At 63.1% G+C, this 919,972-nt stretch carries 839 protein-coding genes, 6 tRNA genes, 1 other RNA gene and 5 pseudogenes (2 of these 851 running past the window's edge); 424 read left to right on the top strand and 427 right to left on the bottom strand.

From position 1 onward, the window contains the following. Positions 1-876 carry the 3' portion of a 2-dehydropantoate 2-reductase gene (gene panE / locus BLS26_RS17780; protein WP_092513229.1) on the top strand. It extends 45 nt beyond the left edge of the window, so 876 of the gene's 921 nt are visible here — the last part of the coding sequence; the start codon falls outside the window, past its left edge; the stop codon is at positions 874-876. 138 nt (positions 877-1,014) lie between these two features. On the opposite strand, the gene BLS26_RS17775 is transcribed toward panE, so the two are convergent. Beyond that, positions 1,015-1,599, bottom strand: a complete 585-nt coding sequence (locus tag BLS26_RS17775) for a c-type cytochrome (RefSeq protein WP_092513227.1) — start codon at positions 1,597-1,599, stop codon at positions 1,015-1,017. Between the two features lie 189 nt (positions 1,600-1,788). Beyond that, on the bottom strand, positions 1,789-3,051 hold the full coding sequence (locus BLS26_RS17770) for a sorbosone dehydrogenase family protein (RefSeq protein WP_092513225.1): 1,263 nt from the start codon (positions 3,049-3,051) through the stop codon (positions 1,789-1,791). Positions 3,052-3,351: 300 nt separating this feature from the next. On the opposite strand from BLS26_RS17770, the gene BLS26_RS17765 reads away from it, so the two are divergent. Then, positions 3,352-4,236: an NAD-dependent epimerase/dehydratase family protein gene (locus BLS26_RS17765; RefSeq protein WP_157676484.1), complete on the top strand. Its 885-nt coding sequence runs from the start codon at positions 3,352-3,354 to the stop codon at positions 4,234-4,236. 5 nt (positions 4,237-4,241) lie between these two features. On the opposite strand, the gene BLS26_RS17760 is transcribed toward BLS26_RS17765, so the two are convergent. Both BLS26_RS17760 and BLS26_RS17755 read right to left on the bottom strand, forming a co-directional pair. After that, positions 4,242-6,584 (bottom strand): DUF2235 domain-containing protein, encoded by a 2,343-nt coding sequence (locus tag BLS26_RS17760; RefSeq protein WP_092513221.1) that lies wholly within the window; start codon positions 6,582-6,584, stop codon positions 4,242-4,244. 169 nt (positions 6,585-6,753) lie between these two features. Beyond that, positions 6,754-6,828, bottom strand: a tRNA-Gly gene (locus BLS26_RS17755). Between the two features lie 408 nt (positions 6,829-7,236). On the opposite strand from BLS26_RS17755, the gene trxA (BLS26_RS17750) reads away from it, so the two are divergent. Both trxA (BLS26_RS17750) and BLS26_RS17745 read left to right on the top strand, forming a co-directional pair. After that, positions 7,237-8,160: a thioredoxin gene (gene trxA, locus BLS26_RS17750; protein WP_092513219.1), complete on the top strand. Its 924-nt coding sequence runs from the start codon at positions 7,237-7,239 to the stop codon at positions 8,158-8,160. Positions 8,161-8,248: 88 nt separating this feature from the next. Then, on the top strand, positions 8,249-8,923 hold the full coding sequence (locus tag BLS26_RS17745; protein ID WP_092513217.1) for an LON peptidase substrate-binding domain-containing protein: 675 nt from the start codon (positions 8,249-8,251) through the stop codon (positions 8,921-8,923). A 69-nt stretch (positions 8,924-8,992) separates the two neighbouring features. Here BLS26_RS17745 and BLS26_RS17740 read toward each other — a convergent pair whose 3' ends face one another. From BLS26_RS17740 to BLS26_RS17720, 5 genes are all read right to left on the bottom strand, one after another. Beyond that, positions 8,993-9,442 (bottom strand): hypothetical protein, encoded by a 450-nt coding sequence (locus tag BLS26_RS17740; RefSeq protein WP_092513215.1) that lies wholly within the window; start codon positions 9,440-9,442, stop codon positions 8,993-8,995. Then, positions 9,432-10,343 (bottom strand): FAD:protein FMN transferase, encoded by a 912-nt coding sequence (locus tag BLS26_RS17735; protein WP_092513213.1) that lies wholly within the window; start codon positions 10,341-10,343, stop codon positions 9,432-9,434. Before BLS26_RS17735 ends, BLS26_RS17740 begins: the two co-directional genes overlap by 11 nt. Beyond that, positions 10,324-10,797: an FMN-binding protein gene (locus tag BLS26_RS17730; protein ID WP_092513211.1), complete on the bottom strand. Its 474-nt coding sequence runs from the start codon at positions 10,795-10,797 to the stop codon at positions 10,324-10,326. The genes BLS26_RS17735 and BLS26_RS17730 overlap by 20 nt, the downstream gene beginning before the upstream one ends. Before the next feature lie 87 nt (positions 10,798-10,884). Next, positions 10,885-12,468, bottom strand: a complete 1,584-nt coding sequence (locus tag BLS26_RS17725) for a hypothetical protein (RefSeq protein ID WP_157676483.1) — start codon at positions 12,466-12,468, stop codon at positions 10,885-10,887. 364 nt (positions 12,469-12,832) lie between these two features. After that, complete coding sequence (locus BLS26_RS17720; protein ID WP_092513207.1) at positions 12,833-14,416, bottom strand: winged helix-turn-helix domain-containing protein; 1,584 nt, start codon at positions 14,414-14,416, stop codon at positions 12,833-12,835. A 173-nt stretch (positions 14,417-14,589) separates the two neighbouring features. On the opposite strand from BLS26_RS17720, the gene BLS26_RS17715 reads away from it, so the two are divergent. Then, the gene (locus tag BLS26_RS17715; RefSeq protein ID WP_092518183.1) at positions 14,590-15,363 is read left to right on the top strand and encodes an SDR family oxidoreductase; all 774 of its coding nucleotides are present in this window, start codon (positions 14,590-14,592) and stop codon (positions 15,361-15,363) included. Between the two features lie 159 nt (positions 15,364-15,522). Next, a pseudogene (locus tag BLS26_RS17710) lies at positions 15,523-16,404 on the top strand (sorbosone dehydrogenase family protein); the annotation flags it as partial. A 43-nt stretch (positions 16,405-16,447) separates the two neighbouring features. Here BLS26_RS17710 and BLS26_RS17705 read toward each other — a convergent pair. From BLS26_RS17705 to BLS26_RS17695, 3 genes are all read right to left on the bottom strand, one after another. Next, positions 16,448-16,870 (bottom strand): PaaI family thioesterase, encoded by a 423-nt coding sequence (locus tag BLS26_RS17705; RefSeq protein WP_092513203.1) that lies wholly within the window; start codon positions 16,868-16,870, stop codon positions 16,448-16,450. Positions 16,871-16,964: 94 nt separating this feature from the next. Next, positions 16,965-19,466, bottom strand: a complete 2,502-nt coding sequence (locus BLS26_RS17700) for an EAL domain-containing protein (RefSeq protein WP_092513201.1) — start codon at positions 19,464-19,466, stop codon at positions 16,965-16,967. Positions 19,467-19,738: 272 nt separating this feature from the next. Next, positions 19,739-20,089: a hypothetical protein gene (locus tag BLS26_RS17695; protein ID WP_092518181.1), complete on the bottom strand. Its 351-nt coding sequence runs from the start codon at positions 20,087-20,089 to the stop codon at positions 19,739-19,741. A gap of 93 nt (positions 20,090-20,182) precedes the next feature. Here BLS26_RS17695 and BLS26_RS17690 point away from each other — a divergent pair, with 93 nt between their 5' ends. Next, the gene (locus BLS26_RS17690; protein ID WP_092513199.1) at positions 20,183-20,719 is read left to right on the top strand and encodes a TetR/AcrR family transcriptional regulator; all 537 of its coding nucleotides are present in this window, start codon (positions 20,183-20,185) and stop codon (positions 20,717-20,719) included. A gap of 69 nt (positions 20,720-20,788) precedes the next feature. After that, complete coding sequence (locus tag BLS26_RS17685; RefSeq protein WP_092513197.1) at positions 20,789-20,986, top strand: Trm112 family protein; 198 nt, start codon at positions 20,789-20,791, stop codon at positions 20,984-20,986. Positions 20,987-21,151: 165 nt separating this feature from the next. Here the strand turns inward: BLS26_RS17685 and BLS26_RS17680 are convergent, their stop codons facing one another. Then, positions 21,152-22,372 carry a ubiquinone biosynthesis hydroxylase gene (locus tag BLS26_RS17680; RefSeq protein ID WP_092513195.1) on the bottom strand — a complete coding sequence of 407 codons (1,221 nt, stop codon included), beginning with the start codon at positions 22,370-22,372 and terminating at the stop codon, positions 21,152-21,154. A 219-nt stretch (positions 22,373-22,591) separates the two neighbouring features. On the opposite strand from BLS26_RS17680, the gene tesB reads away from it, so the two are divergent. After that, entirely contained in the window at positions 22,592-23,455 is an 864-nt protein-coding gene (gene tesB / locus BLS26_RS17675) for an acyl-CoA thioesterase II (protein ID WP_092513193.1), read from the top strand. A gap of 21 nt (positions 23,456-23,476) precedes the next feature. Here tesB and BLS26_RS17670 read toward each other — a convergent pair whose 3' ends face one another. Further along, positions 23,477-24,355, bottom strand: a complete 879-nt coding sequence (locus tag BLS26_RS17670; RefSeq protein WP_092513191.1) for a DUF4339 domain-containing protein — start codon at positions 24,353-24,355, stop codon at positions 23,477-23,479. A 255-nt stretch (positions 24,356-24,610) separates the two neighbouring features. On the opposite strand from BLS26_RS17670, the gene BLS26_RS17665 reads away from it, so the two are divergent. From BLS26_RS17665 to BLS26_RS17620, 10 genes are all read left to right on the top strand, one after another. After that, positions 24,611-24,949 (top strand): P-II family nitrogen regulator, encoded by a 339-nt coding sequence (locus tag BLS26_RS17665; protein ID WP_092513189.1) that lies wholly within the window; start codon positions 24,611-24,613, stop codon positions 24,947-24,949. Positions 24,950-25,038: 89 nt separating this feature from the next. After that, the gene (locus BLS26_RS17660) at positions 25,039-26,343 is read left to right on the top strand and encodes an ammonium transporter (RefSeq protein ID WP_092513187.1); all 1,305 of its coding nucleotides are present in this window, start codon (positions 25,039-25,041) and stop codon (positions 26,341-26,343) included. A gap of 305 nt (positions 26,344-26,648) precedes the next feature. Next, complete coding sequence (locus BLS26_RS17655) at positions 26,649-26,987, top strand: P-II family nitrogen regulator (RefSeq protein ID WP_007598642.1); 339 nt, start codon at positions 26,649-26,651, stop codon at positions 26,985-26,987. 36 nt (positions 26,988-27,023) lie between these two features. Further along, positions 27,024-28,466, top strand: a complete 1,443-nt coding sequence (locus BLS26_RS17650) for an ammonium transporter (protein WP_092513185.1) — start codon at positions 27,024-27,026, stop codon at positions 28,464-28,466. Positions 28,467-28,661: 195 nt separating this feature from the next. Next, positions 28,662-29,471, top strand: a complete 810-nt coding sequence (locus BLS26_RS17645) for a DUF3658 domain-containing protein (protein ID WP_092513183.1) — start codon at positions 28,662-28,664, stop codon at positions 29,469-29,471. Between the two features lie 31 nt (positions 29,472-29,502). Further along, positions 29,503-29,904, top strand: coding sequence for a GFA family protein (locus BLS26_RS17640; protein WP_092513181.1), 402 nt, complete (start codon positions 29,503-29,505; stop codon positions 29,902-29,904). 258 nt (positions 29,905-30,162) lie between these two features. Then, on the top strand, positions 30,163-31,389 hold the full coding sequence (locus BLS26_RS17635; RefSeq protein ID WP_092513179.1) for an aminotransferase class I/II-fold pyridoxal phosphate-dependent enzyme: 1,227 nt from the start codon (positions 30,163-30,165) through the stop codon (positions 31,387-31,389). Positions 31,390-31,401: 12 nt separating this feature from the next. Then, the gene (locus BLS26_RS17630; RefSeq protein ID WP_092513177.1) at positions 31,402-33,852 is read left to right on the top strand and encodes a DNA translocase FtsK; all 2,451 of its coding nucleotides are present in this window, start codon (positions 31,402-31,404) and stop codon (positions 33,850-33,852) included. Positions 33,853-33,994: 142 nt separating this feature from the next. Continuing rightward, complete coding sequence (locus BLS26_RS17625) at positions 33,995-34,795, top strand: outer membrane lipoprotein carrier protein LolA (protein WP_092518179.1); 801 nt, start codon at positions 33,995-33,997, stop codon at positions 34,793-34,795. Positions 34,796-34,872: 77 nt separating this feature from the next. Beyond that, positions 34,873-35,688, top strand: coding sequence for an exodeoxyribonuclease III (locus BLS26_RS17620; protein ID WP_092513175.1), 816 nt, complete (start codon positions 34,873-34,875; stop codon positions 35,686-35,688). Positions 35,689-35,709: 21 nt separating this feature from the next. Here the strand turns inward: BLS26_RS17620 and BLS26_RS17615 are convergent, their stop codons facing one another. Next, a complete protein-coding gene (locus tag BLS26_RS17615; RefSeq protein ID WP_092513173.1) occupies positions 35,710-36,150 on the bottom strand; it encodes a cyclic nucleotide-binding domain-containing protein in 441 nt (146 codons plus the stop codon). Positions 36,151-36,204: 54 nt separating this feature from the next. Continuing rightward, positions 36,205-36,891: a response regulator transcription factor gene (locus tag BLS26_RS17610; RefSeq protein WP_027540370.1), complete on the bottom strand. Its 687-nt coding sequence runs from the start codon at positions 36,889-36,891 to the stop codon at positions 36,205-36,207. Between the two features lie 256 nt (positions 36,892-37,147). Here BLS26_RS17610 and BLS26_RS17605 point away from each other — a divergent pair, with 256 nt between their 5' ends. Together BLS26_RS17605 and BLS26_RS17600 are read left to right on the top strand one after the other, a co-directional pair. Further along, positions 37,148-37,717 (top strand): L,D-transpeptidase, encoded by a 570-nt coding sequence (locus tag BLS26_RS17605; protein WP_092513171.1) that lies wholly within the window; start codon positions 37,148-37,150, stop codon positions 37,715-37,717. A gap of 15 nt (positions 37,718-37,732) precedes the next feature. Continuing rightward, positions 37,733-38,518, top strand: a complete 786-nt coding sequence (locus BLS26_RS17600) for a 2-keto-4-pentenoate hydratase (protein ID WP_092513169.1) — start codon at positions 37,733-37,735, stop codon at positions 38,516-38,518. Between the two features lie 122 nt (positions 38,519-38,640). Here the strand turns inward: BLS26_RS17600 and BLS26_RS17595 are convergent, their stop codons facing one another. After that, positions 38,641-39,318, bottom strand: coding sequence for a YggS family pyridoxal phosphate-dependent enzyme (locus BLS26_RS17595; protein WP_371360894.1), 678 nt, complete (start codon positions 39,316-39,318; stop codon positions 38,641-38,643). Positions 39,319-39,437: 119 nt separating this feature from the next. On the opposite strand from BLS26_RS17595, the gene BLS26_RS17590 reads away from it, so the two are divergent. The 4 genes from BLS26_RS17590 (at position 39,438) to holA (ending at position 45,518) form a co-directional block, all read left to right on the top strand. Then, positions 39,438-41,132 carry a diguanylate cyclase domain-containing protein gene (locus BLS26_RS17590; protein WP_092513167.1) on the top strand — a complete coding sequence of 565 codons (1,695 nt, stop codon included), beginning with the start codon at positions 39,438-39,440 and terminating at the stop codon, positions 41,130-41,132. A 131-nt stretch (positions 41,133-41,263) separates the two neighbouring features. Beyond that, positions 41,264-43,888, top strand: coding sequence for a leucine--tRNA ligase (gene leuS, locus BLS26_RS17585; RefSeq protein WP_092513165.1), 2,625 nt, complete (start codon positions 41,264-41,266; stop codon positions 43,886-43,888). Then, complete coding sequence (gene lptE / locus BLS26_RS17580) at positions 43,875-44,426, top strand: LPS assembly lipoprotein LptE (RefSeq protein ID WP_092513163.1); 552 nt, start codon at positions 43,875-43,877, stop codon at positions 44,424-44,426. Before leuS ends, lptE begins: the two co-directional genes overlap by 14 nt. Positions 44,427-44,489: 63 nt before the next feature. Beyond that, positions 44,490-45,518, top strand: coding sequence for a DNA polymerase III subunit delta (gene holA, locus BLS26_RS17575; RefSeq protein WP_092513161.1), 1,029 nt, complete (start codon positions 44,490-44,492; stop codon positions 45,516-45,518). A 340-nt stretch (positions 45,519-45,858) separates the two neighbouring features. Here holA and BLS26_RS17570 read toward each other — a convergent pair whose 3' ends face one another. From BLS26_RS17570 to hemJ, 7 genes are all read right to left on the bottom strand, one after another. Next, complete coding sequence (locus BLS26_RS17570) at positions 45,859-46,746, bottom strand: ParB/RepB/Spo0J family partition protein (RefSeq protein ID WP_092513159.1); 888 nt, start codon at positions 46,744-46,746, stop codon at positions 45,859-45,861. A gap of 104 nt (positions 46,747-46,850) precedes the next feature. Then, positions 46,851-47,699 (bottom strand): ParA family protein, encoded by an 849-nt coding sequence (locus tag BLS26_RS17565; RefSeq protein ID WP_092513157.1) that lies wholly within the window; start codon positions 47,697-47,699, stop codon positions 46,851-46,853. Between the two features lie 5 nt (positions 47,700-47,704). Then, positions 47,705-48,388 (bottom strand): 16S rRNA (guanine(527)-N(7))-methyltransferase RsmG, encoded by a 684-nt coding sequence (gene rsmG, locus BLS26_RS17560; protein WP_092513155.1) that lies wholly within the window; start codon positions 48,386-48,388, stop codon positions 47,705-47,707. Between the two features lie 158 nt (positions 48,389-48,546). Beyond that, on the bottom strand, positions 48,547-50,430 hold the full coding sequence (gene mnmG, locus BLS26_RS17555; RefSeq protein ID WP_092513153.1) for a tRNA uridine-5-carboxymethylaminomethyl(34) synthesis enzyme MnmG: 1,884 nt from the start codon (positions 50,428-50,430) through the stop codon (positions 48,547-48,549). Between the two features lie 131 nt (positions 50,431-50,561). Beyond that, positions 50,562-51,887, bottom strand: coding sequence for a tRNA uridine-5-carboxymethylaminomethyl(34) synthesis GTPase MnmE (mnmE, locus tag BLS26_RS17550; RefSeq protein WP_092513151.1), 1,326 nt, complete (start codon positions 51,885-51,887; stop codon positions 50,562-50,564). Between the two features lie 315 nt (positions 51,888-52,202). Further along, positions 52,203-53,468 carry a transcription termination factor Rho gene (gene rho, locus BLS26_RS17545; RefSeq protein WP_074821153.1) on the bottom strand — a complete coding sequence of 422 codons (1,266 nt, stop codon included), beginning with the start codon at positions 53,466-53,468 and terminating at the stop codon, positions 52,203-52,205. A 257-nt stretch (positions 53,469-53,725) separates the two neighbouring features. Beyond that, positions 53,726-54,148 carry a protoporphyrinogen oxidase HemJ gene (hemJ, locus tag BLS26_RS17540; RefSeq protein ID WP_092513149.1) on the bottom strand — a complete coding sequence of 141 codons (423 nt, stop codon included), beginning with the start codon at positions 54,146-54,148 and terminating at the stop codon, positions 53,726-53,728. 449 nt (positions 54,149-54,597) lie between these two features. On the opposite strand from hemJ, the gene BLS26_RS17535 reads away from it, so the two are divergent. From BLS26_RS17535 to dnaQ, 4 genes are read left to right on the top strand one after another with little or no spacing between them, the layout of a single operon-like run. Beyond that, positions 54,598-55,437 (top strand): pyruvate, water dikinase regulatory protein, encoded by an 840-nt coding sequence (locus BLS26_RS17535; RefSeq protein WP_092518175.1) that lies wholly within the window; start codon positions 54,598-54,600, stop codon positions 55,435-55,437. Between the two features lie 6 nt (positions 55,438-55,443). Continuing rightward, complete coding sequence (locus BLS26_RS17530; RefSeq protein WP_092513147.1) at positions 55,444-56,052, top strand: nucleoside triphosphate pyrophosphatase; 609 nt, start codon at positions 55,444-55,446, stop codon at positions 56,050-56,052. A 27-nt stretch (positions 56,053-56,079) separates the two neighbouring features. Continuing rightward, the gene (coaE, locus tag BLS26_RS17525) at positions 56,080-56,679 is read left to right on the top strand and encodes a dephospho-CoA kinase (RefSeq protein WP_092513145.1); all 600 of its coding nucleotides are present in this window, start codon (positions 56,080-56,082) and stop codon (positions 56,677-56,679) included. 31 nt (positions 56,680-56,710) lie between these two features. Then, positions 56,711-57,412, top strand: coding sequence for a DNA polymerase III subunit epsilon (dnaQ, locus tag BLS26_RS17520; protein ID WP_092513143.1), 702 nt, complete (start codon positions 56,711-56,713; stop codon positions 57,410-57,412). Positions 57,413-57,440: 28 nt separating this feature from the next. Here the strand turns inward: dnaQ and secB are convergent, their stop codons facing one another. Next, a complete protein-coding gene (gene secB, locus BLS26_RS17515; RefSeq protein ID WP_092513141.1) occupies positions 57,441-57,929 on the bottom strand; it encodes a protein-export chaperone SecB in 489 nt (162 codons plus the stop codon). A 568-nt stretch (positions 57,930-58,497) separates the two neighbouring features. On the opposite strand from secB, the gene BLS26_RS17510 reads away from it, so the two are divergent. From BLS26_RS17510 to BLS26_RS17500, 3 genes are read left to right on the top strand one after another with little or no spacing between them, the layout of a single operon-like run. Next, on the top strand, positions 58,498-59,205 hold the full coding sequence (locus BLS26_RS17510; protein WP_092513140.1) for a Tim44/TimA family putative adaptor protein: 708 nt from the start codon (positions 58,498-58,500) through the stop codon (positions 59,203-59,205). Next, the gene (locus BLS26_RS17505) at positions 59,183-60,763 is read left to right on the top strand and encodes a murein transglycosylase A (RefSeq protein ID WP_371360887.1); all 1,581 of its coding nucleotides are present in this window, start codon (positions 59,183-59,185) and stop codon (positions 60,761-60,763) included. Before BLS26_RS17510 ends, BLS26_RS17505 begins: the two co-directional genes overlap by 23 nt. Beyond that, positions 60,760-61,356, top strand: a complete 597-nt coding sequence (locus tag BLS26_RS17500; protein ID WP_092513136.1) for a Smr/MutS family protein — start codon at positions 60,760-60,762, stop codon at positions 61,354-61,356. The genes BLS26_RS17505 and BLS26_RS17500 overlap by 4 nt, the downstream gene beginning before the upstream one ends. Before the next feature lie 95 nt (positions 61,357-61,451). On the opposite strand, the gene BLS26_RS17495 is transcribed toward BLS26_RS17500, so the two are convergent. The 5 genes from BLS26_RS17495 to hslV all read right to left on the bottom strand — a co-directional run bounded on the left by BLS26_RS17495 (position 61,452) and on the right by hslV (position 65,846). Continuing rightward, positions 61,452-62,576, bottom strand: a complete 1,125-nt coding sequence (locus BLS26_RS17495; RefSeq protein WP_092513134.1) for a hypothetical protein — start codon at positions 62,574-62,576, stop codon at positions 61,452-61,454. A gap of 201 nt (positions 62,577-62,777) precedes the next feature. Next, positions 62,778-64,082, bottom strand: a complete 1,305-nt coding sequence (gene hslU, locus BLS26_RS17490) for an ATP-dependent protease ATPase subunit HslU (RefSeq protein ID WP_092513132.1) — start codon at positions 64,080-64,082, stop codon at positions 62,778-62,780. 51 nt (positions 64,083-64,133) lie between these two features. After that, positions 64,134-64,739: a DUF2585 domain-containing protein gene (locus BLS26_RS17485; protein WP_092513130.1), complete on the bottom strand. Its 606-nt coding sequence runs from the start codon at positions 64,737-64,739 to the stop codon at positions 64,134-64,136. After that, the gene (locus BLS26_RS17480) at positions 64,736-65,194 is read right to left on the bottom strand and encodes a GNAT family N-acetyltransferase (RefSeq protein WP_244542005.1); all 459 of its coding nucleotides are present in this window, start codon (positions 65,192-65,194) and stop codon (positions 64,736-64,738) included. Before BLS26_RS17480 ends, BLS26_RS17485 begins: the two co-directional genes overlap by 4 nt. A gap of 100 nt (positions 65,195-65,294) precedes the next feature. Next, a complete protein-coding gene (gene hslV / locus BLS26_RS17475) occupies positions 65,295-65,846 on the bottom strand; it encodes an ATP-dependent protease subunit HslV (protein WP_092513126.1) in 552 nt (183 codons plus the stop codon). Positions 65,847-66,110: 264 nt separating this feature from the next. Here hslV and hisB point away from each other — a divergent pair, with 264 nt between their 5' ends. The 7 genes from hisB to coaA all read left to right on the top strand — a co-directional run bounded on the left by hisB (position 66,111) and on the right by coaA (position 70,801). Next, entirely contained in the window at positions 66,111-66,704 is a 594-nt protein-coding gene (hisB, locus tag BLS26_RS17470; RefSeq protein WP_092513124.1) for an imidazoleglycerol-phosphate dehydratase HisB, read from the top strand. A gap of 27 nt (positions 66,705-66,731) precedes the next feature. Next, complete coding sequence (locus tag BLS26_RS17465) at positions 66,732-67,262, top strand: DUF2628 domain-containing protein (protein ID WP_092513122.1); 531 nt, start codon at positions 66,732-66,734, stop codon at positions 67,260-67,262. Beyond that, positions 67,259-67,909, top strand: coding sequence for an imidazole glycerol phosphate synthase subunit HisH (gene hisH / locus BLS26_RS17460; RefSeq protein ID WP_092513120.1), 651 nt, complete (start codon positions 67,259-67,261; stop codon positions 67,907-67,909). Before BLS26_RS17465 ends, hisH begins: the two co-directional genes overlap by 4 nt. Then, positions 67,906-68,649 carry a 1-(5-phosphoribosyl)-5-[(5-phosphoribosylamino)methylideneamino]imidazole-4-carboxamide isomerase gene (gene hisA, locus BLS26_RS17455; RefSeq protein WP_092518173.1) on the top strand — a complete coding sequence of 248 codons (744 nt, stop codon included), beginning with the start codon at positions 67,906-67,908 and terminating at the stop codon, positions 68,647-68,649. The genes hisH and hisA overlap by 4 nt, the downstream gene beginning before the upstream one ends. Then, entirely contained in the window at positions 68,649-69,422 is a 774-nt protein-coding gene (gene hisF / locus BLS26_RS17450) for an imidazole glycerol phosphate synthase subunit HisF (RefSeq protein ID WP_092513118.1), read from the top strand. Before hisA ends, hisF begins: the two co-directional genes overlap by 1 nt. 83 nt (positions 69,423-69,505) lie before the next feature. Beyond that, positions 69,506-69,829: a phosphoribosyl-ATP diphosphatase gene (locus BLS26_RS17445; protein WP_092513116.1), complete on the top strand. Its 324-nt coding sequence runs from the start codon at positions 69,506-69,508 to the stop codon at positions 69,827-69,829. Positions 69,830-69,844: 15 nt separating this feature from the next. Then, entirely contained in the window at positions 69,845-70,801 is a 957-nt protein-coding gene (coaA, locus tag BLS26_RS17440) for a type I pantothenate kinase (RefSeq protein WP_092513114.1), read from the top strand. 110 nt (positions 70,802-70,911) lie between these two features. On the opposite strand, the gene BLS26_RS17435 is transcribed toward coaA, so the two are convergent. The 3 genes from BLS26_RS17435 to BLS26_RS17425 form a co-directional block, all read right to left on the bottom strand. Continuing rightward, positions 70,912-73,158 (bottom strand): ATP-binding protein, encoded by a 2,247-nt coding sequence (locus tag BLS26_RS17435; protein WP_092513112.1) that lies wholly within the window; start codon positions 73,156-73,158, stop codon positions 70,912-70,914. Positions 73,159-73,336: 178 nt separating this feature from the next. Continuing rightward, the gene (locus BLS26_RS17430; protein ID WP_092513110.1) at positions 73,337-73,819 is read right to left on the bottom strand and encodes a hypothetical protein; all 483 of its coding nucleotides are present in this window, start codon (positions 73,817-73,819) and stop codon (positions 73,337-73,339) included. Positions 73,820-74,211: 392 nt separating this feature from the next. Then, complete coding sequence (locus BLS26_RS17425) at positions 74,212-74,430, bottom strand: hypothetical protein (RefSeq protein WP_092513108.1); 219 nt, start codon at positions 74,428-74,430, stop codon at positions 74,212-74,214. A gap of 642 nt (positions 74,431-75,072) precedes the next feature. Here BLS26_RS17425 and BLS26_RS17415 point away from each other — a divergent pair. Beyond that, positions 75,073-76,101, top strand: coding sequence for a L,D-transpeptidase family protein (locus BLS26_RS17415; RefSeq protein WP_371360880.1), 1,029 nt, complete (start codon positions 75,073-75,075; stop codon positions 76,099-76,101). 838 nt (positions 76,102-76,939) lie between these two features. Here BLS26_RS17415 and BLS26_RS17405 read toward each other — a convergent pair. Then, positions 76,940-77,848 (bottom strand): annotated as a pseudogene (locus tag BLS26_RS17405) (YifB family Mg chelatase-like AAA ATPase); the annotation flags it as partial. Between the two features lie 84 nt (positions 77,849-77,932). Between BLS26_RS17405 and BLS26_RS17400 the strand changes: the two are divergent. From BLS26_RS17400 to BLS26_RS37250, 4 genes are all read left to right on the top strand, one after another. After that, positions 77,933-79,600: a recombinase family protein gene (locus tag BLS26_RS17400; protein WP_244541960.1), complete on the top strand. Its 1,668-nt coding sequence runs from the start codon at positions 77,933-77,935 to the stop codon at positions 79,598-79,600. A gap of 182 nt (positions 79,601-79,782) precedes the next feature. Next, complete coding sequence (locus tag BLS26_RS17395; protein WP_092513100.1) at positions 79,783-80,967, top strand: hypothetical protein; 1,185 nt, start codon at positions 79,783-79,785, stop codon at positions 80,965-80,967. Between the two features lie 195 nt (positions 80,968-81,162). After that, entirely contained in the window at positions 81,163-83,250 is a 2,088-nt protein-coding gene (locus BLS26_RS17390) for an FAD-dependent oxidoreductase (RefSeq protein ID WP_157676482.1), read from the top strand. Continuing rightward, positions 83,201-83,581 carry an ASCH/PUA domain-containing protein gene (locus BLS26_RS37250; protein ID WP_092513096.1) on the top strand — a complete coding sequence of 127 codons (381 nt, stop codon included), beginning with the start codon at positions 83,201-83,203 and terminating at the stop codon, positions 83,579-83,581. Before BLS26_RS17390 ends, BLS26_RS37250 begins: the two co-directional genes overlap by 50 nt. Before the next feature lie 214 nt (positions 83,582-83,795). Here the strand turns inward: BLS26_RS37250 and BLS26_RS37245 are convergent, their stop codons facing one another. Both BLS26_RS37245 and BLS26_RS17375 read right to left on the bottom strand, forming a co-directional pair. Then, complete coding sequence (locus BLS26_RS37245; RefSeq protein ID WP_092513094.1) at positions 83,796-84,218, bottom strand: NUDIX domain-containing protein; 423 nt, start codon at positions 84,216-84,218, stop codon at positions 83,796-83,798. A gap of 206 nt (positions 84,219-84,424) precedes the next feature. Further along, the gene (locus BLS26_RS17375) at positions 84,425-85,078 is read right to left on the bottom strand and encodes a recombinase family protein (RefSeq protein ID WP_092513092.1); all 654 of its coding nucleotides are present in this window, start codon (positions 85,076-85,078) and stop codon (positions 84,425-84,427) included. A gap of 530 nt (positions 85,079-85,608) precedes the next feature. Between BLS26_RS17375 and BLS26_RS17370 the strand changes: the two genes are divergently transcribed. Continuing rightward, positions 85,609-89,949 (top strand): NACHT domain-containing NTPase, encoded by a 4,341-nt coding sequence (locus tag BLS26_RS17370; protein WP_157676480.1) that lies wholly within the window; start codon positions 85,609-85,611, stop codon positions 89,947-89,949. 797 nt (positions 89,950-90,746) lie between these two features. Here the strand turns inward: BLS26_RS17370 and BLS26_RS17365 are convergent. Beyond that, entirely contained in the window at positions 90,747-92,141 is a 1,395-nt protein-coding gene (locus tag BLS26_RS17365; protein WP_157676479.1) for a hypothetical protein, read from the bottom strand. Between the two features lie 381 nt (positions 92,142-92,522). Between BLS26_RS17365 and BLS26_RS17360 the strand changes: the two genes are divergently transcribed. The 5 genes from BLS26_RS17360 (at position 92,523) to BLS26_RS17340 (ending at position 96,506) form a co-directional block, all read left to right on the top strand. Continuing rightward, positions 92,523-93,506, top strand: coding sequence for a hypothetical protein (locus BLS26_RS17360; RefSeq protein ID WP_157676478.1), 984 nt, complete (start codon positions 92,523-92,525; stop codon positions 93,504-93,506). 93 nt (positions 93,507-93,599) lie between these two features. After that, positions 93,600-93,929, top strand: coding sequence for a hypothetical protein (locus BLS26_RS17355; protein WP_157676477.1), 330 nt, complete (start codon positions 93,600-93,602; stop codon positions 93,927-93,929). 215 nt (positions 93,930-94,144) lie between these two features. After that, complete coding sequence (locus BLS26_RS17350) at positions 94,145-95,446, top strand: DUF2235 domain-containing protein (RefSeq protein ID WP_244541959.1); 1,302 nt, start codon at positions 94,145-94,147, stop codon at positions 95,444-95,446. Positions 95,447-96,025: 579 nt separating this feature from the next. After that, positions 96,026-96,262 carry a cold-shock protein gene (locus BLS26_RS17345; RefSeq protein WP_371360874.1) on the top strand — a complete coding sequence of 79 codons (237 nt, stop codon included), beginning with the start codon at positions 96,026-96,028 and terminating at the stop codon, positions 96,260-96,262. A gap of 7 nt (positions 96,263-96,269) precedes the next feature. Continuing rightward, the gene (locus tag BLS26_RS17340) at positions 96,270-96,506 is read left to right on the top strand and encodes a hypothetical protein (RefSeq protein ID WP_092513082.1); all 237 of its coding nucleotides are present in this window, start codon (positions 96,270-96,272) and stop codon (positions 96,504-96,506) included. A 154-nt stretch (positions 96,507-96,660) separates the two neighbouring features. On the opposite strand, the gene BLS26_RS36305 is transcribed toward BLS26_RS17340, so the two are convergent. After that, positions 96,661-96,837 (bottom strand): hypothetical protein, encoded by a 177-nt coding sequence (locus BLS26_RS36305; protein ID WP_172804621.1) that lies wholly within the window; start codon positions 96,835-96,837, stop codon positions 96,661-96,663. Between the two features lie 66 nt (positions 96,838-96,903). Here BLS26_RS36305 and ligD point away from each other — a divergent pair, with 66 nt between their 5' ends. Next, a complete protein-coding gene (ligD, locus tag BLS26_RS17330; RefSeq protein ID WP_092513078.1) occupies positions 96,904-97,806 on the top strand; it encodes a non-homologous end-joining DNA ligase in 903 nt (300 codons plus the stop codon). 147 nt (positions 97,807-97,953) lie between these two features. Here ligD and BLS26_RS17325 read toward each other — a convergent pair whose 3' ends face one another. From BLS26_RS17325 to BLS26_RS17310, 4 genes are all read right to left on the bottom strand, one after another. Beyond that, positions 97,954-98,607 carry a hypothetical protein gene (locus tag BLS26_RS17325; RefSeq protein WP_092513076.1) on the bottom strand — a complete coding sequence of 218 codons (654 nt, stop codon included), beginning with the start codon at positions 98,605-98,607 and terminating at the stop codon, positions 97,954-97,956. Between the two features lie 117 nt (positions 98,608-98,724). Next, positions 98,725-99,447, bottom strand: coding sequence for an SOS response-associated peptidase (locus BLS26_RS17320; RefSeq protein ID WP_092513074.1), 723 nt, complete (start codon positions 99,445-99,447; stop codon positions 98,725-98,727). Beyond that, on the bottom strand, positions 99,440-99,712 hold the full coding sequence (locus BLS26_RS17315; RefSeq protein ID WP_092513072.1) for a hypothetical protein: 273 nt from the start codon (positions 99,710-99,712) through the stop codon (positions 99,440-99,442). The genes BLS26_RS17320 and BLS26_RS17315 overlap by 8 nt, the downstream gene beginning before the upstream one ends. After that, positions 99,709-100,122 (bottom strand): hypothetical protein, encoded by a 414-nt coding sequence (locus BLS26_RS17310; RefSeq protein ID WP_092513070.1) that lies wholly within the window; start codon positions 100,120-100,122, stop codon positions 99,709-99,711. Before BLS26_RS17310 ends, BLS26_RS17315 begins: the two co-directional genes overlap by 4 nt. A gap of 232 nt (positions 100,123-100,354) precedes the next feature. On the opposite strand from BLS26_RS17310, the gene BLS26_RS17305 reads away from it, so the two are divergent. Then, positions 100,355-100,603, top strand: a complete 249-nt coding sequence (locus BLS26_RS17305; protein WP_092513068.1) for a hypothetical protein — start codon at positions 100,355-100,357, stop codon at positions 100,601-100,603. Positions 100,604-101,101: 498 nt separating this feature from the next. Here BLS26_RS17305 and BLS26_RS17295 read toward each other — a convergent pair whose 3' ends face one another. Continuing rightward, positions 101,102-101,290 carry a hypothetical protein gene (locus BLS26_RS17295; RefSeq protein ID WP_244541958.1) on the bottom strand — a complete coding sequence of 63 codons (189 nt, stop codon included), beginning with the start codon at positions 101,288-101,290 and terminating at the stop codon, positions 101,102-101,104. A 127-nt stretch (positions 101,291-101,417) separates the two neighbouring features. Here BLS26_RS17295 and BLS26_RS17290 point away from each other — a divergent pair, with 127 nt between their 5' ends. Continuing rightward, entirely contained in the window at positions 101,418-101,546 is a 129-nt protein-coding gene (locus tag BLS26_RS17290; protein WP_371360869.1) for a DUF3072 domain-containing protein, read from the top strand. A 57-nt stretch (positions 101,547-101,603) separates the two neighbouring features. On the opposite strand, the gene BLS26_RS17285 is transcribed toward BLS26_RS17290, so the two are convergent. Further along, entirely contained in the window at positions 101,604-102,533 is a 930-nt protein-coding gene (locus tag BLS26_RS17285; protein WP_157676476.1) for a DnaJ family molecular chaperone, read from the bottom strand. 397 nt (positions 102,534-102,930) lie between these two features. Here BLS26_RS17285 and BLS26_RS17275 point away from each other — a divergent pair, with 397 nt between their 5' ends. Next, positions 102,931-103,164, top strand: a complete 234-nt coding sequence (locus BLS26_RS17275; protein WP_092513060.1) for a helix-turn-helix domain-containing protein — start codon at positions 102,931-102,933, stop codon at positions 103,162-103,164. Between the two features lie 65 nt (positions 103,165-103,229). Here BLS26_RS17275 and BLS26_RS17270 read toward each other — a convergent pair whose 3' ends face one another. Next, complete coding sequence (locus BLS26_RS17270; RefSeq protein WP_244541957.1) at positions 103,230-103,523, bottom strand: hypothetical protein; 294 nt, start codon at positions 103,521-103,523, stop codon at positions 103,230-103,232. 528 nt (positions 103,524-104,051) lie between these two features. Between BLS26_RS17270 and BLS26_RS35790 the strand changes: the two genes are divergently transcribed. Both BLS26_RS35790 and BLS26_RS17260 read left to right on the top strand, forming a co-directional pair. Beyond that, positions 104,052-104,492: a hypothetical protein gene (locus tag BLS26_RS35790; protein ID WP_157676475.1), complete on the top strand. Its 441-nt coding sequence runs from the start codon at positions 104,052-104,054 to the stop codon at positions 104,490-104,492. 38 nt (positions 104,493-104,530) lie between these two features. Then, complete coding sequence (locus BLS26_RS17260; RefSeq protein ID WP_092513054.1) at positions 104,531-104,965, top strand: hypothetical protein; 435 nt, start codon at positions 104,531-104,533, stop codon at positions 104,963-104,965. A gap of 95 nt (positions 104,966-105,060) precedes the next feature. Here BLS26_RS17260 and BLS26_RS17255 read toward each other — a convergent pair whose 3' ends face one another. Together BLS26_RS17255 and BLS26_RS17250 are read right to left on the bottom strand one after the other, a co-directional pair. Then, positions 105,061-106,056 carry a hypothetical protein gene (locus BLS26_RS17255; protein ID WP_157676474.1) on the bottom strand — a complete coding sequence of 332 codons (996 nt, stop codon included), beginning with the start codon at positions 106,054-106,056 and terminating at the stop codon, positions 105,061-105,063. A gap of 31 nt (positions 106,057-106,087) precedes the next feature. Beyond that, positions 106,088-106,408 (bottom strand): hypothetical protein, encoded by a 321-nt coding sequence (locus BLS26_RS17250; RefSeq protein ID WP_157676473.1) that lies wholly within the window; start codon positions 106,406-106,408, stop codon positions 106,088-106,090. A gap of 92 nt (positions 106,409-106,500) precedes the next feature. Between BLS26_RS17250 and BLS26_RS17245 the strand changes: the two genes are divergently transcribed. Next, positions 106,501-109,296: a DNA polymerase gene (locus BLS26_RS17245; protein WP_092513048.1), complete on the top strand. Its 2,796-nt coding sequence runs from the start codon at positions 106,501-106,503 to the stop codon at positions 109,294-109,296. Between the two features lie 160 nt (positions 109,297-109,456). Here BLS26_RS17245 and BLS26_RS17240 read toward each other — a convergent pair. From BLS26_RS17240 to rsmI, 8 genes and pseudogenes are all read right to left on the bottom strand, one after another. Continuing rightward, positions 109,457-110,107, bottom strand: a pseudogene (locus BLS26_RS17240) (magnesium chelatase domain-containing protein); the annotation flags it as partial. Positions 110,108-110,190: 83 nt separating this feature from the next. Next, positions 110,191-111,468: a GGDEF domain-containing protein gene (locus BLS26_RS17235; RefSeq protein ID WP_092513044.1), complete on the bottom strand. Its 1,278-nt coding sequence runs from the start codon at positions 111,466-111,468 to the stop codon at positions 110,191-110,193. A 144-nt stretch (positions 111,469-111,612) separates the two neighbouring features. Further along, positions 111,613-111,933: a hypothetical protein gene (locus BLS26_RS17230; protein WP_244541956.1), complete on the bottom strand. Its 321-nt coding sequence runs from the start codon at positions 111,931-111,933 to the stop codon at positions 111,613-111,615. 125 nt (positions 111,934-112,058) lie between these two features. Further along, a complete protein-coding gene (locus BLS26_RS17225; protein ID WP_092513042.1) occupies positions 112,059-113,042 on the bottom strand; it encodes an MBL fold metallo-hydrolase in 984 nt (327 codons plus the stop codon). 316 nt (positions 113,043-113,358) lie between these two features. Then, positions 113,359-114,180 (bottom strand): hypothetical protein, encoded by an 822-nt coding sequence (locus tag BLS26_RS17220; protein WP_157676472.1) that lies wholly within the window; start codon positions 114,178-114,180, stop codon positions 113,359-113,361. Between the two features lie 165 nt (positions 114,181-114,345). Then, on the bottom strand, positions 114,346-115,293 hold the full coding sequence (gene gshB / locus BLS26_RS17215) for a glutathione synthase (RefSeq protein ID WP_092513038.1): 948 nt from the start codon (positions 115,291-115,293) through the stop codon (positions 114,346-114,348). Between the two features lie 33 nt (positions 115,294-115,326). Then, complete coding sequence (locus BLS26_RS17210) at positions 115,327-115,740, bottom strand: YraN family protein (protein WP_092513036.1); 414 nt, start codon at positions 115,738-115,740, stop codon at positions 115,327-115,329. After that, positions 115,727-116,680 (bottom strand): 16S rRNA (cytidine(1402)-2'-O)-methyltransferase, encoded by a 954-nt coding sequence (gene rsmI, locus BLS26_RS17205; protein ID WP_092513034.1) that lies wholly within the window; start codon positions 116,678-116,680, stop codon positions 115,727-115,729. The genes BLS26_RS17210 and rsmI overlap by 14 nt, the downstream gene beginning before the upstream one ends. 232 nt (positions 116,681-116,912) lie before the next feature. Between rsmI and BLS26_RS17200 the strand changes: the two genes are divergently transcribed. After that, positions 116,913-118,133: a penicillin-binding protein activator gene (locus BLS26_RS17200; protein WP_092513032.1), complete on the top strand. Its 1,221-nt coding sequence runs from the start codon at positions 116,913-116,915 to the stop codon at positions 118,131-118,133. A gap of 128 nt (positions 118,134-118,261) precedes the next feature. On the opposite strand, the gene hemW is transcribed toward BLS26_RS17200, so the two are convergent. The 3 genes from hemW to rph are packed head-to-tail and all read right to left on the bottom strand — an operon-like array spanning position 118,262 to position 120,811. After that, positions 118,262-119,461, bottom strand: a complete 1,200-nt coding sequence (gene hemW / locus BLS26_RS17195; protein ID WP_092513030.1) for a radical SAM family heme chaperone HemW — start codon at positions 119,459-119,461, stop codon at positions 118,262-118,264. Further along, positions 119,454-120,083 carry an RdgB/HAM1 family non-canonical purine NTP pyrophosphatase gene (rdgB, locus tag BLS26_RS17190; protein ID WP_092513028.1) on the bottom strand — a complete coding sequence of 210 codons (630 nt, stop codon included), beginning with the start codon at positions 120,081-120,083 and terminating at the stop codon, positions 119,454-119,456. Before rdgB ends, hemW begins: the two co-directional genes overlap by 8 nt. Before the next feature lie 11 nt (positions 120,084-120,094). After that, complete coding sequence (gene rph / locus BLS26_RS17185) at positions 120,095-120,811, bottom strand: ribonuclease PH (protein ID WP_092513026.1); 717 nt, start codon at positions 120,809-120,811, stop codon at positions 120,095-120,097. Between the two features lie 158 nt (positions 120,812-120,969). On the opposite strand from rph, the gene hrcA reads away from it, so the two are divergent. Next, on the top strand, positions 120,970-122,058 hold the full coding sequence (hrcA, locus tag BLS26_RS17180; RefSeq protein ID WP_092513024.1) for a heat-inducible transcriptional repressor HrcA: 1,089 nt from the start codon (positions 120,970-120,972) through the stop codon (positions 122,056-122,058). Positions 122,059-122,156: 98 nt separating this feature from the next. After that, positions 122,157-122,762: a nucleotide exchange factor GrpE gene (grpE, locus tag BLS26_RS17175; protein ID WP_092513022.1), complete on the top strand. Its 606-nt coding sequence runs from the start codon at positions 122,157-122,159 to the stop codon at positions 122,760-122,762. A gap of 2 nt (positions 122,763-122,764) precedes the next feature. Here grpE and BLS26_RS17170 read toward each other — a convergent pair whose 3' ends face one another. From BLS26_RS17170 to BLS26_RS17155, 4 genes are all read right to left on the bottom strand, one after another. Beyond that, complete coding sequence (locus BLS26_RS17170) at positions 122,765-123,199, bottom strand: VOC family protein (RefSeq protein WP_092513020.1); 435 nt, start codon at positions 123,197-123,199, stop codon at positions 122,765-122,767. A gap of 71 nt (positions 123,200-123,270) precedes the next feature. Then, positions 123,271-124,125: an AraC family transcriptional regulator gene (locus tag BLS26_RS17165; RefSeq protein ID WP_092513018.1), complete on the bottom strand. Its 855-nt coding sequence runs from the start codon at positions 124,123-124,125 to the stop codon at positions 123,271-123,273. 24 nt (positions 124,126-124,149) lie between these two features. Next, positions 124,150-124,881, bottom strand: coding sequence for a bifunctional nicotinamidase/pyrazinamidase (gene pncA / locus BLS26_RS17160; protein ID WP_092513016.1), 732 nt, complete (start codon positions 124,879-124,881; stop codon positions 124,150-124,152). A 114-nt stretch (positions 124,882-124,995) separates the two neighbouring features. Beyond that, a complete protein-coding gene (locus BLS26_RS17155; protein WP_092513014.1) occupies positions 124,996-125,934 on the bottom strand; it encodes a hypothetical protein in 939 nt (312 codons plus the stop codon). Between the two features lie 378 nt (positions 125,935-126,312). On the opposite strand from BLS26_RS17155, the gene hisC reads away from it, so the two are divergent. From hisC to BLS26_RS17105, 10 genes are all read left to right on the top strand, one after another. Next, positions 126,313-127,389: a histidinol-phosphate transaminase gene (gene hisC / locus BLS26_RS17150; RefSeq protein ID WP_092513012.1), complete on the top strand. Its 1,077-nt coding sequence runs from the start codon at positions 126,313-126,315 to the stop codon at positions 127,387-127,389. Between the two features lie 303 nt (positions 127,390-127,692). After that, positions 127,693-129,603 (top strand): molecular chaperone DnaK, encoded by a 1,911-nt coding sequence (gene dnaK, locus BLS26_RS17145; RefSeq protein WP_092513010.1) that lies wholly within the window; start codon positions 127,693-127,695, stop codon positions 129,601-129,603. A 138-nt stretch (positions 129,604-129,741) separates the two neighbouring features. Beyond that, positions 129,742-130,881 carry a molecular chaperone DnaJ gene (gene dnaJ, locus BLS26_RS17140; protein ID WP_092513009.1) on the top strand — a complete coding sequence of 380 codons (1,140 nt, stop codon included), beginning with the start codon at positions 129,742-129,744 and terminating at the stop codon, positions 130,879-130,881. A gap of 222 nt (positions 130,882-131,103) precedes the next feature. Then, positions 131,104-131,712, top strand: coding sequence for a class I SAM-dependent methyltransferase (locus BLS26_RS17135; protein WP_092513007.1), 609 nt, complete (start codon positions 131,104-131,106; stop codon positions 131,710-131,712). A gap of 52 nt (positions 131,713-131,764) precedes the next feature. Next, the gene (locus BLS26_RS17130) at positions 131,765-132,343 is read left to right on the top strand and encodes an NADPH-dependent FMN reductase (protein WP_092513005.1); all 579 of its coding nucleotides are present in this window, start codon (positions 131,765-131,767) and stop codon (positions 132,341-132,343) included. Between the two features lie 6 nt (positions 132,344-132,349). After that, on the top strand, positions 132,350-133,060 hold the full coding sequence (gene pyrF / locus BLS26_RS17125; RefSeq protein WP_092513003.1) for an orotidine-5'-phosphate decarboxylase: 711 nt from the start codon (positions 132,350-132,352) through the stop codon (positions 133,058-133,060). A gap of 51 nt (positions 133,061-133,111) precedes the next feature. Then, positions 133,112-133,414, top strand: a complete 303-nt coding sequence (locus tag BLS26_RS17120; RefSeq protein ID WP_074821036.1) for a DUF1330 domain-containing protein — start codon at positions 133,112-133,114, stop codon at positions 133,412-133,414. Between the two features lie 166 nt (positions 133,415-133,580). After that, the gene (gene dapB, locus BLS26_RS17115) at positions 133,581-134,396 is read left to right on the top strand and encodes a 4-hydroxy-tetrahydrodipicolinate reductase (protein WP_092513001.1); all 816 of its coding nucleotides are present in this window, start codon (positions 133,581-133,583) and stop codon (positions 134,394-134,396) included. Positions 134,397-134,415: 19 nt separating this feature from the next. Further along, positions 134,416-134,820, top strand: coding sequence for a barstar family protein (locus BLS26_RS17110; protein WP_092512999.1), 405 nt, complete (start codon positions 134,416-134,418; stop codon positions 134,818-134,820). Between the two features lie 95 nt (positions 134,821-134,915). After that, entirely contained in the window at positions 134,916-135,539 is a 624-nt protein-coding gene (locus tag BLS26_RS17105) for a 2,3-bisphosphoglycerate-dependent phosphoglycerate mutase (RefSeq protein ID WP_092512998.1), read from the top strand. A 111-nt stretch (positions 135,540-135,650) separates the two neighbouring features. Here BLS26_RS17105 and BLS26_RS17100 read toward each other — a convergent pair whose 3' ends face one another. After that, the gene (locus tag BLS26_RS17100) at positions 135,651-136,532 is read right to left on the bottom strand and encodes a methylated-DNA--[protein]-cysteine S-methyltransferase (protein WP_371360854.1); all 882 of its coding nucleotides are present in this window, start codon (positions 136,530-136,532) and stop codon (positions 135,651-135,653) included. 134 nt (positions 136,533-136,666) lie between these two features. After that, positions 136,667-137,188, bottom strand: a complete 522-nt coding sequence (locus tag BLS26_RS17095) for a DUF2244 domain-containing protein (RefSeq protein WP_092512994.1) — start codon at positions 137,186-137,188, stop codon at positions 136,667-136,669. Positions 137,189-137,210: 22 nt separating this feature from the next. Between BLS26_RS17095 and nth the strand changes: the two genes are divergently transcribed. From nth to BLS26_RS17060, 7 genes are all read left to right on the top strand, one after another. Then, entirely contained in the window at positions 137,211-137,972 is a 762-nt protein-coding gene (nth, locus tag BLS26_RS17090) for an endonuclease III (protein WP_092512992.1), read from the top strand. Positions 137,973-138,166: 194 nt separating this feature from the next. Further along, on the top strand, positions 138,167-139,204 hold the full coding sequence (locus tag BLS26_RS17085) for an HlyD family secretion protein (protein ID WP_371360973.1): 1,038 nt from the start codon (positions 138,167-138,169) through the stop codon (positions 139,202-139,204). Next, on the top strand, positions 139,191-140,819 hold the full coding sequence (locus tag BLS26_RS17080; RefSeq protein WP_092512988.1) for an MFS transporter: 1,629 nt from the start codon (positions 139,191-139,193) through the stop codon (positions 140,817-140,819). The genes BLS26_RS17085 and BLS26_RS17080 overlap by 14 nt, the downstream gene beginning before the upstream one ends. A gap of 171 nt (positions 140,820-140,990) precedes the next feature. Continuing rightward, positions 140,991-142,043, top strand: coding sequence for a type III polyketide synthase (locus BLS26_RS17075; protein WP_092512986.1), 1,053 nt, complete (start codon positions 140,991-140,993; stop codon positions 142,041-142,043). Further along, positions 142,040-142,555, top strand: a complete 516-nt coding sequence (locus BLS26_RS17070) for an isoprenylcysteine carboxyl methyltransferase family protein (RefSeq protein ID WP_092512984.1) — start codon at positions 142,040-142,042, stop codon at positions 142,553-142,555. Before BLS26_RS17075 ends, BLS26_RS17070 begins: the two co-directional genes overlap by 4 nt. Further along, on the top strand, positions 142,552-144,111 hold the full coding sequence (locus tag BLS26_RS17065; RefSeq protein WP_197681343.1) for a DHA2 family efflux MFS transporter permease subunit: 1,560 nt from the start codon (positions 142,552-142,554) through the stop codon (positions 144,109-144,111). The genes BLS26_RS17070 and BLS26_RS17065 overlap by 4 nt, the downstream gene beginning before the upstream one ends. A gap of 110 nt (positions 144,112-144,221) precedes the next feature. Further along, positions 144,222-144,773, top strand: a complete 552-nt coding sequence (locus BLS26_RS17060; RefSeq protein ID WP_092512982.1) for a GNAT family N-acetyltransferase — start codon at positions 144,222-144,224, stop codon at positions 144,771-144,773. Here BLS26_RS17060 and BLS26_RS17055 read toward each other — a convergent pair. The 3 genes from BLS26_RS17055 to BLS26_RS17045 form a co-directional block, all read right to left on the bottom strand. Then, entirely contained in the window at positions 144,770-145,522 is a 753-nt protein-coding gene (locus BLS26_RS17055) for a sulfate transporter family protein (RefSeq protein WP_092512980.1), read from the bottom strand. The genes BLS26_RS17060 and BLS26_RS17055 overlap by 4 nt on opposite strands. A gap of 77 nt (positions 145,523-145,599) precedes the next feature. Continuing rightward, positions 145,600-147,012 (bottom strand): MFS transporter, encoded by a 1,413-nt coding sequence (locus tag BLS26_RS17050; RefSeq protein ID WP_092512978.1) that lies wholly within the window; start codon positions 147,010-147,012, stop codon positions 145,600-145,602. A 187-nt stretch (positions 147,013-147,199) separates the two neighbouring features. Next, positions 147,200-148,126 carry a LysR family transcriptional regulator gene (locus tag BLS26_RS17045; protein WP_092512976.1) on the bottom strand — a complete coding sequence of 309 codons (927 nt, stop codon included), beginning with the start codon at positions 148,124-148,126 and terminating at the stop codon, positions 147,200-147,202. A 113-nt stretch (positions 148,127-148,239) separates the two neighbouring features. Between BLS26_RS17045 and BLS26_RS17040 the strand changes: the two genes are divergently transcribed. Beyond that, positions 148,240-149,403, top strand: coding sequence for a CaiB/BaiF CoA-transferase family protein (locus BLS26_RS17040; RefSeq protein WP_092512974.1), 1,164 nt, complete (start codon positions 148,240-148,242; stop codon positions 149,401-149,403). 7 nt (positions 149,404-149,410) lie between these two features. Next, positions 149,411-150,358, top strand: a complete 948-nt coding sequence (locus BLS26_RS17035; protein ID WP_092512972.1) for a hydroxymethylglutaryl-CoA lyase — start codon at positions 149,411-149,413, stop codon at positions 150,356-150,358. A 118-nt stretch (positions 150,359-150,476) separates the two neighbouring features. Here the strand turns inward: BLS26_RS17035 and BLS26_RS17030 are convergent, their stop codons facing one another. After that, positions 150,477-152,894, bottom strand: a complete 2,418-nt coding sequence (locus BLS26_RS17030) for a heavy metal translocating P-type ATPase (protein WP_092512970.1) — start codon at positions 152,892-152,894, stop codon at positions 150,477-150,479. A gap of 49 nt (positions 152,895-152,943) precedes the next feature. Between BLS26_RS17030 and BLS26_RS17025 the strand changes: the two genes are divergently transcribed. Then, on the top strand, positions 152,944-153,219 hold the full coding sequence (locus tag BLS26_RS17025) for a metal-sensitive transcriptional regulator (protein WP_074272141.1): 276 nt from the start codon (positions 152,944-152,946) through the stop codon (positions 153,217-153,219). A gap of 173 nt (positions 153,220-153,392) precedes the next feature. On the opposite strand, the gene BLS26_RS17020 is transcribed toward BLS26_RS17025, so the two are convergent. Next, complete coding sequence (locus BLS26_RS17020) at positions 153,393-154,310, bottom strand: YiiX/YebB-like N1pC/P60 family cysteine hydrolase (protein ID WP_092512968.1); 918 nt, start codon at positions 154,308-154,310, stop codon at positions 153,393-153,395. Between the two features lie 202 nt (positions 154,311-154,512). Here BLS26_RS17020 and BLS26_RS17015 point away from each other — a divergent pair, with 202 nt between their 5' ends. Next, positions 154,513-155,934: an NAD(P)/FAD-dependent oxidoreductase gene (locus BLS26_RS17015; protein WP_092512966.1), complete on the top strand. Its 1,422-nt coding sequence runs from the start codon at positions 154,513-154,515 to the stop codon at positions 155,932-155,934. A 279-nt stretch (positions 155,935-156,213) separates the two neighbouring features. Here the strand turns inward: BLS26_RS17015 and BLS26_RS17010 are convergent, their stop codons facing one another. The 7 genes from BLS26_RS17010 to rpmI form a co-directional block, all read right to left on the bottom strand. Next, positions 156,214-157,158: an MBL fold metallo-hydrolase gene (locus BLS26_RS17010; RefSeq protein WP_092512964.1), complete on the bottom strand. Its 945-nt coding sequence runs from the start codon at positions 157,156-157,158 to the stop codon at positions 156,214-156,216. 37 nt (positions 157,159-157,195) lie between these two features. Further along, positions 157,196-157,972: a sulfite exporter TauE/SafE family protein gene (locus tag BLS26_RS17005; RefSeq protein WP_092512962.1), complete on the bottom strand. Its 777-nt coding sequence runs from the start codon at positions 157,970-157,972 to the stop codon at positions 157,196-157,198. 67 nt (positions 157,973-158,039) lie between these two features. Further along, the gene (gene pheT / locus BLS26_RS17000) at positions 158,040-160,448 is read right to left on the bottom strand and encodes a phenylalanine--tRNA ligase subunit beta (RefSeq protein ID WP_092512960.1); all 2,409 of its coding nucleotides are present in this window, start codon (positions 160,446-160,448) and stop codon (positions 158,040-158,042) included. A gap of 130 nt (positions 160,449-160,578) precedes the next feature. Beyond that, complete coding sequence (locus BLS26_RS16995) at positions 160,579-160,983, bottom strand: ASCH domain-containing protein (protein ID WP_092512958.1); 405 nt, start codon at positions 160,981-160,983, stop codon at positions 160,579-160,581. Further along, positions 160,980-162,062 (bottom strand): phenylalanine--tRNA ligase subunit alpha, encoded by a 1,083-nt coding sequence (gene pheS, locus BLS26_RS16990; RefSeq protein ID WP_092512956.1) that lies wholly within the window; start codon positions 162,060-162,062, stop codon positions 160,980-160,982. The genes BLS26_RS16995 and pheS overlap by 4 nt, the downstream gene beginning before the upstream one ends. A 174-nt stretch (positions 162,063-162,236) precedes the next feature. Further along, complete coding sequence (gene rplT, locus BLS26_RS16985) at positions 162,237-162,596, bottom strand: 50S ribosomal protein L20 (RefSeq protein ID WP_092512954.1); 360 nt, start codon at positions 162,594-162,596, stop codon at positions 162,237-162,239. 78 nt (positions 162,597-162,674) lie between these two features. Continuing rightward, positions 162,675-162,875: a 50S ribosomal protein L35 gene (gene rpmI, locus BLS26_RS16980; RefSeq protein WP_027540021.1), complete on the bottom strand. Its 201-nt coding sequence runs from the start codon at positions 162,873-162,875 to the stop codon at positions 162,675-162,677. 261 nt (positions 162,876-163,136) lie between these two features. On the opposite strand from rpmI, the gene BLS26_RS16975 reads away from it, so the two are divergent. Beyond that, a complete protein-coding gene (locus tag BLS26_RS16975; RefSeq protein WP_092518164.1) occupies positions 163,137-163,553 on the top strand; it encodes a hypothetical protein in 417 nt (138 codons plus the stop codon). 151 nt (positions 163,554-163,704) lie between these two features. Here BLS26_RS16975 and infC read toward each other — a convergent pair whose 3' ends face one another. After that, positions 163,705-164,244 (bottom strand): translation initiation factor IF-3, encoded by a 540-nt coding sequence (gene infC, locus BLS26_RS16970; protein ID WP_091977533.1) that lies wholly within the window; start codon positions 164,242-164,244, stop codon positions 163,705-163,707. A gap of 226 nt (positions 164,245-164,470) precedes the next feature. On the opposite strand from infC, the gene BLS26_RS16965 reads away from it, so the two are divergent. Together BLS26_RS16965 and BLS26_RS16960 are read left to right on the top strand one after the other, a co-directional pair. Continuing rightward, positions 164,471-165,307: a carboxylesterase gene (locus BLS26_RS16965; RefSeq protein WP_092518157.1), complete on the top strand. Its 837-nt coding sequence runs from the start codon at positions 164,471-164,473 to the stop codon at positions 165,305-165,307. Positions 165,308-165,451: 144 nt separating this feature from the next. Further along, entirely contained in the window at positions 165,452-165,922 is a 471-nt protein-coding gene (locus BLS26_RS16960) for a nuclear transport factor 2 family protein (RefSeq protein ID WP_092512952.1), read from the top strand. A gap of 132 nt (positions 165,923-166,054) precedes the next feature. Here BLS26_RS16960 and BLS26_RS16955 read toward each other — a convergent pair whose 3' ends face one another. The 3 genes from BLS26_RS16955 to BLS26_RS16945 all read right to left on the bottom strand — a co-directional run bounded on the left by BLS26_RS16955 (position 166,055) and on the right by BLS26_RS16945 (position 168,870). Continuing rightward, positions 166,055-166,852, bottom strand: coding sequence for an acyl-CoA thioesterase domain-containing protein (locus BLS26_RS16955; protein ID WP_092512950.1), 798 nt, complete (start codon positions 166,850-166,852; stop codon positions 166,055-166,057). Positions 166,853-166,886: 34 nt separating this feature from the next. Next, positions 166,887-168,014: a tRNA epoxyqueuosine(34) reductase QueG gene (gene queG / locus BLS26_RS16950; RefSeq protein WP_371360842.1), complete on the bottom strand. Its 1,128-nt coding sequence runs from the start codon at positions 168,012-168,014 to the stop codon at positions 166,887-166,889. Positions 168,015-168,177: 163 nt separating this feature from the next. Beyond that, positions 168,178-168,870: a glutathione S-transferase family protein gene (locus tag BLS26_RS16945; RefSeq protein ID WP_092512948.1), complete on the bottom strand. Its 693-nt coding sequence runs from the start codon at positions 168,868-168,870 to the stop codon at positions 168,178-168,180. Between the two features lie 239 nt (positions 168,871-169,109). Between BLS26_RS16945 and BLS26_RS16940 the strand changes: the two genes are divergently transcribed. Beyond that, positions 169,110-169,916: an undecaprenyl-diphosphate phosphatase gene (locus BLS26_RS16940; protein WP_172804620.1), complete on the top strand. Its 807-nt coding sequence runs from the start codon at positions 169,110-169,112 to the stop codon at positions 169,914-169,916. Between the two features lie 136 nt (positions 169,917-170,052). Here BLS26_RS16940 and BLS26_RS16935 read toward each other — a convergent pair whose 3' ends face one another. Further along, positions 170,053-171,021 (bottom strand): complex I NDUFA9 subunit family protein, encoded by a 969-nt coding sequence (locus tag BLS26_RS16935; protein ID WP_092518150.1) that lies wholly within the window; start codon positions 171,019-171,021, stop codon positions 170,053-170,055. Positions 171,022-171,183: 162 nt separating this feature from the next. Here BLS26_RS16935 and BLS26_RS16930 point away from each other — a divergent pair. Next, positions 171,184-171,270 (top strand) — tRNA-Leu (locus BLS26_RS16930). Between the two features lie 80 nt (positions 171,271-171,350). On the opposite strand, the gene BLS26_RS16925 is transcribed toward BLS26_RS16930, so the two are convergent. Beyond that, positions 171,351-171,602 carry a hypothetical protein gene (locus BLS26_RS16925; RefSeq protein ID WP_092518148.1) on the bottom strand — a complete coding sequence of 84 codons (252 nt, stop codon included), beginning with the start codon at positions 171,600-171,602 and terminating at the stop codon, positions 171,351-171,353. Positions 171,603-171,776: 174 nt separating this feature from the next. On the opposite strand from BLS26_RS16925, the gene BLS26_RS35780 reads away from it, so the two are divergent. After that, positions 171,777-171,935 carry a hypothetical protein gene (locus tag BLS26_RS35780; RefSeq protein WP_157676471.1) on the top strand — a complete coding sequence of 53 codons (159 nt, stop codon included), beginning with the start codon at positions 171,777-171,779 and terminating at the stop codon, positions 171,933-171,935. Positions 171,936-171,973: 38 nt separating this feature from the next. Here BLS26_RS35780 and BLS26_RS16920 read toward each other — a convergent pair whose 3' ends face one another. Both BLS26_RS16920 and BLS26_RS16915 read right to left on the bottom strand, forming a co-directional pair. Continuing rightward, the gene (locus BLS26_RS16920) at positions 171,974-173,230 is read right to left on the bottom strand and encodes an MFS transporter (protein WP_092518146.1); all 1,257 of its coding nucleotides are present in this window, start codon (positions 173,228-173,230) and stop codon (positions 171,974-171,976) included. 158 nt (positions 173,231-173,388) lie between these two features. After that, on the bottom strand, positions 173,389-174,144 hold the full coding sequence (locus BLS26_RS16915; protein ID WP_092512946.1) for an NYN domain-containing protein: 756 nt from the start codon (positions 174,142-174,144) through the stop codon (positions 173,389-173,391). 162 nt (positions 174,145-174,306) lie between these two features. Between BLS26_RS16915 and BLS26_RS16910 the strand changes: the two genes are divergently transcribed. From BLS26_RS16910 to ptsN, 7 genes are all read left to right on the top strand, one after another. Next, complete coding sequence (locus tag BLS26_RS16910) at positions 174,307-174,921, top strand: ribonuclease D (protein WP_092512944.1); 615 nt, start codon at positions 174,307-174,309, stop codon at positions 174,919-174,921. Positions 174,922-175,137: 216 nt separating this feature from the next. Beyond that, positions 175,138-175,863, top strand: coding sequence for an LPS export ABC transporter periplasmic protein LptC (gene lptC / locus BLS26_RS16905; protein WP_092512942.1), 726 nt, complete (start codon positions 175,138-175,140; stop codon positions 175,861-175,863). 5 nt (positions 175,864-175,868) lie between these two features. After that, positions 175,869-176,543 carry an LptA/OstA family protein gene (locus BLS26_RS16900; RefSeq protein WP_092518134.1) on the top strand — a complete coding sequence of 225 codons (675 nt, stop codon included), beginning with the start codon at positions 175,869-175,871 and terminating at the stop codon, positions 176,541-176,543. Between the two features lie 175 nt (positions 176,544-176,718). After that, the gene (lptB, locus tag BLS26_RS16895; protein WP_092512940.1) at positions 176,719-177,768 is read left to right on the top strand and encodes an LPS export ABC transporter ATP-binding protein; all 1,050 of its coding nucleotides are present in this window, start codon (positions 176,719-176,721) and stop codon (positions 177,766-177,768) included. Positions 177,769-177,861: 93 nt separating this feature from the next. After that, positions 177,862-179,523: an RNA polymerase factor sigma-54 gene (rpoN, locus tag BLS26_RS16890; protein ID WP_092512938.1), complete on the top strand. Its 1,662-nt coding sequence runs from the start codon at positions 177,862-177,864 to the stop codon at positions 179,521-179,523. 134 nt (positions 179,524-179,657) lie between these two features. Next, positions 179,658-180,257: a ribosome hibernation-promoting factor, HPF/YfiA family gene (hpf, locus tag BLS26_RS16885; protein ID WP_092512936.1), complete on the top strand. Its 600-nt coding sequence runs from the start codon at positions 179,658-179,660 to the stop codon at positions 180,255-180,257. Positions 180,258-180,486: 229 nt separating this feature from the next. After that, positions 180,487-180,948, top strand: a complete 462-nt coding sequence (gene ptsN / locus BLS26_RS16880; RefSeq protein WP_092512934.1) for a PTS IIA-like nitrogen regulatory protein PtsN — start codon at positions 180,487-180,489, stop codon at positions 180,946-180,948. A 188-nt stretch (positions 180,949-181,136) separates the two neighbouring features. Here ptsN and BLS26_RS16875 read toward each other — a convergent pair whose 3' ends face one another. Then, a complete protein-coding gene (locus tag BLS26_RS16875; protein WP_092512932.1) occupies positions 181,137-181,775 on the bottom strand; it encodes a TetR/AcrR family transcriptional regulator in 639 nt (212 codons plus the stop codon). Between the two features lie 324 nt (positions 181,776-182,099). Here BLS26_RS16875 and BLS26_RS16870 point away from each other — a divergent pair, with 324 nt between their 5' ends. From BLS26_RS16870 to BLS26_RS16860, 3 genes are read left to right on the top strand one after another with little or no spacing between them, the layout of a single operon-like run. Then, positions 182,100-182,903: an SDR family NAD(P)-dependent oxidoreductase gene (locus BLS26_RS16870; RefSeq protein ID WP_092518133.1), complete on the top strand. Its 804-nt coding sequence runs from the start codon at positions 182,100-182,102 to the stop codon at positions 182,901-182,903. Positions 182,904-182,941: 38 nt separating this feature from the next. Further along, a complete protein-coding gene (locus BLS26_RS16865; RefSeq protein ID WP_092512930.1) occupies positions 182,942-184,063 on the top strand; it encodes a DUF5938 domain-containing protein in 1,122 nt (373 codons plus the stop codon). Between the two features lie 56 nt (positions 184,064-184,119). Continuing rightward, entirely contained in the window at positions 184,120-185,667 is a 1,548-nt protein-coding gene (locus BLS26_RS16860) for an AMP-binding protein (protein ID WP_092512928.1), read from the top strand. Here the strand turns inward: BLS26_RS16860 and BLS26_RS16855 are convergent. The 10 genes from BLS26_RS16855 to BLS26_RS16810 form a co-directional block, all read right to left on the bottom strand. Further along, positions 185,619-186,779, bottom strand: a complete 1,161-nt coding sequence (locus tag BLS26_RS16855; RefSeq protein WP_092508156.1) for an IS30 family transposase — start codon at positions 186,777-186,779, stop codon at positions 185,619-185,621. The genes BLS26_RS16860 and BLS26_RS16855 overlap by 49 nt on opposite strands. A 209-nt stretch (positions 186,780-186,988) precedes the next feature. Then, positions 186,989-187,498, bottom strand: coding sequence for a GNAT family N-acetyltransferase (locus BLS26_RS16850; protein WP_092512926.1), 510 nt, complete (start codon positions 187,496-187,498; stop codon positions 186,989-186,991). Positions 187,499-187,636: 138 nt separating this feature from the next. Then, the gene (locus tag BLS26_RS16845) at positions 187,637-187,903 is read right to left on the bottom strand and encodes a DUF1150 domain-containing protein (RefSeq protein WP_092512924.1); all 267 of its coding nucleotides are present in this window, start codon (positions 187,901-187,903) and stop codon (positions 187,637-187,639) included. A gap of 52 nt (positions 187,904-187,955) precedes the next feature. Then, the gene (locus BLS26_RS16840) at positions 187,956-188,381 is read right to left on the bottom strand and encodes an Hsp20 family protein (RefSeq protein ID WP_028347911.1); all 426 of its coding nucleotides are present in this window, start codon (positions 188,379-188,381) and stop codon (positions 187,956-187,958) included. A gap of 209 nt (positions 188,382-188,590) precedes the next feature. After that, a complete protein-coding gene (locus tag BLS26_RS16835) occupies positions 188,591-189,682 on the bottom strand; it encodes a sn-glycerol-3-phosphate import ATP-binding protein UgpC (protein WP_092512922.1) in 1,092 nt (363 codons plus the stop codon). A gap of 18 nt (positions 189,683-189,700) precedes the next feature. After that, complete coding sequence (ugpE, locus tag BLS26_RS16830; protein ID WP_092512920.1) at positions 189,701-190,549, bottom strand: sn-glycerol-3-phosphate ABC transporter permease UgpE; 849 nt, start codon at positions 190,547-190,549, stop codon at positions 189,701-189,703. Further along, positions 190,549-191,430, bottom strand: a complete 882-nt coding sequence (ugpA, locus tag BLS26_RS16825; protein WP_092512918.1) for a sn-glycerol-3-phosphate ABC transporter permease UgpA — start codon at positions 191,428-191,430, stop codon at positions 190,549-190,551. The genes ugpE and ugpA overlap by 1 nt, the downstream gene beginning before the upstream one ends. Positions 191,431-191,496: 66 nt before the next feature. Continuing rightward, positions 191,497-192,810 (bottom strand): sn-glycerol-3-phosphate ABC transporter substrate-binding protein UgpB, encoded by a 1,314-nt coding sequence (ugpB, locus tag BLS26_RS16820; RefSeq protein ID WP_092512916.1) that lies wholly within the window; start codon positions 192,808-192,810, stop codon positions 191,497-191,499. Between the two features lie 298 nt (positions 192,811-193,108). Next, positions 193,109-194,314, bottom strand: a complete 1,206-nt coding sequence (locus BLS26_RS16815) for a CaiB/BaiF CoA-transferase family protein (protein ID WP_092512914.1) — start codon at positions 194,312-194,314, stop codon at positions 193,109-193,111. A gap of 154 nt (positions 194,315-194,468) precedes the next feature. Next, positions 194,469-194,894 carry an organic hydroperoxide resistance protein gene (locus tag BLS26_RS16810; protein WP_092518132.1) on the bottom strand — a complete coding sequence of 142 codons (426 nt, stop codon included), beginning with the start codon at positions 194,892-194,894 and terminating at the stop codon, positions 194,469-194,471. 168 nt (positions 194,895-195,062) lie between these two features. Between BLS26_RS16810 and BLS26_RS16805 the strand changes: the two genes are divergently transcribed. Beyond that, positions 195,063-195,521 (top strand): MarR family winged helix-turn-helix transcriptional regulator, encoded by a 459-nt coding sequence (locus BLS26_RS16805; RefSeq protein WP_092518131.1) that lies wholly within the window; start codon positions 195,063-195,065, stop codon positions 195,519-195,521. A gap of 10 nt (positions 195,522-195,531) precedes the next feature. On the opposite strand, the gene BLS26_RS16800 is transcribed toward BLS26_RS16805, so the two are convergent. The 3 genes from BLS26_RS16800 to BLS26_RS16790 form a co-directional block, all read right to left on the bottom strand. Further along, positions 195,532-195,771, bottom strand: coding sequence for a GIY-YIG nuclease family protein (locus BLS26_RS16800; RefSeq protein ID WP_092512912.1), 240 nt, complete (start codon positions 195,769-195,771; stop codon positions 195,532-195,534). Between the two features lie 141 nt (positions 195,772-195,912). Beyond that, positions 195,913-195,988: transfer RNA gene (locus BLS26_RS16795), tRNA-Ala, on the bottom strand. A 69-nt stretch (positions 195,989-196,057) separates the two neighbouring features. Continuing rightward, the gene (locus BLS26_RS16790) at positions 196,058-196,477 is read right to left on the bottom strand and encodes a TIGR02300 family protein (RefSeq protein WP_092512910.1); all 420 of its coding nucleotides are present in this window, start codon (positions 196,475-196,477) and stop codon (positions 196,058-196,060) included. A gap of 143 nt (positions 196,478-196,620) precedes the next feature. On the opposite strand from BLS26_RS16790, the gene aroA reads away from it, so the two are divergent. The 3 genes from aroA to cmk are packed head-to-tail and all read left to right on the top strand — an operon-like array spanning position 196,621 to position 199,025. After that, the gene (gene aroA, locus BLS26_RS16785; RefSeq protein WP_172804619.1) at positions 196,621-197,958 is read left to right on the top strand and encodes a 3-phosphoshikimate 1-carboxyvinyltransferase; all 1,338 of its coding nucleotides are present in this window, start codon (positions 196,621-196,623) and stop codon (positions 197,956-197,958) included. A 14-nt stretch (positions 197,959-197,972) separates the two neighbouring features. Further along, a complete protein-coding gene (locus tag BLS26_RS16780) occupies positions 197,973-198,380 on the top strand; it encodes a hypothetical protein (protein WP_092512906.1) in 408 nt (135 codons plus the stop codon). Between the two features lie 6 nt (positions 198,381-198,386). After that, positions 198,387-199,025 (top strand): (d)CMP kinase, encoded by a 639-nt coding sequence (cmk, locus tag BLS26_RS16775; protein ID WP_092512904.1) that lies wholly within the window; start codon positions 198,387-198,389, stop codon positions 199,023-199,025. Between the two features lie 11 nt (positions 199,026-199,036). Here cmk and BLS26_RS35775 read toward each other — a convergent pair whose 3' ends face one another. Next, complete coding sequence (locus BLS26_RS35775) at positions 199,037-199,204, bottom strand: hypothetical protein (protein WP_157676470.1); 168 nt, start codon at positions 199,202-199,204, stop codon at positions 199,037-199,039. Between the two features lie 494 nt (positions 199,205-199,698). Here BLS26_RS35775 and rpsA point away from each other — a divergent pair, with 494 nt between their 5' ends. From rpsA to BLS26_RS16725, 10 genes are all read left to right on the top strand, one after another. Then, positions 199,699-201,399, top strand: a complete 1,701-nt coding sequence (gene rpsA, locus BLS26_RS16770; protein ID WP_074272187.1) for a 30S ribosomal protein S1 — start codon at positions 199,699-199,701, stop codon at positions 201,397-201,399. A gap of 379 nt (positions 201,400-201,778) precedes the next feature. Beyond that, positions 201,779-202,759, top strand: coding sequence for a signal peptide peptidase SppA (gene sppA, locus BLS26_RS16765; RefSeq protein ID WP_092512902.1), 981 nt, complete (start codon positions 201,779-201,781; stop codon positions 202,757-202,759). A 171-nt stretch (positions 202,760-202,930) separates the two neighbouring features. Further along, complete coding sequence (locus BLS26_RS16760) at positions 202,931-203,239, top strand: integration host factor subunit beta (RefSeq protein WP_092512900.1); 309 nt, start codon at positions 202,931-202,933, stop codon at positions 203,237-203,239. Positions 203,240-203,340: 101 nt separating this feature from the next. Then, a complete protein-coding gene (locus tag BLS26_RS16755; protein ID WP_092518130.1) occupies positions 203,341-203,733 on the top strand; it encodes a lipopolysaccharide assembly LapA domain-containing protein in 393 nt (130 codons plus the stop codon). Positions 203,734-203,796: 63 nt separating this feature from the next. After that, on the top strand, positions 203,797-204,456 hold the full coding sequence (locus BLS26_RS16750; protein WP_092512898.1) for a phosphoribosylanthranilate isomerase: 660 nt from the start codon (positions 203,797-203,799) through the stop codon (positions 204,454-204,456). Beyond that, positions 204,453-205,670 (top strand): tryptophan synthase subunit beta, encoded by a 1,218-nt coding sequence (gene trpB, locus BLS26_RS16745; RefSeq protein WP_092512896.1) that lies wholly within the window; start codon positions 204,453-204,455, stop codon positions 205,668-205,670. The genes BLS26_RS16750 and trpB overlap by 4 nt, the downstream gene beginning before the upstream one ends. A gap of 265 nt (positions 205,671-205,935) precedes the next feature. Beyond that, positions 205,936-206,772 (top strand): tryptophan synthase subunit alpha, encoded by an 837-nt coding sequence (gene trpA, locus BLS26_RS16740; protein WP_092512894.1) that lies wholly within the window; start codon positions 205,936-205,938, stop codon positions 206,770-206,772. A 101-nt stretch (positions 206,773-206,873) separates the two neighbouring features. After that, a complete protein-coding gene (gene accD / locus BLS26_RS16735) occupies positions 206,874-207,815 on the top strand; it encodes an acetyl-CoA carboxylase, carboxyltransferase subunit beta (RefSeq protein ID WP_092512892.1) in 942 nt (313 codons plus the stop codon). After that, a complete protein-coding gene (locus BLS26_RS16730; RefSeq protein WP_092512890.1) occupies positions 207,812-209,152 on the top strand; it encodes a folylpolyglutamate synthase/dihydrofolate synthase family protein in 1,341 nt (446 codons plus the stop codon). Before accD ends, BLS26_RS16730 begins: the two co-directional genes overlap by 4 nt. A 155-nt stretch (positions 209,153-209,307) precedes the next feature. Then, positions 209,308-210,048 (top strand): metallophosphoesterase, encoded by a 741-nt coding sequence (locus BLS26_RS16725; protein WP_092512888.1) that lies wholly within the window; start codon positions 209,308-209,310, stop codon positions 210,046-210,048. Between the two features lie 54 nt (positions 210,049-210,102). Here BLS26_RS16725 and trxA (BLS26_RS16720) read toward each other — a convergent pair whose 3' ends face one another. The 11 genes from trxA (BLS26_RS16720) to ubiE all read right to left on the bottom strand — a co-directional run bounded on the left by trxA (BLS26_RS16720) (position 210,103) and on the right by ubiE (position 227,170). Further along, positions 210,103-210,423, bottom strand: a complete 321-nt coding sequence (gene trxA / locus BLS26_RS16720) for a thioredoxin (RefSeq protein WP_092512886.1) — start codon at positions 210,421-210,423, stop codon at positions 210,103-210,105. 92 nt (positions 210,424-210,515) lie between these two features. Continuing rightward, positions 210,516-214,025: a double-strand break repair helicase AddA gene (gene addA / locus BLS26_RS16715; RefSeq protein ID WP_371360834.1), complete on the bottom strand. Its 3,510-nt coding sequence runs from the start codon at positions 214,023-214,025 to the stop codon at positions 210,516-210,518. Beyond that, on the bottom strand, positions 214,019-217,165 hold the full coding sequence (gene addB, locus BLS26_RS16710; RefSeq protein ID WP_092512882.1) for a double-strand break repair protein AddB: 3,147 nt from the start codon (positions 217,163-217,165) through the stop codon (positions 214,019-214,021). Before addB ends, addA begins: the two co-directional genes overlap by 7 nt. Positions 217,166-217,392: 227 nt before the next feature. Beyond that, a complete protein-coding gene (locus BLS26_RS16705) occupies positions 217,393-218,115 on the bottom strand; it encodes a nucleotidyltransferase family protein (protein ID WP_092512880.1) in 723 nt (240 codons plus the stop codon). 146 nt (positions 218,116-218,261) lie between these two features. Continuing rightward, a complete protein-coding gene (locus BLS26_RS16700; protein ID WP_092512878.1) occupies positions 218,262-218,582 on the bottom strand; it encodes a PilZ domain-containing protein in 321 nt (106 codons plus the stop codon). Between the two features lie 88 nt (positions 218,583-218,670). Continuing rightward, the gene (gene tsaE / locus BLS26_RS16695) at positions 218,671-220,191 is read right to left on the bottom strand and encodes a tRNA (adenosine(37)-N6)-threonylcarbamoyltransferase complex ATPase subunit type 1 TsaE (protein WP_092512876.1); all 1,521 of its coding nucleotides are present in this window, start codon (positions 220,189-220,191) and stop codon (positions 218,671-218,673) included. Next, positions 220,188-222,707, bottom strand: coding sequence for a PAS domain-containing sensor histidine kinase (locus BLS26_RS16690; protein WP_092512874.1), 2,520 nt, complete (start codon positions 222,705-222,707; stop codon positions 220,188-220,190). The genes tsaE and BLS26_RS16690 overlap by 4 nt, the downstream gene beginning before the upstream one ends. Positions 222,708-222,880: 173 nt before the next feature. Continuing rightward, positions 222,881-223,339, bottom strand: a complete 459-nt coding sequence (gene dut / locus BLS26_RS16685; protein ID WP_092512872.1) for a dUTP diphosphatase — start codon at positions 223,337-223,339, stop codon at positions 222,881-222,883. After that, a complete protein-coding gene (gene coaBC, locus BLS26_RS16680; protein WP_092512870.1) occupies positions 223,336-224,781 on the bottom strand; it encodes a bifunctional phosphopantothenoylcysteine decarboxylase/phosphopantothenate--cysteine ligase CoaBC in 1,446 nt (481 codons plus the stop codon). The genes dut and coaBC overlap by 4 nt, the downstream gene beginning before the upstream one ends. Before the next feature lie 56 nt (positions 224,782-224,837). Further along, positions 224,838-226,412 (bottom strand): 2-polyprenylphenol 6-hydroxylase, encoded by a 1,575-nt coding sequence (ubiB, locus tag BLS26_RS16675; protein ID WP_092512868.1) that lies wholly within the window; start codon positions 226,410-226,412, stop codon positions 224,838-224,840. Continuing rightward, a complete protein-coding gene (ubiE, locus tag BLS26_RS16670) occupies positions 226,409-227,170 on the bottom strand; it encodes a bifunctional demethylmenaquinone methyltransferase/2-methoxy-6-polyprenyl-1,4-benzoquinol methylase UbiE (RefSeq protein WP_092512866.1) in 762 nt (253 codons plus the stop codon). Before ubiE ends, ubiB begins: the two co-directional genes overlap by 4 nt. 78 nt (positions 227,171-227,248) lie before the next feature. Here ubiE and mutM point away from each other — a divergent pair, with 78 nt between their 5' ends. Both mutM and ggt read left to right on the top strand, forming a co-directional pair. Beyond that, positions 227,249-228,133, top strand: a complete 885-nt coding sequence (gene mutM / locus BLS26_RS16665) for a bifunctional DNA-formamidopyrimidine glycosylase/DNA-(apurinic or apyrimidinic site) lyase (protein ID WP_092512864.1) — start codon at positions 227,249-227,251, stop codon at positions 228,131-228,133. A gap of 22 nt (positions 228,134-228,155) precedes the next feature. Next, a complete protein-coding gene (ggt, locus tag BLS26_RS16660; RefSeq protein WP_092512862.1) occupies positions 228,156-229,835 on the top strand; it encodes a gamma-glutamyltransferase in 1,680 nt (559 codons plus the stop codon). Positions 229,836-229,967: 132 nt separating this feature from the next. Here ggt and BLS26_RS16655 read toward each other — a convergent pair whose 3' ends face one another. Next, positions 229,968-231,347 carry a serine protease gene (locus BLS26_RS16655; protein ID WP_172804618.1) on the bottom strand — a complete coding sequence of 460 codons (1,380 nt, stop codon included), beginning with the start codon at positions 231,345-231,347 and terminating at the stop codon, positions 229,968-229,970. Positions 231,348-231,463: 116 nt separating this feature from the next. Here BLS26_RS16655 and BLS26_RS16650 point away from each other — a divergent pair, with 116 nt between their 5' ends. Next, complete coding sequence (locus BLS26_RS16650; RefSeq protein ID WP_092512860.1) at positions 231,464-232,264, top strand: molybdopterin-synthase adenylyltransferase MoeB; 801 nt, start codon at positions 231,464-231,466, stop codon at positions 232,262-232,264. A gap of 195 nt (positions 232,265-232,459) precedes the next feature. Here the strand turns inward: BLS26_RS16650 and BLS26_RS16645 are convergent, their stop codons facing one another. After that, positions 232,460-233,464, bottom strand: coding sequence for an aldo/keto reductase (locus BLS26_RS16645; RefSeq protein WP_092512858.1), 1,005 nt, complete (start codon positions 233,462-233,464; stop codon positions 232,460-232,462). A gap of 139 nt (positions 233,465-233,603) precedes the next feature. Here BLS26_RS16645 and BLS26_RS16640 point away from each other — a divergent pair, with 139 nt between their 5' ends. Further along, a complete protein-coding gene (locus BLS26_RS16640; RefSeq protein ID WP_092512857.1) occupies positions 233,604-234,590 on the top strand; it encodes a LysR family transcriptional regulator in 987 nt (328 codons plus the stop codon). A gap of 102 nt (positions 234,591-234,692) precedes the next feature. Here BLS26_RS16640 and BLS26_RS16635 read toward each other — a convergent pair whose 3' ends face one another. After that, positions 234,693-235,694, bottom strand: coding sequence for a D-glycerate dehydrogenase (locus BLS26_RS16635; RefSeq protein WP_092512855.1), 1,002 nt, complete (start codon positions 235,692-235,694; stop codon positions 234,693-234,695). 355 nt (positions 235,695-236,049) lie between these two features. Between BLS26_RS16635 and BLS26_RS16630 the strand changes: the two genes are divergently transcribed. Further along, on the top strand, positions 236,050-236,577 hold the full coding sequence (locus BLS26_RS16630) for an SH3 domain-containing protein (RefSeq protein WP_092512853.1): 528 nt from the start codon (positions 236,050-236,052) through the stop codon (positions 236,575-236,577). 227 nt (positions 236,578-236,804) lie between these two features. Here BLS26_RS16630 and irrA read toward each other — a convergent pair whose 3' ends face one another. Then, the gene (gene irrA, locus BLS26_RS16625; RefSeq protein WP_305764660.1) at positions 236,805-237,275 is read right to left on the bottom strand and encodes an iron response transcriptional regulator IrrA; all 471 of its coding nucleotides are present in this window, start codon (positions 237,273-237,275) and stop codon (positions 236,805-236,807) included. Positions 237,276-237,626: 351 nt separating this feature from the next. On the opposite strand from irrA, the gene fabA reads away from it, so the two are divergent. The 4 genes from fabA (at position 237,627) to BLS26_RS16605 (ending at position 241,856) form a co-directional block, all read left to right on the top strand. After that, positions 237,627-238,148, top strand: a complete 522-nt coding sequence (fabA, locus tag BLS26_RS16620; RefSeq protein WP_092512851.1) for a 3-hydroxyacyl-[acyl-carrier-protein] dehydratase FabA — start codon at positions 237,627-237,629, stop codon at positions 238,146-238,148. Between the two features lie 55 nt (positions 238,149-238,203). Continuing rightward, positions 238,204-239,427 carry a beta-ketoacyl-ACP synthase I gene (fabB, locus tag BLS26_RS16615; RefSeq protein WP_092512849.1) on the top strand — a complete coding sequence of 408 codons (1,224 nt, stop codon included), beginning with the start codon at positions 238,204-238,206 and terminating at the stop codon, positions 239,425-239,427. An 87-nt stretch (positions 239,428-239,514) separates the two neighbouring features. Beyond that, positions 239,515-240,687 (top strand): enoyl-ACP reductase FabV, encoded by a 1,173-nt coding sequence (gene fabV / locus BLS26_RS16610; protein ID WP_092512847.1) that lies wholly within the window; start codon positions 239,515-239,517, stop codon positions 240,685-240,687. Positions 240,688-241,160: 473 nt separating this feature from the next. Then, positions 241,161-241,856: a hypothetical protein gene (locus tag BLS26_RS16605; RefSeq protein WP_092512845.1), complete on the top strand. Its 696-nt coding sequence runs from the start codon at positions 241,161-241,163 to the stop codon at positions 241,854-241,856. A gap of 17 nt (positions 241,857-241,873) precedes the next feature. Here the strand turns inward: BLS26_RS16605 and BLS26_RS16600 are convergent, their stop codons facing one another. From BLS26_RS16600 to rimP, 12 genes are all read right to left on the bottom strand, one after another. Beyond that, positions 241,874-242,470 (bottom strand): glutathione S-transferase family protein, encoded by a 597-nt coding sequence (locus BLS26_RS16600; protein ID WP_092512843.1) that lies wholly within the window; start codon positions 242,468-242,470, stop codon positions 241,874-241,876. A gap of 94 nt (positions 242,471-242,564) precedes the next feature. Then, the gene (locus BLS26_RS16595) at positions 242,565-243,389 is read right to left on the bottom strand and encodes a hypothetical protein (protein ID WP_092512841.1); all 825 of its coding nucleotides are present in this window, start codon (positions 243,387-243,389) and stop codon (positions 242,565-242,567) included. Between the two features lie 107 nt (positions 243,390-243,496). Further along, positions 243,497-244,285 carry a hypothetical protein gene (locus BLS26_RS16590; protein WP_092512839.1) on the bottom strand — a complete coding sequence of 263 codons (789 nt, stop codon included), beginning with the start codon at positions 244,283-244,285 and terminating at the stop codon, positions 243,497-243,499. Between the two features lie 87 nt (positions 244,286-244,372). Next, the gene (locus BLS26_RS16585; protein ID WP_092512837.1) at positions 244,373-244,831 is read right to left on the bottom strand and encodes a GNAT family N-acetyltransferase; all 459 of its coding nucleotides are present in this window, start codon (positions 244,829-244,831) and stop codon (positions 244,373-244,375) included. Positions 244,832-244,959: 128 nt separating this feature from the next. Next, positions 244,960-247,119 (bottom strand): polyribonucleotide nucleotidyltransferase, encoded by a 2,160-nt coding sequence (gene pnp, locus BLS26_RS16580; RefSeq protein WP_092512835.1) that lies wholly within the window; start codon positions 247,117-247,119, stop codon positions 244,960-244,962. Positions 247,120-247,401: 282 nt separating this feature from the next. Continuing rightward, the gene (gene rpsO, locus BLS26_RS16575) at positions 247,402-247,671 is read right to left on the bottom strand and encodes a 30S ribosomal protein S15 (RefSeq protein ID WP_079540211.1); all 270 of its coding nucleotides are present in this window, start codon (positions 247,669-247,671) and stop codon (positions 247,402-247,404) included. A 2-nt stretch (positions 247,672-247,673) separates the two neighbouring features. After that, positions 247,674-248,798 carry a tRNA pseudouridine(55) synthase TruB gene (gene truB, locus BLS26_RS16570; protein ID WP_092518127.1) on the bottom strand — a complete coding sequence of 375 codons (1,125 nt, stop codon included), beginning with the start codon at positions 248,796-248,798 and terminating at the stop codon, positions 247,674-247,676. After that, the gene (gene rbfA, locus BLS26_RS16565; protein WP_092512833.1) at positions 248,798-249,211 is read right to left on the bottom strand and encodes a 30S ribosome-binding factor RbfA; all 414 of its coding nucleotides are present in this window, start codon (positions 249,209-249,211) and stop codon (positions 248,798-248,800) included. The genes truB and rbfA overlap by 1 nt, the downstream gene beginning before the upstream one ends. A gap of 148 nt (positions 249,212-249,359) precedes the next feature. After that, positions 249,360-252,026 (bottom strand): translation initiation factor IF-2, encoded by a 2,667-nt coding sequence (gene infB, locus BLS26_RS16560; RefSeq protein ID WP_092512831.1) that lies wholly within the window; start codon positions 252,024-252,026, stop codon positions 249,360-249,362. A gap of 57 nt (positions 252,027-252,083) precedes the next feature. After that, complete coding sequence (locus tag BLS26_RS16555; RefSeq protein ID WP_092512829.1) at positions 252,084-252,767, bottom strand: RNA-binding protein; 684 nt, start codon at positions 252,765-252,767, stop codon at positions 252,084-252,086. A 76-nt stretch (positions 252,768-252,843) separates the two neighbouring features. After that, entirely contained in the window at positions 252,844-254,454 is a 1,611-nt protein-coding gene (gene nusA, locus BLS26_RS16550; RefSeq protein WP_092512827.1) for a transcription termination factor NusA, read from the bottom strand. 3 nt (positions 254,455-254,457) lie between these two features. Then, positions 254,458-255,222, bottom strand: a complete 765-nt coding sequence (gene rimP, locus BLS26_RS16545; protein ID WP_092512825.1) for a ribosome maturation factor RimP — start codon at positions 255,220-255,222, stop codon at positions 254,458-254,460. Positions 255,223-255,558: 336 nt separating this feature from the next. Between rimP and BLS26_RS16540 the strand changes: the two genes are divergently transcribed. Continuing rightward, positions 255,559-256,641 (top strand): DUF2336 domain-containing protein, encoded by a 1,083-nt coding sequence (locus BLS26_RS16540; protein WP_092512823.1) that lies wholly within the window; start codon positions 255,559-255,561, stop codon positions 256,639-256,641. A gap of 81 nt (positions 256,642-256,722) precedes the next feature. Further along, positions 256,723-257,568: a phytanoyl-CoA dioxygenase family protein gene (locus BLS26_RS16535; RefSeq protein ID WP_092512821.1), complete on the top strand. Its 846-nt coding sequence runs from the start codon at positions 256,723-256,725 to the stop codon at positions 257,566-257,568. A gap of 94 nt (positions 257,569-257,662) precedes the next feature. Here BLS26_RS16535 and BLS26_RS16530 read toward each other — a convergent pair whose 3' ends face one another. The 16 genes from BLS26_RS16530 to murJ all read right to left on the bottom strand — a co-directional run bounded on the left by BLS26_RS16530 (position 257,663) and on the right by murJ (position 273,198). Next, on the bottom strand, positions 257,663-258,406 hold the full coding sequence (locus tag BLS26_RS16530) for a tRNA (guanine(46)-N(7))-methyltransferase TrmB (RefSeq protein ID WP_092512819.1): 744 nt from the start codon (positions 258,404-258,406) through the stop codon (positions 257,663-257,665). Next, positions 258,406-259,533, bottom strand: a complete 1,128-nt coding sequence (locus BLS26_RS16525; RefSeq protein ID WP_092512817.1) for a M20 family metallopeptidase — start codon at positions 259,531-259,533, stop codon at positions 258,406-258,408. Before BLS26_RS16525 ends, BLS26_RS16530 begins: the two co-directional genes overlap by 1 nt. A 92-nt stretch (positions 259,534-259,625) precedes the next feature. Continuing rightward, positions 259,626-260,042, bottom strand: a complete 417-nt coding sequence (locus tag BLS26_RS16520; protein WP_092512815.1) for a helix-turn-helix domain-containing protein — start codon at positions 260,040-260,042, stop codon at positions 259,626-259,628. A 252-nt stretch (positions 260,043-260,294) separates the two neighbouring features. Next, positions 260,295-261,905, bottom strand: a complete 1,611-nt coding sequence (gene lnt, locus BLS26_RS16515; RefSeq protein ID WP_092512813.1) for an apolipoprotein N-acyltransferase — start codon at positions 261,903-261,905, stop codon at positions 260,295-260,297. Continuing rightward, positions 261,902-263,041, bottom strand: a complete 1,140-nt coding sequence (locus tag BLS26_RS16510; protein WP_244541955.1) for a hemolysin family protein — start codon at positions 263,039-263,041, stop codon at positions 261,902-261,904. Before BLS26_RS16510 ends, lnt begins: the two co-directional genes overlap by 4 nt. Position 263,042: 1 nt before the next feature. Beyond that, positions 263,043-263,564: an rRNA maturation RNase YbeY gene (gene ybeY / locus BLS26_RS16505; protein WP_371360832.1), complete on the bottom strand. Its 522-nt coding sequence runs from the start codon at positions 263,562-263,564 to the stop codon at positions 263,043-263,045. A 98-nt stretch (positions 263,565-263,662) separates the two neighbouring features. Further along, positions 263,663-264,718, bottom strand: a complete 1,056-nt coding sequence (locus BLS26_RS16500) for a PhoH family protein (protein WP_092512809.1) — start codon at positions 264,716-264,718, stop codon at positions 263,663-263,665. 4 nt (positions 264,719-264,722) lie between these two features. Then, positions 264,723-266,141 (bottom strand): tRNA (N6-isopentenyl adenosine(37)-C2)-methylthiotransferase MiaB, encoded by a 1,419-nt coding sequence (miaB, locus tag BLS26_RS16495; protein WP_092512807.1) that lies wholly within the window; start codon positions 266,139-266,141, stop codon positions 264,723-264,725. A gap of 220 nt (positions 266,142-266,361) precedes the next feature. Beyond that, positions 266,362-267,075 (bottom strand): HAD family phosphatase, encoded by a 714-nt coding sequence (locus BLS26_RS16490; protein ID WP_244541954.1) that lies wholly within the window; start codon positions 267,073-267,075, stop codon positions 266,362-266,364. Between the two features lie 46 nt (positions 267,076-267,121). Further along, the gene (locus tag BLS26_RS16485; protein ID WP_092512803.1) at positions 267,122-267,571 is read right to left on the bottom strand and encodes a Fur family transcriptional regulator; all 450 of its coding nucleotides are present in this window, start codon (positions 267,569-267,571) and stop codon (positions 267,122-267,124) included. Positions 267,572-267,621: 50 nt separating this feature from the next. Next, entirely contained in the window at positions 267,622-268,116 is a 495-nt protein-coding gene (gene rimI / locus BLS26_RS16480) for a ribosomal protein S18-alanine N-acetyltransferase (RefSeq protein ID WP_092518125.1), read from the bottom strand. A gap of 11 nt (positions 268,117-268,127) precedes the next feature. Continuing rightward, positions 268,128-268,823 (bottom strand): tRNA (adenosine(37)-N6)-threonylcarbamoyltransferase complex dimerization subunit type 1 TsaB, encoded by a 696-nt coding sequence (tsaB, locus tag BLS26_RS16475; protein ID WP_092512801.1) that lies wholly within the window; start codon positions 268,821-268,823, stop codon positions 268,128-268,130. 326 nt (positions 268,824-269,149) lie between these two features. Further along, positions 269,150-269,719 (bottom strand): NifU family protein, encoded by a 570-nt coding sequence (locus BLS26_RS16470; protein WP_092512799.1) that lies wholly within the window; start codon positions 269,717-269,719, stop codon positions 269,150-269,152. A 221-nt stretch (positions 269,720-269,940) separates the two neighbouring features. Further along, complete coding sequence (locus BLS26_RS16465) at positions 269,941-270,435, bottom strand: universal stress protein (protein ID WP_092518124.1); 495 nt, start codon at positions 270,433-270,435, stop codon at positions 269,941-269,943. Positions 270,436-270,526: 91 nt separating this feature from the next. Further along, positions 270,527-271,579: a tryptophan--tRNA ligase gene (gene trpS / locus BLS26_RS16460; protein WP_092512797.1), complete on the bottom strand. Its 1,053-nt coding sequence runs from the start codon at positions 271,577-271,579 to the stop codon at positions 270,527-270,529. Between the two features lie 53 nt (positions 271,580-271,632). After that, on the bottom strand, positions 271,633-273,198 hold the full coding sequence (murJ, locus tag BLS26_RS16455; RefSeq protein ID WP_092518123.1) for a murein biosynthesis integral membrane protein MurJ: 1,566 nt from the start codon (positions 273,196-273,198) through the stop codon (positions 271,633-271,635). Between the two features lie 201 nt (positions 273,199-273,399). On the opposite strand from murJ, the gene BLS26_RS16450 reads away from it, so the two are divergent. After that, a complete protein-coding gene (locus BLS26_RS16450; RefSeq protein ID WP_092518122.1) occupies positions 273,400-274,401 on the top strand; it encodes an adenosine kinase in 1,002 nt (333 codons plus the stop codon). A 134-nt stretch (positions 274,402-274,535) separates the two neighbouring features. Here the strand turns inward: BLS26_RS16450 and BLS26_RS16445 are convergent, their stop codons facing one another. Next, positions 274,536-275,723: a serine hydrolase gene (locus BLS26_RS16445; RefSeq protein ID WP_092512795.1), complete on the bottom strand. Its 1,188-nt coding sequence runs from the start codon at positions 275,721-275,723 to the stop codon at positions 274,536-274,538. Between the two features lie 354 nt (positions 275,724-276,077). On the opposite strand from BLS26_RS16445, the gene BLS26_RS16440 reads away from it, so the two are divergent. Next, on the top strand, positions 276,078-276,398 hold the full coding sequence (locus BLS26_RS16440) for a hypothetical protein (RefSeq protein ID WP_092512793.1): 321 nt from the start codon (positions 276,078-276,080) through the stop codon (positions 276,396-276,398). A gap of 214 nt (positions 276,399-276,612) precedes the next feature. Continuing rightward, positions 276,613-278,109: an NAD-dependent succinate-semialdehyde dehydrogenase gene (locus BLS26_RS16435; protein WP_092512791.1), complete on the top strand. Its 1,497-nt coding sequence runs from the start codon at positions 276,613-276,615 to the stop codon at positions 278,107-278,109. A 140-nt stretch (positions 278,110-278,249) separates the two neighbouring features. Here the strand turns inward: BLS26_RS16435 and BLS26_RS16430 are convergent, their stop codons facing one another. The 6 genes from BLS26_RS16430 to BLS26_RS16405 all read right to left on the bottom strand — a co-directional run bounded on the left by BLS26_RS16430 (position 278,250) and on the right by BLS26_RS16405 (position 285,883). After that, entirely contained in the window at positions 278,250-279,281 is a 1,032-nt protein-coding gene (locus BLS26_RS16430; RefSeq protein ID WP_092512789.1) for an alpha/beta fold hydrolase, read from the bottom strand. A gap of 142 nt (positions 279,282-279,423) precedes the next feature. Beyond that, a complete protein-coding gene (locus BLS26_RS16425) occupies positions 279,424-281,589 on the bottom strand; it encodes a SulP family inorganic anion transporter (RefSeq protein ID WP_092512787.1) in 2,166 nt (721 codons plus the stop codon). Positions 281,590-281,799: 210 nt separating this feature from the next. Further along, positions 281,800-282,612: a crotonase/enoyl-CoA hydratase family protein gene (locus BLS26_RS16420; RefSeq protein WP_092512785.1), complete on the bottom strand. Its 813-nt coding sequence runs from the start codon at positions 282,610-282,612 to the stop codon at positions 281,800-281,802. 138 nt (positions 282,613-282,750) lie between these two features. Further along, complete coding sequence (locus BLS26_RS16415; protein WP_092512783.1) at positions 282,751-283,791, bottom strand: zinc-binding dehydrogenase; 1,041 nt, start codon at positions 283,789-283,791, stop codon at positions 282,751-282,753. A gap of 193 nt (positions 283,792-283,984) precedes the next feature. Beyond that, on the bottom strand, positions 283,985-284,899 hold the full coding sequence (locus tag BLS26_RS16410) for a phosphoribosylaminoimidazolesuccinocarboxamide synthase (protein ID WP_092512781.1): 915 nt from the start codon (positions 284,897-284,899) through the stop codon (positions 283,985-283,987). A gap of 66 nt (positions 284,900-284,965) precedes the next feature. Further along, complete coding sequence (locus BLS26_RS16405; RefSeq protein WP_092512779.1) at positions 284,966-285,883, bottom strand: pirin family protein; 918 nt, start codon at positions 285,881-285,883, stop codon at positions 284,966-284,968. Positions 285,884-286,061: 178 nt separating this feature from the next. Between BLS26_RS16405 and BLS26_RS16400 the strand changes: the two genes are divergently transcribed. The 4 genes from BLS26_RS16400 (at position 286,062) to BLS26_RS16385 (ending at position 289,789) form a co-directional block, all read left to right on the top strand. After that, positions 286,062-286,628 carry a GNAT family N-acetyltransferase gene (locus BLS26_RS16400; RefSeq protein ID WP_092512777.1) on the top strand — a complete coding sequence of 189 codons (567 nt, stop codon included), beginning with the start codon at positions 286,062-286,064 and terminating at the stop codon, positions 286,626-286,628. A gap of 93 nt (positions 286,629-286,721) precedes the next feature. Continuing rightward, complete coding sequence (locus BLS26_RS16395) at positions 286,722-287,774, top strand: helix-turn-helix domain-containing protein (RefSeq protein ID WP_092518121.1); 1,053 nt, start codon at positions 286,722-286,724, stop codon at positions 287,772-287,774. 150 nt (positions 287,775-287,924) lie between these two features. Next, positions 287,925-289,355, top strand: coding sequence for a serine hydrolase (locus BLS26_RS16390; protein WP_092512775.1), 1,431 nt, complete (start codon positions 287,925-287,927; stop codon positions 289,353-289,355). A 143-nt stretch (positions 289,356-289,498) separates the two neighbouring features. Continuing rightward, positions 289,499-289,789: a DUF1330 domain-containing protein gene (locus tag BLS26_RS16385; RefSeq protein ID WP_092512773.1), complete on the top strand. Its 291-nt coding sequence runs from the start codon at positions 289,499-289,501 to the stop codon at positions 289,787-289,789. A gap of 128 nt (positions 289,790-289,917) precedes the next feature. Here BLS26_RS16385 and BLS26_RS16380 read toward each other — a convergent pair whose 3' ends face one another. Then, positions 289,918-291,288, bottom strand: coding sequence for an MmgE/PrpD family protein (locus BLS26_RS16380; protein ID WP_092512771.1), 1,371 nt, complete (start codon positions 291,286-291,288; stop codon positions 289,918-289,920). A 132-nt stretch (positions 291,289-291,420) separates the two neighbouring features. Here BLS26_RS16380 and BLS26_RS16375 point away from each other — a divergent pair, with 132 nt between their 5' ends. Beyond that, positions 291,421-292,542 (top strand): FUSC family protein, encoded by a 1,122-nt coding sequence (locus BLS26_RS16375; RefSeq protein WP_092512769.1) that lies wholly within the window; start codon positions 291,421-291,423, stop codon positions 292,540-292,542. Between the two features lie 19 nt (positions 292,543-292,561). Here BLS26_RS16375 and BLS26_RS16370 read toward each other — a convergent pair whose 3' ends face one another. The 4 genes from BLS26_RS16370 to BLS26_RS16355 all read right to left on the bottom strand — a co-directional run bounded on the left by BLS26_RS16370 (position 292,562) and on the right by BLS26_RS16355 (position 296,513). Further along, complete coding sequence (locus BLS26_RS16370) at positions 292,562-293,035, bottom strand: DUF2867 domain-containing protein (protein ID WP_092512767.1); 474 nt, start codon at positions 293,033-293,035, stop codon at positions 292,562-292,564. After that, positions 293,032-294,432 (bottom strand): MATE family efflux transporter, encoded by a 1,401-nt coding sequence (locus tag BLS26_RS16365; protein ID WP_092512765.1) that lies wholly within the window; start codon positions 294,430-294,432, stop codon positions 293,032-293,034. The genes BLS26_RS16370 and BLS26_RS16365 overlap by 4 nt, the downstream gene beginning before the upstream one ends. Positions 294,433-294,537: 105 nt before the next feature. After that, complete coding sequence (locus BLS26_RS16360; protein WP_092512763.1) at positions 294,538-295,854, bottom strand: HAMP domain-containing sensor histidine kinase; 1,317 nt, start codon at positions 295,852-295,854, stop codon at positions 294,538-294,540. Beyond that, positions 295,851-296,513, bottom strand: coding sequence for a response regulator transcription factor (locus BLS26_RS16355; RefSeq protein ID WP_092512761.1), 663 nt, complete (start codon positions 296,511-296,513; stop codon positions 295,851-295,853). Before BLS26_RS16355 ends, BLS26_RS16360 begins: the two co-directional genes overlap by 4 nt. Positions 296,514-296,719: 206 nt before the next feature. Here BLS26_RS16355 and BLS26_RS16350 point away from each other — a divergent pair, with 206 nt between their 5' ends. Genes BLS26_RS16350 through BLS26_RS16340 form a run of 3 tightly spaced genes read left to right on the top strand, consistent with a single transcriptional unit; the run spans position 296,720 to position 298,735 of the window. Next, positions 296,720-297,481: a hypothetical protein gene (locus BLS26_RS16350; RefSeq protein ID WP_092512759.1), complete on the top strand. Its 762-nt coding sequence runs from the start codon at positions 296,720-296,722 to the stop codon at positions 297,479-297,481. Positions 297,482-297,505: 24 nt separating this feature from the next. Beyond that, the gene (locus tag BLS26_RS16345) at positions 297,506-297,910 is read left to right on the top strand and encodes a hypothetical protein (RefSeq protein ID WP_197681342.1); all 405 of its coding nucleotides are present in this window, start codon (positions 297,506-297,508) and stop codon (positions 297,908-297,910) included. 51 nt (positions 297,911-297,961) lie between these two features. Then, positions 297,962-298,735, top strand: coding sequence for a hypothetical protein (locus BLS26_RS16340; protein WP_092512757.1), 774 nt, complete (start codon positions 297,962-297,964; stop codon positions 298,733-298,735). 28 nt (positions 298,736-298,763) lie between these two features. Here BLS26_RS16340 and BLS26_RS16335 read toward each other — a convergent pair whose 3' ends face one another. From BLS26_RS16335 to dnaA, 9 genes are all read right to left on the bottom strand, one after another. Further along, a complete protein-coding gene (locus tag BLS26_RS16335; protein WP_092512755.1) occupies positions 298,764-300,641 on the bottom strand; it encodes a ferrous iron transporter B in 1,878 nt (625 codons plus the stop codon). A 4-nt stretch (positions 300,642-300,645) separates the two neighbouring features. Next, positions 300,646-300,903 carry a FeoA family protein gene (locus BLS26_RS16330; RefSeq protein ID WP_092512753.1) on the bottom strand — a complete coding sequence of 86 codons (258 nt, stop codon included), beginning with the start codon at positions 300,901-300,903 and terminating at the stop codon, positions 300,646-300,648. A gap of 165 nt (positions 300,904-301,068) precedes the next feature. Then, on the bottom strand, positions 301,069-302,367 hold the full coding sequence (murA, locus tag BLS26_RS16325) for a UDP-N-acetylglucosamine 1-carboxyvinyltransferase (protein WP_092512751.1): 1,299 nt from the start codon (positions 302,365-302,367) through the stop codon (positions 301,069-301,071). Positions 302,368-302,381: 14 nt separating this feature from the next. Further along, positions 302,382-304,817, bottom strand: coding sequence for a DNA topoisomerase (ATP-hydrolyzing) subunit B (gene gyrB / locus BLS26_RS16320; RefSeq protein WP_092512749.1), 2,436 nt, complete (start codon positions 304,815-304,817; stop codon positions 302,382-302,384). Between the two features lie 275 nt (positions 304,818-305,092). Next, positions 305,093-307,282, bottom strand: coding sequence for a hypothetical protein (locus BLS26_RS16315; RefSeq protein WP_092512747.1), 2,190 nt, complete (start codon positions 307,280-307,282; stop codon positions 305,093-305,095). A 135-nt stretch (positions 307,283-307,417) separates the two neighbouring features. Further along, complete coding sequence (gene recF / locus BLS26_RS16310; RefSeq protein ID WP_092512745.1) at positions 307,418-308,557, bottom strand: DNA replication/repair protein RecF; 1,140 nt, start codon at positions 308,555-308,557, stop codon at positions 307,418-307,420. A 45-nt stretch (positions 308,558-308,602) separates the two neighbouring features. Continuing rightward, positions 308,603-308,890 carry a GIY-YIG nuclease family protein gene (locus tag BLS26_RS16305; protein WP_092512743.1) on the bottom strand — a complete coding sequence of 96 codons (288 nt, stop codon included), beginning with the start codon at positions 308,888-308,890 and terminating at the stop codon, positions 308,603-308,605. A gap of 47 nt (positions 308,891-308,937) precedes the next feature. Beyond that, a complete protein-coding gene (gene dnaN, locus BLS26_RS16300; protein ID WP_074820686.1) occupies positions 308,938-310,056 on the bottom strand; it encodes a DNA polymerase III subunit beta in 1,119 nt (372 codons plus the stop codon). A 281-nt stretch (positions 310,057-310,337) separates the two neighbouring features. Beyond that, a complete protein-coding gene (gene dnaA, locus BLS26_RS16295) occupies positions 310,338-311,768 on the bottom strand; it encodes a chromosomal replication initiator protein DnaA (protein WP_092512741.1) in 1,431 nt (476 codons plus the stop codon). Between the two features lie 983 nt (positions 311,769-312,751). On the opposite strand from dnaA, the gene BLS26_RS35770 reads away from it, so the two are divergent. Then, a complete protein-coding gene (locus BLS26_RS35770; RefSeq protein WP_157676469.1) occupies positions 312,752-312,979 on the top strand; it encodes a hypothetical protein in 228 nt (75 codons plus the stop codon). 61 nt (positions 312,980-313,040) lie between these two features. On the opposite strand, the gene rpsT is transcribed toward BLS26_RS35770, so the two are convergent. Continuing rightward, complete coding sequence (gene rpsT / locus BLS26_RS16290; RefSeq protein ID WP_092512739.1) at positions 313,041-313,307, bottom strand: 30S ribosomal protein S20; 267 nt, start codon at positions 313,305-313,307, stop codon at positions 313,041-313,043. Positions 313,308-313,662: 355 nt separating this feature from the next. Here rpsT and BLS26_RS16285 point away from each other — a divergent pair, with 355 nt between their 5' ends. From BLS26_RS16285 to BLS26_RS16275, 3 genes are all read left to right on the top strand, one after another. Next, complete coding sequence (locus tag BLS26_RS16285; protein ID WP_074820682.1) at positions 313,663-313,980, top strand: hypothetical protein; 318 nt, start codon at positions 313,663-313,665, stop codon at positions 313,978-313,980. 114 nt (positions 313,981-314,094) lie between these two features. Continuing rightward, the gene (gene msrA / locus BLS26_RS16280) at positions 314,095-314,751 is read left to right on the top strand and encodes a peptide-methionine (S)-S-oxide reductase MsrA (RefSeq protein WP_092512737.1); all 657 of its coding nucleotides are present in this window, start codon (positions 314,095-314,097) and stop codon (positions 314,749-314,751) included. Between the two features lie 224 nt (positions 314,752-314,975). Further along, positions 314,976-315,743, top strand: a complete 768-nt coding sequence (locus BLS26_RS16275; protein WP_092512735.1) for a polysaccharide biosynthesis/export family protein — start codon at positions 314,976-314,978, stop codon at positions 315,741-315,743. Positions 315,744-315,882: 139 nt separating this feature from the next. On the opposite strand, the gene BLS26_RS16270 is transcribed toward BLS26_RS16275, so the two are convergent. The 3 genes from BLS26_RS16270 to BLS26_RS16260 form a co-directional block, all read right to left on the bottom strand. Further along, positions 315,883-316,557 (bottom strand): dienelactone hydrolase family protein, encoded by a 675-nt coding sequence (locus BLS26_RS16270; protein ID WP_092512733.1) that lies wholly within the window; start codon positions 316,555-316,557, stop codon positions 315,883-315,885. Positions 316,558-316,620: 63 nt separating this feature from the next. Beyond that, positions 316,621-316,965 carry a hypothetical protein gene (locus tag BLS26_RS16265; protein ID WP_092512731.1) on the bottom strand — a complete coding sequence of 115 codons (345 nt, stop codon included), beginning with the start codon at positions 316,963-316,965 and terminating at the stop codon, positions 316,621-316,623. Further along, entirely contained in the window at positions 316,962-317,750 is a 789-nt protein-coding gene (locus tag BLS26_RS16260) for an alpha/beta fold hydrolase (RefSeq protein ID WP_092512729.1), read from the bottom strand. The genes BLS26_RS16265 and BLS26_RS16260 overlap by 4 nt, the downstream gene beginning before the upstream one ends. A gap of 322 nt (positions 317,751-318,072) precedes the next feature. Here BLS26_RS16260 and BLS26_RS16255 point away from each other — a divergent pair, with 322 nt between their 5' ends. The 4 genes from BLS26_RS16255 (at position 318,073) to BLS26_RS16240 (ending at position 323,795) form a co-directional block, all read left to right on the top strand. Further along, complete coding sequence (locus BLS26_RS16255; protein ID WP_027538170.1) at positions 318,073-318,561, top strand: (2Fe-2S)-binding protein; 489 nt, start codon at positions 318,073-318,075, stop codon at positions 318,559-318,561. Next, the gene (locus tag BLS26_RS16250) at positions 318,558-320,849 is read left to right on the top strand and encodes a molybdopterin cofactor-binding domain-containing protein (protein ID WP_092512727.1); all 2,292 of its coding nucleotides are present in this window, start codon (positions 318,558-318,560) and stop codon (positions 320,847-320,849) included. Before BLS26_RS16255 ends, BLS26_RS16250 begins: the two co-directional genes overlap by 4 nt. Positions 320,850-321,135: 286 nt before the next feature. Then, the gene (locus BLS26_RS16245; protein ID WP_092512725.1) at positions 321,136-322,233 is read left to right on the top strand and encodes an HD-GYP domain-containing protein; all 1,098 of its coding nucleotides are present in this window, start codon (positions 321,136-321,138) and stop codon (positions 322,231-322,233) included. Positions 322,234-322,499: 266 nt separating this feature from the next. Next, positions 322,500-323,795 (top strand): cytochrome P450, encoded by a 1,296-nt coding sequence (locus tag BLS26_RS16240; RefSeq protein ID WP_092512723.1) that lies wholly within the window; start codon positions 322,500-322,502, stop codon positions 323,793-323,795. A gap of 201 nt (positions 323,796-323,996) precedes the next feature. On the opposite strand, the gene BLS26_RS16235 is transcribed toward BLS26_RS16240, so the two are convergent. The 3 genes from BLS26_RS16235 to BLS26_RS16225 form a co-directional block, all read right to left on the bottom strand. After that, positions 323,997-325,664: an amidohydrolase gene (locus tag BLS26_RS16235; RefSeq protein WP_092512721.1), complete on the bottom strand. Its 1,668-nt coding sequence runs from the start codon at positions 325,662-325,664 to the stop codon at positions 323,997-323,999. A 158-nt stretch (positions 325,665-325,822) separates the two neighbouring features. Next, positions 325,823-327,403 carry an AMP-binding protein gene (locus BLS26_RS16230; RefSeq protein ID WP_092512719.1) on the bottom strand — a complete coding sequence of 527 codons (1,581 nt, stop codon included), beginning with the start codon at positions 327,401-327,403 and terminating at the stop codon, positions 325,823-325,825. A 232-nt stretch (positions 327,404-327,635) separates the two neighbouring features. After that, complete coding sequence (locus tag BLS26_RS16225; RefSeq protein WP_092512717.1) at positions 327,636-328,055, bottom strand: VOC family protein; 420 nt, start codon at positions 328,053-328,055, stop codon at positions 327,636-327,638. A gap of 134 nt (positions 328,056-328,189) precedes the next feature. Between BLS26_RS16225 and BLS26_RS16220 the strand changes: the two genes are divergently transcribed. The 5 genes from BLS26_RS16220 to BLS26_RS16200 all read left to right on the top strand — a co-directional run bounded on the left by BLS26_RS16220 (position 328,190) and on the right by BLS26_RS16200 (position 331,492). Then, a complete protein-coding gene (locus BLS26_RS16220; RefSeq protein WP_092512715.1) occupies positions 328,190-329,167 on the top strand; it encodes a tripartite tricarboxylate transporter substrate binding protein in 978 nt (325 codons plus the stop codon). 82 nt (positions 329,168-329,249) lie between these two features. Then, on the top strand, positions 329,250-329,516 hold the full coding sequence (locus BLS26_RS16215; RefSeq protein ID WP_092512713.1) for a DUF3551 domain-containing protein: 267 nt from the start codon (positions 329,250-329,252) through the stop codon (positions 329,514-329,516). Positions 329,517-329,547: 31 nt separating this feature from the next. After that, complete coding sequence (locus BLS26_RS16210) at positions 329,548-329,907, top strand: DUF1428 domain-containing protein (RefSeq protein WP_092512712.1); 360 nt, start codon at positions 329,548-329,550, stop codon at positions 329,905-329,907. A gap of 178 nt (positions 329,908-330,085) precedes the next feature. Beyond that, positions 330,086-330,910 (top strand): phosphodiesterase, encoded by an 825-nt coding sequence (locus BLS26_RS16205; protein ID WP_092512710.1) that lies wholly within the window; start codon positions 330,086-330,088, stop codon positions 330,908-330,910. Positions 330,911-331,039: 129 nt separating this feature from the next. Then, positions 331,040-331,492, top strand: coding sequence for an aminoacyl-tRNA deacylase (locus BLS26_RS16200; protein WP_197681341.1), 453 nt, complete (start codon positions 331,040-331,042; stop codon positions 331,490-331,492). 23 nt (positions 331,493-331,515) lie between these two features. Here BLS26_RS16200 and BLS26_RS16195 read toward each other — a convergent pair whose 3' ends face one another. From BLS26_RS16195 to BLS26_RS16185, 3 genes are read right to left on the bottom strand one after another with little or no spacing between them, the layout of a single operon-like run. Next, complete coding sequence (locus BLS26_RS16195) at positions 331,516-332,157, bottom strand: glutathione S-transferase family protein (protein ID WP_092512709.1); 642 nt, start codon at positions 332,155-332,157, stop codon at positions 331,516-331,518. A gap of 50 nt (positions 332,158-332,207) precedes the next feature. Then, positions 332,208-333,332 carry an amino acid ABC transporter permease gene (locus tag BLS26_RS16190; RefSeq protein WP_092518120.1) on the bottom strand — a complete coding sequence of 375 codons (1,125 nt, stop codon included), beginning with the start codon at positions 333,330-333,332 and terminating at the stop codon, positions 332,208-332,210. A gap of 4 nt (positions 333,333-333,336) precedes the next feature. After that, on the bottom strand, positions 333,337-334,524 hold the full coding sequence (locus BLS26_RS16185) for an amino acid ABC transporter permease (protein WP_092512707.1): 1,188 nt from the start codon (positions 334,522-334,524) through the stop codon (positions 333,337-333,339). 99 nt (positions 334,525-334,623) lie between these two features. Between BLS26_RS16185 and BLS26_RS16180 the strand changes: the two genes are divergently transcribed. The 5 genes from BLS26_RS16180 (at position 334,624) to BLS26_RS16160 (ending at position 339,983) form a co-directional block, all read left to right on the top strand. After that, on the top strand, positions 334,624-335,499 hold the full coding sequence (locus BLS26_RS16180) for a MurR/RpiR family transcriptional regulator (protein ID WP_092512705.1): 876 nt from the start codon (positions 334,624-334,626) through the stop codon (positions 335,497-335,499). A 5-nt stretch (positions 335,500-335,504) separates the two neighbouring features. Further along, on the top strand, positions 335,505-336,851 hold the full coding sequence (locus BLS26_RS16175) for an aspartate aminotransferase family protein (RefSeq protein ID WP_092518114.1): 1,347 nt from the start codon (positions 335,505-335,507) through the stop codon (positions 336,849-336,851). 10 nt (positions 336,852-336,861) lie between these two features. After that, positions 336,862-337,872: an amino acid ABC transporter substrate-binding protein gene (locus BLS26_RS16170; protein WP_092512703.1), complete on the top strand. Its 1,011-nt coding sequence runs from the start codon at positions 336,862-336,864 to the stop codon at positions 337,870-337,872. A 153-nt stretch (positions 337,873-338,025) separates the two neighbouring features. After that, positions 338,026-338,661 carry an aspartate/glutamate racemase family protein gene (locus BLS26_RS16165; protein ID WP_092512701.1) on the top strand — a complete coding sequence of 212 codons (636 nt, stop codon included), beginning with the start codon at positions 338,026-338,028 and terminating at the stop codon, positions 338,659-338,661. A 71-nt stretch (positions 338,662-338,732) separates the two neighbouring features. Beyond that, a complete protein-coding gene (locus BLS26_RS16160) occupies positions 338,733-339,983 on the top strand; it encodes a serine hydrolase (protein ID WP_092512700.1) in 1,251 nt (416 codons plus the stop codon). Positions 339,984-340,180: 197 nt separating this feature from the next. On the opposite strand, the gene BLS26_RS16155 is transcribed toward BLS26_RS16160, so the two are convergent. After that, entirely contained in the window at positions 340,181-340,522 is a 342-nt protein-coding gene (locus tag BLS26_RS16155) for a hypothetical protein (RefSeq protein ID WP_092512698.1), read from the bottom strand. A gap of 357 nt (positions 340,523-340,879) precedes the next feature. On the opposite strand from BLS26_RS16155, the gene BLS26_RS16150 reads away from it, so the two are divergent. Next, positions 340,880-341,944 (top strand): ketopantoate reductase family protein, encoded by a 1,065-nt coding sequence (locus BLS26_RS16150; protein ID WP_092512697.1) that lies wholly within the window; start codon positions 340,880-340,882, stop codon positions 341,942-341,944. A gap of 565 nt (positions 341,945-342,509) precedes the next feature. Next, a complete protein-coding gene (locus BLS26_RS16145; protein ID WP_092512696.1) occupies positions 342,510-343,328 on the top strand; it encodes a pentapeptide repeat-containing protein in 819 nt (272 codons plus the stop codon). 385 nt (positions 343,329-343,713) lie between these two features. On the opposite strand, the gene BLS26_RS16140 is transcribed toward BLS26_RS16145, so the two are convergent. Beyond that, a tRNA-Arg gene (locus tag BLS26_RS16140) sits at positions 343,714-343,790 on the bottom strand. A 172-nt stretch (positions 343,791-343,962) separates the two neighbouring features. Here BLS26_RS16140 and BLS26_RS16135 point away from each other — a divergent pair. Further along, the gene (locus BLS26_RS16135; protein WP_092512694.1) at positions 343,963-344,451 is read left to right on the top strand and encodes a universal stress protein; all 489 of its coding nucleotides are present in this window, start codon (positions 343,963-343,965) and stop codon (positions 344,449-344,451) included. Between the two features lies 1 nt (position 344,452). Here the strand turns inward: BLS26_RS16135 and BLS26_RS16130 are convergent, their stop codons facing one another. Further along, positions 344,453-344,857, bottom strand: coding sequence for a YccF domain-containing protein (locus BLS26_RS16130; protein WP_092512692.1), 405 nt, complete (start codon positions 344,855-344,857; stop codon positions 344,453-344,455). Between the two features lie 183 nt (positions 344,858-345,040). Here BLS26_RS16130 and BLS26_RS16125 point away from each other — a divergent pair, with 183 nt between their 5' ends. Further along, positions 345,041-346,120 carry an LLM class flavin-dependent oxidoreductase gene (locus BLS26_RS16125; protein WP_092512690.1) on the top strand — a complete coding sequence of 360 codons (1,080 nt, stop codon included), beginning with the start codon at positions 345,041-345,043 and terminating at the stop codon, positions 346,118-346,120. A 25-nt stretch (positions 346,121-346,145) separates the two neighbouring features. Here BLS26_RS16125 and BLS26_RS16120 read toward each other — a convergent pair whose 3' ends face one another. Further along, complete coding sequence (locus tag BLS26_RS16120; RefSeq protein ID WP_092512688.1) at positions 346,146-349,253, bottom strand: EAL domain-containing protein; 3,108 nt, start codon at positions 349,251-349,253, stop codon at positions 346,146-346,148. 107 nt (positions 349,254-349,360) lie between these two features. Between BLS26_RS16120 and BLS26_RS37060 the strand changes: the two genes are divergently transcribed. After that, positions 349,361-349,495 carry a hypothetical protein gene (locus BLS26_RS37060; protein ID WP_256385928.1) on the top strand — a complete coding sequence of 45 codons (135 nt, stop codon included), beginning with the start codon at positions 349,361-349,363 and terminating at the stop codon, positions 349,493-349,495. A 44-nt stretch (positions 349,496-349,539) separates the two neighbouring features. Here the strand turns inward: BLS26_RS37060 and BLS26_RS16115 are convergent, their stop codons facing one another. After that, a complete protein-coding gene (locus BLS26_RS16115) occupies positions 349,540-351,330 on the bottom strand; it encodes a bifunctional diguanylate cyclase/phosphodiesterase (RefSeq protein WP_092512686.1) in 1,791 nt (596 codons plus the stop codon). Between the two features lie 203 nt (positions 351,331-351,533). Further along, on the bottom strand, positions 351,534-352,496 hold the full coding sequence (locus tag BLS26_RS16110; RefSeq protein WP_092512684.1) for a sensor histidine kinase: 963 nt from the start codon (positions 352,494-352,496) through the stop codon (positions 351,534-351,536). Positions 352,497-352,681: 185 nt separating this feature from the next. On the opposite strand from BLS26_RS16110, the gene BLS26_RS16105 reads away from it, so the two are divergent. From BLS26_RS16105 to BLS26_RS16095, 3 genes are all read left to right on the top strand, one after another. Then, complete coding sequence (locus BLS26_RS16105; protein WP_092512682.1) at positions 352,682-353,524, top strand: SDR family NAD(P)-dependent oxidoreductase; 843 nt, start codon at positions 352,682-352,684, stop codon at positions 353,522-353,524. Between the two features lie 136 nt (positions 353,525-353,660). Then, complete coding sequence (locus tag BLS26_RS16100; protein WP_092512680.1) at positions 353,661-354,155, top strand: cupin domain-containing protein; 495 nt, start codon at positions 353,661-353,663, stop codon at positions 354,153-354,155. 92 nt (positions 354,156-354,247) lie between these two features. Next, positions 354,248-355,273 (top strand): adenylate/guanylate cyclase domain-containing protein, encoded by a 1,026-nt coding sequence (locus BLS26_RS16095; protein ID WP_092518112.1) that lies wholly within the window; start codon positions 354,248-354,250, stop codon positions 355,271-355,273. Here BLS26_RS16095 and BLS26_RS16090 read toward each other — a convergent pair. Beyond that, positions 355,260-356,636 carry a cytochrome P450 gene (locus BLS26_RS16090; RefSeq protein WP_092512678.1) on the bottom strand — a complete coding sequence of 459 codons (1,377 nt, stop codon included), beginning with the start codon at positions 356,634-356,636 and terminating at the stop codon, positions 355,260-355,262. The genes BLS26_RS16095 and BLS26_RS16090 overlap by 14 nt on opposite strands. Before the next feature lie 217 nt (positions 356,637-356,853). Between BLS26_RS16090 and BLS26_RS16085 the strand changes: the two genes are divergently transcribed. Next, positions 356,854-357,666, top strand: a complete 813-nt coding sequence (locus tag BLS26_RS16085) for a DUF4886 domain-containing protein (RefSeq protein WP_092512676.1) — start codon at positions 356,854-356,856, stop codon at positions 357,664-357,666. 76 nt (positions 357,667-357,742) lie between these two features. Here BLS26_RS16085 and BLS26_RS16080 read toward each other — a convergent pair whose 3' ends face one another. Beyond that, positions 357,743-358,984 carry an LLM class flavin-dependent oxidoreductase gene (locus BLS26_RS16080; RefSeq protein WP_092512674.1) on the bottom strand — a complete coding sequence of 414 codons (1,242 nt, stop codon included), beginning with the start codon at positions 358,982-358,984 and terminating at the stop codon, positions 357,743-357,745. Positions 358,985-359,160: 176 nt separating this feature from the next. Between BLS26_RS16080 and BLS26_RS16075 the strand changes: the two genes are divergently transcribed. Further along, positions 359,161-359,865, top strand: a complete 705-nt coding sequence (locus tag BLS26_RS16075; protein WP_092512672.1) for a VOC family protein — start codon at positions 359,161-359,163, stop codon at positions 359,863-359,865. A gap of 189 nt (positions 359,866-360,054) precedes the next feature. On the opposite strand, the gene sthA is transcribed toward BLS26_RS16075, so the two are convergent. After that, positions 360,055-361,449 (bottom strand): Si-specific NAD(P)(+) transhydrogenase, encoded by a 1,395-nt coding sequence (gene sthA, locus BLS26_RS16070; protein ID WP_092512670.1) that lies wholly within the window; start codon positions 361,447-361,449, stop codon positions 360,055-360,057. 159 nt (positions 361,450-361,608) lie between these two features. Here sthA and BLS26_RS16065 point away from each other — a divergent pair, with 159 nt between their 5' ends. Together BLS26_RS16065 and BLS26_RS16060 are read left to right on the top strand one after the other, a co-directional pair. Next, positions 361,609-363,021: an MFS transporter gene (locus BLS26_RS16065; RefSeq protein WP_092512668.1), complete on the top strand. Its 1,413-nt coding sequence runs from the start codon at positions 361,609-361,611 to the stop codon at positions 363,019-363,021. A gap of 119 nt (positions 363,022-363,140) precedes the next feature. Then, complete coding sequence (locus BLS26_RS16060; protein WP_172804615.1) at positions 363,141-364,343, top strand: PHB depolymerase family esterase; 1,203 nt, start codon at positions 363,141-363,143, stop codon at positions 364,341-364,343. Positions 364,344-364,362: 19 nt separating this feature from the next. Here the strand turns inward: BLS26_RS16060 and BLS26_RS16055 are convergent, their stop codons facing one another. Then, positions 364,363-364,674 (bottom strand): hypothetical protein, encoded by a 312-nt coding sequence (locus BLS26_RS16055; RefSeq protein ID WP_092518108.1) that lies wholly within the window; start codon positions 364,672-364,674, stop codon positions 364,363-364,365. Positions 364,675-364,885: 211 nt separating this feature from the next. Between BLS26_RS16055 and BLS26_RS16050 the strand changes: the two genes are divergently transcribed. Continuing rightward, complete coding sequence (locus BLS26_RS16050; RefSeq protein WP_244541953.1) at positions 364,886-365,263, top strand: helix-turn-helix domain-containing protein; 378 nt, start codon at positions 364,886-364,888, stop codon at positions 365,261-365,263. A gap of 28 nt (positions 365,264-365,291) precedes the next feature. On the opposite strand, the gene BLS26_RS16045 is transcribed toward BLS26_RS16050, so the two are convergent. Both BLS26_RS16045 and BLS26_RS16040 read right to left on the bottom strand, forming a co-directional pair. Further along, complete coding sequence (locus BLS26_RS16045) at positions 365,292-365,984, bottom strand: MBL fold metallo-hydrolase (RefSeq protein WP_092512664.1); 693 nt, start codon at positions 365,982-365,984, stop codon at positions 365,292-365,294. Positions 365,985-366,193: 209 nt separating this feature from the next. After that, positions 366,194-367,315 carry a VWA domain-containing protein gene (locus BLS26_RS16040; protein WP_092512662.1) on the bottom strand — a complete coding sequence of 374 codons (1,122 nt, stop codon included), beginning with the start codon at positions 367,313-367,315 and terminating at the stop codon, positions 366,194-366,196. Positions 367,316-367,514: 199 nt separating this feature from the next. On the opposite strand from BLS26_RS16040, the gene BLS26_RS16035 reads away from it, so the two are divergent. Further along, entirely contained in the window at positions 367,515-368,000 is a 486-nt protein-coding gene (locus tag BLS26_RS16035; RefSeq protein ID WP_092512660.1) for an MmcB family DNA repair protein, read from the top strand. Between the two features lie 135 nt (positions 368,001-368,135). On the opposite strand, the gene BLS26_RS16030 is transcribed toward BLS26_RS16035, so the two are convergent. Continuing rightward, entirely contained in the window at positions 368,136-368,690 is a 555-nt protein-coding gene (locus BLS26_RS16030; RefSeq protein WP_027538201.1) for an ActR/PrrA/RegA family redox response regulator transcription factor, read from the bottom strand. A gap of 122 nt (positions 368,691-368,812) precedes the next feature. Further along, a complete protein-coding gene (locus BLS26_RS16025) occupies positions 368,813-370,138 on the bottom strand; it encodes an ActS/PrrB/RegB family redox-sensitive histidine kinase (RefSeq protein ID WP_092512658.1) in 1,326 nt (441 codons plus the stop codon). A gap of 121 nt (positions 370,139-370,259) precedes the next feature. On the opposite strand from BLS26_RS16025, the gene BLS26_RS16020 reads away from it, so the two are divergent. From BLS26_RS16020 to BLS26_RS16005, 4 genes are all read left to right on the top strand, one after another. After that, a complete protein-coding gene (locus tag BLS26_RS16020) occupies positions 370,260-371,054 on the top strand; it encodes an ABC transporter ATP-binding protein (RefSeq protein ID WP_092512656.1) in 795 nt (264 codons plus the stop codon). Then, positions 371,051-371,869, top strand: a complete 819-nt coding sequence (locus BLS26_RS16015) for an ABC transporter permease (RefSeq protein ID WP_092512654.1) — start codon at positions 371,051-371,053, stop codon at positions 371,867-371,869. Before BLS26_RS16020 ends, BLS26_RS16015 begins: the two co-directional genes overlap by 4 nt. Positions 371,870-371,995: 126 nt before the next feature. Further along, positions 371,996-373,327, top strand: coding sequence for a polyhydroxyalkanoate depolymerase (locus tag BLS26_RS16010; protein ID WP_092512652.1), 1,332 nt, complete (start codon positions 371,996-371,998; stop codon positions 373,325-373,327). A gap of 362 nt (positions 373,328-373,689) precedes the next feature. Then, entirely contained in the window at positions 373,690-374,529 is an 840-nt protein-coding gene (locus BLS26_RS16005) for a M48 family metallopeptidase (RefSeq protein WP_092512650.1), read from the top strand. A gap of 41 nt (positions 374,530-374,570) precedes the next feature. Here the strand turns inward: BLS26_RS16005 and BLS26_RS16000 are convergent, their stop codons facing one another. After that, the gene (locus tag BLS26_RS16000) at positions 374,571-376,847 is read right to left on the bottom strand and encodes a PBP1A family penicillin-binding protein (RefSeq protein WP_092512648.1); all 2,277 of its coding nucleotides are present in this window, start codon (positions 376,845-376,847) and stop codon (positions 374,571-374,573) included. Positions 376,848-376,983: 136 nt separating this feature from the next. On the opposite strand from BLS26_RS16000, the gene BLS26_RS15995 reads away from it, so the two are divergent. Further along, entirely contained in the window at positions 376,984-377,409 is a 426-nt protein-coding gene (locus BLS26_RS15995; RefSeq protein ID WP_092512646.1) for a DUF1330 domain-containing protein, read from the top strand. Between the two features lie 158 nt (positions 377,410-377,567). Here the strand turns inward: BLS26_RS15995 and BLS26_RS15990 are convergent, their stop codons facing one another. The 3 genes from BLS26_RS15990 to BLS26_RS15980 form a co-directional block, all read right to left on the bottom strand. After that, complete coding sequence (locus tag BLS26_RS15990; protein ID WP_092512644.1) at positions 377,568-378,794, bottom strand: ABC transporter substrate-binding protein; 1,227 nt, start codon at positions 378,792-378,794, stop codon at positions 377,568-377,570. Positions 378,795-379,048: 254 nt separating this feature from the next. Continuing rightward, entirely contained in the window at positions 379,049-380,296 is a 1,248-nt protein-coding gene (locus BLS26_RS15985; protein WP_092512642.1) for an ABC transporter substrate-binding protein, read from the bottom strand. A 133-nt stretch (positions 380,297-380,429) separates the two neighbouring features. Continuing rightward, entirely contained in the window at positions 380,430-380,792 is a 363-nt protein-coding gene (locus BLS26_RS15980; RefSeq protein WP_172804614.1) for a DUF1304 domain-containing protein, read from the bottom strand. Positions 380,793-380,924: 132 nt separating this feature from the next. On the opposite strand from BLS26_RS15980, the gene BLS26_RS15975 reads away from it, so the two are divergent. Beyond that, on the top strand, positions 380,925-381,455 hold the full coding sequence (locus tag BLS26_RS15975) for a PaaI family thioesterase (RefSeq protein ID WP_092512638.1): 531 nt from the start codon (positions 380,925-380,927) through the stop codon (positions 381,453-381,455). Positions 381,456-381,462: 7 nt separating this feature from the next. Beyond that, a complete protein-coding gene (locus tag BLS26_RS15970) occupies positions 381,463-381,990 on the top strand; it encodes a methylated-DNA--[protein]-cysteine S-methyltransferase (protein WP_092518106.1) in 528 nt (175 codons plus the stop codon). Between the two features lie 87 nt (positions 381,991-382,077). On the opposite strand, the gene BLS26_RS15965 is transcribed toward BLS26_RS15970, so the two are convergent. Beyond that, on the bottom strand, positions 382,078-384,867 hold the full coding sequence (locus BLS26_RS15965) for a [protein-PII] uridylyltransferase (protein WP_092512636.1): 2,790 nt from the start codon (positions 384,865-384,867) through the stop codon (positions 382,078-382,080). Between the two features lie 198 nt (positions 384,868-385,065). On the opposite strand from BLS26_RS15965, the gene BLS26_RS15960 reads away from it, so the two are divergent. The 5 genes from BLS26_RS15960 (at position 385,066) to BLS26_RS15940 (ending at position 389,422) form a co-directional block, all read left to right on the top strand. Further along, positions 385,066-386,040, top strand: coding sequence for an aliphatic sulfonate ABC transporter substrate-binding protein (locus BLS26_RS15960; protein ID WP_092512634.1), 975 nt, complete (start codon positions 385,066-385,068; stop codon positions 386,038-386,040). Positions 386,041-386,252: 212 nt separating this feature from the next. Beyond that, entirely contained in the window at positions 386,253-387,104 is an 852-nt protein-coding gene (locus BLS26_RS15955) for an ABC transporter permease (RefSeq protein WP_092512632.1), read from the top strand. After that, positions 387,104-387,889, top strand: coding sequence for an ABC transporter ATP-binding protein (locus BLS26_RS15950; protein WP_092512630.1), 786 nt, complete (start codon positions 387,104-387,106; stop codon positions 387,887-387,889). The genes BLS26_RS15955 and BLS26_RS15950 overlap by 1 nt, the downstream gene beginning before the upstream one ends. Before the next feature lie 55 nt (positions 387,890-387,944). Then, positions 387,945-388,454, top strand: coding sequence for an OsmC family protein (locus BLS26_RS15945; RefSeq protein ID WP_092512628.1), 510 nt, complete (start codon positions 387,945-387,947; stop codon positions 388,452-388,454). 173 nt (positions 388,455-388,627) lie between these two features. Then, on the top strand, positions 388,628-389,422 hold the full coding sequence (locus BLS26_RS15940) for a hypothetical protein (RefSeq protein ID WP_092512626.1): 795 nt from the start codon (positions 388,628-388,630) through the stop codon (positions 389,420-389,422). Positions 389,423-389,521: 99 nt separating this feature from the next. On the opposite strand, the gene mutS is transcribed toward BLS26_RS15940, so the two are convergent. Continuing rightward, positions 389,522-392,269 (bottom strand): DNA mismatch repair protein MutS, encoded by a 2,748-nt coding sequence (gene mutS, locus BLS26_RS15935; RefSeq protein WP_092512624.1) that lies wholly within the window; start codon positions 392,267-392,269, stop codon positions 389,522-389,524. A gap of 228 nt (positions 392,270-392,497) precedes the next feature. Between mutS and pcaF the strand changes: the two genes are divergently transcribed. Continuing rightward, positions 392,498-393,706 carry a 3-oxoadipyl-CoA thiolase gene (pcaF, locus tag BLS26_RS15930; protein ID WP_092512622.1) on the top strand — a complete coding sequence of 403 codons (1,209 nt, stop codon included), beginning with the start codon at positions 392,498-392,500 and terminating at the stop codon, positions 393,704-393,706. 130 nt (positions 393,707-393,836) lie between these two features. Here the strand turns inward: pcaF and BLS26_RS15925 are convergent, their stop codons facing one another. Next, complete coding sequence (locus tag BLS26_RS15925) at positions 393,837-394,826, bottom strand: LysR family transcriptional regulator (protein ID WP_092518104.1); 990 nt, start codon at positions 394,824-394,826, stop codon at positions 393,837-393,839. A 248-nt stretch (positions 394,827-395,074) separates the two neighbouring features. On the opposite strand from BLS26_RS15925, the gene BLS26_RS15920 reads away from it, so the two are divergent. The 11 genes from BLS26_RS15920 to BLS26_RS15870 all read left to right on the top strand — a co-directional run bounded on the left by BLS26_RS15920 (position 395,075) and on the right by BLS26_RS15870 (position 402,670). Continuing rightward, a complete protein-coding gene (locus tag BLS26_RS15920; RefSeq protein ID WP_092512620.1) occupies positions 395,075-396,307 on the top strand; it encodes an ABC transporter substrate-binding protein in 1,233 nt (410 codons plus the stop codon). Beyond that, entirely contained in the window at positions 396,283-397,026 is a 744-nt protein-coding gene (locus BLS26_RS15915) for a nitroreductase (protein ID WP_092512618.1), read from the top strand. The genes BLS26_RS15920 and BLS26_RS15915 overlap by 25 nt, the downstream gene beginning before the upstream one ends. A gap of 51 nt (positions 397,027-397,077) precedes the next feature. After that, positions 397,078-397,614, top strand: coding sequence for a DUF4863 family protein (locus BLS26_RS15910; RefSeq protein WP_092512616.1), 537 nt, complete (start codon positions 397,078-397,080; stop codon positions 397,612-397,614). 186 nt (positions 397,615-397,800) lie between these two features. Further along, positions 397,801-398,502, top strand: a complete 702-nt coding sequence (pcaH, locus tag BLS26_RS15905; protein WP_092512614.1) for a protocatechuate 3,4-dioxygenase subunit beta — start codon at positions 397,801-397,803, stop codon at positions 398,500-398,502. Continuing rightward, positions 398,503-399,108 carry a protocatechuate 3,4-dioxygenase subunit alpha gene (gene pcaG / locus BLS26_RS15900; RefSeq protein ID WP_092512612.1) on the top strand — a complete coding sequence of 202 codons (606 nt, stop codon included), beginning with the start codon at positions 398,503-398,505 and terminating at the stop codon, positions 399,106-399,108. A 139-nt stretch (positions 399,109-399,247) separates the two neighbouring features. Beyond that, a complete protein-coding gene (gene aroQ / locus BLS26_RS15895; RefSeq protein ID WP_092512610.1) occupies positions 399,248-399,730 on the top strand; it encodes a type II 3-dehydroquinate dehydratase in 483 nt (160 codons plus the stop codon). A gap of 14 nt (positions 399,731-399,744) precedes the next feature. Continuing rightward, positions 399,745-400,401 carry a DUF4286 family protein gene (locus tag BLS26_RS15890; RefSeq protein ID WP_092512608.1) on the top strand — a complete coding sequence of 219 codons (657 nt, stop codon included), beginning with the start codon at positions 399,745-399,747 and terminating at the stop codon, positions 400,399-400,401. Then, complete coding sequence (locus BLS26_RS15885; RefSeq protein WP_092512606.1) at positions 400,401-401,213, top strand: sugar phosphate isomerase/epimerase; 813 nt, start codon at positions 400,401-400,403, stop codon at positions 401,211-401,213. The genes BLS26_RS15890 and BLS26_RS15885 overlap by 1 nt, the downstream gene beginning before the upstream one ends. Before the next feature lie 147 nt (positions 401,214-401,360). Continuing rightward, the gene (locus BLS26_RS15880) at positions 401,361-401,684 is read left to right on the top strand and encodes a helix-turn-helix transcriptional regulator (protein ID WP_092512604.1); all 324 of its coding nucleotides are present in this window, start codon (positions 401,361-401,363) and stop codon (positions 401,682-401,684) included. Positions 401,685-401,704: 20 nt separating this feature from the next. Continuing rightward, positions 401,705-402,178 (top strand): SRPBCC domain-containing protein, encoded by a 474-nt coding sequence (locus BLS26_RS15875; RefSeq protein ID WP_244541999.1) that lies wholly within the window; start codon positions 401,705-401,707, stop codon positions 402,176-402,178. A 21-nt stretch (positions 402,179-402,199) separates the two neighbouring features. Beyond that, positions 402,200-402,670, top strand: coding sequence for a GyrI-like domain-containing protein (locus BLS26_RS15870; RefSeq protein WP_092512600.1), 471 nt, complete (start codon positions 402,200-402,202; stop codon positions 402,668-402,670). A gap of 26 nt (positions 402,671-402,696) precedes the next feature. Here BLS26_RS15870 and BLS26_RS15865 read toward each other — a convergent pair whose 3' ends face one another. The 3 genes from BLS26_RS15865 to BLS26_RS15855 are packed head-to-tail and all read right to left on the bottom strand — an operon-like array spanning position 402,697 to position 405,903. After that, positions 402,697-404,256, bottom strand: a complete 1,560-nt coding sequence (locus tag BLS26_RS15865) for an MDR family MFS transporter (RefSeq protein ID WP_092512598.1) — start codon at positions 404,254-404,256, stop codon at positions 402,697-402,699. A gap of 5 nt (positions 404,257-404,261) precedes the next feature. Further along, on the bottom strand, positions 404,262-405,431 hold the full coding sequence (locus BLS26_RS15860; protein WP_092512596.1) for an HlyD family secretion protein: 1,170 nt from the start codon (positions 405,429-405,431) through the stop codon (positions 404,262-404,264). After that, the gene (locus tag BLS26_RS15855) at positions 405,424-405,903 is read right to left on the bottom strand and encodes a MarR family winged helix-turn-helix transcriptional regulator (protein WP_092512594.1); all 480 of its coding nucleotides are present in this window, start codon (positions 405,901-405,903) and stop codon (positions 405,424-405,426) included. Before BLS26_RS15855 ends, BLS26_RS15860 begins: the two co-directional genes overlap by 8 nt. Positions 405,904-406,058: 155 nt before the next feature. Between BLS26_RS15855 and BLS26_RS15850 the strand changes: the two genes are divergently transcribed. Continuing rightward, positions 406,059-406,544 (top strand): Fur family transcriptional regulator, encoded by a 486-nt coding sequence (locus BLS26_RS15850; protein ID WP_092518102.1) that lies wholly within the window; start codon positions 406,059-406,061, stop codon positions 406,542-406,544. Between the two features lie 163 nt (positions 406,545-406,707). Next, a complete protein-coding gene (locus BLS26_RS15845; RefSeq protein ID WP_157676468.1) occupies positions 406,708-407,646 on the top strand; it encodes a DMT family transporter in 939 nt (312 codons plus the stop codon). A 43-nt stretch (positions 407,647-407,689) separates the two neighbouring features. On the opposite strand, the gene BLS26_RS15840 is transcribed toward BLS26_RS15845, so the two are convergent. The 6 genes from BLS26_RS15840 to BLS26_RS15815 form a co-directional block, all read right to left on the bottom strand. Further along, positions 407,690-408,100, bottom strand: a complete 411-nt coding sequence (locus tag BLS26_RS15840) for an ester cyclase (RefSeq protein WP_092512592.1) — start codon at positions 408,098-408,100, stop codon at positions 407,690-407,692. Between the two features lie 15 nt (positions 408,101-408,115). Beyond that, complete coding sequence (locus BLS26_RS15835) at positions 408,116-409,003, bottom strand: intradiol ring-cleavage dioxygenase (RefSeq protein WP_092512590.1); 888 nt, start codon at positions 409,001-409,003, stop codon at positions 408,116-408,118. Then, positions 408,996-410,096: a maleylacetate reductase gene (locus tag BLS26_RS15830; RefSeq protein ID WP_092512588.1), complete on the bottom strand. Its 1,101-nt coding sequence runs from the start codon at positions 410,094-410,096 to the stop codon at positions 408,996-408,998. The genes BLS26_RS15835 and BLS26_RS15830 overlap by 8 nt, the downstream gene beginning before the upstream one ends. An 81-nt stretch (positions 410,097-410,177) precedes the next feature. Continuing rightward, a complete protein-coding gene (locus tag BLS26_RS15825; protein WP_092512586.1) occupies positions 410,178-411,536 on the bottom strand; it encodes an MFS transporter in 1,359 nt (452 codons plus the stop codon). A 69-nt stretch (positions 411,537-411,605) separates the two neighbouring features. After that, the gene (locus BLS26_RS15820) at positions 411,606-412,589 is read right to left on the bottom strand and encodes an amidohydrolase family protein (protein ID WP_092512584.1); all 984 of its coding nucleotides are present in this window, start codon (positions 412,587-412,589) and stop codon (positions 411,606-411,608) included. A gap of 102 nt (positions 412,590-412,691) precedes the next feature. Further along, positions 412,692-414,230 (bottom strand): bifunctional 3-(3-hydroxy-phenyl)propionate/3-hydroxycinnamic acid hydroxylase, encoded by a 1,539-nt coding sequence (locus tag BLS26_RS15815; protein WP_092512582.1) that lies wholly within the window; start codon positions 414,228-414,230, stop codon positions 412,692-412,694. 189 nt (positions 414,231-414,419) lie between these two features. Here BLS26_RS15815 and BLS26_RS15810 point away from each other — a divergent pair, with 189 nt between their 5' ends. From BLS26_RS15810 to BLS26_RS15790, 5 genes are all read left to right on the top strand, one after another. Next, positions 414,420-414,914, top strand: coding sequence for a MarR family winged helix-turn-helix transcriptional regulator (locus BLS26_RS15810; protein WP_172804613.1), 495 nt, complete (start codon positions 414,420-414,422; stop codon positions 414,912-414,914). 165 nt (positions 414,915-415,079) lie between these two features. Further along, complete coding sequence (locus BLS26_RS15805; RefSeq protein WP_092512580.1) at positions 415,080-416,003, top strand: LysR family transcriptional regulator; 924 nt, start codon at positions 415,080-415,082, stop codon at positions 416,001-416,003. A 75-nt stretch (positions 416,004-416,078) separates the two neighbouring features. Further along, a complete protein-coding gene (locus tag BLS26_RS15800) occupies positions 416,079-417,185 on the top strand; it encodes a hypothetical protein (protein WP_092512578.1) in 1,107 nt (368 codons plus the stop codon). 112 nt (positions 417,186-417,297) lie between these two features. Continuing rightward, entirely contained in the window at positions 417,298-418,302 is a 1,005-nt protein-coding gene (locus tag BLS26_RS15795; protein WP_244541952.1) for an N-acetylmuramoyl-L-alanine amidase, read from the top strand. A gap of 18 nt (positions 418,303-418,320) precedes the next feature. Beyond that, positions 418,321-419,118 carry a M15 family metallopeptidase gene (locus BLS26_RS15790; RefSeq protein ID WP_244541951.1) on the top strand — a complete coding sequence of 266 codons (798 nt, stop codon included), beginning with the start codon at positions 418,321-418,323 and terminating at the stop codon, positions 419,116-419,118. A 14-nt stretch (positions 419,119-419,132) separates the two neighbouring features. Here the strand turns inward: BLS26_RS15790 and BLS26_RS15785 are convergent, their stop codons facing one another. Beyond that, a complete protein-coding gene (locus BLS26_RS15785) occupies positions 419,133-420,014 on the bottom strand; it encodes an NAD(P)-dependent oxidoreductase (protein ID WP_172804612.1) in 882 nt (293 codons plus the stop codon). Positions 420,015-420,349: 335 nt separating this feature from the next. Here BLS26_RS15785 and BLS26_RS15780 point away from each other — a divergent pair, with 335 nt between their 5' ends. From BLS26_RS15780 to BLS26_RS15760, 5 genes are all read left to right on the top strand, one after another. After that, positions 420,350-420,565, top strand: a complete 216-nt coding sequence (locus BLS26_RS15780; protein WP_157676466.1) for a hypothetical protein — start codon at positions 420,350-420,352, stop codon at positions 420,563-420,565. A gap of 128 nt (positions 420,566-420,693) precedes the next feature. After that, the gene (locus BLS26_RS15775; RefSeq protein ID WP_092512573.1) at positions 420,694-422,322 is read left to right on the top strand and encodes a B12-binding domain-containing radical SAM protein; all 1,629 of its coding nucleotides are present in this window, start codon (positions 420,694-420,696) and stop codon (positions 422,320-422,322) included. A gap of 178 nt (positions 422,323-422,500) precedes the next feature. After that, positions 422,501-423,574, top strand: a complete 1,074-nt coding sequence (locus BLS26_RS15770) for an alkene reductase (protein ID WP_092512570.1) — start codon at positions 422,501-422,503, stop codon at positions 423,572-423,574. Between the two features lie 133 nt (positions 423,575-423,707). Then, positions 423,708-424,106 carry a DoxX family protein gene (locus BLS26_RS15765; RefSeq protein ID WP_092512568.1) on the top strand — a complete coding sequence of 133 codons (399 nt, stop codon included), beginning with the start codon at positions 423,708-423,710 and terminating at the stop codon, positions 424,104-424,106. 42 nt (positions 424,107-424,148) lie between these two features. After that, positions 424,149-425,021 (top strand): pirin family protein, encoded by an 873-nt coding sequence (locus BLS26_RS15760; RefSeq protein ID WP_092512566.1) that lies wholly within the window; start codon positions 424,149-424,151, stop codon positions 425,019-425,021. Positions 425,022-425,093: 72 nt separating this feature from the next. On the opposite strand, the gene BLS26_RS35750 is transcribed toward BLS26_RS15760, so the two are convergent. Next, positions 425,094-425,312 carry a hypothetical protein gene (locus tag BLS26_RS35750; protein ID WP_157676465.1) on the bottom strand — a complete coding sequence of 73 codons (219 nt, stop codon included), beginning with the start codon at positions 425,310-425,312 and terminating at the stop codon, positions 425,094-425,096. A 135-nt stretch (positions 425,313-425,447) separates the two neighbouring features. Here BLS26_RS35750 and BLS26_RS15750 point away from each other — a divergent pair, with 135 nt between their 5' ends. After that, a complete protein-coding gene (locus BLS26_RS15750) occupies positions 425,448-426,407 on the top strand; it encodes a LysR family transcriptional regulator (RefSeq protein ID WP_092512562.1) in 960 nt (319 codons plus the stop codon). A gap of 66 nt (positions 426,408-426,473) precedes the next feature. Here the strand turns inward: BLS26_RS15750 and BLS26_RS15745 are convergent, their stop codons facing one another. Further along, positions 426,474-426,863, bottom strand: a complete 390-nt coding sequence (locus BLS26_RS15745; RefSeq protein WP_092512560.1) for an autotransporter outer membrane beta-barrel domain-containing protein — start codon at positions 426,861-426,863, stop codon at positions 426,474-426,476. A 76-nt stretch (positions 426,864-426,939) separates the two neighbouring features. Next, positions 426,940-427,287 carry a response regulator gene (locus BLS26_RS15740; protein WP_371360830.1) on the bottom strand — a complete coding sequence of 116 codons (348 nt, stop codon included), beginning with the start codon at positions 427,285-427,287 and terminating at the stop codon, positions 426,940-426,942. A gap of 501 nt (positions 427,288-427,788) precedes the next feature. Here BLS26_RS15740 and BLS26_RS15735 point away from each other — a divergent pair. Next, entirely contained in the window at positions 427,789-428,493 is a 705-nt protein-coding gene (locus BLS26_RS15735; protein WP_197681340.1) for a Crp/Fnr family transcriptional regulator, read from the top strand. 838 nt (positions 428,494-429,331) lie between these two features. On the opposite strand, the gene BLS26_RS15730 is transcribed toward BLS26_RS15735, so the two are convergent. Continuing rightward, entirely contained in the window at positions 429,332-430,207 is an 876-nt protein-coding gene (locus BLS26_RS15730) for a sulfurtransferase (RefSeq protein WP_092512556.1), read from the bottom strand. Between the two features lie 267 nt (positions 430,208-430,474). Between BLS26_RS15730 and ispG the strand changes: the two genes are divergently transcribed. The 4 genes from ispG (at position 430,475) to BLS26_RS15710 (ending at position 436,230) form a co-directional block, all read left to right on the top strand. Beyond that, entirely contained in the window at positions 430,475-431,761 is a 1,287-nt protein-coding gene (gene ispG / locus BLS26_RS15725) for a flavodoxin-dependent (E)-4-hydroxy-3-methylbut-2-enyl-diphosphate synthase (protein WP_092512554.1), read from the top strand. A gap of 227 nt (positions 431,762-431,988) precedes the next feature. Further along, positions 431,989-432,870 (top strand): TauD/TfdA family dioxygenase, encoded by an 882-nt coding sequence (locus BLS26_RS15720; RefSeq protein WP_092512552.1) that lies wholly within the window; start codon positions 431,989-431,991, stop codon positions 432,868-432,870. Positions 432,871-432,944: 74 nt separating this feature from the next. Further along, a complete protein-coding gene (locus BLS26_RS15715; RefSeq protein ID WP_092512550.1) occupies positions 432,945-434,282 on the top strand; it encodes a Rieske 2Fe-2S domain-containing protein in 1,338 nt (445 codons plus the stop codon). Positions 434,283-434,439: 157 nt separating this feature from the next. Then, entirely contained in the window at positions 434,440-436,230 is a 1,791-nt protein-coding gene (locus tag BLS26_RS15710; RefSeq protein ID WP_092512548.1) for a peptide ABC transporter substrate-binding protein, read from the top strand. Positions 436,231-436,452: 222 nt separating this feature from the next. Here BLS26_RS15710 and BLS26_RS15705 read toward each other — a convergent pair whose 3' ends face one another. The 3 genes from BLS26_RS15705 to BLS26_RS15695 all read right to left on the bottom strand — a co-directional run bounded on the left by BLS26_RS15705 (position 436,453) and on the right by BLS26_RS15695 (position 438,908). Next, a complete protein-coding gene (locus BLS26_RS15705; RefSeq protein WP_092512546.1) occupies positions 436,453-438,060 on the bottom strand; it encodes a Na+/H+ antiporter in 1,608 nt (535 codons plus the stop codon). 85 nt (positions 438,061-438,145) lie between these two features. Next, positions 438,146-438,514: a hypothetical protein gene (locus BLS26_RS15700; protein WP_092512544.1), complete on the bottom strand. Its 369-nt coding sequence runs from the start codon at positions 438,512-438,514 to the stop codon at positions 438,146-438,148. Positions 438,515-438,533: 19 nt separating this feature from the next. Then, complete coding sequence (locus tag BLS26_RS15695; RefSeq protein WP_092512542.1) at positions 438,534-438,908, bottom strand: nuclear transport factor 2 family protein; 375 nt, start codon at positions 438,906-438,908, stop codon at positions 438,534-438,536. Between the two features lie 101 nt (positions 438,909-439,009). Between BLS26_RS15695 and BLS26_RS15690 the strand changes: the two genes are divergently transcribed. Both BLS26_RS15690 and BLS26_RS15685 read left to right on the top strand, forming a co-directional pair. Continuing rightward, complete coding sequence (locus tag BLS26_RS15690) at positions 439,010-439,453, top strand: GFA family protein (RefSeq protein ID WP_092512540.1); 444 nt, start codon at positions 439,010-439,012, stop codon at positions 439,451-439,453. Between the two features lie 213 nt (positions 439,454-439,666). Further along, on the top strand, positions 439,667-441,466 hold the full coding sequence (locus tag BLS26_RS15685; RefSeq protein WP_092518095.1) for a caspase family protein: 1,800 nt from the start codon (positions 439,667-439,669) through the stop codon (positions 441,464-441,466). Positions 441,467-441,469: 3 nt separating this feature from the next. Here the strand turns inward: BLS26_RS15685 and BLS26_RS15680 are convergent, their stop codons facing one another. Both BLS26_RS15680 and BLS26_RS15675 read right to left on the bottom strand, forming a co-directional pair. Further along, positions 441,470-442,108, bottom strand: coding sequence for a DUF1345 domain-containing protein (locus BLS26_RS15680; protein WP_092512538.1), 639 nt, complete (start codon positions 442,106-442,108; stop codon positions 441,470-441,472). Between the two features lie 52 nt (positions 442,109-442,160). Further along, positions 442,161-443,081 (bottom strand): polyprenyl synthetase family protein, encoded by a 921-nt coding sequence (locus BLS26_RS15675; RefSeq protein ID WP_092512536.1) that lies wholly within the window; start codon positions 443,079-443,081, stop codon positions 442,161-442,163. A 216-nt stretch (positions 443,082-443,297) separates the two neighbouring features. Between BLS26_RS15675 and mtgA the strand changes: the two genes are divergently transcribed. The 3 genes from mtgA to BLS26_RS15660 all read left to right on the top strand — a co-directional run bounded on the left by mtgA (position 443,298) and on the right by BLS26_RS15660 (position 445,148). Next, positions 443,298-443,978 carry a monofunctional biosynthetic peptidoglycan transglycosylase gene (gene mtgA / locus BLS26_RS15670; RefSeq protein ID WP_092518094.1) on the top strand — a complete coding sequence of 227 codons (681 nt, stop codon included), beginning with the start codon at positions 443,298-443,300 and terminating at the stop codon, positions 443,976-443,978. A 154-nt stretch (positions 443,979-444,132) separates the two neighbouring features. Next, positions 444,133-444,318, top strand: coding sequence for a 50S ribosomal protein L32 (gene rpmF, locus BLS26_RS15665; RefSeq protein ID WP_027540899.1), 186 nt, complete (start codon positions 444,133-444,135; stop codon positions 444,316-444,318). A 200-nt stretch (positions 444,319-444,518) separates the two neighbouring features. Beyond that, positions 444,519-445,148 carry a hypothetical protein gene (locus BLS26_RS15660; RefSeq protein WP_092512534.1) on the top strand — a complete coding sequence of 210 codons (630 nt, stop codon included), beginning with the start codon at positions 444,519-444,521 and terminating at the stop codon, positions 445,146-445,148. A gap of 32 nt (positions 445,149-445,180) precedes the next feature. Here the strand turns inward: BLS26_RS15660 and BLS26_RS15655 are convergent, their stop codons facing one another. Beyond that, positions 445,181-445,468 carry a hypothetical protein gene (locus BLS26_RS15655; protein WP_092512532.1) on the bottom strand — a complete coding sequence of 96 codons (288 nt, stop codon included), beginning with the start codon at positions 445,466-445,468 and terminating at the stop codon, positions 445,181-445,183. A 228-nt stretch (positions 445,469-445,696) separates the two neighbouring features. Between BLS26_RS15655 and BLS26_RS15650 the strand changes: the two genes are divergently transcribed. After that, positions 445,697-447,388: a bifunctional diguanylate cyclase/phosphodiesterase gene (locus BLS26_RS15650; protein WP_092512530.1), complete on the top strand. Its 1,692-nt coding sequence runs from the start codon at positions 445,697-445,699 to the stop codon at positions 447,386-447,388. A gap of 170 nt (positions 447,389-447,558) precedes the next feature. Here the strand turns inward: BLS26_RS15650 and phaR are convergent, their stop codons facing one another. Continuing rightward, on the bottom strand, positions 447,559-448,158 hold the full coding sequence (phaR, locus tag BLS26_RS15645; protein WP_092512528.1) for a polyhydroxyalkanoate synthesis repressor PhaR: 600 nt from the start codon (positions 448,156-448,158) through the stop codon (positions 447,559-447,561). Between the two features lie 315 nt (positions 448,159-448,473). Between phaR and BLS26_RS15640 the strand changes: the two genes are divergently transcribed. From BLS26_RS15640 to BLS26_RS15630, 3 genes are all read left to right on the top strand, one after another. Continuing rightward, complete coding sequence (locus BLS26_RS15640; RefSeq protein WP_092518093.1) at positions 448,474-449,652, top strand: acetyl-CoA C-acetyltransferase; 1,179 nt, start codon at positions 448,474-448,476, stop codon at positions 449,650-449,652. Positions 449,653-449,835: 183 nt separating this feature from the next. Then, positions 449,836-450,561 carry an acetoacetyl-CoA reductase gene (gene phbB / locus BLS26_RS15635; protein ID WP_092512526.1) on the top strand — a complete coding sequence of 242 codons (726 nt, stop codon included), beginning with the start codon at positions 449,836-449,838 and terminating at the stop codon, positions 450,559-450,561. A 141-nt stretch (positions 450,562-450,702) separates the two neighbouring features. Further along, positions 450,703-451,575 (top strand): DMT family transporter, encoded by an 873-nt coding sequence (locus BLS26_RS15630; protein WP_092518092.1) that lies wholly within the window; start codon positions 450,703-450,705, stop codon positions 451,573-451,575. Here the strand turns inward: BLS26_RS15630 and BLS26_RS15625 are convergent. The 3 genes from BLS26_RS15625 to gloB all read right to left on the bottom strand — a co-directional run bounded on the left by BLS26_RS15625 (position 451,572) and on the right by gloB (position 453,522). Beyond that, positions 451,572-452,252: a flavin reductase family protein gene (locus tag BLS26_RS15625; RefSeq protein ID WP_092512524.1), complete on the bottom strand. Its 681-nt coding sequence runs from the start codon at positions 452,250-452,252 to the stop codon at positions 451,572-451,574. The two genes, BLS26_RS15630 and BLS26_RS15625, sit on opposite strands and share 4 nt — an antisense overlap. Before the next feature lie 74 nt (positions 452,253-452,326). Beyond that, positions 452,327-452,755: a cupin domain-containing protein gene (locus tag BLS26_RS15620; RefSeq protein WP_092512522.1), complete on the bottom strand. Its 429-nt coding sequence runs from the start codon at positions 452,753-452,755 to the stop codon at positions 452,327-452,329. Next, the gene (gloB, locus tag BLS26_RS15615) at positions 452,755-453,522 is read right to left on the bottom strand and encodes a hydroxyacylglutathione hydrolase (protein WP_092518091.1); all 768 of its coding nucleotides are present in this window, start codon (positions 453,520-453,522) and stop codon (positions 452,755-452,757) included. Before gloB ends, BLS26_RS15620 begins: the two co-directional genes overlap by 1 nt. Before the next feature lie 122 nt (positions 453,523-453,644). Here gloB and BLS26_RS15610 point away from each other — a divergent pair, with 122 nt between their 5' ends. Beyond that, on the top strand, positions 453,645-454,382 hold the full coding sequence (locus BLS26_RS15610; protein ID WP_092512520.1) for a methyltransferase domain-containing protein: 738 nt from the start codon (positions 453,645-453,647) through the stop codon (positions 454,380-454,382). Between the two features lie 70 nt (positions 454,383-454,452). On the opposite strand, the gene BLS26_RS15605 is transcribed toward BLS26_RS15610, so the two are convergent. From BLS26_RS15605 to BLS26_RS15580, 6 genes are all read right to left on the bottom strand, one after another. Next, entirely contained in the window at positions 454,453-455,238 is a 786-nt protein-coding gene (locus BLS26_RS15605; protein WP_092512518.1) for a DUF4167 domain-containing protein, read from the bottom strand. A 48-nt stretch (positions 455,239-455,286) separates the two neighbouring features. Further along, positions 455,287-455,478 (bottom strand): hypothetical protein, encoded by a 192-nt coding sequence (locus BLS26_RS15600; RefSeq protein ID WP_092512516.1) that lies wholly within the window; start codon positions 455,476-455,478, stop codon positions 455,287-455,289. Between the two features lie 269 nt (positions 455,479-455,747). Beyond that, entirely contained in the window at positions 455,748-456,632 is an 885-nt protein-coding gene (gene prmC, locus BLS26_RS15595) for a peptide chain release factor N(5)-glutamine methyltransferase (protein ID WP_092512514.1), read from the bottom strand. Between the two features lie 163 nt (positions 456,633-456,795). After that, on the bottom strand, positions 456,796-457,875 hold the full coding sequence (gene prfA / locus BLS26_RS15590; protein WP_092512512.1) for a peptide chain release factor 1: 1,080 nt from the start codon (positions 457,873-457,875) through the stop codon (positions 456,796-456,798). A gap of 52 nt (positions 457,876-457,927) precedes the next feature. Then, the gene (gene ptsP, locus BLS26_RS15585) at positions 457,928-460,195 is read right to left on the bottom strand and encodes a phosphoenolpyruvate--protein phosphotransferase (protein WP_092512510.1); all 2,268 of its coding nucleotides are present in this window, start codon (positions 460,193-460,195) and stop codon (positions 457,928-457,930) included. Positions 460,196-460,581: 386 nt separating this feature from the next. Beyond that, positions 460,582-461,835, bottom strand: a complete 1,254-nt coding sequence (locus BLS26_RS15580) for an aspartate kinase (protein ID WP_092512508.1) — start codon at positions 461,833-461,835, stop codon at positions 460,582-460,584. 174 nt (positions 461,836-462,009) lie between these two features. On the opposite strand from BLS26_RS15580, the gene BLS26_RS15575 reads away from it, so the two are divergent. The 3 genes from BLS26_RS15575 to BLS26_RS15565 all read left to right on the top strand — a co-directional run bounded on the left by BLS26_RS15575 (position 462,010) and on the right by BLS26_RS15565 (position 464,389). Next, a complete protein-coding gene (locus BLS26_RS15575) occupies positions 462,010-462,489 on the top strand; it encodes a PH domain-containing protein (protein ID WP_092512506.1) in 480 nt (159 codons plus the stop codon). A gap of 2 nt (positions 462,490-462,491) precedes the next feature. Beyond that, positions 462,492-463,241, top strand: a complete 750-nt coding sequence (ubiG, locus tag BLS26_RS15570) for a bifunctional 2-polyprenyl-6-hydroxyphenol methylase/3-demethylubiquinol 3-O-methyltransferase UbiG (protein ID WP_092518090.1) — start codon at positions 462,492-462,494, stop codon at positions 463,239-463,241. 248 nt (positions 463,242-463,489) lie between these two features. Further along, positions 463,490-464,389: an EamA family transporter gene (locus BLS26_RS15565; protein ID WP_092512504.1), complete on the top strand. Its 900-nt coding sequence runs from the start codon at positions 463,490-463,492 to the stop codon at positions 464,387-464,389. Positions 464,390-464,449: 60 nt separating this feature from the next. On the opposite strand, the gene BLS26_RS15560 is transcribed toward BLS26_RS15565, so the two are convergent. The 6 genes from BLS26_RS15560 to BLS26_RS15535 all read right to left on the bottom strand — a co-directional run bounded on the left by BLS26_RS15560 (position 464,450) and on the right by BLS26_RS15535 (position 467,870). Further along, complete coding sequence (locus tag BLS26_RS15560; protein WP_092512502.1) at positions 464,450-464,890, bottom strand: EamA family transporter; 441 nt, start codon at positions 464,888-464,890, stop codon at positions 464,450-464,452. Positions 464,891-465,032: 142 nt separating this feature from the next. After that, positions 465,033-465,509 carry a DUF1178 family protein gene (locus BLS26_RS15555; RefSeq protein WP_092512500.1) on the bottom strand — a complete coding sequence of 159 codons (477 nt, stop codon included), beginning with the start codon at positions 465,507-465,509 and terminating at the stop codon, positions 465,033-465,035. Further along, complete coding sequence (locus BLS26_RS15550; RefSeq protein ID WP_092512498.1) at positions 465,506-466,384, bottom strand: carbon-nitrogen hydrolase family protein; 879 nt, start codon at positions 466,382-466,384, stop codon at positions 465,506-465,508. Before BLS26_RS15550 ends, BLS26_RS15555 begins: the two co-directional genes overlap by 4 nt. Further along, a complete protein-coding gene (gene grxC / locus BLS26_RS15545; RefSeq protein ID WP_092512496.1) occupies positions 466,381-466,656 on the bottom strand; it encodes a glutaredoxin 3 in 276 nt (91 codons plus the stop codon). Before grxC ends, BLS26_RS15550 begins: the two co-directional genes overlap by 4 nt. A 43-nt stretch (positions 466,657-466,699) precedes the next feature. Continuing rightward, positions 466,700-467,509 (bottom strand): ComF family protein, encoded by an 810-nt coding sequence (locus BLS26_RS15540; protein WP_092512494.1) that lies wholly within the window; start codon positions 467,507-467,509, stop codon positions 466,700-466,702. Between the two features lie 31 nt (positions 467,510-467,540). Continuing rightward, positions 467,541-467,870, bottom strand: a complete 330-nt coding sequence (locus BLS26_RS15535; RefSeq protein ID WP_092518089.1) for an NIPSNAP family protein — start codon at positions 467,868-467,870, stop codon at positions 467,541-467,543. Positions 467,871-468,025: 155 nt separating this feature from the next. Here BLS26_RS15535 and BLS26_RS15530 point away from each other — a divergent pair, with 155 nt between their 5' ends. Continuing rightward, entirely contained in the window at positions 468,026-468,868 is an 843-nt protein-coding gene (locus BLS26_RS15530; RefSeq protein ID WP_092512492.1) for a methyltransferase domain-containing protein, read from the top strand. A 210-nt stretch (positions 468,869-469,078) separates the two neighbouring features. On the opposite strand, the gene BLS26_RS15525 is transcribed toward BLS26_RS15530, so the two are convergent. From BLS26_RS15525 to BLS26_RS15515, 3 genes are all read right to left on the bottom strand, one after another. Next, positions 469,079-469,489: a (deoxy)nucleoside triphosphate pyrophosphohydrolase gene (locus BLS26_RS15525; protein ID WP_092512490.1), complete on the bottom strand. Its 411-nt coding sequence runs from the start codon at positions 469,487-469,489 to the stop codon at positions 469,079-469,081. Positions 469,490-469,516: 27 nt separating this feature from the next. Then, positions 469,517-470,758 carry a bifunctional glutamate N-acetyltransferase/amino-acid acetyltransferase ArgJ gene (gene argJ, locus BLS26_RS15520; RefSeq protein WP_092512488.1) on the bottom strand — a complete coding sequence of 414 codons (1,242 nt, stop codon included), beginning with the start codon at positions 470,756-470,758 and terminating at the stop codon, positions 469,517-469,519. Positions 470,759-470,922: 164 nt separating this feature from the next. Further along, a complete protein-coding gene (locus BLS26_RS15515; protein ID WP_172804611.1) occupies positions 470,923-471,861 on the bottom strand; it encodes a peptidylprolyl isomerase in 939 nt (312 codons plus the stop codon). A gap of 345 nt (positions 471,862-472,206) precedes the next feature. On the opposite strand from BLS26_RS15515, the gene secA reads away from it, so the two are divergent. Together secA and BLS26_RS15505 are read left to right on the top strand one after the other, a co-directional pair. Continuing rightward, the gene (gene secA / locus BLS26_RS15510; protein ID WP_092512484.1) at positions 472,207-475,047 is read left to right on the top strand and encodes a preprotein translocase subunit SecA; all 2,841 of its coding nucleotides are present in this window, start codon (positions 472,207-472,209) and stop codon (positions 475,045-475,047) included. Between the two features lie 120 nt (positions 475,048-475,167). Continuing rightward, positions 475,168-475,953 carry a DUF4431 domain-containing protein gene (locus tag BLS26_RS15505; protein ID WP_092512482.1) on the top strand — a complete coding sequence of 262 codons (786 nt, stop codon included), beginning with the start codon at positions 475,168-475,170 and terminating at the stop codon, positions 475,951-475,953. Between the two features lie 166 nt (positions 475,954-476,119). On the opposite strand, the gene BLS26_RS15500 is transcribed toward BLS26_RS15505, so the two are convergent. The 4 genes from BLS26_RS15500 to BLS26_RS15485 all read right to left on the bottom strand — a co-directional run bounded on the left by BLS26_RS15500 (position 476,120) and on the right by BLS26_RS15485 (position 480,285). After that, positions 476,120-477,616, bottom strand: coding sequence for a murein L,D-transpeptidase family protein (locus tag BLS26_RS15500; protein ID WP_092512480.1), 1,497 nt, complete (start codon positions 477,614-477,616; stop codon positions 476,120-476,122). Between the two features lie 318 nt (positions 477,617-477,934). Continuing rightward, on the bottom strand, positions 477,935-478,897 hold the full coding sequence (locus BLS26_RS15495; RefSeq protein WP_092512478.1) for an acetyl-CoA carboxylase carboxyltransferase subunit alpha: 963 nt from the start codon (positions 478,895-478,897) through the stop codon (positions 477,935-477,937). A 256-nt stretch (positions 478,898-479,153) separates the two neighbouring features. Beyond that, a complete protein-coding gene (xerD, locus tag BLS26_RS15490) occupies positions 479,154-480,122 on the bottom strand; it encodes a site-specific tyrosine recombinase XerD (RefSeq protein WP_092512476.1) in 969 nt (322 codons plus the stop codon). A gap of 16 nt (positions 480,123-480,138) precedes the next feature. Beyond that, positions 480,139-480,285, bottom strand: a complete 147-nt coding sequence (locus tag BLS26_RS15485; protein ID WP_074820420.1) for a histidine kinase — start codon at positions 480,283-480,285, stop codon at positions 480,139-480,141. 144 nt (positions 480,286-480,429) lie between these two features. Here BLS26_RS15485 and BLS26_RS15480 point away from each other — a divergent pair, with 144 nt between their 5' ends. From BLS26_RS15480 to BLS26_RS15470, 3 genes are read left to right on the top strand one after another with little or no spacing between them, the layout of a single operon-like run. After that, on the top strand, positions 480,430-481,065 hold the full coding sequence (locus BLS26_RS15480; RefSeq protein WP_092512474.1) for a shikimate kinase: 636 nt from the start codon (positions 480,430-480,432) through the stop codon (positions 481,063-481,065). A gap of 30 nt (positions 481,066-481,095) precedes the next feature. Continuing rightward, on the top strand, positions 481,096-482,241 hold the full coding sequence (gene aroB, locus BLS26_RS15475) for a 3-dehydroquinate synthase (protein WP_092512472.1): 1,146 nt from the start codon (positions 481,096-481,098) through the stop codon (positions 482,239-482,241). A 34-nt stretch (positions 482,242-482,275) separates the two neighbouring features. Then, positions 482,276-483,583, top strand: coding sequence for an HlyC/CorC family transporter (locus BLS26_RS15470; RefSeq protein ID WP_092512470.1), 1,308 nt, complete (start codon positions 482,276-482,278; stop codon positions 483,581-483,583). Between the two features lie 115 nt (positions 483,584-483,698). Here the strand turns inward: BLS26_RS15470 and BLS26_RS15465 are convergent, their stop codons facing one another. Together BLS26_RS15465 and BLS26_RS15460 are read right to left on the bottom strand one after the other, a co-directional pair. After that, complete coding sequence (locus BLS26_RS15465) at positions 483,699-484,154, bottom strand: hypothetical protein (RefSeq protein ID WP_244541950.1); 456 nt, start codon at positions 484,152-484,154, stop codon at positions 483,699-483,701. A gap of 179 nt (positions 484,155-484,333) precedes the next feature. Further along, entirely contained in the window at positions 484,334-484,609 is a 276-nt protein-coding gene (locus BLS26_RS15460) for a BolA family transcriptional regulator (RefSeq protein ID WP_092512468.1), read from the bottom strand. 110 nt (positions 484,610-484,719) lie between these two features. On the opposite strand from BLS26_RS15460, the gene BLS26_RS15455 reads away from it, so the two are divergent. After that, positions 484,720-485,367 (top strand): J domain-containing protein, encoded by a 648-nt coding sequence (locus BLS26_RS15455; RefSeq protein ID WP_092512466.1) that lies wholly within the window; start codon positions 484,720-484,722, stop codon positions 485,365-485,367. A gap of 204 nt (positions 485,368-485,571) precedes the next feature. On the opposite strand, the gene BLS26_RS15450 is transcribed toward BLS26_RS15455, so the two are convergent. Further along, positions 485,572-486,663 (bottom strand): citrate synthase/methylcitrate synthase, encoded by a 1,092-nt coding sequence (locus BLS26_RS15450; RefSeq protein WP_092512464.1) that lies wholly within the window; start codon positions 486,661-486,663, stop codon positions 485,572-485,574. Positions 486,664-486,735: 72 nt separating this feature from the next. Here BLS26_RS15450 and BLS26_RS15445 point away from each other — a divergent pair, with 72 nt between their 5' ends. Then, positions 486,736-487,947, top strand: coding sequence for a citrate synthase family protein (locus BLS26_RS15445; RefSeq protein WP_092512462.1), 1,212 nt, complete (start codon positions 486,736-486,738; stop codon positions 487,945-487,947). A 14-nt stretch (positions 487,948-487,961) separates the two neighbouring features. Here the strand turns inward: BLS26_RS15445 and BLS26_RS15440 are convergent, their stop codons facing one another. Beyond that, positions 487,962-488,615, bottom strand: a complete 654-nt coding sequence (locus BLS26_RS15440) for a DedA family protein (RefSeq protein WP_092512460.1) — start codon at positions 488,613-488,615, stop codon at positions 487,962-487,964. 303 nt (positions 488,616-488,918) lie between these two features. On the opposite strand from BLS26_RS15440, the gene cobS reads away from it, so the two are divergent. The 7 genes from cobS (at position 488,919) to BLS26_RS15405 (ending at position 496,947) form a co-directional block, all read left to right on the top strand. Then, complete coding sequence (gene cobS / locus BLS26_RS15435) at positions 488,919-489,917, top strand: cobaltochelatase subunit CobS (protein WP_092512458.1); 999 nt, start codon at positions 488,919-488,921, stop codon at positions 489,915-489,917. A gap of 3 nt (positions 489,918-489,920) precedes the next feature. Next, positions 489,921-490,331 carry a GNAT family N-acetyltransferase gene (locus BLS26_RS15430; protein WP_092512456.1) on the top strand — a complete coding sequence of 137 codons (411 nt, stop codon included), beginning with the start codon at positions 489,921-489,923 and terminating at the stop codon, positions 490,329-490,331. Further along, positions 490,328-492,229: a cobaltochelatase subunit CobT gene (cobT, locus tag BLS26_RS15425; protein ID WP_092512454.1), complete on the top strand. Its 1,902-nt coding sequence runs from the start codon at positions 490,328-490,330 to the stop codon at positions 492,227-492,229. The genes BLS26_RS15430 and cobT overlap by 4 nt, the downstream gene beginning before the upstream one ends. 1 nt (position 492,230) lies before the next feature. Continuing rightward, positions 492,231-493,301, top strand: coding sequence for an esterase-like activity of phytase family protein (locus BLS26_RS15420; protein WP_092512452.1), 1,071 nt, complete (start codon positions 492,231-492,233; stop codon positions 493,299-493,301). Positions 493,302-493,500: 199 nt separating this feature from the next. After that, the gene (locus BLS26_RS15415; protein ID WP_157676464.1) at positions 493,501-494,214 is read left to right on the top strand and encodes a hypothetical protein; all 714 of its coding nucleotides are present in this window, start codon (positions 493,501-493,503) and stop codon (positions 494,212-494,214) included. A gap of 231 nt (positions 494,215-494,445) precedes the next feature. Continuing rightward, positions 494,446-495,558 (top strand): NADH:flavin oxidoreductase/NADH oxidase, encoded by a 1,113-nt coding sequence (locus tag BLS26_RS15410; RefSeq protein ID WP_092512448.1) that lies wholly within the window; start codon positions 494,446-494,448, stop codon positions 495,556-495,558. A gap of 288 nt (positions 495,559-495,846) precedes the next feature. Further along, a complete protein-coding gene (locus tag BLS26_RS15405) occupies positions 495,847-496,947 on the top strand; it encodes an LLM class flavin-dependent oxidoreductase (RefSeq protein ID WP_092512446.1) in 1,101 nt (366 codons plus the stop codon). A 126-nt stretch (positions 496,948-497,073) separates the two neighbouring features. Here BLS26_RS15405 and BLS26_RS15400 read toward each other — a convergent pair whose 3' ends face one another. Then, entirely contained in the window at positions 497,074-498,198 is a 1,125-nt protein-coding gene (locus BLS26_RS15400; protein ID WP_092512444.1) for a DUF2336 domain-containing protein, read from the bottom strand. Between the two features lie 195 nt (positions 498,199-498,393). Here BLS26_RS15400 and BLS26_RS15395 point away from each other — a divergent pair, with 195 nt between their 5' ends. Both BLS26_RS15395 and BLS26_RS15390 read left to right on the top strand, forming a co-directional pair. Further along, positions 498,394-500,178 (top strand): NAD(P)/FAD-dependent oxidoreductase, encoded by a 1,785-nt coding sequence (locus BLS26_RS15395; protein WP_092512442.1) that lies wholly within the window; start codon positions 498,394-498,396, stop codon positions 500,176-500,178. 401 nt (positions 500,179-500,579) lie between these two features. After that, positions 500,580-501,833: a hypothetical protein gene (locus BLS26_RS15390; RefSeq protein ID WP_157676463.1), complete on the top strand. Its 1,254-nt coding sequence runs from the start codon at positions 500,580-500,582 to the stop codon at positions 501,831-501,833. Between the two features lie 796 nt (positions 501,834-502,629). On the opposite strand, the gene BLS26_RS15385 is transcribed toward BLS26_RS15390, so the two are convergent. The 6 genes from BLS26_RS15385 to rpmB all read right to left on the bottom strand — a co-directional run bounded on the left by BLS26_RS15385 (position 502,630) and on the right by rpmB (position 510,249). After that, positions 502,630-504,900, bottom strand: a complete 2,271-nt coding sequence (locus BLS26_RS15385) for an outer membrane protein (RefSeq protein WP_157676462.1) — start codon at positions 504,898-504,900, stop codon at positions 502,630-502,632. Positions 504,901-505,588: 688 nt separating this feature from the next. Beyond that, positions 505,589-506,881, bottom strand: coding sequence for a DUF2235 domain-containing protein (locus BLS26_RS15380; RefSeq protein ID WP_092512436.1), 1,293 nt, complete (start codon positions 506,879-506,881; stop codon positions 505,589-505,591). Positions 506,882-506,987: 106 nt separating this feature from the next. Continuing rightward, positions 506,988-507,812 (bottom strand): DUF3800 domain-containing protein, encoded by an 825-nt coding sequence (locus BLS26_RS15375; RefSeq protein WP_092512434.1) that lies wholly within the window; start codon positions 507,810-507,812, stop codon positions 506,988-506,990. Between the two features lie 78 nt (positions 507,813-507,890). Further along, a complete protein-coding gene (locus BLS26_RS35745; protein ID WP_157676461.1) occupies positions 507,891-508,787 on the bottom strand; it encodes a hypothetical protein in 897 nt (298 codons plus the stop codon). 230 nt (positions 508,788-509,017) lie between these two features. After that, positions 509,018-509,755 (bottom strand): hypothetical protein, encoded by a 738-nt coding sequence (locus BLS26_RS15370; protein WP_157676460.1) that lies wholly within the window; start codon positions 509,753-509,755, stop codon positions 509,018-509,020. A 164-nt stretch (positions 509,756-509,919) separates the two neighbouring features. Continuing rightward, complete coding sequence (gene rpmB, locus BLS26_RS15365) at positions 509,920-510,249, bottom strand: 50S ribosomal protein L28 (protein WP_092518088.1); 330 nt, start codon at positions 510,247-510,249, stop codon at positions 509,920-509,922. A gap of 471 nt (positions 510,250-510,720) precedes the next feature. Between rpmB and BLS26_RS15360 the strand changes: the two genes are divergently transcribed. The 6 genes from BLS26_RS15360 to BLS26_RS15335 all read left to right on the top strand — a co-directional run bounded on the left by BLS26_RS15360 (position 510,721) and on the right by BLS26_RS15335 (position 519,731). Then, on the top strand, positions 510,721-511,503 hold the full coding sequence (locus BLS26_RS15360) for a DUF3108 domain-containing protein (RefSeq protein ID WP_371360966.1): 783 nt from the start codon (positions 510,721-510,723) through the stop codon (positions 511,501-511,503). A gap of 623 nt (positions 511,504-512,126) precedes the next feature. Next, the gene (locus BLS26_RS15355) at positions 512,127-515,645 is read left to right on the top strand and encodes a helicase-related protein (RefSeq protein WP_092512428.1); all 3,519 of its coding nucleotides are present in this window, start codon (positions 512,127-512,129) and stop codon (positions 515,643-515,645) included. Between the two features lie 75 nt (positions 515,646-515,720). Then, a complete protein-coding gene (locus BLS26_RS15350; RefSeq protein WP_092512426.1) occupies positions 515,721-515,990 on the top strand; it encodes an RNA-binding S4 domain-containing protein in 270 nt (89 codons plus the stop codon). Positions 515,991-516,112: 122 nt separating this feature from the next. Then, on the top strand, positions 516,113-516,451 hold the full coding sequence (gene fdxA / locus BLS26_RS15345; protein ID WP_092512424.1) for a ferredoxin FdxA: 339 nt from the start codon (positions 516,113-516,115) through the stop codon (positions 516,449-516,451). Positions 516,452-516,884: 433 nt separating this feature from the next. Continuing rightward, positions 516,885-517,706 (top strand): CarD family transcriptional regulator, encoded by an 822-nt coding sequence (locus BLS26_RS15340; RefSeq protein ID WP_244541948.1) that lies wholly within the window; start codon positions 516,885-516,887, stop codon positions 517,704-517,706. Between the two features lie 591 nt (positions 517,707-518,297). Next, on the top strand, positions 518,298-519,731 hold the full coding sequence (locus BLS26_RS15335) for an adenylate/guanylate cyclase domain-containing protein (RefSeq protein ID WP_092518087.1): 1,434 nt from the start codon (positions 518,298-518,300) through the stop codon (positions 519,729-519,731). A gap of 208 nt (positions 519,732-519,939) precedes the next feature. Here the strand turns inward: BLS26_RS15335 and BLS26_RS15330 are convergent, their stop codons facing one another. Together BLS26_RS15330 and BLS26_RS15325 are read right to left on the bottom strand one after the other, a co-directional pair. After that, complete coding sequence (locus BLS26_RS15330; protein ID WP_157676703.1) at positions 519,940-521,430, bottom strand: M48 family metalloprotease; 1,491 nt, start codon at positions 521,428-521,430, stop codon at positions 519,940-519,942. 19 nt (positions 521,431-521,449) lie between these two features. After that, complete coding sequence (locus tag BLS26_RS15325; RefSeq protein ID WP_172804610.1) at positions 521,450-522,226, bottom strand: thermonuclease family protein; 777 nt, start codon at positions 522,224-522,226, stop codon at positions 521,450-521,452. Positions 522,227-522,308: 82 nt separating this feature from the next. Between BLS26_RS15325 and BLS26_RS15320 the strand changes: the two genes are divergently transcribed. The 4 genes from BLS26_RS15320 (at position 522,309) to BLS26_RS15305 (ending at position 525,855) form a co-directional block, all read left to right on the top strand. Continuing rightward, entirely contained in the window at positions 522,309-522,722 is a 414-nt protein-coding gene (locus BLS26_RS15320) for a VOC family protein (protein ID WP_092512418.1), read from the top strand. 238 nt (positions 522,723-522,960) lie between these two features. Beyond that, positions 522,961-524,166: an ABC transporter substrate-binding protein gene (locus BLS26_RS15315; RefSeq protein ID WP_092512417.1), complete on the top strand. Its 1,206-nt coding sequence runs from the start codon at positions 522,961-522,963 to the stop codon at positions 524,164-524,166. Between the two features lie 127 nt (positions 524,167-524,293). Next, positions 524,294-525,088, top strand: a complete 795-nt coding sequence (locus tag BLS26_RS15310) for an enoyl-CoA hydratase (RefSeq protein ID WP_092512415.1) — start codon at positions 524,294-524,296, stop codon at positions 525,086-525,088. A gap of 2 nt (positions 525,089-525,090) precedes the next feature. After that, a complete protein-coding gene (locus BLS26_RS15305; protein ID WP_172804609.1) occupies positions 525,091-525,855 on the top strand; it encodes a hypothetical protein in 765 nt (254 codons plus the stop codon). A gap of 26 nt (positions 525,856-525,881) precedes the next feature. Here BLS26_RS15305 and BLS26_RS15300 read toward each other — a convergent pair whose 3' ends face one another. The 4 genes from BLS26_RS15300 to BLS26_RS15285 all read right to left on the bottom strand — a co-directional run bounded on the left by BLS26_RS15300 (position 525,882) and on the right by BLS26_RS15285 (position 530,875). Next, entirely contained in the window at positions 525,882-527,522 is a 1,641-nt protein-coding gene (locus tag BLS26_RS15300; protein ID WP_157676458.1) for a hypothetical protein, read from the bottom strand. Positions 527,523-527,789: 267 nt separating this feature from the next. Then, positions 527,790-528,590: an enoyl-CoA hydratase/isomerase family protein gene (locus tag BLS26_RS15295; protein WP_092512409.1), complete on the bottom strand. Its 801-nt coding sequence runs from the start codon at positions 528,588-528,590 to the stop codon at positions 527,790-527,792. A gap of 17 nt (positions 528,591-528,607) precedes the next feature. After that, the gene (locus BLS26_RS15290) at positions 528,608-529,768 is read right to left on the bottom strand and encodes an acyl-CoA dehydrogenase family protein (RefSeq protein ID WP_092512407.1); all 1,161 of its coding nucleotides are present in this window, start codon (positions 529,766-529,768) and stop codon (positions 528,608-528,610) included. 39 nt (positions 529,769-529,807) lie between these two features. Then, positions 529,808-530,875: an acyl-CoA dehydrogenase family protein gene (locus BLS26_RS15285; RefSeq protein WP_092518086.1), complete on the bottom strand. Its 1,068-nt coding sequence runs from the start codon at positions 530,873-530,875 to the stop codon at positions 529,808-529,810. Between the two features lie 310 nt (positions 530,876-531,185). On the opposite strand from BLS26_RS15285, the gene BLS26_RS15280 reads away from it, so the two are divergent. Then, positions 531,186-531,968 (top strand): SDR family NAD(P)-dependent oxidoreductase, encoded by a 783-nt coding sequence (locus BLS26_RS15280; protein WP_092512405.1) that lies wholly within the window; start codon positions 531,186-531,188, stop codon positions 531,966-531,968. Positions 531,969-532,065: 97 nt separating this feature from the next. Here BLS26_RS15280 and BLS26_RS15275 read toward each other — a convergent pair whose 3' ends face one another. Beyond that, positions 532,066-532,341, bottom strand: coding sequence for a GlsB/YeaQ/YmgE family stress response membrane protein (locus tag BLS26_RS15275; protein WP_092512403.1), 276 nt, complete (start codon positions 532,339-532,341; stop codon positions 532,066-532,068). 70 nt (positions 532,342-532,411) lie between these two features. Beyond that, the gene (locus tag BLS26_RS15270; RefSeq protein WP_092512401.1) at positions 532,412-533,002 is read right to left on the bottom strand and encodes a YidB family protein; all 591 of its coding nucleotides are present in this window, start codon (positions 533,000-533,002) and stop codon (positions 532,412-532,414) included. A gap of 170 nt (positions 533,003-533,172) precedes the next feature. Between BLS26_RS15270 and BLS26_RS15265 the strand changes: the two genes are divergently transcribed. Both BLS26_RS15265 and BLS26_RS15260 read left to right on the top strand, forming a co-directional pair. Further along, positions 533,173-534,180 carry a 2-dehydropantoate 2-reductase gene (locus BLS26_RS15265; protein WP_092512399.1) on the top strand — a complete coding sequence of 336 codons (1,008 nt, stop codon included), beginning with the start codon at positions 533,173-533,175 and terminating at the stop codon, positions 534,178-534,180. Between the two features lie 67 nt (positions 534,181-534,247). Beyond that, positions 534,248-534,466 carry a hypothetical protein gene (locus BLS26_RS15260; RefSeq protein ID WP_092512397.1) on the top strand — a complete coding sequence of 73 codons (219 nt, stop codon included), beginning with the start codon at positions 534,248-534,250 and terminating at the stop codon, positions 534,464-534,466. Positions 534,467-534,598: 132 nt separating this feature from the next. Here the strand turns inward: BLS26_RS15260 and BLS26_RS15255 are convergent, their stop codons facing one another. Then, positions 534,599-535,210, bottom strand: a complete 612-nt coding sequence (locus tag BLS26_RS15255) for a hypothetical protein (protein ID WP_092518085.1) — start codon at positions 535,208-535,210, stop codon at positions 534,599-534,601. Between the two features lie 392 nt (positions 535,211-535,602). Here BLS26_RS15255 and BLS26_RS15250 point away from each other — a divergent pair, with 392 nt between their 5' ends. Further along, positions 535,603-536,112: a hypothetical protein gene (locus BLS26_RS15250; protein WP_092512395.1), complete on the top strand. Its 510-nt coding sequence runs from the start codon at positions 535,603-535,605 to the stop codon at positions 536,110-536,112. Positions 536,113-536,240: 128 nt separating this feature from the next. Next, a tRNA-Arg gene (locus BLS26_RS15245) sits at positions 536,241-536,317 on the top strand. A gap of 116 nt (positions 536,318-536,433) precedes the next feature. Here the strand turns inward: BLS26_RS15245 and BLS26_RS15240 are convergent. The 3 genes from BLS26_RS15240 to BLS26_RS15230 are packed head-to-tail and all read right to left on the bottom strand — an operon-like array spanning position 536,434 to position 538,122. Then, positions 536,434-536,670 carry a hypothetical protein gene (locus BLS26_RS15240; protein ID WP_157676457.1) on the bottom strand — a complete coding sequence of 79 codons (237 nt, stop codon included), beginning with the start codon at positions 536,668-536,670 and terminating at the stop codon, positions 536,434-536,436. Positions 536,671-536,695: 25 nt separating this feature from the next. Beyond that, the gene (locus BLS26_RS15235; RefSeq protein ID WP_092512391.1) at positions 536,696-537,235 is read right to left on the bottom strand and encodes a DUF2147 domain-containing protein; all 540 of its coding nucleotides are present in this window, start codon (positions 537,233-537,235) and stop codon (positions 536,696-536,698) included. Beyond that, positions 537,232-538,122, bottom strand: a complete 891-nt coding sequence (locus BLS26_RS15230) for a DUF3313 domain-containing protein (protein WP_092512389.1) — start codon at positions 538,120-538,122, stop codon at positions 537,232-537,234. Before BLS26_RS15230 ends, BLS26_RS15235 begins: the two co-directional genes overlap by 4 nt. 164 nt (positions 538,123-538,286) lie before the next feature. Here BLS26_RS15230 and BLS26_RS15225 point away from each other — a divergent pair, with 164 nt between their 5' ends. The 4 genes from BLS26_RS15225 to BLS26_RS15210 all read left to right on the top strand — a co-directional run bounded on the left by BLS26_RS15225 (position 538,287) and on the right by BLS26_RS15210 (position 543,966). After that, the gene (locus tag BLS26_RS15225) at positions 538,287-538,949 is read left to right on the top strand and encodes a TetR/AcrR family transcriptional regulator (protein WP_092512387.1); all 663 of its coding nucleotides are present in this window, start codon (positions 538,287-538,289) and stop codon (positions 538,947-538,949) included. Positions 538,950-539,167: 218 nt separating this feature from the next. Next, positions 539,168-541,369 carry a hypothetical protein gene (locus BLS26_RS15220; RefSeq protein ID WP_092512385.1) on the top strand — a complete coding sequence of 734 codons (2,202 nt, stop codon included), beginning with the start codon at positions 539,168-539,170 and terminating at the stop codon, positions 541,367-541,369. Positions 541,370-541,440: 71 nt separating this feature from the next. Continuing rightward, entirely contained in the window at positions 541,441-541,917 is a 477-nt protein-coding gene (locus BLS26_RS15215) for a hypothetical protein (protein ID WP_157676456.1), read from the top strand. A gap of 192 nt (positions 541,918-542,109) precedes the next feature. Then, positions 542,110-543,966: a phospholipase C gene (locus BLS26_RS15210; RefSeq protein ID WP_092512381.1), complete on the top strand. Its 1,857-nt coding sequence runs from the start codon at positions 542,110-542,112 to the stop codon at positions 543,964-543,966. 155 nt (positions 543,967-544,121) lie between these two features. Here the strand turns inward: BLS26_RS15210 and BLS26_RS15205 are convergent, their stop codons facing one another. From BLS26_RS15205 to BLS26_RS15195, 3 genes are all read right to left on the bottom strand, one after another. Further along, positions 544,122-545,318, bottom strand: a complete 1,197-nt coding sequence (locus tag BLS26_RS15205) for a CaiB/BaiF CoA-transferase family protein (RefSeq protein ID WP_092512379.1) — start codon at positions 545,316-545,318, stop codon at positions 544,122-544,124. Between the two features lie 78 nt (positions 545,319-545,396). Further along, positions 545,397-546,359: an alpha/beta hydrolase gene (locus tag BLS26_RS15200; protein WP_092512377.1), complete on the bottom strand. Its 963-nt coding sequence runs from the start codon at positions 546,357-546,359 to the stop codon at positions 545,397-545,399. Positions 546,360-546,422: 63 nt separating this feature from the next. Further along, the gene (locus tag BLS26_RS15195) at positions 546,423-548,168 is read right to left on the bottom strand and encodes an NAD(P)/FAD-dependent oxidoreductase (RefSeq protein ID WP_092518084.1); all 1,746 of its coding nucleotides are present in this window, start codon (positions 548,166-548,168) and stop codon (positions 546,423-546,425) included. 241 nt (positions 548,169-548,409) lie between these two features. Between BLS26_RS15195 and BLS26_RS15190 the strand changes: the two genes are divergently transcribed. Continuing rightward, positions 548,410-549,888 carry an FAD-binding oxidoreductase gene (locus BLS26_RS15190; protein WP_157676455.1) on the top strand — a complete coding sequence of 493 codons (1,479 nt, stop codon included), beginning with the start codon at positions 548,410-548,412 and terminating at the stop codon, positions 549,886-549,888. Between the two features lie 135 nt (positions 549,889-550,023). Here the strand turns inward: BLS26_RS15190 and BLS26_RS15185 are convergent, their stop codons facing one another. Further along, positions 550,024-551,886 (bottom strand): di-heme-cytochrome C peroxidase, encoded by a 1,863-nt coding sequence (locus tag BLS26_RS15185; RefSeq protein ID WP_092512373.1) that lies wholly within the window; start codon positions 551,884-551,886, stop codon positions 550,024-550,026. 301 nt (positions 551,887-552,187) lie between these two features. Here BLS26_RS15185 and BLS26_RS15180 point away from each other — a divergent pair, with 301 nt between their 5' ends. Continuing rightward, entirely contained in the window at positions 552,188-552,871 is a 684-nt protein-coding gene (locus BLS26_RS15180; protein WP_092512371.1) for an alpha/beta family hydrolase, read from the top strand. Between the two features lie 9 nt (positions 552,872-552,880). Here the strand turns inward: BLS26_RS15180 and BLS26_RS15175 are convergent, their stop codons facing one another. Beyond that, the gene (locus tag BLS26_RS15175; protein WP_092512369.1) at positions 552,881-553,663 is read right to left on the bottom strand and encodes an SDR family oxidoreductase; all 783 of its coding nucleotides are present in this window, start codon (positions 553,661-553,663) and stop codon (positions 552,881-552,883) included. 161 nt (positions 553,664-553,824) lie between these two features. Between BLS26_RS15175 and bioB the strand changes: the two genes are divergently transcribed. Beyond that, complete coding sequence (gene bioB / locus BLS26_RS15170) at positions 553,825-554,799, top strand: biotin synthase BioB (RefSeq protein WP_092512367.1); 975 nt, start codon at positions 553,825-553,827, stop codon at positions 554,797-554,799. Positions 554,800-554,816: 17 nt separating this feature from the next. On the opposite strand, the gene BLS26_RS15165 is transcribed toward bioB, so the two are convergent. Then, positions 554,817-555,794: a ketopantoate reductase family protein gene (locus BLS26_RS15165; RefSeq protein WP_092512365.1), complete on the bottom strand. Its 978-nt coding sequence runs from the start codon at positions 555,792-555,794 to the stop codon at positions 554,817-554,819. Between the two features lie 123 nt (positions 555,795-555,917). Here BLS26_RS15165 and BLS26_RS15160 point away from each other — a divergent pair, with 123 nt between their 5' ends. Together BLS26_RS15160 and BLS26_RS15155 are read left to right on the top strand one after the other, a co-directional pair. Continuing rightward, the gene (locus BLS26_RS15160; protein WP_092512363.1) at positions 555,918-556,709 is read left to right on the top strand and encodes an enoyl-CoA hydratase-related protein; all 792 of its coding nucleotides are present in this window, start codon (positions 555,918-555,920) and stop codon (positions 556,707-556,709) included. Between the two features lie 34 nt (positions 556,710-556,743). Continuing rightward, positions 556,744-557,550 (top strand): aspartate dehydrogenase, encoded by an 807-nt coding sequence (locus BLS26_RS15155; protein ID WP_244541947.1) that lies wholly within the window; start codon positions 556,744-556,746, stop codon positions 557,548-557,550. Here BLS26_RS15155 and BLS26_RS15150 read toward each other — a convergent pair. Then, the gene (locus tag BLS26_RS15150; protein ID WP_092512359.1) at positions 557,547-558,449 is read right to left on the bottom strand and encodes a LysR family transcriptional regulator; all 903 of its coding nucleotides are present in this window, start codon (positions 558,447-558,449) and stop codon (positions 557,547-557,549) included. The genes BLS26_RS15155 and BLS26_RS15150 overlap by 4 nt on opposite strands. Before the next feature lie 109 nt (positions 558,450-558,558). Here BLS26_RS15150 and BLS26_RS15145 point away from each other — a divergent pair, with 109 nt between their 5' ends. From BLS26_RS15145 to BLS26_RS15130, 4 genes are all read left to right on the top strand, one after another. After that, positions 558,559-559,923, top strand: coding sequence for an FAD-dependent oxidoreductase (locus tag BLS26_RS15145; protein ID WP_092512357.1), 1,365 nt, complete (start codon positions 558,559-558,561; stop codon positions 559,921-559,923). A gap of 122 nt (positions 559,924-560,045) precedes the next feature. Then, positions 560,046-561,050, top strand: a complete 1,005-nt coding sequence (locus tag BLS26_RS15140; RefSeq protein WP_092512355.1) for an ABC transporter substrate-binding protein — start codon at positions 560,046-560,048, stop codon at positions 561,048-561,050. Positions 561,051-561,179: 129 nt separating this feature from the next. Next, the gene (locus tag BLS26_RS15135; RefSeq protein WP_092512353.1) at positions 561,180-561,953 is read left to right on the top strand and encodes an ABC transporter ATP-binding protein; all 774 of its coding nucleotides are present in this window, start codon (positions 561,180-561,182) and stop codon (positions 561,951-561,953) included. Continuing rightward, complete coding sequence (locus tag BLS26_RS15130; RefSeq protein ID WP_092512351.1) at positions 561,946-562,770, top strand: ABC transporter permease; 825 nt, start codon at positions 561,946-561,948, stop codon at positions 562,768-562,770. Before BLS26_RS15135 ends, BLS26_RS15130 begins: the two co-directional genes overlap by 8 nt. A 110-nt stretch (positions 562,771-562,880) precedes the next feature. Here BLS26_RS15130 and gtdA read toward each other — a convergent pair whose 3' ends face one another. Beyond that, on the bottom strand, positions 562,881-563,921 hold the full coding sequence (gene gtdA / locus BLS26_RS15125; protein WP_092512349.1) for a gentisate 1,2-dioxygenase: 1,041 nt from the start codon (positions 563,919-563,921) through the stop codon (positions 562,881-562,883). Positions 563,922-564,021: 100 nt separating this feature from the next. Between gtdA and maiA (BLS26_RS15120) the strand changes: the two genes are divergently transcribed. The 3 genes from maiA (BLS26_RS15120) to BLS26_RS15110 are packed head-to-tail and all read left to right on the top strand — an operon-like array spanning position 564,022 to position 566,388. After that, positions 564,022-564,654 (top strand): maleylacetoacetate isomerase, encoded by a 633-nt coding sequence (gene maiA / locus BLS26_RS15120; protein WP_092518082.1) that lies wholly within the window; start codon positions 564,022-564,024, stop codon positions 564,652-564,654. Then, positions 564,644-565,207, top strand: coding sequence for a MarR family winged helix-turn-helix transcriptional regulator (locus BLS26_RS15115; protein WP_092512347.1), 564 nt, complete (start codon positions 564,644-564,646; stop codon positions 565,205-565,207). The genes maiA (BLS26_RS15120) and BLS26_RS15115 overlap by 11 nt, the downstream gene beginning before the upstream one ends. Then, complete coding sequence (locus tag BLS26_RS15110; protein WP_172804608.1) at positions 565,207-566,388, top strand: 3-hydroxybenzoate 6-monooxygenase; 1,182 nt, start codon at positions 565,207-565,209, stop codon at positions 566,386-566,388. The genes BLS26_RS15115 and BLS26_RS15110 overlap by 1 nt, the downstream gene beginning before the upstream one ends. Before the next feature lie 256 nt (positions 566,389-566,644). Here BLS26_RS15110 and BLS26_RS15105 read toward each other — a convergent pair whose 3' ends face one another. The 5 genes from BLS26_RS15105 to BLS26_RS36300 form a co-directional block, all read right to left on the bottom strand. Then, positions 566,645-568,258 (bottom strand): benzoate-CoA ligase family protein, encoded by a 1,614-nt coding sequence (locus tag BLS26_RS15105; protein WP_092512343.1) that lies wholly within the window; start codon positions 568,256-568,258, stop codon positions 566,645-566,647. After that, positions 568,255-569,391, bottom strand: coding sequence for an FAD-dependent monooxygenase (locus BLS26_RS15100; protein ID WP_092512341.1), 1,137 nt, complete (start codon positions 569,389-569,391; stop codon positions 568,255-568,257). The genes BLS26_RS15105 and BLS26_RS15100 overlap by 4 nt, the downstream gene beginning before the upstream one ends. 150 nt (positions 569,392-569,541) lie before the next feature. Then, positions 569,542-569,754: a hypothetical protein gene (locus tag BLS26_RS15095; RefSeq protein WP_092512339.1), complete on the bottom strand. Its 213-nt coding sequence runs from the start codon at positions 569,752-569,754 to the stop codon at positions 569,542-569,544. 147 nt (positions 569,755-569,901) lie between these two features. Next, positions 569,902-570,126 carry a hypothetical protein gene (locus BLS26_RS15090; protein ID WP_092512337.1) on the bottom strand — a complete coding sequence of 75 codons (225 nt, stop codon included), beginning with the start codon at positions 570,124-570,126 and terminating at the stop codon, positions 569,902-569,904. 142 nt (positions 570,127-570,268) lie between these two features. Further along, positions 570,269-571,093, bottom strand: coding sequence for a cysteine rich repeat-containing protein (locus BLS26_RS36300; protein WP_092512335.1), 825 nt, complete (start codon positions 571,091-571,093; stop codon positions 570,269-570,271). Between the two features lie 207 nt (positions 571,094-571,300). Between BLS26_RS36300 and BLS26_RS15080 the strand changes: the two genes are divergently transcribed. Then, on the top strand, positions 571,301-572,470 hold the full coding sequence (locus tag BLS26_RS15080; RefSeq protein WP_092512333.1) for an efflux RND transporter periplasmic adaptor subunit: 1,170 nt from the start codon (positions 571,301-571,303) through the stop codon (positions 572,468-572,470). 7 nt (positions 572,471-572,477) lie between these two features. Further along, a complete protein-coding gene (locus tag BLS26_RS15075; protein WP_092512331.1) occupies positions 572,478-575,648 on the top strand; it encodes an efflux RND transporter permease subunit in 3,171 nt (1,056 codons plus the stop codon). A 139-nt stretch (positions 575,649-575,787) separates the two neighbouring features. On the opposite strand, the gene BLS26_RS15070 is transcribed toward BLS26_RS15075, so the two are convergent. Then, on the bottom strand, positions 575,788-576,789 hold the full coding sequence (locus tag BLS26_RS15070) for an NADP-dependent oxidoreductase (RefSeq protein ID WP_092512329.1): 1,002 nt from the start codon (positions 576,787-576,789) through the stop codon (positions 575,788-575,790). Between the two features lie 234 nt (positions 576,790-577,023). On the opposite strand from BLS26_RS15070, the gene BLS26_RS15065 reads away from it, so the two are divergent. Together BLS26_RS15065 and BLS26_RS15060 are read left to right on the top strand one after the other, a co-directional pair. Beyond that, entirely contained in the window at positions 577,024-578,313 is a 1,290-nt protein-coding gene (locus BLS26_RS15065; protein WP_092512327.1) for a dicarboxylate/amino acid:cation symporter, read from the top strand. An 11-nt stretch (positions 578,314-578,324) separates the two neighbouring features. Further along, a complete protein-coding gene (locus BLS26_RS15060) occupies positions 578,325-579,269 on the top strand; it encodes an amino acid ABC transporter substrate-binding protein (RefSeq protein WP_092512325.1) in 945 nt (314 codons plus the stop codon). 59 nt (positions 579,270-579,328) lie between these two features. Here the strand turns inward: BLS26_RS15060 and BLS26_RS15055 are convergent, their stop codons facing one another. Next, positions 579,329-580,291 (bottom strand): RimK family alpha-L-glutamate ligase, encoded by a 963-nt coding sequence (locus BLS26_RS15055; protein WP_092512323.1) that lies wholly within the window; start codon positions 580,289-580,291, stop codon positions 579,329-579,331. Positions 580,292-580,591: 300 nt separating this feature from the next. Between BLS26_RS15055 and BLS26_RS15050 the strand changes: the two genes are divergently transcribed. The 3 genes from BLS26_RS15050 to BLS26_RS15040 all read left to right on the top strand — a co-directional run bounded on the left by BLS26_RS15050 (position 580,592) and on the right by BLS26_RS15040 (position 584,277). Next, the gene (locus BLS26_RS15050; RefSeq protein WP_074820249.1) at positions 580,592-581,365 is read left to right on the top strand and encodes a ferredoxin--NADP reductase; all 774 of its coding nucleotides are present in this window, start codon (positions 580,592-580,594) and stop codon (positions 581,363-581,365) included. A 226-nt stretch (positions 581,366-581,591) separates the two neighbouring features. Continuing rightward, on the top strand, positions 581,592-582,464 hold the full coding sequence (locus tag BLS26_RS15045; protein ID WP_092512322.1) for a patatin-like phospholipase family protein: 873 nt from the start codon (positions 581,592-581,594) through the stop codon (positions 582,462-582,464). Between the two features lie 181 nt (positions 582,465-582,645). Next, a complete protein-coding gene (locus tag BLS26_RS15040; RefSeq protein ID WP_092512320.1) occupies positions 582,646-584,277 on the top strand; it encodes an FMN-binding glutamate synthase family protein in 1,632 nt (543 codons plus the stop codon). 30 nt (positions 584,278-584,307) lie between these two features. Here BLS26_RS15040 and BLS26_RS15035 read toward each other — a convergent pair whose 3' ends face one another. From BLS26_RS15035 to BLS26_RS15020, 4 genes are all read right to left on the bottom strand, one after another. Beyond that, positions 584,308-585,153: a transporter gene (locus tag BLS26_RS15035; protein WP_092512318.1), complete on the bottom strand. Its 846-nt coding sequence runs from the start codon at positions 585,151-585,153 to the stop codon at positions 584,308-584,310. Between the two features lie 123 nt (positions 585,154-585,276). After that, positions 585,277-587,280 carry a carbohydrate porin gene (locus BLS26_RS15030; protein WP_092512316.1) on the bottom strand — a complete coding sequence of 668 codons (2,004 nt, stop codon included), beginning with the start codon at positions 587,278-587,280 and terminating at the stop codon, positions 585,277-585,279. A 626-nt stretch (positions 587,281-587,906) separates the two neighbouring features. Next, positions 587,907-588,176 carry a hypothetical protein gene (locus BLS26_RS15025; RefSeq protein WP_092512314.1) on the bottom strand — a complete coding sequence of 90 codons (270 nt, stop codon included), beginning with the start codon at positions 588,174-588,176 and terminating at the stop codon, positions 587,907-587,909. A 127-nt stretch (positions 588,177-588,303) separates the two neighbouring features. Continuing rightward, on the bottom strand, positions 588,304-589,128 hold the full coding sequence (locus BLS26_RS15020; protein WP_092512312.1) for a creatininase family protein: 825 nt from the start codon (positions 589,126-589,128) through the stop codon (positions 588,304-588,306). A gap of 178 nt (positions 589,129-589,306) precedes the next feature. Here BLS26_RS15020 and BLS26_RS15015 point away from each other — a divergent pair, with 178 nt between their 5' ends. The 5 genes from BLS26_RS15015 to BLS26_RS14995 are packed head-to-tail and all read left to right on the top strand — an operon-like array spanning position 589,307 to position 593,614. Beyond that, complete coding sequence (locus BLS26_RS15015; RefSeq protein WP_092512310.1) at positions 589,307-590,326, top strand: ABC transporter substrate-binding protein; 1,020 nt, start codon at positions 589,307-589,309, stop codon at positions 590,324-590,326. 6 nt (positions 590,327-590,332) lie between these two features. Further along, complete coding sequence (locus BLS26_RS15010) at positions 590,333-591,136, top strand: ABC transporter ATP-binding protein (protein ID WP_092512308.1); 804 nt, start codon at positions 590,333-590,335, stop codon at positions 591,134-591,136. Then, entirely contained in the window at positions 591,133-591,921 is a 789-nt protein-coding gene (locus tag BLS26_RS15005; RefSeq protein WP_092512306.1) for an ABC transporter permease, read from the top strand. Before BLS26_RS15010 ends, BLS26_RS15005 begins: the two co-directional genes overlap by 4 nt. Continuing rightward, positions 591,921-592,910 carry a 2-hydroxyacid dehydrogenase gene (locus BLS26_RS15000; protein ID WP_092512304.1) on the top strand — a complete coding sequence of 330 codons (990 nt, stop codon included), beginning with the start codon at positions 591,921-591,923 and terminating at the stop codon, positions 592,908-592,910. The genes BLS26_RS15005 and BLS26_RS15000 overlap by 1 nt, the downstream gene beginning before the upstream one ends. A gap of 23 nt (positions 592,911-592,933) precedes the next feature. Continuing rightward, positions 592,934-593,614, top strand: coding sequence for an AprI/Inh family metalloprotease inhibitor (locus BLS26_RS14995; protein WP_244541997.1), 681 nt, complete (start codon positions 592,934-592,936; stop codon positions 593,612-593,614). Positions 593,615-593,633: 19 nt separating this feature from the next. Here BLS26_RS14995 and BLS26_RS14990 read toward each other — a convergent pair whose 3' ends face one another. Then, complete coding sequence (locus BLS26_RS14990; protein ID WP_371360826.1) at positions 593,634-594,146, bottom strand: GDSL-type esterase/lipase family protein; 513 nt, start codon at positions 594,144-594,146, stop codon at positions 593,634-593,636. A 188-nt stretch (positions 594,147-594,334) separates the two neighbouring features. Here BLS26_RS14990 and BLS26_RS14985 point away from each other — a divergent pair, with 188 nt between their 5' ends. The 3 genes from BLS26_RS14985 (at position 594,335) to BLS26_RS14975 (ending at position 596,493) form a co-directional block, all read left to right on the top strand. Further along, the gene (locus BLS26_RS14985) at positions 594,335-594,739 is read left to right on the top strand and encodes a YciI family protein (RefSeq protein WP_092512300.1); all 405 of its coding nucleotides are present in this window, start codon (positions 594,335-594,337) and stop codon (positions 594,737-594,739) included. 43 nt (positions 594,740-594,782) lie between these two features. Further along, positions 594,783-596,078 (top strand): RNA polymerase sigma factor, encoded by a 1,296-nt coding sequence (locus tag BLS26_RS14980; RefSeq protein ID WP_092512298.1) that lies wholly within the window; start codon positions 594,783-594,785, stop codon positions 596,076-596,078. 130 nt (positions 596,079-596,208) lie between these two features. Further along, on the top strand, positions 596,209-596,493 hold the full coding sequence (locus tag BLS26_RS14975; RefSeq protein WP_244541946.1) for a GFA family protein: 285 nt from the start codon (positions 596,209-596,211) through the stop codon (positions 596,491-596,493). 49 nt (positions 596,494-596,542) lie between these two features. On the opposite strand, the gene BLS26_RS14970 is transcribed toward BLS26_RS14975, so the two are convergent. Then, positions 596,543-596,854 carry a putative quinol monooxygenase gene (locus BLS26_RS14970; protein ID WP_092512294.1) on the bottom strand — a complete coding sequence of 104 codons (312 nt, stop codon included), beginning with the start codon at positions 596,852-596,854 and terminating at the stop codon, positions 596,543-596,545. 170 nt (positions 596,855-597,024) lie between these two features. Between BLS26_RS14970 and BLS26_RS14965 the strand changes: the two genes are divergently transcribed. Beyond that, on the top strand, positions 597,025-597,402 hold the full coding sequence (locus tag BLS26_RS14965) for a hypothetical protein (protein WP_092512292.1): 378 nt from the start codon (positions 597,025-597,027) through the stop codon (positions 597,400-597,402). Between the two features lie 92 nt (positions 597,403-597,494). Here BLS26_RS14965 and radC read toward each other — a convergent pair whose 3' ends face one another. From radC to BLS26_RS14950, 3 genes are all read right to left on the bottom strand, one after another. Next, positions 597,495-598,235, bottom strand: a complete 741-nt coding sequence (radC, locus tag BLS26_RS14960; protein WP_092512290.1) for a DNA repair protein RadC — start codon at positions 598,233-598,235, stop codon at positions 597,495-597,497. A gap of 65 nt (positions 598,236-598,300) precedes the next feature. Beyond that, positions 598,301-599,122: a type I methionyl aminopeptidase gene (gene map / locus BLS26_RS14955; protein WP_092512288.1), complete on the bottom strand. Its 822-nt coding sequence runs from the start codon at positions 599,120-599,122 to the stop codon at positions 598,301-598,303. A 164-nt stretch (positions 599,123-599,286) separates the two neighbouring features. Beyond that, positions 599,287-600,609, bottom strand: a complete 1,323-nt coding sequence (locus BLS26_RS14950) for a mechanosensitive ion channel family protein (RefSeq protein ID WP_092512286.1) — start codon at positions 600,607-600,609, stop codon at positions 599,287-599,289. Positions 600,610-600,828: 219 nt separating this feature from the next. Here BLS26_RS14950 and BLS26_RS14945 point away from each other — a divergent pair, with 219 nt between their 5' ends. From BLS26_RS14945 to BLS26_RS36760, 4 genes and pseudogenes are all read left to right on the top strand, one after another. Further along, a complete protein-coding gene (locus BLS26_RS14945) occupies positions 600,829-602,622 on the top strand; it encodes a potassium/proton antiporter (RefSeq protein ID WP_092512283.1) in 1,794 nt (597 codons plus the stop codon). Positions 602,623-602,683: 61 nt separating this feature from the next. Beyond that, positions 602,684-603,865, top strand: coding sequence for an alpha/beta fold hydrolase (locus BLS26_RS14940; RefSeq protein ID WP_092512281.1), 1,182 nt, complete (start codon positions 602,684-602,686; stop codon positions 603,863-603,865). Beyond that, a pseudogene (locus tag BLS26_RS37240) lies at positions 603,832-604,041 on the top strand (hypothetical protein); the annotation flags it as partial. The gene BLS26_RS14940 and the pseudogene BLS26_RS37240, both read left to right, overlap by 34 nt. 342 nt (positions 604,042-604,383) lie before the next feature. Then, entirely contained in the window at positions 604,384-604,665 is a 282-nt protein-coding gene (locus tag BLS26_RS36760) for a hypothetical protein (protein WP_244541945.1), read from the top strand. 6 nt (positions 604,666-604,671) lie between these two features. Here the strand turns inward: BLS26_RS36760 and BLS26_RS14930 are convergent, their stop codons facing one another. Then, complete coding sequence (locus tag BLS26_RS14930; protein ID WP_157676452.1) at positions 604,672-605,631, bottom strand: tetratricopeptide repeat protein; 960 nt, start codon at positions 605,629-605,631, stop codon at positions 604,672-604,674. Positions 605,632-605,943: 312 nt separating this feature from the next. Here BLS26_RS14930 and BLS26_RS14925 point away from each other — a divergent pair, with 312 nt between their 5' ends. From BLS26_RS14925 to ilvD, 4 genes are all read left to right on the top strand, one after another. Beyond that, on the top strand, positions 605,944-606,873 hold the full coding sequence (locus BLS26_RS14925; RefSeq protein ID WP_092512275.1) for a glycine reductase: 930 nt from the start codon (positions 605,944-605,946) through the stop codon (positions 606,871-606,873). A gap of 195 nt (positions 606,874-607,068) precedes the next feature. Next, positions 607,069-608,262, top strand: a complete 1,194-nt coding sequence (locus BLS26_RS14920; protein WP_092518078.1) for a CaiB/BaiF CoA-transferase family protein — start codon at positions 607,069-607,071, stop codon at positions 608,260-608,262. 53 nt (positions 608,263-608,315) lie between these two features. After that, positions 608,316-609,626 carry an MFS transporter gene (locus BLS26_RS14915; RefSeq protein ID WP_197681339.1) on the top strand — a complete coding sequence of 437 codons (1,311 nt, stop codon included), beginning with the start codon at positions 608,316-608,318 and terminating at the stop codon, positions 609,624-609,626. A 204-nt stretch (positions 609,627-609,830) separates the two neighbouring features. Next, complete coding sequence (ilvD, locus tag BLS26_RS14910; protein WP_092512273.1) at positions 609,831-611,675, top strand: dihydroxy-acid dehydratase; 1,845 nt, start codon at positions 609,831-609,833, stop codon at positions 611,673-611,675. Between the two features lie 7 nt (positions 611,676-611,682). On the opposite strand, the gene BLS26_RS14905 is transcribed toward ilvD, so the two are convergent. From BLS26_RS14905 to mepA, 8 genes are all read right to left on the bottom strand, one after another. Continuing rightward, on the bottom strand, positions 611,683-612,303 hold the full coding sequence (locus BLS26_RS14905) for a cupin domain-containing protein (RefSeq protein WP_092512271.1): 621 nt from the start codon (positions 612,301-612,303) through the stop codon (positions 611,683-611,685). Positions 612,304-612,315: 12 nt separating this feature from the next. Continuing rightward, the gene (locus BLS26_RS14900; RefSeq protein WP_092512269.1) at positions 612,316-613,641 is read right to left on the bottom strand and encodes an MFS transporter; all 1,326 of its coding nucleotides are present in this window, start codon (positions 613,639-613,641) and stop codon (positions 612,316-612,318) included. Positions 613,642-613,783: 142 nt separating this feature from the next. After that, on the bottom strand, positions 613,784-614,443 hold the full coding sequence (gene modC / locus BLS26_RS14895) for a molybdenum ABC transporter ATP-binding protein (protein ID WP_092512267.1): 660 nt from the start codon (positions 614,441-614,443) through the stop codon (positions 613,784-613,786). Between the two features lie 2 nt (positions 614,444-614,445). Beyond that, positions 614,446-615,141 carry a molybdate ABC transporter permease subunit gene (gene modB, locus BLS26_RS14890; protein ID WP_092512265.1) on the bottom strand — a complete coding sequence of 232 codons (696 nt, stop codon included), beginning with the start codon at positions 615,139-615,141 and terminating at the stop codon, positions 614,446-614,448. After that, entirely contained in the window at positions 615,141-615,926 is a 786-nt protein-coding gene (gene modA, locus BLS26_RS14885) for a molybdate ABC transporter substrate-binding protein (protein ID WP_092512263.1), read from the bottom strand. Before modA ends, modB begins: the two co-directional genes overlap by 1 nt. Positions 615,927-616,122: 196 nt before the next feature. Next, positions 616,123-616,629, bottom strand: coding sequence for a hypothetical protein (locus BLS26_RS14880; RefSeq protein ID WP_092512261.1), 507 nt, complete (start codon positions 616,627-616,629; stop codon positions 616,123-616,125). A 1-nt stretch (position 616,630) separates the two neighbouring features. Further along, positions 616,631-616,840 carry a molybdopterin-binding protein gene (locus tag BLS26_RS14875; RefSeq protein WP_074820190.1) on the bottom strand — a complete coding sequence of 70 codons (210 nt, stop codon included), beginning with the start codon at positions 616,838-616,840 and terminating at the stop codon, positions 616,631-616,633. Positions 616,841-617,003: 163 nt separating this feature from the next. Continuing rightward, positions 617,004-617,954, bottom strand: a complete 951-nt coding sequence (gene mepA, locus BLS26_RS14870) for a penicillin-insensitive murein endopeptidase (RefSeq protein WP_092512259.1) — start codon at positions 617,952-617,954, stop codon at positions 617,004-617,006. A 217-nt stretch (positions 617,955-618,171) separates the two neighbouring features. Here mepA and BLS26_RS14865 point away from each other — a divergent pair, with 217 nt between their 5' ends. Beyond that, complete coding sequence (locus BLS26_RS14865; RefSeq protein WP_092512257.1) at positions 618,172-618,600, top strand: L,D-transpeptidase; 429 nt, start codon at positions 618,172-618,174, stop codon at positions 618,598-618,600. Positions 618,601-618,929: 329 nt separating this feature from the next. Next, a complete protein-coding gene (locus BLS26_RS14860; protein ID WP_092512255.1) occupies positions 618,930-621,146 on the top strand; it encodes an EAL domain-containing protein in 2,217 nt (738 codons plus the stop codon). Between the two features lie 87 nt (positions 621,147-621,233). On the opposite strand, the gene BLS26_RS14855 is transcribed toward BLS26_RS14860, so the two are convergent. From BLS26_RS14855 to lepA, 7 genes are all read right to left on the bottom strand, one after another. Further along, the gene (locus BLS26_RS14855) at positions 621,234-621,686 is read right to left on the bottom strand and encodes a DUF1801 domain-containing protein (protein WP_092518074.1); all 453 of its coding nucleotides are present in this window, start codon (positions 621,684-621,686) and stop codon (positions 621,234-621,236) included. 74 nt (positions 621,687-621,760) lie between these two features. Further along, positions 621,761-623,728 carry a methyl-accepting chemotaxis protein gene (locus BLS26_RS14850; RefSeq protein ID WP_092512253.1) on the bottom strand — a complete coding sequence of 656 codons (1,968 nt, stop codon included), beginning with the start codon at positions 623,726-623,728 and terminating at the stop codon, positions 621,761-621,763. 134 nt (positions 623,729-623,862) lie between these two features. After that, positions 623,863-625,035, bottom strand: coding sequence for an acyl-CoA dehydrogenase family protein (locus tag BLS26_RS14845; protein ID WP_092512251.1), 1,173 nt, complete (start codon positions 625,033-625,035; stop codon positions 623,863-623,865). A 92-nt stretch (positions 625,036-625,127) separates the two neighbouring features. Continuing rightward, the gene (locus BLS26_RS14840) at positions 625,128-626,363 is read right to left on the bottom strand and encodes an MFS transporter (RefSeq protein ID WP_092518072.1); all 1,236 of its coding nucleotides are present in this window, start codon (positions 626,361-626,363) and stop codon (positions 625,128-625,130) included. A 490-nt stretch (positions 626,364-626,853) separates the two neighbouring features. After that, a complete protein-coding gene (locus BLS26_RS14835; protein ID WP_157676451.1) occupies positions 626,854-627,669 on the bottom strand; it encodes a hypothetical protein in 816 nt (271 codons plus the stop codon). Positions 627,670-627,708: 39 nt separating this feature from the next. Then, complete coding sequence (locus BLS26_RS36755) at positions 627,709-627,795, bottom strand: DUF6471 domain-containing protein (RefSeq protein WP_244541995.1); 87 nt, start codon at positions 627,793-627,795, stop codon at positions 627,709-627,711. Between the two features lie 392 nt (positions 627,796-628,187). Then, a complete protein-coding gene (gene lepA, locus BLS26_RS14830) occupies positions 628,188-629,999 on the bottom strand; it encodes a translation elongation factor 4 (RefSeq protein ID WP_092512247.1) in 1,812 nt (603 codons plus the stop codon). 115 nt (positions 630,000-630,114) lie between these two features. Here lepA and BLS26_RS14825 point away from each other — a divergent pair, with 115 nt between their 5' ends. Both BLS26_RS14825 and BLS26_RS14820 read left to right on the top strand, forming a co-directional pair. After that, positions 630,115-631,713 (top strand): glycosyltransferase family 39 protein, encoded by a 1,599-nt coding sequence (locus tag BLS26_RS14825; RefSeq protein WP_092512245.1) that lies wholly within the window; start codon positions 630,115-630,117, stop codon positions 631,711-631,713. 33 nt (positions 631,714-631,746) lie between these two features. Next, entirely contained in the window at positions 631,747-632,544 is a 798-nt protein-coding gene (locus BLS26_RS14820; RefSeq protein WP_092512243.1) for an SDR family NAD(P)-dependent oxidoreductase, read from the top strand. 259 nt (positions 632,545-632,803) lie between these two features. Here the strand turns inward: BLS26_RS14820 and BLS26_RS14815 are convergent, their stop codons facing one another. The 5 genes from BLS26_RS14815 to BLS26_RS14795 all read right to left on the bottom strand — a co-directional run bounded on the left by BLS26_RS14815 (position 632,804) and on the right by BLS26_RS14795 (position 636,911). Beyond that, positions 632,804-633,130, bottom strand: coding sequence for an HPr family phosphocarrier protein (locus BLS26_RS14815; RefSeq protein ID WP_092512241.1), 327 nt, complete (start codon positions 633,128-633,130; stop codon positions 632,804-632,806). Further along, positions 633,127-633,528: a PTS sugar transporter subunit IIA gene (locus tag BLS26_RS14810; RefSeq protein WP_021076632.1), complete on the bottom strand. Its 402-nt coding sequence runs from the start codon at positions 633,526-633,528 to the stop codon at positions 633,127-633,129. The genes BLS26_RS14815 and BLS26_RS14810 overlap by 4 nt, the downstream gene beginning before the upstream one ends. Before the next feature lie 132 nt (positions 633,529-633,660). Next, positions 633,661-634,182 (bottom strand): HPr kinase/phosphorylase, encoded by a 522-nt coding sequence (locus BLS26_RS14805; RefSeq protein ID WP_092512239.1) that lies wholly within the window; start codon positions 634,180-634,182, stop codon positions 633,661-633,663. A gap of 13 nt (positions 634,183-634,195) precedes the next feature. Beyond that, positions 634,196-636,028, bottom strand: coding sequence for a sensor histidine kinase (locus BLS26_RS14800; RefSeq protein ID WP_092512237.1), 1,833 nt, complete (start codon positions 636,026-636,028; stop codon positions 634,196-634,198). 181 nt (positions 636,029-636,209) lie between these two features. Continuing rightward, positions 636,210-636,911: a response regulator transcription factor gene (locus BLS26_RS14795; protein ID WP_027541437.1), complete on the bottom strand. Its 702-nt coding sequence runs from the start codon at positions 636,909-636,911 to the stop codon at positions 636,210-636,212. 217 nt (positions 636,912-637,128) lie between these two features. Here BLS26_RS14795 and BLS26_RS14790 point away from each other — a divergent pair, with 217 nt between their 5' ends. The 4 genes from BLS26_RS14790 (at position 637,129) to BLS26_RS14775 (ending at position 643,060) form a co-directional block, all read left to right on the top strand. Then, complete coding sequence (locus BLS26_RS14790) at positions 637,129-637,863, top strand: HugZ family protein (RefSeq protein WP_092512235.1); 735 nt, start codon at positions 637,129-637,131, stop codon at positions 637,861-637,863. 92 nt (positions 637,864-637,955) lie between these two features. Next, a complete protein-coding gene (locus tag BLS26_RS14785) occupies positions 637,956-640,553 on the top strand; it encodes a tetratricopeptide repeat protein (RefSeq protein WP_092512233.1) in 2,598 nt (865 codons plus the stop codon). A gap of 277 nt (positions 640,554-640,830) precedes the next feature. Beyond that, the gene (locus BLS26_RS14780) at positions 640,831-642,444 is read left to right on the top strand and encodes a phosphoenolpyruvate carboxykinase (RefSeq protein ID WP_092512231.1); all 1,614 of its coding nucleotides are present in this window, start codon (positions 640,831-640,833) and stop codon (positions 642,442-642,444) included. 250 nt (positions 642,445-642,694) lie between these two features. Continuing rightward, entirely contained in the window at positions 642,695-643,060 is a 366-nt protein-coding gene (locus tag BLS26_RS14775; protein ID WP_092512229.1) for a hypothetical protein, read from the top strand. An 88-nt stretch (positions 643,061-643,148) separates the two neighbouring features. On the opposite strand, the gene rocF is transcribed toward BLS26_RS14775, so the two are convergent. The 3 genes from rocF to BLS26_RS14760 form a co-directional block, all read right to left on the bottom strand. Further along, positions 643,149-644,123, bottom strand: coding sequence for an arginase (gene rocF / locus BLS26_RS14770; protein ID WP_092512227.1), 975 nt, complete (start codon positions 644,121-644,123; stop codon positions 643,149-643,151). Positions 644,124-644,265: 142 nt separating this feature from the next. After that, positions 644,266-645,084 (bottom strand): acyl-CoA thioesterase II, encoded by an 819-nt coding sequence (locus tag BLS26_RS14765; RefSeq protein ID WP_092512225.1) that lies wholly within the window; start codon positions 645,082-645,084, stop codon positions 644,266-644,268. 254 nt (positions 645,085-645,338) lie between these two features. Next, entirely contained in the window at positions 645,339-647,852 is a 2,514-nt protein-coding gene (locus tag BLS26_RS14760) for a glycogen/starch/alpha-glucan phosphorylase (protein ID WP_371360824.1), read from the bottom strand. Positions 647,853-648,055: 203 nt separating this feature from the next. Here BLS26_RS14760 and BLS26_RS14755 point away from each other — a divergent pair, with 203 nt between their 5' ends. Next, a complete protein-coding gene (locus BLS26_RS14755; RefSeq protein ID WP_092512223.1) occupies positions 648,056-648,286 on the top strand; it encodes a hypothetical protein in 231 nt (76 codons plus the stop codon). Between the two features lie 10 nt (positions 648,287-648,296). On the opposite strand, the gene BLS26_RS14750 is transcribed toward BLS26_RS14755, so the two are convergent. Beyond that, entirely contained in the window at positions 648,297-648,803 is a 507-nt protein-coding gene (locus tag BLS26_RS14750) for a DUF3658 domain-containing protein (protein ID WP_092512221.1), read from the bottom strand. Positions 648,804-648,938: 135 nt separating this feature from the next. Between BLS26_RS14750 and BLS26_RS14745 the strand changes: the two genes are divergently transcribed. After that, entirely contained in the window at positions 648,939-649,370 is a 432-nt protein-coding gene (locus BLS26_RS14745; protein WP_074820148.1) for a hypothetical protein, read from the top strand. A 180-nt stretch (positions 649,371-649,550) separates the two neighbouring features. On the opposite strand, the gene BLS26_RS14740 is transcribed toward BLS26_RS14745, so the two are convergent. Together BLS26_RS14740 and pyrE are read right to left on the bottom strand one after the other, a co-directional pair. Further along, positions 649,551-650,360 carry a DUF2865 domain-containing protein gene (locus BLS26_RS14740; protein WP_371360823.1) on the bottom strand — a complete coding sequence of 270 codons (810 nt, stop codon included), beginning with the start codon at positions 650,358-650,360 and terminating at the stop codon, positions 649,551-649,553. Positions 650,361-650,644: 284 nt separating this feature from the next. After that, positions 650,645-651,208 (bottom strand): orotate phosphoribosyltransferase, encoded by a 564-nt coding sequence (gene pyrE / locus BLS26_RS14735; RefSeq protein WP_092512219.1) that lies wholly within the window; start codon positions 651,206-651,208, stop codon positions 650,645-650,647. A gap of 183 nt (positions 651,209-651,391) precedes the next feature. Between pyrE and BLS26_RS14730 the strand changes: the two genes are divergently transcribed. Next, complete coding sequence (locus BLS26_RS14730) at positions 651,392-652,018, top strand: glutathione S-transferase family protein (RefSeq protein ID WP_092512217.1); 627 nt, start codon at positions 651,392-651,394, stop codon at positions 652,016-652,018. A gap of 207 nt (positions 652,019-652,225) precedes the next feature. Here the strand turns inward: BLS26_RS14730 and BLS26_RS14725 are convergent, their stop codons facing one another. The 3 genes from BLS26_RS14725 to BLS26_RS14715 form a co-directional block, all read right to left on the bottom strand. Continuing rightward, complete coding sequence (locus tag BLS26_RS14725) at positions 652,226-652,861, bottom strand: LysE family translocator (protein WP_092512215.1); 636 nt, start codon at positions 652,859-652,861, stop codon at positions 652,226-652,228. A gap of 253 nt (positions 652,862-653,114) precedes the next feature. Further along, positions 653,115-656,114 carry a DNA polymerase I gene (gene polA, locus BLS26_RS14720; RefSeq protein WP_092512213.1) on the bottom strand — a complete coding sequence of 1,000 codons (3,000 nt, stop codon included), beginning with the start codon at positions 656,112-656,114 and terminating at the stop codon, positions 653,115-653,117. A gap of 94 nt (positions 656,115-656,208) precedes the next feature. After that, positions 656,209-657,288 (bottom strand): acyltransferase family protein, encoded by a 1,080-nt coding sequence (locus tag BLS26_RS14715; protein WP_092512211.1) that lies wholly within the window; start codon positions 657,286-657,288, stop codon positions 656,209-656,211. A gap of 278 nt (positions 657,289-657,566) precedes the next feature. Here BLS26_RS14715 and BLS26_RS14710 point away from each other — a divergent pair, with 278 nt between their 5' ends. From BLS26_RS14710 to BLS26_RS14695, 4 genes are all read left to right on the top strand, one after another. Next, complete coding sequence (locus BLS26_RS14710) at positions 657,567-658,886, top strand: UDP-glucose/GDP-mannose dehydrogenase family protein (protein WP_092512210.1); 1,320 nt, start codon at positions 657,567-657,569, stop codon at positions 658,884-658,886. A gap of 121 nt (positions 658,887-659,007) precedes the next feature. Further along, positions 659,008-661,485, top strand: coding sequence for an ATP-dependent helicase HrpB (gene hrpB / locus BLS26_RS14705; RefSeq protein WP_172804607.1), 2,478 nt, complete (start codon positions 659,008-659,010; stop codon positions 661,483-661,485). 140 nt (positions 661,486-661,625) lie between these two features. After that, a complete protein-coding gene (locus tag BLS26_RS14700) occupies positions 661,626-662,129 on the top strand; it encodes a TIGR02281 family clan AA aspartic protease (RefSeq protein WP_092518062.1) in 504 nt (167 codons plus the stop codon). Between the two features lie 122 nt (positions 662,130-662,251). Then, positions 662,252-663,751, top strand: a complete 1,500-nt coding sequence (locus BLS26_RS14695; RefSeq protein ID WP_092512208.1) for a phosphomannomutase/phosphoglucomutase — start codon at positions 662,252-662,254, stop codon at positions 663,749-663,751. 141 nt (positions 663,752-663,892) lie between these two features. Here the strand turns inward: BLS26_RS14695 and BLS26_RS14690 are convergent, their stop codons facing one another. The 6 genes from BLS26_RS14690 to BLS26_RS14665 form a co-directional block, all read right to left on the bottom strand. Continuing rightward, on the bottom strand, positions 663,893-665,362 hold the full coding sequence (locus BLS26_RS14690; protein WP_092512206.1) for a methyl-accepting chemotaxis protein: 1,470 nt from the start codon (positions 665,360-665,362) through the stop codon (positions 663,893-663,895). Between the two features lie 37 nt (positions 665,363-665,399). Beyond that, positions 665,400-665,837, bottom strand: a complete 438-nt coding sequence (locus tag BLS26_RS14685) for a hypothetical protein (RefSeq protein WP_371360822.1) — start codon at positions 665,835-665,837, stop codon at positions 665,400-665,402. A 119-nt stretch (positions 665,838-665,956) separates the two neighbouring features. Beyond that, positions 665,957-666,457: an Lrp/AsnC family transcriptional regulator gene (locus BLS26_RS14680; RefSeq protein ID WP_092512202.1), complete on the bottom strand. Its 501-nt coding sequence runs from the start codon at positions 666,455-666,457 to the stop codon at positions 665,957-665,959. A 69-nt stretch (positions 666,458-666,526) separates the two neighbouring features. After that, complete coding sequence (locus BLS26_RS14675; RefSeq protein ID WP_092512200.1) at positions 666,527-667,489, bottom strand: sugar kinase; 963 nt, start codon at positions 667,487-667,489, stop codon at positions 666,527-666,529. An 81-nt stretch (positions 667,490-667,570) separates the two neighbouring features. After that, complete coding sequence (gene nudC / locus BLS26_RS14670; protein ID WP_092512198.1) at positions 667,571-668,521, bottom strand: NAD(+) diphosphatase; 951 nt, start codon at positions 668,519-668,521, stop codon at positions 667,571-667,573. Between the two features lie 3 nt (positions 668,522-668,524). Further along, a complete protein-coding gene (locus BLS26_RS14665; protein WP_092512196.1) occupies positions 668,525-668,950 on the bottom strand; it encodes an HIT domain-containing protein in 426 nt (141 codons plus the stop codon). A gap of 207 nt (positions 668,951-669,157) precedes the next feature. Here BLS26_RS14665 and ffs point away from each other — a divergent pair. The 5 genes from ffs (at position 669,158) to BLS26_RS14640 (ending at position 672,681) form a co-directional block, all read left to right on the top strand. Continuing rightward, positions 669,158-669,254: signal recognition particle sRNA small type (ffs, locus tag BLS26_RS14660), an RNA gene on the top strand. A 108-nt stretch (positions 669,255-669,362) separates the two neighbouring features. After that, positions 669,363-671,225 (top strand): DNA polymerase III subunit gamma/tau, encoded by a 1,863-nt coding sequence (locus tag BLS26_RS14655; RefSeq protein ID WP_092512194.1) that lies wholly within the window; start codon positions 669,363-669,365, stop codon positions 671,223-671,225. 27 nt (positions 671,226-671,252) lie between these two features. Continuing rightward, positions 671,253-671,573, top strand: coding sequence for a YbaB/EbfC family nucleoid-associated protein (locus tag BLS26_RS14650; protein WP_092512192.1), 321 nt, complete (start codon positions 671,253-671,255; stop codon positions 671,571-671,573). A 37-nt stretch (positions 671,574-671,610) separates the two neighbouring features. Next, complete coding sequence (recR, locus tag BLS26_RS14645) at positions 671,611-672,216, top strand: recombination mediator RecR (protein WP_092512190.1); 606 nt, start codon at positions 671,611-671,613, stop codon at positions 672,214-672,216. Between the two features lie 24 nt (positions 672,217-672,240). Beyond that, positions 672,241-672,681 (top strand): hypothetical protein, encoded by a 441-nt coding sequence (locus BLS26_RS14640; RefSeq protein WP_092512188.1) that lies wholly within the window; start codon positions 672,241-672,243, stop codon positions 672,679-672,681. Between the two features lie 100 nt (positions 672,682-672,781). Here the strand turns inward: BLS26_RS14640 and BLS26_RS14635 are convergent, their stop codons facing one another. The 3 genes from BLS26_RS14635 to BLS26_RS14625 all read right to left on the bottom strand — a co-directional run bounded on the left by BLS26_RS14635 (position 672,782) and on the right by BLS26_RS14625 (position 675,890). Beyond that, positions 672,782-674,131: an MFS transporter gene (locus BLS26_RS14635; RefSeq protein ID WP_092512186.1), complete on the bottom strand. Its 1,350-nt coding sequence runs from the start codon at positions 674,129-674,131 to the stop codon at positions 672,782-672,784. Between the two features lie 163 nt (positions 674,132-674,294). Beyond that, positions 674,295-674,597: a GIY-YIG nuclease family protein gene (locus BLS26_RS14630; RefSeq protein ID WP_092512184.1), complete on the bottom strand. Its 303-nt coding sequence runs from the start codon at positions 674,595-674,597 to the stop codon at positions 674,295-674,297. A gap of 84 nt (positions 674,598-674,681) precedes the next feature. After that, positions 674,682-675,890 carry a DNA recombination protein RmuC gene (locus tag BLS26_RS14625; protein WP_092512182.1) on the bottom strand — a complete coding sequence of 403 codons (1,209 nt, stop codon included), beginning with the start codon at positions 675,888-675,890 and terminating at the stop codon, positions 674,682-674,684. A 170-nt stretch (positions 675,891-676,060) separates the two neighbouring features. Here BLS26_RS14625 and def point away from each other — a divergent pair, with 170 nt between their 5' ends. From def to truA, 3 genes are all read left to right on the top strand, one after another. Beyond that, the gene (def, locus tag BLS26_RS14620; RefSeq protein WP_210186255.1) at positions 676,061-676,588 is read left to right on the top strand and encodes a peptide deformylase; all 528 of its coding nucleotides are present in this window, start codon (positions 676,061-676,063) and stop codon (positions 676,586-676,588) included. Positions 676,589-676,717: 129 nt separating this feature from the next. Further along, entirely contained in the window at positions 676,718-677,650 is a 933-nt protein-coding gene (fmt, locus tag BLS26_RS14615; protein ID WP_092512178.1) for a methionyl-tRNA formyltransferase, read from the top strand. Beyond that, positions 677,650-678,387 carry a tRNA pseudouridine(38-40) synthase TruA gene (gene truA, locus BLS26_RS14610; RefSeq protein WP_092512176.1) on the top strand — a complete coding sequence of 246 codons (738 nt, stop codon included), beginning with the start codon at positions 677,650-677,652 and terminating at the stop codon, positions 678,385-678,387. Before fmt ends, truA begins: the two co-directional genes overlap by 1 nt. 132 nt (positions 678,388-678,519) lie before the next feature. On the opposite strand, the gene dapE is transcribed toward truA, so the two are convergent. The 11 genes from dapE to rpmH form a co-directional block, all read right to left on the bottom strand. Next, positions 678,520-679,686 (bottom strand): succinyl-diaminopimelate desuccinylase, encoded by a 1,167-nt coding sequence (dapE, locus tag BLS26_RS14605; RefSeq protein WP_092512174.1) that lies wholly within the window; start codon positions 679,684-679,686, stop codon positions 678,520-678,522. After that, positions 679,679-680,293 carry a DUF805 domain-containing protein gene (locus tag BLS26_RS14600; protein ID WP_092512172.1) on the bottom strand — a complete coding sequence of 205 codons (615 nt, stop codon included), beginning with the start codon at positions 680,291-680,293 and terminating at the stop codon, positions 679,679-679,681. Before BLS26_RS14600 ends, dapE begins: the two co-directional genes overlap by 8 nt. Positions 680,294-680,419: 126 nt before the next feature. After that, on the bottom strand, positions 680,420-681,265 hold the full coding sequence (gene dapD / locus BLS26_RS14595; protein WP_092512170.1) for a 2,3,4,5-tetrahydropyridine-2,6-dicarboxylate N-succinyltransferase: 846 nt from the start codon (positions 681,263-681,265) through the stop codon (positions 680,420-680,422). A gap of 206 nt (positions 681,266-681,471) precedes the next feature. Continuing rightward, on the bottom strand, positions 681,472-682,164 hold the full coding sequence (locus BLS26_RS14590; protein ID WP_092512168.1) for a pyrimidine 5'-nucleotidase: 693 nt from the start codon (positions 682,162-682,164) through the stop codon (positions 681,472-681,474). A gap of 136 nt (positions 682,165-682,300) precedes the next feature. Next, a complete protein-coding gene (locus BLS26_RS14585; protein WP_092518061.1) occupies positions 682,301-683,287 on the bottom strand; it encodes a DUF1036 domain-containing protein in 987 nt (328 codons plus the stop codon). Between the two features lie 74 nt (positions 683,288-683,361). After that, positions 683,362-684,258 carry an acetylglutamate kinase gene (gene argB, locus BLS26_RS14580; RefSeq protein WP_092512166.1) on the bottom strand — a complete coding sequence of 299 codons (897 nt, stop codon included), beginning with the start codon at positions 684,256-684,258 and terminating at the stop codon, positions 683,362-683,364. Positions 684,259-684,515: 257 nt separating this feature from the next. Next, positions 684,516-684,887 carry a DUF423 domain-containing protein gene (locus BLS26_RS14575; protein ID WP_092512164.1) on the bottom strand — a complete coding sequence of 124 codons (372 nt, stop codon included), beginning with the start codon at positions 684,885-684,887 and terminating at the stop codon, positions 684,516-684,518. Further along, entirely contained in the window at positions 684,887-685,537 is a 651-nt protein-coding gene (gene yihA, locus BLS26_RS14570; RefSeq protein WP_092512162.1) for a ribosome biogenesis GTP-binding protein YihA/YsxC, read from the bottom strand. The genes BLS26_RS14575 and yihA overlap by 1 nt, the downstream gene beginning before the upstream one ends. A gap of 106 nt (positions 685,538-685,643) precedes the next feature. Beyond that, positions 685,644-687,509, bottom strand: a complete 1,866-nt coding sequence (gene yidC, locus BLS26_RS14565) for a membrane protein insertase YidC (protein WP_092512160.1) — start codon at positions 687,507-687,509, stop codon at positions 685,644-685,646. Between the two features lie 19 nt (positions 687,510-687,528). Further along, positions 687,529-687,891, bottom strand: coding sequence for a ribonuclease P protein component (gene rnpA / locus BLS26_RS14560; protein ID WP_092512158.1), 363 nt, complete (start codon positions 687,889-687,891; stop codon positions 687,529-687,531). Between the two features lie 24 nt (positions 687,892-687,915). Beyond that, the gene (rpmH, locus tag BLS26_RS14555) at positions 687,916-688,050 is read right to left on the bottom strand and encodes a 50S ribosomal protein L34 (protein ID WP_006609582.1); all 135 of its coding nucleotides are present in this window, start codon (positions 688,048-688,050) and stop codon (positions 687,916-687,918) included. A gap of 454 nt (positions 688,051-688,504) precedes the next feature. On the opposite strand from rpmH, the gene BLS26_RS14550 reads away from it, so the two are divergent. After that, complete coding sequence (locus tag BLS26_RS14550; RefSeq protein ID WP_092512156.1) at positions 688,505-689,956, top strand: sensor histidine kinase; 1,452 nt, start codon at positions 688,505-688,507, stop codon at positions 689,954-689,956. 261 nt (positions 689,957-690,217) lie between these two features. Next, positions 690,218-690,294: transfer RNA gene (locus tag BLS26_RS14545), tRNA-Arg, on the top strand. A 180-nt stretch (positions 690,295-690,474) separates the two neighbouring features. Here the strand turns inward: BLS26_RS14545 and BLS26_RS14540 are convergent. The 5 genes from BLS26_RS14540 to BLS26_RS14520 form a co-directional block, all read right to left on the bottom strand. Next, on the bottom strand, positions 690,475-690,978 hold the full coding sequence (locus tag BLS26_RS14540) for an isoprenylcysteine carboxylmethyltransferase family protein (protein ID WP_092512154.1): 504 nt from the start codon (positions 690,976-690,978) through the stop codon (positions 690,475-690,477). A 394-nt stretch (positions 690,979-691,372) separates the two neighbouring features. Further along, a complete protein-coding gene (locus BLS26_RS14530) occupies positions 691,373-691,915 on the bottom strand; it encodes an RNA polymerase sigma factor (RefSeq protein ID WP_244541992.1) in 543 nt (180 codons plus the stop codon). 8 nt (positions 691,916-691,923) lie between these two features. Further along, complete coding sequence (locus tag BLS26_RS14525; RefSeq protein WP_092512150.1) at positions 691,924-692,130, bottom strand: DUF2892 domain-containing protein; 207 nt, start codon at positions 692,128-692,130, stop codon at positions 691,924-691,926. A 112-nt stretch (positions 692,131-692,242) separates the two neighbouring features. Further along, a complete protein-coding gene (locus tag BLS26_RS35725; protein ID WP_157676450.1) occupies positions 692,243-692,488 on the bottom strand; it encodes a hypothetical protein in 246 nt (81 codons plus the stop codon). A 293-nt stretch (positions 692,489-692,781) separates the two neighbouring features. After that, positions 692,782-693,750: an ABC transporter substrate-binding protein gene (locus BLS26_RS14520; protein WP_092512145.1), complete on the bottom strand. Its 969-nt coding sequence runs from the start codon at positions 693,748-693,750 to the stop codon at positions 692,782-692,784. A 438-nt stretch (positions 693,751-694,188) separates the two neighbouring features. Between BLS26_RS14520 and BLS26_RS14515 the strand changes: the two genes are divergently transcribed. The 3 genes from BLS26_RS14515 to dcuC all read left to right on the top strand — a co-directional run bounded on the left by BLS26_RS14515 (position 694,189) and on the right by dcuC (position 699,062). Continuing rightward, a complete protein-coding gene (locus BLS26_RS14515) occupies positions 694,189-695,703 on the top strand; it encodes an endo-1,3-alpha-glucanase family glycosylhydrolase (RefSeq protein ID WP_157676449.1) in 1,515 nt (504 codons plus the stop codon). Positions 695,704-696,796: 1,093 nt separating this feature from the next. After that, a complete protein-coding gene (locus tag BLS26_RS14510; RefSeq protein WP_092512141.1) occupies positions 696,797-697,666 on the top strand; it encodes an alpha/beta fold hydrolase in 870 nt (289 codons plus the stop codon). Between the two features lie 19 nt (positions 697,667-697,685). After that, on the top strand, positions 697,686-699,062 hold the full coding sequence (gene dcuC / locus BLS26_RS14505) for a C4-dicarboxylate transporter DcuC (RefSeq protein ID WP_092512139.1): 1,377 nt from the start codon (positions 697,686-697,688) through the stop codon (positions 699,060-699,062). Positions 699,063-699,102: 40 nt separating this feature from the next. On the opposite strand, the gene BLS26_RS14500 is transcribed toward dcuC, so the two are convergent. Then, positions 699,103-699,900, bottom strand: coding sequence for a LysR substrate-binding domain-containing protein (locus BLS26_RS14500; RefSeq protein ID WP_244541942.1), 798 nt, complete (start codon positions 699,898-699,900; stop codon positions 699,103-699,105). Next, positions 699,901-700,026 (bottom strand): annotated as a pseudogene (locus BLS26_RS37235) (LysR family transcriptional regulator); the annotation flags it as partial. Positions 700,027-700,191: 165 nt separating this feature from the next. Between BLS26_RS37235 and BLS26_RS14495 the strand changes: the two are divergent. Continuing rightward, entirely contained in the window at positions 700,192-703,257 is a 3,066-nt protein-coding gene (locus tag BLS26_RS14495) for an autotransporter domain-containing protein (RefSeq protein ID WP_244541941.1), read from the top strand. Between the two features lie 24 nt (positions 703,258-703,281). Here BLS26_RS14495 and BLS26_RS14490 read toward each other — a convergent pair whose 3' ends face one another. Continuing rightward, complete coding sequence (locus BLS26_RS14490; RefSeq protein WP_092512135.1) at positions 703,282-705,576, bottom strand: MHYT domain-containing protein; 2,295 nt, start codon at positions 705,574-705,576, stop codon at positions 703,282-703,284. A gap of 509 nt (positions 705,577-706,085) precedes the next feature. Then, positions 706,086-706,418 carry a DUF1127 domain-containing protein gene (locus BLS26_RS14485; RefSeq protein ID WP_092512133.1) on the bottom strand — a complete coding sequence of 111 codons (333 nt, stop codon included), beginning with the start codon at positions 706,416-706,418 and terminating at the stop codon, positions 706,086-706,088. A 137-nt stretch (positions 706,419-706,555) separates the two neighbouring features. Between BLS26_RS14485 and BLS26_RS14480 the strand changes: the two genes are divergently transcribed. Next, entirely contained in the window at positions 706,556-707,521 is a 966-nt protein-coding gene (locus BLS26_RS14480; RefSeq protein ID WP_092512131.1) for a YafY family protein, read from the top strand. A 62-nt stretch (positions 707,522-707,583) separates the two neighbouring features. Here BLS26_RS14480 and BLS26_RS14475 read toward each other — a convergent pair whose 3' ends face one another. The 5 genes from BLS26_RS14475 to BLS26_RS14455 form a co-directional block, all read right to left on the bottom strand. Further along, positions 707,584-707,961, bottom strand: a complete 378-nt coding sequence (locus BLS26_RS14475; protein WP_197681338.1) for a hypothetical protein — start codon at positions 707,959-707,961, stop codon at positions 707,584-707,586. A 177-nt stretch (positions 707,962-708,138) separates the two neighbouring features. After that, positions 708,139-708,417, bottom strand: a complete 279-nt coding sequence (locus BLS26_RS14470; RefSeq protein WP_092512129.1) for a DUF1488 family protein — start codon at positions 708,415-708,417, stop codon at positions 708,139-708,141. After that, positions 708,414-708,605, bottom strand: coding sequence for a hypothetical protein (locus tag BLS26_RS14465; protein ID WP_092512127.1), 192 nt, complete (start codon positions 708,603-708,605; stop codon positions 708,414-708,416). The genes BLS26_RS14470 and BLS26_RS14465 overlap by 4 nt, the downstream gene beginning before the upstream one ends. A 61-nt stretch (positions 708,606-708,666) precedes the next feature. Beyond that, positions 708,667-708,978, bottom strand: a complete 312-nt coding sequence (locus tag BLS26_RS14460; protein WP_092518057.1) for a hypothetical protein — start codon at positions 708,976-708,978, stop codon at positions 708,667-708,669. Beyond that, positions 708,971-709,240: a hypothetical protein gene (locus tag BLS26_RS14455; protein ID WP_092512125.1), complete on the bottom strand. Its 270-nt coding sequence runs from the start codon at positions 709,238-709,240 to the stop codon at positions 708,971-708,973. Before BLS26_RS14455 ends, BLS26_RS14460 begins: the two co-directional genes overlap by 8 nt. A 201-nt stretch (positions 709,241-709,441) precedes the next feature. Here BLS26_RS14455 and BLS26_RS14450 point away from each other — a divergent pair, with 201 nt between their 5' ends. Together BLS26_RS14450 and BLS26_RS14445 are read left to right on the top strand one after the other, a co-directional pair. Next, positions 709,442-710,248 (top strand): transglutaminase family protein, encoded by an 807-nt coding sequence (locus BLS26_RS14450; RefSeq protein ID WP_092512123.1) that lies wholly within the window; start codon positions 709,442-709,444, stop codon positions 710,246-710,248. A 66-nt stretch (positions 710,249-710,314) separates the two neighbouring features. Beyond that, positions 710,315-711,163 carry an N-acyl homoserine lactonase family protein gene (locus BLS26_RS14445; protein WP_092512121.1) on the top strand — a complete coding sequence of 283 codons (849 nt, stop codon included), beginning with the start codon at positions 710,315-710,317 and terminating at the stop codon, positions 711,161-711,163. Positions 711,164-711,203: 40 nt separating this feature from the next. Here BLS26_RS14445 and BLS26_RS14440 read toward each other — a convergent pair whose 3' ends face one another. After that, complete coding sequence (locus tag BLS26_RS14440) at positions 711,204-712,376, bottom strand: caspase family protein (protein ID WP_092512119.1); 1,173 nt, start codon at positions 712,374-712,376, stop codon at positions 711,204-711,206. Positions 712,377-712,747: 371 nt separating this feature from the next. Continuing rightward, on the bottom strand, positions 712,748-713,719 hold the full coding sequence (locus BLS26_RS14435) for a tripartite tricarboxylate transporter substrate binding protein (RefSeq protein ID WP_092512117.1): 972 nt from the start codon (positions 713,717-713,719) through the stop codon (positions 712,748-712,750). 140 nt (positions 713,720-713,859) lie between these two features. On the opposite strand from BLS26_RS14435, the gene BLS26_RS14430 reads away from it, so the two are divergent. After that, the gene (locus BLS26_RS14430) at positions 713,860-714,723 is read left to right on the top strand and encodes an SDR family oxidoreductase (RefSeq protein WP_092512115.1); all 864 of its coding nucleotides are present in this window, start codon (positions 713,860-713,862) and stop codon (positions 714,721-714,723) included. Between the two features lie 279 nt (positions 714,724-715,002). Here BLS26_RS14430 and BLS26_RS14425 read toward each other — a convergent pair whose 3' ends face one another. After that, positions 715,003-715,890, bottom strand: a complete 888-nt coding sequence (locus BLS26_RS14425) for an IS110 family transposase (protein ID WP_244541724.1) — start codon at positions 715,888-715,890, stop codon at positions 715,003-715,005. A gap of 885 nt (positions 715,891-716,775) precedes the next feature. Between BLS26_RS14425 and BLS26_RS14420 the strand changes: the two genes are divergently transcribed. Both BLS26_RS14420 and BLS26_RS14415 read left to right on the top strand, forming a co-directional pair. Beyond that, positions 716,776-717,339, top strand: coding sequence for a thiamine pyrophosphate-binding protein (locus BLS26_RS14420; protein ID WP_244541940.1), 564 nt, complete (start codon positions 716,776-716,778; stop codon positions 717,337-717,339). Further along, positions 717,336-717,947 (top strand): thiamine pyrophosphate-dependent enzyme, encoded by a 612-nt coding sequence (locus BLS26_RS14415; RefSeq protein ID WP_092512111.1) that lies wholly within the window; start codon positions 717,336-717,338, stop codon positions 717,945-717,947. The genes BLS26_RS14420 and BLS26_RS14415 overlap by 4 nt, the downstream gene beginning before the upstream one ends. A 21-nt stretch (positions 717,948-717,968) precedes the next feature. On the opposite strand, the gene BLS26_RS14410 is transcribed toward BLS26_RS14415, so the two are convergent. Beyond that, the gene (locus BLS26_RS14410) at positions 717,969-718,895 is read right to left on the bottom strand and encodes a LysR substrate-binding domain-containing protein (RefSeq protein WP_092512109.1); all 927 of its coding nucleotides are present in this window, start codon (positions 718,893-718,895) and stop codon (positions 717,969-717,971) included. A 121-nt stretch (positions 718,896-719,016) separates the two neighbouring features. On the opposite strand from BLS26_RS14410, the gene BLS26_RS14405 reads away from it, so the two are divergent. The 9 genes from BLS26_RS14405 (at position 719,017) to BLS26_RS14365 (ending at position 729,037) form a co-directional block, all read left to right on the top strand. Then, the gene (locus BLS26_RS14405) at positions 719,017-720,249 is read left to right on the top strand and encodes a rhodanese-like domain-containing protein (protein ID WP_092512107.1); all 1,233 of its coding nucleotides are present in this window, start codon (positions 719,017-719,019) and stop codon (positions 720,247-720,249) included. A gap of 111 nt (positions 720,250-720,360) precedes the next feature. Continuing rightward, positions 720,361-720,561 (top strand): hypothetical protein, encoded by a 201-nt coding sequence (locus BLS26_RS14400; RefSeq protein WP_157676448.1) that lies wholly within the window; start codon positions 720,361-720,363, stop codon positions 720,559-720,561. An 88-nt stretch (positions 720,562-720,649) separates the two neighbouring features. Then, the gene (locus BLS26_RS14395; protein ID WP_092512103.1) at positions 720,650-721,738 is read left to right on the top strand and encodes an ABC transporter substrate-binding protein; all 1,089 of its coding nucleotides are present in this window, start codon (positions 720,650-720,652) and stop codon (positions 721,736-721,738) included. Continuing rightward, positions 721,716-722,756: an ABC transporter permease gene (locus BLS26_RS14390; RefSeq protein WP_092512101.1), complete on the top strand. Its 1,041-nt coding sequence runs from the start codon at positions 721,716-721,718 to the stop codon at positions 722,754-722,756. Before BLS26_RS14395 ends, BLS26_RS14390 begins: the two co-directional genes overlap by 23 nt. Then, positions 722,750-723,538 carry an ABC transporter ATP-binding protein gene (locus BLS26_RS14385; RefSeq protein ID WP_092512099.1) on the top strand — a complete coding sequence of 263 codons (789 nt, stop codon included), beginning with the start codon at positions 722,750-722,752 and terminating at the stop codon, positions 723,536-723,538. The genes BLS26_RS14390 and BLS26_RS14385 overlap by 7 nt, the downstream gene beginning before the upstream one ends. Next, on the top strand, positions 723,532-724,716 hold the full coding sequence (locus tag BLS26_RS14380) for an acyl-CoA dehydrogenase family protein (protein ID WP_092512097.1): 1,185 nt from the start codon (positions 723,532-723,534) through the stop codon (positions 724,714-724,716). The genes BLS26_RS14385 and BLS26_RS14380 overlap by 7 nt, the downstream gene beginning before the upstream one ends. 27 nt (positions 724,717-724,743) lie before the next feature. After that, the gene (locus BLS26_RS14375; protein WP_092512095.1) at positions 724,744-725,844 is read left to right on the top strand and encodes an LLM class flavin-dependent oxidoreductase; all 1,101 of its coding nucleotides are present in this window, start codon (positions 724,744-724,746) and stop codon (positions 725,842-725,844) included. Next, positions 725,841-726,782 carry an ABC transporter substrate-binding protein gene (locus BLS26_RS14370; protein WP_092512093.1) on the top strand — a complete coding sequence of 314 codons (942 nt, stop codon included), beginning with the start codon at positions 725,841-725,843 and terminating at the stop codon, positions 726,780-726,782. The genes BLS26_RS14375 and BLS26_RS14370 overlap by 4 nt, the downstream gene beginning before the upstream one ends. 245 nt (positions 726,783-727,027) lie before the next feature. Then, on the top strand, positions 727,028-729,037 hold the full coding sequence (locus BLS26_RS14365; RefSeq protein ID WP_092512091.1) for an SPFH domain-containing protein: 2,010 nt from the start codon (positions 727,028-727,030) through the stop codon (positions 729,035-729,037). Positions 729,038-729,111: 74 nt separating this feature from the next. Here BLS26_RS14365 and BLS26_RS14360 read toward each other — a convergent pair whose 3' ends face one another. Continuing rightward, entirely contained in the window at positions 729,112-729,828 is a 717-nt protein-coding gene (locus tag BLS26_RS14360; RefSeq protein WP_172804605.1) for a DNA-3-methyladenine glycosylase I, read from the bottom strand. A 299-nt stretch (positions 729,829-730,127) separates the two neighbouring features. On the opposite strand from BLS26_RS14360, the gene BLS26_RS14355 reads away from it, so the two are divergent. The 4 genes from BLS26_RS14355 to BLS26_RS14340 all read left to right on the top strand — a co-directional run bounded on the left by BLS26_RS14355 (position 730,128) and on the right by BLS26_RS14340 (position 734,198). Next, on the top strand, positions 730,128-732,140 hold the full coding sequence (locus tag BLS26_RS14355) for a DEAD/DEAH box helicase (protein ID WP_092512087.1): 2,013 nt from the start codon (positions 730,128-730,130) through the stop codon (positions 732,138-732,140). Positions 732,141-732,245: 105 nt separating this feature from the next. Then, complete coding sequence (locus tag BLS26_RS14350) at positions 732,246-732,791, top strand: exopolysaccharide biosynthesis protein (protein WP_157676447.1); 546 nt, start codon at positions 732,246-732,248, stop codon at positions 732,789-732,791. A gap of 123 nt (positions 732,792-732,914) precedes the next feature. Further along, entirely contained in the window at positions 732,915-733,886 is a 972-nt protein-coding gene (locus BLS26_RS14345; RefSeq protein WP_092512083.1) for a tripartite tricarboxylate transporter substrate binding protein, read from the top strand. 21 nt (positions 733,887-733,907) lie between these two features. Then, entirely contained in the window at positions 733,908-734,198 is a 291-nt protein-coding gene (locus BLS26_RS14340; RefSeq protein WP_092512081.1) for a DUF1330 domain-containing protein, read from the top strand. Positions 734,199-734,312: 114 nt separating this feature from the next. Here BLS26_RS14340 and BLS26_RS14335 read toward each other — a convergent pair whose 3' ends face one another. After that, positions 734,313-734,660, bottom strand: coding sequence for a gamma-glutamylcyclotransferase family protein (locus BLS26_RS14335; protein ID WP_092518054.1), 348 nt, complete (start codon positions 734,658-734,660; stop codon positions 734,313-734,315). A gap of 182 nt (positions 734,661-734,842) precedes the next feature. On the opposite strand from BLS26_RS14335, the gene BLS26_RS14330 reads away from it, so the two are divergent. The 5 genes from BLS26_RS14330 to BLS26_RS14310 all read left to right on the top strand — a co-directional run bounded on the left by BLS26_RS14330 (position 734,843) and on the right by BLS26_RS14310 (position 739,789). Continuing rightward, positions 734,843-735,553, top strand: a complete 711-nt coding sequence (locus tag BLS26_RS14330; RefSeq protein ID WP_092512079.1) for an SDR family NAD(P)-dependent oxidoreductase — start codon at positions 734,843-734,845, stop codon at positions 735,551-735,553. Positions 735,554-735,649: 96 nt separating this feature from the next. Then, on the top strand, positions 735,650-737,011 hold the full coding sequence (locus tag BLS26_RS14325; RefSeq protein WP_092512077.1) for an adenylosuccinate lyase family protein: 1,362 nt from the start codon (positions 735,650-735,652) through the stop codon (positions 737,009-737,011). Positions 737,012-737,478: 467 nt separating this feature from the next. After that, the gene (locus BLS26_RS14320; protein WP_092512075.1) at positions 737,479-737,697 is read left to right on the top strand and encodes a hypothetical protein; all 219 of its coding nucleotides are present in this window, start codon (positions 737,479-737,481) and stop codon (positions 737,695-737,697) included. 24 nt (positions 737,698-737,721) lie between these two features. Beyond that, positions 737,722-738,456: a sulfite exporter TauE/SafE family protein gene (locus BLS26_RS14315; protein ID WP_092512073.1), complete on the top strand. Its 735-nt coding sequence runs from the start codon at positions 737,722-737,724 to the stop codon at positions 738,454-738,456. Positions 738,457-738,532: 76 nt separating this feature from the next. After that, on the top strand, positions 738,533-739,789 hold the full coding sequence (locus BLS26_RS14310) for an aminopeptidase (protein ID WP_092512071.1): 1,257 nt from the start codon (positions 738,533-738,535) through the stop codon (positions 739,787-739,789). Positions 739,790-739,827: 38 nt separating this feature from the next. On the opposite strand, the gene BLS26_RS14305 is transcribed toward BLS26_RS14310, so the two are convergent. After that, positions 739,828-740,517 (bottom strand): TetR/AcrR family transcriptional regulator, encoded by a 690-nt coding sequence (locus BLS26_RS14305; RefSeq protein ID WP_092512069.1) that lies wholly within the window; start codon positions 740,515-740,517, stop codon positions 739,828-739,830. Between the two features lie 61 nt (positions 740,518-740,578). On the opposite strand from BLS26_RS14305, the gene BLS26_RS14300 reads away from it, so the two are divergent. Then, positions 740,579-742,735, top strand: coding sequence for an alpha/beta hydrolase fold domain-containing protein (locus BLS26_RS14300; RefSeq protein ID WP_092512067.1), 2,157 nt, complete (start codon positions 740,579-740,581; stop codon positions 742,733-742,735). A gap of 63 nt (positions 742,736-742,798) precedes the next feature. Continuing rightward, entirely contained in the window at positions 742,799-744,022 is a 1,224-nt protein-coding gene (locus BLS26_RS14295) for an ABC transporter substrate-binding protein (protein WP_092512065.1), read from the top strand. Positions 744,023-744,031: 9 nt separating this feature from the next. Here BLS26_RS14295 and BLS26_RS14290 read toward each other — a convergent pair whose 3' ends face one another. Together BLS26_RS14290 and BLS26_RS14285 are read right to left on the bottom strand one after the other, a co-directional pair. Next, positions 744,032-745,081, bottom strand: coding sequence for an amidohydrolase (locus BLS26_RS14290; RefSeq protein ID WP_371360819.1), 1,050 nt, complete (start codon positions 745,079-745,081; stop codon positions 744,032-744,034). Positions 745,082-745,221: 140 nt separating this feature from the next. Beyond that, the gene (locus BLS26_RS14285; RefSeq protein WP_092518050.1) at positions 745,222-746,046 is read right to left on the bottom strand and encodes an MBL fold metallo-hydrolase; all 825 of its coding nucleotides are present in this window, start codon (positions 746,044-746,046) and stop codon (positions 745,222-745,224) included. Between the two features lie 171 nt (positions 746,047-746,217). On the opposite strand from BLS26_RS14285, the gene BLS26_RS14280 reads away from it, so the two are divergent. After that, the gene (locus tag BLS26_RS14280) at positions 746,218-747,144 is read left to right on the top strand and encodes an alpha/beta fold hydrolase (RefSeq protein WP_371360958.1); all 927 of its coding nucleotides are present in this window, start codon (positions 746,218-746,220) and stop codon (positions 747,142-747,144) included. Between the two features lie 3 nt (positions 747,145-747,147). Then, positions 747,148-748,164: an alpha/beta fold hydrolase gene (locus tag BLS26_RS14275; protein WP_092512063.1), complete on the top strand. Its 1,017-nt coding sequence runs from the start codon at positions 747,148-747,150 to the stop codon at positions 748,162-748,164. Between the two features lie 7 nt (positions 748,165-748,171). On the opposite strand, the gene BLS26_RS14270 is transcribed toward BLS26_RS14275, so the two are convergent. Genes BLS26_RS14270 through BLS26_RS14255 form a run of 4 tightly spaced genes read right to left on the bottom strand, consistent with a single transcriptional unit; the run spans position 748,172 to position 751,146 of the window. Next, on the bottom strand, positions 748,172-748,570 hold the full coding sequence (locus BLS26_RS14270) for a type II toxin-antitoxin system VapC family toxin (RefSeq protein WP_092512061.1): 399 nt from the start codon (positions 748,568-748,570) through the stop codon (positions 748,172-748,174). After that, a complete protein-coding gene (locus BLS26_RS14265; protein ID WP_092512059.1) occupies positions 748,567-748,818 on the bottom strand; it encodes an AbrB/MazE/SpoVT family DNA-binding domain-containing protein in 252 nt (83 codons plus the stop codon). The genes BLS26_RS14270 and BLS26_RS14265 overlap by 4 nt, the downstream gene beginning before the upstream one ends. 58 nt (positions 748,819-748,876) lie before the next feature. Next, the gene (locus BLS26_RS14260) at positions 748,877-750,400 is read right to left on the bottom strand and encodes a permease (RefSeq protein WP_092512057.1); all 1,524 of its coding nucleotides are present in this window, start codon (positions 750,398-750,400) and stop codon (positions 748,877-748,879) included. After that, positions 750,397-751,146: an ABC transporter ATP-binding protein gene (locus tag BLS26_RS14255; RefSeq protein WP_371360818.1), complete on the bottom strand. Its 750-nt coding sequence runs from the start codon at positions 751,144-751,146 to the stop codon at positions 750,397-750,399. Before BLS26_RS14255 ends, BLS26_RS14260 begins: the two co-directional genes overlap by 4 nt. A gap of 314 nt (positions 751,147-751,460) precedes the next feature. On the opposite strand from BLS26_RS14255, the gene BLS26_RS14250 reads away from it, so the two are divergent. From BLS26_RS14250 to BLS26_RS14225, 6 genes are all read left to right on the top strand, one after another. After that, on the top strand, positions 751,461-752,336 hold the full coding sequence (locus BLS26_RS14250) for a branched-chain amino acid ABC transporter permease (protein ID WP_092512055.1): 876 nt from the start codon (positions 751,461-751,463) through the stop codon (positions 752,334-752,336). After that, positions 752,336-753,487 carry a branched-chain amino acid ABC transporter permease gene (locus tag BLS26_RS14245; protein ID WP_092512053.1) on the top strand — a complete coding sequence of 384 codons (1,152 nt, stop codon included), beginning with the start codon at positions 752,336-752,338 and terminating at the stop codon, positions 753,485-753,487. Before BLS26_RS14250 ends, BLS26_RS14245 begins: the two co-directional genes overlap by 1 nt. Then, positions 753,484-754,242, top strand: coding sequence for an ABC transporter ATP-binding protein (locus BLS26_RS14240; RefSeq protein WP_092512051.1), 759 nt, complete (start codon positions 753,484-753,486; stop codon positions 754,240-754,242). The genes BLS26_RS14245 and BLS26_RS14240 overlap by 4 nt, the downstream gene beginning before the upstream one ends. Before the next feature lie 10 nt (positions 754,243-754,252). Beyond that, positions 754,253-755,032: an ABC transporter ATP-binding protein gene (locus tag BLS26_RS14235; RefSeq protein ID WP_092518038.1), complete on the top strand. Its 780-nt coding sequence runs from the start codon at positions 754,253-754,255 to the stop codon at positions 755,030-755,032. A gap of 160 nt (positions 755,033-755,192) precedes the next feature. Continuing rightward, positions 755,193-757,031: a long-chain fatty acid--CoA ligase gene (locus tag BLS26_RS14230; RefSeq protein ID WP_092512049.1), complete on the top strand. Its 1,839-nt coding sequence runs from the start codon at positions 755,193-755,195 to the stop codon at positions 757,029-757,031. 142 nt (positions 757,032-757,173) lie between these two features. Beyond that, on the top strand, positions 757,174-758,373 hold the full coding sequence (locus tag BLS26_RS14225) for an ABC transporter substrate-binding protein (RefSeq protein ID WP_092512047.1): 1,200 nt from the start codon (positions 757,174-757,176) through the stop codon (positions 758,371-758,373). 161 nt (positions 758,374-758,534) lie between these two features. Here the strand turns inward: BLS26_RS14225 and BLS26_RS14220 are convergent, their stop codons facing one another. From BLS26_RS14220 to BLS26_RS14210, 3 genes are all read right to left on the bottom strand, one after another. Further along, complete coding sequence (locus BLS26_RS14220) at positions 758,535-760,709, bottom strand: PQQ-dependent dehydrogenase, methanol/ethanol family (protein ID WP_092512045.1); 2,175 nt, start codon at positions 760,707-760,709, stop codon at positions 758,535-758,537. Between the two features lie 253 nt (positions 760,710-760,962). Beyond that, positions 760,963-762,078 carry a lysozyme inhibitor LprI family protein gene (locus tag BLS26_RS14215; RefSeq protein ID WP_092512043.1) on the bottom strand — a complete coding sequence of 372 codons (1,116 nt, stop codon included), beginning with the start codon at positions 762,076-762,078 and terminating at the stop codon, positions 760,963-760,965. Between the two features lie 118 nt (positions 762,079-762,196). Further along, positions 762,197-763,015: a transglutaminase-like cysteine peptidase gene (locus tag BLS26_RS14210; RefSeq protein ID WP_092512041.1), complete on the bottom strand. Its 819-nt coding sequence runs from the start codon at positions 763,013-763,015 to the stop codon at positions 762,197-762,199. 614 nt (positions 763,016-763,629) lie between these two features. Here BLS26_RS14210 and BLS26_RS14205 point away from each other — a divergent pair. Together BLS26_RS14205 and BLS26_RS14200 are read left to right on the top strand one after the other, a co-directional pair. Continuing rightward, positions 763,630-774,720 (top strand): VCBS domain-containing protein, encoded by an 11,091-nt coding sequence (locus BLS26_RS14205; RefSeq protein WP_092512039.1) that lies wholly within the window; start codon positions 763,630-763,632, stop codon positions 774,718-774,720. 88 nt (positions 774,721-774,808) lie between these two features. Then, a complete protein-coding gene (locus tag BLS26_RS14200) occupies positions 774,809-777,037 on the top strand; it encodes a CHASE2 domain-containing protein (protein WP_092512037.1) in 2,229 nt (742 codons plus the stop codon). 178 nt (positions 777,038-777,215) lie between these two features. Here the strand turns inward: BLS26_RS14200 and BLS26_RS14195 are convergent, their stop codons facing one another. Beyond that, positions 777,216-778,823: an ABC transporter substrate-binding protein gene (locus tag BLS26_RS14195; RefSeq protein ID WP_092512035.1), complete on the bottom strand. Its 1,608-nt coding sequence runs from the start codon at positions 778,821-778,823 to the stop codon at positions 777,216-777,218. Between the two features lie 247 nt (positions 778,824-779,070). On the opposite strand from BLS26_RS14195, the gene BLS26_RS14190 reads away from it, so the two are divergent. The 7 genes from BLS26_RS14190 (at position 779,071) to BLS26_RS14160 (ending at position 786,407) form a co-directional block, all read left to right on the top strand. Beyond that, positions 779,071-780,690 carry an ABC transporter substrate-binding protein gene (locus BLS26_RS14190; protein WP_244541990.1) on the top strand — a complete coding sequence of 540 codons (1,620 nt, stop codon included), beginning with the start codon at positions 779,071-779,073 and terminating at the stop codon, positions 780,688-780,690. 169 nt (positions 780,691-780,859) lie between these two features. Further along, complete coding sequence (locus tag BLS26_RS14185) at positions 780,860-781,813, top strand: ABC transporter permease (protein WP_092512031.1); 954 nt, start codon at positions 780,860-780,862, stop codon at positions 781,811-781,813. Between the two features lie 27 nt (positions 781,814-781,840). Continuing rightward, positions 781,841-782,719: an ABC transporter permease gene (locus BLS26_RS14180; protein ID WP_371360955.1), complete on the top strand. Its 879-nt coding sequence runs from the start codon at positions 781,841-781,843 to the stop codon at positions 782,717-782,719. A gap of 4 nt (positions 782,720-782,723) precedes the next feature. Next, positions 782,724-783,818 carry an ABC transporter ATP-binding protein gene (locus tag BLS26_RS14175; protein ID WP_092512027.1) on the top strand — a complete coding sequence of 365 codons (1,095 nt, stop codon included), beginning with the start codon at positions 782,724-782,726 and terminating at the stop codon, positions 783,816-783,818. After that, positions 783,815-784,012 carry a hypothetical protein gene (locus BLS26_RS14170; protein WP_092512025.1) on the top strand — a complete coding sequence of 66 codons (198 nt, stop codon included), beginning with the start codon at positions 783,815-783,817 and terminating at the stop codon, positions 784,010-784,012. Before BLS26_RS14175 ends, BLS26_RS14170 begins: the two co-directional genes overlap by 4 nt. A gap of 26 nt (positions 784,013-784,038) precedes the next feature. Then, the gene (locus tag BLS26_RS14165; RefSeq protein ID WP_092518037.1) at positions 784,039-785,430 is read left to right on the top strand and encodes an amidase; all 1,392 of its coding nucleotides are present in this window, start codon (positions 784,039-784,041) and stop codon (positions 785,428-785,430) included. After that, a complete protein-coding gene (locus BLS26_RS14160) occupies positions 785,427-786,407 on the top strand; it encodes an ABC transporter ATP-binding protein (protein WP_092512023.1) in 981 nt (326 codons plus the stop codon). Before BLS26_RS14165 ends, BLS26_RS14160 begins: the two co-directional genes overlap by 4 nt. Before the next feature lie 195 nt (positions 786,408-786,602). Here the strand turns inward: BLS26_RS14160 and BLS26_RS14155 are convergent, their stop codons facing one another. Then, a complete protein-coding gene (locus BLS26_RS14155) occupies positions 786,603-786,842 on the bottom strand; it encodes a hypothetical protein (RefSeq protein ID WP_092512021.1) in 240 nt (79 codons plus the stop codon). 146 nt (positions 786,843-786,988) lie between these two features. Between BLS26_RS14155 and BLS26_RS14150 the strand changes: the two genes are divergently transcribed. Next, a complete protein-coding gene (locus BLS26_RS14150) occupies positions 786,989-787,252 on the top strand; it encodes a GlsB/YeaQ/YmgE family stress response membrane protein (protein ID WP_092512019.1) in 264 nt (87 codons plus the stop codon). A gap of 90 nt (positions 787,253-787,342) precedes the next feature. Here the strand turns inward: BLS26_RS14150 and BLS26_RS14145 are convergent, their stop codons facing one another. Both BLS26_RS14145 and BLS26_RS14140 read right to left on the bottom strand, forming a co-directional pair. Next, on the bottom strand, positions 787,343-787,759 hold the full coding sequence (locus BLS26_RS14145; RefSeq protein WP_092512017.1) for a DUF1236 domain-containing protein: 417 nt from the start codon (positions 787,757-787,759) through the stop codon (positions 787,343-787,345). A gap of 68 nt (positions 787,760-787,827) precedes the next feature. Beyond that, complete coding sequence (locus tag BLS26_RS14140; protein WP_092512015.1) at positions 787,828-788,763, bottom strand: LysR substrate-binding domain-containing protein; 936 nt, start codon at positions 788,761-788,763, stop codon at positions 787,828-787,830. 257 nt (positions 788,764-789,020) lie between these two features. On the opposite strand from BLS26_RS14140, the gene BLS26_RS14135 reads away from it, so the two are divergent. From BLS26_RS14135 to BLS26_RS14125, 3 genes are all read left to right on the top strand, one after another. Then, positions 789,021-789,839 carry an acyl-CoA thioesterase domain-containing protein gene (locus BLS26_RS14135; RefSeq protein WP_092512013.1) on the top strand — a complete coding sequence of 273 codons (819 nt, stop codon included), beginning with the start codon at positions 789,021-789,023 and terminating at the stop codon, positions 789,837-789,839. Positions 789,840-789,989: 150 nt separating this feature from the next. Beyond that, on the top strand, positions 789,990-791,732 hold the full coding sequence (locus BLS26_RS14130; RefSeq protein ID WP_092512011.1) for a type I secretion system permease/ATPase: 1,743 nt from the start codon (positions 789,990-789,992) through the stop codon (positions 791,730-791,732). Next, positions 791,729-793,051, top strand: coding sequence for an HlyD family type I secretion periplasmic adaptor subunit (locus BLS26_RS14125; protein ID WP_092512009.1), 1,323 nt, complete (start codon positions 791,729-791,731; stop codon positions 793,049-793,051). Before BLS26_RS14130 ends, BLS26_RS14125 begins: the two co-directional genes overlap by 4 nt. Before the next feature lie 141 nt (positions 793,052-793,192). Here BLS26_RS14125 and BLS26_RS14120 read toward each other — a convergent pair whose 3' ends face one another. Both BLS26_RS14120 and BLS26_RS14115 read right to left on the bottom strand, forming a co-directional pair. Then, positions 793,193-793,675 (bottom strand): CinA family protein, encoded by a 483-nt coding sequence (locus BLS26_RS14120; RefSeq protein WP_092512007.1) that lies wholly within the window; start codon positions 793,673-793,675, stop codon positions 793,193-793,195. A gap of 5 nt (positions 793,676-793,680) precedes the next feature. Next, on the bottom strand, positions 793,681-794,700 hold the full coding sequence (locus BLS26_RS14115) for an MBL fold metallo-hydrolase (protein WP_157676444.1): 1,020 nt from the start codon (positions 794,698-794,700) through the stop codon (positions 793,681-793,683). Between the two features lie 207 nt (positions 794,701-794,907). Here BLS26_RS14115 and BLS26_RS14110 point away from each other — a divergent pair, with 207 nt between their 5' ends. From BLS26_RS14110 to BLS26_RS14095, 4 genes are all read left to right on the top strand, one after another. Beyond that, entirely contained in the window at positions 794,908-795,981 is a 1,074-nt protein-coding gene (locus BLS26_RS14110; RefSeq protein WP_092512003.1) for an amidohydrolase family protein, read from the top strand. A 64-nt stretch (positions 795,982-796,045) separates the two neighbouring features. Further along, positions 796,046-797,149: an amidohydrolase family protein gene (locus BLS26_RS14105; protein ID WP_092512001.1), complete on the top strand. Its 1,104-nt coding sequence runs from the start codon at positions 796,046-796,048 to the stop codon at positions 797,147-797,149. Between the two features lie 54 nt (positions 797,150-797,203). Then, positions 797,204-797,617 (top strand): Rieske (2Fe-2S) protein, encoded by a 414-nt coding sequence (locus tag BLS26_RS14100; protein WP_092511999.1) that lies wholly within the window; start codon positions 797,204-797,206, stop codon positions 797,615-797,617. A 46-nt stretch (positions 797,618-797,663) separates the two neighbouring features. Beyond that, positions 797,664-798,725: a dipeptidase gene (locus BLS26_RS14095; RefSeq protein ID WP_092511998.1), complete on the top strand. Its 1,062-nt coding sequence runs from the start codon at positions 797,664-797,666 to the stop codon at positions 798,723-798,725. Between the two features lie 95 nt (positions 798,726-798,820). Here the strand turns inward: BLS26_RS14095 and BLS26_RS14090 are convergent, their stop codons facing one another. From BLS26_RS14090 to BLS26_RS14080, 3 genes are all read right to left on the bottom strand, one after another. Next, a complete protein-coding gene (locus BLS26_RS14090) occupies positions 798,821-799,768 on the bottom strand; it encodes an SH3 domain-containing protein (protein WP_092511996.1) in 948 nt (315 codons plus the stop codon). 187 nt (positions 799,769-799,955) lie between these two features. Next, complete coding sequence (locus BLS26_RS14085) at positions 799,956-800,627, bottom strand: protocatechuate 3,4-dioxygenase (RefSeq protein ID WP_092511994.1); 672 nt, start codon at positions 800,625-800,627, stop codon at positions 799,956-799,958. Positions 800,628-800,765: 138 nt separating this feature from the next. Next, the gene (locus tag BLS26_RS14080) at positions 800,766-801,473 is read right to left on the bottom strand and encodes a PilZ domain-containing protein (protein WP_092511992.1); all 708 of its coding nucleotides are present in this window, start codon (positions 801,471-801,473) and stop codon (positions 800,766-800,768) included. A gap of 407 nt (positions 801,474-801,880) precedes the next feature. Here BLS26_RS14080 and BLS26_RS14075 point away from each other — a divergent pair, with 407 nt between their 5' ends. Continuing rightward, positions 801,881-803,095, top strand: a complete 1,215-nt coding sequence (locus BLS26_RS14075) for a Bcr/CflA family efflux MFS transporter (RefSeq protein ID WP_092511990.1) — start codon at positions 801,881-801,883, stop codon at positions 803,093-803,095. Between the two features lie 57 nt (positions 803,096-803,152). Here the strand turns inward: BLS26_RS14075 and BLS26_RS14070 are convergent, their stop codons facing one another. Together BLS26_RS14070 and BLS26_RS14065 are read right to left on the bottom strand one after the other, a co-directional pair. Further along, entirely contained in the window at positions 803,153-804,313 is a 1,161-nt protein-coding gene (locus BLS26_RS14070; protein WP_092511988.1) for an IS30 family transposase, read from the bottom strand. 133 nt (positions 804,314-804,446) lie between these two features. Then, positions 804,447-804,740 (bottom strand): ATP-dependent Clp protease adaptor ClpS, encoded by a 294-nt coding sequence (locus BLS26_RS14065; protein ID WP_197681337.1) that lies wholly within the window; start codon positions 804,738-804,740, stop codon positions 804,447-804,449. 198 nt (positions 804,741-804,938) lie between these two features. Here BLS26_RS14065 and BLS26_RS14060 point away from each other — a divergent pair, with 198 nt between their 5' ends. From BLS26_RS14060 to BLS26_RS14040, 4 genes are all read left to right on the top strand, one after another. Beyond that, entirely contained in the window at positions 804,939-805,241 is a 303-nt protein-coding gene (locus BLS26_RS14060) for a hypothetical protein (RefSeq protein WP_092511986.1), read from the top strand. 108 nt (positions 805,242-805,349) lie between these two features. Then, entirely contained in the window at positions 805,350-805,958 is a 609-nt protein-coding gene (locus BLS26_RS14055; protein WP_092511984.1) for a hypothetical protein, read from the top strand. A gap of 577 nt (positions 805,959-806,535) precedes the next feature. Next, a complete protein-coding gene (locus BLS26_RS14045) occupies positions 806,536-808,137 on the top strand; it encodes an alpha-amylase family glycosyl hydrolase (protein ID WP_092511980.1) in 1,602 nt (533 codons plus the stop codon). A 25-nt stretch (positions 808,138-808,162) separates the two neighbouring features. Further along, positions 808,163-809,170, top strand: a complete 1,008-nt coding sequence (locus BLS26_RS14040; RefSeq protein ID WP_092511978.1) for a glycosyltransferase family 4 protein — start codon at positions 808,163-808,165, stop codon at positions 809,168-809,170. 40 nt (positions 809,171-809,210) lie between these two features. On the opposite strand, the gene greA is transcribed toward BLS26_RS14040, so the two are convergent. The 7 genes from greA to BLS26_RS14005 all read right to left on the bottom strand — a co-directional run bounded on the left by greA (position 809,211) and on the right by BLS26_RS14005 (position 817,533). Next, on the bottom strand, positions 809,211-809,693 hold the full coding sequence (gene greA, locus BLS26_RS14035) for a transcription elongation factor GreA (protein ID WP_092511976.1): 483 nt from the start codon (positions 809,691-809,693) through the stop codon (positions 809,211-809,213). A 54-nt stretch (positions 809,694-809,747) separates the two neighbouring features. Then, entirely contained in the window at positions 809,748-810,770 is a 1,023-nt protein-coding gene (locus BLS26_RS14030) for an LLM class flavin-dependent oxidoreductase (RefSeq protein WP_092511974.1), read from the bottom strand. A 691-nt stretch (positions 810,771-811,461) separates the two neighbouring features. Beyond that, positions 811,462-812,568 (bottom strand): tricarballylate utilization 4Fe-4S protein TcuB, encoded by a 1,107-nt coding sequence (gene tcuB / locus BLS26_RS14025; RefSeq protein ID WP_092511972.1) that lies wholly within the window; start codon positions 812,566-812,568, stop codon positions 811,462-811,464. A 33-nt stretch (positions 812,569-812,601) separates the two neighbouring features. After that, positions 812,602-813,633, bottom strand: a complete 1,032-nt coding sequence (locus tag BLS26_RS14020; RefSeq protein WP_092511970.1) for an esterase — start codon at positions 813,631-813,633, stop codon at positions 812,602-812,604. 21 nt (positions 813,634-813,654) lie between these two features. Then, positions 813,655-815,055 (bottom strand): FAD-dependent tricarballylate dehydrogenase TcuA, encoded by a 1,401-nt coding sequence (tcuA, locus tag BLS26_RS14015; protein WP_092511968.1) that lies wholly within the window; start codon positions 815,053-815,055, stop codon positions 813,655-813,657. 84 nt (positions 815,056-815,139) lie between these two features. Next, complete coding sequence (locus BLS26_RS14010) at positions 815,140-816,450, bottom strand: MFS transporter (RefSeq protein WP_092511966.1); 1,311 nt, start codon at positions 816,448-816,450, stop codon at positions 815,140-815,142. Positions 816,451-816,633: 183 nt separating this feature from the next. Beyond that, positions 816,634-817,533 (bottom strand): transcriptional regulator GcvA, encoded by a 900-nt coding sequence (locus BLS26_RS14005; protein WP_092511964.1) that lies wholly within the window; start codon positions 817,531-817,533, stop codon positions 816,634-816,636. Between the two features lie 114 nt (positions 817,534-817,647). Between BLS26_RS14005 and BLS26_RS14000 the strand changes: the two genes are divergently transcribed. After that, on the top strand, positions 817,648-817,851 hold the full coding sequence (locus BLS26_RS14000; protein ID WP_092511962.1) for a DUF1127 domain-containing protein: 204 nt from the start codon (positions 817,648-817,650) through the stop codon (positions 817,849-817,851). A gap of 103 nt (positions 817,852-817,954) precedes the next feature. Further along, positions 817,955-818,578, top strand: coding sequence for a GNAT family N-acetyltransferase (locus tag BLS26_RS13995; RefSeq protein ID WP_092511960.1), 624 nt, complete (start codon positions 817,955-817,957; stop codon positions 818,576-818,578). A gap of 50 nt (positions 818,579-818,628) precedes the next feature. Here BLS26_RS13995 and BLS26_RS13990 read toward each other — a convergent pair whose 3' ends face one another. Then, entirely contained in the window at positions 818,629-819,468 is an 840-nt protein-coding gene (locus BLS26_RS13990; RefSeq protein WP_092511958.1) for an oxidoreductase, read from the bottom strand. 121 nt (positions 819,469-819,589) lie between these two features. Between BLS26_RS13990 and BLS26_RS13985 the strand changes: the two genes are divergently transcribed. Together BLS26_RS13985 and BLS26_RS13980 are read left to right on the top strand one after the other, a co-directional pair. Next, entirely contained in the window at positions 819,590-820,477 is an 888-nt protein-coding gene (locus BLS26_RS13985; protein ID WP_092511956.1) for a LysR family transcriptional regulator, read from the top strand. 78 nt (positions 820,478-820,555) lie between these two features. Continuing rightward, on the top strand, positions 820,556-820,960 hold the full coding sequence (locus BLS26_RS13980; RefSeq protein WP_244541938.1) for a nuclear transport factor 2 family protein: 405 nt from the start codon (positions 820,556-820,558) through the stop codon (positions 820,958-820,960). Positions 820,961-821,143: 183 nt separating this feature from the next. Here BLS26_RS13980 and BLS26_RS13975 read toward each other — a convergent pair whose 3' ends face one another. The 3 genes from BLS26_RS13975 to BLS26_RS13965 form a co-directional block, all read right to left on the bottom strand. Continuing rightward, positions 821,144-821,974 carry an enoyl-CoA hydratase gene (locus BLS26_RS13975; RefSeq protein ID WP_092518036.1) on the bottom strand — a complete coding sequence of 277 codons (831 nt, stop codon included), beginning with the start codon at positions 821,972-821,974 and terminating at the stop codon, positions 821,144-821,146. 135 nt (positions 821,975-822,109) lie between these two features. Further along, positions 822,110-822,811, bottom strand: a complete 702-nt coding sequence (locus BLS26_RS13970) for an SDR family NAD(P)-dependent oxidoreductase (protein WP_092511952.1) — start codon at positions 822,809-822,811, stop codon at positions 822,110-822,112. Between the two features lie 34 nt (positions 822,812-822,845). Further along, positions 822,846-823,844, bottom strand: coding sequence for a glutathione S-transferase family protein (locus BLS26_RS13965; protein ID WP_244541937.1), 999 nt, complete (start codon positions 823,842-823,844; stop codon positions 822,846-822,848). A 91-nt stretch (positions 823,845-823,935) separates the two neighbouring features. Here BLS26_RS13965 and BLS26_RS13960 point away from each other — a divergent pair, with 91 nt between their 5' ends. Next, positions 823,936-825,714 (top strand): acyl-CoA dehydrogenase family protein, encoded by a 1,779-nt coding sequence (locus tag BLS26_RS13960; RefSeq protein WP_092511948.1) that lies wholly within the window; start codon positions 823,936-823,938, stop codon positions 825,712-825,714. Positions 825,715-825,767: 53 nt separating this feature from the next. After that, the gene (locus tag BLS26_RS13955; RefSeq protein WP_092511946.1) at positions 825,768-826,856 is read left to right on the top strand and encodes a Zn-dependent alcohol dehydrogenase; all 1,089 of its coding nucleotides are present in this window, start codon (positions 825,768-825,770) and stop codon (positions 826,854-826,856) included. Positions 826,857-827,026: 170 nt separating this feature from the next. On the opposite strand, the gene BLS26_RS13950 is transcribed toward BLS26_RS13955, so the two are convergent. Further along, entirely contained in the window at positions 827,027-827,380 is a 354-nt protein-coding gene (locus tag BLS26_RS13950; RefSeq protein ID WP_092511944.1) for a nuclear transport factor 2 family protein, read from the bottom strand. Between the two features lie 129 nt (positions 827,381-827,509). Beyond that, entirely contained in the window at positions 827,510-828,982 is a 1,473-nt protein-coding gene (locus BLS26_RS13945) for an amidase (RefSeq protein WP_092518035.1), read from the bottom strand. 184 nt (positions 828,983-829,166) lie between these two features. On the opposite strand from BLS26_RS13945, the gene BLS26_RS13940 reads away from it, so the two are divergent. Further along, on the top strand, positions 829,167-830,165 hold the full coding sequence (locus tag BLS26_RS13940; protein WP_157676443.1) for an ABC transporter substrate-binding protein: 999 nt from the start codon (positions 829,167-829,169) through the stop codon (positions 830,163-830,165). A gap of 15 nt (positions 830,166-830,180) precedes the next feature. On the opposite strand, the gene BLS26_RS13935 is transcribed toward BLS26_RS13940, so the two are convergent. The 5 genes from BLS26_RS13935 to BLS26_RS13915 all read right to left on the bottom strand — a co-directional run bounded on the left by BLS26_RS13935 (position 830,181) and on the right by BLS26_RS13915 (position 836,434). Further along, the gene (locus tag BLS26_RS13935; RefSeq protein ID WP_092511940.1) at positions 830,181-831,050 is read right to left on the bottom strand and encodes a hypothetical protein; all 870 of its coding nucleotides are present in this window, start codon (positions 831,048-831,050) and stop codon (positions 830,181-830,183) included. Between the two features lie 10 nt (positions 831,051-831,060). After that, positions 831,061-832,032 (bottom strand): iron exporter MbfA, encoded by a 972-nt coding sequence (mbfA, locus tag BLS26_RS13930; RefSeq protein WP_092511937.1) that lies wholly within the window; start codon positions 832,030-832,032, stop codon positions 831,061-831,063. A 73-nt stretch (positions 832,033-832,105) separates the two neighbouring features. After that, positions 832,106-833,266 carry an alpha/beta fold hydrolase gene (locus BLS26_RS13925; protein WP_092511935.1) on the bottom strand — a complete coding sequence of 387 codons (1,161 nt, stop codon included), beginning with the start codon at positions 833,264-833,266 and terminating at the stop codon, positions 832,106-832,108. A gap of 234 nt (positions 833,267-833,500) precedes the next feature. Further along, the gene (locus BLS26_RS13920; protein WP_092511933.1) at positions 833,501-835,042 is read right to left on the bottom strand and encodes an acyl-CoA synthetase; all 1,542 of its coding nucleotides are present in this window, start codon (positions 835,040-835,042) and stop codon (positions 833,501-833,503) included. Between the two features lie 219 nt (positions 835,043-835,261). Continuing rightward, positions 835,262-836,434, bottom strand: coding sequence for an acetyl-CoA C-acetyltransferase (locus tag BLS26_RS13915; protein WP_092511931.1), 1,173 nt, complete (start codon positions 836,432-836,434; stop codon positions 835,262-835,264). Between the two features lie 144 nt (positions 836,435-836,578). On the opposite strand from BLS26_RS13915, the gene BLS26_RS13910 reads away from it, so the two are divergent. The 8 genes from BLS26_RS13910 (at position 836,579) to BLS26_RS13875 (ending at position 845,613) form a co-directional block, all read left to right on the top strand. After that, positions 836,579-837,253 (top strand): TetR family transcriptional regulator, encoded by a 675-nt coding sequence (locus tag BLS26_RS13910; protein WP_172804604.1) that lies wholly within the window; start codon positions 836,579-836,581, stop codon positions 837,251-837,253. 90 nt (positions 837,254-837,343) lie between these two features. Then, positions 837,344-838,102 (top strand): SDR family NAD(P)-dependent oxidoreductase, encoded by a 759-nt coding sequence (locus BLS26_RS13905; protein ID WP_066513200.1) that lies wholly within the window; start codon positions 837,344-837,346, stop codon positions 838,100-838,102. A 162-nt stretch (positions 838,103-838,264) separates the two neighbouring features. Continuing rightward, entirely contained in the window at positions 838,265-839,071 is an 807-nt protein-coding gene (locus BLS26_RS13900) for an enoyl-CoA hydratase/isomerase family protein (protein ID WP_092511927.1), read from the top strand. A gap of 49 nt (positions 839,072-839,120) precedes the next feature. Then, the gene (locus BLS26_RS13895; protein WP_092511925.1) at positions 839,121-840,992 is read left to right on the top strand and encodes an AMP-binding protein; all 1,872 of its coding nucleotides are present in this window, start codon (positions 839,121-839,123) and stop codon (positions 840,990-840,992) included. Positions 840,993-841,019: 27 nt separating this feature from the next. Then, positions 841,020-842,147: an acyl-CoA dehydrogenase family protein gene (locus tag BLS26_RS13890; RefSeq protein ID WP_092511924.1), complete on the top strand. Its 1,128-nt coding sequence runs from the start codon at positions 841,020-841,022 to the stop codon at positions 842,145-842,147. A 145-nt stretch (positions 842,148-842,292) separates the two neighbouring features. Further along, positions 842,293-843,540 (top strand): acyl-CoA dehydrogenase, encoded by a 1,248-nt coding sequence (locus BLS26_RS13885; protein WP_092518034.1) that lies wholly within the window; start codon positions 842,293-842,295, stop codon positions 843,538-843,540. Between the two features lie 115 nt (positions 843,541-843,655). Further along, positions 843,656-844,900 (top strand): acyl-CoA dehydrogenase, encoded by a 1,245-nt coding sequence (locus BLS26_RS13880; protein WP_092511922.1) that lies wholly within the window; start codon positions 843,656-843,658, stop codon positions 844,898-844,900. Between the two features lie 2 nt (positions 844,901-844,902). Continuing rightward, positions 844,903-845,613 (top strand): nitroreductase, encoded by a 711-nt coding sequence (locus tag BLS26_RS13875; RefSeq protein WP_092511920.1) that lies wholly within the window; start codon positions 844,903-844,905, stop codon positions 845,611-845,613. A gap of 45 nt (positions 845,614-845,658) precedes the next feature. Here BLS26_RS13875 and BLS26_RS13870 read toward each other — a convergent pair whose 3' ends face one another. The 4 genes from BLS26_RS13870 to BLS26_RS13855 form a co-directional block, all read right to left on the bottom strand. Next, positions 845,659-845,862, bottom strand: a complete 204-nt coding sequence (locus BLS26_RS13870; RefSeq protein ID WP_092511918.1) for a hypothetical protein — start codon at positions 845,860-845,862, stop codon at positions 845,659-845,661. A 291-nt stretch (positions 845,863-846,153) separates the two neighbouring features. Further along, positions 846,154-846,396, bottom strand: coding sequence for a hypothetical protein (locus BLS26_RS13865; RefSeq protein WP_092511916.1), 243 nt, complete (start codon positions 846,394-846,396; stop codon positions 846,154-846,156). Positions 846,397-846,518: 122 nt separating this feature from the next. Next, entirely contained in the window at positions 846,519-847,304 is a 786-nt protein-coding gene (locus BLS26_RS13860; protein ID WP_092511915.1) for an enoyl-CoA hydratase/isomerase family protein, read from the bottom strand. A 36-nt stretch (positions 847,305-847,340) separates the two neighbouring features. Further along, on the bottom strand, positions 847,341-848,453 hold the full coding sequence (locus BLS26_RS13855) for a cyclic nucleotide-gated ion channel (RefSeq protein WP_092511913.1): 1,113 nt from the start codon (positions 848,451-848,453) through the stop codon (positions 847,341-847,343). 327 nt (positions 848,454-848,780) lie between these two features. On the opposite strand from BLS26_RS13855, the gene BLS26_RS13850 reads away from it, so the two are divergent. Together BLS26_RS13850 and BLS26_RS13845 are read left to right on the top strand one after the other, a co-directional pair. Then, positions 848,781-849,443, top strand: a complete 663-nt coding sequence (locus tag BLS26_RS13850) for a Crp/Fnr family transcriptional regulator (RefSeq protein WP_092511911.1) — start codon at positions 848,781-848,783, stop codon at positions 849,441-849,443. Between the two features lie 18 nt (positions 849,444-849,461). After that, on the top strand, positions 849,462-850,322 hold the full coding sequence (locus BLS26_RS13845) for a DUF6537 domain-containing protein (RefSeq protein WP_092511909.1): 861 nt from the start codon (positions 849,462-849,464) through the stop codon (positions 850,320-850,322). 4 nt (positions 850,323-850,326) lie between these two features. Here the strand turns inward: BLS26_RS13845 and BLS26_RS13840 are convergent, their stop codons facing one another. Beyond that, the gene (locus BLS26_RS13840) at positions 850,327-851,769 is read right to left on the bottom strand and encodes a TAXI family TRAP transporter solute-binding subunit (protein WP_092511907.1); all 1,443 of its coding nucleotides are present in this window, start codon (positions 851,767-851,769) and stop codon (positions 850,327-850,329) included. A gap of 424 nt (positions 851,770-852,193) precedes the next feature. Between BLS26_RS13840 and BLS26_RS13835 the strand changes: the two genes are divergently transcribed. Beyond that, on the top strand, positions 852,194-852,547 hold the full coding sequence (locus BLS26_RS13835) for a DUF3307 domain-containing protein (RefSeq protein ID WP_172804602.1): 354 nt from the start codon (positions 852,194-852,196) through the stop codon (positions 852,545-852,547). 225 nt (positions 852,548-852,772) lie between these two features. Next, positions 852,773-853,177, top strand: coding sequence for a hypothetical protein (locus tag BLS26_RS13830; RefSeq protein ID WP_092511903.1), 405 nt, complete (start codon positions 852,773-852,775; stop codon positions 853,175-853,177). A gap of 155 nt (positions 853,178-853,332) precedes the next feature. On the opposite strand, the gene BLS26_RS13825 is transcribed toward BLS26_RS13830, so the two are convergent. Together BLS26_RS13825 and BLS26_RS13820 are read right to left on the bottom strand one after the other, a co-directional pair. Beyond that, positions 853,333-853,653 (bottom strand): YkgJ family cysteine cluster protein, encoded by a 321-nt coding sequence (locus BLS26_RS13825; RefSeq protein ID WP_092511901.1) that lies wholly within the window; start codon positions 853,651-853,653, stop codon positions 853,333-853,335. 51 nt (positions 853,654-853,704) lie between these two features. Beyond that, positions 853,705-854,403, bottom strand: coding sequence for a YafY family protein (locus tag BLS26_RS13820; RefSeq protein WP_092511900.1), 699 nt, complete (start codon positions 854,401-854,403; stop codon positions 853,705-853,707). Positions 854,404-854,520: 117 nt separating this feature from the next. Here BLS26_RS13820 and BLS26_RS13815 point away from each other — a divergent pair, with 117 nt between their 5' ends. Together BLS26_RS13815 and BLS26_RS13810 are read left to right on the top strand one after the other, a co-directional pair. Continuing rightward, entirely contained in the window at positions 854,521-854,793 is a 273-nt protein-coding gene (locus BLS26_RS13815; protein WP_092511898.1) for a hypothetical protein, read from the top strand. A 34-nt stretch (positions 854,794-854,827) separates the two neighbouring features. Then, a complete protein-coding gene (locus tag BLS26_RS13810) occupies positions 854,828-855,556 on the top strand; it encodes a glutathione S-transferase family protein (protein ID WP_092511896.1) in 729 nt (242 codons plus the stop codon). A gap of 56 nt (positions 855,557-855,612) precedes the next feature. Here BLS26_RS13810 and BLS26_RS13805 read toward each other — a convergent pair whose 3' ends face one another. Continuing rightward, a complete protein-coding gene (locus BLS26_RS13805; protein ID WP_092511895.1) occupies positions 855,613-856,176 on the bottom strand; it encodes a TetR/AcrR family transcriptional regulator in 564 nt (187 codons plus the stop codon). Between the two features lie 148 nt (positions 856,177-856,324). Here BLS26_RS13805 and BLS26_RS13800 point away from each other — a divergent pair, with 148 nt between their 5' ends. Continuing rightward, positions 856,325-857,731, top strand: a complete 1,407-nt coding sequence (locus BLS26_RS13800) for an amidase (protein ID WP_092511893.1) — start codon at positions 856,325-856,327, stop codon at positions 857,729-857,731. Between the two features lie 177 nt (positions 857,732-857,908). Here BLS26_RS13800 and BLS26_RS13795 read toward each other — a convergent pair whose 3' ends face one another. Continuing rightward, complete coding sequence (locus BLS26_RS13795; protein ID WP_092511891.1) at positions 857,909-858,562, bottom strand: pyridoxamine 5'-phosphate oxidase family protein; 654 nt, start codon at positions 858,560-858,562, stop codon at positions 857,909-857,911. A gap of 121 nt (positions 858,563-858,683) precedes the next feature. On the opposite strand from BLS26_RS13795, the gene BLS26_RS13790 reads away from it, so the two are divergent. Then, a complete protein-coding gene (locus tag BLS26_RS13790) occupies positions 858,684-859,577 on the top strand; it encodes a LysR family transcriptional regulator (protein ID WP_092511889.1) in 894 nt (297 codons plus the stop codon). Here the strand turns inward: BLS26_RS13790 and BLS26_RS13785 are convergent. Continuing rightward, complete coding sequence (locus BLS26_RS13785; protein ID WP_092511887.1) at positions 859,574-860,002, bottom strand: PaaI family thioesterase; 429 nt, start codon at positions 860,000-860,002, stop codon at positions 859,574-859,576. The two genes, BLS26_RS13790 and BLS26_RS13785, sit on opposite strands and share 4 nt — an antisense overlap. Positions 860,003-860,140: 138 nt before the next feature. Then, the gene (gene pobA, locus BLS26_RS13780; RefSeq protein ID WP_092511885.1) at positions 860,141-861,310 is read right to left on the bottom strand and encodes a 4-hydroxybenzoate 3-monooxygenase; all 1,170 of its coding nucleotides are present in this window, start codon (positions 861,308-861,310) and stop codon (positions 860,141-860,143) included. 277 nt (positions 861,311-861,587) lie between these two features. Between pobA and BLS26_RS13775 the strand changes: the two genes are divergently transcribed. The 9 genes from BLS26_RS13775 to BLS26_RS13735 all read left to right on the top strand — a co-directional run bounded on the left by BLS26_RS13775 (position 861,588) and on the right by BLS26_RS13735 (position 870,525). Beyond that, the gene (locus BLS26_RS13775; protein ID WP_092518033.1) at positions 861,588-862,604 is read left to right on the top strand and encodes a TRAP transporter substrate-binding protein; all 1,017 of its coding nucleotides are present in this window, start codon (positions 861,588-861,590) and stop codon (positions 862,602-862,604) included. Between the two features lie 80 nt (positions 862,605-862,684). Next, positions 862,685-863,194, top strand: a complete 510-nt coding sequence (locus BLS26_RS13770) for a TRAP transporter small permease (protein WP_092511883.1) — start codon at positions 862,685-862,687, stop codon at positions 863,192-863,194. A gap of 5 nt (positions 863,195-863,199) precedes the next feature. Next, positions 863,200-864,525 carry a TRAP transporter large permease gene (locus tag BLS26_RS13765; RefSeq protein WP_092511881.1) on the top strand — a complete coding sequence of 442 codons (1,326 nt, stop codon included), beginning with the start codon at positions 863,200-863,202 and terminating at the stop codon, positions 864,523-864,525. Beyond that, positions 864,526-864,987: a DUF3237 domain-containing protein gene (locus BLS26_RS13760; RefSeq protein ID WP_092511880.1), complete on the top strand. Its 462-nt coding sequence runs from the start codon at positions 864,526-864,528 to the stop codon at positions 864,985-864,987. Positions 864,988-865,232: 245 nt separating this feature from the next. Further along, entirely contained in the window at positions 865,233-866,033 is an 801-nt protein-coding gene (locus BLS26_RS13755) for a crotonase/enoyl-CoA hydratase family protein (protein WP_092511878.1), read from the top strand. A gap of 1 nt (position 866,034) precedes the next feature. Continuing rightward, positions 866,035-867,927, top strand: a complete 1,893-nt coding sequence (locus BLS26_RS13750) for a feruloyl-CoA synthase (RefSeq protein ID WP_092511876.1) — start codon at positions 866,035-866,037, stop codon at positions 867,925-867,927. 30 nt (positions 867,928-867,957) lie between these two features. After that, positions 867,958-868,719 (top strand): SDR family NAD(P)-dependent oxidoreductase, encoded by a 762-nt coding sequence (locus tag BLS26_RS13745; RefSeq protein WP_092511874.1) that lies wholly within the window; start codon positions 867,958-867,960, stop codon positions 868,717-868,719. Positions 868,720-868,834: 115 nt separating this feature from the next. Continuing rightward, complete coding sequence (locus tag BLS26_RS13740) at positions 868,835-869,254, top strand: thioesterase family protein (protein WP_092511872.1); 420 nt, start codon at positions 868,835-868,837, stop codon at positions 869,252-869,254. A 119-nt stretch (positions 869,255-869,373) separates the two neighbouring features. Further along, positions 869,374-870,525 (top strand): ABC transporter substrate-binding protein, encoded by a 1,152-nt coding sequence (locus BLS26_RS13735; protein ID WP_092511870.1) that lies wholly within the window; start codon positions 869,374-869,376, stop codon positions 870,523-870,525. A gap of 182 nt (positions 870,526-870,707) precedes the next feature. Here the strand turns inward: BLS26_RS13735 and BLS26_RS13730 are convergent, their stop codons facing one another. Together BLS26_RS13730 and BLS26_RS13725 are read right to left on the bottom strand one after the other, a co-directional pair. Next, positions 870,708-873,338 (bottom strand): EAL domain-containing protein, encoded by a 2,631-nt coding sequence (locus BLS26_RS13730; RefSeq protein WP_092511868.1) that lies wholly within the window; start codon positions 873,336-873,338, stop codon positions 870,708-870,710. Between the two features lie 163 nt (positions 873,339-873,501). Then, positions 873,502-873,984: a MarR family winged helix-turn-helix transcriptional regulator gene (locus BLS26_RS13725; protein ID WP_092511866.1), complete on the bottom strand. Its 483-nt coding sequence runs from the start codon at positions 873,982-873,984 to the stop codon at positions 873,502-873,504. 106 nt (positions 873,985-874,090) lie between these two features. On the opposite strand from BLS26_RS13725, the gene BLS26_RS13720 reads away from it, so the two are divergent. Continuing rightward, a complete protein-coding gene (locus tag BLS26_RS13720; protein WP_092511864.1) occupies positions 874,091-874,495 on the top strand; it encodes a VOC family protein in 405 nt (134 codons plus the stop codon). A 31-nt stretch (positions 874,496-874,526) separates the two neighbouring features. On the opposite strand, the gene BLS26_RS13715 is transcribed toward BLS26_RS13720, so the two are convergent. Genes BLS26_RS13715 through BLS26_RS13705 form a run of 3 tightly spaced genes read right to left on the bottom strand, consistent with a single transcriptional unit; the run spans position 874,527 to position 878,070 of the window. Next, positions 874,527-875,258 (bottom strand): ABC transporter ATP-binding protein, encoded by a 732-nt coding sequence (locus BLS26_RS13715; RefSeq protein ID WP_092511862.1) that lies wholly within the window; start codon positions 875,256-875,258, stop codon positions 874,527-874,529. Continuing rightward, positions 875,255-877,024 carry an ATP-binding cassette domain-containing protein gene (locus tag BLS26_RS13710; protein ID WP_092511860.1) on the bottom strand — a complete coding sequence of 590 codons (1,770 nt, stop codon included), beginning with the start codon at positions 877,022-877,024 and terminating at the stop codon, positions 875,255-875,257. The genes BLS26_RS13715 and BLS26_RS13710 overlap by 4 nt, the downstream gene beginning before the upstream one ends. Before the next feature lie 5 nt (positions 877,025-877,029). Continuing rightward, on the bottom strand, positions 877,030-878,070 hold the full coding sequence (locus BLS26_RS13705; protein ID WP_172804601.1) for a branched-chain amino acid ABC transporter permease: 1,041 nt from the start codon (positions 878,068-878,070) through the stop codon (positions 877,030-877,032). A 177-nt stretch (positions 878,071-878,247) separates the two neighbouring features. Between BLS26_RS13705 and BLS26_RS13700 the strand changes: the two genes are divergently transcribed. Continuing rightward, positions 878,248-878,766 carry a MarR family winged helix-turn-helix transcriptional regulator gene (locus tag BLS26_RS13700; protein ID WP_092511856.1) on the top strand — a complete coding sequence of 173 codons (519 nt, stop codon included), beginning with the start codon at positions 878,248-878,250 and terminating at the stop codon, positions 878,764-878,766. A 120-nt stretch (positions 878,767-878,886) separates the two neighbouring features. On the opposite strand, the gene BLS26_RS13695 is transcribed toward BLS26_RS13700, so the two are convergent. From BLS26_RS13695 to BLS26_RS13640, 12 genes are all read right to left on the bottom strand, one after another. Beyond that, entirely contained in the window at positions 878,887-880,170 is a 1,284-nt protein-coding gene (locus BLS26_RS13695) for a glycerate kinase (RefSeq protein ID WP_092511854.1), read from the bottom strand. A 20-nt stretch (positions 880,171-880,190) separates the two neighbouring features. After that, a complete protein-coding gene (locus tag BLS26_RS13690; protein WP_092511852.1) occupies positions 880,191-881,420 on the bottom strand; it encodes an ABC transporter substrate-binding protein in 1,230 nt (409 codons plus the stop codon). 211 nt (positions 881,421-881,631) lie between these two features. Next, a complete protein-coding gene (locus BLS26_RS13685; RefSeq protein WP_092511850.1) occupies positions 881,632-882,861 on the bottom strand; it encodes an ABC transporter substrate-binding protein in 1,230 nt (409 codons plus the stop codon). 294 nt (positions 882,862-883,155) lie between these two features. Further along, positions 883,156-884,388 (bottom strand): ABC transporter substrate-binding protein, encoded by a 1,233-nt coding sequence (locus BLS26_RS13680; RefSeq protein WP_092511848.1) that lies wholly within the window; start codon positions 884,386-884,388, stop codon positions 883,156-883,158. Positions 884,389-884,570: 182 nt separating this feature from the next. Continuing rightward, a complete protein-coding gene (locus BLS26_RS13675) occupies positions 884,571-885,800 on the bottom strand; it encodes an ABC transporter substrate-binding protein (RefSeq protein ID WP_092511846.1) in 1,230 nt (409 codons plus the stop codon). 172 nt (positions 885,801-885,972) lie between these two features. Beyond that, complete coding sequence (locus BLS26_RS13670; RefSeq protein ID WP_092511844.1) at positions 885,973-887,193, bottom strand: ABC transporter substrate-binding protein; 1,221 nt, start codon at positions 887,191-887,193, stop codon at positions 885,973-885,975. Between the two features lie 183 nt (positions 887,194-887,376). Continuing rightward, positions 887,377-888,612, bottom strand: coding sequence for an ABC transporter substrate-binding protein (locus BLS26_RS13665; protein ID WP_092511842.1), 1,236 nt, complete (start codon positions 888,610-888,612; stop codon positions 887,377-887,379). Positions 888,613-888,785: 173 nt separating this feature from the next. Then, positions 888,786-889,799 (bottom strand): branched-chain amino acid ABC transporter permease, encoded by a 1,014-nt coding sequence (locus tag BLS26_RS13660; protein WP_092511840.1) that lies wholly within the window; start codon positions 889,797-889,799, stop codon positions 888,786-888,788. Between the two features lie 2 nt (positions 889,800-889,801). Continuing rightward, positions 889,802-890,680, bottom strand: coding sequence for a branched-chain amino acid ABC transporter permease (locus BLS26_RS13655; protein WP_092511838.1), 879 nt, complete (start codon positions 890,678-890,680; stop codon positions 889,802-889,804). An 11-nt stretch (positions 890,681-890,691) separates the two neighbouring features. After that, a complete protein-coding gene (locus tag BLS26_RS13650; RefSeq protein ID WP_092511836.1) occupies positions 890,692-891,405 on the bottom strand; it encodes an ABC transporter ATP-binding protein in 714 nt (237 codons plus the stop codon). Beyond that, positions 891,402-892,199 (bottom strand): ABC transporter ATP-binding protein, encoded by a 798-nt coding sequence (locus tag BLS26_RS13645; RefSeq protein ID WP_092511834.1) that lies wholly within the window; start codon positions 892,197-892,199, stop codon positions 891,402-891,404. Before BLS26_RS13645 ends, BLS26_RS13650 begins: the two co-directional genes overlap by 4 nt. Before the next feature lie 69 nt (positions 892,200-892,268). Next, entirely contained in the window at positions 892,269-893,135 is an 867-nt protein-coding gene (locus BLS26_RS13640; RefSeq protein ID WP_092511832.1) for an IclR family transcriptional regulator, read from the bottom strand. A 158-nt stretch (positions 893,136-893,293) separates the two neighbouring features. On the opposite strand from BLS26_RS13640, the gene BLS26_RS13635 reads away from it, so the two are divergent. The 6 genes from BLS26_RS13635 to glpK all read left to right on the top strand — a co-directional run bounded on the left by BLS26_RS13635 (position 893,294) and on the right by glpK (position 902,316). After that, positions 893,294-895,390: a 3-hydroxyacyl-CoA dehydrogenase NAD-binding domain-containing protein gene (locus tag BLS26_RS13635; RefSeq protein ID WP_092511830.1), complete on the top strand. Its 2,097-nt coding sequence runs from the start codon at positions 893,294-893,296 to the stop codon at positions 895,388-895,390. After that, positions 895,390-897,066: a dicarboxylate--CoA ligase PimA gene (pimA, locus tag BLS26_RS13630; protein WP_092511828.1), complete on the top strand. Its 1,677-nt coding sequence runs from the start codon at positions 895,390-895,392 to the stop codon at positions 897,064-897,066. The genes BLS26_RS13635 and pimA overlap by 1 nt, the downstream gene beginning before the upstream one ends. A 32-nt stretch (positions 897,067-897,098) precedes the next feature. Beyond that, positions 897,099-898,289, top strand: coding sequence for a pimeloyl-CoA dehydrogenase large subunit (gene pimC, locus BLS26_RS13625; protein ID WP_092511826.1), 1,191 nt, complete (start codon positions 897,099-897,101; stop codon positions 898,287-898,289). Between the two features lie 177 nt (positions 898,290-898,466). Further along, the gene (gene pimD, locus BLS26_RS13620; RefSeq protein WP_092511824.1) at positions 898,467-899,609 is read left to right on the top strand and encodes a pimeloyl-CoA dehydrogenase small subunit; all 1,143 of its coding nucleotides are present in this window, start codon (positions 898,467-898,469) and stop codon (positions 899,607-899,609) included. Between the two features lie 152 nt (positions 899,610-899,761). Further along, positions 899,762-900,535 (top strand): SDR family NAD(P)-dependent oxidoreductase, encoded by a 774-nt coding sequence (locus tag BLS26_RS13615; protein WP_092518032.1) that lies wholly within the window; start codon positions 899,762-899,764, stop codon positions 900,533-900,535. A gap of 275 nt (positions 900,536-900,810) precedes the next feature. Then, positions 900,811-902,316, top strand: a complete 1,506-nt coding sequence (gene glpK, locus BLS26_RS13610) for a glycerol kinase GlpK (RefSeq protein WP_092511823.1) — start codon at positions 900,811-900,813, stop codon at positions 902,314-902,316. A gap of 77 nt (positions 902,317-902,393) precedes the next feature. Here the strand turns inward: glpK and BLS26_RS13605 are convergent, their stop codons facing one another. After that, entirely contained in the window at positions 902,394-903,290 is an 897-nt protein-coding gene (locus tag BLS26_RS13605; RefSeq protein WP_092518030.1) for an alpha/beta fold hydrolase, read from the bottom strand. A 205-nt stretch (positions 903,291-903,495) separates the two neighbouring features. Here BLS26_RS13605 and BLS26_RS13600 point away from each other — a divergent pair, with 205 nt between their 5' ends. Further along, positions 903,496-904,122, top strand: coding sequence for a glutathione S-transferase family protein (locus tag BLS26_RS13600; RefSeq protein WP_092518028.1), 627 nt, complete (start codon positions 903,496-903,498; stop codon positions 904,120-904,122). 202 nt (positions 904,123-904,324) lie between these two features. Here the strand turns inward: BLS26_RS13600 and maiA (BLS26_RS13595) are convergent, their stop codons facing one another. The 3 genes from maiA (BLS26_RS13595) to metF all read right to left on the bottom strand — a co-directional run bounded on the left by maiA (BLS26_RS13595) (position 904,325) and on the right by metF (position 909,938). After that, entirely contained in the window at positions 904,325-904,990 is a 666-nt protein-coding gene (maiA, locus tag BLS26_RS13595; protein ID WP_092511821.1) for a maleylacetoacetate isomerase, read from the bottom strand. A 184-nt stretch (positions 904,991-905,174) separates the two neighbouring features. Further along, positions 905,175-909,020 carry a methionine synthase gene (gene metH / locus BLS26_RS13590; RefSeq protein ID WP_092511819.1) on the bottom strand — a complete coding sequence of 1,282 codons (3,846 nt, stop codon included), beginning with the start codon at positions 909,018-909,020 and terminating at the stop codon, positions 905,175-905,177. Positions 909,021-909,023: 3 nt separating this feature from the next. Next, complete coding sequence (metF, locus tag BLS26_RS13585; RefSeq protein ID WP_092511817.1) at positions 909,024-909,938, bottom strand: methylenetetrahydrofolate reductase [NAD(P)H]; 915 nt, start codon at positions 909,936-909,938, stop codon at positions 909,024-909,026. A gap of 394 nt (positions 909,939-910,332) precedes the next feature. On the opposite strand from metF, the gene BLS26_RS13580 reads away from it, so the two are divergent. Next, positions 910,333-911,355: an LLM class flavin-dependent oxidoreductase gene (locus BLS26_RS13580; RefSeq protein WP_092511815.1), complete on the top strand. Its 1,023-nt coding sequence runs from the start codon at positions 910,333-910,335 to the stop codon at positions 911,353-911,355. 147 nt (positions 911,356-911,502) lie between these two features. Here the strand turns inward: BLS26_RS13580 and BLS26_RS13575 are convergent, their stop codons facing one another. Together BLS26_RS13575 and BLS26_RS13570 are read right to left on the bottom strand one after the other, a co-directional pair. Continuing rightward, a complete protein-coding gene (locus BLS26_RS13575; RefSeq protein WP_092511813.1) occupies positions 911,503-912,363 on the bottom strand; it encodes a prephenate dehydratase in 861 nt (286 codons plus the stop codon). 110 nt (positions 912,364-912,473) lie between these two features. Continuing rightward, positions 912,474-913,220, bottom strand: a complete 747-nt coding sequence (locus BLS26_RS13570) for a 3-deoxy-manno-octulosonate cytidylyltransferase (RefSeq protein WP_092511811.1) — start codon at positions 913,218-913,220, stop codon at positions 912,474-912,476. A 208-nt stretch (positions 913,221-913,428) separates the two neighbouring features. Here BLS26_RS13570 and BLS26_RS13565 point away from each other — a divergent pair, with 208 nt between their 5' ends. From BLS26_RS13565 to BLS26_RS13545, 5 genes are all read left to right on the top strand, one after another. Continuing rightward, positions 913,429-913,980: a cytochrome c family protein gene (locus BLS26_RS13565; RefSeq protein WP_092511809.1), complete on the top strand. Its 552-nt coding sequence runs from the start codon at positions 913,429-913,431 to the stop codon at positions 913,978-913,980. A gap of 337 nt (positions 913,981-914,317) precedes the next feature. Beyond that, positions 914,318-916,171, top strand: coding sequence for an extracellular solute-binding protein (locus BLS26_RS13560; RefSeq protein ID WP_092518026.1), 1,854 nt, complete (start codon positions 914,318-914,320; stop codon positions 916,169-916,171). A gap of 14 nt (positions 916,172-916,185) precedes the next feature. Beyond that, entirely contained in the window at positions 916,186-918,069 is a 1,884-nt protein-coding gene (locus BLS26_RS13555; protein WP_092511807.1) for an extracellular solute-binding protein, read from the top strand. A gap of 3 nt (positions 918,070-918,072) precedes the next feature. Beyond that, the gene (locus tag BLS26_RS13550; RefSeq protein WP_092511805.1) at positions 918,073-919,182 is read left to right on the top strand and encodes a microcin C ABC transporter permease YejB; all 1,110 of its coding nucleotides are present in this window, start codon (positions 918,073-918,075) and stop codon (positions 919,180-919,182) included. Beyond that, a protein-coding gene (locus BLS26_RS13545; protein WP_092511803.1) for an ABC transporter permease crosses the window boundary here: on the top strand, positions 919,182-919,972 show its 5' portion. It continues 388 nt past the right edge of the window; 791 of the gene's 1,179 nt are visible here — the first part of the coding sequence; its start codon is at positions 919,182-919,184; its stop codon lies off the right edge, out of view. Before BLS26_RS13550 ends, BLS26_RS13545 begins: the two co-directional genes overlap by 1 nt.

Here is a 919,972-nt window from a genome sequence, read left to right as displayed (position 1 = left end):
GGCGGCAGGCTGCTTCAGGCCGGCAACGACGTCACCTTCCTGGTGCGGCCGAAGCGCGCCTCCGAGCTTGCGAGCGCGGGCCTCGTCATCAAGAGCCCGAACGGTGACGTCACGCTGAAAAATCCGCCGACCGTGCAGGCGGATACGCTCAGGCAACATTTCGACGTCATCCTGCTGAGCTGCAAGGCTTTCGACCTCGACGACGCCATCAAGTCGTTCGCGCCGGCGGTCGGGCCGCAGACCTCTATCATCCCGATGCTCAACGGGATGCTGCATCTGGATATACTCGATGCGAAATTCGGCCGCGAGCGCGTGCTCGGCGGCCTCTGTGCGATCGCGGCCACGCTCAACGAGAAGCGCGAGGTGGTGCAGCTCCAGCCGATGCAATCGCTCAATTTCGGCGAGCGCGACGGCAAGATGTCGGATCGCGTCCGCGCCATTGCGAAAATCATGACCAACGGCATCACCGGCGCGGTCGCCAGCGAGAACATCGTGCAGGAGATGTGGGAGAAATGGGTGTTTCTCTCCACGCTCGCCGCCTCGACCTGCCTGATGCGGACGTCAGTGGGCAATATCCTGGCCGCCCCGGGGGGGCGGGATTTCATGCTCGGCATGCTGGATGAGACCAGCGCGATCGCGAAAGCGGCGGGCCATGCCCCGACCGGACCGTTCTTCGAGCGCACCCGCGGCTTGCTCACCGCCGAAGGCTCGCAAATGACGGCGTCGATGTTCCGCGACATCAAGGCGGGTGCTGCGGTCGAAGCGGATCATGTGATCGGCGATCTCGTCGCGCGTGGCGACGCCGCGAAGGTGCCGCTGGCGAAGCTGCGGACGGCCTACACGCATCTCAAGGCCTATGAGAAGCAGCGGGGGTGAGAGCCACCATTCGGTGTCGTCCCTGCGAAAGCAGGGACCCATACGCCGCGGCAGTTGTTGTGCAAATGGTCCCAGCCACCGCATCTTATCGACAGATCACGCGGTATCGGTCCCTGCGTTCGCAGGGACGACAAAGATTTACAAATTCGCCAGATAATGCGCCAGTGCCTCGATCTCTTCCTCGCTGAGGGGATAGGCGACGTCGGCCATCGTCGCCATCGCGCCGCCGGCGCGGACGCCCGACTTGTAGTCGCGGAGCGCCTTCACGAGATATTCCTCGCGCTGGCCGGCGATGCGGGCCACCGCCTTGGTGCCGGCGAAACTATCGCCGTGGCATGAGGCGCAGCGCCGCCCGGCAGCGGCCTGGGCGCCCTTTGTCGACAGATCGGGATTGTCGTCCGATTTCGACGCCTTCGGCGGCGCGAGCTGCGCAAAATAGGCGCCGAGGTTGCGGATGTCGTCATTGTTGAGCTGCTCGATAACCGGCTGCATCTGCTCGTTCTTGCGGGTGCCGGCACGGAAGAACACCAGTTGCCACTGGATGAACTGATCGAGCTGGCCTGCCAGCGAAGGAATGTTCTCGGTCTGCGAAATTCCGTTGTCGCCGTGACAGCCGGCGCAGAGCTCGGCCTTCTCCTTGCCGGCGGCGATATCGGCGGCGTGGGACGCAGGACCAAACGCGATCAACGCCGCAACGGATGCTCCGACAAGTGCATTGCGCATCGCAATTCCTCCGGCTGTCATTGCCGGGCTTGCCCCGGCAATCCATCTTCTTGAGTGAATCTTTTGTTTGATGGATGCCCGGGTCAAGCCCGGGCATGACGATCGAAATGAGATCGCCAATACCTCAAATGAAAAGGCTGCGGCGAGTTCCATTGCTGGAGCAACCGCAGCCTCTTCTTCACTTAAGCCTTACTTCTTGCTGTAGCTGATGCGGTAGATCGCACCGGCCCAGTCGTCGGCGACAAGGATCGAACCATCCTTGGCCAGGATGATATCAGCCGGACGGCCGAGATAGCCCTGGTCGCCTTCGAGGAAGCCGGAAGCAAAGACCTCTTTCTTGGCGTTCTTGCCATCCGGACCGACGGTGACGCGCGTAATGTTGGCGCCCTGGTACTTATGCCGATTCCATGAGCCGTGTTCGGCGATCAAGATGTTGTTCTTGTACTCGGCGGGGAATTGATCGCCGGTATAGAACTTCATGCCGAGCGGGGCCACATGGGCGCCGAGATTCAGCACCGGCGGTGTGAATTCCGAGCACTTGTGACCCATCGCGAACTTCGGATCCGGCAAATCGCCCTGGTGGCAATAGGGATAACCGAAATGCTCGCCGATCTTGTTGATCATGTTGAGCTTGTCGCTCGGCAGATCGTCGCTGATCCAGTCGCGGGCGTTTTCGGTGAACCAGTATTTGCCGGTGCGCGGATCGACGTCGCCGCCGACGCTGTTGCGAACGCCGAGCGCCCAGACTTCGGCATTGCCGGTCTTGGGATCGACGCGGCGGATCTGCGACACGCTGGTCGGGGGAATACCGACGTTGAAGGGAGGTCCGAACGGAATGTAGAACCAGCCTTCCTTGTCGACCGCGATATATTTCCAGCCATGCGCGGCGTAGGACGGCATGTCGTCATACACCACCTTGCCGTCGCCGAGCTTGTCGAGATTGGCTTCGGCGTTCTCGTACTTGATCAGCTTGTCGACGGCGATGACGTAGAGCGCGCCGTCGCGGAAAGCCAGACCAGTGGGCATGTTGAGGCCCTTGAGGATGGTCTTGACCTCTTTCTTGCCGCCATTGTCCTTGATCGCATAGACATTGCCGAGGCCGAAGGAGCCGACGAACAGCGTCCCCTTGTCGCCCCAGGCCATCTGCCGCGCCGCCAGCACGTTCGAGGCATAGACCTCGATCTTGAAGCCCGCGGGCAGCTTGATCTTCTTCATCAGCGTCGCCAGTTCGGCGTCGGATGAGCCGGTCGGCGGACCGGACGGCGGCGCGAGCCCCTTCTGGGCTTCGGTTTCGTCGCCGAGGAACCAGTCGTCCGGCGGATGGGTCCAGAACTCCTTGGTACCGGACTCGTATTTCTTCAGCGGCTTCTGTTGTGCGTTGGCCTGACTGGCCCCCGCGACAACGAGGATTGCCGTGAGCGCAAGAATAGATCGATGGAAAGCCGATTTCATCGCGTCACTCCCTATGCAGCTTGATGGCTGCGCCTGTTATTTTTTGAACGTTCGAGAGACGAATTTGGTTTGGTGAGGTGGAACAGACGGCAAAATGGTAGCACATCCAGTGCGGGTGAAAAGCGTACGATACGCTGCTCAGTCAGACCGAAACAAATTGAGAGAAAATTTTCTTGCCGGCGAATTGGTTTGGGACTTTTTTGCGGCCACGCGCGTGCACCGCAATATTCGTACGAAGCTAACGCGGTGGTCAGGCGAGCAGCGCCAACTGACGGGCGGGCTGCACATAAGAGGTAGATCGTGCGCGTCTTGGTTCTCGGTGGGACAGGCTCGATCGGCTCCGCCGTGGTGCGGGAACTGATTGAACGGGGACATGAATTGTTCAGCCTCGCGCGATCCGAAGCGTCCGCGGCAAAACTCCGGCAATTGGCCGCGACGCCGCTTGCCGGCGACATCGGGTCGCCCGAAGCCTGGACCGCGAGGCTGCCGCGGATCGACGCCGTCATTCACGCGGCGTGTGATTTCAACACCGACATGGGCGCGGTGGATCGTCGGCTGCTTGACGCCATCCTGCCCGCGCTCGCGCGACAAGAAAACAGGCCGCGCTTCATCTATACCGGCGGCTGCTGGCTATTCGGCGCCACGGGTGACGGTGGTGCCACGGAAGAGACGCCGTTCCGGCCCCTTCCCGCCTTCGCCTGGATGGTCCCGCAGATCAGGCGCGTGCTGACGTCATCAGACATCGCGGGCATCGTCATCCATCCGGCGATGGTCTACGAGGCCGAAGGCGGGGTATTTCGCCGTTTCGCCGGCGAGGCCCGCGACGGCGAAGGGGTCCGCATTGTCGAAAGCGAGGCGGTGCGATGGCCGCTGGTGCACAGCGAGGATCTCGCCGCCCTCTATGCTCTGGCGCTCGAACGGGCGCCCGCAGGATCGAGTTACATCGGCGCGTCGATCGAGGGATTTTCCGTCGGCCGCATCGCGCGCGCTTTCGCCAGACGCTTCGGCAAGCCGGACCAAGCGCCGCAGATCCTGTCTGCCGACGCGATCGCCGCCGAACTCGGCGAATGGGCGAGAGGGTATGCGCTCGACCAGCGGCTGAGCGGCGCCAAGGCGCGCCTCGAACTAGGCTGGGCACCGTCGCATCTCGACAAGGAGAGCGAGATCGCAGCCGTTTCCGGCTGATCGCACTATCTTCCTTTGAGCCGTTCGATGGTGAGGCGTGCCGTGCCGGTGTTGTTGCGATAGAAGGCGCGATACAGGCCTGGAATCCCGATCACGGCGTCGTTGACGAAAACAAACAATTCGCCATCGCGGGTCGGCCTGAACGGAAACTCGATGACGGGGTCGGTGGGATCCGGGTCGTAAAACGTTTCCTCACCGCCCACCTCGCCGAACCGCAGCACGATCCGGAACCAGTCGTGGTTGAACTCGCGCCGGAATGGCAGGAACAGCGAGTAATAGAGACGGATGTACCAGGGCGGCGGCGCTATCGTGGGATATCCGCCGATCGGAAAGTCGTAATGCCAGATGCCGTTGCTCCACGCCTGGACCGGCTCGACCGGTACGATCGTGGCCCGATAGTGCGCACCGCGCGTCAGCATGATGCCTGTCGCCACACAAAGGTCTGACGGTCCGAAATCGACCGGACTGCTCTTCGTTTCCTTCGGGTCAATGCCCTGAGCGGGCGCCTTCAGCTCGACCAAGGGAGGTTTGCTGCCTTCGCAGGTCGCCCCGGCCACGTCAAAGACATCGAAAAGGAAATGGCTGACGAGACCGGCGGCGAGATAGACGAACATCACCGCGAAGAAGAGCGGCGCTATCTTCTTTTTCAACCCCTCGTGAAAGCCGATGTAGAAACGGTTGCTGCGCAAGTGATAGACGAAGTTGTCCGGCAGGCCCTTCGGCGCGTGCGATGTTTTTCCCCAGATCGAGGCCATCACGCTTGAGGTGCGCGACGCAACCTTGGACGACAGGTACAGCAGAGCGGTGACGAGGCCCGCCATGACGGCGAACCACAACGGCGCGCGCGCATAGCCCTCGACCCAGGTCTGGGCAAAGTCCGGCAGGAACGAGCCGGCGAACCGGACGAAATCTGAGATCATGCGGAACGGACTGGTGAGTTCGTCGACCTTCTGCGCGCTGCTCAGCAGCGGAAACATCACCAGCCACAGCGTCGCGCCGACGGTGGCAAAATACAGGATGCGGCGCGCCCAGACCCAGTTCCAGACGTGTTCCTGCGCCAGCGCACGTTGCGCCGCGGCTTTTCTGGTTTCGAACGGTTCGCGGCCGGCCGCGATCCTGAACTCGTCCGGCGATACGATTTCGCCGGTGTCCTTGACGACGTCATAAAACGGCGGAAGCCCGACCGGTGCATAGGCCTGGGCATGGTTGTCGATGCGCCGGAAAACACTCTCGTGGATCTTGGCGCGCTGGACCTCTATCTCGTCATCCTCCTCCTTCTTCGAGTCCGGATAGAAGTGAGGCACCAGCTTGCGCGGCCCATAGCGATAATAGCCGCCGAGCCCCTTGCGCGGATCGTAGAGTCGTCCGTCCTTGTCCCGTTTCGAAATGGCGTTCTTGAAGGTGTCCGGATCGGCCCGCATCAGGTCGGGATCGTCGGGCTGGTTGGCGTAGTCCGACTTGAACCGGAGCCCGCAGCGCTGCGCTTCGGTGATCATCCAGACGAACGGAATGTAGGCCAGCGCATCGTCGGGATAGCCGCCGCCGACATTGGTGTGCACGCCCGCGAACCAGACCTGGCTGACGCGCTCATCCTTGATGAAACGCCGCCCTTGCGGATCGGCCGTTTTCCCGCCGCCGCTTTCCTCGTCGCTCTCGTCCCAGAGCTGGGGGTGGAACGTGGTTCGCTCCTCGTCCAGCGCCAGCGCCTGGCAGGCGCGCATGATATCGGGGTGCGGCCGGTGGTCATCAGGAAGTTCGATCGGCCAGAGGTACTTGTGAATACCGGCGGTCATTTCACTGATCGGCATGCCGTAGGCCGCGACCGTATCCCAGACCCCGACGAATCGGATCTTGACGTGCGTGCGCACCTCCTTCGGCGGGTACTTCGGCGGGAACAGGTTGCGGATCGCCTGGTACGGCCGCTCGAGCTTCAGGTGTTTGTAACGCGCCCGGCGATAGGCGCGGTAGGCGGCCTTCGCCAGGCTGTCGAGTTCGGCCTCGCTGTCGGCCTTGACCAGCCCCTGGCTGACGATCAGGCCGATCACGATCCGGATGGTGAAGGCGCCGCGGCTGAAGCCGAAGCCGAACAGTTCGTCGTCGGCGCTGTGGTAGTTGCGGCAGGCGAACTTATAGAGCGCGATGACGTTGCGCCGCAGCCCGAGGCCAAACGCGCCGCCGAGGATTGCCATCGGCTTGAACGAGGACGTGCCGACGCCGTCGTCATAGAGCGCGACCTGGTCGTTGCCGGAGAGATCCAGCGCCTCGAAGGTGCGCCAGACATTGGTGCGCCAGACCTTGGCGGCGGAATTGCCGGTGCCGTCGGACAGCAGAACGATCTTTCGGCCCATGGAAATGCCCCGCCGCGACAGCAAATGGAATTGCAACCTCAGGTATTACAGCATCGCACATTCCGATCGGATTGAAAGCGAGCTGGATCACATGAACAGATCAAAAAACAACAAGGCCGCCAAAAGGCGGCCTGTCGTTGCGTCAATGATTTGCCAATTGAGAAAATCTTGGAGCGGGCGAAGGGGCTCGAACCCTCGACCCCGACCTTGGCAAGGTCGTGCTCTACCACTGAGCTACACCCGCATCCGATGTGGCGGCGATCGCTCGCCGTCAGCGGCAGAGCTATGCCAAATGCCGACCGCGAATGCAACAGGGCGAACGCGCTTCCGTGACATCCGGATCATCCGGCCTTCTTAACAAATAGGCGCGAATCGGGTCGAAACCACGCCGAAACGGGCCTAATCCGGCTGTTTTCACCTATCTTGGGAACCCAGGGACGGGCACATGCATTTCGGGAGGACGAATCGAGGGAATTGCCGCCCGCGACCGGCTGCACCAAGGCCCGGCTCGTAACCCCGGTTGGAAGTCCGGCGCGGATTGAATTTTGCGGCCAAACCGCCATTTAGCTGGCAAGAACTTGGTCCCCAGCCGTGCTAGAAGCGGCCGACCAGATCCATTCCGCATCTTCTCGAGACATCAGGCGAGGATACCGTGACCATAGTTGAGCAGGGCGGCGCCGCAGTGCCGCAGGCAACCGCCGATCTGATCAAGGAGACGACCACCCAGACCTTCGTGCAGGACGTCATCGAGGAATCGAAGCGCCAGCCGGTGCTGATCGACTTCTGGGCGCCCTGGTGCGGCCCCTGCCGCCAGCTCACGCCGATCATCGAAAAGGCGGTCCGCGCGGCCAAGGGCAAGGTCAAGCTGGTCAAGATGAACATCGACGAGCATCCGCAGATTCCCGGCCAGATGGGCATCCAGTCGATCCCGGCCGTGATCGCCTTCGTCAACGGCCAGCCCGCCGACGGTTTCATGGGCGCGCAGCCGGAGAGCCAGGTCAACGCTTTCATCGACAAGCTCACCAAGGGCATGGCGGCGCCGGGTGAACCGAATATCGCCGAAATCCTCGGGGAGGCCGAGGCGGTGCTGGCGGAGGGCGATCCCGCGGCCGCCGCGCAAATCTATGCCGAGGTGCTGGGTGTCGACGCCACCAATATTGCGGCGCTGGCCGGTCTTGCAAAATGCTACGTGACCACCGGCGCGCTCGAGCAAGCCAAGCAGACCATCGGCATGGTGCCGGAATCCAAGCGCAACGACGCCGCCGTCAAGGCGGTGCAGGCCTCGATCGATCTTGCCGAACAGGCCCAGGCGGTCGGTCCGGTGGCCGAGCTGGAACAGAAAGTCGCCGCAAACCCGCTCGATCATCAGGCGCGATTCGACCTGGCGACCGCGCTCAACGCGCAGGGCAACCGCGCTGAAGCGACCAACCAGTTGCTCGAAATCGTCCGGCGCGATCGCAAATGGAACGAGGACGGCGCCCGCAAGCAGCTGGTGCAGTTCTTCGAGGCGTGGGGCGGCATGGACGAAGCCACCGTGGACGGACGCAAGCGGCTGTCGACGATTCTGTTTTCGTAAAACTGACGCGTGTATTCCACATAAGTGGGCAGCAGCTTTGTGATCAGAACACGCGCAAACCTGTAACGCACTAACGCCGGGACCGCAGATGCCGATCAATGCCGAATACCGCGGACCCGGCGAGCTTCCCGAAACCATTCCGGTGTTCCCGCTACCCGGCGCGCTGCTGCTGCCGCGCGGCCAGATGCCGCTCAATATTTTCGAGCCGCGCTATCTGGCGATGGTCGACGATAGCCTGCGCGACGGCCACCGCCTGATCGGAATGATCCAGCCGGATATTTCGCACAGCAAGGACGAGGCCCGCCCGGTGCTGTTTCGCGTCGGCTGCGTCGGCCGCATCACCCAGCTCGCCGAATCCGGCGACGGCCGCTACATCCTCGAACTGACCGGCGTCTCGCGCTTCAAGGTGGTCGAGGAACTCACCGTGCTGACCGCGTATCGGCAATGCAAGGTGGATTTCTTTTCCTATGTCGACGATTTCGTCGCGCGCAAGGGCGAGGACGCCGTCGACCGCGCGGCGTTGCTCGATGTGCTGACCGATTTTCTCAAAGCGAACAATCTGAAAGTGGATTGGGAAGGCATCGAGAGCGCGCCGAACGAAGCGCTGGTCAACGCGCTGGCGATGATGTCGCCCTACGGGCCGGCGGAAAAGCAGGCGATGCTGGAAGCCGCCGACCTGAAGACGCGCGCGGAAATCCTGATCGCGGTGACCGAAATGGACCTCGCCAAGAAGCGCACCAGCGGCGACACCGGGTTGCAGTAGTTGTTTGGTTCCCGATTGGTGAACGATCGCAGGCGCGCCAGCGGAGCGCAGGATTTCAGAATAACCGCTTCAGGGAACGCGTGAGCGAAGCGGATCGCGCTGGCTGGATTGTCGTCGTCCCAGGAAGATATGGACCGCAAACAGCGCCGGCAAACCAAACCCGGCGCCAAGGTGTATCAGCTTCATCCAGGGCCGCACCGTCTCGGATCCCAAATAGTAGAGTCCGAAGGCGGTCACGATCAGAAGCGCATTCAGCGTAATCATCACCGATCCCGAAACCATATTCTTGCCGCTGCGCCAGCCGCGCAGCACATGCACGGGAATCAGGGCGCCGATCAGCAACAGTGTCGCCATGGCGGCGCCGCCGTGAACCATGAGCAGGTAGACGGCGGTCGACTGCCAGATATCGTCGCTGGAGATGTCCTTTTGCCAGTCCGCCACCAGCCAGCCCGCTCCCGTCAGGAACAGCGTCGCGAAAGCCGCGTAGGTTGAAAACCGGAGTGAGGGTTTAAGCCGCAAGGTGTACTGCCTGATGCCAGCCGGGGGTGATCTGGATGTCGCCGTCCGTCGAGATCAATAGCGCCTCGGCGTTGTAATGCTCCAGCAGCGCCAGCGCGTCGGTCCCGGAAATCATGGCGATTTTCGTCAAGGCGTCGGCGACCATGCAGGAGGGGGCGCGCACGGTGGCACCATCGATGCCGTCGGCCGGCCTGCTGGTGACCGGATCGATGACAGCCGAACCCGTCGTGTCGGCCGAATGAAACAAATCGAAACGACGGGCCGTCGTTGCCAGCGCTTCATTGGTGACCTCCACGCGGCAGATCAGGCGGCGCGGGTCGCGTGGATCGCGGATATGAACGGTGTGCGGGTCGGGCCCATAGCCGGCAAGATCGCCGCCGGCGTTCACCAGACCGCTTGGCATGTCGAGACCGCGCAAGACCTGCAGCGCGCGGTCGACGGCGAATCCCTTTGCAATCCCCCCGAGGTCAATCGCAACCCCGCGATCCAGAAATCGAACCGTTTGCCGTTGAAGCAGTTCGATCGCGTCGAACGATCGGGGTTCGGTCGCGGTCGGGGAACGGTCATCCATCCGGGGCAACAGGCCGATCCACTGCAGCGCCGGCGCGACGGCGACGTCGAATATTCCGCCTGACCGTCGATGCAGGTCGACCGCCATCTGCAAAACCTGAAAGGTCCAGTCATGCACGCCGACCGCGCGCAGGTGAGCTTCGCGGTTGAGGCGGCTGACGTCACTGTCCGCCTCGTGAAAGCTCATCAGCCGGTGGACCGTCGCGATGGTCTCGAACGCGGCATTCACCGCCGCCTCCATCGCGGGCGCAGTTGCTCCCGCGACCGTAATCTCGACATACGTTCCGAGCAGCGGTCTTGCGCGGCGTAAACTATCGGAGGCGATTGCCATATGCGGCCAGTATCCTCTTGACCCCTTCCGCCACATGCGTCGATGACAGCGTCGCACCCGCGATATTCGTGATATCGCCGTTGATCCGGAGTGGGCTGCCGCTGGTCTTGCCGACGAATTGCGCAAGCCAGCTCGGGCTGTTGACCTCCCCACCGTAGGATTCCCGGTACTGCAATATCTCGACCTTTTGCACGGCGCCGTTCGGACTCAAGGCGACGGCGTAGTCGATGAAGAGGTGCTTGCCGACAACACGATCGAAGATGAAAAATCCGATCCCGCGTCCTCCGGCCTCGGCTTTCCAGACCCGGCCGGCCTGCACTTCGCTGAAGTGCGTCGCCGATGGAAACGCCTGCTTTTGCGCTTCACCGATCGACAGATACTGGACGGCGTACGCCGGTGAAGCCATCGACGCGACCGTTGCAGCGGGCACGACATATCGAAGCCATTTCGTCATACTTCATCGTCCCTAAAACGAGTACCAGTCGATCACGGGCCGGGTTGCGATCCCAATCGAGCCATCGCGCAGCTTCCGGACCGCACATTAGAAGAAGAAACCGACACCCCCGAGGAAGGAATCCGACAATGCCCCGGCAAGGGATTTGTCGATCACCCTTTGATAGGTCGCCTTTAGCACGACTTTGGGCGATGGGAAGACGGCAATGCCGGCGGTATGGTATTGACGCTGGCCCGAGCTGGTCGGCGTGTTCGCGTCGGTACCGGCGAAGCCCGCGGTTTGGAAGTCCTGGCGGGTGTAGCGGTAGAACGGGACGGCCTCCCACTCGCTGTTGAGGACGGTTCCCAGCGGCACATGATACGCAACCTCGCCGGAATAGCCCCACATCGTCTTGCCGACGTTGTTGGTCGGATCGCTGTCGTTGTTTGCGCGCAGATTTGCCGGATTGCCAAACCTTGCCTGAACGTACTCGCCACGCAATTCAAGACCCGTACCCTGAACCCGGTAGCGGAATTCTGCATCAAACAATGCGAGGCTCGACTTTCCGAGCAAGCCGCCAAGATCGTCGTGAGCTCCGCGCGGTGTCGTGTTGGGCGTGTAGTAGGCGCTCACGCTGCCGGCAAAACCCGGCAGGAACGCCGGCGCGAAGTCCAGTTTTCCGGAATAGGCCAGGTCGTTGCTCAACTGCCTGAAGTCACCGACCACCGGCCTCGAATTGCCAAGCGCGTTCAAGCCGGTGATACCCGCGGCATACCCAGTCGGGAAAGCCGGAACGGTGTTTGCGTCGGTACGCAAACCGAAGTCGTCGCCGAAATCTTCGACGCTCGAGCTGATCTGGAACTGGTAGCTCAGGCCGTCGGCAATCCGGCCATAGACACTGCTGGCTGGCACGTGAAAGGTTGACGGAATGAGGCCGTTGTAGAGTTGGGGGCGGTTCACGCTGTAGAACTGTGTCGGCTCGTGATGCTGGTTGATGTAGCCGATCGGCACCAGATCGATGCCTGGCGCACGCCAGTTGAACTGGTCGATGATCTTGAAATCGACCCAGATTTGCTCGATCTCGGCTGAACCATGACGCTTGTCATCCGAATCGAACGCGATGCCGCCGTGCTCGAATTCGATCTCCGCATTGAAGATAATGTTCGGAGTGATCGCATAGGTCGGCAGCAGGACGACGCGAGCTGCGTCGAAGCCCTTCTGCCATTGGCCGTTGGCGGCCGGATTTTGCTGCGAGCCGAACTTGATCTCGCCATAGGCGCCGATGGTGAGACCGGGTACCGGAGAATCGGTCAAGCCCAGAATGGGTTTTTCCGGCAATAGCGTGGAGGATTTGACCGACGCCGTTTCCGTAGCCTTGCCCGCATCGGCGGGCGGGGCCGGGGGAACGGCCGCATTGGCGTTTTTCGGCGAAGCCGGTGCTTGCGGCGGTTTCGCCGCGGTAGCCGAAGGAGGTGCCTGCTTCTGCTTCAGCTCCGCTTCGAGCGACTGAATGCGCTGTTCCATCTTCTCCAGCTTCTTGAGCAGAAGATCGTTGGCGTCGCCGTCGCCGGCCGATGCCGCCGCGCTCATCATCGACATCGCCGTTGCGGCGAGCAAGGTTGTCCGGATCGGACGAAGAAGTGCCGGACGAAGCGTCAGGCGCGGTGAGCGCGGAGTTTGGTGCGGCGACATGGATCCCCCAAGACTGCGGAGATCAGGCCTCCGCGGCAGCGGGAGCAACTAACACTGTTGCAAAATATTTCGGGAATCAGAAGTGCTGCGATGGATTGGAATTTCTCTAACTCGATCGAACTTAGAATTAGAAAAATCCTAAAGTAATGCGCCAACGATTGGAACGATTCTAACTCTGGATCGCGGTGACTGAGATGACCTCACCAAGAAGCGCACCAGCGGCGACACCGGGCTGCGGTAGGCGCGGCTGTCATTCCGGGCTGATCTGAAGGACCAGAGCTGGAATCTCGAGATTCCCCGAGGTGCAATCGCACCCCTGAGGTTCGATGCTCCGCATCGCCCCGGAATGACGGTGCCCACTCGATCACTCCGGCAGCCCCGCGCGTCGCAGACCATCCGCGAACACCGCCAGATCTTCCGGACGACGGATCGACAGCCAATTCTTGAGACCTGAAATGCGCAGCATGGGATCGAGCTTGCGCAGATGATCCATGGCCCGGCGGCCCTCGTCGATTCGACCGGCCAGCGTATGGCTGGCCGCGACCACGGCCACAGCCATCAGGAAACTCGGCAAGTCGCGATATGCTTTTTCCGCCCAAGCAGAGGCGTCGTCGAAACGCCGGGCGAACAGATGCGCCGCGGCCATTCCGGCCTGCATCCGGTAGGTTTCCGGATCGAGCGGGCTGAAGCGCATGGCGCGCTCGAAATGGGCGATGGCGTTGTCGGGTTCGCCGAGCCAGACCCGCAAAAATCCGCCGAGAAACCAGGCCGCCGCCAGATTTGGATTGAGCATCACGGCGCGGTCGAGCAAGGCAATGCCGCCATCGAGATCGCCGCCAAGATGCGCCAGCGCGTGACCGCAGCGCGTCAGCGCGACCGCGTCGTCCCGGCCAAGTTCGACGCCCCGGCGCGCCAACCGGGCGCCCTCGGCAATCTCGCTGACAGGATCGGCCATCCATCCGTTGACCTTGCGCCAGAAATGGCACCAGGCGGCCATGCCGTAGGCCGAGGCGTAGGATGCGTCGAGCTGGATGGCCTTTTCGAACAGCGGCAGCGCCTCGTCGATGGCTTGGCGTGTGCCCCGATTCAGGTTGGCCATCCCGCGCAGATAATAATCATAGGCGTTGAGATTTTCGGTCGGCTTGCGTTTCGCCCGTTCGATCTCGGCGCGCTCGAGCTGCGGCGCGATGTTGCCGACGACATCAGCGGCGATCCGGTCCTGCAGTTCGAAGATGTCGTCGAGCGTGCCTTCGAAACGTTCCGCCCAGATATGCGCCCCGGTCGCAGCGTCGATCAGCTGGCCGGTGATGCGAACCCGGTTCGCCGCCTTGCGCAAGCTGCCTTCCAGCACGTAGCGCACGCCGAGTTCGCGGCCGATCTGCTTCACGTCGACCGCACGGCCCCTGTAGGTGAAGCTCGAGTTGCGGGCGATGACGAACAGCCAGCGATAATGCGACAGCGCGGTGATGATGTCTTCGACCACGCCGTCGGCGAAATATTCCTGTGCCGGATCGCCGCTCAGATTCTGGAAGGCCAGCACGGCAATCGACGGCTTGTCGGGAAGGGCCGGCAACGGCGCCGGCGCCACTTCCGGTGGGGCGGTCTCCGCCCCGGATGAACCTGCGCTATCCGGCGCATCGATTTCCTTGACCTCGCCGATGAAGCGAAATCCCTTGCGGGCAATGGTGCGGACCAGGCGCTGCTCGCCACCAGAGTCGCCGATCGCCTTGCGCACCGCATTGATATGGCTGGTCAAGGTCGATTCGGAAACGATCCGCCCGGCCCATACCGCATCCAGCACATCGTCCTTGCTGACGACGTGGGCGCGGTTCTGGACCAGATAGAGCAGCAGGTCGAAGACCTGCGGTCCCATGGCGACCGGCCCCGAACCTCGGCTGAACTCCCGCCGGTCGGTGTCGAGGACGCAATTTTCGAACAAGAATTGCACTTCGGCACTCCCTGCCCCGTACTGCCGCGATTTCTATCGTTGCTGGCTATCCTTGGACGAAACTCCAAGAGGAATTCAATAACAATCCAATGACGCTGCAAGGCTTTCCGGCCGCCTCGCGCGCATGGTCCGGCTGCCAGCCCGATGGACGGGCGACAAACCGGAGAAAAATCATGAAGATCGTCGTTATTGGAGGCAGCGGCCTCATCGGATCGAATGTTGTCGCAAGGCTACGGCAAAAGGGTCACGAAGTCGTGGCGGCCTCGCCCCAGTCGGGCGTCAATTCCATCACGCGCGAAGGGCTGGCCGAGGCGATGTCGGGCGCCCAGGTCGTCGTCGACGTCGCGAATTCGCCCTCGTGGGAAGACGCCGCGGTGCTGGCGTTTTTCGAGACCTCGACCCGGAACCTGCTGGCCGCCGAAGCCGCCGCCGGCGTCGGACTTCATCTCGCATTGTCCATTGTCGCCTGCGAACGCTCCCCCGAGAACGGCTACTTCCGCGCCAAGAAAGCGCAGGAAGACCTGATCAAGGCCTCCGCGCGGCCCTACACGATTCTCCGCGCCACGCAGTTCTTCGAATTCGTCGGCGGCATTGTTGAATCCGGCGCCAGCGGCGACACGATCAGGCTGTCGCCTGCCTTGTTCCAGCCGATCGCGTCGGATGACGTTGCCGCGGCGCTGGCCGATCTTGCGGTCGCACCGCCCGTCAATGGCACGGTCGAAGTCGCCGGAGCCGACGCCGCTCCGCTCGACGAGTTCGCGCGGCAGTTCCTTGCCGCCAAGGGCGACCGGCGCAAGGTGATCGCTGATGTCCACGCCCGCTACTTCGGCTCCGAGCTGGACGATCAATCGCTGACACCAATCGGTAAAGCACGGATCGGTGCTGTCAGGTTCGCGGACTGGCTCAGCCACGCATCGGCCAAGCAGGTCCAGGTGCCGGCTTCCTGATCGAGATCCAAGGGATGGAATCCGAGGGTAACGCCCTCGGATCCCATCATGTCTGATCACGATTGCGTCGAAGCATGCTTTCATGCCGGAACGAACGCGGCGTTAGATTGCTTTCCCGGTTAGAGTGTCTTCGCAAACAACGGCGACAGACGAGGGATCATGCGATCGATGCATCGATGGATTTGCGCCGGCGTCATCCTGTTCGCTGGGCTCGATCACGCTTCGGCGCAAAACGGACCACTGACCGGCGAGGCCGCATTTGGCGACTGGCGTTCCGACAAGCCCGGCGTCGTCAGGCTGATTCGCCCCGCCGATTTGCCAAAGTCGGGCGCGACTACCTCGGCGTCGAATAGTTCGCGCGTCGTGCCCCGGCCTTCGTCGGCAGCACCGCAGGTTCCGGCGGGCTTCAAGATCGAGCTGTTCGCCGAAGGATTGAGCGGGCCGCGCCAGATGCGCGTCGCGCCCAATGGTGACATCTTCGTTGCGGAGACCGATGCAGGGCGCATTCGTGTCCTGCGTCCATCCAGCGACGGCTCAAAGCCCGCGGTCAGCGAGATCTTCGCTGGCAAACTCGATGCACCGTTCGGGATTGCGTTCTTCCCCAGCGGCGATCATCCCAAATGGATTTACGTGGCGAATACCAACAGCGTCGTTCGCTTTCCCTACACATCCGGCGATACCAAGGCTGCCGGCAAACCGGAAACCGTGATCGCCTCACTGCCGGAAGGCGGACACTCGACACGCGATGTCGTCTTCAGCAAAGACGACAAGCAGATGCTGGTTTCGGTCGGCTCGCTCGGCAATGTCGGCCAGGGCATGGGCAGCGCGCCGGGGGGACTGCCGTCGTGGATCGCGCAACGCCCGCTCGGCGCCAGCTGGGGCGACGAGACCAACCGCGCCGGCGTTTTGACGTTTGATCCCGACGGAAAGAACGTGGGCGTCTTCGCCACCGGGATCCGCAATTGCGTCGGCCTCGCCGTGCATCCCTCGACCGGCGATCTCTATTGCTCGACCAACGAACGCGACGGCCTCGGCGACAACGGCACGATCTGGCGCATTACGCACCCGTGAGCCGCGCGGCACGTCAGGCGCCGGTCGGCACCATCAGGGTTTCCCCGGTCGCGACCAGCGAGCGCTCGCCTGCTTCGCTTTCAGCAAACAACTCTGCGCGTGCAAAGATCTGCTTGCGTCCGGCCCGCAGCGTCGTGCCCTTTGCGACGAAAATTCTTCCGACCGCCGGCTTCAGGCAGTTCATCGAGAAGTGCGACGCCATCACGCCGCCGACGAGGGTGGCGGCAGCAAATCCGCAGGCGGTATCGAGCAGCGCGGCGATCATGCCGGCGTGGAGATAACCGGCATATTGGGTGAAGTCGTCATTCCACTGCATGCGAAGTTCGGCGTTGCCGTCGCCGGCCGCGACGACTTCGAATCCCGCCAGCCTGTTCAAGCCGGCGGTCGCATTGAGCGCGACAAGTTTTTGTAGATCGAGTGCCGGGCTTGAGGTCATGCGATGCTCCCGTTCGGCGAGCGCCTAGTATCCGGCGACCGCAAGCGCGACGCCCACGCCGGGCTGCAGCAGCCGGTCGTGCAAGGGGATACCATCACGCCGCATTGGCCGACACCCGGATCCGGGTGCGCACCATTTGCGCGACTTCGGAGGCGGCGATCGGCGAACTGAAATGATAGCCCTGCGATTCGACGCATCCCTCTTCGCGGAGAATGTCCCATTGTTCCCTGGTTTCCACGCCCTCTGCCGTGGTGGTCTTGCCGAGACTGACGGCAAAGCGGACCACCGCGCGCGCGATCCGGCGAGATTCCTCCCTGGCGCTCGATAGTTCGCTGACGAAACTGCGGTCGATCTTGATCTTGTCGAAGGGAAATTTTTGCAGAAAGCTCAGGGACGAGTAACCGGTGCCGAAGTCATCCAGGGCCACGCGCACGCCGCGTTTGTGCAACTGGCCGAGCGCGGAGAACACCGCGTCGCAATCATGCATGATGGCGGTCTCGGTCACCTCGAGTTCGAGCCTTCGTGGCGCAATTCCCGAACTCGCCATCGCGCTGACGATGATCGGAACCAGCTCTTTGCCCCTGAATTGAGCGGGGGACAGATTGACCGCGATCTTGAGATTGGCGGGCCAGCCTGCCGCCTCGGCGAGCGCGGTCCGCAACACCCATTCCCCGATCGGCACGATCAGGCCGGTTTCTTCAGCCAGCGGGATGAATTCGCCGGGCATGACCAGGCCACGCTGGGGATGATGCCAACGCACCAGCGCCTCAAGACCGACGATCTTGCCGCTCTTGAGATTGACGAACGGCTGGTAGCAGAGTTCGAACTCATCATTGGCAAGCGCGCTGCGCATATCCCGTTCGAGGTTGCGGCGGGCGTGCATGAGCTGGTCCTGCGCCGGCTCGAAGAAGCGGAACGAGCCGCGGCCGCAGCTCTTGGCTGAGTACAGTGCAAGATCGGCGCTCTTCAAAATCTCGTCGGAATCGGTTCCATCGCACGGCGCAACGGCAATGCCGATGCTCGTTCCTGCGGTAACCCGATGGTCGCCGAGATCGAAGGGTTCGCAAAGCGCCTTCTTGATCCGCTCGGCCAGCGCAACGGCCTCGACGGCCGGATCGTCCATGTGTTCGATGACGGCGAACTCGTCGCCGCCCAACCGGGCGATCATCGTCGTTTCCCGGACGCAGCCGAGCAGGCGCGTGGCTACTGCCTGCAGCAGGGTATCGCCCGTCGGATGTCCGAGCGTGTCGTTGACCTCCTTGAAGCGATCGAGATCGAGCATCAACACCGCTAGATTGGAACCTCCGGTGCGGGTGACCGCGAGGGCGTGCTCCAACCGCTCCCTGAGCAAGACCCGGTTTGGCAGGTCGGTCAGCGCGTCATGCTGGGCCATGTGGGTGATCTTGGCCTCGGACCGCCGCTGCTCGGTGACGTCGCGGTGGGTTGCGACCCAGCCGCCACCGGGCATTGGCTGCCTGGTAATGCAGATCAACCGACCATCGGCAAGCTCGTCGACCCGGCTTGCGGTGGCATCGCTTGGCAGCGCATTCAGGGTCGACAGCAGTTGTTTTGCCGCGTTGTCGCTGGTCTCACCCTCGAGAATGCCGCTGGTAATGCGATGGCTGATGATTTCGCGATGTGGCGTCCCCGCCCGCAGCAGTTCCGGCGGCAGGCGATACATTCTGGCATAACGATCATTGCAGACGACAAGCCGCTTTTCGGCGTCGAACATGCACAGGCCCTCGCCCATGTGATTGATCGCCGAGTCCAGCCTGAGTTTCTGCTCCTGCAATTCCCTTTGGGTGCCTTCAAGCTGCCGCTGGGCGAGCGAGAGCTGGTCGATGATTTCCTCGAACCTGAGGGTTCGGCTGGCAAGGCGGCGATCCGCGATCGTGCCGACGAGACTCATCCCGAGCACCGACAGCGCCACGCCGGCAATCGTTATGGCGAGAAAGGCAGGAGAAAACGACAGCGCGTCGGGTGCCCGCGTCGGATCGGGAATGATCTCCACCGCGCCCATCGCGGTGAAATGATGCGAGACAATTGCCAGCGTCAGGAAAACCGCGGAAACAAGCGTCCCCCACCTTTCTCTGTGTTGAAGCGCAATCACGAGCGCGACGTAGCCGAAAGCCATCCCGAGAACGATGGAGGTGAACACGAGATCCATCGACCAGGTGACCCGGCCCGGAACCTCGAGCGCCCACATGCCGAGATAATGCATGCTGGCAATGCCCGCCCCAATAATGGCGCCGCCGATCGGCGCCTGCCATCGACCGGGAACGTTGGCGGAAAAACCGAAACCGCCGCAGGTCAGTGCCATTGCCACGACGAGCGACAGCGTTGTCAGAACGACGCCGTATCCGGTTGAGACGCCGGGCTCGTAGGCGAGCATGGCGATGAAATGCGTGGCCCAAATCCCGTAGCCGATCGCAGCACCCGCAATCAAAATCCAGATCAGCCGCGTCCTGGCTTGCGACGTGATCGCACGATGAAAAATGTTGATGGCAACGATGCTCGCGACGAAACAAACCAGGCCGGCGAGCAGCACCAGTCGCCAATCGTGCTCGGCCGTAACGCAGGTGAGAACGCGGAACATCTCTTTCGCCTACGGTTGTTTGCCCCGACCAATGCTGGCACCAACAAGTTCTATCCCGCTAACGTACCCACAACTTATGCGGGTATGGTTATCGGGTCGTAAACGATAATTATGCAATGATTTCAACGGTTATGGCATCTGGCAGAGCGCCCCGGCTACAACCGGCCGGGACCGGTTCTGCGAATCCGGAAATGAAGTCTTAATCGCAGGCCTGCGCAGGCGGTGCCGGACGGGCGATCCGAAAACGCCGGCGTGACGGGTTTCGGATTCCTCTAATATCCGGCCACCGCGAGCGCCACGACCACGCCGAGCGCTTTCCAGCCGAAGCCGCGGCCGCGCGACCACCAGCAATTGGCGGCGACGCCGACGGCATAGACGGCGACGGTGGTGACGACAATCCAGTGCCGCGCGCTCTCCGACCCCAGCGAAGGTGCTGCCAGCAGCAGCACGCCGCCACCGATCCATGCGACCGTGCCGGCCTGCCACACCAGCCGGATCAAGGTGCGCAGATGCTCCGGCTCGATCTTGGCGCGCGCGAATACTTTGGTTTCGCCAAGCAGACCGTGGATGATGGCGACGAGAATTCCGGCGACGCCGGCGCATTGCAGGATGATATCGCGCATCTGACGGCCCTCCATACAGTACTGTATGGTATATGACCATGCGCTGGCGGCTGTCAATACAGTTGTGTATGGTGGAACGTCGCAGGTATCAGCATGACCGATCAACTCTCCGCCAAGGACTGGCTCGACCAGGGCCTCGAAACCCTGACGAAAAGCGGCTTCACCGCGCTCAAGGCCGAGCCGCTGGCGAAGGCGATGGGAGTGTCGCGCGGCAGTTTCTATTGGCATTTCGCGGATATCTCCGCGTTCCACGCCGCCATCCTCAAACACTGGAGCGACGTCGCGACCGAGCAGGTCATTGCCGGCCTCGAGGCGACGCCGAAGGACCGCGATGCGTTGTCGGTGCTGTTGCGCGGGGCGTTTTCCGCAAGGCCGGCGCTGGAGAATGCGGTCCGCACCTGGGCAACGGTGGATGCTGGCGCGCGGACGGCCGTACAGGCCATCGGCCTCAGGCGCATCGGCTATATCGAGGTGCTGTTGAAGCAGGCCGGATTGTCCACCGAGGTCGCCCGCGCCCGCGCGCAAATTCTCTACTGGACGTTCGTGGGCTATGCGTCGTCGGAGCAACCCCTGCCGAAAGCGCGGCGGCAGGCCGTGGTCGAGGAACTGCTGCGGATGGCGGTGTCATGACCGCCGCCACGCGTCATGACAGCCTGCGCGTCGATGTGCTAAGGCACCCCGGCATGACCGGAGATATCAATGAGCGCTTCGCCTGAACGCCTCGACAGCACCGTCGATCCAAAACTGCTGGAAATCCTGGTGTGCCCGGTCACCAAGGGCTCGCTGGAATTCGACACCGCGCGGCAGGAGCTGATCTCGCGCTCGGCCAAGCTCGCCTACCCGATCCGCGACGGCATCCCGATCATGCTGCCGGAAGAGGCGCGGAAGATCGACTGACGGCGTCTGCGCCGATCCCTCTCCCCGTCATTGCGAGCGAAGCGAAGCAATCCATCGCGCCGCGCAAAGAAAGAACGGATTGCTTCGTCGCGGAGCCTGTCATCGGGCGCGCATTCGCGCGACCCGTTGGCTCCTCGCAATGACGGCTAAAGCGTAACTCGCCCCCTACAGCGCCTCGCCCTTCAGCAGCCGCGGCACTTCGCCCGACAATCCCGCCGCCTGGCGGATGAACAGGCTCTTCAGCGGCGGCGCGCGATCGACCAGGCCGAGACCGATATCGCGCACGGTGCGCAGCAAGGTCGATTCGTTGGAGAACAGGAAGTTCAGCGTGTTGGTGGCGACGCCCATCGCCATGGTGTCGAAGCGGCGCCAGCGCTGGTAGTGCTCGAGCACGTCGGCCTGGCCGAGATCGATGCCAAGCCGCGCCGCATCGACCACCACTTCGGCCAGTGCAGCTACGTCCTTCAGGCCCATGTTGAGCCCCTGCCCCGCGATCGGATGAATTACGTGCGCGGCGTCGCCGACCAGCGCCAGTCGTTCGGCAATGAACGAGCGCGCGACGAAATAGCCGAGCGGGAATGCGCGGGGCTTGTCGAGCGCCTTGATCTCGCCGAGATGCAGCCCGAAACGCCGTTCGAGCTCGGCATGAAATTCTTCTTCGTTGAGCGCGATGATCCGCACAGCCTCGGCGCGGTTCTCGGTCCACACCAGCGACGAGCGCTTGCCGGTCAAAGGCAGGATCGCGAACGGGCCTGCGGGGAGAAAATGCTCTTCGGCGCGGCCGTGATGATCGCGCTCATGACCGACCGTGACGACGATGCCGGACTGGTCGTAATCCCAGCCATGGGTGGCGATCCCGGCGCGTTCGCGCAGTTTCGAACGCGCGCCGTCGGCGGCGACCAGCAGGCTGGCTTCGATGACGCTGCCATCGGCGAGCGTCACGTCGACGCCATCGGCGCGTGAATCGTAGCTCGACACCGCGGTGGCGCGAAGGTCGATCCCTTCGGCCTCGGCCCGCACCACCAGCGCATCGATCAGGCGGCGGTTTTCGACCATGTGCGCAAACGGCTCGCCCGGCTCGACATGGCCGCCAAAGGTCAGGAACACCGGCCGCGTTGCGTCTTCCAGCCTGGAATCGGTCACGACCATGTCGAGGATGGCTTGCGAATCCGCTGCGACCTGGTCCCAGACGCCGAGCGCCTCGAACAGCCGCCGGCAGGCGGCGACGATCGCGGTCGCGCGCGGATCGCGGCTCGGCCGTGTGGCCAGTGTCGGATCGGCGACAATCACCGGAATATCGGGTCCGAGCCCCTGACGGAGCGCCAACGCCAGCGCCAGCCCGGCAAAGGCGCCGCCACAGATGACAATGCTTCGCTGTGCCGTCATGAAATCCTAACCTGGTTACTTCATCAGACTACGCTTGCTACCTGATAATAGCTGGGCGAAACAGGGGCTGAAACAAGGGGCGTAATCCCTTCGACCGTCATTCCGGGGCGATGCGCAGCATCGAACCTCAGGGGTGCAATTGCACCCCCGGGGAATCTCAAGATTCCGGGTTCACGCTTGCGCGTGCCCCGGAATGACCGGGAAACCGAAAGCATTTCAATGTCCAACGGCGTGATTGACCTGATCTCCATCCTCGATCTCGAACAGATCGAGGTGAACCTGTTCCGCGGCAACAGCCCGAAGACGCGCTGGCAGCGGGTGTTCGGCGGACAGGTGATCGGACAGGCGATGGTGGCGGCATGCCGCACCGTCGAAGGCCGGCTGCCGCATTCGCTGCATTGCTATTTCATCCTGCCCGGCGATCCGCAGATTCCGATCATCTACGAGGTCGAACGGCTGCGCGACGGCAAGAGCTATGCGACGCGGAGGATCACCGCGATCCAGCACGGCAATGCGATCTTTTCGATGATCGTGTCGTTTCACAACGACGAGGAGACCGAGTTCGATCATCAGGACAAGATGCCCGACGTGCCGCCGCCGGAAAAACTCACCGCCGAGGAAGTTGCCAAGCAGCCGATGTTCCGCGACATGCCGGACTTCATTCGCCGCTATTATGAATCCGACCGGCCGATCGAACTGCGTCCGGTCGAGCTCGGCCGCTACTTCGGCCAGAAGATCGACGACGGCCGCATTCACGTCTGGATTCGCACCGCGGCGAAACTGCCCGACGATCCGGCGCTGCACATGTGCGCGCTGGCCTATGCTTCGGATTTCTCGCTGCTCGATGCGATCATGGCGCGCTACGGCCGTACGCTGTTCGACAAGCGCATGATGCCGGCGAGCCTCGACCACGCGATGTGGTTTCACCGCCCGTTCCGCGCCGACGAATGGCTACTTTATGCGCAGGATTCGCCGAGCGCACAGGGTGGCCGCGGGCTGACCCGCGGCCAGATCTTCAAGCCCGACGGCACGCTGGTGGCGTCGGTGGCGCAGGAAGGCTCGGTGCGCCAGCGCAAGCTATAATGCGCCGGCGCATAGACCCGCTCAGGCGGTGCGCTCGACCAGTGCGAATTGCGAGATGTACCAGCGGTTATACCAGCGCAGCACCCACGGAATCGGGATGATGAAGATGCAGGCGATCGAGAACACGAGCGTCCGCCACAGAATTTCCAATCCGGTGCCGATGAAGATCACCTCGCGCCGGGTGCCGGTAATGTTGCGGCAGATCCAGCGCATCCAGGCTGCGATGACCCAGGCCCAGCCGATGATGGTGATGAACGAAATGTACATCAGCACTTGCCAGCCGAGGAAGGTCCATACGCTGCCGTTGAAGGCGATCGGAAGCTGTTGACCGTTCGAGCTCAGATTGCTGAAGAGCCAACGCAGCATGACCCAGCCCAGAACCGCCGAAATCGGAATGGTGATGAGCTGCAGGGAGCTTTCGTAGGCGCCGACATAGGACATCACGCCCGTCGCGATGAAGACGTACCAGATGTCGAGGGGTTGGCCGGTAAAAGCAAAGTTGGGCCGGCCCGGGACCGTCACGCGGGACGCCATCCATCGATAGAAGGCGGTGCCGGTCCACGGCGACGGAATCACCAGAAAATATCCGACCACCAGCAGCAGGAAACGCCCGAGCATCGGCAACAGCGGCAGATCGATCGACAGCGGCCCCTCGACACCGCCGCCGCCATAGCCACCGGTCATCGGCGGCGCGCCGGCTTGCGGCATCGCCGGGGGCCTCGTAGCCCCGGACATCAGGCCCGGAATTTCTCCCGCCTTCTGCCAGCCGGCCATGCCCTCGGACCAGACCAGGGTATCCGCCCTGACCGTTCCGCGGGCAATCAGGTCGCGTAGCTGGACTTCGGGATAAGGGCCCTGTTGCTGGCCGTTGGATGCATAAAACCACGATCGGTCCGACATTTTATTTCCTTGAGCCGTTGGGGGGACGGACAAAGCCAGCGGGGGCCGGCGACGGAACTGCATTCTGGCTGGTGATGCTTACCCCTGTACAGTGACCGGGATCACCAGCCCCAAATGTTTTCCCCTTAAACCTGCAAGTTTTTTGTGCCATTTGCCCAGAAAGATGCCAGATTTGAACCAGCAGCCGAACCACCGGGTGGCCGGCCTGCCAACAGCGAATACCAGCGAATCCCCTTGGGACATAAAGGCCTGACCATGAAACTCGTCGTTGCGATCATCAAACCGTTCAAACTCGACGAGGTGCGCCAGGCACTGACGGAAATCGGGGTCCACGGCATGACCGTGACCGAGGTCAAGGGTTACGGCCGCCAGAAGGGCCACACCGAGATCTATCGCGGCGCCGAATATGTCGTGAACTTCCTGCCCAAGCTCCGGATCGAAATCGCTGTCGACTCCGACATCGCCGACAAGGCGGTCGCCGTCATCACCTCGAACGCGCGCACCGGACAGATCGGCGACGGCAAGATCTTCGTGACGCCGATCGATCACGCGCTGCGCATTCGCACCGGCGAGACCGACAACGACGCGCTCTGACGTCAAACAAATCCAAGCAACAAATCCAGGGCGCGGCGGCAACGACGCCGAACGCGCGGGAAAAAACGACAACAGGCCGGGGTAATTCCATGGGGGCACTATCTTATCGTGCAGCGAAGCTGGCTGCGCTCATCACGCTTGCGGCGACTTCGCTGGCAACACCGGCCTTCGCCCAAGCGTCGACCATCAACACCGCCGACACCGCCTGGATGATCGTCGCCACCGCGCTGGTGTTGATGATGACGATACCGGGTCTGGCGCTGTTCTATTCCGGCATGGTGCGCAAGAAGAACGTACTGGCGACCATGGCGCAGTCGCTCGCGGCGGTCGCGATGATCTCGATCCTGTGGGTGGCGTTCGGCTATTCGCTGGCCTTTGTCGGCGACGGGCCCTGGCTCGGCACGCTCGACCGCTGGCTCCTGATCGGGATGACCATGGACAGCGTCAACCCGGCCGCAAAGACCATCCCTGAAGCGCTTTTCATGCTCTATCAGATGACGTTCGCGATCATCACGGTGGCGCTGGTGGCGGGTTCGGTGGCCGACCGGATGCGGTTTTCCGCCTATCTGCTGTTCGCGATCGGCTGGTTCATGTTCGTCTATGTGCCGCTGGCGCATTGGGTATGGGGCGGCGGCTTCCTCGCCACCAAAGGCGTGCTGGATTTCGCCGGCGGGCTGGTCGTGCATCTTTCCGCCGGCATCGGCGGATTGGTCGCAGCAAAGGTGATGGGCCGGCGCCACGGCTATGGCAGCGACAACCTTTCTCCGTTCGACCTGTCGCTCGCGGTCATGGGCACCGGCCTGTTGTGGGTCGGCTGGTTCGGCTTCAATGGCGGATCGGCACTCGCGGCCAATTCGCGTGCGGTGATGGCGATCATCTCGACGCATCTGGCGGCCTGCGCCGGCGCGCTGACCTGGGGCGCAATCGAGTGGGCGACGCGGCGCAAGCCCTCGGTGCTCGGCATGATCTCCGGCGCAGTCGCCGGTCTCGGAACGATTACGCCGGCGTCCGGCTTCGTGGCGCCGTGGCACGGCGTCATCATCGGCATCGTTGCCGGTATCGTGTGCTTCTGGGCCTGCACCTGGCTCAAGCACCGTTTCAACTATGACGACTCGCTCGACGTGTTCGGCGTGCACGGCATCGGCGGACTGACCGGCACCTTGCTCGCCGGCGTCTTCGCGGTCAGCGCCATCGGCGGCACCTCCGGCCTGATCGAGGGTCATCCGCAGCAGGTGCTGATTCAGCTCTACGGGGTCGCCGTCACCCTGGTCTGGTCCGGGAGTGTGACCTACGTGCTGCTCAAGCTGGTGAGCGTGTTCGTACCGCTGCGGGTGTCGCTGCAGCAGGAGCTCGAAGGCCTGGATATTTCGCAACACGGCGAAGCGCTGCAATAAAATCCCCATCTAAATACCGTTCCGCTGCCCTCACGCTGGGCAGGATTATGTTCGCACTCTGACGTGCTCACGTTTTAAGCATGCCTGATTACGCTTTGAGCGCGACGGAATAGCGCAGGTGGGGCCTTTTCCCGCAAAGGGCGAAAAGGGCCGGATTCATAAACCGTTAGGGAATTCCGCCGATCTGGCACGGTATTTGACTCTAAGGGTCCTGGCTGTGCCCGCGTAGTGAACTTCTCCGCGTGGTGAACCTCAGTCGAGAACGCCCGGTTTGTCCAAGCCGGGCCCAAGCGGGGATAGGACCCATGAAAATTGTTATGGCGATCATCAAGCCATTCAAGCTCGAAGAAGTCCGTGACGCCCTGACCGCCATTGGCGTTCACGGTCTCACGGTGACGGAAGTCAAGGGATATGGCCGACAGAAGGGTCATACCGAAATCTATCGCGGCGCCGAATATGCCGTGAGTTTCCTGCCCAAGATCAAGATCGAGGTCGCCGTCGCCTCGGACCAGGTCGACAAGACCATCGACGCCATCACCACGGCTGCCAAAACCGGCCAGATCGGCGACGGCAAGATCTTCGTCATCAACCTCGACCATGCGGTTCGCATCCGCACGGGTGAGGCGGATGCCGCAGCCCTCTGATTTCGCGCTCAACCTTACCACTCAGGAGTACAACAAATGACGTTTAAGCGTCCCTATAGCGCGGGATTGGCGGCTCTCGCAGTCGGCCTGTTCGCGGCGACCGCGGCCTACGCCGAACCAACCATCAACAAGGGCGACAATGCCTGGATGCTGACATCGACAGTGCTGGTGCTGTTGATGACGATCCCGGGCCTTGCGCTGTTCTATGGCGGCCTGGTCCGCTCCAAGAACATGCTCTCGGTGCTGATGCAGGTTTTCTACACGGTCTGCATCGTGACCCTGATCTGGGCTCTCTACGGCTACAGCCTCGCCTTCACCGGCGGTTCCGACTTCATCGGCGGCTTCTCCAAGGCCTTCCTGATGGGCGTGACCCCGGATTCGAAAGCGGCGACCTTCAGCGTCGACGCCAACATCTCGGAACTGGTCTATGTCTGCTTCCAGATGACCTTCGCGGCGATCACCCCCGCCCTCATCGTCGGCGCCTTTGCCGAACGCATGAAGTTCGCGGCGATCGCATTGTTCATCCCGCTCTGGGTGACGCTGATCTACTTCCCGATCGCACACATGGTTTGGTACTGGGCCGGACCGGACGCGATCTCGGATGCGGTGAAGGCGCTGGCTGCGGCGGCTGACGGTGCGGCGAAGACCGCGGCGCAGGCCAAGCTCGACGAAGTGAACGCCGACGCCGGCTGGATCTTCAAGAAGGGCGCGATCGACTTCGCTGGCGGCACCGTGGTGCACATCAACGCCGGTATCGCCGGTCTCGTCGGTGCGCTCCTGATCGGCAAGCGGGTCGGCTACGGCAAGGAGCTGATGGCTCCGCACTCGCTGACCATGACCATGATCGGCGCTTCGCTGCTCTGGGTCGGCTGGTTCGGCTTCAACGCCGGATCGAACCTCGAAGCCTCCGGCGGCGCCGCGCTCGCCATGACCAACTCCTTCGTTGCAACTGCAGCGGCGGCGATGGCCTGGATGTTCGCGGAATGGATCGTCAAGGGTCATCCCTCGGTGCTCGGCGCGTTGTCGGGCGCGGTGGCAGGCCTCGTCGCGGTTACGCCGGCGGCCGGTTACTCCGGTCCGATGGGCGCGATCGTGCTCGGTCTCGTGGTTGGCGTCGTCTGCCTGTTCTTCTGCACCGTGGTGAAGAATGCGCTCGGCTATGACGACTCGCTCGATGTGTTCGGCGTCCACTGCGTCGGCGGCATCGTCGGCGCGCTCGGCACCGGCATCCTGGTGAATCCGGCCCTCGGCGGCACGGGCATCATGGACTACACCACCGGCAAGATCGCGGACTACGACTTCGCTGCCCAGATGATCTCGCAGAGCTGGGGCGTCTGCACCACGCTGGTGTGGTCGGGCATCGGTTCGGCGATCCTCTACAAGGTGGTCGACGTCATCGTTGGCCTGCGCGTCAACGTCGAGACCGAGCGTGAAGGCCTCGACGTCACCGAGCACACGGAGCGCGCTTACAACATGTAGGTTCTCCCGGGGTGCGATCCCCAGGGGTCGCACCCACAACTTCGGTTCGGGCACATACCCGGCAATGCCCTGACCGTAGAGGGGCTCCAGCGCAAGTTGGGGCCCCTTTCTTTTTGTCACCAATGCCAAGGAATACGTTGAAGTGGACGCGGACTTCCGGAAGTGCCATCTAGGCACTTCCATCGAGGATCCGTGATGAAGGCCGATCTTCATTTCGTTTTTACGTCGTCCGGCGCGGGATGCCTGCTTCAGGCTCTCCGAAAGGCCGGGCGATCCGATCCCGTGATCACGACGTACGACGACCTCAGCTTCGGACCCATCAATTCGTCTGACCCGCACGTGCGCGCGAAGTGGGTTGCGGATGAATTGGGCGCCCCCAACTGGATCGAGATCTGCACCGACTCCGAGCGAGTATCGGATGACGCTCGCGCACCTGACAAACGCAAGATCGTCTGGCTGACGCGACGATCCGCGAAGGAGTACGCGGGCTTCCTCGATTGGTTATCGCGCCTCGGCGATGCACCATGCGAGGTGGTCGACCTGAGCGAGGTCACAGTGCCCAGTCAGTCGGAGCAAGAGAGAGCTCGACCGGCGCGTTTGCTAATAAGCATCGGCATGCTTCATCACGACATCATCTGCCGCGAAAAGTTCTGGGAGTTGGCAAAACCATTGCAGGAAACCGCTCGAAAGCACTATCAAAATCTCTGGCGGCAACTTCTGGCGGAGAACGCGCCGCTGCGGGTCATCAAAGGTGGCGTACTTGTATCGGCACCAATTTCCTTCTTCGATTCCAGGCTGACGTCCCAGGTGACGAACAGGTGGCAGAATGTCTGGAAAGTCGTGGGGCAGACTTTGGTAAGCGGGCCAGACGACTTAATCGAATATGGCGACACCTTCGTCATGGGGCGACTGAGGGCGTTGGTAAAAAGTGGTCAATTGGAAGTTCAGGGCGAACTCCGCGATGAAGTGCGCGACAGCCGAGTAAGGTTGTCCGGAACGCAGTAATCTTGAAGCAACAAAGAACAGGGAGGACGTCATGAAACTCGAAGGCGGATGCTATTGCGGCGCGGTGCGCTATGAGGCCGAAGGCGAGCCGTTGTTGCAGGCGCAATGTCATTGCCGCGAATGCCAGTTCATCACGGGCGGGTCGCCCAACATGTTCGTGGTGATGCCGGGCGACGGCTTCAAATACACCAAGGGCGCGCCGAAGCAGTTTGCACGCAAGGACCTGGAGAAGCCGGTGACGCGCGAATTCTGCGCCGAATGCGGCACGCATGTGGTGACGCGGCCGCAGCGGCCGGTCGTGGTGGTGAAGGTCGGGACACTCGACAACCCCGCCCAGATCACGCCGCAGATCGCGATCTTCACGATCGACAAGCAGCCCTTCCACCACATTCCCGAGGGCATGCCGAGTTTCGAGCGCATGCCGGCGCGGTAACGCAACCCGTTACGTTGCCTCCATTTGCTGGAATAGGCGATCGCGATCGTCACGACCGCTGCGAGCCTCAGGGTGACGGTCTTGGGGTATGGCCATTCCGGAGAAGCCGCTGCACTTGGGCTACCAATTTCGATCAAAATCGGCGCTGGCGCCGATGGTTAATCGCGTCTTAACCTCGCCGTATCTATGGTGGTTTGATCGGTTTCCGATGGTCGCTCCGATCCTCCGACCGCTTTTGAAAGTGCTGGCGTTTCAGACATGGCAATGACCGCCTCTTCCGGCGTGGCGCAGGGCGCCGGCAGCGTCTCTCCTGCCGGTCAGGCCGAGCGTTCGCCATTTGCGCGGACGGCCGAGCTGCTGGCCCCCTACCAGCCGGCTAAGCCATTGATTACGCTATCTTTGGGTGAACCGCAGCATCCCGTGCCGGCCTTTGTCGGCCCAGTGCTATCAAAGCATATCGCCGATTTCGGCCGCTATCCGATCGCCAAGGGAATCGAGCCGTTCCGGCGGGCGGCCTCGAACTGGCTTTCGACCCGATTCCATTTGCCGCGGCCGGTCGATCCCGAGAGCGAAATCCTGGTTTTGAACGGCAGCCGCGAAGGGCTGTTTTTCGCGGCCATCACTGCGGCCCGTTACGTCGGCGCGCGCCGGGGGAAGCCTGCGATCCTGGTGCCGAACCCCTTCTATCCGGCCTATGGCGCCGGCGCCCGCGCCGCCGGATGCGAAACCATCTATCTGCCGACCACGCTCGCCAACGGATTTTTGCCCGATCTCGACGCGCTCGATGACGCGACGCTGGCGCGCACGGTCGCGATCTTCATCGCCTCGCCGGCCAATCCGCAAGGCTCGGTCGCCTCACCCGACTATTTTGCAAAATTGAAAAAACTCGCAGACCGCTACGGCTTCATGATCCTGAGCGACGAGTGCTATTCGGAAATCTACACCAAGCAGGCGCCGGGCAGCGCGCTGGAATATGCCGGACCCGATTTTAGCAATGTTGTCGCCTTCCAGTCGCTGTCGAAGCGATCGAATCTGCCGGGCATGCGCGTCGGCTTTGCCGCCGGCGACAAGAATTTCCTCGCGGCCTTCCATGAACTGCGCAACGTCGCGGCACCGCAGGTGCCGGTACCGCTGCAGCATGTCGCGGTCGCGGCCTATAGCGACGAAGCGCATGTCGAGGAAAATCGCCGGCTCTACCGCATCAAGTTCGATCTCGCCGACCAGATCCTCGGCAATCGCTACGGTTATGTCAGGCCGGCCGGCGGCTTCTGCGTCTGGCTCGACGTCTCCGAGCGTGGCGGCGACGAAGCCGCGGCCGTGAGGCTTTACCGCGACGCCGGCGTGCGCGTGATCCCCGGCAGCTATCTGTCGCGTCCGCAGGACGACGGCTTCAATCCCGGCGCGGGTTACATCCGGCTCGCGCTGGTCTCCGATAGTGAATCAACGGCCGAGGCGTTGCACCGGCTGGTCGAAATTCTGGATTAATCGCAGGGCCCCATGAGCATGCCAGCGATCGAACGTGTCATTCCCCTGGTCGGCCACCTGCCGGCCTCGATCCGCGACGCTTTGGCGCGACGCGTGCGCGAACTCGCAGGGCTGAGCCTGATCGCTCTGTCCGGCGTGGCGGCGACTGCGCTGATGACCTGGTCGGTGCAGGACCCGAGCCTGAGCCATGCGACCTCGCGTCCGATCCGCAACATCGTCGGCTATCCCGGCGCGATCGGCGCCGACCTCCTGATGCAGATTCTCGGCCTCGGCGCGATCATGCTGATCCTCCCCGTCGCAGTGTGGGGCTGGCGCATGCTGACCCATCGCACCTTCGACCGCGAGGCATTGCGCCTCGGCTGCTGGATTCTCTGCACCGTGATCGCGGCGGGCTTTGCCAGCTGCTGGCCGCATGGCGGTGCATGGCCGCTGCCGACCGGGCTTGGCGGCGTCGTCGGCGACGCGCTGGTGCGTGCGCCGGCCGTGGTGTTCGGCCCTGCCGGTTTCACCTACCGGCTGGTGCTCGGAACCATTCTGTTCGCGGCGATGTGCGCGGCCTTCATGTTCGCCAGTGGCTGGGGTTCGCGGGCGCGGGAGGAAGAGCTGACGCCGATCGAGGACGACGACACACCGTTCGTCGAAGAAGAGGACGATCGCAGCTCGGTTTCGCTTGGATGGGTGTTTCATGCGCTGATGAGCACGAAGGCTCGCCTCGCCTGGCTGTTCGGCACCGCCTATCGTTCGCTGGTCGCAAGCGCGCCGCAGCCCCGCACCTCATCCTTTGAGCGCCAGGAACCAAGCCTGAGCGGTCGCACCGCGCCGTCGATCGCACCGCAGGGAGAAGACTTCGAGGACGAGGAAGAAGAGGAAGACGAGGAAGAGGAGGCTCCAGCCGCCCGCGCCCCGCGCAAGAAGGCCGCACCGCGCGCTACCAAGAAATCCGACAAGTTTGAGCTGCCCTCGGTCTCGGTCCTGACCGCGCCCAAGGCATCGGATCGCCAGCCGCTCAGCAAGGCCGAGCTGGAAGCCAATTCGCGCGCGCTGGAAGGCGTGCTGCAAGACTTCGGTGTCCGCGGTGAGATCGTCAAGGCCAACCCCGGTCCGGTCGTGACGCTGTACGAACTCGAGCCCGCTCCCGGCATCAAGTCCTCGCGCGTGATCGGCCTTGCCGACGATATCGCCCGCTCGATGAGCGCGCTGTCGGCGCGCGTCGCCGTGGTCGCCGGCCGCAACGCCATCGGCATCGAATTGCCGAACGTCCATCGCGAAAAGGTCTACCTGCGCGAATTGCTGACCGCGAAGGACGAGTCCTCCGCGAAGCTGCCGCTCTGCCTCGGCAAGAACATCGGCGGCGAATCCATCATTATCGATCTGGCGCGTACGCCGCACATGCTGATCGCCGGTACCACCGGCTCGGGCAAGTCGGTCGCCATCAACACCATGATCCTGAGCCTCGTGTACCGGCTGCGGCCGGACCAGTGCCGCCTGATCATGGTCGATCCCAAGATGCTCGAACTCTCCGTCTATGACGGCATTCCGCATCTGCTGACGCCTGTCGTGACCGATCCGAAGAAGGCGGTGGTCGCGCTGAAATGGGCCGTGCGCGAGATGGAAGAGCGCTACAAGAAGATGTCCAAGCTCGGCGTGCGCAACATCGACGGCTACAATCAGCGGCTGGTCGAAGCCAAGGGCAAGGGCGAGGACCTGACGCGCACGGTACATACCGGCTTCGACAAGGAGACCGGCAAGGCGATCTACGAGGAAGAGAAGCTCGACCTCGAGCCGCTGCCCTACATCGTCATCATCGTCGACGAAATGGCCGACCTGATGATGGTCGCCGGCAAGGACATCGAAGGCGCGGTGCAGCGCCTGGCGCAGATGGCGCGCGCCGCCGGCCTGCACGTCATTCTCGCGACCCAGCGTCCGTCGGTCGACGTCATCACCGGCACGATCAAGGCGAACTTCCCGACCCGCATCTCGTTCCAGGTCACCTCGAAGATCGACAGCCGCACCATCCTTGGCGAGATGGGTGCCGAACAACTGCTCGGCCAGGGCGACATGCTCTATATGGCAGGTGGCGGACGCATCAGCCGCGTGCACGGGCCCTTCGTGTCGGACGAAGAAGTCGAGAAGGTGGTGCGCCATCTCAAGACCCAGGGCCAGCCGGAATATCTCGAAGCGGTCACGGCGGAAGAGCCGACCGACGAGGACGGCGCGGTGTTCGATTCCACCGGCATGGGCGGCGGCGATGGCGCCGGCGACCTGTTCTCGCAGGCGGTTGCGATCGTCAAACGCGATCGCAAGGCCTCGACCTCCTACATTCAGCGCCGACTGCAAATCGGCTACAACCGCGCTGCGTCACTGATGGAGCGGATGGAACTCGAAGGTATCGTCGGGCAGGCGAATCACGCCGGCAAGCGCGAAATTCTGGTTGAGGAAGAAGAGGGCCAGGGACGCTTCTAAAGGCTGCTGTCAAGCAGGCCCGGCGAAACGATTTTCACGGAAAAACGATACCTCCTTTGGTCGAAAGCGCGATAAAATGACCGGAATCGGCGAGACCGATGTGATCAAGATTGCCGCGTCGAATAGAGATCCGAAATATCTGATGACACAACCATCCCTCTCACGCGGCTTCCGTTGCGGACTGGCGCTGCTGATCGCGACATCCTTGGCGGGCGCTGCGACCCCCGTGTTCTCGCAAACCGTTCCGGTGCCGAAACCCGCGCCCAAGGCGCGCGACGGCGGCGCGCAGCTGAGCGCGCAGGACAAGGCGATGACGACAGGGACGACCCAGGCGCCGCCCAATCCGATCATTCCGGATCCGCGCCGCAATGTGCCAGCCAATATTTTCGCGAGCTTCGATGCCAGCCAGAAGGCGCAGGCCGCGAAGGTGAGCTCCTATCTGTCGTCGCTGCAGACCCTGGTCGGGAATTTCGTTCAGGTCGGCCCCGACGGCAGCAAGACCAAGGGCGACTTCTACATCCAGAAGCCGGGCAAGGTGCGCTTCGAGTATGACCAGAGCCCGATTGCCATCATCGCCGACGGATCGTCGCTGGCGGTACGCGACAACAAGCTCGCGACCCAGGACATCTATCCGCTGTCGCAAACACCGCTGCGCTTCCTGCTGTCGGACCGGATCGATCTGCTGAAAGACACCAATGTCGTGAGCATCACCGCCGATGATGTCTTCATCAGCGTCACGATCGAGGAGAAGAATGTCGTGATCGGCACCAGCCGCCTGATGATGATGGTCGGCGCCAAGGACGGCCAGCTCAAGCAATGGACGGTGACCGACCCGCAGGGCTACGACACCACGGTCGCGGTCTACAATCTGGACACCTCCAAGAAGGTCGATCCCGCCCTGTTCAAGATTGATTTCACCAATTATCAGACCCCGCCGGGCTGACCTCGCCGCGCAGAAAGACGTGGATGGCCGGTGTCCAGCCGGCCATGACAGCAGCAAAAAGCTGCTACATCCCTGTGATGCGCTTCTCCCTGACAACCTGGAATATCAACTCGGTGCGCCTGCGCATCGACATCGTCGCCAAATTCCTCAAATCGGTGCGGCCGGACGTGCTGTGCCTGCAGGAAACCAAATGCATCGACGATGCCTTCCCGCTGAAACGCTTCAAGCGTCTTGGCTATGAGCATGTCGCGCTGAACGGGCAGAAGGGCTATCACGGCGTCGCCATCGTCTCGAAACTGCCGTTCGAAAACACCGACATCCGGACCTTCTGCGACAAGGTCGATTCACGCCACATCTCGGTGTCGTTCGGCGAGAAGGCGCAACTGGCAAAGCCGCTGGTGCTGCATAACTTCTACGTTCCGGCCGGCGGCGACATTCCCGATCCCGTGCTCAATCCGAAGTTCGATCACAAGCTGAAATTCCTCGATGAGATGAAAGCCTGCGAGCCGCTGCATCCGCGCGGCGACGACCGGCATATCCTGGTCGGCGATCTCAACGTCGCGCCGCACGAGAACGACGTGTGGTCGCACAAGCAGCTTCTGAAGATCGTGTCGCATACGCCGATCGAAACCGAGAAGCTCTTGGCGGCGCAGACCCATGGCGAATGGTTTGACGTCGCGCGCGAGCGGATCCCGATGTCGGAAAAGGTCTATACCTGGTGGAGCTACCGCGCCGCCGACTGGACCGTGGGCGACCGCGGCCGCAGGCTCGACCACATCTGGGTCTCGCGCGCGCTGAAAGACGGCATCAGCGATTTCCGTATCACCCGCGATGCCCGTGGCTGGGAACGGCCGTCCGACCATGTGCCGGTCACGGTGACGCTGGACGTGTGAGCAATTACGTTCGTAAAGGGATCAGGTGCTGAGCTTGGCGCCGGCCATCAAGATATCGCTGGCGAGCTGGCTGGTGCGGGTGGCGAGTTCGTCGCGCAGCCGGCGCGCCGCGGCAGGGTCGCTTTCGAGCACGCGCTGGAACAGGCTGCGCGCCACCCGGATCACCGAGGAATGTTCGATCGCAACCGCGCTGGACGGCCGCTGCATTGAGACGATCAGCGCCAGCTCGCCGATCAGGGCGCCGGGTCCTGCAATGATTTCGGCGCCGCCATCCTCGACCCGGAACGCGCCGCGCTGAACTACATAGCCGGCATCGGCCTCGTCGCCGGCGTTGAACAGCTGGTCGCCACGCGCGAAATCGCGCTGCTCGGAGCCGATCGCCAGCATGCGCAGAGCCGTATTGCCCAACAGTCGCAATGTCGGGACCCGCTCGAGCAGAGCTACATCATCTTCGATCGACATTTGGACCGGGCACCGGGATGCGCAAAAATTTACGAATCGCAGGTGCTAAACGTATCACGGCACCAGCTTGTAGCCACCGGCTTCCGTCACCAGGATTTCGGGGTTGGCTGCATCTTTTTCGATCTTCTGGCGCAGGCGGTAGATATGGGTTTCCAACGTGTGCGTGGTGACGCCCGAATTGTAGCCCCAGACTTCCTGCAGCAGCGTTTCGCGCGACACCGGCATCTGGCCGGCGCGGTACAGGAAGCGGAGAATCGCGGTTTCCTTCTCGGTCAGCCGCACCTTCCGGGCGTTGGCGCCGGTCAGCATCTTGGAGCCAGGGCGGAAGCTGTACGGCCCGACGGAAAACACCGCATCCTCGCTGGCCTCGTGCTGGCGGAGCTGGGCCCGGATCCGGGCCAGCAGCACCGCGAACCGGAACGGTTTTGCGACGTAGTCGTTGGCACCGGATTCCAGCCCGAGAATGGTGTCCGAATCGGTGTCGTGGCCGGTCAGCATGATGATCGGGGCCTTGAAGCCGCCCTTGCGCAGGGACCGAACGACTTCCCTTCCGTCGGTGTCGGGCAGGCCGACATCCATCAGCACCAGGTCGGGGGAATTGGCCTTCGCAGCACTGGCACCCTTGGCGCCGGTATCGACCGCAGAAGCTTCGAACTCTTCATGCAGCGACAACTGCTCGACCAGCGTATCGCGCAGATCGGTATCGTCTTCCACGATCAGGATCTTGCGGGCATTGGCCATAGGTACGATCCTCTTGAGGCAGGCGGCGGACACAAGGGAAGCGTCTCTAGCCGGGTCTTGGTCGGTGACGGGAGCCGGCTCAGGGGCGAGCCTAGGCCGTCAGGTAGTGATTCGCATTCAAGTAAGAGATTGTTACAGATTCACAAGGCGAACCGCAGTCTATCCCAGATTCGGAAGGTATTTGGATGAATGTCCTGTAATGGCGCCAGATAGAGCAATTGCCGCCAGACAGACAACCCCAAGATTCGGCATAGGCATGGGAAATTCCACCTTTTCAATCACTTATCAGACACTTGCGCGTGATCGACCAGCCTCGATGATCCGGGTCCACCGCGCCGCCGGCGACCCCCGCCGGGGCTGGCTGACCGTGGATGGCTGGACCATCCCGGTGGCACTTGGCCGCGGCGGCATCCTCGCCAACAAGCGCGAAGGCGATGGCGGCACCCCGAGGGGGACCTTCCGCCCGCTGCAGTTGTGGTGGCGCGCCGACCGCCATCCGCAACCGCAGACCTATCTGCCGGCGCGGCCGATCCAACCCGAAGACGCCTGGTGCGAGGATCCCACCGACCGCCGCTACAACCAGCCGATCCGGCTGGCTGACGGCCAGGCCGGAGACCGGCTGACGCGGCAGGATCACCTCTACGACTTCATCGTCGAGATCGACCACAATTTTAGTCCGCGCGTCGCCGGTCGTGGCAGCGCCGTGTTCCTGCATCTGGCGCGCCCGAATTTCTCACCGACGGCGGGATGCGTATCGATGACGAAATCCGACATGCTGCGTCTGTTGCGGCGGATGGGCCCAGCGACCAAGATCATCATCGGCTGACCGGGGACCCAATCCATGCTCGACAGGAACCAGATCGCCGCGGCGTCGAAGACGCTGCACGAGCATTGGCGCGCCGGCACCAAGTTCGCGGGCATCGATGCCGATCAGCGGCCACGCGACCGCGCCGAGGGCTATGCGATTCAGGCGGCGATCGAAAAATATTCTCACCTGCCGCTGTTCGGCTGGAAGATCGCAGCCACCAGCGAGGCCGGGCAAAGGCACATCAATGTCGACGGCCCGATGGCCGGACGGATCCTGGCCGAGACGGTGATATCGGACGGCGGCACGGCTCACTTGGCCGGCAATGAAATGCGCGTTGCCGAGCCCGAATTTGCCTTTCGCATGCGTAAGGATTTGCCGGCGCGCTCCACACCCTACACGGTGCAGCAGGTGCTCGATGCGGTCGACACGCTGCATCCCGCGATCGAGATTCCGGATTCGCGATTTGCGGATTTCGTCAGCGCCGGCGCCGCGCAGATCATCGCGGACAATGCCTGCGCGCATTTGTTCGTGCTCGGTCCGCCGACAACGACGGACTGGCGCGCGCTCGATCTCGTCGAGGAGAAGCCCGTCATCACGCTGCGCGGTCAGCAGTTCATCGGCCACGGCAAGAATGTGCTCGGCGATCCCCTGGTCGGGCTGACGTGGCTCGCCAACGAACTGCGCCAGCTCGGCATGACGCTGAAGGCCGGCCGCGTGGTGACGACGGGAACGTGCCACCCGCCGCTGCCGATTCAGGCGGGCGACCGGGTCGAATGCGATTTTGGTTTGCTTGGAAAAGTATCGGTGGGGTTCGCGTAACTCTCTCCCCCCTCATTGCGAGGAGCACTTGCGACGAAGCAATCCATTCTTCCTTTTCCGTCGCAGGATGGATTGCTTCGCTTCGCTCGCAATGACGGTGGCGAGACGGCAAGGCCGCCCGGTTACCGATGTCCAAAAATCGCCGACCCCACGCGCACATGGGTGGCGCCGAACTGGATCGCGACGGCGAAATCGGCGCTCATGCCCATCGACAGATTCTTCAAGCCGTTGCGCGCAGCGATCTTGGCCGTCAGCGCGAAATGCGGCGCCGGCGCCTCGTTGACCGGCGGGATGCACATCAGCCCGGAAATGACGAGGCCATACTTGTCCCGGCACGCTGCAATGAACGCATCCGCCTCGCCAGGCGCGACACCGGCCTTCTGCGGTTCCTCACCGGTGTTGAGCTGGATGAACAATTCCGGCTGCTTTTTCTGAGAATTGATTTCCTTGGCTAACGCTTCGCAAATGCTCGGACGGTCGACCGAATGGATGGCATCGAACAGCGCCACCGCTTCCTTGGCCTTGTTGGATTGCAGCGGGCCGATCAGGTGCAGGGCAATGCCGGAGTGAGCGGACGTTAACCCTGGCCACTTCGCCTTCGCCTCCTGCACGCGATTTTCGCCGAATACGCGCTGTCCGGCATCGATAACAGGCGAAATCGCCGCCGCATCGAACGTCTTCGACACCGCGATCAGCGTCACCTGCGCGCGTTCGCGGCGCGCTTCCTTGCAGGCGCGTGCGATCTCCTGCTCCACGGTGGCGAGACCGTTTGGTAAAGACTTGGTTAGCGGTGCTGTCATCTCTCGCATCATCTCGCGCGCTGCTGGTAAATTTACGGGATTTCCTCGAATTTTACCAAGTTCGGGAAAGGCTTTTTGAACCCTTCTCTCTACCCTGCCATGCGGGGTAGGGGACAAAGATGTCTGGCGTCAGTTTCAACCGCAACAGGGTCAAACTCAAGAAGCTTCTGGGAATCCGCGCACGGCTGGCGCTGCTCGCCGTGATCCTGGTGGCGCCCTTGATGCTGGAACGCGCCCGTTCGCTCGAAGACACCCGCGCCCGCCAGATCGCACAGGCCTCCGAGGAATTCTCCAACCTCGCCCGGCACAGCGCCGACGCCCAGCGCGAGGTGATTTCGTCGGTCGAGACCATCCTGAAATCCGCCGCCTATATCCGCGCCTCGGCGGGCGGAATCGCCCGCAGTTGCGACATGATGCGCGCCAGCCTTCCGGTCAACCTGCCCTGGATCCGCACGCTGCTGATCGTCGGCGGCAACGGACGGGTGCAGTGCTCGACCACCAACGCCTTTGTCGGCCTCGATCTCAGCGACCGCGCCTATATGAAGAAAACGCGCGAAACCCGCGACTTCGTCCTGAGCGACTTTTTGTTCGCGAAGCCGACCAATTCGCCGATCGTGATGGCGGCCTATCCGGTGTCGGCCATCAACGACGAGGCCGATTCCGTCATCCTCGCCGCCGTCAGCCTCGACTGGATGTCGAAAATCCTCGGCAACCTCAGCGGCCGCCCCGGCGTCACGGCAGCGCTGATCGACTCAACCGGGACCATCATGGCGGCGCCGGGCGATCAGGCCAGCATGATCGGACGGTCGCTCGACGGTGTGCCGCTATTGTCGGCGATCGCCGAGAAGGCGCTGAGTTCCGACGCGCCCAACGGCTCGATCGCGTTTTCGGCGACCGATGGCTTCAGGCGCGCCCTCAGCTTCATCCGCATTCCCGGCACAGAGTCGCGCCTGATCGTCAGCATCGACGAGGCCAAGGTCACGGCGGCGATCAATCGCGAGATCCGCACCGCCTATCTGCAGCTTTGCTTCGTCTGCCTGTTCGTGCTGCTCGGCGCGCTGATCGCCGCCGAAAAGCTCATCATCAACCCGATCGAAGTCATGACCGGAATGGCCAGGCGCTTCGGCGAGGGCGACTCGTCGGCGCGCGTCGCCCGCAGCCGGCTGCCGTCCGAATTCATGCCGCTGGCCCGCGCCTTCAATGCGATGGCGGCGCAGCTCAGCCAGCGCGAGCGCGAATTGGTCGCCACCAATGACCGGCTCACCGTGATGGCCTCGATCGACATGCTGTCGGGCCTCGCCAACCGGCGCGGCTTTCAGAGCCGCCTGGATTTTGAGTGGATGAAGGCGCAGCAATACAACAGCGAGCTGTCGCTGCTGATGATCGATGTCGATCACTTCAAGCTCTACAACGACACCTATGGCCATCCGGAAGGCGACGCCTGCCTGACCCAGCTCGGCGAAACCCTGGCCGGCATCGCCGCCGACACCATGGGCTTTGCCGGACGCTATGGTGGCGAAGAGTTCTGCCTGCTGCTGCCGAACACCGGTCCGGTCAAGGCGCTCGAGGTCGGCGAGACCGTACGTGCGGCGATCCAGGAGCTGGCGCTGCCCCATGCGACGTCCAGCCACCAGACCGTCACGGTCAGCGTCGGCGTGGCCGTGACGTTGCCGAACGAAAACCAGCGCCCCGGCGACCTGATCGAGGCCGCCGACGCCGCCCTCTACGCCGCCAAGCACCGCGGCCGCAACACCGTGGTCGAGCACGGCTTCGCCAAGCTGGTCGACGAGGCCGGGATGGCAATGGCCGGGTAATCGCCGTCATCTGCGGCCCCGCAATCACGCCTTCCCACCCTCCCCCAACCCGTTGACCCCCCAGCCTCTTTTGTGGCCTAGTCCGCCGTCCCTAAACGGGACCCCGAATCCACAAAAAGCCCTGCGATTTCATGACCTCCGAACGCTATAACGCCCGTGATTCCGAGCCGCGCTGGCAACGCCAGTGGGACCAGAAGGCGATCTTCGCCTCCAAAAACGACGATCCGCGGCCGAAATATTACGTGCTCGAGATGTTCCCCTACCCGTCCGGGCGCATCCATATCGGGCATGTCCGCAATTACACGCTGGGCGACGTGCTGGCGCGGTTCATGCGCGCCAAAGGTTTCAACGTGCTGCATCCGATGGGCTGGGACGCGTTCGGGCTGCCGGCCGAGAATGCCGCGATCGAGCGCAAGGTGGCGCCGAAGGCCTGGACCTACGAGAACATCGCCGCGATGAAGAAACAACTCCAGTCGATCGGGCTGTCGCTCGACTGGTCACGCGAATTCGCGACCTGCGATCCCAGCTACTACAAGCATCAGCAGAAGATGTTTCTGGACATGCTGGGCGTCGGCCTCGCCGAGCGTGAGAAGCGCAAGCTCAACTGGGATCCGGTCGACATGACCGTGCTCGCCAACGAGCAGGTGATCGACGGCCGCGGCTGGCGCTCCGGCGCCGTGGTCGAGCAGCGCGAGATGAGCCAGTGGGTCTTCAAGATCACGAAGTACTCGCAGGAACTGCTGGACGCGCTGGATGGCCTCGATCGCTGGCCCGACAAGGTGCGGCTGATGCAGCGCAACTGGATCGGCCGCTCGGAAGGCCTGCTGGTGCGCTTCGCGCTGGATACGGCCACGACGCCGGCCGGCGAATCTGAGCTGAAGATTTTCACGACGCGGCCCGACACGCTGTTCGGCGCAAAGTTCATGGCGATCGCGCCCGATCACCCGCTGGCGCAGGCGGCGGCCGCGAAGAATCCAAAGCTCGCGGAATTCATCGCCGAGGTGAAGAAGATCGGCACCGCGCAGGAAATCATCGACACCGCGGAGAAGCAGGGTTTCGACACCGGCATCCGCGCCGTCCATCCATTCGATCCAAACTGGAAGATTCCAGTCTACGTCGCCAACTTCGTGCTGATGGAATACGGCACCGGCGCCATCTTCGGCTGCCCGGGGCACGACCAGCGCGACCTCGATTTCGTCAACAAATACGACCTCGGCGTCACGCCGGTGGTCTGCCCCGAGGGCCAGGACCCGAAGACCTTTGTCATTACCGACACCGCCTATGACGGCGACGGCCGGATGATCAATTCCCGCTTCCTCGACGGCATGACCATCGAGCAAGCCAAGGAAGAGATCGCCAAACGGCTGGAGGCGGAACTGCGTGGCAACATGCCGGTCGGCGAGCGGCAGGTGAATTTCCGCCTGCGCGACTGGGGCATTTCGCGCCAGCGCTATTGGGGCTGTCCGATCCCGGTGATCCATTGCCCGAAATGCGATGTCGTGCCGGTGCCGGATGCGGATCTGCCGGTGGTGCTGCCCGAGGATGTGTCCTTCGACAAACCCGGCAACGCGCTCGACCATCATCCGACCTGGAAGCACGTCACCTGCCCCAAATGCGGCGGCAAGGCGCAGCGCGAAACCGACACCATGGACACCTTCGTGGACTCGTCCTGGTACTTTGCGCGCTTCACCGACCCCTGGAACGAGAAGGCGCCGACCACGCTCGACGTCGCCAACCGGATGCTGCCGATCGATCAATATATCGGCGGTGTCGAGCACGCGATCCTGCATCTCTTGTACAGCCGCTTCTTCACTCGCGCGATGAAGGCCACCGGCCATATCGGCATGGACGAGCCGTTCGCCGGCATGTTCACGCAGGGCATGGTGGTGCACGAGACCTATCAGAAGGCTGACGGCGCCTACGTCACGCCCGCTGAAGTCAGGATCGAGACCGGCGGCAACAGTAAGCGCGCCGTATTGCTCACGACCGGTGAAGACGTCACGATCGGCGCCATCGAGAAGATGTCGAAGTCGAAGAAGAACACCGTCGACCCCGACGACATCATCGCGACCTACGGCGCCGACGTCGCGCGCTGGTTCATGCTGTCGGACTCGCCGCCCGACCGCGACGTGATCTGGAGCGACGAGCGTGTCCAGGGCGCCTCGCGCTTCCTGCAGCGGCTGTGGCGGCTGGTGAACGAATCCGCTGACCTGGCCAAATCAGCTCCGGCGGCCCGGCCGGCGGCGTTCGGCCCGGACGCGCTGGCGCTGCGCAAGGCGGCCCATGGCGCGCTCGACAAGGTCTCTACCGGCATCGAGCGGCTGCATTTCAACGTCTGCCTCGCCCACATCCGCGAATTCACCAATTCGCTGGCTGAGGTGCTGGCCAAGGAAGGCACGCCGTCGCCCGACACCGCCTGGGCGGTCCGGGAAGCCTCCGTCATCCTTGTTCAACTTTTCGCGCCCATGATGCCGCATCTGGCCGAGGAGTGCTGGACGGTATTGGGGCAATCCGGGCTGATTTCGGAGGCCAATTGGCCCCAAATCGAACGCGATTTGCTGGTTGAAGACACGGTGACACTGGTGGTCCAGGTCAACGGCAAAAAACGGGGTGATGTAACCGTGCCACGGGGCGCCCAAAATCCGGAAATCGAGGCTGCCGTTCTGGCTCTCGATGCGGTAAAACTGGCCCTCGGCGGCAAGCCCGTCCGCAAGGTAATCGTGGTTCCGATGAGGATTGTGAATGTCGTTGGCTAACACCCGGATCGTTGCTCGGCTGCTCGCCGTGGCCGCTCTGGCAGCGCTGACGGCTGGTTGCTTCCAGCCGATGTATGCCGAGCATCCTGACGGCACGCCCGGTCTGCGCGAAAAGCTGATGGGCGTGGAAGTCCCGCCGGTCGACAAGAACAACGCGTCGCGCGAAGCCCGCATCCAGGTCGAGATCCGCAACGCGCTGGCGTTCAAGCTGTACGGCAACGCCACCGGCATGCCGCCGACGCATCGGTTGGTGCTTCGCTTCAACACCAACCGCTCGTCGCTGATGATCGATCAGGCCACCGGATTGCCGACCAGCGAAAACTACGGCATCGATGCGCAGTACAATCTGATTGAGCTCGCCACCAACAAATCGGTGATGACCGGCACGACCTTCTCGCGCGTGTCCTACGATATCCCGGGCCAGCTTCAGCGCTTCGCCCGCGCCCGCGCCTTCCGCGACGCCGAAGACCGCGCGGCCAATGAAATCGCGGAAAACATCCAGACCCGGCTGGCGTCGTTCTTCGTCGCCGGCACCTGACCGGTCATTACCAGTCACGCGAAGCGCGCCTGGAAATGCCCCTCTTAAAAAAAAGAGTTTGATGTGGTCGCGCTCAAGGGACGAGACATCGACGCTTTTCTCGCCCGGCCAGATGCCGGCCGCCCCATCATCCTGCTCTACGGTCCGGACGCCGGCCTGGTGCGCGAACGCGCTGACGCTTTATTGGCGTCCGCGGTCGACGATCCCAACGATCCGTTTTCGCTGGTCCGGCTCGATGGCGACGAACTGGCGGTGGAACCGTCGCGGCTGGTTGACGAAGCGATGACGGTGCCGCTGTTCGGCGGCCGCCGCGCCATCCGGGTACGCGCCGGCTCGCGCAGTTTCGCCGGCGGTATAGACACGCTGGCCGACATGCCCTTGAAGGATTGCCGCATCGTGATCGAGGCCGGCGAGCTGCGGCCGGAATCTCCCTTACGCAAGGCCTGCGAACGCGCCAAGACCGCCGTCGCCATTGCCTGCTATCCGGACACCGAGCGCGACCTCGCCAAATTGATCGACGACGAACTGGGCGTTTCGGATTTGCGCATCGCGCCCGATGCACGCGCGGTGTTGACGGCGCTGCTCGGCGGCGACCGTCAGGCGTCGCGCAACGAGCTTCGCAAGCTCGCGCTCTATGCCCATGGCCAAGGCGAGGTCACGCTCGACGACGTCATGACCGTGGTTTCCGACGCGTCCGAACTCAAACTCGACCCGATCGTCGACGGCGCCTTTGCCGGCAAGCCCGAGGTGGTCGAGAGCGAATTCGTCAAAGCGATGGTTGCCGGCACCTATCCCGGCGTGATCATCATGGCAGCCCAGCGTCAGGCGGCATGGCTGCACAAGTCGGCATTGGCGGTCGCCGAGGGTACGCCAACGTCGGTGTTGCTGGAGAGCGGATATCCTCGCGTCCATTTCTCGCGCAAGGCCAATGTTGAAATCGCGCTGCGCAATTTCAGCCCGACCAAGCTCGCCGCCATCATCGAGCAGCTCGCCACCGCGGCGTTCGACATGCGCAAGCAGACCGCGCTGGCGTCCGCGATCGCGCAACGAACGCTGCTCGCGATCGCCGCCAATGCGCGGCGACGGGGGTAACTTTCTCAGGCGTCGTCCCGGCCTAGTGCGCAATTGCGCACGGGGGCCGGGACCCATAACCACTAAAGCATGATGGGTTGGAGTTGAATCGATTCGCCGTCAGCGCCAGCGCGGCACATCCGGACGCTCTGGAGGGGCCAGACACAAAATCGCGAAAACAACCCCATGCAAAGTAGAAATGGCACACGAAAGGCCGGGCGTCGCGACCCAGCCTAATCTCACTCCGCTCTACCGCCAGTTACTGGCGGAGGCGTCAGCCATCCCGCTTTTGCCGATAGCACAACGCGGTATGGGTCCCGGCGCCCGTGCGCAATTGCGCACTAGGCCGGGACGACAGAGACTAGCTTCCCCGCGCCAGTCGCCGCATCACCTCGTCGAGCTGTTCGAGGTTGCGGTAGTTGATCAGGACTGAGCCGCCGGGATCGCGGTGGTTGACGGTCACGGCCAGACCGAGCGCGTCGCTGACGCGCTTTTCCAGCGCGATCGTGTCCGGATCCTTGACCTTGCCGCCGCCGGTGCTGCGCGCCTTCTGCGGCTTGCGCTCCGGCACGCCTTCTTCATGCGCCAGCGCTTCGGTCTGGCGCACGTTGAGGCCTTCGGCGACGATGCGCTTGGCGGCCGCCAGCGGGTCGGGCACGCCGATCAGCGCGCGGGCATGGCCGGCCGACAATTCGCCCTTGGCGATATAGGCCTGCACTTCCGACGGCAGCTTGGTCAGCCGCATCATGTTGGCGACGTGGCTGCGGCTCTTGCCGACGATCTTGGCGATGTCTTCCTGGCTGCGTTTGAATTCGTCCGCCAGCGCGTGATAGCCCTGCGCCTCTTCCATGGCGTTGAGGTCTTCGCGCTGCACGTTTTCGATGATCGCGATTTCGAGCGCTTCAGCCTCAGTGACGTCGAGGGGGACGATCGGCACGTCGTGCAGGCCGGCGAGCTGGGCGGCGCGCCAGCGGCGTTCGCCGGCGATGATCTCAAAACGATCCTGCACGCCCTTGATCGGGCGCACCACGATCGGCTGGATCACGCCATGCTGCTTGACGGAGGCGGCGAGCTCACCGAGTTCGGCATCGGAAAAAGTCCGACGCGGGTTGCGCGGATTGGGCTTCAAAAATTCGATCGGCACCTTGCGCTGGTTGCGCGGCCGGTCGACATGCGCAGCCTCGCCGCCGACATCTCCGATCAGACTTGCAAGACCGCGGCCCAGTCGCGAACGCGCTTCGTCGGCCATCGCCAACTCCCTTGGATTCACTTCGCATCACTCCGGAACTAGAAATTCGTAGGGTGGTGAAGGTGGTGGGCACGGCGAAGACGCCTTTGCCCACCCTACGTATCTCAATGCGTCTTCAGCTCGCGCTCGCGCTGGATCACTTCGGTCGCGAGCTTCAGATACGCATCGCTGCCGACGCATTTGAGATCGTAGACCAGCACCGGCTTGCCGTAGGACGGCGCCTCGGAGATACGGACGTTGCGCGGGATCATGGTGTTGTAGACCTTCGAGCCCATGAACTGCCGGACGTCGGCGACGACCTGGTTCGACAGGTTGTTGCGCGAGTCGAACATGGTCAGCACGATGCCGTGGATCGACAGGTTCGGATTGAGCGTCGAGCGCACCTGCTCCACCGTCTGCAACAACTGCGACAGACCTTCGAGCGCGAAGAACTCGCATTGCAGCGGCACCAGGATCGCGTCGGATGCCGCCATCGCGTTGACGGTGAGAAGATTGAGCGACGGCGGGCAATCGATCAGCACATAGGTGTAATCGGACCCCTCGTCGGCATTTTGATTCAGCGCGGCGATCGCATCGCGCAGACGGAAGGCGCGGCCGGGCGTCGACCCCAGTTCGAGCTCGAGGCCGGACAGGTCCATGGTCGAGGAGGCGATGTGAAGCCGCGGCACCGCCGTGGCGACAACAGCTTCGCGCAGCGGCGCTTCGCCGATCAGCACGTCGTAAGTCGAGCAGTTGCGGCTGCGGCGATCGATGCCGAGACCGGTGGAGGCATTGCCCTGCGGATCGAGATCGACGATCAGGACGCGCTCGCCAATCGCAGCGAGTGCGGTGCCAAGATTGATCGCTGTGGTGGTCTTTCCGACGCCGCCCTTCTGGTTGGCGAGCGACAGGATACGCGGATGGCCGGCCGGCATGGGCGCTCTATCCTCTTGATAAATTTGATCAATTACCATCGCACTCAACTTCCGTCTGCCGTCGCGGAGGTCATTCGCCGCTCGATCTGGTCGAGTTCGACGATCCAGCCGTTTCCGCTGGTGCGGCTGGAGTGGAGTCGCGGCTCGATATTCCAATATTTAGTGGCCTCGGTCAATTCAGCCTCTACATCTTGGCCCTTGAGAAACAACGCTTTCGCGCCCTTTCTCACCACCGGTTCCGCGAAACCGATGAGTTGATGTAACGGAGCCAGTGCCCGCGCAGTGATGCAATCGATCGGTCCGGCGATTCTATCCACACTATCCCCGATGTCAGCCAAGTGCACGGTCCCTGCTGCCGAGGTCACGCGAATCGCCTCGCGCAGGAAGGCCGCCTTCTTGGCGTTGCGCTCGATCAGATGAATATTTGCGCCCAGCACCTCCGCCAACGCGCAGGCCAGCACCACGCCTGGAAAGCCGCCGCCGCTACCGAGATCGACCCACGTTTTTGCCGAGGGCGCCAGGCTCAAGAGCTGCAGCGAATCGGAGATATGCCGGGTCCATAGATTTGGAAGCGTCGACGGCGCGACGAGATTGGTCTTGGCCTGCCACTCCACGAGAAGATCGACATAGCGATCCAGCCGCGCCTCTGTTTCACGTGAAACGGGGGTGAGGGCTAGGGCGGCGGCTTTGTCGGATGGAAGGATGGGTGAGGTGGGGGGTTTGGGCATTGGGGATCTTGCTGGTTGTTTAGAGTCGTCATTGCGAGCGAAGCGAAGCAATCCATCTAGCCACAAGGAAGTCTGGATTGCTTCGTCGCAAGCGCTCCTCGCAATGACGGATGCTGGAGTGCGCCTTCGCTCCCCGCCCCGTTTCACGTGAAACAATCCTAGGCGCTGACCTTCGAAGTCTTCCGCCGCGCTTCGCGCCGTAGATAGGCCGCAAGAATTCCCAAGGCCGCGGGTGTCAAACCATCGAGCCGACCCGCCTGCCCCACGGTCCGCGGCCGTGCGGCTTCGAGCTTGGCGCGCGCCTCGTTGGAGAGCCCGGGCACATCGGCATAGTCGATATCGGTCAGAACCAGCCCCTCGTCGCGCCGGAAGGCATCGACGTCGGCGGTCTGGCGCTTCAGATAGACATCGTATTTGGCGTCGATCTCCAAGTGCACCGCGATCGATGGGTCAATGGCCGATAGCCCCGGCCAGATCCCCTGCAGCATGCTCCACTCGATCTCCGGATAGGCCAACAGCTCGAACGCCGAGCGGCGATGGCCGTCCTTGTTCAGCGTCAGGCCGTGCCTGGCGGCTTCGTTGGGGGTGATCGCCAACGATTTCGCCAACGACTTCGCGGCATCGAGCGCGGCCATCTTCGCGGCATGGCGCTCCGAACGGGCCGGCCCGACGCAGCCCAGGGCAATTCCCTTATCGGTCAGACGCTGGTCGGCATTGTCGGCCCGCAGCGTCAGGCGATACTCAGCCCGCGAGGTGAACATCCGATACGGCTCGGTAATCCCGCGGGTCACGAGATCGTCGATCATCACCCCGAGATAGCCGTCGGCGCGATCGAACACGATCGGATCGGCACTCCCGGCCATCAGGGCGGCATTCAGACCCGCGACAATTCCCTGCGCCGCCGCCTCTTCGTAACCGGTGGTGCCGTTGATCTGCCCGGCCAGGAACAGACCCGGCAGGCGCCTGGTCTGCAGGGTTGGCTCAAGCTCGCGGGGATCGACGTGATCGTATTCGATGGCATAGCCTGGCCGGACCATCTTGACCCGCTCGAGACCGGGAATGGTCGCCAGGATCGCCAACTGAACCTCTTCCGGCAGCGAGGTCGAAATGCCGTTGGGATAGACGGTGGAGTCGTCGAGACCTTCCGGCTCCAGAAAAATCTGGTGACCGTCGCGGTCGCCGAAGCGAACGATCTTGTCCTCGATCGAAGGGCAATAGCGCGGGCCGCTGCTCTTGATCTGGCCGGAATACATCGGCGAGCGATGTACATTGGCCCGGATCACCTCATGGGTCGCCGGCGTCGTGCGGGTAATGCCGCACTGGATCTGCGGCGTCGTGATCCGGTCGGTCATCACCGAAAACGGCTCCGGCGGCTCGTCGCCGGGCTGCATCTCGACCGCAGACCAGTCGATGGTGGTGCCATCGAGCCGCGGCGGCGTGCCAGTCTTGAGGCGCCCAAGGATAAAGCCTGCGCGCTCGAACGAGGCCGAGAGCCCCATCGCCGGAGCTTCGCCGACCCGACCGGCCGGCCAGTTCTTCTCCCCGAGATGGATCAACCCGCGCAGGAAGGTGCCTGTCGTAATGACCACGGCGCCGCAAGCGAGCTGACGCCCATCACCCAGGCGGATGCCGGTGACCCGGCCGCCGGAGACGATCAGTTCGTCCGCCTCCCCCTCGATGACGCTCAGATTGGCGGTTTCGGTAATCGCGGCCTGCATCGCCGCAGCGTAAAGTTTGCGATCGGCCTGGGCCCTTGGCCCACGGACGGCCGGACCCTTGCGGCGGTTCAGCATCCGGAACTGAATGCCGCCGGCATCGGCGACCCGGCCCATCAGGCCATCAAGCGCATCGACCTCACGAACCAGATGTCCCTTGCCCAAGCCGCCAATGGCGGGGTTACAGGACATCGCACCGATGGTCGCAAAACGATGCGTCACCAGGGCGGTCTGGGCTCCCATCCGCGCAGCCGCGCTCGCGGCTTCGCAGCCGGCATGGCCGCCGCCGATGACGATGACGTCGAATGAGTTTGGCCCGGAGATCATGGCGCGACTTCTATCCCGAAGTCGCAAAACCGGAAAGCTGGAAATGCCGCGAGAACCGGCGATTGTTTCACGTGAAACGCTGGTTCCAGAAAGTGTTTCACGTGAAACAGCTTCGCCAAGGACAGTGGTACCTATTTACCTACGCAGAATTCATGGAAGATCACATCGAGAATGTCCTCGACGTCGACCTGGCCAAGCAACCTGCCCAAAGAATGAACAGCGGTTCGAAGCTCCTCAGCTGCCAGCTCCTCGCCCTTGCCGACAACATCAATACAGCGCTGCAGCGAGGCCGCGGTTTCCTGCAGCAATTTTCGCTGCCGGGTCCGGCCGATCAACCCGCCCTCGTTGCCGCCAAAGAAATCCTGCGCAAAGCCGACCAGCGCGGCGATCAGCTCGGGCAGTCCGTCGCCGCGGCTGGCCGAAATCTCGAACCCGGCCTTCCCCTGCCCCTCGGCCATTGGCCGACCCGCGAGATCGATCTTGTTCCGCACTGGCCAAACCGGCGCGGCCCCATCGTGCACAATCCCGGCCTGCGGCGAATCGGCCAGCCATAGCACCAGGTCGGCATCATCCGCGCGCGCCCTCGCCCGGCGCACGCCCTCCTGCTCGACGGGATCGTCGGTCTCGCGAATTCCGGCGGTGTCGATCACCGTCACCGGATAACCGTCGAGATCGAGCTGCACCTCGATGACGTCGCGCGTGGTGCCGGCATGCGGCGACACGATCGCAACCTCACGCCGCGCGAGCTGATTCATCAGCGTCGATTTTCCGACATTCGGCGGGCCGGCGATCGCAACCACCAGCCCGTCGCGCAGCCGTTCACTTCGGCCCTGTGCCGCAAGGACCTCTTCAATTTCCGCCAGCAGCGTTTTGATTTTCGAAATCGCAGGCGCAATCAGCTCCGCCGGCACATCGCCCTCGTCCGAAAAATCGATACCGGCCTCGATCAGCGCCGACGCCTCAATGATCTGCGCGCGCCAGTCGCGCGCTTTGTCGCCGAGCAATCCCTTGAGCTGGCGCAACGCCTGGCGGCGCTGACGATCGGTGTCGGCGTGGATGAGATCGTCGAGCCCTTCTGCTTCGGTCAGATCGAGCTTGCCGTTCTCGAACGCGCGCCGGGTAAATTCGCCGGGCTCGGCGGCACGAACATTTTCGAACCCCGCCAGCGCCGCGAACAACGCGGCCAGCACCGCCCGGCCGCCATGGACGTGAAACTCCGCGACGTCCTCGCCGGTCGCACTGGCAGGACCGGGAAACCAGAGCACCACCGCATCGTCGATCGGCCGCTGGCCGACATCCCGAAGCAACACCCGTGTCGCCGCGCGCGCCTGCGGGATCTTTCCGCCAAGGGCGTTCAACAATGGCCTGGCTTGCGGACCCGACACCCGCACCATGGCGATCGCGCTGGGCGGCCGGCCTGACGACAGCGCAAAAATGGTCTGGTCCCGCGGATGCATCGCCTATTTGTGCAGGAGACCTTGAAAAGGCAACGCAATTTCAGCTTGGCCGGCGCAGCCGATCTGCAGGAAATGGCGCCGTCGGGCGGTCGCATGCTGCAGCATTCGCGCGGCACCTATGCTGCAAGATTGCTTCGCGGGCGCCCTCCCCGCCGCGAGATTCTACTGAAAGTCTATAATTATCAGATAGTTATTGAATTGGCTCCTCGGCCAAAACCCCACCCTCGTGCTGCAGTTTTGCCGCAGCAAAGTCCGCAACATGAAAAAGGGCGCCCCGTTTGCACGAGGCGCCCCGATCAAACCCGGCCTGACGGCTCAGGTATTCATGGAATCGAAGAATTCCGAGTTGTTCTTGGTGTTGCGGAGCTTGTCGAGCAGGAAGTCGATCGCATCCATCGTGCCCATCGGATTGAGGATCCGGCGCAGCACGTACATTTTCTTCAGGAGCTGCGGATCGGTGATCAGCTCTTCCTTGCGGGTGCCGGAGCGGGAGATGTCGATCGCCGGGAAGGTCCGCTTGTCCGAGACCTTGCGGTCCAGAATCAGTTCGGAGTTACCGGTGCCCTTGAACTCTTCGAAGATGACTTCGTCCATTCGGCTGCCGGTATCGACCAGCGCGGTCGCGATGATCGTCAGCGAACCGCCCTCCTCGATGTTACGCGCGGCGCCGAAGAATCGCTTCGGGCGCTGCAACGCGTTGGCATCGACGCCGCCGGTCAGCACCTTGCCGGATGACGGCACCACGGTGTTGTAGGCGCGGCCCAGACGCGTGATCGAGTCGAGCAGGATGACGACGTCGCGGCCGTGTTCGACGAGACGCTTGGCCTTCTCGATCACCATCTCGGCGACCTGGACGTGACGCACCGCCGGTTCGTCGAAGGTGGAAGACACCACCTCGCCCTTCACCGAGCGCTGCATGTCCGTGACTTCTTCCGGACGTTCGTCGATCAGCAGCACGATCAGATAACATTCCGGATGATTGGCGGTGATCGAGTGCGCGATGTTCTGCATCAGCACCGTCTTGCCGGTGCGCGGCGGCGCCACGATCAGCGCGCGCTGGCCTTTGCCGATCGGCGCCACGATGTCGATAACCCTTGCAGAAAGGTCTTTTCGCGTCGGGTCTTCGAGTTCGAGACGGAAGCGTTGATCAGGAAACAGCGGCGTCAGATTGTCGAAATTGACCTTGTGCTTCGACTTTTCCGGATCTTCGAAATTGAGGGTGTTGACCTTCAGCAGCGCGAAATAGCGTTCGCCTTCCTTCGGGCTGCGGATGTGGCCTTCGATGGTGTCGCCGGTGCGAAGACCGAAGCGGCGGATCTGCGAGGGCGAAACGTAGATGTCGTCCGGACCCGGCAGGTAATTTGCATCGGGCGAGCGCAAGAATCCGAAGCCGTCGGAGAGAACCTCAACGACGCCTTCGCCGATAATGTCGGTTTCTTGAATCGCGAGTTGCTTGAGAATGGCGAACATCAGCTCCTGCTTACGCATGGTGCTGGCATTTTCGACCCCGTTCTCTTCCGCAAACGAGACAAGCTCGGCCGGCGTTTTAGCTTTGAGGTCTTGGAGTTTCATTTCCCGCATTTGGGGTGGTCCTGTGGAGTATTTTGGGGAAGGGGTGCGAGGTGGCTTTGAGAAAAAGCGGACACGAGAAATCGAAGGTCCGCAGGTCTAAGCAAGGAAAGCGCCGGTGAGGCTTCAAACCTGATGCGGCGGCCGGTCCAATGAGGAAACCGGAGCACGACCACATCCGCCTGCGTGGGGTGGGATTTCGACAATATAGAAAATCGTCTGACGTTCTGCAAGCCGGTGAGGGGTGACAGGCCCCGCGAATGCGCGACCTAGAACGGCTTCACCACTACCAGGATAACGATGAGGATCATCAGCAGCGTCGGTACCTCATTGATAATTCGATAGAATTTCTGGCTTCTGGCATTCCGGTCAGCGGCAAAATCTTTCACGCAACGGGAAAAAAAGCCGTGCACCCCGGACATCGCGAGCACCAGCGCGAATTTGCCGTGAAACCAGCCGGACGTGTACCAGTGACCGCTCCAGGCGAGATATAGCCCCGCCAACCAGGTCACGATCATGGCGGGATTGATGATCGCTTTCAGCAGCCGACGTTCCATGATCTTGAACGTCTCCGACTGCCTTGAGCCGATCTCCGCCTCGCAATGGTAGACGAACAACCGCGGCAGGTAGAGCATGCCGGCCATCCACGCGATGACCGCAATCACATGCAGCGCCTTGATCCACTCGTACATCGCGATCGCCCTTGCCCGTCCCTGAAACCTTGCGGCCATTCCGGCGTTGCAGAAAGTCCGCCGCCAGCGTGGGAGCGAGACATATCCTCAATGCACCGCTTCTCTAAACTAATAATTCTAGAATCTTAGGTTAGAGTCTAAGTAGCGGTGAATTGGACTCACACTTATCTGTCCCAGCTTCCTGCCGGACTTGTTCACACTCATCACCCATTTTTTCCGCAACGGCCGGCTTGCGAATAACGCTACGTGCTTCAAGCGCTTGCGCCGCTCTGTGGTCAGGTTATGAAGAGACAAGTCCACATCTTCCCACTACCGTCCAAACCTGCGATTTGAGTTGTCCTTGCGGACGGCCCTGTGAAGAAAAGTCCGACTTATCCCGGACGTGGTGACCCAGGCCCGATTATCTCGGTTAAGCTCCACAGGGATTCACAGATTACACAGGGGTTTTGGTGCCCACGACCGGCAACTATTTTCATCTTCATCTGGTCTCCGATTCGACCGGCGAGACGCTGATCACGGTGGCGCGCGCGGTCGCCGCGCAATATGCCAACGTGTCCGCGGTGGAGCATGTCTATCCCCTGGTGCGGAGCCAGAAGCAGCTCGATCGGGTGCTCGATGAGATCGAGGAGGCGCCCGGCATCGTGCTGTTCACGCTCTTGGAAAAGGATCTGGTCAGCCGGCTCGAAGCCAAATGCAGGGATATCAATATTCCGAGCCTGTCGATCATCGGCCCGGTGATGCAGTTGTTCGAAGCATATCTGGGGGCCGCCACCACCGGGCGCGTCGGCGCCCAGCACGTCCTGAACGCGGAATATTTCAAGCGCATCGACGCCTTGAACTACACCATGATCCACGATGACGGTCAGCATGTCGAAGGCCTCGAAGATGCCGACGTGGTTCTGGTTGGCGTGTCCCGCACCTCGAAAACGCCGACCTCGATTTATCTCGCCAACCGCGGCATAAGGACTGCAAACGTGCCGCTGGTGCCGGGCATTCCGCTGCCGCATCAACTGGAAACATTGAAGAAGCCGCTGGTCGTCAGTCTCCATGCAACGCCGGAACGGCTGATTCAGGTACGGCAGAACCGGCTCTTGAGCATGGGTGCTGAAACCGGCAATGACGATTATATCGATCGCGAGTCGGTCGCCGATGAAGTGGCGTATGCGCGGAAACTCAGCGCCAGGTTTGGTTGGGCGCAGCTTGACGTGACGCGGCGCTCGATCGAGGAAACCGCCGCCGCTGTCATGAAGCTGTTTACCGACCGCCAGCGCCAGCGGCTTCCGGAATAGTCGTCGATGACCATCTGGCGCGGAAAACATCCCCTGATACTGGCCTCACAAAGCCGGGCGCGGCAGATGCTGCTCGGCAACGCCGGGATCAGTTTTGAAGCCGTTCCCGCCGACATCGACGAACGCGCGGTGCAAAGGAATTCCGGGCTCACTTCGCCCGGCGAGATTGCCGGTCTGCTGGCGCGCGAGAAGGCGCTGTTCGTGGCGTCGAAAAATCCCGGCCGCCATGTGATTGGCGCCGACCAGACGCTGGCGCTGGGAGAGCGGCTGTTCAGCAAGCCATCGGGCAGGGCGCAGGCCGCCGAGCAATTGCGGCAGCTCGCCGGCAACAGTCATGCGCTGCATTCCGCCGTTGCGGTCGCCTGCGACGGCAAGATAGTGTTTGCCGATGTCAGCGTCGCCACCATGACCATGCGGCCGTTGAGCGACAGCGAGATATCAGCCTATCTCGATGCGGCCGGCGAGGCGGTGACATCAAGCGTCGGCGCTTACCAGCTGGAAGGGCTCGGTGTGCATTTGTTCGAGCGCATTGACGGTGATCACTTCACCATCCTCGGCCTGCCGCTGCTGCCCTTGCTGGGGTTTCTGCGAAGCGAGCGGCTGCTCGGTATCTGAAATCTTTTTGAGGAAGCGGCGATCTCGATGCGGATCCTTGGACTAACCGGCTCGATCGGGATGGGCAAATCCACCACCGCAAAACTGTTCATGGAGGCGGGTGTTCCGGTTTACGACGCCGATGCGGCGGTTCACAAAATCTATGAAGGCGAGGCGGCGCCGGCGGTCGAAGCCGCATTTCCCGGCACCACGGTTGACGGCAAGGTCGATCGCGCCAAACTGTCCGCCAAGGTCGTACACGATCCCGCTGCCATCAAGCGGCTCGAGCAGATCGTTCATCCGATGCTCGGCGCCTCCCGCCAGAAATTCCTGGCTGCCGCCGAGCAATCCGGCGCACCCGTCGTGGTGATGGATATTCCGCTCTTGTTCGAAACCGGCGGCGAGAAGCGTGTCGATGCCGTGGTGGTGGTCTCGACGTCGCCGGAAGCCCAGCGTGAGCGAATTCTCGCGCGCGGCACCATGACGCATGAGGCACTCGACGCCATCCTGGCGCGGCAGTTGCCCGATGCCGAAAAACGCAAGCGCGCGGATTTCGTGGTGGATACCTCGCACGGACTGGACCCGGTGCGGGCGGCGATCCGCGACATTCTGGCCGAGGTCGTTAAGATGCCGCAGCGGCGGGCCTGATTCGCCTTAGATCCAATTCCCCGAAGAACCCATGCGCGAAATCGTTCTCGATACCGAAACCACAGGCCTCGATCCCTTGCGCGGCGACCGGCTGGTTGAAATCGGTTGCGTCGAGATTTTCAACCGCATGCCGACGGGGCAGACCTACCACTGCTACATCAATCCCGAGCGTGACATGCCGGCGGAGGCCTTCGCCGTGCACGGCCTGTCCGCCGAGTTCCTGTCGACGAAGCCACGGTTCACGGAAGTGGTGGAAGAGTTCCTGGAATTCATCGGCGACGCACCGCTGGTGATTCACAACGCGTCGTTTGACATCAGCTTCATCAACGCCGAGCTCGATCGGATCAAGCGGCAGCCGATTTCCCGCGACCGGCTGGTCGACACGCTGCTGCTGGCGCGCCGCAAGCATCCGGGCGTGTCAAACCGGCTGGATGATCTCTGTTCGCGCTACGCGATCGACAATTCCCGCCGCACCAAGCATGGCGCGCTGCTCGACTCCGAGCTGCTGGCGGAGGTCTATATCGACCTGATCGGGGCACGGCAGTCGCAGCTGATCCTGGCGTCCGAAACAAGGGCGAGCCAAACCAACGGCATCGGCGAAACGCCGCGACGGCAGCGCGAGGTTGCCCTGGCGCCGCGGATCACCGACGCTGACCGCGAAGCGCATCGCGCCTTCGTGGCCACGTTGGGTGACAAGCCGATCTGGAACGAGTTTCTCGGCGCGGCCGGTTAGCCCGGACCTGACTTAGCCTAGATTTGGCTTAGCTCGGCTTGGCGCCGGAAGCGGCCTGCTCGGCAGCCTGCCGTTCCATATTCTGACGGTACAGGCCGACGAAATCGACCGGATCCAGCATCAGCGGGGGGAAGCCGCCGTCGCGCACCGCAGTGGCGATGATTTCGCGCGCGAACGGGAACAGCAGCCGCGGGCATTCGATCATGACCAGTGGATGCAGGTTTTCCTTCGGGACATTCACGATCCGGAACACGCCGGCATAAGCGAGTTCGAAACTGAACATCACCTTGCCGCCGTTTTCGGCCTTGCCCTCGATCGAAAGCGTTACTTCGAACTCGTTTTCGGAGACGTTGTTGGCGCCGACATTGATCTGGATGTTGATCGCCGGCTGCTGCTGCTGCGGCGCCAGGGAGGCGGGGGCGTTCGGATTTTCGAACGACAGGTCCTTGGTATACTGCGCCAGCACGTTGAGCTGGGGAGGGGCCTGCTCGGGAGGCGCGCCGTTACCGTTGGTCATGAAACTCTCTCCTGAAGCGCTGGCGAGCGGAGACCGGATCTTCGTCTGAATTCGCTCGGAGGGCGGGAATGCCTTTGCCGGGCGAGTGGCTATCATAGCCCCGCCTCATTCCACAAGGACGACGGGCCGGCGCGAAGTGGGGCTGACGGCGATTTGTGACGGATATGGCTAATCCGGCTTGGCCGGCCGGCCCGCTGAACGCCTAAATAGTTGAATATACGTGATTTCCGGGCATCATCGGGTTTCCCCTTGAGGTCAAAACGCGCTACACTTCACCCGCGCCAAAACCCGCGCCAAAACGCGCCATTGGCTGGGCAAAGTTTCATGCCTACATGCTGCAGACTCAATTGAAGATGTAATCTCTGCCGTTCCCCGGGGTAAACTCTTAAGGAAGACGTGTAAGAGGGCCCCCAAGAGCGTTTTCGAGTGAAGTGGCCACCGGTTCACATCAAGAAAACGCATCACAACTAAAGACCAGAGCCGGGTTCTGATTCAATCAGAACCGGGCGCTACGGAACACTCGACCGCCGGGCCCGTTACCGGCGTTAGAACCAGAAAGCGAATAGACGTGTTCGATATTTACACCATCATCTTCCTGGCGCTGGCGGTCTTTATTTTCCTGCGCCTGCGCAGCGTGCTCGGACAGCGCACCGGGAGCGAGCGGCCGCCCTATGATCGCGCTGCGCCCAATGTCGTGCAGCGTAGCCAGGACAACAACGTCGTTCCGATGCCGGGCGCCGTGATCGATCAGGCGCCGCTGGCGCCGACCCCGGATGTGGTGCCGCCGACCGACCGCTGGAAGGGCATCGCCGAGCAGGGCACCCCGCTCGCGCAGGGCCTCGATGCCATTGTCGCCCAGGACTCCTCGTTCGATCCCAAGCACTTCATCTCCGGCGCGCGCAGCGCCTACGAAATGATCGTGCTGGCCTTTGCCAACGGCGATCGTCGCGCGCTGAAGGACCTGCTGTCGTCGGAGGTCTATGACAGCTTCGACGGCGTGATCAAGGATCGCGAGAAGCACGAACAGAAAACCGAAACCCGCTTCGTTTCAATCGACAAGGCCGAACTGGTGGGCGCGGAAGCCCGCGACCGGGCGGCGCAACTGACCGTTCGTTTCGTGTCGCAGATGATTTCGGTCACCCGCGACAAGACCGGCACCATTGTCGATGGCAACCCGGATAAGGTCGCCGATATCACCGATGTCTGGACATTCGCCCGCGACACCACGTCTCGCGATCCGAATTGGAAGCTGGTTGGCACGGGAAGCGCGGGCTAAAGCGCACAGCCTTGCAGGGCTTGAACTTGCAAGGCTTGCGATTGGCGTGATGGCTTTGGCGTTGTCGATTGCTGCCTCGGATGCGTTTGCCGCCCGCCATTCGCGCGCGCATTCCCGTTCGCGTCTGCCTGAGCCAGCGCCCCGTCAACTGCCATACCCGCAGCTTGAACTACCGCTTCAAATCGCCGGCACCCAGTATGCGCCGGTGGCCTGGTCCGATATCGCGGGCTGGAGCGAGGACGACCACCTCTCGGCGTACAAGGCCTTTCGCACCAGTTGCAAGCCGATCGCGGCACAGACCGGCGCGCCATCGGATTCGAAAGCGCTGGGCACGTCGCTGCGCGATCCCTGCCGCATCGCCAAGGGCCTCGATCTCGCCGACAGCGCCGCGGCAAAAGCCTTCTTCGAGCAAAATTTTCTGCCGCTGCGGATTTCGCGGCTCGGCGAAGGCGAGGGCTTTGTCACCGGTTACTACGAGCCTGTCATCGACGGCTCGCGGACCCAGAACGAAGTCTACAATGTGCCGGTCTATCGCCGTCCCTCCAATCTGTTCGTCCGGGGCACCAACCAGAATTCGGTCGGATTGCCCAACAAGGGTCAGGTGTTCCGCAAGATCGGCCGCCGCAAGCTGGTGCCCTATTACGACCGCGCCGAGATCGAGGATGGCGCGATCGAGGGACGCGGTCTCGAAATCTGCTGGCTGAGGAACCAGACCGATTTGCTGTTCTCGCAGATCCAGGGCTCCGCCCGCGTCAACCTCGACGACGGTTCGACGCTGCGCATCAATTACGATGCGCATAACGGCTATCCCTATACGGCGGTCGGCCGCATCCTGATTGACCGCGGCATCATCCCGAAAGATCAGATGTCGATGCAGAAGATCCGGGAGTGGATGGAGCAGAACCCCGAGGGCGCCAACGAGTTGCGTCGGCAGAACCGGTCCTACATCTTCTTCCGCGAGGTGCAGCTCTCCGACAAGGACGAGGCGGTCGGCGCCCAGGGCGTGCCGCTGACGCCGGGCCGCTCGATCGCAGTCGACAAATCGCTGCACGTCTACGGCACGCCGTTCTTCATCGAAGGCCAGTTACCGATCGAATCCGAAGTGTCGAAGACGCCGTTTCACCGGCTGATGATCGCGCAGGACACCGGCTCCGCGATCGTCGGCCCGGCGCGCGCGGACCTTTATTTCGGCGCCGGCAGTGATGCCGGAAAGATCGCGGGCCGTCTCAAGAACAATATGCGTTTCGTCATTCTGGTCCCGAAGAGCCTCGATCCCGCGGCGCGCGGACGCCTGGTGCCGGTGCCGGATGCGCGACCGTCGCAAAAGATCGCCAAGCTGTTTCCGCAAACCGATCCGCTGAAGGACCCCAAAAATGCAGCCCCGGCGGTGACGCCACCGGCGGCAGGCTCGACGCAAAAGCCGGCCACGCCGACCGCCCAGGCCCCTTCAACGGCTCAAGCCACGGTCGCAAAACCAGTGCCGCTGCCGGAAGCGCGGCCTGCTACCGCGCCGGCTTCAGAAAAGTCCCGCCGTCGTCATCGTCGATACCGCCAATGAAGCGCCGGTCTTCGAGCCTGATCCCGGAATTGCCGCTGCCGCCGCGGCGCAAGCGCGGCCTCAGCGCCGAGGAGCACGCGCTGTGGGAAAGCGTGGCCAAGCAGGTCAAGCCGCTGCGCAAGCGCCACCGCGCTGCGAAGGTGCCGGTCGCTTCGCCGGAGACCGAGGCCAAGGTCGCGCCGAAAACCATCGCTTCGCCCACGCCGTCCGCGCCGGCGCCGATCATTTCTCCGCCAAGAGCGGAACCGCCGCCGCTGGCGCCGATCGGCCGCCGCGAGCGTTCGCACCTGTCGCGCGGCCGCAAGGAGATCGATGCCCGGCTCGATTTGCATGGCATGACCCAGACCCGTGCGCACCGGGCGTTGTTTGGCTTCCTGCAGCGCGCCCATCATGACGGGCTGACTTTCGTGCTCGTCATCACCGGCAAGGGCAAGCTGGGCGCCGGCTCTGAACGCGGCGTGCTGCGCCGACAGGTGCCGGAATGGTTGAGCCTGCCGGAATTCCGATCGATGGTGGTCGGATTCGAGGAAGCCGCGATCGGCCATGGCGGCGAGGGCGCGTTGTACGTACGGGTAAGACGTTCGAGATTGTAGCCCATAGCGTTTTCAAGCGAAGTGGGTACCGGTTCGCATAGCAATCAAGCTTGCGCAGATTGCGTAGACTTATCTGCGGTAGAAACGCGTCAAAACTAAAACGGCCGCACGATCCCGACGCGTGGAATCAGCGTCACGATCCAGCCGAACACCATCGTCTTTCGATCGTCCGCTGAAATCAGCGGCACGTCCTGTGACGCCGGCAACATCTTCACCGCGTGCAGGATCAGGAACAGGCACACCGCCCAGTTCGAAATCCACCGGGAATAATCGAACACCATCGCGAACATCACGAGATAAGCGAGGCTGATCACGGCGATCGCCGCGGTGACGATGTGGCGGTGGGCGTCGACGCTGAGGGCTGCGATCAGGGCGCGAAAATATCGCCACAGCGGCGTATGCAGCCAGATCAGCAGCGCGAACACGGGAATGCCGAGGGCATTGTGCGGCAACCGTTGCCAGGTATCCGAAACTTCCTTGGCCAGCGGCTGGTACCAGATGTAGGCAAAGCTGAGCAGGTCGTTCCGTGACGGGTCGGCCATCCGGCTGCGCAGATAGGCCGTGAATTCCGGCTCCGGCACCGCCATCGTGCCGCTGAATTGCGCGGCAATGAACAGCACGCCGACGGCTGCGAGCAGGGCCAGGCCGACGGCCACGTTTTGCCGGCTCACGCCCTGCACCAGGTAATAACGCAGCACCACGATGGCGGCGATGGTCGGCACATACATCAGGAGATGGATGTGATGGATCAGAATGAGAACGGTCGAGAACATCGCAGCGAACAGCACATAGAAGAGCGAACGCGCCGGAATCAGCAGCAGAACAATCGCGAACAGGCAGCCATAAATGTCGAAATGGCCAAGCGTGTGCATGAAATTCTTCAGGAAGAACGGCGAGCCGGCGACGAAAATGAACAGCGGCCAATGCTTTTCATCGAGGCCGAACGTCCGCCGGAACAGGTGGACGAACAGGCCCGCCGTGAGCAGCCAGACCGCGCCGCCGAGCGCGAACACCAGCCACACCGGTACCTTGGCCTCGAACAGGCCGACGATGGCGCCGATCAGCGCGCGCTTGGTGAAGCCGAAATGATAGTCGACCAGCAGGTGAATGTAGGGGACGAAGGGCGGCAGCGTGATCTTGTGCCAGAAAACTCCGAGGATGACGGCGGCATTGACGGCCAGCATCAAGCGCCAGGGATTTTCCCACACCCGCAAATTCATTTGGCACCCGAAACGATCAGATCAGATGCGGACTATCACACAGCGAACATGTGAGGCGCAATTATTACAGGTGTCGTCCCGGCCTTGAGCCGGGACCCATAACCACCGCTGTTGATGTTGAACTGGGCTGGAGCCACAGCCGAAACAATCACAGCTATTTGTGGCTATGGGTCCCCGCGTTCGCGGGGACGACGAGAGAGTCTACAAAATAAACCGGCTCAGATCGGCGTTCTTGGCGAGGTCGCCGACGTGCTTTTGCACATAGTCGGCGTCGACCTTGATGGTCTCGCCGTTACGGTCGGGGGCGGCAAACGAGATTTCGTCGAGCACGCGCTCCATCACCGTCTGTAGTCGCCGTGCGCCGATATTTTCCACGGTCGAGTTGACGGCAACCGCGACGTCGGCCAGCGCATCGATCGCGCTGTCGGTGATGTCGAGCGTCACGCCCTCGGTCTGCATCAGTGCAACATATTGCTTGATCAGGGAAGCTTCCGGCTCGGTCAGGATCCGGCGCATGTCGTCGCGGGTCAGCGCCGAAAGCTCGACGCGGATCGGCAACCGCCCCTGCAGCTCGGGCAGCAGGTCAGAGGGTTTGGCGATATGGAACGCGCCTGACGCGATGAACAGGATGTGGTCGGTCTTGACCGCGCCGTGCTTGGTCGAGACGGTGGTGCCTTCGATCAGCGGCAACAGGTCGCGCTGAACGCCTTCGCGCGAGACGTCGCCGCCGGTGCGGCCATCGCGCACGCAGATCTTGTCGATTTCGTCGAGGAACACGATGCCGTTGTTCTCGACCGCGTTGATCGCTTCCTGCACCAGCTGATCGCTGTCCAGCAGCTTGTCGGATTCCTCGTTGATGAGAATTTCGTGTGAGCTCTCGACCGTCAGGCGGCGGGTCTTGCTGCGGCCGCCCATCTTGCCAAAGATGTCGCCGATCGAAATTGCACCCATCTGCGCGCCCGGCAAGCCCGGGATTTCGAACATCGGCAGGCCGCTGCCGGACGATTGCGTCTCGATCTCGATTTCCTTGTCGTTGAGCTCGCCGGCGCGCAGTTTTTTGCGGAAGGAATCCCGCGTTGCCGGGCTGGAGCCGGGCCCTACCAGCGCATCGAGCACGCGCTCCTCGGCGGCCTGTTGCGCGCGGGCCTGGACATCCTTGCGCTTGCGTTCGCGCACCTGTGAGATCGCAACTTCGACAAGATCGCGGATGATCTGCTCGACGTCGCGGCCGACATAGCCGACTTCGGTGAATTTGGTGGCTTCGACCTTGATGAAGGGTGCACCGGCGAGTTTCGCCAGCCGCCGTGCGATTTCGGTCTTGCCGACGCCGGTCGGCCCGATCATCAGGATGTTTTTCGGCAGCACTTCTTCGCGCAGATTGCCGGTGAGCTGCAGCCGCCGCCAGCGGTTGCGCAGCGCGATCGATACCGCGCGCTTGGCGTCGGACTGGCCGACGATGTAGCGGTCAAGTTCGGAGACGATTTCGCGGGGAGAAAATTCGGTCATATTTCCTAGCTAGGGCTCGAAGGTCGTGAGAACAAGTCACATTTCGTGGCATCAAATGATCGGCGGTCCCGCCTGCCACTGTTTGATGGCCTCGAACGGGTGAATCAGCATGATGATGTTCAGCGTCAGATTGTCGCGAATGTGGAGCGCCAGCACCCCTTCGAACAGCAGCGCCAGCCCGACGGTAACCGCGACCGGAAGCCTCCGCGCGAGCAGGAAGCCGCCGATCATCGCCAGATTATCGGACACCGAGTTGACGATGGAGTCACCGAAATAATCCAGCGAAATGGTCCCGGCGCGATAGCGTTCGATAATCCAGTTGGAATTCTCGACCAGCTCCCAGCCGCCCTCGACCAGCATCGCGAGGATCAGGCGGCCCTGCCAGGCGAGGCGCGGGAAGGCGAGGAAGGCCGCACCGTAGAACAGAAAGCCGTGGAGGATATGCGATAGCGTGTACCAGTCGGTGATGTGCTGCGAATTCTCCGAACTCTGCACCGCGCCGTGCCAGAGTTTGACATAGCCGCAGGCGCAGATCGGCAGCCGCCCCATCGCGTAGAGGATCGAGGCCTGGGCTATGAGAATGGCAGCCGCGATCGTGAGCCAATGCCACGCCGAAATACGGCTGGCCGGGACGGGCTTTCCGATGCTGTCGCTCATGCGTCACGCACCATCAGCAGGGCCACGCCATCAGGCGCATCGACCGTATGAGTCTTCGCAAAGCCCGCCTTCTCGTAGGCGCGCACGGCGCGAAGGTTCTCCGGATCGGGATCGGTGACCATCCGCGGCAAACCGGCAGCCAGCCGCGCGTCGGCGAAGGCGCGGATGAATGCCGAACCATGGCCCTGTTCGATCATGCCGGGCTCACCAATGAAGAGATCGATGCCACGCGTCCCCTCGGGCTGGGTTCCAAAACCTGAATTCCAGGCGGTCAGGTCGTAGCACTGGATGTAGCCGAAATCGGTGCCGCCTGTCGAAACGACGTATTGATCCATTGCCGGCACGTCGAGATCGCCACTGACCAGGGCATATTGCTCCGACGGTTCACCCCACCATTCCCTGACATGCGGTTCGGCGAGCCACCGCCGGATCAGTGGCAGGTCGGCCGACGTCATCGGGCGGAAGATATAGTCCCGCGCCGAAACTTCCTGCGCCGAAACTTCCTGCGCCAAGACTTCCCGCGCCAAGATTTCCTGCACCATGACGGGCCGGCCCTCACAGCGTTTCGATGGTCACGTTCCGGTTGGTGTAGACGCAGATATCGGCGGCGATATCGAGGGCACGGCGCACGATGGTCTCGGCATCCTTGTCGGTATCGACCAGCGCCCGGGCAGCGGCCAGCGCGTAATTGCCGCCGGAGCCGATCGCCATCACGCCGGCTTCCGGCTCGAGCACGTCGCCGGTCCCGGTCAGGACCAGCGACACGTCCTTGTCGGCGACGATCATCATCGCTTCCAGCCGGCGCAGATAGCGGTCGGTCCGCCAGTCCTTGGCGAGTTCAACCGCGGCGCGGGTCAATTGCCCCGGATATTGCTCGAGCTTGCTCTCCAGCCGCTCGAACAGGGTGAAGGCGTCGGCGGTGGCGCCGGCGAAGCCGCCGATGACGTCGCCCTTGCCAAGTTTGCGGACCTTTTTGGCGTTGGATTTGATCACGGTCTGGCCGATCGAGACCTGGCCGTCGCCACCGATCACCACCTTGCCGCCCTTGCGGACCGTTAAAATCGTGGTGCCGTGCCAGACCGCCGGCTCATTCTGGGATGCGTGCATGAATTGTCCTCGTTCCTGTCAGATTTAGGGTCTGACGCGCGGGGTTACAATCACGCGATTTCATAGCGTTTTCGAGCGAAGTGGGGTCCGGTTCGCGTGAAGAAAACGCGTCAGAATGGAAAGAGGCCTGCGAATCCGGTCACCATAGGTCGAAGTCGGTCATTTAGGCTTCATCCCGCAGTAGCGAAGGCACCACCGGCCTGTTAAAAGGGCCGCGTTTTCGGCCGATCCACCCCAAGAATCCGCCTAAAGGAAGCACTTTCCATGCGCACAGCGTCCATCAAGCGCAAGACCAAGGAAACCGACATCGAGGTGGCGGTAAACCTCGACGGCACGGGCGTGTCCAAGGTTTCGACCGGTATCGGCTTCTTCGACCATATGCTCGACCTCCTGGCCCGGCATTCCCGGATCGACATCGCGGTCAAGGCGGACGGCGATCTCCATGTCGACCACCACCACACCACCGAAGACGTCGGGATCGCGCTCGGGCAGGCCGTGAAGCAGGCGCTCGGCACCATGGCCGGCATCACCCGCTATGCCTCGATCCACATGCCGATGGACGAGACGCTGAGCCGCGTCGTGATCGACATTTCGGGCCGCCCGGTGCTGGTGTTCAAGGTGGATTTTCCGCGCGACAAGGTCGGCGAGTTCGACACCGAGCTGGTGCGCGAATGGTTCAACGCCTTCGCCATCAATGCGGGCGTGACTTTGCACGTCGAGACCCTATATGGCGAGAACAGCCATCACATCGCCGAATCCTGCTTCAAGGGTCTGGCCAGGGCGCTGCGTGCGGCGGTTGCGATCGATCCGCGCAACGCGGGCGAAGTGCCTTCCACCAAGGGTCAGCTCGGCGGCTGATCTCGTTCTTCGCGGCGGAGAGTCTCGATGCCGGTTTACACAGTGCATGCCCCCGTGGCCACCGGCGCCGATCTTGCGGCGACCGACAAATTCGTCTTCGTGCGCGACGGCTTCCATTTCTGGGCCGCGGCCCTGAGCATGATCTGGCTGATCTGGAACAGGCTGTGGCTGGCGCTGATCGGCTGGGTCGTGCTGACGGTTGCGATCGACGTCGGCATGACCGTGCTCGGTGCCACCAGAGGTGCGATCCTGTTCGTCGATCTCCTGCTCGCCATCCTGATGGGGTTCGAAGCGGCCAGCCTGCAGCGCTGGACGCTGTCGCGCCGCAACTGGCGTCAGCTCGATATCGTGGTCGCGGACGACGCTGAATCGGCCGAGCGCCGCTTCTTCGATCGCTGGACCGCCAAGCAGCGCGGCCTCACCAACGATCAATGGGCGGTCGATCGCGGCGGGCCGCCGCCGACGCGCAATATTCCGGGTCAGCCGTTTTCGAAGCCGCCGCCATTGCCGCAGGGCGGCATTATCGGATTGTTTCCGGAGCCTGGAGGGTCGCGATGAGCGTCGCCATCATCGATTACGGTTCCGGCAATCTGCACTCGGCCGCGAAAGCGTTCGAGCGCGCCTCGCGGGCCATGCAGGATCCGCAGAAGATCGTGGTGACGCGCGACCCTGAAGTCGTGTTTCGCGCCGACCGCATCGTGTTGCCCGGCGTCGGCGCCTTTGCCGATTGCCGCCGCGGCCTCGATTCGCTCGACGGCATGCTGGAAGCGATGACCGAAGCGGTGCGCGCCAAGGCGCGGCCGTTCTTCGGCATCTGCGTCGGCATGCAGTTGATGGCGACGCGCGGCAAGGAGCATGTCACCACCGACGGCTTCAACTGGATCGCCGGCGACGTCGAGAAGATCTCGCCGCGCGAGGAGAATTTGAAGATCCCGCACATGGGCTGGAACACGCTCGACATGGTCGGGGAGCATCCGGTGCTGGAGCGGCTGCCGCTCGGACCGAAGGGCCGTCACGCCTATTTCGTGCACTCCTATCACCTCAATGCGGCCAACGAGGCCGATGTGTTGTTGCGCGCCGATTACGGCGGACCGGTCACCGCGATGGTCGGCAAAGACACCGCGATCGGCACCCAGTTTCATCCCGAGAAAAGTCAGCGTTTCGGGCTGGCTTTGATTTCGAACTTTCTGAAGTGGAAGCCGTGATACTTTTTCCCGCCGTTGACCTGAAAAATGGCCAGTGCGTCCGCCTCGAACAGGGCGACATGTCGCGCGCGACCGTGTTCAACCTCGATCCCGCCGCGCAGGCACGTTCGTTCGCCGCGCAGGGATTCGAGTATCTGCACGTCGTCGATCTCGACGGCGCCTTTGCCGGCAAGCCGATGAACGCGCTGGCGGTTGAGGCGATGCTGAAGGCGGTCACCATGCCGGTTCAGCTCGGCGGCGGCATTCGCGATCTCAAGACCGTCGAAGCCTGGCTCGGCAAGGGCATCGCGCGCGTCATCATCGGCACCGCGGCGGTGCGTGACCCCGAACTGGTCAAGAGCGCCGCGCGAAAATTTCCCGGCCGCGTCGCGGTCGGGCTCGACGCGCGCGACGGCAAGGTCGCGGTCGAAGGCTGGGCAGAAACTTCTCAAGTTACCGCGCTCGAAATCGCGCAGCGTTTCGAGGACGCCGGTGTCGCCGCGATCATCTTCACCGACATCGCGCGCGATGGCCTGCTCAAAGGCCTCAATCTCGACGCCACCATTGCGCTGGCCGAGACGATCTCGATACCCGTCATCGCCTCCGGCGGGTTTGCCTCGATCGAGGACGTCAAGGCGCTGCTGCAGCCGCGCGCCAAAAAGCTCGCCGGTGCCATCGCCGGCCGCGCGCTCTATGACGGCCGGCTCGATCCGGCTGCGGCGTTGACCTTGATCCGCAACGCGCGCGCCGGAGTTTTCTGATGTTCAAGGTCCGCGTGATCCCCTGTCTCGACGTCAAGGACGGCCGCGTGGTCAAGGGCGTCAACTTCGTCGATCTGCGCGATGCCGGCGATCCCGTCGAGGCGGCGATTGCCTATGACGCCGCTGGCGCCGACGAGCTTTGCTTCCTCGACATCACCGCCACCCATGAAAACCGCGGCACCATGCTCGACGTCGTGCGGCGTACCGCGGAGGCGTGCTTCATGCCGCTGACGGTCGGTGGTGGGGTGCGCACGGTCGACGATATCAAGGTGCTGCTGCGCTCCGGCGCCGACAAGGTCTCGATCAACTCGGCGGCTGTCTCCAACCGCGAATTCGTCAAGCAGGGCGCCGAAAAATTCGGCGAGCAATGCATCGTGGTCGCGATCGACGCCAAGCGGGTCAAGCGCGGCGGCGGCGAGCGCTGGGAGATCTTCACCCATGGCGGCCGCAATTCCACCGGGATCGACGCCATCGAATATGCCCAGGAGGTGGTCTCGCTCGGCGCCGGTGAAATCCTGTTGACCTCGATGGACCGGGACGGCACGCGGCAGGGGTTCGACCTGCCGCTGACGCAGGCGATTGCCGACAGTGTTCCCGTACCGGTAATCGCATCCGGCGGCGTCGGCAATCTCGACCACCTCGTCGACGGCATTCGTCAGGGCCACGCCACCGCGGTGCTGGCGGCCTCGATATTCCATTTCGGCGAATTTACCATACGCGAAGCCAAGGATCACATGGTGCGGGCCGGGCTGCCGATGCGGCTCGATCCCTGACGACTCGCTGTCACAAAAGTGCTAAGTCCTTCCAGGGATGGCGCCAGCGGCCTGTTGCCCGGCGCGTGAGTTGAGTTTTGTTGATGTCGCGTTTCACGGTCCATGATCTGGCCGCCACCATCGATGCACGGGCCGCATCGGGCGGAGAGGCGTCCTACACCCGCAAATTGCTCGACAAGGGCGCGGAGCATTGCGCCAAGAAACTAGGCGAGGAAGCGGTCGAGACCGTGATCGCGGCCGTCGAGAATGATCGCGATCACCTGATTGCCGAAAGCGCCGATCTGCTGTTTCATCTGCTGGTGCTGCTGAAGTCGCGTGGCGTGACGCTCGAAGAGGTCGAAGCCACATTGGGCCAGCGTCAGAATATGTCCGGACTTGAAGAGAAGGCTTCGCGCAAGCGCGACTAGTTCAAGAGATGCACCATGGATATTCGCGCTCCCGACCAGCAGTATAACCCCTACCGGATTTTCTCGCGCGCGCAGTGGGCGCATTTGCGCGACGACACGCCGATGACGCTGGAGCCCGGTGAGTTCGAGCGGCTGCGCTCGATGCACGACCGGCTCGACCTGCGCGAAGTCGAGGACATTTATCTGCCGCTGTCGCGGCTGCTGTCGATTTATGTCGATGCGACGCTGCGGCTCTATCAGGCGCAACGCCAGTTCCTCGGCATCCGCGACCGCAAGGTGCCCTATATCATCGGCGTCGCCGGTTCGGTGGCGGTCGGCAAATCGACCACCGCACGCGTGCTGCAGGCGCTGCTGGCGCGCTGGTCGCCGCGGCCCAAGGTCGAACTCATCACGACAGACGGCTTTCTGTTTCCCAATGCCGTGCTCGAGCGGCAGGGCCTGATGCAGAAAAAGGGCTTTCCCGAGAGCTACGACCTGCCGACGTTGCTGTCGTTCCTGTCCGACATCAAGGCCGGGCGCCGCAAGGTGCGGGCGCCGGTCTATTCGCACATGACCTACGACATCGTTCCGAACGAGTGGGCCGAGGTCGACCGTCCGGACATCCTGATCGTCGAGGGCGTCAACGTGCTGCAGACCGGCCGGCTGCCGCGCGATGGCCAGGCGGTGCCGGTCGTTTCCGACTTCTTCGACTTCTCGGTCTATATCGACGCCGAGGAGCCGGTGCTGCGCAACTGGTATGTCCGCCGCTTCCTCGCGCTGCGCGATACCGCGTTCCACGATCCCCGGTCGTATTTCCATCGTTACGCGCCGCTCTCCGATGAGGAAGCAACGGCGACCGCGATCGCGATTTGGGAACGCACCAACCTCGCCAATCTCGAGGACAACATTCTGCCGACCCGGCCGCGCGCGACGCTGATCCTGAAGAAGAGCGCCGATCATTTGATCGAGACCGTCGCGTTGCGGCGGCTGTGATCCGAAATGCTTGCTTGGTAGGGTGGGTTAGCGAAGCGTACCCCTCCGCGGTCTCGATATGCGGTGAGCTTTGTCGGTGGGTTACGGCTTCGCCTAACCCACCCTACAAGTTACGCTGCGATGTGCCGTGACGCCGCCAGACCCGCCAGCGCTTCGGCAAGCTTGTCGCGATCGAGCGGCTTGATCAAAAATCCGTCCATGCCGGCTTCGAAGCAGGCGTAGCGATCCTCCACCAGCGTGTTGGCGGTGAGCGCGAGGATCGGCGTCCGCCGTCCGGACTGGCCGGCTTCGAGCTGACGGATACGTTGGGTCGCGTCGATGCCGTTGAGCTGCGGCATCTGGATGTCCATCAGCACCAGGTCATAGGGGCTGCCGGCAGATTTCGCCGATAGCCAGGATTCCAGCGCTTCTTCGCCGTTGGTGGTGATGACAGCGTGGTGCCCGAGCCGGCCGAGCAGCGAGCGCATCAAGAGCGCATTGATCTCATTGTCCTCGGCGACCAGGATCGACAGGCCGGTGCGCGACGGCGCGGCCGGTGTCTCGATCGGCGCGTCGCCGGCAATAGCGTCGCCAGCAATGCCCGGCGCCATGACATCGGGCGCTGTGGTCAGGCGGGCGGCGAGCGAGGCCGCGCGCAGCGGCTTGACCAGATAACCGGTGCATGCGGAGCCAGCGGAGGGCTGCATCTCCTGCCGCGTCGCCGGCGTGAACATCACGATACGCTGGGTGGCATGAAGCCGCGCGGACTCGGCCAACGCTTCGATATCCGCCGTTCCCAGCGCGTGATCGATCAGGATCGCGTGCCAGGAGCGCTCCGGCAGCAGCGCCTGCGCGACACTGGCGTCCGACACCATGCAGGTCTGGGCGCCCCAGCGCTGCAGCCGCCGCGCGGTCAAGGAGGCTTCGATGCCTTGTGACGAAACCAGCATGATTGACTGGCCCGCGAGATCCGGCGCGGCAAAGGTCTTCGCGGGGCCGCCGGCGGTTGCGAGCGGGATCGACACTTCGAAGGTCGAGCCTGCGCCCGGCTTGCTCTCCAGCGTGATACGGCCGCCCATCCGCTTGACGATGCGCTCGCTGATGCTCAAGCCCAGGCCGGTGCCGCCATAGCTGCGGGCGACGCGGTCGTCGGCCTGCTCGAACTCGCGGAAGATCCGTTGCTGCGCCTCTGGCGCGATGCCGATGCCGGTATCGCGGACCAGGAAACTGATTTCGTTCGGCCAGATGCCGGGCTCGACGATCAGCGCGACGCCGCCGGTCTGGGTGAACTTGATCGCATTGCCGGCGAGATTGAGCAGCACCTGCCGCAGCCGCGCCGCGTCGCCGATCACTTCCATCGGCAGCCGCTCGTCGACATAGGCCGCGATCTCGATCTTGCGGGCCTGGGCGCGCGGCGCCAGCAATTCGGTGATATCCTCGATCATGCCCGATAGCGGGAAGGCGCGATGTTCGAGGTCGATCTTGCCGGCCTCGATCTTGGAATAATCCAAGAGTTCCTCGATCAGCGACAGCAGCGCGTCGCCCGAGGTCTTGACCGCCTTGACGTAGGTCGCCTGTTCCGGCGTCAGCGGCGTATCCATCAGCAGCCCGCTCATGCCGATGATGCCGTTCAGGGGCGTGCGGATCTCGTGGCTCGCCATCGCCAGGAAGCGCGACTTGGCGCGGTTCGCCGCGTCGGCCTGGTCGCGGGCTTGCGCCAGCGCGCGTTCGCTTTCGGTGCGGTCGGTGACGTCGCGGCCGACGCATTGCAGCTCGGCGGCCTCGCCGGCGTCGTTGCGGACCAGCCCTTCGCGCCAGGCGATCCAGCGCGGCCCGAGCGGGCCTTCGATCTTCTGGTCGTGAATTCGGGTGCCGTTGGATTCGAGCGCGGTGTCGCCCTGTTCGAGCACGCTGAGCCTGGCATTGCTGCCGACCAGGGCGTCGCGATCCATCTGCGCCAGTTCGCAATAGGCGTCGTTGGCAAAGGTGATGCGGCCGTTGGCGTCGCGCAGCACGATCAGGTCGCCCTGGGCTTCGAACAGGCGGCGGGTGCGCTGCTCGGCCTCCTGCAATTCCCAGTTCCGGTCGGCCATCGTTTCATTGTGCATCGCGATCTTGCGCATCTTCTTGCGCAGCATGCGGAAGCGGAAGCTCATGGTGGCGAGTGCAACGCAGGCCAGCGCGAACAGGAAGGCGATGCCGATCGCAAAGGCGTGCGGGTCATAACCCGAATTCTCCGACCGGGCGCCGGCGATGAAACCGTAGGCGCCGCCGAAGGTGGCGGAGAACACCATGAAGGAGCGGACGACGAAGACGAGCCAGGGATGACGGCGGGCGAAGCGGCGAAAATGCAGTTTGATCCGGAACGTCCGCCCCATCGTCAATGATCCTGAATTCTGTGCCCGAACAGGGACGATTCAACTGCGCGACGCGCCTGACCGAGACGATGCGTCGCCGACACTTGCGAAGTGTTTGAGACCGCGCGCGGTTGCGGCGCGCGATGAGAACATGGTTGATGAAAGGTTAACCGGGCCCGGTCGCGACCACGTTCAGGACTCAGAGCGACGCGGCCTCGAGCCGGTGGTGGCCGTCTCGAACAATGGTATCTTGGGCGCCGACGATCAAAGCAGCGGCATCGCGGACCGAAAAGCTCTTCGATTGCACGAAGATCCGGTAGTCGGCCGGCCCATTGGCGGAAAGATAGATCACCGGTTCCGACGCCTGCGGCCGGGTCGAAATCGCCACCAGCTCTGCCGCCGTGCCGGCATTGCAGGCGCCGGCTTCGGCACTGTCGATGTCGTCGATCACGGTGAAGTCGGCCGCTGCGGCGCTGTCGGAGATCTGGACCCGCACGGTCGCGCGGGAGGGATCGCTGGTGAAGCTGACATGACGCTGCGCCTGCCAGGAAAGCGTGGCGATCTGGACCGCCGTGCCCGCGACTTCGATGCAGGGGCGGGACCCCGGGGAGAACTCGCCGCGCGCAAACACGGCGGCAACGGCCAACGGCACGACCGAGGCCAGCAGATTGAAACGCAACATGACACGATACTCGCCAGACATAAGCCCGCGGGGCGGGGCCTATGGTTGGTGAAGCGTAAATGAAAGTCGTTACTGCCGGGTTGACGACGGGGCGGCCTGTCGCCTGTAGCCCGGATGAGCGAAGCGATATCCGGGGCCGCTGTGAGAGTGGTTCCGGATGCCGCCGCGCTCATCCGGGCTGCGAAGTCACGCAGTATCGCGGCGGCGGCGTTCAGCGGCGATGCTACCTGCTTGCGAACGTGGTGCTAATGCGGGTGACCACGCTATTCCACTGACGCTTTTCTGCCTGGCGGGTTGAGCCACCGCAGGCAAAGGTGTGAGCGACATCGCTACAATAAGAAAGAGCCCGGGTTTCATTTCTCGAATACCTCGAAACATTGTCCCGACAGGACTCAACTCCGGGGCGTAATTTGAAGCTCCAGCAAAGCCAGCCGCTGCAGAGCAGTCGGATCTCTTTCGCCCTCTTTGGCACTGCGCAGTATGGACTGCGCTATCGATTGCACGTTCGATGAACTCACAGGCTCTGGAAGTGTTGCGACGGCCGCCTCCATCGCTGACTGCAGGATGGCGACGGTATCCGGCGAAAAGGATGCGTTAGCGAAATCTTTCACGGCTTTGTTTCCTGGCCAATGCGAGCGGCGCTGAGCCGGCGATGCAGGCTAGGACTCAACGGCGCAATATGTGCGTCGTTCCAAGCCGGGCAGGTCGTTTCCTGCAAAAAGCCGAGAAGGGCGAGCGGATGGTTCGAGCGGGGCTAAGTATGCAGGGCTAAGTATAAGGTGGTTGTTCAGTGGATCGGGAACCAACGTTCTTCTCGCCGCATTGTTGAATAGTTTCATTCACGCTTCGAGGCACACCCATGCGATTTTTGGCAGTCATGCTCGTTGGTGCGTCGCTTTCGCTTGCCGCTTGCGGGAAAGACCCTGGGCCCAAGGGCGATCCAGGACCGCAGGGTCCTGCCGGGCCTCAAGGTGCGCAAGGTATTCAAGGAGTTGCCGGAACGCAGGGCCAGACTGGCGCCCAGGGTCCGCAGGGTCCGCAAGGTGCTCCGGGGGACAAAGGAGAAAAGGGTGAAAAAGGCGACAAGGGCGACTCTGGTACCCCGGTTCGTGTTGTCCAAGGCGACGGGCAGGTAAGTTGCGAGGCGAACGAGATTTTAGCCTCGGCGTTCTGCCCGAGCGGCGGTGCACCCGACGGAGCGAAATGCGCAAACCCACCGACGGTGGGCCTCTGTTTGAAGAAGCAATAACGCCGTGCCCGGACACAAGCCAATCGTCAGCGAAATACGCCGCTTGGTGACAGCTTCTAGTTTATGGATTTTGCTGATCTTGCCCGCCTGGGGGGAAGCCCTTGATGCTTCAGCGATCAATAATGCTCAGAATAACTCCAAGCCGACAAGCAAGGACAGGTTAGACCCGGCAGTTGTCAAAGCGGAAATCCTCCTCGACCGTGCGCGATTCTCGCCGGGTGAAATCGACGGCAAGCTTGGCGAGAATGCCCAAAAGGCATTGCGGGAGTTTGCCTTGGCCGCCGGTTTGCCGGCGGGTAATGCCTTGACGCCCGATTTGTGGACCAAGCTCGTGGCAACGAGTCAAGACACAGTCATTACCGACTACAAGATTACCGAAAGTGACGTGAAGGGCCCCTTCTTAAAGAAGCTGCCTGCGAAGCTGGAAGATATGAAATATCTCAAGTCTCTCGGCTACTCTAGCCCACGCGAGGGCATTGCAGAGCGATTTCATATGAGCGAGAATCTTCTTGCGTTGTTGAATCCCAATAAGCAGTTTGACAAAGTCGGCGATACAATTTCTGTAGCCAACGTACTCAGCAAGCCTGCAGAAGCAATCGGCCGAATTGAAGTCTACAAGACGCTTCGAGCTGTCAAAGTCTTCGATCCCTCAGGCGCATTGGTTGCATTCTTTCCGGCGACTATTGGCAGCGAGGAGAAGCCTACCCCTACCGGTACGGTCAAAGTCATCTCGTCCGATGCCAACCCGACTTACCGCTATAACCCAGATTACAAATTCAAAGGCGTAAAGACCAAGAAGCCTTTCACGATTGAGCCAGGACCAAATAATCCTGTCGGGTCATACTGGATTGGTTTGTCTGCGGAAGGCTATGGCATTCACGGCACGCCCAATCCAGGCAAGGTGGGCAAATCGGAGTCACACGGGTGCGTCCGATTGACCAACTGGGACGTCGCCTGGCTGGGTAAAAACGTCAGGAAAGGAACGCCTGTCGCGTTCATCGATGAGCCGCAAAGTGGTCGAAAGACTAACTGACCAAGATCGGACCATGCCGAGCCCTCCAGGCGATGCACGCTGGAGGACCGCATTTGCACACCGCAATTTTCCGAACTTCGTTTTCCGGGCCGCCGCTGTCAAACAAGCGTTGGCGACCACACGGTTTCATGCCGCGCGAGGATTAACGACGATATAGCCGCGAAGCGAGCGCGCATGTATCCGCGTCGCGTGGCCGCCGGAGTTGGCATCGTATGCCATCCAGGTATCGCCTTCGACATGCGCCTCAAGCACGAATACGTGCCCGCGTCGCGCAGCAACCATTCCCGGAGCAGGCGCGGTTCGGGGAAAGCGAAGCCAGTTGGATGCGAGGTTTAATTCAGGCACGATTCGGCCGAAGACCCGTAGTGAAGCTCCGCAACCACAGAAAGATCGTGGGCAGCCGGAGGGACGACCGCTGACGATTTCGGCGCTCGCGACTTTGGCTTGTGGTACGTCCGGCCGACCGTAATCGACGCGCGGTGTCGAGCGCCTCTCTGATCGTAGCAGTGTGTGTGCGATGGACCGGCCTGGTTGCGATGAAGAAAAATCGCAAGGCATCGTGACATTGCAGCCGGGCGCTTGGAGGATCGTTCCGACGGAACGCGCTTCCGAAGCGGTGGGCGTAAGGACGAGCAATACAGACGCAACAAATGCATACTTGAACATAGGGGGCTCCGATTTTAGAACCCTGCCCTCGACTGAGAAATCCCCAGTTATTGGGCTAAAATGCGATCATGTGCGGGCGATTCCGTGATCGGCGAAGAGGCCTCGTCTCGACCACCTCGCAATCTTATCGCGAGTGAGATCCAATTCGAAATGTACGGTTCTACGTCGGGAATCACGCCGCCCGACGGAGATCCTCGGCCAGCGCGCGGTACGACAGCGCTTCGGCCAGATGCAGCCGGCCGATTTTCTCGGCGCCGTCGAGATCGGCGAGCGTGCGCGCGACGCGCAGCACGCGGTGATAGCCGCGCGCGGTCAGCTTCATGGTGTCGGCGGCGTCGCGCAGCAGCTTTTGGCCCTGCGCATCCGGCTGCGCGATCGTCTCCAACAGCGACGCCGGCGCTTCGGCATTGGTGCGGACCTGCGGCATGCCGGCTGCGGCGTAGCGCTTGAGTTGGATGTCGCGCGCAGCGGCTACCCGTGCGGCGACTTCCGCCGAACCCTCGGACGGCGGCGGCAGGATCAGGTCGGCGGCAGTCACCGCCGGGACTTCGATGCGCAGGTCGATGCGATCCATCAGCGGACCGGAGATGCGCATCTGATAATCCGCGGTGCAGCGGTCGATCCGTCCGCGCTTGCAGGAATAGCCGGGTTCATAGGCATGGCCGCAGCGGCACGGATTCATCGCCGCGACCAGCATGAAGCGCGCAGGGTACGTGACGCGATGGTTGGCCCGGCTCACCGCGACCTCACCGTTCTCCAGCGGCTGGCGCAGTGAGTCCAGCACGCGCGGATCGAACTCCGGCAATTCGTCGAGAAACAGCACGCCCTGATGCGCCAGCGAAATTTCACCGGGCTTGGCGCGGATGCCGCCGCCGGTCAGCGCCGCCATACTGGCGGAATGATGGGGGCTGCGAAACGGCCGCCGCGCCGTCAATGCGCCGTCGCGGATTTCGCCGGCGACGGAAGCGATCATCGACACTTCCAATAGTTCCGACGGCGACAGCGGCGGCAGGATCGACGGCAGCCGTGCCGCCAGCATCGACTTGCCGGCGCCGGGCGAGCCGATCATCAGTATCTGGTGGACAATTGAATCAAAAAATGTTAGTCGATTCTGATGGTTACAGATCCCCAAGCACCACGGCCAAAGGCATACTCGTACGTGAGGATGTCGACCGATCTCCAGCTGAAGGGGGATAGCCTTCGTCGCCAACGAGAGGCATCGCGAAAGTATGCCAAAGACCATGGCCTTGAGCTGGTAGAGGAGCTCAATCTCCACGACATCGGTGTCTCAGCCTTCTCCGGTAAAAATATCTCTTCAGGAGCGTTCGGTCGCTTTCTGGAAGCCGTTCGGGAGGGAAAGATCGAGAAGGGGTCCTATCTTCTCGTAGAGTCGTTCGACCGGATGAGCCGTCAGGAGCCCATGATGGCCCTCGAACCATTCATGGAGATCGTGAAATCCGGTCTGATCCTCGTGACCTTAGACGACGAGCGGGTGTTCAAGGGGAAGGTCAGCTTTGAAGATCTGATCATCTCCATAGCCAAAATGAGCCGGGCGAACGAGGAATCTGCCCGAAAGAGCGATCGGCTCGCCGAAGCGTGGAAAGACAAGCGCGCCACTGCAGGCAAGGAAAAGCTGACGGCGAGATGTCCAAGCTGGCTTCTGCTCAAGCCCGACCGCAGCGATTTCGACGTGATCGAGGAGCGTGCTGCGATCGTCCGACGAATATTTAATGAAGCTGCCTCGGGAATCGGGACCTACAAGATCGTTCGGCGCCTAAATGCAGATGCAATTCCAACCTTCACCGGCAAGGGTGGGTGGCGGGAATCAACCGTCAACAAGATTTTGAGCAGTGGGGCAGCGATCGGCACATTTCAGCCAAATCGCATGGACGGCAGCAAGCGAATTCCGGACGGAGATCCCGTTCGCAACTACTTCCCGCGAATAGTGGATCAATCCACGTTCGAAACGGCGCAGCGTGGCCGGTTAGAACGCAGGACGAAGCCCGAGCCGGGAAAAAAGGGCAGCGGCGGCCCGAAGGGTAAGCACTACACCAACCTGTTCTCGAAGCTGGCCGTCTGTGCCTACTGCGGCGAGCCAATGCAGTATGAAAACAAAGGGACGCCGCCCAAAGGACATTCATACTTGGTCTGCTCGAACGCGCTTCGGAATCACAAATGCGCAATGACTGGCCGGTGGCGGTACGACCAATTCGAGACAACGTTCCTTCAGTTCGTCGAAAAGCTCGACTTGGCTTCGCTGGTCCGCTCCACAGAGCACACCGATAAGCGGGCCGAACTCGTCATTCAGCAGGAAGCCACCGAAGGCAGGACCAAAATTCTGGAAGACGAACTTCAGCGCTCGTACGACATCGGCATGAAGATGGCGGACTTCGACAGCGAATTCCTGGCTGGAAGGATCAAGAAGCGCGAACAAGACCTTGCAGCAGCAAAGAGTGAACTGAGGCGTCTGAGCCACGAGATTGCGGTGCTCGATGAAACAGCACTGACGTACTACAAGAAGCCAGATCAGGTGTCAGAGTTGATCGAGCGCATCCGGTCCAGCAGGGGTGGCGACGTGTACAAGCTGCGCGCCCAAATTTCTGCGCGGCTGCAGAGCTTGATCAAGGAATTGCGGCTGACGGTCGACCCCAACGATCAGAACTTTGAGGTCGTTTTCCGCGACGGCAACGGCATGATGCTGTTCGTCAACCCGGAGAATCCGACCAAATTCATTCAAAAGGTTAGCGGGAAAGAGCCGGTCTTCGAGATGGCTCGACCCGATGGTTCGTCCATGCAATTGCCGGCCGACGAAGGCGCTGTGGACGGGAGCTAAAAGATCCCAAACGGGTCACTCTTCGCCGCGAAAATTTCCCGATGGAGGTTCCACCGGGTTTGGTCGGTGAGGAAAGATACTAATCTAACAAACGAGCTAGAGTTTTGGCAGACCAGTACGCAAAGCGAAGTTGAAGGTCCCGATGCATCATTCGCTCTTGTTGCATTTGATGGGGGAACGAGATGGACGGATCAGAAATCCCCAAAAAACAGCCGGTCACCGTAACTCGCGACGAGCTATACCAACAAGTTTGGCAAACTCCGATGAGCCGGTTGGCCGACAACTACGGCATTACCGGAAACGGCCTCGCCAAGATTTGCGATAAACTCAGCATTCCGTATCCGCCACGTGGACATTGGGCGAAGAAAGCGGCGGGCAAGAAGGTGGTTACCTACAGATTGCCTGTGGCCGGCGAGTCCACGCCTTTGAAGGTCACAATATCTCCGACCCCGACCGCACCAAAAGAGCCAGCGCTTCCGATCGTAGCGAGGGAGGCCGTCGAAACTACGTTAGCGGCGGAAATCAAGGTGCCGGAGAAGCTAAATCGGCCGCACGAAATCATAGCGCGATGGCTAGCTGACCGAGAGCTCCGAAAGCAAGAGGCCCGACGAGAGCGAGACCCTTGGCGGAAGAAGCATCTCGATCCTGGCGAGCTAACACAAGTCGCGCAGCGGCAGCACTTAATTCTTGATACGCTGTTCAAGGTCCTTGAGAAGCAGGGAGCTCGGATTAAAGAAGGGGAGCGGCGAGAACTTTTGATCGAGCTGCAAGGCGAGAAATTAGAGGTTCAACTCCGCGAAAAGCAAAAGCAGGTTCGACGCCCGCCGACGGCCGAAGAGAAGAAGAACTGGCTCTATCGGGATCGGCAAATAGTCCAAGAACTCCTACCGAGCGGCAAATTAGTCTTCTCGATAAAGACCTATCTCCCGGCCGGGTTGCGCCAAGAGTGGATTGAAAGCGACCAGAAACGCTTAGAAGAGTTGTTGCCCGATATCCTGGCGACCTTGGTTGCCGCGGGACCTCTATTGGTAGAGCAGCGACGGAACCGAGAAGAGGCTGAGAGGCAGCGTCAAATTGTTGAGCGACAGCGCTACGAAGAGCAACAACGCAAAAAACGCGATAACAACCGCTGGCGGCACTTCATAGAGCTTGCTGGCGATTGGAGACAGCTCGAAATCGCTCGAGCCTTTCTGGAGATAATGAAGCAGACCGATATTGATCCTGAGAAGGAAATAGGCGGTCGGAAGATCGGCGATTGGCTAAAGTGGGCGGAAGGGCGTATTTCTGCGACGGACCCAATGGCCAATGGCGTAGAAGCGATCTTTGATTCAGTCGCTGCTGTTACAGAATGGACTTACCGAGATTGAATCCTCGCATCCTGGGTGGCTATCGAAACCGCTCTGAGAAGGTAAGTTGAGCCGGCGCAAAGTTTGCGACGCGAATCGAAATTGCAGTCAACCAGCTGAAGTAAGGCCGACACTAAAATAGTGCTCGCGCCAATCGCCTGCCAAATATACACTCTAGGTTGTCCCAACCTGGCAACGCATATGAGTGATCCTAACATGACCGGCTCTCCTGAAATTCTGCAGCATTCTAAAGTTGCGGCTTGGCCCTTGTATTTGTTGGGCGCTTTCGACACCGGTGTGACCGTTTGGAGCCAGCAAGTCCGAGCTCTGAATTTGGCTTACGCGCTTGTCGAACAAGGCGTCGTGACCTGCGACCAAGTCAGCGATCGCTCGATTAAAATAGCTGTGATAGGCGGCGGGTTCGCTGGCCTCACGGTTGCTGCAGGTCTGCTGAAAAAGGGCGTTGATGCCCACATCACCGTTCTGGAGCAGTGCGACGTTCTAATGCCTTTGCAGCAGGGAAGCGACGCGCGTTGGCTCCACCCTCATATTTACGATTGGCCCAAAGAAGGCAGTCAGTCGGGCGTTGCTATGCTTCCTGTGATGAACTGGACGGCAGCACGTGCCTCAGATGTCGTGGTTCAGATACTCACCGAGTGGAGACGTCTCGCGTCGGTTAAGAAAGTTGACTTATTCTGTAATGCTCGGCACGTTGAAATCTATGATGATGGAAAGGGTGGCCTTCTAATCGAATGGGTGGGCGAAAGGAGAGCGCCTGATGGGACAACCCACGTAGATCAAGATCGATCGAACGAAGGTGGGGCAGTAAGGTTCGATCTAATAGTTCTAGCGACTGGCTTCGGTATTGAGGGCAGTGAGCGTGAGCAGCATTCATATTGGAGAAATGAAGCCTTAGCGCAACCGTCGCTGGACTCGCCCAGGCGGACCTTTTTGATTGTCGGTCAAGGCGATGGAGCGATGATCGATTTGCTCCGCCTTCGAATATCCCAATATCGACAGGACCGTATCCTGGATGAGCTCTTCGCTAACAAGCCAAAGTTGGTTGAGCACCTTCAGGCTATCGATCTCAAACACTCTAGCGCTAGCGGAGCCACCGGTTTATTCGACGAATTCGAGCGCTTGCAGAAATCAGAATTCGGGCATGAGTTCGGTGTTGCCCTGTCTGAGCTTAAGAGGAGACTTCGCAGGGACACAAACGTAGTTCTGCGCTGCAAAGAGAGACGGATCGCAGGTCTGCTTAGTGCACCAGACATTCGTATCTCATTTCAAAACCGGCTTTTGGTCTATATGCTTTACAAATGTGGTGGCTTTGTTCCATCGATAGAGAAGGAAGACGTACTTCAGAGGAAACATGAAATAGGTGGCAATTACACAATTAGCCGCATCGGCGTGAACCGAAGCGCTCAGCTTGAGCGCTGTCTCGATCCGGGCATCTATGAATATATAAGCGCGAACAGGAATAGCTTTCTCCAAACGGATGCTATTTGTTGGACTGGCGGCTATTTCGACTTCGCTGGCACGACAAGCCAAGCAGCGAAGGTTCGAGACGATAAGGTTCGCGCTCATTGGCGGAGAGAATATCTGCCGGGGCCGACCGCGCTCCTAGGAACGGCCATCTCAAGTGCGGTCACGGGTGCCATTCTGCACCTCTACCCTAAGGCCGAAAGGCTTAGGGTTACTCTGCACCGTACGATGGTAGTTGGGACTGAAGAGCTACTTCAGCAAACTGCTGACTACGCGGGAACAGTCGAAATCGACTCCCAAGAATCGACTGCAGCCCGAACATTTCCAACATCAACGATGACAATCGGATTAGCGTACCGTTGCAGAAAAATTGTTCGGTCGCGGAAGGGTGTGAGCGTGGAAGCATTGCGAGGAACGATGGATAAACTCGATCCTCTCGCGCCCCGATCGATGGCTCCTGGAGTTAGTTTTGTTCTGGCGATTCCAATACTTGAACCTGAAAAGAGATACTTTGATAAAAGTCCGGTGGCAGGAGTCGTTTATATTGATTGTGGCTCGCCGGGGTTCTATTTGAATGACGACGAAATAAGGCCAATCCTTGGAATATGCGTACAGTTCGTCAAAGAGCTGCAGCGGGGCCGCAAGTTCGATAGAATTCGAGACATCGTACTTTCAAAGCCAAACTCGACGTCAGTGCCACCCGAAGCGTTACCTTCGACTGTTGTAGATGAGCTTGAACTTTTGGATTTGAAGCCTCCTACAGCCGAGAATGCTTTCCAGTTCAATCTGGATCATCTGGAAATCGCTTCTGTTGAATAGGACAATAGCAATGGTTGAAAGTAAGACGACTTTTGACAAGATTCTGGAACGACATCGTCCTCCTGTCGAACATGTTCTGAAATGCTGGCCTGAATTCTTCAGAGCAATACGTACCGGGAAAAAGAAACACGACTTGCGGCGAGCGACAGATCGTTCCTTTCAGGAAGGGGACACACTGCTGCTCCGTGAGTTCGATCCAAAGACGAACAAATACACAGGGGACGTGCAGCGCGTTCTAGTGACCTACATTACTTCGAGCGATTTGCCGTGCGCCTTATCCAAGGACGCGCTTCATGACGATTTCTGCATACTGAGCATAGAGCTGCAGTGAGTTGCCCAGGCTAATTGGACTCACGGGCTATTGTGGCGTTGGCAAAACCGCTGCTATCGGCCTTTGCGAGAAGGATAGATTTGGATCGCGCGTATACGTAGGTCAGTTTGTTCTCGATGAACTGATCGCACGAGAGCTTGCACAGACGTCCGAAAACCAAGGACTCGTGAGAATGGACCTGCGAACAGCGCACGGTCCGGAATACTTCGCTGGACTACCCGTTGACGCCTAGTCGGCCTGTCGACCGAAGGAATGGCAGGATGTGGTTTTGGATGCTGGGAGCCAGCGTTACGTCACAATCTTGTTCGGGTGAGAACCACGTTATGCATTCGATCTCCGATTTCGGATTAGGCGCCCCCACCAACTGGGCGCAGTAAAGTCGAACGACGACGATGGTATCGATTAGGTCGGCAGCTGTGTCCGAAAATGCTCCTAAGAAAACGAGAGACTCGCCATTCATTGAACAGCCTAGCTCTTCATCGATCTCTCTATAGAGAGCTTCAACGTCATTCTCTCCCGCTTCAGGCTTGCCGCCTGGTAAGATGTAGCTCTTGCCACCTCGTTTTCGGACCAATAGCAATCTGTTCTTATGCAATACAGCCAGCCCGACTTTTACGATTTCTCGCTGCGTAGTCATGAAGGCGCCCGGTGCGTTGCGAATCAGCGCATTGAATCACGGACCTCATTGAGAGCAACCCAGATTATTGGTGAGTGCGACTTATCGACAGCTTCGTGACGCTGCTCCAGACCGCCAGAGCTCGTTGAATTGGCCTCAGCCCAACCAGCCATAGGAAATGAAACAGAGCGCCTTTTTCGATTGTTTTGGGCCGCTCATCACTTGTATTAGGTTTTGTCGCATCGAAGCGTGCTAAACCGTTGAAAATAATTCTTGACGGTTTGCGGGTAGAACTTACTGCCTGTCACCGTCGTGATCCCCGCATCATTCAGGCGCCGCGCAATCTCACTGTAAGGCCGCCCCATCAAACCCGCATCCAATTTTGCGCGGAGTGAGACTGCAAAGTCGTCAGCAGCCCTGCGGTTCTTCGCGGCCAAACTCCTTCCATTTGCGCCAAGAACTTTGCCTCGACGTTTTGCCTCAGCCAACGCTGCCTTCGTTCGTTCGGAGATCAGCCGGCGTTCTTCCTGGGCGAGGGCAGCGAAGATATGCAGTTGGAAATCTGTCGCATTGGGCATTTCGGCGCAGACCAAACCAATACCCTGCTCCAGAATGTTGGCGATGAAACTGACACGACGAGAGAAGCGATCGAGCCGGGCGATAATCAGCTTTGCGTTTTCGCGCTTTGCGAGCGCCAGTGCTTTCTGAAGCTCAATACGGTTGTCGTCGCGACCAGACTGGATGTCAGTGAATTCGGCAATCAGAATGCCAGCGCTCGCGACAAAATCGGTGATCTTGCGCTGCTGGGCCGCCAAGCCGAGCCCAGATTTGCCTTGGCGTTCGGTCGAAACTCGAAAGTATGCGATGAAATTCGTTGCCATTGGTTTCGCCGGTGTTCATCGGACTAGACGTCTCCACAATCCCCACGGGTGACAACGGCTTTGAATTTTCGTTTAAACATCAACTGGATAGAGAATTTTTAGAGTGCCCACTTCGGCAATCCCCGTTAGTACGACCTTGCCGAGATCGGGTCGAGGCTTCGAGCCCCTTCACCCCGCTCCAAATTTCTCTTGGCGCCCCAGATACTTCCAAGCCGTGCCTCCATCGCTTCTGGAGAAGTCGCGTATGGTCTACGGTCCACTGAATCGACAAACAGCGCGCGCCGCGCACCTGGTTGCTGGCAATTGTGTCGCTGCGCTGGCATTAGCGCCGCGGCTCATTCAGGATTTGCGCCTGGCGAGCAGAGGGCCGGCCCCCGCCCCGGGGCCCCGTTTCCGCGGGTTCGCGAAACGCGAAGGCCCGTTCGCAAAATTTGCAAAATTCCGAATGCATGTCGTGTTTTTCGTGGTCGGAATTCCCGCTACGGCTCCAGTTTCCTATATAAAGCTTCTTTCAGCGAATCCGTTTCCAAATGACCAGCCGCGACGACTTCTCAGCGAAGACTATCCGAACGCTTGCAGCGAGGGTTGGGCACCACTGCTCAAATCCCGATTGCGTGCGCTCGACGTCGGGACCGGCGATACGCGAAGACGCTACGATCAATGTTGGAGTGGCCGCTCACATCGCGGCGGCTGCCCCGAACGGCAAGCGTTATGATCCAAAGATGACGCCGGCTGAGCGGGGAAGCGGCAACAACGGGATCTGGCTCTGTCAAACTTGTTCGAAATTGATCGACTCGGACGATGAGCGTTACACGGTCGAATCGTTGCATCGATGGAAAAAGGACGCCATTGAGCGGGCCTTGGGTGCGATATCCGCCGGTAGACCGCTTGGGCAAGTAAAGCCGTCGCAGCAGCTCGATCCAGCAGACGAAGAATTTCTGCGGGGACTTGATCTACCGAGCGGCGACGCCCTCGATATAGTTGCTCAACGACTTCGCGCAGCTTCGGAAGCTGATATTCAAGCATTCCGAGCCGCTCATGGTCACCCAAAGCGAACGATCGCCCGCACGATCAAGCTCAGTGGCCACCAGAACTCGTTTGTGCCGCTTGATGGGCTCGCACGGGTCGTCATGCTTGCTGAGCCCGTTTCGATCGTTGCGCCGGGCGGTATCGGCAAGTCGACGTTGCTCGTTCAGCTCTCAGAGTGCATGGCCTGGTCTGATTGTCCGGTTCCGGTGCTCGTGCCGCTCGGTGAGTGGGCCAACCGACAAGAGGATTTCTTTGATTCGGTCCTGCGACGAAATGCGTTCGGCGTCTTCCGCAGACAGCACTTGATGCAGCTCGCATATCACGGTCGGTTGTGTCTTGTGCTGGACGGCTGGAACGAATTGGGTGCACCAGCGCGGATGCGAGCAATCGGCGATCTTAAGGCGCTTCAACGCGATTACCCCCAGCTCGGGATGGTGATTAGCTCTCGGCGGGAAGAGCAGCCAGTTTCCGGGCCAATCTTCGAGGTCGAGCCACTTTCGCAAGATCAGCAAATGGAGCTGGCTCTTGCCGAACACGGGCAACGTGGCGTCGATCTCCTCGATAGAGCTTGGCGGACCTCCGGCCTGCGCGAGCTCGTGCAAAATCCGCTATATCTGCATGCTCTGTTGGCATTGCCAGAGGGCCGACCGTTTCCAGAGACGAAGGAAGCGGTGCTCAAGATGTTTGTTGAGCAAACTGAGCTCGCGCGCGACAAAGCGGAGCGATTGCACACGTTCGGACAGCACAACGCGCTGTTGGCCGGTCTCGCCGCCGAAGCAAACCGCACTTCGAATACGGCCATCTCAGACAGCGAAGCAAATCGCGTTGTTTCAAGCGTCGTTCAGACTTTGGTCACGAACGGCCAAGTTTTCCTCACTACTCTGCCCCAGCCGCGCGAAATCGTTGATGGCCTGGTGAACGCTCATCTTGTCGTTCGCAAAAGCGGCCCCTTGGGAGACGTAAGCTTTCAACATCAATTGTTTCAGGAATGGTATGCAGCCGCCGAAGTAGTGGATTTGATGGTCCGCTCGGCTGCCGGAGAGGCGGATGCCCGTAGAAAGCTACGCCAAGACGTCCTGGACAGACCAAGCTGGGAAGAATCGATCTTGTTCGCATGCGATCGCCTCTCGCGTGCTGATGAGCAGGGGAGTGCGGCAGTCGCCGCGGCCATTGAGGAAACCCTGGCCATTGATCCAATTCTGGCCGCGGCAATGCTGGACCGAGCATCGGACCGAGTTTGGGCGCTGTTGCGGCATCGTATACTGGGCTTTGTAAACCGCTGGCATCGCCCCGGTGCAATTGACCGCGCCGTCCGATTTATGGCCGTGTCCGGGAAGCCCGAGTTTGCGGATCAAATTTGGCCTCTTGCGAGCAGCACCGACGACCAAGTCCAGTTCGAATGTTTTCGTGCAGCTGGACGCTTTCGTCCCGGCGTGTTGGGCTCGGATCGTGAAGCTCGTTTGCGGGCTTTACCCTCGCGGCAACGAAGCCTTGCCTTAAGCGAAATCGCTAGCCATAGCGGGATGGACGGTATGGATCTCGCCGCGACTATTGCGGTCAACGATCCCGATCCCGACGTCGTCGTCGCTATTGTTGAAGCGCTCGAGTTTCGCCGCGGAGATCAGCACGTTAGCAAAATCCTTGAGGTAGCTAGCGACCAAGTCTGGGAGAAGTTGGCGCAGAAAGGCTATCCCGAACGTTTGGCGAGCGAAAAACTTAATGCGCGGCTCGTCAGCGAACGCGCGAAGGTGCGGGACCGGGAGACCGACCCAATCCGACGCCTCGAGCGAATTGTGCATGAGAAGCCAACGGATGCTGAGGAGGAGATAGCTGCGCTTATCGAAGCAGCGGACGAAAGCTTCACCGACCTACATTTCACGCATGCAATCGCTCGCGCTCATGCCGCATATCCGCGCGCTGTTGGGCGCGGTCTCTTGGCGCGTATCCTCGACGACAAGCCGCTACCTTACGATACCCGCGACCTCCTCGATTCCGTCGACCCCATAGACAGTGATACGATTAAGGAGGCTGCGCTCGGATCCGATGCGACACCGCGGCGACAGAACGCAGCTGCTAGCGTGGCTGGCCCCAATACGGTCAGTGCGCTATTCGATCTGTTATTTGCGCTCGATGACCAGATTCAGACCCTGTTTCCGAGCGGCTCTGCTCCGCTTTACGACCAATTTCGTAGGGTTGAAGACGCGTTGACCGCGACGCGCCCGGACGTGTTCTGGCCGATTTTGATTGCTCATGGGGAAACCGCTGTTTCGCGGAGAATTAGCCTGCTTGCGGAACTCCTCCGCCGGCATGGACGAGACGTCGGCGACGACAAGCCCCCAATAGATGCGGTCTATCGCGTGGAGCTGTGTAAACTAGTCGAGCGTTGGATCGGTGTTCTTTGCGACTCGACCCCCCTTGATCGATCTGCGGGTTCTAACGTTGCCAGTGCCGTCGGCAGGCTCGCGGATCCAAACCTGGCGGAAGCCCTAGCGCGACTAAACGAGTGCGATCTGTCTGCTCCCGACGCGGACCGGATGATCAATACCCGTATTTACGCCTCTGCCTTTGCGGCAATGCCCGACGCGGCCGCTAATCTCGTTTTAAAGCGCGGCTTGGCTGACATTCGTTGGGGAATTGATGCCGCGCGCGCTCTGTATGAGATTTGGTCGGCTGGTCGTGTCGCTGAACAAAAGCCAATTCTAGGTGGCTGGACGCACTACCCGGACCATAAAGCGTTACGAAGCGCGCGCGCAGACGGACCCCTTCCGACGTCTGAATTTGCCGAATGGATTTTCGATGAGGTTAGGACTTTCGGAGATCCTGCCAAAAGCGACGCTGAGCAGCGGCACGCGATTGGTCTTGCCGGGATTGGATTCGGTTTGCCTCACGGTGACAAGCGGAGCGAGCTGTGCAGACTTCTGGCGCTCCCCCAACCCGTGTCGGTCAAGCGCGACCTTCTGGCAGCAGCAGCTCGGGCGGGGGAGGTTATTCCAGCTGCGGTCCTAATGGAGGGGCTGCGAACGTTGCTTTCGGAAGCTCGGGAGCAAACCTGGCGATTAGACGACAACCGAGGCGAATTGATGGGTTGGATCGATTTGTTTCCCTTCTCGGACAAGCCGGAAGACGTTCTGAAGGCCGTTAGGATGCTTCCGGAACAGCACCGGCAGCCGCACGCGTTGAGGCGACTTTTTGAAACGTTGCCTCAAAGTCCGGGAGATACCGCGCTCAATGTGCTGGAGGGATTGGCTGCGGCGGACTCAAATTATTTCCGAGAAAGCTGGTGGCGTGGGGCTGCGCGTCGACTTGATACCGAACAGGCGGCGCTAGCCATGCTGGATCACTTGGCGCGCGGGGAAGTCTCGACAAGCTCGGATTTTCAAATGGCACACACAATCGCAGCTTGGGCCAGGAAGTTTCCCAAGGTTCGCGCGAAACTGACAGAACACTATCGTGACGTTAGAGAGAATAATCCGCGGAGTATCTTCGAAAGAGCCATGATCGAGTTGGTCGACGAATCGATCTTTATGGCTTTGTTTGATGCATGCGCTCAAGGTTTGTCGTCGCCCGGGAACGTCATGTACACGCTCCGTGGGTTGGCGATTGCGCGGCGTCCGTTGGGCGATAACGGCGTCTGGCATACGGAGGTCGGAGAGCCGCTTGCGAGTATCCGCGCGAGGCTGTTCGCCATGATACCCAGTGGAGGACCGAGAGCGGAGCTGGCAAAACGTTGCCTCGTGGAAATCGACGAAATCCGAGACGAGACCGGCAGGATCGGAAGTGAGCCCAGACATCCGGATATAGCCAGTGGCCGACCATGGCCACCTGAGGCTCAGTCCCAGTGAAAGCCAGGATCGAGCGCTATGTTCTCAACTTTCCAGGAGCATGCTGTGTTTTAATATCACTGCGAGGTGGCGTCAGTTCGTACTGCAAGTTGGGCCCGATCAATGCGCAGGCGTGCAAAGCGCGAATTTGCGTGCGTCCTTGGCTTTAACAGTTTTGCGGCTCCAAGTCAGCGCCGCAAGTCTCCGTCTTAAAGCACAAACCAGCGTTTATGTTTGACGGGACCCGTATCGTTGCGCGTTCAATTCGCGTAACCCCCGCATCGCGGCTTGTCTGTTGGTCCGCTTTTGCGGGAAAAGCAGACATCTGGCAAAATGGGCGCCAGGTCCGCTTTTGACCGATATTGTTGAAAAAGTCCTTTTTCGCCGATGATTGAAAATTCTCAGGACCGCTGGTGCGTCTCTCTCGCTACGAGGTGAGGGAGCACATCAATTGCCGCAAAATGATCGCTGACCTTCGTATCGAACCTACGGAGCCTTGCAGCGGCTGAAATCGCCAATGCGTAACATTTGCGAGATTTTCGGAGCACCGCGACTTTCGAGTTTTTCAACACAATCGACCCTAAGCCGACGTCGCCGGCCGCTAACACGACTCTGGATCACCCCTCGGCGGCAAGCCTCCGGCTGCTGACATCCGCAAGCGCCTCGCGTATTGCCGGCGTGCGCTCTAGGCGGGCAATCGTTCGCGCGCCTCGTTGCCGACACTGCCCTGCATCGTCGGGGGTAATCGACAATAGGCGCAAAGCGGATGCGGAACGGTAGGTGTGCGGCACACTTGACCGAACCGACAGCCGCCGCCGTCAATAATGCCGCCCGCTCCATCCGGGAATAGCGGCAGGACAGAGCAGCGTGAAATCCGTGGTCGCAACGGCACCGTTGCAAGCGCGTGCGCCGCATTCGACCTTTCCGCTTGTTAAGTCCGTCCAGGTAGGAGCGCGACCACCATAGTCCTCGCCCATGGCGAGGAACTTGTAACTACCGCCGCTGACAGGTTTTATCGTCAGCGCCGCACAGTTCGCCTCGGCGCGCAGCGTCTTGCGCAGGTTGGTGGAATTGTCGCGGATGCACTCAGCCAGTTGAGCGGCCGTGGTATCGAGTCCCTCGTCGCTGCAATAATGCTCGATGTCAGGCTTGCTGATACGAGCCTCGACGAAAGCATGTTCCGTGCCGACGCCCTCGATCGACGTGATCGAAGCCGAAATGCATCGGCTGCATTCCGACACCGTTGCGGGGCCGGCCGCGGCGATCTCTCGGTGTGAATTCAGCAGAGGTTCGTAGCTGAAGATCAAGGTCGAATGTTTTGAGCGCTTCGATGCGTCAGCAATTTCACAGCCGGGTCCTCGATGGGGGGCATCTCCCGATAGTACGAGAATGCCGTCGGTTCTGCGCCCGGTTACGGGATAGCCCGCGGGGGCGCATCCGGATTTGAATACGAAAGCCTCCCCCTGGATCAGCCCTGCCGAAATCCTGCCTCGGAACAGGACCGTACCCGGATCGATCTGCAGTGCCTTCCGAGGCTCGGTGTAGCGAATTTCGATCTGTTCTTGGTTGGAGCGAGCGAGTGTCACCAGCGAACCGTTGTGATCGAGCGTCTCCGTTTCAGCGAACGATGCGTCCAGCTTTTTCGCCGAACTCATCCCGAACAGTTCGTCGTCCGCCTCCAACGCAGGCTTATCGACGCCGCATCGAAACGACGGAGCCAGGCGATCTGCCATGCTTCCCGCGTCTGCCATTGCATTTCGCCGCAGCGCTGCGAGCGCCGCAACGAGACACCCCCCTCGTTCGGAAACCTTGATGACCAGGAGTTCGGCGACGGCTTGTGCCACCGTCGCCCCATCGATCTGCCGCCATCGCGCGACGATCGCGGCGAACGGCCGCCCGTCCTTTGTGTGCCACTCAACTCGGCTTCCGAGGCCGTCTTGAGCCGGCGTCCAGCTCAAATCATCGGTAAGCGCCTGCTCGCGACCGGCAAGACCGAATGCGAGTCCGCCCAGTGTAACGTGATCGAAGTAGCTGAAACTCAATCCAGCCGGGCCAGGGCACCGCCAATAAGACGACTCCTGGTCCGCCGGTAGCGATCTACATGCGTCGCCACGAGCTGGGCGGAGCGATCTTTCAAAGGCTTTGGAATCCGGAGGACCAAATAGAATGGCAATGATCGCTGCCAGCAATATCCGCGAACGTCCGAGCAACATGCTAATCTCCCAACATTGCGGAAGATGTTAGGATCTCCTTCTCAATACTGAACGAAACGGCGATTGAGACTTTTAGCAGAGAAGCTAGGAAGCCTTTAATCATTTGGGCATTGAAGGCCAGCCGTCGAAGCCAACGGGCAACCCGCGAAAGGCATCAGAAAATCGCGCCGTCCGCGCGCGAGGGCAGACAAGCAACTCAAATTCACGATTATCCATGGGAAACGCGACCGGTCTGGCGCCATGTCTCTGCCAGCTTCGACGATCCGGTCGAGTTAGCTAACGATGCGTTGATACGAAAACGCAAGATCGAGAGGCTAGCCTAACTTGATCCTATGAATTTGCATTTATGAAGCTTGTCATTGAAGTTTGGAGTTTTGCTCGATGACGCGTTGGCGTGGCCCTTTGGTCGTTTCCGTTGCTCTGCTTTTTTGTTCCGGGTCCGCATGGGCGGCTGGACTTTGGGATCATCTGCGACCCAAGGTCGACGCTTCCACCGAAAAAGCGTTTAAACCAATTTCGTCAATTCCGGCGCACGACGGAGTTCCGGCATCCATTCCGTCTGATCTCTTCGGCATCACGATTGGACAGTCTTTTGATGAAGCCAGGCAAGCCTTGCTGCGGTATTTACCCGGAAAGGTTCCCGGGAAGACCTGTGACGCGTTCAATAATTGCGAGACGCCGGAGCTGGCGGACGAGTTCGGCCAGGCACTTTACACCAACTACAAGACGGGCATTACCAAGCTCTACATTCAAGACCCCTGTCCGCAGTCCGGGTGTCCGTCGGGCCTTCGCCTTACAACTGACATAGCTGGCCTCACCTACCGAAGTTCGCTGTCAGCCAGTCAGGCAGCGCCGGACGGCGCTGAAGAGAATTTCCGGCTCGTTTTTTCTTCTCCTGGTTCCGGGCATCAACTCGTGTACATGCAATATTTCGTGTCCTATCGGCCGGAGAAGCAGCCAAGGTTCGAAGATTGGATTTCAAGAGTGCGCGAGAAATTCGGCGCGGACCCGATCATCCTCAATCCGCCTGCAGTGTCTGAAAGCGTCCTGGTCTATTCAGGTGGGTGGCTTCCCGACACCTCGACGTTGGTGAAGGGTGGAAAAAACGCTCATTGTGCCGTCAGCTTTCCCGACAACACGAATGCCTTGGAAGAAAAGCTCAAGGGAATCCAGAGTGCGCCGTGTCGCCTGGTTGTTCGCATGTCGTTGCAGACGGGGGCCTCGCCGAGGCATGTCAGTCGGGCGGTCTTGGAGTTGTGGGATCCCTACCGGGCAGCAACCAATCTGACGAACGATATCGCGTCGCTCCAGGATTCGCGAAGTGACATGGAACGCAAGATTGACGTTCGCGCCCCGCAACTCTAGCGCCACGGCGACTTTCCATCAGGCAGACCTCACGTCTACGGCTGCTTCATTTGGCTCATCAATAAACAATCTTCACATCAAGAGGACTTCGATATGACCTTTCGTCCTGCTGTCTTTGCCGTTCCCTTTTGCCTTGCACTCGCCGCCTGCTCCGGAGGTGAGCCATCGCAGGGCGAGATGAAGAACGCGTTTGATCGCGCCATGCGCGCCGAAAACGGCGTCAAGTCGACCGAGATCAACGAATTCAACAAGGTTGCGTGCAAGGCGGCGACTGATCGTCCGGGATATATGTGCGACTTCTTTGCCGATGCAAACATCACGATTGAGCTTCTCGGCCCGCAGAAAATACGCCGCAATCTCAGCGGTCGCTTTTTTGCGGACAAGGATGGCGCTTTGGCATTTGCCCCGGATTCGAGGGGCTAACGCGCAAGCCGTTCGAGCCATGACGGTGACTTCTGTTTCTCGCTATCGTTAGCAGCGGCTGCAATCTATCTCTTCGCGACCGGATTGCCGCCAAGGCCAGGCCTAAACCGTGAAGAATGGTCCAAAACCAGTTGTACGATGGACCGCGCACTACCCACCGCGTACGCGCAGCTGTATTATGACGCTTTCTTCATCCGATTCGAAGGCGTCGAGCCATGACCGTTTTGCGGAAAATCTGGTGGATTAGCCATAAGGTTCTGATTTTCATTGGCATCGCCGCGATGATAGGTGTCGGCATTTACATAGGACGCCCCCCAGAAAAAACAGGCAATCAGCCGGATTTCAACGGCTCAGAGCAGCAGCAGAAAAAGCGTCTCGCGGTTTTTCTCGATGGCACTTGGAATAGCATCGGGACAAACACAAACGTATGGCGTATGCGAGCGCTATGCGCATCGAAAGGAAGCGATGGTACGCCGCAGCTGATCTACTATGGGCTGGGCGTAAACGGCTTCATCGGAGGGGCTTTTGGCCAAGGCCTCGATGAGAACATTCGCTCTGCCTACGAATGGCTAGTTGAGAATTACAATGCTGGCGACGAAATCTTCATCTTTGGCTTTAGCCGGGGCGCCTACACTGCGAGAGCATTAGCTGGATTGATCGCAATCGACGGTATTTTGAAAGCCGGATCGCCCATAGGTGTCACAGAACTGTTTGATCGCTACAGGCGAGTGGATGAGCAAACCATCTGGACGCTAAGAGACATGCAGGTTGCACACTCTGAGAAGATAGACGATCAAGAACGATTGCTTTTGAAATATTCTCAGCTCGCTTACGTGAACTTCGTTGGAGTTTGGGACACCGTTGGGTCGATTGGCATCGAAGCAGGTGACTTTACAGGTATCAGCAGTTCAAAATTTGACTATCTGCAAACAGGGTTGCGATTACCGATCCTCAACGCATACCATGCGTTAGCCATCGACGAGCACCGAAAAAAGTTCGCTCCGACTATTTGGGACGTTCATCGTACGGACCCGACCGACATCATTAGACCGCCGCGGCGAGCACTGACGTCAGTCGAGCAGCGCTGGTTCGCAGGTGCTCATGCAAATGTCGGAGGAGGCTATCCGACTGACTTGCTTCCTCAGGCATCCTTGCTGTGGTTGATGAAGAAGGCAGAATCGCACGGACTTACGTTCCGGTCTGAGGTTCAGCTAGACGGAGATTTGCTTCGTTCGCCCGCGGTCGACTCGTATGGTCCATTTCTTTTGGGGATCTACAAAATATTCGAAGGAGCCTACTACCGTCCGATAGGACAGGCGCCCCAAGTGCGCGATGATGGCGCTCATATCAATGTTAACGAGACAATTGATATCAGCGTTTTCGACAGGTGGCGCAAGGATCCATCGTATCGGCCAAAAAATCTTGTCGAATGGTCGCTGCGGAAGAACGTGGACCCGGCAGCCTTGCAGACTTCTGTGCGAGCTGACACTCCAAATGTTCAGGTTGCAGATCAATAGACGAGATGATGCGAAAGTCAGCGCGACTCTTCGTCGAGAGCAGTGCGGCTCTGGCGTGAGCAACGCGTGTGCAACTTCGGCGCCGCGACCATCGGAAGGGCGATTTTTGCGTTGCGACGGTTGGCACGCGTTCGACACAAGCCGACATAGCAGGGCCGGGCTCCCATGGCCATTGTTCTGCTTGTGGCAGATATTGTTGAAAAAGTCTTTTTGGGGTGACGAACGAAAATTCTTAGAGCCACTGATGCGGTTTGCGCGCGGCGACGCGAGGGACCATGTCGCTTCATCCAAAATCTCTCACCGGTCTTCGTAGGGCTGCTGACTGGCGATACAGCAGCAGAGAAGCCCCGAAATGGACTTTCGCGAGATTTTTTGGGTTGTTCGATTTTCGACTTTTTCAACAATATCGGCACTTTTCGGACATACCGCAGCGATTGCTGCATGTCAGTTTTCGGAGGCTAAGCAGACGTCGGGAGGTTGTTTCTCGCATTCGAATTGTGGATGGCTGTTGCCTGAGCTCCCGCGCGAGGGCAGCGAATAACGGTTTTGGCTTGCGGAGCAATCCAGACTGAATTTAAGATGCCGCCGCAAATCAAAAGGGGAGCGACGACGTTGGAGACAGGCACGGTAAAGTGGTTCAACCCGACAAAGGGCTACGGATTCATTCAACCTGATGGAGGCGGTAAGGACGTGTTCGTCCACATATCTGCCGTCGAGAAAGCTGGACTCAGTGGTCTCAACGAAGGCGCCAAGGTGAGCTACGAAATTGTCGCCAATCGGGGAAAAGAGTCGGCCGAAAATCTTCGGGTTGGCTGAGTGATACATGTACCGGCGTATCGCCAGGATCGAGGGCGCAGTGACGAAGGCGATTGAACATATCGTGGCGGGCTATTCGACACTCAAAAATCGAAAGGCCTTGGAAGAAATACGCGACCATCGAAATCGGATGCTGGCGAAGAATCGGATGAGCGCTGCCTCGTCCGGGTTCAATCTGGACCGAATCTCGACCGAACTTGAGGAAGAGATCAGAATAGTCGAGACCGCTCTCTCAAGTCTCTAGGAGGACGTTGGGCGCTGCTTGGTATGGCCACGTGCGAAGTTAAGCTAGGTACGCCGCCGATTACTCTGCTAAGAAACCAACGCCTTAAGCGCCACCGCCTGTTTCCGGTTCTGGGCGGGTCACGGGCACGGCTCTTCGCTGATTTTGATGCCTTTCATGCTTCACTTTGGCTTGTGATTTGAACGGCGGGCAATGGCAGCGGAGTTGGTGGACGAGGCTTGCCCTCGTACCGGTTCGCCAGTTCAAGCAAGCGCTTTTTCGTAAGCGGGTCTGCCTTATCGGCAATCTCCCGGACGATCTTGGCACGGTCTTTAAAAAATTGTTCGTTCATAATCGTATTCCCCCGAAGCCAACAGTATAATCCAGGCGTTGCGTCACAGTCCATGTTGAGTTGCGTATGGTTAATCTTGAAATGCCGGGCTTCATAAAGCCCCAACTGGCCACTCTCCGGGCTAAAGCTCCCGTAGGGCCGCAGTGGATTCACGAGATCAAGTTCGACGGCTACCGAGTCCAGCTCAATCTGAACCGAGGAAAGAAGCGGGCCTTCACTCGTAACGGCCATGACTGGGTGAGACGCTTCTCCACCATTGCCGGCGCTTTCGACATTTCCGGCCAGGCCATCGTCGATGGCGAAGTAGTCGTCATTCACGAAGGCCGGACGAATTTTTCCGAGCTGCAGGTGGACCTTGCCGCGGGCCGACAGGACAGGCTGGTCTATTACGCATTTGACCTTCTCTGGCGAGATGGCGACCTTCGAAGGCTTCCGCAGATTGAACGCAAACAGGCGCTGCGCGATCTACTCGACGAGAATGGCGTCGAGCTGCCTGTCATCTATTCCGAACACCTGTTCGGCGATGGGCAGGAGATGTTTGAGCATGCCACCAAGCTAAATTGGGAAGGCATCATTTCGAAGCGAGCCGACGCACCGTACCGATCTGAGCGGACAGAAGCCTGGCTAAAAATCAAAACAATACAGAAGGGGAAATTCCCGGTCATCGGCTTCGTCAAGGATCCGACCGGCGTCGCAGCTCTGTATCTCGGCAAGCGCGAGGGCAAAGAGCTGGTCTACATGGGCAAGGTCGGGACAGGCTGGGATCGAACCACATCACGGAAGATCAGGAATGCTCTCGACACGGTGGTCAGTCCAAAGACCAAACTGACTAGGCCGATTAAGAAGCCGAAGGCGACCTGGGTTGAGCCGTCGTTTGTTGCCGACATCGAGTATCGGGACATCACGTCAGAAGGGCTGCTTAGGGCAAGCTCGTTCAAGGGGCTCACCAAGATCAGAGCGCCTCGTTAGCGCTTTCGCTTAGTGAGAGAGCAATACCATCAGCGACTATTTCTCCTTCGGCTACCAACATCGCTGGTGTGTTTCCCGCTTCGCAGCGACATGGAAGCTCTTGACCAGGGCAACGAGAGCCGAACGCCCGACGTAAACACGGCTTCGCTACGGCACTGTCACCGACAGTGTGCCCGTGACTGTGTATTTGAACTTTGAGACATCACGAACGTTTTTGTCATAAGTCGTGATTTTGACAAGCAGTTTGCCGTTCTCTTTAGAGTAGTTGACGGCGTATGTGCTTAAATTGAAAAGTCGCTCGCCATTGCGCCGGAAATCAAGCGTAATTTGCGCATAATCTCCCGTCCCTTCGAAAGTGAGGTCAGCGATAATGACTTGCTTGTCGTCCGGTGCGCCATGCATTGGAGCATTGTTGAACTCGTATTTTTTCACGGTCGGGGTAGGAATCGGCGTAGGCGTAGGCACCGGCCTAGGATGGTTATAAATTCTGCGAACAATATTGATAACGTCTTGGCGGTTGGAGTTGACGCATGCCTCTGCTATTTCATCTTTGGTTTTATCTTTTCCTCCACGGTCGGAATGGCATACTTCAAACCCTCGTATAATGCCGTCCGCGTCGTCGGAGGCTGAGGTAATGCTCATGGCGCCGCTGCCGTTGCACTCCGCTTGTTGGTGCGATGTATCGCAGGCATTCTTGCAGGAAATAACGTTCGACTCGAAATCGGTGAGATTGCACACTTCCGCCCAACTGGGACCGGACACCAAAGCCAATACGGCCGCTAAGGCAAATTGCTTAATCATTACTGCATCTCCCCCTCAACTTTAACTAGAATAGATAACTCGTTGTCCCTTATCCAGCAAGTACCCGTTGGATCGTCACCGCTCGCCGGGCCACCAGTATGGGACTAAAACATATTTTCACGGGGTTCCGACCTGATCCTCCTTGGCACCGCGCATAACGATCCGAAGTGCTCCGTCTGCCAACGGCCGCTGTAGCTTCAACGCCTCGTGCGCGGACGCCGTCATCCAGGTTTCAACCTCGTCCGGGGTCGTCAGGATCACCGGCATCGCTTTGGGATGGATGGCACCGACCTCGGCATTTGGCTCTGTCGTGAGGAACGCATAGAGGTCGTTAGTGGTCTCGCCTTCCTTGACCTTTCGGACGGATGTCCAGTTAGTCCAGATGCCGGCAAAGCAAGCGAGCGGCCGGCTTTCGTCGATTGCGAACCAGATGTCGCCGCCTTCGGCCTTGTTAAACTCGCTAAAGCTGTTGAACGGGACCACGCATCGGTTCTCGACGCCGAGCCACCTTGTCCAGTGTTTGCTCTTCACGTTTCGGATGTTGGTCGACCCGCCATCTGGCTCCCTCTTGAGCAGTTCCTTGAAGTCGACGGGCTTGCCCTTAGCCTCAAGCTTAGACGCGCGTTTTTTGGTAGCCTCCATAAGAGCATGCTGAGAGGACGGCATTCCCCACCTGGCCGTGACAAGTTCACGACCTTCAGATCCATTGCGGACGATCGGCGCCGTATAGTCTGGGAAGACACCCGGCATGGGCGCAAGGTTACCGACATACCGGTTCATGACCCGGAACAAGCGGCTGATAGCTTCTTGGTTCGTTGTGATGGAGTAGAGATTACACATCGCGTTCTTGTTTCTGCTTTTGCGGCAACACCATCACAATCGGGACTTCACGTTTCAGAATACCGGATGCGATAGTCGAAATGTGGAGGGAAAGCGTGTCTTCGATCTCCGACGCCCGATATTCGTCAGCGGCATAGACATACAGGACGGTCCCATCGAACTCATCGAACTGGATGCCTCGGAACAGACGATCGAAGTTGTCGGCGCCGACTATCAGCGCCATGCGGGCTGCAATCGCCTGGTCCTGGATGAGTGAGATTTTCATCGTTCTCCCGGCCACCAAACCGACGGTGGGCTGCTGGTGGAGATCTTGTCCTGGCGCAGTGCCACGAGGTGGCTGCGCTTGTACGGACGCCCTTGAAGATCGGAGCACTGGCTACATCGCATATAGCGTTCCAGTTCGTGGATCGGTGTTGTCTTCGGCCGGCGGACGATGTCGAGCGCGACGGTTTGATGCGTTTCGCAGCCTAGGCATCGAACCTCAAGGTAGCAGTAGCCAGCGTTCAGCGCATCGCCTAGCAGCGGGGACGGCTGAGCCGGACCCTTATAACCGAGCATGCGCAGGGTCCAAGCTTGGCACGCGAGCTGGTCGGCTTCCTTCCGCGCCAGCTTGGCCTTTTCAGCCGAGTAGCGGATCGAATGACCGTATAGGTATTCCCGGGACTTGGTCGACATAGCGCACTGAAGCTTAACGGCCGCCGAGCCGCAAATTGTCAATAGCTTGAGGCTTGGAACGGCAGCAAACTACTGCCCGTCGTGGCTGTGCCGCCAGCTCCAAGGGAACGCAACTCGAATTCGAAGGAAACCTGGATTTGAGAGCTTTAGCGCATCATTGCATCGGCGCCGAGGCCCAAGGAACTTTCCAATACCGAGGTGATTGGTACTTTGATCTTACAGGAGGCAACCAATGGGTGAGCTAATCGATAAGCTGAACGCTTCCGAAGCGAACGCCGATGCATCGAAAACGTCTTCTCTTGCTCAGGCAGCCATTTTTTTTCGCGCAGCGAGCCAGCAAGTGAACGAGATGATCGCCGCGGCCCGGGAGCCCGGCATGCCTTTGGACCGAGTTAGTCGTTGGACACAGCAAATGCCTCTTCAAGCGCTTGCCGTTGCCTTCCTGATTGGAGTGATGACGGTGCGGCGGCGAGCCCGATAACACCACGGGAGGCCCGAATGGTTCACCATCCTGCCAGCACTCGATTGCGCCGAGTCATCGTCGGGGCGGCTTCCGCAATGATCGTTTGTGCTGTCGCAATATTCATTGCCGCTCGGCATTTCGCCGCTTGATCCCTCGCCCGACATTTAGCCAACTTGCTAAGGCGCATACGTTTCGCTTTCTAACAATGATCGCGACCTGGGCCTTGATTTTCGTTGCCTTCTTGTATCACCCCGAATGGATCCGCAGTTGGTTGAGGCTGCTCACCCATTCGATCGAGACGATCGCCGACCAAATTCCTGAGCCCTGGGGAGCGCGAATTGAAGTCATGCTACGAGAGCTTGGTGGGATGATCTGGATTCAAATTGCCTCGGCGATAGTCCTGCTCCGCCTAATATTGTGGGTGCCATTCCACATTTGGAGCCTAACGCGAGACCGCAATAGGCGTTGAAAACACGCCCGCCCCAGAAGGGTTTTCCCGGTGCGGCTGGGCATGTCTTACCATTTGCGACCACCAAGCACCCTGAGCTCGCGTGGTTGTTCGGCCTTGATCTTGTCTCGTCGAGCACAGAGCCCATCGATCTTATCCAGCATGCGCTGCAGCAAGGCGTCGGCCGATGCGGTCGGAATACCCGCCCGTTGCAGTTGGAGTATTTCCTTTCGCTGCCGTCCGACCTGGACACGCATACGTCGATCTCAGCCCTGATGTAATCGAGGTCCGGCATCCGATCCGCCCAAAAATCACGATAGGATGTATGAGCACAAACAAGGAACGACGATTCCAGTCCGACGTCGGGATGAAAAGGAGATCAGAATGGCAGACAACACACAGAAAGACCCGAAGGACTGGGTTTCAGGCGATGATCCGGTCACGGGAGCACAGGGCGAACAGGCTCATAAGCCCATCCCGAAGCCGACCACAAGGCCGAAGCATCCGGGCTGATCGGTCCGATGAAGGACGAGGCCGGGCTGTAGGCATTGCACGAGACGAAACTTGGACTCAGTTGAAGCCGCGCTCGTCTCGGATTGCGCTATAAGCGGCATTGATGCGTTGAGCTTCTTCTTCCGCGACTTTTCGAATAGTCGAGCTGCGGTCAGCGACCGTATCGGGGTGGCACTTGACGATTGCCGAACGATAGGCAGCCTTTATCTCAGGTATCGATGCTTGCGGCGCTATGTTCAAGATTAAGTACGGATCGCCACCGACCGCTTGAGTATCGATATCAGTGTCGGCATCAGGTTGCGATTCCAGGAGATCGTCTAAGCTCTCGGCGCTTTGCTCGGAAATGACGCTTTCTCGCTCTTCAATTATTCGGTTGCGACGACGTGCGATAGATAGTGTCGCCAAGCCAAGCAACCATCCGACGGAGGTTCCTACCTCAGTATGAGGCCCGAAGAATTGCGGAATCATGTTCCACAACAGCAAATCAGGACGTCGACCCTGATAGACAATTGCTTCCAGCAGGACGGCCGAAACGATAAAGCCCGCCGAAGCGGCGATGAACGAAAATCGGAATGCTCGCCCTTTTCGCCAAGCTCTCATCGCTAACCACCAAGCGTGGGAAGTTCGGGTGTCCGGCCGTGAAGCAAGCTCAAGTCGGGCGTCAACGTCGGCAAGCGACGATCGAGCATCAAATAGTGCTTGGTTCAGCTCCTGTCCCGCCCGAGACCTCATTTCAAAGCGATGCTCCGCGTCCAAATAGCGCACGCCCTGTCGCGCACCTCTCCCCTTGATCTCCGCTATTTGGCCACGGAGGTCAGCCTGGCTTGTCTCAAGATCCCGCACTGCTGCAGAAATCTGTCCCTCGTCAATATCCACTAAAGCAGGTGGACTACTCCACCGCGAAAATAAAAGGAGGAAGCCAAGAAAAAGTGGGAAAGCAAATACGCTGACGACAAAAAGGATCGGCAGCGCGAAAGCGAGAGCCATGAGAGCTGCTAAAACGAGGACGCATCCTAGCGGAAGCTGAGGGGGCTTCTGAGCCATGGTTCATCGCCCGACGAAGACGACGAACAGAGAGACAGCTAGGACCGGAATAGCAAACGCGTAGAAAACCCCACTTATAACATAGGTCATCAGGAGGCTTCGGGCGACGCGCGTGTCCGTTACCACTTTAGCGAAGTTGCCCGAGGGAAACGTGTACAGAGTCCACTGAATGACGACGCCCGGCAGCAGTAGCCATTTCCAAGGCCTATCAAATACCACCCTCGGTTTGTTTTCCCTGCTCCAGATTGTCGGCGCCATTTCCCTAACTCCTCAATCAAAGGTGTCATTTTGTCGATTTAAAGCGGTGGGTCAATAAACATCAGGCTGCTCATTTTGGCCCATGGACTGGCGCCATATTGTTGCAGCTAACTTGCGCAGGATTCGGCGGGAACGAGGGTTCTCGCAGGAGACGCTGGCCTATGAGGCCGACGTAAATCGGACCTACATCAGCAAGCTCGAAAAGGGGGCGACGTGGGTCGGCCTCGAAATCCTCGTTAAGCTCTCCCATGTCCTCCAGGCCGAACCCGCCGACTTTCTCCGGCGACCAGCCAAACGCGGAGCCAAGAAAAGCTAACCGCCAAACGGCGCGACTGCCCCGCAATTAACGAGACAGTGCACCTACCAAACTGAAGGGCTGCTTCAGCTCTTGGCCGCCTTCTTGTCCTTTGTCGCCTTGAAATTCGACCGCACCGCGTTAGCGCATGACGTCAGCGCCTCATCGAGACCGCCGGCGACTGCGATGGTTTTGATCTCGTCGAGCTGCGCCACGAGGTCATCCCAAGCGCCAGGAGCAGCCTTCAGGGTGCTCTTGCCCTTCTCCAACTCCAACGGCTGCTTGCCGTAGCGAAGCTGGAAGAAGATAGCGCCCGAACCGTCGACCCAGAACTGCTCACGCGAAATCCGCTTGCCTTCGCGAAAATTGCCGATCTTCAAGATTTGCTGTTCCAGACTCCCTGCTAGGCGGTTCCGGCGTTGAAGTACTGGAGTGGCGTTCGGCTTTTGAACGGACGAAACGAGGTTGATGGACGACTTGGCCATGATGGGCTCCTTCGGTTGACGATGGAGCGGGCCGTCCTTTGATTTCAGCGTTTGGGCAACGGCAGCAGACCTACAATTTTTTCAGCCAATTCGACGAAGCAGTTAGCACAGATCTTCTAAATACCTCCGTTCGGACTGCCCGAAAGGCCGTCCGCGATGCCCAATTCGCAACGAAACGGAGACACTCATGGCCAGAGCGCCAGTATCAAGAATTCCAAAGCCTACCAAAATCGAAGAACGTCTAATCGGCGCCTATCCGTCGCATCTGCGCGGAATGGCTACGAACCGATATGGCGGCAACACCCTACAACATGAGCGTGGGCTCCGAGGAGGAACGTACGGCCCGGCCGGTCCCGCTCGCACTTTCACCGATGCTCAGCGAAAGGACTACGAGAACGAGCTGAGACAACGTGGTGAGCTAATATGAACCAAAGCAATTCAGCGATTTCAGTCGCAAGCACACCACAGAGCACGCCTCGATCTCTCTGGGACGACGAACCCGAGACTTCAAAACCAAAGGCCGAACTGCCACCTTTAACGCAGCAGGCAGTGCGCCCACTGAAGCAGCGAGAGCTCTACCCCAACTCAATGCCTACCGACGTCCATCAATGGCTAGAGCTGAACAAGCCACACAGCTTCCGCGAACTCATGGACCTGCGCAAGACGCTTTACAGTCGCAAATGCAACTTCGGCAAGTACCACGTTACCAAGAGAGGCCATACCAGCCGCGGCGAGGAGAAGTTCGTCCTTACCGGCCCGGTTAGCGCGATTCTGATCCTCAGCAACAGGTGCCGCCACTATCTACTACGTACACTGAACCGACTGCGCCGCGCCGAGGGCTGGCCACCGATCGCATACCAATGAGTAGCCCATCGCCACGTGCCGGTGACGAATTGAGACATATGATCGAGGCCGTCACCTTTCTGAACCCCGCAGCCGTCACGCTAACACTGAAGAAGCGCGCAGGTGGTAACGTCATCGACCAAATCAAAGCCTCGATCAACTTCCGCCATTTCCGTAACCGGCTGGACCATGCGGTCCTCGGAAGTGCAGCCAAGAAGCACGGCCGGCGCTTGCGAATGCTTGCCGTCTTGGAGATCAGCGCTGACAACCGGCTGCACTACCACTGTATCATTGATCGTCCGTACCATTGCTCATTCGAACGATTCTCGGCAATCGTGCGCGAGCAGTGGTCCAAGACTGATTTCGGCTACCAACAAATCGATATTCAGGACCAGGCGGACGCCGGCTGGACCGATTACATTTTGAAGCAGCGGCAGAAGTGTTCGCTGTTCGACTCCATAGACTGGGCTAACTGTCATCTGATTGCTGGGTAAAGTCCCCTTTCAGGCAACCATGTCGTTCGTGTAGAAACAGGAGGCGCCTCGAAGTGGAGAAGCTTTAATGGCTGGGTGCGGTCCACGCGTAGCAGCTAACCAGCCGGAATGACCTGTCCGCCAGCATCAATACCAAAAGAGTATTTGACGAATTGGTTTGATCGTTGATCCGTCGGAAGCTCAACGACTGTCATTGGAAGGCCGACCGAGCGGTCGACGTTTCGCGAACACATGAACGCGATCATTTGTTCAAAAGTATCAGCAATGTGATTAGTTACCTGATCCGTGTAGGTCGATACGGGCATTTTGGGCTGAATGAATTTCGGATGGTGTACAGCAATCATCGGAGGCAACAATTCGTTAGCCGGCGTGAGGGTGTAGTTCAGTATTTCAACCCGCTCATTGGGCTTTCTGTGCTCAATGCAATTTCGGGTTATACGCATCGATTTGCAGAACTTCGCGGCGTCACCCATGAATCCGATATAGTGTGCGTCGCCTTCATGCAGACGCGATATTTCATCAGCCAAGCCTTCGAACCACCCTTTGATCTTGTCGCCATAGAACAAGCCGCCGATCCCAAAAAGAGCCTGAAGCGCGTGATCAGCACTCTGGACAAATTCCTTACATCGCCGCTCTACGTCAGGTGCGGACGGCAGGACAAACGTGCGATTTTTCACTACTTGCTCGGAGACACGTTTCTCTTCTTCTTCATCTTGATCACGGAAGACTGAGGCCTGTTCAAACATTGCGGTCAAGTTCTTCAGAGCTTCAAAGCTCAAATCAATAGCTTTCCCCTTGTCGAATTGATTCCCCAGGAAGCCCGACTCGAACAGCTGTTTGGCTGTAAGCAACGTTTTGCCTACCAGAGGCGATCCCGACCCGACGTCCAAGACCTTTTGCTGCGAATTTGGCACGTTGATATTGGTGCGCTCCGGATCGATGTCGTCAGCAAGCGTAATTCGATGGATCGAGTCCGTCTTCAATATGTGGAGCCGATCACCAATCTTGACCATCCCCGTGATAGGAATGTCCGGAGATCCAACCTCCATAGATAATCCGGATTCACGAAGCTGGTCGATCGGACGCTTCATTGGCTGAGCTGTGCTGCTGAAGTGGCGATAGCTACTTCCTCTTCTTCCGACGGACAATCATTAGCCTAGTCCTAGCGACGTCAATTTCGGTGGCCGTGAAGGCGCCGCTGCTCTCGTGATCTATCGTCGCCTGTTCGATCGAGCAGTCCAGCAGACCTTGTTCAGCCAGGGCTTCAAACCCATACTGCATCTGCGTAACGAAGTTGATGTCGAGCAGACGCTTGGCGGTTGCAACGGCTCCATGAGTCTCGATCAGATCTCGGATGACTTTAAACTCGTAACCGGGCATAGCAGCCTCGGCCCGGTCGAACCTCGCCAACATATCTTTCTTAAAGCGCTGCTCGAACGTCATCCGGCCAACTCCTCTGTGGGTAGCGCTGTTTACCAGATACATGCCGTCCGCGAAACTCCTACACTTGCCGGGATGAATGCGCGGGGGTCCCGGTGGACAACGAAGACTTTGTCGAGCTTGAGCAGGAGGAAACTGAGTCGGATGATCCCACGCCGGAAAAGCCAAAGGTCGACCAGTCGGCGTTCCTTGCCGCGAGCAATACAGTCAAGATTCGTAATAAACCGAAAGGCCGCAGATTCGATTATGCGTTCCCGCGGGCGATTATCAAGGACGTCAAGCGATCAGAATTCTTGGTTCTGGGCTTCGATACCGAATATCAATCACCGAAGGATGCGTTTGAGATCGAGGAGATCAAGGAAGGCAAAGCCAAGTACGAAGTCGTGTCGTACCAATTCCACGCGATCAACAGTAATGGCGTCGAGTGGAGCGGGATAGCGATTCCCGACGACGACCAGAGGCTCTCGTTCACGGATTTTATTGTGTATGCGCTTTCCCTCGGAGCTCGGAAAAAGCAGCAGATTCCGAAAACAATCATCCTCGTTGCGCATTACAACAGAGCTGATCTTCCAGCGTTTGAGGATCGTAAGCAGATTTTCTGGCGGCTTCAGAACGTTCGCAGTTCCTTAATATCAGCATCCGCGCCGATTTCGTTGAAGGTCAGCTTCGATGACGGCGACGAGAAGACTGTCGACATCAGCGTATACGTTCGCGACACGATCTTGTTAGCGCCGGCTGGTCGCAAGAGCCTGGCCGAGATCGGCAAGCTAATTGAGCGTGAGAAGATCAGGCTGTCCGAGGACGACGAGGAGGAGCTTCACCTAAAGAAAAACATGAAGGTCTTTCGAAATACAGATTGGGAGGCCTTTCGCGAATACGCGCTGATCGACGCCGAGATCAGCGCCAAATATTTCCTCAGGTTGACGCAGATCTATCAAGATGTCACCGGCGAGGACTTCGTACCAAGTGCGCTGTCGAGCATCGGTATGAAGCTGCTCGTGAAAGGATGGCAAGAGGAAGAACCGCAGCGCGATCCGACAGGGCTGGTGGGCAAAGAGCCGGTAACAGAGGTCATTTGGAACGAGAAGACGCAAGGGTTTCGGAAATGGAATCACAAGCCGTATCTCGAAGAGCTTAGTTGGTTCGTCGATTTTGTAACGGAATGCTACCACGGCGGCCGTAACGAGCAGCTGTGGTTCGGCCCAAGTTTCGAGGACGATTGGTACGACTACGACTTGACCGGTGCGTATCCGACAGCAATGGCAACGATCGGTCGTCTCGATTGGCGTTCGATTCGACCACTGTTCTCACTGAACGAGTTGGGTTCCGACGATGCTGCATTCGTTTGCGTTGACTTCAAGTTTCCGGATGGCACTCGCTACCCGACGCTCCCTGTTAGAAGTCAGAACGGGATCATTTTTCCACTGACTGGGCGGAGCTATTGCGCGCGCCCAGAGATCGAGCTGGCCCAACAATTGGGCTGTGAGTTGACGCTCAAGCATGGTGTTGCGGTTCCACAAGACACGAACGACAAGGTGTTCTTCAACTTCATCAAGGAAACGATCCAGAAGCGCGACGAGTCTCCGACCAAGATGGAGAATGCATTTTGGAAGGAGCTCACGAACTCCTGCTACGGTAAGACGGCACAAGGACTTCGTGAAAAGCGCGTATTCAGCTTGAGGAAACGACGTGGCGAGCGGATCGGCGAGAGCTCAATCAGCAATCCCTTCTACGCTTCGTACATCACATCATTCGTTCGTGCAGTCGTTGGCGAGATCATGAACCGCATTCCGGCCGACAAGATGGTCTTCAGCGTGACTACCGACGGCTTTCTCACGAATGCGACTGAGCAGGAAATGGAATTAGCGAAGGGCGGCCCAATATCGAAGCGCTTCTCGGACGCGCGCGACGCTCTCAAGGGCGATCCCGAAGTGCTCTCGGAGAAGCATCGCGTTCGTCAGGTGCTTGGATGGCGAACACGTGGTCAGGCAACGATCAAGCCAGGCGGGGAAACAGTTGATGCCGACAAGCGCTATGTGCTGGCCAAGGCCGGCATCAAGGCGCCGGTCGAATGCACCGAAACACACGAGCAGAACGATTACATCACCGAACTGTTTTTCCGACGCGACGCGGTACACAAGATCGAGTTGGACTATTTCACGAGCGTCCGCGAGATGCTTCTCTGGAATGCTGATCTCGTCGGGAAGAAATCCAAGAAGCACATCAGCATGGAATACGACTTCAAGCGGAAGCCATATTCTGCCGGTATGACAGAGGTCGAAGATATTAGGCCACTCTCGGATGGCCCAAAGCCGCATCTCGTCTTCAGCACTGAACCATGGAACTCCATCTCGGAATTCAAGCAGGTGCGGTCTGTATGGAACGACTTCTACGGTAAGACGAAGATCTGCTTGAAAACAACGAACGATTTCGCCGAGTTCGCGGATTTCTTTGACACGGCCTCGTCTCTCTCGCCCGGCATGGAGCGATACATGCGGAGCAAGAACGGCGATATCAGGCGCTTGAAACGCGATGTATGCCGGGCGTTCAAACGGGGGCAGGCAGGTTTCTCTGCCCATCAGAACATGACGGCGAAGGAATTCGCGGCTGCGCTGGATGAGACCGGATTTCTGGCGGCGGGCGAGCCCATCAAGGTCAGTGATGTCACCAACGCTGCCAAGGCTAACGCCCCCTTCATCCGAAATTCGACTCCGCCTACCAAACCAGTCAGGAAAATCGTCCAGAAGATCAGGGAGCGGTTTCCCGAATTCGACGAACTCGCGATATTGGCCGCACCTCGCCACGACGCGATTAGGTTGTCCGAAGCGCTCCGCCGGTCGTGTCCCTTTGTCGATCGCACCCAGGCCTCCAGTGAAAGAGGGCGGGAATAGTAAAAGTCTTGCGATATATCCCATACCTGACTTTTACTACTTCGTAAGTGGCTGAAACCACGCCAGTTCTGAGTTGGCCGAACGCACTACTACGTCGGGTGACCTGAATAAAAGGCCACCATCAGAAGATCAGGGGTCCAATTAATCTGAAATCAATTGGACCTCTCTTAAGGAGATGATGCCCGCCGGCCGCCGCGATCTCGAGCGCGCGCTTGGCGCTTTCCTGGCCCTTGATGTCGCGCAGGTCGAGCGACGTCGCTTCCTGCTCGTGCACGCGGGGTTGCGGGCGCGACAGCACCTGCGTTCCCTTGAAGTGGTTGGCGATCTGGATCAGCGATTTCGCGGCGATGATCTGGATATCGGGGCTCGCCCACGCCGCTTCCGAGCCGCAGGCGGCCGGGCAGATCAGCCCCTCGTCGCGCGAATTCGCCCCGATCGCCGCCGGCAACACCCCCGCGACCGGCGCGATCGAACCGTCGAGGCCGAGTTCGCCGAGCACGGTGTAGCCGTTCAATGCATCCGGCGGGATCGCGCCGATGGCGGCCATCAGGCCAAGCGCAATGGGAAGATCGTAATGGCTGCCTTCCTTCGGCAGGTCGGCCGGCGCCAGATTGACCGTGATCCGGCGCGCCGGCAGCGCCAGCCCCGAGGCGATCAGCGCCGAGCGCACCCGCTCGCGAGCCTCGGACACCGCCTTGTCGCCCAGCCCGACGACCGCGAACGCCGGCAATCCAGGTGCGACCTGCACCTGCACGTCGACCGCGCGAGCCTCGATCCCCTCAAAGGCTACCGTGGAAACCCGCTGAACCATGCCGCCCTCATTACGCAATCGAAGGTAGCGGAACCCAAGGGTAAGTCAAGAACATTACGGGAACATTAGAAGCCGATGGAGCGCTAGGCGGCGGAATCCGCGAGATGTGGCAGTGCCGTCTCGGCAAACCCCGCATGATGCGCATCCGCCGCCGGCACCAGACTCACCCCCTCCACGTCAGGCGCATGGATCACGAACCCGCCCTTGCCGCGGCGTTTGGCTTCGTACATGGCGCGGTCGGCGGCGCTGAGGAGTTCGTCGGCGGTGTTGCCGTCGCGGGTCGCGGCGGCGATGCCGATGCTGACGCCGATTTTTGCGGCGGGCGCGAATTCGAAGGGGTTTGAGACCGCAGCGATGATCCGCCGGGCGATGGAGATGGCGGCATCGCCCGAAATATCCGGCAGCAGTATGACGAATTCGTCGCCGCCGAGGCGGCAGGCGAAATCGACCTCGCGAATGCTGGCGCGCAAACGCTTGGACACCTCGACCAGAACGGCATCGCCGGTCGCATGTCCCAGTCCGTCATTGACGGCCTTGAAGCCGTCGAGGTCGAGACAGAACACGGTGAGTTTCGAATTGGGTGATACAGGCTCCGGTCCGGCGAGCAGCTCGGCGAACAGTTTTTGATTCATCGCGCGGTTGGGAAGACCAGTGAGCAGGTCGTGATGCGCCATCTGGCGGTTGCGGTGCTCGGAACGATGCAGGTTGAGCAGTCCCTTGTGGTTCTCCAGCAGCAGGAAAATCATCCCGGCGGTATAGAGCGGTGTCTGCAGGCCGACCAGAAACAGATACGGGATCGGCGACAGGATGGTCGCAACCCCGAACGGCAGCGTCAGGATGCAGATCAGCAGCGCGCCATAGCGCGGCGTGCCGGCGTTGCGGGAGGAAATGCCGGCGACCAGATTGGCGAGGCCGATGCCCGCCATCAGGATCAACGGCAGCACGCCCGACCCGACACATTGATAACAGCCGGCGGTAATCAGGAAGACGGAGGCGAGCCCGGCCCAGATCGGCGCCATGGACGTTCCGGTTCGTTGCGCAGCCTTGGCTTTCGCGACGTCCTTAAGCATCAGGTAAATCCGGATGCTGCCGAGAGCCATCTCGGCCGCCATCCAGGCATAAGCCCAGGCGGCGCCGGTCAGTGCTGCGGCGATCGTTGCCGTCAACAGCGAAGCGAAGATCGCGACCGCGAGCGTCTTGGTCTTGCCGGCGCGCTGGTGCAGCAACTCGCTGCGGATATCGCCGGGCTCCGGATGCGTGCCGGCGAGCAACCATTCGAGGCACACGCGCAGGCGCGACCTTGATTGCTGCGTTGGTGCGGCAGGAATGGAATAGGTGTCCGGTGCAACTGTGGCTGTCATGGCCGCAGTCTTGGCCTTCAGGCATTGAAGGCCGCTTAAACCCGGTTCCAAAGTTCCCGAAAGCGTAAATATTTAGCTTCTTTGGAGATTTGCCGGTGCGATGGCCGTTGTTTTTTCCGCGTGGCGAAAGCCGGCGCGCGGCGTTCAGTTCAGCTTGCTCGCCGCAATCGCCATCGTCTTGGCGTCCGGCTGCTCCAGCATCTTCAACGCCGCATCGAGGCCGTTGCGCAAGTTGGTCGCGGCATTCGCGGTGCAGCGCAGCCGGCCGGACGAGATGAACTTCACCTCGGTGGTACCGTCGGTCTTGGGAACGAGAATGCGGGTCGCCAGTTCCAGCTCGATCGAGCCGTTCATGGTGCCGTAGGCGCCGACGATGTCGAAATAGACCAGGGGGGCCGCGGCGCCGGTGTCCTCATAAATGAGAGGCGGCGCCGGCGGTGGCTTGGTGGTCGGCTGGTCGTTCATGGGGACTCTCCGAATCTTACGCAAGGCGTGATCTCGTGATCCGGCTTACGCTAATCGGGGTCCCATCGATACGGGGGTGCCCGGAGGCCGGCGAACGGCCCGCCCCCGGGGAAGATCGCGATCGTTCAGAGCAGCATGGACATCGGCTCCGGATAATACCGGAAGCCGTCGCCGTTCTGGGCGACGTGGCCATAGCCCGGCCAGGCGAAGTGGTAGGACATCACAGGGATCTTGTTGGCGGCCAGCATGGTCAGCATCTTGACCCGCGACTGCGCCGACTGCTTCGGATCGGTGTCATAGGAGAATTCCATCAACGGCCGTTCCAGCAGCAGCACGGCATGATGGGTGAGGTCGCCGAGGAACGCGAAGGATTTTCCGTTCGACGTCACCATGAAGATGTGATGTCCCACGGTGTGGCCGGGCGCCGCCATCGCCTGGACGCCGGGCAGGAATTCCTGGCCGTCCTTGAAGAACACCAGGCGATCGCGCACCGGCAGCAGGTTCTTCCGCGCGTGCACCACGAAATCCTTCAGCGGACTGCCGAGCTTGCCTTCGTCGGTCCAGTAATCGAAGTCCGCCTGTGAGATGTAGTACTGCGCGTTCGGGAACAGCGGCTTGTCGTCGGCGCCGACGATGCCGCCGATATGGTCGATATGGGCGTGCGACAGCACCACCGCGTCGATATCGCTGGCCTTGATGCCGGCTTCCGCCAGGCTCTTCTGCTGGCGGCCGGTGGTCGGGCCGAAGGCCTGCGAGGTGCCCATGCCGGTGTCGAACAGGATCAGTTTGTCGCCGGTGTTCACGACCGGCGAGTTCTGCTCCAGCACGACATTGTCGGGGTTGAGGAAATTGTCCGACAGCATCTTCTTCACTTCTTCCTTCGGCACGCCGGTGAAGGTGCCGGAGGGATCGCCGAGCGGCAGCGGGCCGTCGGAAACCACCGTCACCTCGGCGTCGCCGAGGACGAAGCGGTGCCAGTAGGGTGTCTGGGTGCCGAGTTTGGGGGCGCGCGCCAGCGCGCTGCCGCCGAGCATGGTTGAGGCGCCGAGACCCGCACCAAGGCCAGCACCGAGCGCAAGCAGTGACCGTCGCGAAAGATTCGTCGTCATACGTCTTCCTCCACAGTTTTTGAATTGTCGCTTTTGATTTGTCGCGCATTTTTGCGGACGGATTCATCCGCAGCTACAGGCTGCGCCCGCTTCCGGAAATTGGCAAGTGGGATAAGATGACGGAGTAGAAAACAACTGACGGCACAACCGGGGACGGAAAATTATTTCTTGGCCCGCTTCGCTTCAATGGTGTCCCTAATCTTTGCAGCCACATCCGGACCGCCGAGTGGCTACAAAGGAGGATATCGCGCAACCCCATGGCGTCGCGTCGAAGCGTTGTTGCAGGAGAAGATGTCGATGATCACGGCGCCGGCGGCTACCAATCGTCGTACATCCACTCCCTCGGGTAATATCGAGGTCGGGCCCTCGCTTGCGGCGGCTGATACGTCCGCTCGGGCCTGCGCAAGGCCGGAGCCGGCTGCGCCGGAGGCGGTGACGCCTTGGGCAGGGTCTGCTCCGAAACCTTCGCGAGCACGCGCTTCATTTCTTCCTGGCTCGCCTTGAGCTCCGCAATGGCTTTTGAATTGTCGCTGACCATTTGTTGTTGGTTCGCCCTGAGCTGTTCGATGTTCCGCTCCAACGTCGCGAGATCGCGCACAATCGTTTGCAGCAACTGTGCCTGGTCTGGAGACGCCGCGGCGGCTGTCGGCGCGGTGTCTTGCGGTGCGGCCTGAGCCAGGGATGTTGCTTGCGGTGATGTTACCTGTGGTGGTGCCGGCTCCGCCGCGGCCACTTGAACGGTAGATGGCGCGGGCTGCGCGGGAAGCGGTGGATCTTCCGGCGGCAATGCTGGAGTTGAAACGAGCTGCGGCGCCCAACGGGCGACAACCAGCTTGGCCCCGTCGCCATAGGACGACTGCAAAACCAGGGCTCCGACAATGATGCACGCCGCCAAGGGCAACGCTGCGAGGGTCCGGAGCAACGGCCTTCCAGGTGACGATTGCGTGGGTGGTGATTGCTGGCCGGGTCCCGCCGAAGGCGGGTGCGCAGCATCGCGTTCCATTTTTGCAAGCTGTTCACTTAGGCGCGTGAGCTGTTCGCCTGCGCACGTGATCTGTTCGTGGGCGTGCGCGAGTCGTTTATCGGCGCGCCCGATTGGGGCAGGTTCGGTTTCTTTCGGCGTCGGAGTGGAGTTCATTGGCGTTTCCCTTTTCCGTCCAATGTCATCCGAAGGCCGCCGGTCGACTATCCGCCGGCGCTCCGTCCAGTCTTGTCCAAAGAATGGCCGTATGATGGTGGAACATGGGATCGCATGGCGATTCCCCGGGATCCGGCGGACTGCTGCCGGCAGCGCTGCCGGAAATTATTTCCCGCCGCGCTTCTTCTCGATGGTATCCCAGATCATGGCGGCCACATCCGGGCCGTTGAGCCGCGCGATCGCGCGGATGCCGGTGGGCGAGGTGACGTTGATCTCGGTCAGGTTGCCGTCGATCACGTCGATGCCGACGAACAACAGCCCGAGTTCGCGCAGCCTGGGGCCGACGGTCGCGCAGATCTCGCGCTCGCGGTCGGAGAGGTCGGTGGCGTGGGCCGCGCCGCCGCGCACCATGTTGGAGCGCAGGTCGTCCGGGGCCGGCACGCGGTTGACAGCACCGGCGAACTCGCCGTCGACCAGGATGATACGCTTGTCGCCGTGTTTCACTTCGGGGAGGAAGCGCTGGATCACCCAGGGTTCGCGGAAGGTGACCGAGAACATGTCGAACAGCGAGCCGAAATTCATGTCCTGCGGCATCACGCGAAACACCGCGGCGCCGCCATGGCCATGCAGCGGTTTCATGACGACGGCGCCGTGCTCGTCGCGGAACGAATTGATCTCGTCGAGATCGCGCGAGATCAAGGTCGGCGGCATCAGCTGCGGAAAGTTCATCACCATGATCTTTTCCGGCGCGTTGCGCACCGAGGCCGGGTTGTTCACCACCAGCGTCTTGGGATGGATGCGCTCGAGGAAATGCGTCGAGGTGATGTAGGCGAGGTCGAACGGCGGGTCCTGGCGCAGCAGCACCACGTCGAAGTTGGTCAGTGGTTCACGCTTGGGCTCGCCAAGCGTGAAGTAATCGCCGGCCTCGTCGCGCACGGTCAGCACCTGCACCGGCGCCACCAGCTCCTCGCCGCGCAGCGAGAGCTTGTCCGGGGTGTAATAGGAAAGGCCGTGGCCGCGCTTTTGCGCTTCCAGCAATAATGCAAAAGTCGAATCGCCGCGGATGTTGATACGCGCGATGGGGTCCATCTGGACGGCGACATTCAATTTCATATTGGGGGGTCCGGGTCGCTGGAGGGGGTCTTCTTAGGTGGAAGCGTCGAATGCCGCTAACAGATGGCGCGGCAGATGCCGCGGCGCAATCAGGATGGCGTCGAATCTGAGGTCAAATTCCGCATGCTCGGGATGCGCCATCAGCCACCCCTGGGCCGCGTCGATGATCCGTGCCTGCTGGCGCGGCGTCACCGCATAGGCCGCGTCATCGAGGCTGGCGCGGGCCTTGACCTCGACGAAAACAAGCAGATTGCGTTTCTTCGCCACCAGGTCGATCTCGCCATGGGGCGTTTTGAAGCGTTTGGCGAGGATGCGATAGCCCTTGGCCATCAGCAGCGCGGCGGCGCGGCTTTCTGCCGACAGACCAGTGCGAAAGGCCGCGACCCGGGCCGGGGAGGCCGGCTTTGCGGCAGCGTCTGAAGGCGTGGCGCCGTCAGTCTTCGCCATGCTCGCCCCGAACCTCTTTGGCGAGATCCAGCGCGCGGGCATAGACTTCGCGGCGCGGCCGGCCTGACAGTTCGACCGCATGGGCAACGCTGTCCTTGACGCTGTCGCGCGCAAGCGAGGTGCGCAAAAGCTCGTCGAGGGCGTCATCCGTCATGATGAGCGAGTCCGGCCGCGGCGGTGCGACCACCAGCACGAATTCGCCGCGCGTCTCCAGCGTGTCGGCGGCTTTCGCCAATTCCGCGATCGGCGCGCGGGTGATCTGCTCATGCATTTTGGTCAGCTCGCGGCAGATCGCGGCATCGCGGTCGCCCATGATAAGGGCCAAATCCGCCAGCGTGTCCTGCACCCGGTTGCCGGAATCGAACATGACAAGCGTGGCGTCGATCTTCGCGAGTTCAGCGAGCCGCGCGCGCCGCGCGCCCTGCTTGGGCGGTAAAAAGCCTTCGAAGTAGAATCGGTCGGTCGGCAGTGCCGCGACCGAGAGCGCGGTCAGCACCGAAGACGCGCCGGGTATTGCGATCACCGCAAAGCCGGCGGCACAGACCTCGCGCACCAGCTTGAAGCCGGGATCGGAGATCAACGGCGTGCCGGCGTCCGATACCAGCGCGATCGCGGCGCCCTGCGCCAGTTTTTCCAGAATTTTCGGCCGCGCCAGTGCGGCGTTGTGCTCGTGATAGGGTTTGAGCTGGGCCGAGATCGCATAGCGCTCGGTCAGGCGGCGGGTGATGCGGGTGTCCTCGCAGGCGATGACGTCGACGCCGGCCAGCGTCTCCAGCGCGCGCAGCGTGATATCGCCGAGATGGCCGATCGGGGTCGCCACCAGATAGAGGCCGGGAACCGGCTTTGGTGCGTTCAGGACATGGCCGCCGACCGAATATGTCCGGATGTTCGAACCCGGTTCATCTTCAGTCGCGTAACTAGAGCTGGTTTTTGCGCGCATAGTACCAATCTAGAGGGGTAGTAGCTTCGGCGCCACAGCGCGGTGGGCCCGAAAGAGTAAAGTCGAGGCTACGAAAAAGGGGAGGAGGGCAGGTTCCTGCAACCGGCAGTGCCGCCGTGGGACCATAATCCTTTTGATTTAGTTAACCATTCGCCGACAATATGGCTGAATCCGCCTCCGACTTCGGAGGTGGTGTCCTGGCCGATCCCGGTCGGCCAAGAGAAGAGACACGATGGTAGGGCCGCTCGATCGCAAGCCTGTAACTCCGTCCGGAGCGACCCGACGGACGGCGGTTGGCCTTATTCTCGGCGCGCCGCTGCTCGGCGCCTGCGCCGGCGTGCAGCAATCGCTCAGCCAGTTTTCCAATCCGTTCAGTTCGTCGCAACCGGATGCCGGACCCGCCGGACCGCAACAGCAACCGCTGTCGGTCGGCAACGGCCAGGTCAAGGTCGGTTTGATCCTGCCGCTGTCGGCGGCGGGCAATGCCGGCGTCGCCGCGCAATCGATGAAGAACGCCGCCGAGATGGCGCTGGCCGAGTTTCAGAACCCCAACGTCCAGCTCCTGATCAAGGATGACGGCGGCAGCCCGCAAGGCGCGCAACAAGGCACGCAGCAGGCGCTCGGCGAGGGCGCGGAAATCATCCTGGGTCCGCTGTTCGCCGCCTCGGTTCCCGCGACCGCGCAACTGACGCGCACCCGCGGCACCTCGGTCATCGCATTCTCGACCGATTCCAGCGTCGCCGGGCGCGGCGTCTATCTGTTGAGCTTTCTGCCGGAGTCCGACGTCAACCGGATCATCGATTACGCCGCGGGCACCGGCAAACGCTCGTTCGCAGCACTGGTGCCTGACAACGCCTATGGCAATGTGGTGGAAGCCGCCTTCAAGCAGGCGGTCGGCCGCAAAGGCGGCCGCGTCATCGCCTTCGAGAAATACTCCGCCGATCGTTCGGCTGCGGTGCGGACGGTGGCGGCGGCGCTCGGTTCGGCCGATGCGCTGATGATCGCCGACGACGGCGAATCCGTGGTGGCGACGGCGGATGCGCTGACCGCGGCGGGCGTTAACTTGCGCAACATCCAGTTGCTCGGCACCGGTCTGTGGGACAATCCGCGGGTGTTCGCGAGCCCGGCGCTTCAGGGCGGGCTTTATGCCGCGCCGGACCCGTCGGGCTTTCGCAGTTTCGCCGGCCGCTACCGCAGCAAATACGGCGGCGAGCCGGTGCGCACCGCGACGCTGGCCTACGACGCGGTCGCGCTGGTCGCGGCCTTGTCGCGCACCCAGGGCGCGCAACGCTTCGCGCCGGAGACGCTGACCAACCCGTCAGGCTTTGCCGGCATTGACGGGCTGTTTCGTTTCCGCTCCGACGGCACCAACGAACGCGGGCTTGCGGTGATGAAGGTTGCGACCGGCGGCGGTGTCGCGGTAGCAGGCTCGCCGAAGAGTTTTGGGGCGTAGTTTCTGTCGCCCCTGCGAACGCAGGGGCCCATAGCCACCGCTGCTAATTTTGAAGGAAGGTCTCTATCCGCGTGCCGTTTACGTGGGCCGCGGCGTATGGGTCCCTGCGTTCGCAGGGACGACAGTCCTTACGCCGCTAAATCCGCGACCACCGCATCCAGCACCGGGAACCCCGACTGCGTCACGCGCAGCCTTCCGTCGGCGTCGACGGTGATGGCGCCTTCGTCGCGCAGGATGGCGATGCGGGCGGGATCGAGCGTACGACCGGACAGCGCCGCGTAGCGCTTGGGATCGATGCCTTCGGCGAGCCGCAATCCCATCAGCAGGAATTCGTCGGCACGTTCCTCGCTGTTGAGGAGATCGTCTGTCGTGACGCCGTGACCGTTGGCCTCGACGCGCATCAGCCACGCCTCGGGACGTTTTTCGGTCGCGACCGCGTGCCTGGTGCCGTTAATGTCCAAGCGGCCATGGGCGCCAGGGCCGACGCCGGCATATTCCTCGCCGCGCCAATAGACCAGATTGTGCTTGCACTCCGCGCCTGGCCGCGCGTGGTTGGAAATCTCGTACGACGGCAGGCCGTGCGCGGCGCAGACGTCCTGCGTCACGTCGTACAGCGCGCGCGCGACCGCTTCGTCCGGCGTCTTCAGTTTGCCGGCGGCATGCAGGCCGAAGAACGGCGTGCCTTCCTCGATCGTGAGCTGGTAGAGCGACAGATGTTCGGCGGCTTCCGAAATCGCCAGCTTCAATTCGTCGGCCCACATGTCAGGGGTCTGGTCGGGGCGGGCGTAGATCAGGTCGAACGAGTAGCGGTCGAACGCGGTGCGCGCGATCGCGACCGCATCCAGCGCCTCGCGCGCGGTGTGCAGCCGGCCCAGCGCCTTCAACGAGGCGTCGTCGAGTGCCTGCACGCCGAGCGAAACGCGGTTGACGCCGGCGGCGCGATAGCCGCGGAAGCGCGTCGCTTCGACGCTGGTCGGATTGGCTTCCAGCGTCACCTCGACGTCATCGGCGACCTGCCAGTGCTTGCCGATCGCATCGAGAACCGCGCCCACGGTGTGCGGCTGCATCAGCGACGGCGTGCCGCCGCCGAGGAAGATCGAGGACACCTGCCGCCCCGGAATGCGCGCGGCCGTGGTCTCGATCTCGCGCGCAAAGGCGCTCGCAAAGCGCGCTTCGTCGATCGGTGCGTGGCGGACGTGGCTGTTGAAATCGCAATACGGGCATTTCGACAGGCAGAACGGCCAGTGCACGTAAACGCCGAACGCTTGCTTGTTTCCCTCTCCCGCTTGCGGGGGAGGGTTAGGGTGGGGGTGCTTGCCGTCAGTCAAGGCAGATCTCCGCCAGTTTGACGAAAGCGCGGGCGCGGTGCGACAGGCCCAAACCTAAAGGTGGCAATCCGTGCTTCTCGATCGAGCTCATCTCGCCGAAGGTGCGCGTATGTCCGTCGGGCTGAAACGCCGGATCGTAGCCGAAGCCGGCAGTGCCGCGCGGCGGCCACACCAAAGTTCCGTCGGCGCGCGCCTCGACCTCTTCGAGATGATCGTCGGGCCAGGCCACGCACAGCGCCGAGACGAAATGCGCCTTGCGCTGGTCCGGTGTCGTCGCCCCGCGCTCCTGCAACAGCCGTTCGATCCGCGTCATCGCCGCGGTGAAATCCTTGGTCTCGCCGGCCCAGCGCGCCGAGTAGATCCCGGGCGCGCCATCCAGCGCCTCGACCACGAGGCCGGAGTCGTCGGCAAAGGACGGAAGCCCCGAGGCCTTCGCCGCCGCAATCGCCTTGATCGCGGCGTTGGCGCGAAACGTTTCGCCGGTCTCTTCGGGCTCGCCGAGCCCGAGATCGCCCGCCGAAATCGCCTCGACCCCATGCGGCGACAGCAATTCCCGCATCTCGGCAAGCTTGCCGGGATTATGGGTTGCGATCACGAGCCTGCCGGTGATTCGACGGTGCATGATCGATCAGACTACGCGACGGCCAGTTTCTGCAAGTCCACCAGACGCGCGACACCCTTGCGCGCCAGTTCCATCAGCGCCAGGAACTCGTCCTGCGAAAACGGCGTCTTCTCGGCGGTACCCTGTACCTCGATGATGCGGCCGTCGCCGGTCATGACGAAATTGGCGTCGGTGTCGGCCTCGGAGTCCTCGGCATAGTCGAGATCGAGCACCGGGGTGCCCTTGTAGATGCCGCAGGAGATCGCCGCGACATTGTCGCGCAGCACGTTGTTGGCCTTGATCATGTTGCGGTTCTTCATCCAGGCGATGCAATCGGCCAGCGCCACCCAGGCGCCGGTGATCGAGGCGGTTCGCGTGCCGCCATCGGCCTGGATGACGTCGCAATCGACCGTGATCTGGCGCTCGCCGAGCGCTTCGAGATCGACGGCGGCGCGCAGCGAGCGGCCGATCAGGCGCTGGATTTCGACGGTACGGCCGCCTTGCTTGCCGGCGGCGGCCTCGCGGCGGGTGCGTTCCAGCGTGGCGCGCGGCAGCATGCCGTATTCGGCCGTGACCCAGCCGCGGCCCTGACCCTTCAGCCAGGGCGGCAGCCGTTCTTCCAGCGTCGCGGTGACCAGCACATGGGTGTCGCCGAACTTCACCATGCAGGAACCTTCGGCGTATTTGACCACGCCGCGTTCCAGCGACACGGGACGCAGCTGATCGGGCGCACGGCGGCTTGGCCGCATGGGGGAATCCTTTCGAAAAATCAGGCAAATCTCGGTTGCGGTGCTTGTAGGAGGGGGAACGCAGTGCGGCAAGGCTTTTTGCCCCTGTTTGGCGCTTAATGGATGCTTGTCATTGGGGTCTCGGATGGACAGATTAGGGGGGCTGAGAGGAATAGATATTGGCCCACCACGATCCGATTGGCCTGATTGCGCCGAATGCGGGGCTCGCCCAGCTCAACGAGCGCTCGCGCGACATTTTTCGTCAAATCGTCGAGAGTTACCTCACGACCGGCGAACCCGTCGGCTCGCGCAATATCTCGCGCCTGATCGCGGTGCCGCTGTCGCCGGCCTCGGTCCGCAACGTGATGTCCGACCTCGAAGCGCTCGGCCTGATCTATGCGCCGCATACCTCGGCCGGCCGGCTGCCGACCGAACTCGGCCTGCGCTTCTTCGTCGACGCCCTGATGCAGGTCGGCGATCTCACCGAAGCCGAACGCTCGTCGATCCAGACCCAGTTGGCCGCCGTCGGCCGCGCCCAGTCGGTCGAGGCCGCCTTGGGCGAAGCCCTGACGCGGCTGTCGGGACTGACCCGGGCGGCCGCGGTGGTGCTGACCGCCAAATCCAATTCGCGGCTCAAACACATCGAATTCGTCCGGCTGGAGCCGGAGCGCGCACTGGTGGTGCTGGTCGGCGAGGACGGCCAGGTCGAAAACCGCGTCCTGGTGCTGCCGCCCGGCGTTCCCTCTTCGGCGCTGACCGAGGCCACCAATTTCCTCAATTCGCGGATTCGCGGGCGAACGCTCGCCGAAGCCCGGCTGGAGCTCGAAACCGCGCTGACGCAGAGCCGCACCGAACTCGATCAACTGACGCAGAAGGTGATTTCGGCCGGCATCGCCAGCTGGTCCGGCGGCGAAACCGAGGACCGGCAGTTGATCGTGCGTGGCCACGCCAATCTGCTGGAAGACCTGCATGCGCTGGAAGATCTCGAGCGGGTCAAATCGCTGTTCGACGATCTCGAGACCAAGCGCGGCGTCATTGATCTGCTGGGCCGGGCGGAACGCGCCGAAGGCGTTAGAATCTTCATCGGATCGGAGAACAAACTGTTCTCGCTGTCCGGTTCCTCCACCATCATCGCGCCCTATAGCGACGCCTCGGGCCGTATCGTCGGCGTTCTCGGCGTGATCGGGCCGACCCGGCTCAACTATGCCCGCGTCATCCCGACCGTGGACTATGCGGCCCGGATCGTCAGCCGGATGCTGGGCGGCTGATCCACCCCCGATTAGGGTTGATTTTCGCCGCCTAAAGCACGATATCCCCGGCAGCAAATCCCCATTTGACCAGACGCGTTTTTTGAGAAGGCAGCCTTATGACCGATCCGAACCGGCCGAATGACGACGCGGCGAAAGCGGCCCCGACCGGCGAGCCCGTCGTCTCGAAGCCCTACATCATGCCCGACGATCCCGAGGAAGGGTCGGTCGAGGCCTTGACCAAGGAACTGGCTGATGCGCGCGACAAGACGCTGCGCACGCTGGCGGAGATGGAAAACCTGCGCCAGCGCACCCGGCGCGAGGTCGCCGATTCCAAAACCTACGGCATCACCGGTTTCGCGCGCGACATTCTCGATATCGCCGACAATCTGCAGCGCGCGCTCGATGCGATCCCGGTCGAGGCCAAGGAGACTGCCGATCCCGGCATCAAGGCCTTCATCGAAGGCGTCGAACTGACCGAACGCTCGCTGCTCAACACGCTGGAAAAGAACGGCGTCAAGAAGTTCGATCCGTCGGGCCAGAAGTTCGATCCGAACTTCCAGCAGGCGATGTACGAAGTGCCCGATGCCTCGGTTCCGTCAGGGACGGTGGTTCAAGTCGTGCAGGCCGGCTTCATGATCGGCGAGCGCGTGCTGCGCCCGGCGCTGGTCGGCGTGTCTAAAGGCGGCGCCAAGGCGGCGTCGGCTACCGACGCCGCGAGCTGAGCCTATCCGGCCAACGGCTTTTCGTTGACCTTCGGCCAGTAGCTGCCGAAGCTCCAGAGATTGCCTTCCGGGTCCCGGCAGGCGAAGTCACGGCTGCCGTAATCGGTATTGTGCAGTTCCATCTCGATGCTAGCGCCGGCAGCCTTGGCTTTGGCGTACAGCGCGTCCGGATCGTCGACGGCAACATAGAGTGCGTCGGTCCGGCGCGCGCCGATATCTCCGACGAGCTTGCCATATTGGTCGTCGCGGCATTGACCCAGCATCAGGATGGACGACCCGTAGGCGAGCTCGGCATGGTGCACCACGCCGTCGTTGCGGTAGACGACGCGCTCGGTGAAGCCGAAGACTTCCTTCAGCCAGCGGATCATCGCCTCGGCATCCCGGTAGCGAAGCGTGGGATAGATGCGCGGCGGCTCGATTTCATTCAGATCAGTCATGGCGAAACTCCTGCTCGACTTCACGTCGGCGCCACCATGCGCGAACCCGATGTCGCGGGCTTGAAGATTTGTTACCAGTCGGCCAAGGCTTCGTTCGGGAGTGTCAGCCGGCTGTCGGTCAATGCCAGACGCCGTGCCCAGGCCGTCGGTGACTCGCCCGCCATGGCCGCGAATTCGCGGGCGAGATGGGCCTGGTCGGCATAGCCGCACTCGGCGGCAATCCCGGCCCAGCCGTGCGCCGTCTCGGTGCGCGCCAGCCGGCAGGCCTGGTGGAAGCGCATCATGCGAGCCACGGATTTGGGCGCGAGGCCGAGCTCCGATCGAAAGCGATCGACGAGGTGCTTGCGGCTCCAGCCGATTTCCCCGGCCAGCGCAGCGATCCGCGCGCCGCCGGCGCTGTGTGCCAGCCGTCGCCACGCGAAGGCAATTTCGGCTGACGGCCGATAGGTGCAGCGGTCCGCGATGAAGTCTTCGAGCAGATCGAAACGGCGCTGCCAGTCCGGCGTGGCGCCGAGCCGCTCGCGCAACTGGCGGCCGTCGCGGCCGAGCACGTCGTCGATGTCGACCATGCGCTCGGCGAGATCGACAACGGCGCCGCCGAAGAAGCGATAGGCGCCGAGCGGCGTGAAATCCACCTGCACGCATTCGGCGGCGCCGTCCGATACGATGTGAACCGGCCCGGCATAGAGCCCCGCGGCAAAACTTGTCTGGCGGTCGGCCGCAGCGGGCTCGCGCCCGAGCGCGATCAGAAACGGCGTGCCGAGGCTGATGATCAGGGGAACCGTCAGCGGCGCGGCTTCGCGTTGGGAGAACTGGCCGCGCGCGGTCTCGCGGTAGCCGGTCATGCCCTGGATCAGCCCGGCCATGCGTTGCGACGCGCCCCGGCGGGTCAGTTCGAACGCAAGAGGTGGTCCGATGTCGGACATGCCTGCTCTCTGCGCCAGCCGGCGCTAAACAGCAATATCGCTCGACTGGATCCGCTTCACCCCCGCCTTGGCCATATCGGCCCAGGCTTTGGCCATCGAGCCCTGGTTGTCGATGCCGCGGCAGGCGTCTTCGACCACATAGGTTTCGAAGCCGGCCTTGCGCGCATCGAGCGCGGTCCATGCCACGCAAAAATCTGTCGCGAGGCCCGCCACGAACAGCCGCTTCACCTTGCGCGCCTTGAGATAAGCGGCGAGGCCCGTCGTGGTCTTGCCGTCGGCTTCGGTGAAGGCCGAATAGCTGTCGACATCCTTGTGGAAACCTTTGCGGATGACGAGCCCGGCTTGCGGGATCGCGAGATCCTTCGACAGCGCCGCGCCGTCGGTTCCCTGCACGCAGTGATCGGGCCACAGCACCTGTTTGCCGTAGGGGAGATCGACGGTTTCGAACGGCTTCTTGCCTGAATGCGATGAGGCGAACGAGATATGGCCCGGGGTGTGCCAGTCCTGCGTCATCACCACATTGGCAAAGCCCTTGGCGATGCGGTTGATGACGGGCACGACCTGCTCGCCGTCCTTCACCGCGAGGCTGCCGCCGGGCAGGAAACAGTTTTGCACGTCGATCACCAACAGCGCCGATGCGTCATCAGGTTTCATTGCAGCCGCCTCCGCCACGTCGGGGAAAAGGGTCGTCATCGCCGCCGTGCCGGCAACGATGCCCGTGAGAACTTGCCGGCGATCGAAGCTGCGGTCGAACATGGTGCATCTCCCTGTCAAAGACAGGCGTCAGCAAATCAGGTCGCCGCGAAAGCGTAAAGCGGGTTTACGCGGCGGTGCGCGATTGAATCTTCGGCATCGCCGGCGAAGCGCGGATCAGCCGCGCGGCTGAATGCCGTCGCGCACGGCGCGGAAGCGCGGGAATGCCTTGCTCCAGTCGTCGCGCGGCGAACTGCCGATGATGCGCATCGAGGTCTGGGCGCCGAACCGCAGCCACTGCACGACAGTGACCGGCGTGTTGTCCTTGCCGCTGATGGCGTCGATCCGGGTCTCAAAGCCGGGCTGGCCATCGATGCGCACCGCCTCGGACATCGTGATTTTGGCGTCGCGTACGCCGGGTATCGTGGTCGCGATCTGCTGGGCAAACCGGCCGCGATCGTCGGGGGAAGTCGGAGCGGATCCGATCAGGCCGACGATCATGAAGGGCGCTATTTCGAAGCCGGTCTTTTCGTCGCCGTCGGCGAGAATGAGGGCGGCGCCCGGCGCCAGCGTGCGGACCGTCTTGAAATTGCTGAGCTCGCTCATGTTGAACGGCATCGTCCCAAGCTGCTCCTCGACCGGAACCTGGTCGCGGATCACGGCCGTTGCAAACATCTGGCGCACGGCTTCGTCGGTATAGATCTTCGAAGCGTTTTCCGGCACCTGCACGGCGACATACCCCGAGAAGGTCGGGCCCGGCAGGATCATCGAATAGCGCCGGACATTGGTGGCGCCTTCCTTGGCATTCTCAGCGGTGTAGTAGGCAAGCCCCGTCGCGGTCTCGATGCTCTCCGGCTTGATGCCGCCGGTGCCGCCGGGATTGGCCTTGAAGGCATTGGCGACCTCGCCATAGGCTTCGACCGGCAGATCCGCGAACAGCACCTTGACCCCGTGATCTTCGGTCTCGAACCCGACAAACGTCTTTGCTTTGACGAGGCCGACCAGCGGCACCAGGCCGACCCTGGCGCCCGGCGCGAACACCGGGTCCGCGGCACGCGCAGAACAGGTGGCGGCAACAAAAAGGGCAACCGCAGCGAAATATCGAAGTGGCTTCATGAAGGATCTACCGGGTTTGCAATGAGGCCGTTCAGTGGTCGGCCGGTGCAGTGAGGGCCTTGGCGGCCTCGGTTCAGTCGGCCCGCTTTTAGCGGTTTTGATGTCCATGGAACAGGGCGGGGGTTGGCGGATCCGTAGGCAGACGGGGCTCGTCACGAAGATGAACGAACCGAACGGCAACGGGATCGGCCGGGCAGGGAGCGGTCCGGTCAAAATTTTTGCGACGTTTCCGATTGTTCTGATTTCGGTAATTTGCTCAGTATGTTATCGCAGGCGCGCCAGGCGACGCTTTCTCGGGAGTTTCGCCGGCGCCCCACTGGAACCCGAATTGCGCCGCCCTTCCTTGCCGCCCCGCGTCCGCCTAAACGAGATCACGAGATGAGCCGCTTCTGGAGCCATTTGACGCACGGCCTGACGCCCTACGTGCCGGGCGAACAGCCGCGCATGACGGAGCTGGTCAAGCTCAACACCAATGAGAATCCGATCGGCCCGTCGCCGCGCGCGCTGGACGCGATCCGGGGCGAGGCCACCGATGCGTTGCGGCTGTATCCGGACCCGCAGGCCCAGGCGCTGCGAACGGCGCTGGCCACATACCACAAGGTGAAACCCGAACAGGTGTTTGTCGGCAACGGCTCGGACGAAGTGCTGGCGCACGCTTTTGCAGCCCTGCTGAAGCACGACGCGCCGCTATTGTTCCCTGACATCACCTACAGTTTTTACCCGGTCTATTGCCGTCTGTTCGGGATCGCCTACGAGGCGGTGCCGCTCGATGCGAAGATGCAGATCCGCATTGCCGATTATCGCCAGCCCGCGGGTGCGCTGATCGTGCCCAATCCGAATGCGCCGACAGGGATCGCGTTGTCGCGCGCCGAAATCGCAACGTTGCTGGAGCAACATCCCGATGCCCCGGTGGTGATCGACGAGGCCTATGTCGATTTCGGCGCCGAGACCGCGATACCGCTGGTCGCCTCTCACCCCAATCTTCTGGTCATTCAGACCATGTCGAAATCCCGTGCGCTGGCCGGACTTCGCGTCGGCTATGCGATCGGCGATGTCGATCTGATCGAGGCGCTCAACCGCGTCAAGGACAGCTTCAACTCCTATCCGCTGGGCCGGCCGGCGCAGGCCGGCGCCATCGCCTCGCTCGGAGACGAGGCCTGGTTTCAAACGGCCCGCGCACGCGTCATCGAGGGCCGGGAGCGGCTCAATCGTGGACTGGCCCGGCTCGGCTTCGACGTGTTGCCGTCCTCCGCCAACTTCGTGTTCGCTCGTCACCCGGCGCATGCGGGCGCGGCGCTGGCCGCAGCGCTGCGGCAACGGGCGGTGATCGTCCGGCATTTTTCGGCGCCGCGTATCGCCGACTATCTGCGCATTACCGTCGGCACCGACGGGCAGATCGACCGGCTGTTGTCGGCGCTGTCGGAGATCCTCGGCCGCGAGCCGGCCGCGGCCTGACCGAGCCGTCTCGGTGTTCGTGGTCCGTTCGGCCGTGGCGCGCGGCGGCCCCTCGTGCGGCAAACATTACCGATCGCTTAATGGGGCTCAGGGCCTGAACCTGCCGCGGCCCTGAGCTGACACATTCTTTCAAACCTCAGCCTTTTCAGGCCCCAAGGTTGCGTTCAGTCCTTGCAGGCCGGACCCCCCCTCCTATATGAGGCTCACCACCGCAATATCGCGAGTATTTGATAGTTGGGGGTTCGGTTAGGAGCGCCGCTCAGGGCCCAGCCAACCTGCCGCAACAAGAAGGATATGAGGACCATGGGAAAGGTCATTGGGATCGATCTCGGCACCACCAATTCGTGCGTCGCCGTAATGGATGGCAAGACTGCGAAAGTCATCGAGAACGCCGAGGGCATGCGCACCACGCCGTCGATCGTCGCTTTCAGCGATGATGGCGAGCGCCTCGTCGGCCAGCCGGCCAAGCGCCAGGCGGTGACCAATCCCGAGCGCACCTTCTTCGCAGTGAAGCGCCTCGTCGGCCGCCGCTACGACGACCCGATGGTCGAGAAGGACAAGAAGCTCGTCCCCTACAAGATCGTCAAGGCATCGAACGGCGACGCCTGGGTCGAAGCCGACAGCAAAACCTATTCGCCTTCGCAGGTCTCCGCTTTCATCCTGCAGAAGATGAAAGAGACCGCAGAAGCTCATCTCGGCCAGAAGGTCGAGCAGGCCGTCATCACGGTTCCCGCCTACTTCAACGACGCCCAGCGCCAGGCCACCAAGGACGCCGGCAAGATCGCTGGCCTCGAAGTGCTGCGCATCATCAACGAGCCGACTGCGGCTGCGCTGGCTTACGGCCTCGACAAGTCGAAGACCGGCACCATCGCGGTGTACGATCTCGGCGGCGGCACCTTCGACGTTTCGGTTCTGGAAATCGGCGACGGCGTGTTCGAGGTGAAGTCCACCAACGGCGACACGTTCCTGGGTGGTGAAGACTTCGACATGCGGCTCGTCAGCTATCTGGCCGATGAGTTCCAGAAGGAGCAGGGCATCAACCTGCGCAACGACAAGCTTGCGTTGCAGCGCCTGAAAGAGGCCGCGGAAAAGGCCAAGATCGAACTGTCCTCGACCACGCAGACCGAAATCAATCTGCCGTTCATCACGGCCGACCAGACCGGTCCGAAGCATCTGACGATGAAGCTGACGCGCTCGAAGTTCGAGGCGCTGGTCGACGATCTCGTCCAGAAGACCATCGAGCCGTGCCGCAAGGCGCTGAAGGATGCAGGCCTCACCGCCGCTGAAATCGGCGAAGTGGTGCTGGTCGGCGGCATGACCCGCATGCCGAAGGTGCAGGAAGTGGTGAAGCAGTTGTTCGGCAAGGAGCCGCACAAGGGCGTCAACCCGGACGAAGTCGTCGCCATCGGTGCGGCGATCCAGGCCGGCGTGCTGCAAGGCGACGTCAAGGACGTGCTGCTGCTCGACGTGACCCCGCTCTCGCTCGGCATCGAAACGCTGGGCGGCGTGTTCACCCGCATCATCGACCGCAACACCACGATCCCGACCAAGAAGAGCCAGGTGTTCTCGACCGCCGAGGACAACCAGAACGCCGTCACCATCCGCGTCTTCCAGGGCGAGCGCGAAATGGCGGCCGACAACAAGGTGCTCGGCCAGTTCGACCTGATGGGCATTCCGCCGTCGCCGCGCGGCATGCCGCAGATCGAGGTGACGTTCGACATCGACGCCAACGGCATCGTCAACGTCTCGGCCAAGGACAAGGCGACCGGCAAGGAACAGCAGATCCGGATTCAGGCGTCCGGCGGTCTGTCCGACGCCGACATCCAGAAGATGGTCAAGGACGCCGAGGCCAATGCGGCCGAGGACAAGAAGCGCCGCGAGGCTGTTGACGCCAAGAACCATGCCGACGCGCTGGTGCACTCCACCGAGAAGGCGCTGGCCGAACACGGTTCGAAGGTCGAGGACGCCGAGCGTCGCGCCATCGAGGACGCCGTCAGCGATCTGAAGGAAGCGCTGAAGGGCGACGATGCCGAGGCCATCAAGACCAAGACCAACACGCTGGCGCAGGCTTCGATGAAGCTCGGCGAGGCCATGTACAAGCAGCAGGCCGAAGCCGACGCGGCCAAGGACGCCGCCAAGGATGACGTGGTCGACGCGGAGTTCACCGAGGTCGACGACGACAAGGACGACAAGCACAACAAGAAGTCGGCGTAAGCGGGCGATCGATCATGACCCCCATACCAAAGAGCGCGAAGCTGCGTCTCGATGGATGGGGGTCATTTTTCTTTAAGCCGAAGGCGGCATCTTTGGACGCTGCTTCGGCGTGAAGACGAATTCGGGCGGGTTTGACTGATGTCCACCACCAAGCGCTGCTATTACGAAACCCTGGAAGTCGAACGGACCGCGGACGATTCGAAGCTCAAGGCGGCGTTCCGCAAGCTCGCGATGAAATGGCATCCGGACAAGAATCCGGGCGATGCCTCGAGCGAAGTGAAGTTCAAGGAAATCAACGAAGCCTACGAGGTCCTCAAGGACGGCGACAAGCGCGCCGCCTATGACCGCTATGGCCATGCCGCGTTCGAGCAGGGCATGGGCGGCGGTGGTCCCGGATTCGGCGCCGGCTTCGCCTCGTCCTTCTCCGATATTTTCGAAGACCTGTTCGGCATGGCCGGCCAGCGCGGTGGCCGCGGCGGCGGTCGCGAGCGTGGCGCCGACCTGCGCTACAACATGGAAATCACGCTGGAAGAAGCTTTTCAGGGCAAGACCGCGCAGATCGAGATTCCGGTCTCGGTTACCTGCGAGCCCTGTTCGGGCACCGGCGCCAAGGCCGGTACCAAGCCGAAGACCTGCTCGATGTGCGGCGGCGCCGGCCGGGTCCGCCAGGCCCAGGGCTTCTTCACCCTGGAACGCACCTGCCCGACCTGTCAGGGCCGCGGCCAGATGATCGAGGACGCCTGCCCGGGCTGCTCCGGTTCGGGGCGGGTCACGCGCGACCGCACGCTGTCGGTCAACATCCCCCAGGGCGTCGAGGACGGCACCCGCATCCGGCTCGCTGGCGAAGGCGAGGCCGGCGTCCGTGGCGGACCGCCCGGCGACCTCTATATTTTCCTGTCGCTGTCGACCCACGAATTCTTCCAGCGCGACGGCGCCGACCTGCATTGCCGGGTTCCAATCTCGATGGTGGCGGCAGCGCTTGGCGGCGAATTCGAGGTTCCGACCATCGACAAGGGCAAGACCAAGGTCAAAGTGCCGCCGGGAACGCAGTCCGGCCGCCGCTTCCGCATTGCATCGAAGGGTATGCCGGTGCTGCGGTCGCGCCAGACCGGTGACATGTACGTCCAGGTCATGGTCGAAACGCCGCAGAATCTGACCAAGAAGCAGCAGGAATTGCTGTCCGAGTTCGAAAAGCTGTCGTCCGGCGCAACCCAGCCGGAAGCCGCGGGCTTCTTCACCAAGGTCAAGGACTTCTTCGGCACCCGTGCCGGCTCGTAAGCGAATCGCCCCAACACGACCGGCGGTTGTGACGCGGCGAACCGCTGACCAATCTTGGCGCCGAATAATCCAGGCCGCGCAGGGCTTTATTCAGGAAACGCCGGCACTTTGTCGGACCGGCCACGTTACCGTTTGGCTTGACCGTTTCTGATCTGACCTATACGTCTTTATGACTGTTTTCTGACATCCCCCGTTTAGTTGCGGGTCCCGCCTGGTAGCGACATGCCTTTGCAATCGTCCGTGCGTGCGTTGAAGTTGAAGAAGCCTCTCCGTCTCGACGACGAGGTTCGCTTCCTACGTTCATGGATCGAGAAGCCGCTGCACATGGGCGCGGTGATGCCGTCGAGCAAGCTGCTGGCCCGGACCATGGCGCAGTATGTCGATGTCGACTCCACCGGACCTGTCGTCGAACTCGGACCCGGCACCGGTGCGATCACCAATGCGCTGATCGAACATGGCGTCGATCAAAAGCGGCTGGTGCTGGTCGAATATAATCCGGGCTTCTGCGCGCTGCTGCGCGACCGCTATCCGCAGGCCAGGGTAGTGCAGGGCGATGCCTATGCGCTGCACGACTCGCTTGGCGGCGTGCTGGATGCGCCGGCCTCCGCAGTGGTCTCCGGGCTTCCGCTCGTCACCAAACCGATGCTGATGCGCCTGAAACTGATCCGCGACGCCTTTGTGGCGCTGGCGCCGGGCGCGCCCTTCGTCCAGTTCACCTATTCGGTCGCGCCGCCGATCCCGAAATCGCTGCCCGGCGTGTCCACAGAAGCTTCCGAGCGGATCTGGATGAACCTTCCGCCCGCCCGGGTCTGGGTGTATCGCAAGCGTTAACTTGCCGCGTATTCGCGTGGCAGGGTCTGCCTCCGAGTACGATTTCTAAAAAATGTCCGCGCTGAAAATCCTCGTGATCCCGGGATCGCTACGATCAGGCTCGCTCAATGCGAAGCTGGCCGCTGTGGCTGCCCATGAATTCGCGCAGATGGGCGCCGAGGTTACCCGGATCTCGCTGTCGGATTTTCCGTTGCCGATCTATGACGGCGACCTGCAGGCGAAATCCGGCGTGCCCAAACATGCTGTCAATTTGAAGCGGATGATCGGCGCGCATCATGGCGTGCTGATCGTGACGCCGGAATATAATTCCTCGGTGCCGGCGCTGGTCAAGAACACCATCGACTGGGTGAGCCGGGTGCAGGACGCGCATGAGAGCCGCGGCGACGTGTTCAAAGGCCGCGTGTTTGCGATCGCGGCCGCCTCCGGCGGGCGGCTCGGCGGCAGCCGCGCGCTGGCGGCGCTGCGGCTGATCCTGACGGCCTGCCACGCCACCGTGATCCCGAACCAGCTCGCGGTGTCGTTTGCCGACCAGGCCTATGACGAGATGGACCACCTGAAGAACACTGCCGACAGCGAGGCGCTGAAAGCGCTGGCGCGGCAGTTGATCGACATTTCCCAACGCATGATGTGAGGTGACATGCAGCCAGCCAAGATCGCTCCCCGCGACCGCCTGATTGTGCCGCTCGATCTGCCCGGTATTGCCGAGGCCGAAGCGATGGTGGCGCGGCTCGGCGACAGCGTGACCTTCTACAAGATCGGCTACCAGCTCGCTTATGCCGGCGGGTTGCCGCTGGTCAGCCGGCTCACGGGCGCGGGCAAGAAGGTGTTCGTCGATCTCAAGCTGCACGACATTGGCAACACGGTGGCGCGCGGTGTCGAGAGCGTCGCCAAGCTTGGCGCGACGTTCCTCACCGTGCACGCCTATCCGCAGACCATGAAGGCCGCGGTTGAGGGACGCGCGGGATCGGGCCTGAAAATTCTCGCAGTCACCGTGCTGACCTCCTACGACGACGGCGATCTCCACGCCGCCGGCTACCGGCTCAATGTCGCCGATCTGGTCGAGGCGCGCGCGCAGCAGGCGCAGGTGCTCGGCGTCGACGGGCTGGTCTGCTCGCCCGAGGAAGCGGCCAGCGTGCGCAAGATCGTCGGCCACCAGATGAACCTGGTGACCCCTGGGATCCGGCCCGCCGGCGCCGATGTCGGCGACCAGAAGCGGATCATGACGCCGGCGCGTGCGATCGCGGCCGGCGCCGATTATCTGGTGGTCGGCCGGCCGATTACGGGTGCCGCCGATCCCAGGGCTGCGGCGGATGCCATCCAGGCGGAAATCGCGCAGGCGCTGGCATAGCGGTTTCGAAGAAAGCGCGTCAAACAAGCGATCACAAAAGGGAGAGAGCGAATGGCAAAGGGATACTGGATTGCGCGCGTCGACGTTCACAATGACGAAGGCTACAAGCCCTATGCGCTGGCAAACCCGGGCATCTTCCAGAAATTCGGCGGGCGGTTCATCGTGCGCGGCGGCAAATTCACCGGCGCCGAGGGCGAGAGCCGCTCGCGCAACGTCGTGATCGAGTTTCCCGACTACGAGGCTGCGATGGCCTGTTATCGCTCGCCCGAATACCAGGCCAACATCAAGGTCCGGCAGCCGCATTCGATCGCCGATCTCGTGATTATCGAGGGCTATGACGGCCCGCAGCCGTAGAATTCGATTCTTCCGTCATGGCCGGGCTTGACCCGGCCATCCGCGTCTTCCTGCTCGTTCGTAGCAAGGCGTGGATGCCCGGGACGAGCCCGGGCATGACGAGTAGCGGGCTCAATCGGTTGCCGGAACGGTCTCGCCCCGCTATAGGGCGTGAAGAGGTGAAGCCATGGCCGACATGCGTTTGATCGTTGCGGGAGCCGGCGGCCGGATGGGCCGCGCGCTGGTGCGGGTGATTTCGGAGACGCCGGGCGCGGTCGTTGCCGGCGCGCTGGAAGCGCCAGGCTCGGCCCTGCTGGGCAAGGATGCCGGCGTGCTCGCCGGCCTTCCGGCCAACGGCGTCGAGCTGTCGGCGGACCTGTGGAAACTGTCGGCCAACGCCGACGCCATCCTCGATTTCACCGTGCCCGCCGCCACCATCGCCAATGTCGCGATCGCCGCTGAACGCGGCCTGGTGCACATCGTCGGCACCACAGGACTTTCCGCTTCCGACATGGCCGTGATCAAGAGCGTGACGCAGCGCGCGGTGGTCGTACAGTCGGGCAATATGAGCCTTGGCGTGAATTTGCTCGCCGCTTTGGTCAAGCGGGTGGCGCAGTCACTCGATGAAAGCTTCGACATCGAGATCGTCGAAATGCACCACAAGGCCAAGATCGACGCGCCGTCCGGCACCGCCTTCCTGCTCGGCGAGGCGGCCGCTGCCGGCCGTGGCGTTGACCTGCATACTCATTCGGCGCGCGGCCGCGACGGCCATACCGGCGCGCGGCGCCCCGGCGACATCGGCTTTGCATCGCTGCGCGGCGGCACCGTCACCGGCGACCACAGCGTTATCTTTGCCGGGGCGATGGAGCGCATCGAGCTGACGCACCGCGCCGAGGACCGCACCATGTTCGCGCAAGGCGCGGTCAAGGCGGCGCTATGGGCGCATGGCAAGAAGCCCGGCTTCTACACCATGACCGACGTGCTCGGACTGACTGACTTCTAGGGTTCGGAAAAGATCGTCGGTGAAAAAGGTCTACGAAATAGACGGAACCAAATTTGATGATCTCGAGACGTTTTACGACCACATAGGTGAGGTTCTAATTCCTCGCCATCAATGGGGAAGAAATCTGGACGCCTTTAATGACATTTTGCGGGGTGGCTTCGGAACGCCTGACGATGGTTTCGTCGTAACGTGGAAGAATTCTGGTCGATCTCAACAAAAGCTGGGATTTCCGGAAACAGTCCGATACATCGAGCACAAACTCACTAGATGTCATCCGGAAAATCGTGAGAGCGTCAAAAAAGACCTTTTGCTTGCACAACAGCGGAAGGGACCAACTCTTTTCGAAATCTTGACGGACATCATTCGCGAACATGGATCGGGAGGCAGTGAGGCAGTAGACGGTGTTGAGTTGATACTAACTTAGGAAAGATGCCCGGCTCCTGCACCATGACCGACACGCTCGGTCCGATGGATTTCTGAACTTAAAAACGTCTCGAAACGAAAACGGAATCTTTTTAAATGAGCGATCGCCTACTTGTGCTGGTGCGTCACGGCCAGAGCGACTGGAATCTGAAGAACCTGTTCACCGGCTGGAAAGACCCTGGCCTGACCGAAAAGGGCGTCGCCGAGGCCAAGGAAGCCGGCCACAAACTGAAGGCGCAAGGGCTGTCGTTCGATGTCGCCTTCACCTCGGTGCTGACGCGCGCGCAGCATACGCTGGATCTGATGCTGGCGGAGATCGGCCAGACCGGACTCAAGACGACCAAGGACCTCGCGCTCAACGAACGCGACTACGGCGATCTGTCCGGCCTCAACAAGGACGACGCCCGCAAGAAGTGGGGCGAGGACCAGGTGCTGATCTGGCGCCGTTCCTACGATGTGCCGCCGCCCGGCGGCGAGAGCCTGAAGGATACGCTGGCGCGCACGCTGCCTTATTACGTCAAGGAAATCCTGCCCGGCGTGCTGCGCGGCGAGCGCACGCTGGTCGCCGCCCACGGCAACTCGTTGCGTGCGTTGATCATGGTGCTGGAGAAGCTGACGCCCGAGCAGATCCTGAAGCGCGAACTCGCCACCGGCGCGCCGGTGATCTACCGGTTGAACGCGGACTCGACGGTGGCGTCGAAGGTCGATCTGGCGGGGTGAGCGCGCTTACTTCGTAGGGTGGGTTAGGCGGAGCCGTAACCCACCGGCCGGACTATCCGCGCCGTACGAAGTTGGTGGGTTACGCCTTCGGCTAACCCACCCTACGCATTCTCAATGCATCCCGACTTGGCCGGCTTCCCAGCCCAGCATCGCCTGCTTGCGGGTGATGCCCCAGTGATAGCCGGTCAGCGCGCCGCCTTTGCCGAGTGCGCGATGGCAGGGCACCACGAACGAGACCGGATTGCGTCCGACCGCCGCACCGACGGCGCGGGACGCCTTCGGATTCTTGATCTTGTTGGCGATGTCGGAATAGCAGACCGCGCGGCCCATCGGGATCTTCAGCAGCGTCTCCCAGACCCGCACCTCGAAGTCGGTGCCGATCAATACGACGCGCAGCGGCTGATCGGCCCGCCACAGATTGGTGTCGAAGATACGCTGCGCCAGGCCTGCGGTGCCGTCACGGTCTTCGACATAAACAGCGTTGGGCCAGCGCCGCTTCATGTCGGCGAACGACGCCTGCTCCCCCCCCGGGTCGGCAAAGGCGAGACCAGCGAGGCCGCGCCCGCTCGCGATCACGATCGAGGTGCCGAACGGGGAGGGATGGAAACCGTAGCGCAGCGTCATGCCGGCGCCGCCGTTCTTCCATTCGCCCGGCGACATCGCCTCATGGGTGACGAACAGATCGTGCAGCCGGCCCGGGCCCGACAGGCCCGAGTCCAGTGCCGCATCGAGCACGCTGGCGGAATCGCGTAACAGGCCTTTGGCGTGATCGAGCGTCAGCGCCTGCATGAACGCCTTTGGCGTCAGCCCGGCCCAGCGGCGGAACAGGTGGTGTAACTCATCCGGGGTCACGGCGGCGGCATCCGCCATCGCTTCGATGGTCGGCTGCGCGCGCCAGTGTTCCGAGATGAAGGCGATCGCGCGCCGCACCGAGTCGTAGTCGCGCAGCGCGGCGTTCTGGGGTCCCGGTTTGGTGAGGCGGTGCTCATTCATGGCAAGGTTCATCATACTGATCGATGTAGGGCGGACGGGCCGTCCGAACCACCCGATTCCCGACAAGCATTCCATAGCGTTTTCGAGCGAAGTGGAACCCGGTTCGCGTGAAGAAAACGCGTCAAATAAAGAGTCTACTGGATTGGGTTATAGGTGATGCCCCGTTTGGCAGTCTGCAACGCGGCCAGCAAGGCTTTGGCAAAGCTGGCTTTTTCGTCGGCTCCGAGAAAACTCCCGATCGAAACCCGGCGGCCTCGCGAAACCAGATAAAGCCGCTCGATGCCGAATTCGGCGTGGACCTTCTGGTCGAGCTGCACCCAGAGCGGGTTGAGCACCCATTCGGCGACATAGCCGCGATGGCTGACCCGGCGCACCCGCAATTCCGATGGCGTGACGGTGATCTCCTCGGTGGCGTTGCCGCGGCGGAAATTGACCCGGAACGCCCAGTAGATCACCAGCACGTCGAGCCCGAGAAAGCCGAGCACCGGCCACGCGCCCATCAGGAGAAACGCTATGCCGGTGGCAAAACTGACGACGCTGAGAAACGTCATCAGCACCAGGAAGCCGGTGCGATTGAGCGAACGGTGTGGCGTCAGCCGCGCCGAAAACAGTTTGGGCTCGTTAAGCGCCGGATCAAAGTCGTTGCTTGCGGTCATCGCGTATCAGTATACCCGGATCATGGCTAAAAGCATCCGTTCCCAACGCGCCAAGAAACCCGCCGTTCAATCCGCGCCCAGCAAGGCGACGAAAAAAACCGCCAAACCGCCGTCCAAACCGGGGGCCAAAAAGCCGGTCAAGCCAAAACCCTGGACCGCGGCCGAGATCCACGAGGCCTTCAGCCGTTTCCAAAAGGCCAACCCGGAGCCGAAGGGCGAGCTCGAACATCTCAATCCCTATACGCTGCTGGTGGCCGTGGTGCTGTCGGCGCAGGCGACCGACGCCGGCGTCAACCGGGCGACGCGCGCGTTGTTCGCGGTCGCCGATACGCCGCAGAAGATGCTCGCGCTCGGCGAAGACACCGTGCGCGATTACATCAAGACCATCGGGCTCTATCGCAACAAGGCCAGGAACGTCATCGCGCTGTCGGAAAAGCTGATCGCCGAGTTCGGCGGCGAGGTGCCGCGCACCCGCGCCGAAATCGAAAGCCTGCCCGGCGCCGGTCGCAAGACCGCCAATGTCGTGCTCAACATGGCGTTCGGCGAACACACCATGGCGGTGGATACCCACGTGTTTCGCGTCGGCAACCGCACCGGGATGGCGCCGGGCGATACGCCGCTGGCGATTGAGCTCGGGCTGGAAAAGGTGATTCCGTCCGAGTTCATGCTGCATGCCCATCACTGGCTGATCCTGCATGGGCGCTATACCTGCCTGGCCCGCAAGCCCCGCTGCGAAGTATGCCTGATCAACGATCTTTGCCGCTGGCCGGAAAAGACGGTCTGAGGCATGCTCATCGTCATGTCGCGAAGCTTCGTCATTCTCGCGAAGACTGATGTGAGGGGGATAGCTTGAGTCAACAGGATCAGACCAGCCCGGCACCGCCGGCTCCGGCCGGCACCGGGCCATCGCAAACCGCAGCCGCCGTCGCTGCCGCCCGCGCGGCCGCACTTCAGCGCGGCGCCTGGAGCCGGTTTGCTATACCGCTGTTCGCCGTGCTGGTGGCTTTCCTCTTCATCGCGCTGGCGACGCTGCGCTGGGATGCCTGGGTCGGCAACGCCGTGACCCAGACCACCAACGACGCCTATGTTCGCGCCGAGATGACGCGGCTGAGCAGCCGGGTCGCCGGCGAGGTCTTGACCGTCGCCGCCAACGATTTCCAGCGCGTCAAGGCCGGCGATCTCCTGATCCAGATCGATCCCGCCGACTACCAGGCCCAGGTGGCGCAGGCCGATGCCGCCGTGGCCGCGGCACAGGCCGCGCTCGACAACCTGAGCAACCAGGTCGAGCTGCAATACGCCACCATCGCGCAGGCCGAAGCGGCGCAGGTCTCCGCCGCCGCCGAGGAGGTTCAGGCGCGCCAGGAACAGGAACGCCAGCAGTCGCTGTCGCAGACCGAAGCCGGCACGCGGCAGAAATTCGAACAGGCGACGGCGGCTTACGCGAAAGCGCAGGCCGACGTGCGTGCCAGCCGCGCCGTTATCGCCGCGCAGAAGCACCAGATGGAAGTGCTGGCCGGCACCAAGAAACAGCGCGCCGCCGACGTGTTGGGCGCGCAGGCAGCACTTGCGGCGGCGAAGCTCAAGCTCGGCTACACCAAGATCATAGCACCGTTCGACGGCGTCGTCGGCGAGCGTCAGGTTCAGCCGGGCGACTACGTCAACATCGGCAGCAACCTCATCAACGTGGTGCCGCTGCCGAACGTCTATGTGATCGCCAATTACAAGGAGACCCAGCTCACGCGGGTCAAACCAGGCCAGTCCGTCGACATCACGGTCGATTCCTTTCCCGACGAGAAACTGAAAGGCCGCGTCGAGCGGATCTCACCGGCCTCCGGATCGCAATTCGCGCTGCTGCCGCCGGATAACGCCACCGGCAATTTCACCAAGGTGGTGCAGCGCGTGCCGGTCCGGATCATCATCGACAAGAACCAGCCGCTGCTCGAGCGGCTGCTGCCGGGCATGTCGGTTGTGACCAATATCCACACCGGGGATGCGGGGACGGATGGCGGAAAATGACGGCGCCGATCGCGGGCCGCTGTCGCGCGGCGGCATTGCTCCTCGACCGCTGTTCGCGGTCGGCGCCGTGCTGCTCGGTTCGTTTCTGGCCAATTTCGACAGCCGCCTGACTTCGGTTGGCCTCGCAGACCTGCGCGGCGCGTTTTCGTTGGGCTTTGACGAAGGCGCCTGGCTTTCAACGGCGGGCATCGGCTCGCAAATCTTCGTTGCGCCGGCGGTGGCGTGGCTGGCGACCGTGTTCGGCCTGCGCCGCGTGCTCGGCATCCCCAGCCTGGTCTATGCGCTGGTCTCGCTGACGATCCCGTTCGTGCATGATTACACCACGCTGATCGTGCTCAGCATCGCGCATGGCATGCTGCTCGGCACCTTCGTGCCGGCGACGCTGATGATCGTGCTCCGAAACCTGCCGATCCGCTGGTGGGTGCCGGCGATCGCGATCTATTCCATCCGCGTCGGCTTCGCACTCGACACCTCGACCTCGCTGGTCGGCTTCTACGTCGATCATTGGGGCTGGCAATGGCTGTACTGGCAGGGCGTCGTCATCGCGCCGCTGATGGGCCTGATGGTCTATCTCGGCACGCCCCACGAACCGGTCAACCGCGCGCTTTTGCGCGATGCCGACTGGGGCGGCATGCTGCTGCTCGGCACCGCAGTATCGATGATCTATGCCGGGCTCGATCAGGGCAACCGGCTCGACTGGCTGGAATCCGGCACGGTCATGGCACTGCTGCTCGGCGGCGGCGCGCTGTTCCTTCTGTTCCTGATCAACGAGATGCTGGCCCCGCAGCCCTGGGCGCATTTCAACGTGCTGTTCTCGCGCAATATCGGGCTCTCGCTGGTCATCATTCTGCTCTACACCCTGACCAGTCTGTGCAACTCGTCGCTGGTGCCGAATTTCCTCTCGGTGGTAGGAGGGCTCAGGCCCGAGCAGACCGGCGTGCTGTTGTTCACCTATGGCGCGCTGCCGATGTTCGTGCTGGTGCCGATCGCGATCTATCTGCTGCGGCATTTCGATGCCCGCACCGTGGTGGTGCTGGGATTTTCGGCGTTCGCTGCAGCCAATCTCTGGGGCACGCAGCTCAGCCACGACTGGGCGCGGGAGGACTTCGTCGGGATCGTGATGCTGACGTCGATCGGGCAGGCGCTCACGCTGCTGCCGATCATCATCATGGCGCTGTCGAATTCCGATCCGGCCCGCGCCACCTCGTTCGCCGCCTATATCCAGATCATGCGGCTCGGTGGCGCCGAGATCGGTGTCGCCCTGATGGGAACCTGGCTGCGGGTGCGCGAGCAGATCCACTCCAATTATCTTGGGCAGCATATCGAGAACGGCAGCGGCGACGTCGCCCGCATGCTGCAGAAGCTTACGAATTTCTTTGCCAGCCACGGTATTGGGACCGCGCCGGCGCGGGCGGTGGGGACGTTGTCTGCGGCCGTGGCCCGCGAGGCCAACACGCTCGCTTATATCGACGGCTTCTGGCTGTGCTTCTGGCTGGCGATGGCGGCGCTCGGCTTTACGGCACTGATCACCCGCGCGCCGCCGGGTCCGTTGGCGCCGGCGCCGTTCGGCTTTGCCAAGAGCTTGTTGCGGAAGTGCGGCGTCTCCGTGTCGTAACGGCGGACGGACCGTCATCACCGCGCCGCCATTCCCTGCAGGATGGGTGGCCTCGACCGGCGGCATTCAACTTATCTTGAATGCCCCGAGCGCTCGATGATCGCCGCCGCCGAAATATTCGTTCCGCAAAACGGTTCATGTACCGGGGCCACAGGCAGGGACAATAATAATATGGGCGACACGGCCGCGTTGATTTCTCTGGCGACCTCGGTTCCGCCACATCAATTTCACCAGAAGCAAATCCTCGCCGCGGCGCGTGACGTCCTGACCGAGCGTTACCCGGAGTTCGAGCAGCTTTCGAGCCTGTTTGCCAATACCGGCATCCGCCACCGTTACGGCGTCAAACCGATCGAATGGTATCTCGAGCAACGCGGCTGGCCGGAGCGGACACAGGCTTTCCTGGAGGGCGCCGAAAAGCTGTTCATCGACGTCGCGGCTAAGGCGATCGCGGGGGCCGGCCTCTCGGCCGGCGATATCGATACCGTCGTGACCGTGAGTTCGACGGGGATTGCGACGCCGACGCTGGAGGCGCGTGTCGCAGGCCAACTCGGCTTTCGCCAGGATGTTTCGCGCGTGCCGGTGTTCGGTCTGGGCTGCGCCGGCGGCGTGTCGGGGCTGTCGATCGCGGCCCGGCTGGCGCAGGCGCGGCCCGGCACCAACGTGCTGCTGGTCGCGCTCGAGCTTTGCACGCTGGCGGTTCGTCATGACGAATTGACCAAGGCCAACGTCGTCGCCGCCAGCCTGTTCGGCGATGGCGCCGCGGCAGTGGTGCTGCGCGCGGGCGATGGCGGCGCGACCCGGATCGAGGCGACCGGTGAAAAGCTGTGGCCGGATACGCTCGACATCATGGGCTGGAGCGTCGACCCTGAGGGATTTGGCGTTATCTTCCAGCGGACCATACCGGGCTTCGTTGCCGAACACATGCGTCCCGCGGTGGCCGAGATGCTGTCGCGGATGGCGCTTTCGATCGAGGACATCGATCGCTTCATTTGCCATCCCGGCGGGACCAAGGTGATCCGTGCGCTGGAGCAGGCGTTCTCGCTTCATCAGGGCGCGCTCGACCACGAGCGCGAGGTGATCGCCGATTACGGCAACATGTCGTCGCCGACCGTTCTGTTCGTGCTGGAACGGGCGCGCGCCCACGGCTTGCCGCCGCGGTCGCTGTTGACGGCGCTCGGGCCTGGTTTCACCGCAAGCTGCGTCGCGCTGCGGCATGCATCATGAGCTTCGCTGCCATCATTCTCGCTCTGGTCACGCTGCAGCGCCTGGGTGAACTCGTACTGGCGCGTCACAACACGGTGAAGCTGCTGGCACGCGGTGCGATCGAGGTCGGCGCACGGCACTATCCGCTGCTGGTGTCGGTCCATGCGGCGTGGCTGACCGCGTTGTGGATCTGGGGGCGTGACCAGACCGTCGATCTCGCCGCGCTTGCGGGCTTGGTCGCGCTGCAGGGCGTGCGGCTCTGGATCCTGGCGACGCTGAAATCGCGGTGGACCACGCGCATCATCGTGCTATCAGGCGAACCGCTGGTGGTGTCCGGACCCTACCGGTATTTTTCGCACCCCAACTACGTCGTTGTCGCCGGCGAGATTGCGCTGCTTCCCCTGGCGCTGCATTTGCCGGTGATTGCATTAGTGTTCACGGCGCTGAACGCTGTCGTGCTCTGGATCCGGATACGTGCCGAGGCACGCGCGCTTGCTGCCGTTCGCGGACAGCCCGCCCGCGCCGCTTCATGAGCGGGCGGCAGGAGTTTTGGTCGGGCACGCCGGAGATGACGCCGTCAATTCGAACCTGGGCCGGCTTTCTGTGGATGTGCCTTGGCATGTTCATGGCCATCCTCGACGTCCAGGTGGTGGCGACGTCGTTGCCGACGATCCAGCATGAGCTCGCGATCTCCCCGGACGCCATGAGCTGGATCCAGACCGCCTATTTGATTGCGGAGGTCATCGCGATTCCCCTGACCGGGCTGTTCACGCGCGTGCTCACGTTACGGGGACTGTTTGCCGTGGCGGTCGCGCTGTTCACGCTGGCATCGGTCGGATGCGCCTTCTCGGGCTCGCTGAGCGAGTTGCTGGCCTACCGGGTGGCACAAGGGTTTTCCGGCGGCGTGTTGATCCCAGCGGTTTTCTCCGCGGTATTTTTGCTGTTTCCGGCGCGGCTGCACGCGGTCGCCACGACCATCGGTGGCGTCGTCGCGGTGCTGGCGCCGACGGTCGGCCCCGTCGTCGGCGGCTGGATCACGGACAACTGGTCGTGGCCGTGGCTGTTCCTGATCAATGTCATTCCCGGCGTGGTCGCAGCCGTCGTGACGCCATTGCTGTTGCCGAAGCAGAAAACCAATTTTGGTGAACTCGCCACGTTGGATGGTCTCTCGCTGGTACTGTTGGCGGCGGCGCTGGCCGCGCTCATGGTCGGGTTGAAGGAAGCGCCGCAGCGCGGCTGGCTGTCGCCCGTCTGTGTTTCCCTGCTCGCGGGGAGTGCGGCCGGCATCGCCTGGTTTGTGCACCGCTCGCTGCGCTCAGCGCATCCAGTGGTGCACCTTGCAACATTGCGGCGGCGTTCGTTTGCGATCGGCTGCGGCCTGAGCTTCTGTCTCGGCGTCGGGCTGTTCGGCTCGGTCTACCTGATGCCGGTGTTTCTCGCTTTCGTGCGCCGCCATGACGCTTTCGAAATCGGCACGATCATGCTGGTGACCGGGATCGCGCAGCTCGTCGCAGCGCCCGTCGCCGCGTTCCTGGAGAGCCGGCTCGGCGCGCGGTGGCTGACCGGCGCCGGCTTTGCGCTGTTCGCAATCGGGCTTGGGCTGAGTGCCTATCAACCGCGCAACGCCGACTTCGACGAAATGTTGTGGCCGCAAATCCTGCGCGGCGTCGCCATCATGTTTTGCCTGTTGCCGCCGACCCGGATCGCGCTCGGCGCGCTGCCGGCGTCCGAAGTCGCGGATGCCAGCGGATTGTTCAACCTGATGCGCAATCTCGGCGGCGCCATCGGCATCGCGCTGATCGACACCATCCTGTATGGCCGAAGCCCGATCTATGCCGAGGACTTTCGTATTCGCCTGCTGGCTGGCGATCTCACCGCGGCGACCGCGATCGGCCTCGATCCGTCGCTGCTCGCCAACCGGCCGCTGGGCCCGCCCGACGAAGCCGCGGTGGCGTTCGTCCGGCCGCTGGTCGAGAAAGCGTCACTGGCGCTTTGCGTCAACGAGGCCTGGGCGATGCTCGCGTGCGTGGCGATTGCGGGCGTGCTGCTGGTGCCGTTTGTGCGCGACCGGCCGGACGCGCAAGACTAGAGCCGTAAAACACTCGCTAGACCGCGTACGCATAAACCCGCAATGTCCGCTTTCACTCGCGAAGTCTGGGTGTCCTCGATTACAGTTTCAAGTGTCGCAAGGACGGTCGAATGAGAGTTTGCTCGCATCGCTTGATCCTACGATCCTGGCAGGATTCCGACAGGGCTCCATTTGCCGAGATGTCTGCGGACCCCGGCGTGATGGAGTATTTGCGGCCCCTCCCGACCAGGAAGTCCAGCGATGCCTGGATCGATTACCAGATCGAGCATCAATTCTCACATGGGTTCTGTATGTGGGCCGTGGAGCTCCGATCATCAGGCGCATTTCTCGGCGCCGTGGGACTCTTGGTCATCAATTTTTCGGCTCACTTCACACCTGCCGTAGAAGTCGGCTGGCGGCTGGCAAGTGCTTTTTGGGGCCAGGGGTTCGCAACGGAAGCCGCTCGACAAGCGCTTGAGTTTGGCTTTGGCGAGGTTCGGATGTCCGAAATTGTCGCCCATGCGAGTGTCCGCAATACGCGTTCTCGTCATGTCATGTCCAAATTGGGCATGTCACATAACGACGCCGACGATTTCGATCATCCGCGCCTCGGAGAATCGGATCCGCTCCGGCGACAGGCGCTCTATCGAATCACACGACAGCGTTATGAGCAGACGCCCTAGGCCGTCGGCACGCCGCTTCGCTGCCTTGGCTCGATCAGTTCCGGCCGCGGGCCAGACAACCGCTTGTGCATGTGAACCATCAACGCCATGCCGAACAACGGCGTCGCCAGGTTGACGATCGGGATCGACACGAACGCCGCGATGATCAGCCCCGCGGTGAACACCGTGGCCGCGTTGTCCTTGCGCATCGCCTTGGCTTCCGCCGGCGAGCGGAATCGCATCGCCGCGAGCTCGAAATATTCCCGGCCCAGCAGCCACGCGGTGGCGATGAAGAAGATCAGAAAGCCGGCGCCTGCGAACAGCACGAACGGCAGCGCGACCAGATAGACCAGGATCGTCAGCAGCGCGGTCTTGACGCCCTCGGGGATGGCTGTGCCGAGCGGCAGCGCGCTACCTGGCCGCTCCGCCGGATAATGCTCACGCTCGACATGTTCGGCGACGTCGTCGACGAACACGCTGGCGACCAGCGAGGTGATCGCGGGCATTAAAAAAATACCCCCGAGCACGACGCCAAGGCCCGCCGCGATCGAGACGATCCAGGCCAGCACGTTGAGCGGGGTATGAAAGCCCGGCCCGAGCATCGCTTCCGCCCAGCCTTCGCCATATTCGGCGAACCAGGTCAGCAGCCGCTGCAACCCGAACGCCAGCACCGTGATCAGTATCAGCGCCAGCCCGATCGAGCGCCACAGGATGGAACGCATCGGCGGCGACAGGATCTGCGATAGCGCCTTGACGGCCGCGTCCAACATGGTGGTTCAACCTCTCGTGAAAAAGCCCTCGCGAGAGGTAGAGATGCAGCGAGACTTCGGCAAGGGCCGCGGCCGTCTCAGGCGTCCAGCGGCTTGCCGCGGACGTTGGGGCCGAAGGTCGCGATCACGAGGATGACCAGGATCATCGCCGAGGTGATCAGGCCGAACACGCCGCCGACGCCACCCACTTTCAGCATATGGGCGACGATGAAGCCGGAGAACATCGCGCTGACCCGGCTCATCGAATAGACGATCCCGGACGCCCGCGCGCGGATCGCGGTCGGGAACACCTCGGTCTGGTAGGCGTGATAGGCGTAGGACATCGTCATGTTCGCGGCCGTGAGCAGCACGCCGCTCAGGATCAGGAGCGCCGGCGCCGTCAGCTGCGAGAACGCCGCGCCGAACAGAATGATCGCGACGCAGGCGCCGCAGATGATCCATTTGCGCTCGAGCCTGTCGGCGAAGCTGGCCGCCAGCAGCGGCGCGATCGGATAGGCGAAGGCCACGATGAAGGAATATTCCAGGCTCTTGGTGACCGTGATGCCCTTCTCGACCAGCAGCGTCGGCACCCAGTTGGCAAAGCCGTAGAAGCCGAACGCCTGGCAGAAGTTGAACACCATGAACATCGCGACCAGCGGCAAATAGGGCGGGCGGAACAGGTCGCTGAAGCCGACCTTCACGGGTGCGCTCGCGGGCACCATGCGGGGTGCCGGCTTCGGAGGCGCCGTGGCGCGACCGGCGGCGGCTTCCAGTTTTGCCAGAATTTTGAGGGCCTCATCGGTCCGGCCGTGGCGCGCCAGCCATAGCGGGCTTTCCGGCACGAACAATCGCAGCACCCAAATCACCATGCTGCCGGCGACGCCGATCAAGACCACCCAGCGCCAGCCGTCGAGGCCGTAGGGTTTGAGCGGCACCAGCCACCAGGAGAGAAAGGCCACGATCGGCACGGCAATGAACATGACGGACTGGTTGACCGCAAACGCGCGGCCGCGCATCCGGCTCGGCACCAGTTCGGTGATGTAGGCGTCGATGGTGATGATCTCGACGCCGATGCCGATGCCGGCGATGAAGCGCCACAGCAACAGCCCTTCGGATGTCGACTGGAAGGCCATGATCACCGACGCCGCGGAATAGCCCAATAGCGCGTAGGTAAAGATCGCGCGCCGCCCGAACCGGTCGGCGAGAAACCCCAGGAAGAACGTGCCGACGAACAGCCCGGCAAAGGTCGCGGCGACGAACGCGCCGATTCCGGAAAAGCCGAAAAAGGCCTGGGTCGTCGTGGTCAGGAGGCCGCTGCGGGTCAGGCCCGGCGCGATATAGCCGGTGAAGAAGAGGTCGTAGATTTCAAAGCAGCCGCCGAGCGACAGCAGGATCACGAGTCTCCAGACATAAGATGAGGCCGGCAGCGCTTCGAGCCGCTGCGATATCGCGTCCGCGCCACTACTATTGGCCGCAAGACGGGTGCCGGCGTCGATCTCGAGCGCGCTCATGAAGTCCTCCCCTGAAGGTCCCTTGGCCGTCTCTCTATTGAAGACGTTGGTGCCGTTATATTTTGACGCGTTTTCTTGACGCGAACCGGTATCCACTTCGCTTGAAAACGCTACTGGAGCATGTTTGGCGTTTGCGAGCCAGAAATCCAGACGAACATATCGATTAGAGTGTTCGATAATTTCGAACTCAGATCAAAAGCGTCGCCTCCCAGGCGCCGCGCCCGACCTGTTCGGCGATCAGCGCCAGCATCAGGCGGCGCATTTCTTCCATCACATAGGTCATGGGACGGTTGCGCAAACGGCAGAGATAGAGCGTGCGGGTCAGTTTCGGCTCGATCACTTCCCGCGCCACCAGGGTGCCGGCGGCAAGCTGCTCCTGCGCGAACAGTTTGGTCGCGATGGCGCAGCCCAGTCCGGCCTGCAGGGCGCCTGACATGCCGGTGATCGAATTCAGATGCAGGATCGCATTGGCCTCCAGCCGCTTCAGCAGCACGGGATCGTCGAGCAGCGCGCGGGAGGACAATCCGTGCAGCAGCAGGATCAGCGGCAGCCGCGTCAATTCCTCGAAGGTGATCGGCGCCTTGCTCTTGCCGATCAGTTTCGGCGTGCCGACGCAGAACATCTCTTCTTCCAGCACCGGTTCGGCGAACAGGTCCTTTTCCGACGGCGGATTGTAGACCAGCGCGAGATCGACCTCGGAGGCCATCAGACGCAGCAGCGTCGCGCCCGACAGGCTTTCGGTCAGCGACAGTCTTAGATCTGGATATTTGGCGAGCACCGTGCGCATCAAGGGAACGCCGATCGCCTTGACCCCGGAATTGGCCATGCCGATCGAGATGTCGCCGGCGATGACGCTGCCGCCCTGCTTGATTTCCCGCTCGGCCTCGGCCATCGCGCGCAGGATGATGCGGGCGTGCTCGTAGAGCCGTTCGCCGGCCGCGGTCGGTTCCATCCCGCGCGGCTTGCGTTCGAACAGCGGCATCGCGAACTCGGATTCGAGGTTGGATATATGATGGCTGAGCGCGGATTGGGCCACATTGGCCTGATCCGCCGCCCGCGACAGGTTGCGCTGCTCGTAAACGGCGATGAAATAGCGGAGCTGCCGTGAATCCATGAAGGTTGCGTTCTAAAAGGACGAATGCACTATTCGACAGATTATATTTTTCAGATGGCGTGTGAAGCCTTAAGCGTAATGGCCAACGAGCCAATCGGGACGGGAGATGCGCGATGACCGGGACGGGACTGCCGCTGGAGGGGGTGCGGGTCGTCGAAATGACCCATATGGTGATGGGCCCGACCTGCGGCATGGTTCTGGCGCAGCTGGGTGCCGAGATCATCAAGGTCGAGCCGCCGGACGGCGACAAGACCCGCTCGCTCGGCGGCATGGGGACCTCATTCTTCCCGCTGTTCAATCGCGGCAAGCGCAGCATCGTGCTCGATTTCGCCAAGGCCGAAGACCGCGAGACCATGGACCGGCTGCTCGCCAGCGCTGACGTATTCCTGGAAAACTTTCGCGACGGCCAACTCGACAAACAGGGGCTCGGCCCCGAAGAATTGCGCCGCAAGCATCCGCATCTGATCGTGGCCGGCCACAAAGGCTTTCTGTCCGGTCCCTATGAGCATCGCCCGGCGCTCGACGAAGTCGTGCAGATGATGTCGGGCCTCGCCGCCATGACGGGGACGCGCGACAAGCCGCAGCGAGTCGGCTCGTCCGCCAATGACATCATGGGTGGCATGTTCGGCGCGATCTCGATCCTGGCCGCGCTGTATCAGAAGCGCGGCGGCAAAAAGGACGGCGTCGACATCCGCATCGGGCTGTTCGAAAACTGCCTGTTCCTGGTTGCCCAGCACATGGTCGAATATGAAATGACCGGCAACAGACCGCGCTCGATGCCGGAGCGCGAGCATGCATGGCCGATCTACGATATTTTCGACACTGCCGAAGGCGACCGCATTTTCATCGGCGTGGTCACCGAGGGCCATTGGGCGATTTTCTGCAGGGAGTTCGGGCTTAAGGAGTTTTCCGAGGACCCGACCTTGACCAACACCACGGAACGGATTCTGGCGCGCGGGCGGATCATTCCGCGCGTCGCCGAAGTGGTGCGGCAATGGAAGATGGCCGACCTCTCGGCCAAGCTCGATGAGCTGAACATCTGCTTCTCGCCGATCAACCGGCCCGAGGATTTGCTGACGGATCCGCATGTGCTGCGCCCTGGCGGACTGGTGCAGAATTTCAACGCCAATGGCGCGCCGTTCCGTGTTCCCGCGTTGCCGATCGAATGGAACGGCGGCAATATCGGCGAAGGGCTGAAGGTGCCGGTGCTGGGCGCCGACACCGATGCTGTTCGCGCCGAACTCGACAAGCTTTCCTCAACCGACAACGCTGCGTGAGGCCATCATGACCCGTCTTCAAGATGTCTATCCCGAGAACAAGATCATCCTGCGCGAAGTGGGCCTGCGCGACGGCCTGCAACTGGTGAAGTCGTTTCCGTCCACATCAGCCAAGCAGCGCTGGATCCGCGAGGAATATGCCGCGGGCGTGCGGCATTTCGAGGTTGGCTCGTTCCTGCCCGCCAAAACCTTTCCGCAGTTCGTCGACGTGCGCGACATCATCCAGACTGTCGGATCGCTGCCCGGCGCCTACGGCATCGCGCTGGCGCTAAACGAGCGCGGCGTCAACGAGGCGCTGGCCTCTGGCGTTGCCGAAGTCGCGACCGTGGTCTCGGCGACTGAAGAGCACAGCCAGGCCAACGCCAACCGCACGCGCGAATCGGCGATCGCCAACGTCAAGCGTCTGTGCGAACTGCGCGACGCCACCGAACACAAGCCTGTTGTCAACGCCGCCATCTCGATGGCTCTGGGCTGTTCGATCGTCGGCGCGGTTGACCCGAAGGAAGTGTTGCGGATCACCGAAAAGCTGTTCGAGGCCGGTGTCGACATGGTCGCGATCGCCGACACCGTCGGCTATGCCGGGCCCAAGCAAGTGGGTGAACTGACCGCCGGCGCGGTGAAGATTGCGGGCTCGAAGCCGATCTGCATTCACCTGCACGACACCCGCGGCATGGGCATCGCCAATGCATCTGCCGCGCTCGATGCCGGCGCCCGCGTGCTCGACGGTTCACTCGGCGGCCTCGGCGGCTGCCCGTTCGCGCCGGGCGCGACCGGCAATGTCGTGTTCGAGGATCTCGCGTTCCTGTGCGAGAGCAAGGGTTTCAAGACCGGTATCGATATCGAGAAACTGGTCGCGGTGCGGTCGATCCTGAAAGCGGAAATGCCGGGCGAAGCGCTTTATGGCGGCATGGCCCGCGCCGGCCTGCCGCGCGGGACAGCAGCGAAGGCGGCTTGATCGCTCCCTTTGGTCATGGCCGGGCTTGACCCGGCCATCCACGTCTTCCTTATCGTGGATGCGGCAAAAAGACGTGGATGCCCGGGTCAAGCCCGGGCATGACGGAGTTTGTTTTGATCTACAGCTCCGTCACCCGTAACCGCAACGCGTTCCCGACCACACTCACCGACGACAGCGCCATCGCCGCCGCCGCAATGATCGGCGACAGCAGCAAGCCAAACGCGGGATAGAGGATGCCGGCGGCGATCGGAATCCCGGCTGCGTTGTAGATGAACGCGAAGAACAGGTTCTGGCGGATATTGCGCATCGTCGCCTGCGACAGTTTTCGCGCGCGGACGATGCCACCGAGATCGCCGCTGAGCAGCGTGATCCCAGCACTTTCCATCGCCACGTCAGTGCCGGTGCCCATGGCAATGCCGACTTCGGCGGCGGCCAGCGCCGGTGCGTCATTGACGCCGTCGCCGGCCATCGCGACGATCCGCCCGCTCTTTTGCAGCTTGGTCACGACCGCGCTCTTCTGGTCGGGCAGCACTTCGGCCTCGACATCGCTAATTCCAAGCGTCCGTGCCACCGCATCGGCGGTGGTCTTGTTGTCGCCGGTCAGCATGATGACCTTGATACCTTCGGCTGCCAGTGCCTTCAGCGCATCCCGTGTCGACACCTTGATCGGATCGGCGATCGCGAACAGCGCAGCCAGTTCGCCGTCGATGGCGACGTTGATGACGGTGGCGCCGTCTCTGCGCATCAGCTCGCTCTGGGCTTGCAACGAACTGGTATCGATGCCGAGTGAGGCGAGGTAATTCGCATTGCCCAGCACGACGGTTTTGCCGTCGACCTTGCCGGTCGCACCCTTGCCGGTCGGCGAGTCAAACTCCTCGACCGTGCCCAATTCAAGATTTCGTTCTTTCGCCGCCTGCACGATCGCGTCGGCCAGCGGATGTTCGCTGGCGCGTTCCACGCTGGCCGCGAATCTTACGACATCGGCGACCTCGAAGTCATCGGTCGTCACCACGCTGACGACTTTTGGTTTTCCTTCGGTCAGAGTACCCGTCTTGTCGACCACCAAGGTGTCGATCTTCTCCATGCGCTCGAGCGATTCGGCATTCTTGATCAGGACGCCGGCATGCGCGCCGCGGCCGACGCCGACCATGATCGACATCGGCGTGGCGAGACCGAGCGCGCATGGGCAGGCGATGATCAGCACGCTGACAGCCGCGACCAGGCCATACGCCATGCGCGGCTCCGGCCCAAAATATGCCCATGCAGCAAACGCCAGCAACGCTACCGCAATCACGGCAGGCACGAACCAGCCGGCAACCTGATCGGCGAGCCGCTGAATCGGCGCGCGCGAGCGCTGCGCATCCGCGACCATCTGCACGATCTGCGATAGCAGCGTGTCGCGGCCGACCTTGTCGGCACGCATCACGAATCCGCCGGACTGGTTCAGCGTGCCTGCGATGACCTTGTCGCCGCTCTCCTTGGTGACCGGCATCGATTCGCCCGTGACCAGCGATTCGTCGAGCGCGGAGCGGCCTTCGAGGATGACGCCGTCGACCGGCACCTTTTCGCCCGGCCGCACGCGCAGGCGGTCGCCGACCGCGAGGCTGTCGATCTCGACCTCGTGGTCGGCGCCATCGTCGCCGACGCGACGCGCGGTTTTCGGCGCAAGCTGCAGCAACGCTTTGATCGCGCCCGACGTCGCGTCGCGGGCGCGCAATTCCAGCACCTGGCCGAGCAGCACGAGCACGGTAATGACCGCAGCCGATTCGAAATAGACCGCGACCGCGCCGCCATGGCCGCGAAACGTCTCTGGAAAAATTCCGGGCGCGACCGTCGCCACCACGCTGTAGAGATAGGCCACGCCGGTACCAACAGCGATCAGCGTGAACATGTTGAGATTTCGCGTCACCAGCGATTGCCAGCCGCGCACGAAGAACGGCCAGCCGGCCCACAGCACCACCGGCGTCGCGAACGCGAACTGGATCCAGTTCGACAGCGCAGGCTCGATGAGGCCATGGCCGCCAATGAGGTGCCCGCCCATCTCCAGGATCATCGGCGGTAACGCGAGCACGAGACCGATCCAGAACCGGCGCGTCATGTCAGCGAGTTCGGGGTTGGGGCCGTCGTCGAGGCTCGCGACCTCCGGCTCCAGCGCCATGCCGCAGATCGGGCAGCTTCCGGGCCCGACCTGACGGATCTCGGGGTGCATCGGGCAGGTATAGATCGCGCCTTCGGGCACGGGCGCCTGCGGGGTGCTGTCCTTCTCGAGATATTTTTGCGGGTCGGCCGCAAACTTGGTGCGGCAGCCGGCCGAGCAGAAATGGAAGGTCTCGCCGCGATCGTCGAAGCGGTGCTTGCTCGTCGCCGGATTGACCTTCATCCCGCAGACGGGGTCGAGCACGCGGACGGTATCGTCCGTCTGGGGGCCGTTGTCGGCATGATTGACGTGATGGTCGTGGCCGGAATGATCATGCCCGCCACAGCAGGTGGATTTTCCCGCGCCGCCGTCATGGTCGCCGTGTTCGGCTTTTGTCATCAACGTCTCCGGCCTTGAAACCTATACCCTATGGGGGTATATAGGCTGCATGCGAAAAGACATCAAGGCATCCTGTCAGAAACGTCTCAGCCGGATCGAGGGCCAGGTTCGCGGGCTTTCGAAGATGGTCGACGAGGACCGCTACTGCATCGATATCGTGACCCAGATATCGGCGGTGCGGGCGGCGCTGCGGCGTGTCGAGGAGGAAGTGCTGCGCGATCACGTCTCGCATTGCGTCGAACACGCCATCACCAGTGGCAACAAGACCGATCAACGCGAGAAGATCGCGGAGCTGATGGCCGTGATCGGCCGCTCCGACAGGTAATCAGTCGTGTGGGGATGCTTGCGCTGCCGCTCCTGGTGCGGCTGACATTGGCGGCGAGGTTTTGACGAAACCGTAGGGTGGGCAAAGGCGCTCTTGCGCCGTGCCCACCATTTATCCTGCACTCGAATGAGGTGGTGGGCACGCTTCGCTTTGACCACCCTAGGAATTGCGCGCTAAGCCGCCAGCCCCGGTGCCTTCGTGCGCAGACGGGCGCGGCGTTCAACGGCGGCAGGAGTTACTTCCGCAGCCGGAAGCGGCGCCGCTTCGTCAATTTCTTCAGGAACAAGCGGCGGCGACTCGCTCGATGGAAACACCCCGAATTCGCCGGCTACCTCCGGGAGCGGCTTCTGCTTGTCGGCCCAATGCAGGGCGGTGTAGTCGAAGCCGTGCACGATGGTGGGTTTGACGATTTCGAAATAGGGCGAGATGTCGAAGTCGCGGGGCATGTAGAGCGAGGAATCGCGGATATGCAGGATCTCGCGCCGGGCCTTCCTCGAGGCCGCACGAGTGATCTTGGGCAGGATCGGGTAGCGCACGGCGTCGAACGCCTGCGCGATCAGCGCCGAGCAGATGATCTTGGTCGGATCGCCGGAACCGAAGGCGATCATGCGGCGACGCCAGCGCTGCGGCACCGGCAGCGGGATCAGAAAGCGCATCAGGTCGACAATGTTCTTGGTGTCGTAGCCGAAGCCGATCCGGTTGATGGCGTAGCGGCATACCGTGGTGCGGTCTTCGTAGGACAGTCCGACCGGACGGCAGACGCGGGTGTGATAGGGATAATATTTCGACAGCGGCGCCGAAGTCACGCCTTCGCCGATATTGGCCTCGATCAGGACATGCGGCTCGCCGTCGGGCTCGGTCGCGCCGTCGATGGGCCCGACAAAGAGGGCGGCATGCGACCAGGTCGATTGCGTGAGGTATTTGATGATGCCGGAAATCCGGTTGTTGCCTTCGACCAGCAGTACGTCGCCGGATTCGATGACCCCGCGCAGATGTTCGGGATCGCTGGGCGTGAATGGCTCATAGCCCGGGACTTCCTTCTGAAGGTACCCCGCAATCAACTGGCCGATGGTATCGAGCATTACGCCCATCAAATTCTCCCAGAGCGGCTTGTTCGTCCGCCTTTTTTTGTTCCCTTAGCATGGTCCGAAGCCGTTTCAATTTAGTTCATGCGTGAATCGGATCAATCATGATTGATTTACCATGAGTGTTGCTGCCCACCGTGAGATGCGGCACAGTTCGCTAGCTGTTCTCATTTCGCTCGATTTCCTGCAAGTCTCCGGAAACCATGACATGACAATGACCCGCCGCAATTTCCTGTCGGCGTCCGCGGCTCTCGCGGTCACCCCGGTTTTTACGGGGCGGGGTGCGGCCGCGCCGTTGCCGCGCGAAGCCGACATTGTCGTGATCGGCGCGGGCGCGGCCGGCATTGCTGCGGCGCGGCGGATCATGGCGGCGAACCGCAAGGTGATCGTGGTCGAGGCGGCAAGCCAGATCGGTGGCCGCTGCCAGACCGATAGTACGAGTTTCGACGTGCCGTTCGACCGCGGCGCGCGCTGGATGCACAACCCCGACACCAATCCGATGATCAGGCTGGCGCGCGCCGCCGGTCTTGAAATCACCACCGCGCCGTCGGGCCAGAAGATCCGCATCGGCCGCCGCTACGCCCGCCCGGGCGAGACCGAGGAATTTCTGGCAGCGCTCGTGCGCGCCAACCGCGCCATCGACGAAGCCTCGCGCAAAGGCGACGTTGCCTGCGCCTCCGTGCTGCCAAAGGATCTTGGCGACTGGGCCGGTACCGCGGAGTTCGTGCTCGGCGCCAACTTTTCCGGCAAGGACCTCAAGGACGTCTCCGTCGGTGACAAAGCCCGCGCACAGGATCGCAACACCGCGATCGCCTGCCGTCAGGGGCTCGGCACCCTGGTCGCCAAGCTCGGCGAGCAGGTGCCGCTGTCGCTGTCGACCCCGGCCAGCCGCATCGCGTGGGGCAGCCGTGACGTCACGGTGGAAACACCTTCCGGCAAGATCGCCGCACGCGCCGCCATCATCACGGTGTCGAGCAACGTGCTGGCGGCGGGCAACATCAAATTCAATCCCGATATTCCCAAGCGCACGCTCGATGCCGCGGCGAAGTTGAGCCTCGGCAGCTACGACCGGATCGCGCTGCAGATGCCCGGCAATCCGCTCGGCCTCGCCCGCGACGACGTCGTCATCGAACAAAGCAATTCGACCAGAACCGCGCTGATGTTTGCCAATATGGGCGGTTCGTCGCTGTGTTCGATCGATGTCGCCGGATCGTTCGGCCGTGACCTTTCCGCGCAGGGCGAAGCGGCGATGGTTGCGTTTGCGACTGAGTGGCTCGGCAAACTGTTCGGCAGCGATGCCGCGGCGGCGGTGAAGAAATCGAGCGCGACGCGCTGGAATGCCGCGCCGTTCGCGCTCGGCGCGATGTCGGTGGCGGGACCCGGCGGACAGGCGTCGCGAAAGGTCCTGACCGAGCCGATCGGCTGCATGTATCTCGCCGGCGAGGCCACCCACGAAACGCTGTGGGGAACGATCGACGGCGCCTGGGAAAGCGGCGAGCGTGCCGCCGAAGCCGCATTGCGCCGGATCGGTGCGTTGAAGGATGCCGAACCGGTAGCGCCGGTGCGCGCGCAGCGGCCGCAACGGCGCGCGCCGGCGCGGCAGGCGGCACCGTTTTCGCCGATCAATTGATGTGTAGCGACATCCGCGCTGCGCTCCCTCTCCCGCTTGCGGGGGAGGGTTGGGGTGGGGGTGCCTCCACATCGGGACTGCCTGCTTAGAGAGCCTCCACCCGCAAACGGGAGAGGCGAAGTCAGAGCTACCGCAGCGCACCGGCGCGTTAGAGGTGGTGGGGATGCTGACGACGGTGACCGGGACGTCCAGCCGGGTGTCGATCCACGGCGTGCGGCGACGGGAATACGTAACCCCACGTCGTTCCTGTCTTCGTAAGGGCGGCGATGCCGTTGAAGCTCACAACGGCAGTTTCAGCTCCATCAGATCCCGCGCGACAATGATGCGGCCTTTGAAGGCCTTCTTGGCCTCGTTGCGCCAGTCCTCGTCCGTGACGTCGAGTTCGCCGGGGACCAGATGGCTCATCACCAGCACCTTGACCCCTGCTGCGTCGGCGATGCGGCCGACATCCTCGGGCGCGGTGTGGCTCTCCAGCAGGTGCTTCTTCAGCGTGGCGCCGTTCTTGACCCTGGTCACCAGACGATCGACCCAGGGGAGATAGATCGCTTCGTGCACCAGCACGTCGGCGCCTTTGGCGAATTCCGCAAGCTTCGGATTGTAGGAGGTGTCGCTGGAGAACACGATAACGCCGTCTGGCGTCTCGAACTTGTAGGCAAAGTTGTCCATGATCGGTGGATGCGGGGTCCGGAACGCCGTCACCTTTACGTCGGGCGTCTGCAGTACCACACCATCCTCGGTGATGTCTTTCGCGATCAGAAGCTTGCGCAGGTCGGGCCGGCCTTCGTCCTCGATCCGGGTCTCGATGTCGAATTTGTTCAGCTCCCAATAGGTCTTGGTCATGGCCTCGAGACCTTTGGGGCCGAACGAATGTATCGGCGTCGAGAGGCCGGTGGCCCAAGCGTTGTAAACCAGATTGCCGTATTCGAGGTTATGATCGGAATGGTGATGGCTAATGAAAATATACTTCACCGATTCCAGCGGCACGCCGGCGCTGGCGAGTTGGTGGCTAACCCCCATGCCGCAGTCGATCACGAATGGCGTTTCGTTCACCACTACCAGATTGGCTGGGTTGGAAGGCCCGACGCCGACGCGCGGGCCGCCCTTGGTGCCCAGGAACACCATTTTGGTACGCGGCTTCGCTTGCGTCTGTGCAAAGACGGCAGGTGCGGTCAGCGCAGCGACACTGCCCAGCGTCAGTTTCAGCGCGGTGCGGCGGTCGATCACAAGACTCTCCCTGGTTTCCTTTTTCGTTGAAGTCAGCCTAGCGTCCGCGCAGTATACCGTCCAGCGCGGGCAGTCCGATGAGGACGGCGGCGGCGATCAGGGCGTAACAGATCGCGCGAAATAGTTTTTCGCTGGCGCGGCCGAACAGCAAAGCGCCGAGCCCGACTCCGATGGCGTAGACCGGGCCGACGACCATCGAGAAGCGGATCGAGTCCATCGTGATCAGTCCGCTCAGCGCGTAGCTGATGAGCGAGAAGAAATCCGACGCCGCGAAGAACAGCACGATATTGGCGCGCTGAATCACGGAAGCGATCGGGCGGCCGAGCCAGTAGCCGACGATCGGCGGGCCGCCGGTTTGGGCAAGGCCGCTGCAAAAGCCGGAGAGCCCGCCGATACCGATCGAAATCGCCGCGTGATCCTTGCCGCGGTAGCGCCAGCTGGACAGCAACAACAGCAGCAAGGCAAGAACGAAGGCTGAAATGATCCAGCGCGTGGTGACCGGCTCGAGCCGGCTGAGCAACCAGGTTCCAATGGGGACGCCGACCAGTGCGCCAAGCGCCATGATCGCGGTCGCCTTGCGGTCGGCCTGCTTCCAGGCATTCGGGATCAGCGGCGCTGAGCCGATGAAATCGATGATCAAGAGCAGCGCCGCGACCAGCCGCGGAGCGGCGATCGAGCTTGCCAGCGGCATGAAAATCAGCGCTGAGCCGAAGCCGGAAAATCCGCGCGCGATGCCCGAGATGAGCGCGATCGCGCAGATCGCGATCGCCACGTTGAGGCTGACGTCGGTGGGGATCAGGCTGGTCAGATTCATGCTTTATATCTTGAGCATGATGTTATCCGAAAACCGCTTACACTTTTCGGCATCATGCTCGGCATGATCATGCCCGAAGCAGGCCGCCGGTCTTCTTCGTCACTTCGGCCACGACCTTCGCCGCCACTGCATCGATTTCCTGATCGGTCAGCGTCTTCTCGCGCGGCTGGATCGTGACGGCGATTGCGATCGACTTTTTACCGTCGTCGATGCCCTTGCCTTCGTAGACGTCGAACACGGTCACATCCGTGATCAGCTTCTTGTCGACGCCCTGCGCCGCGCGCACGATATCGCCGGCCTTGACGCTGCGATCGACGATGAACGCGAAGTCGCGCGACACCGGCTGGAAGGCGGAGAGGTCGAGCACCGGCTTGGCGCGGGTCGGCCGCTGCTTGGCGTCGGGAATACGATTTAGCGTCACCTCGAAGGCGATCAGCGGGCCATCTGCGCGAAGCGCCTCTAATGCGCGCGGGTGCAATTCGCCGAAATAGCCGAGCACGTTTTGCGGGCCGATCTGGATGGTGCCGGAACGACCGGGATGCAGCCATGAAGGCCCACCCGACACGATCTGCAGCGCCTGCATCGGCGCGCCGGCCGCTGCGAGCACCGCGAACGCGTCGGCCTTGGCATCGAGTGCGTCGGCCATGACCGCGCCGGACCAATGCCGTCCCATGCCTTTCGAGGACGCAAAACCATGCCGCACGCCTGAGGCCGCGACCATCTGGTCCTCGGGCTTGTCACCCTTGAATACCTGTCCGACTTCGAACAGCGCCACATCGGCGAAGCCGCGATTGACGTTGGCCTGCGCGGCCGCAACCAGGCCTGGCAGCAGGCTCGGCCGCATGTCGGACAAATCGGATGCGATCGGATTGGCCACCGCGAGTTCGGCCTGTCCGCCGCCGAACAATTCGGCCGCGGGTTTTGAAATGAACGACCACGTCACGGCCTCGACCATGCCGCGCGCGGCGAGTGCGCGCTTGGCGCGGCGGGTGCGGAGCTGGATCTGGGTCAGCACCGGCTTGCGCGGCGCGTCGCCACGCTCGAACGGGGTCATCGGCACCTTGTCGACGCCGACGATGCGCACGATTTCCTCGACGATATCGGCCTTGCCGCTGATGTCGGTGCGCCACGACGGCACCGCGATTTTCACCACCGGACCAGAGCCGGCGACCATGAAGCCGAGACGGCCCAGGATCAGTTTCACTTCCGGGAATGGCACCTCGATGCCGGCGAGCCGCTTGACCTCGGTCAGCGGAAACTCGATCACCCGATCCTCGCCAAACGCCTTGCCGACGACGACGTTCTCGGACGGCGTGCCGCCGCACATCTCCATCACCAGTTTGGTGGCCATCTCCAGCCCCGGCACCATGAAGGCCGGATCGATGCCGCGCTCGAAGCGATAACGTGCGTCCGAATTGATGCCGAGCTTGCGGCCGCTTTGGGCGATGTTGATCTCGTTCCACAGCGCGGATTCGATCAGCACGTCCGTGGTGTTCTCGTCGCAGCCGGAAGCCTCGCCGCCCATGATGCCGGCGAGCGATTCGACGCCGTGGTCGTCGGCGATGACGCAGACGCCGCTGTCGAGCGTGTAGGTGCGGCCGTCGAGCGCCAGCAGCGTCTCGCCGTCTTTGGCGCGTCGCACGGTGAGATTGCCCGTCACCTTTTTGGCGTCGAACACATGCAGCGGCCGGGCGCGGTCGTAGGTCATGAAGTTGGTGATATCGACCAGCGCGTTGATCGGGCGCAGCCCGATCGAGGTCAGGCGCTTCTGCAGCCACTCCGGCGAAGGTCCGTTCTTGACGCCGCGGACCAGCCGCAGCGCAAAGCCCGGACACAGCGTGGCGTCCTCGACCTTGACCTGCACCGGGCAGGGGAATTCACCCTTGATCGGTTTGATGCCGTGGTCTTTGAACTTGCCCATGTCGGCGGCGGAAAGATCGCGCGCGATGCCGTGCACGCCGGTGCAGTCCTGACGGTTGGGCGTCAGGTTGATTTCGAGCATGGGATCGCCGAGGCCGGCCCATTGCGCGTAACCAGCTCCGATCGGTGCATCGGCCGGCAGCTCCATGATGCCGTCATGGTCTTCGGAAATCTGCAACTCGGCCGCCGAGCACAGCATGCCGCGGCTTTCGACGCCTCGGATCGTGCCGACGCCAAGCGTGATGTTCTTGCCCGGAATGAAGGTGCCGGGCGGCGAGAACACGCTGACGAGACCGGCGCGCGCATTCGGCGCGCCGCACACCACCTGCACCGGCGCGCCGCCGTCGCCGGTATCGACCATGCAGACGCGCAAGCGATCCGCATTCGGATGCTGCTCGGCCGAGATGACGCGCGCGATCGAAAACGGCGAAAGCGCCTTGGCCTTGTCCTCGATATGCTCGACCTCGAGCCCGATCATGGTGAGCTTTTCGGCCAGCTTTTCCAGCGGCTCGTCGGTCTCGAGATGTTCCTTCAGCCAGGAGAGCGTGAATTTCATGACTGGCCTCGGATATTGCTGTTGTTCTCTTTGATACTTGCGCCGTCCTCACCATTCCCTCCGCCCTTGCAGGGGAGGGCTAGGGAGGGGGCTCTCTCCGCGTAAACAGTGCTGAGATGCGCCGCGCCGCTCATGACGCCTGCTCCGCAAAAACCTCGACCAGACGGAAACGTTCGCACATCAGCATCATGTCTTCGCTGAAGCGGCCCAGCCGTCCGAAATAGTTGCGATGCGCTTCGCGCCAGTAGCGGAGGCTGCGGTCGCCTTCGCCTTCTTCATAGGCAAAGGCGGCGTCGACTTCGTTGTAGCGGCGGTAGGTCACTTCGAGGGTTTCGATCACGCAGGCCGGCACGCCGCGTCCGTCGAGCACGATCCAGCATTCGCCCGGGGTCGACGTGTTGGGCTCGTCCTCGGTGGAACAGGTCGCCGTCTTCACTTCGCGAACGACAAGGTCGAGCAGTTCGTCGGCCAACGCCGGCCCGTCGCCGAACGCGAACGACCGCAGACCCTGATATTTCGCAGGGACGGCACTCACGTGCTCAGGCCTCCGGCCAAGGTCGGGACGTCGAGCGGCTTGAAGCCGTAATGCGCGAGCCAGCGCACGTCATTTTCGAACAACTGCCGCAGATCCGACATGCCATACTTGAGCATCGCGATGCGATCGATGCCCATGCCCCAGGCAAAGCCCTGATAGACATCGGGATCGATGCCGCAGGCGCGCAGCACGTTCGGGTGCACCATGCCGCAGCCGAGAATCTCCAGCCAGTCCTCGCCTTCGCCGAAGCGAATTTCGCCCTTGTCGCGGCGGCACTGGATGTCGACCTCGAGCGATGGCTCGGTGAACGGGAAGAACGACGGCCGGAACCGCATGTTGATGTGGTCGACCTCGAAGAACGCCTTGCAGAACTCGTGCAGGATCCATTTGAGATGGCCGAGATGCGAACCCTTGTCGATGACGAGGCCCTCGACCTGGTGAAACTGCGGCGTATGCGTCGCGTCGGAATCGATGCGATAGGTGCGGCCCGGGCAGATCACGCGGATCGGCGGCTTCTGGCTCAGCATCGTGCGCACCTGCACCGGCGAGGTGTGGGTGCGCAACAGCATCCGCGAACCGTCTTCCTTCGGATTGAAGAAGAAGGTGTCGTGCATTTCCCGCGCCGGATGGCCTTCGGGGAAATTCAGTTTGGTGAAATTGTAATCGTCGGTCTCGATATCCGGGCCTTCGGCGATGGCAAAACCCATGTCGGCGAAGATCGTGTTGACCTCTTCGAATACCTGGCTCAGCGGATGGATGCGTCCGGCTTCGGCCGGGGCTTCGCGCAGCGGCAGCGTGACGTCGATGGTCTCGGAAGCAAGCCGCGCATCGAGCGCCGCCGATTTCAGGATGTCGCGGCGCGCGGTCAGCGCTTCCGTCACTTTGTCCTTGGCGAGGTTGATCGCGGCACCCTGCGTCTTGCGTTCGTCCGGCGACATCTTGCCGAGCGTTGAGAGCAGCGCGGAGATCGAGCCTTTCTTGCCTAGCGCCGCAACGCGCACCGCTTCGAGCGCGGCCTCGTCGGAGGCTGCGACGATCTGGCTGAGAATGGTCTGTTCGAGTGTTGCAAGGTCGGTCATGGCAATCCCTTTTGACTAGGATGCTAAGCCGGCGCTCCTAGTCCGTCATGCCCGGGCTTGTCCCGGGCATCCACGTCTTACGGCGTTTGCGAGTGAGAAGACGTGGATGGCCGGGACAAGCCCGGCCATGACGACTCCAAAAGTTTCGCTTGTGCCCCAAAGGGAGCGCCGCCCTCAGGCCGCGAGCGCGGCCTTGGCCTTCTCGGCGATCGCCTGGAACGCCGCCGGTTCGGCAATAGCGAGATCCGACAGCACCTTGCGGTCGACCAGGATGCCCGACTTCGACAGCCCGTTGATAAACACGCTGTAGGTCATGCCGAACGGACGGACGGCCGCGTTGATGCGCTGGATCCAGAGCGCGCGGAAGGTGCGCTTCTTGCGCTTGCGATCGCGGAAGGCATATTGCCCGGCCTTCTCGACCGCGGCCTTGGCGGCGCGGATGGTGTTCTTGCGGCGGCCGCGGAAACCCTTGGCGGCCTTGTAGACTTTCTTGTGCCTGGCGTGAGAGGTCACACCGCGTTTGACGCGAGACATGACTGCTATCCTTGAATTTTAAATGGGTGACGGATCGCCGCGCGAACGCGGCTCGGCTAATTTGGACCGCGTGCGCGATCAGGCGTTCGGCAAGAAATACTTCTTGATGTTGTCGCCATCGGTCTTGAACAGCACGCGGGTGCCGCGGAGCTGACGAATCTGCTTCTTCGTCCGCTTGATCATGCCGTGGCGTTTACCGGCCTGGGCGGCCATTACTTTGCCAGTGGCAGTCACCTTGAAGCGCTTTTTAGCGCCCGACTTGGTCTTCAGCTTGGGCATTTGGCTCTCCTGTTGCCACAGAAAAACGCGCCCGAGGGGCGCTTTTGCGGCTTAAAATGCTCGTTAGAGCGTTGGAAGTGCTCAGGTTTTTCCGAAAACGAACAAACCCGCACGGGTCATCGACACGGCAGCCCTTAATCAGCCGGGCGATGAAGGCTGGGCTTATGGCAGAGGAAGCGGGAAATGGCAACGATGAACCGTCAAACGGTCTTCGTTGACAAAGGGCATGATGTCGTCAGCTCACCCTGGAACAGGACGAAAATGACCCATTCTGCTCAATCCCTTGCCCGATTTACCCGTTTATCCCACCGCGCTCTGCGCTGGCTGCCCGTTCTGGCCATTTTGGCCACGGCAGCGGTACCCGGTACCGCTGATGCGGCGGGAAGGCCAGGGGCCTATGATGGCACCTGGAACACCGTGTTCGCCACCACGCGCGGCAATTGCAGCTCCGGCTACAGCGTTCCCTTCACCGTCAACGGCAGCCGGGTTTCCTCGGCGGGCGGCGGCCGGGTCGCCGGATCGGTCAACCGCGGCGGCGCGGTTGCGGTCCAGGTATCGGTCGGCGCGTCCAGGGCGAGTGGCGGCGGCCGACTCGTCGGCAACAGCGGCGCGGGCTCCTGGAGCGGTGTCATCACCGGCGACCGCTGCAGCGGCACCTGGCAGGCGACGCGAAGCTAGAGCGAGGGAGCGCGGCCGGCTCTACTTTGCATGGGGTTGTTTTCGCAATTTTTGTCCGACCCTGTGTCCAGGCCTCGCGGCTACCAACCTGCACAACGAAAACGGCCCGCCAGATCATCTGACGGGCCGTCTGTCATCTCACAAATTCGAACTAGCGCGGCGCCAGTACCATCACGACCTGGCGGCCTTCGAAACGCGCATCCTGCTCGACCTTGGCGTATTCGGCGACGTCGGCCTTGACCTTGTCCAGGAGCTTGGTGCCGATCTCCTGGTGCGCCATTTCGCGGCCACGGTAGCGCAAGGTGATCTTGACCTTGTCGCCTTCCTCGAAGAACCGCTGCATCGCGCGCATCTTCACGTCGTAATCGTGATCGTCGATCATCGGCCGCAGCTTGATCTCCTTGATCTCGACGACCTTCTGCTTCTTGCGGGCTTCGGCGGCTTTCTTCTGCGCGGAATACTTGAACTTCCCGTAGTCCATGATCTTGCAAACGGGAGGATTATTGTTCGGCGAAATCTCGACAAGATCCATGCCCGCTTCAAGGGCCATCTTGACGGCAAGCACAGTCTCGACCGTTCCGTGGTTGAGGCCGGTCTGATCGATCAGCTGGATCTGCGCGTTGCGGATTTCATCATTGGTGCGCGGCCCGTCTTTGGTCGCGGCGGGCGGGGCTCTGTTGGGACGGCGAATGGGTAACTCTCCAAAGTTGTGAAGGAAGGCCTTATTTTGAAGCAATACGCGTTGACGAGCAAGCGAACTCGCTGTCTGCGCTAGAAAACCGTCAAATGCGAGGCATTTTGGTCACGCCGGGCAAATATAGCGCGACCGCATGATCCGCAAGGACGGTCCGATCCGGTCGACCGTTGACCGATCGGGCGTGCTCACGGACAAAGCAGCGGGCGAGAGCAGCGGAACCATGACCAATTCAGCGTTATCAGATCAGAAACCGGCCTTTATCGAGGTCGGCGAAGGCAACGGCCGCCGTCGAATCGCGGTACGTGCCCGTGCAGGCAATGCGCCCGGCAGCACAAGTGGTGCGCCCGGCAGCACAAGTCGTGCGCCGGGGCTGTTCTGGCTCGGCGGGTTCAATTCCGACATGCGGGGCACCAAGGCGCTCGCGCTCGACGAATGGGCCGCCAAAAGTGGCCGCGCCTGCGTCCGGTTCGATTATTCCGGCCACGGCGAATCCGGCGGCGCCTTCATCGACGGCACCATCGGGCGCTGGCTCGAAGAGAGCGTGGCGGTGTTCGAGCAGTTCTGCCGCGGGCCGCAGGTCGTGATCGGCTCGTCAATGGGCGGCTGGATGGCGCTGCTGCTGGCGCGCGCGATCGCCAAGCGCGCGGCGGCGGGTGCGTCGCTGGCCGGCCTGGTGCTGATCGCGCCGGCGCCGGATTTTACCGAACAATTGATGTGGAACGGCTTCTCGCCTGAGATCCGCGAAGAGATTTTGACCAAGGGCGTCTGGATGCGGCCGTCCGAATATGGTGACGGCACACCCTATCCGATCACGCGCGCGCTGATCGAGGAGGGCCGCAATCATCTGCTGCTCGGCAGCGCCATCGAGGTCGGATGTCCGGTGCGCATCCTGCAAGGCGCGCAGGACCCCGACGTGCCATGGCAGCACGCCTTTGCGCTGGCGCACCGGCTGCCGGCCGAGGACGTGGTGATGACCATGATCCAGGACGGCGACCATCGCCTGTCGCGGCCGCAGGACCTCGCGCGGATTCTCGCGGCGGTCGCGGAGATCGGGTGAGCTATCGCTACGCTTCCCGGTGTCATCGTCCGCGAAGGCGGACGATCCAGAACGCCGCGCCATATCGATTTATCTCGCGCTCTCTGGAATACTGGGTGCCCCGCCTTCGCGGGGCATGACAAGAATGGGTGAGGAGACACTGCCATGAACACCGCCACCATGCTCCGCGCCTTCTGCGATGCCGTCGAGCAGCGCAACGGCAAGGCGTTTGCGGAATTGTTCACGGAAGACGGCGTCTATCACGACGTGTTCTATGGCGCGTTCACAGGCCACGCCAAGATCGCCGAGATGATCGACGACTGGTTCTACCGCACCGCGACCGATTTTCGCTGGGACATGCATGCGCCGGTCAGCGACGGCCGCACGCTCTATGCGCGCTACACCTTCAGCTACCGCTCGACACTGCAGGAAGCGGAAGGCGCACGGGCGATGTTCGAGGGTGTCGCGATCATGCAGCTCCGCGACGGCAAGATCACCGAGTACCACGAGGTCGCTAACACCGCGCCAGCCTTCGTCGACATCAAGTTCGCGCCCGAGCGTATCGCGAAAATCATCGCCAGGCAGGGCGCCGCGCTGAAGGCGCGGCCGGAGATGAAGCGGCATCTGGTGGAGTGACGGGCGTTGCGTCCACGCACTCGTCATGGCCGGGCTTGACCCGGCCATCCACGTCTTGCTTCGACGTTACGAAGGACGTGGATGCCCGGGACAAGCCCGGGCATGACGAAGAAAATTTGCGGCGCGCGCAGCCTACGGCGGTGGCACGTCCGTCATCGGCTTCTTCTGCGCCAGTGCCGCGACCGTCGAAGTCCCGATCGGGCCTTTCTCGTCATAGAGCCAGCACTCGCCGATCGCGATGCCCTCGCTGGCGTGATGGTTCACGACGTCGAAACCGACCCATCGCGTCACCGGCAGCCGGTGCAGATACAGCGTGACGTCGCTGTTGATGTAGCCGAGGCCCTGGTCGCCGGCATTGGCAAACGGGCTCGCAAAATCCGCGCCGGTCGCGACATGGACGAATGGCGACATCGGCACGCCCTCGACCATCTCGCGGACCTCGCTCATCCACAGCCGCCGCGGCCCGAGCGAACCCATTTTCCCGACGATCGGCCGCGTGGTCCATTTGCCGTTCATGCCGAGCCGGGGGTCGGTCGGCGCTGTGATCGTGTCGGGCAACGGCGCGTCCCAGTTCGATGGCGACCAGACGTTCCCGGGCGCATTTTCCGTCCGGAGCAATAACTGACAGGAGGCGCGCGCCATGCTGGTGCCGCCGGAGAAAAACTCCGCCTCCACCACCCTGATGCGCTTGCCGCCGCGGATCAGCCTGGTGGTGACTTCCACCGGCGTCTGGATGTTCGGCAGCCGAAACATGTCGACCGTCAGCCGCGCCGGCACGAATTCCGCGGAGCCGTGCTGCTCCTCAATGACGTGGGCCAGCAGACCGATGACGACGCGACCATGCATCGAGTTCGGGTCCCACGGACCGTTCGAGACCGGATTGGGAATGAAGGTGTTTTCGCGCTTGGCGAAGAAGGGCTGATTTGTCATGGCCGGGGCACATGACGGAAAGCGTGCGATGAAATCAAGGGCGCGCGGCGCAATCCTTCCATTCCCCGCGAACGGCCGCGTCGGTCTCGCCGGCATCGGCTCGCTTCGCCAGCGCGGCAAAGGCATCTCGCGCCATCAACTGCGACAGCGCCCACACCGCAGCGCCGCGCACCAGCGGGCTTGTGTCATCGAGCAGGCGCTCGGCTTCATGCGCCAGCGACGCATCGCCGGCGTTGCCGATCGCGATCAGCACGTTGCGGATGAAGCGGTCGCGGCCGATGCGCTTGACCGGCGATTTGGCAAACAGCGTCCGGAACGCGGCATCGTCGAGCCGCACCAATTCCGAAAGCGGCGGCGCGCGCAATTCCGCCCGCGCGGCAAGTTTTGCTTCGCGGCCTTCCTGCGCAAACTTGTTCCACGGGCACACCGCGAGGCAATCGTCGCAACCATAGATGCGGTTGCCGATGGCTTTGCGGAATTCGTGCGGGATCGGTCCCTTGTTCTCGATCGTAAGATAGGAAATGCAGCGCCGTGCATCGAGCTTGTAGGGCGCCGGAAACGCCGCGGTCGGGCAGATCTCCTGGCAGGCGTTGCACGAGCCGCAATGATCGACGTCCGGCTCATCGCGCGGCAGGTCGGCTGCGCTGTAGATCGCGCCGAGAAACAGCCATGAACCGAATTCGCGCGAGACGAGATTGGTATGCTTGCCCTGCCAACCCAGTCCCGCCGCCTGCGCCAGCGGCTTTTCCATCACCGCGGCGGTGTCGACGAAGACTTTCAGTTCCTCGCCTGATGCGGTGGCAAACCACCGCGCCAGCACCTTCAGGCGCTTCTTGATGACGTCGTGATAGTCGTCGCCCTGGGCGTAAACCGAGATCGCACCATGGCTGCGCTTCTCCAGCATCGCCAGCGGATTTTCATCCGGTCCGTAATTGACGCCGAGCATGATGATCGAGCGGACGCCGGGCCACAACGCCTGCGGATCGATTCGCCGTTCGGGATTGGCCGCGAGCCAGTCCATGTCACCATGGGCGCCGGCTTCGAGGAATTCGCGGAAGTGATGTCCGGCCTCTGCGATCGCATCCGGATCGGTGACGGCGATGCAGTCGAAGCCCAAAGTGCGGGCCTGCTGCTTGAGTGATTCTTTGAGGAGAGAGTTCACTGAGACACCGTGCGATTGATGCGTGTCCCGGACGCGGTGCAGCGCTCTTTGCGCTGCTCCGCAGAGCCGGGACCCAGAAGCGTGCCCGATAAATAGATAGGCCCCGGACCAGCAGCGCACCGTTTCACGCTGCGCTGCATCCGGGGCACGATACGAGCGATGTTCAGAAGTCGAGATCCACGTAGGTCCGCGACGCCGGCACCCCCGCCAGCCATTCGCTCAGCAGCGGGCGGAACGACGGGCGGGATTTCACCCGCGCGTACCACGCCTTTGCCGCGTCGTCCTCGCTCCATGGCACGTCGCCCAGATAATCGATCGCCGAAAGATGCGCCGCGGCGGCGAGGTCCGCGTAGGTCAGCCTGTCGCCGGCGAGAAAGTTCCGGGTCTGCGCCAGCCAGCCGATATAGGCCAGATGATAGCGCACATTGACCTTGGCTGCGCGGATCACGTCGGTCGCCGGCGCGCCGCCACCGTTCTCCTCGCTCATGAAGCGCTTGTAGATGCGCTCGGTCACCAGCGGGTTGGAGGCTTCCTCGAAGAACTTGTCGTTGAACCACGCCATCAGCCGGCGCACCTCGATGCGTTCGCCCATCGACGTCGGCAGCAGCCGCCGTTCGTCGGCGTCGGCGCCATGCACCTCGTCGAGATATTCGGCGATGATGCCGGCGCCGGGGATAGGCGGCCGGCCTTCCACCATCATGACCGGCGTGTGACCCGCCGGGTTGAGCGTGAGGAACGCCTCGCGCCGCTCCCAGGCCCGCTCTTCCACCAGACGCAGATCGAGGCCGTGTTCGCCGAGAATCAGGCGAACGAAGCGCGAGTGCGGACAGAACGGATGATGAAACAGCGTGTACATGAAGTCTCTATAGCGTTTTCGAGCGAAGTGGGCACCGGTTCGCGTCAAGAAAACGCGTCAAACAAAAAGCTAGCCACGCGGCGCTTAACGAAGCCTCAACCGGGCGCGCGGTGCGAATCCGGACGCTATAGCCCAGCGGAGGCACGAGGCAACCTGTGTTTTGGCGTTTTTTTGCGATTGCGGCCCGGTTGCGAATAAGCGAGAAGAACGCGGCTTTTGCAGCAAAAATGGACCACATCATGATGTCTGATGCAGTACGGGCGGTAATTCTCGGCATCGTCGAGGGCATCACGGAATTTCTGCCGGTGTCCTCGACCGGCCACATGCTGCTGGTGCAGCGCTTCTTCGGCCTCGGTGAGGGCAATTTCTGGAACAGCTTTGTCGTGCTGATTCAGCTCGGCGCTATTCTCGCGATCGTCGTGCTCTACTTCGCCAAATTGTGGCGGGTCGCGCTCGGCATGTTCTCGAACCCGGACGACCGCCGGTTCGTGATCGGCGTGCTGGTGGCGTTCCTGCCCGCGGTCGTCATCGGCCTGATCGCCGGCAAATACATCAAGGAATTTCTCTTCAATCCGTGGGTGGTGTGCTTTACGCTGATCGTCGGCGGCGGGATCCTGATGTGGGTCGATCAGCTCGAGCTCAATCCGCACGAGGACGACGCCACCAAATTTCCGCTGCTGATGTACCTGTGGATCGGCATCGCGCAATGCGTCGCCATGATTCCCGGCGTGTCGCGCTCCGGCGCCAGCATCGTCGCGGCGATGTTGCTGGGCGCAGAAAAGCGCGCGGCGGCGGAGTTCTCGTTCTTTCTGGCGATCCCGACCATGGTCGGGGCCTTTGCCTATGATTTCTACAGGAACCGCGCGGAGATGACGACCGATCACCTCGGCATCATCGCGATCGGATTCGTGGTCTCGTTCATCACGGCGATGATCGTGGTGAGGAGTTTCCTGAACTACGTCACCCGCCACGGCTTTACGTTCTTTGCCTGGTGGCGCGTCATCGTCGGCACGCTCGGCCTGATCGCGCTGGCGCTGGGGAAGTAGGGCGGCGTTTGTAGGGTGGTTAGCCCAACGGGTCCGCGCAAAGCGCGGCCCGATGACAGGCTCCGGCGTAACCCACCATCTCTCCGTGGAAAGAGAAGAGGTGGGTTACGGCTTCGCCTAACCCACCCTACGAAGTTCACGCGCTCTTGCGCTGGAATTGCCCGGCGGCGCGGAAGCGCCAGAGATATTGCGGGGCGACCGCTTCCATCGAATCCGGCGTGATGCCGAGCCCTTCCAGAGTCAGGCCGGCTGTCTTTGCCGCATCCGACACCACGTTGTCGGACTTGAGTAGCTCGACCTGGTCCGGCGTCAGCTTCAGCGCGCCGGGTGCGAACTGCAGGAACCGCGCCTGCAGTTTTGCGAGGCCGAACGGCAGCGAGATCAGCATCCGCTTGCGTTCGGTGATGGCGAGGATGATTTCCATGATCTCGCGCATGGTCAGCACTTCCGGCCCGCCGAGTTCGTAGGTCGCGCCGGCCTTCGCCTTGCCGTCGACGGCTTTCGCCACCGCGGTCGCGACATCGCCGACATAGACCGGCTGCATCCGGGTCGCGCCGCCGCCGATCAGCGGCAGCATGGGAGATATGCGCGCCAGCGCCGCAAAGCGGTTGGTGAACTGATCCTCGGGGCCGAACACCACCGACGGCCGCAGGATGGTGGCCGCGGGCACCGCCGCCAGCACGGCCTTCTCGCCGGCCGCCTTGGAGCGGGCATAGGCCGCCAGCGCGTTCTCGTCGGCGCCGATGGCGGACACATGCACCATCCGGGCGCCTGCGGCTGCGGCGGCCTGGGCGACGGTCTCGGCGCCCTTGGCTTGGACTGCGTCAAACGACTGCGCGCCGCTTGCGGTCAGGATGCCGACCAGGTTGATGGCGACGTGGGAATCGCGCATCGCGGCCTGTACCGAGGCCGGATAACGCAGGTTGGCCTGGACGGCGTGGATCTGGCCGACCCGGCCGAGCGGTTGCAGGTGCCCGGCGAGTTCGGGCCGCCGCACCGCCACCCGGATGCGGAAGCCGCGCTTGGCCAGCGCCCGGACCACGTTTCGCCCCAGAAAGCCCGATCCGCCAAAGACGGTGACGAGGGTTTCCTGGTTCGATGCCAAGTCCGATGCCATGTTCGGTCCAATCCTGCGGGTCAAATTCGGGAGGTCGCGGCGATAGTTAGCGGATTCGTGGCCCGCCAACACGCTTTATGCTTACAGCGTAATTGGACCGCATTGAAGCAATTTGACAACGGTGCGACCGAACCTTACTAAACCGCCCGGGCCCAGGTGGTGGAATTGGTAGACGCGCTGGCTTCAGGTGCCAGTGGCTTAACGGCCGTGAAGGTTCGAGTCCTTTCCTGGGCACCATTTGCCCATGCCCAAACATCGTTGCGATCCGGCTTGGCGTGCTGCGCCGGGTCGCGCTCGCGCGTCCCGCCCGGGCACGATTAGCCCGCGGCCTCGGGATCCGAGCCGCCTTGGGTGTGGCCATCCGGGCCGCGGCTGAACACGCCGTAATTGCTCGACTTCATCCCGCCGCCGCCATTGGTGGTGCCGTGAACGGTCAACCCCAGCTTCAACAGCTCGCGCACGGCGGCCGCGCGGGTCGGCATCCGGTGCTTGAAGCGAAAATCGTCGAGCGCCGAGAGTTCTTCCGGAGAGAGCATCACCTGCAGTCGTTCGTCACGAAGGTCAGCCATCGGAAACACCCAAATTGAGATCATTGAGTAGTTTACTCAACGTCCGTCCTTGGCGCGGGTTCCGCAAAACCAGATTCAGTCGCTAAATTAGTTAAATACTATAATAAAAACAATAACTTAGGTATTGATTTTGGGTTAACGCGGGCGCATATTTGGAAGGCCAGGAGCCAGCCCATGACCATGACAGAGACCGTCAGGCTGCCACGCAAGCTGTCCGAAGAGTCCAATCCGCGACCGCCGCTGCGACCGAGCCACGCCGACGTCATCGAAAATCTCGAGCGCTGGGCCAACAGCGCGGGTCTGCAGCCGCCGAAGCCGGACGCGCAAAAGTAAATCGCGGAGGCGTCTCCACCGCCGGCGATTGATTCGTCTCAGACGAATCGCCGGCCGGCCCGGTGGGCCACGGACTTCTGCACGAAGTACATTCCGACCAGCGAGACGGTCGCCGTCGCGACCACGATGTATCCCAGCCAATCGAAATGCCGGAGCGAACCGTCGGCATTTTCCGCAATGATCGCCGCCGCCAGCACCGAGCCGAGCCCGCCGGAGAATTGTTGCAGCGAAGCGCTGACCGCGCTGAAGGAGCCGCGCTGGCTCGGATCGGGGATCGCCGAAATCAGCGCCTGCGACGGGATCATGCGCGAAAAGATGCCGACGAACATCAGCACGTTGACCACGATGACGGTCGTCAACGAGACCTGACCGAGATGGGTGTAGATCAGCACCATGACAGCAGACATGGCGCTGCCGAACGCGAAGGTCGGAAATTTTCCGAAGGCATCGCTGGCGCGTCCCACCAGAGGCCCGGTGACAATGCTGAACAGGCCGGAGACCAGATAGATCGTCGGCAGGTGCAGAATGTCGATGCCGAGGTTGTGCACGGTGTAGGCGCTGCCGAACGGCATCAGCATGTATCCGCCGGTCGCCAGCAACGTCGTCACCAGGAACGCCACCGTGTAGCGCGTCTGCGCGACGGTTGCGATCAGGTGCCGGAACGCGGTCCTTTCCTGTTTCAGCAGCAGGTGGGCATTGACCGGCTTCATCAACAGCATGACCGCGGCCATGCCCGCGATCGACAGGATGATGATCGCGCCAAACGAAACGTGCCAGCTCCAGTGGTTGGAAAGAAAAAGTCCAGCCGGAATGCCGAGCACCTGACTGGCGGCGAATGCGGTCTGCACGAATCCCATCACGCGTCCGCGTTGCTGCAGCGAAAACAGGTCGGTGGTGATCGCGAGCACGACCGAGCCGATCACGCCGCCGAACAATCCGGTTACGATTCGACCCAGCAACAGCACGTGATAGTTCGGCGCCAGCGCGCACAGCGCGGTCCCGAGGGTGAAGCCGACATAAAAGAACAACAACAGGCGCTTGCGGTCGAACCGATCGGCAAATCCGGCGCTGAGAATGCCGGAGATGCCCGCGCTGAACGCATAGGCCGAGACCGCCACGCCGAACTGTCCGGTCGTGATCTCGAGCGCCGGCATGATGATGGCGCCGAGCGGCGACATGATCGTGAAATCGAGAATCACCGTGAACTGGACGAACGCCAGCAACGCGACCAGCAGCGACTGGTAGCGCGTGAAGCTGCGATCCGACGGCGGCTGATCGGCAATTTGATCGGTCATGATGTCCATTCACATGGGGCCCGGGGGCAGAATCGTCAGGAGGCGCCCGCGGGTTGCGCGTTCAAGCAGTGCAGCGCCGCCGGATCAAGCGGTCTATCGGTGCGGCGATACGCCTTGGGATCACATAAAAGTGGTTCGGGCCTATTTCGATGCCTTGACTACCGCGCCTTGGCCTTCGGGCTGCCGCCGACAGGTTTGGCCCTGATGCGCATGCGGTCGCCGCCAACCTTCTCGATCTCGAAAGCGTCGGTTTTTCGCACGAGATCGCTGAGCTTGCTCGAGCCGTAGGTCCGCGCGTCAAAGTCCGAGAACAGATTCGAAATCTGCTCGCCCACCGTGCCGAGCAGGACCCAGCCATCTTCGCTTTCGATTTGCGAAATGGCTTTTTGCAAAATCGGGATTGCGGCGCTTGGCGGCTCCAACGAGTTCGGCTTCGCGGTAGCGTTGGCGCCGCTGCTTGTGGCCCGCGGCACCAGGTTCTCGGTGTAGATGAAGCGGCGGCAGGCCTGCCGGAAACTCTCCGGCGTCTTCTGCGCGCCAAAACCGTAGACGTCGGCGCCCTGTTCGCGCAGGCGCGAAGCGAGGCGGGTAAAGTCGCTGTCGGATGATACCAGGCAGAAGCCGTCGAACCGTCCGCTGTGCAGCAGGTCCATCGCATCGATCACCAAAGCGATATCCGAGGCGTTCTTGCCTTTGGTGTAGGCGAACTGCTGGTACGGATCGATGGCGTATTTCTGCAGGATGTCGGACCAGGACTTGAGCTGAGGCGTTGAAAAGTCGCCATAGATGCGGCGCACGCTGGCCTCGCCGAATTTCGCCACCTCTTCGAACAGCCCGCCGGCGATCTGCGGCGAGGTGTTGTCGGCGTCGATCAACACGGCAAAACGGGGCAGTCGTTGCTGTTCGGCTTTCACAGGGCACCCCCGGTTGTGGCGACGGCCGGCCGATATTGGCGCGATTCCACCTGTCCTGGAAAGACTGAAGAAAATAAGCCTGCCGGCGCCCCGCGCCCCTCGTTTGTTGGCGATTTCGACGTTAGTTTAAGCCCGCATCGATTCGACGAGGTTTTGAACGTAATGACTATCCGCCTGCATCGCGGCGACCTGCCCGACCTGTCCCGCTACACCAATTCGGTCGCGATCGACACCGAGACCATGGGGCTCAATCCGCATCGCGACCGGCTCTGTGTGGTGCAGATGTCGAACGGCGACGGCAGCGCCGACGTGATCCAGATTCCGAAGGGCCACACCGACGCGCCGAACCTGAAGGCGCTACTGGCCAATCCGAAGATCACAAAAATCTTCCATTTCGCGCGGTTCGATCTCGCGGCACTCTACAACGCCTTCGGTGTGATGCCGCATCCGGTCTACTGCACCAAGATCGCCTCGCGGCTGACCCGCACCTATACCGACCGTCATGGCCTGAAGGATCTGGTGCGCGAGGTGCTCAACATCGACCTGTCGAAGCAGCAGCAATCGAGCGACTGGGGTTCGCCGAGCCTTAGCGAGGCGCAGCTCGCCTATGCCGCTTCCGACGTGCTGCATCTGCATGCCTTGCGGGAACGGCTCGATACCATGCTGGCGCGCGAGGGCCGCACCGAACTGGCGCAGGCCTGTTTCGACTTTCTGCCGTTCCGGGCGAAGCTCGACCTCGGCGGCTGGGAGGCCGAGGACATTTTCGCGCATTCATAATCAGGGCTCTGGTTTTCTGTTTCGACGCGTTTTCTTGACGCGAACCGGGGCCCATCCCGGATCAAGTCCGGGACAGGCTTTCGCTCGAAAACGCTATGGAGCGCGCGTTAACCCGCTTTCGCCCTGTTTCGGTCACACTGGTGCGACCACGTCCGGGCTGCGTTTTGAGGCAATCCCGGGTATGATCACGGGCAAATCTCGCGCTCTGGAGCGGCGGTGAACTCGGTACAGAACCCAGCCTATGTTGCCGGCATGGAGGCGCGGTTTGCCGCGGCCGCCCGCCACAGCCGCTTGGTGCGGATACTGCGGGTCGCGGTTCCGGCGGCAGTGGTCGTCGCGATGGCAGTTATCGTGTTTGTGGCGACCTTCAATCCTTTCCGAATTCCGGAGCTGAAGCTGCCGGTCGACATCGGCAATCTCGTAGTGTCCGGTACCAAGATCACGATGGAAACGCCGCATCTCGCCGGCTTTTCGAACGACCAGCGTCCCTATGAAATGTGGGCCAAGACCGCGACCCAGGATTTGACCGATCCCGATCATGTCGAACTCGGCCAGTTGCGCGCCAAAGTGGCGATGGAAGACAAGAGCACCGTGACGCTGGATGCACGTACCGGCTATTACGACAGCAAGTCGCAAATGCTGGACCTGCGAAAGGATATCTTCCTGCAATCTTCCACAGGGTATGAGGCCAACCTCAGCCAGGCCTATGTCGACATCAACAAGGGCTCGGTGACGTCAGATGAGCATGTCGACGTCAAACTGCTGAACGGCACGCTGACCGCCGACAGGCTCAGGATCATCAACAGCGGCGAGGTGGTTCGCTTCGAAGGCAATGTGGTGATGAACCTGGTCATGGAGCAACCGACCGCTCCCGCTCCCGAGCCCGAACCGCCGGCGCCGAAGCAGCGGTCCACACCGGCCAAGTCCGGCAACACGAAGTGATTTCGATGATGCAATTTTTCTCGCGCAGTTTTGCAACGATGGCGTTCGCGCTCGTGATCGGCGCCTGCAATGGCGCCCATGCGCAAGGCGCCATGTCTGGCGTGCCGAACGCGATGCAGGGCTTTTCGCAGAACCGTGACCAGCCGATCCAGATCGAGGCGGCGTCGCTGGAGATGCGCGACAAGAAAAAGGAAGCGACCTTTTCCGGTAACGTGAAGGTGGTGCAGGGCGACACCACCATGACGTCAAAGTCGCTGGTGGTGTTTTACGATTCCGGTGGTTCGGCCGCGTCGCCGGCGCCCGCTGCGAAGGGCGCGAAGAACGCGCCGCTGCCGGCCGCGACGCCGGGTCCCGGCGGCAGTTCGTCGATCCGCAAGCTGGAAGCGCGCGGCAACGTTGTTGTGACGCAGAAGGAGCAGGTCGTGACCGGCGACAGCGCGATCTTCGATACGCGCGCCAATCTGATCACCATGGCGGGTGGGGCAGGTCAGGTGGTGCTGACCCAGTGCAAGAACGTACTGCGCGGCGATCGCCTGCTGGTCGACATGACGACCGGCGTGTCACGGGTCGAATCCGACAGCGGTAAGGTGCAGGGCATGTTCCTTCAGGGACAGGACTGCGGATCGGGAGCAGGTGGTGCAAAACCGGGTATTCCTTCGCTGATTCCCGGGAAAAAATAAGATATATCAATGGCTTAAATAATATTTAAGCCGTCTATGGTTGAAGCTGATGGTGCGAGCCTGTATCTACGGCTGGCACGATGGGGTGTTTGGGGACATCCATTCATGGTTCGCAGGCGATCTGATTCGCCGGCGCACGCATCGCGGATCATCGCGAAGGGCTCAGCGAAGCGGGATGGTGGATTTACTTGGCATGTTCCGTCGGCGCCCCGCGAAACGCGGGCCGGCAGGGTTTGCGCGGTCGCGGGAGGACATTACCGCGCTCGGCGACTCCTTCGGCAACATGCTGACGAGCCCGGTGCGCGACGCGCCGCCGATCGTGCGCGCGGCGCCGGTGCCGGGGCTGGAACTGCCGCGGCCGGCCGTGGAGCCTTCGCACGAGGAGCCGCCGCGCGCCCGGGCCCCGGTCCAGGCCCCCAATACCCAAGCGCCAAGGGCTCAGGCGCCCAAGGCGCAGGCCCCCAAGACCAATGGCGCCGCCGCCCCGCGTTTCATCAAGCGGCCGGGCTATCTGGCTGTGCATAGCGTGGAAAAGAGTTTTGGTACCCGCCAGGTCGTGCGCGGCGTCAGCATCTATGTCCGGCGTGGCGAGGCGGTCGGTCTCTTGGGTCCAAATGGTGCCGGCAAGACCACGGTGTTCTACATGATCACCGGGCTGATCAAGGCGGATCGCGGCGCCATCGAACTCGACGGCCACGACGTCACCAAGTTGCCGATGTACCAGCGTGCGCGGCTCGGCATCGGCTACCTGCCGCAGGAAGCCTCGATCTTTCGCGGCCTCACCGTCGAGCAGAATATTCGCGCGGTGCTCGAAGTCGTCGAGCCCAGCAAGAAGAAGCGCGAGAAAGAACTCGATTCGCTGCTCGAGGAATTCAACATCACGCGCTTACGTAAATCGCCGTCGATTGCGCTGTCCGGCGGTGAGCGCCGCCGCGTCGAAATCGCGCGCGCGCTGGCGACGCGTCCGAACTACATGCTGCTCGACGAACCGTTTGCCGGCATCGACCCGATCGCGGTCGGCGACATTCAGGATCTGGTCCGCCACCTCACCAACCGCGGCATCGGCGTGCTGATCACCGACCACAATGTGCGCGAAACGCTCGGCCTGACCGATCGCGCCTATATCGTCTATGCGGGGCAGATCTTGACCGAAGGCAGTCCGGAGGAGATCGTCAACGATCCCGATGTCCGCCGCCTTTACCTTGGCGAGGAATTCCGCCTCTAGCCCATTTTTAGTCGGCGTCAAGCCGTGTACAAGGGCTGTGGACTAAGATAAGCAAGAATCGGACCAAGTTTCACGGGATCGGTTCTCGCCTCCATGGCTCTGACGCAGAGATTAGAATTCCGCCAGTCGCAGTCGCTGGTTATGACGCCGCAGCTGATGCAGGCGATCAAGCTGCTGCAGCTGTCGAATCTCGACCTTTCGGCCTTTGTCGAGGAGGAACTGGAGCGCAATCCGCTGCTGGAGCGCGCCAGCGACGGCCCCGAAACCCCTGTCGCGGGCGAGGCAGCGGCCCCGGAACGCGCCGAATTCTCCGATTCCGGTGATTCCGCCAGTTATGGCGACGATTCCGGCGGCGAGGCGTCGGACATGCCCGGCGGTTCCGCCGGCGATTCGTTCGAGCCCGGCCAGGAAGAATGGCTGAACCGGGATCTCGGCACCCGCACCGAAATCGAGCAGACGCTCGACACCCCGCTCGACAACGTCTTCACCGAAGAACCCGCCGAAGCCGCCGCGCGCGTGGCGCAGGACGCCGCGCCCACCGCCTATACGGAATGGGGCGGCGGCGCCTCCAACGACGAAGACTACAATCTGGAAGCTTTCGTCGCCGCCGAAGTGACGCTCGGCAGCCATCTCGCCGAGCAGCTCGCGGTCGCGTTCGCCTCGCCTGCCGAACGGATGATTGGCCAGTACCTGATCGACCTGGTCGACGACGCCGGCTACGTGCCTGTTGATCTCGGGCAGGCCGCCGAACGGCTCGGCGCCCCGCAAGGAGATGTCGACGCGGTGCTCGCGGTGCTGCAGAAATTCGATCCGCCCGGCGTCTGCGCGCGCAATTTGAGCGAGTGCCTCGCGATCCAGCTGCGCGAACTCAATCGCTACGATCCCGCGATGCAGGCGCTGGTCGAACATCTCGATCTCCTCGCCAAGCGCGACATTGCTTCGCTGCGCAAGCTGTGCGGCGTCGACGACGAGGACATCACCGACATGATCGGCGAGATCCGTCGGCTCGATCCGAAGCCCGGCCTGAAGTTCGGCTCGGCGCGGACGCAGACCATGGTGCCGGACGTCTATGTGCGGCCCGGTCCCGATGGCGGCTGGCATGTCGAGCTCAACAGCGACACCTTGCCGCGCGTGCTGGTCAATCAGGTCTATTACACCGAGCTGTCGAAGACGATCCGCAAGGACGGCGACAAATCCTATTTCACCGATGCCCTGCAGAATGCGACCTGGCTGGTCCGCGCGCTCGACCAGCGCGCCCGCACCATTCTGAAGGTCGCCACCGAAATCGTGCGCCAGCAGGACGGCTTCTTCACCCATGGTGTCGCGCATCTGCGGCCGCTGAACCTGAAGGCGGTGGCGGACGCGATCCAGATGCACGAATCGACGGTGTCGCGGGTGACCGCCAACAAATATATGGCGACCAACCGCGGCAGCTTTGAATTAAAATACTTCTTCACCGCCTCGATCGCATCCGCCGACGGCGGCGAGGCCCATTCGGCGGAGGCCGTCCGCCATCACATCAAGCGGCTGATCGACGCAGAAGCCCCGGCCGCGATCCTCTCCGACGACACCATCGTGGAACGATTGCGCGAGACCGGCATTGATATTGCCCGCCGCACCGTCGCGAAGTACCGCGAAGCGATGCGTATTCCATCGTCGGTGCAGCGTCGCCGCGACAAACAGAGCATGCTCGGTAATGCCCTTTCCGCCCCCGCCACCTCCTCCGATCGCTCCCGCGATACAGCTCCAGCCTGATTGCGTTCGCGTCAAATCGCGATAGTCTCAATCCCCGTAGAGTGCGTGCGATCCGGAAAACCACGTACTGGTTTTCCGAATCGATCATGCTCCACTAGCAACGTCAGCGTGGTGGGCATCCAGCGAGGCATCCAATGACCCTTCGAATCTCCGGGAAGAGCATCAGCGTCGGCGAAGCGCTTCGTTCGCGCGTCAGCGAGCGCACCGATGAAGTCCTGCGAAAATATTTCGACGGCAACTATTCCGGCCACATCACGCTGAGCAAGGACGGTTTTGGCTTCCGCACCGACTGCTCGTTGCACCTTGATTCCGGGATTACGCTGGAAGCCGATTCGAACGCCACCGACGCCTATGCCAGCGCCGACCAGGCGCTGCTGATGATCGAGAAGCGCCTGCGCCGCTACAAGAGCCGGCTGAAGGACCGCTCCGCCCGCAAGACCTATGCGGCTTCCGCCGCGCTCGCCGAGATGACCGCGCCGACGCTCGACGCGCCGAGCTATGTGATCGAGGCGCCCGCCGAGGACGACGAGGTCGCCGCCTACAGCCCCGTCATCATCGCCGAGGCGACCACGGCGCTGAAGCGGCTTTCGGTCAGCGAGGCCGTCATGGAGCTCGATCTGACGGGGGCTGCCTGCATCGTGTTCCAGCACGGTTCCAGCGGCCGGCTGAACATCATCTACCGGCGCACCGACGGTAATGTCGGCTGGGTCGACCCCCCGGCGGTTACCCCCTGACATATATGCCGGACAGCATTGACGCCCCCGGCCGCCCTACCTATGGTCCGCCGCCTTAAGCATAGGGTGCAAGAACGAGCCCTTCGGGAGTTGGCACCGGCCATGCGTTGGAGTAGAAGCCCCCAAATCGGGACCCGGGCCTAAGCCCGCCTCCCGTCTCATCTTCTTGACGCCACGGTTCTAAATCCTATCTCGCAACCTGACGGTTCAATTCACCTCGGAACGCCCCATGACGATTACCGATCTGGTCGCACCCGAGGCGATTCTCCCCGCATTGAAGGTCATCAGCAAGAAACAGGCGCTGCAGGAACTGGCGGCGCGGGCTGCGACCCTGACCGGGCAGAACGAGCGCTCGGTGTTCGAGGTGCTGTTGCAGCGCGAGAAGCTCGGCACCACTGCCGTCGGTTATGGCGTCGCCATCCCGCACGGCAAGCTGCCCAAACTCGAAAAGCTGTTCGGATTCTTTGCCCGGCTCGAACGTCCGATCGACTTCGAGGCCATGGACGGCCAGCCGGTCGATCTGATCTTCCTGCTGCTGGCGCCGGAAGGCGCTGGCGCCGACCACCTAAAGGCGCTGGCGCGGATCGCACGCCTGCTGCGCGACCAGGATGTCGCCAAGAAACTGCGCGCCTCGCGCGACGCCCAGGCGATCTATTCGGTGCTGGCGCTGCCGCCGGCCAGCGCGGCGTAACGTTTCGCGTTCGGTGCGATCACCATTAAAGAGAAGCCAGCCGCGACGCGTCCGCGCGTTTCCTCGCAGCCCGCTGGTCGCAGTCATTAGAGCCTTATCGGTTCTGATTGAATCAGAACCGGGCTCAACTCTCTTGCTTTGACGCGTTTTCTTTACGCGAACCGGCGACCACTTCGCTTGAAAACGCTCTAGCAGATCGTCGGCAGCAGGCGCCTGACTTCGTCGAGCATGTCGGGGACCGCTGTCTCGTCGCCTGCGAGGTGCTTGAGCAACGCACTCTGAAACAGGCCGTCGAGCAGCGCATAGAGCGCGGCGGGGGACGACGCCGGCCGTTTGCCGCCGAGCTCGGCGTAGCGGGAAGCGATGCGCCAGATCATCGCTTCCAGGCTCTTGTCGATCTCGAGCACGTCCTTGCGAAACGCGGCTTCGAACATCGCCTGCGAGCGCAGGTCGTACCAAAGCCGGTGCATGCGGGCTTCGTCCCGTAGCGTCGCCGCAAGCTTGGCGAGGAAGCCCTCGGTCAATTCGTCGCGGCTCTTTGCCGTAGTGACCACTTCGTCATATCGCGTCACGCATTTGGCCTTGTAGTGGCGGACGCAGCAGCAGATCAGGTCGAGCTTGTCGCTGAAATAGTAGTGAAAGACGCCGTGCGTGAACGCGGAATTCTGTGCGATCTCGCGCAGGCTGGTGCGCGCGAAGCCAAGCTCTCCGAGTGTTTCCAGCGCGGCCTCGGCAAGCTCGATCCGCCGCGCATTGAACTTCTCGTCGCGCAGTGTCTCGGCCGCCACCGCGACCCGTTGGGCCGCCCCCGTCGCCTGCCGCGCCATCACATCCCTTTCCTCAGCCCCGATCTTTCAACGGCTTATACCGCGCCGACGGCTGATAGCTCCATCTCCTCACAACCACTTCCTTGGACAACTGTCAAATTCGTTCTTGACAAGTGTCAAGATTTTGGCCGAGGCTCGGAAAAATAATTTGGACAGTCGTCAAGATGTCCGATCGGGGAGGAATGTTTCGCTGGGTGCGGCCCAAGGCCCGCACCGATGGCCGCGACCGCGCGAAGCCGTGCAGTGCCGGGCTGCGCCGCGGATCAGCCGCAGCACCAATCAATCACCAGCAACGATCAATCACCAGCAACGGAGGAGTACGTCATGAGTGGGAAGAGCCTTGCAGGCAAGAAAGCCCTGGTCACCGGTGGCGCCCGAGGGATTGGCGCTGCGATTGCGCAAGCGCTGGCACGGGCCGGCGCCTCGATCATGATCGGCGACATCCTGGACGACGCCGGCAAGGCCAGCGCTGCGGCCATCGCCAAGGAAGGCGTCGCGACAGGATTCGTCCAGCTCGACGTCACCGATGACGCGCAATGGGAGAGGGCCGTGGCCGCGACGGTCTCCACGCTCGGCGGCTACGACATCCTCATCAACAACGCCGGCATCGAGATCACCTCTCTGGTCAGCGAGGTCAGGGCCGAGGACGCGCGGCGGATGTGCGACGTCAACATCGTCGGCACCGTGCTCGGCATGAAGCACGCCTTCCGCGCGATGCGGCCCGGCGGCGCCGCCGGCAAGGGCGGCGCGGTCGTCAACATCGCCTCCGTCGCGGCAACGATCGCCTTTCCGAGCATCGCGGTCTATTCGGGCACCAAATCCGCGGTCGACCGCATGACGCGGGTCGGGGCGATGGAAGCCGGCAAGCTCGGCTACGGCGTGCGCGTCAACTGCATCTATCCGGGCTTGATACCGACCGACATGGGCCTGCAGCTCGCCAATGACATCGTCAAGGTCGGGCTCGCGCCTGACGTCAACGCAGCGGTGGGTTCGGTGGTGGAGCAAACCCCGCTCGGCCGCCTCGCTGAGGTCAGCGACATCGGCGACGCCGCAGTGTTCCTGTGCTCGAACGAGGCGCGCTTCATCACCGGCATCGGACTGCCGGTCGACGGCGGCATGGGCATGTAACAACGAGCCAAACAGAAAATCATTTCGGAGGATACGACATGAGTGAGAAGAAGCCCGTCGTCGTCTACGGCGTGTCCGGCTATACCGGCCGCCTGGTCTGCGAGTACCTGCGCGAGTACAACATCCCCTTCATTGCCGCGGGCCGCGATGCCGCCAAGGTGAAGGCGGTGGTGGAGAAGATCCCCGGCATCGAGACCGCCGACTACGAAGTCGTAGGCGTGGAGCATACGGTCGAGGCACTGACAAAACTGTTCAGGGGAGCCAGGGTCGTCAGCAACATGGTCGGCCCGTTCATCAAGCATGGATCGGAGGTCGTGGAGGCCGCGCTGCAGGCTGGTTGCCACTACACCGACACGACGGGCGAGCAGGACTGGGTCCTGCACGCGCAGGAGCGCTGGGGCGCCAAGTTCGCCGAGAAAGGCCTGCTGCTGTCGCCGAACCTCGCGCAGATGTACACCACCGGCGAAATCGCCGCCAACATTTGCCTGGAAACGCCGGGCCTCGACACCCTCGACATCCTGGTGTTCTGGAAGGGCTTTCCGACTTACGCCTCGACGCAGACGATTTTCACCATCCTCAAGGCGAACTGGTACTACCTCGAGCAGAACAAGTTCGTCGAATGGGACGTCACCGCGCGCGCCGACGTCGTGGTGCCCGGCCAGCACGAGACCGCGATCGCGGTGCCGTGGGGCGGCACCGCGCATCCAGTCTGGTTCAAGAACGATCCGCGCGTGAGCAACTGCCGGGTGCTCGGCGGCGTTCTCGCCCGCCCGGTGATGGAAGGCGTGGTGCAGACCACGCAGATGGTGAAGGAGAAGATCAAGCCGTTGCCGCCGGCGGAGCAGGAAAAGGCGCTCGCCGACATCGCCGCCACCTTGCAGGCCTCGATGCCGCCACGCGAGAATCCGCGCATCAACACCTCGATCGATTCGGTCTACGCGTCCGGGCCGCTCGGTCGTGCGCATTGCGTGATCCACGGCAACTGCAACTACAAGCAGACCGGCATGCTGCAGGCCTATGCGGCGTTCGCGCTGCTGCAACAGCCGCCGAAGCGGACCGGCTTTGCATCGGGATGCCAGGCGTTCGGGTATCGCGAACTGCTCGGCCAGTTGCGCAGCTTCGGGCTGGTCAGCAAGCCGATCGTGACCGTGCACGACTGAGTTGATCGCGGGTGGTGCGGCCCCGCGCCACCCGCCTTTGCCCAACAGGATTGATCATGCGCTTCATCGATTACCTCGACAAAGGCGCGTCGCTGGGCGCCGACGCGCCTTGCCTGACCATGGACGGACGCGACCTCAGCTATCGCGAGGTGCAGCGGCTGAGCTGCCGGATCGCGCGCGGGCTCGCTGGATCTGATATCGCGGCCGGGGAGAAAGTTGCGATCCTCTCCGGCAACGACCCGCTCGCCTTTGCCTGCGTGTTCGGCATTTCGCGCGCAGGTGCGGTCTGGTGTCCGATCAATCCGCGCAACGAGGCAGCCGAGAACAGGTTCATCCTCGACCAGTTCGACTGCAGCCTGCTGCTGTTTCATTCGAGCTTCGCCGCGATGGTCGAAGCGGTGCGCTCCGAACTGCCGAAGCTGCGCGCGCTGGTCTGCCTCGATGCCGAGCTGCCGTTCGCGCGCTCATTCGAAAGCTGGCTGTCCGGCGTCGCCGACGACCATTATCAGCGCGCGCCGGTCGACGACCTCGCGATGATCCCGGGCACCGGCGGGACCACCGGCAAGCCCAAGGGCGTCATGCTGTCGGGGCGCAACATCGAGGCCATGACCGCGCTGACGCTGATGGGATACCCGTTCAAGGGCCGCCCGGTCTATCTCGCGCTGGCGCCGCTGACCCATGCCGCTGGCGTGCTCTGTTTCCCGATCATGGCGCTCGGCGGCCGCATCGTGATTATGCACCACCCCGATATCGGCGAATTCCTCGAATTGATCGAGCGCTATCGCGTCACCCACACGTTCCTGCCGCCGACCGTGATCTACATGCTGCTCGATCATCCGAAGCTCGATTCCGCGAAACTCTCCTCGCTGCAATGCTTCTGGTATGGCGCGGCGCCGATATCGGCCGCGCGGCTTGCGGAGGCGTTGCGGCGAATCGGGCCGATGGCACAGCTTTTCGGGCAGACCGAAGCGCCGATGATGATCTCGATGATGGCGCCCGACGCGCACTACCATCCCGACGGCACGGTCGCGATGGAGCGGCTGTCCTCGGCCGGGCGGATCAGCCCGCTGGTCCAGGCCGGGATCATGGATGCCGATGGCAATCTGTTGCCTGAGGGAGAGCGCGGCGAGATCGTGGTGCGCGGCTCGCTGGTCATGGAGGGATACTACAAAAATCCCGAGGCCACGGCGGAGGCTTCGGCGCACGGCTGGCACCACACCGGCGACATCGGCTACATCGATGGCGACGGCTACCTGTATATCGTCGACCGCGCCAAGGACATGATCATTACTGGTGGCTTCAACGTCTACTCGATCGAAGTCGAGAACGCGCTGCGGGCCCATGAGGCGGTGCAGGACTGCGCCGTGATCGGCCTGCCCGATGACAAATGGGGCGAGCGGATCGTCGCGGTGGTGCAGCCTCGCGCCGGCCACAGCATCGATGCGTCAGCGCTGGCCGCCTTCGTCAAGCAGCGGGTCGGCAGTATCAAGACGCCGAAGCAGATCGAAATCTGGGACGACCTTCCGCGATCCAAGGTCGGGAAAGTCCGGCGGGTTCAACTGATCGCTGCAACACATTCTGCGAACTTCTCAGCTGGGGTCTGATAGAGCAAGGTCTTTCGAGGCCTTTCATTGAGCTGCCGTGCGATGGCGCTGAGCTTGGCTTGGCTGTGCAAGGACAGATCGGTACCCCGCGGAAGGTACTGGCGCAGCAATCTGTTGGTGTTTTCGCTTGAGCCGCGCTGCCAAGGAGACCGAGGGTCACAAAAATAGACCTCGACCTCGGTGGCCAATGTCAGGCGCTGATGGTCGGCAAGCTCTTTGCCTCTGTCCCAGGTCAGCGACCGGTAAAGTTCGCCAGGCAATCGCTGCGATTGCTTGATCAGTGCCGAGACGACGCTTTCTGTATCCTTGTTAGCAACCTTGACCAGCATCACGTAGCGCGAATGACGCTCCACAAGCGTTGCAATATAGCTATTTCTCGACCCGCCGATCAGATCGCCTTCCCAATGACCGGGGACCGCACGATCGTCGACCGACGGCGGTCGTTCGCTGATGGATACAGCGTTCTTGATCTGGCCGAGCCCGTTCCGCTTCATGCTGGCGTGCCTGGATCGGCGGACCGTGCGCCTCGCCCTCAGGTGCTCAAGAAGCTCCTTTTTCAGCACGCCACGCGCCTGAATGAACAGGCTGCGATAGATCGTCTCGTGTGACACCTGCTTTTGAGGCTCCACCGGATATGTGCGTTTTAGCCAGCCGGCAATCTGCTCGGGTGACCATTGCCGCCGCAGCAGGGTCGATACTGTCCGCCTCAGGAACGGACGGCAAGCCAGCTTGCAAAGCTTCGGACGCCGCGCCCGATCCCAGGCGGCCTGATCGGACCCGGCAGCCCGATAGCGATCCGCCCCGCCATTGCGCTGGACTTCACGGCTGATGGTTGACGGAGATCGTCCCAAGTGGCGCGCGATCGATCGCAGCGAGCAGCGCATGCTAAGCCATCGAGAGATCTCCTCTCGTTCAGAAAGGCTGAGCGCCTGTTTGGCTCGGCACCGATCCGGAGGGCGGATGCCACCCGTTGGCGAGATCACAGAGAAGACAGAAGAGGACTCCCGGTCAAACCGGCGCCCGATTGAACTCATTGGCTCGCCGGCTTGCCAGCGATCCCAGATCTCGGACCGCTGAGCCGCCGAGTAATAAATGCGACGTCGCTGTTTCATGTCCACACTCCATCTTTGCTAAAAGACTAGAGTGTTGCGCTGACCAATTGAGCCCGCCCCTGAAGCCGGACATTCGCGCGCGGCTGGCCGATCGATCAGGCAGCCCGGGCGTGCCCTCATAAGGGCTTTGAAAAAAGCGCGGGCCGCCTCGCGGCTGTCGGTCAGCATGTGCCGTCGGCGAGCGGCGCAAAGCGAACCGGCGGGTGCCGCTACCCGGTCAGATCGCGCGACAGATACCGTACCGTTCTGCTGCCATTGTAGACGCTCGCGACGCCGACCTCGGCGAAACCCAATGCCGCATGAAAAGCGTCGGATGCCGGGTTTGGCGGGTTCTGGTTGACCTCGCAGACGACGCGGTCGTGCCCCATGCGACTGGCGTGTTCGAACAGGTCGTCATAGAGCCTTCGCGCGCAGCCGCGTCCGCGCGCTGACGAAGCGACCACGATGCGGTCCACGTAGACGAAGCGCGGATAGCGCGCGCGAAACCAGAGGAAGTTGGGACTGTCGTAACGGGCGTCCTGGTCGAACGCGAGCAGGAAGGCGTCGAGCTCCCCAATGCGTCGCGCCACCAACGCCTCGCGGACGAGGTCTTCAAGCCGTGCCGGCTCCAGCCAGGATAGCTCTCGCGCATGCGCGTTGTTGAGCGCGAGCAGCGTTCGTCCCAGCGGCTGCGTTTGCGAAACCTCCGCTGCGGCGACGGAATGTATTTCGTGATTCATGCGATCTCTTGGCGACAGGTCTACCGTGCGTGTAGGTAGCCTTCACGAAGGCAAAAAAATACGCGGGCGCTTCCCGGTCAAGGGAGCATGCCCGCGTATCGCGAATTCCTGTCGCGGCGCTAGGCGCCGCAGCCACCCTCAGTGCACGCTGACGGCTTGAAGCTCGTTGCTCCAGGCGTTGGCGACGGCCGCTTCGCGGCTGTCGGTCAGCATGATCGGGGTGCCGTCGGCGGCATGCAGCGCGAATAGCTTCAGTCCCGGCGCGATCTTCGGCGCCTGGGGGAAAAGCCCCGGCACGTCCTCGGAACGGACCTGCTTCACGTAGGCGATATGGCCTTCACCAAGATGGGCCAGCGCCTCGATGGAAACCCTTTCCGGTTCGAACGTCACACTCACTTCACTCATGGTCTCGACTCCTTCAGTCAGATTAAGCGGTCGAGTCCGCTACTGGTTCCTATTATTCGTGCTCATTGATAGCGATTGTCTTAACGACCCTTTCAGGCTCCGGCCTGGCCAGGTCGATCGACAACAGCCCGTTTTTCAGATCCGCGCCCAGCACCTGCATCCCCTCCGCCAGCACGAAGGTGCGCTGGAAGTGGCGCGCGGCGATGCCGCGATGGATGTATTGCCGGGCCTTGTCGTCCTGCTGGCGGCCCCGGATCACGAGCTGGTTTTCCTCAATGGTTACATCGAGTTGGTCACGGGTAAATCCCGCCACCGCCAGCGTGATGCGCAAACGTTCAGGCTGACCGTTGGCGCGATCACAGCGCTCGATGTTGTAGGGAGGATAACCGTCGGCGCCTTTGACGACGCGATCGAGCGCACGCTCGATTTCGTCGAACCCAAGCAGGAACGGACTAGATAACGAAGGAACACGAGACATCACAAAGTCCTCTCGAAGCGACTTTGAGGGGCCCTTGCGGCACCCCATGCAACCGGCCGGCGGATCTGCTACCCGGTCAATGAGCAATATGGGGGTGATTTGAGGAGGCTTCAAGTCCCTCAGGAAGCTGCGTAAATCAGCCGCGGATGGCGGTTTCCGTCGTTCCGGGCATCGCGCAGCGATAAACCCGGAACCCTAAGATTCCCTGTCTACCCGCCCACCCGCTTGCGGCCGTCGGCGGTAAACAGATGCAACTTGTCGGGTGCGGCCACCGCCCTGATTCGCTCGCCGATGGCAGGGCCGATCGCGCCGGGAATCCGCACGATCACCTCGCCCGGCGGCAGTTCGCCGGGGTTGGCGGCGATCTCCGGCGCGTCTTTCTGCCGCGTGCCGTAGATGAAGGTTTCGGCGCCGACGCGCTCGATCGCTTCCACGGTGAGGCCGAGCACGACGCTGCCGGCCACATTCTCGTTCGAAATGACAAAATCCTCGGGCCGGATTCCGAGGATGCCGGCCTCATTGAGACGGCTGTCGCCGGCCAGTTGCGATTTGAGTTCATCCGATCGCAGCGGCATCAGGTTCATCGGCGGGGCGCCGATGAAGGAAGCGACGAAGGTGGTCGCGGGCTTCTGGTAGATGTCGAGCGGATTGCCGATCTGCTCGACCTGGCCGCCGTTCATGACGACAAGAATGTCGGCCAGCGTCATCGCTTCGAGCTGGTCGTGGGTAACATAGATCGAGGTCGTGCTCAGGCGGCGTTGCAGCTTGCGGATCTCGACCCGCATCGCGATGCGCAGCTTGGCGTCGAGGTTCGACAGCGGCTCGTCGAACAGAAATACCTTTGGCTGACGCACGATGGCGCGGCCCATCGCCACGCGCTGGCGCTGGCCGCCGGACAATTGCCGCGGCTTGCGGTCGAGCATGGCGCCGAGTTCGAGAATACGCGCGGCTTCCTGCACGCGGGTGTCGATCTCGGGCTCCTTCATGCCGCGGTTGCGCAGGCCGTAGGCCATGTTGTTGTAGACCGTCATGTGCGGATACAGCGCATAGTTCTGGAACACCATCGCGATATCGCGCTCGGCCGGCTCGATCTGGTTGACGACGCGACCGCCGATATCGATCTCGCCGCCGGAGATGGTTTCGAGTCCCGCGACCATGCGCAGCAACGTCGACTTGCCGCAGCCGGACGGGCCGACCAGCACGCAGAACTGGCCGTCGCCGACGTCGAAGTTGATGCCCTTGATGGCCTCAAAACCCCCGGCATAGGTCTTGCGGACGTTGCGCAGCGTTACGTTAGCCATGAGCGGCGACTCGCTTCCTCATTTTTCCGTCTCGACCAATCCGCGCACGAACAGCCGCTGCATGAACACGACGACGGCGACCGGCGGCAGCATCGCCAGAATGGCGGTTGCCATCGCGAGCTGCCATTCGGCGAGTTCGTCTGTCGTGTACAGCATCCTCTTGATGCCGGTGACGATGGTCTGCATCGAATCCTGCGTGGTGATCAAAAGCGGCCACAGATATTGATTCCAGCCGTAGATGAACTGGATCACGAACAAAGCCGCGATCGTTGTCACCGACAATGGCAGCAACGTATCCCAGAAGAACCGGAACGGCCCCGCGCCGTCGATGCGTGACGCTTCCAGCAGCTCTTCCGGGATCGTCATGAAGAACTGCCGGAACAGCAGCGTGCCGGTGGCTGATGCGATCAGCGGCAGGATCAGCCCGGCATAGGTGTCGAGCATGTGCAGGTCGGCGACCACCTTGTAGGTCGGGTAGATGCGCACTTCGACCGGCAGCATCAACGTGACGAAGATGATCCAGAACGCGGCTTTCCGGAACGGAAAGCGGAAATACACCACTGCATAGGCCGAGAGTACCGAAATGAAGATCTTGCCGAGCGCAATCCCGGTTGCCGAGATGAACGAATTCAGCAGCATGCGCCCGACCGGCTCCTGGCTGGCGCGCGACCCGCCGACGAAAACCGCGCGGTAGTAGTTTTCCAGCATATGGCCGCCCGGCGTCAGCGGCATGTTGCCGCCGACCACGGTGGCGGCGTCATGGGTCGAGGCGATCAGCGCGACGTAGACCGGAAAGGCGACGATGAAGACGCCCAGCGTCAGGATCGCATAGGCGATGATGTCGGTGAGCGGGCGGTGCTCGACCATCAGTACTGCACCTTGCGTTCGACGTACTTGAACTGGACCGCAGTCAACGCGATCACGATCACCATCAGGACCACCGACTGCGCGGCCGAGCCGCCGAGATCGCCGCCGAGCCGGCCGTCGGCAAACACCTTGTAGACCATGGTGGTGGTGGCGCCGGCCGGGCCGCCGCTGGTGACGGCGTCGATGATGCCGAACGTATCGAAGAAGACATAGACAACGTTGACGACCAGCAGGAAGAAGGTGGTCGGCGACAGCAGCGGGAAAACAATGGTCCAGAACCGGCGCATCGGGCCGGCGCCGTCGATCGCGCCGGCCTCCAGCACGCTCTTCGGGATCGACTGCAGGCCTGCGAGAAAGAACAGGAAGTTATAGGAGATCTGCTTCCACACCGCGGCCATCACCACCAGCACCATGGCGTGATTGCCGTTCAGCAGCGGATTCCAGTCGAAATTCATCCAGCGCAGCGGCCGCGCCAGCGTGCCGAGCGTGGGGTGGAACATGAAGATCCAGAGCACGCCGGCGACCGCGGGCGCCACCGCATAAGGCCAGATCATCAGGGTCTTGTAGGCGCCGGCGGCTTTCAGGTTCTTGTCGGCCTGGGTTGCGAACAGCAGCGCGATCGAAAGCGACAACGCGGCGACCAGCGAGGAGAACACCAGCGTCGTCAGCATCGAAGCGTAATATTCGGGTTGGGCGAACAGCGTCTGGTAATTCTCCAGGCCGACGAATTCGGTATTGAGGCCGAACGCGTCCTCGCGCTGGAACGACTGCCAGACCGCCTGGCTCGCCGGCCAGTAGAAGAATACGAACGTGATGATGAGCTGCGGCACCAGCAGCAGATAGGGAAGCAGCTTGTTGTTGAAGACGACGGACTTTTCCATTCAACACGCTGTGTGATGCAAGGAGACGCTCCCTCTCCGGGCGGAGAGGGAGCTTTTGGCCTGCTGTTACTTTGCCGTCTTTTCGAACGTGCGCAACATGGCATTGCCACGTGCGACCGCCGCATCCAGCGCTTCCTGGGCGGTTTTCTTGCCGGCCAGGGCCGCCTCGATTTCCTCGGCCCAGAGGTCGCGCATCTGCACCATGTTGCCGAAGCGCAGGCCACGCGAATTCGTGGTTGGTTCCTTGTTGGTCAGTTCCTTCAGCGGCGTCTGCAGCGTCGGGTTCTTGTCGTAGAAGCCGTCCTTGACGGTCTTTTCATAGGCCGCCTTGGTGATCGGCAGGTAGCCGGATTCCTGGTGCAGCTTGGCCTGGCGGTCGGTGTCGGACAGGAACGTGAAGAACTTTGCGATGCCCTTGTATTCTTCAGGCTTCTTGCCGCCCATCACCCACAGCGAGGCACCCCCGATGATCGAGTTCTGCGGCGCGCCTTTGGCTTCGGGATAATAGGGCATCGGCGCCGAGGTGAAGTCGAACTTGGCGGTGCTCTTGGCGGTGGCGTAATAACCCGACGAGGTCAGGAAGATCGCGCATTCACCGGAAGCGAAGCGGTTTTCGCTTTTGTTTTCGCGGCCGGAATAGTCGTAGGTCTTGTCCTTCTGCAGATCGATCAGATTCTGCAGGTGCTTGACATGCAGCGGCGAGTTGAACTCGAGAACGGTGTCGAAACCGTCGAGCCCGTTGGCCTTGGTGCCGATCGGCACGTTATGCCAGGCGGAGAACTGCTCGATATGTGCCCAGGTCGCCCAGGCATTGGAGAAGCCGCAGGTGGCGTGGCCGGCCGCCTTCAGTTTCTTGGCGGCGTCGAACACTTCGGGCCAGGTCTTCGGAATCTCGGCGACGCCGGCCTTCTTCAATTCGTCCTTGTTGATCCACATCACCATCGACGACGAGTTGAAGGGGAACGACAGCATGTCGCCCTTCGAGGTCGAGTAGTAACCGGTGATCGCCGGCAGATAGTTCTTGGGGTCGAACGGCTCGCCGGCGTCCTTCATCAACTGGTAGACCGGCTTGATGGCACCGGTGGCACTCATCATCGTGGCGGTGCCGACTTCGAACACCTGAATGATGTGCGGCGCGGTGCCGGCGCGGAACGCGGCGATGCCGGCATTCATGGTGTCGGGATAGCTACCCTTGAAGGTCGGGACGACCTTGTAGTCGGGCTGGCTGGCGTTGAAATCCGCGGCAAGCTTGTTGACGATGTCGTTGTTGCCGCCAGTCATGGCGTGCCACCACTGGATTTCGGTCACAGCGTAGGCCGGCGTTGCGAGCGCCAGCGCAACAGTAACTGCCGCAGCTGCGCCGAATTGTCGAAATGCCATCAAATTCCTCCGGGTTGGGGCCGTCATCTTCGTTTCGCGCGATAACAGCGCCGGATGACGTATAAATGACCGTATAAGCGAAAGCACAGTATTGGGGAAGCGGGCGGCGAGGGAAGCCGTCAAATAGGCCAAGTCCCTGTCGCCCCTGCCTAGTGCGCAATTGCGCACGGGCGCAGGCGCCCATAGCCACCGGCCGGCGTGTGGGCAGAGGCGATTGCCATAGTGCCCAAAGCAAAAGCCTCGGCGTATGGGTCCCTGCCCCCGTGCGCAATTGCGCACTAGGCAGGGACGACAACGATCAGCGCTTGCGCTCGGATCCGCAGACCGCGCCCTTGGCGATCAGGGACTCGATTTCGCTCTTGGAATAGCCGAACTCGCCCAGCACCTCGGATGTGTGCTGGCTGAATTTCGGCGGCGTGCGGCGCAGGCTCGCCTTGGTCCGGTCGAGCCGGATCGGGGAGGCGACACCCTTGTACCAATCCTTGGCGATGACGTCGCCGCGATGGATGGTGTGCGGATTGGTCAATGCCTGGTCGATCTTCTGCACCGGACCTGCAGGCAGGCCGGCCGCCAGCAGGCGGTTGCACAGCGGCTCGGCCTCGTACTGGCTGAACACCGCCGCGAGTTCGGCGCGCAGCGCATCGCGGTTGGCGATGCGGTCCTTGTTGCGGGCAAAGCGCGGATCGGTGCCGAGTTCGGGCTTGCCGATCTCCTTGGCCAGCTTGCGGAAGGTGCCGTCATTGCCGACGCCGATGAAGATGTTGTCGGTCTTGGTCGGAAAGGTCGCGTACGGCACCAGGTTGGGATGCTCGTTGCCGGTAAGATTCGGCGGCTTGCCGTGCATGAAATAATTCGCGGCATGCGGATGCATGACGGCAAGCCCGGTCTCGTACAGGGTTGTCTCGAGAAACTGGCCGAGCCCTGAACGCTGCCGCTCCGACAGCGCCATCAGGATGCCGATCGCGGCATAGAGCCCTGTCGTGATGTCGACGACGGGCACGCCGATGCGCATCGGGCCGCTTTCCGGCGAGCCGGTGGCGGCGATCATGCCGGTCATGGCCTGGATAATCGCGTCATAGCCGGGATTGCCGCCGCGCGGGCCGTCGGCGCCGAAGCCGGAAATCCGGCAGTGCACCAGCCGTGGAAATTTCGCGCGCAGCACGTCGTTGCCGATGCCCCACTTGTCGAGCGTGCCCGGCTTGAAATTCTCGATCAGGACGTCGGCCGTCTCCAGCATCTTCATCAGCACCGCGCGGCCGCCCTCGGAGGCGAGGTCGAGCCCGATCGAACGCTTGTTGCGGTTGATACCGACGAAATAGGCCGCGTCTTCGTCGTGGAACGGAGGGCCCCAGTCGCGCACCTCGTCGCCGGCGGGCGGCTCGACCTTGATCACGTCGGCGCCGTGGTCGGCCAGGATTTGCGTGCAATAGGGGCCGCCGAGCACGCGCGTGAGATCGACCACGCGCAGGCCGGTCATCGCGCCGGGAGCCGCTTCAGAACTCATGGAAACAACCTTCGCTCAGGACAATAATGGAATTCCTGAGCTAGCGGTCTTCGCGCGTGGCGGCAATGGTTTCGGGCGCACGGCCCTATGCTGCGCCGATCCGCGACGCGGAAAATGGCCCGCCGCTATCAGCGGCGGGCCATCCGGAATGTCGTTACACAACCGTCAGGCGCACATCCACATTGCCGCGCGTGGCGTTGGAATAGGGGCACACCTGGTGGGCTTTCTCGACCAGAGCTTCCGCGTCCGCACGGGCAAGGCCGGGCAGCGAGACGGCGAGGTCGATGTCGAGGCCAAAACCGCCGGCCGAACGCGGTCCGATTCCCACCGTGGAGGTCACCGAGGCGTCAGCAGGTACCTTGGGGCCGCCCTGGGAGGCGACGAATTTCATCGCCCCGATGAAGCAGGCGGCATAGCCGGCCGCGAACAGTTGCTCGGGATTGTTGCCGGCGCCATCGCCGCCGCCGAGTTCCTTCGGGGTGGTCAGCTTGACGTTGAGCGATCCGTCGAGGGTCGCAGCGCTGCCATCGCGGCCGCCGGTCGCCTTGGCGCTGGTCTTGTAGAGCACGTTCACGGACATGGTCATCTCCCTTTGGGTTTGCCGTTTCGACGCCGTATATATTGCAGACAATTAGATTGTGTGCAATATATAAATCATTGGCTCACATTTAATTGTTCGCAATTGAATGCCGGGACGCCCTGGCCCACAATGGGCCGCAAGGCTGATCGGGCGGTTCGAGGATACATCATGGCACGGAAACCGGCGGCGGACTGGCCGCTGCAACTGGACAATCAAATCTGCTTCGCGGTCTATTCGACCGCGCATGCGTTCAACCGTGTCTACAAGCCGCTGCTCGATCGCTTGGGGCTGACCTATCCGCAATATCTGGTCATGCTGGTGTTATGGGAGCGTGACGACGTGCCGCTCAAGGACATCGGCGAGCGGCTGTTTCTGGATTCCGGGACGCTAACGCCGCTGCTGAAACGAATGGAGGCGGCCGACCTCATCAAGCGCACCCGCAGCACCGCGGACGAACGCCAGGTGCTGATCGCGCTGACGCCGAAGGGGCAGGCGTTGAAGGAAAAAGCCAGGGCGGTGCCGGAGGGGATTTTGGCGAGTTCGGCCTGTTCGCTCGGGGAATTGTCGGCGATCAAGAATGAGATCGTGGCGTTGCGTGATCGGTTGAATGCGGCGCTGGGGGAGTAGGGCGGGCCGGTCAGAGGCGTTTTTTGGCGAAGGCGCGGCCGGAGTGAGATTTGAGGTATTTCTCGAAGGCCAGCGCTTTGTACTTGTCTGGGAAGGCGCAGTACCACACCAATTCCCAAGGCTTGAATTTCGCGGTGTGCGCCGATTTGCCGGCGTTGTGTTCCGGTAGTCGGCGTTTCAAGTCCGCGGTGGCGCCGATGTACTCTTGCTCGGGAAAATTGATGCTGCGGATGATGTAGACGTACCACATACGTGCGCATCGTATCCGAGGGCGAAACTAGATCAGGGTACGTTTACCAGCCCGTCTTCGCCCTTCGGGCTACGCCGGGCACCACGCCTCGCCCTTCGGGCATCTCGTGGCTGCGCCACGCGAAGCCCGAAGGGCGAAGCGTGGTGGAGCCAGGCGGGATCGAACCGCCGACCTCTTGCATGCCATGCAAGCGCTCTCCCAGCTGAGCTATGGCCCCGTAACCTGTCGCACGCCTCAAATCAGTTGGCGTGCGGGCATGACCCTGAACCACAGTTCAGGGCCGATCTCAAGTCTCTTCGTCGCCGCCGACGTCACCAATGATGTCGGTCACGTCCTCATCGCCCTCTTCCTCGTCGGCAATGAAGGTCGAATCGTCGTCGTCATCGTCCTCGATGGTCTCGTCGATCTCGATATCGTCTTCCGATTCGGGAACCACGGCCTTGACCTTGCCGGTGGTCTCCTCGGCGTCGGCTTCCTCCAGCGACACCAATTCCTCGGCCTCTGCGGGCTCCGGCGTGTCGACAGCGGCGTTGGCGGCGGCAGCGGCGCGCGCGGCATCGCCACGGGCGGCCCGCGGCGGCGCCACCGGCGCGATCGGCACAACCTCGCCGGTATAGGGCGAAATCACCGGAGTCTTGTTCAAGTCATAGAACTTCTTACCCGTCGTCGGGCAAATACGTTTGGTTCCGAGATCGGATTTGGCCACGTGTGGAATCCTGGGAATTTCTGAAAAACGGTGCTTCACTTGGCTAGTTGAGGGGCCGGTGTCAATAGCGGTTTGAAGCATTTGCCGGCCGCGTGACGCCGTGTGGCTCATGTGATACTGCCCCCGGCGCAGAGGACACAATCTTGACCCATTCAACCGCCCCGACCCCGCTGGAATCCCGCGCCAGCGGTGCCCTGACCGGTAAAGTCCGCATTCCCGGCGACAAGTCGATTTCGCACCGGGCCCTCATTCTGGGGGCGCTTTCGGTCGGCGAAACCCGGGTTTCGGGCCTGCTCGAGGGCGAAGACGTCCTCAATACCGCCAAATCGATGCAGGCGCTGGGCGCCAAGGTCGAACGAACAGGGCCGTTTGCCTGGTCGGTCCGCGGCGTCGGCGTCGCCGGCTTCGCCCAGCCGGCTGCACCGCTCGATTTCGGCAATTCCGGCACCGGGTGCCGGCTGGTGATGGGGGCGGTGGCCGGTTGCCCGATTACGGCGGTGTTTGACGGCGACGCTTCGCTCCGCACCCGTCCGATGCGGCGGATTCTCGATCCGCTCGAACTGATGGGCGCCAAAACCGGCGAGGCCAAAGAGGGTGGCCGCCTGCCGCTGACGCTGCACGGCGCCCGCGATCCGCTGCCGATCCTGTACCGGACGCCGGTCGCGTCCGCCCAGATCAAATCGGCGGTGCTGCTGGCGGGACTCGCAGCACCCGGCGTCACCACCGTGATCGAGCAGGAAGCCAGCCGCGACCACACCGAACTGATGCTCAAGCATTTCGGCGCCGAGATCGTCTCCACGAATGAAGGCAGCCACGGGCGCAAAATCGCGCTCACCGGCCAGCCCGAACTGCACGGCGCCGAGGTCGTGGTGCCCGCGGACCCGTCGTCGGCGTCGTTCCCGATCGTGGCGGCGCTGATCGTCGAAGGCTCCGACATCGTATTCACAGACGTCATGACCAACCCGCTGCGCACCGGTCTGTTCACGACGCTGCGCGAGATGGGCGCGTCGATCGAGGAAAGCGAGGTCCGCGGCGACGCCGGTGAGCCGATGGCGCAATTGCGCGTGCGCGCCTCCAAATTGCGCGGCGTCGAGGTGCCGCCGGAGCGCGCGCCTTCGATGATCGACGAATATCTGGTGCTGGCGGTCGCGGCCGCGTTCGCCGAAGGCACAACGATCATGCGCGGCCTGCAGGAATTGCGCGTCAAGGAATCCGACCGTCTGGAAGCGACCGCCGACATGCTGCGCGTCAACGGCGTCAAGGTCGAGGTTTCCGGCGACGATCTGATCGTCGAAGGCCGCGGCCATGTGCCGGGCGGCGGCATTGTCGCCACCCACATGGATCACCGCATCGCGATGTCGGCACTGGTGATGGGGCTTGCTTCCGACAAGCCGGTCAAGGTGGACGACACCGCCTTCATCGCCACGTCGTTCCCGGATTTCATCCCGATGATGCGATCGCTGGGGGCTGATTTTTCCTAGCTGAGGAGGCTTTGATGCGTCCGAACACGCTTGCCGAAGCCGTTGCGAGAATTCAGAGCGGCGCTTCACAGGATGTCGTGCTGGCGCAGTTTGTCGATACATTCGATCTCGCACAAACAATCGAGGCGCGTTACATCACAATCGAACAAGAGCCGGCGTTGACGGGCGATAAAAAACTGGATGCCTTAGTGGGTGCGATGGCTGAATATCTGGCGAAGCAACGAAAGTTGGGCCGTGTACCGCATTGGGTTGGAGATCGCGCGCGATACCTCGATCAGCCGTGGTTCACGGTAGCCAATCCCACGGATGCGATGCGCGAATTCCTGAGTTTCAGTAGCCCCGCTGAATTTGCCTCGCGCAACATTTTCACCGAAGAAAGACCGCTACGACGGGCGCGCGGCCTTCATTCATCCGAGTCATAGGACAGCATGATCATCGCCATCGACGGACCGGCTGCGTCCGGCAAGGGCACGCTCGGCAAGCGGCTCGCCCTTCACTACGGTTATCGCCACCTCGACACCGGCGTGATTTATCGCGCGGTCGCCAAGATGCTGCTGGACCAGGGTTTTGAACTGACCGACGAAGCCCGCGCGGTGGCCGCCGCGATGGCGCTCGATCCCCAGGCATTCGGTCATCCCGAATTGAAGTCGCAACGGATCGGCGATGCCGCGTCGGTGGTGTCGGCGATTCCCGGCGTGCGCGATGCGCTGGTCAGCTTTCAGCGGCAGTTCGCGGCCGATCCGCCGGGTGCGGTGCTCGACGGGCGCGATATCGGAACGGTGATCTGTCCGAATGCCGATGTGAAGATTTTTGTGGTCGCGGACCCCGAGGTGCGCGCACGTCGCCGCACGCTCGAAGCGCGCGGGCGCGGCGAAGAGGCCGACGAAGCCTTGGTGCTGGCCGACATCATCCGCCGCGATGAGCGGGACCGGAATCGTGCGGCGGCCCCCCTGAAGGCGGCCGCCGACGCGCATATCCTGGACAATTCAAGTCTCGACATCGAAGGCGGCGTTGCCGCCGCCATCGCGATCGTCGAAGCCGTCCGCGCTAAGCGCGGAGCGCGCTGATCAGTCGCTGATCAGTTCTTGGACCAGTAGCGGTCGAACGGCAGTTCCTGCTCGGCCATGCTGACGATGGGCTGGTCGGCAGAGAAGGTGCGCATGGAGCCGGCGGCGCCGGGCATCGCGGCAATGGCATTTCCGATAGTCAGGACGGCGACGGCCGTCAGCACGATAAAGCTCTTCATAACGGTACTCCCCCTGTTTTTATAACGGTGCCATTGTGTGGGGGCGTGCTTAAGGCCGGGTTCCGTAAATCCCAGGTCCCCTGCCATTCGCGGAATGCGGTCAACAAGCCGTTGAAACGACCGGTTAATGCCGCGGATGTTCAGCCCCTGTCAGCCTTAAGGGCCCGTAAATCGGCCATTTCCGGCTTGCCGAAAATGGCCCTTGGGGCTATATCCAGCGCCATCCGGGCCGCCATCGATGAGATCAGGGCTGTCCGAGCGGGCCGGCAGGAGGTTTTAGCCCCTGCCGTCATTGGAGGAATGTCCCGCTCCAGGTTCTTGAAGTCGATATTCAGGCCCCGGATAAATCAACGTATCGAACGTGCAGGCAAGCTGCCGGCCCGCTTTTGCGCACTCCCGCAAAGAGCGGTCGTCAGGGTTTGCGGATCCCTGACACTTCACGCGCGATATGCCCTTAACCCGACTGGCCGGCGATCCCCGCATCTGGAGAACAAATGGCTTCGACTGCTGCTTCTTATAATCCTACCCGCGACGATTTCGCTGCGATGCTGGACGAGTCCTTCGCCGGCGGCAATCTGCAGGAAAGCTCCGTCATCAAGGGCAAGGTAGTTGCAATTGAAAAGGACATGGCCGTCATCGACGTCGGCCTGAAGACCGAAGGCCGCGTGGCGCTGCGCGAGTTCGCAGGACCCGGCCGCGAAAGCGATCTCAAGGTTGGCGACGAAGTCGAGGTGTTCCTCGACCGGATCGAGAATGCGCTCGGCGAAGCCGTGCTGTCGCGCGACAAGGCGCGCCGCGAGGAAAGCTGGGGCAAGCTCGAGAAGGCCTTCAACAACAACGAGAAGGTTCACGGCGTCATCTTCAACCAGGTCAAGGGCGGCTTCACGGTCGACCTCGACGGCGCAGTGGCGTTCCTGCCGCGCTCGCAGGTCGATATCCGTCCGATCCGCGACGTCGCACCGCTGATGAACAACTCGCAGCCGTTCCAGATTCTGAAAATGGATCGCCGCCGCGGCAACATCGTGGTGTCGCGCCGCACGGTTCTCGAAGAGACCCGGGCCGAGCAGCGCCAGGAACTGGTGCAGAACCTCGAAGAAGGTCAGGTGATCGACGGCGTGGTCAAGAACATCACCGATTACGGTGCGTTCGTTGACCTCGGCGGCATCGACGGCCTGCTCCACGTCACCGATATCGCATGGCGCCGGGTCAACCACCCGACCGAAGTGCTCACCATCGGCCAGACCGTGAAGGTCAAGATCATCAAGATCAACCACGAGACCCACCGCATTTCGCTCGGCATGAAGCAGTTGCTGGACGATCCGTGGCAGGGCATCGAGGCGAAGTACCCGCTGAACGCGCGCTTCACCGGCCGCGTCACCAACATCACCGACTACGGCGCGTTCGTCGAACTGGAGCCGGGCATCGAAGGCCTGATCCACGTCTCGGAAATGTCGTGGACCAAGAAGAACATGCACCCCGGCAAGATCGTTTCGACCTCGCAGGAAGTCGAAGTGCAGGTTCTCGAAGTCGATTCGGTCAAGCGCCGCATCTCGCTCGGCCTCAAGCAGACCATGCGCAATCCCTGGGAAGTCTTCGTCGAGAAGTTCCCGGTCGGCTCCACCGTCGAAGGCGAAGTCAAGAACAAGACCGAGTTCGGTCTGTTCCTGGGCCTCGAAGGCGACGTCGACGGCATGGTCCATCTGTCCGACCTCGACTGGAAGCTTCCGGGCGAGCAGGTCATAGACAACTTCAAGAAGGGCGACATGGTCAAGGCCGTGGTGCTCGACGTCGATGTCGAAAAGGAGCGCATCTCGCTCGGCGTCAAGCAGCTCGAAGGCGACCCCTTCGCCGAGCCGGGCGACGTCAAGAAGGGCGCGGTCGTGACCTGCGAAGTGCTCGAAGTGAAGGAAGCCGGCATCGAGGTGAAGATCTCGGGCACCGACTTCACCACCTTCATCAAGCGCTCCGAGCTTGCCCGTGATCGCAACGATCAGCGTGCCGAACGTTTCGCCGTCGGCGAAAAGGTCGATGCCCGCGTGATCCAGTTCGACAAGAAGGCCCGCAAGGTGCAGGTCTCGATCAAGGCGCTGGAAGTAGCCGAAGAGAAGGAAGCCATCGCGCAGTACGGCTCCTCCGATTCGGGAGCGACGCTGGGCGACATCCTCGGCACCGCGCTGAAGAACCGCGACAAGTAAGCGTCAGGCTTATTGTCCAAGACATCAGGCCCCGGTTTCGACCGGGGCCTTTTTGTTTTTGGGGGTGGCGGTGTGCTCTTCCCCTCTCTCCTTGTGGGAGAGGGTGGCGCCTCACGCAGTGAGGCGATGGGTGAGGGGTCTGTCTCCGCGGATAGAGACCCCTCATCCGCCTTCGCTTCGCGCCACCTTCTCCCATCCCAACTCGGGTATACCCGAGTTGGGCGTCCTAAAATGTCGAAGTCGGATAGATCCGACTTCGATGGGAGAAGGAAGTAAGAGGGCCTTGTTTTCTTCATATTGCATCGCAATTGATGTATCTGGATAACACTTCGCTAGCGCTGCGAATGCAAAACGCGCGGGATACTTTGGGAGAATTTCGATGTCGCTCGATTCAGACGTGATCGTCGATCGCCGCAGGATCCGCCGCAAGCTGACGTTCTGGCGCGTCTTCGCCGCCGTGGTCGCAATCGCGGCGGTCATAGCCGTAGGCTTGGTCGCGACACCGGGCGGCCGCGCTTCGCTGACCTCGTCGGGATCGATCGCGCGCGTCAACATCGAGGGTCTGATCCGCAGCGATCAGGAGCGCGTCGAGGCGCTGGAGCGGCTGGAAAAGTCGCAGGCCGCCGCCGTCATCGTGCATATCAATTCGCCCGGTGGCACCACGGCCGGCTCCGAGCAGCTCTATGATGCGCTGGTGCGCCTGAAGGCCAAGAAGCCGCTGGTCGTGGTGGTCGAAGGATTGGCGGCGTCCGGCGGATATATCGCGGCGATCGCGGCCGATCGAATCATCGCCCAACAGAGTTCGCTGGTCGGTTCGATCGGCGTGCTGTTTCAGTTCCCGAATTTCACCGAGTTGCTGAAGACGGTCGGCGTCAAGGTCGAGGAAGTGAAATCCTCGCCGCTAAAGGCTGCGCCGAACGGGTTTGAGCCGACCAGCCCGGAAGCGCGCGCGGCCCTCGACGCGCTGGTGAAGGACTCCTACGCCTGGTTCCGCGGCCTCGTGAAGGAACGGCGCGGCATGGATGACGAATTGCTCGAAAAGGTCGCGGACGGACGTGTCTTTACCGGCCGCCAGGCGGTGGAACTGAAGCTGATCGATCAGCTCGGCGACGAAAAAGCCGCGGTCGCCTGGCTGGTGGCCGAAAAGAAGGTCAAGAGCGACCTGCCGGTACGCGATTTCAAGCTCAGCCCGCGCTTCGGCGACCTGACCTTCCTGCGGACCGCCGCCTCCATCGCGCTCGATGCCCTCGGTCTGGGCACCGTCGCGCGGCAAATCGAGCAGGCCGGTGTAGCCCAGGCGGTCGACCAGCTCCGGCTCGACGGGATGCTGGCTTTGTGGCGGCCCGCGGCCTCCAATTGAGCCGTGTGGGAGCAGTGCGGGACGATTCTCCCGCATTGCGAGTATTGCCCCAACCCCCTTCCGGGCGGTTTGTCACGTCATTTCGCGACGTCCAAAATTGATTTAGCGTCTTGACAGTTCAAGGCATTTTCACGGAAATGGACAACCGCACGACCGTGGATCCCAGTTTCGATGATCAAATCCGAGCTTGTTCAGCGCATCGCCGAGCACAACCCGCACCTCTATCAGCGGGATGTGGAGAACATTGTGAACGCGATCCTCGATGAGATCGTGGCTGCCCTGGCGCGCGGCGACCGTGTCGAACTGCGCGGATTCGGCGCCTTCTCGGTCAAGCATCGTCCGGCGCGCGCGGGGCGCAATCCACGCACCGGCGCGCATGTGCCGGTCGACCAGAAGAGCGTGCCGTTCTTCAAGACCGGCAAGGAAATGCGGGAGCGGCTGAACCGCGAGGGCGGCTCCTCGCCCGAGGCCGGCGCGTAAGGCTCAGGCTCAAGGCTCGCTGGGCCTGGACGATCTGTAGCCGCGTTGCGGGGCCTGACGAGAGCCGGCTCTGCCGATCTCCATCACGACGAGAGATGGTCATGCGAAAGTTCTTCACGGCGCTGGTCGTCATTCCGATATTCATCCTCCTTGTCGTCTTCGCCGTCGCCAATCGCCATCTGGTGACGGTGTCGTTCGATCCGTTCAATTCCGCCGATCCCTCGGTCGCGGTGACGCTGCCGCTATTTTTGGTGATCGTTGTGGTCGCCATTCTGGGGGTCGCGGCGGGCGGCATGGCGACCTGGTTCCGGCAGCGCCACTGGCGCCGCGCAGCGCGCCAGCACGAGGCCGACGCCCGCAGGGCCCGGTCTGAGGCCGCCGATTTGCGGGCAGCTGCAGCGGCCTCCCGGGGCCAGCCCGAGCGGCTTCCGGCGCTGGCTCCGCGCGGGATTTACGGGGCCGCCGGGCGAGACAAGCAGGGCGCGACGTTGTAGAACCCGCCCCCTAAGCTCCGTTCCAAACCGGCCATCGCGGCTTGCAAGCCACCCCGAGAGACCATGTCCCTGCTTGTCAAAATTTGCGGCCTGTCCACGCGCGAGACGCTCGACGTCGCGCTGGGGGCTGGTGCCGACATGGTGGGTTTCGTGTTCTTCCCGCCGTCGCCGCGCCACCTCAGCCTCGAGGTCGCGCGCGCGCTCGGCAAGCAGGCCAAGGGCCGGGCCACCAAGGTGGCGCTGACGGTCGATGCCGACGACGCGACGCTTTCCAATATCGTCGAAACCCTGCAGCCGGATCTCTTGCAATTGCACGGCAAGGAAACCACCGCACGCGTGCGCGACATCAAGGCCAGGTTCGGCCTACCGGTCATGAAGGTGATTGCGGTCGAGACGTCGGCCGATCTCGCCGTGCTGCCAGGCTTTGCCGGCGTTGCCGACCGAATCCTGTTCGATGCCCGCGCGCCAAAGGACGCCACCCGCCCCGGCGGGCTCGGCGCCGTGTTCGACTGGCACGTGCTGGAAAAGCTCGATCTCAAACTGCCCTTCATGGTCTCGGGCGGCCTTAACCCCGACAACGTCGCGGAGGCCATTCGCGTCACCCGCGCCGGCGGCGTCGACGTATCCTCCGGCGTCGAAAGTGCGCCGGGCATCAAGGATCCCGAGATGATCCTGAAATTTATTCGCGCCGCGCGCGCCACCGAAGAGCTGATGGTCCGATGAATCCAAACCTGCCCAATTCCTTCCGCAGCGGTCCCGACGAGCGCGGACATTTCGGCATCTTCGGCGGCCGCTTCGTCGCGGAAACGCTGATGCCGCTGATCCTCGATCTCGAAAAGGCCTATGCCGACGCCAAGGCCGATCCGTCGTTCCAGGCCGAGATGAACGGCTATCTCAAGGACTATGTCGGCCGGCCCTCGCCGCTGTATTTCGCCGAGCGCCTGACCGAGCATCTCGGCGGCGCGAAGATCTATTTCAAGCGCGAGGAGCTCAACCATACCGGCTCGCACAAGGTCAACAACGTGCTCGGCCAGATCATGGTCGCGCGCCGGATGGGCAAGAAGCGCATCATCGCCGAGACCGGCGCCGGCCAGCATGGCGTCGCCACCGCGACGCTGTGCGCGCGGTTCGGGCTCGAATGCATCGTCTACATGGGTGCGGTCGACGTCGAACGGCAGCAGCCCAATGTGATCCGCATGGAAATGCTGGGCGCCAAGGTGGTCCCGGTGCAGTCCGGCTCGCGCACGCTCAAGGATGCGATGAACGACGCGCTCCGCGACTGGGTCACCAATGTGCACAATACCTTCTACTGCATCGGCACCGTCGCCGGCCCGCATCCCTATCCGATGATGGTGCGCGACTTCCAGTCGATCATCGGCATCGAGACCCGCAAGCAGATGCAGGAGACCGAGGGACGCTTGCCGGATTCGCTGATCGCCTGCATCGGCGGCGGCTCCAATGCGATGGGCCTGTTTCATCCCTTCCTCGACGATCCCTCCGTCGAAATCTTTGGCGTCGAGGCCGCCGGTCATGGTCTCACGCAGCTGCATGCGGCGTCGATCGCCGGCGGCCGGCCGGGCGTGCTGCATGGCAACCGCACCTATCTCTTGATGGATGACGACGGCCAGATCCAGGACGCGCATTCGATCTCGGCGGGGCTCGATTATCCCGGCATCGGCCCGGAGCATTCCTGGCTGCACGAAACCGGCCGCGTCACGTATCTGTCGGCGACCGACGACGAGGCGCTGGCGGCATTTCAATTGCTGTCGCGGCTGGAAGGCATCATTCCCGCGCTGGAGCCGGCGCACGCCATCGCCAAAGTCATGGACCTCGCGCCGAAGCGGCCGAAGGATCATCTGATGGTGGTCAACCTCTCCGGCCGCGGCGACAAGGACGTGCCGCAGGTCGGCGATATCCTGAAGGGCAAGAAGAAGTGAGGGGCGCAACTGGCATCGCGTTCGGATTGAGCACCCCCACCCTAACCTCGAGAGCGAGCTCCGCTCGCCTCGGACCCCGCAAGCGGGAGAGGGAATCCACCGGGTTTGTTGCGCGAGTCTCGGTCACATGGCGGCCGGGTGTTTTGCACAGACTATCGACACGGCAAGCTCTGCCCCCTCTCCCGCTTGCGGGGGAGGGTTGGGGTGGGGGTCTCTCCGCGCATGCAGGCCTCGGCAAGAGCCACAGCATTTCAGGTATCGCACCATGACCACCCGTATCGACACACGCTTTGCCGAGTTGGCAAAACAGGGCCGCTCGGCTTTCGTCACCTTCGTGATGGCCGGCGATCCCGATCCGAAAACCGCGCTCGACATCATCAAGGCGCTGCCAAAGGCCGGCGCCGACATGATCGAGATCGGCATGCCCTTTACCGATCCGATGGCCGACGGCCCGTCGATCCAGGCGGCGGGCTTGCGCGCGCTCAAGGCCGGCATGACCCTGAAGAAGACGTTGGAGATGGTGCGCGCGTTCCGCAAGGACGACGACACCACGCCGCTGGTGCTGATGGGCTACTACAATCCGATCTATATCTACGGCGTCGATAAATTCCTGGGCGATGCCAAGACCGCCGGCGTCGACGGGCTGATCATCGTCGACTTGCCGCCGGAAGAAGATACCGAACTGTGTATCCCCGCGATGAAGGCGGGCCTCAACTTCATCCGCCTGGCGACGCCGACCACCGACGACAAGCGCCTGCCCGCGGTGCTCGCGAACACGTCGGGCTTTGTCTATTACGTCGCGGTCACCGGCATCACCGGCAGCGCCAGCGCCGACTCGAACGTGGTCGGCGCAGCCGTCGCCCGCATCAAGCGGCATACCAAATTGCCGGTTTGCGTCGGCTTCGGCATCCGCACCCCGGAAGCGGCGCGTGCGATTGCCGAGAAAGCCGATGGCTCCGTGGTCGGCACTGCGCTGGTCGATGCCCTGAGCGGCAGCCTCGACGCCGAGGGCCGCGCGACGGCCAAAACCGTCACCGCCGTCGCCGATCTGGTCGCCGCTTTGGCACAGGGCGTGCGGGGAGCAAAACAGGCCGCAGAATAAGCCTAATTGCGTGAAACTACGCGTTATCCGCGGCTTGCCGGGCTCCGTCCGGGCCGCCATATACTCTCACTGATGCGTCCAACCGCATTTCGGAGCGAAACATGAATTGGCTCACCAACGTCGTCCGGCCGAAGATCCGCAGCATCCTCCGCCGCGAGACGCCGGAGAATTTGTGGATCAAGTGCCCGGATTCCGGGCAGCTCGTGTTCTACAAGGACGTCGAGGCCAACCAGTTTGTGATTCCCGGCTCGAACTACCACATGCGCATGGGCGCGGCGGCGCGGCTGAAATCGGTGTTCGACAACGAGACCTGGTACGACATCGCGCTGCCCGACGTGACAGCCGACCCGCTGAAATTCCGCGACGAGCGCAAATATGCCGATCGCATCAAGGATGCGCGCGCCAAGACCGGGCTGAACGACGCCGTCAAGGTCGGCTACGGCAAGCTCGAAGGCGCCGGTGTCGTGGTCGCGGTGCAGGACTTCGATTTCATGGGCGGCTCGCTCGGCATGGCCGCGGGCGAAGCGATCGTGCGCGGGATGGAGCTCGCGGTCGAAAAGAAATCGCCGTTCATCATGTTCGCAGCCTCCGGCGGCGCGCGGATGCAGGAAGGCATTTTGTCGCTGATGCAGATGCCGCGCAGCACCGTCGGCGTGCAGATGCTGCGCGAGGCGAAACTGCCCTACATCGTGGTGCTGACCAACCCGACCACCGGCGGCGTCACCGCCTCCTACGCCATGCTCGGCGACGTGCAGATCGCCGAACCCGGTGCGCTGATCGGCTTTGCCGGCGCGCGCGTGATCGAACAGACCATTCGCGAAAAATTGCCGGAAGGTTTTCAGCGCGCCGAATATCTGCGCGATCACGGCATGGTCGACATGGTGGTGCATCGCCACGAGATGCGCCCGACCCTTGCGCGTCTCTGCCGCCTGCTGACCAAATCGCCGGCAATTGAAGTTGTTTCGAAGCCTGCGCCTGTCATCACCGATCCGGCACAGATCGTTTCGGCGCCGGATGCGGTGCCGGCCGCTCCCCACGCGTGAACGCGCCTGCCGCCAAACCCCAACCGCTCGATCAGTTGATCGCGCGGTTGTCGGCCCTTCACCCGCGGCAAATCGATCTCAGCCTCGATCGCATGCACCGGCTGCTGGCGGCGCTCGATCATCCCGAACGCGGGCTGCCGCCGGTCATCCATGTCGCCGGCACCAACGGCAAGGGCTCCACCGTCGCTTATCTGCGCGCGATCCTCGAAGCCGCGGGTTTGCGCGTTCACGTTTTTACGTCGCCCTATCTGGTGCGGATCAACGAATGCTTTCGCCTCGGCCGCAAGGCTGGCGGCGTGCTGGTGGACGATGACGAATTGCGCGGGACGCTCGAACATTGCGAGCGGGCCAACAGAGGCGAGCCGGTCACGATCTTCGAGATCGAGACCGCTGCGGCGTTCTGTCTGTTTGCCCGGCATCCGGCCGATGTCGTGCTGCTGGAAGTCGGTCTCGGCGGCCGGCTCGATTCGACCAATGTGATCGAGGCACCGCTGGCCGCCGTGATCGCGCCGATCAGCATGGATCACACCGAATTTCTCGGCGACACCTTGACCGCGATCGCCGGCGAGAAGGCCGCCATCATCAAGCGCAACGTGCCGGTGGTGTGCGCCGAACAGGCGGGCGAAGCGATGGCGGTGATCGAGGCACAGGCTAACCGCATGCGCGCATCGCTGCATGCGGCCGGCCAGCAATGGCATGTCAGCGTCGAGCGCGGCCGGCTGGTCTATCAGGACGAGCGCGGCTTGATGGATCTGGCGGCGCCCAAACTGTTCGGGCGGCATCAGTTCGACAATGCCGGCCTCGCGATTGCGACACTGCGCGCGATCGACGCGTTCAAAATCAGTATGCCGGCGTTCGAGGCCGGGATCGTCAACGCCGAATGGCCGGCGCGAATGCAGCGCCTGGTCTCGGGCGCGCTGGTCGATCAGGGACCGCCGGGGTGCGAGATCTGGCTCGATGGCGGCCACAATGCCGAGGGCGGCCGCGTCACGGCCGCGGCACTCGGCGATCTCGAGGAGCGGGTATCGCGCCCGCTGGTCGTGATCGCGGGCATGATGGCGAACAAGGATGCCGGCGCCTTCCTCGCCAATTTCGCCGGACTGACGCGCCACATCATGGCGGTGCCGATCCCCGGCCGCGGCAACGCGATGCCGCCGGACCGGCTGGCCGATGCCGCGCGCGCGCTCGGTATGCGCGTGGAGAATGCGACAAGCGTCGAAGCCGCGTTGCAGGCACTGTCGCGGCTTGCCTATGAAATTCCACCGCGCATCCTGATCACGGGCTCGCTCTACCTCGCGGGCCATGTCCTCGCCGTCAACGGCACGCCTCCTGCATAGATTTCTCGGGTCCCGGCTCTGCGGAGCAGCACGAAGTGCTGCTCCGCAGAGCCGGGACCCATTCGTCCATGGAAGATGGACCCCGGACCAGCAGCGCACCGCTTGCGCGCTGCGCAGCATCCGGGGCACGTTCGCCGAGAGAAATTGGAATCACCATGCGTTTTGCCGCGATTGCCGACGTGCACGGAAATTATCTGGCACTGGAGGCCGTGCTTGCCGACATCCGCGCGCAGGGCGTCGAGGGGATCGTCAATCTCGGCGACATGGCGAGCGGTCCGCTTGATGCGCGGCGCACGATGGACATGCTGATGACGCTCGATGCCACGCATGTGCTCGGCAACCATGACCGCTATCTGATCGACCGGCCGCCGGAGAAGATGGGTTCGTGGGACCGGCCGGCCCACGCGCAGCTCAATGCAGGCCATCTCGACTGGCTGCGCACGGTGCCGACGACATCGGTGTTTCGCGAAAAAGTCTTTCTCTGCCACGCCACGCCCGAGCATGACGAGATCTACTGGCTGGAGACGGTGCAGCCCGACGGCGTGGTGCGGATGTCATCGCTCGACGCGATCGAGGAGCGGGCCAAAGGGATCACGCAATCATTGATCCTCTGCGCCCACACCCATGTCGCCCGTGCGGTGCAGCTTCGCGACGGTCGCCTGATCGTCAATCCCGGTAGCGTCGGTTCGCCCGGCTATCGCGATACCCATCCGCATCCGCATGTCATCGAAGCCGGCACGCCGGACGCGCGCTATGCAATTTTAGAACTTGTCGGCAGCGATTGGCGCGTCACGTTTCGGCACGTGCCTTACGATCACGGCACCATGGCCGCTTTGGCGCGGCAAAACGGGCAACCTGAACTGGCGTCGGCGCTGGCGACGGGATGGATCGGGTAAAACAAAACGGCCGGCGATGAGCCGGCCGCTTTCATTACAACAATCGTCAGCCGATCAGACCGCAGCTGATATCCACTGATGCAGCTTCTGCTTCGGCGCGGCGCCGACCTGGCGCGAGGCCATCTCGCCGCCCTTGAAGATCATCAGGGTCGGGATCGACATCACGCCGTATTTCGAGGCGGTCTTCGGGCTCTCGTCGACGTTCAGCTTCACGATCTTGACCTTGTCGCCCATCGCGCCGGAAATCTCGTCGAGTGCGGGGGCGATCATGCGACACGGGCCGCACCATTCGGCCCAGAAATCGACCACCACCGGGCCGGTCGCATTCAGCACTTCGGCTTCGAAATCGGCGTCAGAAACCTTGCCAACGGCCATGGGAATACCTCGTTCGGTTGGATTAGGGCGCGCTGCGGAGAGAATCGCGCCATCGGATGATGGGGCAAACCTATGAACGCGATCTTGCCGGGTCAAGCACGGTCATCCCTTTGGATAATGGCGGCCAGCTCCGCGTCCAGCGCAGGGGCTGAAATCTCCATGAATTCAGCCGTTTCGGTCCAAACCAGCGCGGCGCGAACCGGCCGCTGGGGATAAAGCTGGCCGAGCACGGCCCGATACAGCGCCAACTGGCGGATATATCCCTTCGGCGCCTCGGCTACTTCAGTCGGCGGGGTGTGGTTGGTCTTGAAATCGACGATCAGAACCTCGTGATCGCTGACCGCCAGACGGTCGATCTGTCCGGAAACCAGCGCCGGTCGCCGGTGCGGCCGCTCCAGCCGGCCGACGATCGACACCTCGGCACGGCTGCCGTCCGCGAATACCGCCGCGAAGCGCGGGTCGGCAATCAAGGCCAGCGCGTTTTCCGTAAGCCGCTCGCGTTCGTCTTCGGTCCAGCCATCGGCGTTGCGGGCGAGATAGGCGAGGGCTGCATCGCGTCGGCTTGAAGCCGCGATATCGGGCAGCGATTGCAGCAGCCGGTGCACCAGCGTGCCGCGCTGGAGCGCGCGGGCCCGCTGCGCGATGGATTCGCCGGTGCGGACCGGATGGCTTTGTTCGTTGGTGGGTTCAGAAGGCCGCAGCGCGCTTTCTGCCGACTTCTCCGGCTGCGCCGGCGTCAGCAGCCAGGTCGGCAGCGCGATCGGTGCGGCTGTCGGCGCAGCAGCAGCGGAGCCAGTAGCGGGAGCGGCTTCCTCCGCCAGCGTGTAGCGCGTCACCTTGCCGTTGGGCGTTTCGAATTCCTGCATCTGCAGGTCCGAACTCGCCAGACCCTTGGTGATCAGGTCGTACCAGGACAATTTCCGCACCGTGTTCATGTTGCCGGGCAGGCAGCCGCCAACGACTAATCTATCCGCCGCACGCGTCATCGCGACGTAGAGCAGGCGGCGATATTCATCCTCGGTATCCGCGATCATGGCCGCGCGCGCGGCGACAACGGAGGCGGGATCCTCGGCCTTGCGGCCGGCCCACACCACCACGCCCGGCGCATGCGGATCGGCGTTTCCCTGGGAGAGGTTGATCAGCTTCAGCCGCTGCGTGTCCGAAGGCGACGTCGTGGTATCGACCAGGAACACGACGGAGGCTTCCAGGCCCTTGGCGCCGTGCACGGTCATGACGCGGACTTCGTCGCGCGAGATTTCCATGTCGCGCTTCACTTCGGTGTCGGCCGCGCGCAGCCACGCCATGAAGCCCTGCAGCGAAGCCGGCGCCTTGCGCTCGTAGTTCAGCGCCAGTTCGAGAAATTCGTCGAGTGCGTCGTTGGCCTCATGCCCAAGCCGTTGCAGGATGCGCGCGCGGCCGCCGTCGCCGCCGAGCAGCCAGGCGTAGAATGCAAACGGCGTCTCGTGGACGACGCGGCGCTCGCATTGTTCGAGCCGCCACAGCACATCCCGCAACAGGCCGTCGGTCGCGGCGCGCATCGTTAGCGCCGCGCGCAGCGAGCCCTTGCGGTCCCGCGCCAGCTTGAACAGATCGTTGTCGGTGAGGCCGAACAGCGGGCTCTTCAGCGCCACCGCGAGCGCCAGGTCGTCCTGCGGCAGCAGCAGCGCGTCGGCAAGGTTCATCAGGTCGATGATCGCGATATGCTCGGTCAGCTTGAGCCGGTCGGCGCCGGCGACCGGGATATTGGCGTGCTTCAGCGCCTGGATCACGGCGTCGAATGCGTTGCCGCGCCGTCGCACCAGCACCAGCATGTCGCCATAGCGCAGCGGCCGGCGCGCGCCCGTGCTGCCGGTCATCGTGCCGCCGTCGACCAGCGACTTGATCTCGGCCTGAATGCGCCGCGCCAGCTTCACTTCGGGGCTGGTCAGCGAGACGCCGTCGAATGGCGCGCGCCAGCCCTCGATGTCCTGCCGGTCGTCGGCGACGGCGAGATCCCAGAGGTCGATCTGCCCGGGACCGGCATCAGCGAGCCAGTTGTGGACGGGATGACCGGTCTCGACCGAATGGATACTTCGGAAAATATCCTGCTCGCGGAAGACGTGGTCGACCGACTTCAGGATCGCCGGGCCCGAGCGGAACGAATAGGTGAAGGACACCGGATCGAACTTCAGCCCGGCACCCTCGAACTTCTTCTGTAGTTCCCGGCGCCGCAGGTCGAACTCGCGGGGAGCCGCGCCCTGAAACGAAAAGATCGACTGCTTCTCGTCGCCGACCGCGAACACCGTTCGCACCAGGCCGTCGCGCGCGCCGGCGCCCGAGGTGAATTCCGAAATGATGTGCGCGACGATGTCCCACTGACGCGGGCTGGTGTCCTGCGCCTCGTCGATCAGCACATGGTCGACGCCGCGGTCGAGCTTGTAGTGCACCCAGCCGGAAGAGACGCGGTCGAGCATCGCGAGCGTCTTGTCGATCAAATCGTCATAGTCGAGCAGGCCGCGTTCCTGCTTCTCGCGCCGGTAATTTGCAGCCGCTGCGGTTGCGATATGCAGCAGCGCCTCGGTGCGGTCGCGGGCGGTGACGGCGCGACGTCGCTCGATCAGCGGTATGATGCGGGAGAATTCTGAATCGAACAGCCGGCCCAGGGCCGGATTGTTATCGATAAACTTCTTCGTCACCACCGATTTGCGCGGCGTCCGGTCGGCCTCGGTGAGGAACACGCCGAAATATTCATCGACCTGCGCCGCGCCGGTAAAGATCAGGGCGTCGCGCAACCGGCGCGCCTGCTCCTGGTCGGTTTTATTGCCGGTATCCAGAACACGGGCGATCTCCGGCCAGCGCGATCGCGGCAGGTCCGGTCCATCGACGATGGCGCGCTCGACATCTTCGATGCGGTCATCCGGATCAACGCCGAGGGCTGCGGAAATTTGCGCCGCGGCGGCATGCGCGCTGCCGGCGGCGTCGGTCCAGGCCATGAAATGATCGCGGCTCAGACAGGCCTCGCGCACCACGTCCTTGAAGGTGACGTCGGCCGCGCTCGCCATCGCCGTCATCAGCGCGCGCCCGGTGGCGCTGTCGGGATGGCGCGACGCCTCGAGAAATACGCCGAGATTGGCGCGCTCCATCATCTCGGTCTGGTCGCGGTCGTCGAGCACGGCAAAGCGCGCCGGCACATTGGCCTCGAACGGGAATTGTTGCAGCAGCCGCGTGCACAGCGCGTGGATGGTCTGCACCTTCAGGCCACCCGGCGTTTCCAGCGCACAGGCAAACAGCTTTCGCGCCGATTTGCGCAAGCCGCGATCGGGATGGGCGATGCCAGCGTCCTTGATCGCCGCATCAAGCGCCGCGTCATCGAGCGTGACCCAATGGCCGAGCGTCGTGAACACCCGTTCCGCCATGTTGGCGGCCGCGGCCTTGGTGAAGGTGATGCAGAGGATCTTTTCCGGCGCCACGCCGTCGAGCAGCAGCCGGATCACGCGCTGCACCAGCACATGGGTCTTGCCGGAACCGGCATTGGCCGAAACGAAGGCGGAGGCGGCCGGATCGGACGCGCGCGCTTGCGTCGCGCGGACCGCCGATGGAATCGTGCGCGGGGCCTTCACCATTCCTCGATCCCCAGGCCGCCGGCCGCGGACCATTCCTTGATGCGGGCGAGGTCGTCATAGGCGCCGTAGCGGTTCGACCACATCGAGAGATTCAGCGAGGTGTAGGCCTGATCCTCGTTCTCGAACGCGCGGATCAGGGCTTCCAGCTTCTGCAGCGCCTCGTCGGCCGCGGCATCCGGCGGCTGCGGCGTGTCGTTGTTGCGGATTTTCAGCTCGAGCGTCCGCTGCTCGCCAGGCGGATTGTTGCCGCTGAGCCGGACATAAACGAGTTCGCCGACGGACGCGCCGGCGTCGATATTCGCAAAGCCACCCTGGCGCAGGATCGCGGCCTCCAGCGTCAGTTGCGGCGACAGGCCCATGCGCACCTGCTTGCCGGTCGGCGGTTGCCCGGTCTTGTAATCCAGGATCGCAAAGCTGCCGTCACGGCGCTGTTCGATCCGGTCGGCGCGGGCGGAAAGGGTGAAGGTCCGCGCGTTGTCGAGCGGAATTCCGATTTCGCCTCGGGTCTCGGCGAAGATTTTGGCGAGGTTATCGCGCCGCGCCTGCTCCCAATCGGCGAACCAGCCGACGATGCGCTGGAACCGCGGCCACCACAGCGCCTTTGCCTCCGGCCGTTCCATCAGCGGCGCAAAATGCTTGGCGCCGATGCCGCGCAGCGTCTGCACGACGTCGCCGGGCAGCGCTTCGGCATAGGTCTGGGTGAATTCGCCGAGCGCATCATGGATCGCCGAACCGCGATCGGCCGCCGACAGCGGCATGTCGACGGGATCGAGCGGATCGAGCCGCAAAATATACTTCGCGTAGATGGTGTAGGGATCGCGCAGCCAGTCCTCGATCGCGGTGACCGACAGTTTGAGCGGCCGCGTCGCAAGCGGCGGCTTGGGCGCGGGCTGTTCGATCGGCTGGACCTTGTCCGGCCGGTCCAGTTCATCGGCAAAACGGACATAGTTTGCGCCGGCCAGCTTCGCCGCGTTCCAGCGCGCCTCGCCGGCGACGGCCTCTAACCGGTGCAGGAAGCGCGAGGCGACCGCCGGCGCGCCGCCGACTTTTGCCGAATGGCTGAGAATCACCTCGCCATGTCCGAGCAGTTGCGCGAAATCGTGCGCGGAGAGGCCGATGCGCCGCTCCGGCAGATCGAGGCCGAGTTCATGCCGCATCGGCCGGCTCAGCCATGGATCGACCCGCGGCGCCGGCGGCCACACGCCTTCAACCAACCCACCGAGGATGACGCGATCGGATTCCGTCAACCGCGCTTCGAGTTGGCCGTAGATCTGCAGCTGCGCATCGGCATGTTCCGGCCGCCGCACCATGCGGTCGGCAAAGGCGGTCTGAAACACTTCCGCGTAGTCGCCGAGCTGGACCGCAAGCCCGCTCTGCTTCTGTTCGCCAAGCAGCTCGTCGAATGCTGCGGCGAGGACCGATCCCTGGGTGCCCTCGAATACCACGGCGATGCCGTCCTGGTCGGATGAAAGCGCTGATAGCACCTCGTGGTGGCGCTGCGCCAGTTCGGCGAAATCATACGGCTTTGACGTCGCCATGCTCTCCAGCGGCGCAAACGCCTTCTGCAGAGCTGATATCAGCGACTGGGCCAGATCGAGTTCATCCTCTTTCAACTTCGCGCGCTGCTCGGAGCGATGAAGCGAAGAGGTTTCCTTGTTGTTGAGTTTTTTGAGCTCGCTCCGGAAACGATCGAAGTCGCGCGCAAGGCCACCACTGCCGGCTTGCGGCCGGGTGCCGCGCAGCACCGCCAGTTCGAGCACTTCAATGGCGCGCTTGAGCGCACCATGTGCGCCACCGAGCCGGAACAGCGGATGCTTCAGCAGCGCCAGCAAGGTCGGCGGCTCCAGCCCCTTGGCGGCGGCTTCCGCCGTGAGGCGCGCAAAAATGCCGGCGGAGGTGTCCGTCAGCGCGTCGCCGCCGGAATCGTCGAATTCGAGATTCCAGCGGGTCAGCGCCGCCATCACCCGGCGCGCCAGCGCACGGTCCGGCGTCACCAAGGCGGCCGATTTGCCGAGATGTCGCGCCTCGCGCATCGCAATCGCGATCGCCAGCGACTCCATTTCGGAATTCGGCGCCTCAACCACCGCGAGGTTGGCCATCCCGGCGGAAATCTTTAGCGATACGTCCGGCTCTGCCAGCCGGTCATGCCATTGCTCGGTCGCGCTTGAGGGGCGCATCGTCTCCGAGACCAGCACGTCGCGTCCCCCTGCGGCCGGCGTGCCGAGGATTTCGACATCGCCGCGCTTGATACCGAAACGGTCGAGCAGTCCCTGCATCGCGAATTGCGGATGGTTCGACGAGGGTTGGGTGGTGAATTTACCCTGCGCATCCCTGACGCCGCCGATGATCTGCCAGGCTTCGTCGTCGAGATCGGTATCGAGCCCCGGCAGCACCACCGCGCCCTGCTTCAGGTTGGCGACAACGCCGAGGAATTTTGCGGTCGTCGGCATCGAGCCGGTCGAGCCCGCCGCGATCACCGGGCCGTCGTGATGCGCCGCGAGGCGCGCGGCTTCCGCGTCGATCAGACGGTCGCGCCGCTCCGCGGGCTCGATCCTGCCGATTTCCTTCAGATGATCCGGCCATATTTTGCGCGCGATGCGCAGAAATTCCAGCGAGTGCTGCCAGTATTGGTCGAGCTGGTCCGGCACCAGTTTGTCGAGCGCTTCCCAGGCGACGCCGCGCGTCACCATGTCGTCCATCAGCCGGGCCAGATCGCCGGCCAGCGCCAGGGTCGAAGCCGGGCCGCCGACCACGAGCGGCGACAGTACCGGACCTTTCGCCCACGCGGCAACAAGGTGCGCCAGCGTCAATCGCCGTTCGAGTTCGCCGAGCCGCGGCGGAATGTCGAGCGGCGCTGTGCCGCCGAACTGTTCGGAACTTTCCGAAAACGCCAGTTCGTCCTCGTCGATGTCGCCGAGCGCAACGATGCGCGGCAGGATCGCGGCATCGGTCTTCAGCTCGTCGAGAAAAATTTCCCGCGCCAGCCGTCCGGCGCGCCGGGTCGGCAGGTAGAGTGTCGCCCGCGCCAGATTCAGCGGATTGCTGCGCGCTTCGAATCCATCGACCAGCCGGCCATCGACCAGAGCGGCGATGACGGTGCGCAACAGCGGCACGGAGACGGGGACGCTGAAAACGCGCATGGGCTTCCTGATTCGAGGTCAGGGGCCAATATAGGGGGGGATTCAGGGTTGGTCATGGGGCGAGGAGGATTTGCACCTCTCTCCGTCGTCCCGGCCAAGCGAAGCGCGAGCCGGGACCCATACCACGTGATATGGCGATAAGGCAGGATGGCTGACGCCGTGGGTAACAACAAGCGACGGTGGCTATGGGTCCCTGCGTTCGCAGGGACGACGATAGATTGGCGCGCCTACGCCACGCTCTCCAGAAACGCCTCTTCAGCGTCGTGCACCGCATCGGGGGTTCCGACATGCATCCAGACGCCGTCGAGCCGCAGGCCGAACAGCCGCTCCTGTTCGTTGGCGCGGTCGAACAGTTTCGTCAGCGAGAACTCGCCCGCGGGCGCGTCGTGAAACAGCGACGGCGACATGATCGCGGCGCCGGCATAGACGAACGGCACCACCTGATGCTCCTTGCGCTTGCGCAGCGCGCCATCCGGCAGCATCGCGTAGTCGCCGCGGCCGGCATAGCCGATGCTGGTCGTGGTCGGCGCCATCAGGAGCAGGATGTCCATCCGATCGGGATCGAAGGTTTCGGCGAGCCGCGTCAGGTTCGGCCGCACGCCGTCGATCCACATCGTATCGGCGTTGAGGTGGAAGAACGGCTGGCTCCCCAGCAGAGGCAGCGCCTTCACCACCGCGCCGCCGGTGCCGAGCACCTGGTCGCGCTCATCGGAGATGATGACGCGGGGGTGGCTGCGCGCGGCGGTATGCGCGATGATCTGGTCGGGCAGGTAATGCACGTTGACCACGGCCTCAACGACGCCGGCAGCGGCGAGCTTGTCCAGCACATGATCGAGCAAGGGCTGACCGGCCACGCGCACCAGCGGTTTCGGCATGTTGTCGGTCAACGGGCGCATGCGCAGGCCAAGACCGGCGGCAAGGACCATGGCTTTGCTGGGTACTACGGACATGTCGGGAATTCTCTAACCATCAAAGGCGCGCCAACGCGCCAAGAACTATTTCAAGGATCATATCACGGCGATTCGCCGCTTAAAGCGACTGTGAGGCGATAGTCGCCGGACATGACGGCTGTAAGACGGCGCCGGCACACCAGACGTCAGACCTCGGCGTCGGCGCGCTTGGCCGAAGCCTTCTTCTTCTTGTCGGAAAGCTTCAGGAAATTGACGCCGATCTGGTCGCCATTGACCCAGGCCAGTTCGCAGCGGCGATAGGCGAGCCCGGTCGACGACAGCAGCAGAAAGAATTCCTTCAGATGCAAACCTTCGACGGAACCCTCGACCGTCAGCTTGGCGCCGGTTTCGGAGACGTCCTCCATCACGCAGTCGCGCCGCCAGGTGCCGTCGATGCCCATCATGTGCGCGGCAAAACCGCGCTCGAATGTGACGCGATCGCCCTTCCGCCGTTCTGCTGTCGCCATGGCCGAGTTCCCGCTTCCAAGACGGCTGCCCCAAATACCGGGCACAGCCTTTCCCAGCTTAAAGCCAGGGTGGCTAACAAGAGGTAAATCAGGCAACCGGCGGGGGGACGTGGGCGGCATACCAGTCGCGGAAACCTGCCAAAGCGGGGTGCGCCAGCGAGCGGTTCAGATAGGTCCAGATCCGGGGCTGGTGGCGCAGATATTGCGGCTTTCCGTCACGGCGGTTGAGCCGGGCGAAGGTGCCGAGCAGGCGGGTGTTTCGCTGCGCCGACATGATGGCGTAGAGCTCGGCGAAATCGGCGGCGTCGAACTGGCTGTCGGCCGCGCGCCGCGCCTTGATGTAGCGGGTCAGCAGCGACAGTTCGAGCTGCTCCGGGACGTCGATCCGCGCATCCTGCAGCAGCGACACCATGTCGTAGGCGGCAGGCCCCAGCACCGCATCCTGGAAGTCGATGATGCCGACGCGCAGGATGCCGGTGCGTTCGCCGAGCCAGATGATGTTGGGGGAATGAAAATCCCGCATCACCCAGGTCCGCGGCGCCGCCGCCGGCTTCGCCAGCACCTGTCGCCACATCGCGCCGAATTCCTCACGGGCTTCCCGGCTCAGCTCGACGCCGCGGTCGACGAAATACCATTCGGTCATCAGCCCGATCTCGACCAGCCAGGCGTCGACGTCGAACACGGGAATGGCGTAGTCGAGCTCTCGCGTCAGCGGCAGGGTTTCGGGCAGCGTCTCACGGTGCAGCGCGGCCAGCATGTCGGTGGCGGCCTCGTAGCGCTCGGCGATCGGCCGCGGCGGCTCGCCCTCGATCACACCCGCGCCGCCGAAATCCTCGGTAATCAGGAAACCCTGTTCGAGATCGGTGTGCCGGATCGCGGGCGCCGAGAAGCCGTGCCGGCGCAGGCCGCTGGCGATGGCGACGAACGGCTTGACGTCTTCGGCCAGATGCACCGCCGCGCTGTAGGATTTCCCGTCATAGATCGCCGGTCCATCTGGACGCCGTGGTGCGTTCATCAGGATGGCGGTGCCGTCGTCCTGGGCAAGCCGGGCATAGGAGCGGGTTGAGGCATCGCCGGGCATGCGTTCGCGCCGGGCATCCATGAAGCCGGTATCGCCCAGGAAATTGCGCAGCGCGTTCAGTCGCTCGACTTGTGCGGCCGCCTTGCCATGACCGGTAATCTCGGCGGCGCGCGCCGAGGATCCGAACGCGGGACGATGCGTGAACGCGATGTCGATGCGATCTGCGGGAAGCGCATCCGGCGCGCGCTCCGGCCACTCGATCAGCACCAGCGTGGCCTCCGGCAGCGGCGACAGCCCGATCTCCTCCAGCTCGCTGGCATCGTTGATGCGATAGAGGTCGGCGTGAACAATCGGAAACGGCAGGTCGTAGCTCTGCGCCAGCGTGAAGGTCGGGCTTGGTACTTCCAGCGCGGCATCGTCGGCGAGATAGCGGATCATCGCCCGCGCCGCTGCGGTCTTGCCGGCGCCGAGATCGCCCGACAGCGTGATCACATCGCCGGGACCGACCAGCAGGGCCAGGTCCGCCATCAGATGCGCGGTTGCCGTCTCGTTCGCCAGCGCCACGGAGAATGTCGCTGGCGCGGTCATTCGGCGGCGTTGCGATGGGCGTGCTGGTCGATCGGAAAGTCGCAGGAGACCGTGGTGCCGTGGCCGACCGCCGAATCGACCCGCACCTTGCCGCCGTGCAGTTCGACAAAGGAGCGCACCAGCGACAGGCCGAGGCCGGCGCCGCGGTGCCGCGAGCCGTTGGAATGGCTCTCGAACCAGTCGAACACCTTGTCTTTCACGTCGGCCGGAATGCCGGGGCCGGAATCGGTGACGGTGAAGGTCACCCGATGCTCGTTGCGCTGTGCGCTGATCGTGACGGCCGCATCATGCGGCGAGAAGCCGACCGCATTGGCGAGAAGGTTGTAGAGCACCTGCACGACCCGGCGTTCGTCGCCGATGAAGACGCCGATATTGGGATCGATGTCGACCTTGAGCTCGATGCGGTCGGTCGCGAGCCGGTCCTGAATGCCTTCGGCGGCGTCGTGGATCGCCTTCTCGATATTGACCGGGCCGAGCTCGAGCTTCATGGCGCCGGCATCGATGGTGGCGAGATCGAGAATGTTGTTGGTCAGCGCCAGCAGCGCGTTGGTCGATTTGGTGACGTAATCGAGATATTCGGCCTGCTTTGCCGTCAGCGGGCCGGTCGAGGGATCGCTGAGGAAATGCGCGAAGCCGATGATGGTGGTGAGCGGCGCGCGCAATTCGTAGGACACGTGGTGGACGAAATCGACCTTCATCTGGTCGGCGGTCTCAAGCGCCTCGTTGCGTTCGCGCAACGCCCGTTCGACGTTCTCGGTGTCGGTGATATCCTGGAACGTCAGCATGGTGGCGCCGTCGGGCAACGGCATGGTCATGCAGTCCAGCACGCTGCCGTCCTTGCGCTCGAGCTTCAGCGCCACCTGCGCCCGGTTCTCGATCGCGGTGATCGCCTCGCGCAGCGTTCGCCATGCCAGATCGTCATCGAACAGCGGCTTGCACAGCGCTTCCAGGGTTTCGATATGCGGCTGTTCGCGTAAGGAATCGGTCGACAGCTTCCACATCTTGGTAAAAGCCGGGTTGAACAACTGCACGCGGCCGTTGCTCCCGAACACGGCAACCGCTTCGTTGAGGTTGTCGAGCGTTTCATGCTGCACACGGGTGAGGCCGTCGAAGCGCCGCGCCAGATCGAGGCTTTCGGTGACATTGTCGAACAGATAGGTGACGCCGCCTTCGAGGTTCGGCGTGGTGACGACGCTGACCGCGCGACCATCCGGCAGGAACCAGGTGTAGGTCTCGGGTTCGACGGCGCGATAGGCTTCGTGCAGTTTCGCCTTCCAGGCCCGGAAATCCGGCTGCTCTGGCAATTTGCGCGCGGCGCGCAGCCGGTCGAGCACGCTGGAATCGTCGGGGTTGGCGTCGAGGAACGCCTGATCGAGGCCCCACAGCCGCCGGTAGGATTCGTTGTAGAAGGCGAGCCGCCGCTGGCCGTCGAACACAGCGACGCCCGACGACAACTGGTCGAGGGTGCGGCGATGCGCTTCCGCCATCCGGTCCATGGCGGCGCGGAGCGAGGTCGCCTCGCTGGCGTCGATCGCGATGCCGGCACTGCCGCCGGCCAGCTTCACGGCCTGGACGTCGTAGATGCGCCGCTCGCCGCCGACCACGATCGGCAGCCGCGCGTTGAAGGTGGAATGGCCGTGCAGCGTCCGGCTCATGTCGCTGCGCTGCTCGGTTTCGAGCAGTTCGAGGTTGCGCTGGATCGCATCTGCGACGCTGGCGCCCTCGGTGGCTCGCACATAGGCCGTATTGGCGTAGCGAAGGTTGCCTTCCGTGCTCTTGGCCCAGATCGGCCAGGGCGCGGCGGCGGCGAAGTCGCGCAACAGCTCGGTCTCTTCCTGCAGCGTCTTGTAGCGCAGGTTGGATTCGGCGAGTTCGCGGCGCAGTCCGCCGAGTTCGCGAATCCGGACAATGGCTTGGCCGCCGATGGCGCGGCCCATGGCCTCGATTGCGCGGCCGTTCGAGGTGGAGAGGTTGAGCAGAAAGCCTTCGCCGGCTTCGCGCAACGCGTCGACCGCATGGTCCATTTGCAACGCCGGTTCCGGCGGCAGCCAGGTTCCAAAAGCGAGGATCCGCTGCGGCGAACTCTGGGCGGCGTCCGCCGAGATCAACAGCGAGGTGTCGCCAGAGATCTGCGGCCGGTTTTCGCCCGCGGCCCAGGCAATCAGGATTTGCGGCTCGGCGAACAGCAGCGCGCGCAGCCGGTCGGCCTGATCCTGCAGGCCGGCGATGTTGGCGCGCAGGCGGAGTTCGATGCGGGTGGCCCGAACCCGGGTGCGCATCAACAGGATCGCCGCCACCACGGAAAAGCCGAGCAGCGCCAGCGACGCCGTCAGCACCGCGAATTCCTGATGATTGAAGTCGAACCAGGTCGAAATCGCCTGTTCAACGGTCAACTCGCCGGCCAAAGCGGGTTCCGATGCGGCCGACAAAGCGGTGGCGAGCGCGAGCAGGCCGTGGCGCGCCAGTGAGGTGCACGACAGCAGGTTTCGACGCATTGCCGCGACTACGCCCGACATAATTTGCCCCAGAACGCACGACTCCAGCGCGCGGCGCGAACCCCCGCCGTGCACGAATCGACTGACATTATCTGCTTCGGGACTCGGCCGGTAAGAGTCCAGACCGTGAACGTGAATTGGCTTGTGTAAAAATGAGCGGATTACCGCTCAGGCGCCGATCCGGCTCGAACCGATCAGCGCCCGGTCGAGCCGAAGCCGCCAGCGCCGCGGTCGGTTTCCGAAAGCGTGGCCACGGCAACAAGCTGGGCCTGGATTACCGGCGCGATCACCATTTGCGCGATGCGCTCGCCGCGCTTGATCGGGAACGGCGCATCGCCGTGGTTGATCAGGATGACGTTGATCTCGCCGCGGTAATCCGCATCCACCGTGCCGGGCGAATTCAGCACCGTGACGCCGTGCTTGGCGGCAAGGCCGGAGCGCGGCCGCACCTGCGCCTCAAAACCGCGTGGCAGCGCGATCGCAAGCCCGGTCGGCACCATCGCGTATTTTCCCGGAGGCAAAATCAACGGTGTCTCGGCGGGAACCGCGGCCAGCAGATCGAGCCCGGCCGCGTCGGCGCTCTGATAGGCCGGCAATGCGAGACCTTCGCCGTGTGCGAGTTGGCGAATGTTGACCTTGACCGTTGTGCTCACGACTTTTTCTCCACCGTCTTGCCGATTTCCTTGGCGATCTTCGCCACCAGTTCGGTTGCGACCTGCTCCTTGGTCATGACCGGCCAGGACTCCACGTTAATGCTGTCGACGCTGACCTCTGTACCTTCGCGCGTCAGCAGATGCACGGTGTTGCGGTCGCCGCCCATCACACCTGACGCCGGCGAGACGTCGTTGGCGACGATCCAGTCGCAGCCCTTGCGCGCGATCTTGGCCTTGGCGTTGTCGATCAGATGCTCGGTCTCGGCGGCAAAGCCGATCACCAGCGGCGGGCGCTTGTCTCTGAGCTTCGAGATCGTCGCCAGGATGTCGGGATTTTCGACCAGTTGCAGCGGCGGCATGCCGGCCGCGGTTTTCTTCAGCTTCTGTTCGCCTTCATTGGCGACGCGCCAGTCGGCGACCGCCGCGGCAAAGATCGCGATATCCGCCGGCAAGGCAGCTTCGACCTTGTGCAGCATGTCGCGCGCCGATTCGACCCGGATCACGGTGACACCAGCGGGATCGCGCAATTCGACCGGACCGGAGACCAGCGTGACGTCGGCGCCGGCGGCCTGTGCCGCGGCGGCGATCGCAAACCCCTGCTTGCCGGAGGAACGGTTGGCGATATAGCGCACCGGATCGATCGGCTCATGCGTCGGGCCTGCGGTGATCAGCACGCGCTTGCCGGCGAGCGGCCGGGGCCGCGGTGGACGCAGGATATCTGCCGCTGCTGCGGCGATTTCGGCAGCCTCCGACATCCGTCCGACGCCGGCTTCACCCGACTCGGCCATTTCACCGGCATTGGGGCCGATCATGGCGACGCCGTCGCGGCGAAGCTGCAGCACGTTGCGGCGGGTCGCAGCGTTGTTCCACATCTCGGGGTTCATGGCAGGCGCCAGCAGGATCGGCCGGTTGGCCGCGAGCAGGACCGCGGAAGCGAGATCGTCGGCATGGCCTTGCGCCATCTTCGCCATCAGGTCCGCGGTCGCAGGCGCCACCACGATCAGATCGCATTCGCGCCCGAGGCGGATGTGGCCGGCGTCGAATTCACTCTCGGCGTCGAACAGATCCGTATAGACGCGCTCATGCGACAGCGCGCTTGCGGAGAGCGGCGTGACGAATTGCTGGGCTGCCTTGGTCAGCACGCAACGGACATGGATGTGCCGCTCCTTGAGGCGCCGGATCAGCTCCAGCGCCTTGAAGGCGGCGATGCCGCCGCCGATGATCAGGGTGACCCGCGGTTCGCCCGTGGTGCCGGCCGCCTGCGGAGATGCTGTAGAGGCTACAGCGAGCTGTGGAGCGCCTGGCAGCTCGGGGCGCCCCTGGATCAGCTCACCGAGGATGACCCGGACTTCCTCTTCGACCGATCGGCCGTTGCTGGCCGAGCGGAGCCGCAGATAGGCTTTGACGGTGTCGTCGAGTTTTCGGATGGTAATGCTGGCCATGGGCGGCTCCGGCAAGAACTGACAGCATTGATATCAAAGATATGATATCAATGCAATCAAAGTTGCCGAACGGCGATCAAAATTCCGATGAACGTCGCCGCAATGATCCACAGCGCCAGGGTGCGCCAGCGGTTCTTAGCGCGCTCGGTCCGGCCCATTGCCGCGATCGTCTCCGGCGACAGCGTGACGCCCTCGCGCGTCATCTTTTCGAGATTTTCCAGCACCGCGACGGCCCGCGAGGCAATCGCCGGCAGGCTCGCCGCGACCCGGCCGAGTTCGCCGGCGCCGGACATCGCGCCCTGGATGCGTCCGATCGGTCCGAGGTTGCGCTCGATCCATTCGCGCACCACGGGATCGGCGACTTTCCAGATGTCGAGCTTGGGATCGAAACCGCGCGCCACGCCTTCGACTACCACCATGGTTTTCTGCAGCAGGATCAATTCGGGCCGGGTCTGCATGTCGAACAGGCCGGTGACCTCGAGCAGCAAGGTCAACAGCTTCGCCATCGAGATCTCTTCGGCGGTGCGGTTGTGGATCGGTTCGCCGATGGCGCGGATGGCTTGCGCGAAATTCTCGACCGAGTGATGGCCCGGCACATAGCCGGCCTCGAAATGCACTTCCGCGACGCGGCGATAGTCGCGCGTGATGAAGCCGAGCAGAATTTCGGCGAGGAAGCGCCGCTCCTTCAATCCGAGCCGGCCCATGATGCCGAAATCGACCGCCACCAGCCGGCCGGCATCGTCGAGGAACAGATTGCCGGGGTGCATGTCGGCGTGAAAGAAGCCGTCGCGCAGCGCGTGGCGCAGGAAACTCTGGATCACCTTGCGGCCGAGGTCGGGCAGGTCGACCTGCGCCTGTTCGAGCCGCGCATGGTCGTTCAATGCGATGCCGTCGATCCACTCCATCGTCAGCACGTTGTGGGTGGTGCGATCCCAGTCGACGGTGGGCACGCGGAAATCCGGATCGTCGCTTGTGTTCTCCGCCATCTCGGACATGGCAGCCGCTTCCAGCCGCAGGTCCATTTCCATCGCGACCGAACGCGACATGGTGTTGATGACTTCGATCAGCCGCAGCCGGCGCGCTTCGGCCGAATGCGCCTCGGCGTTGTGCGCGACAAAGAAGAAGTCACCGAGATCTCGGCGGAACCGCGCGGCAACGTTCGGCCGCAACACTTTCACCGCGACGTTTTTGCGCTCGCCGTCGCGTTCGACCTCGCCGCGATGCACCTGCGCGATCGAGGCGGCGGCCACCGCCGGGCCGAGGCTCGCAAACGCCTGCGCCACAGGGCGTTCCAGCGATTGTGCGATCACGGTTTCGGCCTCGGCCGCGGAGAACGGCGGCAGCCGGTCCTGCAGGGCTTCGAGATCGCGCGCCATCGCGACGCCGACCACGTCGGGCCGGGTCGCCAGAAATTGCCCGAGCTTGAGATAGGCCGGTCCCAGTCGCGTCAACGCGCGCGACAGCCGTGGGCCGGATTTGGCGCCGGGCCGCTCGATCAGCCGCGCCAGCCGCAACGCCAGTTGGCCGGGCGGCGGCACCAGGGAGGGATCGACGACGCCGAACACGCCTTCGCGCGCGAAAACGTAACCGGCACGGACCAATCGTGCGATGTGGGTCGTCGCAGAAATCACAAACGCCAGCCCGAATGCAGCGCCACGATACCGCCGGAGAGGCTTTCCCACTTCACCCGCGAAAAGCCGGCGGCGCGGATCATCTCGGCGAAGGCATTGGGCTTGGGAAACTTGCGGATCGATTCGACGAGATATTGATAGGACTCGGCATCTCCGGTCACGGCGCGGCCGAGCGGCGGGATCACCTTGAACGAGAACAGGTCGTAGATCTTGTCGAGCCCGGGCACGTCGACGGTGGAAAATTCCAGACACAGAAATCGGCTGCCGGGCCGCAGCACGCGATAGGCCTCGCGCAGCGCGGCATCGATCCGCGGCACGTTGCGGATGCCGAACGCGATGGTGTAGGCGTCGAAGGCGCGATCGGCGAATGCCAGCGCTTCGGCATTGCCCTCGACGAACGAAACCTGCTGGTCGAGGTGGCGCGCGGCGGCGCGGGTGCGGCCGACCTCGAGCATATCGCTGTTGATGTCGCAGACGGTGGCGTGGAAGCCGGTGCCTGCCGCCTTGGCGGCGCGAAACGAGATATCGCCGGTGCCGCCGGCGACGTCGAGCAGCGCAAACGGCGCATCGCCCTTCGGCGGGTTGAGCGCCGTGATCATGATGTCTTTCCAGATCCGGTGCAGGCCCCCCGACATCAGGTCGTTCATCAGGTCGTAACGCGCAGCCACGCTGTGAAACACCTCGTTCACCAGCGTCTGCTTGTCCCCGAGGGGCACGTCCCTGAAGCCAAAATGCGTGGTTTGGTCCGGCCGATCCATCAACTCAACTCCATGCCGGACCATAGCGCGCCCGCCGCAATGGCGCTATCACGTCACCTTCATAAGGTGAATACCTGCATGCCTGAATTGCCCGAAGTTGAGACCGTCCGCCGCGGCCTGCAGCCCGCCATGGAGGGGTCAAAAATCCTCAAAGCCGAAGCCCGGCGCAAGGATTTGCGGTTTCCCTTTCAAAAAGACTTTATCGCGCGGCTGGAAGGCCAGGTTGTGACCGGGCTCGGCCGTCGCGCCAAATACCTGATGGCGGATCTCGCCTCCGGCGACGTGCTGCTGATGCATCTGGGCATGTCCGGTTCGTTCCGGGTGCTCCAGGGGGAGGCCGGTAACACGCCCGGCCAATTCCACCATCCGCGCAGCGAAGACCGCGCCCACGACCACGTTGTGTTCCACATGTCGTCGGGCGCGGCGGTGGTTTTCAACGACCCGCGCCGTTTCGGCTACATGAAGATCATCGCCCGCAACGCGCTGGAAGACGAGCCGCTGCTCTCTGGCCTCGGCCCCGAACCGCTCGGCAACGAGTTCGATGCGGCGATGCTGGCAAGCGCCTGCGCCAACAAGAAGACCAGCCTGAAGGCGGCGCTGCTCGACCAGCGCGTGGTCGCGGGGCTGGGTAATATCTATGTCTGCGAAGTGCTGTTCCGCGCGCATCTGTCGCCGCGGCGGCTGGCGGCGACGCTGGCCACCAAAAAAACGGCGGAGCCCACCGATCATGCCAAGCGCGTGGTAACATCGATCCATGCCGTGCTGAATCAGGCGATCAAGGCCGGTGGCTCCTCGATCAGCGATCATCGCCTGACCTCGGGCGAGCTCGGCTATTTCCAGCATTCGTTCAGGGTGTACGACCGCGAGGGCGAGACCTGTCACACGGCCGGTTGCGGCGGCATCGTGCGGCGCTTCGTCCAGAACGGCCGCTCGACGTTCTGGTGCCCGAAATGCCAGAAATAAAAAAGCAGCAGGAGGAATAACGATGAGCGGCAACTGGCGGGATCGCGCGGCCACCACCTTTCAATGTCAGAAGCAGCAGGCTGTGGGAAGCCGCGGCATGGTCGTCAGCAATCATCCGCTGGCCTCGGCTGCGGGCGCGGAAATGCTGGCGGCCGGCGGCAACGCCATCGATGCGGCGATCGCGACCCTGTTCACGCTGACGGTGGTCGAACCGATGATGGTCGGCATCATCGGCGGCGGCATGGCGCATATCCGGCTTGCCGACGGCAGCCATCGTTTCATCGACGGCCAGAGCACGGTGCCCTCAGTGGTTCGTCCCGACACCTACACGTCGAAGCCGGGTTCGGCGCATGACGTGTTCGACACCACAGGCGATGAAAATCTGAACGGCCCGAAAGCGGTCGCCGTGCCGGGCTCGCTGAAAGCCTGGTGCGAGACTCTGCAGCGGTTCGGCACCATGAATCTAGCCGACGTCATGCAGCCCGCGATCAAGCACGCCTCGCGCGGCTATGCAGCAACGCCTTACTTGCACGAATGCATCACCGACGGCGCGGAGGAGATGCTGAAGGACAAAGCGATCTCGGCGATCTATCTGCCGAACGGGCTGCCGCTGCAGGCCGGCGAGCGCGTGGTGCAGTCGGAATATGCGGAAACGCTGAAGCACATCGCGCAGCATGGCGAGGCGGCGCTGTATCAGGGGCCGCTCGGCGACATCCTGGTCGATTACATGAAAGCCAATGGCGGCTTCATCACCCGCCAGGACCTCACGTCCTACAAGACCGTCGAGCGCCAGCCGATCCGCGCCGATTATCGCGGCTGGGAAATTCTGGGTCCGCCGCCGCCGGCGGCGTCCGGCGTGCATATCGCGCAGATGCTCAACATTCTCGAAGGCTACGATATCGAAAAACTCGGCTTCGGCTCCGCGGAGACGATTCATTATCTCGCCGAAGTGCTGAAGATCGCCTTTGCCGATCGCGCGGCGGCGAGCGGCGATCCTGATTTCATCAACGTGCCGGTGGAGCGGCTGACCTCGAAGGCCTATGCCGACGAGCGCCGCCGCGCCATCGATTCCGGCCGCGCCCAAGCCTGGGGCGCCGGCATTGCCCAGCTCGAAAGCGCCCACACCACGCACATGACGGCGGCGGATGCGTTCGGCAACGTGGTCGCGACCACGCAGACCATCAACAACCTGTTCGGCGCGAAAATATTGATCCCCGGCCTCGGTACCGTGCCGAACAATTACATGAACCTCTACGATCCCAGGCCCGGCCACGCGCTGTCGCTGGCGCCGGGCAAGCGCGTCACCACCTCGATGTCGCCCATGATGGCGCTGCGCGACGGCAAGCTGGTCTATGCGCTCGGCCTGCCCGGCGGGAAACGGATTTTTCCGAGCGCCATGCAGGCGCTGGTCAATCTGATCGACCACGGCATGAGCCTGCAGGAAGCGGTCGAGGCGCCCAGGGTCTGGACCGAAGGCAATGCGCTTGAAGTCGAACTCACCGTGCCCGACGGCGTTCGCGCCAAACTCACCGCGATGGGCCACAAGGTGCTGGCGGTGCCGACGGTCGCCGGCGGCATGAACGGCATCCAGTTCCACGACGACGGCCGGATGTCGGGCGCGGCCTGCTGGCGCGCCGACGGTACGCCGGTCGCGATCGCCGGCGGCCTCGCGCGAGCGGGCGTGAGGTTTGGGTTGGCTTAAGGGGGAGCGAGCCGCACCCACCGCTGTCATACCCGCGAAAGCGGGTATCCAGTACGCCGCGGCTTATCGACTCTATCGCTGACGTCTCTGGAATACTGGGTCACCCGCTTTCGCGGGTGACGACAGCCGGTGCTATTTGCGCACGCAGATCACCCGCACCACGGATGCCTTCGCATCCGTCGAAGCGCCCGTCGCATTCACGCCATTCGCCTTGAGAAAATCCCGCACCGTATCCGACGTCACCAACACCGCCTGCGCGCCGGGTGTGGTGCTGGCCGGCCCCGCGACCAGCACCGGTTTTAACAGCGCGATGCCGGCGAATTTGCCGTCGCTGTCGAGCGCGGCGGACCCGGAGAAACCGAGCGCCGGTGGTGGCGAGAGCGCGATGTCGCTATTGCCGCCAAGCTGGGCCACCGAAGCCTTGAGGCCAGTCACCGCTGAATTGCCGCCCTGGTTCTGTGGATCGGCAATGCCGGTGAGATCGAGTGCTGTTTTGCTGGCAGCATTGGCGAGATTGAGCGCTTTCAGCCCGCGCGCGCCGTAAATGCGCAATAGCGCCAGATCATGGTCCTTGTCCTCGGCGACGCGGTCGGCATTGCCGAAACCCGCGATCGTGACCGCAAGGCAGCCATCGATGATCTGCCGGTCGGTAATGATGGCGCCGTCGTCGCTGACGACGACACCGGTAGCGTATTCCACGGTCTTGCGCGGCGGCGGCCCCGCGGCTTGGGCTGCCGATGGAAACGCGTTGAACGCGCTCGACATCGCGATCACGACGGGCTCGACGGTATTTTCGGTCGCCTGGTCGTAGAGGATGGTGAGGATGCGGACTTCGTCGCCCTTGAAGGTGCCGCGGAGGTAAAACTTCTTCAGGCCCTGCAGGCCGGACAGCACGAAGAAATCCGGCTTGACGACGGTGTAGTCGACAGTGCGGTTAGCCTCTTTCTTTTCCCGCTCGGCGAGTTTGGCCGTGGTGGGATTGGCCTCCTTGCGCCGCGCCAGCTGGATCTGGATCGTTCCGGTCGGCGAGGTCCATTTGGCGCCGTTGGCGTCGCTGCTTTGCTGCGGCACCAGCTTGGTCGGAATGCCGAGCCGCACGCCGGTGCCGGGATCTGAGACGATCTTCCAGCCGACATTCTCCTGCCGCCGCTTCGCGGTATCGGCGAGGGTGCCGCGCTCCTGCGGATTGAGCACGCCGCTCTCCCGGCCGCCGCGGGATTTCTGAAATGCCTTGATCGAGGCGACCAAGCGCTCGCTGACGTCGCCGGTGATGGCGCCGTTATACTCGCCGACCCAGGCGAGGTCGGACTGCAGCGCCAGCCGTTCGGCTTGCGCCATCGCATTCGCCGTGTCCTCGGGTTTTTGCAGCGCGGGGCGGATCGGGATGGTCGTGACCGGTTTCGGCTTGGCGCCGGCGGTGGAGGGCGGCGTCAACTGCGCCTGCGCGGATACCACCGAAACCGCAAGGATCGAGGCCGCGATCATCCATGTTGCCCGTAGCACCGATCTCATGACAAACCCTGGTAGATGTTTGGAGCGATCATTGACCTTGGGCCAACTAAGCACATCTGCTTGGTCGGCAACAACAGCGCGCCGGTTCAGGGAACCGCGCAAGGACCATACTGACCATGCTGACGGCCGACGAACTCGAACGCTACGCCCGCCATATTGTGCTGCGCGACGTCGGCGGCCCCGGCCAGGCGGCGCTGAAGGAGGCCTCCGTGCTGGTGATCGGCGCCGGCGGTCTCGGTGCGCCGGTTCTGATGTATCTGGCGGCAGCCGGTGTCGGCACGCTAGGCGCTGTCGATGACGACATCGTGTCGTTGTCCAATCTGCAGCGCCAGATCATCCACACCACACCCGATATCGGCCGGCGCAAGGTCGACAGCGCCGCCGACCAGATTCACGCGCTCAATCCCCATGTCCATTTCGAGGCGCATGCGGTGCGGCTCGATGCAAAAAATGTAATGTCGCTGATCGGCGGCTATGACCTCGTGCTCGACGGCTCCGACAATTTCGAAACCCGCTACCTGGTGTCTGATGCCTGCTACCTTGTCGGCAAGCCGCTGATCACGGCCGCACTCGGCCAGTTCGACGGCTCGCTGACGACGATCCGCGCGCATGAGCGCGGCGCGGATGGTCAGTTCAATCCGACCTATCGTTGTCTTTTTCCGGAAGCGCCGCCGCCGGGCACGGTGCCGGCCTGCGCCGAAGCCGGCGTGATGGGCGCGCTGGCCGGCATTTTGGGCTCGATGATGGCGCTGGAAGCGATTCGCGAAATCGTCGGCTTCGGTGAAAGTCTGGTCGGGCGGCTGGTGATGGTCGATGCGCGCGCGATGCGGTTCGAAACCCTGCGCTATGCGCGCGATCCCGCCAATCCGCTGAATGGCGACACGCCGACGATCACCGATCTGCGCGCATATTCATAGACTTCCCGTGTGGCTGCCCCCACCCCAACCCTCCCCCGCAAGCGGGAGAGGGAGTTGATGGAGCGCGTCGTGTAGCTCGGAAGTACTACATCGTCATTGCGCACGCTCTCTCGTCTCCCTCTCCCGCTTGTGGGGGAGGGTGGGGTGGGTGGGGGTGCCTCAGCGAACCCGAACGTCAGTTACAAGCCGACTCTCTCACGCCGTCAGCTTCCGCTCGCTGTCCATATGCGCCAACTGCGCTTCGGGATAGCGCGCGCCGGCGGCGGCGCCGGGCGGAAACGCTTTGGCGAGATCAGCCAGATGCGCGTCCGTCAATTTCACCTCGAGCGCGCCGAGCGCCTCGGTGAGACGGTCGCGGCGGCGGGCGCCGACCAGCGGCACGATGTCGTTGCCTTGGGCTGCGACCCAGGCAATTGCGACCTGGGCCGGGGAGGCACCGATGTCCTCTGCGATCGCGCGCAGTGAATCGACCAGCGCGAGATTGCTGTCGAGATTGCTGCCCTGGAAACGCGGGCTCATCTGGCGGAAATCCTTTGCCGCCGTGCGATCCTTCGACCAGTGACCGCTGATCAGCCCGCGCGACAGCACGCCATAGGCGGTGATGCCGATGCCGAGTTCACGGCAGGTCTTGAGGATATCGCTCTCGATGCCGCGCGCGATCAGCGAATATTCGATCTGCAAATCGGCGATCGGATGCACGGCATGCGCCCGGCGGATGGTTTCGGAGCCGACTTCGGAAAGGCCGATATGCCGGATCCAGCCGGCCTTGATCATGTCGGCCATGGCGCCGACGGTTTCCTCGATCGGCACCGAGGGATCGAGCCGAGCCGGCCGGTAGATGTCGATATGGTCGACGCGCAGTCGTTGCAGCGAGTAGGCGAGGAAATTCTTCACCGCCGCCGGGCGGCTGTCATAGCCGGACCAGGCTTTTGCCGGGTCGCGCAGCGCGCCGAATTTGACGCTGATCTGCAGATTGTCGCGGCCACGCGTCGCCAGTGCGTCGCCGATCAGCATTTCATTGTGGCCCATGCCGTAGAAGTCGCCGGTGTCGAGCAACGTGATGCCGGCATCGAGCGCGGCATGCAGGGTGGCGATGCTCTCGCTGCGGTCGGCGGGACCGTAAAAGTCCGACATGCCCATGCAGCCGAGGCCGATGGCGGAGACGGTTGGGCCTGACGTGCCGAGTTGACGTTTGTCCATGGTGGTTCTCCCGAAATTCGGCGGCGAAAAGTCCGCGCCGTGATGACGGGGCTGATATGGGGCCTTTCCATTGCAGCGATAAGCTGGACAATGCTTAAGAGCTTGTTCAATATATCGAACAATGCAAAGCGATTGAATCATGAAAGACATCGATCTTCGCGATCTCGACGCGTTTGTCGCCGTCGCCCGCACCCGGAACTTCCGCCGTGCGGCGCTGGAGCAACGCGTTTCGGTCTCGAGCCTGAGCCAGCGGCTGCGCGAACTGGAGGAGCGGCTCGGGGTCCGGCTGATGAACCGCACCACGCGCAGCGTCGGGCTTACCGAAGCCGGCGAATTGCTGCTGGCCGGCGTCGGACCGGCGATATCGGATGTCGGTAGCGCGCTCGATCAGGTCCGCGGCCTGCGCGGAGTGCCCTCGGGCCGGCTGCGCATCAACGCGCCGCCGCCGGCGATCGATCTATGTCTGGCGCCGATGGTCGCGCCATTTCTCGAGGCGCATCCGCAGATCGATCTTGAAATCGTCAGCGACAGCACCTTCGTCGACATCGTCGCCGAAGGCTTCGATGCCGGCGTGCGCTACGGCGAACATCTGGCGCAGGACATGATCGCGGTCTCGCTCGGTCCGCCGCAACGCTACGCGGTGGTGGCGTCGCCGCACTATGTCGAGAAGCACGGCCGGCCGAAGCACCCGAAGGACCTGCTCGATCACGTCGGCATCCGGATCCGGTTCGGCCGCGGCGCGATCCGCGATTGGGAGTTCGAGAAAGCCGGCCGCGTCGTCAAGGTGGCGCCGACGGGGCGGCTGATCGCGAACTATCCGGGACTGGCGCGGCAGGCGGCGCTCGATGGGGTCGGCTTCTGGCCGACCTTCGAGGGCTACGTGCGCGACGAAGTGAAGTCGGGTGAGCTGGTCAGCGTGCTCGAAGACTGGTGCGCGCCGTTTCCCGGCCCGTTTCTGTATTACCCAAGCCGCCGTCAGCCCCCGCCGGCGCTTGCGGCGTTCGTGGCCTTTGTCGCGGAGTGGCGGAAGCAGGAGCGAAGGAAGGGCTCCGTCGTCCCGGACAAGCCAACGGGTCGCGCGAATGCGCGCCCGATGACAGGCTCCGCTGCGATCCGGGACCCATAGCCACCGTCGATAGTAATTGAAGGACGGTGTCGGCTATCTCGACTTATCGATAGATCACGCGGTATGGGTCCCCGCGTTCGCGGGGACGACACCGAGCTTCGGCTACAGCATGCTCGGCAGCACGCGATCCGGCGGCTTGTGGTTGTCGAGGAAGGTTCGGATGTTGATGATCACCTTCTCGCCCATTTCGACGCGGCCTTCGATGGTGGCCGAGCCCATATGCGGCAACAGCGTCGCCTTGCCGGCCTTGGCCAGCCGCACCAGTTTCGGATTGACCGCGGGCTCGTGCTCGTAGACGTCGAGACCGGCGCCGCCGATGTCGCCGGCTTCGATCAATTTGATCAGCATGTCCTCGTCGATCACCCCGCCGCGCGCGGTGTTGACGATATAGGCTTCCTTGCGGATCAGCTTCAGCCGTCGCGCCGAGAGCAGATGATAGGTCGCCGGCGTGTGCGGACAGTTCACCGAGATGATGTCCATCCGCGCCAGCATCTGGTCGAGGCTTTCCCAATAGGTGGCGCCGAGTTCTTCGGCAATCTTGGGCGCGACGGGACGACGGTTATGATAGTGGATCTGCAAGCCGAACGCCCGCGCCCGGCGCGCCACGGCTTGTCCGATACGGCCCATGCCGATGATGCCCAGGCGCTTGCCGCCGATGCGATGGCCGAGCATCCAGGTCGGCGACCAGCCCGGCCAGTTCTTGCCCTCGGTCAGAATGGACGCGCCCTCGATCAGCCGCCGCGGCACGGCGAGGATCAGCGCCATGGTCATGTCGGCGGTGTCTTCGGTCAAAACCTTCGGCGTGTTGGTCACGGTGATGCCGCGCGCATGCGCTGCCGTGACGTCGATATTGTCGACGCCGTTGCCGAAATTGGCGATCATGCGCAGCTTGCAGTCGGGATGCTTGAGGACCTCTTCCGTGATCATGTCGGTGACGGTCGGCACCAGCACGTCGGCGCTGCAGACGGCCTCGGCGATCTGTTCCGGGGTCATCGGCGTATCGTCGAGATTCAACCGTGCGTCGAACAGCTCGCGCATCCGGGTCTCGATCGAGTCCGGCAGCTTGCGGGTGACGACGACGAGAGGTTTTTTCTTAACCGACATGTTCTGCTCTCATGAGGCGAAGGCTCGCATGAACCTGCCGTTCAGACCTCATTAACCCGGTTGTTCGACACTGCGAATGCTGCGCCGCTCCGGTTTCCCTGGGTTCCACCGAAGCCCTTCGGCTTCCTTGGGTTTACTTGAGTTTCCTTGGGAAATCCGGGCGTTCTGGTTCTAAATCGTTCCGTCCTCTCTATCAGAAGGCCGGGCCAAGACAAGAACCTCCAAGGAATCCTCGGGAAAGCACAATCCGGGGAGCGACCACCGCGCGGCACGGGGATTGGGGTTTTTCGGGCGTAAGCGGGGCGTTTCAACTCGAAGAATTCGGGTTGGGAGTATCTCGGCAGGAGACGGGTTGATGGCGTTGGGGCGTTTCTGTTCGGTGGCGGTGCTGGCGGGGTGCTGGCTGGGCGCATCGGTCAGCACAGGATTTTCGGCCAAGGATACAGCCACGACCAGCAGCGGCCTGCCAGTGCCGCGCTATGTCAGCCTCAAATCCGATCATGTGAATGTGAGGGCCGGCCCGACCAAGGACAACGATGTGGCCTGGGTCTATACCCGCTCGGGCCTGCCGGTCGAAATCACTGCCGAATTCGAGAACTGGCGTCGCGTGCGCGACTCCGAGGGCGCCGAAGGCTGGGTCTATCATTCCCTGCTGTCCGGCCGCCGCACCGCCGTCGTCACCATGAAGACCAAGGACGACCTCGCGCCGCTCTATGATCGCGCCGATCCGGACAGCGCGGTCGCGGCCCGCCTTCAGGCCGGCGTCGTCGCCCAGGTCAAGAAATGCACCAGCGGCTGGTGCCGCGTCATCGGCAGCGGCTTTGACGGCTGGATCGAGCAGCAGCGGCTGTGGGGCGTGTATGCGGACGAGAAGGTGGAATAGCCGAGCCGCGCATTGATTTTACCGTCATTGCGAGGAGCGCAGCGACGAAGCAATCCAGCTTTTTCCGAGCCTATGGATTGCTTCGCTTCGCTCGCAATGACGATAGCTTCGTAGGGTGGGCAAAGCGAAGCGTGCCCACCACTAACCAGCGCAGACTGCGAAAAATGGTGGGCACGGCGCAAATGCGCCTTTGCCCACCCTACGATTTTTTCAAAATGTGAAAGCGCTCAGCGCTTCTTGCGCAGCCGCACGACCATGTCGACGCGGGCGATCTCGTAGCCTTCGGGCACGTCCGGCATCTTGGTCAGCACCAGGTGCGGATCCGGAATGTCGACCAGCTCGTGATTGTTCTCGAGATAGAAGTGATGATGCGCGGTGACGTTGGTGTCGAAGTAGGTCTTGGTGCCGTCGACGCTGACCTGGCGCAACAAACCGGCATCGGTGAGCTGGTTGAGGGTATTATAGACGGTGGCGAGCGATACCGGGACCTTCGCCAGCGTCGCTTCCTCGTACAGCATTTCCGCGGTGAGGTGGCGCGCGCCCTTGCCGAACAGCAGCCAGCCGAGCGCCATGCGCTGACGGGTCGGCCGCAGGCCGGCCGCCTGCAGCATTTCGTTGACGTCATGCCAGGGGCAGCCGGTCAGCGCCGGTTGATGACCGGTGCCGTGGGCGGCCGGCTCAACGGCGTCGTCGTTCAAGGTCTGCTCGTTTATATCCACTTCGGGCACCGTACGCGCTAACTCGGGTAATATTCTTACCCAATATAGGGACGAAATATTCCAGATGCAAGTTTTTCGCAACTAGAACGGACCCAAGGTTAAGGGGGAACGGCACGGCAACGCGGCGTTTTGGCCCTTTCCAGCGCTTTGCCGCCCGCCAAGGCCTATGTTACAGAGCGCGCGGACCACATATGCGATTTCGGCAGAGGCAATTGCCGATAGCACCCTAAGTAGCGCCAATTTGCGGGAAACAAGTGGTTTCCCGTGGGGAGACCGGTCCGGTTCACTCGCAAGCGCTCCATCGGGATATCTAACCAGAGGCTGAATACGATGCTGGAGCGGCGCAGCGGTTACGAATACGAGGATTTGCTGGCGTGCGGCCGGGGCGAGATGTTCGGCCCGGGCAATGCGCAACTGCCGCTGCCGCCAATGCTGATGTTCGACCGCATCACGGATATTTCAGAGAAGGGCGGCGAGTATGGCAAGGGCCTGATCCGCGCCGAACTCGACGTGAAGCCGGATCTCTGGTTTTTCGGCTGCCATTTCAAGAACGATCCGGTCATGCCGGGTTGTCTCGGCCTCGACGCGATGTGGCAAATGGTCGGCTTCTACCTGGGGTGGATCGGCGGCGAGGGACGCGGCCGGGCGCTCGGTCTCGGCGAGTTGAAGTTCTCCGGCCAGGTTTTGCCGCAGGCCCGCAAGGTTGTGTACAACATCGACATGAAACGGGTGATGCGCTCAAAGCTGGTGCTCGGCGTTGCCGATGGCTGGCTTTCCATGGATGGCGAGATTATCTATCGGGCCAAGGACCTGAAGGTCGGGCTGTTCAAGCAGGGCTCCGCTCCTACTTGAGCAGCGCGGTCAACGACATCATCACAGAAGAACATAACGGCAGGGCGAGGCGATCATGAGGCGGGTTGTCATCACGGGGATGGGGATTGTCTCATCCATCGGAAACAACACCCAGGAAGTGTTGGCGAGCCTTCACGAGGCGAAGTCCGGCATCACCCGGGCAGAAAAATACGCGGAGCTTGGCTTCCGCTCCCAGGTGCAGGGCGCGCCGACGCTCAATCCTGCTGATATCATCGACCGCCGCGCCATGCGTTTCCTTGCCGAGGGTTCAGCCTGGAATCACGTTGCGATGGAGCAGGCGATCCAGGATTCCGGTCTCGAGCAATCTGATATTTCCAACGTCCGCACCGGCATCATCATGGGCTCCGGCGGCCCGTCGACCCGCACCATCATCGAGGCGGCCGATACCGCCCGCACCAAGGGACCGAAGCGGGTCGGACCGTTCGCCGTGCCGAAGGCGATGTCGTCGATGGCGTCGGCGACGCTGGCCACCTGGTTCAAGATCAAGGGCGTGAACTATTCGATCTCGTCGGCCTGCGCGACCTCGAACCATTGCATCGGCAATGCCTACGAGACGATTCAGATCGGCAAGCAGGACATCATCTTCGCCGGCGGCTGCGAGGATCTCGACTGGTCGATGTCGGTGCTGTTTGATGCGATGGGCGCGATGTCCTCGAAATACAACGCGACGCCCGCGACCGCCTCGCGTCCGTACGACATCAGCCGCGACGGCTTCGTCATTGCCGGCGGCGCCGGCGTACTGGTGCTGGAAGAACTCGAACACGCCAAGGCGCGCGGCGCCAAGATCTATGGCGAAATCGTCGGCTACGGCGCGACGTCTGACGGTTACGACATGGTGGCGCCGTCGGGCGAAGGCGCCGAGCGCTGCATGCGCATGGCGATGTCGACGGTGAACACGCCGATCGACTACATCAACCCGCACGCGACCTCGACGCCGGCCGGCGATCCGCCGGAAATCGAGGCGATCCGCAAAGTGTTCGGCACCGGCGACAAGTGTCCGCCGATCTCGGCGACCAAGGCGCTGACCGGACATTCGCTCGGCGCCACCGGCGTGCAGGAAGCGATCTACTCGCTGTTGATGATGAACAACGGTTTCATCTGCGAGAGCGCCAACATCACCGAACTCGATCCTGTGTTCGCCGACATGCCGATCGTGCGCAAGCGCATCGACAACGCCAAGCTCAACACCGTGCTGTCGAACTCGTTCGGCTTCGGCGGCACCAACGCCACGCTGGTGTTCAAGCGGCTGGATGCGTAGTTCGCTCTTACTTCGCCTCGCTTGCGTGCGCCGTGAGACCGGCGTGCGGCGGACGGAGATTTTTCAACAATCCGAAATGGGGTGGGCATGATTATCGAACCGCGCGTGCGAGGCTTCATCTGCACGACGGCACATCCGGTCGGCTGTGCCACCAATGTCCGCGAGCAGATCGCCTACGTCCAACGCCAGGGTTCGATTGCGGATTGCCCGAAGCGCGTTGCCGTGCTCGGCTGTTCGACCGGTTATGGTCTCGCCAGCCGCATCGTTTCGACCTTCGCCGGCGGCGCGGATACCATCGGCGTGTCACTGGAGCGCGAGCCCACGGCCACCAGATCCGGCAGCGCCGGCTTTTACAACAATCGCGCCTTCGAGATCGAGGCCAGGAAGATCGGACGATCGCCGCTCACTTTGGAGGGCGACGCGTTCTCCAACGAACTGAAGAAAACCTTCATCGACGCCGTGCGCGAAAAATTCGGACAGCTCGACATGCTGGTCTACAGCATGGCCGCTCCGGTCCGCACCGATCCGGATACGGGCAAGACCTATCGTTCGGCGATCAAGCCGCTCGGCGCGCCGGTCGAGATCAAGACCCTCAACACCGAAACCGGCGAGGTCTACGAGACCACCATTTCGCCGGCGAGCGAGGACGAAGCGGCCGCGACCGTCGCTGTGATGGGTGGCGATGACTGGAAGCGCTGGATCGATCAGCTCGCGGACGCCGGTGTTCTGGCGCCGGGCTTCCGAACCCTCAACTACACCTATATCGGCAGCGAACTGACCTGGCCGATCTACTGGAACGGCACGCTCGGCCGCGCCAAGGTCGATCTCGACCACAAGGCGGAAGCGATCCGCGGCCGGCTCGGCCCGGACGCCGCCCGCATCGTCGCGCTGAAGGCCGTGGTCACGCAAGCGAGTTCGGCGATTCCGGTGGTGCCGCTCTACGGCACGGTGCTGTTCAAGGTGATGAAAAAGCTCGGGCTGCACGAAGGCTGCATCGAACAGATCGATCGCCTGTTCCGGACGAAGCTCGGCAAGGATGCCGCGGTCGACGAGGCGATGCGTCTTCGGGTCGACGACTGGGAGCTTTCACCCGAAGTGCAGAAGGAAGTGTCGCGCCGCTGGCCGCTGCTCACCACCGAAACGCTCGGCGAACTGGCCGATCTCGGCGAATACAAAAGCCAGTTCCTGCGCCTGTTCGGCTTCGGCATCGACGGCGTCGATTACGCGCAGGACGTCGATCCGCGCGTCGTCCCGGGCTAGGACGACCGGCGGCAGCGCTCCGTAGGGGCCCATTTCTACTTTGCATGGGGTTGTTTTCGATATTTTGTGTCGGAGCCGCCCCATCGTGCCTACCCCGCCGACCAGCGATGAACGTTTGACCGGGTCACCGCCACTAAGGTCCTGAAGAGCGCCTGATCGCAGGGCTCAGTGAGACCTGGAATCCGGTGATGAAGCGTCGAACGAAAGCTGTTTTGCTGATCAGCAGCCTGGCCGTCACAACGGTAGTTGCGACCTACGTCATGCTGTCGGTAGCGCTCGTACGAGTGCTGGATCCGCAAGGTTATTGCAATACCGGCTTTTCAAAGCTGAGCAGTTGCACCCTTCACTGGGTGTCGAGAACGACCCACCAATCGACGCCAGTTTTCGCCACGCCCTCGAGCCCGGCAAGCGACACCCCGTCGAACGCATCAGACACTCCGAAGCTACTCTCCAGCGAAACAACCGCATGGGCCGTGGCTCAATGCCCGCGCAATACCATCGCCAACCGCTTGCTCTGCGCCGTCCCATCGGCCGCATCGCCCGCCGAGGCTGCGAGCGACGACCGCGTCACCGGCCTGCCGCGGCCAAAACCCTGGCTGATCACGACGGCGAAGAATTCACCCTTCATCGAATCTGTTCACGTCGAGACGCCGCTCGATCTCGCACCGACGCTTGGCTTCTATCGCGCCGAGCTGCTCAAGCGCGGCTGGGCCGAGACCGATGGTGCGGTCGTCGAGGCGGACCGGGCCGTCATCGCGTTCACGACATCAGATGGACCGGCACAGCTACGGCTCGTCCGTCAGGACGGCAGGACGATCGTCGATCTATCGCGGCGCAAGCCTGCCACAGCGAATGCCGGCATCTTGCCGGCGCCAGGCAAGGCGAGGCTGATGCTCGGCAACGCCACCGAGGAAGAGGCCGTCATCACCATCAACGGGCAGAGCGTCGAATTGGCGGCTGGCACCGGAGACGGCTTCAGGAGCGTGCCAGAAACCGGAAACAAATCGGCTGCTATCCCCGAAATGAATCTGCCGGCCGGCAAATACAACGTCACCCTCAAGCTCGCGAGCGGTGCGTCGGAGAGCCGTCAGTTCGAGGTGGCTGCCGACGAGACCTGGGGCCTGCAGGCTGGTCCGGATGGCATTGCGCTTCCCGTGCATCTTTATTGACGTGCGGAAGCCGCCAGCTAGCCAGCCGCGATCTTCTCCGCGCGCTGGAATGCCGGACGCTCCATGCAGCGGGCGATATAGGCGTCGAACGACGGCCGCGACGGGATCATCTTGAACAGCCTTACTGCGAAGTTCAGGCCCGAGCCGATCACGATGTCGGCCGCCGAAAACGTCTCGCCGAGAATCCACGGGCCTTTCTCCAGCGCGTTGTCGAGCACGTCGATGACGCGCTGGGCGTCGCCCCAGCCGGCGGCAACCGGATTCATTTCGATCTTGGTCGCGATCTGCACCATCGCCGGCTCGATGCAGCCCGGGCCAAAGAACAGCCAGTAGAGATACCGTGCGCGCAGGGGGTCGCCGAGCGGCGGCGCCAGCTTCGCCTCGGGGTAGCGCTCGGCGACATAGGCGCAAATCGCCGCGGCCTCCGCCAGCGCCGTCTCGCCGTCTTTCAAGGCCGGAACCTTGCCCATCGGATTGATCGCAAGATACTCGACCCGCTTTTGCGCGCCGGTCGAAATGTCGGTCAGCACGCGCTCATAGGGCTGTCCGGTTTCTTCCATCAGCCATAGCGACGAGAACGAGCGCGAGCGGGGCGACCAGTAGAGCTGCATCATCGGAGGCTTCCTTTGTTGCCTGTAACGGCGGTCTATAGCGTTTTCGGGCGAAGCTGGCATCAACGAATGCGTCGAAGGCCGTTTGTCCCGGTCGTCACGGCGCAAGATACTTCGGCAGGATTCTGTCCATCCGCTCGGTGACAAGGGCGCGCGCGGCATCGCGCAGTATCGGGTTTTTTGCGGCTTCTTCCGGCGAGGCAGGAAACTCGGTGTTGGCCGAACGAATGTAGTCATCGCGCCCGATCGCCGACAAGGCGGCCGCAAACCTTCCTCCGGCGCCGCCGAAAGGATCCTTAAAGTCAAGGGTCTCTCCGTCCAGCAGGATCATGCGCGTGAAGGCGAATACGGAAGCTTTTCCGAACGGGCCCTGCGTCAAGACGCCGACGCCGGAGAGCGGCTGGTTGGTGCCGGGCAAAACCCCCGTATATCTGACGACAACGAGGTAGCGGGCGCAGCGGTTATTCCCGATTATCCCGCGCATCATGATCTTGAAATTCTCTTTCGAATCGCCCGCGAGCTTCTTCTCGGGCTTGTAATAGGGGTCGAACGCATCTTTGGCGTAAGCGATGCGCCGTATCGAGATCCCCGATCCGGCCGCGGCCTTGATTCGCGCGAAAGAGAGATCGTCGATGCTCCATGCGTCGGAAGCGGTTTCGGCGGTCTCGTTGCCGAAGACCGTGATCCCGATCTTTCTCCACCCGACCGGGCTCCCGGACGCGGTGATGACGCCGATGTCGCACGGCCCGTTTTCCGCAGGCCCAGCCGGCCTTGCGGCGGCCTTGGCCTTCGGCGCCGGCTTTTTCGCCGCGGGTTTTGCCGGCGGCGGCGCTGCTGCCGTCTCCGGGGCAGGTTGCGCCCGCGCAAGGACGGATGTGGTCAAGCACGACAAAACAATCGCGACGGCGAGTGATCGAATCATGAAAACTCTGCTGAGATGGCGGCGACGGAGCATGTAGACTAGAGCGTGCAATGCTGCTTCGCAAGGCGAAGACCGTCGATAGCGCCGCACGCGGGGTCGCTACCGCTTCATTGCCGAAGCATTGCCGGCAGCGTTTTGTCGAGGCCCGCCGTCAGCAGCGCGCGGACGCCGTCGCGGAGTACCGGATTGGCTGCGGCGTCTGCAGGCTTGTCCGGAAACATTGCCGGATCCAGTTCGCGCGTAGGGCCGCCGAGGTGGTCATGCGTCAACCGGTTGAAGAATGTGTCCTCGGTCGTCAATGCGGGCGCTTTCTTGATCAATTCGAAGCTTCGTCCGTCATAGACCCGGATGTACATCATGGCAAAAAGGAAGACTTTATTCGGGTGGTAGTACTTCGAGATGCCGATGCCGAACTCTCGCTGGGTGCCGCCGTGGCGGTGTACGAGGACGTAGCGCTCGCAGTTCGTTCCGCGGGCAACGTATTGGGCAAACTCCCGGATATTGTCGTCGCGTTCAAACAGAGAAACGGGTCTTCGATGCTGCGCCAGTTCCTCCCTGGTGAAGGGGAGTCGCCGTACCGACACGCCGGGAGCCGCGGCCCGAACGCGTGAGACGACCAGTTCGTCGAGCGCCCATCCGTCGACAGACACCCGCGCATACTTATCGGTAAATGTGAAGGGTCCGAAGTTCTCGACCATGAACAGATTGCCGGCAATGGGAATGACGCCGATCTGGCACCGTCCGCTTTCCGCCGCCGGCGCGGCAGGCCTGGAATTGGGCGTTGGCCGCGCGGCGGCGGGCTTCGTGGTCGACGCGCCTGGCGCAGGCTGGGATTGCGCCCATGCAGACAGGGCGAAGCACGACAGAACAATCGCAACAGCGAACGATCGAATCATGGGAACTCGGCTGAGATAGCGGCGGCGGGGAGTGTAAACTAGAGCGTGCAAAGGGGCGCGGCAAGGCCATTGCACCGCTCCTCACGGCTATGCCGTTTCCATCTTCGTCCAGCGATAATATTTCATCACAAAGCCGGTCATCGGCTCGACCTGCTCCTGCTCGAAGACAAACCCTTCGCGCTCGTACCAGCGCCAGGCCTTTTCATTCTCGCGCACGCAGCGCAGGAATATTTCATCGGGCAAATGTTGCCGCGTAAAGGCGAGCAACTGGCGTCCGACGCTGAGGCCCTGATATCCGGGTGCTACGAACAACTGGTCGAGATAGCGTTTTGGCAGATGGATCGCGAGCATCGCCGCCAGTCTGCCGTTGTCGTCGGCAACGTAGAGGCTCCAGCCGCCCTCGACCTCCGTCGGTACCCGCGCGCGCAATTTGGCCAGCAGGAAATTGCTGGCGTCCTCGAGCCCGGTCGATACCCAGCTCTCCATCCAGACCCGCGCGACCTCGTCATATTCGTCGGGGCGGGCGGGGCGAATGATCGGCGGCATCGGTTGTCCTCAAAGAAATCTCGTCGCGATACTATCGCCACGGTCCTCTCGACTTCAATCCGACACATCGCGGCAAACAAAAGGGCGGCCTTTCGGCCGCCCTTCGTTGTTCATGATGACGTCGAGGCTTACTCGCCGGCGGCTTCGCGCGGGGCGGAAGCTTCGGCCGCCTTCTGCTTGGCTTCGAGGTCCTCGCCGGTGGCCTGATCGACCACCTTCATCGACAGCCGCGTCTTGCCGCGATCGTCGAAGCCGAGCAGCTTGACCCTGACCTTGTCGCCTTCCTTGACGACGTCGGAGGTCTTCTGCACGCGCGCCGAAGCGAGCTGGCTGATATGGACCAGGCCATCCTTGGCGCCGAAGAAGTTCACGAACGCGCCGAACTCCATCACCTTGACCACGGTGCCTTCGTAGATCTGGCCGATCTCCGGATCGGAGGCGATCGACTTGATCCACTTGATCGCGGCCTTCATCGCCTCGCCGTCGTTGGAGGCGACCTTGACGGTGCCGTCGTCCTCGATGTTGACCTTGGCGCCGGTCTTCTCGACGATCTCGCGGATTACCTTGCCGCCGGTGCCGATCACTTCACGGATCTTGTCGGTCGGGATCTTGAAGGTCTCGATCCGCGGCGCGTATTCGCCGAGCTCGGCGCGCGCGTTGGTGAGCGCCTTCGACATCTCGCCGAGGATGTGGATACGCCCATCCTTGGCCTGGCCGAGGGCGACCTTCATGATCTCCTCGGTGATGCCCTCGATCTTGATGTCCATCTGCAGCGAGGTGATGCCCTGTTCGGTGCCGGCCACCTTGAAGTCCATGTCGCCGAGATGATCCTCGTCGCCGAGAATGTCGGACAGAACCGCAAAGCGCGAACCTTCAAGGATCAGGCCCATCGCGATACCCGCGGTCGGCCGCTTCAGGGGAACGCCGGCGTCCATCAGCGCCAGCGAGGCGCCGCAGACCGACGCCATCGACGACGATCCGTTGGATTCGGTGATCTCCGACACCACGCGCACCGTGTAGGGGAATTCGTGGTGCGGTGGCAGGATCGGGTGGATCGCGCGCCAGGCGAGCTTGCCGTGACCGATCTCGCGGCGCTTGGTGCCGCCGAGGCGACCGGTTTCACCGACCGAGTAGGGAGGGAAGTTGTAGTGCAGCAGGAACGTCTCTTTGTAGGTTCCCGACAGCGCGTCGATGTACTGCTCGTCCTCACCGGTGCCGAGCGTGGTCACGACCATCGCCTGGGTTTCACCGCGGGTGAACAGCGCCGAGCCGTGGGCACGGGGCAGCACGCCGACTTCGGCGACGATGTTGCGGACGGTCTTGGCGTCGCGGCCGTCGATGCGCTTGCCGGTGTCGAGGATGTTCCAGCGAACGATCTTGGACTCGAGTTCCTTGAACACGGCGGCGATGCGCAGCTTGTTGTGCGGCGACTCCTGCCCTTCCGGGAAGTAGTGCGCCATCACCTTTTCCTTGGCCTTGCCGACCGCAGCGTAGCGGTCCTGCTTGACCGGGATGGCGTAGGCCGAGCGTAGCTCCTGCTCGATCAGGCCGAGCATTTCCTTCTCGATCGCGCTGTCGTCGATGACCTTGACTTCGCGTGGCTCCTTGGCGGCCTTCTCGGCCAGTTCGATGATCGCCTTGATCACCGGCTGGAAGTGACGGTGGCCGAACATCACGGCGCCGAGCATGATGTCCTCGTTGAGCTCCTTGGCTTCCGATTCCACCATCAGCACGGCGTCGGCGGTGCCGGCGACGACCAGGTCGAGCTGGGTGTCGACCATCTCGTCGAGCGTCGGGTTGAGCACGTATTCGTCATTGGCAAAACCGACGCGGGCAGCACCGATCGGACCCTTGAACGGGGCGCCGGAAATCGTCAGCGCGGCGGACGCCGCCACCAGGGCGACGATATCGGGATCGTTTTCCATGTCGTGCGACAGCACGGTGACGATCAACTGAGTTTCGTTGCGCCAGCCGTCGACGAACAGCGGACGGATCGGGCGGTCGATCAGGCGGGAGACCAGCGTCTCCTTTTCGGTCGGGCGTCCTTCGCGCTTGAAATAGCCGCCGGGAATGCGGCCTGCGGCATAGGTCTTTTCCTGATAGTCGACGGTGAGCGGCAGGAAGTCGACGCCTTCGCGCGGCGACTTGGCGGCAACCACGGTCGCGAGCACGATGGTCTCGCCATAGGTCGCCATCACGGCGCCGTCGGCCTGACGCGCGATCTTTCCGGTTTCAAGCTTGAGGGGACGTCCACCCCAGTCGATTTCGACTGAATGAGCATTAAACATAGTGGTCTTCTTTCATGGGTTCACGAGAGAACGACGCCCTCAAAACACAAAGACCATGCGCAAGATTGCGGGACGCTGATCGAGATCAGCGTCCGGCGATCCTGCCATGGTCTTTATATTTCGGATGGCGTCCATCCTCTCGGTAGTCACGGGCATCTTGCCCCGTCCAGCGGCCGGATTGCTGCTGAACGTTATTGCGCATGGTCGTCTCCAGGAAATCTGAAGTCCGGTTTTTCGGAAAACCATGCGAAAACGCGCGCAAACCTTGCGCGCGTGAACTGATCAACGACGAATGTTGTGCTTTTCGAGCAGCGCCTTGTACCGCGCCTCGTCCTTCTTCTTGATGTAATCGAGAAGGGAACGGCGCGTCGACACGAGCTTCAAGAGGCCGCGGCGTGAATGGTTGTCCTTCACGTGGGTCTTGAAGTGGCCCGTGAGGTTGTTGATGCGTTCCGACAGGATCGCAACCTGGACCTCGGGCGAGCCGGTGTCGCCGGCCTTGTTGGCATTCGTCTTGATGACTTCCGCTTTGCGTTCGGCGGTAATCGACATCGTCAAACTCTCTCGTTGTTGCGACCGGAACTGGCAGTCAGTCCGGTCAGGTTGAACACGCGCTTGGGGATGAGTTCGCCATTGCCAATTTCGGCGAGGGCCAGAAGCCGGCCTGCCACCGTGACATAGACTGTGCCGCTACTATTGGGCGCATCCCGTCCGCGCAACAAAACGGCCTGGCCCCGATGGAGCCTTGCCGCATCAGCCCGTGTGACGGCCAGTGCCGGGATGTCGTCCAGCGCGGTCTCAACGGGCAAAAGCGCGTCGGCGAGGCTGCCCTCGCCCGACGCGGCTCTATTGCATAAAGCCTCCAACTGTTCCAGCGGAATCATGTCCGCCTCGCGGAATGGCCCGACCAGGGTCCGCCGCAGCGCGCAGATATGGCCGAAACAGCCCAGAATCCGGCCCATATCGCGGGCCAAGGCCCGCACATAGGTGCCCTTGCCGCATTCGGCCTCGAACACGGACAGGCCGTTATCTTCATGTTCTACAAGGGTTAATTCGTGGATCTCGACCGGCCGGGGCTTCAATTCCACGGTTTCGCCGTCCCGCGCCAGGTCGTAGGCGCGCTCGCCCTGGACCTTGATGGCGGAATATTGCGGCGGGATCTGCTCGATCACGCCGGTAAAGCGGGGGAGAAGTGCCCGGATCGCGTCTGCCGAGGGCCGCAACTCGCTGGTTTGGGTCGCCCGGCCTTCGGTGTCGTCGGTATCGCGTTCCTCGCCCCAGGCGACCGTGAAGCGGTAGCGCTTGCGGCCGTCCATCACGAAGGGAACCGTCTTGGTGGCCTCTCCCAGCGCGATCGGCAGGCCGCCGGAGGCCAAGGGATCGAGGGTGCCGGCGTGGCCGGCGCGCTTGGCCTGGAACAGGCGCTTGAGTACGGCGACCGCGTGCGTGGAGGTCATGCCAACAGGCTTGTCGAGGATCACCCAGCCATGGACGTCGCGCTTGTCGCGCCGCGGCTGGTTGTTCTGGCGTTGCTGCTTGCCAGGACGCTGATCCTGCCGCGGATCGTTGTTGACGCGGCGATCGTCGCCGCGCGTCTCGCTCGAAAAAATATTTTTCTCAATGTCGTGCGATTCGGCATTTTCCGAACCGATCACGCTGTCAGCGGTCGTCACAATCATCATTCGTCGTCCGAATCGGGTGCGAGGTCTCTTTGCACCGCAGGTGTTCGCAGTAATTTCTCGATACGTTCCGCTTCGTCGAATCGTTCGTCGGTGCGGAAGCGAAGATCAGGCGCAAATTTCAGGTTAACGCGGTGCGCAATCTCGCCGCGCAGGAATTTCTTGTTGCGCTCGAGTGCTGCGAGCACCACGTCGGTGTCGCGGCCGCCGAGCGGCATCACGTAAACGGTGGCGAGTTTCAGGTCTGGCGACATGCGTACCTCGGGAACCGTAATAATGTGGCCTTCGAGATCGGGGTCGTGGACGTTACCCTGCGACAGAATATCGGCGACCGCATGGCGTACGGTCTCGCCGACGCGCAATTGCCGTTGCGAGCCGCCGGGAGCGGAACTCTTGGTGTGGTGACGGGGCATTGTTAAAATCCCAATTGTCGTCATCACCCGCGAAGGCGGGTGATCCAGTATTCCGTGCTCAAATTTAATTGCGGTGACTACTGGATGCCCCGCTTTCGCGGGGCATGACGGTTTAGTTCGAAATATCCAGCGCCTGTAAGATTTGGACTTACAGACTGCGCTGGATGGTTTCCACGCGATAACACTCGATAACGTCGCCGGGACGCATGTCGCCGTAATTCTCGAACGCCATGCCGCATTCCTGGCCGGACTGCACTTCCTTCACTTCGTCCTTGAAGCGCTTCAGCGTCGACAGCTTGCCTTCGTGCACGACGACGTTGTCGCGAATCAGGCGCACATTGGCGCCGCGTTCCACGGTGCCGTCGGTGACGCGGCAGCCGGCGACCTTGCCGACCTTGGAAATGTTGAACACTTCCAGGATCTGGGCGTTGCCGAGCATGGTTTCGCGCAGCGTCGGTGCGAGCAGGCCGGACATCGCCTTTTTGATGTCGTCGACGAGATCGTAGATGATGTTGTAGTAGCGGATCTCGATGCCGTTACGCTTTGCAGCCGCCGCGGCTTCCTTGTTGGCGCGAACCGAGAAGCCGATGATCGCGGCGTTGAAGCCTTCCGCCAGCGTGACGTCGGATTCCGAGATGCCGCCGACGCCCGCATGCAGGATGCGCGCTGCGACTTCGTCGGTGCCGAGCTTTTCCAGCGATCCCAAAATCGCTTCCAGGGAACCCTGCACGTCGGCCTTCACGATCAGCGGGAATTCCTTGCGGCCCGCTGTCTTGAGCTGCGACATCATCTGTTCGAGCGAGCCGCGCATGCCGGAAATCGAGGCGGCGGCGTTTTCGCGCTTCTGGTGGGCGCGATAGCTCGTGACCTGACGGGCGCGGGCTTCGTTCTCGACCACGGCGAGGCGATCGCCGGCTTCCGGCGGGCCGTTGAAGCCGAGCACTTCGACCGGGACCGACGGTCCGGCCGCGGTGAGGTTCTCGCCCTGATCGGAGATCAGCGCGCGGACGCGGCCCATTTCGGCGCCGGCGACGATGATGTCACCGACCTTGAGCGTGCCGCGCTGGACCAGCACGGTTGCGACCGGGCCGCGGCCGCGATCGAGCTTGGCTTCGATCACGGTGCCTTCGGCCGGACGTTCCGAATTGGTCTTGAGGTCGAGCAGTTCGGCCTGCAGCGCGATCATCTCGAGCAGCTTGTCGAGATTGGTCTTGTTCTTGGCTGATACTTCGACGTCAACGACATCGCCGCCGAACGATTCGACCTGCACTTCATGTTGCAGCAATTCGGTGCGCACGCGCTCCGGCTTGGCGTCGGGCTTGTCGATCTTGTTGATCGCCACGATCATCGGAACCTTCGCGGCCTTGGCGTGGTTGATCGCCTCGATCGTCTGCGGCATGACGCCGTCATCGGCCGCCACCACCAGGATCACGATGTCGGTGACCTTGGCGCCGCGCGCGCGCATCGCGGTGAACGCGGCGTGGCCGGGCGTATCGATGAAGGTGATCTTCTTGCCACTTTCCGGCGAGGTCACCTGATAGGCGCCGATATGCTGGGTAATGCCGCCGGCTTCGCCGGAGACCACGTTGGCGTGGCGCAGCGCGTCGAGCAGCGAGGTCTTGCCGTGGTCGACATGGCCCATCACGGTAACGACCGGCGAACGCGGTTCGGTATCCGAGGAATCTTCGACGATGTCGAACAGGCCCTCTTCAACGTCGGAGGCGGCGACGCGCTTGACGCTGTGGCCCATTTCCTCGGCGATCAGCTGCGCGGTGTCGGCATCGATCACGTCGGTGATCTTGTGCATCGCGCCCTGCTTCATCAGCAGGCGGATGACGTCGACCGCGCGCTCGGTCATGCGGTTGGCGAGTTCCTGGATCGTGATGGCTTCCGGGATCGTCACTTCGCGGATGAGCTTTTCTTTCGGCTCGTTGGCGGCGTGTCCCTTCAGGCGCTGGGTGCGGCGGCGGAACGAGGCGATCGAACGCTCGCGCACGTCGTCGGCAGTGAGCGCGGTGACCAGCGTCAGGCGGCCGCGGTCCTTCTGCGGCCCGGGCTTGGTGTGGGTCGTTTTCGGCGGGACCACGGGGCGCATGGCGCCGCCGGGACCGCGACGGACCTGGCGCGGACCTTCATCCTCGTCGGACCCATCGGCCGCGACGCCAGGCGCACGCGCCGGCGGCACTGCCGCGGTGGTAGCCGGACGGGCGCCGGCCGGGCGGGCTGCGCCGGGGCGCGCCGCCGCCGGAGCTGCAGCCGCAGCGGTCTTGGCTTCGGCCTCGCCGAATCGCTTCTTGGCTTCGATCTCGGCTTTGCGCTTGGCTTCCTCTTCGATCCGGTGCCGTTCTTCCTCGGCCTTGCGGCGGGCTTCGGCGGCTTCGCGTTCGGCCTGCTCGATGCCTTCCTTGCTCGAGCGGCGCTTGGCCTCTTCCTCGGCGATCCGCCGCTCTTCGATTTCACGGACCTTGGCGTCGGCCAGCGCGCTGGCGCGCGCGGAGCGCTCGTCTTCGGTCAGGGTGCGGAGCACGACGCCGGAACCGCCGCGGGGGGCTGCGGGTGCGGGGCGGGAGAGCGGCGCCTTTGCTACGGGAGCCGCGGCCGGCTTCGGCGCGGCTGCGACCGGCTCGGGCGCATGGGTTTCGGTCGCCGGCGCGTCGCCGCCGACGCGGCGCTTGCCGCGCTTTTCGACCACGACCTGCTTGGTCCGGCCGTGGCTGAAGCTCTGGCGCACGGTGCCGGTTTCGACACGCGGCTTGAGGGTCAGGGTCTTGCTGACACTCAAAGTCTTGTCGCCAGGCGTTTTGGTATCAACCATTCAGCAGTCCTAATCTTGTTGCGTGGTGCGTACGCACCGTCTTTGAAGCTGTCTTCGTTAGTCAGAATTTCTGGCCGCATTGGCGGTCTTGTCGTCATCGGCCATCCGGTATCGGACCAGGATTTGGCAGCGCGACAGGAACGTCTTGCTCGCCGGGCCCGCGAGCAGGGCAGCATGTATCACATTTGACCGCCCCAGTGCCAAATCCAATTGTTCGGACGCTAAAACAGTAACGATCGGAAAAACCGGCGATTCACCGGAATTTCCGCTTCTCTGCCCGGCGATCGCGTCCAATTTGCGGATTCCGTCGGCGGCGCCGTCGGAAGCGTGGATCAGGGCTGCGGCCTGGCCGTGCTGGAGCGCCCCCTCGACCTTGCTGAAGCCGGAAACGACCTGACCGGCCTTGGCGGCCATGGCCAGCGCGTCGGTGCAGCTCCGGACCAGCAACGCTTCGGTGTCGGCGGGGAGGGTCGCAGCAGCCCGGACCTGGCGCTTGAACCCCTTGCTAAATTGGTTACGCCGCACCGCTTCCGCAACGGTCTGGCGCGACGCCGAGACCCACAGGCCGCGGCCGGGCAATTTGCGCTTCAAATCGGGGATCACTTCGCCCGCGGGCGAGACGACGAACCGGATCAGTTCGTCGATCGGACGTACCTCGCGGCTGACCGCGCACATCCGCATGGTCGCGGACCTGTCGGTCCGCGGCCCATTGTCGAGATCGGGGTCAGCCAAAGCGAGCATGCCTGTTCGGTCACTCCGGTCATCTGCGCACGGGATGCGCGCAGAAACGGTATCGGATGTTGCGGAACACTTAGCCCTACGCCGTTTCGTCTTCAGCAGCCTCGGCCGTCTCCGCCTGCTTGGCGAGGTCGGCCTCGGTGATCCAGCCGGCAATGACGCGCGCCTGCATGATCATGCGCTCGGCATCGTCGCGGGAGGTCTCGTTGGCGTCGAGAATGCCGGGGTGCTTGGTCGGCTCGCCGCCTTCCTTGCGCTCGGTCCAGCCGACCAGGTCGTCGGTGGCGCAGCCCGCCAGATCCTCGACCGACTTGATGTCGTTCTCGCCGAATTTCACCAGCATTTTCGAGGTTACGCCGGGCACCGTTTTCAAAGCGTCATCCACACCGAGTTCCTTACGTTTGTTTTCCAGCTCCGTCTCGAGCTGTTCCAGATATTCTCTCGCCCGGCTCTGCAGCTCGTTGGCGGTTTCGTCGTCAAAACCCTCGATACCGGCCAGTTCCTTGGCGTCGACCAGCGCGAGTTCCTCGACCGAAGTGAAGCCTTCCGAGGCCAGCAACTGCCCGACCACTTCGTCGACATTCAGCGCTTCCATGAAGACGCGCGTGGAGTTCTCGAAATCGGCCTGGCGGCGCTCGGATTCTTCCTGCTCGGTGAGGATGTCGATATCCCAGCCGGTCAGCTGCGAAGCCAGCCGTACGTTCTGGCCTCTGCGGCCGATCGCCAGCGAGAGCTGGTTGTTGGTGTCGGGCACCACGACCTCGATCCGCTCGCGCTCTTCGTCGATCACGACCTTGGCGACTTCGGCAGGCGCCAGCGCGTTGACGACAAAGGTCGCGATATCGGGCGACCACGGAATGATGTCGATCTTCTCGCCCTGCAACTCGTTGACCACCGCCTGCACGCGCGAACCGCGCATGCCGACGCAGGCGCCGACAGGATCGACCGAGGAATCCCTTGAAATCACGCCGATTTTCGCGCGCGAGCCGGGATCGCGGGCCACCGCCTTGATCTCGACGATGCCGTCATAGATTTCCGGCACTTCCTGCGCGAACAGCTTCGCCATGAACTGCGGATGGGTGCGGGAGAGGAAAATCTGCGGTCCGCGGGTTTCGCGCCGGACGTCGAAGATGTAGGCGCGAACGCGGTCGCCGTTGCGGAACACTTCGCGCGGCAGCATTTCGTCGCGGCGCACGATGGCTTCACCGCGGCCGAGATCGACGATCACGCTGCCATATTCGACGCGCTTGACCACGCCGTTGACGATGTCGCCGATGCGGTCCTTGAATTCCTGGTACTGCCGGTCGCGCTCGGCCTCGCGCACCTTCTGCACGATCACCTGCTTGGCCGACTGCGCGGCGATGCGTCCGTATTCCAGCGGCGGCAGGGTGTCGGCGATGGTGTCGCCGACCTGGGCGCCGGGATTGGCGCGCTGCGCGTCCGCCAGCGAGATCTGGTTCGAGGAATTCTCGACCAGTTCGACCACCAGCATGTGGCGCGACAGCCTGAGCTCGCCCTTCTTGGCGTCGATCTCGGCGTGAACGTCGGTCTCGCTGCCGTAGCGGGCACGGGCCGCCTTGGCGATGGCGTCTTCCATCGCGGCGATCACGATCGAACGATCGATCGATTTTTCGCGGGCGACGGCATCCGCGATCTGCAGCAGTTCGAGTTTGTTGGCACTGACTGCCATGACCTAGTCTCCTTCGGTAGGATCGAATTCGCCGCCGGGCAGACCTTGCGCGGCGAGGCGGTGTTTCTTGGTATTCTTCGGAAGCGGCTTCTTCAGCGGCTTCGGCTTGGGCTTGTTGCTCTTGGTCGGATCGCTGCGCTTCGCATGCGGCGGAGGTGGCGGCGCGATTCCAAGACTCTGCTTCAACTCGCGCTCGGCCTGCTTGCCGCGTCGCATTGATTCCGCGATCAACTCGTCGGTCAGCACCAAGCGTGCATCGGAGATGTCTTCCATCACCAGCAGCACATCATCATCTTCGCTGGTGCGGACGCCATCGGGATGCAGCCGCACGGCGTCGCCCTCGACGCCGGCAAGGTGTCCGCGAAAACGCTTGCGGCCCTGATGGGCGACCGCCATCTCGACCTTGACCAGATGACCGGCGTAGCGCTCGAAGTCGGACCGGCGCACCAGCGGGCGGTCGATGCCCGGCGACGAAATTTCCAGCCGGTAGGCCTTCTCGATCGGGTCGGCGATATCGAGCACCGGCGACAGCGCCCGCGAGATCGCCTCGCAATCCTCGATCTGCATGGTGCCATCGGGCCGTTCGGCCATGATCTGGACCGTGCAGCCGGCCTCGGCGGAGATCTTGATCCGGACCAGCCGGTAGCCCAGCCCCTGCAACACCGGTCCGGCAACCGCGGACACCCGCGCGGCCACGCCCGGCTCGACGACGAGACGGGGCTCGGCCAACAGGTCGATATCCACGGAACCAGTAGTTGGATCGGTCATGTCTAGGGTCAAAAGCGTCTTATTTACAAGGGTTTACGTCGGGCTCAATTGCACCCGGCCGGCTCCCTGAATTTAGCCTTTCGCCCGTTTGCGGGCTAGGGTCGTTCAGGTAATAAAAAAGAGCGGGTCCGGAAGGGCCCACTCTCGATACGCGATCGTATGAGAACTTTAAGTTGCCGCGGATATAGCCGTTTTCCCGCAATCCGGCAAGGCCTGCGCGCCGTCAGCGGGCGATTTTGCGGGGTTTCCCGGGGTACCGCAAAACCTAACCCTTCATTCACCTACGATGCCTAGATTGCCCGAAAACCAGCCAGTTCGGCCGGTTTGGATGGGTTGATGACCACCGCGGCAACGCTGATCCCGGAACTTGACGACATCGTCCGGCGTGGCGACCCGAAACGGCGGGCTGACGCCGCGCGGCGGATCAGCGAATTATTCCTGCAGGGTGCCGCGAGTTTCCGCGCCGATCACGTCGATCTGTTCGACGGTGTGCTGACCAGCCTCGTCCCGCATGCCGAACTTGCCGCGCGCGCCAATCTGGCCGAGCGGCTATCGTTGCTGGCCAACGCGCCGCGCGGATTGGTCGGCCAGCTCGCGCACGAGGACGAAATTGCGATCGCGGGACCGCTGCTGCGGCGATCGTCCGTGATCGACGAGCCGACGCTGATCGAGATTGCCCAGGCCAAAGGTCAGGGCCATCTGCTGGCGATGACGGAACGGCCCGCGCTCTCGTCCGGCCTCACCGACGTCATGGTTCTCCGCGGCAATCGCGACGTCGTCAGGGGCGCGGCCAGCAATGCCGGCGCGGCCTTCTCGTCTGACGGTTATTCGACGTTGATCAAGCGTGCCGGCCAGGACGGCGTGCTGACGCTCAAGGTCGGCCAGCGCGACGATCTCTCGGCCGAGCAGTTGAAGGATCTGCTGTCCGGATCGATCGACGTGATCCGCCGCCGCTTGTTCGAGGTGGTCAAGCCAGCCCGGCAAATGGCGATCAAGCGGGCGATGAACGAGATCTCCGGCATCGCGGATCGGGTCGAGAGCAGCCGCGACTTCGCGCCGGCGCAGCGCACCGTTCTCGCGCTGCATAGCGCCGGCGAACTGAACGAAAGCGCGCTGCTCGGCTTTGCCAAATCCCACAAATACGAGGAATCGATCGCGGCGCTGTCGGCGATGACCGGTGTCAAGATTGCGACGCTGGATCGCCTGATTACCGGCGACCGCTACGATCCGATCCTGATCGCCGGCAAGGCGGTCAACCTGGAATGGGCGACCGTGCGCGCCCTGATCCTGCTCCGGCTCGGCCCGAACCGGGTGGCATCGCCGGCGGATATTGAAAACGCGCGCGTCAATTTCGCGCGCCTGATGCCTTCGACCGCCGAACGCGTGGTCGGCTTCTGGAAGACCCGTCCGCTAGCTTGACGGAATTGCCCAATCTCTGACGATCGCGCTATCCTGTGTCCCGAAGACGCGGAACAGCGTCACGACAGGGAGCCCAAAAAAATGCTGACGGACGTCGAGGTTCAAGCCCATGCCGACCGGATCCGCGACGACGGCTTCACCGTCATCGAGCAGGCGGCGAGCCGTGAACTGGTCGAAGGCCTGAAGCAGGCGCTGGAGCGCGTCGAGCGCGAACATCATCTCGGTCCAGCGAAAACCTCGTTCGAGGGTTTCAAGACCGTGCGGATCAATAATCTTCTCACCTACGACGACCTGTTCTGGGAAGTGCCGCTGCACGAGAACGTACTGCCGGTGGTCGAGCGTGTGCTCGACAAGGAATGTCTGCTGTCCTCGTTCTGCTCGCTGGTGCTCGGGCCCGGCCAGGAAGCGCAGCCGATCCACGAAGACACCCAGTTGATTCCGCTGCCGCGTCCGCACATTCCGATCACCATCAACGCGATCTGGGCGCTGTCGGATTTCAGGGACGACAACGGCGCGACGCGGATTCTGCCGGGCAGCCACAAGTTCGCTTCCTCGCCGGAATACGGCAGGGAATATGACGCCGTCACCGCGACCATGCCGGCGGGAAGCGTGATGTTGTTCGACAGCGCGCTCTGGCACGGCGGCGGCGCCAACACCTCTGATGCGAGGCGGTTCGCGTTCTCCTGCGCCTATTGCTGGGGCTGGATGCGGCAGCAGGAAAACCTGCAGCTCGGCATTCCCCAGGAGACCGCCAAGCGATTTCCGCGGCGCCTGCAGGAACTCTGCGGCTACAGCGTCTACAAGGGACAGTTCGGTCACATCGACAACCACGACCCGATCGAACTGCTCGGCCGCGAGCGCGGCAAGCGCATGGTGTGGGAAGCCACCGACGCGAGGAAAGCGCGGATGGAAGAGGCGAAGGGGTAAAATTTATGCGGTCATTCCGGGATGGTCCGAAGGACCAGACCCGGAATCTCGAGAGATTCCGGGTTCGATGCTTCGCATCGCCCCGGAATGACAGTTACCCAACCCTCCGAAATCTCAAATACGCCGCGACGCGGCCCTCGCGTTCGGCTTTGCGGCCGTAGCGGGTCATGGTGTAGCCGTCCCATGGCTGGCGCCAATCGATCGCGCGCTCCGCGGTCCAGAGAAAATCCGGCGAGCGTTTTAGATGCGCCAGCGTCCAGGCGCAGTAATCGTCGATGTCGCTGACGAAACGAAACTCGCCGCCTGATTTGATGATGCGCGCCATCGCCGCGACGGTTGCGTCCTGCACGAAGCGACGCTTCCAGTGCCGCCGCTTCGGCCAGGGATCGGGATGGATCAGGTCGATCCGCGGCATTGATTGCGGCGGCGCCCAGGCCAGCAATTCGGCGGCGTCGCCGGCGTAGAGGCGGATGTTGGAGATGTTGAGGGCTTCGATCTGCGTCAGGATCTTGGCCATGCCGTTCACATACGGCTCGCAGCCGATGAACCCGATATGCGGAAACGCTTGCGCTTCGGCGATCAGATGTTCGCCGCCGCCAAATCCGATTTCGAGCCTGACATCGCTGATCTCGCCTTCGAACAGTTCGGCGAGACGGGCAGGCGCAGGGCCGCCGCCGATATCGAGCGCCAGATGCGGCAGCAAATTGTCGATCAGGTCGGCCTGATGATTGCGGAGCTTGTGACCCTTGCGGCGGCCGAAGAACGAGCCGCGCGCATGCGCCGACGCGCCGTCGTCCGGCGGCGTTTCCTGATCGTCGGGCTCGTGATCGGAGGCCATCATCGCAGCGTCTGGTACAGCCGGTGTAATAGCCGCGCCCGCGGCTCGATCGACGAGATGTACATCTGCTCGTAATGGGTATGCGCGCCCTGGCCGTCGACGCCTAAACCGTCGAGGGTCGCGGTATGCGGCGCGGTGAAATTGCCGTCGGAGCCGCCGCCGGTCGCGGTGTCCACCAGATCGAAGCCGATCTCGGCCGCCAGGGTTTTGGCGTGCTCGTAGAGTGCTGCGCCGGCGTTGCCCTTTTCGTAGGGCGGCCGGTTGAGTTCGCCGACCACCTTGACGCTGACGCCCTCGGTGCGTGATTTCAGGTTGAGGATTTTTGGAACCAGTTCTTCGGAATCGGCAATCGTCGGCACGCGCATGTCGACTTCGGCATAGGCCTCTTCCGCAATCACGTTCGGCTTGGTGCCGCCACGTACAACGCCGACATTGACGGTCACGCCGCGCTTGAGGTCGTTCATCGCCTCCAGCGTCTGGATGACGTTGCCGAGCTCGCGGATCGCGCTGCGGCCGTCCTCGGGCCTTGTGCCGGCATGTGAGGGCACGCCTTTGATGAAGATCTCGAAGCGCGCAACGCCCTTGCGTCCGGTGACGATCTTGCCGCCGTCGCGCGCCGGTTCGGTGACGAGCACGTATTTTACCTTGCGGCCTTCCTGTTCGATCAGCGCCCGCGATGTCGGGCTGCCGATCTCTTCATCGGAGACGTAGAGCTGGGTGACGCCGAGCGGCGAGTGCGCAGGATCCGCGCAAACCTGGCGAAACGCGTGATAGGCGAGATAGGCGCCGCCCTTCATGTCGTAGATGCCGGGGCCAAACGCGCTGTCGCCCTCGATTCGAAACGGCAGCCGCTCGATGAAGCCCATCGGATGCACCGTATCGAGATGGCTCAGCACCAGGATTCCCGGTGCGTCCTGTCCCCATGACGAACGCGCGACGAGATGATCGCCGCATCCGGAGTGGCCCGCGATCCGCTCGACGGTCGCCGGCAGGTCGCGATAGCCTGACGCGACGAGGTCGGCGAGCTTGTTGACCTGTGCGGGCGCTTCGGTCGGGGTCTCGATCTCGACCCAGCGGCGGATGCCGTCGAGGATGGTTTTGGAATCGAATGGATTGATGTCGGTCATCGGCGCATGGTGGTTATCGGGCGAATTCGCCCGATGTCATGCGCTCACGCCGATGGGCGCGTCAATCGTTCTGTGTGAACCGAGGTTCGCATTCAGCGCTTGTCGGGGCCTTCGCGCGTTGCGATCTGCTCGACCAGATCGACGATGGAGCGGCGCATCTTGGCGTCGGTGATGCGTGTGAACGCACGCGTCAGCGCCAGACCCTCGGATGTGGCGAGGAAATCGGAAACATAGGAGGGCGAGGAGCCTTCGCTAAAACCGTCGGTATTCACCGCACCGCTCGGTCCGCCGTCGAACAGAAACGAAACCGGGACCTGCAAAATTTCTGAAATCTGCTGCAGGCGGCTGGCGCCGACGCGGTTGGTGCCCTTTTCGTATTTCTGGACCTGCTGGAAGGTGAGCCCCAACGCCTCGCCCAGTTTTTCCTGGCTCATGCCCAGCATGATGCGGCGCATGCGGACGCGGCTGCCGACATACTTGTCAACAGGGTTGGGCGCTTTGGTGGACATCTCAACACTCCTCGGGATTGCGCGCCGGGGGATGAGGCAAGACTAAACTGCCTCAGGCGCCGGTACCGTCAAATCCTGCTCGGAGGATCGGGTGGAAATGGAGAAAAGTTGAGCATTGAGCTGACTGGTTCTTGTTCTTGATCGTGGAACCCAGAATGCGAAGTGCACGGTCAATCTGTCAACTGGTGGAATTGCGCATACCTTCCCGTTGCGGCAAACCGGCAACAGTAAACATTATGCAAGATGCAAATTTCAGGCGGTTCGCCTAACGAGGCGGCGTCGGATGACCAACAGCAGCGCAATAGCCATAATGACGACGATTGGAATGTCTCTAAGTTGTGCATAAACCGTCGGCGGCAACGCCGTCGGCAGGTTGGCATCCAGCACGCCTTCGAGGCCGAGGCCGAGGCGTGCGACGATTCGCCCCGAGGGATCGATGACGGCGGAAATGCCGGTGTTGGCGGCGCGCACCAGCGGCAGCCCTTCTTCGATGGCGCGCAGGCGGGCCTGCTGCAGATGCTGATAGGGGCCGGTCGAAATGCCGAACCAGCCGTCATTGGTCAGGTTGACGATCCAGCCGGGACGGTCGTCGCGGGTCGCGATGCTGCCGGGGAATGCCACTTCATAGCAAATCAGGGGTAACGCGCGCGGCGCACCCGGTATGTCCATCGCGCGGCGGCGCGTGCCCGGAATGAATCCGCCCTGTATCTTGGTGAGCTGGACGAAGCCGAGCTTTTCCATCCAGTCCTGGAACGGCAGATATTCGCCGAACGGCACCAGATGCAGCTTGTCATAAACCGACAGCACGCTGCCGTCATGGTCGATCACATATATCGAATTATAGGCCCGCGTGATCCGGGCGCCGGGCGGCCCCTCGGGCGCCCGCACCGAACCGGTGATCAGCACGGTGCCCTTGGGCAGGAGGTCGGCGATCTCCGCCATCGCATCCGCTTCGCGCGTCAGGAAAAACGGGAAGGCGGACTCCGGCCAGATCAGGATATTGGCGTCGCGCACGCCGGTCGACTGCGGCCCGGACGCGCGGTCGGACAGCGTCAGATATTTCTGCATCACGTCGGCTTTGGCGGAATAGTTGAACTTGGCGTCCTGCTCCAGGTTCGGCTGCATGATGCGCAGCTTGACCTTGGTGAGCACGGTCGGCTGCAGCGACAGCCGGACGGCGCCGTAGACGCCCATGGCGGCGAGCAGCAGCACGGCCGCCAGCGGTGCGATCCAGGGCTTGCGGCCGCGCGAACTGCCGTCGATCAGCACTGCCGGGCTGGCGAAGATCGCCACGCTGAGGAACGTCATGCCCCACAGCCCGATCAGCGACGCCGTCTGCGCCAGCGCCAGCGGCTCCGACAGCGCGTAGCCGAATGCGTTCCACGGAAATCCGCTCAACAGATGCCCGCGCAGCCATTCGCTGATCGTCAGGCCGATCGCGAGCGCCAGCAGCCGAGAAGCATCCCGGGTCCACAGCAGGCGCGCCAGCGCGAAGCCCAACGCGGTGAACAGCGCCAGATAGGCCGGCAGGCCGAGTGCCGCGAACGGGATCAGCCAGGCGAAGGTCGAGGCATCGACCAGGAAGGCGTTGCCGATCCAATACAGGCCGGGCACGAAATAGCCGAGCCCGAACCAGAAGCCCGACATCGCGGCCGCCGGCACGCCGCGCCATTTTCCGGCCGCGGCGCCGTCGATTAGCCAGACCGCGATCGGAAAGGTCACGAACAGCACCGGCCATGCATTGAACGGCGCCATCGCCAGCGCCGACAGCGCACCGGCGAACAGCGCCAGGCCAGCGCGTTTCCATCCCCAGGCCAGGATGATCGCCAGACCGGCGACGCGGAGTTTGCTGGTTGAGTTCACTGCGAGCCGGCTCCATCGCCGGGCGCTGGCGGCGCACTGTCATTTGTCGGCGGCGCATTGTCATTTGCCTGCGGCGTATTGGCGTCGGGCGCGGGCTCGCGGCGGCGGCTTTCGCGTGGGGTGCGGGCGACAGGACGCTCCTTGCGGACCGCGATGCGCAGCCGCTTGACCCGCCGCGGATCGGCGTCGAGCACCTCGATTTCGAAATTGCCCGGGCCCGAGATCACCTCGCCGCGCACCGGCAGGCGGCCAACCTGCGAGACCAGATAGCCGCCGAGGGTCGCCACTTCGTCGCTGGCCTCGCCGGTGATGAAATCCTCGCCGATCACCTTGCGGGCGTCCTCGAGGCTGGCGCGGGCGTCGGCGATGAAAGAACCGTCCTCCCGTCGCACGATGTCCGGCGGCTCGTCGCTGTCATGCTCGTCGTCGATCTCGCCGACGATTTGCTCGACGATGTCCTCGATCGACACCAGTCCGTCGGTGCCGCCATATTCGTCGACCACCAGCGCGAGATGGATGCGCGAGGCCTGCATCTGCGCCAACAGGTCGATCGCCCGCATCGAGGGCGGCACGTAGAGCAGCTTGCGGATGATGTTGGCCTCGGCAAGCGGCAGCGCCAGATCGACCGCGCGCAGATCGAGGCCGGCTGGAAACGGCTTCTTTCGCTTGGCCTTGCCAACCACGCCGCCGCGCGCCTTCACGGTCATGAACGCCAGCAGATCGCGGATGTGAACGATGCCTTCGGGATCGTCGAGGGTTTCGTTGTAGACCACGAGGCGCGAATGCGCCGCACTTTCGAACAGGCTCATCAATTCACCGAGCGGGATGTCGCGCTTGACCGCGACGATGTCGGCGCGATGGATCATCACGTCGGCGATCCGCCGCTCGTGCAGGCCGAGAATATTGCGCAGCATGGTGCGCTCGATGGCGGAAAAGCCGACATCGTCGGGGGTCGATGTGTCGAGCACGACCTGCAGGTCGTCGCGGACCGATCCCGGCTTCCAGCCGAACAAGGTGCGGATCGCGCGCAGCAGCCAGTTGTCGGCGGACGGGCGCAGCACCTCGCCGTCCTTCACCACGGCCGGCAAGTTCGGCGTGTTGCGCGGGTTGTCCTGAACGGGGTCGGAATCCGGCATGTCAGTCCATCCGTTTCCGGTCCGCATCGGGATCTCGATCCTGGTAAGGATCGGGAATGCCGAGCTGCGCCAGAATTTCCGTCTCCAGACCTTCCATCGCTTCGGCGTCGCCGTCGTTCTCGTGATCGTATCCGATCAGATGCAGGAAGCCGTGGACCGCAAGATGGCTGAGGTGATGGTCGAACGGCTTCTGCTCGTCATCGGCCTCCTTGCGCGTGGTCTGATACGCGATCGCGATATCGCCGAGCATGCGCGGCGCGTCGGACGGCGCGCCGGCAGGTGGCTGCAGCGCCGGAAACGACAGCACGTTGGTCGGCTTGTCGATGCCGCGCCAGTTGCTGTTGAGCGTGCGAATCCCGGAATCGTCGGTCAGCATGATCGCGAGTTCGGCCTCGCCGACATCGGCATCGGCGAATTCGGCCGCGGCCTCGATGGCACGATGGATCACCGCCTCGGCGTCGGGCTCGGTCTGCCAGCAATCGGCGACGACCAGAACTTCAGTAAGCGGAAGGGCGGAAGACACGAGCGTTCCAGACGATTGCGTAGTTGGGTTTTGCATTCCATCGTTCAGGGTGCGGCCCGGATCTGCCAGCGGCAGGTCCGAGCGCGAAAATGGTTCGATCAAGATCGGCCGGTTGCCGGCTTTTGCGGCAATCCCTCATAGGCGGCGACAATTCGCGCCACCAATTCATGGCGGATGACGTCCTCGGCCGTGAATTTCACCTGCGAGATGCCCTCGACGCCGTCGAGCAATCTCGCGGCCTCGGCCAGTCCCGAGGTCTGGCCGGGCGGCAAGTCGACCTGCGACGGATCGCCGGTGATGATCATGCGGCTGTTTTCGCCGAGCCGGGTCAAAAACATCTTCATCTGCATCGACGTGGTGTTCTGCGCCTCGTCGAGGATGATGACGGCATTGGTCAGCGTGCGCCCGCGCATGAAGGCGAGCGGAGCGATCTCGATCTCGTTCGACTGCAGCGCCCGTTCCACGATCCGCGAATCCATCAGGTCGTACAGCGCGTCGTAGATCGGCCGCAGGTACGGATCGACCTTTTCTCTGAGGTCACCGGGCAGGAAGCCGAGCCGCTCGCCGGCCTCGACCGCGGGACGGGACAGAATGATCTTGTCGACTTCCTTGCGCTCGAACAATTGCGCGGCGTGCGCCACCGCGAGCCAGGTTTTGCCGGTGCCGGCCGGGCCGACGCCGAATACCAGTTCGCTGCGCTTCAGCGCGCGGATGTAGGAATCCTGCGCGGCGGTGCGCGCGCGCACCGGGCGCTTGCGCAGGTTGATGGTCTCGAACTGGTTCTTGGCCGTCTTGGGATCGAATTCGAACAGCGAGCCCTGCGCGATCACGGCGCGGATGGCGCCTTCGACGTCGCCCTGCGCCAGATCCTGGCCCTTCGTGGCCTGCCCGTAGAGCGTCTCCAGCACGCGCCGCGCGGCGTCGCAGCCGTCGCGCGATCCGGCGATGGTGATGTGGTTGCCGCGGGAATCGACGACAACGCCGAGCCGACGTTCGACCAATGCGAGGTTCTGTCCGTAGGGACCGACCAAAGCGGAAGCGGCGCGGTTGTCGTCGAAATCGATGACGACCTGGGTTTCGGGCGGAATTTGCATGTCGCGTTCAAATTTGCGGCTGGGAGCGAGTGAAGGTGAATCCGATGCGCTTTTGGGCAAGGGTTCAGGCTCCCGTGATCATTGGAGAAGAATTAGCCGTTGGTGAAAGCGGAGATGATATCGGCGGCGCGGCGTGGCCGGCGAGTTCGCCGAGCAGGCTGTAGCGCTCCAGGCTGTCGATTCTGACCGGCAGCACCTGTCCGATGATGTCCGACGAGGCAAATACATGCGCGGGCTGCAGGTAGGCGGTGCGGCCGACGATCTGGCCGGGATTGCGCGCTGCGCGCTCGAACAGCACATCGACGGTGTTGCCAATCATGGCCTTGTTGAAGGCCGATTGCTGACTGTCGATCAATTCCTGGAGCCGCACCAATCGCTCGTCCATCTCTGCCGCTGACACCGTCTCCCGCATGTCCGCCGCCGGCGTGCCGGGCCGTGGCGAATATTTGAACGAATAAGCGCCAGCGTATCCGATTTGCATGACAAGCGCGAGGGTCGCGGCGAATTCTTCTGCGCTTTCGCCGGGGAAGCCCACGATAAAATCCGATGAAAACGCAATATCTTGGCGGGCTTCGCGAAAACGGTCGATGACGCGGCGATAATCATCGGCGGTATGCTTGCGGTTCATGGCGGCCAGGATGCGGTCGGAACCGGATTGTACCGGCAGGTGCACGAACGGCATCAGGGCGGCGAGATCGCGGTGCGCCGAAACAAGCGAATCATCGACGTCGCGGGGATGGCTGGTGGAATAGCGCAGCCGCACGATGCCGGGAATTTCAGCGAGCCGGTGCAGCAGTTGGCCGAGCGACCAGGTTTTTCCGTCCGGGCCTTCGCCGTGATAGGCGTTGACGTTCTGACCGATCAGCGTGATCTCGCGCACGCCATTGTCGGCGAGCCGCATCACGTCGTCGACGATTTTCGCCACCGGCCGCGAGACTTCTGCGCCGCGCGTGTAAGGCACCACGCAGAAGGTGCAGAACTTGTCGCAGCCTTCCTGCACGGTTACGAACGAAGAAATGCCGCGCGCGCGGATCGCCGCAGGTTTTGGGGCGGGGAGGAAGCCGAACTTGTCCTCGACCGGAAATTCGGTCTCCAGCGCACGGCCATGACTTTTGGCGCGCGCCAATAGCTGCGGCAGATGGTGATAGCTCTGCGGGCCGACCACGACATCGACGGCAGGCGCGCGGCGGATGATCTCCTCGCCTTCGGCCTGCGCGACGCAGCCCGCCACCGCGATGCGCATCTCGCGACCATTGCGCGCAGCCTCGTCCTTGGCGACCCGCAGCCGCCCGAGTTCGGAGTAAACCTTTTCGGAAGCCTTCTCGCGGATATGGCAGGTGTTGAGGATCACCAGATCCGCATCCTCGGCGCTGGCAGTCTCGACAAAGCCTTCCGGCGCCAGCGTGTCCACCATGCGCTGCGCATCGTAGACGTTCATCTGGCAACCATATGACTTGATATGCAGCTTGCGCGGCGGCTTCATGGAACCTGGATAAAGGGTTGGAGCGGCGCCAATGCGGCGCGGACGTCTGTTAAGGGGTCAAATATAGGCTAAACCACAGGAAATCCAGCCGATACGGTCATTCCCCGGTGCGCGATCGCGCACCTGAGGGCGCGAAGCGAACCTCAGGGGTGCAATTGCACCCCGGGGAATCCTTGGATTCCGGGTTCGAAGCTGACGCACCGCCCCGGAATGACTAGGGTCAAGTCACGGGCGCCGCCGCCCCGACCCGCCCAATCAAGTCAGGCAATTGCCGCATATCGTCAAAGGTCGCCGCGGCGCCGGCGGCGCGCAGCGTGTCGGCGGTGTTCGGCCGGCAATGGCTGCCGCCGTGATAGCCGAACACGGTCATCCCGGCGGCCCGTGCGCCGGTGACGCCGGCCACGCTGTCTTCGATCACGAGGCATCGCGCGGGCGACGCTCGCATCTGCTCGGCGGCGAACAGAAACAGATCCGGCGCCGGTTTGCCGTTTTTGACCTGCACGGCGGAGAAAACATGGGGCGCGAAGCGGTCGTACAGTCCGACATGGTTGAGGCTGGTGCTGATCTTCTCGGGCGGCCCACTCGAAGCGACGCACACGGGAAGCACGATCGCGGCCAGCGCCGCGTCGATGTGGGGCGTGGCTTCGAGTGACGCCGCAAACAACTGGAAAATTTCGGCGTACACCTGGGTATGGAAGTCATCCGGCAGGGGACGGCCCAGTTCCGCTTCAACTTCGAGCGTCGCTTTGCGCATCGACTGGCCGAGAAAGCGGTCGAACACCTGTTCAGGTGTAATCGGATAGCCGTGGCGCGTGAGCGTTTCCGCATGCGCGCGGCATGAAATCACTTCGCTGTCGACCAGCACGCCATCGCAATCGAAAATGACGAGATCGATGTTCGCGTTCAAGCTTTTATTTTGACGCGTTTTCTTCACGCGAACCGGTCCCCACTTCGCTTGAAAACGCTATCGAGGCACGCACTCAGTTTTTGTCGTCGTCGAGCGGAACGCAGTACAGTTCCAGCCGGTGATCGACCAGCTTGTAGCCGAGCTTGCGGGCGATCTCGGCCTGCAGTTTCTCGATTTCCTCGGAGGTGAACTCGATCACCTTGCCGTCGCGCAGGTTGATCAGGTGATCGTGATGGCTGTCGGGCATCTGCTCATAACGCGCGCGGCCCTCGCGGAAATCGTGCCGCTCGATGATCCCGGCATCCTCGAACAGCTTGACGGTGCGGTACACCGTCGAAATCGAGATCTTGTCGTCGACCGCGACGCAACGCCGGTAGAGTTCCTCGACATCGGGATGGTCGACGGAATCCGCGAGCACGCGCGCGATGACGCGGCGCTGCTCGGTCATACGCATGCCGGTAGCGGCACAGCGGGCCTCGATACCGGTATTCTTGTGCGCGGGCGGGGATTTCAGTACGGGCATGATCTCGGGCCTTGGAGAACAGGTCGCGGCGTTGTGCCACCGGGCGCATGTTACGACAAGTCGCGCCGCATCAGAAGTGCATTCAATTGCTCCCCGCCGGGCTGCTGATAATAGCGTTCCCGGCGCCCAACGACGCCGAAACCGGCCCATTCATACAGCCGCCGCGCCGGGCGGTTATTTTCCTCGACTTCGAGAAATATGGTGCGCACCCCGCGGCCGGCGAGATGGCCCAAATGAGTCATCAGAAGATTGCGCGACAGACCGCGGCCGCGCTCCCTCGCGTCGATGGCGATGGATAATATTTCGGCTTCGTCGGCGGCGATGCGCGACACCGCAAAGCCGATGATCTGGCGTCCCTGTCGCAGCCGGTCAACCAGCGTATTGCGCTCGGTCAGCATGGTCTCGAATTCGCCTTCGCCCCAGCCGCGATGAAACGAGGCGCCATGCAATTGCGCCAGCCGCGCGGCGTCACGCGCGCGGGCCGGTTCGACCAAAGCGATACCGCCGCCACGCCATCCGGAAAACCTGGAAAGCCAGGATTGCAGCAGGCCTGCCATCATGGCGCCGGCGGCGCCGGGCTGAGCAGCGGATCCTTTGGCGGCTTGGCGTCGGGCGCGCGCAGATAATAAGGACGGGCCGGCGAATTTTCCGGACTGACGGCAGCGCCCAGCCAGGCCACCCAGCCGATGTCGGGCGCCGGCAGCGGATCGACCTTGAACGGCGGCGGCGAATCCTTCGGCCAGCGGTCGGCGAGAATCGTTGCAGCATTGCCGACCAGATGCGGTGCGCCGAAGCGCGCGGCCTCGAGCGCCTCCGATATCGGCGCCACCTTCGGCTTGACCAGCGACCCGCCGTCGCCGCTCACCACCTGGAAATACACATGGTCGTGCCGCGCATCGATCGCGGAGACGATCGGATGCTCGCCGTTCTCGCTGACGACGGGCGCGGCGTAGGCCGTAAGCGTCGTCAATCCGACCACCGGCTTGTTGGCAGCGAGCGCAATGCCGCGCGCGGCGGAGAGGCCGACGCGCAATCCGGTAAAGCTGCCGGGACCGGTGGTCGCCGCGATGCGATCCAGCGCGTCGAATGCAATGCCTGAAGCTTTCATCACGCGCGCAATCAGCGGCATCAGCGCTTCGGCATGGCCGCGCTTCATCGGCAGCGACTCGTGCGCGAGGATCTTGTTGGCGTTGGTGTCGAGTACGGCCGCAGCACAGGCATCAAGCGCGGTATCGATGGCGAGGATCAGCATCGCGCCAACCTAGAGGTTTTTTGGTTCCGTTTGAATGCGGCGCTGGGGATGAATTTCAATGGATGTGTATGGCTGGAGAAATCCCGGCGCGATGCCTTGAAGCCGGCGTAGCGGCTGGAGATTTCCAGGACCACTAAGGCATTGATATTGTTATTTATTAATCGAGTGCTGCTTTGCAGCGCGTGGCGATGTAGTCACAGATGCCCGGCCACGACAAAGACTTCGTAGGGTGGGCAAAGCGAAGCGTGCCCACCATTCAAGTTAGTGATTTGCGATAGATGGTGGGCACGGCGCGAAGCACCTTTGCCCACCCTACGGCAGCCGAACTACATCGGACGGACTTCAACCACGTCAGGCACGAAGTGCTTCAAGAGGTTCTGGATGCCGTGCTGCAACGTCGCCGTCGATGACGGGCAGCCGGCGCAGGAGCCCTTCATGTTGAGATAGACGACGCCGTCCTTGAAGCCGCGGAAGGTGATGTCGCCGCCGTCATTGGCGACTGCGGGGCGCACGCGGGTCTCGATCAGGTCCTTGATGGTCTCGACCGTCTCGGCGTCGGCCTCGTCAAAGAACTCGTCGTCCTCGTCGAGCGCCTCGTCGTTGCCGGCCGTACCGTCTGCCAGCAGCGGCGCACCGGACATATAGTGCTCCATGATGGCGCCGAGGATCGCGGGCTTCAGGTGCTGCCAGTCGCTGTCGTCCTTGGTCACGGTAACGAAGTCCGAGCCGTAAAACACGCTGGTGACGCCATTGACGGCGAACAGCCGTTCGGCGAGCGGCGAACGCGCGGCGGCTTCACGGTTGGCGAATTCCATCGTGCCGGTGTCGAGCACGGCGCGGCCCGGAATGAATTTCAGGGTGGCGGGATTGGGTGTGGCTTCGGTCTGGATAAACATGGGCTTTCTCCGGCGTCGCCGGTTCAAGGCCGGCGCGTGGGCTACGCTTAGCAGATGGCGACAGCCAACGCACGATCAAGGGGGAAATAGCCCCTATGCATGTCGTTCCTGCGCACGAGAGACCCGTAATCCCGGCAGAATCGGTCGTTTTCGGTGGCCCGGCTAGCCGTTGTTAACCAGAGGCGGCACGGCGTATGGGTCCCCGCGTCCGCGGGGACGACCTAGGACAGGGCGTCGATATCCGCGTCGCTCAAATCGCCGGGCACGATGGTAAGCGGGATCGGGAACGAACCGGCGGCTTCGGCAATCAGGGTGACCAGCGGACCGGGACCCTCGGCGCCGGGGTTGGCCGCCAGCACCAGCGTCGTAATGTCGACGTCCTTGTCGATCACGTCGAGGATTTGGGCGGTCGGATCGCCCTCGCGAATCACCCGCTCCGGCGTGATCGCGGCAATGCCGTTGGCGCGGCCGGAGGCGCGGTCGAGCGCTTCATTGGCGGCTTCTTCGGCCTCGGCGCGCATGATGTCGGCCACCCCCAGCCATTGCTGGTTCTGGTCTTCGATCTCGATGATGCGCAGCATCACCACCCCGCCGCCGACCCGGATCGCCCAGCGGCTGGCGTAATAGACCGCGCGGTCCCACTCCGCGGTGTCGTCAACGATGACAAGACATTTTGGCTTGTGACCCGTCTCGTAGCTTCGTCGCTGGGTGGTCATGCATATCCCGGTGCTGCGCCAAACCGATGCATGCTGCCACGGCGCGGCCGCTTTCGACAAGCGGCGTCGCCGATTGCCGCGGTGCGATTATTTAGCGCTTGCGGATGAAGCCGACGATGTCCTTGGCCGCGTTCATGGTTTCCTGGGCAATCGCCTCAGCGCGCTCGGCGCCGTCGATCAGGATCGAATCGACATGACCGGGATCGGCGACCAGCCGCTTCATCTCGGACGCGATCGGCGCGAGTTTTTCGACGCAAAGTTCCACCAGCGCGTTCTTGAAGCTGGAAAACTGTCCGCCGCCGAATTCGCCGAGCACATCGGCCTTGGTGCGGCCGGACAGCGCCGCATAGATGCCGACGAGGTTGTCGGCCTCGGGGCGCGGCTCCAGTCCCTTTTCTTCCGACGGCAACGGTTCCGGATCGGTCTTCGCCTTGCGGATCTTCGCCGCGATGGTGTCGGCGTCGTCGGTCAAGTTGATCCGCGAATTATCCGACGCATCCGACTTCGACATCTTCTTGGTGCCGTCGCGCAGGCTCATCACCCGCGTCGCCGGTCCGGTGATGACAGGCTCCGGCAGCGGAAAGAACACGCCCTCGCTGAAGCCGTGGTTGCGGATCGAGTCGCCAAAATCGTTGTTGAACTTTTGCGCGATGTCGCGCGACAGCTCCAGGTGCTGCTTCTGGTCCTCGCCGACCGGAACATGGGTGGCGCGGTAAACCAGAATGTCGGCCGCCATCAGCACCGGATAGTCGTACAATCCGACCGATGCCGCCTCGCGATCCTTGCCAGCCTTGTCCTTGAACTGGGTCATGCGGTTGAGCCAGCCCATCCGCGCCACGCAATTGAAGATCCACGCCAGCTCGGCATGGCCGGAGACCTGGCTCTGGTTGAACACGATGTGCTTCTTCGGATCGATGCCGGAGGCAATGAACGCCGCCGTCACTTCGCGGGTGTTGCGCGCCAGTTCGGCCGGGCCGCCCCAGACATCGACGCCTTGGGTGATCGCGTGCATATCGACGACGCAGTAGATGCAATTATGCGTCTGCTGCAGTTTGACGAAATTGACGATCGCGCCGAGGTAATTGCCGAGATGCAGATTGCCCGTCGGCTGGACGCCCGAAAAAACCCGTTCAACCATGGCCATGGTTAGCTTCCCAGAAGGTGTGCCGCTGTGGCGCGTCGTTTGCCACTTCAGGCCTATTCGCGCAAGTCGGCGGGCGTTTTTTGCCGGAGCGCGTTAACCGCTTCGCGCCAGCCGGTAATGCCGGAAAGCCGCAGAAACAGGCCGTAAACCGCAATTCCGCCGGCGATCAGTATCGCCAGAATCGCCGCCTGGGTGAGGCCATGCGCGCCGGCCGCCAGCGGCAACACAAATCTCGTCGTCAGCCACAACAGCGCGCCCATCGCCAGCGCTCCGGCAGCCATGCGCGGCAGCCTCTGGCGCGCATCGGCGTCGATCGAAAACCCGAACGTCTCGGCGCCCCGGCGGATCAAGGTCACAGCGGTGCTCCAGGCTCCCAGCGCGATGGCGGCCGCGATGCCGCCAGAGCCAAAGAAATGACCGAGCACGACCGCCAAAGCCAGCGCGAGCACGACGCCCTTCAGCGTCGCCAGCAGCGGCGTCAGTGTGTCCTCGCGCGCGAAGAACGCCGGCGACAGCGCCTTGACCAGCACATGGGCGGGCAGTGCGAGCGCCAGCCATGTCAGCGCCTGCGCGGTGGCGTTGGTATCTGCCGCGGTGAAGGCGCCGTGTTCGAACAGTAGCCGCACCACGGGTTCGCTCAGCACCATCAGTCCGAGCATCGCCGGCAACGCCAGCCCGACGGCCAGTTCGAGCCCGCGCGATTCCGCATAAGCGACCGCCGTGCGATCGTCGCTGCGCAGCGCGCGCGTCAGTTCCGGAATCAGCACCGTGCCCATGGCGACGCCGACGATGCCGAGCGGCAGTTCGATCAGCCGGTTGGCGAAATAGAGCCAGGACACCGCCGACGGCGAGGTTGACGCGATGATCACGCCGGCGACCATTAACAACTGCGGCCCGCTGGTGGCGACCATGCCGGGGATTGCCTTGGCGAGAAAGCCGCGGATTTCCGCGTCGAATGAAACGCGCAGCGGCGTGGCGATGGCGTCGCCACGGCGCAGCACCAGCATCGAGAGCTGCAAGAGTCCGGCGATGGCGACGGTCGCGGCGATGATCTCTGCGGCACCCGTGGCATCCTGCCGCCGCCGCAGCAGCAGCAGCACGGTCATCACCGCGATCAGCGCGATGTTGAACAGCAGCGGCGAGAACGCCGTCAGCGCGAAGCGGCCCTGCGCGTTCAACAGCGACATCAGCACCGTCACGGGTCCTGCGAAGGCCAGATAAGGCAGCATCAGGCGGGCATCGTCGACGGCGATCTGCAGCGTCTCGTGGCCCGAGAATCCCGGCGCCAGCACCGTGATAACAAGGGGCATCAACAAAGCGAGCACCGCTGTGGCGGCGATCAGGGCCGTGGTGATGGTGCCGAGCACGCGGCCGGCGAACGCTGCGGCGGCCACCGCGCCGCCGGTGTCGCGAACGCGCAGCCAGGCCGGCACCAGCGCCGCGTTCAGGCCGCCTTCGGTCAACAGCCGCCGTGCGACATTGACCAGTTGAAAGGCGGCGAGAAACGCGTCCGCGACCGGCCCCGCGCCAAGCAGCGCCGCGATGATGGAATCGCGCGCGAATCCGAGCAGCCGCGAGGCCAGCGTTCCCGTCGATACCGTTAAGAAAGAGCGGATCATCGTGTGTCTATAGAGCATGATCCGGAAAAGTGGCCACCGGTTTTCCGAAAAGATCATGCTCAAACAAAAAGATAGAACGGGATGACGGTTCGTAGAAACGTCATTTCGTTAGAGAGGTTCGCTTGCTGGCGCGGAGCCGATCTGGTAGGCCGCAGCCTTCTCCCGGCTTTCTTGCCCACATTGCCGTAAACAGGACGGATGATGACTGACGCAAAATATGACGTTCTCGGGATCGGCAATGCGATTTTCGACGTGCTGGTGCAGACCGACGAGGGCTTTCTCGCCCGGCATGGCATGACCAAGGGCGGCATGGCGCTGATCGACGAGGCGCGCGCCGCCGCCATCTACAAGGATATGGGACCGGCGACCGAAATGTCCGGCGGGTCGGCCGCCAACACCATTGTCGGGGTCGCCAGCCTCGGCGCCCGCACCGCCTATGTCGGCAAGGTCAAGGCCGACCAGATCGGCGGTCTCTATACTCACGACATCCGCGCCGCCGGCGTCGCATTCGAGACCAAGGCCGCCTCCGGCGGGCCCGCCACCGGCTGCTCCTACATCCTGGTGACGGCAGACGGCGAGCGCACCATGAACACCTATCTCGGCGCGGCGCAGGAGCTGACGCCTGCCGATATCGACGAAGCGCAGATCGCGGCGTCGCACATCGTCTATCTCGAAGGCTATCTCTGGGATCCCAAAAGCGCCAAGGACGCCTTCGTCAAGGCGGCTGAAATCGCGCATGGCGCCGGTCGCCAGGTGGCGCTGACGTTGTCGGATTCGTTCTGCGTTGATCGTTATCGTGATGAGTTTCTCGACCTGATGCGCAAGGGCACCGTCGACCTCGTGTTCGCCAACGAGGCCGAACTGCATTCGCTGTACCAGACCTCGGATTTCGACACTGCGCTGAAAGCGTTGCGCGCCGATACCAAACTCGGCGTCGTCACCCGCAGCGAAAAGGGCTGCGTCGTGGCCTCGAAGGACGGCGTGGTCGCGGTGCCGGCATCTCCGATTCAAAAGCTGGTCGACACCACGGGCGCCGGCGATCTGTTCGCGGCCGGATTCCTGTTCGGTCTGGTCCGCAACGCCGGTCATGAAAACGCCGGCCGTCTCGGCGCACTCGCCGCTGCTGAAGTGATCCAGCACATCGGCGCGCGGCCGCAGGTGTCGTTGCAGGAATTGGCGAAGCAGGCTGGATTGCCGGTGTAGTGTATTCCGTCATGCCCGGGCAGAAGTGCGAAGCACGTCTTCGCACTAGATGACCCGGGCATCCACGTCTTCCTTTCAATGTTGCGACGAAGCAAGGCGTGGATGGCCGGGCCAAGCCCGGCCATGACGAATTATCACGCCGCCTTCTGCCCGGCATCGAGGTCGGCATAAACCCCGCGCTCGAAGCCCGCAAAAGCTTCCAGGCATTTCTTGTCGGCGAACGGCAACAACTGCATCAGGATCACGCCACTAACGTTGCGTGCCGGATCGATCCAGAAGTAGGTGTTGGCGAGGCCGGCCCAGGCGAGGCTGCCGGCGCTGCGGCCTTCCGCGGTTTTGGCGGTGTTGATCAGGAAGCTCAATCCCCATTTCTTGACGATGTCGGGATAGAGATCGACGTCGTTGGTGGCCCACGAGATCGCCGTCGTCATCTTGCCCATGGTGAGGTCGCCGATGTTGTTCTGGCCCATCAGCGTCACCGTTTCGGGCTTCAGCAACTGGTTGCCGTTGCCGCGGCCCTTGTTGAGGATCATCTGGGTGAACTTGATGTAGTCGGCGGCCGTGCCGTAAAGCCCGCCGCCGCCCATGTGGAATTCCGGCGCCTGTTCGAGTTCGAACGGGATCGCCGCCAGCGTGCCGTCCTCACCGCGCGCATGCATGCCGACCAGCCGCTTACGCATCGCGTCTGATATCTTGAAGCCGGTATCGTTCATGCCGAGCGGCGCGAACATGTGATCGCGCAGGTAGGCATCGAGCCGCTTGCTGCTGACGGCTTCCACCGCCTTGCCGACGAAATCGATATTGGTGCCGTATTCCCACCGCGTGCCGGGATCGGTCATCAGCGGCGTCTTCAGCGCCGCGTTCTGGCAGGTGGTGATGCCCGGCGTGCCGGTCTTCTCCAGATACGCCACCATGTCGCCGTTCCACATGTCGTAGGCGAAGCCGGCGGTATGGGTCATCAGCAGACGCAGCGTGATCGGCTTCTTGGCCGGGCGTAGTTTCGGCGCGCCCTTGGCGTCAAAACCTTCGAGCACTTGCGGGCTGGCGAGATCCGGCAGCACCTTGCCGATGGGATCATCGAGCGAGAGCTTGCCCTGCTCGACGAGCTGCATGCCCGCCGCTGATGTGACGGCCTTGGTCATGGAAGCGATCCAGAACACGCTGTCGAGCGTCATCGGATCGTCCTTCGACAGGTCGCGTTTGCCAAACGCACCCTGGTAGATCGTCTCATTGCCGGTTGCAGCCATCGCGACCACGCCGGGAATTTCCTTGGCCTCGCATTTCTGACGCAGAATCTGATCGATCTGGGCTTTGCTTTGCATGGGTCACCTCCCGATTTGATTTTATGGAGTGCAGCAATCTTCCTCCCGGCGGCGCGATCCCGCAACAACAGACAAAATCCCCGCCGGCGATGTCGCGATCTCGTGATGACGGAGGGAGAGGTCTGGATGCTAAGCATCGGAAAGCCACAAAACGGCAACACTTCGCCACATTTTCCGGTGGATGAACCGCAAACTCGGTGACCCCACGGGGCATCCGCGATAACGTTAATTTAGAACGATTTTCGAGACGGATTTTTTTGCACTAACGTGTTCAGATTCCAGCGAGAAATAATCCCCTGGACTGAGTGATTTGATGAAAATGCGGGCAGTTCCCGCAGTTGCGAGGGCTCGGCGATGATCTCGACCTGGAGTGAATGGAAGCGCTATCCGAAGCCCGGACGCGGCGAAAACATCGAGGCGCCGATCACGCCCGGCCTGTTCGAGGTTCGCATTGCCGCCACCGGCGCGCTGCATTCGTTCGAGGCGGTCGAAAATGTCGCGGTGGCGCTGGCCCAGTTGTCGGTCGGTTCCAAATCCTGGTTTGGCCGCCGCGAAACCGCGTCATCGCCCGATCTCGAATACCGCACCTGCGCGACCTCCTCGAAGGCCGACGCCAAGGCCGCCGCGGAGCGCATGATCGGCCGCCGCGAGACCTATATGAGCGGCGCGGCCTGATAACCGCCGCAACACCGTCATTCCGGGGCGATGCGCAGCATTGAACCCGGAATCTCGAGATTCCGGGTCTGGTCCTTCGGACCATCCCGGAATGACAAACAACAAACAGCTCTCAACATTGCTTGATGCAGGGCCGCTTTTGCGGCCGATGCATTGCGGCGCGTTTGGGCCTATACTCGGACCAACACCCTAAGAAACTCCGAGGAGTAACGCCATGAACCCACCCGTCGCCGCACGCGCTTCGCATGCCAAAACGCCTTCGCTGCACGACCGCCTGAAGGATCCGTCGCTGCTGCGCGAGCAGTGCTACATCGACGGCGCCTGGGTCGGCACCGCGGCGAAAGCCGTGACCAATCCGGTCAATGGCGTCGAGCTGGCAAAAATTCCGGTCATGAGCACGGCGGAAGCAACACAGGCGGTGGAAGCCGCCGAGCGTGCGTTCCCGGCCTGGGCCAAGCTCACCGCCAAGCAGCGCTCCAACATCCTGCGCAAATGGTTCGACCTGATCATCGCCAACCGCGAGGATCTCGCGCTGATCCTGACCTCGGAGCAGGGCAAGCCGCTGGCGGAAGCGCTCGGCGAAGTCGATATCGGCGGCGCCTATGTCGAGTTCTTTGCCGAGGAAGCTCGCCGCGTCTATGGCGAAACCATTCCGACCCAGCGCGCCGATGCGCGGCTGCTCGCGATCAAGCAGCCGATCGGCGTCTGCGGCGCGATCACGCCGTGGAATTTCCCGTGCTCGATGATCACGCGAAAGGTTTCACCGGCGCTGGCGGCCGGCTGCACCGTGGTGCTCAAGCCCGCCAACGAGACGCCGCTGACCGCGCTGGCGCTGGTCGCGCTGGCCGAAAAGGCCGGCGTGCCGAAGGGCGTGTTCAACATTATTACCGGCGATTCGTCGGCGATCGGCAAGGTGCTGTGCGAACATCCCGCGGTGCGCTTCGTCGGCTTCACCGGCTCGACCGAGGTCGGCAAGATCCTGTACCAGCAGGCCGCCGTCGGCGTGAAGAAGCTCGGCCTCGAACTCGGCGGCAACGCGCCGTTCGTGGTGTTCGATGACGCCGATATCGATGCCGCGGTCGAGGGCGCCATGGTTTCGAAGTACCGCAACATGGGCCAGACCTGCGTCTGCGCCAACCGCCTCTACGCGCAGGACAAGATCTACGATCAGTTCGTCGAAAAACTTTCAGCCAAAGTCGCCGCCATGAAGATCGGCGACGGCACCGAGGCCGGCGTGACGCAGGGCCCGCTGATCAACATGGAAGCGATCGACAAGGTCGAGAAGCACATCGCCGACGCGGTCAAGGGCGGCGCCAAGATCGTCACCGGCGGCAAGCGCCATGCGCTTGGCGGCAGCTTCTTCGAGCCGACCGTGCTTTCCAATGTCAGCCCGAACGCCCTGGTCGCGCATGAGGAAACGTTCGGGCCCCTGGCACCGGTGTTCCGCTTCAAGGACGAGGCCGAGGTGATTGCGCTGTGCAACAACTCGCCGTTCGGCCTCGCGTCCTACTTCTACTCCCGCGATCTCGGCCGCGTCTGGCGCGTCGCCGAAGCGCTGGAATCGGGCATGGTCGGCGTCAACACCGGGCTGATCACCACCGAGGTCGCGCCGTTCGGCGGCGTCAAGGAATCGGGCCTCGGTCGCGAAGGCTCGCATCACGGCATGGAAGAATATGTCGAGATCAAATACGTGATGATGGCGGGGGTTTGATCGGGATCGTGTCCCGGACGCGGTGCAGCGTGTAACGCTGCGCCGCAGGGCCGGGACCCACGCGTCTTCGTGTGGAGCCCGGACCAGCAGCGCACCACGCCGCAAGTGCGGCGCGCTGCGCAGCATCCGGGGAACGCAACCTACAAACTCTCCATAAACACCTTCAACCGCGGCGCCCACTTGTGCGCGTCGAGCCCTGACGCCGAGTGTCCGAGTTCGCTGTCGAGCAGAAAATAGTCCGCATCAACGCCGGCGGCCTTCAATCCTTGCATCACGCCGGGCGCGATGTCCGGCGGGAACAGTTTGTCGGTCCGTGACAGCACGAACAGAACCTTGGCCTTGATCCGCGAAAGCTGCGCCGTGACGTCGAATCCGCGCAGCGCCTTGGCCAGAATGATCAGCGAATTGGCGTCAAAACCGCTTGCCCATCGCGCCGCTTCGTCGCGGATCGCGGCCTCGATCTCGGCGGGATCGGACAGCGTGGCCTTGAGGCGGTCCTCGATCCCGTAGGTCTTCAGCGTCGCCATGCGTATCGCAGTCATGGTCTCCGCAACGCCGCCGACATCATAGTAATCGCCGCCGTTCCAGTTCGGATCCTTCGACAAGGTGGCGAGCAGCCGCGCGACATTGCCTTCGGAACGTTCGCGCGGCACCAGCGGCGAGGTGACGACCGGCGCGATGCCGCGCATCATCTCGGGGTAATTGACCGCCCACTGAAACGCCTGGAAGCCGCCATAGGACGGGCCGACGATCGCGAACAGTTTTTTGATGCCGAGCTGGTCGATCAATAGCCGCTGCGTGCCGACGATGTCGCTGACGGTGATATCGGGAAAGCGCGGCCCGTAAGGCGAGCCGGTGCGGGGATCGATGCTGGCGCCGTTGGTCGACCCATATGATGACCCCGGCATGTTCGGGCAGATCGCAAAGAACCTGACGGTATCGACCGCCTTGCCGGGACCGACGATCTCGTTCCAGCTACCTTCACCGGTCGAGCCGCCGGGATCGATCATTTGCGGGCCCGAAGTGTTGCCATGCGTGATCAGCACGGCATTGCTACGGTCGGCGGCGAGCGTGCCCAAGGTGCGGTAGGAAATCGTCACCTCGGGAAGCACGGTGCCGCTTTGCAGGCGGAAGTCGCGGGTGGTGAACGTCTTCAGATCGGCGTCGGCCATGTCTTTGAACCCGGTGGAAGAGATATCAGAGCATGCCGGCGTCGATACGCAAAGCCCGTAGCCCGGATGAGCGAAGCGATATCCGGGATTCGCATTGGCACCCCCCGGATGTCGCTTCGCTCATCCGGGCTACGCGTCGCGACTACCTTCGCAACGCCGCGATGGTGCGATTGGCAAACGTCAGCCGCTCTGCCATCACGGCGACGAAATAGGTCAGAAGCTTCTGCGCCAGCGCCGGGTCGTCTTCCTTGATGGCGTCGAATTGATGGGTGTTCAGCGCGTAAAGCACGCTGGCGACTTCGGCCTGGATCGTGGCGCTGCGCGGCACGTGCGCGATCAGGCCCATCTCGCCGATCGTGGTGTAGCGGCCGAGGCTGCGTACCCGCGTGGTGGTGCCTTGCGATGCCGGGATCATGATGCCGACCCGCCCATCGAGAATGAAATACATGGAATCGGCGGCATCGCCGGCATTGACGATGATGTCGCCAGAGTCGACCTCGATGCGCTCACAGTGATGGATCAGCGTGGTGGCGTCATCCTCGGTGCCGAGAATCTGGGTGAACCAGTCGCGCAGGTTGGCTTCTTCCTGCTCGAGGCCCTGATGCTCGCTGATGATCTCGTTCTCGCAGCGCTCCAGCGCATGATCGAGCTCGGGGATGATGCTGACCTCGCCGCTGACGAAGCCGCTCGACCGCAGCGCTTTTTCGGCGGCCGGAGCCAGATGCACCAGCAGCAGTTTGACGTCGCGGTCGTCGGCGCTGCGCTTGATCTGGGCGAAGCTGTAAGCCGCCGACGAATCGATGCCGGTGACGAGCTTGAAGTCGAACACCAGATAGCGGCATTCGGGATGCCGCTGCAGCATCGCCTTGACGTATTGATAGAGCCGGTTGGCCGAACCGAAGAACAGGTAGCTCTGCAGGTTAAGGCCCTGGATCTTGCCGCCATGCTCGGTCAGCAGCACCTGGTCGTCGCGCGAGCGATCGAGCGAACTGCGATACTCCGTGCCGTTGAAGCTGAACTTGATCGATTCGATCCGCGCCGCGCTCAGCGCAAAGGTCGCGCAGCCGATCACGACGCCGATCAGAATGCCGGAAACGAATCCCCATTTTGCGATGATGACGATGATCGCCAGCAGCGACAGATATTCCACGATCGACAGCCGGCGCCGCGATTCGACGATCCATTGGTGCAACTGGTCGGCGCCGAGATAGATCAAAAGGCCGCCGAGCACGAATTTCGGCATGTAACCGAGCAGCACCGGCGCCACCGCGAGCATCAGCACGGAAACCGCCGCGACCGTCAGGCCGCTGAAACGGCCGATGCCGCCGGAGTTGAAGCTGAGGATCGAGCGACTGACCGAAATACAGCCGGCATAGCCTCCGAGCGCGCCGGCGAGGATATTGGCGAGGCCGGTGACGTTCAGCTCCTGCTCGAGATTGGCCTCGCGTTGCGCCGCCACTTCGATCCCGGCGGTATTGAACAGCGTGCTCGTGGCCGTCACGAAAATGACGGCGATCAGGTCGCCCGAGAGGTCCGGCAGCAGATGCCAGGGATAGGCTTCGAGCGCGGTGGGGTGCCATGGCAGCATGAAGGTGATCGATGGCGGCGGCTGAAAAGTCCAACCCACCGCCTGGGCCTCGGTAGGTGAAATGCCCGCGAGCCAGAAGGCAAGATGCGCCGCGATCACGCCGCCGACCAGGATGACCGGCAAACCGAACGACGTGCGCGACCGGTGCCAGGTCAGATACAACACCAGCGCCATCACGCAGGCAGCACCCAGTTCCGACAAGGTCGTTGGATTGGCAAATTGGCCGAGCGTGGCGAATTGCAGGCGATGTCCGGTGATGACCCGGATCGCACCGAGAACGATCAAGAGGCCGGTGGCGCCGAGAAAGCCGCCGACCACGGGATACGGCACGTAGCGGATGGCCCGGCCCATGCGGGAGATGCCGAAGCCACACAGCACGATCCCCGTCACGATGGTCGAAAGGCCGAGCGTGATCAGAACCGGCGCCAGCAGCGGCGTCGAGGGATCGGCCGCCGTCATTCGCTCCACCAGCGACGACGTCAGGATCGCGGATACCGCTGCAGTTGAGCTGTCGGGAGCCGCAATCGCAAATGGCAGAGAGCTGCCGAGCGCGAGGATCGTGGCCAGCACCGCCGACGCGATAAAAGTCGCGGCCAGGCCGTAGGACAGGTGTTCCGACAACGGGCCTGAGAAAATCAGCAACGCGTAGGAAAGGCCGAAGGTGACAGTGAGAACGCTGGCGGCTCCGCCGCCGAGCACGTCGTTAAGCGCGCCGCGCATTCCCGGACTGAACTTACTGGATCGGCTGATCACTTCAGCGCTTGCCCCAAACGTCAGCCTTTACTGGTAGACGACGGAAGCGCGATGCGACAACAACATTTTTATGACAGCGGCGGAACCGGTACGGCGTCTTCGAGCGAAGCCCCGGACTTGATCCGGGGGTGAATGCCGGTTCGCATGATGAAAACGCGTTAAACGAACGATACGGCTCTACCCATGGCCGATCTCGCCGCCGCCACCGAAAGCGCCATGCCTGCCGATCCCGGAGGCAAATCGCGTTGCGCCCGACAGCGTCTCGCCTGACGCGATCACGTCGAGGCCGCCGCGCATCTCGTTGGCGATGGCGTCGGCTTCCTCCAGATCCCATTGCCGCAGCGCCGACAGCCGGTCGGCGCGCATGCAGGTTTGCGGGAAGCGCGCGATGTCCTTTGCCAATTGAATCGCCTGCGGGCGGGTCTCGCCTTTCGCCACCAGCCGATTGGCAAGCCCCATCCGCAACGCCTCGGGTCCCCCGACCGGGCGTCCGGTCAGGATCAGGTCCATCGCCTGGGAATGGCCGATCAGGCGCGGCAGCCGGATGGTGCCGAGATCGATCAGCGGCACGCCGAAGCGACGGCAGAACACACCAAAGGTGGCATCCTCCGCGACCACGCGCATGTCGGCCCACAGCGCCAGTTCCATGCCGCCGGCCACCGCAAACCCTTCGATCGCAGCGATGACCGGCTTCGACAGCCGCAACCGGCTCGGCCCCATCGGCGCGATGCTGTTATGGCCGCCGATCTCGCGCTTCTTGTTGGGATCGCCCGCCGCCACCGCCTTGAGGTCGGCGCCGGCGCAAAAATAGCCGCCGGTGCCGGTGAACACCGCGACCGAGGCGGTGTCATCGGCATCGAACGCGAGGAACGTGTCGTACAATTTCCGCGCGGTCGCGCCGTCAACGGCGTTGCGGCAATGCGGGCGGTTGATGGAGACGATGGTCACGGGGCCATCGCGTTCGACCAGCACGGCGTCGGGTTCGGTCATGTCAGGCGTCCTCCGTTTTTTGTCATTCCGGGGCGATGCGCAGCATCGAACCCGGAAGTTCGAGATTCCCCGGGGTGCAATTGCACCCCTGAGGTCTGGTGCTAACGCACCATCCCGGAATGACGGAGTCAAATTGGCTTATTCAACGCCATCGCGAACAAAGGCGACCCGGATGGTCGGATCGCCGATCGCCTCATGGGCATCCTCGAAGCGAATTTTCCGCGTGATGACATGTTCGGGATGAAAATGCCCGCATACGACCTGATCGACGCAGGCGGGCATTTCGGCCCGCACGTTGACGCGGCTGATCCGTAGCGTAACGCCGACCCCGTACATATGCCGCAGCGGCACCGGCGTGATCTCCTTGAAGTCGCCATACATGCGTTGGCAAACGCCGTTCGGCTCGGTCGAACGGATTGCCAGCAAGATGCTGGCATCGGTGGCGGCCGCATCCATCACGATCGGAAACAGGCCGATCGGGTCCATCACCAGGCCTTTTGGTCCCTCGTGAACTTCCGCACCCAGCGACTTGGCCTTCGCCAGCCGTTTGGTGTCGTCGTCGACATAAACGACGCGGCGCGCGCCGCAGCCGAGCGCGGCCTGCACCGAGAACATGCTGAGCGATTGGCCGAAGCCGCCGATCACCAGAACCTCCACGCCGGGCCGCTGCCGCAGCCAGTGCGCGACGGCGCTGAACGCGTCGGTGGCGCCGTCGGCGAGAGCAGCGGTCTGCGACAGCGCGTGGCCCGCGGGTTGCCGCACCAGCATGTGATCGGCGAACGGGACGCGGATCAGATCGGACAGCGCGCCGCCATATTCGACGCCGCACACCGGCTTGAGTCCGTAGGAGGAGCGAAATGGCACCGAGGTGCAGGCATTGGTATGGCCGCGCCGGCAACGCTCGCATTCGCCGCAACTGATCTGGAACGGCACGATGACGAGGTCGCCGGGCACGAAATTCGTCACCGCGCCGCCGATATCGGTGACGACGCCGGCGGTCTCGTGGCCCAGTGCAAACGGTCCCGGCAGTCCGGCCTTGCCACCGACGATGGTGAGGTCGAGATCGCACCGCGTCACCGCCAGCGGCCGCACCAGCGCGTCGCGGTCGTCCTGCAGTTTCGGTTCCGGCACATCCCACCATTCGATGGTGCTGCCGCCGACATAGGTGAGTTGGCGCATCGTCGTCTCCGCGTTGCGCGGAGACTGCAGAAGCGATGGCGCAGCGACAAAAGGTTTGTGCTCAAGTGAGGTGAGGGGGATTCACCGTTCGCCGATTTCGTAGGGTGGGTTAGCGAAGCGTAACCCACCAAGGTCGTGCAAAGCGGACAGGTCCGCCGGTGGGTTACGGCTTCGCCTAACCCACCCTACAAGATCACACCTTCAGCTCATGTCCCGTCACGCGCTTGTATGCTTCGAGATAGCGCTTGCTGGTCGCATCCACGACGCTCGCCGGCAGCGGCGGCGGCGGGGCGTCGCCGTTCCAGCGGCCGGCTTTGCGTTCGCTGTCGAGATAGTCGCGCAGCGGCTGCTTGTCGAAGCTCGGCTGACCCTGGCCCGGCTTGTACACATCGACGGCCCAGAACCGCGACGAGTCTGGCGTCATCACCTCGTCGATCAGGATGATGCGTCCATCCTTGTCGCGACCGAATTCGAACTTGGTATCGGCGATGATGATGCCCTGCTTGCGGGCGGTCTGTTCACCGAACGTGTAGACCGTGCGCGCCATGCCTTCCAGCGCGGTCGCGACGTCTGCGCCCAGCACCTCGCGCACGCGCGCGACCGTGATGTTCTCGTCATGGCCGGTCTCGGCTTTGGTCGCCGGGCTGAAAATCGAAGGCTCGAGTTTCTCGCTCTCGACCAGGCCAGCCCTGAGCTTCTCGCCGGCCAGCGTGCCCGACGCGGCATATTCCTTCCACGCCGAGCCGGAGATGTAGCCACGGATCACGCACTCGACCGGAAACACCGTGGTGCGTCGGCACAGCATCGCACGCCCAACGATATCGGCGCGATGATTTTTCAACGCCGGCACCTCGCGGATGATCTCATCCGCGTCGGCGCTGATCATATGATGCGGCACGACGCCTTCGAGCTGGCGAAACCACCAGGCGCTGATCTGCGTCAGCACGGCGCCCTTCATCGGAATGGTCTCGCCCATCACGACGTCGAACGCGCTGATGCGGTCGGTGGTCAGCAGCAGCACGCGGTCGTCGCCGACAGCATAGATATCGCGCACCTTGCCGCGTCCGATCCGGGGCAACGGCAGGTCGCTGGCGAGCATCGCGTTCATCGGGTCATGCTTTCAGAAGAACCTCGCGCGGACGCGCGGATTGTGGCGAGAAGGCCGAGCTTTAGCTCACTCCGGCAGCGGAATGAACTCGTGTTCCTGGGGAACATGGGCAAAACGGCCGGTTTTCCAGTCCTGTTTGGCCTGTTCGATCCGCTCCTTGCTCGAGGAAACGAAATTCCACCAGATATGGCGCGGGCCTTCCAGCGCGTCGCCGCCGAGGAACATCATTCGCGTCGGCTTGACCGCCTTCACCGTGATGCGGTCGCCGGGCCGGAAGATCAGGAGCCGCGGCCCCTCGTAGCGCTCGTTCGCAATCTCGACCTCGCCGTCGACGAGGTAGATTGCGCGCTCTTCGTGATCGGGGTCGAGCGGCGCGCTGGTGCCGGCGCTTGCCGTCACTTCGGTATAAAACCAGGGCGACACCATGCTGACCGGCGACTTCAGCCCGAACGACGAGCCTGCGATGATGCGCGCGGTAAAGCCGCTCTCCTTCACCGTCGGCAGGCTTTCCGCGGCGTAGTGCTGGAACGACGGCGCGATTTCCTCCGAACCCGCAGGGAGTGCGATCCAGCTTTGCAGGCCCAGCATCTGCTGGCCATCGCGACGCTGCACCTCCGGCGTGCGTTCGGAATGCGCGATGCCGCGGCCGGCGGTCATCAGGTTCATCGCGCCGGGCTGGATCTCCTGGATGTTGCCCTCGCTGTCGCGGTGCATGATGCTGCCATCGAAAAGGTAAGTGACGGTGGCGAGCCCGATATGCGGATGCGGGCGCACGTCCATGCCCTTGCCGGACATGAACTGCATCGGGCCGAAATGATCGAAGAAGATGAAGGGCCCGACCATCTGCCGCTTGCCATGCGGCAGCGCGCGCCGCACCACGAACCCGTCGCCGAGATCGCGGGTGCGCGGCACGATGATGAGATCGAGCGCGTCGCAGGTTTTGGGATCGCCGAGCACGGGATCTTCGGAAGGTTGCCAGCTCATGGGGGGCTCCTTTGATTTCGCCAAATTATACCCGCCCCGCCGCGTCATTGCGAGCGCCAGCGAAGCAATCCAGAAGCCCGGAAAGAAGGCCTGGATTGCGTCGTCGCTTGCGCTCCTCGCAATGACGGCGGTAAGCACGTAGGAACAAAGCAATCTCTAAAATTGAGGCAGGAAACCCATGATCGCCCCGCTCAGGCCCGGCGTCACGCCGGCGCAAGCAAGCAGCCCCCTCCTCGAAACCGAACGCCTGCGGCTGCGGCAGTGGCAAGGCAGCGACATGGCGCCGTACACCGCAATGCTGTCCGATCCCGGAACCGCGCGCTTCATCACCGTCGACGGCAAGCCTGTCATCGACGAGATGACCGGCTGGCGTCATACGGTGGTGATGGCCGGACACTGGGTCATCCACGGCGCCGGGATGTTCGTGGTCGAGGAAAAATCGTCGGGCCAATTTGCCGGGCGGGTCGGGCCGTGGCGGCCGCCGGGCTGGCCCGGCTTCGAGGTCGGTTGGGGCATCGCCAGGGAATTTCGCGGCAAGGGCTATGCGGTGGAGGCGGCGCGGGCGTCGATCGACTGGTCGTTCGCAACCTATGACATCGAGCGCATCGTCCACTGCATCGACCGCGAAAATGCGGGTTCGCAAGGCGTGGCGCGCAAGCTCGGGGCCAAGCCGGATGGCGAGATCGAATTGTTCGGTCATGTCGCCGACGTCTGGGTGACGCACCGCGCGACGTGGCAAGGCTAGTCGAAAAGGCTAGTCGAAAAGGCTAGTCAAATTGAACTGCATGGCGTTCTGCACTAAATTCCGGGTGCGCGGATCGCCGCGATGGACATGCTGATGCTGCTTTCGACCCTCGATATCGCACTTCGCGGCGCCACCGTGGCGCTGCTGCTGGTGCTTGCCGCATCGCTGTTTCGCGGGTTCGGCACCGTGCTCGCCGGGCGGCTCGCCGCGGCCTTTGCGTTGGGCTCGGTGGCGCATGCGGTGAGCTATTCGATCGGATCGACGTCACCGGTCACACCAGCGCATGCGCCGTTGATCGCGCTGTCGACCGGCAATGTCGTGGTGTTCTGGCTGTTCACGCGTGCGTTGTTCGACGAGACGTTCAAGCTGCGCGCGTGGCATGCGCTGGTGTGGGCGGCCGTCGCTGCGTTCAGCTTCGTTAATTGCATGTGGATCGCGCCGGCGCCCGGCGGCAGCGTGCGGCTGTCGATCATTGCGATCAACCTGATCGCGCTCGGCTTCATCGTCCTGGCCGTGGCGCAGACCATCGCTTCATGGTCGTCGGATCTGGTCGAGCGCCGCCGTGGTGTCCGCGTCTTCATCGTCGGCGCCGCCGCGCTGTATGGCGGGGTGAATGCGATCCTGCAGATTCTCTGGTCCGGCGGCGGCTCTGAGGCCGCCAACACCGTGAATTCGGCGGCGCTCGTCGCGGTGGTCGCCGCGATCTCGTTTGCGATGATGCGCGTCGACGGCGCCGAACTGTTTCCGGTCGCGCCTGCGGTGCAGACCGACCCGGTCGCTGCGGATGCCGGCGCGGACCAGAAGCTGGTCGACGAACTGATGCGGCTGATGGCGGATGAACGCATCTACCGTCACGACAACATCTCGATCGGCACGCTGGCGACGAAACTCAAAATTCCCGAATACCGGTTGCGGCGGCTGATCAACCAGCGGCTCGGCTATCGCAACTTTAATGTGTTCCTCAACGCGCACCGGATCGCGGAGGCGAAAGCCGCGCTCGCCGATCCCAGCCAAGCCGAAGTCCCCGTCATTACCATCGCGATGGACGCCGGCTTCCAGTCGCTCGGGCCGTTCAACCGCGCCTTCAAGGCGACCACCGGCGTGACGCCATCGGAATATCGCAAGCTCAAGGCCAGCGCCGCCTAACCCATATTCCTTGTAAATATTGAATTATTTCGGAATCGGCCAGGCCGTTCGACATTCCGGCCAAGGCGAATTCCAAATCCGGCGAGCAGGCCGAGACGCGTTCGTCGTCAATGACCGGCACGCGCTGATGCGTCATGCCGGAGAGCCCTAATGACCCGACGAAAACTGATCCTGATCCTCGCCGCCACCACGGCGCTCAGCGCACTGGCGCTGTCGGCTGCACGGGCCCGCGACGTGCCTGATGTCGCAACCGGCTTCGTTGCGAACCTGGTCTGCACCGAGACCTTCGTCTCCGGCCTCGATCCCGCGCGGGTATTTTCGGAGACCCTTTCGGCGATGCCGGGCGTCGGATTGATTTCGTGGGCGCTGAGCTACAGCGTCGACCGCACGCGCAAGGATGTCACGGTGACGCTGATGGGGCTCGGCAAGAGCCACGCCGTTTATCGCGGCGAGGGCTTTGGTTGCTACCTCGATCACGGCACCGTGGTTGCCGACATCTCAGTGCCGACGCCCGATGCAAAGGCGGCGCTGCTGCCTGACATCGCCGCTTCATCCATCGTCGCGCCGGAAACGCCGCAACTGGCTGCCGCACTCGACCGCGCGTTTGCCGAGCCCGACAGGGCGACGCTCCGCAACACCCGGGCGGTTGTGGTGGTGAAGAATGGGCATGTCATCGCCGAACGTTACGCCGACGGCATCGGCATCGATACGCCGCTGCTCGGCTTCTCCGCGACCAAGTCGGTGATGTCGGCGCTGGCGGGCATCCTCGTGCGCAAGGGCGCGCTGAAGCTCGACGAACCCGCGCCCATCGCGGCGTGGCAAGGCCCCGGCGATCCCAGGCATGCGATCACGCTCGATCATCTGTTGCGACATACCGCGGGGCTGGCACTGGGCAGTTCGCTTTCGGCCTCGCTCGCATCGGCGCTGGAACCGGTCAACCGCATGAAGTTCATGGAATCCGACATGGCGGCCTATGCCGAGAGCATGCCGCTGGAGACTGCGCCAGGCAGCGCATGGAATTACAACGACGGCAACACCGTCATCCTCGGTCACGTGATACGTCAGGCTTCAGGCGGCAGCGCGTCGAAAATGATGCGCTTTGCACGGCAGGAATTGTTCGATCCGCTCGGCATGCGCAATGTCGCGATCGAGTTCGATGCCTCGGGCAATCCGGAAGCATCGACCCAGATGCTGGCGAGCGCACGCGACTGGGCGCGGTTTGGCCAGCTCTATCTTGACGACGGCATGGCCGGCGGCAAGCGCATCCTACCCGAGGGCTGGGTGAAGTATTCGGCCTCCGCGACGCCCAACGCCTGGGTCGGCCAAAGCGCGGGCTTCTGGACCAACCTCGGCGACAGCCTTGGCGCAACCTACCGCGTCGAACATGGCTGGCCGCGCGATGCCTTCTTCGCCAAGGGCACGATCGGGCAGTATGTGATCATCATCCCGTCGGAAAAACTCGTGATCGTGCGGCTCGGCCGCTCGCCGAACTGGCCGCCGGAGGTCGACGGCGTGTTCGACCTCGTGCGTGCCGTTGTGGCAGCCACCAACAACAAGGCGAAGCTCGCAGGCGGCAATTGAGAAGGTTGTGATCGGATCCGCGCGAATGTGAATTGAATCACGCGCAGCGACCGGCTTGTCATGCTATCGCACCGCCATCGATCGATGACGGCACGATCCCTCCATCTTCGCCCATCTGCAAGCGTGTTCAGCCGGAGAAAATCATGACCAAAGCCTATTGGATCGTGCACGTGTCGGTTCACGATCCGGAGCGCTACCCCGAATATCTGACGGCGGCGATGCCGGTATTCGAAAAGTTCGGCGCCCATTTCGTCGTGCGCGGCGGCGCCTATCAGGTGATGGAGGGAAGCGAGCGGGAGCGCAATTTCGTCATCGAATTCAGGGATCACGCCACCGCGGTGGCCTGCTATCAGAGCCCGGAATATCAGGCGGCCGTCCGAATCCGGCAGAAATATTCGGACGCCGACCTCATCATCATCGACGGCCCTGCCTGAGAGTTATTCCGTCATGGCCGGGCTTGTCCCGGCCATCCACGTCTTTGCTTAGATCGAGGAAGAAAGACGTGGATGCCCGGCACAAGGCCGGGCATGACGACCCAGAGGGAAATACCGTCGTCTAGTGTCTACTGCCGGCCGAGCTGCGTGGCCGTCTCGACCTTGTCGAATCTCTCCAGCGAGAGGATCGCATCCGCAAGCTGGTCGGCGCGGCCGTTCAGCACCGGGCGGGCGAGCGTGAGAAACTTCTGCTGCATCGCCTGCGCGTCCGGAAACGAATCCGGCTCGCCGGACGGGTCGGCATAGAGCCGCTCATGCACGCCGTCATCGGTGGTGATGGAGACGCGGGCGCCGAACGGGTGGGTGCGGCCGATCTCGAGGCGGTCGTCCTGCACCACGTCGAACTTGTCGGCCAGCGCATTGACGGCGGCGTCGCCGAGCCGCTCGTAGTCGTCCCAGCCGAACCGGCCCTGGTCCAGCGCCAGCGCGCCGGTGAAGAACATCGAGAACTGTCCGCCGACGATCGAGGTCGGATGGCGCTTGGTGGCAGCGTCGCCCGTCAGCGTGATGCCGTTGCGGTGCAGGCCGATCTCGACGCGCTTGATCTGGTCCGGCGTCAGGTTGTGCTCCCGGCGCATCGCAATGATCGCATCGAGGGCTGCATGGGTATAGCGGCAGCTCGGATAGGGCTTTACGCCGATCTTCAGCGTCTCATAGGTCTTGCCGAGCCCGGCGGTCGCCTTGTCGGGATGCGCGTTGTCGGTGTAGCCGACCAGGAGGCCGTGCTTGCCCTCGACCGATTCAGTCGCCCCGACGAAATCGTTGCGCGCCAAGGTAGCGGCGATCACGCCGTTCATCGCGGCGGCGCCGACCTGGTAGCGCTTGTTCCAGCCGCCGTTGACCAGGAATTGCAGCGAGCCCGCGGCCTGGCTTCCGGACACACCGAAGGCGGCGATGATCTGGTCCTTCGACAGGCCGAACAGCTTGGCGGCGGCCGCTGCCGCGCCATAGGTCCCCGCGGTCGCAGTCGGATGAAAGCCGCGTGCATAGTGCGAGGTCGGATCGAGCGCGTTGCCGAGCCGGCAGCACACTTCATAGCCCGCCACGATCGCGGTCAGTACGTCGCGGCCGGAAGCGCCGACCATTTCGCCGACGGCGAATGCCGCCGGCACCACGGGCGCACTCGGATGCAGCGAGGAATCGGCATGGGTATCGTCGAAATCAAGCGAGTGGCCGAGCGCGCCGTTGAGGAGCGCTGCGACCGCGGGCGTCCAGGTCTTGCTGTCGCCGAACACGGTGGCCTCGCCCTTGCCGTCGAGCGCCAGCGCCTCGAGCATTTTCAAGAGAGATTCCGTCGATTCGGCATCGCGCCGGGCGCGGATCGTGCTGCCGAGGAAGTCGAGCGTCAGCACCTTGGCGCGCTCCAGCACCTCACGCGGAATTTCGGTGAATTTCAGGTCGGCGACATAGGCTGCCAGCGTTGCGGTTTCATGGGCCATCGTGTTTCCTCGATTTTACCGAACAGGGTAGGCGGGCTGAATCGACCTTTCAAGCCGCCATTGGCCCCGGGCATCAGCTATGCTTGGGGTCCTCTACCATGGATGAGGCCAAAGGATTCTGGACGGCGGCGCATGATAGCCTTCGCAAAACGCATGCACGGGAGACTTCGGGCCCGCAAGGTGCAACTGGCGCTCGCGATCCGGATCGCGGTGGCGGCGGTGGCCGCCTACGCGGTCGCGATCGCGCTGCATCTGATGCTGCCGCTCTGGGCGGTGCTGACGTCGCTGATCGTCAGCCAGATGAGCGTCGGCCGCTCGCTGAAGGCCACGCGGGACTACATGCTGGGCACCATCGGCGGCGCGATCTATGGCGGCGCCATCGCGGTGCTGATCCCGCATTCCGGCGAGGGCAGTCTGCTGGCGCTGCTGGTGCTGGCGGTGACGCCATTGGCCTTCATCGCCGCGATCAATCCGAGCCTGAATTCTGCAACCGTGACCGCCGTGATCGTGCTGCTGGTTCCGACCATGCACCAAGGCGCCAACCCGCTCGACTCGGCTTTCGATCGGGTTCTCGAGGTTACCGTCGGTGCGCTCACCGGCCTTTTGGTGTCGTTCGTGGTGCTGCCGTCGCGCGCGATCAGCCAGATCCGGGTCAACGCGGCGGCGCTATTGGAACTGCTCGCCGCCGCCTTCGCCGAATTGCTGGCGGGGCTGACGCGCGGCCTCGACAACGACGCGCTGCACCGGATTCAGGACGGCATTGGGGCTGCGGTGACCGGCCTGCAGGCGACCGGCGCCGAGGCCGAGCGCGAGCGTTCCGCACATCTGTCGAGCGGTCCGGACACCGGGCCGCTGTTGCGCACCATCCTGCGGCTGCGCCACGATGTCGTGATGATCGGTCGCGCCAGCGGCGGACCGTTGCCGGCCAATGTGCAGACGCGGCTGGCGCGGCCGTTGGCCGAAGTCAGCGAGGCGATCGTCGATTTTATGCGCGCGGTTGCCGCCTCGTTGCGCAACAGCGGCGGCGATGTCGATATCCAGCGGGTCGACGATGCGCTACAGGCCTATGCGACGGAAGTGGCCGCCGTGCGAAGCGAGGGCCTGATCCGTGGCCAGCCCGGCGACGTGGCGGAGAGATTCTTCGCGCTTGGATTCTCGCTGGAGCAGATGCGACAGAATCTGAACGATCTCGACCGCTGTCATGATGAGTGGTGCGCGAACATGATGACGAAGCAGGCCGGCGCGAAGAGCTAATTAGAGTAACAGCCCGGCCTCAGGCGGCGACCTGACGCAGCAGGGTCGGCGCGATCAGCCGGTGAAACGGCATGATGATGGTAAGGTAGGTCCGGCCGAACCAGTTATGGGTCTTGACCAGTGTGGTGAGGGTGACCTGCCGGACGCCTTCGGGGGCGGTCACGTCGATCACGACGCGAAAGTCGAGATGACTGTCGTTGAAGCCGGCGATCAGACGATCCGGGGTTTCGCTCAGCACCGGAAAGATCCCGATCATGCCCCTTGGCGCCGGCGCGCCCTCGCCGGAAGGCTTCAACCCCAGCGGCGTCACCACAAAATTGCGCAGCGACACCAGCGCGTCCACCCAGCGCGGCTGGCGCGCCAGCATGCGCTCCGCGGCATGCCGCGCATCCAGATTGCGGTCTCCGGTTTCGACACGGAAGGCATCGGCGAATTGCGCGCCGGCCAGCAGCGCATCGGTGTCAACGGCCGGTGTGATTTCCTGGACTGTCATTGGAAGTCCAGCTTGCGCGCCAGGAAGCGAAACCGCAAGAGCAGAAGCGTGGCATAAACCGCGGTCCCGACCGACAACCCGATCCAGACGCCGACCGCGCCCAACGGCGTGTGGAAGGCGAGCCACCAGGCGCAGGGGAAGCCGATCAGCCAATAGCTGATGGTGGCGAACACCAGCGGCAGGCGGGTGTCGTTCATGCCGCGCAGCGATCCGGCGGCAATGGTCTGGATGGCGTCGGCGACAAAGAAGGTCGATCCGACCAGCAGCAATGTCGCGGACAGCTCCGCCGTGGCGTCGGTGCTCTCGCCGAGAAAAATTGTCGCGATCCCGAACCGGCTGAGGATCACGGCCAGTGTTAGAGCTGCGCCGATGGCGATGCCGAGCCATGTCGCCACCAGCCCGGCACGGCGAACCCCGCTCGCATCGCGGCGGCCAATGGCGTGGCCGACCCGCACCGTGGCGGCGATGCTGATGCCGAACGGCACCATGAACAGGATCGCGGCAACCTGCAGCGCAATCTGATGCGCCGCCAGCGCCGTCGTGCTGATCACGCCCATCAGGAGACCGGCGGCGCCAAACAGGCCATATTCGAGCAGGAAGGAGATCGAGATCGGTGCGCCGATCACGACGAGTTGCCGCATCAGGCTCCAGTCGATGCGCCAGACATGTCCGAGCGCGTGAAATTTCCGGAACGGGCGGCGGCGCGCGACAAACCACAGCGCCGCCAGCAGTGTGCCGAAATTGACGATGGAGGTCGCGAGTCCGGCGCCGAACAGTCCGAGGTTCGGCAGGCCGAACGCCCCGTACAACAGCAGATAGACCAGCAGCGCATTGGCCGGGATCGCGGCCAGCGTGATCCACAGGATCGGCTCCGGCCGGTTGACCGCGCTCATGAAGCCGCGGATCGCCAGAAACCACAGCGCGGGCAGGATGCTCCATGTCAGCCCGAGCAGATATTCCTGCGCCAGATGCGCGGCCACCGGTGACTGACCCAGCATCAACAGGATTGGCTCGCCGCGGAATGAGAGCGCCATCATCGGCAGCGCAATGAACAAAGCGGCCCACAGGCCGACACGAAACGAACGGCGAATGCGATGCGGATTGCGGGCGCCGAACGCCTGCGCCGCCAGTGGTGCGACGGCGGATACCAGCCCCATGCCGAAGGTGAAGCTGACGAAGTAGACGGTGTGCGCGAGCGACGCCGCGGCCACGGCTTCGCTGCCGAAGCGGCCGATCAGGGCAATATCGGTCGTCATCATCGCGATCTGCCCGAGCTGCGTCAGCGCGATCGGGACGGCGAGCTTCAGCGTCTCGCCGAGTTCGGCGGCGAGATGATGGCTGCCCGTCATCGCCGGCGGCGCGATCGATGCGGGATCGATTTTTTCGGATAGAGCCATACGATAAACACCAGCATTGTCGCGCGGTACCTCCGCCGTTCATCCCGCCGGTGCTGGTCTGTTTAACGGATGGCGCAAAGCGTGCAATCACGAATAATTGTGAAACTAGGGAATTGCAGCAGGAATTCGGACCGATGCACGAAGACCCGTCGCGCCAGCAGAAGCGATGTTTTGAACGGTCACGACGCCACCAAGATTGTCGACAATCCGCTTGACGATTGACAAGCCCAACCCTGACCCGTCGCCCAGATGCCTTGTCCCGCGGAAGAAGGGTTCAAAAATACGGTCGAGATCCTCGGATGGGATTCCCGGTCCGGTGTCCTCAATCGTGAGCGTGGCCCCGTCGCTGCCGCAATGTACTGAAATATCGATCTTTCCGCCGCGAGGCGTATGCCGAAGGGCGTTGTCGAGAATATTTCGAATCAGGATTTCAATCATCAGCGGCTCGGCCTCAATCCGGCACGGCTGAATTTCATCGAAGCCCAGATCAATTCCCTTTTCCGCCGATTCCGGAAGCAGGTCGGCGACAACGTCGCGCGCGCATCGGTCCAGCTCAACCACAGCCGCCGGCATCGCTGGATCGAAGTCGTGGCGTGCAAGGGCCAATAGTTGTTCGAGCAGGCGGCTGGTGCGCCGTGCCCCTTGCTTGAGCGCAGCGAGACGGCCCGCGCTCTCCTGCGACAAAACGACCTGTTCGAGGTTTTCGGCCTGTAACGTCAAGGCGGTGATGGGCGTTCGCAATTCGTGGGCGGCGTCGGCCATGAAGCGGCGTTGTCGCTCGACCATGACATGAATGCGTCGCAACAGGCGGTTGATCGACGCGATGAAGGGCCGCAATTCCTGTGGCACGTCGTCAAGCGCCAGTTCCTCGAGATCGTCTGCGCGCCGGGCGTCGAGTTTGTCCGCGATGTCAGTCATGGGACGTAGCGACTGCCGGACCAGGATTGCAGTCACCAACAGCATGAGCGGAACAAGCAGTACCAGCGGGACAACGGTATGGAGGGCGCTCGCCGTTGCGATCTCCTCGCGCACGGAGGTGGGCTGGCCGACCATGACCCGGCTGCCGTCGGTCCTGGTTCGAATCAATACCCGCCATCGCTCGCGTCCACGCGCGACATCGCGCAGCCCGTCGTCGAGCATCAGCAGCGGCCCGCTGGCAGGCGCCGTGTCGTTGCGCCTTCCCAATTCCTCGATGACCAGCCGGTTCTCGGCATCGACGCCGTTGCCTGGCGCGCTTGGCGTCATCTTCGTTTCAAAGCGACCGTCGATCGCCAGCGCTGCAATCTGGGTCAGCGCGGCGTCCTGCATTTCGATCGCCTCGTCGAAGGCGTAGCGGAAGGCGAAAAAGCCAGCCGCGGCGCAGGTCACCGCGACCATGGCCGTCAGGCCGACGAAAAGGCGGCCACGAAGCGAGGCGATCATGAAGGTTTGTCCACCATCCATCCGACGCCCCGGACATTGCGGATAACCTGCGATCCGAGCTTCTTGCGGATGGCGTGAATCAGGAACTCAACTGCGTTGCTTTCGACCTCCTCATTCCAGCCATAGATCGTCCGTTCCAGTTCGTTTCGTGACAATATACTGCCGGGTCGTATCAACAGCGCCTGAAGAAGCGCAAACTCCCGCGCCGTCAGCGCGACAGTTTCGTCCCGATGCGACGCCGTGTGTGTAGCAGGGTCGAGCGTCGTTTCGCCGTTGCTCAGGATAGGCGAGGCCCCGCTGCCCTGCCTGCGCAGCACCGCGCGCATCCGCGCCAGCAACTCGCGGATTTCAAACGGCTTCACCAGATAGTCGTCGGCGCCGAGGTCGAGCCCATCGATGCGGTGCTCCACCCCGTCTCGCGCTGTCACGATGATCACGGGGAGGCGTTCGCGCTTCGAGCGCAAGTGACGCAATACTTCGCGACCGTCGGCAAGAGGCAGTCCGAGGTCGAGCAGCGCGACGTCGTAGCTCTCGATCGCCGCAGCTTCGATCGCGGTGGCGCCGTCGGTGACCCAATCGACCGCGTAGGCGGCGTCCTTGAGGGCCTGCACCACGGCGGCACCGACCATCCGGTCATCTTCGACGACGAGCACGCGCATCAGAGGCCTTTCCATCAACCCGTCAGTGTCCAGTGCGATACTTAGGAGGAACTTAGCGTCGCCTGTAAGGCCGGCTGGAGCGATTCCCGGAAAAGACCGGCCGCTAAGTTGCTCCTAAGTCGCCCCCTCCAGGTTGCTGCAGCGAATGCGCGAGTCATTCCTGAAGGAGAGCCGGCGTGCTGGAACCGAAAATTGCGAGAGAGCCGATGCTGAACAAAGTTCCGGCTATCACCCTCGCATTCTGGATCATCAAGATCATGTCCACAACCGTCGGAGAAACCGGCGCGGACTATCTGGCGAAGAACGTCGGTCTTGGGACGGCGATGACCGGCGGAATCATGGCTGGTCTGCTGACGGTGATGCTGGTCGTTCAATTGCTCAAACGGCGCTATGTCCCATGGGTCTACTGGCTGACGGTCGTCCTGGTCAGTGTGGTCGGGACGGAGATCACGGATGCGTTGACGGATGGGCTCGAGGTCAGTCTGTATCTCAGCACCACGGTATTTGCGCTGGCGCTCGCGGCCACCTTTGCGGTCTGGTACGCGAGCGAGCGAACGCTGTCGATCCACACGATTGTTACGACCCGGCGTGAGTTGTTCTACTGGGCGGCGATCCTGTTCACCTTCGCGCTCGGCACGGCTGCCGGCGACCTCGCGACAGAAGCGCTCGGCCTGGGGTTCAATGTCGGCGTTATCGTGTTCGGCGCCGCTATCGCCGTACTCACCGCGGCCTGGTATCTCGGCGCCAATCCGGTTCTGACATTCTGGTTGGCCTATATCGTCACGCGGCCGCTGGGTGCGTCGCTCGGCGACCTGCTGTCGCAGTCGCGCGAATATGGCGGACTTGGATTCGGTACGGTCTCCACCAGTGCCTTCTTTCTATCCATCATCGTCGTGCTCGTGGCCTGGATCAGCTGGCAAACGCCCGCAGTCGAGTCGCGCGGCGACGGCTATCGCTGTGATGCCTGAACGTCTCAAAAAAGGAGAAGCCAAATGAAAAAGACCTGTCTCGTGGCCGCGACCGTCATCGTGTCGATGATGAACGTGAATTTCTCGAAGCCGCCGCTGCAGCGCGTAACCTTCATGACAGAGGTCGAAGCGGCGATGTCGTCGAAACTCGGCGATCTGACCGCGTTCCGGGCCATCGCGGTCGACACCGCGGCGCTGGTCGACAAGGGCGATCTGGCCGGCGCCAAGACGCGGGTCAAGGATCTCGAAACCAAATGGGACGACGCCGAAGCAGGTTTGAAGCCGCGTTCGGCCGCCGATTGGCACACGGTCGACAAGGCGATCGACCGGGTGCTTTCCGAGCTTCGCGCCAGCACGCCGGATGCGGCGAAGTGCAAGGCCGCACTGGCCGATCTCCTGACTGTGATGGATTCGGCCGGAAAAAGCTGAGCCGGCCGGCGTTGAAGACCGGGCGGACGGGCAATGCAAACAGGATATCCGATGCCATTTGAAAATAGCGACACCATCACCAAGGTTCCGGCCGTCACGCTCGGCTTCTGGATCATCAAGATCATCGCGACGACTCTTGGAGAGACGGGCGGCGATGCGGTTTCGATGACGCTGAACTGGGGCTATGCGCTCAGCAGCGCCCTGTTCATCGGCATATTCGTTGTTGCCGTCGTCGCCCAGATTGCCGCGAAGCGGTTCCATCCATTCCTGTATTGGGCGGTGATCATCGCGACGACCACGGCGGGGACGACGGTGGCGGATTTCGCCGACCGCTCGCTCGGCATCGGATATCCCGGCGGGGCGCTGATCCTGTTCGGTTGTCTGATGGTGTCTCTCGGTGTCTGGTACCGGCAGGCCGGATCGATCGCGGTTGAAACGGTCGCCTCTCCTGGAATCGAAATGTTCTACTGGATCGCAATCCTGTTTTCGCAAACGCTTGGCACGGCGCTCGGCGACTGGATGGCCGATTCCAATGGCTTGGGTTATGAACGCGGCGCGCTGGTCTTTGCGGTCGGATTGATGGCCGTCGCCGCCGCCTACTTCCTGACCAGCGCCTCTCGAACACTGCTGTTCTGGGCCGCCTTCATCCTGACGCGGCCGCTCGGCGCCACCGTCGGCGACTTTCTCGACAAGCCGCTCGCGAATGGGGGATTGGCCTTCGGACGCTTCTATGCGTCAGCGATCCTTGCAGCTCTGATCGTGGGGTTGATTGTATTGCTGCCGCAGCGGGCCGGAAAGCATCCAGCAGCAGCTCTGAAAACTTGAACCAGCCGGCGCGTCGATGCCGCCTTGATCAACCCGCCCCGAGCGCCAGGGCGACATGGTAGGCGAGAAACGACCCGGCATAGGCCAGCGCCAGCATGTAGCCGAACGTAACGGCCATCCATTTCCAGCTGCCGGTCTCGCGCCGGATTACCGCCAGCGTCGACGCGCATTGCGGCGCAAAAATGTACCAGACCAGCAGCGAGATCGCGGTGGCGAGGGTCCAGTTGGCGGCGAGCACCTCGCCGATCTTGTCGGCGGCTTCCTTGCCGCCTTCGATCGCGTAGACCGTGCCGAGCGCCGCGACCGCGACTTCGCGCGCGGCCATGCCGGGGATCAGCGCGACTGCGATCTGCCAGTTGAAGCCGAGCGGCGCCAGCGCGGGCTCGAGGGCATGCCCGATGATGGCGGCGAGGCTGTAATTGATGGCCGGTCCTTCCGCGCCCGCCGGCGGCTGCGGGAACGACGCCAGGAACCAGATCAGCACCATCATCGAGAAGATCGTCGTTCCCGCGCGGTACAGGAACGCCTTGGCGCGCATGTAGATGCCGAGCGCGATGCTCTTGGCGCGCGGCAACTTGTAGTCCGGCAGCTCCATCATGAACGGCGACGGTTCGTAATCCCGTCCCATCACGAATTTGGCGATGAACGATACCGAGAGCGCGCTGGCGATGCCGGCGGCGTAGAGGCCGAACATCACGAGGCCCTGGAGATTGATCCAGCCCCACACCTCACGCTGCGGAACGAAGGCGGAGATGATCAGCGTGTAGACGGGAATGCGGGCCGAGCAGGTCATCAGCGGCGCAATCAGGATGGTGGTCAGCCGGTCGCGGCGGTTGTCGATGACGCGCGCGGCCATGATGCCGGGAATCGCGCAGGCAAAGCTCGACAGCAACGGGATGAAGGCGCGGCCATGCAGCCCGGCGCCGCCCATGATGCGGTCCATCAGGAACGCGGCCCGCGCCATGTAGCCGAAATCTTCCAGCATCAGGATGAAGAAGAACAGGATGACAATCTGCGGCAGGAACACGATGACGCTGCCGACCCCCGAGATGACGCCATTCTGCACGAAGCTCTGCAGCAGGCCGTCCGGCAGGATCGAATGCGCCATCTGACCCAGCGTCGCAAAGCCGTCCGACAGCAATTCCATCAGCGGCTGCGCCCAACTGAACACCGCCTGGAACATCACGAACAGGATTGCCAGCAGGATCACGAGGCCGGCGACCGGCTGCAGCACCACGGAATCGATCCGGTTGGTCAGGTTATCGGGCTTCGCCGGCGCGGTGACGGAGCCTGCGATAATCCGGTCGGCGTCCCGTTGCATCGCGCGGAGCTCGGATGTCGACAACGGTCGCCAGGTATTGGAAGTGACGCCGACAGGTGCTGCCGGGGAGAACGTGTCGAGGCGCTGCAACAGCTCGGCGGTGCCGCCCTTGCGGACCGAAACCGCCGTCGTCACGGGGATGCCCAACTCAGACGCGAGCCGATCGGTGTCGATGGCGATGCCGCGGTGGCGCGCCAGGTCGAACATGTTGAGCACCAGCAGCATCGGCCGGCCGACGCGCTTCAGCTCCAGAACCAGGCGAATGCTGAGGCGGAGATTGGTGGAGTCTGCGACGCAGACGATGCAGTCGGGCGTCGCCTCCTCGCGCACGCCGAGCACCACGTCGCGCGTGATTTCCTCGTCCGGGCTGCGGCCGCGGAGCGAATAGGTGCCGGGCAGATCGACGATGGCGACGCTGCGCCCGGCCGGGGTGACGAACGCGCCAGACTTACGTTCGACGGTCACGCCCGGATAATTGGCGGAGCGCTGCCGGCTGCCGGTCAGCGCGTTGAACAGCGCAGTCTTGCCGCTGTTCGGCGTTCCGACCAGAGAGAGATTCAGCGGTGTCGTGAGTTGCGCGTCCATCGGATCAGTCGACGAGGATTGCCATCGCTTCGCGCCGGCGGATCGCGACGGTTGCGTTATTGACGCGGACCGCGATCGGGTCGCGGCCGAACATGCCCTCGTGCAGCACCTCGACCCGCGCGTCTTCCACGAAACCCATTTCGATCAGGCGGCTCTCCAGTTCCACCGGCAGCAGCACGGACGCGCTGGCTGCCGCGTCGATGGCGCGTATCCGGCCGATGAAGCCGCGCTGGGCCTGTCCGAGCGACAAGGTCTTGGTCATGGAGTGGGCTCGATCTCGATGGAGGATCTGAAGCGTAGATAAGCCAATTCCGGCTGCGGCGTACGACCGCGCCCGGTTCGTTACTTAGAATCCCTATAAGTTAAGGCGGGAATATTCCGCTGCAGCGGCATTTGGCGGGCATTTGCCGGTATTCGTGGCCGCGGTCTACCGGCTGTCGCGCGCGGGCACGCGGGTGATCCGGGCGCCGAGCGCATTGAGCCGCTCCTCGATCCGTTCATAACCGCGTTCGATCTGGTCGGCGTTGTTGATGGTCGAGGTGCCCTCCGCGGCCACGGCGGCGAGCAGCATGGCCATGCCGGCGCGGATGTCGGGCGATGTCATCAGCGCGCCACGGAGCCGGCTCGGGCCCGCCACGATCGCCCGGTGCGGGTCGCACAGCACGATGCGGGCGCCCATCGAGATCAGCTTGTCGACAAAGAACATCCGCGACTCGAACATCTTCTCGAACATCAGGATGACGCCGTCGCACTGGGTCGCGGTGACGATCGCGATCGACATCAGGTCGGCCGGGAATGCCGGCCAGGGCTGATCCTCGAGTTTTGGCACATGGCCGCCGAAATCGTCGTGGATCTTCATGGTTTGGCCGGGGGGCACGATGAGGTCGTCGCCCTCGACGCCGCAGACGATGCCGAGCCGCTCGAAGCCCATCCGGATCGAGCGCAGATGTTCGACGCCGGCGCGCGCAATTCTGAGCGGCGACCGCGTGACCGCGGCGAGGCCAATCAGCGAGCCGACCTCGATATGGTCGGGCTGGATCACGTAACGTGCGCCGCCGAGCTTCGCCGGGCCGTGCACGATGATGGTGTTGGTGCCGATGCCCTCGATCTTGGCGCCGAGCGCGACCAGGAAATGGGCAAGGTCCTGCACATGCGGCTCGGAGGCGGCGTTGCGCAGGTGGGTGGTGCCGTGGGCGGCGACGGCGGCGACCAGCGCGTTTTCGGTGGCGGTGACGCTGGGCTCGTCGAGGAAGACGTCGGCGCCCTTCAGGCGGGTGGCGCGGAATTCAAGTCGGTGGGTCGCGGTGACGGTCGCGCCGAGCTGTTCGAAGGCCAAAAAATGCGTATCGAGACGGCGGCGGCCGATGACGTCGCCGCCGGGCGGCGGCAGCGCGACCTCGCCGCAGCGGGCCAAAAGCGGCCCGGCCAGCAGGATCGAGGCGCGAATGCGCGCGCAGAGTTCCGGATCGAGATCGGCGGCGCGAACGTCCTTGGCGTGGATTTCCAGCGTATTGCGTTCCAGCCATTCGGCGGATGCGCCGACCGAGCGGATCAGTTCGACCAGCGTCTCGGTATCGCGGATGCGTGGAACGTTCTCCAGCGTAACCTTATGCTCGGTAAGCAAGGCGGCGGCGATGATCGGCAGTGCGGCGTTCTTGTTGCCGGACGGCTCGATCGTTCCCGAAAGCCGGTGGCCGCCTTCAACGATGTATTGAACAGGCGCCACGGGTACTCGCTGCCTCACATGTCGATGGTGGCGTTGAGCGAATTTTCCTGGATGAAGTCGCGGCGCGGTTCGACCACGTCGCCCATCAGCTTGGTGAAGATGTCGTCGGCCTCGTCGACCTCCTTGACCTTGACCTGCAGCAGCGAGCGCTCGTTGGTGTCGAGCGTGGTGGTCCAGAGCTGCTCCGGGTTCATCTCGCCGAGACCTTTGTAGCGCTGCAGCGTCACGCCCTTGCGGGCCGCGTCGGTGACCGCCTCGAACAGGCTGACCGGACCATGAATGGCGGTCTCGGCGTCCTTGCGGCGTAGCACGCCGGCCTTCGGATAGGCTTCCTGCAGCCTGATCGCGTAATCGTCGAGCTTGCGGGCATCCGCCGAACCGAGCAGGGCGTCGTCGATGATGGCGACATCCTTGACGCCGCGGACGGTGCGCTCGAAGAAGAAGCCCTCTCCCTCGGTAAAGCGTCCGACCCAGCCGCGCTCGACCTCGTCGGCCAGCGTGTCGAGGCGAACGGCGATATATTCGGCGGCGGCATTGGCGGTGGCGACGTCGCCCGTAATTTTTGGACTCAGCACGCCGGCAATCGCTGCCTGCTCGACCACGTCGCGATTATAGCGGCTGTGCAGATTCTTTAGAATGCCGCGGATGATGCGCGCCTCTTCCACCAGCGACAGCAGATCCTGGCCAGCGCGTTCCGAGCCTGAAGCGGGCCTGAACACGCATTCGTCGAGGCCGGTCGAGATCAGGTAATCCTCCAGCGCGCGCTCGTCCTTCAGGTACTGTTCGGACTTGCCGCGGTTGACCTTGTAGAGCGGCGGCTGGGCGATATAGAGGTGGCCGCGATCGATCAGTTCGCGCATCTGCCGGTAGAAGAACGTCAGCAGCAGCGTGCGGATGTGGGCGCCGTCGACGTCGGCGTCCGTCATCACGATGATCTTGTGATAGCGCAGCTTGTCGGCGGAGAAGTCGTCGCTGATGCCGGTGCCGAGCGCCGTGATCAGCGTGCCGATCTGCTCGCTGGACAGCATCTTGTCGGTGCGGACGCGCTCGACATTGAGGATCTTGCCGCGCAGCGGCAGCACCGCCTGGAATTCGCGGTTGCGGCCCTGCTTGGCGCTGCCGCCTGCCGAGTCGCCCTCGACGATGAACAGTTCGGACTTCGCGGGGTCCTTTTCCTGGCAGTCGGCGAGCTTGCCGGGCAGCGAGGAAACGCTGAGCGGGCTCTTGCGCGTCAGTTCGCGCGCCTTGCGGGCGGCTTCGCGCGCAGCCGCGGCCTGGATCACCTTGCCGACGATGACCTTGGCCTCGGACGGATGTTCCTCGAACCATGCCGCCAAGGCCTCGTTGAGGACGTTTTCGACGACGGGACGGACTTCCGAGGAAACCAGCTTGTCTTTCGTCTGCGAGGAGAATTTCGGGTCTGGCACCTTCACCGACAGCACGGCGGTGAGGCCTTCGCGGCAATCGTCGCCGGTCAGCGCGATCTTTTCCTTCTTGGCGTTGGCTTCGGCATAGCCGTTGACCTGGCGGGTCAGCGCGCCGCGGAAGCCGGCGAGATGGGTGCCGCCGTCACGCTGCGGGATGTTGTTGGTGAAGCACAGCACGTTCTCGTGGTAGCTGTCGTTCCACCACAGCGCGGCCTCGACGCCGATGTCGTTCATCTCGACGCGGACCATGATCGGCGCGGGGACGATCGCCTTCTTGTTGCGGTCGAGATATTTGACGAATTCCTCGACGCCGCCGACATAGAGCATCTCTTCGCGCTTCTCGACCGCGTGGCGCATGTCGGACAGCAGGATCTTGACGCCGGAATTCAGGAACGCGAGCTCGCGCAGCCGATGCTCCAGCGTCGCGAAATCATATTCGACGTTGGTGAAGGTCTCGGTGGAGGCAAGGAACGTCACCTCGGTGCCGCGCTTGCCGTTGGCGTCGCCGACTTCCACCAGCGGGGCGACCGCATCGCCATGGGCGAACTGGATGTAGTGTTCCTTGCCGTCGCGCCAGACCCGCAGTTCCAGTCTGCTCGACAGTGCGTTGACGACGGAGACGCCGACGCCGTGCAGGCCGCCGGAAACCTTGTAGGAGTTTTGGTCGAATTTTCCGCCCGCATGCAGCTGGGTCATGATGACCTCGGCTGCGGAAATGCCTTCGCCCTTGTGAATGTCGACGGGAATGCCGCGGCCATCGTCGCGCACCGTCACCGAGCCGTCGGCGTTGAGGATCACCTCGACGGCGCTGGCGTGGCCGGCGAGCGCTTCGTCGATCGCATTGTCGACGACTTCGTAGACCATGTGATGCAGGCCGGAACCGTCATCGGTGTCGCCGATATACATGCCGGGCCGCTTGCGTACGGCATCGAGGCCCTTCAGCACCCGGATCGATTCCGCGCCATACTCAACGGGAATGGAATGCTCAGGGTCGGCAGGGGTCTGCCGGGCAGGTTCTGTCATGTGAGGCCTTCGAGGGTATCCCGAATCAGCTGCGCAACACGAGGCGCTGATGAGGGTATTTGTGCCATGAAAGGGGCATTGCGCCTAGCGCAAAGTCTCTATCCACAAGTCTTTGAATAAATAAGACTATTTTGCCGTTTTTCAAGGCGCCAAAAGGCCGATTCTGAGGGCTCTGAAAAGCGTGATTCGGGCACTGATTCTACGGGTTCCGGAGCTCGATTTGCGGAAACGCCGGCCGTCGCCGGAGGCAGCCGCGACGGCCGGACGAAGCGGCATCAATACATGTGCAGCGGCAGCACGTCGCCGCTCGGCGCCACCATCAAACCCCAGGTATCGCCGGCCTCGATCTCGATCTGGTTGCTGCGTGCCGGCCCGCCGGCGACCTTCAGCGTGTACTGATACTTGCCCGGCGGCAGATCGAGCATCGGCGGTTTCGGCGATTGCGGTCCGCCGGCACCTGCGGCGAGCTTGATCGTCTGTTTGTTGATGGAAACGGTAGCTTCGCCGCCGCCGAGATTGCCGAACACCAGTCTGGCTTGACCCGGCTTCGGCACGAAATCGGCCTTGGCGGCCACATCAGGATATTTCTGCGCGAGACTGACCGAGGTCTCGCCATTGCTGCGGCCGAGTTTCAGCGTGGCCGGCCCGTCGGGAGAGACGAATGCCAGTTGCACCTGGTCCGGTTTCACGACGGCGCCATCGGTTGCTTCTTTCCAGCCGAGTTTGCCGAGTTCGGTGCGGTAGAAACCGAGCACGCTGTTGAGTTCGGCCGGGATGCTGGCCTCAAGCTCCTTGCGGATCGGCGCATTGCTGCCGGGGACCTTCCCGGTACCGATCGAACTCATCGTATGCTGCTTCGGCACCGGTAATGCGGAATCGGCATCGGCTTCGAGAACCTCCGCTGCCTTATCCGTTCTCTTGGCGGCCGGTTCGCCGGCGGGCTGAGCGCTAGCCGCAGCGGGCTTGCCCGCCACTTTGGCGCTGGCCATCATCAGCCCCGAACCATCGGCGCTGACATTGACCTTGGGGCCCATCTGCATGGCGGTGAACGACAGCGCTTTGCCGGCTCGGGAGAAATCCATTGTCACCATATTTGGCTTGTTGATGCCCAACGCCTGCTCCTTCCAGCCCTGCGATTTCAACGCACCGCGGTAGAACGCCGCAATCGCCTTCACGCTGGAGCCGGAATCGAATTCCAGTTGCCCCTTGTCGCCGTCGAACTTCACGTTTTCCGCGTTCTCCGGCAGTGGCACCGGCTTCGAACTGTCGGCGAGCGCGTGCAACGGCGCGTCCGACAGGTTGGCCGCCTGGGCTGCGCGCCGCACTTCATCGGCCGCGATGATCTGCTTGGCGGCGGCTTCGGCATTTTTGAAGAAGTTGTCGTCAGCGTCCTTCTTGGCCTTGGCGCGGGCGGCGATGGCGGATTCCTTCATCTGGGTGACGAGATTGACGAGGGTCAGGTCGTATTTGCGGCCGAGCTTGAGCGATGCCGTCTGCTCGGCGGAGGAGAAATTCAGCGTCACACTGTCGGGTGCGACGGCGGTGGCGTTGCTGTCCTCGGTCCAATTCCGGGCGGCGAGCTCCTTGCGATAGAAGGCCAGCGTTGCCGGAAGCTCGGCCATCACGGCGACGTCGAGCTTGCGGCGCGGCGAATTGGAATCGCCCGTGCTCATCGCGGTCTTGCTTGGCTTCGGCCGCGGCAGGCCGGCCATCTCGGAGTCGGCTTCCAAGGTCTGCGGCAGCGCGAATGGGGCCTCGCGGATTTCCACAGCGGTCCGGCCGTCGTCGCGGCGCAGCAGGGTCATCATGACGGGCTCCTGCCGGTAGAAGCCGGCGCTGTCGTCATGGGTGTAGTAGGCACGCGCGCCGTTCTCGATTGTTTCGCTGAGTTGCGCATTGGGCCAGCGCGCAGCGGCGTCGGCGGCGGAGAGCGGCTTCCAGCCGATCGCGGCCATCTCCTTGCGGTAGAAGTCGAGGGTTGCGTCAAGCGCGGCGCGCGCAATGCATCCGAGATAGGGCCGGCGCTCGTCGAAGACGATGTCGGTCGCCTCCGGCGGGAACGGCACGTTCGCGGTGATACGGCTTGCGGAATAGTACACCGTCGACTGGTCCGGCCGGCCGAGGCCCTGGCTGAAGGAAACATACAACCCCTGCTGGGCCCTCTTGAAGGTCAGCGAAGGGCTCGTCTCCTCGAGCGGCCGCAGATACGGCACCCAGCCGTCGGCAGCGAGCAGTTTTTGGGTGGCGGCCCTGGTGACTGCGACCACCGTCGGGACGCCGTAGTTCAGCCGATAGGATTCGGTGCGGGAAGTCTCTTCCACCGCGCCTTCCAGACGCGGCAGCGTGCGAACGTCGACCATGCCGTCGTCGGCGCGAGCAACGGGTACGCCGACCATCGACACCAGAAGGCAGGCCAGCAGAAATTGTCGTGCCAGGAGTTGCATCCCGTGCGTGGTTCCAGACATTCGTGATCTCCGGGGATGTGTCGACGCCTGGGGTGGATCGCGCGGCAAACATGGCGGCGACGCGAATGGCGCAACGGCTTTACTCTAGTCGCCGTGGTGCTGGGTTCGGTTCAAGTGGTGCGGAGCTGTCGGCTTTTACGCGCGGCGGGTGACCCGGCCGGATTCCACGTCGAAAGTCTCGCCGGAAGCGCCGATGTCGACAAAGGCCGCGGGGTCGGCGCCGGTCATCCAGACCTGTGCGCCGAGTTTTGCGAGCTCGTCGAACAGCGCCTTGCGCCGGTTCGGGTCGAGATGCGCCACCACTTCGTCGAGCAGCAGCAGCGGCACGATGCCGGTCATCTCGGCGACCAGCGTGGCATGGGCCAGCACCAGCCCGATCAGCAGCGCCTTCTGTTCGCCGGTCGAGGCATCGCGGGCCGGCATGTTCTTCGGCGCGTAGACCACTTCGAGATCGGTGAGGTGAGGACCGTCCAGCGTGCGGCCGGCAGCGGCGTCGCGGGCGCGGCCGGCGCGCAGGATCTCGCGGTAACGATCCTCCACCGCGGTGGCGGGCTCGCTGACCAGCGCATTTTCCATCCAGCCGTCGAGCATGATCTGCGCCGACGGAAAGGCGGAGTCTGCGCCGCGCGCGCGCAGCATCGCCGCGAGTTTGGTCACGGTCTGGCCGCGGGTGGCGGCGACCGCGACCGCGAGTTCGGCGGTTTCGCGTTCGATGGCGTCGCACCAGTGGTCGTCGTAGTTGCGGACCTCGAGCAGCCGGTTGCGCGAGCGCAACGAGCGCTCCAGCGCCGACACCCGGCTGGAATGCTCAGAGTCGATCGCCAGCACCAGCCTGTCGAAGAACCGCCGCCGCTCGGACGCAGCGCCCATGAACAGCCCGTCCATCGCCGGCGTCAGCCAGACCATGCGCAGGTGATCGCCGAAGGCGGTGGCTGAGCCGACCGGCTCGCGGTCGATGCGGCAGCGCCGGCTCGATGACGCCGCCTCCGCTGCCGGCGCATCGATGCCGGTGCCGAGCGTGGCCAATCCGAGCGCGCCCTCGACTTCGGCGGATACCGCCCAGGAACCGTCGCCCTGATTGTCGGCGACATCCTCCAGCGTCGCGCGCCGCAGGCCGCGCCCCGGCGACAGAAACGAGATCGCTTCCAGGCAATTGGTCTTGCCGGCGCCGTTCGGTCCCACCAGCGCCACCACGTCGCCCCGCGCCTGCACGCTCGCCGCCCGATAATTGCGGAAATGCGTCAGCGTCAGCTTGTGAATGCGGGAGGGGGTCATGTCACGTGTCATTGCCGGGCTTGACCCGGCAATCCATCGTCCGCGTTAGCGGACAATTTCTTCGTATAAGTCTCGCCAATCGGGATTGCCCGCGACGATCAAATCGATTTTCCACTCGCGCGACCAATGCTTGATGTTTTTCTCGCGTTGAAGGGCGACGGCAATCGATTCGTGCGCTTCGAAATATACCAGCGTCTTGATGCCGTATCGCTTGGTAAAGCCGTCTGCCAGACCTTCCCGGTGTTCATAGACACGCCGAACCAGATTGTTCGTCACACCGATATACAGTGTTCCGCCGGGCTTACTGGCTAGAATGTACACCCAATAGGTCATTTGGTTGGATGGATTGCCGGGTCAAGCCCGGCAATGACAGTGGCGTCTCACACCCGCATCGGCATCAGCACGTAGAGCGCGCCCTTGTTTTCCTTGTCCTGCACCAGCGTCGGCGAGCCGGGGTCGGCCAGACGTAACACGGCGACCTCGCCTTCGATCTGGGCGGCGATGTCGAGCAGGTAGCGCGAGTTGAAGCCGATATCGAGCGCGTCGGAGGCGTATTCGACTTCGAGCTCTTCGGTGGCGCTGCCGGAATCCGGGTTGGTCACCGACAGCACCAGCTTGCCGGGCGAAAGCGCCAGCTTCACCGCGCGGCCGCGTTCGCTCGAAATCGTCGAGACGCGGTCGACGGCGGCTTCGAAATCCTTCTTGTCGACGATCAGTTCCTTGTCGTTGTTCTGCGGAATGACGCGGCCGTAATCCGGGAAGGTGCCGTCGATCAGCTTCGAGGTCAGCACCACATTGCCGATGGTGAAGCGGATCTTGCCCTGCGACAGTTCGATGGTGACTTCGGCCTCGTTGTCCTCGATCAGCCGCTGTACCTCGCCGACGGTCTTGCGCGGCACGATCACGCCGGGCATGCCGGTGGCGCCCTTGGGCAGCACCAGATCGATCTGCGCCAGACGGTGTCCGTCGGTCGCCACGCCGCGAAGCGTCGCCGCCTTGGCACTGCCGGCGGCGTGCAGGTAGATGCCGTTGAGATAATAGCGGGTCTCTTCGGTGGAGATCGCAAACTGCGTGCGGTCGATCAGGCGCTTGACGTCGCTGGCGGCCAGCGCGAACGAATGCGTCATGTCGCCGGCGGCAAGATCGGGAAAGTCGCTCTCGGGCAGGGTCTGCAACGTGAAGCGCGAGCGGCCGGCCTTGATCGCCAGCACCGAACGATCGCCGTCGGCTTCCAGCACGATCTGCGCGCCGTCGGGCAGTTTGCGGACGATGTCGTAGAACATGTGCGCCGGAACCGTGGTCGAGCCGCCGGTTGCGGTCTCCGCCGCCAGCGTCTCGGTCACCTCGAGGTCGAGGTCGGTCGCCTTCAGCGACAGCTTGGCGTTTTCGGCGCGGATCAGCACGTTGCCGAGGATCGGGATGGTGTTGCGGCGCTCGACCACGCGATGGACGTGGCCCAGCGATTTCAGGAGTTGCGCGCGTTCGACGGTGACCTTCATTGCAATACCCGCCAGATACCTAAGATGGAAAAGCCGGGCGGCCCTCAAGGCACGCCGCGGCGTTGGAAACCCGGAAAACCCGATCGATGTCGGATCTGATCAAGCCTCCGGGGGACCGCAAGGTGGCGCGGATGGCCAGCCGGTGCAAGCGAAAGCGAGCCCCATTCCCCACTTTTGGGGCGAAAAATCGGCAAGGAAACCGGTAGGGAAACCGGCAAGGAAAAATATCTCCCGTCCCCCAGAACTCGGGTTTACCCGAGTTCGGGGGGCGGGAGAAGAATTCATTCCTGCAGCTGCCGCTTCAGCGACTCGACCTCTTCGGACAGCGACACATCCTTGGAAACCAGCGCCTCGATCTTGCGCACGGCGTGCAGCACCGTGGTGTGGTCGCGGCCGCCGAACCGGCGCCCGATTTCGGGCAGCGAGCGCAAGGTCAGGGTTTTCGCCAGATACATCGCGACCTGGCGCGGCCGGACCACGTTCGCGGTGCGCCGAGAGGACAGCAGGTCCGAACGGCTCACATTGTATTGCCGGGCCACCACCCGCTGGATGTCCTCGATCTTGATCCGCTTCGGTTCCTGCGGACGAACGAGGTCGCGGACCTCGCGCTCGGCCATTTCCAGGGTCACCGGGGTGGCGTTGAGCTTGGAGTGTGCGAGCAGGCGGTTGATGGCGCCTTCGAGGTCGCGGCCATTATGGGTGATGGTGCGGGCGAGATAATCCAGCACCGCTTCCGGCACGTCGAAGCTCGCATGATGCGCGCGGGCCGCGGCGACACGCGATTTCAGGATGCCGAGCCGCAGCTCTTCGCCGAGCGATCCCATCTCGACGACAAGGCCGCCGGCGAGCCGCGAGCGGACGCGGTCGTCAAGGCTTTCGAGGTCGGACGGCGGCCGGTCGGCGGCGATCACGACCTGACGGCCGGCGTCGATCAGCGCATTCAGCGTGTGGCAGAACTCGGCCTGGGTCGACTTGCCCTGCAGGAACTGGAGGTCGTCGATGACAAGCACGTCGATGCCGCGCAGCGCCTCCTTGAACGCCAGCGCCGTCTGGGTCTTTAGCGCGGCGACGAAGCCGTACATGAACTTCTCGGCGGTGAGATACAGCACCTTGCGCTCGCTGCCGGAGTTGCCGGCCCAGGTCACGGCCTGCAGCAGATGGGTTTTGCCGAGGCCGACGCCGGCGTGAATATAGAGAGGATTGAACATCACGGCATCGCCGCGACGCCCTTCGGCGACCTGGCGTGCCGCCGCGTGGGCCAGCGTATTGGAGCGGCCGATCACAAAACTGGCGAAGGTCAGGCGCGGATCGAGCGGCGAGCCGCCGAGCGCATCATGGTTGGCGGACACCGGCGCGGTCGCGGTCGAACGCAATTCCGGCGCGGGACGGCCGTCGGCGCGTTCGACGCGGCGCTGGTCGGACGGCGCGGGAACCTCCTTGACGGGAGCCGCGCAGCGCATTGCCGTGCGCACGGTGAGATCGATCCGATGCACTTCCGGCATCTCGGCCTGCCAGCAGGTCAGCACGCGGTCGGCGTAATGCGCCTGGATCCAGCTCTTCAGGAACCGGGTCGGAACCGACAGGTGAACGCTTTCATCCTGCACCGCTTCCAGGTCCATGCGGGCAAACCAGCTCGTGTAGACGTCTTCGCCCACAGTCGTCCGCAGCCGTCCCTTCACGCGTGTCCAGCGATCCTGTTCCGTATTTGTCATTTGCCTGAGAACTTTTCTGAAAGAGTAAATAGTGAATGCCAAATCGCCTCACAGGTTCCTTGCAGGGTTCCTGCCAGACGCGACCGCGAGCGGGGCTGTCTCCGGACATAGCTCTAGCGCTCGGCGAAAACGCCGTTGCTCAGATTTATGCTTGGAGAAGAAGCGTCCGCTGGGTCAGCGCGTACTCGACGGTCTTTCCGGAGTTCGCGCCGGTGGCTGATTGAAAACAATGTCCGAGGATTCTGAAACGGTCCCGCTCGAAATGAGCATGTTGAATGCCGCGATGATTCCGTAAAGCATACTACCTCCCCCTCTCGCCGCGAGAACGCGCGGCGAGCTATCAGATCGCAAGTGTTTTCAAAGTCAGTCTGCCGCTACCGGACGAAGATCGTCCGGCACTGCCGCCGCCGCGTAACCTCAGTCTGTCGTCTTCAACACGTTCACGAGCTACGCGCTTCCAGTCGCACCTGTCGTCGGCAGTAGCTTCCGAGTGCCATTCTTCGCGTGACTTATTTCTCTTGTCCGGAGCACGCGAACTGCGGACCACGCCCGAGAAATTTAGACACAGAACTGCCGCCCTCATATTGCTATGAGTTATCAACTTAGCTTCGCTTGGAAAGCGTCGCTAACGCGCACACCGCCGCCGATTTGCACGTCCGCTCTTGGGTCCCAAACCGCGCTGGTCAGGAGAGCCTTGAGCGTCGCGAACGAGTAAGGAATACACCAAGCACGATTTCTGACAATCCGTGATTCGACGTTGTCGCTCGACTCTTCGCCGGTGTTGCAACGCTGCAATTGCGAGCATCCACACCAAGTTTTTGAATCAGCGCACAGAATCGCGCGCCGTCAGCGATCGTGACAATTTTCGTCGCACTCGCAAAAAATTTTAAGAAACCGTTACAATCGTGGTTACCGGGAGCGGTTTTCGAAACGCTTGAAGCCGCTATGTGGATAAGTGACTAGCGAGACGAAGTTTTTCGCGATTGTTTTTCAGGGTAACCCCCGCCAGTGCATTGCTGGGTTGTCGGCCGCGGGCGCTGATCAATTGCGGCAACGGCACGCGATTTTTTCTGCATGTGCGCACAGCACAGCCGGTGCAGAAGATGCACCTCGTAAAAATACGGGAGCGAGAGAAATATGACACGCCACCAGCGGCGCAGCAACGAAACAATCTCTTGAAAAAAGAAAAGCCCGGCGAAGCCGGGCTTTGACGAATATTTATTTTTGTCAGTTCACGTCACGAGCGTGGCGATCATCTCGCCGGCTCGGCGATCACTTCGCCAGTTTGGCGATCGCGTGCGACAGACGCGACACCTTCCGGCTCGCGTTGTTCTTGTGAATGATGTTGCGCTGCGCTGCCTGCATCAGTTCGGGCTCCGCATGCTTCATCGCCTTCAACGCTGCATCGCGGTCGCCGCTCTTGATCGCTTCCTCGACGGTGCGCACCGCGCCACGCATCTGGGTGCGGCGCGACTTGTTGATGATGGTGCGGCGGGCGATCTTGCGGGTCGCCTTTTTGGCGGAGGTGGTATTGGCCATGTTCTCAACTATCCTTCGGCTGTCATCGCTCGGGTGGTCGGGCTGGAGCGCGCCGGCCGTTCAAATGGTGATGGTCTCTGGTTGTATTTTCCAAGGCGTTCTTGAGGATGCCATGCGCGGGAGCCAAAATGCTTCCCGACCGGCGCTGCTCAAAGAACAGCGGCGGCGGGATTGCGCCCGCCGCCATTGGGGGTCTTATAGAGGGCGCGTCCTGCACCGTCAACGGTTTCCGGGTTTCCGCTGGACATGGGAATCCGGCCGGAAACGGGGCATAAGATGCTGATGAGGTTGAATTTCTTTGGGTCACCCGGTATTGGGCTGCAAGCCTCCCGGCGCGACAGATATAAGGTGACGCATGATCCGCGGTTTCTTCCGGCTTATCGGCCTGCTGCTTCTGGCCGGCGGATTCATCTTCATGGTCTATGACGGGGCCCGGTTCGTGGCCGACCAGACCCTGCGTTTCACCCGGTTTGGCCAGTTCTGGAACGATATTCACCAGTCGAGCCAGCAGGCGTTCCGGACCTGGGTCGAGGGTCACGCGCCCTGGCTCTGGAACAGCGTCGTCAAGGTCCTGCTGGACCAGCCGGTTTTCGCCGTGCTGGGGGTGGTCGGCATCCTGCTGATGATCCTGTTCCGGCCCCGCAAGCCGCTGATCGGCTATTCGCGGGACTGACCTGACGTCACGAACCTCGTGTAACGTGGCTGCCGAAAAGACGTAAACACCATATAGAAGTCAGCTTGCCGACGCGGTTGCCGCGTCCGTCGATGTGCCGCCTGGAGGTGCGCCATGTTGTTCATGCGCAAGACCACCGCGCTGCCGAGCGCCGCCGAAGCATTGCCCGGCCGCGCCACGCCGATCCCGACCGCCACCACCCACTTCGTCCACGGTCGCAAGCTGCAGCCGCCCTATCCCGCAGGCCTCGAGCAGGCGGTGTTCGGGCTCGGCTGTTTCTGGGGCGCGGAGCGCAAGTTCTGGGAGCTCGGGGACGGCATCTATACGACGGCGGTTGGTTATGCCGGAGGTCACACCCCCAATCCGACCTATGAAGAGACGTGCTCGGGCCGTACCGGCCATACCGAAGTGGTGCTGGTGGTGTTCGATCCGAAGAAGATCTCCTACCAGCGGTTGCTGAAGACGTTCTGGGAAAATCACAACCCGACGCAGGGCATGCGCCAGGGCAACGACATCGGCACCCAGTATCGTTCCGCGATCTACACGCTCAGTGACGCGCAGCGCCAAGCGGCGGATGCGTCGAAGGCCGTCTATCAGAAGGCGCTGGCGGCCAAGGGGCTCGGCGCCATCACCACCGAGATCGCACCGTCCGGCGAATTCTATTTCGCCGAGGATTATCATCAGCAATATCTCGCCAGGAATCCGGCGGGCTATCGCGGATTGGGCGGCACCGGCGTGTCGTGCCCGATCGGTGTGGGCGTCACCGCCTGATCGGTTCTGTTTTACCTCGCCCCGCTTGCGGGGAGAGGTCGGATTGCGAAGCAATCCGGGTGAGGGGGTACCGGTCTCACGATGTTCTGAGTTCGCTGAAGAGCCCCTCACCCCAACCCTCTCCCCGCAAGAGCGGGGCGAGGGAGCTAAGCCCCCCGAACCGCCCGTAAAAACCCTTTGTTAACCATAACCGGTGCAAGACTACAGCGGTCTCGCTTTCAGGGATGGCACCGGTGCGGGTTGCGCGCGCGTTTCGATTATCGATCACTGCGACCATGACCGCGCTCGCTCTGTCAGGATGCATGCGCACGACCGGACCGGTCGCGGTCGCGCCGCAAAGCGATCTCGATTCCATGGCTTATGGCCAGCCCTACAGCGCGCCGCCGCGGGCGGTCGCCGCGGATTCCGGCGGCGGCGCCATCGGCGCGCTTCGCTCCGCCTTTGCGGCTTCCCCGCGCGGTGTTTCGGCGCCCCCGCCCGCACAAGTGGCCTATGTCGAGCCGATGCCGGTGGCCATGCCGGCGCGATACGACGCGGTCTATCATCTCGATGCCGGCGACAAGCTGCGCGTCGTGGTCTACGGCCAGGAAGGTCTCACCAATACCTATGCGATCGACGCCGGTGGCTCGATCACGATGCCACTGATCGGCTCGGTGCCGGCGCGCGGCCGCACCACGGCGGGACTGGCGTCAGAGATTTCGGTCAAGCTGCGCAACGGATTCATCCGCGAGCCTTCAGTGGCCGTCGAAATCGAATCCTACCGGCCGTTCTTCATCCTCGGCGAGGTCGCGGCCCCCGGGCAATATCCCTACGTGCCGAACATGACGGTCGAAAGCGCAGTCGCAATCGCCGGCGGCTTCTCGCCGCGCGCCCGCCGCGACAGCGTCACGGTCACCCACTCCGATGCATCCGGCACCGGCCGCTTCGTGGTCCCGCCCGGCACCTCGATCAGCCCCGGCGATACCGTGCTCGTCGGCGAGCGCTGGTTCTGATTGCCCCGTCGTTCCGGGGCGCGCGTTAGCGCGAACCTCAGATGTGCAATTGCACATCGGGGAACCTCGAGATTCCGGGTTCGATGCTGCGCATCGCCCCGGAATGACAATGGTGAGATGACCCGCGTACGCTTCGTCGTCACTTCTTCAAATGCTTGGCAAAAAACTCCAGGCTGCGCGGCCAGGCAATATCGGCGCTGGCCTTGTCGTAGCTCGCCCGTTCGTCGCAGTGAAAACCGTGCTGCGCGCCGGGATAGATGAAGACCTCGGCATCGGGCCGCTTGACCTTGATGGTCTCGACATCGGCCAGGGGAATGCCGGCATCCTTCTCGCCGAAATGCAGCTGCGTCGGCACCTTTGGCTTGTCATCGGCGAAGCGAACGATGGCGCCGCCGTAATAGCCGACGGCGGCCGACAGGCCCGACAGCTTGGTGGCTGCGACATAGGCGATGCTGCCGCCGAGGCAGAAGCCGACGATGCCGACCGGTCCGACGCTTTTGACCGCATCAATCGCCGCCTGGGTGTCGAGCAGCATCGCGGCCCAGTCCGGATTGGCGACGAACTTGCGCGCGTTGGCGACTTCGTCCGGCGTATAGCCACTGGTGAAGTTCGGCTCGATGCGGTCGAAGATCGACGGCGCAATCGCGACATAGCCGGCGGCAGCCAGGCGATCGCATACCGAGCGGATGTGGTGGTTGACGCCGAAAATTTCCTGGATCACCACGATGGCCGCCCTCGGCGTGCCTGCGGGATCGGCGCGATAGCCGCCCAGTTCAAATCCGTCCGAAGCCTTCAGCCTGATATCTTGTCCCACGGGTCATCCATTTGCGTTTGAGTTGCACGAAGTCGATTGCGGGTGAGGTTTTGGGGAGCGGGGCTATTGCCACATCCAGTTATGGCCCCAGTCGCCCTTCCAGCCGGCGAGCCTGCCCTTGCGGAATTGCAGATAGAGCCGGTCCTTCTTGTAGAACAATCCGCTGCCGCCGATATTGCGGAACGTCAGGTAGATTTCCTCGCCGGGACGGCCGCTGACGTAATTAAGCGGGGTGCCGAGCGCGCGGGCCGCGGTTTCCTCGTCCATGCCGAACGCCAGCGGCGTGTTGTTCGACAGCGTCGCGGTGAAGGGCGGTGGATAGGGGCCGCCGACCGGCGGCAGTTGTTGCGCGGAGACGGGCAGGGAGCTCCCTGCGATCAGCAGCACAGCGGTGGCAAGCATTCTCATGATGCGGCCTTCACGGGAGCTTCGGTGTCGAGCCCGTCGAGGAACGGGAGCACCGCCGCGATAAAAGCCTGCGGCTGGTCGATGTTGACGGCATGGCCGGCGGCCGGGACCACCACTTTCTGCGCGCCCGGAATTTTCGCCGCCATGTAGTCGGAGGCGGCAAGGAATGGCGTGTCGTCGGCGCCGACCACGACCAATGAAGGCACCTTGATATCGGGCAGCGATTCGATCACGCGGGCGTCACGCTGGGTCAGCATGCCGCGCGCGGCATGTGCGAGGCCGGATGCGTCGCGATGGGTGACGCTGGAACGTTCGCGGCTGGCGGATTTCAGAACCTCGAGGCCTTCCCGGTCAAAACGGTCACCGGTGTCATGGGCGCGCTTGTTCCAGACCTCGCGGGCGTCGTCCTTCTTGAAGCCGGGGCCGGTGTCGATGATCAGGAGTGCGCGGACGCGATCGGGATGGGCGCGGTAGAACGCCAGCGACATGTAGCCGCCGAGCGAAAGCCCGCCGACGATGGCTTTCTTGGCGCCGACTTCGTCGAGCAGGGCTGCGATGTCGCCGACCGTCAGCGCTTCGCTATAGGCCGCGGGATCTGAGGGGTAATCGGACTGGCCGTGGCCGCGCATGTCCCACAACACGAGTTTGTGATGTTTCGACAAGGCCTCGATCTGGCCCTGCCACATGCCCGAGGTCGACGAATAACCATGTGTCAGCAACAGCGGCGGGCCGGAACCGTGCACCTCGTAATAGATGTTGACCCCGTCACGGTTGAGCTTCGGCATGGCGCGTTCTCACCAATTTTTTCCGGATCATTCCTGGCCTGCCATATCCTAGCGCGATCCCTTCGCCGTTGGGAAATGCAGAAACGGAAGACGGTGCGTGCGTTGGCGGATTTTATCGACAAGCGCGTGACAAAATCTTGCCGCAGCGCACAACCATAATTTCAAAATTATATTCTCTTCGAACGATTCCAAATTGCATTGCCTCGGGGTGGGATCGGTATCATTCTGCGCGCCAACTGGCGCTTACCCGGTGGACGCCAGCCAATACCCAACAGTGAGTTGCCGCCGTAAGCGGCTTCCTACACCGGCAGGGGAAGCGCAAATGCCTAATCTGAATATCAACGGGCGGAATATGTCCGTCGAAGCGGCCAACGATACGCCGCTGCTCTGGGTCATCCGTGAGCAACTGCAGATGACCGGCACCAAGTTCGGTTGCGGCGCCGGCCTGTGTGGCGCCTGCACAGTTCACGTCAACGGCGAAGCGGTTCGTTCCTGCCAGACTTCGGTCAGCGACGCCGTCGGCAAGAAGATCACCACCATCGAAGGCCTCAGCGCCAAGGGCGATCATCCGTTGCAGAAGGCCTGGATTGCCGAGCAGGTTCCGCAATGCGGCTACTGCCAGTCCGGCCAGATCATGCAGGCGGCTTCGCTGCTCTCCAAGAATTCCAATCCGACCAAGGATGAAGTGGTTGCGCATATGGACGGCAATCTGTGCCGCTGCATGACCTATTCGCGCATCCAGAAGGCGATTATGCGCGCCGCATCCGAAATGCGCACCGCGTCCAACGCCACCGAGCGGAGGGCAACATGAATACGCACGTGAAAATCACCTCAAGCGTCTCCGCCGATCTCAGCCGCCGCTCGTTCCTGGTCGGCTCTGCCGCCGCCGGCCTTGCGCTCGGCTATTCGGCCGTACCCGGCCTGTTGGGCGCCGATCAGGCGCTGGCCGCCGCCGGCAATTTCGATCCCAGCGTCTGGTATTCGATCGCCCCCGACGGCATCGTCACTGTGACCTGCGGCAAGGCCGACATGGGCCAGCACATCGCCTCCACCATGGCGCAGATCGTGTCCGAGGAACTCGGCTCGAACTGGAAGGACATGCGGGTTCAGCTCGCCTCCAACGATCCGAAGTTCAACGATCCGGTCCTGGGCGCGCAGATCACCGGCGGTAGCTGGTCGACGATGATGAATTTCGAGGCGATGAGCCGCGCGGGTGCCGCGGGGCGGATCGCCTTGACCGAAGCCGCGGCCGCGTCGATGGGCGTGCCGGCGAGTGAACTCGTGGTGCGCAATTCCACCATCACGCATCCGAAGTCGAAGAAGACGATGAGCTTTGCCGACATCGTCAAGAGCGGCAAGATCACCAAGACCTTCACGCCGGACGAGCTCAAGGCGATCAAGCTGAAGACAGCAGATCAGTACACCATGATCGGCGTCTCGGTGCCGCAGCTCGACATTCCCCCGAAGACCAACGGCACGGCCAAATACGGCATCGACGTCATGCTCCCGGGCATGTTGTACGGCCGCGTGGTCACGCCGCCGGTGCGCTATGGCGCCACCGTAAAAGCGGTCGACGACAGCGCAGCCAAGAAGGTGCCGGGCTTCGTCAAGGCCGTCACGCTCGACGACAAGACCGGCAGCACCACCGGCTGGGTGGTGGCGGTCGCCAACACCTATACCAACGCGGCCAAGGCGGCGGACGCGCTGAAGATCACCTATGACGGTGGTCCCAACGCCAAACTGTCGAGCGAGTCGCTGCTGGCCGAAGCCAAACGGCTGCAGGCGCTGGACGATTCCGGGCAGTTCTTCGTCAAGGACGGCGATACCGCAGCCGCCTTCGGGACGGCGGCCAAGGTGATGGAGGCGGAATACACCACCAGCATCAACATCCATGCGCCGCTGGAGCCGATGAACGCGACCGCCGAACTGAAAGGCGATATCTGGCACATCTATTCCGGCAACCAGTTCGCCACGCGTTCCGGCGCGATCGCGGCGGGTGCGGCCGGGGTCGATCCCAAATTCGTGGTGATGCACCAGATGTGGCTGGGCGGCGGCTTCGGCCGGCGTCTCGACGCCGACATGATGGTGCCGGCGGTGCAGGCGGCGAAAGCGGTCGGCAAGCCGGTCAAGATCATCTACTCCCGCGAAAACGACATGACGATGGACTATTCGCGGCCGCTGACATTCCAGAAGGTGAAGGCGGGCCTGGATGCCGACGGCAAACTGATTGCGCTCAACCACGACGTGGTCAGTGCGTGGCCGACCCAGCGCTGGGGAATCCCCGATTTCCTGTCGCCGTCGGTCGACAAGAAAGGTCCTCTCGATGCGTTCACCGTGAATGGCGCGGACTTCTTCTATTCCGTGCCCAATCACAACGTCCGTGCGATCAAGAACGAGATGGCGCACAACGCCACCCCGTCGGGTCAGTTGCGGTCGGTGGCGCCGGGTTGGACCTTCTGGGCCATCGAAAGCATGATCGACGAACTCGCCAATGCCGCCGGCAAGGATCCGGCGCAGTACCGCATCGCGTTGCTGGACGGCAAGGGCAAGAACGACGGTGGCGCGCAACGCCTGCGCAACACCCTGCTGGCGGCGATGGGTTTGGCCGGCTACGGCACCAAGCAACTCCCCAAGGGAGAAGGCATGGGCGTGGCCTGCGTCTCGTCGCAGGAGCGGGCGACCGCAAGCTGGACCGCGTGCGTCGCGCATGTCGCGGTGGCGCCGTCGGGCGAGGTCAAGGTCAAGAAATTGACCGTGGCCACCGACGTCGGCACCCAGGTGCATCCCGACAACATCCGCGCCCAGGTCGAGGGTGCGGCGCTGTGGGGCATGTCGCTCGCGCTGTTTGAAAAGGCGACGCTGAAGGATGGCGGTATCGAACAGACCAACTTCGATACCTACACCCCCTTAAGGATGAGCCAGATGCCGGAAGTCGCCGTCAACGTCATCGCCAATGGCGAGAAGGCCACCGGCGTCGGCGAACCCGCCGTCACCGTGGTCGCGCCCGCGATCGGCAACGCCATCTTCAACGCCTGCGGCGCCCGCGTCCGCTCGCTGCCGATCACCGCGGAAGCGGTGAAGGCGAACATGAAGGCGTAAGGCGACGCTGTATTGAACAACAACGATCCGCCGGGGATTTTCTCCGGCGGATTTTTTTGTGCCGCAGCCGTCATTGCGAGGAGCGAAGCGACGAAGCAATCCAGGTCGCGGTAAAGTAAGTCTGGATTGCTTCGCTTCGCTCGCAATGACGGGGAGGGTTTGGAACCAAGTTCCCTAAAATTGTAACGATTTCGCTATCCTCCCGTTGACGATGCCTCTTAAGCCGCAGGGAACGCCTTGTCCGGTAGCCTCCCACTCGGTCATCACCGTGAGGCTCTGGGGTCCCATGTCAGCTCTACCGAACAAGATTCCGACCAAGCGCCGGCTCCTGCTGGCCTCGGATCGGAGCGATCAAAGCAGCGAACTGGCCACCATTCTGCAGGCGGTCGGCGAGGTCGACACCATTGCGACCTCGGCTATTCCCGATTCCCCCTCGCACGATCTCTCCGGAATCGTGGTCGACATCAACCTGCGCTCCGCCGAGAGCGTGCAGCTCGTGCGCAACAAGCTGCGGGCCGATGCCTACCGCCAGATGCCGCGGCTGTTCGTGCTGGCGGACGCGCTTCACCACGGATCGATGCAGGCCTGGGCGCTCGGCGCCACCGATACGATTGCGCGGCCGTTCGACGCGCAGGGGATCCTGCAGCGCATCCGTGCCGCGTTTCCGGACACCGAAAGCTACGACGAAACCGATCGCGGCAAGGCGCTGAATCGCGGCGTCGAGGCGGCGCATGCCGTTCTGGTCAAGATATTCAACCGGCTTCCGGCCGGCGAGCCGCTGAAATTCGCCGACGTCGTCGAGGCCGAGAACAAGATCCTCAAGGCGATCAAGCACTCCTCGCTGCGGGAATGGCTGACGACCGTCGGCTGCCACCACGCCGACAGCTACCGGCACTGCCTGTTCGTCACCGGCTTTGCGGTGGCGTTCGCGCAGCATCTCGGCATGCGCGAGGACGACCAGCGCCGCCTGGTCCGCGCCGCCTTGTTGCACGATGTCGGCAAGGCGTTCATTCCCGTCGAAATCCTCGACAAGGCGGATCCGCTGACCCTGGAAGAAATGGAACTCATGCGCCAGCATCCGCGCCGCGGCTTCGAGGCGCTGAGTGCGCAGGGTGGCTTCCCGCCGGAAATGCTCGACGTGATCCTGCACCACCACGAATTCCTCGACGGCACCGGCTATCCCGACGGCCTCAGCGGCAAGGAAATCAGCGACATCGTGCGCCTGACCACGATCGTGGATATCTACGCAGCCCTGGTCGAGAAACGCGCCTACCGTCTGCAGTTCACCCACGCCAAGGCGTTCGCCACGATGGAAGAGATGGGCGACAAGCTCGACCAGCATCTGTTGCACGCGTTCCGCCCGGTGGCGTTCGGACACTACTGAACTCTCTCTCTTCCATCATTGCGAGCCAACGGGTCGCGCGAATGCGCGCCCGATGACAGGCTCCGCGAGGCAATCCAGAGCGACAAAGAAAGTCTGGATTGCTTCGTCGCTTCGCTCCTCGCAATGACGGTTGATGGGGTTTCGGCCTGTTCCCGCAGCGCCTACCAGCCGCTCAACGCAAGTATTTCGGCTTTTCACCCGGCTAGCTATCTGGAATCATCGGCGCGCATCGCGCCGTGGCGGATGATGGCAGACGGGGAAAACCCATGGATACGACGGCGACCTTGAGCGGCAATGTCGACATTCCCGCTGACATCGCGGCGACCCTGGTCGATCCGGCCGCCTACGCCGACCATCGCATCCACGACAGCTACCGCTGGCTTCGCGCCAACAACCCGCTCGGGATCGCGCGGCCGGAGAAATTCGACCCGTTCTGGGTCGTCACCAAGCATGCGCATATCCAGTCCGTCAGCCGCCAGAACGAGCTGTTCCACAACGCGGATCGTCCGACCACGCTGATGACGCGAGCGGTCGAGGAGCGCGTCCGCAAGATCGCCGGCGGGCCGAACCTGGTGCGCTCGCTGGTGCAGATGGATGCACCCGACCATCCGAAATACCGCGCGCTGACCCAGGGCTGGTTCATGCCCGCCAACCTCGGAAAGTTCGAGGCCCGCGTGCGCGAGATCGCGCGCGCCACGGTGCAGCGCATGCTCGACAAGGGCAGCGTGTGCGATTTCGTCGCCGACGTCGCGCTCGGCTATCCCCTGCATGTCATCATGGAAATTCTCGGCGTGCCCGAACAGGACGAGCCGCGCATGCTCAAGCTGACGCAGGAATTGTTCGGCCCGCAGGATCCCGATACGGCGCGGATCAGGGAGGCGCTGTCGGCGGAACAGTTCTCGATGATGATGCAGTCCGTGGTGAACGATTTCGGCGCCTATTTCCGCGCGATTACCGAGGACCGCCGCCGCAACCCGCGCGAGGATCTCGCCACCGTGATCGCCAATGCCAGGATCGGCGGCGACTACATGCCGGACCACGACGCGACAAGCTATTACATGATCGTCGCGACCGCGGGCCACGACACCACCTCGTCGTCTACCGCCGGCGCGCTGTGGGCGCTGGCGGAAGACCCCGCGCAATTTGAGCGGGTCAAGGCCAATCCCGACCTGATCCCGGGGCTGGTCGACGAGGCGATCCGCTGGATGACCCCGGTCAAGCACTTCATGCGTTCTGCTACCGCTGATACCGAACTCGGAGGCCGCAAAATTGCAAAAGGCGACTGGTTGATGCTGTGCTACGCCTCAGGCAATCGCGACGAGGACGTATTCGAGGAGCCGTACAAGTTCCGCTGCGACCGCAAGCCGAACCGTCATGTTGCGTTCGGCTACGGCGCCCATCTCTGCCTCGGGCAGTATCTGGCGAAGCTGGAGATGAAGATCCTGTTCGAGGAATTGTTGCCGCGGCTGAAATCGGTCGCGCTCGACGGCGAGGTCAGGATGACGCAGGCGTATTTTGTGAATGGGCCGAAGAAATTGCCGATTAGGTTTGAGGTGAACTAGGTTTCAGCCGTCATTGCGAGGAGTGTAGGGTGGATTAGCGAAGCGTAATCCACCGCAACAGAAAGATGGTGGGTTACGGCTTCGCCTAACCCACCCTACGTTTTAGCCGTCATTGCGAGCGAAGCGAAGCAATCCAGACTTCGTTTGCCGCACGATGGATTGCTTCGTCGCTACGCTCCTCGCAATGACGGGGGCGCCCCCTCACTTCCCAAACGGCGCCGCCGCATACACCACCTTGCCGCCCACCATCGTCATGACAGACCTGATCTTGCCGATCTCCTTCACCGGCGCGGTCAGGTAGTCCGCCGACAGCACTGCAAGGTCGGCGAACTTGCCCGCTTCCAGCGTGCCGCGCTTGTCGTCGTCATTGGCCATGAAGGCCGAGTTGCGGGTGTACATTTCCAGCGCCTGGCGCCGGCTCGGCGCTTCCTCAGGCGCGCGCGTCTGGGTGCCGCCGATGGTGGTGCCGTCGAGATACCATTGCAGCGAGACGAACGGGTTGTAGGACGACACCCGGTGCGCATCGGTGCCGCCGGCCACCGTCAGCCCGAGCTTCATCGCGGTCGCGATCCGCGGCATCAGCCTGGCCTGCTCGACGCCGACCTCGCGCTGCAACCGCTCGCCGCCGAAGTACAGTCCGTCCTGCACGCCCCAGACCAGCCCCAGCGATTTCATCCGCTTCAGGCTGTCTTCCGAAACGTTGTAGAGATGCAGCACGGCCCAACGCAGGTCGCGCACCGGAAAATCCTTGTTGATGTCTTCGACCACGTCGAGCAGGTCGTGGACGGTGCGATCGGGATTCCAGTGCAATTGAATCGTGTATCGCTTCGATGCCGCCCAGCGCAGCAGTTCGGCGAGCTTGGCCTTGCCGTCGGGTGTGATGTCGCCGTCGGTCCAGTCGGCCCAGATCAGGATCTCGCCGGGGCCGTTGAAGTGCAGCATCGGGTCGCCGAATCCGGGCGGCAGCAATTGCGTCAGGTTCTGCAGGTCGGCGAGTTCGGTACCCGGCTTAGGCGAGCAGAGATGATAGGCGACACGGACCGTCAGTTCCTTGTCCTGCCACAGCTTGAACACGGCCTGATAGGTCGACGGATAGACGCTGACCCCGCCGCCGTCGACGATGCCGGTGATGCCGAGGCTGTTCATCTCGCTGAAGAATTTTTTGGAGCCGTCGATCTGCTGTTCCATGGTCGGCTTCGGCAGTTTGTCGAAAATCCTGCCCAGCGCGTTGCCGTTGGCGTCGATCACGCCGGTCGGTCTGTCGCCGTCGCGCGCGAGCTTGCCGCCGGGCGCGACATCGGCGTCGTCGCGAATATTGAGGGCTTCCATGGCTTTTGGAGACAGCAGCAGCCAGTCATAGAGATGCTGGATGTAGACGGGATTGTCGGGCGCAACCGCTGCGATATCGGCCGGCGTCGGCCGGCGTTTCTCGGCGAACTGCTCCTCGGTCCAGCCGCCGGCGACCACGATCCACGAGCCGGGCTTTTGGGTCTTCGCGGCGGCGTGGATTTTCTCCAGCGCTTCCTTCAGGGTCGGCACGCCGATCCAGTTCACTTCGGTGCCGAAGGTCAGCGCCGCGCGGATGCCGTGGATATGGCCGTCGGTCAGTCCGGGAATCACGGTGCGTCCGCCGAGATCGACCAGTTTGGCCTTGTCGCCGCCGAGCTTCTTCATCGCGGCCGATGAGCCGGTGGCGACGATGCGGCCGTTTCCGATCGCGAGCGCCTGCTGCACCGAAAAGTCCTTGTCGACGGTCAGGATTTTTCCGTTGAACAGGACGGTGTCGGCGGATTGGGCGAGGGCAGACGCGGGCCATGCGAGGGAGAGGGCGATGGCGAAAGGTCTCGTGAATGATTGCAGTTGGCGCATATTGTTCCTCACCGGCTATTTGTTTTTTTGCTCCGTCATTGCGAGCGAAGCGAAGCAATCCAGTTCTTCACTAGAAGAAGCGCTGGATTGCTTCGTCGCTTCGCTCCCTTGCACAAACGCTTCGCGTTTGTTGCAGGCAATGACGGTGGATTGTTCGGCTACCCCAGCATCTTCCTTAGTTCCGCCTTCGCCACCTTCTCCAAGGTCGAGCGCGGCATTTCATCGACAAAATGAATCTCGCGCGGCACTTTGAAATCCGCCAGCGAATTACGGCAGGCCGCCATGACAGAGTCATGGAGGCCGGGCGGCGCATCTGCCACGCCCGCGGCCGGGATGATGAAGACCACCGGCACCTCGTCCAGCATCGGGTGCTTCTTGGCCACCACCGCGGCCTCGCGCACGCCGGGCACCACCGCGATCACCTGTTCGATCTCGGAGGCTGCGACATTCTCGCCGCCGACCTTCAGCATGTCCTTGGCGCGGTCGCCGAACCTGAGGAAGCCATCGTCAAGCAGTGTGACCCGGTCGCCGGTGATGAAATAGCCATGCTCGTCGAAGCTCTCGGTCGTGGCCTTTTCATTGTGGAGATATTCCGCGAACAGCGACAGGCCGGGAATACCCTTGATCAGGAGATTGCCGGTGTCGCCGACATCCGTCGGCTTGCCGTCGTCGTCGGTGACGCGGATCGAATATTCGGGCGCTGCGCGGCCGATCGACATCGGCGTGTTGGGCTGGTCGACTTCACCAATGATGCCATGGGTGATGGTCTCGGTCATGCCCCACCAGCCGATGGTCTTGATGCCGAACGCGGCAAACGGCGGCGGATCGTTCACCGCCGTGCCCCAGAGCCGGAATTTGTGGTTCCTGGGGATCTCGTGCTCGAGCAGCGCCTTCATGCAGAACGGGATCGTCGAGGTCCAGGTGCAGTTGTGTTCGAGGGCGGTGCTCCAGAACGGGCTGGCGGAAAACCGCGGCTGGATCACGCAAGATCCGCCGACCCACAAGGTTGCCAGCATCGAATAGGCCAGCGCGTTGGTGTGAAACAGCGGCAGGTAGGTCTGGTGCACGTCGGTCGCGTGCAGATCCTCATGCGCGGCGTTGATCTTGCCGCCCCACAGCGCGTTGGCATGGGTCCACAGCACGGCCTTGGGGCGCGACGTGGTGCCGGAAGTATATTGTACGCTGCAAGGCGCCATCGGATCGGTGGCGCGGCGTGGCCGGTCGGCGCTGTCGGCGAACAGGGATTCGAAGCTGTCGCCGCGCGGCGCACTGCTGGCCGGCGCGCTGCCGGCATCATGCGAGATCACGGCGATCCAGCGGAGATCGCGGCAATGGGCCGAGATCAGTTCGGCATAAGCGGGCTGCGTAATCGCGGCGACCGCGCAGCAATGGCCGGCAAAATATTCCATTTCCGCCGCCGCCGAGCGGGTGTTGGTGGTGACCGCGATGGCGCCGAGCTCGACGCAGGCAAACCACGCCAGCATCGCCTCGATGCAGTTGTCGAGATGAATCAGGACATACTCGCCCGGCTTGATGCCGCGCTTGACCATGCCGGCGGCCAGTGCGCCGACACGCTCGTGAAATTCGCCGTACGACCAGCTCCGCGCCGGCGCCTCGAACGGCGCCCAGATCAGGAAGGGATGGTTGCGGCGGCTCTCGCTGCGCATCCGCAGCAGCCATGGCACGTCGAGCCCTGCGAATGGTCCGACGACGCCCGGCGCTGGCTGTGAAATGGCCATGGTTCCTCCCGTGCAGCTTCTTGGCGGGCTGCCTTGGATTTGCTTGGGAGTAGTTCTGCCATTGGATCGCGCGGGGAGCAAATTGTTGAGGCGATGCGCCGCCATCTCCGTCATGGCCGGGCTTGACCCGGCCATCCACGTCTTACTTTCAGTGGCTGGGCGAAGACGTGGATGCCCGGGTCAAGCCCGGGCATGACGAGTAGTGGTGGTGTGCGCAGGTGTGAAGGTCGCCTCAGCCCACCCCACCCTCATACGACGAAATCTCGATCAAGCTCCCGTCCGGATCGCGGCAATAGACCGAGCGCAGCGTGCCGCGGGCGCCCTGTTTGGCGACCGGGCCTTCCTCGATCGCGACGCCGTTGGCGTTGAGGTGCGCGACCACCTGGTCCGGGGTGCTTGATGTCAGAAAGCACAGGTCGTCGCTGCCGGCGGTCTCATGGTCGGCGGTGAACCACTCGACCTTGTCGGCACCACGCGGGCGCACGTTGATCTTCTGGTTCCCGAACACCAGCGAGGTGCGCGGCGTCTTGCCCGCACCCGGGTCGAACACCCTGACCTCCATGCCGAGAATCTTGCGATACCACTCGGTGGAGCGCGCCACATCCGTCACATTGATCACGAGATGGTCGAGTGCATTTACCTTCACGGACATGACTTATCCTTTCGTCGCGGTCGCAGGCGCAAGTGTCGCACTGGCCGCGTTTGGGTTTGTTTGTTACAACGCGGCCCGCGATCAATTCAATAGAACGGACCGGGCTCTAAACCCGGTTTTTAGGGAGAAAATTCATGATTTCACGCCGCGCCGCGATTGGCCTGACGGCACTCGGCCTTTCGGCATTCGCCTCCATCGGCAGCGCTCCGGCTGCGGATTATCCGACGCGGCCGGTGCGCTGGGTGGTCGGATATCCGCCGGGCGGCGCCACCGATATCATCGCGCGGCTGATCGGCCAGCGGCTGTCGGAGAAGCTCGGCCAGCAATTCGTGATCGAAAACAAGCCCGGCGCCGGCAACAACATCGGCACCGAAAGCGTCGTCAACGCCGAGCCCGACGGTTACACCGTGCTGCTGGTCAACCCGGCGAACTACATCAACGCCTCGCTCTACGCCAATCTGAAGTTCAACTTCGTCCGCGACATCGCGCCGGTCGCGTCCTTTAATCGCGTGCCGAACGTGATGACGGTCAACAAGGATGTCACGGCCAAGAACGTCGCCGAGTTCATCGCCTATGCGAAGGCCAATCCGGGCAAGGTCAACATGGCTTCCTCCGGCAACGGCACCTCGGTGCACCTGTCCGGCGAACTGTTCATGGCGATGACCGGCGTCAAGATGCAGCACGTGCCGTATCGTGGAGCCGCGCCGGCGATCACCGACATGATCGGCGGCCAGGTGCAGGTGATCTTCGACAACATGCCCTCGATCATCCAGCACATCAAGTCCGGTACGCTGCGGGCGCTGGCGGTGACGACGACGGAGAAATCCTCGCAACTCCCGGACACCCCGACGGTCGCCGAAACCGTTCCCGGCTACGAGGCGAGCGCACTGTTCGGCATGGGGGCGCCGAAGAATACGCCGAAGGAAATCATCGCCAAGCTCAACACCGAGATCAACGCGATCCTGGCCGAGCCGGACATGAAGAAGCGCCTGGTCGAACTCGGCGGCGAGCCGCTGATCCAGACACCGGAGAAGTTCGGCGCCGATATCGCTGCCGAGACCGAGAAGTGGAAGAAAGTGATCGAAGGCGCCAACATCGCCAAGGTGGAGTGACCTTACCGGGGAACATTACGACGGCCGCGGGGTTTTAGCATAGGCCCCGCGGCTGTCCTGCTTCAGGCAAAGGAGATCGATCATGCGCAACGCGATGTTGGCGATTTTGACCTTGTCTGCGGCTTTGGCCGCCACGCTCGCCGGCCCTTCGCCGGCAGCGGCTTACGACTATCCCTATTGTCTGCAGGGCCGTGGCGTCGGCATCCCCGGCGACTGCGCCTACAGCAGCTATGCCCAATGCATGGCGTCGGCGTCCGGGCGCGCGCTCTACTGCAACGTCAATCCGCGCGTCGCGTTCGGGCAGCAGCGGCGCCGTGGCCGCGTCTACGATCCTTATCGAGACTATTGATGCGTCAAGAAAAGCTGTGGAGGAAACCCGGATGCCTTACGTCGATGGCTTTATCGTCGCTGTGCCGAAGAAAAAGCTCGCAGCCTACGTCCAAATGGCAAAGAAGGTAGGCAAGATCTGGCGCGAGCATGGCGCGCTGGATTACCGCGAATGGGTCGCCGAGGACGTCAAGGTCGGCAAGCGGACGTCGTTCCCGCGTGCCGTCAAACTCAAGCCCGGTGAAACCGTGGTGTTCGCGTGGGTCACCTACAAGTCGCGCGCGCAGCGCGACCGGGTCAACGCCAAGGTGATGGCCGATCCCAGGTCCAAACCGATGATGGATCCGAAGGCGATGCCGTTCGACGGCAAGCGGCTGATCTATGGCGGGTTCGAAAGCCTGGTGTCACTGTAGGCCGGTCGTGCCGTTCCCGGCGACAGCCTCGGATCGCGCAGCCGGCGGGCAGAAAGCTGAAGCAATTGGCTCGGCGCGTTAACTTTTCATCAGTCTGCGGGCCGTTACTGTCTCATTGTTGCGGGTATTGTGGCGCTCACGCAACGGACGGTATCGGAACGTGATGACTGAGGGAGCCATGAAGCTCATCCATCTGACCGACATCCATCTCACGGCTGCCGGTTCCACGATCGGTGGCCGCGATCCGCGGATCAATTTCGAGCGTGCGCTGGCGGATATCCTCAAGCACCATCACGATGCCGAACTGTTGGTCATCACCGGCGACCTGACGGATTGCGGCGACCGCGCCGACTATGACTGGCTCAAGGCTCGCCTCGACCGGTTTCCGATTCCGGCCCGGCTGTGCATCGGCAACCACGACCGGCGCGCGACATTTTTGAGCGTCTTTCCCGACTACACCGGGCCCGGTGGCTTTGCGCAGGGCACGCATGACACCGCGGCCGGACGCTGCCTGTTTCTCGACACCGCAGAACCGGACACCCATGCCGGCCGTTACTGCGAACCGCGGCAAGCCTGGCTGGAAGCGCGCCTGCGCGAACATCCCGGGCCGTTTCTCCTGTTCATGCATCACAACCCGATGCCGACGCATATTGCGTCGACCGACGATATCATGCTGCTCGACGACGTCGCGTTCCGGCGGATCGTCGGCCGCCATCGCGACAAGATCCGCCATATCTTCTTCGGACACTGCCACATACCGCTGGCCGGTTCGGTCTCCGGTGTGCCGGTCTCGTCGCTGCGCGGCACCAACCATGCGAGCTATCCGGACTTCACGGAAACGGACGTCACCAGCGCCGCCGATCTGCCGGAAGCCTATGGTGTCGTGTTCCTGGGCGACGACTATGTGACCGTCCACATGGTCGAGTTCGGTTACGCCGGCCCGATCCGGAACGAGGATTCGCCGGACTACCGGGCGCCGGCCCTTGATATCGCGGGGCGGTGAAGCGCCACCAACCTCTCAAGCCTGCGGATAACTGTCCGCGGTTGCTGGACGGCCACCCCCGCAACGCAATATCCTGACCTCAACGACTGCGCAGAATAACAAAAAGCGTTGCGGTCCGAAGGCGTTGGCTTGAGCATACAGGTTGCTATTCTGAAGATCTTGGCTAGTCACGGCAACGGCCGAGCCACGCTTGCTTCACTCAAACGGGACATCGTGATCCTCACCGCCAGCGGCGGTGACTGGAGCGCGCGTCTCAAGCGCCTCGCAGGCCGGGTTCCGTCGATCGATATCTTCGGCAGCTTCTATGTGCTTCGCGATGACGAGGGCTGGCAAATCACGGCCGAGGGGCGGGATTTCCTGCGCACGCTCGAAGCCGTGACCCAGGATAATCAGGCTGCTGAAATCGAGCTGCCGGTATCGCGCCCGCTCGAAGCTGCCGGACGCCCGCCCGGTGAACTCATTGTGGTCGGTTATCGGTTCAGGAGCCGGCGGCAACGCCGGCAAGATGCCGCGTTGGCGGCTCCCATCGCGCTTTCGGGCGATGGCGCTGTGCGCGAGGAAAGTGCCTCCAAGCAAAAGTAGAGGCCGGCTAAACAAAGAGACGATCAAGTCAGCAGCAGGGCCATCCCCGGATCGCCCTTTTCCATCGCCCGGCGGTAGCCCGGGCGGGCGCCGATGCGCGCGAGATAGCCGACAATGTTGGGGCAGCGACCGAGATCGTAGGGCAGGAAGTAGCGCATGGTGGTGAGCGAAAAGCCCATCATGATGTCGGCTGCGGTGAATTCGGGGCCTGCGAGATACTGCGCCTCGCGCGTACGCGCATCGACCAGGTCGAAGGCGCGGTCGAGCCGCGCTCTCATGGCGACCTGCACCGGATTGTCGTCGGCGAGTTTCAGCCGGTTCAGGGTCATGCAGCGTCCCATGCTCGGCTGCAGGGTGCCGTTGGCGAAGTGAAGCCAGTAGAGATAAACAGCGAAATCGGGATGATCCGGTTTCAGCGCGAGGCGGCCGTTGCCGTATTTCGCGATGACATATTCGACCACGGCGCCGGATTCGGCCAGCACCAGATCGCCGTCGGTGATGACGGGCGCAGAGCCGATTCTGTGCAACGCCTTGTAGTCGGCTGGCGCCAGCATGGTCACGGAATCGCGCGTGTAGCACTTCAGCTCGTAGGGAATCTCGAGCTCCTCGCACAGCCAGACGATCCGCTCCGATTGCGATCTGCCGAGGTGGTGGACGGTGAGCATTCGAAAATCCCTTTTGCCGGCATCGAGCTGCACTGATTGCAGCGTTCCGGTCAGTTCGGCTGCGCCTGCGCCTCCAGATGCCGGCTGTAGCGCGACATGGCAAAGCAAAAGACGAAATAGATCAGCGCGACGAACAAATACACCTCGACGCTGAAGGGTTGCCAGGCGGGATCGATAATGGAGGTCTTGGCCGTCGTCAGCAGATCGAAGATGCCGATGATCAGCACCAGGCTGGTATCCTTGAAGAAGGCGATGAACGTATTCACCAGCGGCGGGATCACGTGGCGAATGGCCTGCGGCAGGATGATCAGACCGTTCTTCTTCCAGTACGAGAGCCCGAGCGCGTCGGCGGCGTCGTGCTGCCCTCTCGGCACCGCCTGCAACCCGCCGCGGATCACTTCCGCCAGATAGGCGCCGGCAAACAGCACGAAGGCGATTTGCGCCCGCAGCAGTTTGTCGATGTTGACGCCGTCGGGCAGGAACAGCGGAAACATCACGCTGGCCATGAACAGCAGGCTGATCAGGGGAACGCCGCGGATCAACTCGACATAGAGGACGCAGAGCGAGCGGATCGCCGGAAGTTTTGAGCGGCGGCCGAGCGCGACCAAAATGCCGAGCGGAAAGCCGAAGGCGAGCCCGAAGGTAGCGAGGATCAGCGTCACCGGCAGGCCGCCCCAGCGGTCCTGGGAAACAAACGGCAGTCCGGGGACGCCGCCCCACATCAACAGGCCGATCACGACCAGCGCGGCCGCCCACACCAGCACCAGCTCCCTGCGCCAGAAGCTGCGCCGGCTCGACACGAAGAACAGCGCGATGAATGTCAGCGTCGCCAGCGCCGGCCGCCATTGCTGATCGAAGGGGTAGGTGCCGAACAGAATGAAGCGATATTTTTCCGGGATCACCGCCCAGCAGGCGCCGAGGCCGCGGATCGCGCGGCAGGCGGCGGTCTGGTCGCCTGGCACGGTAAAGACCGCATTCCAGAATCCCCACTGCACGAGGCTGACGAACGCCTTTGCCAGCACGCCAATCAGCAGCAGGGAAACGATGGTCGAGGGGATCGAGCCGAACAGATTGGCGCGTAACCAGAAGATGATCGGGCCCCCCGGCGGCGGCCTGCGGGTGCGCGGCCGGTCGACGGGGAGCGGGCTTTGCGGAATATCCGTGACCGCGGTCATGGGATCAGCGCTCCACCAGCGCGATGCGCGCATTGTACCAGTTCATGAAGAAGCTGATGCCGAGGCTGATGGTCAGGAACACCGTCATGATCAGCGCGATCGCCTCGATGGCCTGGCCGGTCTGGTTCAGCGTCGTGTTCGCGATCGACACCACGTCCTGGTATCCGACCGCGACCGCCAGCGACGAGTTCTTGGTCAGGTTCAGGTACTGGCTTGTCATCGGTGGAATGATGACGCGCAACGCCTGCGGCAACACGATGCGCTGAAGCACAAAACTCTTCTTCAGGCCGAGCGCATTGGCGGCATCCCACTGCCCCCGCGGAACGGCCTGGATGCCGCTGCGCACGATCTCGGCGATAAAGGCCGAGGTATAGGTGACGAGCGCGATCAGCAGCGCGAAATATTCCGGCGCCAAGGTGAGCCCGTTGACGAAGTTGAAGCCGCGCAGTTCAGGCATCAAGATGGTCCAGGAGGCGCCGAGCGCCACCGACACCAGCGCCGGCCATCCCACGACCAGCGCGAGCGCGTAGGGCCAGAGATGGCGGGGCTTGCCGTCGACGAGCTGCCGCGCAATCAATTGCCGCCGCACCAGATAGAGCGCAACCAGCCCGGCCACGGCGGCGGCGATCACCCAGAGGTTCGCTTCGTCGATCGGAATCGAGGGCAGCACCAGGCCCCGGTTGGAAAGGAAGACGCCTTCGATCGGCTTCCAGGCGGCGCGCGCCGCCGGAAGGCCCTGCATCAGCACGTACCAGAACAACAGTTGCAGCAGCAGCGGAATGTCGCGGAGCATCTCGACATAGACCGCGGCCAGTCGCGACAACAGCCAGTTCTTCGACAGCCGTGCGATCCCGATCAGGGTGCCGAGCACGGTCGCCAGCACGATGCCGATGACAGCGACGCGCAGCGTGTTGACGATGCCGACGAGGAAGGCGCGCAGATAGGTATTCTTCGGGCTGTAGGCGAGCCAGGAATCCGCAATCGGCATCCCCGCCTCGCGGCCGAGAAAGGCAAATCCGGTCGAGATCCGGCGTACCGACAGATTATGAAGGGCGTTCGACCAAAGCCAGGCAATGACCGCAATGGCGATCCCGACCACCACGATTTGCCAGACCAGCCCCGTGACCTGATGGCGGTTCAGCGAGAGGTGCGGCAACCTGCGGCGAGGCAGTTTGGGCGTGGATGTCGTCACAGCACAAGGATCCTTCTTGAAAGCAGCGATCTTCGGCCATACGCTTTTACGCGTGTTTCATATGTTGCACCAAACTGAGGCTTGTGCAACATATGTTTCATGGCGCAGCCGCTTCCGAAAACCTCGCCCCTGACCGAATTATGCAGTGCCCTGCCGTCGCTGCCAATGCGGCTGCAGCAGGTCGGGCGCTTCGTCGCCGCCAACGACTACGACGCGACGACGCGCTCGATGCGCGATTTGGCCGCCGAAGCGGGCGCCGATCCAGCGTCCTTTACCCGCCTGGCCAAGGCGCTGGGTTATTCCGGTTGGGATGAGTTGCGCGCCGCGCTCACCGAGGCGCGCCGGCCCGCGCAACCTTCGCCCTTTTCAGCGCGGACCCGGGAGCGGCGGCGCGGCCCGCATTCCGATGTCTCCTTGATCACCGGCAAGCTCGATGCGGAGGCGGCGGGTCTTTCGCGGATCTCGGCCGGCTCCGTCGCCAATGCCGCCAAGGCTTTGCACGCCGCGCGCCGGATCTGGATCGCCGGCTTTCGCAGCTGCCGCAGCGTGGCTGAACTGCTCAACTATCAGCTTCGTCTGTTTCGCGCGGACGAGGTGCAACTGGTCGGCGGCTCCGGTCCGGAAGATCTCGACCTCGGCGCCTTCCGCGCCGGCGACGCGGTCGTGGTGATTGGTTTTGCGCCCTATTCCACCGCAAGCGTGCTGTCGGCGCGCGCCGCGCACGAGTCTCGGGCTACCCTGATCGCAATTGCCGATACGATCGCGGCGCCGATGGCGGAGGGGGCCGATCATGTGCTGTTGTACGAGGCGGCCTCGTCGCCGGGGTTCTTCCCCAGCCTGACCGGCGCCGTCGCCATTGCGCAGTCGCTCGCCGCCGTCACCTTCGTGCTGGGCGGCGCGGGCGCCAAACGGCGTCTCGAAGAGACCGAAGGCCGGTTGGCTGCGATGTCGCAATATGTTGCCGAGAAAGGTTGATCATCATGGCCGCCAAGAGCCGGGTGCTGCACCGTAGTCTGCGAGAAACCCCGCCGAAAGCCGTCGGCGGCGAGGGCGTCTGGCTGATCGCTGAGGATGGCAGGCGTATTCTCGATGCGTCCGGCGGTGCCGCCGTGTCCTGTCTCGGTCATCAGCACCCGCGCGTGCTCGAAGCGATGTCCCGGCAGGCCTCGAAGCTGGCCTATGCCCATACCGGCTTCTTCTCGTCGGAGCCGGCCGAGGCGCTGGCCGAAAAAATCGTCGGCGATGAGCCCGGCGGCCTGGCTTACGCCTATTTCGTCAGCGGCGGCTCGGAAGCGATCGAGGCCAGCATCAAGCTGGCGCGGCAATATTTCATCGAGAGTGGTCAGCCGCAGCGCCAGCGCTTCATCGCGCGACGCCAGAGCTATCATGGCAATACGCTGGGCGCGCTGGCCGCCGGCGGCAACGCCTGGCGGCGCGAGCCCTATGCGCCGTTGTTGTCGCAGGCGTTCAGCCATGTGACGCCGGCTTTCGCCTACCATGAGAAACACGACAGCGAGTCCGAGGCGGATTTCGTCGCCCGGCTGGCCGCCGAACTGGAGGCGGAATTCCAGCGGCTCGGCCCCGACACGGTAGCGGCATTTATCGCCGAGCCCGTGGTGGGCGCCACTGCCGGATGCGTGCCGGCGCCGGAAGGCTATTTCCGCGCCGTCAGCGAGATCTGTCGCAGGCATGGTGCGCTCGTCATTCTCGACGAGGTGATGTGCGGCATGGGCCGCACCGGCACGCGCCATGCGTGGGAGCAGGAAGGCATTGCGCCCGATATCCAGGCCATCGCCAAGGGCCTCGGCGGCGGCTATCAGCCGATCGGCGCGATGCTCGCCAGCGATCGCATCATCGACACCATCCGGCAGGGTTCGGGTTCGTTCCAGCACGGCCATACCTATCTGGCGCATCCGCTGGCCTGTGCGGCGGCGCTGGAAGTGCAGCGCGTGATCGATGACGAAAACCTGCTCGAGCGGGTCAAGGATCTCGGCGGCCAGCTCGAGCGGCGGCTGACCGAACGCTTCGGCAATCACCGGCATGTCGGCGATATCAGGGGACGCGGCCTGTTCCAGGCGATCGAACTGGTGGCCGATCGCGCCAGCCGTGAACCGTTCGATCCCGCGCTCAAACTCAACGCGCGGATCAAAGCGGCCGCCTTCGAGCGTGGCCTTGCCTGTTATCCCGCGGGCGGAACGGCGGATGGCCGCCGCGGCGACCACGTGTTGCTGGCGCCGCCTTATATTTCGACATCCGAGGATATCGACATGATCGTTGACCGGCTTGGCCAGGCCGTCGACGCTGCGTTGAAAAGTATTGGTCATTAGGAGGAGCAGAATGAAGAGAATTTTCATCGCTACAGGTTTGCTCGCCACGTGCAGTTTGGCGGCGTCGGCGGCAACGCTCGATACGATCAAGCAGCGCGGCACGCTGGTGTGCGGCGTCAGCGCCGGCTTCGCCGGATTTTCCACGCCGGACTCCCAGGGCAATTACAAGGGGCTCGACGTCGATTACTGCCGGGCTTTGGCTGCCGGCGTGCTCGGTGACGCCAGCAAGGTGCGCTATGTCGCGCTGACGGCGCAGAACCGCTTCACGGCGTTGCAGTCCGGCGAAATCGACGTGCTCTACCGCAATTCCACGCAGACTTATCTGCGCGGCGTCACGCTCGGCCTGCGGCAGGGACCGGTCAATTTCTATGACGGCCAGGGCTTCGTGGTGCGCGCCGACAGCGGCGTCAAGGACTTGAAGGGGCTGAACGGCGCCACGGTGTGCGTCGCGCAGGGCACTACCCACGAGGTGACGCTCGGCGATTACGGCCGCGCCAACGGAATCGAGTGGAAGCCGCTGGTATTCGATCGCACCGACACGATGCTGCAGACCTTCTTTGGCGGGCGCTGCGATGCCATGACCCAGGATGCTTCGGCGCTCGCCGGCTCGGTCACCACCCAGGCGCAAAATCCGGCCGATTATACCGTCCTGCCGCAGACCATCAGCAAGGAGCCGCTCGGGCCGTTTACCCGCGGCGGCGACGACGTCTGGACCGACATCATCGCCTGGCTGCATTACGGCCTGATCGAGGCCGAGGAACTCGGCGTCACCGCTGCCAATGCCGACGAAATGACCAAGTCCACGACACCCGCGATCCAGCGCCTGCTCGGTTCCGCCGGCGATCTCGGATCGCGCCTTGGCCTCGACAACAAGTGGATGCTGCAGGCGATCAAGGCCGGCGGCAATTACGGCGAGATGTTCGAACGCAATGTGGGCAAAGCGAGCCCGCTGAAGCTCGAACGCGGCCTGAACGCGACCTGGACCAAGGGCGGCTTGATGTACGCCCTCCCGTTCAAGTGAGCTGACGAGCTGAGAAGCCCGTCATTCCGGGATGGTCCGAAGGACCAGACCCGGAATCTCGAGATTCCGGGTTCGCTTCGCGCCCCGGAATGACGAGCCCATTAATAGCGCAACGGGTTGACACCCGCTGCGCCGCCGCCATTACATGCCGACATGCGCATCACCCTCGTCCATGCCCTGAAGCATTCGATTGTGCCGATCGAGGCCTCATTCATGAAACTTTGGCCGGAAGCCCGGCTGATGAACCTGATGGACGACAGCCTGTCGGCCGACCTTGCGCGCGACGGCGGGCTTTCCGACGCCATGACCGAGCGCTTCCTCGGGCTCGGGCGTTACGCTGTTGGTACCGGTTCGGACGCGATCCTGTTCACCTGCTCGGCCTTCGGCCCCTGCATCGAAGCCGTCGCCCGCGCGCATGCGCCGATGCCGGTGCTCAAGCCCAACGAGGCCATGATCGAACAGGCCGCCGCCAAAGGGAAAAGGATCGGCCTGTTGTCGTCGTTCCCGCCGACCCTGGCGTCGATGCCGCGCGAGTTTCCACCCTCGATCCAGATCGTTCCAAAACTCGCGGAAGGCGCCATGGCCGCGCTCGACCGCGGCGACCGCGCCACGCATGATCGTCTGGTCGTGGAAGCCTCCAAGGAGCTGCGCGACTGCGACCTGATCGCGCTCGCTCAATACAGCATGGCGCCCGCGGCGGAACAGGTCGCCGCGGCAACCGGACGTCCGGTGCTGACCACGCCCGACAGCGCGGTGATGAAGCTGAAGGAAATGCTCGGGGTTCGTTAGAGCATGATCCGGAAAAGTGGGTACCGGTTTTCCGGAGAGATCATGCCCAAATAAAAACCAGGGGAAACGCGATGCGGCTCAGCCGGCGCGACACGCTGTTGTTCACGGGAGCCGTTGCCGCTGCGAGCGCGCTTCCCCGCGTTTCCGCGCCGGCCATTGCCGCTGCCCCTCGCACCACCGACATCGACGCCATCCTGAAGGCGCGGGTCGATGCCGGCGACGCGCCGGGCGTCGTCGCCATGGCGGCGACGAAAGACTCCGTGATCTACCAGGGCGCGTTCGGCGTTCGGGCGAAAGGCACGTCTGCGACGATGTCGCTCGACACCGTCTTTGCTATTGCGTCGATGACCAAACTGCTGACCTCCGTCGCGGCCATGCAACTGGTCGAACGCGGCAAGCTGACGCTGGATGAACCCGCAGCACGAATCGATCCGACGCTCGACGCGCCGCAAGTGCTCGACGGCTTCGATGCAAAGGGCACCCCGCAACTGCGGCCTGCGCGAAAGCCGATCACGCTGCGCCAACTGCTGACCCACACCTCCGGCTTCAGCTATCAATTGTGGGACGCGAACGTCCTTCGCTACGGCAAGATAGCCCGCAACGATCCGGCGCTGCCGCGCACGCCGCTGATGTTCGATCCGGACACGCGATGGGCCTATGGCGGCAGTCTCGACCGGGTGGGGCACCTGGTGGAAATCGTCAGCGGCCAAACGCTGGATCGCTATTTTCGCGACAATATCCTTGATCCGCTCGGCATGCGCGACACGGCCTACGCGACCACGGACGCGCAGCGCGCGCGTCAGGCCAACCTGCACATTCGCAAACCGGACGGAACACTCGCGGCGCAGCCTCTGGTGAAGCAGGCCGAGCCGAAAGAGTTTTCCGGCGGCGGTGGTATCAAGTCGACCGCGCCGGATTACCTGACCTTGCTGCAGGCGATCTTGAACGGTGGCGGGCTTCCGGGAAAACGGATTCTCCGGCCACAGACCGTGGAGGGGATGTCCACCAATCAGATCGGCGACATCGCCGCCGGAATCCTCAGGACGACCAGTCCGGCATTGTCCAATGACGTTGATTTCTTTCCAGGCATTCGCCTGCGCTGGGGCCTTGCCGGCATGATCAACATCGATCCGGTCCGCGAGGGCCGTGCGGCCGGCAGCCAGACCTGGGCCGGTCTCTACAACACCTATTACTGGATCGATCCGGCGTCGCGCATCGCCGGCGTGATCATGATGCAGATCCTGCCATTCGCCGACCGCCGTGCGCTGAACGTTTATCGTCAGTTCGAGCGCGGCATTTACCGCGGCGCCAGGCCGGCTTGAGCGACCAGGTGGTCTGACTGAAAACGGACCCCCCCCCTGTCGTCATGGCCGGGCTTGACCCGGCCATCCACGTCTTGTTTTGCAAAAGAGAAGGACGTGGATGCCCGGCACCCGGCTACGCCAAGGCCTTGTCTGTCTGGCTCGCCGAAGCTTTAGCGAAGGCGGCAAGGCCGGGCATGACGGAGAATGACTGGCTGTCAGCCCTCTTTCTTCGCGGTCTTCTTGGCCTTCTTGGCCGGCTTCTTCGCGGCCGCAGCCTTCTTCGCGGCTTCAGCCGCCTCTTCCTCGGCGTTCTTGATCGCCCGGGCATAGCTGTCGGCGGTGTTCTCGGCCGAGATTTGCAGCCGCTTGGCCGCGGCGGCGCCGAGCAGCATCGTGCTCTTGGCGACCAGCCGGAATTGATCCCGGGCTTCCCTGGTCTTGGCCTTGGCCGCGCGGGCCATGATCTGGCCGCGCCGCTTCTTGGCGGCCGCCATCACGCTCTTGCTCTGCGCCTTTGCGATTTGCCGGATGATGACGTCGAGATCGGCTTCAGCCATTGCTACTCACTCCTTGCCGCACCGTCCTTAGGGGGCGTTGAGCACTGCCGTGCCACGTTCGGCAGAAATGGGCAATATCGCCGCTTCGCTTCGCCACCGCGGCAAGCGGCACGCAGGTATCCGGCGGGATAAAACGAGAACGGTCGTACGATTGTACTGCCTCGCAATTTGCGATAAACGCGCCCAACTCCTGAACTGACCGGGCGGTACCCTCGTGGTGGGGCCAGTCCTGGACCGTCAGTCCCGACCTCTTTCGTTCCGCGGCCCACGCGGACCTTTGGCGGACTTCCGGTAGGTTTGGGGTGACCTTGAAAATTCCGGCACTGAAAATCGAGCTCTGTTTTTGGAAGAGAGATCATGGCGCGTAACATTCTGATCCTTGGGGCCTCGTACGGCTCGTTGCTGGCGACCAAGCTGTTGATGGCCGGTCATAACGTCTCGCTGGTCTGCCGCAGCAAGACCGCCGAACTGATCAACCGCGACGGCACCGAAGTCCGCATCAAGCTGCGCGACGAAGCCGTCCACCGCGCCATCTTCTCGCGCGACCTGCCCGGCAAACTCGATGCGGTTACGCCTCAGGACGTCAACGTGTCCCGCTACGATCTGGTTTGCCTGGCGATGCAGGAGCCGCAATACGCCAACCACTCCGTCCGCGTGCTGATGGTCAAGATCGCCGCGGCCAAGCTGCCGTGCCTGTCGATCATGAACATGCCGCCACTGCCCTATCTGAAGCGCATCCCGGCGCTGGCGGGCATGGATCTGGAAGAGGCCTATACCAACGCCCAGGTGTGGGAGCGCTTCACGCCGGGGCTGGTGTCGCTGTGCTCGCCCGATCCGCAGGCGTTCCGCCCGCCGGAAGAGGCCGCGAACGTGCTTCACGTCGGCCTGCCGACCAACTTCAAGGCCTCGATATTCGAGGACGCGGCGCACAACAAGCTGCTGCGCGAACTCGAAGCCGATATCGACGCGGTGCGGCTGGACGGCCACGACGTTCCGGTCAAGCTCAAGGTGTTCGATTCGCTGTTCGTGCCGCTGGCGAAGTGGTCGATGCTGCTGACCGGCAATTACCGCTGCATCACCCCGCACGAGCCGCAGTCGATCCGCGATGCCGTGCATGGCGATCTGAAGCTGTCGCAATCGATCTATGACCATGTCGACTCGGTCGCCCGGCGTTTGGGCGCCGATCCGCAGGATCAGGTGCCGTTCGCGAAATACGCCAAGGCGGCGGAAAGCCTGCTCAAGCCGTCGTCGGCGGCCCGGGCCGTCGCCAGCGGCGCGCCCTTCATCGAGCGGGTCGACCTGCTGGTGAAGTTGATTTCGCATCAGCTCGGCGCGGCCAGCGCCGAGATCGACCGCACCGTCGATATCGTCGATCAGAAGCTGAACGAGAAGATCGTGGTGGGCGGATCCAGCGCGGTGTGACGCGCTGCCGTCCTTGTCTCATCGTTAAGCGGGTGCGTGGAATCCTTCCGCGAGTGCTTGCCAAACCGGGCAGCGCGGTAGCCGTTCTCATTTTGCGATAATTGAAAAGTGCAGCTGATTTGCCCGACGGGTCGCGTGTCGGCTCAAATCGCCGGTTCCGGCGGTCGCCGGCTGCTTTGCGTGGGGTTGTTTTCGATATTTTTGGGCGAGAGCTACGGCGTCACAGTGAGACACCCCGCGTGAAGGCGCATAGGCCGGCAAGGTCTTCGCCGCAACAAAATGGCGCACCACGGCCGATGAAGATGGGCACTATTGTTTTGCCGTAGCCCTATGATGCAGCGTCCTGGTTGCGCGCTCCAAATCGCCAGGACTGCGATCTGGCACCTCGCCCTCGCGGGCAGCTTTTGCCTCGGACGGGGCGGTCACGAGCATTGCCAGGATCATGATCGGGTTTCATACTCTGGCATGAGCCGGAGGCGCACCTCGACCAGCCAACCTGACGGTGCGACCAACCCGACCAAATGCAAGAGACAATACCGGGCTACTGGAAAGCGGAGAGACGGCGATGCTGTTTCGTCTCGCATTTGCTCTTGTGTCGATGACGGCGCTGCTGGTCAATCCGATTGACGCCGTGTCGCAGGACATGCTGCGCAGCGTCGATCTCAACAGTCCCGAAATGTCGACATCGGAGATGACGCGCGCCGAGGTCGAGGCGCTTCTCAAGGCGGCGCCTCAAGACGCTGCGGGCCAACGCTCTGCAGATTTGCAAGGAAAGCGGCTCTCGCACCTCGATCTCTCGGGCCTCGACTTCTCCGGCGGCAATCTTCGCCTCGCAAAGTTCATCGGGACCAGCCTTAAAGGCGCGCGCTTCGATCGGGCCATCCTGAACCAGGCTTGGCTGATCGACGCCGATTTGACGGAGGCGTCTCTCGCAAAGGCATCGCTGCTCGGCACACAGATGCAGCGCGCCAGGCTTGGCGGCGCCGATTTGAGCGGCGCTCGCATAACCGCAGATCTTTCCGGTGCCAGCCTGATCGGGGCCAAGCTTGCGGGCGCCGATTTGAGCGCTGACATGCGCAACCAATCGATGGGCCTGATGCGTGGCGTACTCAAATCCGCCGATCTTAGGAATGCGGATCTGAACGGCGCCAATCTCTCGCGCGCCGATCTCGAATTCGCGAAGCTGCAGAACGCGAATTTGGCGAATTGCGATCTCAACCACGCTGACCTTGCGGGAGCCGACTTATCCGACGCCAATCTCGCCGGCGCCGATTTCACCGGGACCGACCTTGCGTCGGCCCTCTTGCCGAGCGCGGCCGCGCTGGCCCAGACCCGCAATCTAGACAGGGCCCGGAACTTGAACTTGGCGCGGAAATTACGGTGACAGTGCACCAAACTATTGTGAATCACGGCTCGACGACGAGCCGCCGCCCGCCTTTCACCTGCTGGCTGCCTTCAATTTCCATCGGCAGCTCGTCCTCAATGGTGTACCCTCGCGGAATATGATCCCATCGATGCATTGAAGCTGTCACGATGCAGCGTCCAATCATAGGTGAGGGAGTTTCGCATGACGTCACCGAACCGCGGCCGTTGCGCGCCCATGGTCGCTTTAACGGATTTTGCGATGATGAAGTCGTGCCGCTGATTTGCCCGACGTGTCAAGTATCGGCTCAAAGCGCCGGTTCCGGCGACCGCCCGGCTACTTTGCATGGGGTTGTTTTCGATATTTTTGGCGGGAGCCCGCGGCGGCCCGGCGTAACGATGAAATATGGCGCACCCGACACGATTCGAACGTGTGACCTTTGCCTTCGGAGGGCAACGCTCTATCCAGCTGAGCTACGGGTGCAACAGGGCATCATTTAGCCGATTGGCCCGGCAGGGGCAACGGCCCTTCCGGGGGTGGGGACGACTAAGGTGGCACTATTCGGGGCGCGTTTCCTGCCAAAAAACGCATCCGTTCCGGCCAATTGGTGCTAGGCTTGGCGCGTTGATCTTCTCACCATCGATGGGGACGTCCGATGTATAAGAAGGTTCTTCTCGCCTATGACGGATCCGTTGAGGGACGGCGTGCGTTGCGCGAGGGTGCGAAGCTGGCGCAGCTCTGCCGGGCCGAGGTTTTTCTGCTGGCTGTCGTCGAGGTTTCCTCGATCATGACGCCCGAGGCCGGGCTGACGATACCGATCGAGCTGCAGACCGAGGACTACCGGGCCATCCTGAATGAAGGCGCGGACCGCCTGAGGGCGCTGGGCTTCTCCCCCACCTCGCGTCTCGAGGTCGGCGACGCCGGCCAGAAAATAGCCGAAGTCGCCGAGGAAATCGGCGCCCATCTCGTTGTCGTCGGTCATCGCCCGCAAGGGCCGCTGGCGCGCTGGTTCGGCTCGATCGGCAGCTACCTGGTCAAGCGCCTGCGCTGCAGCGTGCTGGTCGGTCAGACCGAGATCAGCGACGATGAATTCGAGCGGCTGAAGCCGCCCGAAAAGGTGGCCTCGGCTGGATCTCCCATTTAGATCACGCGGGGACGATAACCTTGCCGATCGGCCACAGCGCGATGCCGGCAAGCTTCAGATGCGCCCACGCAAAGGGAATGCCGATGATGGTCACCGCCATCAGGACCGCCGTGATGACGTGCCCGAGCGCCAGCCACCATCCCGCCAGCACCAGCCAGATGATGTTGCCGATGACGCCGAGCGGACCGGTGCCGACATCCTCCTGTCCGGTGTAGACCGCACGCGACACCGCCCGGGAGCCGAACGGGAACAGCGTGTAGGCCGCAATGTTGAATGCGGCCCGCGCCCAGGGAATGCCGACGATCGTGATCGCCATGACGACGGCGGCGACCAGCCAGCCGAACGCCATCCACGCGCCGCCAAGCACGATCCAGAGAACATTCAGGAGCAATGAGACCGGGGACATGGCTGTAATCTCTATCTGGCAAGGACGGGATGGAAATCAGAATACGCCGGAGGCCGCATTGATACAAATCAGAACCGTGCGGCGCCGTGAACCGGATTGCCGCGGCCGGCGCAGCCGTTAAACTCCTCCCTGGAACCTGTCATAAGACGATCAAGCGACAGGCACGCCCGGGGAGAAGCGTTCATGCGTCCGCTCGAATTCGGCTGGTACCTGCCCACCCATGGCGACACCACCGCATACGGCTTGATGGAGGCGCAGATTGCCGGCTCTCCGGAACTTTGCGACCGCGTGGTGCAGGCGGCGGAAAAGGCCGGCTTCGAATATCTCCTGATCCCGGTCGGCTCGACGTGCTGGGAGGCCTGGATATCGGGCGCCTTCATGGCGGCGCGTTCGTCGACCATCAAGCCGCTGATCGCGGCGCGGCCCGGCTACATCAATCCGGTGCTGCTGGCGAAGATGATCTCGACCTTCGACCAGATGTCGGGCGGACGGATCTGCGTCAACCTGATCGCGGGCCAGAATGAAAGCGAAGTCGAAGGCGAGGGCGTGCGCTATCCCAAGGAGGAGCGCTACGCCCTGATGGAGGAGGAAGTCTCGATCCTCAAGGCGCTGTGGACCACGCGCGGCCCGCTCAACTTCGAGGGCAAGTTTCACAAGCTGTCCGGCGCCCATATCCGGCCGCGCCCGTTGCAGCAGCCGTTTCCGAAATTCTATCTCGGCGGCGGCTCGCGTCAGGCCTGGGAATTGTCGGCCAAGCATTCCGACGTGCATCTGTTCTGGGGCGACCTGCCGGAAAAGATCGCGTCCAATATCGCCGAGATCAGGCAGATGGCGCGCCCACATGGCCGCGAAAACGATATCGGCTTCGGCATGCGGTTGCAGGTGATATGCCGTGAAGATGAAGCGGATGCCTGGGAGGCCGCGGACCGGCTGGTGCGCCACGCCACCGAGCGTCAGAAGCAGGAGATGAAGACGCTCTACAACAGGTCCGAGGCGAACCAGCGCGTGCAGCAGCTCGCCCGCGAACACGGCGACCTGCTGCTGCCGCATCTATGGACCGGGATCACCAAGGTCCGCCCAGGTGCGGGTATCGCCGTGGTCGGCAATCCCGCCCAATGCGCCGAAACGCTGCAGCAATTCATCGATGCCGGTTGCCATTCGTTCTGCCTGTCCGGTTATCTGCACGACGAGGAGGCCGAGCGCTTTGGGCGACTGATCAGGCCCATTCTCGCCGAGAACAACCGCGGCCGCTGGGCCGCGTAAGGTTTGCGATGACCGGACCGGCGGCTCAGGCCGAAGCGCGCGCCTTTTCGCTGGAAACGCCGAGCAGCGGGCGGATCTCGCTGGCCGGCTTGGGCCGGCTGAACAGATAACCCTGCATCTGGGTACAGCCGAGCTTGCGCAACACCTCGCGCTGCGCCTCGGTTTCGACGCCTTCGGCGGTGGTGGTCATATTGCGTGCCGTGGCGATGTTCACCACCGCCTGCACGATCGCCGCCGAACCGTCGACCTCGATGTCGCTGACGAAACAGCGGTCGATCTTGATCTTGTCGAACGGGAACCGTTTCAGATAACTCAATGACGAGAACCCGGTGCCGAAATCGTCGAGCGCAATGCGCACGCCGATGCCGCGGAGCTGATGCAGGATCGCGAGTGCGGTTTCGTCATCATGAATCAGCACGGCCTCGGTGATTTCGATCTCCAGCCGGTCCGGCGACAGCCCTGAGGCGGCGAGCGCGCGGGCGATCCGCAAGGCCAAAGTGGAGGATTTCAACTGCACCGGTGAGACGTTGACCGCAAGCCGGATCGGGGATGGCCACGCGGCCGCTTCGGCGCAGGCGGTCTGCATCACCCAATCGCCGAGTTCGTTGATCAGGCCGGTGTCCTCGGCGAGCGGAATGAATTCCGCCGGCGACACCATGCCGCGTTCGGGATGCCGCCAGCGCAGCAGCGCTTCGCAGCCGCTCACCTCGTTGCTCGCGAGATCGACCAGCGGCTGATAGTGGATTTCGAAGCCGCCATCGATCATCGCCTGACGAAGATCCTGCTCCATGGTGAGCCGGGCCTTGGCGCGGGCGTCCATCGCCGGCTCGAAGAAGCGGTGGGTGCGGCGCCCTTCGGCCTTGGCGCCGTACATCGCCAGATCCGCGCTCTTGATCAACTGGTCGAGTTCGGTGCCGTCCTGCGGCGCCAGCGCGATGCCGATGCTGGCGTCGGTCGACAGATGGTGGCCGAGGCACTGATAGGGCTGGCGGATCGCCTCGTGAATTCGCGTCACGAATTCCACCACGTCGGCACGGTCGCCGACGGCGGTCTGGATCACGGCAAATTCGTCGCCGCCGAGGCGAGCGATCAGATCGGTCGGCTTGATGCAGCCCCTGATGCGCGCCGCGACGGCTTTCAGCAATTCGTCGCCGACATGGTGTCCCAGCGAGTCGTTGATGCCCTTGAATTCGTCGATGTCGATGTAGAGCAGGGCGAACTGTTCGCCCCGAATGGCGTTCTGCAGCTCGCGCTCGATCTGCTCGCGGAACAGCACCCGGTTGGGCAGGTCGGTGAGCGCATCGTAATGCGCGAGATGCGCGATCTTTTCGTTGGCGTTGCGGCGTTCGGTGACGTCGTCGACGACATTGACGATGTAGCTGGGTTCGCCCGCGGCGTCGCGTATCACCAGCCGCTTGGAGGTGATGTAGCTCGTGCCCTTGGCCTGGCTTTCCCAGGCGTGCTCGTCCTTGAACAGGCCGTCGGTGGATTGCAGCGCCTTCTCCTCGTCGGCCAGGATCGTGTCGGCGCCGGCCTTCGGAAACAGCTCGAAAGCCGTCCTGCCGACGATGAGGTCGCGCGAAATGCCGAACTGAGCCTCGGCCACGCGGTTGACCAGCAGATAGCGGCGATCCTGCACGCCCTTCACCGTGATCTGCGAAGGAATGTGATCGATGATCTCGCTCAGGAAGGCCTGGTTGCGGTCGCGTTCCTGTTCGAGCTTGCGGCGCTCGGTGATGTCTTCCATCGTGGCGACCCAGCCGCCATGCGCCAGCGGCTTGCTGATCGCGAGGTAAGAGCTTCCGTCGGCGGATTGCATGGTGGTCTGGTCCATTCTGCCGCGTGCGATGTTCTGCATGATCCTGGAACAGAATTCGTCGACGTCTCCAGAGAAGGATCCGGTGTCCTTGCGGTGCTGCATCAGGTCGCGCAAATGCGCGCCCGGCTTCACGATCTCGTTCGACAGCCCGAACATGTCGATGTAGCGCCGGTTGAAGGTGACGACATGCCCCGAAGCGTCGTACATCACCAGGCCCTGGATCATGTTGTTCAGCGCGGTGTCGAGCTGGCGCCGCTCCGACTCCAGCCGTTGCTGCGCTTCACGGCTCTGCCGGGTGATCTGCCGGATGATCAGAAACAGAATAACTGCGACCACCATCGCCGACAGCGCTGCGGCGACAACCAGGAATCTGGTTTGCGCGCGCCAGTCGGCCAGCGCGGCCGAGACCGTGTTGGTCGCGATCACGACCCCCGGGAAATGCTCCAGGGGCGCCGCGGAGCCAAGCCGGTCCGTGCCATCGATCGGACTCATCATGCGTAGCGTCTGGGCGCCGCCGCGGGTCTGGACGCGCTCCAGCAGCGGCGCGTTCTTGAACTTCTGCCCGATCATCGCGTCGACGCGCGGATAGCGGGTCAGCAATGTCCCGTCGTTGTGGAACATGCAAAGGGTGGCGCCACTTCCGAGTGCAATGGTGGCGAAGAATTTTTCGTAGTTGGCGGGATTGATGCGCCGCGTCATGACGCCGAGAAAGATCCCGTCGGCCCCCGTCAGTCGATGCGCAATCACGGTATTCAGATTGCCATTGATCAGGCTTGGCACCGCCTCGGTCAGGATCGACGGCGCCAAGGGATCGGATTTGAAAGTCTGAAAGTAGGCACGGCCGGAAATGTCCAGCTTGGGCGGGGGTGAGGGCCTCGACCAGCTGATGATCGCGCCGTCAGAGTCGAAAATTGAAATGTCGCCCAGATACGACAGCGCGCCGCCTTTAGACCTCAGGATCTCCTGCGCATCGACGCTCGCGATCCGGTACCTGAACATCACGGGCGAATCGATATCGGAAATGCGCAGCCGCGCGATCGTATCGGCGGCAATCGCGTCGGAATCCTCGAATTGCTCGTCGAAGTGGCGGGCGAGCAACTGGACGGTATTCTCCAGTTCGCGCTCGCCGTTGACCAGCGCGCGCTCGCGGAATTCGGCGGTCATCATGATGGTGCCGGCGAAGATCGCCGCGACCAGAAGGCCGCCGCAAAAGGTCAGCCACAGCACCGGCCCCCGGATCGTCGCGGCCAGATGCCGTCCGACCGCCCGGGCCCGGGAGCTGATGCCCCGCACGTAATGAAAGAGATCGCGCATTCCCCCTTCTCCCGGGAATATGCATACAATGTAAGGATGTCATAAGCGGTTAGGAAAACCGGTTACCCAAGGCTTAAGACTTAAAGGCTCAACCGGGCGCGCCGGCCATGAGGCTGCCGGCTTGCCCCAACGGCCAAGGGGGCATCATCGGTTACTACGACCTGGTCTCGATGACGCTGATCACCATGCAGGCCGGATCGCCCAACGACAGCGTGAAGCCGCTGCCGGTGCTGACGAAGTGACATGATCCGTCATGCCCGGCCATGACGGCGGTAACTGTCCAACATCAGCGCCGATAGCCGCCGCTACGCGAATAGACCGGGCGGCTTTCCTGGGCCGGGCGGCTACTGAGGCTGGCGCGCGCTTCGCTGGCAAGCGGGATCGCCGGCTTGAGGTCTTCCAGGAAAATCGGCCTCGAGAAATAATAGCCCTGCGCGTAGCGGATCTTGGTCGCGGCCTGCAGATAGGCCAGTTCCTCGAAGGTTTCGATGCCTTCGGCCACCACGGTCATGCCGAGTGCTTCACTCAGGGATTCAATCGCGCGCAAGATACCCTGGCTCCGCGGGCGCTTATGGATGTCGGTGATGAAGGAGCGGTCGATCTTGATCTCGTCGGCGGTAATGTCGGCCAGCGCCGACAGCGACGAATAGCCGATGCCGAAATCGTCGATCGAAATGCCGACGCCAAGTCTGCGGAAAATCGGCAGGATCTCGTCCTGGAAATGCGTCTTGGTGACGAAGGCGTCTTCGGTCACCTCGACCATGAAGCGCTTCGGAAATCCGGTGGCCTCGATCGCCTGGGCAAACGGCCGCATGAATTCGGAATTGCCGGCCTGCTTGGCCGCGACGTTGATGCTGATCGTGGTGTCGGGTCCGAAGGTCTCGTTGATCAGGTCGATCGATTTGACGATCTCGGCCAGCACCAGATGGGTCAGTTCGTCGATCAGGCCGAGTTCGACGGCCAGATTGATGAAGGTGCCCGGTGCCTGAATCACGCCCTCGTCGTCCCTCAACCGCACCAGCGCCTCGATACCCTTGACCTCCTTGGTCCTGATGTCGACCTTGGTCTGGAATGCGCAGCAGAAGCGCTTTTCCAGGATGGCCAGTCGCAGCGACTGCTCGACCTTGGTCCGCGCCTGCGCCTCCCGTTCCATGCTGGAATCGAAGAATGCCGCGGCTCCCCTGCCGCTGTTCTTGACGCGGTACATCGCGATGTCGGCGTTCTGGCGCAACACGTCATAGCTGCGCCCGTGTTCGGGATAGAGACTGACGCCGATCGAGGTCGAGGCGAAGATTTCGGAATCGTCGATGAAGAACGGCGCCTTCATCCGCTGCAGGATGAAGGCAATGAACTCCGCGACCTCGCTCTCGCTCTGGATCGGGTTCAACAGCAGCACGAATTCGTCGCCGCTGATCCGTGACAGGATATCGGATTCGCGAAGATCCAGCCCAAGCCGCTTGGCCATTTCCACCAGCAGTGAGTCGCCGATGGTGTGGCCGTAATAATCGTTGATGTGCTTGAAATTGTCGACGTCGAGAAACGCCAGCGCGAAATGACCCTGTCCGTCGTCGCGCTGCAAAAGGCTGTTGACGCGATGTTCGATCACGCGGCGGGTCGGCAGGCCGGTCAGTTCGTCGTAGTAGGCCGAGCGGAACAGCTGATCCTCGAACGCCTTCTGCTCGGTGATGTCGGCGGAGCTCGACAGCAGGAAGTTGCGGTCGGCGATCCGCACCGGCCGGTGCGAGGTCAGAAATATCTGTTTGGTCTGGCCGCTTGTAACGGCCTCCTCCAGAACCGCCGCGCGGCCGGAGCGGAGCAATTCAAGGCAGGTTTCGCGGCGGTCGCCGGCTTGTGATGGCGCCGGCTCGGCGGCCGTCATCTGCAGCAAAGTGGGTTGCAACAAAGTCATGGCGGCATCGTTCGCCAGCAGGAATTCGCCGCGCTCGTCCTGAACCGTCACGCCGGCCGGGAGCAGCCTGAAAACATCGCGCAGGATGTTCAGTTCGGAGTCGATGGCGCTTTCATTCTCGGCCGCGATCGCGGCCGCCTGAAAGGCATGTTTGTTGGCACTGTGCATGGCGACCGAGATTGGCAAAGTCCCATATAGCTTTCGTTAAGTGGAACCGGGAAAAGCCATGACGGGGACGCTGGTCGCCGCATTCAAAACAAGTCGCGTCGATCGTCATTAACAGAACGTCAATGCGCCTCACCCTGGGCTTGCGATTGGAGTTGCGGTTCGCGTGTTTGTTGTAGCAATTCCGGCCAGAACCGCAGCCGCGCTCAGTCCGCCGGAATATGGCACTGCATCGCGCAGTGGACCCCGGTCTTCAGGAAATTGATTTCGGTCTTGCCGTCGAACGCGCGCAGTGCCGACTGCAACAGCCGGGTGCCGAAGCCATCCGCTCCGATCTGTTCGATCGAAGGTCCCTCGGTCTCGTCCCAAGTTACGTTGAGGCGATCGTCCGACACCGACCATGACACCTGCAGCATCCCGCGCGGGGAGGAAAACGCGCCGTATTTTCCGGCATTGGTGGCCAATTCGTGAAAGATCAGCGCCAGACTGACCGCCAGCTTGGCCGGAAGAAACAGCGGATCGCCGTTCAGATTGAACCGGACATGGCCGTAAGGTCCAAGCTCGGAGCGAAGCAAGTCCTTGATATCGCAGCCGCTGCCGTCGACCCGCGCGATCAGGTCGTCGGTCGCCGACAGTGCGCGAATGCGGTGATCGATGCTGTCCCAGATCTGCGGCTGGTCCTGCAGCACCTGGTGCAGCACGGCGTGGATGGTCGATGTCTTGTTCTTCAGCCGGTGCTGCAACTCGTCGACGACGAGTTTGCGGTATTCCTCTTCCTCGATCAGGCGTTTTGCGATCTCGCGTTGCTGGGCCACGATCGTCCGGTAGTGCTCGACCCCCCAAATGGTGAGGCCGCAAACCGCCCAGAAGATCAGCAACAGGGCAAACCTGGCGGAATCGGCCAAAGCGCCGCTGAAATTGATGATAACGCCGAGCATGCCGCTCGCGATCGCGGCGCCGATGCCGATCCGCGATCCGCCGACCGCGGTCGCAAAGAATACCGCCGGGAAGTACGGCGTGAAGAAGACATCGGGGCGGAGCTGAGCCAATCCCCACCGCGCCACGGTCGCCAGCGCCAGACAGGACACCGCAAAACCCATGCTGAAAAGCGGCGAGGGTTGGGAAATTCCCTGCCAGCCGTGCCTGAACTCGTTGATCAATTTCGTCATCGTTGTTGTCACTTCACGTGATCAGCGAATCCAAAATAAGGCCGACCCTGACGGAAATCCGGGATTTCACCTTGATCGGGCGCAGCAAGCCGATGGCGGCGGATGATCCGGCCTGGAACCAGCTCGCTTGCGTTGTTGGCGGCGGACGGGAATATTGGCTCTAACGATCAACGGGAGATGACGACATGGGACGGCTGGACGGCAAGGTCGCGGTAATCACCGGCGCGACCAGCGGTATCGGATTGCATACCGCGGAAATCTTCGTCGCCGAGGGCGCGAAAGTCGTGATCGCCGGGCGCCGCGCGCCGGAGGGCGAGGCGCTGGCCAAGAAGCTCGGCGCTACCTGCGTTTTTCGCCAGACCGACGTTACGGTGGAAGCGCAGATGCAGGCGCTGATCGCGCTGTCGGTCGAAAAATTCGGCCGCATCGACTGCCTGTTCAACAATGCCGGCGGTCCGGCGCAGACCGGCGGCATCGAGGGGCTTGAGGTCGACCGTTTCGATGCGGCGATGGCGACGCTGGTTCGCAGCGTGATGCTCGGCATGAAACACGCAGCGCCCCAGATGCGCAAACAAGGTTCCGGCAGCATCATCAACAACGGCAGCATCGCCGGCCGGCTGGCCGGCTTTTCGTCGTCGATGGTCTATGGCGCAGCGAAGGCGGCGGTGATCCATCTCACCAAGTGCACGGCGATGGAACTCGGCGAGTCCAATATTCGCGTCAACTCGATCTCACCCGGCGCGATCGCGACCGGCATCTTTGGCAAGGCGCTGGGCCTGTCGGTGGAAGCCGCCGAAAGGACCCCGGCGGTGATGCGCGAGGTCTACAAGTCAGCGCAGCCGATTCCGCGCGCCGGCTTACCTGAGGATATCGCCCACGCCGCGGTATTTCTCGCCAGCGACGAATCCTCCTTCATCAACGGCCACGATCTGGTGGTCGATGGCGCGATCACCGGCGGCCGCAACTGGAGCCAGCAGCAGCAGGGCTATGTCGCGCTGCGCAAGGCGTTCGATCAGGGCGCGGGGTAGGGAACGTCGTCATTCCGGCGCGCGAAACGAACTACGATGCGCAATTGCGCATCTGAGAATCTTGAGATTCCGGGTTCGATGCTTCGCATCGCCCCGGAATGACGGTCGTAAAAATCGACATTGAAGGGAGAAGAAAATGTCCGCGATCTTCAAACAACAAGCCGACTCCCGTCCCTTCTATCTCGCCGTCATCGCCGGCCTCGCTTGCGCCGTCGTGATCGGCAAGGCGTTGCCGTCGACCATGGACGCGATCTCGGCGGTCATCGAACCGCTCTGTGCCTCCAGCGATCCGGCCGGCTCAACGCTCGATACCGTCGAGCCGATCTCTTCCCACGCGCTGCCGAACGTGCCGGGCAAGCGCGTGACGATCGTGCGGGTGTTCTACGGTCCCGGCGGTTTTACCCGCGCGCACCGGCATGCCGGCTCCGTCACTGCCTATATCACCAAGGGCGAAATCCGCTCCCAGCTCGCCGGCGGCCCGGTCGAGACCTTCAAGGTCGGCCAGTCCTTCTTCGAGCCGCCCGGCGCCACGCATCTGGTCTCGGCCAATGCCAGCAACACCGAGCCGGCGGAATTGATCGCGGTGTTCGTGGCGGACGAAGGCGCGCAGCTCACGACGTTCGTGGAATAGCAACCTCCCGGCGTACCGCCGCTTGCGAATGAAATCCGATATGCCGATCTGGCAGGTGTATGATCGGGCCGACGCGGCGCGGAGTGGTCGGGATGAATGCGGGACTGGAAAGAAGACTGCGAACATTTGCCGTGGTCGTGGCCGGCGGCGCAATCGCGGGGCTCGCCTTTAACCTCCCGAAAGGTGGTTTGGCCGTCGTGGGCGTCACTTACGGGGTGATGATGAGCGGGACGCTCGCCGCCATCGAACTGTTCGTGCTGGACGGGCTAATGCGCGCCTGGCTCAACGGCCTTTCCTTTACCGTCAACCTGGCCATCAGGAGCGTCATTTACGTCACGATCATCGGTATCCTGCAATGGCTTCAGCTCGGCGAGGCCGTGGCTGGACTGCCGCGGGTAATGTCCAGTACGGCATACTGGTACGGCTTTATCTATTCGGCCGTCATATCGGTTCTTTTCAACCTCGTTTTCAGCATCACGAACTTGATCGGTGGCCGGGCGTTCCTGAACTTCATCACCGGACGCTATCATACGCCCGTAGAGGAGAATCGCTTCGTATTGTTCGTCGATATTGCGGGATCGACAGGGCTCGCCGAGCAGCTCGGCGGCGTTGGTATTCACCGCTTTCTCGATCGGACCTTTCGTCTGCTAACCGTTTCGGTCGAGGATTACCGCGGCGAGGTGCTCAATTATATCGGCGACGAAATCATTGTGACATGGCGGGAACGCGCGGGGACGGTCGATTGCCGTCCGCTACGTTGTTTCGGAGCGATGCGGGAGGATCTGTCGCGTGCGGCCGGGCAGTTTGAACGCGAATTTGGCGCGGTGCCCCGGATTCGCGGCAGTCTGCATTTCGGGCCGGTGATCGTCGGCGAGATCGGCGACGTCAAACGCGCGATCGTCTTCAACGGGGATGTCATGAACACGGCAGCGCGGCTGGAAGAACTCAGCCGAAACGTCGATGGCGGCTTTCTCGCGTCCCGCGCGGCGATGGAGCAATTCGGTTCAGCGCCGCCATTTCCCGTTCGCGAATTGGGGCAGCTCCCGATCCGCGGGCGGGCCGACGGCATCGATGTGGTCGGCATCGATATGCCGGCTCTGCAGCTTACACCGGCTTGATCACAACCCGCAGTCCGTCGCGCGGCTTCGGGATCGGCCACATCTGCCAGTCGGGCTTGTAGCCGGGCTCCAGCGAGACGCTGAGGTTCTGCAGGAAATGCCGCGCGAAGCATTTGGCCTGCATATAGGCGAAGTGCAGACCGAGACACATATGCGCGCCGCCGCCATACGGCACCCAGGCAAAGCGATGGCGGTTGCGCTGCGCTTCGTCGGTGAAGCGAAGCGGATCGAATTTTTCAGGCTCGGGCCAGACATCAGGCATGTGGTGGGTGAACAGCGGGTTGACGCCGACCATGGTGCCGGCCGGAATCGCGTAGCCCTTGAAGGTGAAATCGCGAACCGCCCGGCGCGGCATCGAAGGCACCGGCGGCTTTAATCGCAACGCTTCCTTGAAAGCCATTTCAGTCAGCCGCATGGCTTCGAGATTGTCAAAGCTGGTCGGCGCGTCCGCGGCAATGCCGAGGCTGGAGACTTCGTCGCGCAGCTTTTGCTGCCACTCGGGGTGCGCAGCCAGTTCACCGATGAACGACGTCAGCGACGAGGTCAGCGTATCGTGCGCCGCCATCATCAGGAAACTCATGTGATCGACGATATCCTGCGTCGTCAGCAGCGCGCCGTCTTCGTGGGTCGCGTGGCAAAGCTGCGAGAACAGGTCGTCTCCGCCGCCCTTGGCGCGGCGGATCGGGATCTGTTCGGAGAAATAGGCGACGATGCGCTTGCGGCCCCTGACGCCGCGGGCCATCGGCGTGCCGGGCAGCGGCTTGCGGATCACCGCGACCGAGGCGGCCACCATGTCGACGAAGGCATTGGTGATTTCGTCGACCTCAGGGCCGATGCCGGCGCCGAGAAAGGACGTCGCCGCGAGATCGAGCGTGAGCTGCTTCATCGCGGGGTAAAACAACATCGGCCCCGGCTTGGCCTTCCACTGCGCCACCCGCGCCGCGATCCCGGTGTCGAGCTCGCTCAGATAGGATTTCATCGGGCCGGACTTGAACGCCACCGACAGCGCGCGCCGGTGCAGGCGATGCTCCTCGAAATCGAGCAGCATCAGGCCGCGCGGAAACAACAGGCCGAGAATGCGGCCCCAACCGAGCGTCGAGGAGAACTGCTTGGCCTGGTCGAACAGCACCAGCTCATTGGCGTCGGGCCCGAGCATGACGAGGCTGGTTTCGCCGAACAGATGGCTGCGATAGCACAGGCCGTATTTGGCGGATTGCCGCTCGACCTGCCCCTTGGGGTCGGCGAGCACTTCCAGCGTCTTGCCGATCAGCGGCCAGCCCTCGTCACCCGGAATATGCGTCAGTGAATTGCGCCGCGGCGGGGTGAACGTATAGGCGGGGGAAGCCACAGACTGCATCGACATGGCAATTGCTCCGGTTAACTCGGGCCGCGAACATTATCCACCCGGATGGCGGCTTTGTCGCGGGCCAATATTGCCGCGCCGGCGCGTGATAGCCCGGTGAGGTAAACAACTCTTTGTTCTCTCGCCGCAAAGCGCGGCGCGAAGACCCAAATCGCGTCACAAAGTCGCGAGGCCGTGATAGAGTGCCCAAAAATCACACCGGTCAGGGAGAACGGGAATGACGGGAATCTTTCGGATGCTGGCTGTCGCCATGGTGGCGATATCGGCGGGTTCGACGGCGCTGGCGCAGACCAAGCCGATCGTGACGACGCTGGGACCCGATTTCCCCAAGGCCGAGATGTTCATCGGCAACAGCTTCTTTTATTACAACAATGGCCTGCCCGGCCATGTGTCGCTGATGGAAAAAGCCGCCGATCCCGAGCACAAGCAGGACTACCACGCCACCATGGTTACGATCGGCGGTTCCGGCTTCGACTGGCATGACGTCGAGAATTATTTCCGGCCCAATGCCATCGGCTCTTATTCGTTCGACGACCACAACAACGTCGTCTTCAACAATCGCGACAAGATTGCCGACGCGGCCGTCATGATGGATTGCAGCCAGTGCCCGATCCATCCCAAGCTGAAATCGGTATTCACCGAATACGCCAAAAAGAACAGCGACATCGTCCGCGCCCATGGCGCCAAGCCGATCTTCTTCATGTCCTGGGCCTATGCCGACAAGCCCGAGATGACGGCGCAACTGGCCGAAGCCTACACGGTCGCCGGCAACGCCAACAACGCGCTGGTGATCCCGGCCGGCCTTGCCTTCGCCCGCGCGATAGCAAAGCAGCCTGAACTCAATCTCTATGTCGCAGACAAGCGTCATCCGAGCCTGCCCGGAACCTATCTGGCGTCATGTGTGACGTTCGCGGCACTCACCGGCCGCTCGCCCGTTGGCAACAGCTATCTTGCCGGCATCGATCCGCCGACGGCGGCATTCCTGCAGACGGTCGCCTGGGAGACGGTGCAGGATTATTACGCGAAATAGGCCTTAAGCCCTGGACCAAATGAAAACGGCGCGGAGTGCATCCGCGCCGTCCGCTTTTGTTTGAAGGCCGCTTCGATCAAGCCTTCTGCTTCGCCGCGGCCTTCTGCAAATCAGGCGCGTTGACGGCGGGGATCGCCAACCGTCCGGGGCCGGTGAGCGGCAGCGCTGCTGCGGCCTTTTCGTTCTCCATGATCTTGGCCATTACAGCCTGGCCGGCGCGCTCGAACACCGCGCGGTTCTCCCTCAGGAATGTCTGCGACTCGCGCAATTTTCGGACATAGCCGTTGATTTCCGGGACCACATAGCGCGCCACCATGTCCCAGCTCCGGCGGGTGTTTTCCGGATTGGCCCAGTCATGGACGAAGCCGACGATGGTGCCAACGCCGCCGGACACGTCGATCAGGTTCTTGATGGTTTTGACGAGATCGTCAGGCGTGCCGATGGTGGAGGCGGCGGCCGGACCGCCGGCGGTCTTCTCGATGGCGTCTTCCGGCGAGGAGAACGGCTCCACGCCCGGCCGCTGCAACGTTTTGACGGTATATTCGTTGTGCCAGCGCATCAGCCCGGGGCCGGCCTCGCGCTCGGCCTGTTCGCGGGTTTCGGCAATGTGCCAGGAGAGCAGCACGCGCCAGTCGGCGCGGCTCACGGTGGTGCCGGCTTTCTTGGCGGCATCCTCGGCAAAGCCCCATTGCGTTGGCAGCGCCATCAGGCCCTGCGTCGACATCGAGCCGAGCGAGATGATGCCGATGCCGTATTTGCCGGCCAGCGTCATGCCCGACGGCGAGATCTGCGACGCCACCACGCAGGGCATTTCTTCCTGCAACGGCAGAAGCTGCAGCGCCGCGTCGTTCATGACGAACCAGTCGCTCTTGGCGGTGACGCGCTCGCCCTTGAACAGGCGGCGGATGATGCCGAGCGCTTCGTCCTGACGGTCGCGCTGCGTCATCGGATCGATGTTGAGCGTGTGGGCGTCGGAGGCCAGCGCGCCTGGGCCCGAACCAAAGATTGCGCGGCCGCCGGTCATGTGATCGAGCTGCACCATGCGCTGGGCGACGTTGAAGGGATGATGATAGGGCAGCGAAATCACGCCGGTGCCGAGCTTGATGCGCTTGGTGCGTTCGCCGGCGGCGGCGAGGAACATTTCCGGCGAGGCGATCATTTCCCAGCCCGAGGAATGATGCTCGCCGCACCAGAACTCGTCGAAGCCGAGCGCGTCGATCTGCTCGACGAAATCGAGGTCGCGGCGGAATTGCAGCATCGGATGCTCGCCGATCGGATGATGCGGGGCGAGGAAGGCTCCGAATTTGAGGCGCGCCATGGGGGTTCTCTCCGGATTTATTGTTCTTTGAAAGGGCTCGGGGCCAAACTACGGGGTAGGGGAGAGCAAGGCAATCCTGCAAGCCCGCGGCCCGCGCATGGTTGTCGCGCGAAGGCGGGTGACCTACCGTCGTCCGGAATTTCCCGGCAGTGCAGGTCAGGGGCGAGAGGCAGCATATGAAACTGGCAAAACCCCGCATCGATATCGGCTTTGCGACCAACCACGCGCCGGCGGCGCTCGCCTTCTGGCAGAACGAGATCGGCCTGCCGTTCGACCACACCCAGCCGATCCGCCGCGGCTACAAGCAGCATCGTCACGACCTCTGCGGCTCGATTCTGAAAATCAACCAGGTCTATGAGCCCCTGCCCGACAATCCGCCGTCGGGTTACCGCGAGCTGTTGATTGCGCGCGACGGCATCACTGCGCCGCAACCGATGGCGGATCCGGAGGGCAACCGCGTCGCGCTGGTACCGAAGGGAATGTTCGGGATCGAGCGCATCGGCATCCGTCTCGGCGTTCGCGACGTCGAGGCGCATCGCCGCTTCTACACCGAAGCGCTCGGCCTCGTGCCGGGTGAAGCCACAGACACCGGCGGCGCCGTGTTTCTCGCCGGCGACACGGTGCTGATCGTCGAGCGGTCAGCGGATGCGCCTGATGATGCCGCCTTCGAGGGCAAAGGCTGGCGCTATATCACCTTCCAGGTCTTCGAGGTCGATCGCGAGCACGCGCATGTGCTGGCTCATGGCGGCCGCGAGGCGCGCGCGCCGGTGACGCTCGGAACGACGGCCCGGATCTCGATGGTGCGCGACCCCGATGGTAACTGGATCGAGCTGTCGCAGCGCGCTTCGCTCACCGGTTCGTTAGAGCCGGTGGCTTCGTAATACTACGGAGCTCGGTGCATAAAGATTTAAGAAAACCTGATTAGCTGTTACGTCTGCATTCTAGAACAGAGCGCGAAGAGCCCGGCGCCAAATGTGGCGGTCGAGCCGGAATCTTCTTTTCCTTGAAGATATTTCAGAGAGACGCCGTTCTCAGACGGCGTCTCTTGTTTTGCTTTTGGCTCGTTCGAGCTACCGCGTCATCCGATTCCAGGCATCCAGCCCGGCGATCTTGTAAGCTTCCGCCAAGGTCGGATAGTTGAAGGTGTTCTGGATGAAATAATCGATGGTGCCTTTGAGGTTGAGCACGGCCTGGCCGATATGAATCAGTTCGGTGGCGCCCTCGCCGAGAATGTGCACGCCGAGCAGTCGCCGGGTCTTGGTCGAGAAGATCATCTTCATCATGCCGCTGTTCAGCCCCATGATGTGGCCGCGCGAAGTCTCGCGAAAACGCGCGACACCAACCTCGTAGGGAATGCCGCGCGTGCGCACTTCCTCTTCGGTGAGGCCGGTGGTGGAAATTTCCGGCACCGAATAGATGCCGTAGGGGAAGAATTCCGGCGGCGCCAGCGGCTCCATGCCGAGGGCGTGGCAGGCAGCGACCCGGCCCTGTTCCATCGAGGTCGAAGCGAGGCTCGGAAATCCGATCACGTCGCCGGCGGCGTAAATGTGCGGCACGCAGGTTTGCAACGTCAGCGAATCGACCGTGATGCGGCCGCGGTGATCGACAGTGATCCCAGCGGCGTCGAGATTGAGGCGGTCGGTGGCGCCGACGCGGCCTGCTGCGAACAGCAGCATTTCCGAATGGACGACACGGCCGTCGGCCAGTTTGGTGTGAATGCCGCTACCGTTCCCGCCGTGCTCGATCGAGTTGACGGCGGAGCCGAGCCGGAACGAGACATTGCGGTCGCGCAGCTCGTGCATGAACTCGTCGATCAATTCCTTGTCGATGAAGTCGAGGAAGGTCGGCCGCGGTTCGATCAAGGTCACGGCGACATCGAGCGCGGAGAAGATGGTGGCGTATTCGACGCCGATCACGCCGGCGCCGATCACCGCGAGGCTGCGCGGCAGTTTCGGCAGGTCGATGATCTCGTCCGAGTCGAACACGGTCTTGTTGTCGAACGGCACGTAGTCGGGACGAAATGGTCGCGTACCGCAGGCGATCAGGATATGGGCGGCGGACACAATGCGGGCCTCGCCGTTCGCCGCTGTGATTTCAATCTGGTTCGGCCCGACAAAGCGCGCCTCGCCGGCCGCGGTTCGCACCAGGTTGCGGCTGAACTGATGTTCGAGCACCTCGACCTCGTGATCGAGCGTCTTCTGCAGCCGCACGATCAGGTCGTTGGCGGCGATGTCCTGCTTCACCCGGTAGGACCGGCCGTAGAAGCCGCGTTCGCGCCAACCCGACAGGTTGAGCACGGTCTCGCGCAGGGTTTTGGAGGGGATGGTCCCGGTGTGGACGGAGACGCCGCCGACCCGGCGGCCCTTTTCCACCACCAGCACCGACTTGCCGAGTTTTGCAAACTGCACCGCAGCCCGGCGCCCGGATGGGCCGGAGCCGATCACCAGCATGTCATAGTCGTACATTGAAGGCAGTCCTGAACGCGTCAACGGCCGAATAGTCTGCAGTAATCCCTAATTCCTATGCAGCAATCGGGCCAAATCCTCTTACCTGCGGGGTAATCGCCGGGATGACCGGAATCTGTAACCGTCGGATGCAACAGATTTCGGACAAGGCTCTTCGTCATGCATCAGATCGTTTCAGCTCCCGTGGATTCCTCGCGCCGCTGGTGGGTGCTTGCCACCGTCGTCGCCGCGCAATTCATGTTCGGCGTCGATGCCTTCATCGTCAACGTGGCGATCCCGACCATCGCAACCGAGCTGCACGCCAGCGCGGCGCAGATCGAGGCGGTCATCGCCATCTACCTGATCGCCTATGCGACGCTGGTGGTCACCGGCGGCCGGCTCGGCGACATCTACGGCACCCGCAACATATTCGTCACGGGTGTTGCGGGCTTCACCGCCACCTCGCTGTGGTGCGGGCTCGCGCAATCAGGTCCTGAATTGATCGTGGCGCGGCTAGCGCAGGGGGCTACCGCGGCGCTGATGGTGCCGCAGGTGCTGGCGACGATTCATCTGTTGTTCGCGGATGGCTCGCGCGCCCGCGCCTTCGGCATCTACGGCATCGTGCTGGGGTTGGCCGGCGCCGCCGGCTTCATGTTGGGCGGCATTCTGGTAACGCTGGATCTGGCCGGGCTCGGCTGGCGCGCGGTGTTTTTCGTCAACGTGCCGTTCGGTGCAGTTATCATCGCAGCGGCATTGCGGATCATGCCGATGGCGCCGCGTCGCGCCGGTACGCGGCTGGATATTCCGGGCTCGATCGTGCTGTTTCTCGGATTGCTGTGCCTGATCGGTCCGCTGCTGTTCGGCCATGATGTGCACTGGTCGGCCTGGGTCTGGCTGGCGATGGCAATGGGCGTTGCGATCCTGTTTGCTTTCGTGAAGCTCGAACGGGCGGTGGCCGGCCGCGGCGGCATGCCGTTGATCGATCTTTCGCTATTGTCGGATGCCATTTTCATGCGCGGTCTCGCCGCCGTGTTCTTTTTCTTCTTCGCCAACCTGTCGTTCTATCTGGTCATGACGATCTTCATGCAGCGGGCGCTGCATATTCCGCCGCTGCAGGCCGGTCTCGTGTTCGTGCCGTTGGCGCTGACTTTTGTGATGGCGTCACGCCATGCCGGCGCGCGGGCCCGTCATCGCGGCACGCGGGTGCTGATCGAGGGCTGCGGGGTGCAGATCGCCGGTCTCGCGGCACTGGTGGCGCTGATCGAATCGACCGCTGCGCCGTCGGCAACGCTGCTCGCACTGGTGCTGACGATCTTCGGTTACGGCCAGGGGCTGGTGATGGCGCCGTTGTCGAGCGCGGTGCTTGCGTCCGTGAAGCCGGCGAGCGCCGGCGCCGGCTCCGGCATGTACGGCACGACAGCACATATCGCCAATGCAGCCGGAGTTGCAGCGATTGGCGCGGTATTCTTTGCGGTTGAATCCAGTCAATCGGCGCGGCTGGCCTTGCTGGCCGCATCCGCACTGTTTGCGGCGTCGATCATGATCTGTGCCGCATTTCTGACCTGGATGCGGCACGCGACCGTGACAAATTAACGTCAACGACGAAAATATGATTCAGTGGAATGACAGCACACGGCCTTTTCATTTTGCAGTGCAGCAACTATCTGGTCTGAGTGGCGTTGCCAAAACGGTCGCCCCTCCAGGAGCTGCAATTGTCCCTCGCCCAGAACGTCGAATTCATGCGGCAATTTTCGAAGCTAAGCGGGTTCAATGGCTTGAGTGCCTATGGACGGAGCCCCGCCGCGCCGAGCCCGCTGGTCGAAATCGGCCAATTCGGTACCAATCCCGGCGCACTCCGGATGTTTGCCTTCGTACCGGAACACCTCCAGCGCGCGCCCGCTCTGGTCGTCGTCCTGCATGGCTGCGGACAGACGGCGGCCGGTTACGATCTCGGCGCGGGATGGTCGACGCTTGCGAAGCGCTACGGCTTTGCCTTGCTGATGCCGGAACAGCAGGCCGCCAACAACGCCAACACCTGTTTCAACTGGTTCAATCCGGGCGACGTCGCGCGCGGCCGCGGCGAGGCGGCCTCGATCCGGCAGATGATCGCGCGGATGGTCGCCGAGCACAAAATCGATTCGCGTCGCATCTACGTCACCGGACTTTCCGCCGGCGGCGCCATGACGTCGGTGATGCTCGCGACCTATCCGGAGGTGTTCGCGGGCGGTGCCGTCATCGCCGGTCTTCCTTTCGGCATCGCCAGCAATGTGCGTGAAGCGCTCAGCGGCATGATGCAGTCGTCGCCGCGTTCCGCGCGTGAACTCGGCGATCTCGTGCGCAAGGCTTCGAAGCACAAGGGCCCGTGGCCGAAGTTGTCGGTGTGGCACGGCAGCGCCGACCGCACGGTCAATCCGGCCAACGCCGACGAGATCGTCAAGCAATGGCTCGACGTGCACGGGTTGCCGACGGCTCCGATGTCGACGTCCGAGGTCGACGGCTATCCGCGCGATGTCTGGTGGAATGAAGACGGCGAGACCGTGGTCGAATCCTACACCATCACCGACATGGCCCACGGCACGCCGCTGGGGATCGCCAGCGGCAGTGACGAAAGCTACGGCACCGCAGGCGCGTTCCTGATCGAGGCCGGGATTTCGTCGTCCTATCACATCGCGAATTTTTTCGGCCTGACCGAACGCGTCAGCCAACCCAACGAAGTCGTCGCCAAGCCGGCGCCAAAGCCGGTCATTCCGTCGGCCGCCACCGCATCGCTGCAGTCGCCGGACCTCGCCGCCACGCTGTGGCCGCGGACGGCGATAGGTCGTCCGGTCATCCCGCCGCGCCCGCGAAAGCGCAACAGCATCGACGTCGGCAGCGTCATCACGCGCGCGCTGACGGCCGCGGGATTGATGAAATAGCCACGCGCGATCGCAGCACTCAGGCTGCAGCCGTTTCGGCGATCCAATCGATCGGCGTTACCGCGACGTCGCCGCCCTCGGCAACCTGCCTCGTCCGTTCCGTATAGTGCTTGAAGAAGTCGCGCTGCTGCAGCGTCTTGACCGCCTGGTCGTCGGCCGCCGAAGCGAGATGGAAATAGCTCGCGTCGTCGCGAACTTTCAGGCAGCGGTAGACGATCCGCCCCTTCAGCTCCGGATCGTTGTCGAGGGCGGCAATGAAGCGGGCAATTTCACCGTGCCACGCCTCGGTGGTGCCGTTGGCGAACCGATATCTGATCATGAAATGCTTCACGGATGCCTCCTGGATGGGTCTTTCGGGCTGCATCGGATCATCTGGTGCGCTTATGCGCACCAGCGCAAGTACGGACAAAAATGTCAGTATGGACTTTCTTTTTGCGGCTCCTATCCTGACCTCACGGCGACATAGCGTTTTCAAGCGAAGCGGATACCGGTTCGCGTGAAGAAAACGCGTCAAAACAAAGAGCGCTCGGAGGAGATCTGCAATGGCAAAGCCAAGGATGGCGCCGGCCTGCGGTTGTCCGGTCGCGGCTTTTCAGAAGCTGATCAGCGGCAAATACAAGCTGCGCATCGTCTGGGACCTCAAGGATGGTCCGCTGCGCTACGGCGAAATCCGCAGCGGCCTGCTGCGCGGCATGGTCGGCAGCGCCGAGATCGCACCGCGGGTGCTGAGCCGCGAATTGAAAGCGCTGACCGGGAGCGGACTGATCGATCGCAAGGATTTCGGCGTGGTGCCGCCGAAGGTCGAATACCGCCTGACCCGCAAGGGCAAGACTTTCGTGCCGGTCGTTGCCGCCATCAAGGACTGGGGAACGCGCCACCTTGCAGAGACGAACGCGCCCGAGATGGTCGCGGCGGAGTAGCCAGCGCCGTTACGGCGCTGGCTGTCCCTTACATCTCGCCGGTCAGGAACGGGTTGGTCAGCCGCTCCTGGCCGATGCTGGAGCCGGCGCCATGGCCGCAGATGAAGCCGACATCGTCGCCGAGCGGCAGCAGCTTTTCCTTGATCGAGTTGATCAGCGTGGCGTGGCTGCCGCCGGGCAGGTCGGTGCGTCCGACCGAGCCGTTGAACAGTACGTCCCCGACATGGGCGAAGCGCAGTTCCTTATTGAAGAACACCACGCTGCCCGGCGAATGACCGGGGCAATGCAGGATGTCAAATGTTAGGTCTCCGATCGAGACCTGTTCGCCCTCGTCGAGCCAGCGGTCGGGCCCGAAATTGCGCACGTCGGTCATGCCGAAGCGCTCGCCGCTCGAGACGACATTGTCGAGCAGGTATTTGTCGGCGATGTGCGGACCCTCGATTTTCACCTGCAGCGCGTCGCGCAATTCGGCGGCGCCGCCGACATGGTCGATATGGCCGTGGGTCAGCCAAATCTTTTCGACGGTGACGCCGGTCTGCTTGATCGCTTCCAGAATCTTGGGAACGTCCCCGCCGGGGTCAATCACCACGGCCTTCTTGGACGGCTCGTCCCAGATAATGGTGCAATTCTGCTCGAACAGCGTCACCGGCACGATGATCGCGCCGGCCTTCGGCTGGGTTTCGGTGCGGGTCTCTGAAGGGGTCTCGGTTTGCTGGGTCATGGCGGCAGATTGCCGATTTTTGGCCTCTCGCCAAGGGAAAATTGCGTGTTCCAAGGATGCCGTCGTCCCGGCCAAGCGAAGCGCGAGCCGGGACCCATAGCCACCAAAATTTGCGTTGTGCGACGGTGGGGCCACCAGCCGGTCTAACAACAGTCATTGGTGGTTATGGGTCCCCGCGTTCGCGGGGACGACGATTTACCGCCGCTAGCTCACCGCTTGATCTGCGCCTTCAGCGTATCCTCGACCACGCGGTCGAACGAAGACGCCTTGGGCGGCGCCTTGGCGCGCTGCTCGGCGACGTATTTGTCGCGCTGCGCCACCAACGCACCGAGCTTCTCGTTGAGCGCCTTGCGCTGGCTCATCTGCTTGTTGACTTCATCGAGACGCGCCTCCGGCTTCATCGCGCGCAGATTATCGGGCAGGTCTTCGTCCTTGATCGCGGAAAAGCTGTTGCGGCCGGCGCCGATGTCGGCGACGAGGTCACCGCCGCCGGTGACGGCTTCCGAGGTCGATCGCGCGCGCTTGTTGATATAGCTCGCCATCTCCGACGCCTGTGAGGGAGCGGCGGCCGCGACCCGCGACAATTGCTGCGTCTGGTCCTCAGTGCGCTTCTGCATGGCGCGCGGGCCGTAGGGGATCACGGTGCCGTTGATCTCCCGCTGCAGGATAATAATGTCCTCGTCGTATGGTGTTTCGATCACGACGACCTGACCGCCGTCCTGCGGGATCGGAATGAAGCGGCCGTTGCCGTGCTGGGCGATGTCGCGCCACACCCGCTCGGTATCGGCGGCGTTGCCGGCCAGCACCGCATTGACGATGATGTCCTTCTGCTTCGCCACCGACAGCGTCACCGGATATTTGGTGTCCTGCGCATAGTCCATGTGCGGCGGCGCGTCGCCGACCAGGAACACGATCCGCCTGGTATCGCCGCCCTGGGTCCATTGCAGCTTGTTGACGGCGACATCGAGCGCCTCGTTGACGCTTTCCGGCCAGTCGCCGCCGCCGCGTGCCTTGAGCTCCAGCAGGTTGGCGTAGAGATCCTGGATGTCGGTGGTGAGCTCGACCTTCCTTGTGACATAGTCGTCGCCGATGTCGCGGTAGGCGACGAGGCCCATGCGGATATCAGCGTCGGGATTGCTATCGACGATCGCGGTCGCGATCGACCAGATCTTGCGCTTGGCGCCTTCGATCAGGCCGCCCATCGAACCCGTGGTATCGAGCACGAACGCGACTTCGACCGTGGGTTTGGCGGATGCCGCCGAAAGGCCGGCGGAAAGGGGAAGCGCTGCGAGGGCGAAAGCGAGTGAGCGAAGCGTGGTGGATGACTTCATGGTTCTCCTCCAGTGTTTCGTCCCCTGGAACCGAAGTTCCCCCGGCTTCGCGGTGGCGTGTGGTCCAAAACAAGGCGGGGCGGGGTCGGATTTGTGGCTGGCCCGGACGTGCTCCGGCACCGGTTTTCTGAAAGATCAGGCTCAAACAGAGCGAGTGGACGGCTGTTGGACGGTCCGGAATCGGTTAAGGTTCGAGCGCATGGAATCGCCCGCCCGCCAGATCTCACTCGTGCCTCCGTCGGATGGCCGCCAGTCGGAAACCGCGCTGGCGGTCGCGCGCGGCACCGCGCGGCTGTTACGATCGCTGGGCTTTTCCTGCATCAGCGAATTGCCGCTGCCGTCCGGCCGGCGCGCCGACCTGGTGGCGCTGAACGAGCGCGGCGAAATCTGGATCGTCGAGATCAAGTCGTCGGTGGAAGATCTGCGCGCCGACCAGAAGTGGCAGGACTACCGGATGCATTGCGACCGGCTGTTCTTTGCCTTCACGCAGGACCTGCCGTGCGAGATATTTCCCCAAGACACCGGCCTGATCATCGCCGACGCCTATGGCGCGCATCTGCAGTGCGAGGCGCCCGAGCACCGGCTGCCGGCGCCGACCCGGAAATTGATGACGGTGCGCTTCGCGATGGCTGCGGCGCAACGGATCAACCGGCTGGTCGATCCGCAGGGGCACGGGGAGTTTTAGGGCAACATCTAACGTCGTCATGGCCGGGCTTGTCCCGGCCATCCACGTCCTTGTCTTAGCGAAGACCGCAAGACGTGGATGCCCGGGACAAGCCCGGGCATGACGGAAACTTTTCGTAGATTTACGCGAAGCCGATCAGCGCGGCGCGCGCTTGGCCAGGATGCGCTGCAGGGTGCGGCGGTGCATGTTGAGGCGCCGCGCGGTTTCGGAGACGTTGCGGTTGCACATCTCGTAGATGCGCTGGATGTGTTCCCAGCGCACGCGGTCCGCCGACATCGGATTCGCAGGCAGTTCGGATTTCTCGGTGCCGCTGGCGAGTAGCGCCGCGACGACATCGTCGGCGTCCGCCGGCTTCGAGAGATAATCCACCGCACCCATCTTCACGGCGGTAACTGCGGTAGCAATGTTGCCATAACCGGTCAGCACGATCGCGCGCGCCTCGGGGCGCTTGCGCTTCAGCGCCGACACCACGTCGAGGCCGTTGCCGTCGCCGAGCCGCAGATCCACCACGGCAAAGGCAGGCGCGGCGCGGCCGATCTGGGCCAGACCGTCGGATACGGTGTCGCAGGACGTCACCGCGAAGCCGCGGGTCTCCATCGCGCGCGACAGGCGCTCCAGAAACGGCTTGTCATCCTCGACGATCAAGAGCGAGCGGTCGGTGTGATCGTTCAGTTCGGCGATGGCGTTCAAGGTCAGGTATCCCTGTGTTGCGGACGCTTAAGATATGGCGTGGCAAGGTGGCGCTGCCAAGGCCGCCTATAGTCGGACGGGCTTTGCCATCCTGAATGCCAAGAACCGTTCCAAGAACCGTTCTAAGTCTCGGTTCCGCCCGAAATTTCATCCGTCTCGAAGCGGTCACGCGGCCATACGATCTGCACCACGGCGCCGTGATCGGGAAAGATCCGGTTGGTAAACGACACCTTGGCGCCGGTCCGCTCGAGCAGCGTGCGGGCGATGAACACGCCGAGCCCGAGCCCGGAATGCTCGTTTTGGGCCTCATCTGCGCTGGGACGCCGCGATAAATAGGGCTCGCCGATCCGTTTCAGCATGTCGGGCGCGATACCCGGGCCGTCGTCGGAGATCACGATCTCGATGCTGTCGGCGTTCCACCACGCGTTCACCTCCACCGTATTCCGCGCGAAATCGACGGCATTTTCCAGGATGTTGCCGACGCCATAGAGGATCGCCGGGTTTCGCGCACCGACCGGCTCGCGCGTGGCTGCGACAGCAAGCCGCACCTTGATCGCAACGCCGAAATCGCGATGCGGCGCCACCGTTTCCTCGATCAGCGTCGACAGCGGCATGCGGTCGAACGGCGCGCCGGAGGAGGAAAGCTGGGTGATCTTGGCCAGAATGTCGCGGCAGCGCTGCGCCTGCTCGCGCAGGGTTTTCAGATCGGCGGCAAGATGGTCGTTGTCATGAACGGTCTTCTCCAGCTCTCGCGAAATCAGAAAGATCGTCGACAGGGGCGTGCCGAGTTCATGCGCGGCGGCGGCGGCGAGGCCGTCGATCTGGGTCAAATGCTGCTCGCGCGTCAGCACCAGTTCGGTCGCCGCCAGCGCATTGGAAAGCTTGCGCGCCTCCTCGGTGACCTGGAACGCGTAGAGACTGGTGACGCCGATCGCGAGCAGGATCGAGAGCCAGACGCCGAGCAGATAGATCGGCGGCAGCACCAGCGGGTCATCGCTGTCCCATGGCAACGGCAAATGGAAGAACACCAGCGCCGAGGCGCAGGCGACCGCAAGCACGCCGAGCGCGATCGTCAGCCGGATCGGCAACGCCGTCGCCGAGATCAGAACGGGCGCCAGGAACAGGAACGAAAACGGGTTCTGCAGCCCGCCGGTGAAGAACAGCAATCCGGCGAGTTCGACGATGTTGAGCGCGAGCAGGGCCGCGGCATAGACCGGTTCCAGCCGCTGCATCGGGTTGAACACGATCTGCAGCGCCAGATTGAGCAGCGCCGAGAGGCCGATGATGGCGACACAGGGAATGATGGGGACGTCGAATTCCAGCCCCTGGGCGACGATGAAGATGGCGGCGAGCTGGCCGAGTGCCGCCAGCCAGCGCAGCCGCAATATCGTATCCAGACGGACATAGCGGTGCGGATTTCGGAAGTCGGAGGCGGCAATGTCGGTCATCACGCGAGTTTAGCCGTGCGGGGGCGCGATCACAAATTCGCGGGATAGGGCAGTGTGTCACGCCCGGCGGTTGCCCACGCCTTGCGCTGGCCGCCGCGATGCCGCAAGGATTCGGATCGAAATGGTCAATAGCGACGCCATAACTGCCCCATCGTCCACGGCCGCTCCGACCAAGACGGCCGCGATCGACGTCGCGCATCTGATAAAACTCTACAAGACCACGCGGGCGGTCGACGACGTCACGTTCCGGATCGGCCGCGGCAGCATCACCGGCCTGCTCGGCGGCAACGGCGCCGGCAAGACCACGACGATCGCGATGATCATGGGGCTGGTGCTGCCGACCTCGGGCCGGATCCAGGTGCTCGGCCATCCGATGCCGGAGAAGAGCGCCGAAGTGCTCGGCCGGATGAATTTCGAAAGCCCCTATGTCGATATGCCGATGCGGCTGACGGTCCGGCAGAACCTCGGCATTTTCGGCCGGCTCTATGCAGTCGCGAACCTGCGCGAGCGGATCGAACAGCTCGCCGCCGACCTCGACCTCAACGACTTCCTCGACCGCGCCAATGGCAAGCTCTCGGCCGGACAGAAGACCCGCGTCGCGCTGGCGAAGGCGCTGATCAACCAGCCGGAGCTATTGCTGCTCGACGAGCCGACGGCTTCGCTCGACCCCGACACGGCCGACTGGGTGCGCCAGCATCTTGCCGACTATCGCAAGACCCATGACGCCACCATCCTGCTGGCGTCGCACAATATGCTGGAGGTGGAGCGGCTGTGCGACCGCGTCATCATCATGAAGCGCGGCCGGATCGAGGATGACGACAGCCCCGACCAGATCATGGCGCGCTACAACCGCTCCACGCTGGAGGAGGTGTTTCTCGACGTCGCGCGCGGCCGGGTGGCGGAGGGCGCGCCATGAGCGAGGTCGCCACGCATCGCGGGATTTCGCCGCATCGCATCCAGGCGATGGTGCTGCGCTATTGGTATCTCTTGATGTCGTCCTGGCCACGGCTGCTGGAGCTGATCTACTGGCCGGCGCTGCAGGTCATCACCTGGGGCTTTCTGCAGAGCTACATCTCGCAGACATCAGGGTTTTTCGCCCGCGCCGGCGGTTCGCTGATCGGCGCGGTGATCCTGTGGGACATTCTGTTCCGCGGGCAACTCGGTTTTTCGATCTCGTTTCTCGAGGAAATGTGGGCGCGCAATCTCGGCAACCTGATGATGAGCCCGCTGAAGCCGATCGAATTCCTGATCTCGCTGATGATCATGAGCCTGATCCGGCTTGCGATCGGCGTGATCCCGATGACGCTGCTGGCGCTGTTCTTCTTCAAGTTCAACTTCTTCGCGATCGGGCTGCCGCTGATCGTCTTCTTCTGCAATCTGATCTTCACCAGCTGGTCGGTCGGGATTTTTGTGTCGGGGCTGGTCCTTCGTAACGGTCTCGGCGCCGAGAGCATCGTCTGGACGCTGATGTTCGGGATCATGCCGCTGGCCTGCATCTATTATCCGGTCGCGGTGCTGCCGGCGTGGCTGCAGCATGTGGCCTGGGTGCTGCCGCCGACCTACGTGTTCGAGGGAATGCGGGCGCTCTTGATCGATCATGTGTTTCGGGCCGATCTGATGGTCACTGCGCTTCTCATCAACGCCGTCCTGTTCGCTGCCTCATTTGCGATCTTCCTTGCCCTTTTGCGCAGCGCCAAACGCCACGGCTCCCTGCTGGGTGGCGGTGAATAAGGTCCAATTCCCCGTGGATTTCCGGGGTTTTTGGCCCTTTATCCGCGTAGATTTACCGATCTGTGCATTGACGCTTAATTACGCATTCGGCAGTATGCTGCGGCGCAAAACAGGGGTCTGAAATCAATGCCGATTGGTGAGTTTGGCGGAGCACCGCCACTGGTGGCCGAAGGCAGTCCGGCGCTTACGACGCCGATGTACTGGATGTACGAAATGGGCCACGCGTCGCTCAATCCGGCACGCGCCGTGACCGACGCCACGAAGATCCTGTTTCAGAACCCGCTCAATCCGTGGTCGCACACCGACTTCGGCAAATCGATCGCCGCGGGCTGCGAATTGTTCGAACGAACCACGCGCCGCTACGGCAAGCCCGAATGGGGCCTCGACACCACCGAAGTGAACGGCGTGCGTACGCCGGTCGAAGTCCGCTCGATCTGGGAAAAGCCGTTCTGCCGTCTGCTGTACTTCGATCGCAAGCTGACCCGGCCGCTGCGCGCGCCGCAGCCGCGGGTGCTGATCGTGGCGCCGATGTCGGGCCATTATGCGACGCTGCTGCGCGGGACGGTCGAAGCCTTCCTGCCGACGCACGAAGTCTACATCACCGACTGGTCCGACGCGCGGATGGTGCCGCTGGCGGAAGGCCGTTTCGACCTCGACGATTATGTCGACTACGTCATCGAGATGCTGCACGTGCTGGGCGGCAACATGCATGTCGTCGCGGTGTGCCAGCCCTCGGTGCCCGTGGTGGCGGCGGTCTCCGTCATGGAAGCCGCCAACGATCCCTTTGTGCCGTTGTCGATGACGCTGATGGGCGGCCCGATCGACACCCGCCGCAACCCGACCGCGGTCAACAATCTGGCCGCCGAGCGCGGCATCGAGTGGTTCCGCAACCATGTCATCACCAAGGTGCCGTTCCCGCATCCCGGCGTGATGCGCGACGTCTATCCGGGCTTCCTGCAGCTTTCGGGCTTCATCACCATGAACCTCGATCGCCACACCGACGCGCACAAGGCGTTGTTCAGCAATCTGGTGAAGGGCGACGGCGACCTGGTCGACAAGCACCGCGAATTCTATGACGAATATCTCGCGGTGATGGATCTGACCGCCGAATATTACCTGCAGACCGTCGATGTCGTGTTCGTCAAGCATGCGTTGCCGAAAGGCGAGATGATGCATCGTGGCAAGCCGGTCGATCCGTCGAAAATCCGCCGCGTGGCGCTGATGACGGTCGAAGGCGAGAACGACGACATCTCCGGCATTGGCCAAACCGAAGCCACGCACGCGCTGTGCACCGCTATTCCCAACCATCGCCGCGTGCATTACGTGCAAAAGGGCGTCGGACATTACGGCGTGTTCAACGGTTCGCGGTTCCGTTCCGAAATCGTGCCGCGCATTTCCGATTTCATGCTGTCGGCGGCCGATACCAAGCCGAAACTGGTCGCTGCCGCCGCTGAATAGCGGCGGTTCGACTGCGTTTTCGCGCGAAGTCGATGTGGTCAGCGTCAAAAATCGCGTCTGAACAACAAGCCGCGCGCGTTTTCGAGCGCAGCGGATGTCGTTTCGCATTGAGACGACACGTTCGTACCGAAATCAGCGCTCGTTTCTGATTCAAAGAAGAATCGCGGGATTCCGCCAATCGAATCTGGCCGGTGTCCAACCCCCTGAATTAATTAAAAGAATCAAGATTCGCAGGCGAATCAAGGAATGAGTATGACCTCAGTTTTTGAGGGTATCCGGCGGTGCCGGTTCCCTCTAAAATTCTTGGTTCCAGCCCCTGCCGGTAGAGGCCGTTTACCGGCCAGCCCCTGTATATTGGGCAAATGATTTGTTTTTGCGCGGAGCGATTTCACTGGCGGCGGATATGGCAGAATCCGGGCGATCTCCTGCCCCCCGGACTGTCAGACATGGCTACTCGTGCGCTCCTCTATCGGCGGCCCGCCGAACCCGCGACTCTTATGGTCAAGCACGGCTCGCAATTCTTTGCGATCCGGCTGCGCCGGCATCGCCGCGCGCGGCGCTACACCTTGCGAATTCATCCGACCGATCGCGAAGCCATCCTGACCATGCCGCCGCGTGGCAATCTGGTCGAAGCCAGGGAGTTTGCTCAGCTTCACGGTGGCTGGATCGCCGCCCGTCTCGGCCGTTTGCCGAAGGCAGCACCGTTTCAGGCCGGCACGCTGGTGCCGCTCCGCGGTGTGCCGCACCGGCTGGTGCATCGCGCCGGCGAGCGCGGCACGGTCTGGACGGAAACCCGCGACTCCGGTGAGAGGATCCTCTGCGTCGCCGGTGGCGCCGAACACATGGACCGGCGGGTTCACGATTTTCTCAAGCGTGAAGCGCGAAAGGACCTGCACAAGGCCTCGTTCGCCTATGCCGAGCAGCTCGGCGTCAAGGTCAAGCGGGTGTCGCTGCGCGATCAATCGAGCCGCTGGGGTTCGTGCACCTCGGCCGGCTCGCTGTCGTTTTCCTGGCGGCTGATCCTCGCGCCGCCCTATGTGCTGGACTATCTCGCCGCCCATGAAGTCGCGCATCTCGTCGAGATGAACCATTCGGCGCGGTTCTGGCGAGTCGTCGCCAGAATTTGCCACCATGTCGAGCGCGCCAAGAGCTGGCTCGACACCCACGGCAACGACCTGCACCGTTACGGGATTCAGGATTAGCGAAGCCTGTGACGGTCAATGCTGAACGATAAGCCTATCAGCTACCTGTTGCCGCCGAACACCCGCTCCATCAGCCAGCCGTCCAGTCCCGCCGCCGCCTCCGGGCGTGCGGAGGGATTTGGCGGCGCTGAGGTCCGTACCGGCTGCGGCGGACGATAGCCGCCGCCTGATGGCAATGGCACCGGCGGCATCGGCGCCTGCGACTGCGCCGGTTGTGGGTAGGCCGAAGGTGACGGCGTATAGGACGGCGAGGGCGGGCTTACTTGTGAAGCGGCCTGCATCAGGTTCGAGAACGGGTTGCCCGGTTGTGACTTTGGCAGGCTCGCCACCGGGACACCCTGATGCGCGGTTCGCATGAAGCGGGTCCAGACTTCCACCGGCAAGCCGCCGCCGGTGGCCTTCTTGGTCGGCGAATTGTCGTCATTGCCGAGCCACACGCCGGTGACGAGGTTCGCGGTGTAGCCGATGAACCAGGCATCGCGGTAATCCTGGCTGGTGCCGGTCTTGCCGGCGGCGGTCCAGCCCGGAATTTCGGCCTTGCGCGCGGTGCCCGAGATCAGCGTCTCCTGCATCATCGTATTCATCATCGCGACGCTGCGCGGGTCGATCACCTGGCCCAGATTGTCGTCGGAGCGCGCGTACAGCACCTTGCCTTCGTTGGTACGGATTTTGGTCACGACATGCGGGGAGACGCCGAGCCCGCCATTGGCGAACGGCGCATAGGCGCCGACCAGTTCGATCACCGAGACCTCCGAAGTGCCGAGCGCGATCGAGGCGTTGGCGTCGAGCTTGGATGAAATGCCGAGCCGATGCGCGGTTCGCACCACGTTCTTCGGCCCGACCTCGAGGCCGACGCGTATCGCCACCGTGTTGAGCGACATCGCCAGCGCCTGCGTCAGCGTCACTGACCCGAAATATTCGTGGGTGTAGTTCTCCGGCTTCCAGCCTTTGACGTCGATCGATGCGTCCTGCCGGACCGTCTCCGGCGTCAGGCCGGCCTCGATGGCGGTGAGATAGACGAACGGCTTGAACGCCGAGCCGGGCTGGCGCTTGGCGGTGACGGCGCGGTTATACTGGCTCTCGGCATAGTTCCGGCCGCCGACCATGGCGCGCACCGCGCCGTCGGGGGTCATCGCCACCAGCGCGCCCTGGCTGACATTGAACTTCACGCTCTTCGCCGCCAGTTCGTCGATGATGGCGGCTTCCGCCACGCTTTGCAGTTTCGGGTCGATGGTGGTTTCGACCACGATGCTCTGGTCGATCTGGCCGACGAGGTCGTCGAGCACTTCGCCGATCCAGTCGGCCACGTAATTGACGGTGCCGGCGCCGACCGGCTTCACATTGTAGGAGGGATGGCCGATCGAAGCCTGCGCCTGCGCATCGGTGATGAACTTGGCGTCCGCCATTGCGGCGAGGACGATCTTGGCGCGTTGTTCGGCGCCTTCGGGGTTGCGGTTCGGCGCCAGCCGCGACGGCGACTTGACCAGGCCGGCCAGCATCGCGGCCTCCGCGACCGTGACGTTCTTGGCCGACTTGCCGAAATAGCGCTGGGCCGCGGCCTCGACGCCATAGGCGCCGGAACCGAAATAGACCCGGTTGAGGTAGAGTTCGAGGATCTCCGCCTTGGAATGCTTGCGCTCCAGCCAGAGCGCGAGCTCAACTTCCTGCAGCTTGCGCGCCATGGTGCGTTCCTGAGTCAGGAACAGGTTTTTCGCGAGCTGTTGCGTCAGCGTCGAGCCGCCTTGCGAGACGCCGCGATGCAGGACGTTGGTCACCGCCGCGCGCAGGATGCCGACCGGATCGACGCCGTAATGCGAATAGAAGCGGCGGTCCTCGATCGCGATGAAAGCCTTCGGCAGATAGGGCGGCAGATCCTTCAGCGCGATATTGGCGCCGGGCATTTCACCGCGCGAGGCCAGCGTGCTGCCGTCGAGGCCCACGATCTGGATCGTCGGCGGCCGTTTTGGAATTTCCAGCGACTGGATCGGCGGCAGGTGGGCGCCGACATAGATCACGAGGCCGATCACCGCGATCGCGGCCCACAGGCCGAGTACGGCGGTCCAGTAGAACAGCCGGCCGATCGAGAAGCGCCCGCGCGATTTCGACCGCCGCTTGCCGCCACTGCGGCCGGCGCGCGGCTTGCGCTCGCGTGGCGGTTCGTCGTCGCTGTCGTCGGACCTCGGCTTGGATGATTTCTTCGGCCGGTCGTCGGCATCAGGGACGCGATCTTCCGGCGAGAGGCGCAGATCGGCGAGCGCGGCCGGAAGCCCGAATAGCGGCTCCTTGCGTCCGCCGCTCTTTTTTCGCCCCAACGCCATACGCAAAACGCCGCTCACACCGGTCCCGTCGCACGCTAGCGCCGGCAGTTTAAGGGGCGGTTACCGAGAGGTTAACGCGGGATTAGGAGGTGCGGCGGCGCGTGGTAATAAGAGCGCGTTTTCAAAGGAGAGCCGAATGGGCCACATCGATCCGACCAAGGAAGTTTTCGCGCAATTCAAGGCCAATGACCGGCCGGGACCGATCCACATGCTCAACCTGGTCCGGCTGCGGGCCGAGGCCGCCTATCCCGACGGCCGCAAGGCGACGGGCGCGGAAGCCTATGCGGCCTATGGAAGGGAAAGCGGGCCGGTGTTCGAGCGGCTCGGCGGCAAGATCGTCTGGCAGGGCCGCTTCGAATTAATGCTGATCGGGCCGCAGGAAGAGCGCTGGGACCATTGCTTCATCGCCGAATATCCGTCCGTCGCAGCGTTCGCCGAAATGATCCGCGATCCCGTCTACCGGGAAGCGGTCAAACACCGCCAGGCCGGCGTCGAAGATTCCCGCCTGATCCGGCACGCGGTGCTGCCGGTCGGCAAGACGTTTGGGGAGATACCGAAGTAGGAACGCGTAGGGTGGGCAAAGGCGCACTTGCGCCGTGCCCACCATCTGTCCAACCGTCGCCAGGAATGGTGGGCACGCTTCGCTTTGCCCACCCTACGGTGAAAACAAATCGGCGGCCCCGAGAGGCCGCCGATCGTTCGTATCAATGAAAGCCGCTACTAGCCGGCCGGACCCACGTCCTCGAGGATCGGGCCGAACAGTTCCCAACGCTCGCCGTTGAACTTCATCATCTGCAACTGCTTGTTGACGCGATAATCGGTCGGCGAAGTGTTGGCCAGAATGCCCGGCAGCGCCAGGTCGAGCACGACGTTCTTCAGGCTGGTGGCCTGTTTCATGACGTTCTCGCGGGTCAGGTCGTCGCCGCACATCTTGAGCACATGGACCATCAACTGCGAGGTCGAATAGCCGTAGGAGTTGAAGCTCGAATCCTTGTCGCCGTCGGGATAATACTTCGCCATGAATTCGAAATACTTCTTCATGCCGGCGTCGTCCTTCCAGGTCGGATCGAGCGGATCCTTGCCATAGTTGACGCTGATCACGCCCTTGGAGGCCTCAAGCCCGGCCGGCTTCATCACGGCGCCGACCGAGGTCGCGTTGATGTCGAGGATCTGCACCGGATGCCAGGCGAGTTCGGAGATCTTCTTGATCGCCTGCGCCGCCTGCTTCGGCGTCGTGGCCGAGAAGAACAGGTCCGCGCCGCTGTCCTTGATCTTGAGGATCTGCGAATCGATGGTCGGGTCGGAGACTTCGTAGGAAGACTCGGCCACGATCATGCCGGCCGCCTTGTCGCCGAGGCCGGCCTTGATGCCGTTCAGATAGTCCTTACCGAGATCGTCGTTCTGGTAGAGGATGCCGACCTTGGCATTCGGATAGGTCTTGATGATGTACTGCCCGTAGATGCGGCCCTCGACGAAGTAGTTCGGGTTGAAGCCCATCGTCCATGGGAAGTTCTTCGGGTCGGTGAACTTCGACGCGCCGGTGGCGGCGAACAGTTGCGGCACCTTCTTCGAGTTGAGGTACTTCTGGACCGCGGCGTTCGAAGGCGTCCCGAGCAGCTGGAAGGTGAGCAGCACTTCGTCGCTCTCGACCAGCTTGCGCACCTGCTCGACGGCTTTCGGCGGCGAGTAGGCGTCGTCATACTGGATCAAGTTGATCTTGCGGCCGTTCACGCCGCCCTGATCGTTGATCATCTTCATGTAGGCGGCCTGGGTCTTGCCGATGGTCGCGTAGGCCGAGGCAGGTCCCGAGAATGGATTGGTCTGGCCGATCTTGATCTCGGTGTCGGTCGCGCCGGTATCATATTTCTTCTGCGCGGAGGCCGCGGAGACCGACAGCGCCATCGCAAGCGCGGTGCCGGTGACCAGATGGAGAATACCCTTCCTCATATCGCTAATTTCCTCATGTGCTGTGATTGTGCCGATGATCTCGTCCGGTCGTAGCCGGGTGCCATCGCTGCGGCGGATACTGGCGGAACGGATGCTGCAATGCAAGGTGGCGAGGTGCTGAAAAGTTGAACGATTTCAGGGCGTCAGGGCCAGACTAAAGTCTGACCGCCCATCACCCGTCAAAACGAATTGGCCGACGCAAGGTGGCAACCCTGCGCCGGCCATCATTTCGTTGATCGGGTCGGAACGGCTCGCTAGCCGGCCGGGCCTGCGTCCTCAAGGATCGGGCCGAACAGTTCCCAGCGTTCGCCGTTGAACTTCATCATCTGCAACTGCTTGTTGACGCGGTAATCGTCGGGGCCGGTGTTGATCTTCAGGCCAGGCAGAGCGAGGTCAAGCTCGACGTTCTTCAGCGAGGCTGCCTGCTTCATGATGTTCTCGCGGGTCAGATCGTCGCCGCATTGCTTGAGGATCTGCACCAGAAGCTGGGCGGCCGAATAGCCGTAGGTATTGACCGTGTTCATCTTGTCGCCTTCGGGGAAATACTTCGTCATGAAGTCGAGGTATTTCTGCAGACCAGGGTCGCCCTTCCAGGTCGGATCGGCCGGATCCTTGCCGTATTGCACGCTGATCACGCCCTTGGAGGCTTCGAGGCCGGCGGGTTGCAGCGTCGCGCTGACCGGGCTGGCGTTGATGTCGATGATATGCACCGGATGCCAGTCGAGTTCGTGGATCTTGCGGATCGCCTGCGCCGCCTGCTTTGGCGTTGACGCGCTGTAGAACAGGTCCGCGCCGGCGTCCTTGATCTTCAGCACCTGTGAGTCGATGGTGGGATCGGACACTTCGTAAGACGCTTCGGCCACGATCATTTTCGCAGCCTTGTCGCCGAGGCCGGCCTTCAGCCCGGCGATGTAGTCTTTGCCGAGATCGTCGTTCTGATAGAGGATGCCGATCTTGGCGTTCGGGTGCTCCTTCGAAATGTACTTGCCGTAGATGCGACCCTCGACGAAGTAGTTGGGGTTGTAGGCCATGGTCCAGGGGAAGTTCTTCGGATCGGTGAACTTCGCAGCCCCGGTTGAGGCCAATAGCTGCGGGATCTTCTTGGCGTTGAGATATTTCTGCACGGCCGAGTTAGCCGCGGTGCCGATGATCTGGAACGTCAACAGGACCTCATCGCCTTCGACGAGCTTGCGGATTTGCTCGACCGTCTTCGGCGGCGAATAGGCGTCGTCATACTGGATCAGGCTGACCTTGCGGCCGTTGATGCCGCCCTGTTCGTTGATCATCTTGAGGTAGGCAGCCTCCGTCTTGCCGATATTGGCATAGACCGAATAGGCGCCCGAGAACGGCACGGTCTGGCCGATCTTGATTTCGGTATCGGTCGCGCCGGTGTCGTATTTCTTCTGTGCGTGGGCTGATGATGCCGACAATGCGACCGCAAGTGCGGCGCCTGCGACCGCAACCGCGGCGCCGCCGACCAGACTAAAAACTCCGCTTCTCATTTTGTTGCCTCCAATGCTGTTGGCCGATGATCTGGTCCGGCTGTCTCGTTGGATGGCCGGACGTCATCGTTGCCCGAAGTTTGGAGGAACGGTTCTGGCATTGCAAGGCAATGCCTCGGCAATCGACGGCCCGTTATGCCAGCCAGAGCAGGATCAGCGCCAGCGCCGCAGGCGCGGCCTGCACATAGAGAATCCGGCGGCTCACGGTTGCAGCGCCATAAACGCCGGCGACGATCACGCACAGCAGAAAGAAGGTCTTGATCTGGAACGCGAAGCCCGGATTGGAATGGATCAGACCCCAGATCAGCCCGGCGGCGAGGAAGCCGTTGTAGAGCCCCTGATTGGCGGCCAGCACCGCCGATTCCGTCGCTTTCTCAATTGAATTACGAAATGTCTTCAGGCCGAGCGGCTTGGTCCAGAGAAACATCTCCAGAACCAGGAAATAGACATGCAGCGCCGCGACGATCGCGACCAGGATGTTGGCGATAAAGATCATGTGGTCCCCCAACCATTTCGGAAATCGGGTGGACGCTAGCATGCGCCATCGGAAAAGTGCTGACGCAGTCGGATATTTTCGCTGCGACATATCAATCAGCGCGATCGACGAATCGCAGCAGGGAAATGAATTATGCCAGACCGCAGCGCCAGCAGAACCTATGGGACCGTCAGCGACGATCGCAAGAAGGAGATGACGGGCCTCGAATTCGTCCAGGGCCTTGCCGACGGGACGTTGCCGCTCAACACCATCGCGCAAACCCTGGGCTACGATGTCACGGAAGCAGCGTCCGGGCGCGTCGTGGTCACCGCGGAGCCGCGGGACATTCATCTCAACCCGGCCGGCACCGTGCATGGCGGGCTCGCCGCCACGCTGCTCGATAGCTGCATGGGACTGGCTGTTCAGTCGACATTGGCAGCAGGTGTCAGCCAGACCACACTGGAGTTCAAGATTTCGCTGGTGCGGCCGATCACACCTGACACCGGAGAGATCAGGGCTGAAGGCGTCGTGCTGACCAGCGGCCGCCGGGTCGGCACCGCCGAGGGACGGATCACCGATCGCAACGGCCGGCTGCTTGCCCACGGCACGACGACGTGCCTGATCTTTCAACCTGAGCCGCCAACCATGGAAATTGCGGGACGTGCTACCGGCTATATGGGATGATGTGGATATGACCCGCGCCAAGCTGCCTGACACCTTTGGCCTCGACCGGCTGGACACGCCGATCGGCATGGCGCTGCTGGTCAGCGACGCCGACGGCGTGCTGCGCGCGCTCGACTGGGAAGATTACGAGCCGCGCATGAAGGAACTGCTGCGGCTGCAATATGGTGCAGTGGTGCTGAAGGAGGCGAGGGCACCGCGCGATCTCAGGACCGCACTGGCGGGCTATTTCAAGGGCGACCTCGATCGCCTGCGGCAGATCGAATGGCGCGTCGCCGGCACGCCGTTTCAGCAAAAAGTCTGGAAAGCGCTGCCGGAGATTCCGGCGGGCACCACGATGAGCTACGGCGCGCTGGCTAAGAAGATCGGCCTGCCCAAAGCTATCCGCGCCGTCGGTCACGCCAACGGCTCCAATCCGATCAGCGTGGTCGTGCCCTGTCACCGCCTGATCGGCGCCAACGGTTCGCTGATCAAGTACGGCGGCGGACTGGAGCGGAAGCGCTGGCTGCTGCAGCACGAAGGGGTGACGCTTTCGTAGGGTGGGAGCCGAAGGCGTAACCCACCATCTCTCACCACGCTCAAATCGGTGGGTTACGGCTTCGCCTAACCCACCCTACGAAGATCACTACGCAGCAACGCTCTCTTCGCTCGACAGCAGATGAATCAGAGCGCTCTTGATCGCGGCCTGCCGGGTCGGCGCGTTGATCTGGGCACCCAACAAATCGGTGACATAGAACACGTCGCGGGCGCGCTCGCCGAAGGTCGCGACATGCGCGGAGGCGATGTTGAGGTTGAGCTTCGAGATCGCGGTCGTGAGCTGATACAGCAGGCCCGGACGGTCGAGGCCGGAGACCTCGATCACGGTGTAACGGTCCGACCACTGGTTGTTGATGGTGACTTCCGGTTCCACCACGAACGGACGCACCCTGCCGCGGCTGGCGGCCTTGCGCGCCACCACTTCGGGCAGCCGCAATTTGCCTTCGAGCACCTGTTCGATCATCTCGCCGATCCGGGTGGCGCGCCGGCCTTCGTCCTCGTCGCGGTCGTATTCCCTTGATATCGCGATGGTGTCGAGCGCGCGGCCGTCGGTGGTGGTGTAGATCTGGGCATCGACGATGTTGGCGCCGGCGGATGCACAGGCGCCCGCAATGATCGACAGCAGCCAGGGATGGTCGGTTGCCAGTATCGTCAGTTCGGTGACGCCGCGCGCCTCGTCGAAGCCGACATTGATCGCGAGCTTGTGGCCGGCCTGTTCGCTGGCCCGGAGGAAACGCGCATGGCGGATCTTGCGCGGCAGTTCGACCTTGAGCCAGTAGGCTGGATATTGCCTGCTGATATAGGCGTTGAGCTCCGCTTCCGGCCATTCGGTGAAGGCGGCGCGGAATTCGGATTGCGCCACCGCAATGCGCTGGGCGCGGTTCACTTCCGAGAAGCCGCCGGTCAGCACCGGCTCGGTCTCGTAATACAGCGTGCGTAAGAGTTGCGCCTTCCAGCCGTTCCAGACGCCGGGGCCGACACCGCGGATGTCGGCGGTGGTGAGAATGGTCAAAAGCTTCATCTGCTCGACCGACTGCACCACGGCGGCGAAATTCTCGATGGTCTTGCGGTCGGACAGGTCGCGCGACTGCGCCACCGTCGACATCGTGAGATGTTCCTCGATCAGCCACGCAATCAATTCGGTATCGGCGGCGTTGAAGCCGAGCCGCGGGCACAGCCGCCGCGCCACCTTGGCGCCGGCGATCGAGTGATCCTCGAGGCGGCCCTTGGCGATGTCGTGCAGCAGCGTGGTGATGTAGATCACCGCGCGATGCTCGGGATGGATCTTGCGGAACAGGTCGCTGGCGACGGTGAACTCGTCGTTGCCGCCGCGCTCGATCTCCTGCAGGAAGCCGACGCAGCGCAACAGATGCTCGTCCACCGTATAGTGGTGGTACATGTTGAACTGCATCATCGACACGATCTTGCCGAAGGCGCGGATGAAATGACCGAGCACGCCGGTCTCGTTCATCCGCCGCAGCACGCTCTCGGCGTTGTCGGAGGTCAGAATCTCCATGAACAGCCGGTTGGCTTCCGGATTTTCCCGAAGCTGGGTGTTGATCAGCTTCAGCGAGCGCGTCACCGTGCGCATCGCATCGGGATGGAAGGCGAGGCTGTTCTTCTGCGCCAGCCGGAAGATCCGGATCAGGTTGACCGGATCGTGCTTGAAGACGTCGGGGGTGGCGAGATTGATGCGGTTGTGATCGATGATGAAGTCGTCGCTGTCGGGCACCCGCCGCCGTGTCGTGCCGCCCGGCCGCAGCCGCGCCACCACCCGGCTCAGCACCGGCGCCGGCTTGGCCTGCTCGTCTTCGAGCTTGGCGCACAGGATCGCGGTCAGATCGCCGACGTCCTTGGCGATCAGGAAGTAGTGCTTCATGAAGCGTTCGACATCCTGCATGCCGGGATGCGAGGTATAGCCGAGCCGGACCGCGATCTCGCGCTGCATGTCGAACGACAGCCGCTCCTCGGCGCGGCCGGACACGAAATGCAGGTTGCAGCGCACCGACCACAGGAAATCGGCGCAACGGCGGAAGGTGCGGTATTCCTGCGCGTCGAACACGCCGCGTTCGACCAGTTCATCGGTCTCGCGCACGCGGTAGACATATTTCGCGATCCAGAACAGCGTGTGCAGGTCGCGCAGTCCGCCCTTGCCGTCCTTGACGTTGGGCTCGACCAGATAGCGCGACTGGCCGCCGCGGCGATGGCGTTCCTCGCGCTCGGCGAGTTTGGCGGTGACGAATTCGGAAGCCGTACCCTGCACCACGTCCTTGTCGAAGCGCGCGACCAGTTCGTCGTATAGCGGCTGGTCGCCGGTCAAAAACCTTGTCTCGAGGATCGCGGTGCGGATCGTCATGTCGCCGCGCGCCTGCCGGATCGATTCGTCGACCGAGCGCGTGGCGTGGCCGACCTTCAACCCCATGTCCCACAGGCAATACAGGATGGCTTCCGCGACCTGCTCGCCCCAGGCAGTCTGCTTGTAGGGCAGGATGAACAGCAGATCGATGTCGGACTCCGGCGCCATCAGGCCGCGGCCGTAACCGCCGGTCGCGACGACTGCCATGCGTTCGGCGCCGGACGGGATATGCGAGCGATAGAGATGACGCGTCGCCGCCGAATAGAGGATGCGGATGATTTCATCCTGCATGAAGCAGAGCCGCTCGGCGCAGCGGCGGCCGTGGCGGTCCTTCAGCAGCACGGCCTGCGCGGTGGCGCGCGCGGCGATCATCTCGGTTTTCAGCAATTGCGCCAGCGCCGAGCGAAACACGTCCTCGCGGCCGGCATGCTTTTCGGCGAGGGCATCGACCGCGGTGGTGATCCGCGCGGTATCGAAACGTTCATCCGCCGTGGGGCGGGTCTCTGTGACGACGCTGTCCATGATCTAACCCGATATCGGACGGCGCAGACGCTGTCACGGAGGATTGTAGGGCCGTGGTGATTCTATGCTGGATTCTCTTTGCTTTCGACTAAGTTGTTCTCGCAAGCGTGCTTGGGCGGCACGTATTTTCTCGTTGACCTCAGGGTTTAACTCATTGAAATAACAAGATGTTTTTTTGAGTTGAGGGGAGACCGGACCATGTCAGGAATTACACGGCGGACGATGGCTGCGGCGATTGCGGTTTCGGCCTTGCTGCCGGGAACAGCCTTCGCGGCCGACGCACTCAAGGAAATTCACATCGACTGGGCGACCTACAACCCGGTGTCGATGGTCCTCAAGCAAAAGGGATTGCTGGAAAAGGAATTCGCCAAGGACGGCATCAGCATCGTCTGGGTGCAGTCGGCCGGTTCCAACAAGGCGCTCGAATTCCTCAACGCCGGCTCGATCGATTTCGGATCGACCGCGGGCTCGGCGGCGCTGGTCGCGAAAATCAACGGCAACCCGATCAAGTCGATCTACGTCTATTCGCGTCCGGAATGGACCGCGCTGGTGACGGCGAAGGATTCCAAGATCGCCTCGGTGGCGGATCTCAAGGGCAAGCGGGTCGCGGTGACGCGCGGCACCGATCCGCACATCTTCCTGGTGCGCGCGCTGCTCGGCGCCGGCCTGACCGAAAAAGACATCACGCCGGTGCTGCTGCAGCATGCCGACGGCAAGACCGCGCTGATCCGCGGCGACGTCGACGCCTGGGCCGGTCTCGACCCGATGATGGCGCAGGCCGAAGTCGAGGACGGCGCCAAACTTTTCTACCGCAAGGCCGATGCCAACACCTGGGGCATCCTCAATGTGCGCGAGCAGTTTTTGAAGGACTATCCGGACGTGGTCCGGCGCGTCCTCGCGGTCTACGAGGAAGCCCGCAAATACTCGCTGGCCAATTACGATGATCTGAAGAAGACGTTTATTGGCGTCACCAAGCTGCCGGACAGCGTGGTCGACAAGCAGCTCAAGGAACGCACCGAGCTGACCCATAGCCGCATCGGCGCGCCCCAGCGCGAGTCCATCCTCGCCGCCGGCGTCGCTTTGCAGCAGGCCGGCGTCATCGACGCCAAGGTCGACGTCAAAGCGACGCTGGATGCGTTGATCGACGATCAGGTTCCGCTGCCGACGAACTAAGTTTCTTCACCCTCCCCTGGAGGGGGAGGGTCGACGCTCATGAAATGAGCGGCGGGGTGGGGTGAAGGTCTCTCCTCGCGAACGGTATCCAAGTTGATAGACCGTCACCCCACCCCGTCTCACATTTCGCTGCGCTCCATGTGAGCCGACCCTCCCCCTCCAGGGGAGGGTAAGCGCCCATCTTGCAATCCCCTTCCAGAAGCGTTCTTGCTATGGCCATGACGGTTGAACTGCCAGCGCTGGAACAGACCGATGCGAGGACACAGCCCGCGTCGTCGTCGCGGCTTGGGCGCTATGCGCGGCCGGCGCTCGGGCTGCTGCTGCCGGTGGGCCTCGCGGTCGGCTGGGAAATCGTGGTCTGGCTCGGCTATTCCAACGGCCGGCTGGTGCCGCCGCCGACCAAAATCTTCGCCACCATCATGGAGATGGCGAAAAGCGGCGAGCTGTCGCGCCATGTCATCGCGACGCTGAGCCGGGTGGGCGCGGGCTTCGGCCTTGGCGTCGTCGCCGGCACGCTGCTCGGCGCCGTCTCCGGCTATTGGGATCTGGCGCGGCGGCTGCTGGATCCGACGGTGCAGGCGTTGCGCGCGATCCCGTCGCTGGCCTGGGTGCCGTTGTTCATTCTCTGGCTCGGCATTTTTGAAACCTCGAAGGTAGCGCTGATCGCGGCCGGCGTGTTCTTCCCGGTCTATCTCGGCGTGATGGGCGCGATCCTCTCGGTCGATCGCAAGATCGTTGAGGTCGGCCGCACCTTTCGTCTGACTGGCCCGGCAATGATCCGGCGCATCCTGTTGCCGGCGGTGTTGCCGGCCTATGTGGTCGCGCTGCGCGTCGGCCTCGGCCTGGGCTGGATGTTCGTCGTCGCCGCCGAACTGATGGGCGCCTCCGAGGGACTCGGCTATCTCCTGCTCGACGGCCAGCAGCTCGGCAAGCCCGCGCAAATTCTCGCAGCGATCGTGATCTTCGCGATCCTCGGCAAGACCACCGACTGGCTGATCGAAGTCGCGACCGCGCCGCTGCTGCGCTGGCAGGATGCGTTCGGCCGCCAAAGCGGGGGTAGCTGATGCTCGCGCTCGACCGCGTCGGCAAGACCTATCCGAACGGCGTTCATGCGCTGGAACGTTTTTCGGCCGAAATCCGGCGCGGCGAAATCGTCGCCATCATCGGCGGCTCCGGTTGCGGCAAGTCGACCCTTCTTCGCGCCATCGCCGGCCTCGACCGCGCCTCCGCTGGCACCATCAGGCTCGACGAGGAGACGATCGTCTCGCCGCATGCCAAAATCGGAATCATCTTTCAGGAGCCGCGGCTGCTGCCGTGGCTGAGTGTTGCCGACAATATCGGCTTCGGCCTGTCGGACCAGCCGGCGAATGTCAGGGGCGGCAAGGTGTTGCGCGCACTGGCGCGGGTCGGCCTTGCCGACAAGGCCAAGGCCTGGCCGCGCGAACTTTCCGGCGGACAGGCGCAGCGGGTCGCGATTGCCCGCGCGCTGGTGCCGCAGCCGGAAGTGCTGCTGCTGGACGAGCCGTTTTCGGCGCTTGATGCCTTCACACGCCGCGATTTGCAGGACCATCTGCTCGATCTCTGGAACGACACGCGGCCGACCCTCATCCTGGTGACGCATGATGTCGACGAGGCCGTGGTGCTGGCGGATCGCGTGCTTGTGATGCGCCCGCGGCCGGGGCGGCTGTTCGAGGAGATCAAGATCAACCTGGCGCGGCCGCGCGACCGCAATTCTCCCCATTTCGACAATTTCAAGCGCCGGGTGCTGACCGCGCTCGACCGCTCGCTCGACCGCAACGTGCCCGATGCCGACCCCAAATCGACCGCCGGCGAAGCGATGTGGTGGTGACAGCGGGCTGATTTCGCACTAAATCGGCCTAAACAAAGAACCGGGAGAAGAAAAAATGGACGCCGCCGATCTCCGCGCGATGCAGGCCCCGATCAAGGAACGCTACAAGTCGGATCCTTCGGCTGCGATCATCACTCTGAAAGCCAAAGGCTCGATCGACAGCGACGGCATTGCCTGCAAGGTCGAAACCGGCCGCGCGCTGGCGATGGCCGGCCTGCATCCGGCCACCGGCGGCTCGGGGCTGGAATTGTGCTCCGGCGACATGCTGCTGGAAGCCCTCGTCGCCTGCGCCGGCGTAACGCTGAAGTCGGTCGCAACCGCCGTCGAGATTCCGCTCAAGACCGGCAACGTCACCGCCGAAGGCGATCTCGATTTTCGCGGCACGCTGGGCGTCGACAAGGAAGCCCCGGTTGGATTTGCCGAGATTCGTTTGCGCTTCGACGTCGAGACCGACGCGCCGCAGGACAAGCTCGATCTGCTCCTGAAACTCACCGAGCGCTATTGCGTGGTCTATCAGACCATCAAGAACGGCCCGAAGGTTTCGGTGTCGATGAAGCGGATTTGATCTTGACCCTCCCCTGGAGGGGGAGGGTCGGATCGCATGAGCGAAGCGAAATGCGATACGGGGTGGGGTGACAGTCTCTCAGCCCGGTCACTTGTTGTGACGAGAGACCGTCACCCCACCCCGCCGCTTCGCGTCGACCCTCCCCCTTCAGGGGAGGGTAAGAGAGCGCCGCCATGTCCCCCGAACTCACCTTCCTGCTGACGCTCGCGCTGCGGATGGCGATCACGGCGGCGTTCGTGGTGACGTCGTCGATCATCACCGAAAAATCCGGACCCGTGATCGGCGCGCTGGTCGCGACCTTGCCGATCTCGGCGGGGCCGTCCTATGTGTTCCTCGCGCTCGACCATGATGCGGCGTTCATCGCCGAAGGCGCGCTCGCAAGCCTGCCGGTCAATGCCGCGACCATCCTGCTTGGGCTCACTTACGTCGTGCTTGCACAACGGCGCAGCGTGTGGCTCAGCGCCGGCGCCGCAATCGCGGTCTGGATCGCGCTGGCATCGATCATCCGTCAGTTTCACTGGTCGCTGCTGGCGGGCCTGATTGCAAATGCAGTGACGTTCGCGATCTGCATTCCGCTGCTGGCGCGCTACCGTCATGTCCGGATGCCGCCGATCACGCGCCGCTGGTTCGACATTCCGCTGCGAGCTTCGCTGGTGGCGACATTGGTCGCCACCGTCGTCACATTATCTGGCTGGGTCGGCCCCAGCATCAGCGGCATGCTGGCGCTGTTTCCGATCGTGTTCACCTCGATGATGCTCATCCTGCACCCGCGCATCGGCGGCCCGCCGACCGCGGCTGTGATCGCCAACGGCGCCTGGGGCCTGATGGGATTTGGATCGGCGATCGCCGTGCTGCATGTCGGAGCGTTGCAGTTCGGTTCGGTAATCGGATTGAGCCTCGGGCTTGCGACCTGCATCTGCTGGAATCTGACGCTGTGGTGGAACGGGCGACGGAAAGCGGCGCCCTAGTTCGTCATTGCGAGGAGCAAAGCGACGAAGCAATCCAGTCTTTCTTTCGGCGGCTCGCTGGATTGCTTCGCTTCGCTCGCAATGACGAATGGAGGGTTCTCACCCCTTCGGCAATTTCGCCTTCAGCGCATACAACGCCTCGAGCGCCTCCCGCGGCGACATCTCGTCGGGGTGCAGCGCCTTCACCGCCTCCAGCAGCAATTCGGCCTCGGTCGGCGGTGCCGGTTCGGCGGCGGCGCGGGAGGGGACGGCGAACAGCGGCAAATCATCCGCGAGCGCGCGCGCGGTCTGGCCGCGGTCCTGCGCCTCGAGTTTCGCCAGCACCGATTTGGCGCGCGCGATCACGGCGGGCGGCAGACCGGCGAGTTTGGCGACCTGGATGCCGTAGGAGCGGTCGGCGGAGCCCGGCAGCACTTCGTGCAGGAACACGACGTCGCCCTGCCATTCCTTGACGCGCACGGTGGCGTTGAACATTCGCGGCAGCTTCGCCGACAGCGCGGTCAGCTCGTGATAATGCGTCGCGAACAGCGAGCGGCAGCGGTTGGCTTCGTGCAGATGTTCGATCGCGGCCCAGGCGATCGAGAGACCGTCGAAGGTCGCAGTGCCACGGCCGATCTCGTCCAGGATCACCAGCGAACGTTCGCTGGCCTGGTTGAGGATGACAGCGGTCTCGACCATTTCCACCATGAAGGTGGAGCGGCCCCGCGCGAGGTCATCGGCCGCGCCGACACGTGAGAACAGCCGGTCAATGACGCCGATCCGCGCACGCGACGCCGGCACGTAGGAGCCGATCTGCGCCATCAGCGCGATCAGCGCGTTCTGGCGCAGGAAGGTCGATTTACCGGCCATGTTTGGACCGGTGATCAGCCAGATCTGGCCGGATTTTTGGCCTGGTCCCGGCGACAGGTCGCAGGCATTGGCGATGAACGGCTGGCCGTCGCGCTTCAGCGCCTGCTCAACCACCGGATGCCTGCCACCCTCGACCGCAAAGCCGAGCGAGCCGTCGACATCGGGCCGCACATAGTTGTCGTCGACCGCCAACTTTGCCAATGCGCTTGCGACATCGAGCATCGCGAACGCGTGCGCGGCCGCACGCAGGTCATCGCTGGCGGCGAGCGCCATGGCGCAGAGCCGTTCGAAGATTTCGAGTTCCAACCCGAGCGCGCGATCGCCGGCATTGGCGATCTTGGCTTCGATCTCGCCGAGTTCGGAGGTGGTGAAACGAACCTGGCCCGCCAGCGTCTGGCGATGGATGAAGGTCGCGTTCAGCGGTGGCGCCATCAAGCGGTCGCCATGCTGCGCGGTGACCTCGACGAAATAGCCGAGCACGTTGTTGTGGCGGATTTTTAGCGCCTTGATACCGGTGTCATCGGCGTAGCGCGCCTGCATCGCTGCGACCACGAGGCGCGAGGCATCGCGCAGGCTGCGGGTTTCGTCCAGCGCCGGTTCGTAACCTTCGCGGACAAAGCCGCCGTCGCGCTTGATCAGCGGCAGTTGCTCCGCCAGCGCGCGCTCGAATTCGCCGGCGAGATCGCGCGACGGGCGGCGTAGCGCCTCCATTACGGCGGAGATTTCTGCCGGCGGGGCTTCCAGTTGCGTTAGTCGCGCCAGCGCCTGATCGGCGGCGAGGACGCCGTCGCGCAAACCTGCCAGATCGCGCGGGCCGCCGCGTCCGACCGACAGCCGCGCCAGTGCGCGCGACATGTCGGGGGCAGCCTTGAGCGTGGTGCGGAGTTCGTCACGCGCGGCGGAGTCGGCGACAAAGGCCGCGATCGCATCCAGCCGCCGCGCAATCGCAGCTGTGTCGGTGAGCGGGGCTGCGAGCCGTTGGGCCAGCAGCCGTGATCCGGCCGACGTCACGGTGCAGTCGATCGCATCGAGCAGCGAGCCGCGGCGTTCGCCGGCCAGCGTCCGTGTCAGTTCGAGGTTGGCGCGGGTCGCCGGGTCGATCGCCATGGTGGTGCCGGCGGCCTCGCGCGAGGGCGGCGCCAGCGGCGGACGCTTTCCGACCTGGGTGCGGTCGATATAGGTGACGGCGGCGGCGGCGGCCGTTGCTTCCAGCCGCGACATCGCACTGAGGCCGTCCATGGTCGCAACCGCGAAATAATCGCAAAGCCGGCGTTCGGCGGTGGCGCCGTCAAAGACGTCGCGGGTCAGCGGCGTCACGGCTTGCAGTTCGCGCAGCAGTGGCCCGAGATCGGGATCGCTATAGAGCGCGTCGGTGACGATCACTTCATTCGGATTGATGCGCGCCAGCGTCGCCGCGAGTTCCGCGGTCGAACATTCCGTCACCATGAATTCGGAGGTCGAGATGTCGATCCAGGCGAGGCCAACGCGATCGCCGCCGGATGAGCCGCGGGCGCGTGCGATCGCCAGCAGGTAATTGTTGGTGCGGGCATCCAGCAGCGTGTCTTCGGTCAGCGTGCCGGGTGTGACCAGCCGCACCACGCCGCGGCGGACCACGCTCTTGTTGCCACGGGCGCGGGCTTCGGCCGGGTTCTCGGTCTGCTCGCATACCGCGACGCGATGGCCGGCATTGATCAGCCGGTGCAGGTAATCTTCGGAACGCTCCACCGGCACGCCGCACATCGGGATATCCATGCCCTGATGCTTGCCGCGCTTGGTCAGGACAATGCCGAGCGTCTTGGAGGCGATCTCGGCGTCCTCGAAGAACAGCTCGTAGAAATCGCCCATCCGGTAGAACAGCAACAGCCCGGGATGGCCGGCCTTGATTTCAAGGTACTGTTCCATCATCGGCGTGACGCGCGCGTTGTCGTCGGTCGCCGGTGTGGCTTCCGGGGTTGGCGTGGCCTCAGGGGGCAGGGGGATGGATTGCTGGATCGTCATGGCGCCGGAAGCTACAAAATTTCACCGTCCGGTCCTATCGCTTTGCCTGTTTTCTCCGGGTTTTCCACGCCCAGAGCGCACTAATTGATCATGCCCGCGGTGGGAGCATGAGTGGCCCTCGGCTAAAGCGGGTGAAGCCTCAATTGACCTGCCGCAAGCGCGCTCCTAAAACTCGCCATCAATTCAAGCGGGTCCATGCCCGAAACGCGGCATTCAGGGAGAGATTCAATGGGTGATGTATTTATTTGCGATGCCGTCCGGACCCCGATCGGCCGTTTCGGCGGCTCGCTCGCCAAGGTGCGCGCCGACGATCTGGGCGCGGCCCCGATCAAGGCGTTGATGGCGAAGCATCCGGGCCTCGACTGGTCCCAGGTCGACGAGGTGTTTTTCGGCTGCGCCAACCAGGCCGGCGAAGACAACCGCAACGTCGCGCGCATGGCGCTACTGCTCGCGGGTATGCCGGATTCGGTTCCCGGCCAGACGCTGAACCGTCTCTGTGCGTCGGGCCTCGATGCGGTCGGCGCTGCCGGCCGCGCCATCCGCGCCGGCGAAATCGATTTCGCGATTGCCGGCGGCGTCGAATCGATGACGCGGGCGCCGTTCGTGATGGGCAAGGCGCCGGAAGCGTTCGCGCGTTCGGCCGAGATCTACGATACCACGATCGGCTGGCGCTTCATCAACCCCTTGATGAAGGCGCAATATGGCGTCGATGCGATGCCGGAGACCGGCGAGAACGTCGCCGAGGAATTCCAGGTGTCGCGCGCCGATCAGGACGCATTCGCGATCCGCTCGCAGCAGCGCGCGGGGGCGGCGATCGCATCGGGTTACTTCGCCGAGGAAATCACGGCGGTGTCGGTGCCCGGCGGCAAGGCCGGCCCGATCACGGTCGACAAGGACGAACATCCGCGCCCCGAGACCACGCTCGAAGCCCTGACAAAACTGAAGCCGATCGTGCGCAATCCCGGCACGGTGACCGCAGGCAACGCCTCCGGCGTCAATGACGGTGCCGCCGCGATGATCCTCGCCTCCGAGGCCGCCGTGAAGAAGCACGGCCTGACGCCGCGCGCGCGCATTCTCGGCCTCGCCTCGGCCGCAGTGCCGCCGCGCATCATGGGCATTGGCCCGGTGCCGGCGACCCGCAAACTGATGGAACGGCTGGGCCTGAAGATCTCCGACTTCGATTTGATCGAGCTCAATGAAGCCTTCGCCTCGCAGGGCATCGCCTGCCTGCGGCAACTCGGCGTCAAGGACGATGCCGACTTCGTCAATCCGCATGGCGGCGCAATTGCGCTCGGCCATCCCCTCGGCATGAGCGGTGCGCGGCTGGCGATGACGGCCGTGCACGGCATGGAGAAGCGCGGCGGCAAGCTCGCGCTCGCCACCATGTGCGTCGGCGTCGGTCAGGGCGTCGCGATCGCGATCGAGAAGCTGAACTGACGGACGTTAGTCCGTCATTCCGGGGCGCGCGAAAGCGCGAACCCGGAATCTCGAGATTCCCCGGTGCGCAATTGCGCACCTGAGGTTCGATGCTTCGTATCGCCCCGGAATGACGGTCGCCGCCGCCTGGTCAGGCGAGGCCGCCCTTGATCGAGCCGATTGGGAGGTGTTCGGTTGCGCGCCGCATGATGCCGTGCAGCCACTCCTGAGAGGCCTCGCCTTCGTGCCGCTCGTGCCACAACGAGCGCACTTCCAGACGGGCCGTGGGGTAGGGCAGTTCGTAGATCGAAATCGAATGGTTGCGCGCGAAAGAATCGGCCAACGGGCGTGGCACGATGGCCGCGAGATCAGACCCTTCGAGGAGCGACGGAAGCGCCAGGAAATGCGGCAGTGAAACCGCGAGCCGCGGTAAGCGTTCGGATGCCGCAAATGCGCGTTCGAACGCGCGGCGGTCGTACATCTCCGACCTTCGCGCCAGTCCACGCTCCGAAATGAAGCCGTCGATGGCGCCTTCCTGCTCGCCGCCGAACGATACCACCACGATCGAGAGGCGAGAGAGGTGCTCGATCGTCATGGTCTCAAACGCCCGGCCCGCGATCAGGACATCGTCGTATTCAAACAGCAGGTTGGAGTTGAAGCGTTGCGGCGCGCCGGAGAACGTCCCGATGGCGGCGTCAATTCGGCCGAGGTCGATCTGCTCCGCCAAGTCGATGCGGGTGACCGGTTTGATGACGATATCGACGGAAGGGGCCTCGGCCTTGAGAATCCGAAGCAGGTGCGGCGCCACGATCGCCGTCGTGAAGTCGTTCGCGGCGATCGTAAATGTCTTGGTCGAACTGCCCGGGTCGAACTTCGGCGGTCCGATCGCCGCTTCCAGTGTTTTCAGGGCCTCGCGGACCAGCGGCGCCATGGCGCGCGCGCGGGCGGTCGGCTGCATGCCTGCGGAGGTGCGGACGAACAGTTCGTCGTCGAGCATTTCCCTCAGACGGGCGAGCGAATGGCTGACGGCGGATTGGCTGAGGAAGACCCGCTGGCTTGCGCGCAGAACGCTGCGGTCCTCCATGACCGCGTCGAAAACGCGAAGCAGGTTCAGATCGATAGTGCTGAATGACACGGTCATGAAGCAGACATCGCGCAAACGTCCATCTTGCAGCGTCCGGGAAGGACACTCGAGTGGCACAGGGCATAGAGCTACATCGGGTCGGCCCCAATGTCATGCCCGAGCTAACCGCTGAGTGCCCGTTACCGTGCTGGTTCTGCGCGCATTTCGGGCGAACTGAACCCGGCGCATTCCGACCTTGAAAGAGTTTCACTTCCGCAAGGGGCGGATTCCGGGAATACCGGAAGCCGACAACCGAGGGAGCGACGATGTCAGCGGAAGCACGCAGTGCCAGAGCAGTCAGGGCGGTTGCCGTTCTTGCCATCCTTGCCGCTTCGCTCAGTGGAATGCGGGAGGCCGATGCGCAGACCGGGCCGCTGAAACTCGGCGTTCTCACCGATATGTCCTCGCTTTATGCCGACAACGGCGGTCCGGGCTCGGTCGTGGCCGCCCAGATGGCGATCGAGGACTTCGGGGGTGCCGTCCTTGGACGAAAGATCGAACTGGTCTCGGGAGATCACCAGAACAAGGCCGACGTCGGCGGCGCGACGGCGCGGCGGTGGATCGACAATGAAGCCGTCGAGGTGATTCTCGATGTTCCAAATTCCGCGGTGGCGCTGGCGGTCCAGGGCATCACTCGCGACAGGAAGAAGCTGTTTCTTGCGACCGGTGCGGCGACCTCACGCCTGACCGGTGAGGAATGCTCGCCGACAGGGATCCACTGGACGTACGACACCTACGCCCTGTCGCAGGCAACGACGAAGGCCGTCTCGAAGCTCGGCGTCAAGAGTTGGTATTTCCTGACGGCGGACTACGCTTTCGGCGCCCAGCTCGAGGCGGATAGTCGGGCGGTGATCGCCGCTCAAGGTGGCAGTGTGGTCGGTGCGGTCAAGCATCCGATCAACACCTCGGACTTCTCGTCCTTCCTGCTGCAGGCCCAGTCGTCGCAGGCAGATGCCATTGCCCTGGCGGATGCGGGGGGCGATTTCATCAACGCCGTCAAGCAGGCCAGCGAATTCGGAGTCACGGGGAAGCAGAAGCTGGTCGGTCTTCTGGTGTTCATCGCCGACATTCACAGTCTGGGATTGTCGAGTGCCCAGGGCCTGATCCTGAGCTCGGCGTTCTACTGGGATCTGAACGACGAGACGCGAGCCTGGTCAAAGCGCTTCATCGAGCGAACGCAGAAGGTGCCGACCATGATTCACGCAGGCACTTACGGCGCCGTGATGCACTATCTGAAAGCGGTCCAGAGTGTCGGCACGGTGGACGGGCCGACGGTGGCGGGCCGGATGCGGGAGTTGCCGGTCAACGACTTCATGACCAAGAACGGCAGGATCCGCCCGGACGGCCGTCTGGTGCGAGACATGTATCTGTTCAGGGTGAAGTCGCCGGAAGAGTCCAAATACAAGTTCGACTATTACAAATACCTGGCGACGATTCCGGGTGACGAAGCTTTCAAACCTCAGGAGACGGGCGGATGTCCTCTGTTGAGCGGAAAGTAGCTGTTCCGGCTGCATCACGTGGCGACGACGATTTTCGTCGGGAGGCCGTCGACAGCGTCATCAAGCAGCGGTTTGCAAGCCGGGCATTTTCGAGCCGCCCGGTGTCGAAGCAGACGGTCGAGGACATTCTCGACGTGGCGAGGTTCGCACCGAGTGGGGCGAACATTCAGCCGTGGCGCGCTTATGTGCTGGCGGGTGCCGAGAAGGATAACGTTTCGCGCGCGCTCCTGAAGGCGCACCATGAGGCGCGCCACCAGCATCAGTCGGAATACCAGTACTATGCGCCGCAATTGCCGGAGCCTTATTTGTCGCGGCGCGAACAGTTTGGCCGGCTGTTTTACGGGGCGCTCGGAATTGCGCAATCGGACCAAGCCGGCCGCGCCGGGCAGACCGCGAAGAACTACCTGTTCTTTGGCGCGCCGCTGGGCCTGATCTTCACCATCGACCGCCGCCTGCAGATCGGAAGCTGGCTCGATCTCGGAATGTTCGTGCAGAACGTGATGCTTGCCGCCGGCGCACGCGGGTTGCAGACCTGTCCTCAAGAGACCTTCGCGAAATACCACGCCGTGCTCCGGGAGCTGCTGCAGATACCGGACGAAGAAATGGTGGTCTGCGGCATGTCGCTCGGTTTCGCCGAACAGGCGTTGGCGAACGCGGGCAGCCTGATGCCGAAAGCGCCGGTCGGCGAGTTTGCGAAATTCATCGGTTTCGACGGCTAGCGCAGATCATTGGGTTGGTTGGGTATCAACGGGTAAAGCAGGAGAACGACGATGGGACATCGTGAGGAACTGATCGAGCGCAGCATACCGTTTCTTCGGGAGATCAAGGACATGACGCCCGGCGCCACGATGGAAAAGTGGTTGAACGAAAAATACGGCGAAGACAGCGACCTCTACCGGGAGTTGTCGCGCCTGGTCAGACTGGGAATCGAAGAGGGGTGGGCGGCGAACCAGGAGGTCGAGGGCGCCAATTATCGGCGCAGCCGAATCCTGGAGCCCTCACCCGAGACGTTCCATTTCAGCATTACCGCGGTCTATATGAACAGCAAGGATCCCCGCGCGTTCTCGGATGAAGGCGCGGAGGTTCTGCGCGGTCAATATCATGGCCATCCCTACGGTGAATTGAACATGGTGGTTCCGATCGATGCGGGCGCCGAACTGAAAGGCCTGCAAGGCTGGCAGGGACCCGGATGGACCGCGCCGGATCCAGGCAGCCGGCATTTCCCCGAAGTGAAGGGCGGTACCGTGATCGCTTTGTTCTACCTTCCCGCCGGCCGTATTTCTTACGACTTCGACGCGCCGTCCTGATCGCGCGCCGATTGAAGGGTTTGATTTGTTGCGGCAGGATCGCTTAAAGCATGGGCGCTGGTCAGCCTGCAGAGAGAATGAAGGCCGGTCCGGACAGGCCGAAAACAGGCCTTTTCCGGATTAGTTATATCCTATAATGATCGGCGCAGGGCTCACCGGCAAGGCAAAGCCTGGGAGGAATTCGTCATGACACTCGTTTATCCCGTCAGCAGTCTCGCGGCGCATCCGCCGCGGCTGTCGCCCGGCTACAAGAGCACCGTCAAGCGCTCGCCGACCAGGCCGCTGATTCCGATGCGGCATACGCTGTCGGAACTGACCGGGCCAGTTTACGGCCACGAGACCGTGCGCGAGAACGATCACGACCTCACCTTGCAGGGCAAGGGCGAGCCGCTTGGCGAGCGCATCATCGTGCACGGCCATGTGCTCGACGAAGACGGCCGCGGCGTAGCGAATACGCTGGTCGAGCTGTGGCAGGCCAATGCCTGCGGCCGCTACGTCCACGTCGTTGACCAGCATCCGGCGCCGCTTGATCCGAATTTCACCGGCGCCGGCCGCGCCCAAACCGATGCGCAAGGCTACTACCGTTTCGTCACCATCAAGCCCGGCGCTTACCCGTGGGGCAATCACCACAACGCCTGGCGTCCGGCCCACATCCACTTCTCGGTGTTCGGCCATTCCTTTGTGTCGCGGCTGGTGACGCAGATGTATTTCCCCGGCGATCCGCTGTTTCCGTTCGATCCGATCTTCAATTCGGTCACCGACGAGAAGGCGCGCAACCGGATGGTCTCCGATTTCGATCTGGAGAACACGCAGCCGGATTGGGCGCTGTGCTACCGCTTCAACATTGTGCTGCGCGGCCGCAACGCCACGCCGATGGAGACCAAGTAAGTGCCATCCACCAAGCCGCAGGGAGTCACCCCGTCGCAGACCGTCGGTCCGTATTTCGCCTATGGACTGACCTCGAACGGCAAATACGACTGGAACGACGCGTTCAGCAACAACCTCGTCACCCCAGATACGTCGGGCGAACGCATTCGCGTCGAGGGCCGGGTGTTCGACGGCGACGGTGCGCCGATGGCGGATTGCATGCTGGAAATCTGGCAGGCCGATGCCCAGGGGCGCTTCGCCGATCCGCAGGATAAGCGCGCGCTGCCGAATTCATCGTTCAAGGGATTTGGCCGCATCGGCACCGACGCTAATGGCGGCTATGCCTTCGACACCATCAAGCCGGGGCAAGTCGCCGATCCCGACGGCAAGCTGCAGGCGCCGCATCTGGTGCTTGCGGTGTTCGCGCGCGGCATGCTGCTGCATCTCTATACGCGGATCTATTTCGATGGTGAGGGGTCTAACGCCGCCGATCCCGTGCTGGCGCTGGTGCCGGCCGATCGCCGCGCGACCTTGATTGCGATGCGCCAGCCCGGCAGCGGTAACGCGGTCTATTGCCTCGACATCCACATGCAGGGCGACAACGAGACGGTGTTCTTCGACGTCTGAAGGAGACGCCGTTGCTCCATTCCGGACTTGCCGACGCCGCGCTACGCTATGATGTTGTCGTCATCGGCGCCGCTGCCGCGGGCATGTCGACGGCGCTGTTTGCAGCCATTCGCGGCGCCATATGGAGTGGGGAGGCACAATGGCCACCAAGATCATGATCCTGAACGGCCCGAACCTGAATTTCTTGGGCATCCGCGAGCCGCATATCTACGGCGCGACCACGCTGAAGCAGATTGAAGAGAGCTGCGAGGCGCTGGCGAAATATCTCGGAGTCGAGTTGTCGTTTCACCAGTCCAACCTGGAAGGCGAACTGGTGAACTGGATCCAGTCGGCGCATGGCAAGTTCGACGCCCTGATCATGAACCCGGCCGCCTATTCGTTTACGTCGGTGGCGCTGATCGATGCGCTGAAAATCTTCGAAGGGCCGAAGATCGAGGTCCACATCTCCAATATCCACGCCCGCGACGAACTGCACCGGCACTCGATCACGTCGAGCGCATCCACCGCCGTGATCTGCGGTATGGGGCCTTACGGCTACCTCGCCGCGATGCTGGCCGCCGTGCAACGGTTGGGAAAGCTGCCGGATGGGGTGCCGGCGCCGCTGCATGGCCTCAAAGCCTAGCGAGGGAGATCGCGATGCGTGGCACAGGCTTTCTCGCGATCTGGAGCGATGTCGAGCCGAAACATCTGACCGACTACCGGCACTGGCTGACGCGCGAACACACCACCGAACGGGTGACGACAAAAGGCTTTCTGGCGTCCCGCGTGTTCCGGATGACGCATTCCGATCTCAATCGCTTCTTCATTCTCTACGAACTGGAATCGCCGGAGGTTCTCGACGGCCCCGCCTATCTGGCGCGCCTCAACGCGCCGACGCCGTGGTCGCAACGGATCATGCCGCTGTTGGGAAACTTCATTCGCGGCGGCGGGGTGATGGCGGCGCGCGCCGGCCGCGGCGAAGGCTCGGCCGTGGTGGCGCTACGCATTGAGAACCTGCCAAAGGACCCGGCAAAGCTGGCCGCCGATATCGCTGCCCTTGACGGCATCGCGGCGGTGCAGATCGGCGTCACCGACCTAGCCCGGACCTCGGTGCCGACCAAAGAAAAGGGCATGCGCAAGAATGAGGGGATTTTTGCCGGCCTCCTGATTGTCGAGGCGCTGGACGAAGCGTCGCTCCGCCACGCGCTGCGCGAGATGGCTGAGATGGCGCCCGACGTTGTCGGCGACATCGGCGATGCCGAGGTGTATCAAGGCCTATTCGCACTCGATGCCCGCATCGCAGATTTTGGATAATGCCGAAATTCTCGCTTGCCGCCCTGACGGTTCTCGAACTGGCACCGCCGGAGCTGGTCGAGGTCGCGGCGGCCTGCGGCTACGACCATGTCGGCATTCGGCTGCTGGCGGCGGTGCCCGGCGGATTGGCCTATCCTCTGATGGACGATCAAGCGGCACTGAAAGAGACGCTCGCCCGGCTCGACGCGTCAGGCATTACGGTCGCCGATCTCGAAGTCGTCGCGTTCCGCCCCGAGACCGAAGTTGCCACCTTCGCCGCCTTTTTCGAAACCGGCGCGCGGCTCGGCGCCAAGAATATCCTGGTCGCCGGCTACGATCCCGACCTGGATCGCTTTACCGATCGCTTCGCCAAATTTTGCGAAGCCGCGGCGCCACACGGACTGACCGCCGATCTCGAATTCATGCCCTGGACATCGGTCCCCGATCTGCGCACCGCCAACCGCATTGTTGCGCAGGTCGGGCAACCCAATGCCGGCGTGCTGGTCGATGCGCTGCACTTCGACCGGTCGAAAAGCCTGCTCGGCGAACTCGTGCGCATTCCGGCCGACCGGCTGCACTATTGGCAGCTCTGCGACGGCCCAGCCAAACGCCCAGCCACATCAGAAGAAATGATGCATGCCGCCCGCTTCGAGCGGATGTTTCCGGGCGAAGGCGGCATCGATCTGGTTTCGCTGGCCCGGACGATGCCGGTGGATATTCCGATCAGCATCGAAGCGCCAACCGTTACGCTGGCAAAGACGCTGAATGCGGAAGCGCGGGCGCGGCGCGCGCTGGAAGCGGCCAAAAAAGTCTTGGCCGCAGCTTGGCCGTGACGAACGACCGCCAGCGATTTCTGACTTGGTCGATCGCCGCAGGTGATCCCGGCTGTATTTGACAAGCTACTGACAAAAATGACTTTTTCGAAGGGTTGACAATTATCATCTAGTTATATAATAGATTAGTTATATAACGGGGCTGATATGTCGAACCTCAATGCTTCCTTTGCCGCACTGGCGGACCCGACCCGCCGGGCGATCCTGGCCCGCCTCGCGCTCGGCGAGGCGACGGTCAATGAGCTGGTCGAGCCGTTCGACATGACGCAGCCGGCCATCTCGCGTCACCTCAAGGTCCTCGAAGGCGCCGGCCTGATCATGCGCCGCATCGACGGCACCAGGCGGCCGTGCCGGCTGGCGCCGACGGCGATGACCGAAATCGATCAGTGGCTCGGCATGCTGCGGCAGGCGCTGGCCGCGAATTACAACCGGCTGGACGATGTTCTCGACGCGATGAAAACCGAAAAGTGAGAGGCAATCCCGTGAGCAAAATGACGATGAAGACCGAGGGCGATACGCATGTCGTTGTAACGAGGCATTTCGCAGCGCCGCCCAAGGCCGTGTACCGCGCACACACCGAGCCAGCGCTGATCCAGAAGTGGCTGCTCGGCCCCGACGGCTGGACCATGCCGGTCTGTATCAACGAGGCGCGCCCGGGCGGCAAGATTCGCTACGAGTGGTCGAATGGGGAGGGCCGCGGCTTCTACGTCACCGGTGAGTATGTCGAACTGGTGCCGTTCAGCCGGCTCGTTCACATCGAGCGGATGCACATGCCCGATCCGACACCGGACAATCACATCGTCACCACGTTCACGCCTGACGGTTCCGGCACCTTGATGACGATGCGGATGACGCTGCCGGATTCGGCGACGCGAGCCATGATGCTGGCGAGCGGCATGGAGCACGGCATGGAAGCGAGTTACGTCCGGCTCGAGAGCTTCATCAATTCGTCCGGGCTCGCTTGAGTCGATATCGGGAACACCGCCATGATCGAACCACTTCGCACCGTCAAAACCGCGTCACAGCCTATCGCCTTGATTCCGATCCAGGTGCCGCGCGCGGAAATTCAGAAGGTCATGGGCCCGGGCCTGATGGAATTGAAGGCCGCCGTCGCCGCGCAGAACATTGCGGTGGTCGGCCCATGGTTCACCCACCATGTGCGCGATCCCGGCGCCGTCTTCGATTTCGAAATCTGCCTGCCGGTCGCCGCAGCCGTCGCACCTGTAGGTCGCGTGCGGCCCGGACAGTGGCCGGCCATGACGATCGCGCAGACCACCTATCATGGCGGCTATGAAGGCCTCGGCGGCGCGTGGGGCGAATTCATCGCGATGATCAAGGCCGCGGGGCACACAACCGCTGACGGTCTCTACGAGACCTACGCGGTCGGCCCGGAGACCAGCATGGATCCGGGCGCATGGCGGACGGTGCTGAGCAAGGCGTTGGTTAGCGCAGGATGACTTCGATTTGAATCGGCGCGGAACCGCTATTCAATCACCGCGTGATCAGGTGCGGCCGACTGCGCACGCAGCGTGGCCTTGGTCGAACCGATCATGATCGTCAGCGGGATCGAGACCAGGATGAAGATCATTACCAATTGATAGTCCTGCGAGAAGGCGATGATCTGCGCCTGAATTTTCACCATGGCGTCCGCCATGGCGCGGCCGGCGTCGGTCGACAGGTCGATCATGCCGCGCACGTTGGGCATCTGCATGGCGTGGTTGAACGGACTGACGTGTTCCGACAGCACCGCGTAGACGCGGGTCGACCCCTGCGTCAGTTGCGAGATCACGATCGAAATGCCGATCGAGCTGGCGACATTGCGCATCAAGGTCAGCATCGAGGTGCCGTCGGTGCGCAGATGCCCGGGCAAGGTCAGGAACGCCACCGTGGACAGCGGCACGAACACGAGGCCAAAGCCAAAACCCTGGATGATGCTGACCACCACGATGTCGGTGACGCCGGTCTGATCGGTCCAACCCGTCATCTGGAACAGGGAAGCCGCGGTCAGGCTGAGGCCGGTGATGATCAGCGTGCGCGCCTCGACATAGCGCATCACCCGTCCGACCAGCATCATGGCGACGAAGGTGCCGCAGCCGCGGCTCGCCAGCAGCACGCCCGCCGTGATGATGGGGTAGCCGATCACGTTCTGCAGGAACGGCGAGGACAGCGCCATGGTCGAATACAGCACCAGTCCCATCACAGCCATGAACACGCAGCCGCCGACGAAGTTCTTGTCTCTGAACAGCGCGAACTGAATGAACGGTTTTGAAGTCGTGAACGAATGCGCGAAGAAATAGTAGAAGCCGATCGCGGAGACGATGAATTCGCCGATGATCTCGTTGGATTCCAGCCAACCGAGCTGCTCGCCGCGGTCGAGCGCGAGCTGCAGCGAACCGATCGCGATCGCCAGCGCCGAGAACCCGAACCAGTCGAAGCGCAGATTGAGGTCCTTCTTGGTCTCGTCCATGAAGATCATCAGCCCGAGCACGGTGAAGATGCCGAACGGCAGGTTGACGAAGAACACCCAGTGCCAGGAATAGGTTTCGGTCAGCCACGCTCCCAGGGAAGGCCCCATGATCGGCCCCATCATCACGCCCATGCCCCAGATCGACATCGCTTTCGCGCGCTCATGCAGCGCGTAGGAGTCGAGCATCACGGCCTGCGACAGCGGCACCAGGGCCGCGCCGAACACGCCCTGCAGCAAACGAAACAGCACCATCTGGTTGATGTCCTGCGCCAGGCCACACAGCACCGACGCGATGGTGAAGCCGCCGGAGCAGACGATGAAGATGTTCTTGCGGCCGAAGCGGTTGGCGATCCAGCCCACCGGCGCCGTCATGATCGCAGCCGCAACGATGTAGGAGGTCAGCACCCAGTTGATCTGGTCCTGAGAGGCCGACAGCGTGCCCTGCATATAGGGCAGCGCGACGTTGGCGATGGTGGTGTCCAGCGCCTGCATGATCGTCGCCGTCATGGCGCAGATCGTCACCATGTTCCGGCGCAGGCCGGGAACGGCTGAAGGTGACGGATCCGGCGTCGGCATGGCGTCTAGTCCTGCTCGTGGCCCGCCGCGGCCGGCGCGAAGCCGAGCAGGGCCGCCAGCGAACGGCTGTGTTTGGTGTCGATGGTGGCGTAGACGCTCATGCCGGCCTTCAGCTTGCGCACGAACTTGTCATCCTTGTCGAAATAGATCCGGACCGGCACGCGCTGCACCACCTTGACGAAATTGCCGGATGCGTTCTGCGGCGGCAGGATCGCGAACTGCGCGCCGGTGCCCGGCGACAGCGAGCCGACCGTGCCCTTGAACACATGGTTGGGAAACGCATCGACATCGAGTTCGACGGTCTGGCCGACCGCGACATAGGTGAAATCGGATTCCTTCGGATTGGCGTCGACCCACGGGTTCGCGGTGTCGATGATGCTGAACACCGGCGCGCCTGCCATCACGAAGCGCCCGAGCTGGATTTGATCGACCTGGGTCGCGGTGCCGGCCATCGGCGCGCGCATCACGGTGTGATCGAGATTGCGCTCGGCCTGGTCGAAGTTGGCCTTGGCCTGGGCATAGGGCGGGAATTCCTCCAGCGGCAGGTCGGGATTGCCGAGCAACTGGGTCTTGGCGTTGGAGAGCTGCTGCTTGACGAACTGGGCTTGCGCTGCGGCCGTCACCATCGCGGTGCCGGAATTGTCGAGGTCGAGCTGCGAGCCGACATTGCTCTTCACCAGCGCCTGCTTGCGATCGACGTCGCGCTGTTTCAGGTCGACGCCCTGCTGCGCCAGGTCGAGCATCTGGCCGTAGATCTTGATGTTGGCGACCAGATTGTCATAGGTCGTCTTGCTCTGATCGAGCGTTGCCTTGGCTTGCGCCAGAGCCAGCCGGAACGGCACCGGGTCGATCTCGAACAGCACGTCGCCTTCTTTGACCTGCTGGCCTTCCTTGACGACGACCTTCTCGATCTTGCCAGAGATATCGGGCGTGATCAGTACTTTCTGTGCGCCGACATAGGCGTCGTCGGTGGTCACGTAGCGGCCGCCGTTGAGATAGAAGGTGATGCCGGCGATCGCGGCGACCAGCGGCAGCACCACCAGCAACAGGACGCGGCGATAACGGCGCAGACCGGCCATCAGCCGGCGGCGCGGTTCGGCGGCGAGCTTCGGCCGCGACGGCGAATCCGGGCTGCCTTTTTGTTCGGCCGGGAATTTGAGGACGGGATCAGCCATAGCGCTGCTCCTTTCGGGGAGGTTCGCCGGCTGGATTTTGGATGGCATTGCGTACGTTCTCTTTGATCAGGTCGAGTTGGTCGAGCATGCGGTGGGCATCGGCGGGATTGATGCCCTCGAGCGCCGTCGTGGTGATTTCCGAGCGCAGCCCGGCGAGTTTTCCGAGCAGCGGTCGCGCCGCTTTCTTCAGATAGAGGCGGTTGACGCGGCGGTCGGTCTCGTCGCCGCGGCGCTCGATCCAGCCATTGTTGCAGAGCTTGTCGACCAGCCGGGTCAGCGTGATCGGCTGCATCTCCATCTGCTCGGCCAGTTCGGTCTGTTTCAGGCCCTCGGTGCGCTCCACCTTGGCCAAAACCGCCCATTGGGCGCGGGTAATGCCGTGGCGCGCGGCCTGCTTGTCGGCATAAGCGCGCACCAGCCGCTGCAATTCGCCCAGCGTAAACAGGAAGTTCATATCCACGGAACCGCGCATTAGCCCCCGCCTCCATAAGCTTTAGCTATAATAAGCTAGCTTATTAATCCTGCATCGGGAGTTAACAAGGACGTGACCCGCGCCTGCGGCATGGCTGGCAACCGCTGAGCCGCGCACTTTGGGATTGGCCGCGAAAATGCTATGAAATGAAAGAGATGACCTTGGCCAAACCGACCTTTCCCGCGCCCGACCACGATCACGGCCGCTGCACCGCGGACGCGATGTCGCATGCCGAGCAGGTTTGCCTGCGGCGGGCGCAGAAATTCACCCCGATCCGGCGTCAGGTGCTGCAGGCGCTATTGTCCAGCCACCGTCCGCTCGGGGCCTATGAGGTGATCGACGAACTCGCCAAGTCGATGCCGCGGCCGGCGCCGATCACGGTCTACCGCGCGCTCGATTTCCTGATGGAGAACGGCCTCGTTCACCGCATCGAAAGCCGCAACGCCTTCCTCGCCTGCGCGCATGACCACGACGAAACCTCGATGGTCGCGTTCCTGATCTGCGACCATTGCGGCTCGGTCGGCGAAATTCCGGCGGCGCCCGTCGCGCAAAGCCTCAATGCCGCGGCGCGCGCGACCGGCTTTGCGCCAAAACTCTCGGTCGTCGAAATCGCCGGCACCTGCGCCCACTGTCAGAAATAGCCGGGAATATGAGAGCCTCACCCGTCATTGCGAGGAGCGAAGCGACGAAGCAATCCATGCTTCGCCAGCGGCAAGATGGATTGCTTCGCTCCGCTCGCAATGACGGGGTGAGTCAAGCCTGAATCTTGAGAACAACACGGCGCCAAGCCGGCCACGAGGATCGATGTCTTCCAATCAGCTAACGTCTTCCGCCGCGCGTGCGCTCACGCCGGGCGCCATCGCCTTGATGCTGATGCTGTGCCTGAGCTGGGGTTTCAACCAGATCGCGGTCAAGCTGGCGTTGCCGGACGTGCCGCCGATGATGCAGGCGCTGATCCGTTCCGCCGGCGCGTTGCCGGTGATGCTGGCGGTCGGCTGGTTTCGCGGCGTCAGGTTCTTTGAGCGAGATGGCTCGCTTCTTCCCGGCCTGTTCGCGGGCGTGCTGTTCGGGGTCGAATTCGTGCTGATCTTTACGGGTTTGGTGTTCACCTCGGCGTCGCGCGCGGCGGTATTTCTCTACACCGCCCCGTTTTTCGTCGCCCTAGGCTCCTATCAGTTTCTCGGCGAGCGGCTGTCCGCCTTGCAATGGGGCGGGCTGGCCCTGAGTTTCGCGGGCGTGGCGCTTGCGATCGGCGTGCCGCAGCCGAATGTTGATGCCAAGGTGCTGCTCGGCGATTTGCTGGTGGTCGCCGGCGGTGCGCTGTGGGCGGCAACCACGCTGATCGCCAAGGGAACAAACCTTCGCAACGCCGCACCGGAAAAGGCGCTCGGCTACCAGGTCGCGGTGTCGATCCCGATTTTGGCCGGCGCGTCGTTTCTGTCGGGCGAGACCATCAGCCGTGTGCCGAGCCTGCTGTCGATCTCGCTGCTGGCCTATCAGGCGATCTGGGTGGTCGGCTGCACCTTCGTTCTGTGGTTCGCGCTGGTCAAAACCTATTCGGCGAGCAAACTGTCGGCCTTCACCTTCATCACGCCGCTGTTCGGCGTCGTCGCCGCCTACTTCATCATGAAGGACCAGCTCACAATCGCTTTTGGTGCGGCGGCGCTGCTGGTCATCGCCGGGCTCTATCTGGTCAACAAGCCCGATCCGAAGCTGATGCCGGACCCGAACGTGCCGGCGTGATCGATCCACGGACGCAGCCGGTTAGGAGGGCATACACCACGCGTCACATGGGTGCCGCGCCGATTTGTTGCATCAGTCCTAACATGTCGGGCTGTCCACGTTCCCCGACGATCTGTCCGTTGGACCAGCGATAGAAATTCATCGCCTGTACGGCAATTTTCTTTCCGGTGGGCGGAACTCCGAAGAAGCTTCCCTGGTGCGTGCCGCGCATGGTGAAGCGGGCGGCAATATTGTCTCCCTCGGCGATCGTCTCCTCAAGGGTCCATTGGATGTCCGGAAAGCCGCTGCGCATCATCGCGATGATCTCAAGATAGCCGGCAGGTCCGACCACCGGCTCGGGGCGACCGGGAACGTGAAATATCGCCTTTGGCGAGATGAGTTCGTCGGCGAGCTTCTCGCTCGCAGTGTTGATGAACTCAACGAACCGCGCCATGAGGCGCTTGCTGTCTTGCATTTCTGTTCTCCGTGTTCAGCTGGCCTTCGCCAGTTTGGATGTGCCAGCAGCCTTGAGTCCGAAGCGACGGACCAAGTGCCGCCAGGGTTGATCCAGCACGCGGCCGTCCGGTGTGGCACCCGGCGGCTTCGGCTCGAACGGCTGGATCAGGCTGCTCTTGACCCCAAACACGGCGTCGCTGTCGAGATAAGGGCTACCCTCGGCAAAGATGTGTGTGACCAGTTGCTCGTGGCCCGCAGCCGAAATCATGAAGTGCACATGCGCCGGCCGGTAGGGATGACGGGCGGTGGCGCCCAATAGATCCCCCACCGGGCCGTCAGCCGGAATCGGGTAGTGCGCCGGCATCAGGGTCCAGAAATGAAACCGCCCGGCCTGATCCGCGCGGAACGTTGCGCGCAGTGCTGAACCATCCAGATCGGAGCGCTGCACATCATAAAACCCGTCCTGATCCGCCGACCAGACTTCCACCACAGCCCCGGAGACGGGTTCGCCTGACGCCGCCACCACGGTGCCCTCGACCAGAAGTTTTTCACCCGGCAGGCCGGCCGAGATATCCGCGCCATGCGCGGGCTGCGGCGCGCCGACGACGTGGAAGGGGCCAAGGACAGTGGTCTCGGTCGCGCCCTCGGGCTGGCGATGGTTGATCGCATCCACCAGCATCGAAACGCCGAGCACATCGGAAAGCAGAATGAACTCTTGTCTGACGTCCGAGCACATCTGGCCGGTGCGGGTCAGAAAATCGATGGCAACGCGCCACTCCTCGAAGGTCGGCTCGGTTTCCCGCACGAAGCCATGCAGATGACGCACCAGCGCCTGCACCAGCAGCTTCAATCGCCGATCGGGAGTTTCCGCGAACCGGGCCAGCACGGCGTCGGTGATGGTATCTTCGTTCAGATCATACATTGACCGTCTCCGTCGGCGTTGTCGGATAGAACGCGGTGTCCGGCCGCCGGCCATCGTAGGCGTCTTGCAGCAGCGCCCGGATCGCATTGCGTTCGATCGGGCGTGGGTTCCAATACGGGGACATCACAGCGATGTCTGCCGCCTCGTCCAAACCGCCCTCGGGCATGCCGATCTCGCGCAGGCTTCGCGGCGCGCCGAGTTCGCCGGCGAGATCGAACAACCCTTGCGCGGCGTCGGTCGCCGCCAGCGCGCGCGCGACGCAGGCCATCGCTTCGGGAGCGCTCGCCGTATTAAAGGCCGTGGCATGAGGCAGCATGACGGTGTGGGTCTCGGCGTGCGGCAACCCAAAACTGCCGCCGAGCACGTGGCAAATTTTATGATGCAGCGCCATGCCGACGGATCCGAGGCAGGTGCCGCACGCCCACGCGCCGCAGAGCGCGTCCGCGCGTGCCGCGCGATCCCGAGGGTTCTGAACGATACGGGGCAGCGCCTGCGCCAGAATGCCGATCGCCTGCTCGGCAAGCAGCGAGGTGACGGGGTTGGCATCCTGCGCGTACAGCGCCTCGACGGCGTGGGCCATCGCGTTCATGCCCGACGTCGCTGTAAGCCCAGGCGGCAGCGTGAGCGTGAGATCGACATCGTAGACGATCACTTCCGGCAGAACCCTGGGGCTGCGCTGCGTCGTCTTTCGACCATTCTCGGTCTCACCGAGGATCGGCGTCGCTTCGGATCCGGCATAGGTCGTCGGGATTGCGATCTGCGGCAGGTCGGACCGAAGCGCGATCGCCTTGCCGAGGCCGATGGTGGAGCCTCCGCCAAGCGCGATGGTGCAATCCGCACCGAGATCGCGCAGACGGGCGATGGCCTGCTCCGTAACCTCGACCGGCGTGTGCATGACCGCGCCGGCAAACACGCCTGCGGCGAGATCGCCGATGTGCGAGGCCAGCCGCTCCGCCTCACCCTGTTGCTGCGGCGTCGAAAGGATCAAGGCGCGACGGCAGCCCAGACGACGGACTTCATCCGCGACTTGGCCGATCGTGCCGACGCCAAAGACGACGCGCGCAGGGAGTGCGTTGTAAACGAACGGACGCATGAGGTACCTCGCGTTGCAAGAATGGCCATGAGGGGTGGAAGCGGGCCATGTCGAGGCCCGCTTCGTGGTACGAAACGCGTCCTATCCGTGGAGCGCGCTGGCCTCGAGCAGATCAAGGGCGATGCGCCTGTCGGCCGCCAGGGAGGCAATCGCGGTGGCGGCCACCAGAGCCGCGGCTCCGATCGCAAGGAACATCGCCGTCGGTCCTTGAAAGATCTGTTGCAGTTCGCCGGCGACGAAAGGTCCGAGGATGGCGCCGACCCGCCCGACGCTCAACATCATGCCGACGCCGGTGGCGCGAACGTTCGTCTCGTAGGACGCGGCGGTAAAGTTGTTCAACACGAACTGCGCACCGATCACGAAAAAGCCGGCGGCTGCGACCGAGACGAAATTGACGATCTGGATGTTGAACGGAATCAACGCCAGCACCGCGAGGCCGCCGATCGCCCACCATGTCGAAAGCACCCCGCGGCTCGTGCCGCGCCGGTCGGCCAGGTGGCCGCAGGTCAGCCCGCCCAGGAACGACATCACCTGCATCAGCGCGCCGAAGCCGAAGCTCGCCGCGAACGTCTCGCCCCGCTGCATCATCACCGTCGGGATCCAGCCGGTTAAGCCGAAAATGCAGAACAGGCTGAGAAATGCCGCGGTCCAGATCGTGAGCGTTTTGCGCCGATAGTCGGGAGCGAGCAGGACGGCGATCGAGTTTTTCCGCACCGTTGCCGCCTGGACGTCCAAACTTGCATTTGCATAGACGGCGGCTCGCTCCGGACGGAGCCGGGACAACAGGGTCTTGATTTCGTCGGTCCGTCCCCGCGCGGCCAGGAACTTGACCGATTCAGGCAGAATGAAGTGCAGCACGATGGTGAGCGGGATCGAAAGCGCGCCGATCCAGTACAGCACCTGCCAGCCGTAAATCGGGGTCAGGAACACGCCAACGATCCCGGCGAAAGTACCTCCCGCGGCCCAGCCCAGCGCCACGCCCCAGAGCGAAAACGTGTTCGCCAGACGGCGGGGAGCCAGCTCGTTGATGTAGGTCGTCGCCAGCGGCAGCAGGACGCCGAGGCCGAGGCCGGTCAATACCCTGACGGCGCAGAAGCTGACGAAGGAATCGCCGACAATCGGCGTCGCCAGCGTAAAGGCACTGGTGATCCAGAGGCCGCCGAGCAGCGTCACGCGGCGTCCATAGCGATCGGCGATAATGCCGTGCGCTGCCGCGCCGATCAGAAAGCCGACCAGGCCGCTCGAAACCAGCAGTCCCGCCTGTCCCTTGGCAAGACCCCATGGGCCCATGACGAAATGGATCACATAGGCCGGGTTGAAGGTGTCATAGCCATCGAAGAACGTGAGCAGGGCCATGATGAGGCCAAGCTGGATATGAAGCGGGCTAACCCTCGCCTCGGCGAGTTCGTTGTTAACGTCGACACTCGTGCTTGCAGTCATTGAGCCCTCCCAGTGTGTCCTTTATCGTGCAGCGCCGTTATTGAGGCCGCATCTTCAGGAACTCACAGCTCAAGCGCCATCGAGCTTGAACAGTTTTAGCGCGTTGGTGCGGCCGATCTTCAGGCGATCGATTTCCGATATCGTGCAGGAGTCGAACCAGGTGGCGGCGTGGTCGATATTCTCGAACGGCCAGTCGGCCGAGAACAGGATGTGGTCCGAGCTGATTTCCAGCATGGCGTCGATCAGGGTCTGGGTGCGAAAATTGCCTGACGTGGTGATGTAGAAGTTCTCGCGGAAGTATTCGCCGAGCGGTCGCTTCGCCGGATAAGTCTTCGGCGCCTTGACCCAGGCGTTGCGGTTGTCGACGCGCCAGATCGAATAGGGCAGACCTTCGCCGAGATGGCCGATGACGATACGCAGGTTCGGATGCACATCGAACAGGCCGGACGCCATCAGGCGCAACGCATGCACCGCGGTTTCCTGCGCGAAGGCCCAGGTTGGACCGAGCAACCAGGGATGGCCGCTGTAGATGTGGGCGTGTTGCGGCAGTGGATTGCGCGGGTGCAGGTAGAAGGGAACGCCCAACCGTTCAACCTCTGCCCAGAACGGCCGGTATTGCGGCAGGTCGTAATAGGTGGCGTCGGCGGGGTCGTCGACCTGGCTGAAGCCGTTGACCAAAGCGCCGCGAAAGCCGAGGTCGCGTACGCAGCGCGTCAGCTCGCGGGTCGCCGCGTCCGGATCCTGCATCGGCAGCGCGGCCAGGCCCTGAAACCGGTCCGGGCGCTTGGCCACTTCGCCGGCGAGAAAGTCGTTGGCGCGATGCGCGATCTCGATCGCCTGCTTGCGATCGGGGATCGCCTGCACGGCGGGCGCGTTGAGCGACGGCAACATCACCTCAATGCCATTGGCGTCCATCTCGCGCAGGCGCCGGTCCTGCATATCGAGCAGTCGCGCCTTGAGCTCGACCCAGTAATCGCCGGGCACGAAGCCCGCACTGTCCTGGACCGTTTCAGGCAGAGCAAAGTGCTCCTCCAGTGCGACCTTGCCTTGCATTGTAGCTCTCCTGTTTTGTTGGTCGATCGCTGTCAGAAAATGAGCAGCGTGGTTAAGTCGGAAGCCGGGATCGGGGACGGCCCGATCAGGTCGCGATAACGTTCACGCGGAAGCAAGCATCGCTTGAGGCTTGAGCGATCGGGCGAGCCGGTCGAGCAATTCGGCAAGCCCGTGGCTGTCGCGTGCGGTGCCGTAGACGTACCAATCCGGGCGTATCACCGCGAGCGAACACGAATGGGCGGCGAACCAATTGGCGTAGGTCCCGTCGACATCTTCAAGCGCGCCGGCAGTCGTCGGCCCGGCAACGACCGCGGTTCGTCCGCCGAAGGCCTTCCAGGCTTCCAGGCACGAAGCCGGCAGCGCGTCGAGCACGCCGGGTTCGGCGACGATGCACCAGCCTCCGCCGACGATGTCGTCGAACAGCCCCTTGCGGCCACCTGCGCCGACGATCCCTTGCGGAAAGAACGCGCCGTTGCCGGCGATGAGGCCGCCGGAGAGGCCGGGGTACCGCAATTTATCCGGCCCCTGGTTCGCTTTTCGCTTGGCGAGAAGTCGCTCGTCGCGCGCGCGCGCCAGAACCGGATCGCGCATGGTCTGGACGCGGCCGAGCTCAATGGCCTTTTCGGTGATGAAGCGGACGTGGGGTTCGCGTTCAGCCTGATAGGTATCCAGCAAGACATCGTCGGCTTTGCCTGACAGGACAAGATCGAGTTTCCACGCCAGATTGTGACTGTCGCGGATGCCCGAGCACATGCCTTGAGCCAGGAACGGCGGCATCTCGTGGGCGGCGTCACCGGCGAGAAATACCCGTCCATGGCGCCACTGGTCCGCCAGCCGTGAGCGGAAAACATAGTTGGCCACGCGGATGATCTCGGCGTCGTCCTTGCCCAGGTATCGGCTGACGCGCGACCAGACGCCTTCATGCTTCGTCGCATGTTCCGCGGTCTCGCCCGGGTTGAGCATGAAGGAGAAACGATGATGTCCCGGACCGATATTGACGATGGACGTCGGTTGCGCCGGATCGCAAACCTGCCTGAATTTGGGGAGGACTACGCCGCTGTTGAGGCGGAAATCGCAAACCAGCCAGTTTTCCTGAAAACCGTAGTCGTCGACCTTTTGGCACAGCCTGCCGCGGGTGAAGCCGTTGCCGCCGTCGGCGCCGACGGCGTAGCTGGCTCGAACCGTCACCGCCTTGCCATCGGGGCCTGTGCCGCGAAGCGTGACCGCCTCGCCGTCCTGTTCGATCCCGGAGATGGTGACGCCCTGGCGCACCTCGACGTTGGGCAAAGCCTTGTCGTGCCGGTCGAGCACGGCCTCGATATACGGTTGGAACATCATATAGAGGGCGGCCCAGCCACCCGCCGCCGGGTTGTCGTATTCGAAATCAACCAGGGTTTCGCCTGACGCGTTGATCCACTCGTAACCGCGCTGGACTTCCGCACCGCGGCTGATCTCGTCCACGAGACCTAACTTCTGAAAGGTCCGCATGATCTCGTCGTCGAAACAGGCGGCGCGGGGAAGGTTGTAGAGTTCGGTGTAACGCTCAAGCACCACCACACGGTGACCCATCTGGCCAAGTAGCGCAGCCAGGGTCATTCCGGTTGGACCGTACCCAATAATGGCGACGTCATACCCGCTCATTGCCGCTCCTCCCAAACCCGCCGATCTCGATGCCGGCCTCTGTTGAAGGGGAGGTTGCCCCCGTTCCCATACTCTTGCAAATGCAAGTATTGCATTTGCAAGATGCACGAAATAGAGTTTACTCAGGTGCCGCGGGGTCGCCGGCATCGTGCGAGCGAACACCTCAAGGAACACCCCAAGGAAAGCTCGATGTATCGTCTGAGCGATGCCTTTCCGTATCTGCTGAACCGGGTCGGCGTCCGCATGGGCGAGCTGTTCTCCCGTCGGCTGGCGCCTTATGGCGTGACGCTGCCGATGTACCGGGTCATGGCGACGCTGTGGGAGCAGGGGGATCGCCGCCTCGGCGAGTTGAGCGACGTCACCAGCATCGAACTTTCGACGCTTTCGCGCCTTGTCGGAGCGATGACGCGGAAAGGCCTGGTTTCGCGAAAACGACCGAACGCCAACGCACGAACGGTGGAAATCAACCTGACCGCCAAAGGGCGGACGCTGGTTGGAGAACTGATCCCGCTGGCGACGCTTCACGAGGAGGTCGGACTGCGCAGCTTCGGTCCGGAAAAGATCGCAGAACTGAAACGTGACTTGATCAAGGTGTTCCAGAACCTCGACGAACTCGACCGTCCCATTGAATTACTGATATCGCCGAAGAAGCCGCGTGCGCGAAGGCGCGCCCGCAATGGCTAGAGCGTTTTCCAGCGAAGTGGAAACCGGTTCGCGTCGAGAAAACGCGTCAAATCAAAAATCTAGAGCCCCGTTCCGATTCCATCGGAACGGAAAAGGCTCTAGTGCATCCATGAAAACGACAGCGCTGCTGTCTCGACGCGACGTGCGGCTACGGTAGGTTTGCCCATGAACCTGCGCTCGATCGACCTCAATCTACTCGTTCTGTTTGACGCGCTGATCGAGGTGCGGAGCGTTCGCCGTGCCGGCGAACGGATTGGCCTCAGCCAGTCCGCCACCAGCCACGCGCTTGATCGTCTGCGCAAGCTGCTCGGCGACGAGTTGCTGGTGCGGACCGCTTCCGGCATGGAGCCGACGCCGCGAGCGCTGAGCCTCGCGGGCCCTGTTCGGCTGGCGCTGCAGGATATTCAGACCGCACTGGCCCCCGACCGTTTCGAGCCGGCCGAGGCCGAGATCGGCCTCACCATCGCGGTCGAAACCCACGAGACGATTGTGGTGCTGCCGCTGCTGGTCGAGGAGATCCGCCGCGAAGCGCCCGGCATCGTGCTCACCGTCAGATCCGGATCGGTCGAGGACATCCTGAACGGTGTCGATCAGGGGCGGGTCGATGTCGCGATCGGTCTGTTCAATGGACTTCCGGATCGGTTCATGACGTCCCGACTGCTTTCCGACGTGCACGCCTGCGTGATGCGCGCCGACCATCCGCTCGCGCGTTCCCCGCTGACCCTCGAGCGCTACCTCGAGGCTCCCCACCTCCTGATCAGCATGAGCGGCGGCACCACCAATGCCGTAGACAATGCCCTCGCCGAACAAGGGCTGCGCAGGCATATTGCGATGCAGATGCCACACGGCCTGGCGGCGGTGATGGCCCTGACGCGGTCGGATATGGTGACGTCAGTCACGCGTGGCGTCGCGCGCGTCTTCGCCGCGACGGCGCCGGCCGTTGTCATGGACCTGCCTTTCCCGGTTCCCCCGTCCACGTTCCGCCTGGTGTGGCATCGGCGTTTCCAGGCCGATCCCGCGCGCATGTGGCTGCGCCGAAAGCTGGTTGCGATCGCGGCCGCCATTGAAGCCGCAAAAGACGATGGGTAAGTGCGTCTCCACGCGTTACGCTGACGATCGCGTTACGTGATATCAGGCTGAAGCCTGAGCGTTTGGGGGACTGCCATGAGGATCAGAAGTCATTGCGTTGCGCCGGCGGCCCTCGCGCTCGGGCTTTGCTTCGTGGTCGCCATCAGCGCCTTCGGCCTGATCTCTCCGGCGGTGGCGCAGGCGGCGCTGACGAAACAGCAGTCGGATGCGCTCGATAGCTACAATGCGGCGGTCAAAAATTTCGAGGCGATTCTCGCCCAGCGCCGCGCGCAGATCGCTGCGAAGCAACTGCCGAACCTGCCGGGGCAGGCGCTCTACCTCGCCCGCAACGTCATGATGGGCGCGCGCAAGGATCTCACCGACGTGCTGCCGTCCAAGATCGGCCGGCCCAACAAGCTCGGAATTCCGCCGGCCTATTTCGATGCCGACAGCGAGCCGTTGATCGACGAGTACAAGAAATTGTTCGAGATCATGCAGGCGCCGCCGGCCAATGCGCAAGGCTCGGCGACGCCGTTCAAGGACGTGGTCGACCTCGGCACCGCGATCGCGCGCGCCAAGGGACTTGATGCGGCAACGGTCGATCTGGCCGGCCGCATCAGCCTCGGGATGTTCTTTGCCGAGACCAACGGCAACCAGAATATCGGCAATGCGCGCTCCAATACCTACAAGGGCAGTTTTCAGACCGGCCCCGCTGAAGACAGCAACGGCCGCAAGAAATGGGCCGCGATCAAGCCGCAGGTTGCCGCGCTCGATCCGGCGCTGATCGGCCGTGACGACAAGGAAGAGGCGCGCGCCGGTAATCTGGATCACCGTTACAACCACTGGACCGCGGTGCGCGACGGCCTGATGAACGCACATGCCGAACTGTTCGGCCAGATCCCGGCGATCGTGAAAACGCTGCCCGATCCGGTCGACCAGATGAAGCTGTTCGAGCTGATCCAGATCGTGCCGGCGCCCACGAAGTCCGCGCTGAGGTCAGGCAACCTGCTCGGCTATCGCGTCTCCGATCCGACCATCATGAAATACCTGCGCAACAACAGCATGTTCGCCTACGGCCAGGCCGACCGGGCGCGCACTTCCGCCACCTACCGCGAAATCCTCGATGCGATGTGGCTGTTCAACGAGAAATTCGAACGGGCGCTGGCGCTCTTCAACGAAATCAAGGCCAAGCCGAAGGGCTAATGCCGGACGGCAACCAATTTCCGTGAGCTCGCCGCCGATAATCACTGTTAAAAATCCTCTGGTGCCGCCATGCTGACCGTGCGGACAGGGAATCACTCCGGGAAATCAGGAATTGCCGTCGGTCGCGCGAAAATCAGCCGGGGTAGACGTTGGCGGCAGAGCGCGCCGTTGCGCCATCGCTGCGGCGACGCTTCTGCTGCTGCCGATCGAGGCGAGCCATGCCGGCTGGCTTTCGGACATCTTCAAGGGCTCGAAGTCCGACAAACCGCCAAAACATTCCGTCGCGCCAAAGCACGCCGCGGAGCCGAAACACGCCGCGCCGGCGAAACCAGCGGCCGCATCAAAGCCGCGCGCTGAAAAGCCTGCCGCCGCGAAGCCGGCCGCCACAAATCCTGCTGCCTCGAAACTTGTCGTAACACGATGCGACCCGCAAAAATTCCGCATCGTCGTCGACGTCGGCCACACCGCCGAATCGGAAGGCGCCGTCAGCGCCCGCAACACTGCTGAGTTCGTCTACAACCTGCGTCTGGCGAAGGTGGTCGACCAGAAACTGAAGGCCGCCGGCTTTGCCGAGACCAGGCTGCTCGTCACCGAGGGCAAGGCCCGGCGCAGCCTCGTCAGGCGCGTCGACACAGCGAACAATTGGCCGGCTCAGCTGTTCCTGTCGATCCATCATGACTCCGTGCCCGACAAGTTGCTCGAGAACTGGGAGTTCGAAGGCAAGAAGAGTCACTTCAGCGACCGCTTCAGCGGCTATTCGGTTTTCGTCTCCAAGGCCAACGCGGATTACGGCACCAGTCTCGCTTTCGCCGAATTGCTGGCGAAGGAAATGAAAGCCCAGGGCCTGGAATATGCCCGGCAGTTTACGCTGCCGATCATGGGCAAGAACCAGCATCCGCTCCTGAACAAGGAAACCGGCGTCTACAGCTACGACAAACTGATCGTGCTGAAATCGACCCGGATGCCCGCCGTCCTGCTGGAGGCCGGCTCGATCATCAACCGGGATGAAGAACTCAGGATGGACTCTGCCGAACGCCGCAACGTCATCGGCAGCGGCGTCACCACGGCCGTCAGGGAATTCTGCGATTCCCGATGGGCCATCCTCGGTCCGCTCTGACGGTGCGGCGCAAACACGATGCCACACAAAGAGCGCCGCAACATGCTGATCCGGATCTGCCTTGCCTTGGCCGTGTTGCTGCTGCCGGCTGCGGCTCGGGCAGGTTCCTTGCCGAAGGGTCTCGTCTATCTGCGTGACGCAGACCCGACCATCGTTCAGGACATTCGCTATGCCGGCTCGCACAATTTTGTCGGCCGGCCGATCAAGGGTTACCTCGCCGCCGAATGCATTTTGAGCGAGGCCGCCGCAAAGGCGCTGAAGGCCATGCAGGGCAAGCTGGCTGCGAAAGGTCTTTCGCTGATCGTCTGGGATTGCTATCGGCCGAAGCGGGCCGTCGATGACTTCCTGCGGTGGAGCAGGGACCCGGCCCGTACCGAGATGAAGGCCGAGTTCTATCCGCGCACCGACAAGCAAAGCCTGTTCGCGCTCGGCTATCTCGCCGTCCGCTCGGCGCATTCGCGCGGCAGTACCGTGGATCTTGGCATCGTCCCTTCCTCGTTTTCCACGCCGCCGACTCCGGCTGCGCTTCCGCCGCTCAAGCCGTGTACCGCGCCCAAGGGCGAAAGATTCGAGGACGGCACGATCGATTTCGGCACCGGCTACGATTGCCTCGACGTGCTCGGCTCGACGTCAAACCCTCGCGTCGGTGCGGTGGCGTCAGCTAACCGCCAGATGCTGAAAGCCGCCATGCGGGACGCCGGCTTTCGTTCGTATTTCAGGGAGTGGTGGCACTTCGAGTTGGCCAACGAACCGTTCAACAACGGGTTCGACTTCGAGATCACGGCTTCGCCGTTGAGCGAAAAGCCGGCTCGCTAGGCCGAAGTGCCGCGTCAGTCGCTCGCTTCGTCGTTCGCTTTCAGCACTTCGAACACGGCGGCGGTGTCCTGCTGGCCCAGTCCCATCGCCATCGCCTTTGTGTAAACCGGCTGCGTCAGTGTGAACAGCGGCGTTTCGCAGCCGAGCTCGTCGGCGAATTCGGCGATGATCGCCATGTCCTTTTTCCAGGTCGAGATCCGCATCGTCGCCGGTTCATAGCTGCGGCTGGCCATCATCGGCGCCCGCATCTGAAACATCCGCGACCCGCCGGCGCCAGGTGCTACCATCTCGATGACCTGGTTCAGATCGAGGCCGGCGCGTTCGGCCAGGAGCATCGCTTCGGCGGAAGCCACGTTGTGGATCGCGACCAGATGGTTGGCGACGAATTTCATCCGGCTGCCGTTGCCGTAGTCGCCGAGATCGGCGCTCTGCTTGGCGAAGTCTGCAAACAGGTCGGCGCAACGCGCGATCGCGGCCTTGTCGCCGCTCGCATAGACGACGAGATCGCGCACCGCGGCCTGCGCGCCGGTGCCGCTGAGCGGACAGTCGAGCGCGATATGGCCCGCGGGCGCGAGAATGGCCTTGAAGCGCAGCTTGTCGGCGATGGTGAACGTGCTGGTCTCGATGACGATGCGCGTTGGCAGGCCGGCCGCGGCAATTTCGGTCGCGACAGCGTTGGCGGCATCGGCGTTAGGCAGGCTCGTGATGATCATCGAGACGCCGGAAGCAACGGCACGCGCGCCATCGGCGATGGTCACGCCGGCTTGAGCAAGCGTATTGCGGCGCGACGGATCGGTGTCGAATCCAACAACGTTCCAGCCGCGTTCGACCAGGTTGCGGGCCATCGCGCCGCCCATGATGCCGAGGCCAATGATGCCCACTTTCCGATCTGTCACGTTACCTCCGCGCTTGCTGCCACCCCAGAACGGAGCCACACCGTATCGGTTGGAGTGGGTCAAGCGAAAAGATACAGCCCCGGTGAATCAGGCCGCCGAGCCGGTCGCCATGCGCGCCAGCTGCGGCGTCGGGTCGCGGCCGGCATTCGCCGCTACGAATTCGAAACGCCGCGCACAAAAAAGCCGAAATTGAAGTTCAGCCTGAGATTGTGCGGTCCGTTTTGGCACGCAGCATTTGAGCAGAAGCTTAAGCGATCTTCCAGCGTGTCGATCACGGCCATCCGTCGATGGCCGGCGGTTGTCTTCGGATTTTTTCTGAAACATTGGAGATGGTCATGGCAGTTCCTCCCCGTCCGGCAGGCCCCACCGATCTCAACGAACTCCTGCATTTCAATCCGCATATCATTGCCGATCCGGTGCCGTGGTGGTGGCTCCAGCACCTCGACAAGGACGCGCTCTCCAAACTCGCGAAAATTTCGATGCAGCGGCAGCAGGAAGTGCTGGCCGCCCAGACCAAGGCGCTCGACGCGGCCATGAAGACCATCGGCTGACCGGCGCTGTTGCGCGCGCGGGAGCCCGGTTCTGATTCAATCAGAGCCGGGTGCGCTCTCGGGCGCGCGATGTGCGGGGTTTGAAGCTTCTTGTTTAAGCATTGCGTTCTCGCATCGGAGAACACGTCATGCGTGCTGTTGAGCCAAGTGCGCCCGGCGACGTCACGCTCGTCCCGGCGGTCCCGACCGTTGTGCTGATCGGCTTCCAGTCGATGGGTAATCTCGGCCTCGGTTACCTCGCCGCCAGTTTGCGGCAATCCGGTTTCGACGTCCGCGTGTTCGATATCGAATTGCCCGAAGCCGAATTGGTATCGGCGGTGCGCGCCGCGCAGCCGATGCTGGTCGGCTTCTCGCTGATCTTCCAGTTCTACATCCGCCGTTATGCGTCGCTGATGGACGCGCTGCGGCGGGAGGGCATCGACGCCCACTTCACCATGGGCGGGCATTATCCGACGCTGAGCCCGCAGCAGACGCTGGCGGCGGCGCCCGAACTCGACAGCCTCGTGCGCTATGAGGGCGAGGTCACGCTGGTGGAGATCGTGCGCGCGCTGCAGTCGGGCAGCGACTGGCGCAAGCTCGACGGCGTGGTGTGGCGGCAGGACGAGGAGATCGTCGTCAACCCGCCGCGCGCGCTGATCCATGACCTCGACAGCCTGCCCTATCCGGAGCGCGACTTCCGGCCGATGCGCGTGCTCGGCCGCAACATCATGCCGCTGCTCGCCAGCCGCGGCTGCGCGCGCACCTGCTCGTTCTGCTCGATCCACACCTTCTACCGCTCGGCGCCGGGCAAGGTGGTGCGGATTCGCAAGGCCGTCGAAGTGGTGCGCGAAATGCGGATGCTGCACGACCGCGACGGCGTCACGGTGTTCCTGTTCCAGGACGACGACTTTCCGCTGTTCGGCAAGAAATGGCGGGCCTGGGCCGGCGAGTTCGTCGATGAACTGCACAAGGCAGGTCTTCCCGGCCATGTGATCTGGAAGATCAACTGCCGCGCCGACGCCGTCGACGCCGAACTGATGGCGCGAATGCGCGATGCCGGCCTCTACCTCGTCTATATGGGGCTGGAATCCGGCACCGAGGAAGGGCTGCGCACTCTGCACAAGGAAATCAGCGTCGAGCAGAACCTCGCGGCGGTGCGGCTGTTGAAATCGCTCGGCATCCGCTTCGAGTTCGGCTTCATGCTGCTCGATCCCTCCAGCACCTTCGCCTCGGTGCGCGCCAATGTCGGTTTCCTGCGCGAGATCGTCGGCGACGGCAGCGCCTCGGCGCAGTTCTGCAAGATGCTTCCCTATGACGGCACGCCGATCAAGGATGGATTGGAAGCATCAGGCCGGCTCAAGGGCGACGTCTGCACACCGGATTATGATTTTCTCGATCCCGACCTCGACCGCTTTTATGCGGCACTGGCCGAGATCATCGACGTCACCGGCTGGATCCACGGCCACGAGGCGCTGACGCCGCAACTGAACTGGGCCTGGACCGAAGCCGCCCTGATCGGCCGGCTCTATCCGGCGCTGCCGGATCTCGCCGCCTATCAGGCGCAACTCGTGCGCATCACCGCGGACAGCAACGAACTGCTGTTCTCCACCGTCGAGCGGGTGGCCGACGTCTACCAGCACGGGTCAGGTCAATTGCCGCAGCCGGCGTTGCTGCGCCGACGCTGCGAGATGACGCTGGACGTGCTGCTCGAGCACCGCAACGCCTTCATGCTGCGCCATCAAGGCCTGCTGCTCCGCGCGCTGGAAGCGGCGGAGTAGATGGCGTCAATATCGGTGCCGGTTCGACGATGCGCCATTTCCCCGAACTGGCACGGTGAATCCACCGGCGTTGTATCTGACGGGCCGATGGATCCCATCTGAATAAGCCGGGTTATCCGGCGACGCTGCACTTCCTAGTTTTTCCTCGGGATCACCCAAAGCCCTGTCGAGGAAAACAATGGAACAATCATTCACACCCGTCCGTGTCGGACGCCACACGCTGTCGAACCGTCTGGTCATGGCCCCGATGACCCGTAGCCGCGCCAAGCCCGATGGCACGCCGGGAGAACTGGCCGCCGAATATTATTCCCAACGCGCCGGCGTCGGGCTGATCGTCACCGAAGGCACGCAACCTTCCGATGACGGCCAGGGCTACCTTGCGACGCCCGGCATCTACAGCCCTGCGCATGTCGCAGGCTGGAAGAAGGTGTCCACCGCCGTGCATAACCGAGGCGGCCATATCTTCATCCAGCTCATGCACGCCGGGCGTATGTCGCACCCCGACAATACGCCACATCATCGCCAGGCCGTCGCCCCCTCCGCAATCGAGCCGGGGGCACAGATGTTCACCGCCACAGGAATGAAGGACATTCCCGCGCCGCGCGCGCTGGCAACCGAGGAAGTGCGCCGGACCGTCGCCGACTTCCGCCATGCGGCGCGCGCCGCCATCGAGGCCGGCGCCGACGGCGTCGAGATTCACGGCGCGAATTCCTATCTCATCCAGCAGTTCTTCGCTCCGAGCGCCAACGCGCGCAGCGATGAATATGGCGGCTCGATCACGAACCGCGCCCGTTTTGCCATCGAAGTCACCACGGCGATTGCCGGGGAAATCGGCGCGGACCGGACGGCCATCCGCCTGTCCCCCGGCCTGACCATGAACGGGATCGACGAAGGCGCGGAAGGCCCGGACCTCTATCGCTATCTGGTCGCCGAACTCGGCAAACTCGGCCTTGCCTACCTTCACGTCCTGCATGCCGGCGACGAGCAACTGGTAGGCGACATCCGCGCGCTGTGGAAGCAACCGCTGATCGTGAACCGTCCCGGCCGTCCGCGCGACCGGATCGGCGCTGACCTGGCGTCGGGGTTGGCCGATCTGGAAGCCTACGGGCAGTTGGTTCTTGCCAATCCGGATTTCGTCACACGGGTGAAGACCGGTGCGCCGCTCAACGAGGCGGATCGCCCCAGCTTCTTTGGCGGCGCCGCCCAGGGCTACACCGACTATCCCGCGCTGGAGGCGGCCACGGCGGCGTAGCTCGCCCGCCAAACCGGCGGTGCCGACATATCGGATACGCCGATGGATATCATCTAAATAAATCGGCTGTTGCCATGACAGCCGGCCTCCTAGGTTATCCTCACTTTCAACCTCACACCCAACGGAGACCAACATGAGTGCAGTTTCTATCCCATCATCCCGTCCCTCCCGTCGTATCGGCGCCTGGGCATTGCAGGGCATCATCGCGGCGGCGTTTCTGGCCGCCGGCGCCGCCAAGCTGGCCGGCGTTCCCTTCATGGTCGACCTGTTCGAGCAGGTCGGACTCGGTCAGTGGTTTCGCGTCGTGACCGGCGTGGTCGAAGTGGTCGGCGCCGTCGCGCTGCTGGTTCCGGGCCTCGCTTCGCTCGGCGCGTTGTGGCTCGGCGGCACCATGGTCGGCGCCGTCGCAACCCACGTGTTCGTCCTGCACACCAGTCCGGTCCCGGCGATCGTGCTCGGCGTCCTCAACGCGCTGGTCGTCTACCTGCGCCGCGATGAACTCGCTGCCTTGCTTCACCGGGTCAAGGGCTGAGCTTTGCAGCTCAGAGCTCATCAAACCTTTGGGAGAACGAAAATGAAGACCGATGCAGTGTTCACGCGTCCGAACCGCGCTGAAGAAACTCCCCGGCAGATTGCCTTGCGCTCGCGTGGACACTCGCATGGGGGCCTTACCCGGCTGGTCAGTCCGGGCGACATTGGTGAACGGATCAAGCCGTTCGTGTTTCTCGACTACTTCGACGCTGATCCGGCGGCGGCGCCCAAATTCGGCTTTCATCCCCATTCGGGAATTGCAACGCTGACCGTCATTCTGGCCGGGCAGGCCTTCTACAAGGAGACCACCGGCCGCGAAGGCGTGATCGAGACCGGCGGTGTTGAATGGATGCGCGCCAGCAGCGGTGTTTGGCACACCGGTGGAATGTTCGGCACCGAACGGATCAAGGGCTTTCAGCTCTGGGTCGCGATGCCGCCCGAGCTCGAGCTTGCTGAACCCGAAAGCCAGTATCTCGGCGCTTCCGACTTCCATTTTGCCGGTCCCGCGCGGGTTATCGCCGGCGAATACGACGGTGTGAAAAGCATTGTCGCCTCGCCGCAAGGCATCACCTACCTCGATGTGCGGCTCAAGGCCGGAGAGCGCTGGACCTTCCGCCCGAGCAAGGGGCACGACGTCGCCTGGATCGCGTTGCACCAGGGGATCGTGACAACGCCGGAGCAGGTATCGATGAGCGAAGTCGCCGTATTCGAGGAGGCCGATCAGGCGATCGAGTTCGAAGCGCTCACAGATGCCGGCTTCATCCTCGGCTCGGCGGTCAAGCACCCTTACGACCTCGTGACCGGGCACTACTCCGTGCATACCAACGTGGATTCGCTGCGCATTGGCGAGAGCAACATCGCGGATATCGGCCGGCGGCTGCACAACCAGGGAGTCCTGGCCCGCGCAAGAGGCTGAGGCAAGAAGCTGGGGATCGCAGCGATCAGCCCGGTTGAAGACTTAAACGAATGGAGCAAACCAATGTTTGGATCAGATGGAGTTCAGCTCTTTCAACGAATGGCCATAGGCCGGCCGTGGACGTCCGATCGACGCCTGCCGCTCCGATCGGAACATTTCCCGGTCGAGGCAAAAGGCCGCGAGATTGTCACCCAGCAAGGCCTCACGATCGCGGTCGCCAGTGACCCCGCGATGAGCGAGGAGATCGTCCGGCGCCTGAACAACAGCGATCGGAGCGACCAGGAGGATCAATGGGCGCTCTGACCGGCGCGCGAGGCCGCCGGAAAGTGCTCACGATGCCATGGGGCGACCGCAATGGTTGATATGACCGCCGATCGGGCAGTAGCATCCGGCGTTTAGTATCGGTCTGGTCGATAGGTAGGTTCCATGCTCGACGCGGTCTCTCTCGATCAATTGCGCACGTTCATCGCCGCGGTCGATGAAGGAAGCTTTTCCGCCGCTTCCCGCAAGCTGTTGCGCGCACAGTCCGTTGTGAGCGAAGCCATCAGCAAGCTCGAGGAACAGATCGGCGTGCAGTTGTTCGACCGCGCCGGCCGCTACCCCAAACTCACCGCGGCGGGATCGGCTATTCTGGGCGATGCGCGCAGCATCATCGCCGGGGTCGACCTGCTTAAGGCCCGGGCGAAGGGCATGTCTGATGGTCTGGAGCCGGAATTGTCTGTCGTGATCGACGTCTTCTATCCGATCGACGCGATCACCCAGGTGGCCAAGGAGTTTCGGCGCAACTACCCGGGCGTGGCGCTTCGCATCTATGTCGAGGCGCTCGGTGGAGCCATTCAGCCCGTGCTTGACGGCCGCTGCAGCATCGGCGTGATCGGATCGCTCCCGGTGATTCCGGATACGCTGGCCTATGAGCGGTTGCCCGGCATTGCGTTTCTGATGGTGGCTGCCCGCGATCATGCGCTGGCTTCCTACCGCGGCAAGATCCCCAAGGAGGCGCTCGCCAAACATACCCAGATCGTTCTCACCGATAGATCAGAGCTGTCTTCGGGACGCGAATTCGGCGTCATGTCGTCTTCGACCTGGCGGCTCGCCGACCTGTTCGCCAAGCATCATTTTTTGCTCAAGGGTCTGGGGTGGGGCGGCATGCCGCTGCACGCCGTGCGCAAGGATCTGGAAGAGGGGCGCCTTGCCGTGCTGCCGATCGAGGACGTGCCTCCGGATGGTCTGATGCTGCCGATGTCGGCGGTGTGGCAGACCAAGTCACCGCCTGGACCCGCCGGCCGATGGTTTGTCGATCGCCTGAAGCAGTTTCCGGTGGATACGGGCAAGGTGCCGAAACCGCCGGTCAGCAGAAAGAACGCGAAACGGTCTGCGAAAACCTAGCCGGAGCCAGGCTGACGGTTTGGAATGCAAGCCCTGGAACGCATCATGTGGACCGACAGCCCGGCATTACCAGGCGTATCGCACCACGCCCTTGCCGGCATACGAACGCGTCACGCTGGAAAACTCACCCTCGAACGTCGCTGCAGTGGACCAGCCGCTGACCCACTTCATTTCGGCCGCGCCGGTCACGAGTGCAGCGTCGGGCGCGCGAGCCGCGCCGTTGACGACGAATGAGGCCCCCGGCAGTGTCTGGAAGGTGGCGCCGATCGTACGGTCCGGGTTGAAGTCGTGCGCCCACGCGGCGCGGCCGCGCAGCGTGAAAATGCCGTTCGCCATCGCGAATGATTTGTCGGTGCGAAGGCCGAACTCGCTGCGGGTATCGGTCACGCTCTTGGCGTTGTAGGCCAGCGCAAAAACGTTGCTGCCGACGACCGCCTGCTCGGCATGGGTCGGCAATTCGAAAGTCGTGAACTGTCAGTTCCGAAAGTGCCACCCGGAAGTCGTTCAACGCCGATCCGGAAAGTGCCCGCCGCTATGGCCGCATCAGCTCCTTTAGCGCGTCGGTCAGGTTTGCAACGGCGTATGGCTTGTGCAGGAATCGCGCCCCCACCGGAAGGTCATCCTCCCGCAGTCTGAGCTGACCGGAAGTGGCCATGATCCCGATCGACGGCCAACGGGTCTTGATCAGATGGGCGAGCTGAATTCCGTCGATGGAACCGGGCATTTCAACATCGGTGAAAACCGTCCGGATATCGCTTCGCTTTTCGAGTAGCGAAATGGCCTCGATGCCGGTTCCGGCTTCGACAACGTCAAAGCCCGCCGCCTCGACGATCGCGACGGCGGTCCACCGGAGTAAAACCTCGTCCTCGACGATGAGCACGATTGGTCGGCTGCACCCGTGTTGCTGCATTATTCCGGGTCTCGCTGAAATGCCGAAGGTTGCGCTTGAAGACCCGCATCCTCGCGCGGGTGCGCCTCACCCAATTCCTGTGTCGGGTAACGAACAAAGGCGGTGCTTAGGTCCAAATAGGCGATACGGCGCTTTGTTCCGGGAAATCGACAAAACCGGCTTATTTTACCGGGAAGCCGGTTGCCGCGGCGTTGGCCGTGAATGTGGCGACAGCGAAAACGATCTGACGCTAAGTTTGATTTCGTACATATTGAACGGTCTGACCTCATAAAACAGACAGAGCCGCCGGAATAAGCTACACAGTGCGAGGATCCGAACGAATTGATCGAACTCCGGTCAAAGACGGATACCGGACCGACAAGGGTTTGTGCCGATCCTAGTATCAGGCAGTCCCGCGGAGCGCGCTCGGAGCACGCATCCATCCAACTGCGGTAACGAGGCCCGTCCGATCGGGCTGGAAAGCCGCATCAATTGCACGCACTTTCGACCAATCCGCTGGACAACAAGCTGCTTGCTTCTTTGCCGCGCAAGGATTTCGACGCGCTGAAGCCGCATCTGGCAGCGGTTTCCGTGGTGCAGGGCGACATCGTTTACGAAGCGGGCGCCGAGGTCGACTACGTTTACTTCCCCCATGGCGGCATGTTTTCGTTGCTCGCGGTGATGCGGGACGGCAAGGCCATCGAAACGGCGACGGTGGGACGCGAAGGTGTGGTCGGAGCAATGGCCGGACTCGGCCTGTATAAATCGCTGGTTCGTGTGATGGTGCAGTTGCCGCTTCACGCCAGTAAAATCGCGGCGGTCCAGTTCAGGCGAGCCGTTTTGGCCAGCGACGCGCTTCGCGATATCTGTGTCCGCTACAACGAGGTGATGCTGACGCAAGCGCGCATCACGGCCGCCTGCAATGCGCTGCATCAGATCGAAGAGCGTTTCTGCCGCTGGTTGCTGCAATCGGCCGACCGCGCTGCGAGCGATACCATTGCATTGACGCAGGAACTGCTGTCCGAAATGCTCGGCGTCCGCAGGACGTCCGTCACCGACGTTGCGCGCAAGATGCAGGATAAGGGTGTCATCACCTACAGCCGCGGCGTCATCACCATTCTGGACCGCGAGGCGCTCGAACGGCTTTCCTGCGAGTGCTACCAAAACCTGATCGAGCAGGAAGCGACCCTGACCTAGAGCGTTTTCGAGCGAAGCATGCCCTCGGACTTGATCCGTGGGTAGACGTCGGCTCGCGTGAAGAAAACGCGTCAGGACATGAGACTGGAGCCTATCCCGGCGGCTTCAGGCTGATATCGGTCCAGGCTACCGCGGCCGGTGAGAGCAGGGGAGTCGCGAGCATCCGCCTTGTCTCGACATGTCCGCACTTCCTGCACTCGAACGTTCGATCTTCGAATCCCTCGGCCACGTCAGTGACTGCGGTACTCACCATCCGCATCTGGCACCCGGGACAGCGCGGGCGATGCGTTGGCAAAAGCTCGGGATCGGGCTTGTTGGCTGACATGGCCTTCTACTCGGACGGGGCTAACCACGCGTTCATGGCAGATGCCGCTTCAAGCTGCCTGATCTTTTCCAACAGGCTGCTTTTTCGAAGACCGTCGGGAAGGTCCGCAGCCTCTGCCTTCAAACGTGCTGCGCGGGCTGCAAGTTGTTCATCAAGCGTATGCGGTACGGATCGCTGTCGCTTCATCACAGGAACTCACGGTGAATCAGCCGTGGATTGCAAGCGATAGATCATAGGGCTCCAGTATTTCAACGTCTGTCCGGTAACGGACGCCCGAGATCAATTACGCGGCTTAGGCGCATCCGGTCTTCCCTGCGCCCTCTGATTTCGAGGGCAAGGTTTCCAGCAAAACTCCGGGCGCATCGCGCCGCGAGAACATGAGCGCATGTCTCACAACGTCATTGCGAGGAGCGAAGCGACGAAGCAATCCATCTCGCCGCGTAAAGAAAGAATGGATTGCTTCGCTTCGCTCGCAATGACGTTGAGGGATTGCGGCGTACTGGACAGCCCGAACTAATCCGTCTCGATCGGCAGCGACGTATCCTTGGCCCATTCGCCCATCGAGCCGTCATAGAGCGTGAGGTTTTGATAACCGAGCCGATGCAGCAGAAACAGATCGATCGTGGCCGAGATGCCGCCGCCGCAATAGGCGACCACGCGCTTGTCCCTGGTGATGCCTTGCGCCTTGAATTTTGTCTCGGCGTCCGCCAGCGGCACGAACGCCTTGGTCGTGGGATCGAGCAGCGTCGCGGCCGAGACGTTGCAACTGCCGGGCACGCGGCCGGGCCGGCCGTAGCGGCTCGGCTCCAGGCCCCTGTGGAATTGCGGGCCGAGCGCGTTGACGACCACGGTGTTGCGCGCGGTGGTGGCCTCAAGCGTCTGCTGTTTGTCGACGAAGAATCCCGGCTTCGGTTTCGCGATGAAGGTCGCGGGCGTGTATCCCTTCGCGGGCCCGGTCTCGAGCGCGCGGCCCTCGAGTTTCCATTTGTCGAGGCCGCCGTCGAGCACGGCTGTGTTTTCAAAGCCGAGCGAGGTCAGCATCCACCAGAACCGCGTCGCCCACATCGGCGTGCCGATGCTGTACAGCACCACCTCGCTGTCGGCGGAAATGCCGTGGCGGCCGAACGCGGCCGAGAGCTGCGCGACATCGGGCATCATGAAGCGAAGCTCGGTCCCCTCATCGGAGAACTCGCCTTGCAGGTCGAGAAAATCGGCGCCCGGAATATGCCCGGCCTCGAAGGTTTTCAATCCGGGCACGGCCAGATACGGCACGCTGCTGCCTTCGGGCGCCGGGTCGAGCGTGGTCGTGCAGTCGAACAGCCGCAGGTTCGGCTGGCCGAGGACGGAATCGAGTTCCGCCGTGCTGATCAGCCCGTTACGCCCCGACATGCCTGTCCTCCCTTATATTTTGGCCGATGCTACGGCGTGGCCCCCACGATGAAAAGGCAGCAGCCAGTCGCAAGCTGCCCTTCCAATCCGGCGATTCCTGTCCAATATAGCGGTCAAGGGATGGCGCCGCCGGTGGCGGCGCCTTCGACCGTCATGGCCGGGTTAAGTCATTGAATAAACAGAGTAAAACTTCAATCCGTGCGACGGTGGGCGCTGACCCTGCCGTTCCCTTGGTGAATGTCACCAAAACCTGATATTCGAGGCCCCATGAACAAGCCCGAAAAACTGCCGCAAGACGACGTCGCCGGCCCGCGCGCCCGGCATCAAACCACCCAGGTCATGGTCGGCAATGTCGCCGTCGGCGGCGGTGCTCCGATCGTCGTGCAGTCGATGACCAACACCGACACCGCCGATATCGACGGCACCATCGCGCAGGTCGCAGCGTTGTCGCGCGCCGGCTCGGAAATGGTGCGCATCACGGTCGATCGCGAGGAAGCGGCGGCTGCCGTTCCTCACATCCGCGACGGCCTGCGCAAACAGGGCATCACCACGCCCTTGATCGGCGATTTCCATTACATCGGCCACAAGCTGCTCGCCGACTATCCGGCCTGCGCCGAGGCGCTCGACAAGTACCGCATCAATCCCGGCAATGTCGGCTTCAAGAACAAGCGCGACACCCAGTTCGCCGACATCATCGAGATCGCCAACAAGAACAACAAGCCGGTCCGGATCGGCGCCAACTGGGGTTCGCTCGACCAGGAATTGCTGACCAAGCTGATGGACGAAAACGCGCTGCTGCCGCAGCCGAAGGATGTCCGCGCGGTGACGCGTGAAGCGATGGTGCAGTCGGCCCTGCTGTCGGCCGCGCGCGCGCAAGAGCTCGGCATGGCCAAGAACCGAATGATCCTGTCGGCAAAAGTCTCCGCCGTGCAGGACCTGATCGCGGTCTACCAGACGCTGGCGTCGCGATCGGATTACGCCATCCATCTCGGCCTCACCGAAGCCGGCATGGGATCGAAGGGCATCGTCGCTTCGTCGGCGGCGCTCGGCATCCTCCTGCAGGACGGCATCGGCGACACCGTCCGCATTTCGCTGACGCCAGAGCCCGGCGGCGATCGCACCGTGGAAGTTCAGGTCGCGCAGGAATTGCTGCAGACCATGGGCTTCCGCACCTTCGTGCCGCTGGTCGCGGCATGCCCCGGCTGCGGCCGCACCACCTCGACCACGTTCCAGGAACTGGCGCGCTCGATCCAGGATTTCATCCGCACCGAAATGCCGGGCTGGAAGACGCAATATCCCGGCGTCGAGGAACTCAACGTCGCGGTGATGGGCTGCATCGTCAACGGCCCCGGCGAATCCAAGCACGCCAATATCGGTATCTCCTTGCCCGGCACCGGCGAAGCCCCGGCTGCTCCCGTGTTCGTCGACGGCAAGAAGTTCCGCACCCTGCGCGGCCCCTCGATCGCCACCGACTTCAAGGCGCTGGTGATCGACTATATCGACCAGCGCTACGGCGCCGGCAGCAAGACGCCCGAGACCACGGCGGCGGAGTAACCGCTCTCCGTCGTCCCCGCCTAGTGCGCAATTGCGCACGGGCGCGGGGACCCATACCGCGTGATCTTTCGGTGATCCGCGGTGACTGAGAACATTCGCCCAACAACCGCCGCGGCGTATGGGTCCCTGCTCAAGGCCGGGACGACGAAAATAGAATTCGCGCCGGATTGCGCTTCGCTTCATCCGGGCTACGATGGCGCAAATTGACCAGCCATCGGAGGACGTCCATGAGCTCGCTGTCCAGCAAGCAGGGACCTCGCTACCGGCACGCAGCCGGCGAGACCGAGCCTTACGAGACCATCGGCGTCGAGAAGCTGACGCCGATCATCGGCGCCGAGATCTCCGGCGTCGATCTCGCAGGCTCGCTGTCCAACCGCACCATGGACGAGATCCATCGCGCGCTCGCCGAAAACCTCGTGATATTCTTCCGCGACCAGCACATCACCCCGCAGCAGCACCTCGCCTTCGGCCGCCAGTTCGGTGACCTGCATATTCACCCGGCAGCACCGCATGAAGGCGACGATCCGGCCTTGATGAAGATCTATGCCGACAAGGATAGTCCGCGCGCCAATGGCGAGGGCTGGCACACCGACGTGTCCTGCGACGAGGAGCCGCCGATGGGCTCGATCCTCTATATCAAGCAGTGCCCGCCGCGCGGCGGCGACACGCTGTTCGCCAACATGTACGCGGCCTATGAGGCGCTGTCGGACCGCATGAAGGCCTATCTCGACGGGCTCACGGCGCTGCATGATGGCGAGCAGACCTATCGCGGGCTGTACGCCAATTACGGCGTCGCCGACCGGCCGCAATATCCGCGCGCCAAACATCCTGTCGTGCGCACCCACCCGGTGACCGGCAAGAAGGCGCTCTATGTCAACCGCGGCTTCACCCGATTCCTGATCGGCGTTCCCCGCGACGAGAGCGACGCCATGCTGGCCTATCTCTACCAGCATGCGGAAAATCCGCTGTTCCAGTGCCGCTTCCGCTGGACCGAAAACGCCATCGCGTTCTGGGACAACCGCTGCGCCCAGCACCGCGCGATGTGGGACTACTGGCCGCATACCCGTTCCGGCACGCGGGTGACGGTCAAGGGCGAACGGCCGGTGTAAGCCTTGATGCGTTGACGGCTCGCGTGGCCTGCGCCAAGCTTGGCCAAAAGCAAAACCAACATCGGAGGAAACCCATGCTCCGCGCAGAAGACAACAAATTCCTGACCGAGAGCGGCGCCGGGACCGGAATGGGCGAATTGCTGCGGCGGTTCTGGCTGCCGGTGCTGCTATCGGCGGAATTGCCGGAGGCCGACGGGACGCCCAAGAAGATCGTGGTCATGGGCGAGGAACTGCTTGCCTTCCGTGACAGCCGTGGCGTGGTCGGGGTCATCGACCAGTATTGCCCGCACCGCGGCGCCAATCTCTGGCTCGGCCGCAACGAGGAATGCGGCATCCGCTGCGTCTATCACGGCTGGAAATTCGACACCGACGGCCGCTGCGTCGACATGCCGACCTCGTATCCCGACCTCAACGCCAAGGACCTGATCCGCATCAAGTCCTATCCGGTGCGCGAATGGGGCGACATGATCTGGGCCTATATGGGCCCGGCCGAGCAGGTCCCGGAATTGCCCGCGCTGGAGATGGCGCTGGTGCCGGCCTCGCACCGCTACGTCACCAAGAAATGGCAGGACTGCAACTGGGTGCAGGCGGCGGAAGGTTCGATCGACACCGCGCATTTCACCTTCGCGCATCTGAGCTTCGAAAAAGACGAAAACGAAATCCTCGACATCAAGAAGCATTTCGTCAATCCGCTCACACGTGTTGCCACCGACCATATGCGCTGGATCGCGGAAGACCCGCGCCCGGTGATCAAGATCAGTCCGCACGAGGCCGGCCTGACGGTTGCCGGAGGGCGGCTGACCGGCACCGACAACATCTACTGGCGCATCGCCCAGTTCCTGATGCCGGTGCACGCCTATGCGCCGAGCTCGATGCCCGGCGAGAATATCTTCGGCCAGAGCTTCGTGCCGGTCACCGACACCAGTTGCTGGATCTACACCTATGCCTGGAATCCCGAGCGCCCGCTGACGCAGGCCGAGCGCGACGGTTACGATCGCGGCAATGGCGTGATGTCGGAGGTCGACGAGAACTACATGCCGCTGCGCAACAGGGCGAACGATTACCTGATCGACCGCAAACTGCAGAAGACGAGCAGCTACACCGGCATCAAGGGTGTGTCCGAACAGGACGCCGCCGTGCAGGACAGCCAGGGCCGGATCGCCGACCGCACCCGCGAGCATCTTGGGCCGACCGATCTGGGGATCCTGCACTTCCGCAAACTGGTGATGGACGCCGCCCGCGCGCTGCAGAAGGGCGAAGTGCCTTCACATCTCGCGCATCAGGACCGCTACACGGTGCGCTCCGGCGCCTGCGTCACCAGCAAGGCCAAGGATCTCAATGCCGTGATGGTCGAACGCTTCGGCGATCCCGCCGGCTATGTCGGCCGGCCGCGCACCGCGGCGGCGGAGTAGGGCAACCGCGCGGTCGATTGGAAGCCATTGGGCCTTCGTCGAAGGCCGGCTCGGAATCTGCTTTGACAGAAATGGTCCAGGCTGATCCAATTTCCTCCTGCTCCAGGCTTCAGCATTGGAGCGGTGAAGTTCAGCAGTGCGACCGTGGAGTCGAGCGATGAACGAGCAGGAACTTCGAAACCTGATCGCGGACGTCAAGTCCGGACGCCTGTCGCGCCGCCAATTTGTACAGGGCATGATTGCGGTCGGCATCACCGCGCCGATGGCCGGCATGATGTTGAGCCAGTCGGGCGTTGCCATGGCGGAAACGGCGATTTCCTACAAGCCGACCAAAGCCGGCGGTGGCGGCGCGCTGAAGCTGCTGTATTGGCAGGCGGTGACCTTGCTCAACCCGCATTTCGCCGTCGGCACCAAGGACCAGGAGGGTTCCCGGATATTCTACGAACCGCTGGCGGGATGGGACGGTGAGGGCAATCTGGTTCCGTTCCTGGCCGCCGAGATTCCGAGCAAGGAAAATGATGGCCTTGCCGAGGACGGCCTCTCGGTTGTCTGGAAGTTGAAACGTGGCGTCAAATGGCATGACGGGATGCCCTTCACGGCGGACGACGTCGTTTTCAACTGGGAATATGCCCGCACGCCCGAGACCGCGGCGGTCTCGATCGCCAACTACAAGGATATCAAGGTCGAGAAGATCGACGATTTCACGGTTCGCGTAACCTTTGCAAAGCCGACGCCGTTCTGGGCCGATGCCTTTGTCGGCAACTACGGCATGATTATCCCGAAGCACCTGTTTGCGGATTACATTGGCGGCAAGTCACGCGACGCGCCGACCAACACCAAGCCCGTAGGCACCGGCCCTTATCTTTTCGTCGATTTCAAGCCGGGTGACACTGTCCGTGCCAAGCGCAATCCCGACTACCACGTCGCCAACCGCCCGCATTTCGATACGCTGGAAGTCAAGGGCGGCGGCGACGCGGTATCGGCCGCGCGCGCGGTACTGCAGACCGGCGAATATGACTATGCGTGGAACATGCAGGTGGAAGACGAAATTCTGCTCAAGCTGGAAGGCGTCGGCAAGGGCAGGGTGAACATCATGTCGAGTGGCAATGTCGAGTTCATGATGCTCAACGCAACCGATCCCGCGGTCGATATCGATGGCGAGCGCGCAAGCCTCAAGACCAGGCATCCGCTGTTCAGCGACCCGGCGGTGCGCCAGGCCATCAACCTCCTGATCGATCGTGCCTCGATCGAGAAATTCATTTATGGCCGCACCGCTGTCGCCACCGCAAACTTCATCAATAACCCGGAGCGTTTTCGGTCGAAAAATACCAAATTCGAATTCAATATCGAGAAGGCCAACAAGCTTCTCGAAGCCGCCGGCTGGAAGAAGAGCGCGGATGGCATTCGCGCCAAGGACGGCAAATCGCTGAAGTTCGTGTTCCAGACCTCCATCAATGCGCCACGGCAGAAAACCCAGGTCATCGTCAAGCAGGCGTGCCAGAAGGCGGGCATCGACGTCGAGCTGAAGTCGGTGGTGGGATCGGTGTTTTTCTCCTCCGACACCGCCAACCCCGACACCTACCCGCATTTCTATTGCGACGCGCAGATGTACAATACCACCATGCCGCAACCCGATCCGCAATTCTTCATGAACCAGTGCGTGTCGTGGCAGGTGGCAACCAGGGAAAACAAGTGGCAGGGGCGCAATATCTGCCGCTGGATTAACAAGCAATATGACGAGATCTACAAGCAGGCCGAACGGGAGCTCGATGCGGTGAAGCGGGTGGCGATGTTCATCAAGCTCAACGACCTGGTTGTCGGCGACAATTACATCCTGCCCCTCGTCGGCCGGACGAGGGCCGCGGCCCTGAGCGGCAATTTGACCGCGCATTTCTCTGGTTGGGACAACGACCTGTGGCAATTGGCAAACTGGTATCGGGAGACGTGACAAATCCGCATGACGCGTCCGAACTGAAAAGCGCAGGAGAGGAGCGAACCTCGCGGCCCGAGTTGAACGCGGCGGCGGAGTAGGGCTCTATCCGTCATTGCGAGCCAACGGGTCGCGCGAATGCCTGCCCGATGACAGGCTTCCGCCGTCGCTCGTTGAGCTACGGCGGACAGGTCGTCGCTTGCGCCTCGCAATGACGACGTGTGAGGCGTCCCGCGAGCACTACAACGGTATCCTTCGATACTCCCGATTGCTCAAACTCGCTTCCTCCAGATCGAGGTCGCGCTCGATTCGCCGTCGCGTTTCGTCGGTGATCTTGCCGTCGCGCAGCAACGCGTGGATGAATTTTCGCTCCGCCGCGATCAGCTCCCGCGTCAGCGCGGTGCCTTCCGCGGAGACGTCGTGCTTGTCGGGATCGAGCGTGTCCGGCAACTGATCGGCGCGGATCTCGTGCCGGGCGCGCAACAGCTTGACGACCTCGTCCGACAATTCGCGGTCGTCGGTGATGGCGTCGAGCGATTTGAGTGCTGCATCAAGCGCCTCGCGCCGCGCCGCGATCTCGGACTCATGTTCGGCGACATGCTCGTTGTGGCCGGCGTCGGCGACGCCGAGCCATCGCACCAGCGGTGGCAGGCCGATTCCGGTTCCGACCAGCGTGATCAGGATGACGCTGAAGGTGACGAACAGGATCAGGTCGCGATAGGGAAACAGATCGCCGTTCGCCAGCGTATAGGGCAGCGCCAGCGCGGCCGCCAGCGACACCGCGCCGCGCACGCCGGTGAACGCGATCACGAACACCGTGCGCCAGGATGGATAAGGATCGCGTTCGCGCAGCCGCTTGCTGAAGACGCGCGGCAGATAGGTCGCGGGATAGACCCAGGCAAAGCGCGCGATCACGACGATGACCACGACCAGCCCGACCGCAAACAGGATGTCTTGGAGCGGAAATCCCTTCGACTTCTCCAGCAGCGAGCGCATCTGAAAGCCGGTCAGCAGGAACAGCAGGCCCTCGATCAGGAAGATCATCAGGTCCCAGAAGAAGATGCCCTGCAGGCGCGTCGCGGCCGAAATCAGCAGCGGTCCGTTCCAGCTGATGTAGAGACCGCAGGCCACGGTGGCGATCACGCCGGAGCCGCCGAAATGTTCGGGGATCCAGTAGGCGAGATAGGGTGTGATCAGCGACAGCGTGATCTCGACCTGCGGATCCCGCGCGCGATGCCGGGCGCGCAGGCTAATCCAGCCCACCGCCGCGCCAAACAGCATCTCGCCGACCACGATGACCGCAAACGTGCCGGTCGCCTGCGGCAGCGAGAACAGCCCGGTCGAGATCGCCACGACCGCGAACCGATAGAGGATCAGCGCGGTGGCGTCGTTGGCGAGCCCTTCGCCCTCGAGCACGGTGAGGATGCGGCGCGGCAGCCCGAGCTTGCGCGCAATCGCCAGCGGCGCCACCACGTCGGGCGGCGCGACAATGGCGCCGAGCAGGAAACCGACACCCCAGGGCAGCCCGATCAGATAATGCGTGGCGGCGGCGACCGCGAAGGCGGTGAAGATCACGCAGCCGACCGACAGCAGGATGATGACGCGCAGGTTGAACCTGAACTCGCGCCAGCTCATGGCGACGCTGGCCGAATAGATCAGCGGCGGCAGCACCACCAGCAGCACCAGTTCGGGCGGCAATTCCAGCGACGGCATGCCCGGCACGAAGGCGAGCACGATGCCGGCCAACAGCAGCAGGATGGCCGGCGCCGCATTGATACGCCGGGCCAGCAGGGCGGTGCCCGCGAGTACGGCGAGCAGGATCAAGAAGATCTGAAACTTGGCTTCCATGGTGGTTCCCAATCGCAGGGAAACACCTGCAAGGTCAATGCCGCCGGGGGGCGGTCACGAACGCGGGACGATCCGGAACCCACGGCTATGGTGCGAGGCTCGCCTGTTGACGCTGGTGTTCCGCTTGCGCTGACGTGTCCGGTGCCGTCGCGCCCAGCGAAAAGCCGAGTTCAATGTCCTCAGGCGTCTGCTTGAATTGCTTCCTGACGGAGGCGCGCACCACGTCGGCGAGTTCGCGGAGCGGCTTGGCGTCGTAAACCTTCGGGAAGGTGACCGTCACCGAGACGAGCCGGCCATTGTGCCAATTGAAGCCTACTCCGGGCTTCAGGCCGGTTGCCTGCTCAAGCTCGCTCGCGACGGCCTGCGAATGCTTGTAGCCGTCCACAAGGGTATTGATCATACCGCAGGCGCCGAGAGCGGATGCGAGAGCGATGATGGCGATGATCTTGCGCATGGCTACGCTCCCGCGGTCGTCATTCCCTGAGATCGTAGCGGTAGGATTTCGAGACGATCTTCCAGCCGTCGGAGAGTTTCATCGCCACCAGGTAGTCGGTGAAATAGCGCGGCGGCAACTGGCAACGCACCTTGACGAAGGCGGTCTGATCGTCCGAGCGGTCGATCGTGACGATGAAATCCTCGCGCGGCTTGCCTTCCGCTTTCGCCGACGGCCGCTTGCGGACGCGGTCGAGCCAGTCCGGCACGGTCAGGACCTGCAACGCGCCCTTTTCCACCCAGCGCAAATCGGCGGTGGGATCGAAAATCGCGCCGAGCTTATCGGCGTCCCCCTCATAGAGGCCATCGAAGTAGTTCTTGACCACGGCTTCGACGGTCGATCGGTCATGGCTCACGGCGTATCCTCCCGGGGATTTAAGGCTTGTTCGGACCGAATTAAGCCACGAACCGGACCGATGCGCTATGGTGAGTTCATCATCATCGTGAGGAATAATTCGTGATCGCTTCAGCAAATCCGAATGCTCGCATCCTCGCCGCAGAATGCTTCTGCCGCACGGTGGGCTATGCCGTCGTTGACGCCTTCGAATATGCCCTCAACTGCCACTGCTCGAATTGCCGGCGCACCACCGGGTCGGCATTCAAGCCGTTCGCGGGCATCGCCCGCGACAAGCTTCGCATCACCAGAGGCGACGAGGCCCTCTTGATCCATGGCGATGCGGCCGGCCACGACGCGCACTGCTGTCGCTGCGGCTCGCTGCTCTATTCGCTGGTCCGCGCTGGCACCTACGTCCATGTGGCGATGGGCTCGCTGGTCGACGATCCCTCGATCCGCCCGACGGCCCATATCTTCGTGGGGTCCAAGGCGCCGTGGTTTTCGATCACGGACAATTTGCCGCAGTATGAGGGGCATGTCGTGCCGCGCCAGGCGGCCATTCGCTGAGGAATAAGCAGTCGCACGGAGGGTCTATACCCGGTCGGGAACCCGACGAAAAAGCGGTGGCGGGCGAACCGGCGGCCGCTTTGCCGGACCAATAACAGAGCGGTCGCACGTTCGGCGCCGAGGCGGATCGTGACCCAACTCACAAAGGCCGGCTTTGGCTTCTGGTAGACAGTCCCGGTGTGCTAGAAAGTACGAGGTTCAGGACGCGTCATGATGAAATCCGGATCTCTAAAATTGTACCGATGGGTTCTGACCACCGCAGCCGTCCTGCTCGTGAGCGAACCGGCCCTTGCCGAGAAGCGCGTGGCGCTGGTGCTCGGCAATTCCGCCTACCAGAATGTCGCGCCGCTCCCCAATCCGGCCAATGACGGCGCCAAAATGGCCGCCACCCTGAAGGATGCCGGCTTCGATGTCGTCGACTCCCGCCGCGATCTTCCGGCGGCCGAGACCCGGCGCGCGCTGCGCGATTTTGCCGACCGCGCGCGCGATGCCGATATCGCGGTGGTCTATTACGCCGGCCACGGCATTGAGGTGGACGGCTCCAACTATCTCATTCCGGTGGATGCCAAGCTGGAGCGCGATACCGATATCTATGACGAGGCATTTTCGCTGGACCGCATCCTGATCGCGATCGAGCCCGCGAAGAAATTGCGGCTCGTCATCCTCGACGCCTGCCGCGACAATCCGTTTTCCAAAAAGATGAAGCGCACCGTTGCTACCCGCGCCGTCGGGCAGGGTCTCGCCAAGGTCGAGCCGACCAGTCCGAACGTGCTGATCGCCTATTCGGCCAAGGCCGGCTCGACCGCCGCTGACGGCGACGGCACCAACAGCCCGTTTACGACAGCGCTGGCCCATCACCTGACGACGCCTGGCCTCGACGTGCGCCGGGCTTTCGGTTTTGTCCGCGACGAGGTGCTCAAGACCACCGGCAACCGCCAGGAGCCATTCGTCTATGGTTCGCTCGGCGGCGAAGACGTGCCGCTGGTGCCGGCGCCTGCGCCCGCGGCCCCCGCCGCAGCGCCTGCTGTGCCCACCCTCAGCGCGCAGGCGGAGGCCCGCCGCGACTACGAACTGGCGCTGCAGGTCGGCAACAAGAGCGCGCTCAACGCGTTCCTGGCGCAATACCCTGATGGATTCTACGCCAGCCTCGCCAAACTCCAGCTCGAGAAGATCGCGGCCGAAGAGGCCCGGGTCGCCGCGACCGAGAAGGCGAAGGCGACCGAACAGGAGCGGGCGCGGCTCGCTGCCGAAGGCGCCCAGAAGGCGCAGCAGGCGAAGGCCGACGCTGACGCCAAGGCCGCCGAGCAGGCGCGCATCGCCGCCGAAAAGGCCAAGCAGGTGGCGCAGGATCAGGCCGCCGCCGCCGAGCAGAAGCGCGCCGCGGCTGAAAAGGCCGCTGCCGACAAGGTTGCCGCCGATAAGGCATCCGCCGCGCCAGCCGCCGACAAGGACAAAGGTGTGAATCTTGCCGCCCTCAGCGCCGGACCGCCGCAGGCCGACGTCACCAAATCGGTGCAGGCCGAGCTGCGCCGCGTCGGTTGCCTGACGGGTGCCGCGGACGGCGACTGGAATTCGGCCTCGCAGCGTTCGCTATCGCTGTTCAATCGCTATGCCGGCACCAAGCTCGACGCCAAAGTGGCGAGCGTCGATACGCTCGACACGGTCAAGCTGAAGACATCGCGGGTCTGTCCGCTGGTCTGCGAACATGGCTATAAGGCCGATGGCGACCGCTGCAGCAAGATCAGCTGCGCCGAAGGCTCGTTCCTCAACGACGACAATGAATGCGAGAAGCGCCGGGAGAAGAAGCCGGTCGCCAGGCGCGACAGGCCGGAGGTCCGCCGCGACGCACCGGAACCAAGGCGAGTTATTGTCAGGCGTTCTTCAGAGCCCGCTTCCCCGCGCCCTTCAGCATCCACTCCAGGGATCGGAGCTTCAGGCCAGCCGCTCACCGGCCTGGAACGTCAGCAGGGTTGCAACGGATACGGAGCCATCATGTCGGGAAGGTGCCCGTAACCTTCAGATCGCGCTGGCGGCGATGTTGACCATCAACGCGACCAGCGCGGTGTTGAACACGAACGAGATGATGCCGTGCACGGTCGCGGTGCGGCGGATGATCCGGTCGGTGATGCCGACGTCGGACACCTGCGCGGTCATGCCGATCACGAACGAGAAATAGACGAAGTCCCAATAGTCGGCCTCGTCGTCGCTGTCGCCGCTCGGAAACTGCAGGCCGCCCGGCTTGGGCCCGCGATAATATTCGTGGGCGTAGTGCAGCGAGAATCCGGTGTGCACCGCCGCCCATGACAGCGCGATCGTGATCGTCGCCAGCGCGAGGCCAGGCCCACTGCGGTTCGAGGCGCCGAGCTCGAACACGATGGCGGCGATGCTGGCGAAGGCGCCGAGCCCGGTCACCAGCAGGATCAGGAAACGGCCGTCATCCTGCAGCACCGCGTTGCGGCGGATGTGCGCGATGCCGCTGCGCAGCACCATGATGTAGATCAGCGCCAGATAGAACGAGACGAAGACGTCCCAGCCGACCAGCAGCCGGGTCACCAGCCGCAGCGAGCCCGGCAGCAGGAAGAACGCGACGATGCCGATCGCGATCGAGATGAAGGTGCGCGGCCGCGCATAGACCAGGCGGAGCGGCACCGGCATTTTTTGGAACCGGGCGAGAAACTCATCGAATTCGTGCTTGGGGGACGGCACGTCAGCTCTTGCGGTCGGCGACGAAGCGCGCCGCGGCCCGCAGCACGTCGCCCTTGGCGCCGAAGACCGACAGCGCCGAATCGGCGCGCGCCAGCAAATCGCGCACGCGCTGCTTGGCGCCGTCGATGCCGAGCTGGGTCACGAAGGTGGTCTTGCCGAGCGCCGCGTCCGCGCCGGCAGGCTTGCCGAGTGCCGCGGCATCGCCTTCGACGTCGAGCAGGTCGTCGGCGATCTGGAAGGCTTCGCCGAGCGCGCGGCCGTAATCGTCGAGCGCCTGATATTCCTTTTGCGTGGACTGGCCGAGGATCGCGCCGGCGATGCAGCCATAGCGCAACAGCGCGCCGGTCTTCATCTGCTGCAGCCGCGCCACGTCGACCGGCTCGCGGTCGCCGAAGCGGCCTTCACCGGCGAGATCGAGTATCTGGCCGCCGACCATGCCGCCGATCCCTGAGGCGCGCGCCAGCGCCCGCGTCAGCAGCAGGCGCACGGTCGGGTCCTTGTGCAGTTCGTCGCGGGTGATGATGTCGAACGCCAGCGTCAGCAGCCCGTCGCCGGCGAGGATCGCGGTGGCATCGTCGGTCTTCTTGTGCAGGGTCGGACGTCCCCGGCGCAGATCGCTGTTGTCCATCGCCGGCAGATCGTCGTGGATCAGCGAATAGCAGTGGATGCATTCGAGCGCGGCGCCGGCCAGCAGGGCGGCCTCGCGCGGCACGCCGAACACCGCGGAGCTTTCGACCACCAGAAAAGGGCGCAACCGTTTGCCGCCACCGAGGCTGGAATAGCGCATCGCGTCCATCAGCCGCCTCGGCCGCGCGATCTCGTCCGGCAACAGCGTGTCGGACAACAGCTTCGCCAGCAGTGCTTCGGTATCCTCCGCGGTCTGGTCCAGTTGTTTGGCAAAGTCGAAAGTCACGGTCGTCATCTCTAGTGGCTCCAAGAATAGCTCCAGCTCGATTTGGCCGGACAATCGTTGATGGCACGGCTCACGTCAATTCCGGCGGGTGGGCTGAAACGCCTTAAAAGTGCTGGAAAACGCCCGAAATATCATGGAGATGTCATTTGCGTGGGGGTCTATTGATCGGCGGGCCTGTCGATCGGTCCTGCCAGCGGGGCTGAACCGGAAATTTCCAATTTGCGCATTGTCCGAATTCTCCGATTTCTGGGGCTGATCCTGCTGGTGGTGCTGTTGCTGCCCTATCTGGTGACGCCGTTCTATCGCACGGGTCATCCGGTCTCGACGCTGATGGCCTGGCGCTGGCTCAGGGGCGCGCCGGTATTGCGGCCATGGATCAATTTCAGCGCGATCTCACCTTATTTGCCGCGTTCGGTGGTGGGCTCGGAGGACGCCAAGTTCTGCAGTCATCGCGGGGTCGATTGGGATGCGCTGCGCGACGTCATGGACGACGCCGAGGACGGTGAGGTCACGCGCGGCGGGTCGACCATCACCCAGCAGGTCGCCAAAAACCTGTTCCTGTGGCCGGGCCGCAGCGTCGTGCGCAAGGCGCTGGAGCTGCCGCTGGCGCTGTGGATCGACCTCGTGCTGTCCAAGCAGCGGATTTTGGAGATCTACCTCAACATCGCCGAACTCGGCCCGTCCGGGCAGTTCGGAGCCGAGGCTGGTTCGGCTTACGCGTTCGGCCATTCGGCCGCGACCCTGTCGGCGCGGGAGGCAGCCTTGCTGGCGGCGATCCTGCCCAACCCGATCCGGCGCAGCGCCCGGAATCCGGGTCCGGGGGTGCGCCGTCTGGCCGTGACCTATATGGCGCGGGCCAATGCGACGGCACTACAGCGCTGCTGGAGCGAGAATCGCGCATTTTGAGCCAATTTTCGGCCGTTTTAACCGCAACCCGCCCTAGCTTTACGCCAGCCCATCCTCTATAAGCGCGGCCTTATCGGCATCGCAGCCCGCGGCCTACGCGCTGGGCGTTCCGGCTCTGGACGATGCCCTCCGACAACACCCCTAGAGGACCGTTATGGCCGTTCCCAGAAGAAAAACATCGCCCTCGCGGCGTGGCATGCGCCGCTCGGCGGACGCCCTGAAGAAGCCGACCTACGCCGAGGACAAGGATTCGGGCGAACTGCGCCGTCCGCACCACCTCGACCTGAAGACCGGCATGTACAAGGGCCGGCAGGTTCTGAAGGCCAAGAAAGAATCCTGAGCGGGATTTCCGTATCAGGGCTCCTGCCTGAGAAGTCCTGGTCGGGCATTGGATAAGTCGCCGCCGGTGGCGGCAGCTGCCTGAATTCGGCCAACGAGTAGGGTAACGGTTCCCGGTGACGAAGCGCGATGCTTCGCCCGGGCAAATCCGTTTTTTCTCGTCCGGTTTTCCTAGCCCGGTATTCCAGCAAGGCCCTCGCCATGGTCGGTTTTCCGCTGCTTCTGATTCCGCTCGCGATCTACAACATCATCGTGTTTTTGATGCCCGGCGTTTCCTTCACGGATCCGCTGGTCAAGCTGACATTGATGTCGGGCGCCGAATGGCCGCTGACGCTGAGCGATGTGCTGCTCGCGCTCGGCATCCTGCTTCTGATGTGCGAGGTCATCAAAGGCGCGCGCCCCGGTGCGAAATATCTCACCGACCATCTGCTGTCGCTGATCGTGTTCGGCGCGGCCGCCGCCGAATTCGTGCTGTGGTCGAAGTTCGGTACCTCGACCTATTTCCTGCTGGTCGCGCTGTCGATGGTGGATTTCCTCTCCGGCCTCGCGCTGCGCACGCGACGCGGCGCCGTCGCCGCGGCTGCGCCTGCGGTCTCCAGGAAAAGCTCGAGAGCGGCCGAGCCGCCGGCTGCCGAACCCGAATTCGATCCCGCCGCTGCGTCAACGGCGGCATCATCAGCCCCTCCGGCGGCCTCGGTCGCCCAGTCCGTACCGCTGGACCATCCCGAGCCGCACCCTTCCGTCCTGCCTCATGCGGCCTCCCCGGAGGTCCCGTCGCCGGGCCTGCAGCCGGGCAACGGCGCGCCGCCGTCGGACACGCCGCCACGCTGAGCGGTCATTTTAGAAGATCAGACGACTTGAATTCAGACGACTTGTCGGGTCCGGAAGCCGGCAACGTAGCGCGGGCTCCGGCTGGTGCCGTAGGCGGTCTGGGCATCGGCCAGCGAGCCTCGCCGCAGGCTGCGGGTCTGCGGTGCCTGGGCCGCGGTCGCGATCAACTGGGTGACGAAGCCCGGATCGGGCCGTGCGATCGGGCCTTTGGGCATCCAACGCAAGGATGGGGTCACCGGCACCAGCGCGACACAGCCGGGTTCGTCGGCGTCCAATACCTCGCCGTCCAGCGCCTCTTCTGATCGATCGACATCCAGCATCGCACACCGTAACCGTTAACTGTCACGTTTTGGGACGTTACGCCCCACTGCGATCTGAGCCTCGCAAGGCCTATGCCGGTCGGTTGCGGTTGGTTCCCGGCGGGTCCGGGATTGCCGTGAAACGTGCTTTCCAGATTATTTATGAACTTTGCCTAGCCTCTGATTCGAATCAGCCACTATCCTCTTGCGTGGGAATCATCCGGCGATGTCCCGAATCGAGGCGATCTGATGCCCCCTGTCCCGCAAGCTTCCAGCATTCTCGCCTCGCTCGGGCAGGCCGCGTTCGTCTGGGATATCGCGGCCGACACCATCGCCTGGAGCGACAACGTCGCTGCCGTCTTCACCGACGTTCCGGCGCAGGCGCTCGCCAGCGGCACCGAATTCGCCAAGCTGATCGAGCCTGTACGCTCGATCCGGTCGGACACGCTCGGCCAGTCGGCGCCGCCGCGGAGCGGGGAAGGGGCCGCCTACCGGATCGAATATGGCGTGCGGACCTCGACGTCGGCTCCCGTGATCTGGATCGAGGAGACCGGCTGCTGGTTTGCCGGTCCCGACGGCCGGCCGGCGCGCGCGCAAGGCATCGTCCGCGTCGACAATGAGCGCCACGCCCGCGACGAGCAGCTCGTGAGGCTGTCGCGCAACGATCCGCTCACCGGCGAACTCAATCGCACCCATCTGATCGCCTCGCTGGCCGAAGCGATCGAGGAAACCGCGCGCTCGCGTGCCTCCTGCGCCTTCATGCTGATCGGGATCGATCATCTGGCGCGCGTCAATGACGCTTTCGGCTTCGACGTGGCGGATGCCGTGATCGCCGAAGTCGGCAAACGGATCCGGGCGCGGCTGCGCGGCGGCGACGTGCTCGGGCGATTTTCCGGCAACAAATTCGGGCTGATCCTGCGCAACTGCACCGTCGATGACACCAATGTCGCGGCCGAGCGCTTTCTCGCGGGGATCCGCGACGACGTGGTGCCGACCGTGTCCGGCCCGGTGTCGGTGACGGCATCGATCGGCGCGGTCAGCGTGCCGCGTTACGCCCGCAGCGCCGATGAAGCCGTCAACCGCGCCCAGGAAACGCTCGATGCCGCCAAGCGCCGCCGCGCCGGATCGTTCTCGCTGTGGCGTCCGAATGTCGAGCGCGACGCCCAGCGCCGCGTCAACATCCGCGTCACCGACGAGATCGTCACCGCGCTGAACGAGCGCCGGATCGTCACCGCGTTCGAACCTGTCGTGGAGGCGCGCTCGCGGCAGCCGGCGTTCTACGAGTGCCTGGTGCGGATGGAGCAGGCGGACGGCCAGGCGCTGCTGGCCCCCGATATCGTTCCGGTGGCGGAGCGGCTGGGTCTCATTCGGCTGGTCGATCACCGCGTGCTCGAACTGGCAGTCGCCGAACTGGCGGCCTCGCCGAACGTTCAGCTCAGCCTCAACATCTCGCCCGACACCACCATGGACCCGGACTGGTGGACCGGAATCGAATCGCTGATGCAGGCGCATCCCGGCGTCGGCGAGCGGCTGATCGTCGAGATCACCGAAACCGTCGCGATCCAGGATATCGACGACATCAGGGGCTTCATCACCCGCCTCAAGGGTTTCGGCAGCCGGATCGCGATCGACGATTTCGGCGCCGGCTACACCTCGTTCCGCAACCTGCGCAAGCTCGGCGTCGATATCGTCAAAATCGACGGCGCCTTCGTGCAGAACATCGCCCGCTCCGCCGATGATCGCGCTTTCGTGCAGACGTTGATCGATCTCGCCCGCCGGCTGCAGATCAAGACGGTGGCGGAATGGGTGCAGGACGAGGAAGCCGCAGTCATGCTGCGCGAATGGGGCTGCGATTACATCCAGGGCCGCCTGATCGGCCTGGCGTCGCCGCAACGGCCGTGGAGTGTGGCCACCGATACGGTGTTGCCGGCGGCGGGGTAGATACTCAACGACCGTCAATTTTTTTCGTCATGCCCGGGCAAAAGCGCGAAGCGCGTCTTCGCGCTAGATGTCCCGAGCATCCACGTCTTAATGTCTCGCCCCAAAAACGTGGATGGCCGGGACAAGCCCGGCCATGACGACTCAAATGATTCTGTGCGCGCGAGAGAGTCCTACTCTTCCTTCTTCGGCTCTTTCGACATCCGCTCGAGGCGGTCCTGCATGTCCTTCATCTGACGGCGGAGGTCGTCGATGTTGTCTTCCTCGACTACCGGCTCCGGCACCTTCTCCGGTTCGAGTGCAGCCACTCCGCCGCGCGGCGGCACGAACGGCTTGAACATCGAGAACGTCTGCTGAAACAATTCCATGTTGCGGCGGACGTGCTCTTCGAGCGGCGCGAACGGCGTTCCGCTGAACGTGTTGGTGAGCTGCTTGCGGAATTTTTCCTGCTCGCGCGTCAGCGTGTCGATCGACTGCTCGAGATATTTCGGCACCACCATCTGCATGCTGTCGCCGTAGAAGCGGATCAACTGGCGCAGGAACGTGGTCGGCAGCAGATTCTGGCCGGCCTTGTTTTCCTGTTCGAAGATGATCTGCGCCAGCACCGAGCGCGTGATGTCGTCACCGGTCTTGGCGTCATAGACGAGAAAGTCCTCGCCATCCTTCACCATCGCTGCGAGATCCTCGAGCGTCACATAGGTGCTGGTGCCGGTATTATAGAGCCGCCGGTTGGCGTATTTTTTGATCGTTGTAGGTTGGTCTGACTTTGCCATGGGCTCACACATACACACCGAGAGCGGGGAACCCGACGGCTTCGCCGGCGGGCAGACGAGCAACGCAACGCAGCAAAGTAAGCATTTTCAATGCGGTTCGGCTACCGTTTTGTGCGGCACGGTTAATTCCAAGGCATGGAGACTGCTCTGGAAACCGCCAAGCGCGCTATTTTGAATGCGCCGCGGCGTGATTTTGACCTCTGGCCGATTGACACGACATCCCGAGGTTAACAGGATGGGCCCAAGAGACAGGCCCGCCATCCGGCCGCCCGCCGTCGAGAAACCTCAAGCCCCAAAACGTCAAAGGAGATGTCCATGTCAGACGATGTCGTCATCGTCAGCGCCGCCCGCACCCCGGTCGGCAGTTTCAACGGCGCGTTCGCCACCACCCCGGCGCACGACCTCGGCGCGATCGCCATCAAGGCGGCGCTGGAACGGGCCGGCATCGAGCCGGGACGGGTCTCCGAAGTCATCATGGGCCAGATCCTGACCGCGGCGCAGGGCCAGAACCCGGCCCGCCAGGCCTCGATCGCGGCCGGCATACCCGTGGAAAGCCCGGCCTGGGGCGTCAACCAGCTCTGCGGCAGCGGCCTGCGCACGGTAGCATTGGGCTATCAGGCGCTGCTCAACGGCGATTCCGAAATCGTCGTGGCCGGCGGACAGGAATCCATGAGCATGGCCCCGCATGCGCAATATCTGCGCGGCGGTACCAAGATGGGCCCGATCGAGTTCGTCGACACCATGATCAAGGACGGCCTGTGGGATGCCTTCAACGGCTACCACATGGGCAACACCGCCGAGAACGTCGCCCGCCAGTACCAGATCACCCGCGCCCAGCAGGACGAGTTCGCGGTCCATTCGCAGAACAAGGCCGAGGCGGCGCAGAAGGCCGGCAAGTTCAAGGACGAGATCGTCCCCGTCACCATCAAGACCCGCAAGGGCGACATCATCGTTGCCGACGACGAATATCCGCGCCATGGCGCCACTGTCGAAGCGATGGCCAAGCTGAAGCCCGCCTTCGAGAAAGACGGCACCGTTACCGCCGGCAGCGCGTCCGGCATCAATGACGGCGCCGGCGTGGTGGTGCTGATGACCGCCAAGCAGGCCGCCAAGGAAGGCAAGAAGGTCCTTGGCCGCATCGTGTCGTGGGGCCAGGCCGGCGTCGATCCGAAGATCATGGGCACCGGACCGATCCCGGCTTCGCGCGCCGCGCTGAAGAAGGCCGGCTGGAACATCGGCGACCTCGATCTGATCGAGGCCAACGAGGCCTTCGCTGCCCAAGCCTGCGCGGTCAACAAGGACCTCGGCTGGGATACCTCCAAGGTCAACGTCAACGGCGGCGCGATTGCGATCGGCCATCCCGTCGGCGCGTCCGGCGCCCGCGTGTTGATCACGCTGCTGCACGAGATGCAGAAGCGCGACGCCAAGAAGGGCCTCGCCACGCTGTGCATCGGCGGCGGCATGGGCATCGCGATGTGCATTGCACGCGACTGAACTAGAGGCAGGTTGACGGGTTGAATGATGAAAAGATCATCTGTCAACAACGCTGATTGCTGATAAATAAAATGCCCGGCCTCGCGCCGGGCATTTTACGTTTTGGAAGTTGTGAAAGATTGAGCGCAGTCAAAAGACCGGGATAATTCCGGCTTATAAGGGACGATCAAGGAGGAGGACGACATGGCACGTGTTGCATTGGTAACGGGCGGTACGCGAGGCATTGGTGCGGCGATCAGCAAGGCGTTGAAGGCTGCGGGCTACAAGGTGGCGGCGAGCTACGCCGGCAACGACGCCGCGGCCGAGAAGTTCAAGGCCGATACCGGCATTCCCGTCTACAAATGGGACGTCAGTTCGTTCGACGCCTGCGCTGACGGCGTCAAGAAGGTCGAGGCCGATATCGGTCCGGTCGACGTGCTCATCAACAATGCGGGGATCACCAAGGACGGCGCCTTCCACAAGATGACGCTCGATCAATGGAACGCGGTCATCAACACCAATCTCGGCTCGTTGTTCAACATGACGCGCCAAGTGATCGAGGGCATGCGCGCCCGCAAGTTCGGCCGCGTCATCAACATCTCCTCCATCAACGGCCAGAAGGGCCAGTTCGGTCAGGTCAACTATTCGGCCGCCAAGGCTGGCGATATTGGCTTCACCAAGGCGTTGGCGTTGGAGAACGCCAAGGGCGGCATCACCGTGAATGCGATCTGCCCCGGCTACATCAACACCGAAATGGTGCAGGCGGTGCCGAAGGAAGTGCTGGAGAAAAGCATTTTGCCACTGATCCCGGTCAATCGTCTCGGCGAGCCCGAGGAAATCGCCCGCGCGGTGGTGTTCCTTTCCGCCGACGAGGCCGGTGGCATTACCGGCTCGACCATGACGATCAATGGCGGCCAGTACATGGTGTGATCTGCGTTTGTCGCTGATCGTTTTATGCGCGATCTCAAAAAGTCGTCATGCCCGGGCTTGTCCCGGGCATCCACGTCTTTAGAACTCGGCAGGAAAGACGTGGATGGCCGGGATAAACCCGGCCATGACGAGAACGAATTCATGACCTCCCGTACCGCTACCCTCGTAGGACTGACCGCGATCCTGATGTGGTCGCTGCTGTCGGTCATGACCGTTGCGACCGGCAAGATTCCGGCGTTCCAGTTGGCGGCCATGACGTTCGCGATCGGCGCTGCCGTGGCGTTTGCGAGCTTCATCTTCCGCCCACAGGCTTTCGCCGCGCTGAAACAGCCGCCGGTGGCCTGGGTTGTCGGGGTCGGCGGGCTGTTCGGCTATCACGCGCTGTATTTTCTCGCGCTACGCTTCGCGCCGCCGGCCGAGGCAGGGCTCTTGAATTACCTGTGGCCGCTGTTGATCGTGCTGTTCTCGTCGCTGCTGCCCGGCGAGCGGCTGGCGCCGCATCACATCATCGGCGCGTTGCTCGGATTGGCCGGCACGGTGTTGTTGTTCGCGGGTAACGGCGGCAGCGGCTTTACGCCCGGCCAGATCCCGGGCTTGGCGGCGGCCTTCGTCGCCGCGTTCGTATGGGCGGCCTATTCGGTGATGTCGCGCCAGCTCAAGGCGGTGCCGACCGATGCGGTGGCCGGCTTCTGTCTGGCGACGGCGCTGCTTGCGGCCCTGGTCCATGGCGCGGTCGAGACCACCGTCTGGCCGGAGACATCAGGGCAATGGCTGGCGATTGTCGCACTCGGCGTCGGCCCGGTCGGCGCCGCGTTTTTCGTCTGGGACATCGGCATGAAGCGCGGCGACATCCGCGTGCTGGGCGCCGCGTCCTACGCCACGCCGCTGCTCTCGACGACGTTCCTGATCTTCGCGGGTTACGCCGCGCCGAGCGCCACCATCGCTATCGCCGCGGTGCTGATCGCCGGCGGCGGGCTGATCGCAGCCAGGGACATGATCTGGAAGAAAAATTAGGCGGCCGGCTTCCAGCCAGGCGGCTTGTACATCGCTTCCGGAATCTGTCCGAGCTCGGAGCGTTGCAATTTGTCCGGCGTCAGGCCGTAGAATTGCTGAAAGCTCATGATCAGCGGGCGCCACTTGTCGGGATCGATCCGGTTCGGCTGACCATCCATCATCAGGCCGGCATGCGCATGCACGCGGGTGATTCGTACTTCGATCGCGGTCAAATTCCCGCGCCAGACCGCATCGTCCTGCGCCATCTGATGGACCTGCGCGACCTTGGCTTCGATCTGCACCGGGCATTCCAGCGCGCGCGGTGCGGCGACCGTCTCGCCCGCTACCGGCGTCAGGCCGCAAAGGGCGAACTTGTCGTGTTCATGCCGGTAGCCGCGCATCGTCTTGCCTGGCGGCACCGGGTCCGAACCGGTGGTGCGCGCCAGCCGGTCGACCGCGCCGACCAAAGCGGCCGACGGCAGATTGAGTACGCATTCGCCCGTACGAATCATGTTCTCGGTGGTTTTGGAATTGCGCGCCAGTCCAAGCATGCAGCGCCAGCCGACCCACCATGCCGACGACATCGGCGCGAGATTGAACGAGCCGTCCTCGTTGTTTGAGCCGATCAGAACGACAGGCGTTCCGAAGTAAAGTATCGCCGGCTCGATCTGGTGTGAAACGCTGAATGTTCCGTGCATCTTCCGCTCCCAATCGCGTGAGAACGGAAACTATGCGCGCGAAAGTGAGAAACCCACCCGATTCCCGAATGCGCCTAGCTCGAAGGCATCCAGCCTTTCGGCGCCAACTCGAATTTTGCAAATTCGAAGCCGGGCGCCACGGTGCAGCCGACCAGGGTCCAGTCGCCGGTGCTCTCGGCGGCCTGCCAGGCATGCGCGGGCACGATCGCTTGCGGCATTTCACCCTTCGCAAGATCAGGGCCGAGCTTCACCCTGCGTTGTCCATGATCATCTGCGATCTGCAGGGTCAGCGCGTCGCCCGCGCAGTAGTGCCAGACTTCCACCGCATCGACGCGATGCCAGTGCGAGCGTTCGCCGCGTGCGAGCAGAAAATAGATTGCTGTGGAGCGTGAACGTCCACTCCCATCAACGCTGGCATCGCGAAACGTCTCGCGATAGTGCCCGCCTTCGGGATGCGGCTCCAGTTCGAGCCGCGCAATGATCTCGGCGGCGGCGAGCGCCATCAGGACTTGTTCTTGCGTTCGCGCAGTTCGCCGAACACGTCAGCCGCCGCGGCGCCCTTCATGTGCAGCTTCACCGCCACGGCGGGATCGTCCGCGCGCAGGAACACGTTGGCCTTCTTCTCGTCGCCGAGCAGCACCGGGATCGTCGGCTTGTTGTCCGCGCGCAGCCGCGTCACTTCGGCGGCGCGCGCCTGCAGGGCCGGATTATCGGACTCGACTGATAGCGCGAACTTGACGTTGGAGGCGGTATATTCGTGGCCGCAATAGAGTTTGAAATCGTCCGGCAGTGCGCGCAGCTTCAATAGCGAATCCCACATCATCGGATAGGTGCCCTCGAACACGCGGCCGCAGCCGATCGAGAACAGCGTGTCGGCGGCAAACAGCGCCTTCTCGCTGTCGAACACATAGGAGATGTGGTCGAGCGTATGGCCCGGCGTCTCCAATACCCGTACCAGCAGGCCGCCGACCTTGATGACGTCGCCGTGGGCGGCGCGCAGATCGACGTCGGCGATCTTGGCCGCCTTGTCGTGCGGCGCCACGACGCGGCAATTGTATTTCTTCTTCAACTCGGCGACGCCGCCGACATGGTCGTGATGGTGATGGGTGATGAGGATATCCGTCAGCGTCCAGCCTTCGCGTTCCAGCGCCTTGATGATCGGACCCGCTTCCGGCGCGTCGATCGACGCGGTGGCCTTGGTCGCGGGGTCGTGGATCAGATAGCCGAAATTGTCGCTGAGACAGGTAAAAGTGCGAATTTCCGCGGCCATGATCACTCCATAAGTAAGGGGCGGTTAGCCCGCTTTAATCTTCAGAAATATGGCGTTAACGCTCACACGGCAATGCCATTTTCGGTGCGCCGTAACGAAACCTGCCGTGTTAGATTGCGTCCATGACCATCGACGTCATCGATCTCAGGGACTTCTATTCGCGGCGCCTCGGCATTGTGGCGCGGCAACTGATCAACCGCGGCATCCGGGCGCGCTGGCCGGATGCGGAGGGCCTGCGCGTGCTCGGGCTCGGTTATCCGACGCCTTATCTCGGGTTGTTCCGCGAGGACTCCGAGCGCTGCATCGCCTTCATGCCGGCGGCGCAGGGCGTGCTGAAATGGCCGACCGCGCGGCCGGCGCTCGCGACCCTGATCGACGAATTTTCAATGCCGCTGCCGGATGCCGCCGTGGACCGCATCCTGCTGGTTCACTCGCTGGAAATGTCGGACGATCCGGAGCGGTTGCTGCGCGAGGTGTGGCGCGTGCTGGCGCCGTCCGGCCGCCTGATCGCTGTCATCCCCAATCGCCGCGGCGTATGGACGCGCACCGACAATACGCCGTTCGGCCACGGCCGGCCCTATTCGCGCGGGCAGATCACGCAATTGCTGCGGCAGACCTGGTTTACGCCGACGGCGTGGGGCGAGGCGCTGTTTTTGCCGCCGGTCGGAAAAGGCTGGTTCCTGCGTTCGGCGATGGCGTGGGAACGCGTCGGTGCCGCGCTGTCGCTGCCGTTTGCCGGCGTGCATATCGTCGAAGCAACCAAGCAGGTCTATCGCGCGATCCCCGCGCACGGCGAACGCACGCGTTTGATTCCGTCGCTGCCGCCGGTGCTGGTGCCGTCGTCGTCGACGAGAGGCTAAGAAAAAGGCGGGCACAGCTTTCGCTATGCCCGCCTTTGGATGGCTGAACGCCTGTCGGCGATCGCGTTAGTTACTCATTTCCCGGATTGAAATCTTCGCCGGGCCCGGCAGGCGCGGCCACGCCCTCGGGGCGCGGGCCGTGCGGGCGGCGGCGACGGCGCGGGAAACGCTCGCCGCCGGTATTGCCTTCAAAGCCGGGGGCGCCGTTCACCTGTGGCTGCGGGCCGGTGATGAAGGACGGCAGGCGATCGACGCCGCCGGTGTCGGCGATGACGGGCTGCGGTTGCGGCTGCGGCTGATATTGCGGTTGCGGCCGGTGTTCGCGCGGCTCGCGGTGTTCGCGGGGCTGATGCTGCTCGCGCGGCTGCTGGTCGCGATAGGGCTGGCCCTCGCGCGCCTGGAAGTCGCGCTGCGTGTGATCGCGCTGATTGTTTTCGCGCGGCACGAACGGCTGCGGCTGCTGCGGAGCGAAGCCGGGCTCCTGGCCGAAGTTGGAGAAGCTTTCGCCCTCGTCGTCGCCTTCGTCGGTCGAAGGCATCTCGTTTTCGGTGCGCGGCTGCGGCTGGTTCTGCCGGAACTGCTCCTGGGCGGCTGCGATCAGCCGGAAATAATGTTCGGCGTGCTGGTAGTAGTTCTCGGCCGCGACCGGGTCGCCGGAGGAGCGCGCATCGCGCGCCAGCTGGACGTATTTTTCCGCAACGTGGGAGGCGGTGCCACGGATCTTGATGTCGGGCCCGTTCGATTCGAACACCCGGGTCATCGGGTTTTGACCGCGCCGGTTATTATTATTATTGTTGTTGTTATTATTGTTGTTATTCCGGTTACGCATCCGCTTGTTATTTTGACCGTTTCTCATGTCTTGCCTTTATTCCAGCCCTGAAAGTTATGCAGTTGCCTTAGAAAGTTATGCAGTGGTCTTGGCCTCACCGGAGTCCGGGCGCGCGCAGGCGCACCGAATCACGATGCCGTTCAATTTCATGTCGTCGATTTCGCCAGCCATCGCGTTCAACAAAGACGCGTTCCCCAACCGCCGGCATTTTACAGCCAGCCGGACCAAATCATTCAGCGTGCCAAAACCCGCCTGATCATCGAGCATGACGGCTTCGCGTGACGGTATGTTGCGTAAGTCTTCAAGCGCAATATCAGGCTTTCGTTCGCTTTGCGGTCGAGAGCAGCACAGCTTCAGCCATTGCGCTCAATTGGACCTGCGTTTTGGAACCTTTCACCCGGCGGGCTCTCGTTTCGAGAACTCTGGCCTCACCCGTAACATCTTACGGGGCCAGCAACCCTGGACCGATGTTGTGAGCCGGAACGTAGTCGCTCCCCGGGAATATTCAAGCGGTTTTTTTGCGTCTCAATAGGACTTTATCGGGGCATTTTGCGGCCCGCGACGGCCCTCAAAATGCCCGCCAGATCGGCTTTTGGGCCGCCTGTGGGGGTTAATCCGGCCAGCGTCATCAAACCGTTAATAAGGCCGCTTTGGCCCTCACCGGCCTCGACAACGAGGGCAGCACCCGGTGCCAGCAGACCGGCCGCCTGGGGAATCAGTGCCCGATAGGCATCAAGCCCGTCGGCACCGCCGTCGAGGGCGGCGCGCGGGTCAAATCCCCTGACCTCCACGGCGAGACCCGCGATATCCGCCGCGCGGATATAGGGCGGATTCGACACGATCAAATCGAACAGGCCGGAAAGTCCCGATGCATAGTCACAGGCGATGAACGTCGCTCGTGCAGCCAGCCCGGTGCTGACGGCGTTGGCAGCGGCGGTTTGCAGCGCCTGCTCCGAAATATCGGTGCCGAATCCTTGCGCCGTCGGCAGCTCCGACAACAACGCCAGCAGGATCGCGCCGGAGCCGGTACCGAGATCGGCGATGCGCAGCGGACGATTGATGGCACCGTCGGCACGCAGCAATTCCAGCGCCAGTTCGACCACGGTCTCGGTATCCGGTCGCGGCACCAGCGTCGCCGGCGAAAGCTTGAGCGGCAGTCCCCAGAACTCCTTCTCGCCGATCATGCGCGCGACCGGCTCGCCGGCGAGACGACGGCGCGCGACGTCTTCAAGCAGCGCCGATTCGTTCTCCGTGAGTTGACGCTGCGCCGACGTGATCAGGCCGGTGAGGTCAAGGTTGAGGATGTGACCAATGAGTATGCGTGCATCGAGGCTTGCCGATTCGATCGCGGCTGATTCGAAACGCGCCGTTAGCGCGCGCCGTGCTGTTTCGACGGTTTCTCCGGCGAGCGATTCGGTCATGCGAAGTCCTCGCACAAATCCGTCAACCCGTCGTCCCTGCGCACGCAGGGACCCATACGCCGCGGCCCATCGATTGAGGCGGTGTGGGTTAGTATCCTAGGTAACAACGACGCCCGGTGGTTATGGGTCCCTGCGTTCGCAGGGACGACATCGAGATTGGCGCTCACGCCGCGGCGCCCTGGGCGGCGAGCTGGGCGGCCTGATGTTCCGTCGTCAGCGCCTCGGTCAATTCACCCAGCGCTTCGCCCGCGATCACCTGCGGCAATTTGTAGAGCGTCAGGTTGATCCGGTGGTCGGTGACGCGGCCTTGCGGGAAATTATAGGTGCGGATGCGCTCGGAGCGATCGCCGGAGCCGACCTTCTCCTTGCGCTCGGCGGAGCGCGCGGCGTTGATGCGCTGTTGCTCGGCGTCGTAGATCCGCGAACGCAGGATGTTCATCGCCGACGCCCGGTTTTTGTGCTGCGAGCGGCTGTCCTGCATCATCACGACGATGCCGGTCGGGATGTGGGTGATGCGGATCGCCGATTCGGTCTTGTTGACGTGCTGGCCGCCGGCGCCCTGCGCGCGCATGGTCTCGATCCGCAGATCGTCGCTCTTGATGTCGACGTCGACGTCCTCGACCTCGGGCAGTACCGCAACCGTCGCCGCCGAGGTGTGAATGCGCCCTTGCGTTTCGGTATCGGGTACGCGCTGCACCCGGTGCACGCCGGATTCGAATTTCAGTTTTGCGAAGGCGCCGCGGCCCTGGACCTCGGCGACGATTTCCTTGTAGCCGCCCATGGTGCCTTCGGACGCCGAGATCACTTCGACCTTCCAGCCCTGCAGAGCGGCGAAGCGCTCATACATCCGGAACAGATCGCCGGCGAACAAGGAGGCCTCGTCGCCGCCGGTGCCGGCGCGGATTTCCAGCACCACGTTGCGGTCGTCCATGGCGTCCTTGGGCAACAGCGCCACGCGGATTTTCTGCGCGAGTTCGTCGACCTGGGTTTGCAGGGTTTCGAGCTCGGCCTCCGCCATGCCGCGCATATCAGGATCGGTGGTGGAATCCGCCAGCAGGGTTTTGGTGTCCGCAATCTCGGCCAGCGCCGCGCGATAGGTCTTCACGGCGTCGATCAGCGGATTGAGCTCGGCGAGCTCGCGCGTGATCTGGACGTATTTTTCGGAACTCAACTGGCCCAGCAGTTCGGCCTCGAGCGAGGCGTGATGGGCGAGCAGGATATCGAGTTTGGCTTCGGGCAACATGGCGGTGGTCTCGGGCGGATAAGCAGGGTGACGTCGTCGGGCGAGAGCTTCGCTACAACGACAGCCCCTCGGCTTCCGCAAATGCAGTCAGCTTGTCGCGGATCGAGACGCTGCCCGACGGCGCATCGAGCAGAGGCATGATCATCGCCTCGGCCTTCTTGGCATCGAGATCGAGGATCAGCGCCTTGACCGGCCCGTGTCCGGTGGCGGACATCGACAGCGAGCGATAGCCAAGCGCGATCAGCGCCAGCGCGCCGAGCGGCTTGGAGGCCATCTCGCCGCACAGCGACGCCACCTTCTTCGCTGCATCGGCCTTGCGCACGATGTCGCGCAGCGCCCGCAGGATCGGCGCCGACATGGTGTCGAACCGTTCGGACACCTTGGCGTTGCCGCGGTCGACCGCGAACATGAACTGGAACAGATCGTTGGAGCCGACCGAGACGAAGTCGACCTTCTTCAGGAGTTCGTCGAGCTGATAGAGCAGGGCCGGGACTTCGATCATGGTGCCGACGTCGATGCGCTCCGGCAGCGCATGGCCGTGCTGGCGCAGATAGGTCAGCTCGCGTTCGACGATGGCTTTGGCCTGGTCGAACTCGGCGACTTCCGAAACCATCGGAAACATGATCTTCAACGCGCGGCCGCCGCCGGCGCGCAGCAGCGCGCGAATCTGGCCGCGCAGCAGACCTGGCCGGTCCAGCCCGAGCCGGATCGCCCGCCAGCCGAGCGCGGGATTTTCCTCGATCACGGTTTCCATATAGGGCAGCGCCTTGTCGCCGCCGATATCGAGCGTGCGGAAGGTCACCGGCTTGCTGCCGGCAGCGTCGAGCACGGTGCGATAGAGCGCAAGCTGGTCGGAGGAGCGCGGCAGGCTCTGGCCGACCATGAACTGCAGTTCGGTGCGGAACAGCCCGATGCCGGCGCTGCCGGTGTCGTCGATATGCGGCAGGTCGATGACGAGGCCGGCGTTGATCATCAGTTCGACCGGCTGGCCGTCTTTGGTGATGCAGGGCTTGTCGCGCAGCGCCGCATATTGCGCCTGCCGCCGCGCCCTGAACCGTACCCGCTCGGCGTAGGCCGATTCGATTTCGGCCGACGGGCGCACATAGATCGATCCCGACGTGCCGTCGACGATGATGGCGTCGCCGGGATCGGCGATCCCGGGCGCGTTGGCGATCTCGCCGACCGCGGGAATGCCGAGCGCGCGCGCCACGATCGAGACGTGGGAGTTGGCGGTGCCTTCCTCCAGCACCAGGCCGCGCAACCGCTTGCGGTCGTAGTCGAGCAGCGCCGCGGGGCCCATCGCGCGCGCGATCAGGATGGCGTTTTCCGGCAATTGCTCGCGCGACGGCGCATGGTCCTGGCCGACCAGTTGCCGCATCAGGCGGTGGCCGAGATCCTCGAGGTCGTGCAGGCGGTCGCGCAAATAAGGATCGGTCGAGCGCAGCATGCGGGCACGGGTATCGGACTGCACGCGTTCGACGGCGGCTTCCGCGGTGAGGCCGGTGGCAACCGCTTCATGCAGTTTGTGTGACCAGCCGTGGTCGTTGGCGAACATGCGGTAGGCTTCCAGCACTTCGCGGTGCTCGCCGCTCTCGGCGACGTCGCCGCGCTCCAGCATGCGGTCGAGGTCGGCGCGCAGCTTGGTCAGCGCAGCATCCAGCCGCTTGATTTCCTTCGGCAGGTCTTCGGCAATGTAATTGGTGATGACGACGCGCGGCTCGTGCAGCACGACATGGCCGAGCGCGATGCCGTCCGACAGGATCGCGCCGGTTTTGTGCAGGGAGTGCCGCGCCGCGGGTTCGGAGCCCGGCTGCGCCAGCGCCGCCAGTTCGCCGGAGGCGATCATCTCCGCCAGCACCATGGCGGTGGTCTGCAGCGCCTCGACCTCTTCCTCGACATAGGTGCGCTTGGCGCGGTTCTGCACCACCAGCACGCCGAGCGTGTTGCCGGCGCGCAGGATCGGCACGCCGAGGAACGAGTGGTAGATTTCTTCGCCGGTTTCCGGGCGGAACGAGAACGCCGGATGGCTTTGCGCGTCGGACAGATTGAGCGGCGTCGCCTCGCTGGCGACCAGGCCGACGAGGCCTTCATGCGCGCTCAGCACCGTTCTGTGCACGGCGTCGCGGTTCAGACCTTCGGTGGCGTAGAGTTCGAGCGTGTTATCGATGCGCAGCACATAGGTCGAGCAGACCTCGGCCACCATGTTGGCCGCGATCAGCACCACGATCTTGTCCAGGCGCTCCTGGGCGGAGACCTGCTCCGCCATGGTTTCGCGGAGCCGTCTCAACAAGACGCGGGGGCCTCCCGACGCGCTCCGCATGTGCCGATATCCTCCCCCGCAAAGCCAACCCGCCGGGTCGCCGGCCGCTGGCGTGAAACGCACGAAAACCAACAATTTTAGTCATTCGGCGCCGCCGCAGGCCCCTGATCCCGCCGAATCGGGATCGCCAAAACTGTGGCACAGTTTGCGGCAGCCCACCTATCAGGCCGTATAGCCAATCAAGGCTCGCTTTGCCAAGCAAAACGCCTGCCAGAACCAATAACGTCTGTGTCAGGACAATGCTGCGGTAGCGAAGCGCATCCGACGCGCGAAAATCGCGGAAATATCGTTCTACAGCCCGTTCTGATTCAATCAGAACGGGCTGTATTTTTTGTTTTGACGCGTTTTCTTTACGCGAACCGGCGCCCACTTCGCTCGAAAACGCTCTAGGTTTTATCGAGCCCGTAGAGCGTATGCAGCGTGCGCACCGCGAGTTCGGTATAGGCGGCATCGATCAGCACCGAGAACTTGATTTCGGAGGTGGTGATGGCGCGGATGTTGATGTTGCGCTCGGACAGCGCCTTGAAGGCCTGGGCCGCGACGCCGGCATGGCTGCGCATGCCGCTGCCGATCACCGAAACCTTGGCCACGTCGGTGGCGCTGTCGAGCCTGATATAGCCGATCTTGGCCTTCGACGAGGTAATGGTGTCGCGGGCGCGGTTATAGTCGGAGGCCGGAACGGTGAAGGTGAGGTCGGTGGTCTTGCCGTCCTCGGAGACGTTCTGGACAATCATGTCGACGTTGATGTTGGCATCCGCGAGCGGCCCGAAGATCGAGGCGGCGACCCCCGGCTTGTCCTCGATCTGGCGCACGGAAATCTGGGCTTCGTCCTTCGAGAAGGCGATGCCGGTGACGACGTGGCTTTCCATGATTTCCTCCTCGCTGCAGATCAGCGTGCCCGGCGGCGTGCCGTGCGGGTCGATATCTTCGGGCTTGTCGAAGCTGGAACGGACGAATACCGGCATATTGTGCACCATGCCGAGTTCCACCGAGCGGACCTGCAGCACCTTGGCGCCCTGCGAGGCCAGCTCCAGCATGTCCTCGAACGCGATCTTGTCGAGCCGTCGCGCCTTGGGAACCACGCGCGGATCTGTCGTATAGACGCCATCGACGTCGGTGTAGATGTCGCAGCGGTCGGCATGCAGCGCGGCCGCGATTGCCACCGCCGAGGTGTCCGAACCGCCGCGCCCGAGCGTGGTGATACGGTTGGTCTGCGGATTGATGCCCTGGAAGCCGGCGATGACGGCGACTTCCTTGCGATCTTTGAAACGGTTGATGATCTCGCTGCCGTCGATCTCGAGGATCCGCGCCGATGCGTGGGCGTCCGAGGTCCGGACCGGGATCTGCCAGCCCTGCCAGGAGCGGGCCTGAATGCCGATCGCCTGCAGCGCGATCGCCAGCAGTCCCGACGTGACCTGCTCGCCGGATGCCACCACGGCGTCATATTCGCGCGCGTCATGCATCGGCGAGGCCTCGCGGCACCATTCCACCAGTTCGTTGGTCTTGCCGGACATGGCCGACACCACCACGGCGACGTCATGCCCCGCGTCGACTTCGCGTTTGACATGCCGCGCGACGTTGCGGATTCGGTCGATATTGGCGACGGATGTACCGCCGAATTTCATCACGAGGCGGCCCATGACGACGCGTGCATTCCCTGTGAGGATAAGTAAGGTGACCCGCACGGAAATTGGAGCGCCCGGGCCGAAAGCGGCGTATACATAGCGGCGCGGTTCAGAGCAAGCAACCGGGCGGGTTTTCACCCCGGATTTGACGTAAATTGCTGGTGTAGCGGGTTAATTCAGGACTGGCGTATGGGGCGTTATATCGACGAAATCCTGCAACCCGGCGAGAAGGTGCTGTATTCCACCAATGCGCACTGGATGTTCTACCTGCCGGCGATGGCGGCCTGGGCCGCGGCCCTGGCCCTGCTGATTTTCTCCCGAACGGTAACCGCCGACGCCATCACGCTGGTTTGCCTCTCGCTGGCGGCGATCGCCGCCCTTGCGGCGTTGTACTGGACGGCCACCGCCTGGTTCCACCGCTGGACCACCGAGACCGACGTCACCAATATGCGCGTCGTCCACAAGACCGGCTTCATCAAGCGCCGTACCTTCGAAATGAGCCTCGACAAGATCGAGAGCGTCGACGTCAACCAGAGCATCCTCGGCCGCATCATGAACTATGGCGACGTGACCATCCGGGGCGTTGGCGAAGGCTTTGAAAAGATTCAAACCATTGCCTCACCGCTGGCGTTTCGTAGTGCCATCACAACTCGACCGGCTGGTACATGACCATGGCGATGCAATCAAACCCATCGGGCAGCACGGTCGATCCCGCCGAAGTCGCGAAGTTTTCAAAACTGTCCGACGAGTGGTGGGATCCCAAGGGCAAGATGGCCCCGCTGCACAAGATCAATCCGCTGCGGCTGACCTATATCCGCGACGCCGCCTGCCGCAAGTTTGAGCGCAACGTCAAAAGCCTGAATTGCCTCTCGGGCCTGCGCATCCTCGATATCGGCTGCGGCGCCGGCCTGTTGTGCGAGCCGTTCACGCGGCTGGGCGCGCAGGTGATCGGCATCGATCCGTCGGCGACCAATATCGCCGCCGCCAAGCTGCACGCCGACAAGGGGCATCTGTCGATCGATTACCGCTGCACCACGGCCGAGGAGATGGACGTGCGCGAGCGCTTCGACATCGTGCTCGCGATGGAAGTGATCGAGCATGTCACCGATGTCGGCGCGTTCCTCGCCCGCTGCACGGCGATGCTCAAGCCCGGCGGGCTGATGGTGGTCTCGACCCTGAACCGCAACTGGAAGAGTTTTGCGCTGGCGATCGTCGGCGCCGAATATGTGCTGCGCTGGCTGCCGCGCGGCACCCATCAATGGGACAAGTTCGTCACCCCCGACGAACTGGCGCAGCACCTTGCCGACAACAAGCTCACCATCACCGACCAGGCCGGCGTGGTCTACAACCCGCTGGCCGACAAATGGAGCGTCTCGTCCGACATGGACGTGAACTACATGGTGGTCGCGGAGGGGATTTAGCGGGCTCCCAAATTACTGTCGTCCCTGCGAACGCAGGGACCCATAGCCATGGGCGGCTATTGTGCGAATGGTCTCAGCCACCGCGTATCACCGATAGATCACGCGGTATGGGTCCCTGCGCCCCGTGCGCAATTGCGCACTAGGCAGGGACGACATTGTGGTTGGTGTAGCATGCAATCCTGACGGTTGACCGCGTTCGCCGCGCCCGGCACGGTGCGGCGCTTTCCCAGCCGGTAATCCCATCCCCCATGTTCTCCATCGCCACGCTCTGGATTCCCTTCACCATCATCGCCGCACTCGGGCAGGTCGCGCGCAATGCGATGCAGCGATCGTTGACGGGACCGCTCGGGACCTGGGGCGCTACCAACATCCGCTTCCTGTTCGGCTTTCCGTTCTCGATTCTGTTTTTCGCAGTCGTCTTGATCGTGTCGGGCGATCCTATTCCGTGGCCGACGGCGGCATTCTGGCCGTGGCTGTTGCTCGGCGCGCTGGCCCAGATCGTCGGCACCGGCATGATGCTGCTCGCCATGAACGACCGCTCGTTCGTGGTGACGACGGCGTATCTGAAAACCGAGGCGATCCAGACTGCGATCTTCGGCTTCATCTTCCTCGGCGATCACCTGACCTTGCTGAAAGTGATCGCGATCCTGATCGCGACCGCCGGTGTGGTGATCGCGGCGCTGCGGCCCGCCTCGGGCAAGGGTTTTGCGGATTTGAAGCCGACGCTGCTCGGCCTCGCGGCGGCTGCGGCCTTCGCGCTGTCGGCCGTCGGCTTTCGTGGCGCCGTGATCGTCGTGCCCGGCGTCTCCTTCGTGACGGCGGCGTCCTACACGCTGGTGTTCGGCCTGTTCGTGCAGACGCTGATCCTGTCGATCTATCTATTGCTGCGCGCGCCCGATGTGCTGAAGAAGATCCTTGGACTGTGGCGGCCGTCGATGCTGGCGGGCTTCATGGGCGCGTTCGCGTCGCAATTCTGGTTCCTGGCGTTTGCGCTGACGGCAGCCGCCAACGTGCGCACGCTGGCGCTGGTCGAGGTGCTGTTCGCGCAGGCCGTGGCGTATTATTCGTTCAAGCAGCCGCTGTCCGCGCGCGAACTGTTCGGCATCGTGTTGATCGTGGTCGGCGTGGCGCTGCTGGTTTCGGTGTAGTTTATATTTGACGCGTTTTCTTAACGCGAACCGGTACCCACTTCGCTTGAAAACGCTATGTCAGCGTTTGACGACAATGATCACCGCGCCGGCGGCGATCAGCGCGATCCCGAGCCAGCCGTTCATCGACGGCCGCTCGCCGAGAAACACCACGCCGAACAGCGCCACCAGCACCACGCTCAGTTTGTCGATCGGCGCCACCAGCGTCGCCGGACCGAGTTTCAGCGCGCGAAAATAGCACAGCCACGACGCGCCGGTGCCGAGACCGGACAGCAGCAGGAAAATCCAGGTCTTGGTCGAGATCGGCCCGGTCTGGCCGAGCTTGCCGGTGGCAAACAGGATCAAGGCGAGACTGATCAGCACGATCACGGTGCGGATCAGGGTCGCGAGATCGGAATTGATGTCCTCGACGCCGATCTTGGCAAAGATCGCGGTCAGGGCCGCGAAGACGGCCGAGAGCACCGCCCAGGGCAGCCAGGAGGGGAAGGTGTCCGGGCTCATGTGCGGTCCTTCAAGTCGTCATTGCGAGCCAACGGGTCGGGCGAACGCCCGCCCGATGATAAACTCCGCAGAAGCAATCCAGTCTTTCTTCGTGCGGCAAGGCTGGATTGCTTCGCTTCGCTCGCAATGACGGAGAGAGCGATCAATTCCGGTCGTCCGGCAGCACCGGCAGCGGTGACACCTCAACGCCTTCGTCGATCAGCGAACGCGCTTCCTCGGGCGAAGCCTCGCCATAGATCGGACGATGTTCGATGTCGCCGTAATGCATCTTGCGGGCTTCGTTGGGGAAGCGCTCGCCGACATTGTCGGCGTTCTTGACGATATGGTCGCGCAATTCCTTGATCTTGGCGCGCAGCTCGCGCTCCTGCGCCATCAGCAGCGGTGTCGATCCCTGTGCCGTCGCCTCCGCAGTCGGCGCTTCGGCCGGCGCGGGCACGGCGGCCTCGCGGCCCTTCTTGCTCACGATCTGCGGGGCCATGATGGCGCGTTCGACCTTGACCGAGCCGCAGGCGGGGCAACTTACCAGTTTGCGCTTCTCCTGGCTTTCGTACGCCGCCGAACTCTGGAACCAGCTTTCGAAGCTATGTCCCTTCGCGCAGCGTAGGTTGTACCGGATCATGCCGAACCCCGGACCAGATGCAGATGCTCCGGACCGGCCTTTGGGTCGGCAATACCGAAGCGTCGCCCATGCTGCAGCGACGGCACGGTTTTCCGTGCGGTCTCGACTTTGGACGGATCGATCTTGGCGAGGAAGACGCCGGGCTCGACGCCGCCTTCGGCCAGAATCTCGCCCCAGGGCGCGATGATCAGCGAATGACCGAAGGTCTCGCGCTTGTTCTCGTGCATGCCGGCTTGCGCCGCCGCAAATACGAAGCAGCCGTTCTCGATGGCGCGGGCGCGCAGCAACGTGTGCCAATGCGCCTCGCCGGTCTTCTTGGTGAAGGCAGACGGCACCGCGAGGAACGACGCGCCGGTTTCGGCGAGCGCGCGATAGAGCGCGGGAAAGCGCACGTCGTAGCAGATCGTGAGACCGATGCGGCCCCACGGCAGATCCGAGATCACGGCGGTCTCGCCCGGCTGGTAATTGGCGGATTCGCGATAGCTCTCGCCGCCGGGCAGGTCGATGTCGAACATGTGGATCTTGTCGTAACAGGCGAGCACGTTGCCGTCGGGCCCGATCAGGAGCGAGCGGTTGACTGCCTTCTCCGGCGAGAAGCGCAGCGCCAGCGAGCCGATATGGAGATGGATTTTCAGTTCCGCCGCCAGCGCGCGATAAGCCCTGAGCGATTTGTCGTCTTCTTCGGTGGCGAGATGCTCGAACAGCGCCTTGCGGTTCAGTTGCATCATGTTGCTCACCTCGGGGGTGAGCACATAATCCGCACCCTGCGCAGCCGCCTCGCGGATCAGCTTGGTGCCTTGCTCGAGGCTGGGCTCCGGCAACAGGCCGGTGCGCATCTGCACCATGGCCGCGGTAAAGGTCTGGTCAGCGCTCATGAAGAGGCCTTTTCTCCCGCCAGCATGGCGTCGAGCCTGCCCGCGCGGTCCAGCGCGTAGAGCTCGTCGCAACCGCCGACATGGGTTGCACCGATGAAGATCTGCGGAAAGGTCGTGCCTTCGCCGGCACGATCATACATCTGTTCGCGGTAGGCGGGGTCAGTTGCGACATTTAATTCGGTGAACGCGGCATTCTTGCGCGTCAGCAGCGATTTGGCGGCGGTGCAGTAACCGCAGCCCGGACGGGTGTAGATTTCAACGGCAGCGGTCATGGGGCGCTCTGGTTTGCAAGAATTTCAACGATAAGGCTTTGAATTATATGGGAGCCCGGTTTGTGTCCACAACCCGAGCGAATACCAGCACGTCGACCTGCGCGGCCTTGGCGCGCAATAAGGCACGGGCGCAGGCATCCGTTGTGGCGCCGGAGGTCAGGACGTCGTCGACCAGGACGACGCGGCGGCCGGCAATATCGGCACTGCGTTGGGGTGCGACCTTGAAGGCGCCCTGCACATTGCTGGCGCGCTGCGGCCGCGACAGCCCGATCTGCTGTTCGGTCGCCCGAACCCGCGTGAGCGCCTCGGTGGCCAGTTTCACACCGGTTTGGCGCGAAATCACCCGCGCCAGCGCGCCGGACTGGTTGTAGCGCCGGCTCCAGCCGCGCCGCCAATGCAGGGGAACCGGCACCAGCACGTCGGCCCCGCCGAGCAATTCCTGGCCGGCGCGGGCCATCCAGCGGCCCATGGCGGGCGCCAGATCGGTGCGGTCCTGGTATTTCAGGGCATGCACCAGCGTGCGGGCGACATCGTCGTAGCGCACCGCGGCCCTCGCACGTTGGTAGGCCGGCGGATTGGCAATCGCCTCCATCGACAGCAATTCCGGCCCGGGGTCGTAGACAAAGGGAATGCCGAGCCGCGGGCAATAAGGCGGCGCGATGAACGACAGTTTGGCCCAGCAGTCCGCACAGACGCCTTCGCCATCGACCGGCTCGCGGCAGGAGACGCACAGTGTCGGCAGCGCGATGTCGAGCGCGAGCCGCGGGATATGTGCCAATGCGTCGCGGCACGCATCGAGCGCGCCGCGCAGATGGTGTGCGATGGAGCGTGGTGGTGATGCTTCAGCGTCCATCGGGCGAGGCTAGCGCCGTCCGGCGTCAGGCTCAAGCCGATCCCGCGGCCGCCTCTCGGGGAAACACTGGCCGGAAGAATGATCGCTCATACCGGATGAAGCAGCGGGTTTGCTTGGCAAAGTCGATCGCCTTCTGAACGTCCGGATCTTCAGCACTATCTTTGCGGTATTGTTCGTAGGCTGCAAGGCTTGGGAAGCTGAACATCGCGAGCGCAATGTCGCTAGCCCCTTCGGACGGCAGGAAGTAGCCGTGATGGATGCCGCCGAATCTCGGCACCAGTTCGATCCACATCCTGCCATAGGCCTCGAATTCGGCGAGTTTACCCAAAGGGACTTCGTATCGCAGGTAACAAGTGATCATCGTCCGATGCTCCGTCGTGCCGCGAACCGCACAAACATTGATAGCTTGGCGACGAGGGACGGTCATGCCGAATTTCGTTGGATTCAGTCCGGATTGGCGAAGCCGCGCGCATCGTGAGGGATTGAGATGGACTGCCGACCGTCGTACCAACCGGCATGGCTTCGAACCCGACCACTGCGCCCCGCCTGTTCGACCGCACCTTGCTGCGGGCGCGGATGGACCGCGCGCAGCGGGCCGGGCCGGTGACGTTCCTGCTCGATCGTGTCGTGGAAGACATGGCGGATCGGCTGCAGGCGGTGACGCGCGGCTTTTCGGACGTAGCGGAAATCGGGTCGCCCGGTGAGTTGCTGCGAAGGCCGATCGCCGATCGCTTTGCGTCGATCAGCCGCATCGATCTCGATGAATCCGAGATGCTGCCACTCGAACCGGAAACGCTCGATCTCGCGCTCTCGGCGCTCGCGCTTCAGTTCGTCAACGATTTGCCCGGCGTGCTGGCGCAAATCCGCCGCGCGCTGAAGCCGGACGGGCTGCTGCTGGCAGCGATGATCGGCGGCGATACGCTGACCGAGCTCAGGCAATCGTTTGCGGCGGCGGAAGCCGAGTGCGAAGGCGGCGTGTCGCCGCGGGTCGCGCCGTTTGCCGACCTGCGCGATGTGGGGAGCCTTCTTCAGCGCGCGGGCTTTGCATTGCCGGTCACCGACGTCGATTCGCTGGTGGTGCGCTATGACAATGCGTTCGCGCTGATGGCCGATCTCAGGGCGATGGGCGCCACCAACGTCATGGTCGAGCGGCGCCGGATGCCGACCCGCATCGCCACGATGCTGCGGATGTCGGAAATCTACGCCAGCCGTTTTTCCGATCCTGATGGACGCATCCGCGCGACCTTCGACATCATCTGGCTATCCGGCTGGGCGCCGCATGACAGTCAGCCCAAGCCGCTGCGGCCGGGATCGGCCAAGGCCAGTCTGGAAGCGGCCGTGAAGCGCGGGAAGCCCTAAAGCATGACGAGATGAGGTTGGGTCGCGAGATCGAGCCTTTTTTCGCGTGCCATTCTACTTTGCATGGGGTTGTTTTCGCGATTTTGTGTTTGCCCCCTCCAGCTTCCTCATGGTGAGGAGCGCGCCCTTGCGCGCGTCTCGAACCATGAGAGCCCCGCTGAGCCATCCTTCGAGACGCCGCTTCGCGGCTCCTCAGGATGAGGCTGGAGTTCACATCAACAAATCGATCAGATGCGGGATCAGCGGAATGTCCGCCGGCGGCATCGGGTAATCGCGCAGCTTGTTGGCGCGGACCCACGCCAGTTGCTGGCCTTCGCGCGCCGTCACGAGGCCTTCCCAGCGCCGGCAGATGTAGAGCGGCATCAACAGATGGAAGCTTTCATAGGCGTGGCTGGCGAAGGTCAGCGGCGCCAGGCAGGGCTCGGCGATGTCGATGCCGATCTCCTCGCGCAGTTCGCGGATCAGGGCCTGCTCCGGCCGCTCGCCGGGATCGAGCTTGCCGCCGGGGAATTCCCACAGGCCGGCCAGCGCCTTGCCTTGCGGGCGTTGCGCAATCAGCACGCGCTTGTCGGCGTCGACCAGGGCACAGGCGACCACGAGGGTGAGTTTGATCTCAGCCATGCGCGGTCGCTCTGGACGGTATGAAGTTCACGACCGGTAATCGCCGTTGATCGCGACATATTCCTTGGTGAGGTCGCAGGTCAGTACGCGGTCGCGGCCCTTGCCCAGGCCAAGCGAAACCTTGATCTGGATTTTCGGGTTCTTCATCACCTCGGAGACCTCAGCCTCGTTGTAGGACGGATCGCGTGCGCCGCTTTTGGCGACGCGGATGCCGTTGAACGAGATCGACAGCTTGTCGCGGTTGGCGGGCTCGCCGGCCTTGCCGACCGCCATCACCACGCGGCCCCAGTTGGCGTCCTCGCCCGCGATCGCGGTCTTCACCAGCGGCGAGTTGGCGATCGACATCGCGATCTTGCGCGCCGAGGCCTTGGTGGTGGCGCCGTCGACGATGATCTCGACCAGCTTGCGGGCGCCTTCGCCGTCGCGCGCGACCTGCTCTGCGAGATCGGCCAGCACTTCGCGGAACGCTTTTGTAAATGCCTTCAGCCTGGGATCGCTGGCGCGGCTGATTTTTGGCGCGCCGTTTGCGGCGGCAGCACCGGTGGCGAAAGCGAGCAGGGTGTCCGAGGTCGAGGTGTCGCTATCGATGGTCACGGCGTTAAACGTGTCCTCGACGCCGCTCTTGAGCAGCGATTGCAGCACGGCGGACGACAGCGGCGCGTCGGTGAATACGAACGAAAGCATCGTTGCCATATCCGGCGCGATCATGCCGGCGCCCTTGGCCATGCCGTTGATGGTGACCTTGGTCTTGCCGAGTTTTACGGTCGCGGTTGCGACCTTCGGGAAGGTGTCGGTGGTCATGATCGCCTTGGCGGCGCCCATCCAGTCGTCCGGCGCGGCGCTTACAGCCAAGGTTGCCAGCACGCCGTCGAATTTGGTGGCGTCGAGCGGTTCGCCGATCACGCCGGTGGAGGCTAGGAAGATCTCATTGGCGCTGCAGCCGACCGCTTTCGAGGCGATCGAGGCCGTCAGCGCCGTCGACTGCCGGCCGGTCTTGCCGGTGAAGGCGTTGGCATTGCCGGAATTCACCACCAGCGCGCGCGCCTTGCCGGGACCGAGCTTGGCGCGGCACCATTCGACCGGCGCGGACGGGCATTTCGACTGGGTGAAGACGCCGGCGACGGCCGTGCCCTTGTCCATGACGGCCAGCAGCACGTCGGTGCGCCCCTTGTAGCGGATGCCGGCCGCCGCGGTGGCAAGCCTGACGCCCGCAATCGCGGGCATATCGGGAACATCGGTCGGGGCGAGGGGAGAGACAGCGGTGGACATGGGAGCACCTTCTTCGACCGGTTCAATCGCCAGGTCCGGATAAGCCGGCCTTCCACGTCCTCAGGGCCGGTCGACGGCATCCCCAGACGTAGAATGGCCGGGCACTTCGGCCCGGCCATGACGATGGTAAATACTATTGGTCTCGAAGAAGTGACAGCGAATTTTTACTTCTTCGCCGGCGCCATCTTGGAATCCTTCGCCGCATCGGCCTTCGCCGGGGCGGTTTCAGGCTTGGGGGCATCCGGCTTCGCCGCGGTCTCGGCCGGCTTGTCCATGCGCTCGATCTTGGCGGCTTCGCGCAGTTTGCCGACGTATTCGGCCTGCGCCTTGCGCGTCACATAGGTCTCGATCTGAGCCCTGACCTGATCGAAATCGGGTGCCTTGCGGCTGCGCTTTTCCTCGACCTTGATGATGTGCCAGCCGAACTGCGACTTGACGGGATCGGAGATCTTGCCGGGCTCGAGGGTGAAGGCGACGGCGGAGAATTCCGGCACCATCTGCTCCTTGGTGAAGAAGCCGAGATCGCCGCCATCGGACGCGCCGGGATCCTTGGACTTCTTCTTGGCCAGCTCGGCGAAATCGCCGCCCTTGTCCAGTTCGGCCTTGATCGCCTTGGCCTCGTCCTCGGTCTCGACCAGGATGTGCCGGGCGTGAACTTCCTGTTCGCCGGTGATCTGCTTGGAGGCCTCCTCATAGACCTTCTTCATGGCGTCGTCGGTGGTCGCCGCCTTGCCTTCGGTCGCCAGCAGGCTGTCCATCAGGAGGCGGCTGCGGGTGAACGCCATCCGCTTCTTGAAGTCTTCGGAATTCTCGACCTTCTTGTCTTCAGCGGCCTTGGCGACGATCCTCAGGTCGATCAGGAAGGACAGCACGTTGTCCTTCTTGGTGGCCGGGTCCATCTGCGCCAGGCTGGGGCCGAGCTCTTCTTCGGCAAGTGCGACGTCGCTCTGGCGGATTTCCACGCCGTTGACCTTGGCGAGAACGGGATTGTCCTCGGCGCGGACCGGGCCGGCGGCCAAAAGCGCAGCCAGGCAGCCGGTCACGGCCAGGGAGGCCAAGCCGAAGCGCAGGCCGGTTTTCGTTTCCGGGAACGGGAAGGTCATGCAAAATCCTTGTCTTGAAGAAGGGGAACGCCAAAGGCGGCGGGACACTCGCCCAATCGTGAGAGCTTGGCAACGCGAAAAGTCTGTCAAAATGATGAATTCCTTGACATACAGCGAGCGTTGACAACCCCCCGGCCCAGCCATATCTCTGCCGGAACCTATCGACGGTATTAAGCTTATTTTGCTGTGGTTTTTGCCGTTGAACCTTGGGTTGCCTAATTCCCACTCACTAGGCGGATGACCCCCTCTCGGGGAGTTTGCCGCGACGCGTCACGGTGAGTTGATAGGCAACTTGGTGGACCTCGTCACGGCTGAAACGCAAGCACGGCAAAGGCAGGAATTGGCATGATCGGCGCGCTCGCCCGCAAGTTTTTCGGCTCCGCCAACGACCGGCGGGTGAAGGGATATCAGTCCCGCGTCAACGCCATCAACGCGTTGGAGCCCGAGCTCTCAGCACTCTCGGATGAGGCGCTGAAGGCCCGCACCGCCGAGTTCCGCGCCCAGCTCGCCGACGGCAAGACGACGCTCGACGACATCCTGGTCCCGGCCTTCGCCACCGTGCGCGAGGCCGCCAAGCGCACCCTCGGCCAACGCCATTTCGACGTCCAGCTGATCGGCGGCATGGTGCTGCACGAGGGCGACATCGCCGAGATGAAGACCGGCGAAGGCAAGACGCTGGTGGCGACGCTCGCGGTCTATCTCAACGCGCTCGCCGGCAAGGGCGTCCACGTCGTCACCGTCAACGACTACCTCGCCAAGCGCGACTCCGAATGGATGGGCCAGATCTACGGCTTCCTCGGCATGACCACCGGCGTGATCGTCCACGGCCTCGACGATGCCGAGCGCAAGAATTCCTATGCCTGCGACATCACCTACGGCACCAACAACGAATACGGCTTCGACTATCTGCGCGACAACATGAAGTACCGGCTCGAGGACATGGTCCAGCGCAGCCACTTCTACGCCATCGTCGACGAAGTCGACTCGATCCTGATCGACGAGGCGCGCACGCCGCTGATCATTTCCGGCCCGCTCGACGACCGCTCGGAATTCTACAACACCATCGATACTTTCCTGCCCAAGCTCGACAAGACCGACTACGACGTCGACGAGAAGCAGCGCACCGTGACGCTGACCGAAGCCGGCATGGAGAAGATCGAGACGCTGCTGCGCGACGCCGGCCAGCTCAAGGGTGAATCGCTCTACGACGTCGAGAACGTCTCGGTCGTGCATCACATCAACCAGGCGCTGCGCGCCCACTCGCTGTTCAATCGCGACAAGGACTACATCGTCCGCGACGACGAAGTCGTCATCATCGACGAGTTCACCGGCCGCATGATGCAGGGCCGCCGTTATTCCGAGGGCCTGCACCAGGCGCTGGAAGCCAAGGAGCACGTCCAGGTCCAGCCGGAAAACCAGACGCTGGCCTCGATCACCTTCCAGAACTATTTCCGGATGTACGAAAAGCTCGCCGGCATGACCGGCACGGCGCTGACCGAAGCCGACGAACTGTTCGACATCTACAAGCTCGAGGTCGTGGAAATCCCGACCAATGTGAACATCGCGCGTCTGGACGAGGACGACGAGGTCTACCGTACCCAGAACGAGAAATACGCCGCGATCCTGGCCGAGATCGAACGCGCCAACGCGCGGCTGCAGCCGGTGCTGGTCGGCACGGCGTCAATTGAAAAATCGGAAGTGATCGCCGACTATCTCAAGCAGCACGGCTACAAGCAGATCGATTTCGGCGCCGAATCCGGCATGGACAAGCTCTATGCCGCCGCCCGCGCCGGCAAGCCGGCCAAACTGTTCGCGGTGCTGAACGCGCGCTTCCACGAGCAGGAAGCCTATATCGTCGCCGAAGCCGGCGTTCCCGGCGCGATCACGATCGCGACCAACATGGCCGGCCGCGGTACCGACATCAAACTCGGCGGTTCGCTCGAGATGCGGATCCTGCACGAGACCGCCGGGATTACCGACGAGGCCGAGAAGGCCGCCAAGATCGAACTCATCAAGGCCGACGTCGAGCGTTTCCGCGAGATCGTGCTGAAGGCCGAGGACGAGGTCGAGATCGAGCCCGCCAAGGGCGGCAAGCCCGCGAAGACCATCAGGAAGCCGGGCGGTCTCTACATCATCGGCTCGGAACGGCATGAATCCCGCCGCATCGACAACCAGCTTCGCGGCCGCTCCGGCCGCCAGGGCGATCCCGGCCGCTCCAAATTCTTCCTGTCGCTGGAAGACGATTTGATGCGGATCTTCGGATCCGACCGGCTCGACTCGATGCTGACGCGGCTCGGCCTGAAAGAGGGCGAGGCGATCATCCATCCCTGGATCAACAAGGCGCTGGAGAAGGCGCAGCAGAAGGTCGAGGCCCGCAACTTCGATATCCGCAAGAATCTGCTGAAGTTCGACAACGTCCAGAACGACCAGCGCAAGGTGATCTTCGACCAGCGCATCGACCTGATGAAGGACGACAGCGTCGCCGAGACGGTCGCCGACATGCGCCATGCGTTCGTCGAGGACGTCGTCGCCAAGCACGTGCCCGAGCATGCCTATGCCGAGCAGTGGGACGTCGCAGGATTGAAGGACGAATTGAAGCGCGTGCTCGACGTCGACCTGCCGGTCGAGACGTGGGCCAAGGAAGAAGGCATCGCCGACGAGGAATTGCTCGGGCGCATCGAGAAGCATGTCGACGAGCACATGGCGGCCAAGGTCGCGCAATGGGGCCCCGACGTGATGCGCTATGTCGAGAAGACCATTCTGCTGCAGACGCTGGATCATCTGTGGCGCGAACACCTGATCATGCTCGACCATCTGCGCCAGGTGATCGGCCTGCGCGGCTACGGCCAGCGCGATCCGCTGCAGGAATACAAGTCGGAGGCGTTCAGCCTGTTCGAGGCGATGATCGCGCATCTGCGCGAAGCGGTGTCGGCGCAGTTGATGCGCGTCGAGATCGTGCCGCCGGAAGAGCAGCAGCCACCGTTGCCGCCGATGGAGGCGCACAAGCTCGATCCCAATACCGGCGAAGACGAGATGGCATTCGCCGGCGCCTCGCTGGTGCCCGCGACCGCCGCCGCCGACCGCGATCCGAAAAACCCCGCAAGCTGGGGCAAGGTCGGCCGCAACGAGGATTGTCCGTGCAATTCCGGCAAGAAGTACAAGCACTGCCATGGGCGGTATGCTTAGGCGCACAATACCCGTGTGAGGCTTGCTGACCTTCAGGGGCATCAAGGGTGGAAGGCGCTCGCTATCCTTGGGATGGCAGGCTCGCAATCTTCCAGCGGTCTGGCGGCTGGAAGCCGCACCATGAGGCTTTCCGTGCATTCATTGAGATTCCTGGCCGCCCTCATCGTTACGTTGACGGGTCTCAATTCCGGCCCAGCCCGTAGCGCGTGCCTGGATGTGAAAAAAGAAAGCCCGGTAACTTTTGCGGGCAAGCTGACGTTTCGGATTTTTGGTGGCCCGCCTTACAACGGCGGCGTTACAAAAGGCGATACTCCCGAGCCAACTTACATTCTGAAGCTGGATCGCCCCGTCTGTGCCGAGGGCGATGACTTTGTCGATCCCGCCGACAAGATAGACAGTATCCAGGTCTTCCCGGAATGGGATCAAAACAAAGCAAGCACCCTAAGCGAGAGATTGAGGCGTCTCGTAGGGACGCGGGTAAGGGTCTTGGGTAAATCTGCTTTTGGGGCTCACACGGGACACCATCACGCTCCGTTGCTTCTGCCGATAACGAGCGTTGAAAGGGATGTGGATCCGACGGATGCTTACGACACCGCCATGACGACAGTTCAAGGTTTCTATGTTGCTTTGGCGGCCGGGAGCGGTGACGAAGCCGTCGCATTTCTGGTGCCCGAAAAGCGACGGAACGGTCCTTTTTCTGCGGATGCGATCACCAAATTCTACGGTCATTTGGACGAGCCGCTCAGTCTGATCGATGTCAATCCGGTGTCGTCCAATGAATACCGGGTTCGATACACATTCGTCGCTCGTCAGCCAAAGCGCTGTGACGGAGAAGCTATCGTTCGAACGACAAGGGTTCAGGACGAAAATTTGATTTCTTCCATTCGAGCATTGAATGGTTGCTAGCGGTGCCGGACGGTCCCGACGGAACCGGCGCGGATGTCACCATCCGCGAAAGCGCATGATCCAGTACGCTGCGTTGGGGCGATAACCACAAAACTCACGGAATACTGGATGCCCCGCCCTCGCGGGGCATGACGGTGTTTCGGTGTCTGGCGGATACCGGAAGCGCCTACTTCACCGCCCCAAATCGGCTGTCGAACGAGTTCGTCGACACGATCGGCGCTGATCCCGCAACCTGGCTGGGCGCGGCGGCAGGTGCGGCGGCTTGCGCCGGCGCATCGGAGACGGATGGTTTCAACGCCGGCTTGGCGGCGGCAACCTTCGGCGCGGCGGGCTTCGGCACTGAGGCCTCGGGACGCGGCGTTTCGGTGCGCTTGGCCTCGATCACTTTCGGCTTTGCGGGCGGCGGCGGCGCGCTTGCCGTCGTTGCAGTCGCATCGGCGGTGCCGCCGATGCCGACCTTGCGGGCGAGGCTGGAGAAGAAGCCGTCGTTCTGCGCCGTCGGCGCGGCGTTCGCGACCCGCGTCGGTCCAGCGGTCGGCGCCGGTGCTGCCGCGAGTTTCGGCTCTTCGGGCGCGCCCTGCAGCAGATTGTTGGACGGCGAGTTCGGCGCGCGGGGAGGATTGACGGTCGAGGGAATGGTGCCGGGCGCGCGCGACATCGCCAGCACCGACAGGCCCTGGCTGTCGCCGCCTTCGGAGAGACCCGTATTGCCTTCAGGCACACGGGCAGCGAACACCTTGTTCATGCCACCATCGATGCCGGTATTCATCTGCGCGACCGGTGTCCCCTTCGCGATCAGCCTGGCGGTTTCGGCCAACTCGGTCGCCTGCTTCTCGCGCACGGCGTCGGCGACTTCGTCCGGAATGGCGTAGGCCGGGCACTTGGCGGAGGCCTCGAACACCGGATCACGGGTAGCGTTCGGCGCCCGAATGGCATCGAACACGTATTTCTTTTCACAGAAATCGACCTTCGGCTCCTGCTTCGTCACCTCGAAATGATCGTAGCCTTCCTTGATCATCTTCCAGAACGGCATGTTCGGATTGTTCCGATGCTTGGCCATGTTGATCGGCGTCATCCGGAACGGATAGGCCTGAAACTGAAACGATTTCTGGCCGCCGAAGAACGACTCTCGGCCGAGCGAATAGATTTCCGCGATCTGCTCGTCGGTCATTGCGTAGCAGCCGCGCGAGGAGCAATCGCCATGCACCATCAACTGCGAGCCGGAGCGGCCGAGCGAACGGTCGAATGCGTTGGGGTAGCCGGTGTTGAAGGAGAGGTAGTAGGCCGACTGCGGATTCATCTGCGCCGGCGAAATATTATAGAAGCCTTCCGGCGCCTGACGGTCGCCTTCGCGGACCTTGGGTCCGAGATCGCCCGACCAGCGGCAGATCGGATAGGTCTTCAGCAGCGCAAAACGTCCGCTGCGATCCTGCTTCCAGACTTCAAGCTCGGCTTCCTGCTTGAACAACCGGACCAGGACCGGCGAATTCAGGTCCATGTCCTTTTCGACCATCGCCTGGATCAGCTTCGGCGGAACCGGCTGGTTGGCCTTGGCATTGGTAGCGAGTGAGATTTGATCGCTATCACAGCCGGCCATCAACACACCGGCGCCCGCAAGGGCAGCCGAGGTTACAAGCGCGCGAACCAGCGAGCGGTATTTCAAAGGCTAAGCTCCACACCCATCGGGCAATTTTCGCACCCCAACCACAGCGTCATGCCCTGAAGCCAATGTATAAAATCTTACCCTTTGGCCGATTTGGTCGCAACCTGAACCAGCCGTGCCAGCCGGTTGCACGGCGGGCATGGTCAACAGGAGTTAAAGAACGGGCTCGGGGCCTAATTGCGGCCGAGATCAATGATTTGACAAAAAATTGGCGGTTTTGGGGGCGGCCAGAGCGTTTCCGGGACGCGAGTCGGATTCGGCTAAAAACCGTGTCAAAACAATAGAATAGGCCAGATCCCAATTCGATCGGAACGAGCTTTAGCCGAGCTTCCGGCCGATATCGAGGAATTTCTGCCGCCGCTGGCGGCGGACGCCATCGGCATCGAGGTTGCGCAGGTCGTCGAAAGCCTGCGCGATGGCATCGCCGGTGGCCGCGATCATGGCGGCCGAATCGCGGTGGGCGCCGCCCGCGGGCTCCTTCAGGATCAGGTCGATGACGCCGAATCGCAGCATGTCCTGCGCCGTGATCTTCATGCTGGTCGCGGCTTCCTGGGCCTTGGTGCCGTCGCGCCACAGGATCGAGGAGGCCGCCTCCGGCGAAATCACGCTGTAGATCGCGTGTTCGAACATCAGCACCTTGTTGGCGGTGGTGATGGCGATGGCGCCGCCGGACATGCCTTCGCCGGTGACGATCGCGACATTGGGCACGCCGAGCGACAGGCAGGCGTCGGTGGAGCGCGCGATCGCTTCCGCCTGGCCGCGTTCCTCGGCGCCGATGCCGGGATAGGCGCCGGCCGAATCGACAATCGACAGCACAGGGATGCCGAACCGGTCGGCCATCTCCATCAGGCGAACGGCTTTGCGGTAGCCTTCGGGGCGGGCCATGCCGAAATTATGCTTGATGCGGCTCTCGGTGGTGGCGCCCTTTTCCTGGCCGATGACACAGATGCTCTCGCCACGGAAGCGGCCGAAGCCGCCCATCAGCGCCTCGTCCTCGCCGAACTTGCGGTCGCCTGCCATCGGCGTGAATTCCGATATCAGCGCGCTGACGAAATCACTGAAGTGCGGCCGCTGCGGATGCCGCGCAACCAGCGTCTTCTGCCATGGGGTCAGGTTGGAGTAGAGGTCGGTCAGGGCCTGCGACGCCTTGTCCTCGATCCGCGAAATCTCGTCGCCGATGTCGCTGCCGGTTGCGGCAAGCGCACGCAACTCGTCGACCTTGGCCTCGAGTTCGGCAACGGGTTTTTCGAAGTCGAGATAGCTGCGCATCTGATCCGGCATCAAATCAATATAGGGAACAACGCGACAGGACGCGAAGCGGTTTCGATTGGTCCCCAGAAAGCACGCATCTTCAATGATTTAGCGTGGATTTCGATTGCGGGGAGCCTGATTGCGAAACGCACGCCGAGCACGGCCACGGGCGGGAGACGGCTCTTTCGGGGGAGATGACGCGGAAGTCAAGACGGGCGGTCTATCATCCGTCGTCCCCGCCTGGTGCGCAATTGCGCACGGGGGCGCAGGGACGACCGATAGCGTCTCATTTCTCCGCCAGCGGATGCAGGTCGCGCACCAGGCTTTTCAGCCGCTCCTCGACCACATGGGTGTAGATCTGCGTGGTCGAAATATCGGTGTGGCCGAGCAGCGTCTGCACGATGCGCAGGTCGGCGCCGTTGTGCAGCAGGTGGCTGGCAAAGGCGTGGCGCAGCACGTGCGGCGATATCAGCCGCGGCGCGAGGCCTGAGGCGGCCGCCAGTTCTTTCAGGTCACGCGCAAAATGCTGCCGCGTCAGATGCCCGCTCTCGCCGAAGGAGGGAAACAGCCACTTCGAGGCCGGGGTGTTTTTCTTCTTCTCAGGCTTCAGTACCTCCATCGCGGCGAGATAGTCGGCCATCGCTTGCCGCGAGGCTTCGTTCAGCGGGACCAGCCGTTCCTTGTTGCCTTTGCCGCGTACCACGATCATGCGGGCGTCGCGGCGCGAGGCCGACAGCGGCAGGGCCACCAGTTCCGAGACACGCAAGCCGGTGGCGTAGAGCACTTCCAGCAGGCAATAGAGCCGCAGCGCGCGCAGCCGCTGCTGCGGCGAGACATCCTGCTCGGTCAGTTCCTTGGCCCGCGTCAGCATGCGATCGACATCCGCGATCGACAGCACCTTGGGCAGGCCGCGGCCGCGCTTCGGGCCCGACAGGATCGCTGCCGGATCGTCGCTGCGGATTCGCTCGTTCAGCAGGAAGCGAAACAGGTGCCGCATCGCCGACAGCCGGCGCGCCACGGAGGAGGATTTGAAGCCTCTCGTGTCGAGATCGGCGAGGTAGTTCCGCAATGTATCGGTTTCGGCGCCGGCAAAATTCTGCCCGCTGCGGCCGAGGAACTCGGAAAAATCCGTTAGATCCCGGCGGTAGGCGTCGAGCGTATTGTCGCCCGCGCCCTGTTCTGCCGCGAGCATGTCGAGGAACAGGTTGATGAGTTTGGCGTCGGAGGTCTTGGACGGGTTCTTGGGGTTCCGCATCGTCAGACCATAGCGCCTATTTCTTGAGGAACTTGTCTGCGGGGATGGTGACGGTCATTTCCCGCGGCTTTGGATTGACGAAATTGGCCAGCGCGAAAATCGCGCCGTAGATCACCCCGGCGATCACGCCGACGACCGTCAGAAAGCGGAACAGACTTGGCATATTTGGGGCTCAGGCGGCGAAATTAACCATTGAAATCATCCAACATGTTCCCCGCCGGCTTGCAAGAGTCTCTGGCAAGGGCGTTGCTGGGGGTAGTATAGGTGGCGCCAGAACGCCCAAAAACCCAGCGATGACCGAGTTTTGATGTCCGAGACCGCCGCCCAGGCACCCGCCAGTACCCCTCAGGAGGCCGAGATCACGGCCGCCTTGGGAGCGCGTTCGATCGTGCTGGTGGGCATGATGGGGGCCGGCAAATCCACCATCGGCCGGCGGCTGGCGGCGCGGCTGCGGTTGCCGTTTCTCGACGCCGACATCGAGATCGAGGCGGCACATGCCGGAATGACGATTCCGGAAATTTTCGCGGTTCATGGCGAGCCGTATTTTAGGGATGGCGAGGCGCGGGTGATCGCGCGGCTGCTCGACAATGGACCGGCGGTGATCGCGACCGGCGGCGGCGCCTTCATGCGCGAGGAAACCCGCAACCGCATTCGCGACAAGGCGGTGTCGATCTGGCTCAAGGCCGACGCCGACGTCATCATGAAGCGCGTCAAACGTCGTGCCGACCGGCCGCTGCTGCAGACCGAGGATCCGGCAGCGACCATTAGCCGTCTGCTCGAAGCGCGCGAGCCGGTCTATCAGAGCGCCGACCTGACGATCTGGTCGCGCGACGTGCCGCACGACCGGATCGTCGACGAATGTATCGAGGCCCTGCGCGCCCGGCTGGGTGTCGGCGTAGCGGCAGCTCAACCAACACCGGACGGGATCAGCGCCACGCCATGACCCTGTTACCAACATGACTCTGGTACCGAAATGACTGCGCCACTGAAACATTCCGCCGATATCACGGTCGACGTCGCCCTCGGCGACCGCGCCTATGACATCGTCATCGGCCGCGACGTGCTGCCGTCGCTCGGCGCGCGCGTCGCCGCGTTGCGGCCGGGCGTGCGAACCGCCATCGTCACCGATCGCACCGTTGCGAAGCGCTGGCTGGAGCCAACCGAAAGCTCGCTGGCAGCCGCCGGCATCCCGACCTCGCGCGTCATCGTCGAGGAAGGCGAGGGGTCGAAAAGCTATTCGGGTCTGGAAAAGGTCAGCGAAGCGCTGATCGCGGCGAAGATCGAGCGCAACGATCTCGTCATCGCGCTCGGCGGCGGCGTGGTCGGCGATCTCGCCGGCTTCGCGGCGTCGATCCTGCGCCGCGGCGTCGATTTCGTGCAGGTGCCGACCTCGCTATTGGCGCAGGTGGATTCCTCCGTCGGCGGCAAGACCGGTATCAATTCGCCGCAGGGCAAGAACCTGCTTGGCGCGTTTCACCAGCCGGTGCTGGTCATCGCCGACACCTCCGTGCTCGACACGCTGTCGCCGCGCCAGTTCCGCGCCGGCTATGCCGAAGTCGCCAAATACGGCGCGCTCGGCGACGAGGCGTTCTTCGCCTGGCTCGAAGCCAACCATGCCGATATCTTTTCCGGCGGCGCGGCGCGCGAGCACGCGATCGCAACGTCGTGCCGGGCCAAGGCGGCGATCGTGTCGCGCGACGAGCGCGAAACCGGCGAGCGCGCCCTGCTCAATCTCGGCCACACCTTCGGCCACGCGCTGGAAGCGGCGACCGGCTTTTCCGATCGCCTGTTCCACGGCGAAGGCGTATCCGTCGGCATGGTGCTGGCGGCGGAATTCTCCGCAAAGCTCGGCATGATCTCCGAGCAGGACGCCGCCCGGATCGAACGCCACCTTGCTTCGGTCGGCCTGCCGACCCATTTGCAGGATATCGCGGGTTTTGCCCAGGAAGGGCTGGCCGATGCCGATGCGCTGCTGGCGCTGATGGCGCAGGACAAGAAGGTCAAGCGCGGCAAACCGACCTTCATCCTGCTCGAGGCGGTCGGCCGCGCGGTGATCGCCAACGATGTCGAGCCGTCATTGGTCCGTGATTTTCTAAAGGCCAAACTGGCCAAAGCGTGAGCGCTGTCGCTTAACTCCGTCCGGATGCAATAAATTGGACTGGTTTACCTTCTCGATCGTCATCGGATGTCTCCTGGTCTCCGCCTTTTTCTCGGCGAGCGAGACCGCGTTGACCGGTGCCTCGCGCGCCAGCATGTTGCGGCTTTCCAAGCAGGGCAGCCGCGAAGCCGGCGTGGTGTCCAGCCTGTTCGCGATGCGCGAGCGGATGATCGGCGCGCTGCTGCTCGGCAACAACATCGCCAATATCGGCGCCTCCGCGCTGGCTACCGGCATCTTCACCGCGTGGTTCGGTGAGGTCGGCGTGCTCTATGCGACCGGCGTGATGACGGTGCTGGTCGTGATCTTCGCCGAGGTATTGCCGAAGACCATTGCGATCAACGCGCCCGACCGGGTGTCGCTGCTGGTCGCCCGCCCGATGAAGCTCGTGGTCTATCTGCTCGGCCCACTGCTCACCGTGATCGAGGCTGTTGTCGTCGTGCTGATGAAAATGCTGGGCATCAAGATCGGTGCCAACCAGCCGATCCTGTCGCCGACCGAGCGTCTGCGCGGCGCGGTCGACCTGCTGCATCACGAGGGCAAGGTCGAGAAACAGGACCGCGATATGTTCGGCGGCCTGCTGGACCTGCGCGAGCTGCAGGTCTCCGACGTCATGGTTCACCGCACCGAAATGGTGATGATCAACGCCGACCTGCCGCCGGAGGATCTGGTGCGCGAGGTGCTGGCGACCGAATACACCCGCATTCCGCTGTGGCGCGACAAGCCGGAAAACATCATCGGCGTGCTGCACGCCAAGGATCTGCTGCGCGCGATCCGCGCCGCCGAAGGCGACACCGCCAGCATCGACGTCTCGACCATCGCGCTGCCGCCGTGGTTCGTGCCGGAAATGCGCCCGGTCTCCGAGCAACTCAAGGCGTTTCGCCGCCGCAAGACCCATTTCGCGCTGGTGGTCGACGAATACGGCGAAGTCGAAGGCATGGTGACGCTGGAAGACATCCTGGAGGAGATCGTCGGCGACATCTCCGACGAGCACGACGTGGTGGTGGCCGGCGTCCGCGCCCAGCCCGACGGCTCCGTGGTGGTCGACGGTTCGGTGCCGATCCGCGATCTCAATCGCGCGATGGACTGGCATCTGCCCGACGAAGAGGCAACGACGGTTGCAGGCCTCGTGATCCACGAGGCGCGCTCGATCCCCGACCGCGGCCAGAGCTTTACCTTCCACGGCTTCCGCTTCCGCGTGCTGCGCCGCGAGCGCAACCGTATCACCGCGCTGCGCATCGTTCAGGTGCCGCGCGACGCGGAGGTCGAGGAGAAGAAGCCGAAGCGGGCAGGGACGGCGTTTTAGAGCGCTGTCGGTTCTGATTGGGTCTACTTTTTTTGTTTGACGCGTTTTCTTGGCGCGAACCGGCGGCCACCCTCGGATCAAGTCCGAGAGCATGCTTCGCTCAAAAACGCGATGGTTATTCGATATCGATGGTAACGCCGCTGAGCTTCCAGGCGCCGTCGGAGGGAATGAAGCCGAGCTGGTATTTCACCTTCTTGGGCGCGGTGTCGAAATGGCCTTTCAGGCGCAGCACGCCCTGCTCGTCGATCTTCGCGTCCTCGTCGGCAACGACCGGGCTCGCCACCACAGCGTCGAACACGGCATGCTTGTCGATCAGGTCCTTGAAGACGGTACGTAGTTTTTCGGGTGGGAACTGCTCGCGAAACGGTTTTGATATCTTGGCGTGGAGCACCGTGAAGTTGTCGGCGGCCACGGCGTCGTTGAGCGTGACGAGAATGCTCTTGACCAGCACTTCCTGCACAAAGGGGCTCGGCATATCCAGCGCCTGGGCCTTGTCCAGTGCCCTGGCCGAGGCGAGCGCAGCCAGCGCCGTCATGGCTGCGACCCATCTGAAGCGTGCCCAATACGGCATCGGACGACCCCGCGGACCGGCGATGGCCTAAAGGGGTCGTGCCCGACCCGCTATATCCCGGGAATTGCGTCCACCGCCTGGTTGTTACTCAGCATAAATCAAAATGGCGCAGGCGTCTGCGCGATCTTGCGCGAAAGCCACAAGACCCGCACCTGACCGGCGCGCCAGTGCTGCGGCGTTTAGCCCTGCTTTTCGCCTGGAGCTTGTGCCTTGATCGCCAGCGCGTGGACGGAGCCCTTGAGTTCCGCCTCCAAGGTCGTATTCACCATGCGGTGACGTTCGATCCGGCTCTTCCCTTCGAAGGCCGGAGATACGATATAAACCCTGAAATGTGTCTCGCCGCCCGGCCTGTGGCCGGCGTGGCCCTCATGCAGATGCGATTCGTCCGCAACGTCGAGGCTTTCCGGCACGAAAGCTTCACGCAACTTGTTTATGATAGCGTCCCTGGTGTTCATGATGGCGGCAGATACGTCTGCTTCCGTCTTCCGTCAATGGGTGTATCGAGAGAGAGGTATTCGCAATGTCAAGACTTGAAGCCTCGGGCATTGCGTAGTCAAAGTCAGCCATGCCGATTGATTCATCCAAGTTCTTCGATTCCATTCGCATCAAGCCCAACAAGGTGAGTGCGAAGCAGCAGGCGCAGGCGCGCGAGGAAGCCGCCATGTGCGAGTGGGCGGGCTGCCCGAACAAGGGCCCGCACCGCGCGCCGAAGGGCCGCGAGAACTCGCGCGAGTATTTCCACTTCTGTCTCAATCACGTCCGCGAGTACAATCAGAACTACAATTTCTTCCAGGGCATGAATGCCGACGCCGTCGCGCGCTACCAGAAGGATGCGCTGACCGGCCACCGTCCGACCTGGAAGATGGGCGCCAATACCGCCGGCAAGAAGGGCAAGCTTGCCGCCGAGGAAATGGACGGCGCGGCCGATCCGTTCAGCATGTTCTCCGAGCTCAACGGGCGTGGCCGCTGGCGGCCCGGTCCGGGCGCTGAAGCCAAGGCCGAGACCCGCAAGATCATGAACGCCGAGCGCAAGGCGCTGCAGGTGATGGGCCTCACGGCGGAAGCGACGCTGGAAGACGTCAAGGCGAAGTACAAGGCGCTGGTCAAGCAGCACCATCCCGACGCCAATGGCGGCGACCGCTCCACCGAGGATCGCCTGATCGAGATCATCAAGGCGTATAATTATCTCAAGACCGTGGTCCGCGGCGCGTAGCGCGCCGAACGAAAATCTTGCGTCGTCCCTGCGTACGCAGGGACCCATACGCCGCGGCCTATCGATATTAGACAGCCGGTCGCCGACTTTCACTCAACAAGACAAGCCTGTGGTTGTGGGTCCCTGCGCCCGTGCGCAATTGCGCACTAGGCAGGGACGACGGCGGAGTTTGCGGCTCCGCCGCCGTTCAACGCCGTCGCATTCTCACTCCGGCATCGGCCCGACATAGGCCGAACTCGGCCTTATCAGCCTGCCGCCGCGCTGCTGCTCGCGGGCATGTGCGGTCCAGCCGGCGGCGCGCGCCACCGCAAATATAGGTGTAAACGCCTGCCGCGGGATTTTCAGCGTGTCGAGCAGGATCGCGGTGAAGAACTCCACATTGGTGTCGAGCGGCCGTTCCGGATTTTTCCGCCGCAGCGCGCTTCGAATATAGGCCTCGACCTCGCTCGCGAACGGCAAATCGGTGCCGCCGCCGGCGAGCCGTTCGATCGCGTGCTTCAGCACGTCGGCGCGCGGATCGCGGACGCGATAGACGCGATGACCAAAGCCCATCAGCCGCTCGCCGCGCGCCAGCGCGCTGTCGACCCAGGGCTGGATCCGCTCAGCCGATCCGATCGCATCCAGCATTTCCAGCACCGGCTCCGGCGCGCCGCCGTGCAGCGGTCCGGTCAATGCGCAGTAGCCGGCGGTCACGGCTGCGAACAGGTCGGCCTGCGTCGAGGCCACGACGCGGGTCGTAAATGTCGAGGCGTTCATGCCGTGATCGCACACCGTGACGAAGTAGGCGTCGAGGGCTGCGACCTCGCCGGGGTCGGGCTTGCGGCCCAGCATCATCGACAGCGTGTCGGCGGCATGGCTGGCGTTAGGATTGGGCGCGACCGGATCGCTGCCTTTTGAGCGCTGCACCAGCGCGCCGGCGATCACCGGAAATGCGCCGACGATCGTGGCTTCGTGCGTCAGTCCGGCTTCTACGCGCAGCCCGGCGATTGCCGCCCGGAAACCGTCGACCACCGACAGCCCGCGGGTGATGCCGAGCAGACCCGGCAGCCGTGCGAAGGCGCGTTCGCGCCCGGCGCCCAGGGCGGCGCGTACCGCAGCCTCGCCGATCGGCTGGCCGGTGCCGCCGCTCCATAGGCGGGCGGTGACGCCCTCGAAGCCGGTTTTTCGGGCGAGGTCGCCGACGCGCTCGCCGGCAATGATCAGTTCGCCGCGCTCGCCGTCGACATGGCTGAGCACGGTTTCGGCAGCGGGAACGCCGTCGAGGCCGATCGGGGTCTTGGACAGTCGAATGTTCATGGCAGGTCTCCTTTGTGGTTTCAAAGGTCGGCCTACTCGACAGATTGATCAATCTTGATTATGTAAATCAATATGAAAAAATCCGCCGGCCTCTATCTGTCCGCCCGCGAGGCCTCCGCCGAACTCGCGATCTCGCAGGCGACGCTTTATGCCTATGTCAGCCGCGGGCTGATCCGCTCCGAGCCGTCGCAGGATTCGCGCAGCCACCGCTATCGGGCCGAGGATGTCCGCACCCTGAAAGAGCGGCGGACGCCGTCGCCGGAACCGCGGGGGTTGCGAAGTTTCGACGCTGACCTGCCGGTGCTGGATTCGTCGGTCGCGACCATCACCGAGGACGGCCCGATCTATCGCGGCGTCAATTGCGTCGACCTCGCCGAGCGCGACACGCTGGAACATGCCGCGACGCTGTTGTGGGATGTCACCGGTGCCGATCCGTTCGAACAGGACAATTGCCCCAGCTTCTCCGACGAAATGCGCGCGGTGGCCGAAGCCACGCGCGGGGCCAATGCGATCGATCGCGCGATTGCCGTTCTGGCGCTCGCCGCCGCGGCCGATCCGCGCGCCTTCACCCGCGCGCCCGAGGGCCGCGCGATGGTCGGTGGCCGCATCATGCGCCTTCTGGTCGCGACCATGCTGAACGCGAAATCATCGCCAAAGCCGCTGCATATCCAGATCGCGCGGGTGTGGGCGCCGGACCACAAGCACGCCGCCGATCTGATCCGCCGCGCGTTGGTTCTGCTGGCCGATCACGAACTGAATGCCTCGACCTTCACGGTGCGCTGCGCGGCATCGACCGGCTTGAACCTCTATGATTCCGTTATTGCAGGCCTCGTCGCGCTGAAGGGCCCAAAACATGGCGGCGCCGGCGTGCTGGCGGCGCAGCTCCTGAAGACGCTGGCAGGTGGCGAGGTTGCGCCTATGATCCGCGAGCGCGTCGCGCTCGGCGAGCGTTTTGCGGGCTTCGGCCATGGCGTCTACAAGCTCGGCGATCCCCGCGCAAAAGCCCTGCTGGAGGCATTGGCGCGTTCGGGTGCGGATCGCAAATTCACCCACGAAATTCCGGAGCGGATAGCGGAGGCGACCGGTGAATTCGTCAATATCGACTATGCGCTCGCGGTGCTGATTCACACGCTCGGCCTCCCGCCCGGCCATGAACTGGTGCTGTTTTCGATGGCCCGCACGGTCGGCTGGATCGCGCATGCCTGCGAGCAATTGCAGCACGGAAAACTGATCCGGCCCCGCGCCCGCTATATCGGTCCGGCGCCGGGACGGGGCGCCGCCTGATTATTTTCCCGTGATTACTTTTTTGCCGTCTCGATGATGCCGCCGCCGTGGCGGCGCCGGATGGTCCAGACGCCAAAGGCCACGACCAGCGCGCCACCCGCCACCGCCCACATCCAGAGATGTTTGCCGACATGCTCGTGATGCGACAGGCCATATTGATGCAGCACCGATACCGCCAGCACACCGGGCAGGACATGGGCCATTGCCCAGACCAGGATCGCGGGAATGTTGACGCCATAGAACTTCATCGGCGGCATCCCGAGCGCGCCGGCTGTGATCGGAACGAAGGCGCGGATCGGTGGCACGAAGCGGGCAAAGAACACCGCCAGCGCGCCCCAGCGGGTGAAAAAGCTTTCGCTCTGCGCGACCACATTTGGATAATTCGCTAACGGCCAGACGTTGAGGATCTCGCGTTGCGAGCGGTGACCGGCCAGGTAGGCGGTGCCGTCGCCGAGCAGGGCGCCGGCAATGGCGGAGGCCAGCACGCCCCATAGATTCAATTCTCCGCCCGGCACCAGCGCGCTCAGGGCCAGAATGATGGTCGAGCCCGGCACCAGCGCGCCGACCACCGGCACCGCTTCCAGCAGGGCCGCCAGAAACAGCGTGAGATAGGCCAGCCAGGCATGCTCTGAGACGAACGCGATCAGGGGATCAAGGAATGAGGTCACAGAGTTCCTGTTTCAGTGGGGATGCCGGCATCCAGACCTAACAACTCCGGACCGGGGTTGAAAGTGCCCGTGGGGCTCAAGATCAGCCCGGTCGGCGGCCCGGGTGGCGAAAGTGCGGCGTGATTCGCAGGGCAGCCCTCCAAAAACCTGACACATCACCTATCTCCATGATAAAGCAACGGAACTTTGATTGAGCCGCGGGCTTCTGCCGGCCGTTGCTCTCTGCTAGGTTTGTGGCAGACCCCATCCGCAGCCACTCAGCAAATCTGGTTTCGGGAAACAGCCCGGGACCTCGGAGGATTGATGACGACCGCCGCCATGACCAAAGTTACGGAGCCCGTCGGTTTGCCCGATATGAAGGTGTCGGTCCGGCAGGTGTTCGGAATCGACAGCGATCTCGAAGTGCCGGCCTATGCCGAAGTCGACCCGCATGTGCCGGAAGTCGATTCGGATTACCGCTTCGACCGCGCGACGACGCTCGCGGTTCTCGCCGGCTTCGCCCACAACCGCCGCGTCATGGTCACCGGCTATCACGGCACCGGCAAGTCGACCCATATCGAGCAGGTCGCCGCACGGCTGAACTGGCCCTGCGTGCGCGTCAACCTCGACAGCCACATCAGCCGCATCGATCTGGTCGGCAAGGACTCCATCGTCGTGCGCGACGGCAAGCAGGTCACCGAATTCCGTGACGGCATCCTGCCCTGGGCGTTGCAGCACAACATCGCGCTGGTGTTCGACGAATACGACGCCGGCCGTCCCGACGTGATGTTCGTGATCCAGCGCGTGCTGGAAGTTTCCGGCCGCCTGACGCTGCTGGACCAGAACAAGGTGATCAAGCCGCATCCGGCGTTCCGCCTGTTCTCGACCGCCAACACCGTCGGCCTCGGCGATACTTCGGGCCTCTATCACGGCACCCAGCAGATCAACCAGGGCCAGATGGACCGCTGGTCGATCGTCACCACGCTGAACTATCTGGCGCATGACGAGGAAGTCGAGATCGTGCTGGCGAAGGCAAAGCACTATCGCACGCAGGAAGGCCGCGACATCGTCAACAAGATGGTGCGGCTCGCCGATCTGACCCGCAACGCATTCGCCAACGGCGATCTGTCGACGGTGATGAGCCCGCGTACGGTGATCACCTGGGCGGAAAACGCCGATATCTTCTCCGACATCGGCTTCGCGTTCCGCGTCACCTTCCTCAACAAGTGCGACGAACTGGAGCGGCCGCTGGTGGCCGAATTCTATCAGCGCTGCTTCAACCAGGAGCTGGCCGAGAGTTCGGTCAACGTGGCGCTGAGCTGACCGATGCCGAAAATTTCCGTCGAGCGCACCATTGGATCGACCAAGAAGGCGGTGCTCGACGGATTGATTGCCTACAACCGCGAAAAGATGGGGAAGCAGAAATACAAGCGCCTCGCCGTCTCGCTGCGTGAAGGTGACGAGATCGTCGGCGGGATTGTCGGTGAAGTCTGGAGCACGCTGCTGTTCATCCAGCTGTTCTGGATGGAGCAGAAGCTTCGCGGCAAGGATTACGGAACGCGGCTGATCAAGGCGATCGAGGACGAAGCGAGGAAGCTCGGGGCCAAACGTTCCTATCTGGATACGATGAGTTTTCAGGCGCCGGGCTTCTACCGCGCCTGTGGGTATGAGGAATTCGGTTCAATCGACGGGTATCCTGAGGGCGTCACGCGCCATTGGTTCACGAAAGCGCTATGAGCACATCCAACTCCAAATTCCGCACCGGATCGAAGGAAGCGCCGACCGAGCCGTTCAAGCGTGCGGTCACGTCGTGCCTGCGCGCGATTGCGAAAGCGCCTGAACTGGAAGTGTCGTTCGCCGCCGAGCGACCGGGCCTTGCGCCGGGCAAGGCGCGGCTGCCGGAGCCGGCCCGCAAGATGACCAAGCGGGACGCGGCGATCGTGCGCGGCCATGCGGATTCCATCGCGCTGAAACTCGCCTGTCACGATCCCAAGGTGCACCGCAAGCTGATGCCGGGAAATCCGCAGGCGCGCGGCGTGTTCGAGGCGGTCGAGCAGGCCCGCGTCGAAGCCATCGGCTCACGGCGGATGGCGGGGGTTGCGAAGAATCTCACCGCGATGCTCGACGATCACTTTCATCGCGGCAAGTATGACGAAATCACCGACCGCGCCGACGCGCCGCTGTCGGACGCGCTGGCGATGCTGGTGCGCGAGCGCCTGACCGGCATGGCGCCGCCCGCGGCTGCCAAGAAGATGGTCGATCTCTGGCGGCCGGCGCTGGAAGACAAGATCGGCACCCGGCTCGACCAGTTGAGCCGGGTCACGGAGGACCAGGCGAAATTCGGCGACCTCGTGCACGACCTGTTGTCGGCGCTGGATCTCGGCGACGACCGCAATGCCGACGCCGATGACGACGAGAACGACGACGAGAATCAGGACGGCGAGAACGATCAGTCCGGCGCCGAGGGCTCGCCCGACTCGGATGCCGCGCAGGAAATGAGCGCCGACCAGGCGCAGGCCTCTACCGACGAGATGTCGGAGAGCGCGATGGAAAGCGCGCAGGCTTCCACCAGCGATACTTTCGACGACGGCGAACTCGGCGACGATGAGACGCCGGGCGAGGCGACGCGGCCGAATACCCGCGGCGCCAACGAACCGCGCGGACCGGAATATCACGCCTTCGCGCCGAAATTCGACGAGGTGATCGCGGCCGAAGATCTCTGCGACCATGATGAGCTGGAACGGCTGCGCTCTTATCTCGACAAGCAGCTCGCGCACCTGCAGGGCATCGTGGCGCGGCTGGCCAACCGGCTGCAGCGCCGCCTGATGGCGCAGCAGAACCGCGCCTGGGAGTTCGATCTCGAGGAAGGCATCCTCGATCCCGCCCGGCTGTCGCGCGTGGTGACCGATCCCTATCACCCGCTGTCGTTCATGCACGAGAAGGAAGCGACCTTCCGCGACACCGTGGTGACGCTGCTGTTGGACAATTCCGGTTCGATGCGTGGTCGCCCGATCACGGTGGCGGCGACCTGTGCCGACATCCTGGCGCGCACGCTGGAGCGTTGCGGCGTCAAGGTCGAGATTCTCGGCTTCACCACACGCGCCTGGAAGGGCGGGCAGTCGCGCGAAGCGTGGCTCGCCGCCGGCAAGCCGGCCAATCCCGGCCGGCTCAACGATCTCAGGCACATCATCTACAAGTCCGCCGACGCGCCCTGGCGCCGTTCGCGCAAGAATCTGGGCTTGATGATGCGTGAGGGGCTGCTGAAGGAAAACATCGACGGCGAGGCGCTCGACTGGGCGCACAAGCGCCTGCTTGGCCGTGCCGAGCAGCGCAAGATCCTGATGATGATTTCGGACGGCGCGCCGGTCGACGACTCCACGCTGTCGGTCAATCCCGGCAATTACCTCGAGCGCCATCTGCGCCATATCATCGAGGAGATCGAGACCCGCTCTCCGGTCGAACTGATCGCGATCGGCATCGGTCACGACGTCACGCGCTATTATCGCCGCGCCGTCACCATCGTCGATGCCGAGGAACTCGGCGGTGCGATTACCGAAAAGCTCGCCGAATTGTTCAGCGAGACCTCAGGCGCTGCGCCCACCACCAGCCGCCGGCCGCGCAAACTGCACTCGTGAGATGCGCGACCTCGTCAGCCGCCGCCGCTTCCTGAAATACTCGGCGGCGGGGCTTTCGGTGAGTGCCGTACCCAGCCTCGCGCGGGCGCAGACCGCGGTTCAACCGCCGCCGAAGCAGGCCACCCCGGGCGAATTCTCGGTCACGGCGCCGGTCTCGATCGAGGTCAATGCGCGGCCGCTGCCGTCGTTCGACACCCGCGACCGCTCGCATGTGCGGTTCGGTTCGCTGGAATATCGCAGCGGGCTCATTCTGACATCGCGGTTTCGCGGCTTCGGCGGATTGTCCGGCCTGCGGCTGGATGCGAAGGGCGAACGTTTCATCGCCATCAGCGACAAGGGAAGCTGGTTTACCGGCCGCATCGTCTACAAGGGCCGGGAGATGACCGGGCTCGACGATGTCGAGGCTTCGCCGATGCTCGGCCCCGACGGCAAGCCGATCACCTCGCGCGGCTGGTTCGACAGCGAGTCGATCGCGCTCGACGGGTCGATGGTCTATGTCGGGCTGGAGCGCGTCAATCAGCTGCTGCGGTTCGATTTTGCCAAGGGTTTTACCCGCGCGACCGGCGAAGTGGTGCCGCTGCCACCGACGGCACGCAAGCTGCCGTTCAACAAGGGGCTCGAGGCGCTGGTGATGGTGCCGAAGGGGTTTGCGCTGGCGGGAACACTGCTCGCGATCTCCGAACGCGGCCTCGACGCGCAGGGCAACATCCTCGCGTTTATGGTCGGCGGCAAGACACCAGGCCAGTTCACCGTCCGCCGCACCGACAATTTCGACATCAGCGACGCGGTGCTGCTGCCGTCAGGCGATTTGCTGTTGCTGGAGCGAAAATTCTCGCTGCTCGGCGGCATCGGCATCCGGATCCGTCGTATTCCACTCGCTTCGGTCGCCCCCGGCGCCGTGATCGACGGGCCTGCGATCTTCAATGCCGACCTCGGCCACGAGATCGACAACATGGAAGGCATCGACGCCCACGTCACGCCGGAAGGCGAAACGGTTCTCACGCTGGTCTCCGACGACAATTTTTCGATGATCCAGCGCAATCTGCTGCTGCAGTTCACGCTGGTGGAGTGACTTTGTCGTCCCGGCCAAGCGAAGCGCGAGCTCAGATGTGCAATCGCACATCGGGGGACCCATGCGCCGCGGCCTATCGCTCCTAAAAAGGCTGTCCGACGACTTCGTCGTAACCACGAAACCCTGTGGTTATGGGTCCCCGCGCCCCGTGCGCAATTGCGCACTAGGCGGGGACGACGGCTGAGATGAACCGCGCACCATGTCACATCGACTAACTCGGATGACGTCCTGCCGCATCATCCTCGCCCTCCTTGCCGCATTCCTCACGCTCGCCGCCGCACCCGCGCGGGCCACCGACAGCCACGAATATGCCAAGGACGAATATGCCGTCATCCGCGATGGTCTTGCGCCCAACAAACGCATGTCGCTCGCCTCTCATGGTGACGGCGAGGGCAACGAAAACTTTCATGTCTGGCTAATGGCGGAGCCAGCGCATCGCAGGATCGTGCGCCTCCCCGGCATCGGGCCCGACGGCATTCTCGATACCGGTCCCAATGCCTACCGTACCACGTGGGCCCTGGACTCACGCCATGTCGCCGTCAATTACCGCAGTGATCGCCACGTGCTGGAGCTGAACCTTTATTCCGTCGAGCATGGCCGCGCCCTTCCGATTTCCGGCCCGAGCCTGTTCAAAGATGTCACCAGCCGCAACGTCGGCGAGGACGAGCATTTCGGCCACCGTGTTTCCACCATCGAATGGACCGGAACGCGACGCTTCCGGCTCCGCGAACATCATCTGTTCCAGACTTCCAATATGAATTTTACGCGCCTGCTCGGCGCCTACGGAAAGCTGGCGCAGAAGCTCGATGACGGAAGGTCAATGGTCGAATTTTCGGCGGAGGCCGATTGCGTGCTGATATCGGGCCATCGCTATCGCATCGTCGATCTCAGGGTCGGCAAGTTCGACAAATAGCGGACCGGTTCTTGCAACGCTCCGGGCGATGAAACCGGAGTTTTTGCTGAACAAGTCCTTCGTGTTGTTTGCGTCCTGACGAGCCTGTTCAGGCCGCAGGGATCAAGCAGTAGCTGGATCAAGCAGTAGGCCTCGAACCGTAGGGGAGGGTTGCAGCGGCGATGGGTTGAGGAGGGCGGTACGCATCGCTACACAAGACGCGACCGTTTTCCTCCCGCCCGGATATTCTCCATGAGCGCCCTGTTTTCCCCGATCAAGCTGCGTGGCCTGACGCTTTCCAACCGCATCATGGTGGCGCCGATGTGCCAGTATTCCTCCGTCGACGGGGAGGCCAATGACTGGCACTTCACCCACATCAACTCGCTGGCGCTGTCCGGGGCCGCGATCTTCTGCATCGAGGCCACCGCGGTCGAGGCGATCGGCCGCATCACGCCGGGCTGCCTCGGCCTTTACAACGACGCCACCGAAGCGGCGCTGAAGCCGATCCTCGCTTCGGTCCGCAAGCGTTCGAAGGCCGCTGTGATGATGCAGCTCGCCCATGCCGGCCGCAAGGCGTCGAGCCACACGCCTTGGGACGGGGGACAGTTGATTCCGGTCGCCGAAGGCGGCTGGCGGCCGGAGGGACCTTCGGCCATTCCGCACAAGGAAGGCGAGACGCCGCCTCTGGCGTTCGACGCCGCGGGATTGGCGCGGGTGCGCGAGGCCTTCGTGGCGGCCGCCAGGCGCGCCGAACGGCTCGGCATCGACGCCATCGAACTGCATTCTGCCCATGGCTATCTGCTGCATCAGTTCCTGTCGCCGATCGCCAACCAGCGCACTGATGAATATGGCGGCTCGTTGCAGAACCGGATGCGTTTCCCGCTCGAAGTGTTCGACGCGGTACGCGCGGCGTTTCCCGCCGACAGGCCGATGGGAATTCGGGTGTCCTCGACCGACTGGATCGAGGGCGGCTGGGATCTCGCGCAGACCATCGAATTCGCGCAGGAGCTGAAGAAACGCGGCGCCGACTGGATCGATGCATCCTCGGGCGGCGTCTCGCCGCTGCAGAAAATTCCGCTCGGCCCCGGCTATCAGGTGCCGTTCGCGCAGGCGATCCGAGAAGCTACCGGCCTTGCCACCATTGCGGTCGGGCTGATTACGGATGCCAGACAGGCCGAAGAGATCGTGGCGTCGGGCAAGGCCGACATGGTCGCGCTGGCGCGCGGCATGCTCTACGACCCCCGTTGGGGCTGGCACGCCGCCGCCGAACTCGGCGGCACCGTTGACGTACCGCCGCAGTACTGGCGTTCGCAACCCTCGACGCAGAAGGCCTTGTTCGGCGCGACCACGTTCGGAACGCGGTAGTGCTGTTTCTGTCATGGCCGGGCATAGCCGTCCGTAGGACGGCGTCGCTTCCGCTCGCCTATGCCCGGCCATCCACGTCTTACTTGCTGCGATGCGTTCAAGACGTGGATGCCCGGGACAAGCCCGGCCATGACGAGCATTGCAGTACGCGCCATCGTCGGCATCACTCCTTTCTCCAAACTTCTGCCCGGCTGTTTTGTCATATCTCGGCCACACGCCGAGGATGCTATGCTCTCGCTTGCGCGCGACAGACGCGCTTCGAAAATATAACAGCGAGAGGAACCCCCAATGGAGATCGGATATTTCACGATGCCGTCCCATCCGCCGGAGTGCGGATTGAAAGAGGGTCACGACTGGGACCTGCAGACGCTGCGATGGCTGGATGAACTCGGCTATCAGGAAGCCTGGATCGGCGAGCACCACACCGCACCCTGGGAACCGCATCCGTCGCCCGATCTCCTGCTCGCTCAGGCATTTTTGCAGACCAAGAACATCCGTCTCGGCCCCGGCGGTTTTTTGCTGCCCTATCATCACCCGGCGGAACTCGCCAATCGCGTGGCGATGCTCGATCACCTCTCCGGTGGCCGGCTGAATTTCGGCGTTGCCGCGTCGGGTCTGCCGAGCGACTGGGCGATGTTCAACGTCGACGGCATGTCCGGCCAGAACCGCGACATGACCCGCGAGGCGCTGGAAATCATCCTGAAGATGTGGACCGAGGATGGCCCGTGGAACTACACCGGAAAATTCTGGACGGTGAACAAGCCGGACACGATGTTCGATTTCCTCAAACCGCACATCAAGCCGCTGCAGCCGCCGCATCCGCCGATCGGCGTCGCCGGCTTGAGCAAGGGATCAGACACGCTGAAGCTGGCGGGCGAGCGCGGCTACATCCCGATGAGCCTCAACCTCAACCCGGCCTATGTCGGCAGCCACTGGGAATCGGTCGAGATCGGTGCCGCCAAAACCGGCCGCAAGCCGAAGCGGAGCGACTGGCGGCTGGTGCGCGAGGTGTTCATCGCCGATACCGATGAAGAGGCCTGGAAGCTTTCGGTCGGCGACATGATGGGCCGGATGATGAGCGAGTATTTCCTGCCCTTGCTCGGCCATTTCGGCTTCAAGGACTATCTCAAGCACGTACCCGACGTGCCGGATAGCGACGTCACCGTCGAATATTGTGCGCGCCATAACTGGATCGTCGGTTCGCCGGCGACCGTGACCGACAAGATCGAGAAGATCTATCACGAGGTCGGTGGCTTCGGCACGCTGCTGGTGTTCGGCTTCGACTACAAGCACAGACCGGAAGCCTGGCACAATTCGCTGCGGCTCTTGAAGCAGGAAGTGATGCCGCGGCTGAAACACCTCAACGCGGATATGACCCGCGCGGCGTGATCCTCGTCATTGCGAGCCAACGGGTCGGGCGAATGCCCGCCCGATGACAGGCTCCGCGAAGCAATCCAGTACTACGAACAAGGTCTGGATTGCTTCGTCGCTTTGCTCCTCGCAATGACGGAGCTGTCAATTCATCTTCACCGGCGCATCCGTCGCGCGCACCTGCCAGAATCTCAGCATGCGCTGCGCGTTCTCCAGCGTCAGTTTGGCATACGCGTCCTTGGCCATCGCGAGTTCATGCGGACCCATCGAGCCGGACGCAAAGCGGCTGTTGAGCACGGCGGCGACGGTTTCCCAGCCGAGTCCGGCGACCCGGCATGGAATCAGCACGCCGTCGTCGCGCAGGCTCTGCATCAGCGGCCTGATGACCTCGAGGTCCGACCGCGACAGCAGTGCGAGGGCGGCGACGGTCTCCTCGTATTTTCGCTGTTTCGCGAAGCTCAACAGCGCGGGCTCATTGAGATGGCCACTTTTGTCGAGCGAAGCCACATAGCGCTGCGCGCCGGCAAAGTCGCGCGGCTTGGCCATTTCGCGGCCGGCGCCTTCGGAGGCCGCGGTGATCGCGCGGCGGATTTCCTCGAACAGATGTGGCGGCGCGCGCGACAAGAGCCGCGATCGCACGGCCTCGGTGGCATTGTGCAACAATTTCTGCCGCAGTTCGGAAGGCAGGTCGATCCGGATGCCGGTCTGGACGGCGAGCTCGGGATCGTTTTCGGCCTGCTGCAGCACGATGGCAAATCCTTCCGCCGAAACCCGCGCGCCGGGATTGTTGACGACGCGCCGGCTGACGGAGGGATAGTGGCGCGCCAATAGCGCGTCGGTGACGACTTCCGTCAGCCACCAGCGGCCGGAGATCGCGAGCAGATGCTGCTCGCCCTTGGTTTGCGCCAGCTCGACCAGATCCTCGGCCGTCAGCCGCGCGGATTCCGTCAGCACCGGGCCGGCGATGGTGATCTCGTCGTGCCGCGCCAGCCGGCGAACGACGGCGGGTGGCGCCTGCTTGACCGAGGCGAGCTGCGAACTCATTTCCGCGAGCGCAATGCGGGAGCTGACGTCGGCAAGTGCCCGGATCTCGATGGTTTTGACCAGGCGTTCGAGGACGTCGCCAAACAGTTCGATCTGTTCGCCGCTGTAGCCGTCGGCGGACAACAGAAACAGGTCCGTGACGCGCCTGATGGTTTCGAGATGCTTTTCCGCCGAGCCGGCCGCGATCGCGGCCTCGACTTCGTCGGCGATGGATTGTTCTAACATCGCTCGTCCTGAGCGTTTCGGGAGCCGGTTCTGGCTGACGGTCAACGGTATGGGGAAAGGCTGAATGTTCGGTAAAATTCGTTAGCCGCCCCGCGCCCGGTGCATGCCGGCTTGCAGCGGCATCAGGGGTGTTGTGCGGCGGCGGAAGCTGCGGTCTGATGGGGGATAACAACGAGAAATCAGCGAGATACCGCCATGCTGGACAGACCGGGCCCAACGGGCGAGCACGCCGCCCGTGAAACTACGCAGCGCTGGGCCGAGGCGCTGAACGCGGCCCTCGCGGGCGGCCAGGCGGCTCAGCTTTCGGGACTTTTCGAGGCCGACAGCCACTGGCGTAACCTGTTCGGCATCTCCTGGTACTTTGCGACGTTCAGCGGCAACGCTGTGGTGGTCAGGGAACTGCTCGCCCGGGCGACCGAGGTTCACGCCAAGAATTTCCGGATCGATCCGGCCGCGCTGGCGCCACGCCACGCCGTGGTCGCCGGCCGCGATGTCATCGAGGCGGTCTTCACGTTCGAGACGGCCAACGGTCCCGGCTATGGCGCGGTCCGGCTCGTGCGGCAACCGGACGGCACCGCGAAGGCTCCGACTTTCAAAGCCTGGACCTTTTCCACCTCGCTCGATTTCGACGCCCTCTGCGCTGCCCGTGCGCGCGCCGCCACAGAGTTCCACACCCGCGATTTCGCCGCTCCCGACTGGCTCGAACAGCGGCAGCTCTCCGCGGCCTACGAGACCTCTGATCCTGACGTACTGATCGTCGGCGGCGGCCATGCCGGCATCTCGGCCGCGGTCGAACTGAATAGGATCGGCCTGTCCGCGCTGGTGATCGACCGCGAAGAGCGCATCGGCGACAACTGGCGGCTGCGTTATCGCGGGCTGAAGCTGCACAACAAGACGCCGGTCAATCACCTGCGCCATCTGCCGTTCCCGTCGACCTTTCCGGACTACATCCCGAAGGACAAGATCGCCAACTGGCTGGAGAGCTATGTCGACATCCTGGAAGTCGACTTCTGGACCCGCACCCATTTCGACGGCGCCGAGTATGACGCGGCATCGCAGCGCTGGACCGCGCGGCTGACCCGCGACGGCGCGCCGCGCACGCTGCGACCGAAGCATATCGTGCTCGCGACCAGCGTCAGCGGCACGCCGAACATTCCCACGATCGGCGGCATCGAGAACTTCAAAGGGCCCGTGCTGCATTCCAGCCGCTTCGCCGCGGGCAAAGAATGGTCCGGCCGCCCGGTCGCCGTGTTCGGCACCGGCACCAGCGCGCATGACATCTGTCAGGAGCTGCAGGCCGCGGGCGCTGATGTCACGATGGTGCAGCGAAGCCCGACCATGGTGGTCAATGTCGAGCCGGCGCAGCTCTACGACAAGACCTATCTCGGCGACGGCCCGCCGATCGCGGTCCGTGACATCCTCAATTCCGGCGTGCCGCTGCCGGTGATGAAGGTCGCGCACAAGCTCGTCACCGACGAGGTGAAGCGGCTCGACGCGCCGCTGCTGTCGCGGCTGGAGCGGGCAGGTTTTCGTCTCGAATTCGGCGAGGGTGGCACCGGCTGGCCGCTGAAATTCCGCACCCGCGGCGGCGGCTATTATTTCAACGTCGGCGCTTCTGAACTGATCGCCGACGGCAGGATCAAACTGGTGCAGGCTTCCGATATCGCGGGCTATGAGCCCGATGGCATCGCCTTCAAGGACGGCACGCGCCTCACATGCGAACTCATCGTCCTCGCCACCGGCTACAAGGGCCCCGATCATCTGTTGCAACGACTGTTCGGCGAGAGCGTCGCGCAACGCGTCGGCCGGGTCTGGGGCTTTGACGACGCCAGCCAGGAGCTTCGCAACATGTGGACCCGCACGCCACAGCCGGGGCTGTGGTTCGTCGGCGGCGCGTTCTCGCAGGCGCGCATCTACAGCCGCTATATCGCCGCACAAATAGCGGCGATCGAGGCCGGGCAGTTGTCGAAGCAGGCGTGACTCCTTCGTCTCCCTCTCCCGCTTGCGGGGGTCGAGACGAGCGAAGCTCGCTCTTAGGGCGGGGTGGGGGTGCCTCCGCGAGTCACACTGCCCGTGTGGCGAGAGCTTCCCCCACCCGCCGCGCGCTTCGCACGCGTCGACCTCCCCCGCAAGCGGGAGAGGTAAGCAAGAATTCAATTGTGACAGCGATGGCCACATGAATTGCCCATAAATTGCCTTGGGAATCGCCTTGGGGAATTTCCACTGAGGCCGTAATATCGCTGCAACCATAGCCCGGATCTGGGGTTGTGGCGGCTTGTGATGGCAACCGAAACCGGGCAGCATCGGTCCCGCGCCGGGTGCCGCGCGGCCGGCATTCGATTTTTCGCGATCGATCTTTGCCACACGAAGCCGGGTTTGCCTTGTCTGATCCTGTGGACCCCACCGAATTCCATTGCGACGGCGAGACGATCACCGTCCCCGCCACGCCGCTGGTATTGCCGCCGCCGCTGCCTCCGCCGCCCTCGAACAACTATTTCGCGCGGCACTGGCGCGGCGAGCTGTCGTTGCCGAAGTCGTACTGGGTCAACGGCCTCGTCTTCGGCCTCATCGTCGGCGCCGCGATCGCGTCGATCGGTTACGGCGTCAACAGCCGCGGCGAAGCCCAGCCCATGGTGTGGCTGGTGACGCTGGTCGGCAGCTGGGTGATCGTCGCTCTGTTCACGATGTGGCAGGCGGTCGGCGTCTGGCGTTCGGCGACCCGCTACAAGGCCAGCGGCAAGCATTTCTGGGGCGGTCTCGCCAAGACCGTCACCGTGCTCGGCGTCATCAACCTCGCCTACAACTGCCTGTTCGTCGGCACCGCGCAGCTCGCGGGTATTTATGAAATCATCGACGGCGACGCCCGCGTCGGCGCGCACCAGTTCAAGGTGCTGGCGAACGGCCAGATGCTGGAATTTTCCGGCGGCATCACCTTTGGTGTGGCGAATGAACTCAACGGCTTCCTGCAGGCGATGGGCAATGTGCGCACCGTCAAGCTCAATTCGATGGGCGGCCGCATCCTCGAGGCGCAGCGGATGTCGAATTTGATCCGCGCCAGGGGACTCATCACGTTTGTCGAGAAGGATTGCATGTCGGCCTGCACCATCGTGTTCCTCGGCGGCAAGGAGCGCGTGGTGTGGCCGGCCGCGCGCATCGGCTTCCACCAGCCGGCGTTTCGCGGCATGACCGCGGCGTCGCGCCGCGTCGCGATTGCGACCGAGATGACGCGGCTGCAGAGCTTTGGCCTCAGCAGGCAGTTCGCCGAACGCGCCAACACCGCGACGCCGAGCGGCATGTGGTTTCCCGACAAGGACGAACTGGTGCGCGAGAAGGTCGTCACCCGCGTGATGCAGCCGCCGCCGGTCGTGGCCAAGCCCGCGCCGAATTCAACTCCGTCGCCAACCGCGAGCGCGGCGCCGACAGCGGCTCCCGTGGTCGACACAGCGAAGGCGCTGCCGGGCGTCGCCGCCCGCGCCGCCGCCCAGGAGGGCCGCGCCACCATTCCCGCCGACGTCATCAAGCGCCTCTCCGGCGAGATGTCGCGTTTGGGGATGAAGAAGACGCAGCCGGTGGCGCCGACACCGGCTCCGGATGCGGCGCCAGCCGCGCCCGCACCAGTCGCTGAGCAGAAGTAGCGTGTCGTCGTCCCGGCCTTGCGCCGGGACCCATACGCCGCGGCAGTAGATGTGCGAACGGTCTCAGTCACTGCGTCTCACCGATAGATCACGCGGTATGGGTCCCTGCGTTCGCAGGGACGACAGCAGAAATTATTCTCGCGGCATGATTTGCCCGGAGTTTTGCAAGAAAACCTCGCCCATGAGAATCAGAGGGCGCAGGGAAGACCGGGTGCGCGCTGCACCCGCGGTCTCGCAGGCGTGTTGCAAAGAGATATGCTGCCCACGAGCATACAGGTTCAGCGGAGAACACCCGGCCTTCCCTGCGCAATGGCTTTACGGCTTATACGTAATCGTCCTGGTGACCCTGCTTTTTGTGACACCATCGCTCTCGGGCAGCGTTGGCCGCCTTCGAACTTGACGCCTGCATCGGGGCGTCGGACCCAAACGATTTCACCGTACGCGGCAGCCCGTTCGTCTCGCGTGCTGCCGCGTCCACCGCCCCCTGTCCCTCGTTTGCGACGACGGCCGACGCCCCTCTGGCGGAACAGGTTGGCGGGAGTCCTAAGTCTGATTTGCCCGACGTGCCAACCGGAATATTTTTATCCGAAGGGCTGGACGGGTGGAATCGCGATGAAATCGCTGGAGAAATTAGGGTGGGGGAGCAGAGGAAAAAATGGCCCGTCGCCCCATATCTCGTTGTCATCGCCCGCGGAGGCGGGCGATCCAGTACGCCGCGGCCCCTCGATTTGATCGCTGACGTCTCTGGAATACTGGATCGCCCGGTCAAGCCGGGCGATGACAACTGGATACCGCGCTACGGCGTGAACTTGTAGGAGACGCCGGCGCGGACGGTGTCGATGGTCTGACGGCCGGGCTTGTCGGCGGTGGAGGCCACGCCCGCGAGTGTCGATACCACGGTGTTGGTGGCTTCGACGCCGCCGAAATCGTAGTGCAGATATTCGAGCCGCGCGATCCAGTTCGAACTGCCGATGAAGGTTTCGACACCGACGCCGGCAACCCAGCCGAACAGATCGCGCGGCGTGTCGCTGATGCCGGTCTGGACGCCGACGCCCGGGAATACCGAGATGTCGGAGATCTTCCGCAAGCCGTGCTCCCAGGCCAGACCGCCGGTGCCGTAGAGCAGCCAGTTCGGCGTGACCGTGTAGCCGAGGCGGCCGCGCGCGGTGCCGAGATACTTCATGTTGTCCGACAGCGTTTCGGTTTCGGTGGAGGCCGTCACCGGAATTGAACTGCCCTTGATGCCGGTTGCGGTGCCGTCGAGTTCGAGGCCGGCAACGACATTGCCGTATTGCCAGTTGTAACCGGCCTGGCCGCCGCCGAGCCAGCCCTTGGAATGGATGCCGCCGTCGAACGTGTTGAGGAAGAAGACGGTCGAGAAATCGTTCTGCTTCCAGCCATAGCCGGCGTGGGCGCCGATGTAGAAGCCGGCCCAGCTTTGCAGCGGCGCCGGCATGCGCGGCGCCTTGGCGTAGAGGGGGGAAGCCGCCGCGAACGGGGCGGTGTCCGGACCGAACTTGTAGGAGATGCCGGCGCGCACCAGGTCGATGGTCTGGTGTCCCGCCGTGATAGCGGCGCTGGTGGCGCCCGGCTGATTGGAGAAGACGCTGCCGTCTACGTTGATGCGCCCGAAGTCGTAATGCAGGTATTCGAGGCGCGCGATCCAGTTCGGGCTGCCGAGCATGACTTCGCCGCCGACGCCGGCGACCCAGCCGAACCGGTCGCTCGGCGACATGCTTCGCGTGATGGTGGAGCCGGCCGGCGCGGTCGTCGTGGTGACCTGGGCGCGCTCGAAACGTTCCCATGCCAGGCCGGCGGTGCCATAGAGCAGGAAGTTCGGCGTGACCGTGTAGCCGAGGCGGCCGCGCACGGTGCCGAGATATTTCACCTTGTCGTCGAAACCGAGACTGATGCTGCCGCCACCCCCGGTGCTGGTGACGGTGTTCGAGGCGCCCTTGAGATCGGCGGCGCTGAGGTCGGCTTCGAGGCCGGTGACGAACCGATCATACTGCCAGTTGTGACCGAAGTGGCCGCCGGCCACCCAGCCCGCCGGCTTGGTCCCGCCGATGTCGCCGCCGTTGATCATCGTGAGCGCGTTTGGCACGAAAAAGGGATTCTCGCCCCAGCCATAGCCGCCATGGGCGCCGGCATAGAAGCCGGCCCAAGAAGAGAGCGACGCGGCCATTGCGGGCGCCTTGGCATACGGTACGCTGGCAAATCTCGTGGTCTCGCCGAACTTGTAGGAAACGCCGGCGCGAACGACATCGATGGTCTGCGAGCCGGCGGTGGAGACATCGCGGAAGCCGCCGGCCTGGATCGTCAGGTTTGCCGTCTGCACCTGGCCGAGATCGTAATGCAGATATTCGAGGCGGCCGATCCAGTTCGGGCTGCCGAGCATCACTTCGGCGCCGACGCCCGCGACCCAGCCGAACTTGTCGGTGGGCGTCCGCACGCTGAAGATCTGCGTGGTCCCCGGCGTAACGATCTGGGAGGAGCTTTGCGTGAGGTCGAGCCGCTCCCAGGCGAGGCCGGCGGTGCCGTAGAGCAGAACATTGTCGGTCGGCAACCAGCCGAGCCGCGCGCGCGCGGTGCCGAGATATTGGACGCGTTCGCCCAAGGCGATGGCGGTGGTGAACGTGCCGCCGCCAAACGGGTTGGTCTCGGTGATGCCGTTGCTGCCCTTGATGCCGGTGGCGCTGAAATCGATCTCGAGGCCGGTGACGGCGCGGCCGAATTGCCAGTTGTAGCCGGCCTGGCCGCCATAGACCGCACCCTGCGACCGGATGCCGTTGATCGACTGCGGTCTCGTCAGGAGGAACGCCTCGGACTGCGAGAACTCGTCCTGCTTCCAGCCATAGCCGCCGTGGACGCCGAGATAGAATCCGGCCCAAGAAGACAGCGAAGCGGCGATCGCCGGCGGCGGCGCTTTCGCGATCGGAAGATCCGCGGCCAAGGCAGAGCCGCTCAACACCACGAGCGAAGCGCCGGTGAGAAGCAGCCGGCGCCGGCCTGGGTGGCGGGTCGTCGGCGATGCGCCGTGTCGGTACGGCGCGCTTTGCATTTTCATCGGCATTCCAATTCCAGGTAGGAGAAGTCCAGGCAGGAGACGAGGTAACGCCGCAAGGGAACCACAGGTTGTTGCGGCAAGCCATGTCGGGTTCCATCGCGGCGGCGCTATTCCGGCCATGGTGCCCGGAGGGCAACAGAAACGGCGCTTTTGTGTGAGGCTGTGTCACGTTCACTAGGACTGTGCGGCCATCGTGTTCCGCGGAGTCCTAGGGCGTAATCTCAGGCCGTGACCCAAACCGTCATCGTCCGCGCGATTCGGCACGCCGCAGCCTCTTCGCTCTCCGTCATGCCCGGGCAAAAGCGCGAAGCGCGTCTTCGCGCTAGATGTCCCGGGCATCCACGTTCTTGTTTGATGTCCGCAAGTAAGTCGTGGATGGCCGGGACAAGCCCGGCCATGACGAGTTGGGATAGCGGCGGCTTCTTCCCTTTCCCCTCTCCCCTTGTGGGAGAGGGTGGATCAATCGCGCGCCGCGCGATTGAGGCGGGTGAGGGGTCTGTCTCCGCGGATAGAGACCCCTCATCCGGCGCTGCGCGCCACCTTCTCCCACAAGGGGAGAAGGGAAGAGGGCAGCGTAACCTTTTCGCTGTCGTCGCCCGCGGAGGCGGGCGATCCAGTACGCCGCGGCCTCTCGATTTGATCGCTGACTTTTCTGGAATACTGGGTCGCCCGGTCAAGCCGGGCGACGTTACGCCTCCGCCTCCGCCTCGTCATCGGCGCTGGCATGCAGCGGCGGCACCGGCATCGGCACGGTCTCGAACCGCGTCGGCAAATTCACCGGCCGATAATCCCGGATCGCGTCCATCCGTTTCGTTACGGATTCATGGATGAACGCGCCTTCCGCGATCGGGCGCGGTTCGGCGTCGGGGATGTAGCGGCCGAGGAAGGTTTGCCGCTGTGGCCATTCCTTGTATTTGGCGTTCTTGGGGAAGAATTCGAGAATCCACCACGCGCCGTGCAGCGACTGGTGCAGGTCAGCCTCACAGCTCGGCGCGACATAGGAGAACGGGCTGCTCTTGCGCTGCACGCCCCAGGCGAGCTGGTTGACGGTGGCGTTGTTGACCCTGAGCCCGGCCTCGACCGCCTGCTCCATCATCCACAGCAGCGGATATTTCGACAGCCCCGATTGCTTTTCCGGATAGCCGCCGCCGACATCGGAATGCACGCCGGCGAACCAGACCTGCTTGATGTCCTGCGGCTTGGCATTGATGTCATTGAATCGATTGTGCGTGAAGGTCTGCGGCTCGTCCCATTTCTTCAGGCGAAACATCGCGCGCCGCTCGTCGATCGAGATCGCCTGCCGGAACGTCTCGACGCTCGGATTTTGCAGGGTGTAGGCGAGCTCCTCGAAGCTCGGCCAATACAGCCGATCCGGCCGCGGCACGATCACGCTGGCAACGGTGTCCCAGACCCCGACGAATCGAATGAGCGGCCACCGCGTCGAGGTGATGCGCGCGAACTGCGCCGCCTGGTCGTCCTTGTTTTCCGGGATCGGACCTTCGGAATCGCCGGCATCGGTGAGCGCCTTCAGCTCGAAGCCGAGTCCGTGTTGCCCGTCCGAGGAAAACTGCTTGTAGGCGGTGAGGCCCGAGCCGGCCAGATTGGCCTGCTCCGGCGAGATCAATCCCACTTTATGGATCAGCCCCGCCAGCACCCGCACGGTGTAGGCGCCGCGCGAAAAGCCGAACAGGTAGATCTGGTCGCCGGGCTCGTAATTGCGGACCAGGAACAGGTAGGACTGCAGCACCTTGTCGTCGAGGCCATAGCCGGTGGCGAGGCCGAGGATGGCGGAAAAATCCTGCGCCAGCTTGTGCCACGGATCCGGCCGCGCCAGCGTGCCGACGCCGGGATCGTAAAACACCATCTGCCGCGGCGAGGTTTTGTCGGTCTTGCGCAGGCAGCGATAGAACTTGAGAACATTGGAAATGTTCTCGGAGATCTCATTGCCGGTGCCGTCGCAGAGGATGATGATGTTTTTCATGGGGGCCCCCCGATAGAAAGACATCCTTAAGTTTAACGAATGTGGGACCGAGTGGCGAGGGAGAACGTGAGGGTAACTCGAGCGCTGGGTGTTGATAATGGCGAAGCTAAACCTGAGAAGGCAACTGCCAAAATAGTGCAAAGGAAGGCCAGTGGGTCGGCATGCCGTATTCGAATGTGTAACTAATCATCACTGGTCTAAAACCAAACATTGAGTGGAAGATAGTTGATAGATTTTCGAGTGCCCATGACACGGACACGCTTGTGATCTTTTCACCCGCTGGGTGCCAAGGTGGCTGCACCTTTCTCCCCTGATCCAGCAGCATCAATGTTTCCCTAGTCCATCCTGCGTGCAGGTCAGCGGCTTGCAACGCGACAACATCCCTGTCGTCTAAAAATGACGGTGGATGTATTTGGATATAGTCGAGCATTTCTGGCGGAGCCATCTCTCTAAAATTTTCCCACCCCTCTTGCGCCTCGCGCATTTGATCGGCTCCCGGTTGGAAGTCAAATATGAACTCTACCTTCTCTGTTATTTCACTTTCAGACAAATAAGTTATGAGGCGCGCGGCGATTCCATAAAACGAAAGATAGTACGGGTTTCTCACCCACTTGTGAGGGTAGGTACCAAACATGGGATAAAAGATATTGTGCGGTATGGCCGACGCCACACCGACAAGCGCGTACTCTTCAATTAGATTGATGAGTAGTCGCAATTTCTCATCGCGCGCGGCTTCCGAAACTCCGTAGAATTCACCACTAAGTCCCATCGCTTCGTCATATTTAAAATATTCGATGCGCGGTGACATTCGTAATACATCCCGCCACGCGTCGGAGAATGCGAGCCATGTCTTAACAGGCGCCACCCAACCTCCCAGAACATAAAAAGGAGCCTGACGCATGTGGCTGTCGTCAATGTAAGCCTTAAGCATCAACTGCAGTCGTTTTTGTTTGGAGTGACCAAGGATAATCGCAATGGTGGCAACTAGCGAAAATCCAAGGGCGCTGCTTCATCCGGGTTCATCTTGAACTGCGAGGATCATTTGAATACCAAGACTCCAAAATTCAAATCCCAGCGCAGCCGCAATCGCGTCTTCTTCGCTGCGCGCGCGTTCTTTGAGTTGAATCAAGCGACGGTTCCGTTCGGTCCGAGTGAACGATTGCGGTGCACGTTCGCCGAATGTGGCAGCAACAGAATCTAAATTAACATTCTCGTCGTCTTCGAATACCTCTTTTGAGGCGCGCCGGATCGCAGCCCGGTCCTCCATGCCGGCAAACACATTGTGTACCGCGTGCCCAAGGCTGGGGCCGTCCGTTCTGATTCGAGTAAGGATATTTGCTGCCATGAGTTCGGGTCGCACATCTCTCATCTCAGTAGGCTCTGAACAGACATGGACTCGATCTGGATCGTAGACGATACGGTGGGTTCCGTCTGGTAGACCTTTTGCTACGAGCGAAGCACGAATTTCGCTCGGCGTAATCAACACTGAGCGCTCCAACACTTGGCCGCTCTCGAAGAATTGGACGTAGTGGGGCCAATCTGTAAATCGTGGTGCGACATAGTAAGCTTCGGCACCGTCTAGTTCCGCTTTTAGAAGTGTTTCGAATTGCCCGTCAGGCTCAGCAGTGTGTATTGAAAACCTGAAAAATGGTCTTTGCAATGAGGGTGCGGGAAGGGTCTTGTCGCTGCGGACAAACCGTCTCAACGAGTGCCCAAGCTTAAATTGAAGGATCAATGGCACACCTCGACCGCCAAAGCCGACGTCGAAGGCGACCTGCTTTTCCTGAAGTAGGCTCGGCATAAAAGGTACGGTGCGAACTCCAACGCTAGATAATAGCGCCTCAACGTCTCGAGTTATGCCGTAGCCATAAGAAAACTCCGATAGCCTTTCGTGCAGATCTATCATTTGTCTTCCAGGTGGCTGGTTTATTCGACTGATGCAATTCTTTGAAGTCAAAATGTCGACTAGGCAATGCAACTGCTAAATACCGATGGTGATCGACCTGGAGGCCGATTACGCTGCTTTTGCAATTGATAGGTAGGCAAGCAACGCATTCGACCGCTCCAAGCCATCAAATGTATGCAGCCGGGTCCGGCTTTTTTCCACCGCCGCTAGCTTTAGTCGCCCCACATTACTTATGTCCCCGCCGGCCCCTGCGCGATGTCCACCACATGGCGATCCTGTCCGACCGTAATGATGATCGTGTAGCTCTTCTTCGCGCCGTCCTGCTCGGTCGGTGGCGCGATGTGCAACTGACCGCCGTACCATTCTCCTGGCATCAGCATGTTGTCCTTGATGACCGATTGCTCAAGCATCGCCATGTTGCGTTGTCCGGTCTCGACGGTTGACGCGATTACGGCGTCGTTTTGATACGCCGCGTTGTTCTGCGCGATCGCTGCCGCGGTCGGGCTGTAGAAAGTGCCGCTGCGGCCGCTTGGTGTCGTGTAACTGCCGTAGCCGGCGCGTGAAGCGCTGTAGGAGTTCGCGGCGACGGAAACGCCTGCCAGCACTGCGCGTGCGATCTGCCGATTCTTTTCTTCCTGTTGCAACATTTCAAAGGTGACGACCTGCATCCCGTAATCGGAAGCGCCGACGTGCTGGGTGGCTTCCACCTGCGAGACCACAAAGTCCGTCGGTTGCTTTCCGATGTTGTTGATGCCGACGACAAACACCGGTCGTCCGTTCGCTTGCAATTGACGCGAAGCCGGGCGGACCAGCACGAGCGAATTTTTCTGGCGTGAGACAAGCGCGGGCTGTCCGTCCCGCATCATCGCCTGTTGCTGTGGATTGGTTGTTCGAAACGAAATGGTTTCGTTGGTCGAGACGCAGCCGCCCAGCGCGGCGCAAAGCACCACGATTCCCAGATTACGCATGTTAGGAGCCTCCCCAGACCCGGTGGCATACAAGCTCAACCGCAGGACGTGAGCAAGGCTGAATGCACGAGCCTTAAGTCGTAGGGCCCTCCAAACAAAAACGGCCGGGTCTTTCGACCCAGCCGCTTCAAAACTCTAATCCGCTCTCGCGGTGCAGCTAAGCCTTAGCTCGCCTTCTTAACGTCCTTGATCTCTTTCTTCACGAACACCGGCTTGCCGACCTTCTTCTCGATCGCGCGCTTCAGGTCGAGCGCACGGGGCGAGAGGTTGGCGGCACGGGCCTTCTGCAGGAAGGCATCGAGGCCGCCATTGTGGTCGACGCTCTTCAGCGCGTTGGTCGAAACCCGCAGGCGCACGTTGCGGCCGAGCGCGTCCGAGATGAGGGTGACGTTGACCAGGTTCGGCAGGAACCGGCGCTTGGTCTTGATGTTCGAGTGGCTCACCTTGTGGCCCACCTGGGGGCCCTTGGCGGTCAATTCGCACTTACGGGACATCGCAAAATCCTCTTCCATCCCCGCCTTCGGGCAGCGCATCATGCGCCGCGCAGGGGTCCAAAATCGCGTCCATTTGCAGGAACCGCGGACGTATAGGGCGAGAGGCCCGAACCGTCAAGGTTTGGACGTCCAAGAAAAGCGCGGAACAGGCGGCCGATCAGCGGTTCCGGCGGCTGATTTGGACGCATTTTGGGGCGCGGCGCGCGGCGCCTGGCGACGAAAACGCCCTGTTTTCCGTACCATATAAACGGCGCATTCCCCGCCGCATCATGGGGACATATCCCCCGCTGGCCCGAAGCGGCCGGCTTTTCGCGAAATTCGCGTTGTTTGCCGGATATTTTTGCTTAGATGACCTTGCAGTTCAGCCAACCGCCTTGCAGCCAAATTTGGAATCCCGCTTTCGTGACCCGATCCACCGCCATTGCGCCCCGTCTGGGGCTGTTTTTCGGCCTTTGCGCCGGGGTTTGGCTCGTGGCCGCGCCCGGGAGCGCGTCCGCGCAGGGGCGGGTGGATGCCCGTTATGAGGCCACGCTGTCCGGCATCGCGGTCGGCAAGGGCACCTGGACCATCGAAATCGGCGACGACGTGTTTTCGGCTTCCGCGCAAGGCGGCAGCGCCGGGCTGCTGAAGGCGTTTTCCGGCGGCTCCGGTTCCGGCGCCAGCCAGGGCCGGGTCGTCAACGGCGCGCTGGTCTCGTCCGCCTATGTCGCCACCACCACCACCCAAAAGAAGTCCGAGACCATCCGGCTCAACCTCGCCAATGGCGGGGTGAAGGACTTTTCGATCGATCCGGTGCCGCCGGTCGATCCCGACCGCATCGTCGTCACCGACGCGCAGCGCAAAAACGTGCTCGATCCCATGACCGGCTCGATGATCCGCGTGCCCGGCACCGGCGAAGTGCTGACGCCCGACGCCTGCCGCACCGGCACCGGCGTGTTCGACGGCCGCCTGCGCTACGACCTCAAGCTCGATTACAAGCGGATGGAAACCGTGAAGGCCGAGAACGGCTATCACGGCCCCGCCGTGGTCTGCGCGATCTATTTCACGCCGGTGGCGGGCTATATCCCCGATCGCCCGGTGATCAAGTGGCTCGCCACCCAGCGCAACATGGAAGTCGTCTTCGTTCCCGTCGCCGGCACCCGCATCCTGGTGCCGTTCCGCATGGTGATCCCGACGCCGCTCGGCCCCGCGATGCTGGAAGCGACCACGTTCGTGACCACCGCGGCGCCGCCGAAGGTGGCGCGGACGCAGTAGGGTAATAGTTTCTCGTCATGGCCGGGCTTGACCCGGCCATCCACGTCTTTGGTTCAGCAGCGAAGAAAGACGTGGATGCCCGGGACAAGCCCGGGCATGACGGAGCAATAAGAGCGAGTCATTCCGGGGCGATGCGAAGCATCGAACCCGGAATCTCGAGATTCCCCGGGGGTGCAATTGCACCCCTGAGGTTCGCTTCGCGCCCCGGAATGACGAACCCACTGGAATCCGCCTTGACTCTTCACCGCTTCTGATTCGACTCCGACGCCGCTTTGTTCTTAACGTTTCCGCCGAAAAACCTGTTCTTGTGGAGGCCCCTCAAACTTGATCTAGTGCCCTCCCGATCGCAGCCACGCGAGATGTTGCGGAGAACGAAGCCGGTTTACGTAGGAGTCTGCGATTCGGACGCGATTCGTTCCAGACTCGTTCCAGAGCTTAAGCGCGACCGCATCACCGTCGCAGAATGAAACAGAATCGGCTGAAATGACGCCGAGGCACAGAGGTTTTTCCGTCATTGCGAGCGAAGCGAAGCAATCCATCTTGCCACACGAAGAAAGACTGGATTGCTTCGTCGCTTCGCTCCTCGCAATGACGAACTGAGCAGCAAGAAACACCCGTAAAATATGACTTTCTCTCATTCCCCGTTCGCCCACGAGCGCGCTCCCGGCGCAGGCGTCACCGCGGTGCTTGGGCCGACCAATACCGGCAAGACGCATCTGGCGATCGAGCGGATGCTGGCGCATTCCTCCGGCGTGATCGGCCTGCCGCTGCGGCTGCTCGCGCGCGAGGTCTACAACAAGATCGTGGATCGCGCGGGTGCCGAGAGCGTCGCGCTGATCACCGGCGAAGAGAAGATCAAGCCGAAAAATCCGCGCTACTGGGTCTCCACCGTCGAGGCGATGCCGCGCGACATCGACGTGTCGTTTCTCGCCGTCGACGAAATCCAGATCGCGGCCGATCTCGAACGCGGGCATGTTTTCACCGATCGCATCCTGCACCGCCGCGGCCGCGACGAGACGCTGCTGTTGGGCGCTGCGACCATGCGTCCCATCATCGAGCGGCTGCTGCCGGGCGCCTCCATCGTCACAAGGCCGCGGCTGTCGCAGCTCGAATTCGCCGGCGACCGCAAGATCACGCGGCAGCCGCGCCGCACCGCGATCGTCGCGTTCTCGGCCGACGAGGTCTATGCGATCGCGGAACTGATCCGGCGGCAGCATGGCGGGGCCGCCGTGGTGCTGGGCTCGCTGTCGCCGCGCACACGGAATGCGCAGGTCGCGATGTTCCAGAACGGCGACGTCGATTACCTTGTTGCGACCGATGCCGTTGGAATGGGGCTCAACCTCGACGTCGATCACGTCGCCTTTGCGTCCGATCGCAAATACGACGGTTACCAGTTCCGCCGGCTGACACCGTCCGAATTCGCGCAGATCGCCGGCCGCGCCGGCCGCGCCACCCGCAACGGCACCTTTGGCACCACCGGCCGCTGCGCGCCGTTCGAGCCGGAGCTGGTCAATGCGCTGCAGAACCACACCTTCGACAGCGTCAAAATGCTGCAATGGCGCAATTCCAAGCTGGATTTTGCTTCCCTGGGCTCGCTGCAGGTCTCCCTGGCGGTGTCGCCGAGCCACGAGGTTCTGACCCGCGCGCCGATTGCCGAGGATTTGCGCGTGCTCGACCACGCCGCCCGCGACGGCGATGTCCGCGACATGGCCCATGGGGCCAAAGCCGTGGAACGGCTGTGGGACGCCTGCCAGATCCCGGATTACCGGCGGCTGGCGCCGGCCGCCCATGCCGAACTCGTGACCACGCTGTACGGTTTTCTGATGAAAAAGGGCCGGATTCCCGATGAATGGTTCCGCGCCCAGGTCGACCAGGCCGATAACGCCAATGGCGATATCGACACGCTGTCGGGCCGGATCGCGCAAATCCGCACCTGGACCTTCGTCGCCAACCGGCCGGACTGGCTTTCCGACCCCGATCACTGGCAAGGGATTACGCGCGAGGTCGAAAATAAATTGTCCGATGCGCTGCATGAACGGCTAACGGAGCGTTTCGTTGACCGCCGTACCAGTGTATTGATGCGCCGCCTGCGGGAGAACAGTGTTTTGAATACGGAAATTGGCAAGACCGGCGAAGTGATCGTGGAAGGCCATGCGATCGGCCGCCTCGACGGATTCACCTTTGCGCCGGATGCAGCAGAGGCAGGCTCAGATGCCAAGGCGCTGCAGGCGGCGGCGCAACAGGTGCTGGCCGGCGAGATCGACGCGCGCGCCGAAAAGCTCGCCGCAGCCCCCGACGATCAGTTCGTGCTGACCTCCGACGGCACCATCCGCTGGACCGGCGATGCGGTGGCGAAACTCGTCGCCGCCGACGACGCGCTGCATCCGCGGCTGCGCATCATCGCCGACGATCGGCTGAACGGCGCGCCGCGCGAGGCGGTACAGGCCCGGCTCGATCTGTACCTGAAGACGCATATCGAAAAGCTGCTCGGCCCGCTGTTCGGGCTGTCGAAGGCCGAGGACATCACCGGCATCGGCCGCGGCATCGCGTTCCAGTTGGTCGAAGCGCTCGGCGTGCTCGAGCGCACCAAGATTTCCGCCGAGATGAAGGATCTCGACCAGGCGTCGCGCGCGACCCTGCGCAAATATGGCGTCCGCTTCGGCGCCTATCACATCTATTTCCCGGCGTTGCTCAAACCCGCCGCGCGCGCGCTGGCCTCATTGCTGTGGGCCGAGAAGCAGGACAATGTCGATATGTCGGCTTTGTCCGGTGCGCAGCATCTGGCGAGTTCGGGCCGTACGTCTTTCGCGATCGACAAGGCGCTGCCGCGCGACGCCTACCGCCTGCTCGGCTATCGCCAGTGCGGCGAGCGCGCGGTGCGCGTCGATATCCTGGAACGTCTCGCCGATCTCATTCGTCCCGCTCTGGCGTGGCGCGAGAGTTCGCCCGGCGAAAAGCCGGCTGGTGCATTCGACGGCCGCAGCTTTGTGGTGACGCAGGCGATGACCTCGCTGACGGGATCGGCCGGTGAAGATTTCGCCTCGATCCTGCGCGCGCTCGGCTATCGCATGGACCGCCGCGCGCCGCTGCCGCCGAAGCCGGTGGTGCAAGAAATTTCGGAAGCAACTTCGGCAGCAACTTCGGAAGCCGCACCAGAGACCGTGGTGGATGAATCCGGGTGGCCGGCCGAAATCACGATGGCGGATGTTGTCGATCAGGTCGATCAGCCGGTGTCCGGCGATCCCGCGCCGTCGGCCGCGCTGACCCCGGTCGCAGGCGAGGAAGCCCCCGCCGCGGTCGAAGCCACACCGGAGACTGTCGTCGAAGTTATGCCCGAGCCCGTCGCCGAAACGGCGCCGGAGCCCGCGCCCGTCGAGGCAGCATCTGTCGAGGCGACACCTCCGGAAACCACTGTCGCGGAAGGGTCCGCGGAGGCCGCACCAGAAGCCGCCGCCAGCGAAACTGCGCCTGTCGAAGCCGCTGCTGGTGGCACCGAAGCAACAGCACCCGATGCGCCGGCCGAGCCGGTGCTGATCGAAGTCTGGCGGCCCGGCGGCCGTTCCGACGAGCGCCGTCCGCATCACGACCGCAACCGCCAGCGCCATCACGGCCGGCCGCAAGGTGACGCGCAGGCAGCTAGCCCCGCCGGCGAGGGCGCCGAGGGTGCACCGCGCGGCGAGCAGCGCCACCGGCGCGGCCGTCGCAACAACGAGTTCCGAAAACCGCGCGAAGGCGCGCCAGCCGATGGCGCGGTTGCCGCGACGCCCGCCCAGGGCACACCTGCCGATGGCGCACCGGCAACAACTGATGCGCGTCCCGAGCGTCCGCGCTTCGAAAACCGGGGCCGTGACCGCGACAAGGAAAAGGGCGGTGGTGATCGTCCCGACCGCAAGTTCGGCGGCGGCGGCGATCGCAACAAAAGTGGCGGCGACCGCAACAAGGGCGGCGGCGACCGCGGCCCGCGCGACAAGGGCCGCGATTTCGGCGGACGCGACAAGGGTAGCCGCGACAAGGGTGGCCCGTCGCACCGTCAGTGGGCGACCACGGCAGCCCCGCGTGACCGCGACCGTCCGGCCGATCCGAATTCACCGTTCGCCAAACTGGCGGCGCTGAAAGAGCAACTCGCTGGCCGCAAGGATTAACGAAAGCGTTTTCAAGCGAAGTGGGCACCGGTTCGCGCCCGGAAAACGCGTCCAGAATAGTTCGCGAGAGTTTATTTGGAGCGACAGCGTCTCGATAAGTGGCTGTGGCACGCGCGGGTGGTGAAGGCGCGCACCTCGGCTGCTGCGCTGGTCGAGGCCGGTCACGTCCGCATCAACGGCGTGCGCGAGAAAGCGCCGGGACACGGCATCAAGCCCGGCGACGTCCTCACCATCGCGCTCGACAACAGCGTGCGCGTCCTCAAGGTGACCGGCTTCAGCGAGCGCCGTGGCGATGCGTCAGCCGCGCGCGTGCTCTACGAGGATTTGCAGAACGCCAAGCAGTGACTATCTGCAACAGGCCGGCGAGACGGGCGAAAACGCCCGGTTTGAGCACTTTGCTTCCCTTGCGGCAGCGCACTTCATGCGCTACGCAAACCCCGGAAAACTGATCCCCTTCGGAGCCCTGGATGACTTACGTCGTCACTGAAGCCTGCATCAAATGCAAATATACCGACTGCGTTGAAGTCTGCCCCGTCGACTGCTTCTACGAGGGCGAGAACATGCTGGTCATCCATCCTGACGAATGCATCGACTGCGGCGTCTGCGAACCCGAATGTCCCGCCGACGCCATCAAGCCGGACACCGAGCCGGGGCTGGAGAAGTGGCTCGAGGTCAACACCGAATACGCCAAGAGCTGGCCCAACATCACCCAGAAGAAGGACCAGCCCCCGGACGCGAAGGAATTCGAGGGCGTGGAAGGCAAGTTCGAGAAATATTTTTCCAAGGAACCCGGCGCCGGCGACTGATTCGCGGATCCTGCGCCGAGCCAAAAGCCACTTAGGTCCGATTCGGACCTGATCCAGACCCGATCTGAACCAAAAAGAGCCTGCTGATTTAACCCTGTTGTCGGACTTATGACGGAAAGGCCCCGTAAAGGTCCGGAATCGGGCGTAAATCATTGATTTTTGCGGAAAATGTGCTATATTGGGCACAATACAAGCCAATCCCGGTCATGCGTACCATGTGACCGTCGGTGGGTTCCCGCAAAAACATCGAACAGGGGCGTGGCAGTTCCGCGCGCAGGCTGTGTCACAGAAAACGCGTAAAAAGAGTGCTTCTAAGACCACTAAAAAAGCCGCTGCGGCCAGCCGCAGCGCACCCAAAGGCCGTGCCAAGGCGCCTGTAAAGGAAGCCAGGAAGGTCGCGGCCACAAAGTCCTCGAAAAATAAAAGAAGCGCAATGCCAGATAAGACTGCCAAAACTGCCGCGAAAGCGACGGCTTCGAAGACCACTGCTTCGAAGGTCGCTCCCAAGACTTTCACTGCCAAGACTGTTGCCGCTGCCCCGAAGCATGTAGCTCCCAAGCCTGTGGCCCCGAAGGCCGCCGTCGTGGTTGCGCCGAAGGCTGCCGTGAAGCCGGTGGTTGCCGCCCCCAAGATCGAAGAGCCGAAGAAGGTCGTGACCCAGCGTCAGGGCTTCAAGGCCAATGAATTCGTGGTCTATCCCGCTCACGGCGTCGGCCAGATCCTGGCGATCGAGGAGCAGGAAATCGCAGGCGCCCGGCTTGAGCTGTTCGTGATCAATTTCATGAAGGACAAGATGACGCTCCGCGTGCCGACCGCCAAGGTCGCCAATGTCGGCATGCGCAAGCTGTCCGAACCGGCGCTGGTCAAGAAGGCGCTGGAAACCCTCAAGGGCCGCGCCCGCGTCAAGCGCACGATGTGGTCGCGCCGCGCGCAGGAATACGAAGCCAAGATCAATTCCGGCGACATCGTCGCGATCGCCGAAGTGGTCCGCGATCTCTACCGTTCGGAATCGCAGCCCGAGCAGTCCTACAGCGAACGCCAGCTCTATGAAGCCGCGCTCGATCGCCTGTCGCGCGAAATCGCTGTCGTGCAGCATTCGACCGAGACCGAAGCGGTCAAGGAAATCGAAAGCCAGCTCGCCAAGAGCCCGCGCCGCGGCGCCAAGACCGATGCAACGGATGCGACCGGCGAAGCCGACGAGGCCGATGTCGAAGCCGACGGCGACGACGCAGCCGTGGCGGACGAAGCCGCCTGAAAGAATCCCACTGATTAATCGAAAAGCCCGGTCGAAAGACCGGGCTTTTTGTTTGGCGGGCCGTCTCTATCAACACGTCGTCCCGGCTATCCGTGACCATCTGCGCCTCGGGCGTATCCGGACCGAATGCAACGCGCTGGCAATAAGGTGGAAAATCCCGAAGCTCCTCGCCGCTGTCGGGCAGCCAGTTGGCGTAGAGTCGCGGGCAACTGTCGCCGTCATTGCCTGCAACAAACGCAAGGCGTTTGTGCAAGGGAGCAAAGCGACGAAGCAATCCACTCTTCCTTGCTGTGGCAAAGATGGATTGCTTCCGCCTTCGCTCCGTGAGCTACGGCGGACAAGTCGCTGCGCTCGCAATGACGCGGAGATATCTCTCACTCGTCGTCCCGGACAAGCGAGCATAGCGAGCGCGATCTCAGATGTGCAATTGCACATTCCCGGCCCCCGTGCTCCTTCTGTCGTTGAAACAGACGGCGGTCGTGACAGCGGGCTCAAGCTACTATTCACTTGGATCGGGCCATCTGCCATGAATTGTGTAGTCAGGTTCGAGGGAGCGCCGAGGATGATCGAGGTTTTATCGCGGTGGATGCGATGATCGACGAAAAAAAGCTCGAACAGTGCCTGGTCGCGCTCGAAGCGGCCAAGTCCTGGAGTCCGCGCGTGGTCTCGCGGCTGGAGATGCTGCTGCGCTCGGGCACGGACGAGGCACTCTACCGCGTCAATCCGGTCAAGTTCGCCACAGAGAAATCGATTGCCGAAGCCGAAGCGATCGATCTTTTCCTCCATGCCTGCGTCGCCGGGCTATTCGATATGGACTGGATGCTGGTTTGTCCGATGTGCTCCGACGTTGTCGAGAGCTTCCGAAGCCTGCGCAAACTGCACACGCATTTCCATTGCCACCTCTGTCAAAGCGATTACGACGCCGCGCTCGACGATTACATCACGGTGACGTTTACGGTTTCGCCCGCCGTGCGCAGCATCCGCTTCCATAGGCCGGATACGCTTTCGGCCTGGGACTTCCTCTTCCATCATAAAATGACGCCGGGCGGCATCATGCCCGACGGCGTGCCGTGGAGCGAGACGGCGAAAGGGCTGGTGCGGGCGCTTACCCGCATAGAGCCGGGTTTTGCGGCCAATCTTGAGGTTGATGCCACCGAAGGCGCGCTTCTGGGCCAGGATTTCGAAAGCGACGCCCAATTTTTTATCCCCGTCGCAAGCGGGGCGGGTGTAACGCCTTCCCCTGTGCCGGTCATGGTCGACTCCGGCAAATGCGTGGCCGCGGCAGCCAACATCGCACCCGGCAAGGTGGTGTTCGAAGTTCGAAACGCAGGCAAGCTGCCGGCGGTATTCGGTATCCTGCAGCTTCCGTCGGCGACGTTTCAGCGCCCGAAGCTCAACTTCGCGCCATCCTTATCCGGCAAGCGGCTGCTGATGACGCAAACCTTTCGCGACTTCTTCCGCTCGGAAGTGATCAGCACGACGGAGGGCATTGCGGTTCTTGACGTTACCCTTGTATTCACCGATCTCAAGGGCTCGACCGCGCTCTACGAGCGGATCGGCGACCTCAACGCATACATTCAGGTGCAGCGACACTTCCAGCACCTTCTCGACGCCACCGTCCGGCACAATGGCGCCGTTACCAAGACGATCGGTGACGCCGTGATGGCGGCGTTTTTGACTCCGGCCGATGCGGTGCAGGCGGCGCTCGATATGCGCGAGACCGTGGATCATCTCAATCGGGACCGCCAGCAGCGTGACTTCATCCTGAAAATCGGCGTACATCGGGGCGCCTCGATCGCGGTTACGCTCAACGAGAGGCTCGATTATTTTGGCCAGACGGTGAATATCGCGGCGCGGGTGCAAAACCTTGCCGATGGCGACGAGATTTGCATCACCGAAGAAGTTTACGGCGCGCCCGCTGTAGCGGAAATCATTGCGCCATACCCGGTGGTAAAGAGCGAGGCGGAGCTCAAGGGCGTCAGCAAAGCCATGTCGGTCTATCATCTGGCCCGAATGGCATCCTAGTCGGCGCAACCGGCTAAGTGCGCGAACCGAGCCCTCGCAGAATGTCTCATGTTGGGCATCGGTCTCCCTCCTCGTCATTGCCTGCAACAAACGCGAAGCGTTTGTGCAAGGGAGCACAGCGACGAAGCAATCCATTCTTCCTTTGCGCCGCAAGATGGATTGCTTCGCTTCGCTCGCAATGACGGCCAGAAGCGACGACAGGTGAAAATCAATCCACCACGATCTTGACGCGATCGCGTGTCTTCACCTGCGCGTGCTGGTCCAGGCCGTTGAGAACCCGGAACCGTTCGGCGGGGCGATCGACGCCGGCCATGCGGTGGGCGAGGGATTCCACGGTGTCGCCGGGCTGAACGGTGATGACTTTTATGCGCAACGGCCGGGCGGCCTGGATTTCCTCGAGCGTCAGGCGGCGGAACGAGTTGACGGTTTCGCGCGCGTTGCGCTCGCTCTCGGTGGACTTCTGCCTGGCGGCGAAGATGAAGCGGTAGACGTCGCTGCCGAAGCGCAGCGCGTAGACCTTGAACTGCCAGTTGTCGCCATGCGCGGTCGCCGATGCCGCGGGGAAGCCGTTGATGGTGATGTCTTCGGTCGAGGCCTTCTCGACGCCTTCCATCCAGCCGGAGTTGAGGTATTCGCCGAGCGACTGCTCGGCCGGCACCCGCACCACGTCGAAGCGCATCGCCTGCGTGCCGCCCTCGCGCACGCCGATCACGGCCTGCGCGGTGTTGTCCAGCGTGAAGGTGTCGGGCGCCTGGAAGGTGAAGCCGAGTTTCGGATGCAGGAAACGACGCCCGCGCACGAAACCTTCGCTGGGGTCCTCGCCATAGACGATGTTGTCGATCGCGGCCAGATAGGTTTCGCGGTCGCGCTCGCCGCCCTCGGGCGAAGTATATTGCCGCGCGCTGGCCTGCGCGTTCTGCACCCGCTCGGGCGTCGCCGGATGCGACGACAAAAAGTCCTGCGCGCGCGGATCGAGCGAGGTCTTGCCGGCCTTCAGCGCCGCATTGCGTTCCATCGAGGACAGGAAGCGCGCCGCGCCGTAGGGGTCGAAATGCGCCTTCGCCGAAAGGCCGACGCCGATGCCGTCGGCCTCGAACTCCTGCGCGCGCGAGAAGCTCGCCATCGTCAGTTTTGTTTTCGCCAGCGCCAGCGCGGTAAGATCCGGATCGTTGCCCATGTCGGTGACGACGCGTGTCACCACCGCCGCCTGCCGGGCCTGGTCCTCGCGGATCGAGGCGTGTTTTGCCAGCACATGCGCCATCTCATGAGACAGTACCGAGGACAATTCCGAGGTGTCGCTGGCGAGCGCGATCAGGCCGCGCGTCACATAGAGCTGGCCGGTCGGCAGCGCGAACGCGTTCACCGCGCCCGAATTGAGGATCGTCACCTTGTAGGCCTGGTCCGGGCGATCGGACGCCGCGACCAGGCGGTCGACGGTTTTGCCGATCAGCGCTTCCAGCTTCGGATCGTCATAGGCGCCGCCATAGGAGGACAGGATGCGCTCATGCTCGCGCTCGCTGGCGGGCGTCTGCGCCACGGTGCGGTTCGGCTTGACCGGCGAGATGGCCGAAGCGGGCGCCGCCGTCTCGAACCGGCCGATATTGCCGCAGGCCGAAAGCGTGAACGCGGCGCACAACAAGGCCGACGCAGCCAAAAAGCCGCGCCCCGCTCCTCGCTCGCGATGTCCCGCACACTCCATCACGTCAGCCAATCGTGATCTATTTTCCGTCGAGTATTTCGATCTGCCCCACCCGGAGCACCTCAATCCGTGGTCCTCCCCGCGACGAGACAAAGCCGCGGACACGAATCCTTCGATTTTCGAGGGACTTAGGCGACAGCCCGGCCGCCTCGAACGCCGGGATCATGCGCCTTGAAATAGTCGCAGCAAAGTCCTGTGTCCAGTTCCGTCCGAAATTCAGGTAGGTCACGGAACCTGCCTGCCTGACGGACAAAACCTTGCCCTCGGCCACCGTAAAACGCCCAATCCCGGCCAAAATATCGCCCGGACTTTCCGTGTTTTTTATGGCCGTGGGGGCGGACCAGATTCCTATTTTGGCCTGGACGGCAGAGCCCTCGGCGGCGGCCAGGGTTCCCGCGCAATCCCGGTCGGCCACATCGGCCGCAAATAAGGCTTCGCCGCGGCGCAGCAATTCACTTTGCACCGAGGTCTCTGTGCCCTTCGCAAACACAAAGGCGGTCTGGCGGCCGTAGCGATCCGGCGTGTCGTCGTCGCCGTGCAGCGTCACGTCGCGCCCGCCGATCACAGCCGCCAGCGCAGCAGCGCCTTTTGCCTTGTCGGTGCCGGCAGGCTCGATCCCGGCCAAGCGGATCTCGCGGCCGTCGTCGAGGCGAAAGCTGCGCGCGTCGATCACGGCGGCGACATGGCCTTCGCCCTGGGCGGCGAACAGGCATCCGGCGGCGTGCGCCTGCCCGAACGCGAACAGCACCAGATACGCCGCGACAGACATCCGGCACTGCAATGCCACCCCGGTCATGACGCCACTCGCAATCCCATCCGTTGCTGTATGCTTGCGATCAACGGCATTGCTAACCGAAAAAGCCGCGCAGGGGGAGACAATGGAAATCAATGGTGTCGCGCATATTTTCCTGACCGCCTCGAATTTCGAACACTCGCGGGAGTTCTACCGCAAGCTGCTGCCGTTTCTCGGGCTGACGCCGGTGATCGATACCGAAACGACGTATTACTGCGTCGGCGGCCGCACCGCGGTCGGCATCAGCGCGCCGTCGCCCGAGCACGCCGGTGCAGCCTTCGAGCAGAAGCGCGTCGGCTTGCATCACCTGTGCTTTCGCGCCCGCGAGCGCACCGACATCGACGAGCTGCATTCGTTTTTGGTGACGCTCGGCACCGCCATCATTCGCGCGCCGCGCGAGGACCAATGGGCGCCAGGATATTACTCGATCCTGTTCGAGGATCCCGATGGCATCCGGCTCGAGCTCAATCACGTGCCGGGGAAGGGGTTGTTGAGCTAATTCATCCTCGTCATGCCCGGCCTTGTGCCGGGCATCCACGACTTCTCTTGCCGACGAAAAGCAAGCCGTGGATGCCCGGGTCAAGCCCGGGCATGACGTGGAGAGAGTCATTCCGCTTAGCGGAAAAACACGGTTCGCGCGCACCACCTTCGCGCCTTGCCGCTCTGAATGCCATGCGGCATGATCCCGCCGGAATTCAAGCTGCAGGCAATGCGGCGAGTCATAAAGGGAGGCCTCGATGAAACGGGTTGTCACGGGCATTTTCGCCGCCGCCTTGGCGATGTCGGCGACCTCGGCACTGGCGCAGGCCAAGCCGCCGCTCAAGCTCGGCGGCATTCTGGATATGTCGAGCCTTTACGCCGACATTACCGGGCCGGGTTCCGAGATGGCCGCCAAGATGGCGGCCGAAGATTTTGGCGGCGAAGTGCTCGGTCGCAAGATCGAGATCATCGCGGCCGATCACCAGAACAAGGCGGATCTCGCCGCCAACATTGCCCGCGACATGCTCGACAACCAGGGCGTCGAGATGATCTTCGACGTCGCGGCATCCGCCACCGCGCTTGCGGCCGGCGAGATCGCGAAGGCGCGCAACAAGATCATCATGTTCAACGGGCCCGGTTCGATCCGGCTTTCCAACGAAGCCTGCGGCCCCTACACCGTGCATTACGTGTTCGATACGTTCGGGCAGGCCAATGTGACCGGTCTTGCCGCCGTCAAGAGCGGGCTGGATAGCTGGTTCTTCCTGACCGCCGACTATGCTTTCGGTCAGGATCTCGAAAAGGACACCGCCAACGTGGTGACCAAGTCCGGCGGCAAGGTGCTGGGCAGCGTGCGCCATCCGCTCAACACCTCCGACTTCTCCTCTTTCCTGCTGCAGGCGCAGGCTTCCAAGGCCAAGGTGATCGGGCTCGCCAATGCCGGCGGCGATACCGTCAACGCCATCAAGCAGGCGGCCGAGTTCGGGCTGATGAAGGGCGGCCAGAAGGTAGCCCCCTTGCTCGTCTTCGTTACCGATATCGACAGCATCGGTCTCGAAACCGCGCAGGGGCTGTTGCTGTCGGAAGCCTTTTACTGGGACCTCAACGACGACACCCGCGCGTTCTCAAAGCGCTTCATGGAGCGCATCAAGCGGGTGCCGACCTCGGCGCAAGCCGGCGTCTATTCGTCGGTGACGCATTACCTCAAGGCGGTGAAGGCCGCAGGCACCACCGATTCCGCCGCGGTCATGAAGATCATGAAGGATACCCCGGTCAACGACATGTTCGCCAAGAACGGCCGGATTCGTGAAGACGGCCGCATGGTGCACGACATGTACCTGTTCGAGGTCAAGAAGCCCGCCGAGTCCAAGGCGCGCTGGGACGACTACAAGCTGCTCGCGACCATTCCCGGCAACGAGGCGTTCCAGTCGCTGGAACTGTCGCGTTGTCCGCTGGTGAAGAAATAGACGCTGCTTCCCGTCATTGCGAGCGAAGCGAAGCAATCCATCTTACGGCGTAAAGAAAGAGTGGATTGCTTCGTCGCTTCGCTCCTCGCAATGACGAACTCAACTGACAAACCAGAAAGCAAAAAACATGAGCGCAAACGAAATCGTTCTGCAGAATCTCGACAAGGGCCTGCTCACCATCACCATGAATCGCCCTGACCGGCGCAACGCGCTCAATCCGGACATGACGCTCGGGCTGGTGGCGGCGGCGCGACGGGCGGCGGAGGATCATGAGGTGCGCGCGGTGCTGCTCAAGGGCGCCGGCGGTACCTTCTGCGTCGGCGGCGACGTCAAGTCGATGGCGGAGGGCCGGGCGCCGTTGCCGTTCGAAGCCAAGATGGTGAACTTGCGCCGCGGCATGGAAGTGTCGCGCATCCTGCACCAGATGGCGAAGCCTGTGGTGGCGCAGGTCGACGGCGCTGCTGCCGGCGCCGGGCTCTCGATCGCGCTGTCCTGCGACCTGCGCGTCGCCAGCGCCTCCTGCAAGATCACCACCGCCTTTGCCAAGGTCGGTCTCTCCGGCGACTACGGCGGGACCTACTTCCTCACCAAGCTGCTCGGCAGCGCCAAGGCGCGCGAGCTCTATCTGTTGTCGCCGGTGTTGACGGCGCAGGAGGCGCTCGCGCTCGGCATGGTGACCAAGGTCGTCCCCGACGCCGAAGTCGAAGCGGCCGCGCATGAGCTCGCGATGTCGCTGGCGCAGGGGCCGTCGGTGACGCTCGGCTACATCAAGCGTAACATCAACAATGCCGAGACCATGTCGCTGGAAGAATGTTTTGACGGCGAGGCGATTCATCACTCGCGTTCCGGCGAGACCGCCGACCACAAGGAAGCGGCGAAGGCGTTCGTCGAAAAGCGCAAGCCTGCCTTCCAGGGCCATTGACCATGGCCTCGTACCTCAGGCTGCGTCAGATCTGCCTGGTGGCGCCGCATTTGGAGCCCGTGATCTCGGACATATCCGCGATCATGGGCCTCAAGGTTTGCTACCGCGACGGCAACGTCGCCAAATACGGCCTGGAAAACGCGCTGCTGCCGGTCGATACCATTCTGGTGGAAGTGGTGGCGCCGACCCAGGGCGGCACCGCGGCGGGGCGTTTCCTCGACAAGACCGGCGGTCGCGGCGGCTACATGGCGATCTTCTGCTGCGACGATCCCGATGCGCGCGGCAAGCACGCCAACGGCATCGGCGTGCGCACCGCCAACGTGATCACGCACGCGCCCTATCACGGCGTGCAACTGCACCCGCGCGACTGCCGTGCCGCCTTCATCGAGTTCAACCACACCGAAGGCAGCGACGATATTCTGGGCGTCTATCCGCCGGCCGGTCCCGACTGGCAAAAATCGATCCGCAACGACGTGACGCAGGCACTGACGGATGTCGAGATGCAGAGCCCGGACCCGCAAGGGTTGGCGGAGCACTGGGGCAAGATCACCGGCATTGCCGTCAGCAAGGGTAGTGGTGGCGAGCCCGAACTGAAGCTGCCCAATGCCAGCTTCCGGTTCGTCAAGGGCGCCAGCGACCTGATGAGCGGACTGACGTTCAGGGTCGCCGATATTGCCAAGGTGCGCGATGCGGCCAAGGCGAAGGGCTGCGCGGTCTCGAGCGACGGCTTCGATCTCTGTGGTGTGACGTTCCGTCTGACGGCGTAAGGCCTGCGCCTTGCGACGCCGTGCCGTCACACCAGATGAAAGTCCATGACCTCATAGCCGGCGAACTGGGGCAGGGCCGCGGACGGACCCACGTTGATCGCAACCTTGTCGGTGTCGGTCAGGACGCCGCCGGCGCCCTTTCCGCCATTGTCATTGCTGGTCATGGTCAGCGTGTCGGTGCCGAAGAATCCATAATGGCTGGTATAGACGACGTTGTTGCCGAGCGTGGCATCGACCTGCGCGACGCTGCCGACCAGGGTCACCGTGCCGGTCCCGCTGCCGCTGACCGAGGTGCCGCCGGCGGCGGTCAATGCCAGCGTGCCGTGATCGACATGCAGTGTCGTGGTCAGGGTATTGGCGTCGGGATCGGTCACGGAAAATCCCGCGATCGCAAGGTCGGTATGGTTGAGCGCGTTTTGCGTTCCCGGAACGGTGTTGACCGGCGGTTGGTCGACGTGGTCGAACCGGAACGAGGTCGCGGTTGCGACGGCGGTGGCCGGCGCGGGCTCCTCCATCGTGACCGTGATGGTGTCCGGGCTGGTCGCCGCATAGGTGTGGTTGCCGGCGACCGTGAACGAACCGTTGGACCCCGCGATCGTGCCCACCGACGTGACACCGTCGCCCCAGTCGATCGTCGCCACGAATTCGCTGGCGAGAGCCGCCAGATCGGTGTCGGAGAAGGTCGCGACCGTGACGTTGGTCTGCGCTTGCCCCGCGGGCGCGATCAGCGTGGTGCCATGCGCGGTGAGAAAATCGCTGTCATTGACGACGACGGTCTGGGTAGCGGAGACGGATGTCGCGTCCGAGATGCGGACCACCGTCGCCGTCACATCGAAATTGCCTTCGTCGGCGTAAGTGTGTCCACCTTCGACGGAGAACGATCCGTTCGACCCGGTGATGGTGCCCACCGACGTGACACCGTCGCCCCAGTCGATCGTCGCGGTGAAGCTGCCGGCCGTGTCGGCGTGGTGGCCGTCGATAATATGCGCGACAACCGTGTTGGGGCTTAAAGCCAACCGCTCGGTGGCCGACGCCAGCGATACCTGCGTCGACAGCCCTATCGTCGCGGTGCCGATGGCGACGGTATTGGCGGAGCCATGTACGGGGTCAACCAGCGTCACCGTAATGGTGTCCTGGCCTGCGAATGCGTAGGTATGCGAGTCGGTAACCGCAAAGGATCCGTTCGATCCGGTAACCGTGGCCGCCGTCCGCGTTCCGTCGCCCCAGTCGACCGTTGCGGTGAAGTCGCCCGCCAGCGCCGCGCCGTCGGAATCGGTGAAGGTCGCTACCGTGACATTGGTGAGAGGCGAGCCGGGATCGCCGGACAGCGACGTGCCCTGGGCGGTCAGGACGTCGCTATCGTCGACGGCGACGCTTCCGGAATTATGGATCGATGCGTTGTCCGCCAAACGAACGACGGTTGTGGCCACCGTGAAGTTGCCGTCGCTGGCATAGGTGTGGGTGCCGTCGATCGCGAACGAGCCGTTGGATCCGGTGATCGTACCCACCGTCTGCGTGCCGTCGCCCCAATCGATCGTCGCGGTGAAGCCTGCGGCGGTATCCGCGGCATTGCTGTCGGTGAAGGTCGCAACGGGTACGTTGGATCCCAGCGCCACGCCCTTGGTGGCCGCAGCCAGCACAACGTGGCCTGACAAAATTCCTGCCATCAATCCCTCCACACGCCTGGTGCGAGACTCGGAAGGTTTCGAGACTCAGAAGGTTTCGGATCGGCGGGCCAAAAAACGGCCAGCAGTAACGATGACTAAAATATCAAACGATCAATTCACGCGGATAGGGTCTGCCCACCCGCGCAGCCATCCTAACAGTCAAATGAGACGGCTAGCAAGCCATGCGATTGCGGTTTCATCAGGCGTCACGCCGTTACAGCGTCATCCCGGAACGCCGGGATGACGCGCTGTAACGGCGGAACCGGATCAACGGCCCTTGAAATTCGCGACGCGGCGTTCGGCGGTGGCTTTGACGCCTTCCTTGAAGTCTTCGGTGGCGCGCAGCTTGTTCTGCTCGACCAGTTCGTGGTTGGTCGCGGCGAGCACGCGGTCGGCGAGGCCGGCACGCATGGTGGCGCGGGTCGCGATCAGGCCGAGCGGCGAGCATTCGGCGATCTCATTGGCGAGCTTCATCGCCTCGGCGCGGACCTGGTCCTGCGGCACGCAGAGATTGGCGAGACCCATCCTGGTGGCGTCTTCGCCGGTGATGCGGCGGCTGGTGTAGAAAATCAATTCCGCGTTGTTCTTGCCGACCAGTTCGGGAAGCGTTGCGGTGAGACCAAAGCCCGGATGAAAACCGAGCTTGGTGAAGTTGGCGGCGAAGCGCGCTTCGGGACAGGTGACGCGGAAGTCCGCCGAGACGGCGAGCCCGAAACCGCCGCCGATGGCGGCGCCATGCACCGCCGCGACGATCGGCTTCTTGTTGCGGAAGATGCGCACGGCCTGGACGTAGAGATGGTTGATCGGCAGGTTGGCGGCCGGATCCTTTTTCGACTCCTGCTCCTGCTCCTGGCGCTTCGGATCGGAGAAATCGGCGCCGGCGCAGAACGCCTTGCCCTGGGCGGCGAGCACGCTGGCGCGTATTTCGACGTCCTTGTCGAACTCTTCCAGCGCGTCGGCGATCTGGTTGATCAGCGCGACGTCGAAGAAGTTCAGCGGCGGCTTGCGGATTTCGATCAGGCCGACATGACCGTGCTTCTCGACGCCGATATCAGTGTACTTGCTCATGGTGTTTCCTTTTTGAATTAGCGCAGACCAAGCCCGCGGGCGATAATGCCGCGCAACACTTCGGTGGTGCCGCCCTGGATCGTCAGCTTCGGCGCGGTCTTGATCGCGAACGACAATTGATTTTCCAGCGTCTCGCGGTTGGTGGCGGTTTCCTCGACGAACGCTGCGAGATCGCGCACGCGATGCGGCAACGCCTGTTCCCACACCGTGCCGATGTCCTTGACGATGGAGGCTTCCACCACCGGCTCCTTGCCCGCCTGCAGCATGCCCGCCACCGACACCGACATCCGGCGCATGGTGTGCAACTGCGCCACCAGGCGGCCGATGCCCTCGGCGCTGCGGGTGTCCGGATTTTTGCCGACGGCGCGAACCAGTTCGGTCAGCACGTAATAGGTTTCCAGGAAACGTTCCGGGCCCGAACGTTCATAGGCGAGTTCGCTGGTTGCCTGCTTCCAGGCGCCGTCGACTTCGCCGAGCACGTGATCATCAGGCACGAAATGGTCGGTGAAGACGACTTCGTTGAACTCGTACTGCCCGGTGATCTGGCCGATCGGGTTCACCTCGATGCCCGGCTGCTTCATCTTGACCAGAAATTGCGTCAGGCCGTGGCGGCGGTTTTCCTTGGTTGGCGGCGAGGTGCGGAAGATCGCGATCATGTAGTCGGCGATGTGGGCCGAGGAGGTCCAGATCTTGGTGCCGTTGATCAGATAGCCGCCGTCGGTCTTGGTGGCGCGGGTTTTTGCCGCGAACAGGTCCGAGCCGGAATTCGGCTCAGACATGCCGATCGCAAAGCAGACTTCGCCGCGGCAGATGCGCGGCAGGATGTCCATCTTGATGCTCTCGGGGGCATACTTCAGCAGAACGGGGCCGCTCTGGCGGTCGGCGACGAAGAAGCGCCGCGTCGGCGCGTTGGCAACGCGCATTTCCTCGGTCACGACATAACGCTCGAGGAACGAGCGCTCATGACCGCCATATTTCTTCGGCCAGGTCATGCCGAGCCAGCCCTTGGCGCCGACCTTGCGGGAGAATTCCGGCACGTCGGTGTCTTCGCGGTTCGGCTTGTGCGGATCGAAGGTGCCGGCGGCGATTTCCTCGGCGAGGAACGCGCGCACTTCCTTGCGCAACTGTTCGCATTCGGGCGGCAGGCGGATCGGATCGAAACGGAGGGCTGCGGTCATGGAATGATCTCGACTTCTAGGCGGGCAAACGTGTGTGGATCAGCGCGAGGCGACCAGCGGCCACAACTCGTCGGCGCCGCGGTTCGCGACCAGCTTGCCGAGCTCGACCGCCCAGTAGCTCTCGGAGCCGAAATCATCGCGCCACGCCAGTGCGCGCAGCGAATAACGATGCAGGATGTGCTCGATGGTGAAACCGATCGCGCCATGCACCTGATGGGCGATGCCGCCGCCTTTTTCGGCCGCTTCCGAACAGCGGATCTTTGCAGCCGCGGCTTCGAGGAACACCTCGTCGTTGAACGCGGTCGCGTTGGCGATGGCGTCGGCAGCCGAGGTCGCAGCCGCAAGAGCCGCGGCCGACTCGCCGGCCAGTCGCGCCAGATTGTGCTGCACCGCCTGGAATTTCGAGATCTTCTTCTCGAAGGCGACGCGCTCGTTGGAATAGCGCACGGAAATTTCCAGCATCGCTTCCAGTGCGCCTGCGATCTGCAAGCTACGCGCGACGCCGCCCATCAGCATCAGTTGCGTCTGATCAAAACCATCAGACGCGGGCTTGATCGCGACCGGCTGAACCTTGTCGAGCGTCACGGTATCGGAGTGGTCGCCGCCGAGACCGATGCCGGCGTCAACCCGGCACTTGCCGGCGTCGACCAGCGCGACCTGGAGGCTTCCGTTACCATTGGCTGCCAGCACCGCGATGTGCTTGGCGGCCTTCGCAAACGGCACGCCGCGGGCTTTGCCCGACAGGCTGCCGTCAGCGTTGACGGTGATGCGGTCCTTCGGGCTTGCGGGCACGACCGTCATTTCGCCGTCGGGCGAGGAGACCTTTGCTTGCGCGAGTAGCCAGCCCGCCAGCATGGTTTCAGCGAGCGGCACTGCGACCGCGAAACGTCCGGCGGCGCTCAAGACGCCAAAACCTTCGGCGAGGCTGGCGCCCGAGCCGCCGCAATCTTCCGGTACCCAGGCCAGCGGCAGGCCGGCTTCGGTCAGTGCCTTCCAGAGCGGGGCTTTCCACTTGCCTTCTTTGTCGCGATTGATGGTTTGGGCATCGGCCAGATCAGCGAAAATCTTTTCCGCGGTCTCGGCAACAATGTTCTCACTCTCCGCCACAGCGTTCCTCATTTTGATTGGCACGGTCAGGGCCGGCTCTTCGCCGGTCCCGTCGGGTCGGCTTTTCGCCAGGTCCCGATCGATGTCTCGGTGCGGTCTTTTCTTGCGCTTTATGATGGGCAAAAGCCATAGCCCTGACAAGCGCTCTGCGCAGGCCCACCTGCGGGGGCGGCATGAAGCTCGTCCGGCAAAGAATGAATTCCGTCGAGCGGAACTCGTCGGATTTGCAGGGACTTCGCCGCGCGATATGGTACTCCCCCACCCATCAACGGGCCGTTCAAACAGCTCAAAACAACAAGAGGAAATGCGGATGTCGAAGGATGGCTTGTGCGCGATCGTGACGGGTTCTGCTTCAGGTCTGGGGGCAGCGACCGCGGCTATCCTGGCAAAGGGCGGCGCGCGTATCGTGGTCAATTATTCCAACAGCAAGACCGAGGCCGAAGCGACCGCCGATCTCTGCCGCAAGGCCGGCGCTGAAGTCGTCGTGGTGCAGGGCGACGTCTCGCGCGACGAGGACTGCAAGAAGATCGCGGCGGCGGCCGCCGCGTGGGGCGGTCTCGACGTGCTGATCAACAATGCCGGCACCACCAAGCACGTGCCGCACGGCGATATGGACGGCCTGACGGCGGAAGATTTCCAGCGCATCTACGCGGTGAATACCATCGGCCCGTTCCAGATGATCCGCGCCGCGCGCGCGCAGCTCGAGGCGGGTGCGAAAGCCTCGGGACGGCCGTCCGCCGTGGTCAACATCTCGTCGGTCGCCGGCATCTCGGGCGGCGGTTCGTCGGTCGCTTATGCCGCCAGTAAAGGCGCGCTCAACACCATCACCCAGTCGCTGGCGCGCGCGCTGGCGCCCCTGATCCGCGTCAACACGGTGTGCCCGGGCTATATCGATACGCCCTGGTTCACCAAGGGGCGCGGCGAGGCCGGCGCCAAGGCTGTGCGCGATGCCGTGGTGGCGAAGGTGCCGCTGAAGGTGGCGTCAACCGCCGACGATATCGCGCAACTGGTGTGCTTCCTCGCCTCGCCGGCGTCGAGCAACATGACCGGCGAGTTCGTGCGCATGGATGCGGGAATGCATCTGGTGCTGTGAGGGCGGGACCGCCATTCCGGGGCGATGCGAAAGCATCGAACCCGGAATCTCGAGATCCCGGGTTCGCTTCGCGCCCCGGGATGACGGCCTTCGGCCGTCACTTGTTCATATCGGGAATCACGCCGCGGGCGACCAGCCGGTTCCAGATGAACAGCACGATCAGCGCGCCGACGGTGGCGGTGATGAAGCCGGCGCCCTGGTCGGGACCGTAATGGCCGATCGCCTGGCCGATGAAGGTCGCAAGAAACGCGCCGATGATCCCGAGCACCGTGGTCAGGATGAACCCGCTCGGATTGTTCGGTCCGGGCGAAAGCAGGCGTGCGATAATTCCGGCGACAAAGCCGACGATGATGATCCAGATAATGCCGCTCATGTCTGTCGTCCTTTGCAAGGTGCTGAAGGGTGATGTCGCGCGGCGTTGTCAGCGCCGCGTATTCGCAATGTCAAATCCGGCCCGATATCTCGCTGTCGTTCGGCAACCGTCCGTCCGGCGTCAGATGGTTGACGACGTCGGGCAGATATTTGCTGAGACCGCTCAGCAACTCGTCGCGTGAAAGGCCGCTTTGCGCAGACAGCGATTCGATCTGGTCGGCGCCGAGTGCGTTGGCGAGATCGCCGGGCGCGATCTGCTTGTTGGGGCCGTTGCTGACCCAGGAGTTCGCGGTGTCGCCATGGCCCTTCTGCTGGAATTGATTGAGCAGGTCGCCGAGGCCGCCGCTGAGCACGCTGCCGGCCGCACCACCCGCGAGCAGGCCACCCAATCCGCCCTTGAGGACATCGTTGAGACCGCCGCCGCCGGGCAGGCCGGCGGTGACGTTGCCGGGCAATTGGGGCGGAGCCTGCGTCGGCGCGCTGCCTGACTGGCTGCCGCCGGCTGGCTGGCTGCCGCCGAAATGCTTGACGGCCTTCCAGGCCAGCAGCGCCAGGATCGCCATGGTCATCGGCGACATGCCGCTTTTGTCGTTGGGATCGCTTGGGGCGCTGGGGCCACGCGGGCCGTTCTGCATGCCGTTGAGTACGTCGAGTAAACCCATGGTCGTCTCCTCAAGCCTTACAGCCCCCGCCTGCGAAACATAACGGCGGCCCATGACGCTTACAAGGCGCCGGTTACAAGGCGCGGCTGGAAAGCCCCTCGTACGTTCGATAGGCACCGGCCGGCCGTTCTGCTATCGAGACCTTGTGTCGCAACGGGAATGAATGGGGAATGAATTCGGGCCGCACCATCGGGATTGCCGGGGCCGGCAGCATCGGCTGCTTCGTCGGCGGCATGCTGGCGGCAGATGGCCGCCGTGTCGCGCTGCTGGCGCGACCGCGCGTGATCGGAGAGATCGAGGCGGGCGGCCTGCGGCTGACGAGCTTTGAAGGCGCCGACCAGACCATCGCCGCCAACCGGTTCGCATTGTCGGAAAATCCTTCCATTTTCGGCGATGCCGGCGTGGTGCTGGTCACGGTCAAGAGCGCGGATACCGCCGACATGGCCGATATCATCGCGCGAAACGCACCGCCCGATGTCGTCATCGTCAGCCTGCAGAACGGCATCGGCAATGCCGCCGTGCTGCGCAACCGCTTGCCGGGTCGCCGTGTGCTCGGCGGCATGGTACCGTTCAACGTGGTGGCGGCAGGCCACGGGCGGTTTCATCGCGCGACGTCGGGCGACATTGTCGTCGAGCAGGACGAGGCGCACACGGCAGAAAAGCTGTCGGTGCCCGGCCTGAAAATGCGCCCGACCGACAACATCGACGGCGCGCAGTGGGGCAAGCTGCTGGTCAATCTCAACAACGCGCTCAACGCGCTGGCCAATCTGCCGCTGCGCCGGCAGCTCGCACAGCGGCCGTGGCGCCGCTTGTTCGCCGATCAGATGGCGGAAGGATTGGCAGCGATCCGTGCCGAGGGCATCAGGCCGGTGTCGCCGACGCCGATCCCGGCGCCCTGGATGCCGCCGCTGCTGCGTCTGCCGGACGCGATCTTCGAAGCCTTGCTGGGGCGGACCATGAAGATCGACCCCGAGGCGCGCTCGTCGATGTGGGAAGATCTGCAGCGCGGCCGCCGCACCGAGATCGACTACCTGCAGGGCGTCATCACCGAAATTGCCGAGCGGCGCGGGCTCGACGTGCCGGTATCACGCCGGGTCGTGGAACTGATCCGGCGTGCGGAGCTTGAGGCTAAGGGTTCGCCCGGCCTGACGCCCGAGCAGATACGGGCGACGGATTGATACCAGGCCTTGAAATGGCGCCGATCAGGCGCGAGGCTGATCGGATGCGTCGAACAGGAGAAGCGGCATGAAACGAACGAGTGGAGCGCTGCTGGCTGTTACTGTTATCGCCGGGTGGCTTTCATGGATTCCGGCCCATGCCGCGCCGCCGACGGTGACGCCGTCGCCGGGCTATGACGCGCGTCTGCAAGAACAGCGGGCGGCGACATCGACGGTCCAGCCGGTGGTGGCACCGGTCGTGACGCCGGCTCATCCGCGTCGCGGCAAGAAGACGCCGGCGCATTAACGAGCGCTGCTGTCATGCCCGCGAAAGCGGGCATCCAGTACTCGCCGGCGGAAGTTGTTTTATTCCGTGAAGCTTCAACGATAGGTCCGTGGGTACTGGATTCCCCGCCTGCGCGGGGAATGACAGTTACCCTCAGGACTTCTTCTGCTTGCTCGGCGTCGAGCTGAACAGCTTCTTCAGGTCGTTGATGCTCTCCGAGAGCCGCGGCCAGTCGCAGGAGAACGAACTCCTGGCGCAGTTGGCTGCTCTGACACGTGCGGCCTGTTTGACCGGGCTCGCCACCGGCACCGGTACCTTTGCGGTTTCCGTGCGCGCGGGTTCCTGATCGGACCGCAGCGAGACCTGCTGCACCTGCTGCTGTTGTTGCTTGGCCATCAGCGCCGCGGCAATGCTGTTGCGCCGCTCCCGCTCGAGATAGACGGTGTACTGCTCGTCGATTTTCTTCTGCTCTTCAGGCGTCGGATTGGGACCTGCGATGTCGAAGGTCCGGTCCTGCATGAAATCGTAATAGGTGTAGCCGCCACCGGGCTTGCGGCGGCCGGCGAACTTGGCGTTGCACTCGGCGAGCGACGACGTCTTCTCTTCCTTGGTCTTGGCCTTCTCGGCCGCGTCGGCGCAGGCCTCGAAATCGGCCGGCGCGCTGCGCCACCACTGCGCGTGGGCGCGCACCGGTGTCAGGACGACGAAGGTTCCAATGGCGGCAACAAACAGCGCCGATGGTCGTGAGGCGATCACGGACGGTATTCTCCAGTCGAATTCTCGCGGAACTTGCAAGGGGGAACTTGATTGAGTCGATTGTCATCATTTTGGCGGAGCTTGTCACCCCGGAACCGTCCTGTTTTCCCGCAGGGATGTTTCGCGGATGTGACCGGTGGAATAACATTGTCGCCGCGTCAAAAATTACTGAGTAAATTCAACGGCGAAAGATGCAGCCCCCGCGGGTGCCGCGGCAGATGCCCGATGGCGTTGCTTTCGGCGGAAGGTGCAGCCATGCCACATTGTGGCAACATTCGGTCAATGTCCTTTGCGCAGGGGCGCGCTTGGCGATGGCACGCCGGTCCTGCTAAAGCGCCAGCGTTCGCCGGCAGGCTGGCGGGATACGAGTTCGATCTGGCAATTTCACTGGGAATGTTTCGATGCGGCTTCTGTTTGCGATCGGCTTGACGGGTTTCCTGACCGTTGCTCTGGCGGGCCTGGCGCAGGCCGGCGTCTTCAAGATTCCCGAAGAAGGTGCAAAGGCTGTTACGATCGAGGTACTGGAGACTTGGAATCCCAACGTATCCGATGACACCATCGATACGGCTTCGCCGGATCGCGCGGTGTTCTTCTGGCTCACCGTCGAAAAGGAGGCCGACGCCGCTGCGGTCAAGGCCGAGGCGCTGAAGGCGCTCACCCGCAACGGGCTGAAGATCGATCAGGCCGGCGTCAAGGAAAGCACCAGCGCTTTCGCCGGCATCGACTCGACGGAATGGGTGTATTCGGCGGTCGCCGATAGCGGCCAGTCCCAAACGGTCAAGGTGCGTGCTGTCGCCATCGGCAACAACCGCTTCATCCAGCTCGCGCAATGGGGCCCACAGGCCGCCTTCGACAAGCACGCCGCCGCGCTGACCAAGATTTTCGCTTCGGTGACGGTGGTTGGGAAGTAGCGTCGAACGTGCCCGCAGGATGGGTGGTCGAGCCCGTCATGAGCGACTTTCGGCCGACGGTCCGGGGTAGCGATTCCAGGGGAGCTCTGGTATGGAAACGCGATACCTGCGCTTCTCGCCGGGTTCGCGGTCCCGTAGCTCAGCCGGATAGAGCGACGGTTTCCTAAACCGTAGGTCGCATGTTCGAGTCATGCCGGGATCGCCAATTTCCGTGATGCAAGAAACCCGTAAATGCGGACATCCCCGCTGCGATCACACGCGGCGTAAGGCTTTGGATGCGTATCCATATCAAGAGCGACTAAGGCGCGCTCGTCGCGCGCCTTAGTCGCCCATGAACAGAATATACATATAACTGGCGACAACCGGCAGACAGCCGAGCAGGATTGCGATCCAGAAGCCGGGCTCCCGAACGAAATCATAATCCTTCTCGTCGGTGGTGACGTCCAGGTCTGCCTCGTCGGGCCTTGTCGCCTCGTCCCTGGCGAACAGCGGCGGACGCCGCGCACCTGCGCCATCGGTCCCGCGCCGCGCGTGCCCTGGCTGGCGTCCGTGCGTCAAATCGAGATGTCCGGATGAGCGCACGCTATTTGCCCGCGTTTTCAAACTGGCGCGCCAGCAGTTTGGAGGTTTCGGGAGACGGCGGTACGCGATGCCAGACCTGCGTCTGCCCGAGCATCTCGATGGCGAGATAGCCGCGCACCTGGAGACGCTGACTGTCGGCGCTCAGGTCCATGCGCGCGCGATATTCGGCGCCGTCGCGGGGATTGAGGATCCGCCCGCCTTCATAGGCGAGGCCGGTGCGTTTCATGCCCTTGATGAAGGTGAGGCCCAACACCGGTACGTCCTTCTGCTCGCCCTCACATTTTCCGCAGCGCGTGTCTTCCGGTCTCTCTCCCGGCGTTGGAAACGTCCGCACGATCTGCCCGACATACGTGCCGTTCTGCTCCGCGATCTTGAACCAGCCCTGAGGTCTGCCGGCGTCGTCGCTCAGCTCCCAGATACCTTCGGCGGAGGCCTCGGCCCCTCGCGATCCCGACATGTAAGCCGACACCGACAGCAGGATGAGCGTGGTGAGAAGGCGCTTCAGGGTCGTGAACAGCAGATACGTCACCAGTCGTTTCATTGCGCGGTCGCCCGTTCTGAATTCGTTTCGGGTGTCGAAGGTTCGATCGGCCGGACCTTGACGTCGTAAGCCTTGACGCCGGAATCGGTCCAGCCGGGCGGCAGGCCGAGCCCTTGGCCGGCAAGGCCGGTCAAGCCCGGAAATCGGCCGAACGCCTCGCACGCGACGTATTTCGGCGCGCCGCCGAGCCGCACCGGAAGGCTGTCGATCGGAGGCAGCGACGGCACGCCGCCGAACGGCGATTCCCCCGTCGACACCAGCTTGGAAAAATCCGTCCCGAAGTCCGATGCGAGGTCGTAGGCGTCGCCTTCGTTGGCGACCCGCGGCGAGTTGGTGACGACATTGGCGCCGCGAGCCCAGACCATCGCGGCCTTCTGAAAGCCGGCGAAATCGCGCGCCTCCGCTTCCACCGACAGGCTGCCCAATCCGACAGGCAGCCGCGGTACCGGCACGGGCACCGCTGGAAGCGCAACAGTCTTGATGACCGAGGCTGCTTTGGAAGCGCCGGCCGCGACCGGATCGGTCGGTGTTGCATGGGTCACGGTCGCCTGCACCGTCAGGTCGGCGTCGCCATCGCTGGAGACGATCCGAAACCGCTCGCTCAGTGCAAGGCAGAGTTCGCGGCTGACGGCGTTCGCCACCAGGCTGCGCTCCTTTTCGCTCAGCGGGACGTCGGCGCGCGCAGGAAAGACGGTGGGCACGATCCGGACTGTCTTCGCGGCGAGCAGATCCTTCTTGTTGGCCCGGATCTGCGAGCGCGTGACCAGTCCGTTCGCATCCGACAGTCGATCATAGCTTCGGAGCGAGCCGGCCCGCTCGAGCGGCGCGGTTGCGCACCCCGCGGTTGCCAGCGCAAGCGGTAACAAGGCCGTCCATCTCAGGGGCATGGGTCCATCGCCAGGCGTTAATTTATTAGATAGATAGCTCTAACTATAAATCTCACGGCTTCCATCCACTGTCAACAATAAATAGATTGATCTCTCTATTTTTTGGTTCTGCGAACCGGGCCATTGTGTTAAATAGCCTTGCCGCGAGGGCTGGAGATGCTGCGTTGAGAAAAGTCGACCCCGTCAAGCACGAGCAGAAGCGGCTCGAAATCCTCGGGGCGGCGATACGCTGCTTTACCAAGGATGGCTTCCGCGGCGCCAGCACGACGGACATCTGCGTCGAAGCCGGGATCAGCCCGGGCCACCTCTATCACTACTTCTCGAGCAAGGAGGCGATCATCGAAGCGATGATCGATTTTGGCCTGAAGCGTTCGGCCGAGCGGTTCGAGGCGATCCTGTCCTCTACCGACGTGATGGGGGCGCTGCTCGCGGACGTCGAGGAATACAGCCTGCGGTCCCGGCCCGCCCAGGTTCTCAATCTGGATTCACTGGCCGAAGCCGCCCGAAATCCGGAATTCGCAAAGCTATTCGCGCGGCACAGCGAGGCATTCCGCGGCCTGTGGGCCGACTTCCTGCGCCGCGGGCAAGAGCAGGGGCGTGTCGATCCGGGCCTCGATGTCGAAGCGACGGCCGACATCCTGATCGCCGTCGTCGACGGTGCGCGCGCCCTGACGGTCCGCAACTCGAAGGTCGACGTCAAGCAGCACGCGGAGCATCTGAAGAAGATGCTGGTCCGCTTCCTGCAGCCGCCACAGGCGCAAGCCGCGCCTGTGCGACAACGACCTGCGCGAACCGGCCGTTCGCTGAAGCTCGTCAAGAAGCCATGATGCGGCCGGCCGCAAGCCTTGCAGCTCGCCGGGCACGGTCACTTGGCACGATTGTGTTCTTCCCGCCTCCAACTGGATGCCGCGGGGCGATGGCCAGCGCTGGTGTCATCGCACAGTCGCGCAGCGGTCAATTGCATTTCAAGCGATTGTCATGAGAGGCCGTTAGCTTCTCTACGCACACCAGCTTCCCAATGATTTGACAGACTGAGGAGAGAGCCATGCGTCATTCACGCACTTTCGGCGCGTCAATTCTGTTGCTGCTTAGCGCAGGGCTACTCGTCGGCGGACCGGCGACTGCCCAGGCCGCGTGCGGGCTGCAGTCCGCGGACAATCGCATCAAGCATGTCGTGCATATCCAGTTCGACAACGTCCATCTGCGGCGCGACAACCCCAACGTGCCATCAGACCTCGAACAAATGCCCAATCTGCTCAACTTCATGCAGAACAACGGCGTCGTGAGCGGCAATCATCACACGCCGCTGATTTCGCACACCGCGACCGACATCCTTACCGTGCTGACGGGAGCATACGGCGACCGCATGGGCGTGCCGGTGGCGAACAGCTATGGCTTTTTCCGCAATGACGGTTCCGTCGGCTTCTCCAGCTCGTTCCTGTACTGGACCGCGCTTAGCGCGGACGGCAAGCCGGAACTGGTCAATGAGAACGGCAAGACTTTTCCGGCGCCGTGGGCGCCGTTTACCCGTGCCGGTTGCGATGTCGGCGCCTTCTCGATTGCCAATATGGAATTTGAGAGCCTGCCGGCTGACGTCCGCACCGTATTCGGTGTCGGCTCGCCCGAGGACGTCGCGGTTTCGGCGGCGCTTGCTTTGCCGCGCACACCGGCCAATGCCCCCGCGCGGCAGGCGCCCAACACCGACTATCTCGGCATTGCCGTGCATTGTGCGCCGGACAGCCAGCTCTGCAACAACGGCCACGCGCGCGCCGATGCGCTGCCGGACGAGCCGGGCGGCTATGCCGGTTTCAAGGCGCTGTTCGGCAACGTGAATGTGGCGCCGGCGCTGTGCACGGCGGCACCGGCCGGTTGTGACGGCAGCGGCAACGTCAAGGATACCGACGGCGCGGTCATTGCCGACGCCTACGGCCGTCCCGGCTTCCCCAACGTCTTCAGCCCGACGGCCAAGCAGTCGCTCGGCTATGCCGCGACGATGCTCGAAGCCGGCATCCCCGTCGTCTACGTCTACCTGGCCGACGGCCATGATCGCAATCCGGTGCCGCTCGATCCTGCGACCAACCTGCCGGGTCCGGCGCACGCTTTCGGTGCCGGTGAAGCGGAATACGTTGCGCAGCTGAAGACCTATGACATCGCCTTCGGCAAGTTCTTCGCCCGCCTTGCCGCTCACGGCATCACCAAGGACAATACCTTGTTCGTCGTGACCGCAGACGAGAATGATCATTTCGTCGGCGGCGCACCGAGCCCGGCCAATTGCGATGGCATTCACCTGCCCTGTACCTATGCGAAGATCGGCGAAATCAGCACCTTCCTCGACCGGCTGCTGTTGACGCAGCGGGGCAATACGACGCCCTTTGATATCCACTTCGACGATGCTCCGACCTTCTACATTCACGGCAACCCGGCGCCGACGGATGCGCTGACGCGGACCATGGAGCACGATGTCGACGCACTGCAGGTGACGAACCCGATCACCGGCCGGGTCGAAAAGCTCAATGCTTTTCTGGCGGATCGCGCGGAGATGGGCCTGCTGCACATGATCACGTCGAATCCTGCGCGCTCGCCGAGCTTTACCATGTTCGGCAATCCCGATTACTTCAACACGACGTCGTCGGCGTCGACCGGCCAGGGCAAGGATTGCTCGCAGGCTCCTGCCTGCGTCAGCGAACCTCCCGGCTTCGCCTGGAACCATGGCGACGTGCAGAAGGACATCACGCGCACCTGGATGGGCATGGTCGGGCCCGGCGTCAACCGCTTCGGCCGCAACGACGATGTGTTCTCGGACCACACCGACCTTCGCCCGACCATGATCGCGCTGGCCGGCCTGAAGGACGACTACACCCATGATGGCCGGGTGCTGATCGAGTTCCTCGATGATCGCGCCGTGCCGCGAGCGTTGCGGCGCAACGAGAACTTCCTGGAACTGGCGCAGGCCTACAAGCAACTCAACGCGCCGCTAGGATCGGTGGGGCTGAACAGTCTCCGTTACGCGAACCGGTCAATCCTGAGCGACGATACCGCTTACGGTAAATTCCTCGCAAAGATTGCCGACATTACCGGTCAACGCGACGCGCTGGCGGCCGAGATCAAGCTGCTGTTGGATGCAGCCGCCTTTGGCAATCAACCGATCAACGAGCGCCAGGAGGATCAGTTGGTGCGCCGCGCCCGCGCGATCATCGATGTGGTAGCGGACCTTGCCCACGACCATCGCGACGATGGGCGTCACTGAACAGCGTGCGGCACAGCTCGAACGAAGATAGCGACCCCGCCGGCCCCGCCGGCGGGTTTCTGCGACGCCACGTGGGCCGTGCCGCGCGGCAACGATCGCCGGCACTTCTGCGCCGTCTGCATACGCTTGCGCTCGCATCGGGCTTGCTTCTCGCTGCAGGCGGCAAAGCGGCGCACGCCCAAGTCCAGGTTGGCGGGCAACCCGAGGCGGTCCATATCGAGGCCAGGGACGCTACGCTGCGAGAGGTATTGGACGCGCTGCAAGCGAATTTCGATCTGCGCTATCGCAGCAACGATGCACTCGACACGCGCATAACCGGAACATTCAATGGACCATTGCGGCGGGTCGCGGTGCGCGTGCTGGACGGTTACGATTTTGCGATGAAAATCACGCCTCAATCCATTGACGTTCTGGTGATGCGCCAAAACAAACCCGACGGAAAAGCCGTGGCTGTGTCGGTGCCCGCCCGTGCACCGTCCAGCAGACTGCCCGCGCCGGCGATGACAGCGGCGGAAGCCAATCGATACGAACGTGGGCTAGCCCGGTAGAAATTCACGGGATTTGAGCCGACATGCCGGGCATCTTTCGTGCAAGCCCATTCGCGAGTTCTTCAACAAGACGTCACAAATGCTTCTTTTGGCTGTGACGCGGCTCTGAAAAGTTCCGCACAGCGATTGCTTGGTCGGCACTCGCAGCTCACACCATCTCCCATTCAACTCGTTCATTAGGAGGCATTCTTGATGCGTTTGCCAACAGCCCTAGGTCTGGTTTCCGTCCTGGCCCTCGCGATCGCGGGTGCAGGCGCCGCAGCGGAGGATCGGCACGGCCGAGATTCCGACGACTTTCATCGTGTACCCACCGCAACGCCGATCAAGCATGTCGTCGTGATCTTCCAGGAAAACGTTTCGTTCGATCATTATTTCGGAACCTATCCGAACGCCCTCAATCTGTCCGGCGAGACGCCGTTCAAGTCGTCGCCGCGCACCCGAAGAGTCAACAATCTCGTCAACCCGCTCGATGTGGAACACCATTTCAAGCCGCTCACGGGTGTCGATCTGCTCCACAACAATCCGAACAGCGTCGCCACCAATCCGGTCAATCCGGTCCCCCCGACGACCGGCGGCGTCGCCAACAAGAACGGCAGCAACGCGTCGAATCCGTTCCGGCTGTCGCCCGCCCAGGCGCTGACCTCGGATCAGGGCCACAACGAAAGCCCGGAGGAGAGCGCGTACGACAACGGCCGCATGGACGGCTTCCCTGTCTTCGTCGGATCCGGAGGGACGCCGACCGGCACCGGCAAGTCACTGGTGATGGGCTATTACGACGGCAACACCGTCACCGCGATGTGGAACTACGCCCAGCATTTCTCCTTGAACGACAACAACTACACCACGCAATTCGGCCCATCGACGCCGGGCGCGATCAACCTGATCTCGGGCCAGACCAACGGTTTTGCGGCCACCAAGAACGTGTTCGATCCCGCGGATCCCACGAACCAGACGCTGAAGTTCAAAACCCACGAGGCGTTCGGCGACGCAGCCAAGACTGCCGACAACATCACCGAGATCGGCGACGGTGATCCGCTGCAGGACGTCTGCTCGAATCCTGCTATCGACCAGGTCACGATGGCCGGCAAGAACATCGGCGATCTCCTCAATGCCAAAGGCATCACCTGGGGTTCTTTCATGGGTGGTTTCGACCTGACGGTCGTCAACGCCGATGGCACCACCGGCTGCTTGCGGCACACCAACCCGACCGCACCGGGCACACCCGCGTTCACGTCGGTGGATTACATTCCGCACCACGCCTGGTTCCAGTACTATGCGTCGACCCGGAATCCGACCCACGCCCGCCCGAGTTCGGTCGAGGCCATCGGCCATAGCCTGATCCCGGGTACCAACACGCCGGATCCGGCCAACCACAACTATGACGTCAACGACTTCTTCGCCGCGCTGAACGCGCACAAGCTGCCGGCCGTGAGTTTTCTGAAGGCGGCGGCGTTCGAAGATGGTCATGCCGGATATTCGGACCCGATCGACGAGCAGCATTTCCTGGTGCGGGTCATCAACGCCCTGCAGAAGAGCCCGGATTGGTCGGAAACCGCGGTCATCATCCTCTATGACGACTCCGATGGTTGGTATGACCACCAAATGCCGCCGATCGCCAATCCTTCGTTCAACCCGGCGGTGGATACGCTCAATGGGCCCGGCGTCTGCCAGACGAGCAACGGCTTCCAGCAGGACGAGCCGGTCTTGACCACGCCGCTCAACGGTAACTCCGGGAAGCCGGCGTGGGGACGTTGCGGTTACGGAACGCGGATGCCGCTGTTGGTGGTGTCGCCCTTTGCGAAGCGCAATCACGTCGATCACACCTTGACCGACCAGACCTCGGTGCTTCGCTTCATTGAGGACAACTGGCTCGACGGTCAGCGCATCCAGCGCGGCGGCTCGTTCGATACTATCGCCGGACCGCTCAACAACATGTTCGACTTTGACAACCGCGACGAAGGCGGCCCACGCATGCTGGTGCTTGACGAGAAGACAGGGGCCGTCGTCTCGGCCTCCAGAGACGATGACGACGATCATGGTCGTCATTGATGCGCTGATCGGTTGAGGCGGTATCTTCGCACAAGACCGGTATCCACGCCGGATCGCTTTCCCTCGAAGGCGTTCCGGTGTGACCGCGGCTTGTTCGAGCCATGCCGGGATCGCCATTTCCGATCGTGCAAGCCCAATAAGCCGGCGATCCAGTTCTAGCTCGAAATCCCAACCACCTTCCGTTCGACCAGCGAAGCGATGTCGTCATCGCTGAGGCCGGCTTCCCGCAAGACCGCCTGCGAGTGTTCGCCGAGCCGCGGCGCCATGCACTGAATGGCGGCGGGACTTTCCGAAAACCGGGCAGAGGGACGCGCCTGCCTGATCGCTCCTTCGGTCGGATGGTCAAGCGTCGGGAACATCTCGACAGCCTTGAGGTGCGGTTGCTCTGCGATCTCGGTGACTTTTGCAAAGGCGGCATGCGGCACATCGATCCGCAGCAACAACTCTTCCCATTCGGCCGTGGTGCGGGTCAGTGCGATCTCGGCCATTTTGTTGTAGATGCGGTCGATATTCTGGCCGCGCGCGACGGGATCGCGGACCGCAAAGTCTTCGATACATTCGGGATGCCCGACGGCTTCGAAAAATTCGCACCAGTTGTCGCCGGAGTAGGGCAGCATCGTCAACCAGCCGTCCCTGGTGCGCACGGGACGCCGCTCCTTCATGCGCTTGTAGCCGGCTGGTCCGATCGGCGGAACGAAGGCATGACCGCCGAGCATTTCGATGCTGTTAAAGGCGGCGATGGTCTCGAGCATGGGGATCTCGACCATCTGCCCTTTGCCGGTACGCTCGCGGTGTACCAGCGCCGCCGATATCGCGCCGGCCATCGCCAATCCGCAGATCTTGTCGCCGACGAGACTCGGAACGAAAGCGGGCTCCTCGTCGCTGCCCATGGAGGATGCGAAGCCGGAGCTCGCCTGGATGATCTCATCGAAGGCCGGACGGGCGGCCCACGGGCCGTCCTGCCCGAAGCCGGTCGCGGCGGCATAGACCAGCCGCGGATTGAGCTTGTGGCAATCCTCGTAACCGAAGCCGAGCCGCGCCAACGCCGCCGGGCGGATGTTGGACAGCAGCACGTCGGCTTTGGCGATCAGCCGCTGCAACGTCGCCTTCCCATCGGGATGCTTCAGATCCAATGCCAGGCTGCGTTTGCTCCTGTTGACCGCCATGAACTGTCCGCTCATGCCGCGGTTACGAAACTGGCCGGTATATCGCCAGGTATCTCCCGTCAGCGGCTCGACCTTGATGACGTCGGCGCCCCAATCGCCCAGCATCTGCGCCGCGTAAGGGCCGAACAGCACGCTGGTGAGATCCAGAACCTGGATGCCGGCGAGTGGACCAGTGGATTGATTCATCGGAATTGGAACCTCACGTGAGTATCATGCGACTTCTGCACGCGCGCGTAGCGCGGCGTCGCCATTCTTCTTCGGTGCCTACGCGCCCTTGTCCAGCAACGTCTTGAAATCGGCGCGTGCAGCCTGTGCCTCACGCTTGGCGGTCTCGGAGGCTTCGCCGAGGCCGAAATAGCCGTGAATCAGACCAGCGCCATGATGATACTTTGTCGGGACGCCGGCGGCGGCGAGTGCATCCGCATAGGCCTTGCCTTCGTCGCGCAGGGGATCGAACCACGCCGTGGTCACGACGGCGGGCGCGAGGCCTGCGAGGTTTTTCGCGCGCAGCGGCGAGACACGCCAGTCGGTACCGTCAGACCGATTGGCGAGATAATGGCCGCAAAACCATTCCATCACCGCGCGTGACAGAAAATAACCTTCGGCGTTCTCGTTACGCGATGGAAAGCGCGCGTTTTCTTTCGTGTCGGCGAAATTTCCGACGACGTCGGTGACGGGATAGACCAGCAACTGTCCCGCGAGTTTGATGCCGGCGTCGCGGCAGGCAATCGCGGTGGCCGCCGCCAGATTGCCACCGGCGCTGTCGCCGGAAACGCCGACGCGCGCAGCATCGCCGCCGAACTCGGCGATGCGTGCGATGACGTCCTTGGTCGCAGCAAAGGCATCCTCGAACGCGCCGGGAAAGCGCACTTCGGGCGGGCGGCGGTAGTCGACGGAGATCACGACCGCGCCGGTCTCGATCGCCAGCAGTCGCGCCTGCCGGTCATGGGTTGCGAGATCGCCGGCGACCCAGCCGCCGCCATGAAAGAACACCACGGTCGGCGATTTGCCGGTTGAGTTACGATAGAGCCGCGCCGCGAGCGGTCCGGCGGCGCCCTTTACCTCGATCGCTTCCGCGCTCGTCACCGGTGGCGGCGGCACCGCCGCGCGCGCGGCGGCCAGCGCGCTGAGCGCGTCGCGGGCGCTCTGCGGCGTCATGTTGTCAGGATCTCGTAGCGGCAACAGCGGAATGATTTGGGCGATAACGGGATCGAGCGGCGTCGTCATGGAGAGCCTCGCGTGGGACGGGGGTGCACCATAGGTCGCGCCTTGCGCGCCAGCAATGATCGTTCACACCACCGGCACCCGCCGCGCGGCGATGGCGGCGGGCGAGATCACGTCGATGTCGAGCGGCACGCGCCATCGTTCGGTCAGCCGCACGCGCGGCGCCTCGTTGCTGGCAGCCGCGCCTTCGATAACAAAGCCTTCAAAGCCGTTGCTCATGACCTCGTTGCACTTTTGCACATAGACCGGGAAGCCGCCGATATAGGGCATGAACACGCGCGGCCGTCCGGGAATGTTGGCGCCGACATACCAGGAGCTGCAGGTCGACCGCAGCGACACTTTTGAAACTTCGTTGACATGCTCGACCCATTTGTCCTCGGAGGCCTGCACCGGTTCGATGGTTGCGGCGCCAATGTCGCGCACGTGCGCGATGCAGTCGGCCATCCAGTCGACATGCTGTTCGATCGCCTGGATCATGCTGGCCAGTACCGACGGGCTGCCCGGCCCGGTGATCGTGAACAGGTTGGGAAAGCCTGTCGTCGCGACGCCGAGATAGGCGCGCGGCCCGGCGCGCCATTTCTCGGCCAGCGTCTGCCCGTTGCGGCCGGTGATCTTGATCCGGTCGAACGAGCCGGTCATCGCGGCAAAGCCGGTGGCGCAGACGATGGCGTCGAGCTTGTATTCCGACCCGTTGACTTCGACGCCATCAGCGGTGAAGCGCTCGATCGGCGTCTTGGAGACATCGACCAGTTTCACATGTGCGAGGTTGTAGGTTTCGAAGTATCCGGTATCGACGCACAGGCGCTTGCAGCCGAACACATTGTCGGGGCACAGCAGTTCGGCGGTGGCGGGATCCCTCACGATGGCGCGGATCTTGTTGCGCGCGAAGTCGGCGATGGTGTCGTTGGCGGCCTTCTCGAACAACAGGTCGCCATAGGCGCCGAGGAACGGCAGCCCGCCACGCTCCCAGGCTTCCTCATATTGCTGCTCGCGCTCTTCCGGCGAGGCTTCCAGCGCGGGCTTCATGTTGAACGGGAAATAGAACCCGGTCGGCCGCGCCCGCGCCTTGGCGCGGAGGGCCGGGTAATCGGCCTTGATCGCGTCACGGTATTCCGGCGTCAGTTTTGCGTTCCAGGCCGGCACCGAATAGGTCGCGGTACGCTGGAACACGGTCAGGTGTGACGCCTGTTGCGCGATGATCGGGATCGACTGGATCGCCGACGAGCCGGTGCCGATGACGCCGACGCGAAGTCCGGTGAAGTCCACGCCCTGATGCGGCCATTCGCCGGTGTGATAGAGAGGCCCGCGAAAATCTTCGCGTCCCCTGAACGGCACGTGATTGGCCGCCGACAGGCAGCCGACCGCCATGATACAGAATTTGGCGGAAACCTTGTTGCCGCGACCAGTTTCGATCTGCCAGCACTTTGCGGTTTCGTCGAAAGTCGCTGACGTGACGCGGGTGTCGAATTGAATGTGCTGGCGCAGATCAAAGCGGTCGGCGACATGATTGGCGTAGCTAAGGATCTCCGGCTGCGGCGCGTATTTCTCCGACCAGTTCCACTGCTGATCGAGCTCTTCGGAAAACGAAAACGAATACTGCATGCTCTCGACGTCGCAGCGCGCGCCCGGATACCGGTTCCAGTACCAGGTGCCGCCGACACCGCCCCCGGCTTCATAGACCCGTGCGGTAAAGCCGAGTCCGCGAAGGCGGTGCAGCATGTAGAGGCCGGCGAAGCCTGCGCCGACGATGACGGCGTCAAAGACCGCGCCGGTCTCGGGCTGACGAGAGTGACCATTGGTGGTGCCGGTCATGGTGCGTTTCCGTATCGAATTGTTCTTGTTGTTGTCGTGATGCGATCCGTTCGGCCACATCCGCGAACATAGAACAACCGAAAGCGCGCCGGGGGTCAATCGCAACCGCGCTGGGCTGACATGTCCGCCTGCAAGGCCGTCGTCCCATCGGGCGGAATGTGAAGCAGGTCATGATCTCGCCGCGGAGCCGGCTCTATACTGGAGGTTGTGAAATAGGTTTCGTCAATTGCGGGAGGATTTCGTGGAACATCCGCTTCGTGTCGATGAATTCTCGCCCGCCGAGGCGGCGCCGTCCGCCACCTTCGCGCTGGCCAGCGTCGCCGCACCCGTGATGGCAGCACAAGCGGCGCCATTGCCGCCATTGCCGAATCTTCCGGCCGGCGACGTGCTTTTCCTGAAGCCTTCGGACGCGCATTACGCTGATTATCTGGCGGCGGCCAATATTCGCACCCGATTGAATCCGGCGCTGCGCGCGGTCTGCAAGACCGAACATGCGGTTACCGTCATGGTCGACTGGGTCCGCGAAAACAATTTGAACTTTTCCGTCCGCTGCGGCGGCCATTCCTACGAAGGCTTTTCGCAATCCGCCGATGTGGTGATCGACGTCCGCGGTCTCGACACCATCACGGTCGACAAATCAGCCGGACTGGTGACGGCGGGGTCCGGCGCTTCGCTGTACCAGATCTATCAGGCGCTCGCCGCGCAAGGGCTCGCGCTGCAGGCCGGGAGCTGCCCGACGGTCGGCATATCCGGTCATGTGATGGGTGGCGGCCATGGTCTGTTGGCGCGCTCGCACGGCCTGACCTGCGACAGCCTGCAGCAGATCAATGTCGTGGACAGTGAGGGGCAGGTGCTGCAGGCCGATGCCGCGTCCGAGCCCGATCTCTATTGGGCCTGTTGCGGGGGCGGCGGCGGCAGTTTTGGCATTGCCACGCGGTTCACGCTGAATGTCTTCCCGCTGAGCACGGCGCTGGTGTTCGGCGTCTCCTGGAAACTATCGCGGGCGCACGCCGCGCGATTGTTCGCGGCCTGGCAGGCCTGGGCGCCGGGCGCGCCGGCCACCATCACCTCGATCATGAAAGTCGGTCCCGCCGGCGGCGGCCTGATCAGCATGCGCTGCATCGGACAGTCGATCGGCTCGGAATCGGCGCTGCGCAGCCAGTTGAAAACGCTGACGACGCTGCAGACGCCATCCTCGCCGCTGTCGGTGCAGTCGCTCGGCTTTCTCGACGCCGTCAAACACTTTGCCGGACCGCTCGCCTATGAGCAGGTCTATATGAAGGCCAAATCCGACTACGTGCTAAGCCCGCTCGGCAGCGCCGGCATCGACGCCATGATGGCGGCGGTGGCGCCAGTCGCTGCCGGCGGGATCGTGCTGTTGTGCGATTCCTATGGCGGCAAGATTTCCGACGTTGCCGCAGACGCCACGGCGTTTCCGCGCCGCGCCGGCACGCAATACTGCATCCAGTATTATTCGAGCTGGACCCGCGCGGCCGATACGCCGGCCCATCTCGCGCAAGTCGCCAATGTCTACGCCGCGATGCGGACGTACATGCCCGGTGCGTCTTACGTGAATTACTGCGATCTGGATTTGCCGGATTACGCTAGCGCCTATTGGGGCGGCAATCTCGCGCGCCTGGTGGCGGTGAAGCAGCACTACGATCCAGACAATCTGTTTCACCACGCCCAAAGCGTGCCGGTCAGTTTGCCGATGGTTTAACTACTCTCGTCATGGCCGGGCTTGACCCGGCCATCCACGAGTTCCTTCGCGTCGGCCAAAGACGTGGATGCCCGGGACAAGCCCGGGCATGACGGCGTGGGTGCAACGCGACCGACGGGCGCTCGATCAGCCCCCTCACAGCGTCTTGAGATACTCGATCAGCGCCTTGCGATCACTGGGCTCCAGATACTTCCCAATGATTCCCGTCACCGGCTTGTCCTTGTCGTATTCCTTCCGGAACTGGTGCCCGCTGTTCGAATTGCCGCGAATCGAGGTGTCGAATTCAAAACCGTTGGCGAGGTAATCGGTCTTGTAGCCGAGATTGACCGGATCGTATTCGCGGTTACCGAGATAGAATTTCGTCGGCCGCTCCTCGATCGGGGACAACAGCGCGTAGACGCTGGGGACCGAGGCGTTGTGGAGATAGGGCGGTGTCGCCCAAACGCCGTTGAGCGGACGCACCTTGTATTTCATTTCGCCCCGCAGTTCGTTCGGCATATATCCGTCCAGGCGCTGCCGCTCTGCCTCGCTGAGCGGCGGTTTCGGCTTGCCGTTCTCGTCCAGCGGCGGTTGCGGCCGGTCGTAGATGTAGTTGACGGTCTTCTCGACCACTTTTCCCAGCGCAAAGGCGAATCCGGTCTCGTCGATTCCGAGATTGGCGGGAAGCGCGACCGTTCGCGCAATCATGTCAGTGGCCTGCGCGGGATCGGTGCCGACATGATCGATCGGGATGTTTTCGAGCACCATCACGTGCTCGCCGTTTTGGTTCGTCCGCCACCATTTCGTGTTGTTGAAATCGTAGAAGGCCTCGCTCGAGATCGGCGGCCGGTGACATCCCTGACAACGATCCTTGTAAAGTTCGGCGCCCTTTGCAGCCAGCGTCTGGTCGATCGGCGGCAGAATGTCGGCGGGCCATTTCGGAGACTGGAGCCCTGAGAACCCGTCCTTCGGGTTCGGCGGGTTCTTGCCCTTGACCATCTCCTCCATGTCGTAAAGCTTTTTCACATTCACGCTCGACTTGAACAGGCCTTTCGACGGGTCGGTGAGATTGAGTTCGGACGAGACGCCGAGCGACTCGCCGGCGTTACGCACCATCGGCTGCATGATCGAGCCGTTATACTGCACCCAGTCGAACCACGGCGTGTTCCAGATCCGCGGGTAATGCACCGGCGCCGAGGAGCCGGCATAGTTGTCCGGATTCTTCAGGTCGATGGAAAACACCTGATTGCCGATCCGGTTCAGCGCGTCGAGCCGCCCGTAGCCTTCCTCGATGCTGCGGGACGCGACGCGCTTCTCGAGTGTGAGGGTCTGGTTGTACTGGTTCAGCACCTGGTCGATCTGGTATTTCAACGTTTCGCGTTCGTCGAGCGTCGAATCCGGCCCCAGAATGCGTTTGGCGAAGCGACCAAAACGGCCGGGTAAATACCGGGTCTCGAACAATGCGACGCCGATACCCTGCTTCAGCTTGAGCAGATCGGTCAGCGCCGGGCCGCCGTTGATGATAACGGCGGTGTCCTTGTAGGTGAACCGGCCGGTGTGGCAGGCAGCGCAGGTCAGGCCGATACCGGTCATATCCTGCTTGTTGGTCGGGTTGCGCCAGGGCTCACCCGTTGGATCCAGCATGGCGTCGCCATGCGCGAAGCCGATCGGCAGCGCCTTCTTGTCGAAGGGATCGGGAATGAAACCGTACCGATCCAGGTAGGCCGGATCGCTGAACGGGTCGGCCGACCAGAGCATCGCCGTCAGGCTGGGCTGCTCCAGCGCCATGAACCACTCATAGGGGATGCCGAAGGTCCGTGTCCCCTGGTCGGCGTGGTAGAACCAGCCGATATCCTTATCGCTGACATTCTGGTTCAGCCACTTGGTATTCTTCGGCGCCGGATATTCCGCGAGCTTCACATGAAGCCCGTCCCAGAATTGCGCGATGTCGTCCTTGAAAAAAGTGTAAGCGCCGGCGGCGACCAACACCGCGATAATAATCTTTGTCCTGCGACGCATGGCCGGCCCCTGTCTCGCTGCGCCCGAGGCGCGAAATCATCTGTTATCAAAAAAAGGGCGCCAGAGAGCATTTCGCCTCTGGCGTGTATCGAGCTATATTACCATCTTACAAGGGCGTCATGTTTCTGTCCATGAATCCGGTTGCGCGGCTTTTGCCGGCGTTGAAACCGGCTGTCCCGGCCTGGCGCGGCTGGTTTGCGTGTGCCGCGCCGGAAATGTAGAATCAGGCGCGTTCAATAACATAGCTGAAATCTCACATTTGAGATCACATCCTTGAAGTCAGATTCCGGGAGGCGCCGATTTGAATGCCGCTAACGCGCAAAAGCTCGAGATCGCGATCCCGGATGCTGCTCCGGTCTCCGCGCTGCTGATCCGGCCGCCTGACGCGCGCGCGGCTTACGTGTTCGCGCACGGGGCCGGCGCCGGCATGGCGCATGCATCGATGGACACGATTGCCGCCGGTCTCGGCGTGCGCGGCATTGCGACGCTGCGCTACCAGTTTCCCTATATGGAGAGCGGCAGCAAGCGGCCGGATTCCCCCGCGGTCGCGCATGCGGCGGTGCGCGCCGCGGTGGCGGAGGCCGGGCGGTGCTGCGCCGGGCTCACCTTGATCGCCGGCGGCAAATCGTTCGGCGGCCGCATGACGTCGCAGGCACAGGCGCTGTCTCCCTTGCCCGGCGTTCGCGGCCTGGCGTTTCTGGGCTTTCCCCTGCATCCGGCCGGCAAGCCTTCCAGCGACCGGGCCAAACATCTTGCCGATATCAAAATCCCCATGCTGTTCCTGCAGGGGACGCGCGACGCGCTGGCGGAATTGAGCCTGCTCGAACCTGTCGTTCAAGGGTTGAGCCGCGTGGCGACCTTGCATCTTGTTGACGAGGCCGATCATTCCTTCCACGTGCTGAAGCGTTCGGGACGGAATGATCGCGAGGTGATGGACGAGGTGCTGGACGCTTTCGCGAGGTGGGTCGGCGGGATCGTGGGCTGACGCGCGATTTCAGCCCGCGCGCTGATCGCCGTAGATCTTGTCGCGCAGCCGCCTCATGCCGGTCAGCCAGCGATCGCGGCTCGACGCCTTGCGCTGCATGTATTCGCCGACTTGCGGGTGGGTCAGGATCAGAAACTGTTCGGCTTCCATCGCCTCGAGCACCATGCGCGCCACTTCCGGCGGCTGCAGCACGCCGTCGACCCGCGCGGCGCTGGGGCCGGGGGTGGTCATGCCGGTCTGTACCGATTGCGGGCACAGCACGGAAACGCGGATGCCGCAGTCGCCATACTGAATGGCGAGATGCTCGGCCAGCGCCACGGCGGCGTTCTTGGTGACCCCGTAAGGCATCGAGTTCAGCGAAGCCAGCAGGCCGGCCGCGGAAGCGGTATTGAGCAGATAGCCGGAGCCGCGCGCGAGCATGCCCGGCACCAGCGCGCGCGCCGCGAACACATGGCTCATGACATGGACCCGCCAGCTCACGTCCCAGTCGGCGTCGGAGGCGCTCTCCTGTCCCTTGCGTGACAGGCCGGCGTTGGAAAAGAACACGTCAACCCGGCCGTATTTGTCCTCGGCCGCCGCCACCAGCGCCTTGATGTCGTCTTCGAGGCCGACATCGGCGGTCACGGCGAGCCCATCGATATCGCCGGCGACTTTCGCCAGCTTGTCACGCGAGGTCTTGAGGTCGGCGACCACGACGCCGCGCGCGCCGGCGTCGGCAAAAGCGCGCGCCACCGCTTCGCCGATACCGCTCGCCGCCCCGGTTACGACACAAACCTTGTCCTTGACGTGCATGTTCCGTCCTCGCGCACCGGCATTCGCTGGCCTCATAACGCAAGATTGATATCAGTGCGCGGTGTACGGTCAATGCCGTCGCGCGGATAATCGACGCGCGCTGGTTTCGGTCTCGCTATTGTGCAATAAGCCCGCCGAGATCGAAGTCCCGGAGAATCCGAATGCTTGAACTGAGCAACGAAATGACCGCAGCGCCCGCCGTCGCGCCGACATGGACAGCGGAGGCTGCCTGGTCGGTCTACCGGCTCCCGTTCAATGACCTGCTGTTCAAGGCGCAGTCGATTCATCGGCAGCATTTCGATCCCAACCGCGTGCAGTTGAGCAAGCTGCTCAACATCAAGACCGGGGGCTGCCCGGAGGATTGCGGCTATTGCAGCCAGTCCGTGCATAACGCGACGGGCCTGGCGGCCTCCAAGCTGATGGATGTCGAAAAGATCGTCGCCGAGGCGCGCAAGGCCAAAGAAGCCGGCGCGAGCCGCTACTGCATGGGCGCGGCCTGGCGCAATCCGAAGCCGAGGGACATGGACGCCATCGTCGAAGTCGTGGGCGCGGTGAAATCACTCGGACTCGAGACCTGCATGACCCTGGGTATGCTGGACCGCGAACAGTCGGACCGGCTCAGCGCGGCCGGTCTCGACTATTACAACCACAATATCGATACGTCGGAGCGTTATTATCCGCAGGTCACCTCCACACGCACATTTTCCGACCGGCTCGACACGCTGGAAAATGTCCGCCAGTCCGGCATGAAGGTCTGTTGCGGCGGCATCCTCGGAATGGGTGAGGAAGAAGCCGACCGCGTCGATATGCTAGTGACGCTGGCCAACCTGGCCGAGCCGCCCGAAAGCGTTCCGATCAACATGCTGATTCCGATCGCCGGCACACCGCTCGCCAACGCCGCCCCGATCGGGCCGATCGAGTTCGTCAGGATTATCGCGCTGGCGCGGATCATGATGCCGAAGTCACATGTTCGCCTGTCGGCCGGTCGCTCGGCCATGACCGACGAGATGCAGGCGCTCTGCTTTTTTGCAGGCGCCAATTCGATCTTTGTCGGCGATACCTTGCTGACGGCGGGCAATCCGGGAAACCAGGCCGACACCAAGCTGTTCGATCGGCTGGGGTTGCAGCCGGCCTGACGCCGCGGCTGCTCGCGCTATCCTGCCTGATACAGGCCTTTCTCTCGAGCCTGGCGGATCGCAAGGGCAGCCATCAGATCGAGCATCGGTGTCGCAAGCCCTGCGGCGCGCGCGAATGCGGCGGGGGCACGGACCAGCACGTCGATCTCCATGGCGCGGCCGAGTTCGTAGTCCTGCAGGATCGACGGCTTGTGGTCCGGCGCGGGCCCGGTGCGGGTGACGCGCTTGACCTCGGGGAAACAGGTTTGCGCAATGCTGTTGGCTTCGTCGAGCAGGCGCGGGATGACCTCGGCCAGCGCAGGATCGTCACGGACGCCGCGCGCGGTTTGTCCGGTCAGCGAACACAGCACCGACATCGACATGTTGGTCAGCAGCTTCGACCAGATCGTTTCCCGGATTTGCGGGACGTCCGGCGATTCGATTCCGGCTTCGTTCAGTGCGGCGCGCAGCCTTGCAATCCGTTCGCTGGCGCGGTCGTCGCATTCGCCGATCAGGAGCCTGTTGCGCTCCGGTGAGAGGTTGGCGGCGACGCCGGGTGCCACGATTTCGTTGGACGAAAAGATCACGCCGCCGATGATGCGTTCCCTGGGGATCGCGGCGCGCAGTAGCCCGCCGGGATCGAGAAAGCCGAGATCCGGCACCGGCGGATGTTTTGGCGACAGCCCGATGTCGTACCACCAGGGAATGCCGTTCTGCGCGAACACGACCGCAGTATCCTCGCGCAGCAAAGGTTGCAGCCCGGTGGCGAGGCTGGACACGCCGGTCGCCTTCAAGGTGCTGATGACGACGTCCTGCGGACCGAGCGCCGCCGGATCGTCGGACGCTTTCACCTTGGCCTTGAACGCGGCATCGCCGACCCGCAGCGTCAGACCGTTGGCCTCGACCGCGTCGAGATGCGCCCCCCGCATCACGCAGGAGACGTCGTGTCCCGCCAGCGCCAGCCGGACCGCGATATGGCTGCCGACGGCGCCCGCACCGAAAACGCAGATACGCATGGAGTTGAGGTCCTGCTGAAGCGATCGACGTGTGAGGCGCCACTTTCCACAAGCTTGCGCCGCAGCGCAACCATCAGGCATATTGCTGACAAAACAAATGCAAGAAAACAAAGGAAATCGCCGATGAGCGCCAATCCGGTCCTGTGGAATCTCGATGAAAACGGCGTCGGCACCGTCACGCTCAATCGCCCCGAGGTGAACAACGCCTACGATGCCGGCCTGATCAACGGCGTGCTCGCGGCGATGGACGATCTCGGCAAGAAGCCGAACCTGCGCGTGGTTGTGCTGAAGGGCAACGGCAAACATTTTCAGGCCGGCGCCGACCTGAAATGGATCAACGGCGTGCGGCCGAAATCGGTCGAAGAGAACGAGGCGGTGTCGCGGGCGACGTTCGAGGCCGTGCAGCGGCTCAACACCTTGCCGATTCCGACCGTAGCGCTGGTGCAGGGCGGCTGCTTCGGCGGCGGCACCGGTGTGATTTCGGCCTGCGACGTCGTGATCGCGGCCGACAACGCGCTGTTCTCGATCACCGAAGTGCGCTGGGGGCTGACGGCGGCGATCATCATCCCGCAGCTCTGCGACGCCATCGGCGTGCGCCAGGTCCGCCGCTACGCGCTGACCGGCGAGCGTTTTGGCGCGGAAGACGCGCGCCGCATCGGTCTGGTGCACGAAGTCGTGCCGCTGGCCGACCTCGAAGCCGCCGGCGCCAAGGTCGTCGCGCAATTGCTCGCGAACGGTCCCGCGGCGATGGCCGAGACCAAGGCGCTGGCGCTGGAAAGTTCGTTCGGCGGCATGAGCGTCGACGATGACGCCTATACGCGGCTGGTCAAAATGCATTCGGCGCGGCGGCAGACGGCGGAGGCCTCGGAAGGACTGGCGTCGTTTGCGGAGAAGCGCGCGGCGAACTGGAAGTAGGTTTCCGCGACGCCACGATGACAGGAGCTTCAATTTGTCTTCCAAACGCATTGCCATTGCCGGGTTGGGCGAAATCGGCAAAACGCTGGCGCGCAAGCTCGCGCAGGGCTTGCCGGGTCTGGCGCTGTCGGGCATCGCGACAAGAGACCGCGTCAAGGCGCAGGCCTGGCTCGATCGCGAGGGCATTTCCTGTCCGCTGATCGCGCTCGATGAGTTGCCAGATCATGCCGACCTCGCGGTCGAATGCGCGCCGGCGGCGATTCTCGATCAGATCTGCCGCCCGATGCTCAATGCCGGCAAAGAGGTCATGGTGCTGAGCGCCAGCGCGCTGCTGCCGCGTCCCGATCTCATCGAATTGGCGCGCGCGAAAGGCGGCCGGATCATCGTGCCGACCGGCGCGCTGATCGGCTTCGACGCGGTTTCGGCCGCCGCCGAAGGCACGATCCATTCGGTGCAGATGATCACGCGCAAGCCGCCCAACGGATTGGCCGGTGCGCCCTATCTGGTCGAGAACAGGATTTCAGTAGAAGGATTGACGTCAGCACTGTGCGTCTTCAAGGGCTCGGCCCGCGATGCCGCCGCCGCGTTTCCGGCCAATGTCAATGTGGTCGCGGCGTTGTCGCTGGCCGGCATCGGCCCCGATCGCACCACCATCGAAATCTGGGCCGACCCCGCTGTGACGCGCAACTGTCATCAGATCAAGGTCGAATCCGACTCGGCGAGCTTTACGATGTCGATCGAGAATATCCCCTCGGAGAATCCGAAGACCGGCCGCATCACTGCGCTTTCGGCGATCGCGGCGCTGCGCAAGCTCGGTGCGTCGCTGCAGGTCGGGACTTAGGAACGCTGCGGTTCAAGGTGAGCGGGCGAAAGCGAGCGTTTCAATAGCTGCAGCAGCGCTTGCACCGCCGCAGCGTTGATGCGCCGCGCGGGAATGGTTGCCTTGACCCATAGTTCCGGAATCGGAAACTCCGGCAGCACGACCTGCAGTGCGCCGCTGCGCAGCCCGTCGGCGACGAGATAGTGCGAAATGAAGGCGATGCCGTTCCCGGCAAGGGCACTTTTCACCAGCACCTGTCCTTCGTTCGAACTCAACATCGGACGTACTTCAACGGTAATGCGGCCGCGCGGTCCATCGAACATCCATTCCGGCCCGGTGGGCAGAAAGCTCAGGCAACGATGATCGATCAGGTCGCGCGGATGCCGGGGAGCGCCGTGCGCCGCAAGATACGAGGGCGATGCGCACAGCAGACGCTTGATCGGATAGAGCGGCTCGTCAACGACGCCGCCGAACGAGTGCGGGAACGCGCCGATGGCTATGTCGAACCCCTCCGTCACCGGATCGACCGGGCGGTCGATCAACACGATCTCGAGTTTGAGCCCCGGATTTTGCGTCTGGAATACGCTGAGGATATCGGCAAGCCTGGCCGTGGTGAGCGAGGTCGGCGCCTTGATGCGCAGCTGATCGACCAGGTCGTGGTCCTTCTCACCCATGCGGGAGAGAAGGTCGCCGACATCCGCAACCACGCTGCGCGCCCGATGCACATACCGCTGGCCCGCTTCCGTTAATCGCAACTGCCGGGTCGAGCGATGGAACAGCACGGTGCCGATCTGGGCCTCGAGTTGCGTGACACGTTTGGACACGACCGAGGTCGAGACGTTGAGCTTGCGGGCCGCGGCCGAAAACCCGGCGGCCTCGGCGGTGGCCAAAAAAGCCTGAAGATTGACGAGCGTATCCATCTACTTTTCTCGATTCGAGAAAGCTGATCGCACAATTTGCGGGATTGTAACCCGCTTCGCATCAATTCATAGTCCCGCGAAGCAAAATCATCAGGGATGGATCGCTGCCGTGTCGGCCAAAACCGTTGAAGAGCCCGCTCGCCAGATTCCGCTCTACGGCGAATATGAAGTCGTCGTGCTCGGCGGCGGCCCCGCGGGGATCGCAGCGGCGGTTGCGGCTGCCCGCGCCGGCCGCCGTACGCTGCTGATCGAGCGCTACGGCTTTCTCGGCGGCATGGGCACGGCGGCGGGCGTCACTAATTTTTGCGGGCTGCATGCCAATGTCTTCGGCGAGGCGCATCGGGTGGTGCAGGGCGTCGCGTCCGATCTGCTTGATCGAATCGACCGGCTCGGCGGGCTCAACGCGCCGCATCTGATCCTCGGCAAGATTTTTGCGCAGGCCTATGACACCGCGGCCTACAAGATCGCGGCCGACGATCTGCTGGCCGCGCACAAGGTCAATAGTCTCTTCCATGCGCTCGGCGCCGGCGTGGTCATGCAGGACGACAGGCGCATCGACGTGCTGATGCTTGAGACCAAGGCCGGGCGGCAGGCGGTGCGCGCGGGCATCTTCATCGATTGCTCCGGCGACGGCGATCTCGCGGCGTGGGCGGGAGCGCCGTTCGAAGTCGGCGACAATGCCGGCAGCATGCTTTTCCCTTCCATGATGCTCCGTCTCAACGGCATCGACCCGGAAAAAGCCGGCGACGCCTGGCGGACGATTCCGGCGTTGATGGAAAAGGCGGAAACCGCGGGCACCCACAAGTTTCCGCGCAAAGGCGCGATCGTGCGGCCGCAAAAGTCAGGGATCGAGTGGCGGGTGAACTTTACCCAGTTGGCGCGCGAGGACGGCAGCGCGGTCAACGGCCTCGATCCGGACCAGATGACCCGCGGCGAAATCGAGGGCCGCCGCCAAGCGGTGCAGGCGTTCGAGTTTCTGCGCACGGTGCCGGGCTTCGAAAAATCCTACATCGTCGACCTGCCGCCGCAGCTCGGGATCCGCGAAACCCGCCGCGTGGTCGGCGGCTACATGCTCTCGGGCGAGGACGTGCTCGGTTGTGCCTCGTTCGAGGATTCCATCGGGGTCAACGGCTGGCCGATGGAGCAGCATGTCGCCGGCGACGTGATCTTCAAGTTCCCGCCGATCCCGGAATCGCGCGGCTTTAATGAGCTGCCCTATCGCATGCTGGTTCCCCAGGGCGTCGACAACCTCCTGATGGCCGGCCGCTGCGCCTCGATGACGCATGAGGGCCAGTCGGCGGCGCGGGTTTCCGGCGCCTGTTTTGCGATGGGGGAGGCGGTGGGGGCCGCGGCCGATCTGGCACTGTCGGGCAATACGATTCCGCGCGACATTGCGGTTGAAAAGTTGCAACAAACGTTGAAACAACAGGGCGCCTTCATCGGGCGGGACCAGCGCGTGCCTGATGGGCTATAGAGCGTTTTCAAGCGAAGTGGAAACCGGTTCGCGTCAAGAAAACGCGTCAAATTAGAAGCCAAGAGCTCCGTTCCCGATTTTGATCGGAACGGAGCTCTTGGATTGCTGCGGAGGAAAACGGGATGAGAAGGTTTGCACGGCTCGCACTGGCGGCTCTGTTGGCAATCGCGGCCGGCGGGATCGCGCGGGCCGATGACGCGCTGAAGGCCAAGGTCGGTGTGCTCCGGCTGTCGTCGTCGGCACCGGTGTTCATCGCGCAGGACAAGGGCTATTTCCGCGAGGCCGGGCTCGACGTCGAACTGAAATTCTTCGACGCGGCGCAGCCGATCGCGGTGGCGACCACGTCGGGCGACATCGATTTCGGCATCACCGCGTTCACGGCCGGTCTCTATAACCTCGCGGGCAAGGGCACGCTGAAAGTGATCGGCGGCATGAGCCGCGAAAAGGCCGGCTATCCCCTGATCGGCTATTTCGCCAGCAACAACGCCTATGCGGCCGGCCTGAAGACGCCGAAGGATCTCGCCGGCAAGCGCATCGCGGTGACGCAGGTGGGCTCGAGCTTCCATTATTCGCTGGGCCTGCTCGCCGACAAATACGGTTTCAAGCTGGCCGACGTAAAGGTGCTGCCGCTGCAATCGCTGTCGAATGCGGCCGCGGCCCTCAAGGGCGAGACCGTCGATGCGGCGCTGCTGCCGGTCTCGACCGCGCGCACGCTGATCGATTCCGGCGGCGCCAAATTTTTGGGCTGGGTCGGCGACGAAACGCCGTGGCAACTCGGCGCGGTGTTCGCCTCGCCGAAGACGCTGACCAACAAGGCGCTGGTGACCAAGCTGCTCTCCGCGCTGGTGCGTGCCGATCGCGAATACCACGATGTGGTGCTGGCCTCCGTCAAGGACGGCAAGGCCGAGGTCAACGACAAGACCAGGCCGTTGCTCGAGATCATCGCGAAGTACACCAATCTGCCGGTCGAGCAGGTGGTCGGCAACTGCGCCTATATTGATCCCGACGGCAAACTCGACGTCAAGAACGTCGGCAACCAGATCGCGTGGCTGCAGGAGCAGGGCTTTGTCGACAAGGGATTTTCGGCGGACGCGATCGTCGCCAAGGAATATGTGAAGGCGGATTGATGGTCTCCCGTCATGGCCGGGCTTGTCCCGGCCATCCACGTCTTCGTGGCTCCGAGCAAAGTAAGACGTGGATGCCCGGGACAAGCCCGGGCATGACGAGGTAAGAGCTAGTCTTCGACAAGGAAATTGATGGACCTGATCGCCAACCATATCAGTCACCGTTTCGGCACGCTCGACGTGCTCGACAAGGTGTCGTTCCAGGTCGCTTCCGGCGAGGTGGTCGCGATCGTCGGTCCTTCCGGCTGCGGCAAGAGCACGCTGCTGTCGATCCTCGGCGGCCTGCTGCGGCCGAGCGGGGGGCAGGCCGAGTTGCGCGGTGCGCCGCCGGCCGGCAGCCTCAACCCGCTGACCTTCGTGTTTCAGGATTTCGCCCTGCTGCCGTGGTGCACGGTGGCGGAGAACGTCGAATTTCCGCTCGTGCATACGGCGCTGGACGCTGCCGCGCGCAATGCCGTCGTCGACGACGCGCTGCGCCGGACGGGGTTGAGCGATTTTCGCGGCACCTATCCCAAGCAGTTGTCGGGCGGCATGCGCCAGCGCGTCGGTATCGCACGGGCACTCGCGGTCAAGCCCGCGATCCTGTTGATGGACGAGCCGCTGTCGGCGCTGGATTCGCAGACCCGCGAATTGCTGATGGAGGATTTCATCGGCCTGCTAGCCGACGGCGGGATGGCCGCGGTCTATGTCACGCATAACCTGGAAGAAGCCGTGCGGCTGGCCGATCGCATCGTGGTGCTGTCGCGCCGTCCCGGCCGCGTCCGCGAGGTCGTGACCATCCCGATGACCCGTGACGAGCGCGGCGGTATCGAGGCGCGGGGCAAGCTGATCGGTTTGCAGAACGAGCTGTGGTCGCTGATCCGCGAGGAGGCGATCGACGCCGAGCGCGAGGTCCAGCATGCTTGACCGTGCGGCATCGCAGGCTGCGAAACCTGAGGGCGAGACGCGGCCGGTCGCCTTCCGCGGCGCGGGCTTTACGCCGCGCGCGGGCCGTGCCTCCGGCTGGATCGCGCTGGCGCTGGTGATCGCGTTCTGGCAGTTGGCCGGCAGCGCCGGCTGGGTCAATCCGCTGTTCCTGCCGTCGCCGTCAGCAATTGCTGCCGCGATCTACAAGCTCGCGCTGTCAGGCGCGCTTTGGCAGCATCTGTCGTGGTCGATCATGCGGATCGGATCCGGATGGGCGCTCGGTACCGTCGCCGGCGTCATCGTCGGTTTCGCGATCGGTCTATCCACATTGGCGCGCGGTGTCGGCATCACCTTCATCTCGGCGCTGTTTCCGATTCCGAAGATCGCGCTGCTGCCGCTGCTGATCCTCTGGCTCGGGATCGGCGAGGAGCCGAAGATCGCGACCATTGCGCTCGGCGTGTTCTTCTCCACCGCGATCTCGGTCTATAGCGGCGTCGATGCGGTGCCGCGCAACCTGATCCGGATGGCGCAGAGCTTTAACGTGCCGTTCCACGCCATCGTCACCCGGGTGATCTGGCCCGGCGCGATGCCTTCGATCCTTGCGGGATTCCGCATCACGGCTTCCGTCGCGCTGCTGCTGGTGGTCAGCGCCGAGATGATCGGCGCCCAATACGGCATCGGCGCCTTCGTGCTGCAGGCCGGCAACCTGATGCAGACCGATCAGCTATTGGCCGGTGTCGTGATCCTGTCGCTGTTCGGGCTGGCGGTGGGAAGGTTGATCAACTGGCTGGAAGCGCGGCTGCTGCACTGGCGGTAGGGCGGGCCGTCATTCCGGGGCGATGCAAAGCATCGAACCCGGAATCTCGAGATTCCGGGTCTGGTGCTGCGCACCATCCCGGAATGACGACGAGACTGACGACAGCAATCTCACGCGTTGCCGCGGTCCTCGCGGAACAGATCGAGCTTCTGCTGCACCGGACGGTCGGAGAAGCTGAACAGCACTGAGTCCGTATCTGCCTCATGGGTGACCCACTGCCAGCTCGGCACCACGAACAGGTCGCGCGCGCCCCATTCGAATGTCTGATCGCCGATCCGGCTGCGGCCCTTGCCTTCGATCGCGGCAAACACGGTGGCGTCGGTCGAGCGGTAGCGCGCGGTCTTGAAACCCTTCGGCAGCATCTGGATGAAGGTGCCGATGGTCGGCATCGCGAAATCGCCGGTCTCGGGATTGGAGAATTTCAGCTTCAGCCCGTGGCAGGCGTCCCATTCGTTGCGGGTCTTGGCCTGCTCCAGCGCCTCACGGGTGTAGCTGTAGGGATAGTTGAAGATCGGCGAGGTCTTGGATTTGCGCTTCTCGTCGACCGGCAGCAGGTTGTGGCCGTAGCGGGCAAAGCTGTCGCCGGCGGGACGGGTGATCTTCTGCTGGTCCTCGTTCGATCCTTCGGCAAAGGACGCGTCGAAGAACTGCACCATCGGAATATCGAGGCCGTCGAGCCAGAACATCGGCTCGGAGGTCTCGTTGGAATGATCGTGCCAGGTCATCGACGGCGTGATGACGAAATCGCCGGGCTCCATCAAGGTGCGTTCGCCGTCAACCGCCGTTGCGGCGCCCTTGCCTTCGAGCACGAAGCGCAGTGCCGACTGGCTATGCCGGTGCGCCGGCGCGACGTCGCCGGGGACCACCATCTGCACGCCGGCAAACAGCGAGGTGGTGATTTTCGACTGGCCGCGCAGGCCGGGGTTCTCCAGCACCAGCACCCGCCGCTCGGCTTCCTTGGCGGTGATCAGCTTGCCGGCTTCGGTCATGTAGTCGCGGATCGCATCGAATTTCCACAGATGCGGCCGGCAGGCAGAGCGCGGCTCGGGCGTGATCAGGTCGCCCATCACGTTCCACAACGCGGAGAGATTTTCGCCGTCGATCTTCTTGTAGAACGCTTCGCGTTCAGGGGTCTTCTGCACGGCTTCCATGTGAGCCTCCCGCCATTCGATTTATTGACAGCATACTGACAATATGGATAGCGTCAATCATGCCTATCATTGGCATACGACAATTTTACCGGAGGTTCCGATGAAGCTGCACGGCTATTTCCGCAGTGCCGCGGCATACCGGGTCAGGATCGCGCTCAATCTGAAGGGGATGCGGCCCGAGCACCTCGCGCATCACCTTCGCAAGGGCGAGCAATGCGCGCCGGCCTATCTCGCCATCAACCCGCAAGGCCTGGTGCCGGCGCTGGAGAACGATACCGGCGCGATCCTCACGCAATCGCTGGCGATCGTCGAATGGCTGGATGAAACCTATCCGGAGCCGCCGCTGCTGCCGAAAGATCCGCTGCGCCGCGCCAAAGTCCGTGCGTTTGCGATGGCGCTGGCCTGCGACACCCACCCGGTGCAAAATCTCAAGGTGTTGAACCGGCTGCGCCAGCTCGGCATTCCGGAGGAAAAGGTGACGGAGTGGGCGGCCTGGGCCAACCGCGAGGGGCTCGGCGCCTGCGAAGCGCTGATTGCCAATGAGGAGGGGCCGTTCTGTTTCGGGCCGGCGCCCACCATGGCCGACCTGTCGCTGGTGCCGCAGCTCGGCAATGCGCGCCGTTTCGGTGTCGATGTCTCGGTCTACCCGCGCCTGCTCAAGGCCGAGGCCGCGGCGAAGGAAATGAAGGCGTTCGCGGACGCCGCTCCGGATAAGCAAGCCGATGCCGAGTAAGCCCGCGCCCGCACCCAAGGCTACGCCCGCACCCAAGGCTGCGGCCGCACCCAAGGCGGCGCCCATCACCATGGACGCGGTCTACACCGCGCCGGGATATCTGTTCCGGCGGATGCAGCAGATCGCGGTTGCGATTTTTGTCGAGGAATGCCGGGCGTTCGACCTGACGCCGGTGCAATACGCGGCGCTGGTGTCGATTCACACCCATCCCGGCATCGATGCGACGCGGCTGTCGGCGGTGATCGCCTTCGACCGCTCCACGCTCGGCAATGTGATCGAACGGCTGGAGAGCAAAACCCTGATCGAGCGCAAGCCGGCGCGCGAGGACAAGCGCGTCAAACTGCTCTACCTCACCAAGGCGGGCAGCGCTCTGCTGCGCGAGATCATGCCAGCGGTCGATCGGGCGCAGGCGCGGATGCTGCAGCCGCTGAAGCCGGCTGATCGCAAGACGCTCTTGGCGCTGATGACGCAACTGGTCGATCTCAACAACGAATCGTCGCGGGTGCCGCTGCGCGCCGAAGACGCGCTTGAACATCTGGGAAAGTCGGGCTGATGGATGCGCGACCGGTTTTGATCGCCGGCGGCGGCATCGGTGGACTGGCCACCGCGCTTGGCCTGGCGCAAAAGGGCATCCGCTCGATCCTGCTGGAGAAGGCTTCAAGCCTCGGCGAAATCGGTGCCGGCATCCAGCTCGGGCCCAATGCGTTTCACGCCTTCGATTATCTCGGCGTCGGCGAGGCGGCACGCGGCATGGCCGTCTATATCGATCAGCTCCGGCTGATGGATGCGATGACATCAGAGGAGATCACCCATGTCGATCTGCGCGAGGCGTTTCGCGCGCGCTTCGGTAACCCTTACGCGGTGGTGCATCGCGGCGACCTGCATGGCGTTTTCCTGAGGGCCTGCCAGAGCCACGACCTGATCGAGTTGCGCGTGAGCAGCGAGGTCTCAGGCTACGACCAGGAAGGTTCGTGGGTGACGGCGCGGCTGGCCAATGGCGAGCGCGTCACGGGCCGGCTCCTGATTGGCGCCGACGGGCTGTGGTCGAACATTCGCAAGCAGGTCATCGCGGATGGCCCGCCGCGGGTGTCCGGTCACACTACCTACCGCTCGGTGATTCCGACCGAACAGATGCCGGAAGATTTGCGCTGGAACGCGGCGACGCTGTGGGCCGGGCCGAAGTGCCACATCGTGCATTATCCGCTGTCGGGCTGGAAGGTGTTCAACCTCGTCGTCACCTATCACAACGACGCGCCGGAACCGGTGGCGGGCAAGCCGGTCAGCGACGAAGAAGTCATGCAGGGCTTTCGTCACGTGCATGCACGTGCGCAGGAGATCATCCGGCACGGCAAGAACTGGCGGCTGTGGGTGTTGTGCGACCGCGATCCCGCCGAGCGCTGGGTCGATGGCCGCGTCGCGCTGCTCGGCGACGCCGCGCATCCGATGCTGCAATATTTCGCGCAAGGCGCTTGCCAGGCGATGGAAGACGCGGTGTGCCTGTCGCATATGCTGTCGCATTATGACGATCAGGCCGCGGCGCTGGAAGCCTATCGCGCACAGCGCTTTCCGCGCACGGCGCGGGTGCAGATGCTGTCGCGCGCGATTGGCGAGCACATCTATCACCCCGCTGGCGAGCACGCCCGCATTCGAAATGCGATCATGCGTAGCAAGTCGCAGGAAGATTATTTCGGCGATCTGACCTGGCTCTACGGCGGGACGGGGCTGGCGGGGTAACATCGCTGTCGTCCCGGGCTTGACCCGGGACCCATACGCCGCGGCGGGGCTTGTTGGAAAAGAAAGATAACGACGATCGTGCAAACGATCGTGGCCGGTGGCTATGGGTCCCGGGTCAAGCCCGGGACGACACCGTGTTTGTTGCTCCGAACATACACATTTCAAGCAGTCGTCATTGCGAGGAGCGAAGCGACGAAGCAATCCAGTCTTTCTTTGTGCGGCAAGATGGATTGCTTCGCTACGCTCGCAATGACGATCACATCTTCATCACGGCCTGACGATCGATCTTGCCCGTGCCGGTCTTCGGCAACTCCTCGGTAAACGCGATCTCGCGCGGATATTTGTAGGGCAGCAGTTTTGCTTTCACGTAATCCTGCAGCCGCTTCGTTGCCTCTCTCTCGTCGAAGCCGCCTCTGTTCATCACCACCACCGCCTTCAGCGTCATGCGGCGGTCCGGCAGTTCGGCGGCGTAGACCGCGCATTCCCTGATATCAGGATGTTCGGCGAGGCAGAGTTCGACTTCGAGCGGATAGACCCATTGGCCGGAGATCTTGATCAGGTCGTCGGCGCGGCCGCGGAAGAAGTGGAAGCCGTCGCTGTCGCGCACGAAACGGTCGCCTGTGTAGATCCAGCCGCCGTCGCGGATCGTTTCCGCCGATTTGTCAGGCCGGTTCCAGTACTTGGGCGTGTTGGAGTCGCCGCGGACCCACAAAATGCCTTCCTCGTTGTCGCCGACGTCGCGGCCGTCCTTGTCGCGCAGCGCGACCTCGTAGCCGGGAACGCGCAGGCCGGCAGCGCCGAGCTTTTTCTGTTCGGGCCGGTTGGAGAGGTAGATGTGCAGCGCTTCGGTGGAGCCGAGGCCCTCGATGATTTCAAGGCCGGTCAGCGCCTTCCAGCCGTTGAAGACATCAGCCGACAGCACTTCGGCGGCCGACAGCGCCATCCGCAGCGAGGAGAAATCGGCCGTCGATGCGCCGTCGGCCTTGGTCAGCGAAGTGTAAAGCGTCGGCAATCCGAAGAAGTGCGACGGACGATATTTTCCGATCGCTTCGAAGATCGTGGCTGGCTTCGGCTGACCCGGCAGCAGCAGCGTCGCGGCGCCGACCGAGAACGGGAAGGTGATGGCATTGCCGAAGCCGTAAGCGAAGAAGATTTTCGGTACCGAGAAACAGATGTCGTCGGCCGTTAGCTTGAGCACGTGGCGCGCGAACGCCTGCTCGCTATAGGCCATGTCGTGCTGCAGATGCACGATGCCTTTCGGGCGGCCGGTCGAGCCGGAGGAGTACATCCAGAACGCCATCTCGTCGCGGCCGGTGTCGGCTTCCGCGAGTTCCGTGGCAAAATCTTGCAGCCATGGCTCTGATATCAGCGCGGTGGGCACGGCGTGTTCGCCGGCGCCGCCGTTGACGACAACAAGGGTTTGCAGGGGTGTGTCCTTGCAGGCCTCGGCGTTGAAACGCGATGTGAACTCGGCTTCGGCGACCGCGACGGTTGCGCCGGCATCGGATAGATAGAACTGCAACAGGTCCGGCGGCGTCAGCGTGTTGATCAACAGCGGCACGAAGCCCGAGCGCACCGCGCCGAAAAATGCCGCCGGATAGGCCGGCGTATCGTCGAGGAACATCAGGATGCGGTCGCCGCGCTTCAAACCCAGCGACTGAAAGCCATGCCCCCATCGCGAAGCCTCCGCGCAGAGTTCGGCATAGGTGGTGTTGCCGGCGGGGCCGGTCAGCGCCAGCCGGTCGCCGCGGCCTAGAGCCAGATTGTCGAACAGAATGCGGCTGGCATTGTAGCGTTCGGGAATCGCAAAGCCGATTTCGCGCGCGCCGGGGTTTTCGCGGGGGACCAGATCGGAAATCGCTGATGTCATGACCGGCTCCCGTTCTTTGCCGCCTCATAGCGCGCCATGAACTGCGGCGACATCGCGCGCAGCCTGCTGTCGTCGATCCGTCCCGAACGGGTGATGTAGCTATAGGCGAAATCCATCAGGTCGCGCTTCATGTGTTCGGGGAAATGCTCATACCAGTCGGCGCTGGTGCGCGCCGCCGTCACCAGCTTCTTCACGATCGGTTTGCGCTCGGCCTGGTAACGGGCCAGCGCCGTGGCGATCTCCGGCTCCGCTTCCAGCGCCTTGGTCAGCGCGATCGCGTCTTCGATCGCGAGCCGCGTTCCCGAACCGATCGAGAAGTGCGCCGAATGCAGGGCGTCGCCGATCAGCACCATGTTGCCGTGCGACCAGTTCTCGTTCCAGATCCAGGGAAAATTGCGCCACACCGATTTGTTGGACACCAGCGGGTGGCCGTCGAGCGTATCGGCGAAGATGTCCTCGCAGATCGCCTGCGACTGCTCGATGGTCTTGTGCTCGAAGCCGTAGGCCTGCCAGGTCGCGGCGTCGCATTCGACCAGGAAGGTGCTCATGGCGGGCGAATAGCGGTAGTGATGGGCGTTGAAGGTGCCGAGAGCGGTCTTCACGAAGGTCTGCGACAGCGTCGCGAAGGTCTTGCTGGTGCCATACCAGGCGAACTTGTTGGTCGAGTGCGCGACCGAGGCGCCGAATTGCTTTTCAAAACCGCGGCGCACCAGCGAGTTCAGCCCGTCGGCGGCCACGATCAGGTCGTACCCCTTGAGGTCGTCGACCGATTGGATCGTCGTGTCGTAGTGCGGGGTGACGCCTGCCGCGCGCACGCGTTGCTGCAGGATGGTCAGTAGTTCGAGCCGGCCGATCGAGGAAAATCCGACGCCGTCGATTTCGACGCTCTCGCCGCGCAGGTTGAGCGTGATGTTCTTCCAGCTCTCCATCCTTGGCGCAACCGCATCGACCGTTTCGGGGTCGTCGGCACGCAGGAATTCCAGTGCCTGTTCGGAAAATACCACGCCGAAGCCCCAGGTCGCGCCTTCGGGGTTCTGTTCGAACAGGTCGATTTCGGCGTCCGGATGGCGCCGCTTCCAGAGATAAGCGAAGTAGAGACCGCCGGGGCCTCCGCCGATGACGGCGATGCGCACGTCCTTCCTCCCAATCGACAGTATACTGACTAATTGGGGCCACCCTAATCCGTGCCGTAAAATTCCGCTAGAGGAAATTATGCGATGGTTGGTCCAGAGTTCGGCTCCGAACAAATCGGAACCGAATTTTGGTCTGCCTGACGGCCGTCGCTAGACGCAGCGGCGGACCTTGACGCCGCCGACCCAGACCCAGCGGCAAGCCACCACCGGCGGTCTGCGGACGACCACCGCGCCACGCGCACCGGCGCAGCCGGCGCGATAGACGCCGCGGGCGCAAACCACCGCATTGGCGTCGGTCGATTCGACCGTCATGGTAGCGCCGAAGGCGAGGATGGCGGATGCAATGAGCAGAAACGAACGCATGGTGACCTCCCGGACTTGTCTTGGTTGATGTGCACACGTTGCAGGGTTCTGCGGACGGATCTCGGACGTTCGCACGCCGATCTCGCTGGCCCGGCCAGAGCGAATGGCCGGCGGAATTCATGGCCGTTCTATTTCGTCTCCCCAAATCTATTTTTTCTCCGCCGCCTCCAGCACCTTCTTGCAGGCGGGGGCGAGCTTGTCGCTCTCCTTGGCCAAGCAGGCGATGATCCGCCCGCCGCCGGGGACGACGCTCTTGCAGTATTTCGTGTAGTCGCCCTTGCAGGCGTCGCGCTGCTCGGCGGTCAATTCCTGCGCGAAGGCAGCCTGGGACAGGCAGAGCAGGGCGGTGGCGGTCAGGATGGCGCGGTGCATCGGATTTCCTTTCGTCGTGATGGCCGTTGGGTTTGTTATTCAGAGCCGAGAACAGGTCATCGCGCTTTGCAATCGAAGGCTCGCGCGGCTTCTCGTCGCCGGCGACCCCGAACATCGGATCGGGATCGCCGAAGGCGCGCGATTATTGCGCCCTGAACTGCGACAGCACATCCTGACAGGCCGGCGAGAGCTGCGCGGCGTTGGTCGCGAGGCACTGCACGATCCGGCCGCCACCCGGCGCTACGCCGCCGCAGATGGTGCGGACATCGCCGCCGCAGGCCGAGCGCAGCACGAACAGCTCTTCGCGCGGACGCATCGGTCGCAGCACGATGACGGCGGGCGCTGCCGCCGCGGCGGGCGCCGCGCCTGCGGCAGCCGGAGCCGTTCCAGCCGCGGGCGCCGCTGCGCCGCCACTTGTCGCTGCGCCGCCGGTCGCCGCGGCGACGGCCTTCTCGCAACTGGCCGAGAGTTTTGCCTTGTTCTTTTCCAGGCATTGCAACGCCGGAGCGCCGCCGGTCGGCACGCCCGCACAGACCTTTGGGTAATCGGAGCGACAGGCGCTGCGGATCGCGGAAATCTGCGCGCTGGTCGGCTGCTTCGCTGCTGCGGCCTTCGGCGTTGCGGCGACTGGTGTAGCAGTCTTGGATTCGGAGCTCTTGGGCTCAGCCGCAGGTTTGGCGGCCTCAGCCGCGGGCGCGGATTCAGCCTTCGGCGCTTCGACGGCCTTCACGGCGCTCTGACAACCCGGGGCAAGGCTCGACATGTTCTTCTGCAAACATTGCAGCGAAGCTTCGCCGCCCGGCGGGATGCTGGAGCAATGCGCCATGTAATCGGAGCGGCATTGCGATTTGATGGCTGCGCGCTGCGCTTCGCTGGGGGCCTGGGAAAATGCAGGCGCGACATTTATCAAAATTGCGGCCGTCATCACGGCACCAAACGTCGCCGCACGTGTCAACGTGTTGATCATTTGAATAAATCCTTGTTGCTATCGCTAAAGCCGCCGCTTCAATCGAATTGAAATCATGAGTGAGCCAGCGAAATAACTTCCGCGCGCGATATCATTTTCGGTTTCGGGTTCCACTGCAAGAGGATTGTTGCTACTTTTATCGGATGGCGGAAGCCGGGTTCTGAGTAGATGGCCGTTGCCAAACTAAACTGATTGGGACACGGAAAAATGAAGCTTACGCATTCGCAACATGCCGTCGCTGCACCACGAATTGCCTTCGCCATAGTTGCTTCCGTCAGCTTAAGTGCCTGCGAACAAAATAGCTTTGTTCCGCCACCACCACCGAAAGTTGAAGTCGCCACGCCCTTGCAGCGGCCGGTCACGCGCTATCTGGAAGCCACCGGCAATACCGCGCCGATCAAGAACGTCGATCTCGTCGCCCGCGTGCAGGGCGTTCTGCAGGCGATCAATTATCAGGACGGCACCTTCGTGAAAGAAGGCACCACGCTGTTCACGATCGAGCCCGAAACCTACAAGCTGAAGCTCGAACAGGCGCAGGCCGCGGAAGCCGGCGCGCAGGCCTCGATGAAGCAGACCGATGCCGATTTCAAGCGCCAGTCCGATCTGGTGCAACGACAGGCGGTTTCGCAGTCAACGCTCGATAATTCGACGTCGGCGCGCGACAACGCGCAGGCAAACCTGCTGCAGGCCGAGGCCAACACCAAGATCGCGGCGGTCAATTACGGTTACACCAACGTGGTCGCGCCGTTCGACGGCATCGTCAGCGCCCACCTCGTCTCGGTCGGCGAATTGGTCGGCGCCGCGTCGCCGACCCAGCTTGCGACTATCGTCGCGCTCGATCCGATCTATGTGAATTTCAACGTCAACGAACAGGACGTGTTGCGGATTCGCGAGGAGGCGAAGCGGCGCGGCATGACGCCGAGCGAGCTTCGGCAATTGCCGGTCGAGGTCGCATTGCAGACCGAGAGCGGCTACCCGCACAAGGGCAAGCTCGACTACATCTCGCCAAGCCTCAATCAGTCGACCGGAACATTGGCCGTGCGCGGTGTGCTGCCCAATCCCGACCGCGTCTTGTTGCCGGGGTTCTTCGTCCGGGTCCGCGTTCCCTTTGACGAGCAGAAAGATGCGCTGCTGGTACCCGACGTTGCATTGGGCAGCGATCAGGCCGGCCGGTACGTGCTGGTCGTCAACGGCGACAACGTGGTCGAGCAGCGCAAGGTCCTGACCGGCCCGCTGGAAGGCGATTTGCGCGTCATCGAAACCGGGTTGAAACCGGATGACCGTGTCGTCACGTCAGGCCTGTTGCGCGCGATCCCCGGCCAGAAGGTCGATCCTCAGCTCAAGACGGTAGAAGCGCAGCCGGCAGCGAAAAAGTAGGTCGGTCATGATTTCGAAATTCTTCATCGAACGGCCCGTCCTTTCCAACGTCATCGCGATCCTGATGGTCCTGATCGGCGGCGTCTGCCTGTTCCGGCTGGCGGTCGCGCAATATCCCGATGTGGTGCCGCCGACGGTGCAGGTCACGACCCGGTATCCCGGCGCCAGCGCCAAGACCGTGATCGACACGGTGGCGCTGCCGATCGAGCAGCAGGTCAACGGCGTCGAGGACATGCTCTATATGCAGTCCTACAGCGGCGCCGACGGCACCTATTCGCTGACGGTCACGTTCAAGATCGGTACCGACCTCAACTTCGCGCAGGTGCTGGTGCAGAATCGGGTGTCGAGCGCGCTGTCGCAACTGCCGCAATCGGTGCAGAACCAGGGCGTCACGGTCCAGAAGAGGTCGACCGCGATCCTGCTGTTCGTGACGCTGAGTTCGCCTGACGCGACCTATGACAGCCTGTTCCTGAGCAACTACGCCACCATCAACATCAAGGACGAACTGGCGCGGCTGCCCGGCGTCGGCAACGTCACCGTGTTCGGCGCCGGCCAATACTCGATGCGGGTCTGGCTCGATCCGAACAAGCTGCAAGTGCGCGGACTGATGCCGCAGGACGTCATCCAGTCGATCCAGCAGCAGAGCCAGCAGGTGACCGCGGGCCAGGTCGGCGCGCCGCCGACGCCGGCGGGCCAGGCGTTCCAGTACACACTGAACGTCAACGGCCGGCTCGACGACAAGAGCCAGTTCGAGGATGTCATCGTCAAGACCGGCAACAATGGCGACGTCACCCGCGTGCGCGACGTCGGCTGGGTCGAACTCGGCGCCCAGACCTACAGCCAGGTGTTCTCGCTCAACAACAAGCCGTCCACCGGCATCGGCGTATTCCAGTCGCCCGGCGCCAACGCGCTCGAGGTCGAGGCCGCGGTGCAGAAAAAGATGGCGGTGCTGGCCAAAGCGTTTCCGCGGGACATCACCTACGCCACGCCGTTCGACACCACCAAGTTCGTCTCGGAATCGATCAACGAGGTCTACAAGACGCTGATCGAGGCCGGCCTGCTCGTCCTGGTCGTGATCCTGATCTTCCTGCAGGACTGGCGCGCGATGCTGGTGCCGGCGACCACGGTGCCGGTCACGATCATTGGCGCCTTTGCGGCGATGGCGGCGCTCGGCTTCACGGTCAATATCTCGACCCTGTTTGCGATCGTGCTGGCGATCGGCATCGTGGTCGACGACGCCATCGTCGTGGTCGAGGGCGCGGCGCACAATATCGAGAAGGGCATGTCCGGCCATGATGCCGCGATATCAGCGATGGATGCGCTGTTCGCGCCGATCGTCGGCATTACGCTGGTGCTGATCTCGGTGTTCCTGCCGTCGGCATTCCTGCCGGGGTTGACGGGGCGGATGTATTCGCAATTCGCGCTGGTGATCGCCGCGACCGCGCTGCTCAGCGCCGTCAACGCTGCGACGCTGAAACCGACGCAATGCGCGCTGTGGCTGCGGCGGCCGGTGCCGCCGGAGCAGCGCAACTTCTTCTATCGCGGCTTCAACGCGGTCTATGACCGGCTCGAACGTGCCTACGGCCGGCTGATGGTGCGCATGACCAACCACGCCAGCTTCTGTGTGGTCCTTGCGCTCATTGTGATCGGCGCCAGCGGTTATGGGCTGTCGCGGGTGCCGACCGGTTTCATTCCGATCGAGGACCAGGGCTATCTCCTGGTCGCGGCGCAACTTCCCGATGGTGCGGCGCTCGACCGTACCCAGGAGGTGCTGAAGCGGGTCAGCGATATCGCCAGCCAAACGCCGGGCGTCGATCAGGTCATCAGCATCGCCGGCATTTCGGCGCTGGACGGTTCCTCAAGTCTCGCCAACGCCGGGGTCGCCTACCTGATCCTGAAGGAGTGGAGCGCGCGCGGCCAGGGCCAGGACCTGCGTTCGCTGTTCGTCGGACTGAACGAGAAGATGTCGGTCATTCAGGAGGCGCGGATCCTGGTGATTCCGCCGCCGCCGATCCAGGGCATCGGCAATGCGGCCGGCTTTGCGATGCAGGTGCAGCTCCGCGACGGCAATGCCGACTACGGCAAGCTTCAGGCCATTGCCGGCGCGATCGTCTCCAATGCGCAGACCCAAAGCGCGCTACAGCGCGTCAGCTCGTCGTTCCGTTCGATGGTGCCGCAGTTCGACGTCGAGGTCGACCGGATCAAGACCCAGACGCTGCATGTCACGACCGACCAGATCTTCTCGACCCTGTCGTCCTATCTCGGCTCGACCTACATCAACCAGTTCAACAAGTTCGGCCGCACCTTCCAGGTCTATGCGCAGGCGGATTCGCAATTTCGCCTGACGCCGCGCGACATCGAAAAGCTGATGGTGCGCAACAGCCAGGGCGACATGGTGCCGCTCGGCACGGTCGCGAAGATCACACCGGCCGTCGGCCCTTCGCTGATCAGCCTCTACAACCTCTATCCGTCCGCGAGCATCATCGGCCTGCCGGCCACCGGCTTCTCTTCCGGCCAGTCGATGACACTGATGGAAGAGATCGCCGGCAAGACCTTGCCGCCGGGTACCGGCTTCGAGTGGACGGCGATGTCGTACCAGGAGAAGGTTGTCGGCGGCCAGATCTACTGGGCGTTCGGGCTGGCGCTGCTGCTGGTTTATCTCGTGCTGGCCGGTCAATATGAGAGCTGGTACGCGCCGGTCTCCGTCATTCTAGCGGTGCCGTTGTCGCTGCTGGGTCCGATGGCGGTGCTGACCGGTTTGCGGATCGAGAACAATCTCTACACCCAGATCGGCATTATTCTTCTCATCGCGCTGTCGGCCAAGAACGCCATCCTGATCGTCGAGGTGGCGCTCGAACTCCATGTGCGCGATCGCAAGCCGCTGCTCGAATCCGCCGTCGAGGCGGCGCGGGCCCGGTTCCGGCCGATCCTGATGACGTCGTTTGCCTTCATCCTTGGTGTGGTCCCGCTGGTGCTCGCAACCGGCGCCGGCGCCAACGCCCGCAAGTCGATCGGCATCACGGTGTTTTCGGGCATGCTGGCATCGACGTGCCTCGCCGTGCTGTTCGTGCCGACGTTCTTTGTCGTGGTTCAGCGTTTCGAGAATTGGCTGAAGGAGCGCAAGGGGACGAAGGCGGGAGCGCCGGTCGCACCGCCCGCGCCGGGCACGGTGCATTAGCTTCGTGGGGTGGGCAAAGCCAACGGGTCGCGCGAATGCGCGCCCGATGACAGGCTCCGCGTGCCCACCATGATCGCGACTCGGGGATAGATGGTGGGCACGGCGCAAACGCGCCTTTGCCCACCCTACGGACCTGGATCTACACCTTCACCATCCGCTTGCCCCGGTTCTCGCCGGCCAGCAATCCGATCAGCGCCTTCGGCGTGTTCTCCAGCCCGTCGATCACGTCCTCCTGCACCTTCAGTTTGCCGGACGCGACCCAGGACTGCAGGTCGGCCAAAGCCTGATCGCGCTGGTCCATGTAGTCCATCACAATGAAGCCCTGCATGATCAGGCGCTTCACCACGATCAGGCCGGGCACGCCGCGCGGGCCGGTGGCCGACGGCACGCCGTCATATTGCGAGATCGCGCCGCAGCAGGCGATGCGGCCGCGGTTGTTCATCAATGACAGGCAGGCTTCGAGGATGTCGCCGCCGACATTGTCGAAATAGACGTCGATGCCCTTGGGCGCCGCCGCGCGCAGCGCCTTGAAGGTCGCGCCGTCCTTGTAATCGACCGCGGCGTCGAAACCGAGTTCGGACGTCAGCCAGTGGCATTTGTCCTTGCCGCCGGCGATGCCGATGACGTGGCAGCCCTTGATCTTCGCAATTTGCCCGACGATCGATCCGACCGAGCCGGCTGCCGCCGAGACCACGACGGTTTCGCCGGCCTTCGGCTTGCCGACATGGAGCAGCCCGAAATAAGCGGTCAGGCCGGCGATTCCGTAGACGCTGAGCAGATGGGTCATCGGCTCCAGCTTCGGCATCTTCGAGAGGTGCTTGGCCGGAACGGCGGCATAATCCTGCCAGCCGGTGTCGCCGAACACGATATCGCCCGCTGCAAGCCCCGGGGCTTTCGAGGACACGACTTCGGCGATGCCGCCGCCGGCCATCACCGTGTTGGCCTCGACCGCGGCGCGGTAGGTGGCGCCATGCATCCAGGCCCGGTTGGCGGCATCGAGCGAGATGTAGCGCGTCCGCACCAGCACCTCGCCGTCCTTCGGTTCGGGAACGGTGCCCTTGGTCATTTTGAAATGTTCGGGGCCGAGCTTGCCGGTCGGCTTTTCCACAAGCAAGACCTGGCGGTTGACGGTGTCGTTCATGGTGTTCTCTCCCTCGATTGATTGTTGTTTTGGCGTTTCCGGCTGCAATTGACTGCGCGCGAGGCGGCCATTGCACAGATTGTGCGCTGCATTGAACGCTAGTCGGGGCGCGCGCATTTCACAACGGGAACATTATGGCAAGGGCGCAGCAAGACCACTAACCGCCGCGATGGTGTTGCGTCGGTTGCGAAATCTGCCAAACTCACCTCCGCCGGAACTTACGGGGGTGAGATAATGTCCAGCAGGTTTACGCAATTCATTCTGATCGCGATGGCGCTCGGCATCGTGATGGGCACACTGGTTTTCAACTATCTGCCCGACAGCCGGGTCGAGATTGCGGCCGACGTAAACCTGATCGCGATGCTGTTCCTGCGTCTGATCAAGATGATCATCGCGCCGCTGGTGTTCGCCACGCTGGTCGGCGGCATCGCGCATATGGGCTCGGGCGCCAAGCTCGGCCGCATCTTCGCCAAGACGATGGGCTGGTTCGTCAGCGCCTCCTTTGTCTCGTTGCTGCTCGGCCTCTTGATGGTCAACCTGCTGCAGCCCGGTGCCAACTTCCCCGGTACGCTGCCCGACAAGGGGCAGTCGACCGGCCTGCCGGTCTCGGCCTTCTCGATCGAGAAATTCCTGACCCATCTGATCCCGACCTCGATCGCGGACGCGATGGCGCAGAATGAAATCCTGCAGATCGTGGTGTTCGCGGTGTTCTTCGCCGTAGCACTTGGCGCCATGCCGGAGCGGTCGAAGCCGATCATGGGGCTGATCGACGATCTCGCCCATATCATGCTGAAAGTGACCGGCTATGTGATGCTGTTCGCGCCTGTCGCGGTATGGGCTGCGATCATGGCGACCGTATCCAAGAATGGCCTCGGCGTGCTGTGGAAGCTGATCGTGTTCATGGGCGGCTTCTACGTGTCGCTGATGCTGCTGTGGGGCATCCTGTTCACGGTGGGATTCCTGGTTTTCGGATCTCGATACAGTCACCTGATGCGTCTGATCCGCGAACCCCTGATGATCGCGTTCTCGACGGCATCGTCGGAAGCCGCCTATCCAAAAACCCTCGAAGGCCTCAACCGCTTCGGCGCCTCGTCGCGGATATCGGCTTTCGTGCTGCCGCTGGGTTATTCGTTCAACCTCGACGGCACGATGATGTACTGCACGTTTGCGAGCATCTTCATCGCGCAGACCTACCACATCGAAATGTCGCTCGGGACCCAGCTCGCGATGCTGGCCACGCTGATGATCACCTCGAAGGGCGTCGCCGGCGTGCCGCGCGCCTCCCTCGTCGTGATCGCGTCGACGCTCAGCCAGTTCGGGATTCCCGAGGCCGGCCTCTTGATGATCATGGGTATCGATACGTTCCTCGACATGGGACGCAGCGCCACCAACGTGATCGGAAACTCGCTGGCGACCGCCGTGGTTGCGAAGTGGGAGGGCGAGCTGAAGGCCGAGCATGAACTCGGTCCGGATGACCTCGTGTCATCAGACGCTGTTGCCGGTGACGCCGTGCCGGCGCATTGAGGGAGAGATGCATGCATCAGTCCCCGAGGAGAACAGGTAGCAGGCCGATAGGAGCCGTCGGCCTGTTGCTGGCAGCGTGCCTGCTGGCAACGGGTGCGTCGGCCCAGACCGCTGATAGCGAGGGGCTTAGCCCCACGCTTGCCAACATCAAGAAGACCCATGTGGTGCGGCTCGGCTATCGCGAGAGCTCGCCGCCGTTCTCGTTCCTCGATCCGTCGAACCGGCCGATCGGCTACAGCCTCGAACTCTGCGAGGCGGTGGTCGAGGAGATCGGGATCGAGGTCGACGATCCCAATCTCAAGATCGAATACGTCAAGGTTACCTCGGATGACCGCATTCCGGCGGTGACGCAGAACAAGATCGATCTCGAATGCGGCTCGACCACCGCGAATGCCGAACGCGCCAAACTGGTGGCGTTCTCGCCGCTGATGTTCGTGGCCGGCACCAAACTGATGGTGCCGAAGGCCTCGACGATAGGAGGGCCGGCGGACCTGAAGGGCAAGACCGTGGTGGTGACGAAGGGCACCACCAACGAGCAGGCGATGCACAATGTCGACAAGAAGCTTTCGCTCGGCCTCAACATCGTGGCGGCGCCCGACCATGAACAATCCTATCAGATGCTGGTGGACGGCAAGGCCGATGCGTTCGCGACCGACGACATCCTGCTCTATGGCCTGATCGCGCGGCACAAGAGCCAGGACAAGTTCAAGGTGACCGGCGAATATCTGTCCTACGATCCCTACGGCATCATGTTTCGCAAGGGCGAGCCGCAACTGTCGGCGGTGGTCGAGCGCACCTTCCGCAAGCTCGGTTCGAACCGCGACCTGATTCCGCTCTACAACAAGTGGTTCGTGGCGCGGCTGCCGACCGGCGAAAAGCTCAACGTCGCGATCTCGCCGCAGCTCGAGGAAGCCTTCAAGGTGCTCGACGACACGCAGGGAACGAGCAACAACTAGACCAGCAAATATTTGGTTCGCACGCAAGGACGGCCCGGGGATGCCCGGGCCGCTTCGTTTCAGGCGTTCGTCCCTGGATCGAAGACCAGATCAAGCGCCGCGGCGTAGGCGGCATCGACCAGTTCGGGGTGCGACCGGTTCAGCGCTTCCATCATGACGCCCGAGTTGATTTCCAGCACTTTCCACGCGCCATCGACGCTGACGACATCGATCGAGCCGAAGCGCATGTCGATCGATCGCGCCGCCTTTACCGCAATCTCGATGCAGGCGGCGGCCCGCGCGTCACCCTGCTCCAGAACGACGGCCTGCGCGCCCGCACCGAGGTTGTGACGCCAGTTCAGCGCGTGGCGCCGGCCCGCGGGCGGGACCTCATCGAGCGAGGCCTTGCTGATATCGCCGGCCTGCCCGGACAAGACAGAAGATAGCCGTGCGGCCGGAATGGTTGCGATGGCCAGTTCCAGAACGGAGCGCTTGCCGTCGCCCACGACCGCTAGCCGGTTCTTGCTGAAGACGGCGATCGGTCGGTAGTCGATCAGGATGACACGGACCTCATCCTCGATCTCCACGTAAGGCGAGATCGCGAGACTCCTTTCGGAAGAGAAAATCTCGTTCGCTGCGACTTCGAGTTCCGGTTCGGTCCTGACCTTGAAGACCGAAATTCCGCCGGTGCCTTCGTTGGGCTTGACGACGAGGCCTTGCGGATTCTGCTTCAGCAGATCGAGCATCGCCGTCCATGCCCCTGTGGGAACGATGTACTTGTACATCCGCGGGCTCAGGAACGCGGTGTGCGGCACGCAGGGAATGTCGCAGATTTCGAGAACGTCTGCGGTCGCGGCCTTGTCGTTGGCGATGCGATGGGCGACCGCGCTGTTCAACCCGAGATCATAGCCGAAGGCGAAGCGCCGGCTTGACCCGCGCGTCATGACAATGAGCCAGCCCTCGGCTTTCAGTTCGACGTCGATGCCGTGGCTGGCGCAGTATTTTCTGACGGCGCTTACGAAAGCGCGCTCGCCGTTGATCATGACCGACTTTCCCGCTCTGCCATCGCAGTGATTTTGGAGGTAATTTATTGCCAGATCGGTGACGATTTCAGCAAGTTAATTGCGCGCGCTGACAGCGTTAACAGACTTCGACTTGAACCATTCCAGAAAATAAACCGACTTCCATTCCGATCTCTCAATTGTGCGTCAGATCATATTGACTATCTGTCCCGTTGGCGCAAATGAAGCGTCAAATCGCCAATGATTTCGGGGGTTTTTCGTATCTTCGGGTCCGAAAAACCAAAACGTTCTACACCAAGACGTCAGGAAAAACGAAAACACATGAGCGCGTTCTATAGAGAGAAAGTTCTTTCTGTCCGGCATTGGACCGATACACTTTTCAGCTTCACCGCCACCCGCGATTCCGGCTTCCGCTTCCAGAACGGCCAGTTTGCGATGATCGGCCTCGAGGTCGAGGGCCGTCCGCTGCTGCGCGCCTACAGCATGGCGAGCGCCAATCACGAGGAGGAACTCGAATTCTTCTCGATCAAGGTCGCGGACGGGCCGCTGACCTCGAAGCTGCAGAAGATCAGGGAAGGCGACGAGATCCTGGTCGGCCGCAAGGCCACCGGCACGCTGATCACCGACAACCTGATTGCGGGCCAGCGTTTGCTGCTGCTGTCGACCGGCACCGGCTTGGCGCCGTTCGCGAGCCTGATCAAGGACCCCGATGTCTACGAGCGGTACGAGACCATCGTGCTGGTTCATGGCTGCCGGCAGGTATCCGAACTCGCCTATGGCGAAGAACTGGTCGCCAAGCTGCGCGACGATGAACTGTTCGGGCCGCTGCTGTCGGAGAAGTTGCTGTATTATCCGACTGTCACCCGCGAGCCGTTCCGCAACCGTGGCCGTATCACCGACCTGATCACGTCGGAACAGTTGTTCAACGACATTCACCAGTCGCCGCTCGATATCGCGACCGACCGCATCATGATGTGCGGCAGCCCGGGCATGCTGGAAGAATTGCGCCAGATGTTCGAAGGCCGCGGCTTCCTCGAAGGCAGCCACAGCCAGCCCGGTCACTTCGTGATCGAGAAGGCGTTCGTCGAGCGCTAAGATTGTCGTCCCGGCCTTGAGCCGGGACCCATACTCTGCGGCCGTTATTGTTGCGGGTGGTGGCGACTGATGCCACCTCAAATCGAGAAGCCGCGGCGTATGGGTCCCCGCGTTCGCGGGGACGACATTGGCGCCAGTAGCTTCTCCCGTTCTCCCGCTGCTATAACCGCCTCCGAACGCCGCGCGGCACCTGGCCGACGCGGCGGCATCGGGGAGCGAGTGCGCCGTGGCGGTACGCGATGAGATCGGGCCAGCGAAGACCGCCTTTGTGTTTGCCGGCGGCGGCAGTTTTGGCGCCATTCAGGTCGGCATGCTGCATTCCCTCGCAGCGCACGGCATTTCCGCCGATATGGTGGTGGGCTCCAGCGTCGGCGCCTTGAACGGCGCGTTCTATGCCGGCGACCCGACGCTCAAAGGCGTGGAGAGACTGGAGACGATCTGGCGCGCACTGACGCGGCAGGATGTGTTTCCGATGAGCTGGCGCACTGTGCTGAGTTTCCTGTGGCGCCGCGATTTTCTGATTCCCCATGACGGCATCCGCAAGCTGATCGAGGATCACATCCCCTATCGCAATCTGCAGGATGCCAAGCTGCCGCTGCACATCGTCACCACCGACATCGTCTCCGGCGACAGCGTGGTGCTGTCGGACGGGCCGATCGACGAGGCGATCGTGGCCTCGACGGCGATCCCCGGCGCGTTCGCGCCGGTGCATTACCGGAATTACTACCTCGCCGATGGCGCCATCTCCAGCAACACGCCGATCCAGGTGGCGGTGAATAAAGGCGCCAGGCGGCTGATCATTCTGCCGACCGGGCACGCCTGTGCGACGCAGAAGCCGCCGGTCGGTGCGGTCGCGAACGCGTTGCATGCGTTGACGCTGCTGATCGCGCGTCAACTGGTGAGCGAACTGGAAAGCCTCGGGCCCGAAATCGAGTATTTCGTGGTGCCGCCGTTATGCCCGCTGGTGGGATCACCGTACGATTTCTCGCGCACATCGGATCATATCACCCGCGCCATCGAGACGACCGACGCCTGGTTGGCCCAGCACGGCCTGCAGCAGGGCAGAATTCCCCACGAAATGCGCTTGCACAGTCACTGAGAACCATCGTTACGCTGCACTGCAATAGCTCGCCGGACCATACCGTTCCGGGGGCCGGGCCTGTAAATTTTTACGGGCTGCTGTCACATCCGCGATTGCGGGGGCGTATATCGTATGGCGCTTATTCCGTTGATTGGACTAAGCTACCGGTCGACAAGCAATAATCCGGCTGAGGGATTTTATGGAAACGCTGCTGCTTCCGTTCTCGCCACGCTTCATCGTGTTGACGATCTGCGCCGTCGTCACGGCATTGCTGCTCGGTATCGGGGTGTTCGACCATAACCCGAAGATATGGGAAGTCGTGCTGATCCCGATTGTGATCTTCGGCGCGCTGACGTTCCTCGGCATTCGCGACCTGACGCAGAAGAGCCACGCGGTTTTGCGCAACTATCCGATCTCGGCGCATATCCGTTTCCTGCTCGAAGAGATCCGGCCCGAGATGCGGCAGTATTTCTTCGAGAGCGAGAAAGACGGCATGCCGTTTTCCCGCGACACCCGCGCGCTCGTCTATCAGCGCGCCAAGATGGTGCTGGACAAGCGGCCATTCGGTACCCAAGAGGACGTCTACCGCGAGGGCTATGAGTGGATGCATCATTCGGTGGCGCCGAAGCCGCGTGCCGAGGAGCAGTTCCGCATCACCATCGGCGGTCCCGATTGCGCCAAGCCGTATTCGGCGTCGGTGTTCAATATCTCGGCGATGAGTTTCGGCGCGCTCAGCCCCAATGCGGTGCGCGCGCTGAATGCGGGCGCCAAGAAGGGCGGCTTCGCCCACGACACCGGCGAGGGCGGCGTTAGCCCCTATCATCGCGAGAATGGCGGTGACATCATCTGGGAAGTTGGCTCCGGCTATTTCGGTTGCCGCAACCGCGACGGAACGTTCAATCCGGATGAGTTCGCGCGTGTCGCGACCGACGATCAGATCAAGATGGTCGAGCTCAAGATCAGCCAGGGCGCCAAGCCCGGTCATGGCGGCGTGCTGCCGGCGGCCAAGGTCTCGGAGGAAATTTCCAGGATCCGCGGTGTTGCCATGGGCGAGGATTGCATCTCGCCGGCCTATCACCGGGCGTTCTCGACACCGTTGCAGATGATGGCCTTTATCGCCGAGATGCGAAGGCTGTCAGGCGGCAAGCCGGCCGGGTTCAAGATGTGCATCGGCCATCCCTGGGAGTTCCTGGCGATCTGCAAGGCGATGCTGGAGAGCGGCATCTATCCCGACTTCATCGTCGTCGATGGCAATGAAGGCGGCACGGGTGCCGCGCCGCTGGAGTTCATGGACCATTTGGGCATGCCGATGCGCGAGGGCGTCAATTTCGTCCACAATGCGCTGATCGGCATCAATGCGCGCGACCGCATCAAGATCGGGGCCGCCGGCAAGATTGCGACCGCGTTCGACATGGCGCGCGCGATGGCGATCGGCGCCGACTGGTGCAATTCGGCGCGCGGATTCATGTTCGCGCTCGGCTGCATCCAGTCGCTGAGCTGCCATACCGATCGTTGCCCGACCGGCGTCACGACCCAGGATCCCTCGCGTAATCGCGCGCTGGTGGTGCCGCACAAGGTCGAGCGTGTCTACAACTATCACCACGCGACCCTGCATGCGTTGACCGAACTGCTCGCTGCCGCCGGTCTCGAGCATCCGCAGCAGATCCGCTCGATCCATTTCTCGCAGCGAAGCTCGACCACCGAGGTACGGTCTTTCGCGCAGCTTTATCCGTCGCTGCGACCGGGCGAATTGATCGAAGGCACCGAGGATCCGCGCTTCCGCGACGACTGGGCGATGGCGCGGGCGGATTCGTTTCAGCCTGCGGGGTGACGTCACGCGCGCGTCCATCAACGCGTCGTCTTACCGCGCGGCGTTGTGAAACAGATCGTCGAACCGGAATGAATAGCCGAGGCCGACGATGTAATTCGGCGAATTCCGGTTGAGGCCGAATGCAACGTGGAAGTCGATCTGCTGAGTCCTGGTCAGCAGATATCCGCCGCCCGTGTTGAAGAGTTGAACACTGCTGCCGCGCGAGGGGTAATCGCCGACATATTCGACGAACAGCGACGCGCGATCGGTGACCTTCTTTTCGAGCACGAACGTCGCTTCGGTGGTCTGCTTGTTGGCAAGATCGGACGGGAAAAAGAACGTCGTCACCATGCCGCTGGTGCCCCAGCCGGCGCCGATCTCATACGACCACGGAAATTGCAGATAGGGCTGCAGGCCGGGGCCTGCGATTTTCGGCGAGCCGGTCGGCAGGCCAGCGCCCGCCGTCACCGATAGATTCCATGCTTCGGGAAGCGAACCGAATTGCCATTTGATGGCCGGCGCCACGTTGCCGAAGCCGGTGTCGGCGTCGCCCTTCACGCGGCCGGTATAATTCGGCACGTCGATCAGAATCTCGAGGCAGTCGGCGATGCCGAGCCGGAGCCGGCTGTTGGTCCCGTCGAACGCCTTGTCGAGGCCGCGCCGCGTGGTGTTGATGCCGTTTTCGCCCTGCAGGCTGCCAACGGGAACGACGAGGCTGGAGTTCGTGACGTCCGGCCGGTCGGTGGCGATCTCCGACGCCGAGCCCGGGCATTCCCCGGCCTGCGCGAGCGTCGGTGCAGCGGCGACGAGAACGAGCGTCAGCGCGGTGAACCTGCCGGGCGCTGTCGTTCCACGGCGAATCTTGGCCAAGATCAGCCGGAACGGCACGTGCGTCATCCTCCGCCTATCGTGGATACCCGATGACCTGAATCCCGTTTGCCGGCTTTTATTCCCGGTGCGGTTTTTTTGCACGGGATCGGGGCGATTTCGGCGCGAGATTTTGCCAGTGCCCGGTGCTGCCTAGAACTCGCCGTGCAAGCGGCCCGAGAAGATATGAACCGGGCCGCGGTCGGCGTTGTAGGCGGGATTGGTGATGAACTGATAGTCGGCGGTCAAAGTAAACTGCTTGTTGAGCGCATAGGCGTAATACGTCTCGAAGATGCGCTCGTTGCGATAGTTGAGCTGGCCGTCGCCGATCAGCAGGCCGAGGCCGCCGGCGGCGAGGTAATCGCGATGCGCGCTGGACAACCCGTTGACGGCGCCGCCAATGCCGATGGTATCGCTCGGGCGTCCCCAATAGCTGCCCTTCACCGACAAGCCACCTGAAATGCTGCGATCGATGTCGGTGAACGACAGAATCTCGCTCCGCCCGTCGTTCCAGCTGGCGCGGGCAAACAGGCCGACATCCTGCGCGATCTGCTGCTCGGCATTGGCATAGAAACCGTATTTCAGGTTGTCGCGGCGAATGCCCGCCATGACCGTATTGATATCAAGCGCCGGGTTCATCGCCTCGATGGCCAGCGCGTCGCGATAATCGCCGGTGTTGCCGCGATTGCCGAATACCCCGAGTCGCAATTTGCCCGGCTGATCGAAGATCGCATAGCGGCCCTCGAATTCGACCACGGCGCCGCCGGTCTTGAAGGTGAGGATGTCGCTGTTGGGCGCGCTGGGCACCTGGAACAATCCGGCGCGTACCGCCCAATCCTTGCGATTGAGTTCGGCCACCGCACCGCGGGTATAGCCGGGAAGGTCGGCCGGAAAATCGTAGGCCGCCGACGACCACATTGCCCAGTTCATGAAGTCCGCGCGCGGATCCTTTGCATAGGAATTGCCGTCGAAGAAATCGCCGATCGCAAAGCGCCCGACGATCAGCGTGACGCGGTCGATGTCGCGTTTCCCCGGCAATTGGTTGGCCGCGTCCGGAACCTCTTCCTGCTCGCCGCCGAGGCCGAAGGTCTGTTTGATGTAATAGCGCTGCGGGCGGATTTTCGGGAAGGCGGCGCCGGCCTTTTGCGCTTCGCCGTTCGGGAATCCCGCCAATCCCAGCGTGCCGTTCAGGCCAAAGCCCTGCGCAATTTCCGGATTGAAATAGAACTCGCCGCCCTGCCACAGCCGCACGCCGACAAACGCCGTTGTGGTCCAGGTCTCCTGCAACTGTCCGGAGCCGGGAAGACTAAAGGCACCGGCATAGGGCGAACGAATGCCGGGATAGGCCTGCGGCAAAAAGGTGGTTTGCGCGTGGACATTCCAGTCGTTGGATTCCGGAAGCAGGGTTTTTCCATCGGTTGGCGTGATCAATGGCGCGTCGCCGAAGTGGTAGTTGAGGCCGAGTTTCACCAGATGGATGCGCGGGTCGACATTCACGCCCGGCAGCCCGAAACCTGAGAGGTCGTACATGCGCTGTGACAGATCGATGTAGCTGTATTCGGCTTTTGCGCTCCAGTTGCCGCTCACCGCGAACTCGGCGCCGGCACCCACAGTCCAGCCGGTGTGATATTGGCCCGGCGATGAGATGAGGCCTCCGGTGGGGTCGTTGATATTGACGTGGGTATGTCCCCAGGCAAATCCGCCGGTCAGATAAGGCATCCAGCGCCCGAATGCGTAACCGATGCGGCCGCGCAGGGTGCCGGTATAGTCGAGAGTGGTGTGGAACGGCGCCGGCATCAGCGCCGCGCCGTCCATCGGGCTTGGAAACGACGCGTCCGCTTCGATGCCGAGCACAACGCGGTTCGAGAATTGCCTGCTGTAGCCAGCCTGGTAGCCGCCGGTCAGTCCGGTGACGCTGTGCGGCAGGAATACGCCCTGCTCGGGAAGCGGATTGGTTCCCGGTCCAAGACTTCCGCCGCCATAGCCGAAGTGGCCACCGAGATAGAAGCCGGTCCAGTCGTAGATGCTTTTGTAAGCGGGCGCCTTGAGCGCCATATCCGCCGCGGCCGCAGGTCCGCCCAGCGCGAGCGTGCCGAACGCCACACCAACCAGGAAAAGCCTCGCATCATGCTTCTGATATCGGCGGTCGCGGGTCATCGTGCGGACACTTCGCAAAGGTTGCGGTGGTCTCGCGTCATCACTGCAGATTTGAAGGCCTGCCGCCACCCAAGAAATGAAGTCATCAACCCCGCCGCCCCCGGTCGGATTCTCATGATTCTCCCGGTCCAAGCCAGAGCGGGGAAATGCATTGTTCGTTCCGTTCCTATTGCAAGTAATTCGCAATAGCAACAAGACTAAATAGCGCACCCGTTGGATGGCAGCGGTCGGTAACAGTTTTGCAACAGGGGCGCCTGGCGGAGCCGCTGAAGGCCAAAAAGTTGACCCGCCCGGGGGGACAACCGGGCGGGTCGGGTGCGGCACGGGGGTGGATGAGGCGCCCGTGCCGGACGCAGGATCCACTAGTGAAGCGCTTTCAAGCGAAGTGGGCTTCCGGTTCGCGTGAAGAAAACGCGTCAAACAAAGAGAGAAGCGTTTTCAAGCGAAGTGGGCTTCCGGTTCGCGTGAAGAAAACGCGTCAAACAAAGAGAGAAGCGTTTTCAAGCGAAGTGGGCTTCCGGTTTGCGTGAAGAGAACGCGTCAAACAAAGAGCGAAGCGTTAGAACTTTTGGATTGGTTTGCTTGAAGCAGCGCTTCTCAAACAGAAATCAAACTCAGTCGATCAATCAGTAACCGCAGGTACGAACGCGGCCCATGTAGTTGCCGTAAGCGTCGAACTGGCGAACCCAACCGCAGCGGCGATAGCCGTCGTAGTAGTAGCCGTCGTTGCTGGCGGCGATCGCGGAGCCGACGATGGCAGCGCCGACGAGGCCGGCTCCAACGCCCCAGCCCCAGCCGAACGGCTTGGCCTGTGCCTGGGTGGTGGTGGATGCAATCGTGCCGGTAACGGCAAGTGCTGCGAGAGCGACGGCGGCAATCCTGGTCTTGATCGACATTGAAAAAACTCCATCCGGTTTGGAGCGGCCCTTGGGGTCCGCATGCCAGTTGGACGGAGGCTGTTTGATTCCGGTTCGAATCCCGTGAGGGGGATTTGGACGATCTATTATTCTGTAGTTATAACAATTACTTATGTGACTTATTCGGGCCGGCGGCCAGTCTGTTCACGTCGAAGTTATCGACGTCATCAAGCAATTCGCAGAACGCTCGCGCGCCGTGGTCGAGCAACTTCTCGCCCTTGTCCGCGGAGCCCTTGCTGGCGTCGCCGACCGCGCCACTCGGGTGCAGGTCCTGCACCTGCCAGGCGAACGGGGCGGGCCGTTGTGTCGAGAGCCAGCGGAATTCCTTTTCCATCGCGATGGTCGTGGGTCGAAAATCCGCGATCGCTTGCTGGCGCACGGTGTGTGGATATCGCGCCAGCATGATCGAGGTTTCGACCGCGCCGCCGTGAATGCCGTAGCGCAGCTCTTCGCCTGAGAACAATCCATCCGGAACGCCGAACCGCGACCAGCTCGTGGTCACCGCGAGCATCCGGTGTTTGGCGCGCAGATCCTGCGCCACCAGCATCATCGCAGCACTGTTGCCGCCATGGCTCGTCACCATGACGAGCTTGCGGATGCCTCTGCGCGCCACGTCTTCGCCGATCGCCATCCACTCTCTCAGAGCGACGTCGGTCGGCAGCGTCAGCGTGCCCGGGAAGTCAGTATGCTCGGTGGAAATGCCGACCTTCTGGATCGGCAGGAAGGTGGCAGGGATCGCCGGGGGCAGCAGCTCGCGCACCCGCGCCAGATAGGCCTCGCCGATCATGACATCGGTTTCCAGCGGCAAATGCGGGCCGTGCTGCTCGGTTGCCGCCAACGGCAGCACCGCGATCCAGCGCGCGGCCTCGGCCGCGGTGACATCGGGCCAGTGGATGTCGGTCCAGTCACGGGGTGGAACGGGCGAAGTCATCAAGCCAAGTGTTTCTTTGGAGGAGCGTTTCTTTGGATGAATTTGCAGGGTAGTTTGTTAGTCATTCCGGGGTGCCTGCCCTGGATAACACGCAGTGACCCCAGAGGACGTGATCCACGTCCAATGCCTTCCTATCATGTTCTCAATCTTGGGCCAGAATGATCGACGGAGTCCAACCATGAACCCGGCCTTTTTGCCGCGAGCGTTAACCGCCGGCCTTTTGGCGCTGATGGCGGCGTTGACGCCGGCACGCGCCCAAACCCTCGACAAGGTTTCGTTCGGAACCAATTGGGTGGCGGAAGCCGAACATGGTGGCTTCTTCCAGGCGGTCGCCGACGGCACCTACCAGAAATACGGCCTCGACGTGTCGATCGTGCCGGGTGGTCCCAACACCAACAACCGCATGCTGCTGACTGCCGGCAAGCTCGACTTCTTCATGACCGCCAATACGCTGCAATCGTTCGACGCGGTCACCAACAAGGTGCCGTTGGTGACGGTGGCGGCCATGTTCCAGAAGGACCCGCTGGTCCTGCTGACCCACCCTGAAATCAAGATCAGCAAGCTCGACGATCTCAAGCCGCTGACGTTATTGGTGTCGAAGGAGGGGCTTGCGAGCTATTTCCAGTGGCTGAAGTCCGAATACGGCTTCAACGAAAGCAAGGTCAAACCCTACACCTTCAACCCGCAGCCCTTCATCGTGAACAAGCAGAGCGCGATGCAGGGCTATGTCACCTCCGAACCCTATGCCGTGCAGAAGGCCGCGGGCTTCAAGCCGAACGTGGTGCTGATGGCCGATTACGGCTGGAGTGCCTATTCGACCCTGATCGAGACCCGTACCGACATGGTCGACAAGAAGCCGGACCTGGTGCAGCGCTTCGTCGATGCCTCCATCATCGGCTGGTACAATTATCTCTACGGCGACAACAAGTCGACGAACGAGATGATCAAGAAGCTCAACCCCGACATGACCGACGAACTGCTGGCTTATTCGCTGGCCAAGATGAAGGAATACGGCATCGTCGATTCCGGCGACACCTTGAAGGACGGCATCGGCGCCATGAGCGACGCGCGGGTCGCGAGCTTCTTCGACAAGATGGTGCGGGCCGGCGTGGTCAAAGGCGATATCGACTACCGCCAGGCCTACACGCTTCGCTTTACCAACAAGGCCGTCGGTCTCAATTTGCGGCCGAAGAACTGACGCCCGATGGCGGATACCGCATCAGAGACGGATATTGCCAGCGTCGCCGTGCGGCTGCGCGGCGCCACCAAAACTTACGACAACGGCGTCACCGCGCTGGGGCCGTTCGATCTTGACGTGGCGCGCGGCGAATTCGTTTCGCTGCTCGGGCCTTCCGGTTGCGGAAAATCCACCGCGCTGCGGTTGATCGCGGGGCTCGCGACACCGAGTTCGGGGACGGTGAGTGTGTCGCACCGCGCCGGCGAGACGGATCGCCGACATTCCATCGGCTTCGTGTTTCAGGAGCCGACCCTGATGCCATGGGCGAGCGTGCGCGAAAACGTTCGCCTGCCGCTGAAACTGTCGCATGCGCCGGCGGCAGATGCCGATGCGCGCGTTCGCGAGGCGCTGGCGCAGGTCGGGCTTGCCGAATTTGCCGATGCCTACCCGCGCGAATTGTCCGGCGGGATGAAGATGCGGGTCTCGCTGGCCCGCGCGCTGGTCACCGATCCGGACATCTTGTTGATGGACGAACCGTTTGCCGCGCTCGACGAGATCACGCGCTTTCGGCTCAACAACGACCTGCTCGAGCTATGGCGCAATCTGAAAAAGACCGTCGTGTTCGTCACCCATTCCGTATTCGAGTCGGTCTATCTGTCGCAGCGCGTGATCGTGATGACATCGCGGCCCGGACGCATCGCCAGCGAATTTCGCATCGATACGCCAGAGCCGCGCGTCGAGGATTTCCGGATGTCTTCCGGCTATGCCGCCTATTGCCGTGAGGTCTCCAAGGCGCTGTCGCCCTCTTATTTGGGGCTGTCAGGCGCATGAGCTCGCTTCCGAACCTCGGCCGCATCCTGCTTCCCGTCATCGTGCTCGCGGCGGGCCTCCTGGCATGGGAAGCCGTGGTCGATATCAACGACATCCAGCCTTATGTGCTGCCGGGGCCGCTATTGGTGTTTCAGACGCTGGTTGCCGATTGGCAGGTGCTGTCGGAATCGCTCGGCGTCACACTTCTAACGACGCTGGAAGGATTCGTCGCCGCGGCCGTCGGCGGCGTCGCGCTGGCGCTGTTGTTCAATCAATCCCGGGTGTTGGAATATTCGCTGTTTCCCTACGCGGTGATCCTGCAGGTCACGCCGGTCATTGCGATTGCGCCGTTGCTGCTGATCTATCTGCCGCAGCAGACCGCGGTCGTCGTCTGCGCCTGGATCGTCGGTTTCTTTCCGGTGCTGTCGAACACCACGCTCGGGCTGAACTCGGTCGATCGCAATCTCGCCGGGCTTTTCCAGCTTTATGGCGCGTCACGGCTGCAAACGCTGCGGTACCTGAAACTGCCGGCGGCGCTGCCCTACATTCTGGGCGGCCTGCGCATTGCGGGCGGCCTGTCGCTGATCGGCGCTGTCGTCGCCGAAATCGCGGCGGGCACCGCGGGCGCCGGCTCCGGTCTGGCGTTCCGGATTGCCGAATCCGGCTACCGCCTCAACATTCCCCGAATGTTCGCGGCGTTGCTGCTTCTGTCCGCCGCCGGGATTGTCATCTATGGGCTGCTGGCGCTAATTTCACATCTCGTACTACGGCGCTGGCATGAAAGCGCGCTCGGAAAGGAAAACTAATGGCTGCCGCGAATATTTCATCCGAGAAGATCGATCTTCTGATCTACGGACCGATCAGGCCGATCCTCGAAAACGGCTTTTCGGACCAGTTCGTCCTGCATACGGCCGAAAGCCGCGCCGATCTCGAACGGCTGACACCGGACGTGCTGGCGAAGGTTCGCGGCGTCGCGGTCACCTACCATACGGTGCATGCCGACGGAAAAGCGCTGGCGCATTTTCCGAAGCTCGAAATGGTCGCAAGCTTCGGCGTCGGCTACGACCACGTCGATTGCGCTTATGCGCGTGAGCACAATGTCGTCGTCACCAACACGCCCGACGTGCTGACCGAGGAGGTCGCCGACGTCGCGATGGGACTGCTGATCGCGACCCTGCGCGAATTCGTCAAGGCCGACCGCTATCTGCGCTCCGGCCTGTGGACCACCCAGAATTATCCGCTGAGCGTCGGCTCGCTGCGCGACCGCAAAATTGGAATCGTCGGCATGGGCCGGATCGGGCAGGCGATCGGCCGCCGGCTCGAGGCCTCGCGCGTCCCGGTTTCCTATCATTCGCGCAACCCGTCCTCGGCGGTGTCGTACAAGCACTACGGCGACCTGATGGAGATGGCGAAGGCGGTCGATACGCTGATCGTGATCGTGCCCGGCGGCGCGGCCACCGCAAAGATGATCAATGCCGACGTGCTGAAGGCGCTCGGCCCGCGCGGCGTGCTGATCAACGTGGCGCGCGGCTCGGTGGTCGACGAGGAGGCGCTGGTGGCGGCGCTGAAGTCCGGCACCATCCTGGCCGCGGGGCTCGACGTGTTCGCCAAGGAGCCGAGCGTGCCCGACGAACTGAAGTCGATGCAAAATGTCGTGCTGTTGCCACATATCGGCTCGGCTTCGGTGGTAACGCGCAATGCCATGGATCAGCTCGTGGTCGATAATCTCAAGAACTGGTTTGCCGGCAAGGCGCCGCTGACGCCGGTTCCGGAAACCCCGGTGAAGGGGCGCTGATGTTTTCGCGCGGTCGGGTCATCATGGTGGCGGCGCTTTCGGCGCTGCCACTGCTTGCGCCGCCGGTTGCGGCGCAGGATGCCCCGAACCTGAAGAAAGACATGGTCGGCCAGTGGGAGCTGGCGACCACCGAGCGCAGCAAGACCTGCGTCGTCACGCTGAAGGGCGATGCGACGCCGCAGGGACTAAAGCTGGAATTAGAACCCGGCTGCGCGGCGGCGTTGCCGTTCACCAAGGATATTACGTCCTGGAACGTCAAGGGGCTGGGCGACATCGTGCGGCTGCAGGACGCGAGCGGCCAGCCGGTGATCGATTTCACCGAGGTCGAGAGCGGTATCTTCGAAGGGCTGCGCACCAACGAGGGCGTCTACATCCTGCAGAACCTCGCCGCCGCCCGATCGCTCGCCAAATCGATGGACCAGATGATCGGCGACTGGTCGATGGTGCGCGGCAACGGCCAGGCGGTGTGCGGCCTGACGCTGACCAACACCGAGGCCGGGCAGGATAATTTCCAGGTGTTTTTGAAGCCGAAATGCGATCCCGCCGTCGCCGCCTTCGCGCCGACCCAGTGGCGGCTCGATCACGGCCAGATGCAGCTGATGTCGTCCAAGGGCGAGACTTGGCAATTCGAGGCCGACGACAACGCGCAATGGCGGCGGGTGCCCGACAGCGCCGATCCGCTGATCATGATCCGCGGGCAGTAGCGGCGCCCGCCGATCGCCTCTAGCGGCCGATCGCCCCCGCGACCTGAGACGCGATCTGCTCGGCGAGCATGCGGTAGCCTTCCGGGGTCAGGTGTTGGCCGTCGGGCTGATGCGGCAATCCCCTGAACGTGCCGTTTGCGATCATGATAACCGGGATACCACGGGCGCTCAGCCGGCTCTGGATCTCGGATGTCCGGTCGGGCGAGCCCTTGCGCCGGTCGTTGCCGCCGGGCTGCAGGATGACGGCGCTGGTCCCGTTCGGCACGGCGTGATCGAGCCGCCGCAACATGCCCTCGGTCGTATCGCCGTTGATGCCGGCATTTACGACATGAATGCCGGCGCGCTTGGCTCGCAAAATCGCTTCGAGTTGCGCGGGAAAGGCCTCATTGCGCGCGACCCCCTTGCCGTAGGTGTTGCTCGCTCCCAGCGCCACGATCGTCGCGGCATCAGCCGACGCAGGCACGAAACTCGACAGGGCTGCCAGCACTGCAAGCGCCCCCAAAATACCAGGCCGAAGGGTGCGCGATCTCACAGCTTCCTCCCTAGTATTGATCCGGATATCCTATCGGGCCGGCATCCCGGGTTGCAATCAGCTTCGCGGGGCCGTTTGAAAGATTTTCAGGTTGCCTGTCGATTTCCAGCGGTTCCGTTCGTCGACCTCAATAGCGAGACAGTTTTGCGGCGATCGTCGCCGCGGCTCGCCTCAACGGGAGTTTTCCGATGCGCTTCATGTATGTCGTTACCTCGTCGCAGCCGACCCGCGGGCCCACCCCGGCCCTGATGGAAGCCATGCACAAGCTGGCCGAGCGGGAGATCAAGGCCGGCCGGATGCTGGACAGCGGTGGGCTGCTGCCGGTCCAGATGGGCGCCCAGGTCAGGATCACGGATGGCAAGCTGAGCGTGGTCGACGGGCCCTTCGTCGAAACCAAGGAGATGATCGGCGGCTACGCCATCTTCGAACTGCGCAACAAGGAAGAAGCGCTGGCCGCGGCGCGCGAGTTCATGCAGCTTCACCTCGACCACATGCCCGGCTGGGAAGGCACCTGTGAAGTTCGCATCATGGCTTCGCCTGGGGACGAAATGGACTGCCAGGTCGATGCCGAGCCGGCCAAGATCGCCTCTTGAGCGGGCGACGCTTGAGCAGACGGTTTCTGCCACGTCGGCGGCGATGACGGCCGCCGACGTCAACAGCACCATCCTCGCGGTCTGGCGGATCGAACAGCCGCGGCTGATCACGGGCCTGTCCCGGATGCTGCGCGACGTGCCGCTGGCCGAGGACCTCACCCAGGAAGCGCTGCTGGCGGCGCTCGAACATTGGCCCAGGACCGGCGTGCCGGACAAGCCCGGCGCGTGGCTGATGGCTTCGGCCAAACGCCGGGCGCTGGATCAACTGCGCCGCCGCCACATGCTCGCGCGCAAGCACGAGATGCTGGTGCGCGACCTCTTGCAGGAGCAGCAGACGATGCCCGATCCGGACGCGGCGCTGGACGACGATATCGGTGACGAACTGCTTCGGCTGATCTTCACGGCCTGCCACCCCAAGCTGTCGCGCGAGGCCCGTGCCGCGCTGGCGCTGAAGATGATCTGCGGCCTGACGACGGAAGAGATCGCGCGCGCCTTCCTGCTGCCCGAGCCGACGATCGCGCAACGCATCGTGCGAGCGAAGCGGACGCTGTCCGAGTCGGGCCTTGCCTATGAGACCCCGCGCGGCGAGGAGCTTTCCGAGCGCCTCGCGTCGGTCCTGGAGGTCGTCTACCTCATCTTCAACGAAGGCTACGCTGCGGCCCGCGGCGACGAATGGCTGCGGCCGCAACTCTGCAACGACGCGCTGCGGATGGGCCGCGTGCTCACCTCGATCGCGACGCAGGAGGCGGAAGCGCACGGCCTGCTGGCGCTGATGGAGTTGAATGCCTCACGCACGTCCGCACGCACGGACACCGCCGGCGAACCCATCCTGCTGATGGACCAGAACCGCGCATTGTGGGACCAGCTCCAGATCCGCCGCGGCTTGCTGTCCTTGGCGCGGGCGCGCGAACTCGGAGGTGGCGGCGGGTTCTATGCGCTGCAGGCGGCGATCGTCGCCTGCCATGCCACGGCAAGCACGCCTGATGAAACCGACTGGCCGCGCATCGTCCGGCTCTACACCGAGCTTAACGAACTGGTGCGCTCGCCGATCATCGAACTCAACCGCGCGGTGGCCGTCGGCATGGCCGAGGGCCCGGCCGTGGCGCTGGCGATGGTGGAGGCATTGGCTCACGAGCCGGCGCTGAAAGCCTATCACCTGCTGCCAAGCGTGCGCGGCGATCTGCTGCAAAAGCTCGGCCGTTTCGATGAAGCGCGCGACGCCTTCAGCGCGGCTGCGGAGCTCGCGGGTAACCGGCGTGAACAGGAGTTACTGAAGCGACGCGCCGCCGAGGCCGCCGGTTCGACAGGATGTGACGATCGCGCCGGCGATGGAGGCTGATATGACGCGCTACGCGGGTGGTTGCTGCTGCGGCAAAGTCCGTTACGCGATAACGGCCGCTTCCATTCGCGGCTTCCAATGCCAATGCCGTGACTGTCAAAGGGATACCGGCTCCGGACATGCTTCCGTCATGGTGTTCCCGCGAGCCGCTCTTGCTGTCACTGGCGTCGTTACCGAGACCTTGCGGACAGCGGATTCCGGCGAGCAGAAACTGAAAGGGTTTTGCGGGTCCTGCGGCTCGCCGCTCGACAACAAGCCGCTATCCAAGCCCGACATGCTCGGCGTCTATGTTGGCACGCTCGACGATCCCTCCGATTTCAAGCCGGATCTGGTGATGTTCGCATCCCGCGGGCACGCCTGGGATCATCTGGATCCAGCGTTGCCCAAAATCCCGAACATGCGGCCGTCAAAATAGTCCGACCGACGCGCGGCGGGACTATCCGCCGCGCGTCACCGTCATCAATTCAGATGAACCGGAACTGGGACCGCTCGCGTTTGGCAAGTTTGGGGACAGCCTGGCCGACGATGATGTTCTTGAAATGGTCGGTCTGCTGGTGGTCGGCGAATGCCGATTCACCCGCGAACACTTCGTAGAAAAAGAATTCCCTGGGCTTGGCGATGTTCTGGTGGATCTGGAATTCCTTGACGCCGGGTTCGCGCTGGGCCCGCGGCAGGAACTCCTGCAGCAATGCTGCGACCGCGCCTTCCTCGCCGGAATTGACTTCCCAGAAGGCGGTGACGACCAGGTTCTGGTTGGCGTTGTTGGTGGCTGTCATGATGTTCTCCTGTGAATGCCGCCGGCCGATTTCAATCGCCGGCTCAGGCGCAGCATGCCCGCTTCCTGACAAGAATGCTTCGGCAACGGTCGAATAGTGATGTCAGCGGAACCCGACTTGCCGTTGGGGCGTTTCTGCAATGACCTGCTCACCCTGCACGGAACAAGCGGATGACGAAAAAGACGGTGCTTGCGATTGGTATCGATCCTTCCCTGGTGGATTACAGCGCGTTCCCCGGGTTCACGCCGGAGCTGGTCAATCACTTCATCGAGACGCAAATCGCAAAGCTTCGCGCGCAGGGTTACGACGCCGAGAGCTGGCTGATCGATCTCGGTGAAACCGCCATGACGGTGGCCAAGGCGGCGCTGGCCTCAAGGCCGCTCGATTGCGTCGTGATCGGCGCCGGACTGCGCGAACCGCCGGAACGCCTGTTGCTGTTCGAAAAGATTCTCAATCTCGTTCACGTCCACACCCCGCATGCGGCGATCGGCTTCAACACCACGCCGGCCGACACGGTCGAGGCTGTGCAGCGATGGGTGAGTTCGTGAAGCCGTCTTGCCGCGGCCGCCGGCTTCCGCGATGCGTCATTCATGACCGCCGGCTACTTTGCATGGGGTTGTTTTCGATATTTTTACTGGGGTCAAGGATCGCGGCGGCCTGGCCACCGCCTAATCAGCTTCATCCCCTTCAAGCTCGCGTGCCCGTTCTTGCCGACGATGATGTGGTCGTGCACGGAAATGCCGAGCGGCGTGGCGATATCGACGATCGCCTTGGTCATCTGGATGTCGGCCTGGGAGGGCGTCGGATCGCCGGAGGGATGGTTGTGCACCAGGATCAGCGCGGTCGCGGATAATTCCAGCGCGCGCTTGATGACTTCGCGCGGGTAGACCGGGGTGTGGTCGACGGTGCCGGTCTGCTGCACCTCGTCGGATATCAGTTGATTGCGCTTGTCGAGGAACAGCAGGCGAAACTGCTCCTTGTCGGCGAACGCCATGCCGGTCCTGATATAATCGATGACGTCGTTCCAGGACGACAGCGCGATACTCTTTTTGACCTCGCCTTTCGCCACCCGTGTCGCGGCCGCGGCGAGCAGCTTGATCTGGTTGACCGAGGCCTCGCCGATCCCCTCGACTTCGCGCAAGCGCGCCACCGGCGCGTGGATGACTTCGGCGAACGAGCCGAATTTCTTTAAGAGCAACTTTGCCAGCGGCTTGGTATCGCGCCGGGGCAGGGCCGGAAACAGCGCCATTTCCAGCAGTTCGTAATCGCTGAGCGCGTCCGGCCCGGCGCGGTAGAAGCGCTCGCGCAGCCGTTCCCGATGGCCGTGATAATGCGGCGTCTCGGCGGATGGATCAGGCTTATCGTCGGTCTTCGCGGGCATCGGCAGGGAGCATGCCGTGCCGTGTAGCTTTTGCAATCACGAATTGCAGGTCTCGCGACCCGAAATCACGCGGCCAGCGGCTTCTCGCCATGGCGCTGCGACAGCGTGAAGATTTCGACGCCGGTTGCGGTCACGCCGACCGAATGCTCGAATTGCGCCGACAGCGAGCGGTCGCGGGTGACGGCGGTCCAGCCATCGGACAGGATCTTCACATGCGGCTTGCCGAGATTGATCATCGGCTCGATGGTGAAGAACATGCCGGGCTTCAGTGCGACGCCTTCGCCGGGCCGGCCGATATGGATGATGTTCGGCTCGTCGTGGAACATGCGCCCGAGGCCGTGGCCGCAGAAATCGCGCACCACGCTCATGCCCTGCGGTTCGACAAAACTCTGGATGGCGTGGCCGATGTCGCCGGTGGTGGCGCCGGGTTTTACGGAGGCGATGCCGCGCATCATCGCCTCATAGGTGACTTCGATCAGCCGTTCCGCCTTTCGGGCGATGGGCCCGATCACATACATACGGCTGGAATCGCCGTACCAGCCGTCGACGATGAAGGTGACGTCGACATTGACGACGTCGCCCTCCTTCAGCGCGCGGTCGCCGGGCATGCCGTGGCAGACCACGTGATTGATCGAGGTGCAGGTCGAATAGCGGTAACCGCGATACATCAGCGTCGCCGGATAGGCGCCGTTGCTGAAGGCGAAGTTGCGGACGAACTCGTCGATGACAGAGGTCGGGAGGCCCTCCTTGACCACGTCGGTGAGCTCGTCGAGGCATTTGGCGACCAGTGCGCCTGCCTTGCGCATGCCGGCAAACGCGTTCGGTCCATGCAGCTTGATCTGGCCGGTCTTTCGCAAGGAGGTGTCTGTCGCTTCGATATAGCTCATGGGCGGGTCATGCTTCGGCAGGGCGCGAGGGCTGAGGGAATGGACTGATTTGCACCTAATTTAATGATCGGGACGGTCAGTGCAAGCCAAGGTTGGGGGTTTGGAGGCCTTCAAAAGGCCTTGCTTCCGTCAGAGCCGGCAGACTCTGGAAAACCAGGCAGGCTCTAGCCGGAAGCCTCCACCACGGTCTCGACCGGCAAGGCGCCGCCGCGGACCCGGATTTCCCGCACCGGGTAGGGCACCCGTATGCCCTCGCGCTTGAACACGTCCCACAGCGCCAGCATCACGTCGCTCTTCACATTGTCCATGCCGTCGGGGTCGGCGATCCAGAAGGTCAGGGAGAACTTCATCCCGGCTTCGGCGAATTCGGTCAGGATACAGTTCGGCGGCTTGTTCTTGATGGCGCGTGGCGCGGCGGCGGCGATCTCGATCGCCAGCTTGCAGACCAGCCTCGGTTCGGCGTCGTAATTGGTGCTGAACAGCACCTTCACCAGCGTGTTCTTGTCGGTGTAGGTCCAGTTCACCACCTTCTGCGTCACCAGATCCTCGTTCGGGATCAGGAACTCGCGGCCATCGCCGGCGGCGACCGAAATATAGCGCGTCTTCATCGCGCTGATCCGCCCCGAACTGTCGCCGATGGTGACGAGGTCGCCCGGCTTCACCGACTTGTCCGCGAGCAGGATGATACCCGAGATGAAATTCGCGACGATCTTCTGCAGGCCGATACCGATACCGACGCCGACCGCGCCGGAGAATACCGCGAGCGCCGAAAGGTTGATGCCGACGGCGCTGACCGCGATCGCCACGGCGATCACCATCAGTCCCATCCGGATCATCTTGACCAGCAGCACCTGGATCGACGGCGTCAGGTCGGTCGAGCGGTTGATCCGGCTCTCGGCGAAGTTGCTGGCGATGTTGGTCAGCCACAGCGCCAAGATCAGCAGCGCGCCGAGCTTGATCAGGACCAGCGGCGTCAGCCGCAGCCCGCCGAGCACGATCGCAACCTGGTCGGAATCCAGGATATCGATCGCAGGCCCGAGCTGGCCGAGAATGCTCAAGGCGGCGATCAGCCAGGCCGAAATCGACACCACGCGGACGATGAAGGCGTTGCGGATGACGGATGTAATGAGCCGGATCGCGAGCCAGGCCAGCGCCAGCTTGGCCGAGACCGCGAGCAAATAGCTGCGGCTCGGCCAGGTCGAATGGTACATCGTGACCCGCGACGCGATCACCAGGATCGCGAACACCACGGTCGACGCGCTGCCGACCAGCACGTGGGCAAGCCGCCGCAACGGCAGCGGCCACTTCATGGCCACCGATGACATGTCGACGCGCGCACGGATCCCCGCATCCGCAGCGTACGCGATACCGAACGCGGCCAGGATCAGGCCGAACTGCAGATAGAACCATGGCGAGGTGACCTCGGCGCCCAGCGATCGCGCGGTCGCGTGCAGAAACTCGATAACGTCCTTCAGGTCCATATCCATTCGCAAAATCTCTTTTCGGCCTCAGCGGGCCAACGTGATTCGAATACCGGCGAGAATCCCATAAGCGCGCCGGCGGCGCCATCGATACGACATGCCGGGAGCGTGAGTTAGGCCGGTAAATCGGGCACTTTGCCGCTCCCGCCATAAAATGGGTTGGCGTCGAAGTGTGGCAACGATAAGGATGCAATCGCAAGTATTTGCAATGATTTGTGAGAATTCATGGCGTCACTGGACTCAGTCAGCATAGCGGTCTTCCTCGGCGCGGCTCTGGTGATGGCCGGGATCCTGTCGAGCTTGCTCGCGCTGCGCTTCGGCGCGCCGCTGCTGCTGGTATTTTTGCTGATCGGCATGCTGGCGGGCGATTCCGGCCCCGGCCGGCTGCAGTTCGACGACGTCCGCACCACCTATCTGGTCGGATCGGTGGCGCTGGCGCTGATCCTGTTCGACGGCGGCCTGAAAACCCGGTTTCAGAGCATCCGCACCGTGCTGGCGCCGTCGATGGTGCTGGCGACGATCGGCGTGCTCCTGACCGCGCTGATCACCGCACCGGTCGCCAAATATGCGCTCGATCTCAACTGGACCGAAGCCTCGCTGGTCGGCGCGGTGGTTGCCTCCACCGACGCCGCCGCGGTGTTCCTCTTGGTGCATACCCAGGGCCTTCGCTTGCGTCCCCGCGTCGGCGCAACGCTGGAGGCCGAATCCGGCACCAACGATCCGTTCGCAATCTTCCTGACCCTGATGCTGGTCGAATACATTTCCAGCGGCGAAAGCTCGCTGGCGCATATTGTGCTCGAATTCGCCCGCGAGGCCTTGCTGGGCGCGGTCGTGGGGGTGATCGGCGGGCGGCTTGTCGTGCTGGCGCTCAATCGGGTGGCGCTGCCGCAGGGATTGCATGCGCCGTTCGTCACGACGGCGGCGCTGGTGATTTTCGGCGCGGCGCAGATCGCGCATGCGTCGGGCTTTCTCGCGGTCTATCTCGCCGGCATCATCATCGGCAACCGGCCGACGCGGGCGCATAATTCGGTGGTGACGTTCCTCGACGCCGCGACCTGGCTGGCGCAGATCGTGATGTTCGTGCTGCTCGGGCTGCTGGTGTCGCCGCATCGTTTGCTGGGCAGCGCCGGCCCCGCTGTCATCGTCGCGTTCGCGCTGATGCTGGTCGCCCGTCCGGTCGCGGTCTTCCTGTGTCTCGCCCCGTTCAAGTTCAACTGGCGGGAAAAGGTCTTCATCGCCTGGACCGGCCTGCGCGGGGCGGTCGCGATCTTCCTGGCCTCGATCCCGATGCTGGTGGGGTTGTCGAAAGCCTATCTCTATTTCGACGTCGCCTTTGTCGTCGTCATCATCTCGCTGTTGCTGCAGGGCTGGACCCTGGCGCCGGCGGCGCGGCGCCTGCATGTGGCGCTGCCGCGCGCCGAGCGCGGGCCGCGGCGTGTCGAGCTGGATCTGCCGGGCCAGCTCGAGCAGCAACTGGTCGGCTATCCCGTCCGGGCAAAAAGCCTGTATTTCCGCCGTGGCCTGATTCCGTCCTGGTCGAAGCCGACGCTGGTGATCCGCGACGAGCGGATTCTGACGCCGACCGAGGCCGACCCGGTCGCGGCCGGCGACTACATCTACCTGCTGGCGCCGCCGGAAAAGGCCGAAGCGCTGGATCGCTTCTTTGTCGACATGGCCCCGAGTACGGCGCCGGACCCGCATATGCTCGGCGATTTCGTCGTCCTGGGCGAACACACGCTCGGCGAACTGGCCGAGATCTACGGTGTCGCGGTGGCAGAGGATCAGGCGAAGCTGACGCTGGCAGATTATTTCGACATCCATCTCGATTATGCACCGAAGGAAGGTGCCGAGCTCGTGCTTGATCCCATCGTCCTGGTGGCGCGCAGCATCGGCGGCGGCCGGGTCAATGTCGTCGGCCTCCGCCTGCCCGAGGACGAGGAAGAGACCGTGCCGCTGACGCGCGCGCAAAAGTTCAAGCGCAAGCTTGCAGAGATCTGGTCGTCGGTGGCGGGGGTGTAGGGCGGATATCCTGCCGCCGGAACCTCTCAAGGTTTTTCGACCCGGTTGACCCACGCGGCGAATGCATTTGAGTTTAATCGGGCGCAATATGGCCCGGTCAAACCGGGCATGTCAGATGGATTGGCGCCTAGGATCTCAGTTCCCGTATGCGATGTTTTGGCCGGCTCTTGCTGCAGCTTCCGCGGGCGAAATTGCCTCGCTCATGTCGGAGCAAATTCTGACGCTCTCGGGCGACGCCGCTGCCGACAGCGCGTCTCAAGAGCCGGAAGGGGCGACGCCGGGTACGATCACACTTGAGTTGAATTCCGTACGTCTCCGGGATTTCACGAGCGGGGCGAGTGGCACCCCCGTTCTCCTCTGTACGCCGCTTGCGCTGCATGGAGCGGTTCTCGTCGACCTCGCGGCGGGCCACAGCCTCGTTGCCGCGCTTCGATCCGCCGGCGTTGACCGGCTGCTGGCAGTCGAATGGCGTTCGGCGAGCGCTGACATGCAGTTTCTTGGAATCGACGACTATCTGGCCGATCTCAACGTTTTGGTCGATCATCTCGATGGATTGGTCGATCTGGTGGGGCTTTGTCAGGGCGGCTGGCTATCCTTGCTGTATGCGGCCCGTTTCCCTGCCAAGGTACGCAAGCTCGTCCTGGCAGGAGCGCCGGTCGACATCGCTGCAGAGCAATCCGGATTGTCGGCCCTCGCCGACGCAACGCCGCTGGCCGTTTTCCAGGGACTGGTGAGAATGGGCGGCGGTCGCGCGATCGGCCGCCATATTTCGAGGCTGTGGGGTGCTGACAGGCCTGACGCACACGAGACCCACCGATCGCTGCAGACGCCTGCACCGGTTGGCTCACCGGAGTTCGCGCGGCTCGAAGCCACCTTCAACAACTGGAATTCATGGACGCTCGATCTGGCCGGACGTTATTATCTCGAGGTAGTCGAGAAATTGTACAAGCGTAACGAACTGGCGACCGGTGAATTCATTGCCCTGGGGCAAAAGATTGATCTCTCGCATCTGCGGCTTCCGATCTTTCTTCTTGCCGGGAACGTCGACGCGGTGGTCGCCCCCCAGCAACTATTCGCATTGGCGCGACTTGCCGGGACGCCCTCTGAGAGCATTCCCTGTGAGCTGGCACCAAGCGATCATCTCGGCCTCTTCATCGGCAGACTGGTTCTCGAAGAGTACTGGCCCAGGATTGCACGCTGGATAAAGCAGGAGCCGCTGTCGCCGACGAGCGGGCCAAGCTGACATTATCGGACTATTTCGACATTCATCTCGACCGCGCGCCGAAGGAAGGCGCCGAGCTGGCGCTGCAAAAGTTCAAGTTGGCGGAGATCTGGTCGTCGGTCGCCGGGGTTAGGGCGCGAGTCTCGCAACGAAGCTCTGCGATATCCTTGGTGGTCGAATTCAGAAACGTTGGCTAGCCTATGAGCCGTGCATTCATTGGGATGGCATGTCCGTCCCGGGTTCGGGAGGACGTCGTCATGAGATTGTCGTCAACCTTTATCGCGCGTCTCGCCATCGTTATCGTGTCAACTTCGTTGCTGAGCGGCACCGCGGTGTCGCAAACCGCACCAGCCACCACGCTTCCCGGAATCACGGTCACGGCGCCGAAGCCGGTGGCGAGGTCACATCGGCAGAGGCAGACGGTGACCACAGTTACATCGCACCGGACCGTACCGGCCGCTGAAAAACCCGCTCAAGCACCCGCACCGGCGCCGGTTCGAACGGCCACACCAACGCCACCGCCTGCGCCAGGTTCGACCATGGCGAAGTTTGCCGAGCTGGAGAGAACCAGCAGCAACTGCACCGATGGTTGCCAGACGAGCTTCAAGTACGGCAACCAACCCTGGAACGGTTGCTCCACGACCGGCGACATTTTCTCGGCGACGTGCCGGAACGTGCGCAACTTCAAAACCTACTATGAGTGCAGGGACCACGGGCTGTTCGTCGGCTGGCGAAACAATGAAATCTGGTGGTACTGCAGCAGCCTCGCCGCCGGCAACAAGTACAAGGTTGCCGAACTCAAGCGGCCGGGACGTCAGTGACCGGGATTACGGTGACCGTAATTCCTGAGTGTTGACGGCGTCTTTGGGGTCGAGCCGAACCGCCTCATTGTAATCGGCGATGGCGCGGTCTGGGTCACCCTTGGCGCGATAAGCGGTACTTCGATTGTAGAAGGCCCTAGCGTATTTGGGATCGATCCGGATCGCCTCGTTGTAGTCGGCGATGGCGCGATCGAAGTCGCACTTGCCGCTATGGGCGTTACCGCGATTGTTGAAAGCCAGAGCGTTTTTGGGATCGATCCGGATAGCCTCATCGTAGTCGGCAATGGCACGGTCGAGGTCGCCCTTGCCGCGATAAGCGACACCTCGATTGCTGAAGGCGATGGCGGCTTTGGGATCGATCAGGATCGCCTGATCGTAGTCGGCGATGGCGCGTTCGATGTCGCCCTTGTCGATGTAGGCGAGACCTCGATTGTTGAAGGCCATGACGTATTTGGGATCGAGCCGGATTGCCTCGCTGTAGTCGCCAATGGCGCGGTCGATCTTGCCGTTGTCGCGATAAACGTTACCTCGATTGTACAAGGCAATGGCAACGCCGGGATCGAGCCGGATCGCCTCACTATAGTCGGCGATGGCGCGGTCGATGTCACCCTTGTCGCGGTAGGCGGCACCTCGATTGGTGAAAGCCATGGCGAATTTGGGATTGATCCGGATCGCCTCATTGTAGTCGGCGATGGCGTGATCGACGTCGCCCTTGTAGTTGTAGGCGACACCTCGATTGTTGAAGGCCATGACGTGTTTGGGATCGATCTGGATCGCCTCATCGAAGTCGGCGATGGCGTGGTCCAGGTCGCCCTTGTCGCGATAGCCATTGCCTCGATTGGTGTAGTTTATCGCCTGATTGCGTCCGGTCCAATTCCCGGAATTGATGCTCTGTGTACAGGCAATGATCCGAGGCTCGGGGTCTCTCAGAGTATCACACGGGTCGGCGGCGGCTGCATGATTCAAGAGCATCATCGCGGCACAAAGCGCGCTCCAAAATCTCCAATCCGTCGGGCCCATGAAACCTCCTTGAGCGAACTTTGGTATCCTGAAATATGTGTCGGTGTTTGTTGTTCTGGTTCATGTTCAACTGGACAAGAGTGGAGATGCCCCGGGCTGCAATTGCACCCCTGAGGTCTGGACCATTGGACCGTCCCGGAATGACCCTGCGGAGGGTTGGGTTGCTATTTCCGCTGTTGAGCAAACCGCCGACTATCACTAGCTTAAGCCAAGAGGCCGCCCGGCGGCCCCACGGTGGAAACGCAGGAGAGACAGCAAATGTCCGGCCCCCTCGACGACCAGCTCGGCTTCGCGCCCGATTACGATTCTCCGGTTCCCTACATGCAGCGGACCCGCGACTATTACACCGCGATCGGCTACACCACGCCGTACCGCTGGGCACACTATATCGATGCGCCGTTCCAGCCGTTGAAGAAGCCGCTGGCGCAGTCGCGCGTCACCATCGTCACCACGGCGGCCCAATATGATCCCGCCAAGGGCGATCAGGGCCCCGGTGCGGCCTATAACGGCGGCGCCAAGTTCTACCAGGTCTACGACGGCGATACCTCCAAGCAGCACGATCTGCGCATCTCGCATATCGGCTACGACCGCAAGCACACGTCAGCGACCGACAGCGGCACCTGGTTTCCGCTGCCGCAGCTCCTGAAGGCGAAAGCCGCGGGGCGGATCGGCGAGGTCGCGCCGCGCTTTTTCGGCGCGCCGACCAATCGCAGCCATCGCGTCACCATCGATATCGATGCGCCCGAAATTCTCGCCCGCTGCCTCGCCGACAAGGTCGACGTTGCGGTGATCGTGCCGAACTGCCCGGTCTGTCACCAGACCTCCGCGCTGGTGGCGCGTCATCTCGAAGCCAACGGCATCTCGACAGTCGTGATGGGCTGCGCCAAGGACATCATCGAGCACGCCGCGGTGCCGCGCTTTCTGTTCAACGATTTCCCGCTCGGCAACTCCGCGGGTAAGCCGCAGGGCGTCTCTTCGCAGGCGCTGACACTCGAACTGGCGCTGGGCCTGCTGGAGTCCGCGTCCGGCGCGCGGACCACGATGCAGTCGCCGCTGCGCTGGAGCGAGGATGCGTCCTGGAAGCTCGACTACAACAACGTCGCGCAGATGAGCCCGGAAGAACTGGCGCGGCGCCGCGCCGAGTTCGACAAGCAGAAAGAGATCGCGCGCGGCAACCGCGCCGCGTGAGGCGGCATCAATAACAACAATCGGGCCATCGCAACAACGATCGGCCCCTCACATTTCGTCATTGCGAGGAGCGAAGCGACGAAGCAATCCATTCTTCCTTTACGTGGTGAGATGGATTGCTTCGCGGAGTTTATCATCGGGCGGCGCTTCGCGCCGACCCGTTGGCTCGCAATGACGCTCGCAGGAGGACATCCATTGACCCGACCGTTCGAAGGCGTGAAGATTCTCGACTTCACGCAGGTGCTGGCCGGCCCCTATGCGAGCTACCAGCTCGCGCTGCTCGGCGCCGACGTCATCAAGGTGGAACGGCGCGAGGGCGAGGACATGCGCCGCACGCCACTGAGCCGCGAATGGGCCGACCGTGGCCTCGCGCCGGGCTGGCAGGCGATCAACGGCAACAAGCGCAGCCTGACGCTCGACCTGCAGAAGGAAGAGGCGATCACCATCGTCAAGCAACTCGCCGCGCAGGCCGACGTGGTGATGGAGAATTTCCGCCCCGGCGTGATGGACAAGCTCGGCATCGGCTACGCGGCGCTGTCGGCGATCAATCCCCGGCTGATCTATTGCGCGATCTCGGGCTTCGGCCAGACCGGCCCTGAACGATTGGGTGCGGGGTATGACGGCAAGATCCAGGCGCTGTCGGGGATCATGTCGATCACCGGCCACGAGGCGACCGGGCCGACCCGCGCGGGCTTTGCGGTCTGCGACGTCCTGTCAGGCGCAACCGCGGCGTTCGGCGTGTCGAGCGCGCTGTTCCAGCGGACTCATACAGGCAAGGGGCAATTGGTCGACGTCTCCATGCTGGAGGCGACGCTGGCGTTCCTGTCGGGACAGGTGGCGGACTATTCGGTCGCCGGCCATCGCCAGCAACTCTCCGGCAACCAGGCCGTCAGCCGCCGGCCGACCGCCAACCTGTTCAAGGCGGGTGACGGCTACCTGCTGCTCGCGGTCAACAGCGAGAAGCAGTATCGCGGGTTGATGACCGCGCTCGGCCGTGCCGATGCGCTGGAAGACCCGCGCTTCGTCGACTGGTTTGCCCGGCAGGAAAACGAGCCGGCGCTGCGGGCCATCATCGAGGAGGCGCTGTCGAAAAAGGCCCCGCGCGAGTGGGAGAAGATCCTCGACGCCGCGGGCGCACCCTGCGCCAGCATTTGGAAGGTCGAGGAAGTGATCGATCACCCGCAAATCGCCGCGCGCGGTGCCCTCCAGGAGATCGATACGCCCTACGGCCGGCTGCGCTTTGCCGGCAGCGGCTTTCAGCTTGCCCATGGCGGCGGCCGGCTCGAACGGATGGCGCCCGCGCTCAGCGCCCATACCGAGGAGGTGCTGGCCTCGCTCGGCTATGACAAGAGCGCGATCGCGGACCTGCGCGCGCGTGAAATTGTCTAGGTGGGGAGCGAAAATCACGGTACCGGTCGCCGCTGGCTGCGGAGGCGCGTGTCATGACCACGATCGACCGGGCTGAGACGATGACGGCAGACGTTGCTGTCGCGCCCACGGTCCTGTCCGGTCCGGCGCGGCGGAAAATCTTTCTCTATCTCGGCATCCTGATCCTCATGCTGGCCTTCGGCAGCCCCGCCGGCGGCCTGATCGATATTCCGATCAGCTTCCTGTTGAAGAACAAGCTGCATCTGCCGGCGCATGAGGTCGCCGGTTTCCGGCTCATCGCCGCGATCCCGCTCTACCTCGCCTTCGCGTTCGGCTTTCTCCGCGACATCTGGAATCCGTTCGGGATGCGGGACCGCGGATTCATGCTGCTGTTCGGTGTCATCAGCGCACTGCTCTATGTCGTCTTCGCCTTCATCCCGATCAGCTACCTGGCGCTGCTGGTCGCCGTGATCGTCCTCACCGTCTCCTTCCTGTTCGTCTCCAGCGCCCAGAACGGACTGACGGCCGTGATCGGCCAGCAGCATGCGATGACCGGGCAGATCAGCGCGGCGTGGAACGTGTTTCTGTCGGTCCCGACCTTCGCCGCCTTGCTCGCCGGCGGCGCGCTCAGCGGCCTGCTCGAAGACAAGGGCTCCGATCAAGCCGTCCGCATCCTGTTTCTGGTTGGCGCCGCGATCATGTTCAGCGTCGCCGCTTACGCGCTGTGGCGTCCGGGTGACGTGTACGACAACGTCCGTGTCGAATACGCAGACGATCGGCATCCGATCGCAGACCTCAAGCGGCTGGTGCGGCACTGGCCGATCTATCCGGCGATGCTGATCTGGCTGTTGTGGAATTTCGCGCCCGGCTCGGCCACGCCGCTGCAATACCATTTGCAGAACGCCCTGCATGCTTCGGATGCGCAATGGGGCCAATGGAACGCGATCTTCGCCGCCTCCTTCATTCCGACCTTCATCATCTATGGAATCCTGTGCCGCAAGTTTGCGCTGAGAACGCTGCTGGTATGGGGAACCGTGATCGCGGTCCCGCAGATGGTGCCGTTGATCTTCATCCACTCGGTGACCGGTGCCCTGATCGCCGCGGTGCCGATCGGACTGATGGGCGGCATTGCCACCGGCGCCTATCTGGATCTGATCATGCGCTCATGCCCCAGGGGTTTGCAGGGCACGACGCTGATGCTGGCAACCAGCCTCTATTACGTGGTCTCGCGGTTCGGCGATCTGCTCGGCACCCACCTCTACGATCATTTCGGCAGCTTTGACGTCTGCGTCATCGCGATCACCGCCGTCTACGCCCTGATGCTGCCGGCGATCTGGCTGGTTCCCAAAGGCCTGATCGCGACCGCCGACGGGCAGATTGTCTGATTGGGGGCGCCTGCGGTGACCATTCGACGCCGGGACCCCGGCTTGAACCCGCAAGTCCCGGCCTGTATCACCCCCAAAGGGCCCGCCCCGCCGGGGTGCGTGCATAGCGCCCCTGCGCAGGGGCACGTTTAACCGATTGAAATCACCGTCTAAAAGACGCCCGCACCGAATTGCCAAAAAGCTGAACTGCCGAGAGGACACACCATGCCCGCCTACCGCTCCCGAACCACGACCCACGGCCGCAACATGGCGGGCGCCCGCGGCCTCTGGCGCGCCACCGGCATGAAGAACGAGGATTTCGGCAAGCCGATCATCGCCGTGGTCAATTCGTTCACCCAGTTCGTGCCCGGCCATGTCCATCTCAAGGACCTCGGCCAGCTCGTCGCCCGCGAGATCGAGACCGCCGGCGGCGTCGCCAAGGAGTTCAACACCATCGCGGTCGATGACGGCATCGCCATGGGCCATGACGGCATGCTCTACAGTCTGCCGTCGCGCGAGATCATCGCCGACAGCGTCGAGTACATGGTCAACGCGCATTGCGCCGACGCCATGGTGTGCATCTCCAACTGCGACAAGATTACGCCGGGCATGCTGATGGCGGCGCTGCGGCTCAACATCCCGACCGTGTTCGTCTCCGGCGGCCCGATGGAATCCGGCAAGGTCAGTATCAAGGGCAAACTCCGCGCGGTCGACCTGATCGACGCCATGGTCGCGGCGGTCGATCCCACCGTCAGCGATGCCGACGTCGAGACCATCGAGCGCTCGGCCTGTCCGACCTGCGGTTCCTGCTCCGGCATGTTTACGGCCAATTCCATGAACTGCCTCACCGAGGCGCTGGGTCTTGCTTTGCCCGGCAACGGCTCGGTGCTGGCGACGCATGCCGACCGCAGGGGTCTGTTCGTCGAAGCCGGCCACCTGATCGTCGATCTGGCGCGCCGCTATTACGAGCAGGACGACGAAACCGCGCTGCCGCGCAAGATCGCGAGCTTCAAGGCGTTCGAGAACGCCATGACCCTCGATATCGCGATGGGCGGATCGACCAACACGGTGCTGCATCTCTTGGCAGCCGCCTATGAGGGCGAAGTGCCGTTCACGATGCAGGACATCGACCGGCTGTCGCGCAGGGTGCCGGTGCTGTGCAAGGTGGCGCCGTCGGTGGCCGACGTGCATCTGGAAGACGTGCATCGCGCCGGCGGCGTGATGGCGATCCTCGGCGAGCTCGATCGCGCCAACCTGCTCAATCGCGGCCTGCCGATGGTGCACGCCAAATCGCTGGAAGACGCGCTGGCGCGCTGGGACATCAAGCGCACCAAGAGCGAGAGCGTCCGGAAGTTTTTCATGGCCGCGCCGGGCAACGTGCCGACGCAGGTGGCCTTCAGCCAGGAGCGCCGGTTCGAGGAACTCGATACCGACCGCGAGACCGGCTGCATCCGCGATCTCGATCATGCCTATTCCAGGGATGGCGGCCTTGCGGTGCTGTCGGGCAACATTGCGCTCGAGGGCTGCATCGTGAAGACCGCCGGCGTCGACGACAGCATCTTGAAGTTCGAGGGGCCGGCGCGGATCTTCGAAAGCCAGGACGCCGCGGTCGAGGGCATCCTGGGTAACAAGATCAAGCCCGGCGACGTCGTCGTGGTGCGCTATGAAGGCCCGCGCGGCGGTCCCGGCATGCAGGAGATGCTGTACCCGACCAGCTACCTCAAATCGAAGGGCCTCGGAAAAGTCTGCGCGCTCGTCACCGATGGCCGTTTCTCCGGCGGCTCATCGGGCCTCTCGATCGGTCACCTCTCGCCGGAAGCCGCCGAAGGCGGCCTGATCGGCCTCGTGGAGGACGGCGATCGCATCAAGATCGATATCCCCGCGCGTTCGATCAGCCTCGAGGTCGACGATGCCACGCTGGCGAAGCGGCGCGAAGCCATGCTGGCCCGCGGCGCGGATGCCTGGAAGCCCGCCAAGAAGCGCAGCCGCAAGATTACGATGGCGCTGAAGGCCTATGCGGCGCTGACCACGAGCGCCGCGCGCGGCGCGGTGCGGGTGGTGCCCGAATAAGCCTTCCTCACGGCATCGTTGCCGGCGTGGAAAACGACTGCGTGGCGTCGACGAAAAACATGACCAGCGCGTTCAGATCGCTGGTTCCGCTGCTCGAGACTTCCATCGGCATGCCCGGCCCGTGTCCGGGCATCGACTGGCCGGCGTCGACATGGCTTTCGCCGTGCGGGCTCTTCTGGCTCAACTGTCCGGTCAGCACGTAGAAGGTCTCTGACCCCGGATGGGTGTGCACCGGTGTCTTGACCCCTGGCGGGCCTCCGGTGTTGTTGATGCGCAGCAGATATTCCGGTGCGGTGATCGGTGGGACCGGCCCGATCTCGGCCACCGTGCTGCCGCCTGAAGATGCTCCGCCCTTGGCGCCGAGCGTAAACAGCCAGACCTTGCCTGCCACTTCGGCCGCCAATCCGGTCGGGCCCGCGGCCGCCTCGGCCTGTGCCAGTGTCGGAAAGTTTTCGATCCGCCAGAACAACGGTCCCGTCGGCAGTTGGCTGATCTTTTTCTCGGCAACCGACTTGATCTCGAATTTTTGCGCGAGCGCCGCGGACGGCAACAGCAACATCGCCGCGACGGCCCAACAACAAAGCCCGATTAATTTGACGCGTCTGGGTTCTGCCGGGGGGCCGTTCATGGCCATTCTCTCCTAATGCGCCAATGCGACCTCACCCGATGCCTGCTCGCGCCGCACGTCGATGCGCAAGCTCATGACCACGGCAGCGCCAATGACGGCGCATCCGGCGAGCAGCAGCAGGCCGACCGTGAAGTTGCCGGTCAGATCCTTCAGGTAGCCCATCGCAAACGGACCGGCGAAGCCCGAGAGGTTGCCAAGCGAGTTGATCGCGGCGATCCCCGCGGCGGCGGAGGCGCCGGTCAGGAAGCTTGCCGGCAGCGGCCAGAACATCGGTGGCACCGCGGAGACGCCGATCTGCGCGAAGCAGAGCAGGGCCATGACGATGACGGGATGGGAAACCAGCCCGGACAATCCAATTCCGACCGCAGCCATCAGCAACGCCACCGCGACATGGCCCTTTCGTTCCATGGTGCGGTCTGAATGCCGGCCGAGCAGCACCATGCCAATGCCGCCGAAGATAAACGGCAGCGCCGCCAGCAATCCGGTCTGGGTATCGCTCACCCCAAAGTTCTTGATGATGGTCGGCAGGAAGAACGCAACGCCGTAGCTTGCCGCATTCAAGCAGAAGTAGACGAGCGCGCACATCAGGATGCGGATATCGGTGAGGGCCTGGAACAGCGAGAGATGCTCGACCTGCTCCTTGTTCCGCTTCTCGGTTGCCTGCACGTTCTCCAGCCAGGCGATCTCGTCTTGCTGCAGCCAGCGCGCCTGGTGCGGAAAATCGGTGAGATAGAACAGCACAGCGAGCCCCACCAGGACCGACGGTAACGCTTCCAGAATGAACAGCCATTGCCAGCCTTCCAGTCCCCAGCCGGTAAGGTTCAGCAGCATGCCGGAGATCGGCGCGCCGACGATGGATGAAATCGGGATCGCCAGCATGAAGAAGCTGATGACGCGCGCGCGATAGACCGCCGGGAACCACAGCGTCAGATAAAAGATGATGCCGGGAAAGAACCCGGCCTCGCATGCGCCGAGCAACAGGCGAAGCGTATAGAACACCGTTTCGTTCGAAGCGCCGGTTGCGCCTGATATTGATGGGATGAAGGCGAACGCGGCCGAGACGATCCCCCAGGAGATCATGATGCGCGCAATCCAGACCCGCGCGCCGACCCGCTCCAGAAAGAGGTTCGAAGGCACCTCGAACAGAAAATAGGCGATGAAGAACAGCCCGGCGCCAAGGCCAAATGCCGCCTCGCTGAAACCTAGCGCCTGGTTCATATGCAGCTTGGCGAAGCTGACATTGACGCGATCGAGATAGGCAACGAAATAACACAGGATCAGAAACGGTATCAGCCGCCGCATCACCTTGCCGATTGCACGCCGTTCGACGTCTTCCATGGCGGTGGCCTCCCGTTCGGTATTTTCGGGAAGGCTTGCACCGGTTTACAGCGCAACTATGGCGCGCTCCGGGACAAGCGCGGGGGCTTTCCCGATGCGTATGCCAACAGGCCGTTTGACGCACTGCAGTCGGACGCCGCAGTTACGTCAGCACCTTGACCCCGCCGAGCGCGGTCACCCGTCCGCGCTGCAGCATCACGATTTGGGTCGCGAGCTGGCGCAGCTCCGCCGCGTCGTGGCTGACATAGACCATCGGAATACCTTCGTCGCGCAGCCTCACCAGATAGGGCAGGATCTCGACCTTGCGGCCCTCGTCGAGCGAGCCCAGCGGCTCGTCCAGCAATAGCAGCCGCGGCTTCGACAACAGCGCGCGGCCGAGCGCGACGCGCTGGCGTTCGCCGCCGGAGAGCTGGCCGGGGCGGCGGTCCAGCAAGTGACCGATCTCGAGCAAATCGGTGATCCGCTTGTGCTGTACTGAATCCTCGGTGAGCCGGTTCATGCGCCGGCCGTAATCGAGATTTTGCCGGATATCGAGATGCGGAAACAGCCGCGCATCCTGGAACACGTAACCGATCCGCCGCCGGTGCGGCGGCACGTGGATGCGCGCGGAGGTGTCGTCGAGTGTTTCGCCGTCGAGTGCGACGCTTCCGCGATCGGGGCGCAGCAGCCCTGCGATGATGTTGATCAGCGAGGTCTTGCCGGCGCCGGAGGCGCCGAACAGGCCGGTGACGCGGCCCTGGCTTTCGAACGAGGCTTCAAGCGAGAATTCGCCGAGCTGCTTGGTGATGTCGACGCGCAGCATGGTCAATTCCCGTGCAGGCGCCGCAAGGCGCGTCGCGCAAACCATTCGGAGGCGATCAGGGCGCTCATCGCGATCACGATCGAGATGATCACAAGCCGCATCGCCGCGCTGTCGCCGTCGGGGGTCTGGATCAGCGAATAGATCGCCGAGGAGATGGTCTGGGTCTCGCCCGGGATGTTGGAGACAAAGGTGATGGTGGCGCCGAATTCGCCGATCGCCTTGGCGAAGCCGAGCACCATGCCGGCCAGTATGCCGGGCAGTGCCAGCGGCAGGGTCACGGTCGCAAACACCCGCCAGGGTGCGGCGCCGAGCGTGCTTGCTGCCTGTTCCAGCCGGCGGTCGATCGCCTCGATCGAGAGTCGGATCGGCCGCACCAGCAATGGGAATGACATCACGCCGCAGGCGAGCGCGGCTCCGGTCCAGCGGAACGCGAACACGATGCCGAGGTGGTCGGCCAGCCACGCACCGACGAGGCCACGGCGGCCGAACGTCAGCAGCAGCAGGTAGCCGGTCACGACTGGCGGCAGCACCAGCGGCAGGTGCATCGCCGCATCGAGGATCGCCTTACCCCAGAAATCCCGTCGCGCCAGCAGCCACGCCAAGGCAATGCCGAACGGTGTCGCCACCAGCGTCGCGATGATGGCGACGCGTAGCGACAGCAGGATGGCCGTCCACTCGGCCGGCGTGATCTCGGACATCAGGTTGATGGGCTGACCAGGAACTTGAAGCCGTATTTCTCGAGGATGGTCTTCGCCGCGGTCGAGCGCAGGAAGGCGAGATAATCCGAGGTCTCCGGCTTCGCGGTCGTCGTCGCCGCCACCGGATAGATGATCGCCGGATGGGAATCGGCCGGGAAGGTGCCGACGATCTTGACGCCGGGCTCGACCTTGGCGTCGGTGGAATAGACGATGCCGAGCACGGCTTCGCCGCGCGCCACCAGCGTCAATGCTGCGCGCACGCTCTCGGCCATCGCGAACTTCGGCTCGGCCGCCTGCCATGCATCCAGCTTCTCCAGCGCCGCCTTGGCGTATTTGCCGACCGGCACGGCCTTGACGTCGCCGGTCGCGATCTTGCCGTCGCCGGCGAGTTTGGCGAGATCGAAGCCTTGTCCGATATCGACATGGTCGATCTTGGAATCCTTCGGCGCGATCAGCACGATGCTGTTGCCGAGCAGGTTCACTCTGGTGGGCTCATTGATGTTGTTTTTGCCGATGGCGTAATCCATCCAGTCGGTATCGGCGGAAATGAACACATCGGCCGGCGCACCCTGTTCGATCTGCTTGGCGAGCGCCGAACTGGCAGCATAGCTGACGGTGACCTTGACGCCGGTCTTGGCGGTATAGGCCGCGTCGATGTCGTCGAGCGCGTTCTTCATCGAAGCTGCGGCAAACACCGTCAGGGTTTTGTCCTGCGCGGCGGCGGGCGAATGCGCTGCCCCGAACAGGATGACAAAGGCGGCAACAATTCCGGCGAGACGAGACATGAGAGCGCTCCGAGCGAGATCGCGAGCCGCGCAGTTCGCGCGCCGCAATCAGGGCGTTGGTTGGGTCAGGGATGCGACAGGCGGAAGCGCTGTTCCGGCATTTCCAATGGCTTACGGCCGATCGGAATATCGCCAATGGCCGACAATAGCAGGCTGACGGACCGGGTAAAGGTGACCGTTTGTCTACCCGGAAGCCCTATTCGGCCGGCAGGATCGCAATCGAGATCGAATTGTCCTTGGTGCCGCTGACCTGCAGCACCAGCGGGCTCGCCGAAAGCTCGTATTTCATGGTCTTGCGGATGCCGTCGCAATCCGTCGCGCCGCTGAAGGCCTTGGGCTTCAGGAAATGACCGTCCTGCACCACGTCGACCCAGCCGCCCGAGGACAGGCTGACGGTATAGAGGCCGGCCTTGGGCGCGGTCTTGATGCTGGCGAAGCCGGCAAAGGTGCCTTCCTTGGGCGCCCGCTCTGGCGGCGTCGGCAGCCTGGCGTCGGCAGGCACAACCAGCGCCAGCGTCACGCCTGATGACGGCAAGCTCGCGAGTTCGCCGCCGGACGCGAGCTTGGCGCGATCCGGCGCGGTGAGCGCCGCACGCGCGCGATCGATCGGCCACTTGAACTTGTCACAGCCGCTCGGTTCCTCCGCCGCCCATGCAGGCGCAGCGCCGAACAGTACCAGTGCGAGGAGAACGGCTGTGCGCATATCAGTCCACCGCGATCATGACGTCAGAGGCCTTCACCACCACCGTAGCCTTGCCGCCGGCCTTGATGCCGAGTTCGTCGACCGCCTCGTTGGTGATGGATGAGGTGATGATCTGACCGTTGCCGATATCGACGCGGACATGCGACGTGGTCGCGCCCTTCTTGACTTCGACGACGGTGCCCTTGATCTGGTTGCGTGCACTGATGCGCATGGCTGGTCTTTCATGGTTTTCATCCCGCGCATGACGACGGCCGGCATCGGCAAAATCGGGGATGGGTGGGATCAGCAGCCCTGATCCGTGGCGTGGTCGCGCTTACGGCGCGAGGCCCACATATTAGCCTATCCGGGCCGCGAATGAAAACACCATAACGGCGCTATTGTTTGGCGTCGGGTGCGGCCAACACCGCCTTGCAAGCGGCCGGCAGCGCCGCCATCGTCATCGGCGGCTTGGGCTTGGGCGGCTCTTTCGGCGGTTTCGGATGGAGCGTCGAATCCTTGAACCAGAAGGCCAGATCGCCGGCGCTGCAGCCTTCGCTCTCTGCCGGATCGGGTTGGCTCTCGCATTCGGGACCGCTGCCGGGCGGGCATTTGATCCGGATGTGGAAGTGATAGTCGTGGCCGTACATCGGCCGCACCTTGGAGAGCCAGTGCCGGTCGCCCTTGGCCTCGCGGCACAGCGCCTTCTTGATCGCGGCATTGACGAAGATCCGCTGCACCGTCGGCTCCAGCGCGGCATCGCGGATGACAGCCAGATGACCCGGCGTGAACACCTTGGTGTCGACGTCGAGCCGGTCGTTGCGCACCATCATGACCGCCGACATGTCCTCGCGCTCGTTGCGCGACAACGTTCGGTTCGGCATCGGCGTCAGCCAGATGTCGGCGTCCAGCCCGACCTGATGGCTGGCATGGCCGGTGAACATCGGGCCGCCGCGCGGCTGCGACATGTCGCCGACCAGGATTCCGGGCCAGCCGACATCCTTGTGCGCCTTTTCGGAAAGCCGCTTCAGCAGCGCGACCATGTCGGGATGCGCATAGAAGCGATTGCGCGACAGCCGCATCACCTGCCAGGTGGCGCCGTTGATCGGCAGCGCCTCTGCGCCGGCGATGCAGCCGTGGGCGTAAAAGCCGAGCACGCGGGTCGGCATCGCCGCCGGCAGCACCTTGCGGCCGAACAATTCCTTGGCGCCGATCCTGGGATCGTTGGGGTTGGCGAGCGGCGGCAGCGGTTTGGGGTCGACCGTGCCCTTGTCCTGCGCCCATGCGGCAGACGCATTGGCGGCGGCGAGTGCGATGAGGAGCGGGATCAGAATCAGGCGGGGTGTCATCGGATCACTCTATCTGCCCGAACGTAGCATGAAACAAGCAAGCGGGGACAAGCGCGGCAATCGCAATCGCTTGATCTCCACACAGCCATGGCGATGCGCCCAAAGGGGCAAGTAAGATCAACCCGCGTTGCCGATGCCAGGAGCGGCCGGCGCTCTTTACAAGATGCACAGCCAAACGACATCATGCGACCGGAAAATGGCTGGCAGGGGCATCTTGATGAAATTTGCGTGGGGCAAGGCGTTGATCGCCGCGGTCGCGATGGTGGTATCGTCGTGGGCGCCGGCGTCGGCCGACGTCGTGGTGCAGATCGACAAATCATCGCAGCGGATGGCGGTCAGTGTTGATGGCGTGCCGCGCTACAATTGGCCGGTCTCGACCGGCGGTGGTGGCTACGGCACGCCGAGCGGCGTGTTCCATCCGCAATCGATGGCCCGGATGCATTTCTCGCGCAAATATTACAACTCGCCGATGCCGCATTCGATTTTCTCCTATTACGGCTTTGCCATTCACGGCACCAACGACATCGCCCGGCTGGGCGGTCCCGCTTCGCATGGTTGCGTGCGGCTGCATCCGTCGCACGCGGCGGCGCTGTATGGGCTGGTCCAGCGCAACGGCGCGGGCAGCACGCGCATCGAGATCAACTAGGGCGACGTCCAACGAAAGTAGGATGTCGGAGACCACAGCCTTAACGGTCTGATAACCCTGTCGGTCATTGGCGAATATTGATGCGCAAACGCGCCGTTTCGCGCATTCGGTATGCAATTCGGACCAGCATTGCATTGCCATCATGCGTAGTCGGCAATTTTGCCGCGTTTATTTTCACTTGCGCCGTGCAACGACACACGCCCTGCGCGAACAAGCCCTTTTAACAGGCATGCAGAGCCCGGGCGGCGAAGCTGCGGATCGGCAAGAGACACCAATTTTTCAGATACTTATCGGAGAACATGGCACGCAGGATGCGGTGGGGCGTAGCGATGCCGAACAAGAAGCCAAAAACAGCCAGGAAGCCGAAACTTCCGGCGCGTGCCCGCTTGTTCGGGCGGCCGGCAAAACCCGGTCCGCAACGTTCCCCAAGCCGACGCGGTCGTGCCGAGACCGGCGAGATCGCGCGCAGGCGTGTCGAGGTCGAAGCCGCGATGGCGGATGCGCGCAAGTCGAATGAGCGGCTGCGCGAGGCGATCGATATCCTGCCGCAGGGCGTCGTGTTTCTCGACCCCGAAGGCCGCTACATTCTCTGGAACAAGAAATACGCGGAGATCTACAACCGCAGTTCGGACCTGTTCGAGCGCGGCGCGCGGCTGGAAGACACCATCCGCATCGGCGTCGAGCGCGGCGATTATCCCGAAGCGATCGGCCGCGAGGAGCAATGGATCACCGAGCGGCTCAGCAAACTTTACCAGCCCGGTGAGCGGCATGAGCAGACGCTGGCCGACGGCCGCGTCATCCTGATCGACGAACGGCTGACCGAGGACGGTGGCGTCATCGGCCTGCGCGTCGATATCACCGAACTGAAGCAGCGCGAGGCGTCGTTCCGGCTGCTGTTCGACAGCAATCCGGTTCCGATGATCGTCTGCGCAATCGACGGCGAACGGATTCTCGGCATCAACGATGCCGCGATCGAACACTATGGCTATAGCCGCAGCGAGTTCGAAAAGCTGACGATCCGCAATCTGCAGGCCTTCGATCCCGAACTGCCCTGGAGCGGCGACCGTTCCAGCGACGAGCAGAACGCGCGGACCTGGAAGCATGTCAGGGCCGACGGCACCCTGATCGACCTTGCGATCTATTCGCGTCAGCTCGTTTACGGCGACAGGCCGGCGATCCTGCTGGCGCTGATGGACATCACCGAGCGCAAGCGCGCCGAGGCGCGGCTGGCCTTCATGGCCCAGCATGACGGATTGACCGGGCTGCCGAACCGCACTTTGCTGCGGCAGCAGATGGACGACATCCTGCTGCACTCGCGGCGCAGCGCCGAGAAGGTCGCGGTGCTGGTGCTCGGCCTCGATAATTTCAAGGCGGTCAACGATACGCTCGGCCACGGCGTCGGCGACAAGCTGTTGCGCGGCGTTGCCAAGCGGTTGAAGTCGACGCTGCGCGAGGAAGATACCGTGGCCCGGCTCAACTCCGACGAATTTGCGATCGTCCAGAGCGGCGTGACACGTCCCGAGGACGCGGTGCTGCTGGCGAAGCGGCTGCTGGAGGCGATCGGCGACCCCTATCTGCTCGACGGCCATTCCGTCGTGATCGGCGCCAGCATCGGCATCGCGCTGTCGCCTGGCGACGGCGACGAATCCGACAGACTGTTGAAAAACGCCGACATGGCGCTGTCGCGCGCCAAGACCGATTTTCGCGGCACCTTCAGCTTCTTCGAAGCCGAGATGGATGCGCGCGCCCAGACCCGGCGCAAGATCGAGATCGACCTGCGCGAAGCGATCCAGAACGATGTGCTGCGGCCGTACTATCAGCCGCTGGTCGATCTTTCGACCGGCCGCATCACCGGCTTCGAGGCGCTGGTGCGCTGGCCGCATCCGGAGCGCGGCATGGTCTCGCCCGGCGAGTTCATTCCGGTGGCCGAGGAGACCGGCCTGATCAACGCGGTCGGCGGGCTGATGCTGCGCCGCGCCTGCATGGATGCGGCTCAATGGCCTGACGACGTCCGCGTTGCGGTCAACCTGTCGCCGCTGCAGTTCCGTGTCGGTAACCTGTTGTCGGTGGTGATGGACACGCTGAAGCAATCCGGCCTGCCGCCGACGCGGCTGGAACTCGAGATCACCGAAACACTGCTGCTGGAAAAGAGCGATCAGGTGCTGGCGACGCTGCATGCGTTGCGCTCGCTCGGCGTCCGCATCTCGATGGACGATTTCGGCACCGGCTATTCCAGCCTGAGCTATCTGCGCAGCTTTCCGTTCGACAAGATCAAGATCGACCAGTCGTTCGTGCGCGATCTCGGCGCCAATCCCGATGCCCAGGCGATCGTTCGCTCGATCATCAGCCTCGGCAAGGGCCTCGGGGTCACGATCACGGCCGAAGGCGTTGAGACCGAAGCCGAACTGAGCTGTCTGCGCAACGAAGGCTGCCACGAGGGGCAGGGCTTTCTGTTCAGCCGCGCACGGCCCAATGTCGAGATCGTCAGCCTGTTGAAGGCGCAGCGCGGCGATAGGCTAACGGCGGGTGACGCGCTGGTGGCGTGAGGGCCACCGTCATTCCGGGATGCGCGAAGCGCAGACCCGGAATCTCGAGATTCCGGGTCTGGTCCTTCGGACCATCCCGGAATGACATCACTTCATCCTCCGCTTCCCCAGATGATACGTCAGCGCCAACCCCACGCAGTGGCGCAGTGCGGCTTCGGGAAGCTTGTCAGCCGCATCGAGCAGGATCGCGCGGTTGCCGCTGTAGTTCAGCTCCGGGTAAAGCTCGCGAAACGTCTCGACCAGATTGGTCTGGCAGTGGAAATACACCGCGTATTGTCCGGCCTCGGCCTTCACCTGATCGATCCGGACCGTGCTGCCGCTCTTGCTCTCGGTGGTGAGATAGCTCGGCTGCCCCCATTTCAGGGCTTCTTCCAGCGGGCCGACGCCTTGGGTCGCCTTGGCCGTGTCGAGGATCAGCCGGCGCAGCGCCAGCAATTTCGCTTTGACCGGCCGAGGATAGGATTCGAAAACCCCGTCCACGGGACTTGAATGTCCCACAGGTTTCTTCGACACGACTTTTTTCTTGATCGACGTTTTCATCGCAGCCTGTCCGCGCATTGCGCCCGACAGACTAGAATATCTGCGGCACAATCGGAAGCGGGCCGCGACTACGCCTATGCGGCGTCGCGCAGGCCAGCCAGGAAGGTATCGACGCTTTCATGCAGCGCATCGGCCTGACGGCCGAGCTGGCCGGTGGCGGCCAGCACGTTGTCGGCGAGCGCGCGCGAGCGGTCGGCGGACTGGCTGGCGCCGGTGACGTTGACCGAGACTTCGCTGGTGCCGGTGGCGGCCTGCTGCACGCTGCGTGCAATCTCCCGGGTCGCAGACCCCTGTTGTTCGACGGCGGCGGCGATCGTGGTGGCGATGCCGCTGATCTCCCGAATGGTGTCGCTGATGCCGCCGATGGCAGTCACGCAATTGCCGGTCGCGGACTGGATGGCGGCGACTTGCCCCGCGATCTCCTCGGTCGCCTTCGCGGTCTGGCTGGCGAGGTTCTTGACCTCGGAGGCGACGACGGCAAAGCCCCGGCCGGCGTCGCCGGCGCGTGCGGCCTCGATGGTCGCGTTGAGCGCCAGGAGGTTGGTCTGGCTCGCGATCGCGCCGATCAGCCGCAGCACATCGCCGATCTTTTCGGCAGCAGTAGCGAGGCTGCCGACCATTTCGGTGGTTTGCCCGGCCTTGACCACGGCGTCGTCGGCGACCTGGCTTGAATGAGTGACCTGGCGGCCGATCTCGCTGACCGAGGAGGCGAGCTCCTCGGTAGCGGCGGCCACCGTGCTGACGCTGGCGGAAGCCTCTTCGGAGGCCGCAGCCGCGGCAGCGGCCTGTTCCGAGGTGCCGTTGACGCTGGAAGTGATTTCGCCGGCCACGCGCTGCATCTCCGACGTCGCTTTGGCGACGGTGGCGACGACGCTCTTGACGTCGGCCTCGAAGCGGTCGGCCATCTGCCGCTGCAAGGCTCGCTTCTCGCGTTCGGCCTGCTGCTTGGAAGCTTCTTGCGCGTCGCGCATGCCGCGTGCCTCGATCATGCTGCGGCGGAACACGTCGACCGCCGCCGCCATGGTGCCGAGTTCGTCGCGGCGTTCGCTGCCGGGGATGGTGACGTCGATTTCGCCGCTGGAAAGCCGGTTCATCACGGCGGTGATGGCGGCGAGCGGCCGCGACAGGCCGCGGCCGAGCAGGAATGCCAGCACGACGGCTACCGCCAGGATGGCGACCGTGCCGAGAATCAGGTTGCGCTGCGCGCTCGCGGCGGCCGCCTCGTATTCGGTGGTGTCCTTGATGATCTCGAGCACCGCGACCGGCTGGCCGGCATAGTTTCTGATCTGCCCGAGATAGAGGGCAGCCGAATGACCGTCGAGGACAGCGTCGCGCTGCAGCACCGCGCCGTTCATCACGTTCTTGAGTTCGTCCTGGGTTGCCACCACGCTGTCGCCGAAGGTCGAGGACAGCCGCTTGAACGCCTTGCCATCGTAGGAGTGCACGGCGAGGTCGATGCCGAAGCGCTTCTTGGCGCGGTCGACGAATTCCTTGCCGAAGGCGGCGCCGACGTCGACATTGGCGAGCGTCTTGCCGTCGCGCATGATCGGCGTCATGCCGAAGATTGAAAGGGCTTCGCGGCCGGGTTCGACGCCGACGATCGGCTTTCCGTTCCGGATCGATTCCACGACGGTCGTGCGCCGCGCTGAGGCGTCGTCGCCAAAGACCTTTGGCGCATGGACGCGGTACAGGGCAACCGCGGGGGCCTGCCAGAACGAGATCAGCGGGATGCCTTGCGCCTTCATCGATTCTAGGGCGTCGCCGAGCAACTTACCGAGGCCGTCGCGGTCCCCCTTGGCAACGGCGTCGCCGACCGGCGGTAGTGCTGCAATCACGGCGGAGACGGCGAGCGCGGCGCGTCCCTCATAATCGATCGCGGCGGTGACGCTGTCATATTGCAGCTTGAGTTGCTGATCGAGCGCCAACCGCGTCAGCGCGCGCTGCTGGCTGATGGAGAAGCCGCCGAGGATCGCACAAGCGACCGCCACCGTCAGTGCGATTGCGAGGATCAGGCGGGCGGCAATGGATCGGATCTTGAACATTCGGGAACCGGAAAATCCTGCAAATGGATGTTCTCCGAACTTCTCAGAAAATGCTTAACAACAAAGGGCATCAGGGGCCCGTCGAATGACGGTGCAAGCGCAGGGCTGCTACGGCCCGGTTGCATGGCACGGCCTCATCGCGCCGTCGGCGGGGTGGCGAGGCTGGTGGAAAGGATCGCCTTGCCGGCATCCTCGTAGTGGGTGTTGCGCGCCTGGATCTGCTGGGCGATGGCGTGCATGTCGCGAAAACGCCGTTCGAACTTGTTGGCCGCGAATACGGCGGTGGCGCCGGCCATGTGATAGGCGGTATCGACCACCGCAGCCGATTGATGAATGGTCCAGGTCGCGGCGATGCGGAGCGCGATGCGATGCTGTTCGGTGAGCGGGTCGCCGCGCGATAGATCGCGCCAGACTTCGGCCGCGGTGGTGTAGAGATAGGCGCGCGCGGCGCGCAGGGTCGCCTCGGTCTTGCCGATCAGGCCTTGCACCGCATTGTTGTCCTTCATCGCCTTGAGGCCTTGCGGTGTCTTGCCGCGGGCGAGTTCGGTGGCGGCGTCCAGCGTGGCGCGGGCGAGCCCAAGCGATGTCGCGCCAAAACCCATGCTGAACACCATGTTGGTGGTGAGCTTGTACAGCGCGCCGTTTTCCCGCAACGCCGTCGGGTCGTCGCGCAGGGCTGCGAATTTTTCCGGGATGAAGAGATTTTCGACCGAATAGGAATCGGTGCCGGTTCCCCGCAGCCCAATGACGTCCCAGACGTCGTACATCGTGGCGCTCGCCATCGGGAACAGGATGGTGCGGATCTCCGGCGAGCCGTCTTTCTTGCGCCGCTGGGTGCCGTCGGCCTCGACGACCCGGACATGGGCACCCAACCAGCTTGCCTGCCGCGAGCCGGAGGCGAAGTCCCAACGCGCACTGGCCTTGTAGCCGCCCGGAACCGCCTGCACTTCATGCGCGATCGCGCCCCAGGCGAGGATGCCGGGTGCGGTGTTGAAAATCTCGTTGGCGGCATCGGGATCGAGATAGGCCGCGGTCATGGCGCAGACGCTGCACTGGCCGAGGCACCATGCGGTCGAGGCGTCGGCCTTGGCGATCTCCTCCTGCATCTGCATGAAGGTTTCGAGCGGCGCCTCACTGCCGCCGAGGCTCTGCGGCAATAGCGAGCGATAGAGACCGTTTTCGATCAGGGCGGAGGTGACGGCCGGCGTCAACCGTCGGGTCCGCTCGATCTCGTCGGAATCGCGCGTGATCAAGGGCTGCAGCGAACGGGCGCTTTCGACGAGGTCAAAGCCGGGCTGCTTGTTCATGCGTTTCCTCGCAGTCTCTTATTTTTTGGCGCGGCGCGATGGTGGCCCATCCGCCGCGCGCGATCAAGCCAGGGAGGACGTCCGTCCTCGCATCATGCCATCGCGCGGCCGAGGTCGAGCGAGGGGTGTGGCGGTCGCTGCGCCGACGGAAAGCTCAGCGCCACCGCGATTGCGGCCATTCCGATGCCGAAGGAACCGACATGGAGCCACCAGTAGCCGTGATAGGTGTCGAACACCCATCCGCCGGCCAGCGGTCCGAGCGCCATGCCGAGGCTGGCGAACGCGGACACGGCGCCAAACACGGATCCCATGATGCGCGCGCCGAAATATTCGCGCACAAGCACCGCATAGAGCGGCATCACGCCGCCATAGGCGATACCGAACACGACAGACAGCGCATAGAATTCGCCGAGCCCTCCAACCGCGAGATAGGTCGCAATCGCCAGCGCCTGCACGAACAGGCCGCCGACCAGCACCGGCTTGGCGCCGAGGCGGTCGGCCATCGCGCCGAGCAGCAGGCGGCCGCCGAGGCCGGAGAAGCCGGCGAGGCTATAGACCGTGACCGCGGTCAACGGCGCGATGCCGCAGATCATGGCGTAGCTCACCATGTGGAAGATCGGCCCGGAATGTGCCGCGCAGCAGGCGAAATGCGCCAGCGCCAGCGTGATGAATTGCGGCGTCCGCAACGCCTGCGCCACCGTCCATTGCATTTCCGGCAATCCGGCTCCGCCTGTCGTGGCGGGTGCCGCAGCCGGCGGCGCCGGGCGAACGAGGAAGGCGGCCGGAATCAACAGCACCCATGCCGCGATGCCGATCACCAGCATCGCGGTGCGCCAGTCATAGGCCGTGATCAGGTAGCTCGCCGAAGGCGCCACCGTCAGCGGCGCCACGCCCATGCCGGCGGACACCAATGCGACCGCGAGGCTGCGGTGCTGCTCGACCCAGGCGCTCGCGACCGCGACCATCGGCGCGTAGAAGCTGCCGGCCGCGACCCCGATCAGCACGCCGAACGAAAGCTGGAATTGCCAGAGCGTATTGGCCTGGCTTGCCAGCACCAGCCCAGCCCCGAGCAGTAGGCTGCCTGCGAGCACAACGATGCGGGTGCCGAACCAGTCGGACAGCGCGCCCCAGAAAAATGCAGCTAACCCCATGCAGAGGAAATCGATCGTCGCCGCCGCCGAGACGCCGCTGCGCGACCAGCCCATCGCGTTCGAAATCGGCTGCAGGAACACCGCCAGCGACAGCATCGCGCCGAAGCCGACGCAGGTCATCAAGGCGCCGGCGCCGACCACGACCCAGCCGTAGTTGAAATTGTGGGATTTGCTCATGCGTTCCTCGCGCTTTTTTATCTTGTTGATGGTGCGCAAGGGAGATCGTGGCCTATCCGCATGCGGAGAGCAAGACGACCCGACATTCCGGGGCGACGCGAAGCAATAAAAGGGACCCAAGCGATCGCCTGGCGGCGTAGTGTGAGTATAGTGGGGATCTCGTCGTCCGGCAGAAGGAGGGACTGCTCTTCTACGTCGTAGGGATCGCATCCCTTAAAGTCGAACCAGGCGTCGGCCGGGTTCTTCCGAAATTCTGTTCGTCGGCGCCGCGAAGCAGCATGTCGGCGGCGAACGTCTGATCGTCCAATTTCCGGACCGGTCGCCACCATTGCTGGATCATCGGCGACGCCTTTGTACCAGACGCGCTCGCCCTTGTTGTGGCAGGCTATGACGCTTAGAAAGTGGTTCAACGCGGTTGTATTGTGGCGTAAACTCCACAAGCGCTGCGACAAGGCCAGACCTAGCTGGGGAGGCGCCGTGAGCGCCTCGGCTACTTCCGTCCGATCATTATGTGCATGACGGTAGGGTTGTCGTTTTTGATGCCCTCAACGCCATGGGCATCTGTTGGGACGCCTTCGGCGTTCAGAGCGTCAACAACCGCGGTGATCGCTCGGACCTCTGAAACTTGTCCTACTATGGACAGGCCTTGGATGGTGGCGTTGCCGGCCGACTCGAACCCGCTTGTGGTGAACATGAGCCCTTGGAATCCATCGGGGTATTTCCATGGGACTTGCGTCCAGCCCGCATCCCTAAGCACTGTGACAAGGATTATCATCAATTGGGCGGCCTCGGAGTCCCCGGGCGGCATCGCAACATCGAATTGCCGGGGCGCGAATGGCCTAAGTTTCTCGGAAACTCGCCGCTGCTGCTCAATGGAAAGCGTGCGTGGAGCTCTAAATTTTTCCAACTCCAATTTAGCTTCGGCGGCGCGAGCATTTGCTTCTGCCGTATCTTTCCGCAGCTGTTCGGCTTGCTTTTCGAGCTCTGCCGCTTTGAGAAGCGCATCACCTGCCGACTTGCCGGCTGCGATTCCCTCTTTTTTGGCGTCGGCTACCCTGTCATCAACCGCAAGTTTGTATGCCTCCAGCGCTCGCTCTGCCGACGCAGCTTCGCGCGTGTGCGAGATAATGGAGCCCGCCGTAGTTACGCCAATAGCTATGGCTGCTAGCGCCGCGAATATAACGGCCAATATGAGAGAGGAATCCCACCATTCGCCATTGTGGCCAAGAAATAGGGTTGAGGCGGCCGCATGTGCGCTGTCGATTGTTTCAGTCATGGGCGGGATGTTGGTGCTGTCATTTTGCATCATCGCCCTCCACGAACTACGAAGACGGCGGCGGCCACGTTAGATTTGCTCCAATGCTACCCCGTCCAGCTCCATCGCCGCAATACAAGCCAGAAAGAACGTGGCCGGGAATGTGCCCCTCGCCAGCTTATTGGTAATCGAAGCCTCCGTTTCCTTCAGGCCATGCTTCCTTAGCCGCTTGAAGGCCGATAGCCTTGACCGGCGCTACACCCGCAACCAGAGCGGCAAGCGCAAGGTAGTGGTTATCGTGGGAGCGAGACGATAATACCCTAAGACTGACGTCGAATTCGACCTCGATGCAGCCGCCTGATCGCCGTCGAACGGCTGATTGAGGCTGCTGCCGATCGCGGGAAGTGCAATGATCATATCATGCCTCTGATTTGCCCGACGTGTCAACCAAATTTCGGAAAATCAGCATGGCCCGCGTCGGCCCGCCACCGGCTACTGTGCATGGGGTTGTTTTCGATATTTTGTAGTGCGGCCACTGAAACGCTGGATTGGCGAGCTGAGCACCTACCTCAGCTATCCACCTTCAGCGCGGCAATGAACGCTTCCTGCGGGATGTCGACCTTGCCGAACTGCCGCATCTTCTTCTTGCCTTCCTTCTGCTTCTCCAGAAGTTTGCGTTTACGCGTGATGTCGCCGCCGTAGCATTTTGCGGTGACGTCCTTGCGCAGCGCGCGGACGGTTTCGCGGGCGATCACTTTGCCGCCGATCGCAGCCTGGATCGGGATCACGAACATGTGCGGCGGAATCAGCTCCTTCATCCGCTCGACCATGGCGCGGCCGCGGCCCTCGGCGCGGGTCCGATGCACCAGCATCGACAGCGCGTCGACCGGCTCGAGGTTGACCAGGATCTGCATCTTGACGAGATCCGCCGGCTTGTAGTCGGTCAGGTGATAGTCGAACGAGGCGTAGCCCTTCGAGACCGATTTCAGCCGGTCGTAGAAATCGAACACCACTTCGTTGAGCGGCAGGTCGTATTTCACCATCGCGCGGGAGCCGACGTAAGTGAGCTCCCTCTGCGAACCGCGGCGGTCCTGGCACAGCTTCAGCACGCTGCCGAGATATTCGTCCGGCGTGAGGATCGTGGCCTCGATCCACGGCTCCTGGATTTCGGCGATCTTGACCACGTCGGGCATGTCGACGGGATTGTGGATCTCGATCTCCTGACCGTCGGTCAGATGCATCTTGTAAATGACGCTCGGCGCGGTCGCGATCAAATTGAGGTCGAACTCACGCGATAGCCGCTCCTGGATGATTTCCAGATGCAACAGCCCGAGGAAGCCGCAGCGGAAGCCGAAGCCCAACGCCGCGGAGGTTTCCATCTCGAACGAGAAGCTGGCGTCGTTGAGCCGCAGCTTGCCCATCGCCGCGCGCAGCGTCTCGAAGTCGTCGGCGTCGACCGGGAACAGGCCGCAGAATACCACCGGGATCGCCGGCTTGAAGCCCGGCAGCATCTCGGTGATCGGCTTGCGGTCGTCGGTGATGGTGTCGCCGACGCGGGTGTCGGCGACTTCCTTGATTGCCGCGGTGATGAAGCCGATCTCGCCGGGGCCGAGTTCGTCGACCGGCGTCATCTTCGGCGTGAAGAAGCCGACGCGCTCGACGTCGTAGGCGGCGCCGGTACCCATCATGCGGATGCGGCTGTTCTTCTTCATCACGCCGTCGACCACACGAACGAGCACGACGACGCCGAGATAGACGTCGTACCAGCTATCGACCAGCAGCGCCTTCAGCGTCGCGTCGCGGTCGCCCTTCGGCGGCGGCAGGCGGGTGACGATGGCTTCCAGCACGTCGGGAACGCCGAGGCCGGTCTTGGCCGAGATCATCACGGCGTCGGAGGCGTCGATGCCGATCACGTCCTCGATCTGCTTCCTGACCTGTTCGGGCTCGGCTGCCGGGAGATCGACCTTGTTGAGGATCGGCACGATCTCGTGACCGGCGTCGAGCGCGTGATAGACGTTGGCGAGCGTCTGCGCCTCGACGCCCTGGCTGGCGTCGACCACCAGCAGCGAACCCTCGCAGGCCGCCAGCGAGCGCGAGACTTCGTAGGCGAAGTCGACATGGCCGGGCGTGTCCATCAGATTGAAGATGTAATCCTTGCCGTCCTTGGCGTGATAGCTGAGCCGGACGGTCTGCGCCTTGATGGTGATGCCGCGCTCGCGCTCGATATCCATGGAATCGAGCACTTGTTCCTTGCCCGCCATTTCGCGATCGGTCAGCCCGCCCGTCATCTGGATCAGGCGGTCGGCCAGCGTCGATTTGCCATGGTCGATATGGGCGACGATGGAGAAGTTGCGGATGTTGGAAATGGGGACGGTTGTCATGGGGCGCGGGATAGCATTCACATCCCCGTGCGGCAACCATATTGCTGTATTTTAAGGGGCTTTCTTCACGCCTGGCTGATTCCATAGCAACCAAAAACGCGCTACGCACGCAAGTATGTCGACTGCATCCATTTTACCCGCGGCCGCCCGCGGCAAGCGCGTTCCCTCGCTCCGGCGGCTGGGGGCAAGGCTGGCCTCGCGCGCCAGCGATCCCAAGGCCAGTCTTTGGCTGGTGATCGGCTTTGCCACGATCCATGCCGTGCTGTGGACCCTGATTCTGGTCAACCTGAAGACCGGCCAGGACGTCCACATGGACGTCGCGGAGGCCTACGCCTGGGGCCAGAAGTTCCTGCTGGGCTATGGCAAGCACCCGCCGCTGTCGGGCTGGGTCGCCGGCGTCTGGTTCATGATCTTTCCGGTCAAGGACTGGGCGACCTACGCGCTGGCGATGACGACGCTCGCGTGCGGGCTCGTGATCTGCTGGCTGCTGGCGCTGCGCGTGGTCGATCGCCGCCGCGCCTTCCTGGTCGTGGTGATGCTCGCGCTCTATCCGATCTTCAATTTCAAGGGCTTCAAATACAATCCGGATATTCTGCAACTCGTCACGCTGCCGCTGTTGATGCTGGCCTATCTCGATGCGTTCGAAAAACGCAGCGTGAATTCCGGCATCTGGCTCGGCTTGGCCGGCGCGCTGGCGCTGATGACGAAATACTGGGTGCTGACCATGATCGGCGCCATCGGCCTTGCCGCGCTGATTCACCCTGCAAGGCTGCAGTTCCTGCGTTCGCCGGCGCCGTGGGTCGCGATCGCCACGCTGGTGGTGGCGATGATCCCGCATTTCCTGTGGCTGAAGCAGGTGAATTTTATCGCGCTGACCTATGCCGGCGACAGCTATCATCAGTCCGATCGTGCGCAGCTGATCGATCTCGCGGTCGGGTATCTCGGTCATAATCTTGGGCTGGTGGCGGTGCCGGCGCTTCTGGCGGCGCTCGCGCTGGCGTGGCCGCCGCGGCGCTGGAGGCTGTTCTCATTCTGGTCGCGTGGCCCCAACGCGAGCGTGAATATGCCGCAGGCCCGCAACGTGTGGATCGTGCAGCTGATCGTCGCGCTCGGGCCGCCGATCGGCGCGGTGATGTTCGAAACCTACATCAAGACCGACTGGGGCATTCCATTGTTCTTCCTGGTGCCGCTGGCGCTGGTCGCGATACCCGCGGTGCGGGTGCGGCAGATCGCGCTGTCGAGCCTCACGGCGACCTGGCTGGTGATTTCGCTCGCGGTGCTCGCGGCCTCGCCGAAGATCGTCGCCTATGAACTGGATCAGAAGCGCAATGAAGGCGCGACCTATCGCGCGCGTTCCGAACTGGCGCGCGAACTGACCGAGGTGTGGCAGACCCGGTTTCATTCGCGCTGGCCGGTGGTCGCGGCCTATACCGATACCGGCGAGCCCATCACCTTTTACAGCCCCGATCATCCGGCGCCGCTGACGCCGGACGAGCCGTGGTCGTCGGGTCTGACTTCGCTCGAGGAAGCCAAGCACTCCGGCTTCATCGGCGTTTGCGAAACCGGCGACTGGAAGCTGGAAAAGTGTGAGGCCTGGATGAAGCTCCATGCCGCCAATGGCGAACGCATGGTGGTCACTACCCGTCGGTTTACGCTCGGCATCGCCGGGGCGGCGACGGCGTGGAATATCTTCGTCGTGCCGCCGGCCAAGTAGCGGTCATCGCAAATTTCAATTCGGGGGTAACGGATGGATCTCGACCTGACAGGCATGACGGCGCTGGTCACCGGCTCGACGCGGGGCATTGGCCTGGCTTCCGCCATCGGTCTTGCGCAAATGGGCGCTGACGTCATCGTCAACGGCCGCGAGAAGGCAGCGGTCACCGAGGCGATGGCGAAAGTGCTGAAAGCCGCACCATCAGCCAAAGTGCATGCGGCAGCGTTCGATCTCGGCAACGCCAACGGCTGCGACGCGCTGCTGGCGCAATTCCCCGAGGTCGACATCCTCGTCAACAATCTCGGCATCTACGAGCCGAAGGGGTTCTTCGATATCGAAGATTCCGACTGGTCGCGGATGTTCGAGATCAATGTCATGAGCGGAGTCCGCCTGACGCGGCATTACCTGAAGCGCATGCTGGACCACAAGCAATGGGGCCGCGTCGTGTTCGTCTCCAGCGAGTCCGGCGTCTACATCCCGAAGGAGATGGTGCATTACGGCTTCTCCAAGTCGGCCCAGCTCGTGATCGCGCGCGGCGCGGCGGAAACGACCAAGGGCACCAACGTCACCGTCAATTCGGTGATGCCCGGCCCGACCTGGGTCGAAATGGCGCCGGTGCGCCTGGCCGCGCGCGCAGAAGCCGCGGGCACCACCGTCGACGACCTCACCTCGCGCATGTTCACCGAACGCCGGCCGGCCTCGCTGCTGCAGCGCTACGCCACGCCGGAAGAGGTCGCCAATCTGATCTGCTACATCTGCTCGAAAGCCTCCAGCGCCACCAATGGCGCGGCACTCCGCGTCGACGGCGGCATCGTCACCAATCCGTTTTGAAAATGTCAGACCTCATCCTGAGGAGCATCGCGAGGCGATGCGTCTCGAAGGATGAATCGCACCAGCGGGGCTTCATGGTTCGAGACGGCGCTTCGCGCCTCCTCACCATGAGGATCTAACCGCTCCGCCTCACGTGCCTTCGTTGAACTTGTCAGTTGTAGGGTGGGTTAGCCGAAGGCGTAACCCACCATTGCACGCGCAAGAAAGTTGGTGGGTTACGGCTTCGCCTAACCCACCCTACGGACGTCCGCCGAAGCGCCTACGTGCCTTCTTCGTTGAACTTGTCGGCGATCAGCGCGGTGAGCGCATCGATCGCGGCCTGGGCGTCAGGGCCGATGGCGGCGACCGTCACCGTGGTGCCGGGTCCTGCCGCCAGCATCATCAATCCCATGATCGAGGTGCCGCCGACGGTTTCGTTGCCGCGCGTCACGAACACCTCGGCATTGAAGCGTTCGACCATCTGGACGAATTTGGCCGAAGCACGGGCGTGCAGGCCGCGCTTGTTGATGATGAGAAGTTCGCGCGAAACGGCGCCGTCAGGCACGCTCAGCCCGATATCCTTTTCGGGCTCGGCCTCTTCGCTCATTTGCCGGCGAGCACGCGGCTGGCGATGGTGACGTATTTGCGGCCGGCTTCCTGGGCCATGGCGATGGCGTCGGGAAGCGAACGCTCTTCGCGCACCTTGGCGAGCTTGACCAGCATCGGAAGATTGATGCCTGCGAGCACTTCCACCTTCGGGCGGCTCATGCAGGAGATCGCGAGGTTGGAGGGCGTGCCGCCGAACATGTCGGTGAGGATAGCTACCCCATCACCACTGTCGACGCGGTTCACCGCCTCGATGATGTCACTTCGACACAAATCGGAGTCGTCCTCGGCTCCAATCGTGATGGCTTCAATTTGTTTCTGCGGACCCATTACGTGTTCGAGCGCCGCCCTGAACTCGTCGGCAAGGCGCCCATGGGTCACAAGCACTAGACCAATCATCGGAAACTCCTCGCGGGTGCTTTTTGGTGCACCGCACGAACGCGCCACTTTGACCATCCAGAGGCCCCGCGCAAGAGGGCATCTTGGCTATTCTCCCGGATTTGGCGGAAGCGATGGGAGACTGCGCCGGTCTTATTCGGTCGCGATAGTGGGGCTTATATGGTTACCAAACCCCTTCACACAATCGGCCGAATGGTTACCAGAAGATGAACTCTCAGTTGTCGTTAGCGCGGCGACAACCAGCGGAAGGGGTAGATAGCCCGTTGGGACGGGGATTCGCGGTATCAAAACACCATTAAGGCGGGTTGAGAGCGCTTCGGCTGGCGGCAGCCGCTCGGCGTCCGCCGCGGCCAGATCGACCACGAGGCCAACGACGGCCTCGCCGGCGAACTCACAATGCCGGATTCCGAGCCCCCTGATCTCGATCAGACCGGCCAGTTCCGGTGCCGGGCGAACCCACAATTGTCCGGCGACTGTGTCGAGATGGACACGGTCGTCGCCGACCAAAACGGCCTTCGGGAGCTGTCCGGCACGCCCGGCCAGAATCAGGTCGAACGCCAGCCGCGACTTGCCGGCGCCCGAGGGGCCCCGGATCAGCACGGCCTGACGACCTATCAGCACCGCGGAGGCGTGGACGCTGGGAGCGGACGTCATGGCGCAGCCGATGTCATGGCGCCGGCAGCCGGACCACGAAGCGCGCGCCGGCGACGGTCGGCTGCCCCTCGTCATCGGCCGGGCCAGGGCGGTTCTCGGCCCAGATCCGTCCGCCATGGGCGTCGATGATCTGCTTGGAGATCGATAGCCCGAGGCCGGAATTCTGACCAAAGCCCTGATGCGGCCGATCGGTGTAGAAGCGCTCGAAGATGCGCTCCAGCGCATCCTCGCCGATACCAGGCCCGTCGTCCTCGACCGTGATTTCGATTTCCGACCGCACGCGGCGACAAACGATCCGCACCTTGCCGCCGGCGGTGGAGAAGGATTGCGCGTTGGACAGCAGGTTGGAGATCACCTGTCCGAGCCGCGAATCGTGGCCGGGCACCGAGAAAGCGTCGGTCGGGCCGCGGCCTTCGAAGCGGACCTCGACGCCGACGTCGTGTCCAAGCCTGGTTTCGTTGGCGACCGTCGTCAGCGTCGTCAGCAGCCGGCGCAGATCGACCGGCGCCATGTCCTGGCGCTGCAGTTCGGCATCGAGCCGGCTGGCGTCTGAAATGTCCGAGATCAGGCGGTCGAGCCGTTTGACGTCGTGCTCGATCACCTCGAGCAGCCGCGCCCGGCTGGTTTCGTTGCGCGCCAGAGGCAGCGTCTCGACCGCCGACCGCAGCGAGGTCAGCGGGTTCTTCAGTTCATGGGCGACATCGGCGGCGAACATCTCGATCGCCTCGATCCGGCTATAGAGCGCGTTGGTCATGTCGCGCAGCGCGCCGGAGAGATGGCCGATCTCGTCGCGGCGGCGGGTGAAGTCGGGAATCTCGACGCGGGTCTGGATGCGGCGGCGGACGCGCTCGGCGCCGTCGGCGAGGCGCCGCACCGGGCCTGCGATCGTGCTCGCCAGCAGCAGGGACAGCATGATCATGACGGCGGAGGCGACGCCGCCGACTTTCAGGATCGCGAGCCGTTCGGCGGTCACCATCTGGTCGATGTCGTCGCCCTGCGTCGACAGCATCAGGGCGCCATGGACGGCGCGGAACCGTTGTACCGGCACCGCGACCGAGACGATCACCTCGCCGCGGTCGTTGACGCGCACCATGCTGGTCTTGATGCCGTCGAGCGCCTGCACGACTTCGTGGTAGCCCTTGCCGTTCTCGGGTCCGAGTTCGCGGTATAGCGGCAGGTCGCCGCGGTTGAGCCAGGTACGGACCGCGATCGTGGCACGCTCGACGAAACTCGGTTTCTCCAGCGTCGGCGGCGGCAATTCGAAGCGCAACACGTCGCCGCGGCCGTAGAGATTGCGGCTGTCGAGAATCATGCCGCCGTCGCCGCCATAGATGCGGGCGCGGGTCTTGGTCGGTGAAATCAGCCGGCGCAACACCGGAGCGACCCGCTCCGGATTGATCGGGAAATCGAGCCCGGAATATTCGTCCGGCACGCCGTAGCTTTCGCCGGGCTTGAGGTCGAGCAGCCGGTCGGGGTCGATGGTGATGGTATTGGTTTCGACGGTGGCGGATGCGGCGATGGCGCCGGCGATGATTTCAGCCTGCACCAGGAGGCTCTGCGCGCGGGCGTCGATCAGGCCGGCGCGGAACTGCGAGAGATAGAGAATGCTCGCCACCAGCGCGACCAGGCCCGCGAGGTTCAGCGAGACGATGCGGCGGGTGAGGCTCGAGAACGACAGCGCGAAGAAGAACTGCCCGGCCCGCCGCAACCAGCTCAGCGGCCGCCGCCAGCCCTTGTCAGCCAGGTTGTCTTCGGCAGCAAGATCCTGGGCAACAAGATCCTGATCGCGGCGCTCCGAAGCATCCCCGTTGTTCAGGCCCTGATCAGGCTGCGTTCGATCTAGCAATGGCCAAAACTGCCGGTTGTCTCGAATTACGTCCCGCAATGCGCGCCGCTCGCGTGTCCTGCCCGGGCATTTTATCCGAGCCCTGCTGCGGCGTCAGTTAACAAACCCCGTCATAAAGCTCTTATGTCGGGGCATGATCTTTTCGGAAAACCGGTTCCCACTTTTCCGGATCATGCCCGTTTCAGGCTTCCTTGAAGCGGTAGCCGACGCCGTACAGCGTCTCGATCATCTCGAAATCGTCGTCGACCACCTTGAACTTCTTGCGCAGCCGCTTGATGTGGCTGTCGATGGTGCGGTCATCGACATAGACCTGATCGTCATAGGCGGCGTCCATCAGCGCGTTGCGGCTTTTCACCACACCCGGGCGTGTCGCCAGCGCCTGCAGGATCAGAAATTCCGTCACCGTCAGCGTCACCGGCTCGTTCTTCCAGGTGCAGGTGTGACGCTCCGGATCCATCCGCAGCAGGCCGCGGTCCAGCGCCCTGGCATCCGGCTCCTTCGGCACGGCGGTCGGATCCTTGGGCTGGCCGCGGCGAAGCACAGCCTTGACGCGTTCGACCAGGAGGCGCTGCGAGAACGGCTTGCGGATGAAATCGTCGGCGCCCATCTTGAGGCCGAACAATTCGTCGATCTCTTCGTCCTTGGAGGTCAGGAAGATCACCGGCAGATCGGACTTCTGCCGCAGCCGCCGCAGCGTCTCCATGCCGTCCATGCGCGGCATCTTGATGTCGAGGATCGCCAGATCCGGCGGCGAGGTGCGGAAGCCGTCGAGCGCCGATGCACCATCCGTATAGGTCATGATGCGATAGCCTTCGGCTTCGAGCGCAATCGAGACGGAAGTGAGAATGTTGCGGTCGTCATCGACCAGGGCGATTGTGGGCATGAGCCTGCTTTCGAATGAGACAGTGGCTAAACGGCGGGCAATCCAGCTATGCGCCGCATAAATGGCCTTCGTATACGGTCAACGAGCAATGCAAGCTGGGCTGAAGTGTGACCGAGTTCCGCAAAAACGTCCCCACGGGCGATGCGTTGCCCCCCATATAGCACCCCTGCTGGCTGGGAAAACCCCTTTTTTGCAATAAGATGGCTGGATCAAAACGATGCACCCGACCGCAGAATTCAATGCTTCCAGGCTCGCCCGCCAGCTATTGCGGCGTAGCCGCCAGGGGGCGCTGGCGACCCTGATGGCCGGGAGCGGCGATCCCTATTGTTCGCTGGTCAATGTCGCCAGCCATGCCGATGGCTCGCCGATCCTGCTGATTTCGCGGCTGGCGCTGCATACGAAGAATATCCTCGCCGATAACAGGGTGTCCCTGATGCTGGACGAGCGTGCCGCGGGCGATCCGCTGGAGGGCGCGCGGATCATGCTGGCGGGCCGGGCCGAGGAGGCCACGGACGGAGCGGCTGGAACTCTGCGCCGGCGCTACCTCAACGCCCATCCGTCCGCGGAAGCCTTTGTCGATTTCAAGGATTTCTCGTTCTTCCGGCTCGTGCCGTCCGGCGCCCACCTGGTGGCTGGATTTGGCCGCATCATCGACCTCACGCCGGCGCAGTTTCTGACCGATATCGGCGATGCCGGCGAGTTGCTGGAGGCCGAGCAGGGCGCCGTCGAGCACATGAACGAGGATCACCGCGAGGCGATGAACCTCTATGCGACAAAACTGCTCGGCGCCGAGAGCGCGGACTGGACCTGCATCGGCTGCGATCCCGATGGCATCGACATGCAGGCCGGCCAAACGGTGCTGCGGCTGGATTTCCCGGAACGGGTCACGGGCGGTGCCGCCTTGCGCAAGATGCTGGTGCGGCTTGCGGGCGAGGCGCGGGCGAAGGGCTGATTGCGGTTCACCGGACCGGATTGAACGGGCGCGGCCGTTTGCGCGACTTAATCCAGGACCACGCGTCAGTTTGACCCAGCGAAGTCCGGATCATGAAACCTTGCAACCGATTGGTGTTTTCGCTGTGTCTCGCGCTGCTGTCGGGTACCTGCCCTGGCGCGCCGTCTTGGGCACAGACGGGTGGGGCTGCCGCGCTCAGCGCCAAGATCAACGAACTCAGCCGCGCCGGAAAATATACCGAGGCCGCAGCCCTGGCGCAGGGACAGGTGGAAAGCCTCGAGAAAAAATTTGGTCCTGACAATCGCGACGTCGGGGCGGCGCTGAATAATCTGGCGCAGGTCTACGGCAGTCAGGGCAGGGATGGCGAGGCGGAGCCGCTGTTCAAGCGATCGATCGCGATCCTGGAGAAGACGGCCGGACTTGATTCGCCCGAGATCGCATCCGCCTTGAACAATCTGGCGGCGCTGTATCAACGGCAGGATCGGCTTGCTGACGCCGAACCGCTGTTCAAACGTGCGCTGGCGATCCGCGAAAAATCGCCGGGCAGCGGCCAAACCGACCTCGGCCAGTCCCTCAACAACATGGCGACGCTGTACGAAAAGCTCGGCCGCCACGGCGACTCCGAACCGTTGTTCAAGCGCGCGCTGGCGATCTACGAAAAGGCGGCGGGTCCGGAACATCCGGCGGTCGCGACGCTCTTGAACAATCTCGGCCAGGTCGACAAGGTCCAGGGGCGCACTACCGAGGCCGAGCCGCTCATCAAGCGGTCGCTGGCGATCCGCGAAAAAGTGCTGGGGCGCGATCATCCCGATGTCGCCCGCTCGCTGAACAACATGGCCGATCTCTATGAGCGGCAGGGCCGTTATGCCGACGCCTTGCCGCTCTACCAGCGGGCAGCGGCGATCCGCGAAACGGCGCTGGGCGCCAATCATCCCGATGCGGCGATATCGCTGAACAACCTCGCTTCGCTCTATCAAACGCAGGGCCGCACCGCGGATGCCTTGCCGCTGACGGAAAAAACGCTGGCCAGCGGCCGCGCGCAGTTGCGCGTCGCGTTGCCGGTGCTGCTTGCCGCGCAACAGCAGCAGATCATGCCGGCCGAACGGGCGCTCGACGATGCCCTCAACGCGGTTCAAGCTGGCACCCGGTCTTCCGCAGCATCCGCCGTCAACAAGCTGGCGGTGCGGCTCGCCGCAGGCTCCGACCGGCTCGCGCAACTGGTGCGTCGCGATCAGGATCTCGCCAATGAGGCCGAGACGCTGGACAAGGCGATTGTCGCGGCCGTCTCGAAGGACCGCACCAAACGCGACGCGGCTTCCGAGCAGAGAAGTCGCGACCGGCTTGCGGTCATTGCCACCGAGCGCGCCGGCTTGCAGAAAACTTTCGCCGTTGAATTTCCCGATTATGCGTCGCTGTCGAATCCGTTGCCGCTGAAGGCCAGGGAGATGCAGGCGCTGCTGTCCGATCAGGAAGCGCTGGTGCTGTTCGCGGTCGCGGACAAGGAAAGCTACGTGTTTGCGATGACACGCGATCGGGTCGACTGGCGACAGATTCCATCAGGCGCGGAAGCCCTGTCGCAGAAGGTCGCGGCATTCCGCCGCGGCCTCGATGTTGGCAAGGCGAGCGATGCGTCCGGCAAGTCGGGACTGTTCGATCTGGCGCTCGCCAACGAATTGTACGGAACGCTGCTGGCGCCGGTCGAGGCGCTGGTAAAGGACAAGCCGTCGCTGCTGGTCGTGCCTTCAGGGGCGTTGACGGCGCTGCCGTTCCATCTCTTGGTGACCGAGAAGCCGGCGGCCGCGATCCCCGATACGTTCGACGGCTACCGCGAGGCGGCGTGGCTGCTGAAACGGCAGGCGGTGTCGGTGTTGCCGTCGGCAGCGAGCCTGAAAACGTTGCGCGTGTTTGCGCGCAAGGAAGAGAGCACCAAGCCGATGACGGGCTTTGGCGATCCGCTGTTCAATCCCGGTGTAAAGCCCACTGACGGCCAGCGCTCCACCAAGCCAGCGGCACGGAGTTTGGCGACCGGCGCCTATACCGACTTCTGGCAGGGCGCCGGCGTCGATCGCGCGCGGCTCGCCGCTGCCCTGCCGCAACTGCCGGATACGGCCGACGAACTCAACGCCGTTGCCAAAGACCTCGGCGTTGCCGCGTCCGATATTCATCTCGGCGAGGACGCCAGCGAAACCACGGTGAAGCGCGCAGCGCTCGCCGATTACGGCATCGTCTATTTCGCCACCCACGGGCTGGTCGCGGGCGATGTAAAGGGCGTTGCCGAACCGTCGCTGGTGCTCAGCATTCCCAAAGTGCCGTCGGAATTCGACGACGGCCTGCTCACCGCAAGTGAAGTCGCGCAATTGAAACTCAATGCCGACTGGGTGGTGCTGTCCGCCTGCAACACGATTGCCGGCGACAAACCCGGAGCCGAGGCGTTGTCGGGCCTGGCGCGCGCATTCTTCTATGCCGGCGCGCGGGCGCTGCTGGTTTCGCATTGGGCGGTCAATTCGGAAGCCGCGACCCGGCTTTCGATATCGACCTTCGATCGCCTCAAGGCCGACCCGAAACTCGGACGCGCCGAGGCGTTGCGGCAGGCGATGCTGGCCTATCTCAACGACACCTCCTCGCCGCGGAATGCCTATCCGGCGTTCTGGGCGCCCTTCGCGCTGATCGGCGAGGGGGCTGCAAGGTAGTTGTGCATTGCAGCAAATCACCCGTAAAAGCCGCATTGCGGCGGATGGTCGCGCAATCACGAAGGCAAACGAAAGAAATGCGCTGCAGCAAGTTGATCCAGGTCAACAGCCGCTGTCGGAATAAACCAAAACCTGCGGGATCGGCTTGGCAAGGCGAGCGTTGCCAAGTAATAGGTCGCCGGACCAAGGCCGGAAGGCTATATTCAGAGGTCACCGCGGCAGAGCGCGTTTGGCGGCATTCGCGCGATCGAGATACGCGGGTTCGAGGAGGTTCTTCGTGCAAGAGACGGGTCTACGCAACGGCGCCTTCGGTGCCGATAAGTTCGGCTTAAAAAATCTCAAGACGGTGCATTGGAACCTCGGTGCGCCGCAGCTCTATCAGTTCTCGCTGTCGGCGGGCGAGGCGGTTCTTTCCGCGGACGGCGCGCTTTGCGCCGACACCGGTGACTTCACCGGTCGCAGCCCGAAGGACAAGTTCACGGTTCGCGACGCGACCACCGAAAAGATGTGGTGGGCTGGCAACCAGTCGATCACGCCGGAACAGTTCTCGGCGCTCTATGCCGACTTCCTCAAGCATGCCGAAGGCATGACGCTGTTCGCGCAGGATCTCTACGGCGGCGCCGATCCGACTTTCCAGATCAAGACCCGGGTCTTCACCGAGCTGGCCTGGCACTCGCTGTTCATCCGCACGCTGCTGATCCGGCCCGAAGCCTCGGTGCTGAAGGATTTCGTGCCTGAACTCACCATCATCGATCTGCCGAGCTTCCGCGCCGATCCGAAACGTCACGGCGTGCGTTCGGAAAACGTTGTCGCGATCGATTTCGCCCGCAAGATCGTCCTGATCGGCGGGTCTTATTATGCCGGCGAGATGAAGAAGTCGGTGTTCACCACGCTGAACTACTATCTGCCTGCCAAGGGTGTGATGCCGATGCATTGCTCGGCCAATGTCGGCCCGAACGGCGACAGCGCGATCTTCTTCGGCCTCTCCGGCACCGGCAAGACCACGCTCTCGGCCGATCCGAAGCGGACGCTGATCGGCGACGACGAACATGGCTGGGGGTCGGACGGCATCTTCAACTTCGAAGGCGGCTGCTATGCCAAGTGCATCAAGCTGTCGCAGGAAGCCGAGCCCGAGATCTTCGCGGCGAGCAAGCGCTTCGGCGCCGTGCTCGAGAACGTGGTGCTCGACGAGAACACGCGGGTGCCTGACTTCGACGACGGCTCGAAGACCGAAAACACCCGCTCGGCCTATCCGCTTGAATTCATCCCGAACGCTTCGCGCACCGGCCGCGCCGGCCAACCGAAGAACGTCGTGATGCTGGCGGCCGATGCCTTCGGCGTGCTGCCGCCGATCGCAAAATTGTCGCCGGCGCAGGCGATGTATCACTTCCTGTCCGGTTACACCGCCAAGGTCGCGGGCACCGAGCGCGGCCTCGGCAACGAGCCGCAGCCGGAATTCTCGACCTGCTTCGGTTCGCCGTTCCTGCCGCTCGACCCCTCCGTCTACGGCAACATGCTGCGCGAGCTGATCGCCAAGCACAATGTCGACTGCTGGCTGGTCAACACCGGCTGGACCGGCGGCAAGTACGGCACCGGCAGCCGGATGCCGATCAAGGTGACGCGCGCGCTGCTGACCGCGGCGCTCGATGGTTCGCTCCGCAACGTCGAATTCCGCACCGACAAGTATTTCGGTTTCGCGGTGCCGACCGCGCTGCCGGGCGTCCCGAGCGAGATCCTCGATCCCGTCAACACCTGGAAGGACAAGGCCGAGTTCGACAAGACCGCGCGTGCGCTGGTCGGCATGTTCCAGAAGAACTTTGCCAAGTTCGAAGCCCAGGTCGACGCCGAGGTCCGCGCCGCGGCGCCGGACCTGAAGCTCGCGGCCGAGTAACAATGGCTGTCATTCCGGGGCGCGCGTAGCGCGAACCCGGAATCTCGACGTTACGATCTCTAGATTCCGGATCGGTCCGAAGACGGACCGTCCGGAATGACCCAAGCGGGCGGCTCGGTGAGCCGCCCTTTTTGTTTCAGAGTGTTTCCAGTGCCGTCCCGGCAACATCCCGGCAAGGCGCTCAATCTCTCGTTAACCGCGCTCACCCGCAAGTAGCCCATCGCGGATTGCAGGTGAGGGAAACGTCGTCATGGGCGACATTATGAGCATTCTCCGGAGCCGCTACTCGGCGGCGTCGCAGAGTACGCCGTCGAACACGCCCTATACCAATGTCGATCCCACGCTCTATCAAGGCACCTGGAACGGTACCTATTCGAACAACCAGAAATTCGAGATCTCCGTCACGCAGGTCAATGGATTTCGCGCGCAGGTGAAATACCAGAGCGGTTCAACCATTCAGTACCAGAGCGTCCTGATCAAGGACAGTTCGTTCCGGTTCGGCGACACCAAGTTCACGCTGACGGCGCAGGGGACGGCGGACGTCAGGAACGTGATCACCGATCCCGCGTCCGGCAATACCAGCGTTATCGAGGGCAGTGCGACGCTGGCCAGCTAAGGCTCTTTGTTTTCGCGTTTTCTTTACGCGAACCGGTGTCCACCCACGGATCAAGTCCGAGGGCATGCTTCGCTTGAAAACGCTATTGTCAGGTGTTGTCCGGAAAGACGGCGTTGCTCGGCGTCGGCCGGTCGGTGATTTGCAATCCGAACAGGCTGCCGATCAACTCGACGGCAACGCGCGCGGTGCGGCCGCGTTCGTCGAGAAACGGATTGAGCTCGACGATATCGACCGATCGCACCAGACCTGAATCGTGCAGCAGCTCCATGATGAGATGCGCCTCGCGGTAGGTGGCGCCGCCCGGCACCGTGGTGCCGACGCCGGGGGCGACCGCGGGATCGAGAAAGTCGACGTCGAAGCTGACATGCAGCACGCCGTTTTGCGCCCGCACCCGTTCGATCACCTTGCGGATCAGCACACCGACGCCGAACTCGTCGATCGCGCGCATGTCGGCGATGGCGACCCGGCGCTCGGATACCAGTTTCTTTTCCAGGGGGTCGATCGAGCGGACGCCGAACAGCTCGATCCGGTCGGCGCCAACCGAAGCGCGCGGCCCGCCGCCGAGCAAGCCGTCGAGGCCGGGCTCGCCGGCGAGGAAGGCCGCCGACATGCCGTGCATGTTGCCGGTGATCGTCGTTTCCGGGGTGTTGTAATCGGCGTGGGCATCGAGCCACAGCACGAACAGCGGCCGGTCCTGTTGTTGCCAGTGGCGCGCGACGCCGTTCACCGATCCCATCGAGAGCGAGTGATCGCCGCCGAGGAAGATCGGGACCGCGCCGGAGCGCGCCAGCTCGAAGCTGCGGTCGCTGAGCGCGCGGATCCAGGCCTTGATCTCATCGTAATATCTGGCATTGGCCGGCGCCGTTTCTTCCACCGGCGCGATGCCGGGCGCGGTCATGTCGCCGTGGTCTTCGACAGAAAATCCCAGCTGGTCGAGGATGCGGCCGATCCCCGCGGTCCGCAGCGCCGCCGGCCCCATCAGCGTGCCGGCCTGCGAGGCGCCGATCTCGATGGGGATGCCGAGCAGGGCGATCCGCGGTTTGCTTGCGTGGGATTCGGACATGGGGTCTGATCTCGATGAAATCGTAGGGTGGGCAAAGCGAAGCGTGCCCACCATTCAAAGCACGATTTGGATAGATGGTGGGCACGGCGCATAGCGCGCCTTTGCCCACCCTACGAAGTGCCGAACAGGCTCGCCAGTTCCATCACGCCTTGAAATAGGCGATCTGCGTCGTCGTTGCGAGCAGTCGCCCCGACGGCGACCACAATTCGCCGTTCTGGTCGCCATAGCTCTTGTGAAAGATTTTGGCATCGGCGACCGCCAGTACCCGCGTGATGTCTTCCGCCGTGAGGTCGCCGGCATCGACGTGAAAATAGGTCGTCATCGACACCGTGCCGAACGGTACCAGTTCGCGCCTGGCATGAAAGATGCGGCCGAAAAACGCGTCCGACATCGACATCAGCGACAGTGCGTCGATCTTGCGCGGCGCGCGATCGCCGATCCACAGTTTGGAATACGAATTCGGCGGCGCCGAAGCGTCCGTTACGCCCCAACCCGGCTCGCCCTCGACAAAGCGGAAATCATACTGCTTGACCCAGGGGGCTGCGATCTTGGCGTAGGGCAACGTCTGCTCATACGGCCTGGTGTCCGGAAACGGCGCCTGCGCGTGCGACCATGACGGCCGGCGCTCGGCGAACACGGCGGTTGCCAGCGTCGCAACCTCGCCGCCCTTCTGCGTCATTTCCACGCACCAATGTTGCGACGAGCGGTTGGCCTTGACCAGGCGAACGTCGAGGTCGAAGGCGCCTTCCGCGACCGGCGCGCAGAAATTGACGGTCAGTGACAGCGGATCGCCGGCGCGCTGCGGATGATCGATCAGCGCGCGCAGGATGGTCCCCGCCGTGCAGCCGCCGAACGGCCCGACAAAGGCCCAGTAATCCGGACTGGTCTTGCCCTGCCAGCAACTGTCGCCGGCGGTGACCTGTGTGGCGTCGTCGAAAAGGTGCGGGGTTTTGGTCAGCATGGGGCCTTCTGTTCCGTCATTGTCTGCAACAAACGCAAAGCGTTTGTGCATGAGAGCGCAGCGAAGCAATCCAGCGGCGACAAAGCAAGTCTGGATTGCTTCGTCGCTGCGCTCCTCGCAATGACGTTGGAGGTAATATTTTTCTCGTCATGGCCGGGTTTATCCCGGCCATCCACGTCTTCCTTGCGGCCTAAAAGTTAAGACGTGGATGCCCGGCACAAGGCCGGGCATGACGACGGGACGGAGAAGCGGCGTCACCGCGCCGCCTCGCGCGCCTCCAGCAGGCCGGACGCCGCCGCGCGCACCGGAACGTTCCAGATGTCCTCGGCATATTCGCGGATGGTGCGGTCGGACGAGAACCACGGCATCCGCGCCACGTTGAGGATCGAGGCGCGGGTCCAGGCCGGCACCACCTGCCAGCGCGCGTCGATGCCGCGCTGCGCCTCGTAGTAGGAATCGAAATCGGCACAGACCATGTAGTGGTCGAGGTAGCGCAGCATGTGTCCGATCGAGGCGAAGCGCGAGGGATCGTCGGGGGCGAACGCGCCGCTCTCGATGGCGCGGATCGCGCGTTCCAGCCGCGGCGAGCGGCTGATCACGTCGGTGGCGTCGAGGCCCTGTTTGCGCCGGACCATGACGTCGCCGGCTTCCATGCCGAAGATCGCGATGTTCTCGGCGCCGACATGGTCGCGGATTTCGATGTTGGCGCCGTCGAGCGTCCCGATGGTCAGCGCGCCGTTGAGCGACAATTTCATGTTGCCGGTGCCGGAGGCCTCCATGCCCGCGGTCGAAATCTGCTCGGACAGATCGGCGGCGGGGATGATCACCTCCGCCAGGCTGACATTGTAGTTGGCGAGGAACACGACCTTGAGCCGTCCGGCGACCACGGGATCGTTGTTGACGACTTCGGCGACATCGTTGATCAGCTTGATGATCAGCTTGGCGGTGCGATAGCTCGCCGCCGCCTTGCCGGCAAAGATCTTGATGCGCGGCACCCAGTCGCGCTGCGGCTCGTCCTTGATCGCCTGGTACAGCGCGATGGTCTCGACGATGTTGAGCAGTTGCCGCTTGTATTCGTGGATGCGCTTGATCTGGATGTCGAACAGCGCCGACGGATCGACCTGGATACTGAGCCGCTCGCCGATCAGCCGCGCCAGCGCCAGCTTGTTGTGGTGCTTGACGTCGCGGAAACGCTGCTGGAACGCGTTGTCGCTGGCGCGGGCTTCGAGCCGCTCGAACAGCGAGAAATCGTCGAGCACGGCCTCGCCGCAGACCTCGCGCAACAGGCCGGTCAGGCGCGGATTGGCCAGCATCAGCCAGCGGCGGAAGGTGATGCCGTTGGTCTTGTTGGTGATGCGGCCGGGATAGAGATGGTTGAGATCGTGAAACACGGTCTCCTTCATCAGGTCGGAATGCATCGCCGAGACGCCGTTGATGCGGTGCGAGCCGACGAAGGCGAGCTGTCCCATCCGGACCCTGCGGCCGGATTTTTCGTCGATCAGCGATACCGAGGCGCGGAAGTCGATGTCGCCGGGGCAGCGCTGGTCGGCCAGCGCCAGATGCTGGGCGTTGATGCGGTAGATGATTTCGAGGTGCCGCGGCAGCAGCCGTTCGAACAGTTCGACCGGCCAGGTTTCCAGCGCTTCCGGCAGCAGCGTGTGATTGGTGTAGGACAGCGTATCCACGGTAATCTTCCACGCCTCGTCCCAGCGAAAATTGTGCAGGTCGACCAGGATGCGCATCAGCTCGGTGACGGCAAGACTCGGATGGGTATCGTTGAGCTGCACCGCGACCTTCGAGGCGAGGCTGCGCAGTTGCCCGTCGGAGGAAAGATGCCGCTTGATCAGGTCCTGCAGCGAGGCCGAGACGAAGAAATATTCCTGCCGCAGCCGCAGCTCGCGACCGGCTGAACTTTCGTCATTCGGATAGAGGAATTTGCAAATCGATTCCGCGCGCGCTTCCTCGGCAACGGCGCCGAGATAGTCGCCGCTGTTGAAGACATCGAGCCGCAGCGGATCGGGCGCGCGCGCCGACCATAGCCGCAGCGCGTTGACGTGCTGGCCGCGCCAGCCCACGATCGGCGTGTCGTAGGCGACGGCCTGCACGGTTTCGGTCGGACGCCAGGTGGCGCGGTCGCGGCCGCGGTCGTCGACATGATCGACCTCGCCGCCGAAATGAATGTGATAAACCACCTCCGCCCGCTGGAATTCCCAGGGGTTGCCGAAGCCGAGCCATTCGTCCGGATATTCGTGCTGCACGCCCTGCGAAATGATCTGGCGGAACAGGCCGAAATCGTAGCGGATGCCGTAGCCGATGGCGGGGATGGCGAGCGTCGCCATGCTTTCCATGAAGCATGCCGCGAGCCGGCCGAGGCCGCCATTGCCGAGCGCTGCGTCCGGTTCGCATTTGCGCAAATCATCGAGCCCGACACCGAGGTCGCCGAGCGCGGCCTCGAACACCGGCAACAGGCCCATATTGTTCAACGCGTCGGTGAACAGGCGGCCGATCAGGAATTCGAGTGAGAGATAATAGACGCGCTTGCGGCCGGCATCGTAGCTCGCCTTTTCGGCCGTCAGCCAACGGTGCACGATGCGGTCGCGCAATGCCAATGCTGCGGCCTTGTACCAGTCGCGCTTGGTGGCATTGCCGGCATCCTTGCCGATCGCCAGCCGAAGCTTGGCGAGGATCGCGCCCTTGATTTCGGCCAGCGCCAGTTCGTCGATCGGCTGACCGGGCAGCGGGTAACTCCCTGGGAACTGTTCCTGCAACGCTTCAATCCCTGCGGTTGATACTTGTACCAACGATACGCGCCTTGCACGACAATCGAAACCGTCGGGGGGATTGTTGTGCACTGCGCTGGTATGTTTTTATGCAAGGACCGGGCCGATTTCACGGCATCCGGAAGCGGGTTTGGTGCTAGGTTCGGGCGGGACAGCTGGGAGATCGTGACAGTTTAGGGGAGGAATCGGCCATGAGATTGATGATCGAGATCGCCGCCGCCGTACTGCTGTTATTTTGCATCAGCGCCAGCAGCGCCGCGTTTGCCGCGGGCAAGGCCGGCAAGAGTGCCGACGGCTTGAGCTGCTCCTTCAGCGTCCCCGCCAACGCCTCCCCCACCGCCCGCTGCGCATCGATCAAGCGGCAATGCGGCGGAAAATTCTACGCGAATTATTGCGGCGACAAGCTGCTGTCGGCGATGTGAAGTCGTCGGTCTAGTCGGAATCCTCTGGCTTCAGACGGATTTCGCTGAAGCGCCAGTAACGGAGGTCACCTTCGCTGTCGATGCGGTCGTCGTCGGACAGTTCCTCGATGCGTGCGCCGACGATTTCCGGCGTAATCGGCCAGGACAGTCTTTCACATTCTACAACGACGTCGCCGACGATCCGCGCGGTCTTCATCAATCGCTCGCTCAGCTTGGAGAAGATGATCCTGTCGAGGTCGGCTGCGGTCACCGATGCAGGAAGAACGACGTCGGCCCATCGCACCGAACTACTGATTTCGGGCTCTTCCTGCGGTTGCGGCCGTGGCCGCAAATCGGGATATCTGAAGTAAATGCCCTCCAGTACTTCGTCGCAGTCGCGATAGAATCCACGGAGTAGTGCAGCAAAGATTTTGCGGTCCTGCGCCTCAAGGGTGAACGCTATTCCAGCCGCGCGTTCGACCGATGCATTGGCGTCCCTGAGATGCTTGTGAATTTCCGTTGCCTGTTCCCGATCCATCGTCTTATCCCCAAGCCCAAATTGCGTGAGCATTGGAACAAATTAAGAACACTTTAGCAAGTACTTGATATATCATTGTGATTCGACGCCGTGCCGACACAATATCTATGGTCTATCCGAGTTTGTGAGGACTACATGTCCACCATCGCCTTCGATCAGTTCGCCCTTACCCGCATCGCCGATTTCGCGCGCTCGCTGTCGCGGCTGCATCAGACCTCGCGCCGGCAGGCCGTCGACGACGACGCCATCGACCGCGAGTTCAATGCCGTCTGCATGTCGGTGTGGGGCTACACCACGGACGATTTCAGCGACGATCTGTTCTCGGTCGCCGACCACGCCTGGCTCGACACGCTCGATGAAGCGCATGCGCGGATCTTCGCCGCCGAGCAGGGCTACGACCTCGTCGACGATCAGGGCATGCTGACGGACTGGTGGGGCTACTGCTGGATGATCCTCGCCGAAAAGCGCGGATTGCTGACGCCGGAAAACCGCGCCGCGTCACGCGCGGCGATCGAGGAAAAATATTTGTCGGCGCCGAATGTGATCGGTGTGATCGTGGGGCGGTGATTGGTCCTCATCCTGAGGAGGCGCGTCAGCGCCGTCTCGAAGGATGGCTGCATTGGTGGGGCTTCATGGTTCGAGACGTACGCTTCGCGTGCTCCTCACCATGAGGTCCAGCGACCTACGGATGTCGCTGCCTACTTTGCATGGGGTTGTTTTCGAAATTTTGGTTCGGTCGTGCGGCGCCTAATTCACTTCCGCCCGCTTCGCCGCTTTGGGCGCCACGGTTTTCGGCACTGTCACCGTCCCCGTAGGTATCTCGCGGCTGGCTTCCGGCATCACCGTCTCGCGGACCATTTCGGCGCTGACAGGTGCGACCTTCATTTCGCCGAGCCGCGCGCGGACATCGGCGGTGAGGCCGGGATAGCTCGCGACCGGCGTGAATTCCGCGGTCTGCTCTGCGCCGAGCCGGACGCCGGTATAGGCGACCAGGCCGTCGGTCGTGGCGATGACGTCGCCGGAGCGCAGCGAGGTGTCGAGCGTCAGGTCGACCGGCGCCAGGCCGGAGGGACTCCGTCCATTGCAGGTGCAATCGGCGCGCAGCGCCTTGCGGTAGGCGAAGGCGTTTTCACTGTCCGCGTAGCGCTCGCCATTGCCTGAGGTCGCGCCGTCGATATGGCTGCCGTAGAACACCTTGGTGGCGCTGGCGGGACAGAAGGCCTGGCAGGTCTGCGCCGCCGAGGCGCTACCGCGCATGGTCAGCGGAAAATACTTGCCGTCACAGCTTCGGACGCAGAAAGCGGGTCCGGAGCCCCCGGCCACGCGCTGCGTCGGTGCAGGCTGCGGTGCCGGCTGGTTATTGCCGAACGGATCGGCGAAGAAGTTTGCTTGGGGCGGGGCCGGCCGCGCCTGCTGCTTCTGGGCGCCGCCGAAAAACATGTCGAACAGCCCTTCAGCGGAAACGCTGCCGGGCACAAGCATCATCGACCCCAAGGTCATGGCGGCAACAAGCGTCGCGCGGCGCCGCACGCGCAAAAAAGCCAACTCTGTACGCAACGCTAACTCCACCCAACGCAACAAAACGCGCCGAAGCACAACAGGCTTCAGTGCGATTCACCATAAAAGGGGATGGTAAACGAGCGGTGCACGGGGCGCGGACGGCGCAAAAGAAATGCGTCTTTCTGCTCCCTCTCCCGCTTGCGGGGGAGGGCCGGGGTGGGGGTGTCGCCGCATAACGGATATCAGAGTTTGCCGAGAGATTTCCCCCACCCGCCACGCGCTATCGCGCGTGTCGACCTCCCCCGCAAGCGGGAGAGGTAAGCAAACCACCGACGTAGCCCTCAATCCTTCAAAAACTCGCCAGCCTTGTACAGCGAACGGAACGGAATGCCGGCTTCGGCAAACGATTCGGTCGCGCCCTCGTCGCGGTCGACCATGGTGAAGACCAGCACGATTTCGCCGCCGGCGTCGCGCACGGCGTCGACCGCCTTCAGCGCCGAGCCGCCGGTGGTGGTGACGTCCTCGACGATCACGATGCGCTTGCCCTGCAGGCTCTCGCCCTTGGCGAGGCCTTCCACGGCCAGACGCGCACCATGCTCCTTCGGCTTCTTGCGCACGAAGAACGCTGCGATCGGATGGCCCTTGAGCCACGACAGTTGCGCGATCGCGCCGGCCAACGGCACCGCGCCCATCTCCAAGCCGCCGACGTAATCGAGCCTGTCGTCCTTCAGCGCTTCATAGGTCAGTTCCGCCAGCAGCGCGGCACCTTCGGGGTCGAGCATGGTCGGCTTGAGGTTGAAGTAGAAGTCGCTCTTGCGGCCCGAGGCCAGCGTGATCTCACCGCGTCCGAACGAGCGCTTGCGGATGATCTCGGCGAGGCGGGCGCGGGAGGCTGATTTGGACAAGGTTTTGCTCGGGGTTTTGAGGTGGCGCGCAATCTATCGATGCTCCCGGAGACATTCCAGAGCCGATCTGTCGTCGTCAACAGGGTACCGTGGGACGCAGGCGCGGCCCGCGCAAAGCGCAGTTGTCGAGCGGCGAGGTTCCGCGCTACGGGAGGTCAAAGCCTTTGTGGGGAAAGCTAAGAAATGACCATCGAGCTGCACACCTGGAACACGCCGAACGGCCGCAAGATCTCGGTCGCGCTGGAGGAAATGGGGCTGCCCTACAAGGCGATCCCGGTGAACATCGGCAAGGGCGAGCAGATGGCGCCGGCCTTCCTCAAGATCAGTCCGAACAACCGGATCCCGGCGATCGTCGACCCGGATGGCCCGGACGGCAAGCCGGTCAGCGTGTTCGAATCCGGCGCGATCCTGCTCTATCTCGGCGAGAAGAGCGGAAAATTCCTGCCGAAACCGCTGGCCGATCGCATCCCTGTCTATGAATGGCTGATGTGGCAGATGGGCGGCTTCGGCCCGATGCCGGGCCAGGTGCATCATTTCATCGCGCTGGAGAGCGAGACCGACCGTACCTATGGCCTGAAGCGCTACATGGCCGAGACCCGTCGCCTCTATGGCGTGCTGGACCGCCGGCTCACGGGGCGCGAGTTCGTCGCCGATGCGCTGTCGGTCGCGGATTTCGCCATCCTCGGCTGGGCCTGGCGCCACCCGCGCCATAAGGTCGAGCTGAAGGATTTCCCCAATGTCGAGCGCTGGTACAACGCCCTGATGGCGCGCCCCGCCACCAAGCGCGGCTTCGACGCGAAGCTGGATTAATTTCTTTCTGCTCCCTCTCCCGCTTGCGGGGGAGGGCATAGGCGGCCTACGGCCGCCGTTCTTCCAAAAGAACGCCGATGCAAAGCATCGGCTATGGTGGGGGTGCCGCCGCGAGTCACACCGTTCGTGTGGAGAGAGTTTCCCCCACCCGGATCGCATCTTTCGATGCGATCCGACCTCCCCCGCAAGCGGGAGAGGTAAGGAGCGTCACGCCTTCCTCGCTTCGAACGCCATCCGCACCGCCAGGCCCGCCAGCACCGTCCCCATCAGCCAGCGCTGCACCAACAGCCAGCTCGGGCGGGTGCCGAGAAACATCGCGATCGATCCGGCGGTGAGCGCGATCACGGCGTTGATGCCGACGCTGATGACGGTCTGGACCGTGCCAAGCACCAGCGACTGCGTCAGCACGCTGCCGACAGCGGGATCGATGAACTGCGGCAGCAGCGCCAGATACAGCATTGCGATCTTCGGGTTCAGCAGGTTGGTGACGAACCCCATCGCGAACAGTTTGCGCGGGCCGTCGACCTTCAGCTTCTTCACCTGAAACGGCGAACGGCCGCCCGGCCTCAGCGCCTGCCACGCCATCCACAACAGATAGGCCGCGCCGGCAAAGCGCAGCGCGTCGTAGGCGTAGGGCACGGCGAACAACAACGCGGTGATGCCGAACGCCGCGCACAGCATGTAGAACAAGAAACCGAGCGCGACGCCGCCGAGCGACACGATCCCCGCGGCCGGGCCCTGCGTCAGCGAGCGCGAGATCAGATAGATCATGTTCGGCCCCGGCGTCAGCACCATGCCGAGCGAGACCAGGGCGAAACCGAGCAGCGTGGCAATGTGAGGCATGACAGACTCGCGCGAGGGGATGCGCGTGTTCTAACGCGCCGGCAGCCGCGCTGTCATTTCGGAAATTGCTCCGAGGACATTTCTAGGCTCGCTGCCGCATCAGTGGTGCGCTCCCTCTCCCGCTTGCGGGGGAGGGCTGGGGTGGGGGTGCCGCAACAAACGATGACCTATCGAGCGGAGAGACTTCCCCCGCCCGTCGCGCGCTATCGCGCGCGCCGACCTCCCCCGCAAGCGGGAGAGGTAAGTAAGAAACTCAATGCGCCTCGTCCCAGTTGTTCGCCGCGCGGGCGTCGACCTGCAGCGGCACCGAGAGCAGTACCGCGGGGAATGGCGCGTCCTGCATGACGTGCTGCACCACCGGCAAGGTCGCCGCCACCTCCTTGTCGGGTACTTCGAAAATCAGTTCGTCGTGGACCTGCAGCAGCATCTGCGCCGAGAGTTTTTTCGCGGCGAGGGCGTCTTCCATCCGGGTCATGGCGCGGCGGATGATGTCGGCCGCGGACCCCTGCAATCGCGCGTTGATCGCGGCGCGCTCGTTGAAGGAGCGGACCGAGGCGTTGGAGGCTTTGATATCGGGATAGTGACACTTGCGCCCGAAGATCGTCTCGACGTAGCCGTTGGCGCGGCAGAAATCGCGCGTCGCGTCCATGTAGGTGCGGATGCCGGGAAAGCGCTCGAAATACTTCTTGATGTAGGCCGAGGCTTCCTCGCGGGCGATGCCGAGCTGGTTGGCGAGACCGAACGCGGAGATGCCGTAAATGATACCGAAGTTGATCGCCTTGGCGCGGCGCCGCACCTCGCTCGGCATGTCCTTGATCGGCACGCCGAACATTTCCGACGCCGTCATGGCGTGAATGTCGAGCCCGTCGCGGAAGGCCTGCTTCAGCACCGGGATGTCGGCGATCTCGGCCAGCAGCCGCAATTCAATCTGCGAATAGTCCGCCGACACCAGCTTGTGGCCGGGGGTGGCGATGAAGGCCCGGCGGATCTTGCGGCCGTCCTCGGTACGCACCGGAATGTTCTGCAGGTTCGGTTCGTTGGACGAGAGGCGTCCGGTCGTGGTCGCGGCCAGCGCGTAGGTGGTGTGCACGCGATGGGTCTGCGGATGGACGTATTCCGGCAGCGCGTCGGTATAGGTCGACTTCAGTTTCGATACCTGCCGCCACTCCAGAATCTTCTTCGGGAATTCGTGGCCCTGTTCGGCGAGTTCGTCGAGCACCTGCGCCGAGGTCGACCAAGCGCCGGTCTTGGTCTTGCTGCCGCCGGTTATCCCCATTTTGCCGAAGATGATGTCGCCGATTTGCTTGGGGCTGCCGACATTGATCGGCTCGCCGGCGATTTCCTGAAGCTCGGCCTCGACGCGCGCCGCGGTCTGGGCGAATTCGCCCGACAGCCGCGACAGCACCTGGCGGTCGATCGAGATGCCGCGCCGCTCCATCCGCGCCAGCACGCTGACCAGCGGCCGTTCGAGGGTTTCGTAGACCACGTTCATGTGCTCGGCGACGAGGCGCGGCTTCAGCAACCGCGCCAGCCGCCAGATCACGTCGGCGATCTCGGCGGAATATTCCGTCGCTCTATCGATCGCGACCTGATCGAAGCCGAGCTTGTTCTTGCCGCTGCCGGTGAGGTCGCCGTAAGCGACCATGGCATGGCCGAGCCAGCTTTCGGCCAATGACCCAAGCACGTGCGAGTTGCGTCCGGCGTCGAGCGCGTAGGACATCAACTGCGCGTCGTCGAGGTTGCGCACGGTGATGCCGTGCTGCGCCAGCATCACGGCGTTGAACTTGATGTTGAAGCCGATCTTCAAGACGCCGGCCGACTCCAGCAGCGGCTTCAGCGCCGCCAGCGCCTCACTGGCCTTGAGCTGGTCCGGCGCAAGCCCGGCGTCGAACAGGCCGGCGCCGCCGCCGGCCTGCTTGTGGGCCAGTGGCACGTAGCAGGCATCGTTCGGCGCCAGCGCCAGCGCAATACCGATGATGTCGGACTGCATCGGATCGTCGGTATTCGCCTGGGCATCGATCGCGAAGGTGCCGGCGTCCCGGGCGCGGGCGACCCAAACCTTGAGTTCGTCGACGCTGCGAAGGGTCTTGTACTTGCTCCGATCGACCGGCAGCTTTCGCGCGGCTTCGGCGCGGGCCGCGGCGAGTGAAATCGGTGTGCCTTTGACGCTGGCGGCCTTGTCCTGCTTGTCGGCGCCGGGCTTGGCGGTGGCCGGGCTCGCAAACAGATCGCCGGTGCCGCCGCCGGACTTGGCCGCGGCAGGCGCAGCGGCACTGGCGCCGCTCTTGCTCGCCGCATCCGCCTCCACATCGGCCGGGTCGATCTGCGAATAGTCGGCGACGCGGCGGGTCAGGGTGGAGAATTCCATCGCCTTGAGGAAGGCGATCAGCTTGCGTGCATCGGGCTCGTGCACCGCGAGTTCGTCGAGCGGCGTGTCGAGCGCGACCTTGTCGTCGAGCAGCACCAGTTTTCGCGAAATCCGTGCCTTCTCGGCGTTCTCGATCAAGGCCTCGCGCCGCTTCGGCTGCTTGATCTCGCCGGCGCGCAGGAGCAGCGTTTCGAGATCGCCGTATTCGACGATCAGTTGCGCCGCGGTCTTGATGCCGATGCCGGGCACGCCAGGCACGTTGTCGGTGGAATCGCCGGCCAGCGCCTGCACCTCGACGACCTTCTCGGGCGGCACGCCGAACTTTTCGATCACTTCGGCGATGCCGATGCGGCGGTCCTTCATGGTGTCGTACATGGTCACCTTGTCGGTGACGAGCTGCATCAGATCCTTGTCTGACGATACGATGGTCGCGGTGGCGCCACGCTCGCCGGCCTCGCGGGCGTAGGTCGCGATCAGGTCGTCGGCCTCGAAGCCGCCCTGTTCCAGGCAGGGAAGGTCGAAGGCGCGCACGGCGTCGCGGATCAAGCCGAATTGCGGAATCAGGTCATCCGGCGCCGGCGGCCGGTGCGCCTTGTAATCCGGGTAAAGCTTGTTGCGGAAGGTGATTTCCGACTTGTCAAAAATGATCGCCAGATGGGTCGGCCGGTTATCCTCGGGCATGTCGCGCAGCAGCTTCCACAGCATGTTGCAGAAGCCGAGCACAGCATTGACCTGCAGCCCGTCGGATTTGCGGTTCAGCGGCGGCAGCGCGTGATAGGCGCGGAAAATGTAGGAGGAGCCGTCGACCAGAAAGACATGGTCGCCTTTCTTGAGGGCTTTGACGGCATCGGGTTTTGCGGTGGCTTTGGGGGCTGTTTTCGGCATGGCCGAAATTTAGGGATTTTTGCGCGGGAATGACAGCCTTGGGGGGCAGTTTTTGCGCCCAATACACACCGTCATCACCCGCGAGGCGGACGACCTACTCTGCCGCCTGCAGTACCGGTTCCGGCTTTTTCGGCGCGATCCAGAATGCATCGGGACGTTCGAACAGGAAGTTGGCGTGCAGCGCCAGGGCCAGCCGCCAGATCGCCAGGGCACCGGCGACGCCTGCGATGGTCACGATCAGCGAGATCGTACCGATGTCTACCGATAGTCCGCTGTGCAGCAGCAACGTTCGCGTCGCCGCCATCGGCAGGAAGAAGGCGAGATAGATGACGATGGAGTGCTCGCCGCAATAGCGCAGGAAATTGAGCCGGTGCGCCCGGGCCAGCAGCGTGCCTGTTACGATGATGGCGCACGCACCCGTCAGCCCCAGCGCCAGCGAAACCAGCGGCCACTCGCTGAAACCTGACGCGACCAGACTGCTGTTGACGAGCGCCCATAGCGCAAGCCCGGCGAGCGCGAGCGCAGGCCGTGCCCGTGCGCGATCCGACAGCGTAAACACGTAAGCGGCAGCCCAGTAGCCGGAATAGAAATAGACGAAGCGCGCGCAGAATTCGTCGATCACGGTCCAGCCGGTGGCGACATGCATCATCTCGAGTGCCGCTGCCACCAGCCAGATCGCCGGTGGCGGGATTCGGCGCGACAGTTTTGTGACGACGAAGAAGACCGGCAGCAAATAAATGAACCACAAGGTGCCGAACGGCTCGATCAGGGATTCCAGATACAGGTAGCCGACATGATGCCAGCTTGATTCGGCGGCAAAGGACTCAGCCTTGAAGCCGAACTGGATCGTTACCCACAGCACGTAGAAATAGACGAAGTGGACCACCTTGCGGTCGAGATAGGTGCGCCAGTCGCGGTCGATCACGACCGATAGGAAAAGCCCTGAAATCAGGAAGAAATCCGGCATCCGGAACGGCTTTGCGAACATCACCACGAGATGCATGAAGCCGGTCTGGCCGGCGGCGGCCTCGACGCCCAGCACCGAATGCATCATGACAACCATGACAATGCAGATGCCCTTGGCATAGTCGACCCAGTCGACACGGTCGGGCCGCGCCGAGGCCCCCGCAAAAGCGGGACGCTCTGACATGGCGAATGTGCCGTTTGCGGTCATCAATGTCTCTTTTCGGCGCGGTAAGCCGGCATCATCCGCCCGATCGGTTTCATTCTCCTTTATTCATACAAATGTCATGCCGGATCAGTGGCTTTCCGCTTTCCCCTTGGCCCGCAAATGTTTTAAGAGGCGACGCAAAGCTGAACGGGCGTTAACCACCCCACAGCGTTTCGAGCGAAACCGAAGCCGGCTCGGGTAAAGAAAGCGCTTCGAAACAAGGGCTGAAGACCAGGTTCTGATTTGGTCAGAACGGTTCGGCCCTGGAAACAGGTTATTCGATGCGCATTGCGATGATTGGAACGGGCTATGTCGGGCTGGTGTCCGGCGCCTGCTTTGCCGATTTCGGCCACCAGGTCACCTGCGTGGACAAGGATGCCGGCAAGATCGCCGCTTTGCTCAAGGGCGAGATCCCGATTTTCGAACCCGGCCTCGATGCGCTGGTGGCGTCCAACGTCAAGGCCAAGCGGCTCGATTTCACCACCGACCTGACCGGGCCGGTCGCCGAAGCCGATGCGGTGTTCATCGCGGTCGGCACGCCGTCTCGGCGCGGTGACGGCCACGCCGACCTCACTTATGTGCACGCCGCGGCGAAGGAAATTGCCACGGCATTGTCCGGCTTCACTGTAGTGGTCACCAAGTCGACCGTGCCGGTCGGCACCGGCGACGAAGTCGAGCGGCTGATTCGCGAAGCCAATCCGACGGCGGACGTCGCGGTCGCCTCCAATCCGGAATTCCTGCGCGAAGGTGCGGCGATCCGCGATTTCAAGTTCCCGGATCGCATCGTGGTCGGCACCTCGGACGAGCGCGCCCGCAAGGTGATGAGCGACATCTACCGTCCGCTGTCGCTGAATCAGGCGCCGCTGATGTTCACCGCGCGGCGCACCGCGGAGCTGATCAAATACGCGGCCAACGCTTTTCTCGCCACCAAGATTACCTTCATCAACGAGATCGCCGATCTCTCTGAAAAAGTCGGCGCCAACGTGCAGGAAGTCGCGCGCGGCATCGGGCTCGACAATCGCATCGGCTCGAAATTCCTGCATGCCGGACCGGGCTTCGGCGGCTCCTGTTTCCCGAAGGATACCCGTGCGCTGGTGAAGATCGCGCTCGATCACGATGTGCAGTTGCGCATCGTCGAGGCGGTGCTCGGCGTCAACGACAACCGCAAGCGCGCGATGGCGCGCAAGGTCGCCAACGCGGTCGGCGGCAATCTGCGCGGCAAGACCGTTGCCGTGCTTGGTCTGACCTTCAAGCCGGATACCGACGACATGCGCGAGGCGCCATCGATTCCGCTGGTCACCGGCCTGCTCGACATGGGTGCCACCGTGCGCGCCCACGATCCGGTCGGCATGGAACAGGCGCGCAAGGAACTGCCCGATATCGAATACTGCGAAGACCCTTATGAGTGCGTGCGCGGCGCCGACGCGCTGGTGATCGTCACCGAGTGGGTGCAGTTCCGCGCGCTCGATCTCGACCGCATCAAGCGCGCGATGGCGCAGCCCGTCGTGGTCGACCTGCGCAACATCTACCGCGCCGACGACATGGCGGCCCACGGATTCACTTACGAGAGCGTCGGACGGGGCGTCGAGCCGGGCCTGTAGCCGCAACCACAGTTGTCATACCCCGCGCATGCGGGGTATCCAGTACGCCCGGTGTTCGTAACCGGTGACACCTGCGTTTACTGGATCACCCGCATTCGCGGGTGATGACGGGTCAGACAACTTGCCTCGCACTTTCGATACGCCGCTTCCGATCGACGTCGTGCTCGATGAGCTCGCGCGGACGCTGGCCGGCCACAACGCCGCCGTGCTGGTGGCGCCACCCGGCGCCGGCAAGACCACGCGGGTGCCGCTGGCGCTGCTCGATGCACCCTGGCTGAAGGGCAAGAAGATCATCATGCTGGAGCCGCGCCGGATCGCGGCCCGCGCCAGTGCGGAACGGATGGCGAAGACGCTCGGCGAGCGTGCCGGCGAGACCGTCGGTTATCGCGTTCGTTTCGGCTCGAAGATTTCGCGCGCGACCCGGATCGAAGTCGTGACCGAGGGAATCTTCGCTCGGCAGATTCTCGACGACCCCGAACTCAACGGCGTTGCCGCCGTGCTGTTCGACGAATTTCACGAGCGCTCGCTCGATGCAGATGTCGGCCTGGCCCTGGCGCGCGACGCCCAGACCGGCCTGCGCGAGGACCTGCGCATCCTGGTGATGTCGGCGACGCTCGATGGCGCGCGGGTCGCCAAACTGCTCGGCGACGCGCCTGTTGTAGCGAGCGAGGGCCGCGCCTTTCCGGTCGAGACCCGGTATCTCGGCCGCAAGCCCGATGCGCCGCTGGAGCGGCAGATGGCGGATGCCATCGCAACGGCGCTGCGCGCCGATCCCGGCTCGGTGCTGGCTTTCCTGCCGGGCGCCGCCGAAATCCGCCGCACCCAGAATTTCCTCAGCGAACGCGTTCACGACGCCAGCATCGAGATCGTGCCGCTGTTCGGTGCGCTCGATGCCGCCGTGCAGGATCGCGCCATCGCGCCGGCGCCAAAGGGCCAACGCAAGGTGGTGCTGGCGACATCCATTGCCGAGACCTCGCTGACCATCGAGGGTGTCCGCATCGTCGTCGATTCCGGCATGGCGCGGGTGCCGCGCTACGAGCCTGATATCGGCCTGACCCGGCTGGAGACCGTGCGCGCCTCGCGCGCCGCGGTCGATCAGCGCCGTGGCCGCGCCGGCCGCACCGAACCCGGCGTGTGTTACCGGCTGTGGGACGAGCCGCAGACCGCTTCGCTGGCGGCCTACACCCAGCCCGAAATTCTTTCCGCCGACCTGTCCTCGATGGTGCTCGATCTGGCGCAATGGGGCGTCAGCGACCCCACGACGCTGGCGTTTCTCGATTCCCCGCCCGCGCCGGCCTTGAAGGAGGCGAACAGCCTGCTCGCCGAACTCGGTGCGCTCGACGGCGACGGCCGGATCACCGCGGAAGGTCAAAGCCTGCGCGCGCTGGCGTTGCCGCCGCGGCTGGCGCGGATGATCGTGGATTCGCATCGTTTGGGCGCCGGCGAGGAGGCCGCCGAAATCGCGGCCATCCTGACCGAACGCGGTCTCGGTGGCGACAGTGTCGATCTCGACGTGCGGCTCGATCAGTTCCGCCGCGACCGTTCGCAGCGTGCCTCCAGTGCGCGCAGCCTCGCGCAGCGCTGGGCCTCGCAGGTGGCGTCGACCGAAAAAGCACCGACCGAAGATGCCGCGCCAGCCACCGGCATCATGCTGGCCTTTGCGTTTCCCGACCGGGTCGCGCGCAACCGCGGCAATGGCAGCTTCGTGCTCGCCAATGGCCGCGGCGCCGCGGTCGAGCAGACCTCGTCGCTGGCGCGCGCGCCCTATATCGCGGTGGGCGAACTGACCGGTACGGCGGCGCAGGGACGTATTTTGTTGGCGGCGTCGATCACACAAGCCGATATCGAATTGCGCTTCGCCGGTCAGATCGAAAACACCGAAGAGGTTTCGTTCGATCGCGCCGCGATGGCGCTACGCGCGCGCCGCAAAAAGACGCTGCACGCGATCACGCTGTCGGAAGCGCCAATGGCGCTGTCGCCTTCGGCAGAGACGGCACGCGTTTTCGCCGCGGGACTGATTGCAGCAGGATTCGACAAGCTGCCGTGGTCGAAATCGCTGCAGCAATGGCGCGACCGCGTCATGTTTCTGCGCAAGGCGGAAGGCGATAGCTGGCCCGATCTGTCGGATGCGGCGCTGGCGACTGAAGCCGAGAACTGGCTGGTGCCTGCGCTCTACGACAAGATTTCGCTGAAAGAGGTTTCAGCCGGCGATCTCTCGGACGCGATGATGGGGCTGTTGCCGTGGGAATTGCGTGCGCGGCTGGAGCGCGAAGCGCCGACCCATTTCGAAGCGCCGACCGGCACCATGCTCGCGATCGACTACGAAGCCGAGCAGGGGCCGACCATCGCCGTCCGATTGCAGGAATTGTTCGGGCTCAACACCCATCCCTCGATTGCCAAAGGCAAAGTGCCGCTGGTGCTCGAACTGCTGTCGCCGGCGCAGCGGCCGGTCCAGGTCACGCGCGATCTGCCGGGTTTTTGGCGCGGCAGCTACGCCGCGGTACGTTCCGATCTACGCGGCCGCTATCCCCGGCATCCCTGGCCGGAAGATCCCGCCAGCGCGCTGCCGACCCGGCGGGTCAAGCCGCGCGGGACGTGATCCGCGCCCGCCGTTAACACTTCACTCATCCTTTTCGCCGAAATGACGGCCCTGGCCGCCTTCGTTAGTCGCGGCTTGGCGGCTGCCGTGGTGATATCGGCCGCCTGCGGAAACGAGTGTGTGGCGTCATGCGTAACCTGATGATTTGTGCCGCTATTCTGATCGGCCTCGGCACCTTCATGGCGCAGATGGCGGACAAGATGACACCGGCGGCGGCTTCCGCCACCACAGCGCCGCGCAAGGCTGCCGTCGAGACGGAAGCACCAACCTCCGGCCGCACCTTGAGCATTCCGCGCGACGCCCGCGGTCATTTTCAGACCGACGGCAGGATTGACGGTCAGCGCATCGACTTCATGGTCGACACCGGCGCCTCGGTGATTGCGCTGAACGAGAAGTCTGCGGCGCGGTTCGGCCTGCGCCCGGCCCGCGGCGACTACAACGCCTCCGTCTCTACCGCCAACGGCACCATCAAGGCGGCGCGCACGCGGCTCGCCATGGTCGAAATCGGCGGCCTCGTGGTCCGCGACGTCGATGCGATGGTGCTGCCGGACGAAGCGCTGTCGGTAAACCTGCTCGGCCTGTCGTTCCTGTCGAAGCTGAAGCGCTTCGAATACGCCAACGGCAAGATGGTGCTGGAGCAGTAAGGTTTCCCGGTTACCAAACCGCCGCAATTAGCCCTCACAAGGCGCCGGTCCCGCCTATCGCCCGGCCCATGCATCCGCTAAGGCTGCGGTGTTCCTTTTCCTTTTGACGACAAGGCCATCTGATGTTTCCGAAGCCGAAATCCGTGCTGGTTCCAAATACCTATGCTTTCGAATCCGGGCCGATGGTGAAGGCGACCGGTTTTCGCGAATATGACGCGCGCTGGCTGTTCGAGAAGGAAATCAACCTGATGGGCATTCAGGCGCTGGGCATGGGGCTCGGGGCGCTGATTGCCGAACTTGGCGTCAAGCAGGAAATCGTCGTCGGCCACGACTTCCGCAGCTATTCGGCCTCGATCAAATACGCGCTGATGACAGGCCTGATGGCGGCCGGCTGCAAGGTGCACGACATCGGGCTGGCGGTGACGCCGATGGCCTATTTCGCGCAGTTCGATCTCGACGTGCCCTGCGTCGCGATGGTCACCGCCTCCCACAACGACAACGGCTGGACCGGCGTCAAGATGGGCGCTAACCGTCCGCTGACTTTCGGCCCCGACGAGATGACGCGGCTGAAACAGATCGTGCTCAACGCCGAATTCAGCAACAAGGCTGGCGGCGCCTATCAGTTCCACGAGAATTTCCCGGCGCGCTATATCGCCGATCTCACCGGGCGGACGAAAATCAAGCGCAAGCTCAAGGTCGTGGTTGCCTGCGGCAACGGCACCGCCGGCGCGTTCGCGCCGCAGGTGATGGAAGCGATCGGCTGCGAGGTGATTCCGCTCGACACCGAGCTCGACTTCACCTTCCCGAAATACAATCCGAACCCCGAAGACATGGAGATGCTGCACGCGATCCGCGACGCAGTGCTCGCGCACAAGGCCGACGTCGGCCTCGGCTTCGACGGCGACGGCGACCGCTGCGGGGTGGTCGACAACACCGGCGAAGAAATCTTCGCCGACAAGGTCGGCGTCATGCTGGCGCGCGACATGTCGGCGATCCACAAAAATGCGCAGTTCGTGGTCGACGTGAAATCGACCGGACTGTTCATGACCGATCCGGTGTTGCAGAAGCAGGGTGCCAATACCACTTACTGGAAGACCGGCCATTCCTACATGAAGCGCCGCACCAACGAGCTCGGTGCGCTGGCCGGCTTCGAAAAATCCGGGCACTTCTTCTTCAACAAGCCGTATGGCCGCGGCTATGACGACGGTCTGGTTTCGGCGATTGCGGTCTGCGAGATGCTCGATCGCGCACCCGGCAAATCGATGGCGGACCTGAAAGACGCGCTGCCGAAGACCTGGTCGTCGCCGACGATGTCGCCGCACTGCGCCGACGAAACCAAATACGGCGTCGCCGATGCCGTGGTGAAGCATTTCGAGGCGTTGCAGAAAAACGGCGACAAGGTCGCAGGGCAAAAGATCCGCGATCTCGTCACCGTCAACGGCGTGCGCGTCACCGTCGAGGACGGCAGCTGGGGTCTGGTGCGGGCCTCATCCAACAAGCCGGAACTGGTTGTCGTGGTCGAGAGCCCGGTCAGCGAGCAGCGGATGCGGGATTTGTTCGAGGCGATGGATTCGGTGCTGCGTACCCATCCCGAAGTGGGCGAATATAATCAGAAGATTTGAGGCGTTCACGTCGCCCCGCCCACAGCCGTCATACCCCGCGAAAGCGGGGTATCCAGTACGCCGTGGCTTCTCTGTTTGATCGCTAATGCTCTGGAATACTGGATCGCCCGCTTTCGCGGGCGATGACGAGTATCCGGTGCTCTACGCCACGTGCAGCGAACCCAGAAAACTGCCGACCTCGGATTTCAGCCGATCGGATTGCGACGACAGGCCGTTGGCGGCATCCAGCAGCTTCGACGTCGCCCGGCCGGCCTCTTCGGAGGCGCGGCTGACGCTGAGGATGTTGTCGTTGACCTCGCGCGTGCCGTCGGCCGCCTGCTGCACGTTGCCGGCGATTTCCCGGGTCGCCGCGCCCTGCTGATCGACGGCGGCGGCGATTTCGTTGGAGATCTCGTCGATCTCGGCGATGGTGCCGCCGATCGCCTGAATGGCGTTGACGGCCTCGGTGGTGGCGCTCTGGATATCCTGGATCTGCGTCGAGATCTCCTCGGTCGCTTTCGCCGTCTGGTTGGCCAGCGCCTTGACTTCGCTGGCGACCACCGCGAATCCGCGGCCGTGCTCGCCGGCGCGGGCCGCTTCGATGGTGGCGTTCAGCGCCAGCAGATTGGTCTGGCTGGCGATGTTCTGAATCAGCGTCACCACTTCGCCGATCTTCTGGGTGCCGGCGGCAAGCCCTTCGACCACGCTGTTGGTGCGGCGCGCTTCGCCGGCGGCCTTGTTGGCGATCTCGGCCGAACGCGTCACCTGCTGGGCGATGCTGTTGATCGAGGCGGTGAGTTCTTCGGTCGCTGAAGCCACCGTTTCCACGTTGGACGAAGCCCGGGTCGACGCGGCCGCAGCTGCCGCCGTCTGCCGCGTGGTTTCCGTGTTGCTGTTGCTCATCGAGGAAGACAGGCTCTGCATCTCGTTGGCGGCAACCGCGACCGCCTCGACGATACCGCCGATCTTGCGTTCGAAGCCGGCGGCGAGTTCGCGGCGCGCTGCGTCGCGGTCCTGCTTGGCCTGCCGGTCGGCCTCGGTGCGGTCGACATTGGCGCGGGCGACGGCGGCACTGGCCGCCTCTGCCTCGGCGGTTTTCTCCGCGGAGGTTTCGAACAGGCGCGACAGCGTCGACGAGAGCCAGATCAGCACGCCGGCCTCGATCAGGAGAATGACGGCATGCAGCACGACGCGGCCGAAGTCGGCGCCGCCGGGATAGATCGCGGCCGGCAGCAGGAAATTCAGCACCAGATGATGCAACGCCACCGCCAGCGTGCCGGCGATGATCGGGCGATAATCGCAATAGGCGACGAGACAGGCCAGTGCTGCAAAGAAGTACATGTGCATGTCGATCTGCCAGGCGTGCCCCGCGAGCTGATAGGCAAACACCGACACGCCGCCCATCAGAGCGACAGCGAAGATCAGGCGGGTCGACAGTCCGTTACCGGCCGCGCGCCACGATATGGTCGCGGCCAGCGCCATCGCCATCATGAAAGCGCCGGGCACGATCCAGTCGGTGCCGCGCATCATGCCGATGGTGACGGCGATCGGCACGTGCAGCCACAGCACCGCAAGCAGTGTCTTGCTGGTGGTCTCGCGCAAGCTTGCCAGATCATCGCTTTCGATGGTCATTCCCAGTCCCCCGATTGAAATTCGAAAAATAAGCGTTCTATTTCGTAAAGCAGGCGGCGATCACCTGCGGATCCATCGCCAGCCACGCGCCGGCTTGTCGTAGTCTCGTCAGCCCGTCACGGTCGTCCGGACGCACCACCAGCAGCGCGGGCAGCGCCGTCATTCTGACAATGGCGGCATTGGCAGATGCGGCAGCCAGCAGGACCTCCTGGGCGCTCCACCATGGCGGGAAGGCCACGGCAATGACCTCGGAGCCGGGCCGGACCTGCAGCGACAGTGCCGCGATCGCGACAAAGCTCGCGACCAGCAACGCAGCAGCGTTCAGCCAGGCGGGCCATCGCGAAGGTGAGATGGTTTTTTCCCGCTCCATCACGTGAAGGTATCGTGATGAAGCTAATTGCTCGTAAATGGATTGGTTAATGGAGCGTTTAAATGCGCGCCCGCGCGACGACGGCCGGTCGAACCACGCGCTCAATCGTCATACCCCGCGCATGCGGGGTATCCAGTACGCTGTGGCTTCTCGATCGGCGCTCAACTTCGGTGGAATACTGGGTCACCCGGTCAAGCCGGGTGACGACAGCGGATTGCGGTTTCTTACGCCGCCGGCACCGGCAGTGCGGTGACCGACTTGATCTTCTCCATCGCAAACCGCGAGGTGACGTTCTTCAGCGGCACGGCGCTGATCAGCTTTTTGTAGAACACGTCATAGGCTGCCATGTCCGCGACCACGACGCGCAGCATGTAATCGACGTCGCCGGCCATCCGGTAGAATTCCATCACCTCGGGCATGGCGCTGACGGCGGCCGCGAAGGTTTTCAGCCAGGCTTCGGAATGGTCGGAGCTTTCGACCGAGACGAACACGGAAATGCCGAGCCCGATCTTGTTCTGATCGACCAGGGCGACCCGGCGCAGGATCACGCCATCGGCCTCCAGCCGCTGGATCCGCTTCCAGCACGGCGTCGACGATAGCCCGACCCGGTCGCCGATCTCGGCCACCGACAGGGAGGCGTCTTCCTGCAGCACGGTGAGGATTTTGCGGTCGATGGCGTCGAGGCGGCGATTGGCTTCAGGAATCTGAAGGGCAAGATCGGTCATGAGAAAAATGTTCCATAGAAGAGGTTGATATACCTCATATATAGAAAATTCTTCTCGTGCAAGCCCCTGCTACGGGGCCGTCTGCGCCCGGTCGACCCCCTGGCTCTGGCTCAAAAGTGCTTCAACTTCAGCACGTTGCGGGGCCGCGAAGGCGCCACCGAACCGGGTGCATTTCAAAGCCGCGGCGGCGGAGGCGAATCGGAGCGCCTGCCGCAGCTCCTGCTTCTCGGTGATGGCGAGCGCAAAGGCGCCGTGGAACACGTCGCCGGCGCCCAGCGTGTCGACGGTATGAACATGGAAGGCCGGGGTTTCCTGGATGGCGCCGTGCTCGTCCAGCCAGATGGTGCCCTGCGGGCCGCGCGTGCCCGCCAGGAACGATTTGGTCAGTTTGGCGATCTTGTGCAGCGCCTTGGCGTCGTCGGCGATATCGGCGGTCTCCTGCAGCGGTTCGCTCGAGAACACCAGATGGGAGGACGCGTTCAGCAGACCCTCGCGTAACGACATCGCACGATCGACGTCGACGATGACGGGGATGCCACGCCGGACCGCTTCAGCGCACAGATCCGTGCAGAATTCCGCAGCTCGGCTTTCGGTGAGGATCGCCGCGCAATCGTCCAGCAGCGTCGCGGTGGGCGGCAGCTCGACTTTCCAGAGCTCGGGATCGCGGAAAGTTACGATGGTGCGCTCGCCGGTCGGGTCGATCATGATCGCCGAGATCGGCGTCACCAGGCCCGGCATGCGGACCACATGCTTGGTCTCGATGCCTTCATGCGCAAGCTTGTCGAAGATGTACCGGTCGGAGGTGTCGCGGGCATCGCCCATCGGCCCGCAGATTGAGGCGCGGCCGCCGAGTCGCACGATGCCGATGGCGGCATTAAGCGCGTTGCCGCCGCAGATTTCCTCGAAATGGGTGGCGTTTTCCTTGGAACCGCGGGCGGGAACGCCGCCGACGCGGAAGGTCAGGTCGCGCACCGGCATTCCGATGCAGAGAATACGGGGCGGTATTTTGGGCGCTCTGTCGTGAAAGTTCATCCGGGAATCCGTCATGCCGGCTCCGCGTTGTGCCGGAACCTTGGTCCGGAGTTAACCGATTGGGCCATCGTACGGTTCCCGTTATGCACCGGCGGCGCTGCCCTCATGCAGCCACAGCCCGATCAGATGGTGCGCGATCGCAAACGGATGCGCGGCAAAAAGGCCGTCGGGATGCTCCCGCTTGTGCATCAGGGTCGCCTCGGCACGGGTAAACCAGCGGGCGTCCTCGAGTTCCGCACGGTCGACGACGATTTCCTCGGTGGTGGCGCGCGCGGTGCACCCGATCATCAGCGATGACGGATAGGGCCAGGGCTGCGTCATGTAGTAGTTCACGTCGGTGCAGCGGATTCCGCTTTCCTCGAAAATCTCGCGGCGGACCGCGTCCTCGATGGTCTCGGCCGCTTCGACGAATCCGGCGAGGCACGAATACATCCCCGGCAGGAACTGCTTCTGGCGGCCGAGCAGGATTCGATCGCCATGGGTGACCAGCATGATCACGACCGGGTCGGTGCGTGGAAAATGCTCGGCCTTGCAGTTCGGGCACTCGCGCTTCCAGCCGCCTTCCTTCATCGAAGTGCGGGTACCGCAATTGGCGCAGAAGCCGTGGCGCTGATGCCAGGACACCATCGATTTGGCCATCGCAATCGCGGAGAGCTGCTCGATCGGAGCGAGGCCCTGCATCGCCATGCCGCGCAGTTCGGTGACGGCGACGTCAGCGCGCCCCACCAGCTTCTCCACGGCCGCTGGCGAGATCCCCATGCCGAACAGCGGCGCGCCGTCGCGTAGACCCAAAAAGATCGTGCCGGGATTGGCGCCGAGCTTCACGGCCTCGTCGACGCCCAGCAGCAGGCGCGGACCATCGGCTTCCTGTTTCACCACCAGCGAGTCGCGGTAGATCACATAGGCGCGGGCGTCGCGGTGGTTTTCCAGGGCGAACAGTTTTTCGTCGTTGGTGCGCAGATGTGCGGCGCGGTCGAGAACATGGGTAACGAAGGCAGGCTTTCCGAGCGGATACTTATCGAATGCGGACATAATTCAACCCAACCAGATCTTGCGGCGAAGTGCGCTGATGAAATTCTGTACTTCCTCGGCGTCATGCGCCAGCGGCGGCATTACGCCCCAGACCGGACGCGGCCAGGCGGCATCGTTCGAGCGCCGTGCGATGACATGAACATGGAGTTGCGGCACCAGGTTGCCCAGTGCTGCGATATTGAGCTTGTCGCATTGGGTGACCTCCTTCAGCGCTTTCGCGACCCGGGAGATTTCGGTCATCAACTGCGCTTGCGCGACCTCGTCGAGATCGATGATTTCAACCGCATTGTTCCGGCGCGGCACCAGCAGCAGCCACGGGTAATGCGCGTCCTTGATGACCAGCACCCGGCACAGCGGCAGGTCACCGATGTCGATGGTGTCTTTCTTGAGCTGGGAGTGCAGCGACCAGTCGGAGGCGTCAGAGGGCATCTTTTTTTCTCTAATCTTTCTAGCAGCCTTGCAGAGACTGGCCCCGCAAACAACATCGCTAGGTGACCCGGGCTTTTGTACGCGGCTGAAGAAGCAAGACGTGGATGGCCGGGTCAAGCCCGGCCATGACGAAATGGGGGAATTCCTGCCCGTTCCACCCAGCCAGCCCGCTTGCTTTCCGGTCCTTTTGGCCCCAAATAAGGACCGGGAGATTGGCGGTGGACGAGCCTCTCGCCAACCGGGTCAGGTCCGGAAGGAAGCAGCCCTAACGAGGTCCGGATCGGGTCGCTCGTCAGTCTCCTACCTGTTTTTCGAGCGAAAAGCGCATGGAAGCGGCAAGTTCGTACCGTGCGCTTGATTTCGTTCCGTTCCGCAAGCCGGCCTTGAGAGACAATCAATTGCGGATCGACCGATGAGTGATGCTGGCGCTCCCCCCGATGATCCCGAAGGCGCCAACCAGGGCGGTTTCGCGCTCGGCGGTCAGCCTGACGCGGCCAAGCCCTACCGGGTGCTGGCGCGCAAATACCGCCCCTCCAGTTTCGAAGACCTGATCGGCCAGGAGGCCATGGTCCGCACCGTTTCGAATGCGTTCGAAACCGGGCGAATTCCGCAGGCCTGGATTCTGACCGGCGTCCGCGGGGTCGGCAAGACCACCACGGCGCGGATTCTCGCCCGCGCGCTGAACTACGAAAAGCCTGACGGGTCGGTGAAGGGACCGACCATCCACATGCCGGATCTCGGCGTGCACTGTAAGGCGATCATGGAAAGCCGGCACATGGACGTGCTGGAAATGGACGCCGCCTCCCATACCGGCGTCGACGATGTTCGCCAGATCAACGACAGCGTGCGCTACGCGCCGGCCAGCGCGCGCTACAAGGTCTACATCATCGACGAAGTCCACATGCTGTCGACCGCGGCCTTCAACGCCTTCCTGAAGACGCTGGAGGAGCCGCCGGAACACGCCAAGTTCGTGTTCGCCACCACCGAAATCCGAAAAGTTCCGGTCACGGTGCTGTCGCGCTGCCAGCGTTTTGACCTGCGCCGGGTCGAGGCCGACGTGCTGATGGGACACCTGTCCAACATCGCCACCAAGGAAGGCGTCGAGGTCGAACCCGAGGCGCTCGGCATCATCGCCCGTGCCGCCGAAGGCTCGGTGCGCGATTCGCTGTCGCTGTTCGACCAGGCGATTGCGCATGCGGCGGGCACCGTTCGCGCCGACGCGGTGCGGCAGATGCTGGGGCTGGCCGATCGCACCCGCGTGATCGACCTGTTCGATTCGCTGGCGCGCGGCGACATCGCCGCAGCCTTCAACGAATTCCGCGCGCAATACGACGTCGGCGCCGATCCGGTTGTGGTGCTGAGCGATCTCGCCGAATTCGTCAATTTCGTCACTCGGGTGAAGATCGTTCCGGCCACCGCCGACAATGTCGCGTTCGGCGAAACCGAGCGCGTCCGCGCCCGCGAATTCGCGGCAAAACTGTCGATGCGGGTGCTGTCGCGGATGTGGCAGATGCTGCTCAAGGGCATCGCCGAGGTGCAGACCGCGACGCGGCCGGCGGCCGCGGCCGAAATGGTGCTGGTGCGCATCGCCTATGTCGCCGACCTGCCGACGCCGGATGAGGTGATCCGGATGATCGAGCAGAACGGCGGCGGCGCGCAGGCTGCCGCCAGCTCTTCGGCGTCGTTGCGATCGGCACCGGCTTCGACCGCATCGTCCTCTTCGTCCGCAGCTTCGTCGATGTCTTCCTCGCCGATGCGCATGCCGACGTCACCGCGAAGCGGCGCCGAAGCGTCCGCGCGCCCGCAGATGATGGCGCCGCAGCCGGAGACGAATGCCGCGCCGGCGCTGCGGATCACGACCTTTCCGCAACTCGTCGCCCTGGCCGGCGAGAAGCGCGACATCATGGCCAAGACGGCGCTGGAATCCGACATGCGGCTGGTCCGCATCGAGGATGGCCGGCTCGAAGTGGCGCTGGAACGCAACGCGGCGCGTGGGCTGGTCAACGATCTCTCCCGCAAGCTCGAACAATGGACCGGGCGGCGCTGGACCGTGATCGTGTCCAACGAGGCCGGCGAACCGACGCTGCGTTCGCAGAATGAAGTCCGGAAGAACGAGTACGCCCGCGCCGCGGAGGCCGATCCGCGCGTGCAGGAGGTGCTGGCGCGGTTTCCCGGCGCCAAGGTCGTCGAAGTGCGCAAGCTTGCCGCCGAGCCGCCGGAATCCGATGCTACCGGGGAAGACCCGGCCGAGAGTTCCGACAGCGACGACGATTGATCGATAGGCGTATCCTAAGGAAACAAGATGGCTGATTTTCTCGGCATGATGAAGCAGGCGGCGCAACTGCAATCCAAGATGCAGGCGATGCAGGAAGAGCTCGGCCATGTCGAGGTCGAGGGCGTTTCCGGCGGCGGACTGGTCGCCGTGCGCATGACCGCGAAGATGGAAGTTAAAGGCGTCAAAATCGACCCGTCGCTGATGAAGGCCGAGGAACGCGAAGTGCTCGAGGACCTGCTGGTGACCGCGCATAACGACGCGCGCCGCAAGGCCGAGGCGGCGATGCAGGAAAAGATGCAGGCGCTGACCGGCGGGCTCGGCCTGCCACCCGGCCTGGGTCTTACTTGAGTGCCAGGTCTTCCTGAAATACACGGTCTCACCTGAAATGGCTTCTGCGGTTGCCGGCCCCGAAATCGAACGTCTGATCCAGTTGCTGGCGCGGCTGCCGGGCCTCGGGCCGCGTTCGGCGCGGCGCGCGGCCCTGCATCTGATCAAGAAGCGCGAGGCGCTGATGACGCCGCTGGCCGGCGCGCTGCAGGTCGCGATCGACAAGATTCAGGTTTGCAAGACCTGCGGCAACATCGACACGCAGAACCCCTGCACGGTGTGCACCGATCCGAAGCGTGACGGCTCCATCATCGTGGTGGTCGCCGACGTCGCGGATTTGTGGGCGCTGGAACGGGCCAATGCGACCAATGGCCGCTACCACGTGCTCGGCGCCACGCTGTCGCCGCTCGACGGGGTCGGTCCGCAGGATCTGACCATCGACGCGCTGGTGGCGCGCGCACACGATTCGCAGGTCAGCGAGATCATTCTGGCGCTAAACGCCACGGTGGATGGCCAGACCACCGCGCACTACATCACGGATTTGTTGCAGGAAGCCAACGTCCGGGTGACACGGCTCGCCCACGGAGTTCCCGTCGGCGGCGAGCTTGATTATCTCGATGAAGGTACGCTATCCGCAGCCATGCGGCAGCGAACACTGTTCTAACCATCATAGACGGAACTGATCGACATGACGAAACGACGATTCGGCAAGCGCTCCAGCTTTGCGGCGATGGTGGCCGTGGCCCTCGCTGCGCCTTCCGCATGGGCGCAGAAGGCCGAGCCCGAGCCTGCACCGGCGAAGGCCGGCAAGCCGATCAACGCCGGCGACGTGCTGTCGGGGGAACTCAGCGCCATGAAAGTTCGTGGCGGCAAACGTGGCACCAAGATCAATAGCTTCCAGGTGACCAGCGAGCCGCGCCGGCTGCCGCCGCCGAACGGGCTCTGCAATCTCGAGACCGGGCCCGAAACTTTCCAGCTCATCACCAACAGCGACGCGCAGGCGGCGCAGTTGAAGAATTTCATCGGCAAGGAAATTTCGGTGAAGGTCGACGAGGTCGCCTGCGCGCAGGACGCCGGGCAGATGAGCGAAGCCGTCATCACGAAGTGGAGCGTGGTGACCAAGCATTGAGGTTGCGCCGGAATCGTAGGGTGGGTTAGGCGAAGCCGTAACCCACCATCCTTGTACGCGTCGCGGTGGGTTACGGCTTCGCCTAATCCACCCTGCAAGATCAAACCTTCACCGGCCCCAGCGACGCAAAATGGCCGCGCCGCTGAAGCCAGGTCAGCAGGATCAGGCTCGGCACGGCGACCACGACGCAGATCGCAAAGAATGCCGGCCACCCGGTCGCCTTCGCCACATAGCCGGCGCCCGACGACAGATACGTTCGTCCCACCGCGGCCAGCGCCGTCAGCAACGCGTATTGTGTCGCGGTGTGCAGCGGATTTCGGCACAGCGCCGACAGATAGGCGACAAAGATCACGGTGCCGATGGCGCTGGTGAAATTTTCCGCCGTGATCGCGAACGCCAGCGCCCATTGATTGACACCGACAATCGCCAGCCAGGAGAACGAGAGGTTGGCGACCGCCTGCAGCACGCCGCCGATCCAGAGAGAAGCCGCCAGCGAATAGCGCCGCGCCACGAAGCCGCCGGCAAAACCGCCGATCAAGGTCGCCGCCAGCCCGACGCCCTTGACGATGGCGGCATAGTCGTTGCGGGTGAAACCGAGATCGATCACGAACGGCGCGGTCATGGTGCCGGAAAACGCGTCGGTGAATTTGAACAGCACCACGAAAGCCAGCGCGGCCAGCGCGTCGCGCCGGGTCAGGAATTCGGAGAACGCGCCGACCGCGGCATGCATCACGCGGGCGAACGCCGTTTCGGTGCGCGTGGCGGCCTCCGCGCGGGCGGATTGCTCGGGCTCGGTCGCAACCAATGCGGTGATGGTGCCGATCAAGACCAGCGCCGCCATCACCACATAGCCCCACATCCAGGCCGTGCTGCGCGGCAGGCCGGTGCCTTCAAATCCCGAAACGATGAACAGCGCGCCCGCGGTCGAGACCAGCATGCCGATGCGATAGGCCGCGACGTAGGACGCCATGCCGGCGGCCTGTTCGCTCTCCGGCAGGCTTTCGACCCTGAACGCGTCGACCACGATGTCCTGCGTCGAGGACATCGTCGCGACCAGCAGCGCGCCGAGGGCGACGAACAGCGGCGAGCGCGCCGGGTCCGTCAGCGCCAGCAGCAGGATCGCGACAATCAGCAGCAGTTGCGAAAACAGCAGCCAGCCGCGGCGGCGGCCGAACGCGCGCGTGAACAACGGCACATGCAGCGCATCGACCAGCGGCGCCCACAGGAATTTCAGCGTGTAGGGCGTGCCGACCAGCGCAAACAGCCCGATGGTGCCGAGATCGACCCCGGACTCGCGCATCCACACCAATAGCGTCGACCCCGAAAGCGCCAGCGGCAGCCCGGAGGAAAAGCCGAGCAGCAGCACGATCAGGACGCGAGGCTGCAGATAGACGGCCAAGCTGTCGCGCCAGGAGGTGGCGGGTTGTGGTGTGGTTTCAGGTGGGCTCATGGAAGGGTGTTAGCAGATTCGGGCCCCAATTTACGCTGTCATCGTCCGCGAAGGCGGACGATCCAGTATTCCGCGAAGCCTATGGTCAATAATGAACGCCTCAGATTACTGGATACCCCGCCTTCGCGGGGTATGACAGGGAGTGCGGGGGTGCGACGGACAACTAAGGAGGACCCGCGATGCCGGAATAGAGATCATCCCAATTCGGATTGAGTTCTTCGATGAGACGAACTTTCCACGCTCGATTCCACTTCTTCAGTCGTTTCTCGCGCTTGATCGCATTTTCGATGTCATCGAATTGCTCGAAATAGACGAGTTTGTGGACTTCATATTTCTTCGTGAAGCCCTTGGTCAATTCCAGGCGATGTTCGCCGACCCGTCGAATGATGTCATTGGTTACACCGATGTACAGCGTACCGCCGATGCGGCTCGCCAGGATGTAGACGTAATAACTGCGCGCTCCCATCTACGGTCTCTGGGATACTGGGCCGCCCGGTCAAGCCGGGCGATGACAGCTTAGTATGCGGCGTAAGCTAAACTCAAACCCGCACTACTCCCCCGCCTGCAGCTTGCGCGGCAGGGGAAACAGCTCCGGCGCAGCCGGCTTGACCGCGCGCGGCAGCTCGGCGGGTGCGTCGGGCTTGCTGAAATCGAGTTCCTCGATCCGCCCCGCGCGCTTTTCGATCTTGTCGGCGGAGATCAGGATTTGCCGGACGTCCTCGTTGGCGTCGCCAAAGTGCTTCTGCAGCTTCAGCACGCGGTCGCGCAGACGGCCGAGGTCGTCGCCGAGGTTGAGCACTTCGGTGCGGATCTGGTCGGCGGCGTCGCGCATCCGCGCGTCCTTCAGGATCTGCTGCATCACCTGGATCGCCAGCATCAACAGCGAGGGCGATACCAGCACGACACGGGCGCGGTAGGCCTTCTGGATCACGTCGTCGAAACCGTCGTGGATTTCGGCGTAGACCGATTCCGACGGCACGAACATCAGCGCGGTATCCTGGGTCTCGCCGGTGATCAGGTATTTCTCGGCGATGTCGCTGACATGCTTCATGACGTCGTTGCGCAGCCGCTGGGCGGCGAATTTCTTCTCGTCGTCGGTGCGCGCGTCATGCAGCGCGGTGACGGCTTCCAGCGGAAACTTGGCGTCGATGCACAACGGCCGCTGGTCGGGCAGGAACACCACGCAATCCGGCCGCTTGCCGGTCGAGAGCGTGTGCTGGAATTCGTAACTACCCATCGGCATGCCGTCCTGGACGATCGCCTCCATCCGCGCCTGGCCGAAGGCGCCGCGCGACTGCTTGTTGGCGAGCACGTCGCGCAACGTCGTCACCTGCGACGTCAGGTCAGTAAGATTCTTGTGCGCGTTGTCGATGATGCCGAGCCGCTCGTGCAGCACGCGCAAGCTATCCATCGTGTTGCGGGTGGTCTGCTCCATCGACTGGCCGACGCGGTGGGTCACCGAATCCAGCCGTTCGTTGACCGCACGCGCCATCTCGGCCTGGCGGCCGGCCAGCGCCTGCGCCATGGCGTCGACTCTGCCGGTGGACTGGTTCTGCGCCTGCAGCATTTCGCTGAGGCGCTCCTCCAGTTCGTCGGCGCGGATCGCCTGCGCCATCGCCAGTTCCGCACCGCGGCGGCCCGAACGGGCAATGACGATGGCGATCACCAGCAGCAGCACCAGCGCGAGCGCGCCAAAGCCGATCAGGGCCTCACCAACGTGAATCGGCAGGTCGCCGACGATGAAAAGAATCTCGTTCATGCACGCCTTGTAACCGATTCGGGCGCCATAGCGAACGAAGAGGGAACATTTATGGTTAACGGGAGGTTGATTTTCGTGGTTAACAAAACCCTAAAAATCATGGTTAAGGCCGCCTTAACAGGTTCGTCGGCGCATTGACCCCGGCAAACCGGCAGCTTAAATCGCGCGATATGGCACTTAGAGAAATCATCATCCTGCCGGACAAGCAGTTGCGGCTCGTCTCCAAACCCGTCGAGAAGGTGACGGCGGAGATCCGCAAGCTTGCCGACGACATGTTGGAGACCATGTACGACGCGCCCGGCATCGGGCTGGCGGCGATCCAGGTCGCGCAACCGCTGCGGTTGATCACCATGGACCTCGCCAAGCGCGATGAGGACGGCGAGACCACGCCACGGCCGCGCGTCTTCATCAATCCGGAAATCGTCTCGTCGTCGGAAGAGCTGTCGGTCTACGAGGAGGGCTGCCTCTCGATCCCCGAATATTACGAGGAAGTCGAGCGTCCGGCCCAGGTGCGCATTCGCTTCACCGACCTCGACGGCAAGGTGCACGAGGAAGACGCCGACGGCCTGTTCGCCACCTGCATCCAGCACGAGATCGATCACCTCAATGGCGTGCTGTTCGTGGACTATCTATCGAAGCTGAAACGCGACCGCGTGCTGAAGAAGTTTACCAAAGCCGCCAAGCGCGCGGTGGAGTAGGCCTCGCTGTCATGCCCGGGCTTGACCCGGGCATCACGCCTTCCTTTCTTGCTGTGTCAAAGACGTGGATGGCCGGGACAAGCCCGGCCATGACGGAGTAAATTGAACGTCCGCAGGACACCCAACTAAATGCCTCTCCGCCTGATCTTCATGGGCACGCCCGATTTCGCGGTGCCGACGCTGCTGGAGCTCGTCGCCCATGGCCATGAGGTCGTGGCGGTCTATACCCGCGCGCCGAAGCCGGCCGGCCGCGGCATGAAACTGCAACCGACGCCGGTCGAGCAGGAAGCGCGGCGGCTCAATATACCGGTGCTGACGCCGAAGACGCTGAAGACCGCGGAAGCGCTCGACGAATTCCGCAAGCACCAGGCCGATGCCGCCGTCGTCGTCGCCTACGGCATGATCCTGCCGCAGGCTATTCTGGATGCGCCGCCGCTCGGGTGCTTCAACCTGCACGGCTCGCTGCTGCCGCGCTGGCGTGGCGCGGCGCCGATCAACCGGGCCATCATGGCCGGCGATGCCGAGTCCGGCGTGATGGTGATGAAGATGGATGCCGGCCTCGACACCGGCGACGTCGCGATGGCCGAGCGGCTGGCGATCACGGACAAGATGACGGCGTCCGACCTGCACGATGCGCTGGCGCCGCTCGGCGCCGACCTGATGGTGCGCGCGATGGCAGCACTGGCGCGCGGCGGATTGCAGTTTGCGAAGCAGAGCGAACAAGGCGTCACCTACGCCGCCAAGATCGATAAATCAGAAGCGCGGATCGGCTGGAACAAATCGTCGCACGAAGTGCTGCGCCACATTCACGGGCTGTCGCCGTTTCCCGGCGCGTGGTGCGAACTCGCGACGGATGGTGAGCCGGCGCGTCTGAAGATCCTGCGATGCGAACCGGCCAAGGGGCAGGGCGGGCCGGGCGATGTGCTCGACGATCGCCTGACGATTGCCTGCGCCGACGGCGCGATCCGGATTCTGGAACTGCAGCGTGCAGGCAAGGCGCCGATGAAGTCGGCGGATTTCCTGCGCGGCACGCCGCTGAAGCCGCCGGCGCGGCTCGCCTGATGCCGCGCTACAAACTCACCATCGAATATGACGGCACGCCGTTTTCCGGCTGGCAGATCCAGGACAATGCACCGACGGTGCAGGGTGCGCTCGAGACCGCGGTGAAAGCCATCTGCGGCGAACAAGTGCGTGTCCATGGTGCCGGCCGCACCGATGCCGGCGTGCATGCGCTGGGGCAGGTCGCCCATTGCGATATCCAGAAACCGTTTCCGCCTGGGCGCCTGCGTGACGGGCTGAATGCACATCTGCGCCCGCATCCGATCGGCGTGCTCGCAGCCGATATCGTGCCGGATGATTTCGAAGCGCGCTTCTCCGCGATCAAGCGTCACTATCGCTATCGCATCACCAACCACCGCGCCAACCTCGCCGTCGATATCGGACGGAGCTGGCGGGTGCCGCGTCACCTCGATACCGACGCGATGCATGCCGCAGCGCAACGGTTGCTGGGCAAGCACGATTTCACGACGTTTCGCGACACCGAATGCCAGGCGAAGTCGCCGGAGAAGACGCTCGACCAGCTCGACGTCATCAGGGACGGCAACGCGGTTGATATCGTCACCTCGGCGCGCTCGTATCTGCACAGCCAGGTGCGCTCGATGGTGGGCTCGCTGGTCTGGGTCGGCGAAGGCCGCTGGAGCGCGGATGATCTCTCGGCAGCCCTCGCCGCCCGCAACCGCGCCGCCTGCGGCATCGTCGCGCCGCCGGAGGGGCTGTATCTGGTGAAGGTGGATTATTGATGGTCGTCATACCCCGCGAAGGCGGGGTATCCAGTACTCTGCGGCTTTGGCGATTGACCGAGAGTTCACCGCGTACTGGATCGTCCGCCCCAGTGCGCAATGGCGCACAAGGCGGACGATGACAGCGGCGGTCTATCCGAAATACCGATCCAGCACGCCGCGATAGATCATCGTCAGTTTCTCCAGATCCGACACCGGTGTGCGCTCGTCGATCTGGTGCATGGTCTGGCCGACCAGGCCGAATTCGATCACCGGGCAATAGCTGGCGATGAAGCGGGCGTCCGAGGTGCCGCCGGATGTCGAGAGCTCCGGCTTGCGGCCGGTGACCTCTTCGATCGCGCTGACCGCGAGGTCGGTGAAGGCGCCGGGCTTGGTGACGAACACGTTGGAGTTGGAATACTCCCACTTGATGTGGGCGCGGATGCGATTGCCGCAGGCCTTTTCCAGGCGCTGCTCGACCAGTGCGCGCAGTGTTTCCTGGGTGTGGTGATCGTTGAAGCGGATGTTGAATTTGGCGCGCGCCTGCGCCGGGATCACGTTGCTTGCGGTATTGCCGACATCCACCGAAGTGAATTCGAGGTTCGAGGCCTGGAACTGGGCGCTGCCGTGATCGAGCGGCTCGTCGGAGATCGCCACGATCAGCCGCGAGATATCCGGCACGGGATTCGCGGCGCGATGCGGGTAGGCGACATGGCCCTGCACGCCGTCGACATAGAGCGTGCCGGACAGCGAGCCGCGGCGGCCGATCTTGATGCAGTCGCCGAGCACTTCGACGTTGGAGGGTTCGCCGAGCACGCAATGGTCGAATTTTTCGCCGCGCTCGGCCACCCACTTCAGCAGCTTGACGGTGCCGTTGACCGAGATGGCTTCCTCATCACCGGTGATCAGAAACGAAATCGATCCGCTACCGTCTTTTCGCGGCTTGCCGCCGTTGTCGGCGAGATATTGCAGCACCGCGGCAACGCTGCAGGCGATGCCGCCCTTCATATCGACCGCGCCGCGGCCGTAGAGGAAGCCGTCGTTGATCTCGCCGGAGAACGCGCCGTGGCTCCAGGCGGCTTCATCGCCGACGGGCACTACGTCGGTGTGGCCGGCAAAGGTGATATGCGGCGCTGTATTACCGAGCCGGGCATAGAGGTTGTCGACGTCCTCGGTGCCGGGCTCGCTGAAGGTGACGCGATGCAGCTCGAAGCCGGCGGCCTTCAGCAGGTTTTCAAGGACACCCAATGCGCCGGCATCGGCGGGGGTAACGGACGGGCAGCGGACGAGGTCGCGCGTGATCGAAACAGCATCATTCATAGCCCGGCTTAACACGCCAAACCGGCGGCGGGCCAGCCTTGTGCGGCACCATTTCGATCTCGCTCATCTGCTCCCAGCGCGGCCGCGTATCGATCGGCGCCAGCGGATTGCCGCCGAACCGGTTGGTCTTGCGCGAGCCCTTCAGGCAGTAGAGCTCGACAAAGGCCCAGATGCAGAAAATGAAGGCCAGCACGCCGATAACAAGGCTGAGATAGGATTTGTTGGGCAGCCAGTCGGCCAACTCGTTGTAGAAACCTGGAAGCGCCACCAGCGGGATCGCCCACCAGGCGCTCTTGTCGCGGTCGTGAAGGCGCTTGATCGCGGTCGCGAAGTAAACCCAGAACAGCAGCACTGAGCCCGCCGCTTCGAATAGCGGAACCGGCAGCTCCGCCAAAGACCGCGAACGATAAAAGCCGGGATCGAATATCCTCAAGAGATAGTCGAGGCCGAAGCCGATGTTGCGGGGGTGACCCCCGAGGAGGACGATCAATCCCGACGTCAGCATGGCGAGAAACAGCATCCAGCAGATGACGATCAGGCCCGCGAGCCACAATTTGGCGCGGTTGATGCGGCCTTCGAAACGGAAGAGATACCAGACCCAGTCCATCGCCCGACCTCCGGACGGCGGTACTTTCCGCGGTCCGGTACATTGGTCGCGGCAGCGGGCGGAGGGTTCGAAACCGGGGCGAATCCGGCCCGTTTTTCGGGCCGGATGCGCCAAAAACGGCTGGTATTAGTCCCGCAGCAGCTCGTTGATGCTGGTCTTGGCGCGGGTGCGCTCGTCGACGCGCTTGACGATGACGGCGCAGGCCGTCGACGGGCCGGGCTGGCCGTTCTTCAGCGGACGGGCCGGCAGCACGCCGGGAACCACCACGGCGTATTCCGGCACTTCGCCGATGAAGGTTTCGCCGGTGTCGCGGTCGACGATCTTGGTGGAGGCGCCGAGGAACACGCCCATCGCCAGCACCGCGCCCCTGCGTACGATCACGCCTTCGGCGACTTCCGAGCGCGCGCCGATGAAGCAGTCGTCCTCGACGATCACGGGCTCGGCCTGCAGCGGCTCGAGTACGCCGCCGATGCCGACGCCGCCGGAAATGTGCACGCGCTTGCCGATCTGCGCGCAGGAGCCGACCGTCGACCAAGTGTCGATCATGGTCGATTCATCGACATAGGCGCCGAGATTGACGAAGGACGGCATCAGCACGACGTTCTTGGCGATGAAGGCCGAGCGCCGCACGATCGCGCCGGGCACGGCGCGGAAGCCGGCATCGCGAAAGCGGTTCTCGCCCCAGCCCTCGAACTTCGAGGGCACTTTGTCCCACCACGACGCCTTGCCGGGGCCGCCCGGAATTGCGCTCATGTCGTTGAGGCGGAACGACAGCAGCACCGCCTTCTTCAGCCACTGATTGACCTTCCACTTGCCGCTGGCCTCGCGCTCGGCGACGCGCACCTCGCCCTTGTCGAGCAGCTCGAGCGCATGATCCACGGCGTCGCGAACTTCACCCTTGGTCGCGGTCGAAATGCCGTCGCGGGCTTCGAACGCAGTGTTGACGGTGGATTCAAGCGCGGACAGGGACATCGGGATTTCCTTAGGGCGTGGGATATTGGGGCAAAGCCGGGGGCTTTTTCGGGATTTGGCGGGGGAGAGTCAAGGCTACACCGTCGCCCCTGCGAACGCAGGGGCCCATAACCACAGGCTTCAGTTGTAATTGAAGGTATCGGGCATCTTGGCCCCTTCAGCTTGCACGGCGTATGGGTCCCTGCGTTCGCAGGGACGACAGCGAATTACGCCAACCGCTGCAAAAACCCGGTCAGATCATCCGTGACATGATCGACATAGTCAGCATCGCGGCCTTCCAGTTCCCAGTCCTCGCGCACCACTTCCTTGGCGCCGTCGGGCACCACCAGCACCGTGGTCATGCCGAGTTCATGCGGCACCACGAGGTTGCGGGCGAGGTCCTCGAACATCGCGGACTTTTCCGGATTCACACCGTGGACACGCAGAAACTTCTGGTAGGTCTGCAGCGCCGGCTTCGGCTCGAGATCGGCGGCGATGATGTCGAACACCGCTTCGAAATGGTCGCCGATGCCGAGGCGATCCAGCACGGCGCCGGCATGATCGGTCGAGCCGTTGGTCAGGATCAGCTTGCGGCCGGGAAGTTTGGCGATCGCGGCCCCCATCGCCGGGTTCGGTTCTAACGGCGAGTGATCGATCTGGTGCACGTAGGCGAGGTAGTCGTCGGCATGTACGCCATGCAGGGTCATCATGCCGCGCATGCTGGTGCCGAAGCGCTTGTAATAGTCCTTCTGGATCACGCGGGCTTCTTCCGCGGAAATCTTCAGGTAGGCGCTGATGAACTCGCCGATGCGGGCGTCGACCTGCTGCCACAGATTGACGTGGTGCGGATACAGCGTGTTGTCGAGGTCGAACACCCAGGTGTCGATGTGATGGAACGTGCGGGGGGATTTCGTTTTCATCGTGTCCCGTCCGCTGTCATGCCCGCGAAGGCGGGCATCCAGTACGCCGTGGCCTCTGCCGTATTCGCTGACGTCAGCGAATACTGGATCACCCGCCTTCGCGGGTGATGACAACGGAAATATGTGAAAGGCATCGTCACGGCAGCGCAAACCGCAGCGTCTTGCCGCCGCCGGACATGTCGACGGGGGCGAAGCCGATCGGGGCGAGGCCGCGGCTGCCGCAATCGCTCTGCTCGGTGAATTCGAACTTGCTCTCGCGGGTGCAGAGCTCTTTTCCGCCGCCCCAGTTCAGCGGCCGGTCCTTGATCTTGATGGCGCGGTTGTCGCTGTCGACCGCTTCGGCAAAGCTGAACACCTGTTTCGGTTGGCCGGTGACGTCGGGGTGCAGACACTTGCCGGGATCGATACGATACCAGCCGCGGCTGGTGATGGCCTTGCCGTCGTCGGTCGCGACCGCGGCCACGATCTTGTGCGGCGTGTCGTTGCACCAGGTCAGCCCGGTGGAAGAAGGCGTCTGCACCGCGTCGATCATGGCGGTGAAGAAATTCGGCGACTGCACAATGTCGGGGCTAAGCCCGCGGCTCTTCAGGAATGCGCTGAGCGCTCCTTGCGTCTTCGGCCCGTCGACGCCGTCGATCGGGGCGGCGTCGTAGCCCGCGATCACCAGCAGCCGTTGAATGCCGGCCAGCCGCGCCTGCTCGTCGTCATATTCGGAATCCTCGGCGAGGTAGGCGACCATATGGCCGTCGTCGGTCGACGTCGGCGTGATCTGGGTGAACGGCGCCGGCGTCTGCCCGGCGCGGCACTGGCGAGCCGCGGCGATGACGAAGTTCTCCGGCGCGATGCACAGCGTGTCGCCGCCATTCTGCGGGATCGGCGAGGCGCCGTAGACGCCGAGCGCGCGGGCGTTCAACAGGATGCGATCGGCGGTCAGCGGTCCCTGCAGCACCACGCGGCAGGCCGCCGGGTCGATGCGAAACCAGCCGCGGGTCGCGGTGGCGGATTTGTCGTCGATGCCGATCGCGGCCTCGACCACATAGCTCATGCGGTTGCAGAGTTTCAGGTCGGCAAAAGCCGGCGCGGCCGAGACGAACAGCGAGATCACCGCCGCCGGCAGCGCCAGGATCGTACGCCTCCCATACCGCCGCATTGCGCTGAGGCGGCGCGTTTGCATCGGAGGCGTTGCTATCGCGGGGGTCACTTGTGGATCAGCGTGCCGGTGCCTTGGTTGGTGAACAATTCGAGCAGCACCGCGTGCTGCATCTTGCCGTCGATGATGACGACGCCCTGCACGCCCTGCTCCAGCGCGTAGATGCAGGTCTCGACCTTCGGGATCATGCCGCCGGAAATGGTACCATCGGCGATCAGCTTGCGCGCGTCCTTGATCGACAGTTCCGGAATCAGCTTCTTCGACTTGTCGAGCACGCCGGGCACGTCGGTCAGCAGCAACAGCCGCTTGGCCTTGAGCGCGCCGGCGACGGCACCGGCAAAGGTGTCGGCGTTGACGTTCAGTGTCTGGCCGTCATGCGAGGTCGCCAGCGGCGCCAGCACCGGAATCAGCTCATAGCCGATCAACTGGTTGAGCAGCGTCAGGTCGACCTTGTCAGGGTCGCCGACGAAGCCGAGATCGATTGCCTTCTCGATATTGGAATCCGGGTCGACCATGGTGCGCGTCGTCTTCGACGCCTTCACCATGTTGCCGTCTTTGCCGGAGAGGCCGACGGCCTTGCCGCCGGCTTCATTGATGTAGCCGACCAGCTGCTTGTTGACCGAGCCGGCCAGCACCATCTCGACGATCTCGATGGTGGCGGCATCGGTGATGCGCAGGCCCGCCGCGAATTCCGAGGTGATGCCGAGCCGCTTCAGCATGGTCGCGATCTGCGGACCGCCGCCATGCACCACCACGGGGTTGATCGCGGTCTGCTCCAGCAACACGATGTCGCGGGCGAAGGCCTTTGCGGTTTCTTCCGCGCCCATGGCGTGGCCGCCATATTTAATGACGATGGTTTCCTCGTCATATTCCTGCATGTGCGGCAGGGCTTCCGACAGGATGCGGGCCTGATCGAGCGGGCTGATATTCGGCGAGTCTGTCATGAAGCGGCTCTCGTCATTCCGGATGTCGGGCGGGGTTCTATCTGATTGCCGGGCAGGGCGCAAAGCACCGTCTTGGGTGCCCCGGATGCTGCCAGCGCCGAAAGCGCGTTCACGCGCGTCTTCGACGCGCTATGGCGGTGCGCTGCTGATCCGTGGTCTATTTTCCGGGCTGGGTTCTTAGGTCCCGGCTCTGCGGAGCAGCGCGAAGGGCGCTGCACCGCGTCCGGGACACGCAATTGGTTAGTTGGTGTGTACTTTCAACCCCGCCGCGGCCAGGCGGCGGCAATTCCCAGCACGAGCCAGCTTGCGATCAGCAGCGTACCGCCGGTTGGGGCTGCCATCGGGAACAGGCTGTGGCCGGCATATTGCCGCAAGGTCAGGTCGCCGGCGAACAATGACGCCGCGATGACGAAGCCGAAGGCCGACAGCAGGCCGAGCCGTGCATGAATAATTCCGCGCTCGATGAGGGCCACGGCGCCGAGCACGGCTGATGCGTGAAACAGCAGCATCGACGACGCCGATGCCAGCCGCGATGCGTCGGCGCCATGCGCGGACGCGGCCGCCAGGATGACGCCGTCGGCGCCCATGACGGCGGCGAGAACGATCAGGATACGTGAGGCGCGATTCATCAGCTTCGCTCGCCGAGCAGGCGTACCATCGCGGCGCGCAGTTCGGGCATGCCGGCGCCGTTCTTCGACGACGTCACCAAAACTTCGGGAAATGCGGCGGGATGTTTGGCGAGGGCGGCTGTGGTTTCCTCGATATGCTTCTGCAGCTCGGCCGGCTTGACCTGGTCGGCCTTGGTCATCACCACCTGATAGCTGACCGCCGACTTATCCAGCGTCTTCAGCACATCCTGGTCGACGTCCTTGATGCCATGGCGGGCGTCGATCAACACATAGACCCGCGCCAGCGTGGCGCGTCCGAGCAAAAACTGATGGATCAGCTTGGTCCAGGACGCGACCTTGGTTTTCGGCGCCGAGGCGTAGCCATAGCCGGGCATGTCGACCAGGCGAAGCCCGGCGTTATCGGGGCCTTCGAAGAAGATCAGTTCCTGGGTGCGGCCCGGCGTATGCGAGGTGCGCGCCAGCGCGTTGCGGCCGGTCAGCGCATTGATCAGGCTGGATTTGCCGACATTGGAGCGGCCGGCAAACGCCACTTCCACGCTGGCCATCGGCGGCAGCGTTTCGATCGAGGGCGAGGCCCAGACGAACTGCCATTCGCCGGCGAACAGTTTTCGCCCCTGCTCGATCAGCTTCGCATCGGTTTCAGCGTTCATGCGAAGGGGGTTCTTTCTCGGTCGTCATTCCGGGATGGTGCGCTAGCACCAGACCCGGAATCTCGAGGTTCCGGGTTCGATGCTTCGCATCGCCCCGGAATGACATTCACGTCTTCTCGATGGCCTTCTTGGCGAACGTCGCCTTGATATTGTCGAATAACTCCACCTTCACGCCGTTCTTGCGCATGATGAAGCTCTGCTGCAGCACCGAGAGCGTGTTGTTCCAGGCCCAGTAGATCACCAGACCCGCCGGGAAGCCCGCCAGCATGAAGGTGAAGATCAGCGGCATCCAGGCGAAGATCATCTGCTGGGTCGGATCCGGCGGCGTCGGGTTCAGCTTCATCTGGAACCACATCGTGATGCCCATGATGATCGGCCAGATGCCGAGCGCGAGGTAGTGCCCGAACAGCGGCAGTTGCGTCGGGTCGTAGTGGAACAGGCCGAACAGCGTGAACAGGTTGGTCGGATCGGGCGCCGAGAGGTCCTTGATCCAGCCGTAGAACGGCGCGTGGCGCATTTCGATGGTGACGAACAGCACCTTGTAGAGCGAGAAGAACACCGGGATCTGCAAGGCGACGGGAAGACAACCGGCGATCGGGTTGATCTTCTCCTTCTTGTAGATCTCCATCATCTCCTGCTGCTGCTTCTGCCGGTCGTCCGGATAGCGCTCCTTCAGCGCGGCGAGCTGCGGCTGCACCGACTTCATCTTCGCCATCGAGGCGTAGGACTTGTTGGCGAGCGGGAAGAACAACAGCTTCACCAGCACGGTCACCAGCAGGATGGCGATGCCGAAGTTGCCGACCACGCGATAGAAGAAGTCGAGCGCCAGGAACATCGGCTTGGTGATGAAGTAGAACCAGCCCCAGTCGATCAACAGATCGAAATGGTTGAGGCCGAGTTCCTTGTTGTAGCCGCCGAGGCCGGCGAACGGGAAGTTGATGCCGACGACGCTGGCTTCCTTGGCGCCGGCGAACAGCCGCGCATTGGCGCTGGCGGTGCCACCGATCGCGATCGTCTGCGGGTCCTGCAGATAGTCGGTCTGGTAGGTGCGGACCGTGCCGACGAGGTTGGAGGAGAAGCGCGCCTGCAGCCTGGCGGTGGTGTCGGGCAACAGCGCGGAGGCCCAGTATTTGTCGGTCATGCCGAGCCAGCCGTCGGTGACGTTGAAGCCGACCGATTTGGCTTCGTCGATTTTCTTGTAGCCGTATTCCTGCAGGTGTTCGTCGCCGAGATAGCCGATCAGGCCTTCATGCAGGATGTAGTAGCCGGAAACCTGCGGGGTGCCGTGGCGCGAGATCAGCGCGAACGGATACAGCGTCACCGGTGCGGTGCCGACGTTGCTGACTTCGTCCTTCAGCGTGAACAGATAGCGGTCGTCGATCGCAATGGTGCGGCGAAAAGTGAGGCCGTCGCCATTGTCGTATTTCAGCGTGACCGGATGGCCCGGGGACAGGCTGCCGGAGCCTTCCTGCTGCCAGACCGTATTCTGGTCGGGAATCTTTGCCGCCGAGCCGGAGGCCGGGACCCAGCCGAACTCGGCGTAATAGGGGCTTGCGGTGTTCGACGGCGAGTACAGCACGATCGGCGGCGAGGTCGGATCGACGGTATCGCGGAACTTGACCAGCGACAGATCGTCGATACGCGCGCCCTTCAGCGAGATGCTGCCGATCAGGCTCGGGGTTTCGATCTTGACGCGCGGGTTGGCGGCGATCGCGGCATCGCGGCTGACGATGGCGGCGGCTGCCGCGGCCGGGGTGGCGGGAGCAGTGGCGGACGGCGTTGCACCAGGAGTACTTGAACCAGGCGTGGTCGAGCCGGGCGTGGTCTGCGGCGTCGGCTTGGCCAGTTCGGTCTGGGTCTGGGTTTGCGCCCGCTGCTTTTCCATCTGCGGCACGTTGTAGAAGTACTGCCAGGCGATCAGCACGATGCCGGACAGAATGACGGCCAGGATGGTGTTGCGATTGTCGGTCATCGTTTCAAGGTCTCGTCATTCAGTTCGGTTTACGGCTGCCATCGCCGGTTCGCGATGGTTGCCGGTCGAGCCGCTGCAGCGCCGAGCGAAGGTCGTCGAGCATGGTATCGAAATCGCGGCTGAGTGCGGCCCGCCGGCCGACTAGCACATAATCATGGTGCGGTCGCACCGATATGACGTCCAGCCGCTTCACCAGTTCGCGAAGCCTGCGCCGGATGCGATTGCGCTCGGGCGCGTTGCCGTTCTTCTTGGTGACCGTGAAACCGATCCGGACCGAGCCGTCATCGTCGCGCGCGCGACCCTGCAGCACGAAGGCAGCCGCGTTGGCCCGTGCGCCATTGGCAACGGCGAGGAAGTCCGCCCGCTGCCTTAGCCGATCCATGTTGTAATCTCCGGAAGATCCGGCTCAGGCGCTCAGGCGCTTGCGGCCACGTGCACGGCGCGCGGCGAGAACCTTGCGGCCGCCGGTCGTGGCGAGACGGGCGCGGAAGCCGTGACGGCGCTTGCGCACCAGTTTGCTTGGTTGATAAGTCCGCTTCACGGGTAGTTCTCCGCTGACCGGGCAATTTGCCTGTTGAATTGAGATAAGTCCGGTGATGCTGGCCGGCCCGAAACGAGGCCATTTACGGCCCCAAATGAGCCGCCCCCGGAGAACCGGGCCATCGCGGACAGTTGGCGCGGCTTATACGGGAGCGTCTCCTTTTCGTCAACGCTACGGAGCGCCGCAATCGGGGTTCTTTGAATTGGCGCAATTGGGTCGAATATATCTGTTTTCGCGGGGTTTTTAACGGTGATACGGCTGATGGCGCCGGGCTCCTGGAACCCGCCAACATGAGCGATCGGTAATTTGACCGGTCGGGAATAAGAAACGCATCCTTGGAATCAGATAGTCCGGGGTCAGAAGTGGCTTGGGCCTTGTTTTGGGGGCTCGCCGGACCCAAAACAGGGTTATCAAAGGCAAATATCAGGTGTCAGCGAGCGACGACCAGCCGACCATGGAAACGTCACGGCCCGCGCCGCGGCGGCGCCTCGGCCTGTCCGGCAAGCTGCTGCTGCTCACCATTCCGCTCGTGATGATCGCCGGCCTGATGATCTACGTGCCCGCGATCGCGAATTTTCGGATGAACCGGTTGAACGACCGGCTGGCGGCGGCCAATACCGCAGCGCTGGTGCTGGATGCCGCCCCCCTGGGCATGGTTCCGGACTCGCTGGCGCGGCAGATCCTGACCAGCGTCGGCGCCCGCGCGGTCGCCATCAAGATGGGTCAGCAGCGGCGCCTGCTCGCCAGCGCCGACCTGCCTGACGCGATCGACCATGACATCGACATGCGGACGATGACCGCGTGGTCCGCGATCGTTGATTCGTTCGAGACCATGCTGGAGCGCGGCAACCAGACCATCCGCGTGGTCGGACCGGCACCGGGCGGCGCGCAATTCATCGAGGTCGTGATCGACGAACTGCCGCTGCGGCAGGCGATGTACCGGTTTTCCCGCAACCTCCTGGTCGTGTCGCTCGGGATCGCGATGCTGACCGCGGGCCTCGTCTATCTCGTTCTGCATTACCTGTTCGTGCGGCCGATGCGGCGACTGACGGCGAACCTGGCGGGCTTCCACGAAAACCCCGAAAGTGCGGCGCGCATCATCGTGCCGAGCCAGCGCGGCGACGAGATCGGCGTCGCCGAGCGCGAGCTGTCCGACATGCAGCGCGACCTGGTGTCGATGCTGCATCAGAAGAGCCGGCTCGCCGCCCTTGGCCTTGCCGTCTCCAAGATCAACCATGACCTGCGCAACCTGCTGGCGTCGTCGCAACTGCTGTCGGATCAACTGTCCAGCGTGCCGGATCCGCGGGTGCAGCGCTTTGCGCCGAAGCTGATGCGTTCACTGGAACGGGCCATCGATTTCTGCCAGTCGACGCTGTCGTATGGCCGCGTGCAGGAAGCCGCTCCCGACCGCCGGATGATTCTGGTCGAGCCCGTGGTGCTGGAGGTGCGCGAATCCGCAGGCCTCGCCGCCGACGCGTCGATCGGCTGGATCAGCGCGATCGAGCGCGGGCTCTCGATCGACGCCGATCCGGACCAGTTGTTTCGCGTGCTGCTCAACCTGGTGCGCAACGCGGCGCAGGCGCTGGAAAGCCGCCCCAAGGGCGATGCGGCGACGATGCAGATCAGGATCACCGGCCGCCGCGAAGGCTCGGTCGCGATCATCGAGGTTTCCGACACCGGTCCCGGCGTGCCGGCGCGCGCCCGTGAGCATCTGTTCGAGGCGTTCCAGACCTCCGGCCGCCCCGGCGGCAGCGGGCTGGGCCTCGCCATCGCCGCCGAATTGGTCCGCGCCCATGGCGGCGACATCCACCTGGTCGAAGGCACCATCGGCGCCACCTTCCGGATTTCGATCCCGGACCGCCCGGTGGAACTGCAGAGCGTCCGCAACGAGCGGGCGCGGGCTTAAGCCCCTCCGCGCCGTCATTCCGGGGCATCGCGAAGCGATGAACCCGGAATCTCGAGCTAATTACCTCTAGATTCCGGGTTCGATGCTGCGCATCGCCCCGGAATGACTGGAATTATTGCGCTCCGACCGGCATTTCCCCCGCTTGCCAATTGAGGCCGGAGCGGGTAGCTAAAGCCCTCTTCGCGAGGTTTCCGATCCATTGTCGGATGCATCCGGGCCATCAGGCCCAAATGCGTTAGTCCAAACGCCTTGGCGAAAAACGCGCCCGTAGCTCAGCTGGATAGAGCACCAGACTACGAATCTGGGGGTCAGGAGTTCGAATCTCTTCGGGCGCGCCATTACTTCGCAATACGCTATTGACGCCGAGACTAGCCGTTCTCCCGATGTAAGCCGTCGCGTTGCCGGCCGCGCGGCTCGCAATCTCAATCGATCGCGCTGACGAACTAAGTGCACTGTCACCGCAATTCCGACGTGCCCGACAATTAGCAGCCGGTATCGAGCCGCTTGCAGCGATTCCTTTATGCGGCTCGCCATGGCGTCAACCGCGGAATCCAGCGCGGCACATTAGTCCGAAAGCTCTCGTACTCCGTGCCGAATGTTTGCTTGAGCGTCGGTTCTTCGATCATCACCACCCAGACATGAAAAAAAAGCCAGAGTAGCGCGCCGTACCAGAGGAGACGCCAGTCACCAAACAAAAGGGCCTGACCAAAAATGACTGCGACGACCGCGATGTAGATCGGATTTCGCACGTAGCGATAAAGGCCAGTCACTACGAGCTTTTGTGGCGGCGCGATCGGGGCGGGCGTCCCCAGCCCCTCCAGCGCAAAACGGGCAAATGAATCCACAACTCCGGGCACTCCGACGATGATCAATATACCGCCGAGGATGCGGGTTAGATCGACGCCGAAAAAAGCCGGCCGAAATTCCCAATGCGTGACCCACCAGGGGACGAAGCCTGCCAGCACCAACGGCGCAATGACGAAGAACAGAGCGGAGCCCAAGACGGCAATTGCTTTCGACATTGCGTGCTCCCCACGACCCGACAAGAATAGGTTAGCAAATCACTTTCTGCTACGAGCATTGAATGCGGCCCCACAATTAGTTGTCCCGGCCGTCGAGTTCTCTTCACCTCGCTCCTTCCCGTCCTGTCGCAATGTTAATGCAGCCAAGTCCGGTCAGCGCGTTCAGCGGTTGAATCGCGAAGGCCCAGCGAAAACGTCTCGACCAGGCCCACAGTCCAGCACATCGGGCATCCGCGTAGCGCGACGAGGGCGGCAACGCCCGCGCCCAAGGATAGCCAAGGGTGCGCGGTCTGGTGGACGATGGCCCAAGCGAGTAGCGCCGCCGCAGCTAGCCCGCGTATCAGGTGTGCGCCCAGGAAGGAGCTGCCGAACATACCCACTCCACGAAAGTAATTCATGTGCTCTCTCGTCCGTTGTCCTTTGTGCCGAGCAAATATTCGCGCACCAATGCGCGAGCGCGGCGCAGGCGGCTTTTGGCCGCTTCCCGCGTCACGCCGAGCCGCCCGGCGATTTCCCCAATCGTCAGATCCTCGAGATCTCGCAGCAGCAGCACTTCGCGATGGGACGGCGAAAGCGACTCGATCGCATTGACCAAGTCCATGCGTAACTCGTCCGGCGGGACCTTTGCGAGCTCGCGTGACTCTTCCAGGCTGGCGAGCTCCTCGACTCCGCGCATCAGCATCAGCGCCGGCAGCATGCAAAGGCGGGCGATGACGGTCACCAGCCAGCCGACGAGTGCGGCTGGACTGCGGATCGTACCCACGCGCCGGTACACGACGATGAGGGCTTCTTGCACCACATCTTCGATGACCGAGGTGCGGTGGCAAAGGCGCCGGGCGTAGCGTCGAATGTTCGGCTGCAGCGCCACCAATAGCTGTGTCAGCGCGTGCCGGTCACCCGACTGTGCCGCGAGCAAGAGATCGTCTGATACGCGCACCAAGGCGGTCACCCCTTCAGTGGCTCGCGCCCGGCGATGGCGCAGGCAGGGCAATAGCCGAACACGCCGGTGACCAGCGTCACGACACCCGCGCCGCTGAGTAGTAGCCCGAGCGGCGAAGCGTGCAGCGCAACCACGCCGCAGATGAGCATCAAGCCTCCTCCGATCAGCCTGGCCGCGCGCTCCCACCCGCCAACGTTCTTCCTATACCACATGGTTCTGTGCTCCGGTTCGTGACGCGCCGCTATGGCGCATTCACCCAGACAAGAGGGCGCAAACCCGGCGCCGGGGTCGCGGCAAAAAAAATAATTTGAGGGGGTGGCAGCTTCAGCAGGCTGGCGTGGGCGTCGGGTGCGGGCCTGGGCCGCTGAGGAACGCCGGCATCGGGTCGCCGGCCAGCAGCCATCGTTGCACGACGCCAAAGTGGTTGCCCAATACCGATCGACCATTTGGCGACCGCCCAATGACAATCACCATGGTCCAAATCCAACTGCGCGATTGCGATAATGCGATGGCGATGCTCGGAATGGCCAATGGGCCGTACCCGGGATTGATCGAAATGGCTGCTGCCATCGAAGGGCAACCGGGCCACCCGCGACATTCGAAAGACGGCCGCCCATGAGGCGTAGCGCAAAATCGCAGTCCGTCGCAGGTTATCCGGCCGGATCGCTTCGGCGGCTGCTACGTCTTATCGCCGCAGCGAAGCAATAGTGCCCATCTTCATCGGCCATGGTGCGCCATTTCGGAATACGCTATTGACGCCAAATGCCACCGTTTCTCCGCTTGAGGGCCGGCAAATTCTGGCGCGAATGAGCACGAGGTCAAACCCGCGACTCTCGGCAATGAACGCCGCCGTGTGGCCGGCCTCAATCGATCCATTGGTTGACTTGGGCAACGAGGTCGGACGGTAAGGACAAGCCGAGCGTGCTAAGTGCCGCGCGATTGACGCTCATCGTGAATTCTGTTGGGCCTGCGATCGGCAGGTCAGCCGGATTTGCACCGCGGAGAATCTTATCTACGTATTTGGCTGCACCGTAATAGCCTTCGTAGTGACCCGGACCAAGCGCCATCAACCCCCCTGCCAAGACATATTCTACATCACTGTAGACAGCCGGCAGTTTGAATTTCGCCGCTCGAACTGCAAGCGCGAAGCGCCGAGAATTGATGAAGGTGTCAACGGCGTTCACGAGTGCCTTCGCGCCGAATGCCAAGGCCTTATCGAACGCTGCATCGACATCTTCGGGCTTTCGAATGTCCAGCGATTGAACTTCGATGCCAAGTTTCTGTGCTTCCGAACGGAGCAATTCGAACTGGGGGGCGTTGTTGGCATTGTTCCCATTGAGAGCCATCGCCACTTTGTCGAGATTAGGCACTATGCGTTTGAGCATGCGCAGGCGTTCCCCGATCAACTGGGGAGCGTACATCGTCGTGCCGGTGACGTTGGTGCCCGGCCGATCCACACTTTTGACTACGCCTATGCCGACCGGATCAAAAACCGCCAACATCACGATCGGGATCGCTTTGCTCGCTTTAGCGGCGGCTACGGTAGCTGCTACGTTTGCCGCAAGGATCATATCGACCTTCCGATTGACCAAGTCGGCCATCACGCCCTGATATTCTGCGTCCAAGACGGCCTCGCGGTATTCGATGCGGATGTTTTTTTCTTCAACATAACCAAGCTCCGCCAATCCCTGCTTGAAGACATCAAGCCGTTTCGGATCGGCATTCTTGGCGGCCACATAGCCCATGACCGGCAACGTCTGAGCAGCAGTGTCGGTAATCTGAATCACCGCCAACAGTGCCGGCCAGAGCATCGCGGTACGCCAAAATGACATCAGCCATCTCCTGTGGCGTCACACCTGCAGCCCATTCAAGGCCATCGGCCATCCCGCGACAAGTCGGGAAGTGTGCGTTGGCCCATCGCCTCAACGGATTACCGACATGGCTGCAGCCGAAGGGTAACCGGCCACCCCGCGAGATCGCGCACCGGCCCGCAGCGTAGTGCAAGATCGCAGGCCGTCGCAGATTTCCCAATTGGAGCGCGTGGCCGGCGCGAGCGTCATAGCGCCGCAGCGAAGCAATAGTGCCCATCTTCATCGGCCATGGCGCGCCATTTCGGAATACGCTATTGACGCCGAGATATTCCGTTCTCCCGATGCAAGTCGTCGAGTAACCGATCCCGCGATCAAGACAGTCCCGGAATGCCGTCACGGATTGCTCCCCAATTCCTCACAAGCCGTCGACGGCTGCTTCGGACAGCGGGGTCCGGCGTCATGCTCGCGGCTCTCGGCTCTCCCCTTCGCGCCCAGCAGGGCGCGCTTGCCGGATCAGCCACCGGTTTTCCCTGGGACGAGGTTGTGGCCGCGGCGCGGAATTTCGTATCGCAGGAATCACCGGATAGCGTATGGCCCTTCGAGCGCGCGGGTGCGCAAGAGCTGGCAAAATCCGAGCGGAAAGTCTTCCTGCATTACTTCACGCCGTTCCCGCTATCGTTCGACAACAAGCCTCTCGATGACGATTATTACCGCCGGCAATATCTGGAGCGGGCCGGCGAAAACGGCAAATTCGCCCACGTCGGCGGATATTTGCGGCAGCGGCCATTGGGAGGCGGCACGTTGCCTGGAAAGCATTGGCAGGCCGTGAATGCGACGATCGATGTGCTTCGAGCCGAGAGGCTGGGGGCCGACGGCTTCGGTGTCGATCTTCAGCAGCTCGACGGCGGTCGATATTGGGACAATGCAACGGCGTTGTTCGGCGCCGCGCAGGCGACCAGGACCGGTTTCAGGATATTGATCGAGCCGGATACCGATATCATGAAGGCCATCAGCGCAGAGCAACTCGTCCAATCTCTGGTACGGCTCGCGCACCACCCGTCGGCCTATAAGCTGCCCGACGGGCGCCTGCTGCTTGCGCCTTTTGCACCGGAGGAACGGCCGGTGGCATATTGGCAAGCCGTCCTCGACGGCCTCGCGAAGGCGGGCGTACCGTCGGCGGTCCTGCCAGTGTTCAACAATCTGCGCGCCTATGCTGAGACTTTCGCGCCGATCTGCTACGGGATGTCAGAATGGGGCAACCGCGATCCTGCCAGTGTCGACGGTGATCCGGCCATCGAAGTCTGGCGCAAGCTCAAGGGCGAGCGAGCGATCTGGATGGAGGCGATCGCGCCGCAGGATGCTCAGCCCAAGACATCGATCTTTTGGGAAAGCCTCAACACGGAACTGTTTCGACGCTGCTGGATGAAGGCCATCCGGGAGAAGGCGCAATATGCGCATGTCATCACCTGGAACGATTATTCGGAAGCGACCGAGATCGAGCCGTCGAGCGGAACGCAATTTTTGTTTTATGACCTTTCCGCATACTTCATCAGCTGGTTCAAGCTGGGCCGGCCACCACGCATCATCCGTGACGCGATCTACTACTGCCACAGGCGACAGATCTTCGTTCCGGGCTCGGCACCACGGCCGGATGACAAGCCCCTGAAGCTGCTCGGGCGCGGCCCGGTGCAGAACCGCGTCGAGATGATCGCCTTGTTGACTCGTCCCGCGACGCTGGAGATTCGCCAGGGCGATACGGTGCAGCGGTCAGATGCGCCCGCCGGGCTTGCAGTCCTGGACGCGCCCGCGCGTTTCGGCCGGCCCATTATGCGCATCTTGCGCGATGGCAAGACCGTCGCAGAGAAAGTGAGCGACTGGGAGATCGCGGATCATCCGCAAGCCGAGGATCCACTTTATGTCGGAGGATCGAGCAATCGCTCGTTCGTCAAGGGCGGAGATTGGCATCAAAAGTAGTCCCGACCAGGTCTACGCGGCTGCGCCGGCGCGTTGCGGGCGGCGCAGCGCATGGAGCGCGTCAACAACGGCGGGGAGAATGGCGCGTAGCGCTTTACATTCAGCCAGGACGCCCTAGCTGAATTCGTACAACATCGCAGCCAGTCGCACTCTTGCCGATTGGAGCGGACGGTAGGCATCGACATCATAGTGCCACGGCGAAGCAATATTGCCCATCTTCATCGGCCGTGGCGCGCCATTTCGGTACGAGACTGGGCACTCCAAAAGCCGCCGATTTTGCGCTTGATGCGGCGACGAGCGTGCGCAGCGGTTCGCTTTTCGAACCCATGATGCGAACTTCTTTCGTCTTCGATGCGTTGGGTCAGCGCGCACAAGCAGTCGCGACGATAGCCGCCCGTCTCGGTGCGCTAGCGGGCCTGGTTGGCGAAAGGAAGGGCTGCCAACTGAGGCGGCCTCTTTGGTTCTCAGTTGTGCTTCACCTCGGTCATCACGGGCTGGTCCTTGGCCTTGATCCGTATAACTAGCGTTGAAGTGCGGCAGCGCATCTCGCTCACCGCGACCTTCGAAGGCGAGTTCTCGGACGTCACGTCGTCCTGCGCCGGAAGGGGTGTTGCTCGGTATTATTGGTAGCGGTCGATGCGGGTTTGATGAAGCCGAAATGCGTATTTCCCGCTTCTGAGAGCAGCGGGACCGCCGTGTCATCGGAGCCGCCGGGCAGCGTCGGGTTTGGCGTTAAGATTTCGTTAACCATAAGGTTTGAGACTGATTCGTACCGGTTTGAGCATCCCCACAAGAACGCGCGGAGTGGATTGCCATGTTGGACGCGGTCATCACCATTTCGATCACTGCCACGCTATCGATATTTGTTATTCGGTTAGGCGTGCAAATGTGGCTCGACAGCACTTGCGACATCTATTCGAGCCTGCCCAAATGGCTCTTGCGGTTTGCAAATCGAACGTAACCGCTGCCATGATCGGCGGAACGCGGGCATGAGCGAGGCGGCCCAACAAGGCCGTCATTCCATATGAAAATCGTATCGCATCATCCCCTTTTCGATATTTGACCTGCTGGTCACAAAATGCATTTTGGCTGAATGCAGGAAGCAAAGGGAGGCGATCCGACGCCGGCACGAGGTTCTTTGACTTATCGTGCCCCCGCCTCCGTGCCGGTTTGCCCGCCGTTGCAGTTCGCCAGGCAGTCATATGGTCAAATGTCGTTCCGTGCGCGCGGCGACGGAGAGACGGTGGTTTTTCTGCATGGCCTGCTTGGCAGTTCCAAAAGCTGGGCGTTCCAGTTTGACCACTTCTCCCGCAACTATCGGATGATGGCGTGGGATGCCCCGGGGTTTGGGCAATCCGATATGGTTGCAGCCTCGATCGGCGCATATGTCGAAGCGTTGCGGGAGTTTATTGCAAACATCGGTCAGCCAAAGATTTCACTCGTCGGACATTCGATGGGTGGAGCGGTTGCCGCGTGTTTTGCCGCAACGTTTCCGGAACTGGTTTCACGTCTCGTGCTGTCGTGTTCACACGCTGGATATGGCGATCCCCCGACAGCGCCGATGCCGGCGAAGTTCGAGCAGCGGATGCGCGAGTTCAAGGAAATCGGTCCCGTTGGTTACGGAGTGAACCGGGCGCGGGGGCTGCTGCCCGATTCGGCTTCAGCCTGTGTGTTCGACTACGCAGCCGAGATTGCCTCCGAGACCAATCCGGAAGGCCTGCGTCGGGCGACGCGGATGTTGCAGCTTGCCGACAATCGTCCGCTGTTGCCCAAACTCAAAATGCCGGTTCTCATTCTGACCGGCGAACTGGATACCGACGTTCAGCCGAGACTGAAGGCTGATCTGCTCAGGCTGACACCGGCGACAAGACATGTCGAAATGCCACGTCTCGGCCACGCTCCCTATTTCGAGGCGCCGGAATACTACAATGGTCTGATCGACGACTTCCTGTCGGGAAAATAGCGCAAACAAGGAGCCACGCTTGTTGGGTCTTCTGATTGGTATTGCGGTCATTGCCGTTGCCGCGACGATGATCGTCCGGAACTATCAGCCGCAAACCGTTTTGCTCGTGGCCGGGTTGATCCTGTTGGCATTGACCTCGCTGCTCTTTCCCGACCATTCCATCTTGTATCAGAAGGCCAAATCAACCGGGTTCAAGGGATTTGACGTCTTCGCCTTCGTCAAGGAATCGCTGATCACGCAGATGAGCGGGATCGGATTGATCATCATGGCCTCGGCGGCATTCGCCGACTACATGGACCACGTTGGCGCAACCGCGACCATGGTGCGGTTCTGCATCAAGCCGCTCAGGCTGATCAAGGCGCCGTATCTCATCCTGGCGTCAGGTTACGTTCTCGGCCAATGCCTTCACGTCGCGATCCCGAGTGCCGCCGGGCTGGCGATGCTGTTGCTGGTCACGTTTTTTCCGATGATGGTTTCGCTTGGCGTCAGCAAACCGGCCGCCGCGGCGATGATTGCGCTTTGCTCGTTCATGGATCTCGGGCCAGCCGTGGGGACGGCAAACCTTGCCGCCAAAACGGCTGGTATCCCGCCGGCGGTGTATTTCGTTCGGGATCAGATTCCGGTCGCCGTATGGGTCATAGCGGTCGTCGCGATCCTGCTGTTTTTTTCTGCCCGGTATTTTGACAGGAGGGGTGACGGCAGCATCTTTGGAGCGCAGCCCGAATCTGCAACAGGCGAACAGGTGCGCCATGATGCTCCCGGCTTTTATGCCTTGCTGCCGCTGGTTCCGATCACGCTGATTCTGGTGTTCAGTCCGCTCCTCGTCGACGGGGTGACGATGGATGTGGTCACCGCGATGGTGCTTGGCTCCGTCGTGGGCCTGGTCTGCGAACTGCTCGTCAAACGCGACGTCCGGACGGCCTTCAGGGGTTTCCAGGTGTTCTTCAACAGCATCGGATCGAGCTTCGCCAGTGTGGTGTCCTTGCTGGTCTGTGCGGATGCGTTTGCGCAGGGCCTCGAGGTCGTAGGCGCAGTGGGCTACATGATCGAGTCGGTGCGCAATGCGGGCTTCGGCGTCGATGCGATGGCCGTCATCATGACGTTGATGGTCGGTGTGACCGCGATGATCACCGGCTCCGGCGTGGCGGCTTTCTTTGCATTCTCGGGCCTGGCTCCCGGCATCGCGACTAATTTCGGGGTCAGCGCGGTCACCATGGTTCTTCCCATGCAATTGATGGCCGGAATGGGACGAGCCATTTCGCCGGTGTCCGGCGTCATCATTGCGGTCAGCAAGGCCGGAGAATGCCTGCCGTTCGAAATCGTCAGGCGCACCCTCATCCCGTCAATCGGCGGGATGGTCACGATGATGCTGGTCAACTATCTCCGGAACGGATGATTGCGAGGGGAGCCGCCCGGTATGGCGGCGGACTCACACGTCAGTTCGAACGCTCGTCCTTGGCCAGCTTTCGACTGAGCTCGATGAAATCGGTAACGAACGGCCGCACCTCGCCGCGCCGGTAGACAAGGGTCAGCGGTGCGACCAGCGACGGCGCATCCAATATCGGGCAATAGACGATGCCCTCCTGTCGGATTTCCCGGATCGAGGCGGGTACCAGCGAAATGCCCACGCCGGCGGCGACCAGGTTCATGCTGGTCAGCATCTGTTCCACCTCGGCGATAACAAGTGGTTCGAAGCCGGCCTTGTGGCAGGCTTCAACGACATTGCCGTACATGCCCGGAGCGGCATGGCGGCGCACCAGAATCAACCGCTCGCCGGCCAGCGCGCGCAGCGGGATTGGCGCGTTCGTGCCCGAAGCCGTGCGGCTAACCAGCGGATGGCCGGCCGGCAGTGCGATCAACATGTTCTCCCGTGCCAATTCCTTGAAAACCAGATCCGCCGGTCGCGCCACGGCCGCACGTATGACCGCCACCTGCACCTCCTCACGAAGCAGGGCTTCGGTCAGACCGGCCGCACTGTTGGCGTGGATGTCGAGCGACACCGCGGCGTGACTATCGGCGTAGGCACGCAACGTGCGCGTCACGCCAGGGTGCAGCGACGCCGAAGTGGTCAGCCCGATCGCGATCCGGCCGCGCTGGCCCATCGAAGCGGAGCGCGCGCGCGCGATGGCGCGCTCGACACCGCTCAACACCGCGCGCGCTTCCTCCAGGAATCCTTCGCCTGCCGGAGTCAGCTCCACGCCTCGCGGCACGCGGGTGAACAACTTGGTGCCCAACTCGCTCTCCAGCGCCCGGATCTGCTGACTGAGCGGAGGCTGCTGCAAGCCGAGCCGCGCCGCCGCACGCGTAATATGCCGCTCTTCGGCGACGACCAGGAAATATCGGAGATGACGCAATTCCACGTGTCGACCTCATCATATGTCAGACGTATGCAATATGTAGTTATTATATATTTTACAACTGCTCTTCCGTTCGAATAGATCCAAAGATGGGTACGTAGACGACCCTGGGTGAAAGTGTGGGGAGGGGAAGCTATGCCGATTTATTGGAGGCGAGCTGGACTGTGTGTGTGCCGTGCCGAACTAGCTGCGGCCGCGCTGGCCGTGACGTCGGTTCTGGCGGGGAGCCCCGCGATCGCGCAAACGGCCGCCAATCCGATCGAGCTCCTGTTCGTCGGCAACAGTTTCACGCACGGCAAATACCCGCCCGCACTCAACTACAATGCCGGCACTGCCGCTTCCGTGGGGGATCCGAGCGTCGTTCACGACTTGAATTGCCCGGCGGCAACCGCCTCCGGGCCGTGCACCTCGGGCGCCGAGGCGGTTGCTCGCGTGGTTCCGACATCGGCCACTGTCCCCGGGGCCAACCTGACGGCGCAACTGAACTATCTGCAAGCCAATCCGTCGGCTGCTTACACCGAGGTTGGGCCGTACTCCGGTGTGGCCGGTGTCTTCCTGCAATTCACCAAGGAAGCCGGGCTGCATTACGACGTCTCGCTCGTCTCGGTCTCAAGCGCCACGCTGACGGGCTTTCTCAACAATACCGGCGGCGAAGCCGGCATGCTTTCGCTGATTGCGAATTCAAAGTGGAACCAGGTCGTCATGCAGGACCAGAGTTTTCGGCCGCTGCCGACGACGGTGACGGTCAACGGTGTGAGCGTGGCGACGCGCGGCAACCCTGCCGGCTTTCAGTCCGGCGCGACCGGTTTGATCAACGCCATCGACGCCGCTGACGCGGCGGGCAGCAAGGCCAACGCCGCCATCACTCTGGAACAGACCCAGCCGCTGGCCTCCTATGGCTACACCAGCAGCAACCCGAATGCGCCGATCTTCGGCAGCAGCACGGTCGCGCAACAAGGCGGCAACCCGGCTTATGCGCCCTATGTCGGCGCCGCCAACCCGATGCAGCAGATGGCCGGCGATCTGCACAACGCCTATTTGAACGAAGCCACCTCGTATAATTCCGCGAATCCGACCAAGTCGCACGTCGGCGTCGCGTTTTCCGGCGATTCTTGGGTGAGCGCGATGAATCTCGGCATCGCCGTCACGAATCCGTATCTGACGACCAATTCGCCCAAGCTGGTCAATCTCTGGGACAGCGATCCGCTGACGGGGTGCTGCACCACGCCGATCGGCTACCATCCCAGCGCCCATGGCGCCTATCTCGATGCGCTCACGCTGTTCTACAAGATCACCGGCATGGACCCGGTGCTGATGGAGGCCGAGTTCAATGCCAACAATCCGTTGTTCCAGTCATCGGCGGCGCATGCGCTCGGCATCTCGGCGAACGACGCGCAACTGCTGGCGATCGCCGCCGCCGACACGGTTCGCTCCGGTGGGCCGGTGTCGTCGTTCGAACTGCAAGTCGGCACCATCTGGGCTTCGCTCGGCAGCAGCGCCGGCTTGCTCAAGGACGGTCCGGGCCTCGTGACGTTGATGGGCCAGAACACCTACACCGGCGCCACCACCATCACCGGTGGCGTGCTCGCGGTGAATGGCTCGATCGCGTCGTCCAGCCTGACGACGGTGGGCACCGGCGCGGCACTGACCGGCAATGGCACGGTCGGCAACACCACCGTCAGCAGCGGTGGCTTGTTCGCCCCCGGCAATGGAACGGCAGCATCGTCGATGGTGGTCGCCGGCAATCTCGCCTTCCAGTCCGGCGCGCTCTATCTGGTGCAGCTCAATGAGACGACGGCTTCGTTCGCGAACGTCACCGGCACGGCCACCTTGGGCGGCGCCACCGCGAACATCGTGTTCGCCGGCACTTCACTCCTGAAGCAGTACACCCTCCTGTCCGCGGCGGGCGGCGTATCCGGATCATTTGGTTCGCTGAACACCAACCTGGCCCCGAACGTTCAGGCCGCGCTGAGCTACGATGCCACTCATGCCTTCCTCAACGTGAACCTGAATTTCGCGGCTTCCGGCGGCCTCACCGGCAACCAGCAGGCTGTCAGCAACGCACTTGCCAGCTTCTTCAACGGCAATGGCAGCCTGCCGCTGGTTTTCGCCACGCTGTCCCCAAGCAGTCTGGCGCAAGCCTCGGGCGAGACTGGCGCCGGCTCGCAGCAGACCACCTTCAATGCGATGACGCAGTTCATGGGGATCATCAACGACCCCACCATCGGCGGCCGCGGCGGTGTCGCGGGCGGGACAACAGGCGCGCCTGCCTTTGCGGGCGATGACCGGGCAAATGCCTATGCCGCGAAGGGACGCGAGCCTGGCGCCACCGCGCGCGACGCCTATGCCATGTTTACGAAAGCGCCGCTGCGTGAGAATTATGACCCGCGCTGGAGCGTGTGGGCGGCGGGCTTTGGCGGATCGCAGACCACCGACGGGAACGCGGCGCTCGGGTCGAACAATACGACCAGCAGCATCTTTGGCACGGCGGTCGGTGCTGACTACCGCTTCTCGCCCGACACGTTCGCCGGCTTCGCGCTGGCCGGCGGCGGCACCAATTTCAGTGTCGCCAATGGAGGCTCTGGCCGCTCCGACCTGTTCCAGGCCGGCGCCTTCGTCCGCCACACTGTCGGCCCGGCCTACATCTCCGGCGCGGTGGCCTATGGCTGGCAGGATGTCACGACGAACCGCATCGTGACGATTGCAGGCATCGATCGCCTGCGCGCGGAGTTCGACGCCAATGCCTGGTCCGGCCGCGTTGAGGGCGGTTACCGTCTTGTCGCGCCTTGGGCTGGAGGCATCGGCATCACGCCTTACGCGGCCGCACAGTTCACGACCTTCGATCTGCCCGCCTACGCCGAACAGGTGGTGTCCGGCGCCAATACCTTCGCGCTTGCCTACGGTTCGAAGAGCGTGACGGACACGCGTTCGGAACTCGGCATCCGCACCGACAAATCCTTTGCGATGCCGGACTCGGTGCTCACCCTGCGCGGGCGCTTCGCCTGGGCGCATGATTACAATCCCGACCGCTCGATCGCGGCGACCTTCCAGGCACTGCCCGGGGCCTCCTTCGTCACGGGCGGCGCGGCGCAGGCCAAGGATGCCGCACTCACCACGGCTTCCCTCGAGCGCAAATGGACCAACGGCTTCTCGCTCGCCGGCACTTTCGAAGGCGAGTTTTCCAACGTCACCCGCAGCTATGCCGGCAAGGGCGTGGCACGGTATTCGTGGTGAAAGGGCGACGCTGGAGGTGCGGGGTCACGCACTCTTCGGCCGAAACGCGACGATGGATCCGGTTGGCTCTTCTGCGCGCATCGCCGCCTCGATGGCCTTTGCAAGCGCAGCCTGGTCGAATGGCTTTGATAAACGCGGCAGGCTGGATCGCGTGTCGCTGGGAAGCTCCGCGTATCCCGTGCTCAGGAGGATGACCGTCCCGGGACGCTCGGCTGCGACCGCGCTGGCAAGCTGCAGTCCGGTCATGCCAGGCATGGCATAGTCGGTAACAATCAGGTCGACGGTGCGCGTGCGGCGGAGCAAAGCCAGCGCCTCCTCGCCCGAGCGCGCCTCGACCACGGTGTGCCCAAGATCCTCCAGCATCGCTGCCGTGTTCTCGAGCACCAGCAGGTCGTCGTCGACGACAAGCACGGAAAGCCGCCGGCTGGCCCGAGGCGGGGGTACAGGCGCTTCCGCGCGCAGGTCTGGCACCGCGGTCTCCCGGGCTATCGGCAGCCAGATGTCGGCTGTCGTGCCTTCTCCAGGACGGCTCTTCAATACCAGCCTGCCACCGGACTGCTCGGCAAGTCCGTGGACCATGGACAGGCCGAGGCCGGTGCCTTTGCCGACGCCTTTGGTCGTAAAGAACGGCTCCTGAGCGTGCTTGAGGGTCTCATCGTCCATGCCGCAGCCGGTGTCGCTTACCGAGAGCGCAACATAACCGCTGGTCGGAAGGCCGCCATCGTCCTTCTCCTCGCGAGCGGCGATGGTGATCTGGCCACCGCCCGGCATCGCGTCACGCGCGTTGACCGCCAGGTTGAGGATAGCCAGTTCGAGCTGGTTGGCGTCGACCTTCACCTTTGGCAGGTCCATCGGAAACAGCGTCTCGACACGAATGCCGGCCTCGAATTTCAACAGTGACGCCATGCCGAGCACCAATTCGCGGACATCGACGACCGCGGGCCTGAGATCCTGTTTGCGCGCGAAGGCCAGCATGCGCTGGGTCAGGGAGGCGCCCCGCATTGCGCCCTGCATCGCGTTGTCCACCAGGCGCTGGATCTTCGGATCGCCCGACGGCAGCCGCTTCTTCAAAATCTCGAGGCTGCCGAGAACGGCGGCGAGCAGGTTGTTGAAATCGTGGGCTACGCCGCCGGTGAGCTGGCCGATGGTCTCCATCTTCTGCGACATCATCAGCGCTTCCCGCGCCCGATCCAGTGCTTCCTGCGCCCGTTTCTTTTCGCTGACATCGCGCACGATGTTCGCAAAGCCGGCGATTGCGCCGCTTTCGTTCCTTACCGCGACGATGGTTGCCTCGGCCCAGAAGTGGCTGCCGTCCTTGCGCACACGCCAGCCTTCGATCGCGGATTTTCCCTCCTGCTCGGCCTCAACGAGCGCGCGCGCGGGCGCCCCGGCCGCGCAATCTTCCTTGGTATGAAAGATCGTGTAGCTGGTCCCGACGATGTCATCGCCATAGCCCATCAGCCGGCGTGCGCCGAGGTTCCAGTTTCCCACGCGCCCGTCCGGCTCGAGCATGAAGATCGCGTGGTCGACGATACCCTCCACGAGGAGCCGAAAGCGTTCTTCGCTGCGCCGCAGCGCGTTGGCTTCGCGGTGGGCGCGTTCGGCGGATGCCCTGTCATAGACGGCGGCGGTGATCCCGAAGCTCAGGATCACAATGGTGGTGCCGGCGAGCAGGAAGGCCAGCGGCGCTTGCCCCACTCCGAGATGTTCTGCCTGCCCTGCCATGGGGATCGTCGGCATGAACATGGCGCCTACCATCGCGGCGTAATGCATGCCGGAGATCGCAAGACCCATCACCAGTCCCGCGAACAGCCGCTGGACCGCACTGGTGTTGCGAAAGGCGAGCCAGAGCGCCACGACCGACGCACCGATCGCGATCGCGAGCGAGAGTGCAACCCACCAGGGATCGTACTTGATGAAGGCCGCCATTCGCATCGCGGCCATGCCGGTATAGTGCATGCCGGAAATACCAAGCCCCATCGCGAAGCCCGACGCGAGCAGCGCCTGTGGGCGCCGTCCGACAACGGCAAATGCGGCAGCGGCGACGACAATGGGAATGACGAGCGAGAGGGCGGTCAGGAATGGATCGTACGAGATCTCGGTTCCGGGCAGGCTGAAGGCCAGCATGCCGACAAAATGCATCGACCAGATGCCGCCGCCCATGGCAATCGCAGCGGCCGCGAGCCAGGCCCGGCGGGCCCTCCCGGACGCGGCCCGCATCCGGGTCGCGAGATCCAGCGCGGAATAGGAGGCGAGTGCCGCGATCAGTATCGATAGCGCGACCAGAACGGGATCATGAAGAGCCGTATGGTGGTGCATTTTCGGCCGACGCTAGTCGAATGCGGATTCGTGTTTGCGCAAATTGTCCTCCCCTGCGATGCCGAAATCGTCCCCGGCACCAAGATTGTTCCCGCCAGACATGACGCATCCATGACGGCTGCGTCATCCGCCCCCTTCGTTGGTTGAGAATCAGTAAGCAAGAGCACCCGCCGGCAACCTGTACTGCAAAGATGGCAGCAAGTCGGCCGATTCCCGCACAAGGTGCAAGATGGTGCCTGCCCGTCACCACCCGCTTGCTCATTCTTTCACCGCCAGAAAGATCGAGCCGGTCCGCAAGGAAACGCTCTGCAATGCTGCCATTGCCGCCACATATGTCGTTTTTAGATGCAAACGGTAAGCGAAGAATTGAAATGACGGCGCGAATTGAATGCACTGTCACGGCAATTCGCTATCCGTAATTCCAGCACGGTGTCCGGCCATCGCTGGCCGCCATCGCTTGCGGTCGCGGCTGCCAACCACATTGGCCGTTCAGTCCGCGGCTACGGCGATCAATCTCGCCAATCGCGAAGGGGCCGCCAGAACAACTGGTGCGCCTCGTAGTCGACGACGCCGGGATCGAGGCCGATGTCGCGGAGCGTCCGCGCGTCGAGGCTGGCGAGTTCGCAGCGCCCCGCGCGGCGGCGGCGCCACTCGCGCAGCGTCGCGACGATCACGTCCAGTACCTGGCTCCAGCCCGCGCGCGGCGCCACGACCGGGCCGGAAACCGCAGCCACCGGCTCGTGCCTGGTTGATGTCCGCAGGGCCGAACCTTGCATCGGCGCTCGGTCCCGAAGCTTGGGCGCGGTGATCGGCTGACGGTGCTCTGACAACAGTGTCGACATGGCTTTCTCCTTTTCCGTTGCTTTTTCAGTATGTTAGCTCATGGTCCCCGACCAGTGACGGCGTCGGCGATGGCTGTCCCGGTTATACGCCGCCATACCTGACAGCATGTGTCAGGTATTTCTGCTAGGCTGCGGAAATGCGTGCGAGCCGGCTGTTGTCGATCCTGTTGCTCTTGCAAGCCCGCGGCCGGATGACGGCCGAAGCGCTGGCGAGCGAATTCGAGGTTTCGGTTCGCACCATCTATCGCGACGTCGATCAGCTCAGCGCCGCGGACGTACCGATCTATTCGGATCGCGGCCCGAGCGGCGGATTCCAGTTGCTCGACGGCTACCGCACCAAGCTCACCGGCCTTTCGCCCGCCGAGGCCGAGACGCTGTCGCTCGCCGGCCTGCCGGGACCCGCGGCGCAACTCGGCCTCGCCGACGTGCTCACGGCGGCCCAACTGAAATTGAGCGCGGCATTGCCCGAACGCGCACGCGCAACCGCGGGCCGCGTCGGCGCGCGGTTCCACCTCGATCCCGTTGGCTGGTTCCGCAATGCTGAAGACGCCAAGCTGCTGCCGACGATCGCCAACGCCGTGTGGAACGAGAAGTGCCTCGACGTGCACTACCGGCGCGCGGAGGGCGCGGTGGAGCGCCGGCTGCAGCCGCTCGGCCTCGTGCTCAAGGCGGGCATCTGGTATCTCGTCGCGCAGGTCGGCGGTCAGCCGCGCACCTATCGGGTATCCAACATCATCGACCTCGCGGTGACCGCCGAGTCGTTCGAAAGACCGAAAGATTTCGACCTGACGCGCTTCTGGGTCACGTCGTCACGCGCGTTCGAGACCAGCGTCTACCATTCCAGCGCAACGCTGCGCGTGACGGCGCGCGGGCTCGCCAAGCTCGACGTTCTCGGCACGCTCGTCGCCCGTTCGGCCGCCGAGACGGCGACGCCGCCGGATGCCGACGGTTGGGTCAGCGTCACGATCCCGATCGAGTCGATCGATCGGGCCGCGTCCGGTCTGATCGCGCTCGGTGCCGACGCCGAGGTCGTCGAACCCCCGGAACTGCGTGAGCGGCTCGTCACGACGGTGCAGGAGCTCGTCCGCCTCTACTTCGAGTGAACGAGAACAGGTTCGGCGATCGCCTCGAACGGGATTTTCACCTTGCGCGGCCGCGTCGCGGCTTACCCGAACAGCCACGACCTCGGATTGGCGATCGGCCTTTGCTCGTTGGCCGCGATGATGCCCTTGACGATGCGGATCAGCGACCACACGAACCACCAGATCAGAATTGGAATACCGATCAGCACCAGGCTCAGCGCAAAGCCGATCGTGATGTACAGAAATCCGATCCAGAACGTCCTGATCTGGAACTGATAATGCGACCGCAGCACCGGGTCGGCATCCTCGACCTTGACGTGCGCGATAACGACGCCGATCAGCGCCGAAATCCCCGTGAAATAGCCGATGCCGTAAAGAACGTAGACGCTCATGGCGAGCGCGACGTCAGAGACGATGGGGCGCGGCAATGCGGGCGGGCGGATATCGGAAGTCATTGTCATGGCAATCTCGTTGCGACGGGGATCGTCGCCTCTCCGTTGGTCACGGATGCCATCTCGTCGGTTCAAGCCGGTGTCACGCAAAGCGTGACCTACGTCACGCAAAGCGGCCGGCAACCCCCTCGTTCGGCACCGCCGGGAAAGGGGATGACCGCAGCCGGTCGGATGCCGGCTCGCGAACTAGTTCCGAAAATCGAGGCTGCGCAGAATGATGCCGGGCGGTGCGCCCTCGAATTCCCGCGCCTCGAATTTGCGCGATGCGCATTGTTCGATCCGGTCGCGCAACCGCAGGAACTGCGCGTCGCGCTGATCCGGCTTGGCCTTCACGCCGCGCTCGAGGTCGTCCATCGCCGAACTGCTGATGGCGCAGGAGACTTCCGCGCCGCCATCCATCATCGAGAACAGCATCACCATCCGGTTGTGCTCGAAGCCTTTGACGCTGCCGCGCTCCAGTGTCATCGGCGAACTCCGGGTCTGGCTTTCACCACCGGCGGATTGATTTCGGCAATCCGGCTCAGGCAGGCAGCTTCGGTATCGTGCGGGCCCGAGACGAAGGTCCCGCTGACCTTGGTCGAATACCAGCCCGATACGACTCCGAGGCGAAGCGATTCTTCGGTCTTGACGTGACGCGGCGAGAGATCTTGCATGGAATACTTTCATTGTGCGTTCGAAAGTTTTGTCGAACGCAGGGGGTGATGCTTTCGTTTCTCAGATACTTGCGTCGGTGCCCTCACCGGAGAGCCGGACGAAATCCGCCAGCACCGCCGCCACCAGATCGCGGTGATGCGCATCGGTGGGCGGAAGCTGGGCCGCATATAAATTCAGCACATAGCGCGCCTTGGCGGCGGCCTCGATCCATGAAGTGGCCGGCACCGCCAGCAACTGGATTTCGACGACGCCTTGATGGTCGCGCAGCAGTTTCGCCTTGGTTTCGACGTCGGCAATGACGCGGCGGATATCGGTCGCCTTTTGCGCGGCCATGCCGCGATGCTTGTCGAGCTCGATCGGGGTGTCATTCATGCGCGGCGCTGGCGTCGTCGCGTTGCGCATCCGAGAGGTCGACCGCGCCGATCGAGATCATCTCCATCGAGGATGTCCGTGGCGCCGCGCCGGGGACCATGATCATGGTGGCGACGCGCCGAAAACTCGCGAATGACAGGCCCTCGATCATCTCCTCATCGGTGATGACTTCATAGGCACCCGGCGCCAGCAGGCGATCGATACCCTTGATCCGGAATGGATGCTTGAAATGAACGGTCTCGCGGCGCGAGCGCGTGGTCATTTCGAGTGACCAGCGTTTTCGCGCGCGGGGGCGCCAACATGTTTGGACATGGATTCACTGTGCGCGCTTTCGCGGCAATTAGCTATTGCTTTCTCGGGCAAGAGCGTATTCTGCCAAATAAGGCAGCCCCCGTCCGCAGCCGCGGCTTGTATTCGACGGCTTCATAGCCATCTCGAATGTTTAGCCGGGAAGGTATTTCGAATGAAGCTCCGCGTCGGATTCGAAATGAACTACGACTTCCCGCAACCGACGCCGATGATCATGGTGCTGGGAGCGCATTTCACGCGCGCGTCCGACGTCATCGTGCCCGACTTCCTCACCACCACGCCTTCGGTTCCGATCACGCCGTACCGCGACATGTTCGGCAACTGGTGCAGCCGGATCGTGGCGCCGGCCGGGCCGATGCGTCTTTTCGCCGACGGCGTCATCCGTGACAGTGGCCAGCCCGATACGGTGGTCACCTCGGCGGTTCAGCATGCGGTCGAAGACCTGCCGCCGGACACGCTGGTTTATCTTTTGGGCAGCCGCTACTGCGAGACCGACCGGCTGTCGGAAACCGCGTGGCAGTTGTTCCAGAACACGCCGCCGGGCTGGGCGCGGGTGCAGGCGATCTGCGATTTCGTTCACCGCCATATCGCGTTCGGCTACGAGCACGCGCGCGCCACCAAGACGGCGTGGGAAGTCTACAACGAACGCAAGGGCGTCTGCCGCGACTACGCGCATCTGGCCATCGCGTTCTGCCGCTGCATGAACATCCCGGCGCGCTATTGCACCGGCTATCTCAGTGACATCGGCACGCCAAAACCCTGGGCGGTCGGCGACTTCGCCGGCTGGTTCGAGGCCTATATCGGCGGCCGCTGGCAGATGTTTGATCCGCGCAACAACGTGCCGCGGATCGGTCGCGTTCTGATAGCGCAGGGGCGCGACGCGTCCGATGTTCCGATCACCCAGACGTTCGGGCCGAATACGCTGGTCAGCTTCAAGGTGTGGACCGACGAAGCCGCCTGATCGGCGGTCGCTTTGCGCTGACGATGACGGATGCTATCAAGCATTTCGTCGTGCGCAGGGGACCCCATGGCTGAACGGAATACGGCCGAACCGGACTACGAGCTGTTTGCCATCCGCTATGCCACCCGCGAGGCGCGGCGCAGCGATCATTTCATCGGCGGCGACCCGCATGACGGTCCGATGCCGATGGATTATTTCGTCTGGGTGGCCTGCGGCGGTGGGCGCACCTTCGTCATCGACACCGGCTTCAATGCGGAGATCGCGCAGAAGCGCAAGCGCACCTTCCTGCGCTCGCCGATCGAGACGCTGGGTGCGCTCGGCATCGATGCCAACACGGTCGAAGACGTCATCCTCACCCACCTGCATTACGACCATGCCGGCAATTTCGACCGTTTCCCGAACGCGCGCTTCCATCTGCAGGAGCGCGAGCTAGCCTATGCCACCGGCCGCTACATGCAATATCCGCGGCTGTCGCATTCCTTCGAGGTCGAGGATGTCTGCGGCATCGTGCGGCTGAACTATGCCCGCCGCGTCGTGTTCTATAACGGCGATGCCGAGCTCGCGCCCGGGATCACCATCCACGCCGCCAGCGGCCATTCGGCCGGGCTGCAGTTCGTGCGCGTCAACACCCGCCGCGGTCCGGTGGTGCTCGCTTCCGACGTCAGTCATTTCTACGAGAACATGGCGAGCGAGCGTCCGTTCACGACCGCCTTTCACATCGGCGAAATGCTCGAGGGTTTCGACAAACTGATTGCGATGGCGCCGGACGAGAGCCACATCGTTCCCGGCCACGATCCCTTGGTCATGAAGCTGTATCCGGCGGTGAGCCCGGAACTTGAAGGCGCCGTCGTGCGCCTCGACGTGCCGCCGTCAGGCAAGGCGCCGGTGCGCGCGGATTATCGTTCGGGGCATTAGAGCCTGAGAATTTTAGTCCGTGAACCCAGAGTCTGCCGGGTCATTGCAAACTCCGCTTCCAATAGCCGGTGCCGAGCTTGCCAGTGATTACCACCGTGGCGTCGCGGACTTCGTAGGAGCCGCCGTCGTCCCAACCCGCGAGCCCCCTTATTGCATGAAGCGACCAGTGACCGTTCATGGCGGTGATCGTACCCTCATGCGGTTTCGCGGCGCGCGGTCCTTCGGCGCGGAACTTGTATGTACCGTCGCCCGTAATGCGCCAGATCCAGCGCGACAACCCGTGATCACTCGGCACCATGATCTCCCAGGTCCCGACCAGAGTGGGATCGACTGCCGGGGGAGGAGGCGCGGGTACCACAGGCGATGGCGCATCCGTCGCCGCCGGCGTAGCATTCGCCTGCTTCGTGCCCGTCTGGTCGGTCGACGACGGTTGACCTGCAAGGTAGATCGCCTTGCGCGAGAGAGAGCCGTAGACAAAGGGCTGCTGCTCGTTTCCGGTTGCCTCCATAACGTCGTCGCGGATGTTGCGGAATATGAAAGTGACCTCAACCCCGGGCTTCTCGATATTGTGCAGGAGTGCCGTGGTAAACGGGCTGTTTCGACCGTCGCCATCGAGAGCGGTAGTGCCATCGCGCGCGGCATATGCGACGAGCACGTTGCCGACTGGTTCAATGCGGCCGAAACCTCCACGGGTTGTCGAGCGCTGCGCCAGCGACCGTTGCATCTTCGCGGCGAATGGATCGTTGCGGCAGGCGTCGAGAATGACGAGGCCGAGGCTTGTTGTATCCGAGACCTGCAACATCACGCTACGGAGACTGACTGCTTCGTTCGCCGCATCAGTGTCCCGCTTCAATTCCGCATCAACCGGGATAAGCCAGTTCTCGCCGCTAATTTCCATGCCATGGCCGGCGAAGTACACCACTGCCATGTCAGCGCCCGCCGCATCACGCCCGAGGGCGATCAGACCTCGCCGCATCTCGTCAAACGAGGCATTGGTGAGCAGCGTCACCGCGAAGCGAAGGCGATTAAGCGCAGCAGCTACGTCGCCAGCGTCATTCGCTGGATTGGGCAGGGCCGGCACGTTCCTGTAAGCGCTGTTACCGATTACCAGGCCGATACGCTTGCCGTCGGCCGACGCAGACGCCCCGCCAAGGCCTGTAAACGCCGCAAGTCCACCCAATCCCAAAACTAACTCAAATTCGCGTCGGTTCATATCGCCTCCTGAAACGGAATTGGCGAGACAAGCTTTGTACAATACCCGGCGCGTCGCAGCTATATTGCGACTGCAGCATCGTGTCCGATTCGTACCGGTTCGGAAGGGCTCCTGATATTGTGAGTCGTCAGCCGGCTTTGATTAGCAGCCATGTTCCTGGCCGAAGTTGATGTCCCCTTCGGGGTCATTCGCGACCGGGTCGAACCAGTGGCAAGTCCGGCCATGTCCGTGCCGCTGAAAGCAGAAGTAAATTCAGAGCCTTCGAGGCTCGCCCAGCGATGCAAGTGCACCGCAAGGCTCGTGCCCCCTCCAGCGACAACGGCGAAGCCGTTGCGCGGGGATGACGGATTGAGATACGCGCCAGCGTTCGCTTATTTGGCCGCCGCGGCTTTCAGGATCGGCATCAGCCGCGTGGTTTCGCTGCGGATGAGGTCACCCAGGGCTTTCGGTCCGCGGCGGTTCGGCTCGACGATATCGGAGCCGAGTTCGGCCAGCCGTTTTTGCACGGCCTCTTCGTTGAGGCCCTTGTCGAGCGCGTCGGCGAGTTTCTCCACGATCGCCTTCGGCGTGCCGGCAGGTGCGAATATTCCGTAAAACGGCGCGCAGTCGAATTCGGGCAGCCCCTGTTCGTAGGAGGTCGGCACATCAGGCAGCAATGGGCTCCGTTTGCGTGCCGCGACCGCCAGCGCCTTGACGGTGCCGGCGCGTACATGTTCCAGGGTGCCCAGGACGGGATCGCATTCGTAATCGATTTCGCCGCCGAGCATGGCGTTCAGCACCGGCGCGGTGCCGGTGAACGGCACCATCGCCGGCTTGATGCCGATCGCCGACTGGAGCAGCAGGCAGCCGATATAGGAGACCGAGCCGAGGCCGGCATGGCCGACGTTGAGCTTGGCTTCGTTAGCCCTGGCGTAGGCGACGAACTCCTTCAGGTTGTTGGCGGGAAAGTCCTTCCGCACCACCAGCAGTTCCGGATATTCGGCCGACAGCCCGACCGGTTCGAAATCTTTGAGCGGGTCGTAACCGAGGTTGGGGTAGAACGCCGCCGCCAGCGCGTTGGTGCCGGAGTGACCGGACAAAAGAGTGTAGCCGTCGGCAGGGGCGCGCGCGGCGCGCAGCGTGCCGATGGTGCCGCCGGCGCCACCGACATTCTCCACCACGAATTTCTGGCCGAGATGACGCGAGAAGATGTCGGCGACGATCCGCCCGGTGATATCGGCCGGTCCGCCGGCGGCAAACGGCACGATCACCGTGACCGTCCGCGTCGGATAGTCCTGGGCACGGGCGCCGCTAAAGCCGGCCGCGATCAGAAGTGCTGCGACCGCGGCCCAGTGGCTGTGCATGTTCGTCTCCCCGACATGTTTTTTATCACCATAGGGCGGTTTCAGGGCCGGGCAAGCCGGACTGGCTAAACCTTCGTTGGGTTTAAGCCAACGCTCGCCGGAGGATGGCGTGGCTATCTATCCTGGACTATCGTGCGCTCATGAAGCTTCTGGTGTTTGGTTTGGGTTATTCGGCGCTGCATGCAGCGCGGCGTCTGCAGATTTCGGGCGCGCAGGTGACGGCGACCGTGCGCAGCCGCGCCAAGGCCGCCGGCCTGGCGTCGGCGGGAATCACGGCACGGGTGTTCTCTCCGGAACATGCCGATGCAGAGATCGCGCAAGATATCGCTGATAGCGACGCCATCCTGGTCTCGATCCCGCCGGGCGAATCCGGCGATCCGGTGCTGGCGTCCTTTGCCGCTCCGATCGCCGCCGCCGCGCCGAACTTGCACTGGATAGGCTATCTCTCCACGGTCGGCGTCTATGGCGACCATGCCGGCAACTGGGTCGACGAGACGACGCCGACCACGCCGGGAAAAGGCCGCTCGCGGCTCAGGACCACGGCGGAACAGGCGTGGCTCGCCATGGGCGCGCATGTCTTCCGGCTGTCCGGCATCTACGGCCCCGGCCGAAACCAGCTGGTGCAACTGGCGTCGGGAACGGCGCGCCGCATCGTCAAGCCCGGCCAGACTTTCAACCGCATTCACGTCGCCGATATCGCCGCCGTGATCGAAGCGTCGCTGGCCCGGCCGCGGCCGGGCGGCGTCTATAATGTCACCGACAACGAGCCGGCGCCGCCGCAGGACGTCGTCGCGTTTGCGGCAAAACTTTGCGGGCTGGAGCCTCCGGCCGAAATTCCCTTCGAACGCGCCGAACTCTCGCCGATGGCGCGCAGCTTCTACAGCGAAAACCGGCGGGTCCGGAACAACCTCATCCGTGAAGAGCTGGGCGTCACGCTAAATTATCCGACCTATCGCGAAGGGCTCACCGCCCTGCGGGCGCTCGGGGACGGACCGGATACGTAGCTGTTGACTTGCCCGACGGGCAAATCACGCCAGATGTGGGTCAAGGCTTTCGCCTGAAAATATTCCACTTCGGTGCCAGGTGGAATCACGCTTACAAATCCAGCCATCCTGTCCCGCCAGAGCAACTGTGCTGAAGTAGACCGGTGATCGGCTGGCCTCAAGGCTGGCGCGAGGCGCGCCCCCGCCTTCGGCGGCTTACGGCCTTGACGCCGTCCGCTCCCCGGTCTGTTGGCTAGGCATGCGCTCGGTCTAGGACCGAGCGCGGTGAAGTGCGCTCGCTCAATTCAGTGCGTAACGGCTGGGATCCCATTTCTGCCGGCGTGCGATCATTGTGTTGAGGATGATGATCAGCTTTCGCATGCAGGCGACGAGCGCAACCTTCGGCTCCTTCCCCTTGGCAAGTAGCCGTTGATAGTAGGCCTTGAAGACAGGATTGTTCTGTGTGGCCGCGCCGAGGCACGGCATGTAGAGGGCGTTTCGGACCCAACGGCGGCCGCCCTTGATGTGGCGTTCGCCGCGGCGCTTTCCGCTATCATCGTCATAAGGGGCAACGCCTAACAACGCCGCGGCGATCTCGTCGCTCACTTGCCCAAGCTCCGGCATTCCAGCAATGAGGTTCGCTGAGCTCGTTTCGGCAAAGCCCGGCACGCTCTCGACGATCTCGGCGCGTTCGGCAAGATGAGGTGTGGCCCTGACCTGGGCCGAGATCGCGACTTCGAGCTTGGCAATTTCCCCGAGCAAGCTCTTCAAGATACGGGTCCGCGCTTTCCGAGCCTGTCCTGGTGCAGCATGCTCGTTTTGAGCTTCCAGTCGTATCTTGAGATCGACCAGATTGAGACGAGCTTTCACCAGCGCCTGCAGCTCTTCGCGCGCGGCATCGTGCACTTGGCCCGGCGCCTCGCTGAACGTCTCTGCGAACCAAGCGATCATCTCTGCATCAATCGTATCGTTCTTGGCCAGGCGTCCGGCCGACTGCGCAAAGCTGCGGACTCGCTTGGGGTCGACGATCCGTACGGCGATGCCGGCCAGGCGGAGCACCTTCCCCCAATCGCGCTCATAGCCGCCGCTGGCCTCCATCACCGCCCTGTTCACCTTGTGCTTGCGAAGCCAGGCAACCAGCTTGCGATGACCCTGGGCAGTGCTCGGATACGTCTGCCGCAGCGCCAACTCGCGAATGCACGCATCGACCTTGTCCTTTGCTACATCGATGCCGACGACAACGAGACCATTTTGTGCCATCATCCACTCCCTTCCTTGCTCGGTACGGGCTCAACGGCCCTTGCAACTGTTCGGGTTGAGGAAGACACCGGAGCTGTCCCTCGCTCTCATACAGGCTCTGCCGCTTTGGGGCGTTACGGGCTCAGTTCCAGCAACGGGCGGTTCCGCCCGTTCGCACATTCTGCCAGTTTTTGCCGACACAAGGGGCGTTGGCCATCGTCGCAAACGAGGGACAGGGAGCGGTGGACGCGGCAGCACGCGAGACGAACGGGCTGCAGCGTACGGCGAAATCGTTTGGGTCCGACGCCCCGGTGCTGGCGTCAAGTCGGCGGAAGCGAAAGCTGAAGCCGGTGATGGTGGCAAGAAAGCCGGTCACCAGGACGAAATCGTATAAGCCGTAAAGCCATTGCGCAGGGAAGGCCGGGTGTTCTCCGCTGAACCTGTATGCTCGTGGGCAGCATATTCCTTTGCAACACGCCTGCGAGACCGCGGGTGCAGCGCGCACCCGGTCTTCCCTGCGCCCTCTGATTTCGAGGGTAAGGTTTCCAGCAAACTTCGGGCGCATCGCGCCGCGAGAAGAAGAACGCATGTCTCACCACGTCATTGCGAGGAGCGAAGCGACGCGGCAATCCATTCTTTCTTCGCGCGGCGAAATGGATTGCTTCGCTTCGCTCGCAATGACGGCTGTTCCCGGGGCTCGACCGCCCCACCCCCCTCCCGGCCTTTCAATTTTGCAATAGAAGCCATGTCGACATTGATATTCCTGCCACTGTCTCCGCGATCTAAGGTCGGTGCAAATCACCCCCTTGGGGATCACGGAGGAAATTTGGCCCGATGACGCAAGTTGCAGCAAAACCGGCAGGCGCGATGGCGTTGCCGACGTGGCCGGACGAGATCTACCGCGTCCTCAAGGACGCCGGGGTCAAGCAGGTGGCGATGGTGCCCGACGCCGGCCATAGCCGGCTGATCCGTTCGTTCGAGGCCGATCCGGAAACCCGCGTCGTGACGCTGACGACGGAGGAAGAGGGTGTGGCGATGCTGGCCGGTGCATGGCTCGGCGGCCAGCGCGGCGTGCTGCTGCTGCAGTCGAGCGGCGTCGGCAACTGCATCAACATGCTGTCGCTGCCCACCATCTGTCACATGCCGCTGCTGATGATCGTGACCATGCGCGGCGATTGGGGCGAGTTCAACCCGTGGCAGATCCCGATGGGGCAGGGCACGCGTGCGGCGCTGGAATCCGTCGGCGTGATCGTCGACAAGGTCGACGAGCCGCATCTGGTCGCCTCCGCCGTGCAGGGCGCGGCCCACCTTGCCTTCAACACCTGGAAGCCGGTCGCGCTTCTGATCGGACAGCGCGTGCTCGGCGCCAAGAACTTCAAGGAGCTGGCCCGCAAATGACCAATTCGCAGAAGAATCCGAATGCGCTGCTGCACCGCCGCGACGTCGTCAACGAACTGGTGCGGGCGCGCGGCGATCTGCTCGTGATCGCCGGCCTCGGCGCGCCGAACTGGGACGTCTCGGCCGCCGGCGACCACGTCAATAATTTTCCGCTCTGGGGCGCGATGGGTGCGGCTTCGATGATCGGGCTCGGGCTGGCGCTGGCGCAGCCGAAGCGAAAAGTGCTCGTCATCACCGGCGATGGCGAAATGCTGATGAACCTCGGCTCGCTCGCCACCATCGCCGTCGAAGCGCCGGCTAACCTTACCGTCGCGGTACTCGACAACGAACGTTTCGGCGAGACCGGGATGCAGAAGACCCACACCGCCGCCGGCGTCGATCTCGCGGCCGTCGCAACGGCAGTCGGAATCCGGACTTCGCGGATTGTCAGAACCATGGCCGAAGTCACCGAACTGCGCGACCTCGCCCATGAGGGGCGCGGCACGGCGTTCGCGCAGATCAAGATCGCGCCCGAAGCCCTGGTGTTCGTGATGCCGCCGGCCGATGGCGTCATTCTGACGTCGCGCTTCCGGCAATCGGTGCTGGGCGACGAGGCGCTCTATAACTGAGGATTATCGTTGAGCCACCGCTCACCCCGTCATGTCGATCTTCCAGAGGCCTTCTTTGGCGAGCTGCTCGATCTCGGACATGATGAGGGTCGCGATGGTGGTCGTCGCAATCGAGGGCTGATCGGCGATCGGCGACGCCAGGATCAGTTCGCGCGAGACCGGCGGGTTGACGAGGGCCGCCATCTCCAGCCGCTTCGTCGCCAGTTCGGCGCGGATCGCCGACGGCGGCAGCAGCGTGTAGCCGAGGCCCTCTTCCATCAGGCTGATCTGGGCGCGATAGGAATCGGCTTCGATCATGGCGTTGAGCGTCAGCCGCTGGCGGGCGACGGCCTTCTCCAGCAGCGCCCGCAGGCCGTGCGAAATACTGGGCAGAATCAGCTTCTGCTTCACCAGCCATTTCAGGTCGACCTGCTTCCGCTTGTTCAGCCCCGATCCCGGCGGCCCCACCACGACGATGGCCTCGCGTCCGATCGACTGGACCTGGAGATGCAGATCGACCGCGGGACCGTAGATGATCGCCAAATCCATCTCGCCGCGGTGCAGCCATTCGACCAGATGTCCGCCATAGCTCTCGACGATGCGCAGCGAGATGTCAGGGAATTCGGTGATCACGCGGCGGGCGAAGCGTCCGGCGAACACCGCGCTGACGGTCGGCACCAGGCCGAGAATGACGCGGCCCGACGGACTGCCCTTTGCCGACTGCAGATCGTCGCGGACCTGCTCGATCTGGCGAACCAGCCCGGTGGTGCGGTCGAGCAGCATGCGGCCGGCGCTGGTCAACAGCATGCCGCGGCCGTTGCGCACGAACAGCTCGACGCGCAATTCGTGCTCTAGCAGCTTGATATGCCGGCTCAGCGCCGGCTGCGCGGAGCGAAGCCGGTCGGCGGCCTTGCTCAGGCTGCCGAGCTCGGCCACGGCCCGGAAGGTGCGCAATTGTTTGAGGTCCATAGGCCCACCTTAGACGCGCCTGCGGCAGGCTTCAAACCCAATGCGGAGCGATCCGGCGTGGCAGGGGAGCCATGATGCTGCTAATCAGAGCTCAACGCTCTCGATCAAGAAATCGATCCTCATGACCATCCCCTCCGTTACGCCTTCGCAAATCCGCAGCATGCTGTTGCTGCGCGAGGAAATCGCGCTGCTCGATCTCAGGCACGAGGCCGCTTTCGCCACCGGCCATCCGCTGTTCGCCGCCAACATGGCGGCCGATCGGATCGAACTGGAGGCCGCGATTAGGCTGCTGCGCAAGAATGTGCCGATCGTGCTGTTCGATGCCGGCGAGGGCCTGGTTGCTTCCGCGGCCGATCGCTTCAGGGCGTTGGGCTACACGAATATTCGTCAACTCGACGGCGGACTCGATGGGTGGCGGCGGGCCGGCTACGAGATCTTCGAAGACGTGAACTCCTACGCCAAGGCGTTCGGCGAACTGGTCGAACATCGTCGCCATACGCCGTCGCTTGCTGCGGACGAGGTTGCGGCGCTGATCGAGGCGAAAGCAAACATTCAAATTCTCGATGTTCGCCGCTTCGACGAATATGCGACGATGAACATTCCGGGCTCGATCAGCGTACCCGGCGCCGAACTGGTGCTGCGCGCCGGCCGCGCCGCGCCGGATCCCGAGACCACCATCGTGGTGAACTGCGCCGGCCGTACCCGCTCGATCATCGGCACCCAGTCGCTGATCAATGCCGGCGTTGCCAACAGAGTGGTGGCGCTGCGCAACGGCACCATCGGCTGGACGCTCGCCAATCAAAAGCTCGACCATGGCTCGAACCGGCGCGGCGAGATCGGCGCGTTCAAGGGCGCAGAAACCAACGCGCGCAACGTCGCCTATCGCGCCGGCGTTCGCCATATCGGCCTCGAAGAAATGACGGCGCTGCAGGCGCAGACCCATCGCACACTCTATCGCTTCGACGTGCGCGACGAAGCGGAATACACCGCCGGCCACCTTGGGGGATTTCGCCATTACCCCGGTGGGCAACTGGTGCAGGAAATCGACATGGCAGCACCGGTGCGCGGCGCGCGCATCGTGCTAACGGATGACAAAAGCGTCCGCGCCGACATGACGGCGTCCTGGCTCGCGCAGATGGGCTGGGAAGTGTTCGTACTCGACGGCGGCTATGACGGCGTATTGGAGGTCGGGCCGCCGCTTGTGCCGCCGAAGCCCGATCCGTCGCACCGCTACCGGCGTCCCTATGAAGGTACCGACGTCAACACCAAGGCGATGCAGGCCTATCTCGACTGGGAATACGGCCTCGTCGACCAGCTCCGCCGCGACGCTAGCCACGGATTCTACGTGATCTGACACCAGCGCAGTGGCGCGCTGCGGAATAGTTGACTGAATTGAAGCGCGCGTGAGCAAGGAATTTGTTCGCGCTTCGACCTGCATGGCAGACACCAGTCGTTGGAACGCAAAGTGCTCATCAAAGATGCAGCAGCCCCGTCGATGCGCGCGTCATTCACCAAAAATCGTTTCGTCGTCGCGTCGCGCGAACGGGGAGATAATCCCTTCGATGCCAATGACATTCGAAATTCCATTTCATTGACGATCGCTGCATCGCGCCGCATCATTTGCACATCCAATTCGACGGCGCGAGATCGCCGAAACGAAGTCTGACCCGTCATCGCGACCCCGCATCTGTCGGGACGCCGAGCCGCGCGCTCTGCGTCAACGGGGAAGCTTTACCCAATGAAGGTGCAAGAAAATGAGATCGGCTAAATCATTGCTGGATCGTCGCGCGCTGCTGCGCGGCGGTGCCGCTGCAGCGCTGGCCTTGCCCGCCGGCGTGATCGGCGCCCAGGCGTTCCCGTTCCGCCCGACGACACCTGATATCGACTTCTCGCAATTCCCGATCTGCAAGACGGCGTCCGACGCACTGGCACTGACGGGTGCGCCGCGCAAACTCAAACTGTCGTGGAACGCGGGCGCGGTCTGCCTTGCGCCGCTTCCGGTGGCGATCGATCACGGATTCTTCCAGAAACAGAATCTCGACGTCGAACTGGTCAACTACAGCGGCTCGACCGATCAGTTGCTGGAAGCGATCGCGACCGGCAAGTCGGATGCGGGTCTCGGCATGGCGCTGCGCTGGCTCAAGCCGCTGGAGCAGGGGTTCGACGTCAAGATCGCCGCCGGAACCCATGGCGGCTGCATGCGGGTGTTGACGCGCGCCAATTCCGGCGTCGACAAGCTCACCGACCTCAAGGGCAAGATCGTAGCAGTGGGCGACCTCGCCGGGCCCGACAAGAACTTCTTCTCGATCCAGCTCGCCAAGCTCGGTATCGATCCTAACAAGGATGTCGACTGGCGGCCCTATCCCGGCAACCTCCTGAATCTCGCGGTCGAGAAGGGCGAAGTGCAGGCCTTCCTGTCCTCCGATCCGCTCGCCTATCTCTGGCTGAAGGACTCGGCCTACAAGGAAGTCGCCTCCAATCTTGACGGCGACTACAAGGACAAGAGCTGCTGCATCGTCGGTCTGCGCGGCAGCCTCGTCCGCGAGGAGCCAAACGTTGCGCGCGCGATCACCCAGGCGCTGCTGGATGCCGCGATGTTCGCGTCGCAGAATCCGGAGAAGGCGGCAAAGTCATTCCAGCCCTATGCGCCGAAGGCGGCGTCGCTCGCCGATCTCGAAGGCATGGTGCGCTACCACACCCATCATCACCACCCCGTTGGTGAAGTGCTCAAGCGCGAGCTGCAGGGTTATGCCGAGGACCTGAAGAAGGTCGCGGTATTCAAGCCCAGCACCGACACGGCGAAATTTGCGGAGCGGATCTATGTCGACGTATTCGGTGTCTAAGGCCGTCGCGCTCGCGCAAACGGCGGAGGAGGGCGCAGCCCTCTCGGCGCGGCCGCTGTCGTTATCGGTCTCGTTCCCGTCGGGCGGGATCGGCGTGTTCGCCAGCCTGGCATGGGTCGGCTTCGGTGTGGCGTGCCTGTGGTGGCCTGATATCGGCGACTGGTCGCGCACAAGGGAACTCGCGGTTGCCGCCTTCGTTCTGTCGGGCGCCATTTTCGTGGTCACCGTGGCCGGCAGCCGGCTCGGTCGTTTCGACGCGGGCTTGCAGCGGCGCTCGCCGTGGCTGTTGGCGCTCGCCTTGTTCCTGACCCTGTGGGAAATTGCGACCGCAAAACTGGCATGGCTGCCGTTGCCATTCTTCCCGCCGCCGCAGTCCATCATCGAGGTCTATACCGACGATCTGCCAAAGCTGCTCGACAGCGTGTTCGCATCGGTGAAGCTGCAACTCGGCGGTTATGCCATTGGAGCTGCGGTCGGCTTCCTCACCGGCGTCTCGATCGGCTGGTCGCGCGGCGTCGGCTATTGGGTGCATCCGGTGTTGCGCTTCATCGGTCCGCTGCCGGCGACCGCGTGGCTGCCGATCGCGTTCTTCACCTTCCCGTCGAGCTGGAGCGCCAGCACCTTCCTGATCGCACTCGCCACGGGATTCCCTGTGACGGTGCTGACCTGGTCCGGCGTCGCGAGCGTCAGCAACGCCTATTACGACGTCGCGCGGACATTGGGGGCCAAGCCGTCGTTCCTGGTGCTGAAGGTCGCGATCCCCGCGGCGCTGCCGCACGTCTTCGTCGGCCTGTTCATGGGGCTCGGTTCCTCCTTCGCCGTGCTCGTCGTCGCCGAAATGATCGGCGTGAAGGCCGGCCTTGGCTGGTACCTGCAATGGGCGCAGGGCTGGGCGGCCTACGCCAACATGTATGCGGCGCTGATCGTGATGTCGCTGTTGTGCTCCGGCGCGATCACGCTGCTGTTTCGTGCCCGCGATCACCTGTTGGTCTGGCAGAAGGGAGTCGTCAAATGGTAGCGCTCGCGCAAATCGCGCCAGATACGGCCGGCGCTTCGCTTGACGTCGACCATGTCAGCCATGCCTTCGATATCGACGGTGCCGTGCTTCCGGTGCTCGACGACGTCAGCTTTGGCGTCAAGCCCGGCGAATTCGTCGCCCTGCTCGGTCCGTCCGGCTGCGGCAAGTCGACCTTGCTGCGGCTGGTCGCGGGCTTAGAGCCGCCGCGCGCCGGCACGTTGCACGAAGACGGCGACGCGATCACGGGACCATTTCCCTCCCGGGTCGTGGTGTTTCAGGATCCGACACTGTTCCCGTGGCGCACGGTCTGGCACAACGTCGCACTCGGGTTGGAAGCGCAGGGCATTCTCAAGTCACAGCGGCATCGCGTCGATGCAGCGATCGATCTGGTCGGACTGTCCGGGTTCCGGAACGCCTATCCGCATCAGCTTTCCGGCGGCATGGCACAGCGGGTCTCGCTGGCGCGGGCGCTGGTCAACGACCCCAAAATCCTGGTGCTGGACGAGCCGCTCGGCAAGCTCGACTCGCTGACGCGGATCACGATGCAGACCGAGATTCTGTCGCTGTGGCAGCGAACCGGATTCACCGCGCTGCTGGTGACGCATGACGTCGAGGAAGCGGTGTTTCTCGCCAACCGCGTCATCGTCTTCAGCGACCGGCCCGCGCGCATCAAGGCCGACATCGCGGTGGATCGCCCCTATCCGCGACATCGCGGCGACCCCTATCTCGCCGATCTCCGCCGCAACATTTTGGGATTGCTCGGATTGGATGCGACATGGTGAAGGTTCAAGGCAGTTCGCTGCGCAAGCCGCCGGCAGCGGATGCGGCGCCGTCGGTTATCCCGTGCGCAAAATTGCTCGCGTCCGAATTCGCGGCGCGGGCCGCCCAGCACGACCGCGACGCCAGTTTTCCGTTCGAGAATTTCACGCAACTGGCCGACGCGGGACTGCTCGCTCTGACGGCGCCTGCTGCGCTCGGCGGCGGCGGCGCGAACGCCAGCGAGGCCGCGCGCGTCATCAACATCATCGGCAAGGCCGATCCGTCGACGGCGCTGGTGCTGTCGATGCATTATATCCAGCACCTCGTCATGGCGCGAAGCACGCGCTGGCCGGGCCGTTTGTCACGAAAACTGGCGCGCGAAAACGTCGAGGGCGTATCGCTGATCAACGCGCTGCGGGTCGAACCGGATCTGGGGTCGCCGTCGCGCGGCGGTCTGCCGGCGACAACCGCGCGAAAGACCGAGACCGGATGGCGGTTGAGCGGCCGAAAGATCTATTCGACCGGCGCACCGATCCTGAAATGGTATGCAGTCTGGGCCAAAACGGATGAGCCGGAGGTGCGGGTCGGCCTGTTTCTCGTCCCCGCCGGCCTGCCGGGGACGCGGATCGTCGAGACCTGGGATCATCTCGGCCTGCGCGCCAGCGGCAGCCACGATGTCGTCTTCGATGACGTCGTGTTTCCGCTCGATCACGAGATCGACGTTCGCAAGCCGGACGAATGGCGAATTCCCGATTTCACCCAGGCCACGATCCACGCGATCTTCGTGGCGGCGATTTATGACGGCATCGCGCGCGCGGCGCGGGATTGGCTGGTCGAGTTCCTGAAGACCCGCGTACCGTCCAATCTCGGCGCGTCGCTGGCAACGTTGCCGCGCGTGCAGGAGATCGTCGGCGGCATCGAGGCGCGGCTTGCGGTCAATGCGCGCCTGATCGAAAGCTTTGCCGGCGATTTCGACGATGGCGTCGAATTGAGTGCGTCGGAATCCAACATCATCAAGCTCACCGTGACCAACAACGCGGTCGCTGTCGTCGAGGATGCGCTGTCGCTGACCAGCAATCACGGCCTGACCCGCGCCAATCCGCTCGAGCGGCATTACCGCGATGTGTTGTGCGGGCGCGTGCACACCCCGCAGGACGACGCCACCCGCCTCAATGCCGGCCGCCTTGCGCTCGGCATCTGAACCTTCAATCGAAACCGGAGCCATATCATGTCAGTGGAATTCATCGGATATATCAGCAACAACAATTCGTCGGAGACCATCGTGCGCTCCGGCCCGGTGCTGGATCGCCACCATGTCGAGACGGTGGCGAAAGCCCATGAGAATGCGGGCTTCGATCGGGTGCTGCTGGCGTTTCATTCCACGACGCCGGATGGGCTGCAGGTCGGACAGCACGTGCTTGGCGTCACCGACCGGCTCAATGTCTTGATCGCGCAACGGCCCGGCTTCACCGCACCGACGCTGCTGGCGCGGCAGCTCGCCACCATCGACCAGTTCTCGGGCGGCCGGGTTGCCTTGCACGTCATCACCGGCGGCAACGCGACCGAGTTGAAACAGGACGGCAATGTCCTCGACGACAAGGACGAGCGCTATGCCCGCACCTCGGAATTCCTCGATGTTATCAGAGCCGAATGGAGCTCAGACAAGCCGTTCAGCTATCGTGGCAAGTATTACCAGGTCGAGAACGGATTCTCGCAACTGAAGCCCTACCACAGCGCTGGCATTCCGATCTTCGTTGGCGGCGGCTCCGATGCCGCGATCGAGGTCGCCGGCAAACATGCCGATACGTTTGCGCTGTGGGGCGAATCCTATGCGCAGGTGCGCGATGTCACCTCACGGGTGCGAAATGCCGCCGCCAAACTCGGAAGGCCGGCACCGCGATTCAGCCTTTCGGTGCGGCCGATCCTCGCCGACACCGAGGAGAAGGCCTGGGCCAAGGCGGAAGCCATTCTCGAGCGCGCCACCGCGTTGCAGGACAAGACCGGCTATCGCAAGCCGGCGGATGGGCATGCGACCGCGGGCGCCCGGCGATTGCTGGCGCTGGCCGATCAGGGCACGCGGATCGACAAGCGGCTGTGGACCGAAATCGCAAAGCTCACCGGCGCCAACAGCAACACCACCGCCTTGGTCGGTACACCCGAGCAGGTCGCCGAGGTGTTCGGCGATTACTACGATCTCGGCATCAGCCATTTCCTGATCCGCGGCTTCGATCCGCTGATCGACGCCATCGACTATGGCCGGGAGCTGATCCCGCTGACGCGCAAACTGATTGCGTCGCGCGGCGCGGCTAGGGGAGTTGCCGCGGAATGATGCGCTTCATATTGACGGCAGGCCTCCTGCTGGGTGCGATCGTCTCGGTCGGCGCGCAGAATTCACTTCGCGTCGGCGACCAGAAGGGTAACTCTCAGGCTGTGATGGAGGCGGCCGGCGTGCTCAAGGACGTGCCCTACAAGATCGAGTGGAAGGAATTTCCGGCCGCGGCGCCCTTGTTGGAGGCGCTCGGCGCCGGTGCGATCGACACCGGTCTGGTCGGCGATGCTCCCTTTACCTTCGCGGCGGCGGCCAACGTGCCGGTGAAGGCGATCGGCACGGTCAGGCAGACGCGGGCAGGCCTCGCGATCATGGTGCCGAAAGAATCGAAGATCGGCAGCTTCGAGGATTTGAAGGGAAAGAAGATCGCGACCGGCCGTGGTTCGATCGGGCATCAGCTCATTCTGGCGGCGCTCGAATCGAAGGGCTGGTCGGCGGCAGATGTGAACATCGTGTTCCTCGCGCCTTCGGATGCCAAGGTCGCCTACACGCAGGGCTCGGTCGACGCATGGTCGACATGGGAGCCCTATGTCAGCCAGGAAGAGGTGCTGTTCCAGTCGCGGCGTATCATCACGGCGGACGGGATTACGCCAGGGATCGGCTTTCAGGTCGCGACACCCAATGCGATCCGCGACAAGCGGCCGGAGCTCGAGGATTTCCTGCGCCGACTGACCGCGGCGCGGGCGTGGTCGCTGACCAATGTAGGCAGCTATGCTGAGACCTGGGGCAGGCTGATGGGCATCCCGACCGCGGTGCCGCTCAACTGGTTGAGCCGCGCCAAAATCCGGATCGCACCGATCGATGACAGCGCTGTTGCTGACGAGCAGCAGACCATCGACCTCTATTTCAGGAACGGCCTGATCAAGCAGAAGCTCAATGCCGCCGACATCCTGGATCGCTCGTTTTCCGGCGCGATCGGCAAGGGCGCGGGCCTCTGATCATCCGGTGATGCGTCAGTCATCTGCGCCGGCATGACGGCGTCCTGGCATCGACATTTTTCTGTCATGTGACGGCGCCGCGCGTTGGTGACGTCTTCCTGCGATTTCAATAGGTCGGCCAAACAAATCTTTCGGAGCCCACCGTCTGGTTATCCCGCCGGAATATCACCACTCTCCGCTCACAATTCCGGGCTGTGGAGTTGTGACTGCGGGACGATCAGCCGGACTTATTCGGGAGATCGAACATGGAAATCCTCAACAATCTTAACGGCTTTAACTATGTCGAGCCGGGCATCTGGTTAGCTGCAGCGGTCGCCTTCGTGATCCTGCTGCGCGTGTCCAATATCTTTCGCTACATCCCCAACAACCAGGTCGGAATCGTCGAGAAACTCTGGACCCCGAAAGGTTCGGTGAAGGACGGTTTCATCGCGTTGAACGGCGAGGCGGGTTACGAGCCCGAAGTGCTGCGCGGCGGCCTGCATCTGTTTTTCCCGTTCATGTACCGGATTCACAAATCGGATCTGGTCACGGTCGGTCAGGGCAAGATCGCCTATATATTTGCGCGCGACGGTACGCCGCTCGGCGCCTCGCAGGTGCTCGGTGCCAACGACACCGAGGACAAATCCGATTTTCAGGACGCGCGGCGATTCCTGCTCGGTGGCGGCCAGAAGGGCCCGCAGCGGAAAGTGCTGCGCGAAGGCACCTATGCGATCAACACGACGCAATTCGCCATCATCACCGATGATCGCGTGTACGGCCATGCCCTCAGCCCACAGGAACGCAACATCCTCGACAACATGCAATTGACGATCACCGATCGCTGGGGCTTTGCGCCGGTCATCCTTGCTGCCGACCATGACCTGGTTGGAATCGTGACCGTGCACGACGGCCCGTCGCTGCCTCCCGGCGAGATCATCGCTCCGGAAGTCGGAACCGATTTGCGCGACGACGAAACCTTTCACAACAATTTTCAGGAACCCGAAAAATTCCTGCGCGGCGGCGGCTATCGCGGACGCCAGCTACAGGTCATCGTCGAAGGTACCTGGTATATCAACCGCCTGTTTGCCACCGTCGAGGCGGTAGCGAAGACGGTGATTCCGGTCGGCAATGTCGGCGTTGTCATCTTCTACACCGGCCCGCACACCGAAGACGTGTCTGGTGAATTGTATCGCCACGGCGAACTGGTGGCGAACGGCAGCCGCGGCGTCTGGAGAGATCCGCTGCTGCCGGGCAAATACGCCTTCAACACCTATGCCGGAAAAATCGAGATCATCCCGACCGTCAACTTCATCCTCAAATGGATGCGCGGCGAAGTCGGCGCCATGAAGCTCGACGAAAACCTTTCGGAGATTTCGCTGATCACCAAGGACGCGTTCGAGCCGACGCTGCCGCTCTCGGTCGTGATGCATATCGACTACAAGAAGGCGCCGATGATCATCCAGCGCTTCGGCGACGTGAAGAAACTCGTCGAGCAGACGCTGGATCCGATGGTCAGCGCCTTCTTCAAGAACATCGCGCAGAAGATGACGCTGATCGAACTGCTGCAGAACCGCGCCGCGATCCAGGAAGAATCCGCGGCCGAGATGAAAGCGAAGTTCGAAGGCTACTCGCTCGATCTTCAGGAGGTGCTGATCGGCACGCCGAGGGCTGCCGCGAACGACCACACGATCGAGAACATCCTGATCCAGCTTCGCTCGCGTCAAATCGCGCGCGAGCAGATCGAGACCTATCGCGAGCAGGAGAAGGCCGCGGTTCAGGAGCGCACGCTCAACGAAGCCAAGGCGACGGCGGCGGCGCAATCGGCGCTGACGCAGTCGCTGATTCAGGTCAAGGTCAACGAGAACGACGGCGCCGCGGCACTCGCCCGTGCCCTGAAGGATGCCGAGACCCGGAAGGTCACGGCGGCCGCAGTGGGCGAGCAGTCGCGGCTTGAGGGCCAGGGCGAGGCGGACCGGGTTCTGGCGGTCGGCGCCGCCAACGCCCAGGCCACAAAATTGTCCGTCGACGCCTATGGCGGCCCGGAATTCCGGTTGGCAGAGCAGAATTTTACCAAGTTCGCTGACGCCCTGACACGGATCAACCAGCCGCTGGTGCCGCAGTTCCTGATGTCAGGTACGCAGGGTCAGGAGGGCGGCAGCGCCGGTCTGATCCCGACCGCGATGCTGAGCTCGATGTTCGGCCAGATGATGCCGGCCGCATTGGAGCGGCTGAAGGATGAAGCGCCGAAGGCTGCGCGCAAGACGAATGGCGCGTGAACACGGATTGATCGAGACGAAAGCGGAGGGCGGAATGGCGAAGGCTATTCCGTCCTTCGCATTTCATGAATCGCTCAATCGTCGCCGATCATGCTGGCGAGCTTCTCCGCCGCATAATTCTCGCCGATCGACATCGCGCAAATCCGTGAAATCTGTACGTAAGGTAGCCCCGTCTCTTCGGCCCAGGCGTTGAACTGCGCCTGCACCTTGGCGAGATCGCGCTTCGAGGTGACGGTTTCCGCGATATCAAGGCCGGCATCGCGCAGACACTTGACGACGTCCCTCGATGTCACAAAACCGTCCCAGCCGAGAAAGCGCAGCATCATCTGCCCGGTGTTGCCACCAAGCCGGCTGCCGCGCTTGGCAAGAAGCTCGAGCAGGCCGGTTTCGTCGGAGGACGGCCATTTCGCCAGAAACTTGCCGAAGCTGCCATGCTCCCTGGCGATGTCGCTAACGAACGCCGCATTGGCGCGCACCGACATGATCTTGGCGCCGTTGCGCACGATGCGGGTGTCCTTCATCAGGTCGTCCCAGAAATCGTCCGGCTGCAGCGTCAGCGGGCCGGGCTTGAAGCCGACAAACGCCGTCTCGAAGCCGGGCCATTTGTTCTCGATCACGCTCCAGGCAAATCCCGCCGAGAACACCCGCCGGCTCATCTCCGCCAGAATGCGGTCGTCGCCGAGTTTGGCCAGCGCCTTCGGGTCTGGCTTGGCGGGCAGCAACTTGGCCAGCGCCTTGGGCCCGCCTTTGCGCTTCTCGGCGCGGGCACGAATGGTCTTGAACGACGTCACGGGGTGCGGACCCTCTGGCGGCATGGTTAAGGTAAATGACGGCCGAAATGCCGCCAAATCGCAGTTTAGTCGATCATTCGGCGATTCCCAGCCATGTACCGGCTTCCACGGTGGGCTGCTCTGCAAAGAATGGATGGTGTTTCGGTTGGATTTGGCCTAAAGGCTCCCCATCTCATCCAATTCATCGCGCCGTGCGCCTGCGCGTGTTCCAGGCGGCAGCTTTCGAGCCATCGGGCTCAAAGCCCTGTTTTCCGTTTCGGCGGACAACGCCAACCAAGGTTTTACATCTCGTGACATTAATGCCCACTCATCCGCCGCTCGCCCGAGCTTTGGCGGAGCGCAATTTTGACCGGCTGACGCAGGTCCAGACCGCCGTGCTGGCCGATACCGCTGACGGCCGCGATTTGCTGGTTTCCGCCCAAACCGGCTCCGGCAAGACCGTCGCCTATGGTCTGGCGCTCGCGAAAAATCTGCTCGGCGATGCCGAGCGGTTCGAACACGCAGGCGCGCCGCTTGCCCTGATCGTGGCGCCGACGCGCGAACTGGCGCTTCAGGTCCATCGCGAACTGGCCTGGCTTTACGGCCATGCCAATGCGCGCGTCGTCTCCTGTGTCGGCGGCATGGATCCGCGCCGCGAGCAGCGCGAACTCGCCGCGGGCGCCCACATCGTGGTCGGCACGCCCGGTCGTCTCTGCGATCATCTGCGGCGCAACCGCCTCGATGTTTCGGAGTTGAAGGCGATCGTGCTCGACGAGGCCGACGAGATGCTCGATCTCGGTTTTCGTGAGGACATGGAATTCATCCTCAAGACCACGCCGGAAACCCGCCGCACGCTGTTGTTCTCGGCGACCCTGCCGCGCGGCATCGTCGCCTTGGCGAAAGAATATCAGCAGCAGGCGTTCCGCGTCGAAGTCGAGGGCGACGAAGGCGGCCACGCCGATATCGAATACCGCGCGATCCGGATCGCGGCTGGCGATGTTGAACATGCGGTCGTCAATCTGCTGCGCTTCTACGAATCTCCCAGTGCACTCGTGTTCTGCAACACCCGCGATGCCGTCCGGCATCTGCAGGCGGTGCTGCTGGAGCGCGGCTTCTCGGTGGTCGCGCTGTCGGGCGAATTGACGCAGAACGAACGCACCATGGCGCTGCAGGCGCTACGGGACGGCCGGGCCCGCGTCTGCGTCGCGACCGATGTCGCCGCGCGCGGCATCGATCTGCCGAGTCTCGATCTCGTCATTCACGCCGATCTGCCCAACGATCCGGAGGTGCTGCAGCATCGTTCCGGCCGCACCGGCCGTGCCGGCCGCAAGGGCGTCAGTATCTTGCTGGTGCCGCCGGCCCGGAAGCGGCGCGCGGAGACGCTGCTCAATCTGGCCGGCATCGATGCGGTCTGGGGTATCGCGCCGCAGCCGGACGAAATCCGCAAGCTCGACCAGGAGCGCATGCTGAAGGACGATCTGTTCGCGGCGGAAACGACGGCGGAAGATCTGGCGATCGCGCAGGCGCTGCTCGCCGAGCGATCGGCAGAAGACATCGCCGCGGCGCTGGCGCGGCTCTACCGCGCACGGCTGCCGTCGCCCGAGGATATAGGCGACCCCGGCGACGGCCGTGTCCGGTCTCGCGCCGAGCGCGCGCAGGAGCGGGCCGGACGCGAGTCCGGACCGCGCAATTTTGATCGTGACGCCGGACCGCGAAAGCCGAAGAAGTCGCTGCGCGATGGCATGCCCGAAGGCAGCGTCTGGTTCCGCGCCGCCATCGGCCGCCGCAAGAACGCGGAAGCGCGCTGGCTGCTGCCGATGATCTGCCGTCGCGGTGGCATCACCAAGGGCGATATCGGCGCGATCCGGATCCTGGACACCACGACCGAGTTCGAAATTTCGCAGCGGGCTGCGGAATCCTTCGCCACCATGATCAAGCGCCCCGACAAGGAAGACACCATCCGGATCGAGGCGATGACGGACGCGCCGCGCGCCGAGGCGGCTCCGGAAAAGCGGTCGTTTGCACCGCGTCGGGAAGCGCCTCGTCATGAGGCGCCGCGTCATGAAGCTCCTCGATACGACACGCGAGCGGCCGAGCGCGCTCCGGCTACAAAGGATTTCGCGCGCGACGAGCGGCCGTCCAGGAAGTACGGCAAGCCGCATGACGAAAAACCCCGTGGCGAAAATCCACCTGCATTCGACAGGAAGCCTGACTTCAAGTCGAAGAAGCGGCACCAGGACAAACCGGCCTTCGCCGGAAATTCGAGGCGTGACCGGGGCGCTGACGCGAAACCCGCATCCGCCAAGAAGCCAAAGAAGAAATTTCGCGGCTGAGCGGTAGTCTGCTAAATGGCGTCAATGTTGCGGCACGAACATCCTTCCAAACCGGTAGACGCCAAATCCCTGCCTATCCCGGTTACTGCTACGCTAACGGATCTGGTGAATAACCTTCCGGGCGAGCATTTCACCATTGAATGGCTGCTTGGCCGGCTCGATCGCCGCTCCTTCGGAATCGTCATGCTGGTCATGTCGCTGGTGGCGATGGTGCCCGGCATTTCGCTTTTGATCGGGCCGCTGCTGGCGATCCCGGCCTTCGAGATGATTTTGGGGCGAAGCGGGCCGAGCTTTCCGAAGCGTATCGCCGTTTATCCGCTCCGCTCCTCCGCCCTCGCCGGCATCGTCAAGCGTGCGCTTCCGCTGCTTGCCATGCTGGAAAAGATCGTGCATCCGCGCTGGCCGATTTCGCCGGGACTATCCAGACGTGCCGCCGGCCTGGCCATCCTCGCGCTGAGCGGATTGTTTCTCGCACCGTTGCCGCTGATCCAGATCGTGCCGGCGCTGTTGGTCGCGCTGATCGCGTTGGCCTATCTCGAAGAGGATGGGCTGCTGCTTTGCGTCTCGCTGCTGGCCACGCTTGTCCTGATGCTGGTGACGACCGCGGCCATCTGGGGCGCCGTCCTCGGTTGGATGCATATCACGGGATGACGCGTCGTCAGGCCGACACCCGGAGCGAGGGGCAGGCATGCGCCAATCCGCTCGCTCGTGTCGCGATTTAAGGCTAGGGCTCGGAGAGAATAAGAACAACGAGGAAGCCCGGTGACGCCTCTGATGCCGAAGACAGCAATTGATCGCCGTTCCATTTTGGCGCTGATCGGTGCGGCATTGATGCCGGTTCAGGCGCAGGCCGCGCAATACCCGTCGCGGCCGATCAAGATCATCGTGCCGTTCGGGCCGGGTGGTTCGGGTGACATCTCCGCACGGCTGATCGGCAAGCAGATCGAGGACAAGACCAGGCAGGCCGTCGTGGTCGACAACCGCCCGGGCGCCAACGGCATCATCGGCACCATGGCGGTGAAGACCGCCGAGCCGGACGGCTACACGGTGCTGCTGATCACCACCTCGACGCATGCGGCCAATGTCAGCCTGGTTCGCAACCTCAGCTACGACCCGGCCAAGGATTTTACCGTGGTCGGCGTGTTCCGTTCCAGCGGCAGCTATCTGATGGTACGGCCGGAGGCGCCGTGGCGCGATCTCCCGAGCTTCGTCGCCGCCGCCAAGGCCGCACCGGGCAAACTGGTGTTTGGCTATTTCAACGCCTCGTCGCGAACGCCGCCGGAATATCTCGGCCGTCTCGCCGGAATCGAGCTGCAGGGCGTGCCGTATCGCGCCATCGCCAATGCGATCGCGGACCTGATCAGTGGCGAAATCCATTGCCTGTTCATGGATACGACGGCATCGAACCAGTATCTGCAAAGCCGCCAGCTACGTCCGCTCGCGATTACCAGCCTGACCCGCGCTCGCGCAACGCCCGACGTGCCGGCGGTGGCAGAAACCTTCCCGGGATTTCAGCTCACCGGATTTCTCGGCATGGCCGTTCCCTCCGCTACGCCGCGCGAGATCGTGGTGCAATTGAACGGGCTCATCAACGAAGCTTTGACCGCGCCAGAAGTGCGGCGGCGAATGGACGAGTTCGGCCTGTCCTATGATATCACCGACCTCGCGGCCTGCGAGGCCGAGGTGCGGGCCGAACGCGAGCGCTGGACCGAATATACGAGAGTGGCCGGCATTCAGCCGGAGTGAACATTCGATCGGGGAGCAGCCATGTCGGTCTATATCATCGCGCAACTGAAGTTCACCCGCCGCGAACTCTACGATCGCTACCAGTCACGCTTCATGGGCGTTTTCAAGAAATTTAGGGGTAAGCTACTGGTCGCAGATGCGCACCCGGTCGTGCTCGAAGGCGAGTGGCCGCGCGACAAGGTCGTGATCATGGAATTTCCCGATGCCGCTGCGGCACAGGAATTTCAGAGTTCGCAGGAATATCAGGATATCTCGGTCGACCGCAAAGCCGGTGCGGACGCCATCGTGCTGACGGTGCGCGGCCTGTCCTGAGCGCTGTTCGTCTCTATCTCTTTCGTCATGGCCGGGCTTGTCCCGGCCATTCACGTCTTTTCTTGTTCGAGTGGAGGAAGACGTGGACGCCCGGCACGAGGCCGGGCATGACGATCAGGCGCGAACGTATACCCAGGCGGTATTTCCGGACCGGAGCCGAACCTGGATGCGCTTGTAATCGGCGACTTCATATTCGTCGGCGGCCTTCAATTCGGCCTCGGTAATCAGGAAAACCTTGCCTTTGACTTCGTCGCCGGGATTGTCGCTGGCTTCGACGATCGGATGAAATCGTTTGCCGCTGGTCCGGATCACGTCCGGATCGGTGACTTCGATCAGGGATTGCCGATAGCCCGGCATCGCGTCTTCTCGTCCTTCCAACAGACGGCCAAACGAGGAAATCTGAACCTCATCCTGCTGCAGCGTTCCGTAAGAGAAAAGAAGGACCGTTGGTTCGCCGGACATGGTCGTCGTCTGCTCCACTGGTTGAGGCTCGCGGCCGCACGATACGATATGTGCTTCCGGATATCATCACGCAATCGTTTGAAAGACGGGTTATGGAGGGATTGACTCGCTTCTGCGCGATTACAATGATGGTTGTCATATATTAAAACATCAAGACATCGAACGGTACGGGAGCGCCAGGCATGGGAACGGCAATCATCATCGGCGTCGGCCCCGATCAGGGCCTCGGTGCACAGCTTTGCAAGCGGTTCGCGGCCGAAGGCCTGAATGTGCTGGTGGCCGGCCGCACCAAGCCGGCGCTGGATGCGGTCGTCGCCGATATTGCCGCGGCCGGCGGGCGCGCCGCGGCCGTTGTCGCAGATGCGACCAGTGAGGCCGATATCGTCGCGCTGTTCGACAAGGCGGGCGCCGATCTCGAGCTTGCGATCTACAACGCCGGCAACAATACGCCGGGCAAGATCATCGACATGGATGCGGCCTATTTCGAGCAGAGCTGGCGCGTGGTCTGTTTCGGCGGCTTCCTGTTCGGGCGCGAAGCCGTCCGCCGCATGGTGCCAAAGGGCAAGGGCTCGCTGTTGTTCACCGGGGCGAGCGCCTCGCTGCGCGGGCGTTCCGGCTACGGCGCCTTCAATTCGTCGAAGGCCGGGCTGCGCACCCTGGCGCAGGCGATGGCAAAGGAATATGCCGCCGACGGCATCCACGTCGGCCACGTCGTGGTGGATGGTCCGATCGGCGGCGAGAAAATCATGAAGCGCTTCCCCGATGCCGCCAACCGCGAGGAGCGCCTGATCAGTATCGCCGGGATCGTCGATGGTTTCGTGTTCCTGCACCAGCAGCCGCGCCGGGCCTGGTCGTTCGAGCTCGACGTGCGGACGTCGCAAGAGAACTGGTGAAGCAGAGCCCTGGAAAAACGCGGCTTTCCCAATACGAAGCGATTATGGCATGACATTATTCCGGCGCTCGCCGGAATTTGCCGTCAGGAATTCGCCATGCCCGCCTTTCCGACTTCGACCACCGTCCTCGATTCCATCCTGTTCCGCGACGCCTTCGGCACGCCGGCGATGCGCGAGGTGTTCTCCGACTTCAGCCTGATCTCGCGCTATGCCGAGGTCGAAGTCGCACTGGCAAAGGCCGAGGCACGTTGCGGGGTGATTCCGGCGGAGGCCGCCGTTGAGATTGCCAAGCGGACGGATGTTTCGGCGCTCGATTTCGACCTGCTGCGCCGCGAGACCGATATCGTCGGCTATCCGATCCTGCCGCTGGTGCACCAGATGGTGAAACAGTGCGGCGACGCCGGGCGCTACGTGCATTGGGGCGCGACCACGCAGGACATCATGGACACCGCCGTGGTGCTGCAGGTCCGCGCTGGATTGGAAATCATCGCGAATGATATCACCGAATTGCGCGGCATCCTCGCCGGTCTTTCGAAGCGCTATCGCGACACGCCGATGGCGGGCCGCACCCATCTGCAGCAGGCGCTGCCGGTGACGTTCGGCTACAAGACCGCGATCTATCTGGCGATGTTCGATCGCCACGCCGAGCGTCTGGCGCAGTTGAAGCCGCGCGTGCTGGTCGGCCAGTTCGCCGGCGCCGCCGGCACGCTGGCCTCGCTCGGCAATAAAGGCTTCGAGGTACAACACGCGCTGTGCGAGGAGCTCGGCCTCGGCGTGCCGGTTTCCACCTGGCATGTCGCGCGCGACGGGCTGGCGGAGGTGATGAATTTCTTCGGCCTCGTCACCGGCTCGCTCGGCAAGATCGCGCTCGACATCATGATGATGGCGTCGACCGAGTTCGGCGAGGTCTACGAACCGTTCGTCAAAGGCCGCGGCGCGTCTTCGACCATGCCGCAGAAGCGTAATCCGATTTCCTCGGAGCTGATGCTGGCGGCGGCCAAGGGCGTGCGCCAGCACGCCGGCCTGATGCTGGATGCGATGGTGCAGGACTTCGAGCGCGCCACCGGTCCCTGGCATGCCGAATGGATGGCGATCCCGGAAAGTTTCGTGCTGACCGCCGGCAGCCTGCATCAGGCGAAGTTCGCGCTCGGCGGGCTGATCGTGGATGAGAAGAAGATGGCCGACAATCTCGACATCAGCCGCGGCTTGATTGTGGCTGAGGCTGTGATGATGGGATTGGCGCCCGACATCGGCCGCCAGGAGGCGCATGACGTCGTCTATGACGCCTGTCGTGTTGCCAATGACAAGGGCATGACGCTGGCGGACGCGTTGTCGGCCGACCCCAGGGTTTCCGAACGCATCGATCGCGCGACGATCGATCGCCTGACCTCGCCGAAGAATTATCTCGGCCTTGCGCCTGAAATGGTCGATCGCGTTCTCGCCGCATCGAAGCGCTAGCCTGCATCAAATTACGGCGAAGTGGCGCCTCTTCAACGAGCGACGTGATGCGTTTCGATGCATCTCAAGGACTTCTCAAGAACCCCTCAAGGCCACTCACATCCATGTGTGCTAGCGTCGCGCGAAGTCTGTGAAAGATATCACAGGCGTCATGCGCGATCGCTGACATGTTGCCTTCGCGAAAACTCGAATCCACCAACACGAGGGATCATCAGCGATGCGCAATATTGAAGGTGCATCTCAGCGGGTGAAGCGCAAGAATATTTTCGTCCGTATCCTCGAAGCGCTTCACGCGTCGCGACGCCGTGAAGCACAGCGTGTGCTTCGCCGCTACGACCATTTGATCGAACGGCATTCCCGGGCTTCCGCGCCCAGCATCGTGCCCGACTCCCAGCAAACAGAAGAGAACTGTCGAAATGCCAACGGAAATAAATCCCCCATCCGCGTCGACGATCGGACCCGCCGGAATGCCGCAGGCGGCCCTGCCCGGGGTCAATACGCCTGAAGCAACTTCGCTCGGCCTGACACCGCTCGTCATCGCGGCCATTCTTGCCTTGGTCCTTCATGTCGCCAGCGGCGTCATGCTCGACCGTTCGCATGCGGGCCAGGCTGGCGCCGCACTGGATGAAGCCATTGCGTGCGTAACCGAAGCGAGCCCGCCACAACCATCGCTGCCGTACGATTAGTCCGCATCACCGGAGTGAAGGCCCATGCCGGATCTGGCAACAAATGTTCTGCTGAGCGTTGCCGTGTTCGCCGGCGCCTTCGTCTCGGGTCTCGCCGGTTTTGCGTTTTCCGCGGTCGCCGGCGCCATCCTGCTTCGGATTTTCCAGCCGCTGGAAGCGGTGCCGTTGATGATGGCCTGCAGCATCGGCGTGCAGGCCGCCAATCTGTGGGCGCTGCGCCGGAATATTCAGTGGGAGGGCAGTCTGCTGCTGATCGTCGGCGGCGCGCTGGGGATTCCGATCGCCGTTCACCTGCTGCAGAACGCCGACACCTATATTCTCCGGGCGGGCTTCGGCGTTGTTGTCGCTCTATATGCCGGCTACATGCTGTTCCGCCCGGCATTGACGCGGTCCGACGGTGTCGCCAGCCGGCACCTTACCGCGCTGGTCGGATTTGGCGGCGGACTGATCGGCGGGTTGACGGCGATGCCGGGCGCCATTCCCACGATCTGGTGTGACATGCGCGGCATGCCGAAGGGCGACCAGCGCGGCCTGGTCCAGCCTTTCATCGCCATCATGCAGATATTCGCGCTGGTGTTGCTGCTGGAGCGCCACGGCCTGTCTTCCAAGGTGGTGATCGATCTCGCGATCAGCCTGCCGGCGCTGTTTGCCGGTTCCGCACTCGGCATTCTGGCATTCCGGAACATCCACGAGGTCGGCTTTCGCCGGACCATTCTTGTGCTATTGCTGGTGTCAGGCGCTTCGCTCGCACTGGCCTGATGTCGTGACTTGACGTCGTGATTTGGGCCGGAGGCTGCGGAGCCAACATATCCAACAGCATTTTGGCCCAAAGAACATGACCGCACATCAGCGCAATCTCTCCGCCTCGATCGATCCCGTCAAACTCGACCGCCTTGCCGAAGTCGCCGTCAAGGTCGGCCTGCAACTGCAGCCGGGCCAGGACCTGTTGTTGACCGCGCCTTCGGTCGCGTTGCCGCTGGTGCGCCGGATCGCCGAACATGCCTACAAGGCTGGCGCCGGTATCGTGACGCCGTTCCTGTCGGACGAAGAGATCACGCTGTCGCGCTATCGCTACGCCCGCGACGACAGTTTCGATCGCGCCGCCGGCTGGCTCTACGAGGGTATGGCGAAGGCGTTCGGCGCCAACACCGCGCGGCTCGCCATCGTCGGCGATAATCCGATGCTGCTGTCGGGCGAGGACCCGGCGAAAGTCGCGCGCGCCAGCAAGGCCAACTCGATGGCCTATCAGCCGGCGCTGGAAAAAATCGTCAATTTCGAGACCAACTGGAACATCATCGCCTATCCGAGCCCGGCTTGGGCCAAGCAGGTTTTTCCGGACGTGCCGGAAGACGTCGCGGTGGCAAAACTGGCCGATGCGATCTTCGCCGCCTCGCGCGTCGACCAGGATGGCGCGGTGGCGAACTGGGAGAAGCACAATGCGGTGCTGCGCGAGCGCACCAACTGGCTCAACGGGCAGCGCTTCCACGCGCTGAAATATTCCGGTCCGGGTACTGACCTGACCATCGGCCTTGCCGACGGCCATGAATGGGAAGGCGGCGCCTCGACCGCCAAGAACGGCATCACCTGCAACGCCAATATTCCGACCGAGGAAGTCTTCACCACGCCGCATTGCCGGCGCGTCAGCGGGCATGTCGTCTCGTCCAAGCCGCTATCTTATCAAGGCACCCTGATCGACAACATCGCGGTGCGGTTCGAAGAAGGCCGCATCGTCGAGGCCCGGGCCTCGCGCGGCGAGGAAGTGCTGAAGAAGGTGCTGGACACCGACGAGGGCGCCGCGCGCCTCGGCGAAGTGGCGCTGGTGCCGCATTCGTCGCCGATCTCGAAAAGCGGGCTATTGTTCTTCAACACGCTGTTCGACGAGAACGCGGCCTCGCACATCGCGCTCGGCCAGTGCTATTCGAAGTGCTTCATCGACGGCGGCAATCTGACGCCCGAACAGATCGCAGCCCAAGGCGGCAACAAGAGCCTGATTCATATCGACTGGATGATCGGCTCGGCCGAGACCGACATCGACGGCATCCATGCCGACGGCCGCGTCGTGCCAGTGTTCCGCAAGGGGGAGTGGGCGTAACGGTGCGACGGGGCCTGTCGGCGGACGGATGACGCCGCTCAAGGCGCGTCAGACGCCAGAATGACAAGCGTCTGCGCGGAGGGCGGGCAACTGATCGTTGCTTCCAGCGTATCGAGAATGTTTTCGATCGTGAAACGCTGATCCCAGAGGCGGCTCTTGCCCCTGCGGGCTTCCTGCGCCGCCTCGCGCGCCGACAGGATGGCGTTGGAGTAGATCGACAGCAGCGAGAGGCGTTGATCGACCAGGGCCGCCGGCAGCGGCAGCATCCGCTTCAACTGCGTGAAGCAGGCGACATAGCCGGCATTCCATCGGTTGTTGAGTGCTTCGCGGAGCGTCTTGGGGTCGGACGCCTGCAGGTTCGAGATGAAACGGATATAACCGCGCCAGCGGTCGTCGTCGCCGAGCTCGATGACCGGCATTACCAGTATCAACAGAACCTCGCGGATCGTCGCCGCTCCGCCGCGCGCTTCCATCTCGCGCAGCATGCCCTGTCGCCGTTCGTCGAGCACCGCCGCGCCATCGACGACCATCTGCCGGATCAGTTCCTCCTTTGAGCCGAAATGATAGTGCAGGGCGGCGTTGTTGCGCTGCCCGGCCGCGGCAACGATCTGCTGCACGGTCACCCCCTCGGCGCCATGGCGGGCGAACAGCAGTTGCGCCGCCGCCTTGATCTGGTTCCGGGTCTCTTCCGATGCGGCGCGGGGCGCGGCCCGCATTTTGGTTGACATGGCTGACGACCTTATCCTAAATTAAGCGAAATCGCTTAATAAAAAATCCCAGGAGAAAACCATGCGTGTTCTCGTCGCTGGCGGCGGTATTGGTGGTCTAACTACTGCGATTGCGCTGCGTCATCAAGGCATCGACGCGCTGGTGCTGGAGCAGGCCGAGGTAATGGCCGAGATCGGCGCCGGCATCCAGCTCGCCAGCAATGCGGCCATCGTGCTGCGCGAACTCGGCCTGGAGCAGGCCATGCGCGCCGTCGGCGTCAAGCCGCAGTCCTATGATTATCGCGATCTGCGCACCGGCCGCATGCTGTACCAGGCGCCGCTCGGCGACGAAGCGGCGGAGCGTTATGGCGCGCCGATGTACAATATCCACCGCGCCGATCTGATCCAGATCCTGTTCGATGCGGTTCCATCAGAGGCGAAGCGCCTCGGCGCGCGCTGCGTCGGGATTTCCCAGGACAAGGACGGCGTCGAGGTGCGGCTGCAGACCGACGAAGTCCTGCGTGCGGACGCATTGGTGGGGTGCGACGGCATTCATTCGGCCGTGCGTCAGCATCTGCGCGGCAACGAGGAAAAGCATTTCGCCAATATCCTGATGTGGCGGTCGCTGATCCCGGCCGAACGTCTCGAGGGCCTCGGGCTGGAAGAGCGTGGCAATTACTGGTTCGGTCCCGGCCGAACCCTGATCACCTACTGGGTGCGGCCGAAGAATCTCTACAGCATCCTGGCGTCGGTGCCGGCGCACGAAGTGCAGCGCGAATCCTGGACCGAGAGCGGTGACATCTCGGAGATGTTGCGCTCGTTCGACGATGCCGAGCCGCGTGCCCGCGCGATGCTCGAACAGTGCAAGAGCACGTTCATCACCGGCATGTATTACCGCGACCCGATCGACAGCTGGACCTCCGGCCGCGTCACACTGCTCGGCGACGCCGCGCACCCGATGGTGCCGTTTCTTGCCGCCGGTGCCGGGCAGAGCATCGAGGACGCCTGGACGTTCGCGCGCGTGCTGGCGCGCCGTCAGGACGACGTGCCGGGCGCGCTGCTCGAATATGAGCAGCGACGGCTGCCGCGCACGACCCGGATCCAGGCCGGCGCCCGCGCCGTGGTCAAGCTGATGCATGAGACGGATGGCGGCCGCCTGCGCGACCGCAACGGCCGCTGGAAGGGTCTGGCGCGCATCGATCCGATGGCCGAATCGAGCTGGGGGTTGGCCTGGGATTATGACGTCGTCAAAGCGGTCGAGGGACCGCCCGGCGAAGTCCGCAACGTCAACGGCCTGCGCGAAGGCAAGCGGCTGCAGCGGCCGGAAGGCCAGCGCGCCTTCGATCTCTGGAAACATGCGTTTCAGCCTGAAGACGTGGCGCGCGGCCATGACGGGCTGCGCGAGGCCTATGACCGCTTCCTGACCACGAACTTTCCGCTGCCGGATAACGTCGAAGCCGTCGAGGACGAGCTCGGCGACGTCAAGGCCTGGCGCGTCGCCGTAAAGGGCGCGCCGCGCGGCAACGTCGTGCTGCATTTCCACGGCGGCGGATATCTGATCGGTTCGGCGAAGGGATCGCTGGAATATGCCGGCCGGTTGGCCGCTGCGGTCAACGGCGTCTGCTATACGGCCGAGTATCGCCTCGCGCCGGAACATCCCTATCCGGCGGCGATCGACGATGCCATCTGCGCCTATCGCGCGCTGCTGGCGCGCGGCATTCCGGCAAGCTCGATACTCGTTTCCGGCGAATCGGCCGGTGGCGGTCTGGCGGTAGCGCTCGTGCTCGCGCTGCGCACGGCAGGCGACCCGCTGCCTGCCGCGATTCTTGCTGTGGCGCCATTCTCCGACCTGACGGTGTCGGGACCCAGCGTACGCGCCTTCAACGGCGACGACCCGGCCGCGAGCCGCGACCTCTTGAAGTTCATGGGCGCGTCCTACTTTCAAGGCCATGAACCGACCGATCCGCTGGTGTCGCCGCTTTATGGCGACCTGACCGGCCTGCCGCCGCTGTTTGTGACAGCCTCACAAGGCGAGGTGCTGCTGAGCGACACCACCCGCCTGGCGGAGCGGGCCGAGAAGGCGGGCGTCGACGTGACGCTGCGGCTGGTCGAGGATTCCGTCCACGTCTACACCATCTTTCCGTTCCTGCCGGAGACGCAGAGCACGATGGCTGAAGTAGCCAATTGGGCGCAGCGCAAGCTGCGCCGCAACGACACGCAGCCGCAGGCAGCCGAATAAGACGCAAACGACAAACAAGAACACAAGCCGCGTTCCACAAGCCGCGCGGGCAGGGAGAGAACGATGAGAACAGCCATTTCGCGTGCGGCCCTGGTGGCCGCGACGCTCGCGGGCGTATGCGCTGGAGCGGTCGCGCAGACGCCGGCAATTTCAGACGGCACGGTCAAGATCGGCGTGCTGACCGATATGGCCGGGGTGTTTTCCGACCTCGCCGGCGCAGGCGCCGTTACCGCGGCGCAAATGGCGATCGACGATTTCGTCGCGCAGGCCAAGCCGCCGTTCAAGGTCGAACTGGTGTCGGCCGACCATCAGAACAAGCCCGACATCGCCTCGGGGATCGCACGCCAGTGGTACGACACCGGCGGCGTCGACCTCATCACCGATGTGATCAATTCCGGCGTTGCGCTCGCGGTTTCCAGCGTCGCCGAATCCAAGAACAGGATGCTGATCGTCACTGGATCAGGTTCGACACGGCTGACCAACGAGCAATGCTCGCCCAATACGATCAGCTACACCTGGGATACCTATTCCTACGCCAACGGCCAGTCACGGATCGTCAAATCGCTTGGCCTCGACACCTGGTATTTCGTCGCCGTCGATTACGCGCTGGGCAAGTCGCTGGTGGCGGAGGCCTCGGCGGCGATCACGCGCTCCGGCGGAACAGTTGCCGGCACGGTCTATCATCCGATCTCGACCACGGACCTGTCGTCCTTCCTGCTGCAGGCGCAGGCCTCGAAGGCCAAGGTCATCGGCTTCGCCAATGCCGGCGCGGACCTGCTCAACTCGATCAAGGCGGCCAAGGATTTCAACATTACCCCTGGCCAGACCATCGTGCCGCTGGTGGGCACCATCACCGAGGTGAACGCACTCGGCGCCGCGGCGACGCAGGGCATGATTCTGGTCGAGCCGTTCTACTGGGACCTCGACGATCTCTCGCGGCAATGGAGCCGGCGTTTCTTCACGAAATTCGGCAAGATGCCGAACTTCGTTCAGGCCGGAGCCTATTCCGCCGTGATGAACTATCTGAAGGCGGTGCAGGCGGCCAAGACCGACGAGGCCGACGCCGTCATGAAGCAGCTCAAGTCGATGCCGATCAATGACATGTTCGCACGCAACGGCCGCATCCGCGCCGACGGACGCATGGTCCATGACATGTATCTGGTTCAGGTCAAGGCGCCGGCCGACGTCAAGGACAAGTGGGATTACTACAACGTCAAGGAAACCATTCCGGGTGACGAGGCCTTTCAGCCGCTCGCCACCTCGAAATGCCGCCTTGTCACGCAGTAGAACTAATCCTCAGTCGAGTTTCAGCCTGTAGAAGTCCGCGGCCGTCTTCGAGAACAGCGCCGTCTTCTCGGCCTCACTGTATTGCGCGCTGATCCGCTTGAAGGCGTTGAAGATCACCGGATAGCTGCACTGGCCTTTGTCGGGCGGAAAGTTGCTTTCGAACATGCAGCGGTCGGGTCCGAAGGCCTCGATACAGGTCTCGATATAGGGACGCCACGCGGCGGCAGCTTCCTCCGAAGACGGAGGTTTCGGCCGCAGATGAAAGTCGTAGCCGAGCAGGCACATCGCGAGCCCACCGAGCTTGACGACGACATTCTTGCATTTGGCGATCTCCTGGATCGAGGCCTTCCAGACCGGGAATGTTTCCTCGCGCTTGCCGGCGAAACGGCCGAGGCCGACCGGGCCGCCGCAATGATCGAGTACGATCTTGGTTGCGGGGAAGGCGCGGGCGAGATCGGTAAGCTCGCCGATCTGGGGATGAAACAGCCAGGCGTCGAAGCTCAGCCCAAGCGGCGCGAGGCAGGCAAAGCCCTTGCGGAAGACAGGATCCAGCAGCAGGCCCTGGGGCCGCGTCGCGTACATGCCGGCGACGTCGGGGTCGGCATCCCAGGCCGAGGAATGCCGGATGCCGCGAAAGCGGCCGTTGCCGGCGACGATCTCCGCTTCCAGTACCGGCCGGGCATCGTCGCCGAGCAGCAGATTGACGTGGCTGACGATCCCGGCGCACAGCGCCGCCTTGCCGTAGCCGCCGCTGGCGGCCATCGCCGCCACGCCGTTGGCGAACTCGACCTCGCCCACGGGACGAAATGCTTCCGGCCCGTTGGCGCGGTACATCGAACGGCAATCGACATAGACGGTCGCGACGACGTTGTGGCCGGAGGCGGCATCATCAGCCATCTCCTCGATCATGTAGTGCAGCCCGCCGCGATGCCAGAGATGGTGATGCGGATCGACGATCGGACGCGCCGGGTCGATGATCTCCTCGGTATGCAGCGCAAGCCAGTCTTCGCGCGGATCGGCATAGAGCCCGCTCTTGGCGGCGGGTGCAGTGGTGGCCATTATTCCACTCCCTGATTTCGTTCTTGTTTTTGTTTTCGTCATTGCGAGGAGCGAAGCGACGAAGCAATCCAGACTTGCTTGCTGCCAGATAGATTGCTTCGCTTCGCTCGCAATGACGGTATTGCGTCGCTTGCCTCTTCTCAAACCCCGTCCAGAATGATCACCGTCGGCGTCGCCGGTAGCGTCTCCCTTGAAATCCTTAAGGTCCGCTCGCTGCGCTGGTCGATCTGGAACTGCTGGCCGATCAGGCGCATGAACTCGTCGAGCGGGGTGGCGAAGCGGTGCATCGGCAGCACGACGGAGGCGCGGAGGCGTTTTGTGATCTCGGAGACGCCGTCGAGCGACATCGTATAGGTGCCGTCGATCGGCACCATCACGATATCGAGCCGGCCGATCGCCGCGAAATGGGTCTCGTCGAGCTTGTGGTGCAGGTGCCCGAGATGGCCGATGCAGAGGCCGGCGACCTCGAAGATGAAGATCGAGTTGCCGTCCTTGATCATCTCACCGCCGGATCCTTCGCCGAAGTAGCGGCGAATGTCTGTGGTGACGTTGCGGATATAGACGTCGCCGACGCGCAATCCGACATGCGCCGGCTGGCCGTCGTCGCCCCAGCCATGCAGCACATGCGCGATCTTCGGATCCGGGAATAACGAGTAATGGGTCGAGTGCGCCCGGTTCATGGTGACGACGTCGGGTAGCCGGCCGGTCCGGTAGGCGCCGCTGAAATCGGTCGCGATCCGCACGCCGCCGGGCGTGTCGATGTAATAGGTGGAGTGGCCGACATAGGTGATCGCGACCTCTTCCGACTTTTCATTTTCCTTGGCGGCGACGCGCAAGCTGACCGGCAGCGCGCGCGGCGGCGCATTGGCCATCGCCAGGCACTCGCTGCGCAGCGGCTCCGCGGCGGCGGCAGGCGCGATCAACAATGCCAGAAAGGCGGTGGCGGCAACAAGGGATCGCAGCATGGCAAGACCTGTCGGCGGCAACGGCCGCTGACGGCACTGTATCGCCGAATTCTGCATACGTCATGATGACAAACGCGCACGGCTGCGCGTCGGATTTGCTTCATCAAGGGAGCACAATGCCGTAATGTGGAATACGCCTCGGAATTCGCATTGGAGTAAGCCGTGACTGAAATCGCCCTTACGCGCGCGCCATCGTCGAAACGGCTTGAACCGTTGCGCACCGCCGATGCCGACGTGCTCAACATCGCCTATTACGAGGCGGGGCCCGCCGATGGCCCAGTCGTGATGCTGATGCACGGCTTTCCCTACGACATTCACAGCTATGTCGACGTGGCGCCACAACTGGCGGCGCAGGGCTGCCGCGTCATCGTTCCCTATCTGCGCGGCTACGGGCCGACCAAATTTCTCGACAAGGCGACGCTGCGCTCGGGCGAACAGGCGGCGATGGGCGCCGATCTGATGGCGCTGATGGATGCGCTTCACATCCAGCGCGCGGTGTTCGCCGGTTACGACTGGGGCGGTCGCGCGGCCTGCATCGGGGCGGCGCTGTGGCCAGAACGCTGCATCGGCCTCGTCTGCGTCAACAGCTACCTGATTCAGGACATTGCGCGGGCCATGGTGCCGGCGCGGCCGGAACGCGAGGTGCCGCTGTGGTACCAGTATTACTTTCAACTCGAGCGTGGCCGGGCCGGGCTCGCGGCCAACCGGCGTGGAATTACAAAAATATTGTGGGAGCAGTGGTCGCCGAACTGGCCGTTCGACGAGGCCTGCCTGGAGCGGACTGCGGTCGCGCACGACAATCCCGACTATGTCGATGTGGTGATCCACAGCTACCGCCACCGCTACGGCCTTGCCGAGAGCGATCCGCACTACGCCGATATCCAGCGGAAGCTCGCGACATTGCCGCCGATCACGGTGCCCGCGGTGACGCTGGATGGTGAGGCCGATGGCGTCGCGGTTGCCACCGACGGCCGCTCCAGCGCCGCGAAATTCACCGGCCGCCGTGTCCATCGCGTGGTCCCGCGCGCCGGACATAACCTGCCGCAGGAAGAGCCCGAGGCCTTTGCCGCGGCGGTCATGGAGCTGATCAAGGCATAAGCGATGTCCGATTCGATCGATCGCCGCCGTCTGATCATCGGCGCGGCCCTGTCGGGAGTAGCGAGCCGGGCGTTTGCCCAGGCCGACGCACCGGCGCGCCCGGCGCGGGCGCCGTCATCGCAGCGGATGGAGCCGTTACGTTACGTGGACGCAGGTCCGCTCAACATTGGCTACTACGAAGCCGGTCCGGTTGATGGACCTGCTGCGATTCTGCTGCACGGCTTTCCCTACGACATTCACAGCTATGTCGACGTCGCAATGCTGCTCGCTGCCCAAGGCTGTCGCCTCATCGTGCCGTACCTCCGCGGATTCGGCACGACGCGCTTTCGCGATCCGGCTACCTCGCGCTCGGGCGAGCAAGCCGCGCTCGGCGCTGACGTGATCGCGCTGATGGATGCGCTTGGTATCAAGCGCGCGGTCATTGCCGGGCATAACTGGGGCGGCCGTGCCGCGTGTGTTGCCGCTGCACTGTGGCCGGAGCGCTGCAGCGGCATGGTCACGGTCAACAGCTATCTCGTTCAGGATCTTGCCCGCGCCATGGTGCCGATCGACCCGCGATACGAAGTGGAGCTCTGGTACGAATATTATTTCCAGATCGAGCGCGGCCGTGCCGGGCTCGCGGCCAACCGCCGCGAGATCGCGCGGATGCTGTGGGAGGATTGGTCGCCGGACTGGGATTTCGACGATGCCACCTTCGATCGCTCGGCTGCTGCGCACGATAATCCTGACTATGTCGACGTCGTGATCCACAGCTACCGCCATCGCTTCGGCCTCGCGGCAGGTGATCCCGCCTATGCGGAGCTGCAACGCCGCCTCGCGCCGCTGCCGCCGATCACGGTGCCTTCAGTCACGCTCGATGGGGATGCCGATGGGGTGCTCCCCGCCGGCGATGGCCGCGCCAGCGCCGCCAAATTCACCGGCCGCCGCATCCATCGCGTGGTGCAAGGCGCCGGTCATAACGTGCCGCAGGAAGCGCCGGAAGCGTTTGCTGCGGCGGTGATGGACCTGGTGAAGATGTAGGGCAGCGTTAAGTGAGCAGGCGCGCGGACCTGCCCTGAGCTTCGATCAATTTGACGGCCTTCTTGTCGAAAGAGACAAAGGTGTCTGCGCCGAGCCAGCTTCCTTCGTAAGCAATTGCGCCATCGGCAAAATCGCCGCCTGCGTCGATTAGGGCTAATCCAGCCTCTGCTGCGGGGCGGTTTACCACGACGTTTGTGCCATTGATTAGCCGACGAATTGCGTCAGCGACACGTCCCGGTGGCACCTTGTAACCTTGAGTTAACACCCAGGCCAATTCGCAGAGGGCAGATATTGAAACTGCAACCAGCTCAGCTTTTCTCAAAGCAGCCTCGGCGGCCCTGCTTTGCTCCTCGTTGTCTCCGGTGGCAGCGCGAACCAACAGGTTGGTATCGGCAGTTATCTTCATCGTTTGCCGGCCCAACCCCGAGCGGCAATCTCATTTATTTCATCGATCGACAAGGAAGGCCCGTCATCCTGCTTCAGACAGCCGAAGAAATCTGAAATCTTCCCTGTCGGTTTGGCCGCCTTGACCTCCACTCTTCCGTCCGGAAGTTTACTCACGGTGATTTTTTCGCCGGGATGTACGCCCAGATGCTCCAGCACATCCTTGCGCAACGTGACCTGACCTTTTGCGGTGACCGTTAGCGTACTCATGATAGCCTCCGGCGTAAGTTAGTAGCCTAACTGAATGTAAGGCAAAAAGGCCTTACATTCAAGATCGCCGCGGGCTGATCTTCCACGTCGCGGCAAGGATCGCCGATGTGATGGCGCCGCTGATCACAGCCGCGAGCGGGATCGAGACCGCCAGTGCCGCGGTGGCGGCCCAGCCGATCGAGCAGAAGGCTTCGGCAAAGGTCGCGAGCCGCGACGAGGTCTGGCGGCGGCGGAACTGGCTGCGTCTGGCCTGCACGCGGAACCAGAGCTGGATCGCGGCGGCGGACGTGGTGGCGATGATGACCCCGAGCGCTGTGATCGCGGCCTGCGCGACGGAAGCAAAGGCGAGGGCTGCGATCAGCGGCGCGAAGATGATGCCGATCACCATCAACACCACTTCGATCTTGGCACGGGTCACGCGCTGCGGCGGCAATGGCGCGGTCGCGACCAGGTCGGCGGCGTCCTCGCCCGAGATCGTCAGCCAGGCGAGACCGCCCGAGAGCTGGCCCGCCGCCATCACGATCACGGGCGTGCTCAGCACGATCGCGGCCGAGCTGTCGGAAAAACTGCGCCACAGCATCAGCGCGGGCGGCACCAGATAAAGCAGTTGCATCAGGCTCTGCGACACCAGCCAGGGGTCGCGGCGCAGCAGCAAAAATTCCTTGGCGCGCAGCGCCTGCTGCCGCGAACCGCCGCGGAACGCGCTGGCGCGCGGCGCCCGGCGGGTAATCATCGATGTTGCGGAGACGTGGGCGACGGTGTCGGCGAATTTCGGCGAAAAGATCGCCATCACACCGCCGAGCAGCACGAGGCTGAAAGCCAACAGCAGCGCCAGCACTTCGCCGTCGCCGATCGCGGCGCGCGCCGGCCACCATAGCGGACTGTCGGGGCCGGGCGCATACGCCGCCGCGGCATCCGACGTCAGCACCGTAAAGCGCGAGAGCGTGCCGTAAGAGAGGATCGCGGCAACCTGCAGCGCGATCACAAAGCCGGCGCCGATGACCGCGGCCAGGATCTGCGCCACCAGCCGGGTGCGGCTCGGCCCGATCAGCCGGAACAGCATCACGGTGATCGCGATCGCAACGGCCGCTGCCGACAATCCAATGGCGGAGACGACACCAAATGCGGAAAGCCATCTGACGCCGCCGCCGAGTACGAGCACGTCGATGAAGGGCGTCGACAGTAACAGCGCCATTCCGGTGACCGACAACGCGATCGCCGCGATCCGGACCGAGAACACGTTGGTGAGCCGTGCCGGTGACGACATGATCAGATCGAGGTCGGCGCGGGCATAGAATACCCGTGTCACCGATTCGATCGCCTGCGACAGCATCAATGCCCAGGCCAGGAAGATGGTCGCAGTAATGACGATCAGGGTGGGCTTGTCGAGCGGCGGCTGCAGATCGGCGAAGCGGCCGATCACGGCCCAGGCCGGCAGGTGCATGATGGCGGCGAACAAAATCAGGCCGATAATCGCGCGCTTACGCTTGCCGCGGCCGCCGGTCATCATGGCGAGCCATTCGCGCCATGCCAGCCGGATCTCGTGCCGGGCAAACCAGCTCAGCGCCGCCGTTGCGTTCATGCCGCTGCAGCTTCGGTGTCGACCAGTGCGATGAACATGTCTTCGAGGCTGGTGTCGGTGCGGCCGTTCTGCGCGCGCAATTCGGTCAGTGTGCCCTCGGCGACCAGCCGGCCCGCGGCGATGACGCCGATGCGGTCGGCCATTCGCTCGGCGACCTCCAGAATATGTGTCGTCATGATCACGGTGCAGCCGGCGCGGACGCGATCGCCGAGCAGTCCCTTGACGTGACGGGCCGACAGCGCGTCGAGGCCGGTCAGCGGTTCGTCGAGAATAATCAACCGGGGGTCGTGGACCAGCGCGCCTGCCAGCGCGACCTTCTGGCGCATGCCCTTGGAAAAGCCCTCGCAGCGCTCGTGCAGATGCGGCTCGAGGCCGAGCGACACCAGAAGCTGGTGCGCTGAAGGTTCCGACACCGCGGGATCGATACCCCAGAGGCCGGCGACGAATTCGAGATATTCCAGCGGCGTCAGCTTGTCATAAATCATCGGCTCGTCCGACACCCAGGCCATCACCTGCTTGGCCGCCACGGGATCGGCGAGCGCGTCGATGCCCGATATAAAGACAGAGCCGGCGTCGGGCCGCAGCAGGCCGGCCACCATGCGCAAGGTCGTGGTCTTGCCGGCGCCATTGGGGCCGAGCAGGGCATAGAACTCGCCGGCGCGAACCGTCAGGTCGAGCGCGTCGACCGCGGGGCGGTCAAAACGCTTCGTTAACCCTCGCACTTCGAGTGCGGATACATCTGTCATGATTGCCGAACGGTCCAGGTTGCAAGGCCAGCGCTTTTCGTTGCGCACCATGGACCCAAGAACTTTCGGCGTGGTGAATCGCCGGCCCCAAATCCCGCCGAACGGCACAACTTCACCACGCAACTTCGAAGGCTGCGGCATTTCTCCGCAATTTCGGACCCGGACGGCCACCAGCGGTTTGTTGACAGGGCTCCGGGCTTTAGGCTCAACTGTATCCGGACATATGAAGTCTTCAGCGCTTCCGACACATCGGCGCGAAGGCAGGATGCGACAGGCAATCGATAGAATTGCCGGGCATCCGGGGGAGGGAAATCATGCTGGACTTCGTTCAGCAGCTCGTCAGCGGCATCGCGCTTGGCTGCGTTTACGGCCTGATCGCGCTCGGCTTCGTGCTGGTCTACAAGGCCACCGAGGTCGTCAATTTCGCCCAGGGCGACTTGATGATGCTGGGCGGCTTTTTTGCCTACACGTTCATCGGCATACTCGGCCTCAATTACTGGATCGGATTTGCCGGCGCCGTCATCGCGATGGCGCTGTTCGGCATGCTGGCTGAACGCGTGGTGGTGCGGCCGATCCTCGGCTATCCGCAATTTTCCATCATCATGGCCACCATCGGGCTCGGCTATTTCCTGCGCTCCGTCGTCGGCATGATCTGGGGCACCGATGACTTCAAGATCGAGACGCCGTTCAGCCAGGGCGTGCTGCGGATCGGCAGCCTGGTGCTGGCCAATGACAAGCTCTCGGTGATCGCGGCGACCGTGATCCTGTGCGCGCTGCTCTATCTGTTCTTCAACCGCACCACGCTCGGCACCGCGATGCGCGCCAGCTCGGAGAACATGCTGGCCGCCTATTACATGGGCATTCCGGTCAAGCGGGTGGTTTCGATCGTCTGGGCGATCTCGGCCGCGGTCGCGACCTGTGCCGGCGTGCTGCTGGCGCCGATCACCTTCATTCATTCCAATGTCGGGCTGGTGCTGGGGTTGAAGGCGTTTCCAGCCGCCGTGCTCGGCGGCTTCGGTTCGATCCCCGGTGCTGTGGTCGGCGGCGTGATGATCGGCGTGATCGAGAGCATGGCCGGCTTCTATCTGCCGCAGGGCTGGAAGGACGTCGCGCCCTACATCGTCCTGCTGGTGGTGCTGCTGCTCAAGCCCGAAGGCCTGTTCGGGATTCATACGCGGAAGAAGGTCTGATGCGGTTCCTGTTCAAGACCGACTATGAGGATGACATCAGGCTGTTTCCGCACAGCGGCTACATCGTTTCCTATGGTGTGCTGCTGGTGTTGCTGGCGATCGCGCCGTTCGTGCTGTCGAGCTACATCGTCAGCCAATTGGTGTTCGTCTGCATCTACGCCACCGTCGGCGTCGGGCTGATGATCCTCACCGGCTTTACCGGACAGGCCTCGCTCGGCCATGCCGCCTTTCTCGCCATCGGCGCCTATACGGCGGCCTATCTGCAGCAGTTCAACGTCCCGTTTCCGGTGTATTTCCTCGCCGCGGGCCTGCTGACCGGGGTGGTCGGCGCGCTGGTCGGATTTCCCGCGCTGCGGCTGCAGGGCATCTACCTGGTGATTGCGACGATTTCCTTTGCCTTCATCGTCGAGGAAATTCTGGCGCGCTGGGAAAGCGTGACCCATGGCAATGAGGGCATGCGCGTCAAGACCATGAGCCTGTTTGGCAGCGCGGTGCCGCGCGACGGGCCTACGTTCTATTTTCTGTGTGTCGGCGTGCTGATCCTGACCATCGTCGGCACGCTCAACCTGCTGCGCTCGCCGACCGGGCGCGCCTTCGTCGCCATCCGCGACAGCGAGACCGCGGCGCGCAGCATGGGCATCAACGTATCTCTCTACAAGGTGAAGTCGTTCGCGATCAGTGCCGCGATCACCGGGTTTGCCGGCGTGCTGTTCGCCCACAAGCTGTCCTTTATCAGCCCGGAAATGTTCACGCTGCAGCTCTCGATCGAGTTCATCATCGTGATCCTGATCGGCGGCACCTTCAGCCTGCATGGCGCGGTGCTGGGCGCGATCTTCCTGGTCATGATCGACCCGTTCCTGACTTACCTCAAGGACGACATGCCCGGCATCATCGCGGGTGCGGCCGCGACCTTCGGCGCCGGCAAGGCCGCGGCGGACAGCATTCAGAGCAACGTCGCGGCGTTTGCGTCCGCCAACGGCCTCAAGGGCGCGATCTACGGCATCATCATCGTGCTGTTCGTGCTGTTCGAGCCGCTCGGCCTTTACGGGCGGTGGTTGAAGATCAAGCTCTTCTTCCAGCTGTTCCCGCTCTACAAGCGCGCCACTTTCAAGCGGCAGAAGATCTATGTGAAGTCGGAGCGGAACCGATGAGCTATTTCCGTGCGGAAAATCTCTCGTTGCATTTCGGCGGTCTCAAGGCGGTCGATTCCGTCAGCTTCGCGGTCGAGAAGGGCGAGATCCTCTCGATCATCGGCCCCAATGGCGCCGGCAAAAGTTCGATCTTCAACCTGATCTCGCGGATTTATCCGCCGACCTCAGGCAAGATCTACTTCGAGGATCAGGACATCACCGGGCAGCCGTCCTACGAGATTGCCGGCCTCGGTATTGCTCGCACCTTCCAGAACATCGAGCTGTTCGAGAATGCGACCATGCTGAGCAATCTGCTGGTCGGCCGGCATCGGCATTCCACCACCCAGCTCTGGCAGGAACTGCTGTTTCTGCCGAGCGTGCGCGCCAACGAAAAGGCGCACCGCCGCCGGGTCGAGCAGGTCATCGAGTTTCTCGATCTCGAAGCCTATCGCGACAAGCTGATCTCGGGGCTGCCCTACGGCGTCCGCAAGGTGATCGAGCTCGCGCGCGCGCTGTGCTCGGAGCCGAAACTGATCCTGCTGGACGAGCCGTCCTCCGGCCTGAACGTCGAGGAGACCAGTGACATGTCGTTCTGGATCCGCGACATGAAAACCGAGCTCGGCATCACCGTCCTGATGGTCGAGCACGACATGACGTTGGTCAATCGCGTCTCCGACCGGGTGATTGCGCTCAATTACGGCCGCGTGCTGGCGATGGGCTCACCTTCCGAGGTGCAGCGCCATCCTGATGTCGTCGCCGCCTATCTCGGCGCATGAGGATGAGGCCATGAGCGCACCCGACATCATCCTGAAGCTCAGCAACATCGAGAGCTACTACGGGCCGATCATGGCGATCAGGGGCATCAGCCTCGAGGTGCCGCGCGGCAAGATCGTCACGCTGCTCGGCGCCAACGGCGCCGGCAAGACCACGGTGCTGAAGACCATCTCCGGCATTCTCGATCCGCAAAAGGGCTCGATCGAGTTTCTGGGCAAGCCGATCCAGCGCATGGAAGCCGACAAGATCGTGCGGCTCGGCCTCAGCCATGTGCCGGAGGGGCGGGAAGTGTTTCCGTTCCTCTCGGTGCACGAAAACCTGATGATGGGCGCCTATCCGCGGAAGGATCGAGACGGCGTCACGGAGGATCTCGAGCGCGTGTTCGAATATTTCCCGCGGCTGCGCGAGCGGATCAACCAGCCGGCCGGGCAGCTTTCCGGTGGCGAGCAGCAGATGCTGGCGATCGGACGGGCGCTGATGAACCGGCCGACCTTGCTGCTGCTGGACGAGCCGTCGCTCGGGCTGTCGCCGATCCTGGTGAGGGAGATTTTCACCATCATCAAGCGCGTCAACGAGGAGCAGGGCATGTCGATCCTGCTGGTCGAGCAGAACGCCAAGGTCGCGCTGGAGACGGCGCATTACGGCTATGTGCTGGAAATCGGCCGGGTCGTGATGAACGACACCTGCGATCGGCTGATGAATTCAAAGGACATCCAGGAATTCTATCTCGGCGCCAAGGAAGAGGGCGCCCGCGGCGAGCGGCGCTGGAAGAAGAAAAAGACCTGGCGGTAGAGGCTTGGCGGCAAAGGCGTGGCGGCGGCGAAGGCATTGGCCGTAAGGATGACAGTTAAGCGCATGGCGTTCTGAACGGGTTGGGGCTAAATTCGGGGCCTGCTTCGAAAAAAGACCGGTTAACGGCGTTCGGGGCAGGCGAGAGAGGGAGGAAGGAAGCATGGCCAGACCGGCAGTGCTGACGGTCGCCGACACGATCGCAAAGAGTTTTCTGCTCGGCGTGGAGACGCGCGGCGATAAGCCTGCGATCCGCGAAAAGAAGTTCGGCATCTGGCAGCCGACGAGCTGGCGGCAATGGCTGCAGATCTCCAAAGACATCGCCTACGGCCTGCACGCCATCGGCTTCAAGCCCGGCGACGTCGCCTCGATCATTTCCAACGCGGTGCCGGAGTGGGTGTATGCCGACATGGGCATCCTCTGCGCCGGCGGTGTTTCGTCCGGGATCTATCCGACCGATTCGTCGGTCCAGGTCGAATATCTCGTCAACGATTCCGCGACCAAAGTGATCTTCGCCGAAGACGAGGAGCAGCTCGACAAGATCCTGTCCTGCCGCGCGCGGTGCCCGACCCTGCAGAAGATCATCGTGTTCGACATGGAGGGCCTCGCCGGCTTCATCGATCCGATGGTGCTGTCGCTGGCCGAATTCATGGCGCTCGGGCGCAACCACGCCCAAGGCAACGAGGCGCTGTGGGACACGATGGTCGGCGGCCGCGGCGCCAACGATCTCGCCATTCTGGTCTACACGTCGGGCACGACGGGCCCGCCGAAGGGTGCGATGCATTCCAACCGCAGCGTCACCCATCAGATGCGCCACGCCAACGACCTGTTCCCGTCGACGGATGCCGAGGAGCGGCTGGTGTTCCTGCCGCTGTGCCATGTCGCCGAGCGGGTCGGCGGCTATTACCTGTCGCTGGCGCTGGGATCGGTGATGAATTTCGCCGAAAGCCCGGAAACGGTGCCGGACAATCTGCGCGAGGTGCAGCCGACCGCTTTCCTCGCGGTGCCCCGAATCTGGGAAAAATTCTATTCGGGCATCACGATCGCCTTGAAGGATGCCACGGGATTCCAGAACTGGATGTACCGTCACGCGCTCGCCATCGGCCATCGCATGACGGTATACCGGCTGGAAGGTGACACGCCGCCGCTGTCGTTGCAGTTGGCCAATCGCGCCGCCTATTGGCTGGTGTTCCGCAACATCCGCCGCATGCTCGGGCTCGACCGCTGCCGGCTGGCCTTCACCGGTGCCGCGCCGATCGCGCCGGATCTGATTCGCTGGTATCTCGCGCTCGGCCTCGACATGCGCGAGGTCTACGGCCAGACCGAGAATTGCGGCGTCGCTACGGTGATGCCGTTCGATCGCATCAAGCTCGGTTCGGTCGGCAAGGCAGCGCCCTGGGGCGAGGTCGCGATTTCCCCGCAGGGCGAAATCCTGATCAAGGGCGATTACCTGTTCATGGGCTATCTGAACCAGCCGGAAAAGACCGCCGAGACGATCGACGCCAAGGGCTGGCTGCACACCGGCGACGTCGGCTCGATCGACAATGAAGGCTTCATCAAGATCACCGACCGGATGAAGGACATCATCATCACCTCCGGCGGCAAGAATATCACGCCGTCGGAAATCGAGAACCAGTTGAAGTTCTCGCCCTACGTTTCCGATGCCGTGGTGATCGGCGACAAGCGGCCGTATCTGACCTGCCTGGTCATGATCGATCAGGAGAATGTCGAGAAGTTCGCGCAGGATCACGACATTCCGTTCACCAATTATGCCAGCCTGTGTCGCGCGGCCGAGATCCAGGACCTGATCCAGCGCGAGATCGAGGCGGTCAACGGCAATTTCGCGCGGGTCGAGACCATCAAGCGCTTCTTCCTGATCGAGCGCCAGTTGACGCCCGAGGACGAGGAATTGACGCCGACGATGAAGTTGAAGCGCAGCTTCGTGAACCAGCGCTACGCCGCGGAGATCGACGCCATGTATCGCGAACGGGCGGTGGCGTGAGCCGCATGACCCGGAAAAGTGGAAACCGGTTTTCCGAGAGGTCATGCTCAAAAAAAGGATTTGAACCGGAATTTTTGAAAAACGGCGAAGGATCGTAAGGCCCCAGCCTTCGCTCAACACGGGCCAAGAGGAGGAGTTTGCAATGTCGAAATCGTTAAGGGTGTTGGGCCTTGCGGTGAGCGCCCTTGCGCTGACCCATCTGCCGGCCGCAGCCCAGACCAAGGTTACCAATGAAGGCATCTCGGCTAGCGAGATCGTGATCGGCACCCATCAGGACCTGTCCGGCCCGATCAAGGTCTGGGGCGTTCCGGTTTCCAACGGCATGAAGATGGCGGTCGAGGAAATCAACGCCGCGGGCGGCATCCAGGGCCGCAAGATCAAGATGATCCTCGAAGACAATGGCTACGATCCGAAGAAGGCGGTGCTGGCATCGCAGAAGATGGTCGAGCGCGACAAGATTTTCGCCATGATCGGCCCGATGGGTTCGCCGACCGTGCTCGCCGCGCAGGACATCCTGTTCGACGCCGGCGTGCTGCAACTGTTCCCGCTGACGGCGGCCGAATTCACCTTCAAGTTCGACCCGGCCAAGCCGCAGGAGCGCCTGAAGTTCAACAACCTGCTGCCCTATGTCGAGAGCACGCGGGCGGCGCTGAAATGGATGATGGAGGCCAAGAAATTCGCCAAGCCCTGCATCATGCATCAGGACGACGAGTACGGAAAGAACGTGCTTGACGGCTTCACCCAGCAGTTGGCGGCGATGAAGGTCCCGGCGGCTTCGGTGACCAGCTACAAGCGCGGCGCATCCGACTTCTCAGCGCAGGTTGCCAAGATGAAGTCCGACGGCTGCGATCTCGTCGTGCTCGGCACCGTGATCCGCGAGACCATCGGTGCGATGAGCGAGGCCAAGAAGCTCGGTTGGGACGTCACCTTCCTCGGCGCCACCCCGACCAACGTGCTCGAAGTGCCGACGCTGGGCAAGGACGCGGTCGAGGGCCTCTATGCGGCTTCCGGCTTCGAAATTCCCTACGAGGATACAGCCAAGGGCAAGGTCAAGGACTGGCTGGCGAACTACAAGAAGATGTTCGGCACCGACGCCAACACGCAGGCGATCATCGGCTACAACGCGATCGAGACCTTTGCCTTCTATGCCAACAAGGCGGGCAAGGATCTGAACGGTCAGAAGATGCTCGACGCACTGGAGGGCGGCGACAAGTTCCTCGATATCTTCAACTCGCCGCCGACCAAGTTCTCCAAGACCGATCATCTCGCCAACACCATCACCCAGGTTCAGCAGGTCCAGAAGGGCCGTTGGGTGCTGATGAAGGACGGCCTGATGTTCTGACGGGTTGGTCTCTCCTTCCAACGACAAAGGGCTGCGCGATGATCTCGCGCAGCCCTTTTTGTTTGGAGAGTGCTGTCATTCCGGGATGGTCCGAAGGACCAGACCCGGAAGTTCGAACTTCCGGGTTCGATGCTTCGCATCGCCCCGGAATGACGGTACCGTCACTTCGGCCGGATCGCGTCGGCGGTGCCCTGGATGAAGGCCTGGATCTTCACCACGTCCGCTTCCGTCAGCTTGCCCGAGAAGTCCGGCATGCCCTGGTCGCGGAACGGGCCTTTGAAGACGAAGTCCTTCAGGTTGGTGATGGTCTCCGGCGAGACGTAGCCAAGGTTCCTGACATTGCCGCCCTTGTCGACGCCGGGCACGCCGTGACAGGTGGCGCAGGCGGCGACATAGATCGCGGTGCCGTCGGGTACGTCCTTCGGGTCATACTTGACGCCCGCGAGCAGTCCCTCGGTCTGGTATTTTACGAACGACGGCAGCGGCGCCTTGCCGTCGACCGCGAAGGTATAGACCGTGCCCGGGCTCTGCAGTTCGGTGACGCGCTGCGAGATGCCGAACACGCCGCCCCAGCCGACCGCGACCGAGACATACTGCTTGCCGTCGATCATATAGGTCGAGGCCGCCGCGACCACGCCGGTTCCGGTTGGTGTCTCCCAGAGCTTTTCGCCCGAGGTGGCGTTGTAGGCGATGAAGCGTCCGTCGGCGGTGCCCTGGAACACCAGATTGCCCGCGGTGGTCAGTGTGCCGCCGTTCCACGGCGCGACATATTCGGCGCGCCAGGCTTCCTTCTGCTTGACCGGATCCCACGCCACCAGCCGCCCGAACGCCGGGGCCTTCGGCGGTTCGCCGTTGAGCACGAAGCCGACATTCCAGCCGGTGGTGCCGCCGAACTTGCCGGGCGTCGGCGCATTCTGCACGACCGATTTTTCCGGCGTCAGATTGAGCGGCACGCCCTGCGCCGGCAGATAGACGAGGCCGGTTTGCGGATTGTACGACATCGGATGCCAGTTATGGGCGCCGAACGGACCGGGAATGCTGTCGTAAGGCGCATCGCCGCGCGCTGCCGGCACTTCGATCGGCCGTCCGTTGGCGTCGTAGCCGGTGGCCCAGTTCACGTCGACGAAATTCTTCGCCGAGATGAACTTGCCGTTGGTGCGGTCGATGACGAAGAAGAAGCCGTTCTTCGGCGCATGCAGGATGACCTTGCGCGGCGCGCCGTCGATATTGATGTCGGCGAGGATCATCGGCTGGGTCGAGGTGTAGTCCCAGTGATCGCCGGGGGTTTCCTGATAGTGCCAGACGTATTGTCCGGTATCGGCATTCAGCGCCACCAGTGACGCCAGATAGAGGTTATCGCCGCCGGACGGGCTGCGCACGTTGCGATTCCACGGCGCGCCGTTGCCGGTGCCGATGAAGACGAGGTTCAAATCAGGATCGTAGGTCATGGTGTCCCACGGCGTGCCGCCGCCACCATTGAGCCAGTATTTGCCCGAGGGATCCCAGGTCTTGGCGGCCGCTTCCATCGAAGCGTCTTCGAACGGCTTTGACGGATCGCCGGGCACCGTGAACCAGCGCCAGGCCTGGTTGCCGGTCTCGGTGTCGTAGGCCGTGACGTAACCGCGCGCGCCATATTCCGCGCCGCCCTGGCCGATCACGACCTTGCCGTTGAAGGCGCGCGGCGCGCCGGTGATGGTGTAGGAATGATCGTGATCGATCAGGGTGTCCTTTTCCCACACCTTGGCGCCGGTGGCCGCATCGAGCGCGATCAGCCTGCCGTCATAGGCGGCGACGAACACCTTGCCCTTGTAGACCGCGACGCCGCGGTTGACGACGTCACAGCAGCCTTTGTAGCCCTTCTCGCGATCGACGCCGGGATCGTAACCCCAGATCTTCTTGCCGGTGCGCGCATCGATGGCGTGCACCACGCTCCACGACGCGGTCTGGTACATGATGCCGTCGACCACGACCGGCGTCGCCTCGACGCCGCGCGACGACTCGAGGCTGTAGCTCCACACCAGTCCCAGTTTCTTGACGTTGTCGGTATTGATCTGGTTGAGCTTGGAAAAGCGGGTCTCGGCGTAGTCGAGGCCAATGGTCGGCCAGTCGTTCGATGTCGCCGTGTTGGCCTTGATGGAGGCGCTGTCGACCGCCGAGGTGACGGCCTTGATATGATCGGCGGATCCCTTGGTTTGCGCCAAGGCCGTGCCGGCGGATAGCGCAAGACCGAGACCGATCGCGATTGCGGCCTGCGTTAGACGCGCGGGCCGGTGCAGGCTGGCGGTGACTTCGGGGAAAAAGCGGCAAGCGGAATCAACGCGCGGCGAACGTGTCATTCGTATCCCTCCCAACGATCTCTAGCGGATCTGTCGCGATGGTATGCCGGTGTGAATGACGGCGTCAATCAGAGGTGGAGAACGAAAATAAAAAGAGAAAATTTGTGTCGTCATGTTTTCGCCAAACGGAATGCGGCGCGCATCCGGATGCGGCGCGCATCCGGATGCACCGCAGCATCGTGGGGCGATTCAAATTGAGTGAGATCCGGTATTTTGTATGCAAGCCTGTGCGCCACGACGTGGTGCGCACTGTTTACGGACCGCGCAGTGCGACCCCGAGTTCGATCGGCTGCAACGCCGGCGTATTGCAGCGCCAGCCGTCGCCGGTTTTCTGAAACGCGAACGATTTTTCGATCCGCAGCCGGTGCGCGATCGGCATGCTCTCGCGGTTTCCCGGCGCGGACTTGGCCTGCCCCGATCGCAGGTCCCAGCAGGTCCCGGTGCAGTTCGAGGCGACCGGGCTGCAGACGGCGAATGGCGACAGCACCTTCATCTCGACTTCGGCGGTGACCAGCGCCTGTTCCGCCGACACCTCGGTGTCGATCTGGATGATGCGGCTGACCCGCAGGAAATCGCCGCAGGTATTGGCGGCGTGAATCTGCGCGACGCAGAGATCGACCGCGTCTTCGTCCGGAGTTGCCGCGACGGTCGATCGGCTGAACACCCGTTTCGGATCGCCTTTGGCCGCGATCATCTCGGCGATCTTGCGGTTGATTTGGGCCGACAGGCATGTCTCCGCGGGCAGCAATTCGGCCAGCGGCACGTTGTCCTTGTCGTCCAGGTCGCATTTGCGGTCGCGCGAACGAACCCACCTGGCATACTCGCTGAACGCAGCATTGGCCTCGTCCTCTTTCAGCTTGCCGGCCAGAGCGAGAACATGGCCGTTGAGTTCCTTGTCGGCGATCGCCAAATCGGGATCGCCGCAGATCAGCATGCCGGCGGTGGTGCTGTTGGCGAGGCAATCGAAATTCGGATCGTTCAGGATCGCGATTCGCTCTTCGGTTTGCTTCAGCAGGCAGGCCTTGACCGGGGCGACCTGCAGGTTTGCCGTGCTTTGTCGGTCGAAGATTCCGCAACTCAGGTTGCGGCTTGCGATCCATTCGACATTCTCTTCGATCGCCATCCGGCGGTCGGCGATCCGGTTCAGCCGCTCCTGCACCGCGACGTTCAGCCGCGTGCCGGCGCTCCGCAGTTCGGGATCGCCACAGAATAGTTGCGCCGCGGTGTCCCTGATCTCGGCGCAGCGATTGGTCTCGAACAGCGGCAGGGCGTCGCGCAGCGAACGGTCGGATTCGGGCGTACCTTCGGCGCGGACGGAAAACGCCGTCCCGATCAGGGCTGCCGCGGCAGCCAGCATGATGATGCGCATTCGGAAGCCCGCCCCAGCGAAGACCAGGAGAGGCGACGCAAAGGCTGCAAAAAGCAACCTCGCGCCGTGATGGCCTCTCAGCCTTCGCCGCGCAATGAAATTGCTGGGGGGATGTTTGTCAATCGGCTTGCGCCGGGACCTCGCCGGCGGACACGATCTGGCCGGGGCGGACGAGCGAACTCACGGCAAGCGGTACTGCAGGGACCGGCCCGGTCGCGTTGGCGAGCAGGGGCGTGTCGGCGTATCGCATCACCTGTTGCTGGTCGATCACGAAGGTCGGCCGGTAATTCTTGATATTGGTATCCTCGACCATCATCATGCGGTTGTTATCCAGCGTTAGCCAGCGGCCATCGAGCCGTGCGGCGGCCACCGCGTGATCCTCGGCATGGATGGTGTCGTGCATGACCACGATTCGCAGGTCGTCGGGCGCGATGCCGGCGAGGCGCAACGCGACGTATTTCGCGATCGCGTAGTCCTCGCAATCGCCGCCGCCCCTGGCGAGCGTCGCCAGCGGCGAACTCCAGACGTCGATCTGGCCATATTGGGTGAAATCGCTCACCGGGCGGATCGCGAGGTTGATCGCGCGATTGACCTCGCCGATCCGGGCGCGGCCTTCGCGAAGCCTGGCGGCATCGACAATGGCGAGAAATTTCAGCGCGGCCGGCGACGCGCAGCGGTCGGGATCGCCCTCGCACAGCGCGAGCTGCACCAATTCATCTTCGAGACGGCGTTGCACGCCCTGCCATTTGTCGTAGAGCCCGCCATAGGTGAGGGAGGCTGCGGAAAGCCCGAACGGCTCGGCCGACTTCCGGATCAGGGTCGCAGGCCCCGGCGAAAGCAACGTTCCGGCAGTTACGGGTGCGCCGGGTCCGAACCAGGCCACGCCACAGGCAACGATAAGCGCACGCAACGCACGGAATTGAACCGACTTCACCATCTGACGCCTCTCGCCCGGGCATCGGCAGGTTTGTAGAGCCTGCACGTGACCGGGTCATTTCGCTGGCGTCAGGATGGGTGGGGGAGGTTTTCGTCTGCTTAAGACCGGAGGGTGCTGGCCGGAAAGCAAGAAACGGCCTAAAGGTGGTCTCGCCGGAATCGGTAGAATTTTATCGGTTGTTGCGGCGCACACGGGTTTCCGTGCAACAGGCTTGCCTTAACTGCGCCTTATCCTTGATTTCCAGTTAATATGGCTAATTCGTTAAGAATCGCGTGATTTGTTACCTCGCTCACAGTTTCAACTTGAAAAATGTCGTCAAATTGCAGTGCGGCATTCGAGGAAAGAAGTGAGAAGTATAGGCTTCACATTTTATACTTCGAATACCACAGTATTGTTACTTCAACCTCGAAGGTAACGGTGTATTGTTGCCGTTGTGGCATCTAATACTTGCTACTTTCTAAGGAATCTCAAGAAGACCGGGTCTTGGGTGGCTCGGCCGACTTGGCTTGCACAAGCAATGGATAGTTTCGGAACAAACGTTCCGATGATATGCAAGCTTAGACAATTGATATTGTATAAGATTTAACCATAGCGGCGACGGTGCCATTTTGAGCTTGGCCGGCAAATTCACCGACCTGACGCCTGACGCCCAGGGTGCTCACCCCGGCTCGCACCTCTATTCGGGAACCGTTTCGGGCCATGCGCCGGCCGACGCTATTGTTATTTCTGATGCGCACCTGCTTTTCACCGGCGACTTCAAGCGTGCCGGCGTCGATCTCGTCGTGTCCGGCGACGGCCATGAAGTGGTCCTGCATGATTACTTCAAGGGCGAGAAGCGCGCGGCGCTGGCTTCTCCCGATGGCGCCCATCTCACCGGCGACATTATCAACGCGCTGACCGGGCACACCCAGTTTGCGCAGGCCGACGGCAGCGCCAGCGTGGCCCAGGTCATCGGTCACGTCACCAAGCTGACGGGAACCGCGACCGCGATCCGCAACGGCGTGTCGATCATCCTGAACCAGGGCGACAACGTCAACAAAGGCGACGTAGTCGCGTCCGGATCCGATTCGACGCTCGGCATCACCTTCATCGACGGCACCGTGTTCGGTCTGGCGTCGAACGCCAAGATGGTGCTGAACGAGATGATCTACGACCCCAACGGGTCGGACAACAAATCGCTGATCAGCCTGGTGCAGGGCACCATCTCGTTCGTCGCCGGCGCCACCGCCAAGCATGGCGACATGAAGGTCGACACGCCGGTCGCCACCATGGGCATCCGCGGCACCGCGGTGCTGGTCGAGATCGACTTCACGGTGCCCGCCAACGGTAGCGCGCCGCCGGCGAAATTCCAGGTGCTGGTGGAGCCGGACGGCACCACCGGCTCCTACATCCTGTTCGACAAGACCACGCTGACGCCGATCGCGACCGTCAACCAGGCGGGAACGCAGACGATCGTCAACGGCCAGGGCGGCGTCAACTTCCTGTCATCGGCGCAACTGTCGGCCGACGCGCAAAAGATCATCACCGACGTCTTTGCGCTGAAGTTTTCCGACCTCAACAACCCGAATACCAAGACCGCCACCAATTTCACCGACTCGATCACTCAGCAATTCCTGACCCTCAAAACGGCGAGCGGCGAGGACGTGGCTGTCAAGGTGTTGACGGTCAACGTTGCAGACAAGGCAACCGACCCGTCCAAGAGCGCCAATCCGAGCAGCCGCGATCATATTCCCGGGCCGCCGGAGGTTGTCACCCACGACGGCACCACCGCCGAACGCACGCTGACCACCGGCAGCGCCGCGATCGACAGCGTGAGCGGCACGGTCGCCTATGCCGACATCAACCCGGGCGACGTTCCGACCGTCTCGACCAAGTTCACTTCCTTTACCTATCAGAACGCTGGCCACACCGACGTCACCGCGACGCTGACCGCGGCGCAACTGGCGGCGATCCATGCCGTCGAAGCGCCGCTGGTCGTGACGCAGGATCCGACCAGCATCAATCACGGCGTGGCTACCTGGACCTACAACATCGCCGACGGCGCCTTCGACTTTCTCGCCGCCGGCGAAGTGTTGACGCTGACCTACACCGCGCATGTCGACAACAACTTCGCGCTGAACAACGAATCCAAGGAAGTTACGTTCACGATCACGATCACCGGCACCAACGATGCGCCTGTGATCACCACCGGGCCACAGCACATTTCGTTTACCGGCGGCACCACGACGCCGGGCCCCTTCCTGACGACGGGCGATGCCACCTCGGGAACGCTGTCCTTCACCGATGTCGACCTCACCGATACCCATACGGTCTCGACGAAGCTGACCAGCGCCTTGCTTTCCGGCGCCGAGATTTCGACGCTGGCGCCGGCTCCCCTGAAAATATTCGAAACTGCACTCACCGCATCGATCGCGGCCGGCAACGACAGCACCCAGAAGAATACCGGAACGATCGGCTGGGCGCTGGCGGATCTGCGCGCATATCTTGCTGATTTCGTGCCACCGGGAGACACGCTCACCCTGGTCTACACCGTAACGGTGACGGACTCGCAGGGAGCGACATCCACGCAGGACATCACTGTCACGATCACCGGCAACAACACGCCGGCGGTGGTCTGGATCGCCACAACGCAGTCCGGCTCGACCGGAGACTGGAACGACGCGGCGAATTGGGAAACCGGAAACGTTCCCACGGGAACGGATGATGCCATCATCATCACCAATCAGTTGCAGAAACTGACACCCTTTTATCCGGTCACGATCAATGCCGCGGCCTTCGCCAAGACCGTGACCATGAACGACTTCGGGACCACGCCCCCGGAGCTGGATAACAACAGCACGCTGCAGATTAGCGGTGCGTTCGATCTGCTCGCCGACTCGATTGTCAAGAATACCGGTACGATCAGCGTCGGCGGCGCCATCGAGGTCCAGGGTACCAGTCAGCTTACCAACTCGGGTACACTGAACCTCGCCCAGGGCGGCGACTTCAAAGACAGCAGCAGCGTTACCAATCTCACCGGCGGCGTCGTCGATCTGACGGGCGGTATCCTGACCGACTATATCGCCATCATCAACGGCGGGCTGATCAAGGTAGAGAGCGGCGCGAAGCTGGTGTTGAATGGCGGTAGCATCGACGGCGGTTCGATCACCAGCTTCGGCACCATCGAGATCTCCGGCACCGGCAGCATCACCAACGACATCTTCGGCAACCATCAGCTGACGGTGGACCCCGGCCGGATGCTGACCATCGATGGCACCACCATCACCGGCGGCGCGGTCAGCAACACCGGCGCGACGCTAACTGTCTCCAGCGGCAAGATCGCGACCCTGAACGACGTCACGATCAGCGGCGGCGCCATCAACGGCACCGGCACCATCGACGTGACGGTGGCCTCGACGATCAACGGCGGCGCGACGCTGAGCACCGGCAATGTGACGGCGGACGCCCAACTGACGCTCGACGGCGTGACGGTCGACGGCAGCACCATCACCGACAATTCGAGCGTCGAGACCGACCACACCGTGAAGCTGCAGGGCGGCGCCACCATCAAGGGCGTCTCGGCGGCCTCGAAGGGTGCGGTCACCAACAACGGCACGCTGGAGATCTCTGGCCCGGCGACGCTCCAGGACGACACCGTCACCAATGCCGGCACGGTCAAGGTCGATGGCAGCACGACGCTGGCGCTAAAGGACACCACGATCAGCGGCGACGCCATCAACGGCACCGGCACCATCGACGTGACGGTTGCCTCGACGATCAACGGCGGCGCGACGCTGAGCACCAGTTCGGTGACGGCGGACGCCCAACTGAAGCTCGACGGCGTGACGGTCGACGGCAGCACCATCACCGACAATTCGACGGTCGAGACCGACCACACCGTGAAGCTGCAGGGCGGCGCCACGATCAAGGGCGGCGCGGTCACCAACAACGGGACGCTGCAGGTCACCGGTCCGGCGACGCTGCTCAACGACACCGTCAGCAACGGCGGCACGATTCAGGTCGATGACACGTTGACGCTGAAGAACACCACGATCGGCGGCGGCGCGGTCGACGGCGCCGGCACCATCGACGTGGCAGTGGCGAGCACCATCAACGGCGGCGCGACGCTGAGCACCAGTTCGATGACGGCGGACGCCCAACTGAAGCTCGACGGCGTGACGGTCGACGGCAGCACCATCACCGACAATTCGAGCGTCGAGACCGACCACACCGTGAAGCTGCAGGGCGGCGCCACCATCAAGGGCGGCGCGGTCACCAACAACGGGACGCTGCAGGTCACCGGTCCGGCGACGCTGCTCAACGACACCGTCAGCAACGGCGGCACGATCCAGGTCGATGACACGTTGACGCTGAAGAACACCACGATCGGCGGCGGCGCGGTCGACGGCGCCGGCACCATCGACGTGGCAGTGGCGAGCACCATCAACGGCGGCGCGACGCTGAGCACCAGTTCGGTGACGGCGGACGCCCAACTGAAGCTCGACGGCGTGACGGTCGACGGCAGCACCATCACCGACAATTCGAGCGTCGAGACCGACCACACCGTGAAGCTGCAAGGCGGCGCCACCATCAAGGGCGCCTCGAGCGCATTGCTTGGTGCGGTTACCAACAACGGCACACTTGAAGTCTCGGGATCGGCGACGCTGCAGGACGACAGCGTCAACAACAACAACGGCACGATCCAGGTCGACGGCGGCCAGATCCTGACGTTGAACGACGTTACGATCAGCGGCGGCACGATCAACGACTACAGTACCGATGCCGCTTCTCACATTCTCGGCGGCAATATCGAGGTGGCCGGCGACAGTACGATCAAGAATGCCAGCCTCAACAACGGCAGCCTCAAGATCGATCATGGGATCAAGCTCACGCTCGACCATGTCGCCGTATCGGGCACGAGCATTGAGGTAGATGGAAGCGCCGGTCCGGTAGGTCAGCTCGTCTTGGACAACGGAACCACGGTCACGGGCAGCCAGCTGACGGTCGATGCCGGCGACGCTTTGATGCTGAACGGCAGCAGCATCACCGGCGGAGCGATCGCCAGTTCCGGCATCATCGACAATGTTACGGGCCTCAGCACGATCACCGCGCATGTCACCAATACCGGGACCATCGAAGTTGTCAGCGGTACGCTGGATCTTGCGGGTGGACTGAGCGGAGCGGGAACGGTCATCATTGATGCCGGCGCAACGCTGCAACTCGCCGGGGCGGACGGTCAGACATTTACCTTCACGGGCGATGGCGCCGTGCTCGAGCTCGATTCGACCGCCCTTCAGTTTATCGGGACGATCGCCGGACTTTCGTCGGTCGGTGGCGCCTTCTCGATCACCGGGACGGGCAGCATCGTCACAACGACCGGCGATGCGCTCGACTTTACTTCGTCGGGAGGCACGTCGCTCGATCCCGCCAAGGTGACATTGACGCCAGGCGGCACGATCAACGGCGCTGCGAACGGCATCGTCGTGGTCCAGAACGGGTTCGGCGATATCGCGGTCGATCCCACAGGCAGTGTCACGGGCAAGGCCGGCGACGGCATCATCGCGCGGATCGGCGCGAACGGTTCCGGCAAGATCGACGTCGAGACCGCCAAGAGCATCACCGGGACCGGCGCGGGATCGATCGGGATTTTGGCCGAGAACCTCGACGCGGCCAACGCCGGCAAGGTCACGGTCACGCAACTCGGCGGCGTCAGCGGCGGCCAGAACGGCATCAAGGCGGCCACCCAGGGCAGCGGCGATATCGCGATCGAATCCGCGGGCGCCGTCACGGCGGGCGTGCAATTCGGCATTCGCGCCGAGGACTACGGCACCGGCAGCATCTCCGCGGTCACGGATCCGGGCAGCGTCATCAATTCCGGCGGCACCGGCATCAGCCTTGTCAATTTCGACGCGGCCATCGGGTCTGCGTTCCACAGCACGATCGCACTTACCGCAAACGGCTCGATCAACTCCGGCACGACCAGCAATCTGAACGGCTCGTCTCCCGCCGGCATCAATGCAGGCTATTATTCACTCAACGGTACTCCGACGACCGGTGTTTACGGCGACGTCACCGTCACCAATTCCGCCACGATCACGGCCGCCGCCGGCGACGGCATCCGCGCCTTCAATTACGGGGTCGGCAACGTCACGGTTGACGATAGCGCCGGCGATATCACCGCGCTGGGCCTGACCAACACGCCCATCGGGGATGGCGTGGGCATCGGGGCCTATAATTACGGCACGGGCAATGTCAGCGTCAGCACCGCCGACGGGATCACCATCCACTCCGGCGGTTCGGGCATCTCGGCGAACAGTTCCGCCGCTGCGGCGCCGTCCACCTCCCAGGTTTACGTTCTCGCCCGCGGGACCATCACCTCGGGATCGATCCGCAGCGGCAGCGGTGACCCCGCGGCTGGTATCCTCGCCGGATATTATCTCGATGGAGCTGTGCACAATAATGTGCATGGCAATGTCATCATCGACGACTACGCATCGATTACCGCGGCTGCCGGCACCGATGGCATCCGCGGGTACAATTGGGGCACAGGCACGGTCACGATCACGGTTGAAGACGGTGCCGTCATCAACGGCCCGCGTTTCGGCGTTGGCGCATTCGGGAAGGATGGCGGCAACGTCAGCATCACCAATCACGGCTCGGTCACCGGCGGTGTGGCGGCGATCGACGCCCAGACCACCGGCGCCGCTACGGCGACGATCGACAATTTCGGTCATCTGACCGGCAATATCATCGCGCGAAATGCGACGTTCACCAACGAACTCCACGGCGATTGGTCGCTGGACGGGACCAGCACCTTTACGGGCGTCAGCACCCTTGCCAATGCAGGAACCATCGAAAGCAGCCACACCTCGGTTATTTCGGGGCTCTCCTCCCTCACCAACGACGGCACGATCGAGGTGACCGGCGGCAGCTTGAAGATCTCCGGCTCGATCTCCGGCGCCGGCTCGGTCAAGATCGACGGCGGCGCCACGTTCGAACTCAACGGCTCCGACAGCCAGACGGTCGCGTTCAACGGCGACAATGCCGTGTTCAAGATCGATGGCTCAAGCTTTGGCGGCAGCATCGTCGGCTTCGCCGCGACCGACGAAATCGACCTGCAAAGCATCGCCTACGATGCGACGACCACCGCGACCTTTGTCAACGGCGCGCTGACGATCTTCCATGGCAACGATTCGATCGCCATGACGCTGGTCGGCGACTACAGCCACGCGCACCTGGCGGGGGCCGGCGACGCGACGCACACATTGATCACCTTCAACGCCGCGGACGACGCGCCGGCCTTCGCCGAAACGTCGGAAACGGGTTCGATTGACGAGCAGTTGACCACGACCCGATCGTCGGCTCCGGATTCGGTTGGCGGCACGTTGCACTTCTCCGATATCGACTTGCTGGACCGGCCGACCGCGACCGTCACGGCTCAATCCGTGAGCTGGATCGCTGCCAATCACGTCACCGACCTCGGGCCGCCGCCGGAACTCACGGCCATCGAGAATGCGCTGACGCTGACGCAGTTGGGCAACACCAACAACGGAACCGTCGGCTGGACCTATTCGATTGCCGACGATTTGCTGGATTTCCTGGCCGAGGGCGAGACGCTCACGATCACCTCAACGGTCACGTTGAACGACAAAGAGGGCAAGACCACCGACGCGACGGTGACTGTGACCATCACTGGCCACAACGACGCGCCGGAGATCAATGCGGCGACGACCGTCGCCGCCGGTACGGTGTCGGAGGGCGACCCGACGCATGGCGCCGAGATGACGGCGACCGGAACCATCACCTATACGGACGTGGACACGACCGACACGCACGCGTTCTCGCTGTCGGGCGCTGCCGCGTCGTACGGCACCGCCAGCGTCGATCCGGTCACCGGGCAGTGGACCTACACGGTCAGCGACAGCGGCGCGGTGGACGCGCTTGCGGCCGGCGAGCATCTGGCCGACAGCTTCACGGTCCAGGTCGCCGACAATCACGGCGGCAGCACCACGCAGCTGGTGAGCATCGACATCGTCGGCACCAACGACGCGCCGGTGATCAACGCGGCGACGACGGTCGCCAGCGGTACGGTGTCGGAGGGCGACCCGACGCATGGCGCCGAGATGACGGCGACCGGGACGATCACCTACACCGACGTCGACACGTCAGACACGCATTCGTTCTCGCTGTCAGGCGCCGCAGCGTCGTACGGCACGGCCAGCGTCGATCCGGCTACCGGCAAGTGGACCTACACGGTCAGCGACAGCGGCGCGGTGGACGCGCTTGGGGCCGGCGAGCATCTGGCCGACAGCTTCACGGTCCAGGTCGCCGACAATCACGGCGGCAGCACCACGCAGCTGGTGAGCATCGACATCGTCGGCACCAACGACGCGCCGGTGATCAACGCGGCGACGACGGTCGCCAGCGGTACGGTGTCGGAGGGCGACCCGACGCATGGCGCCGAGATGACGGCGACCGGGACGATCACCTACACCGACGTCGACACGTCAGACACGCATTCGTTCTCGCTGTCAGGCGCCGCAGCGTCGTACGGCACGGCCAGCGTCGATCCGGCTACCGGCAAGTGGACCTACACGGTCAGCGACAGCGGCGCGGTGGACGCGCTTGGGGCCGGCGAGCATCTGGCCGACAGTTTTACGGTCAAGGTAGCCGATAATCACGGCGGCAGCACCACGCAGCTGGTGAGCATCGACATCGTCGGCACCAACGACGCGCCTGTGGCGAATAATTTCTCGATCTCCAACGCGGCGCCCTCCGGCGCCGGGTGGATACTTGATACCGAAAACGGTCATTACTATCGCCTGGTCACGACCAGTTTGAGCTGGAGTAATGCCAACGCCGCAGCGCAGAGCGATGGTGCCTATCTTGCCACCATCACGAGCCAGGCCGAGCAGGACTTCGTCGCGACGCTCGCGACGGGAAATCGTGCATGGCTCGGCGGCGGAGCTACCGATGATGACACCGGCGCGGGCCATTTCACCTGGTTGACGGGGCCTGAAGCAGGAACCGCTTTCGACTATACGCACTGGCGCGCGGGCGAACCCAATGGGGGCTTCGGCGCAACCGAATATGTTCATATCGAGGGTGTCGATGATTCTCCCAACGGCGGCTGGAACGATGCGCCGGATGCCGCGGGCGGTCGCGACTTTGTCGAGGAATGGGGCGGCCAGACCGGCCAGGAGGCCTTCCGCGAGGATACCGGCACCACGCTGACCACCGCGCAACTGCTCGCCCACGCCACCGATGTCGACTCCACGCTGACGGTCGCCTCCGTCAGTTCCACCAGCGCGCATGGCGGTACCGTCAGCCTCAACGGCAACATCGTCACCTATCATCCGGCCGCCAATTACAACGGCGCTGACAGCTTTGCCTACACGGTCACGGACGGCAGCCTGACCTCGACGGCAACGGTGTCGTTCAATGTCGCAGCCGTCAACGACGCGCCGGTGGCTTCGGCGCCTTCGGCGCATTACAGCGCGACCGCACAGCGCGATCTCAGCCTGCATAATACCGGGCTTTCCGTCAGCGACGTCGACGGCGGCAGCGGGATCGAGACCGCGACGCTGTCAGCCAGCCAGGGCATCATCACGATCGGCGCCGGCGACAGCGGCGTCACCAACGTCACCGGCAACGGTTCCGGTTCGGTGTCGTTCTCCGGTACGGTCGCGCAGATCAACGCGCTGCTCAACAGCGGCACCGGCACCGTCGTCTACAATGACAATGCCGGCCCATCCGCGGCAACCGTCGCGCTGACGCTGGCGATTCACGACAACGGCAATACCGGCGGCGGCGATCTCTCCGCCAGCGCCAGTTCGACCATCGACGTGGCGTCGTCAGGATCGGCCATCCAGCTGGTCGACGCGACCTTCCTCGGCGGCGCCGGCGACCAGGCCGCGACGGCGGTCACCTATAATGGCGGTCACCTGTATCTGACCTACAACGCACCGATCACGCAGACCTCGTCCGATCACTCAACGGTCGTGGGCTTTACCACCGGTTCCGGCGCGCCGACGCAGAATTTCTCGGATTCCTGGTCCTACGGGTTCTTCGCCGGCGTCGCCGCCGATGCCAGCACGATTTATGCGGTCGGCGGCAGTCATCCGAGCGCGGGCCTGACGCACGACAGCGTCGGCGGACAAGAAGACAAGTCCATCCTCGCGCTCTTCAACACCAATGGCACCGCGGGCGGCAGTCCCGCCCCGGCAACCGGCTATGCCGCGAACAATTTCTTTGGCTATAACGGCGTCGAGTTGTTCCAGAACGTCCTCGCCACCACGCAGGACGGCAACACCGTCCTCTACGCCCTCGGTTCCGGCCAGCCGCAAAGCTATAGCGGGTACATCATCGCCGAATACAACAGCAGCGGCACTCTGCTGCATTCTGTCGCCGATTCTCTGGCTTCGCCTTCGAATCCGGGCGGCTCAAACGCCAGCGCCGCAGTCGATTGGAACGGCGCAATCTGGGTGGTCGGCTCTTCCTCCCATCCGAACCTGGGTGACACATACGGGCATGCGACGGTCTGGACCGCCAGCCACAACCTCAGCTCGGTCGTCATGCACGAGGATAACACGGCAGGAGCGTCGGCAGGGTTCAACGGTGTCGCGACCATTGGCAATGAGCTCTACGCCGTCGGCAACGTCAACAGCAACGGCGGCGACTTCCTGATCGCCAAGTACAATACCGATGGTTCGATCGCCTGGAGCGAGAGCTTCGGCGGCAGCGGCGCCGATGCGCTTACCGGCGCGGTTGCGCTCGATGGTCATCTCTATGTCGTCGGCTCGACCACCAGCGGCGGCAATACCGACGGCGTGCTGATGGAGATCAACACGGCGGACGGAAGCGTCGTGTCGACCACCACCTATGGCGGCGCACTGTATGATGCCTTCAACTCGATCACGACTGACGGACATAATCTCTATGTCGCGGGCGAATCGAAGAGCTTCACCAATGGCGGCAACGGCGCCGGCCAGGACGATGCGATCCTTCTGACCTACAGTCCCAACCATGCCCCCGTAATTTCGACCGACCAGTTCCATGTCACCGAGAATCACGACAACGGCACGACGACGGTTTCCGGTTTGTACGTTTCCGATGCCGACTCTTCCGACACCTTCACGCTGAGCGCGACAACAGGCGCGGCTCCGGAAAGCACCGTGACGCCGTCGGCGACGGGGCCGGGAGCTACCCTGGCGGACATCAACACGGCGCTGAGCCACGGCATCGTCTACAACCCCGACCCCGATACTGACGGCGACCAGCCGAACACCGACTCGGTCACGTTCACCGTCACCGACAGCTTCGGCGCCTCCGACACGGTGCATTTCATCTTCAACCAGGGCGACACGGGCGACACCAATTTGATAGGGACTGCCGGCAAGGACGTTATTTTTACGACCGGCAATAACGACACGCTCACCGGTGGCGCGGGCGCCGACCAGTTCGTGTTCAAGCCCTCATCCAATGCCAATTCCGACACGATCACCGATTTTACGCCGGGTCAGGACCACATCGACCTGCGGGCATTCTCAGGCACCGTCAACTCGTCCAACCTCTCGGCCTGGCTGACAACTCACGCCAGCGTGTCGCCGACAAATTCCGCTGATGTCCTCGTCACGCTGGACGGCAACGACGCCGTTACCCTCAAGAACGTGGCCCTCAACAACCTGCATGTGGGCGACTTCATCGTGTCGCCGCATATTACCTAGCGCCGCGATTTGCGATTTCGCGCTAATTCCGTGACACCGACATCATCCGGCTTGTCTGACGGCGCCGGTTAAGCCATCAATCGATGCCATGAAGCGACTTCGGATATTGCGGCGGTGGTTCAAGCGGCGGTTCGGCTACGCCCGGCTGGCGTGTCTTGCGCTGTTGGTGCTGTTTGCGGCTTTCCGGATTTATGATCCGTCGCCGGTCGAGGAGATCAGGGTCCGGACCTTCGATACCTTCCAGCGCTTCGACCCCCGCAAGAAGGCCGTCAGGCCGGTCACCATCGTCGATATCGACGACAAAAGCATGGAAAAGCTCGGGCAGTGGCCGTGGCCGCGCACCCGGATCGCCGACCTCATCACCGAACTGACGCGGCTCGGCGCCGTCGTGATCGCGTTCGACGCCGTATTCTCCGAGCCCGACCGCCTCAATCCGAATATCGCCGCGGATACCTTCCGCAATCTCGACGAGGCGACCCGCGAAAAACTGCGGTTGCTGCCGAGCAACGATCAGGTTTTCGCCGATGCCATCAAGGCGTCGCGCGTGGTGCTCGGCGAATCCGGTCTGCCGGAGGAGATCACCGCGCTCGACAAGACGCTGCCGGTGACCGGGCTCGCAATGCTGGGCGAGGAGCCGCAGCGCTTCATGTTCGATTTCCCCGGCCTGCTGCGCAACGTGCCGGTGCTGGAGCATGCCGCCGCCGGACGCGGGCTGTTCACGATCCGGCCCGAACGCGACGGCATCGTGCGGCGGGTGCCGATGATCATGCAGGCGCAGGGCCAGACCATGCCGTCGCTGACCTTCGAGATGCTGCGGGTCGCGACCGGCTCGGGCACAATCCTGATCAAGGCCGAGAAAGCCGGCATCACCAGCATCGGCATCCGCGGTCTGCAGGTTCCAACCGACCACAACGGCCAGCTCTGGGTTCACTACGCCCGCAACGACGCCTCGATCTATGTCCCCGCCATCAACGTGCTGGAAAAGACCGTCGCGCCGGACATGATCGCCGGCAAGCTGGTGCTGATCGGAACCTCGGCGGTCGGCCTCAACGACATCAAGACCACGCCGGTGTCGCGCGCCATGCCCGGGGTCGAGATCCATGCTCAGGTGCTGGAGAGCGCCCTGACCGGTGCGCTGATCTCGACGCCGATCTACGGCATTGTGGTCGAGTTTACCACGGCGCTGCTGTTCGGACTGCTGGTGATCGCATTTGCGCCTTCGTTCGGGCCGATTACGCTGGTGGCGCTGGGCGCGGTGTTCGCAACCGCTCTGATCGGCACGTCCTGGTATTTCTACACGCAGCACCGGCTGTTGATCGATTTCACCTATCCGCTGATGTCGACCACGGCGATTTACCTGACGCTGATCTTCTCCAGTTTCGTGCGCGAACAGCAGCAGCGAAAACAGATCCGCGGTCAGTTCGCGCAGTACATGTCGCCGGTGCTGGTCGAGCAGTTGGCGAACTCGCCGGAAAAGCTCGTGCTCGGTGGCGAGGAGCGCGAGATGACCATCATGTTCTCTGATGTCCGCGGCTTCACCTCAATCTCGGAATCCTACAAGCACGATCCGCAGGGGCTCATCACGCTGATGAACCGCTTCCTGACTCCGCTGACCGACGTCATCATGGAGCAGAAGGGCTACATCGACAAATATATGGGCGACGCCATCATGGCGTTCTGGAACGCGCCGCTCGACGACGCGCTGCATGAGATCAATGCCTGCGAAGCCGCGATCCAGATGCTCGAGAAGATAGACGTGGTCAACAAGCAGCGCGAGCAGGAAGCCGCCGAAGGCGGCCACATCTATATCCCGCTCAATGTCGGCGTCGGTCTCAACACCGGCATCGGCGTGGTCGGCAACATGGGTTCCGATCTGAAGAAGAACTATTCGGTGCTCGGCGACAGCGTCAACCTCGCCTCGCGGCTTGAAGGTCAGACCAAGGAATACGGCTTTCCGATCATCATCGGCTCCAAGACCGCGATGGCGGCGAAGGAGAGATTCGCGATCCTCGAACTCGACTTCATCATGGTGAAGGGCAAGAAAGAGCCGGAGGTGATCTATGCCATCGCCGGCCGCGAGGACACCGCGCAATCCGGCCGTTTCCAGCGCTTGCGCAACCTGACCATCGAGATGCTGGCCTGTTATAGAGCCCGCGACTGGGAAGGCGCGCTCGCCGCGATCGAACGCGGCCGCCGCACCGACGATGCCCATTCGCTGGAGCTGCTCTATGATCTGTACGAGGCGCGCATCCGCGATTACATGAAAAACCCGCCGCCGGACGACTGGAACGGCGCGTTCGCGCTGCTGACGAAGTAGTTGCTTATCCCTCCCCCTTGTGGGGAGGGTGGCACATCGCGAGCGAAGCGAGCGATGTGACGGGTGGGGGGCTGCCTCCGCGAAAAGACTGTTCGCGCGCTGCCGTGCGCTACCCCCACCCGGCGCTACGCGCCACCCTCCCCACAAGGGGGAGGGATAAGCGCGCGACGGTGTGAAATCACTCCAGCCCGATCTGCGTCAGATCCTGGAACCAGTGCTGCGCCTGCACGAACTTTTTCACCTTCGGCGACAGCGCATGCGGGTTGGTGTCGTGCACCACCCACACCAGCACCGCATCGTCAACGACAAGCGAATGCGCTTGCGCGATCAACTCATCCTGCTTGGCGGTATCGAAGGTTTCCTTGGCTTCGTTGATCAGCGCATCGACCTTCGGGTTGTTGTAGCCGCCCCAGTTGACGCCAACAGGCGCGATCTGGTCGGAGGCAAAGAAGCGGACGATGGCGTAGAGCGGATCCGAGGTCACATAGGCGATGTTGTTGGCGGTGATGCCGGCGTTCATCTCGTCGGCCGCGCCCTTGCGCCAGTGCGTATAGAGTGTCTCGAGCTCGACCACCTTGAAGTCGATCTCGATGCCGATTTCCTTGAAGCTCTGCTGCAGGAATTCGTTTATCGGCAGCGACAGCATCTGGCCGGTGCCGCCTTGCGCGATGATGAAGGTGGCCTTCAGCGGCTTGTCCTTCGAATAGCCGGCTTCCTGCACCAGCTTTTTGGCCTCGGCGAGATCGTATTTGATGTCGAAGGAGGGCTTGCCGAACCACGGGCTCGACGGGTCGACCTGGCCCTTGGCGGGCTTGGCGAGACCGTTCATCAATCCGACCACGCTTTCGCGATCGATCGCGAGGTTAAGCGCCTTGCGCAGGCGCACGTCGGTCCAGGGCGAGCCGGGCAGCACGCTCAGGTGATAGTTCCAGACATGCGGGGTGATGTTGTCGACGATCTTCATCCCGGCGGATTTAAGCTGCGGCACCGCGTCCGGCGCCGGGGTTTCGATCAGATCGACCTGGCCCGCCAGCAACGCGTTGGTGCGGGTCAGCGCTTCCGGCATCGGAATCAGCACCAGTCTGTCGGTCTTCGGAATCCGCTTCTTGTCCCAGTAGTCCGGATTCTTCGTGAGTTCGGCGAGTTCGCGCGGCACCAGCTTGGTCAATTTGAACGGCCCGGTGCCGGACGGCTGGCTGGCGAACTTGTCCCAGTCCTTGCCGAGCTTTTCATATTGCGTCGGGCTCGAGACCAGGAACCAGAGCATCTGGTAGGGAAAGAACGAGTCGACTTTCTTGGTCGTGATCTCGACGGTGTCGTCGTCGATCTTGGCGTAGCTGGCGACCGAAGGCAGGCGGGTCTTGACCTGCGCGCTCTGGCGCTTGTCGAACTGCGGTGCCTTGTCGTTCAGCACCTTGTCCAGATTCCAGATCACCGCATCGGCATTGAAGTCACTGCCATCATGAAACTTGACGCCCTTGCGGAGCGTGAAGCGCCATTTGGTCTTGTCCTTGTCGTCGACCTTCCATTCGGTGGCGAGGCCCGGCACCAGTTTGCCCGGCCGGTCGGAGACGTCCATTTCCCAGGCCACCAGCGGATCGTAAATCGTATAGGCTGTGAACTGATAGGCGCCGGCGCCGCGGTCGGGCTGACCTGTCGTCAGCGGGATGTCGGCCATCGAAATGCCGTAGCGCACCACGGATTCGGCGTGCGCGGACGTCGCCGGCAGGCCGATGCCGGTGGCCAGCGCCGCGGCAGCGAAAAGCATCGTCTTCAGGGTGCGCATGGGTCAAACTCCGTTGGAAGTATTCGAAATACCTAATGCCAACGAAGCAAGGTTGATGCCAGAATAGGCACTGCGTCCCGTTCCGCAGGCGGGTCACATGGAGTTGTGCGACCAATTGGCCAATCGTAGCAAAATCGCCTCCCTTGGCACAGGCGTTGCATAGTTTTGCATAAGAATTAATCATCGAAGTGAGAAGGGATTGCTGCAAATGCGTATCGTCAATTCGAAAAAGGCCGTGTCGGCATGGATGCTGGCGACCGCCCTGGTGGTGGGTGTGCCGGCGCTGGCTTCGGCCGAATCCGTGCTGCGGATCGGCATGACGGCCGCCGATATTCCGCGCACCCTCGGCCAGCCCGACCAGGGCTTTGAGGGCAACCGCTTCACCGGCCTCACGATGTATGACGCGCTGACGATGTGGGACCTGTCCTCGGCCGACAAGGCGAGCGTCATGATTCCCGGCCTCGCCACCGAATGGAAAGTGGACGAGCAAGACAAGAAGAAGTGGACCTTCAAGCTGCGTCCCGGCGTCACCTTCCACGACGGTTCGCCGTTCAACGCCGACGCCGTGGTCTGGAACGTCGAGAAGGTGCTGAAGCAGGATGCGCCGCAATTCGACGCCAGCCAGGTCGGCGTCACCGCCTCGCGCATGCCGACCTTGGCGTCGGCGAAGAAGATCGACGACCTGACGGTGGAGCTGATCACCAAGGAGCCGGACTCGTTCCTGCCGATCAACCTCACCAACCTGTTCATGGCCAGCCCAGCGAAATGGCAGAAGCTGTTTGACGCCGCCGAAGGCGCCGATGCCAAGGCGAAATCGCAGGCGGCTTGGGCCGCGTTCGCCAAGGACGCTTCGGGCACCGGCCCCTGGAAGATGTCAGCGTTCACGCCGCGCGAGCGGCTCGAACTGGCCAAAAACGCCGACTATTGGGATAAGGCGCGCGTTCCCAAGGTCGACAAGATGGTGCTGCTGCCGATGCCGGAGGCGAACGCCCGCACCGCGGCGCTGCTGTCCGGTCAGGTCGACTGGGTCGAGGCGCCGGCCCCCGATGCGGTTGCCGAAATCAAGCAGCGCGGTTTTGTGATCCAGAGCAACGAGGAGCCGCATGTCTGGCCGTGGCAGTTCTCCCGCGTCGAAGGTTCGCCCTGGAACGACATCAGGGTACGCAAGGCCGCCAATCTCTGCGTCGATCGCGAAGGCCTCAAAGACGGCCTGCTCGCCGGCCTGATGGTGCCCGCCACCGGCACCTTCGAGCCCGGCCATCCCTGGCGCGGCAATCCGACCTTCCAGATCAAATACGACAAGCCGGCCGCGCAGAAGCTGATGCAGGAAGCCGGCTTCGGTCCGACCAAGAAGCTCACGGTCAAGATCCAGACCTCGGCGTCCGGCTCGGGCCAGATGTTGCCGCTGCCGATGAACGAATACCTGCAGCAGGCGCTGGCGGAATGTTACTTTGACGTCCAGCTCGACGTCATCGAATGGAACACGCTGTTCACCAACTGGCGGCGCGGCGCCAAGGATCCTTCCGCCAACGGTGCCAATGCCACCAACGTCACCTATGCGGCGATGGATCCGTTCTTCGCTCTGGTGCGATTCCTGCAGTCGTCGATGGCGCCCCCGGTGTCGAACAACTGGGGTTTCAACAACAACCCCAAGTTCGACGAACTGGTGACCAGGGCGCGCCAGACCTTCGAGCCGGCGGCGCGTGACGCGGCGCTGGCCGAACTGCACGCGGCCTCGGTCGACGACGCGGCATTCCTCTACGTCGCCCACGACGTCGCCCCGCGCGCGATGAGCCCGAAGATCAAGGGCTTTGTGCAGCCGAAGAGCTGGTTCGTCGACTTCTCGCCGGTATCGATCGCGCCGTAGGGTTGCTTTCTTCCCTCTCCCCTTGTGGGAGAGGGTGGATCAATCGCGCGAGCCGCGCGATTGAGACGGGTGAGGGGTTTCTCTCCACCCGAAAGAACCCCTCATCCGGCGCGGACTTCGTCCGCGCCACCTTCTCCCACAAGGGGAGAAGGAAAGTTCAAGGTGATCCGTGCTCGTCTATATCGTCAGGCGTATCGTCTACGTCATCCCGATCGTGATCAGCGTGGCGCTGGTGTGCTTCCTGTTGGTGCACATCACGCCCGGCGATCCCCTCGTCGCGGTACTGCCGGCGGATGCGTCGCAGGAACTGGCACAGCAACTGCGCGTCGCCTACGGCTTCGACCGTCCGCTGCCGGTGCAATTCGGGCTCTGGCTGTGGCGCGCGGTCCATGGCGACCTCGGCAACTCCATCGCCACCGGCCGCGCGGTGCTGACCGAAGTGCTGCGCGCGGTCGGCAACACCGTGACACTCGCTATCGCAGCCGCCCTGATCGGCTTTACGCTCGGCTTGTTCTTCGGCCTGATCGCCGGCTATTTCCGCGACACCTGGGTTGACAAGGTCGCGACCTCAATCGCGATCGCCGGCGTCTCGGTGCCGCATTACTGGCTCGGCATGGTGCTGGTCATCATCTTCTCGGTGCAGCTCAACTGGTTGCCCGCGGTCGGCGCCGGTCCCGGCGGCTCGGGTTCGTGGGCCTGGGACTGGGAGCACATGAAATATCTGGTGCTGCCCGCGATCACGACCTCGGTGATCCCGATGGGTATCGTCACCCGCACCGTGCGGGCGCTGACCGGCGATATCCTCAGCCAGGATTTCGTCGAGGCGTTGCGCGCCAAGGGCCTGCGCGAAACCGATGTGTTCCGTCACGTCATTAAGAACGCGGCGCCGACGGCGCTTGCGGTGATGGGACTTCAATTGGGCTACATGCTCGGCGGCTCGATTCTGATCGAGACCGTGTTTTCGTGGCCGGGTTCGGGGCTCTTACTGAATTCGGCGATCTTCCAGCGCGACCTGCCGCTGCTGCAAGGCACCATCCTGGTGCTGGCGCTGTTCTTCGTCGCCCTCAATCTGCTGGTCGATATCGCGCAAGCCTCGATCGACCCACGTATCAAAAGAAGCTAACATAATGAAGATCCGCCCATGAGCGTGATGTCAGATACCGCCCTGCAGGCCGCGCCCGCCACCAAGGCGCGCGGCTATTGGGCCACCGTCGGCCGCCGTATTGTCAGAGACAAGGTCAGCATGGCCTGCGCGCTGGTTCTGGCATTGATCTTCCTGTCGGCGCTGTGCGCGCCGTGGCTCGGCCTCGCCGATCCCTATGCCGGTTCGATGATCCGCAGGCTTCGCCATATCGGCACCCCGAATTATCCGCTCGGCACCGACGAGCTCGGCCGCGACATGCTGGCGCGGCTGGTCTATGGCGGGCGGCTGTCGCTGATCATCGGCATTCTGCCTGTGATCCTCGCCTTCGGGATCGGCACGTCCTTGGGCCTCGTCGCCGGCTATGTCGGCGGCAAGCTCAATACCGCGATCATGCGCACGGTGGACGTGTTCTACGCTTTCCCCTCGGTGCTGCTGGCGATTGCGATTTCCGGCGCGCTCGGCGCCGGCATCGTCAACTCCATCGTCTCGCTGACCATCGTGTTCGTGCCGCAGATTACGCGCGTCGCGGAAAGCGTCACGACAGGCGTGCGCAACATGGATTTCGTCGAGGCCGCGCGCGCCTCGGGCGCTGGCGCCTTCACCATCATGCGCGTGCACATGCTCGGCAACGTGCTCGGGCCGATCTTCGTCTACGCCACCGGGCTGATTTCGGTGTCGATGATCCTGGCCGCCGGCCTGTCGTTTCTTGGCCTCGGAACAAAACCGCCGGAGCCGGAATGGGGCCTGATGCTCAACACGCTGCGCACCGCGATCTATGTCAATCCGTGGGTGGCGGCGCTGCCCGGCGCCATGATCTTCGCGGTCTCGATCTGCTTCAACCTGCTCAGCGACGGCATGCGCAGCGCCATGGACATCAGGAACTGACGCGATGCAGGAACTGAAAAAAGAAACTGTCGAACTCATGGAGCCGATCGAGGACATCGGCGGCGCGGCGCAGCCGCTGTTGCAGGTCTCCGGCCTGACCAAACATTTCCCGGTGCGGGGCGACCTGTTCAGCCCGCGCAAGACCGTGCGCGCGGTGGATAACGTCTCGTTTGCGATCGCCAAGGGCGAGACCGTCGGGATCGTCGGCGAATCCGGCTGCGGCAAGTCGACCACGGCGCGGCTGTTGATGCACCTGATGAAGCGCGATGCCGGCGATATCGTCTATGACGGCCTGCAGGTCGGTCGCGCCTTGTCGCTGCGCGAATTGCGCCGCGGCATGCAGATGGTGTTTCAGGACAGCTACGCCTCGCTCAATCCGCGCCTGACCATTGAAGAGTCGATTGCGTTCGGGCCCAAGGTCCACGGCATGGCGGACGCCGCGGCGCGCGTGTTGGCCCGCGAACTCCTCGGCAAGGTCGGCCTGCGGCCGGAAAATTTCGCCAACCGCTATCCTCACGAGATTTCCGGCGGCCAGCGCCAGCGCGTCAATATCGCGCGTGCGCTGGCGCTGTCGCCGCGGCTGGTGATCCTCGACGAGGCGGTCTCGGCGCTCGACAAGTCGGTCGAGGCCCAGGTGCTCAACCTGTTGGCCGACCTGAAGCGCGAATTCGGCCTGACCTATCTCTTCATCAGCCACGACCTCAACGTGGTGCGTTACATCTCGGACCGCGTGCTGGTGATGTATCTCGGTGAAGTCGTCGAACTCGGCCCGGTCGACAAGGTCTGGGACCAGCCGGCGCATCCCTATACGCGGGCGCTTTTGGCCGCGATGCCGTCGTCCGATCCGGACAAGCGCACCGAGACGCCGCCGATTTCCGGCGATCCGCCCAATCCGATCGACCCGCCGTCCGGCTGCCGCTTTCACACCCGCTGCCCGTTTGCGGAGCCGCTCTGCGCAAATGCGACACCAAAACTCTCAGACCTCGATACAATGGGTCATCAAGCGGCGTGCTACATGGCCATTCCAGGCTCGGGGCACAGCCGCGCACCGGCCAAAGAAAATAACAAGGAAAATAATATGGGAGCCAACGCCGCATGACGAAACCCGGTCCCAAGGACGTGATGGCGATCACCGCTACCGCGGGCGTGCCCGTAGACAGCGAAGCCGCCTCACGCATCGCCAATTCCATTGGCCCCGCCTTTGAAGGCTTTGCGCCGGTCGCCGGCACGCTGCCGTTCGATCTCGAGCCGGCGAGTTATTTGCTGGTCCAGAATGCCGAGGTGTCGAAGTGAACAAGCACAGCTCTGAGCCGGCCCTGATGTCGCTCGTCGCCGTCGCCAAGGCGATCGCGGAGAAGAAGTTTTCCTCACGTGAAGTCACGCAGTCCTGCCTGAACCGGATCGCGGAGTGGCAGCCGCGCCTTAACGCCTTCATGGCGATCGAGGCGGAAAGCGCGCTCGCTGCCGCCGACGTCGCGGATGCCGCTCTCGCCAACGGAAAGAGCCGTGGCCCGCTGCATGGCGTGCCGCTGGCGCACAAGGACATGTACTACGACGCCGGCAAGGTGGTGACCTGCGGCTCAAAAATCCGTCGCGATTTCGTCGCGACGACGACCTCGACCGCGCTGCAGCGGCTGAAGGACGCCGGCACGGTTCGATCAGGTTCGCTGCAGATGGTGGAATTCGCATACGGCCCGACCGGCCATAACCCGCATTATGGCGCGGTGCATAATCCCTGGAATGTCGATCACATCACCGGCGGTTCGTCGTCGGGCTCCGGCTCGGCGGTCGCGGCGCGGCTGACCTTTGCGGCGCTGGGATCGGATACCGGCGGCTCGATCCGGATGCCCGCGCATTTCTGCGGCGTCACCGGCCTGAAGACCACGGTCGGCCGCGTCAGCCGCGCCGGCGCGATGCCGCTGTCGCAGTCGCTCGATACGGTCGGCCCGCTGGCGCAAACCGTGGAAGATTGCGCGCTGTTGACCGGATTGATGGCGGGCGCGGACCCTGAGGATCTCACGGCTTCGACGCGGCCGGTGCCGGACTACATGGCGGCCACCAAAGGTTCGCTCAAAGGCCTCAGGATCGGCGTGCCCACCGCGTTCTATGTCGACGATCTCGATGCGGAAGTCGCTGATGTGCTCGACGAGACCATTGCGACGCTCCAAAAAGAAGGCGCCGAGATCGTCAAGGTCGAATTGCCGGATCAGCGCCAGCTCACCGCGGCTTGCCAGATCGTGCTCGCGACCGAAGCTGCGGCATTTCACAAGCGCTGGCTGATCGAGCGGCCGCAGGATTACGGCGCGCAAGTCTTGATGCGGCTGCAGAACGGGCTCGCGATCCCCGCGGTATCCTATCTCGAAGCGATGCGCTGGCGAGGTCCGGCGTTGGCCGCGTATCTCACAGCCGTCACCGGCACCGACGCCGTGCTGGCCCCGGTGGCGCCGATGCCGGCGCCGACCATTGCCGAAAGCGATGTCGGCAACAGCATCAATGCGGAAGCGGTGATCCAGCGGATCACGAAATTCACCCGCCCGATCAACTATCTCGGCCTGCCGTCGCTTTCGATCCCGACCGGTTTCACCAAGACCGGCCTGCCGGTCGGCATGCAACTGGTCGGCCGCGCCTTCGATGAGGCAATGCTGATCCGTATCGGCGCGGCGTTCCAGCGCGCCACCGATTTCCACGCACGGGTGCCAAAGCTCGCATGACCAACCTCGTCGAGATCGATAACCTCAACATCCGCTTCACCGGCGAGCGCACGGTGCATGCCGTCAACGATCTCTCGTTGACGCTCGGCGAGGGCGAGGTCCTTGGCCTGCTTGGGGAGTCCGGTTCCGGCAAGAGTGTGACCCTGCGCGCGCTGATGCGGCTGTTGCCAAAAAAGCGCACGCAGATTTCCGGACGCGTGAACGTGCTCGGACGCGACGTGCTGGCGCTCGACGACGAGGAATTGTCTGATTTTCGCGGTCAGACCGTTTCGATGATCTTTCAGGAGCCGGCGCTGGCGCTCGATCCGGTTTACACCATCGGCAGGCAGATCGCGGAAAGCGTGATCCGCCATGAGGGCAAGAGCGAGCGCGACGCGATGGCGCGGGCGCTGGAAATGCTGGAAGTGGTGCGGATTCCGTCCGCCAAACGCCGCCTCGAAGCCTATCCGCACGAAATGTCCGGCGGCATGCGGCAGCGCGCGATGATAGCGCTGGCTTTGGCTTGCAAACCGAAAATCCTGCTGGCCGACGAGCCGACCACCGCGCTGGATGCCACCGTGCAGATCCAGATTCTGCTGCTGCTGCGCGAATTGCAGCGCGAGTTCGGCATGTCCGTCATCTTCGTGACACATGACATTGGTGTGGCGATCGAAATCTGCGATCGCGTCGCCGTCATGTATGCCGGCCAGATCGTGGAGCAGGGCACGCTCGGCCAGATCGTGCGTTCGCCGGTTCACCCCTATCCGAAGGGGTTGCTGGCTTCGACCGTCCACGGCGCCAAGCGCGGGCAGCGGCTGGAGACCATCCCGGGCACGCCGCCGTCGCTCGACAAAGCGCCCGTTAGCTGCTCCTTTGCGCCGCGCTGCAGCCAGGCGCAGCCGCGCTGCACCGAGCAGTTGCCATCAAATGTGGCGATATCGGCAGGCCACACCGCGCGCTGCGTGCTGGCGGAGCCGGCGGCTGTGGCTGCGACTTAGCTTTCCAAAGACCTGGACTTTCTCTTCGTCATGCCCGGGCAGAAGCGCGAAGCGCGTCTTCGCGCTAGGTGTCCCGGGCATCCACGAGTTGGTTTCTTTCGTGGCTTAAGACGGGGATGGCCGGGAGCGCAGACAAGTTTACGTAGTCTGCGCAAGGCAGACTACTATGCCCGGTCATGATGCAGGTTTGAAAACTCAGCCACCCAACCCCGGATCGGCCCAATGTTCGATCTGGGAAGGCCCGATCACCTGCTTGGGCTGGTGGGGATTGAGCGTGCCGGCGCTCGCGACCCAGCCCTTGGCCAGGATCTGCATCGCAAACAGCCTGGCATCGACTTCCGATTTGAAGGTACGGGTGGTGCGGACCATGCTGGTCGCGTCTTCGTCCGTCTTATCCGGACCAAAAGTAACATACCAAATATCGCCCTGGGCCATGCCGAACCAACGCCAATGGTGCAAAAAAGTTTCACGCTGCCCGGAACGGGGACGCCGCGAAAAGATTGTGGGTCGTCACGCCGTTCGATTACAGTTAGGGTATCATGTGGTGTCGGCATGGCGCCGCGCAATCCGGGGGGATTCAAATGTACATATCCAATGAAAGCATTCTCGTTGTTCTGTTCGTCGGTCTGGTAGCGGGCTGGCTCGCCGGCAAGATCGTGCGCGGCACCGGCTTTGGCATCATCGGCGACATCCTGGTCGGTATCGCCGGCGCGCTGGTCGCCACCTTCCTGTTTCCAAAACTCGGCCTTCATATCGGCAGTGGCCTCGTCTCGGAGATCATCTATTCCGCGATCGGCGCCGTCGTGCTGCTTCTGATCGTGCGGCTGGTTCGCGGCCGGATGTAGCGCCGCCAACACGCCAACGTTGCTGTCCGAACACAAAAACGGGGCCGTCTTTGCAGACGGCCCCGTTGGCAAGCTTGGTCCTGTGAAGTTTTACTCGACGATTTCGACGACACGGCGGGTACGCGGTTCGACCAGAACCGTGCGACCGTTCACGACCGTATAGCGATAGCTTGGCTGATTGTATTCTTGCGGTACGTCGTAGTAAGTGACGCCCGCTTCGGGCAGCACCGTGCCGACGCGGAAATCGCCCTGATATTCGTAGGAAGGATGATGCCGCTCGACCACGTAGCTGTGGAAGCGCGGGCGCTGGTCGACACCAAGCACGCCATTCACGCCACCGACCACGCCGCCGATGACGCCACCGACCACGGCGCCCACCGGACCCGCGGCCCGTTCGCCTTCCCGAGAACCTCGTTCCACGCCGCCAGGAACACCCTGGGCTTGCGCCACGACGGGAAGCGCTACGACGGCAACAAGGGCGGTAATTCCGATAGCGCGGCGGATCATGATATCTCCAGTGATGTTGGCTGAGGTGACAACACAACGGACGGGAGCCGATAAGGTTCCATCCGACCTCAGTCCTTCGCGCGCGCGACCGCTTCCATGATCCACTTCCGCACCGCGCCGATGCGCCGGTCGCGCGCCTGTTCGGTGCGGGAGACCAGATAGATCGTCTCGTGATAGGCGCCCTCGAACGCAAACGGCGCGACCAGTTTCTTGCCGAAGCCGGGACGCGTCTTGATCAGCGGCGCCATCGCCAGCGTGACGCCGAGCCCGTGTTCGGCGGCCTCCAGCATCGCCGGCACGCTGTCGAGCCAGAGATGGCCGCGCGGAACCAGATGTGACAGGCCGGCTTCCTTGAGCCAGGCCGGCCACGAGCGCGGTTGTGTCGTGAGATGAATCAGCACCTGGCGCGACAAATCTTCCGGCGCTCGCAAGCCCTGCCGGACTAGCGCCGGCGCGCAGACCGGCAATCCCTTCACCGTCACCAGCGGTTCGAATTTCAGCCCGGTCGAATGTTCGCGGCCATAGCGGATGGCGACGTCGACGCGTGACGCATTGAAGTCGGCATATTGATGCGTGGCTTCGATGCGCAGCGTCAGATCGGGATGGCGCCGCTTGAAATCCGGCAGGGCCGGCAACAATACGGCGGAAGTGAAAAACGGCAGCGAACTGATCCAGAGTTCGCTCGTCGCGCCGCGGCGTTGCTGCAGCATGTCGCGGCCGGCATCCTGCAGCGTCGCCAGCGCTGCGGAGACCTTTGCCAGATAGCGCTCGCCGTCGGCGGTCAACCGCACCGACCGCGCGCCGCGCACGAACAGTTTTGTGCCGAACTGCTCCTCCAGTCCGCGGATCTGGTGGCTGATCGCCGACGGGCTGAGCGACAGGTCGCGCGCGGCGCGGCGAAAGCTCAACTGCGTGGCGGCGCGCTCGAACGCCAGCAGCGCGGTCAAGGGCGGGATCGCGCGCAGGGCGGATCCGGGGACGTCCAAAGGATGAATAATATTCATCTGAGGTGACAATATCCCTTTTGTTGAAGTCGTCAGTCTCGTTCAAAAACAACGAGCATTCAATATGGCTCACCGCAAAAGCAACCCGCTCCGTCATTGCGAGGAGCGCAGCGACGAAGCAATCCAGTCTTCCTTGTCGCGGCGCTGGATTGCTTCGCGGAGCCTGTCATCGGGCGCGCATTCGCGCGACCCGTTGGCTCGCAATGACGGCGGTGCCTTGCTTGTCGACCCCACTTCAAATTACAGGGCTCCCGTCCATGCCGATCTTCGAACCCTCCGGTCATCCGCATCGCTGGACCCCCTCCGCACTGGCCGCCGGGCCGTTCGCGGGGTTGCAGGGCGGCGCGGTCGCCAGTCTCCTGACCGCGGAGATCGAGGCGCAGGCGGGGATACGGAAATGGGGCACGGCGATTTCGGCCTCGGCCTGGTTCCTGAGGCCGACGCCGATGACAGATTTGCGAACGCAGCTTTCGGTGGTGAGCGAAGGCGGCCGGGTCAGCGTGATCGACAACACGCTGTGGCCTGCCGACGAAGATCAGCCCTGCGCCACCGTCCGGGTGACGCTGTCGCGCGAACGCGCCGTCGAAATCGGAGGTTTTGCCGACTCCGTTGGCGCGACCGCCGATCCCACGCGGTTTCCGGTCCGCAACCGGCGCGCGGCGCACGGAAAACCATGGTTCATGGATGCCATGGAGGCGCGCGAGGGCGATGGCGTCGCCTGGTTCCGGCTCGACCATGCCATCATCGACGGCGCCGGATCCCTGCCGCTGTCGTCCGTGCTGGGCCCGGCGGACTGGACCCACGGCATCGCCAGGCCGGTCCAGAACGTGGTCGCCGACCCGAACCCGAACCTGACCGTGCAGTTGTTCCGGCCGCCGTCCGGCCCGTGGGTCGGCGTCCGTGCCGAAACCCGGTGGCGTCCGGCGGCCGGCCTCGGGGCCGGCAGCCGCGTGCTGCTCGATATCCATGGCGAGATTGGCCGGGTCTCGATGTCCGTGATCCTGGTGCCGTTTCCCAAAGGAGCGGACAAGGTTGCGGCCGAAGGCGCGCCAAAGCCGGTACCGGCATCGGATTAACCGTCATTCACGTCACTTCCGGGTGTCATCGCCTGGTGATCTGGTTCACATGGATTCAGGTTAACGTGACTTAAATAGACGCTGGCCGAAAACATCGGTAAAACCAGCCCGTTACACGTCACCCGATTTCATTTGAAGAGACACGCATTAATGGCAGCCGCTCCCGGCGTCCGGCGTTCCGAACTCGTTGAAGCGCTGCGCGCCTGTCGCGACGCATTCATCGGCGTCGGCGTCATGAGTTGCATGATCAATCTGCTGTATCTGACCGGCTCGATTTTCATGCTCGAAGTCTACGACCGCGTGCTGCCGAGCCGCAGCGTGCCGACCCTGGTCGGCCTGGTCATTCTCGCCGCCGGCCTCTACATCGCGCAAGGCTTCCTCGATCTGCTCCGCGGCCGCATTCTCGGACGTGTCGGCACCTCGCTCGACGAAGCCATCAACGCCCGGGTGTTCGAGACCGTGGTTCGCCTGCCGCTGTTGGTCGGCAGCCGCAACGAGGGGCTGCAGCCGCTGCGCGATCTCGACAATGTCAGGTCGTTCCTCGGCAGCATGGGACCGGGCGCGTTCTTCGATCTGCCCTGGCTGCCGTTTTATCTCGCGATCTGCTTCGCATTCCACTGGCTGCTCGGCACCACCGCGCTGGTCGGCGCCATCATTCTGGTGACCCTGACCCTGATCACCGAATTCATGTCGCGCCAGCCCGCCCGCGATGCGATGACGCTGGCGGCGCGGCGCAACGATCTCGCCGCCACCAGCCGGCGCAACGCCGAAGTGCTGGTCGCGATGGGGATGTCCGGACGGCTGACCAGGCGCTGGACCGAGGCCAACGAGACCTATCTGGCCGGCAATCAGCGCGCCAGCGACGTCGCCGGCGGTCTCGGCGCGGTCGCCAAGGTCCTGCGCATGATGCTGCAGTCGGCGGTGCTCGGCGTCGGCGCCTATTTGGTGATTCACCAGGAAGCTACCGCCGGCATCATCATCGCCGGTTCGATCCTGAGCGCGCGGGCGCTGGCGCCGGTCGATCTCGCGATCGCGCACTGGAAGGGTTTCGTCGCCGCCCGCCAGAGCTGGCATCGCCTCAACAAGCTGCTGCTGCAGATGCCGGCGTCGGGCACGCAAACCCTGCTGCAGAATCCGTCGAAGCGGCTGTCGGTCGAGGGCGTCACCATCGTGCCGCCCGGCGACCAGCGCATCATCGTGCAGGACGTTACCTTCGCCGTCGAGGCCGGCAGCGGCGTCGGCATCATCGGGCCGAGCGGATCCGGCAAGTCGTCGCTGGTGCGCGCACTGGTCGGCGTCTGGACGCCGTTCCGCGGCAAGGTGCGGCTCGATGGCGCTGCGCTCGACCAGTGGTCGTCGGACGTGCTCGGCGCCCATATCGGCTATCTGCCGCAGGACGTCGAACTGTTCGCGGGCTCGGTAGCGCAGAACATCTGCCGTTTCGATCCCGACGCCAGTTCGGAAGGGATCATCGCCGCGGCCAAGGAAGCCGGCGTGCACGACATGATCATCAAGATGCGCGAAGGCTATGACAGCCCGATCGGCGAGCAGGGCACTTCGTTGTCGGCAGGGCAGGCGCAGCGCGTGGCGCTGGCGCGGGCGCTGTACGGCAATCCGTTCCTGATCGTGCTCGACGAGCCGAACTCCAACCTCGATACCGAGGGCGACGAGGCGCTGACCCGCGCGGTGCGCGGCGCCCGCGAACGTGGCGCTATCGTGGTCGTGGTGGCGCATCGGCCGATCGGCATCGAGGCGGTCGATCAACTGCTGGTGCTGAAGGACGGCCGCATGCAGGCCTTCGGTCCGAAGGAAACCGTGCTCGGCCAGGTGTTGCAGCGCGTGGCGCCGCCGCCGCCGATCAAGATCGTCTCCGACGCGGGAGCCAAATCATGATCTTTGCGCCGAACAGCGAACTGAAGGGCGCGCGGCGCTCGATCCGCGCGCACATGATCGTCGGTCTCGCGGTGATGCTGGTGCTGGCCGGCGGCTTCGGCGGCTGGGCCTCGACCATGCCGATCTCGGGCGCGCTGATCGCGCCGGGCGCGGTGGTGGTCGATTCCAACGTCAAGAAAGTGCAGCATCCGACCGGCGGCGTGGTCGGCGAGGTGCGCGTGCACGACGGCGATACTGTCAAGGCCGGCGACGTCGTGGTGCGTCTCGACGAGACCGTGGTGAAGGCGAGCCTTGCCATCGTGGTCAAGACGCTGAACGGGTTGTGGGCACGCGCCGCAAGGCTCGAGGCCGAGCAGCGCGGCGTCGACAAGATCAAGTTTCCGCAGCAACTGCTCGACCAGGTCAGCGATCCCGACGTGCGGGACGTGATGGCGAGCGAAACCAAACTGTTCGAGGTCCGCGTCAACGGCCGCACCGGGCAGAAGGCGCAGTTGCGCGAGCGGGTCACCCAGCTCAACGAGGAAATCGCGGGTCTCACGGCCCAGGAGCAGTCGAAAGACAAGGAAATCGCGCTGGTCGAAAAGGAACTGATCGGCGTGCGTCAGCTCTACGATCAGCATCTGGTGCAGATCTCGCGCCTGACCACGCTGGAACGCGATCAGGCCCGGCTGTCGGGCGAGCGGGCGCAGTACATCGCCTCGCGCGCGCAGGCCAAGGGCAAGATCACCGAGACCGAACTGCAGATCATCCAGGTCGACAAGGACATGGTCAGCGAGGTCTCCAAGGACTTGCGCGAGACCAACGACAAGATCGGCGAGTTCGTCGAGCGCAAGGTCACCGCCGAAGACCAATTGCGCCGCATCGACATCCGCGCGCCGCAGGACGGCATGGTGCTGCAGTCGACGGTGCATACCGTCGGCGGCGTCATCACCGCCGGCGACGCCATCATGATGATTGTGCCGCAGGCCGACGCGTTGTCGGTCGAGGCCAAGGTCAATCCACAGGACATCGACAAGCTGCAGATCGGCCAGAAGACGCTGCTGCGGCTGTCGGCCTTCAACCAGCGCACCACGCCGGAGCTCAATGGTGTGGTTACCCGCGTCTCCGCCGACGTCACCACCGACCAGCGCACCGGGCAGGCCTACTACACCATCCGCGTCTCGATGCCGCCGGCCGAAGTCGCCCGCCTCGGCGGCGAAAACAAGATCATCCCGGGCATGCCGGTCGAAGCCTTCGTGCAGACCGGCGACCGCACCATGTTTTCCTATCTGATGAAGCCGCTGAGCGACCAGTTGATGCGCTCGTTCCGGGAGAAGTGAGTTTTGTCGTCCCCGCGAACGCGGGGACCCATAACCACAGGCGGTTGTGGTTACGACAAAGTCGTCGAACAGCTTTCTTGAACGATAGGCCGCGGCGTATGGGTCCCGGCGTTCGCCGGGACGACGGCCGATATTGCAGGATCACCCCGCCAAATTCTTCAGCAACAACTCCAGCGCAGTCTTTGCGAATGCCTGCATATTCGCCGCGCGGTCGCCACTTCCCGTCTCCAGCGTGAACACGGCCTGCGCGGGGCCCGCGACCGCCATGCAGCTATGGCCGGCGGCGTCGCCGTAGCGGTTGCCGGTCGGACCGGTGGCACCGGTTTCCGACAGGCCCCAGTCGGTCGCAAAACGCTGGCGAATCTGGCTTGCCAGCAGTTTGGCGTAGGGTTCGGACGCCGAGCGGATGCCCTTCATCGCGTCATCGGGGATATCCATCAACAGCCGCCGCGCATCGCGGGTGTAGACCACGGCACCGCCGAGAAAATACGCCGACGCGCCCGGCACCGAGAGCAGCGCGGCCGAAATCAGCCCGCCGGTCGAGGATTCCGCAATCGCAATGGTCTGCTTGCGCGCGATCAGTTTCGCCGCGATCTGTTCGGCGACGCCAACAAGGTCTTTCATGGACTTCAGCTCCGTTTCAGGATGCGCTTGAGCAGCGACTTTTTCTCTGCCGGCGGCGTAACCAGCGAGTTGTAGACCACGCGAATGAAGTTGGTCGAGGCGAGGTCGGTCGGCGCCCACTTCTTGTCGAGGTCGGCGAACGGCTTTGCCGCGATGACGTCGGCCTCGCTCTTGCCGTCCTTCACCAGCTTCGCCATCCGGTCGCGGGCGGTGACCAGCATCGCGCGGTACTCGGTCAGCACGGCCTTGTCGGCGATTGGCCCGTGGCCGGGCACGATGCGGCTCTTGGCGTTGGTCAGCTTGAGATAGGTGTCGGCTGCCGCGATCATGCCCTTGATGTTGCCGCCGTTGGCGAAGTCGATGTTGGGATAGCGGCCGTTGGTGAAGGTGTCGCCGGTCGCCAGCACGTTGGCGGTCTTGAACCAGACATAGGTGTCGCCGTCGGTGTGGGCGTTGCGGATGTGCTTGAGGTCGGCGACGCGGCCGGGCACCCGGACCTTTGAAAACACCTCATAGGTGTCGGTCGGCAGCGCGCCGGGAGCGGCCGGCGGCGTCTTGGCCCCGGTCAGGCCGTTGGTGGTGCCGGCAGCCAACCTGCTCTTCACATGGACGTGCGCGACGATGGTGGCGCCGTCCTTGGCGAAGCCTTCGTTCCCGCCGGTGTGGTCGCCGTGATAATGCGTGTTGATCAGGTATTTCACCGGCAGGTTCGAGATCACGGCGATCGCCGCCTTGATCTTGTCGTGCAGCGGCGCGTACTGGCCGTCGACCATGATGATGCCGCTGGTGCCCAGCGCCACGGTGATGTTGCCGCCGGCACCTTCGAGCATATAGACACCGTCGCCGAGGTCGGTGGTCTTGATTTCGACCTTGGAGAAATCGATCGGGGGCGGGGCGGCGGGCGGCGCTGCCGGTTGTGCTGCGGGCGGCGTCGCGGGCTGGGTTGCAGGTGGCGTTTGCTGGGCGAGCGCGCTGCCGGCCAATAGCAAAGTGAGGGTGATCGCTGCGCGCGCTGTCCAAATCATGAAAGTCTCCCGGCTGCCGAATCTCTCTTGGAGCACCAAGTTTTGGCACCCAAACCTTGTACCCATGTGCTCCTAGCACAGGAGGCCCACGTTTGCCGAGTTGCGGTACCCGGGCCAGCCTGCTTGAATGCCTGAAATAACCGTGAAGCATGACTTGCGGAATTGAGCGCGTATACGCAGGCCGCACGAGGAAGCTCAGGAAACATCATGACGTCGCCGATCGCAGGCGGCGTGGATTGCGATCTGCATCCCGCCGTTCCTCATCTCACCACTTTGCTGCCCTATATGAACGATTACTGGCGCGACCAGGTGACGACGCGCGGCATGACCGATCTGGTCTCGCAGTCCTATCCGGTCAATTCGCCGATTAGCGCGCGTCCGGACTGGCGGCCGGCGCAAGGCAAGCCGGGCTCCAGCCTCGCCGACATGCAGAAACAGGCGCTGGATCCGTTTCAGACCAAGTTCGGCATCTGCAACCCGCTGTACGGCGTGCAGATGGTGTTTTCCGAGGACATGCAGGACGCGTTCTGCCGTGCGCTGAACGACTGGCTGGTGAAGGAGTGGCTCGACAAGGACGCGCGGCTGCGCGGCTCGATCGTGATCCCGACCCAGAGCGTCGAAAAATCCGTCGCCGAGATCGAGCGCTGCGCCAAGGACAAGCGCTTCGTCCAGGTCTTGATGCTGGTCATGGGCGACGTGCCGCTGGGAAAGCGCGCGCTGTGGCCGATCTATGCCACGGCCGAGCGGCTTGGGCTGCCGATCGGCATCCATGCCGGCAGCGCCTATCACAACCCGCCGACCTCGGTCGGCTGGGGTTCCTATCACATCGAGGATTATGTCGCCCAGGCGCAGGCGTTCCAGACCCAGCTCACCAGCCTGATCGTCGAGGGTGTATTCGCAAAGCATCCGAACCTGAAGATGGTGATGCTGGAATCTGGCTTCACCTGGCTGCCGGCGTTTCTATGGCGGCTGCACAAGTTCTGGCGCGGGGTGCGGATGGAAACCCCCTGGGTCGACCGCGCGCCAGCCGAAATTGTGCGTAGCAACATCCGATTCTCGCTGCAGCCGATCGATGCGCCGCCGGATCCCGCGACCCTGAACCGCTTGTTTGACCATATGCAGTCGGACGAATTGCTTCTATTCTCGACCGACTATCCGCACTGGCAGTTCGAAGGTGATTCTGTGCTGCCTGACGGGATCTCGCCCGATCTCGTGCGCAAGATCATGATCGACAATCCGCTCGCGACCTACGGTCGGCTCAAGCAGCCAGTACGGGCATGATCCCGAAAAGTGGAATCCGGTTTTCGGGAGAGATCATGCCCCAAGATGATAAGGAGACGACGCCATGAACGTCCAGTTTCGTCCCGAGCCATCCGCGTCCGTCAGCGTCAAGACCGCGATCGCCGATTGCGACATCCATCCGGCGCGCGCGACCGCGACCGAGCTGTACCCGTTCCTCGCCAAGCGTTGGCACTCGCATCTCGAAACCTACGGCAAGCAGGCCTATCAGGGCATGATGGAAGGCCCGCCCTATCCGAAGGCGCAGCCCAACGCCTCGCGCCGCGATGCTTATCCTCCGGAAGGCGGCCCGCAGGGCTCGTCGCTGTCGTTCATGCAGAAGCAGTTGCTCGATCCGCACAACGTGGCGCTGGGCGTACTCAATCCGCTCGCCACCGGGCAGGGCCTGCGCAACCACGACCTCAGCGCCGCGCTGGCGACCGCGGTCAACGACTGGCAGATCGACAAGTGGACGAGCAAAGACTCCCGCCTCAAGGGGTCGATCGTCGTCGGCAACGAGGACGGCCCGACCGCGGCCGCCGAAATCCGCAAGCGCGCCGGCGATCCGAATTTCGTCCAGGTGCTGCTCCTGAGCCGCAACGTCGAGCCGCTCGGCCAGCGCCGCTACTGGCCGATCTACGAAGCGGCGCAGGAGATCGGGCTGCCGGTCGGCGTCCACGCGTTCGGCTTCGGCGGCAATCCGATCACGGCGTCGGGCTGGCCGAGTTTTTACATCGAGGAAATGGTCGGCCACTCGCAGTGCCAGCAGACCGCATTGGCGAGCCTGGTGCTGGAAGGCGTGTTCGAGCGCTTTCCGAAACTGAAGATGGTGATGATCGAGGCCGGCTTTGGCTGGGCGCCGTCGCTGACCTGGCGGCTCGACAAGAATTTCGAGCGTTTGCACTCCGAGGTGCCGCACCTGAAGCGCAAGCCGTCGGAATATATCCGCGACCACATCTGGTGGACTACGCAGCCGATGGAAGACCCGGAGCGGCGCGAGCATCTGTTTGAGATGATCGAGTGGATCGGATGGGAGAAGCTCTTGTTCGCCACCGACTACCCGCATTGGGATTTCGACGAGCCGTCGCGCGTGCTGCCGGCCGGCGTCAGCGACGCCAACAAGCAGGCGTTCTATCTCGACAACGCGAAGAAGCTGTACGGGATTGCCTAGCATGATCCGAAAAAGTGGGTGCCGGTTTTTCGAATCAGATCATGCGGACTTAAAATGACTCGTCACGTCATTGCCCCGGTGGATGAACTTCCGCCGGGGACGCGAAAATTCCTCACCATCGACGAGCGGCCGATCGCGATCTTCAACATCAAGGGCGAGTTCTTCGGCCTGTTGAACCGCTGCCCGCACCAGGGCGCGGCGCTGTGCGAGGGCCCGCTGATCGGGCTGGCGCAATCCTCCGATCCCGGCGAGATCGAATACACCAGGCTCGGCGAGATCATCCGCTGCCCCTGGCACGGCTGGGAGTTCGATATCCGCACCGGCCAATCCTACTGCGACCCCAAACGCTTTCGCGCCCGTGCCTATCCGGTCAATGTCGAGCCGGGATCGAGCGTCGTGAAGGGGCCGTACATCGCTGAGACGCTCGCCGTGTCGGTCGAGAGCGACTACGTGGTGGTGGATCTGTAGCGAACTTCGAAAATCCGGAATCACTGCCGCCGCTCGCCGAGGATCAATGACATCAAGCATTTCAGTTTTTGACGGCCACAACGATGTGCTGCTGCGCCTGTACAAGTCGGCTTCCGGCGACGTGGTGTCCGATTTCCTTGATGGCGAAGAGGCCGGCCATATCGATTTGAAGAAGGCCAAGGCCGGCTCGCTGGTCGGCGGCTTCTTCGCGATGTTCTGCCCGTCGCCCGGCAACTTTGCAGCGTTGGGCAAGCAAATGTCCGGTGGACAATACGCGTTGCCGCTGCCGCCGCCGCTCAGCATCGACGAGGCGCGAAAATCCCTCTCCGGAGAACTCGCGATCCTGCTGAGGATCGTGCGTGCGTCGCAAGGCGCGGTCGCGATCTGCAGGACGACGGCCGAGATCAAGGCGGCAATCGAACGCGGGACTCTCGCGGTGGTGCTTCACCTCGAGGGATGCGAGGCCATCGACGACGATCTGAATTTTCTCGAAATACTGTATGCGGCGGGTTTGCGTTCGCTGGGCCCGGTCTGGAGCCGCAACAACATTTTCGGCCATGGCGTTCCGTTCGCGTTTCCCGGCGGACCCGATACCGGCGATGGCCTGACGGCGTCAGGCGAAAGGCTGGTCGGCGCCTGCAACGAGATGAAGATTCTCGTCGATCTCTCGCACATCACCGAGAAGGGCTTTTGGGATGTCGCGCGCGTCTCGAAGGCGCCGCTGGTGGCGACCCATTCCAATGCGCATGCGCTGTGTGCTTCGCCGCGAAATCTGACGGACCGGCAACTGGCAGCGATCCGCGATACCCAGGGCATGGTCGGCCTCAACTTCGCCACCGGCTTTCTTCGTCCCGACGGCAGCATGCAGCGCGATACCGAAATCGAGCTGATGGTGCGTCACCTCGACCATCTCATCGAAAAGCTCGGCGAGGATCACGTCGGGTTCGGATCGGATTTCGATGGCGCCATGATCCCGGAAAAGATCGGCTCGGCGGCCGGATTGCCGGTGCTAATCGACGCTCTGCGAAAAAATGGTTACTCAGAGCCATTATTGCAGAAGCTGGGCACGGCCAATTGGCTCGCTGTGCTCGCTCGGACCATTGGTTGAGGTCCGGCGTGGAATGACGGTGCTGGGCCGGCAGCACAGTAAGTCGCCAGCAACTCGTCGAGCAAAAAAGCCCGGCTCAAGGCCGGGCTTTTCGTTCATTGATGCTTGTCCTGGCCGTGGCCTCCACCACCGCCCGGTCCGCCGCCACCGCGCGGTGCGGCGTTGATGTGCGGCGCGCCGCCGCCGCCCTGCGGCATCGCGGGCGCTGCCGCGCGCGGGGCGGCCGGGGCCGGCATCTGCGCGCGTGCGTTCATCGGCGGGCCACCGCCGCCGCGCGCCGCATTAGGCTGTGCCATGTGGGGTGTGGCACGCTCGATCCGCGGCGCAGCCGCGCGCGGTTCATCATGACCGCGGGCCATGATCGGCGGCGTCTGCGTGCGGACGCGGGCCATCGGCTGCTCGCGCACGGCTGCTCTTGTGCTTTCACGCGTCACCCGCGCGTTTTCGCGCGTCATGCGAGCTTGCACCGCGCGTTCCTGCCCTTCGCGCGCGCTACGCGTAGCAATGTCTTTCTCCCGCGTCACGCGCTCCGTCACACCGACACGCGCCTTTGCCTCGGGGAGCGTAGCGTCGCGCGCTGCGGCCGCCCGGCCGATCCGGGCCGCCGAGCGGTCGATGGTCAATCGCGTCGCGAAGCGCTCATGCGATTGCCAGTAGCCGCTCCAGTAGGCACGACGATGATACCAGGGACGCCCCGCATAGTAGCTCGACCAGTACGAGGTCAGCACGAACGGCACAACGGGCGCATCGATCTCGTCGACATAGTCGGGCAGATAGACATAGCGGTTGCGGTAGAGATATTCGAGATATTGCGACGACACCCAGCCACGATCATCCGACCAGCTCACATCGCACCAGGCGGTGCCTCTGAGGCACCCATGGATGTTGACCCGGGCGCCGCCGGGAATGCGGTCGACCGTCGGAAAGCCTTCACCGGGCCCTGCCCTCAGGCTGACTGTGGTGGTGACGATGCCCTGCGCCGCCAGTGCGGCGGTCGGCATCAGCAGCACGGCCGCTGCGATAAACAATCCTCTCAGTTTCATGGCAAATTCCTCCTCTTGAGTTGGAACGCCGTGGCGAAACAAGCGTTCCCTGAGGAGTGGTCGCGTTAGTCGAAAGATGCAGGCGTCTCGCAGGCGCGAGACGCGCCGCTGTTGTTTGTCGTTCGGGGAGGTGTCAACCCCCGTTGATTCTGGGAACCCGGTCCGGGACGCTTTCGACGTCCCTCGGCTAGCCTGCATTCAGCACGATGTTGAACACCACCAATTTCGAGTCTGGCTCCATCTCCGAGGCTGGCTGCAATAGCTTGGCGACAAGCAGATCCTTTTGCTCCAATGCGGTCTGAAAAAAGCGGTCTGGTTCGAGGTAAGGGTCACCTTCAAAATACATCTGGGTCACAAGTCTGTCCTGCCGCCCCGAAACCTGGAAGTGAATGTGTGCTGGTCGCATTCTGTTGGGCCCCGCAGGATATGCGGCGGGCTTGATCGTCTTGAAGCGATACCGGCCATCGTTGTCGGTCGTCAGAAGGGCCGACCCTTCAAAGTTCGGATCGAGAGGCGCGGGATTGTGATCGCTTGGATGGGTATAGCGTCCATGCGTGTTGGCCTGCCATATTTCAACCTTCGCGTGGCGAACGGGCTCTCCCTTCAGATCGAGCACTCGCCCCGTAACATTGAGGACGAGGCCCGCCGCGCGGCCCGGCCGGCCGGGCACCTTTGTCAGATCGGCATTCCGACCCAGCGCTTTCAGCGGGAAAAACGGACCCAGTATCTGCTCTGGCGTGCGCTGCCCGGCCGTTTGCGCAATTGCAAGCCTGGTTGAGGCAGCGCTCGCGAGGCCGAGCACCGCGGACATCCTCAAGATTTCACGGCGGCTGAGATCGTCTATCGAATAAGTCGCCATCGTTGCCACTCCTCAAAATACGATCGCTTGGCTCCATGGTCGTGCCGTACCTGGATTTGAACCAGGCGGGTCGAACCGTCAAAAGAATATCCCGGGATTTGGCCGACCACCACCGACGGAGAACCGACGAAGCGCCCCTCACACTGCGACAAAGTCACCGGACGCAGCTGGTTCGGGCGAGCCGGAATCGGCCGGGGCCACCATTTGACCCACCTTCACGCTCAGGCGTTCGAGCGCCCTGGAATTCTGCAGCTCGACGAACTTGATGGCGATGCCGTTGGGCAGCAGCCGGACCACGCGGCCGATGCACGCGCCGACCGCGAGCGGCATGCCGACCGGCGGCTGCACCGGTGACGACACCGCGACACCGGAGGCCTCCGGTGACGACACCGCGACACCGGAGGCCGAAACATCGATGATGAAGCAGGGATGGACCGACCCGTCCGCCAGGGTCAGCGTCGAATGCTGGTTGGGCGGCACGAAGCGCGCGTGCTTCCTGACGCACTTGATGGCCGAATCCTTTTGCTTCTTCTCCAGCCAGACCAGCATGTCCGAGAGTTTTTCGCGTCGGGCTCTGCTCATCTCCAGCTCGAGCAGGAAACTGCGCTCCATCGTGTCGCTGATGCGGCCCTCGAATTTTCCGAAGTCGCGGAAATAGGAAGTCAGGCGGTCGCCGACCTTGCCGACGACAGGGACGTCGACGATCATCCGGAATGGCGATACGCGCGTGGTGCGGCAGGCAAAGGTGCGAAGCCTGCCTTGCGGGTCATACCAGTTGGGCAGCGTATAGCTGCCGTCAACGGTGACGTTGACCGCACGCTGGTTGAGAAAATCCTGAACGGGCACGGAAGATCCTGGAGCGCGGGGAACGATTGAGCGGCCGCTGATCTCTGTCAGCTTGGTGGCAGCTCCTCGGTCATTCGCGACCTCGGGTGCACGGGAGTGGAGAGCCGCAACACACCTCCTGCTCAGGGGATGAAGCGCCTCGGCCGTAGATATACGGGACATTCCTGAAGGGGAGGTAAACCGGTACTCGCACAAGCGCATTCTTGCTCAAGTACAATCGCTCAAAAGTATCCTTGTGATTGCGGTGTAACGAACAAGAAATCTAAAGGCGCGATATTCCGCGAGTGCTGGCCGGAAGGTGTGTTCGCGGGTTGTCCCGTAACTCAAGAAGGCGATGATCGAGGCCTTCGCGATTCTCGCCGTCGCCGCCTCCGCTGATCATTCCGGCCATTTGAAGGGTTGAAGTCGTGACAGATGCCATTGCAACGGCCCCTCCTTCAGCGCCAAAGGTGACCCCGTTCCTGCTGGCCGGGCTGGTCGCGCTGAGCGAGTTTGCGGTCACGGCCTATATCCCGGCGATCACGATCATCGCCGATGGCCTGGGCGTCCGGACCGAGATCGTTCAGACCACCGTTTCATTGGGGCTGGTAACGGGCGCGCTGGCCGGGCTGGTCGTTGGCGCCATCGCCGACTCGATGGGACGCCGTCAACTGCTTTTCCCGGCGCTGGGGCTCTACATCGTGGGCAGCATCTTCGCTGCCGCGGCGCCCTCGATCGCCTGGTTGTTCATCGGTCGGGTATGTCAGGCCGTCGGGGCCTGCGCGGGAATCATATTGAGTCGCGCCATCGCCCGCGATCTCCATTCCGGTTCGCAGCTCACGCGATTGTTGAGTGCCGTAACACTGGTGTTTTCGCTGGCCCCGGCAGTTGCGCCGCTGTTCGGAGGGCTGCTGGCCGCGTGGCTTGGATGGCGCGCGATCTTCGCATTCGCCGCCAGTTACGGCTGCGTCGTATTCGCCGGCATGCTGCTTCTGCCGGAAACGAAAACGACGCCGGCAGCGCCGATCAACGTCAAGGCTATCTTCGCGACCTATAAAAATATCCTGACTTCACGGAGTTTCATTGTCCCGAACCTGGTGGCGGCAGCCCTGATCGCATCGATGTTTGCATTTTTGGTGAGTGTCGCTCCGATCTTCGTGAAAGGGCTTCAATTGAGCCCGGCTTTGGTCGGATGTTTTCCGGCCGTGGCCGTGTGCGGCACGATATTGGGCGCCTCGCTGGCGAGGTGGACCGCAACGCGCGTTCAGCCGGCGACGATCGTGCGTGTTGGTTCGCTGATTGCGCTGGCGAGTTCGATCGCGATGGCATGGATTCCGGTCTCGGCTCCCTATCTGCTGGGAACCATCACGTTCTTTTGCCTGGGGTGTGGCCTTGCCTTGCCGGTTACGGTCGCGATGGCGATGACGGATTTTGGCGACAGAGCGGGCGCGGCATCGGCATTGCTGGGCGCCATCCAGTCCATCGGCGGCACGATCGGCGCGTCGATGGTCGCATTGATCGGCGGTTCAATCTATTCGGCGATGCCGGCGGCGATGATTGCCGGCAGTGTCGTCGCGTTGACGTTCAGCCTGTCGCTAAGGTTGGTGGCGACCGCGCAGAAATACGCGCGCGAGCCCGCGTAGGGTCGGTGGCTGGTGTCATCGAACAACCGGTCCAATGTCCGTTACTGGCGTGCCGGCTCAACCGGTCGACGCAACACAGGCGTTAAATCTCTCTGCTGGGGTTTCAAATTGCAAGGTCTCACGTGGCCGTTCGTTTAGTTGACGAGCCACTTTGTTCAGATGGGCTTGCGAATGCACCGACAAGTCGGTGCCCTGAGGGAAGTACTGTCTCAACAGGCCATTGGTGTTCTCGTTCGACCCGCGCTGCCACGGGCTTTGCGGATCGCAAAAATAGACGTCGATGTTGGTCGCCAACGTAAATCGACGATGAGCCGTCAGTTCCTTGCCCCGGTCCCAGGTCAAGGACTTATACAGCTCCTTTGGTAGCTTCTTCGCCTGCTTGATGAGTGCGGTGACTACCGTCCGGGTGTCCTTGCCTGCCACCTTGGCCAACATCACGTAACGCGTTTGACGCTCGACCAAGGTCGCGATGTAGGTGTTGTTCGGCCCGGACAGCAGATCGCCCTCCCAATGGCCAGGCACCGCCCTATCTTCAACCGCAGCCGGTCGCTGACGGATTGAGACGGCATCCTTCATATGCCCCCGTCTATCGCCATTCGGATCAACCGGCCTGGAGCGACGCATCGAGCGCTTCGATCGGAGATGGCAAAGCAGCTCTTTCTTGAGCACGCCGCGCGCTTGGACAAACAGGCTGCGATAGATGGTCTCGTGTGACACCTGATTATACTCGTCTTCAGGATGCGTTCTCTTCAGCCAACCGGCTATCTGCTCGGGTGACCAATCCAATCTGAGCTTCCCTGCCACGGCCTGCCGAAGCCGCGAATTGATCGCCAATTTACAACATTTTGGACGACGCGATCGTGCCCAGGCATTCTCGTCCGCAACTGTCGCCCGGTAGCGATCACAGCCGCCATTGCGGCTCATTTCCCGGCTCACCGTCGAGGGTGAGCGGCCAAGCAGTTTGGCGATAGACCGGGCCGATCGACGTGCGCTAACACCTCTGGAAATCACCTCGCGTTCCGCATGCGTCAATGCCAACCTGGAGCGACGCCGCTCCGCAGGACGAAACCCTCCATGCGGGGCAACCAGAAAATAGATCGACGATGACTGCTTACCAAAAGCTCGCCCTATCGCCTTCAATGACTCCCCGCGCTTCCAGCGATCCCATAACTCCGTTTTCTCTGCCGCAGTAAAACCTCTATGAAATCTTCGTTCCATCCCACACTCCATCTTTTCCCTCTAAGATAAAGTGTTGCGTCGACCGGTTGAGACCACCGCGACAAAGCAGACACTGGCATGGTATGTCAGGGCGAATGTTTTTGACCCAAGGCGGACTTTGGCCGATCGAGCATCAGTGATGAGCCGTAAGCTCAAACCCTCGAGTTGGGCTCGGTGATGCAGCGCAGAGGATAGCCATTGCTCCGGCCAACTCGGCTACCTGCGCAATGATGTCTGACGCCTGTTCTGACGTATAGACTCCGCATTCGCCGCGTCCGTCACGGTGGACGATGAGCATCAGCTTGATTGCCTCGTCGCGTGTCTTCCCAAAGACGCCCTCAAGCACATCAACAACGAATTCCATTGTCGTCTCGTCGTCGTTCAATAACAGCACTTTGACCGTTGCCGACCTGTCGGTGTCACCCATCGCTCCCTGCTCCGAATGCCATTTTCCAAACATTGGGATCAAGCTTCCGGACCGCAAGTCCGCTTTCGCACAAAACGGAGCGGTGGCGCGACGTCGGTTTTGAAATACCGGCAAGCATGGGCTTGTGAGCTGACGAATTCGATTGAACCAAACAGCGGTTTCCAGACACTGCTTCGGAGGAAAACGTTGGGAACCATCATGATCAGAACATTTTTGAAAACCGGCGTGCTCGCAGCCATCATCGCCATGGGCGTGGTGGCCGCGGCCGAAGCGCGGCCCGGGGTGATCAGCGCCGAAACCTATGCGTGCACGAGCTGGGCTGCGGCGCATGAATACACCTTGCAGTCGCTGCGGCCGACAGGCGGGCAGATGAACAAGAATTGCCCGATCCGAATATCGAAGGGCGCATCGGTCGATGTCACCAACGAAGACGACGACGGCTATACCGTGGTGACGTATCGCGGCAAGACATGGTGGGTCGATAACGAGCGCGTGAAGTAAGCCGGACCCGGTTCCCATGGTGCGCAAGGCGGTCCGCTCGCCGTTGAGAACCCTAGCCTTCCGGGTCGCCAGACCGTATAATTTCAGGCGAAATTGGCGGTAGCGCGGATGTCGATTCTCTCACCTAAATTGGCTCTCGGATTGGTGCTGGCGGCGCTTTGTTTCGGCGGGCGGGCGGCCCATGCCCAGTCGGCACCGGTGACGTACTGGATCCCCGGCGGCCCGTTCGGCTTCGGCGGCGGTCTGGACGACGGCCAAGGCGTGAATGCTTACGGTAATTTTCCGAGCTTTGACGGCAGAGGCGGTGGCTCGTTGGCCGCGCGCTACAATCTTCCAAGCGGCTGGTTCGTCGGCGGCGACAGCGGCCGCGTCGGTTTGGGTGTGAACAGCTTCAGCCAGATCGGCGGGCTCGGCAATTTTGGTGCGCTCGATTATCAGGGCGTGCAGTTCGGCTACAAATTCCAGAATGCGTCTTCCGGACCGCTCACGCTGTTCGGCGGTCTCGACACCCTGAAATACAATAACGGCGTCGGCGGCGGTCCGTTTTCGTCCTTCGACAATCAGAACAACCAGTCGGGGTACCGGATGCATGGCGGTGTCGAATTCCAGCCGGCGCCGAACGTCAGCCTGTCGCTCGGGATGAGCTATACGCAACAGCCGGTCAATCCTGCGAACGATATCAAGTCGCTCACAACCTCGCCGTTTGCCGGTCGCTGACCGGCGCTTCGTCCGGGAATGTTTTGGAATGCTGCCGGACTAAAAATGTCTGGCGGCTAAAAGCCCCAACAGGACAGTGCCTGAGACGGTAGACACCACCATCATATTGATCAGATTTTGCCTGGCCATCGAGATCGTTGATGCAGCCTGGGCAAGCGGCGGGCCCGTCCTTGATTTTTTGGGCTTCGCCTTTTTTGGCGTTGTCTTCGCCGACATTGCATTCCCCGGAGATGGCGGGTCAGGCCGCCTGGCGGCCTGACCCTGACGCTTTCCCTGTCGAGATTTGTTCTCGATCTACAGCCACCATGACACGCGCTCGGACGGGAAAGCTTAAGGGGGCTGGTAAACCAAAGCTGACCGGCGCTGATGGTTTATGAATTCGCGAGATCTGGCCTTGATCCGCCATCAGGGGAACCTGAGAAAGCCGTCGACTTCCGATCGCAACAGGAACAGGGTCGTCTGCAGCGGCCAGGATGCGCGCAGTCCCCGTGTTGACGCGAAAGAGTGGATGGAAGTGTTTTGACGACCTCACGTGATCGGTAAAGAAAGTCAGCACGCAGGCCAGATCGCTGGTGGCATGGGTGCGCCCTGGTGGCAGAGTTGTGCGATCTATCAGATCTACCCGCGCTCGTTTCAGGACACCGACGACGACGGCATCGGCGACCTCAAGGGAATAGCGCGGCGGCTCGATTATCTTGCCGGCCTTGGCGTCGGCGCGATCTGGATCTCTCCGATTTACCCGTCGCCGATGATTGATTTCGGCTATGACGTTGCCGACTATTGCGACGTCGATCCACGCTTCGGCACGCTGGCTGACTTCGACGATCTGCTCGAGCAAGCCCATCGGCGCGGGCTCAAGGTTCTGCTCGACTTCGTGCCCAACCATAGCTCCGACCAGCATCCATGGTTCGTCGAGAGCCGCGCCTCGCGAGAAAATCAGAAGCGAGACTGGTACATCTGGCGCGACGCTGCGGCCGACGGCGGACCGCCCAATAACTGGATCAGCGATTTCGGTGGTTCAGCCTGGCAATGGGACGAGGCCACCGGACAGTATTATTATCACGCCTTCCTGAAGGAGCAGCCGGACCTCAACTGGCGTCATCCAGGCGTGCAGGCGGCGATGTACGACGTGATGCGATTCTGGTTCGACCGCGGCGTCGATGGCTTTCGCATCGACGTGCTGTGGCACATGCTGAAGGCCGCGGATTTTCCGGACAATCCACCCAACCCGGCCTATCGGCCCGGGATGGGTGAAATGCACCGCCTGCTTCAACTGCATTCAACAGACCAGCCCGAGGTGCATCTGATCGCAGCCGAGATGCGCGACATCGCTGACGGCTATGGCGCCGGGGGACAGGGTGAGCGGGTTCTGATCGGCGAGATCTACCTGCCGGTCGACCGGCTGATGCACTATTACGGCGGTGAACGCCGCGGGGTGCACCTGCCTTTCAATTTCCAGCTGGTCGATACGCCATGGCGGGCGCGCGCCGTGGCTGCTGTTATCACCGGCTATGAGGCAGCGCTGCCGCCTGGTGGTTGGCCCAACTGGGTGCTCGGCAACCATGATAGGCCGCGCGTTGCGGCCAGGCGCGGGCAGGCCCAGGCGCGCGTCGCGGCGGTGTTGTTGCTGACGCTCCGCGGCACGCCAACGCTTTATTATGGTGACGAACTGGGTCTGAACGATGTCGCGATCGAGCCGTCGCAGGTGCGCGATCCGCGCGAGTTGCGTGAGCCTGGCCTGGCCCTGGGCCGCGACCCCGTGCGCACGCCGATGCCGTGGGATGACAGCGAGAATGCCGGCTTCAGCACGGCCAAGCCGTGGCTGCCGCTCCATGCCGACTGGCCGACGCGCAATGTGATGCGGATGACGCAACAACCTCACTCGATCCTGACGCTTTATCGCCGGTTGCTTGCGCTCAGGCGCGATTGCCCGGCACTGTCGATCGGTGATTTCGTGCTGTTGAACGTGGAAGACGAGATACTGGTTTACGCGCGCCGGCACGGCGCGGAGCGAATGATTGTGGCGCTCAATTTCGGGGGGCAACAGCACCGGCTTGAGCTGCCGGACTGGGCGCGCGGGAGCCAGCTGCTGCTGTCCTCAGTCGAGGATACAGCACCGGTGGAAGCCGGCGTCCTGCTGTTACGGTCGAATGAAGCTGTCGTGCTCGAGGCCCGATAGCACCAGGCAGAGGAGGAACGATACCTTGCGCATCGCCATGCTGGCGCCGATCTCCTGGCGGACACCGCCGCGCCATTACGGCCCCTGGGAGCAGGTGACGAGTCTCCTGACCGAGGAGCTGGTGGCCCGCGGCGTCGATGTCACCTTGTTCGCCACCAAGGACAGCCTGACGAACGCGAGGCTCGATGCCGTCTGTCCGGCGCCCTATTCCGAAGATCCCACGATCGATGCAAAAGTGTGGGAGATGCTTCACGTCGCGCATGTCTTCGAGCAGGCCGGTCAGTTCGACCTTATTCACAATCAAGCCGATTTCGTACCGCTCGCGTTCTCGCGTCTGGTCGAAACCCCTGTCGTGACGACGATCCACGGTTTCTCGTCGATGCGCATTCTGCCCGCCTACAAGGAATACGAAGCGCGTGTCCACTATGTCGCGATCAGCGATGCCGATCGCCATGCGGACCTGCGCTATGCCGCAACGATCCACCATGGCATCCCGCTTCAGGATTTCCCGTTCGACCCGCTCGGCGGCGAAGATCTGCTGTTCTTCGGCCGCATTCACCCGGACAAGGGAGCCGCCGAAGCGATCGCGGCGGCCCATCGAACCGGGCGGAAATTGACCATTGCCGGTATTGTCCAGGACCGGGATTATTATGACCAGCATGTTGCGCCCGTACTCGACGGCGGATCGGTGACCTATCTTGGCCCGGTTGGCGGAACGATGCGCGCGAAGACGCTGGGCTCCGCACGCGCGCTGCTTCACCTCATCAATTTCGACGAGCCGTTCGGCCTGTCGGTGGTGGAAGCGCTCGCCTGCGGAACGCCCGTCATCGCCTGCAACCGGGGATCGATGCCCGAGCTGATCGAGCATGGCGTGACCGGATTTCTGGTCGACAGCCCAGATGCGGCGGTAGAAGCGATTGGGCGCATCGACGAGATCGATCGCGCGGCTTGCCGTGCCGCGGTATCCGCGCGGTTCACGGTGGACCTGATGGCCGATCGATATTTGGCCTTGTACCGATCGATCCTTGGCTGAGATGTTTGTGAAGAGGCGACGGCCGAAAATCGGTTCGATGCTACGAGATAGCCATGATCTCGAGTTCCTGACCCGGTGCACCGACGACATCCCCGACGGCTTTGCCCATCAGCGACCTTGCCACGGGGGATACGAAGGAAATCGAGCCAGCCTTGGGGTCGGCTTCGTCCTCTCCGACGATATGATAGGTCTGCACGCGCCCGTCGGCGCGCCTGAACGTCACCGTGCTGCCAAACGCTACCGTGTCGTGTGATGCAGGACTGGCGATGACCTGCGCCGTCCGAACCCGCGCCGCAAAGTAGCGCGCATCACGCAACGGCGCTGCGGCCTGCCGCCGTCGTTCGTTGACGTCTTCGATCTTCTGTGCCGTCTCGTAGGCCTCGCGCGCCTGGTCGAGTGCGGATTGCAGCGCCTTCAGTCCGGCCTCCGTCACGTGGTTCGGATGCGGCGAAACCGGGCGGTCGGGCAGCAGCGTTTCTGATGCCGTCTCGGCACTGTCTTCCTTGGTGAAGGCAACGCTCACGATCGAACTCCTTCGGGCGACACCTGTAAAATGGTCGGCCGTTGAAAACGTTCCTTAGCGCCACCCGAGCGCCGGCGCCACGTGTGTCAGGATCGACTCAATGACATGGGTATTATAGTCGACCCCGAGCTGGTTCGGGACGGTCAATAGCAGGGTGTCGGCCTCGGCGATGGCCTCGTCCTTCCTGAGTTGCTCGATCAGGACGTCCGGCTCGGCCGAATAGCCGCGCCCGAAGATCGCCTGGGTTTCCGGGGAAATAAAGCCGATCTGGTCATCCTCCTGGCCACCGTGGCCAAAGTAGCTCCGATCGCGATCGTTCATGATGGCGATGATGCTGCGGCTGACGGACACCCGCGGCTCGCGGGTATGGCCGGCCTCTTTCCAGGCCGCGCGATACGCCTTGATCTGGGCCGCCTGCTGGATGTGGAAAGCCTCGTTGGTTTCGTTGTTCTTGAGCGTCGAGCTCTGCAGGTTCATGCCGAGCTTCGCCGCCCATATGGCGGTGGCGTTCGAGCCGGCGCCCCACCAGATACGGTCGCGCAAGCCCTGGGAATGCGGCTCGAGCCGCAGCAGGCCCGGCGGGTTCGGAAACATCGGGCGCGGATTCGGTTGCGCAAAACCCTGGCCGCGCAGCAGGTCGAGGAAGACCTCGGTATGGCGCCGGCCCATATCGGCATCGCTCTCGCCCTCGGCCGGTTGATAGCCGAAATAGCGCCAGCCATCGATGACCTGCTCGGGCGATCCCCGGCTGACGCCGAGTTGCAGGCGCCCCTGTGAGATCAGGTCGGCTGAGCCTGCGTCTTCGGCCATGTAGAGCGGGTTCTCATAGCGCATGTCGATGACAGCCGTGCCGATCTCGATCCGGCTGGTTTTGGCGCCGACGGCGGCCAGCAGCGGGAACGGCGAGGCAAGCTGGCGCGCAAAGTGATGCACGCGAAAATAGGCGCCATCGGCGCCCAATTGCTCGGCCGCGACCGCAAGCTCGATGGATTGCAGCAGCGTGTCGCCGGCGGTGCGGGTCTGCGATTGCGAGGAGGGCGTCCAGTGCCCGAACGACAAAAATCCGATGTTTTTCATGCGGCCTATTTAGGGAGTTCCGGCCGGAATTGCGAGAGCCGCGACAGTTGAGTCGCCGCGCCTGCAAGAGCAAAGTGAAGGCAACGGCTGCGACAAAGTAACCCGACGGGCAAATCACCAAAAGTCTGTCCAGCCCTTCGGATAAAAATATTTCCGTTGAGCCGTCGGGCAAATCAGATCTAGGACTCCCGCCATCCTGTCCCGCCAGAGGGGCGTGGGCCATCGTCGCAAACGAGGGACAGGGAGCGGTGGACGTAAGGTCGCGACTGACGAGCGCGGCACTTGCGTACGGTGAAATCGTTTGGGTCGGACGCCCCGATGCAGGCGTCAAGTTCGAAGGCAGCCAACGCTGCCCCAGAGCGATGGTGTCACGAAACGCAGGGTCACCAGGACGATCTCGTATAAGCCGTAAAGCCATTGCGCAGGGAAGGCCGGAGGCTTCCGCCAAACCTGTATGCTCATGTGCAGCATCTTGTTGCAACTATCGCACATGAGACCGCGGGTGCGGCGCGCACCCGGTCTTCCCTGTGCCCTCTGATTTCGGGGGCAAGGTTGATTGCAAAACTTCGGGCAGATGATGCCGCGAGAACGCGAAGCCGCGTTTGTAGGGTGGGTTAGGCGAAGCCGTAACCCACCGGCCCAACTATCCGCGTTGAGAGACCCTCGGTGGGTTACGCGTCGCTAACCCACCCTACGATGTGTGCATGATCTGCCGTTCCCGCGCATACCGCACCAGTGCGACGAACCGATAAATCCCGTGCACGAACTTGCCGTAAGGCATGGTGACGAACAGCGAGAACACCACGCCGAGATGCAGCGCCAGCAACGGGCCCATCGCGGCCGTATCGCGGAACAGCAGCAGCGCGATGCCGGTCAGGCTGGTCAGGAACAGCATGGCGATGAAGGCAACGTCCATTCCCGTCCTGGTCCCGTCGACCAGCACGGGATCGCGCTTCCATTTCTCGGCGAGCAGGCCGATCGGTCCGATCAGAAGCCCGATGCCGCCGAGCGTGCCGAGCACGACGGGCAGATCCCACCACGCATAGGGCGCCTCGCGCGCGAACAGGTAATGATACAGCGTCGCGACGCAGGTGGCGGCAAAGCACAGCCCGAAACCATAGAAGGTGAGGTGGTGATACAGCTTGCGGCGATCGGTCGGCTTGTCGTCCTCGTTGAAGCAGCCGACCCCGCCGCCATCGAGATAGCGCAACTCGCCGGCATCGCGCATCGCCTGCAGCAGCGACTTGAAGTCGGTCTTCATACCGACGGGCTCGCCGATGTCGCGCCAGAACGCAACGACGCCCATCACCAGGGCTACGATCGCGTAGAGGAAGGCGGCGCCGAACAGCGCCGCCATCGCGTTATGCGGCATCAATTTGTAGAACGCGCCCGGGCCGGTATGGACGCCAAGCAGCACCAAAGGATCGGTGAACGCGGCAAAACCGAAAATGAAAGCGGCGACGCTGAGCGCGGCCACGAGGCTGATGACGAGCCCGTTGCGCGCGAACGCACCGGCAAAAGCGCGCGGCCACACATACGCAGCGTAGGATTCGTTGCGCGCCACCGCCAGCGTCTGCGGCACATTGACGTTGAATTCATGCGGCGGCGAGAACTGGCAGTCGGTGTAGCAGGCGCCGCAGGAGTGGCAGAGGTTGGCGAGGTAGTTAAGGTCGCCGTCGGAAAACGCGCGTCGCATTTCCATCGCCGGAAACACCGCGCAGAGGCCCTCGCAATAGCGGCAGGAATTGCAGACCGTCATCAGGCGGTCGGCCTCTTCGAGAATTCGCGTTCCGTGCATCTTGCGTTGCTTCCTGCCCGAGACCGGGCCTTGTTACTTCGTCAGCCCCTTGCCTTCGAGCCATTTCTGGATCAGGGCGGCGACCTCGGCGTTGTTCTTGTCCATCATCATCATGTGCGAATTGCCCTTGATGCCGGCCTGCGGCAGGTCGACGACATCGACGCTGCCGCCGGCGGCCTTGATCTTGTCGCCGAACGCGATGCCGGTGGCGCGGATCTTCGGCCAGCGCGAATCTTTCTCGATGTAATCGCCATAGACGATCAGCGTCGGAATGTTCTTCAGCACGTCGGCCTTGTCGGGATCGCCGACACCGGCCGGTTCAAGCGCAATCAGCGCCTTGACCTTGTCGGGCCGCGCCTGCGCCACCTTGAAGCCGAAACTGCCGGCCTGGCTGTGGAACATGATGATGGACGGGCCGACGCGGTCGATCTCGGCGATATAGGCCGCGACGATGGCGTCATCGGTCGTGGTCCAGCGCGGCACGTTCTGCTTGACGAAGTTCTCGTAGCCGTCGTTCGGGAACTGGCTGCCGGGCATCAATTTGCGTTTGGCTGGATCCGGATCGTAGGAGTCCGGGCCGTCGCCGATGCGAAAGCGCTGGAACGGATTGGCGGTGGTGAGAAACACCGGCTCGCCCTTGAAGATGTCCGGATATTGTGCCCAGCCGGCGCGCCCGCGCTCCACCGCGTCGGAATTGTAGACGCTCCAGCCCTTGCGCAGAAAATAATTCAGGAAACCTTCGCGGCCGTCGGGCGTGGTTTCCCAGGTGACACCGGTCAGCCCGCCGCCGTGCCACATCAAGAGCGGATACGCGCCCTTCTCGTTGGCGGGCAGGAAATACTGAACGTACATCTGCTCGACCTGGTAGGTGCCGTTGGGATCGACCTTCGCGGGCACGCCGCCCAGCGTGAAGGTGACTTCCTTGACCGGCTTACCGGTGATTTCGACCAGCCGGCCGCCAACATGGAACGAGCCCATGTCGCGCAACGCGATCGGCTCGGCGGCATTGGCCAAAGTCGATGCCATCAGCAGGGCCGCGGTGGAAACGATCGCAAGGCGTGGCATGAACCCTCCCATAGGCGAAATTTAATTCTTGGCATTCTTCGCCGCTTCCCGTCCCGCCACCCGTCCGAACACGCTGCCGATGGTCATGCCGATGCCGGCGGCGTAGCCCTTGCCGAGCACGTTGCCGGCCATGATCTCGCCGGCCGCGAACATGTTGGCGGAAGGCTTGCCGTCCTTCATCAGCATGCACGACTGCTTGTTCACGCGGGTGCCGAGATAGGTGAAGGTGATGCCGGGCCGCACCGGATAGGCGAGATAAGGCGGCGCATCGATCTTGCGCGCCCAATGCGTCTTCGCTGGCGTCAGGCCCTCGGTGCGGCAGTCATCGAGAATGGTGTGGTCGAAGGTGCCGGGCTGCACCGCGGCGTTGAAGTCGGCCATGGTCGTTTCCAGCGCCGCCGGATCGAGTTCGAGCTTCACCGCGAGTTCGGCGATCGTCGGTGCGCCGATCGGCGGGAACAGCGTCGGCATGAAGCTGGTGACGACGCTGGAGTCGAAGATGATGTAGGCGATCTGGTCGGGTTGCGCCGCGACCAGCCGGCCCCAGATCGCATAACGCTTCGGCCAGATGTCCTCGCCTTCGTCGTAGAAACGCTGGGCGTGCTTGTTGACGACGATGCCGAACACGACCGAGTCGTGGCGGGTGATGATGCCGCCGTCGAATTTCGGCGCGCGTGCGTCGATTGCCACCGCGTGGCACTGGGTGGGATCGCCGATGTCCTGCACGCCCTTGTCGAGCAGCATCTTGAGAATCGAACCGCGATTATACGGCGTGCCGCGGATCAGGAAATTGTCGGCGGCATCGCCCCAATATTGCTTCAGCCATTCGATATTGGCCTCGAAGCCGCCGGCGGCCGCGACCAGCGCCGAGGCACGGATTTCGGCGGCGCCATTGATCGGCTGCTTCAAGGTGGCGCCGAGAAACATGCCGTCCTCGATCTGCAGATTGGTCACCTCGGCGTCGTAGACGATCTCGACGCCGAGTTTCTCGGCGGTGAGATACAGCGCGTTCAGCATCGCCCGGCCGCCGCCGAGGAAAAACGAGTTGGTGCGGCCGAGGCTGAGCGTGCCGCCGAGCGAGGGTTGCCAGCGCACGCCCTGTTCGACGACCCAGTTCAGGATATCCTTGGACTCGTGGATCATGAAGCGCGCCAGTTCCTCATCGGTCTGGCCGCCGGTCACCAGCAGCAGGTCCTGCCAGAACTCCTCCTCGGTGTAGGGGCCGGTGAGGATCTCGGTCGCCGCGTCATGGGCGCAGCGCATGTTGCGGGTATGGCGGGTATTGCCGCCGCGGTAGAATTTCGGCGCGCCCTCCAGCACCAGCACCGAAGCGCCGGAGCGCCGGGCGCTGATCGCGGCGCACAGCGCGGCGTTACCGCCGCCGATCACCAGCACATCGAATTTGCGATTAAAATCGACCATGCGCTCTTGTTATCTTCATTTGCATGGAAATCAAACGTGCCACCGGGCAAGCCTGTCGGCTTGCCCGGCGATTGCGCGCGGGGGTTAGGCGGGCACGACGTCTCGCGTCGCGATGGTCTTGCCGCCGCGATAGATCACGAGGGCTGCGACGATGCCAAGCGCTGCGGCGCACATCAGCCAGTAGCCGGGCGAGGCCTTGTCGCCGGTGTGGTCGATCAGCCAGGTCGCGGCAAACGGCGTAAAGGTGCCGAACAGGCCGGCGGCCAGCGCAAAGGCCAGCGAGAAGCAGGTGGTGCGGACATGCGCCGGCACCACCTCGACCAGCGCACCCAGCATGGTGCCGCTGTAGACGCCGAAATAGAACGAGAACATCATTTCGACCGCCAGCATCTTGCCGAAGGTAGGTGCTGCGACAAGCCAGTTGAGCGCGGGGTAGGCTGTCACAAGCGCGAGGCAGGCAATCGTCAGCAGCACCGGCTTGCGGCCGATACGGTCGGATACCGCGCCGCCGACCGGATTCCAGATGAAATTCATGACCGCCACCAGAAGGGTGACGATCAGGGCCTCCTGCGTCGAGAGCTTCAGCACCGTCTTGCCGAAGGTCGGCGTGTAGACGGTGACGAAGTAGAAGGTCGTGGTGGTCAGGACGGCCATCATCATGCCGAGCACGATGATCTTCCAGTTGACCGCCGCCGAACTGAAGACTTCCGACGTGCTCGGATGCTTCTTCATCGCCAGGAACGCCGGCGTTTCCTCAAGCGTCCGCCGCAGGAAGAAAATGAAGGGAATGATCAGGCAGCCGATGAAGAACGGGATTCGCCATCCCCATGCCGCCACGGTTGCCGCCGGCATGGCCTCGCTCAACGCGAAGCCGATGATCGCGGCGACGAAGATCGCGACCTGCTGGCTGGCGGACTGGAACGAGGTATAGAAGCCGCGGTTGCCGGGGGTGGAAATCTCCGCGAGGTAGACCGACACGCCGCCAAGCTCGACGCCGGCAGAGAAGCCCTGCAGCAGGCGGCCGACCAGCACGATGGCCGGGGCGGCCACACCGATAGTCGCATAGGTCGGACAGAAGGCGATCGTTACCGTGCCGAGCGCCATGATCGCCAGCGTGACAATGAGGCCCTTGCGGCGGCCGATGCGGTCGATATAGGCGCCGAGCACGATCGCGCCGACCGGGCGCATCAGCGCGCCGAGCCAGAACACGCCGAAGGTGTTGAGCAGGGCGGCGGTCTCGTTCTCGGAAGGGAAGAACGCCTTGGCGATGTAGGATGCGTAGAAACCGAACAGGAAGAAGTCGAACTGCTCGAGGAAATTGCCGCTGGTGGCGCGCAGGATGGCGCCGATGCGCGATTTGATCTGCGGTGTTTCCGAATTATCCGTCTGCGACATGTCGGCTGTTTCCCCCGTTTGCACTGCGGCGAAAATTCCGCCGGCCGAGACAGTTATCCTGCCTTGGTGTGGCAATCTGCCACGCCTGCGCGGCCCGACCAACCGCAAATCGCGGGCGCGGCCCTGACGACGGGGAATACCGGATGTTCAGGGAAAAACTTGTTTTCAGGACTTGGCTTGTCTTCAGGGCTTGGCTTGCGCCGAGGCCACCAGCCACTGCCGGAACGCCGACAGCTTTGGCGGATCGGTTCGCCCGGCCGGCGAGACCAGATAGAAGCCGGCGTCGACCGGCAGCGTGATCTTGAAGGGAACCACGAGGCGGCCTTTGGCGATGTCTTCCTGCACGTACGCGGTGCGGCCCATCGCGACGCCGAGGCCGTCGATCGCGGCCTGCACGGTCATGAAGATCATGTCGAAGGTCACGCCCGGCTGTTTGGAGAAATCCGCCGGCAGACCGGCCGCCCACAGCCACAGCCGCCAGTCGTCGCTGTTGGCGTTGGAGGTGTGCAGCAGCACATGGTCGCGGAGGTCCTCAGGGCATTTCAGCGACTTGTTGCCTTTCAAAAGGCTCGGGCTGCACACCGGGAACAATTCGTCCGCCATCAGCCAGTCGGCGCGCAGCCCCGGCCATTGGCCGCGGCCGTAGCGGATCGCGGCGTCGACATTGTCGCGCTGGAAATCGACCAGGCTGGTCGAGGTGGTGATGCGCACGTCGATGCCGTGGTGTTCCTCCTGGAACGCGGTCAGCCGCGGCAGCAGCCATTTGGCGGCGAGCGAGGCCAGGGTCGAGACCGTCAGCACGTGGTCGTCGTCCTTGCGCAGCAGGCGGTCGGTGGCGAGCCTGAGATCGTTGAACGCGGCGCGGATGCCGGGGAGGTAATCCTTGGCCTGCGGCGTCAAGGTCAGGGCCCGGTTCTGGCGCACGAACAGCGGGATTCCGAGTTCCTCCTCCAGCCGCTTGATCTGATGGCTGATCGCGGTCTGCGTCACATTCAGCTCGGAAGCCGCCTGGGTGAAGCTCAAATGCCGGGCCGCAGCCTCGAAGGCGCGCAATCCATTCAGCGAGGGTAGCCTGGCGGTCATTTCCGCATCCCAAATGCATGAGCTTATATCATGCGAAGCGGTACAAAGTGTCGTTTGTGAAAGGGCCAGTTAGCGCAGATATTAGCGTCAACAGGTTAGCTAAAGGAGTTTCAAATGTCCACTTGCACACATGACTCGATGATAAATCATCATGGACAGGGCGTATTGGCCCAGCTGGCCGACACCGTTCATGTCTGGCGGCAGCGCTACGAGGCGCGCCGTGAGCTGGCCCAGTGGTCGGACCGCGATCTTCACGACATCGGCCTGTCCTCGGGCGATGCGATCTACGAAGCCTCAAAACCGTTCTGGCAGGCCTAGGGCAGCCAAGCCGGCGTCGCCTCATCAGGGGGACGCCGGCAATTTCTTGAAGGTCCGGAATTCTCGAAGATTCAAGATTGCTGGAGATCGAGGGGAGCGTGCCATGACCACATTACGTTTCGACGATCTGAAGCAATATTCCGATACGCTGCGCTCGCGTAGCGGCGAGGCGGTGAACGTGCGCTTCGTCGAGCCGCGCGATGCCGAACCACTGCAGGCCTATTTCCGCTCGCTGACGACCCGCTCCCGCTACAACCGCTTCCTCGGCGCGATGCGTGAATTGCCGCCGACCCTGCTCGAGCACTTCATGCATGTCGGCGAGGCGGAGCAGTTCAGCGCGGTCGCGACCATGATGTTCGACGGTTACGAAACCATCGTCGGCGAAGTCCGCTACGCCTTCCACACCGAAACTTCCAGCATCGAGTTCGGCCTGTCGATCGACGACCGCTGGCAGGGGCATGGCATTGGCAAGGCGCTGCTGAAGAATCTCGAATGCCGCGCGGCCTCGTTCGGCGCTGAGCGGATCTTCGGCGACACGCTGCGCTCCAATGACCAGATGATCGCGCTGGCCCGCAAGGCCGGCTACGCCTTCACGGCGAGCCCCGGCGATTGGAAGCTGGTTCGCTTCGAAAAGCAGATCGAACTCCAGCCGCGCGATATTCCCTGCGCAAGCTGGAAACTCGCCGCCGCCTCCCGCCAGCTTGCAATCCCTCCTCTTGCAAGCTGACAGGAACTAAGCCCGGTTCTGGCGGTAACCGGAACCGGGCTGCTTTCTTCTCACGCGGCCTCTGCCGTAAAATCCGTCGACGTCGCGATCTCTCGCCAGGTAGCCAACTCCTCCGCCACAAAGGCATTCTTGGCCTCGATCCGCGCCACCGTGTCGCTCCCAAGCGGCAGCCGCAGCGGCGGATTCTCGGCGTTTGCGAGCGCGATGAAGGCGCTGGCGAGCTTGCGCGGATCGCCGCGCTGGCCGTGGTTGACGTCGGCGGCGTGCGCGCGGGTTCGGCCTACGGTCTCGCTGTAATCCTCGATATGCTGCGCGGTGCGCGACAGCGAGGTCTCGTCAAGAAAATCGGTGCGGAAGAAGCCGGGCTCGACCACGGTCACCTTGATACCGAGGGGTGCTACTTCGCCCGCCAGCGCCTCGGTGATACCTTCGACCGCGAATTTGGTGGCGCCATAGACGCCCCAGCCGGGATAACCGGCATAGCCGCCGACCGAGGAGACATTGATGACATGGCCTGCGCGCTGGCGGCGCATATGTGGCAGCACGGCTCTGGTCACACCGAGCAGGCCGAACACATTGGTGGCGAACAGCCTGCTCGTCTCCGCCGCACTGGCTTCCTCGATCGCACCCAAGAGGCCGTAGCCGGCGTTGTTGACCAGGATATCGATGCGGCCGAATTTCTTCACCGCCTGGCCCGCCGCCTCATGCGCCTCGGCCTCGCTGGTGACGTCGAGCCGCGTGGCCAGCAGCCGCTCATGCGAACCGAGGCGAGCGGTGATGGTGGAGGGATCGCGCGCGGTGGCGACCACCGCATCGCCCGCGGCGAGCGCGGCCTCCGCGATCAAGGCGCCAAAACCCCGGGAAGCTCCTGTGATGAACCAGACACGCATGGTGTTGCCCTTTCCTGATGTGGCCCGGCGCTCTCGCCGGGCTGATGGGCAAAACCTAGCGGCTCGCCATAGATGAGATAATCCGCTACATATTTTACAAGCTACTGAGCAGAATTCATCAATGCGGATCGACCCATCCGACCTCGCGACCTTCCTGGCCATCGCCCGTCACCGCAGCTTTCGGGCCGCGGCGACCGAACTCGGCGTGTCCGCGTCCGCGCTGAGCCACGCGCTCCGCAATATCGAGGAGCGGCTCGATGTCCGGCTGATCAACCGCACCACCCGAAGCGTCGCGCTGACCGAAGCCGGTGAGCGGCTGTTCGCGCGCATCAGCCCGGCGTTTCGGGATATCGACGACGCGCTGGAAGACCTCAACAATTTCCGCGGCAAGCCGGCCGGCACGCTACGCTTCAGCGCCGCGCGGCAATCGGCGCAGCTGGTGCTGCTGCCGATCGTGACGCGCTTCCTCAAGAACTATCCCGACGTCAGCGTCGAGATCATGATCAACGATGCTCTGATCGACATGGTCTCGGCCGGCTTCGATGCAGGTGTACGTTTCGGCGAGACCATTGCCGCCGACATGATCGCGGTCCCGATCGGCCCGCGGCATCGCTTCGCGGTGGTCGGCTCGCCCGCGTATTTCAAAGCGCGCAAACCGCCGGTGACGCCGCACGACCTGAAAGGCATGCCGTGCATCCGCTATCGATTCACCAGTGGTGCGGTCTATCGCTGGGAATTCGAACGCGGCGGCATCGAGGTCGATATCGATGTCGAAGGGCCGCTGACGATGAACGATCAGGACCTGATGGTCGATGCGGCGCTGGACGGGGCAGGGCTCGCCTACGTGTTCGAGGCGCAGGTCGAGGCGTTGATAGCGAAAAAGAAACTGGTGCGCGTGCTGGCCGACTGGTGTCCGGCCTATCCCGGCTTCTTCCTGTACTACCCGAGCCGCCGGCAACTGCCGGCGGCACTCCGTGCATTCGTCGATTTCGCGCGGGCGGGCAACTAAACGTCGCACAGGCTGTGTATGGCCTTTGCGTCGCCGATCGCTAAAGTACCGGCTGACGCATTCAGGGGAGGGAGCGCCGTGGCGGTCGATGCCGGATTCGTTCGAAAAATCTTCGCCGACCTCGAGCATGGCGACGGCGCCGGGTTCTTCACCCATGTCGCCGATGACGTCGACTGGATCGTGATGGGCACCCATCCGCTTGGCGGACATTACAAATCGAAAGCCGATTTCATCGCCGGCACATTCGCAAAGCTCGGCAGGGTGCTGCCGAACGGCGCGCAATTGCACGTCGATAACCTGATCATTGACGACGACGTTGCGATTGTAGAACTGCATTCCGAAGCTGTCGCTAAAAACGGCTTTCGCTTCGACAACCATTATTGTTGGGTCTGCTACTTCAGCAACGACAGCATCGTGCGCGTCCGCGCCTACCTCGATTCGGTGATGGTGGCGCGGCTATTCGAGCAGAATCCGATCGGCTAGGGCGCTTGCTTCACCTCGCCCCGCTTGCGGGGAGAGGTCGGATCGCATCGACAGATGCGATCCGGATGAGGGGGTACAGGTCTATCGATTAACAGCGTGCTCGCGGATAAAGCCCCTCATCCCGACCTTCTAAGAGCGAGCTTCGCTTGTCTCGACCCCGCAAGCGGGGAGAAGGAGAAGAACTCAAGCCCCCCTGAACACCGCCTTGCGCTTCTCGACAAACGCCTGCACGGCCTCCTTGTGATCCGATGTCACCTGGCAGCGGACCATGCGTTCGGCTTCGTGGTCGCGCGCGGTGGCGAAGTCGAACATCAGGGCTTCGTCGAGATTGTCCTTCATGTAGCGGATCGCAATCGTCGGTCCGTCCGCGATCGATTTGGCGAGCGCGAAGGCTTCCGCCTGCAATTGGTCATCCGGGACCACGCGGTTGACGAGGCCGATCGTCTCGCAGCGCGCAGCCTCGACCCGCTCGCTGGTGAACATCAATTCGCGTGCCCGCGAGGTGCCGACCAGTCGGGTCAGCAGCCAGGCGATGCCGTAGTCGCCGCTGAGGCCGACCTTGAGATAGCCGGTGGAAAGGAAGGCCGACTGCGCGGCGATCCGCATGTCGCAGGCCATCGCCAGCGCCAAACCTGCACCGACGGCTGCGCCCGGCAGCGCCGCGATGGTCGGCTTGCGCACCGAGACCAGCGCGCCGGTCAGCAGGCGCTGTCGCTCCTGCAGATCGGCGACCCGCTCGTCATGCGACATTGCGAGTTTGCTCTTGTCGCGGTTGGCGCCCATGCCCTTGACGTTGCCACCGGCGCAGAACGCCGTCCCGGCGCCGGTCAGCAGCAGCGCGCCGACTTCGGGATTCTCGCCGCAGGCCTTGATCATGTTGCGCAAGGCCGGCGTCAGATTATCCGACATCGCGTTGCGCGCTTCGGGGCGGTTCAACGTGATGATGGCGACGCGGTCGCGGATCACGCACAGCAATTCGTCGGTGCCGGTGTCGATCTTGGTCTCGGTGGTCATTTCGTTCCCCATGCCCTTGTTGTTCGTTCTTGTGGCAATTCCGTAGGGTGGGCAAAGGCGCTGGCGCCGTGCCCACCAAGTTCATGCGCAGTCGTCAACGGTGGGCACGCTTCGCTTTGCCCACCCTACGGCAGCCTAAAACTTCTCCACCCACGGACGCAGTTCCAGTTCCCAGGTCCAGGCGCTGCGTGGTTGTTGCAGCACATTCCAGTAGCTCAGCGCAATGGCGTCGGGGTCGAGCATCGAGTCCGGTCTGTCGGCAGGTTCCGTCCGCGCCGCACTGCGGATGCCGCCGTCGATGACGAAATGCGCGATGTGGATGCCGTGCGGCGACAATTCGCGCGCCATGCTCTGGGCGAGCCCGCGCAACGCGAACTTGCCCATCGCGAACGGCGCCGACTGCGCGTAGCCCTTGACGCTGGCGGAGGCGCCGGTGAACAGGATGGCGCCATGCTTGTTGGGTAGCATGCGCTGCACCGCCTGCTGCGCCACCAGAAAGCCGCCGAACGCCGAGACTGCGATCGCCTGGGCGACGTCCGCCGGCACCAGGTCGGTAAAAGCGCCGCGCGCGCGCCCGCTGGCGTTGTAGACGACGAGGTCGGGCACGCCGATTTCACGCTCGACCAGGCCGAACAGCCGCTCGACCTCCTCCGCGTTGGTGGCGTCGCAGGCAAAGGCCTTGGCGCCGGTCTCGGTGCAGAGCGCGCCGAGCTTCTCGATCTTGCGGGCGGCCAGCGCGACCTTGATGCCTTCGCGAGCGAACAGCCGCGCCAGCGATGCGCTCAGGCCTTCTCCGGCGCCGACGATCAGGGCGTTCTTGTATTTCGGGATGTCCATCGGCGCGGTCCTCAAATGGTCGGGGACTGGGTATCTAAGCGCGCAATCCCGCGAGGCAACCCGCGGCAGCGAGGATCAGGTCGAGATCGCGCTTGTCGGCGATCTCGGCATATTTGGCACGGAGCATGCCGAGCGAACGGGCGTGATATTTCTGCGGCTTCTGAACCCAGACCTTGTCGCCAAGGGTAACGCTGAACTCGTCCTTGGCCTCCATCAGCGCCTTTTCGTTGGCGAGCGTCCAGGTCCAGAATTGCCGCCCGACCTGCTTGGTCAGAATCGGCATCAGGGTCGGCGCCAGCGCGGTCCATGTTTCGAACGCGCCTTCGTTCCGCGGCCACAGCATGCGGTGTACCCAGTCGAGCACGTGTGGTGCGCCGCCGCCGATCAAGCCGCCCACCGTTGGATCGGTCCACATCTCGTAGAACTGGCCCCAGAGTCCGAAATCGCCGAACGCCGGTCGTCCGCCAAATAGATAGGGACGCGTTGCCAGATGCGCGTCGAGCATATCAAGGATTTCCTGGAATCCAGACTCGATCTGCGGTGCGGTCGTGGCGTTCGAGCCAACGAACCAGACCCGGTCGACCATGCGCGCGCGCACTTGCGCCGTGAACGCATCATGTTCCTGCTCGCTGGCGCCGGGCGCGCGCATCCGCGCGATGCGTCCGGCCGAGGAGATCTGGTCGACGTCGCGGGCCCAGCGGTAGTGAAACATCCATTTGTTGCCCCACTCGTCGCCGAATTCCTCGATCAGCGCGGAGATGAACCGCGTGACGGGCTCGCCAGGATGGATCGAGGGTTCAGGGTGATGTTTCTCGACCAGGTCGATGATCGGGGTGGAATCCTGGATGCCAGTACCGCCGGGTGTGACCACCAGCGGGATGATCGGCATTTTGGCGTATTTCTCGAATTCCGGCTGGCTTGCCGCATTGCGCAACACCCATTGATGCGGAATTCCCTTGTAGCGGAAATAAGAGCGGACCTTGACGGAGTAGGGCGACATTTCTGCGCCGATAACGCGATATCCGTCCGCCATGGGGCGGTCCTCCAATGTTGCTTGTTGACGGCTTGATCGCCTGCGTTATCGGTAGATGATCAATATCGGGCGGAACGAACAAGGGCTAAAAATGCAGCCACTCAAGCAGGAACGCGCAGGCGCGGCCAACCAGCCGGGATTGCTGGCACCGGACACGACGGGGATGAATTTCTACCGGGCCGATCCGGCGCTGACGGATTTGCTCAAGCTGCATCTTCCCGAAGCGCTGTTCCGGCACATCGAGCCGCATCTCGATCGCCTCGGCGGGCTCGCGGGCGGCTATCTCGACGAATGCGCACGGCTGGCCGACCGCCACACGCCGGTGCTGCACCAGCGCGACCGCTTCGGGCGCGATTCGCAATACATCGAATATCATCCGGCCTATCGCGAGCTGGAGAAGGCCGCGTTCGGCGAGTTCGGCATTCACGCGATGTCGATCCGCAAGGGCATCATGGGCTGGCCGGACAAATATCCCGTCGTCGCCAAGCACGCCTTTACGTTCCTGTTCAACCAGACCGAATTCGGCATGGGTTGCCCGATCAACGTCACCGACGGTTGCGCCAAGCTCTTGAACAATTTCGGCAGCGACGCCTTGAAGGCGCGCTATCTCGACGGCCTGACCCAGACCGACATGAGCAAGCTGACCCAGGGCGGCCAGTTCATGACCGAGAAGGAAGGCGGCTCCGACGTCGGCACGCTGACCACAACGGCTGTGCAGGAAGGCGATCACTGGCGTCTGCATGGCGAGAAATGGTTCTGCTCCAATGCGGACGCCGAGGTGGTGATGCTGCTGGCACGGCCGGAAGGCGCCGGCCCCGGCACCCGGGGCGTCGGCCTGTTCCTAATGCCGCGGCGGCTGGAGGACGGCTCGCAAAACCACTACCGGATCGTGCGGCTAAAGGACAAGCTCGGCACCCGCTCGATGGCCTCGGGTGAGATCAAACTGGAAGGCGCGATTGCCTATGCGGTCGGCAAGCTCGATCGCGGCTTCGTGCAGATGGCCGAGATGGTCAATTCGTCCAGGCTTTCCAATGGCGTCAAATCCACCGCGCTGATGCGGCGCGCGTATCATGACGCGATGACGGTGGCGCGAAACCGCGTGGTGTTCGGCCAGCGCATCATCGACCTGCCGCTGGCGCGGCGGCAATTGATGAAGATCATGTTGCCGACCGAGCAGGCGCTGTCGATGAGTTTTCTCACCGCCGATGCGCTGGATCGTGCCGAGGCCGGCAGCCAGGATGCGGCGGCGCTGCTGCGGATCCTGACCCCGACCCTGAAATTCCGCGCCACCCGCGACGCCCGCAAGGTGTGCGGCGATGCGCTGGAGATGCGCGGCGGCATCGGTTACATCGAGGAATTCGCCACCGCGCGGCTGTTGCGCGATGCCCATCTCGGTTCGATCTGGGAAGGCACCGGCAACATCGTCGCGATCGATGCGTTGAAGCGCGCGGTCGGCCGCCATGGCGCAGATGGCGCGCTCGCCGCCGACCTGCACGCCCGGCTCGACGACAGCGCCAATGTGCCGCAGACCTGGCGCAAGCGTCTCGGCGATCTTGCCGATCGCGCCATCGGCTTTGCGCGACAGGTCGCCGCCAAATCCGACAATGAAGGGGACGCGCGGCGTGCGACGAGCCTGCTTTACCATGTCGCCAGCGCGGTGGCGCTGGCCTGGGAAGGCGGGCGGATTCACGAGATGCGCGGCGACGCGCGCCGGCTGCTGCTGTCGCGCATGGTCATCGACCATCGCGTGTCGCCGGGCGATCCGTTCCAGCTCACGGAAAGTGCCGCGCAACGTGCAATTACCGGACACCTGCTCGGCGAGCGCGCGATCGGCATGGCCGAGGTTGGCGAATTGCTTTCGGCAGCGTAGGCTGTGGCCACGCAAGGTTCTGGTTCAAGAAACATAAAATAAAGGGAGTGCCCATGAAGGCCGCCGTACTGTTCGAAGTCAACAAGCCGCTGCAGATCGAGGATGTCAGCGTGCCGAATCCCGGCCCGCGCGAAGTCCTGATCCGTACCCGCGTCGCCGGCCTCTGTCACTCCGACCTGCACTTCATGGAAGGGCTGTATCCGCACCCGCTGCCCGCGGTGCTCGGCCATGAGTCCGCCGGGGTCGTCGAGAAGGTCGGCTCGGACGTGACCTATGTGAAGCCCGGCGATCACGTCGTGACGTGCCTGTCGGTGTTCTGCGGCACCTGCGACAACTGCACCACCGGCCGCACCGTGCTCTGCACCGACACCACCGTGAAGATGCTGCCGGGCGCTTCCAACCGGCTGTCCTGGGCGCGTTCGGAGAAGCTCAACCAGTTCCTCAACCTGTCGTCGTTCGCCGAGCAGATGCTGGTGCACGAAAACGCCATCGTCAAAATCCGCAAGGACATGCCGCTGGAACTGGCGGCGCTGATCGGCTGCGGCGTCATCACCGGCTATGGGGCTGTCGTGAACACCGCCAAGGTCACCGCCGGCGAAACCGTAGCCGTGATCGGCTGCGGCGGCGTCGGCATGGCGGCGATCAACGGTGCGGCGATTGCCGGTGCCGGCCGCATCATCGCGATCGACACCAATCCGGCCAAGCTGCAGTTGGCCACCAAGTTAGGGGCCACCGACGTCGTCGATCCCCGCAACGGCGACGTGGTGCAGCAGGTCCGCGATCTCACCAATGGCGGCGTGCAGCACTCGTTCGAAGTGCTGGGACGGAAAGACACCGCGGAACAGTCGTTCGCCATGCTGGCGCCCGGCGGCACCGCGACCATCGTCGGCATGATTCCGTTCGGTCAGAAGATCGAGCTGCACGGCTTCGATTTCTTGCGCGAGCGCCGGATCCAGGGCTCGTCGATGGGCTCCAACCATTTCCGTGTCGACATGCCCCGCCTTATCGAATTCTACATGCGCGGCAAGCTGCATCTGGAAGACTGGATCTCGGCCAAGTTGAAGCTTTCCGAGATCAACGAGGGCTTTGCCAACATGAAGGCCGGCAAGACGCTGCGCAGCGTGATCATGTTTGATAGCTGATGGATAGACAGCCGTCGTCCCGGCGAAGGCCGGGACCCATACGCCGCGGCCGATGTAAGCGGCACAATGGGAGACGGCTGTCATTCCGGGATGGTCCGAAGGACCAGACCCGGAATCTCGAGATTCCGGGTTCGATGCTTCGCATCGCCCCGGAATGACGGTGTTAGACCCTACCGCGACACGTGCGCCGACACCGCCAGCCACTTGCCGTTCTGCTTCGCCCAGCAATCGGTGTAGCGCCCGTGGGCCTTTGTACCATCCGCCGTCGTATAGCTGGTGGTGGCGTGGATGATGGCGAAGTCGCCGAGGACGCGGATCTTCACGTCGTGCTCTTTCAGATTCCTGATCGTGACCGGCAGGGCCGTTTGCTTGAGAAACCCGGCGCGGTCGACCAGCGACTTGTCGGGATTGGAGCAATAGAACTCCGGCGCCAGGATTTCGTCGAAGCGCTTGACGTCGCAGTTCTGCACCGAGGCGACGTAGTCTCGGTTGAGCGCGGTGAGTTGGTCGAGGTCGCTGGACATTGATTCCTCCCGTTATTCGCCCTCTCCGTCATTGCGAGGAGCGAAGCGACGAAGCAATCCATTCTTCGAGTGGAAAGATGGATTGCTTCGCTTCGCTCGCAATGACGGGTTTAGGTTCTGTGCCCAGTTCTAATCATCAAACATCTTCGGCGGCACGAAGCCGCCGAATTCGCGTTCGATCAGCTCGGCCAATTTCAGCGGCGTCCGATCCTCCAGCCACGGGCCGACGATCTGCACGCCGACCGGAAGTCCATCGGGCGCGAAGCCGGTCGGGATCGCGGTCGAGGGCAGGCCGGGCAGCGTGGCGATGCCGGGCCAGGCGAGCTGGTCGGGATAGACGTAGTCCTTGCCGTCGATGCTGATGCGGCGCTGTTCCTGGTCGGCGGAATGATCGTGTGGGTAGGCCGGTGTCGGCATGACCGGGCAGATCACCGCGTCGTAAGTCTTGAACAGCTCGCGCCATTGCGCCCGCAGGCGCGAACGGCCGCCGTCGTCCATCAGCCAGTCGCGATGGCTCTGTGCGATGCCGCGCAGACGCTCGGCGCCGAGGCTGGTCTCGCTGGCGGGCAGCGCCGCGGCGGCGGCCTTCGCCCCGGCATAGATCTCCGGCGGGAAGGATGCGCCCAGGAACGACATCAGCCTTCGCATGTAGAGCCGGGTCGAGGCGGTAAAGTCGGGCAACAACGGACTGCTGCGGTCGACCTTGACGCCGGCCTTGGCAAGATTTGCGGCCAGTGTTTCCAGCGTCCCGCGTACCGCCTTGTCGGTCGGCAACACCGGATCGGTATCGATCAGCAGCACGCGGAAATTCTTCAGTTCGGTGTGGCGCGCGGCCGGCAGTTCCAGTCGGTAGCCGATGCCGGCGTCAAGCGGGTCGGGTCCCGCCATCGCGTCCAGCAGCAAAGCGAGATCGGCAGCACCGCGCGCCATCGGCCCGATCACGCTGAGGTCGCGGTTCGATGGCAGCGGCGGTATAGGCGGCGCCACGTGACCGCGCATCGCAACGAGATCGAAGGTCGGCTTGTGGGCGTAGACGCCGCAATGAAATGCCGGCACGCGCAGCGAGCCGCCGATATCGGAGCCGATCGACAGCGGACCATAGCCCGCGGCCAGCGCCGCCGACGATCCGCCGGAGGAGCCGCCCGGCGTGCGGCCGAGGTCGAACGGATTGTTGGTGGTGCCGTAAATCTCGTTGTAGCTCTGCCAGTCAGCGAGCGCGATCGGCACGTTGGTTTTGCCGAGAATGACGCAACCCGCTTCCTTGACGCGCGTGATCGGCAGCGAATCTTCCTTGGCGATGAAGTCCTTGTAAACCGGATTACCCCAGGTCGTCGGCAGGCCCGCGATGTTGTAGGATTCCTTCACGGTCAGCGGGATGCCGAGCAGCGGCTTCTTCACCCCGCGCGCCAGTTCGGCGTCGGCGGCGCGGGCGGCGTCGAGACCGCGCTCGAAATCGCGCACACAGATCGCATTGACCTTGGCGTCGTGTCGCTCGATGCGGCCGATGACGTCCTGCGCCAGTTCGACCGCGCTGACTTTCCTCGCAGCCAGCGCCGCCGATGTTTCGACGGCGGTCTTGAAGCTCCATTCCGATTTGGCCAAGGCGTGCTCCCGGGTCTGCAGATGTTTTGTCATTGAATGCGGCGAATGATGCTCAGTTTGCATCATCGCTGCAAGAGCAATGGCTGTACAGCGGCGCGTCAGTCATGCAGCTAGGCTATTGGCGAAAGCGCCGCGTACACGCTAGTCTCTCGATCAACAAAAAATGAAAATGGCGGGAGGTGTCATGAGACTGGCTCAGGTGGCGGGTGCTGCATTCGCGATTGCCATCGGCGGCGCAACCATGGCTAATGCGGCCGAGATCAGGCTCGCCGAACAGTTCTCGATGGGCTACCTGCAATTCAACGTCATGAAGCGGGACAGACTGATCGAGAAATACGCCACGCAGCGTGGCCTGAAGGATTTCAAGGTATCGTGGCAGCGCTTCAACGGGCCGGTGGCGATGAACGAGGCGCTGCTGTCGAATTCGACCGACATCGTCAGCGGCGGCGTGCCGGGCCTGATCACGCTGTGGGACAAGACCCAGGGCACGTCGTTCGAGGTCAAGGGTATCTGCGCGCTGAGCTCGCAACCGTTTCTGCTCAACACCGCCAATCCGGATATCAAGTCGATCAAGGATTTTGGCGAGCGCGACCGCATCGGCGTGCCCTCCATCAAAGTTTCGGTGCAGGCGGTGGTGTTGCAGATGGCGGCAGCCGCCGCCTTCGGCGAGGAAAACTATGCCAAGCTGGATCCGCTGACGGTGTCGATGTCGCCGCCGGACGCGACGATTGCGATGCTGAGCGGGGCAGGCGGGGTCAATTCGGCTTTCAGCGTGCCGCCGTTCCAGTTCCAGCAACTGGAGCAGAAGAACATCCACACCGTGTTGTCATCGTTCGACGTGCTGGGCCCGCACTCCTTTACGGTGGCGTGGACCTCGGCGCGCTTCCGCAAGGACAATCCTGAGCTCTATGCCGCGTTTCTCGATGCCGTAAAGGAAGCGACCGCGATCATTGCCGCCGACCCCAAAGGCACCGCGCAAAGCTGGATCGACGATACCGGCTCCAAGCTGCCTTTGGAGACCGTGACCAGGGTCGTGATGGGCCCGAGCGTCGAATGGACCATGACGCCGGCGGCGACGATGAAGTTCGCCAAATTCATGCGCAAGGTCGGCACCACCAAACACGAGCCGGCGTCGTGGAAGGAGATGTTCTTCCCGGAGATCGGCGGGTTGAACGGGAGTTGAGCCGAGCCTGTTGCGTCAGGGCTGGTATGGCCGCGCGGAGGCGTGCGGCATCGGATTGACGGGCACCCTGACGGGGTCGCTTGCGCCGGACTTGCTGTCCGGAACCGGAAAGGCGTAGCCGACGATCGTCTTGATGACGAGGCGGTCGGACGCCGGCGTCAGGCCATACCCGACGCCGAAATTGACGTCGAAAGCACCGAGCTTGAAATCGGTAACGGCAAACAGCGTGTGCTGCTGATCGCTGAGCTTCTTGAAATTCCCGATCTCGCCGAGATCGGCGTAGTGCTCGAGCCCGATAGAGAAATCCGGGCCGAGCTTTTTCGCCAGCCGCGCCGCCGGGGCGAAGTCAGCCTCGCCGTTTTTTCCGAAGCCGATATCGACGATCGGGTTGACGATGAACTCGTAGTCGCCCTGGCGAACGCCGATGATGGGCCGGATCTCCAGCCCGAACCGGGTCTGCGAAAATTTCGGTGTCGAGTTCGACAACTCGAAATTGACGCCGTAGAAAAAGTTGCGCTGCTCGGCATTGGGCGAGACGAACAATGTCCGCAGCTTGAAAGAGTCGGACAGGAATTGCTGATTCTGCACCGCGAATGGCAGATAAAGCCCGACCTCCCACCAGTCGGTGACACCATAGGCAAACTCGGGCGTCCCGTTGAGGCTGCCGTTGGAAACGAGGCCGCCGGGAAACGGCGGATCCTTTTGCCCGAGCGCGACGTAATTGAGGTGCTGCTGAATCGTGAACTGGCCGGGCGCCGCGATTCCGGCGTTGTAGACTTGGATTTCGTCGACGGCCCAAGCGGGTTGGGCCAGCATCAGCGAGAAAGCCGCCCCCGCCAGGACGCCAAGTCGGAAGCGGTCACCGCGTTTGAAGCTTCGTTTCATGGCCGCCCCGCTAGGCGGCCCCGATCAGAATGCCGACCGCGAGCACGATGGCGCCGCCGAGCACGATCTGGAACACCGCCTGCAGGAACGGCGTGTCCATGTAGCGCGCGCGAATATAGGCAATCGCCCACAATTCGAAGAACACCACGATGCCGGCAATGGCGGTCGCGATCCAGAACGCGTTCGCCCACGTGTCCGGGACCAGATAAGGCATGGTGTGGCCGAGGCCGCCGAGCGTCGTCATCAGGCCGCAGGTGATTCCACGCAGCCAGGGCGAGCCGCGCCCGGTTAGCGAGCCGTCATCGGACAGCGCTTCGGCAAACCCCATGCTGATGCCGGCGCCGATCGAGGCGGCGAGGCCGACCAGAAAGGTCTGCCAGTTGTGATGCGTGGCGAAGGCCGCGGCGAACAACGGCGCCAGCGTCGAGACGGAGCCGTCCATCAGCCCGGCGAGGCCGGGCTGGACATATTGCAGCACGAACATGCGCCGGCGCGTCTTGTCTTCCTCGGCGCGCACGTCGGGGCTGAGGATCTTGTCGGTCAGCTTCACGGCAAGCTTCTCGTGGCCCTTTTCCTCCTCGGCGAGGTCGCCGAGCAACCGGCGCACGCCGACATCCTCGGCCCTCTCGGCAGCCTTGATGTAGAATTGCTCGGCCTGCAGCTCCATGGTCTCGACCTCCTTGCGGATGGTGTCGAGCGGCAGGTTCTTGGTCAGCCAGATCGGGCGGCGGCGCAGGAATCCGCGGACGTCCTCGCGGCGGATCGGCGGCAGATGCGGGCCGAAGCGCTGCTCGTACATTTCGAGCAGGCGGTGGCGATGGCCGCGTTCCTCCTCGGCCATTTCCTCGAAGACCTTGGCCGAATCCGGATAGCGCTCGGCCAGATCCTCCGCGAAGCTCATATAGATGCGGCTGTCCTCTTCCTCCGAGGAGATCGCAACCGCCAGCACCTCGCGCTCGGTCAGGTCGGCGAAATTCTTCACGGCGGGGCTCCAATGATCAACTTAGAACTATTCTAAATTGATATAGAGCACCGCATTTCCGAGGTCAAATCGTTTAGCCGGCCGGTTTGGCCTGTTGCAGGAACTGCAGCAACAACCGGCTCACTTCGGCGGGCTGCTCCTGCTGCACCCAGTGGCCGGCGCCGTCGACGAGATGGCAGCCGATCATGTTGGTGCAGGCTTTGGATTGCATCGCCTCGTAGACGCCGGGGCGCTGATAGGTGCCCCAGTCCTGCTTGCCAGAGATGAAAGCGGAGGGCACGTCGATGGTCCGCCCCGACGACCAGGTCTGCAATTCCGGCAGGAACGCGCCTGAGGTGCCGCAGCGGTACCATTGCAGGCCGCCCTGGAAGCCGGTGCGGGCATATTCGGCGCTGTAAAAGGAAAGCTCGCTGTCGGGCAGCCAGCGGTTGGCGGCGATTTCGGCAGGTGAAGGCATTTCCGCCGCAACGGTCGCGGCCATGTCCTTGGCGAGATCCATCACGTAATAGGTCGGCAGTTTCGCCAGTTCGCCCGCCGACCATGATTGCAGCGGATAAGGCGTGTTGGCTTTCCAGTCCGCGCTCTTGTGATGGTAATAGCCGCGCAGGAAATCATGCACGCCTTGCGGCGCGTGCTGCATGTCGGCATTGGCCGGGCGCGTTGAATAGTACCACTGGTAGTGCTTACGCGGCCGCGGCAGCGCTGCGAGGTCACGATGCACGGGATCTTCTGCGGCCGGCTTGGCCGGCCCATCAGCGGTGTTGAACGGCAGTGGCGGCACGCCGCCGAACGGCGCGCTCATCAGCGCGACCGAGCGAAACACATCCGGCCGGATCAACGCACACCAGGCCGCGACCGACGAGCCGAAATCATGGCCGAACACGGCGTCGACGTGCTTATAACCAAACGCCGACACCAGCCCGAGCGCGTCGCGCACCAGGTTGGTGAGCCGGAACGGGCTCAGGTCGCCGTCATAATCGGCGCTCCATCCGGTGGTGCGGCCATAGCCGCGCTGGTCCGGCGCGATCACGTGATAGCCGGCGGCCGCAAGCGTGGGCATCACCTTGCGCCAGGAGAACGCGAGTTCGGGAAAGCCGTGCAGCAGCAGCACGCAGGGCCGGCCCGGCGTCTCGAAGCCGGCCTCGAGCACATGCATGCGCAGGCCGTTGATGTTGTCGACATAGCGCGAGCGGATGGTGGCGGGGAGCGGGATGTCGGGGAGGGGGGTGGTCATTTCGTTTCCTCGTCATGGCCGGACGAAAGCGCGAAGCGCGTCTTTACTGGATGTCCCAGCCATCCACGTCTTCTTATGTCGTGGACTGTAAAGACGTGGATGCCCGGGACAAGCCCGGGCATGACGGCGGTGAGGTCGGTAGGGTGGGCAAAGGCGCATCGCGCCGTGCCCACCATCTATCCTCGTGCTGTGTTCTCAATGGTGGGCACGCTTCGCTTTGCCCACCCTACGAATTCACGCCTTCGCGGCCTTCGGCCAATACTTGTCGCGCAGATGCCGCTTCACCAGTTTCCCCGTTGGCGTGCGCGGCAGTTCAGCCTCAAAATCGATGCTCTTCGGGCATTTGATCGGCGACAGGTGCTTGCGGCAGAACACGATCAGTTCGGCCTCCAGCTCCTTGCCGGCCTTGGCCATGTCGTGCGGCTGCACCACGGCCTTGACCTCTTCGCCCATCTCCTCGTTCGGCACGCCGAACACCGCGACGTCGGCAACGCCGGGATGGGTGATCAGCACGTCCTCGGTCTCCTGCGGGTAAATGTTCACACCGCCGGAGATGATCATGTAGGACTTGCGGTCGGTGAGGTAGAGATAGCCTTCGTCGTCGAGATAGCCGACGTCGCCGAGCGTCGACCAGCCTTTATCGTTGTAGGCGCGTTTCGTTTTCTCGGGATCGTTGTGATAGGTGAAAACCGGTGCGTCGGCGAAATACACCGTGCCGATCTGGCCCACCGGCATCTCAGCATCGTTCTCGTCCAGAATCTTGATCTTGCCGACCACGGCGCGGCCGACGGTGCCGCGATGGGTCAGCCATTGCTGCGAGGTGGAGACCGTGACGCCGTTGCCTTCGGAGCCGGCGTAGTACTCGATCAGGATCGGCCCCCACCATTCGATCATCCTGGCCTTGACGTCGATCGGGCAGGGCGCGGCGGCGTGGATTGCGCCCTTCAGCGAGGAGACGTTGTAGCGGGTGCGGACGTCTTCCGGGAGCTTCAGCATGCGCACGAACATGGTCGGCACCAGCTGCGACTGGGTGATCTTGTACTTCTCGACCAGTTTTAGAAATTCCTCGGCGTCGAAATGCTCCATGATGATCGAGGTGCCGCCGAGCGTGATCGCCATCATGTTGAAGCGCAGCGGAGCCGCGTGATAGAGCGGCGCCGGCGACAGATAGATGCTGTCGGAGGTCATGCCGCACATGTCGGCGCAGAGAACTTTCAGGAACGGGTTCGGCAGATCGATCGGATTGTTCTCCGATGCCCGCTTGATGCCCTTGGGCCGTCCGGTGGTGCCCGATGAATACAGCATGTCGTAGCCGGCGACTTCGTCCACGATCGGCGTCGTCGGCATCGCGATCGCTTCTCTGTCCCAGCAGCGAAAGCCAGCTTCGGGTTCGTCGACCATGAAGAATAGCGGCTCGCCCGCTTCGCCCTTGACCAGGCTCCTGACCTGCTCGGCGCATTTCGGCGAGGTGATGAAGGCCTTGGCGCCGCAATCCTTGACGATATAGGCGATCTCGTCCTGGGTCAGGTAACGGCTGATCGCGGTGTAATAGAGCCCCGCGCGCTGCGCCGCCCAGCAGATCTCCATGAACGCCAGACGGTTTTCCATCAGGAAGGCGATGTGGTCGCCGGCCTTGAGGCCGAGCGAACGAAACAGTTGCGCGCCCTGGTTCGAAAGCTCGTCGAGTTCGCGATAGGTGATCGCCTTGCCGGTGCCCGCCATCTGATAGGCGATCTTGTTCGGCACGGTGCGGGCGTAGATGGACGGATGGGTCATGGCGTTTCCTAGGGCAAAATATCGTCGTCGTCCCGGCCTAGTGCGCAATTGCGCACGGGAGCCGGGACCCATAACCGCCAATGGTGATGAGAGAAGCGCGGTGCTAGTTCTGAGTGCTAACACTTCCGCTTGGGGTTATGGGTCCCGACTCCTGATGCGCAATTGCGCATCAAGGCCGGGACGACACCGTTGTTGGTACTGCGTCAGCTGTTGCTGAACTTACAGCCGCTCGACGATCGTCACATTCGCCATGCCGCCGCCTTCGCACATGGTCTGCAGGCCGTAGCGCTTGTTGCGCTGCTTGAGCGCGTTGACCAGCGTGGCCATCAGCTTGGTGCCGGAGCCGCCGAGCGGATGGCCGAGCGCGATGGCGCCGCCGTTGATGTTGAGCCGTGCCGGATCGGCGCCGGTGGTCTTCAGCCAGGCGGTCGGCACCGAGGCAAAGGCCTCGTTGACCTCGAACAGGTCGATGTCGTCGATCGACATGCCGGCCTTCTGCAACGCGCGCTGGGTCGCCGGCAGCGGCGCTTCCAGCATGATCACGGGATCACCGCCCATCATGGTCAGGTGATGGATGCGCGCCATCGGCTTGACGCCGAGCGACTTCAGGCCGCGTTCGTTGACAATCATCACGCCGGAGGCGCCGTCGCAGATCTGGCTGGCGCTGGCGGCGGTGAGCTTGCCGCCTTCGGCGATCAGCTTGACGCCCTTGATGCCGTCGAGGGTGGCATCGAAGCGGATGCCTTCATCGATGTGGTGGGTGTCGGTCGAGCCGTCGGCGCGGGTGATCTGCAGCGGAACGATCTCGTCCTTGAAGGCGCCGGCCTGGGTCGCCGCGATCGCGCGCTGATGGCTGTTGTAGGAGTATTCGTCGAGCTGGTCCTTCGAGAGACCGTATTTCTCCGCCATCATTTCCGCGCCGGTGAACTGGCTGAACATGATGTTCGGATAGCGCTTCTCCATGCCCGGGCTCTTGTAATGGCCAAAGCCGTTCTTGGCCGGCAGCGACGAGGCGAGGCCCATCGGCACCCGGGTCATCGATTCCACGCCGGCGGCGATCACGATGTCCATGGTGCCAGACATCACGGCCTGCGCCGCGAAATGCAGCGCCTGCTGCGAGGAGCCGCACTGGCGGTCGATCGAGGTGGCTGGCACGCTCTCCGGCAGTTTCGAGGCCATCACGGCGTTGCGGGCGATATTGTTGGACTGTTCACCGGCCTGCATCACGCAGCCCATGATGACGTCTTCGACCTGGGCGGGATCGGCGCCGGTGCGCTCAATCAGTGAATCCAGCACGGACGCGGCGAGGTCGGCCGGATGCCAGCCGGCGAGACGTCCCCCCTTGCGGCCGCCTGCGGTACGTGCGGTGGCGACGATATAGGCCTCGGCCATGTCTGTTCTCCCTGAATTGTTTGTTGGATGGAAAAGTTGGGCCGGATTTAAGGGGTGGTCCGGGATTTAGTCAATCAATCAATTAACTCTTGAGTGCAGCCGCGGCATGCGCTTATGTGCGGCCGGATTTCGGACCAGGCAGTGATGGGATCACAGTTGAATACCAGCGTACCGACGAGGCTTCCGGGCGGAAAAAATTCCACCGCCGAGAAGCTGCTTGTCGCGGCCAGCGAGCTGATGATCGAGCGTGCCTCGATCGAAGTCTCGCTTTCCGACATCGCGCAGAAGTCCGGCGTCAACGCAGCCCTGGTGAAATACCATTTCGGCAACAAGGACGGGCTGTTGCTGGCGCTTTTGGCGCGCGACGCCGCCACCGAAATGAGCCAGCTTGAATATTTGATCAGCCAGCCGATCGCTCCGGCCGCAAAACTGCGCCTGCATATCGGCGGCATCATTCGCGCCTATCACCAGTTCCCCTACATGAACCGGCTGATCCATTATCTGCTGCATGAAAGCAGCGCGGAGGCCGCCGACGAAGTCTCGAAATTCTTCGTGGCGCCGCTGCTGGATTTTCAGCGCCGGCTGCTCGCCGAAGGCGTCAAGGCCGGCGAGTTTCGCGATATCGATCCGGTCATGTTCTACACCAGCCTGGTCGGCGCCTGCGATCACCTGTTCTTCGGCCGCCACGCAATGTCGCGTGCGACCGGCGTGGGTCCGGTCACGGATGAAGTATGCCGCCAGTACATCAAGCACATGGAAGCGCTGATCTGTGGCGGAATGCTGCAAGAGAAGAAGGGGCGAATGGCTGACGGTGAATAGCGTATGGAATTGTAAAGCCATTCGCTATTCACCGTCAGCTACTCGCCAAACAAGTCTAGAGAAGAAACGCCCCAAGGAAAGGTTATCAAGATGCAGTTGAAAGACGTTGCCGTTCTCATCACCGGTGGTGGCTCCGGCCTCGGCGCCGCCACCGCCCGCGCCATGGCGGCCAAGGGTGCGAAGATCGGCGTGATCGACCAGAACAAGGAAAATGCCGAAAAGGTCGCCGCCGAAGTGAAGGGCGTTGCCCTCCACGCTGACGTCACCGACGAGGAAGCCATCAAAGCCGCGATTGCCAAGGCGGAAGCCGCCCACGGCATCGCCCGCGTGCTGATGAACTGCGCCGGCATCGGCGGATCGCAGCGTATCGTCGGCAAGGACGGCGTCTATCCGCTGGCGAAGTTCGTCCGCATCATCAACGTCAACTTGATCGGCACCTTCAACGTGCTGCGCCTGTTCGCCGAACGGCTGGCGACCGAGGCCCCGATCGGCGAAGAGCGTGGCGTCGCCATCAACACCGCCAGCGTCGCGGCCTATGAAGGCCAAATCGGCCAGATCGCCTACTCCGCCTCGAAGGGCGGCGTCGTCGGCCTGACGCTGCCGGCCGCGCGCGACCTCGCCAGCCTCAAGATCCGCGTCAACACCATCGCGCCGGGCCTGTTCCTGACGCCGCTGCTGATGGGCCTGAACGAAGAAGCCCGCAAGAGCCTCGGCGCCCAGGTGCCGCATCCGGCCCGCCTCGGCGATGCCTCTGAGTACGGCAACCTCGCGGTTCATATCGTCGAGAACCCGATGCTCAACGGCGAGACCATCCGTCTCGACGGCGCGATTCGCATGGCGCCGCGGTAGTTGTTGTTTGCGGAGAACCCCCAGCGAGTCGTCCCGGCGAACGCCGGGACCCATACTCCGCGGCGGTTGTTGTTCTGAAGGTCTCTGCGACCGTGCCATCACGAAATGGCACGGCGTATGGGTCCCCGCGTTCGCGGGGACGACGGTGATGGGGAGTGACGCGTGACTCAACCGCTGCTGATCGAACACGACGACGGGGTCGACCGGGTGACGCTCAATCGCCCGGACAGCCTCAACGCGCTCAACCCCGAACTGATCGACGCGTTGAACACCTATTTCCAGGGCCTGCAGCGTAATCGTTCGACCCGCGTCGTGGTGCTGAAGGGCGCAGGCAACGCGTTCTGTGCCGGCCTCGACCTCAAACATGCGATGGCGCGCCGGGCCGGGCAGCAGGAGCCGCCCGGCGTCACCGAGTCCTTGGATTCGCAGCGACGGATCGCCGATATCGTGATGCTGATGCGGCGCTGTCCGCAGCCGATCATTGCGCTGGTGCAGGGCGCGGCGGCCGGCGGCGGATTTGCGCTGGCGCTTGCCGCCGACATCAGGATCGCGACCAAATCCGCGCGGATGAACTGTGCCTTCATCAAGCTCGGCCTTGGCGGCTGCGATATCGGCACCAGCTATTTCCTGCCGCGCCTGGTCGGCGTGTCGGTTGCGTCGGAACTGATCCTGACCGGACGCTTCATCGGCGCCGAGCGGGCGCTTGCCGTCGGTCTCGTTTCCGAAGTGGTCGAGGAAGGCGGGCTCGATGCCGCGGCGGAACCTTACGTCGATGCGATGATGACGGCCTCGCCGACAGGTTTGAGGCTGTCCAAGGAATGCCTCAATATGAGCGTCGATGCCGGATCCATCGAAGCCGTGATCGCGATGGAAGACCGCAATCAGGTGCTGTGCAGCCGCTCGGAAGATTTTGGCGAAGGCATCAGGGCCTTTCTCGAAAAGCGAAAGCCTGTCTATATCAGGCGGTAGGAAAACAAGACAAAGGATCCGCAAAGGACCGTATTCCGGGAGACGCAATATGAGTGGGAATGCAGCCGAGGTGCTGACCAAGCCCGGCTTTCGCAAGATCGAATGGCTGAAGCGCGACATCGACGTCGAACGTCGGCCCGACGGCGTCGTCGTTCTGAAATCGCGAATTCCGCTGCAGGCTTACGAGACGCATATCCCGGCATCATTGGCGAAGTGGGCGAAGCAAGCGCCCGACCGTACCTGGCTGGCGCAGCGCGGCGGTACTGAGCGGCAATGGCGCAAGGTTTCATACGGTGAAGCCAAGGGCACCGTCGACGCGCTGACGCAAGGCCTGCTCAATCTCGGCATTGCGGACGGCCGTCCGGTTGCGATCCTCTCCGGCAATTCGATCGAACATGCATTGATGACGCAGGCCGCGATGCAGGCGCGCCTGCCGGCGGCACCGGTGTCGCCGGCCTATTCGCTGATGAGCCAGGATCATCTGAAGCTCAAATACCTCTTCAACCTGATCAAGCCTGCGGTCGTGATGGTTCAGGACGGCCCGACTTTCGAAAAGGCGTTGAAGGCGCTCGATCTCGCCGGCGTCACCGTCGTGCATGTCGTGCGGCCCTGCGACGGCATCGAAAGCGTGTCGTTTGCCGATCTCGCGGGGACCTCAGTGACCAACGCAGTCGAGGAGTCGATTGCGAAGATCACGCCCGATAGCGTCGGCAAGCTGCTGTTCACCTCGGGCTCGACCGGTATGCCCAAGGCCGTCATCAACACCCAGGAGATGATGTGCGCCAATGCGGCGATGATGATGCAGGTGCGCCCGCGCGATCCGAACGGGCCGATCGCCACCATGCTCGACTGGATGCCGTGGAATCACACCATGGGCGGCAATGCCGCGTTCCATCCGATCCTGGTCGATGGCGGCACACTCTATATTGACGATGGCCGGCCGATGCCGGGTCTTTTCGAGGAGACGTTGAAGAATCTCCGTGACGTCTCGCCGACCTATTATGCCAACGTGCCCGCTGGTTACGCCGCGCTCGCCGCGGCGATGGAAAAGGACGACGCGCTCTGCCGCAGCTTCTTCAAGAACCTGAGCATCATGGCCTATGGCGGCGCGCGGCTGCCGGACGATCTCTACGACCGCATGCAGGCGCTGGCGGTGAAGACCACCGGCGAGCGCATCGTGTTCTATACCGGCTGGGGTTCAACCGAGACCGCGCCAACCGCGACCGGCACCTATTGGGACACCGAGCGCGTCGGCCTGATCGGCCTGCCGTTTCCCGGCGTCGAACTGAAGCTGGTGCCGTGCGGTTCGAAATACGAGCTGCGGCTGCGCGGCATCAACGTCACGCCCGGCTATTTCGGTCAGCCTGAGTTGACGAAGAAAATGTTCGACGAGGAAGGCTTCTACTGCATCGGAGACGCCGGCGTGTTCGTCGACGACAGCGACCCGCTGCAGGGCATCATCTTTGCCGGCCGCGTGGTCGAGGACTTCAAGCTCACAACAGGCACCTTCGTCCATGTCGGCTCGCTGCGCACCGACGCGATCGCGGCCGCCACGCCGGCGGTGCATGATGCGCTGGTCGCGGGACAGGATCGCGAATTCGTCGGGCTTCTGGCCTGGCCCAATCTGCATGCCTGCCGCCAGATCGTCGGCAATGCCGATGCAACGTTCGAGGAAGTGATCAAGCATCCCGACGTCATCGCCTGCGTCAAACGCGGTCTGGAAGCGCACAACACGGCTTGCAAGGGCAGCAGCATGCGGGTCGCCCGCGCGATGCTGATGGCCGAGCCGCCGTCGATCGACGGCAACGAACTCACCGACAAGGGCTACATCAACCAGCGCGCCGGCCTCGAACGCCGCGCCGCGCTGGTCGAGAAGCTGTACGCCGATCGTCCCGGCGAAGACGTCATTGTTTTGAACTGAAACGCACACCAACGCGAGTAGAGCGCCATGAATTTCGATTTCTCCGACGAACAAAAGCAGATGCGTGACGAAGCGAGGAAGTTCCTCGCCGAGAAGTGCCCGCCGAAGGCCGTGCGCGCGGTGCTGGACGGCAAGGCGCCGTACGACAAGGAGCTGTGGAAAGGCCTCGCCGAAATGGGTTTCCTCGGCATTGCAATCCCCGAAGCGTTCGGCGGCGCGGGCGCCGGCCATCTCGAACTCTGCGTGATCGCCGAAGAAATGGGCCGCGCGCTGGCGCCGGTGCCGTTTTCTTCCACGGTCTATCTCGCCGCTGAAGCGCTGATGATCGCAGGAAGCGACGCGCAAAAGCAGAAGTGGCTGCCGAAGATTGCCTCGGGCGACGCGATCGGCACGCTGGCGCTGTTCGAAGGCAAGGGTAATCCGTCACCGGCGGCGATCAAGCTGTCCGCTGCCGGCGGCACGCTGAACGGCACGAAGAAGCCGGTGCCGGATGGCGCGATTGCCGATTTCGCCGTCGTCGCGGCGCGCACGGGATCGTCGGGACGCGATTCCGATATCTCGCTGTTCATTGTCGATCTCAAGGCCGGCGGCGTCGAGGTAAAGTCGCTGACCAATCTCGATCCGACCCGTGGTCAGGCTGAACTCACCTTCAAGAACTGCAAGGCCGAGCCGCTCGGCGCGGCCGGTGAAGGCTGGAGCGTTGTCACGCAGGTGCTCGACCGCGCCGCGGTCTTGCTGGCGTTCGAACAGGTCGGCGGGTCCGACCGCGCGCTGGAGATGGGCCGCGATTACGCACTCGATCGTATCGCCTTCGGCCGTCCGATCGGTTCGTTCCAGGCGGTGAAGCACATCCTCGCCGACATGTATGTCTCGGCGACGCTGGCGCGTTCCAATTGCTATTACGGCGCCTGGGCGCTCTCGACCAACGCCTCGGAATTGCCGGAAGCGGCGGCCGCCGCGCGCATCAGCGCGACGCAGGCGTTCCAGCACTGCTCCAAGAACAACATCCAGGTTCATGGCGGCATGGGTTTCACCTGGGAGTTCGACTGCCATATGTACTACCGCCGCGCCAACGCCACCGCGCTGACGCTCGGCAGCCTGTCGTACTGGGAAGACGCGCTGATCGACCACATGCGCAAACGCAACGCGGCTTGATTGTTACGAGTCATTCCGGGGCGCGGCGGTACGCCGCGAACTATGATGTGCAACTGCACATCTGAGAATCTCGAGATAATAACTTCTGGATTCCGGATCGATCCGCAAAGGCGGATCGTCCGGAATGACGAGCAAGGACAACGTCATGAACTTCGATGACACCCCGCAGGAAGCCGCGTTCCGCGCCGAGGCGAAAGCCTGGATCGGCGCCAATGCGCCGAAGCAGTATGAGGATGAACTACGCAAATCCTCGCTCGGTCGCTCCGCACTCAAGGACGTCAACATTCTCGAAGTCGCAAAAGTCTGGCAGAAGAAGAAGGCTGACGCCGGCTGGGCCTGTCTGCACTGGCCGAAGGAATATGGCGGCCGTGGATCGTCGCCGATCGAACGCGTGATTTGGCAGCAGGAAGAGGGACCGTTCGGCAAGCTCTCCGGCGTCTTCATCATCGGCCATGGCATGTGCGGACCGACCATGATGGCGTTCGCCGGCGAAGAGCAGAAGCGCAAATATCTGCCGCCGCTGGCGTCGGGCGAAAAGGTCTGGTGCCAGTTGTTCTCCGAACCCGCTGGCGGTTCCGACGTTGCCGGCTTGCGCACGCGCGCCGAGAAGAAGGGCGACGACTGGATCATCAACGGCCAGAAGATCTGGACCTCGGGCGCGCACTATTCGGATTACGGCATCCTGCTGACGCGCACCGATCCGACCGTTGCCAAGCACAAGGGCCTCACCATGTTCTTCCTGGACATGAAGAGCCCTGGTGTCGAGGTGCGGCCGATCAAGCAGGCCAGCGGACATTCCGACTTCAACGAGGTCTATTTCACCGACGTGAAGATCCCGGATTCGCAGCGGCTCGGCGCCGTCAATGACGGCTGGAACGTGTCGCTGACCACGCTGATGAACGAGCGCATGTCGATCGGCGCCGGTGTCTCGACCGGCTTTCCGGAGCTGTTCGAGTTCTGCAACAGCCTGATGCTGGAGGATGGTCCCGCGATCGAAGATCCTGGCGTCCGTTCCAAGCTGGCGAACTGGGCGGTAAAGGCGAGCGGGTTGAAATATACCTCGATGCGCGCGATCTCGGCGCTGTCGAAGGGCGACCGTCCGGGTCCGGAAAACTCCATCGGCAAGCTGGTGGCGGGTTCGATGATTCAGGACGTGGCGATGTACGCGCTCGATCTGCAGGGCGCCGCAGGCGTGCTGAGCGGGCCGGAAGACGCCGAAGTCGCCGGAAAATTCCAGGCGATGCTGCTGCGTGCGCCGGGTACCCGCGTCGAGGGCGGTACCGACGAAATCATGCGCAATATCATCGCCGAGCGCGTGCTTGGCCTGCCCGGAGATATCCGGGTCGACAAGGACGTGCCGTTCAACAAGATTCCGACCAAGGGACGCGCGTAACAAGATCGTCATTCCGGGATGCGCCGCAGGCGCAGACCCGGAATCTAGAGGTTGTAAATCGAGATTCCGGGTTCGCGCGATGCGCGCCCCGGAATGACAGAAAGAGGAAGCCGCCATGAACTTCGACGACACCCCGCAGGAAGCCGAATTCCGTAGCCTCGCCCGCAAATGGGTCGAGGCCAACGCGCCGAAAAAATATGAGGCCGAGCTTTCCAAATCCTCACTCGGCCGCATCCGGCTCGAGAAGGAAGAGATCGTCGACGTCGGCAAGGCCTGGCAGAAGAAGAAGGCCGAAGGCGGCTGGGCCTGCCTGCACTGGCCGAAGGAATATGGCGGCCGCGGCGCCACCCCGATCGAGAAGGTGATCTGGCAGCAGGAAGAGGGCGTCTACGGCAAGCTGACGCAACCGTTCCAGATCGGCGAAGGCATGTGCGGTCCGACCGTGATGGCGTTCGGCAGTGAGGAGCACAAACGCCACTATCTGCCGAAGCTCGCTTCCGGTGAACATATCTGGTGCCAGTTGTTCTCCGAGCCGGCCGGCGGCTCCGACGTCGCGGGGCTTCGTACCCGCGCCGAGAAGAAAGGCGACAACTGGGTCGTCAACGGCCAGAAGATCTGGACCTCCGGCGCGCACTATTCGGATTACGGTCTGCTGATCACGCGCACCGACCCCAATGTGCCGAAGCACAAGGGCCTGACGATGTTCTTCCTCGACATGAAGAGCCCGGGCGTCGAGGTGCGGCCGATCAAGCAGGCCAACGGCATGCAGGAATTCAACGAGGTCTATTTCACCGACGTCGTGATTCCCGATCATCAGCGCCTCGGTGCGGTCGGCGACGGCTGGAACGTGTCGCTGACGACGCTGATGAACGAGCGCATGTCGATCGGCTCGCGGCTTGCGACCGGTTTTCCTGAAATGTTCGAGTTCTGCTCCAGCCTGATGACGGAAGACGGCCCCGCCATCGACGACCGCGCCACCCGCTCCAAGCTCGCAAGCTGGGCGGTGAAGGCGAGCGGGTTGAAATATACCAGCTATCGCGCGATCTCGTCGCTCTCCAAGGGCGAGCGGCCGGGTCCGGAAAATTCCATCGGCAAGCTGGTCTCGGGCACGATGCTGCAGGACATCGCAAGCTACGCGATGGACCTGGAGGGGGCAGCCGGCGCGCTGACCGGCGCGGACGAGGAAGTGGCGCACGGCCAGTTCCAGCAGATGTTGCTCAGTTCGCCGTCGATGCGCATCGCCGGCGGTACCGACGAAATCCTGCGCAACATCATTGCCGAGCGCGTGCTGGGCCTGCCCGGCGATATCCGGGTCGACAAGGACGTGCCGTTCAACAAGATCCCGACCAAGGGGCGATGACCATGGACGCTGCGGCAAAGACCAGGTACGCGACCGAAGATCGCATCGGCGTGCTCGAAGAGCTGTTGGGAGAACGCTATTCGGTTCGCGCGTTTCTGCCGCAGCCGGTGCCATCAAAGACCATCGAGCGCGTTCTCGTCGCGGCGCAGCGCACCGCGTCGTGGTGCAACAGCCAGCCCTGGCAGGTGTTGATCGCCAGCGGCGAGGCCAAGGAAAGATTTCGTAAAGCGATCTATGCCGAGGCCGCGTCCGGCGCCAAGGACGACCACGACTTCACGCCGCCGCGCGAATATCTCGGGCCTTATCTCGAACGCCGCCGCGAAAGCGGCTTTCAGCTCTACAACACGCTGGGCATCGTGCGCGGTGACAAGATGGCTTACGCCAAACAGGCGCTGGAGAATTACAATTTCTTTGGCGCGCCGCATGTCGCCGTTATCCACACCGACGAGCCGCTCGGCATCTACGGTGCAATCGATTGCGGCGCCTATGTCGGCAACTTCATGCTGGCGGCGCAGGCGCTCGGGCTCGGCACCATTCCGCAGGCCGCGCTGGCGCGTCACTCCGGGTTGATCCGGCGGCATTTCAAGCTGGCTGATGACCGCAAGGTGGTCTGCGGCATTTCGTTCGGCTTCGCCGACAACGCGCACAAGGTCAACAGCTACCGCACCTCGCGGGCGAGCGTGGCGGAGACCGTGACCTTCGTCGACAAATAAAACACGCGATGGCGTTTTCGATGTCGCGAGGCCAGTCCAGCGCCGTTATTGGCCGGGATAGCGATGCCAGTCCGGCTCGCCCCACTGGGCCGGCCAGAGATCGGCATTTGAACTGCGCACGGGCTGGCTACGGGATGCGGTCACGCGTTCGGCTTTGCGGACGTGGTGGTGTTCCCTCGCCGAGGCGACCTGGAACGTCGCGGTAGCCATCAACGCCACGCCAAGAAGGGTAAGGATTGTCGTTCGCATGGTCGGCTCTCCTGTTAGGACGCATTTCTTCGCGAAAGAAATGTTTCGCGCTGAGCGTCATCGTGCAGGAGATCACGATGCTCTCTCGAATATTCCTGTTGCGGCCATCACGAAGCAGCGAGCGAATATATTGGATATTGGTCACGGCTAATCGCTGACGCTGCTTGAGCGTGATCAGCCGTTCGCCCAAAAACCAGCTGACAGGGGCCGTCGCCGGGTACACACCACCGCGCGCACGTAAAACCCCGATCGCAGGGCGCGATCGGGGTTTTGCGTGTCGTTCAGGCGCGATCAGTAAGCGCAGACATTGACGGTGCGCAGGCGCATGCCGTGACGGGTCTGAATGTACTGCTGCTGATAGCAGTCGCTGACACCGGTGTTGACGTAAATGCCGCCGAAGCCGAAACCGCCATAGCCCCAGCCGTGATGTCCCCAGCCGCCATGAAAACCATGCGCGGAAGCGGCGGAGGGAGCCAGAGCAGCCGCACTGAGGGAGGCGGCGGCGATCAGTCCGAGGGTAACCTTGCGAAGCATCTTAATTCTCCAGTTTGGTGGCGCGAGGCCGTTGTTTCGTCCCTGCCCATCAGTCGGGGCCACCGCGCCCCGCGTTCACACCCGATCTGGAGAATCGTGTTTCAGGAGTGTTTCGTGGGGAACTAGAATCGCGGCGGGCGCTTTTCCGCAAAGGCCTTGATACCTTCCTTGATCTCGGCGCCGCGCATGCTTTCGCGGTGGCGGCGGTCACAGGCTTCCTCGTCGAGCTTGCCGCGGGCAAATTCGTTGATGGCGCGCTTCATGCCGCGCATCGCCTGCGGCGCGTTGCCGGCGAGAATGGCGGCGAGGCGGTCGACCTCCTCGTCGAGCGCTTCCACCGGCACCATCGCGGTGAGGTAGCCGATCCGCAGCATTTCGGGTGCGGTGATCTTCTGCGCGGTCAGAAACAGTTTCTTGGCGTTGTCGACGCCGAGCCGCGTGACGTAGCGCTGAAGGCCGCTTCTGTAGTAGTGCAGGCCGAGCCGCGCGGCCGGCATGAACATTTCGGCGCTGTCGATGCCGATGCGGAAGTCGCAGGCCAGCGCCAGATCGGTCGAGCCGCCATAGACGCCGCCGTTGAGCCGGCAGATGGTCGGCACGCCGAGATCCTCCAGCCGGTTGACCACGACTTCGAACGCGGAGCCCGCGCTCTGTTCTTCCCTGGCGCTGGTGGCGCGGTCGGCGACCGAGTTGAGGTCATAGCCGGCGCTGAAGGCGCGGCCGGTGCCGGTCAGCACCAGCACACGGATGGCGGGATCGGCCTCGATCCGGTCGAACAGCTTCATCAGGTCGCCGAGATCCTCGGTCTGCAACCGGTTCAGATGTTTCGGCCGGTTGAGGCGGATGGTGGCGCGTGCGCCGTTGATTTCGAGAAGCGGCGCGCTCGCCGCCTCGACACTATCGGACATCTCGTTCTCCGTTTTTCTTGTTACTTGTTTTTCGGCTTACTTGTTTTCGAGTGCGCGCCGGTTGGCCTCGGCATCGATGGTCTGGGCCAGATCGGGGTGCCGCGCCATCAGCAGGCGGAAATCGACGAGGTCGAGCACCAGCAGTTTGGACAGCCGCGTGGTGGTGATGTTGGCCGAGCGCAGGTTGTTGCCGAGCAGCGCCATCTCGCCGAAGAACGCGCCCTCGCTCAGCCTCACCTTCTTGCCGGGCAAATCGACCTCGACCTCGCCGGCGGCGATGAAATACATGCAGTCGCCCTGCTGGCCCTTGCGGATGATCATGGTGCGCGGCGGCAGGTCCATGGTGCGCAGCATGTGGGTGACATCGGCGATTGCAGCCGGGCCAAGCGCGGCGAAGAACGGCACCTTGCTGACGGACTCCCAGGTCTTGAGGAAGTTGTCGCGGCGGGTTTCGGCGGCAAAGCCGGTGGCGAGAATACCGGTCCAGAGCCCGAACACGCCGAGGCCGCAGATCATCACCAGTGCCGCGACCAGGCGGCCGGGCAGCGTGATCGGCACCACGTCGCCATAGCCGGTCGTGGTCAGGGTTGCGACCGCCCACCAGAGTGCTGCGGGCACGCTGCCGAAGGTGCCCGGTTGGACGTCGCGTTCGAAGAAATAGACCGCGACCGATGCCAGAAACAGCACCATCAGAAAAATCACCAGCACGCTCAGCAGCGAGCCGGATTCGATCACCAGCACCCGGCGCAATTGCCGCAAGCCCGGAACGCCCGGGACCACCTTGAGCACCCAGAGTATCGCGAGCAGCCATGCCGTCCGCGGCTCCACGCCGCAAGCCAGCGCCAGCGGCACCGCGATCACGGCGGCGGCATCCACCAGCCCGCGGACCGAGAGCGTATAACCCCAGCCGCGCTGCAACGCCCGCGCGTGGCGCAGCCGCACCACCCATTCGAACACGAAGTAGACCCAGCATGCCCACAGCACGGCGTCGACCCAAAGATGCGCCGCCTCGTAGGCGGGCGCGACCGTGAGCAGGACCATGACGCCGACGCCGACCGTCACAGCGACATAGGCCGCCTTGGTCATGTTGCGGCCAGCCGTCTGGGCGGCGAAAAGCGTCAGAGCCGAAAGAACGAGCCGTTTGGGCATAGGATAAGAGGGCGCCTGATCGGTGCTGAAAAAGCGTGGTAGCGGTCATGCCACGGCGTGACCAGTCCGCGCAACGTGCCCGCCTCCGGGGAGGCCGTCAACGACATCGGCTAAACAGCGTTTATCGCCGCCGGGCGTGGGATTGCCTGGGACGGCTTGGCCGCGCCTTGGTATCTCCCTGGGAGCCGAATTTTGCCCGGGTTTGACGAAAATCCCGATAAAACGCAGCTTTTCCTCGTATATCAAAAACGGCCTGCTGACATTACGATAGCGGGCACCGCAACAGAATCGCGAACCGTTCACTTCCCAAACAATTGGTTGGCTCCAATGGATACGTCTCATCTGGCAGAACATGCGGGAACCGCCGGCGCGCTGTTCGCGTCGATCTTCGTGGTCGCCACTACCACGATGCGGACCATGATCCCCTTACGGATCTTCGGCATTCTCGCCAACGTCGTTCTCTTCCTGACGGCCATCCCTGCGCATAATTACCTGGTCATGCTGGTGCAGTCGGTGATGTGCTTCGTCAACTCGTATCGCCTGCACCAGATGCTGCAGCTGGTGCGCGACGTGAAGAAGTCCGTCAACAGCGACCTGTCGATGGACTGGCTGAAACCGTTCATGACCGAGCGCAACTGTACCGCCGGCGAAATGCTGTTCTACAAGGACGAGAAGGCCGAGGAGATGCTCTACATCGTCAGCGGCAAATTCAAGCTGGTCGAGTCCGGCATCGTATTTCCGGTCGGCGCCATCGTCGGCGAACTCGGCATGCTGTCGCCGTCGAAGGTGCGTACCCAGTCGCTGGAATGCATCGAGGCCGGCCTCGTGCTGAGCGTCAGCTACAGCAAAGTCGAGGAGCTCTACGTGCAGAACCCGGCGTTCGGCTTCTATTTTCTTCGTCTCTCCAGCGCGCGATTGTTTCAGAACCTCGAAACGCTGCAGAAGCAACTGACCCAGCTGACGGCCGCGTCCGCGCCGAAGCCCGCCTAGAGGCCGGGAGTAGGGAGCGTGTCGGACCGCGGTATCCTGTCGTCGTTGCGTTACCTGCTCGCCGATGTCATCGGCGACGACGATGCCCCGACGCCATTGCTGCCGGAGGGATTGCCGGAAGCCGTGGTGCCGGTCGCCAGCGACGCCATCCACGTGCTGGTCGACTATCAGGGCACGAGCTACGCCCAGCTCTATGTCGACCGGTTGAAGCGGTTCGTCGGCCGGCGCGGTTTCGATGATGCCGTCTTCGCCGAGGTCGCGCGGTTGATGGCGGCGCGCATGAGCTACGAAGACCCGATCCGGATCGCGCAGCTCACGCTCGCGACGTTCGAAAATTCGCCGCCGATCAACGAGGTCAGGAAATTCCGGATCGACGAATTGGTCGGTGCACTTCCCGCCATTGTCGCCGAACCCGTGCTCGATACGCTCGAATGGCTCGGCTGGCTGCGCCTGCCGGTGTCGATCCGCTTCAGCACGGCAAGCCGATGGGGCATTCGCCGCCTGAAGATCGAGGCGGGGCTGCGGCGGTGGCGATTGTTTTCGGTGCGTTACCCCAAGGAGCGGGCCTGGGTGGAACGCTGGCTGCACATGATCGACCGCAGCCTGACCAAGCAACCTGCTGCCGCGCCCGCCATCGTGCAGACTGCTGACATGATCACCGGATATGGCGATTCCTATCGCCAGGGCCTGGCGGACTGGAGCGCCATCATCGACGGCCTCGCCAAGCCGACCTTCGATGGCGTGCTTGATCTGGCCGATCTCGCTAACGCGGTGACGGAAGCGCGCGCCGCGGTGTTGCCCGATCCGCGGCAGGTAGCGCTCAAGCGCAAGATCGCCGAGATCAGGGCGCGGGTATCGGCCGAGCCGAACGCGGCGTGAAAGCTTACGCGCTCTGCGCGGTCTTCACGACTACGACATTGTCGTCATGTGCGACGGGGTTCGGTGCAGGACTTTGCGCCGCGCCAGGGTTCTGCGGGGTGTGCCGCTTGAGATGCTCGCGGCGCATACCGATCTCGTCGCGGACGAATTCATAGCCGAGCTTGAAGGTCTCCAGCCCGTCGCTGGAAATGGTGCCGTCGCGCAGGCCTATCACAGCGCCGCGCAGGATCGCCTCGAGTTCGTCCTGCAGCTCGTCAAGCCCGTCGAGCGTCTTGGCGTATTCCATCCGCTCGCCAATATCGAGAATGGCGGTTGCGAGTTCGCTGGCCTTCTCGGGCGCCACCCGCGTCACCTTGGTGTAGATGCCGGCAAAGATCGAGCCGATGACGCTCAGCGCTGCCGCGCCCAGGTACATCATGTCGCTGTAGCGATCCATGAACGACTTGGTATCGTCGTTGATATATTCGGCGGCTCCGGCATGGGCTGCGATAAAGGCATCCTTGTCGGTCACCGCCGGTTCGATCTTGCTGGCGAAACCGTCGCTCAGCGCCAGATCGGCCTTGTTTTCGTAGATCAGGCGGGCGAGGTCGCTCATGGTCGTGGTCGACAATTTCGACTGCGCCACCAGCAGCCATTCCAGCCCGATGGTGGTGAGATCGTCGTCCGGGATCGCTGGTGCTGCAGACAGCATGCCGGTCGACAGCGTCTCCTCCGACAGCGCCGGGTATTTCCGGGCCAGCGCTTTCGCCGCGTCGATCGCGTTCAGGGTGAAGCCGCCGCGCTTGGCAAATTGTTCGTAGCTTTTGTCCTTCATGATCTGCGAGGCATGCGCGACCACGACCACGGCGCCGTTGCCGGATGCGAACAGCTTTTCCAGCGTTGAGCCCGGCGGCGCCAACTGCACCCGCGCCGCGGCGTCAGGGCTGTCGGAAAGCTCGAGGATATTGCGGACCAGGGCCGCGCTGCTCTCGCTGTCGGCCATCACAGCGATCTTCTTTTTCTTCAGATCGGCGACGGTCTTGATCTTCTTGTCGCCAGGACTGAGCATCAGCAGCACGTCGTGGTCGAGGATCGCGACCGCGCGGGCGCGCGACGGGACTTTTGCGTCGGTGCGCAGGATCGCAAGGTTGGCTTCCTTGCGGTCGAACGACGCCAGCGCCTTGGCGTTGTCGCCGTGGGGCATGATCTTGAGCCGCAGCCGCGACGTATTGCTCTTCAGGAGCGCCGCCAGTTTGGCCGCGAAGCGCGCCTCGGGGCCGTTGGCCTCGCCGACGGCAAACACCAGCGTCTCGGAATTCCGCAGCCAGGTTCGGCCGCCCCAAACCGTGACCGCGGTCAGAATCAACGTCAGGATCGAAAACAGCACGATCTGCGAACGATTGCTTTTCACCACCCGCGAACGTCGGCGTGGCATTTCCGGTTGCGGCGTGGGGGCTTCAGCGCTCATGCTCGTACCCGAAGGCTCATACCCGATAGGGGACCTCTCGCCGATAAACCGGCGTCGCAGGCCGTCCTAATGAATTCGTAAATACCTAGAAAAGAACGACAATTTTGCCTGTGGGCCGATGATATCGCGCTTCCGACGGAATGCAAACCGCCCCGGCGGGTAACCTTACCGCGAGGACGGCACTCCCTGCGGTATCGCAGTTCAGCCACACCATACGATTTTTGAACTACCCACAGGTGCATTCCGCTCCGGGAGATGTCATAAATACCGGCAACGTTTCGGAAGGTCCGGGTTTAAGAAGACAATTTCGCTGACTGCCTAGATCACGGTTTCTCGCCACCTCGTCAGTCCCAGCAAAAGGGCGTCAGCTTTGTTGTTTCCTTCGATGTCGTCGTCGGTCCCGGTTGGTGCGCTGGTTGGATGGATGTTGCTTCTCACCGTGAAGCACGTCATCGCCGATTTCGTTCTGCAAAATTCCTGGATGGCGATCGGCAAGGATCAAAAGACCGGCTGGGCGCTGCCGCTGCTGGCGCATTGTCTCGTGCACCTCGCCGTGTCGATGATGTTGATCCTGATCGTCGCGCCGCGGTTCTGGTTCGTTGCCCTGATCGACTTCGCCATTCACATCACGGTCGACCGGCTCAAGGGAATCTGCGCCTCGTCGTTCGGCGTCACGCAGGAGCAGGAGCATCCGTGGTTCTGGACGCTGATCGGCGTCGACCAGGCGCTGCACCACCTCACCGGATTCGGCCTGTCGATCTTCATGGCGTCGAACTGAACGCCTTCATGGCGTGGAGCTAACAGCCTTCATGGCGCCGAGCTGACTGCCGTCCGGCAAGGGCAGATCAGCCTGGATCAGACCCCCGCGCGCTCCCAGGCGAATCACGGCCACGGCCGCTCCCGATTCGCCCACAACTGGCAAGTGCCCCGGGACACTACTGCCTCCCTTGGTTAACCTTTCATTAGAGAATTGCAATGCATCTTCCGCATAGGGAGAACCTTCATGTTTTCAAGCCGTGACGCATTCGAGAACGATTTTTGTCCGGTCCGGGATGAACTGCTCGGCGAGATGTACCGCGCCAACGCCAACGGCCTGCCGATGCTGGTCGACAGCGTGAGTTCGGAAGTCCGCGCCATGCTGGCACTGTTCTGCTACCGTCGCAGCCATCTGCACGCGCTGGCCGTAGCCATCGCGGCAAGTTGCACCGAGCGCGAACTGATCCAGTTGGGCGGCCGTGTCGGTTCCACCCTTTATGCGCTGTCGCGCGAACCGGCCGCACGTTCCACGCCCTCGTCGTCCTACGGCCACCGCAAGCCGATCACGCTGTCGACCAAGCCGCTTTCGACCTTTGCGCCGATCGAGGATGAGATCGACGACGAAGATGAAATGGAAAAGGTAACGGCCTAACGCACCGCTGTCGTCCCTTCGAACGCAGGGACCCATAGCCACCGGCCGTTGTAATAGCAGAAGACGTCAGCCATCCTGCCTTATCGATAAATCACGCGGTATGGGTCCCCCGATGTGCAATTGCACATCGGCGTTCGCCGGTACGACGGTGTCATTCACGCCAGCACCGGCAACCCATGCCGCTTCCGCGCCATCGCGCATTCGGGATCGCCGGGCATGCAGGTCCGGCATACCTCGGGCCGCACCGCATAGATCGTGCACGCGGTTGCCTCGCCGACCTTGCCTGACAGCGCCGAGCAGCGGTTGCCGTCGCAGCGCATGCCCGACAGCCGCCCATTGACGAATTCTGGCGGAATCAAATCCAGCGCCGCGTCATCTTCAACGGTGAAGCGCGGCCAGTTTTCCGAATAGCTGCAGCAGGCGCCGCAGCTCTGGCAGGGACTCTCGTTGTCGTTGGCGGGGCCGATGTGATCCATGGCTTCTTCTAGCTGAACGCAGGCCGCAAGGCGACCGTCAGCTATCCACCGTCAGGTATCTTTGGGCGCTTCCCAGACCAGGCTTCGGCGCCATTTCGCCCGCAAGAGGTCGCGGCGCTCCGGATACTTGTCGTCATGGTACACCGCGTCGATGACGCGGTCGGTGCGGAAACTGCGGAAGTCCTTGCGCAGTTCGCACCACGCCGCCAGAATCCGCACCGCCTCGTGATAGCCGATCGCGATCGGCCAGATCGTGCGCTGGCTCTCGCGCCCGTGCTCGTCGCGATAGTTCAGGGTGATCTTCTTGCCTTCGTGGATATTCGACCGCGTCCGCACCATGTCGATGCGGTCGGGCTCCCTGTTCCAGACCGGACGGGCGCGGCTGGCGGGTTCGAGCACGAACGGCCTTAAGCGTTCCGGGACGGTGTCGGCGATCTTCGCCATCAGGTCCTGGGCGGCGCGGGCGAGTACGGGATCGGCGTGTCCCGCCACCCATTGCGCGCCGAGCACGGCCGCCTCGATTTCGTCGGGCGTCAGCATCAGCGGCGGCAGGTCGAATCCCTTCTCCAGGATGTAGCCCATGCCGGCTTCGCCGCGGATCGGCACCCGCTGTTCGATCAGGGTGGCGATGTCGCGGTAGATCGTCCGCTTCGAGGTTTCCAGCTCGGCCGCGATCGCATCCGCCGTCAGCGGTTTTCGGGTGCGCCGGAGCACCTGAATGATCTGAAACAGCCGGTCGGCACGCCTCATGGCAGCTCTCTTTTCCTGGAGGTCTCTTTTCTTTGGGCACCCGGCCGATGCTGACAGCATGTTGGCAGCAGGGGTCGCGTAGATAAGGACAACATCTCAACTGAAGGGAATTTGTCCATGACGATTTTCAGCGAATTCGGCTTCCGGAGAAGCCGCTATCCCCTCCTGGATGCTCAGTATTTCGCACTGGAGCATCTGGTTTCCATCCACGCTACGACATCAGACCTGCGCTGGGCGATGCTGGAACTGGTGTTGCGTTCATTCACAGCAATGTGCGGCCTCGCGCAAGGGCAGTTGGCCCTGTTGGTCTGCCGAATCCGCCGCGGCAAGCGCTGCCTCGCGCGGCGGCTCGATGCTGCTGACACCATGGTGGCAGCAGGGGGTCGCTAGGGTCAGGCACGTTTTGAAAGTTCGGGAGACCAGCATGATTACGCTTTATGGCTTCGGCGCCGGGTTCGGCCTGCCGGAAATCAGCCCCTTTGTCAGCAAGACCGAAGTCCAGCTCAAAATGGCCGGTCTGGCCTATCGCAAGGAGAAGGCAAGGCCGCCGGCCTCTCCCAAGGGGCAACTGCCCTATATCGTCGACGACGCCGAGACCATCGCCGATTCCACCTTCATCCGGGCGCATCTCGAGGGCAAATACGGTTTCGATTTCGACGCGCCGCTCAGCCTGCAGGCACGCGCGCAGGCCTGGGCGTTCGAGCGGATGATCGAACATCACATCTATTGGGCGCTGGTCGGCGCGCGCTGGGTCGACGCCGAGAACTTCGCCAAGGGACCGGCGCATTTCTTCGATGCCGTGCCGGCGCATCAGCGCGAAAAGCTGCGCGAGGACGCGCAGTTTCGCGTCGCCGAGAACTATCTGCTCAGCGGCCTCGGCCGCCACGCGCCGGAAGAGGACGTCGACCTCGCGGTCCGTTCGCTGTTTGCTCTGTCGGTGCAGCTTGGCGACAAACCGTATTTGATGGGCGATACGCCGTGCGGCACCGACGCCACCGCGTTCGGTGCGCTCGCCGGAATTTTGACGCCATTCTTCGAGTCGCCATTGCGGCAGCGGACCGAACGGTTCGCGAACCTTACCGCCTATGTCGACCGGATGATGCTGCAATACTATCCGGAATTCGCCTGGGCGCCGCTGCAGGAAGCCGCCTGACGAGCGCGAGCACGGTCTGGTAATCAGAACCGGGCTTGCCGTGCCGCGCGTCGGCTCTATGCCGGCAGGAGGCCCGCCACGCGATAGCTATCGATCAACGCGTCGTAGAGCGAGATATCCGAGCGGCTCCTCGCTATGAGCTGGGCGCCGGCGACAGCGGCGAAGATTGCGCGAGCCCGCTGTTCGCTTTCCCCGGAATTGACCACGGCCGCAGCGGACAACATCCTGGTCAGCCACGCGACATTGACATCGGCAAAGGCCTGGACCTCCTTCTTCACTGCTTCCGGCAGGTCATCATATTCGGCAGCCATGAAGCTGCAGAGGCACATGCGATTGTCACTCTCGAGCGATTTGCGAAAAATATCGGGATACTGCTGCAGGCAGCGGAATGGATCCGAGGTTTCGGCCAACATGGAGTCGAGTTCAGCCGCTGTGTCCTCCCAATAGCGCCGCGCGACCGCTACGCCGAGATCAGCCTTGCTCGGGAAATGATGGTAGATACTCGCGGCCTTGATGCCGACTTGGTCCGCGAGTTCGCGGAAATTCAGGCCGCTATAGCCATGCGCCTGTGCGGTCCGTCTGGCCGCCGCCAGGATCGCTTCCTTGGAACTTACACTCATTTCAGTGCCTTACACCCTCGCCGGGAACCATTTCGCCGGGAACTATCTACCAAGTGATAGATAGGACTTGATCGAGGGAAATAAAGGCCTATGTCAAGCCTACCAAGTGGCAGGTAGCACTGCCTCATAACCAGACAGGTATACAGCCATAACCAAAGAGATCATTTTTTCCGACGCGACCAAGCTGGCCGAACTGATCCGCACCAAGGCGGTCTCGCCGGTCGAGGTCGTGCAGGCGCACCTGGATCGCATCGCGGCGGTGAACCCCAAGATCAACGCGATCGTCCTGCTCGCGGACGGTGCGCTCAAAGCTGCAAAGGCGGCGGAGGCCGCGGTGTTGGCGGGCGACGAACTCGGCCCGCTGCACGGCGTACCCTTTACGGTGAAAGACTCGATCGACACTGCTGATGTTGCGACCCAGCGTGGCTCTCCGATCTTTAAGGGGCGCGTTCCCGACGTCGACGCGACGAGCGTCGCGCGCATGAAGAAGGCAGGCGGCATCCTGCTGGCGAAGACCAACCTTCCCGAATTCTCCTACTGGATCGAGAGCGATAATTTGCTGTCCGGCCGGTCGAACAATCCCTGGGACGTGACCCGCACGCCGGGCGGTTCGAGCGGCGGTGAATCGGCGGCTATCGCGGCGGGCATGTCGCCGATCGGTCTCGGCACTGATCTCGCCATCTCCGTGCGCGGGCCGGCCGCACAAACCGGCATTACCTCAATGAAGGCGACCCATGGCCGCGTGCCCATGACCGGCATCTGGCCGCGCGCGCCGCGCCGCTTCTGGCATGTCGGGCCGATGGCGCGCTCGGTTCGCGACATCGCGCTCGCCTTCTCGCAACTGGTCGGGCCTGACGGCCAGGACGCGTTTGCCACCAGCACTGTCCGGTTCGATGCGGGCATCGGCCGCCAGCCCTACCGCCAGCTCCGGGTGGGCTGGATGGTCGGACCCGGCTTCGGGCCAGTCGATCCCGAGGTGGCGGCGACCGTCAAGGCCGCGGCCGAGGCGCTAAAGGACATCGGCGTATTTGTCGAGCAGGTGCGCATCCCGGCGCTGGAGCGCGATTTTCCCCTCGACGTGTTCAACCGCCTCCATGTGATGGAGATGAAGCCCGCCTTCGCCGAGGCGACGGCCGGCCATGAGAACGAAATGTACAAGATGGCCAAGACCATGCTCTCGCTGCCTGACACGTCGATGAAGGACTATATCGACGCCGAGCAGGCGGTCGAGCGGCTGCGCGACGGCTATGCCGACTACTTCTCGCGCTACGACGCGCTGATTACCCACGTGCTGCCGATCCCGGCCCACAAGCATGGCGTCGAGGAGTTCATCATCGACGGCCAGACCGTGGACGCTACCTACCTCCAGGGCGCGACCGTGCCGCTCAATGTCACCGGCTTGCCCGGCCTGTCGATGCGGTTCGGTACGAGCAAGGAAGGGCTGCCGATTAACGTGCAGGTCGTCGGCAAGTGGCAGGCGGAGTCTACCATCCTGCACCTGGCTTCGCTGCTCGAAAGCATCAGCGCCGTACGGAACCTGCATCCGAACCTCTGACGACTACGGAGCGCCGGCATCGTGCGAGCGCGCAGCGATGCCGGCGCGCTCGGCCAGGCAAGGGAACGCTCATCCCGATCGTCTTCCCAATTCATTCTGACGACACCGATCGGGACGAGGCAGCCATTGGGTTCCTCGATGGCACAAGAAGAAACACAACGAAGGTTCTGTTCGTACTCACATCGCACGATCAGCTGGCCCAGACCGGTTCTTCAATGCCGCCAATTCCGCTTCCAGTTCTGCAATTCTGCCATCGCGCGCGGCGAGCGCCTGCGCCACGTCCCCGGCATCGAACTTCTGCGGAATGTGCTGCGGGCAGTTGGTGTCCCAGGCCGAAATCCTGAACAGAATGACTTGCTCGGGCCGTGCCTTGTAGCCCTTCGGCATCAAGGCTGCCGTCAGCGCCGGATCGTCGTCGACGACGCGAGCTTCACCCCAGATCTTGACGCGACGGCGATGCGTATAGTCCATCACGAAGATATGCGCCTTCGGATTCTCTGACAGATTGCCTTGCGTGATGTACTGCCGGTTGCCGCTGTAATCCGCGAACGCAATCGTGTTCTTGTCGATGATCTTGACGAAGCCCTTCGGCCCGCCGCGGTGCTGAATATAGGGCTGGCCATCGGCCGTGGCGGTCGCCAAATAAAAGCTGTTGGTTTCGGCCAGGAAGCCCGCCAGCTTTTCATCGATCTCGGTGCGCCAGCCACCACTCTGTTCGACCTGGGCGTAGCCGTCGCGCGATCCCTTGCGGGTCTGGATCGCTTTCACCGCCGGGGTGAAGGCGACGTCGCTGGAAAAGGTCTGGTTGGAAGAAGCGTAAACGTCTGACATCCGAGCCTCCTGAAAATTCAGGCCGCGCCAAGCGGTCGTCTTGGTCCTGAAGATGGACTTTCCCGTAATTTAAACAATCTGACGTATTGACACTTCACTGTTGCAATATATGAAATAATCGATGGACCGGATCGACGCGATGCAGGCCTTTGTGGCCGTCGCCGACCTGCAGGGGTTCGCCCCCGCGGCGCGCAAACTCGGCCTGTCGCCTTCCGGCCTGACGCGGTTGATTGCCGCGTTGGAGGAGCGGCTCGGCGCGCGGCTGTTGCAGCGGACCACGCGCTCGGTGACGCTGACCGACGCCGGCAGCCGCTATCTGGAGCGCGCCCGCCGGATTTTGGCCGATGTCGAGGAGGCCGAAAGTGCTGCCGAGGGCGAACGAACCAGGCCTGGCGGCCGGCTGGTGGTTTCGGCGCCGCTCGGCTTCGGGCGCCTCCACGTCAGCCCGGTCGTGTCGGCCTATCTGGCGCGCTATCCGGATGTCGCGGCCGACCTGCGGCTGTCGGACCGCATGGTCAATCTGGTGGAAGACGGCGTCGATCTCGCGGTCCGGATCGGCCATCTGCCGGATTCTACGCTTGTCGCGCGTCAGGTCGGCGAGATGCGGCGGATCGTCGTGGCCTCCAAAGATTATCTCAAACAGCGCGGCGAGCCGAAGACGCCGCAGGAAATTGCCGCCCACAACATCATCCAGTTCGGCGCGATGACCGCGGGTCCGGACTGGCGCTTTGTCGAGGGTGGCCAGGAGATCCGCATCGCGGTGACGCCACGCTTTTCCAGCAACAGCTCCGATGCCGCGATCCATTATGCCGAGCAGGGCGGCGGGTTGACCCGGGTGATGGCCTATCAGGCGGCCGCATCACTTAGAGCGAAGCGGCTCGGAATCGTGCTGGAAAAGTTCGAACTCCCGCCCGTGCCGATCCACATCGTCTATCCGACCTCGCGGCTGCTGTCGGCCAAGGTCCGCACCTTCATCGATCTCGTCGCCGAGACGATCGATTGGCATTTCGGCTAGGACAACGGCGCTTTCTTCGGCACCACGCGGAACGTTCCGTTGGCGCGCGCAATGATGACGTCGTCGGCTTTGATCAGGCTTTGGGCAAAGCAGATCGTGCTACCGGTCTTGATCACGTCGCTCTCGACCGCAAGCCATTGCCCGACCTCTGCGGTACCGACGAAATCGACCGCCAGCCCGATCGTCACCAGCGACGACACACCGCCCATTTTATGCGCGCAGCTATGGCCCATGGCGTTGTCGGCAAGTGCTGCGATCAGCCCGCCGTGAATCAGGCCGCGGCCGTTGGTATGCGGCCTTGCGAGTCGCAATCCGATGATCACGGCGTTGTCGGTTCGCTTCGAATAAAGCGGCTCCCAGGGTTCGGTGAGCGGGCTCTTCCGCAGGTGAGGCTCGAAGCCTGCGGGAATGTCGGTAGCAGTCATCTGCAGCTCGCGTGTTGACGATATCTCTCGCCACTAAACGCCATTCGCGCGCGAACCGCATCGCCTACAAAGTTTTAAACGGGATTTCGGCGGGTGTTTGAAATGGTTTCACCATTTGGCTCGCAATGACGGCGTTCTCTAAAACGGCAGCCCGACGTAATTCTCCGACAGCGACGCGGACGCGGCTTTCGAACTGACGAGGTAATCCAGCTCGGCGATCTGGATGCGCGCGCCGAATTCGCCCTCGTCGGGGAACTTGTGCAGCATCGACGTCATCCACCACGAAAACCGCACCGCTTTCCACACCCGCGCCAGCGCCCTGGCCGAGTAGCCGTCGATGCCGGCGGAGGACTTTTCGTCATAAAATTCCCGGAACGCCTGCGAGAGGTAATGCACGTCGCTAGCGGCAAGGTTCAATCCCTTGGCGCCGGTCGGCGGCACGATGTGGGAGGCGTCGCCGGCCAGAAACATCCGGCCGAACCGCATCGGCTCGGCGACGAAGCTGCGCAGCGGCGCGATGCTCTTCTCGATCGAGGGGCCGGTGACGAGTTCGTCGACCGCCTTCTGGTCCAGCCGCCGCTTCAGTTCGTCCCAGAACCGGTCGTCCGGCCACTGCGCGATATCGTCGTCGAGCGGGCACTGCAGGTAGTAGCGGCTGCGATGGGTCGAGCGCATCGTGCACAACGCAAATCCCCGCGCGTGATTGTTGTAGATCAGCTCATGGCTGACCGGCGGCGTTTCGGAGAGGATGCCGAGCCAGCCGAACGGATAGACCCGCTCATAGGTCTGGATCGCCGACGGCTTGACGCTGGCGCGGCTGACGCCGTGAAAACCATCGCAGCCGGCGATGAAGTCGCATTCGATGTCGTGGGTAATGCCGTCCTTGACGTAGCTGACGCGCGGACGGTCGGAATCGAAATCATGCGGCTTGACGTCGACGGCCTGGTAGACCGTGGTGAGGCCCGCCGCCTTGCGGGCGTTCATCAGGTCGAGCGTCACTTCGGTCTGGCCGTAGATCATGACGGTCTTGCCGGTCGCGGCATGCATGTCGATGCGGTGCCGCGCGCCGCCGAAGGCGAGCTCGACGCCATGGTGGACCAGCCCCTCGTGGTGGGCGCGCGCACCTGCGCCGACCTCGTCGAGCAGCGCCACGGTGCCTTCCTCGAGCAGGCCGGCGCGGATGCGGCCGAGCACATATTCGGGGGTCTGGCGCTCGACAATGATGTTGTCGATGCCGTAAAGATGAAGAAGTTGCCCAAGCAACAATCCGGCCGGACCTGCCCCTATGATGGCTACTTTCGTGCGCACCGGCGTGCTCCCATGGTCTAATGCCGCAGGCGCGGCCGCTCTTGCAATGATAATTATATCATATAACAATTTTCGCAAAGGCGTTGCAAAACAATGTTTCGCTGCGCCGCACCGCCGGAGCGTTCCGGGATGAAAGCAGGGGGAAGCCAGTTTCGGTTACGGCGACCGCCGCAGCGCGCAATGTCCGGCTTGAAAAACCGCGCAATCTATATAACATGTTAATTAATGAGATCGGCGCCTCGAAGCCCGGCTCCATCCACCAAGGGAGAATATGTCGATGAGGAAAGCGTGTTTGGCGTTGCTGCTCGCCGCCAGTGTGACGCCTGCGTTGGCGCAGGAAAAGACCTTCGAGCTCAAGCTGTCGCACTGGGTGCCGGCGTCGCATCCGCTGCAAAAGGCCCTGGAGGACTGGGGCGCTGCGGTCGAAAAGGAATCCGGCGGCACCATCAAGTCCAAGGTGTTCCCGGCCCAGCAACTCGGTAAGGCGTTCGACCATTACGACATGGCGCGCGACGGCATCGCTGACGTCACTTACGTCAATCCCGGCTATCAGCCCGGCCGGTTTCCGATCATCGGCGCCGGCGAATTGCCGTTCCTGATGTCGGACGCCAAGGGTGGTTCGATGGCGCTCGATGCCTGGTATCGCAAGTACGCCGAGAAGGAGATGAAGGACGTCAAGTTCTGCCTCGCCTTCATCCATTCGCCGTCGTCATTTCACTCGCGGCTGAAAAAGGTTGTCGTGCCCGATGACGTCAAGGGCATGAAGGTTCGCCCGGCGCACGCCACCATGGCGAATTTCATCACCCAGCTTGGCGGCACCAACGTGCAGTCCTCGGCGCCGGAAGTCCGCGACATCATCGAGCGCGGCGTTGCCGATGCCGTCACCTTCCCGTGGGGATCGCTGGTGCTGTTCGGCATCGACAAGGTGACGAAGTATCACATGGACGCGCCGCTCTACGTCACGACGTTCGCCTTCGTGATGAACAAGGACAAGTACAACCAGATGTCCGACCGCCAGAAAAAGGCGATCGACGACAATTGCAACACCGAGGCGGCCGGCCGCGTCGGCGAACCCTGGGGCAAGTTCGAGGACGCCGGCATCGAGAAGGTGAGGGCGCAGGAAGGCCACGAGGTCTACAAGCTGACGCCGGAGCAGACCGCGCTGTGGAAGAAGGCGTCCGAGCCGCTGGTCAAGACCTGGGGCGAGGGCGTCAAGAAGACCGGCGTCGATCCGGACGCGGCGATGGCCGAACTTCGCGCCGCGCTGACCAAATATAACGCGCTGGCGCAGTAGGACCGCAGTTCACCCAAGCGACGGCGGGGCGTTTTCCGCCGTCGCGATTTCCCGATCACTGCCAGCCGTTTGGAGCGGACATGAATCGCGCCTCGATGGATCGTTTTATCGATACGATCGAATGGATCGCGGCCGGATTCGTCGGCATCGTCGCGCTGAATATTTTTATCGCCGTCATCCTGCGCAACACCCTCAATTATGCGATTCCCGACTCCTTCGATATCGGGCGCATGCTGCTCGGCATCCTGATCTTCTGGGGCATCGCCGCCACCAGCTATCGCGGCGGCCACATCACCGTCGACCTGATCTGGGCCAATGTCGGCACGAAATACCAGCGCTGGATCGACGTGTTTGCGACCCTGGTGCTGCTGTTCGTGGTCACGGTGCAGACCTGGACATTGTTCGACAAGGTGCGTGGCACCTATAACGACAACGTGCTGACCTTCGAAATGCACATGCCGACCTGGCCGTTCTTCGCGATCGCCTGGGCCGGCGACGTCTCCGCGGTTTTGCTGATTGCGATCCGCACCTACCGCCTGATTTTCCATCCGGATCAGATGCACGATCCCAAGATCAAGCCCGTGGAGTAGACGGCATGAGCACCGACGCTGTCGCTGTCCTGGGATTTGTCGCGCTGTTCGCGCTGATGCTGCTGCGCGTGCCGGTCGGCATGGCGATGGGCCTCGTCGGCGTCTCTGGCTTCGGCTATCTGGTCGGTTTCTCGCCGGCGCTAAAACTGGTCGGCCAGACCTCGATGCGGACCGTGACGGACTATACGTTCGGCGTCATTCCGATGTTCCTGCTGATGGGCACCCTCGTCAGCAATTCCGGCATGAGCCGTGAACTGTTCCGCGCCGCCAACGGTTTCGTCGGCCATTTGCGCGGCGGGCTCGGGATCGCGACCGTTGCGGCCTGCGCCGGCTTTGCCGCGATCTGCGGTTCTTCGGTGGCAACGGCTGCGACGTTCTCGGCCGTCGCCTATCCGGAGATGCGCCGCTTCGGCTATCCGCAATCCTTTGCCACCGGGGTGATCGCCGCCGGTGGCACGCTGGGCGCGATGCTGCCGCCTTCGACGGTGCTGGCCGTCTACGGCATCATCACCGAGCAGGACATCGGCAAGCTGTTCATCGCCGGCATCATCCCCGGCCTGCTGGCGATGATGATGTACATGATCACGATCTCGCTGATCGGCTATTTCCGGCCGGGTTTTCTGCCGACCGGTCCGCAAACCAGTTGGCGTGAGCGCTTTGCGGGCCTGAAGAACATCTGGGCCCCGGTGCTGCTGTTCGTCTTCGTCATCGGCGGGTTGTATGGCCTGCCGTTCCTGCCGCGCTTCACCCCGACCGAAGCCGGCGGTGTCGGCGCGACCGGTGCATTCCTGATCGGCATCGTCACCGGGCGGCTCGACCGGGAAAAGATCCTGGCCTCGCTGCTGCAGGCGACGCGAACCGCGGCCGCGGTCTTTACGGTGCTGATCGGCGCGTTGATCTTTGGCTATTTCCTCACGGTGACGCAGACCCCGCAGAAGGTCACCGAGTTTCTCACCGGTCTCGGGCTCGGCGCCTACGGCGTGCTCGCTCTGATCATGGTGATGTATCTGGTGCTGGGCTGTCTGATGGATGCCATGGCCATGATCATCCTCACCGTTCCCATCATTTTTCCGGTGGTGACCCATCTCGGTTTCGATCCGATCTGGTTCGGCGTGATCATCGTGATGACTGTCGAACTTGGCCTGATTCATCCGCCGGTCGGAATGAATGTCTTTGTCATCAAAAGCGTGGTCAAGGACGTGTCGTTCTCCACGATCTTCCGCGGCGTGTTGCCGTTCGTGGCGACGGATCTGGTCCGGCTGGTCATTCTGATCGCGTTTCCGCTGCTGGCGACGTGGTTGCCGCAACGCATGATGGCCGGGGTTCACTAGATGACGCCGGTTCTGGAGACCAAATACGTCTTCACCATCACGGCCAGGATCGGCGAGGTCACCTCGGCTGGCGACATCGGCACCGGCGTGCGCCGGATCATTCCGATTACCGGCGGCGAGGTCAAAGGCGAGGGAATCAGCGGCAAGGTTTTGCCCTTTGGCGCCGACTTCCAGATCATCCGTCCCAACGAGTTGATCGAGCTGGAGGCGAAGTACGCCTTCGAGACCGACGACGGCGCGGTGGTCTATGTCGAGAACAAGGGCATGCGCTTCGGCCCAATAGAGTTGCTGCAAAAACTCAAGCGCGGCGAGCCGGTCGACCCAAAACTGATCTATTTCCGCACCGTGCCGCGGTTCGAGACCGGGCACGCGAAATACCGCTGGCTGATGGAGAACATCTTCATCGGCTCCGCCGCCCGCCACGCCGACCGCGTCGTGATCGACGTGCATCAGGTGCTGTGAACGCAGCAATAATTGAGGTGTTCGTTCCCCGGATGCAGTGCAGCGCCAAAAGCGCGTTTACGCGCGTCTTCGACACGCTATGCGGTGCGCTGCTGGTCCGGGGTCCATCGCCATAGGTCCCGGCTCTGCGGAGCAGCGTGAAGAACGCTGCACCGCGTCCGGGACACGAGAACCCCGCTAGCCTCATTGACTCCTCTCAGAATAGTTATAAAACATAACTATTCTGGACAGGAAGCAATAAGCCCATGGGAAACGCCGTCTCCGCCGCCGCGGGTCAATCCGATCTGCTCACGATCGAGCAGTCGGGCACGGTGCTGAAGGTTGGCCTCAACCGTCCGGCCAAGCGCAATGCGCTGAACGACGGCATCATCCTCGCGATCCAGGATTGCTTCACTCAACTCCCTGACGGCGTCGGCGCCGTGGTGATTCACGGCATCGGCGACCATTTCTCCTCCGGCCTCGATCTGTCGGAACTGACCGAGCAGGACGCCACCGAGGGCTTGCGGCACTCGCAGATGTGGCACCGGGTGTTCGACCGCATTCAATACAGCCGCGTGCCGGTCATTGCCGCGCTGAAGGGTGCGGTGATCGGCGGCGGGCTGGAGCTGGCCTGTGCCGCGCATATCCGGGTCGCCGAACCCTCGGCCTATTTCGCGCTGCCCGAAGGCCAGCGCGGCATCTTCGTCGGCGGCGGCGGGTCGGTGCGGCTGCCGCGGCTGATCGGCGTCGCGCGGATGACTGACATGATGCTGACGGGGCGGGTTTATTCCGCGACCGAAGGCGCGGCCTATGGTTTCTCGCAATACCTCACCGAAGCGGGCGGCGCGCTGCCGAAGGCAATGGAGCTGGCCGAGCGGGTCGCGGCCAATGCGCCGCTGACCAATTTCGCCGTGCTGCAAGCGCTACCGATGATCGCCGAGGCCAATCCGCAAACCGGCCTGCTGATGGAATCGCTGATGGCGACCGTTGCCCAAAGCGACAAGGAGGCAAAACAGCGTATCCGTGCGTTTCTCGACCGCAAGACCGCCAAGGTAAAGCCGACCTGACATGAGCGCCAAGACAAACCTATCAGAGCCCAGCCCATCCGCCGCGACCGGTAGCGCCCATCCGCTGCGCGCGATTTCATTCGGCAATCCCGACGTCACGGTCGAGCGCCGCGACGACGGCACCATCTATCTGCGCCCAAAACTTCAACTCAGCGACTACCCGCTCCGCATCACCGACCGGCTGCATCACTGGGCCAAGGCTGAACCGAACCGCATCTTCATGGCGGAGCGCAACGCCGCGCACGGCTGGCGCCAGATCACCTATGCCGAGTTGCTGGCGTCATCGCGGCACGTCGCCTCGGCGCTGCTGGCGCGCGGGCTTTCGGCCGAAAAGCCGGTCGTGATCCTGTCGGGCAATTCGATCGACCATGCGCTGATCGCCTTTGGCGCGCTCTATGCCGGCATTCCCTTCTGCCCGGTTTCGCCGGCCTATTCTCTGGTGTCGAAGGACTACGGCAAGCTCGGCTATCTCATGAAGCTGCTGACGCCGGGCCTGGTGTTCGCCGACGACGCCGTGAAATTTTCCGACGCGCTGGCGGCCAACGTCCCCGGCGGGACCGAGATCGCGGCGGCGTATGGCACGGTCGCCGGTCGCGACGTGACACTGCTGGCCGATCTGTTGGCGACGCCAGTTCATCCCGACCTCGACGCGACGCATGATGCCATCGGTCCGGGTACGATCGCCAAATTCCTGCTGACGTCAGGGTCTACAGGCAATCCCAAGGCCGTCATCAACACCCAGCGGATGATCTGCGCCAACCAGGTGATGCTGCGCGAGACGCTGGCGTTCCTCAAGGACGAGCCGCCCGTGATCGTCGACTGGCTGCCGTGGAATCACACGTTCGGCGGCAACCACAATATCGGGCTCACGCTCTATAATGGCGGTTCGATGTATCTCGACGAGGGCAAGCCGATGCCCGGCGGCATCGAAGAGACCGTGCGTAATTTGCGCGAGATTTCGCCGACGGTCTATTTCAACGTCCCCAAGGGTTATGAATCGCTGCTGCCTTACTTGCGCGACGATCAGGCATTGCGCGCAAAGTTCTTCGGCCGCCTGCATGCGATGTTCTTCTCGGGCGCGGCGCTGTCGCCGCATATCTGGAACAGCCTCGACGAACTCGCGGTTGCCGAGACCGGTTTTCGCGTGCCGATGCTGACGGGTCTTGGCGCCACCGAAACCTCGCCGTTCTTCATGTCGGTGCGTCCCGATACCAGCCGCTCCGGACATGTCGGGCTTCCCGTATCAGGCAATGACGCCAAACTGCTGCCGAACAACGGCAAGCTGGAAGTGCGCGCCAGGGGGCCGAACGTCACGCCGGGTTACTGGCGCCAGCCCGAACTTACCGCGAAAGCGTTTGACGAGGAGGGTTTTTACAAACTCGGCGACGCGCTGAAGCCGGCTAATCCAGATGATTTCGACGCCGGCTTCGATTTCGACGGCCGCATTGCCGAGGATTTCAAGCTCGCTTCCGGCACCTGGGTCAGCGTCGGCCCGTTGCGGGCGCGCTTCGTCGCGGCTTGCGCACCGCTGGTGCGCGACGTCATCATCGCCGGTATCAACTACGACGAAATCTCGGCACTGGTGGTGCTCGATCTCGATGGCTGCCGCCTGATCAACCCGACCTTACCGCAGGACGATCTCGCCGCGACGGCCTCCGACCCGCTGATCCGCACGGCCTTCCGCGAGCGCTTCCAGAAATTGCTGGCAAACGCCACGGGCTCGTCGACCCGGATCACGCGCGCGGTGTTGCTCGATCGGCCGCTGTCGATCGACCGCGGCGAAGTCACCGACAAGGGCTCGATCAACCAGCGCGCGGTGCTGGAAAATCGCAAGCTCCTGATCGAGACGATTTATACACCGGCGCCACCGGCGCAGGTGATCGTGCTGAACTGAATTCGAACAGATATTGTCAGGGAGAACGCCATGCAGTTGAAGGATCAGGCCGCCATCGTCACCGGTGGTGCATCGGGATTGGGTGCCGCCACCGCGCGGCGGCTGGCGGCGCAGGGCGCCAAGGTCGCGGTCTGCGATCTCAACGCCAAGCTGGCCGAAACCGTCGCCGCCGAGATCGGCGGCGTGGCCGTGATCTGCGACGTCTCCGATGCGGCTTCCGCCGAAGCCGCCATCGCCAAGGCAGCCTCAGCCCATGGCCCGGCGCGGGTGCTGGTGAACTGCGCCGGCATCGGCGTCGCCAAGCGGGTGATCGGCAAGGAGGGCCCGATGGCGCTCGCCGATTTCGACCGGGTGATCAAGGTCAACTTGATCGGCTCCTTCAACATGCTGCGGTTGGCAACGGCCGGGATGTCGAAGCTGGAGCCGTTGTCGACCGGCGAGCGCGGCGTGGTGATTTCCACCGCCTCGGTCGCGGCCTATGACGGCCAGATCGGCCAGTCCGCCTACTCCGCATCGAAGGGCGGCATCGTCGCCATGACGCTGCCGATCGCGCGCGAACTGGCGCAGTTCGGCATCCGCGTGCTGACGATCGCGCCGGGCCTGTTTCTCACGCCGCTATTAGCCAATTTGCCGCAGGAGGCGCAGGACTCGCTCGCCGCCGCGATTCCGTTCCCGCGCCGGCTCGGCCAGGCTGACGAATTCGCCTCATTGGCGCTGCACATGATCGACAACCCGTACCTGAACGGCGAGGTGGTGCGGCTCGATGCCGCGCTGCGCATGGCGCCGCGCTAAAATTCGGTTCTGATTAAATCAGAACCGAATTCTAGCTCCTTTATTTTTTGACGCGTTTTCTTCACGCGAACCGGTACCCACTTCGCTCGAAAACGCTATGGTAGGGGTTCTATCCATGTTCGTTCACCGCCGCGACGTGCAGATCCAGTGGGGCGATTGCGACCCCGCCAACATCGTCTACTACCCGCGCTACTTTGCGATGTTCGACGATTCGACCTCGATCCTGTTCGAAGCGGCCGGTTATTCGAAGCAGGATCTCGTGCACAAATACGGCTTGGTCGGTATTCCCATGGTGGATACGCGGGCGAAATTCCATATCCCGTCGACCCATGGCGACTGGATCACGATCGAAAGCCGGATCGAGAGTTTTAAGCGCTCCAGCTTCGAGGTGACCCACAAGGTGTTCAAGGGCGAGGCGCTGGCGATCGAGGCGTTCGAGACCCGCGTGCTGGTCGGCCGTCACCCGGACGATCCGGCGAAGCTGAAATCGGCGCCGATGCCGCAGGAGATCATCGAGCGGTTCATGCGGGGCTGAGGGCTATATTGGGCTGACTTATTAGGCTGACTCGAGCCCCCGCATGACCTAAAGAAGGGGCTGAATTGCCTGCCGGATTTTGCTTTACACTATAAAAAGACACTCAAAGGGAGGAATGAATGAAGAAGGCTCTTCTGTCCGCCGCGGCCGTCGTGGCGGCACTCGCACTGCCCGGTTCGCCGGCGCTGGCGCAGACCAATGAAATCACCATCGGCATTTCGATTTCGACCACCGGTCCGGCTGCGGCGCTCGGCATCCCCGAGCGCAACGCGCTGGATTTCGTGCCGAAGGAAATCGGCGGCGTGCCGCTCAAGCTGATCGTGCTGGATGACGGCGGCGATCCGACCGCGGCCACCACCAATGCGCGGCGCTTCGTCACCGAGTCCAAGGCCGACATCATCATGGGCTCCTGCACCACGCCGCCGTCGATTGCGGTGTCGACGGTCGCCAACGAGGCCGCCATTCCGCATTTCGGCCTGGCGCCGTTCCCGATCAACGAAGCGCGCATGAAGTGGTCGGTCGACCTGCCGCAGTCGATCCCGATCATGGGCAAGGTGCTGTACGAGCACATGCGGGCGCACAACATCAAGACCATCGGCTATATCGGCTACTCCGATTCCTACGGCGACCTCTGGGTCAACGACTTCAAGGCGCAGGGCGTGCCGATGGGCATGACCATGATCGACGAGGAGCGTTTTGCGCGGCCGGATACCTCGGTCGCAGGCCAGGTGCTAAAGCTCGTCGCCGCCAACCCCGACGCGATCCTGGTCGGCGCGTCCGGCACCGCCGCGGCATTACCGCAGACCGCGCTGCGCGAACGCGGCTACAAGGGCCTGATCTACCAGACCCACGGCGCCGCCAGCATGGACTTCATCCGCATCGCGGGTGCGGCTGCGGAAGGCGTGATCATGTCGGCGGGTCCGGTGATGTCGCCGGAAACCCAGGCCGACAGCGCGCTGACCAAGAAGCCGGGCCTCACGCTCAATGCGGCCTATGAAGCCAAGTATGGCCCCAACAGCCGCAGCCAGTTCGCGGGTCATTCCTATGACGCTTTCGAAGTGCTCAAGCGCATCATTCCGGTGGCGCTGAAGGCCGGCAAGCCCGGCACGCCGGAATTCCGCGAGGGAATCCGTCAGGCCTTCATCTCGGAAAAGGAAATCGTCGCGACCCAGGGCGTCTACAACTGGACCGAAAAAGACCGCTACGGCCTCGACGATCGCTCGCGCATCCTGCTGACCGTGAAGGACGGCAAGTACATCCCGGCGATGTGAGACGACGCGGCAGGTTCTGATTTCTTAAATCCGCTAAGCACCAGAGCCGGCTCTCTAGAGGGCCGGCTTTTTCTTACCCTCCCCTGGAGGGGTCGAGACGAGCGAAGCTCGCTCGTGGGTCGACGCTCATGCAATGAGCGGCGGGGTGGGGTGACAGTCTCTCCGCACCGACAGTACCCGCGCTACGCCGATCGCTTGCCGGGCAGCGCCGCCTCACGCGGCTGCGACAGCGATTGGCTGAGGCGCCGGAGCATGGTGCTGGCCTGCTCGACCGAATGATTGAGCAGCCAGCGTTCGAACGCCTCGGGCGCCAGGGCGGGAGCGAACAGATATCCCTGCAGGACGTCGCAGCCGAGTGTTTTCAGCACGTCGCGCTGGCCCTCGGTTTCGACGCCTTCCGCAACCACGGTCATTTTCAGGGCCTGGCCGAATCGGACTACGGCGCTGGCGACTGCCAACGCGCTGGCGTCGCTTTCGATGTCGCGCATGAAACTGCGGTCGATCTTCAATTCGCGGATCGGCAGATGCGCCAGCCGGCTCAGGCTTGAATAGCCGGTGCCGAAATCGTCCAGCGACAGGCCGACGCCGAGTTCGCGTATCGCATTCATGGTTTCGATCGCCACCGAGCGCTCGTTCATCAGCACGCTTTCGGTGATCTCGAGCATCAGTGCTTCCGGCGGCAGGCCGTTGGCGGCGAGGGTTTCGGCGACGACAGCCGCGAGGCCGCGGTTCTGAAAATTGATGGGCGACAGATTGACCGACACGCAGGGCACGTCGAGCCCCGCCCGACGCCAGGCGGCCAGTTGCCGGCAGGCTTCGCGGATCGACCACATGCCGATCTGCTCGATCAGGCCGCACTCTTCCGCCAGCCGGATGAACTTCAGCGGCGGCACCTCACCAAGCACCGGATCGTGCCAACGGGCCAGCGCCTCGGCGCCGTAGATCGAGCCGTCGACCGTTCGGGTCTGCGGCTGGTAGTGCAATTTCAGCGCGTCGTTGGCGATGGCATTGCGCAGGGCGGCGATATGGATCAGCCGCTGTTCGTCGAGCCGGTTCATGTCGACGCTGAAGAAGCGATGGGTGGCGCGGCCGGCCTGCTTGGCCTTGTACATCGCCGCATCGGCCTGTCGCATCAACGTGTCGATGTCGACGGCGTTATCAGGGTAAATGCTGATGCCCATGCTGGCGGAAATCGGCACCTGCCGGTCGCCGAGCCGCAGCGGCGAGGCGAGGACTTCGGTAATGCTTGTGGCGATCAGCGAGGCCTTCGCCGGATCGCAATTCGGCAGCACCATCACGAACTCGTCGCCGCCCAAACGTCCCAGCATGTCGCCGGGCTGAAGCCGGGAGCGCAGACGCTGCGTCAGTTCGACCAGCAACGCGTCGCCGGCCGAGTGCCCGAGCGTATCATTGACGTCCTTGAAATGATCGAGATCGAGAAACACCAGGGCGATATTACTGCCGTCGGGACAGCCTTCGATCGCCTGGTTGACCAGTTGACGCAATTGCGCGCGGTTCGGCAGGCCGGTCAGCATATCGTGGTAGGCAAGCCGGGCGATCTGGGCCCGCGCCTCCTTGCGCTCGATTGCGAGCGCGCCGAGGTGAACGCAGGCGTCGACGATGCGTTGATGCCAGCGGCTCGGCGCGCGGCATTCCCGGAAGTAGAACGCAAAGGTTCCGATCACGCGGCCGTCCTTGGCCTTGATCGGGGTCGACCAGCAGGCTTTGAGGCCGGCCGCGAGCGGCATTGCCTTGAATGGCTGCCAGCGCGGATCGGTGTCGATATTGTCGGCCAGTACCGCTTTACCGAAGAAGGCCGCCGATCCGCACGAACCAATGTCCGGCCCGATGGCGATACCGTCCAGCGCCTGGGAATACTCCGCCGGCAGGCTAGGTCCACCCATCGGATGGACCAATCCGTCGGCGTCAACGTGCAATACCGAAGACACGACGTCGGGCGCGATGATTTCGACGCGGCGGCAAAGCCGGTCGAAAATCTCCGTGATCGGGACTTCGTCGGCTAACGCGCTCATGATCAGTTGCTGCAGCGACCGCAATTGCTTGGTCTCGGTAATATCGGTCAGCAGGGCGAACAGGTACTTGATCCGTCCCCGCTCGTCGCGAAACGTCTTTGCGGATATCGAGACCCAGATTTCATCGCCGTTCTTGTCGTAGGTGAGGATCTCCTCCTCGCCTTCGTGGCCTGCGGCGATCCGGCGTCGCAACCGCGCCAGCGCCGGAGTGTCGGTATGCTGGCCGGCGAGCAACCGGTTGATCTGTTGCCCCATCGCGTCTTCGGGAGAATGCCCGAACAGACCGGCGAAAGCGGCATTGCTGTAGACGATGGCGAGATTGCGATCGATGACGACGACGGCGCGATTGGTCCTGTCGGCCACCAGATTGAGCAGGGCCATCCTGTCGCGCCGCAGCATCTCGACGGTGAGATCGCGGACGAAAACCATGGTGCTGACATGGCCACTGATCGCGACGCGCGATACCGACAGCGCGATGCGAACGGGCCGGCCGTCATGGTGGTGGATCGTGATCTCGGAATCGCGCTTTCGCCTGACCCGTTCGCTGGTCGCGTGATCCGCCGCCGCAATGTGCTGGAGCTGGTGATCGTGCAACCCGAGCAGGTCGGCACCGCGGCCCAGCACCTCTGCGCGGGAAAATCCCCAGATCCGCTCGGCCGCGGCATTGAAATGGCGCACGCGGTGATCGTGATCGACGATGACGACGGCATCGCCGGCCTGCTCGAGCGCTGCCAGCAAGAACTCGGGTGTTTCAACCGCAGGGCAATCGTCGGCGCGCATCGTCTGACCTTGGGCTCATCAGTCTCCAGGGCGTTTGACCCCTGGTAGCTGACTGGTTCTCCGGCAAGGTTAGGGTTCGGAAGGTGTTCAGGAAGTTCTTCGACCCGAGGGGGCCGGCCCAAAACGAGACTATGCTTAAGAATGTGTTAGGGGTCGCACCGGACTAGAGGCCCGTAAGCAATTTCCTGAGGAGAGCATTGAGAGTTTTCTGTTCCGCAGGTGTCAGCACAGAAATCAATTGCTGCTCCAACGCCGCCATTGGGCCAATCAAATCGTCGATCGCACGCTTGCCGGCAGTCGTTAGCGCAATTTGCCTGCCACGTCGGTCGTTGGGATCGGGGCGTCGTTCAACCAACCCGGCGCGCTCCAACCGATCCAGGCGGTTGGTCATGCCACCAGAAGAGATCATCGCCAGTTCGTAGAGCTGTGTCGGTGAAAGCATGTAGGGCTCACCGGAGCGCCTGAGTGGCGTGAGGACATCAAACTCACCAACCTGCAGTCCCGCTTCTGCGAGCAAAGGATTCATGTGATCGCGTATCACCCGCGCGGCGGCGTCCAGCAGACGACCGACGGTTTCTACCGGCAACGTCGGAATATCGGGGCGCTCGCGAGCCCATTGTTTGGAGGCAGTTTCGGCACGATCCATCGTCGATTATCTTTCGATAAAGTATCTTGATATCAAGATATATCTGAGCTATCGCTGGGTTGGCGAGGCAATAGCGTAGCCTCCAGACACTTTAGAAGGAAAGACGATGTCCCAGATGATTTTGGTGAACCTGCCTGTGCGGGATCTCGCCGCGTCGACGGCGTTCTATGTCGCCCTTGGTGGCACGGTGAACCCCCAGTTTTCCGGTGAAACTTCGACGTCGCTCATGTTCACGGAAGCGATCGGCGTGATGCTGCTGACCCACGACCAATATCGCGAATTCACCAAACGCCCGATCGGCGATGCGCGACGCGACAGCCAGGCACTGTTCGCCCTTACGGTCGTTGACCGCGATGCCGTCGATGCAACGCTGGCTCGCGCGGTGGCGGCGGGCGGTCGCGCCGATCCCAACCCGGCGCAGGACCTCGGCTTCATGTACAACCGCCACATCGAAGACCCGGATGGCTATGTTTGGGAGATGGTATGGATGAACCCGTCAGCGAGCGCCTGAACGCCATGACCGGTGCAAGCAGGTCCCGAGCCTAGATCGCGCTCTCACCCTCATGCTGAAAGCCGAGATAGCTCGCGGCGACGCGCTTGTTGGCGGCGATGTCTTTTGCCGTTCCGTTCAGGATGAACTCGCCGAGCTCCATCACATAGGCGCGGTCGGCGATTTTGAGTGCGGCTTGGGCGTTTTGCTCGACCAGCAGCACCGAGACGCCGCTTGCCTTGAGTTCGCTGACAGTCCGAAAGATATCGGCGACGATGATCGGCGCCAGACCAAGGCTGGGTTCGTCCAGCATCAACAGCTTTGGCGCGCCCATCAGCGCACGGCCCATCGCCAGCATCTGCTGCTCGCCGCCGGACAGCGTGCCGGCGAGCTGCTTGCGCCGCTCCTTCAGCCGCGGAAACAGCGTGTAGACCCGTTCGAACGATCGCAAAGCCACAGCCTTCGGGATGCGGAAGGCGCCGAGCTGCAGGTTATCCTCGACATTCATGGTGCCGAACAGCTCGCGATGTTCGGGCACCAGACTGAGACCCGCGGCGACGCGGTCCTCGATGTCGAGCGGGGCCATGTCGTTGCCGGCAAAGGCCGCCTGGCCCTTCAGCGGCAGGATGCCCATGATGGCGTTCAACAGCGTGGTCTTGCCGGCGCCGTTGGCGCCGATGATGGTGACGATCTCGTTTTCGGCGACGTCGAGCGCCACCGCGCGCACCGCCTCGACCTTGCCGTAGGAAACATGGACGTCGGCGACCGACAGCAGCGCGCTCATGCGGTCGCTCCGAGATAGGCCTTGATCACATCGGGATTGATCTTGATGGCGGCGGGCGCGCCTTCGGCGATCTTGGTGCCGAAATCGAGCACCACGATGCGGTCGGCGAGATCCATCACAAAGCCCATGTCGTGCTCCACCAAAAGCACCGACATGCCGCCGTCGCGCAGTTGGCGGAGCAGGGCGGCAAGACGCTGCTTTTCCATGTGGCGCAGGCCGGCGGCGGGTTCGTCGAGCAGCAACAGCAACGGGTCGACGCACAAAGCCCGTGCGATCTCGACGATGCGTTGCTGGCCGAGCGACAGGCTGCCTGCCAACTGGTCGATCTGGTCGCCGAGGCCGACGCGCTCGATCTGGCGTGCGGCTTCCGCCAGCAATTTTGCTTCGTCGGCGCGGTCGAACCGGAACATGCTGGAGATCGCGCCGGCTTTCCCGCGCAGATGCGCGCCGATCGCGACGTTCTCCAGCACGGTCATGTCGGGCACCAGCTTGACGTGCTGAAAGGTTCTGGAGACGCCGAGCTTGACGATTTCCTGGGGCGGGGCGTTATCGACCTTCTTGCCGAGCACCGAGATCGCGCCGCCGGTTGTGGTCAGCACGCCCGTGATCAGGTTGAACGTCGTGCTCTTGCCGGCGCCGTTGGGACCGATCAGGGCCACGATCTCGCGGGACCGGACGTCGAACGACACGTCGTTGACGGCAATCACGCCGCCGAACTGTTTTCTCGCGTTTTCGATGTGCAGCAATACCGACGCTGTTGACGCTGCGCGCACGCGGGCGGGGAGCTTGAGCGAGGTATCGGCGATCTTGCGGGCCGGCTTGAGCGGCAGGCGCGCCATCAGCCAGGGCCACACGCCGGTCGGCGCCAGCTGCAACAGGCCGACCAGGAGGATGCCGAACACGATGGTCTCGAGCTGGCTCTGGCCGCCGAAAATATACGGCAGGTAGCTCTGCAACACCTCTTTCAGGATCACCACGATCCCGGCGCCGAGCACGCCGCCCCAGACATAGCCGGCGCCGCCGACCACCGCGATAAATAGATATTCGATGCCGGCTTGCGCGCCGAACGGCGTCGGGTTGGCGGAGCGCTGGAAATGCGCGTAGAGCCAGCCGGACAGGCCCGCCAGCACCGCCGCATAGATGAACACCAGCAGCTTGGCGCGCGGCGTCTGCACGCCGAAGGCTTCGCCCGCGATATGGCCGCGCCGCAGCGCGCGGATGGCGCGGCCGGTGCGCGAGTCCAGCAGATTCATCGTCAGCAGCGCCGAGACCAACACCGCGATCCAGATTGCGAAATAGATCGTGCCGGGATCGATCATCCGGAGCGAGCCGATCGAGAGCGGCGGAATGCCCTGAATGCCGTCATTGCGGCCGAGGAATTCCAGCTTGCTGAACAGGTAGAACAGCCCGATGCCCCAGGCGATGGTGCCGAGCGGTAGATAATGGCCGGACAGCCGCACCGTGACGATGCCGAGCAGCACCGCCGCGATGCCGCTTACCAGCAGCGACAGCGGCAGCGTCAGCCATGGCGACAGGCCGTAGGTCGTGGTCAGCACCGCCGTGGTGTAGGCGCCGAAGCCGCAGAAAGCGGCCTGGCCGAACGAGGTAAGGCCGCCGACGCCGGTCAGGAGTACGAGGCCCATCGCCACCAGCGAGGCGAGGCCGATATTGTCCAGCAGCACGATCCAGAACGGCGGCACGCCGGGAATGAACGGGATCGCCGCCATCACGAGGGCGAAGATGAGGAGGGGGAGCCGCTGCGTCATATCAGTCAATCCTTCTCTTCCTCGACCGCGGGCGCTGCGAGCGAACGCAGCACCAGCACGGGAAGGATCAGGGTGAAGACGATGACCTCCTTGAAGTTGCTGGCATAGAACGAGGAGAAGGCTTCGACGCAACCGACCACCAGCGCGGCGATCGCGGTGAGCGGATAGCTGATCAAGCCGCCGATGATGGCGGCGATGAAGCCTTTAAGACCAATGAGAAAACCGGTGTCGTAATAGAGCGTCGTGATCGGCACGATCAGGATGCCTGAAATGGCGCCGATCACCGACGCAAGCAGGAACGCGATCTGGCCCGACAACGTGGTGCGGATGCCGACCAGACGCGCACCGAGCCGGTTGACGGCGGTGGCGCGCAGCGCCTTGCCCATCAGCGTGAAGCCGAAGAACAGCCACAGCCCGACGATGAAGGCGATGGTGAGGACATAGACCGCGATGCTCTGGCCGGTAAAACGCAACGGCCCGATGGTCAACGCCGCGTTCGACAGCGCCGGTCCGCGCAGGCCTTCGGCGCCGAAGAACACCAGGCCCAGGCCCTGCAGCGCCAGGTGGCAGCCGACCGAGGCGATCAGCAGCACCAGCACCGAGGTGTGCGCGATCGGCTGGAACGCGATGCGATACAGAAACAGCCCGATCGCCGCGACGATCAATAGCGCCAGCGCAATATTGACCGCGATCGGGGTTTTCGGGCTGGCCAAAGCGTAAGTCAGCGCCAGGATCGCCGCCGGAAAAACGATGTTGACCGCAAACGCACGCACCACCGGTTTGAGGCGCAGCGATCGCCGGATGGCAAACAGATCGAGCCCGAACGCCACCACGCCCATCGCGACCGCCAGCCGCGCCGTGCCCGGCACCTGGCCGGTCGCCAGCATGGCGTAGCTCAGCGCGCCATAGGTGACGAATTCGCCCTGCGGGATCAGGATGACGCGGGTGACCGCGAACACCAGAACCAGCGCTAGCCCGAGCAACGCATAGATCGCGCCATTGGTGATGCCGTCCTGCAGCAGGAACAGCATGATCGTCGTGTTCAAGACCTGGCGCTCCCCCTCAGGCGTCGGGCCGGCCGCGACCCTGTGCGGTCAGCCGGTCCCCCGATATCGGCAGTTGAAAGCCGTCGGCATTTGATATACCGTATAACAATTATCAAATATAACATCAAGGCCCGGACCGTCGGCGGGACTTTTTATCGGGATTGCGAGCCGCGAGCGATGACAGTTTCCAAGGTGAGCGCCGACGCCGTCAAGGCTTCCCGTCTGGGCGGCAAGGATGCGCTCGACGGCGCCGCTGACAATGCCGTCCTGCAACTGGGTGAGCTGTCCGAACTGCTCGGCTATTCGCTCAAGCGCGCCCAGCTCAAGGTGTTCGAGGATTTTCTGCGCTGCGTCGCGCCGCTGCAACTGACCCCGGCGCAATTCTCGGTGCTGCTGTTGCTCGACAAGAATCCCGGCCGCAACCAGACCGAGATCGCCAACACGCTCGGCATCCTCAGGCCGAATTTCGTGGCGATGCTGGACGGGCTCGAGAGCCGCGATCTCTGCGCGCGGATGCGTTCGACCAACGACCGCCGCTCCCACATCCTGGTTTTGACCGACAAGGGCCGCGCTGTGCTGGCGCGCGCCAAAAAACTGGTCGCGACCAAGCACGAGGCACGGCTCAACGAGTTGCTCGGTCTGGACGGCCGCGTCGCGCTGCTCGACATGTTGTCGAAGATCGCGATGGAGTTTTGAGGGGCGGGCGCGCGCCCCCACCCGTCATTGCGAGGAGCGAAGCGACGAAGCAATCCATTCTTTCTTTACGTTGCGAGATGGATTGCTTCGCTGCGCTCGCAATGACGGCGGAGGGCTCGCCTAATCCACCAAAATCACCCTGACGTCATTCACATTGGTCAGCGTCGGGCCGGTCAGCAGCAAATCGCCGGTGGCTTCGAAAAACGCCGACGCGTCGTTGTTGGCGAGATACGCCTTGGGATCCAGTCCCAGCGACTTCATTTTCGCAAATGTCTTGTGGTCGATCACCGCGCCTGCGGGATCGGTGGCGCTGCCGGCGCCGCCATCGGCGCCGTCGGTATCGGCCGCCAGCGCGGCCATGTCGGTTGTGTCCTTCAAGAGATCGGCCAGCGCCAGTGCATATTCCTGGTTGGGACCGCCGCGGCCGTTGCCGCGCACGGTCACCGTCAACTCGCCGCCGGACAGGATCGCGGTCCGCCGGCCTTCGCTGCGTGCCTTCAATGCCAGCCGCGCATGTTCGGCGGCGACCTCGCGGGCCTCGCCTTCGAGGTCGGCGCCGAGTTCGATGATCGCATAGCCCGCGTCTCCGGCGATCTTGACCGCGGCATCGAGCGAGGCCTTCGGCCGCGCGATCAGTTCGAACTGCGCGCGGGCGAAAGCGGGATCGCCAGGCTTGCAGCTCTCGTTGTTCGGATCATTCAGCGCGTGTCGAACGGCATCATCGATCGCGAGGTTATATCGCGCGACCAGCGCGCGAGCATCCGCCAGCGTGGTCGGGTCCGGCACCGTCGGGCCGGACGCGATGGCGGACGGATCGTCATGCGGCACATCGGAGATCGCCAGCGTGACGATTTCGGCGGCGCGCTGGCCGGCGCGCGCCAGCCTTCCGCCTTTGACCCGCGACAGATGTTTTCGCACCACGTTCATTTCGCCGATCGGCGCGCCCGAGCGCAGCAGCGCGCGGTTGACTTGCTGCTTTTGCGCGAACGACACGCCCTCGACCGGCGCGATCCAGTTGGCGGAGCCGCCGCCGGACAATAGCACCAGCAGCAGGTCGTCCGCGGTCGCTTCCGCCGCCAGCCGCAGCGTGTCGTCGGCGGCTCTCAGGCCGGCTTCATCCGGCACGGGATGGCCGGCCTCGACGACTCGTATCCGTCGCGTCGGCACGCCGTGGCTGTGGCGGGTGGTGGCAATACCGATCAGGCGCGCCGGATCGAGTTTGAGCTTGTCGAGGTAATGCCGCTCCGCCGCCGCAGCCATCGCGGCCGCACCCTTGCCGGCGGCAAGGCAGATGACGCGGCCCTTTGGGACGGGGCGGAGATGCGCCGACAGCACGACGTCGGGATGGGCTGCAGCAACCGCCGCGTCAAAGATCGCGCGGAGGAGGGGACGTCGGTCGGTCATGATATCTCCGCGAGCCCGGATCAGTTGCTCAGTTCGCCGCTGATGACGTCGCCGAACAATTGCCAGCGCTCGCCCTTGAACTGCATCAACTGCAACTGTTCAATCGGCTGGAAATCATCCGGGCCGGTGGTCAGCGTGATGCCGGGCAGCAGGCCGCCTTGCGCCAATTGCTTGAGGCCGGCCGCCTGCTTCATGACGTTCTCGCGGGTGAGGTTGTCGCCGCAGCGCTTCAGCACCTCGACCATGGTGGTCGCCATGTTGTAGCCGGTCATCGCCGACGCATCGACGCGGTTGACCTCCGGTAGGTACTTTGCGAGCAGTTCGTCGAACGCCTTGATGCCGGCGTCGCCGGTCCATTGCGGGTCGCTGACGTCCTTGGCATAGGCTGCTGACATCACGCCTTGCGAATTGTCGAGGCCGGCGGGGCGCATCACGGTCGCGGTCGAGGCTGAGACATTGGAAACGATCGTGACCGGCTTCCAGTTCATCTCGCCGATCTTCTTGATCGCCTGCGCGCCGAATTTCGGCGTCGTGAAGAAGATGATGACATCGGGATTGGCGGACTTCAGCCGCACGACGTGGTTATCGACCGTCGGCTCCGCCACCTCGTAGCTCTCCTCGGCGATGATGCGCGACGCGTCGGCGCCAAAACCGTCCTTGAGGCCTTTCAGGTAGTCCTTGCCCATGTCGTCGTTCTGGTAGAGTACCGCGATCTTGGCCGCCGGCTTCTCCTTGGCGAGATACTTTGCGTAGATCCGCGACTCGCTCTGGTAGGAGGGCAGCCAGCCCATGGTCCAGGGAAAATTCTTCGGGTCGTTCCATTTGGTGGCGCCGGTGGCGACGAACAGTTGCGGCACCTTCTTGCCGTTGACGTATTTCTGGATCGCGGTGTTCGAGGCGGTGCCGAGCGTGCCGAACAGCAGCAGCACCTCGTCGCTCTCGATCAGCTTGCGCGCCTGCTCCACGGCTTTGGGTGGCGAGTAGGCGTCGTCGTAGGAAATGAAGTTGATCTTGCGGCTGTTGATGCCGCCGTCGTCGTTGACCTTCTTGAACACCGCGCCCATCGCCTTGCCGACCACGCCATAGGCCGAGGCCGGGCCGCTATAGGGAACGATGTTGCCGATCTTGATCTCGGTGTCGCTGGCGCCGGTATCGTATTTCTTCTGCGCGAACGCCGTATGGCCGGTGGCTGCAGTCAGCGACAGACCCAAAAGGACGGTGGCGAAGCGGCGGCTGATCGGGCTGGTCATCCCTGAACTCCCTGTCGGTTTTTTGGCGGCCCTTTCGGGTCGAGCGGGCCTGTCGTTTCTTCCCTCGCATTGATACAGGGGAAACAAATCTGCGCAAGAAAAAGCCCCCTGCGAGACTGTCGCAGGGGGCTTAATCCAGAACAGTTTCAATAGCGTTTTCGAGCGAAGTGGACGCCGGTTCGCGTAAAGAAAACGCGTCTAAACATAAAGACTAGCCGCCGGCGTCGGCGTTGATGACGTCGCCGAACAGCTCCCAACGCTCGCCCTTGAACCTCATCAGCTGAAGCGAGGAAATCGGAGCAAAATCGGTCGGGCCGGTGTTGATCTTGATGCCGGGCAGCAGGACTTCGGTACGGAAGTCCTTCAGCGACGCTGCCTGCTTCATGACGTTTTCGCGGGTCAGGTTGTCGCCGCACTGCTTCAGCACCTGGACCAGGGTCTGGGCGACGCCGTAACCCGTGACCGTACCGCCGTCGAGCTTGTCGCCTTCCGGAAAGTCCTTGGTCATGAAGGCGTAGAATTCCTTCATGCCGGGATCGTTGTCCCACTGCTTGTCGGAAGCGTCCTTGAGGTAGGCGGCCGAGATGATGTCCTGCGCATTCTCATAACCGGCCGGCTTGATCACGGCACCGACGGAGGCCGAGACGTTGTTGAGGAAGTGCGTCGGCTTCCAGCCGATCTCGGCGACCTTCTTGATCGCCTGTGCGGCGAATTTCGGCGTCGCGATGTCGATGAACACGTCGGCATTGGTCGACTTCAGCTTGACGATATGGTTGTCGATGGTCGGCTCTGAAGTTTCGAAGCTCTCCTCGGCGACGATCATGCTGGCGGCTTTCGGGCCGAGGCCATCCTTCAGGCCTTTCAGATAGTCCTTGCCGTAGTCGTCGTTCTGGAACAGCACCGCGATCTTGGCGTCCGGCTTGTTCTTCAGGATGTACTTTGCATAGATCTGGGTTTCGCTCTGGTAGTTGGGCTGCCAGCCCATGGTCCAGGGGAAATCCTTCGGGTCGTTCCACTTGGTGGCGCCGGTGGCGACGAACAGTTGCGGCACCTTCTTGGAGTTCATGTACTTCTGGATCGCCGAGTTCGACGGCGTTCCAAGCGAGTTGAAGATGAACAGCACTTCGTCGCTCTCGACCAGCTTGCGGGCCTGTTCGACCGTCTTCGGCGGCGAGTAGGCGTCGTCATAACTGACGAAGTTGATCTTGCGGCCGTTGATGCCGCCGGCATCGTTGATCTTCTTGAAGTAGGCGGCCTCGGTCTTGCCGATGATGCCGTAGGCGGAAGCGGGTCCGCTGTAGGGCATGATGTTGCCGATCTTGATTTCGGTATCGGTCGCACCGGTGTCGTATTTTTTCTGCGCCAGCGCGCCGCTGGCGGATACGGCGAACAAGGCGAATGCGGTCGAAGCTACGGCCAATGGTCTGGCGATAACGGGCATGACGTCTCTCCCTCGATTTCCACAGGGTGGAATGATATGTGTCATGGCTTTCTTGATCGAAAGCTCTTGGTGACTTGCGCGCTGATTACCATTTTACCCGATGGGTCACAATAAAAAGCCCCTGCGACAAAGCCGCAGGGGCTTCTCCTTTAGTCGAGCACAGCGTTTTCGAGCGAAGCATGCCCTCGGACTTGATCCGGGGGTGGTCCCCGGTTCGCATGGCAATCAGGCTTGCGCAGATTGCGTAGACCCATCTGCGGTAGAAAACGCGTCAAACAAGAGAGTGTTAACGCTTCAGCCGCCGACGTCGCCGCTCAGAATTTCACCAAACAGCTCCCAGGTGCCGCCCTTGAAGCGCTCCAGTTGCACCTGCGACAGCGGCGCGAAATCAGTGCCTGACGTGTTGACCCTGATGCCCGGCAGCAAGCCGTCGAGCTCGAGATCCTTGATACTAGCGGCCTGCTTCATGATGTTGGCGCGGGTCAGGTCGTCGCCGCAGGCCTTGAGCACGTGCACGAGGCCTTGCGCCACGGTGTAGGCGTACATCACCGAGGCATCGGTGCGGTTGGCTTCCGGATAATACTTGTCCAGGAATTCGTTCCACGCCTTCATGCCCTTGTCGTCTTTCCACTGCGTGTCGGTCGGATCCTTGAGGTAGGCCGACGAGATGATGTCTTGCGCGTTTTCCGGTCCTGCCGGCGTGATGACGCCGCCGATCGAGGCCGAGACGTTGTTGAGGAAGTGCATCGGTTTCCAGCCGATCTCGGCCATCTTGCGGATCGCCTGCGCCGCGAATTTCGGGCTGGCGACATTCAGGAAGATATCGGCATTTGTGGATTTCAGCTTGACGATATGGGTGTCGATCGTCGGCTCCGAGGTCTCGTAGCTTTCCTCGGCGACGATCATCGAGGCGGCCTTGGCGCCGAGGCCGTCCTTCAATCCCTTGAGATAGTCCTTGCCGTAGTCGTCGTTCTGATAGAGCACCGCGATCTTCGCATCCGGCTTGTTCTTCAGGATGTACTTCGCGTAGATCACGGTTTCGCTCTGGTAGTTGGGCTGCCAGCCCATGGTCCAGGGAAACTCCTTCGGATCGTTCCACTTGGTGGCGCCGGTCGCAACAAAGAGCTGCGGCACCTTCTTGGTATTGAGATATTTCTGGATCGCCGAGTTCATCGCGGTGCCCAGCGAGTTGAAGACGATCAAGACTTCGTCGCTCTCTACCAGCTTGCGCGCCTGCTCCACCGTCTTCGGCGGCGAGTAGGCGTCGTCATAACTGACGAAGGTGATCTTGCGGCCGTTGATGCCGCCCTCGGCGTTGATCTTGCGGAAATAGGCCTCCTCGGTCTTGCCGATCACGCCATAGGCGGAAGCCGGTCCGCTATAGGGCATGATGTTGCCGATCTTGATCTCGGTGTCGGTCGCGCCGATGTCGTATTTCTTTTGCGCTAATGCGCCGCTGCTGGTTGCAGCAAGCAGCGCGAAGCCGGCCACTGAGCCGATCGCAAGCCGTCGGGCGGTAATGGGCATTTAGGACTTCCTCCGTTTTTTGATCATTTTCTGTCGTGAGCGTCAGGGCTTTTCGGATCGAAGTCTTTTTGCGACGCCGGAGTCGTGAATACCATTATACCGGGGTGTACTCAACAAAGGGCTCCCTGCGAATTGTCGCAGAGAGCCCCGAATGCCTCAGGTGAATTTCGCAGACGAACGCCTCAGCCGCCGACGTCGCCGCTCAGGATTTCACCAAACAGATCCCAGCCCTCGCCCTTGAATTTCATCAACTGCAATTGCGAGATCGGCGCGAAGTCGGTGTCTGACGTGCTGACCTTGATGCCGGGCAACAGCCCGCCGAGTTCGAGCTCCTTGATGCTGGCCGCCTGCTTCATGATGTTGGCGCGGGTCAGGTCGTCGCCGCAGGCCTTGAGCACGTGCACGAGGCCCTGGGCGACGGTGTAGGCGTACATCACGGAGGCATCGGCGCGGTTGGCTTCCGGATAATACTTATCCAGGAACTCGTTCCAGGCGATCATCCCCTTGTCGGTCTTCCACTGCGGATCGGTGGGATCCTTGAGGTAGTTCGAAGAAATGATGTCCTGTGCGTTCTCGAAGCCGGCCGGCTTGATGACGCTGCCGACGGAGGCCGAGACGTTGTTGAGGAAGTGCAGCGGTTTCCAGCCGATCTCCATGTTCTTCTTGATCGCCTGCGCCGCGAATTTCGGCGTCGTGATGTTGAAGAACACGTCGGCGCCGGTCGACCTGAGTTTGACGATGTGGGAGTCGATCGTCGGTTCGGAGACCTCGTAGCTCTCCTCCATCACGATCAAGGAGGCGGCCTTGGCGCCAAGCCCGTCCTTGAAGCCCTTCAGATAGTCCTTGCCGTAATCGTCGTTCTGGTAGAGCACCGCGATCTTGGCATCGGGTTTGTTCTTCAGGATGTACTTCGCATAGATCTGGGCTTCGCTCTGGTAGTTGGGCTGCCAGCCCATGGTCCAGGGGAATTCCTTCGGATCGTTCCACTTGGTGGCGCCGGTGGCGACGAACAGTTGCGGCACCTTTTTCTGGTTCATGTATTTCTGGATCGCCGAATTCGGCGGCGTGCCCAGCGGATTGAAGACGATCAGTACCTCGTCGCTCTCGACCAGCTTGCGTGCCTGCTCCACCGTCTTCGGCGGCGAGTAGGCGTCGTCGTAGCTGACGAAGGTGATCTTGCGGCCGTTGATGCCGCCTTCGGCATTGATCTTGCGGAAATAGGCTTCCTCGGTCTTGCCGATCACGCCATAGGCGGAAGCCGGTCCGCTATAGGGCATGATATTGCCGATCTTGATTTCGGTGTCTGATGCGCCGATGTCGTATTTCTTTTGCGCGGATGCGCCGCTGCTGGTCGCGGCCAATATCGCGAGGGCAGCCGAAAGCGCCCCCAATCGCACATGGATAGCAGGCATTTTGATCTCCCTGGGATCACGTTGAATGTGTCGATTTTTTTTGATTTGGGGCGCTTGGCGGCTCCTTGCGGCATTCAATACCTTTCGGCCGCTCCCAGCAACGAAAAGCCCCCCGCGACGGTGTCGCGGGGGGACCTCATTTAGTCGCACAGCCCGGCAGCAGCCCTGCCGTTCAGCGGCCGGGGGTGCCGCCGATGATGTCGCCGAACAGCTCCCATTTCTCGCCTTTAAATCGCATCAACTGAAGTTGCTCGATCGGCGCGAAGTCGGTGGCTGAGGTGTTGATCTTGATGCCGGAAAGCAGCGTGTCGGGCACGAAATCCTTCAGGCTTGCGGCCTGCTTCATGACATTGGCGCGGGTGAGGTCATCGCCGCACATCTGCAGCACCTTCACCATGGTCTGCGCCGCCCCATAGCCAAAGATCAGAGCGCCGTCACTCTTGTTGCCCTCGGGATAATATTTGGCGAGGAAGGTCGCAAAATTCTTCATGCCGGGATCGTTGTCCCACTGCGGATCGGCGCCGTCCTTGTCGTAGGCCGCCGACAGGATGCCTTGCGTATTCTCGAAACCCGCCGGCTTCATCACGCCGCCGACCGAGGACGAGACGCTGGCGACGATCTGCAGCGGCTTCCAGTTGAACTCGGCGGCCCGCTTGATCGCCTGCGCCGCGAATTTCGGCGTCGTGATGCTGATGAAGACGTCAGCGCCGGAAGCCTTCAGCTTGACGACCTGGTTGTCGATCGTCGGATCCAGGGTCTCGTAGCCTAGCTCGGCGACGATCATCGACGATTTGGCGCCGAGACCATCCTTGAGGCCTTTGAGGTAGTCCTTGCCGAAATCGTCGTTCTGGTAGAGCACGCCAATCTTGGCGTCGGGTTTTTCCTTGATCAGGTACTTGGCGTAGATGCGTGCTTCGCTCTGGTAGGAGGGCTGCCAGCCCATGGTCCACGGAAATTCTTTTGGGCTGTTCCACTTGGTGGCGCCGCTGGCGACGAACAGTTGCGGCACCTGCTTGTCGTTCATGTACTTCTGGATCGCCACGTTGGACGGCGTGCCGAGCGAGTTGAATATCAGCAGCACCCCGTCACTCTCGACCAGCTTGCGCGCCTGCTCGACCGCCTTGGGCGGTGAGTAGCCGTCGTCGTAGCTGATGAAGGTGATCTTGCGGCCGTTGATGCCGCCCTCGGCATTGATCTTCCTGAAATAGGCCTCTTCGGTCTTGCCGATCACGCCATAGGCGGAGGCCGGTCCGCTGTACGGCATGATGTTGCCGATCCTGATTTCGGTGTCCGACGCGCCGGGGTCATACTTCTTCTGGGCGAAGGCACTGCCGCAGGTCGCGGTGAACAGGGCGAGTACGGCTGCTCCCAATCGCCGATAGATAGCAGTCATTCCGACGTTCCGTTTTCGGTTGTTTGCCGCATTGAATACGTTTCGGGCATCGGGTCAATAAAAAGCCCTCTGCGGCTTGCGTCGCAGAGGGCAGCTGTTCCGGCCGTTCATCTATTCGGGCGTGATATCCGGGCAAACACTTCGCGTCGGCCCGGAAATTGTGCCCTGAACGGCAATGCAGCATTATTCGGATGCGATGTCGCCGCTGATGGTCTCGCCGAACAATTCCCACTTCTGTCCCTTGAACCGCTGCATCTGCAACTGGCTGATCGGGGCGAAGTCGGTGGCCGAGGTGTTGATCTTGACGCCGGGCAGCAGTGTGTCCGGCGTGAAGTCCTTCAGGCTGGCCGCCTGCTTCATGACGTTGGCGCGGGTGAGGTCGTCACCGCACATCTCAAGCGTCTTCGCCAGGGTCTGGGCCGCACCATAGGCATAGACGATGCTCGCGTCGGTCTTGTCGGCGCCCGGCATGTACTTTTCGAGGAATTCGACCCATTTCTTCATCCCGGGATCGTTGCTCCATTGCGGATCGGCGCCGTCCTTGGCGTAGGCCGCCGACAATACGCCCTGGGCGTTGTCGAAGCCCGCCGGCGCCATCACGCTGCCGACCGAGGCCGAGACGTTGGTGATGATCTGCAGCGGCTTCCAGCCGAGTTCGGCGGTCTTCTTGATGGTCTGGGCGCCGAACTTCGGCGTCGTGTAGATCAGCAGCACGTCCGGGTTGGCGGCCTTGATCTTGACGATGTGCGAGTCGATGCTCGGCTCGGAAACCTCATAGCTCTCTTCCATGATGATGACGGAGGAGGCCTTGGCGCCAAAACCGTCCTTGGTGCCTTTGAGGTAGTCTTTGCCGAAATCGTCGTTCTGATAGAGGATCGCGATCTTGGCGTCGGGCTTCTCTTTCGTCAGCCACTTCGCATAGATCTGCGCTTCGCTCTGGTAGGCGGGCTGCCAGCCGATGGTCCAGGGGAAGTTCTTCGGGTCGTTCCACTTGGTGGCGCCGGTCGCCACGAACAGCTGCGGCACCTTCTTGGAATTCAGGTACTTCTGGATCGCGGTGTTGGACGGGGTGCCGAGCGGATTGAACACGACGAGCACTTCGTCGCTCTCGACCAATTTACGAACCTGCTCGACGGCCTTCGGCGGGCTGTAGCCGTCATCATAGGTAATGAAATTGATTTTGCGGCCGTTGATGCCGCCCTTGTCGTTGATCATCTTGAAGTACGCTTCTTCGGTCTTGCCGATCACGCCATAGGCGGAGGCAGGGCCGCTGTACGGCATGATGTTGCCGACCTTGATCTCGGTATCTGACGCGCCGGTGTCGTACTTCTTCTGGGCGAGTGCGCTGCCGCTCATGGCAGCGAAAGCGATGACCGCCGTCGTGAACGCGGCGATTCTTGTTGGTGACGTCGAAAGCATTATTTCTCCTTAGGTTGGGTTTTACTGATTGTCGTGTCTCAAACGAAACATGCCCCCCGGTTTGGGCCGGGAGGCACTGGTTGGCATGAACGAATGCTTCAAGACAAGAGAGACACAAGAGACCGGAGCCCCGTTCCGATTCCATCGGAACGGAAAAGGCTCCAGGTTTCCATTTAACGCTTGAGCTTGCCGATCAGGCCCTGGGCTACCATCGCGACCTGTCTGGCGCCGTGCGGCACCAGGAAGATCACCAGGAACAGCAGTACGCCGAACACGGCGCCGGAAAGGCCCTTGGAAACGCCTTCGGCGATGTTCGGCACGAAGATGATGAAGGCGGAACCGACGATCGAACCCGGCAGCCAGCCGACGCCGCCGACGACCATGCCGAGGAACAGCGAGATCGCGAGCGTGATGGTGTAGCCGTCAGGCGCCACGAACTGTACGGCGATGGCGCCGAGACCACCGGCAACGCCGGTAATTCCCGCGCTAACGCCGAACGCCAGCGTCTTGTACAGCGCCACGTCGACGCCCATCGCGGATGCCGCGATCTCGTTGTCGCGGATCGCCATGAAGGCGCGACCGGAGCGCGACCGCAGCAGATTTACGGAAGCGACATAGATCCCGACCGTGATCGCGAGCGTGAAGTAATACAGCCACATATCCTGCGACATCGGCAGGCCGAACGGCGCGTCCGGCTTGGTGACGACGAGGCCCTGCACGCCGCCGGTCCAGTGCTCGAAGAAGCCGAGTTTCAGGAGCTGCGGCATCGCGGTGGCGAGTGCGAAGGTCGCCAAGGCGAGATAGACGCCGGAAAGCCGCAACGCCGGCTTGCCGAACAGGTATCCGAAGGCAAAGCAGACGATGCCTGCGATCGGCAGCGTCAGCGCGTAGTTCATGTTGGCGTGTTCCATCAGGATCGCCGACGTGTAGGCGCCGACCGCGTAGAACGCGCTCTGGCCGAGCGAGAACTGGCCACTCCCGCCGGTCAGGATGTTCAGCGCCAGCACCGCAAGTCCGTAGATCAGGAGCATCGTCATCTGGAAGATGATGAAGTTCTTGACGAACAGCGGCGCGAGACACAAAGCGGCCAGCACCACCAGCGAGGTGCCGAGGCCGAGCGTCATGGCGCGTTTCGGAACGGCTTCGACGGCCGGGGCTTCCGTGACGATGTCTTCAGCAGCGCTCATGATCAAACTCGCTTCACGATGGGCCGGCCAAGCAGCCCAGCCGGTTTGACGACCAATACGACGATGATCAGCGCAAGCGCGATCGGCAGTTTCAGCTCGTTACCGACGCCGGGAATGTAGGTGCCGGCGAGATTCTCGAAGATGCCGACCAGGAAGCCGCCGATCACGGCGCCCAGCGGCGAAGTCAGGCCGCCGAGCACGGCCGCGGCAAATCCGTAGATCAGCACGCCGCCCATCATGTTCGGTTCGAGGAACACCACCGGCGCAATCAGCATGCCGGCGATCGCGCCGATCGCGGTCGCCATGCCCCAGCCGAGTGCGATCATCCAGGAGGTGTTGATACCGACCAGCCGGGCCGATTCAGGCACCGAGGCCGCCGCCCGCATCGCAAGGCCGATCCGCGTGTACTGGAAGAAGATGAACAGCAGGATCAGCAGCAGGATGGTGACGCCGATCATGCCGGCCTGGTGGGTCGAGATCAGTTGGCTGCCGAGGAAGGGCGAGGATCCGAACGGCGTTGGATACTGCTTGATGGTAAAGTCCCAGATCAGGCCGGCGACGCTGTTGACGATGGCGAACAGCGCGATGAAGCCGGCGACGTTGGTCAGGACCGGCGCCTTCGCCAGCGGCTTGAACAACAGCCGCTCGATGGCGATGCCGCCGGCGAACGACAGCGCCAGGGTCAGCACGAACGCGCCCCAATAGGGGATGCCCCACTGCATCATCTGCCACGACATGAAGGTCGAGAACATCGCCATTTCGCCCTGGGCGAAATTCAGATGGTCGATCGCCTGATAGATCATCACCACGGCGAGCGCCATACAGGCGTAGATCGCGCCTGTGGCGATGCCGGCCAGGACTTGGTTGGTAAAGAGTTCCATGGCCGCGTTCCTCAGTAGCCGAGATAGGATTTACGGACGTCTTCGTTGTTCGCGATGTCCTTGGCATTGCCCGACATCACGATCCGCCCGGTTTCGATCACGTAAGCCTGGTCGGCGAGCTCCAGCGCCAATTGCGCGTTCTGCTCCACCACCAGGATGGTGACCTTGTCCTCGCGGTTGATCTTGCCGAGAATTCCGAACAGGTCGCGCACGATCAGCGGCGCGAGGCCAAACGACGGCTCGTCCAGCAGCATCAGCCGCGGACGCAGCATCAAAGCGCGGGCGACCGCGAGCATCTGCTGTTCGCCGCCCGACAGCGTGCCGGCCTGCTGGGTGTAGCGCTGCTTCAGCACCGGGAAGTGCGCGTACATGCGCTCGATGTCGGAGACGATGTTGGCCTTGTCGGTGCGGGTGATGGCGCCGAGCTGCAGGTTCTCTTCCACCGTCATGGTGGTGAAAGTGCCGCGGCCCTGCGGCACATGGGCAATGCCGAGACGGACGACGTTTTCGGTCGAACGGCCTCCGAGCGGCTTGCCGTCGAATTCGATCGCGCCGGTCGAGCGCACCATGTTGCAGATCGCCCGCAGGGTGGTGGTCTTGCCGGCGCCGTTGGCGCCCAAGAGCGTGGTCAGGCTGCCCTCGTTGAGCGAGAACGAGAGGCCGTGAAGCGCCTGGACCTGCCCGTAATAGGCGCGGAGATCCTTGACGTTGAGCATCGCGGTCATTGGTCCTTGCTCCCGAGATAGGCTTTGATGACATCCGGGTCGGCCTGGACCTGGGCCGGTGTTCCTTCGGCAAGCTTTTTACCGAAATTGAGTGCGACGACGTGGTCGGCGATCGACATCACGAGACCCATGTGATGCTCGACCAGGAGCACGGTCATGTGGCGCTCGTCCCTGATCCGGCGGATCAGGTCGCCCAGCACATAGACTTCCTCGTGGTTGAGGCCGCCGGCGGGTTCGTCGAGCAGCAGGATCTTGGGATCGGCCGCCAGCGCGCGCGCCAGTTCGACCCGCTTCTGGGTGCCGAACGGCAGGCCGGAAACCACGGTGTGGCCCACGCTCTCGAGATCGAGATAGGCCAGGATCTCATGCACCTTCTTGTTGGTGTCGGCCTCGCCGCGACGAACCCAGGCCAGCTTCAGCGAATCCGAGATGATGTCGCTGGAGGTGCGCGCATGGGTGCCGACGCGAACGTTGTCGAGCACCGACAGGTTGGGAAACAGCGCGACGTTCTGGAACGTGCGGCCGATGCCGATCTCGGCGATCCGGTGCGGCGGGCGCGTCAGGATGCTGGCGCCTTCCATCAGGATGTCGCCGGAGGACGGCTGGTAGAGCCGGGAGAGGCAGTTGAACAGCGTGGTCTTGCCGGCGCCGTTCGGACCAATCAGGCCGAGGATGGCGCCCTTGTGCATGTCGAACGACACGCCGTTCAACGCGATGATGCCGCCGAACACGACGCTGACGTCGCGAACCGCAAGCAGGGGAGCATTTCCCTGCGCGAGCTGTGCCTGCGTCATCTCGTCTCGCCCATGCTGAGCACGGTGCGGGAATGTCCGCGCGAACTTTTGCGCGGATCACGATGATGGCTATCTGATCCCCTCGGCCAAACGTGCAACTTTCCCTCCTGGTTTAAGCTTTTTGCTTTCATCTTTTTTTGATTGCGGGGCGGCGCCGCCCAGCGCTGCCTCGATGTTCCTTACCATCGCGACAAGGCGAGGTCCAATATCGTTGACCAACCGATCTTCCGTAAAGCGGAATGCCGGTGCGCCACAATTGAAGGCATACGGACCGGTTCCGTCATTCAGCTTCAGCGCCACGCCGACCGCGGCGACGTCGTTCTGCCACTCACCGGCGGAGGTCGTGAAGCCGTGACGCGCCACCATCTCGCCGGCGCGCTCGATGCCGTCCCGCATCCGGGACCAGCGGCTGCCGTAATGGTCGCGCAGTTCGCGCAATAAAGAGGCACGCTCGTCCGGCGGCAGCGCCCAGATATAGGCCCGGCCCATCGCGGTGGTCGCGATCGGTACCCGCGAACCGACGTCGAGCTGGACGCCGAGCGCCAGCCCGTTACGGCTCTGTCCGAAATAGATCATGCTGTGGCGATCGCGCCCACCGACCGCGACCGCGCCGCCGGTCTCGCGCATCACTTCTTCCCGGTAGGGTTCGGACAAATGCCGAACGCCGAGATTGGCCAGCGCGGCATAGCCCAGCGCCATGGCCGATGGCGCCAGCTGATACTTTTCGAACCGCGGAACCGGTGTAAGATAGCCCAGCTTGGTCAAGGTGTAGGTCAGCCGGGAAATGGTTGGCTTCGGCAAATTAGTACGGGCGGCGATCTCCTGATTGCCAAGAAGCCCGTCGTTGGGATGGAATGCGCGCAACACATCAAGTCCGCGGGAAAGCGCGACGACGAAGCTGCGATCTGTCGCCACTTTCTTCCCTGGACGCTTCATTTACCTGCTTCTGCGCGGAGCTCGTTGACAAGGGACGTGCTTCAAAATAACCCTCCGTGTCAAGATGTGGAATTAAATTTCGCAGTGCGAAATTGACGACCGTAGCCACTCAACGCAAGTTGGGAACAAATCCAAGAACAAGATCCAGGGAGAGTCCCGTGAACGAAGTCGTAAAACTCGAGCGCCATGATGCCATCGCCATCGTCACGGTTAATTCGCCTCCGGTAAACGCGCTCAGCGCCGCGGTGCGCGGCGGCATCTTCGAATGCATGAAGGCGGCAATTGCCGACGCCGAAGTCAAGGCGATCGTGCTGACCTGCGGCGGCCGCACCTTCATCGCCGGCGCCGACATCACCGAGTTCGGCAAGCCGCCGAAGCTGCCCGGGCTGCACGAAGTGCTGGTTGCGATGGAGAACTCGCCGAAGCCGATCATCGCCGCGATCCACGGCACCGCGCTCGGCGGCGGCCTCGAAGTCGCGCTGGCATGCCACTATCGCGTTGCCACCAAGGAAGCGCGGCTCGGCCTGCCCGAAGTAAAGCTCGGCCTGCTGCCGGGCGCCGGCGGCACCCAGCGCCTGCCGCGTGCGGTCGGTCCCGAACTTGCGGTCAAGATGATCGTCGGCGGCGACCCGATCAGCGCGGCGGAAGCGCTCAAGCACGGTCTGATCGAGGAGATCGTCGAGGGGCCGGCTTCCGGCGGCGAAGCCTTTGCCCGCAAGGTGATTGCCGAGAAGCGCCCGCTGCGCAAGCTGCGCGACGATGATTCAAAGCTTGCGGCGGCCAAGGCCGATCGCTCGATCTTCACCAATGCGGTCGCCGCCCTCACCAAGAAGGCGCGCGGACTGGAAGCGCCGTTTGCCGCGGCTGACGCCGTCGGCGCCGCGATCGACCTGCCGTTCGATGAAGGGTTGAAGAAGGAGCGCGAAGGTTTTCTCAAGCTGGTGTCGAGCGACCAGTCCAAGGCGCAGCGTTACGCCTTCTTCTCCGAGCGCGAGGCGGCCAAGATCGCCGGCGTTCCCGAGGGAACAAAATCGCGTCCGGTCGAGCGCGTCGCCATCATCGGCGCCGGCACCATGGGCGGCGGCATCGCGATGTCGTTCGCCAATGCCGGCATCCCGGTCACGCTGATCGAGACCGGCGAAGAGCAGCTCAAGCGCGGCATGGGCGTGATGCAGAAGAACTACGAGGCGACGGCCGCGCGGGGCGGCATTCCCGCCGATGCCCCGGCCAAGCGCATGGGCCTGATCACCGGCGTGGTTGGCCTCGAGAACGTCAAAGACGCTGACCTGGTGATCGAAGCCGTGTTCGAAACCATGGCGGTCAAGAAGGAAGTGTTCACCGCGCTCGACAAATACGCCAAGAAGGGCGCCGTGCTGGCCTCCAACACCTCCTACCTCAACATCGACGAGATCGCGAAGGTAACCAGTCGTCCGCAGGACGTGCTCGGCATGCACTTCTTTTCGCCCGCCAACGTGATGAAGCTGTGCGAGATCGTCCGCGCCGACAAGACCGCGCCAGATGCACTCGCCACCGCCGTGTCCATCGCGCGCAAGATCGCCAAGGTGCCGGCCGTGGTCGGCGTCTGCGACGGCTTTGTCGGCAACCGCATGCTGGCGCAGCGCGGCAAGCAGTCCGAGAAGCTGCTGTTCGAAGGCGCACTGCCGCAGCAGGTCGACGCGGTCGTGACCAAGTTCGGCATGCCGATGGGCCCGTTCGCGATGAGCGATCTCGCCGGCCTCGATATCGGCTGGCGCTCGCGCAAGGACCGCGGCATCAAGTCGGAAATCGCCGACGCGCTGTGCGAGGCCGGGCGCTTCGGCCAGAAGACCGGCAAGGGCTACTACAAGTATGAAGCGGGCTCCCGCGCCGCCCTTCCGGATCCGGAAGTCGAGAAGCTGATCGACGAGACCTTGCAGCGTCTCGGCCGCAAGAAGCGCGTCGTCAGCGACGACGAAATTCTCGAGCGCATGATGTACCCGATGATCAACGAGGGCGCGCGGATCCTCGAAGAGGGTGTTGCGGCCCGTCCGAGCGATATCGACGTGATCTGGCTCTATGGTTACGGCTGGCCGATCTATCGCGGCGGCCCGATGTTCTACGCCGACCAGGTCGGCCTCAAGCATATCGCCGATCGTCTCTCCTACTACGCCAAGGAGACCAACGATCCCTCGCTGGAGCCGTCGCCGCTGCTCAAGCGTCTCGCCGCCGAAGGCAAGACCTTTGCGTCGCTGGCCGAAAAGGCGAAAGCGGCCTGATGAGCCACCCCGGAGAGCAGTTCTATCCGGAAGGCGTTCGTTGGGACGATACGATCACGCGCGGCACGCTGCCCGACCTGTTGTCGGTAGCGGCCGCCGAGTTCGGTTCGCGGCCGGCGCTTGAGTTCCGCGAGCGGCCGATCAGCTATACCGAGCTGGAAGTGCTGGTGGAGACGGCGGCGGGCGCGTTCCTGCGCGCCGGCTACGGCAAGAACACGTCGGTCGCGCTGTTCTTGGGCAATTCGCCGGATCATCCCGTCAACTTCTTCGGCGCGCTGAAGGCCGGCGCCCGCATCGTGCATCTCTCGCCGCTCGATGGTGAGATCGCGCTGTCGCACAAGCTCTCGGACTCCGGCGCGCGCATCCTCGTCACCAGCAACCTGTCGGCGCTGTTGCCGACTGCGCTGAAGTTCCTCGACAAGGGCCTGCTCGATCGTTTGATCGTCTGCGAGGACGATCATTGGGGCAAAGCCAACACGCCGCAGACGGCGCTGCCGGACAATCCCAAGATCATCACCTATCGCCAGTTCACCGACGGTGTGGCCAAGCCGGCCGCGTGGCCCGCGATGTCGGCCGACGACGTCGCGCTGCTGCAATATACCGGCGGCACCACGGGCCTGCCCAAAGGCGCGATGCTGAGCCACGGCAATCTGACGTCAGCGGTGTCGGTCTACGACGTCTGGGGCAAGCCGGCGCGCGCCGAGCGCAACAACCCGATTGAGCGCGTGATCTGCGTGCTGCCGCTGTTTCATATCTATGCGCTGACGGTGGTGCTGCTGTCGTCGATCCGGCGCGGCCACCTGATCTCGCTGCACCAGCGCTTCGACGTCGAGGCGGTGATGCGCGACATTGAGGTCAAGCGCGCCACCGCGTTTCCCGGCGTGCCGACGATGTGGATCGCAATCGCGGCGCTGCCCGATCTCGACAAGCGCGATCTGTCCTCGCTGGTCAGCGTCGGCTCGGGCGGCGCGCCGCTGCCGGTCGAGGTCGCGCGGATCCTCGAGCAGAGGGTCGGCATGAAGCTGAAGAGCGGCTGGGGCATGACCGAGACCTGCTCGCCCGGCACCGCTCACCCGAAGGAAGGTCCGGATAAACCAGGCTCGATCGGTTTGATGCTGCCCGGCATCGAGATGGACGTGGTGTCGCTCGATGATCCGAAGCAGGTAGTGCCGGTCGGCGAAGTCGGCGAAATCCGCATTCGCGGTCCGAACGTGACCAAAGGCTACTGGAACCGGCCGAAGGAAACCGCGGAAGCCTTTGTCGGCGACCGCTTCCTCACCGGCGACATCGGCTACATGGACGGCGACGGCTACTTCTATTTGGTCGACCGCAAGAAGGACATGATCATCTCCGGCGGCTTCAACGTCTATCCGCAGATGATCGAGCAGGCGATCTACACCCATCCGGGCGTGCAGGAAGTGATCGTGATCGGCATCCCCGACGACTATCGCGGCGAGGCTGCGAAAGCTTTCATCAAGCTGCGCGCGGACGCCAAGCCGTTCACGCTGGAAGAACTGCGCGCGTTTCTCACCGGCAAGATCGGCAAGCACGAATTGCCGGTCGCGGTCGATTTCGTCGAGGAATTGCCGCGCACGCCGGTCGGTAAATTATCGCGCCACGAACTCCGCCTGCAGCAACCGTCGCCGCAGGCCGCCAGCAAAAAAGACGTCGCGTAATCTGGAATTGAACTCGTTCACAGGAGGATCCGATGGATCTCGCTTTCAGCAAGGAAGAAATGGCGTTTCGTGAGGAGGTCCGCACCTTCTTCAAGGAGAACGTGCCGCCGGCCACACGGCAGAAGCTGGTGGAGGGCCGCCATCTCTCCAAGGACGAAATGGTCGCCTGGTGGCGCATTCTGAACAAGAAGGGCTGGGGCGTCTCGCACTGGCCGAAGGAATATGGCGGCACCGGCTGGACCTCGGTGCAGCACTACATCTTCAACGAAGAGCTGCAGATGCATCCGGCGCCGGCGCCGCTCGCTTTCGGCGTCAGCATGGTCGGCCCGGTGATCTACACCTTCGGCAACGAGAAGCAGAAGAAGGAATATCTGCCGCGCATCGCCAATGTCGACGACTGGTGGTGCCAGGGCTTCTCGGAGCCCGGCTCCGGATCGGACCTCGCCTCGCTGAAGACCAAGGCCGAGCGCAAGGGCGACAAGTACATCATCAACGGCCAGAAAACCTGGACCACGCTGGCGCAGCACGCCGACATGATCTTCTGCCTCTGCCGTACCGACAACAACGCCAAGAAGCAGATGGGCATCTCCTTCATCGTGTTCGACATGAAGTCGAAGGGCGTCACCGTGCGCCCGATCGAGACCATCGACGGCGGCCATGAGGTCAACGAGGTGTTCTTCGACGACGTCGAGGTGCCGGTCGAGAACCTGATCGGTGAGGAGAACAAGGGCTGGGATTACGCCAAATTCCTGCTCGGCAACGAGCGCACCGGCATCGCCCGCGTCGGCGTTTCCAAGGAGCGGCTGCGCCGCATCAAGGAGCTCGCCTCCAAGGTCGAGTCCAACGGCAAGCCGGTGCTGGAAGACCAGGGTTTCCGCGAGAAGCTCGCGGCCTGCGAGATCGAGTTGAAGGCGCTCGAACTGACGCAGCTCCGCGTCGTCGCCGACGAGGGCAAGCACGGCAAGGGCAAGCCCAACCCGGCGTCCTCGGTCCTGAAGATCAAGGGTTCGGAAATCCAGCAGACCACCACCGAACTTCTGATGGAAGTGATCGGCCCGTTCGCCGCGCCCTATGACGAGCATGGCGACGACGGCTCCAACGAGACCATGGACTGGACCGCGCAGATCGCGCCGAGCTATTTCAACAACCGCAAGGTTTCGATCTACGGCGGCTCCAACGAGATCCAGCGCAACATCATCACCAAGGCGGTGCTGGGGCTGTAACCCGGCACACACCTGTCGTCCCCCGCGAAAGCGGGGGACCCAGTACGCCGCGGCCGATGTGATTGACGCAGACGCCGGCGACTACTGGATCCCCGCCTACGCGGGGATGACAATCGAAAATGGGGCGCGACGCCCGGGCATCACGACGAATTTGGTTAGCCGGAGAAAGTAAAGAACATGGATTTTGATTTGTCCGAGGAGCAGCGCCTTCTCAAGGAAAGCATCGACGGTCTCCTGAACGACTCCTACGATTTCGATGCGCGCAAGAAGTACCAGAAGGAGAAGGGCGGCTGGAGCAAGGCCGTCTGGGGCAAGCTCGCCGAGCAGGGCCTGCTCGGACTTCCCTTCGCGGAAGCCGATGGCGGCTTCGGCGCCGGCGCGGTCGAAACCATGATCGTGATGGAAGCGCTCGGCAAGGCGCTGGTGCTGGAGCCGTATCTGGCGACGGTGGTGGTCGGCGGCGGTTTTCTGCGCCACGGCGGTTCGGCCGAGCAGAAGGCGGCGCATATCCCCGGGATCATCGACGGCAGCAAGACCTTTGCCTTTGCGCAGCTCGAAAAGAACTCGCGCTACGACCTGTTTGACGTCGCGACCTCCGCGAAGAAGAAGGGCAGTGGCTGGGTCATCGACGGCGAAAAGTTCGTCGTGCTCAACGGCGAGAACGCCGACACATTGATCGTGACCGCGCGTACCGCCGGTTCGCGACGTGACAAGAGCGGCATCGGCGTGTTCCTCGTGCCCGCGAATGCCAAGGGCGTCACCCGCAAAGGCTATCCGACCCAGGACGGCATGCATGCTGCCGACATCACGCTCACCGGCGTTGAGGTCGGTGCTGACGCTGCGATCGGCGATCCCGCCAACGGTCTCGACCTGATCGAGCGCGTGGTCGACGAAGCCCGCACCGCGATGTGCGCGGAGGCGGTCGGTGCGATGGACGAATCGCTGAAGAGCACGGTCGAGTACCTCAAGACGCGAAGGCAGTTCGGCGTCGCGATCGGCACCTTCCAGACCCTGCAGCACCGCGCCGCCGACATGTTCGTCGCCTGCGAACAGGCCCGCAGCATGTCGATGTTCGCGACCATGGCCGCCGATTTCGACAGCGCCAGGGAACGCGCGACCGCGGTCGCCGCTGCCAAGGTGCAGGTCGGCAAATCCCTGAAGTTCGTCGGCCAGCAGTCGATCCAGCTTCACGGCGGCATCGGCATGACCCAGGAAGCCAAGATCGGCCACTACTTCAAGCGGCTAACCATGATCGAAAACACCTTTGGCGACACCGACTACCACCTCCGCCGCGTCACCGACGCGGGCGGGCTGGTGTGATTTAGCCGACCGCATCTCCGCAATAGTCGTCATGCCCGGCCTTGTGCCGGGCATCCAGGTCTTAGGCGGCAAAGTAACTCGTGGATGGCCGGGTCAAGCCCGGCCATGACGAAAGAAGAATCGCAAACGAATAAAAACAGGGAGTGCGTATCGTGAAGGGAACCCCGTTCGATCTCACCGGCAAGGTCGCCGTCGTCACCGGCTCCAGCCGCGGCATCGGCCGCTCATCGGCTGAGCTGCTGGCAAAACTCGGCGCCAAGGTGGTGATCTCCAGCCGCAAGGCCGATGCCTGCAAGGAAGTCGCCGACGGCATCAACAAGTCGGGCGGCGACGCCATCGTCATTCCCTGCAACATCTCGCGTCGCGAGGAAGTCGAGGCGCTGATCAATGGCTCGATCAAGCACTACGGCAAGATCGACATTCTCGTCTGCAACGCCGCGGTGAACCCGTATTACGGCCCGCTGCTCGACATCAAGGACGAGGCCTTCGACAAGATCATGGGCAGTAACGTCAAGAGCAACATCTGGCTCTGCGCGCTGGCGATTCCGCAGATGGCGGAGCGCGGCAACGGCTCGGTGGTCATTATTTCTTCCATCGGCGGCCTGCGCGGCTCGACCGTGATCGGCGCCTACGGAATTTCCAAGGCGGCCGATTTTGCGCTGTGCCGCAGCCTCGCCGGCGAATGGGGTCCCAAGGGCGTTCGCGTCAACTGCGTCGCGCCCGGCCTGGTCAAGACCGATTTCGCCAAGGCGCTGTGGGAAGACCCGGACAATCTGAAGCGCCGCACCGCCGGCACGCCGCTGCGCCGCATCGGCGAACCCGACGAAATCGCCGGCGCCGTCGCCTATCTCGGCTCCGACGCCTCGACCTTCATGACCGGCCAGACCATCGTGGTCGACGGCGGCGTGACGACAGCTGCGACGTAGCTTTCTTCCCTCTCCCGCGCGCGGGGTCGAGACGAGCGAAGCTCGCTCTTAGGGTGCCGAGCGCAGCGAGGCGGGTGGGGGAGCCTCCGCGAGTCCCACTCTTCGTTAGTTGCGACGCTTGTGCGACGTCGCGGACACCAGCACCCGCGGAGGCACCCCCACCCCAACCCTCCCCCGCAAGCGGGAGAGGGGGCGGACTGTGCTCCGGATATTGACCTTCTTCCCCCAATCCGCTCACCTTGCCGCAACCGACAACCGTTCCGGGAAGTAACGTCATGTCCTTTGTGCTGGCCATCGATCAGGGCACCACATCCTCGCGCGCCATCGTGTTTCGCTCGGATATTTCCGTCGCCGCCACCGCGCAGCGGGAATTCTCGCAGCATTTTCCGGCCTCCGGCTGGGTCGAGCACGAGCCGGAGGATATCTGGACCTCGACGGTCATGGTCTGCCGCGAGGCGCTGGAGAAGGCCGGGCTGAAGGCGAAAGACATCGCCGCGATCGGCATCACCAACCAGCGCGAGACCACCGTGGTGTGGGACCGCGCCACCGGCCAGGCCGTGCACCGCGCCATCGTCTGGCAGGATCGCCGCACCGCCGACGTCTGCGCCAAACTGAAGAGTGAAGGCCATGAGCCTACGATTTCGGCCAAGACCGGCCTGATTATCGATCCCTATTTCTCCGGTACCAAGGTTGCGTGGATGCTCGACCACGTGCCCGGCGCGCGCGCCCGCGCCGAGCGCGGCGAGCTGATGTTCGGCACCGTCGATTGTTATCTGCTGTGGCGGCTGACCGCCGGAAAAGTCCACGCCACCGACGCCACCAACGCCTCGCGCACGCTGCTGTTCAACATCCATACCGGCGAGTGGGACGACGAACTCCTGAAACTGTTGCGCGTGCCGCGCTCGATGTTGCCCGAGGTGAAGGATTCTTCCGCGAAATTCGGCGAGAGCGACGCCGGCCTGTTCGGCGGCTCCATCGCAATCTCAGGCATCGCCGGCGACCAGCAGGCCGCGACCATCGGCCAGGCCTGCTTCACGCCCGGCATGATGAAGTCGACCTACGGCACCGGCTGCTTCGCGCTGCTCAACACCGGCACCACGCCGGTGGCCTCGAAGAACAAGCTCTTGACCACGATCGCCTATCAGCTCAACGGCAAACGCACCTACGCGCTCGAAGGCTCGATCTTCGTCGCCGGCAGCGCGGTGCAATGGCTGCGCGACGGGTTGGGGATCATCAAGCAGGCATCCGAAACCGGCCCACTCGCCGACAAGTCCGACTCGATGCAGTCGGTCTATCTGGTGCCGGCCTTCGTCGGCTTAGGGGCGCCCTACTGGAATCCGCGCGTCCGCGGCGCGCTGTTCGGCCTCACCCGCAACACCGGCCCCGCCGAACTCGCGCATGCCGCGCTTGAAAGCGTCTGCTACCAGACCTTCGACCTCTGGGCCGCGATGCGCGCCGACTGGCCGGCCGCCGACGCTGCCAACGTCGTGCTCCGCGTCGACGGCGGCATGACCGCCTCCGACTGGACCATGCAGCGCCTGGCGGATCTACTCGACGCGCCGGTCGACCGCCCGATGATCCAGGAAACCACCGCGCTCGGCGCCGCCTACCTCGCGGGGCTTGCGGCCGGCGTCTATCCCGAGCCCGCAAAATTCGCCGACAACTGGCGGCTGGAGCATCGGTTCAAGCCGGCGATGAGCCAGGCGACGCGCGAGCGGAAGCTCGCGGGCTGGGCGCGGGCGGTGAAGGGCGTGCTGGCGAGTGACGAGGGGGAAGGGTAGTTCCTTCTCGCCTGTCTCGCACACTCAGCCGTCATCACCGGGCTTGACCCGGTGATCCACGTCTTGCTTTCTTTTCATCAACCCTTGATGAACTCGAGCAGATCGGCATTCACCTGCTTCATGTGGGTCACGAACAGGCCGTGGGGTCCGCCGGGGTAGACCTTCAGCACGGCGCCCTTGATGCCGGCCGCGGTGCGTCGGCCCGTGAATTCGAGCGGCGCGGACTGATCTTTGTCGCCATGCAGGATCAGCACGGGCCGGTCGATCTTCGCCAGCGCAGGCCTCAGGTCGGTCGAGATGACGGCGCGGTTGGTCGCAATGGCGACCGGCACCGACATTTCGCGCAGCATATCGGCGACCCACTCCATCATCTGCGGCGAAGTTTCTGGCGTGAAGAAGGGCAGCTTGTTGTCTTCCACCCATTTGGGGAAGTCGTTCGACCAGATATTCCAGTTTTGCTCGAAATACGCCCTGGGCGCGCCGTGCGAATTATCCGCCGCCTGCAGGACAAACGGCGTCGTCGGTGCCAGCAGTGCAATCCTGGAAATGCGGCCGGTTCCGTGCCGGCCGACATAGTGCAGGATCTCGTTGGCACCCATCGACATGCCGACGAGGACAGCGTCGTGAAGGTCCAACTGCTCGATCACGGTGGCGAGATCGTCGGCCAGCGTATCCAGGTCATAGCCTTCGCTTGGAATGTCGGATCGACCGTGTCCGCGCCGGTCAAACGCGATGCAGCGGATGCCGTAGTCGCTGAGATAGGCGGTCTGATATGCCCACATTCTGCTGGAGAGCCCCCAGGCATGCACGAAAATGACGGGCGTGCCGCTTCCCCAGTCCAGATGAAACAGCTCAGTGCCGTCGCGCGTCCGGATTTTCGTCGGCGGCTTTCCGGCGGTCGCCGCAGCGCTTCCGGCGCGGGCCGTCATGGTCGCGGCCGCAGCGGCGGTCAGCAGTAAATCTCTCCGTTGCATCGGCATGGTCTCCTCGCCAGTGATGGCGGGACCATGCGGCCCGCGACGGCTCGATCCAATTACGTCGAAGGTAAGCAAAGCGAGGAACGGAAAACTTTGTCATGCCCGGACTTGATCCGGGCATCCATCACGCTTCAATATCAGTAGTTCAAAGTAGATGGATGCCCGTGTCGAGCGCGGGCATGACGAGCGGAAAGTGCACCACATGATCCTGATCGGCCAATACGATTCCCCCTTCGTTCGCCGCGTCGCGATTGCGTTGCTGCTGTATCGGCTGCCGTTCGAGCACCGGCCGTGGTCGACCTTCGGCGATGCCGACAAGATCGCGCCCTATAATCCGTTGCGGCGGGTGCCGACGCTGGTGCTGGATAGCGGCGAGGCGCTGATCGAGAGCGCGATGATGCTGGATTATCTCGACGATCGCGTCGGGCCCGGGAAGGCGATGTTCCCACCGCATGGCGAGGCGCGGTGGCGGCAGCAGCGGATTGCCGCACTGGCGATGGGGCTCGGCGACAAGGGCGTCAGCCTGCTCTATGAGCGCGTGCTGCGGCAGGAAAAGCTCGCGCTCTGGGTCGAGCGCTGCGAGGCGCAGATATCGGGCGTGCTGGCGGTGCTGGAAAAGGAGCGCGCGGCGGTTACCACGCCATACTGGTTCGGCGACCGCATCGGCCACGCCGACATCGCGGTCGCGTGCGCGCTACGCTTTACCGGCGAGGCGCATCCCTCGTTGTTCGGCACAGGCTATCCGGCGTTGCAGGCGCACGCCGCGCGCTGCGAGGCGCTGCCGGAATTTCAGGAAATCGTGCAGCCGCTGGCGCCGCCGAAGGGGTGAGCCGCGCCGTCATTGCGAGCGCAGCGAAGCAATCCATCGTGCCGCAGTAGGAAAGATGGATAGCTTCGTCGCTTCGCTCCTCGCAATGACGGCGATGAGTTCCGTGGCCCGGATGAGCGAAGCGACATACGGGGCCGCACCGGCACAACCCCCGATATCGCTGCGCTCATCCGGGCTACAGGTTCCTTGGCAATCGAATCGGCTAACTCGCCTTCGGCCGCATCGCCTCCGGCGTGTCCGGCTGCATCGACGGATGGGCCTTGGCGAATTCCGGCAGCGCCATTGCGGTCTCAAAAATCCGCTTCACGGTCGGAGAGGGGCCGAGATCGATCTGCTGCGTCACTGCCGCCGTCACATGCCCGACCATGCAGATGTCGGCGAAGGTAGGCTGATCGCCGTGACAGAAGCGCCCCGTCGCCCTGTCGCCGGCGAGATGGCCTTCCAGGGCCGCCAGCGTCTCCACCGTCCAGTGGCGGCGCCACGCGGCTTGCTGGGTGTCGCGCAGGTTCAGTTCGTGGTCGAGATAGCGCCGCACCCGCGGCACCAGCAGCGGATGGCCTTCGCAGGCGACGATCTGGGAGAGGCCACGGACGCGGGCGCGGCCTTTTTGGTCGGCCGGCAGCAGCGCCGGCGCGGGATGCGTCTCCTCGAGATATTCGAGGATCGCGAGCGACTGAAACAGCACGGTGCCGTCGTCCAGCACCAGCGAGGGTAGCGCCATCTGCGGGTTGAGTTCGCGGTATGCCGCCTCGCGATGCGCATTGGTGTCGAGGTCGACGAACACGACGTCGGCAGCGACCTGCTTCAGGTTGAGCGCGATGCGAACGCGAAAACTCGCCAGCGATCGCCAGAAGGAGAAGAATTTCATGGGGGCCTCTTATCCCTCCCCCTCGTGGGGAGGGTGGCATGTTGTGGGCAGAGCGAACAACATGACGGGTGGGGGGTGTCTCCGCAAATGAGATTTTCGCGCACTGCCGTGCGCTAACCCCACCCCGTCGCTTCGCGCCGACCCTCCCCACAAGGGGGAGGGATAAGGAAGCAGCCGCGCGTCCCTACGCCCCCACCGCCTTCTTGCGCCAGGCCAGGTGCACGGCGCAGGTGCAACCGGGCGGATGCGAAGCGACGTCGTTGGCGGGGGCGAGCGGGGCGGTCTTCTCCGTGCGGTGCGGTTCCTGCGAGGGAATGTAATTCAGCACCGGCGCCAGCCAGCGCTCGGTCTCGGTGACGCTCATGCCCTTGCGGGCGGCGTAGTCCTCGACCTGGTCGCGCTCGATCTTGCCGACACCGAAATAGAAGCTCTCGGGATGGCTGAAATAAAGTCCCGATACCGACGAGCCCGGCCACATCGCAAAGCTCTCGGTCAGCTTGACGCCGGCGGTGTTCTCGGCGTCGAGCAAACGGAACAGCGTCGCTTTCTCGGTGTGATCGGGCTGGGCGGGATAGCCGGGCGCGGGGCGGATGCCGGCATATTGTTCGAGGATCAGTTGATCCGGCGTCGTGGTCTCGTCCGGCGCGTAACCCCAGAACTCGCGCCGCACCCGCGCATGCATGCGCTCGGCAAAGGCTTCGGCGAGACGATCGGCCAACGCCTTGCACAGGATCGAGGAGTAATCGTCATTGGCATTCTTGAAACGATCGGCAACGACGTCCTCGCCGATCCCGGCGGTAACGACGAAGGCGCCGATGTAATCGGGCACGCCGGAGGATGCCGGCGCGATGAAATCCGACAGCGCGGAATTGAAGCGGCCTTCGCGCTTCTCCAGTTGCTGGCGCAGCGTATGGAAGGTCGCGATCTGCTGCTTGCGGCCATCGTCGGCATAGACAGCGATGTCGTCGCCGACGGCATTGGCCGGCCAGAAGCCGATCGTGGCGCGCGCGGTGAACCACTTCTCCTTGACGATGCGATCGAGCATCTTGCGGGCGTCGTCGTAGAGCGAGCGCGCGACTTCGCCGACCTTTGGATCGTCGAGGATGGCAGGAAAGCGCCCCGTCAGTTCCCAGGTCTGGAAGAACGGCGTCCAGTCGATGTATTCGGCCAGTTCGGCGAGGTCGTAGGCGTCAAAACTCTTGATGCCGAAAAATTTTGGCTTGGTCGGCGGCGCCTTGGCGAAATCGATCTTCATCGCGTTGGCGCGGGCGGTCTCGAGCTTCAGCCGCTTCTTGTCGGCCTGCGCCCTGAAATGCGCCGCGGAAATCTTGGCGTATTCGGCGCGGATGTCAGTCGCAAAGGCGTCGCGCTTGTCGGCCGAAAGCAGCGACGACGCAACGCCGACGGCGCGGCTGGCGTCGTTGACATGCACCACCGGGCCGCCCTTGTAGTTCGGGTCGATCTTAACGGCGGTGTGGACGCGGCTGGTGGTGGCGCCGCCGATCAACAGCGGCATCTTCATGCCCTGCCGTTCCATTTCGCCGGCAAGGAAACTCATCTCATCCAGGGAAGGTGTGATCAGGCCGGACAGGCCGATGATGTCGGCGCCTTCGGCCTTGGCGGTCTCGATGATCTTCGATGCCGGCACCATGACGCCGAGGTCGATGACCTCGAAATTGTTACATTGCAGCACGATGCCGACGATGTTCTTGCCGATGTCGTGGACGTCGCCCTTGACGGTCGCGAGCACGATCTTGCCGGCGTTCTTGCGGCCGTCACCGGCCACGCCATTTGCGAGGTTGCGCGCCTTCTCCTCTTCCATGAACGGCATCAGGTAGGCGACCGCCTGCTTCATCACGCGCGCGGACTTCACCACCTGCGGCAGGAACATCTTGCCGTCGCCGAAGAGGTCGCCGACGATGTTCATGCCGGCCATCAGCGGGCCTTCGATCACATTCAGCGGGCGTTCGACCGTCAGCCGCGCGGCTTCGGTATCGGCTTCGATATATTCGGTGATGCCGTGCACCAACGCGTGGCTCAGCCGCTTCTCGACCGGCCATTCGCGCCAGGCCAGATCCTGTTCCTTGGTCTGCTTCTCCTTGCCGCGGAATTTCTCCGCCAGCGCCAGCAGCCGCTCGGACGCGCCGGGATCGCGGTTGAGAATCACGTCCTCGCAGGTCTGGCGCAACTCGGGATCGATGTCGTCATAGACGATCATCTGCCCGGCATTGACGATGCCCATGTCCATGCCGGCATGAATCGCGTGATACAGGAACACCGAATGCATCGCTTCGCGCACCGGCTCGTTGCCGCGGAACGAGAACGACAGGTTGGAGACGCCGCCGGAAATATGCGCGTGCGGCAGGTTCTGGCGGATCCAGCGCGTCGCCTCGATGAAGTCGACGCCGTAATTGTTGTGCTCTTCGAGGCCGGTCGCGATCGCAAAGATATTCGGATCGAAGATGATGTCTTCCGGCGGGAAGTCGAGCTCGTTGACGAGGATGTCGTAGGCGCGCTTGCAGATCTCGGTCTTGCGCGCGAACGTATCGGCCTGGCCGGCCTCGTCGAACGCCATCACGACCACGGCGGCGCCATGGCGGCGCGCGATCCGGGCCTCGTGGATGAACTTCTCCACGCCCTCCTTCATCGAGATCGAGTTCACCACCGGCTTGCCCTGAACGGATTTCAGACCGGCTTCGATCACGGCGAACTTGGACGAGTCCACCATCACGGGCACGCGGGCGATGTCGGGCTCCGCGGCGACGAGGTTGAGGAACGTCACCATCGCGGCTTCGGAATCGAGCAGGCCCTCGTCCATGTTGACGTCGATGATCTGGGCGCCGTTCTCGACCTGGTCGCGCGCCACCGCCAACGCCGCGGTGTAGTCGCCGGCGGTGATCAGCTTGCGGAATTTCGCCGATCCGGTGACGTTGGTGCGCTCGCCGACGTTGACGAAGGGGATCGCGGGCGTCAGTTCGAACGGCTCCAGCCCCGACAGCCGCAGCCGCGGCTCGATCTCAGGCACGACGCGCGGTCTGTGCGGGGCGACGGCAGCGGCAATCGCCGCGATATGATCCGGCGTGGTGCCGCAGCAGCCGCCGACGATGTTGACGAGGCCGGCTTGTGCGAACTCGCCGATCAGCCGCGCCATGTATTCCGGGGTCTCGTCGTACTGGCCGAACTCGTTCGGGAGTCCGGCATTCGGATAGGCACACACCAGCGTGTCGGCGACGCGGCCGATGTCGGCGATATGCGCGCGCAGGTCTTCGGCGCCGAGTGCGCAGTTGAAGCCGATCGTGGCGGGCCTGGCGTGCCGCACCGAATTCCAGAACGCTTCCGGCAATTGGCCCGATAGCAGGCGGCCGGACTTGTCGGTGATGGTGCCGGAGATCATCACGGGCACGTCGATGCCGCGCGCGTCGGTGATCTCGGCGATGGCGTAGAGCGCGGCCTTGGCGTTCAGCGTATCGAAGATGGTTTCGACCAGCAGCAGGTCGGCGCCGCCGTCCAGGAGGCCGTTGATCTGTTCGCCATAGGCCTTGCGCAGGTCGTCGAAGGTGACGGCGCGGTAGCCGGGGTTGGAGACGTCAGGCGAGATCGAGGCGGTGCGGTTGGTCGGCCCGAGTGCGCCGGCCACGAAACGCGGCTTGCCGTCCTCGGCGCTGACGCGCGTCGCCGCGGCGCGGGCGAGCCTGGCGCCGTCGCGGTTGAGCTCATAGGCGAGGTCCGACATGTCGTAGTCGGCCTGCGCGATCGAGGTCGAGGAAAAGGTGTTGGTGGCGACGATGTCGGCGCCGGCGCGGAGATACGCGGCGTGGATGTCCTCGATCGCCTCCGGCTGGGTCAGGATCAGCAAGTCGTTGTTGCCGCGCACATCGCGGTGGAAATCCGCAAAGCGCGCGCCGCGAAACGCGGCCTCGTCATATTGCAGGCCCTGGATCATCGTGCCCATGGCGCCGTCGAGCACCAGGATGCGTTCGCGGGCGGCGGCGAGCAAAGCGGTTCGCTTCGGCGAAATCGGAATGGTCATCGATCAAGCGGCCTTCTGTGCGCCATGGGGGCGAATGCCCAGGAGATGGCTGATCGCAAACACGAGGTCCGCGCGGTTCATGGTGTAAAAGTGAAAAGTATCGACGCCGTGCTTGGCGAGCTTCTGCACCTGGCCGGCCGCGACGGTGGCGGCGACCAGCTTCCGGGTCTCGGCGTCCTCGTCGAGACCTTCGAACTTGTCGGCGAGCCACGACGGCACCGTGGTTCCGGCGCGGGTCACGAAGCCGCGCGCCTGCTTGAAATTATGCATCGGCATGATGCCCGGCACGACGGGTATATCGATGCCGCGGGCGCGGACGCGGTCGAGGTAACGGAAGTAGAGGTCGTTGTCGAAGAACACCTGGGTAATGGCGCGGGTGGCGCCGGCGTCGACCTTGGCCTTCAGCGTGTCGATGTCGGCGTCGAGGCTCGGGCTCTCCGGATGCTTTTCCGGATAGGCCGACACCGAGATTTCGATATCGGGATAGTGCTTCTTGATGCCTTCGATCAGATCCGGCGAACTCTGATAGCCATCGCGATGCGCCTGATAGGCGGTGCCAATGCCGGTGGTGGGGTCGCCGCGCAGCGCCACGATGTGGCGGACGCCGACGTCGTGATAGCGCGCCACCACGTCGTCGATCTCGCCCTTGGGCGCGCCGACGCAGGTCAGATGCGCCGCCGGCGTCAGGCGAGTCTCCTTGAGGATGCGGGCAATGGTCGAATGGGTGCGCTCACGGGTGGATCCCCCGGCGCCATAGGTCACCGAGACGAAGTTGGGGGCCAGCGGCGCCAGCCGGTTGATGGTCTCCCACAGGGACCGCTCCATATCTTCCGTCTTGGGCGGAAAGAATTCGAAGGAGATCTTGGGCGAATGCAGTTCGCGCGGCCCGTCCGATACGGGAGAGGTAACCTCGGTCATGGCAGTCGCGGAGCTCCACGGGATTGGGCAGGCATCAGGCCTAGCGGCGATCAGCTAAAATAGGCCAAACACGGCGCCGCACATAGCCCATCGGCTATGGGAAATTGCCCATCATGAACAAAACTGATGATAAATTTGCCTCAGAAGAACACCTAGTGGGCAGGCATGATCAAAGGATATCTAGGAAGAATATTACGCTATTTCAATATATTAGATCGATTTCAGGCTCCGGTTTTCGCAAAGGAAAGGGTTGGGTAGAATCGGATTATATTGGATTTGTCATATTTTGTCCCACTCGCGAGGGGCGCCGGCAGCATCGCGCGCCCGCCGGCGCGGGCCTGATCTGCACGCCGGCACCCTTTGTGGCCGGCGATTGCCGCACTAGCTTAGCGCCATGATCCCGCTTTCAGTCCTCGACCTCTCCGTCGTCACGTCAGGTACCCGACCCGCCGCGGCACTGCGCAACAGCATCGATCTGGCGCGCCATGTCGATGGCCTCGGCTATGTCCGCTACTGGCTGGCCGAGCATCACAACCTGGCTTCGGTCGCGAGCCCGGCGCCCGACCTGATGATCGGGCAGATCGCCGCGGTGACCAAAAACATCCGCGTCGGCTCCGGCGGCGTGATGCTGCCCAACCACGCGCCGCTGATGGTGGCCGAACGCTTCAAGATGCTGGAGGCGCTGTTTCCCGGCCGTATCGATCTCGGCCTCGGTCGCGCGCCCGGCACCGATGGCGCCACCGCGCATGCGCTGCGCAGCCGGCTCGACCGCCGCGAGGGCGACGATTTTCTCGAGCGGTTGCAGGAATTGATCCTGTGGGAGACCCGCGGTTTCCCGGCCGGCCATCCCTACAACAACGTGGTGGCGATGCCGGATGACGTGCCGCTGCCGCCGATCTGGCTGCTCGGCTCGTCCGACTACAGCTCGGAATTGGCCGCGCAAGTCGGCATGGGCTTCGCGTTCGCGCATCATTTCGCGTCCTATGACGCGGTCGCGGCGATGACCAATTATCATGCGCATTTCAAGAAAGAGGGCGGCTGGACTTCGACGCCGCACGGAATTCTGGCGGTTGCCGCCGTTGCCGCGGAGACCGATGCGGAAGCCGAGAAGCTCGCGTCCTCGATGGATCTCAATCGTTTGCGCCGCGACCGCGGACAATTTCTGCCGCTGCCGAGCGTCGAGGAGGCGCTGGCCTATCCCTATACGGATGCCGAGCGGCTCTCGGTCGCACGCAACCGCGAGCGGCTGTTCGTCGGCAGCCCCGCGACCGTGATGACAAAACTGCAGCCGATGCTGGACGCCGCGAAGCCCGATGAACTGATGATCATCACCGCCGTCTACGATCACGACGCGCGCAAGAAGTCCTACAGTTTGCTGGCGGACGCTTTCGGGCTGGGGAAGAAAGTGGCGGCTTAAGAGAGTTTGAGCGTTACGCAGCTCTCACCGCGTCATGCCCGGGCTTGACCCGGGCATCCACGACTTCCTTCTCCGCCAAGACGTGGATGGCCGGGACAAGCCCGGCCATGACGAAAGTCTGTGTCGGGATGGTACTCCGAGACGATCTCAATCCCCGTTGCCGCTGAACGTCAGCCGGAACGGCTGCGCCGGATAAACCCCGACGATGCGGAATTCGCGCGAGAAGAATTTCAGTTCCTCCAGCGCAAAGGCGAGGCCCTTGTCGTCGGGATGTCCGTCGACATCGGCATAGAATTGCGTCGCGAAGAATTCGCCGTCGACCATGTAGCTCTCGAGCTTGGTCATGTTGACGCTGTTGGTGGCGAAGCCGCCGAGCGCCTTATAGAGCGCCGCCGGCAGGTTGCGGACCCGGAAAACAAACGAGGTGACCAGCGGACCGGAGCCCTGCGCGGCCCACTTCTCCTCGCGCGCCAGCACCACGAAGCGGGTGGTGTTGTGGGTTTCGTCCTCGACATCCTCGGCCAGGATATCGAGGCCGTAGATTTCGGACGCGAGCTTCGAGGCGATCGAGGCGCAGGACTTGTCGCCGCGTTCGGCGACGATGCGGGCCGATCCCGCGGTATCGCCCGACACGATCGGCTTGATGCCGAGCTTGCGGATGATGCGGCGGCACTGTCCGAGCGCGTGGACGTGGCTCTCGACGGTCTTGATATCGGCCAGCTTGGCGCCGCGCGGCGCCATCAACTGGTGATGGATCGGCAAGAACCATTCGCCGACGATGAACAGGCCGGACTGCGGCAACAGGTGATGGATGTCGGCGACGCGGCCGGCGACCGAATTCTCGATCGGGATCATGCCGAGATCGGCCTCGCCCGAGGCGATCGCCGCCAGCGCGTCCTCGAAGGTCGGGCAGGGCAACGGCTCGGCGTCCGGATAGGCCTCGACGATGGCGATATGGGAGTTCGCGCCAGGCTCGCCCTGGAATGCGATTTTCAGCTTCTGGGTCATGGGGGGCCTTGTAGCAGCGGTTCAGGCTTTGGCTAGAGCGTTTTCGAGCGAAGTGGGCACACCGGTTCGCGCTGAAGAAAACGCGTCAAAACAAAAGGATAAAGCGCCGTTCAATCAGAACGGGGCTTTAGTATTCGGCGGGCGGTTTCGAGATCGGCCGGGGTGTCGACCCCGCGCGGGACGGTGTCGACGATCATGACGTCGATCCGCATCCCGGCTTCCAGGGCCCGAAGCTGCTCGAGCTTCTCCTGTTGCTCCAGCGGCGAGGGCGGCAGCGTCACGAACCGCTCCAGCGCGGCCCGGCGATAGGCATAGAGGCCGATGTGGTGATAGCGCGGCCCGTCGCCGGTGGGCGCCGTGGCGCGCGTGAAATAAAGCGCACGCAACCTTCGCGGGCCGATCGGCGAGCCGATCGCCTTCACCACGCTCGGAGCGCGGTCTTCTTCCTCGGTATGAATCTCGGACGCCAGCGTCGAGATATCGACCGCGGGCTCGGCAAGCGGCGGAAGCACGCTGCGGATGGTGTCGGGCGTAATGGTCGGGAAATCGCCTTGCAGATTGACGATGATTTCGGCCTTTCCCTCAGGGTCGAGGATGGTCATGGCCTCGTAAATCCGGTCCGAGCCGGAGGGATGGTCGGCGCGGGTCATGACCGCCTCGCCGCCATGGGCTCTGACCGCGGCAGCGATCTCGGGCGTATCGGTAGCGACCGCAACCCGGCCGATTTGGGCCTCGAGGGCCCGCCGCAGCACGTGGACGATCATCGGCAGGCCGCCGATGTCCATGAGCGGCTTGCCTGGCAGGCGGGTCGCCGCCATGCGGGCAGGAATCAGCACCAAGTTGCGGGTTTCGGTCATCGGTACGCAGTCAAAGGCGGCCTCGAAAACAGGCCGGAAATAATGGGGATTGGCGGAAAGTCGGGGCGTTTATACGGGTTGCCAGAGCCCGGGCAAACCGATATCTCAACCCTGCTGAGGGTGCAGCGCGAAAGCCTGATTCCTGATGCTATCCCGCGGCCGTTCTGCCGGCCTTACGCCGACCTTCAGGGCTGGAGCCTGAGCCACTATGGACTCCTTCGAACTCAATAAGATCATCGGTGCCATTCTCGGTACCTGCATTCTGCTTCTGGTGACGAGCTTTGCCGCTGGTGCGATTTTCTCACCCAAGATGCCGGAAAAGTCGGGCTTCGAGATCGCCGTGAAGGAAACGGCCCACGAAGGTGGCGCCAAGGAAGCCGCCGCGCCGTCCGAGCCGATCGAAAAGCTGCTGCAGACCGCTTCCGCGGAGCGGGGCGCCGCCGCCGCCAAGAAGTGCGCCGCTTGCCACACCTTCGAAAAGGGCGGCCCCAACCGCGTCGGTCCGAACCTGTTCGGCACCGTCGGCGAGAAGAAGGGCGAGGGCAAGGGAGGCTTCAACTTCTCAGCGGCCATGAAGGGCAAAGGCGGCGAATGGACGTTCGACGACCTCAACAAGTTCATCTCCAATCCGAAGGGCTTCGTTCCCGGCACCGCGATGGGCTTTGCCGGCATCCAGAGGGACAGCGAGCGAGCCGACGTGATCGCCTATCTGGCCACGTTGGCCGACAAGCCGGTTCCGCTTCCGACGGCGGCGAAATAACATTTCTTTAGTCCAGCATGGACTTGCGCGCGACAGCACGGCCAGGCATTGCCTGGCCGTTTTTCGTGGGTTGAATCTTGGGCTGATCGCATTGTCGTTATCGGGACGTTTCGCCGCACCGTGACAGCCTTTGGGCTATTATCATGAGGAAAAAGCAACGTAATTTGTCGAACCCTTGCCTTATATTGGGCGCTGGCTGGAGCATGATCCGGAAAAGTGGAGACCGGTTTTCCGGACAGATCATGCGACCAAAATAAGAAGCGGCCGGCCGTAAACAGGAATTCCTCATTTGGCGATAACCCGACGACATCTTCTGCAGGGCGGCGCCGTCGCCGCGATGGCCCCGGTGCTGGGGCTCCCCCCCTATCTTGGCGCGATCACGCCGGCGCAAGCGCAGGCGGCACCCGATGGGCTGGCCTGGCGACACGGCTTGTCGACCTTCGGCGACATCAAATACCCTGCCGACTTCAAGCATTTTGACTACGTCAATCCGACTGCGCCCAAGGGCGGCGTCGCGCGCCTGTTTGAACTAGGTACTTACGACAGCTTCAACATCGTGATGGACGGGTTGAAGGGGTTGGCCCCCAACGGCGTCGGCCGAATTTACCAATCGCTCACCAGCTCTTCGCTCGATGAGGCTAACACTTCCTACGGTGCGATCGCTGAGGCCGCGGCCTACCCGGACGATTTCTCCTATGTGATCTACCGGCTGCGTTCGATCGCACGGTGGCACGACGGCAAGCCGATCACCGCGGAAGACGTGATTTTCTCTTTCGACGCGCTCAAGAAAAACAGCCCGATGTTCAGTTCCTATTTCGGGCATATCGTCAAATGCGAAAAGATTGGCGAGCGCGACGTTAAGTTCACCTTCGACGCTCCTGGTAACCGCGAATTGCCTAATATTGCCGGTCAGGTCATCGTGTTGCCCAAGCACTGGTGGGAAGGCACGGACGCGCAAGGGCGCAAGCGCGACGTCACGGCGACCACGCTGGAACCGCCGTTGGGCTCGGGGCCCTACCGTATCAAGGATTTCGTTGCCGGCCGCACGCTGGTGCTCGAGCGTGTCAAGGATTACTGGGCCAAGGATATTCCTTCGAGCGTCGGCCAGGATAATTTCGACGAACTTCGTTACGAGTTCTTCCGCGACGACGTGGTCGGGCGCCAGGCCTTCAAAGCCGACCAATTCGACTGGTATGGCGAGCGTAGCGCCAAGGAATGGTCGGTCGCCTATGACTTCGACGCGGTACGCGACGGGCGGGTGATCAGAGAGAAATTTCCGGTTCTGAGCTCAGGGCGGATGCAGGGTTGGGCGTTCAACCTGCGCCGGCCGCTGTTCAAGGACGCGCGGCTTCGCCGGGCCTTCAATTACGCCTTCGATTTCGAGGAGATGAACCGGATACTCTCGACTGGTGAATATCATCGCGACAGCAGTTATTTCGATGGTATCCCCGAGCTGATGGCGACGGGTCTTCCGCAGGGCCAGGAATTGGAGATACTCGAAGCGGTGCGTGACAAGGTGCCACCGGAGGTCTTCACGACTCCCTACAAGGATCCCGTCAACGGCAACCCAGAGGCGGTGCGCAATAATCTCCGCGAAGCTGGCCGGCTTCTGAAAGAGGCCGGGTTCGAAATCCGCGACCGCAAGCTGGTCGATTCCGCGGGGCAACCTGTCAGCGTCGAGATTCTGTCTTCCGACGAGGGCAATGAGCGGATCGTGCTGTTCTACAAGCCTTCGCTGGAACGGCTGGGCATCACCGTGAACATTCGCAAGGTCGATAATGTGCAGTATCAAAATCGCATGCGCGATTTCGATTTCGATATCACTACCGCGGTGTGGGGGCAGTCGTTGTCGCCGGGCAACGAGCAACGCGACTGGTTCGGTTCGCAGGCGGCGGATCGGCCAGGTTCGCGCAATGTGGGCGGCATCAAGAATCCCGCGATCGATACCCTGATCGATCGCATCATCTTCGCCAAGAGCCGCGCCGAATTGGAGGCCGCCTGCAAGGCGATGGACCGCGTCCTGCTCTGGAACTTCTATTGCGTTCCGCAATTCAATTATGGCTTCCAGCGCTATGCGCGCTGGGATCGCTTCAGCCATCCCGATCCGCTGCCCAAATACGGCGTTTCCGGATTCCCGACGGTGTGGTGGTTCGACGCCGAAAAAGCGGCCAAGATGGGTAAACGCTCTTGAGCGGCTTCCCTTGCGTGCCCGCTTTATCCCGCCGCCGCGTTCTCGGGCTCGGCGTCGGCGCGCTGACTGCGTCGCAATTCGGACTGCCCGCTGCGGCCGAAGACGGTACCGAAATACACGGGCTGTCAGTGTTCGGCGACCTGAAATACCCGGCCGACTTCCACCATTTCGACTATGCCAACCCGGCGGCGCCGAAAGGCGGGGCGTTTTCAACGATCCCGACGTCGCGCCTGTACAACCAGTCTTTCTTTACATTCAGCTCGCTCAACGCCTTCATCCTGAAAGGCGAGGGTGCGTGCGGCATGGAGCTGACCTTTGCGACGCTGATGGCGCGGGCCGGCGACGAGCCCGATGCGGTGTACGGTCAGGTCGCGAAATCGGTGCAGATTTCGCCGGACAAGCTGACCTACCGTTTCACCTTGCGGCCCGAAGCCCGCTTCCACGACGGCACGAAGCTGACGGCACATGATGCGGCATTTTCGTTCACGATATTGAAGGAGAAGGGCCATCCGCTGGTCGTGCTGCAGATGCGCGACATGGTGAAGGCCGAGGCGCTCGACGACGCGACACTGGTGGTGACGTTTGCGGAAAAGCGCGCCCGCGACGTGCCGCTCTATGTCGCGACGCTGCCGATCTTCTCGAAAGCTTATTACGCGACCCGGCCGTTCGACGAAACCACGCTCGAAACCCCACTGGGATCGGGGCCATACAAGGTCGGCAAGTTCGAAGCCAACCGCTACATCGAGTACGAACGGGTCAAGGACTGGTGGGGCGCCGATCTTCCTTCCAGCCGCGGCCATTTCAATTTCGAGGTCGTACGTCTCGAGTTCTACCGCGACCGCGACGTCGCCTTCGAAGGATTTACCGGCAAGAACTATCTGTACCGCGAGGAATTCACCTCGCGTATCTGGTCAACGCGCTACGACTTCCCCGCCGTCAAGGACGGCCGTGTCAAGCGCGAGGTGTTGCCCGACGAATCCCCGGCCGGCGCGCAGGGCTGGTTCATGAACACCCGCCGCAAGCAGTTCAGGGATCCGCGGGTTCGCGAAGCGATCGGCTGCGCCTTCGATTTCGAATGGACCAACAAGACGGTGATGTACGGCGCCTATGCGCGCACGATTTCGCCGTTCCAGAATTCGGACATGGTGGCGACCGGTTTGCCGTCGCCGGAAGAGCTCAAACTGCTCGAGCCGTTCCGGGGCAAGGTGCCGGACGAGGTGTTCGGCGAACCCTTCGTGCCGCCGGTGTCGGATGGTTCGGGGCAGGACCGCACGCTGCTGCGCAAGGCCACGCAATTGCTCAACGATGCCGGCTGCAAGATCAAGGACGGCAAGCGGATGCTGCCGGACGGCGACGCCTTCAAAATCGAATTCCTGCTCGACGAACCGACGTTCCAGGCGCACCACGGCCCTTTCCTGAAGAATCTCGGTACGCTCGGTATCGAGGCCACGCTGCGAATGGTCGATGCGGTTCAATTCCGCGCCCGTGTCGAGGATTTCGACTTCGATGTCACCACGGAGCGCTTCAGTATTTCCGCAACGCCCGGAGACTCGATTCGACCGACCTTCTCCTCACAGGCTGCCGCAACCAAAGGCTCCTTCAATCTGGCCGGCATAGCCGATCCCGTCATCGACGCGCTGCTCGAGAAGATTCTGGCGGTCGATACCCGGGTTGAACTTACCACGGCCTGCCGCGCCTTCGACCGGGTGTTCCGTGCCGGACGCTATTGGGTGCCGCATTGGTACCGTGCCAATCATCCGCTGGCCTATTGGGATGTGTTCGATCATCCAAAGATACTGCCGCGCTATCCGATCGAGAATTACGTGACCAATGTGGGTGAACGTATCCTGTGGTGGTATGACGCCGCCAAGGCCGCGAAACTCGAGCAGGCGAAGTAATTCATGGCCGCCTATATCGTACGCCGCATCTTCCTGATGTTTCCGACCCTGCTGGGTATCCTGCTGGTGTCGTTCATTGTCGTACAGTTTGCGCCGGGCGGACCAGTGGAACGTGTGCTGGCGCAGCTTTCCGGCGCCGACACCGGCGGCACCTCGCGGATATCGGGATCTTCCGGCGGCGACATGGTCGCGCGTGGGCAGGTCGGCGCGGCCGCGGATGCCGTCAGTTCGAAATACCGCGGCGCACAGGGGCTCGATCCGGATTTCATCAAGAAGCTGGAAGTGCAGTTCGGCTTCGACAAGCCGGCACCGGAACGTTTCGCGCTGATGCTGTGGAATTTTGCCCGCTTCGATTTCGGCAAGAGCTATTTTCGCGACGTCAACGTGATCCAGCTCATCAAGGAAAAGCTGCCGGTCTCGATGTCGCTCGGGATCTGGATGACGCTCTTGACCTATCTGATTTCCATACCGCTCGGCATCCGCAAGGCCGTGATGGACGGCTCGCGGTTCGATACCTGGACCTCCGCCATCATCATCGTCGGCTTTGCCATTCCAGGCTTCCTGTTCGCGATCCTCTTGATCATCCTGTTCGCCGGCGGCTCGTTCTTCAACATCTTCCCGCTGCGCGGACTGACCTCGGACGGCTGGGCGCAATTCCCCTGGTACTGGAAGATCATCGACTATTTCTGGCACGTCACGCTGCCGCTGATCTCGATGGCGCTGGGCGCCTTCGCCACCATGACGCTACTGACCAAGAACTCGTTCCTCGACGAAATCCGCAAGCAATATGTGATGACGGCGCGCGCCAAGGGCTGCAGCGAATGGCAGGTGCTGTACAATCACGTCTTTCGCAACGCGATGCTGATCGTGATCGCGGGCTTTCCCGGCGCGTTCATCCACGCCTTCTTCTCCGGTTCGCTCTTGATCGAAACCATCTTCTCGCTCGACGGCCTCGGCCTGCTTGGCTTCGAAAGCGTGCTGAACCGCGACTATCCGGTGGTATTCGGCACGCTGTTCATCTTTTCGCTGGTTGGCCTCGTGGTCAACCTGGTCTCCGATCTCGCTTACATGTGGATCGACCCGCGGATCGATTTCGAGGCGCGTGAGGTCTGATGACGGTCATTGCGCCCCAGCCGATCGAAACCACGACGCAAGCGCCGCTCGGCGAGGCGGTGCCTATGACGCGCAGCCGGTTCGCGCCGTCGCCGCTCAACCGCCGCCGCTGGCAGAATTTCAAGGCCAACCGCAGGGGTTACTGGTCGTTCTGGATCTTCCTCGTGCTGTTCGTGGTCTCGCTGTTTGCCGAACTGATCGCCAACGACCGCCCGTTCCTGATCAAGTATGACGGCCATCTCTACTGGCCGGCCTTTATCAGCTATTCCGAAACCACCTTCGGCGGCGACTTCGAGACCGCTGCGGATTATCGCGATCCCTATCTGCAGAAGCAGATCGCCGACAAGGGCGGCAGCATCTTCTGGCCGCTGATCCGCTATTCCTACGATACCCACAACCTCGATCTGCCGACGCCGGCGCCGTCGAAGCCGACCTGGATGCTGACCGAGCAGCAGTGCAGCGAAGTGGTGCAGAAGAAGCATCTCACCGGCTGCCGCGACCTCGAATATAACTGGCTCGGCACCGACGACCAGGGCCGCGACGTGGTGGCGCGCCTGATCTACGGATTCCGCATTTCGGTGCTGTTCGGCCTGACGCTGACCATCGTCTCCTCGATCATCGGCATCGCCGCCGGCGGGGTGCAGGGTTATTTCGGCGGCTGGATCGATCTCGGTTTTCAGCGTTTCATCGAAATCTGGAACGCGATTCCCTCGCTCTATCTGCTCTTGATCATATCGGCGGTGCTACCGCCGGGATTCTTCATCCTGCTCGGCATTCTCCTGCTGTTCTC

Origin of the sequence: Afipia sp. GAS231, from assembly GCF_900103365.1 — a bacterium.
Lineage (GTDB): Bacteria > Pseudomonadota > Alphaproteobacteria > Rhizobiales > Xanthobacteraceae > Bradyrhizobium.
Note: the sequence above shows the minus strand (reverse complement) of the source record. Positions and strands in the feature narration are given on the sequence as shown.

Coding starts and splice junctions, on each gene's coding strand:
- BLS26_RS17775 (WP_092513227.1), bottom strand. CDS start 1,599: ATGCGCAATGCACTTGTCGGAGCATCCGTTGCGGCGTTGATCGCGTTT.
- BLS26_RS17770 (WP_092513225.1), bottom strand. CDS start 3,051: ATGAAATCGGCTTTCCATCGATCTATTCTTGCGCTCACGGCAATCCTC.
- BLS26_RS17760 (WP_092513221.1), bottom strand. CDS start 6,584: ATGGGCCGAAAGATCGTTCTGCTGTCCGACGGCACCGGCAATTCCGCC.
- BLS26_RS17745 (WP_092513217.1), top strand. CDS start 8,249: ATGCCGATCAATGCCGAATACCGCGGACCCGGCGAGCTTCCCGAAACC.
- BLS26_RS17735 (WP_092513213.1), bottom strand. CDS start 10,343: ATGGCAATCGCCTCCGATAGTTTACGCCGCGCAAGACCGCTGCTCGGA.
- BLS26_RS17730 (WP_092513211.1), bottom strand. CDS start 10,797: ATGACGAAATGGCTTCGATATGTCGTGCCCGCTGCAACGGTCGCGTCG.
- BLS26_RS17725 (WP_157676483.1), bottom strand. CDS start 12,468: ATGTCGCCGCACCAAACTCCGCGCTCACCGCGCCTGACGCTTCGTCCG.
- BLS26_RS17715 (WP_092518183.1), top strand. CDS start 14,590: ATGAAGATCGTCGTTATTGGAGGCAGCGGCCTCATCGGATCGAATGTT.
- BLS26_RS17705 (WP_092513203.1), bottom strand. CDS start 16,870: ATGACCTCAAGCCCGGCACTCGATCTACAAAAACTTGTCGCGCTCAAT.
- BLS26_RS17700 (WP_092513201.1), bottom strand. CDS start 19,466: ATGTTCCGCGTTCTCACCTGCGTTACGGCCGAGCACGATTGGCGACTG.
- BLS26_RS17695 (WP_092518181.1), bottom strand. CDS start 20,089: ATGCGCGATATCATCCTGCAATGCGCCGGCGTCGCCGGAATTCTCGTC.
- BLS26_RS17690 (WP_092513199.1), top strand. CDS start 20,183: ATGACCGATCAACTCTCCGCCAAGGACTGGCTCGACCAGGGCCTCGAA.
- BLS26_RS17685 (WP_092513197.1), top strand. CDS start 20,789: ATGAGCGCTTCGCCTGAACGCCTCGACAGCACCGTCGATCCAAAACTG.
- BLS26_RS17680 (WP_092513195.1), bottom strand. CDS start 22,372: ATGACGGCACAGCGAAGCATTGTCATCTGTGGCGGCGCCTTTGCCGGG.
- tesB (WP_092513193.1), top strand. CDS start 22,592: ATGTCCAACGGCGTGATTGACCTGATCTCCATCCTCGATCTCGAACAG.
- BLS26_RS17670 (WP_092513191.1), bottom strand. CDS start 24,355: ATGTCGGACCGATCGTGGTTTTATGCATCCAACGGCCAGCAACAGGGC.
- BLS26_RS17665 (WP_092513189.1), top strand. CDS start 24,611: ATGAAACTCGTCGTTGCGATCATCAAACCGTTCAAACTCGACGAGGTG.
- BLS26_RS17660 (WP_092513187.1), top strand. CDS start 25,039: ATGGGGGCACTATCTTATCGTGCAGCGAAGCTGGCTGCGCTCATCACG.
- BLS26_RS17655 (WP_007598642.1), top strand. CDS start 26,649: ATGAAAATTGTTATGGCGATCATCAAGCCATTCAAGCTCGAAGAAGTC.
- BLS26_RS17650 (WP_092513185.1), top strand. CDS start 27,024: ATGACGTTTAAGCGTCCCTATAGCGCGGGATTGGCGGCTCTCGCAGTC.
- BLS26_RS17645 (WP_092513183.1), top strand. CDS start 28,662: ATGAAGGCCGATCTTCATTTCGTTTTTACGTCGTCCGGCGCGGGATGC.
- BLS26_RS17640 (WP_092513181.1), top strand. CDS start 29,503: ATGAAACTCGAAGGCGGATGCTATTGCGGCGCGGTGCGCTATGAGGCC.
- BLS26_RS17635 (WP_092513179.1), top strand. CDS start 30,163: ATGGCAATGACCGCCTCTTCCGGCGTGGCGCAGGGCGCCGGCAGCGTC.
- BLS26_RS17630 (WP_092513177.1), top strand. CDS start 31,402: ATGAGCATGCCAGCGATCGAACGTGTCATTCCCCTGGTCGGCCACCTG.
- BLS26_RS17625 (WP_092518179.1), top strand. CDS start 33,995: ATGACACAACCATCCCTCTCACGCGGCTTCCGTTGCGGACTGGCGCTG.
- BLS26_RS17620 (WP_092513175.1), top strand. CDS start 34,873: ATGCGCTTCTCCCTGACAACCTGGAATATCAACTCGGTGCGCCTGCGC.
- BLS26_RS17615 (WP_092513173.1), bottom strand. CDS start 36,150: ATGTCGATCGAAGATGATGTAGCTCTGCTCGAGCGGGTCCCGACATTG.
- BLS26_RS17610 (WP_027540370.1), bottom strand. CDS start 36,891: ATGGCCAATGCCCGCAAGATCCTGATCGTGGAAGACGATACCGATCTG.
- BLS26_RS17605 (WP_092513171.1), top strand. CDS start 37,148: ATGGGAAATTCCACCTTTTCAATCACTTATCAGACACTTGCGCGTGAT.
- BLS26_RS17600 (WP_092513169.1), top strand. CDS start 37,733: ATGCTCGACAGGAACCAGATCGCCGCGGCGTCGAAGACGCTGCACGAG.
- BLS26_RS17595 (WP_371360894.1), bottom strand. CDS start 39,318: ATGACAGCACCGCTAACCAAGTCTTTACCAAACGGTCTCGCCACCGTG.
- BLS26_RS17590 (WP_092513167.1), top strand. CDS start 39,438: ATGTCTGGCGTCAGTTTCAACCGCAACAGGGTCAAACTCAAGAAGCTT.
- leuS (WP_092513165.1), top strand. CDS start 41,264: ATGACCTCCGAACGCTATAACGCCCGTGATTCCGAGCCGCGCTGGCAA.
- lptE (WP_092513163.1), top strand. CDS start 43,875: ATGTCGTTGGCTAACACCCGGATCGTTGCTCGGCTGCTCGCCGTGGCC.
- BLS26_RS17570 (WP_092513159.1), bottom strand. CDS start 46,746: ATGGCCGACGAAGCGCGTTCGCGACTGGGCCGCGGTCTTGCAAGTCTG.
- BLS26_RS17565 (WP_092513157.1), bottom strand. CDS start 47,699: ATGGTAATTGATCAAATTTATCAAGAGGATAGAGCGCCCATGCCGGCC.
- rsmG (WP_092513155.1), bottom strand. CDS start 48,388: ATGCCCAAACCCCCCACCTCACCCATCCTTCCATCCGACAAAGCCGCC.
- mnmG (WP_092513153.1), bottom strand. CDS start 50,430: ATGATCTCCGGGCCAAACTCATTCGACGTCATCGTCATCGGCGGCGGC.
- mnmE (WP_092513151.1), bottom strand. CDS start 51,887: ATGCATCCGCGGGACCAGACCATTTTTGCGCTGTCGTCAGGCCGGCCG.
- rho (WP_074821153.1), bottom strand. CDS start 53,468: ATGCGGGAAATGAAACTCCAAGACCTCAAAGCTAAAACGCCGGCCGAG.
- hemJ (WP_092513149.1), bottom strand. CDS start 54,148: ATGTACGAGTGGATCAAGGCGCTGCATGTGATTGCGGTCATCGCGTGG.
- BLS26_RS17530 (WP_092513147.1), top strand. CDS start 55,444: ATGACCATCTGGCGCGGAAAACATCCCCTGATACTGGCCTCACAAAGC.
- coaE (WP_092513145.1), top strand. CDS start 56,080: ATGCGGATCCTTGGACTAACCGGCTCGATCGGGATGGGCAAATCCACC.
- dnaQ (WP_092513143.1), top strand. CDS start 56,711: ATGCGCGAAATCGTTCTCGATACCGAAACCACAGGCCTCGATCCCTTG.
- secB (WP_092513141.1), bottom strand. CDS start 57,929: ATGACCAACGGTAACGGCGCGCCTCCCGAGCAGGCCCCTCCCCAGCTC.
- BLS26_RS17500 (WP_092513136.1), top strand. CDS start 60,760: ATGAAGCGCCGGTCTTCGAGCCTGATCCCGGAATTGCCGCTGCCGCCG.
- BLS26_RS17495 (WP_092513134.1), bottom strand. CDS start 62,576: ATGAATTTGCGGGTGTGGGAAAATCCCTGGCGCTTGATGCTGGCCGTC.
- hslU (WP_092513132.1), bottom strand. CDS start 64,082: ATGACCGAATTTTCTCCCCGCGAAATCGTCTCCGAACTTGACCGCTAC.
- BLS26_RS17485 (WP_092513130.1), bottom strand. CDS start 64,739: ATGAGCGACAGCATCGGAAAGCCCGTCCCGGCCAGCCGTATTTCGGCG.
- BLS26_RS17480 (WP_244542005.1), bottom strand. CDS start 65,194: ATGACGTCGGCCGACCTGCCACTGATCCGGCGGTGGCTCGCCGAACCG.
- hslV (WP_092513126.1), bottom strand. CDS start 65,846: ATGCACGCATCCCAGAATGAGCCGGCGGTCTGGCACGGCACCACGATT.
- hisB (WP_092513124.1), top strand. CDS start 66,111: ATGCGCACAGCGTCCATCAAGCGCAAGACCAAGGAAACCGACATCGAG.
- BLS26_RS17465 (WP_092513122.1), top strand. CDS start 66,732: ATGCCGGTTTACACAGTGCATGCCCCCGTGGCCACCGGCGCCGATCTT.
- hisH (WP_092513120.1), top strand. CDS start 67,259: ATGAGCGTCGCCATCATCGATTACGGTTCCGGCAATCTGCACTCGGCC.
- hisF (WP_092513118.1), top strand. CDS start 68,649: ATGTTCAAGGTCCGCGTGATCCCCTGTCTCGACGTCAAGGACGGCCGC.
- BLS26_RS17445 (WP_092513116.1), top strand. CDS start 69,506: ATGTCGCGTTTCACGGTCCATGATCTGGCCGCCACCATCGATGCACGG.
- coaA (WP_092513114.1), top strand. CDS start 69,845: ATGGATATTCGCGCTCCCGACCAGCAGTATAACCCCTACCGGATTTTC.
- BLS26_RS17435 (WP_092513112.1), bottom strand. CDS start 73,158: ATGGGGCGGACGTTCCGGATCAAACTGCATTTTCGCCGCTTCGCCCGC.
- BLS26_RS17430 (WP_092513110.1), bottom strand. CDS start 73,819: ATGTTGCGTTTCAATCTGCTGGCCTCGGTCGTGCCGTTGGCCGTTGCC.
- BLS26_RS17400 (WP_244541960.1), top strand. CDS start 77,933: ATGTCGACCGATCTCCAGCTGAAGGGGGATAGCCTTCGTCGCCAACGA.
- BLS26_RS17395 (WP_092513100.1), top strand. CDS start 79,783: ATGGACGGATCAGAAATCCCCAAAAAACAGCCGGTCACCGTAACTCGC.
- BLS26_RS17390 (WP_157676482.1), top strand. CDS start 81,163: ATGACCGGCTCTCCTGAAATTCTGCAGCATTCTAAAGTTGCGGCTTGG.
- BLS26_RS37250 (WP_092513096.1), top strand. CDS start 83,201: ATGCTTTCCAGTTCAATCTGGATCATCTGGAAATCGCTTCTGTTGAAT.
- BLS26_RS37245 (WP_092513094.1), bottom strand. CDS start 84,218: ATGACTACGCAGCGAGAAATCGTAAAAGTCGGGCTGGCTGTATTGCAT.
- BLS26_RS17375 (WP_092513092.1), bottom strand. CDS start 85,078: ATGGCAACGAATTTCATCGCATACTTTCGAGTTTCGACCGAACGCCAA.
- BLS26_RS17370 (WP_157676480.1), top strand. CDS start 85,609: ATGACCAGCCGCGACGACTTCTCAGCGAAGACTATCCGAACGCTTGCA.
- BLS26_RS17365 (WP_157676479.1), bottom strand. CDS start 92,141: ATGTTGCTCGGACGTTCGCGGATATTGCTGGCAGCGATCATTGCCATT.
- BLS26_RS17360 (WP_157676478.1), top strand. CDS start 92,523: ATGACGCGTTGGCGTGGCCCTTTGGTCGTTTCCGTTGCTCTGCTTTTT.
- BLS26_RS17355 (WP_157676477.1), top strand. CDS start 93,600: ATGACCTTTCGTCCTGCTGTCTTTGCCGTTCCCTTTTGCCTTGCACTC.
- BLS26_RS17350 (WP_244541959.1), top strand. CDS start 94,145: ATGACCGTTTTGCGGAAAATCTGGTGGATTAGCCATAAGGTTCTGATT.
- BLS26_RS17345 (WP_371360874.1), top strand. CDS start 96,026: ATGCCGCCGCAAATCAAAAGGGGAGCGACGACGTTGGAGACAGGCACG.
- BLS26_RS17340 (WP_092513082.1), top strand. CDS start 96,270: ATGTACCGGCGTATCGCCAGGATCGAGGGCGCAGTGACGAAGGCGATT.
- BLS26_RS36305 (WP_172804621.1), bottom strand. CDS start 96,837: ATGAACGAACAATTTTTTAAAGACCGTGCCAAGATCGTCCGGGAGATT.
- ligD (WP_092513078.1), top strand. CDS start 96,904: ATGGTTAATCTTGAAATGCCGGGCTTCATAAAGCCCCAACTGGCCACT.
- BLS26_RS17325 (WP_092513076.1), bottom strand. CDS start 98,607: ATGATTAAGCAATTTGCCTTAGCGGCCGTATTGGCTTTGGTGTCCGGT.
- BLS26_RS17320 (WP_092513074.1), bottom strand. CDS start 99,447: ATGTGTAATCTCTACTCCATCACAACGAACCAAGAAGCTATCAGCCGC.
- BLS26_RS17315 (WP_092513072.1), bottom strand. CDS start 99,712: ATGAAAATCTCACTCATCCAGGACCAGGCGATTGCAGCCCGCATGGCG.
- BLS26_RS17310 (WP_092513070.1), bottom strand. CDS start 100,122: ATGTCGACCAAGTCCCGGGAATACCTATACGGTCATTCGATCCGCTAC.
- BLS26_RS17305 (WP_092513068.1), top strand. CDS start 100,355: ATGGGTGAGCTAATCGATAAGCTGAACGCTTCCGAAGCGAACGCCGAT.
- BLS26_RS17295 (WP_244541958.1), bottom strand. CDS start 101,290: ATGCGTGTCCAGGTCGGACGGCAGCGAAAGGAAATACTCCAACTGCAA.
- BLS26_RS17290 (WP_371360869.1), top strand. CDS start 101,418: ATGGCAGACAACACACAGAAAGACCCGAAGGACTGGGTTTCAGGCGAT.
- BLS26_RS17285 (WP_157676476.1), bottom strand. CDS start 102,533: ATGGCTCTCGCTTTCGCGCTGCCGATCCTTTTTGTCGTCAGCGTATTT.
- BLS26_RS17275 (WP_092513060.1), top strand. CDS start 102,931: ATGGACTGGCGCCATATTGTTGCAGCTAACTTGCGCAGGATTCGGCGG.
- BLS26_RS35790 (WP_157676475.1), top strand. CDS start 104,052: ATGAACCAAAGCAATTCAGCGATTTCAGTCGCAAGCACACCACAGAGC.
- BLS26_RS17260 (WP_092513054.1), top strand. CDS start 104,531: ATGATCGAGGCCGTCACCTTTCTGAACCCCGCAGCCGTCACGCTAACA.
- BLS26_RS17255 (WP_157676474.1), bottom strand. CDS start 106,056: ATGAAGCGTCCGATCGACCAGCTTCGTGAATCCGGATTATCTATGGAG.
- BLS26_RS17250 (WP_157676473.1), bottom strand. CDS start 106,408: ATGACGTTCGAGCAGCGCTTTAAGAAAGATATGTTGGCGAGGTTCGAC.
- BLS26_RS17235 (WP_092513044.1), bottom strand. CDS start 111,468: ATGACAGCCACAGTTGCACCGGACACCTATTCCATTCCTGCCGCACCA.
- BLS26_RS17230 (WP_244541956.1), bottom strand. CDS start 111,933: ATGAACGACCAGCCGACCACCAAGCCACCGCCGGCGCCGCCTCTCATT.
- BLS26_RS17225 (WP_092513042.1), bottom strand. CDS start 113,042: ATGACGACGAATCTTTCGCGACGGTCACTGCTTGCGCTCGGTGCTGGC.
- BLS26_RS17220 (WP_157676472.1), bottom strand. CDS start 114,180: ATGAACTCCACTCCGACGCCGAAAGAAACCGAACCTGCCCCAATCGGG.
- gshB (WP_092513038.1), bottom strand. CDS start 115,293: ATGAAATTGAATGTCGCCGTCCAGATGGACCCCATCGCGCGTATCAAC.
- BLS26_RS17210 (WP_092513036.1), bottom strand. CDS start 115,740: ATGGCGAAGACTGACGGCGCCACGCCTTCAGACGCTGCCGCAAAGCCG.
- rsmI (WP_092513034.1), bottom strand. CDS start 116,680: ATGCGCGCAAAAACCAGCTCTAGTTACGCGACTGAAGATGAACCGGGT.
- BLS26_RS17200 (WP_092513032.1), top strand. CDS start 116,913: ATGGTAGGGCCGCTCGATCGCAAGCCTGTAACTCCGTCCGGAGCGACC.
- rdgB (WP_092513028.1), bottom strand. CDS start 120,083: ATGCACCGTCGAATCACCGGCAGGCTCGTGATCGCAACCCATAATCCC.
- rph (WP_092513026.1), bottom strand. CDS start 120,811: ATGCGGCCAAGCCGCCGTGCGCCCGATCAGCTGCGTCCCGTGTCGCTG.
- grpE (WP_092513022.1), top strand. CDS start 122,157: ATGACCGATCCGAACCGGCCGAATGACGACGCGGCGAAAGCGGCCCCG.
- BLS26_RS17170 (WP_092513020.1), bottom strand. CDS start 123,199: ATGACTGATCTGAATGAAATCGAGCCGCCGCGCATCTATCCCACGCTT.
- BLS26_RS17165 (WP_092513018.1), bottom strand. CDS start 124,125: ATGTCCGACATCGGACCACCTCTTGCGTTCGAACTGACCCGCCGGGGC.
- pncA (WP_092513016.1), bottom strand. CDS start 124,881: ATGTTCGACCGCAGCTTCGATCGCCGGCAAGTTCTCACGGGCATCGTT.
- BLS26_RS17155 (WP_092513014.1), bottom strand. CDS start 125,934: ATGAAGCCACTTCGATATTTCGCTGCGGTTGCCCTTTTTGTTGCCGCC.
- hisC (WP_092513012.1), top strand. CDS start 126,313: ATGAGCCGCTTCTGGAGCCATTTGACGCACGGCCTGACGCCCTACGTG.
- dnaK (WP_092513010.1), top strand. CDS start 127,693: ATGGGAAAGGTCATTGGGATCGATCTCGGCACCACCAATTCGTGCGTC.
- dnaJ (WP_092513009.1), top strand. CDS start 129,742: ATGTCCACCACCAAGCGCTGCTATTACGAAACCCTGGAAGTCGAACGG.
- BLS26_RS17135 (WP_092513007.1), top strand. CDS start 131,104: ATGCCTTTGCAATCGTCCGTGCGTGCGTTGAAGTTGAAGAAGCCTCTC.
- BLS26_RS17130 (WP_092513005.1), top strand. CDS start 131,765: ATGTCCGCGCTGAAAATCCTCGTGATCCCGGGATCGCTACGATCAGGC.
- pyrF (WP_092513003.1), top strand. CDS start 132,350: ATGCAGCCAGCCAAGATCGCTCCCCGCGACCGCCTGATTGTGCCGCTC.
- BLS26_RS17120 (WP_074821036.1), top strand. CDS start 133,112: ATGGCAAAGGGATACTGGATTGCGCGCGTCGACGTTCACAATGACGAA.
- dapB (WP_092513001.1), top strand. CDS start 133,581: ATGGCCGACATGCGTTTGATCGTTGCGGGAGCCGGCGGCCGGATGGGC.
- BLS26_RS17105 (WP_092512998.1), top strand. CDS start 134,916: ATGAGCGATCGCCTACTTGTGCTGGTGCGTCACGGCCAGAGCGACTGG.
- BLS26_RS17100 (WP_371360854.1), bottom strand. CDS start 136,532: ATGAATGAGCACCGCCTCACCAAACCGGGACCCCAGAACGCCGCGCTG.
- BLS26_RS17095 (WP_092512994.1), bottom strand. CDS start 137,188: ATGACCGCAAGCAACGACTTTGATCCGGCGCTTAACGAGCCCAAACTG.
- nth (WP_092512992.1), top strand. CDS start 137,211: ATGGCTAAAAGCATCCGTTCCCAACGCGCCAAGAAACCCGCCGTTCAA.
- BLS26_RS17080 (WP_092512988.1), top strand. CDS start 139,191: ATGGCGGAAAATGACGGCGCCGATCGCGGGCCGCTGTCGCGCGGCGGC.
- BLS26_RS17075 (WP_092512986.1), top strand. CDS start 140,991: ATGGGCGACACGGCCGCGTTGATTTCTCTGGCGACCTCGGTTCCGCCA.
- BLS26_RS17070 (WP_092512984.1), top strand. CDS start 142,040: ATGAGCTTCGCTGCCATCATTCTCGCTCTGGTCACGCTGCAGCGCCTG.
- BLS26_RS17065 (WP_197681343.1), top strand. CDS start 142,552: ATGAGCGGGCGGCAGGAGTTTTGGTCGGGCACGCCGGAGATGACGCCG.
- BLS26_RS17060 (WP_092512982.1), top strand. CDS start 144,222: ATGAGAGTTTGCTCGCATCGCTTGATCCTACGATCCTGGCAGGATTCC.
- BLS26_RS17055 (WP_092512980.1), bottom strand. CDS start 145,522: ATGTTGGACGCGGCCGTCAAGGCGCTATCGCAGATCCTGTCGCCGCCG.
- BLS26_RS17050 (WP_092512978.1), bottom strand. CDS start 147,012: ATGAGCGCGCTCGAGATCGACGCCGGCACCCGTCTTGCGGCCAATAGT.
- BLS26_RS17045 (WP_092512976.1), bottom strand. CDS start 148,126: ATGGATTCACGGCAGCTCCGCTATTTCATCGCCGTTTACGAGCAGCGC.
- BLS26_RS17040 (WP_092512974.1), top strand. CDS start 148,240: ATGACCGGGACGGGACTGCCGCTGGAGGGGGTGCGGGTCGTCGAAATG.
- BLS26_RS17035 (WP_092512972.1), top strand. CDS start 149,411: ATGACCCGTCTTCAAGATGTCTATCCCGAGAACAAGATCATCCTGCGC.
- BLS26_RS17030 (WP_092512970.1), bottom strand. CDS start 152,894: ATGACAAAAGCCGAACACGGCGACCATGACGGCGGCGCGGGAAAATCC.
- BLS26_RS17025 (WP_074272141.1), top strand. CDS start 152,944: ATGCGAAAAGACATCAAGGCATCCTGTCAGAAACGTCTCAGCCGGATC.
- BLS26_RS17020 (WP_092512968.1), bottom strand. CDS start 154,310: ATGGGCGTAATGCTCGATACCATCGGCCAGTTGATTGCGGGGTACCTT.
- BLS26_RS17015 (WP_092512966.1), top strand. CDS start 154,513: ATGACAATGACCCGCCGCAATTTCCTGTCGGCGTCCGCGGCTCTCGCG.
- BLS26_RS17005 (WP_092512962.1), bottom strand. CDS start 157,972: ATGAATCTGACCAGCCTGATCCCCACCGACGTCAGCCTCAACGTGGCG.
- pheT (WP_092512960.1), bottom strand. CDS start 160,448: ATGAAATTCACGCTCTCCTGGCTGAAGGAACATCTCGAGACCGACGAG.
- pheS (WP_092512956.1), bottom strand. CDS start 162,062: ATGACCGACCTTGCAACACTCGAACAGACCATTCTCAGCCAGATCGTC.
- rplT (WP_092512954.1), bottom strand. CDS start 162,596: ATGTCTCGCGTCAAACGCGGTGTGACCTCTCACGCCAGGCACAAGAAA.
- rpmI (WP_027540021.1), bottom strand. CDS start 162,875: ATGCCCAAGCTGAAGACCAAGTCGGGCGCTAAAAAGCGCTTCAAGGTG.
- BLS26_RS16975 (WP_092518164.1), top strand. CDS start 163,137: ATGACCCATTCTGCTCAATCCCTTGCCCGATTTACCCGTTTATCCCAC.
- BLS26_RS16965 (WP_092518157.1), top strand. CDS start 164,471: ATGACCAATTCAGCGTTATCAGATCAGAAACCGGCCTTTATCGAGGTC.
- BLS26_RS16960 (WP_092512952.1), top strand. CDS start 165,452: ATGAACACCGCCACCATGCTCCGCGCCTTCTGCGATGCCGTCGAGCAG.
- BLS26_RS16955 (WP_092512950.1), bottom strand. CDS start 166,852: ATGACAAATCAGCCCTTCTTCGCCAAGCGCGAAAACACCTTCATTCCC.
- BLS26_RS16945 (WP_092512948.1), bottom strand. CDS start 168,870: ATGTACACGCTGTTTCATCATCCGTTCTGTCCGCACTCGCGCTTCGTT.
- BLS26_RS16940 (WP_172804620.1), top strand. CDS start 169,110: ATGATGTCTGATGCAGTACGGGCGGTAATTCTCGGCATCGTCGAGGGC.
- BLS26_RS16925 (WP_092518148.1), bottom strand. CDS start 171,602: ATGGCTGACCTTCGTGACGAACGACTGCAGGTGATGCTCTCTCCGGAA.
- BLS26_RS35780 (WP_157676471.1), top strand. CDS start 171,777: ATGACCATGACAGAGACCGTCAGGCTGCCACGCAAGCTGTCCGAAGAG.
- BLS26_RS16920 (WP_092518146.1), bottom strand. CDS start 173,230: ATGACCGATCAAATTGCCGATCAGCCGCCGTCGGATCGCAGCTTCACG.
- BLS26_RS16910 (WP_092512944.1), top strand. CDS start 174,307: ATGACTATCCGCCTGCATCGCGGCGACCTGCCCGACCTGTCCCGCTAC.
- BLS26_RS16900 (WP_092518134.1), top strand. CDS start 175,869: ATGATGCAATTTTTCTCGCGCAGTTTTGCAACGATGGCGTTCGCGCTC.
- lptB (WP_092512940.1), top strand. CDS start 176,719: ATGGTGGATTTACTTGGCATGTTCCGTCGGCGCCCCGCGAAACGCGGG.
- rpoN (WP_092512938.1), top strand. CDS start 177,862: ATGGCTCTGACGCAGAGATTAGAATTCCGCCAGTCGCAGTCGCTGGTT.
- hpf (WP_092512936.1), top strand. CDS start 179,658: ATGACCCTTCGAATCTCCGGGAAGAGCATCAGCGTCGGCGAAGCGCTT.
- ptsN (WP_092512934.1), top strand. CDS start 180,487: ATGACGATTACCGATCTGGTCGCACCCGAGGCGATTCTCCCCGCATTG.
- BLS26_RS16875 (WP_092512932.1), bottom strand. CDS start 181,775: ATGGCGCGGCAGGCGACGGGGGCGGCCCAACGGGTCGCGGTGGCGGCC.
- BLS26_RS16870 (WP_092518133.1), top strand. CDS start 182,100: ATGAGTGGGAAGAGCCTTGCAGGCAAGAAAGCCCTGGTCACCGGTGGC.
- BLS26_RS16865 (WP_092512930.1), top strand. CDS start 182,942: ATGAGTGAGAAGAAGCCCGTCGTCGTCTACGGCGTGTCCGGCTATACC.
- BLS26_RS16860 (WP_092512928.1), top strand. CDS start 184,120: ATGCGCTTCATCGATTACCTCGACAAAGGCGCGTCGCTGGGCGCCGAC.
- BLS26_RS16855 (WP_092508156.1), bottom strand. CDS start 186,779: ATGAAACAGCGACGTCGCATTTATTACTCGGCGGCTCAGCGGTCCGAG.
- BLS26_RS16850 (WP_092512926.1), bottom strand. CDS start 187,498: ATGAATCACGAAATACATTCCGTCGCCGCAGCGGAGGTTTCGCAAACG.
- BLS26_RS16845 (WP_092512924.1), bottom strand. CDS start 187,903: ATGAGTGAAGTGAGTGTGACGTTCGAACCGGAAAGGGTTTCCATCGAG.
- BLS26_RS16840 (WP_028347911.1), bottom strand. CDS start 188,381: ATGTCTCGTGTTCCTTCGTTATCTAGTCCGTTCCTGCTTGGGTTCGAC.
- BLS26_RS16835 (WP_092512922.1), bottom strand. CDS start 189,682: ATGGCTAACGTAACGCTGCGCAACGTCCGCAAGACCTATGCCGGGGGT.
- ugpE (WP_092512920.1), bottom strand. CDS start 190,549: ATGGTCGAGCACCGCCCGCTCACCGACATCATCGCCTATGCGATCCTG.
- ugpA (WP_092512918.1), bottom strand. CDS start 191,430: ATGGAAAAGTCCGTCGTCTTCAACAACAAGCTGCTTCCCTATCTGCTG.
- ugpB (WP_092512916.1), bottom strand. CDS start 192,810: ATGGCATTTCGACAATTCGGCGCAGCTGCGGCAGTTACTGTTGCGCTG.
- BLS26_RS16815 (WP_092512914.1), bottom strand. CDS start 194,314: ATGAGTTCTGAAGCGGCTCCCGGCGCGATGACCGGCCTGCGCGTGGTC.
- BLS26_RS16810 (WP_092518132.1), bottom strand. CDS start 194,894: ATGTCCGTGAACGTGCTCTACAAGACCAGCGCCAAGGCGACCGGCGGC.
- BLS26_RS16805 (WP_092518131.1), top strand. CDS start 195,063: ATGGCACGGAAACCGGCGGCGGACTGGCCGCTGCAACTGGACAATCAA.
- BLS26_RS16800 (WP_092512912.1), bottom strand. CDS start 195,771: ATGTGGTACGTCTACATCATCCGCAGCATCAATTTTCCCGAGCAAGAG.
- BLS26_RS16780 (WP_092512906.1), top strand. CDS start 197,973: ATGCGTCCGAACACGCTTGCCGAAGCCGTTGCGAGAATTCAGAGCGGC.
- cmk (WP_092512904.1), top strand. CDS start 198,387: ATGATCATCGCCATCGACGGACCGGCTGCGTCCGGCAAGGGCACGCTC.
- BLS26_RS35775 (WP_157676470.1), bottom strand. CDS start 199,204: ATGAAGAGCTTTATCGTGCTGACGGCCGTCGCCGTCCTGACTATCGGA.
- rpsA (WP_074272187.1), top strand. CDS start 199,699: ATGGCTTCGACTGCTGCTTCTTATAATCCTACCCGCGACGATTTCGCT.
- sppA (WP_092512902.1), top strand. CDS start 201,779: ATGTCGCTCGATTCAGACGTGATCGTCGATCGCCGCAGGATCCGCCGC.
- BLS26_RS16760 (WP_092512900.1), top strand. CDS start 202,931: ATGATCAAATCCGAGCTTGTTCAGCGCATCGCCGAGCACAACCCGCAC.
- BLS26_RS16755 (WP_092518130.1), top strand. CDS start 203,341: ATGCGAAAGTTCTTCACGGCGCTGGTCGTCATTCCGATATTCATCCTC.
- BLS26_RS16750 (WP_092512898.1), top strand. CDS start 203,797: ATGTCCCTGCTTGTCAAAATTTGCGGCCTGTCCACGCGCGAGACGCTC.
- trpB (WP_092512896.1), top strand. CDS start 204,453: ATGAATCCAAACCTGCCCAATTCCTTCCGCAGCGGTCCCGACGAGCGC.
- trpA (WP_092512894.1), top strand. CDS start 205,936: ATGACCACCCGTATCGACACACGCTTTGCCGAGTTGGCAAAACAGGGC.
- accD (WP_092512892.1), top strand. CDS start 206,874: ATGAATTGGCTCACCAACGTCGTCCGGCCGAAGATCCGCAGCATCCTC.
- BLS26_RS16725 (WP_092512888.1), top strand. CDS start 209,308: ATGCGTTTTGCCGCGATTGCCGACGTGCACGGAAATTATCTGGCACTG.
- trxA (WP_092512886.1), bottom strand. CDS start 210,423: ATGGCCGTTGGCAAGGTTTCTGACGCCGATTTCGAAGCCGAAGTGCTG.
- addA (WP_371360834.1), bottom strand. CDS start 214,025: ATGGTGAAGGCCCCGCGCACGATTCCATCGGCGGTCCGCGCGACGCAA.
- addB (WP_092512882.1), bottom strand. CDS start 217,165: ATGCGCGTTTTCAGCGTCCCCGTCTCCGTGCCGCTGTTGCGCACCGTC.
- BLS26_RS16705 (WP_092512880.1), bottom strand. CDS start 218,115: ATGTCCGTAGTACCCAGCAAAGCCATGGTCCTTGCCGCCGGTCTTGGC.
- BLS26_RS16700 (WP_092512878.1), bottom strand. CDS start 218,582: ATGGCGACAGCAGAACGGCGGAAGGGCGATCGCGTCACATTCGAGCGC.
- tsaE (WP_092512876.1), bottom strand. CDS start 220,191: ATGACCGCGCCAGCGACATTCTCCGTGGCGCTGGCGAACGAGACGGCA.
- BLS26_RS16690 (WP_092512874.1), bottom strand. CDS start 222,707: ATGTCGGGCGTAGTCGCGGCAATGCGTCGAAACCTGCTGTCGTGCACC.
- coaBC (WP_092512870.1), bottom strand. CDS start 224,781: ATGGCCAGCATTACCATCCGAAAACTCGACGACACCGTCAAAGCCTAT.
- ubiE (WP_092512866.1), bottom strand. CDS start 227,170: ATGGATCGGCCGGACCAAACCACGCATTTTGGCTTCAGGGACGTGCCC.
- mutM (WP_092512864.1), top strand. CDS start 227,249: ATGCCTGAATTGCCCGAAGTTGAGACCGTCCGCCGCGGCCTGCAGCCC.
- ggt (WP_092512862.1), top strand. CDS start 228,156: ATGAGCGGCAACTGGCGGGATCGCGCGGCCACCACCTTTCAATGTCAG.
- BLS26_RS16655 (WP_172804618.1), bottom strand. CDS start 231,347: ATGAGATCGGTGCTACGGGCAACATGGATGATCGCGGCCTCGATCCTT.
- BLS26_RS16650 (WP_092512860.1), top strand. CDS start 231,464: ATGCTGACGGCCGACGAACTCGAACGCTACGCCCGCCATATTGTGCTG.
- BLS26_RS16645 (WP_092512858.1), bottom strand. CDS start 233,464: ATGGACAAACGTCAACTCGGCACGTCAGGCCCAACCGTCTCCGCCATC.
- BLS26_RS16640 (WP_092512857.1), top strand. CDS start 233,604: ATGAAAGACATCGATCTTCGCGATCTCGACGCGTTTGTCGCCGTCGCC.
- BLS26_RS16635 (WP_092512855.1), bottom strand. CDS start 235,694: ATGTCGGTTAAGAAAAAACCTCTCGTCGTCGTCACCCGCAAGCTGCCG.
- BLS26_RS16630 (WP_092512853.1), top strand. CDS start 236,050: ATGGCGTTGGGGCGTTTCTGTTCGGTGGCGGTGCTGGCGGGGTGCTGG.
- fabA (WP_092512851.1), top strand. CDS start 237,627: ATGCTGGAGCGGCGCAGCGGTTACGAATACGAGGATTTGCTGGCGTGC.
- fabB (WP_092512849.1), top strand. CDS start 238,204: ATGAGGCGGGTTGTCATCACGGGGATGGGGATTGTCTCATCCATCGGA.
- fabV (WP_092512847.1), top strand. CDS start 239,515: ATGATTATCGAACCGCGCGTGCGAGGCTTCATCTGCACGACGGCACAT.
- BLS26_RS16600 (WP_092512843.1), bottom strand. CDS start 242,470: ATGATGCAGCTCTACTGGTCGCCCCGCTCGCGCTCGTTCTCGTCGCTA.
- BLS26_RS16595 (WP_092512841.1), bottom strand. CDS start 243,389: ATGATTCGATCACTCGCCGTCGCGATTGTTTTGTCGTGCTTGACCACA.
- BLS26_RS16590 (WP_092512839.1), bottom strand. CDS start 244,285: ATGATTCGATCGTTCGCTGTTGCGATTGTTCTGTCGTGCTTCGCCCTG.
- BLS26_RS16585 (WP_092512837.1), bottom strand. CDS start 244,831: ATGCCGCCGATCATTCGCCCCGCCCGCCCCGACGAATATGACGAGGTC.
- pnp (WP_092512835.1), bottom strand. CDS start 247,119: ATGTTTAATGCTCATTCAGTCGAAATCGACTGGGGTGGACGTCCCCTC.
- rpsO (WP_079540211.1), bottom strand. CDS start 247,671: ATGTCGATTACCGCCGAACGCAAAGCGGAAGTCATCAAGACGAATGCC.
- truB (WP_092518127.1), bottom strand. CDS start 248,798: ATGATTGTGACGACCGCTGACAGCGTGATCGGTTCGGAAAATGCCGAA.
- rbfA (WP_092512833.1), bottom strand. CDS start 249,211: ATGCCCCGTCACCACACCAAGAGTTCCGCTCCCGGCGGCTCGCAACGG.
- infB (WP_092512831.1), bottom strand. CDS start 252,026: ATGGTTGATACCAAAACGCCTGGCGACAAGACTTTGAGTGTCAGCAAG.
- BLS26_RS16555 (WP_092512829.1), bottom strand. CDS start 252,767: ATGCTCGCTTTGGCTGACCCCGATCTCGACAATGGGCCGCGGACCGAC.
- nusA (WP_092512827.1), bottom strand. CDS start 254,454: ATGGCAGTCAGTGCCAACAAACTCGAACTGCTGCAGATCGCGGATGCC.
- rimP (WP_092512825.1), bottom strand. CDS start 255,222: ATGACCGATCCAACTACTGGTTCCGTGGATATCGACCTGTTGGCCGAG.
- BLS26_RS16540 (WP_092512823.1), top strand. CDS start 255,559: ATGACCACCGCGGCAACGCTGATCCCGGAACTTGACGACATCGTCCGG.
- BLS26_RS16535 (WP_092512821.1), top strand. CDS start 256,723: ATGCTGACGGACGTCGAGGTTCAAGCCCATGCCGACCGGATCCGCGAC.
- BLS26_RS16530 (WP_092512819.1), bottom strand. CDS start 258,406: ATGGCCTCCGATCACGAGCCCGACGATCAGGAAACGCCGCCGGACGAC.
- BLS26_RS16525 (WP_092512817.1), bottom strand. CDS start 259,533: ATGACCGACATCAATCCATTCGATTCCAAAACCATCCTCGACGGCATC.
- BLS26_RS16520 (WP_092512815.1), bottom strand. CDS start 260,042: ATGTCCACCAAAGCGCCCAACCCTGTTGACAAGTATGTCGGCAGCCGC.
- BLS26_RS16510 (WP_244541955.1), bottom strand. CDS start 263,041: ATGCCGGATTCCGACCCCGTTCAGGACAACCCGCGCAACACGCCGAAC.
- miaB (WP_092512807.1), bottom strand. CDS start 266,141: ATGAAGCCGCCGCGCAAGCTGCATATCAAGTCATATGGTTGCCAGATG.
- BLS26_RS16485 (WP_092512803.1), bottom strand. CDS start 267,571: ATGCCCGTACTGAAATCCCCGCCCGCGCACAAGAATACCGGTATCGAG.
- tsaB (WP_092512801.1), bottom strand. CDS start 268,823: ATGCTGATCCTCGCCATCGATACCGCGCTTGATGCCTGTGCTGCGGCC.
- BLS26_RS16470 (WP_092512799.1), bottom strand. CDS start 269,719: ATGTTTATCCAGACCGAAGCCACACCCAATCCCGCCACCCTGAAATTC.
- BLS26_RS16465 (WP_092518124.1), bottom strand. CDS start 270,435: ATGACCACCCAGCGACGAAGCTACGAGACGGGTCACAAGCCAAAATGT.
- trpS (WP_092512797.1), bottom strand. CDS start 271,579: ATGGCCATGGTTGAACGGGTTTTTTCGGGCGTCCAGCCGACGGGCAAT.
- murJ (WP_092518123.1), bottom strand. CDS start 273,198: ATGATCCGCTCTTTCTTAACGGTATCGACGGGAACGCTGGCCTCGCGG.
- BLS26_RS16450 (WP_092518122.1), top strand. CDS start 273,400: ATGACTGACGCAAAATATGACGTTCTCGGGATCGGCAATGCGATTTTC.
- BLS26_RS16445 (WP_092512795.1), bottom strand. CDS start 275,723: ATGCAAAGCAAAGCCCAGATCGATCAGATTCTGCGTCAGAAATGCGAG.
- BLS26_RS16440 (WP_092512793.1), top strand. CDS start 276,078: ATGATCTCGACCTGGAGTGAATGGAAGCGCTATCCGAAGCCCGGACGC.
- BLS26_RS16435 (WP_092512791.1), top strand. CDS start 276,613: ATGAACCCACCCGTCGCCGCACGCGCTTCGCATGCCAAAACGCCTTCG.
- BLS26_RS16430 (WP_092512789.1), bottom strand. CDS start 279,281: ATGGCCGACGCCGATCTGAAGACGTTCACCACCCGCGACTTCCGCCTG.
- BLS26_RS16425 (WP_092512787.1), bottom strand. CDS start 281,589: ATGCGCGGCGCGCTTAACGACGTGCTCGGCGGCGGAGCCGCCAGCGTT.
- BLS26_RS16420 (WP_092512785.1), bottom strand. CDS start 282,612: ATGACCGAACCCGACGCCGTGCTGGTCGAACGCGATGGCCCCGTGACC.
- BLS26_RS16415 (WP_092512783.1), bottom strand. CDS start 283,791: ATGCGCCAACTCACCTATGTCGGCGGCAGCACCATCGAATGGTGGGAT.
- BLS26_RS16410 (WP_092512781.1), bottom strand. CDS start 284,899: ATGAACGCGATGCTCGCCAGCGACCTGCCGTTGCCCCGGATCGGACGC.
- BLS26_RS16405 (WP_092512779.1), bottom strand. CDS start 285,883: ATGAGCTGGCAACCTTCCGAAGATCCCGTGCTCGGCGATCCCAAAACC.
- BLS26_RS16400 (WP_092512777.1), top strand. CDS start 286,062: ATGATCGCCCCGCTCAGGCCCGGCGTCACGCCGGCGCAAGCAAGCAGC.
- BLS26_RS16395 (WP_092518121.1), top strand. CDS start 286,722: ATGCTGCTTTCGACCCTCGATATCGCACTTCGCGGCGCCACCGTGGCG.
- BLS26_RS16390 (WP_092512775.1), top strand. CDS start 287,925: ATGACCCGACGAAAACTGATCCTGATCCTCGCCGCCACCACGGCGCTC.
- BLS26_RS16385 (WP_092512773.1), top strand. CDS start 289,499: ATGACCAAAGCCTATTGGATCGTGCACGTGTCGGTTCACGATCCGGAG.
- BLS26_RS16380 (WP_092512771.1), bottom strand. CDS start 291,288: ATGGCCCATGAAACCGCAACGCTGGCAGCCTATGTCGCCGACCTGAAA.
- BLS26_RS16375 (WP_092512769.1), top strand. CDS start 291,421: ATGATAGCCTTCGCAAAACGCATGCACGGGAGACTTCGGGCCCGCAAG.
- BLS26_RS16370 (WP_092512767.1), bottom strand. CDS start 293,035: ATGACAGTCCAGGAAATCACACCGGCCGTTGACACCGATGCGCTGCTG.
- BLS26_RS16365 (WP_092512765.1), bottom strand. CDS start 294,432: ATGGCTCTATCCGAAAAAATCGATCCCGCATCGATCGCGCCGCCGGCG.
- BLS26_RS16360 (WP_092512763.1), bottom strand. CDS start 295,854: ATGATCGCCTCGCTTCGTGGCCGCCTTTTCGTCGGCCTGACGGCCATG.
- BLS26_RS16355 (WP_092512761.1), bottom strand. CDS start 296,513: ATGCGCGTGCTCGTCGTCGAAGATGACCGGATGGTCGGTGCCGCCGTG.
- BLS26_RS16350 (WP_092512759.1), top strand. CDS start 296,720: ATGCTGAACAAAGTTCCGGCTATCACCCTCGCATTCTGGATCATCAAG.
- BLS26_RS16345 (WP_197681342.1), top strand. CDS start 297,506: ATGAAAAAGACCTGTCTCGTGGCCGCGACCGTCATCGTGTCGATGATG.
- BLS26_RS16340 (WP_092512757.1), top strand. CDS start 297,962: ATGCCATTTGAAAATAGCGACACCATCACCAAGGTTCCGGCCGTCACG.
- BLS26_RS16335 (WP_092512755.1), bottom strand. CDS start 300,641: ATGGACGCGCAACTCACGACACCGCTGAATCTCTCTCTGGTCGGAACG.
- BLS26_RS16330 (WP_092512753.1), bottom strand. CDS start 300,903: ATGACCAAGACCTTGTCGCTCGGACAGGCCCAGCGCGGCTTCATCGGC.
- gyrB (WP_092512749.1), bottom strand. CDS start 304,817: ATGACAGAACCTGCCCGGCAGACCCCTGCCGACCCTGAGCATTCCATT.
- BLS26_RS16315 (WP_092512747.1), bottom strand. CDS start 307,282: ATGTCTGGAACCACGCACGGGATGCAACTCCTGGCACGACAATTTCTG.
- recF (WP_092512745.1), bottom strand. CDS start 308,557: ATGACCCCCTCCCGCATTCACAAGCTGACGCTGACGCATTTCCGCAAT.
- BLS26_RS16305 (WP_092512743.1), bottom strand. CDS start 308,890: ATGACCTATTGGGTGTACATTCTAGCCAGTAAGCCCGGCGGAACACTG.
- dnaN (WP_074820686.1), bottom strand. CDS start 310,056: ATGAAGGTCACCGTCGAACGCGCGCAACTCCTGAAATCGCTGGGCCAC.
- dnaA (WP_092512741.1), bottom strand. CDS start 311,768: ATGACAAATACGGAACAGGATCGCTGGACACGCGTGAAGGGACGGCTG.
- rpsT (WP_092512739.1), bottom strand. CDS start 313,307: ATGGCCAATACCACCTCCGCCAAAAAGGCGACCCGCAAGATCGCCCGC.
- BLS26_RS16285 (WP_074820682.1), top strand. CDS start 313,663: ATGATCCGCGGTTTCTTCCGGCTTATCGGCCTGCTGCTTCTGGCCGGC.
- msrA (WP_092512737.1), top strand. CDS start 314,095: ATGTTGTTCATGCGCAAGACCACCGCGCTGCCGAGCGCCGCCGAAGCA.
- BLS26_RS16275 (WP_092512735.1), top strand. CDS start 314,976: ATGGCACCGGTGCGGGTTGCGCGCGCGTTTCGATTATCGATCACTGCG.
- BLS26_RS16265 (WP_092512731.1), bottom strand. CDS start 316,965: ATGAGAATGCTTGCCACCGCTGTGCTGCTGATCGCAGGGAGCTCCCTG.
- BLS26_RS16260 (WP_092512729.1), bottom strand. CDS start 317,750: ATGCCGAAGCTCAACCGTGACGGGGTCAACATCTATTACGAGGTGCAC.
- BLS26_RS16255 (WP_027538170.1), top strand. CDS start 318,073: ATGCCTAATCTGAATATCAACGGGCGGAATATGTCCGTCGAAGCGGCC.
- BLS26_RS16250 (WP_092512727.1), top strand. CDS start 318,558: ATGAATACGCACGTGAAAATCACCTCAAGCGTCTCCGCCGATCTCAGC.
- BLS26_RS16245 (WP_092512725.1), top strand. CDS start 321,136: ATGTCAGCTCTACCGAACAAGATTCCGACCAAGCGCCGGCTCCTGCTG.
- BLS26_RS16240 (WP_092512723.1), top strand. CDS start 322,500: ATGGATACGACGGCGACCTTGAGCGGCAATGTCGACATTCCCGCTGAC.
- BLS26_RS16235 (WP_092512721.1), bottom strand. CDS start 325,664: ATGCGCCAACTGCAATCATTCACGAGACCTTTCGCCATCGCCCTCTCC.
- BLS26_RS16230 (WP_092512719.1), bottom strand. CDS start 327,403: ATGGCCATTTCACAGCCAGCGCCGGGCGTCGTCGGACCATTCGCAGGG.
- BLS26_RS16225 (WP_092512717.1), bottom strand. CDS start 328,055: ATGTCCGTGAAGGTAAATGCACTCGACCATCTCGTGATCAATGTGACG.
- BLS26_RS16220 (WP_092512715.1), top strand. CDS start 328,190: ATGATTTCACGCCGCGCCGCGATTGGCCTGACGGCACTCGGCCTTTCG.
- BLS26_RS16215 (WP_092512713.1), top strand. CDS start 329,250: ATGCGCAACGCGATGTTGGCGATTTTGACCTTGTCTGCGGCTTTGGCC.
- BLS26_RS16210 (WP_092512712.1), top strand. CDS start 329,548: ATGCCTTACGTCGATGGCTTTATCGTCGCTGTGCCGAAGAAAAAGCTC.
- BLS26_RS16205 (WP_092512710.1), top strand. CDS start 330,086: ATGAAGCTCATCCATCTGACCGACATCCATCTCACGGCTGCCGGTTCC.
- BLS26_RS16195 (WP_092512709.1), bottom strand. CDS start 332,157: ATGCTCACCGTCCACCACCTCGGCAGATCGCAATCGGAGCGGATCGTC.
- BLS26_RS16190 (WP_092518120.1), bottom strand. CDS start 333,332: ATGACCGCGGTCACGGATATTCCGCAAAGCCCGCTCCCCGTCGACCGG.
- BLS26_RS16180 (WP_092512705.1), top strand. CDS start 334,624: ATGGCGCAGCCGCTTCCGAAAACCTCGCCCCTGACCGAATTATGCAGT.
- BLS26_RS16175 (WP_092518114.1), top strand. CDS start 335,505: ATGGCCGCCAAGAGCCGGGTGCTGCACCGTAGTCTGCGAGAAACCCCG.
- BLS26_RS16170 (WP_092512703.1), top strand. CDS start 336,862: ATGAAGAGAATTTTCATCGCTACAGGTTTGCTCGCCACGTGCAGTTTG.
- BLS26_RS16165 (WP_092512701.1), top strand. CDS start 338,026: ATGCGCATCACCCTCGTCCATGCCCTGAAGCATTCGATTGTGCCGATC.
- BLS26_RS16160 (WP_092512700.1), top strand. CDS start 338,733: ATGCGGCTCAGCCGGCGCGACACGCTGTTGTTCACGGGAGCCGTTGCC.
- BLS26_RS16155 (WP_092512698.1), bottom strand. CDS start 340,522: ATGGCTGAAGCCGATCTCGACGTCATCATCCGGCAAATCGCAAAGGCG.
- BLS26_RS16150 (WP_092512697.1), top strand. CDS start 340,880: ATGGCGCGTAACATTCTGATCCTTGGGGCCTCGTACGGCTCGTTGCTG.
- BLS26_RS16145 (WP_092512696.1), top strand. CDS start 342,510: ATGCTGTTTCGTCTCGCATTTGCTCTTGTGTCGATGACGGCGCTGCTG.
- BLS26_RS16135 (WP_092512694.1), top strand. CDS start 343,963: ATGTATAAGAAGGTTCTTCTCGCCTATGACGGATCCGTTGAGGGACGG.
- BLS26_RS16130 (WP_092512692.1), bottom strand. CDS start 344,857: ATGTCCCCGGTCTCATTGCTCCTGAATGTTCTCTGGATCGTGCTTGGC.
- BLS26_RS16125 (WP_092512690.1), top strand. CDS start 345,041: ATGCGTCCGCTCGAATTCGGCTGGTACCTGCCCACCCATGGCGACACC.
- BLS26_RS16120 (WP_092512688.1), bottom strand. CDS start 349,253: ATGCGCGATCTCTTTCATTACGTGCGGGGCATCAGCTCCCGGGCCCGG.
- BLS26_RS37060 (WP_256385928.1), top strand. CDS start 349,361: ATGAGGCTGCCGGCTTGCCCCAACGGCCAAGGGGGCATCATCGGTTAC.
- BLS26_RS16115 (WP_092512686.1), bottom strand. CDS start 351,330: ATGCACAGTGCCAACAAACATGCCTTTCAGGCGGCCGCGATCGCGGCC.
- BLS26_RS16110 (WP_092512684.1), bottom strand. CDS start 352,496: ATGACGAAATTGATCAACGAGTTCAGGCACGGCTGGCAGGGAATTTCC.
- BLS26_RS16105 (WP_092512682.1), top strand. CDS start 352,682: ATGGGACGGCTGGACGGCAAGGTCGCGGTAATCACCGGCGCGACCAGC.
- BLS26_RS16100 (WP_092512680.1), top strand. CDS start 353,661: ATGTCCGCGATCTTCAAACAACAAGCCGACTCCCGTCCCTTCTATCTC.
- BLS26_RS16095 (WP_092518112.1), top strand. CDS start 354,248: ATGAATGCGGGACTGGAAAGAAGACTGCGAACATTTGCCGTGGTCGTG.
- BLS26_RS16090 (WP_092512678.1), bottom strand. CDS start 356,636: ATGTCGATGCAGTCTGTGGCTTCCCCCGCCTATACGTTCACCCCGCCG.
- BLS26_RS16085 (WP_092512676.1), top strand. CDS start 356,854: ATGACGGGAATCTTTCGGATGCTGGCTGTCGCCATGGTGGCGATATCG.
- BLS26_RS16080 (WP_092512674.1), bottom strand. CDS start 358,984: ATGGCGCGCCTCAAATTCGGAGCCTTCCTCGCCCCGCATCATCCGATC.
- BLS26_RS16075 (WP_092512672.1), top strand. CDS start 359,161: ATGAAACTGGCAAAACCCCGCATCGATATCGGCTTTGCGACCAACCAC.
- sthA (WP_092512670.1), bottom strand. CDS start 361,449: ATGTACGACTATGACATGCTGGTGATCGGCTCCGGCCCATCCGGGCGC.
- BLS26_RS16065 (WP_092512668.1), top strand. CDS start 361,609: ATGCATCAGATCGTTTCAGCTCCCGTGGATTCCTCGCGCCGCTGGTGG.
- BLS26_RS16050 (WP_244541953.1), top strand. CDS start 364,886: ATGGCAAAGCCAAGGATGGCGCCGGCCTGCGGTTGTCCGGTCGCGGCT.
- BLS26_RS16045 (WP_092512664.1), bottom strand. CDS start 365,984: ATGACCCAGCAAACCGAGACCCCTTCAGAGACCCGCACCGAAACCCAG.
- BLS26_RS16040 (WP_092512662.1), bottom strand. CDS start 367,315: ATGAAGTCATCCACCACGCTTCGCTCACTCGCTTTCGCCCTCGCAGCG.
- BLS26_RS16035 (WP_092512660.1), top strand. CDS start 367,515: ATGGAATCGCCCGCCCGCCAGATCTCACTCGTGCCTCCGTCGGATGGC.
- BLS26_RS16025 (WP_092512658.1), bottom strand. CDS start 370,138: ATGACCGACATTGCCGCCTCCGACTTCCGAAATCCGCACCGCTATGTC.
- BLS26_RS16020 (WP_092512656.1), top strand. CDS start 370,260: ATGGTCAATAGCGACGCCATAACTGCCCCATCGTCCACGGCCGCTCCG.
- BLS26_RS16015 (WP_092512654.1), top strand. CDS start 371,051: ATGAGCGAGGTCGCCACGCATCGCGGGATTTCGCCGCATCGCATCCAG.
- BLS26_RS16010 (WP_092512652.1), top strand. CDS start 371,996: ATGCCGATTGGTGAGTTTGGCGGAGCACCGCCACTGGTGGCCGAAGGC.
- BLS26_RS16005 (WP_092512650.1), top strand. CDS start 373,690: ATGATTTGTTTTTGCGCGGAGCGATTTCACTGGCGGCGGATATGGCAG.
- BLS26_RS16000 (WP_092512648.1), bottom strand. CDS start 376,847: ATGGCGTTGGGGCGAAAAAAGAGCGGCGGACGCAAGGAGCCGCTATTC.
- BLS26_RS15995 (WP_092512646.1), top strand. CDS start 376,984: ATGGGCCACATCGATCCGACCAAGGAAGTTTTCGCGCAATTCAAGGCC.
- BLS26_RS15990 (WP_092512644.1), bottom strand. CDS start 378,794: ATGAGGAAGGGTATTCTCCATCTGGTCACCGGCACCGCGCTTGCGATG.
- BLS26_RS15985 (WP_092512642.1), bottom strand. CDS start 380,296: ATGAGAAGCGGAGTTTTTAGTCTGGTCGGCGGCGCCGCGGTTGCGGTC.
- BLS26_RS15980 (WP_172804614.1), bottom strand. CDS start 380,792: ATGATCTTTATCGCCAACATCCTGGTCGCGATCGTCGCGGCGCTGCAT.
- BLS26_RS15975 (WP_092512638.1), top strand. CDS start 380,925: ATGCCAGACCGCAGCGCCAGCAGAACCTATGGGACCGTCAGCGACGAT.
- BLS26_RS15970 (WP_092518106.1), top strand. CDS start 381,463: ATGACCCGCGCCAAGCTGCCTGACACCTTTGGCCTCGACCGGCTGGAC.
- BLS26_RS15965 (WP_092512636.1), bottom strand. CDS start 384,867: ATGGACAGCGTCGTCACAGAGACCCGCCCCACGGCGGATGAACGTTTC.
- BLS26_RS15960 (WP_092512634.1), top strand. CDS start 385,066: ATGTCAGGAATTACACGGCGGACGATGGCTGCGGCGATTGCGGTTTCG.
- BLS26_RS15955 (WP_092512632.1), top strand. CDS start 386,253: ATGGCCATGACGGTTGAACTGCCAGCGCTGGAACAGACCGATGCGAGG.
- BLS26_RS15950 (WP_092512630.1), top strand. CDS start 387,104: ATGCTCGCGCTCGACCGCGTCGGCAAGACCTATCCGAACGGCGTTCAT.
- BLS26_RS15945 (WP_092512628.1), top strand. CDS start 387,945: ATGGACGCCGCCGATCTCCGCGCGATGCAGGCCCCGATCAAGGAACGC.
- BLS26_RS15940 (WP_092512626.1), top strand. CDS start 388,628: ATGTCCCCCGAACTCACCTTCCTGCTGACGCTCGCGCTGCGGATGGCG.
- mutS (WP_092512624.1), bottom strand. CDS start 392,269: ATGACGATCCAGCAATCCATCCCCCTGCCCCCTGAGGCCACGCCAACC.
- pcaF (WP_092512622.1), top strand. CDS start 392,498: ATGGGTGATGTATTTATTTGCGATGCCGTCCGGACCCCGATCGGCCGT.
- BLS26_RS15925 (WP_092518104.1), bottom strand. CDS start 394,826: ATGACCGTGTCATTCAGCACTATCGATCTGAACCTGCTTCGCGTTTTC.
- BLS26_RS15920 (WP_092512620.1), top strand. CDS start 395,075: ATGTCAGCGGAAGCACGCAGTGCCAGAGCAGTCAGGGCGGTTGCCGTT.
- BLS26_RS15915 (WP_092512618.1), top strand. CDS start 396,283: ATGTCCTCTGTTGAGCGGAAAGTAGCTGTTCCGGCTGCATCACGTGGC.
- BLS26_RS15910 (WP_092512616.1), top strand. CDS start 397,078: ATGGGACATCGTGAGGAACTGATCGAGCGCAGCATACCGTTTCTTCGG.
- pcaH (WP_092512614.1), top strand. CDS start 397,801: ATGACACTCGTTTATCCCGTCAGCAGTCTCGCGGCGCATCCGCCGCGG.
- aroQ (WP_092512610.1), top strand. CDS start 399,248: ATGGCCACCAAGATCATGATCCTGAACGGCCCGAACCTGAATTTCTTG.
- BLS26_RS15890 (WP_092512608.1), top strand. CDS start 399,745: ATGCGTGGCACAGGCTTTCTCGCGATCTGGAGCGATGTCGAGCCGAAA.
- BLS26_RS15885 (WP_092512606.1), top strand. CDS start 400,401: ATGCCGAAATTCTCGCTTGCCGCCCTGACGGTTCTCGAACTGGCACCG.
- BLS26_RS15880 (WP_092512604.1), top strand. CDS start 401,361: ATGTCGAACCTCAATGCTTCCTTTGCCGCACTGGCGGACCCGACCCGC.
- BLS26_RS15875 (WP_244541999.1), top strand. CDS start 401,705: ATGACGATGAAGACCGAGGGCGATACGCATGTCGTTGTAACGAGGCAT.
- BLS26_RS15870 (WP_092512600.1), top strand. CDS start 402,200: ATGATCGAACCACTTCGCACCGTCAAAACCGCGTCACAGCCTATCGCC.
- BLS26_RS15865 (WP_092512598.1), bottom strand. CDS start 404,256: ATGCCGACGCCGGATCCGTCACCTTCAGCCGTTCCCGGCCTGCGCCGG.
- BLS26_RS15860 (WP_092512596.1), bottom strand. CDS start 405,431: ATGGCTGATCCCGTCCTCAAATTCCCGGCCGAACAAAAAGGCAGCCCG.
- BLS26_RS15855 (WP_092512594.1), bottom strand. CDS start 405,903: ATGCGCGGTTCCGTGGATATGAACTTCCTGTTTACGCTGGGCGAATTG.
- BLS26_RS15850 (WP_092518102.1), top strand. CDS start 406,059: ATGACCTTGGCCAAACCGACCTTTCCCGCGCCCGACCACGATCACGGC.
- BLS26_RS15845 (WP_157676468.1), top strand. CDS start 406,708: ATGTCTTCCAATCAGCTAACGTCTTCCGCCGCGCGTGCGCTCACGCCG.
- BLS26_RS15840 (WP_092512592.1), bottom strand. CDS start 408,100: ATGCAAGACAGCAAGCGCCTCATGGCGCGGTTCGTTGAGTTCATCAAC.
- BLS26_RS15835 (WP_092512590.1), bottom strand. CDS start 409,003: ATGTATGATCTGAACGAAGATACCATCACCGACGCCGTGCTGGCCCGG.
- BLS26_RS15830 (WP_092512588.1), bottom strand. CDS start 410,096: ATGCGTCCGTTCGTTTACAACGCACTCCCTGCGCGCGTCGTCTTTGGC.
- BLS26_RS15825 (WP_092512586.1), bottom strand. CDS start 411,536: ATGACTGCAAGCACGAGTGTCGACGTTAACAACGAACTCGCCGAGGCG.
- BLS26_RS15820 (WP_092512584.1), bottom strand. CDS start 412,589: ATGCAAGGCAAGGTCGCACTGGAGGAGCACTTTGCTCTGCCTGAAACG.
- BLS26_RS15815 (WP_092512582.1), bottom strand. CDS start 414,230: ATGAGCGGGTATGACGTCGCCATTATTGGGTACGGTCCAACCGGAATG.
- BLS26_RS15810 (WP_172804613.1), top strand. CDS start 414,420: ATGTATCGTCTGAGCGATGCCTTTCCGTATCTGCTGAACCGGGTCGGC.
- BLS26_RS15805 (WP_092512580.1), top strand. CDS start 415,080: ATGAACCTGCGCTCGATCGACCTCAATCTACTCGTTCTGTTTGACGCG.
- BLS26_RS15800 (WP_092512578.1), top strand. CDS start 416,079: ATGAGGATCAGAAGTCATTGCGTTGCGCCGGCGGCCCTCGCGCTCGGG.
- BLS26_RS15790 (WP_244541951.1), top strand. CDS start 418,321: ATGCCACACAAAGAGCGCCGCAACATGCTGATCCGGATCTGCCTTGCC.
- BLS26_RS15780 (WP_157676466.1), top strand. CDS start 420,350: ATGGCAGTTCCTCCCCGTCCGGCAGGCCCCACCGATCTCAACGAACTC.
- BLS26_RS15775 (WP_092512573.1), top strand. CDS start 420,694: ATGCGTGCTGTTGAGCCAAGTGCGCCCGGCGACGTCACGCTCGTCCCG.
- BLS26_RS15770 (WP_092512570.1), top strand. CDS start 422,501: ATGGAACAATCATTCACACCCGTCCGTGTCGGACGCCACACGCTGTCG.
- BLS26_RS15765 (WP_092512568.1), top strand. CDS start 423,708: ATGAGTGCAGTTTCTATCCCATCATCCCGTCCCTCCCGTCGTATCGGC.
- BLS26_RS15760 (WP_092512566.1), top strand. CDS start 424,149: ATGAAGACCGATGCAGTGTTCACGCGTCCGAACCGCGCTGAAGAAACT.
- BLS26_RS15750 (WP_092512562.1), top strand. CDS start 425,448: ATGCTCGACGCGGTCTCTCTCGATCAATTGCGCACGTTCATCGCCGCG.
- BLS26_RS15730 (WP_092512556.1), bottom strand. CDS start 430,207: ATGTCGGGGCGTAACGGGCTGATCAGCACGGCGGAACTCGATTCCGTC.
- ispG (WP_092512554.1), top strand. CDS start 430,475: ATGAACAAGCCCGAAAAACTGCCGCAAGACGACGTCGCCGGCCCGCGC.
- BLS26_RS15720 (WP_092512552.1), top strand. CDS start 431,989: ATGAGCTCGCTGTCCAGCAAGCAGGGACCTCGCTACCGGCACGCAGCC.
- BLS26_RS15715 (WP_092512550.1), top strand. CDS start 432,945: ATGCTCCGCGCAGAAGACAACAAATTCCTGACCGAGAGCGGCGCCGGG.
- BLS26_RS15710 (WP_092512548.1), top strand. CDS start 434,440: ATGAACGAGCAGGAACTTCGAAACCTGATCGCGGACGTCAAGTCCGGA.
- BLS26_RS15705 (WP_092512546.1), bottom strand. CDS start 438,060: ATGGAAGCCAAGTTTCAGATCTTCTTGATCCTGCTCGCCGTACTCGCG.
- BLS26_RS15700 (WP_092512544.1), bottom strand. CDS start 438,514: ATGCGCAAGATCATCGCCATCATCGCTCTCGCATCCGCTCTCGGCGCC.
- BLS26_RS15685 (WP_092518095.1), top strand. CDS start 439,667: ATGAAATCCGGATCTCTAAAATTGTACCGATGGGTTCTGACCACCGCA.
- BLS26_RS15680 (WP_092512538.1), bottom strand. CDS start 442,108: ATGCCGGTGCCGCTCCGCCTGGTCTATGCGCGGCCGCGCACCTTCATC.
- BLS26_RS15675 (WP_092512536.1), bottom strand. CDS start 443,081: ATGACGACCGTGACTTTCGACTTTGCCAAACAACTGGACCAGACCGCG.
- rpmF (WP_027540899.1), top strand. CDS start 444,133: ATGGCCGTTCCCAGAAGAAAAACATCGCCCTCGCGGCGTGGCATGCGC.
- BLS26_RS15660 (WP_092512534.1), top strand. CDS start 444,519: ATGGTCGGTTTTCCGCTGCTTCTGATTCCGCTCGCGATCTACAACATC.
- BLS26_RS15655 (WP_092512532.1), bottom strand. CDS start 445,468: ATGCTGGATGTCGATCGATCAGAAGAGGCGCTGGACGGCGAGGTATTG.
- BLS26_RS15650 (WP_092512530.1), top strand. CDS start 445,697: ATGCCCCCTGTCCCGCAAGCTTCCAGCATTCTCGCCTCGCTCGGGCAG.
- phaR (WP_092512528.1), bottom strand. CDS start 448,158: ATGGCAAAGTCAGACCAACCTACAACGATCAAAAAATACGCCAACCGG.
- BLS26_RS15640 (WP_092518093.1), top strand. CDS start 448,474: ATGTCAGACGATGTCGTCATCGTCAGCGCCGCCCGCACCCCGGTCGGC.
- phbB (WP_092512526.1), top strand. CDS start 449,836: ATGGCACGTGTTGCATTGGTAACGGGCGGTACGCGAGGCATTGGTGCG.
- BLS26_RS15630 (WP_092518092.1), top strand. CDS start 450,703: ATGACCTCCCGTACCGCTACCCTCGTAGGACTGACCGCGATCCTGATG.
- BLS26_RS15625 (WP_092512524.1), bottom strand. CDS start 452,252: ATGCACGGAACATTCAGCGTTTCACACCAGATCGAGCCGGCGATACTT.
- BLS26_RS15620 (WP_092512522.1), bottom strand. CDS start 452,755: ATGGCGCTCGCCGCCGCCGAGATCATTGCGCGGCTCGAACTGGAGCCG.
- gloB (WP_092518091.1), bottom strand. CDS start 453,522: ATGGCCGCGGAAATTCGCACTTTTACCTGTCTCAGCGACAATTTCGGC.
- BLS26_RS15610 (WP_092512520.1), top strand. CDS start 453,645: ATGACCATCGACGTCATCGATCTCAGGGACTTCTATTCGCGGCGCCTC.
- BLS26_RS15605 (WP_092512518.1), bottom strand. CDS start 455,238: ATGAGAAACGGTCAAAATAACAAGCGGATGCGTAACCGGAATAACAAC.
- BLS26_RS15600 (WP_092512516.1), bottom strand. CDS start 455,478: ATGCTCGATGATCAGGCGGGTTTTGGCACGCTGAATGATTTGGTCCGG.
- prmC (WP_092512514.1), bottom strand. CDS start 456,632: ATGACCGAATCGCTCGCCGGAGAAACCGTCGAAACAGCACGGCGCGCG.
- prfA (WP_092512512.1), bottom strand. CDS start 457,875: ATGTTGCCCGAAGCCAAACTCGATATCCTGCTCGCCCATCACGCCTCG.
- ptsP (WP_092512510.1), bottom strand. CDS start 460,195: ATGCGGAGCGCGTCGGGAGGCCCCCGCGTCTTGTTGAGACGGCTCCGC.
- BLS26_RS15580 (WP_092512508.1), bottom strand. CDS start 461,835: ATGGGCCGCCTCGTGATGAAATTCGGCGGTACATCCGTCGCCAATATC.
- BLS26_RS15575 (WP_092512506.1), top strand. CDS start 462,010: ATGGGGCGTTATATCGACGAAATCCTGCAACCCGGCGAGAAGGTGCTG.
- ubiG (WP_092518090.1), top strand. CDS start 462,492: ATGGCGATGCAATCAAACCCATCGGGCAGCACGGTCGATCCCGCCGAA.
- BLS26_RS15565 (WP_092512504.1), top strand. CDS start 463,490: ATGTTCTCCATCGCCACGCTCTGGATTCCCTTCACCATCATCGCCGCA.
- BLS26_RS15560 (WP_092512502.1), bottom strand. CDS start 464,890: ATGAGCCCGGACACCTTCCCCTCCTGGCTGCCCTGGGCGGTGCTCTCG.
- BLS26_RS15555 (WP_092512500.1), bottom strand. CDS start 465,509: ATGATCCGGTACAACCTACGCTGCGCGAAGGGACATAGCTTCGAAAGC.
- BLS26_RS15550 (WP_092512498.1), bottom strand. CDS start 466,384: ATGAGCGCTGACCAGACCTTTACCGCGGCCATGGTGCAGATGCGCACC.
- grxC (WP_092512496.1), bottom strand. CDS start 466,656: ATGACCGCTGCCGTTGAAATCTACACCCGTCCGGGCTGCGGTTACTGC.
- BLS26_RS15540 (WP_092512494.1), bottom strand. CDS start 467,509: ATGGACGCTGAAGCATCACCACCACGCTCCATCGCACACCATCTGCGC.
- BLS26_RS15535 (WP_092518089.1), bottom strand. CDS start 467,870: ATGATCACTTGTTACCTGCGATACGAAGTCCCTTTGGGTAAACTCGCC.
- BLS26_RS15530 (WP_092512492.1), top strand. CDS start 468,026: ATGGCTTCGAACCCGACCACTGCGCCCCGCCTGTTCGACCGCACCTTG.
- BLS26_RS15525 (WP_092512490.1), bottom strand. CDS start 469,489: ATGGCTGAGATCAAACTCACCCTCGTGGTCGCCTGTGCCCTGGTCGAC.
- argJ (WP_092512488.1), bottom strand. CDS start 470,758: ATGTCCACCGCTGTCTCTCCCCTCGCCCCGACCGATGTTCCCGATATG.
- BLS26_RS15515 (WP_172804611.1), bottom strand. CDS start 471,861: ATGACCTTCCCGTTCCCGGAAACGAAAACCGGCCTGCGCTTCGGCTTG.
- secA (WP_092512484.1), top strand. CDS start 472,207: ATGATCGGCGCGCTCGCCCGCAAGTTTTTCGGCTCCGCCAACGACCGG.
- BLS26_RS15505 (WP_092512482.1), top strand. CDS start 475,168: ATGAGGCTTTCCGTGCATTCATTGAGATTCCTGGCCGCCCTCATCGTT.
- BLS26_RS15495 (WP_092512478.1), bottom strand. CDS start 478,897: ATGCCGGATCAGATGCGCAGCTATCTCGACTTCGAAAAACCCGTTGCC.
- xerD (WP_092512476.1), bottom strand. CDS start 480,122: ATGCGGAACCCCAAGAACCCGTCCAAGACCTCCGACGCCAAACTCATC.
- BLS26_RS15485 (WP_074820420.1), bottom strand. CDS start 480,285: ATGCCAAGTCTGTTCCGCTTTCTGACGGTCGTCGGCGTGATCGCCGGG.
- BLS26_RS15480 (WP_092512474.1), top strand. CDS start 480,430: ATGTCCGAGACCGCCGCCCAGGCACCCGCCAGTACCCCTCAGGAGGCC.
- aroB (WP_092512472.1), top strand. CDS start 481,096: ATGACTGCGCCACTGAAACATTCCGCCGATATCACGGTCGACGTCGCC.
- BLS26_RS15465 (WP_244541950.1), bottom strand. CDS start 484,154: ATGCCGTATTGGGCACGCTTCAGATGGGTCGCAGCCATGACGGCGCTG.
- BLS26_RS15460 (WP_092512468.1), bottom strand. CDS start 484,609: ATGAACACCAGGGACGCTATCATAAACAAGTTGCGTGAAGCTTTCGTG.
- BLS26_RS15455 (WP_092512466.1), top strand. CDS start 484,720: ATGCCGATTGATTCATCCAAGTTCTTCGATTCCATTCGCATCAAGCCC.
- BLS26_RS15450 (WP_092512464.1), bottom strand. CDS start 486,663: ATGAACATTCGACTGTCCAAGACCCCGATCGGCCTCGACGGCGTTCCC.
- BLS26_RS15445 (WP_092512462.1), top strand. CDS start 486,736: ATGAAAAAATCCGCCGGCCTCTATCTGTCCGCCCGCGAGGCCTCCGCC.
- cobS (WP_092512458.1), top strand. CDS start 488,919: ATGACGACCGCCGCCATGACCAAAGTTACGGAGCCCGTCGGTTTGCCC.
- BLS26_RS15430 (WP_092512456.1), top strand. CDS start 489,921: ATGCCGAAAATTTCCGTCGAGCGCACCATTGGATCGACCAAGAAGGCG.
- cobT (WP_092512454.1), top strand. CDS start 490,328: ATGAGCACATCCAACTCCAAATTCCGCACCGGATCGAAGGAAGCGCCG.
- BLS26_RS15420 (WP_092512452.1), top strand. CDS start 492,231: ATGCGCGACCTCGTCAGCCGCCGCCGCTTCCTGAAATACTCGGCGGCG.
- BLS26_RS15415 (WP_157676464.1), top strand. CDS start 493,501: ATGTCACATCGACTAACTCGGATGACGTCCTGCCGCATCATCCTCGCC.
- BLS26_RS15410 (WP_092512448.1), top strand. CDS start 494,446: ATGAGCGCCCTGTTTTCCCCGATCAAGCTGCGTGGCCTGACGCTTTCC.
- BLS26_RS15405 (WP_092512446.1), top strand. CDS start 495,847: ATGGAGATCGGATATTTCACGATGCCGTCCCATCCGCCGGAGTGCGGA.
- BLS26_RS15400 (WP_092512444.1), bottom strand. CDS start 498,198: ATGTTAGAACAATCCATCGCCGACGAAGTCGAGGCCGCGATCGCGGCC.
- BLS26_RS15395 (WP_092512442.1), top strand. CDS start 498,394: ATGCTGGACAGACCGGGCCCAACGGGCGAGCACGCCGCCCGTGAAACT.
- BLS26_RS15385 (WP_157676462.1), bottom strand. CDS start 504,900: ATGAAAATGCAAAGCGCGCCGTACCGACACGGCGCATCGCCGACGACC.
- BLS26_RS15380 (WP_092512436.1), bottom strand. CDS start 506,881: ATGAAAAACATCATCATCCTCTGCGACGGCACCGGCAATGAGATCTCC.
- BLS26_RS15375 (WP_092512434.1), bottom strand. CDS start 507,812: ATGCTTAAGGCTTACATTGACGACAGCCACATGCGTCAGGCTCCTTTT.
- BLS26_RS35745 (WP_157676461.1), bottom strand. CDS start 508,787: ATGATAGATCTGCACGAAAGGCTATCGGAGTTTTCTTATGGCTACGGC.
- BLS26_RS15370 (WP_157676460.1), bottom strand. CDS start 509,755: ATGCGTAATCTGGGAATCGTGGTGCTTTGCGCCGCGCTGGGCGGCTGC.
- rpmB (WP_092518088.1), bottom strand. CDS start 510,249: ATGTCCCGTAAGTGCGAATTGACCGCCAAGGGCCCCCAGGTGGGCCAC.
- BLS26_RS15355 (WP_092512428.1), top strand. CDS start 512,127: ATGACTTTCTCTCATTCCCCGTTCGCCCACGAGCGCGCTCCCGGCGCA.
- fdxA (WP_092512424.1), top strand. CDS start 516,113: ATGACTTACGTCGTCACTGAAGCCTGCATCAAATGCAAATATACCGAC.
- BLS26_RS15340 (WP_244541948.1), top strand. CDS start 516,885: ATGCCAGATAAGACTGCCAAAACTGCCGCGAAAGCGACGGCTTCGAAG.
- BLS26_RS15335 (WP_092518087.1), top strand. CDS start 518,298: ATGATCGACGAAAAAAAGCTCGAACAGTGCCTGGTCGCGCTCGAAGCG.
- BLS26_RS15330 (WP_157676703.1), bottom strand. CDS start 521,430: ATGGAGTGTGCGGGACATCGCGAGCGAGGAGCGGGGCGCGGCTTTTTG.
- BLS26_RS15325 (WP_172804610.1), bottom strand. CDS start 522,226: ATGACCGGGGTGGCATTGCAGTGCCGGATGTCTGTCGCGGCGTATCTG.
- BLS26_RS15320 (WP_092512418.1), top strand. CDS start 522,309: ATGGAAATCAATGGTGTCGCGCATATTTTCCTGACCGCCTCGAATTTC.
- BLS26_RS15315 (WP_092512417.1), top strand. CDS start 522,961: ATGAAACGGGTTGTCACGGGCATTTTCGCCGCCGCCTTGGCGATGTCG.
- BLS26_RS15310 (WP_092512415.1), top strand. CDS start 524,294: ATGAGCGCAAACGAAATCGTTCTGCAGAATCTCGACAAGGGCCTGCTC.
- BLS26_RS15305 (WP_172804609.1), top strand. CDS start 525,091: ATGGCCTCGTACCTCAGGCTGCGTCAGATCTGCCTGGTGGCGCCGCAT.
- BLS26_RS15300 (WP_157676458.1), bottom strand. CDS start 527,522: ATGGCAGGAATTTTGTCAGGCCACGTTGTGCTGGCTGCGGCCACCAAG.
- BLS26_RS15295 (WP_092512409.1), bottom strand. CDS start 528,590: ATGAGCAAGTACACTGATATCGGCGTCGAGAAGCACGGTCATGTCGGC.
- BLS26_RS15290 (WP_092512407.1), bottom strand. CDS start 529,768: ATGACCGCAGCCCTCCGTTTCGATCCGATCCGCCTGCCGCCCGAATGC.
- BLS26_RS15280 (WP_092512405.1), top strand. CDS start 531,186: ATGTCGAAGGATGGCTTGTGCGCGATCGTGACGGGTTCTGCTTCAGGT.
- BLS26_RS15275 (WP_092512403.1), bottom strand. CDS start 532,341: ATGAGCGGCATTATCTGGATCATCATCGTCGGCTTTGTCGCCGGAATT.
- BLS26_RS15270 (WP_092512401.1), bottom strand. CDS start 533,002: ATGGGTTTACTCGACGTACTCAACGGCATGCAGAACGGCCCGCGTGGC.
- BLS26_RS15265 (WP_092512399.1), top strand. CDS start 533,173: ATGAATTCGGGCCGCACCATCGGGATTGCCGGGGCCGGCAGCATCGGC.
- BLS26_RS15260 (WP_092512397.1), top strand. CDS start 534,248: ATGAAACGAACGAGTGGAGCGCTGCTGGCTGTTACTGTTATCGCCGGG.
- BLS26_RS15250 (WP_092512395.1), top strand. CDS start 535,603: ATGCGGCTTCTGTTTGCGATCGGCTTGACGGGTTTCCTGACCGTTGCT.
- BLS26_RS15235 (WP_092512391.1), bottom strand. CDS start 537,235: ATGAAACGACTGGTGACGTATCTGCTGTTCACGACCCTGAAGCGCCTT.
- BLS26_RS15230 (WP_092512389.1), bottom strand. CDS start 538,122: ATGCCCCTGAGATGGACGGCCTTGTTACCGCTTGCGCTGGCAACCGCG.
- BLS26_RS15220 (WP_092512385.1), top strand. CDS start 539,168: ATGCGTCATTCACGCACTTTCGGCGCGTCAATTCTGTTGCTGCTTAGC.
- BLS26_RS15210 (WP_092512381.1), top strand. CDS start 542,110: ATGCGTTTGCCAACAGCCCTAGGTCTGGTTTCCGTCCTGGCCCTCGCG.
- BLS26_RS15205 (WP_092512379.1), bottom strand. CDS start 545,318: ATGAATCAATCCACTGGTCCACTCGCCGGCATCCAGGTTCTGGATCTC.
- BLS26_RS15200 (WP_092512377.1), bottom strand. CDS start 546,359: ATGACGACGCCGCTCGATCCCGTTATCGCCCAAATCATTCCGCTGTTG.
- BLS26_RS15195 (WP_092518084.1), bottom strand. CDS start 548,168: ATGACCGGCACCACCAATGGTCACTCTCGTCAGCCCGAGACCGGCGCG.
- BLS26_RS15185 (WP_092512373.1), bottom strand. CDS start 551,886: ATGCGTCGCAGGACAAAGATTATTATCGCGGTGTTGGTCGCCGCCGGC.
- BLS26_RS15175 (WP_092512369.1), bottom strand. CDS start 553,663: ATGCACGTCAAGGACAAGGTTTGTGTCGTAACCGGGGCGGCGAGCGGT.
- bioB (WP_092512367.1), top strand. CDS start 553,825: ATGCTTGAACTGAGCAACGAAATGACCGCAGCGCCCGCCGTCGCGCCG.
- BLS26_RS15165 (WP_092512365.1), bottom strand. CDS start 555,794: ATGCGTATCTGCGTTTTCGGTGCGGGCGCCGTCGGCAGCCATATCGCG.
- BLS26_RS15160 (WP_092512363.1), top strand. CDS start 555,918: ATGAGCGCCAATCCGGTCCTGTGGAATCTCGATGAAAACGGCGTCGGC.
- BLS26_RS15150 (WP_092512359.1), bottom strand. CDS start 558,449: ATGGATACGCTCGTCAATCTTCAGGCTTTTTTGGCCACCGCCGAGGCC.
- BLS26_RS15140 (WP_092512355.1), top strand. CDS start 560,046: ATGAGAAGGTTTGCACGGCTCGCACTGGCGGCTCTGTTGGCAATCGCG.
- BLS26_RS15135 (WP_092512353.1), top strand. CDS start 561,180: ATGGACCTGATCGCCAACCATATCAGTCACCGTTTCGGCACGCTCGAC.
- BLS26_RS15130 (WP_092512351.1), top strand. CDS start 561,946: ATGCTTGACCGTGCGGCATCGCAGGCTGCGAAACCTGAGGGCGAGACG.
- gtdA (WP_092512349.1), bottom strand. CDS start 563,921: ATGGAAGCCGTGCAGAAGACCCCTGAACGCGAAGCGTTCTACAAGAAG.
- maiA (WP_092518082.1), top strand. CDS start 564,022: ATGAAGCTGCACGGCTATTTCCGCAGTGCCGCGGCATACCGGGTCAGG.
- BLS26_RS15115 (WP_092512347.1), top strand. CDS start 564,644: ATGCCGAGTAAGCCCGCGCCCGCACCCAAGGCTACGCCCGCACCCAAG.
- BLS26_RS15110 (WP_172804608.1), top strand. CDS start 565,207: ATGGATGCGCGACCGGTTTTGATCGCCGGCGGCGGCATCGGTGGACTG.
- BLS26_RS15105 (WP_092512343.1), bottom strand. CDS start 568,258: ATGACATCAGCGATTTCCGATCTGGTCCCCCGCGAAAACCCCGGCGCG.
- BLS26_RS15095 (WP_092512339.1), bottom strand. CDS start 569,754: ATGCGTTCGTTTCTGCTCATTGCATCCGCCATCCTCGCCTTCGGCGCT.
- BLS26_RS15090 (WP_092512337.1), bottom strand. CDS start 570,126: ATGCACCGCGCCATCCTGACCGCCACCGCCCTGCTCTGCCTGTCCCAG.
- BLS26_RS36300 (WP_092512335.1), bottom strand. CDS start 571,093: ATGATCAACACGTTGACACGTGCGGCGACGTTTGGTGCCGTGATGACG.
- BLS26_RS15080 (WP_092512333.1), top strand. CDS start 571,301: ATGAAGCTTACGCATTCGCAACATGCCGTCGCTGCACCACGAATTGCC.
- BLS26_RS15075 (WP_092512331.1), top strand. CDS start 572,478: ATGATTTCGAAATTCTTCATCGAACGGCCCGTCCTTTCCAACGTCATC.
- BLS26_RS15070 (WP_092512329.1), bottom strand. CDS start 576,789: ATGAACGACACCGTCAACCGCCAGGTCTTGCTTGTGGAAAAGCCGACC.
- BLS26_RS15065 (WP_092512327.1), top strand. CDS start 577,024: ATGTCCAGCAGGTTTACGCAATTCATTCTGATCGCGATGGCGCTCGGC.
- BLS26_RS15060 (WP_092512325.1), top strand. CDS start 578,325: ATGCATCAGTCCCCGAGGAGAACAGGTAGCAGGCCGATAGGAGCCGTC.
- BLS26_RS15055 (WP_092512323.1), bottom strand. CDS start 580,291: ATGATCAACGGCGAGCGCGCTTTCGTAAGCGCCGTCAGAAAATACTGC.
- BLS26_RS15050 (WP_074820249.1), top strand. CDS start 580,592: ATGAGCGCGTTCTATAGAGAGAAAGTTCTTTCTGTCCGGCATTGGACC.
- BLS26_RS15040 (WP_092512320.1), top strand. CDS start 582,646: ATGGAAACGCTGCTGCTTCCGTTCTCGCCACGCTTCATCGTGTTGACG.
- BLS26_RS15035 (WP_092512318.1), bottom strand. CDS start 585,153: ATGACGCACGTGCCGTTCCGGCTGATCTTGGCCAAGATTCGCCGTGGA.
- BLS26_RS15030 (WP_092512316.1), bottom strand. CDS start 587,280: ATGACCCGCGACCGCCGATATCAGAAGCATGATGCGAGGCTTTTCCTG.
- BLS26_RS15025 (WP_092512314.1), bottom strand. CDS start 588,176: ATGTCGATCAAGACCAGGATTGCCGCCGTCGCTCTCGCAGCACTTGCC.
- BLS26_RS15020 (WP_092512312.1), bottom strand. CDS start 589,128: ATGACTTCGCCCGTTCCACCCCGTGACTGGACCGACATCCACTGGCCC.
- BLS26_RS15015 (WP_092512310.1), top strand. CDS start 589,307: ATGAACCCGGCCTTTTTGCCGCGAGCGTTAACCGCCGGCCTTTTGGCG.
- BLS26_RS15010 (WP_092512308.1), top strand. CDS start 590,333: ATGGCGGATACCGCATCAGAGACGGATATTGCCAGCGTCGCCGTGCGG.
- BLS26_RS15005 (WP_092512306.1), top strand. CDS start 591,133: ATGAGCTCGCTTCCGAACCTCGGCCGCATCCTGCTTCCCGTCATCGTG.
- BLS26_RS15000 (WP_092512304.1), top strand. CDS start 591,921: ATGGCTGCCGCGAATATTTCATCCGAGAAGATCGATCTTCTGATCTAC.
- BLS26_RS14995 (WP_244541997.1), top strand. CDS start 592,934: ATGGTGGCGGCGCTTTCGGCGCTGCCACTGCTTGCGCCGCCGGTTGCG.
- BLS26_RS14985 (WP_092512300.1), top strand. CDS start 594,335: ATGCGCTTCATGTATGTCGTTACCTCGTCGCAGCCGACCCGCGGGCCC.
- BLS26_RS14980 (WP_092512298.1), top strand. CDS start 594,783: ATGACGGCCGCCGACGTCAACAGCACCATCCTCGCGGTCTGGCGGATC.
- BLS26_RS14975 (WP_244541946.1), top strand. CDS start 596,209: ATGGTGTTCCCGCGAGCCGCTCTTGCTGTCACTGGCGTCGTTACCGAG.
- BLS26_RS14970 (WP_092512294.1), bottom strand. CDS start 596,854: ATGACAGCCACCAACAACGCCAACCAGAACCTGGTCGTCACCGCCTTC.
- BLS26_RS14965 (WP_092512292.1), top strand. CDS start 597,025: ATGACGAAAAAGACGGTGCTTGCGATTGGTATCGATCCTTCCCTGGTG.
- radC (WP_092512290.1), bottom strand. CDS start 598,235: ATGCCCGCGAAGACCGACGATAAGCCTGATCCATCCGCCGAGACGCCG.
- map (WP_092512288.1), bottom strand. CDS start 599,122: ATGAGCTATATCGAAGCGACAGACACCTCCTTGCGAAAGACCGGCCAG.
- BLS26_RS14950 (WP_092512286.1), bottom strand. CDS start 600,609: ATGGATATGGACCTGAAGGACGTTATCGAGTTTCTGCACGCGACCGCG.
- BLS26_RS14945 (WP_092512283.1), top strand. CDS start 600,829: ATGGCGTCACTGGACTCAGTCAGCATAGCGGTCTTCCTCGGCGCGGCT.
- BLS26_RS14940 (WP_092512281.1), top strand. CDS start 602,684: ATGCATTTGAGTTTAATCGGGCGCAATATGGCCCGGTCAAACCGGGCA.
- BLS26_RS36760 (WP_244541945.1), top strand. CDS start 604,384: ATGGCGAAGTTTGCCGAGCTGGAGAGAACCAGCAGCAACTGCACCGAT.
- BLS26_RS14925 (WP_092512275.1), top strand. CDS start 605,944: ATGTCCGGCCCCCTCGACGACCAGCTCGGCTTCGCGCCCGATTACGAT.
- BLS26_RS14915 (WP_197681339.1), top strand. CDS start 608,316: ATGACCACGATCGACCGGGCTGAGACGATGACGGCAGACGTTGCTGTC.
- ilvD (WP_092512273.1), top strand. CDS start 609,831: ATGCCCGCCTACCGCTCCCGAACCACGACCCACGGCCGCAACATGGCG.
- BLS26_RS14905 (WP_092512271.1), bottom strand. CDS start 612,303: ATGAACGGCCCCCCGGCAGAACCCAGACGCGTCAAATTAATCGGGCTT.
- BLS26_RS14900 (WP_092512269.1), bottom strand. CDS start 613,641: ATGGAAGACGTCGAACGGCGTGCAATCGGCAAGGTGATGCGGCGGCTG.
- modC (WP_092512267.1), bottom strand. CDS start 614,443: ATGCTGCGCGTCGACATCACCAAGCAGCTCGGCGAATTCTCGCTTGAA.
- modB (WP_092512265.1), bottom strand. CDS start 615,141: ATGTCCGAGATCACGCCGGCCGAGTGGACGGCCATCCTGCTGTCGCTA.
- modA (WP_092512263.1), bottom strand. CDS start 615,926: ATGTCTCGTCTCGCCGGAATTGTTGCCGCCTTTGTCATCCTGTTCGGG.
- BLS26_RS14880 (WP_092512261.1), bottom strand. CDS start 616,629: ATGCGCACAGCCGTTCTCCTCGCACTGGTACTGTTCGGCGCTGCGCCT.
- BLS26_RS14875 (WP_074820190.1), bottom strand. CDS start 616,840: ATGCGCATCAGTGCACGCAACCAGATCAAGGGCACCGTCGTCGAAGTC.
- mepA (WP_092512259.1), bottom strand. CDS start 617,954: ATGACACCCCGCCTGATTCTGATCCCGCTCCTCATCGCACTCGCCGCC.
- BLS26_RS14865 (WP_092512257.1), top strand. CDS start 618,172: ATGAAATTTGCGTGGGGCAAGGCGTTGATCGCCGCGGTCGCGATGGTG.
- BLS26_RS14860 (WP_092512255.1), top strand. CDS start 618,930: ATGCCGAACAAGAAGCCAAAAACAGCCAGGAAGCCGAAACTTCCGGCG.
- BLS26_RS14855 (WP_092518074.1), bottom strand. CDS start 621,686: ATGAAAACGTCGATCAAGAAAAAAGTCGTGTCGAAGAAACCTGTGGGA.
- BLS26_RS14850 (WP_092512253.1), bottom strand. CDS start 623,728: ATGTTCAAGATCCGATCCATTGCCGCCCGCCTGATCCTCGCAATCGCA.
- BLS26_RS14845 (WP_092512251.1), bottom strand. CDS start 625,035: ATGAACAAGCAGCCCGGCTTTGACCTCGTCGAAAGCGCCCGTTCGCTG.
- BLS26_RS14840 (WP_092518072.1), bottom strand. CDS start 626,363: ATGAGCAAATCCCACAATTTCAACTACGGCTGGGTCGTGGTCGGCGCC.
- BLS26_RS14835 (WP_157676451.1), bottom strand. CDS start 627,669: ATGCAAAATGACAGCACCAACATCCCGCCCATGACTGAAACAATCGAC.
- lepA (WP_092512247.1), bottom strand. CDS start 629,999: ATGACAACCGTCCCCATTTCCAACATCCGCAACTTCTCCATCGTCGCC.
- BLS26_RS14825 (WP_092512245.1), top strand. CDS start 630,115: ATGTCGACTGCATCCATTTTACCCGCGGCCGCCCGCGGCAAGCGCGTT.
- BLS26_RS14820 (WP_092512243.1), top strand. CDS start 631,747: ATGGATCTCGACCTGACAGGCATGACGGCGCTGGTCACCGGCTCGACG.
- BLS26_RS14815 (WP_092512241.1), bottom strand. CDS start 633,130: ATGAGCGAAGAGGCCGAGCCCGAAAAGGATATCGGGCTGAGCGTGCCT.
- BLS26_RS14810 (WP_021076632.1), bottom strand. CDS start 633,528: ATGATTGGTCTAGTGCTTGTGACCCATGGGCGCCTTGCCGACGAGTTC.
- BLS26_RS14805 (WP_092512239.1), bottom strand. CDS start 634,182: ATGACGTCCGCTCCCAGCGTCCACGCCTCCGCGGTGCTGATAGGTCGT.
- BLS26_RS14795 (WP_027541437.1), bottom strand. CDS start 636,911: ATGCCCACAATCGCCCTGGTCGATGACGACCGCAACATTCTCACTTCC.
- BLS26_RS14790 (WP_092512235.1), top strand. CDS start 637,129: ATGCACCCGACCGCAGAATTCAATGCTTCCAGGCTCGCCCGCCAGCTA.
- BLS26_RS14785 (WP_092512233.1), top strand. CDS start 637,956: ATGAAACCTTGCAACCGATTGGTGTTTTCGCTGTGTCTCGCGCTGCTG.
- BLS26_RS14775 (WP_092512229.1), top strand. CDS start 642,695: ATGGGCGACATTATGAGCATTCTCCGGAGCCGCTACTCGGCGGCGTCG.
- rocF (WP_092512227.1), bottom strand. CDS start 644,123: ATGTCCGAATCCCACGCAAGCAAACCGCGGATCGCCCTGCTCGGCATC.
- BLS26_RS14765 (WP_092512225.1), bottom strand. CDS start 645,084: ATGCTGACCAAAACCCCGCACCTTTTCGACGACGCCACACAGGTCACC.
- BLS26_RS14755 (WP_092512223.1), top strand. CDS start 648,056: ATGAGATTGATGATCGAGATCGCCGCCGCCGTACTGCTGTTATTTTGC.
- BLS26_RS14750 (WP_092512221.1), bottom strand. CDS start 648,803: ATGGATCGGGAACAGGCAACGGAAATTCACAAGCATCTCAGGGACGCC.
- BLS26_RS14745 (WP_074820148.1), top strand. CDS start 648,939: ATGTCCACCATCGCCTTCGATCAGTTCGCCCTTACCCGCATCGCCGAT.
- BLS26_RS14730 (WP_092512217.1), top strand. CDS start 651,392: ATGACCATCGAGCTGCACACCTGGAACACGCCGAACGGCCGCAAGATC.
- BLS26_RS14725 (WP_092512215.1), bottom strand. CDS start 652,861: ATGCCTCACATTGCCACGCTGCTCGGTTTCGCCCTGGTCTCGCTCGGC.
- polA (WP_092512213.1), bottom strand. CDS start 656,114: ATGCCGAAAACAGCCCCCAAAGCCACCGCAAAACCCGATGCCGTCAAA.
- BLS26_RS14715 (WP_092512211.1), bottom strand. CDS start 657,288: ATGACCGCAAACGGCACATTCGCCATGTCAGAGCGTCCCGCTTTTGCG.
- BLS26_RS14710 (WP_092512210.1), top strand. CDS start 657,567: ATGCGCATTGCGATGATTGGAACGGGCTATGTCGGGCTGGTGTCCGGC.
- BLS26_RS14700 (WP_092518062.1), top strand. CDS start 661,626: ATGATTTGTGCCGCTATTCTGATCGGCCTCGGCACCTTCATGGCGCAG.
- BLS26_RS14695 (WP_092512208.1), top strand. CDS start 662,252: ATGTTTCCGAAGCCGAAATCCGTGCTGGTTCCAAATACCTATGCTTTC.
- BLS26_RS14690 (WP_092512206.1), bottom strand. CDS start 665,362: ATGACCATCGAAAGCGATGATCTGGCAAGCTTGCGCGAGACCACCAGC.
- BLS26_RS14680 (WP_092512202.1), bottom strand. CDS start 666,457: ATGACCGATCTTGCCCTTCAGATTCCTGAAGCCAATCGCCGCCTCGAC.
- BLS26_RS14675 (WP_092512200.1), bottom strand. CDS start 667,489: ATGAACTTTCACGACAGAGCGCCCAAAATACCGCCCCGTATTCTCTGC.
- nudC (WP_092512198.1), bottom strand. CDS start 668,521: ATGTCCGCATTCGATAAGTATCCGCTCGGAAAGCCTGCCTTCGTTACC.
- BLS26_RS14665 (WP_092512196.1), bottom strand. CDS start 668,950: ATGCCCTCTGACGCCTCCGACTGGTCGCTGCACTCCCAGCTCAAGAAA.
- BLS26_RS14655 (WP_092512194.1), top strand. CDS start 669,363: ATGAGTGATGCTGGCGCTCCCCCCGATGATCCCGAAGGCGCCAACCAG.
- BLS26_RS14650 (WP_092512192.1), top strand. CDS start 671,253: ATGGCTGATTTTCTCGGCATGATGAAGCAGGCGGCGCAACTGCAATCC.
- recR (WP_092512190.1), top strand. CDS start 671,611: ATGGCTTCTGCGGTTGCCGGCCCCGAAATCGAACGTCTGATCCAGTTG.
- BLS26_RS14640 (WP_092512188.1), top strand. CDS start 672,241: ATGACGAAACGACGATTCGGCAAGCGCTCCAGCTTTGCGGCGATGGTG.
- BLS26_RS14635 (WP_092512186.1), bottom strand. CDS start 674,131: ATGAGCCCACCTGAAACCACACCACAACCCGCCACCTCCTGGCGCGAC.
- BLS26_RS14630 (WP_092512184.1), bottom strand. CDS start 674,597: ATGGGAGCGCGCAGTTATTACGTCTACATCCTGGCGAGCCGCATCGGC.
- BLS26_RS14625 (WP_092512182.1), bottom strand. CDS start 675,890: ATGAACGAGATTCTTTTCATCGTCGGCGACCTGCCGATTCACGTTGGT.
- def (WP_210186255.1), top strand. CDS start 676,061: ATGGCACTTAGAGAAATCATCATCCTGCCGGACAAGCAGTTGCGGCTC.
- fmt (WP_092512178.1), top strand. CDS start 676,718: ATGCCTCTCCGCCTGATCTTCATGGGCACGCCCGATTTCGCGGTGCCG.
- truA (WP_092512176.1), top strand. CDS start 677,650: ATGCCGCGCTACAAACTCACCATCGAATATGACGGCACGCCGTTTTCC.
- dapE (WP_092512174.1), bottom strand. CDS start 679,686: ATGAATGATGCTGTTTCGATCACGCGCGACCTCGTCCGCTGCCCGTCC.
- BLS26_RS14600 (WP_092512172.1), bottom strand. CDS start 680,293: ATGGACTGGGTCTGGTATCTCTTCCGTTTCGAAGGCCGCATCAACCGC.
- dapD (WP_092512170.1), bottom strand. CDS start 681,265: ATGTCCCTGTCCGCGCTTGAATCCACCGTCAACACTGCGTTCGAAGCC.
- BLS26_RS14590 (WP_092512168.1), bottom strand. CDS start 682,164: ATGAAAACGAAATCCCCCCGCACGTTCCATCACATCGACACCTGGGTG.
- argB (WP_092512166.1), bottom strand. CDS start 684,258: ATGACAGACTCGCCGAATATCAGCCCGCTCGATCAGGCCCGCATCCTG.
- BLS26_RS14575 (WP_092512164.1), bottom strand. CDS start 684,887: ATGAATCGCGCCTCACGTATCCTGATCGTTCTCGCCGCCGTCATGGGC.
- yihA (WP_092512162.1), bottom strand. CDS start 685,537: ATGAACGCTGAAACCGATGCGAAGCTGATCGAGCAGGGGCGAAAACTG.
- yidC (WP_092512160.1), bottom strand. CDS start 687,509: ATGACCGACAATCGCAACACCATCCTGGCCGTCATTCTGTCCGGCATC.
- rnpA (WP_092512158.1), bottom strand. CDS start 687,891: ATGGATCGGCTAAGGCAGCGGGCGGACTTCCTCGCCGTTGCCAATGGC.
- BLS26_RS14550 (WP_092512156.1), top strand. CDS start 688,505: ATGGAAACGTCACGGCCCGCGCCGCGGCGGCGCCTCGGCCTGTCCGGC.
- BLS26_RS14540 (WP_092512154.1), bottom strand. CDS start 690,978: ATGTCGAAAGCAATTGCCGTCTTGGGCTCCGCTCTGTTCTTCGTCATT.
- BLS26_RS14525 (WP_092512150.1), bottom strand. CDS start 692,130: ATGTGGTATAGGAAGAACGTTGGCGGGTGGGAGCGCGCGGCCAGGCTG.
- BLS26_RS35725 (WP_157676450.1), bottom strand. CDS start 692,488: ATGGCAGCAGCCATTTCGATCAATCCCGGGTACGGCCCATTGGCCATT.
- BLS26_RS14520 (WP_092512145.1), bottom strand. CDS start 693,750: ATGTCATTTTGGCGTACCGCGATGCTCTGGCCGGCACTGTTGGCGGTG.
- BLS26_RS14515 (WP_157676449.1), top strand. CDS start 694,189: ATGCTCGCGGCTCTCGGCTCTCCCCTTCGCGCCCAGCAGGGCGCGCTT.
- BLS26_RS14510 (WP_092512141.1), top strand. CDS start 696,797: ATGCAGGAAGCAAAGGGAGGCGATCCGACGCCGGCACGAGGTTCTTTG.
- BLS26_RS14490 (WP_092512135.1), bottom strand. CDS start 705,576: ATGCACCACCATACGGCTCTTCATGATCCCGTTCTGGTCGCGCTATCG.
- BLS26_RS14485 (WP_092512133.1), bottom strand. CDS start 706,418: ATGTCGACACTGTTGTCAGAGCACCGTCAGCCGATCACCGCGCCCAAG.
- BLS26_RS14480 (WP_092512131.1), top strand. CDS start 706,556: ATGCGTGCGAGCCGGCTGTTGTCGATCCTGTTGCTCTTGCAAGCCCGC.
- BLS26_RS14475 (WP_197681338.1), bottom strand. CDS start 707,961: ATGACAATGACTTCCGATATCCGCCCGCCCGCATTGCCGCGCCCCATC.
- BLS26_RS14470 (WP_092512129.1), bottom strand. CDS start 708,417: ATGACACTGGAGCGCGGCAGCGTCAAAGGCTTCGAGCACAACCGGATG.
- BLS26_RS14465 (WP_092512127.1), bottom strand. CDS start 708,605: ATGCAAGATCTCTCGCCGCGTCACGTCAAGACCGAAGAATCGCTTCGC.
- BLS26_RS14460 (WP_092518057.1), bottom strand. CDS start 708,978: ATGAATGACACCCCGATCGAGCTCGACAAGCATCGCGGCATGGCCGCG.
- BLS26_RS14455 (WP_092512125.1), bottom strand. CDS start 709,240: ATGACCACGCGCTCGCGCCGCGAGACCGTTCATTTCAAGCATCCATTC.
- BLS26_RS14450 (WP_092512123.1), top strand. CDS start 709,442: ATGAAGCTCCGCGTCGGATTCGAAATGAACTACGACTTCCCGCAACCG.
- BLS26_RS14445 (WP_092512121.1), top strand. CDS start 710,315: ATGGCTGAACGGAATACGGCCGAACCGGACTACGAGCTGTTTGCCATC.
- BLS26_RS14440 (WP_092512119.1), bottom strand. CDS start 712,376: ATGAACCGACGCGAATTTGAGTTAGTTTTGGGATTGGGTGGACTTGCG.
- BLS26_RS14435 (WP_092512117.1), bottom strand. CDS start 713,719: ATGCACAGCCACTGGGCCGCGGTCGCAGCACTTCTGATCGCGGCCGGC.
- BLS26_RS14430 (WP_092512115.1), top strand. CDS start 713,860: ATGAAGCTTCTGGTGTTTGGTTTGGGTTATTCGGCGCTGCATGCAGCG.
- BLS26_RS14420 (WP_244541940.1), top strand. CDS start 716,776: ATGACGCAAGTTGCAGCAAAACCGGCAGGCGCGATGGCGTTGCCGACG.
- BLS26_RS14415 (WP_092512111.1), top strand. CDS start 717,336: ATGACCAATTCGCAGAAGAATCCGAATGCGCTGCTGCACCGCCGCGAC.
- BLS26_RS14410 (WP_092512109.1), bottom strand. CDS start 718,895: ATGGACCTCAAACAATTGCGCACCTTCCGGGCCGTGGCCGAGCTCGGC.
- BLS26_RS14405 (WP_092512107.1), top strand. CDS start 719,017: ATGACCATCCCCTCCGTTACGCCTTCGCAAATCCGCAGCATGCTGTTG.
- BLS26_RS14395 (WP_092512103.1), top strand. CDS start 720,650: ATGAGATCGGCTAAATCATTGCTGGATCGTCGCGCGCTGCTGCGCGGC.
- BLS26_RS14390 (WP_092512101.1), top strand. CDS start 721,716: ATGTCGACGTATTCGGTGTCTAAGGCCGTCGCGCTCGCGCAAACGGCG.
- BLS26_RS14385 (WP_092512099.1), top strand. CDS start 722,750: ATGGTAGCGCTCGCGCAAATCGCGCCAGATACGGCCGGCGCTTCGCTT.
- BLS26_RS14380 (WP_092512097.1), top strand. CDS start 723,532: ATGGTGAAGGTTCAAGGCAGTTCGCTGCGCAAGCCGCCGGCAGCGGAT.
- BLS26_RS14375 (WP_092512095.1), top strand. CDS start 724,744: ATGTCAGTGGAATTCATCGGATATATCAGCAACAACAATTCGTCGGAG.
- BLS26_RS14370 (WP_092512093.1), top strand. CDS start 725,841: ATGATGCGCTTCATATTGACGGCAGGCCTCCTGCTGGGTGCGATCGTC.
- BLS26_RS14365 (WP_092512091.1), top strand. CDS start 727,028: ATGGAAATCCTCAACAATCTTAACGGCTTTAACTATGTCGAGCCGGGC.
- BLS26_RS14355 (WP_092512087.1), top strand. CDS start 730,128: ATGCCCACTCATCCGCCGCTCGCCCGAGCTTTGGCGGAGCGCAATTTT.
- BLS26_RS14345 (WP_092512083.1), top strand. CDS start 732,915: ATGCCGAAGACAGCAATTGATCGCCGTTCCATTTTGGCGCTGATCGGT.
- BLS26_RS14340 (WP_092512081.1), top strand. CDS start 733,908: ATGTCGGTCTATATCATCGCGCAACTGAAGTTCACCCGCCGCGAACTC.
- BLS26_RS14335 (WP_092518054.1), bottom strand. CDS start 734,660: ATGTCCGGCGAACCAACGGTCCTTCTTTTCTCTTACGGAACGCTGCAG.
- BLS26_RS14330 (WP_092512079.1), top strand. CDS start 734,843: ATGGGAACGGCAATCATCATCGGCGTCGGCCCCGATCAGGGCCTCGGT.
- BLS26_RS14325 (WP_092512077.1), top strand. CDS start 735,650: ATGCCCGCCTTTCCGACTTCGACCACCGTCCTCGATTCCATCCTGTTC.
- BLS26_RS14320 (WP_092512075.1), top strand. CDS start 737,479: ATGCCGCAGGCGGCCCTGCCCGGGGTCAATACGCCTGAAGCAACTTCG.
- BLS26_RS14315 (WP_092512073.1), top strand. CDS start 737,722: ATGCCGGATCTGGCAACAAATGTTCTGCTGAGCGTTGCCGTGTTCGCC.
- BLS26_RS14310 (WP_092512071.1), top strand. CDS start 738,533: ATGACCGCACATCAGCGCAATCTCTCCGCCTCGATCGATCCCGTCAAA.
- BLS26_RS14305 (WP_092512069.1), bottom strand. CDS start 740,517: ATGTCAACCAAAATGCGGGCCGCGCCCCGCGCCGCATCGGAAGAGACC.
- BLS26_RS14300 (WP_092512067.1), top strand. CDS start 740,579: ATGCGTGTTCTCGTCGCTGGCGGCGGTATTGGTGGTCTAACTACTGCG.
- BLS26_RS14295 (WP_092512065.1), top strand. CDS start 742,799: ATGAGAACAGCCATTTCGCGTGCGGCCCTGGTGGCCGCGACGCTCGCG.
- BLS26_RS14290 (WP_371360819.1), bottom strand. CDS start 745,081: ATGGCCACCACTGCACCCGCCGCCAAGAGCGGGCTCTATGCCGATCCG.
- BLS26_RS14285 (WP_092518050.1), bottom strand. CDS start 746,046: ATGCTGCGATCCCTTGTTGCCGCCACCGCCTTTCTGGCATTGTTGATC.
- BLS26_RS14275 (WP_092512063.1), top strand. CDS start 747,148: ATGTCCGATTCGATCGATCGCCGCCGTCTGATCATCGGCGCGGCCCTG.
- BLS26_RS14270 (WP_092512061.1), bottom strand. CDS start 748,570: ATGAAGATAACTGCCGATACCAACCTGTTGGTTCGCGCTGCCACCGGA.
- BLS26_RS14265 (WP_092512059.1), bottom strand. CDS start 748,818: ATGAGTACGCTAACGGTCACCGCAAAAGGTCAGGTCACGTTGCGCAAG.
- BLS26_RS14260 (WP_092512057.1), bottom strand. CDS start 750,400: ATGAACGCAACGGCGGCGCTGAGCTGGTTTGCCCGGCACGAGATCCGG.
- BLS26_RS14255 (WP_371360818.1), bottom strand. CDS start 751,146: ATGACAGATGTATCCGCACTCGAAGTGCGAGGGTTAACGAAGCGTTTT.
- BLS26_RS14250 (WP_092512055.1), top strand. CDS start 751,461: ATGCTGGACTTCGTTCAGCAGCTCGTCAGCGGCATCGCGCTTGGCTGC.
- BLS26_RS14245 (WP_092512053.1), top strand. CDS start 752,336: ATGCGGTTCCTGTTCAAGACCGACTATGAGGATGACATCAGGCTGTTT.
- BLS26_RS14240 (WP_092512051.1), top strand. CDS start 753,484: ATGAGCTATTTCCGTGCGGAAAATCTCTCGTTGCATTTCGGCGGTCTC.
- BLS26_RS14235 (WP_092518038.1), top strand. CDS start 754,253: ATGAGCGCACCCGACATCATCCTGAAGCTCAGCAACATCGAGAGCTAC.
- BLS26_RS14230 (WP_092512049.1), top strand. CDS start 755,193: ATGGCCAGACCGGCAGTGCTGACGGTCGCCGACACGATCGCAAAGAGT.
- BLS26_RS14225 (WP_092512047.1), top strand. CDS start 757,174: ATGTCGAAATCGTTAAGGGTGTTGGGCCTTGCGGTGAGCGCCCTTGCG.
- BLS26_RS14220 (WP_092512045.1), bottom strand. CDS start 760,709: ATGACACGTTCGCCGCGCGTTGATTCCGCTTGCCGCTTTTTCCCCGAA.
- BLS26_RS14215 (WP_092512043.1), bottom strand. CDS start 762,078: ATGCGCATCATCATGCTGGCTGCCGCGGCAGCCCTGATCGGGACGGCG.
- BLS26_RS14210 (WP_092512041.1), bottom strand. CDS start 763,015: ATGGTGAAGTCGGTTCAATTCCGTGCGTTGCGTGCGCTTATCGTTGCC.
- BLS26_RS14200 (WP_092512037.1), top strand. CDS start 774,809: ATGAAGCGACTTCGGATATTGCGGCGGTGGTTCAAGCGGCGGTTCGGC.
- BLS26_RS14195 (WP_092512035.1), bottom strand. CDS start 778,823: ATGCGCACCCTGAAGACGATGCTTTTCGCTGCCGCGGCGCTGGCCACC.
- BLS26_RS14190 (WP_244541990.1), top strand. CDS start 779,071: ATGCTGGCGACCGCCCTGGTGGTGGGTGTGCCGGCGCTGGCTTCGGCC.
- BLS26_RS14180 (WP_371360955.1), top strand. CDS start 781,841: ATGTCAGATACCGCCCTGCAGGCCGCGCCCGCCACCAAGGCGCGCGGC.
- BLS26_RS14175 (WP_092512027.1), top strand. CDS start 782,724: ATGCAGGAACTGAAAAAAGAAACTGTCGAACTCATGGAGCCGATCGAG.
- BLS26_RS14170 (WP_092512025.1), top strand. CDS start 783,815: ATGACGAAACCCGGTCCCAAGGACGTGATGGCGATCACCGCTACCGCG.
- BLS26_RS14165 (WP_092518037.1), top strand. CDS start 784,039: ATGTCGCTCGTCGCCGTCGCCAAGGCGATCGCGGAGAAGAAGTTTTCC.
- BLS26_RS14160 (WP_092512023.1), top strand. CDS start 785,427: ATGACCAACCTCGTCGAGATCGATAACCTCAACATCCGCTTCACCGGC.
- BLS26_RS14155 (WP_092512021.1), bottom strand. CDS start 786,842: ATGGCCCAGGGCGATATTTGGTATGTTACTTTTGGTCCGGATAAGACG.
- BLS26_RS14150 (WP_092512019.1), top strand. CDS start 786,989: ATGTACATATCCAATGAAAGCATTCTCGTTGTTCTGTTCGTCGGTCTG.
- BLS26_RS14145 (WP_092512017.1), bottom strand. CDS start 787,759: ATGATCCGCCGCGCTATCGGAATTACCGCCCTTGTTGCCGTCGTAGCG.
- BLS26_RS14140 (WP_092512015.1), bottom strand. CDS start 788,763: ATGAATATTATTCATCCTTTGGACGTCCCCGGATCCGCCCTGCGCGCG.
- BLS26_RS14135 (WP_092512013.1), top strand. CDS start 789,021: ATGCCGATCTTCGAACCCTCCGGTCATCCGCATCGCTGGACCCCCTCC.
- BLS26_RS14130 (WP_092512011.1), top strand. CDS start 789,990: ATGGCAGCCGCTCCCGGCGTCCGGCGTTCCGAACTCGTTGAAGCGCTG.
- BLS26_RS14125 (WP_092512009.1), top strand. CDS start 791,729: ATGATCTTTGCGCCGAACAGCGAACTGAAGGGCGCGCGGCGCTCGATC.
- BLS26_RS14120 (WP_092512007.1), bottom strand. CDS start 793,675: ATGAAAGACCTTGTTGGCGTCGCCGAACAGATCGCGGCGAAACTGATC.
- BLS26_RS14115 (WP_157676444.1), bottom strand. CDS start 794,700: ATGATTTGGACAGCGCGCGCAGCGATCACCCTCACTTTGCTATTGGCC.
- BLS26_RS14110 (WP_092512003.1), top strand. CDS start 794,908: ATGACGTCGCCGATCGCAGGCGGCGTGGATTGCGATCTGCATCCCGCC.
- BLS26_RS14105 (WP_092512001.1), top strand. CDS start 796,046: ATGAACGTCCAGTTTCGTCCCGAGCCATCCGCGTCCGTCAGCGTCAAG.
- BLS26_RS14100 (WP_092511999.1), top strand. CDS start 797,204: ATGACTCGTCACGTCATTGCCCCGGTGGATGAACTTCCGCCGGGGACG.
- BLS26_RS14095 (WP_092511998.1), top strand. CDS start 797,664: ATGACATCAAGCATTTCAGTTTTTGACGGCCACAACGATGTGCTGCTG.
- BLS26_RS14090 (WP_092511996.1), bottom strand. CDS start 799,768: ATGAAACTGAGAGGATTGTTTATCGCAGCGGCCGTGCTGCTGATGCCG.
- BLS26_RS14085 (WP_092511994.1), bottom strand. CDS start 800,627: ATGGCGACTTATTCGATAGACGATCTCAGCCGCCGTGAAATCTTGAGG.
- BLS26_RS14070 (WP_092511988.1), bottom strand. CDS start 804,313: ATGGAACGAAGATTTCATAGAGGTTTTACTGCGGCAGAGAAAACGGAG.
- BLS26_RS14065 (WP_197681337.1), bottom strand. CDS start 804,740: ATGGGTGACACCGACAGGTCGGCAACGGTCAAAGTGCTGTTATTGAAC.
- BLS26_RS14060 (WP_092511986.1), top strand. CDS start 804,939: ATGATCAGAACATTTTTGAAAACCGGCGTGCTCGCAGCCATCATCGCC.
- BLS26_RS14055 (WP_092511984.1), top strand. CDS start 805,350: ATGTCGATTCTCTCACCTAAATTGGCTCTCGGATTGGTGCTGGCGGCG.
- BLS26_RS14045 (WP_092511980.1), top strand. CDS start 806,536: ATGGGTGCGCCCTGGTGGCAGAGTTGTGCGATCTATCAGATCTACCCG.
- BLS26_RS14030 (WP_092511974.1), bottom strand. CDS start 810,770: ATGAAAAACATCGGATTTTTGTCGTTCGGGCACTGGACGCCCTCCTCG.
- tcuB (WP_092511972.1), bottom strand. CDS start 812,568: ATGCACGGAACGCGAATTCTCGAAGAGGCCGACCGCCTGATGACGGTC.
- BLS26_RS14020 (WP_092511970.1), bottom strand. CDS start 813,633: ATGCCACGCCTTGCGATCGTTTCCACCGCGGCCCTGCTGATGGCATCG.
- tcuA (WP_092511968.1), bottom strand. CDS start 815,055: ATGGTCGATTTTAATCGCAAATTCGATGTGCTGGTGATCGGCGGCGGT.
- BLS26_RS14010 (WP_092511966.1), bottom strand. CDS start 816,450: ATGTCGCAGACGGATAATTCGGAAACACCGCAGATCAAATCGCGCATC.
- BLS26_RS14005 (WP_092511964.1), bottom strand. CDS start 817,533: ATGACCGCCAGGCTACCCTCGCTGAATGGATTGCGCGCCTTCGAGGCT.
- BLS26_RS14000 (WP_092511962.1), top strand. CDS start 817,648: ATGTCCACTTGCACACATGACTCGATGATAAATCATCATGGACAGGGC.
- BLS26_RS13995 (WP_092511960.1), top strand. CDS start 817,955: ATGACCACATTACGTTTCGACGATCTGAAGCAATATTCCGATACGCTG.
- BLS26_RS13990 (WP_092511958.1), bottom strand. CDS start 819,468: ATGCGTGTCTGGTTCATCACAGGAGCTTCCCGGGGTTTTGGCGCCTTG.
- BLS26_RS13985 (WP_092511956.1), top strand. CDS start 819,590: ATGCGGATCGACCCATCCGACCTCGCGACCTTCCTGGCCATCGCCCGT.
- BLS26_RS13975 (WP_092518036.1), bottom strand. CDS start 821,974: ATGACCACCGAGACCAAGATCGACACCGGCACCGACGAATTGCTGTGC.
- BLS26_RS13970 (WP_092511952.1), bottom strand. CDS start 822,811: ATGGACATCCCGAAATACAAGAACGCCCTGATCGTCGGCGCCGGAGAA.
- BLS26_RS13965 (WP_244541937.1), bottom strand. CDS start 823,844: ATGGCGGACGGATATCGCGTTATCGGCGCAGAAATGTCGCCCTACTCC.
- BLS26_RS13960 (WP_092511948.1), top strand. CDS start 823,936: ATGCAGCCACTCAAGCAGGAACGCGCAGGCGCGGCCAACCAGCCGGGA.
- BLS26_RS13955 (WP_092511946.1), top strand. CDS start 825,768: ATGAAGGCCGCCGTACTGTTCGAAGTCAACAAGCCGCTGCAGATCGAG.
- BLS26_RS13950 (WP_092511944.1), bottom strand. CDS start 827,380: ATGTCCAGCGACCTCGACCAACTCACCGCGCTCAACCGAGACTACGTC.
- BLS26_RS13940 (WP_157676443.1), top strand. CDS start 829,167: ATGAGACTGGCTCAGGTGGCGGGTGCTGCATTCGCGATTGCCATCGGC.
- BLS26_RS13935 (WP_092511940.1), bottom strand. CDS start 831,050: ATGAAACGAAGCTTCAAACGCGGTGACCGCTTCCGACTTGGCGTCCTG.
- BLS26_RS13925 (WP_092511935.1), bottom strand. CDS start 833,266: ATGACCACCCCCCTCCCCGACATCCCGCTCCCCGCCACCATCCGCTCG.
- BLS26_RS13920 (WP_092511933.1), bottom strand. CDS start 835,042: ATGACCCATCCGTCCATCTACGCCCGCACCGTGCCGAACAAGATCGCC.
- BLS26_RS13915 (WP_092511931.1), bottom strand. CDS start 836,434: ATGGCCGAGGCCTATATCGTCGCCACCGCACGTACCGCAGGCGGCCGC.
- BLS26_RS13910 (WP_172804604.1), top strand. CDS start 836,579: ATGGGATCACAGTTGAATACCAGCGTACCGACGAGGCTTCCGGGCGGA.
- BLS26_RS13905 (WP_066513200.1), top strand. CDS start 837,344: ATGCAGTTGAAAGACGTTGCCGTTCTCATCACCGGTGGTGGCTCCGGC.
- BLS26_RS13895 (WP_092511925.1), top strand. CDS start 839,121: ATGAGTGGGAATGCAGCCGAGGTGCTGACCAAGCCCGGCTTTCGCAAG.
- BLS26_RS13890 (WP_092511924.1), top strand. CDS start 841,020: ATGAATTTCGATTTCTCCGACGAACAAAAGCAGATGCGTGACGAAGCG.
- BLS26_RS13885 (WP_092518034.1), top strand. CDS start 842,293: ATGAACTTCGATGACACCCCGCAGGAAGCCGCGTTCCGCGCCGAGGCG.
- BLS26_RS13880 (WP_092511922.1), top strand. CDS start 843,656: ATGAACTTCGACGACACCCCGCAGGAAGCCGAATTCCGTAGCCTCGCC.
- BLS26_RS13875 (WP_092511920.1), top strand. CDS start 844,903: ATGGACGCTGCGGCAAAGACCAGGTACGCGACCGAAGATCGCATCGGC.
- BLS26_RS13870 (WP_092511918.1), bottom strand. CDS start 845,862: ATGCGAACGACAATCCTTACCCTTCTTGGCGTGGCGTTGATGGCTACC.
- BLS26_RS13865 (WP_092511916.1), bottom strand. CDS start 846,396: ATGCTTCGCAAGGTTACCCTCGGACTGATCGCCGCCGCCTCCCTCAGT.
- BLS26_RS13860 (WP_092511915.1), bottom strand. CDS start 847,304: ATGTCCGATAGTGTCGAGGCGGCGAGCGCGCCGCTTCTCGAAATCAAC.
- BLS26_RS13855 (WP_092511913.1), bottom strand. CDS start 848,453: ATGCCCAAACGGCTCGTTCTTTCGGCTCTGACGCTTTTCGCCGCCCAG.
- BLS26_RS13850 (WP_092511911.1), top strand. CDS start 848,781: ATGGATACGTCTCATCTGGCAGAACATGCGGGAACCGCCGGCGCGCTG.
- BLS26_RS13840 (WP_092511907.1), bottom strand. CDS start 851,769: ATGAGCGCTGAAGCCCCCACGCCGCAACCGGAAATGCCACGCCGACGT.
- BLS26_RS13835 (WP_172804602.1), top strand. CDS start 852,194: ATGTTGCTTCTCACCGTGAAGCACGTCATCGCCGATTTCGTTCTGCAA.
- BLS26_RS13830 (WP_092511903.1), top strand. CDS start 852,773: ATGTTTTCAAGCCGTGACGCATTCGAGAACGATTTTTGTCCGGTCCGG.
- BLS26_RS13825 (WP_092511901.1), bottom strand. CDS start 853,653: ATGGATCACATCGGCCCCGCCAACGACAACGAGAGTCCCTGCCAGAGC.
- BLS26_RS13820 (WP_092511900.1), bottom strand. CDS start 854,403: ATGAGGCGTGCCGACCGGCTGTTTCAGATCATTCAGGTGCTCCGGCGC.
- BLS26_RS13815 (WP_092511898.1), top strand. CDS start 854,521: ATGACGATTTTCAGCGAATTCGGCTTCCGGAGAAGCCGCTATCCCCTC.
- BLS26_RS13810 (WP_092511896.1), top strand. CDS start 854,828: ATGATTACGCTTTATGGCTTCGGCGCCGGGTTCGGCCTGCCGGAAATC.
- BLS26_RS13805 (WP_092511895.1), bottom strand. CDS start 856,176: ATGAGTGTAAGTTCCAAGGAAGCGATCCTGGCGGCGGCCAGACGGACC.
- BLS26_RS13795 (WP_092511891.1), bottom strand. CDS start 858,562: ATGTCAGACGTTTACGCTTCTTCCAACCAGACCTTTTCCAGCGACGTC.
- BLS26_RS13790 (WP_092511889.1), top strand. CDS start 858,684: ATGGACCGGATCGACGCGATGCAGGCCTTTGTGGCCGTCGCCGACCTG.
- BLS26_RS13785 (WP_092511887.1), bottom strand. CDS start 860,002: ATGACTGCTACCGACATTCCCGCAGGCTTCGAGCCTCACCTGCGGAAG.
- BLS26_RS13775 (WP_092518033.1), top strand. CDS start 861,588: ATGAGGAAAGCGTGTTTGGCGTTGCTGCTCGCCGCCAGTGTGACGCCT.
- BLS26_RS13770 (WP_092511883.1), top strand. CDS start 862,685: ATGAATCGCGCCTCGATGGATCGTTTTATCGATACGATCGAATGGATC.
- BLS26_RS13765 (WP_092511881.1), top strand. CDS start 863,200: ATGAGCACCGACGCTGTCGCTGTCCTGGGATTTGTCGCGCTGTTCGCG.
- BLS26_RS13760 (WP_092511880.1), top strand. CDS start 864,526: ATGACGCCGGTTCTGGAGACCAAATACGTCTTCACCATCACGGCCAGG.
- BLS26_RS13755 (WP_092511878.1), top strand. CDS start 865,233: ATGGGAAACGCCGTCTCCGCCGCCGCGGGTCAATCCGATCTGCTCACG.
- BLS26_RS13750 (WP_092511876.1), top strand. CDS start 866,035: ATGAGCGCCAAGACAAACCTATCAGAGCCCAGCCCATCCGCCGCGACC.
- BLS26_RS13745 (WP_092511874.1), top strand. CDS start 867,958: ATGCAGTTGAAGGATCAGGCCGCCATCGTCACCGGTGGTGCATCGGGA.
- BLS26_RS13740 (WP_092511872.1), top strand. CDS start 868,835: ATGTTCGTTCACCGCCGCGACGTGCAGATCCAGTGGGGCGATTGCGAC.
- BLS26_RS13735 (WP_092511870.1), top strand. CDS start 869,374: ATGAAGAAGGCTCTTCTGTCCGCCGCGGCCGTCGTGGCGGCACTCGCA.
- BLS26_RS13730 (WP_092511868.1), bottom strand. CDS start 873,338: ATGCGCGCCGACGATTGCCCTGCGGTTGAAACACCCGAGTTCTTGCTG.
- BLS26_RS13725 (WP_092511866.1), bottom strand. CDS start 873,984: ATGGATCGTGCCGAAACTGCCTCCAAACAATGGGCTCGCGAGCGCCCC.
- BLS26_RS13720 (WP_092511864.1), top strand. CDS start 874,091: ATGTCCCAGATGATTTTGGTGAACCTGCCTGTGCGGGATCTCGCCGCG.
- BLS26_RS13715 (WP_092511862.1), bottom strand. CDS start 875,258: ATGAGCGCGCTGCTGTCGGTCGCCGACGTCCATGTTTCCTACGGCAAG.
- BLS26_RS13710 (WP_092511860.1), bottom strand. CDS start 877,024: ATGACGCAGCGGCTCCCCCTCCTCATCTTCGCCCTCGTGATGGCGGCG.
- BLS26_RS13700 (WP_092511856.1), top strand. CDS start 878,248: ATGACAGTTTCCAAGGTGAGCGCCGACGCCGTCAAGGCTTCCCGTCTG.
- BLS26_RS13695 (WP_092511854.1), bottom strand. CDS start 880,170: ATGACCGACCGACGTCCCCTCCTCCGCGCGATCTTTGACGCGGCGGTT.
- BLS26_RS13690 (WP_092511852.1), bottom strand. CDS start 881,420: ATGACCAGCCCGATCAGCCGCCGCTTCGCCACCGTCCTTTTGGGTCTG.
- BLS26_RS13685 (WP_092511850.1), bottom strand. CDS start 882,861: ATGCCCGTTATCGCCAGACCATTGGCCGTAGCTTCGACCGCATTCGCC.
- BLS26_RS13680 (WP_092511848.1), bottom strand. CDS start 884,388: ATGCCCATTACCGCCCGACGGCTTGCGATCGGCTCAGTGGCCGGCTTC.
- BLS26_RS13675 (WP_092511846.1), bottom strand. CDS start 885,800: ATGCCTGCTATCCATGTGCGATTGGGGGCGCTTTCGGCTGCCCTCGCG.
- BLS26_RS13670 (WP_092511844.1), bottom strand. CDS start 887,193: ATGACTGCTATCTATCGGCGATTGGGAGCAGCCGTACTCGCCCTGTTC.
- BLS26_RS13665 (WP_092511842.1), bottom strand. CDS start 888,612: ATGCTTTCGACGTCACCAACAAGAATCGCCGCGTTCACGACGGCGGTC.
- BLS26_RS13660 (WP_092511840.1), bottom strand. CDS start 889,799: ATGAGCGCTGCTGAAGACATCGTCACGGAAGCCCCGGCCGTCGAAGCC.
- BLS26_RS13655 (WP_092511838.1), bottom strand. CDS start 890,680: ATGGAACTCTTTACCAACCAAGTCCTGGCCGGCATCGCCACAGGCGCG.
- BLS26_RS13650 (WP_092511836.1), bottom strand. CDS start 891,405: ATGACCGCGATGCTCAACGTCAAGGATCTCCGCGCCTATTACGGGCAG.
- BLS26_RS13645 (WP_092511834.1), bottom strand. CDS start 892,199: ATGACGCAGGCACAGCTCGCGCAGGGAAATGCTCCCCTGCTTGCGGTT.
- BLS26_RS13640 (WP_092511832.1), bottom strand. CDS start 893,135: ATGAAGCGTCCAGGGAAGAAAGTGGCGACAGATCGCAGCTTCGTCGTC.
- pimA (WP_092511828.1), top strand. CDS start 895,390: ATGAGCCACCCCGGAGAGCAGTTCTATCCGGAAGGCGTTCGTTGGGAC.
- pimC (WP_092511826.1), top strand. CDS start 897,099: ATGGATCTCGCTTTCAGCAAGGAAGAAATGGCGTTTCGTGAGGAGGTC.
- pimD (WP_092511824.1), top strand. CDS start 898,467: ATGGATTTTGATTTGTCCGAGGAGCAGCGCCTTCTCAAGGAAAGCATC.
- glpK (WP_092511823.1), top strand. CDS start 900,811: ATGTCCTTTGTGCTGGCCATCGATCAGGGCACCACATCCTCGCGCGCC.
- BLS26_RS13605 (WP_092518030.1), bottom strand. CDS start 903,290: ATGCAACGGAGAGATTTACTGCTGACCGCCGCTGCGGCCGCGACCATG.
- BLS26_RS13600 (WP_092518028.1), top strand. CDS start 903,496: ATGATCCTGATCGGCCAATACGATTCCCCCTTCGTTCGCCGCGTCGCG.
- maiA (WP_092511821.1), bottom strand. CDS start 904,990: ATGAAATTCTTCTCCTTCTGGCGATCGCTGGCGAGTTTTCGCGTTCGC.
- metH (WP_092511819.1), bottom strand. CDS start 909,020: ATGACCATTCCGATTTCGCCGAAGCGAACCGCTTTGCTCGCCGCCGCC.
- metF (WP_092511817.1), bottom strand. CDS start 909,938: ATGACCGAGGTTACCTCTCCCGTATCGGACGGGCCGCGCGAACTGCAT.
- BLS26_RS13580 (WP_092511815.1), top strand. CDS start 910,333: ATGATCCCGCTTTCAGTCCTCGACCTCTCCGTCGTCACGTCAGGTACC.
- BLS26_RS13575 (WP_092511813.1), bottom strand. CDS start 912,363: ATGACCCAGAAGCTGAAAATCGCATTCCAGGGCGAGCCTGGCGCGAAC.
- BLS26_RS13570 (WP_092511811.1), bottom strand. CDS start 913,220: ATGACCGAAACCCGCAACTTGGTGCTGATTCCTGCCCGCATGGCGGCG.
- BLS26_RS13565 (WP_092511809.1), top strand. CDS start 913,429: ATGGACTCCTTCGAACTCAATAAGATCATCGGTGCCATTCTCGGTACC.
- BLS26_RS13560 (WP_092518026.1), top strand. CDS start 914,318: ATGGCCCCGGTGCTGGGGCTCCCCCCCTATCTTGGCGCGATCACGCCG.
- BLS26_RS13550 (WP_092511805.1), top strand. CDS start 918,073: ATGGCCGCCTATATCGTACGCCGCATCTTCCTGATGTTTCCGACCCTG.